This is a genomic window from Georgenia phoenicis (assembly GCF_047302425.1).
GTDB lineage: Bacteria > Actinomycetota > Actinomycetes > Actinomycetales > Actinomycetaceae > Oceanitalea.
This window is the reverse complement of record NZ_CP154855.1, coordinates 110,594-1,004,441: the sequence shown is the minus strand read 5'-3', so window position 1 is coordinate 1,004,441 and position 893,848 is coordinate 110,594. Positions and strand designations below refer to the sequence as shown.

General features: G+C 73.1%; 841 protein-coding genes, 19 tRNA genes, 1 other RNA gene, 3 pseudogenes and 6 riboswitches (1 of these 870 only partly in view). Of the genes and pseudogenes, 328 read left to right on the top strand and 536 right to left on the bottom strand.

The genetic code is table 11. From position 1 onward, the window contains the following. Positions 1–14: 14 nt before the first annotated feature. Both AA0005_RS04920 and AA0005_RS04915 read left to right on the top strand, forming a co-directional pair. On the top strand, positions 15–3,866 hold the full coding sequence (locus AA0005_RS04920; RefSeq protein ID WP_413452293.1) for a multifunctional oxoglutarate decarboxylase/oxoglutarate dehydrogenase thiamine pyrophosphate-binding subunit/dihydrolipoyllysine-residue succinyltransferase subunit: 3,852 nt from the start codon (positions 15–17) through the stop codon (positions 3,864–3,866). Positions 3,867–3,946: 80 nt separating this feature from the next. Next, positions 3,947–4,546, top strand: a complete 600-nt coding sequence (locus AA0005_RS04915; protein ID WP_413452292.1) for a GDSL-type esterase/lipase family protein — start codon at positions 3,947–3,949, stop codon at positions 4,544–4,546. A gap of 93 nt (positions 4,547–4,639) precedes the next feature. Here AA0005_RS04915 and AA0005_RS04910 read toward each other — a convergent pair whose 3' ends face one another. The 9 genes from AA0005_RS04910 to AA0005_RS04870 form a co-directional block, all read right to left on the bottom strand. Next, a complete protein-coding gene (locus AA0005_RS04910) occupies positions 4,640–6,058 on the bottom strand; it encodes a peptidoglycan DD-metalloendopeptidase family protein (RefSeq protein WP_413452291.1) in 1,419 nt (472 codons plus the stop codon). A gap of 1 nt (position 6,059) precedes the next feature. Further along, entirely contained in the window at positions 6,060–6,974 is a 915-nt protein-coding gene (ftsX, locus tag AA0005_RS04905) for a permease-like cell division protein FtsX (protein WP_413452290.1), read from the bottom strand. A 9-nt stretch (positions 6,975–6,983) separates the two neighbouring features. Next, entirely contained in the window at positions 6,984–7,673 is a 690-nt protein-coding gene (gene ftsE, locus AA0005_RS04900; RefSeq protein ID WP_251838562.1) for a cell division ATP-binding protein FtsE, read from the bottom strand. A gap of 126 nt (positions 7,674–7,799) precedes the next feature. Then, on the bottom strand, positions 7,800–8,921 hold the full coding sequence (prfB, locus tag AA0005_RS04895) for a peptide chain release factor 2 (RefSeq protein ID WP_413452289.1): 1,122 nt from the start codon (positions 8,919–8,921) through the stop codon (positions 7,800–7,802). Positions 8,922–8,970: 49 nt separating this feature from the next. After that, positions 8,971–9,105, bottom strand: a complete 135-nt coding sequence (locus tag AA0005_RS04890; protein WP_413452288.1) for a hypothetical protein — start codon at positions 9,103–9,105, stop codon at positions 8,971–8,973. Further along, positions 9,102–10,316, bottom strand: a complete 1,215-nt coding sequence (locus AA0005_RS04885) for a multidrug effflux MFS transporter (protein ID WP_413452287.1) — start codon at positions 10,314–10,316, stop codon at positions 9,102–9,104. The genes AA0005_RS04890 and AA0005_RS04885 overlap by 4 nt, the downstream gene beginning before the upstream one ends. Before the next feature lie 64 nt (positions 10,317–10,380). After that, positions 10,381–10,803 carry an organic hydroperoxide resistance protein gene (locus AA0005_RS04880; RefSeq protein WP_413452286.1) on the bottom strand — a complete coding sequence of 141 codons (423 nt, stop codon included), beginning with the start codon at positions 10,801–10,803 and terminating at the stop codon, positions 10,381–10,383. Between the two features lie 37 nt (positions 10,804–10,840). After that, complete coding sequence (locus AA0005_RS04875; protein ID WP_413452285.1) at positions 10,841–14,071, bottom strand: ATP-dependent helicase; 3,231 nt, start codon at positions 14,069–14,071, stop codon at positions 10,841–10,843. Then, positions 14,068–17,301 (bottom strand): ATP-dependent helicase, encoded by a 3,234-nt coding sequence (locus AA0005_RS04870; RefSeq protein ID WP_413453062.1) that lies wholly within the window; start codon positions 17,299–17,301, stop codon positions 14,068–14,070. The genes AA0005_RS04875 and AA0005_RS04870 overlap by 4 nt, the downstream gene beginning before the upstream one ends. Before the next feature lie 156 nt (positions 17,302–17,457). Here AA0005_RS04870 and AA0005_RS04865 point away from each other — a divergent pair, with 156 nt between their 5' ends. Further along, on the top strand, positions 17,458–17,679 hold the full coding sequence (locus AA0005_RS04865; RefSeq protein WP_413452284.1) for a DUF3107 domain-containing protein: 222 nt from the start codon (positions 17,458–17,460) through the stop codon (positions 17,677–17,679). 1 nt (position 17,680) lies between these two features. Here AA0005_RS04865 and AA0005_RS04860 read toward each other — a convergent pair whose 3' ends face one another. Then, positions 17,681–18,340 carry a ferritin-like fold-containing protein gene (locus AA0005_RS04860; protein WP_413452283.1) on the bottom strand — a complete coding sequence of 220 codons (660 nt, stop codon included), beginning with the start codon at positions 18,338–18,340 and terminating at the stop codon, positions 17,681–17,683. 239 nt (positions 18,341–18,579) lie between these two features. Here AA0005_RS04860 and AA0005_RS04855 point away from each other — a divergent pair, with 239 nt between their 5' ends. Together AA0005_RS04855 and AA0005_RS04850 are read left to right on the top strand one after the other, a co-directional pair. Next, positions 18,580–20,187 (top strand): DEAD/DEAH box helicase, encoded by a 1,608-nt coding sequence (locus tag AA0005_RS04855; protein ID WP_413452282.1) that lies wholly within the window; start codon positions 18,580–18,582, stop codon positions 20,185–20,187. A 75-nt stretch (positions 20,188–20,262) separates the two neighbouring features. Then, positions 20,263–21,210: a copper resistance D family protein gene (locus tag AA0005_RS04850; protein ID WP_413452281.1), complete on the top strand. Its 948-nt coding sequence runs from the start codon at positions 20,263–20,265 to the stop codon at positions 21,208–21,210. Between the two features lie 15 nt (positions 21,211–21,225). Here AA0005_RS04850 and AA0005_RS04845 read toward each other — a convergent pair whose 3' ends face one another. After that, positions 21,226–21,849, bottom strand: a complete 624-nt coding sequence (locus AA0005_RS04845; protein ID WP_413452280.1) for a MarC family protein — start codon at positions 21,847–21,849, stop codon at positions 21,226–21,228. Next, a complete protein-coding gene (locus AA0005_RS04840) occupies positions 21,846–22,700 on the bottom strand; it encodes a PHP domain-containing protein (protein WP_413452279.1) in 855 nt (284 codons plus the stop codon). Before AA0005_RS04840 ends, AA0005_RS04845 begins: the two co-directional genes overlap by 4 nt. 62 nt (positions 22,701–22,762) lie before the next feature. On the opposite strand from AA0005_RS04840, the gene AA0005_RS04835 reads away from it, so the two are divergent. Then, positions 22,763–24,274 carry an aminopeptidase P family protein gene (locus AA0005_RS04835; RefSeq protein WP_413452278.1) on the top strand — a complete coding sequence of 504 codons (1,512 nt, stop codon included), beginning with the start codon at positions 22,763–22,765 and terminating at the stop codon, positions 24,272–24,274. A gap of 87 nt (positions 24,275–24,361) precedes the next feature. Here AA0005_RS04835 and AA0005_RS04830 read toward each other — a convergent pair whose 3' ends face one another. The 3 genes from AA0005_RS04830 to AA0005_RS04820 are packed head-to-tail and all read right to left on the bottom strand — an operon-like array spanning position 24,362 to position 27,363. Continuing rightward, on the bottom strand, positions 24,362–25,990 hold the full coding sequence (locus tag AA0005_RS04830) for an NAD-dependent epimerase/dehydratase family protein (protein ID WP_413452277.1): 1,629 nt from the start codon (positions 25,988–25,990) through the stop codon (positions 24,362–24,364). Continuing rightward, complete coding sequence (locus tag AA0005_RS04825) at positions 25,987–27,204, bottom strand: zinc-dependent alcohol dehydrogenase (protein ID WP_413452276.1); 1,218 nt, start codon at positions 27,202–27,204, stop codon at positions 25,987–25,989. The genes AA0005_RS04830 and AA0005_RS04825 overlap by 4 nt, the downstream gene beginning before the upstream one ends. 12 nt (positions 27,205–27,216) lie before the next feature. Continuing rightward, complete coding sequence (locus tag AA0005_RS04820) at positions 27,217–27,363, bottom strand: hypothetical protein (protein WP_413452275.1); 147 nt, start codon at positions 27,361–27,363, stop codon at positions 27,217–27,219. An 87-nt stretch (positions 27,364–27,450) separates the two neighbouring features. On the opposite strand from AA0005_RS04820, the gene AA0005_RS04815 reads away from it, so the two are divergent. Further along, positions 27,451–28,797 (top strand): APC family permease, encoded by a 1,347-nt coding sequence (locus AA0005_RS04815; protein WP_413452274.1) that lies wholly within the window; start codon positions 27,451–27,453, stop codon positions 28,795–28,797. A 272-nt stretch (positions 28,798–29,069) separates the two neighbouring features. Here the strand turns inward: AA0005_RS04815 and AA0005_RS04810 are convergent, their stop codons facing one another. The 3 genes from AA0005_RS04810 to AA0005_RS04800 form a co-directional block, all read right to left on the bottom strand. Then, positions 29,070–29,408 (bottom strand): DUF3140 domain-containing protein, encoded by a 339-nt coding sequence (locus AA0005_RS04810; RefSeq protein ID WP_413452273.1) that lies wholly within the window; start codon positions 29,406–29,408, stop codon positions 29,070–29,072. A gap of 66 nt (positions 29,409–29,474) precedes the next feature. Next, positions 29,475–30,278, bottom strand: a complete 804-nt coding sequence (locus tag AA0005_RS04805; RefSeq protein WP_413452272.1) for a sugar phosphate isomerase/epimerase family protein — start codon at positions 30,276–30,278, stop codon at positions 29,475–29,477. Next, positions 30,275–30,982 (bottom strand): general stress protein, encoded by a 708-nt coding sequence (locus AA0005_RS04800; protein WP_413452271.1) that lies wholly within the window; start codon positions 30,980–30,982, stop codon positions 30,275–30,277. Before AA0005_RS04800 ends, AA0005_RS04805 begins: the two co-directional genes overlap by 4 nt. Before the next feature lie 80 nt (positions 30,983–31,062). Between AA0005_RS04800 and AA0005_RS04795 the strand changes: the two genes are divergently transcribed. The 3 genes from AA0005_RS04795 to AA0005_RS04785 all read left to right on the top strand — a co-directional run bounded on the left by AA0005_RS04795 (position 31,063) and on the right by AA0005_RS04785 (position 34,053). Continuing rightward, positions 31,063–32,361, top strand: coding sequence for a magnesium transporter MgtE N-terminal domain-containing protein (locus tag AA0005_RS04795; protein WP_413452270.1), 1,299 nt, complete (start codon positions 31,063–31,065; stop codon positions 32,359–32,361). Next, entirely contained in the window at positions 32,354–32,851 is a 498-nt protein-coding gene (locus AA0005_RS04790) for a DUF1003 domain-containing protein (protein WP_413452269.1), read from the top strand. Before AA0005_RS04795 ends, AA0005_RS04790 begins: the two co-directional genes overlap by 8 nt. Positions 32,852–32,931: 80 nt before the next feature. After that, positions 32,932–34,053: an Mrp/NBP35 family ATP-binding protein gene (locus AA0005_RS04785; protein WP_413452268.1), complete on the top strand. Its 1,122-nt coding sequence runs from the start codon at positions 32,932–32,934 to the stop codon at positions 34,051–34,053. A 97-nt stretch (positions 34,054–34,150) separates the two neighbouring features. Here the strand turns inward: AA0005_RS04785 and AA0005_RS04780 are convergent, their stop codons facing one another. From AA0005_RS04780 to sigE, 4 genes are read right to left on the bottom strand one after another with little or no spacing between them, the layout of a single operon-like run. Further along, positions 34,151–34,468 (bottom strand): twin-arginine translocase TatA/TatE family subunit, encoded by a 318-nt coding sequence (locus AA0005_RS04780; protein ID WP_413452267.1) that lies wholly within the window; start codon positions 34,466–34,468, stop codon positions 34,151–34,153. A 21-nt stretch (positions 34,469–34,489) separates the two neighbouring features. Beyond that, entirely contained in the window at positions 34,490–35,950 is a 1,461-nt protein-coding gene (locus tag AA0005_RS04775; RefSeq protein ID WP_413452266.1) for a S1C family serine protease, read from the bottom strand. 37 nt (positions 35,951–35,987) lie between these two features. Next, positions 35,988–36,827: a hypothetical protein gene (locus AA0005_RS04770; RefSeq protein WP_413452265.1), complete on the bottom strand. Its 840-nt coding sequence runs from the start codon at positions 36,825–36,827 to the stop codon at positions 35,988–35,990. Then, positions 36,824–37,384 (bottom strand): RNA polymerase sigma factor SigE, encoded by a 561-nt coding sequence (sigE, locus tag AA0005_RS04765; protein WP_413452264.1) that lies wholly within the window; start codon positions 37,382–37,384, stop codon positions 36,824–36,826. Before sigE ends, AA0005_RS04770 begins: the two co-directional genes overlap by 4 nt. A 130-nt stretch (positions 37,385–37,514) precedes the next feature. On the opposite strand from sigE, the gene AA0005_RS04760 reads away from it, so the two are divergent. Next, positions 37,515–38,150: an O-methyltransferase gene (locus AA0005_RS04760; protein WP_413453061.1), complete on the top strand. Its 636-nt coding sequence runs from the start codon at positions 37,515–37,517 to the stop codon at positions 38,148–38,150. A 99-nt stretch (positions 38,151–38,249) separates the two neighbouring features. On the opposite strand, the gene deoC is transcribed toward AA0005_RS04760, so the two are convergent. The 4 genes from deoC to AA0005_RS04740 form a co-directional block, all read right to left on the bottom strand. After that, positions 38,250–38,906, bottom strand: coding sequence for a deoxyribose-phosphate aldolase (deoC, locus tag AA0005_RS04755; RefSeq protein WP_413452263.1), 657 nt, complete (start codon positions 38,904–38,906; stop codon positions 38,250–38,252). A gap of 37 nt (positions 38,907–38,943) precedes the next feature. After that, positions 38,944–39,153: a hypothetical protein gene (locus AA0005_RS04750; RefSeq protein ID WP_413452262.1), complete on the bottom strand. Its 210-nt coding sequence runs from the start codon at positions 39,151–39,153 to the stop codon at positions 38,944–38,946. 69 nt (positions 39,154–39,222) lie between these two features. Then, a complete protein-coding gene (locus AA0005_RS04745) occupies positions 39,223–40,017 on the bottom strand; it encodes a hypothetical protein (RefSeq protein WP_413452261.1) in 795 nt (264 codons plus the stop codon). A 1-nt stretch (position 40,018) separates the two neighbouring features. Further along, positions 40,019–41,308: a thymidine phosphorylase gene (locus tag AA0005_RS04740; protein WP_413452260.1), complete on the bottom strand. Its 1,290-nt coding sequence runs from the start codon at positions 41,306–41,308 to the stop codon at positions 40,019–40,021. Positions 41,309–41,400: 92 nt separating this feature from the next. Here AA0005_RS04740 and AA0005_RS04735 point away from each other — a divergent pair, with 92 nt between their 5' ends. Then, positions 41,401–41,910: an acyltransferase gene (locus AA0005_RS04735; RefSeq protein ID WP_413452259.1), complete on the top strand. Its 510-nt coding sequence runs from the start codon at positions 41,401–41,403 to the stop codon at positions 41,908–41,910. Here AA0005_RS04735 and AA0005_RS04730 read toward each other — a convergent pair whose 3' ends face one another. The 7 genes from AA0005_RS04730 to AA0005_RS04700 all read right to left on the bottom strand — a co-directional run bounded on the left by AA0005_RS04730 (position 41,911) and on the right by AA0005_RS04700 (position 50,309). Then, the gene (locus AA0005_RS04730) at positions 41,911–42,327 is read right to left on the bottom strand and encodes a cytidine deaminase (RefSeq protein WP_413452258.1); all 417 of its coding nucleotides are present in this window, start codon (positions 42,325–42,327) and stop codon (positions 41,911–41,913) included. Positions 42,328–42,372: 45 nt separating this feature from the next. Then, a complete protein-coding gene (locus AA0005_RS04725; RefSeq protein WP_413452257.1) occupies positions 42,373–43,650 on the bottom strand; it encodes an ABC transporter permease in 1,278 nt (425 codons plus the stop codon). Further along, positions 43,647–44,951: an ABC transporter permease gene (locus tag AA0005_RS04720; RefSeq protein WP_413452256.1), complete on the bottom strand. Its 1,305-nt coding sequence runs from the start codon at positions 44,949–44,951 to the stop codon at positions 43,647–43,649. Before AA0005_RS04720 ends, AA0005_RS04725 begins: the two co-directional genes overlap by 4 nt. Beyond that, a complete protein-coding gene (locus AA0005_RS04715) occupies positions 44,948–46,525 on the bottom strand; it encodes an ABC transporter ATP-binding protein (RefSeq protein WP_413452255.1) in 1,578 nt (525 codons plus the stop codon). Before AA0005_RS04715 ends, AA0005_RS04720 begins: the two co-directional genes overlap by 4 nt. Positions 46,526–46,644: 119 nt before the next feature. Further along, entirely contained in the window at positions 46,645–47,760 is a 1,116-nt protein-coding gene (locus tag AA0005_RS04710) for a BMP family lipoprotein (RefSeq protein ID WP_413452254.1), read from the bottom strand. A gap of 150 nt (positions 47,761–47,910) precedes the next feature. Further along, complete coding sequence (locus AA0005_RS04705) at positions 47,911–49,197, bottom strand: amidohydrolase (protein WP_413452253.1); 1,287 nt, start codon at positions 49,195–49,197, stop codon at positions 47,911–47,913. A gap of 20 nt (positions 49,198–49,217) precedes the next feature. Beyond that, complete coding sequence (locus AA0005_RS04700; RefSeq protein WP_413452252.1) at positions 49,218–50,309, bottom strand: mannose-1-phosphate guanylyltransferase; 1,092 nt, start codon at positions 50,307–50,309, stop codon at positions 49,218–49,220. Positions 50,310–50,407: 98 nt separating this feature from the next. On the opposite strand from AA0005_RS04700, the gene AA0005_RS04695 reads away from it, so the two are divergent. From AA0005_RS04695 to AA0005_RS04685, 3 genes are read left to right on the top strand one after another with little or no spacing between them, the layout of a single operon-like run. After that, positions 50,408–51,103, top strand: coding sequence for a succinate dehydrogenase cytochrome b subunit (locus tag AA0005_RS04695; RefSeq protein WP_413452251.1), 696 nt, complete (start codon positions 50,408–50,410; stop codon positions 51,101–51,103). A gap of 21 nt (positions 51,104–51,124) precedes the next feature. After that, positions 51,125–53,098: a fumarate reductase/succinate dehydrogenase flavoprotein subunit gene (locus tag AA0005_RS04690; RefSeq protein ID WP_413452250.1), complete on the top strand. Its 1,974-nt coding sequence runs from the start codon at positions 51,125–51,127 to the stop codon at positions 53,096–53,098. Beyond that, positions 53,095–53,838, top strand: a complete 744-nt coding sequence (locus AA0005_RS04685) for a succinate dehydrogenase/fumarate reductase iron-sulfur subunit (protein WP_413452249.1) — start codon at positions 53,095–53,097, stop codon at positions 53,836–53,838. Before AA0005_RS04690 ends, AA0005_RS04685 begins: the two co-directional genes overlap by 4 nt. A gap of 99 nt (positions 53,839–53,937) precedes the next feature. On the opposite strand, the gene AA0005_RS04680 is transcribed toward AA0005_RS04685, so the two are convergent. After that, positions 53,938–55,224 (bottom strand): YihY/virulence factor BrkB family protein, encoded by a 1,287-nt coding sequence (locus tag AA0005_RS04680; protein WP_413452248.1) that lies wholly within the window; start codon positions 55,222–55,224, stop codon positions 53,938–53,940. A gap of 149 nt (positions 55,225–55,373) precedes the next feature. On the opposite strand from AA0005_RS04680, the gene AA0005_RS04675 reads away from it, so the two are divergent. Genes AA0005_RS04675 through galK form a run of 3 tightly spaced genes read left to right on the top strand, consistent with a single transcriptional unit; the run spans position 55,374 to position 58,616 of the window. Beyond that, positions 55,374–56,207: a DeoR/GlpR family DNA-binding transcription regulator gene (locus AA0005_RS04675; RefSeq protein WP_413452247.1), complete on the top strand. Its 834-nt coding sequence runs from the start codon at positions 55,374–55,376 to the stop codon at positions 56,205–56,207. After that, positions 56,200–57,396: a galactose-1-phosphate uridylyltransferase gene (galT, locus tag AA0005_RS04670; protein ID WP_413452246.1), complete on the top strand. Its 1,197-nt coding sequence runs from the start codon at positions 56,200–56,202 to the stop codon at positions 57,394–57,396. The genes AA0005_RS04675 and galT overlap by 8 nt, the downstream gene beginning before the upstream one ends. Beyond that, positions 57,393–58,616, top strand: coding sequence for a galactokinase (gene galK, locus AA0005_RS04665; protein ID WP_413452245.1), 1,224 nt, complete (start codon positions 57,393–57,395; stop codon positions 58,614–58,616). Before galT ends, galK begins: the two co-directional genes overlap by 4 nt. Positions 58,617–58,701: 85 nt before the next feature. On the opposite strand, the gene AA0005_RS04660 is transcribed toward galK, so the two are convergent. From AA0005_RS04660 to AA0005_RS04585, 16 genes are all read right to left on the bottom strand, one after another. After that, positions 58,702–59,901 carry an IS110 family transposase gene (locus AA0005_RS04660; RefSeq protein WP_413450582.1) on the bottom strand — a complete coding sequence of 400 codons (1,200 nt, stop codon included), beginning with the start codon at positions 59,899–59,901 and terminating at the stop codon, positions 58,702–58,704. Between the two features lie 268 nt (positions 59,902–60,169). Then, positions 60,170–60,985: an exodeoxyribonuclease III gene (locus tag AA0005_RS04655; protein ID WP_413452244.1), complete on the bottom strand. Its 816-nt coding sequence runs from the start codon at positions 60,983–60,985 to the stop codon at positions 60,170–60,172. An 81-nt stretch (positions 60,986–61,066) separates the two neighbouring features. Then, the gene (gene ggt / locus AA0005_RS04650) at positions 61,067–63,565 is read right to left on the bottom strand and encodes a gamma-glutamyltransferase (protein WP_413452243.1); all 2,499 of its coding nucleotides are present in this window, start codon (positions 63,563–63,565) and stop codon (positions 61,067–61,069) included. Positions 63,566–63,655: 90 nt separating this feature from the next. Further along, positions 63,656–64,852 carry an MFS transporter gene (locus AA0005_RS04645; RefSeq protein WP_413452242.1) on the bottom strand — a complete coding sequence of 399 codons (1,197 nt, stop codon included), beginning with the start codon at positions 64,850–64,852 and terminating at the stop codon, positions 63,656–63,658. Continuing rightward, entirely contained in the window at positions 64,849–65,724 is an 876-nt protein-coding gene (locus AA0005_RS04640) for a bifunctional methylenetetrahydrofolate dehydrogenase/methenyltetrahydrofolate cyclohydrolase (protein WP_413452241.1), read from the bottom strand. Before AA0005_RS04640 ends, AA0005_RS04645 begins: the two co-directional genes overlap by 4 nt. After that, complete coding sequence (gene glyA / locus AA0005_RS04635) at positions 65,721–67,019, bottom strand: serine hydroxymethyltransferase (protein ID WP_413452240.1); 1,299 nt, start codon at positions 67,017–67,019, stop codon at positions 65,721–65,723. Before glyA ends, AA0005_RS04640 begins: the two co-directional genes overlap by 4 nt. A 47-nt stretch (positions 67,020–67,066) precedes the next feature. Next, a riboswitch (ZMP/ZTP riboswitch) is annotated at positions 67,067–67,155 on the bottom strand. A 16-nt stretch (positions 67,156–67,171) separates the two neighbouring features. Then, positions 67,172–67,672, bottom strand: a complete 501-nt coding sequence (locus AA0005_RS04630; RefSeq protein ID WP_413452239.1) for a GNAT family N-acetyltransferase — start codon at positions 67,670–67,672, stop codon at positions 67,172–67,174. 147 nt (positions 67,673–67,819) lie between these two features. Continuing rightward, positions 67,820–68,677: a formyltetrahydrofolate deformylase gene (purU, locus tag AA0005_RS04625; protein ID WP_413452238.1), complete on the bottom strand. Its 858-nt coding sequence runs from the start codon at positions 68,675–68,677 to the stop codon at positions 67,820–67,822. 124 nt (positions 68,678–68,801) lie between these two features. Continuing rightward, the gene (pulA, locus tag AA0005_RS04620; protein WP_413452237.1) at positions 68,802–74,825 is read right to left on the bottom strand and encodes a pullulanase-type alpha-1,6-glucosidase; all 6,024 of its coding nucleotides are present in this window, start codon (positions 74,823–74,825) and stop codon (positions 68,802–68,804) included. Positions 74,826–74,930: 105 nt separating this feature from the next. Continuing rightward, on the bottom strand, positions 74,931–75,599 hold the full coding sequence (locus AA0005_RS04615; protein ID WP_413452236.1) for a hypothetical protein: 669 nt from the start codon (positions 75,597–75,599) through the stop codon (positions 74,931–74,933). Next, positions 75,599–75,799, bottom strand: a complete 201-nt coding sequence (locus AA0005_RS04610; protein ID WP_413452235.1) for a hypothetical protein — start codon at positions 75,797–75,799, stop codon at positions 75,599–75,601. Before AA0005_RS04610 ends, AA0005_RS04615 begins: the two co-directional genes overlap by 1 nt. Position 75,800: 1 nt before the next feature. Next, positions 75,801–76,532, bottom strand: a complete 732-nt coding sequence (locus tag AA0005_RS04605; protein WP_413452234.1) for an AIM24 family protein — start codon at positions 76,530–76,532, stop codon at positions 75,801–75,803. Positions 76,533–76,666: 134 nt separating this feature from the next. Further along, complete coding sequence (locus AA0005_RS04600) at positions 76,667–77,647, bottom strand: malate dehydrogenase (protein WP_413452233.1); 981 nt, start codon at positions 77,645–77,647, stop codon at positions 76,667–76,669. A 21-nt stretch (positions 77,648–77,668) separates the two neighbouring features. Next, positions 77,669–78,886, bottom strand: coding sequence for an NADP-dependent isocitrate dehydrogenase (locus tag AA0005_RS04595; protein WP_413452232.1), 1,218 nt, complete (start codon positions 78,884–78,886; stop codon positions 77,669–77,671). 112 nt (positions 78,887–78,998) lie between these two features. Beyond that, the gene (locus tag AA0005_RS04590; protein ID WP_413452231.1) at positions 78,999–80,327 is read right to left on the bottom strand and encodes a hemolysin family protein; all 1,329 of its coding nucleotides are present in this window, start codon (positions 80,325–80,327) and stop codon (positions 78,999–79,001) included. A 47-nt stretch (positions 80,328–80,374) separates the two neighbouring features. Continuing rightward, a complete protein-coding gene (locus AA0005_RS04585; protein WP_413452230.1) occupies positions 80,375–80,641 on the bottom strand; it encodes a hypothetical protein in 267 nt (88 codons plus the stop codon). A gap of 23 nt (positions 80,642–80,664) precedes the next feature. Here AA0005_RS04585 and AA0005_RS04580 point away from each other — a divergent pair, with 23 nt between their 5' ends. Beyond that, positions 80,665–81,918, top strand: a complete 1,254-nt coding sequence (locus AA0005_RS04580; protein WP_413452229.1) for an NAD(P)/FAD-dependent oxidoreductase — start codon at positions 80,665–80,667, stop codon at positions 81,916–81,918. Between the two features lie 234 nt (positions 81,919–82,152). Here AA0005_RS04580 and purH read toward each other — a convergent pair whose 3' ends face one another. The 3 genes from purH to purN all read right to left on the bottom strand — a co-directional run bounded on the left by purH (position 82,153) and on the right by purN (position 85,002). After that, positions 82,153–83,721, bottom strand: coding sequence for a bifunctional phosphoribosylaminoimidazolecarboxamide formyltransferase/IMP cyclohydrolase (gene purH, locus AA0005_RS04575; RefSeq protein ID WP_413452228.1), 1,569 nt, complete (start codon positions 83,719–83,721; stop codon positions 82,153–82,155). Positions 83,722–83,750: 29 nt separating this feature from the next. Next, positions 83,751–83,840, bottom strand: a riboswitch (ZMP/ZTP riboswitch). 18 nt (positions 83,841–83,858) lie between these two features. Further along, positions 83,859–84,401, bottom strand: coding sequence for a DUF6434 domain-containing protein (locus tag AA0005_RS04570; RefSeq protein ID WP_413452227.1), 543 nt, complete (start codon positions 84,399–84,401; stop codon positions 83,859–83,861). Then, complete coding sequence (gene purN, locus AA0005_RS04565; RefSeq protein ID WP_413452226.1) at positions 84,394–85,002, bottom strand: phosphoribosylglycinamide formyltransferase; 609 nt, start codon at positions 85,000–85,002, stop codon at positions 84,394–84,396. The genes AA0005_RS04570 and purN overlap by 8 nt, the downstream gene beginning before the upstream one ends. Positions 85,003–85,040: 38 nt before the next feature. Here purN and AA0005_RS04560 point away from each other — a divergent pair, with 38 nt between their 5' ends. Further along, a complete protein-coding gene (locus AA0005_RS04560) occupies positions 85,041–85,460 on the top strand; it encodes a hypothetical protein (RefSeq protein WP_413452225.1) in 420 nt (139 codons plus the stop codon). A 73-nt stretch (positions 85,461–85,533) separates the two neighbouring features. Next, positions 85,534–86,082, top strand: a complete 549-nt coding sequence (locus AA0005_RS04555) for a type 1 glutamine amidotransferase domain-containing protein (protein ID WP_413452224.1) — start codon at positions 85,534–85,536, stop codon at positions 86,080–86,082. Position 86,083: 1 nt separating this feature from the next. Here AA0005_RS04555 and AA0005_RS04550 read toward each other — a convergent pair whose 3' ends face one another. Next, the gene (locus AA0005_RS04550) at positions 86,084–87,355 is read right to left on the bottom strand and encodes a DUF6350 family protein (protein WP_413452223.1); all 1,272 of its coding nucleotides are present in this window, start codon (positions 87,353–87,355) and stop codon (positions 86,084–86,086) included. Between the two features lie 195 nt (positions 87,356–87,550). On the opposite strand from AA0005_RS04550, the gene AA0005_RS04545 reads away from it, so the two are divergent. Next, on the top strand, positions 87,551–90,607 hold the full coding sequence (locus AA0005_RS04545) for an InlB B-repeat-containing protein (RefSeq protein WP_413452222.1): 3,057 nt from the start codon (positions 87,551–87,553) through the stop codon (positions 90,605–90,607). Between the two features lie 59 nt (positions 90,608–90,666). On the opposite strand, the gene sucD is transcribed toward AA0005_RS04545, so the two are convergent. The 11 genes from sucD to AA0005_RS04490 all read right to left on the bottom strand — a co-directional run bounded on the left by sucD (position 90,667) and on the right by AA0005_RS04490 (position 101,575). After that, positions 90,667–91,587 (bottom strand): succinate--CoA ligase subunit alpha, encoded by a 921-nt coding sequence (gene sucD, locus AA0005_RS04540; RefSeq protein WP_413452221.1) that lies wholly within the window; start codon positions 91,585–91,587, stop codon positions 90,667–90,669. Positions 91,588–91,602: 15 nt separating this feature from the next. Then, on the bottom strand, positions 91,603–92,763 hold the full coding sequence (sucC, locus tag AA0005_RS04535) for an ADP-forming succinate--CoA ligase subunit beta (RefSeq protein WP_413452220.1): 1,161 nt from the start codon (positions 92,761–92,763) through the stop codon (positions 91,603–91,605). A 124-nt stretch (positions 92,764–92,887) separates the two neighbouring features. Further along, positions 92,888–93,847: an aldo/keto reductase gene (locus AA0005_RS04530; protein ID WP_413452219.1), complete on the bottom strand. Its 960-nt coding sequence runs from the start codon at positions 93,845–93,847 to the stop codon at positions 92,888–92,890. A 29-nt stretch (positions 93,848–93,876) separates the two neighbouring features. Next, complete coding sequence (locus AA0005_RS04525) at positions 93,877–94,482, bottom strand: class I SAM-dependent methyltransferase (RefSeq protein WP_413452218.1); 606 nt, start codon at positions 94,480–94,482, stop codon at positions 93,877–93,879. A gap of 145 nt (positions 94,483–94,627) precedes the next feature. Further along, positions 94,628–94,756, bottom strand: a complete 129-nt coding sequence (locus AA0005_RS04520; protein WP_413452217.1) for a hypothetical protein — start codon at positions 94,754–94,756, stop codon at positions 94,628–94,630. A 75-nt stretch (positions 94,757–94,831) separates the two neighbouring features. Beyond that, a complete protein-coding gene (locus AA0005_RS04515; RefSeq protein WP_413453060.1) occupies positions 94,832–95,431 on the bottom strand; it encodes a DNA-3-methyladenine glycosylase I in 600 nt (199 codons plus the stop codon). Then, positions 95,418–97,289 (bottom strand): acyltransferase family protein, encoded by a 1,872-nt coding sequence (locus AA0005_RS04510; protein WP_413452216.1) that lies wholly within the window; start codon positions 97,287–97,289, stop codon positions 95,418–95,420. The genes AA0005_RS04515 and AA0005_RS04510 overlap by 14 nt, the downstream gene beginning before the upstream one ends. A 152-nt stretch (positions 97,290–97,441) precedes the next feature. Further along, a complete protein-coding gene (gene pcrA, locus AA0005_RS04505) occupies positions 97,442–99,889 on the bottom strand; it encodes a DNA helicase PcrA (RefSeq protein ID WP_413452215.1) in 2,448 nt (815 codons plus the stop codon). Positions 99,890–99,929: 40 nt separating this feature from the next. Beyond that, entirely contained in the window at positions 99,930–100,415 is a 486-nt protein-coding gene (locus tag AA0005_RS04500) for a DUF456 domain-containing protein (RefSeq protein WP_413452214.1), read from the bottom strand. A 7-nt stretch (positions 100,416–100,422) separates the two neighbouring features. Beyond that, the gene (locus tag AA0005_RS04495) at positions 100,423–100,767 is read right to left on the bottom strand and encodes a hypothetical protein (protein ID WP_413452213.1); all 345 of its coding nucleotides are present in this window, start codon (positions 100,765–100,767) and stop codon (positions 100,423–100,425) included. Positions 100,768–100,777: 10 nt separating this feature from the next. Then, positions 100,778–101,575: a class I SAM-dependent methyltransferase gene (locus AA0005_RS04490; protein WP_413452212.1), complete on the bottom strand. Its 798-nt coding sequence runs from the start codon at positions 101,573–101,575 to the stop codon at positions 100,778–100,780. Positions 101,576–101,713: 138 nt separating this feature from the next. On the opposite strand from AA0005_RS04490, the gene AA0005_RS04485 reads away from it, so the two are divergent. Continuing rightward, the gene (locus AA0005_RS04485; RefSeq protein ID WP_413452211.1) at positions 101,714–101,836 is read left to right on the top strand and encodes a hypothetical protein; all 123 of its coding nucleotides are present in this window, start codon (positions 101,714–101,716) and stop codon (positions 101,834–101,836) included. Positions 101,837–101,889: 53 nt separating this feature from the next. On the opposite strand, the gene AA0005_RS04480 is transcribed toward AA0005_RS04485, so the two are convergent. Further along, positions 101,890–102,552 carry a LuxR C-terminal-related transcriptional regulator gene (locus AA0005_RS04480; RefSeq protein WP_413452210.1) on the bottom strand — a complete coding sequence of 221 codons (663 nt, stop codon included), beginning with the start codon at positions 102,550–102,552 and terminating at the stop codon, positions 101,890–101,892. 1 nt (position 102,553) lies between these two features. Beyond that, positions 102,554–103,798 (bottom strand): PspC domain-containing protein, encoded by a 1,245-nt coding sequence (locus AA0005_RS04475; protein ID WP_413452209.1) that lies wholly within the window; start codon positions 103,796–103,798, stop codon positions 102,554–102,556. 147 nt (positions 103,799–103,945) lie between these two features. Between AA0005_RS04475 and AA0005_RS04470 the strand changes: the two genes are divergently transcribed. Together AA0005_RS04470 and AA0005_RS04465 are read left to right on the top strand one after the other, a co-directional pair. Beyond that, positions 103,946–105,481, top strand: coding sequence for a PspC domain-containing protein (locus AA0005_RS04470; RefSeq protein WP_413452208.1), 1,536 nt, complete (start codon positions 103,946–103,948; stop codon positions 105,479–105,481). Next, positions 105,478–105,684, top strand: coding sequence for a hypothetical protein (locus tag AA0005_RS04465; RefSeq protein WP_413452207.1), 207 nt, complete (start codon positions 105,478–105,480; stop codon positions 105,682–105,684). Before AA0005_RS04470 ends, AA0005_RS04465 begins: the two co-directional genes overlap by 4 nt. A 79-nt stretch (positions 105,685–105,763) precedes the next feature. Here the strand turns inward: AA0005_RS04465 and AA0005_RS04460 are convergent, their stop codons facing one another. From AA0005_RS04460 to AA0005_RS04445, 4 genes are all read right to left on the bottom strand, one after another. After that, positions 105,764–106,276, bottom strand: coding sequence for an aromatic ring-opening dioxygenase LigA (locus AA0005_RS04460; RefSeq protein WP_413452206.1), 513 nt, complete (start codon positions 106,274–106,276; stop codon positions 105,764–105,766). A gap of 152 nt (positions 106,277–106,428) precedes the next feature. Continuing rightward, positions 106,429–107,589, bottom strand: coding sequence for a glycosyltransferase family 4 protein (locus AA0005_RS04455; protein WP_413452205.1), 1,161 nt, complete (start codon positions 107,587–107,589; stop codon positions 106,429–106,431). Further along, complete coding sequence (gene guaA / locus AA0005_RS04450) at positions 107,586–109,187, bottom strand: glutamine-hydrolyzing GMP synthase (protein ID WP_413452204.1); 1,602 nt, start codon at positions 109,185–109,187, stop codon at positions 107,586–107,588. The genes AA0005_RS04455 and guaA overlap by 4 nt, the downstream gene beginning before the upstream one ends. A 2-nt stretch (positions 109,188–109,189) precedes the next feature. After that, entirely contained in the window at positions 109,190–109,609 is a 420-nt protein-coding gene (locus AA0005_RS04445; protein ID WP_413452203.1) for a DUF3817 domain-containing protein, read from the bottom strand. 110 nt (positions 109,610–109,719) lie between these two features. Here AA0005_RS04445 and AA0005_RS04440 point away from each other — a divergent pair, with 110 nt between their 5' ends. Then, positions 109,720–111,492: an ABC transporter ATP-binding protein gene (locus AA0005_RS04440; protein WP_413452202.1), complete on the top strand. Its 1,773-nt coding sequence runs from the start codon at positions 109,720–109,722 to the stop codon at positions 111,490–111,492. After that, on the top strand, positions 111,492–113,225 hold the full coding sequence (locus AA0005_RS04435; RefSeq protein ID WP_413452201.1) for an ABC transporter ATP-binding protein: 1,734 nt from the start codon (positions 111,492–111,494) through the stop codon (positions 113,223–113,225). Before AA0005_RS04440 ends, AA0005_RS04435 begins: the two co-directional genes overlap by 1 nt. Positions 113,226–113,321: 96 nt before the next feature. On the opposite strand, the gene AA0005_RS04430 is transcribed toward AA0005_RS04435, so the two are convergent. Continuing rightward, complete coding sequence (locus AA0005_RS04430) at positions 113,322–114,152, bottom strand: SURF1 family protein (protein ID WP_413452200.1); 831 nt, start codon at positions 114,150–114,152, stop codon at positions 113,322–113,324. A 112-nt stretch (positions 114,153–114,264) separates the two neighbouring features. On the opposite strand from AA0005_RS04430, the gene AA0005_RS04425 reads away from it, so the two are divergent. The 4 genes from AA0005_RS04425 to AA0005_RS04410 all read left to right on the top strand — a co-directional run bounded on the left by AA0005_RS04425 (position 114,265) and on the right by AA0005_RS04410 (position 121,272). Next, positions 114,265–116,754 carry a phosphoketolase gene (locus tag AA0005_RS04425; RefSeq protein ID WP_413452199.1) on the top strand — a complete coding sequence of 830 codons (2,490 nt, stop codon included), beginning with the start codon at positions 114,265–114,267 and terminating at the stop codon, positions 116,752–116,754. A gap of 112 nt (positions 116,755–116,866) precedes the next feature. Continuing rightward, entirely contained in the window at positions 116,867–118,939 is a 2,073-nt protein-coding gene (gene pta, locus AA0005_RS04420) for a phosphate acetyltransferase (RefSeq protein WP_413452198.1), read from the top strand. Then, positions 118,936–120,123, top strand: a complete 1,188-nt coding sequence (locus tag AA0005_RS04415) for an acetate/propionate family kinase (RefSeq protein WP_413452197.1) — start codon at positions 118,936–118,938, stop codon at positions 120,121–120,123. The genes pta and AA0005_RS04415 overlap by 4 nt, the downstream gene beginning before the upstream one ends. A 747-nt stretch (positions 120,124–120,870) precedes the next feature. After that, complete coding sequence (locus tag AA0005_RS04410) at positions 120,871–121,272, top strand: hypothetical protein (protein ID WP_413452196.1); 402 nt, start codon at positions 120,871–120,873, stop codon at positions 121,270–121,272. Between the two features lie 46 nt (positions 121,273–121,318). Here AA0005_RS04410 and aspA read toward each other — a convergent pair whose 3' ends face one another. From aspA to AA0005_RS04390, 4 genes are all read right to left on the bottom strand, one after another. Further along, positions 121,319–122,839 carry an aspartate ammonia-lyase gene (gene aspA / locus AA0005_RS04405; RefSeq protein ID WP_413453059.1) on the bottom strand — a complete coding sequence of 507 codons (1,521 nt, stop codon included), beginning with the start codon at positions 122,837–122,839 and terminating at the stop codon, positions 121,319–121,321. Continuing rightward, positions 122,836–124,194 (bottom strand): class II fumarate hydratase, encoded by a 1,359-nt coding sequence (locus tag AA0005_RS04400; protein WP_413453058.1) that lies wholly within the window; start codon positions 124,192–124,194, stop codon positions 122,836–122,838. The genes aspA and AA0005_RS04400 overlap by 4 nt, the downstream gene beginning before the upstream one ends. A gap of 82 nt (positions 124,195–124,276) precedes the next feature. Then, on the bottom strand, positions 124,277–124,546 hold the full coding sequence (locus AA0005_RS04395) for an HPr family phosphocarrier protein (protein ID WP_413452195.1): 270 nt from the start codon (positions 124,544–124,546) through the stop codon (positions 124,277–124,279). Between the two features lie 8 nt (positions 124,547–124,554). Beyond that, entirely contained in the window at positions 124,555–125,685 is a 1,131-nt protein-coding gene (locus tag AA0005_RS04390; RefSeq protein WP_413452194.1) for a GuaB3 family IMP dehydrogenase-related protein, read from the bottom strand. 38 nt (positions 125,686–125,723) lie between these two features. Here AA0005_RS04390 and AA0005_RS04385 point away from each other — a divergent pair, with 38 nt between their 5' ends. Then, positions 125,724–126,143: a ubiquinol-cytochrome c reductase iron-sulfur subunit gene (locus tag AA0005_RS04385; RefSeq protein ID WP_413452193.1), complete on the top strand. Its 420-nt coding sequence runs from the start codon at positions 125,724–125,726 to the stop codon at positions 126,141–126,143. Positions 126,144–126,213: 70 nt separating this feature from the next. Here the strand turns inward: AA0005_RS04385 and AA0005_RS04380 are convergent, their stop codons facing one another. Further along, positions 126,214–127,659: a helix-turn-helix domain-containing protein gene (locus tag AA0005_RS04380; RefSeq protein ID WP_413452192.1), complete on the bottom strand. Its 1,446-nt coding sequence runs from the start codon at positions 127,657–127,659 to the stop codon at positions 126,214–126,216. A gap of 124 nt (positions 127,660–127,783) precedes the next feature. Between AA0005_RS04380 and AA0005_RS04375 the strand changes: the two genes are divergently transcribed. After that, entirely contained in the window at positions 127,784–129,619 is a 1,836-nt protein-coding gene (locus AA0005_RS04375) for a phosphoenolpyruvate carboxykinase (GTP) (protein WP_413452191.1), read from the top strand. Positions 129,620–129,765: 146 nt separating this feature from the next. Here the strand turns inward: AA0005_RS04375 and AA0005_RS04370 are convergent, their stop codons facing one another. Genes AA0005_RS04370 through AA0005_RS04360 form a run of 3 tightly spaced genes read right to left on the bottom strand, consistent with a single transcriptional unit; the run spans position 129,766 to position 132,945 of the window. After that, positions 129,766–130,509 carry an exonuclease domain-containing protein gene (locus tag AA0005_RS04370; protein ID WP_413452190.1) on the bottom strand — a complete coding sequence of 248 codons (744 nt, stop codon included), beginning with the start codon at positions 130,507–130,509 and terminating at the stop codon, positions 129,766–129,768. Positions 130,510–130,546: 37 nt separating this feature from the next. Then, a complete protein-coding gene (gene guaB / locus AA0005_RS04365) occupies positions 130,547–132,055 on the bottom strand; it encodes an IMP dehydrogenase (protein WP_413452189.1) in 1,509 nt (502 codons plus the stop codon). Between the two features lie 44 nt (positions 132,056–132,099). Beyond that, on the bottom strand, positions 132,100–132,945 hold the full coding sequence (locus AA0005_RS04360) for a MerR family transcriptional regulator (protein ID WP_413452188.1): 846 nt from the start codon (positions 132,943–132,945) through the stop codon (positions 132,100–132,102). Between the two features lie 301 nt (positions 132,946–133,246). Here AA0005_RS04360 and AA0005_RS04355 point away from each other — a divergent pair, with 301 nt between their 5' ends. After that, on the top strand, positions 133,247–133,537 hold the full coding sequence (locus AA0005_RS04355) for a WhiB family transcriptional regulator (RefSeq protein WP_413452187.1): 291 nt from the start codon (positions 133,247–133,249) through the stop codon (positions 133,535–133,537). Positions 133,538–133,606: 69 nt separating this feature from the next. On the opposite strand, the gene groES is transcribed toward AA0005_RS04355, so the two are convergent. Further along, positions 133,607–133,903: a co-chaperone GroES gene (gene groES / locus AA0005_RS04350; RefSeq protein WP_152187742.1), complete on the bottom strand. Its 297-nt coding sequence runs from the start codon at positions 133,901–133,903 to the stop codon at positions 133,607–133,609. A gap of 195 nt (positions 133,904–134,098) precedes the next feature. Here groES and AA0005_RS04345 point away from each other — a divergent pair, with 195 nt between their 5' ends. Together AA0005_RS04345 and AA0005_RS04340 are read left to right on the top strand one after the other, a co-directional pair. Continuing rightward, complete coding sequence (locus AA0005_RS04345; RefSeq protein WP_413452186.1) at positions 134,099–135,301, top strand: THUMP-like domain-containing protein; 1,203 nt, start codon at positions 134,099–134,101, stop codon at positions 135,299–135,301. A 44-nt stretch (positions 135,302–135,345) separates the two neighbouring features. Next, positions 135,346–136,482: a glutamate--cysteine ligase gene (locus AA0005_RS04340; RefSeq protein ID WP_413452185.1), complete on the top strand. Its 1,137-nt coding sequence runs from the start codon at positions 135,346–135,348 to the stop codon at positions 136,480–136,482. Between the two features lie 83 nt (positions 136,483–136,565). Here the strand turns inward: AA0005_RS04340 and tsaD are convergent, their stop codons facing one another. Then, positions 136,566–137,609 (bottom strand): tRNA (adenosine(37)-N6)-threonylcarbamoyltransferase complex transferase subunit TsaD, encoded by a 1,044-nt coding sequence (gene tsaD, locus AA0005_RS04335; RefSeq protein WP_413452184.1) that lies wholly within the window; start codon positions 137,607–137,609, stop codon positions 136,566–136,568. Positions 137,610–137,706: 97 nt separating this feature from the next. Between tsaD and AA0005_RS04330 the strand changes: the two genes are divergently transcribed. Beyond that, positions 137,707–138,315 carry a malonic semialdehyde reductase gene (locus tag AA0005_RS04330; RefSeq protein WP_413452183.1) on the top strand — a complete coding sequence of 203 codons (609 nt, stop codon included), beginning with the start codon at positions 137,707–137,709 and terminating at the stop codon, positions 138,313–138,315. A 3-nt stretch (positions 138,316–138,318) separates the two neighbouring features. Here AA0005_RS04330 and rimI read toward each other — a convergent pair whose 3' ends face one another. The 8 genes from rimI to glmS form a co-directional block, all read right to left on the bottom strand. Next, a complete protein-coding gene (gene rimI, locus AA0005_RS04325; RefSeq protein WP_413452182.1) occupies positions 138,319–138,774 on the bottom strand; it encodes a ribosomal protein S18-alanine N-acetyltransferase in 456 nt (151 codons plus the stop codon). Continuing rightward, positions 138,771–139,469, bottom strand: a complete 699-nt coding sequence (tsaB, locus tag AA0005_RS04320; protein ID WP_413452181.1) for a tRNA (adenosine(37)-N6)-threonylcarbamoyltransferase complex dimerization subunit type 1 TsaB — start codon at positions 139,467–139,469, stop codon at positions 138,771–138,773. Before tsaB ends, rimI begins: the two co-directional genes overlap by 4 nt. 30 nt (positions 139,470–139,499) lie before the next feature. Further along, entirely contained in the window at positions 139,500–140,306 is an 807-nt protein-coding gene (locus AA0005_RS04315; protein ID WP_413452180.1) for a hypothetical protein, read from the bottom strand. Continuing rightward, positions 140,303–140,830, bottom strand: coding sequence for a tRNA (adenosine(37)-N6)-threonylcarbamoyltransferase complex ATPase subunit type 1 TsaE (tsaE, locus tag AA0005_RS04310; protein WP_413452179.1), 528 nt, complete (start codon positions 140,828–140,830; stop codon positions 140,303–140,305). Before tsaE ends, AA0005_RS04315 begins: the two co-directional genes overlap by 4 nt. After that, positions 140,827–141,975: an alanine racemase gene (gene alr / locus AA0005_RS04305; RefSeq protein ID WP_413452178.1), complete on the bottom strand. Its 1,149-nt coding sequence runs from the start codon at positions 141,973–141,975 to the stop codon at positions 140,827–140,829. Before alr ends, tsaE begins: the two co-directional genes overlap by 4 nt. 31 nt (positions 141,976–142,006) lie before the next feature. Beyond that, positions 142,007–143,533 carry an NAD(P)H-hydrate epimerase gene (locus AA0005_RS04300; RefSeq protein ID WP_413452177.1) on the bottom strand — a complete coding sequence of 509 codons (1,527 nt, stop codon included), beginning with the start codon at positions 143,531–143,533 and terminating at the stop codon, positions 142,007–142,009. A gap of 87 nt (positions 143,534–143,620) precedes the next feature. Further along, positions 143,621–143,974 carry a holo-ACP synthase gene (locus AA0005_RS04295; protein ID WP_413452176.1) on the bottom strand — a complete coding sequence of 118 codons (354 nt, stop codon included), beginning with the start codon at positions 143,972–143,974 and terminating at the stop codon, positions 143,621–143,623. Continuing rightward, entirely contained in the window at positions 143,971–145,821 is a 1,851-nt protein-coding gene (glmS, locus tag AA0005_RS04290; protein WP_413452175.1) for a glutamine--fructose-6-phosphate transaminase (isomerizing), read from the bottom strand. Before glmS ends, AA0005_RS04295 begins: the two co-directional genes overlap by 4 nt. A 195-nt stretch (positions 145,822–146,016) precedes the next feature. On the opposite strand from glmS, the gene AA0005_RS04285 reads away from it, so the two are divergent. The 3 genes from AA0005_RS04285 (at position 146,017) to coaA (ending at position 148,532) form a co-directional block, all read left to right on the top strand. Then, positions 146,017–146,586, top strand: coding sequence for a DUF6318 family protein (locus tag AA0005_RS04285; RefSeq protein WP_413452174.1), 570 nt, complete (start codon positions 146,017–146,019; stop codon positions 146,584–146,586). Between the two features lie 272 nt (positions 146,587–146,858). After that, a complete protein-coding gene (locus tag AA0005_RS04280) occupies positions 146,859–147,389 on the top strand; it encodes a PKD domain-containing protein (RefSeq protein ID WP_413452173.1) in 531 nt (176 codons plus the stop codon). A 171-nt stretch (positions 147,390–147,560) separates the two neighbouring features. Continuing rightward, positions 147,561–148,532 (top strand): type I pantothenate kinase, encoded by a 972-nt coding sequence (gene coaA, locus AA0005_RS04275; protein ID WP_413452172.1) that lies wholly within the window; start codon positions 147,561–147,563, stop codon positions 148,530–148,532. 15 nt (positions 148,533–148,547) lie between these two features. On the opposite strand, the gene AA0005_RS04270 is transcribed toward coaA, so the two are convergent. The 10 genes from AA0005_RS04270 to AA0005_RS04225 form a co-directional block, all read right to left on the bottom strand. Beyond that, positions 148,548–149,501: a hypothetical protein gene (locus AA0005_RS04270; protein WP_413452171.1), complete on the bottom strand. Its 954-nt coding sequence runs from the start codon at positions 149,499–149,501 to the stop codon at positions 148,548–148,550. Next, positions 149,501–149,956: a lasso peptide biosynthesis B2 protein gene (locus AA0005_RS04265; RefSeq protein WP_413452170.1), complete on the bottom strand. Its 456-nt coding sequence runs from the start codon at positions 149,954–149,956 to the stop codon at positions 149,501–149,503. Before AA0005_RS04265 ends, AA0005_RS04270 begins: the two co-directional genes overlap by 1 nt. Further along, positions 149,953–151,149 (bottom strand): asparagine synthase-related protein, encoded by a 1,197-nt coding sequence (locus AA0005_RS04260; RefSeq protein WP_413452169.1) that lies wholly within the window; start codon positions 151,147–151,149, stop codon positions 149,953–149,955. Before AA0005_RS04260 ends, AA0005_RS04265 begins: the two co-directional genes overlap by 4 nt. A 92-nt stretch (positions 151,150–151,241) precedes the next feature. Continuing rightward, positions 151,242–151,385 carry a hypothetical protein gene (locus AA0005_RS04255; protein WP_413452168.1) on the bottom strand — a complete coding sequence of 48 codons (144 nt, stop codon included), beginning with the start codon at positions 151,383–151,385 and terminating at the stop codon, positions 151,242–151,244. Positions 151,386–151,560: 175 nt separating this feature from the next. Continuing rightward, on the bottom strand, positions 151,561–152,271 hold the full coding sequence (locus AA0005_RS04250; RefSeq protein WP_413452167.1) for a DedA family protein: 711 nt from the start codon (positions 152,269–152,271) through the stop codon (positions 151,561–151,563). Positions 152,272–152,361: 90 nt separating this feature from the next. Next, positions 152,362–153,720, bottom strand: coding sequence for a phosphoglucosamine mutase (glmM, locus tag AA0005_RS04245; RefSeq protein ID WP_413452166.1), 1,359 nt, complete (start codon positions 153,718–153,720; stop codon positions 152,362–152,364). 154 nt (positions 153,721–153,874) lie between these two features. After that, entirely contained in the window at positions 153,875–154,366 is a 492-nt protein-coding gene (gene rpsI, locus AA0005_RS04240) for a 30S ribosomal protein S9 (RefSeq protein ID WP_413452165.1), read from the bottom strand. 44 nt (positions 154,367–154,410) lie between these two features. Next, a complete protein-coding gene (rplM, locus tag AA0005_RS04235) occupies positions 154,411–154,854 on the bottom strand; it encodes a 50S ribosomal protein L13 (RefSeq protein ID WP_251304001.1) in 444 nt (147 codons plus the stop codon). Positions 154,855–155,077: 223 nt separating this feature from the next. Next, positions 155,078–155,545 carry a DUF5709 domain-containing protein gene (locus AA0005_RS04230; protein ID WP_413452164.1) on the bottom strand — a complete coding sequence of 156 codons (468 nt, stop codon included), beginning with the start codon at positions 155,543–155,545 and terminating at the stop codon, positions 155,078–155,080. A gap of 45 nt (positions 155,546–155,590) precedes the next feature. Next, a complete protein-coding gene (locus AA0005_RS04225) occupies positions 155,591–156,472 on the bottom strand; it encodes a tRNA pseudouridine synthase A (protein WP_413452163.1) in 882 nt (293 codons plus the stop codon). A 27-nt stretch (positions 156,473–156,499) separates the two neighbouring features. On the opposite strand from AA0005_RS04225, the gene AA0005_RS04220 reads away from it, so the two are divergent. Next, positions 156,500–157,297 carry an ROK family protein gene (locus AA0005_RS04220; protein WP_413452162.1) on the top strand — a complete coding sequence of 266 codons (798 nt, stop codon included), beginning with the start codon at positions 156,500–156,502 and terminating at the stop codon, positions 157,295–157,297. Here the strand turns inward: AA0005_RS04220 and AA0005_RS04215 are convergent. Then, the gene (locus tag AA0005_RS04215; RefSeq protein ID WP_413452161.1) at positions 157,275–158,006 is read right to left on the bottom strand and encodes an alpha/beta fold hydrolase; all 732 of its coding nucleotides are present in this window, start codon (positions 158,004–158,006) and stop codon (positions 157,275–157,277) included. The genes AA0005_RS04220 and AA0005_RS04215 overlap by 23 nt on opposite strands. Positions 158,007–158,082: 76 nt before the next feature. Continuing rightward, positions 158,083–159,213: a nucleotidyltransferase family protein gene (locus AA0005_RS04210; RefSeq protein WP_413452160.1), complete on the bottom strand. Its 1,131-nt coding sequence runs from the start codon at positions 159,211–159,213 to the stop codon at positions 158,083–158,085. Positions 159,214–159,490: 277 nt separating this feature from the next. Between AA0005_RS04210 and AA0005_RS04205 the strand changes: the two genes are divergently transcribed. The 3 genes from AA0005_RS04205 to AA0005_RS04195 all read left to right on the top strand — a co-directional run bounded on the left by AA0005_RS04205 (position 159,491) and on the right by AA0005_RS04195 (position 161,852). Then, the gene (locus AA0005_RS04205; protein ID WP_413452159.1) at positions 159,491–159,637 is read left to right on the top strand and encodes a lasso RiPP family leader peptide-containing protein; all 147 of its coding nucleotides are present in this window, start codon (positions 159,491–159,493) and stop codon (positions 159,635–159,637) included. Positions 159,638–159,705: 68 nt separating this feature from the next. Next, positions 159,706–160,893 (top strand): asparagine synthase-related protein, encoded by a 1,188-nt coding sequence (locus AA0005_RS04200; protein ID WP_413452158.1) that lies wholly within the window; start codon positions 159,706–159,708, stop codon positions 160,891–160,893. After that, positions 160,890–161,852 (top strand): hypothetical protein, encoded by a 963-nt coding sequence (locus AA0005_RS04195; RefSeq protein ID WP_413452157.1) that lies wholly within the window; start codon positions 160,890–160,892, stop codon positions 161,850–161,852. The genes AA0005_RS04200 and AA0005_RS04195 overlap by 4 nt, the downstream gene beginning before the upstream one ends. A 1-nt stretch (position 161,853) precedes the next feature. On the opposite strand, the gene AA0005_RS04190 is transcribed toward AA0005_RS04195, so the two are convergent. The 9 genes from AA0005_RS04190 to AA0005_RS04150 form a co-directional block, all read right to left on the bottom strand. Beyond that, entirely contained in the window at positions 161,854–163,722 is a 1,869-nt protein-coding gene (locus AA0005_RS04190) for an ABC transporter ATP-binding protein (RefSeq protein ID WP_413452156.1), read from the bottom strand. A 19-nt stretch (positions 163,723–163,741) separates the two neighbouring features. Beyond that, on the bottom strand, positions 163,742–163,993 hold the full coding sequence (locus AA0005_RS04185) for a PqqD family protein (protein ID WP_413452155.1): 252 nt from the start codon (positions 163,991–163,993) through the stop codon (positions 163,742–163,744). A 242-nt stretch (positions 163,994–164,235) separates the two neighbouring features. Further along, positions 164,236–164,853: a 50S ribosomal protein L17 gene (rplQ, locus tag AA0005_RS04180; protein ID WP_413452154.1), complete on the bottom strand. Its 618-nt coding sequence runs from the start codon at positions 164,851–164,853 to the stop codon at positions 164,236–164,238. A 30-nt stretch (positions 164,854–164,883) separates the two neighbouring features. Continuing rightward, the gene (locus AA0005_RS04175) at positions 164,884–165,903 is read right to left on the bottom strand and encodes a DNA-directed RNA polymerase subunit alpha (RefSeq protein ID WP_110851910.1); all 1,020 of its coding nucleotides are present in this window, start codon (positions 165,901–165,903) and stop codon (positions 164,884–164,886) included. A 140-nt stretch (positions 165,904–166,043) separates the two neighbouring features. Further along, complete coding sequence (rpsK, locus tag AA0005_RS04170; protein ID WP_110851911.1) at positions 166,044–166,451, bottom strand: 30S ribosomal protein S11; 408 nt, start codon at positions 166,449–166,451, stop codon at positions 166,044–166,046. A 73-nt stretch (positions 166,452–166,524) separates the two neighbouring features. Continuing rightward, the gene (rpsM, locus tag AA0005_RS04165) at positions 166,525–166,899 is read right to left on the bottom strand and encodes a 30S ribosomal protein S13 (protein WP_413452153.1); all 375 of its coding nucleotides are present in this window, start codon (positions 166,897–166,899) and stop codon (positions 166,525–166,527) included. A gap of 137 nt (positions 166,900–167,036) precedes the next feature. Next, the gene (rpmJ, locus tag AA0005_RS04160) at positions 167,037–167,150 is read right to left on the bottom strand and encodes a 50S ribosomal protein L36 (protein WP_110851912.1); all 114 of its coding nucleotides are present in this window, start codon (positions 167,148–167,150) and stop codon (positions 167,037–167,039) included. Positions 167,151–167,209: 59 nt separating this feature from the next. Beyond that, positions 167,210–167,431 carry a translation initiation factor IF-1 gene (infA, locus tag AA0005_RS04155; RefSeq protein ID WP_110851913.1) on the bottom strand — a complete coding sequence of 74 codons (222 nt, stop codon included), beginning with the start codon at positions 167,429–167,431 and terminating at the stop codon, positions 167,210–167,212. Positions 167,432–168,087: 656 nt separating this feature from the next. Further along, positions 168,088–172,683 carry a hypothetical protein gene (locus tag AA0005_RS04150; RefSeq protein ID WP_413452152.1) on the bottom strand — a complete coding sequence of 1,532 codons (4,596 nt, stop codon included), beginning with the start codon at positions 172,681–172,683 and terminating at the stop codon, positions 168,088–168,090. 238 nt (positions 172,684–172,921) lie between these two features. Here AA0005_RS04150 and AA0005_RS04145 point away from each other — a divergent pair, with 238 nt between their 5' ends. Further along, the gene (locus AA0005_RS04145) at positions 172,922–173,839 is read left to right on the top strand and encodes a glycosyltransferase (RefSeq protein WP_413452151.1); all 918 of its coding nucleotides are present in this window, start codon (positions 172,922–172,924) and stop codon (positions 173,837–173,839) included. On the opposite strand, the gene AA0005_RS04140 is transcribed toward AA0005_RS04145, so the two are convergent. Continuing rightward, on the bottom strand, positions 173,796–175,250 hold the full coding sequence (locus tag AA0005_RS04140) for an O-antigen ligase family protein (RefSeq protein WP_413452150.1): 1,455 nt from the start codon (positions 175,248–175,250) through the stop codon (positions 173,796–173,798). The two genes, AA0005_RS04145 and AA0005_RS04140, sit on opposite strands and share 44 nt — an antisense overlap. Continuing rightward, positions 175,247–175,954, bottom strand: a complete 708-nt coding sequence (locus AA0005_RS04135; protein WP_413452149.1) for a hypothetical protein — start codon at positions 175,952–175,954, stop codon at positions 175,247–175,249. The genes AA0005_RS04140 and AA0005_RS04135 overlap by 4 nt, the downstream gene beginning before the upstream one ends. A gap of 582 nt (positions 175,955–176,536) precedes the next feature. Here AA0005_RS04135 and AA0005_RS04130 point away from each other — a divergent pair. From AA0005_RS04130 to AA0005_RS04100, 7 genes are all read left to right on the top strand, one after another. Further along, complete coding sequence (locus tag AA0005_RS04130; protein WP_413452148.1) at positions 176,537–178,003, top strand: sugar transferase; 1,467 nt, start codon at positions 176,537–176,539, stop codon at positions 178,001–178,003. Continuing rightward, positions 177,990–178,943, top strand: a complete 954-nt coding sequence (locus AA0005_RS04125) for a glycosyltransferase (protein ID WP_413452147.1) — start codon at positions 177,990–177,992, stop codon at positions 178,941–178,943. The genes AA0005_RS04130 and AA0005_RS04125 overlap by 14 nt, the downstream gene beginning before the upstream one ends. Next, on the top strand, positions 178,940–184,027 hold the full coding sequence (locus AA0005_RS04120) for a kelch repeat-containing protein (protein ID WP_413452146.1): 5,088 nt from the start codon (positions 178,940–178,942) through the stop codon (positions 184,025–184,027). Before AA0005_RS04125 ends, AA0005_RS04120 begins: the two co-directional genes overlap by 4 nt. A 176-nt stretch (positions 184,028–184,203) precedes the next feature. Then, on the top strand, positions 184,204–185,391 hold the full coding sequence (locus tag AA0005_RS04115) for a polysaccharide pyruvyl transferase family protein (RefSeq protein WP_413452145.1): 1,188 nt from the start codon (positions 184,204–184,206) through the stop codon (positions 185,389–185,391). Next, positions 185,388–186,626, top strand: a complete 1,239-nt coding sequence (locus AA0005_RS04110; protein WP_413452144.1) for a Coenzyme F420 hydrogenase/dehydrogenase, beta subunit C-terminal domain — start codon at positions 185,388–185,390, stop codon at positions 186,624–186,626. The genes AA0005_RS04115 and AA0005_RS04110 overlap by 4 nt, the downstream gene beginning before the upstream one ends. After that, entirely contained in the window at positions 186,623–187,468 is an 846-nt protein-coding gene (locus tag AA0005_RS04105) for a glycosyltransferase (protein ID WP_413452143.1), read from the top strand. Before AA0005_RS04110 ends, AA0005_RS04105 begins: the two co-directional genes overlap by 4 nt. Beyond that, a complete protein-coding gene (locus tag AA0005_RS04100; protein WP_413452142.1) occupies positions 187,462–188,442 on the top strand; it encodes a glycosyltransferase in 981 nt (326 codons plus the stop codon). The genes AA0005_RS04105 and AA0005_RS04100 overlap by 7 nt, the downstream gene beginning before the upstream one ends. Here AA0005_RS04100 and AA0005_RS04095 read toward each other — a convergent pair. The 44 genes from AA0005_RS04095 to AA0005_RS03880 form a co-directional block, all read right to left on the bottom strand. Further along, positions 188,400–190,145: an asparagine synthase-related protein gene (locus tag AA0005_RS04095; RefSeq protein WP_413452141.1), complete on the bottom strand. Its 1,746-nt coding sequence runs from the start codon at positions 190,143–190,145 to the stop codon at positions 188,400–188,402. The genes AA0005_RS04100 and AA0005_RS04095 overlap by 43 nt on opposite strands. A 103-nt stretch (positions 190,146–190,248) precedes the next feature. Then, positions 190,249–191,004 carry an aspartate/glutamate racemase family protein gene (locus tag AA0005_RS04090; protein ID WP_413452140.1) on the bottom strand — a complete coding sequence of 252 codons (756 nt, stop codon included), beginning with the start codon at positions 191,002–191,004 and terminating at the stop codon, positions 190,249–190,251. Continuing rightward, positions 190,997–192,559: a lipopolysaccharide biosynthesis protein gene (locus AA0005_RS04085; protein WP_413452139.1), complete on the bottom strand. Its 1,563-nt coding sequence runs from the start codon at positions 192,557–192,559 to the stop codon at positions 190,997–190,999. Before AA0005_RS04085 ends, AA0005_RS04090 begins: the two co-directional genes overlap by 8 nt. Positions 192,560–192,752: 193 nt before the next feature. After that, entirely contained in the window at positions 192,753–194,147 is a 1,395-nt protein-coding gene (locus AA0005_RS04080) for a hypothetical protein (protein ID WP_413452138.1), read from the bottom strand. A 195-nt stretch (positions 194,148–194,342) separates the two neighbouring features. Then, positions 194,343–195,344 carry a glycosyltransferase gene (locus AA0005_RS04075; protein ID WP_413452137.1) on the bottom strand — a complete coding sequence of 334 codons (1,002 nt, stop codon included), beginning with the start codon at positions 195,342–195,344 and terminating at the stop codon, positions 194,343–194,345. 127 nt (positions 195,345–195,471) lie between these two features. Further along, on the bottom strand, positions 195,472–197,991 hold the full coding sequence (locus AA0005_RS04070) for a LuxR C-terminal-related transcriptional regulator (protein ID WP_413452136.1): 2,520 nt from the start codon (positions 197,989–197,991) through the stop codon (positions 195,472–195,474). Positions 197,992–197,993: 2 nt separating this feature from the next. Further along, the gene (locus AA0005_RS04065; RefSeq protein ID WP_413452135.1) at positions 197,994–200,306 is read right to left on the bottom strand and encodes a LuxR C-terminal-related transcriptional regulator; all 2,313 of its coding nucleotides are present in this window, start codon (positions 200,304–200,306) and stop codon (positions 197,994–197,996) included. Between the two features lie 157 nt (positions 200,307–200,463). Further along, entirely contained in the window at positions 200,464–201,291 is an 828-nt protein-coding gene (map, locus tag AA0005_RS04060) for a type I methionyl aminopeptidase (protein WP_413452134.1), read from the bottom strand. Beyond that, positions 201,291–201,863 (bottom strand): adenylate kinase, encoded by a 573-nt coding sequence (locus tag AA0005_RS04055; RefSeq protein ID WP_413452133.1) that lies wholly within the window; start codon positions 201,861–201,863, stop codon positions 201,291–201,293. The genes map and AA0005_RS04055 overlap by 1 nt, the downstream gene beginning before the upstream one ends. Further along, positions 201,860–203,164: a preprotein translocase subunit SecY gene (gene secY / locus AA0005_RS04050; RefSeq protein ID WP_413452132.1), complete on the bottom strand. Its 1,305-nt coding sequence runs from the start codon at positions 203,162–203,164 to the stop codon at positions 201,860–201,862. The genes AA0005_RS04055 and secY overlap by 4 nt, the downstream gene beginning before the upstream one ends. A gap of 157 nt (positions 203,165–203,321) precedes the next feature. Continuing rightward, complete coding sequence (gene rplO, locus AA0005_RS04045) at positions 203,322–203,798, bottom strand: 50S ribosomal protein L15 (RefSeq protein WP_413452131.1); 477 nt, start codon at positions 203,796–203,798, stop codon at positions 203,322–203,324. 2 nt (positions 203,799–203,800) lie between these two features. Next, positions 203,801–203,983, bottom strand: a complete 183-nt coding sequence (gene rpmD / locus AA0005_RS04040) for a 50S ribosomal protein L30 (protein WP_110852546.1) — start codon at positions 203,981–203,983, stop codon at positions 203,801–203,803. Continuing rightward, on the bottom strand, positions 203,983–204,657 hold the full coding sequence (gene rpsE, locus AA0005_RS04035) for a 30S ribosomal protein S5 (RefSeq protein ID WP_413452130.1): 675 nt from the start codon (positions 204,655–204,657) through the stop codon (positions 203,983–203,985). The genes rpmD and rpsE overlap by 1 nt, the downstream gene beginning before the upstream one ends. 34 nt (positions 204,658–204,691) lie before the next feature. Continuing rightward, entirely contained in the window at positions 204,692–205,063 is a 372-nt protein-coding gene (rplR, locus tag AA0005_RS04030) for a 50S ribosomal protein L18 (protein ID WP_413452129.1), read from the bottom strand. Continuing rightward, on the bottom strand, positions 205,063–205,602 hold the full coding sequence (gene rplF / locus AA0005_RS04025; protein WP_413452128.1) for a 50S ribosomal protein L6: 540 nt from the start codon (positions 205,600–205,602) through the stop codon (positions 205,063–205,065). The genes rplR and rplF overlap by 1 nt, the downstream gene beginning before the upstream one ends. 18 nt (positions 205,603–205,620) lie before the next feature. Continuing rightward, entirely contained in the window at positions 205,621–206,019 is a 399-nt protein-coding gene (rpsH, locus tag AA0005_RS04020; RefSeq protein WP_413452127.1) for a 30S ribosomal protein S8, read from the bottom strand. A 55-nt stretch (positions 206,020–206,074) separates the two neighbouring features. Further along, the gene (locus tag AA0005_RS04015; protein WP_110852541.1) at positions 206,075–206,260 is read right to left on the bottom strand and encodes a type Z 30S ribosomal protein S14; all 186 of its coding nucleotides are present in this window, start codon (positions 206,258–206,260) and stop codon (positions 206,075–206,077) included. A 1-nt stretch (position 206,261) separates the two neighbouring features. Beyond that, entirely contained in the window at positions 206,262–206,828 is a 567-nt protein-coding gene (gene rplE / locus AA0005_RS04010) for a 50S ribosomal protein L5 (RefSeq protein WP_413452126.1), read from the bottom strand. Between the two features lies 1 nt (position 206,829). Next, positions 206,830–207,171, bottom strand: a complete 342-nt coding sequence (gene rplX / locus AA0005_RS04005; RefSeq protein WP_413452125.1) for a 50S ribosomal protein L24 — start codon at positions 207,169–207,171, stop codon at positions 206,830–206,832. Position 207,172: 1 nt separating this feature from the next. Beyond that, complete coding sequence (rplN, locus tag AA0005_RS04000; RefSeq protein ID WP_110852538.1) at positions 207,173–207,541, bottom strand: 50S ribosomal protein L14; 369 nt, start codon at positions 207,539–207,541, stop codon at positions 207,173–207,175. Positions 207,542–207,614: 73 nt separating this feature from the next. Then, on the bottom strand, positions 207,615–207,899 hold the full coding sequence (gene rpsQ / locus AA0005_RS03995; protein ID WP_152187619.1) for a 30S ribosomal protein S17: 285 nt from the start codon (positions 207,897–207,899) through the stop codon (positions 207,615–207,617). Positions 207,900–207,907: 8 nt separating this feature from the next. Further along, complete coding sequence (gene rpmC, locus AA0005_RS03990; protein ID WP_110852537.1) at positions 207,908–208,147, bottom strand: 50S ribosomal protein L29; 240 nt, start codon at positions 208,145–208,147, stop codon at positions 207,908–207,910. Next, complete coding sequence (gene rplP, locus AA0005_RS03985; protein ID WP_413452124.1) at positions 208,147–208,566, bottom strand: 50S ribosomal protein L16; 420 nt, start codon at positions 208,564–208,566, stop codon at positions 208,147–208,149. Before rplP ends, rpmC begins: the two co-directional genes overlap by 1 nt. 5 nt (positions 208,567–208,571) lie before the next feature. Further along, positions 208,572–209,396: a 30S ribosomal protein S3 gene (gene rpsC, locus AA0005_RS03980; protein ID WP_413452123.1), complete on the bottom strand. Its 825-nt coding sequence runs from the start codon at positions 209,394–209,396 to the stop codon at positions 208,572–208,574. Beyond that, entirely contained in the window at positions 209,396–209,788 is a 393-nt protein-coding gene (gene rplV, locus AA0005_RS03975; RefSeq protein ID WP_413452122.1) for a 50S ribosomal protein L22, read from the bottom strand. The genes rpsC and rplV overlap by 1 nt, the downstream gene beginning before the upstream one ends. A 51-nt stretch (positions 209,789–209,839) precedes the next feature. Then, complete coding sequence (gene rpsS, locus AA0005_RS03970) at positions 209,840–210,121, bottom strand: 30S ribosomal protein S19 (protein ID WP_413452121.1); 282 nt, start codon at positions 210,119–210,121, stop codon at positions 209,840–209,842. Positions 210,122–210,139: 18 nt separating this feature from the next. Next, on the bottom strand, positions 210,140–210,976 hold the full coding sequence (rplB, locus tag AA0005_RS03965; RefSeq protein WP_413452120.1) for a 50S ribosomal protein L2: 837 nt from the start codon (positions 210,974–210,976) through the stop codon (positions 210,140–210,142). Positions 210,977–211,010: 34 nt separating this feature from the next. Then, entirely contained in the window at positions 211,011–211,316 is a 306-nt protein-coding gene (rplW, locus tag AA0005_RS03960) for a 50S ribosomal protein L23 (RefSeq protein ID WP_110852531.1), read from the bottom strand. After that, positions 211,313–211,969, bottom strand: a complete 657-nt coding sequence (rplD, locus tag AA0005_RS03955) for a 50S ribosomal protein L4 (RefSeq protein WP_413452119.1) — start codon at positions 211,967–211,969, stop codon at positions 211,313–211,315. Before rplD ends, rplW begins: the two co-directional genes overlap by 4 nt. Positions 211,970–211,971: 2 nt before the next feature. Beyond that, a complete protein-coding gene (rplC, locus tag AA0005_RS03950) occupies positions 211,972–212,640 on the bottom strand; it encodes a 50S ribosomal protein L3 (protein WP_413452118.1) in 669 nt (222 codons plus the stop codon). 11 nt (positions 212,641–212,651) lie between these two features. Further along, on the bottom strand, positions 212,652–212,960 hold the full coding sequence (gene rpsJ, locus AA0005_RS03945; RefSeq protein WP_110852528.1) for a 30S ribosomal protein S10: 309 nt from the start codon (positions 212,958–212,960) through the stop codon (positions 212,652–212,654). A gap of 667 nt (positions 212,961–213,627) precedes the next feature. Then, a complete protein-coding gene (tuf, locus tag AA0005_RS03940; protein ID WP_413452117.1) occupies positions 213,628–214,821 on the bottom strand; it encodes an elongation factor Tu in 1,194 nt (397 codons plus the stop codon). A 117-nt stretch (positions 214,822–214,938) separates the two neighbouring features. Next, on the bottom strand, positions 214,939–217,041 hold the full coding sequence (gene fusA, locus AA0005_RS03935) for an elongation factor G (RefSeq protein WP_413452116.1): 2,103 nt from the start codon (positions 217,039–217,041) through the stop codon (positions 214,939–214,941). A gap of 44 nt (positions 217,042–217,085) precedes the next feature. Beyond that, positions 217,086–217,556, bottom strand: a complete 471-nt coding sequence (gene rpsG / locus AA0005_RS03930) for a 30S ribosomal protein S7 (RefSeq protein WP_413452115.1) — start codon at positions 217,554–217,556, stop codon at positions 217,086–217,088. Next, complete coding sequence (rpsL, locus tag AA0005_RS03925; RefSeq protein ID WP_110852524.1) at positions 217,556–217,930, bottom strand: 30S ribosomal protein S12; 375 nt, start codon at positions 217,928–217,930, stop codon at positions 217,556–217,558. The genes rpsG and rpsL overlap by 1 nt, the downstream gene beginning before the upstream one ends. A gap of 282 nt (positions 217,931–218,212) precedes the next feature. Continuing rightward, on the bottom strand, positions 218,213–222,103 hold the full coding sequence (locus AA0005_RS03920; protein ID WP_413452114.1) for a DNA-directed RNA polymerase subunit beta': 3,891 nt from the start codon (positions 222,101–222,103) through the stop codon (positions 218,213–218,215). A gap of 90 nt (positions 222,104–222,193) precedes the next feature. Beyond that, positions 222,194–225,709 carry a DNA-directed RNA polymerase subunit beta gene (gene rpoB / locus AA0005_RS03915; protein ID WP_413452113.1) on the bottom strand — a complete coding sequence of 1,172 codons (3,516 nt, stop codon included), beginning with the start codon at positions 225,707–225,709 and terminating at the stop codon, positions 222,194–222,196. Positions 225,710–226,040: 331 nt separating this feature from the next. Further along, positions 226,041–226,430, bottom strand: a complete 390-nt coding sequence (gene rplL, locus AA0005_RS03910; RefSeq protein WP_413452112.1) for a 50S ribosomal protein L7/L12 — start codon at positions 226,428–226,430, stop codon at positions 226,041–226,043. Positions 226,431–226,505: 75 nt separating this feature from the next. Then, positions 226,506–227,030, bottom strand: coding sequence for a 50S ribosomal protein L10 (rplJ, locus tag AA0005_RS03905; RefSeq protein WP_413452111.1), 525 nt, complete (start codon positions 227,028–227,030; stop codon positions 226,506–226,508). A 293-nt stretch (positions 227,031–227,323) separates the two neighbouring features. Further along, positions 227,324–228,043, bottom strand: a complete 720-nt coding sequence (gene rplA, locus AA0005_RS03900; protein WP_413452110.1) for a 50S ribosomal protein L1 — start codon at positions 228,041–228,043, stop codon at positions 227,324–227,326. A gap of 106 nt (positions 228,044–228,149) precedes the next feature. Then, entirely contained in the window at positions 228,150–228,581 is a 432-nt protein-coding gene (gene rplK / locus AA0005_RS03895; RefSeq protein WP_152187590.1) for a 50S ribosomal protein L11, read from the bottom strand. 92 nt (positions 228,582–228,673) lie between these two features. After that, positions 228,674–229,465 (bottom strand): transcription termination/antitermination protein NusG, encoded by a 792-nt coding sequence (gene nusG / locus AA0005_RS03890; protein ID WP_413452109.1) that lies wholly within the window; start codon positions 229,463–229,465, stop codon positions 228,674–228,676. A gap of 48 nt (positions 229,466–229,513) precedes the next feature. Further along, a complete protein-coding gene (gene secE / locus AA0005_RS03885) occupies positions 229,514–229,783 on the bottom strand; it encodes a preprotein translocase subunit SecE (RefSeq protein ID WP_413452108.1) in 270 nt (89 codons plus the stop codon). A 60-nt stretch (positions 229,784–229,843) separates the two neighbouring features. Further along, positions 229,844–229,916 (bottom strand) — tRNA-Trp (locus AA0005_RS03880). Positions 229,917–230,109: 193 nt separating this feature from the next. Between AA0005_RS03880 and AA0005_RS03875 the strand changes: the two genes are divergently transcribed. The 3 genes from AA0005_RS03875 (at position 230,110) to AA0005_RS03865 (ending at position 233,595) form a co-directional block, all read left to right on the top strand. Beyond that, entirely contained in the window at positions 230,110–231,336 is a 1,227-nt protein-coding gene (locus tag AA0005_RS03875) for a pyridoxal phosphate-dependent aminotransferase (protein ID WP_413452107.1), read from the top strand. 81 nt (positions 231,337–231,417) lie between these two features. Then, positions 231,418–232,920: a sensor histidine kinase gene (locus AA0005_RS03870; protein WP_413452106.1), complete on the top strand. Its 1,503-nt coding sequence runs from the start codon at positions 231,418–231,420 to the stop codon at positions 232,918–232,920. Further along, positions 232,921–233,595: a response regulator transcription factor gene (locus AA0005_RS03865; protein WP_413452105.1), complete on the top strand. Its 675-nt coding sequence runs from the start codon at positions 232,921–232,923 to the stop codon at positions 233,593–233,595. Between the two features lie 15 nt (positions 233,596–233,610). On the opposite strand, the gene AA0005_RS03860 is transcribed toward AA0005_RS03865, so the two are convergent. Together AA0005_RS03860 and AA0005_RS03855 are read right to left on the bottom strand one after the other, a co-directional pair. Then, entirely contained in the window at positions 233,611–234,033 is a 423-nt protein-coding gene (locus tag AA0005_RS03860) for a hypothetical protein (protein WP_413452104.1), read from the bottom strand. 102 nt (positions 234,034–234,135) lie between these two features. Continuing rightward, positions 234,136–235,347, bottom strand: coding sequence for an aminoglycoside phosphotransferase family protein (locus AA0005_RS03855; protein WP_413452103.1), 1,212 nt, complete (start codon positions 235,345–235,347; stop codon positions 234,136–234,138). A gap of 73 nt (positions 235,348–235,420) precedes the next feature. Between AA0005_RS03855 and AA0005_RS03850 the strand changes: the two genes are divergently transcribed. Next, complete coding sequence (locus AA0005_RS03850; protein WP_413452102.1) at positions 235,421–236,437, top strand: adenosine deaminase; 1,017 nt, start codon at positions 235,421–235,423, stop codon at positions 236,435–236,437. On the opposite strand, the gene AA0005_RS03845 is transcribed toward AA0005_RS03850, so the two are convergent. The 8 genes from AA0005_RS03845 to AA0005_RS03810 all read right to left on the bottom strand — a co-directional run bounded on the left by AA0005_RS03845 (position 236,434) and on the right by AA0005_RS03810 (position 240,328). Further along, positions 236,434–237,564 (bottom strand): UDP-N-acetylmuramate dehydrogenase, encoded by a 1,131-nt coding sequence (locus AA0005_RS03845; protein WP_413452101.1) that lies wholly within the window; start codon positions 237,562–237,564, stop codon positions 236,434–236,436. The genes AA0005_RS03850 and AA0005_RS03845 overlap by 4 nt on opposite strands. A 9-nt stretch (positions 237,565–237,573) precedes the next feature. Next, entirely contained in the window at positions 237,574–238,791 is a 1,218-nt protein-coding gene (locus tag AA0005_RS03840; protein ID WP_413452100.1) for an MFS transporter, read from the bottom strand. Then, a complete protein-coding gene (locus tag AA0005_RS03835) occupies positions 238,788–239,204 on the bottom strand; it encodes a MaoC/PaaZ C-terminal domain-containing protein (RefSeq protein WP_413452099.1) in 417 nt (138 codons plus the stop codon). Before AA0005_RS03835 ends, AA0005_RS03840 begins: the two co-directional genes overlap by 4 nt. Continuing rightward, positions 239,204–239,677 carry a MaoC family dehydratase N-terminal domain-containing protein gene (locus AA0005_RS03830; protein ID WP_413452098.1) on the bottom strand — a complete coding sequence of 158 codons (474 nt, stop codon included), beginning with the start codon at positions 239,675–239,677 and terminating at the stop codon, positions 239,204–239,206. The genes AA0005_RS03835 and AA0005_RS03830 overlap by 1 nt, the downstream gene beginning before the upstream one ends. A 4-nt stretch (positions 239,678–239,681) precedes the next feature. Then, positions 239,682–239,870 carry a 50S ribosomal protein L33 gene (rpmG, locus tag AA0005_RS03825; RefSeq protein WP_110852505.1) on the bottom strand — a complete coding sequence of 63 codons (189 nt, stop codon included), beginning with the start codon at positions 239,868–239,870 and terminating at the stop codon, positions 239,682–239,684. 34 nt (positions 239,871–239,904) lie between these two features. Continuing rightward, positions 239,905–239,978, bottom strand: a tRNA-Met gene (locus AA0005_RS03820). A gap of 61 nt (positions 239,979–240,039) precedes the next feature. Continuing rightward, positions 240,040–240,112, bottom strand: a tRNA-Thr gene (locus AA0005_RS03815). Positions 240,113–240,246: 134 nt separating this feature from the next. Next, a tRNA-Tyr gene (locus AA0005_RS03810) sits at positions 240,247–240,328 on the bottom strand. 99 nt (positions 240,329–240,427) lie between these two features. Here AA0005_RS03810 and AA0005_RS03805 point away from each other — a divergent pair. Next, complete coding sequence (locus tag AA0005_RS03805) at positions 240,428–240,931, top strand: YajQ family cyclic di-GMP-binding protein (RefSeq protein WP_413452097.1); 504 nt, start codon at positions 240,428–240,430, stop codon at positions 240,929–240,931. A 141-nt stretch (positions 240,932–241,072) separates the two neighbouring features. Here AA0005_RS03805 and htpX read toward each other — a convergent pair whose 3' ends face one another. The 18 genes from htpX to AA0005_RS03715 form a co-directional block, all read right to left on the bottom strand. Then, entirely contained in the window at positions 241,073–241,942 is an 870-nt protein-coding gene (htpX, locus tag AA0005_RS03800; RefSeq protein WP_413452096.1) for a zinc metalloprotease HtpX, read from the bottom strand. Further along, entirely contained in the window at positions 241,943–243,310 is a 1,368-nt protein-coding gene (locus AA0005_RS03795; protein WP_413452095.1) for an FAD-dependent oxidoreductase, read from the bottom strand. A 121-nt stretch (positions 243,311–243,431) separates the two neighbouring features. Beyond that, positions 243,432–244,436 (bottom strand): polyprenyl synthetase family protein, encoded by a 1,005-nt coding sequence (locus AA0005_RS03790; protein WP_413452094.1) that lies wholly within the window; start codon positions 244,434–244,436, stop codon positions 243,432–243,434. Beyond that, on the bottom strand, positions 244,433–245,995 hold the full coding sequence (gene nuoN / locus AA0005_RS03785; protein WP_413452093.1) for an NADH-quinone oxidoreductase subunit NuoN: 1,563 nt from the start codon (positions 245,993–245,995) through the stop codon (positions 244,433–244,435). Before nuoN ends, AA0005_RS03790 begins: the two co-directional genes overlap by 4 nt. After that, complete coding sequence (locus tag AA0005_RS03780) at positions 245,992–247,581, bottom strand: NADH-quinone oxidoreductase subunit M (protein WP_413452092.1); 1,590 nt, start codon at positions 247,579–247,581, stop codon at positions 245,992–245,994. The genes nuoN and AA0005_RS03780 overlap by 4 nt, the downstream gene beginning before the upstream one ends. A gap of 16 nt (positions 247,582–247,597) precedes the next feature. Then, entirely contained in the window at positions 247,598–249,556 is a 1,959-nt protein-coding gene (gene nuoL, locus AA0005_RS03775) for an NADH-quinone oxidoreductase subunit L (protein WP_413453057.1), read from the bottom strand. 17 nt (positions 249,557–249,573) lie between these two features. Further along, positions 249,574–249,873: an NADH-quinone oxidoreductase subunit NuoK gene (gene nuoK, locus AA0005_RS03770; RefSeq protein ID WP_110852499.1), complete on the bottom strand. Its 300-nt coding sequence runs from the start codon at positions 249,871–249,873 to the stop codon at positions 249,574–249,576. After that, entirely contained in the window at positions 249,870–250,835 is a 966-nt protein-coding gene (locus AA0005_RS03765) for an NADH-quinone oxidoreductase subunit J (RefSeq protein ID WP_413452091.1), read from the bottom strand. Before AA0005_RS03765 ends, nuoK begins: the two co-directional genes overlap by 4 nt. Positions 250,836–250,843: 8 nt before the next feature. Then, the gene (nuoI, locus tag AA0005_RS03760) at positions 250,844–251,569 is read right to left on the bottom strand and encodes an NADH-quinone oxidoreductase subunit NuoI (RefSeq protein ID WP_413452090.1); all 726 of its coding nucleotides are present in this window, start codon (positions 251,567–251,569) and stop codon (positions 250,844–250,846) included. Further along, a complete protein-coding gene (gene nuoH / locus AA0005_RS03755) occupies positions 251,562–252,935 on the bottom strand; it encodes an NADH-quinone oxidoreductase subunit NuoH (protein WP_413452089.1) in 1,374 nt (457 codons plus the stop codon). The genes nuoI and nuoH overlap by 8 nt, the downstream gene beginning before the upstream one ends. Further along, a complete protein-coding gene (locus AA0005_RS03750; protein WP_413452088.1) occupies positions 252,932–255,565 on the bottom strand; it encodes an NADH-quinone oxidoreductase subunit G in 2,634 nt (877 codons plus the stop codon). The genes nuoH and AA0005_RS03750 overlap by 4 nt, the downstream gene beginning before the upstream one ends. Beyond that, the gene (gene nuoF / locus AA0005_RS03745; RefSeq protein ID WP_413452087.1) at positions 255,562–256,875 is read right to left on the bottom strand and encodes an NADH-quinone oxidoreductase subunit NuoF; all 1,314 of its coding nucleotides are present in this window, start codon (positions 256,873–256,875) and stop codon (positions 255,562–255,564) included. The genes AA0005_RS03750 and nuoF overlap by 4 nt, the downstream gene beginning before the upstream one ends. Further along, on the bottom strand, positions 256,872–257,684 hold the full coding sequence (gene nuoE, locus AA0005_RS03740) for an NADH-quinone oxidoreductase subunit NuoE (protein ID WP_413452086.1): 813 nt from the start codon (positions 257,682–257,684) through the stop codon (positions 256,872–256,874). The genes nuoF and nuoE overlap by 4 nt, the downstream gene beginning before the upstream one ends. Continuing rightward, a complete protein-coding gene (locus AA0005_RS03735; protein WP_413452085.1) occupies positions 257,684–259,027 on the bottom strand; it encodes an NADH-quinone oxidoreductase subunit D in 1,344 nt (447 codons plus the stop codon). Before AA0005_RS03735 ends, nuoE begins: the two co-directional genes overlap by 1 nt. Further along, on the bottom strand, positions 259,027–259,833 hold the full coding sequence (locus tag AA0005_RS03730) for an NADH-quinone oxidoreductase subunit C (RefSeq protein ID WP_413452084.1): 807 nt from the start codon (positions 259,831–259,833) through the stop codon (positions 259,027–259,029). Before AA0005_RS03730 ends, AA0005_RS03735 begins: the two co-directional genes overlap by 1 nt. Then, positions 259,830–260,384: a NuoB/complex I 20 kDa subunit family protein gene (locus AA0005_RS03725; RefSeq protein WP_110852491.1), complete on the bottom strand. Its 555-nt coding sequence runs from the start codon at positions 260,382–260,384 to the stop codon at positions 259,830–259,832. The genes AA0005_RS03730 and AA0005_RS03725 overlap by 4 nt, the downstream gene beginning before the upstream one ends. Positions 260,385–260,394: 10 nt before the next feature. Further along, positions 260,395–260,754, bottom strand: a complete 360-nt coding sequence (locus AA0005_RS03720) for an NADH-quinone oxidoreductase subunit A (RefSeq protein ID WP_413452083.1) — start codon at positions 260,752–260,754, stop codon at positions 260,395–260,397. Positions 260,755–260,824: 70 nt separating this feature from the next. Beyond that, positions 260,825–262,117 carry a geranylgeranyl reductase family protein gene (locus AA0005_RS03715; RefSeq protein WP_413452082.1) on the bottom strand — a complete coding sequence of 431 codons (1,293 nt, stop codon included), beginning with the start codon at positions 262,115–262,117 and terminating at the stop codon, positions 260,825–260,827. Positions 262,118–262,259: 142 nt separating this feature from the next. On the opposite strand from AA0005_RS03715, the gene AA0005_RS03710 reads away from it, so the two are divergent. Further along, positions 262,260–262,949, top strand: coding sequence for a demethylmenaquinone methyltransferase (locus tag AA0005_RS03710; protein ID WP_413452081.1), 690 nt, complete (start codon positions 262,260–262,262; stop codon positions 262,947–262,949). 17 nt (positions 262,950–262,966) lie between these two features. Continuing rightward, a complete protein-coding gene (locus AA0005_RS03705) occupies positions 262,967–264,259 on the top strand; it encodes an isochorismate synthase (RefSeq protein ID WP_413452080.1) in 1,293 nt (430 codons plus the stop codon). A 28-nt stretch (positions 264,260–264,287) separates the two neighbouring features. On the opposite strand, the gene AA0005_RS03700 is transcribed toward AA0005_RS03705, so the two are convergent. Beyond that, complete coding sequence (locus tag AA0005_RS03700) at positions 264,288–265,571, bottom strand: S1C family serine protease (RefSeq protein WP_413452079.1); 1,284 nt, start codon at positions 265,569–265,571, stop codon at positions 264,288–264,290. 144 nt (positions 265,572–265,715) lie between these two features. Here AA0005_RS03700 and fdhD point away from each other — a divergent pair, with 144 nt between their 5' ends. Beyond that, a complete protein-coding gene (fdhD, locus tag AA0005_RS03695; protein ID WP_413452078.1) occupies positions 265,716–266,549 on the top strand; it encodes a formate dehydrogenase accessory sulfurtransferase FdhD in 834 nt (277 codons plus the stop codon). A gap of 101 nt (positions 266,550–266,650) precedes the next feature. On the opposite strand, the gene AA0005_RS03690 is transcribed toward fdhD, so the two are convergent. The 5 genes from AA0005_RS03690 to selD form a co-directional block, all read right to left on the bottom strand. After that, positions 266,651–267,496, bottom strand: coding sequence for a formate/nitrite transporter family protein (locus AA0005_RS03690; RefSeq protein WP_413452077.1), 846 nt, complete (start codon positions 267,494–267,496; stop codon positions 266,651–266,653). After that, a complete protein-coding gene (gene nrfD / locus AA0005_RS03685; protein ID WP_413452076.1) occupies positions 267,493–268,518 on the bottom strand; it encodes an NrfD/PsrC family molybdoenzyme membrane anchor subunit in 1,026 nt (341 codons plus the stop codon). Before nrfD ends, AA0005_RS03690 begins: the two co-directional genes overlap by 4 nt. After that, positions 268,515–269,495 (bottom strand): 4Fe-4S dicluster domain-containing protein, encoded by a 981-nt coding sequence (locus tag AA0005_RS03680; protein WP_413452075.1) that lies wholly within the window; start codon positions 269,493–269,495, stop codon positions 268,515–268,517. Before AA0005_RS03680 ends, nrfD begins: the two co-directional genes overlap by 4 nt. After that, a complete protein-coding gene (gene fdh, locus AA0005_RS03675) occupies positions 269,495–272,794 on the bottom strand; it encodes a formate dehydrogenase (protein ID WP_413452074.1) in 3,300 nt (1,099 codons plus the stop codon). Before fdh ends, AA0005_RS03680 begins: the two co-directional genes overlap by 1 nt. Positions 272,795–272,864: 70 nt before the next feature. Beyond that, positions 272,865–273,860 (bottom strand): selenide, water dikinase SelD, encoded by a 996-nt coding sequence (selD, locus tag AA0005_RS03670; RefSeq protein ID WP_413452073.1) that lies wholly within the window; start codon positions 273,858–273,860, stop codon positions 272,865–272,867. A gap of 77 nt (positions 273,861–273,937) precedes the next feature. Here selD and AA0005_RS03665 point away from each other — a divergent pair. The 4 genes from AA0005_RS03665 to AA0005_RS03650 all read left to right on the top strand — a co-directional run bounded on the left by AA0005_RS03665 (position 273,938) and on the right by AA0005_RS03650 (position 277,632). After that, positions 273,938–274,032 (top strand) — tRNA-Sec (locus tag AA0005_RS03665). 21 nt (positions 274,033–274,053) lie between these two features. Continuing rightward, entirely contained in the window at positions 274,054–275,346 is a 1,293-nt protein-coding gene (gene selA / locus AA0005_RS03660) for an L-seryl-tRNA(Sec) selenium transferase (RefSeq protein ID WP_413452072.1), read from the top strand. Then, a complete protein-coding gene (locus tag AA0005_RS03655) occupies positions 275,346–277,100 on the top strand; it encodes a SelB C-terminal domain-containing protein (protein WP_413452071.1) in 1,755 nt (584 codons plus the stop codon). The genes selA and AA0005_RS03655 overlap by 1 nt, the downstream gene beginning before the upstream one ends. A gap of 34 nt (positions 277,101–277,134) precedes the next feature. Next, on the top strand, positions 277,135–277,632 hold the full coding sequence (locus AA0005_RS03650) for an ATP-binding protein (RefSeq protein WP_413452070.1): 498 nt from the start codon (positions 277,135–277,137) through the stop codon (positions 277,630–277,632). On the opposite strand, the gene menD is transcribed toward AA0005_RS03650, so the two are convergent. From menD to AA0005_RS03625, 5 genes are read right to left on the bottom strand one after another with little or no spacing between them, the layout of a single operon-like run. Beyond that, entirely contained in the window at positions 277,629–279,284 is a 1,656-nt protein-coding gene (gene menD / locus AA0005_RS03645) for a 2-succinyl-5-enolpyruvyl-6-hydroxy-3-cyclohexene-1-carboxylic-acid synthase (protein WP_413452069.1), read from the bottom strand. The two genes, AA0005_RS03650 and menD, sit on opposite strands and share 4 nt — an antisense overlap. Further along, on the bottom strand, positions 279,281–280,264 hold the full coding sequence (locus AA0005_RS03640) for an o-succinylbenzoate synthase (RefSeq protein ID WP_413452068.1): 984 nt from the start codon (positions 280,262–280,264) through the stop codon (positions 279,281–279,283). Before AA0005_RS03640 ends, menD begins: the two co-directional genes overlap by 4 nt. 25 nt (positions 280,265–280,289) lie before the next feature. After that, positions 280,290–280,442, bottom strand: a complete 153-nt coding sequence (locus tag AA0005_RS03635) for a hypothetical protein (RefSeq protein WP_413452067.1) — start codon at positions 280,440–280,442, stop codon at positions 280,290–280,292. A gap of 59 nt (positions 280,443–280,501) precedes the next feature. Continuing rightward, entirely contained in the window at positions 280,502–281,056 is a 555-nt protein-coding gene (locus AA0005_RS03630; RefSeq protein WP_413452066.1) for a TetR/AcrR family transcriptional regulator, read from the bottom strand. Continuing rightward, on the bottom strand, positions 281,049–281,405 hold the full coding sequence (locus AA0005_RS03625) for a DMT family transporter (RefSeq protein ID WP_413452065.1): 357 nt from the start codon (positions 281,403–281,405) through the stop codon (positions 281,049–281,051). The genes AA0005_RS03630 and AA0005_RS03625 overlap by 8 nt, the downstream gene beginning before the upstream one ends. 74 nt (positions 281,406–281,479) lie before the next feature. Between AA0005_RS03625 and AA0005_RS03620 the strand changes: the two genes are divergently transcribed. Continuing rightward, complete coding sequence (locus AA0005_RS03620; protein WP_413452064.1) at positions 281,480–282,427, top strand: 1,4-dihydroxy-2-naphthoyl-CoA synthase; 948 nt, start codon at positions 281,480–281,482, stop codon at positions 282,425–282,427. 292 nt (positions 282,428–282,719) lie between these two features. Here AA0005_RS03620 and AA0005_RS03615 read toward each other — a convergent pair whose 3' ends face one another. Next, a complete protein-coding gene (locus AA0005_RS03615) occupies positions 282,720–283,760 on the bottom strand; it encodes a DUF3048 domain-containing protein (RefSeq protein WP_413452063.1) in 1,041 nt (346 codons plus the stop codon). Positions 283,761–283,823: 63 nt separating this feature from the next. Between AA0005_RS03615 and menE the strand changes: the two genes are divergently transcribed. Both menE and AA0005_RS03605 read left to right on the top strand, forming a co-directional pair. Continuing rightward, on the top strand, positions 283,824–285,020 hold the full coding sequence (gene menE, locus AA0005_RS03610) for an o-succinylbenzoate--CoA ligase (RefSeq protein ID WP_413452062.1): 1,197 nt from the start codon (positions 283,824–283,826) through the stop codon (positions 285,018–285,020). Between the two features lie 39 nt (positions 285,021–285,059). Then, positions 285,060–285,929, top strand: coding sequence for a 1,4-dihydroxy-2-naphthoate polyprenyltransferase (locus tag AA0005_RS03605; protein WP_413452061.1), 870 nt, complete (start codon positions 285,060–285,062; stop codon positions 285,927–285,929). On the opposite strand, the gene AA0005_RS03600 is transcribed toward AA0005_RS03605, so the two are convergent. After that, entirely contained in the window at positions 285,930–286,205 is a 276-nt protein-coding gene (locus tag AA0005_RS03600) for a DUF4229 domain-containing protein (protein WP_413452060.1), read from the bottom strand. A gap of 67 nt (positions 286,206–286,272) precedes the next feature. Here AA0005_RS03600 and AA0005_RS03595 point away from each other — a divergent pair, with 67 nt between their 5' ends. Beyond that, positions 286,273–286,650: a PLD nuclease N-terminal domain-containing protein gene (locus AA0005_RS03595; RefSeq protein ID WP_413452059.1), complete on the top strand. Its 378-nt coding sequence runs from the start codon at positions 286,273–286,275 to the stop codon at positions 286,648–286,650. Between the two features lie 74 nt (positions 286,651–286,724). Here the strand turns inward: AA0005_RS03595 and ccsB are convergent, their stop codons facing one another. The 5 genes from ccsB to AA0005_RS03570 are packed head-to-tail and all read right to left on the bottom strand — an operon-like array spanning position 286,725 to position 291,337. Continuing rightward, positions 286,725–287,681 (bottom strand): c-type cytochrome biogenesis protein CcsB, encoded by a 957-nt coding sequence (ccsB, locus tag AA0005_RS03590; RefSeq protein ID WP_413452058.1) that lies wholly within the window; start codon positions 287,679–287,681, stop codon positions 286,725–286,727. Then, positions 287,678–289,267, bottom strand: a complete 1,590-nt coding sequence (locus tag AA0005_RS03585) for a cytochrome c biogenesis protein ResB (RefSeq protein WP_413452057.1) — start codon at positions 289,265–289,267, stop codon at positions 287,678–287,680. Before AA0005_RS03585 ends, ccsB begins: the two co-directional genes overlap by 4 nt. Beyond that, a complete protein-coding gene (locus AA0005_RS03580; protein ID WP_413452056.1) occupies positions 289,267–290,064 on the bottom strand; it encodes a cytochrome c biogenesis CcdA family protein in 798 nt (265 codons plus the stop codon). Before AA0005_RS03580 ends, AA0005_RS03585 begins: the two co-directional genes overlap by 1 nt. After that, complete coding sequence (locus AA0005_RS03575; RefSeq protein WP_413452055.1) at positions 290,061–290,642, bottom strand: TlpA family protein disulfide reductase; 582 nt, start codon at positions 290,640–290,642, stop codon at positions 290,061–290,063. Before AA0005_RS03575 ends, AA0005_RS03580 begins: the two co-directional genes overlap by 4 nt. Continuing rightward, positions 290,639–291,337, bottom strand: coding sequence for a histidine phosphatase family protein (locus AA0005_RS03570; RefSeq protein WP_413452054.1), 699 nt, complete (start codon positions 291,335–291,337; stop codon positions 290,639–290,641). The genes AA0005_RS03575 and AA0005_RS03570 overlap by 4 nt, the downstream gene beginning before the upstream one ends. A gap of 144 nt (positions 291,338–291,481) precedes the next feature. On the opposite strand from AA0005_RS03570, the gene AA0005_RS03565 reads away from it, so the two are divergent. Further along, entirely contained in the window at positions 291,482–292,012 is a 531-nt protein-coding gene (locus AA0005_RS03565) for a YceI family protein (RefSeq protein WP_413452053.1), read from the top strand. 119 nt (positions 292,013–292,131) lie between these two features. On the opposite strand, the gene AA0005_RS03560 is transcribed toward AA0005_RS03565, so the two are convergent. Beyond that, a complete protein-coding gene (locus tag AA0005_RS03560) occupies positions 292,132–292,371 on the bottom strand; it encodes a glutaredoxin family protein (RefSeq protein ID WP_413452052.1) in 240 nt (79 codons plus the stop codon). A 34-nt stretch (positions 292,372–292,405) separates the two neighbouring features. Here AA0005_RS03560 and AA0005_RS03555 point away from each other — a divergent pair, with 34 nt between their 5' ends. Continuing rightward, the gene (locus AA0005_RS03555; protein WP_413452051.1) at positions 292,406–293,215 is read left to right on the top strand and encodes an HAD family hydrolase; all 810 of its coding nucleotides are present in this window, start codon (positions 292,406–292,408) and stop codon (positions 293,213–293,215) included. A 48-nt stretch (positions 293,216–293,263) separates the two neighbouring features. Here AA0005_RS03555 and AA0005_RS03550 read toward each other — a convergent pair whose 3' ends face one another. The 4 genes from AA0005_RS03550 to AA0005_RS03535 all read right to left on the bottom strand — a co-directional run bounded on the left by AA0005_RS03550 (position 293,264) and on the right by AA0005_RS03535 (position 296,152). After that, positions 293,264–293,362 carry a 30S ribosomal protein bS22 gene (locus AA0005_RS03550; protein ID WP_005504750.1) on the bottom strand — a complete coding sequence of 33 codons (99 nt, stop codon included), beginning with the start codon at positions 293,360–293,362 and terminating at the stop codon, positions 293,264–293,266. Positions 293,363–293,469: 107 nt separating this feature from the next. Continuing rightward, positions 293,470–294,639, bottom strand: coding sequence for a glucose-1-phosphate adenylyltransferase family protein (locus AA0005_RS03545; RefSeq protein ID WP_413452050.1), 1,170 nt, complete (start codon positions 294,637–294,639; stop codon positions 293,470–293,472). Between the two features lie 43 nt (positions 294,640–294,682). Then, on the bottom strand, positions 294,683–294,892 hold the full coding sequence (locus tag AA0005_RS03540) for a helix-turn-helix domain-containing protein (RefSeq protein ID WP_110852582.1): 210 nt from the start codon (positions 294,890–294,892) through the stop codon (positions 294,683–294,685). A gap of 90 nt (positions 294,893–294,982) precedes the next feature. After that, a complete protein-coding gene (locus AA0005_RS03535; protein ID WP_413452049.1) occupies positions 294,983–296,152 on the bottom strand; it encodes an acetoin utilization protein AcuC in 1,170 nt (389 codons plus the stop codon). Positions 296,153–296,268: 116 nt separating this feature from the next. Between AA0005_RS03535 and AA0005_RS03530 the strand changes: the two genes are divergently transcribed. Genes AA0005_RS03530 through disA form a run of 5 tightly spaced genes read left to right on the top strand, consistent with a single transcriptional unit; the run spans position 296,269 to position 301,855 of the window. Further along, on the top strand, positions 296,269–297,591 hold the full coding sequence (locus AA0005_RS03530) for a TrkH family potassium uptake protein (protein ID WP_413453056.1): 1,323 nt from the start codon (positions 296,269–296,271) through the stop codon (positions 297,589–297,591). 40 nt (positions 297,592–297,631) lie between these two features. After that, positions 297,632–298,300, top strand: a complete 669-nt coding sequence (locus AA0005_RS03525; protein ID WP_413452048.1) for a potassium channel family protein — start codon at positions 297,632–297,634, stop codon at positions 298,298–298,300. A 60-nt stretch (positions 298,301–298,360) separates the two neighbouring features. Then, on the top strand, positions 298,361–299,254 hold the full coding sequence (locus AA0005_RS03520; RefSeq protein WP_413452047.1) for an aldose-1-epimerase: 894 nt from the start codon (positions 298,361–298,363) through the stop codon (positions 299,252–299,254). A gap of 45 nt (positions 299,255–299,299) precedes the next feature. Then, the gene (radA, locus tag AA0005_RS03515) at positions 299,300–300,733 is read left to right on the top strand and encodes a DNA repair protein RadA (protein WP_413452046.1); all 1,434 of its coding nucleotides are present in this window, start codon (positions 299,300–299,302) and stop codon (positions 300,731–300,733) included. Between the two features lie 48 nt (positions 300,734–300,781). After that, on the top strand, positions 300,782–301,855 hold the full coding sequence (gene disA, locus AA0005_RS03510; RefSeq protein ID WP_413452045.1) for a DNA integrity scanning diadenylate cyclase DisA: 1,074 nt from the start codon (positions 300,782–300,784) through the stop codon (positions 301,853–301,855). Positions 301,856–301,862: 7 nt separating this feature from the next. Here disA and AA0005_RS03505 read toward each other — a convergent pair whose 3' ends face one another. After that, positions 301,863–302,450, bottom strand: a complete 588-nt coding sequence (locus AA0005_RS03505) for a hypothetical protein (protein ID WP_413452044.1) — start codon at positions 302,448–302,450, stop codon at positions 301,863–301,865. Positions 302,451–302,520: 70 nt separating this feature from the next. Here AA0005_RS03505 and AA0005_RS03500 point away from each other — a divergent pair, with 70 nt between their 5' ends. Beyond that, positions 302,521–303,411 (top strand): A/G-specific adenine glycosylase, encoded by an 891-nt coding sequence (locus AA0005_RS03500; RefSeq protein WP_413452043.1) that lies wholly within the window; start codon positions 302,521–302,523, stop codon positions 303,409–303,411. Position 303,412: 1 nt separating this feature from the next. On the opposite strand, the gene AA0005_RS03495 is transcribed toward AA0005_RS03500, so the two are convergent. Continuing rightward, a complete protein-coding gene (locus AA0005_RS03495; protein ID WP_413452042.1) occupies positions 303,413–303,901 on the bottom strand; it encodes a hypothetical protein in 489 nt (162 codons plus the stop codon). A gap of 83 nt (positions 303,902–303,984) precedes the next feature. Here AA0005_RS03495 and AA0005_RS03490 point away from each other — a divergent pair, with 83 nt between their 5' ends. Further along, positions 303,985–304,431 (top strand): hypothetical protein, encoded by a 447-nt coding sequence (locus AA0005_RS03490; protein WP_413452041.1) that lies wholly within the window; start codon positions 303,985–303,987, stop codon positions 304,429–304,431. Here AA0005_RS03490 and AA0005_RS03485 read toward each other — a convergent pair. Next, positions 304,428–304,979 carry an amino-acid N-acetyltransferase gene (locus tag AA0005_RS03485; RefSeq protein ID WP_413452040.1) on the bottom strand — a complete coding sequence of 184 codons (552 nt, stop codon included), beginning with the start codon at positions 304,977–304,979 and terminating at the stop codon, positions 304,428–304,430. The two genes, AA0005_RS03490 and AA0005_RS03485, sit on opposite strands and share 4 nt — an antisense overlap. A gap of 113 nt (positions 304,980–305,092) precedes the next feature. Between AA0005_RS03485 and AA0005_RS03480 the strand changes: the two genes are divergently transcribed. Then, positions 305,093–305,512 carry a Fur family transcriptional regulator gene (locus AA0005_RS03480; protein ID WP_413452039.1) on the top strand — a complete coding sequence of 140 codons (420 nt, stop codon included), beginning with the start codon at positions 305,093–305,095 and terminating at the stop codon, positions 305,510–305,512. A gap of 50 nt (positions 305,513–305,562) precedes the next feature. Beyond that, positions 305,563–307,080 carry a catalase gene (locus AA0005_RS03475; RefSeq protein ID WP_413452038.1) on the top strand — a complete coding sequence of 506 codons (1,518 nt, stop codon included), beginning with the start codon at positions 305,563–305,565 and terminating at the stop codon, positions 307,078–307,080. 60 nt (positions 307,081–307,140) lie between these two features. On the opposite strand, the gene AA0005_RS03470 is transcribed toward AA0005_RS03475, so the two are convergent. Next, entirely contained in the window at positions 307,141–307,515 is a 375-nt protein-coding gene (locus AA0005_RS03470) for an ankyrin repeat domain-containing protein (RefSeq protein WP_413452037.1), read from the bottom strand. 78 nt (positions 307,516–307,593) lie between these two features. On the opposite strand from AA0005_RS03470, the gene AA0005_RS03465 reads away from it, so the two are divergent. Then, positions 307,594–307,947, top strand: coding sequence for a DUF4440 domain-containing protein (locus AA0005_RS03465; protein ID WP_413452036.1), 354 nt, complete (start codon positions 307,594–307,596; stop codon positions 307,945–307,947). Here AA0005_RS03465 and AA0005_RS03460 read toward each other — a convergent pair. Continuing rightward, positions 307,944–309,095, bottom strand: a complete 1,152-nt coding sequence (locus AA0005_RS03460; protein ID WP_413452035.1) for an acyl-CoA dehydrogenase family protein — start codon at positions 309,093–309,095, stop codon at positions 307,944–307,946. The two genes, AA0005_RS03465 and AA0005_RS03460, sit on opposite strands and share 4 nt — an antisense overlap. A gap of 56 nt (positions 309,096–309,151) precedes the next feature. On the opposite strand from AA0005_RS03460, the gene AA0005_RS03455 reads away from it, so the two are divergent. The 4 genes from AA0005_RS03455 (at position 309,152) to AA0005_RS03440 (ending at position 313,533) form a co-directional block, all read left to right on the top strand. After that, positions 309,152–310,801: a VWA domain-containing protein gene (locus AA0005_RS03455; protein WP_413452034.1), complete on the top strand. Its 1,650-nt coding sequence runs from the start codon at positions 309,152–309,154 to the stop codon at positions 310,799–310,801. Between the two features lie 22 nt (positions 310,802–310,823). Next, complete coding sequence (locus AA0005_RS03450) at positions 310,824–311,552, top strand: alpha/beta fold hydrolase (RefSeq protein WP_413452033.1); 729 nt, start codon at positions 310,824–310,826, stop codon at positions 311,550–311,552. Positions 311,553–311,609: 57 nt separating this feature from the next. Then, a complete protein-coding gene (locus AA0005_RS03445; protein ID WP_413452032.1) occupies positions 311,610–312,623 on the top strand; it encodes a YihY/virulence factor BrkB family protein in 1,014 nt (337 codons plus the stop codon). Between the two features lie 85 nt (positions 312,624–312,708). Further along, entirely contained in the window at positions 312,709–313,533 is an 825-nt protein-coding gene (locus tag AA0005_RS03440) for a DUF4349 domain-containing protein (protein WP_413452031.1), read from the top strand. A 4-nt stretch (positions 313,534–313,537) separates the two neighbouring features. On the opposite strand, the gene lysS is transcribed toward AA0005_RS03440, so the two are convergent. Beyond that, positions 313,538–315,076 (bottom strand): lysine--tRNA ligase, encoded by a 1,539-nt coding sequence (gene lysS / locus AA0005_RS03435; RefSeq protein WP_413452030.1) that lies wholly within the window; start codon positions 315,074–315,076, stop codon positions 313,538–313,540. Between the two features lie 92 nt (positions 315,077–315,168). Between lysS and AA0005_RS03430 the strand changes: the two genes are divergently transcribed. Beyond that, the gene (locus AA0005_RS03430; RefSeq protein ID WP_413452029.1) at positions 315,169–315,852 is read left to right on the top strand and encodes a uridine kinase; all 684 of its coding nucleotides are present in this window, start codon (positions 315,169–315,171) and stop codon (positions 315,850–315,852) included. Positions 315,853–316,010: 158 nt separating this feature from the next. On the opposite strand, the gene AA0005_RS03425 is transcribed toward AA0005_RS03430, so the two are convergent. The 14 genes from AA0005_RS03425 to dacB all read right to left on the bottom strand — a co-directional run bounded on the left by AA0005_RS03425 (position 316,011) and on the right by dacB (position 330,599). Beyond that, a complete protein-coding gene (locus tag AA0005_RS03425) occupies positions 316,011–316,931 on the bottom strand; it encodes an AEC family transporter (protein WP_413452028.1) in 921 nt (306 codons plus the stop codon). A 1-nt stretch (position 316,932) separates the two neighbouring features. Further along, positions 316,933–317,409 (bottom strand): aspartate 1-decarboxylase, encoded by a 477-nt coding sequence (panD, locus tag AA0005_RS03420; RefSeq protein WP_413452027.1) that lies wholly within the window; start codon positions 317,407–317,409, stop codon positions 316,933–316,935. A 2-nt stretch (positions 317,410–317,411) separates the two neighbouring features. Then, entirely contained in the window at positions 317,412–319,208 is a 1,797-nt protein-coding gene (panC, locus tag AA0005_RS03415) for a pantoate--beta-alanine ligase (protein WP_413452026.1), read from the bottom strand. Between the two features lie 54 nt (positions 319,209–319,262). Beyond that, complete coding sequence (locus AA0005_RS03410) at positions 319,263–320,927, bottom strand: PH domain-containing protein (RefSeq protein ID WP_413452025.1); 1,665 nt, start codon at positions 320,925–320,927, stop codon at positions 319,263–319,265. Next, a complete protein-coding gene (locus tag AA0005_RS03405; RefSeq protein ID WP_413452024.1) occupies positions 320,924–321,439 on the bottom strand; it encodes a PH domain-containing protein in 516 nt (171 codons plus the stop codon). The genes AA0005_RS03410 and AA0005_RS03405 overlap by 4 nt, the downstream gene beginning before the upstream one ends. A 79-nt stretch (positions 321,440–321,518) precedes the next feature. Beyond that, positions 321,519–321,974 carry a DUF3180 domain-containing protein gene (locus AA0005_RS03400; RefSeq protein ID WP_413452023.1) on the bottom strand — a complete coding sequence of 152 codons (456 nt, stop codon included), beginning with the start codon at positions 321,972–321,974 and terminating at the stop codon, positions 321,519–321,521. After that, complete coding sequence (gene folK, locus AA0005_RS03395) at positions 321,974–322,840, bottom strand: 2-amino-4-hydroxy-6-hydroxymethyldihydropteridine diphosphokinase (protein ID WP_413452022.1); 867 nt, start codon at positions 322,838–322,840, stop codon at positions 321,974–321,976. Before folK ends, AA0005_RS03400 begins: the two co-directional genes overlap by 1 nt. Next, positions 322,837–323,700, bottom strand: coding sequence for a dihydropteroate synthase (folP, locus tag AA0005_RS03390; RefSeq protein WP_413452021.1), 864 nt, complete (start codon positions 323,698–323,700; stop codon positions 322,837–322,839). The genes folK and folP overlap by 4 nt, the downstream gene beginning before the upstream one ends. Before the next feature lie 26 nt (positions 323,701–323,726). Continuing rightward, on the bottom strand, positions 323,727–324,335 hold the full coding sequence (folE, locus tag AA0005_RS03385) for a GTP cyclohydrolase I FolE (RefSeq protein ID WP_413452020.1): 609 nt from the start codon (positions 324,333–324,335) through the stop codon (positions 323,727–323,729). Further along, the gene (gene ftsH / locus AA0005_RS03380; protein WP_413452019.1) at positions 324,335–326,356 is read right to left on the bottom strand and encodes an ATP-dependent zinc metalloprotease FtsH; all 2,022 of its coding nucleotides are present in this window, start codon (positions 326,354–326,356) and stop codon (positions 324,335–324,337) included. Before ftsH ends, folE begins: the two co-directional genes overlap by 1 nt. 142 nt (positions 326,357–326,498) lie before the next feature. Beyond that, positions 326,499–327,053, bottom strand: coding sequence for a hypoxanthine phosphoribosyltransferase (gene hpt, locus AA0005_RS03375; RefSeq protein WP_413452018.1), 555 nt, complete (start codon positions 327,051–327,053; stop codon positions 326,499–326,501). Between the two features lie 14 nt (positions 327,054–327,067). Further along, a complete protein-coding gene (gene tilS / locus AA0005_RS03370) occupies positions 327,068–328,114 on the bottom strand; it encodes a tRNA lysidine(34) synthetase TilS (RefSeq protein WP_413452017.1) in 1,047 nt (348 codons plus the stop codon). A 2-nt stretch (positions 328,115–328,116) separates the two neighbouring features. Continuing rightward, a complete protein-coding gene (locus AA0005_RS03365) occupies positions 328,117–329,178 on the bottom strand; it encodes a zinc-dependent metalloprotease (protein ID WP_413452016.1) in 1,062 nt (353 codons plus the stop codon). Positions 329,179–329,222: 44 nt separating this feature from the next. Then, positions 329,223–330,599, bottom strand: a complete 1,377-nt coding sequence (gene dacB, locus AA0005_RS03360) for a D-alanyl-D-alanine carboxypeptidase/D-alanyl-D-alanine-endopeptidase (protein WP_413452015.1) — start codon at positions 330,597–330,599, stop codon at positions 329,223–329,225. Positions 330,600–330,736: 137 nt separating this feature from the next. Here dacB and AA0005_RS03355 point away from each other — a divergent pair, with 137 nt between their 5' ends. After that, complete coding sequence (locus tag AA0005_RS03355; protein ID WP_413452014.1) at positions 330,737–331,264, top strand: inorganic diphosphatase; 528 nt, start codon at positions 330,737–330,739, stop codon at positions 331,262–331,264. Between the two features lies 1 nt (position 331,265). Here the strand turns inward: AA0005_RS03355 and AA0005_RS03350 are convergent, their stop codons facing one another. Then, a complete protein-coding gene (locus AA0005_RS03350; RefSeq protein WP_413452013.1) occupies positions 331,266–332,636 on the bottom strand; it encodes a C40 family peptidase in 1,371 nt (456 codons plus the stop codon). 468 nt (positions 332,637–333,104) lie between these two features. Between AA0005_RS03350 and AA0005_RS03345 the strand changes: the two genes are divergently transcribed. The 3 genes from AA0005_RS03345 (at position 333,105) to AA0005_RS03335 (ending at position 336,848) form a co-directional block, all read left to right on the top strand. Then, a complete protein-coding gene (locus tag AA0005_RS03345) occupies positions 333,105–334,430 on the top strand; it encodes a bifunctional o-acetylhomoserine/o-acetylserine sulfhydrylase (protein WP_413452012.1) in 1,326 nt (441 codons plus the stop codon). A gap of 70 nt (positions 334,431–334,500) precedes the next feature. Continuing rightward, positions 334,501–335,643 (top strand): homoserine O-acetyltransferase MetX, encoded by a 1,143-nt coding sequence (gene metX / locus AA0005_RS03340; protein ID WP_413453055.1) that lies wholly within the window; start codon positions 334,501–334,503, stop codon positions 335,641–335,643. Positions 335,644–335,681: 38 nt separating this feature from the next. Then, positions 335,682–336,848: an alpha/beta hydrolase gene (locus tag AA0005_RS03335; protein ID WP_413452011.1), complete on the top strand. Its 1,167-nt coding sequence runs from the start codon at positions 335,682–335,684 to the stop codon at positions 336,846–336,848. Here AA0005_RS03335 and AA0005_RS03330 read toward each other — a convergent pair. From AA0005_RS03330 to AA0005_RS03310, 5 genes are all read right to left on the bottom strand, one after another. Then, on the bottom strand, positions 336,814–337,869 hold the full coding sequence (locus AA0005_RS03330) for a hypothetical protein (protein ID WP_413452010.1): 1,056 nt from the start codon (positions 337,867–337,869) through the stop codon (positions 336,814–336,816). The genes AA0005_RS03335 and AA0005_RS03330 overlap by 35 nt on opposite strands. Positions 337,870–337,964: 95 nt before the next feature. Continuing rightward, entirely contained in the window at positions 337,965–340,814 is a 2,850-nt protein-coding gene (locus tag AA0005_RS03325; RefSeq protein WP_413452009.1) for an FAD-binding and (Fe-S)-binding domain-containing protein, read from the bottom strand. A 45-nt stretch (positions 340,815–340,859) separates the two neighbouring features. Then, on the bottom strand, positions 340,860–341,972 hold the full coding sequence (locus tag AA0005_RS03320) for a bifunctional 2-methylcitrate synthase/citrate synthase (protein WP_413452008.1): 1,113 nt from the start codon (positions 341,970–341,972) through the stop codon (positions 340,860–340,862). A gap of 21 nt (positions 341,973–341,993) precedes the next feature. After that, on the bottom strand, positions 341,994–342,887 hold the full coding sequence (gene prpB / locus AA0005_RS03315; protein WP_413452007.1) for a methylisocitrate lyase: 894 nt from the start codon (positions 342,885–342,887) through the stop codon (positions 341,994–341,996). After that, positions 342,887–344,416 carry an MmgE/PrpD family protein gene (locus AA0005_RS03310; RefSeq protein WP_413452006.1) on the bottom strand — a complete coding sequence of 510 codons (1,530 nt, stop codon included), beginning with the start codon at positions 344,414–344,416 and terminating at the stop codon, positions 342,887–342,889. Before AA0005_RS03310 ends, prpB begins: the two co-directional genes overlap by 1 nt. A 144-nt stretch (positions 344,417–344,560) precedes the next feature. Between AA0005_RS03310 and AA0005_RS03305 the strand changes: the two genes are divergently transcribed. Beyond that, on the top strand, positions 344,561–345,784 hold the full coding sequence (locus tag AA0005_RS03305) for an NAD(P)/FAD-dependent oxidoreductase (protein ID WP_413452005.1): 1,224 nt from the start codon (positions 344,561–344,563) through the stop codon (positions 345,782–345,784). A 13-nt stretch (positions 345,785–345,797) separates the two neighbouring features. On the opposite strand, the gene ppdK is transcribed toward AA0005_RS03305, so the two are convergent. Further along, the gene (gene ppdK / locus AA0005_RS03300; protein ID WP_413452004.1) at positions 345,798–348,506 is read right to left on the bottom strand and encodes a pyruvate, phosphate dikinase; all 2,709 of its coding nucleotides are present in this window, start codon (positions 348,504–348,506) and stop codon (positions 345,798–345,800) included. A 131-nt stretch (positions 348,507–348,637) separates the two neighbouring features. Between ppdK and AA0005_RS03295 the strand changes: the two genes are divergently transcribed. After that, the gene (locus AA0005_RS03295; RefSeq protein ID WP_413452003.1) at positions 348,638–348,931 is read left to right on the top strand and encodes a GNAT family N-acetyltransferase; all 294 of its coding nucleotides are present in this window, start codon (positions 348,638–348,640) and stop codon (positions 348,929–348,931) included. Between the two features lie 57 nt (positions 348,932–348,988). On the opposite strand, the gene AA0005_RS03290 is transcribed toward AA0005_RS03295, so the two are convergent. Then, positions 348,989–350,275, bottom strand: a complete 1,287-nt coding sequence (locus tag AA0005_RS03290; RefSeq protein ID WP_413452002.1) for a hypothetical protein — start codon at positions 350,273–350,275, stop codon at positions 348,989–348,991. 82 nt (positions 350,276–350,357) lie between these two features. Between AA0005_RS03290 and AA0005_RS03285 the strand changes: the two genes are divergently transcribed. Continuing rightward, the gene (locus tag AA0005_RS03285) at positions 350,358–350,906 is read left to right on the top strand and encodes an NUDIX hydrolase (protein WP_413452001.1); all 549 of its coding nucleotides are present in this window, start codon (positions 350,358–350,360) and stop codon (positions 350,904–350,906) included. A gap of 4 nt (positions 350,907–350,910) precedes the next feature. On the opposite strand, the gene AA0005_RS03280 is transcribed toward AA0005_RS03285, so the two are convergent. Together AA0005_RS03280 and AA0005_RS03275 are read right to left on the bottom strand one after the other, a co-directional pair. After that, positions 350,911–351,384, bottom strand: a complete 474-nt coding sequence (locus AA0005_RS03280; RefSeq protein WP_413452000.1) for an RNA polymerase sigma factor — start codon at positions 351,382–351,384, stop codon at positions 350,911–350,913. A gap of 140 nt (positions 351,385–351,524) precedes the next feature. Further along, entirely contained in the window at positions 351,525–351,695 is a 171-nt protein-coding gene (locus tag AA0005_RS03275; protein WP_413451999.1) for a CsbD family protein, read from the bottom strand. Positions 351,696–351,829: 134 nt separating this feature from the next. Between AA0005_RS03275 and AA0005_RS03270 the strand changes: the two genes are divergently transcribed. Beyond that, a complete protein-coding gene (locus AA0005_RS03270; RefSeq protein ID WP_413451998.1) occupies positions 351,830–352,720 on the top strand; it encodes a phenylalanine 4-monooxygenase in 891 nt (296 codons plus the stop codon). Positions 352,721–352,792: 72 nt separating this feature from the next. On the opposite strand, the gene AA0005_RS03265 is transcribed toward AA0005_RS03270, so the two are convergent. After that, complete coding sequence (locus AA0005_RS03265) at positions 352,793–352,996, bottom strand: cold-shock protein (RefSeq protein ID WP_413451997.1); 204 nt, start codon at positions 352,994–352,996, stop codon at positions 352,793–352,795. A 165-nt stretch (positions 352,997–353,161) separates the two neighbouring features. After that, positions 353,162–355,738 (bottom strand): ATP-dependent Clp protease ATP-binding subunit, encoded by a 2,577-nt coding sequence (locus AA0005_RS03260; RefSeq protein WP_413451996.1) that lies wholly within the window; start codon positions 355,736–355,738, stop codon positions 353,162–353,164. A gap of 168 nt (positions 355,739–355,906) precedes the next feature. Between AA0005_RS03260 and AA0005_RS03255 the strand changes: the two genes are divergently transcribed. Then, on the top strand, positions 355,907–356,419 hold the full coding sequence (locus tag AA0005_RS03255) for an O-acetyl-ADP-ribose deacetylase (RefSeq protein ID WP_413451995.1): 513 nt from the start codon (positions 355,907–355,909) through the stop codon (positions 356,417–356,419). 17 nt (positions 356,420–356,436) lie between these two features. Here the strand turns inward: AA0005_RS03255 and dtd are convergent, their stop codons facing one another. The 6 genes from dtd to AA0005_RS03225 are packed head-to-tail and all read right to left on the bottom strand — an operon-like array spanning position 356,437 to position 360,784. Further along, a complete protein-coding gene (gene dtd, locus AA0005_RS03250; protein ID WP_413451994.1) occupies positions 356,437–356,862 on the bottom strand; it encodes a D-aminoacyl-tRNA deacylase in 426 nt (141 codons plus the stop codon). Then, positions 356,859–357,185: a DUF2516 family protein gene (locus AA0005_RS03245; RefSeq protein ID WP_413451993.1), complete on the bottom strand. Its 327-nt coding sequence runs from the start codon at positions 357,183–357,185 to the stop codon at positions 356,859–356,861. The genes dtd and AA0005_RS03245 overlap by 4 nt, the downstream gene beginning before the upstream one ends. A 22-nt stretch (positions 357,186–357,207) precedes the next feature. After that, entirely contained in the window at positions 357,208–358,323 is a 1,116-nt protein-coding gene (locus tag AA0005_RS03240) for an FUSC family protein (protein ID WP_413451992.1), read from the bottom strand. Between the two features lie 4 nt (positions 358,324–358,327). Beyond that, positions 358,328–359,425, bottom strand: a complete 1,098-nt coding sequence (locus tag AA0005_RS03235; protein ID WP_413451991.1) for a YgfZ/GcvT domain-containing protein — start codon at positions 359,423–359,425, stop codon at positions 358,328–358,330. Next, positions 359,422–360,024 carry an FABP family protein gene (locus AA0005_RS03230; protein ID WP_413451990.1) on the bottom strand — a complete coding sequence of 201 codons (603 nt, stop codon included), beginning with the start codon at positions 360,022–360,024 and terminating at the stop codon, positions 359,422–359,424. Before AA0005_RS03230 ends, AA0005_RS03235 begins: the two co-directional genes overlap by 4 nt. A 37-nt stretch (positions 360,025–360,061) precedes the next feature. Further along, positions 360,062–360,784, bottom strand: a complete 723-nt coding sequence (locus AA0005_RS03225; protein WP_413451989.1) for a hypothetical protein — start codon at positions 360,782–360,784, stop codon at positions 360,062–360,064. 137 nt (positions 360,785–360,921) lie between these two features. On the opposite strand from AA0005_RS03225, the gene AA0005_RS03220 reads away from it, so the two are divergent. Together AA0005_RS03220 and AA0005_RS03215 are read left to right on the top strand one after the other, a co-directional pair. Beyond that, the gene (locus tag AA0005_RS03220; protein ID WP_413451988.1) at positions 360,922–361,599 is read left to right on the top strand and encodes a winged helix-turn-helix transcriptional regulator; all 678 of its coding nucleotides are present in this window, start codon (positions 360,922–360,924) and stop codon (positions 361,597–361,599) included. A 252-nt stretch (positions 361,600–361,851) separates the two neighbouring features. Next, a complete protein-coding gene (locus AA0005_RS03215; protein ID WP_413451987.1) occupies positions 361,852–362,283 on the top strand; it encodes a septum formation family protein in 432 nt (143 codons plus the stop codon). A 65-nt stretch (positions 362,284–362,348) separates the two neighbouring features. On the opposite strand, the gene pstB is transcribed toward AA0005_RS03215, so the two are convergent. The 14 genes from pstB to AA0005_RS03145 all read right to left on the bottom strand — a co-directional run bounded on the left by pstB (position 362,349) and on the right by AA0005_RS03145 (position 376,967). Further along, entirely contained in the window at positions 362,349–363,128 is a 780-nt protein-coding gene (pstB, locus tag AA0005_RS03210) for a phosphate ABC transporter ATP-binding protein PstB (RefSeq protein ID WP_413451986.1), read from the bottom strand. Between the two features lie 54 nt (positions 363,129–363,182). Continuing rightward, on the bottom strand, positions 363,183–364,226 hold the full coding sequence (gene pstA / locus AA0005_RS03205) for a phosphate ABC transporter permease PstA (protein ID WP_413451985.1): 1,044 nt from the start codon (positions 364,224–364,226) through the stop codon (positions 363,183–363,185). Then, complete coding sequence (gene pstC, locus AA0005_RS03200) at positions 364,226–365,209, bottom strand: phosphate ABC transporter permease subunit PstC (RefSeq protein ID WP_413451984.1); 984 nt, start codon at positions 365,207–365,209, stop codon at positions 364,226–364,228. Before pstC ends, pstA begins: the two co-directional genes overlap by 1 nt. A gap of 84 nt (positions 365,210–365,293) precedes the next feature. Continuing rightward, positions 365,294–366,418, bottom strand: a complete 1,125-nt coding sequence (gene pstS / locus AA0005_RS03195; RefSeq protein ID WP_413451983.1) for a phosphate ABC transporter substrate-binding protein PstS — start codon at positions 366,416–366,418, stop codon at positions 365,294–365,296. A 280-nt stretch (positions 366,419–366,698) separates the two neighbouring features. Then, a complete protein-coding gene (locus AA0005_RS03190; protein WP_413451982.1) occupies positions 366,699–367,430 on the bottom strand; it encodes an anti-sigma factor in 732 nt (243 codons plus the stop codon). Next, entirely contained in the window at positions 367,417–367,950 is a 534-nt protein-coding gene (locus tag AA0005_RS03185) for an RNA polymerase sigma factor (protein ID WP_413451981.1), read from the bottom strand. Before AA0005_RS03185 ends, AA0005_RS03190 begins: the two co-directional genes overlap by 14 nt. An 18-nt stretch (positions 367,951–367,968) precedes the next feature. Further along, a complete protein-coding gene (locus AA0005_RS03180) occupies positions 367,969–368,661 on the bottom strand; it encodes a class F sortase (RefSeq protein WP_413451980.1) in 693 nt (230 codons plus the stop codon). Position 368,662: 1 nt separating this feature from the next. Beyond that, a complete protein-coding gene (locus AA0005_RS03175) occupies positions 368,663–369,478 on the bottom strand; it encodes a DUF4397 domain-containing protein (RefSeq protein WP_413451979.1) in 816 nt (271 codons plus the stop codon). Positions 369,479–369,651: 173 nt separating this feature from the next. Beyond that, complete coding sequence (locus tag AA0005_RS03170; protein ID WP_413451978.1) at positions 369,652–370,641, bottom strand: LacI family DNA-binding transcriptional regulator; 990 nt, start codon at positions 370,639–370,641, stop codon at positions 369,652–369,654. A gap of 66 nt (positions 370,642–370,707) precedes the next feature. Then, positions 370,708–372,147, bottom strand: coding sequence for a tagaturonate epimerase family protein (locus AA0005_RS03165; protein WP_413451977.1), 1,440 nt, complete (start codon positions 372,145–372,147; stop codon positions 370,708–370,710). Positions 372,148–372,159: 12 nt separating this feature from the next. Continuing rightward, positions 372,160–373,572: a glucuronate isomerase gene (uxaC, locus tag AA0005_RS03160; RefSeq protein WP_413451976.1), complete on the bottom strand. Its 1,413-nt coding sequence runs from the start codon at positions 373,570–373,572 to the stop codon at positions 372,160–372,162. 81 nt (positions 373,573–373,653) lie between these two features. Then, positions 373,654–374,997 carry an ABC transporter substrate-binding protein gene (locus AA0005_RS03155; protein ID WP_413451975.1) on the bottom strand — a complete coding sequence of 448 codons (1,344 nt, stop codon included), beginning with the start codon at positions 374,995–374,997 and terminating at the stop codon, positions 373,654–373,656. Between the two features lie 94 nt (positions 374,998–375,091). Further along, positions 375,092–376,036: a carbohydrate ABC transporter permease gene (locus AA0005_RS03150; protein ID WP_413451974.1), complete on the bottom strand. Its 945-nt coding sequence runs from the start codon at positions 376,034–376,036 to the stop codon at positions 375,092–375,094. Further along, the gene (locus AA0005_RS03145) at positions 376,029–376,967 is read right to left on the bottom strand and encodes a carbohydrate ABC transporter permease (RefSeq protein WP_413451973.1); all 939 of its coding nucleotides are present in this window, start codon (positions 376,965–376,967) and stop codon (positions 376,029–376,031) included. The genes AA0005_RS03150 and AA0005_RS03145 overlap by 8 nt, the downstream gene beginning before the upstream one ends. A 190-nt stretch (positions 376,968–377,157) precedes the next feature. On the opposite strand from AA0005_RS03145, the gene AA0005_RS03140 reads away from it, so the two are divergent. Continuing rightward, positions 377,158–379,182 carry a DUF6807 family protein gene (locus AA0005_RS03140; RefSeq protein WP_413451972.1) on the top strand — a complete coding sequence of 675 codons (2,025 nt, stop codon included), beginning with the start codon at positions 377,158–377,160 and terminating at the stop codon, positions 379,180–379,182. Here the strand turns inward: AA0005_RS03140 and AA0005_RS03135 are convergent. The 4 genes from AA0005_RS03135 to AA0005_RS03120 all read right to left on the bottom strand — a co-directional run bounded on the left by AA0005_RS03135 (position 379,160) and on the right by AA0005_RS03120 (position 383,999). Continuing rightward, positions 379,160–380,236 carry a dienelactone hydrolase family protein gene (locus AA0005_RS03135; RefSeq protein ID WP_413451971.1) on the bottom strand — a complete coding sequence of 359 codons (1,077 nt, stop codon included), beginning with the start codon at positions 380,234–380,236 and terminating at the stop codon, positions 379,160–379,162. The two genes, AA0005_RS03140 and AA0005_RS03135, sit on opposite strands and share 23 nt — an antisense overlap. Then, positions 380,233–381,579, bottom strand: coding sequence for a Gfo/Idh/MocA family protein (locus AA0005_RS03130; protein WP_413451970.1), 1,347 nt, complete (start codon positions 381,577–381,579; stop codon positions 380,233–380,235). The genes AA0005_RS03135 and AA0005_RS03130 overlap by 4 nt, the downstream gene beginning before the upstream one ends. A gap of 67 nt (positions 381,580–381,646) precedes the next feature. Next, the gene (locus AA0005_RS03125) at positions 381,647–382,948 is read right to left on the bottom strand and encodes an ABC transporter substrate-binding protein (RefSeq protein WP_413451969.1); all 1,302 of its coding nucleotides are present in this window, start codon (positions 382,946–382,948) and stop codon (positions 381,647–381,649) included. A 136-nt stretch (positions 382,949–383,084) separates the two neighbouring features. Then, a complete protein-coding gene (locus AA0005_RS03120; protein WP_413451968.1) occupies positions 383,085–383,999 on the bottom strand; it encodes an AEC family transporter in 915 nt (304 codons plus the stop codon). 84 nt (positions 384,000–384,083) lie between these two features. On the opposite strand from AA0005_RS03120, the gene AA0005_RS03115 reads away from it, so the two are divergent. Then, a complete protein-coding gene (locus tag AA0005_RS03115; RefSeq protein ID WP_413451967.1) occupies positions 384,084–385,250 on the top strand; it encodes a mandelate racemase/muconate lactonizing enzyme family protein in 1,167 nt (388 codons plus the stop codon). On the opposite strand, the gene AA0005_RS03110 is transcribed toward AA0005_RS03115, so the two are convergent. Genes AA0005_RS03110 through AA0005_RS03085 form a run of 6 tightly spaced genes read right to left on the bottom strand, consistent with a single transcriptional unit; the run spans position 385,240 to position 392,120 of the window. Further along, positions 385,240–385,908: a GntR family transcriptional regulator gene (locus AA0005_RS03110; RefSeq protein WP_413451966.1), complete on the bottom strand. Its 669-nt coding sequence runs from the start codon at positions 385,906–385,908 to the stop codon at positions 385,240–385,242. The two genes, AA0005_RS03115 and AA0005_RS03110, sit on opposite strands and share 11 nt — an antisense overlap. A gap of 39 nt (positions 385,909–385,947) precedes the next feature. Next, positions 385,948–387,255 carry a Gfo/Idh/MocA family protein gene (locus AA0005_RS03105; protein WP_413451965.1) on the bottom strand — a complete coding sequence of 436 codons (1,308 nt, stop codon included), beginning with the start codon at positions 387,253–387,255 and terminating at the stop codon, positions 385,948–385,950. Positions 387,256–387,290: 35 nt separating this feature from the next. Further along, the gene (locus AA0005_RS03100) at positions 387,291–388,301 is read right to left on the bottom strand and encodes an NUDIX hydrolase (RefSeq protein ID WP_413451964.1); all 1,011 of its coding nucleotides are present in this window, start codon (positions 388,299–388,301) and stop codon (positions 387,291–387,293) included. Further along, on the bottom strand, positions 388,298–390,610 hold the full coding sequence (locus tag AA0005_RS03095) for an RNA degradosome polyphosphate kinase (RefSeq protein ID WP_413451963.1): 2,313 nt from the start codon (positions 390,608–390,610) through the stop codon (positions 388,298–388,300). Before AA0005_RS03095 ends, AA0005_RS03100 begins: the two co-directional genes overlap by 4 nt. A 17-nt stretch (positions 390,611–390,627) precedes the next feature. Continuing rightward, positions 390,628–391,497 (bottom strand): mycothiol synthase, encoded by an 870-nt coding sequence (mshD, locus tag AA0005_RS03090; RefSeq protein ID WP_413451962.1) that lies wholly within the window; start codon positions 391,495–391,497, stop codon positions 390,628–390,630. After that, positions 391,497–392,120, bottom strand: coding sequence for a hypothetical protein (locus AA0005_RS03085; protein WP_413451961.1), 624 nt, complete (start codon positions 392,118–392,120; stop codon positions 391,497–391,499). Before AA0005_RS03085 ends, mshD begins: the two co-directional genes overlap by 1 nt. Positions 392,121–392,267: 147 nt before the next feature. Here AA0005_RS03085 and AA0005_RS03080 point away from each other — a divergent pair, with 147 nt between their 5' ends. Continuing rightward, positions 392,268–392,624 (top strand): spore germination protein GerW family protein, encoded by a 357-nt coding sequence (locus AA0005_RS03080; protein WP_413451960.1) that lies wholly within the window; start codon positions 392,268–392,270, stop codon positions 392,622–392,624. Here AA0005_RS03080 and AA0005_RS03075 read toward each other — a convergent pair whose 3' ends face one another. Continuing rightward, positions 392,625–393,266, bottom strand: a complete 642-nt coding sequence (locus tag AA0005_RS03075; protein WP_413451959.1) for a hypothetical protein — start codon at positions 393,264–393,266, stop codon at positions 392,625–392,627. It abuts the gene before it with no gap. 9 nt (positions 393,267–393,275) lie between these two features. Continuing rightward, the gene (locus AA0005_RS03070) at positions 393,276–393,554 is read right to left on the bottom strand and encodes a hypothetical protein (protein ID WP_413451958.1); all 279 of its coding nucleotides are present in this window, start codon (positions 393,552–393,554) and stop codon (positions 393,276–393,278) included. Between the two features lie 123 nt (positions 393,555–393,677). Here AA0005_RS03070 and AA0005_RS03065 point away from each other — a divergent pair, with 123 nt between their 5' ends. The 4 genes from AA0005_RS03065 to AA0005_RS03050 all read left to right on the top strand — a co-directional run bounded on the left by AA0005_RS03065 (position 393,678) and on the right by AA0005_RS03050 (position 394,657). After that, positions 393,678–393,860 carry a hypothetical protein gene (locus tag AA0005_RS03065; RefSeq protein WP_413451957.1) on the top strand — a complete coding sequence of 61 codons (183 nt, stop codon included), beginning with the start codon at positions 393,678–393,680 and terminating at the stop codon, positions 393,858–393,860. A gap of 171 nt (positions 393,861–394,031) precedes the next feature. Beyond that, positions 394,032–394,107: transfer RNA gene (locus AA0005_RS03060), tRNA-Lys, on the top strand. A 78-nt stretch (positions 394,108–394,185) separates the two neighbouring features. Further along, positions 394,186–394,449: a hypothetical protein gene (locus AA0005_RS03055; RefSeq protein WP_413451956.1), complete on the top strand. Its 264-nt coding sequence runs from the start codon at positions 394,186–394,188 to the stop codon at positions 394,447–394,449. A 64-nt stretch (positions 394,450–394,513) separates the two neighbouring features. Continuing rightward, a complete protein-coding gene (locus AA0005_RS03050) occupies positions 394,514–394,657 on the top strand; it encodes a hypothetical protein (RefSeq protein WP_413451955.1) in 144 nt (47 codons plus the stop codon). 75 nt (positions 394,658–394,732) lie between these two features. On the opposite strand, the gene AA0005_RS03045 is transcribed toward AA0005_RS03050, so the two are convergent. After that, positions 394,733–396,253, bottom strand: a complete 1,521-nt coding sequence (locus AA0005_RS03045) for a DEAD/DEAH box helicase (protein ID WP_413451954.1) — start codon at positions 396,251–396,253, stop codon at positions 394,733–394,735. Between the two features lie 181 nt (positions 396,254–396,434). Between AA0005_RS03045 and AA0005_RS03040 the strand changes: the two genes are divergently transcribed. Then, positions 396,435–398,345 (top strand): DUF2207 domain-containing protein, encoded by a 1,911-nt coding sequence (locus AA0005_RS03040; RefSeq protein ID WP_413451953.1) that lies wholly within the window; start codon positions 396,435–396,437, stop codon positions 398,343–398,345. A gap of 57 nt (positions 398,346–398,402) precedes the next feature. Here the strand turns inward: AA0005_RS03040 and AA0005_RS03035 are convergent, their stop codons facing one another. The 4 genes from AA0005_RS03035 to AA0005_RS03020 all read right to left on the bottom strand — a co-directional run bounded on the left by AA0005_RS03035 (position 398,403) and on the right by AA0005_RS03020 (position 400,528). Next, the gene (locus AA0005_RS03035; RefSeq protein ID WP_413451952.1) at positions 398,403–398,672 is read right to left on the bottom strand and encodes a GlsB/YeaQ/YmgE family stress response membrane protein; all 270 of its coding nucleotides are present in this window, start codon (positions 398,670–398,672) and stop codon (positions 398,403–398,405) included. Between the two features lie 98 nt (positions 398,673–398,770). Then, a complete protein-coding gene (locus AA0005_RS03030; RefSeq protein ID WP_413451951.1) occupies positions 398,771–399,526 on the bottom strand; it encodes an endonuclease/exonuclease/phosphatase family protein in 756 nt (251 codons plus the stop codon). Positions 399,527–399,545: 19 nt separating this feature from the next. Further along, complete coding sequence (gene msrB / locus AA0005_RS03025) at positions 399,546–399,968, bottom strand: peptide-methionine (R)-S-oxide reductase MsrB (protein WP_413451950.1); 423 nt, start codon at positions 399,966–399,968, stop codon at positions 399,546–399,548. Between the two features lie 32 nt (positions 399,969–400,000). Next, positions 400,001–400,528, bottom strand: a complete 528-nt coding sequence (locus tag AA0005_RS03020; protein WP_413451949.1) for a GNAT family N-acetyltransferase — start codon at positions 400,526–400,528, stop codon at positions 400,001–400,003. 57 nt (positions 400,529–400,585) lie between these two features. Here AA0005_RS03020 and AA0005_RS03015 point away from each other — a divergent pair, with 57 nt between their 5' ends. Next, the gene (locus tag AA0005_RS03015) at positions 400,586–401,554 is read left to right on the top strand and encodes a 1-phosphofructokinase family hexose kinase (RefSeq protein ID WP_413451948.1); all 969 of its coding nucleotides are present in this window, start codon (positions 400,586–400,588) and stop codon (positions 401,552–401,554) included. Positions 401,555–401,557: 3 nt separating this feature from the next. Further along, entirely contained in the window at positions 401,558–402,409 is an 852-nt protein-coding gene (gene surE, locus AA0005_RS03010; RefSeq protein ID WP_413451947.1) for a 5'/3'-nucleotidase SurE, read from the top strand. Positions 402,410–402,439: 30 nt separating this feature from the next. Here surE and AA0005_RS03005 read toward each other — a convergent pair whose 3' ends face one another. The 4 genes from AA0005_RS03005 to AA0005_RS02990 form a co-directional block, all read right to left on the bottom strand. Continuing rightward, on the bottom strand, positions 402,440–403,000 hold the full coding sequence (locus AA0005_RS03005) for a hypothetical protein (protein WP_413451946.1): 561 nt from the start codon (positions 402,998–403,000) through the stop codon (positions 402,440–402,442). After that, the gene (locus AA0005_RS03000; RefSeq protein ID WP_413451945.1) at positions 402,997–403,245 is read right to left on the bottom strand and encodes a helix-turn-helix transcriptional regulator; all 249 of its coding nucleotides are present in this window, start codon (positions 403,243–403,245) and stop codon (positions 402,997–402,999) included. Before AA0005_RS03000 ends, AA0005_RS03005 begins: the two co-directional genes overlap by 4 nt. Positions 403,246–403,329: 84 nt before the next feature. After that, positions 403,330–404,235 (bottom strand): cation diffusion facilitator family transporter, encoded by a 906-nt coding sequence (locus AA0005_RS02995; RefSeq protein ID WP_413451944.1) that lies wholly within the window; start codon positions 404,233–404,235, stop codon positions 403,330–403,332. A gap of 1 nt (position 404,236) precedes the next feature. Then, complete coding sequence (locus AA0005_RS02990; RefSeq protein ID WP_152188512.1) at positions 404,237–404,596, bottom strand: metallopeptidase family protein; 360 nt, start codon at positions 404,594–404,596, stop codon at positions 404,237–404,239. 148 nt (positions 404,597–404,744) lie between these two features. Between AA0005_RS02990 and AA0005_RS02985 the strand changes: the two genes are divergently transcribed. The 3 genes from AA0005_RS02985 to AA0005_RS02975 all read left to right on the top strand — a co-directional run bounded on the left by AA0005_RS02985 (position 404,745) and on the right by AA0005_RS02975 (position 405,043). Then, positions 404,745–404,817, top strand: a tRNA-Glu gene (locus AA0005_RS02985). 34 nt (positions 404,818–404,851) lie between these two features. Continuing rightward, positions 404,852–404,925, top strand: a tRNA-Asp gene (locus AA0005_RS02980). A 45-nt stretch (positions 404,926–404,970) separates the two neighbouring features. Then, positions 404,971–405,043 (top strand) — tRNA-Phe (locus tag AA0005_RS02975). A 51-nt stretch (positions 405,044–405,094) separates the two neighbouring features. On the opposite strand, the gene AA0005_RS02970 is transcribed toward AA0005_RS02975, so the two are convergent. Further along, the gene (locus AA0005_RS02970; protein ID WP_413451943.1) at positions 405,095–410,038 is read right to left on the bottom strand and encodes an ExeM/NucH family extracellular endonuclease; all 4,944 of its coding nucleotides are present in this window, start codon (positions 410,036–410,038) and stop codon (positions 405,095–405,097) included. Between the two features lie 311 nt (positions 410,039–410,349). Between AA0005_RS02970 and AA0005_RS02965 the strand changes: the two genes are divergently transcribed. Both AA0005_RS02965 and AA0005_RS02960 read left to right on the top strand, forming a co-directional pair. Continuing rightward, complete coding sequence (locus tag AA0005_RS02965) at positions 410,350–410,781, top strand: phage holin family protein (RefSeq protein ID WP_413451942.1); 432 nt, start codon at positions 410,350–410,352, stop codon at positions 410,779–410,781. Further along, positions 410,778–411,098 carry a DUF3618 domain-containing protein gene (locus AA0005_RS02960; protein ID WP_413451941.1) on the top strand — a complete coding sequence of 107 codons (321 nt, stop codon included), beginning with the start codon at positions 410,778–410,780 and terminating at the stop codon, positions 411,096–411,098. Before AA0005_RS02965 ends, AA0005_RS02960 begins: the two co-directional genes overlap by 4 nt. Before the next feature lie 4 nt (positions 411,099–411,102). On the opposite strand, the gene AA0005_RS02955 is transcribed toward AA0005_RS02960, so the two are convergent. Further along, the gene (locus AA0005_RS02955; protein WP_413451940.1) at positions 411,103–411,312 is read right to left on the bottom strand and encodes a BldC family transcriptional regulator; all 210 of its coding nucleotides are present in this window, start codon (positions 411,310–411,312) and stop codon (positions 411,103–411,105) included. A 278-nt stretch (positions 411,313–411,590) separates the two neighbouring features. Here AA0005_RS02955 and AA0005_RS02950 point away from each other — a divergent pair, with 278 nt between their 5' ends. Next, positions 411,591–411,776, top strand: a complete 186-nt coding sequence (locus AA0005_RS02950; protein ID WP_110853207.1) for a DUF3073 domain-containing protein — start codon at positions 411,591–411,593, stop codon at positions 411,774–411,776. A 90-nt stretch (positions 411,777–411,866) separates the two neighbouring features. On the opposite strand, the gene purM is transcribed toward AA0005_RS02950, so the two are convergent. From purM to AA0005_RS02920, 6 genes are all read right to left on the bottom strand, one after another. Then, positions 411,867–412,973, bottom strand: coding sequence for a phosphoribosylformylglycinamidine cyclo-ligase (gene purM / locus AA0005_RS02945; protein WP_413451939.1), 1,107 nt, complete (start codon positions 412,971–412,973; stop codon positions 411,867–411,869). Beyond that, on the bottom strand, positions 412,970–414,484 hold the full coding sequence (gene purF / locus AA0005_RS02940; protein ID WP_413451938.1) for an amidophosphoribosyltransferase: 1,515 nt from the start codon (positions 414,482–414,484) through the stop codon (positions 412,970–412,972). Before purF ends, purM begins: the two co-directional genes overlap by 4 nt. 42 nt (positions 414,485–414,526) lie before the next feature. Further along, on the bottom strand, positions 414,527–415,990 hold the full coding sequence (locus tag AA0005_RS02935; protein ID WP_413451937.1) for an RNB domain-containing ribonuclease: 1,464 nt from the start codon (positions 415,988–415,990) through the stop codon (positions 414,527–414,529). Then, positions 415,977–416,303, bottom strand: a complete 327-nt coding sequence (locus AA0005_RS02930; protein ID WP_413451936.1) for a histidine kinase — start codon at positions 416,301–416,303, stop codon at positions 415,977–415,979. The genes AA0005_RS02935 and AA0005_RS02930 overlap by 14 nt, the downstream gene beginning before the upstream one ends. Before the next feature lie 23 nt (positions 416,304–416,326). Next, a complete protein-coding gene (locus tag AA0005_RS02925) occupies positions 416,327–416,668 on the bottom strand; it encodes a sterol carrier family protein (RefSeq protein ID WP_413453054.1) in 342 nt (113 codons plus the stop codon). 76 nt (positions 416,669–416,744) lie between these two features. Continuing rightward, positions 416,745–418,100: an alpha-L-fucosidase gene (locus AA0005_RS02920; protein ID WP_413451935.1), complete on the bottom strand. Its 1,356-nt coding sequence runs from the start codon at positions 418,098–418,100 to the stop codon at positions 416,745–416,747. A 179-nt stretch (positions 418,101–418,279) separates the two neighbouring features. Here AA0005_RS02920 and AA0005_RS02915 point away from each other — a divergent pair, with 179 nt between their 5' ends. Next, positions 418,280–418,984 carry a FadR/GntR family transcriptional regulator gene (locus AA0005_RS02915; RefSeq protein ID WP_413451934.1) on the top strand — a complete coding sequence of 235 codons (705 nt, stop codon included), beginning with the start codon at positions 418,280–418,282 and terminating at the stop codon, positions 418,982–418,984. On the opposite strand, the gene AA0005_RS02910 is transcribed toward AA0005_RS02915, so the two are convergent. The 11 genes from AA0005_RS02910 to AA0005_RS02860 all read right to left on the bottom strand — a co-directional run bounded on the left by AA0005_RS02910 (position 418,972) and on the right by AA0005_RS02860 (position 430,241). Then, positions 418,972–419,817 carry an amidohydrolase family protein gene (locus AA0005_RS02910; protein WP_413451933.1) on the bottom strand — a complete coding sequence of 282 codons (846 nt, stop codon included), beginning with the start codon at positions 419,815–419,817 and terminating at the stop codon, positions 418,972–418,974. The genes AA0005_RS02915 and AA0005_RS02910 overlap by 13 nt on opposite strands. Then, positions 419,814–420,770, bottom strand: coding sequence for an aldo/keto reductase (locus AA0005_RS02905; protein ID WP_413451932.1), 957 nt, complete (start codon positions 420,768–420,770; stop codon positions 419,814–419,816). The genes AA0005_RS02910 and AA0005_RS02905 overlap by 4 nt, the downstream gene beginning before the upstream one ends. Continuing rightward, positions 420,767–421,117, bottom strand: coding sequence for an L-rhamnose mutarotase (locus tag AA0005_RS02900; RefSeq protein WP_413451931.1), 351 nt, complete (start codon positions 421,115–421,117; stop codon positions 420,767–420,769). The genes AA0005_RS02905 and AA0005_RS02900 overlap by 4 nt, the downstream gene beginning before the upstream one ends. Continuing rightward, the gene (locus AA0005_RS02895) at positions 421,117–422,046 is read right to left on the bottom strand and encodes a carbohydrate ABC transporter permease (protein ID WP_413451930.1); all 930 of its coding nucleotides are present in this window, start codon (positions 422,044–422,046) and stop codon (positions 421,117–421,119) included. Before AA0005_RS02895 ends, AA0005_RS02900 begins: the two co-directional genes overlap by 1 nt. Then, the gene (locus AA0005_RS02890) at positions 422,036–422,941 is read right to left on the bottom strand and encodes a carbohydrate ABC transporter permease (RefSeq protein WP_413451929.1); all 906 of its coding nucleotides are present in this window, start codon (positions 422,939–422,941) and stop codon (positions 422,036–422,038) included. The genes AA0005_RS02895 and AA0005_RS02890 overlap by 11 nt, the downstream gene beginning before the upstream one ends. A gap of 22 nt (positions 422,942–422,963) precedes the next feature. Then, positions 422,964–424,226 carry an ABC transporter substrate-binding protein gene (locus AA0005_RS02885; RefSeq protein WP_413451928.1) on the bottom strand — a complete coding sequence of 421 codons (1,263 nt, stop codon included), beginning with the start codon at positions 424,224–424,226 and terminating at the stop codon, positions 422,964–422,966. 47 nt (positions 424,227–424,273) lie between these two features. Beyond that, positions 424,274–425,566, bottom strand: a complete 1,293-nt coding sequence (locus tag AA0005_RS02880) for an alpha-L-fucosidase (RefSeq protein WP_413451927.1) — start codon at positions 425,564–425,566, stop codon at positions 424,274–424,276. Continuing rightward, positions 425,563–426,870 (bottom strand): enolase C-terminal domain-like protein, encoded by a 1,308-nt coding sequence (locus tag AA0005_RS02875; protein ID WP_413451926.1) that lies wholly within the window; start codon positions 426,868–426,870, stop codon positions 425,563–425,565. Before AA0005_RS02875 ends, AA0005_RS02880 begins: the two co-directional genes overlap by 4 nt. A gap of 151 nt (positions 426,871–427,021) precedes the next feature. Then, on the bottom strand, positions 427,022–428,629 hold the full coding sequence (locus AA0005_RS02870; protein ID WP_413451925.1) for a M81 family metallopeptidase: 1,608 nt from the start codon (positions 428,627–428,629) through the stop codon (positions 427,022–427,024). Continuing rightward, the gene (locus tag AA0005_RS02865; protein ID WP_413451924.1) at positions 428,626–429,384 is read right to left on the bottom strand and encodes an SDR family NAD(P)-dependent oxidoreductase; all 759 of its coding nucleotides are present in this window, start codon (positions 429,382–429,384) and stop codon (positions 428,626–428,628) included. The genes AA0005_RS02870 and AA0005_RS02865 overlap by 4 nt, the downstream gene beginning before the upstream one ends. Beyond that, entirely contained in the window at positions 429,381–430,241 is an 861-nt protein-coding gene (locus tag AA0005_RS02860; protein WP_413451923.1) for a fumarylacetoacetate hydrolase family protein, read from the bottom strand. The genes AA0005_RS02865 and AA0005_RS02860 overlap by 4 nt, the downstream gene beginning before the upstream one ends. A gap of 148 nt (positions 430,242–430,389) precedes the next feature. On the opposite strand from AA0005_RS02860, the gene AA0005_RS02855 reads away from it, so the two are divergent. Further along, positions 430,390–431,322 (top strand): ROK family protein, encoded by a 933-nt coding sequence (locus AA0005_RS02855; protein WP_413451922.1) that lies wholly within the window; start codon positions 430,390–430,392, stop codon positions 431,320–431,322. Here the strand turns inward: AA0005_RS02855 and AA0005_RS02850 are convergent, their stop codons facing one another. The 3 genes from AA0005_RS02850 to purL are packed head-to-tail and all read right to left on the bottom strand — an operon-like array spanning position 431,323 to position 435,776. Then, positions 431,323–432,060 (bottom strand): copper homeostasis protein CutC, encoded by a 738-nt coding sequence (locus AA0005_RS02850; protein ID WP_413451921.1) that lies wholly within the window; start codon positions 432,058–432,060, stop codon positions 431,323–431,325. It abuts the gene before it with no gap. 1 nt (position 432,061) lies between these two features. Then, on the bottom strand, positions 432,062–433,399 hold the full coding sequence (gene gdhA, locus AA0005_RS02845) for an NADP-specific glutamate dehydrogenase (protein ID WP_413451920.1): 1,338 nt from the start codon (positions 433,397–433,399) through the stop codon (positions 432,062–432,064). Between the two features lie 55 nt (positions 433,400–433,454). After that, positions 433,455–435,776: a phosphoribosylformylglycinamidine synthase subunit PurL gene (purL, locus tag AA0005_RS02840; protein ID WP_413451919.1), complete on the bottom strand. Its 2,322-nt coding sequence runs from the start codon at positions 435,774–435,776 to the stop codon at positions 433,455–433,457. Between the two features lie 214 nt (positions 435,777–435,990). On the opposite strand from purL, the gene AA0005_RS02835 reads away from it, so the two are divergent. Continuing rightward, positions 435,991–437,316 (top strand): DUF222 domain-containing protein, encoded by a 1,326-nt coding sequence (locus AA0005_RS02835; protein ID WP_413451918.1) that lies wholly within the window; start codon positions 435,991–435,993, stop codon positions 437,314–437,316. A gap of 75 nt (positions 437,317–437,391) precedes the next feature. Here AA0005_RS02835 and AA0005_RS02830 read toward each other — a convergent pair whose 3' ends face one another. Then, on the bottom strand, positions 437,392–439,539 hold the full coding sequence (locus tag AA0005_RS02830; RefSeq protein ID WP_413451917.1) for an acyl-CoA dehydrogenase: 2,148 nt from the start codon (positions 439,537–439,539) through the stop codon (positions 437,392–437,394). Continuing rightward, positions 439,536–440,294: a TetR/AcrR family transcriptional regulator gene (locus tag AA0005_RS02825; RefSeq protein WP_413451916.1), complete on the bottom strand. Its 759-nt coding sequence runs from the start codon at positions 440,292–440,294 to the stop codon at positions 439,536–439,538. Before AA0005_RS02825 ends, AA0005_RS02830 begins: the two co-directional genes overlap by 4 nt. An 82-nt stretch (positions 440,295–440,376) precedes the next feature. On the opposite strand from AA0005_RS02825, the gene AA0005_RS02820 reads away from it, so the two are divergent. From AA0005_RS02820 to AA0005_RS02810, 3 genes are read left to right on the top strand one after another with little or no spacing between them, the layout of a single operon-like run. Next, on the top strand, positions 440,377–441,675 hold the full coding sequence (locus tag AA0005_RS02820; protein WP_413451915.1) for an acetyl-CoA C-acetyltransferase: 1,299 nt from the start codon (positions 440,377–440,379) through the stop codon (positions 441,673–441,675). Beyond that, positions 441,675–443,036: a 3-oxoacyl-ACP reductase gene (locus AA0005_RS02815; RefSeq protein WP_413451914.1), complete on the top strand. Its 1,362-nt coding sequence runs from the start codon at positions 441,675–441,677 to the stop codon at positions 443,034–443,036. Before AA0005_RS02820 ends, AA0005_RS02815 begins: the two co-directional genes overlap by 1 nt. Then, positions 443,036–443,923 carry a MaoC/PaaZ C-terminal domain-containing protein gene (locus AA0005_RS02810; RefSeq protein ID WP_413451913.1) on the top strand — a complete coding sequence of 296 codons (888 nt, stop codon included), beginning with the start codon at positions 443,036–443,038 and terminating at the stop codon, positions 443,921–443,923. Before AA0005_RS02815 ends, AA0005_RS02810 begins: the two co-directional genes overlap by 1 nt. Here the strand turns inward: AA0005_RS02810 and AA0005_RS02805 are convergent. From AA0005_RS02805 to AA0005_RS02795, 3 genes are all read right to left on the bottom strand, one after another. After that, entirely contained in the window at positions 443,920–444,315 is a 396-nt protein-coding gene (locus AA0005_RS02805) for an SRPBCC family protein (RefSeq protein ID WP_413451912.1), read from the bottom strand. The two genes, AA0005_RS02810 and AA0005_RS02805, sit on opposite strands and share 4 nt — an antisense overlap. Then, positions 444,312–445,292, bottom strand: coding sequence for a DMT family transporter (locus tag AA0005_RS02800; RefSeq protein WP_413451911.1), 981 nt, complete (start codon positions 445,290–445,292; stop codon positions 444,312–444,314). The genes AA0005_RS02805 and AA0005_RS02800 overlap by 4 nt, the downstream gene beginning before the upstream one ends. A 141-nt stretch (positions 445,293–445,433) precedes the next feature. Next, a riboswitch (glycine riboswitch) is annotated at positions 445,434–445,521 on the bottom strand. Positions 445,522–445,571: 50 nt separating this feature from the next. Further along, the gene (locus tag AA0005_RS02795) at positions 445,572–446,822 is read right to left on the bottom strand and encodes an amidohydrolase (protein WP_413451910.1); all 1,251 of its coding nucleotides are present in this window, start codon (positions 446,820–446,822) and stop codon (positions 445,572–445,574) included. Between the two features lie 106 nt (positions 446,823–446,928). On the opposite strand from AA0005_RS02795, the gene AA0005_RS02790 reads away from it, so the two are divergent. Both AA0005_RS02790 and ald read left to right on the top strand, forming a co-directional pair. Continuing rightward, positions 446,929–447,609 (top strand): trimeric intracellular cation channel family protein, encoded by a 681-nt coding sequence (locus AA0005_RS02790; RefSeq protein ID WP_413451909.1) that lies wholly within the window; start codon positions 446,929–446,931, stop codon positions 447,607–447,609. Between the two features lie 133 nt (positions 447,610–447,742). Continuing rightward, the gene (gene ald, locus AA0005_RS02785) at positions 447,743–448,858 is read left to right on the top strand and encodes an alanine dehydrogenase (protein ID WP_413451908.1); all 1,116 of its coding nucleotides are present in this window, start codon (positions 447,743–447,745) and stop codon (positions 448,856–448,858) included. 1 nt (position 448,859) lies between these two features. Here ald and purQ read toward each other — a convergent pair whose 3' ends face one another. The 5 genes from purQ to purD all read right to left on the bottom strand — a co-directional run bounded on the left by purQ (position 448,860) and on the right by purD (position 453,242). Then, complete coding sequence (gene purQ / locus AA0005_RS02780; protein WP_413451907.1) at positions 448,860–449,594, bottom strand: phosphoribosylformylglycinamidine synthase subunit PurQ; 735 nt, start codon at positions 449,592–449,594, stop codon at positions 448,860–448,862. After that, positions 449,594–449,857 carry a phosphoribosylformylglycinamidine synthase subunit PurS gene (purS, locus tag AA0005_RS02775; RefSeq protein ID WP_413451906.1) on the bottom strand — a complete coding sequence of 88 codons (264 nt, stop codon included), beginning with the start codon at positions 449,855–449,857 and terminating at the stop codon, positions 449,594–449,596. The genes purQ and purS overlap by 1 nt, the downstream gene beginning before the upstream one ends. Before the next feature lie 54 nt (positions 449,858–449,911). Then, positions 449,912–450,997 (bottom strand): fatty acid desaturase family protein, encoded by a 1,086-nt coding sequence (locus tag AA0005_RS02770; protein ID WP_413451905.1) that lies wholly within the window; start codon positions 450,995–450,997, stop codon positions 449,912–449,914. A gap of 107 nt (positions 450,998–451,104) precedes the next feature. Next, a complete protein-coding gene (locus AA0005_RS02765) occupies positions 451,105–451,971 on the bottom strand; it encodes a phosphoribosylaminoimidazolesuccinocarboxamide synthase (protein ID WP_413451904.1) in 867 nt (288 codons plus the stop codon). Next, positions 451,968–453,242 carry a phosphoribosylamine--glycine ligase gene (gene purD / locus AA0005_RS02760; protein ID WP_413451903.1) on the bottom strand — a complete coding sequence of 425 codons (1,275 nt, stop codon included), beginning with the start codon at positions 453,240–453,242 and terminating at the stop codon, positions 451,968–451,970. Before purD ends, AA0005_RS02765 begins: the two co-directional genes overlap by 4 nt. A gap of 134 nt (positions 453,243–453,376) precedes the next feature. On the opposite strand from purD, the gene AA0005_RS02755 reads away from it, so the two are divergent. Then, entirely contained in the window at positions 453,377–454,381 is a 1,005-nt protein-coding gene (locus AA0005_RS02755; RefSeq protein ID WP_413451902.1) for an LppM family (lipo)protein, read from the top strand. A 49-nt stretch (positions 454,382–454,430) separates the two neighbouring features. On the opposite strand, the gene AA0005_RS02750 is transcribed toward AA0005_RS02755, so the two are convergent. Beyond that, positions 454,431–454,736 (bottom strand): DUF2249 domain-containing protein, encoded by a 306-nt coding sequence (locus AA0005_RS02750; protein WP_413451901.1) that lies wholly within the window; start codon positions 454,734–454,736, stop codon positions 454,431–454,433. Between the two features lie 77 nt (positions 454,737–454,813). Continuing rightward, positions 454,814–456,100, bottom strand: a complete 1,287-nt coding sequence (locus AA0005_RS02745; RefSeq protein ID WP_413451900.1) for an adenylosuccinate synthase — start codon at positions 456,098–456,100, stop codon at positions 454,814–454,816. Between the two features lie 167 nt (positions 456,101–456,267). Here AA0005_RS02745 and AA0005_RS02740 point away from each other — a divergent pair, with 167 nt between their 5' ends. Then, positions 456,268–456,597 (top strand): STAS domain-containing protein, encoded by a 330-nt coding sequence (locus AA0005_RS02740; RefSeq protein ID WP_413451899.1) that lies wholly within the window; start codon positions 456,268–456,270, stop codon positions 456,595–456,597. A 4-nt stretch (positions 456,598–456,601) separates the two neighbouring features. On the opposite strand, the gene AA0005_RS02735 is transcribed toward AA0005_RS02740, so the two are convergent. Next, positions 456,602–458,752 carry a SpoIIE family protein phosphatase gene (locus tag AA0005_RS02735; RefSeq protein WP_413451898.1) on the bottom strand — a complete coding sequence of 717 codons (2,151 nt, stop codon included), beginning with the start codon at positions 458,750–458,752 and terminating at the stop codon, positions 456,602–456,604. An 85-nt stretch (positions 458,753–458,837) separates the two neighbouring features. Between AA0005_RS02735 and AA0005_RS02730 the strand changes: the two genes are divergently transcribed. Further along, positions 458,838–459,221, top strand: a complete 384-nt coding sequence (locus AA0005_RS02730; protein ID WP_413451897.1) for an STAS domain-containing protein — start codon at positions 458,838–458,840, stop codon at positions 459,219–459,221. Between the two features lie 53 nt (positions 459,222–459,274). Here the strand turns inward: AA0005_RS02730 and fbaA are convergent, their stop codons facing one another. From fbaA to pyrE, 4 genes are read right to left on the bottom strand one after another with little or no spacing between them, the layout of a single operon-like run. After that, positions 459,275–460,297, bottom strand: coding sequence for a class II fructose-bisphosphate aldolase (gene fbaA, locus AA0005_RS02725; RefSeq protein ID WP_413451896.1), 1,023 nt, complete (start codon positions 460,295–460,297; stop codon positions 459,275–459,277). 34 nt (positions 460,298–460,331) lie between these two features. Then, positions 460,332–460,988 (bottom strand): TrmH family RNA methyltransferase, encoded by a 657-nt coding sequence (locus tag AA0005_RS02720; RefSeq protein WP_413451895.1) that lies wholly within the window; start codon positions 460,986–460,988, stop codon positions 460,332–460,334. Further along, positions 460,985–461,638, bottom strand: coding sequence for a LemA family protein (locus AA0005_RS02715; protein ID WP_413453053.1), 654 nt, complete (start codon positions 461,636–461,638; stop codon positions 460,985–460,987). Before AA0005_RS02715 ends, AA0005_RS02720 begins: the two co-directional genes overlap by 4 nt. A gap of 48 nt (positions 461,639–461,686) precedes the next feature. Continuing rightward, a complete protein-coding gene (gene pyrE, locus AA0005_RS02710) occupies positions 461,687–462,265 on the bottom strand; it encodes an orotate phosphoribosyltransferase (protein ID WP_413451894.1) in 579 nt (192 codons plus the stop codon). A gap of 32 nt (positions 462,266–462,297) precedes the next feature. Between pyrE and AA0005_RS02705 the strand changes: the two genes are divergently transcribed. After that, the gene (locus AA0005_RS02705) at positions 462,298–463,080 is read left to right on the top strand and encodes an exodeoxyribonuclease III (protein WP_413451893.1); all 783 of its coding nucleotides are present in this window, start codon (positions 462,298–462,300) and stop codon (positions 463,078–463,080) included. A 9-nt stretch (positions 463,081–463,089) separates the two neighbouring features. Here the strand turns inward: AA0005_RS02705 and AA0005_RS02700 are convergent, their stop codons facing one another. The 3 genes from AA0005_RS02700 to clpB all read right to left on the bottom strand — a co-directional run bounded on the left by AA0005_RS02700 (position 463,090) and on the right by clpB (position 468,193). After that, complete coding sequence (locus AA0005_RS02700) at positions 463,090–464,649, bottom strand: patatin-like phospholipase family protein (RefSeq protein ID WP_413451892.1); 1,560 nt, start codon at positions 464,647–464,649, stop codon at positions 463,090–463,092. A 22-nt stretch (positions 464,650–464,671) separates the two neighbouring features. Further along, positions 464,672–465,478 carry a serine hydrolase domain-containing protein gene (locus AA0005_RS02695; RefSeq protein WP_413451891.1) on the bottom strand — a complete coding sequence of 269 codons (807 nt, stop codon included), beginning with the start codon at positions 465,476–465,478 and terminating at the stop codon, positions 464,672–464,674. Between the two features lie 102 nt (positions 465,479–465,580). After that, positions 465,581–468,193 (bottom strand): ATP-dependent chaperone ClpB, encoded by a 2,613-nt coding sequence (gene clpB / locus AA0005_RS02690; RefSeq protein WP_413451890.1) that lies wholly within the window; start codon positions 468,191–468,193, stop codon positions 465,581–465,583. A gap of 157 nt (positions 468,194–468,350) precedes the next feature. Between clpB and AA0005_RS02685 the strand changes: the two genes are divergently transcribed. Continuing rightward, the gene (locus AA0005_RS02685; protein WP_413451889.1) at positions 468,351–468,551 is read left to right on the top strand and encodes a hypothetical protein; all 201 of its coding nucleotides are present in this window, start codon (positions 468,351–468,353) and stop codon (positions 468,549–468,551) included. Positions 468,552–468,680: 129 nt separating this feature from the next. On the opposite strand, the gene AA0005_RS02680 is transcribed toward AA0005_RS02685, so the two are convergent. Then, a complete protein-coding gene (locus tag AA0005_RS02680) occupies positions 468,681–470,108 on the bottom strand; it encodes an amidase (RefSeq protein WP_413451888.1) in 1,428 nt (475 codons plus the stop codon). A gap of 103 nt (positions 470,109–470,211) precedes the next feature. Between AA0005_RS02680 and AA0005_RS02675 the strand changes: the two genes are divergently transcribed. Both AA0005_RS02675 and AA0005_RS02670 read left to right on the top strand, forming a co-directional pair. Next, complete coding sequence (locus AA0005_RS02675) at positions 470,212–470,376, top strand: antitoxin (RefSeq protein WP_413451887.1); 165 nt, start codon at positions 470,212–470,214, stop codon at positions 470,374–470,376. 64 nt (positions 470,377–470,440) lie between these two features. Beyond that, entirely contained in the window at positions 470,441–472,525 is a 2,085-nt protein-coding gene (locus tag AA0005_RS02670) for a prolyl oligopeptidase family serine peptidase (protein WP_413451886.1), read from the top strand. A gap of 42 nt (positions 472,526–472,567) precedes the next feature. Here the strand turns inward: AA0005_RS02670 and AA0005_RS02665 are convergent, their stop codons facing one another. From AA0005_RS02665 to AA0005_RS02610, 12 genes are all read right to left on the bottom strand, one after another. Then, positions 472,568–473,401 carry a hypothetical protein gene (locus AA0005_RS02665; RefSeq protein ID WP_413451885.1) on the bottom strand — a complete coding sequence of 278 codons (834 nt, stop codon included), beginning with the start codon at positions 473,399–473,401 and terminating at the stop codon, positions 472,568–472,570. A gap of 54 nt (positions 473,402–473,455) precedes the next feature. Continuing rightward, entirely contained in the window at positions 473,456–473,902 is a 447-nt protein-coding gene (locus AA0005_RS02660; RefSeq protein ID WP_413451884.1) for a hypothetical protein, read from the bottom strand. Between the two features lie 23 nt (positions 473,903–473,925). Next, positions 473,926–474,330: a heat shock protein transcriptional repressor HspR gene (locus tag AA0005_RS02655; protein ID WP_413451883.1), complete on the bottom strand. Its 405-nt coding sequence runs from the start codon at positions 474,328–474,330 to the stop codon at positions 473,926–473,928. 19 nt (positions 474,331–474,349) lie between these two features. Continuing rightward, positions 474,350–475,330 (bottom strand): DnaJ C-terminal domain-containing protein, encoded by a 981-nt coding sequence (locus tag AA0005_RS02650; RefSeq protein ID WP_413451882.1) that lies wholly within the window; start codon positions 475,328–475,330, stop codon positions 474,350–474,352. A 78-nt stretch (positions 475,331–475,408) separates the two neighbouring features. Further along, a complete protein-coding gene (locus AA0005_RS02645; RefSeq protein ID WP_413451881.1) occupies positions 475,409–476,038 on the bottom strand; it encodes a nucleotide exchange factor GrpE in 630 nt (209 codons plus the stop codon). Beyond that, a complete protein-coding gene (dnaK, locus tag AA0005_RS02640) occupies positions 476,035–477,888 on the bottom strand; it encodes a molecular chaperone DnaK (protein ID WP_413451880.1) in 1,854 nt (617 codons plus the stop codon). The genes AA0005_RS02645 and dnaK overlap by 4 nt, the downstream gene beginning before the upstream one ends. Before the next feature lie 143 nt (positions 477,889–478,031). After that, on the bottom strand, positions 478,032–479,258 hold the full coding sequence (locus AA0005_RS02635; protein ID WP_413451879.1) for an FUSC family protein: 1,227 nt from the start codon (positions 479,256–479,258) through the stop codon (positions 478,032–478,034). Between the two features lie 61 nt (positions 479,259–479,319). Further along, positions 479,320–479,991, bottom strand: a complete 672-nt coding sequence (locus AA0005_RS02630; protein ID WP_413451878.1) for a response regulator — start codon at positions 479,989–479,991, stop codon at positions 479,320–479,322. Beyond that, complete coding sequence (locus AA0005_RS02625) at positions 479,988–481,325, bottom strand: sensor histidine kinase (protein ID WP_413451877.1); 1,338 nt, start codon at positions 481,323–481,325, stop codon at positions 479,988–479,990. The genes AA0005_RS02630 and AA0005_RS02625 overlap by 4 nt, the downstream gene beginning before the upstream one ends. A gap of 40 nt (positions 481,326–481,365) precedes the next feature. Continuing rightward, positions 481,366–482,199 carry a hypothetical protein gene (locus AA0005_RS02620; protein WP_413451876.1) on the bottom strand — a complete coding sequence of 278 codons (834 nt, stop codon included), beginning with the start codon at positions 482,197–482,199 and terminating at the stop codon, positions 481,366–481,368. Further along, positions 482,189–483,010, bottom strand: a complete 822-nt coding sequence (locus AA0005_RS02615) for a hypothetical protein (protein ID WP_413451875.1) — start codon at positions 483,008–483,010, stop codon at positions 482,189–482,191. The genes AA0005_RS02620 and AA0005_RS02615 overlap by 11 nt, the downstream gene beginning before the upstream one ends. Continuing rightward, the gene (locus AA0005_RS02610) at positions 483,007–483,921 is read right to left on the bottom strand and encodes an ABC transporter ATP-binding protein (RefSeq protein ID WP_413451874.1); all 915 of its coding nucleotides are present in this window, start codon (positions 483,919–483,921) and stop codon (positions 483,007–483,009) included. The genes AA0005_RS02615 and AA0005_RS02610 overlap by 4 nt, the downstream gene beginning before the upstream one ends. 278 nt (positions 483,922–484,199) lie before the next feature. Here AA0005_RS02610 and AA0005_RS02605 point away from each other — a divergent pair, with 278 nt between their 5' ends. Beyond that, positions 484,200–485,468, top strand: coding sequence for an alkaline phosphatase (locus AA0005_RS02605; protein WP_413451873.1), 1,269 nt, complete (start codon positions 484,200–484,202; stop codon positions 485,466–485,468). 44 nt (positions 485,469–485,512) lie between these two features. Here the strand turns inward: AA0005_RS02605 and AA0005_RS02600 are convergent, their stop codons facing one another. Next, positions 485,513–486,775 (bottom strand): hypothetical protein, encoded by a 1,263-nt coding sequence (locus AA0005_RS02600; RefSeq protein ID WP_413451872.1) that lies wholly within the window; start codon positions 486,773–486,775, stop codon positions 485,513–485,515. A gap of 181 nt (positions 486,776–486,956) precedes the next feature. On the opposite strand from AA0005_RS02600, the gene AA0005_RS02595 reads away from it, so the two are divergent. After that, a complete protein-coding gene (locus tag AA0005_RS02595; protein ID WP_413451871.1) occupies positions 486,957–488,348 on the top strand; it encodes an APC family permease in 1,392 nt (463 codons plus the stop codon). Here the strand turns inward: AA0005_RS02595 and AA0005_RS02590 are convergent. Further along, complete coding sequence (locus tag AA0005_RS02590; protein ID WP_413451870.1) at positions 488,338–488,787, bottom strand: NUDIX hydrolase; 450 nt, start codon at positions 488,785–488,787, stop codon at positions 488,338–488,340. The two genes, AA0005_RS02595 and AA0005_RS02590, sit on opposite strands and share 11 nt — an antisense overlap. Before the next feature lie 43 nt (positions 488,788–488,830). Here AA0005_RS02590 and AA0005_RS02585 point away from each other — a divergent pair, with 43 nt between their 5' ends. Beyond that, complete coding sequence (locus tag AA0005_RS02585) at positions 488,831–489,583, top strand: DinB family protein (RefSeq protein WP_413451869.1); 753 nt, start codon at positions 488,831–488,833, stop codon at positions 489,581–489,583. Here the strand turns inward: AA0005_RS02585 and AA0005_RS02580 are convergent. Further along, positions 489,570–490,061 carry a GrpB family protein gene (locus AA0005_RS02580; protein ID WP_413451868.1) on the bottom strand — a complete coding sequence of 164 codons (492 nt, stop codon included), beginning with the start codon at positions 490,059–490,061 and terminating at the stop codon, positions 489,570–489,572. The two genes, AA0005_RS02585 and AA0005_RS02580, sit on opposite strands and share 14 nt — an antisense overlap. A 144-nt stretch (positions 490,062–490,205) precedes the next feature. On the opposite strand from AA0005_RS02580, the gene AA0005_RS02575 reads away from it, so the two are divergent. From AA0005_RS02575 to AA0005_RS02565, 3 genes are read left to right on the top strand one after another with little or no spacing between them, the layout of a single operon-like run. Continuing rightward, complete coding sequence (locus tag AA0005_RS02575; protein ID WP_413451867.1) at positions 490,206–491,009, top strand: ABC transporter ATP-binding protein; 804 nt, start codon at positions 490,206–490,208, stop codon at positions 491,007–491,009. Positions 491,010–491,036: 27 nt separating this feature from the next. Next, positions 491,037–492,074, top strand: a complete 1,038-nt coding sequence (locus AA0005_RS02570) for an aliphatic sulfonate ABC transporter substrate-binding protein (protein WP_413451866.1) — start codon at positions 491,037–491,039, stop codon at positions 492,072–492,074. A gap of 1 nt (position 492,075) precedes the next feature. After that, positions 492,076–492,897, top strand: coding sequence for an ABC transporter permease (locus AA0005_RS02565; protein ID WP_413451865.1), 822 nt, complete (start codon positions 492,076–492,078; stop codon positions 492,895–492,897). A 9-nt stretch (positions 492,898–492,906) separates the two neighbouring features. On the opposite strand, the gene AA0005_RS02560 is transcribed toward AA0005_RS02565, so the two are convergent. Both AA0005_RS02560 and AA0005_RS02555 read right to left on the bottom strand, forming a co-directional pair. Beyond that, positions 492,907–493,452 (bottom strand): DUF1697 domain-containing protein, encoded by a 546-nt coding sequence (locus tag AA0005_RS02560; RefSeq protein WP_413451864.1) that lies wholly within the window; start codon positions 493,450–493,452, stop codon positions 492,907–492,909. Continuing rightward, entirely contained in the window at positions 493,449–493,991 is a 543-nt protein-coding gene (locus tag AA0005_RS02555) for a hypothetical protein (protein WP_413451863.1), read from the bottom strand. The genes AA0005_RS02560 and AA0005_RS02555 overlap by 4 nt, the downstream gene beginning before the upstream one ends. Before the next feature lie 81 nt (positions 493,992–494,072). Here AA0005_RS02555 and AA0005_RS02550 point away from each other — a divergent pair, with 81 nt between their 5' ends. Next, positions 494,073–494,426 carry a VOC family protein gene (locus tag AA0005_RS02550; RefSeq protein ID WP_413451862.1) on the top strand — a complete coding sequence of 118 codons (354 nt, stop codon included), beginning with the start codon at positions 494,073–494,075 and terminating at the stop codon, positions 494,424–494,426. 4 nt (positions 494,427–494,430) lie between these two features. Here the strand turns inward: AA0005_RS02550 and AA0005_RS02545 are convergent, their stop codons facing one another. The 4 genes from AA0005_RS02545 to AA0005_RS02530 all read right to left on the bottom strand — a co-directional run bounded on the left by AA0005_RS02545 (position 494,431) and on the right by AA0005_RS02530 (position 497,244). Continuing rightward, positions 494,431–494,922: a pyridoxamine 5'-phosphate oxidase family protein gene (locus AA0005_RS02545; protein WP_413451861.1), complete on the bottom strand. Its 492-nt coding sequence runs from the start codon at positions 494,920–494,922 to the stop codon at positions 494,431–494,433. Between the two features lie 26 nt (positions 494,923–494,948). Then, on the bottom strand, positions 494,949–496,277 hold the full coding sequence (locus tag AA0005_RS02540; RefSeq protein WP_413451860.1) for a DUF2254 domain-containing protein: 1,329 nt from the start codon (positions 496,275–496,277) through the stop codon (positions 494,949–494,951). Between the two features lie 43 nt (positions 496,278–496,320). Continuing rightward, positions 496,321–496,788, bottom strand: a complete 468-nt coding sequence (locus tag AA0005_RS02535) for a hypothetical protein (RefSeq protein ID WP_413451859.1) — start codon at positions 496,786–496,788, stop codon at positions 496,321–496,323. Positions 496,789–496,887: 99 nt separating this feature from the next. Continuing rightward, positions 496,888–497,244, bottom strand: coding sequence for an STAS domain-containing protein (locus AA0005_RS02530; protein ID WP_413451858.1), 357 nt, complete (start codon positions 497,242–497,244; stop codon positions 496,888–496,890). A gap of 277 nt (positions 497,245–497,521) precedes the next feature. On the opposite strand from AA0005_RS02530, the gene AA0005_RS02525 reads away from it, so the two are divergent. After that, positions 497,522–498,250, top strand: coding sequence for a GAF and ANTAR domain-containing protein (locus AA0005_RS02525; RefSeq protein ID WP_413451857.1), 729 nt, complete (start codon positions 497,522–497,524; stop codon positions 498,248–498,250). A 9-nt stretch (positions 498,251–498,259) separates the two neighbouring features. On the opposite strand, the gene AA0005_RS02520 is transcribed toward AA0005_RS02525, so the two are convergent. The 4 genes from AA0005_RS02520 to AA0005_RS02505 form a co-directional block, all read right to left on the bottom strand. Next, complete coding sequence (locus AA0005_RS02520) at positions 498,260–499,462, bottom strand: MFS transporter (protein WP_413451856.1); 1,203 nt, start codon at positions 499,460–499,462, stop codon at positions 498,260–498,262. A gap of 24 nt (positions 499,463–499,486) precedes the next feature. Next, positions 499,487–501,817: a glycoside hydrolase family 65 protein gene (locus tag AA0005_RS02515; RefSeq protein ID WP_413451855.1), complete on the bottom strand. Its 2,331-nt coding sequence runs from the start codon at positions 501,815–501,817 to the stop codon at positions 499,487–499,489. Further along, entirely contained in the window at positions 501,817–502,737 is a 921-nt protein-coding gene (locus tag AA0005_RS02510) for an SDR family oxidoreductase (RefSeq protein WP_413451854.1), read from the bottom strand. Before AA0005_RS02510 ends, AA0005_RS02515 begins: the two co-directional genes overlap by 1 nt. 77 nt (positions 502,738–502,814) lie before the next feature. After that, positions 502,815–503,387, bottom strand: a complete 573-nt coding sequence (locus tag AA0005_RS02505; RefSeq protein ID WP_413451853.1) for a GIY-YIG nuclease family protein — start codon at positions 503,385–503,387, stop codon at positions 502,815–502,817. Between the two features lie 132 nt (positions 503,388–503,519). Here AA0005_RS02505 and AA0005_RS02500 point away from each other — a divergent pair, with 132 nt between their 5' ends. Beyond that, a complete protein-coding gene (locus AA0005_RS02500; RefSeq protein ID WP_413451852.1) occupies positions 503,520–505,631 on the top strand; it encodes a DUF222 domain-containing protein in 2,112 nt (703 codons plus the stop codon). Here the strand turns inward: AA0005_RS02500 and AA0005_RS02495 are convergent. Genes AA0005_RS02495 through AA0005_RS02470 form a run of 6 tightly spaced genes read right to left on the bottom strand, consistent with a single transcriptional unit; the run spans position 505,628 to position 511,951 of the window. Then, a complete protein-coding gene (locus AA0005_RS02495; RefSeq protein WP_413451851.1) occupies positions 505,628–507,502 on the bottom strand; it encodes a glycoside hydrolase family 15 protein in 1,875 nt (624 codons plus the stop codon). The genes AA0005_RS02500 and AA0005_RS02495 overlap by 4 nt on opposite strands. A 57-nt stretch (positions 507,503–507,559) precedes the next feature. Further along, positions 507,560–508,648 carry a pyridoxal-phosphate-dependent aminotransferase family protein gene (locus AA0005_RS02490; protein ID WP_413451850.1) on the bottom strand — a complete coding sequence of 363 codons (1,089 nt, stop codon included), beginning with the start codon at positions 508,646–508,648 and terminating at the stop codon, positions 507,560–507,562. Between the two features lie 43 nt (positions 508,649–508,691). Beyond that, positions 508,692–509,324 (bottom strand): nucleoside/nucleotide kinase family protein, encoded by a 633-nt coding sequence (locus AA0005_RS02485; protein ID WP_413451849.1) that lies wholly within the window; start codon positions 509,322–509,324, stop codon positions 508,692–508,694. Positions 509,325–509,347: 23 nt separating this feature from the next. Continuing rightward, positions 509,348–510,361, bottom strand: coding sequence for an NAD(P)/FAD-dependent oxidoreductase (locus AA0005_RS02480; RefSeq protein WP_413451848.1), 1,014 nt, complete (start codon positions 510,359–510,361; stop codon positions 509,348–509,350). 1 nt (position 510,362) lies between these two features. Next, the gene (locus tag AA0005_RS02475) at positions 510,363–510,899 is read right to left on the bottom strand and encodes an isoprenylcysteine carboxyl methyltransferase family protein (RefSeq protein WP_413451847.1); all 537 of its coding nucleotides are present in this window, start codon (positions 510,897–510,899) and stop codon (positions 510,363–510,365) included. Continuing rightward, positions 510,896–511,951 carry a type III polyketide synthase gene (locus AA0005_RS02470; RefSeq protein ID WP_413451846.1) on the bottom strand — a complete coding sequence of 352 codons (1,056 nt, stop codon included), beginning with the start codon at positions 511,949–511,951 and terminating at the stop codon, positions 510,896–510,898. Before AA0005_RS02470 ends, AA0005_RS02475 begins: the two co-directional genes overlap by 4 nt. A gap of 29 nt (positions 511,952–511,980) precedes the next feature. On the opposite strand from AA0005_RS02470, the gene AA0005_RS02465 reads away from it, so the two are divergent. Next, positions 511,981–512,784 carry a UbiA family prenyltransferase gene (locus tag AA0005_RS02465; RefSeq protein WP_413451845.1) on the top strand — a complete coding sequence of 268 codons (804 nt, stop codon included), beginning with the start codon at positions 511,981–511,983 and terminating at the stop codon, positions 512,782–512,784. 1 nt (position 512,785) lies between these two features. Here the strand turns inward: AA0005_RS02465 and AA0005_RS02460 are convergent, their stop codons facing one another. Beyond that, the gene (locus AA0005_RS02460; protein WP_413451844.1) at positions 512,786–513,304 is read right to left on the bottom strand and encodes a DinB family protein; all 519 of its coding nucleotides are present in this window, start codon (positions 513,302–513,304) and stop codon (positions 512,786–512,788) included. Between the two features lie 75 nt (positions 513,305–513,379). Here AA0005_RS02460 and AA0005_RS02455 point away from each other — a divergent pair, with 75 nt between their 5' ends. Next, positions 513,380–513,880 (top strand): flavodoxin family protein, encoded by a 501-nt coding sequence (locus AA0005_RS02455; protein WP_413451843.1) that lies wholly within the window; start codon positions 513,380–513,382, stop codon positions 513,878–513,880. Positions 513,881–513,885: 5 nt separating this feature from the next. Here AA0005_RS02455 and AA0005_RS02450 read toward each other — a convergent pair whose 3' ends face one another. Continuing rightward, positions 513,886–514,896, bottom strand: coding sequence for an aldo/keto reductase family protein (locus tag AA0005_RS02450; RefSeq protein ID WP_413451842.1), 1,011 nt, complete (start codon positions 514,894–514,896; stop codon positions 513,886–513,888). 121 nt (positions 514,897–515,017) lie between these two features. Between AA0005_RS02450 and AA0005_RS02445 the strand changes: the two genes are divergently transcribed. The 3 genes from AA0005_RS02445 to AA0005_RS02435 are packed head-to-tail and all read left to right on the top strand — an operon-like array spanning position 515,018 to position 517,723. Further along, complete coding sequence (locus AA0005_RS02445; RefSeq protein ID WP_413451841.1) at positions 515,018–516,007, top strand: ABC transporter substrate-binding protein; 990 nt, start codon at positions 515,018–515,020, stop codon at positions 516,005–516,007. A gap of 13 nt (positions 516,008–516,020) precedes the next feature. Beyond that, entirely contained in the window at positions 516,021–516,935 is a 915-nt protein-coding gene (locus AA0005_RS02440) for an ABC transporter permease (protein ID WP_413451840.1), read from the top strand. After that, positions 516,935–517,723: an ABC transporter ATP-binding protein gene (locus AA0005_RS02435; protein ID WP_413451839.1), complete on the top strand. Its 789-nt coding sequence runs from the start codon at positions 516,935–516,937 to the stop codon at positions 517,721–517,723. Before AA0005_RS02440 ends, AA0005_RS02435 begins: the two co-directional genes overlap by 1 nt. Before the next feature lie 7 nt (positions 517,724–517,730). Here AA0005_RS02435 and AA0005_RS02430 read toward each other — a convergent pair whose 3' ends face one another. From AA0005_RS02430 to AA0005_RS02390, 9 genes are all read right to left on the bottom strand, one after another. Continuing rightward, the gene (locus tag AA0005_RS02430; protein ID WP_413451838.1) at positions 517,731–518,114 is read right to left on the bottom strand and encodes a pyridoxamine 5'-phosphate oxidase family protein; all 384 of its coding nucleotides are present in this window, start codon (positions 518,112–518,114) and stop codon (positions 517,731–517,733) included. 72 nt (positions 518,115–518,186) lie between these two features. After that, a complete protein-coding gene (locus AA0005_RS02425) occupies positions 518,187–518,621 on the bottom strand; it encodes an aminoacyl-tRNA deacylase (RefSeq protein ID WP_413453052.1) in 435 nt (144 codons plus the stop codon). 38 nt (positions 518,622–518,659) lie between these two features. Beyond that, positions 518,660–521,044, bottom strand: coding sequence for a glycoside hydrolase family 65 protein (locus AA0005_RS02420; RefSeq protein WP_413451837.1), 2,385 nt, complete (start codon positions 521,042–521,044; stop codon positions 518,660–518,662). Next, positions 521,041–521,775, bottom strand: coding sequence for an HAD family hydrolase (locus AA0005_RS02415; RefSeq protein WP_413451836.1), 735 nt, complete (start codon positions 521,773–521,775; stop codon positions 521,041–521,043). Before AA0005_RS02415 ends, AA0005_RS02420 begins: the two co-directional genes overlap by 4 nt. A 72-nt stretch (positions 521,776–521,847) precedes the next feature. Further along, entirely contained in the window at positions 521,848–523,047 is a 1,200-nt protein-coding gene (locus AA0005_RS02410; protein WP_413451835.1) for a cytochrome P450, read from the bottom strand. A gap of 35 nt (positions 523,048–523,082) precedes the next feature. Beyond that, positions 523,083–523,622, bottom strand: coding sequence for a hypothetical protein (locus AA0005_RS02405; protein WP_413451834.1), 540 nt, complete (start codon positions 523,620–523,622; stop codon positions 523,083–523,085). Continuing rightward, positions 523,619–524,632: an ABC transporter ATP-binding protein gene (locus AA0005_RS02400; RefSeq protein WP_413451833.1), complete on the bottom strand. Its 1,014-nt coding sequence runs from the start codon at positions 524,630–524,632 to the stop codon at positions 523,619–523,621. The genes AA0005_RS02405 and AA0005_RS02400 overlap by 4 nt, the downstream gene beginning before the upstream one ends. Then, a complete protein-coding gene (locus AA0005_RS02395) occupies positions 524,626–526,320 on the bottom strand; it encodes an ABC transporter permease (protein ID WP_413451832.1) in 1,695 nt (564 codons plus the stop codon). The genes AA0005_RS02400 and AA0005_RS02395 overlap by 7 nt, the downstream gene beginning before the upstream one ends. Continuing rightward, positions 526,296–527,327, bottom strand: a complete 1,032-nt coding sequence (locus AA0005_RS02390; RefSeq protein WP_413451831.1) for a thiamine ABC transporter substrate binding subunit — start codon at positions 527,325–527,327, stop codon at positions 526,296–526,298. The genes AA0005_RS02395 and AA0005_RS02390 overlap by 25 nt, the downstream gene beginning before the upstream one ends. A 50-nt stretch (positions 527,328–527,377) precedes the next feature. After that, positions 527,378–527,483: riboswitch (TPP riboswitch) on the bottom strand. Positions 527,484–527,564: 81 nt separating this feature from the next. Between AA0005_RS02390 and AA0005_RS02385 the strand changes: the two genes are divergently transcribed. After that, entirely contained in the window at positions 527,565–527,843 is a 279-nt protein-coding gene (locus AA0005_RS02385) for a DUF4235 domain-containing protein (protein ID WP_413451830.1), read from the top strand. Here the strand turns inward: AA0005_RS02385 and mnhG are convergent, their stop codons facing one another. Genes mnhG through AA0005_RS02355 form a run of 6 tightly spaced genes read right to left on the bottom strand, consistent with a single transcriptional unit; the run spans position 527,844 to position 534,486 of the window. Then, positions 527,844–528,293, bottom strand: coding sequence for a monovalent cation/H(+) antiporter subunit G (gene mnhG / locus AA0005_RS02380; protein WP_413451829.1), 450 nt, complete (start codon positions 528,291–528,293; stop codon positions 527,844–527,846). Then, entirely contained in the window at positions 528,290–528,712 is a 423-nt protein-coding gene (locus AA0005_RS02375) for a monovalent cation/H+ antiporter complex subunit F (protein ID WP_413451828.1), read from the bottom strand. The genes mnhG and AA0005_RS02375 overlap by 4 nt, the downstream gene beginning before the upstream one ends. Next, positions 528,709–529,371 carry a Na+/H+ antiporter subunit E gene (locus AA0005_RS02370; RefSeq protein ID WP_413451827.1) on the bottom strand — a complete coding sequence of 221 codons (663 nt, stop codon included), beginning with the start codon at positions 529,369–529,371 and terminating at the stop codon, positions 528,709–528,711. The genes AA0005_RS02375 and AA0005_RS02370 overlap by 4 nt, the downstream gene beginning before the upstream one ends. Beyond that, positions 529,368–530,960, bottom strand: coding sequence for a Na+/H+ antiporter subunit D (locus tag AA0005_RS02365; protein ID WP_413451826.1), 1,593 nt, complete (start codon positions 530,958–530,960; stop codon positions 529,368–529,370). The genes AA0005_RS02370 and AA0005_RS02365 overlap by 4 nt, the downstream gene beginning before the upstream one ends. Continuing rightward, positions 530,957–531,478, bottom strand: coding sequence for a Na(+)/H(+) antiporter subunit C (locus tag AA0005_RS02360; protein WP_413451825.1), 522 nt, complete (start codon positions 531,476–531,478; stop codon positions 530,957–530,959). Before AA0005_RS02360 ends, AA0005_RS02365 begins: the two co-directional genes overlap by 4 nt. Then, positions 531,475–534,486 carry a Na+/H+ antiporter subunit A gene (locus AA0005_RS02355; RefSeq protein WP_413451824.1) on the bottom strand — a complete coding sequence of 1,004 codons (3,012 nt, stop codon included), beginning with the start codon at positions 534,484–534,486 and terminating at the stop codon, positions 531,475–531,477. Before AA0005_RS02355 ends, AA0005_RS02360 begins: the two co-directional genes overlap by 4 nt. A gap of 441 nt (positions 534,487–534,927) precedes the next feature. On the opposite strand from AA0005_RS02355, the gene AA0005_RS02350 reads away from it, so the two are divergent. Genes AA0005_RS02350 through AA0005_RS02340 form a run of 3 tightly spaced genes read left to right on the top strand, consistent with a single transcriptional unit; the run spans position 534,928 to position 536,794 of the window. After that, a complete protein-coding gene (locus AA0005_RS02350) occupies positions 534,928–535,692 on the top strand; it encodes a hypothetical protein (RefSeq protein WP_413451823.1) in 765 nt (254 codons plus the stop codon). A 53-nt stretch (positions 535,693–535,745) separates the two neighbouring features. Beyond that, positions 535,746–536,174 carry a phage holin family protein gene (locus AA0005_RS02345; RefSeq protein ID WP_413451822.1) on the top strand — a complete coding sequence of 143 codons (429 nt, stop codon included), beginning with the start codon at positions 535,746–535,748 and terminating at the stop codon, positions 536,172–536,174. Then, positions 536,174–536,794: a DUF3618 domain-containing protein gene (locus AA0005_RS02340; RefSeq protein WP_413451821.1), complete on the top strand. Its 621-nt coding sequence runs from the start codon at positions 536,174–536,176 to the stop codon at positions 536,792–536,794. The genes AA0005_RS02345 and AA0005_RS02340 overlap by 1 nt, the downstream gene beginning before the upstream one ends. Before the next feature lie 47 nt (positions 536,795–536,841). Here the strand turns inward: AA0005_RS02340 and AA0005_RS02335 are convergent, their stop codons facing one another. From AA0005_RS02335 to AA0005_RS02325, 3 genes are all read right to left on the bottom strand, one after another. Beyond that, positions 536,842–537,846 carry a hypothetical protein gene (locus AA0005_RS02335; protein WP_413451820.1) on the bottom strand — a complete coding sequence of 335 codons (1,005 nt, stop codon included), beginning with the start codon at positions 537,844–537,846 and terminating at the stop codon, positions 536,842–536,844. Beyond that, positions 537,846–538,424, bottom strand: a complete 579-nt coding sequence (dcd, locus tag AA0005_RS02330) for a dCTP deaminase (protein WP_413451819.1) — start codon at positions 538,422–538,424, stop codon at positions 537,846–537,848. Before dcd ends, AA0005_RS02335 begins: the two co-directional genes overlap by 1 nt. Positions 538,425–538,481: 57 nt before the next feature. Continuing rightward, positions 538,482–538,555: transfer RNA gene (locus AA0005_RS02325), tRNA-Gly, on the bottom strand. Between the two features lie 126 nt (positions 538,556–538,681). On the opposite strand from AA0005_RS02325, the gene AA0005_RS02320 reads away from it, so the two are divergent. Beyond that, entirely contained in the window at positions 538,682–539,260 is a 579-nt protein-coding gene (locus AA0005_RS02320) for a hypothetical protein (protein WP_413451818.1), read from the top strand. A 3-nt stretch (positions 539,261–539,263) separates the two neighbouring features. Here AA0005_RS02320 and AA0005_RS02315 read toward each other — a convergent pair whose 3' ends face one another. Then, on the bottom strand, positions 539,264–539,761 hold the full coding sequence (locus AA0005_RS02315; protein WP_413451817.1) for a MarR family winged helix-turn-helix transcriptional regulator: 498 nt from the start codon (positions 539,759–539,761) through the stop codon (positions 539,264–539,266). A 55-nt stretch (positions 539,762–539,816) separates the two neighbouring features. Then, on the bottom strand, positions 539,817–540,539 hold the full coding sequence (locus AA0005_RS02310) for a M50 family metallopeptidase (protein WP_413451816.1): 723 nt from the start codon (positions 540,537–540,539) through the stop codon (positions 539,817–539,819). Positions 540,540–540,584: 45 nt separating this feature from the next. On the opposite strand from AA0005_RS02310, the gene AA0005_RS02305 reads away from it, so the two are divergent. Beyond that, positions 540,585–541,088, top strand: a complete 504-nt coding sequence (locus AA0005_RS02305) for a (deoxy)nucleoside triphosphate pyrophosphohydrolase (RefSeq protein WP_413451815.1) — start codon at positions 540,585–540,587, stop codon at positions 541,086–541,088. Positions 541,089–541,090: 2 nt separating this feature from the next. Here AA0005_RS02305 and AA0005_RS02300 read toward each other — a convergent pair whose 3' ends face one another. From AA0005_RS02300 to AA0005_RS02260, 9 genes are all read right to left on the bottom strand, one after another. Beyond that, a complete protein-coding gene (locus tag AA0005_RS02300; protein ID WP_413451814.1) occupies positions 541,091–541,609 on the bottom strand; it encodes a hypothetical protein in 519 nt (172 codons plus the stop codon). After that, positions 541,606–542,370 (bottom strand): type I 3-dehydroquinate dehydratase, encoded by a 765-nt coding sequence (gene aroD / locus AA0005_RS02295; RefSeq protein WP_413451813.1) that lies wholly within the window; start codon positions 542,368–542,370, stop codon positions 541,606–541,608. Before aroD ends, AA0005_RS02300 begins: the two co-directional genes overlap by 4 nt. Before the next feature lie 64 nt (positions 542,371–542,434). Continuing rightward, on the bottom strand, positions 542,435–543,919 hold the full coding sequence (locus AA0005_RS02290; protein ID WP_413451812.1) for a phytoene desaturase family protein: 1,485 nt from the start codon (positions 543,917–543,919) through the stop codon (positions 542,435–542,437). Between the two features lie 68 nt (positions 543,920–543,987). After that, a complete protein-coding gene (locus tag AA0005_RS02285) occupies positions 543,988–544,830 on the bottom strand; it encodes a PT domain-containing protein (protein WP_413451811.1) in 843 nt (280 codons plus the stop codon). After that, positions 544,827–545,870: a vWA domain-containing protein gene (locus AA0005_RS02280; protein WP_413451810.1), complete on the bottom strand. Its 1,044-nt coding sequence runs from the start codon at positions 545,868–545,870 to the stop codon at positions 544,827–544,829. Before AA0005_RS02280 ends, AA0005_RS02285 begins: the two co-directional genes overlap by 4 nt. Next, complete coding sequence (locus AA0005_RS02275) at positions 545,867–546,877, bottom strand: hypothetical protein (RefSeq protein ID WP_413451809.1); 1,011 nt, start codon at positions 546,875–546,877, stop codon at positions 545,867–545,869. The genes AA0005_RS02280 and AA0005_RS02275 overlap by 4 nt, the downstream gene beginning before the upstream one ends. Before the next feature lie 5 nt (positions 546,878–546,882). Then, positions 546,883–547,338 carry a hypothetical protein gene (locus AA0005_RS02270; RefSeq protein WP_413451808.1) on the bottom strand — a complete coding sequence of 152 codons (456 nt, stop codon included), beginning with the start codon at positions 547,336–547,338 and terminating at the stop codon, positions 546,883–546,885. Beyond that, positions 547,325–548,212 (bottom strand): DUF58 domain-containing protein, encoded by an 888-nt coding sequence (locus tag AA0005_RS02265; protein ID WP_413451807.1) that lies wholly within the window; start codon positions 548,210–548,212, stop codon positions 547,325–547,327. The genes AA0005_RS02270 and AA0005_RS02265 overlap by 14 nt, the downstream gene beginning before the upstream one ends. 8 nt (positions 548,213–548,220) lie before the next feature. Continuing rightward, positions 548,221–549,243: an AAA family ATPase gene (locus AA0005_RS02260; protein ID WP_413451806.1), complete on the bottom strand. Its 1,023-nt coding sequence runs from the start codon at positions 549,241–549,243 to the stop codon at positions 548,221–548,223. Positions 549,244–549,331: 88 nt separating this feature from the next. On the opposite strand from AA0005_RS02260, the gene AA0005_RS02255 reads away from it, so the two are divergent. Further along, positions 549,332–551,347 (top strand): cytochrome c oxidase assembly protein, encoded by a 2,016-nt coding sequence (locus tag AA0005_RS02255; protein WP_413451805.1) that lies wholly within the window; start codon positions 549,332–549,334, stop codon positions 551,345–551,347. Here AA0005_RS02255 and AA0005_RS02250 read toward each other — a convergent pair. Continuing rightward, entirely contained in the window at positions 551,344–552,033 is a 690-nt protein-coding gene (locus tag AA0005_RS02250; RefSeq protein WP_413451804.1) for a DUF2993 domain-containing protein, read from the bottom strand. The two genes, AA0005_RS02255 and AA0005_RS02250, sit on opposite strands and share 4 nt — an antisense overlap. Before the next feature lie 166 nt (positions 552,034–552,199). Here AA0005_RS02250 and AA0005_RS02245 point away from each other — a divergent pair, with 166 nt between their 5' ends. Then, positions 552,200–552,829, top strand: coding sequence for a UdgX family uracil-DNA binding protein (locus tag AA0005_RS02245; protein ID WP_413451803.1), 630 nt, complete (start codon positions 552,200–552,202; stop codon positions 552,827–552,829). 13 nt (positions 552,830–552,842) lie between these two features. Here the strand turns inward: AA0005_RS02245 and AA0005_RS02240 are convergent, their stop codons facing one another. Next, complete coding sequence (locus AA0005_RS02240) at positions 552,843–553,523, bottom strand: HAD family hydrolase (RefSeq protein WP_413451802.1); 681 nt, start codon at positions 553,521–553,523, stop codon at positions 552,843–552,845. Between the two features lie 42 nt (positions 553,524–553,565). Then, positions 553,566–554,372: a hypothetical protein gene (locus AA0005_RS02235; protein WP_413451801.1), complete on the bottom strand. Its 807-nt coding sequence runs from the start codon at positions 554,370–554,372 to the stop codon at positions 553,566–553,568. 162 nt (positions 554,373–554,534) lie between these two features. Between AA0005_RS02235 and AA0005_RS02230 the strand changes: the two genes are divergently transcribed. From AA0005_RS02230 to AA0005_RS02210, 5 genes are all read left to right on the top strand, one after another. After that, positions 554,535–555,914, top strand: coding sequence for a GntP family permease (locus tag AA0005_RS02230; protein ID WP_413451800.1), 1,380 nt, complete (start codon positions 554,535–554,537; stop codon positions 555,912–555,914). A gap of 9 nt (positions 555,915–555,923) precedes the next feature. Next, the gene (locus tag AA0005_RS02225) at positions 555,924–556,691 is read left to right on the top strand and encodes an SDR family oxidoreductase (RefSeq protein WP_413451799.1); all 768 of its coding nucleotides are present in this window, start codon (positions 555,924–555,926) and stop codon (positions 556,689–556,691) included. 11 nt (positions 556,692–556,702) lie between these two features. Next, on the top strand, positions 556,703–557,716 hold the full coding sequence (locus tag AA0005_RS02220; RefSeq protein ID WP_413451798.1) for a zinc-binding dehydrogenase: 1,014 nt from the start codon (positions 556,703–556,705) through the stop codon (positions 557,714–557,716). Between the two features lie 148 nt (positions 557,717–557,864). Next, the gene (locus tag AA0005_RS02215) at positions 557,865–559,913 is read left to right on the top strand and encodes a S9 family peptidase (RefSeq protein ID WP_413451797.1); all 2,049 of its coding nucleotides are present in this window, start codon (positions 557,865–557,867) and stop codon (positions 559,911–559,913) included. A 23-nt stretch (positions 559,914–559,936) separates the two neighbouring features. Next, positions 559,937–561,118, top strand: a complete 1,182-nt coding sequence (locus AA0005_RS02210; protein ID WP_413451796.1) for a PP2C family protein-serine/threonine phosphatase — start codon at positions 559,937–559,939, stop codon at positions 561,116–561,118. A gap of 13 nt (positions 561,119–561,131) precedes the next feature. Here the strand turns inward: AA0005_RS02210 and AA0005_RS02205 are convergent, their stop codons facing one another. The 4 genes from AA0005_RS02205 to hisC all read right to left on the bottom strand — a co-directional run bounded on the left by AA0005_RS02205 (position 561,132) and on the right by hisC (position 566,086). Continuing rightward, entirely contained in the window at positions 561,132–562,523 is a 1,392-nt protein-coding gene (locus AA0005_RS02205) for a dihydrolipoamide acetyltransferase family protein (protein WP_413451795.1), read from the bottom strand. Between the two features lie 8 nt (positions 562,524–562,531). Next, positions 562,532–563,548 (bottom strand): alpha-ketoacid dehydrogenase subunit beta, encoded by a 1,017-nt coding sequence (locus tag AA0005_RS02200; protein WP_413451794.1) that lies wholly within the window; start codon positions 563,546–563,548, stop codon positions 562,532–562,534. Then, positions 563,548–564,690 carry a pyruvate dehydrogenase (acetyl-transferring) E1 component subunit alpha gene (gene pdhA / locus AA0005_RS02195; protein WP_413451793.1) on the bottom strand — a complete coding sequence of 381 codons (1,143 nt, stop codon included), beginning with the start codon at positions 564,688–564,690 and terminating at the stop codon, positions 563,548–563,550. The genes AA0005_RS02200 and pdhA overlap by 1 nt, the downstream gene beginning before the upstream one ends. Positions 564,691–564,997: 307 nt before the next feature. Further along, positions 564,998–566,086, bottom strand: a complete 1,089-nt coding sequence (gene hisC, locus AA0005_RS02190) for a histidinol-phosphate transaminase (protein ID WP_413451792.1) — start codon at positions 566,084–566,086, stop codon at positions 564,998–565,000. 51 nt (positions 566,087–566,137) lie between these two features. On the opposite strand from hisC, the gene AA0005_RS02185 reads away from it, so the two are divergent. Beyond that, the gene (locus tag AA0005_RS02185) at positions 566,138–566,512 is read left to right on the top strand and encodes a phage holin family protein (protein ID WP_413451791.1); all 375 of its coding nucleotides are present in this window, start codon (positions 566,138–566,140) and stop codon (positions 566,510–566,512) included. Here the strand turns inward: AA0005_RS02185 and AA0005_RS02180 are convergent, their stop codons facing one another. Continuing rightward, positions 566,513–568,030, bottom strand: coding sequence for a hypothetical protein (locus AA0005_RS02180; RefSeq protein WP_413451790.1), 1,518 nt, complete (start codon positions 568,028–568,030; stop codon positions 566,513–566,515). After that, a complete protein-coding gene (locus tag AA0005_RS02175; protein ID WP_413451789.1) occupies positions 568,027–568,308 on the bottom strand; it encodes a hypothetical protein in 282 nt (93 codons plus the stop codon). Before AA0005_RS02175 ends, AA0005_RS02180 begins: the two co-directional genes overlap by 4 nt. Positions 568,309–568,462: 154 nt before the next feature. On the opposite strand from AA0005_RS02175, the gene AA0005_RS02170 reads away from it, so the two are divergent. The 6 genes from AA0005_RS02170 to AA0005_RS02145 all read left to right on the top strand — a co-directional run bounded on the left by AA0005_RS02170 (position 568,463) and on the right by AA0005_RS02145 (position 574,312). Beyond that, a complete protein-coding gene (locus AA0005_RS02170; protein WP_413451788.1) occupies positions 568,463–568,963 on the top strand; it encodes a low molecular weight protein-tyrosine-phosphatase in 501 nt (166 codons plus the stop codon). Positions 568,964–569,006: 43 nt separating this feature from the next. After that, on the top strand, positions 569,007–570,506 hold the full coding sequence (purB, locus tag AA0005_RS02165; RefSeq protein WP_413451787.1) for an adenylosuccinate lyase: 1,500 nt from the start codon (positions 569,007–569,009) through the stop codon (positions 570,504–570,506). A gap of 127 nt (positions 570,507–570,633) precedes the next feature. Continuing rightward, positions 570,634–571,296 carry a vitamin K epoxide reductase family protein gene (locus AA0005_RS02160; RefSeq protein ID WP_413451786.1) on the top strand — a complete coding sequence of 221 codons (663 nt, stop codon included), beginning with the start codon at positions 570,634–570,636 and terminating at the stop codon, positions 571,294–571,296. A gap of 65 nt (positions 571,297–571,361) precedes the next feature. Further along, positions 571,362–571,643: a metal-sensitive transcriptional regulator gene (locus AA0005_RS02155; RefSeq protein WP_152188789.1), complete on the top strand. Its 282-nt coding sequence runs from the start codon at positions 571,362–571,364 to the stop codon at positions 571,641–571,643. 24 nt (positions 571,644–571,667) lie between these two features. Next, entirely contained in the window at positions 571,668–571,922 is a 255-nt protein-coding gene (locus tag AA0005_RS02150; RefSeq protein ID WP_413451785.1) for a heavy-metal-associated domain-containing protein, read from the top strand. A 20-nt stretch (positions 571,923–571,942) separates the two neighbouring features. Next, complete coding sequence (locus tag AA0005_RS02145) at positions 571,943–574,312, top strand: heavy metal translocating P-type ATPase (RefSeq protein ID WP_413451784.1); 2,370 nt, start codon at positions 571,943–571,945, stop codon at positions 574,310–574,312. Between the two features lie 82 nt (positions 574,313–574,394). Here the strand turns inward: AA0005_RS02145 and AA0005_RS02140 are convergent, their stop codons facing one another. The 3 genes from AA0005_RS02140 to AA0005_RS02130 are packed head-to-tail and all read right to left on the bottom strand — an operon-like array spanning position 574,395 to position 576,915. After that, positions 574,395–575,240, bottom strand: a complete 846-nt coding sequence (locus AA0005_RS02140; RefSeq protein WP_413451783.1) for a MetQ/NlpA family ABC transporter substrate-binding protein — start codon at positions 575,238–575,240, stop codon at positions 574,395–574,397. A gap of 23 nt (positions 575,241–575,263) precedes the next feature. Beyond that, positions 575,264–575,941: a methionine ABC transporter permease gene (locus AA0005_RS02135; protein WP_413451782.1), complete on the bottom strand. Its 678-nt coding sequence runs from the start codon at positions 575,939–575,941 to the stop codon at positions 575,264–575,266. Further along, complete coding sequence (locus AA0005_RS02130) at positions 575,938–576,915, bottom strand: methionine ABC transporter ATP-binding protein (RefSeq protein WP_413451781.1); 978 nt, start codon at positions 576,913–576,915, stop codon at positions 575,938–575,940. Before AA0005_RS02130 ends, AA0005_RS02135 begins: the two co-directional genes overlap by 4 nt. Before the next feature lie 6 nt (positions 576,916–576,921). Next, a riboswitch (SAM riboswitch) is annotated at positions 576,922–577,007 on the bottom strand. 98 nt (positions 577,008–577,105) lie between these two features. Between AA0005_RS02130 and AA0005_RS02125 the strand changes: the two genes are divergently transcribed. The 3 genes from AA0005_RS02125 to AA0005_RS02115 all read left to right on the top strand — a co-directional run bounded on the left by AA0005_RS02125 (position 577,106) and on the right by AA0005_RS02115 (position 581,985). Beyond that, the gene (locus AA0005_RS02125) at positions 577,106–577,867 is read left to right on the top strand and encodes a CPBP family intramembrane glutamic endopeptidase (RefSeq protein ID WP_413451780.1); all 762 of its coding nucleotides are present in this window, start codon (positions 577,106–577,108) and stop codon (positions 577,865–577,867) included. 90 nt (positions 577,868–577,957) lie between these two features. After that, positions 577,958–580,594: a lysylphosphatidylglycerol synthase domain-containing protein gene (locus AA0005_RS02120; protein WP_413451779.1), complete on the top strand. Its 2,637-nt coding sequence runs from the start codon at positions 577,958–577,960 to the stop codon at positions 580,592–580,594. Next, the gene (locus tag AA0005_RS02115; RefSeq protein WP_413451778.1) at positions 580,591–581,985 is read left to right on the top strand and encodes a DUF2079 domain-containing protein; all 1,395 of its coding nucleotides are present in this window, start codon (positions 580,591–580,593) and stop codon (positions 581,983–581,985) included. Before AA0005_RS02120 ends, AA0005_RS02115 begins: the two co-directional genes overlap by 4 nt. A gap of 1 nt (position 581,986) precedes the next feature. Here the strand turns inward: AA0005_RS02115 and crcB are convergent, their stop codons facing one another. Next, on the bottom strand, positions 581,987–582,361 hold the full coding sequence (gene crcB, locus AA0005_RS02110; protein WP_413451777.1) for a fluoride efflux transporter CrcB: 375 nt from the start codon (positions 582,359–582,361) through the stop codon (positions 581,987–581,989). Then, a complete protein-coding gene (locus AA0005_RS02105; RefSeq protein ID WP_413451776.1) occupies positions 582,358–582,744 on the bottom strand; it encodes a fluoride efflux transporter FluC in 387 nt (128 codons plus the stop codon). Before AA0005_RS02105 ends, crcB begins: the two co-directional genes overlap by 4 nt. Before the next feature lie 73 nt (positions 582,745–582,817). On the opposite strand from AA0005_RS02105, the gene AA0005_RS02100 reads away from it, so the two are divergent. Both AA0005_RS02100 and AA0005_RS02095 read left to right on the top strand, forming a co-directional pair. After that, a complete protein-coding gene (locus AA0005_RS02100) occupies positions 582,818–583,429 on the top strand; it encodes a copper resistance protein CopC (RefSeq protein WP_413451775.1) in 612 nt (203 codons plus the stop codon). A gap of 141 nt (positions 583,430–583,570) precedes the next feature. After that, positions 583,571–584,050 (top strand): hypothetical protein, encoded by a 480-nt coding sequence (locus AA0005_RS02095; RefSeq protein WP_413451774.1) that lies wholly within the window; start codon positions 583,571–583,573, stop codon positions 584,048–584,050. Here AA0005_RS02095 and AA0005_RS02090 read toward each other — a convergent pair. The 5 genes from AA0005_RS02090 to AA0005_RS02070 all read right to left on the bottom strand — a co-directional run bounded on the left by AA0005_RS02090 (position 584,038) and on the right by AA0005_RS02070 (position 591,678). Next, positions 584,038–584,934 carry a PfkB family carbohydrate kinase gene (locus AA0005_RS02090; RefSeq protein WP_413451773.1) on the bottom strand — a complete coding sequence of 299 codons (897 nt, stop codon included), beginning with the start codon at positions 584,932–584,934 and terminating at the stop codon, positions 584,038–584,040. The two genes, AA0005_RS02095 and AA0005_RS02090, sit on opposite strands and share 13 nt — an antisense overlap. A 150-nt stretch (positions 584,935–585,084) precedes the next feature. Continuing rightward, on the bottom strand, positions 585,085–585,828 hold the full coding sequence (locus tag AA0005_RS02085) for a 2,3-bisphosphoglycerate-dependent phosphoglycerate mutase (RefSeq protein ID WP_413451772.1): 744 nt from the start codon (positions 585,826–585,828) through the stop codon (positions 585,085–585,087). A 34-nt stretch (positions 585,829–585,862) separates the two neighbouring features. Next, positions 585,863–586,492, bottom strand: a complete 630-nt coding sequence (locus AA0005_RS02080) for a hypothetical protein (RefSeq protein WP_413451771.1) — start codon at positions 586,490–586,492, stop codon at positions 585,863–585,865. Positions 586,493–586,555: 63 nt separating this feature from the next. After that, on the bottom strand, positions 586,556–590,677 hold the full coding sequence (locus tag AA0005_RS02075) for a S8 family serine peptidase (protein WP_413451770.1): 4,122 nt from the start codon (positions 590,675–590,677) through the stop codon (positions 586,556–586,558). A 95-nt stretch (positions 590,678–590,772) separates the two neighbouring features. Further along, entirely contained in the window at positions 590,773–591,678 is a 906-nt protein-coding gene (locus AA0005_RS02070; RefSeq protein ID WP_413451769.1) for an EamA family transporter, read from the bottom strand. A gap of 104 nt (positions 591,679–591,782) precedes the next feature. On the opposite strand from AA0005_RS02070, the gene AA0005_RS02065 reads away from it, so the two are divergent. Further along, positions 591,783–593,198, top strand: coding sequence for an Nramp family divalent metal transporter (locus AA0005_RS02065; RefSeq protein ID WP_413451768.1), 1,416 nt, complete (start codon positions 591,783–591,785; stop codon positions 593,196–593,198). Here the strand turns inward: AA0005_RS02065 and AA0005_RS02060 are convergent. After that, positions 593,159–594,136 carry a helix-turn-helix transcriptional regulator gene (locus tag AA0005_RS02060; protein ID WP_413451767.1) on the bottom strand — a complete coding sequence of 326 codons (978 nt, stop codon included), beginning with the start codon at positions 594,134–594,136 and terminating at the stop codon, positions 593,159–593,161. The two genes, AA0005_RS02065 and AA0005_RS02060, sit on opposite strands and share 40 nt — an antisense overlap. Before the next feature lie 89 nt (positions 594,137–594,225). On the opposite strand from AA0005_RS02060, the gene AA0005_RS02055 reads away from it, so the two are divergent. From AA0005_RS02055 to AA0005_RS02035, 5 genes are all read left to right on the top strand, one after another. Next, complete coding sequence (locus tag AA0005_RS02055; protein WP_413451766.1) at positions 594,226–594,423, top strand: hypothetical protein; 198 nt, start codon at positions 594,226–594,228, stop codon at positions 594,421–594,423. 17 nt (positions 594,424–594,440) lie between these two features. Beyond that, complete coding sequence (locus AA0005_RS02050; protein WP_413451765.1) at positions 594,441–595,013, top strand: winged helix-turn-helix domain-containing protein; 573 nt, start codon at positions 594,441–594,443, stop codon at positions 595,011–595,013. A gap of 119 nt (positions 595,014–595,132) precedes the next feature. Continuing rightward, a complete protein-coding gene (locus AA0005_RS02045; RefSeq protein WP_413451764.1) occupies positions 595,133–596,377 on the top strand; it encodes an MFS transporter in 1,245 nt (414 codons plus the stop codon). A gap of 31 nt (positions 596,378–596,408) precedes the next feature. Continuing rightward, on the top strand, positions 596,409–596,552 hold the full coding sequence (locus AA0005_RS02040; RefSeq protein WP_413451763.1) for a hypothetical protein: 144 nt from the start codon (positions 596,409–596,411) through the stop codon (positions 596,550–596,552). A 130-nt stretch (positions 596,553–596,682) separates the two neighbouring features. Next, the gene (locus AA0005_RS02035; RefSeq protein WP_413451762.1) at positions 596,683–597,360 is read left to right on the top strand and encodes a DedA family protein; all 678 of its coding nucleotides are present in this window, start codon (positions 596,683–596,685) and stop codon (positions 597,358–597,360) included. A gap of 5 nt (positions 597,361–597,365) precedes the next feature. Here the strand turns inward: AA0005_RS02035 and AA0005_RS02030 are convergent, their stop codons facing one another. Then, positions 597,366–597,827: a GNAT family N-acetyltransferase gene (locus AA0005_RS02030; RefSeq protein WP_413451761.1), complete on the bottom strand. Its 462-nt coding sequence runs from the start codon at positions 597,825–597,827 to the stop codon at positions 597,366–597,368. Between the two features lie 10 nt (positions 597,828–597,837). Between AA0005_RS02030 and AA0005_RS02025 the strand changes: the two genes are divergently transcribed. Beyond that, a complete protein-coding gene (locus AA0005_RS02025) occupies positions 597,838–598,413 on the top strand; it encodes a helix-turn-helix domain-containing protein (protein ID WP_413451760.1) in 576 nt (191 codons plus the stop codon). Positions 598,414–598,533: 120 nt separating this feature from the next. Here the strand turns inward: AA0005_RS02025 and AA0005_RS02020 are convergent, their stop codons facing one another. The 4 genes from AA0005_RS02020 to AA0005_RS02005 form a co-directional block, all read right to left on the bottom strand. Continuing rightward, positions 598,534–599,427 (bottom strand): D-hexose-6-phosphate mutarotase, encoded by an 894-nt coding sequence (locus AA0005_RS02020; RefSeq protein ID WP_413451759.1) that lies wholly within the window; start codon positions 599,425–599,427, stop codon positions 598,534–598,536. Between the two features lie 9 nt (positions 599,428–599,436). Then, positions 599,437–599,658 (bottom strand): CDGSH iron-sulfur domain-containing protein, encoded by a 222-nt coding sequence (locus AA0005_RS02015; protein ID WP_413451758.1) that lies wholly within the window; start codon positions 599,656–599,658, stop codon positions 599,437–599,439. Positions 599,659–599,669: 11 nt separating this feature from the next. Next, entirely contained in the window at positions 599,670–600,734 is a 1,065-nt protein-coding gene (locus tag AA0005_RS02010) for an iron-containing redox enzyme family protein (RefSeq protein WP_413453051.1), read from the bottom strand. Between the two features lie 102 nt (positions 600,735–600,836). Continuing rightward, the gene (locus AA0005_RS02005) at positions 600,837–601,757 is read right to left on the bottom strand and encodes a PfkB family carbohydrate kinase (RefSeq protein WP_413451757.1); all 921 of its coding nucleotides are present in this window, start codon (positions 601,755–601,757) and stop codon (positions 600,837–600,839) included. Between the two features lie 101 nt (positions 601,758–601,858). Here AA0005_RS02005 and AA0005_RS02000 point away from each other — a divergent pair, with 101 nt between their 5' ends. The 3 genes from AA0005_RS02000 to AA0005_RS01990 all read left to right on the top strand — a co-directional run bounded on the left by AA0005_RS02000 (position 601,859) and on the right by AA0005_RS01990 (position 604,770). Next, positions 601,859–603,010, top strand: a complete 1,152-nt coding sequence (locus AA0005_RS02000; protein WP_413451756.1) for an alanine racemase — start codon at positions 601,859–601,861, stop codon at positions 603,008–603,010. Then, complete coding sequence (locus tag AA0005_RS01995; protein ID WP_413451755.1) at positions 603,007–604,302, top strand: D-arabinono-1,4-lactone oxidase; 1,296 nt, start codon at positions 603,007–603,009, stop codon at positions 604,300–604,302. Before AA0005_RS02000 ends, AA0005_RS01995 begins: the two co-directional genes overlap by 4 nt. Positions 604,303–604,401: 99 nt before the next feature. Next, positions 604,402–604,770, top strand: a complete 369-nt coding sequence (locus AA0005_RS01990) for a DapH/DapD/GlmU-related protein (RefSeq protein WP_413451754.1) — start codon at positions 604,402–604,404, stop codon at positions 604,768–604,770. A gap of 91 nt (positions 604,771–604,861) precedes the next feature. Here AA0005_RS01990 and AA0005_RS01985 read toward each other — a convergent pair whose 3' ends face one another. Further along, complete coding sequence (locus tag AA0005_RS01985; RefSeq protein WP_413451753.1) at positions 604,862–606,973, bottom strand: LLM class flavin-dependent oxidoreductase; 2,112 nt, start codon at positions 606,971–606,973, stop codon at positions 604,862–604,864. 2 nt (positions 606,974–606,975) lie between these two features. After that, positions 606,976–607,869, bottom strand: a pseudogene (locus tag AA0005_RS01980) (LLM class flavin-dependent oxidoreductase); the annotation flags it as partial. 74 nt (positions 607,870–607,943) lie between these two features. On the opposite strand from AA0005_RS01980, the gene AA0005_RS01975 reads away from it, so the two are divergent. Continuing rightward, positions 607,944–608,840: a glycosyltransferase family 2 protein gene (locus AA0005_RS01975; protein WP_413451752.1), complete on the top strand. Its 897-nt coding sequence runs from the start codon at positions 607,944–607,946 to the stop codon at positions 608,838–608,840. 117 nt (positions 608,841–608,957) lie between these two features. On the opposite strand, the gene AA0005_RS01970 is transcribed toward AA0005_RS01975, so the two are convergent. Then, positions 608,958–610,418 carry an aldehyde dehydrogenase family protein gene (locus AA0005_RS01970; protein WP_413451751.1) on the bottom strand — a complete coding sequence of 487 codons (1,461 nt, stop codon included), beginning with the start codon at positions 610,416–610,418 and terminating at the stop codon, positions 608,958–608,960. 97 nt (positions 610,419–610,515) lie between these two features. Between AA0005_RS01970 and AA0005_RS01965 the strand changes: the two genes are divergently transcribed. From AA0005_RS01965 to AA0005_RS01920, 10 genes are read left to right on the top strand one after another with little or no spacing between them, the layout of a single operon-like run. After that, positions 610,516–612,210, top strand: coding sequence for a carbamoyltransferase (locus tag AA0005_RS01965; RefSeq protein ID WP_413451750.1), 1,695 nt, complete (start codon positions 610,516–610,518; stop codon positions 612,208–612,210). After that, positions 612,207–613,721 carry an HAD-IIIA family hydrolase gene (locus AA0005_RS01960; protein ID WP_413451749.1) on the top strand — a complete coding sequence of 505 codons (1,515 nt, stop codon included), beginning with the start codon at positions 612,207–612,209 and terminating at the stop codon, positions 613,719–613,721. Before AA0005_RS01965 ends, AA0005_RS01960 begins: the two co-directional genes overlap by 4 nt. Continuing rightward, positions 613,718–614,785 carry a glycosyltransferase family 9 protein gene (locus tag AA0005_RS01955; RefSeq protein WP_413451748.1) on the top strand — a complete coding sequence of 356 codons (1,068 nt, stop codon included), beginning with the start codon at positions 613,718–613,720 and terminating at the stop codon, positions 614,783–614,785. The genes AA0005_RS01960 and AA0005_RS01955 overlap by 4 nt, the downstream gene beginning before the upstream one ends. Then, positions 614,782–615,741 carry a glycosyltransferase gene (locus tag AA0005_RS01950; protein ID WP_413451747.1) on the top strand — a complete coding sequence of 320 codons (960 nt, stop codon included), beginning with the start codon at positions 614,782–614,784 and terminating at the stop codon, positions 615,739–615,741. Before AA0005_RS01955 ends, AA0005_RS01950 begins: the two co-directional genes overlap by 4 nt. Then, positions 615,738–616,961: a glycosyltransferase gene (locus AA0005_RS01945; RefSeq protein ID WP_413451746.1), complete on the top strand. Its 1,224-nt coding sequence runs from the start codon at positions 615,738–615,740 to the stop codon at positions 616,959–616,961. Before AA0005_RS01950 ends, AA0005_RS01945 begins: the two co-directional genes overlap by 4 nt. Next, on the top strand, positions 616,958–619,081 hold the full coding sequence (locus AA0005_RS01940) for a PfkB family carbohydrate kinase (RefSeq protein ID WP_413451745.1): 2,124 nt from the start codon (positions 616,958–616,960) through the stop codon (positions 619,079–619,081). Before AA0005_RS01945 ends, AA0005_RS01940 begins: the two co-directional genes overlap by 4 nt. Further along, positions 619,078–619,773 carry an SDR family oxidoreductase gene (locus tag AA0005_RS01935; RefSeq protein ID WP_413451744.1) on the top strand — a complete coding sequence of 232 codons (696 nt, stop codon included), beginning with the start codon at positions 619,078–619,080 and terminating at the stop codon, positions 619,771–619,773. Before AA0005_RS01940 ends, AA0005_RS01935 begins: the two co-directional genes overlap by 4 nt. Continuing rightward, positions 619,764–620,729, top strand: a complete 966-nt coding sequence (locus tag AA0005_RS01930; RefSeq protein WP_413451743.1) for a glycosyltransferase family 9 protein — start codon at positions 619,764–619,766, stop codon at positions 620,727–620,729. The genes AA0005_RS01935 and AA0005_RS01930 overlap by 10 nt, the downstream gene beginning before the upstream one ends. 55 nt (positions 620,730–620,784) lie before the next feature. Further along, positions 620,785–622,395, top strand: coding sequence for an AlkA N-terminal domain-containing protein (locus AA0005_RS01925; protein ID WP_413451742.1), 1,611 nt, complete (start codon positions 620,785–620,787; stop codon positions 622,393–622,395). After that, on the top strand, positions 622,392–622,925 hold the full coding sequence (locus tag AA0005_RS01920) for a methylated-DNA--[protein]-cysteine S-methyltransferase (RefSeq protein ID WP_413451741.1): 534 nt from the start codon (positions 622,392–622,394) through the stop codon (positions 622,923–622,925). The genes AA0005_RS01925 and AA0005_RS01920 overlap by 4 nt, the downstream gene beginning before the upstream one ends. A 2-nt stretch (positions 622,926–622,927) precedes the next feature. Here AA0005_RS01920 and AA0005_RS01915 read toward each other — a convergent pair whose 3' ends face one another. The 4 genes from AA0005_RS01915 to AA0005_RS01900 form a co-directional block, all read right to left on the bottom strand. Then, a complete protein-coding gene (locus AA0005_RS01915; protein WP_413451740.1) occupies positions 622,928–623,911 on the bottom strand; it encodes an FUSC family protein in 984 nt (327 codons plus the stop codon). A gap of 147 nt (positions 623,912–624,058) precedes the next feature. After that, on the bottom strand, positions 624,059–625,021 hold the full coding sequence (locus tag AA0005_RS01910) for a UDP-glucuronic acid decarboxylase family protein (RefSeq protein ID WP_413451739.1): 963 nt from the start codon (positions 625,019–625,021) through the stop codon (positions 624,059–624,061). Then, positions 625,018–625,929 carry a glycosyltransferase family 2 protein gene (locus AA0005_RS01905; protein WP_413451738.1) on the bottom strand — a complete coding sequence of 304 codons (912 nt, stop codon included), beginning with the start codon at positions 625,927–625,929 and terminating at the stop codon, positions 625,018–625,020. Before AA0005_RS01905 ends, AA0005_RS01910 begins: the two co-directional genes overlap by 4 nt. A gap of 62 nt (positions 625,930–625,991) precedes the next feature. Continuing rightward, positions 625,992–627,176 (bottom strand): MFS transporter, encoded by a 1,185-nt coding sequence (locus tag AA0005_RS01900; protein ID WP_413451737.1) that lies wholly within the window; start codon positions 627,174–627,176, stop codon positions 625,992–625,994. An 89-nt stretch (positions 627,177–627,265) separates the two neighbouring features. Between AA0005_RS01900 and AA0005_RS01895 the strand changes: the two genes are divergently transcribed. Together AA0005_RS01895 and AA0005_RS01890 are read left to right on the top strand one after the other, a co-directional pair. Next, the gene (locus AA0005_RS01895) at positions 627,266–627,490 is read left to right on the top strand and encodes a LapA family protein (protein WP_413451736.1); all 225 of its coding nucleotides are present in this window, start codon (positions 627,266–627,268) and stop codon (positions 627,488–627,490) included. A gap of 78 nt (positions 627,491–627,568) precedes the next feature. Further along, positions 627,569–628,030, top strand: a complete 462-nt coding sequence (locus AA0005_RS01890) for an SRPBCC family protein (RefSeq protein ID WP_413451735.1) — start codon at positions 627,569–627,571, stop codon at positions 628,028–628,030. A 101-nt stretch (positions 628,031–628,131) separates the two neighbouring features. Here AA0005_RS01890 and AA0005_RS01885 read toward each other — a convergent pair whose 3' ends face one another. Next, positions 628,132–629,109, bottom strand: a complete 978-nt coding sequence (locus AA0005_RS01885; protein WP_413451734.1) for an MsnO8 family LLM class oxidoreductase — start codon at positions 629,107–629,109, stop codon at positions 628,132–628,134. Positions 629,110–629,183: 74 nt separating this feature from the next. On the opposite strand from AA0005_RS01885, the gene AA0005_RS01880 reads away from it, so the two are divergent. Beyond that, positions 629,184–630,167 (top strand): NAD(P)/FAD-dependent oxidoreductase, encoded by a 984-nt coding sequence (locus AA0005_RS01880; RefSeq protein ID WP_413451733.1) that lies wholly within the window; start codon positions 629,184–629,186, stop codon positions 630,165–630,167. Between the two features lie 25 nt (positions 630,168–630,192). After that, positions 630,193–630,594, top strand: coding sequence for a hypothetical protein (locus AA0005_RS01875; RefSeq protein ID WP_413451732.1), 402 nt, complete (start codon positions 630,193–630,195; stop codon positions 630,592–630,594). On the opposite strand, the gene AA0005_RS01870 is transcribed toward AA0005_RS01875, so the two are convergent. From AA0005_RS01870 to AA0005_RS01830, 9 genes are all read right to left on the bottom strand, one after another. Continuing rightward, positions 630,591–630,725, bottom strand: coding sequence for a hypothetical protein (locus AA0005_RS01870; RefSeq protein ID WP_413451731.1), 135 nt, complete (start codon positions 630,723–630,725; stop codon positions 630,591–630,593). The genes AA0005_RS01875 and AA0005_RS01870 overlap by 4 nt on opposite strands. 83 nt (positions 630,726–630,808) lie before the next feature. After that, positions 630,809–631,501, bottom strand: a complete 693-nt coding sequence (locus AA0005_RS01865; protein ID WP_413451730.1) for an NADPH-dependent F420 reductase — start codon at positions 631,499–631,501, stop codon at positions 630,809–630,811. Positions 631,502–631,577: 76 nt separating this feature from the next. Continuing rightward, positions 631,578–632,252: a PH domain-containing protein gene (locus AA0005_RS01860; protein ID WP_413451729.1), complete on the bottom strand. Its 675-nt coding sequence runs from the start codon at positions 632,250–632,252 to the stop codon at positions 631,578–631,580. Positions 632,253–632,311: 59 nt separating this feature from the next. Then, positions 632,312–633,256 (bottom strand): PfkB family carbohydrate kinase, encoded by a 945-nt coding sequence (locus tag AA0005_RS01855; protein WP_413451728.1) that lies wholly within the window; start codon positions 633,254–633,256, stop codon positions 632,312–632,314. Continuing rightward, positions 633,249–634,619, bottom strand: a complete 1,371-nt coding sequence (locus tag AA0005_RS01850; RefSeq protein WP_413451727.1) for a hypothetical protein — start codon at positions 634,617–634,619, stop codon at positions 633,249–633,251. Before AA0005_RS01850 ends, AA0005_RS01855 begins: the two co-directional genes overlap by 8 nt. 60 nt (positions 634,620–634,679) lie before the next feature. Beyond that, a complete protein-coding gene (locus AA0005_RS01845; protein WP_413451726.1) occupies positions 634,680–635,708 on the bottom strand; it encodes an ABC transporter permease subunit in 1,029 nt (342 codons plus the stop codon). Then, the gene (locus AA0005_RS01840; protein ID WP_413451725.1) at positions 635,705–637,228 is read right to left on the bottom strand and encodes a sugar ABC transporter ATP-binding protein; all 1,524 of its coding nucleotides are present in this window, start codon (positions 637,226–637,228) and stop codon (positions 635,705–635,707) included. The genes AA0005_RS01845 and AA0005_RS01840 overlap by 4 nt, the downstream gene beginning before the upstream one ends. Positions 637,229–637,266: 38 nt before the next feature. Continuing rightward, the gene (locus AA0005_RS01835) at positions 637,267–638,223 is read right to left on the bottom strand and encodes an ABC transporter substrate-binding protein (RefSeq protein WP_413451724.1); all 957 of its coding nucleotides are present in this window, start codon (positions 638,221–638,223) and stop codon (positions 637,267–637,269) included. A 55-nt stretch (positions 638,224–638,278) separates the two neighbouring features. Next, the gene (locus AA0005_RS01830) at positions 638,279–639,334 is read right to left on the bottom strand and encodes a LacI family DNA-binding transcriptional regulator (protein ID WP_413451723.1); all 1,056 of its coding nucleotides are present in this window, start codon (positions 639,332–639,334) and stop codon (positions 638,279–638,281) included. Positions 639,335–639,414: 80 nt separating this feature from the next. Between AA0005_RS01830 and AA0005_RS01825 the strand changes: the two are divergent. Together AA0005_RS01825 and AA0005_RS01820 are read left to right on the top strand one after the other, a co-directional pair. Beyond that, positions 639,415–639,705: pseudogene (locus AA0005_RS01825) on the top strand (deoxyribodipyrimidine photo-lyase); the annotation flags it as partial. Continuing rightward, on the top strand, positions 639,605–640,870 hold the full coding sequence (locus AA0005_RS01820; RefSeq protein WP_413451722.1) for a cryptochrome/photolyase family protein: 1,266 nt from the start codon (positions 639,605–639,607) through the stop codon (positions 640,868–640,870). The pseudogene AA0005_RS01825 and the gene AA0005_RS01820, both read left to right, overlap by 101 nt. A 20-nt stretch (positions 640,871–640,890) precedes the next feature. On the opposite strand, the gene AA0005_RS01815 is transcribed toward AA0005_RS01820, so the two are convergent. Both AA0005_RS01815 and dnaB read right to left on the bottom strand, forming a co-directional pair. Beyond that, positions 640,891–641,343: a hypothetical protein gene (locus AA0005_RS01815; protein WP_413451721.1), complete on the bottom strand. Its 453-nt coding sequence runs from the start codon at positions 641,341–641,343 to the stop codon at positions 640,891–640,893. A gap of 9 nt (positions 641,344–641,352) precedes the next feature. Next, positions 641,353–642,720, bottom strand: coding sequence for a replicative DNA helicase (dnaB, locus tag AA0005_RS01810; protein WP_413451720.1), 1,368 nt, complete (start codon positions 642,718–642,720; stop codon positions 641,353–641,355). A gap of 305 nt (positions 642,721–643,025) precedes the next feature. Here dnaB and AA0005_RS01805 point away from each other — a divergent pair, with 305 nt between their 5' ends. Next, entirely contained in the window at positions 643,026–644,369 is a 1,344-nt protein-coding gene (locus AA0005_RS01805) for an MATE family efflux transporter (RefSeq protein ID WP_413451719.1), read from the top strand. Positions 644,370–644,489: 120 nt separating this feature from the next. Here AA0005_RS01805 and rplI read toward each other — a convergent pair whose 3' ends face one another. From rplI to rpsF, 4 genes are read right to left on the bottom strand one after another with little or no spacing between them, the layout of a single operon-like run. Beyond that, on the bottom strand, positions 644,490–644,939 hold the full coding sequence (gene rplI, locus AA0005_RS01800) for a 50S ribosomal protein L9 (RefSeq protein WP_413451718.1): 450 nt from the start codon (positions 644,937–644,939) through the stop codon (positions 644,490–644,492). Positions 644,940–644,956: 17 nt separating this feature from the next. After that, on the bottom strand, positions 644,957–645,196 hold the full coding sequence (rpsR, locus tag AA0005_RS01795) for a 30S ribosomal protein S18 (RefSeq protein WP_110853882.1): 240 nt from the start codon (positions 645,194–645,196) through the stop codon (positions 644,957–644,959). Between the two features lie 52 nt (positions 645,197–645,248). Further along, positions 645,249–645,776 (bottom strand): single-stranded DNA-binding protein, encoded by a 528-nt coding sequence (locus AA0005_RS01790; protein ID WP_413451717.1) that lies wholly within the window; start codon positions 645,774–645,776, stop codon positions 645,249–645,251. 40 nt (positions 645,777–645,816) lie between these two features. Further along, positions 645,817–646,107, bottom strand: coding sequence for a 30S ribosomal protein S6 (rpsF, locus tag AA0005_RS01785; RefSeq protein WP_152188920.1), 291 nt, complete (start codon positions 646,105–646,107; stop codon positions 645,817–645,819). Between the two features lie 184 nt (positions 646,108–646,291). Between rpsF and AA0005_RS01780 the strand changes: the two genes are divergently transcribed. Further along, on the top strand, positions 646,292–647,323 hold the full coding sequence (locus AA0005_RS01780) for a threonine aldolase family protein (RefSeq protein ID WP_413451716.1): 1,032 nt from the start codon (positions 646,292–646,294) through the stop codon (positions 647,321–647,323). Here the strand turns inward: AA0005_RS01780 and AA0005_RS01775 are convergent. The 3 genes from AA0005_RS01775 to AA0005_RS01765 all read right to left on the bottom strand — a co-directional run bounded on the left by AA0005_RS01775 (position 647,320) and on the right by AA0005_RS01765 (position 651,494). Further along, entirely contained in the window at positions 647,320–649,590 is a 2,271-nt protein-coding gene (locus AA0005_RS01775; protein ID WP_413451715.1) for a transglycosylase domain-containing protein, read from the bottom strand. The genes AA0005_RS01780 and AA0005_RS01775 overlap by 4 nt on opposite strands. A gap of 207 nt (positions 649,591–649,797) precedes the next feature. Further along, complete coding sequence (locus AA0005_RS01770; RefSeq protein WP_413451714.1) at positions 649,798–650,877, bottom strand: inositol-3-phosphate synthase; 1,080 nt, start codon at positions 650,875–650,877, stop codon at positions 649,798–649,800. Then, complete coding sequence (locus AA0005_RS01765; protein ID WP_413451713.1) at positions 650,874–651,494, bottom strand: PadR family transcriptional regulator; 621 nt, start codon at positions 651,492–651,494, stop codon at positions 650,874–650,876. Before AA0005_RS01765 ends, AA0005_RS01770 begins: the two co-directional genes overlap by 4 nt. A 225-nt stretch (positions 651,495–651,719) precedes the next feature. Between AA0005_RS01765 and AA0005_RS01760 the strand changes: the two genes are divergently transcribed. Continuing rightward, positions 651,720–653,039 (top strand): MFS transporter, encoded by a 1,320-nt coding sequence (locus tag AA0005_RS01760; RefSeq protein WP_413451712.1) that lies wholly within the window; start codon positions 651,720–651,722, stop codon positions 653,037–653,039. A gap of 44 nt (positions 653,040–653,083) precedes the next feature. Next, the gene (locus tag AA0005_RS01755; protein WP_413451711.1) at positions 653,084–653,581 is read left to right on the top strand and encodes a beta-class carbonic anhydrase; all 498 of its coding nucleotides are present in this window, start codon (positions 653,084–653,086) and stop codon (positions 653,579–653,581) included. A 42-nt stretch (positions 653,582–653,623) separates the two neighbouring features. Here AA0005_RS01755 and AA0005_RS01750 read toward each other — a convergent pair whose 3' ends face one another. After that, positions 653,624–655,075 carry a CCA tRNA nucleotidyltransferase gene (locus AA0005_RS01750; protein WP_413451710.1) on the bottom strand — a complete coding sequence of 484 codons (1,452 nt, stop codon included), beginning with the start codon at positions 655,073–655,075 and terminating at the stop codon, positions 653,624–653,626. A 130-nt stretch (positions 655,076–655,205) separates the two neighbouring features. On the opposite strand from AA0005_RS01750, the gene AA0005_RS01745 reads away from it, so the two are divergent. The 7 genes from AA0005_RS01745 (at position 655,206) to AA0005_RS01715 (ending at position 665,712) form a co-directional block, all read left to right on the top strand. Continuing rightward, positions 655,206–655,727, top strand: a complete 522-nt coding sequence (locus AA0005_RS01745; protein ID WP_110853897.1) for an NUDIX hydrolase — start codon at positions 655,206–655,208, stop codon at positions 655,725–655,727. Beyond that, a complete protein-coding gene (locus AA0005_RS01740) occupies positions 655,724–657,862 on the top strand; it encodes a DUF6049 family protein (protein WP_413451709.1) in 2,139 nt (712 codons plus the stop codon). Before AA0005_RS01745 ends, AA0005_RS01740 begins: the two co-directional genes overlap by 4 nt. After that, positions 657,859–661,899: a murein biosynthesis integral membrane protein MurJ gene (locus tag AA0005_RS01735; RefSeq protein WP_413451708.1), complete on the top strand. Its 4,041-nt coding sequence runs from the start codon at positions 657,859–657,861 to the stop codon at positions 661,897–661,899. The genes AA0005_RS01740 and AA0005_RS01735 overlap by 4 nt, the downstream gene beginning before the upstream one ends. A gap of 66 nt (positions 661,900–661,965) precedes the next feature. Further along, positions 661,966–662,970, top strand: a complete 1,005-nt coding sequence (gene trxB, locus AA0005_RS01730; protein ID WP_413451707.1) for a thioredoxin-disulfide reductase — start codon at positions 661,966–661,968, stop codon at positions 662,968–662,970. Next, entirely contained in the window at positions 662,967–663,305 is a 339-nt protein-coding gene (trxA, locus tag AA0005_RS01725; protein WP_413451706.1) for a thioredoxin, read from the top strand. The genes trxB and trxA (AA0005_RS01725) overlap by 4 nt, the downstream gene beginning before the upstream one ends. 77 nt (positions 663,306–663,382) lie before the next feature. Continuing rightward, positions 663,383–664,717 carry a PLP-dependent aminotransferase family protein gene (locus AA0005_RS01720; RefSeq protein ID WP_413451705.1) on the top strand — a complete coding sequence of 445 codons (1,335 nt, stop codon included), beginning with the start codon at positions 663,383–663,385 and terminating at the stop codon, positions 664,715–664,717. A gap of 17 nt (positions 664,718–664,734) precedes the next feature. Next, complete coding sequence (locus AA0005_RS01715; RefSeq protein WP_413451704.1) at positions 664,735–665,712, top strand: D-alanine--D-alanine ligase; 978 nt, start codon at positions 664,735–664,737, stop codon at positions 665,710–665,712. A 21-nt stretch (positions 665,713–665,733) separates the two neighbouring features. On the opposite strand, the gene AA0005_RS01710 is transcribed toward AA0005_RS01715, so the two are convergent. The 9 genes from AA0005_RS01710 to rpmH form a co-directional block, all read right to left on the bottom strand. Further along, the gene (locus tag AA0005_RS01710) at positions 665,734–666,981 is read right to left on the bottom strand and encodes a ParB/RepB/Spo0J family partition protein (RefSeq protein ID WP_413451703.1); all 1,248 of its coding nucleotides are present in this window, start codon (positions 666,979–666,981) and stop codon (positions 665,734–665,736) included. Further along, positions 666,974–668,011, bottom strand: coding sequence for an AAA family ATPase (locus AA0005_RS01705; RefSeq protein WP_413451702.1), 1,038 nt, complete (start codon positions 668,009–668,011; stop codon positions 666,974–666,976). Before AA0005_RS01705 ends, AA0005_RS01710 begins: the two co-directional genes overlap by 8 nt. Before the next feature lie 1,637 nt (positions 668,012–669,648). Further along, positions 669,649–670,956 (bottom strand): ISL3 family transposase, encoded by a 1,308-nt coding sequence (locus AA0005_RS01700; RefSeq protein ID WP_413451701.1) that lies wholly within the window; start codon positions 670,954–670,956, stop codon positions 669,649–669,651. 499 nt (positions 670,957–671,455) lie between these two features. Next, positions 671,456–672,103 carry a 16S rRNA (guanine(527)-N(7))-methyltransferase RsmG gene (gene rsmG / locus AA0005_RS01695; RefSeq protein ID WP_413451700.1) on the bottom strand — a complete coding sequence of 216 codons (648 nt, stop codon included), beginning with the start codon at positions 672,101–672,103 and terminating at the stop codon, positions 671,456–671,458. A 13-nt stretch (positions 672,104–672,116) separates the two neighbouring features. Further along, positions 672,117–672,599, bottom strand: a complete 483-nt coding sequence (locus tag AA0005_RS01690; RefSeq protein ID WP_413453050.1) for a protein jag — start codon at positions 672,597–672,599, stop codon at positions 672,117–672,119. Positions 672,600–672,736: 137 nt separating this feature from the next. After that, positions 672,737–673,924 (bottom strand): membrane protein insertase YidC, encoded by a 1,188-nt coding sequence (gene yidC, locus AA0005_RS01685; RefSeq protein WP_413451699.1) that lies wholly within the window; start codon positions 673,922–673,924, stop codon positions 672,737–672,739. A gap of 12 nt (positions 673,925–673,936) precedes the next feature. Next, positions 673,937–674,272 carry a membrane protein insertion efficiency factor YidD gene (yidD, locus tag AA0005_RS01680; RefSeq protein WP_413451698.1) on the bottom strand — a complete coding sequence of 112 codons (336 nt, stop codon included), beginning with the start codon at positions 674,270–674,272 and terminating at the stop codon, positions 673,937–673,939. Next, on the bottom strand, positions 674,269–674,598 hold the full coding sequence (rnpA, locus tag AA0005_RS01675; RefSeq protein WP_413451697.1) for a ribonuclease P protein component: 330 nt from the start codon (positions 674,596–674,598) through the stop codon (positions 674,269–674,271). Before rnpA ends, yidD begins: the two co-directional genes overlap by 4 nt. Before the next feature lie 24 nt (positions 674,599–674,622). Further along, entirely contained in the window at positions 674,623–674,760 is a 138-nt protein-coding gene (gene rpmH, locus AA0005_RS01670; RefSeq protein WP_413451696.1) for a 50S ribosomal protein L34, read from the bottom strand. A gap of 281 nt (positions 674,761–675,041) precedes the next feature. Between rpmH and dnaA the strand changes: the two genes are divergently transcribed. The 11 genes from dnaA (at position 675,042) to AA0005_RS01615 (ending at position 686,748) form a co-directional block, all read left to right on the top strand. Further along, positions 675,042–676,466: a chromosomal replication initiator protein DnaA gene (gene dnaA / locus AA0005_RS01665; RefSeq protein ID WP_413451695.1), complete on the top strand. Its 1,425-nt coding sequence runs from the start codon at positions 675,042–675,044 to the stop codon at positions 676,464–676,466. A gap of 497 nt (positions 676,467–676,963) precedes the next feature. Continuing rightward, the gene (gene dnaN / locus AA0005_RS01660) at positions 676,964–678,091 is read left to right on the top strand and encodes a DNA polymerase III subunit beta (RefSeq protein ID WP_413451694.1); all 1,128 of its coding nucleotides are present in this window, start codon (positions 676,964–676,966) and stop codon (positions 678,089–678,091) included. A 47-nt stretch (positions 678,092–678,138) separates the two neighbouring features. Further along, positions 678,139–679,035 carry a phosphogluconate dehydrogenase (NAD(+)-dependent, decarboxylating) gene (gnd, locus tag AA0005_RS01655; RefSeq protein WP_413451693.1) on the top strand — a complete coding sequence of 299 codons (897 nt, stop codon included), beginning with the start codon at positions 678,139–678,141 and terminating at the stop codon, positions 679,033–679,035. Between the two features lie 2 nt (positions 679,036–679,037). Next, positions 679,038–680,198 carry a DNA replication/repair protein RecF gene (recF, locus tag AA0005_RS01650; RefSeq protein ID WP_413451692.1) on the top strand — a complete coding sequence of 387 codons (1,161 nt, stop codon included), beginning with the start codon at positions 679,038–679,040 and terminating at the stop codon, positions 680,196–680,198. After that, the gene (locus AA0005_RS01645; RefSeq protein ID WP_413451691.1) at positions 680,191–680,739 is read left to right on the top strand and encodes a DUF721 domain-containing protein; all 549 of its coding nucleotides are present in this window, start codon (positions 680,191–680,193) and stop codon (positions 680,737–680,739) included. Before recF ends, AA0005_RS01645 begins: the two co-directional genes overlap by 8 nt. Before the next feature lie 232 nt (positions 680,740–680,971). Beyond that, on the top strand, positions 680,972–682,996 hold the full coding sequence (gene gyrB, locus AA0005_RS01640; protein WP_413453049.1) for a DNA topoisomerase (ATP-hydrolyzing) subunit B: 2,025 nt from the start codon (positions 680,972–680,974) through the stop codon (positions 682,994–682,996). Positions 682,997–683,089: 93 nt separating this feature from the next. Further along, on the top strand, positions 683,090–685,579 hold the full coding sequence (gyrA, locus tag AA0005_RS01635) for a DNA gyrase subunit A (protein ID WP_413453048.1): 2,490 nt from the start codon (positions 683,090–683,092) through the stop codon (positions 685,577–685,579). Then, the gene (locus AA0005_RS01630) at positions 685,576–686,262 is read left to right on the top strand and encodes a DUF3566 domain-containing protein (RefSeq protein WP_413451690.1); all 687 of its coding nucleotides are present in this window, start codon (positions 685,576–685,578) and stop codon (positions 686,260–686,262) included. Before gyrA ends, AA0005_RS01630 begins: the two co-directional genes overlap by 4 nt. Positions 686,263–686,366: 104 nt before the next feature. After that, positions 686,367–686,440 (top strand) — tRNA-Ile (locus AA0005_RS01625). 29 nt (positions 686,441–686,469) lie between these two features. Continuing rightward, complete coding sequence (locus tag AA0005_RS01620; protein ID WP_413451689.1) at positions 686,470–686,631, top strand: DLW-39 family protein; 162 nt, start codon at positions 686,470–686,472, stop codon at positions 686,629–686,631. Positions 686,632–686,672: 41 nt separating this feature from the next. Beyond that, positions 686,673–686,748 (top strand) — tRNA-Ala (locus tag AA0005_RS01615). A gap of 55 nt (positions 686,749–686,803) precedes the next feature. Here the strand turns inward: AA0005_RS01615 and AA0005_RS01610 are convergent. Further along, entirely contained in the window at positions 686,804–687,937 is a 1,134-nt protein-coding gene (locus tag AA0005_RS01610; RefSeq protein WP_413451688.1) for a glycosyltransferase family 4 protein, read from the bottom strand. Positions 687,938–688,053: 116 nt separating this feature from the next. On the opposite strand from AA0005_RS01610, the gene AA0005_RS01605 reads away from it, so the two are divergent. Next, the gene (locus AA0005_RS01605; RefSeq protein ID WP_413451687.1) at positions 688,054–690,147 is read left to right on the top strand and encodes a glycogen debranching N-terminal domain-containing protein; all 2,094 of its coding nucleotides are present in this window, start codon (positions 688,054–688,056) and stop codon (positions 690,145–690,147) included. A 4-nt stretch (positions 690,148–690,151) separates the two neighbouring features. Continuing rightward, positions 690,152–690,481 (top strand): MerR family transcriptional regulator, encoded by a 330-nt coding sequence (locus tag AA0005_RS01600; protein WP_413451686.1) that lies wholly within the window; start codon positions 690,152–690,154, stop codon positions 690,479–690,481. Between the two features lie 58 nt (positions 690,482–690,539). On the opposite strand, the gene AA0005_RS01595 is transcribed toward AA0005_RS01600, so the two are convergent. Then, a complete protein-coding gene (locus tag AA0005_RS01595; RefSeq protein WP_413451685.1) occupies positions 690,540–691,274 on the bottom strand; it encodes a hypothetical protein in 735 nt (244 codons plus the stop codon). A 192-nt stretch (positions 691,275–691,466) separates the two neighbouring features. Here AA0005_RS01595 and AA0005_RS01590 point away from each other — a divergent pair, with 192 nt between their 5' ends. After that, positions 691,467–691,988: a peptidylprolyl isomerase gene (locus AA0005_RS01590; protein ID WP_413451684.1), complete on the top strand. Its 522-nt coding sequence runs from the start codon at positions 691,467–691,469 to the stop codon at positions 691,986–691,988. Positions 691,989–691,992: 4 nt separating this feature from the next. Beyond that, complete coding sequence (locus tag AA0005_RS01585; protein ID WP_413451683.1) at positions 691,993–692,841, top strand: rhomboid family intramembrane serine protease; 849 nt, start codon at positions 691,993–691,995, stop codon at positions 692,839–692,841. Positions 692,842–692,997: 156 nt separating this feature from the next. Here AA0005_RS01585 and AA0005_RS01580 read toward each other — a convergent pair whose 3' ends face one another. Next, positions 692,998–693,246: a cell division protein CrgA gene (locus AA0005_RS01580; protein WP_413451682.1), complete on the bottom strand. Its 249-nt coding sequence runs from the start codon at positions 693,244–693,246 to the stop codon at positions 692,998–693,000. 117 nt (positions 693,247–693,363) lie between these two features. On the opposite strand from AA0005_RS01580, the gene AA0005_RS01575 reads away from it, so the two are divergent. From AA0005_RS01575 to AA0005_RS01560, 4 genes are read left to right on the top strand one after another with little or no spacing between them, the layout of a single operon-like run. Continuing rightward, positions 693,364–694,089 (top strand): DUF881 domain-containing protein, encoded by a 726-nt coding sequence (locus AA0005_RS01575; RefSeq protein WP_413451681.1) that lies wholly within the window; start codon positions 693,364–693,366, stop codon positions 694,087–694,089. Between the two features lie 41 nt (positions 694,090–694,130). Next, entirely contained in the window at positions 694,131–694,892 is a 762-nt protein-coding gene (locus AA0005_RS01570; RefSeq protein WP_413451680.1) for a class E sortase, read from the top strand. Next, positions 694,892–695,056, top strand: a complete 165-nt coding sequence (locus AA0005_RS01565) for a hypothetical protein (protein WP_413451679.1) — start codon at positions 694,892–694,894, stop codon at positions 695,054–695,056. Before AA0005_RS01570 ends, AA0005_RS01565 begins: the two co-directional genes overlap by 1 nt. Continuing rightward, entirely contained in the window at positions 695,053–695,673 is a 621-nt protein-coding gene (locus AA0005_RS01560; protein WP_413451678.1) for an aminodeoxychorismate/anthranilate synthase component II, read from the top strand. Before AA0005_RS01565 ends, AA0005_RS01560 begins: the two co-directional genes overlap by 4 nt. A gap of 75 nt (positions 695,674–695,748) precedes the next feature. On the opposite strand, the gene pknB is transcribed toward AA0005_RS01560, so the two are convergent. The 7 genes from pknB to AA0005_RS01525 are packed head-to-tail and all read right to left on the bottom strand — an operon-like array spanning position 695,749 to position 704,067. Continuing rightward, positions 695,749–697,617: a Stk1 family PASTA domain-containing Ser/Thr kinase gene (gene pknB, locus AA0005_RS01555; RefSeq protein ID WP_413451677.1), complete on the bottom strand. Its 1,869-nt coding sequence runs from the start codon at positions 697,615–697,617 to the stop codon at positions 695,749–695,751. After that, on the bottom strand, positions 697,617–698,690 hold the full coding sequence (locus AA0005_RS01550; protein ID WP_413451676.1) for a serine/threonine-protein kinase: 1,074 nt from the start codon (positions 698,688–698,690) through the stop codon (positions 697,617–697,619). The genes pknB and AA0005_RS01550 overlap by 1 nt, the downstream gene beginning before the upstream one ends. Before the next feature lie 2 nt (positions 698,691–698,692). Next, positions 698,693–700,150, bottom strand: coding sequence for a peptidoglycan D,D-transpeptidase FtsI family protein (locus AA0005_RS01545; protein WP_413451675.1), 1,458 nt, complete (start codon positions 700,148–700,150; stop codon positions 698,693–698,695). Beyond that, positions 700,147–701,583, bottom strand: a complete 1,437-nt coding sequence (locus tag AA0005_RS01540) for an FtsW/RodA/SpoVE family cell cycle protein (RefSeq protein WP_413451674.1) — start codon at positions 701,581–701,583, stop codon at positions 700,147–700,149. The genes AA0005_RS01545 and AA0005_RS01540 overlap by 4 nt, the downstream gene beginning before the upstream one ends. Beyond that, the gene (locus AA0005_RS01535; protein WP_413451673.1) at positions 701,583–702,863 is read right to left on the bottom strand and encodes a PP2C family protein-serine/threonine phosphatase; all 1,281 of its coding nucleotides are present in this window, start codon (positions 702,861–702,863) and stop codon (positions 701,583–701,585) included. Before AA0005_RS01535 ends, AA0005_RS01540 begins: the two co-directional genes overlap by 1 nt. 4 nt (positions 702,864–702,867) lie before the next feature. Beyond that, on the bottom strand, positions 702,868–703,356 hold the full coding sequence (locus AA0005_RS01530; RefSeq protein ID WP_413451672.1) for an FHA domain-containing protein: 489 nt from the start codon (positions 703,354–703,356) through the stop codon (positions 702,868–702,870). A 3-nt stretch (positions 703,357–703,359) separates the two neighbouring features. After that, positions 703,360–704,067, bottom strand: a complete 708-nt coding sequence (locus AA0005_RS01525) for an FhaA domain-containing protein (RefSeq protein WP_413451671.1) — start codon at positions 704,065–704,067, stop codon at positions 703,360–703,362. Positions 704,068–704,240: 173 nt separating this feature from the next. Between AA0005_RS01525 and AA0005_RS01520 the strand changes: the two genes are divergently transcribed. The 5 genes from AA0005_RS01520 to AA0005_RS01500 all read left to right on the top strand — a co-directional run bounded on the left by AA0005_RS01520 (position 704,241) and on the right by AA0005_RS01500 (position 708,053). Then, positions 704,241–704,324 (top strand) — tRNA-Leu (locus AA0005_RS01520). 775 nt (positions 704,325–705,099) lie between these two features. Then, a complete protein-coding gene (locus tag AA0005_RS01515; RefSeq protein ID WP_413451670.1) occupies positions 705,100–705,393 on the top strand; it encodes a hypothetical protein in 294 nt (97 codons plus the stop codon). Positions 705,394–705,407: 14 nt separating this feature from the next. Next, a complete protein-coding gene (locus tag AA0005_RS01510; RefSeq protein WP_413451669.1) occupies positions 705,408–706,202 on the top strand; it encodes an ATP-binding cassette domain-containing protein in 795 nt (264 codons plus the stop codon). Further along, positions 706,189–707,451 carry a hypothetical protein gene (locus AA0005_RS01505; protein WP_413451668.1) on the top strand — a complete coding sequence of 421 codons (1,263 nt, stop codon included), beginning with the start codon at positions 706,189–706,191 and terminating at the stop codon, positions 707,449–707,451. Before AA0005_RS01510 ends, AA0005_RS01505 begins: the two co-directional genes overlap by 14 nt. Then, positions 707,448–708,053, top strand: coding sequence for a hypothetical protein (locus AA0005_RS01500; protein WP_413451667.1), 606 nt, complete (start codon positions 707,448–707,450; stop codon positions 708,051–708,053). The genes AA0005_RS01505 and AA0005_RS01500 overlap by 4 nt, the downstream gene beginning before the upstream one ends. A 145-nt stretch (positions 708,054–708,198) precedes the next feature. On the opposite strand, the gene AA0005_RS01495 is transcribed toward AA0005_RS01500, so the two are convergent. The 3 genes from AA0005_RS01495 to AA0005_RS01485 all read right to left on the bottom strand — a co-directional run bounded on the left by AA0005_RS01495 (position 708,199) and on the right by AA0005_RS01485 (position 710,959). Beyond that, positions 708,199–708,516 carry a hypothetical protein gene (locus AA0005_RS01495; protein ID WP_413451666.1) on the bottom strand — a complete coding sequence of 106 codons (318 nt, stop codon included), beginning with the start codon at positions 708,514–708,516 and terminating at the stop codon, positions 708,199–708,201. A gap of 600 nt (positions 708,517–709,116) precedes the next feature. Continuing rightward, positions 709,117–709,542 (bottom strand): hypothetical protein, encoded by a 426-nt coding sequence (locus AA0005_RS01490; protein WP_413451665.1) that lies wholly within the window; start codon positions 709,540–709,542, stop codon positions 709,117–709,119. 115 nt (positions 709,543–709,657) lie between these two features. After that, positions 709,658–710,959, bottom strand: a complete 1,302-nt coding sequence (locus AA0005_RS01485; protein WP_413451664.1) for a hypothetical protein — start codon at positions 710,957–710,959, stop codon at positions 709,658–709,660. Between the two features lie 730 nt (positions 710,960–711,689). Between AA0005_RS01485 and AA0005_RS01480 the strand changes: the two genes are divergently transcribed. From AA0005_RS01480 to AA0005_RS01470, 3 genes are all read left to right on the top strand, one after another. Further along, positions 711,690–712,265 carry a hypothetical protein gene (locus AA0005_RS01480; protein WP_413451663.1) on the top strand — a complete coding sequence of 192 codons (576 nt, stop codon included), beginning with the start codon at positions 711,690–711,692 and terminating at the stop codon, positions 712,263–712,265. 553 nt (positions 712,266–712,818) lie between these two features. Then, positions 712,819–713,928 (top strand): hypothetical protein, encoded by a 1,110-nt coding sequence (locus tag AA0005_RS01475; RefSeq protein WP_413451662.1) that lies wholly within the window; start codon positions 712,819–712,821, stop codon positions 713,926–713,928. A gap of 29 nt (positions 713,929–713,957) precedes the next feature. Continuing rightward, positions 713,958–714,422, top strand: a complete 465-nt coding sequence (locus tag AA0005_RS01470) for a PPOX class F420-dependent oxidoreductase (protein ID WP_413451661.1) — start codon at positions 713,958–713,960, stop codon at positions 714,420–714,422. Positions 714,423–714,457: 35 nt separating this feature from the next. Here the strand turns inward: AA0005_RS01470 and AA0005_RS01465 are convergent, their stop codons facing one another. Continuing rightward, positions 714,458–715,567 (bottom strand): calcium/sodium antiporter, encoded by a 1,110-nt coding sequence (locus AA0005_RS01465; RefSeq protein ID WP_413453047.1) that lies wholly within the window; start codon positions 715,565–715,567, stop codon positions 714,458–714,460. Between the two features lie 403 nt (positions 715,568–715,970). On the opposite strand from AA0005_RS01465, the gene AA0005_RS01460 reads away from it, so the two are divergent. Then, positions 715,971–717,653 (top strand): sodium:solute symporter family protein, encoded by a 1,683-nt coding sequence (locus AA0005_RS01460; RefSeq protein ID WP_413451660.1) that lies wholly within the window; start codon positions 715,971–715,973, stop codon positions 717,651–717,653. A gap of 13 nt (positions 717,654–717,666) precedes the next feature. After that, entirely contained in the window at positions 717,667–717,786 is a 120-nt protein-coding gene (locus AA0005_RS01455; RefSeq protein WP_413451659.1) for a putative transporter small subunit, read from the top strand. Here AA0005_RS01455 and AA0005_RS01450 read toward each other — a convergent pair. Beyond that, positions 717,779–718,657 (bottom strand): LysR family transcriptional regulator, encoded by an 879-nt coding sequence (locus AA0005_RS01450; RefSeq protein WP_413451658.1) that lies wholly within the window; start codon positions 718,655–718,657, stop codon positions 717,779–717,781. The genes AA0005_RS01455 and AA0005_RS01450 overlap by 8 nt on opposite strands. Before the next feature lie 92 nt (positions 718,658–718,749). Here AA0005_RS01450 and AA0005_RS01445 point away from each other — a divergent pair, with 92 nt between their 5' ends. Beyond that, positions 718,750–719,460, top strand: a complete 711-nt coding sequence (locus tag AA0005_RS01445) for an SDR family oxidoreductase (protein ID WP_413451657.1) — start codon at positions 718,750–718,752, stop codon at positions 719,458–719,460. 10 nt (positions 719,461–719,470) lie between these two features. Here AA0005_RS01445 and AA0005_RS01440 read toward each other — a convergent pair whose 3' ends face one another. The 4 genes from AA0005_RS01440 to AA0005_RS01425 all read right to left on the bottom strand — a co-directional run bounded on the left by AA0005_RS01440 (position 719,471) and on the right by AA0005_RS01425 (position 723,461). Further along, on the bottom strand, positions 719,471–720,967 hold the full coding sequence (locus tag AA0005_RS01440) for a peptide MFS transporter (RefSeq protein WP_413451656.1): 1,497 nt from the start codon (positions 720,965–720,967) through the stop codon (positions 719,471–719,473). A 42-nt stretch (positions 720,968–721,009) separates the two neighbouring features. Beyond that, a complete protein-coding gene (locus tag AA0005_RS01435; protein WP_413451655.1) occupies positions 721,010–721,681 on the bottom strand; it encodes a hypothetical protein in 672 nt (223 codons plus the stop codon). 26 nt (positions 721,682–721,707) lie between these two features. Beyond that, positions 721,708–722,307, bottom strand: coding sequence for a TasA family protein (locus AA0005_RS01430; RefSeq protein WP_413451654.1), 600 nt, complete (start codon positions 722,305–722,307; stop codon positions 721,708–721,710). 170 nt (positions 722,308–722,477) lie between these two features. Then, the gene (locus AA0005_RS01425) at positions 722,478–723,461 is read right to left on the bottom strand and encodes a diaminopimelate dehydrogenase (protein ID WP_413451653.1); all 984 of its coding nucleotides are present in this window, start codon (positions 723,459–723,461) and stop codon (positions 722,478–722,480) included. A 167-nt stretch (positions 723,462–723,628) separates the two neighbouring features. Here AA0005_RS01425 and AA0005_RS01420 point away from each other — a divergent pair, with 167 nt between their 5' ends. Both AA0005_RS01420 and AA0005_RS01415 read left to right on the top strand, forming a co-directional pair. Then, positions 723,629–724,615 carry an ABC transporter ATP-binding protein gene (locus AA0005_RS01420; protein WP_413451652.1) on the top strand — a complete coding sequence of 329 codons (987 nt, stop codon included), beginning with the start codon at positions 723,629–723,631 and terminating at the stop codon, positions 724,613–724,615. Next, positions 724,612–725,604, top strand: a complete 993-nt coding sequence (locus AA0005_RS01415; protein WP_413451651.1) for an ABC transporter permease subunit — start codon at positions 724,612–724,614, stop codon at positions 725,602–725,604. The genes AA0005_RS01420 and AA0005_RS01415 overlap by 4 nt, the downstream gene beginning before the upstream one ends. A 3-nt stretch (positions 725,605–725,607) precedes the next feature. Here AA0005_RS01415 and AA0005_RS01410 read toward each other — a convergent pair whose 3' ends face one another. The 7 genes from AA0005_RS01410 to AA0005_RS01380 all read right to left on the bottom strand — a co-directional run bounded on the left by AA0005_RS01410 (position 725,608) and on the right by AA0005_RS01380 (position 732,189). After that, complete coding sequence (locus AA0005_RS01410; protein ID WP_413451650.1) at positions 725,608–726,597, bottom strand: ArsA family ATPase; 990 nt, start codon at positions 726,595–726,597, stop codon at positions 725,608–725,610. After that, positions 726,588–726,863 carry a cory-CC-star protein gene (locus AA0005_RS01405; RefSeq protein WP_413451649.1) on the bottom strand — a complete coding sequence of 92 codons (276 nt, stop codon included), beginning with the start codon at positions 726,861–726,863 and terminating at the stop codon, positions 726,588–726,590. Before AA0005_RS01405 ends, AA0005_RS01410 begins: the two co-directional genes overlap by 10 nt. Continuing rightward, positions 726,860–728,560 carry a carbon starvation protein A gene (locus tag AA0005_RS01400; protein WP_413451648.1) on the bottom strand — a complete coding sequence of 567 codons (1,701 nt, stop codon included), beginning with the start codon at positions 728,558–728,560 and terminating at the stop codon, positions 726,860–726,862. The genes AA0005_RS01405 and AA0005_RS01400 overlap by 4 nt, the downstream gene beginning before the upstream one ends. 115 nt (positions 728,561–728,675) lie before the next feature. Next, positions 728,676–730,391, bottom strand: a complete 1,716-nt coding sequence (locus AA0005_RS01395; RefSeq protein ID WP_413451647.1) for a BCCT family transporter — start codon at positions 730,389–730,391, stop codon at positions 728,676–728,678. Positions 730,392–730,463: 72 nt separating this feature from the next. Continuing rightward, complete coding sequence (locus AA0005_RS01390; RefSeq protein WP_413451646.1) at positions 730,464–730,943, bottom strand: hypothetical protein; 480 nt, start codon at positions 730,941–730,943, stop codon at positions 730,464–730,466. A gap of 35 nt (positions 730,944–730,978) precedes the next feature. Continuing rightward, complete coding sequence (mtnN, locus tag AA0005_RS01385; RefSeq protein WP_413451645.1) at positions 730,979–731,734, bottom strand: 5'-methylthioadenosine/S-adenosylhomocysteine nucleosidase; 756 nt, start codon at positions 731,732–731,734, stop codon at positions 730,979–730,981. Next, positions 731,731–732,189 (bottom strand): S-ribosylhomocysteine lyase, encoded by a 459-nt coding sequence (locus tag AA0005_RS01380; RefSeq protein ID WP_413451644.1) that lies wholly within the window; start codon positions 732,187–732,189, stop codon positions 731,731–731,733. Before AA0005_RS01380 ends, mtnN begins: the two co-directional genes overlap by 4 nt. A 434-nt stretch (positions 732,190–732,623) precedes the next feature. Between AA0005_RS01380 and nrdH the strand changes: the two genes are divergently transcribed. The 10 genes from nrdH to AA0005_RS01330 all read left to right on the top strand — a co-directional run bounded on the left by nrdH (position 732,624) and on the right by AA0005_RS01330 (position 741,433). Next, on the top strand, positions 732,624–732,869 hold the full coding sequence (gene nrdH / locus AA0005_RS01375; RefSeq protein WP_413451643.1) for a glutaredoxin-like protein NrdH: 246 nt from the start codon (positions 732,624–732,626) through the stop codon (positions 732,867–732,869). 92 nt (positions 732,870–732,961) lie between these two features. Further along, complete coding sequence (nrdI, locus tag AA0005_RS01370) at positions 732,962–733,378, top strand: class Ib ribonucleoside-diphosphate reductase assembly flavoprotein NrdI (protein WP_413451642.1); 417 nt, start codon at positions 732,962–732,964, stop codon at positions 733,376–733,378. Continuing rightward, positions 733,348–735,504: a class 1b ribonucleoside-diphosphate reductase subunit alpha gene (gene nrdE, locus AA0005_RS01365; protein WP_413451641.1), complete on the top strand. Its 2,157-nt coding sequence runs from the start codon at positions 733,348–733,350 to the stop codon at positions 735,502–735,504. The genes nrdI and nrdE overlap by 31 nt, the downstream gene beginning before the upstream one ends. Before the next feature lie 44 nt (positions 735,505–735,548). Next, positions 735,549–736,520: a class 1b ribonucleoside-diphosphate reductase subunit beta gene (nrdF, locus tag AA0005_RS01360; RefSeq protein ID WP_413451640.1), complete on the top strand. Its 972-nt coding sequence runs from the start codon at positions 735,549–735,551 to the stop codon at positions 736,518–736,520. Between the two features lie 22 nt (positions 736,521–736,542). Further along, positions 736,543–737,070 carry an N-acetyltransferase family protein gene (locus AA0005_RS01355; protein ID WP_413451639.1) on the top strand — a complete coding sequence of 176 codons (528 nt, stop codon included), beginning with the start codon at positions 736,543–736,545 and terminating at the stop codon, positions 737,068–737,070. Positions 737,071–737,168: 98 nt separating this feature from the next. After that, positions 737,169–738,008: an SDR family oxidoreductase gene (locus AA0005_RS01350; RefSeq protein ID WP_413451638.1), complete on the top strand. Its 840-nt coding sequence runs from the start codon at positions 737,169–737,171 to the stop codon at positions 738,006–738,008. Between the two features lie 36 nt (positions 738,009–738,044). Next, positions 738,045–738,629, top strand: a complete 585-nt coding sequence (locus AA0005_RS01345; protein ID WP_413451637.1) for an AAA family ATPase — start codon at positions 738,045–738,047, stop codon at positions 738,627–738,629. Between the two features lie 120 nt (positions 738,630–738,749). Continuing rightward, positions 738,750–739,670, top strand: coding sequence for an ABC transporter ATP-binding protein (locus tag AA0005_RS01340; protein WP_413451636.1), 921 nt, complete (start codon positions 738,750–738,752; stop codon positions 739,668–739,670). Further along, positions 739,667–740,503, top strand: a complete 837-nt coding sequence (locus AA0005_RS01335; RefSeq protein ID WP_413451635.1) for an ABC transporter permease — start codon at positions 739,667–739,669, stop codon at positions 740,501–740,503. Before AA0005_RS01340 ends, AA0005_RS01335 begins: the two co-directional genes overlap by 4 nt. A gap of 39 nt (positions 740,504–740,542) precedes the next feature. Next, positions 740,543–741,433 carry a macrolide 2'-phosphotransferase gene (locus AA0005_RS01330; RefSeq protein ID WP_413451634.1) on the top strand — a complete coding sequence of 297 codons (891 nt, stop codon included), beginning with the start codon at positions 740,543–740,545 and terminating at the stop codon, positions 741,431–741,433. A gap of 1 nt (position 741,434) precedes the next feature. Here the strand turns inward: AA0005_RS01330 and AA0005_RS01325 are convergent, their stop codons facing one another. From AA0005_RS01325 to AA0005_RS01305, 5 genes are all read right to left on the bottom strand, one after another. Continuing rightward, entirely contained in the window at positions 741,435–742,778 is a 1,344-nt protein-coding gene (locus AA0005_RS01325; RefSeq protein ID WP_413451633.1) for an MFS transporter, read from the bottom strand. Between the two features lie 70 nt (positions 742,779–742,848). Further along, positions 742,849–743,304 (bottom strand): GyrI-like domain-containing protein, encoded by a 456-nt coding sequence (locus tag AA0005_RS01320; protein WP_413451632.1) that lies wholly within the window; start codon positions 743,302–743,304, stop codon positions 742,849–742,851. 35 nt (positions 743,305–743,339) lie between these two features. Further along, positions 743,340–744,377 carry an LLM class F420-dependent oxidoreductase gene (locus AA0005_RS01315; RefSeq protein ID WP_413453046.1) on the bottom strand — a complete coding sequence of 346 codons (1,038 nt, stop codon included), beginning with the start codon at positions 744,375–744,377 and terminating at the stop codon, positions 743,340–743,342. A gap of 26 nt (positions 744,378–744,403) precedes the next feature. Beyond that, positions 744,404–745,336, bottom strand: coding sequence for an LLM class F420-dependent oxidoreductase (locus AA0005_RS01310; protein WP_413451631.1), 933 nt, complete (start codon positions 745,334–745,336; stop codon positions 744,404–744,406). Positions 745,337–745,598: 262 nt separating this feature from the next. Then, on the bottom strand, positions 745,599–746,921 hold the full coding sequence (locus AA0005_RS01305; RefSeq protein WP_413451630.1) for an ABC transporter substrate-binding protein: 1,323 nt from the start codon (positions 746,919–746,921) through the stop codon (positions 745,599–745,601). 278 nt (positions 746,922–747,199) lie between these two features. Here AA0005_RS01305 and AA0005_RS01300 point away from each other — a divergent pair, with 278 nt between their 5' ends. The 5 genes from AA0005_RS01300 to AA0005_RS01280 all read left to right on the top strand — a co-directional run bounded on the left by AA0005_RS01300 (position 747,200) and on the right by AA0005_RS01280 (position 754,428). Next, a complete protein-coding gene (locus AA0005_RS01300; protein WP_413451629.1) occupies positions 747,200–748,807 on the top strand; it encodes an exo-beta-N-acetylmuramidase NamZ domain-containing protein in 1,608 nt (535 codons plus the stop codon). After that, positions 748,794–751,868: an FAD-binding and (Fe-S)-binding domain-containing protein gene (locus tag AA0005_RS01295; protein ID WP_413451628.1), complete on the top strand. Its 3,075-nt coding sequence runs from the start codon at positions 748,794–748,796 to the stop codon at positions 751,866–751,868. The genes AA0005_RS01300 and AA0005_RS01295 overlap by 14 nt, the downstream gene beginning before the upstream one ends. A gap of 77 nt (positions 751,869–751,945) precedes the next feature. Continuing rightward, positions 751,946–752,779, top strand: a complete 834-nt coding sequence (locus AA0005_RS01290; protein ID WP_413451627.1) for a siderophore-interacting protein — start codon at positions 751,946–751,948, stop codon at positions 752,777–752,779. A gap of 72 nt (positions 752,780–752,851) precedes the next feature. Then, positions 752,852–753,643, top strand: coding sequence for a 2-oxo-hept-4-ene-1,7-dioate hydratase (gene hpaH / locus AA0005_RS01285; RefSeq protein ID WP_413451626.1), 792 nt, complete (start codon positions 752,852–752,854; stop codon positions 753,641–753,643). Further along, positions 753,628–754,428: an HpcH/HpaI aldolase family protein gene (locus AA0005_RS01280; protein WP_413451625.1), complete on the top strand. Its 801-nt coding sequence runs from the start codon at positions 753,628–753,630 to the stop codon at positions 754,426–754,428. Before hpaH ends, AA0005_RS01280 begins: the two co-directional genes overlap by 16 nt. A gap of 116 nt (positions 754,429–754,544) precedes the next feature. Here AA0005_RS01280 and AA0005_RS01275 read toward each other — a convergent pair whose 3' ends face one another. The 5 genes from AA0005_RS01275 to AA0005_RS01255 are packed head-to-tail and all read right to left on the bottom strand — an operon-like array spanning position 754,545 to position 759,618. Continuing rightward, a complete protein-coding gene (locus tag AA0005_RS01275; RefSeq protein ID WP_413451624.1) occupies positions 754,545–755,468 on the bottom strand; it encodes an N-acetylglucosamine kinase in 924 nt (307 codons plus the stop codon). Between the two features lie 4 nt (positions 755,469–755,472). Further along, positions 755,473–756,378 carry a carbohydrate ABC transporter permease gene (locus AA0005_RS01270; RefSeq protein ID WP_413451623.1) on the bottom strand — a complete coding sequence of 302 codons (906 nt, stop codon included), beginning with the start codon at positions 756,376–756,378 and terminating at the stop codon, positions 755,473–755,475. Beyond that, positions 756,375–757,346: a carbohydrate ABC transporter permease gene (locus AA0005_RS01265; protein ID WP_413451622.1), complete on the bottom strand. Its 972-nt coding sequence runs from the start codon at positions 757,344–757,346 to the stop codon at positions 756,375–756,377. The genes AA0005_RS01270 and AA0005_RS01265 overlap by 4 nt, the downstream gene beginning before the upstream one ends. Further along, positions 757,343–758,662, bottom strand: a complete 1,320-nt coding sequence (locus tag AA0005_RS01260) for an ABC transporter substrate-binding protein (RefSeq protein ID WP_413451621.1) — start codon at positions 758,660–758,662, stop codon at positions 757,343–757,345. The genes AA0005_RS01265 and AA0005_RS01260 overlap by 4 nt, the downstream gene beginning before the upstream one ends. Next, positions 758,662–759,618 (bottom strand): N-acetylmuramic acid 6-phosphate etherase, encoded by a 957-nt coding sequence (locus AA0005_RS01255; protein WP_413451620.1) that lies wholly within the window; start codon positions 759,616–759,618, stop codon positions 758,662–758,664. Before AA0005_RS01255 ends, AA0005_RS01260 begins: the two co-directional genes overlap by 1 nt. A gap of 147 nt (positions 759,619–759,765) precedes the next feature. On the opposite strand from AA0005_RS01255, the gene AA0005_RS01250 reads away from it, so the two are divergent. The 3 genes from AA0005_RS01250 to AA0005_RS01240 all read left to right on the top strand — a co-directional run bounded on the left by AA0005_RS01250 (position 759,766) and on the right by AA0005_RS01240 (position 762,507). Further along, positions 759,766–760,641, top strand: coding sequence for a MurR/RpiR family transcriptional regulator (locus AA0005_RS01250; RefSeq protein ID WP_413451619.1), 876 nt, complete (start codon positions 759,766–759,768; stop codon positions 760,639–760,641). A 68-nt stretch (positions 760,642–760,709) separates the two neighbouring features. Beyond that, positions 760,710–761,702, top strand: coding sequence for a Gfo/Idh/MocA family protein (locus AA0005_RS01245; RefSeq protein ID WP_413451618.1), 993 nt, complete (start codon positions 760,710–760,712; stop codon positions 761,700–761,702). Between the two features lie 49 nt (positions 761,703–761,751). Further along, positions 761,752–762,507, top strand: a complete 756-nt coding sequence (locus AA0005_RS01240) for a sulfite exporter TauE/SafE family protein (RefSeq protein ID WP_413451617.1) — start codon at positions 761,752–761,754, stop codon at positions 762,505–762,507. Positions 762,508–762,519: 12 nt separating this feature from the next. On the opposite strand, the gene AA0005_RS01235 is transcribed toward AA0005_RS01240, so the two are convergent. Next, positions 762,520–763,128, bottom strand: coding sequence for a GNAT family N-acetyltransferase (locus tag AA0005_RS01235; protein WP_413451616.1), 609 nt, complete (start codon positions 763,126–763,128; stop codon positions 762,520–762,522). A 58-nt stretch (positions 763,129–763,186) separates the two neighbouring features. Here AA0005_RS01235 and AA0005_RS01230 point away from each other — a divergent pair, with 58 nt between their 5' ends. Both AA0005_RS01230 and AA0005_RS01225 read left to right on the top strand, forming a co-directional pair. Then, positions 763,187–763,726 carry an alpha/beta hydrolase gene (locus AA0005_RS01230; protein ID WP_413451615.1) on the top strand — a complete coding sequence of 180 codons (540 nt, stop codon included), beginning with the start codon at positions 763,187–763,189 and terminating at the stop codon, positions 763,724–763,726. A 7-nt stretch (positions 763,727–763,733) separates the two neighbouring features. Further along, entirely contained in the window at positions 763,734–764,888 is a 1,155-nt protein-coding gene (locus AA0005_RS01225) for an NAD(P)-binding domain-containing protein (protein ID WP_413451614.1), read from the top strand. 110 nt (positions 764,889–764,998) lie between these two features. Here AA0005_RS01225 and AA0005_RS01220 read toward each other — a convergent pair whose 3' ends face one another. Next, positions 764,999–766,663, bottom strand: coding sequence for an FAD-dependent oxidoreductase (locus tag AA0005_RS01220; protein WP_413451613.1), 1,665 nt, complete (start codon positions 766,661–766,663; stop codon positions 764,999–765,001). A gap of 58 nt (positions 766,664–766,721) precedes the next feature. Here AA0005_RS01220 and AA0005_RS01215 point away from each other — a divergent pair, with 58 nt between their 5' ends. The 4 genes from AA0005_RS01215 to AA0005_RS01200 all read left to right on the top strand — a co-directional run bounded on the left by AA0005_RS01215 (position 766,722) and on the right by AA0005_RS01200 (position 771,430). After that, entirely contained in the window at positions 766,722–767,282 is a 561-nt protein-coding gene (locus AA0005_RS01215; protein WP_413451612.1) for a TetR family transcriptional regulator, read from the top strand. Positions 767,283–767,352: 70 nt separating this feature from the next. Then, a complete protein-coding gene (locus tag AA0005_RS01210) occupies positions 767,353–767,928 on the top strand; it encodes a PadR family transcriptional regulator (protein ID WP_413451611.1) in 576 nt (191 codons plus the stop codon). Beyond that, the gene (locus AA0005_RS01205; RefSeq protein ID WP_413451610.1) at positions 767,925–768,668 is read left to right on the top strand and encodes an ABC transporter ATP-binding protein; all 744 of its coding nucleotides are present in this window, start codon (positions 767,925–767,927) and stop codon (positions 768,666–768,668) included. The genes AA0005_RS01210 and AA0005_RS01205 overlap by 4 nt, the downstream gene beginning before the upstream one ends. Beyond that, positions 768,668–771,430 carry an FtsX-like permease family protein gene (locus tag AA0005_RS01200; protein ID WP_413451609.1) on the top strand — a complete coding sequence of 921 codons (2,763 nt, stop codon included), beginning with the start codon at positions 768,668–768,670 and terminating at the stop codon, positions 771,428–771,430. The genes AA0005_RS01205 and AA0005_RS01200 overlap by 1 nt, the downstream gene beginning before the upstream one ends. Positions 771,431–771,563: 133 nt before the next feature. Here AA0005_RS01200 and AA0005_RS01195 read toward each other — a convergent pair whose 3' ends face one another. The 6 genes and pseudogenes from AA0005_RS01195 to AA0005_RS01170 form a co-directional block, all read right to left on the bottom strand. Further along, the gene (locus tag AA0005_RS01195) at positions 771,564–771,671 is read right to left on the bottom strand and encodes a DUF3418 domain-containing protein (protein WP_413453045.1); all 108 of its coding nucleotides are present in this window, start codon (positions 771,669–771,671) and stop codon (positions 771,564–771,566) included. A gap of 127 nt (positions 771,672–771,798) precedes the next feature. Next, a pseudogene (locus AA0005_RS01190) lies at positions 771,799–771,867 on the bottom strand (hypothetical protein); the annotation flags it as partial. A gap of 294 nt (positions 771,868–772,161) precedes the next feature. Continuing rightward, a complete protein-coding gene (locus tag AA0005_RS01185) occupies positions 772,162–772,989 on the bottom strand; it encodes an ABC transporter permease (RefSeq protein WP_413451608.1) in 828 nt (275 codons plus the stop codon). Further along, positions 772,986–773,957 carry an ATP-binding cassette domain-containing protein gene (locus AA0005_RS01180; protein WP_413451607.1) on the bottom strand — a complete coding sequence of 324 codons (972 nt, stop codon included), beginning with the start codon at positions 773,955–773,957 and terminating at the stop codon, positions 772,986–772,988. Before AA0005_RS01180 ends, AA0005_RS01185 begins: the two co-directional genes overlap by 4 nt. After that, a complete protein-coding gene (locus tag AA0005_RS01175; RefSeq protein ID WP_413451606.1) occupies positions 773,954–774,796 on the bottom strand; it encodes an alpha/beta hydrolase in 843 nt (280 codons plus the stop codon). Before AA0005_RS01175 ends, AA0005_RS01180 begins: the two co-directional genes overlap by 4 nt. 79 nt (positions 774,797–774,875) lie before the next feature. Continuing rightward, the gene (locus AA0005_RS01170) at positions 774,876–775,568 is read right to left on the bottom strand and encodes a response regulator (protein WP_413451605.1); all 693 of its coding nucleotides are present in this window, start codon (positions 775,566–775,568) and stop codon (positions 774,876–774,878) included. Positions 775,569–775,689: 121 nt separating this feature from the next. On the opposite strand from AA0005_RS01170, the gene AA0005_RS01165 reads away from it, so the two are divergent. After that, positions 775,690–777,594 (top strand): sensor histidine kinase, encoded by a 1,905-nt coding sequence (locus AA0005_RS01165; protein WP_413451604.1) that lies wholly within the window; start codon positions 775,690–775,692, stop codon positions 777,592–777,594. A gap of 29 nt (positions 777,595–777,623) precedes the next feature. Beyond that, entirely contained in the window at positions 777,624–778,730 is a 1,107-nt protein-coding gene (locus AA0005_RS01160) for a fatty acid desaturase family protein (protein WP_413451603.1), read from the top strand. A 27-nt stretch (positions 778,731–778,757) separates the two neighbouring features. Here the strand turns inward: AA0005_RS01160 and hrpA are convergent, their stop codons facing one another. Beyond that, entirely contained in the window at positions 778,758–782,993 is a 4,236-nt protein-coding gene (gene hrpA, locus AA0005_RS01155) for an ATP-dependent RNA helicase HrpA (protein ID WP_413451602.1), read from the bottom strand. Positions 782,994–783,144: 151 nt separating this feature from the next. On the opposite strand from hrpA, the gene AA0005_RS01150 reads away from it, so the two are divergent. After that, positions 783,145–784,140, top strand: coding sequence for an endonuclease/exonuclease/phosphatase family protein (locus AA0005_RS01150; RefSeq protein WP_413451601.1), 996 nt, complete (start codon positions 783,145–783,147; stop codon positions 784,138–784,140). 187 nt (positions 784,141–784,327) lie between these two features. Here AA0005_RS01150 and AA0005_RS01145 read toward each other — a convergent pair whose 3' ends face one another. Further along, positions 784,328–784,789, bottom strand: coding sequence for a hypothetical protein (locus AA0005_RS01145; RefSeq protein WP_413451600.1), 462 nt, complete (start codon positions 784,787–784,789; stop codon positions 784,328–784,330). A 43-nt stretch (positions 784,790–784,832) separates the two neighbouring features. Here AA0005_RS01145 and AA0005_RS01140 point away from each other — a divergent pair, with 43 nt between their 5' ends. Next, positions 784,833–785,291, top strand: coding sequence for a tetratricopeptide repeat protein (locus tag AA0005_RS01140; protein WP_413451599.1), 459 nt, complete (start codon positions 784,833–784,835; stop codon positions 785,289–785,291). Positions 785,292–785,367: 76 nt separating this feature from the next. Here the strand turns inward: AA0005_RS01140 and AA0005_RS01135 are convergent, their stop codons facing one another. Further along, positions 785,368–785,916, bottom strand: a complete 549-nt coding sequence (locus AA0005_RS01135; RefSeq protein WP_413451598.1) for a DUF4287 domain-containing protein — start codon at positions 785,914–785,916, stop codon at positions 785,368–785,370. 102 nt (positions 785,917–786,018) lie between these two features. After that, positions 786,019–786,111, top strand: a riboswitch (SAM riboswitch). A 31-nt stretch (positions 786,112–786,142) separates the two neighbouring features. Between AA0005_RS01135 and AA0005_RS01130 the strand changes: the two genes are divergently transcribed. Both AA0005_RS01130 and metE read left to right on the top strand, forming a co-directional pair. After that, the gene (locus tag AA0005_RS01130) at positions 786,143–787,036 is read left to right on the top strand and encodes a methylenetetrahydrofolate reductase (RefSeq protein WP_413451597.1); all 894 of its coding nucleotides are present in this window, start codon (positions 786,143–786,145) and stop codon (positions 787,034–787,036) included. Beyond that, a complete protein-coding gene (gene metE, locus AA0005_RS01125; RefSeq protein ID WP_413451596.1) occupies positions 787,033–789,426 on the top strand; it encodes a 5-methyltetrahydropteroyltriglutamate--homocysteine S-methyltransferase in 2,394 nt (797 codons plus the stop codon). Before AA0005_RS01130 ends, metE begins: the two co-directional genes overlap by 4 nt. A gap of 20 nt (positions 789,427–789,446) precedes the next feature. On the opposite strand, the gene AA0005_RS01120 is transcribed toward metE, so the two are convergent. Together AA0005_RS01120 and trpS are read right to left on the bottom strand one after the other, a co-directional pair. Beyond that, on the bottom strand, positions 789,447–790,682 hold the full coding sequence (locus AA0005_RS01120; RefSeq protein WP_413451595.1) for a saccharopine dehydrogenase family protein: 1,236 nt from the start codon (positions 790,680–790,682) through the stop codon (positions 789,447–789,449). Positions 790,683–790,726: 44 nt separating this feature from the next. After that, entirely contained in the window at positions 790,727–791,809 is a 1,083-nt protein-coding gene (trpS, locus tag AA0005_RS01115; protein WP_413453044.1) for a tryptophan--tRNA ligase, read from the bottom strand. A 132-nt stretch (positions 791,810–791,941) separates the two neighbouring features. Between trpS and AA0005_RS01110 the strand changes: the two genes are divergently transcribed. Continuing rightward, positions 791,942–792,298 carry a YtxH domain-containing protein gene (locus AA0005_RS01110; protein WP_413451594.1) on the top strand — a complete coding sequence of 119 codons (357 nt, stop codon included), beginning with the start codon at positions 791,942–791,944 and terminating at the stop codon, positions 792,296–792,298. Then, positions 792,295–793,299: a Gfo/Idh/MocA family oxidoreductase gene (locus AA0005_RS01105; RefSeq protein ID WP_413453043.1), complete on the top strand. Its 1,005-nt coding sequence runs from the start codon at positions 792,295–792,297 to the stop codon at positions 793,297–793,299. The genes AA0005_RS01110 and AA0005_RS01105 overlap by 4 nt, the downstream gene beginning before the upstream one ends. Before the next feature lie 9 nt (positions 793,300–793,308). Here AA0005_RS01105 and AA0005_RS01100 read toward each other — a convergent pair whose 3' ends face one another. Beyond that, positions 793,309–795,273, bottom strand: a complete 1,965-nt coding sequence (locus AA0005_RS01100) for a heavy metal translocating P-type ATPase (protein WP_413451593.1) — start codon at positions 795,271–795,273, stop codon at positions 793,309–793,311. Positions 795,274–795,305: 32 nt separating this feature from the next. Next, complete coding sequence (locus tag AA0005_RS01095) at positions 795,306–795,539, bottom strand: heavy-metal-associated domain-containing protein (protein ID WP_413451592.1); 234 nt, start codon at positions 795,537–795,539, stop codon at positions 795,306–795,308. A gap of 175 nt (positions 795,540–795,714) precedes the next feature. On the opposite strand from AA0005_RS01095, the gene AA0005_RS01090 reads away from it, so the two are divergent. From AA0005_RS01090 to AA0005_RS01075, 4 genes are all read left to right on the top strand, one after another. After that, complete coding sequence (locus AA0005_RS01090; RefSeq protein ID WP_413451591.1) at positions 795,715–796,500, top strand: Crp/Fnr family transcriptional regulator; 786 nt, start codon at positions 795,715–795,717, stop codon at positions 796,498–796,500. A gap of 78 nt (positions 796,501–796,578) precedes the next feature. Further along, the gene (locus tag AA0005_RS01085) at positions 796,579–797,655 is read left to right on the top strand and encodes a VIT1/CCC1 transporter family protein (protein ID WP_413451590.1); all 1,077 of its coding nucleotides are present in this window, start codon (positions 796,579–796,581) and stop codon (positions 797,653–797,655) included. Between the two features lie 187 nt (positions 797,656–797,842). Then, positions 797,843–801,982: a PQQ-dependent sugar dehydrogenase gene (locus AA0005_RS01080; RefSeq protein ID WP_413451589.1), complete on the top strand. Its 4,140-nt coding sequence runs from the start codon at positions 797,843–797,845 to the stop codon at positions 801,980–801,982. A gap of 148 nt (positions 801,983–802,130) precedes the next feature. Next, on the top strand, positions 802,131–803,180 hold the full coding sequence (locus AA0005_RS01075) for a LacI family DNA-binding transcriptional regulator (RefSeq protein WP_413451588.1): 1,050 nt from the start codon (positions 802,131–802,133) through the stop codon (positions 803,178–803,180). A 56-nt stretch (positions 803,181–803,236) separates the two neighbouring features. Here the strand turns inward: AA0005_RS01075 and AA0005_RS01070 are convergent, their stop codons facing one another. After that, positions 803,237–803,782 carry an NADPH-dependent FMN reductase gene (locus tag AA0005_RS01070; protein ID WP_413451587.1) on the bottom strand — a complete coding sequence of 182 codons (546 nt, stop codon included), beginning with the start codon at positions 803,780–803,782 and terminating at the stop codon, positions 803,237–803,239. A 153-nt stretch (positions 803,783–803,935) separates the two neighbouring features. Between AA0005_RS01070 and AA0005_RS01065 the strand changes: the two genes are divergently transcribed. Together AA0005_RS01065 and AA0005_RS01060 are read left to right on the top strand one after the other, a co-directional pair. Then, on the top strand, positions 803,936–805,099 hold the full coding sequence (locus AA0005_RS01065; RefSeq protein ID WP_413451586.1) for a Gfo/Idh/MocA family protein: 1,164 nt from the start codon (positions 803,936–803,938) through the stop codon (positions 805,097–805,099). Then, the gene (locus AA0005_RS01060; protein ID WP_413451585.1) at positions 805,096–805,971 is read left to right on the top strand and encodes a sugar phosphate isomerase/epimerase family protein; all 876 of its coding nucleotides are present in this window, start codon (positions 805,096–805,098) and stop codon (positions 805,969–805,971) included. The genes AA0005_RS01065 and AA0005_RS01060 overlap by 4 nt, the downstream gene beginning before the upstream one ends. 87 nt (positions 805,972–806,058) lie before the next feature. Here the strand turns inward: AA0005_RS01060 and AA0005_RS01055 are convergent, their stop codons facing one another. The 3 genes from AA0005_RS01055 to AA0005_RS01045 form a co-directional block, all read right to left on the bottom strand. Beyond that, complete coding sequence (locus AA0005_RS01055) at positions 806,059–807,015, bottom strand: type IV toxin-antitoxin system AbiEi family antitoxin domain-containing protein (protein WP_413451584.1); 957 nt, start codon at positions 807,013–807,015, stop codon at positions 806,059–806,061. Between the two features lie 180 nt (positions 807,016–807,195). Further along, entirely contained in the window at positions 807,196–809,262 is a 2,067-nt protein-coding gene (locus AA0005_RS01050) for an FAD-binding protein (protein WP_413451583.1), read from the bottom strand. A gap of 14 nt (positions 809,263–809,276) precedes the next feature. Beyond that, positions 809,277–810,050 carry a 3-ketoacyl-ACP reductase gene (locus AA0005_RS01045; RefSeq protein ID WP_413451582.1) on the bottom strand — a complete coding sequence of 258 codons (774 nt, stop codon included), beginning with the start codon at positions 810,048–810,050 and terminating at the stop codon, positions 809,277–809,279. Positions 810,051–810,315: 265 nt separating this feature from the next. Here AA0005_RS01045 and AA0005_RS01040 point away from each other — a divergent pair, with 265 nt between their 5' ends. The 5 genes from AA0005_RS01040 to AA0005_RS01020 are packed head-to-tail and all read left to right on the top strand — an operon-like array spanning position 810,316 to position 814,981. Beyond that, on the top strand, positions 810,316–811,536 hold the full coding sequence (locus AA0005_RS01040; RefSeq protein WP_413451581.1) for an amino acid ABC transporter substrate-binding protein: 1,221 nt from the start codon (positions 810,316–810,318) through the stop codon (positions 811,534–811,536). A gap of 7 nt (positions 811,537–811,543) precedes the next feature. Continuing rightward, the gene (locus AA0005_RS01035) at positions 811,544–812,428 is read left to right on the top strand and encodes a branched-chain amino acid ABC transporter permease (protein WP_413451580.1); all 885 of its coding nucleotides are present in this window, start codon (positions 811,544–811,546) and stop codon (positions 812,426–812,428) included. After that, positions 812,412–813,524, top strand: a complete 1,113-nt coding sequence (locus tag AA0005_RS01030; RefSeq protein ID WP_413451579.1) for a branched-chain amino acid ABC transporter permease — start codon at positions 812,412–812,414, stop codon at positions 813,522–813,524. The genes AA0005_RS01035 and AA0005_RS01030 overlap by 17 nt, the downstream gene beginning before the upstream one ends. After that, complete coding sequence (locus tag AA0005_RS01025) at positions 813,511–814,254, top strand: ABC transporter ATP-binding protein (RefSeq protein ID WP_413451578.1); 744 nt, start codon at positions 813,511–813,513, stop codon at positions 814,252–814,254. The genes AA0005_RS01030 and AA0005_RS01025 overlap by 14 nt, the downstream gene beginning before the upstream one ends. Beyond that, positions 814,244–814,981 carry an ABC transporter ATP-binding protein gene (locus AA0005_RS01020; RefSeq protein ID WP_413451577.1) on the top strand — a complete coding sequence of 246 codons (738 nt, stop codon included), beginning with the start codon at positions 814,244–814,246 and terminating at the stop codon, positions 814,979–814,981. Before AA0005_RS01025 ends, AA0005_RS01020 begins: the two co-directional genes overlap by 11 nt. A 69-nt stretch (positions 814,982–815,050) precedes the next feature. Here the strand turns inward: AA0005_RS01020 and AA0005_RS01015 are convergent, their stop codons facing one another. The 3 genes from AA0005_RS01015 to pgm form a co-directional block, all read right to left on the bottom strand. Next, complete coding sequence (locus tag AA0005_RS01015) at positions 815,051–816,115, bottom strand: App1 family protein (RefSeq protein ID WP_413451576.1); 1,065 nt, start codon at positions 816,113–816,115, stop codon at positions 815,051–815,053. A 62-nt stretch (positions 816,116–816,177) separates the two neighbouring features. Further along, the gene (locus AA0005_RS01010; RefSeq protein WP_413451575.1) at positions 816,178–816,405 is read right to left on the bottom strand and encodes a DUF6458 family protein; all 228 of its coding nucleotides are present in this window, start codon (positions 816,403–816,405) and stop codon (positions 816,178–816,180) included. Positions 816,406–816,476: 71 nt separating this feature from the next. Further along, positions 816,477–818,156, bottom strand: coding sequence for a phosphoglucomutase (alpha-D-glucose-1,6-bisphosphate-dependent) (gene pgm, locus AA0005_RS01005; protein ID WP_413451574.1), 1,680 nt, complete (start codon positions 818,154–818,156; stop codon positions 816,477–816,479). 111 nt (positions 818,157–818,267) lie between these two features. Between pgm and AA0005_RS01000 the strand changes: the two genes are divergently transcribed. Genes AA0005_RS01000 through AA0005_RS00990 form a run of 3 tightly spaced genes read left to right on the top strand, consistent with a single transcriptional unit; the run spans position 818,268 to position 820,355 of the window. Next, the gene (locus tag AA0005_RS01000) at positions 818,268–818,618 is read left to right on the top strand and encodes a rhodanese-like domain-containing protein (protein WP_413451573.1); all 351 of its coding nucleotides are present in this window, start codon (positions 818,268–818,270) and stop codon (positions 818,616–818,618) included. Between the two features lie 21 nt (positions 818,619–818,639). Next, positions 818,640–819,506, top strand: coding sequence for a DUF5926 family protein (locus AA0005_RS00995; RefSeq protein ID WP_413451572.1), 867 nt, complete (start codon positions 818,640–818,642; stop codon positions 819,504–819,506). Between the two features lie 54 nt (positions 819,507–819,560). Further along, positions 819,561–820,355: a glycosyltransferase gene (locus tag AA0005_RS00990; protein ID WP_413451571.1), complete on the top strand. Its 795-nt coding sequence runs from the start codon at positions 819,561–819,563 to the stop codon at positions 820,353–820,355. Here AA0005_RS00990 and AA0005_RS00985 read toward each other — a convergent pair. After that, on the bottom strand, positions 820,331–822,700 hold the full coding sequence (locus AA0005_RS00985) for a hypothetical protein (protein WP_413451570.1): 2,370 nt from the start codon (positions 822,698–822,700) through the stop codon (positions 820,331–820,333). The genes AA0005_RS00990 and AA0005_RS00985 overlap by 25 nt on opposite strands. 89 nt (positions 822,701–822,789) lie before the next feature. On the opposite strand from AA0005_RS00985, the gene pheA reads away from it, so the two are divergent. Together pheA and AA0005_RS00975 are read left to right on the top strand one after the other, a co-directional pair. Further along, complete coding sequence (pheA, locus tag AA0005_RS00980) at positions 822,790–823,740, top strand: prephenate dehydratase (protein WP_413451569.1); 951 nt, start codon at positions 822,790–822,792, stop codon at positions 823,738–823,740. Between the two features lie 137 nt (positions 823,741–823,877). Further along, positions 823,878–825,083 (top strand): diacylglycerol/lipid kinase family protein, encoded by a 1,206-nt coding sequence (locus AA0005_RS00975; protein ID WP_413451568.1) that lies wholly within the window; start codon positions 823,878–823,880, stop codon positions 825,081–825,083. A 116-nt stretch (positions 825,084–825,199) separates the two neighbouring features. Here the strand turns inward: AA0005_RS00975 and AA0005_RS00970 are convergent, their stop codons facing one another. Next, positions 825,200–825,772, bottom strand: a complete 573-nt coding sequence (locus tag AA0005_RS00970) for a 1-acyl-sn-glycerol-3-phosphate acyltransferase (protein ID WP_413451567.1) — start codon at positions 825,770–825,772, stop codon at positions 825,200–825,202. A gap of 72 nt (positions 825,773–825,844) precedes the next feature. On the opposite strand from AA0005_RS00970, the gene serS reads away from it, so the two are divergent. The 5 genes from serS (at position 825,845) to AA0005_RS00945 (ending at position 831,452) form a co-directional block, all read left to right on the top strand. Further along, positions 825,845–827,110, top strand: coding sequence for a serine--tRNA ligase (gene serS / locus AA0005_RS00965; protein WP_413451566.1), 1,266 nt, complete (start codon positions 825,845–825,847; stop codon positions 827,108–827,110). Beyond that, positions 827,107–827,961 (top strand): HAD family hydrolase, encoded by an 855-nt coding sequence (locus tag AA0005_RS00960; RefSeq protein WP_413451565.1) that lies wholly within the window; start codon positions 827,107–827,109, stop codon positions 827,959–827,961. The genes serS and AA0005_RS00960 overlap by 4 nt, the downstream gene beginning before the upstream one ends. A gap of 109 nt (positions 827,962–828,070) precedes the next feature. Continuing rightward, a complete protein-coding gene (locus AA0005_RS00955; RefSeq protein ID WP_413451564.1) occupies positions 828,071–829,450 on the top strand; it encodes an ABC transporter substrate-binding protein in 1,380 nt (459 codons plus the stop codon). 62 nt (positions 829,451–829,512) lie between these two features. Then, complete coding sequence (locus tag AA0005_RS00950) at positions 829,513–830,508, top strand: carbohydrate ABC transporter permease (protein ID WP_413453042.1); 996 nt, start codon at positions 829,513–829,515, stop codon at positions 830,506–830,508. Further along, a complete protein-coding gene (locus AA0005_RS00945; protein WP_413451563.1) occupies positions 830,505–831,452 on the top strand; it encodes a carbohydrate ABC transporter permease in 948 nt (315 codons plus the stop codon). Before AA0005_RS00950 ends, AA0005_RS00945 begins: the two co-directional genes overlap by 4 nt. A gap of 67 nt (positions 831,453–831,519) precedes the next feature. Here the strand turns inward: AA0005_RS00945 and AA0005_RS00940 are convergent, their stop codons facing one another. Beyond that, positions 831,520–832,485: an NAD(P)H-quinone oxidoreductase gene (locus AA0005_RS00940; RefSeq protein WP_413451562.1), complete on the bottom strand. Its 966-nt coding sequence runs from the start codon at positions 832,483–832,485 to the stop codon at positions 831,520–831,522. Positions 832,486–832,561: 76 nt separating this feature from the next. Here AA0005_RS00940 and AA0005_RS00935 point away from each other — a divergent pair. Next, positions 832,562–832,646 (top strand) — tRNA-Ser (locus AA0005_RS00935). Positions 832,647–832,952: 306 nt separating this feature from the next. Here AA0005_RS00935 and AA0005_RS00930 read toward each other — a convergent pair. The 3 genes from AA0005_RS00930 to AA0005_RS00920 form a co-directional block, all read right to left on the bottom strand. Beyond that, entirely contained in the window at positions 832,953–834,368 is a 1,416-nt protein-coding gene (locus AA0005_RS00930) for a pentapeptide repeat-containing protein (protein ID WP_413451561.1), read from the bottom strand. Positions 834,369–834,836: 468 nt separating this feature from the next. After that, on the bottom strand, positions 834,837–835,421 hold the full coding sequence (locus tag AA0005_RS00925) for a PepSY domain-containing protein (protein ID WP_413451560.1): 585 nt from the start codon (positions 835,419–835,421) through the stop codon (positions 834,837–834,839). Positions 835,422–835,468: 47 nt separating this feature from the next. Next, positions 835,469–835,648, bottom strand: coding sequence for a hypothetical protein (locus AA0005_RS00920; protein WP_413451559.1), 180 nt, complete (start codon positions 835,646–835,648; stop codon positions 835,469–835,471). An 80-nt stretch (positions 835,649–835,728) separates the two neighbouring features. On the opposite strand from AA0005_RS00920, the gene AA0005_RS00915 reads away from it, so the two are divergent. The 7 genes from AA0005_RS00915 to AA0005_RS00885 all read left to right on the top strand — a co-directional run bounded on the left by AA0005_RS00915 (position 835,729) and on the right by AA0005_RS00885 (position 845,781). Further along, positions 835,729–836,979, top strand: a complete 1,251-nt coding sequence (locus tag AA0005_RS00915; protein ID WP_413451558.1) for a threonine/serine ThrE exporter family protein — start codon at positions 835,729–835,731, stop codon at positions 836,977–836,979. A 60-nt stretch (positions 836,980–837,039) separates the two neighbouring features. Beyond that, positions 837,040–837,128, top strand: a tRNA-Ser gene (locus tag AA0005_RS00910). Between the two features lie 140 nt (positions 837,129–837,268). Then, the gene (locus AA0005_RS00905; RefSeq protein ID WP_413451557.1) at positions 837,269–839,725 is read left to right on the top strand and encodes a molybdopterin oxidoreductase family protein; all 2,457 of its coding nucleotides are present in this window, start codon (positions 837,269–837,271) and stop codon (positions 839,723–839,725) included. Then, the gene (locus AA0005_RS00900) at positions 839,722–840,204 is read left to right on the top strand and encodes a hypothetical protein (RefSeq protein WP_413451556.1); all 483 of its coding nucleotides are present in this window, start codon (positions 839,722–839,724) and stop codon (positions 840,202–840,204) included. Before AA0005_RS00905 ends, AA0005_RS00900 begins: the two co-directional genes overlap by 4 nt. Then, the gene (locus AA0005_RS00895; RefSeq protein WP_413451555.1) at positions 840,201–840,866 is read left to right on the top strand and encodes a hypothetical protein; all 666 of its coding nucleotides are present in this window, start codon (positions 840,201–840,203) and stop codon (positions 840,864–840,866) included. The genes AA0005_RS00900 and AA0005_RS00895 overlap by 4 nt, the downstream gene beginning before the upstream one ends. Before the next feature lie 105 nt (positions 840,867–840,971). Then, positions 840,972–841,943, top strand: a complete 972-nt coding sequence (locus AA0005_RS00890) for an HNH endonuclease (RefSeq protein WP_413451554.1) — start codon at positions 840,972–840,974, stop codon at positions 841,941–841,943. 106 nt (positions 841,944–842,049) lie between these two features. Next, positions 842,050–845,781 (top strand): lamin tail domain-containing protein, encoded by a 3,732-nt coding sequence (locus AA0005_RS00885; protein WP_413451553.1) that lies wholly within the window; start codon positions 842,050–842,052, stop codon positions 845,779–845,781. Between the two features lie 51 nt (positions 845,782–845,832). On the opposite strand, the gene AA0005_RS00880 is transcribed toward AA0005_RS00885, so the two are convergent. After that, positions 845,833–846,624: an SDR family NAD(P)-dependent oxidoreductase gene (locus tag AA0005_RS00880; RefSeq protein WP_413451552.1), complete on the bottom strand. Its 792-nt coding sequence runs from the start codon at positions 846,622–846,624 to the stop codon at positions 845,833–845,835. A gap of 121 nt (positions 846,625–846,745) precedes the next feature. Between AA0005_RS00880 and AA0005_RS00875 the strand changes: the two genes are divergently transcribed. Both AA0005_RS00875 and AA0005_RS00870 read left to right on the top strand, forming a co-directional pair. Then, positions 846,746–847,246, top strand: a complete 501-nt coding sequence (locus tag AA0005_RS00875; RefSeq protein WP_413451551.1) for a MarR family winged helix-turn-helix transcriptional regulator — start codon at positions 846,746–846,748, stop codon at positions 847,244–847,246. 102 nt (positions 847,247–847,348) lie between these two features. Beyond that, positions 847,349–847,421: transfer RNA gene (locus AA0005_RS00870), tRNA-Arg, on the top strand. A 123-nt stretch (positions 847,422–847,544) separates the two neighbouring features. Here AA0005_RS00870 and AA0005_RS00865 read toward each other — a convergent pair. Next, the gene (locus AA0005_RS00865; protein WP_413451550.1) at positions 847,545–849,092 is read right to left on the bottom strand and encodes a hypothetical protein; all 1,548 of its coding nucleotides are present in this window, start codon (positions 849,090–849,092) and stop codon (positions 847,545–847,547) included. 117 nt (positions 849,093–849,209) lie between these two features. Between AA0005_RS00865 and AA0005_RS00860 the strand changes: the two genes are divergently transcribed. Beyond that, complete coding sequence (locus AA0005_RS00860) at positions 849,210–849,764, top strand: pyridoxamine 5'-phosphate oxidase family protein (protein WP_413451549.1); 555 nt, start codon at positions 849,210–849,212, stop codon at positions 849,762–849,764. Between the two features lie 4 nt (positions 849,765–849,768). Here AA0005_RS00860 and AA0005_RS00855 read toward each other — a convergent pair whose 3' ends face one another. The 3 genes from AA0005_RS00855 to AA0005_RS00845 are packed head-to-tail and all read right to left on the bottom strand — an operon-like array spanning position 849,769 to position 852,043. Then, the gene (locus AA0005_RS00855) at positions 849,769–849,948 is read right to left on the bottom strand and encodes a hypothetical protein (protein WP_413451548.1); all 180 of its coding nucleotides are present in this window, start codon (positions 849,946–849,948) and stop codon (positions 849,769–849,771) included. Further along, positions 849,948–851,318, bottom strand: a complete 1,371-nt coding sequence (locus tag AA0005_RS00850; RefSeq protein ID WP_413451547.1) for an FtsX-like permease family protein — start codon at positions 851,316–851,318, stop codon at positions 849,948–849,950. Before AA0005_RS00850 ends, AA0005_RS00855 begins: the two co-directional genes overlap by 1 nt. Continuing rightward, the gene (locus AA0005_RS00845) at positions 851,315–852,043 is read right to left on the bottom strand and encodes an ABC transporter ATP-binding protein (RefSeq protein ID WP_413451546.1); all 729 of its coding nucleotides are present in this window, start codon (positions 852,041–852,043) and stop codon (positions 851,315–851,317) included. The genes AA0005_RS00850 and AA0005_RS00845 overlap by 4 nt, the downstream gene beginning before the upstream one ends. A 173-nt stretch (positions 852,044–852,216) precedes the next feature. Here AA0005_RS00845 and AA0005_RS00840 point away from each other — a divergent pair, with 173 nt between their 5' ends. The 3 genes from AA0005_RS00840 (at position 852,217) to AA0005_RS00830 (ending at position 854,714) form a co-directional block, all read left to right on the top strand. Continuing rightward, positions 852,217–852,489, top strand: coding sequence for a Rho termination factor N-terminal domain-containing protein (locus AA0005_RS00840; RefSeq protein WP_413451545.1), 273 nt, complete (start codon positions 852,217–852,219; stop codon positions 852,487–852,489). Between the two features lie 111 nt (positions 852,490–852,600). Continuing rightward, positions 852,601–853,056, top strand: coding sequence for a MarR family winged helix-turn-helix transcriptional regulator (locus AA0005_RS00835; RefSeq protein WP_413451544.1), 456 nt, complete (start codon positions 852,601–852,603; stop codon positions 853,054–853,056). Then, positions 853,056–854,714: an MDR family MFS transporter gene (locus AA0005_RS00830; RefSeq protein ID WP_413451543.1), complete on the top strand. Its 1,659-nt coding sequence runs from the start codon at positions 853,056–853,058 to the stop codon at positions 854,712–854,714. Before AA0005_RS00835 ends, AA0005_RS00830 begins: the two co-directional genes overlap by 1 nt. On the opposite strand, the gene AA0005_RS00825 is transcribed toward AA0005_RS00830, so the two are convergent. Beyond that, a complete protein-coding gene (locus AA0005_RS00825) occupies positions 854,711–855,670 on the bottom strand; it encodes an alpha/beta hydrolase (RefSeq protein WP_413451542.1) in 960 nt (319 codons plus the stop codon). The genes AA0005_RS00830 and AA0005_RS00825 overlap by 4 nt on opposite strands. A gap of 37 nt (positions 855,671–855,707) precedes the next feature. Here AA0005_RS00825 and AA0005_RS00820 point away from each other — a divergent pair, with 37 nt between their 5' ends. Together AA0005_RS00820 and AA0005_RS00815 are read left to right on the top strand one after the other, a co-directional pair. Further along, positions 855,708–857,075, top strand: a complete 1,368-nt coding sequence (locus tag AA0005_RS00820) for a Cpe/LpqF family protein (RefSeq protein ID WP_413451541.1) — start codon at positions 855,708–855,710, stop codon at positions 857,073–857,075. Between the two features lies 1 nt (position 857,076). Continuing rightward, on the top strand, positions 857,077–857,343 hold the full coding sequence (locus AA0005_RS00815; protein WP_413451540.1) for an acylphosphatase: 267 nt from the start codon (positions 857,077–857,079) through the stop codon (positions 857,341–857,343). Between the two features lie 21 nt (positions 857,344–857,364). On the opposite strand, the gene AA0005_RS00810 is transcribed toward AA0005_RS00815, so the two are convergent. After that, positions 857,365–858,060 (bottom strand): TetR/AcrR family transcriptional regulator, encoded by a 696-nt coding sequence (locus AA0005_RS00810; protein WP_413451539.1) that lies wholly within the window; start codon positions 858,058–858,060, stop codon positions 857,365–857,367. Between the two features lie 97 nt (positions 858,061–858,157). Between AA0005_RS00810 and AA0005_RS00805 the strand changes: the two genes are divergently transcribed. Next, positions 858,158–858,901, top strand: a complete 744-nt coding sequence (locus AA0005_RS00805; RefSeq protein WP_413451538.1) for an SDR family oxidoreductase — start codon at positions 858,158–858,160, stop codon at positions 858,899–858,901. A gap of 92 nt (positions 858,902–858,993) precedes the next feature. After that, positions 858,994–859,200, top strand: a complete 207-nt coding sequence (locus AA0005_RS00800) for a tautomerase family protein (protein WP_413451537.1) — start codon at positions 858,994–858,996, stop codon at positions 859,198–859,200. A 44-nt stretch (positions 859,201–859,244) separates the two neighbouring features. Here AA0005_RS00800 and upp read toward each other — a convergent pair whose 3' ends face one another. Continuing rightward, positions 859,245–859,880, bottom strand: coding sequence for a uracil phosphoribosyltransferase (gene upp / locus AA0005_RS00795; RefSeq protein WP_413451536.1), 636 nt, complete (start codon positions 859,878–859,880; stop codon positions 859,245–859,247). Between the two features lie 48 nt (positions 859,881–859,928). Between upp and AA0005_RS00790 the strand changes: the two genes are divergently transcribed. Beyond that, a complete protein-coding gene (locus AA0005_RS00790; protein WP_413451535.1) occupies positions 859,929–860,381 on the top strand; it encodes a nucleoside deaminase in 453 nt (150 codons plus the stop codon). 183 nt (positions 860,382–860,564) lie between these two features. Here AA0005_RS00790 and AA0005_RS00785 read toward each other — a convergent pair whose 3' ends face one another. Genes AA0005_RS00785 through AA0005_RS00775 form a run of 3 tightly spaced genes read right to left on the bottom strand, consistent with a single transcriptional unit; the run spans position 860,565 to position 862,913 of the window. After that, positions 860,565–861,446 carry a Sir2 family NAD-dependent protein deacetylase gene (locus tag AA0005_RS00785; RefSeq protein ID WP_413451534.1) on the bottom strand — a complete coding sequence of 294 codons (882 nt, stop codon included), beginning with the start codon at positions 861,444–861,446 and terminating at the stop codon, positions 860,565–860,567. 34 nt (positions 861,447–861,480) lie between these two features. Beyond that, complete coding sequence (locus AA0005_RS00780; protein ID WP_413451533.1) at positions 861,481–862,383, bottom strand: methyl-accepting chemotaxis protein; 903 nt, start codon at positions 862,381–862,383, stop codon at positions 861,481–861,483. Beyond that, on the bottom strand, positions 862,380–862,913 hold the full coding sequence (locus tag AA0005_RS00775; protein WP_413451532.1) for a PAS domain-containing protein: 534 nt from the start codon (positions 862,911–862,913) through the stop codon (positions 862,380–862,382). The genes AA0005_RS00780 and AA0005_RS00775 overlap by 4 nt, the downstream gene beginning before the upstream one ends. Before the next feature lie 105 nt (positions 862,914–863,018). Here AA0005_RS00775 and AA0005_RS00770 point away from each other — a divergent pair. Then, positions 863,019–863,106, top strand: a tRNA-Ser gene (locus AA0005_RS00770). Positions 863,107–863,147: 41 nt separating this feature from the next. On the opposite strand, the gene AA0005_RS00765 is transcribed toward AA0005_RS00770, so the two are convergent. Together AA0005_RS00765 and AA0005_RS00760 are read right to left on the bottom strand one after the other, a co-directional pair. Continuing rightward, on the bottom strand, positions 863,148–863,879 hold the full coding sequence (locus AA0005_RS00765; protein ID WP_413451531.1) for a glutamine amidotransferase: 732 nt from the start codon (positions 863,877–863,879) through the stop codon (positions 863,148–863,150). A gap of 31 nt (positions 863,880–863,910) precedes the next feature. Beyond that, positions 863,911–864,399 carry a DUF4190 domain-containing protein gene (locus AA0005_RS00760; RefSeq protein WP_413451530.1) on the bottom strand — a complete coding sequence of 163 codons (489 nt, stop codon included), beginning with the start codon at positions 864,397–864,399 and terminating at the stop codon, positions 863,911–863,913. A 93-nt stretch (positions 864,400–864,492) separates the two neighbouring features. On the opposite strand from AA0005_RS00760, the gene AA0005_RS00755 reads away from it, so the two are divergent. Then, positions 864,493–865,794, top strand: coding sequence for a uracil-xanthine permease family protein (locus AA0005_RS00755; protein WP_413451529.1), 1,302 nt, complete (start codon positions 864,493–864,495; stop codon positions 865,792–865,794). 7 nt (positions 865,795–865,801) lie between these two features. On the opposite strand, the gene AA0005_RS00750 is transcribed toward AA0005_RS00755, so the two are convergent. The 3 genes from AA0005_RS00750 to AA0005_RS00740 all read right to left on the bottom strand — a co-directional run bounded on the left by AA0005_RS00750 (position 865,802) and on the right by AA0005_RS00740 (position 866,993). Further along, entirely contained in the window at positions 865,802–866,434 is a 633-nt protein-coding gene (locus tag AA0005_RS00750) for a LytR C-terminal domain-containing protein (RefSeq protein WP_413451528.1), read from the bottom strand. A 70-nt stretch (positions 866,435–866,504) separates the two neighbouring features. Continuing rightward, on the bottom strand, positions 866,505–866,828 hold the full coding sequence (locus tag AA0005_RS00745) for a type II toxin-antitoxin system VapB family antitoxin (RefSeq protein ID WP_413451527.1): 324 nt from the start codon (positions 866,826–866,828) through the stop codon (positions 866,505–866,507). A gap of 80 nt (positions 866,829–866,908) precedes the next feature. Beyond that, positions 866,909–866,993 (bottom strand) — tRNA-Ser (locus AA0005_RS00740). Positions 866,994–867,123: 130 nt separating this feature from the next. Between AA0005_RS00740 and ffs the strand changes: the two genes are divergently transcribed. From ffs to AA0005_RS00705, 7 genes are all read left to right on the top strand, one after another. Then, positions 867,124–867,220, top strand: an RNA gene (gene ffs / locus AA0005_RS00735) — signal recognition particle sRNA small type. Between the two features lie 49 nt (positions 867,221–867,269). Then, complete coding sequence (locus tag AA0005_RS00730) at positions 867,270–869,708, top strand: DNA polymerase III subunit gamma and tau (RefSeq protein ID WP_413451526.1); 2,439 nt, start codon at positions 867,270–867,272, stop codon at positions 869,706–869,708. Between the two features lie 153 nt (positions 869,709–869,861). After that, on the top strand, positions 869,862–870,461 hold the full coding sequence (recR, locus tag AA0005_RS00725; RefSeq protein ID WP_413451525.1) for a recombination mediator RecR: 600 nt from the start codon (positions 869,862–869,864) through the stop codon (positions 870,459–870,461). Then, a complete protein-coding gene (locus AA0005_RS00720; RefSeq protein WP_413451524.1) occupies positions 870,454–871,044 on the top strand; it encodes a DUF5063 domain-containing protein in 591 nt (196 codons plus the stop codon). The genes recR and AA0005_RS00720 overlap by 8 nt, the downstream gene beginning before the upstream one ends. Before the next feature lie 50 nt (positions 871,045–871,094). Continuing rightward, on the top strand, positions 871,095–871,871 hold the full coding sequence (locus AA0005_RS00715) for a TSUP family transporter (RefSeq protein WP_413451523.1): 777 nt from the start codon (positions 871,095–871,097) through the stop codon (positions 871,869–871,871). A 133-nt stretch (positions 871,872–872,004) separates the two neighbouring features. Next, positions 872,005–873,279, top strand: a complete 1,275-nt coding sequence (locus AA0005_RS00710; protein ID WP_413451522.1) for an aspartate kinase — start codon at positions 872,005–872,007, stop codon at positions 873,277–873,279. Further along, on the top strand, positions 873,276–874,349 hold the full coding sequence (locus tag AA0005_RS00705) for an aspartate-semialdehyde dehydrogenase (protein WP_413451521.1): 1,074 nt from the start codon (positions 873,276–873,278) through the stop codon (positions 874,347–874,349). Before AA0005_RS00710 ends, AA0005_RS00705 begins: the two co-directional genes overlap by 4 nt. Before the next feature lie 99 nt (positions 874,350–874,448). Here the strand turns inward: AA0005_RS00705 and AA0005_RS00700 are convergent, their stop codons facing one another. Then, positions 874,449–876,290: a prolyl oligopeptidase family serine peptidase gene (locus AA0005_RS00700; RefSeq protein ID WP_413451520.1), complete on the bottom strand. Its 1,842-nt coding sequence runs from the start codon at positions 876,288–876,290 to the stop codon at positions 874,449–874,451. Positions 876,291–876,386: 96 nt separating this feature from the next. Between AA0005_RS00700 and trxA (AA0005_RS00695) the strand changes: the two genes are divergently transcribed. Both trxA (AA0005_RS00695) and AA0005_RS00690 read left to right on the top strand, forming a co-directional pair. Further along, positions 876,387–876,761 carry a thioredoxin gene (gene trxA, locus AA0005_RS00695; RefSeq protein ID WP_413451519.1) on the top strand — a complete coding sequence of 125 codons (375 nt, stop codon included), beginning with the start codon at positions 876,387–876,389 and terminating at the stop codon, positions 876,759–876,761. Between the two features lie 81 nt (positions 876,762–876,842). Further along, positions 876,843–877,604: a DUF3152 domain-containing protein gene (locus tag AA0005_RS00690; protein WP_413451518.1), complete on the top strand. Its 762-nt coding sequence runs from the start codon at positions 876,843–876,845 to the stop codon at positions 877,602–877,604. Between the two features lie 56 nt (positions 877,605–877,660). Here the strand turns inward: AA0005_RS00690 and AA0005_RS00685 are convergent. The 3 genes from AA0005_RS00685 to AA0005_RS00675 all read right to left on the bottom strand — a co-directional run bounded on the left by AA0005_RS00685 (position 877,661) and on the right by AA0005_RS00675 (position 881,165). Beyond that, positions 877,661–877,734: transfer RNA gene (locus AA0005_RS00685), tRNA-Pro, on the bottom strand. A 72-nt stretch (positions 877,735–877,806) separates the two neighbouring features. Then, positions 877,807–878,724: a metallophosphoesterase gene (locus AA0005_RS00680; protein ID WP_413453127.1), complete on the bottom strand. Its 918-nt coding sequence runs from the start codon at positions 878,722–878,724 to the stop codon at positions 877,807–877,809. After that, a complete protein-coding gene (locus AA0005_RS00675) occupies positions 878,721–881,165 on the bottom strand; it encodes a transglycosylase domain-containing protein (RefSeq protein ID WP_413451517.1) in 2,445 nt (814 codons plus the stop codon). The genes AA0005_RS00680 and AA0005_RS00675 overlap by 4 nt, the downstream gene beginning before the upstream one ends. A gap of 209 nt (positions 881,166–881,374) precedes the next feature. Here AA0005_RS00675 and AA0005_RS00670 point away from each other — a divergent pair, with 209 nt between their 5' ends. The 3 genes from AA0005_RS00670 to AA0005_RS00660 are packed head-to-tail and all read left to right on the top strand — an operon-like array spanning position 881,375 to position 882,336. Then, complete coding sequence (locus AA0005_RS00670; protein ID WP_413451516.1) at positions 881,375–881,710, top strand: WhiB family transcriptional regulator; 336 nt, start codon at positions 881,375–881,377, stop codon at positions 881,708–881,710. 9 nt (positions 881,711–881,719) lie between these two features. Continuing rightward, a complete protein-coding gene (locus tag AA0005_RS00665; protein ID WP_110851617.1) occupies positions 881,720–881,872 on the top strand; it encodes a DUF4177 domain-containing protein in 153 nt (50 codons plus the stop codon). Beyond that, positions 881,869–882,336, top strand: coding sequence for a RidA family protein (locus AA0005_RS00660; RefSeq protein WP_413451515.1), 468 nt, complete (start codon positions 881,869–881,871; stop codon positions 882,334–882,336). The genes AA0005_RS00665 and AA0005_RS00660 overlap by 4 nt, the downstream gene beginning before the upstream one ends. Positions 882,337–882,420: 84 nt before the next feature. On the opposite strand, the gene AA0005_RS00655 is transcribed toward AA0005_RS00660, so the two are convergent. Next, positions 882,421–883,155 carry a Crp/Fnr family transcriptional regulator gene (locus AA0005_RS00655; protein WP_413451514.1) on the bottom strand — a complete coding sequence of 245 codons (735 nt, stop codon included), beginning with the start codon at positions 883,153–883,155 and terminating at the stop codon, positions 882,421–882,423. Between the two features lie 40 nt (positions 883,156–883,195). On the opposite strand from AA0005_RS00655, the gene nth reads away from it, so the two are divergent. Then, positions 883,196–883,897: an endonuclease III gene (gene nth / locus AA0005_RS00650; RefSeq protein ID WP_413451513.1), complete on the top strand. Its 702-nt coding sequence runs from the start codon at positions 883,196–883,198 to the stop codon at positions 883,895–883,897. Here the strand turns inward: nth and AA0005_RS00645 are convergent, their stop codons facing one another. Beyond that, the gene (locus tag AA0005_RS00645) at positions 883,898–884,806 is read right to left on the bottom strand and encodes an alpha/beta fold hydrolase (protein ID WP_413451512.1); all 909 of its coding nucleotides are present in this window, start codon (positions 884,804–884,806) and stop codon (positions 883,898–883,900) included. Between the two features lie 103 nt (positions 884,807–884,909). Continuing rightward, a complete protein-coding gene (acs, locus tag AA0005_RS00640; RefSeq protein WP_413451511.1) occupies positions 884,910–886,907 on the bottom strand; it encodes an acetate--CoA ligase in 1,998 nt (665 codons plus the stop codon). A gap of 192 nt (positions 886,908–887,099) precedes the next feature. Here acs and AA0005_RS00635 point away from each other — a divergent pair, with 192 nt between their 5' ends. Both AA0005_RS00635 and AA0005_RS00630 read left to right on the top strand, forming a co-directional pair. Continuing rightward, positions 887,100–887,444 carry a DUF485 domain-containing protein gene (locus AA0005_RS00635; RefSeq protein ID WP_413451510.1) on the top strand — a complete coding sequence of 115 codons (345 nt, stop codon included), beginning with the start codon at positions 887,100–887,102 and terminating at the stop codon, positions 887,442–887,444. Continuing rightward, complete coding sequence (locus AA0005_RS00630) at positions 887,444–889,027, top strand: cation acetate symporter (protein ID WP_413451509.1); 1,584 nt, start codon at positions 887,444–887,446, stop codon at positions 889,025–889,027. The genes AA0005_RS00635 and AA0005_RS00630 overlap by 1 nt, the downstream gene beginning before the upstream one ends. Before the next feature lie 71 nt (positions 889,028–889,098). On the opposite strand, the gene AA0005_RS00625 is transcribed toward AA0005_RS00630, so the two are convergent. Together AA0005_RS00625 and AA0005_RS00620 are read right to left on the bottom strand one after the other, a co-directional pair. After that, positions 889,099–890,238 (bottom strand): hypothetical protein, encoded by a 1,140-nt coding sequence (locus AA0005_RS00625; RefSeq protein WP_413451508.1) that lies wholly within the window; start codon positions 890,236–890,238, stop codon positions 889,099–889,101. 69 nt (positions 890,239–890,307) lie between these two features. After that, positions 890,308–891,090, bottom strand: coding sequence for an HAD family hydrolase (locus AA0005_RS00620; protein WP_413451507.1), 783 nt, complete (start codon positions 891,088–891,090; stop codon positions 890,308–890,310). Between the two features lie 155 nt (positions 891,091–891,245). Between AA0005_RS00620 and AA0005_RS00615 the strand changes: the two genes are divergently transcribed. From AA0005_RS00615 to ssd, 3 genes are all read left to right on the top strand, one after another. Beyond that, positions 891,246–892,787 carry a sodium-dependent transporter gene (locus tag AA0005_RS00615; RefSeq protein WP_413451506.1) on the top strand — a complete coding sequence of 514 codons (1,542 nt, stop codon included), beginning with the start codon at positions 891,246–891,248 and terminating at the stop codon, positions 892,785–892,787. Then, positions 892,784–892,933 (top strand): methionine/alanine import family NSS transporter small subunit, encoded by a 150-nt coding sequence (locus AA0005_RS00610; RefSeq protein WP_413451505.1) that lies wholly within the window; start codon positions 892,784–892,786, stop codon positions 892,931–892,933. Before AA0005_RS00615 ends, AA0005_RS00610 begins: the two co-directional genes overlap by 4 nt. Positions 892,934–893,047: 114 nt before the next feature. Then, a protein-coding gene (gene ssd / locus AA0005_RS00605; RefSeq protein WP_413451504.1) for a septum site-determining protein Ssd crosses the window boundary here: on the top strand, positions 893,048–893,848 show its 5' portion. It continues 186 nt past the right edge of the window; 801 of the gene's 987 nt are visible here — the first part of the coding sequence; its start codon is at positions 893,048–893,050; its stop codon lies beyond the right edge, outside the window.

The following is an 893,848-nucleotide window of genomic DNA, read 5'->3' as shown; positions in this document are numbered from 1 at the left end:
GGGCGATCCCCGAAGTGTCCACTCAGGAGCACCCTGACCCCGCTGCCGCCGCGTTCGGCACGAATGAATGGCTCATCGAAGAGCTCTTCGAGCAGTACAAGAAGGACCCCGCGCTGGTCGACCCCGCGTGGTGGGAGTTCTTCAAGGACTACGAGCCCGGCAACGGCGCCACCGACAGCGCACCGCGGACGACGGCGGGTGCGCAGCAGCCCTCCGCGCCGCAGCAGCCGCCCTCCGCCGGGACGAGCGACCGCGCCGACGCGCCCGCTGCCGACCCGAGCCCGGCCCCGACCGCCCGCTCGACGAGCAGTGCCGACGAGGCCCGGCCCACGGCGGTGCCCGGCTCGGACACCACGGCCGACAACCCGGCGCCCGCGCCGCAGGCACGCAAGGTCGCCGAGACCGTGGCGGCGGAGCCCGCCCCGGAGGCGGCCGCGCAGCCCGCCGTCGCCGGCTACACCTCCACGCCCGCCTCCCGCCAGCGCGTCGCTGCGCCCGCGGACGGCACGGTCAAGCTCCGCGGCCCGGCCGCGCGCGTCGTCAAGAACATGGACGCCAGCCTCGAGGTGCCCACCGCGACGAGCGTGCGCGCCGTCCCGGCCAAGCTCCTCGCGGACAACCGCATCGTCATCAACAACCACCTCGCCCGCGGGCGCGGCGGCAAGGTGTCCTTCACCCACCTCATCGGCTACGCCGTCGTCGAGGCGCTGGGCAAGCTGCCGGAGATGAACGCCTCGTACGCGGAGGTCGACGGCAAGCCGGCGATGACCCAGCCGGCGAGCGTCAACTTCGGCCTGGCCATCGACCTGCCCAAGCCCGACGGCACCCGCCAGCTGCTCGTCCCCTCCATCAAGGGGGCCGACGCGATGGACTTCAACCAGTTCCGGGTGGCCTACGAGGAGCTCGTGCGCAAGGCGCGCAACAACAAGCTCACCGTCGACGACTTCGCCGGCACGACGATCACGCTGACCAACCCCGGCACCATCGGCACCGTCCACTCGATGCCGCGGCTCATGGTCGGGCAGGGCACGATCGTGGGCGTCGGCGCGCTGGACTACCCCGCCGAGTACAAGGGGGCCTCGGAGGAGACGCTGGCGCGCGCCGGTGTCTCGAAGGTCCTCACGCTCACCTCGACCTATGACCACCGCATCATCCAGGGCGCGGCATCGGGTGAGTTCCTCCGGGTCCTCGAGGAGAAGCTCCTCGGCCAGGACGGCTTCTACGACCGCGTCTTCGCCTCGCTGCGCGTGCCCTACGAGCCCGTGCGCTGGCAGCGCGACGTCCACGTGGACCCCGAGACCGACATGGGCAAGCCCGCCCGCATCGCCGAGGTCATCCACGCCTACCGCTCCCGCGGCCACCTCATGGCGGACACCGACCCGCTGACCTACCGCCAGCGCCGTCACCCCGACCTCGACATCACCAACCACGGGCTGTCGCTGTGGGACCTGGACCGCACCTTCCCCACCGGCGGCTTCGCCGGCACCTCGCGGCTGCCCTTCCGGGACATCCTCGGCATCCTGCGCGACACGTACTGCCGCACCATCGGCATCGAGTACATGCACCTGCAGGACCCGGTCGAGCGCCGCTGGATGCAGTCCCGGCTCGAGACGCCCTACCAGAAGCCCTCCCCGGAGGAGCAGCTGCAGATCCTGCGCAAGCTCGGCCAGGCGGAGGCCTTCGAGACCTTCCTCCAGACGAAGTACGTCGGGCAGAAGCGCTTCAGCCTCGAGGGTGGTGAGTCGCTCATCCCGATGCTCGACACCATCCTCACCGGCGCGGCGCGCGACGGCCTGGACGAGGTCGCGATCGGCATGGCCCACCGCGGGCGGCTCAACGTGCTGGCGAACATCGCCGGAAAGTCCTACGCCCAGATCTTCTCCGAGTTCGAGGGCAACCAGGACCCGCGGTCCATCCAGGGCTCCGGCGACGTCAAGTACCACCTCGGCACCGTCGGTGAGTTCACCGCGCACACCGGGGAGCAGACCCGGGTCTACCTCGCGGCCAACCCCTCGCACCTCGAGGCCGTCAACGGCGTCCTCGAGGGCGTCACCCGCGCCAAGCAGGACCGCATCGACCTCGGCCAGCAGGGCTTCTCCGTCCTGCCGATCCTCATCCACGGCGACGCCGCCTTCGCCGGTCAGGGCGTGGTGATCGAGACCCTGCAGCTGTCCCAGCTGCGCGGCTACCGCACCGGCGGCACGGTCCACATCATCGTCAACAACCAGATCGGCTTCACCACCGGTCCGACGAGCTCGCGCTCCACGCACTACGCCACCGACGTGGCCAAGGGCCTGCAGCTGCCGATCTTCCACGTCAACGGGGACGACCCCGAGGCCGTGGCGCGGGTCGCCGAGCTGGCCTACGCCTACCGGCAGGAGTTCCACAAGGACGTCATCATCGACCTCGTGTGCTACCGCCGCCGCGGCCACAACGAGGGCGACGACCCGTCGATGACCCAGCCGGTCATGTACTCCCTCATCGAGAACAAGCGCAGCACGCGCAAGCTCTTCACCGAGGCGCTCGTCGGGCGCGGGGACATCACCCCCGAGCAGGCCGAGCAGGCACTGCAGGACTACCAGGCGGAGCTGGAGAAGGCCTTCACCGAGACCCGTGAGGTCGGCTGGCGCCCGCCCGTCCGCGAGGACGAGCAGGTCGCCGGGCTCGAGCTGCCCGAGTCGCAGCAGGTCGACGCCGGCACGATGGTCGGCTGGCAGACCGCCGTCCCCGAGCCGGTACTCGGCCGCATCGGCAAGGCGCACGTGCGCCCGCCGGAGGGCTTCAACGTCCACCCCAAGCTCGCCAAGCTCCTCGAGCGGCGCGAGGTCATGTCCCGCGAGGGCGAGATCGACTGGGGCTTCGGGGAGATCCTCGCCTTCGGCTCCCTCCTCATGGAGGGCACGCCGGTGCGCCTGGCGGGGCAGGACTCCCGCCGCGGCACCTTCGTCCAGCGCCACGCGGTCTTCCACGACGCCGAGACCGGCGCCGAGTGGACCCCGCTCATGTACCTCACCGGGGACCAGGCGAAGTTCTGGGTCTACGACTCCTCGCTGTCCGAGTACGCCGCGATGGCCTTCGAGTACGGCTACTCCGTGGAGCGGCCGGACGCGCTGGTGCTGTGGGAGGCCCAGTTCGGTGACTTCGTCAACGGCGCGCAGATCGTCGTCGACGAGTTCATCTCCTCCTCCGAGCAGAAGTGGGGCCAGCGGTCCTCGCTCGTCCTCCTCCTGCCGCACGGCTACGAGGGTCAGGGCCCGGACCACTCCTCGGCCCGCATCGAGCGCTTCCTCCAGCTGTGCGCGGAGGAGAACATGATCGTGGCCCAGCCGAGCACCCCGGCCAACCACTTCCACATGCTGCGCCGGCAGGCCTACAACCGCCCGCGCGTGCCGCTCGTCGCCTTCACCCCGAAGCAGCTGCTGCGCCTGCGTGCGGCGGCGTCCCCGCTGGAGGACTTCACCAGCGGCACCTTCCGGACCGTCATCGGCGACCAGAACGGCACCGAGGGCGACGTCAGCCGCGTCCTCCTGTGCTCCGGCCGGGTCTACTACGACCTCGCGGCGCACCGGGAGAAGACCGGCGCGACGTCGACGGCGATCGTCCGCCTCGAGCAGCTCTACCCGCTCGACCAGGAGGCGGTGAAGGCCGAGCTCGACCGCTACCCCGGTGCGGAGGTCGTGTGGGTCCAGGACGAGCCCGGCAACCAGGGCGCGTGGACCTTCCTGTCCGACCACCTGTCGAGCGAGGCCCTGGGTGGGCGCGAGATGCGCCTCGTCTCCCGCCCGGCCGCCGCCTCGCCGGCCACCGGCGCGGGCCGCGTCCACAAGGAGCAGCAGGCCACGCTCCTCGAGGCCGCCTTCGGCTGACCGGTACGGCACGACGCGGGCCGGCCCCCTCTCGGGGCCGGCCCGCGGTAGGTTCGGGGCACTGACGAGAAGGAGTGAGGGTGAGCGAGAGGGACGTGCGGATCTGCGTCGTCGGCGACGAGCTGTCCGCGGGGATGGGTGACGCGCGCGGCCTGGGCTGGGTGGGGCGCGTCGTCGCCCGCACGGACAGTGAGGACCCGCTCTTCGTCACCTCCCTCGCCGTGCCCGACGAGACGTCGACGGCGCTCTCGGGACGCTGGGAGAGCGAGTGCCAGCGCCGCTTCGCCCCCGGCAGCGACAACCGCCTCGTCGTCGCCCTCGGCTCGGCCGACCTCACCGCCGGGCTCTCCCTGGCGCGCAGCCGGCTCAACCTCGCCAACATCCTCGACAGCGCCCGCTCGCAGCAGGTCGAGGTCTTCGTCGTCGGCCCGCCGCCGCGTCCGGGCGTGGACGGCGACGCGCTCGCCGCGCTGTCCGACGCCTACGCCGACGTCTCCACCCGCCGGCAGGTGCGCTACGTCGAGACCTTCGCACCGCTGCGCACCCACGACCAGTGGCTGGCCGACGTCGCCGCCGGTGACGGCGTGCACCCGGGCCAGGCGGGCTACGGGCTGCTCGCCTGGCTGGTCCTCCACAACGGCTGGCACGACTGGCTGGGCCTCCCCCAGCCCGGCGCCTAGCCCAGCCCCCTCACCCAGTAACGCCGAGAGCAGAGTTGTTCCGTGGAACAACTCTGCTCTCGGCGTTATTGGGGGGTGCGTTCCGGGCCGGGGTCAGTTGCTGCGGACCCAGCCGGGGAGGTTCATCGGGTTGATCGTCGAGCCGTTCTGCCACACCTCGAAGTGGACGTGGCAGCCGGTGACGTTGCCGGTCATGCCGGTGTAGCCGACGACGTCGCCCTGGTTGACCCACTGGCCGGCGCGTACGTTGAAGCGGCTGAGGTGGTTGGTCACGGTGACGTAGCCGCTGCCGTTGATCGTCCCGTGGTCGATGATGACCTGGTTGCCGTGCGAGGCGTTGCCCGGTGCGGGGATCGTCGCCTTGACCGTGCCGCTCGCCGCGGCGTACTGCGGGTTGCCGCACGCCGAGCGCACGTCGACCCCGGCGTGGAACCACTGGTAGCCGGCCAGCGGGTGCATGCGCATGCCGTAGGGCGAGGTGACGAACATGGGGTTGGGCACCGGCGGCGTGAGCCCTCCGGAGCTGGCGCCGCCGCCGCTCGGGGCGCCACCGCCGCCGCCTCCGCCGCCGCCACCGTTGCTCTGGGCGGCCTCACGGGCGCGGCGCTCCTGCTCGCGGCGCGCGGCCTCACGCTCGGCCACGGTCCCCGACCGGTCCGCCTCGATGCCGGCGATGATGCCGGCGAGGCGGTCGTCGTCGGCCTCCTTCTGGGCGAGGTCCTCGTTGAGGCGGCCGCGCAGCTGCTCGAGCTCGGCGGCGAGGGCTGTCTGCTCCTCCTGGATCTCGATGATCTCGCGGCGGTGCGCGTCGGCGGACTCGCGAGCCTCGTCGGCGGCGGCCACCGCCTCCTCGGCCTGCGCGTGGAGCTGGTCGATCCGGTCGCGCACGGCCTGCTGGCGCAGCTCACGGTTGCGGTTGACGGCGGTGATCGTCTCGAGGTCGGTGATGACCTTGGTCTGGGTGCGCACCGCGGTGTCGACGATCGCCGTCTGGCGGATGAACTCCTCGCTCGAGCTCGCGTTGAGCACGACCGACAGCCCGTTGAGGGAGGCCCCGCCGCGGTAGGTGCTGCGGGCGAGCTCGCCGATCGACGAGCGGGTCGACTCGATCTGCGCGTCCCCCTCGGCGAGCTCGGCCCCGAGGTCACCGAGCTCGGTCTCGGCGAGGGTGAGGCGGTCGGCCACGGCCTGCTCCTCCCGCTCGGCCGCCGCGAGGGCGTCCTCGGCCTGGGCGAGGGCGGCCTCGGCCAGCGGCAGACGGGCGTTGGCGTCCTCGAGGGCGAGGTAGGCGCTGGCGAGGTCCGCGTTGGTGCCCTCGAGCCGGGAGGCGAGCGCCTCGCGCTCACGGGCGAGGGCCTCGCGCTCGTTGCGCTGCTCGCGCAGCTGGCGGTCGTACTCGCGGATCTCGTCGTCGTAGTCGGCGACGGCGGAGGTGCCGCCCGCGAGCAGCACGGCAGCGAGCGCTGCGGACACGAGCGTGCGGACGGTACGGCGGGAGGTGTGGGAACGCATGTCAGACCCTCGTGTAGCGGCTCAGGGACACCAGCGAGCTGATGCCGGCGAGCAGGATGGCGGCGAGGACGAGGAGGGGCGCGATGAGGAGGACGTCGCCGGTGTCGACGAACTGCACCCACTGGAACTCCGCGGCCAGCCACCCCTCGATGAGGTAGCGGGCGGCGAGCCACAGGCCGCCGACGGCGAGCGCCGCGCCGGCGAGCGCGGCGAGCGCGCCCTCGAGCATGAAGGGCAGCTGGATGAAGAGGTTGGAGGCACCCACCAGCCGCATGATCGAGGTCTCGCGCCGTCGGCTCATCGCCGAGAGCCGGATCGTCGTCGTGATGAGGAGGACCGCGGTGACGATCATGACGCCCGCGAGGGCGACGGCGAGGAGCGTCGCGCGGTCGAGGATGAGGAAGAGCGGCTCGAGGAGCGCGCGCTGGTCGACGACGTCCTCGACGCCGGGCCGGCCGGTCAGCTCGTCGGCGACGACCTGGTACTGCTCGGGGTCGACGAGCTTGATCCGGAAGGAGACCTGCATCTGCTCGGGGGTGAGGGACTGGGTCCACACCGTGTCGGGCATCTGCTCCTGGAAGGCCTCGTAGGCCTCCTCCTTGGTCTCGAAGAACACCTCGTCGACGTAGGGGGCGAGGGCCTCGGAGGCGAGGAGCTCCTCGATGTCGGCGAGCTGGTCGTCGGTCACCTCGCCGGTGGCGCAGGTGGGCACCGCGGAGTCCTGCGGGCACATGAAGACGGAGACCTCGACGCGGTCGTACCAGTCGTCCTTCATGTTGCCGATCTGCATCTGCAGCAGCGCGGCGGCACCGACGAAGACGAGGGAGATGAAGGTGACGAGGACGACCGAGATCGTCATCGAGACGTTGCGCCGCAGCCCGGAGGCCAGCTGGGAGAGAACGAACCGTAGTCGCATGAGGGCCCCCTACCGCGCCGCGCCGTAGACGCCGCGGGACTGGTCGCGCACCGTCCGGCCGTCCTCGAGCTCGATGACGCGCTTGCGCATCTGGTCGACGATCTCGTCGTCGTGGGTGGCCATGACCACCGTGGTGCCGATCCGGTTGATCCGGTCGAGCAGCCGCATGATCCCGATCGACGTCGTCGGGTCGAGGTTGCCGGTGGGCTCGTCGGCCAGGAGGATCGCGGGCCGGTTGACGAAGGCGCGGGCGATGGCCACGCGCTGCTGCTCACCGCCGGACAGCTCGTGCGGCATGCGCTTCTCCTTGCCCTCCAGGCCCACGGTCTCGAGGACCTCGGGCACCGTCGTGAGGACGTGGTGGCGCGGCTTGCCGATGACCTGGAGCGCGATCGCGACGTTGTCGAAGACGGTCTTGTTGGGGAGCAGGCGGAAGTCCTGGAAGACCATGCCGATCTGGCGGCGCAGCTGGGGCACCCGCCACTGCGACACCGTGGACAGGTCGCGGCCCAGGGCGAAGACCTGCCCGGACGTGGCGCGCTCCTCGCGCAGGACGAGCCGCAGGAAGGTCGACTTGCCGGAGCCGGACTGGCCGACGAGGAAGACGAACTCGCCGCGCTCGATCTCCAGGGTCACCTGGTCCAGCGCGGGTCGCGCGCCCCTGGCGTACACCTTGGAGACGTTCTCGAATCGAATCATGCTCTGAGGCCAGTCTCGGAAGTGGGGGAAGGCAGAACTCTGACCTCTTCGAGAGTAGGCACGCCTCTTCCCCGCTCCCCGGCCGACACGCCGACGGCGGCGCCGCGAGCCCGCGGCGCGGGTGGGTCAGGCGTCGTCGCCCTCGTGCTGCTTGCGCCAGCGGATCCCGGCCTCGATGAAGTCGTCGATCTCGCCGTCGAAGACGGCCGAGGGGTTGCCCTGCTCGTGCTCGGTGCGCAGGTCCTTGACCATCTGGTAGGGCTGCAGCACGTAGGAGCGCATCTGGTCGCCCCAGCTGGCCTTGACGTCGCCGGCGAGCGCCTTCTTGGCGGCGTTCTCCTCCTGCTGGCGCACGAGGAGCAGGCGGGACTGCAGGACGCGCAGCGCGGCCGCGCGGTTCTGGATCTGGGACTTCTCGTTCTGCATCGACACGACGATGCCCGTGGGGATGTGGGTCATCCGCACCGCGGAGTCGGTCGTGTTGACGGACTGGCCACCCGGCCCGGAGGAGCGGAAGACATCGACCTTGATCTCCGACTCGGGGATCTCCACGTGGTCGGTCTGCTCGATGAGCGGGATGACCTCGACGGCGGCGAAGGAGGTCTGGCGCCGGCCCTGGTTGTCGAAGGGCGAGATGCGCACGAGGCGGTGGGTGCCGGCCTCGACGGACAGGTTCCCGTAGGCGTAGGGCGCCTTGACCTCGAAGGTCACGCTCTTGAGCCCGGCTTCCTCGGCGTAGGAGGTGTCGAGCACCTTGGTCGGGTAGCCGTGGCGCTCGGCCCAGCGCAGGTACATGCGCATGAGCATCTCGGCGAAGTCGGCGGCGTCGACGCCACCGGCGCCGGCGCGGATCGTCACGACGGCCTCGCGCTGGTCGTACTCCCCGGACAGGAGGGTGCGGACCTCGAGGTCGTCGAGGTCCTTGCGGATGGCGGCGAGCTCGGCCTCGGCGTCCTGGAGGAAGGCGTCGGCGTCCGCGCCGTCCTCCTCCTGGCCCAACTCGACGAGCGCCTCGAGGTCCTCGATGCGCTGCCCCATGCGCTCGACGCGGCTGAGCTCGGCCTGCGCGTGGGAGAGCTGGCTCGTCACCGCCTGGGCGGCGTCCTGGTCGTCCCACAGGTCAGGGGCGCCGGCCTTCTCGGAGAGCTCGGCGATCTGCGCACGCAGGGCCTCCGGGTCCGTCACCGCGGTGATGGAGCGGTAGGTGGAGCGCAGGTGCTGGATCTCGGTCGGGAAGTCGGTGGCCACGATCCCCCAGGCTACGCGATCGCGAGCGCCGCCGAGGCCCGGGGGCTGGTCACAGGGTATAGGCCACGACGACCATGGCGATGAGGACGAGGGCGATGACGGCGGAGGCCACCCGCCACCACCGCGGCTGCACCGGCCGGTGCCCGCCGTCGTCGCCCCGCAGCTCGGGGGGAAGCTCGCTCATCGCCGCTCCTTGCGTCGGTAGGCGGGGGTGCCCAGCGCCAGCACGAGGAGAGCCAGCACCATGACCCCGACGATCACCGTACCCATGGCGACGGCGTCCTCGCCCAGGACACCGACGAGCGGGCTGACGACGCCGGCGAGGCCGGCCTGGGCGGCGCCGATGAGCGCGGCGGCGGAGCCCGCCCGCTCGCCGTGGCGGCTGAGCGCCAGCGCGCTCGCGTTCGGCGGGACGAAGGAGTTGACGGCGAGGAGCAGCCACAGCGGGACGACGATCCCCACGAGGCCGCCGATGTCGCGCAGCGCGATGACGTAGAGCGCGACGGCGAGCACGAGGGCCACCGGGACGGCGACCCGCATGATGTGGAGGGGGGCGAAACGCTCGACGATGGCGGCGTTGACCTGCGCGCCGATGACGAGGCCGATGCCGTTGAGGGCGAAGAGGAGCGCGAACTCGGTCTCCCCGAGCCCGTACTGCTCCTGGAAGACGAAGGGCGAGCCGGCGACGTAGCTCATGAGGGCGCCCAGGCCGAGGCCGGGCAGGATCGCGAGCGCGACGAACTGCCGGTCGCGCAGCAGCACCCGGTACCCGCGCAGCGCCCCGCCGACGCCGTCGCTGCGGCGCCGCTCCGGGGGCAGCGACTCCGGCAGGAAGCGCCACATGAAGAGCATGAGCGCCAGGCCCATCGCGGCGAGCACCCCGAAGACCGCGCGCCAGCCGGCGAGGTCGGCGACGAAGCTGCCCGCGGTCGGAGCGAGGAGCGGGGCGACACCGATGACGAGCATGAGCCGGGAGAGGATCGCCGACGCGGTGGCGCCGCTGTAGCGGTCGCGGATGACGGCCATCGCCGTCGTCGTCGCGGCGGCGTTCCCGATCCCCTGGACCACGCGAAGGACGAGCAGCGGCACGATCCCGGCGGCGACGATGCACAGCACCGAGGCGATGACGTGGAGCAGGACCCCGATCATCACGGGGCGGCGGCGGCCGAAGCGGTCCGACAGCGGACCCGCGAGGAGCTGGCCCAGTGCGCCACCGATGAGCACCCCGGTGATCGTGCCCTGGACGAGCGCGGGCGTCGTGTCGAGCTCGGTCGCCACCACCGGCAGCGACGGCAGGTACATGTCGGTGGTAACCGCCGGGAGGGCGGCCATGACGCCGACGAGGAGGATGAACTTCGCACTGGGTCGCGGAGACCGCGGGGCGAGGTTGGTCACGGGCTCATGGTGCACCACCGCCGGACCGGTCGCGGAATCCGGTCCGGCGGCGGGCGCGCGATGGTCAGTCGTCGGAGACCGTCACGGTGACGTCGATGTTGCCGCGGGTGGCGTGGGAGTACGGGCAGACCTGGTGGGCCTTGTCGGCGAGCTCCTGAGCCTGCTCCTGGGGAACCTCGGGCAGCACGACCTCGAGGGTGACGGCGAGGCCGAAGCCGCCGTCCTCACGCTTGCCGATCCCCACCTGCGCGCCGACGCTCGAGCCGGTGACGTCGACGCCGGACTGCCGGGCGACGCCCTGAAGCGCGGAGTGGAAGCAGGCGGCGAAGCCGGCGGCGAAGAGCAGCTCGGGGTTGGCACCCTGCCCGGAGCCGCCCATCTCCTTCGGCGGTGCCATGTCGAGGTCGAGGAGGCCGTCGGGGGTGCTCACGTGGCCGTCACGGCCGGCGCCGGTGGACAGGGCCTCTGCGGTGTAGATCGGTTCCATCGCCCCACCCTCACCCGGGGGGAACGCGCGTGCACGCTCAGTCGGCGGCGAGCTCGGCGAGCGCCGCTCCCAGGCGCCGCTCGATCTCCTCCTCGGTCAGCCGCCCGGCCTCGAGGGTGCGGTCGGCGCCGACGTAGTAGAACGCGGCCCCGATCTCCTCGAGCGGCCGGCCGGTGTGCCGCGACCAGGCGAGGCGGTACACGGCGAGCTGGAGCTCGCGGGCGGCGAGGGTGTGGGCGTCGCGGGGCGGGGCGCCGGTCTTCCAGTCGACGACGTGCAGCCCCTGCTCGTCGTCGAAGACGGCGTCGATCCGGCAGCGGACCACCGTGCCGGCGACCGCGGTCTCGAGGTCGACCTCGACGGCGACGGGCCGGCGGGTGGCCCACGCGGAGGCGGCGAAGGTCGCCTTGAGCTCCTCGAGGTCCGGCGCGGCGCCGGCGGGCCGGGGGTCGGTCGGGTCCTCGAGCAGCCGCTCGGCCCCCTCGACGTCCAGCAGGCTCGGGGCGCCGAAGTACTCCTCGACCCAGGCGTGGAAGAGGTTGCCGACGCTCGCGTGCTCGCTCGGGGCGCTCGGCATGGGCCGGCGCCGCTCGAGGGCGAAGGCGTGGGGGTCGTGGGCCAGCCCGACGACCGCGGAGGCGGACAGGTGCGTGCCGAGGGACACCTCGAGCCCGGCGGCCCGCGACTCGGCCCGTTCCCGCAGGAGGAGCTCGGCGTCGCGCACCCACCGTGCGACGTCGCCGCTCGGCTCGGGGGGCAGGCCGGTGGGCGTGCGGACGGCGACGGCGGCCGCCTCCAGCCGCTCCCGGCGCTCCCCGAGCGGGTCCAGCGGCCAGCTCGCCGCCACGACGCGCTCGAGGCTGGGGTTGACGGCGTCCGGTGCCGGCTGCGCCGCCCAGCCGAGGGGGGCCTCCTCGACGAGCCCGGCGTCGCGCGGCTCGGTGAGGAAGCGGGAGGGCGGCAGGGGGGTCTTGCCGGTGCGGAACCACGAGCCGGTGAGGAGCAGGGTGTGGCGGGCCCGGGTGACGGCGACGTACGCGAGGCGACGCTCCTCCCCCACCGCGTGCCGGCCGCCGTCGCGCTTGAGGGCGGTGAGGGCGTCGCGGACGTCGGCGTGGGTGGGCGCCGGCGGGATGTCGAGGGCGGGCAGGCTCTCGGCGTCGCCGCGCAGCGGGTAGGGCAGGGCGCAGCGGTCGGTGAGCCAGCCGGAGGAGCTGACGGCGCCGTCGGCGGAGGGCCGACCCCGGTAGCTGGGGAACTGGGACTCGACCATGCCGGGGACGGCGACGACGTCCCACTCCAGGCCCTTGGCGGCGTGCACCGTGAGCACCTGGACGGCGCCCGGCTCGGGGTCGGCGTCGACCGGCTCGAGCCCGCGCTCGCGCTCCTCCGCGGCGTCGAGCCAGCCGAGGAAGGCGCCGAGCCCGCCACCGCCGGTGTCCGCCGCGAAGGAGGCGGCGACGTCGACGAAGGCGTCGAGGTTGCCGCGGGCGTGGGCGGCCACCCGTCCGGCGCGCGCGGCGACCTCGATGTCCAGGCCCATGAGCGTGATGGTGTGGGAGACGACCTCGGGCAGGGAGAGGTAGCTGAGCGAGCGCACCTGGCGCAGCAGCTCACCCAGGCGCCGCACCCGCCGCAGCGCGTCAGCGCTGAGCGAGGCGCCCGAGGGGCTGCGCCAGTCCGGTGCGGGCGGGTTGTCCACGGCCTCGATGACGCTCGCCTCGCCGCGGGTCCCGGTGCCGGCGGCGAGCGAGCGCGCCCAGGCGCCCAGGACGTGGAGGTCGGCCGCCCCCAGGCCGGCCGCGGTGAGCAGGCGCATGGCGGAGTCCCCGCGCGAGGCGTCGTGGGCCGCCTCGAGCGCCGCCCGGACGTCGACGATCTCCGGCGCGGCGAGCAGGCCCCCGAGGCCGAGGACCTCGACCGGCACCCCGCGGGCGCGCAGCGCCTCGACGACGGGACCGAACTGCGAGCGGGTGCGGCACAGCACGGCCGCGGTCTGCTCCGGCGCCCAGCGCTCGACGAAGAAGTCGGCGATGCCGGCGACCTCCTCCTCGACCGTCTCGGAGTAGGCGGCGAGCACCTGCCCCTCCCCCGCACCCGGCCGGGAGACGAGCTCGGGGACCTCCACGGGCGCCGGCGCGCCGTCCTCGGGGAGACGCAGCGGCCCGGAGACCCGGTTGGCGACCGCGAGGATGCGGGCGTCGTTGCGCCAGGAGGTGCGCAGGTAGCGGGTGGGGGTGTGCTCCTGCCCGGCACGCCCGAGGCTGGGGAACTGGCTGGGGAAGTCCGCGAGCGCCGCGGCGGCCGCGCCGCGCCAGCCGTAGATCGCCTGGTTGGGGTCGCCGACGGCGGTGACGGCGTGGCCGTCGCCGAAGACGGAGGACAGCAGCCGCAGCTGGGCCACCGAGGTGTCCTGGTACTCGTCGAGCAGGACGAGCGGGTACTGCTCGCGCAGCGCCTGCCCGACGGCGGGCACGGTCTCGGCGATGCGGGCGGCCATGGCGACCTGGTCGGCGAAGTCCATGACGCCGTGCTCGCGCTTGGCCCGGGCGTAGGCGTCGACGAGGTCGAGCAGCGCGAGCCGCTCGCGCAGCGAGGCGACGACCTCCCGGGTGGGTGCGTAGGGCTCCTTGGCGCGCGGGGCGGGGGTGGCGTCGGTGAGGGAGCCGGCGAGCTGCTCGAGCTGCTCGCGGGCGTCGTCGGTGGACAGCAGGTGCTCGGCCAGCGCGCCGGACAGGGAGAGCACCGCCTCGGTGACCGAGCCCGGGGTGGCGTCGACGTCGAGCGTGGCGTGCCAGCCCTGGACGACGGCGTCGGCCAGCTGCCAGGCGCCGGCCTCGGTGACGAGCCGCGCGTCGGGGTCCATGCCGATGCGCAGCGCGTGCTCCTTGGCGATGTCCGCGGCGAAGGAGTTGTAGGTGGCGATGGTGGGGCGGTCGACGTCCATGCGGGCGTCCTCGACGGCGAGCAGGCCGGCGCGCCGCAGCTGGCGCAGGCGCAGGCGCACGCGGTCGGAGAGCTCGGCAGCGGCCTTGCGGGTGAAGGTGAGGCCGAGCACCTCGTCGGCCCGCACCTGCCCGTTGGCGACGAGGTAGACGACGCGGGCGGACATCGTCTCGGTCTTGCCCGACCCGGCGCCGGCGACGACGAGCTGCGGGGCGAGCGGGGCCTCGATGACGGCCTGCTGCTCCTCGGTGGGCACGTGCTGGCCCAGCGCGCGGGCGATGTCCGCGGGGCTGTGCCGGACGGGGCTGAGGGTCTCGGTCACTGGGTCACCTGCCGTCCCTCGCCCTGGAGCGGGCAGCTGCGGCGCACCGGGCAGTGGCTGCAGCCGGGGTTGACGCGTGCCTCGAAGGAGGCACCGGACATCGTGTCGGCGACCCGGGCGACGAGCTCGTGCGCCCAGGCGGGGTCCTCCGCGTCCCGCGGGGGGACCTGCCGCCGCTCGGTGGGCCCGGCCTTCCCGGTGCCGAGGTAGACGAGCCGCGCGCCGGCGGTCTCCGTGGCGCCCGGGAGCCCGCCGGCCTCGACGGCGACCTGGTAGGTGGCGAGCTGGGCGTTCGTGCGGGCCTCCTCGTCGCTCACCGGGTTCTTCGAGGTCTTGAGGTCGACGACGCGCACGGTCTCGCCGCCGCCCTCGGCCGGGCCGAGCCGCTCGACGCGGTCGATGCGGCCGGTGAGCAGGGCGCGTCCGACGGCCGCCTCGAAGGAGGTCTCGACGTCGACCTCGCCGGGGACCCCGGCGAGGTAGTGGGCGAGGCGCTCGACCATCCGCTCGGCCTCGGCCCGCGAGCGCCGCCCGACCCAGCCGTCCCCGAGCCCGAGGGAGGACCAGCGCGCGTCGAGGGCCGCGCGCAGCTCCTCGAGCGTGCCGTGCGGGTGCTCGGCGGCGATGTCGTGGACGAGGTTGCCCAGGGACTGGTCCAGGGAGTCCTCGCGGCGTCCGCCGGCCGTCTGCAGCGCCCAGCGCAGGGGGCAGCGGTCGGCGGTCTCCACCGCGGAGGGCGAGACCCGCACCTGCTGGTCGGCGGCGGCGAGCGGCGCGGAGCTGCTCACCGCGGCGAGCCCGAGCCACTCGGCGGGGTCGGCGCCGGCGACGCCCTCGGCGGCGAGCTGCGCGAGGAGCGCGGCCGCCGCCTCGCGCCGGTCCTGCTGCCCCTCCCCGCGGGAGGCGGCGAGGAGCTCGGCGTCGAGGGCGGCCCGCAGCTCGGCGACCAGCCCGCGCAGGTCGAGCGCGGGCGGGACGTGCCCGACGGCTTCGTCGGCCGCCTCGGCGCCGAGCAGCTCGAGGAAGGAGGAGGGGCGGTCGTCGAGGTCGAGGACCGCGGTGGCGACGAGCCGGCGGGTGGCGCGAGAGACCGCGACGGCGAGCATGCGCAGCTCGTCGTCGAGGACGTCGCGGCGGGCCTGGCTGCGGGCGACGGCGCTGCCGGGCTCGCGGCGGCCGGAGGCGATCTCGGCGAGCTCCCCGGCCCCGAGGAGGGTGTCGCGCAGCCGCAGGTCGGGCCACACGTCCTCCTGGAGGCCGGCGAGCACGACGACCTCCCACTGCCCGCCGCCGGTGCCCGCGGGGGTGAGGATCGCGACCGTCTCCCGGCGCTGTGCCTGCGCGGCGAGGGTGTCGGCGGCGATGTCCTGGGCGAGGACCTCGGCGACGAAGCCGGCCGGCCCGGCCCCGGCCTGCCGCTCGTCGAACTGCTCGGCGGCGCGGAAGAGCGCCATGAGGGCGTCGAGGTCGGCGTCGGCCCGCTCCCCCGCGGCCCCGCCGGAGAGCGCGCGGCGGCGCCACGGCTCGGCGAGCCCGGTGGCCTCCCACAGCGCCCACAGCACCTCGGTGGCCCCGCCGCCGCGCTCGTGGGCAGCGCGGCCGGCCGCCAGCACCCGGCTCACCCGCACCGGGCCGCTGCGGGAGGGGCCGGGCAGGTTCGCGGCCCGGACCGGGTCGGCGAGCACCTCGAGGAGGAGCGCGTCGGTGGCGGCCCGCACGGCGAGCGGCGCGCTGCCCTCGGGCAGCTCACCGGCCACGGCGCCGCGCAGCGCCCGCCGCAGGCCGCGCAGCGAGACGGCGTCCATGCCCCCGAGCGGGGAGCACAGCAACCCGACCGCGGCCTCCGCGTCCAGCTCCCCGGTGACCGCCCGCAGCGCGACGAGCAGCGGACGGACGGCGGGCTCGTCGCGCAGCGCCTGGCGCGCGCCGTCCTGCGCGACCGGGACCCCCGCCTCGCGCAGCTGGCGGCGCAGGCCGGCGACCTGCCCGGTGGAGCGCACGACGACGACCATCTGCGACCACGGGGTGCCGTGGTGCAGGTGCTCCTCGCGCAGCCGCCGCGCGACGTGCGCGGCCTGCTGGCTGGGGCTGCGCAGCACGGCGGTCTCGACCCCGCGGGGCGGGTCGCCGGGCCGCTGGGCCGGCTCCCGCAGCTCCCCGTGCGGGGCGCCGCGGTGCCGCGCGCCGCCGACGACGGAGATCTCGCTCGTCACGCGGCGGGTGACCTCGCGCAGCGCCGGCGTGCCGCGCCACACGGTGCCGAGCACCTCGCGCTCGGCGTCGAAGCCGCCGATCGCCTCGCGGGTGACGGCGCGGCCGACGAGCGCGGGCGTACCGCCGCGGAAGCCCTGCACACCGGCGTCCGGGTCACCGAGCAGGACGAGCTCGGCCCCCTCGTCCGCCAGCGCGTGGAGCAGGCGCGCGGTGGCGAGGGTGGCGTCCTGGTAGTCGTCGACGACGACGGTGCCCCAGCGGGGCGGGGCGAGGTCGGGCAGGTCCTCGCGCCACGTGCGCAGCGCGTGCGTGGCGACGTCGACGATGGCGGCGACGTCGTAGCGGGCGCCGCGGTCGGCGGGTGTCTCCCCGAGCACTGTGACGTCCGTGTACTCCTCGAGCACGACGGCGGCCGACTCCCACTCGGGCCGGCCCGCGCGCCGGCCGAGCTCGGCGAGGTCCGCCGGGCTCAGTCCCAGCTCGACCGCCCGCGTGAGGAGGTCGCGCAGCTGGTTGCGGAAGGCCGGCTGGGCGCGGGTGTCCGGGCCGGTGCTCGCGGGCCAGCGGGGGTCGCGGCCCAGGCCGTCCGCGTGCCCGGCGAGCAGCTCGGCGATGATCGCGTCCTGCTGCGGCCCGGTGACGAGCGTGGGCGGCGGCTGGCGCAGCGCCGTCGCCCGCGCGTGGACGACGGCGTAGGCGAAGGACGCGACCGACCGGACCAGGCCGCGGGTGCTGCCGCCGTCGAGCCGGGTGCCGACGGCGTCGCGGACGCGGTCCGCGGCGCGGCGGGAGGGGGCGAGGAAGAGGGCGGGGCTGCTCAGCGGGTGCGTGCCGAGCGCGGCGGAGGAGGCGGCGCGGGCGAGGAAGGTCTCGACCGCCGTCGTCGTCTTCCCGCTGCCGGGCGCGCCGACGACGAGGAGGTGCCCCAGGCCGGCCGGCCGCGTCACCACGCGCAGCTGGTCGGCGTCGAGGTCCACCGGGGCCTGCGCCGCCGGGACGCTGAGCCGGACCGCCATCTGAGTCACGCGTCGATGGAACCACGCCCCACCGACATCGCCGGGGACCGTCACGCCGTGGGCGAACCCGGTCGGCCGCCCCGTCGCTCCACGCCTACCATGGGTCGACAGCCCGTACCCCGCGGCCCCGGCCGCCCCAGCAAGGAGCGAGACACCTTGGAGATCACCATCGGCGTGCGTGACGTCGCCCGCGAGATCACGATCGAGTCCCCGCTGTCCGCGGAGGAGCTCCGGGAGGTCGTCCGGGCGGCGCTGGACGCGGGCACCACCCTCGAGCTCACCGACGAGCACGGCGCCCAGGTCCTCGTCCCCGGTGGCGCCCTCGGCTACGTGCGCTTCGGCTCGGAGATGCCCCGCCGCGTCGGCTTCGGCGTCTGACCTAGGCCGCCAGGCCCAGCCGCTCCATGCGGCGGGCGTGACCGGCGGAGATCGTCGCCGTCGCGGGGGCGGCCAGGCCGCCGAGGTCCGCCGCTCCCGCCGACGCGACGACGTCGAGCACCGGCTGCACCGCGCCGAGCGCCTCCCCCGCCACCCGGCGGCCCCACAGCGCGAGCCGGGCGGCGAGCGCCTCGTCGCCCGCGGTGGCCTGGGTGACCTCGGCCGCGACGAGCCCGGTGAGCCCCTGCCCCGCGAGGGCGCCGGCGACGACGCCGCGGGCCGGGTCGGGCAGCTGCTCGCCGACCAGGCGGGCCAGGTCCCGCACCATCCCGCCGGCGACGACGGTGCGCACCACCCGCTCCCACCAGTCGTCGGACCGGGTGCGCTGCCCGATCGCGTCGAGCAGCGCGAGGTAGGGCGCGGCGGCGTCGGTGAGTACCCCGCCCTGCTCCTCGGCGGCGCGGGCGAGCGCGTCGTAGGCCCCGAGCTGGCCCGAGGCGAGCCGCGCGACCGCCACCCGCGTCTGGGCGCGGGGCGCGTACAGGGCGTCCGCCGCCAGCCAGTCGAAGGCGGTGACCCGGCTCGCCGCCACGAGCCCGAGCACCGTCACCACCTGCCCCGGACGGTCGAGGGCGGGCACGGAGGACTCGGGGCTCGGCATGGGTCCAGCCTAGTTCCGGCACCGCCCCGGGCCCGCCCGTCCCTGTGCGTCCGCCCACCACCGGGCGCTCTCCCGGGACCTCGCGCTACACTGGCACGGTTCATACGGTTGACCGGTCGTCACGTATCAGATCCCTGCCGCCGCGACGCGCGGCGCGAATGCCCACGATCGGCTGCCACGACCAGGCGGAGTCGCCGGCGAGATCTCGCTGCCCCGCCACAACCGGATAGGTACTACCCGTGACTGACACCTCCTCAGGCGTGATCACGCCCGACGACGGCCGCATCGACGTCTCCACCGCCGCGGACACCGCGGCCCTCGGCAGCGCCGGCATCGACACCATCGACGCCGACATCACCGACACGAGCAACGAGGCCCTGGCCCCCGAGCGCACCTTCGCCGACTTCGGCGTGCACCAGAGCATCGTCGACGCCCTCGCCGACGACGGCATCACCCACCCCTTCCCGATCCAGGCGCTCACCCTGCCGGTGGCGCTGAGCCGCCACGACATCATCGGCCAGGCCAAGACGGGTACCGGCAAGACCCTCGGCTTCGGCATCCCGGCGCTGCAGAACGTCGTGGCCCCCGGCGAGGAGGGCTGGGACACCCTGCCCGACGCCGGCAAGCCGCAGGCCCTCGTCGTCGTGCCGACCCGCGAGCTGGCCGTCCAGGTCGCCGGCGACCTCGTCGTCGCCTCGCGCCGCCGCCCCTCGCTGCGCGTCGCCCAGGTCTACGGCGGGCGCGCCTACGAGCCGCAGATCGAGGCGCTCCAGAAGGGCGTCGAGGTCGTCGTCGGCACCCCGGGCCGGATGATCGACCTGTACAAGCAGCGCATCCTCGACCTGTCCCGGGTGCGCACCGTCGTCCTCGACGAGGCCGACGAGATGCTCGACCTCGGCTTCCTGCCCGACGTCGAGACCCTCCTCGCCGGCACCCCGGCCAGCCGCCACACCATGCTCTTCTCGGCGACGATGCCCGGCGCCGTCGTCGCCCTCGCCCGCCGGTACATGACGCGTCCCACGCACATCCGCGCGCAGGACCCCAACGACGACGGCCACACGGTCAAGTCGACCCGGCAGATCGTCTACCGCGCCCACGCCCTCAACAAGGTCGAGATGCTCGCGCGCATCCTCCAGGCCGAGGGCCGCGGCCTGACGATCGTCTTCACCCGCACCAAGCGCACCGCCGCGAAGGTCGCCGACGAGCTCGCCGAGCGCGGCTTCGCCTCCGCGGCCATCCACGGCGACCTCGGCCAGGGCGCCCGCGAGCAGGCGCTGCGGGCCTTCCGCTCCGGCAAGGTCGATGTCCTCGTCGCCACCGACGTCGCCGCCCGCGGCATCGACGTCGACGACGTCACCCACGTCGTCAACTACCAGTGCCCCGAGGACGAGAAGACCTACCTGCACCGCATCGGCCGCACCGGCCGCGCCGGCCAGTCGGGGACCGCGGTCACCTTCGTCGACTGGGACGACATGCCGCGCTGGGGGCTCATCAACAAGACCCTCGGCCTGGGGCTGGAGGAGCCGCCGGAGACGTACCACACCTCCCCGCACCTCTACACCGACCTCAACATTCCCACCGAGGTCACCGGCCGCCTGCCCCGCAGCGCGCGCACCCGCGCCGGCCTCGGCGCCGAGACCCTCGAGGACCTCGGTGAGACCGGCAAGTCCGCCGGGCGCGGCAACCGCGCCCCCCGCGGCGGCGGCCAGGGCCGCGGCGGCCGCGGCGAGGGCGGACGCAGCGAGGGCGGGCGCGGCGAGAGCCCGCGCAGCAGTGAGGCCCGCCGCGAGGGACAGCCGCGCCGTCGCCGCCGCACCCGCAAGCCCAGCGGCACCAGCGAGGCCTGAGCGCCACGAGGAACCCCCGTCCGGCACGTCCGGGCGGGGGTTTCTCGTCCCCGCCGCCTTCGCTACAGTCGCCGGATGCGGTCGACGCCGGCGGTGCCCGCCCTGCTCCTCGTACCGCTCCTCACCGCCGCGGCCGCGACCGACGGCGCCGCGCTCGTCGAGGTCCTGCGCCGCACCGCGCAGGCCCTCGTCTACTCCGGGGTGCTAGGCGCGAGCGGGCTCGTGCTCTTCCGCGCCGTGCTCCTCGACGCGGCGGCCGCCGCGGCCCGGCCGCCGCTGCGGCTCCTCACCACGCTGCTCGCCGCCGTCGCCGCCGTCGGCCTCGTCCTACTCCTCGCGGCCGACGGCGCCTGGCTCACCGGCACCGGCGCGGCCGGACTCGTCGACCCGGGCGTGCTGTGGCGCGTGCTCGTCTCGACCCCCGCGGGGCTCGCCGCCGCGCTCGCGCTGGCCGGGCTGCTGCTCATGGTCCTGCCGGCACGGGGCCGCTCCGGCCGGATCGTCTGCTGCGCGGGCGCCGCGCTCGCCCTGCTCTCCCTGCCGCTCACCGGGCACAGCCGCTCCTTCGGGCCGGCGTGGCTCGTGATCGGCAGCGACCTGCTCCACGTGCTCGCCGGGGCAGTCTGGGTCGGCGGCGTCCTGGGCCTGGCCGTCACCCTGCGCGGCGGCGCCCCGGCCGACGCCGCGGCCCGCACGGTGACCCGCTTCTCGACGGCGGCCGCCTGGGTGGTCCTCACGCTCGCTGTCTCCGGCACGGTCCTCGCCTGGCACATCCTGCCCGGGCCCGGCGCGCTCGTCACCACCGGCTACGGGCTCACCCTGCTCGCCAAGCTCGCGGTCGTCGCCGTCGTCCTGGCCGTGGCGGCGTGGAACCGCTACCGGCTGGTCCCGGGCGTCGCAGCCGCCCCGGCCCGCGCGCAGCTGCGCAGCACGGTGCTGGCAGAGGCGGCCCTCATCCTCGTGGCCGTCGGCCTCACCGCCCTGCTCGTCGCGCAGAGCCCCTCGGCCGGCCAGCACGCCTGACCCGACCCGGCGAGGTCAGGCGTGGGCGTCGATGAAGGCGAAGACGGCGTCGGCCATGAGCTGGACGGCGATCGCCGCGAGGAGGAGGCCGGCGAGGCGGGTGACGAGGGTCGTGCCGCCGTCGCCCAGCACCCGGTGGATGACGAGCGAGAAGCGCATCGCCAGCCACAGGCAGACGTGGACGGCGAGGACGGCGAGCGCGATGGCCAGCCAGCCGGTGGGCCCGTCGGCATCCTGGACCGCGAGCATGGCGGCGACGATCGCGCCCGGACCCGCGAGCAGCGGCGTGCCGAGCGGGACGAGAGCGACGTTGACCTTCCCGCCGCCGGCCGGCTGCGGCTCCTCCGCCTTGCCGGTGAGCAGCTCCATCGCGACGAGGAGGAGCAGCAGGCCACCGGAGAGCTGGAGGGCGGGCACCGAGATGCCGAGGAAGTCGAGGATGTAGGGGCCGAGCACCGTGAACACGGTGATGACGCCGAGGGCGACGAGCGTCGCCTGCCGGGCGGCGCGCTTGCGCTCCCGCGCGGTGCTCGTCGAGGTGAGCGCGAGGAAGATCGGCACCGTCCCCGGCGGGTCCATGATGACGAAGAGCGTGAAGAACGTCGTCGCCAGCAGCGGGACGTCGAGCACCGCGCTCACGGCCGGACCACCGGCAGGTAGCCCTCGCTCTCGACCTGCTCGAGCACGGCCGGGTCGGTGAGGTGCCCCCCCAGCCGGTTCGGCTTGCCGGTGCCGTGGTAGTCGCTGGAGCCGGTGACGAACAGGCCGAGCGAGGAGGCGAGGTCGCGGAGCTGGGCGCGGGCGCCGTCGTCGTGGTCGCGGTGGTCCACCTCGAGCCCGGCGAGGCCGGCGGCGGCCATCTCCTCGATGACGGCGTCCTCGACCACGCGCCCACGGGCGCCGGCTCGAGGGTGGGCCATGACGGGCACGCCGCCCGCGCGGCGGACGAGCTCGACCGCGGCGACGGCGTCGGGCGCGTCGTAGCGCACGTAGTACGGGCCCTGGGCGTGAAGGATCTCGGTGAAGGCGGCCGAGCGGTCGGTGACGTAGCCGCGGGCGACGAGTGCGTCGGCGATGTGCGGGCGCCCGACCGTGCCCCCCGGCTCGAGCAGCGCCTCGACCTCCTCCCAGGTGAGCTCGAAGTCCATGGCCAGCCGGTCGACCATGCGCCGGGCGCGGCCCAGGCGCGAGTCGCGGGCGCGCGCCACCGCGGTCCCCAGGCCGCGGGCGGCGGGGTCGTGGAGGTAGGACAGGAGGTGGACGCTGATGCCGCCCGCGGAGGTGGAGATCTCCGCGCCGCGCACGAGGGCCACCCCGGTGCGCCCGACGGCGGCGGCGGCCTCCTCCCACCCGTCCCACGTGTCGTGGTCGGTGAGGGCGACGACGTCGAGGCCGGCGGCAGCGGCGGAGGCCATGAGCGCGGCGGGCCGCTCCGTGCCGTCGGAGAGGCTCGAGTGCGTGTGGAGGTCGACGGCGGGACGGGCGAGCACGAGCCCCAGGGTACGGCCTGGGGGCCGGGCGGCAGGCCCCTCGTGCGTGCGACGATGGGCACATGAGTGAGACGGACCGTCCGGAGAACCAGCCGCTGAGCGAGCGCGGGTCGAACCGTTCCCAGCGCCCCTCGTCCCCCGCCTTCCGCGAGTTCATCGCCTCGGGCTGGGCCGAGCGGGGGCAGTCGCTGCCCGAGGAGAGCCCCGCGGCGCCCTTCGCGGCCGCCCGCCGCGAGCGTCTGGGGGCCCTGTTCCCCGGCGAGCGCCTCGTCGTACCGGCCGGCACGCTCGTCACGCGCTCCAACGACACCGACTACCGCTTCCGGCCGCACTCGGCCTTCGCGCACCTCACCGGGCTGGGCACCGACCAGGAGCCCGACGCCGTCCTCGTCCTGCACCCCGTCGACGACGGCGGGGCCACCCACGAGGCCGTCCTCTACTTCCGCCCCCGCGCGGGCAAGGACACCGAGGAGTTCTTCGCCGACTCCCGCTACGGCGAGCTGTGGGTCGGCGAGCGCCCGAGCCTCGAGGAGGTCGCCGCCCTCACCGGGCTGCGCACCGCCCACATCGACTCCCTCGCCGACGAGCTGGCCAAGGACGCCGGGGCGGGCGGCGTGCAGCTGCGCGTCGTGCGCGGCGTCGACGCCGCGGTCCAGGCACAGGTCGAGACCGCCCGCACCGGCCAGCAGGAGACCGAGACCGCCGACGCGCTCCTGGCCGAGGCGCTGTCCGAGCTGCGGCTGCGCAAGGACCGCTTCGAGGTCGAGGAGATGCGCAAGGCCGTCGCGGCCACCGCGGAGGGCTTCGCCGACGTCGTGCGCGCCCTGCCCCGCGTCCTCGCCCACCACCGGGGCGAGCGGGTCATCGAGGGCGTCTTCGGGGCCCGCGCCCGGGAGGACGGCAACGCCGTCGGCTACGACACGATCGCTGCCTCCGGCAACCACGCCAACACCCTCCACTGGATCCGCAACGACGGCGCCGTGCACCCCGGGGACCTCGTCCTCATCGACGCCGGGGTGGAGGTCGAGTCGCTCTACACGGCCGACGTCACCCGCACGATCCCCGTCGACGGCGTCTTCACCGAGCCGCAGCGCAAGGTGTACGAGGCGGTGCTCGACGCCGCCGACGCCGCCTTCGCGCGGGCCGCCGAGCCGGGCGCGCGCTTCCGCGACCTCCACGCCGCCGCGATGGACGTCCTCGCCCACCGCTTGGCCGACTGGGGACTGCTGCCGGGCACCGCCGAGGAGTCCCTCGCCGAGGAGGGCCAGTTCCACCGCCGGTGGATGGTCCACGGCACGAGCCACCACCTCGGCATCGACGTCCACGACTGCGCCCAGGCGCGCCGGGAGATGTACCTCGACGCCGAGCTCGAGCCGGGCATGGTCTTCACGATCGAGCCGGGGCTGTACTTCCGCGCCGACGACCTCACTGTCCCCGAGGAGCTGCGCGGCATCGGCGTGCGCATCGAGGACGACGTCCTCATCCGCGAGGACGGCAGCGTGGAGAACCTCAGCGCGGCCCTCCCCCGCCGGGTCGAGGACGTCGAGGCCTGGATGGCGAGCCTCAAGCAGTAGCCGCACCCATCCTCACCCGCCGACAGCGGAGTTGTTCCTGGCGCTACCAGGAACAGCTCCGCTGTCGGCGTAGGCGGGGCGGGGGCGCTACTCGACCTCGCCCTGGCGGAAGACCGTGCCGATGATGTGCTGGTGGAAGCGCTCGTAGGTCTCGGCCTGGTCGCGGGCCTGCTGGGCCAGCGCCTCGAACATCGGGGCGGGCAGCCCGAGGTCGGGTGAGAGCTCGACGAGCGTCTGCCACAGCCCGAGCTTGCCCATGACGGCGCTGCGCATGAGCTCGGACTCGAGGACCGGCGTCATCGGCGAGCCGGTGAGCCGCTCGTTGACCTTGAGCCGGCCCGCGCGCTCGGCGACCCACGCCGCGGCCTGCCGGTGCGGGCGGCGCTTGAGGGACAGGGAGTCGATGAGGTTGACGAGCAGCTCGCGCTCCTCGCGGATCTCCAGCGCCGCCCGGGCGAGCTCCTCGCCGTAGTCCGTGTCGGCGTAGTCCGCCGCCATCCGCTCGGAGCGCTCGAGGCCCGCGGTCGCCCCGGTGAGGTGGTCGGAGAGGTAGAGCCCGAGGATGTCGCGCTGCAGGTGCGCGGGCACCCGGTGCGCCGCTGACTCCTCCTCGGCCTCCGCGACGACGCCGTCGGCCGGCACCGAGCCGGGCGGGAGCTGGTCCTGGGGCCAGCTCTCCCGGGGCCGCATCTGCGGGCTCGCCGTGCCCTGGCCCTCGGCCATGCCGACGAGGAGCTCGCGCAGCGTGTCCTTCGCCCCCCGGGTCGGCTCCCAGCCGAGCTCGGTGCGGGCGCGGGTGGTGTCCATGAGCGGGACGTTCATCGCCATGTCGAGCCAGCCCGGGTCGGCGGCCAGCGTGCGGGTCTGCCACGCGAGGGAGACGACGGGCCGCAGCGCGGCGGGCGGCACCTCGACGACCTTGCCGTGGTCGAGGACCTCGGCGAGGTCGGCACCGGTGAGCACCGGCTCGGCGGCGATGTTGAAGGCCCCGGTGGCGCCCTGGACGACGATCCGGCGGTAGGCGTCGGCGAGGTCGTCCCCGTGGACCACCTGGAGCCGCAGCCCTGCGGGCAGCGGGAGAAAGGGCAGCGCACCGGGGCGCAGCAGCGCCGGCGGGACGAGCGCCCCGAGGAACAGGCGCATGATCTCCGCACCGGCGTCCGCGTCGAAGACGAGCGCGGGCCGCACCCGCGCGACGGACAGCCCGGCAGCCTCGGCCTCGTCGAGGACACGCTCCTGGGCGGCCTTGTCGACGGCGTAGTGGGAGGTCGACGCGCTGCCGTGGGCGGGCCACGACTCGTCCCGCCGCTCGTCGTCGTCGACCGGTGAGTAGGAGCCCACGGACGAGGCGACGACGAGGTGGCTCACCCCGGCCCGCAGGCACGCCTCGGCGACCCGCCGGGTGCCGTCGACGTTCGCGCGGCGCAGGAGGTCACGCTCGTGGTTCGGCTGGATGAGCCAGGCGAGGTGGACGACGGTGTTGACGCCGTCGAGCGCCCGGGCCAGCTCCTCGACGACGAAGTCCTCGCCGTCGGCGAGCGCCACGGGCGCGGCGATGTCGACCTGCTCCCACCGGGCCAGGTCGTAGGGCTCGGCGGTGGTGTCCGGACGCCGTCGGGCGATGCCGACGACCTCGGTCACCCGCTCCTCCCCGCGCAGGGCGTGGAGGAGCGCGGTGCCGCTGTTGCCGCTCGCGCCGACGACCGCGACCCTCATCGCGCGCCCGTTTGCGTCGGCGGCATCGCGGGGTCGAGGACCACCTTGATCGCGCCGTCGTCCTTGCGCTGGAAGATGTCGTAACCGTGGGCGGCGTCCTCCAGCGAGATCCGGTGGGTGCGCAGGTCGAGCACGCCGAGCGGGTCGGCGGAGTCGCTCACCAGCGGCAGGACGTCGTCGATCCAGCGGTGGACGTTGGCCTGGCCCATCCGCAGGTTCACCTGCTTGTCGAAGAGGTCGAGCATCGGCATCGGGTCCTGGGCTCCGCCGTAGACGCCGGACAGGGAGATCGTGCCGCCGCGGCGGACGATGTCGATCGCCGCGTGCAGCGCCGCCATCCGGTCGACGCCCGCCTTCGTGAACAGCGGCTTGGCCAGGGCGTCGGGCAGCATCCCGGCGCCCGCCTGCATGCCCTTGGCAAGCGGCGAGCCGTGCGCCTCCATCCCGACGGCGTCGACGACGGAGTCCGCGCCCCGCCCGTGGGTGAGCTCGCGCACGGCGGTGGCGACGTCGTCGACCTCCCGCAGGTCGATGGTGGCGACGCCGTGGCGGCGGGCCATCTCGAGCCGCTCGGGCACGAGGTCGACCCCGATGACCTGCTCGGCGCCGCGGTGGCGGGCGATGCGGGCGCTCAGCTGCCCGATCGGCCCGAGCCCGAGGACGACGACGGTCCCGCCGGGCGGCACCTGCGCGTACTCCACGGCCTGCCAGGCGGTGGGGACGACGTCGGAGAGGTAGAGGTAGCGCTCGTCCGGCTCGCCGTCGTCGGGCACGACGACGGGGCCGACGTCGGCGAAGGGGACGCGCAGGTACTCCGCCTGCCCGCCCGGCACCTGGCCGTAGAGCTTGGTGTAGCCGAAGAGGGAGGCTCCCTTGCCGTGCTCGCGCACCTGGGTGGTCTCGCACTGGGAGTACAGGCCCTGGGAGCACATCCAGCACGAGCCGCAGGCGATGACGAAGGGGACGACGACGCGGTCACCCGGCTTGATCCGGGTGACCTGGCTGCCGACCTCCTCAACGACGCCCATGGGCTCGTGCCCGAGGACGTCACCCGCGTCGAGGAACGGACCGAGCACGCTGTACAGGTGCAGGTCGGAGCCGCAGATCGCGGTGGAGGTGATCCTGATGACGGCGTCGGTCGGGTGCTGGAGCCGAGGATCCGGGACGGTCTCGACGCTGACCTTCTCCCGGCCCTGCCAGGTGAGTGCGCGCACGGGTTCCTCCGCTCAGCTCGAGGTGGTCGCGGGGTCGTCGCCCTCCGCCTGCGAGGGCTGGTCGAAGGGCTCCTCGCGCTCCAGCTGCTCCGGGTCGGCGTCGGGGTCCTTGGCGGGGTCGTAGGGCTGCTCGGACGGGGTGGTGGTGTTCTCGCTCATGCGCCTCACCATTCCACCGGCCCCGGGGCCTCGCACGCCGAGGACGCCCCGCTTGCCGAGTGCGCAGACCGGCTCGATCCTGTGGCGATGACCGTCGACTCCCCTCCCGCGGACACCACCCGTCTCGCGCGCCGCATCACGCCCTGGCTCCTGTTCCTCTTCATCCTCGGGGACGTCCTGGGCGCCGGGATCTACGCGCTCGTCGGTGAGCTGGCCGCCGAGTCCGGCGGCATGATGTGGGCCCCGCTCACGGTGGCCCTCCTCATGGCGCTGCTCACCGCCGCCAGCTACGCCGAGCTCGTGACGAAGTACCCGAAGGCGGGGGGCGCGGCGATCTTCGCCCAGCGCGCCTTCAAGCGGCCGATCGTCTCCTTCGTCGTCGGCTTCTCCATGCTGGCCGCGGGCGTGACGAGCGCCGCCGGCCTGTCCATCGCCTTCGCCGGTGACTACCTCGGCACCTTCGTCGACGTCCCCACCCGGCTCGCCGCGCCGGTGTTCCTCGTCCTCCTCGCCCTCCTCAACGCGCGGGGCATCAAGGAGTCGGTGCGCTCGAACGTCGTCATGACGGTCATCGAGGTGTCCGGCCTCGTCCTCGTCATCGTCGCCGTCGCGATCGCGGTGGGCGGCGGCCAGGGCGACCCTGCCCGCCTCGTCGAGCTGCCGCCGGGCACGGGCGCCGGGACAGCGATCCTCGCCGGTGCGCTCCTCGCGTTCTACTCCTTCGTCGGCTTCGAGGTGTCGGCCAACGTCGCCGAGGAGGTCCAGGACGTCAGCCGGGTCTACCCGCGCGCCCTCTTCGGTGCCCTCGGCGTCGCCGGCATCGTCTACGCCCTCATCGGCATGGGCTCGGCGCTCATCATGCCCCCGGAGGACCTGTCCGGGTCCTCCAGCCCGCTGCTCGACGTCGTCGATGCCACGGGCGTCGGCGTGCCGGACTGGCTGTTCTCGGTCATCGCGCTCGTCGCCGTCGCCAACGGCGCCCTCCTCACGATGATCATGTCGAGCCGACTCGTCTACGGCATGGCCGACGAGGGCCTGCTGCCTTCCGTGCTCACCAAGGTGCTGCCCAACCGGCGCACCCCGTGGCTGGCGATCGTCGTCACGACGGCGGTGGCCGCCGGTCTCACGCTCATCGGGGACCTTGCGATGCTCGCCGAGACGGTGGTGCTGCTCCTGCTCGTCGTCTTCGTCAGCACCAACCTCGCGGTGCTCGTGCTGCGCAAGGACAGGGTCGAGCACGACCACTTCCGCACGCCCCGCGCGCTGCCGGTGCTCGCGCTCGTCACCTGCGCGGTGCTGCTGAGCCAGCAGTCCCTCCAGGTGTGGCTGCTGGGCCTGGGGATGGTGGCGATCGGCGTCGTCCTGTACTTCGTCACCCGCGGCGTGCGCGACACCGACCGCGCCGAGACCGGCCCCGGCGGCAAGGGCCGCTGACGCTTCCCGTCCCTGCCCCACCCGCCCCCGCCGACAGCACAGTTACCGCCCACAGCACAGTTACCGCCGACAGCACAGTTACCGTCCGGCCCGGCGCCGTCGCGCCGCTGCGGGGCGGACTCACAGCCCGCCGCACCGCAGCGAAGCGACTCTGGGCGCTAACTGCACTGTCGGCGACAAGTGAGCTGTCGGCGACAAGTGAGCTGTCGGCGACAAGTGAGCTGTCGGCGCCGGGCCGGCCCGCGCGGCGAGGGCCGCACGGGGCCGGGCGGCTACTCGACGGGCTTGAGGGGGTCGTGCCCCAGGGACATGAGCCGGTGACGCCACGCGGTGTCGCCGGCTCGCGTCTCGGCGTCGTCGCCGCGCAGCTCGCGGATCTCCGCGGTCACCTCCTCCATGAGCGCGACGTCGTCCGCGGTGAGGTCGGTCCGGCGCTTGGCGAGTACGGCGAGCACCTGGCGGGAGCGGTCGCTGCCGGCCTGGTCGGGCAGCGCGTCGACGGTGTCGCCGGACTCGGCGGTGGCGAGCCACTCCTGCAGCTCGCGGGAAGTCATGTTGACGACGCTGTGAAAGTCCTCCCACAGCTGGTCGGGGACGAGATCCTCGGCCATGGCACACCTCCGGTCGGGTCGGGCCTCCGACGGTAGGTCGGGCCCCGTCCGGCCGCACCCGGAGGCTCAGGTCCGGGTGGGCAGGTGCTCCCGGGCGAAGGCGAGGGACTCGGCAAGCGCCGCCTCTCGCTCCGCCGGCTTCATCTTGCGCGTCGTCACCTCGACGGCGATCGAGCCGGTGAAGCCCAGCTCCGGGAGGGCGCGCAGCACCTCCTCGCAGGGCTGGCTGCCCCGGCCCGGCGCGAGGTGCTCGTCGCGGTTGGAGCCGGTGGAGTCGGTGAGGTGGAGGTGCGCCAGGCGCCCGCCGAGCCGCCGGGCGACCTCGAGGGAGTCCTGCCCCGCGACGCCCGCGTGGGACAGGTCGAGGGTGACGTGCTCGTAGTCGAGGCCGACGGGGTCCCAGTGCGGCAGGTAGGCGTGGCGCTCCTTGGTGCGCGAGCCGTCCTTGGCGCGCGCCTTCCACGGGAACATGTTCTCCACGGCGAGCTTGACCTCGGTCGCGGCCTGGCGCCGGGCGATGCCCTCGACGAAGCCCGCGCCGTAGTCGCGCTGCCACCGGAAGGGCGGGTGGACGACGACGGCCTCCGCCCCCACGGCCTCGGCCAGCTCGACCGAGCGGTCGATCTTGCCCCACGGGTCGGTGCCCCACACGCGCTGGGTCAGCAGCAGGGTCGGCGAGTGGATCGACAGGACGGGCACGCCGTAGGTCTCGGCGAGCTCGTTCAGCCTCCGGGCGTCACGGGTCTCGGGCCACTTCCAGACCATGACCTCGAGGCCGTCGTAGCCCAGCCGGGCCGCGTCCGCGAAGCACGACTCCGTGCTGCTGGGGTAGCAGGAGGAGGTGGACAGGAGGATCGGGGGGACCCTCACGGAGTGCGCTCCTCGCCGTCCTGCGGCGCGGCGGGCCGCCGCTGCCCGTAACGCGGGTTGCCGTGCTCGTCCTCGAGCGGGGTGAAGGGGCGCGGCTCCGGAGCGGGCGCACCGGCCGGGCCGGGCTGCTGCGGGGCCTGCTGGGCGCCGTAGGGGGCGGACGGCGCCACGGCCGACGGTGCGGGCTGCTGCCACGCAGGGTCGCCGCCCACCCGGGTGCGGATGCCGGCCTCGCCGAGGAGCCGCACCGCCTCGCCCACCCGGCTCTGCTCGCACAGCAGCGCGTAGCGGCTGGCGACGACCTGGCTGGAGGAAGTGAAGTCGCGCTTGCCGCCGGTGAAGGCGTAGGAGACGAGCGCGAAGAGGATCCCGAATGCCGCACCGATGACGAGGGCGGGCAGCAGCATGACCAGGGTGCTGCCCTCGGACAGCAGCCCGAACAGCAGCCCGACGAAGAGGCCGAACCACGCGCCGGACATCGCGCCGGCGAGCGCCACCCGCGGGTAGGACAGGCGGCCGGTGATGCGCTCGACCATCCGCAGGTCGGTGCCGACGATCGTCGTGTGCTGGACCGCGAACTCCTTGTCGGAGAGCAGGTCGACGGCGCGCTGGGCCTCGAGGTAGGTGTCGAAGGAGGCGATCTGGACGCCGGTGGGAAGGGTCGGCGTGGGGGGAACGCCGCCCCGGGTGCTGGAGAAGGCCATGGCCCGATTGTCTCCCCTTCCCCGCGGTGCCGCTACGCGCGCCGGGGCAGGCGCGCGCGGTTGCTCCTAGGCTGACGCCTGTGAGTACACCCGTGAGCAGGAGCGCGCCCACCCGGGTCTTCGTCGGCAAGCTGGCGGGGACGACCGTCTTCGACCCGCTCGGCGACCCGGTCGGCAAGGTGCACGACGTCGTCGTGCTCATCCGCACGAGCTCGCTGCCGCGCGCGGTGGGTCTGGTCGTCGAGGTCCCCGGCAAGCGGCGGGTGTTCCTGCCGCTGAGCCGGGTGGTGAGCATCAGCACCGGGGCCGTCATCACGACCGGCCTGCTCAACATCCGCCGCTTCTCCCAGCGGGCCAGCGAGACGCTCGTCGTCGGCCAGCTCGTCGACCGGCGGGTGACGCTGGCCGACGGCAGCGGCACCGCCGTCATCACCGACGTCGCGATCGAGCAGCAGCGCAACCGCGACTGGCTCGTCACCCAGCTCTTCGTCGAGCGGCGGGCCACCAGCCGGGGCCTGCGCCGCCGCCGCGGGGAGCAGCTCATCGTCGACGTGCCCGACGTCGTCGACCTCTCCGGCGACGCCGGCCCGCAGCCGGCCACGACCCTCCTGTCGACGATGGAGGACCTCAAGCCCGCCGACGTCGCCGACGTCCTCCACGACCTGCCCCCGGACCGGCAGATCGAGGTCGCCGCCGAGCTGCCCGACGACCGCCTCGCCGACGTCCTCGAGGAGCTGAGCGAGGACGACCGCGTCGCCATCGTCTCCGGCCTCGACGCCAACCGCGCCGCCGACGTCCTCGACGTCATGCAGCCCGACGACGCCGCCGACCTCGTCAACGAGCTGCCGCCCGAGGTCGCCACCTCCCTCCTCGAGCTCATGGAGCCGGAGGAGGCCGAGGACGTGCGGCGCCTCATCGCCTACGCCGAGCGGACCGCCGGTGGCCTCATGACGACCGAGCCGATCATCCTGCCGCCGGAGTCGACGGTCGCGGTCGCCCTCGCCAGCGCCCGCCGGCCCGACGTCACCCCGGCGCTGGCGACGATCATCTTCGTCGTCCGCCCGCCGCTGGAGACGCCGTCGGGCAAGCTGCTCGGCGTCGTCCACATCCAGCGGGCGCTGCGCGAGCCGCCCAGCGCACAGCTCGGCACGATGCTGGACGCCGACATCGAGACCGTCGGCCCGCACGCGGACATCGGCAAGGTGACCCGACTGCTGGCGACCTACAACCTCACCGCGCTGCCCGTCGTCGACGAGGAGCACCGGCTCCTCGGCGCGATCAGCGTCGACGACGTCCTCGACCACCTCCTGCCCGAGGACTGGCGCGACACGGACACCGAGGAGACCGACATCGCGATGACGAGGAGCGCCCATGGCTGACCGGCTCGACACCCCGCTCGCGACCCGCCGCCGCTGGCTGCGCCGGCCGCAGGTCGACTCGGAGATGGTCGGCAACGTCGCCGAGGGCATCGCCCGCTTCACCGGCACGCCCCGCTTCCTCGTCTACCTCTCCGCCTTCGTCGCCGTGTGGCTGGCGTGGAACACGTGGGCACCGGAGAACCTGCGCTTCGACTCCGCGGCGCTCGGCTTCACCGCGCTCACCCTCATGCTCTCCCTCCAGGCCTCCTACGCGGCGCCGCTCATCCTGCTGGCCCAGAACCGGCAGGACGACCGCGACCGGGTGACCGCCGAGCAGGACCGGCAGCGCGCCGAGCGCAACCTCGCCGACACCGAGTACCTCGCCCGCGAGCTGGCCGCCCTGCGGCTGGCCCTGGGCGACGTCGCCACCCGTGACTTCGTGCGCTCCGAGCTGCGCGGCCTGCTCGAGGAGCTGCGCGAGAAGGACGAGGAGCGCGACACCGCCCGGTGAGGTGTGGCGTCCTCCGGTGGTAGCCCTCACAGGGACCTGCGGCCGCTGGACCCCGCCCCGCGGCGACCTACCATGGAGGTATGTCTGCCCCCACCGTCGAAGCGATCCGCACCGAGCTGGAGAAGGTCCTCGACCCCGAGATCCGCCGCCCCATCACCGAGCTCGGGATGGTGCGGTCCGTCGAGGTCGACGGCGGTGACGTCGTCGTCGGCATCGACCTCACGACGGCGGGCTGCCCGCTGCGCTCGACGATCACCAAGGACGTGACGGCCGCCGCCCAGCGCGTGGACGGTGTCGCCGACGTCCGCGTCGACATGGGCGTCATGAGCGAGGAGCAGCGCAAGTCGCTGCGCAGCCAGCTGCGCGGCGGCGTCGCCGAGCCGACCATCCCCTTCTCCGAGCCGGGCAACCTCACCCGTGTGTACGCGGTGACCTCCGGTAAGGGCGGGGTCGGCAAGTCCTCCGTGACGGCGAACCTCGCCGCCGCGATGGCCGCCGAGGGGCTCAAGGTCGGGGTCGTCGACGCCGACATCTACGGCTTCTCCATCCCCCGGATGCTCGGCGTCGAGCACGCCCCCACCAAGGTCGACGACATGATCCTCCCGCCGGTCGCCGGCGACGTGAAGGTCATCTCGATCGGCATGTTCGCCCCTCCCGGGCGCCCGATCGTGTGGCGCGGACCGATGCTCCACCGCGCCCTGCAGCAGTTCCTCGCGGACGTCTTCTGGGGCGACCTCGACGTCCTCCTCCTCGACCTGCCGCCCGGGACCGGCGACATCGCCATCTCCGTGGGCCAGCTGCTCCCCAACGCCGAGCTGCTCGTCGTCACGACCCCGCAGTCCGCGGCCGCCGAGGTCGCCGAGCGGGCCGGCTCCCTGGCGGGGCAGACGAACCAGCACGTCGTCGGCGTCATCGAGAACATGTCCTGGCTCGAGCAGCCCGACGGCCAGCGCGTGGAGCTCTTCGGCTCCGGCGGCGGCCAGCAGGTGGCCGACAACCTCTCCGCCGGCCTCGGCTACGACGTCCCGCTCCTCGGCCAGGTGCCGCTGGAGATCAAGCTGCGTGAGGGCGGGGACGCCGGCCGGCCCTTCGTCCAGGACGACGACTCCCCCGCCGCCGAGGTGCTCCGCGGCGTGGCGCGCACGCTGAGCCAGCGCGCCCGCGGGCTCGCCGGCCGGTCGCTCGGCATCAGCCCGCTCTGACCTCGGCGATCGGTCGCCCATTCCGCTCAGCAGGAGGTGCCCACACGGGCGACCGCTGATCGAGAAGGGCGACCGAAGCCGCACGGGACGGGGACGGTCAGGTCGCCTCGTCGTCGAAGGGCGCGGCGCCCCCGGGCGCGCGCGGGGCCCGCGCCGGGCGCTCGACGTCGTCGCGCAGGGCGTCGCGCACGATGCGGCGCGGGTCGTACTGGCGCGGGTCGAGGGAGCGCAGGTCGAGGTCGTCGAGCTCAGGGCCGAGCTCGGCGCGCACGCGCTCGGTCGTGTCCGAGGTGAGGCGCCGGAGGTTGCGCACCAGCCGCCCCAGCTGCTGCGCGTACTGCGGCAGCCGCTCGGGGCCGATGAGGACGACCGCGAGCAGCGCGATGACCGCTAGCTCGGACCCGTTGATCGGCACGGTCCCAGGATAGGCCGCCCGCTACTGGCTGCCGGCCTCGTCCAGGACGACCTCGATCTCACTCTCGGGACCGTCGCCCCGCCGCACGGTGAGGACGACCGTGTCGCCCGGCGCGCGGGAGCGGACGGCGACGATGAGCTCGGAGGGGGTCGTCACGGGCTGGCCGTCGAAGTGCGTGATGACGTCGCCCGGCTCAATGCCGGCCTCGTCGCCCGGACCACCGGGGGTGACGGCCGGCGTGGAGCCACCGGCGCCCTCGTCGAGGACCTTGACGCCCTCGCCCTGGTACCGGGTGTCGAGCGCGACCCCGATGACGGGGTAGGTCGCCCGGCCGGTCTCGATGATCTGCTCGGCGGTGCGGCGCACCTGGTTCGAGGGGATGGAGAAGCCCAGGCCGATGCTGCCGGTCTGCTGGCCCCCGGCCTGCGCGATCGCCGTGTTGATGCCGATGACCTCACCGGCGGTGTTGATGAGCGGCCCGCCGGAGTTGCCGGGGTTGATCGCCGCGTCGGTCTGGATGGCGTTGATGAAGGACGCGTCCTCGCCCCCGCCGCCGGCCTGGACCGGGCGGTTGAGCGCGGAGATGATCCCGCTCGTCACCGTGCCCTCGAGGCCGAGCGGGGCGCCGACGGCGACGACGGGGTCACCGACGACGACGGCGTCGGAGTCGGCGAGCGGCAGCGGCGTGAGCCCGTCCTGGTCGACCTTGAGGACGGCGAGGTCGTAGTCCGCGGTGCGGCCGACGATGTCGGCGGGGAGTTGGGTACCGTCCGCGAGCGTGACGGCGACCTCCCCGTTGCCGTCGGCGGCGGCGTCGATGACGTGGTTGTTCGTCACGACGTAGCCGTCCTCGCGCAGCACCATCCCGCTGCCGCTGGAGGCGACGTCGCGCCCGCGCACCTCGATGAACACCGTGCTCTCCAGCGCGGCGGCAGCGATGCCGGCCACCGACTCCGGTGCCCGGTCGGCCGACGCGGGGCTGCCGGGAACGGGCAGCGCGGCGTCCGTCGCCGGCCACAGCGCCCGCGACCCGAGCGCACCGACGACGACGCCCCCGAGCAGGGCGACGAGGACGAGGAGGACGACGACGCCGGCCCCCACGCCGCGCCGTCCCCGCCCCCGCTCCTGGCGTGCGCCCGGCTGCTCCTGCCAGCCGCCCGGCGCGGGCCACGCGTAGGGCTGGGCCGGCTGCGCCGCCGCGGGCGGGTAGCTCGTCCCCCGGGTCAGCGGCCAGCCGCCCTCCGGCGCGGACCACGGCAGGCGGCGGTCCTCGGCGGGAGACTGCGGTGCCGGGCGCTCCGTGGAGCCCGGCTGCCACCAGGCGCGGTCCTCGGCAGCCGCCTCGGGCTGCGCGGGGGGCCGCTGCGCGCCGTCGTCGTCGGCCCGCTGGCCCGCGCCCACCTCGTCCACGCTGTACGGCTCGGGCCGGGGCGCCGGTGAGGGCGGGTAGCCGCGCTCGTGCTCGTCGGGTCGCTCACTCATGGGCACAGTCTCCTCCCAGGATCGGTGCGCGGGGCACTCAGTCCCGCGCCCACTGCGTCACGGTCTCCCACCCGCGCGTGAAGCGCGCGGCGACGGAGGTGTCGTAGCCGCCCTCGGGCAGGGCGGCGAGGATGGCGTCGCTGACCGGGGCGTCGTCCGCGGCGGCGAGGACGACGACGACACAGCCCTCGCTCTGGAGCGCGTGGTCGTGGACCCCGCTGGGCATGAGGAGGGCGTCGTGGCTGCCCACGAGGTCGGCCTGCAGCTGCTCGGCCGCGTCGCCGGGGAGCACGCCACGCTGCTGGAGCAGCCGCACGTGCGCCATCGCGCCGGCGATCTCGACCTCGAGGACCTCCCCCGCGTCGGTCTCGTGGACCGCGACGTCCACCACCCGCATGCCGCTGGGCAGCGACTCGGGCGCGCTCCAGCCCTGCTCCGCCATCCAGGCGACGACCTCACCGGTGTCGCCGGCGCGGTCGGCGAGCTCCGCGGGCCGCTCCCCCACCGTCCCGCTGACGACGTCGAGGATGGCGTGCGGGTCGGCGAGCGGCTCGGAGACGCTCCCGACGACGACGAGCCCGACGGCGCAGGCCGCGGCCAGGCCGCCGGCCCCGGCGACGCCGAGCAGCACCCGCCTCGTCCGCGTCGCCCCGGGGGCGTCCTCCGGCCCGGGCGAGAGCGCGAGGAGGCGGGCGGTGAGCTCGGGGTCCGGCTCGACGTCCCGCGCCCGGCTGAGGACCTCCCGCGAGGAGCGCTCCTGCCCGAGCTGCCAGTGGCAGCGCGCACACACGGCGGCGTGGGCGAGGAGCTCCTCCGCCTCGCCCGCCGGCAGCTGGCCGTCGACGAGCGGGGCGACCTTCGACCCGAGGTGGCTCACGAGACCACCTCGCTGTCCACGGTGCCCGGGCGCAGGTGCGCGAGGCGCTCGCGCAGCATGGCGCGGCCGCGGTGGATCCGGGAGCGCACGGTGCCCATCTTGATGCCCAGGGTGGCGGCGATCTCCTCGTAGGACAGCCCCTCGATGTCGCACAGGACGACCGCGACACGGTACTTCGGCGGCAGCGCGTCCAGCGCCGCCTGGATGTCCGGGTCGACGTGCCCGTGCTCGTAGCGGCGGTGCAGGTCGTGCTCCTCGTGGGAGGCCGGCACCTCCTCGGCGTGCTCACCGAGGTGGGTGAGGCGCACGCGCGAGCGCTTGCGCACGCCGTCGAGGAAGAGGTTCGTCGTGATGCGGTGCAGCCAGCCCTCGAAGGAGCCCGGCCGGTAGGAGTTCAGGGAGCGGAACACCCGGATGAAGGTCTCCTGGGTGAGGTCCTCGGCGTCGGCCTTGTCGCCGGTGAGCCGGTAGGCCAGGCGGTACACGCGGGCAGAGTGGTCGCGCACGACCTCCTCCCACGACGGCGCGGTCCAGGTCGTCTCGTCCTGAGTGGTCATGCGGCGGCCTCTTCCGTGCGGTCTGGCGTCAAGGATACGGGGCGAACCTGGGGGCCACCTGGGAGTGTGGAGGGTGCCGCGGCGCTACGATCGGGGCGACCGTCGTCCGCGCCCACCAGGAGGCTCCACCATCGCTGCCGAGAAGGCCCTCAGCTGGGCCTACACCGAGGAGTTCGTCCCCGAGGACGACGTCATCGCCGCCGCCCGCCGCCGTGCCGAGGAGCTCGGCACCACGGCCGTGAGCGCGGGGACCGGTGCAGCGCTGCGACTGCTGGCCGCCGCCGTCGGGGCCCGCGCCGTCGCCGAGATCGGGACGGGTACCGGGGTTAGTGGCCTGTGGCTGCTCGGCGGGATGGGCCCCGACGGCGTCCTCACGACGATCGACGTCGACCCCGACCACCAGCGCGCCGCCCGCGAGGCCTTCACCGCGGCGGGCGTGCGCTCGGCGCGCACCCGCCTCATCTCCGGCCGCGCGCTGGACGTGCTGCCGCGCATGGCGGACAGCGCCTACGACCTCGTGCTCGTCGACGGCGACCCCTCCGAGGCGGCCGACTACGTCGAGCAGGCCGTGCGGATGGTCCGGGTCGGCGGCGTCGTCGCGGTGACGAACACGCTGTGGCACGACCGCGTGGCCGACCCTGCCCGCCGGGACGAGGCCACCGTCGCGATGCGCGAGCTCGGCAGGGCGGTGCGCGCCGACGAGCGCCTCACCTCGGCCCTGCTCCCCTCGGGCGCCGGCCTCCTCGCCGCGGTCCGCCGGAGCTAGCCCGCCGAGTACGCACATGCGGTCACCGGCGGGCGCCTGCGCGGCGCTCGGGGTGACCGTATGTGCGTACTCGCGGGGAGGGGCGGTGCCACTCCTCGGTCAGTTCTGGAAGCCGTCGAGGACCGTCGACGAGCCGGACAGGCCCAGGCGGGTGGCGCCGGCCTCGATCATCGCGGCCGCGGCTGCGGCGTCCCGGATGCCGCCGGAGGCCTTGACGCCGAGGCGCCCGCCCACGGTCTGCGCCATGAGCTCGACGGCGTGGACGCTGGCGCCGCCGGTGGGGTGGAAGCCGGTGGACGTCTTGACGAAGTCCGCACCGGCCGCCTCGGAGGCGCGGCAGGCGGCGACGATCTGCTCATCGTCCAGCGCCGCGGACTCGATGATGACCTTGAGCACCGCCGGCGCCGGCACGGCCGCCCGGACGGCCGCGATGTCCGCCTCGACGGCGGCCCAGTTCCCGGCGAGCGCCTCGCCGAGGTTGATGACCATGTCGACCTCGTCGGCGCCGTCGGCAACGGCGCGGGCCGCCTCCGCGGCCTTGACCTCGCTGTGGTGGGCACCGGAGGGGAAGCCGCACACGGTGGCGACGACCAGCCCCTCGGCGCCCTCCAGCGGCAGCTGGGACGGGGAGACGCACACGGCGAGGACGCCGAGCTCGCGGGCCTCGGCGACGAGCGCCGCGACCTGCTCGCGGGTGGCCTCGGGCTTGAGCAGGGTGTGGTCGATCAGCTGGGCGACGGCGTGACGGGTGGTCATGTACTTCCTCCTGGACTCGGTGGACCGAGCCTATCGGCTAGGCCTCCTCGTCCTCGTCGGGGTCGTCGTCGTCCACGGGGACCTCGATGACCTGCTCGAGCTGGTCGGCCTCGTTCGCCTCCCGGTCCGGGTCGACGACCTCCGGCGGGTCGTAGTCCTCGCCGGTCTCGGGCTCGAGGGCGGCGACCGCCTCCTCAGGGTCGGGAAGCTCGTTCTCGGGTGCGCCGGGGATCGGTGGGGTGCTCATCATCGCCCTTCCTGCGTTCGCTGACGGGCCTCCCAGTGTGGCCCGTCCGCCCGCGGCCCGCAGGGCGGGTCAGGCAGGGACCGGCAGGAGCGCCGCGACGACGTGGGTCCAGCCGCCGAGAGCGGGCAGCGGCTCGGTGCGTCCGAGCAGGTCCCCGGACGGCACCGTGAACACCGAGCCGCGGGAGGGCTCGTAGATGCGCAGGGTGCCGGGGACCGCGGCGCCGGGCGGCGGCGGGACGGCGAGGACGACGTGGCGGGGCACAGCCTGCGCCACCCCGCCGCGGACGTCTCCCCCGGTGTACAGCGGCACGGGCTGGCCGCGCCGGTTGGCGGCCTCGACGAGCCCGAGCACGGTGGCGCCGTCGTCGGTCGTGTCGTCGACGGGGCGCACGCGGTAGCGCACGCCGGGGAAGCGGGCCTCGCGCGCCGCCGTCCACGGTGGGGTGCCGAGCCCGGCGGGCCAGGGCAGCGGGCCGAGCGCGCGGCATGCCGTCGCCGCCTTGACCCGCCGCTGGGCCGCGGCGAAGCGCTCGCCCGCTCCCCCGGCGACCTCCTCCTCGGGCACCTCGGGCGGGCGGGGGCCGGCGGGCAGCCGGCCGGTCTCGAGCCACTGCGCGAGCGCGGGGTCACCGGTGGCGGCGAGCATGACGAGGACGGCCGAGCCGCACGTCGTCGGGTCGACCTGCCGGGCCCGGGCACCGTCGAGCAGCACGGGCAGCCCGTCGGCCGGCTCGGTGACGCCGGTCCCGGCGGCCGCGGCCGGCCCGTGACCGAGCGGGACCGCCCGGGCCGTCGTGCGCACCGGGCGGCTCAGGGCGGCCAGCGGCGCCGTCAGCTGCCACCTGTGCCACGACGACGCCATGTCAGCCCGCGATCTTCTCGAGGACGACGGAACCGGGCCCGTCGGCCGCGCCGTCGCCGATGTCGATACCGCCCTCGAGCGCCTGGCGCGCACGGTCGAAGCGCTCGGGGGTGTCGGTGTGCATGGTGAGCAGCGGCTGGCCCGCACGGACGGTGTCGCCGGGCTTGACGTGCAGTTCCACGCCGGCACCGGCCTGGACGGCGTCGCCCTGGCGGGCGCGGCCCGCGCCAAGGCGCCACGCGCACACGCCCACGGCGTAGGCGTCGACGCGGCTGACCACGCCGTCGGACTCGGCGGTGAGCGTCTCGGTCTCGCGGGCGGTGGGCAGCGCGGCGTCCGGGTCCCCGCCCTGCGCGCTGATCATGCGGCGCCACACGTCCATCGCGCGCCCGTCGGCGAGCGCCTCACGGGGGTCTGCGTCGGTGCGGCCCGCGGCGTCGAGCATCTCGCGGGCCAGCGCGACGGTGAGCTCGACGACGTCCTCGGGCCCGCCACCGGCGAGCACCTCGACGGACTCGCGGACCTCGAGCGCGTTGCCGGCGGTGAGGCCGAGCGGGGTCGACATGTCGGTGAGGAGCGCCGTCGTGCGCACGCCGGCGTCGCTGCCGAGGGCCACCATCGTGCGGGCGAGCTCGCGGGCGGCGTCGAGGTCCTTCATGAAGGCGCCCGAGCCGACCTTGACGTCGAGGACGAGGGAGTCGGTGCCCTCGGCGATCTTCTTGCTCATGATCGAGGAGGCGATGAGCGGGATCGCCTCGACGGTGCCGGTGGTGTCGCGCAGCGCGTAGAGCTTCTTGTCCGCCGGGGCCAGGCCGGTGCCGGCGGCGCAGATGACGGCGCCGACGTCCTCGAGCTGGCGCAGGATCGCGTCGTTGTCGAGGTCGGCGCGCCAGCCGGGGATCGCCTCGAGCTTGTCGAGGGTGCCACCGGTGTGGCCCAGCCCGCGGCCCGAGAGCTGGGGGACGGCGACGTCGAAGACCGCGACGAGCGGCGCGAGCGGCAGGGTGATCTTGTCACCGACGCCGCCGGTGGAGTGCTTGTCCGAGGTGGGCCGGGACAGGCCCGAGAAGTCCATCCGGCTGCCGGAGGCGATCATCGCCCCCGTCCAGCGGAAGATCTCGTCGCGGCTCATGCCGCGCAGGAAGATCGCCATCGCGAGCGCCGACATCTGCTCGTCGGCGACGACGCCGCGGGTGTAGGCGTCGACCACCCAGTCGATCTCCTCGGCGGCGAGGGTTCCGCCGTCCCGCTTGGTCCGGATGATGTCGACGACGTCGAAGGCTTCGGTCATGGGCCAACCCTAGGCCGCGGCGTCGGCGTCCGCCGGGAGGAGCGCACGCGGAACGGCGAACAGCACCACGTGGGACGCCCTACGCTGCGACCGTGGGACTGCTCAAGAAGGCGTGGCCGACGCTGCGACGGGACTTGACGTTCAACACGCTGGCGAGCTCCGTCCTCGTCCCGACGCCGGCACGCTGGCTGCTCTACCGGGCACTCGGCGCGAACGTCGCGCCCTCCCGGATCCAGCCCACGGTCTGGGTGGGCAACCGCAACCTCACGATCGGACGTGGGACGTCGGTGAACTACCGGGTCCGGTTCAACACGGCGGGGTCGATCACGATCGGCGCCCGGTGCGACATCGCCATGGACGTCCTCTTCGTCACCCAGTCCCACGAGCTGGGGCCCGCCGGTCGGCGCGCCGGACGGACGACCGCCCGGCCGATCGTCGTCGGTGACGGCGTGTGGATCGGCGCCCGCGCACTCGTTCTCCCAGGGGTGACGATCGGGGACGGCTGCGTCATCGCCGCGGGGGCGGTCGTGTCCGCGGACTGCGCCCCGCACGGTCTGTACGCGGGCGTCCCGGCCCGCCGCGTGCGGGACCTGCCCGCCTGACTACCGGCCGGACCGGCCGGTCCACCCCTCCAGGTGGTCCGGGCCGAAGGCCTCGGGCAGCAGCTCGCTCATCGGGTGGATGCCGCTGGGCGTCTCGACGAGCAGCTCGGGGCCCCCGTGCTCCCACAGCAGCTGGCGGCACCGCCCGCAGGGCACGATGACGGTGCCCTCGCCGTCGACGCAGGTGAAGGCGACGAGGCGGCCCCCGCCCGTGGCGTGCAGGGCGGAGACGAGCCCGCACTCGGCGCACAACCCGATCCCGTAGGACGCGTTCTCCACGTTGCACCCGGTGACGGTGCGGCCGTCGTCAACGAGCGCGGCCGCACCGACCGGGTAGGTGGAGTAGGGGACGTAGGCGCGCGGGACCATCTCGCGGGCGAGCTCACGCAGCCGCTGCCAGGTGGCGTCGTCGATCATGGGCCTCTCCTTGCGGATACATCGGCTGTCGGCGGTGGGGGGCTGCTACTTGACGTAGGGGGTGTTCTCCGCGGCGGGGGCGCGCACCCGCCCGACGAAGCCGGCGACGGCGAAGATGGTGACGACGTAGGGCAGCATGAGGAGGAACTCCCCGGGGATGCCGCTGCCGCCCATGGCGCTGAGCATGTTCGCCAGGTTGCGGGAGAAGCCGAAGAGGAGCGCCGCGGCGAGGGCACCGAGCGGGTTCCACCGGCCGAGGATCATCGCCGCCAGGGCGATGAAGCCGTTGCCGGCGGACATGTCGCGGCCGAAGGCGAGGCCGGAGCCGACGGTGAAGAAGGCCCCGCCGAGCCCGGCGAGCGCGCTGCCGAGGATCGGGGTCACCCAGCGGGTGCGGATGACGTCGATGCCGACGGTGTCCGCCGCCTTGGGGTGCTCGCCGACGGCGCGCACCCGCAGGCCCCACCGGCTGCGGAAGAGGAAGAACTGCAGCGCGATGACCGCCACGTACATGAGGTACACGAGGATGTTCTGGTCGAACAGCACCGGGCCGATGACCGGGATGTCCGACAGCAGCGGCACCGGCAGGGAGGGCAGGCGCTGGCGCTGGTTGAGGTCGGGGTTCTCGCTCAGCACGGTGGAGAAGAAGAAGCTCGTGACGCCGAGGACGAGCACGTTGAGCACGACGCCGACGATGATCTGGTCCACCCAGTACTTCACGCTGAAGAACACGAGCAGGACGCCGACGAGCGCGCCGGCGATCGGCGCGGCGACGACCCCGAGGTAGGGGCTCGTCGTCACGGAGGCGACGACCGCCGCGAGGAAGGCGCCGGCGAGCAGCTGCCCCTCGATCGCGATGTTGATGACACCCGAGCGCTCGCACATGACGCCGGACAGCGAGCCGAAGACGAGCGGCACGGACAGCGCGAGCGCGCCGGTGAGCAGCGAGGTCACCGGGATGGTGGCGCCGCTGCCCTGCCAGGTGAGGAAGGCCAGGACGAAGGCGACGCCGAAGAGCGCCGGCGGCCACCAGCCCAGCGGCTGGCGGCGCGCCGCGCGGTAGGCCGAGTAGCCGGTGACGGCCGCCATGACGAGGGTGAGCACCCACAGTGCAGGGACGGTCGGGACCTCGGTGTTGGGGATCTCGGCGAGCTCCCCGCCCGTGGCGGTGCGGAAGGTCGTCGTGCCCGACTCGGTGAAGAGCGCGAAGCCGAGCACGGAGACGAGGGTGAAGACGGCCATGAAGCCGGGGCCGCGCCACTTGACGGGCGGCAGCACCGCGGAGTCACGGGCGTCGGAGCGGGTGAGCGTGGTCTGGCTCATGCCGAGGCCTCCTTGGCGGCGAGCACGGTGGTCCTCCCGCGCGAACGGTCCGGTGCCGGCAGGCGGAAGATCGCCCGGACGAGGGGCGGGGCCGCGATGAGCAGCACGATGATCGACTGGACGACGAGGATGATGTCGATCGGGGTCTGGGTGGTGGACTGCATGAGGAAGCCACCGGCCTTGAGCGCCCCGAACAGCAGGCCCGCCGCGAAGGTGCCCCACGGGGTCGCGCGTCCGAGGAGGGCCACGGTGATCGCGTCGAAGCCGTAGCTCGCCGCGACACCCGCAGTGAGGATCTGCTCCGTGCCGAGCACCTGTGCCGAGCCGCCGAGGCCGCTGAGGGCACCGGCGACGACGAGGGCGACGATCGTCACCTTGGCGACGGAGACGCCCGCGGTGCGGGCGGCCTCGGCGTTGGCGCCGACGGCGCGCAGCTCGAAGCCGAAGGTCGAGCGCTCCACGAGCCACCACACCGCGGCGGTGACGAGGATGACGAGGACGAAGCCGAGGTGGAGGCGGAAGCCCTCACCGAGGAGCAGCGGGTACAGCGCGGTGTCCTTGACGTTGGGCGACCGCGGCAGCGCGGAGCCGCTCTGCTGGAAGGCCGGCTGGGTGAGGACCCAGCCGATGAGGTAGACCGCGATGTTGTTGAGCATGATCGTGACGATCACCTCGTTGGCCCCGGTCCTCGCCTTGAGCACGCCGGCGATCCCCGCCCAGATCGCGCCACCGAGGACGGCGCCGGCGATGGCGACGACGAGGTGGAGGACGACGGGCAGGTCGAGGGAGAAGCCGATCCAGCCGCCGAGGATGGCGCCGACGATGATCTGGCCCTGCCCACCGATGTTGAACATCCCGGCGCGGAAGGCGATGGCGATGCCCAGGCCGGTGAAGATCAGCGGGACGGAGAAGACGAGCGTCTCCGTCAGCGGCCGGATCGCGCGGGTGAAGGACTCGGCCTGGTAGTCGAAGATCGAGCCGCGGAACAGGGCGGCGTAGGCCTGGGAGACGGCGTCCCACACGGCGCCGAGGAAGTCGGTGGGCCGCGCGAAGAGGTAGCCGGCGGTCTCCTGGACGCGGGCGTCGGCGGCGGCGATGAGGATGCCGCTGAGCAGGAGCGCGATGACGATCGCGAGCACGGTGACGAGCCAGCCGCCCGAGAGGACGTCCCGGACGAACTGTGCGGTGCGGGTGGGCGGCTGCTCCTCCGGGACCTGCTTCGCCGATGCCGGGGACTCCTCCGCCTGGGCGACGACGTCACCGGGGTGCTCGGCCGGGCGCCGGGTCTCCTCCTCGCTCACGGCGCGGTCTCCTCACTCATGTCGTCCGCCGCGGACATCGCGGTGCGGTGCTGGGCGGCCTCGGACAGCGCCTCCTCGTAGGGGACGCCGGCCATCATGAGGCCGAGGACGTCGCGGTCGGTGTCGCCGGGGACGACGCCGACGACGCGCCCGCGGTACATGACGGCGATGCGGTCGGCCAGGGCCATGACCTCGTCGAGCTCGGTCGAGACGATGAGCACCGGGGTGCCCTTGTCCCGCTCGCTGACGATCTCCTTGTGGATGAACTCGATGGACCCGACGTCGACGCCGCGGGTGGGCTGGGAGGCGACGAGCAGGCGCAGCGGGCGGGACATCTCGCGCGCGATGACGACCTTCTGCTGGTTGCCGCCGGACAGCGTGGAGATGGGGTCGTGCACCGAGGTGAGGCGCACGTCGAACTGCTCGGCACGCTTGAGCGCGTTCTCCTCGACGACGCTGGGCCGCAGACTGCCGAGCGCGGCGAAGGGCTCGGTGTCGTACAGGTCGAGGATGAAGTTCTCGGCGACGGTGAAGCCGGCGATGACCCCTCCCGTGGAGCGGTCCTCGGGGACGAAGCCGATGCCGGAGCGCAGCCGCTCCTTGACGCTCGCGCCGGTGAGGTCCTTGCCGTCGAGGAGGACCGAGCCGGACACCGGCTCGACGAGCCCGAGGATCGCCTCGGTGAGCTCGGTCTGCCCGTTGCCCTGGACCCCGGCGACGACGACGATCTCGCCACGGCGGACGGTGAGGTCGAGGCGGTCGACGGCGACCTGGCCCTTGGCGTCGAGCACCGACAGGTCGGTGACGACGAAGGACTCCTCCCCCGGCTCGGCGTGGTCCTTGTCGACCGCCATGCTCACCGAGCGCCCGACCATGAGGGAGGCGAGCTCGGTCTCCGAGCTCTCGGGGCTCGCCTCGCCGACGACCCTGCCGCGGCGGATGACCGTGATGGAGTCGGCGATGGCGCGGACCTCGCGCAGCTTGTGGGTGATGAAGACGATGGAGGTGCCCTCAGCCTTGAGCTGGCGCATGATCGCGATGAGCTCGTCGGTCTCCTGGGGGGTGAGCACCGCCGTCGGCTCGTCGAGGATGAGCACCTTCGCGTCGCGGGAGAGCGCCTTGATGATCTCGACGCGCTGCTGCACACCGACGGGCAGGTCCTCGATGACGGCGTCGGGGTCGACGTCGAAACCGAAGCGGTCGGAGATCGCCTTGACCCGCTTGCGCGCCTCGCGCTGGCTGATGATCCCCAGCGGGCCGGTCGGCTCGTAGCCGAGGGCCACGGACTCGGCGACGGTGAAGACCGGGACGAGCATGAAGTGCTGGTGGACCATGCCGATGCCGGCGGCGACGGCGTCCCCGGGTCCGGAGAAGGTCACCGGCTCGCCGTCGAGGAGGATCTCGCCCTCGTCCGGGTCGTACAGGCCGTAGAGCACGTTCATCAGCGTGCTCTTGCCGGCCCCGTTCTCACCGAGCAGCGCGTGAATCTCCCCGGGCTCGACGACGAGGTCGATGTGGTCGTTGGCGACCAGGGGGCCGAAGCGCTTGGTGATGCCGCGAAGCTCGAGCTTCACATCCGCTCCATCGAGTCGGGGGCCGCGCGGACGCGGCCGGAGGGGGACGCTCAGGGCGTCCGTGGAGGACGAACGTGACGGCCCGGCCCAGGGGCCGGGCCGTCACTGGACGTCGTGGGTCAGGGAGCGTTGACGGTCTCGACGACGATGTCGCCGGAGACGATCTGCTCCTGGAGCTCCTCGACGGCGCCGAGCAGCTCCTCGGGGATGTCGGCGCTGCCGGGGGCGAGGCTGACACCGCCATTGGCGAGGTCGCCGATGTAGGGCTCGCCGGTGAACTCGCCCTCGAGGTCCATCTTGATGGTCTCGAAGACGCCCGCCCCGATCTCCTTGACGACGGAGGCGAGGACGATATCGGCGTAGTCGGTGGAGGCGGTCCAGTCGGAGTCGACACCGACGATCCACGTGTTGCCGGCGCTCTCGGCGGCGGCAGCCGCACCGAGGCCGACGGGGCCGGCGACCGGCATGATGACGTCGGCGCCCTGGGCGATGAACTGCTCGGTCAGCGCCTGGCCCTGGCCCTGGTCCTCGAAGCCGCCGGAGAAGGTGCCGTCCTGCGCCTCCTTGTCCCAGCCGAGCACGTTGACGTCGGTGCCGTTGTCCTCGTTGTACTTCGCGACGCCGTCGACGAAGCCGTCCATGAAGATGTTGACGGAGGGGATCGGCAGACCACCGAAGGTGGCCACGGTGCCGGTCTCGCTCATGCCCGCGGCGACGTAGCCCGCGAGGTAGGCGGCCTCGGCCGTGTTGAAGATGATGGGAGCGGCGTTAGGCAGCTCGACCGGGATCGGCGCGGCGTCCGCGCCCTCGCCCGGGTTGGAGAAGGTCGCGTCGACGAGCCCGAAGGAGACGTCGGTGTTGGCCTCGGCGGCCGCCTGGATCGGGTCCTCGAGGAGGAAGCCGACACCGATGGTCATGTCGCAGCCCTGCTGGACCATGGAGTCGACGTTGGGCCCGAAGTCGGCGTCCGACTGGGACTCGGCGTCGTTGAGCTGGATCCCCAGCTCCTCCTGGGCGCGCACGCCACCTTCCATGGCGGACTGGTTGAAGGACTGGTCCTCCCAGCCGCCCTGGTCGGAGATGAGGCAGGCGAGGTAGTCGACCTCCTCGGCCGAGCCGGTGGTCTCCGTGGCGTCGCCAGCGGGGGTGCTGTCGTCCTCCGGCGCGTCGCCGCACGCCGCGAGTGCCAGCGTGGCTACGGCCGCGAGGGCGGTCGCGTAGATCGTCTTCTTCACGCTTGTCTCCTGGGGGATGGATGAGGCCGGTGCGGCACGACGATGGAGGCGTCAGCCACACGGTCGGCTGTGTACGCCGACCCTAAGCCTCCGACGATGCGACTTTGGTCGCATGGTGAGATTTCTCTATGTTCTGTTACACAACCGTTGCTATCGCGAGCGGACGGAGGCGGGGCCCCGCCCGGACACGACGGGCGTGCCGCCACGCGCACCCGGCCGCGGCTGCGCGGTGACCCGGGGCTCGTAGCCGGCCCGCTGCGCGGTGCGCGCCAGCACCCGCACGCCGATGCCGATCGCGCGCTCGTCGACGACGAGGTCGCCCTGGTGCAGGTCGTGGGCGGGGCCACCGCGCACCCGGGTGCCCAGGCGCACCATGGCGCCCGGCACGCGGGAGAGGTACCAGGCGAAGTCCTCCCCGCCCAGGGACTGCTCGGTGAGGACGACGGCGTCGGGGCCGATGACCTCCCGGGTGGCACCGTCGAGCATGCGCACGCACTGCTCGTCGTTGACGACCGGAGGCATGCCCTTCTGGTGCTTGAGCTCGACCTCGACGCCGAGCGGCGCGAGGAGGTCCGCGGCGACGTCGTCGACGAGCCTGCCGGCCCGCTCCCAGGTCTCCACGTCCAGGGAGCGCAGCGTCCCGGTCACCGTGCCGGAGGCCGGGATCGTGTTGGCTGCCCGGCCGGCGTTCACCGCACCCCACGTGAGGTTGGCGCCGGAGCGGGGGTCCAGGCGGCGGTCCAGCACGGCGGGCAGCTGGGTGATGACGTGCCCGAGCGCGTAGACGACGTCCCCGGTGAGGTGCGGGCGGGAGGTGTGCCCGCCGGTGGAGCGCACGGTGATCGTCACGTTGTCCGAGGCGGCGGTGATCGGTCCGATGCGGGAGCCGATCTTCCCGCAGTCGATCTTTGGGGCGCAGTGGAGCGCGTAGATCTGCTCGACGCCGTCGAGGACGCCCTGGTCGAGGAGCTCCTTGGCGCCGCTGGGCTGGACCTCCTCGGCGGGCTGGAGGATGAGCCTCACGCCGACCGGGAGCTGGCCCTCCTCCTCCAGGCGGGCGAGGACGAGCCCGGCGCCGAGGACGGCGGTCGCGTGGACGTCGTGCCCGCAGGCGTGCGAGACGCCCTGGCGGCGGGAGCGGAAGGGCAGCCCGGTGGACTCGGGGACGGGCAGCGCGTCGATGTCGCCGCGCAGGCCGATGCGCCGTCGCCCACGTTCCCGCGGGTCCGGGCCGATGTCGCAGACGAGCCCGCTGCCCTTGAGACGGCGTGGCGACAGGCCCGCGGCGGTGAGCCGGTCGAACAGGAGGGTCGTCGTCTCCTGCTCCATCCAGCCGAGCTCGGGATTGGCGTGGATCTGGCGACGGATCGCGACCAGCTCCTCGTCCAGCTCTTCCGCGAGCTGGACGATCCGGTCGGCCTGGGGGACGTCGTTCACCCCAGCGACCCTAGCGCGGCTCAGCGCAACGCGTCGGGGAGGCGGTCGACGAGCTCCTTGAGCCGCTGCGCGTGCTCCGTCGTCGTGACGAGCAGTGCGTCGGCGGTGTCGACGACGACGGCGCCGGGCACCCCGAGCAGCGCGACGAGCCGGTCGGCGGCCGGGACGACGACGGCGTCGGCACTGTCGGCGACGAGCGGCTCACCGCCCAGGGCGCGCACGCCGTCGGCCCCGGCGGGGAGCAGCGAGCCGAGGGAGCGCCAGTCGCCGACGTCGTCCCAGCCCAGCTCGGCGGGGACGACCGCGACCCCGCCGTCGGCGGCGACGGGCTCGGCGACGGCGTGGTCGATGGCGATGCGGGTGAGGCGCGGCCACTCGCGGGCGAGCACGGCCTCACGGTCGGGGCCGTCCCACGCGCGGGCGATGGCGATCAGCCCGTCGTGCAGCGGCGGCTGGAGGCGGCGCAGGTGCTCGAGGAGCACCTCCGCCCGGACGACGAACATCCCCGCGTTCCAGCGGTAGCGGCCGGTGGCGAGGTACGCGGCGGCCGTGGCGGCGTCGGGCTTCTCGGCGAAGGAGGCGACGTGGCGGGCGGCGGGGGCGTCGGCCAGCCCGAGCGGCGCGCCGGACTCGACGTAGCCGAAGGCGGTCGAGGGGTGGTCGGCCTCCACGCCGATCGTCACGACGTACCCGGCCCGGGCCGCCGCGACGGCCTCCTCGACGGCGGCGGCGAAGGCCGCGGGGCGGCGCACGACGTGGTCGGCGGCGAAGGACCCGACGACGACGTCGCCGTGGCGCTCGCGCAGCACGGCGGCCGCGAGCCCGATCGCGGCCATCGAGTCCCGGCCCGAGGGCTCGGTGAGGAGCCCGGCGGCGGTGAGCGCGGGCAGCTGCTCGCGCACCGCGGCGGCGTGGGCCTCGCCGGTCACCACCGTGACGCCGTCGGCCAGGGGCGCGAGGCGGTCCCAGGTGCCCTGGAGGAGGGTGCGGCCGCTGCCGGTGAGGTCGAGGAGGAACTTGGGACGGTCCCGCCGGGACAGGGGCCACAGCCGGGTGCCGGCGCCGCCGGCGGGCACGACGGCGTGGAAGCCGGAGATGGGGCGCGCGCTCATGGCGCCAGCGTAGACAGCGCCCGCCCACTACCCGGACGACGGCGCCCGCCCCGGGCCCATGGTCCCGACCACGGCCGCGAAGTAGATACCATGCTGGTGTGTCCACCACTCATACTGCAGCGCGGCAGGTCAAGGGTCGCCGCACATCGGTCGCCCTCAAGCTCGTCATGGCCGTCACCGGGATCATCTTCCTGCTGTTCCTGCTGGCGCACATGTACGGCAACCTCAAGGCGTTCTCCGGCCAGCAGGCCTTCGACGACTACGCGCACCACCTGCGCGTGCTCGGTGAGCCCATGCTCCCGAACTCCGGCTTCCTGTGGGTCATGCGCGTCGGCCTCATCGTCAGCCTCGTGCTGCACGTGTGGTCCTCGGCGCTGCTCGTGCGGCGCAAGCGCGCGGCACGCTCGCAGAAGTACGTCGTCAAGAAGTCGATCGCCTCGAGCCTGTCCTCCCGCACGATGATGTGGGGCGGCCTCGCGCTGCTCCTGTTCATCATCTTCCACATCCTCCAGTTCACGACCCTGACCATCCAGGTCACCGGCTCGCACGACAGCCCCTACGAGCGGCTCGTCGCCGACTTCGGTGTCTGGTGGGTCGTGGCGGTCTACGTCCTGGCGATGATCGCGCTGGGCATGCACCTGCGGCACGGCATCTGGAGCGCCGTGCAGACGCTCGGCTGGTCCAACCGCACCCGCCAGCCGATGATCAAGGCAGCCGCCCTGGTGGTCGCGCTCGTCGTCGTCGTCGGCTTCCTCGCCACGCCGCTCGCCATCGCCTTCGGCATCATCAACTAGGACTGCGGAGCAGTACATCCCATGACTGACCAGCTCATCGACGGCCTCTACCGCGAGGGCGCCCCGATCGCCGACACCAAGGCCCCCACGAACGTCCCGGTGGAGCGCCGCTGGCGCGAGCGCCAGTTCAGCGCGCGTCTCGTCAACCCGGCCAACCGCCGCAAGATCAGCGCGATCATCGTCGGCACCGGCCTGGCCGGCGCCGCCGCCGGCGCCACCCTCGGCGAGGCCGGCTACCAGGTGAAGTCCTTCTGCTACCAGGACTCCCCCCGCCGGGCGCACTCGATCGCCGCGCAGGGCGGGATCAACGCGGCGAAGAACTACCGCAACGACAACGACTCGACCTTCCGGCTCTTCTACGACACCGTCAAGGGCGGCGACTTCCGCGCCCGGGAGTCCAACGTCTACCGCCTGGCCGAGGTCAGCGCGAACATCATCGACCAGTGCGTCGCCCAGGGCGTGCCCTTCGCCCGCGAGTACGGCGGCCTGCTCGACAACCGCTCCTTCGGTGGCGTGCAGGTGTCCCGCACCTTCTACGCCCGCGGCCAGACCGGCCAGCAGCTGCTCATCGGCGCCTACCAGGCCCTCGAGCGGCAGATCGCCGCCGGCACGGTCCAGATGTACGCGCGCCACGAGATGCTCGAGCTCGTCGTCGTGGACGGCCGCGCCCGCGGCGTCATCGTCCGCGACATGGTCACCGGTGAGATCGAGACGCACATGGCCGACGTCGTCGTCCTCGCCACCGGCGGCTACGGCAACGTCTTCTACCTGTCGACGAACGCGATGGGCTCGAACACGACGGCGATCTGGCGCGCGCACCGCAAGGGCGCCCTGTTCGGCAACCCCTGCTACACGCAGATCCACCCGACGTGCATCCCCGTCTCCGGGGACTACCAGTCCAAGCTCACGCTCATGAGCGAGTCGCTGCGCAACGACGGCCGCATCTGGGTGCCCAAGCGCGCCGAGGACTGCGACAAGGACCCCCGGGACATCCCCGAGGAGGACCGCGACTACTACCTCGAGCGCATCTACCCGGCCTTCGGCAACCTCGTCCCCCGCGACATCGCCTCCCGCCAGGCGAAGAACGTGTGCGACGACGGCCGTGGCGTGGGCCCGGAGGTCGACGGCGTGCGCCGCGGCGTGTACCTCGACTTCGCCGAGGCGATCGAGCGCATGGGCCGCAAGGCGGTCGAGGCCAAGTACGGCAACCTCTTCGACATGTACCAGCGCATCACCGGGGAGAACCCCTACGAGGTGCCGATGCGCATCTACCCCGCCGTCCACTACACGATGGGCGGCCTGTGGGTGGACTACGACCTCCAGTCCTCCATCCCCGGGCTCTTCGTCACCGGTGAGGCGAACTTCTCCGACCACGGCGCCAACCGCCTGGGTGCCTCGGCGCTCATGCAGGGCCTGGCGGACGGCTACTTCGTCCTGCCGAACACGATCAACGACTACCTCGCCGACGGTCCCTTCGAGAAGATCGCCGAGGACCACCCGGCGGTGCTCGAGGCCCGCGCGTCGGTCGAGGACCGCATCTCCCGCCTCATGGGCGCCAACGGCACCCGGTCGGTCGACTCCTTCCACAAGGAGCTCGGCCAGATCATGTGGGAGTACTGCGGGATGGAGCGCACGGCCGAGGGCCTGCAGACCGCCATCGAGAAGATCCGGGCGCTGCGCGAGGAGTACTGGCGCGACGTGCGGGTCCTCGGTGCGGCCGACGACTTCAACCAGTCCCTGGAGAAGGCCAGCCGCGTCGCCGACTTCCTCGAGCTCGGTGAGCTCATGTGCATCGACGCGCTGCACCGCCGCGAGTCCTGCGGCGGCCACTTCCGCGCGGAGAGCCAGACGGAGGACGGCGAGGCGCTGCGCCACGACGACGAGTTCGCCTACGTCGCGGCGTGGGAGTGGGCAGGGGCCGGTGAGCCGCCCGTGCTCCACAAGGAGGACCTCGTGTACGAGTACGTCGAGATGAAGCAGCGGAGCTACAAGTGAGAATCACCCTCAAGGTCTGGCGTCAGGCCAACGCCGCCACCCGCGGCCGGATGGTCGACTACAAGCTGGACGACGTCTCCGAGGACATGTCCTTCCTCGAGATGCTCGACGTCCTCAACGAGCAGCTCATCGCCCAGGGCGAGGAGCCGGTCGCCTTCGACCACGACTGCCGCGAGGGCATCTGCGGCATGTGCGGCCTCATGATCGACGGCGTCGCGCACGGGCCGGAGGTCACCACCACCTGCCAGCTGCACATGCGCTCCTTCAAGGACGGCGACACCATCACCGTCGAGCCGTGGCGCGCCGACCCCTTCCCGGTCATCAAGGACCTCGTCGTCGACCGCTCGGCCTTCGACCGCATCATCCAGGCCGGTGGCTTCATCTCCGCCAACACCGGCGCGGCCCCGGACGCCCACGCGACCCCGGTGCCCAAGGTCGACGCGGACGCCGCCTTCGAGGCCGCCGCGTGCATCAGCTGCGGCGCCTGCGTCGCGGCCTGCCCCAACGGCTCCTCGATGCTGTTCACCGCCGCCAAGGTCACCCACCTCGGCAAGCTGCCCCAGGGCCAGCCGGAGCGGCTCGGGCGCGTGGTCTCGATGGTGGCTCAGCAGGACGCCGAGGGCTTCGGTGGCTGCACGAACATCGGTGAGTGCGCGGCCGTGTGCCCCAAGGGCATCCCGCTCGACACGATCAACCAGCTGAACTTCGACCTCCGGACCGCCCTCCGCAACGGCGTCTGAGGTCCTCCCCCTCAAGCTCGAGTACGCACAGACGGTCACCAGCGGCGCCCTTCGACTCCGCCTGAGTGACCGTTTGTGCGTACTCGGCGCGGGTGGCGGTCAGGGCTCGCGGCGGCGGGTCTCGCCGCGCGCCTTGCGACGCCTCGCCGCCCGCTCGGCGTAGGCGTCACTGCTGCCGTAGCGGTGGCGGAGCCGGCCGCGGTTCCACTCACGGACCCGGCCCACGAGGCCGCCCCAGTAGGCGTCCCTGGCGCGGGCCTCCACGGCCTCCCGGTCGTTCCACTCCGCGCGCTCCGCCTCCGCCTCGCGGGCCGCGAGCACCTCCTCACCCTCCTCCCCCAGCTGTTCCAGGTCCGCGACGAGGGTCTCCTCCCGGAGCTTCTCGTCCGCCTGGACGGTGCCGGTGGTGGCCTCGTAGTCCCAGGTGAGGGTGCGCGGCACGGAGAGGGTGACGTAGTTCGGGTGCTCGTCGAAGTTCGTCGCGCCAGGCTCGTCCGGCTTGGGCGGGGCGGGCGGGTTCGCGGTCCACGCGGCGATCATCAGGGTGACGCGGGCGAGGAGGTTGACCCACAGGAGCAGGGTGATGAGCGCGGCGGCGGTCTGCAGCAGCGGGTTGTCGGCGCCGCCGACGAGCGTGGTGCCGAAGATCCGCAGGACGGTGGAGGCGACCGCGCCGAGCAGCGCGCCGATGAGAAGGTCGCGGCGCGGCACGTGCACCCCGGCGAGCACCCGGAAGAGCAGGACGAAGACCGCGCCGTCGACGAGCAGGGCGACGAGATAGCCGAGGACGCGCAGCGCGACGGAGGCGAAGGTGCCCTCGATGCCGACGGTGTCGAGCAGCCACTGCCCGGCCGCGCCGGCGGCGATGCCGAGCGCCGCCGTCGTCACCACCGCGAGGGCGAGGATGAGGAAGCCGCCGAGGTCGCGCACCCGGGTGAGCACGGGGCTCTCCTTGGGGGCGACGATGCCGAACATCATCCGGATCGAGCGCTTGAGGGCGCCCATGACGGAGATCGCCGTCCACAGGAGGACGCCGACGGCGGCGATGCTCGCGGGGTTGAGCGCCGTGTCGAGCATCAGCTGCTCGGGGGTGACGATGCCCCCGTTGCTGCCCGTGTCGATGATGCCGGGCAGGGCGTCGTCGACGCTCTCCAGGACGGTGTCGCGCAGCTCGGCGTTGTTGCCGAGCACGGTCATGAAGATCGTGTAGCCGATGGTCAGCGCGGCGAAGATCGAGAAGAGCGCGGAGTAGGTGATGCCGCCGGCGAGCAGGCCGCCGTTGGTCTTGGCGTACCGGGCCAGCGCCCGGCCGGGCCGGGAGTGCTCCCAGCGCGACATGAGCGCGGTGAGGCGCTCCCCCAGCGTCGGACCGCCCTCGGTGCTCATGGCCGCACAGCCTAGGGACGAACCCCGCAGGCGGCATCACCAACACCGGTCGACTCAGGGGCCACCCAGTGGGTGCGGCAGCCGGGGGAGACCGGAGCTCCATGATCGGTCATGTTCGGTTATGGGGCGTTTTCTGGCATACTGCGGACATGGACACCGAACGTCCCGAGGCGCCACCCCTGCTGGCCCGGCAGCGCCAGCAGCAGATCCTCGCCGCCGTCAGCCAGCACGGGGGCGTGCGGGTCGCCGAGATGGTCGACCAGCTCGGCGTCTCGGAGATGACCATCCGCCGGGACATCACCAGCCTCGTGCGCCGCGGGCTCGTCGCCCGCGTCCACGGCGGCGCAGTGGCGCCCAGCCGCTCGGCGCAGGAGCCGGCCTTCGCACTCAAGGCGGGCCAGCACCAGACCGAGAAGGCGCGCATCGGCACCCTGGCCGCCTCCCGGGTGGAGCCGGGCGACGCCGTCGCCCTCTCGGCCGGGACGACGACCCTCGCCGTCGCCCGCGCCCTCACCGCGCTGCCCCACTTCGCCACCCTCACGGTCATCACCAACTCCCTGCCGGCCGCCGACGTCCTCCACCAGGCCGCGATGCAGGCCCGGGAGGCCGGCCGCCCGGCCCCGACCGTCGTCCTCACCGGCGGTGAGCGCACGCCCTCCGACGCGCTCGTCGGGCCGGCCACCGTCGACTACCTGCGCGACGTTCGCGTGGACTGGGTCTTCCTCGGTGCGCACGGCTTCGACCCCGCGATCGGCCTCATGACCCCCAACCTCCAGGAGGCGTCGACGAACGCCGCGCTGCTCGCCACCGGGCGCAGCGCCGTCGCCGTCCTGGACGCGAGCAAGTGGGGGGTGCGCGGCCTGCGCACCTTCTGCCGGGCGGAGGACCTCGCCGCCCTCGTCACCGACGCCCAGCCCGACGAGGAGACCCTCGCCGCGGCAGCCACCCACGACTTCTCCCTGGAGATCGCCTCCGATGACTGACACCGTCCGCAAGACCCGGGGCCGCCTGGCCGACGGCCGCGACATCATCTACTTCGACGACTCCGAGCCCTACGTCTCGGGCGGCGCCACCCGGCGGCTGGACGACCCCCGCCCGCTGCCGGACCGCTTCGCCCCCGTCGCCGGTCCCGACGGCGTGGAGCGCCCCTTCACCGGCCCGCAGATGCGCTACGACGTCCTCACCGGCGAGTGGGTGCCGATGGCGACCCACCGGATGAACCGCACCCACCTGCCGCCGGCGGACGCCAACCCGCTCGCCCCCGCGAAGCCCGGTGCGGCGTACTCCGACGGTGAGGTGCCCGCCGAGGACTACGACGTCGTCGTCTTCGAGAACCGCTTCCCCTCCCTCGTCCAGGTGCCCGGCGAGGAGGACGTCGTCACCCACCTCGACGGCGAGCCGCTGTGGCAGGTGCGCCCGGCCGCGGGCCGCTGCGAGGTCATCTGCTTCTCCCCCGACGCCGAGGCGTCCCTGTCCACGGTCGACGAGCGCCGCATGCGCACCGTCATCGAGGCGTGGGCCGACCGAACCGCAGAGCTCGGCGCCCTGCCCGGCATCGAGCAGGTCTTCTGCTTCGAGAACCGGGGCAAGGAGATCGGGGTGACCCTCCACCACCCGCACGGGCAGATCTACGCCTACCCCTACCTCACCCCGCGCACCGCGACGATGCTCCGCCAAGCGCGCGAGCACCGCGCGGCCACCGGCCGCAACCTGCTGCGCGACGTGCTGGACGCCGAGCTGCGTTCCGGGCGCCGCATCGTCGCCGAGTCCGAGCACTGGGTCGCCTACGTGCCGGCCGCCGCACGCTGGCCCGTCGAGGTGCACCTCGCCCCCCGCCGCGACGTGCCCGACCTGCCCGCCCTCACCGACGCCGAGCGCGAGGACCTCGCCGGCATCTACCTGCGCCTCCTGCGCGCCGGGGACCAGTTCTTCGTCGAGGAGAGTCCCGACGGCGAGCAGCGCGCGATCCCGCTGCCCTACATCGCCGCGTGGCACCAGGCACCGGTCGGCGAGGGTCGCGAGGACCTGCGCCTGCACCTTCAGCTCTTCTCGATCCTCCGCGCGCCCGGCAAGCTCAAGTACCTGGCCGGCTCCGAGTCGGGCATGGGGGCGTGGATCTCCGACACCACCCCCGAGCGCATCGCCGACCGGCTGCGGGAGGTCCTCGCGTGAGCGCCCTGACCCCTGCCTGGACCACCGACGACGGCGCCCGCCGCGCCCGTGGCCTGCTCGCCGCGGCCCTCGGTCCCGAGCCGGCCGACGGCGTGTGGGCGGCGCCCGGCCGCGTCAACCTCATCGGCGAGCACACCGACTACAACGGCGGCCTGTGCCTGCCGATCGCCCTGCCGCACCGCACCTACGTCGCGGTGCGCCGCCGTCCGGACCGGACCGTGCGCCTCGCCTCCGCGCAGGAGGAGGGCGTGCGCACCATCGACCTCGACGCCGTCGGCCCGGCCGGCACGCCGGGTGCGGTCGAGGGGTGGCCGGCGTACGTCGTCGGCGTCGCGTGGGCCCTGGTGGCCGAGGGACTCGTCGCCGCCGAGGACGCGACCGGCTTCGACGTCGCGGTGGACAGCTGCGTGCCCTACGGGGCCGGGCTGTCCTCCTCCGCCGCCCTCGAGGCGTCCGCGGCGATCGCCCTCGACGAGCTGTGGGGCCTGGGCCTCGCGGCCGACGACGCCGGCCGTGCCCGCCTCGCCGCCGCCTGCGTGCGCGCGGAGAACGAGGTGGCCGGCGCGCCGACCGGCGGGATGGACCAGTCCGCCTCGCTGCGGGCGCAGGAGGGCCGCGCGCTGCTCCTCGACTGCCGCGACGGCTCCACCCGCCAGGTCCCCTTCGACCTCGCGACGGCCGGGCTCGAGCTGCTCGTCATCGACACCCGCGCCCCGCACGCCCTCGTCGACGGCCAGTACGCCGAGCGTCGCGACAGCTGCGAGCGGGCCGCCCGCCGGCTCGGGGTCGCCACACTGCGCGAGGTCGAGGACCTCGACGCCGCCCTCGCCGCGCTGGAGGAGCCCGTGGTCCAGCGCCGGGTGCGCCACGTCGTCACCGAGATCGAGCGGGTCACCCGCTTCGTCGCGGAGCTCGGAGCGGGGCAGCTCGACGCCGCCGCGCTCGGGGAGCTCATGGCCGGCTCGCATGCCTCGCTGCGTGACGACTACGAGGTCACGTGCCCGGAGCTCGACCTCGCCGTCGAGACCGCGACGGCGGCCGGCGCCCACGGGGCCCGGATGACCGGCGGCGGCTTCGGCGGCTCGGCCATCGCGCTGCTGCCGGCGGGCCAGGCCGAGCGCGTGGCCGCGGAGGTCACCGCGGCCTTCGCCGCCGCGGGCTTCGCCGAGCCCGCCTTCCTGCTCTCCCCCGCGAGCGCCCCGGCGGAACGCGTCTCCTGACGATCCCCCCTCTCGCGCCGACAGCGGAGTTGTTCCGGGTGAACAAACTCCGCTGTCGGCCTGGGGGGTGCCCCTATCTCCTTTGTCAAGCGGCTAGGGGTGTCGGGGCGTCGTAGAGGGAGCCGTCTCGGAGCATGGCGTAGAGGACGTCGCAGCGTCTGCGTGCTAGTGCGATGAGTGCCTGGTTGTGCTTCTTGCCCTCGGCGCGTTTGCGGTCGTAGTAGCGGCGGGAGACCGGGTCGCTGAGGGAGGCGAAGGCAGCGAGGAACAGTGCGCGTTTGAGGACCTTGTTGCCAGCCCGGTTGGGATGCTCGCCGCGGATGGAGGTGCCAGAGCGGCGTGTGACGGGGGCCAGGCCGGCGTAGGAGGCCATGTGTGCGGCGGAGGTGAAGTTCTTCCCGGCGAGCTCGGTCAGGAGCCGTGCGGTGGTCCTGATGCCATTGCCCGGCATAGACATCAGGACCGGGTGAAGAGGGTGGTCGCGCACCAGTTCTTCGACCGTTGCCGCGATGTCGTCGCGCTGGGCGCGTAGCTCGGCGAGCTGGGCGGCCAGGCGCGGCAGCACGACCCCGGCGGCGCTGGTGCCGGCGACGACCACGGTCTGCTCGGCCAACGCGGCGGTGATCTCCTCGGCGAGTCGCCTCCCCATGCGCGGGGCTCGCTTGGTCAGCCGGGTGGCGATGCGCTTGGTGCCGGCCGTCTTGAGGTCTGCCGGGGTCGGCCAGGCCTGGATCAGGTCGAGCACGGCCGGGTGGTCCAGATGCTTACCCAGGACCCGCTCGAGTGCGGGATGGATCTGGGTCAGCAGCCCTCGCAGCCGGTTAGACGTGGCGGTGATCTGCCCGCGCAGGTCGTCATCGAAGCCGCAGAGCATCGCCAGCTCGGCGATCTGCTCATCGGCCATCTCTATCGACCGCAGCGTGTGAGGCATGGTCCGTGCGGCCTCGGCGATGATGAGCGCATCGCGGGCGTCAGTCTTGGCGTTGCCCGGGTGTAGGTCGGCGATCCGGCGCATTGACAGCCCCGGCAAGTACCCGACCGTGGCGCCGGCGTCGCGGGCGACAGCCAGCGGCAGCGCGCCGATCGTGGCGGGCTGGTCCACGACCATCAAGACCGGCCCGTGAGTGGCGAGCTTCGCCAGAATCGCGCGCAGTTTCCCCTCGTCGTTGGGCAGCGGCTTATCGAACAGGACCTTCCCGGTCCGGTCCAAGGCAACCGCGTGGTGCTCGCTCTTACCGACGTCGAGACCGACGAAGACCTCGATGTGGTGGTGTTCCTGGATCATGCCTGACCTCCGTAACTCACCGCCCTGGACCAATGACGCTGGACTGTCCGCGGTGGCTGACGTCGGCATCCACGTTACGAAGGCGACTCCGCACCCCCGGGTGAGGGTGTCTGGCCCGGCCCCTATCAGCGATCACCAGCCACCTATCGGCCTCGGCGGCAACACCCCCCGGATCATCAACGACTGGGGGCAAAGAGCCATACCGAGCCCGACAGGCCAGCACCCCCGAAACATCACTCCCCGAGGGATAGCTAGAAGGTAACGGGTGCTAGTCGACCTCGAGGACCAGGGGGGCGTGGTCGGAGAAGCGCTGGTCGTAGGCCGCGGCGCGGTCGACGGTGGCGGTGCGGGCCCGCTCGGCGAAGGCCGGGGAGGACAGCAGGTAGTCGATGCGCCAGCCGGCGTCGTTGTCGAAGGCCTTGCCGCGCATCGACCACCACGTGAACGGGCCGGGGCCATCGCCGCCGAGGCGGCGCCCGAGGTCGACGTAGGCGAGGTCGTCGAACCAGCGGTCGAGGTAGGCGATCTCCTGGTCGAGGACGCCGGAGGTGCGGTTGTGGTTGCTCTTCCAGTTCTTGATGTCGACCGGGCGGTGGACGATGTTGACGTCCCCGCCGACGAGGACGTCGCGCTCCCCCGCCGCGGCCTGCTCCGAGAGGGTGGTGAGCCGTGCGGTCACCTTGTCGAGGTGCGCGTACTTCGCGGCCATCCGCTCGGGGTCGGTGGCCGTGCCGGAGTGGATGTAGATCGACACGAGGGTGAGCGGGCGCTCGCTGCCCGGCAGCTCGACGTCCATCTCCACCCACCGGCCGGTGTCGACCGGCGGCTCGTCGTCGCCCAGGCCCACGCGCACGGCAGTGGCGGGCAGGCGGGAGGCGACGGCCACCCCGGCCCGGCCCTTGATGTCGCAGGCCTGGTGGGCGATGTGCCAGCCTTCGCCGAGGAGCTCGTGGACGACGTCGTCGGGGGCGCGGACCTCCTGCAGGAGAAGCAGGTCGGGTGAGCGGTGGGCGACCCACTCGTCCATCCCCTTGCGGACGGCGGCGCGGATCCCGTTGACGTTGACGGTCGCAATTCTGAGCATCCGGCCATTCTCGCCGCGACCACCGACAGACCCGAAAACGGCCCGGCCCCGCAGCCGGGGTGGCTGCGGGGCCGGCCGCTGCTACGGGGTGCGGCGCAGGCCGAGGGTGTCGGTCCCGTTGCCGTCCCAGTCGCCGACGTAGACCTCGTCGCCCTCGCGGCCGTAGGCCACCACCCGGTCCGCCGGCCCGCTGCGCAGGGAGTTGGCCAGGTGGTAGACCCGCCCGCGCCGGACGGCGAGGGTGTCGGTCCCGTTGCCGTCCCAGTCGCCCGCGAGCGTGACGTCACCGGCCCGGCCGTAGGCGAACACGGTGTCGGCGACGCCACCCCGCAGGTCGTTCTTCACGTGGTAGGTCGCGCCCCTGCGCACGGTGAAGGTGTCGTTTCCGTCGCCGTCCCAGTCGCCGACGAGGACGACGTCGTCCGGGCGCCCGTAGTCGGTGACGACGTCGGCAGGCCCGCCGGTCAGCGAGTTCTTCACGTGGTAGCTCCTGCCGCGGCGCACGGCCAGGGTGTCGGTGCCGTCGCCGTCCCAGTCGCCGACGAGGACGACGTCGTCGGGGCGGCCGTAGACGAACTCGCGCTCGGCGGGGCCGCTGCGCAGGCTGTTGCTCACGTAGTAGCGGGCGCCGCGCCGCACCGTGATGGTGTCGGTGCCGTCGCCGTCCCAGTCGCCGATGAGCACCTCGTCGGTGTGCCGGCCGTAGGCGAAGGCGAGGTCCGCCTTCCCGCCGGCCCAGCCGTTGCTGAGGAAGAAGCCGTACTCCGGCTCCGGCCGCTGCGGCCCCGGCTGCTCGGGCCGCACGACCATCGCGCTGCCGCCGCCCGAGCGCTCCGGCTCGGCCGCGGCCTGCAGGCGGCCGTCGGGCAGGAAGGCGACGCCGGTGACGTTGCCGAGCGTCTCGACCGGGTTGATCGTGTGGCCGCGCGCCCGCAGCGCGTCGCCGAGCGCGGTGCCGGCGATGGGGGCCTCCGCCTCGCTCGCGGCCCCGTTGCGGCTGGACAGGCGCGGTGCGGCGATGGCCTCGGGCAGGGACATCCCGAGGTCGAGGTGGTTGACCGCCACCTGGAGCACCGTCGTGATGATCGTGGCCCCGCCCGGTGAGCCGAAGGCGGCAACGGGCTCGCCGTCGTCGTCGAGGACGATCGTCGGTGCCATGCTGCTGCGCGGCCGCTTGCCGGGTGCCGGCGCGTTGGCCGGGTGGTCCGGGTCGGTCTCGAAGTCGGTGAGCTCGTTGTTGAGGAGGAAGCCGTAGCCGGGCACCGCGATGCCGCTGCCGCCGATCTGCTCGATCGTGAAGGTGAAGCTCACGACATTGCCCCACTTGTCGGCGACCGTGAGGTGGGTCGTCGAGCCGTGGCCCTCCACTGAGCCGGCCTGGGTGGCCTCGGCGTCGCCGTCGTCGTACTCCGTGGGATCACCGGCCGGGACGGGTCGCTCCTGGGCCTCCGGCCCGATGAGCTCGCGCCGCTCGTCGGCGAAGCCCTGGGACAGCAGCCCGGTGAGCGGGACGTCGACGAAGTCCGGGTCCCCGACGTAGGCGTTGCGGTCGGCGAAGGCGAGGGCCGAGGCCTCGGCCATGCGGTGGAGCACCTCCTCCTCGCTCATGTCCCCGAGGTCGAAGCCCTCGAGGATGTTGAGCGCCTCGCCCACGGTGGAGCCACCGCTCGAGGGCGGTGCCATGCCGTAGACCTCCAGGCCGCGGTAGTCGACCATCGTGGGCTCCTGCTCGACGGCCGCGTAGCCGGCGAGGTCGGCCAGGGTCATCCCGCCGGGGCGGACCTCCCGCTCGGCGCCGTCGGCGAGCGGCGGGTTGGTGTTCGTCTCGACGATCGCCTCGGCGATCTCGCCCTCGTAGAACACCGAGGGGCCCTGCTCGCCGAGCAGGCGGTAGGTGCGGGCGAGGTCCTCGTTGGTGATGACGCTGCCGGCCTGCGGCACCTCGCCGTCGTCGAGGAAGGTTGCGCTGCTCGAGGTGAAGTCGCGGAAGATCTCGAGGTTGTCCTCGGTGCGCGACTGGTACTGGTCGTCGGCGACGAAGCCGTCGTCGGCCAGCCGCACGGCAGGGGCGAGCACCTCCTCGAGCGACATCGTGCCGTACTCCTCCAGCGCCAGGTCCCACCCCGCGACGACGCCGGGCACGCCCTGGGACAGGCCCGAGACGCGCCGCTCGAGGAAGGGGATGGGCTCGCCGTCCTCGATGAAGACGTCGGGCTCCATCGCCGCCCACGCCTCCTCGCGCGAGTCGATCGTCGTCACCTCCCCGGTGTCGGCGGAGTAGAGGACGAGGAAGCCGCCGCCGCCGATGCTGCCGTCGTAGGGGCGGGTGACACCGAGCGCAGCGGAGACCGCGACGGCGGCGTCGACGGCGTTGCCACCGGCGCGCAGCACCTCGAGCCCGGCGGCCGAGGCGTAGGGATCGAGGGAGGCGACGGCGCCGTCGTAGCCGGTGGCCGTCGCCTCCCTGTCGAGGGCCTCCGGGGCGCCCTGGGCGGCGGGCACCCCGGCGACGACGAGCGCCGCTGTCAGCGGCAGGATCAGGGTGGCCGGTCGGATCGGCCGTCTCACGAGCTGTGACATCGTTGTCCTCCGTGCTGTAGGGACCGTCCGTGGATGCTACGGGGGTCGCCACGCCGAGGGCATCGTCGAGAAGGATGAGAGGCGCGCGCCTCAGCGGCCGAGGATGAGCCCCGGCCGGGCCGCGCCCAGCGCGACGACTGCCTGGCCCAGGGCGATGAGCGCCGTGAGGACGAGGACGAGCTCCCAGGCCACCGAGCCGCCGAGCCAGCCGGCGACCAGCGGGCCGCAGGCAGCGACGGCGTAGCCCACCGTCTGCGCCATCGAGGAGAGCTGGGCGGTCTGGCCCGCGTGCGCGGTGCGCAGCCCGAAGAGGCTGAGCGCGAGGACGAGGGAGCTGCCGGACCCGACGGCGGCGAGCGCGACCCACGCCACCGCGGCGCCCGGTGCCAGGAGGAGCCCGACCATCGCCACCACCATCGTCAGCCCGACTGCCACCCCCAGGCCGCGCAGGTCGGTGCGCCGCCGCATGAGGATGGTGATCCCGAAGCCGGAGATCATGCCGACGACCTGGTAGATGAACAGGTGCCACCCGGCGGTGCGGGGGTCCAGCCCGAGGGCCGTCTCGATCGTGGGCAACCAGTTGACGATGATGTAGAAGCACGCCGACTGCAGGCCCATGAAGAGGCTGACCACCCAGGCACTGCGGTTGCGCCACATCGTCCCGGCCCGCGGCGCGGCGTCGGCGACCACGGGCAGCTCGGGTGCCTCCGCCGGCCCGCTCCGCACCGCGCGCACGCCCCACACGGCCGCCACGACAGCGACGACGACGGCGAACCCCGCCAGCGGCAGCCGCCACCCCCCGCCCCACGCGTCGGAGACGGGGACGGCGATCCCGGAGGCGACCGCCCCCGTCGTGCTCATGACGGCGGTGAAGCAGGCGGTGACGAGGGCGATGCGGTGCGGCTGGTCCCGCTTGACGACGGCGGGGGCGAGGACGTTGCCCGCCGCGATGGCCAGCCCGATGACGGCGGTGCCGACCCACAGCACGCCAGGGACGTCCAGCGAGCGCAGCACCAGCCCACCGGCGAGCGCGAGGAGCGCGACGGCGATGACCCGCTCGAGCCCGAAGCGCACGGCCGGCCGGTGGGCCAGGGCCGAGCCGACCCCGAAGCCGAGGACGGGCAGCGCGCCGAGGAGGCCGAGCGCCGTCGCGCCCATGCCGGTGTCGGCGCCGATGCGGTCGATGAGCGGGCCGACGGACGTCACCGGCGCACGCAGGCACATGCCGAGGAGGAGGACGGCCACCACGGCCGCGACGGCGCGCCGCGGCCGTGGCAGCGAGGTCACGACTGCTCGGCCGCGTCCACGACGTTGGCCAGCAGCATGGCGCGGGTCATCGGCCCGACGCCGCCCGGGTTGGGCGAGAGCCACCCGGCGACGTCCGCGACGCCGTCGGCGACGTCCCCGCGCAGGCGCGCCTTGCCCGTCTCGGGGTCCGCGACGCGGCTGACGCCGACGTCGAGCACCGCCGCGCCGGGACCGACCATGTCCGCGGTGACGATCCCGGGCACCCCGGCGGCCGCGACGACGACGTCGGCCTGGCGCACGTGCGCGGCGAGGTCGCGGGTGCCGGTGTGGGTGAGGGTGACGGTCGCGTTGACGTCGCGGCGGGTGAGGAGCAGGCCGATGCTGCGGCCCACCGTGGTCCCGCGGCCGACGACGACGACGTGCTTGCCCTCGAGGTCGACGTCGTAGCGGTCGAGCAGCTCGATGACGCCGCGCGGGGTGCACGGCAGCGGGCTGGTCACCGGCTCCTTGACGCGCAGGACGAGGCGCCCGAGGTTCGTCGGGTGCAGGCCGTCGGCGTCCTTGTCCGGGTCGATCCGCTCGAGCACGGCGTTGGTGTCCACGCCCGCGGGCAGCGGGAGCTGGACGATGTAGCCGGTGCAGGCGGGGTCGGCGTTGAGCCGGTCCACCGCCGCGAGGATCTCCTCCTGGGTGGCGGTGGCGGGCAGGTCGACGCGGATCGACTCGATGCCGATCTCCGCGCAGTCGCGGTGCTTGCCGGCGACGTAGCTGCGCGAGCCGGGGTCGTCGCCGACGAGGACGGTGCCCAGGCCGGGCACGATGCCGCGCTCGCGCAGCGCGGCCACGCGGGTGGCGAGCTCGGACTTGATCTGTGCCGCGGTGGCCTTGCCGTCGAGGACGACCGCGCTCACTGCTGCAGGCCCTCGTACAGCGGGAACGCCTCGGTCAGCTTGGCAACCCGGGAGTGCAGGGCCGTGACGTCCGCCGCGGTGCCCTCGGTGAGGGCGGTGGCGATGATGTCGGCGACCTCGGTGAACTCTGTGGCGCCGAAGCCACGGGTGGCCAGGGCCGGGGTGCCGATGCGCAGGCCCGAGGTGACGCGCGGGGGGCGCGGGTCGAAGGGCACGGCGTTGCGGTTGACCGTGATGCCCGCGGCGTGGAGGAGGTCCTCCGCCTGCTGGCCGTCGAGGGTGGAGTTGCGGAGGTCGACGAGGACGAGGTGGACGTCGGTGCCGCCGGTGACGACGGAGACGCCGGCCTCGCGGACGGCGGGCTCCATGAGCCGCTCGGCGATGATCCGGGCGCCCTCCAGGGTGCGGCGCTGCCGGTCGGCGAACTCCTCGCCGGCGGCGACCTTGAGCGCCACGGCCTTGGCGGCGATGACGTGCATGAGCGGGCCGCCCTGCTGGCCCGGGAAGACCGCGGAGTTGAGCTTCTTGCCCAGCTCCTCGGCGTCGCGGGACAGGATCATGCCCGAGCGGGGGCCGCCGAGGGTCTTGTGGATGGTCGTGGAGACGACGTCGGAGTGGGGCACCGGGTTGGGGTGCAGGCCGGCGGCGACGAGGCCCGCAAAGTGCGCCATGTCCGTCCACAGGAAGGCACCGACCTCGTCCGCGATGGCGCGGAAGGCCGCGAAGTCGAGGTGGCGGGGGTAGGCCGACCAGCCGGCGATGATGACCTTGGGCCGCTCGGCGAGCGCCTGCTCGCGCACCTGGTCCATGTCGATGCGGTGGGTCTGCTCGTCGACGCCGTAGGCGGCGATGTCGTAGAGCCGGCCGGAGAAGTTGATCTTCATGCCGTGGGTGAGGTGGCCACCGTGCGGCAGGGACAGACCCAGCACCTTGTCGCCGGGGCGGGCGATGGCGTGGAGCACCGCGGCGTTGGCGGTGGCGCCGGAGTGGGGCTGGACGTTGGCGTACGCGGCGCCGAAGAGCGACTTCGCGCGCTCGATCGCGAGGTTCTCGGCGATGTCGACCTGCTCGCAGCCGCCGTAGTACCGCTTGCCGGGGTAGCCCTCGGCGTACTTGTTCGTCAGCACCGAGCCCTGCGCCTGCAGGACGGCGCGCGGCACGAAGTTCTCGCTGGCGATCATCTCCAGCGTCTCGCGCTGGCGGGTGAGCTCGCCGTCGAGGACGGCGGCGATCTCGGGGTCGAGCTCGGCGAGGGCCTGGTCGGCGACCGGGCGGGTCTCGGTGGGCTGGCTCATGGTTCCTCCGCATTCACTGGGTGCGCGCCGGGCGCGCGTTGCCGGTGACCCTCGGCCCAGGCGGGCGACCTGAGGTCTGCGTGGTTCGTCGCTCCCCGGTGGTGATCCACCTCTGGCGCCAGTCGCGACAGGCCAGACTCTACCCGGTCCGGCTAAGGGGTCTCGTCCTCGTCCGGCTCGTCCTCGCCGAGGATGCGCCGCAGGTAGGCGTAGGTGAGGTCACCGGTGTGCTGGTCGTACTGGTGCTCGTAGCCGTGCTTGGCGTACATGGACAGGTTCTGCTTGGAGTCCTGGCCGGTGAAGACCCAGACCTCCTTGGTCTGCTCGGGCAGGTACTCGAGGACCGCCATGAGGAGCTGGGTGCCCAGGCCCTGGCCCTGGAGGTCGGGGACGACGGCGAGGCGGCCGAGGTTGGCCCGCTCACCCTCGAGCTCCACCCGGATCGAGCCGACGAGGCGGGTGCCGATCCACGCGCCGAGGGTGACGACCTCGGGTCGCTTGAGGTCCTCGCGCAGCTCGGCGAGCGTCTGCGTGAGGGCCGGGATGCTCGGGTCACCGTAGAGCTGGGCCTCGGTGACGAAGGCCGCGCGGCGCACCGTCAGCAGCTCGCCGGCAGCGTCGTCGTCGACCACATCGATACGAACGTCGTCCATGCGGCCATCCTTGCACCGACCCCCGCCGCCGGCGTGCACGTCCACCCCGCGATCCCCCAGCCGGTCGCCCCCTCCCTCGCCGACAGCACAGTTACCGCCGACAGCTCAGTTACCGCGTGGACGGTGAAGGTGGGCGGGTGCGTCGGGTCAGCGGAAGATGACGGTGCGGGCGCCGTCGCGCAGGACGCGGTGCTCGGCGTGCCAGCGCACGGCGCGGGCGAGCACCCGGCGCTCGACGTCCTCACCGAGGGCGACCATCTCGCGCTCGTCGTCGCCGTGGTCCACGCGCTCGACGTCCTGCTCGATGATCGGGCCCTCGTCCAGGTCCGCCGTCACGTAGTGGGCGGTGGCGCCGATGAGCTTGACGCCGCGGGCGTGGGCCTGGGCGTAGGGGCGGGCGCCCTTGAAGCTCGGCAGGAACGAGTGGTGGATGTTGATGACGCGGCCCTCGAGGCGGCGGCACAGGTCGTCGGAGAGCACCTGCATGTAGCGGGCGAGGACGACGAGCTCGACGTCCTGCTCCTCGACGAGCCGGAGCAGCCGCGCCTCAGCCCCCGCCTTGGTGTCGGGGGTGACCGGCACGTGGTGGAAGTCGTAGTCGTAGAAGCGGGCGAGGTCCTCGAGCACCGTGTGGTTCGAGACGACGCCGACGACGTCGATGGGCAGCCGGTCGTTGCGCTGGCGGTAGCCGAGGTCCGCGAGGCAGTGGGCCGCCTTGGACACGAGGATGAGCGTGCGCAGCGGCCGGCCGACGACGTCGAGCTGCCAGGTCATGTCGAACTGCCCGGCGAGCATGTCGAGGGCCTGCTCGAGCTCCTCGCGCGGCGCGGCGGTCTGCACCTGCACGCGCATGAAGAACAGTCCGGTCGAGGGGTCGCCGAACTGCTGGGACTCGGTGATGTTCCCTCCGTGCTCGGCGAGCAGACCGGCGACGGCGCTGACGATGCCGGGCCGGTCGGGGCACGAGAGGGACAGGACGAGATGGAGGTCGCCGTCGGTGTTCACCCGCACGAGGCTAGCCGACCACCTCGCCGCCTCCGGTCACGGTCCGCGGCCCGGGCGGTCGCCCCGTCCACACCGTGTGGGTTCCGAGTTCTCACAGAACTCGGAACCCACACGATGTGCGCGCTCAGCCCTGGCGGCGGCGCGCCACGAGGGTCGCGCCGGCGAGAAGGAGGAGCAGGGCGACGGCGACCGGGACGACGACGCCGGCACCCGTCTGGGGCAGGCGACCGCCGGCGCCGGGCCGGCCGTCACGGTCGTCGACGCCGCCGGGTCGGCCGTCGTCGCCGTCCGGGCCGGCCGACGGGTCGGTCGGGCCGGTCGGCGGGTCGGTCGGATCGGTCGGCAGGTCGGTCGGGTCCACCGGCGGGTCGGTCGGGTCGACCGGCGGGTCGGTCGGCTCCACCACGTCCTGCGCCTCGACGAGCACCGCGACGGTCCGTGCCGGCACCGTCACCGTCCCGGTGGCGGCGTCCCACGCCGTCTGGCGCACGACGTCGTCGGCGCCGTCCACCTGCACCGGTGAGAGCGCGAGCTCGCGCCCGGCGAAGCCGTCCACCTGCTCGGTGACCGGCTCCGGGGAGGCGTTGAAGACGGCGAGCACGCCGTCGAGCGCGGGGTCGGCGTCCGTCTCCCCGGCCGTGTCGTCGACCGCCATAACGAGCAGGCCCGGCGTCGCGTCCGGTCCCGAGCCGGGGAAGGTCACCTTCTCCTCGATGAGCTCGGCGGAGCCGAGCCGGAAGAGCTCGGTGGAGAAGCGCAGCTCGAGGAGGTCCTGCGCCATGGCGGCGGACTGCTCGATGTCGGCCGGCTGCGGGCGCAGGTCCGGGTCTGCCAGCAGGTGCCGCATGATGTCCCAGGCCCCACCGTTGTCGTCCGCCGGTGGCAGGCCCACCCCGAAGTTGTTCGTCTGCATCGACCAGTCGAGCCGGTTGAAGTGGTCACCGGAGTTGTAGCTGTTGCGGTCCAGCGACTTCGAGCGCAGCAGGTCGGTACCCGCGTGCCAGAACGACGGCGTCTGGGACAGCGCCGTCGTCGCCAGCGACAGCGTGTTCATCCGCACCCGGTCGGCCATCGCGGTGTCGACCGGCAGCTTGAACGCGAGGTTGTCGAAGAGCGTCTCGTTGTCGTGCGCGTCGACGTAGGTGACGACCTCGTCCGGCTGAGTGGCGTACCCGGCGGGCTGGCCGTTGTAGTCGAGCTCGGCCCCGGTCTGCTCCTCACCGGCAGAGGTGAGGAAGGAGTAGTCGGCGAGGTTGCCGGCCAGCCCGAGCCGCACGAGGTCGGTCTGGTGGGCCAGGCGCGCGGCCTGCTCCTCCGGCGTGCCCTCGGCGACGGCGTTCGGGTCGGTGAAGGAGCCCGAGCCGAAGCCCTGGATGGTGCGCTGGTCCTCGTCGAAGGGGCCACCGCCGCGGACGGCGTCGCGCAGCCGGTCGGAGAAGGTGCCGATGCCGGTGCCGTCGAGCTGGCCCTGCGTGGCCTGCTCGAAGCGGGCGTTGTCCGCGACCTCCCCGAAGTTCCAGCCCTCGCCGTAGACGTAGACGGACTCGCCGTCCACGCCGTCGTCCTCGAGGGTGAGGGCGTCCAGCGCCTCCCGCACCGCGACCATGTTGTCGCGCGAGTGGTGGCCCATGAGGTCGAAGCGGAAGCCGTCGACCCCGTAGTCGGTGGCCCAGGTGAGGACCGAGTCGACCATGAGCTTCTCGGCCATCTCGTGCTCGGTGGCGATGTTCTGGCAGCAGGTCGAGGTCTCGACGTTCCCCGTCGCGCCGAGGCGGTGGTAGTACCCGGGTACCACCTGGTCGAGGACGGAGCGCTCGTCCTGTCCCGAGGCGCTGGTGTGGTTGTAGACCTTGTCGAGCACGACCTGGAGGCCGGCGTCGTGCAGGCCGCCCACCATGGTGCGGAACTCGGCGGTGCGGCTGCCGCCGTCACGGTCGACGGCGTAGGAGCCCTCGGGGGTGGAGAAGTGCCACGGGTCGTAGCCCCAGTTGAAGCCGTCGAGGTCACGCGTGGCGCTCACCGCGGCCTGCTGCTCCTCGGCGGCCGGGCCGGCGTCGGGCACGGTCGGCTCCGTGCGGGCGGCCGGGTCCTCCTCGATCGTCGCGATGTCGAAGGTCGGCAGCAGGTGCACGGTGTTCATGCCCGCCTCGGCGAGCGCGCGCAGGTGCTGCATGCCGGCGCTGTCCTCCTGCGCGAAGGCGAGGTAGGTGCCGCGCAGCTCCTGCGGCACGGTCTCGTCGCTGATCGAGAAGTCGCGCACGTGCAGCTCGTAGATCGTGCGGTCCACCGGCCGCTCGACGACGGGCCGCGGGGTGTCGGTCCACAGCTCCGGCGCCCAGCGCGGGTCGTCGAGGTCGACGAGCACCGAGTGGGTGGAGTTCTCCGTGAGGCCGACGGCGTAGGGGTCGGTGACGACGTTCGTCACGACCTCGTCGAGCGCCGGGACGTAGACGGTGACCGCGTAGCGGTACGCCGCGTCCTCCCAGCCGGGCTCGCCCACGACGGTCCACGTGCCGTCGTCCTGGCGGGCCATCTCGACGACCTCCGGCTCACCGGTGACGGCGGCCGCGGCGAGACCCTGCGGCTCGTTCCACAGCTGGAGGTCGACGTCGGTCGCGGTCGGGGCCCACAGCGCGAGGGACGGCGCGCCGTCCTCGGCCCAGTCCACCCCGAGCGCGCGGTCGGCCGCGGCGGCCCCGTAGAGGTCGTCAAGGACGCCGGGGACCTGCAGCCCGGTGAAGGCGGAGACGACGTCGCCCTGCCGCTGGAGCACCTGGACCTGCCCGGTGAGGACCTCTTCGACCTCGGCGGTGCTCAGGCCCTCGACCCGGAGGGCGAGGTGGTCGGCGAGGTGGGGGAAGCGCTCGGCGAGCGCCTCGGGGAGCCCCTCTCCCACAAGCGTGAGCGGCGCGGAGCCGTCGGATCCGACGACGGCGCCGTCGACCACCTCCATGCCGCCCGCGGCGGCGTGGTGGAGCGACCAGTCGAGATCACCCGGCTCCGTGCCGGCGGGGACGAGGGAGCGCGGCCAGGCGATCGTCGTCTCGTCGAGCCAGTAGGCGGCGAGCTGGCCGGTGCCGGCCAGCGGTGGGTCGGTGACCTCGATCGACAGGACGTGGGTGGCGATGTCGTAGCTGAAGGAGACGAGCTTGCCCCCCGTCGCCTGGAAGGGGATGTTCGCGCCGTCCGGGACACCGCCGGCGCCGTAGTTCTCGGCCCAGCTGCGGCCGTGTGCCACCTTGGTCTCGTAGGTCCCGGTGGGCAGGGAGGACGTCTCCCAGGTGTAGGTGCCGTCCCCGTCGGGGTCGGTCATCCACGTCGCCATGCAGTCGGGCTGCCAGTCGCCGGGGCAGCCAGCCTCCTCCTGGAAGCTGCCGGGCAGCGTGACGATCGGGCCCTCGGCAGTGCTCGAGAAGTAGTGGGTCACCGGGTCGTAGAAGAAGGTGACCGGCCCGCCGTCGTGGGTGTAGCTGACGTCCGCACCGCCAGGAACGCCGCCGGCGCCGTAGTTCTCGTCCCAGGAGCCGCCGACGGCGACCTTGTACTGGTAGGTCCCGGCCGGGAGGTCGAAGGTTCCGGAGTAGACGCCGTCCGTGCCGAGCTCGAGCGCGGCAGCCTCACACTCGGGCTGCCAGTCGCCGGGGCAGCCCATGGCGGAGTTGTGGCTGCCGGGCACGGTGACGAGGTCTCCGCTCGGCTGCTCCGCGCCGGCGGTCCCGTCGACGGACTGGCCGACCGAGCCGACGGTCGAGGCCGCGACCCGGTGACCGGCCGCGTCGACCGACACCGCCCGGTACTCCACCAGCGTGCCGGTCGGCAGGCCGCTCACGTCGTGGAAGACGCGGGGCGCGTCCCCCTCCGCGGTGCCGAGCGGCGTCCACTCCTCGGCGCCGACCAGCCGGTAGGCGAAGGACGTCTCCGCCCACACGTCGTCGGCGATGTCGGCGACGACGGGGGCGACGCCGTCGAGGCGGCCGCCCTGGGCGGGGCTGAGCGTGATGGTGCCCGACTCGTCCGGTGCGCCGACGCTCCGGTCGGCGACGAGGACGACGGCGTCGAGCCCGGGGACAGTGAGCGTCACCTGCCCGGCCGCGTCCGCCGTCACGGGTCCGTGGTCACCGTGCAGGGGCGTATAGGTGGCCCCGGGGGTGAGGGTGGTGAAGGTCGCGGTCGCGTCTGCGGCCGTGTTGTTGAGGGCGACGACGTGCTCGAGCCGTTCGTCACGGTCGACGCGGGCGAAGGCGTAGACGCCGGCGCCGTCGTCGGCGTGGAGCTCGACCTGCGCGCCGGTCGCGAGCGCCGGGGTGCTCGAGCGCAGCTCGGCGAGCTGGGCGATGTGTGTGTAGAGCGGCGCGTCGGTGTCGTACCGGTCCTGCGCGCCGATCGGGTCGCCGTCGAGCGTCGGCTCGTTCTGGTACTGCTGTACCTGACTGGCGAAGAGGGACTGGCGGGCGTCCTTGTCCCCGCCCTGCCCGGCGAAGCCCTGCTCGTCGCCGTAGTAGACGACCGGCTGGCCGCGGGTGAGGTACATGAGGGAGTGCGCGAGCATCGAGCGCTCGCGCGCGTCGCCGGAGCCCTGGAGGAAGAAGCCGACGCGGCCCATGTCGTGGTTGCCGAGGAAGGTGGGCAGGTCGTGGGCGCTCGTGCGCGGGGTCGTGTAGTAAGCGTCCGCGGCGAAGAGGCCGGACAGGCCGGCAGCGGTGAAGCCGCGGGCGTAGTTGACGGCGGCCGACTGGTAGGCGAAGTCGAGCACGCCGTTCATGTCGGTGTCGCGCACGTACGGGGAGAGCAGGCGGGCGTCGGCGTCGTAGACCTCGCCGAACATGAAGAACTCCTCGTGGCCCCGGGAGCGTGCGTGCTCGAGGACCTCGGTGGTCCACTCCTCCCAGAACTCGCGGTTCACGTGCTTGGCGGTGTCGATGCGGAAGCCGTCGATGCCGAGGTCGATCCAGTCCTCGTACACCTCGACGAAGCCGTCGACGACGGTGGGGTGCTCGGTCATGAGGTCGTCGAGGCCGTCGAAGTCGCCGTAGGTGACCGACTCCCCCTCCCACGTCGAGTTCCCGCGGTTGTGGTAGAGCGTGACGTCGTTGAGCCACGCGGGGGTCTTGGTGACCTCCGGGCCGACGACGGGCGTGTACGGGAAGGAGGTCTCGGCGTCGAGCTCGGGGAAGGTGCCGGTGCCGGCGTAGTCGCCCGGGTCGAAGGCGGTGCCCTCCGCGTCGACGTACGGGGAGGTCGCCATGTCGACGTAGTCGTACGCGTTCTCCGCGTAGTCGATGACGTCGGCGGTGTGGTTGGTGATGATGTCGAAGTAGACCTTGATGCCGCGGGCGTGGGCGTCGTCGATGAGCGCCTCGAGCTCCTCGTTGGTGCCCAGGTGCGGGTCGATCTGCGTGAAGTCGGTGATCCAGTAGCCGTGGTAGCCGGCCGAGGCGTTCGCGCCCTCGCCCTGGACGGGACGGTTCTGGAACGACGGCGTCAGCCAGATCGCCGTCGTGCCCAGCCCCTCGATGTAGTCGAGCCGCTCGTGCAGGCCGGCGATGTCACCGCCGTGGTAGAAGCCCTTGTCGGTGGGGTCGTAGCCGTGGTCGAGACGGTCGCCGTCCAGCCCCCCGGTGTTGTTCGTGGGGTCGCCGTCGGCGAAGCGGTCGGTCATGACGAAGTAGAACTGCTCGTCGGCGCCGGGCTGGCGGACCGGCTCGGTGACGAGCGCGGCGTCCGCGTCGGTGTAGCCCTCCGCGAGGTCGAGGACCTCGAGCGCGAGGAGCCCGTCCGTGTGGTCGAAGGTGAAACGGATGTCGGTGGGCCCCGCGAGGTGGAGCGCGTAGTTGTCTGCCCCTCCCCCGACGCCGTAGCCCTCGTCCCAGGTGCCGCCGACGGCGACCTTGTACTGCCAGCTGCCGGCCGGGACGGTGAGGTCGGCCGCGTAGATGCCCTCGGTGCCGGTGGGTGCGAGTGCGGTGGCGGTGCACTCGGGCACCCAGTCCTCCGCGCAGCCGAGCTCGGACTGCAGGTCGCCGGCGAGGACGACGAGAGCGTCGTCGGCCGCAGCCGGCAGGGTGGTGGCGACCAGCCCCGAGGCCAGCACGCTCAGGGCGGCGAGCCCGGCGACGACGGCGCGCGGACGGGTGGATCGTGCGGACATGGGACTCCCTCGTCTCCAGATGGTGCCCGCAGCGTAGCCCCGCCTGAAACCTCCCTGCAAGGGCCTGCAACTCGTTTCAGGCGGGCGGTGGCTCCATGCCCCCCGTCACGTGAGCCTCCCTGCCGCGTCGAACTGCTCGAGTGTCCCGAAGGTGAGGGTCGCCGTCGGGCGGGCACGGCCGGTGGCGACCCGGGGGACCACCTTCTCGCGGGTCCGGTGGGTGTAGGAGTACACCGCTGCGTCCACCGCGACCGGGGAGCTCGCCAGTCGCTCGGCGAGGTCCGGCTCGGCCATGAGGAGCGTCGTCGTCTGCGGGAGCAGTCCCGCACCCTCGAGCCACACGTGGACCGCGCCGACGGACCCGGTCACCGAGACGGGCACGAGGACGTCGTCAGGCTCGCGCCGTGCCCACAGCAGCGGCGTGGACGGGGCAGGTGGTACCGGGCGTCCCGCTCCCTCGGGGCTCGCCTCGGCCTCGGCGAGGACCACCCGGAAACGCGCGTCGTTGGACGGGTGCTCTCGCGGCGGCGTGTCCGACTCGGCGGCGTGCACCGAGTAGACCATCACGCCGGCCTGCAGGCCGTAGGCGTCCTCGGTGGACCACCGCGACACGAGGTACCCGAAGCGGGTGGCGACCTGGTCCTCGTACCGGATGAACGCACTGATGCCGTCGTGGGCCAGGGGCGCGGTCGCGGTCACCGTGACGTGGCGCCAGTGCCCCGGCTGTCCCGCGACGACGAGCCGGTGGGTGTACGCGAGGTCGGCGACCGTCATCACGGGACCCGGAAGACGACGTTCTCGAAGACGGTGATCCCCGTCGTCTGGTTCCCGGAGGGGATGATGTACTCCGGTCCGCCGCCGGGCATCCCGTCGAGCGGCAGCGCGTGCCGCTGCAGCACCACCTGGCCGGGGTCGTCGAGGCGGGCGACCACCAGCCGCTCGGCGGTGTTGACGTCGGGCAGCCTGCTGCCCATGTCAGCCGCCGAAGAGGCTGCCCAGCCCGCCGCCGCTGCTCTTCGTGCGGTTGTCCTGGTGCCCGCCGCTGACGACCGTCTCGCTCGGCTGGACGACGACGTAGCCCTGCCCGCCGAAGGCCATCTGGAAGGTCTCGCCGGTGCCGCCGCGCACGAGCGAGGACAGCCCGCCGGTGTCGACGCGGATGTCGGCGCTGACCCCGGCGGTCCACAGGACCACGGCCTGGGCGTCGGCGAAGGTCGGCGCGCTCGCGACGTCGAGGGCCACCGGCTCGCCCTGGGTGGTGACGGCGACGTAGCCGGTGCCGCGCAGCGAGACGTTGTACAGGCCACCGGTCATCGCGGCCCCGCGGGCCTGGAGGCGGTGGATGTCCCACTCGATCGAGGAGGAGAAGGCGAGGACGCTGGCGCCGTTGACCGACACCATGTCGTTCTCGAGGTAGAAGACCTGGACGTCGGCGGCGCCGTCGGCGACGAAGAGCTCGCCCTGCCCGGTGCACTCCATCATGCTCACGCCCTCACCGGTCATCGCCGACTTGACGATGCGGCCGAGCCCGCCGGAGCCCTTGTTCTGGAACCGGACGTCGCCCTGGTAGGCGACCATCGAGCCGGACTTCGCCCAGACGGGTCCGTAGCCCATCTGGATCTTGAGCAGCTTCTTGTTCTGCAGGACGAAGGGCTCCCGGGCGGCAGTCTCCTGGAAGTCGCTGAACAGGGTTCCGTGGATGGGCATGGCACTCCTTTGCGCGGTGGCTGGCAGCCGCAGCGTAGTGGCTGACGACGGCGGCACGTGCGCTCTCACCGGTACGTGAGCGCAGACGACGAGGGCCGGGAGGGGTGTCCCCTCCCGGCCCTCGCTCACGCTGCTCAGATGAGGCCGAGCTCCTGGACGGCGTCGCGCTCGCTGACGAGCTCCGCCACGGAGGCGTCGATCCGCTGGCGCGAGAAGTCGTTGACCTCCAGACCTTGGACGATCTCCCAGCTGCCGCCGCTCGAGCGCACCGGGAAGGAGGAGATGATCCCCTCGGGCACGCCGTAGGAGCCGTCGGACGGGATGGCCGCCGAGGTCCAGGACGAGCCGGTGCCGTTGACCCAGTCGTAGACGTGGTCGATGGCGGCGTTGGCGGCGGAGGCCGCCGACGACGCACCGCGGGCCTCGATGATCGCCGCGCCGCGCTTGGCGACGGTCGGGATGAACTCCGCGTCCAGCCAGGCCTCGTCCACGAGCTCGGTGGCCGGGCGGCCGCCGATCGTCGCGTGGAAGACGTCGGGGTACTGGGTGGCGGAGTGGTTGCCCCAGATCGTGAGGTTCTCGATCTCGCTGACCGGGGAGCCGGTCTTCTGGGCCAGCTGGCTCAGCGCCCGGTTGTGGTCCAGGCGCGTCATCGCGGTGAAGCGCTCGGCCGGGACGTCCGGCGCGTGGCGCTGGGCGATGAGCGCGTTGGTGTTGGCCGGGTTGCCGACGACGAGCACGCGGATGTCGGAGGCCGCGTGGTCGTTGATCGCCTTGCCCTGCGGGCCGAAGATCCCGCCGTTGGCCTCGAGGAGGTCACCGCGCTCCATGCCGGCCGAGCGCGGGCGGGCGCCGACGAGCAGCGCGATGTTCGCGCCGTCGAAGGCGGCGTTCGCGTCGTCGAAGATGTCGATCCCCGACAGCAGCGGGAAGGCGCAGTCGTCGAGCTCCATGGCGGTGCCCTCGGCGGCCTTGACGCCCTGGGGAATCTCCAGGAGGCGCAGCCGGACCGGGGTGTCGGCGCCGAGCAGCTGCCCGGAGGCGATCCGGAAGAGCAGGGCGTAGCCGATCTGGCCGGCGGCGCCGGTGACCGTGACGTTGACGGGCTGGTTCATGAGCTTCTCTCCTTCGAGACGTCAGCCGAGGCGGGCGGCGAGGTTCTCGTCGATCGAGGCGAGGAAGCCCTCGGTCGTCTGCCACTCCTGGTCGGTGCCGACGAGCAGGGCGAGGTCCTTGGTCATCTTGCCCGACTCGACCGTCTTGATGATGACGTCCTCGAGGGTCTCGGCGAAGCCGGTGACCTCGGGGGTGTTGTCGAGCTTGCCGCGGTGGGCCAGGCCCCGCGTCCACGCGAAGATCGAGGCGATCGGGTTCGTCGAGGTCGGGTTGCCGGCCTGGTGCTGGCGGTAGTGGCGGGTCACGGTGCCGTGGGCGGCCTCGGCCTCCACGGTGCGGCCATCCGGCGTCATGAGCACGGAGGTCATGAGACCGAGGGAGCCGAAGCCCTGCGCGACGGTGTCGGACTGGACGTCGCCGTCGTAGTTCTTGCAGGCCCAGACGTAGCCGCCCTCCCACTTCATGGCCGCGGCGACCATGTCGTCGATGAGGCGGTGCTCGTAGGTGAGGCCCGCGGCGTCGAACTGCTCCTTGAACTCCGTCTCGAAGATCTCCTGGAAGATGTCCTTGAAGGCGCCGTCGTAGGCCTTGAGGATCGTGTTCTTCGTCGACATGTAGACGGGGTAGCCGCGCTGCAGGCCGTAGGAGAAGGAGGCGCGGGCGAAGTCGGCGATCGACTTGTTGTAGTTGTACATGCCCATCGCCACGCCGCCGTCCTCGCCGAACTTGGCGATCTCCAGCTCCATGGGCTCCGAGCCGTCCTCGGGCGTGTAGGTGATGGTCACGGTGCCGGGGCCGGGGACCTTGAAGTTCTGCGACTTGTACTGGTCGCCGTGGGCGTGGCGGCCGATGATGATCGGCTTGGTCCAGCCCGGCACGAGGCGCGGCACGTTGGAGATGATGATCGGCTCGCGGAAGATGACGCCGCCGAGGATGTTGCGGATCGTCCCGTTGGGCGAGCGCCACATGTTCTTGAGGCCGAACTCGGCCACGCGCGCCTCGTCGGGGGTGATCGTCGCGCACTTGACGCCGACGCCGTACTGCTGGATGGCGTGGGCGGCGTCGATCGTCACCTGGTCGTCGGTGGCGTCGCGGTGCTGGATCCCGAGGTCGTAGTACTTGAGGTCGACGTCGAGGTAGGGGTGGATGAGGCGGTCCTTGATGAACTGCCAGATGATCCGCGTCATCTCGTCGCCGTCGAGCTCGACGACCGGGTTCTCGACCTTGATCTTCGCCATGTTCCTGCGCTCTCCTGACCACCCTGGTGGGGTGTGCTCGGCGTCCTCGGCGCCGGGGCGCCGGCACCGCGACCCAGATTACTCGACATCGAGATAAATAGGCCACACCTCCTCACGGGTGCTGGCCGGCCACCCCCGGGTCCGCTCCCGCGACGGCGGAGGCGCCGTCGTCGTCCGCGGCGGTGCGCACGTGCAGGCGGTCCACGCGCCGCCCGTCCAGGCTGGCGACCGTGAGGACCAGGCCCTCCCACTCGACGGTGTCCCCCACCTCGGGCATGCGGCCCAGGCGGGTGACGACGAAGCCGGCGAGGGTGTCGAAGGGGCCCTCGGGCAGCTCACGGTCGAGGACCTTGGCGACGTCACCGCGGCCGAGCAGCCCGGCGACGTCCCCGACGTCGCCGCGGGCGCGCACGCCGGGCTCGGGGCGGTCGTACTCGTCGTTGATCTCGCCGACGAACTCCTCGACGACGTCCTCGAGGGTGACGATCCCGTCGGTGCCGCCGTACTCGTCGACGACGACGGCGAGGTGCGCGTTCTGGGTGCGCATGTCGGTGAGCGCGGACAGCACCCGCTTGCCGGTCGGGAAGAAGGGCACCTGGCGCACGAGGTCGCCGACGACGCGCACGCCGGGCCGCACGTGGATGAGGTCGCGGACGTGGATGAAGCCGAGGACGTCGTCGTCGTTGCGGCCGCGGACGGGGTAGCGCGAGTGCTCGAGGGTGGACACGCGCGCCTGCGCCTCGGTGACCGGCAGGTCCGCGTCGAGGAACTCGACCTCGGTGCGGGGCGTCATGATCTCCTCCACACCGCGGTCCCCGACGGCGAGGATGTCGACGACCATGTCTCGCTCCACGGCCCCGATGGACTCGTGCTGCGCGACCATCGAGCGCAGCTCCTCCGCGCCGATCTCCTCGCGCTGCTCGTGCGGGTCGCGCCCGAGCAGGCGCATGACGAGGTTGGTGGAGGCGCCGAGCAGCCAGATGACGGGTCGCATGACGGTGGCGATCCAGTCGAGCGGGGTGGCCACGACGACGGAGAAGCGCTCGGCGCTCTGCATCGCCAGCCGCTTGGGTACGAGCTCGCCGAAGACGAGCGAGAGGTAGGAGATGAGGACGGTCGTGCCGACGAAGGCGACCGTGCTCGCCATCCCGCTGCCGAGACCCAGCGACTCGAGCGCCGGGGATACCTGCGGGGCGATCTGCGCGGCACCGAAGGAGGCGGAGAAGAAGCCGGCCAGGGTGACACCGATCTGCACCGAGGACAGGAAGCGGTTGGAGTTCTCGGTCAGCCGGGCCACGCGGGCGCCGGCGCCGCCCTTCTCCGCGAGCGCGCGCACCTGGCTCTCCCGCAGCGAGACGAGGGCGATCTCCGAGGCGGCGAAGACGCCGCCGAGCAGGACGAAGACGAAGACGAGGGTGATGTCGACGACGAGGTCGGTCATCGGGCCATTCTCCCAGGAGCGCCCCGCTCCGCACGGGGCGGGGCCTCTCAGACGAGGTTGCCGGCCGGCGAGAGCACCGCGAGCGCCGCGGCGGCGACGAGGAGGAGGGTGACGTCGAAGGCCGTGGAGCGGGCCCGGAACGCGGGCGGCACGCCGCGGTCGGTGCCGCGGACGACGGCGAGGACCGCGCACAGCGCCGCCAGCACGAGCGCCGCCGCCCGGACGTCGGCGAGCACCGCCGTCGCGCCCGCGCCGAGCGTGCCGAGGACGACGAGCCAGAGCACCGCCGTGCCCGCGCCGCGCGTGGAGTCCATGGCAGCGAGGCTACCGTGGGCCCGTGACGCTTCCCTCCCTCCCCGCCCGGGTGGTCGTCGTCGGGACCGGGCTCGCCGGCCTGCGCACGGCCGCCGAGCTCCGTGGCCAGGGCTTCACCGGCCACCTCACCGTCGTCGGCGCGGAGCGGGTGGCCCCCTACGACCGTCCGCCGCTGAGCAAGGAGCTCCTCTCGCGCACCGAGCCGCTGTGGCTGGCCGGCGAGGGGTACGGGGACCTCTCCTCGCTCGCCGACGAGCTGCTCACCGGGCACCGCGCCGTCGCCCTCGCCGCGGACGACGACGGCGCGCGTCTCACCGTGGCAGGCCCGGACGGCACGCGGGAGGTGACGGCGGACGTCGTCGTCCTCGCGACCGGGGCGAGCCCGGTGGTGGTGCCCGGGTGGCGCGACGTCCTCACGCTGCACGACCTCGACGACGCCGTCGCCCTGCGGGAGCGGCTGACGGCCGGGGCGCGGCTGGCCGTCGTCGGGGCGGGATGGATCGGTGCGGAGCTCGCGTCGGTCGCCGCCGGTGCGGGCGTGGAGGTCACGGTGCTCGAGGGAGGGCCGGTGCCCCTGGGCCACGTGCTCGGCGCGGAGGTCGGGGCGCTGATCGCTTCTTGGTACGCCGAGCGTGGCATCGAGCTGCGCTGCGGCGCGACGGTGACCGGCGCGGAGGGCGGCACGGTGACGCTGGGCGACGGCACGCGGGTGGTGGCCGACGCCGTCGTCGCGGCCGTCGGCGTGCGGCCGAGCACGGGTTGGCTTGCCGGGGCGCTGCCGCTCACGGCCCGCGGTGCGGTGCCGGTCGACCTCGCCGGCCGGGTCCGTGGCGGACCGGCCTCGGTGCGGGCGGTCGGGGACGTGGCGGATCGGCACTCCCCGCGTGACGGCGTCGTGCCGGGCGCGCACTGGGACGGCGCGCTGTCCCACCCGGCGGCGCTCGTCGCCGACCTGCTCGGCGTCGCCGAGGGTCCGGCGCCGGACCCGGCCCCCTACGTCTTCTCCACCCAGCTCGGGCACGAGCTCACCGTCGTCGGGCACGTGCCGCCGGGCGCGGAGGTCGTGCTGCGCGGCGAGCCGGGTGCGGGCCCGTGGACGGCGCTGTACGTCGTCCCCGACGCCGACGGGACCCCGCGCCTGCGCGCCGGCCTCACCGTCGACCGCCCCCGCGACGTCGGCCCGCTCCGCAAGACCCTGTCGGCACCGACATACCCGACCGTCGACGTCATCGCCGCCGCAGACCCGTCCGTCCAGCTCCGCAAGACCCTCGGCTGACGCGAGGCCGCCCCGGTCCCCCGCTCGCCGTCGGGCCTCCCGTTCCCCTCGCGCCGACAGCAGAGTTATTCCAGCCCTCCCTCCAGCCGCCCGCGCCGACAGCAGAGTTGTTCCGGGCTCCTCTCGCGTCGACAACCCCGCGTCGTGACGGACGAGGAGCCCGCCGGAACAAGTCGGCTGTCGGCGACGGAGGTTATGGCGGCGGCGGCCGGGCGGACCGGCCGCCGCCCCACGTCAGTGGGCGAAGTGGCGGGTGCCGGTGAGGTACATCGTCACGCCGGCGGCCTGAGCGGCCGCGACGACCTCCTCGTCGCGGATCGAGCCGCCGGGCTGGACGACGGCGCGCACGCCGGCGTCGAGCAGCACCTGGAGGCCATCGGCGAAGGGGAAGAACGCGTCGGAGGCCGCGACGGCGCCGCGGGCGCGCTCGCGCCCCTCCCCCAGCGGGTTGGCCCGCTCGACCGCGAGGCGGCAGGAGTCCACCCGGTTGACCTGCCCCATGCCCACGCCCACGCTCGCGCCACCGGCGGCGAGGAGGATGGCGTTGGACCGCACGGCGCGCACCGAGCGCCACGCGAAGACGAGGTCGGAGAGCGTCGCGTCGTCGGCGGGCTCGCCGGCGGCGAGGGTCCAGCCGCTCGGGTCGTCGCCGGGCGCGTCCACCCGGTCGGTCGCCTGGAGCAGCAGGCCGCCGCTGATCGGGCGCATCTCGACGCCGCTCGTCCCTGCCTCGGGGACGACGAGGAGACGGATGTTCTTCTTCGCGGTGAGGATCTCCACCGCCTCCGGCTCGAAGGCCGGCGCGACGACGACCTCGGTGAAGACCGGGGCGATCTGCGCGGCGGCCTCGGCCGTGATCGGTCGGTTGGCCGCGATGACGCCACCGAAGGCGGACACCGGGTCGCAGGCGTGCGCCGCGGCGTGCGCGGCGGCGATGGTCGCGCCCACGGCGATGCCGCAGGGGTTGGCGTGCTTGATGATCGCCACGGCCGGGTCGGCGTGGTCGTGGGCGGCGCGCCAGGCGGCGTCGGCGTCGACGTAGTTGTTGTAGCTCATCGCCTTGCCGTGCAGCTGCTCGGCCTGCGCCAGGCCCGGCTGCCCGGAGCGGTAGAGCGCCGCGGCCTGGTGCGGGTTCTCGCCGTAGCGCAGCACCTCGGCACGCTGCCACGTGGCACCGACCCAGGCCGGGAAGCGGCTCTCGTCGTCGGGCGCGACGACGCTGCCCATCCACGACGCGACGGCGACGTCGTAGTCGGCCGTGTGCCGGAACGCGGCGGCCGCGAGCCGGCGCCGCTGCTTGAGGGTGAAGCCACCGGCCGCGACGGCTGCGGCGACGTCGTCGTAGCCCGCCGGGTCGACGACGACGGCGACGCTCGCGTGGTTCTTCGCGGCGGCGCGGACCATCGTCGGCCCGCCGATGTCGATCTGCTCGACGCACTCGTCCGGTGCGGCGCCGGACGCGACGGTGTCGGTGAAGGGGTAGAGGTTGACGACGACGAGCTCGAAGGGCGCGACGCCGAGCTCGGCGAGCTCGCTGACGTGGGCGTCCTTGCGCAGGTCGGCGAGGATCCCGGCGTGGACGCGCGGGTGGAGGGTCTTGACCCGGCCGTCGAGGCACTCGGGGAAGCCGGTCACCTCCTCCACCGGTGTCACGGGGACGCCGGCGGCGGCGATGGTGCGGGCGGTGGAGCCGGTGGAGACGATCTCCACGCCGGCGGCGTGCAGCGCCTGGGCGAGGGGCTCGAGCCCCGTCTTGTCGTAGACGGAGACGAGGGCGCGGCGGACGGGACGCGTATCGGTCACGAGGTCACTCCTGGGTTCGTTGGATCGGACCCGGGCACCCAGGCGGGCGGCACCCTGCAGGGGACTTCCGGCCGCTTCCCGGTGGTGACTCCACCTCTGCGCCAGTCACGGCCGGGGCCGAGTCTACCGGGCGCCGCTCAGGGGCTGCGACGTTCGGCGGGCAGGGAGCGGTGCGCCCACCACGCCTCCTGGCACTGCTCGCGCGTGCCGCCCGGGTGCGCGGCGAACCACGCCCGGGTGAAGCGGTTGTACTCGAACTGCTCCCCGATCTGGTTGGGCGGCAGCCCGCGTGTCCGGTGCCAGTGCTCCACGGCCTCGGCAAGCGTGCGGCCCTCGCCGTTGGCGATGAACTCGCGCATGTGCTCGTCGAAGCGGAAGCCCGCGCCGACCACCTCGGTGAAGAAGTGCCGCAGCACCTGGCTGCACCGCTGACCCGGAGGAATGACGGTCCCAGGCCCGACGGGCGCGGCGAGCTGCCGCGCCGCGGCCCGGCGCGGGGCGGGCGCGGGCACCACCTCACCGTCGAGGGCGGCGGCCAGCCGCTCCACCAGCTCGGCCTTGCCGCCGCCGCGAGACACACCGAGCGCGGCAGCAAGCTCCTGGAGCTCGGCCCGCAGCCAGTACCAGCGGCGCAGCTCGGCCCCACTGCGCACCTCCGTGAGGAGCGGCCGCTCAGTCATCGACGACGACGCGGCGGCCCTCGACCCGCCACGGCCGGCGGGCCAGGCGCCCGACCTGCTCGACGAGCTGGGCGCGCTCGGCGACCTTGATCCGCTCAGTCAGCGTCTCGACCGTGTCGTCGTCGTGGACGGGGACGGCCACCTGGGCGACGATCGCGCCGGTGTCCACGCCCTCGTCGACGACGAAGAGAGTGGCCCCGGCGATCTTCACCCCGTACTCCAGGGCGTCCCGCGGACCGTTGATGCCCGCGAAGGCCGGCAGCAGGGAGTTGTGGGTGTTGACGTAGCGCCCGCCGAAGCGCGCGAGGAAGTGGTGGCCGCACAGCTTGAGGAAGCCGGCGGAGACGACGAGGTCCGGCTCCGCCGCGGTGACGGCCGCGGTCAGCGCCCGGTCCCAGGACTCCCGGTCGGGGTGGTCGCCGAGCCGCTCGACGAAGGTGGGGATCCCCGCCTGCTCGGCCAGGGCCAGCCCACCGGCCGAGGGCCGGTCCGCGCCCACGGCCACGACCTCGACCCCGTAGTCCGGGTCGCGGGACGCGTCGAGGAGGGCGGCGAGGTTCGATCCCCCGCCGGAGATGAGGACGACGACTCGTGTGGGCACGTGCCGAGGGTAGTGGTCCGGGATGGAAGACTGGGCCCATGTCCCGCGACCAGGCCGCCACGCCACCGGACGAGGCGGCGGCGCGTGCCGCGACCCGCCCGGTCCTGTGGTTCTGCGTCGTCCTGCTCGCCGGGCTGTGGCTCTCCCTGACCCGCGCGCCGTGGCCGCTGCCGCTCGTGCCGGGGCTGCTCGCGCTCGTCGCCATCGTGCTCGGGGCCGTCGGTCTCGTGCGGATGCGCCGCGCCCGCATGGGCGGCGCGCTGCTCGTGCTCGTGGTCGTGGGCCTGGGGATCGCAGCCGCGATGGTCGTCCTCACCGGCGTCCAGGCCGCGCTGTGGCCGGTCTACGCCGACTTCCACGCCTGCCTCGACCGGGCCCTGACGCACCGGGCGGAGGCGGCCTGCCTCAGCGGGCTGGAGGAGCGCGCGCAGCGGATGCTCCTCGACCTCTCGCGCTGACGCCTCGGGAAGCGCGATCACGCGAACGCTCCTAGCGTGGACGGCGAACCCCGTACCCCAAGGAGGCACACCCATGGCCCAGCTGACGAACAAGACCGTCGCGTTCCTCTCGACCAACGGCTTCGAGGACTCCGAGCTCACCGTGCCCTGGGAGGCCGTGACGTCCCAGGGCGCCAAGGCCGTGCTCGTCTCCCCCGAGTCGGGCTCGATCACCGGCAAGAACGGTCACGAGCAGCAGGTGGACCTCACCACCGCCGACGCGACGCCCGACCAGTTCCACGCCCTCGTCCTGCCCGGCGGCGTGGTCAACGGCGACAAGCTGCGGATGGACGAGTCCGCCGTCGCGTTCGTGCGGGAGATCTTCAACCAGCACAAGCCCGTGGGCGTCATCTGCCACGGCGGCTGGATCCTCACCGACGCCGACGTGCTCCAGGGCCGCACGCTCACGTCCTACCCGAGCCTGCGCACCGACCTCATCAACGCCGGGGCGACCTGGGTGGACGAGGAGGTCGTCGTCGACGCCGGGCTCGTCTCCAGCCGCACCCCCGACGACCTGCCGGCCTTCTGCGACAAGCTCGTCGAGGAGATCGGCGAGGGCGAGCACGAGGGTCAGACGGCCTGACCTACTCGGGCGACTCGGACGGCGGCGTGGGCGCGGAGCCTGCGCCGCCGTCGTCGTCCGTGCGGCCCCTGTCGCGGACGGCGCGGTAGCCGCGGCGCACGGCGGCGTGCACCTGCGGGTGCAGGAGAAGGAGGACGACGACGGCGCCCACGCCGGTCTGCCAGGCGAGCGCGCCGGCGAGGGCGGGGGCGGAGACGCCGACCGTGGCGAGCCGGCCCGGGCCGATGCTGCCGGAGGCGACGACGGCGAGGAGCGCGCCGAGGAGGGCCACGGCCCCCGCGGCGACGACGCCGCTGAGCGCCGCCTGCCACCACCGCTCCTGGAAGCGGCTGCGGTGCAGCCACGCCCCGACGGCGGCGCCGACGAGGACGGGCACGAGGACGACGAGCCCGAGGCCCGGTGCCCCGGGCTCGGGCAGGATGCCGAGCACGGGGAAGGCGGGCAGCGGGGCCGTGACGACCTCGTGCGGGGAGAAGAGCGTGCCCTGGCCGACGACGAAGCCGGGGCCGGCCAGCCAGGCCAGTGACCACACGACCATCGTCGGCAGGTAGGCGAGCTGGCCGAGGAGCAGGACGACGGTGCCCAGCCGCCCGGGAGCGAGCTCCTCGTGGAGCTCGAGGACCGTGACGATGCCGCTGACCAGCCCGACGGCGAGGACGAGGACGGCGAGGGCGAGCAGCGCGGCGAGGGCGGCCCAGGCGCCACGGACCCCCGCGAGAGCCCAGTCCGGCGTGACCTCGCGCAGCCGCAGCCACCACGCGGGGCGCGGCGTGCGGGCCCGCCACAGCGCCAGCAGCAGTGCGCCCGAGCCGATGACGAGGGCACCGAGCGCGATCGTGGGCCGGCCGGCGGGCCCGGGCACCACCGCGGAGAGGCCGAGGACGGTGAGCACGAAGCCGGTGAGCGAGAAGGCGGCGGTGGCCGGCCGGCGCAGCCGCGCGCGGCGCGCCCCGCCGTAGAGGAGCGCGGCGCTGACGAGGCTCGTGCCGAGGGGGGCCAGCGAGACGACGCCGACGTCGGCGACGTCGATGGCCGCGCCGTGGCCCAGGAGCCACACGCCGGTGCCGATGACGGCTGCGTCGTTCCAGCTCGCCTCGCCCAGGAGCGGTGCGGCGGCGGTCGCGACGTAGGTGGCCACGGTGGGCACGACGACAAGGAGCCAGCTGATGACGGCGGCCTCGATGCCCGCCAGGGTGGCACGCAGCCAGGCCTCGGGGAGCCGGGGTGCGCTGCGGGCCGGGCCGCTCACCCGGGGGTGGACCGTCGTCGTCATCTGCTCCATCGTCGGTGACCGGGCGGCGGCAGCGCGTGAGGACGGCGGCGTGTCGCGGCGGTGTGTCCCGGGCGACCGCTGCGCGTCGCTGCACGAAGACCGCCGTCCGGTATGCCGGTGGCCGATGAACGGACTGTGCTAGTTTCCACTCCGAACGTCCAGGGGAAACGTTTTCACAGCACGAAGGAGTGCACAGTGCGGAACCAGCTAGCTCTCAGCATCACGCTCGCCCTCACCGTCGGGCTGTCCGTCCTGGGCGGTGCGCCGGCGGCCGCGCCCGCCGCCACCGCGGCGCCCCCGCCCGTCGTCGCCGACGCCGCCCCGGACGCCGAGGTGACCGTCACCTTCGACTCCGCCGGCGGCACCCCGGTGCCCACCCAGCAGGTCGAGGCCGGGGACACCGTCGCGGCCCCGGAGCGGCCGACGAGGGACGGGTGGGTGTTCGTGGGCTGGTACACCGACGCGGCCGCCAGCGCCCACATGTGGGACTTCCTCAACGGCACCGTGGACGCCCCCACGACGCTGTACGCGAAGTGGGTCCAGGTCGACGAGACCCACCGCCTGCTCAACGCCTACGCCTCCCCGGAGGAGCTGGAGAACCCCTACGTCGCGGCGTCGCTGCAGACCCTCGGCACGCTCTCCGCGGACGAGCGGGAGCTCACGCTGCCCGAGAGCACGACCGTCTACGTCGCGCCCGGCGTGTACTGGACCGACCAGACCTACCGCGAGGGCGGGGTCATCGAGGGACCGAACATCGGCCTGAGCATCCTGGGCGAGGACGTCACCTTCCTCGGCCTCACGGACGACGCGACGGACACGGTCATCGCCGGCAACCGCGGCGAGGGCGGGGAGAGCGGCCTGGGCGCGGACGGCAGCTGGTACACCCTGGGCATCTCCACCGGCTTCCACGCCGAGAACATCACCATCGGCAACTACGCGCAGGAAGACCTCGTCTACCCGCGCGACCCCTCCCAGAACGTCGACAAGCGCCTGGACTCGAAGAACCACGCGGAGGTGCTCACCCGCGCGCACGGCACCGGGGCACCGGACCGGCTGCACTTCGAGAACATGCGCTTCATCGGCTTCCTCAACCTCATGTACACCCTGGAGCCCGTCCGCGCCTACTTCCTCGACAGCTTCTTCCAGCTGACCGACGACGCGATCTTCTCCGGCGACACGGTCGTCTACGAGAACTGCACCTTCCACCTCTACGGCAACCACCCCTCGTTCAACGGCGCCAACGAGGGCGGCCTCACCGCCGTGCTCGGCAGCACGCTGGTCGGGATGCCGCAGATGACGAGCACGGACCTGTTCCTCGCCAAGCAGTCCAACGCGATCGGACCGGACGCGAACGCCCTCTTCGCCGTCCTCGACACCCGGTTCACCGGCCGGATCGAGTCCGTCGAGTGGGAGAACGTCGTGCGCGAGGACGCGCGGCACTTCGTCGCGAACAACACGATCGGCGACGACGGCGAGCCGCTCGTCATCAGCCCGGCCGAGCCGCAGACCTCGGTGACCCTGCAGGGCGAGGCGCTCAACGCCTTCAAGGTCGGTGACGAGTACAACGTCTACAACCTCCTCAAGGGCGACGACGGGTGGGACCCCAAGGGCCAGCTGGACGCCGAGTGGGCGCCCTACGCGAACCTGCCCTACCGCTTCGTCGTCGGCGCCACGGGCAAGACGATGTACTCCGACGAGGTCGGCGAGAGGAACACCGCCGTCCTCACCCCCGCGCCCGCCCCGGTGGGCTCGGTCGACCTCGCCGACGTCACGTGGGACTACGACACGAGCCTTCTCGACGGCACCGTCGACCCCGCGACCGGCACCCTCACCCTCACCGCCCGGCCCAACGACACCGCAGCGGTCATCGAGACGATCGCGACGGCCACCCTGCCGAGCGGCATCTCGGCCGGCGCGACCCTGCGGATCCGCCCCGTGCCGGTCGACGCGCCCGTCGTGTCGGGCACCGCGATCACCGTCGGTGAGAACGTCGCGTCGCTCGACTACACGCTCGACCAGCCGGGCTACCGGGACACCTCGGTCATCGACTGGTACCGCGAGAGCGGGCCGGACACGACCGACGGCGTGCACATCGGCACCATGCGCAACGACGAGGCGGGTTTCTTCATCGACGACCCGTTCACCGAGTACCCGCTGAGCAGGTACGACGTCGGGTCCTACCTGCGTGCGGTCATCACCCCGACGTACGAGTTCAGCGACGCCGGCGAGCCCGTCACCGTGCGCACGACGCGCCCGATCACCGCCGACGACGTCACCGAGACGTCCCTGTCCACCGACTTCAAGAACGTCCACATCACCCACGAGGACCACACGACCACGACCGGCCGCTGGTTCTTCGACCGGGTCAGCGGGACGGCCGTGCCGTGGGGCTGGGGCATCGGCACCAACGGCGCGGACGGGATCTGGGGCCTGCAGAGCAACTCCGGCAGCGCGGGGACCAGGCTCGTCTTCGGCCAGGACGGCGGGTACGAGGACATGTCCCTCGAGCTCGAGTACTCGACCGGCAAGGTCGAGGGCCAGGGCTTCGGCGGCAACGGCCACTACATGGACATCTACGTCAAGTACGACCCGGCCTCCCGCACCGGGTACGGGCTGCGGGTGGAGCGCACGCCCGTCGGCGGCTCCAACGCGACGATGTGGACGCTCTACGAGTACGACGGCGACGAGCAGACGCCGCTGACCGAGCCGCTGCGGACCGCGGCGTTCATGCCGAGGAGCACGATCACCGTCTCGACCACCGGGGACACCCTGCGCGTGCAGGGGTCGACCGAGTCGGCGCGGACCCCGCTGCAGACCGAGCAGGGCCTGCCCAACGAGGTGGACATCTCGTGGACGGACGACTCCGGCGCCCTGGGCGCGAACACGGCCGGCGGCTTCGGGTTCCGGATCAACAACTCCGGGGACTCCTCGTACGACTACGCCGGCAGCGGCACGACGACGAACAACACCGTCATGCTCCACCACGTGACGGTCGACGCCCAGCCGACGGACCCGCCAGCCGAGGACCCGGAGCCCACCGCCCCGCCGGCCCCGTCCGAGACGCCGTCCCCCGCCCCGGACGCCGACGCCGGTCCGACGGCGCCCGGCGCCGCACCTGACGCCGGGGCCCTCCCGATCACAGGCGTGGAGCCGTGGGCCGTCCTGCTCGCCGCGCTCACCCTCGTCGCCGGTGGGGTCCTCCTCCTCGTGCGCCGGCGCAGGACGTCGCACGCGCCGGCACCGTCACGCTGAGTGCACGAGGGCCCGCCGCGCAAGTGCGCGGCGGGCCCGTCGTGGGTGGTGCGGAGTGCTCAGCCCTGGAGCAGCTCGCGCGCCAGGCGCGCGGTCTCGCTCGGGGTCTTGCCGACCTTGACGCCGGCGGCCTCGAGAGCCTCCTTCTTCGCCTCGGCGGTGCCGGAGGAGCCGGACACGATGGCGCCGGCGTGGCCCATCGTCTTGCCCTCGGGCGCGGTGAACCCGGCGACGTAGCCGACGACCGGCTTGGTGACGTTCTCCTTGATGAACGCCGCGGCCCGCTCCTCGGCGTCGCCACCGATCTCACCGATCATGACGATGAGCTCGGTGTCGGGGTCCGCCTCGAAGGCCGCGAGGGCGTCGATGTGGGTGGTCCCGATGATCGGGTCCCCGCCGATGCCGATGGCGGTGGTGAAGCCGATGTCCCGCAGCTCGTACATCATCTGGTAGGTCAGCGTGCCGGACTTCGACACGAGGCCGATGCGGCCCGGGCCGGTGATGTCCGCGGGCGTGATGCCGACGTTGGACTTGCCGGGGCTGATGATGCCGGGGCAGTTGGGGCCGATGAGCCGCACGCCCTTGCTCTCCGCGTAGGTGAAGAACTCGGCGGTGTCGGCCACCGGGACGCCCTCGGTGATGATGACGACGAGCGGCATGCCGGCGTCGACGGCCTCGATGACCGCACCCTTGGTGTGGGCCGGCGGCACGAAGATGACCGAGACGTTGGCGCCGGTGGCCTCCATCGCCTCGGCCACAGTGCCGTACACGGGCACGGAGACCGTGCCGGCGCTCCGCTCCTCGGCGCCGGGGCCGATGGGGGTGACGTCGAAGTCGACGCTCGTGCCGGCCTTGCGCGGGTTGACGCCGCCGACGACCTGGGTGCCCGAACCGAGCATCCGGCGGGTGTGCTTCTGGCCCTCGGCACCGGTCATGCCCTGGACGATGACGCGCGAGTTCGCGTCGAGGAAGATCGACATGCTGTTGTCCCGTCCTTACTTCGCGAGCTCGGCGGCCTTGGCCGCGGCGTCGTCCATCGTGTCCACCATGGTGACCAGCGGGTGGTTGGCCTCGTCGAGGATGCGACGACCCTCGACCACGTTGTTGCCGTCCAGGCGGACGACGAGCGGCTTGGTGGCGGAGTCACCGAGGATCTCCAGCGCCTTGACGATGCCGCTGGCGACCTGGTCACACGCGGTGATGCCGCCGAAGACGTTGACGAAGACGCTCTTGACCTGCTCGTCACCGAGGATGACGTCCAGCCCGTTCGCCATGACCTCGGCGTTCGCACCGCCGCCGATGTCGAGGAAGTTCGCCGGTCCGACGCCGTACTGCTCGCCCGCGTAGGCGACGACGTCGAGGGTGCTCATGACGAGACCCGCGCCGTTGCCGATGATGCCGACCTCGCCGTCGAGCTTGACGTAGTTGAGGCCCAGCTCCTTGGCCTTGGCCTCGAGCGGGTCGGCGGCGTCCTTGTCCTCGAGCTCGGCGTGCTCGGGGTGACGGAAGTCGGCGTTCGCGTCGATCGTCACCTTGCCGTCGAGGGCGATGATCTTGCCGTCCTCGGTGCGCACGAGGGGGTTGACCTCGACGAGGGTCGCGTCCTCGCTCGCGTAGACGGTCCACAGCTTCTGGATGACGTCGGCGACGGCGTCGGCCACGTCCGCGGAGAAGCCGGCGGCGGAGACGATCTCCTGCGCCTTGGCCTCGTCGATCCCGGTCATCGGGTCGACGGGGACGCGCGCGAGCGCCTCGGGGCGCTCGACGGCCAGCTGCTCGATCTCCATGCCGCCCTCGACGCTGGCCATGGCCAGGTAGCGGCGCTCGGCGCGGTCGAGGAGCACCGAGAAGTAGAACTCCTCGGCGATCTTCGCGCCCTCGGCGATCATCACGCGGTGGACGGTGTGGCCCTTGATGTCCATGCCGAGGATCTCGCTCGCGCGGGCCTCGGCCTCCTCCGGGCTGTGGGCGAGCTTGACGCCGCCCGCCTTGCCGCGGCCGCCGGTCTTGACCTGTGCCTTGACGACGACGGTCCCCCCACCCAGCTGCTCGGCCGCGGCACGTGCCTCTGCCGGCGTGGTCGCCACGATCCCGCCCAGGACGGGTACCCCGTGCTTCTCGAACACGTCCCGTGCCTGGTACTCGAAAAGGTCCACCAGGTCAGTCCTCTCATCGACGTTCTCGGAATGCCTCGACATCGAGACATCTCCGTCCACTGTACCCGCCCGGCCCGACAGGGCCCACCCGGGCCGGTCCGTCGCCGGACCGGCCCGGCCGCTGTCAGACGAAGCTGGCGGAGACCTCGTCGAGGCGCTGCACCTGCTCGGCGGTGAGCTCCAGGGCCACCGCGGCGAAGAGCTGGTCGAGCTGCTCGGGGCTCGTCGCGGCGGCGAGCGGGGCCGTGACCTTGCCGTTCACCGTCGCCCACGCAAGGGCGACGGAGGCCGGGTCGGTGCCGTGCTCCCGGGCGACGGCGTCGAGCACGTCGAGGACCCGCAGCCCCTCGGTGGTGAGGTAGCGCTTGACGGCGGCGCCGCGGGCGCGGCCCTCGGTGTCGGCCTCCGTGCGGTACTTGCCGGTGAGGAAGCCGCCGGCGAGCACCTGGTAGGGGAAGACGGACATGCCCAGGCGCTGGGCGAGGCCGGCCAGGCCGGTCTCGTACTCGCGGGAGACGAGGGAGTAGCGCGGCTGGAGCGCGACGGGCTTGGCCAGGCCGTTCTCCTCGCAGACCCGGAACCACTCCTCGATGGCGGCGACGGAGAAGTTCGACAGCGCGACGGCGCGGACCTTGCCCTCGGTGACGAGCCGGTCGAAGGCGGCGGCGCTCTCGACGATCGGCGTCTCGTCGTCCTGGTAGTGGGCGTAGAAGAGGTCGATGTGGTCGGTGCGCAGGCGGCGCAGGGAGTCCTCGGCGCCGCGGACCACGGTCTCGGGCTTGAGGCCGAGGAGGTCGGGCTTGCCGGAGACCTTGGTGGCGATGACGACGTCGTCGCGGTTGCGGCGCTCGGCCACCCACTGGCCGATGATCGTCTCGGACTCCCCGCCGGAGTTGCCCGGCACCCAGTAGGAGTACATGTCGGCGGTGTCGATGAAGGTGCCGCCGCGCTCGACGAAGCCGTCGAGGACCGCGTGGAACTGCTTCGGGTCACCCGGGTCGTTGAAGGTGTTCGTGCCCAGGCCGAGCGGGGAGACCCGCAGCTCGGAGGTGCCGACGGGCAGGGCGGTGGTGGTCTCGGTCATGGAGTCCTCTCGGGGTCGGTGGTGTCAGGTCAGGCGCGGCGGAGCACGGCGACGAGGAAGTCGGAGTCCTCGGTGGCCGGGCGCAGGTCCCAGGTGGAGAGCAGGTGGTCGGCCACGAGCCCGGCGGCGACGGCGTCGCCGAGGAAGTCGTCGAACTCGTAGCCGCGGTCGGCGCCGAAGCCGATGACGGCGCGGCCGTCGTGGGTGAGGTGGCGGGCCATCCGGCTCAGCACCTCGCGCCGGGTGCTCGTCGCGAGGAAGGTCATGACGTTGCCGGCGCAGAGGATCGCGTCGAAGGGCTCGGCGATGCCCCGGGCGGGCAGGTCGAGCTCGGCGAGGTCCTCGACCACCCACGTCGCGCCGGGGAAGTCCTCCTGCGCGGCGGCGATGAGCACGGGGTCGACGTCGACGCCGACGACGGTGTGCCCCTGCGCGGCGAGGTAGCCGCCGTGGCGGCCCGGACCGCAGCCGGCGTCGAGGATCCGCGCCCCGCGCGGCACCATCGCGTCGACCAGCCGCGCCTCACCGACGAGGTCGGCGCCGGACTCCGCCATCTTCCGGAAGCGCTCGACGTACCAGTGCGAGTGCTGGGGGTTGTCCTGGGTCATCCGGACCCACTTGCTCTGCTCGGTCATGGGTCCATCCTCTCCCCCGAGCTGCTGCGTGCCACAAGCGGGCTCGACCGAGGCGCCATCGGGCCCTGCCACGGCGCGTCGCGCGGCGTGGCGGCGCGTGCCGGGCTCAGTTGTGGCACCTTCCTGGCGGCCCGCCCCCGCGCAGCTAGCCGAGGCGCTCCTCGATGGCCTCCTCGTCCTCGCCGGCCCGTTCGAGGCTCGAGGTCTCCTCCTCCTGCTGCTCGGCGGCCTCCGCCGACGCGTCGTGCGCTGCCTCAGGCGTCTCTCGTCCCACTGCGTGCTCCTGTCGTCCGACTGCTCGGTGCAGACGCTAGGACCCCGGCGGCGGCCCGGCATCCGGAGCACCGGCCTACGCCGGCCAGACCCCCGAGGTCCCGCGGCGGTGGCTGCCGACGAGGTGGGTGTCGACGATCCCGACGGCCTCCATGAGCGCGAACATCGTCGTCGGGCCGACGTGCCGGAAGCCGCGGGCCTTGAGCTCCTTGGCGAGCGCGACGGACTCGGGCGACGTCGTCGGGATCTCCGCGAAGGTGCGCGGGCGGGGCGTCTCGGCCGGCTGGAAGGACCAGATGAGCGCGGGCAGGCCGCCGTCGGCGCGCAGGGCGACGGTCGCGCGGGCGTTGGCGATCGTCGCGTCGACCTTGCGGCGGTTGCGGACGATGCCGGCGTCTGCCATGAGCCGGGCGACGTCGCCGTCGTCGAAGGCGGAGACGGCGTCGGGGTCGAAGTCGGCGAAGGCGGAGCGGAAGGCGGGGCGCTTACGCAGGATCGTGGCCCACGAGAGGCCGGACTGGAAGGCCTCGAGGCTGAGCCGCTCGAACAGGCCGCGCTCGTCGCGCACCGGCATGCCCCACTCGGTGTCGTAGTACTCGCGCAGCAGCGGGTCCGTGGCGGCCCACGCGGGGCGAGCCAGGCCGTCCTCGCCGACGACGACGTCACTCACCGGCAGTCTCCTCCAGCATCCGCTCGGACAGCTCGACGAACGCCTCGGCGACGACGTCGGTGTACAGGTGGCCGCCCTCGATGTCGGGGTGGATGCCGTCGGACTGGAGCATGTCCGGCTCGGCGTCGATGGCGGCGTACCAGTCCGCGATGATCGCGTTGGGGTAGTCGGCGACGACGTCGGCGAGTGCCGCGTTGGCCTCCGGGATCCAGTGGGAGCCGCCGTAGAGATTGACGACGACGACCATGCGGCTGGGGCCGAGCGCGTCGAGCGCGGCACGGACGACGTCCGGGTCCCCGACGCCGGCGTTGGTCCCGAAGTCGAGGACGACGGCGCGGCGCACCGTGCCCTGGGCGACGGCCTGCTCGATCGCGGCCAGGCCGTCGGGCCACTGGCGGTTGGACTTGGCGTCCAGGGCGATCTCGGGCCAGCGGTAGGTGAGGCCGTGGGCGCTCGTCACCATGATGGAGTCGCCGAAGCCGGTGATCTCCTCCCCGCTGGGCACGGTCCAGTCGGCGGGCGGGGGCGGGGCCTGGGTGACCTCCTCCGCCGCGGCGAGGAGCTCCTCGTTGGCCTCGATCTGCTGCTGGGTGAGCGACGTCGTCGGCGCGGTCGCCACCGCCACGGCGGTCGTGACGAGGAGGACGACGGCGGCGCCACCGACCACCTGCGCGGCACGCCGGCCCCCGCGCAGCGCAGTGAGCCAGCGCCGCCACAGCCCGGTGAAGCCCTCGCGACGGACCGGCATCTCCAGCCACCGGTAGGAGGCACCGGCGACGACGAGCGTGAGCAGCAGGGCGAGCGCCCGGGTGGTCCAGCTGAGCGCGGAGTCGTAGGTGGTGGCGGGCAGCAGCTCGGTGAGGATGAGGATGAGCGGCCAGTGCCACAGGTAGATGCCGTAGGACCGCTCCCCCAGCCAGGCGACCGGCGGCATGCGCAGCAGCCGCTGGTAGAGGCCGACCGGCCCGAGCAGGGCCGCGACCAGGACAGCCGTGAGGAGCGAGGCGGCGAGGATGCCGCCCCGGAAGGTGAGGGCCGAGCCCTCGTCGAGGACGACCATGAGGAGGAGCAGGCCGGCCAGCGCGACGAGCGCGGCGGGCTGGCGCCAGCGCTGCCACGCCGGGGAGTGCAGCCAGCTGCGCGGGGAGGCCCACGCGAAGGCGAGCGCCACCCCGATCATGAGGCCGAAGAGGTGGGTGTCGGTGCCGTAGTAGACGCGGGTGGCGTCCTCGCCGGGCGTGTAGAGCACGGCCATGAGCACCGCCGAGACGGTCGCGACGGCGAGCGCGAGGCGCACCCGCTGCCGGGCCGTGCTCGTGAGCGCGAGGAGCAGCCCGAGCAGCAGCGGCCACACGAGGTAGAACTGCTCCTCCACCGCGAGGGACCAGAAGTTGACGAAGAGCAGCGGTGAGGTCTGGGTGAAGTAGCTCGAGCCGGCGCCGATCTCGAGCCAGTTGTTCGAGAATGTCAGCGCGCCGAGCACCTGCCGGCCGATGTTGACGAGGAGGTCGCCGCCGACGGCCGCGGCCAGGCTCACGCTGACGACGACGACACTGACGAGGGCGGGCAGCAGCCGCCGGGCGCGGCGCAGCCAGAAGCGCGGCAGGTCTACCCGGCCCTTGGAGCCGAGCTCGCGCAGCAGCAGGGTGGTGATGAGGAAGCCGGAGATGACGAAGAAGACGTCGACGCCGAGGAAGCCGCCGGGCAGCGAGGTGGGGCGCAGGTGGTAGACGAGGACGGCGCCGACGGCGAGCGCCCGCAGCCCGTCCAGACCGTGGATGTGCCCGGCCTTCGGGGTGGTCCGGGCGGGAGCACGACGGGGGGCCGTGCGCCCGGGGCGAGCCGGCGCGGCGGTCTGAGCCATCCGCCCTCCTCGACAGTCGTGTCGCGCCCAGGCTAGGTGCGCCGCGCCCGGCCGCGTGGGAGCCGCGCCGCACCCCTCCCCCTCTTCACCGACAGCAGAGTTGTTCCGCGGAACAACTCCGCTGTCGGCGCGGATGGGAGTGGGGGTCGCGGCTAGAGCTTGGTGACGGGGGCGTAGCGGAGGAGGAGGCGCTTGACCTGGCCGCCGCCGAAGTCGATCTGCGCCACCGCGCTGGAGCCGGAGCCCTCGAGGCCGACGACGGTGCCCAGGCCGTAGGAGTCGTGGGTGACCTTGTCGCCGATGTCGAAGCCGGGGATGTCGCCCGCCGGGCGCGGGGCCGCCGAGCCGAAGCTCGGGGTCTCCGGCTCGCTGCGGCGGGTGCGCACCGGGCCGCTGCGCGCACCACTGCCACCCGCGGGACGGCCACCGCCGTAGCCGAAGCCGCCCGAGCCCCACCCGCCGCCGCGCAGGGCGTCGGTGGAGGACTCGGCGCGGCGCCAGTCGAGGAGCTCCTCGGGGATGTCGGAGATGAAGCGGCTCGGCGGCAGCTGCTGGGGCATGCCCCAGGCCGTGCGCACCGCGGCGCGGGAGAGGTAGAGGCGCTTGCGGGCGCGGGTGAGCGCGACGTAGGCGAGGCGCCGCTCCTCGGCCAGCTCGTTCTCGTCGGTCAGCGAACGCTGGTGGGGGAAGGTGCCGTCCTCCAGGCCGGTGACGAAGACGACCGGGAACTCCAGGCCCTTGGCGGTGTGGACGGTCATCAGGGTGACCTGGCCCTGGTTCTCGGCGTCGTCGTCGGGGATCTGGTCGGAGTCGGCGACGAGCGCGACCCGCTCGAGGAAGTCGCCGAGGTCCCCGTCGGGGTCGGTCTGGGAGAACTCGGCGGCGACGGCGTGGAGCTCGGCGAGGTTCTCCACCCGGGTGGCGTCCTGCGGGTCCTCGCTCGCGCGCAGCTCGGCGAGGTAGCCGGAGCGGTCGAGGGCGGCGTCGAGGATCTCGGCGGGTCCGGCCCCGGCGGCGAGCATGTCGCGCAGGCCGGTCATGAGCTCGTGGAAGGCGCGCACCTGGGTGCGCCCGCGGGTGGCGAGGCCGAGGACCTCGGGGGCGGCGCCGTCGGGAGCGGCGGCGTGCTCGATCGCACCGCCGAAGGAGATGCGCTCCCGCTCGGCGTGCGCGGCGAGCATCGCCTCGGCCCGCTCCCCCAGCCCGCGCTTGGGCACGTTGAGGATGCGGCGGAGGTTGACGGCGTCGTCGGGGTTGGCGACGGCGCGCAGGTAGGCGAGGGCGTCCTTGATCTCCTTGCGCTCGTAGAAGCGCGTGCCGCCGACCACCTTGTAGGGGATGCCGACGCGGACGAGCACCTCCTCCAGCGCCCGGGACTGGGCGTTGGTGCGGTAGAAGACGGCGACGTCGCCGGGCCGCACGCCGTCGGAGTCGCCGAGGCGGTCGATCTCCTCGGCGATGAAGCGGGCCTCCTGGTGCTCGGAGTCCGCGACGTAGCCGACAACCTGGGGGCCGGCGCCGCTGTCGGTCCACAGGTTCTTCGCGCGGCGGTTCGGGTTGCGCGAGATGACGGCGTTGGCGGCGGTGAGGATGTTCTGCGTGGAGCGGTAGTTCTGCTCGAGCAGGATCGTCGTCGCGTCGGGGTAGTCGGCCTCGAACTCGAGGATGTTGCGGATCGTCGCGCCGCGGAAGGCGTAGATCGACTGGTCCGCGTCACCGACGACGGTGAGCTCGGCCGGCGGCAGGCCGGTGGAGTCGTCGGCGACCCCGGCGAGCTCGCGGATGAGCACGTACTGGGCGTGGTTGGTGTCCTGGTACTCGTCGACGAGGACGTGCCGGAAGCGGCGGCGGTAGTGCTCGGCCACGTGCGGGAAGGCCTGGAGCAGGTTGACCGTCTGCATGATGAGGTCGTCGAAGTCGAGGGCGTGCGCCTGGCGCAGCCGCGCGTCGTACTGGCGGTAGGCCTGGGCGAGCGCGGTGTCGAAGGCGTTGCCCTCACTGACCTCCGCGGCGAAGGAGTCCGGGTCGACGAGCTCGTTCTTGAGGTCCGACACCTTCCGCGAGAAGGTCTTCGGCGGGTACTTCTTGGGGTCGAGGTCGAGCTGGCGCATGACCAGGGCCATGAGGCGCTGGGAGTCCGCGGCGTCGTAGATGGAGAAGCTCGAGCGCAGCCCGAGGGTGGCGTGCTCGCGGCGCAGGATCCGGACGCACGCGGAGTGGAAGGTGGAGACCCACATGTGCCGGGCGACGGGCCCGACGAGCTCGCTGACCCGCTCGCGCATCTCCGCGGCGGCCTTGTTGGTGAAGGTGATCGCCAGCACCTCCCCCGCCCGGGCGCGGCCGGTGGCGAGGAGCCCGGCGATGCGGTGGGTGAGGACGCGGGTCTTGCCGGAGCCGGCGCCCGCGACGATGAGCAGCGGCCCGCCCTGGTGGACGACGGCCGCGCGCTGCTGCGGGTTGAGGCCCTCGAGCAGGTCCGCCTGGCGCGGCGTCACGGGGGCGGCGGAGGGCGCGTCGTCCCCGCGCGGGGGGACGGCGGCGGCGAGGGGCGGCAGGTTCCCGCCCATGAGCCCGGGCAGGTTGTCGAAGAGGGAGGTCATGGCCCTTCCAGGGTAGGTCCTGCCACCGACACCGCCGCCGTCAGGTCTGCCACATGCCGACGAGGAGCGCGCCGGTCGCGATCATCGCGCCGCTCAGCTCGACGAGGATCGCCAGGCCGACGGCCCGCATCGCCCGGCCGGTGGAGCGCCGCGCCTCGCGCTGGTCGCGCAGCCGGGCGCTCTCGGCGGCGTAGACGCCGGCCACGAAGCCGATCGGCAGCCCGATGACGGGGATGACGAAGAAGCCGACGACGCCGAGCGCCGCCCCGATGACGAGGGTGCGGTTCGGGACGCCGCCCTTACCCAGGTAGCGCCCGGCGAGCACGTACTTGCCGATCTCCGCGCCGACGACGGCGACGACCGCGATGGTCCCGACAGTCCAGCCGACCGTGCCGCCGGTGACGACCGCCCACACGAGGGCGGCCGCCCCGACGAGGAACCCGCCGCCCGGGACGACCTGGACGACGGCGCCGACGAGCCCGACGATGACGACGACGAGGACGAGCGCCTCCCCCAGCATCCCCATCAGCGGGTCAGCGCCACAGCGCCGCGATGGCGATGTTGAGCGCGGTGAGCGCGGCGATGGAGCCGATGAGCGCGCGGCTCGGCTCCTTCTTGCGGTTCGCCACGATCACCAGCGCGGTGATGACGGCAGCGATGACGAGCTTGATGCCGATCTTCATGTAGTTGAGGCTCGGCAGGTCGTCGCTCATCTCCGCGACGCCCGTCATGAGGATTCCGGTGAGGAGGGCGGTGAGCGCACCGTGGAGGACGCCGGGCGCGAGACGCGGGGTCCGCAGGTTCGTCACGGTCCCGCCCAGGACGATGGCCCAGCCGACGAAGTGGAGGAAGAGGAGGAGGTAGTACACGACTGTCATGCCAACCAGCCTAGGCGAGCGCCGTCGTCGTCCCGGGCGGGCGGACCAGCCGGGCGCTCGTGTAGCGGTTCTGCCCGGACCGGAAGCGCGCGTGGGTGCTGCTCCCCTCGACCGCGGCGAAGCGCTCGAAGGGGCGGCGGACGAGCCGCGGGACCCACGCCTCCAGGAGGGCCCGGCGCCGGTCGTCGTCCCGCTCGAGCGCCGCGACGACGTTCGCGGTGATGTCGCGGATGTCGACCACCTCGAGCGGGCTCGCCCGGAGCGTGGCCCACAGCTCGGTCATCTCCTCCCGCCCGCGCAGGTCGGCGAGGAGGAGGCTGCCACCCGGGCGCAGCACCCGGTGCACCTCGGTGAGGAAGGTCTCGACCGAGGGGTAGCAGTGGGAGGACTCGACGTTGACGACGACGTCGAAGGCGCCGTCCGGGAAGGGCAGGTCGAGCGCGTCGCCCTGGACGAAGGTGAGCCCGGGAGCGCGGCGGTGGCGCCGGCACAGGGCAACGGCGGCCCGCGAGAGGTCGACACCGGTCACGGTCCGCGGCCCGCGGTAGCGGGCGAGGTAGGCGCACCCGCCGCCGCGTCCGGACCCGACCTCGAGCACGTCCACGCCGCGCAGGTCGACGCCGCGGGTGACGTGCTCGTAGAGCTGGATGCACATGCGGTCCGGCTCGTCGGCGGGCTCGAGGACCAGCGGCTCGGCGTCGTCGTCGAGAGGGGCGTAGCCGTAGTTCATGAAGGCCCACTCCGGCCGGCGCACCCGCGCCGCGAGCACCTCGTACAGGGCCCGCCACGCGAGCTGACGCACGCTCATGCGGGAAGGCTAGACCCGCACCACAGTGCGGACCCGCTTATGGGTGAGGTCACGCCTCCGGTGCGCACCTCAGGGTCCGCCGTCGTCGTAGAGTCGAGACACGGGCAGACCGCCCAGTCGACGTGCTCAAGGACGTGCTTGATCGAGTCCTACGTCACCGAGATTGGAGGCACCATGACCAAGTTCTTCGCGTGGATCCTCAGCACCGCACGCAGCAACGGCCACATCGACACCCTGCCGGACGCCCTCCTCGGACGGTAAGCGTCGGTTCTTGAAGGCCCCGCCCACGGCGGGGCCTTCTCGCGTCTCCGGGCTCAGATGAGCCGGCGGACGGCCGCCCACCTCGTCAGCTCGTGGCGCGAGCTGAGCTGGAGCTTGCGCAGCACCGCGGACACGTGGGTCTCGACGGTCTTCACCGAGATGAACAGCTCGCTCGCCACCTCCTTGTAGGAGTACCCCCGGGCGATGAGGCGCATGACCTCCTGCTCGCGGGCGGAGAGCCGGTCGAGCTCGTCGTCGGTGGTGGCGATGTCCTTGGCGGCCGTGCCGAAGGCGTCGAGGACGAAGCCGGCCAGCCGCGGGGAGAAGACGGCGTCCCCGCCGGCCACCCGCCGTACCGCGTCGGCGAGCTCGGTCGGGCTGATCGCCTTGGTGACGTAGCCGCGAGCGCCGGCGCGGATGACGCCGACGACGTCCTCGCTGGAGTCCGACACCGACAGCGCGAGGAAGCACACGGACAGGTCGCGGCAGCCGGTGATGACGTCGATCCCGCCCCCGCCGCGTCCGCCGGGCAGGTGGACGTCGAGCAGGACGACGTCGGGCCGGGTCTCGTGGACGACGGCGACGGCGGACTCGACATCGGCGGCCTCCCCGACGATGCGCAGGTCCGGGGCGTGCGCCTCGAGTTCGCTGCGCACCCCGCTGCGCACGAGGGCGTGGTCGTCGACGACGACGACCCTCAGCTGTGTCTCGCTCATCTCACTCCCCTGTCCCGGGCTCGGGCATCCGCAGGACGAGCTCGGTGCCCTCGAGGCCGCTGCCCGGCCCTGTACGGATCGTCGCACTGCCGCCGTGCCGTTCCAAGCGCCCGATGATCGAGTCGCGCACGCCGTGCCGGTCGGCGGGCACCGCGGCCGGGTCGAAGCCGGCGCCGCGGTCGCGGACGAAGACGGTGGTCGCCTCGTCGTCGATCTCGACGTAGAGGGACACGGGCGGCGCGCCGTGGACGACGGCGTTGCGCAGCGCCTCCCGGGTGGCGGCCAGCAGCGGCTCGGTCGTCGCGTGCGGCTCCCGGTCACCGGCGGTGACGACGTCGACCGCCACCCCGTGCTGGTCCTCCACCTCGGCGGCGACCTCGCGCAGCGCGGCGGCCACGGACGTGCCGGCGGCGGGCCGGTCGGAGTAGAGCCACTGCCGCAGCTCACGCTCCTGCGCGCGGGCGAGCCGGGAGACCTGGTCGGGGTCGTCGGCGCGGGCGCGGATGAGCGAGAGGGTCTGCAGGACGGAGTCGTGGAGGTGGGCGGCGATGTCGGCGCGCTCGGACTCGCGGGCGCGGGCGGTGCGCTCGGCGCTGAGGTCGCGCACGAGGCGCAGCCACACCGGGGCGAGGACGACGGCGACACCGACGAGGATCGCGGTGCTCGCGAGGATCCCGGAGAGCAGCTCGTCGGCGCCCAGACCACGGCCGAGCAGGAGGACGGCGCCGACGACGGCGAGCAGCAGCCCGCCGGCCACGCGCGCCACCCGGTGCCACCGGGGGGCGGGCGCCGCCTCCTGCCCGGACAGCGACGCGTCGAGCTGCGTCCACACGAGCGCCGCACCACCCACGACGACGAGCACCGGCACCAGCCACTCGTTGGGCAGCGGCACGTCCGCCCGCCACAGGAGCACCGCACCGGCGGCCAGGAGGAGCAGCAGACCGACGACGACGTCGGTCGCCGGGACCACGCGCCCCATCCTCCGCAGCCGCGGAGCCAGCCGGACCGAGGCCGCCGGGCGGGCCGCCTCGGCGGCGTCCTCGGGGTCGCCGCTCGGCACGAGCACCCACAGCCACCCGTAGAGGACGATCCCGGCGCCGAAGGCGAGCACCGCGATGAGCATCGCCAGGCGCACCCGGGCCACGGGCATGCCGAGGTGGGCGGCCAGGCCGGCGCACACACCGCCGATCCGCCGGTCCGTGAGCAGCCGGCGCAGCGGCAGCCGCTCGGGCAGGAGAGTCGTCACCGCCAGATCGTCACACGTCCCGGGGACTCTCCGGGAGCCCTCGGGCTCAGGACCAGGGGCGCCCCGGGGCCTGGCGGCCGTCGACCGGGGTGGGGATCAGGGGCTTCCCCGATACCCGGCGCGAGCGCCGCACGCTTTGCTGGTCCTATGAACGGCCAGAGTGCACCGCACACCCCCTCAGCGCCGCCGCCCGCGCCCCTCGGCGGCTTCTTCGACTCAGTCCGCCGCCTCGGCATCTGGCGCACCACCGACCGCTGGGCCGGTGGCGTGGCCGCGGGTATCGGCCGCCGCTACGGCCTCGACCCGCTGCTCGTCCGCGGCCTCCTCGTCGTCGTCACGCTCTTCGGCGGCCTCGGCCTCGTCCTCTACGGCGTGGCCTGGGCCCTCCTGCCCGAGGAGACCGACGGGCGGATCCACCTGGAGGAGGCGCTGCGCGGGAAGGTCGACATCGCCCTCGCCGGCGCCGCCGCCGTCCTGCTCGTCGGCCTCAGCCGCCCCGTGTTCTGGTGGGGCGCCGCCTGGTGGACGGTCCCGTGGGTGATCCTCGTCGCCGGCGTCGTCGTCCTCGTCGTCATGAGCAAGGACCGCGACACGACGACGGCGCCTCCCGCACCCGGCACCCCGCCCCCGTTCCCGGCTGGGCCGCCCCCCGCCGCCCCGCCCCGTCCCGCCTACGACGTCCCGGAGGACGCCATGCCCCCCACGAGCACCCCGGCCGCCGGGAACGCCTCGCCCACGGCTGCACTCATCGAGCCGCCCACCCTTCCGATGTCCGCGACGACGGACGCACCCGCCGACGCCGGCGAGCCCGCCGGGCAGTCCACCACCGGCGTCACGCCGGGCGACGAGGGCAGCAGCCACTCCAGCGCGTACGGGGGTAGTACCGCCTGGTCCACCGGGCCCACCGGCGGCGGTCCCGGAGACGGCGGCTGGGGCGGCGCCGGCTGGGACGGCAGCCAGACCCAGCCCCCGCCGCCCCCGCGCCCCCCGGTCCCCGGACCGGGGTCGCGGATGACGAGCCTCGTCCTGGCGATCGCGCTCCTCGGTGCCGCTGGCGTAGCTCTCGCCCACCAGCAGGGTGCGCTCGACGCCAACCCGTGGCTCATCGGTGGCGGCGGTGTGCTCGCCGTCCTCGGAGCCGGGGTCCTCGTCAGTGGCCTGCGCGGCCGCAGCCAGGGCGGCATCGGCGCCCTCGCGCTCGTCGTCGCCCTCGTCGCAGTCCCGGCCGCGGCCGCCGCGGCCACCATCCCGGGCTTCGCCCGCTTCGGCACGGACGCGACGACGTGGGCCGGTGACCCGCGGTGGGCACCGCGGACCGCCGAGGAAGCGGCCGGTGGCTACTCGCTCGTCGCCGGTGACCTGCTCGTCGACCTCAGCGAGCTCGACGAGGACGCCGAGGTGGAGGTCGGCGTGACCTTCGGCAACCTCACGGTCGTCGTGCCCGACGACGCGGACGTCACCGTCAACGCCCAGCTCGCCGCCGGCGAGATCGTCGGAGAGCTCGACGACGACTGGACGGGCCCGGGCGCCCCGTGGTGGGGCTCGACCCGCACCGGCGGCTCCATCACCAACGGCGCCGGCATCAGCGCCACCCTCGTCCAGAACGGCGGCGGCTCCGGCCCGGAGATCGTCGTCGACGCGGGGGTCACCTTCGGCCAGATCTACATCGAGGAGGCGTCATGACCGACACCGACCGCACCACCGCCCCGCCCTCCGGGCCCCGCGTCGGCACCGTCGTGTGGGGGATCATCCTGCTCCTCCTCGGCCTCGGGGTCCTCGCCGTGGGAGCCGGCGTCACCGTCGACCTGCAGGCCGCGCTCATCGCGCTGCTCGCCCTCGCCGGTGTGGGCCTGCTCGTCAAGGCCCTCCTCTCCCGCTCCGACTGAGCCCGCCCCGCACACGCCGAGAGCCGGACTCCTCGTGGAGGAACCCGGCTCTCGGCGTTGGTGGAGGTGGTGCTGCCGACTAGGCGATGGGCTCGCGGACCGGCTCACGGGCCGGCTCGACGGCGACGGGGGCCTTGGCCAGCTGGTTCATGCCCAGGCCGATGACGATGAGCAGGGCGCCGAGGCCGATGACCAGGGCGGCGACACCGTAGGAGACGACCGAGGTGAAGAGCGAGGCGCGGAGGAAGGACGCGTTCATCACCGAGTTGCGCTGGGCCTGGAGCTCCTCGTGCTCCGGGGAGCCCGGCTCGACCTCGTGCATCGCGGCGCCGAGCTCGGCGTAGGTGCGGCCCTCGGTGCCGGCGAGCGCGTGGGTGTTGATGATGTCCGCCTGGGCGTAGGCGGAGAAGGGGCCCTGGACCTCAGCACCGGCGAGGAACGCGGCGTCCTCGGGGACGGTGATGTTCTCCGCCTTGAGCTGGCTGGTCACCATGCCCCAGGTGACGCCACCGGCGACGATGAAGACGATCCCAGCAACGAGGGCGAGGATGCCGGCGATACGGGCGATGCCGGTGCCGCGGGTGCTGTTCATGATGTGGTCCTTTCGGGAGGGCTCTTGCCGTGAAGCCCCTGGTGGGCTTCTGAGGACAATCCTGGCATTCCGGAATGTCCGATTCCGGGTCGATGGTCCCGGGTCCAACCCGGGTCGCGAGCGGGACGCTGTGACGTGCGTCACCCGAGTACTCAGTGCGCGACGCGGGCGTAGAGCTGCTCGGAGGCGCCGAGCACGTCGAGCCAGTCGAAGGGCGGCGGCGTCGTGCGCGCGCTCTCGCGCAGCCGCCGGAGGAGCGTGGCGTCCTCTGCGAGCCGGACGACGGCGTCGGTGAGGGCCGCGTCGGCGGCGACGTCGTCGAGCCCGTCGGCACGGTCGGCGGTGAGCAGGCCGTCGACGCCGTCGGTCACGTACTCGCTCGGGCCGGTACCGCGGCCGGCGATGACCGGCAGCCCGGCCGCGCGGGCCTCGAGCCCGGCGATGCCGAAGGCCTCGAGCCGCGCCGGGGCGACGAACACGTCCTCGGCCGCGTAGCGGGCGCGCAGCTCCTCACGGGGCAGGCCGCCGGTGAGGGTGACGGCGCTCTCGAGGCCCAGCCGTGCGACGGCGGCCCGTACCCGGCCCTCCTCCGGGCCGGCGCCGATGAGGGTGAGGTGCACCCGCGGCGCGCCGCCGGGCCTCGGGCCAAGGCGGCGGTTGGCAGCGGCGACGACCTCGACGAGCGGCACCGGCCGCTTGCGCGGGGCCAGCCGCTGGGTGGCGACGAGGCGCAGCGTCCCGTCCTCGGCACGCGGCGGCGCCTGCGGCAGCCAGTCCGCGACGGTGAGCCCGTTGGGCAGCACCGAGACGTCGTCGCGCCCGAGCATGCGCGCCACCCGCTCCCCCGCCGCGGTCGAGACGGCCGAGACCGCGGCCCGTGAGCGCAGCGTCCCGCTGCGCCGGGCGGCGAGCCCGAAGGCGGTGACGGCGCCGTCGAGCATGCAGTGCCAGGTGATCGCCAGCGGTACCCCGGTGGCCCGGGCAGCCGTCACGCCGTCGAGGGCGAAGGGCGAGACGACGCCCGCGTGGACGTGGACGACGTCGGGACGCAGGCGCTCGACCGCCTCCCGCAGCAGCCAGTGGCCGCGCGGGTTGACGGGCACGCCGAAGGTGAGGGCCGAGGCCATCCGGTGCACGCGCACGCCCGAGCCCAGGACCCGGGTGGCGCGCCGGGTCCCGTCGGCGCCCGCCGTCGCCGTGGCGACGTGGACGTCGTGACCGGCGCCGGCCTGCGCGGCGGCGAGGTCGTGCACCTGCGTCTCGATCCCGCCCGTGCGGGGCGGGAAGCAGTCCGAGACGTGGAGGACCCTCACTCCCACTCGATGGTGCCCGGCGGCTTGCTCGTGACGTCGAGGACCACGCGGTTGACCTCGGGGACCTCGTTGGTGATGCGGCTGGAGATGCGGGCGAGGACGTCGTAGGGCAGGCGCGACCAGTCGGCGGTCATCGCGTCCTCCGAGCTCACCGGCCGCAGGACGATCGGGTGGCCGTAGGTGCGGCCGTCGCCCTGGACGCCCACGGAGCGGACGTCGGCGAGGAGGACCACCGGGCACTGCCAGATGTCGCGGTCCAGGCCGGCGGCGGTGAGCTCCTCGCGGGCGATCGCGTCCGCCGCGCGCAGCACGGCGAGGCGCTCGGCGTCCACGGCACCGACGATGCGGATGCCCAGGCCGGGCCCGGGGAAGGGCTGGCGCCACACGATGCCCTCGGGCACCCCGAGCTCGAGGCCGACGGCGCGGACCTCGTCCTTGAACAGGGTGCGCAGCGGCTCGACGAGCTCGAACTGGAGGTCCTCGGGCAGCCCGCCGACGTTGTGGTGGGACTTGATGTTCGCCGCGCCCTCGCCGCCGCCGGACTCGACGACGTCGGGGTAGAGCGTGCCCTGGACGAGGAAGCGGACCTCTGCCTCGTCGGTGGCCCGCCCGGCCTCCGCGACGATCTCGCGGGCGGCGGCCTCGAAGGTGCGGATGAACTCGCGGCCGATGATCTTGCGCTTGGCCTCGGGGTCGGTGACCCCGGCGAGCGCGTCGAGGAACTGCTGGCTCGCGTCGACGACCTTGAGGTTGACGCCGGTGGCGGCGACGAAGTCCTGCTCCACCTGCTCGGCCTCGCCGGCGCGCAGCAGCCCGTGGTCGACGAAGACGCAGGTGAGCTGGTCGCCGACGGCCTTCTGGACGAGCGCGGCCGCGACGGAGGAGTCCACGCCGCCGGACAGGCCGCAGATGACGCGGGCGTCACCGACCTGCTCGCGGATCGCGGCGACCTGCTCGGCGATGACGTTGCCGGCGGTCCACGTCGGCTGCAGGCCCGCGCCGTCGTAGAGGAAGCGCTCGAGCGCGGCCTGGCCGAAGTCGGAGTGCTTGACCTCGGGGTGCCACTGCACCCCGAAGAGGCGGCGGCCGCGGTCCTCGAAGGCGGCGACGGGCGCGCCCGGGGAGGTGGCGAGGACCTCGAAGCCCTCGGGTGCCTCCTGGACGGCGTCCCCGTGGCTCATCCACACCTGCTGGCGCTCGGGGGTGCCCTCAAGGAGGGAGCCGGCCGCGCACAGCTCGACGACGGTGGCGCCGTACTCGCGGTCGCCGGTGCGCGCGACGGTCCCGCCGAGGGCGGAGGCCATCGCCTGGAAGCCGTAGCAGATGCCGAGGACGGGCACGCCGGCGGCGAAGAGCTCGGGGTCCACGCCGGGGGCGTCCTCGGCGTACACCGAGGAGGGCCCGCCGGAGAGGATGATCGCTGCCGGGTCCTTCTCGAGCACCCGGTCGACCGGCATCGTGTGGGGCACGATCTCGGAGTACACCCCGGCCTCGCGCACACGGCGGGCGATGAGCTGGGCGTACTGGGCGCCGAAGTCGACGACGAGGACGGGCTGCGGCGTGGACGCGCGCTCGGCGGTGGTGGGGGCGTCGCTCATGGTCACCTCGCCAGGGTAGCCGCGGGCCGGGCGACCACGCCCGGCAGGTCCGCCTCGAACCAGCCCTTGGCGCGGTGCTCCATGACGAAGGACAGCACCGGGACCACGCCGGCGACGACGAGCGCCGCCATCCGGCCCAGGCCCCAGCGCATCGCCGACCACAGGTTGAGGACGCTGACGAGGTAGACGACGTAGATCCAGCCGTGCGCGAAGGGGATCCACCGGATCCACGCCTCGACGTCCGGTCCCACCCCGACGAGGTAGACCAGGACCATCTCCACGCACAGGAGCAGCAGCATGACACCTGTGACGAACGCCATGGCCCGGTAGAAGGTCCAGGCCCTGCGTGCCTTGTGCTCGCGCTCGGCCTGCAGTGCCGCACCCGGTGCGGTGCCCACTGCGGCCGTGGTCTCCTCGCTCATACGTCCTCCCTGCGCCCGCCCCTGCGAGCTCGGTCCCCAGTGTCTCAGGCGCCGCCGACGGCGGAAAACAGGCTGCCGGGTGTCGTCGGCGACACCTAGGCTCAGGTCTCGTGCTCGACGTCCCGACCGGCCACCCCGGTCACCCGCCCCTCGGCTCGCCCACCCGCTACCTCGCGTGGACGGCCCGCGGCGCCTGGCGCACCCTGCTGGTGGGCTGCCTGCTCGCCGCCGTCGTCTCCGTCGCGGGGGCCGCGGTGCCGCTCGTCCTGGGCGCGGCCCTCGACAGCGGCCTGTCCGACGGCGTCTCCGTCCGGCTCCTGTGGCTCGCCCTGGCCCTCGTCGGCATCGGGCTGCTGAGCGCCGTCGCGACGAGCGTGGGCCACGCCGCCGAGGTCGGCGGCTGGCTGCACGGCGCCTTCAGCACCACCCGCCTCGTGGGGCACCACGTCACCCGCACCGGCCCCGCCATCGGGGAGGAGCTGCCCACCGGTGAGGTCGTCAGCGCCGTCGCCAACGACTCCTTCCAGGTCGGCAACGTCCTCGAGCTGCTGCCCGCCTTCGTCGGTGGGATGGTCGGCTACCTCACCGTCACCGTCTACATGCTCCAGCAGTCGCCCAGCCTCGGGCTCGTCGTCGCGCTCGGGCTGCCGGTCGTCACCGTCGTCGTCTCCTTCCTCATCAAGCCGCTCCAGGCGCGGCAGAAGGAACAGCGCGACGCCGCCGGGCGGCTCGCGACCCTCGCCACCGACACCGTCTCCGGGCTGCGGATCCTGCGCGGCATCGGTGGGGAGGACGTCTTCGCCGAGCGCTACCGCGCCCAGTCCCAGCGCGTGCGCAGCGCGGGCGTGCGGGTTGCCGGGCTCTCCTCGGTGCTCGAGGCGCTGCAGATCCTGCTGCCCGGTCTGTTCGTCGCCTGCGTCGTGTGGCTCGGCGCCCGGCTCGCGGTCAGCGGCGAGATCTCCCCCGGCCAGCTCGTCACCTTCTACGGCTTCACGGCCTACCTGTCCGAGCCGCTGCGCTGGGTCACCCAGTTCATCAACTTCCTCACCCGCGCCCGCGTGGCCGCCCGCAAGATCACCGGCGTGCTGTCGGTGACCCCGGAGGCGGGCACGCTCGCGGAGTCCGAGGCCGCCGACACCCTGCCCCGGCCGGCCGGCCCGCAGACCCCGGGCGTCGTCGTCGACACCCTCAGCGGCCTCGCGCCGCTGCCGGGTGGGCTCACCGCCGTCGTCACGCCGCGTCCGGGCGAGGCGGAGGCCCTGGCGAGCCGGCTCGGGCGCCTCGACGACCGGAGCACCGACGAGGTCCTCCTCGACGGCGTGCCCCTGCGCGAGCTGCCCCTCGCCGAGGTGCGCCACCGGCTCGTCGTCGCCTCCTCCACCCCGCAGCTGTTCACCGGACCGCTGCGCGCGGCGCTCGACGCCCGCGAGGACGGCCACGACGACGCCACGCTGCTGCGCGCGCTCCACACCGCCGACGCCCACGACGTCCTCGAGTCCCTGCCCGAGGGGCTGGACGGGGAGATCACCGAGAAGGGCCGCTCGCTGTCCGGCGGCCAGCGCCAGCGCGTCGCGCTCGCCCGCGCGCTCCTCACCGAGCCGCAGGTGCTCGTCCTCGTCGAGCCCACCAGCGCCGTCGACGCCCACACGGAGGCGCGGATCGCCGCGCGGCTGGCCGAGTACCGCCGCGGGCGCACCACCGTCGTCCTCACCGCCTCCCCGCTCGTCCTCGAGCACGCCGACGACGTCGTCCTCCTCGACGACGGCGTCGTCCGCGCCCGCGGCCGGCACCGCGATCTGCTCGCCCGGGCGGCGGCCGGTGAGCCGGAGGCACAGGCCTACCACGCCGTCGTCGGACGGTCCCTCACCACGGAGGTGGTCTGATGCAGCTGCCCGTCGCCGACCAGCGGCGCGTGCGCGCCTTCGCCGGGCGCCTGCTCCGCTCCCACCGGCGCCCGCTCGGCGTCGTCGTCCTCCTCCAGGCGCTCGCCGCGGTCGCCGCGCTCGCCCTGCCGTGGCTGCTCGGCGGGCTCGTCGACGCCGTCGTCGCCGGTACCACCCGCCGCTACGTCGACACCGTCGCGCTGTGGCTCGTGGGCGTCGTCGTCCTCCAGGCACTCGTCACCCGCTACGCCCAGCGCAGCGCCATGGTGCTGGGCGAGGAGGTCTTCGCCGAGCTGCGCGAGCGCTTCCTCGCCGGCGTCACCCACCTGCCGCTGTCCACGGTCGAGCGCGCCGGCACCGGTGACCTGCTCGGGCGCACGACCAACGACATCGACCGGGTCCAGTGGGCGGTGCGCTTCGGCGTCCCGCGCGTCCTCGTCACGGCGACGACGATCGCGCTCACCTTCGGGGCGGCGCTGCTCGCCTCCCCGCTCGTGGCGCTGGCCATGCTCGTAGGCCTGCCGGTCCTCACGCTCGCCACCCGCCGCTACCTGCGCCGCTCCGCCCCCGCCTACCGGGAGAACGCCGCCGCGTACGCCGACCTCAACGGGGTGCTCACCGAGTCGGTGGAGCACGCCGCGACGGTCGACGCGCTCGCACTCGGCCGCCAGCGGCGGGAGCGGGCCGACGCCGTCGTCGCCGCCGCGTGGGACACCGAGAAGGTGACCCTCAGGCTGCGGATGTCGGTGTTCTTCTGGCTCGTCACGTCCTTCGCACTGCCGGTGGCCGCCGTCGTCGTGTGGGGCGCGCACCTCGTGGGCCAGGGCCTCGTCACCCTCGGCGCCGTCACCACGGTGGCGCTGTACGTCATCCAGATCCGCGGCCCGCTGTTCGAGCTGCTCATGTGGGTGGACGAGATCCAGGTGGCGACGGCGAGCCTCGCGCGGATCGTCGGGATCGAGCTCGTCCCGCCGGACCGGGAGGCCGGCACCGCGCGGCCCGCACGCGAGGACGTGCGCGCCCGCGAGGTTCGCTACGCCTACCGCGAGGGCGAGGACGTCCTCCACGGCATCGACCTCACCCTCGCGCCCGGGGAGCGGCTGGCGATCGTCGGCCCGTCCGGGGCGGGGAAGTCGACCTTCGGGCGCATGCTCGCCGGTATCCACCCGCCCACCGGCGGCCGCGTGACGATCGACGGCGTCCCGCTCGTCGACCTGCCCGAGGAGGAGCTGCGCCGCCACGTCGCCCTCGTCACCCAGGAGCACCACGTCTTCGTCGGCAGCGTCGCGGACAACCTGCGGCTGGCCAAGCACGACGCCGACGACGCCGAGCTCGCCCGCGCCCTCGAGGCCGTCGACGCCGGCGAGTGGGTGGCGGCGCTGCCCGAGGGCATCGAGACGGCCGTCGGCTCCGGTGGCGTGACGCTCACACCCGCGCAGGCCCAGCAGCTCGCGCTCGCGCGGCTCGTGCTGCTCGACCCGCACACCCTCGTGCTCGACGAGGCGACCTCGCTGCTCGACCCGCGCGCGGCCCGGCACCTGGAGCGGTCGCTGTCCGCACTGCTCACCGGCCGCACGGTCGTGGCGATCGCCCACCGCCTGCACACCGCGCACGACGCCGACCGCGTCGCCGTCATGGAGGCCGGCCGGATCGCCGAGATCGGCCCCCACGACGAGCTCGTCGCCGCGGGCGGGGAGTACGCGGCCCTCTGGCAGTCCTGGCAGCAGGACTGAGGAACAACTCTGCTGTCGGCGCAGGAACCCACCCCCTGCGCCGCCGGAACCGAACCCCCCTCCGCCGACAGCAGACTTGTTCCTGGGGGCGCGTAGTCAGGCCGCGGCAGCCAGGCGGGCCTCGCGGACGTCGTCACGCAGCACCTTGAGCCAGAAGACGACGGCGAAGAGCGCGAAGGCCCACCACTCGATGGCGTAGGCCAGGCTCTGCAGGTTGGGCTCGGCGTCGAGCTCCTCGACGGGTGAGGGCGCCGGCGTCAGCCCACCGGACTGCGCGGGCTCCTCGAGGACGAGGTAGGCGCTGTACATCGGCGTGCCCCACTCCTGGGCGAGCTCGCCCGCGCTGATCCCGCCCGCGAAGCCCTCGGGCAGCCCCGCCTCCCCGGCAGCCTCGGAGTCGCTGAGCACCCCGACGACCTGCAGGCGCCCGGCGGGCGGCGGGGGTGCGGTCACCTGGGTCCCGGCGGTGCCGCCCGCCTCGAGCCGGTCCGCGAGCGCCCCGGCCTCGGGGAGCCAGCCCCGGAGGACCGGCATGATCGCGCCGTCGTGCGCACCGCCGTCGACGTGGAAGGCGGTGACGACCATGAGCGCGTCCTGGCCGTCGACGTTGCGGCCCGGGACGAGGACCTGCTGCTCCGGGTCGAAGTGCCCCTCGAGGCTCACCCGCCGCCCGAAGTGCTCGGTGCCGAAGGCGCTCTGCGGGGCGAGCACCTCGGCGATGGGGACGGCCGGCGCGGCCATGAGCTCCTCGCGCTCGATGCGCGCCGCCTCCTGCCCGCGGATGCCGGCCCGGTCGAGCTGCCAGAAGCCCAGGCGCGTGCACACCGAGGCGACGACGACGACGAGCAGCAGGAGGACGAGCATCCGTCTCGTCGTCGCGGCCCGCAGCCAGTCGCGGGCATCGGCCCGCTGGGCGGTGGTGGACACGCCCCCAGGGTAGTTCGCCCCGCGCGAGGTCCCGGCCTGGGACCTTTTCCGGTGGCTACGGCCCGCGGGAGCCGGAAGGCTGGGTGGTGACCACCGACACAGGGAGTACCGCATGAGCACCGCCTCCGTCCCCGTCACGACCAGCGCCTGGCGCCGCCGCACCCGACCCGCCCCGGACGACGCGACCCTCCACCGGATCGACGCGTGGTGGCGCGCGGCCAACTACCTGTCGGTCGGGCAGATCTACCTGCTCGACAACCCGCTCCTGCGCGAGCCGCTGCACGCCGAGCACGTCAAGCCGCGCCTCCTCGGCCACTGGGGCACGACCCCCGGCCTCAACTTCCTCTACGCCCACGCCAACCGCGCGATCCAGGAGCGCGAGCAGCCGATGATGTACGTCACCGGTCCCGGGCACGGCGGGCCCGGCCTCGTCGCCAACACCTACCTCGAGGGCACGTACTCGGAGGTGTACTCCGACATTACCCAGGACACCGAGGGCCTACGGCGGCTCTTCCGGCAGTTCTCCTTCCCCGGCGGCATCCCCTCGCACGTCGCCCCGGAGACGCCCGGGTCCATTCACGAGGGCGGCGAGCTCGGCTACGCGCTCTCGCACGCCTACGGCGCCGCCTTCGACAACCCCGACCTCCTCGTCCTCGCCGTCGTCGGCGACGGCGAGGCGGAGACCGGGCCGCTGGCCACGAGCTGGCACTCGAACAAGTTCGTCAACCCGCGCACCGACGGCGTCGTCCTGCCAGTCCTCCACCTCAACGGCTACAAGATCGCCAACCCGACCGTGCTCGCCCGCATCGAGGAGGAGGAGCTCCTCGAGCTCATGCGCGGCTACGGCCACAATCCCTACGTCTTCACCGCCGGCTTCGACGACGAGGACCCCGCCTCGATCCACGGCCGCTTCGCCGCGCTGCTCGACGAGGTCCTCGACGAGATCGCCGCGATCAAGGAGCGCGCCGCCCAGACCGAGCCCGAGGACGTCGAGCGGCCCCACTGGCCGATGATCGTCATGCGCACCCCCAAGGGCTGGACCTGCCCGGAGGTCATCGACGGCCAGCAGGTCGAGGGCTCGTGGCGCTCCCATCAGGTGCCGCTGTCCAGCGCGCGTGACACCCCCGAGCACATGCGGGTCCTCGAGGACTGGATGCGCAGCTACCGACCCGAGGAGCTCTTCGACGACGGCGGCCGCCTGGTCGACGACGTCGCCGCCCTCGCCCCCGCGGGCCAGCTGCGGATGAGCGACAACCCCAGCACGAACGGCGGCCTGCTCCTGCGCGACCTGCGGCTGCCGGACATCCGGGACTTCGCCGTCGACGTCCCCTCCCCCGGCGGCGCCGTCACCGAGTCGACCAAGGTGCTGGGCCAGTGGCTCACCGAGGTCATCCGCCGCAACCCGGACAACTTCCGGCTCTTCGGCCCCGACGAGGTCGCCTCCAACCGCCTCCAGGCCGTCTACGACGTCACCGCCAAGCAGTGGAACGCCGACATGGTGCCCTCCGACCGCGAGGAGCACCTCGCCCGCGCCGGGCGGGTCATGGAGGTGCTCTCCGAGCACCAGTGCCAGGGCTGGCTCGAGGGCTACCTCCTCACCGGCCGCCACGGCCTGTTCACCTCCTACGAGGCCTTCATCCACATCGTCGACTCGATGGTCAACCAGCACGCGAAGTGGCTCAAGGTCACCGACGAGCTCGAGTGGCGCCGGCCCATCGCCTCCCTCAACTACCTCCTGTCCTCCCACGTGTGGCGCCAGGACCACAACGGCTTCTCCCACCAGGACCCGGGGTTCATCGACCACGTCGTCAACAAGGGCGCCGACATCGTGCGCGTCTACCTGCCGCCGGACACCAACACCCTGCTCGCGACCTACGACCACGTCCTGCGCACCCGCCAGTACGTCAACGTCGTCGTCGCCGGGAAGCAGCCGGGCCCGGACTTCCTCACGATCGAGCAGGCCCAGGACCACTGCAGCCGCGGGGTGGGCATCTGGGAGTGGGCCGGCACGGAGGAGGAGGGACAGGACCCCGACGTCGTGCTCGCCTGCGCCGGTGACATCCCCACCATCGAGGTGCTCGCCGCCGCCGACCTCCTGCGTCAGCACCTGCCCGAGCTCCGGGTGCGGGTGGTCAACGTCGTCGACCTCATGCGGCTGCAGGACGAGAAGGAGCACCCGCACGGGATGAGCGACCGCGACTACGACACGGTCTTCACCACCGACCGGCCGGTGATCTTCGCGTACCACGGCTACCCGTGGCTCATCCACCGCCTCACCTACCGCCGCACCGGCCACGCCAACCTCCACGTGCGCGGCTACAAGGAGGAGGGCACGACGACCACCCCCTTCGACATGGTCATGCTCAACGACCTCGACCGGTACCACCTCGTCATGGACGTCATCGACCGGGTCCCCGGCCTGGGGTCGAAGCACGCCGGCCTGCGCCAGCGGATGGCCGACGCGCGCCTGGCCGCCCGCCGCTACACCCGCGAGCACGGCACCGACATCCCCGAGGTCGCCGAGTGGCAGTGGCCCGACGTCGGGGAGACCGCGACCGCGTCCGGCGGCCCGCAGTACGACACCGGCGGTGACAACGACTGACGGTGTGGTCGGACACACAGGGCCAACCGGGACAAAGTCCCAGGCCCCCCTCCGGCGACCGGGGGAGACTGGCCACGGCCCTCGCGGCCGTCCAGCACAGGAAGGAGACGTCGTGGCCCGCAGCATCTACATCGCCTCACCGGAGGGCCGGACCGGGAAGTCGACGATCGCCCTCGGGCTCGTCGACCTCTTCGTCCGGCGGGTGGAGCGAGTAGGGATCTTCCGTCCCGTGGTGCGCGGGGGTGACGAGCGGGACTCCGTCCTCGAGCTCCTCATCTCCCACGACGGCGTCGACCTGCCTTACGAGGACGCCGTCGGCGTCACCTACGACGAGGTCCACGCGGACGAGGCCGCGGCGCTGAGCCGGATCGTCGAGCGCTTCCACGCCGTCGAGCAGCGCAGCGACATCGTCGTGGTCGTCGGCTCCGACTACACCGACGTCGCGGGGCCGGCGGAGCTCGCCTTCAACGGCCGGGTCGCGGCGAACCTCGGCTCCCCGGTGCTCCTCACCGTGCGGGCCCTGGACCGCTCGGTCGAGGAGGTCCAGCAGGTCGTCGACATCGCCGCGGCGGAGCTCCGCTCGGACCACGCGGTCGTCGCCGCCGTCGCCATCAACCGCTGCGAGCCGGAGCGGGTGGAGGAGGTGCGCGCCGCCGTCGCCGGCCACGGCCTGCCGGTGTGGGTGTTCCCGGAGATCCCGGTGCTCGCCGCCCCCACGATCAGCGACCTCGTCACGGCGCTGGACGGCACCGTCATCGCGGGCGACGACGCGCTCCTCTCCCGCGAGGCGGAGTCGATCCTCGTGTGCGGGATGAACGTCGAGCACATCCTCGAGCGGCTCAAGGAGGGGCAGCTCGCGATCGCCGCCGGTGACCGCTCCGAGGTGCTCATCGCGCTCGCCGCGGCGCACGCCTCGCAGAACTTCCCCTCGCTCGCGGGCATCGTCCTCAACGGCGGCTACCAGCCCAACGCAGCGGTCAGCACCCTCGTCGAGGGCCTGGGCCGCTCCCTGCCGATCGTCACGACCGAGCACAACACCTACGAGTCCGCCCGCATCGCCTCGACCACCCGCGGCCTCATCTCCCAGGGCAGCCAGCGCAAGCGCGACCTGGCGCTGAGCTCCTTCGAGCGCAGCGTCGACGGTGATGCCGTCCTCGCCGCCCTCGACGTGCCGCCCAGCTCGGTCGTCACCCCGCTCATGTTCGAGGCGGAGCTGCTCGAGCGGGCGCGTGCGGACCGCAAGCACATCGTCCTGCCCGAGGGCACCGACGACCGCATCCTGCGGGCCGCGAGCACGCTGCTCTCCCGCGGGGTCGCCGACCTCACGCTCCTCGGCAACGAGAGCGCCGTGCGCGACCGGGCCAGCGACCTGGGCCTGGACATCGACGCCGCGCAGATCATCGAGCCCCGCACGAGCGAGTGGCTCCAGCCCTTCGCCGAGGAGTACACGCGCCTGCGCGCCCACCGCGGCATGACGGTGGAGCGCGCGCTGGAGATCATCCCGAGCGTCTCGTACTTCGGCACGATGATGGTCCACCTCGGCTATGCGGACGGCATGGTCTCCGGGGCGCAGCACACGACGGCGCACACCATCAAGCCCTCCTTCGAGATCATCAAGACCCGGCCGGGCACCTCGATCGTCTCCTCGGTCTTCCTCATGTGCCTGGCCGACCGGGTGCTCGTCTACGGCGACTGCGCCGTCAACCCCGACCCGGACGCCGAGCAGCTCGCCGACATCGCGATCTCCTCCGCGGAGACTTCCGCCCAGTTCGGCATCGACCCGCGCATCGCGATGCTCTCCTACTCGACCGGCACCTCGGGCAGCGGCGCCGACGTCGACAAGGTCCGCACCGCCACCGAGATCGTCCGCGAGAGCCGCCCCGACCTCTTCGTCGAGGGCCCGATCCAGTACGACGCCGCCGTGGACGCCTCCGTCGCGCAGACCAAGCTCCCGGAGTCCGACGTCGCGGGCAAGGCCACCGTCTTCGTCTTCCCCGACCTCAACACGGGCAACAACACCTACAAGGCCGTGCAGCGCTCGGCCGGGGCGGTGGCGATCGGACCGGTCCTCCAGGGCCTGAACAAGCCCGTCAACGACCTCTCCAGGGGCGCCCTGGTCCAGGACATCGTCAACACCGTGGCCATCACCGCCATTCAGGCGCAGGCCAGCGAGGAGCAGCAGTGAGCAGCACCGTCCTTGTCATCAACTCCGGATCGTCCTCGATCAAGTACCAGCTGATCGAGCCGGAGGAGGGCCTCGTCGTCGCCTCCGGGCTCGTCGAGCGCATCGGCGAGGAGTCGGGACGGCTGCGGCACACCTTCGAGGGCGTCGACACGCGGCTCACCGAGCCGGTGGCCGACCACGGGGCGGGCCTGCGCCGGGTCCTCGAGCTCTTCGCCGAGGTGGGGCCGGACCTCGGTGCCGCCGGGATCGTCGCCGTCGGGCACCGGGTCGTCCAGGGCGGGGCCCGCTACTCCGGCCCGGCCCTCGTCGACGACAAGGTCCTCGCCGACATCGAGGAGCTCATCCCGCTCGCCCCCCTCCACAACCCGCCGAACCTCCGCGGGATCCAGGTGGCGCGCGACCTCCTGCCCGACGTCCCCCACGTCGCGGTCTTCGACACCGCCTTCTTCTCCGACCTGCCCGACGCCGCCGCGACCTACGCCTTGGACCGCGAGGTGGCGAAGAAGTACCGGGTGCGCCGCTACGGCGCCCACGGCACCTCCCACCAGTACGTCTCGCGCACGGCCGCGACGATCGTCGGCCGGCCGCTGGAGGAGCTGCGCCAGGTGGTCCTCCACCTCGGTAACGGCGCCTCCGCCTCCGCGGTCTCCGGCGGGCGGGCGATGGACACCTCGATGGGGATGACGCCGCTCGAGGGCCTGGTCATGGGCACCCGCACCGGTGACATCGACCCGGCGGTCATCTTCCACCTCAGCCGCAACGCCGGCTTCACGATCGACGAGATCGACGACCTCTTCAACCGGCGCTCGGGCCTCAAGGGCCTGTCGGGCCAGAACGACATGCGCGAGGTCCACGAGCTCGTCGCGGCGGGCGACGCCGGGGCGCGCCTCGCGCTCGACGTCTACGCCCACCGGCTGCGCAAGTACGTCGGCGGCTACGCCGCGATCATGGGCGGCCTGGACGTCCTGTCGTTCACCGCCGGTATCGGGGAGAACGACGACATCGTGCGCGCCGAGGCGCTGCGAGGGCTGGAGTTCCTCGGAATCGAGCTCGACCCCGAGCGCAACGCCGGCCGGATCGGCGAGCCGAAGGTCATCTCGACCGACGGCTCGCGCGTCACGGTCCTCGTCGTGCCGACGAAGGAGGAGCAGGAGATCGCCCGCCAGGCAGTGGCCCTCATCTAACGCCCCTCTCTCTCGCAGTCAGAACCGCCCACCGGGTGCCCGGCGGCTGGGAGCGAGTCACTGCAGGCGCCCGGGCGTCCGTTCCAGGCTTCGCGTCCGCCGTCTGACAATCGCATCGAAGCCCCCAGCTGAGGCTGGGGCCGGCAACCGACGGGGCCACTTGTTTGGGTGACAGACGTCCCGAGCGGTCGTACGATGACGAACACAGGTTTTCGACGGGGGGTCAGCCATGAAACTCGGATTGAGAAGGTCGTTTGCAGCCGGCGGGCTCGCATTAGCTCTGGCGCTCTCGGCTCAGGCTGCGATCGCTTCACCAGGTGCTAACACAGAGTGGCCAGCTTCGGGAACACACAGCAACGAGTCCACTGCCGAAGCCAGCCCTGCTGGTTACGTGCCGGGCGGCAACAACTACAAGACTAAGGCTTCTTGCCAAGCCCGCGGCCGGTACCTGATGAACAATCCTCCACCGAATATGCACTATCGCGGCTTCATATGCATCAAGAACAGTTACAACGATAGATGGTCATTGCTCATGGACTCGCCTGAGGTGGGCTGCCGGATTGCTCCTTTGCTAGCGACGCGGGCGGTTGGCACTGAACGTGATCCGATACCAGCCGACTGCTGACGATGGCACCACGACTAGCTGATCAGACCTTCGCACCAGGAGATCGCGTCGAGGCCGGAGGCCTCCTCCGCGACGGGGTGCTTCGCCCCATCGGCCCAGCCGTCGCTGGATCCACCGAGCAGATGACTCTCGCTTCGGAGCTCACCATCGACGAACTGCGCAGCACGTCCTTCGATGGCCCAGTGATCATCCGCGGGATCTGGGACGGCATGTCCATCGCGGCGGCAGACGTCACGCCAGCAGCGCCATCGGCACTGTGGTTCGACACCGACAACGGCCCGGCTGAGGTGTCCCTGGACTCCAGGCACTCCTGGGACACCTCCCACGTGCGCGCTGCGGTCGATTCCGCTCCTGCCGAGGAGCTGCTGGCCATCGGCGAGACCCAGGACGCACGCGGCAGACCCGTGGCAGTGGCTGTCTACCGCACGGCCACGGTTGCGGCGAGAGCCTGGCAGGACCGATTCCCGGCGGGATCGGTCGAAGCATCGGCTTGGCTTCACCGCTTCCGCGGCCCGCTCGGCTGACGGCGGACCGCCCCCGCGGTCCGCACGTCAGCACCTGACGACGCCGTCAGGCCTCCGTGGAGGCTTCCTCCTCGAGCTCGCCGCCCTCGGTCGTGTCCTCGTCGCTGCCGGGCTCGTCCGCCGTGGGAGCGATGACGGCGGGGTCCTCGCCGTAGTACGCCCCCCGGTAGCGGGGCCGCATGAGGTTGTCCACCGACAGGACGTCGTCGATCTCGGCCTCGGTGAGCAGCCCCCACTCGAGGACGATCTCGCGCACGCCGCGCCCGCTGCGCGCCGCCTCCCGGCCCACCCGGTCACCGTTGTGGTGCCCGATGATCGGGTTGAGGAAGGTGACCAGCCCGATCGAGTTCATGACGTTGCGCCGGCACACCTCCTCGTTGGCGGTGATCCCGCGGACGCAGCGCCGGTCGAGGGTGTCGCAGGCCCGGGTGAGCAGCGAGACCGACTCGAAGACCGCCGTCGCGATGACCGGCTCCATGACGTTGAGCTGGAGCTGACCCGCGGCCGCGGCCATCGTCACGGTCGTGTCGTTGCCCATGACGCTGAAGCAGACCTGGTTGACGACCTCGGGGATCACCGGGTTGACCTTCGCCGGCATGATCGAGGAGCCGGCCTGCATCTCCGGCAGGTTGATCTCCCCCAGGCCGGCGCGCGGCCCGGAGGACAGCAGCCGCAGGTCGTTGCAGATCTTGTCGAGCTTGACCGCCACCCGCTTGAGCGCGGCGTGCATCGACACGAAGGCCCCGGCGTCGGACGTCGCCTCGATGAGGTTCTCCGAGCGCACGACCGGCAGCCCGGTGACCTCGGCGAGGTGGGCGACGGCGCGCACCGTGTACCCGGGCGGGGTGTTGAGCCCGGTGCCGATCGCCGTCGCCCCGAGGTTGACCTCGAGGAGCAGCGCCTGCTGCCGCGAGAGGTTGAGCAGCTCCTCGGTGAGGAGCGCGGCGAAGGCACTGAACTCCTGCCCCAGGGTCATCGGCACGGCGTCCTGCAGCTGGGTGCGGCCCATCTTGAGGACGCCGGAGAACTCGTGGCCCTTGCGGGTGAAGGTGCCCACGAGCGCCTCGAGGCGCGACTTGAGCCGCTCCACCGCCTGGTGGATCGCGATGCGCAGCCCCGTGGGGTAGGCGTCGTTGGTCGACTGGCTCTTGTTGACGTGGTCGTTGGGGTGGACGACGTCGTAGCGCCCCTTGGGCAGCCCGAGCCGCTCGAGGGCGAGGTTGGCGATGACCTCGTTGACGTTCATGTTGACCGAGGTCCCGGCCCCGCCCTGGTAGACGTCGACCGGGAACTGGTCGAGGCAGCGGCCCGTCTCGAGCATGTCGTCGCAGGCCCCGATGATCGCCTCGGCGACGTCCGCGGGGAGCGTGCGCAGGTCCCGGTTGGTCAGCGCGGACGCCTTCTTGACCTGGACCATGCCGCGCACGAGGTCGGGCAGGTCGCGCACCCGGGTGCCCGACAGGGCGAAGTTCTCCACCGCGCGCAGCGTGTGGACGCCCCAGTAGACGTCGTCGGGGATCTCGCGCTGGCCGAGGAGGTCCTCCTCGGTGCGGGTGCCGGCCATCAGTTCGGGCGGGTCATCGCGACGACGTCGAGGGCCGAGTCGAGCTGCTCGGGGGTGATCTCCCCGCGCTCGACGTAGCCGAGCTCCTCGACGGCCTCACGGATCGTCGTGCCGTTCTTCACCGCGTGCTTGGCGATCGCGGCTGCCGCCTCGTAGCCGATGACCCGGTTGAGCGGGGTGACGATCGACGGCGAGGACTCCGCCAGCGCGCGCGCCCGCTCGACGTTCGCGGTGATGCCGTCCACCGTGCGGGTGGCCAGCGCGACGCTCGAGTTGGCGAGCAGCGTGATCGACTCGAGGAGGTTGCGGGCGATGACCGGCAGCATGACGTTGAGCTCGAAGGAGCCGGAGGCGCCGGCGAAGGCGATCGTCGCGTCGTTGCCGATGACCTGCGCGCACACCATGAGCGTGGCCTCGGGGATCACCGGGTTGACCTTGCCGGGCATGATCGAGGAGCCGGGCTGCAGGTCGGGGATGGCGATCTCGCCGAGCCCGGTGTTGGGGCCCGAGCCCATCCAGCGCAGGTCGTTGCAGATCTTGACGAGCGAGACGGCCACGGTGCGCAGCGCACCGGACATCTCGACGGCGCTGTCCTGCGCGCTCTGCGCCTCGAAGTGGTTGGTCGCCTCGGTGAGCGGCAGGCCGGTGTTCTCGGCGATCTTCGCGATCGCGGCCGGCGCGAAGCCGGCCGGGGTGTTGATCCCGGTGCCGACGGCGGTGCCGCCGAGGGCGAGCTCGGCCAGCCGCGGCAGCGCCGCCTCGACGCGGGCGACGCCGTAGCGCAGCTGGGTGGCGTAGCCGGCGAACTCCTGACCCAGGGTGACCGGGGTGGCGTCCATGAGGTGGGTGCGGCCGGACTTGACGACGTCCGCGAACTCCTCGGCCTTGCGCTCGAGCGAGCTCGCGAGCGTGTCGAGCGCGGGCAGCAGGTCGTGGACGACGGCGGCCGTGGCGGCGATGTGGATCGACGTCGGGAAGACGTCGTTGGAGGACTGCGAGGCGTTGACGTGGTCGTTGGGGTGGACGCTGCGCCCGAGCAGCGTGCTCGCGATGTTCGCGACGACCTCGTTGGTGTTCATGTTCGACGACGTGCCCGAGCCGGTCTGGAAGACGTCGACCGGGAAGTGCTCGTCGTGCTCACCGGCGATGACCTGCTCGGCGGCCTCCGCGATGGCGCGGGCGAGGTCCTCCTCGAGCACCCCGAGCTCGGCGTTGGTCAGCGCGGCGGCGCGCTTGACCTGCGCGAGGGCGGCGATGTGGTGACGCGACAGACGCGTACCGGAGATCGCGAAGTTCTCCACCGCGCGCTGTGTCTGCGCGCTGTAGAGGGCGCCCCGCGGGACCCGCACCTCCCCCATGGTGTCGTGCTCGATCCGGAAGGCTTCGTCCTGCGTCACTGCTGCTCCAAAGCTCGTGGGTGGGGTGGTGCGGGTGGGGGTGCTACTTGGCGTCGAGGTCCTGGCTGAGGAGCTCGGCGAGGGAGTCGAGGACCTCGTCGGCGCGCTCGCCCTCGGCGGTGAGGACGACGTTCTCCTGGTACTTCGCGCCGAGGGTCATGACCCCGAGGATGCTCGCGGCGTCGACGGGCGTGCCGCCCTCCTTGGCGATCTTCACCGGGATACCGGCCTCACCGGCCGCCTTGACGAAGAGGGACGCGGGGCGGGCGTGCAGCCCGACCCTCGAGCCGATGGTGACGGTGCGCTCTGCCATGGGGACTCCTACCGGTTGTTGGGGGTGTAGGGGGACACGACGACCTCCACGCGCTGGAACTCCTTGAGGTCGGAGTAGCCCGTGGTGGCCATCGCCCGACGCAGGGCGCCGATGAGGTTGACGCTCCCGTCGGGGGTGTCGCTGGGGCCGTGGAGGATCTGCTCGAGGGAGCCGACCGTGCCCACGCGCACGCGCTCGCCGCGCGGCAGCTGCGGGTGGTGGGCCTCCGAGCCCCAGTGCCAGCCCCGGCCCGGCGCCTCCTGGGCGCGGGCGAGGGAGGAGCCGAGCATGACGGCGTCGGCACCGCACGCGACCGCCTTGACGAGGTCGCCGGAGCGGCCCACCCCGCCGTCGGCGATGACGTGGACGTACCGGCCGCCCGACTCGTCGAGGTAGTCGCGGCGCGCGGCGGCGACGTCGGCGACGGCGGTGGCCATCGGGGTGTGGATGCCCAGGGAGGTGCGGGTCGTGTGGGCGGCGCCGCCGCCGAAGCCGACGAGGACGCCTGCCGCGCCGGTGCGCATGAGGTGCAGGGCCGCGGTGTAGGTTCCCGCACCGCCGACGACGACGGGCACGTCGAGCTCGTAGATGAAGCGCTTGAGGTTGAGCGGCTCGGCCGTCGAGGAGACGTGCTCGGCGGAGACCGTGGTGCCCCGGATGACGAAGAGGTCGACGCCGGCCTCGACGACGGTGCGCCAGTGCTGCTGGGTGCTCTGCGGGGAGAGCTTGCCCGCGACCGTGACGCCGGCTGCGCGGATCTCGTGGAGCCGCTGCGTGATGAGCTCGGGGACGATCGGCTGGGAGTAGATCTCCTGCATGCGGCGGGTGACGGCCGAGCCCTCGAGGCTCGCGATCTCCTCGAAGAGCGGCTCCGGGTCCTCGTAGCGGGTCCACAGGCCCTCGAGGTCGAGGACCCCGATGCCGCCGAGCTTGCCGAGGAGGATGGCCGTGGCCGGGCTCATCACCGAGTCCATCGGGGCGGCGAGGACGGGGATGTCGACGTAGTAGGCGTCGATCTGCCACCCGACCGAGACGTCCTGGGGGTCACGCGTGCGCCGCGAGGGGACCACGGCCACGTCGTCGAAGGAGTAGGCCCGCCGTCCCCGCTTGCCGCGGCCGATCTCGATCTCGTTGCTCACGCACGCCAGGTTACCCGGCGGTCGGTAGATTGCGGCCCATGGTCTGCGCGCACCCCCACGGTCCCTCCCGCCGGCAGGTCCTCACCTGGGCGGGTGCCGGCGCGGCGGCACTGACGCTGGCCGCCTGCTCCGGCGAAGAGCCGGCGCCCCCGCCGCCGGAGCCCGGCGAGCAGCTCGCCGCCCTCGAGGACATCCCCGTCGGCGAGTCGCTCGCGGTGCGCACGAGTGAGGGCGCCGAGGTGGTCCTCACCCGGGTGAGCGAGGACGAGGTCGTCGCGCTCAGCGCCGTGTGCACCCACCAGGGCTGCACGGTGGTGCGCGAAGACGAGGACCTCAGCTGCCCCTGCCACGGCTCGCGCTTCGCCGTCGCCGACGGCGCGGTCCTCACCGGCCCCGCCGAGGAGCCCCTCCCCCGGCTCGAGGTCCGCATCGAGTCCGGCGTCATCACGACGGCCTGACGAGCCCTCTCCCCCACCCCCCTTTCGCCGACAGCACACTTACCGCCGACAGCTGAGTTACCGCCGGGCGTCAGTCGTGCTCGGCGGCGTGGGACTCGAGGAACTCGAAGACCTCGGTGTCGTCCACGCCCGGGAAGGAGCCCGAGGGCAGGGGGCTGAGGACGTGGGCGTGCATCTTGGCGCTCGGCCAGGAGTGGTCGCGCCAGCGCTCGGCGAGCTCCGGGGCGGGCCGCCGGCAGCAGGCCTCGTCGGGGCACGTCGAGGCGGCCCGCCGGGTGGTCTCGCGCCCGCGGAACCACTTGGCGTGGGCGAAGGGCACCCCGAGGGTGATGGAGAACTCGGTGTCGCGCCCGGTCCCGGTCTGCGTGCTGCACCAGTACGTGCCGGCCGGCGTGTCGGTGTACTGGGCGTACTCGGTGGTGCGGTTGCGCCGCTCGAAGGCCGAGCGGGCCGCCCAGCTGCGGCACAGCGGCTGCCCCTCGATGGCGCCGGTCGCGTCGGTCGGGAGCGGGACGCCGTCGTTCTCGTAGCCCCGGTAGAGGGCGCCGTCGCTGCCCGCCCGGATGAAGTGCACCGGGATGTCGAAGTAGGCCGTGGCGAGGTTGGTGAAGCGCTGCGCGGCGGAGTGGTGGGTGACGCCGAAGGAGTCGCGGAAGTCCTCCATCGCGATGTCGCGGTCCTTCTTCTTCGCCTCCAGGTGCGCGAGCGCGGCGAAGCGGGGCATGAGGCAGCACGCGGTGAAGTAGGCGATCTCCTGGCGCTGGCGCAGGAAGTCGCCGTAGTCGGCGGGGCGCTCGTGGCCGAAGAGCCGGTGCGCCATCGCCTGCAGGGCGAGCGAGCGCAGCCCGTAGCCGCCCGGGATCGACGCCGGGGGCAGGTAGATGCGCCCGTTGCGCAGGTCGGTGACCGTGCGCGTGGAGTGCGGGAGGTCGTCGACGTGGATGATCTGGAAGCCGAGCCGCTCCGCCATCCGCGCCACCTGGTGGTGGGTCAGTGCGCCGCCCGTGTAGCCCGCGGCCCGGACGGACTCCTCGGCGATCTCCTCGATCTGCGGCAGGTGGTTGCCGCGCCGCTGCATCTCCAGGCGCTGCTCGGTGTTGATGCGCCGCGCCTCGAGCGGGGTCGCGATGACCGCCTGCGCCCGCCGCTCCACCTCCCGGTGCAGCGCGACGAGCGACTCCAGCGCGTCCATCGGCAGCCGCCGCCCGGGCCGCACCGGCGGCACGCCGAGCGAGGCGAAGAGCGGTGAGCGCTGCGCCCGCTCGAGGGCGATCTCGAGCTCGGCGCGCCTGTCGGGCGGCGGCTCGGGGGCCAGGAGGTCGGAGACCGTGACGTCCAGGGCTGCCGCCAGGGCGGTGAGGAGCGAGAGGCGTGGCTCCCTGCGCCCGTTCTCCACGAGGGACAGCTGGCTCGTCGTCGAGCCGGTCGTGGCGGCCAGCTCGCGCAGTGTGAGGCCGGCGCGGACCCGGGCGTGGCGGATGCGACGCCCCAGGACGAGCGGGTCGGCGGTCGTCATGGGTTGACCATAGCGAAACTTCTGCCGTTTTTACCTCCCGACCAGGGTGGAACCAGGCGCCGAGGAGTCGGATCGTGGAAGAACGAGGGCACCGCCGGTGCCCCGGACCACACGGAGGAGACCGATGACCACCGCCACCGCCACACCCGTCATGCACGGCCTGACCGTCGAGTCGCCGCGCCTGCTCGAGTGGGTCCAGGAGGTCGCCGAGCTGACCCAGCCGGAGAGCATCTACGTCTGCGACGGCTCGCAGGAGGAGTACGCCCGGCTCACCGCCGAGCTCGTCGCCGCGGGGACCTTCATCGCCCTCAACCCGGAGAAGCGGCCGAACAGCTTCCTCGCCCGCTCCGCACCGTCGGACGTCGCGCGTGTCGAGTCCCGCACCTTCATCTGCTCCGAGCGCGAGGAGGACGCCGGCCCGACGAACAACTGGGCCGAGCCCGGCGCCATGCGCGCGGAGCTCCGCGGCGTCTTCGCCGGCTCGATGCGCGGCCGCACGATGTACGTCGTGCCCTTCTCCATGGGTCCGGTCGGCGGACCGATCTCCCAGCTCGGCGTCGAGGTCACCGACTCGCCCTACGTCGTCGTCTCCATGCGGGTGATGACACGCATGGGCGCGGACGCGCTCGCCCAGATCCAGCAGGGGGCCGAGTGGGTCCCCGCGGTGCACTCCGTCGGCTTCCCGCTCGTCGACGACGACGGCGCCCCCCGCGCGGACGTCGCGTGGCCGTGCAACGACACGAAGTACATCTGCCACTTCCCCGAGACCCGGGAGATCTGGTCCTACGGCTCGGGTTACGGCGGCAACGCCCTGCTCGGCAAGAAGTGCTACGCGCTGCGCATCGCCTCGGTCATGGGCCGCGACGAGGGCTGGCTCGCCGAGCACATGCTCCTGCTCAAGGTGACCAGCCCGCGCGGCGAGGTGCGCCACCTCGCCGCCGCGTTCCCCTCGGCCTGCGGCAAGACGAACCTCGCCATGCTCCAGCCGACGCTTCCCGGGTGGAAGGCCGAGACGATCGGTGACGACATCGCCTGGATGCGCCCGGGCCCCGACGGCCGCCTGCGTGCCATCAACCCGGAGGCCGGCTTCTTCGGCGTCGCCCCCGGGACCGGGGAGTCGACGAACCCGACGGCGGTCGCCGCGCTGGGCCGCGACGTCGTCTTCACCAACGTCGCCCTCACGGACGACGGCGACGTGTGGTGGGAGGGGCTCACCGACGAGCCGCCCGCCCACCTGGTCGACTGGCAGGGCCAGGACTGGACGCCGGACAGCGGCCGTCCCGCCGCCCACCCGAACTCCCGCTTCACCGTCCGGGCCGACCAGGCGCCGTCCATCGCCCCCGAGTGGGAGGACCTCGACGGCGTGCCCGTCGACGCGATCCTCTTCGGCGGGCGCCGGGCGACGAACGTGCCGCTCGTCGCCGAGGCCTACGACTGGGAGCACGGGGTGTTCATGGGCGCCACCGTCTCCTCCGAGCAGACGGCCGCGGCCGAGGGCACGGTCGGGGCGCTGCGCCGCGACCCCTTCGCCATGCTGCCCTTCTGCGGCTACAACATGGCCGACTACTGGACGCACTGGCTGCGGATGGGCGAGCGCCTCGGCGACGGCGCACCGCGGATCTTCCAGGTGAACTGGTTCCGCAAGGGGCAGGACGGCCGCTTCCTGTGGCCCGGCTTCGGGGAGAACTCGAGGGTCGTCGCGTGGATCACCGAGCGGGTCGCGGGCAACGTCGGCGCCGAGGACGGCGTCACCGGTCGCGTCCCGGAGGCCGGCGACCTCCCCCTCGACGGGCTGGAGATTGACGACGCCGACCTCGCCGAGCTCTTCGCCGTCGACCGCGCCGCGTGGGAGGACGAGGCCGCCCAGACAGAGGAGTACTTCGCCCAGTTCGGCGACCGGCTCCCGCCCGAGCTCAGCGAGCAGCTGGCCGCCCTGCGGGAGCGGCTGGCGGCCGGGTAGCGACAAGCGCGCCGCGACACCTGCGGCGTCGGCGGTAAGTGCACTCTCGGCGGTAAGTGCACTCTCGGCGGTAAGTGCGCTCTCGGCGGTAAGTGAGCTGTCGGCGACAAGTGAGCTGTCGGCGGGAGGGGCGGGGCGGAGGGCGCTCAGGCCACGGGGAGGAGGGCGGGGAGCCACTCGAGCTCCGGGCCGGGGCCGGTGCGCCCGTTCTCGGCGCGCCACGCGGTGAGCTCCGCCGCCCACTCCCGGTAGCAGTCGCGCTGCCACTCGTGCAGCTCGGCGAGGCCGCGGGCGGGCAGCTCGGGGAAGGCGCGGACCAGGCAGTCGAGCACCTCGAGGGTGGCGGCGACGTCGACCTCGGCGGTGTGCAGCCGGGCCAGCGCCTCGACCCGGTAGTGCTCGCACAGGTCGACGAGCCTGCGGGCGCCGGGCCGCTCCCGGTCGAGCGCGCGGTCGATGACGAGGGGGTCGAGCACGGGGCCGGGCGCCCGGCCCAGGCGCTCGGCCAGCGTGGGCAGCCCCCACCGGACGAGCTCGTGGTCGAGCAGCGTGAGGTCGTAGCTCGCGTTGTACGCGACGACCGGGACCCCGGAGCGGAAGGCGTCGACGAGCTCCCCGGCGATCTCCGCCAGCGCCACGCGCGGGGCGGCACCCTTGGCGCGCGCGTGCGCGGTGGTGATGCCGTGGATGTCGCTGGCGACGGTGGGGATCTCGACCCCGGGGTCGATGAGCCAGGTCCGCTGCCGGGTGCCGGCGGCATCGCGCCGGACGAGGGCCGCGGTGACGATCCGGTCCTCGCGCACGTCCACGCCGGTGGTCTCGGTGTCGAAGCCGAGCACCGGCCCGCGTGCCCAGTCGCTCACGGCTCCCGGGGCTGCGCCGTCGTCCATGTCCCTCACTGTGCCAGAGGGCACCGACATCCGAGCCTCAGCGGGTGTAGTTCGGCGCCTCGACCGTCAGCTGGACGTCGTGGGGGTGGGACTCCTTGAGCCCGGCGGAGGTGATCCGCACGAACTTGCCCTTCTCCGCGAGCTCGACGAGGTTGTGCGCACCGACGTAGAACATCGACTGGTGCAGCCCGCCGATGAGCTGGTAGGCCACCGCGGACAGCGGGCCGCGGTAGGGCACCTGACCCTCGATGCCCTCGGGCACGATCTTGTCGTCGGTGTCGACGTCGGCCTGGAAGTAGCGGTCCTTGGAGTAGGACACCCGCCCGCGGGAGGCCATCGCCCCGAGGGAGCCCATGCCGCGGTAGTGCTTGTACTGCTTGCCGTTGACGAAGACGAGGTCGCCGGGGCTCTCGTCGCAGCCCGCGAGGAGCGAGCCGAGCATGACGGTGTCCGCGCCGGCGACGAGCGCCTTGGCGATGTCGCCGGAGTACTGCAGGCCGCCGTCGCCGATGACCGGGACACCGGCCGGCTTGCACGCCTGGGCGGCGAGGTGGATCGCGCTGACCTGCGGGACGCCGACACCGGCGACGACGCGGGTGGTGCAGATCGAGCCCGGGCCGACGCCGACCTTGACGGCGTCCGCACCGGCGTCGACGAGCGCCTGCGCGCCCTCGCGGGTGGCGACGTTGCCGCCGATGACCTGGACGTGGCTGGTGGCCGGGTCCTTCTTCAGGCGGGTGACCATCTCGAGCAGCAGCCGGGCGTGGCCGTTGGCGGTGTCCGCGACGAGGACGTCCACACCGGCGTCGACGAGGGCGGTGGCCCGCTCCCAGGCGTCGCCGAAGAAGCCGATCGCCGCGCCCACGCGCAGGCGCCCCTCGGCGTCCTTGGTGGCCAGCGGGTACTGCTCGGACTTGACGAAGTCCTTGACGGTGATGAGACCCTGGAGCACGCCGTCGGCGTCCACGAGGGGCAGCTTCTCGATCTTGTGCTGCGCGAGCAGCCCCGCGGCGTCGTCGCGGCTGATGCCGACGGGGCCGGTGACCAGCGGCATGGGAGTCATGACGTCGCGCACGAGGCGGCCCTCGAACTCGGACCTGTCGATGAAGGCGGTGTCGCGGTTGGTGATGATGCCGAGCAGCACGCCGCGCTCGTCGACGACCGGCAGCCCGGAGACGCGGTAGCGCGCGCACAGCGCGTCGAGCTCGGCCAGGGTGGCCTCCGGCCCGACCGTCACGGGGTCGGTGATCATCCCCGACTCCGAGCGCTTGACGGTCTGCACCTGCTGGGCCTGCGCCTCGATGGACAGGTTGCGGTGGAGGATCCCGATGCCGCCCTGGCGGGCCATGGCGATCGCCATGCGGGACTCGGTCACGGTGTCCATGGCGGCCGAGAGCAGCGGCACGCGCAGGGAGATCTCCTTGGTCAGCCGCGCCGTCGTGTCCACCTCGGAGGGGATGACGTCGGTCGGTCCGGGCAGCAGGAGGACGTCGTCGTAGGTGAGGCCGGTGAAGCCGAACGGATCTGTCGCGTGGGAGTCACTCACGCCCCTGATCCTACGTGGGTGGACCGGCGGAGGTGGAGATGGCCTCAGTCACGGACGACGGCGGCGATCTCCGCCACCGCCGCGGCCGCGGTGCGCACCCGGTGGACGTGCCGCATCCACAGCGAGGGGCTCTCGTCACCGAGGAGGAAGACGTCGACGTCGCCGCGCTGGGAGGCCTGGACGACCGTCTCCTCCGCCCGCGGCGGGTTGCCGACGACGGCGAGCACGGTCGCCTCGCCGTCGGGCAGCCAGGTGAGCTGCCCGTCCGGGGGCAGGTGCTCGGCGGGGACGACGAGCGCCCCGACGCCGGCCTCGGCGAGGCCCCCGGCGATGACGTGCGCACGCACGCGGTCGACCCCGGCGGCGAGGATGCGCACCGGGGCGGGCCCGCTGACGGCGAGTGCGCGGATCGCCTGCATGAGTCCCAGCTGGATGACGCCGTGGGGGTCGCTGCCGGGCCGCTCGGCCAGCCGGTGGCGGCCCTGGTCGATCATCTCGGCCGCGGGACGCACGAGGTCGGTCCACATGGCGACGACACCGGCCTCACGGCTGGCGCGGTGAAGCATCCGGTGGACGCGGCCGAGGTCCGGCTCGACGGCGGCGGCGGCGAGGGTGAGCGGGTCGAGGGACAGCGACTCGTCGTCGTTGTCCTCCTCGGGCCCGGGCTGCTCGTGGCCGCTGGGCTCGCCCGAACCGGACTCGGTGGCGATGCGGGCCGCGTCCACGGGCGCGACGCCCCGCAGGGTCAGGCGCCGCATCGTCTGGAGGCGGGCGACGTCCTCGGGCGTGTAGCGGCGGTGGCTGCCCGCCTGGTGCGCGGACGGCCCCAGGCCGTAGCGCCGGTCCCAGGTGCGCAGGGTCGACGCTGCCACGCCCAGGGTTCGCGCCACGGCGGCCACCGTCAGAGGCGCGGCCTCCATCCGGGAATCCCCGTGGGTTCCTCGAGCCACCAGCCCTCCTTCGTCGGCCTCGATTCTGCACCCCCGAGAGTGCGCCAGCGAGTCCGCCGCGCCCGAGCAGCGCGATCTCGCGCCGTTGCGCCGTTCATGACGCGGTTGGCGCCCGTTCGCGGAGCGTTTCATGAACTACTTCCGGAAGGGGCTTGAACAAGTAGTGCATCGCTTGCTAGGTTCAACGTCATTGGCCCCGCGGCACCGAAGTCGCACACCACGGATGTGAAGGAGTACGACGATGGCAGAGCTCAGCAGGCTTCCCGGCCCCGTGATGGACCTGTGGGAGTGGCAGTACCAGGGCAAGTGCCGCGAGGCCGACCCCAACCTCTTCTTCCACCCCGAGGGCGAGCGGGGTGGCACGCGCCGTCGTCGCGACGAGGCGGCCAAGGCCGTGTGCGCCGAGTGCCCCGTCATCCAGCAGTGCCGCGAGCACGCTCTCAAGGTCCGCGAGCCCTACGGCGTGTGGGGCGGCCTGTCCGAGGACGAGCGCCAGCAGATCCTCACCACCCCCCTGCGTCGCGCGAGCTGACGCCACCGTCGTACGACGAAGGGCCCCGGTCGATCGACCGGGGCCCTTCGCTGTGCGTCTAGGAGGACGTCACTTCTCGACGACGGCGAGGACGTCGCGCGCGGAGAGGATGAGGTACTCCTCTCCGGCGTACTTCACCTCGGTGCCGCCGTACTTGCTGTAGATGACGACGTCACCCACGGCCACGTCCACGGGGACGCGGTTGCCCTTGTCGTCGACGCGGCCGGGGCCGACGGCGACGACGGAGCCCTCCTGGGGCTTCTCCTGGGCGGTGTCCGGGATGACGAGGCCAGACGCGGTGGTCTGCTCGGCCTCGAGGGTCTGCACGACGATGCGGTCCTCGAGGGGCTTGATGGAGACCGACACTGCGGACCTCCCCTTCGCTTAGGTGAGTAACGGAACAAGGTCAGGTCGCACCGTCCCCGGTGGGCCGCCGTCGCGGGGGTCGGCCCTGGTTCTGGTGCAGGCGCGGGGCCCTGGAGCCACCGCACCGCCAAATCTATGCCCGGGTTAGCACTCGGTCAAGGCGAGTGCCAACGCGTCGGCGCCTACGATCGTCGGGTGGACGCCAGTGCGCTGAGCAAGCTGCTCTCCCCCGAGGGCTGGGCCCTGCTCGGCCAGCTCCCGCCCTACGACGAGACCACCGCGCTCACCCTGTCGACCGCACTGCGCGAGCGGGGCCTGGACCCCGAGCTCGTGGCGTCCGCGATGACCCAGTCGCGGCTGCGGGCGAAGGGCCGCGCGAAGTTCGGCGAGTTCGCCGACGGGATGCTCTTCACCCAGGCGGGCCTCGAGCAGTCCACCCGGCTGCCCGTCGCGGCCCACCACGCCGCACGCTTCGCCGCTGCGGGCTCCACCCTCGTGGCGGACCTCGGCTGCGGGATCGGCGGGGACGCGATGGCCATGGGGGCGCTGGGCATCCCCGTGCTCGCCGTCGAGCTCGACGAGCTCACCGCCGCGGTCGCGACCGTCAACCTGCGCCACTTCCCGGAGGTCACCGTCGTCCACGGCGACGCGCTCGCCACCGACCTCGACGGCGTCGACGCCGTCTTCGCCGACCCCGCCCGGCGCACCCGCGGCGGGCGGCGCATCTTCGACCCGAGCGCCTACTCCCCCTCCCTCGACGACGTCCTCGCCCTCCGCGGGCGGGTGCCGGCCCTCGGGCTCAAGGTGGCACCCGGCATCCCCCACACGGGGCTGCCCGCCGACGCGCACGCCCAGTGGGTGAGCGTCGCCGGCGAGGTCGTCGAGGCCGGCCTGTGGTTCGGGCCCCTCGCTCCCGAGGGCCCCGGGCGCAGCGCCCTCGTCCTGGACAGGGAGGGCCAGGCGCACCGCCTCGCGTCGGAGGTCGACGCCGCCGACGCCCCCGTCCGCGCCGGGCAGGTCCAGCCCTTGGACCACTACCTCTACGAGCCCGACGGCGCGGTCATCCGGGCGGGCCTCGTCGCCCTCGCCGGGGAGGAGGTGGGCGCCGGGCTGGTCGCCGACTCGATCGCCTACCTCACCGGCCCGCGGCTGGTCCACACGCCCTTCCTCACCGCCTACCGGGTCCTCGACTCCTTCCCCTTCGCGCTCAAGACGCTGCGCGCCTACCTGCGGGACCGGCAGGTGGGGACCGTGACGATCAAGAAGCGCGGCACCGCCGTCGAGCCGGGACAGCTGCGCCGCCAGCTCTCGCCGAGCGGCCCCAACGCGGCGACGATCGTCCTCACCCGGGTCGCGGGCCGGCAGAGCGTCGTCGTCGTCGAGCCGGTCGGCGCGTAGCGGACGCGGGGCGCGCCGGGCCGCCGGACGGCATCATGTCCACCATGGAGATCGACTTCGCCCCGTCGGCGCGATCGACGGTGGGGATCGAGTGGGAGCTCGCCCTCGTCGACGTCGACTCCGGTGACCTGCGCCAGGTGGCCGAGACCGTGCTCGACGCCGTCACGCCTCCCGGCGCCGACTCGCACCCCCACATCCACCCCGAGCTGCTGCTCAACACCATCGAGGTCGTCTCCGGTGTCGCGACGACGGTACGCGCGGCGGGTGCCGACCTCGAGCGCACCATCGGGGAGCTGCGGCAGGTGCTCGAGCCGCTGCGCGTGGACCTCATGTGCGCGGGCACCCACCCCTTCGCGCGCTACGACATCCAGCGGGTGACGAACAAGGAGCGCTACGCGACGCTCATCGACCGCACCCAGTGGTGGGGCCGGCAGATGGTCATCTACGGCGTCCACGTGCACGTCGGCATCGAGGACCGGCGCAAGGTGCTGCCGATCCTGCGCGCGCTGCTGTGCTACCTGCCCCACCTCCAGTCCCTCGCCTCCTCCTCCCCCTTCTGGGCGGGGCGCGACACCGGCTACGCCTCCAACCGGGCGCTGCTGTTCCAGCAGCTGCCCACCGCGGGGCTGCCGCAGGTCTTCGACGAGTGGCACGAGCTCGAGGCCTACGCCCGGGACATGCTCCACACCGGCGTCATCGACCACCTCAACGAGATCCGGTGGGACATCCGCCCCGCGCCGCACCTGGGCACCCTCGAGCTGCGCGTCTTCGACGGCGCCTCCAACCTCAGCGAGGTCCTCGCGCTGGCCGCGCTCGTCCACTGCCTCGTCGAGCACTTCTCGACGATGCTCGACGACGGCGAGGAGCTGCCGCGGATGCCGCAGTGGTTCCTCCAGGAGAACAAGTGGCGCTCGGCGCGCTACGGCATGGACGCCATCGTCATCCTCGACGCCGCCGGCAACGAGCAGCTCGTCAGCGAGGCGGTGACCGACCTGCTCCCTCGGCTCGAGCCGGTCGCCGAGCGCCTCGACTGCCTGCCCGAGCTCGACGGCATCCGCACGATCCTCACCAAGGGCGCCTCCTACCAGCGCCAGCGCCGGGTCGCGCGCCGCCACGACGGCGACCTCGACGCCGTCGTCGCCTCGCTCGTGGCGGAGATGAAGGCGGGCCGCCCGCTCTAGGGCGTCGGTCCACGGCACCCAACGCTTGCGTCGCCCTTTCCCGCCCCCCGGAAGGGGCGGAAGGTGCGACGCAAGCGCCGCGGTCAGGCGCGGACGGTGGTGAGGGGCATGCCCGAGTCGACGGGGATGTCGACGGCGGAGGGCGCGACGCCGGAGCGGAGCATCGCCGAGCCCAGGGCCGCGATCATCGCGCCGTTGTCGGTGCAGTAGCGGATCGGCGGGATGCGCACCTCGATCCCCTGCTCCGCACCGCGCTCGGCGGCCAGCTCGCGCAGCCGCGAGTTCGCCGAGAAGCCGCCGCCGATGACGACGGTCCGGGTGCCCGTGCGCTCGCAGGCCGCGAGGGTCTTGGTGACGAGGACGTCGGCGACCGCCTCGGAGAAGGAAGCGGCGACGTCGGCGGCGGGCAGCTCCTCACCCGCGTCCTCGACGCCCTCGACGTACCGGGCGACGGCGGTCTTGAGGCCGGAGAAGGAGAAGTCGTAGGGGTGGCGGGCCAGGTCCTTGCCCTTGGACAGGCCGCGCGGGAAGCGGATCGCGGCGCGGTCCCCCTGCTGGGAGAGGCGGTCGACGTGCGGGCCGCCGGGGTAGGGCAGCCCGAGGAGGCGGCCGACCTTGTCGAAGGCCTCACCGGCCGCGTCGTCGAGGGTCTGGCCGAGCTCGACGACGTCGGTCGCGATGTCGCGCACCTCGAGCAGGCTGGTGTGGCCGCCGGAGACGACGAGCCCGACGAAGTGCTCGGGGAAGGCGCCGTGGACGAGCTCGTCGACGGCGATGTGCCCGATGACGTGGTTGACGCCGTACAGCGGCCGCTCCAGCGCCAGCGCCAAGGACTTCGCGGCTGCCAGACCCACCGTGAGGGAGCCGACGAGACCGGGCCCGGCGGTGACGGCGACGGCGTCGACGTCCTCGAGGCGGCAGCCCGCGGCGTCGAGCGCGGCGTCGAGCGTGGGGACGAAGGCCTCGAGGTGGGCGCGGCTGGCAACCTCCGGGACGATGCCGCCGAAGCGGGCGTGCTCGTCCATGGAGGAGGCGGTGACGTCGGCCAGCAGCTCGCGGCCCCGCACGAGGGCGAAGCCGGTCTCGTCGCAGCTCGTCTCGATGCCGAGGACCAGGGGTTCACTCACCCCCACAGGGTAGTGCGCCCGCCGCCCGGCAACACCTGTGGCCGACCTCACAGGGCGCCGCCGGATGGTTCCCCGGCCGCTGGAGGTTGCCGTGGACATGAGCACCGACGTCCTTGCCGCCACCGAGCTCCACCGCGCCCTCTTCCACGACGCGCGCACGACCAACACCTTCACCGCGGAGCCGGTGGACGTCGCGCTCGTGCGTGAGGTGTACGAGGCGGTGCGCTGGGCCCCGACGGCGATGAACTGCCAGCCGCTGCGGCTGGCGGTCGTCGAGTCGGCCGACGCCCGCGAGCGCCTCGTGGCTCACATGAACCAGGGCAACAAGGCCAAGACGCTGGCCGCGCCGCTGAGCATCGTCGCGGCCTACGACCCGGCCTTCCACGAGCACCTCGAGGTCCTCGCCCCCCACCGCGCCGGGGCGCGGGAGAAGATGGCGGGCGACCCGGAGTTCCGCGAGACCTTCGCCCGGACGAACGGTCTCATCCAGCTCGGCTACCTCATCCTCGGCCTGCGCGCGGCCGGCCTCGCGGTGGGTCCGATGACCGGCCTGGACGCCGCCGGCCTCGACGCCGAGCTCTTCGCCGGCTCCGGCTGGCGCACCCTGGCCGTCCTCAACGTCGGGCACGGCGCGAGCGACGAGCCCGACGCCGTGCGTCCGCGTGCGGGCCGGCTCGACTTCGCGACCGCCGCCGTCGTCCTCTGAGGGCTACGGGGCGAGGTCGCCCTGGCCCCTGCGGAGGGTGAGCCGCATGACGACGGCGTCCTCGTCGCCGTAGTAGCGCGGCCGGGTGCCGATCGGCTCGAAGCCGGCGCGCTCGTAGAGGCGCAGCGCCGTCGCGTTGCCCGCGCGCACCTCGAGGAAGACGTGCCGGGAGCGTGCCGCACGCGCCTGCTCGAGCAGGTCGGCGAGCAGCGCGGCGCCGATCCCCTGGCCGCGGTGGCTCCCGGCGACGCCCACCGTCATGACCTCGGCGTCCGCCCCGAGCGCGATCCCCGCGTAGCCGACGACGACGCCGTCCCGCTCGGCCGCGACGTAGTAGCGCCCCGGCTGGCCGAGCTCGGAGAGGTAGGTCGCCCACGACCACGCGCCGCGGCCGAAGAGCTCGTGCTCGAGCTCGACGACGCGCTCGAGGTCGTCCTCCCGCAGCGGCCGCAGGGTCACGACGCGCGCTTGCGCGCCGCCGCCGGGGTGACGTCGGGGCGGCGCAGGTACAGCGGCTCGGTGCCGAGCGCGACCTTCTCGCCGGCCTCCGCCCGTGCCAGGCGGGCGCGCACGATCCGGGCCAGCACGGCGGCGTCGACCTCGTCGGGCGTGCCGGGCGTGGGCGGCAGGACGTCGGCGTAGAGCAGCGCACCGGGGCCGGCGACGACGACGGGGCCCTGGTCGACCGCCGCGTCCAGCGGGTCCTCGGCCAGCTCGGCAGCCGGGCCCACGCGCGGGCCCGAGAGGGTCTCGACGTCGTCGGCGCCGAGCGCGCGGTACCGGGCGGAGTAGACCTCCTTGCGGCGGGCGTCGCCGAGGACGAGGGCGGTGGCGCCGGGGTGCAGGTCGAGCACCTGCCGGGCGAGGACGTCGAGGCTGCTGACGCCGTAAACCGGGATGCCGCGCGCCCGGCCGAAGGTCAGGGCGGTGACGAGACCGACCCTCAGGCCGGTGTACGGCGCCGGGCCGGTGCCCACCGCGACCCTTCCGACGTCGGACGCGCCGGCGGTCGTGAGCACCTCGGTCACGAGGGCGGCCAGCCGCTCGGCGTGGCCGCGGTGGTCGGCGCTGCGGGCGCGGGCCAGCACACCGGCGTCGTCGTCGTGGAGGGCCACGGCGCTGCCGGCGGAGGTGTCGATGCACAGGGTTCGCACGCGACCAGGGTAGTCCGGTCGCGGCGGCCCTCACTCGCCGGGCCGCTCCGGGCCGGGCTCCTCGGTGACCTCGACGTCGTCGGGCGGGGGTGCCATCCCGGCGTGGACGTCGGCAGCGATGCGGGAGTCGGCCTGGCGGTACTGGCGCAGGAGGAGGATCGCCACGCCCACGCCGGCGAGGACGATGACACCGATGGGGATGAGCGGGGACAGCGGGGCGTCCTCGTCCTCGGTACGGCTCGGCTCGGACGTGGGCGGCGCCTCCCCCCGCCACGCGGCGAGGAACTGCTGGAAGACTTCGGCGGGCAGGGCGCCCTGGAGGACCGTCCGGGCTCCCTCGGTGAGCGGCCACACCTCGTTCTCGAGCAGGCCGAACCAGCCCTCGACCGTGTCGTCGCGGATGAGGACGGTCCCGGCGGGCACGGCCTGGAGGGCGCCGGCGAGCTCGGTCTCCTCGACGACGTCGAGGAGACTCAGCGGACCGTCCTCGGCCCCGGCGCGGACCACGCCGAGCGGCTCGGGCGTTTCCCCCGACTGCCGCACGACGGGTGCCACCCACTCCTCGAGCGGCTCGGCAGGCACGTCGGGTGCCTCCCCCGAGACGTAGTCCTCGTTCCACGTGGCCACGCGACGCGGCGGGCCGAGCGTGAGGTCCTCCGGCGCGCCGAGCTCCGCGGCGGCCTCCTCGCCCTGCGCGGCGAACCACGCGGAGACCTCGGCGGGCACACCGGTGGACGGCCCGCTCGGCGTCGGCTCGGGCGTTGCCGCGGCCGCGGCCGCCGGGTGGAGCAGGAGGACGGCCGCCAGGAGCACCCCGGCGAGCCGGCGGCTGCTCACCGACCGGCCCCGGCGGCGTCGGCCGGCTGCCCGAGCGCGGCGGCGAGGTCGACGCCCTCCCACCGCGGCCCGTGGGCCCGGATCGTCACGCTGCGCGCGCCGGCGTCGGCGACCTCGTCGTCCGCGCTGAGCCCGCCGCGGGGGCGGGCGACCATGATCTCGAGGCGGTCCTCGGCGAGGCCCTCGACCAGGCCCTCGCCCCACTCGACGACGGTGACGGAGTCCTCCAGGGAGCTGTCGAGGTCGAGCGCGTCGACCTCCGCGAGGGACTGGAGGCGGTAGGCGTCGACGTGGACGAGGTCCGGCCCCGCCCCCAGGCTCGGGTGGGCGCGGGCGATGATGAAGGTCGGCGAGGCCACCTGGCCGCGCACGCCGAGGCCGGCGCCGATGCCCTGCGTGAGCGTCGTCTTGCCGGCGCCGAGGTCCCCGGTGAGGACGACGAGGTCCCCGGCCCGCAGGACGCCGGCCAGCCGGCGTCCGAGCTCGCGGGTGGCCTCGGGGTCGGCGGGCTGCCAGGTGCTCATGGGGTCTCCTCCTGCGAGACGTGGGTGCGGGGGATGCGGCTGCCGAGCCGGGTGACGATCTCGTAGCTGATGGTGCCGGTCGCGTCGGCCCAGTCCTGCGCCGTCGGGACGCCGTCGCGGGCGTCGCCGAGGAGCACGGCGACGTCCCCGACCGACACGTCCCCGCCGTCAGGCCCGAGGTCGACGACCACCTGGTCCATGCTCACCCGCCCGGCCACCCGGGTGTGGTGGCGGCCGACGCGGACCGGTCCGGCGTTGCCGGCGTGCCGCGGGATCCCGTCACCGTAGCCCAGGGGCAGCAGCGCGAGCCGCCCCGGCGACGGCGTCGTGTAGGTATGTCCGTACCCGACGGGCGTCCCGGCGGGGACGTCCTTGACGTGAATGACCTCCGCCTCCAGGCGCAGCGCGGCGTGCAGCCCGAGGGCGACGGCGTTCGCGACGTCCGGGGCGGGTGAGAGCCCGTAGAGCGCGAGTCCCGGGCGCACGAGGTCGAGGTGGGTGTCGGGGTGGAACAGGGTGCCGGAGGAGGCGGCGAGGTGGCGGACGGCGGGGCGCAGCCCGGCGCGCTCGGCCACGGCGACGGCGTCGCGGAAGGCCGCGAGCTGCGCGGCGGTCGTCGGCTGGTCCGGCTCGTCACCCCGCGCCAGGTGCGACCACACCCCGACGACGTCGACGGTCCCCTCCGCCGCGAGACGGGCCGCGTGGTCGACGAGCTCCTCCCACGCCTCGGGCCGGGCGCCGCCGCGGCCCATGCCGGTGTCGGCCTTGAGGTGCACGCGGGCGGCCCGGCCGGTGCAAAGCGCGGCCGCGGCGAGCTCCTCCAGCGCCCACGGCGCGGACGCCGAGAGGTCGAGGCGGGCGGTGACGGCCTCGGCGAGCGGCGCCCCGGGCCCGTAGAGCCAGGTGAGCAGGGGCGCGTCGACGCCCGCGGCACGCAGCTCGAGGGCCTCGCCGAGCTGGGCGACGCCGAGCCAGGTGGCCCCGGCGGCGAGCGCCGAGCGGGAGACCGGCACGATCCCGTGGCCGTAGGCGTCGGCCTTGACGACGGCCATGACCTCCGCGCGGCCCGCGACGGCGCGCAGCCGTTCGACGTTCGCGCGGATGGCGGCATGGTCGACGACCGCCCGTGCCGGGTAGTAGCTCACAGTGCTCGAGTCTGCCACGGTGCCGCGGGCGTCAGCGGAGCAGGCCCGCGACGACGGCGGTCACCGCGTCGGCCACCTGGAGCGCGGTGAGCGGGCCGCCGGCGGCGGCCCCTGCGCGGCCGTGGACGAGGGCGGCCGCGGCGGCGAGCTCGGCGGTGTGCGTGCCGCCGGGGTCGCGCTCGGCGGTGAGGTCCTCCCCGCGCAGGGCGAGGAGGGCCCCGAGCACGCCGGAAAGGACGTCGCCGGTTCCGGCGGTGGCGAGCCACGGCGTGCCGTCCGCCTGACTGAGGACAGCGCCGCCGGGTGCCGCGACGATCGTCGTCGGCCCCTTGAGGAGGACGACGGCGCCGGTGAGAGTGGCCGCGCGGCGCGCGAGCTCGAGGGGCGCGGCCTCGACCTGCGCCCGGTCCGTCTCCTGCCCGCGCATGGTCAGCAGGCGGGCGAGCTCCCCGGCGTGCGGGGTGAGGACGGTGTTCGCGGGGAGCCGCTCGGGTGCCAGGGCGAGGGCGCCGGCGTCGAGCACGGCGGGGACGCCGTCGGCGAGCGCCCGCTGGAGGGCGTCGCGCACCTCGTCGGCGCGGGCGGCGTCGTCGGGGTCGATGCCGCTGCCCAGGGTCCAGGCCTGGACCCGGCCGCCGCCCACGACCACCTCGGGGAAGCGCTCGTGGACGAGCCGGGCGACGGCATCGGGGCCGAGGTAGCGCACCATGCCGAGCCCGGTGCGCAGCGCCCCGGCGGAGGCGAGGACCGCGGCGCCGGGGTAGCTCGTCGAGCCGGCGACGAGGCCAAGGACGCCGCGGGTGTACTTGTGGTCGGTGGCGACCGGTGCGGGGAGCAGGTCGGCGACGTCGGCGGCCGTGAGGCGCCGCACGGCCGGCTCGCCCAGGTGGGGGCCGAGGCCGATGTCGACGACGGCGACCCGCCCGGCGAGCGCCTCCGCGGGCTGCAGGAGGAGGCCGGGCTTGGGTACCCCCATGGTGACGGTGACATCGGCGCGCAGGACGGGGCCGGCGACGGTGCCGTCGTCGACCCCGATGCCGGAGGGCACGTCGACGGCGACGACGGTCGGCTCGTCGGGCATGAGGGCGCGACGCTCCTCGAGCGCGGTGACGATCCCGGCGAGCGGCTCGCGCAGGCCGCCGCGGGCGCCGATGCCGGTGAGACCGTCGACCCACACGCCGGAGCGGTCCGCGAGCGCCGCGAGCTGCTCCCAGCGCGGGGTCGCGCCGTCGAGGACGGCGTGGACGCGCACGCCGGCGCGGCGGGCGGCGGCCAGGGCACGCTCGTGGGGGCGGTCGGTGCACAGCGCGGCGGCGACCTGCAGCCCGCGCCGGGCGAGGTAGCCGCCGGCGTACAGGGCGTCGCCGCCGTTGTTGCCCCCGCCGACGAGGAGGAGCACCGTGCTCCCGCTGCGGCGCGCCCCCAGCCGGCGCAGCTCACGCAGGACCTCGGTGGCGACGGCGAAGGCGGCCTGCTTCATCAGCTCGTCGGGCGCGGTGGCGGCGAGCAGCGGCGCCTCCGCCGCCCTGACGGCCTCGGCCTCGTACGCACGGATCATGCCCCCATTGTGTCGCCGACAGCCGGATTCTTCCGGCCCTCCCCGCCCCACCACCGCCGACAGCCGGATTCTCCGGGGGCGTTCGGGTCAGCTCTCGGCGACGACCATGGCCGAGGCGATGCCGGCGTCGTGCGAGATCGACAGGTGCCAGGTGCGGATGCCCAGTGCGTCCGCGCGGGCCAGCACGGAGCCGCGCACGTGCACGACGGGCGCCCCGCCGACCACCCGCTCGACCGTGCAGTCCTGCCACGACATCCCGCCCGGCGCGCCGAGCGCCTTGGCGATCGCCTCCTTGGCCGCGAAGCGCGCCGCGAGCGAGGCGGGCGGCAGCTCCCGCTCCTCGGGTGTGAAGAGCTTCTCGCGCAGGCGCGGCGTGCGCTCGAGGGAGAGCATGAAGCGCTCGACGTCGACGACGTCGATCCCCACCCCGACGATGCTCACTCGACGGTGACGGACTTCGCGAGGTTGCGGGGCTGGTCGATGTCGTAGCCCTTGGCCTTGGCGAGCTCGCCGGCGAAGATCTGCAGGGGGACGACCGAGACGAGCGGGGTCATGAGCGTCGGCGTCGGGGGGTAGCGGAAGACGACGTCGGCGAAGGGGGTGACGTCGTCGTCGCCGTCCTCGGCGATGACGAGGGTGCGCGCACCGCGGGCCCGGATCTCCTGGATGTTGGAGATGACCTTGGCGTGCAGGGTGGGCCGGCGCGGGGTGGGCACGACGACGAAGACCGGCTGGCCCTCCTCGATGAGCGCGATCGGCCCGTGCTTGAGCTCGCCCGCGGCGAAGCCCTCGGCGTGGATGTAGGCGAGCTCCTTGAGCTTGAGCGCACCCTCGAGCGCCACCGGGAAGCCGACGTGGCGGCCGAGGAAGAGCACCGAGGTCGTGTCCTTCATCGCCCGGGCGACGTCGCGGACCTCGTCCTGGCGGGCGAGGACCTCCTCGATCTTCCCCGGGATGCGGCCGAGCTCGGTGAGGTAGTCGGCGACCTCGTCGATGTACTTGTTGCCGCGCAGCTGGGCGAGGTAGAGCCCGAGGAGGTAGGTCGCGGTGATCTGGGCGATGAAGGCCTTGGTCGAGGCGACGGCGACCTCGGGGCCGGCGTGCGTGTAGAGCACGGCGTCGGACTCGCGGGCGATCGTCGAGCCGTAGGTGTTGACGACGGCGAGCACCTTCGAGCCCTGCTCGCGGGCGTGGCGCACCGCCATGATCGTGTCCATCGTCTCCCCCGACTGGGAGATGGCGACGACGAGGGTCTTCTCGTTGACGACCGGGTCGCGGTAGCGGAACTCGTGGGCGAGCTCGACCTCGACGGGGATGCGGCACCAGTGCTCGACGGCGTACTTCGCCACGTGCCCGGCGTAGGCGGCCGTGCCGCAGGCGACGACGATGATCTTGTCGATGCTGCGCAGGATCGTCTCGTCGATGCGCAGCTCGTCGAGCTTGAGCCGGCCGAGCTCGTCGGTGCGGCCGAGCAGCGTGTCCGCGACCGCCTGCGGCTGGTCGTGGATCTCCTTGTCCATGAAGGAGTCGTAGCCGCCCTTGACGGCGGCCGCCGCGTCCCACTCGACCGTGAAGGCGCGCGGCTCCACCGGCTGGCCCGCGGCGTCGACGACGCTGACGGAGTCGCCCGTGATGGTGACGACCTGGTCCTGGTCGACCTCGAGTGCGGACTTGGTCTGCGAGACGAAGGCGGCGACATCGGAGCCGAGGTAGTTCGCGCCGTCGCCCAGGCCGATGACGAGCGGGGAGTTGCGGCGGGCGGCGACGATCGTGCCGGGGTGGTCGGCGTGGACGGCGAGAAGGGTGAACGCCCCCTCGAGACGCTTGGTCACCTCGAGCATCGCGGCGGTGAGGTCGCCGGCGTAGGTGCGCCCGAGGAGGTGCGCGACGACCTCGGTGTCGGTCTGCGAGGCGAAGGTGGCGCCGTCGGCGAGGAGCTCGCTGCGCAGCGCGGCGAAGTTCTCGATGATGCCGTTGTGGATGAGCGCCAGGCGCCCGTCCCCCGACAGGTGCGGGTGGGCGTTCTCGTCGGTGGGGGCGCCGTGGGTGGCCCAGCGGGTGTGACCGATCGCCGCGCGGGTGGCGGGCAGCGGCTCGCGCTCGAGCTCGTCGAGAAGCCCCTGGAGCTTGCCGGCCTTCTTCCGCACCGCCAGTCCGCCGTCGGCGACGGCGGCGATCCCGGCGGAGTCGTAGCCGCGGTACTCGAGACGGGCGAGCCCGTCGAGGACGACGTCGGCGGGCGGGGTGCCGGCGGTCGAGACGGACACTGCTCCCACGATTCCGCACATGGGGGCCAGCGTAACGGCCACGGACCGCCTCGCGCGTGCGGGGCTGTCCACAGGAGGGCGCGAGGGGCTGACTTCTACGCCGCTGGCCCCTAGGTTGTGCAGCAGTGATGGGGGTCGACGATGCACCTGCCGGACGAACAGCTCAGGGGTGGTACCCGCACGGGTGCGCTGAGGTTGTCCCGCGTCCGTCGTCTCGTGACCGTGCTCTGCGCGGGGCTGCTCCTGCTCGCCGGCTGCAGCGACGAGGCGGATCCGGGCCCGTCGAGCACCGCACCCACCTCGACCACCTCGGCGAGTACGCCCGCCCCAGCGCTCGAGCCGACGCCGTGGCCCGAGCCCACGCGACCGGCGGCCATGGAGCGCGACGACATCGAGGGCGCCAAGGCCGCCGCCGAGTACTTCCTCGCCCTCTACCCCTACGTGTACGCGACGGGTGACCTGGAGGAGTGGGAGGAGATGTCGCACCCGGAGTGCGAGTTCTGCCGGAGCACTTCCGACGACGTCACCGAGGTCTTCGCCGAGGGCGGCCGCGGGACTGGTGGTGCCTTCACCGTCGACGAGGTCTTCGCAAGTCCACCGGACGACGAGTTCGAGCACTTTCGAGTCGAGCTCGTGGGCGCGGAGGAACCGTCGCGCTTGCTCAGTGACGACGGCACCGTCGCGTCGAGCACAACCGGCGGACCCGGCTCCTACTTCGTGGCCGTCCTACGAGCAGATGACCAGTGGCTCGTCCGGGGCGCCCTGGCCGAGAAGGATGAGCAATGATCACCGGAGCAACGGCCATCCTGGTCCTCCTCACTCTCGCGGTACCCGTGCCCGCACCCTCTCCCTCGCCGCCACCAGTACTCACGTGGCGGGCCGACGTCCAGGTACCCGCCAATGCCGTTGGCCTCTTCGGTCGCCTCGAGGACACGCGACGGCCCGGTCGCGCAGTGTCGACCGGCGGCTCGATGTCGACCCCAGCGGGTGGCGAGGGCGGAGGCTCGACGCTGAAGGACTGCACTCCCCGAACTCGGAACCTGGGCGGCGACGAGCACGTGGGCTGGGTCTGTGTCGATGAGGTGAGCGGCGGGCTCGTGTGGGTGCCCGAGGGTGAGCAGGACACCGCGGCGGAAGCGCCCCCGGCGCCGCCTCTCGTCGTGACCCGCGAGGACGTCGAGTCCCTCCTCGTGGACTCCGGCAGCATCGTGGTGCAGCCGAACCAGTCATGGGTCCTCGTCAACGCCGAGACGGTCGTGTTCACCGACGCCGCGGAGCACGTGCTGACGACGCAGCTGCTCGGCCGCGACGTGGAGCTGCGCGTCGTACCGGTCCGGTACACCTGGGACTTCGGCGAGGGTAGTGACCCGGTGGTCGGCACGGACCCCGGTGCGCCCTGGCCCGACCACACCGTCTCCCACACCTACCGCGCGGCCGGCGAGGCGCGGGTCACCCTGAGCACGGAGTGGGACGCCTCCTTCCGCGTCGAGGGAGCGGGCCCGTGGCTGCCGGTGACCGGCCGGCCCGTCACGGTGGCGACGAGCGACCCCTTCGACGTCGTCACCGCGGTCCCACGGCTGGTGGGCTGACCGGCACGCGTCGCTGCATCGTCGGGAACCACCTGTCGGCGCGAGAGTGGCGGACGGAGGATCCGGCTGTCGGCGCGCGGGAGGGCTTCCGGCGGCTGGGCGGCGGGCGGGGTCGTGCGCGACGGGCGGGGTGGTGCGCGACGGGTGCTGCGGTACGTCAGACTGGTGCCCGTGACGTCACCGCAGGCAGCGACGTCGGCGACGCAGCCGGCCACCACCCCTTTCCTCGAGTTCGACCGCGCGGCCTGGAGCCGCCTGTCGGCCGCCACGCCGCAGCCGCTCACCGCCTCCGACGTCGACCGCCTCCGCGGCCTCGGGGACCCGGTCGACCTCAACGAGGTCGACACGGTCTACCGGCCGCTGTCGCGCCTGCTGTCCCTGTACGTGGCCTCCTCGCGCCGGCTCGGCTCGGTCACCTCGACCTTCCTCGGCGAGCCGATGGGCCGCACCCCCTTCGTCATCGGGGTCGCCGGCTCCGTCGCCGTGGGGAAGTCGACGACGTCGCGGCTGCTGCGCGAGATGCTGCGCCGCTGGTCCGGGATGCCGCGGGTGGAGCTCGTGACGACCGACGGCTTCCTCCACCCCAACGCCGAGCTCGAGCGCCGCGGGCTCATGAGCCGCAAGGGCTTCCCCGAGTCCTACGACCAGCGCGCGCTGCTGCGCTTCCTCAGCGCGGTGAAGTCCGGGGTGCCCGAGGTGAGCGCACCGGTCTACGACCACCTCACCTACGACATCGTCCCGGGCCGCGAGATCACCGTGCGGCGCCCCGACGTCCTCATCGTCGAGGGCCTCAACGTCCTGCAGCCCGCGCGCACGACGGCGGACGGCGCCCCCAGCCTCGCGGTCAGCGACTTCTTCGACTTCTCGATCTACGTCGACGCCCGGACGAGCGACGTGCGCCGCTGGTACGTCAACCGCTTCCTCTCGCTGCGGGAGACGGCCTTCGCCGACCCTCGCTCCTACTTCCACCGCTACGCGGCACTGAGCGACGACGAGGCCGTCGAGACGGCCACCCGCATCTGGGGCTCGATCAACGAGCCGAACCTCGAGGAGAACATCCTGCCCACCCGCGGGCGGGCCTCCCTCGTGCTCACCAAGTCCGGTGACCACCGGATGCACCGGATGCGGCTGCGCAAGATCTGAGGCACACGGCCCTGCCTAGTGCGCCGCCGGGCTGGGCAGGAGCGCCCTGACGCGGTCCTTGAGCTGCTCGACGAGGGTGGCCGCGAACGGCGGGCCCCACGGGATGCTCGCCGCGACGACCGGCACCCGGGCGGCGAGGGCAGCGGTGAGCGCGAGCTGGCGGCTGAGCACCTCGGGGTCGCGCCACCCGATGAGCCGGGGGAAGCCGGAGAGCGCGAGAACGGCGTCCGAGCCGGAGAGTCGCCGCACCTCCACCCGGTCCGTCGTGCGGCTGGGGAAGGGGACGATGAGGACGTCGAGGTCCAGGTGGTCGGCGGCGTCGTCACGGAGCCGGAGCACCTCCCGGTCGTCGGCGCTGCGCCGCACCTGCGGCGCTCCCCCGTCGAAGCGCTGCACGAGGCTGTCCGCCCCCTTGCGCAGCCGCAGCTCCGTCGCGCCGAGCCGGGCGACCGGGCGCGTCGTCACGTCGTCCACGCGGAGCACGTCGTCGGTGATGAGCGCACCCCCCTCGCTGCACAGGAGCGCTGCCATCGTCGACTTCCCCATGCCCGCACGTCCCACGAAACCCCACGCTGCGCCGTCGACCTCGACGGCGCTGGAGTGCAGCACGAGGTGGCCCCGTTGGTAGAGCTGGAAGGCGAGGCTGCCACCGGTGATGAGCACCGAGGCCATGTCCTCGTCGCTCCCGCGGACGCTCCGCACCTCCATGCGGTCGAGCGCGGGCGAGACGACGACGTCGCAGACACCGAAGAAGCGCAGCGTGAACCCGTCGTCCTGCCGTGCGAACGCGTAGACCGTCCGCGTCTCGCCGTCACACCTGAGGATCAGCTCACCGGGCGGGAGCTGCGCGGTCCACTCCATGGCGGGGCCCCTGACGACGGTCACGTCGGGCGCGACACCGGGCGGCGCAGGGCGGTCCTGGTGGAGCTCCGTGTCACTGGCGACGACAAGTCCGTAGAGCTCGAGCATCACACCACTCCTCCGCGTCGGGGCTCGACCAGGCTCAGATAGGTTGCCGGCGCGTCGGGGTCGAGGGACCGTCCGTCGATCTCCAGCCAGGCGTGCGCCTTCACCGCGCCGTCCTGCTTCGTCACACCGACACGCAACGCCGGCGCGCGGTGGCGCAGGACGTGACCGATGCCCAGCGCCCGCCTCAGGCACGTGTTGCCCCACGGCCAGTGCCGGAGCACCCGGCGCACCGCACGCAGCGCCCGCCGCTCCTCACCCGTGAGCCGCTCGGTGAACCGCTCCGTCGCGGCGGCACCAGGCCCGGTGAGGAGCGGTACGCCGACGGCGGCCGCGAGCTCGGGAAGCGGGCGGCGGTGCAGCGCCCACTCGATGCGGGCCTGGGTGAGGACCGCCCTGAGCACCGCGGCGTAGTCCCGTGGCTTCCAGCTCCTGAGGATGCCGCCCACCGAGATCATGGCCGGGGCCCTTCCAGCGGGAGGCCCTGGCTGGCCATCCAGGCGGCCATGAGGGGGATGTCGCTGCGGCCGATGAGCTCGGCGTGCAGCCACGTCTCGCGCAGGGTGTCGGGGTCGATGTGCTCGAGCTCAAGTCCTCGCCCGTCCCAGCGTCGCGCGAAGTCCCGCTCACCCGCACCGAAGCGTGAGGCGTTGAAGAACGCCTTGCTCGACCGCCCGAGGACCGGCTCGGGGAGGACGTCGTCGAACAGCTGCCGCATCGCCGCGGTGCGCCCGGTGACACCCAGGCGGCCGCCGTCGCCGATCCAGGCGCTGACGAAGGCGGGCTCGAGCAGGGGGTGGACGAGCCGGACGTCGTAGTCCCGGGCCACGAGGTCGAGGTTGTGGTAGACCGCACGCGCCAGGGGTCGCGCGGCGGCGACCCGGATCGACCGGTCCCAGCGGACCGGCTCGGACTGGTGGTCACGGACGGTGGCGACGAACTCCTCCCGGGCGTGCCCCCGCAGCCACGGCGCCGTCGTGCCCTGCACCCGCTCGGCCTCGGTGCGCAGGGCAGCGCCCTGGGGCAGGAGCGTGCGCACGGCCGCGCGGACATCGCCCGGACGCGGCCGGTGCCGGCGGCGCACGGTGCGTCGCAGCCGCGCGAGTGGCGCCGAGCGCCGGCCGCTGAAGAGCTCGTCACCGCCCTCCCCGGTGAGGAGCACGCCACCGCGTACCCGGCTGAGCATCTCGTGGTCGATGTTCACCGAGGCGGGCCAGACCAGGCCGCGGGTGGCCATGCTCTCCCGTGCGGAGGGGCCGAGGATCCGCTGCTGGTCGGTGATGTCGATGACCACGTGCTCGGTCACGCCGAGGTGGCGGAGGACCATGTCCTGCCACTCGTTCTCGTCGGCGTCCCCGTCCCCCGGGTAGCGGTACGTCACCGGCACCGGGAGCGCGGTCCCGCGCTCCCGTGCCACGGAGACAGCCACGGCGAGCACCGCGGAGGAGTCCCGTCCCCCGGAGAAGGCGACGAACACCGGCCCCGCCTCGAGGGTCTGCCCGAGCACCTCTCGCAGCACACCCCGCGCGCCGCTCGTCGGCGGCGGGATCTCCGGCTGCGGCAGGGCTTCCGCCGACGCCGTCGTCGGCAGCCCCATGGCGACCTCGAGGGGACTGAGCCTCAGGTACCCGGTGCATCGTGTCGTCAGCACTGCTCTCTCCTGCCCTGCCGCCCGGTGCGCGTCGCGCGTCGACCATGGCTGAGGGAGGGGCCGCAGCCCGGCCCCTCCCTCAACCCTGTACCTCAGGAGCCGACCGGCGGGTTCCCCGGCTTGGGGTCGGTGCCCCAGGTGAAGAAGAGGAACTTGTCGTCGTTCCCGTGGAGGCCCTGGGCGAGCGTGAGCTCGGGCATCGAGCCGACCTCGGTGATGCGCGGTGGTGCGTACATGGGTGTGTCCCTTCGTGATGAGTGGAGGTGCTGCTCCGCCAATGGAAGAAGTGCGGCGCTCGTCAAGTTAGCGCAGCAACGACTGCCCGCCGCGGGTCACGAAGGGGTGAATCACTCGCCTGCAGGGGGTGAGCTCCGGGGTGGACGAGCCACCCGACCGTGAGGCTCCGTACCGTCAGCCCGGGGTGCTGGTCCGCTCGTCACAGCTGCTGCGGTCCTCGGTGGCGTCGCACTCCGTCGGGGCCACGTAGTCCGGGGCGAGGACCTCCAGGCTCTCGGGCAGCTTGCTGCCGAAGCGCCGGTGCACCCACCGGAGGACCGCGTCGACGACGAAGCCGATGAGCACGCCGCCGGTGACCCCGACGGCGATGGCCACGAGCGGGTGGTCGTGGAGGAACACGCCCGCACCGATGCCGAGCACGGTGGAGTACCCGCCCCACACGATCGCCGCGATCGCGGCGATGAGGATGAACCGGGGCCGCGGGAAGCGGACCGCACCGGCCGTCATGTTGACCGCCACGCGGCCGATCGGGACGAAGCGGGCGGAGAGGATGAGCACGGTGCCGCGCTGGGCCAGCGCGCGCCGGGCCCACGCGAGACTCGCCTTGCCCCTCTTGCCCTGGAAGATGCGTAGCCGGTCGATGGGCACCTTGCTGCCGATCGTGTACGCGATGAGGTCCCCGGTGAAGGCACCCACCGCCGCGACGAGGATGAGCAGCCACAGGTTGGGCCCGTCGCCCGTCATCGCGAGCACCGCGACGCCGATGACGATCGACTCGCTCGGCACCGGCGGGAAGAACCCGTCGATGGTGGCCAGGGCGAGGACCGCGACGAGCAGCCACGGGGAGTCGGCCATGCCGAGGACCCACGACTCGATCGCAGCCATGGCCTCCGTCATCGGGCACCGGTTCGTGTCACCGGTCCATTGAACCCTGCCGGGCACCCCGGTGTCATCGGGGATGCCTCTGAACGGGCCTCAGGGTCGGGCGAGCGCGAGACGCGTGCGGACGACGTCGGCGAGCTCCCCGGCGACGTCGTCGGCCTCCTCCTGCGTGGCGGCCTCGACCATGACGCGCACGAGCGCCTCGGTCCCCGAGGGACGCAGGAGGACGCGGCCCGTGTCTCCCAGCCGCTGCTCGGCGGCGACGACGGCGTCGCGCAGGCCCTCGTCGGTGCCGGCGCGGCCCTTGTCAACGTCCGGGACGTTGACGAGGGTCTGCGGCAGGCGCGTGACGACCGAGCCGAGGTCCGCGAGCGAGCGGCCCGTCTCCACCACTCGCGCGGCGAGGAGCAGCGCGGTGAGGAGGCCGTCGCCGGTGGTGGCGTGGTCGGAGGCGATGATGTGGCCGGACTGCTCGCCGCCGAGGCTGAAGCCGCCGGCCCGCATCGCCTCGAGGACGTAGCGGTCCCCGACGGCCGTCTGGACGGTGCGGATCCCGGCCTCGCGCATGGCGAGGATGAGCCCGAGGTTGCTCATCACGGTGACGACGAGGGTGTCCTCGGCGAGGCGGCCCTGCTCCTTGAACGCGGTGGCGAGGACGCCCATGATCTGGTCGCCGTCGACGATGGTGCCGGTGTGGTCGACCGCGATGCAGCGGTCGGCGTCGCCGTCGAAGGCCACGCCCATGGCGGCGCCGGAGGCGACCGTGACGGCCTGGAGCTGCTCGGGGTGGGTGGAGCCGCAGTCGTCGTTGATGTTGCGGCCGTCCGGGGAGGCGTTGATGACGACGACGTCGGCACCCGCCTCCCGCAGCGCGAGCGGGGCGATGTCGCTGGCGGCGCCGTTGGCGCAGTCGATGGCGATGCGCAGGCCCTCGAGCGGCCGGCCCGCCGCGGCGACGAGGTGGTCGATGTATGTCCGGTCCGCGGCGCGCGCGTTCTCCTCGATGCGGCCCACGCCGTCACCGGTCGGGCGGTCCCACGCGGCGCCCAGGCTCTCCTCGATGGCGTCCTCGATGGCGTCCTCGAGCTTGAACCCGCCGTGGGCGAAGAACTTGATGCCGTTGTCGGGCATGGGGTTATGCGAGGCGGAGATGACGACGCCGAGGTCGACGTCCGTCGTCGCCGTCAGGTGGGCCACGCCCGGGGTGGGCAGCACACCGACCTCGACGACGTCGACGCCCGCGCTCGTGAGCCCGGCGGCCAGCGCGGCGGAGAGGAAGTCGCCCGAGATGCGGGTGTCGCGCCCGATGACGGCCCGCGGGCGGCGCCCCTCCGCGCCGGCGGTGGCGGTGAGGACCCGGGCCGCTGCGGCGCCGAGGCCGAGCGCGAGCTCCGCGGAGATGTCCCGGTTGGCGAGTCCGCGCACACCGTCGGTTCCGAACAGTCGGGGCATGGGAAGTCCTTCGTCTCGAGGCCAGGGGGCCACGGGCCCCGCACCATGGTGCCAGAGCCAACCCCGTGCGCCACCCGCTGGGCAGGTGACGTGGGCGACGTCGGAACGACGAACGGCCCCGTCGAGTGACGGGGCCGTTCGGACAAGCGCTGGATCAGCGCTTGGAGTACTGCGGGGCCTTGCGGGCCTTCTTGAGGCCGGCCTTCTTGCGCTCGACGGCGCGAGCGTCGCGGGTGAGGAACCCGGCCTTCTTGAGCGCCGGACGGTTCGACTCGGCGTCGATCTCGTTGAGCGCACGGGCCACGCCCAGGCGCAGCGCACCGGCCTGGCCGGAGATGCCGCCGCCGTGGATGCGGGCGATGACGTCGAAGCGGCCCTCGATGTCGAGCAGCGTGAACGGGGAGCTCACGAGCTGCTGGTGGAGCTTGTTCGGGAAGTAGTCCTCGAGCGAGCGACCGTTGATGGTCCACTGGCCCGTGCCGGGCACGAGGCGGACGCGCGCGACCGCTTCCTTGCGGCGACCCAGCGCCTGGCCCGGTGCGGTGAGGCTCTGACCGGCGCCCGCGGCGGGCGCGTCGGTCTCGGTGGTGTAGCTGCTGGGGACGTTCTCGTCGTCCAGCTCGATCTCGGGAGTGGTCTCAGCCACAGTTCTCCTCGTGTCCTGGTGAGAGGGTGCCGCGTCCTTGCGGACTACTGGGCAACCTGGGTGATCTCGAAGGCCTGCGGCTGCTGCGCGGCGTGGGGGTGCTCGGGGCCGGCGTAGACCTTGAGCTTCTTCAGCTGCTCACGCCCGAGGGTCGTCTTCGGCACCATGCCGCGGACGGCCTTCTCGATCGCGCGCTCGGGGAAGCGCTCGAGGAGCTGGGCGTAGCTCGTGGCCTTGAGGCCGCCCGGGTAACCGGAGTGGCGGTAGGCCATCTTGTCGTCGAGCTTGCTGCCGGTGAGGGCGACCTTCTCCGCGTTGATGACGATGACGAAGTCACCGTTGTCGACGTGCGGTGCGAAGCTCGGCTTGTGCTTCCCACGGAGCAGGGTGGCGACGTGGGTCGCCAGTCGGCCGAGGACGACGTCGGTAGCGTCGATGACGTACCAGTTCTTCTCGACGTCGCCGGGCTTCGGTGTGTACGTGCGCACGGGCGTAGCCTTCGTTTCTCTGTCGTCGGGCGGCGTCGTGCGCGTGGCGCACAGGCCGTCCATGGTCAAGTGGTGCTCGTTGCGCGCATCCGCGCCGCTGCGCCGGCGAGTGGGAAGCACCGGGGAGCGCATAGGGATGCACAACGACATCAAAGAGTACCGCCGCCCTCCGCGCTGGGTCAAAGGCGGTGGGCGGCGGCCTCAGTGAGACGTGACACGCGGGTCAGCCGGGCGTGCCGCCCTCACCGGTCAGTCCGATGGGGTCGTCCTCCTCGCGGATGCGCATCGCGGACTCCTCGGCGGAGGCGGCGCCGCCGGCGACCCCGACGTCCTCGGCCATGACATCCTGCTCCCGCTCCCCCAGCGGGCCCACGGCCTCCTCGGAGACCGCCTCGATGCGTCCGGCGCGGTCCGCCTCGCGGTGCGGGTCGGGCGACTGCGGCTCCTCCCACACCTCCGGCTCCTCCTGGTCGATGCGCTCGGCGATGGTGTCGCCCTCGATCTGCTCGGCCTGGGTGAGGTTCTTCCCGCGCAACGGGTCACGGTCGAGGGGCTGCTGCCACTCGTCGAGGAGGTCGTCGACGCCGCGCGGCTCGAGGGTGTCCTCCTTGTTGAGCTGGTTGCTGTCACCCTCCCCGGGAAGCTCCGGGTCCGGGCTGGTGGCGGGGGTGTCCTCTGCTGGCTCTGTCATGCGTCCAGGCTGCCACCGGCTCCGGGCCCTCGCACGGGGAGGCGGTCAGGGCAGGGTGCGGACGTTGCGCGCCTGCGCGGCCCGGGTGGCGAGCTCCTCGTCGGCGGGGTAGCCGACCTCCTCGAGGGTGAGTCCGTGGGGGGCGACGACGGCGACACCGGGGTCCCGTCGACCGGCGGCGAGGACGGCGGCGGGCCAGTCCACGGGCCGGCGCCCCTCCCCGACGGCGAGGCTCGCGCCGACGAGGGCGCGCACCATGGAGTGGCAGAAGGCGTCCGCGCGGACGGTCGCGACGACGAGCCCGTCGGCCGTCCGCTCCCAGCGCAGCTCCTCGAGGGTGCGGATCGTCGTCGCGCCCTCGCGGGGCTTGCAGTAGGCGGCGAAGTCGTGCTCCCCGCGCAGCCACTGGGCGGCGACGTCCATGGCGGCGACGTCGAGCGGGCGCCCGTGCCACAGCACGTCGCGGCGCCGCAGCGGGTCCCTGGCGGCGGGTGTGTCGGCCACCCGGTAGGCGTAGCGCCGCCAGACGGCGGAGAAGCGCGCGTCGAAGCCGGGCGGGGCCGCGCTCACGCGGTGGACGACGACGTCCCCCACCCCCCGCGGCCGCCCGCCGAGGACGCCCGCGAGCCGCGAGACGAGGGCCTCCTCCGGCTTGCGGTCGCTGCGGCCGGGGACGGCCCGCCACGCGGCGGCGGGCACGTCGACGTGGGCCACCTGCCCGCGCGCGTGGACCCCGGCGTCGGTGCGCCCGGCGACCGTGAGCCGGGCGGGCTGCGGCAGGCGCAGGACGGTGGTGAGGGCGGTCTCGAGGGTGCCCTGGACGGTGCGCAGGCCGGGCTGGGTGGCCCAGCCGGCGAAGTCGGTGCCGTCGTAGCGGAGGTCCAGCCGGAGCCGGACGGTCTCGTCGGCGGGGGTCGCTGCGCTCACGCCTCGCAGGCTAGTACCGTCGCGCGGGTGGACCCACTGAGCACCGCACGTCGCGGCCCCACCACCCTCGCCGTCGACTGCGGCGGGGGCGGGATCAAGGCGTCCGTGCTCGACGCCGCCGGGACCATGCACGCCCAGCCCGTGCGCGCCGCCACCCCCTACCCGCTGCCGCCGCAGCGGCTCGTCGACACGATCCGCTCGCTGGCCGAGCAGCTGCCGCCCGCGGAGCGCGCCACGGTGGGCATGCCGGGGATGATCCGCCACGGCGTCGTCGTCTCGACGCCTCACTACGTCACGCGCGCCGGCCCGCGGACCAAGGTGCTGCCCGAGCTCGTCACGGCGTGGGAGAACCTCGACCTGCAGGACGCGCTGAGCACCGATCTCGGCATGCCGGTGCTCCTCCTCAACGACGCCGAGGTCCACGGGGCGGGTGTCGTCGCCGGGGCGGGCCTCGAGCTCGTCGTCACCCTCGGCACGGGACTGGGCAACGCCCTGTTCGACGGCGGCCGCCTGGCCCCGCACCTCGAGCTCTCCCGCGCGCAGGCCCGGTGGGGGCTGACCTACGACGAGTACATCGGCGAGCACGAGCGGCTGCGGCTGGGTGACGCCATGTGGTCGCGGCGGGTGCGGCAGGTCGTCGACTCCCTGCGTCCCGTCGTCCTGTGGGACCGCCTCTACCTCGGCGGCGGGAACTCCCGCCGGATCACCGGACCGACCCTCGACCGCCTCGGCGACGACGTCGTCATCGTCCCCAACAGCGCCGGGATCGTCGGCGGGGTGCGGGCCTGGGAGCTGGGCGGGATCACCCCGAGCGAGCGCCCCTGACCGAGCCGGGCGAGACCTCCTCGACGAGCTCGAGCACGATCCGGTTGAACTCCGCCGGCCGCACGAGCGAGACGAGGTGGGTGGCCCCGGGGACGATGTCGAGGCGCCCGTCGCGGCAGGCGGCGAGGAAGCGGCGCTCCTGGGTGCGGAAGTGGTCCCAGCGGCCGTTGACGAGGCGGACGGGCGCCGCGATGGCACGCAGGTCGGCGATCGGGTCGAGGCCGGCGACGGCGGCGAGCGCCGCGTCCATCACCCCCATCTCCATGCCGCCCTCGTCGAGGTCCGCGCGCGCCGACGCCGGCAGCGCGAGGCGTGCCATCGTGTCGTTGAGCCGGCGCCCGCGGTCGGGCAGGCGTCCGATGAGCGCGGCGACGCGCCGGTAGCCGGCCAGGCCGGGTCCACGAGGAACGGTGGAGCACGCCGCCGCGACGACGCCGACCACCGGCCGCTCGGTCCGCGCGGCCCAGTGGAGGGCGAGGTAGCCGCCCAGGGAGAGCCCGACGACGACCACCGGCCCGTCCCCGGCGGCCTCCTCGATCGCCGCGTAGGCGCCGTCGAGGGTGAAGGTCTCTCTCACCCGGGCCCCGTGGCCGGGCAGGTCCGGCGCCACCGCGGGCACGCCGGCCTCCTCCAGGGCGAGGAGCTGACGCCGCCACATGGTCCGCGACGCGCGGATGCCGTGGACGAGGACGACCGTCACCGAGCTCACTCGCCTACGATGCCACGCGCCGAATCGTGACGTGACCGACGGGAGACGGCGAGCCGCACCGGCACCGGCAGCGCGCTCAGCGCACGGACGCCACGCGGGTGTCCGCCTCGACGGCCCGGAGGTAGACCTCCAGCGCCTCGGGGCCGGCCGGGACACGCACCCTCGGGTGCGCGGCGGGCGGCCGGACCCGGTCAAGCACCCCCTGCGCCGCGTTCCGGGTCACCTGCACGGCCGTCCGCGCCGTGCCGGGACGCACCGCGCGGGCCACCAGCCGGGAGACGGAGGCGTCGCGCCGCTGGGCGGTCACCGGTGAGAGCCGGTCCACGGAGTCGAGGACGGCTCGCAGCGCCGGCGACGTCCCCAGCCTGCGGTAGAGCCCGGGCGGGACGGGCGTCCCGAGCGTCGCCGTCGCGCGCCGCAGCGCGAGGGCGACCTGCGCCTGCGCCCCCCACTGCCCGGCCTGGCGCGCGACGCGGTCCCAGTCCCCGACCTGCCGGGCGAGCTGGTCGATGTCCAGCATCCAGCCCAGCCGGTTCGCGCCTGCCAGCGCCGCGTGGAGGGCGACGTGGACGAGGGAGTCGGCCTCGTCCATCGTCCACGCCTCGGCCAGGCCGATCCGCACCTGCCGCCGCCGGGCGAGGAGCTCGTCGGTGGGGATGGTGAACCGCCGACGGCGCGTGCGCATGTTGATCATCGCCCAGTGGAGGTCGACGGGGATGCCGGCCGGTGTGAACCAGTGCATCTCCCCCGGGACCTCGGGGTTGCGCAGCATGTCGTCGTAGTCACCCACCTCCCAGCCGGCCGCGAGGAGCACCCGGCTCACCGCGCGGAGGTCGTGCGGGGCGACGAGCACGTCGAGGTCACCGTAGGGCCGAAGACCGGGGACGGGGTGTGCGAGCTCGGAGAGCACGGGGCCCTTGAACGCCACCCACGGCACGTCCTCGAGGAGCCGGCCGAGGTGCGCGAGCAGCATGCCGGCACGGACGTGCAAGGCCTTCGCCGTGTCCCGGTCCGGCCGCAGGAGCTCGGCGGTCGCCGGGGCGTGCTCGCGCAGCCTCACGTGCGCGAGCGGCGACACCCGGTGGTGCCGGGCCGCGCGCGCCACCGCCGCGGGCTCCACGGCTGCTGCGGCGCCGGTCACCTCGTCGCGGCACACGGCGAGCAGCAGCTCGGAGAGGGCTCGTTCGCTGCGTCGTGCCTCGTTCATCGCTGTCCCGTCATCGCCGGCTGCCTGGTGGCGAGCGTAGCGAGGCGAGCGGCGCCGGGCGGCGGATCGCGCGGCCGTTCGCCGGCGGCGGCAGGGTGAGCGGTGCGGGTGACACGCCCGCCTCCCCGGGTCACCCCGGCATCATCCAGGTTCTCGCGCCGGTGGCAGCGTCCTGAGCGGGACACCGACCTAGGCTCGTGGTGTCAGCGGCGACCTGTCCGTTGTCGACGAGATGCGCCGTCCGGGCGCCATGGACCATGACTCAGAGGAGCACACCATGTACGAAGCGCCCCGCGTGACCGAGGTCGGCAACGTCCACAGCCTGACCCTCGGCAAGGCCCTCTACGGGAACAAGGACAACAACGTCTGGGTCGAGGGCTTCCTCCACGACGGCAAGCCGGGCACGCCTGTTGGCTCTCGGTAGCCCTGCGGCTCCACGGGTCGGGCGGCACACCGTGCCGCCCGACCCCGTGAGCACGCCCGGGAGGCGTCGTGGCCCTGCCGACCACTGAGCCGACGTTCCTGCGGCTGTCGGCAGCGGAGACCATGCTGGCGCTTCCCTCCGCAGGCGTCGTCGACATCCCCTGGCCCGACCCGCGCGGTGGTCCCCGCGAGGTCCTCGAGCGGATCCTCAGGGACGCGCTGACCGACACGCCCTGCTACGTCCTCTTCTCCGGGGGCAGGGACTCCTCGGCGCTGCTCGCCCTCGCCACCCACGTCGCGCGCCGCGAGGGCCTGCCCCTGCCCGTCCCGGTGACCGCGCGCTACCCGGAGGCACCGGGGACCGACGAGACGTCCTGGCAGGAGCTCGTCCTGGAGCACCTGCGCCTGCCCGGCCACGTCGTCCTCGAGGTGCGCGGCGAGGAGCGCCTGCTGTCGGACGTCGCCACGGGCGCGCTGCGGCGGCACGGGGTGCTGTGGCCCGAGGCCGTCCAGCTGCACGGAGGCCGGTACCGCCACCTCGGCGCCGGCGCCGTCATCTCGGGCGAGGGCGGGGACATGGTCGTCAACGGGCACCGCATGGCCGCGCTCCGGGCCGCGCTGGCCATGCACCGCCCACGTCGCCGCACGCTGCGCGCCGGCGTCCGTGCCGCCCTCCCCGCCTCGGTGACGCGTGCCCTCGTCGCCCAGCGGGTGGCAGCCGCCGTCCCACCGTGGTTGCGCCCGCCGATGGCGGACCACTACGTCGAGCACGTCACTGTGATGCAGACCGATCCGTTGCGCTGGGACGTCGCCACGCGGCAGTCCATCCGGAAGCGGTACATGGATCTCCTCTTCACGAACTTCGCGGCCTCGATCAGCGAGTACGGCGCGCGCTCCGTCAACCCGTTCGTCTCCCCGGAGTTCGTCGAGTCGCTCGCCCGCGCGGGCGGTGCACGTGGCTGGGGCGACCGGACCGACATCTTCCGTCGGCTCTTCGGGGACGTGCTACCCGACGCGGTTCTGTCCCGGCGCTCCAAGGCGGCGTTCAACGCCACCAGGTGGGGCCCGGACGAGCGCGACTTCGCCCGGTCCTACGACGGTGCGGGGCTCGACGAGGCCGTCATCGACATCGAGCGGCTGCGCGCCGAGTGGCTCTCCGACGACCCCCACCCCGCGGCGGACTTCCTCCTCCACGTGGCCTGGGCCGCCTCCGAGGGCCTGCCCGTGGCGGGCCTGCCGCCAGGGCCGGCCGCATGACGGCCGAGCCGCCCCAGCGACTGTACGGGCTCACGGTCGCGGCGGACTTCGCGCTCCACCAGGACCGTGCTGCACCCCCAGGGGCGTCGCCCGACCTCACGGTCTCGGACGGCGAGCTGCTCGACCACAACCGCGGGACCCCCGGCGGGCAGGTGCTCCTCGACTTCGGTGAGGCGCCGGACCGGTGGTACACCGCGGTGCGCCGCACCGACTCCTCCGTCCTGTTCAGGGTCCACGGCGTGTGCGACTTCGTCATCAGCCCGGACCTCGGTGACGTCCGCCTGCACCTCGTGCGCGGCACCGACCCGGGCATGCGCGCGATCATGACGACGGGTGCGCTCCTCGCCCTGCAGCTCTACCTCCGGGGCAACGCCGTCCTCCACGCGAGCGCCGTCGAGCGTGACGGCACCGCCGTCGCCTTCCTCGGGCACTCCGGGATGGGCAAGAGCACGCTCGCCGCGCTCATGTGCGCCGCGGGTGCCCGCGTCGTGAGCGACGACGTCGTCCCGGTGGGCGCGGGCGGGGAACCACGCGTACCGCTCGGTGCGACCGAGCTGAGGCTGCGGCCGGGCGCCGAGGCCGTCGCCGCAGGGCTGGCGCCCGGGTCCTACCGGCGGCGGACGAGCGCCGACGCGCGCACTGTCGTCCGGCTGCCGTCGCCCGAGACGGACCAGGTGCCTCTCGGCGCCGTCGTCATCCCCCGGCCCAACCGGGAGGACCACCTCGAGATGGAGCTCCTCGACCCGAGGTCCGCGGTCCTCGCGATCATGAGCTTCCCGCGCCTCATGGGGTGGCGGGACCCCGCGGTCCTCGCCCAGGTCCTCACGCACGCGGCCTCGCTCGCCCGTGCCGTCCCTGTCATCGTCGCCCACGTGCCGTGGGGGCCGCCGTTCCGCGGCGACATCGCGGAGGCGGTGTGGACGGCCGCGCGTGGCCGCTCACCCGCCCACCGGGCCTGAGTCACTCCTGGGGCTGTGCGTCGAGGTACGCCGCGGCCTGGAGGCGGAAGAGCTCGGCGTACGTGCCCTCGCGCGCCATGAGCTCCTCGTGCGAGCCGGCCTCCGCCACCCGGCCCTGGTCGAGGACGTAGATGACGTCCGCGGAGCGCACGGAGGAGAAGCGGTGTGAGATGAACACGGCTGTGCGTCCAGCCAGCACGGCCCGTAGCGACTCGTAGAGCTGGCTCTCCGCGCGGGGGTCGAGCGCCGCCGTCGGCTCGTCGAGGATCATGAGCTGGGCGTCGCGGTAGAAGGCCCGGGCGATGGCGACGCGCTGCCACTGGCCGCCGGACAGGTCGCGGCCGCCCTTGAAGATCCGGGAGAGGATCGTGTCGTAGCCGTGGGGCAGCGCCTCGAGGAAGCCGTCGGCGCCGGACCGGGCGGCGGCCTCGGTGATGCGCTGCTCGTCGGCCTCGACGGTGTGCCGGCCGAAGGCGATGTTCTCCCGGGCCGTGAACGCGTAGCGGACGAAGTCCTGGAAGATCACCGCCACCCGGTCGCGGACCGAGGCCCGGGAGTACTCCCGGGTGTCCCGGCCGTCCCAGCGGACGGCACCGGCCGTCGGGTCGTACAGACCGGCGAGGATCTTGGCCAGGGTGGTCTTGCCCGAGCCGTTCTCGCCGACCAGGGCGATGACCTGGCCGCGCCGGATCCGGAGGTCGACCCCGCGCAGCGCCTCGGCGCCGCTGCCCGGGTAGCTGAAGCGCACGTCCTCGACCGCGATCTCGGAGAAGGTCTCGGGGGCGCGCTCGCCGGCCTCCTCGTCCCGTGCCGCCGCACCCAGCTCCATGAACTGCTCGACGTCCTGGAGGAAGAGGCCCGCCTCGAAGATCGACTGCGTGCTCCGCAGCAGCGCCTGGACCTGGCCCTGGAGCATCCGGATCGCCACGATGGCGGCACCGGCCTGCGCCACGGAGACCGCCCCCTCCCCGATGAGCCACACGAGCACGAGCAGCGTGCCGGTGAGCACGACGGCCGAGGCGAGGTTGCCCACGGTGCTGAGCGTGAGCCGGCGTCGCAGGTGCCGGGCGAGGTCGGCGAGGTAGCGGCGGTAGAGGTCGTCGAAGCGACCGCTCAACGGACGCCCGAGGTCGAAGGCGCGGATCTCCTTGGCCTCGTTGCGGGTGGTGAGCAGGTAGCTGAGGTAGAACCGCTGACGCTGGTGCGGGGTCTGGTCGACGGTGAAGCCGAACTCCAGCCGGCTCTCCCTGCGGTTGGTGAGGATCATCGGCAGGCCACCGACGAGGAGCAGGGGCAGGAGGACGGGGTGGATGCCGATGAGCACGGCCCCCACACCGACGGTCGCGGTGAGGCCGCCGACGATCCCGAGCAGCGCCTGGGTGACCTGGAAGGGTCGGCTGGTGGCCGCGGCCTCCACCCGCTGCAGCCGGTCGTAGAAGGTGGCCGACTCGAAGTAGCGCAGCGAGACGCCGGTCGCCGCGTCGAGCACCTCCTGGTAGGTCCGGCGTGCCACGGACTCGCCGAGGTAGCGGCTGAGCTTGCCGCGTACCGCGTCGAGGAGCGAGCCCAGCGCCATCAGGCCCGCGAGTGCGAGCGTGGCCAGCACGAGCGAGGACGGGAGCCCGTCCCCGGGGCCGAGGGTGAGGATCGAGGAGAGGAACGCCTCGACGACCAGGACCTGTCCCGCGAGGACGAGCGCGGCCAGGACCTGCACGACGAGCAGCCCGACGAACAGCAGCCTGCCCGCCGCCCAGACCAGCTGGGTGGAACGCCGGACGAGCTGCCACAGCCGCCCGACGGAGCGCCGCTGGTTGCGGCTCTCGATCTGCAGGTCGAGCGGATCGAGGAAGTCGCCGCCGTCGTCGGTCACCGGGCCGCCCCGACCGAGGTCACCGCAGCAGGCCCTTGTCGCGCAGCTCGGCGACGAAGACCTCAGCGTCCGCCTGAGCGGTCTCCCGCTCGATGCCGTACTCGGACACGAGGGCGTCGGTGAGATCGTCGAGGGACCGCTCCTCGGTGAGCAGCTTCGCCAGCTGGGCGCCGGCCACGTTGGTGGTGAGGTAGACCGACCGAGCGGTGTCGAGGATGACGAGCTCCCCGTCGATCTCCTGCCAGGTGATGTCCTCGGTTCGCAGCTGCACGGGGGCTCCTCTCGAGTCGTCCGCCCGCGGTGCCCGCGGCCGGGACCACGCGGGCACGGCGACGTCGCCCGGCAGTCGCTGCGAGCGTACTGCCGCGGCCGGGCGGCCCACGGGCACCGAGCGGACGATCGTGGGTGCACGCGAGGCCCCACACCCGGGTGAGGGTGAGGGGCCTCGCGATTCGCCGGGGTGACCTCGTGGGTGCCCCGAGCTGGTGGGCCGGCCGGTGGCCGGCCGGGACATCAGCCGCGCGGGTTGGCGTGTCCCGTGGGGGACTCGTCGGCCTGCGCGTCGGTGGCGGCGTCGGTCGCAGCCTGGGCGGAGGACTCCGCGGCGGCCTGCTGGGCCTCCTGGGTCTCCTCGGCCTTGGCCTCCTCGACGGCGTCCGCCGCCTCGTCCGACACGGTCGTCTCCGGGGCCTCGACGGCGGGCGTCGTGGCCTCCTTCGCGGCGCGCTCGACGGCCTTCTCGGCCTCGCGGACGGTGGCCTGCTTGGGGCTCACCGGCTCCATGACGAGCTCGATGACCGCCATGGGGGCGTTGTCGCCCTTGCGGGGAGCCGTCTTGGTGATCCGGGTGTAGCCACCCTGGCGCTCGGCCATGGCCGGCGCGATCTCGGCGAAGAGCTCGTGGACGACGCCCTTGTCCTTGATCGTCGTCATGACCTTGCGGCGGGCGTGCAGGTCGCCGCGCTTGCCGAGGGTGATGAGCTTCTCGACGACGGGACGCAGGCGCTTGGCGCGGTGCTCCGTCGTCGTGATCGCACGGTGCTCGAGCAGCGCGGTGGCGAGGTTCGCGAGCATGTGACGCTCGTGAGCGGGGCTACCACCAAGACGGGGGCCCTTAGCGGGAGTGGGCATGATCTCTCCTGTTGTGAATCGTTGGTGGCGTCAGTCGCGCGCGTCGTCGCTGAACTCGACGTCGCCCTCGTAGTCCGACTCGTCGTCCTCGACCTGCGAGATGTCGAAGTCGACCGGGCTGTCCTTGAGGCCCAGGCCCAGGGCGGCGAGCTTCTCGCGGATCTCGCCGATGGACTTCGACCCGAAGTTGCGGATGTCCAGCAGGTCGGCCTCGCTGCGTGCCACGAGCTCGCCCACGGAGTGGATGCCCTCGCGCTTGAGGCAGTTGTACGAGCGCGACTGCAGCCCGAGCTCCTCGATCGGCAGGGCGAGGTCGGCGGCCAGGGCGGCGTCGGTCGGCGAGGGGCCGATCTCGATGCCCTCGGCCTCGACGTTGAGCTCACGGGCCAGGCCGAAGAGCTCGACGAGCGTCTTGCCCGCGGAGGCGAGCGCGTCGCGCGGCGTGATCGCGTTCTTCGTCTCGACGTCGACGATGAGGCGGTCGAAGTCGGTGCGCTGCTCCACACGGGTGGCCTCGACCTTGTAGGTCACCTTGAGGACCGGGGAGTAGATCGAGTCGACCGGCACGCGCCCGATCTCGGAGTCGAAGCTCTTGTTCTGGCTCGCGGAGACGTAGCCGCGGCCACGCTCGACGGTCAGCTCGACCTCGAGCTTGCCCTTGGCGTTGATCGTCGCCAGGTGCAGGTCGGGGTTGTGGACCTCGACGCCGGCCGGCGGGGTGATGTCACCGGCGGTGACGACGCCCGGGCCCTGCTTGCGCAGGTACATGACGACCGGCTCGTCGTGCTCCGAGGAGACGACGATGCCCTTGATGTTGAGGATGATCTCGGTGACGTCCTCCTTCACGCCCGGGACGGTCGTGAACTCGTGGAGGACACCGTCGATCCGGATGCTCGTGACGGCGGCACCGGGGATCGAGGAGAGCAGGGTGCGACGCAGGGAGTTGCCGAGGGTGTAGCCGAAACCGGGCTCCAGCGGCTCGATGACGAACCGGGAGCGCTGCTCGGTGACGACCTCTTCGGTCAGGGTGGGGCGCTGTGCGATGAGCACGATGTGTTCCTTTCAGCAGGCATCCGCTATATGACGCCGTGCAGGGCACCCGCCGGACATCGGTCCGACCGGCGGGGAGGGTGGGGCCTCACGTGCTGACGCACGCCGCCCCGGGAGGGGGCGGCGTGCGGCAGGGAGAATCAGACGCGGCGGCGCTTGGGGGGACGGCAGCCGTTGTGGGCCTGGGGGGTGACGTCCTGGATCGAACCCACCTCGAGGCCGGCGGCCGTGAGGGAGCGGATCGCGGTCTCACGGCCGGAGCCGGGACCCTTGACGAAGACGTCGACCTTCTTCATGCCGTGCTCCTGGGCGCGGCGAGCCGCGGCCTCGGCAGCCATCTGGGCGGCGAAGGGCGTCGACTTGCGCGAGCCCTTGAAGCCGACCTGGCCCGAGGAGGCCCAGGCGATGACGGCGCCGGTGGGGTCGGTGAGCGTGACGATCGTGTTGTTGAACGTGCTCTTGATGTACGCGTGACCGTGCGTGACGTTCTTGCGCTGGTTCCGGCGCGGCTTGCGGGCCGTGGACGCCGAGCGGGTCTTGGGGGGCATGCGGTGCTTCTCTCCTGGTCGTCGGACCGGTGGCAGTCGGCGCGCGGGGCGCCGGGACGTGCGACCGGACTACTTAGCGGGCCTTCTTCTTGCCGGCCACGGTGCGCTTGGGGCCCTTGCGGGTACGCGCGTTGGTCTTCGTGCGCTGGCCGCGGACGGGCAGCCCACGACGGTGGCGGAGGCCCTGGTAGGAGCCGATCTCGACCTTGCGGCGGATGTCGGCCTGGACCTCACGGCGCAGGTCTCCCTCGACCTTGAAGCTGCCCTCGATGTAGTCACGGAGAGCGACCAGGTCGCTGTCGGTCATGTCCTTGACGCGGAGGTCGGGGCTGACGCCCGTCGCCTCGAGCGCCTGCTTGGCGCGGGTGCGCCCGACGCCGTAGATGTAGGTGAGCGCCACCTCAAGCCGCTTCTCGCGGGGGAGGTCGACGCCGACGAGTCGTGCCAACTTGTGCTCCTTGTGCTGCTCGGAGGTCTCCCGCACCACCCTCCCGTCCGAGCTGGACGGGCCCCGGCCTCCGAGCCGAGGGTTGCCCCCGCAGGGGCTAGCGGTGCGTCTGGCGGCAGGTCGCCGCCGTCGTCAGATCAGCCCTGACGCTGCTTGTGACGAAGGTTGGTGCAGATGACCATCACGCGGCCGTGACGGCGGATGACCTTGCAGTTGTCGCAGATCTTCTTGACGCTGGGCTTGACCTTCATGGCATTCCTCCGCCGCCGCGCCGGTGCTCCTTGGCACCGCGACGGCGATTGTCGAGTGGTTACTTGTAGCGGTAGACGATGCGACCCCGGGTGAGGTCGTACGGGCTGAGCTCGACGACGACCCGGTCCTCCGGCAGGATCCGGATGTAGTTCTGACGCATCTTGCCCGAGATGTGTGCGAGCACCTTGTGGCCGTTGCTCAGCTCCACCCGGAACATCGCGTTGGGCAGCGCTTCGACAACGCTGCCCTCGATCTCGATGACGCCGTCCTTCTTCGCCATGTCCTCCGCTAACTCTTCTCTCCTGCATGGCCGCCGGCGTCTGACGACGACGGCGGGGCGTACCGTGGAACACGCCCGTCCCCCGGTTCCAGGCAGGGAAGTGGCAGGCACGCTCGTCCAGCGCTCCATCATACGACATGCCGCCTGCCCCCGCGTGCATGACCTCACTCACAGCGGAGAGCTCGGACGGGACCGTCCTGGGACGGCCCCGTCCGGCCGGGGAAGCGGCCGGCCTCCACCGGTACCGATCACGAGCACCGGGCGACCCTCACCTCACCCTGCGCCCCGCCGGCCGGGCAAGACCGGGCGGGGTGCATCCACCGGCCGGGGCCGGCCGCGGGCACGGCCACCGCACCGGTGACTGGCAGAAGCACACCAGCGCGACGTGCTGCCGCCGAGGGGCCGGGCGGGTGACCGGGGGACGACCCGTCGCCGCGCCGGGGGTTATCACCCCACGCGAACGGGGCCGTCCACGAGGGACGACCCCGTTCGCCGGCCACCTGGCCGGGCGGGACCCGAGCGCCGTGCCGATCACAAACACGGCGCCGGTCCTGGCGACCGTCGGGCCGACCGCGTCCCCACCCGCCGGGCGGTGCTGGCGGGGACGCGGGGCACGGGCGGCTCCGGCCGGCGGGCGGCCGGAGCCGGGCGGCGAGTCAGTCCTCCTCTCGGCGCCGGGCCGTGGCGAGGGTGATCCCGCCGGCGGACAGGAGCACGGCCAGGAGGGCCGCGCCGCCGACGGCCGCACCGGTGGTCGGCAGCCCCGGCCGGCGCGGCGGGGTGATGTGCGTCGTCGTGCACTCGATGCACACCGGCGGGGGCGGGCCCTCGCCGGTGACGACGTTGCGCAGCCGCACGTTCCAGGCGTCGTCGTCGACGACGACCCGGTAGGTGAGCGTCGCGGTCCCGGTCAGCGTCGGGATGTCCCACACGAGGTTCTCGCCGTCCCAGTCGACGGTGCCCACGCTGGCCTCGACCGCGCCGGTGGGGCGGGCGTGCTCGACGACGTCGGACAGGTCGTCGGTGATCGTGAGGTCGGTCAGGGCGACGTCGCCGGTCGACGTGGCGGTCACGGTGTAGGTGATCGTGTCCCCCGGGTCGACGGTGCTGCCCGAGACGGGGTCCGAGCTCTTCGTCAGCGTCCACGCCGGCTCGCCGATGGGGCCGCAGTCCTCGTCGACGATGGTGTCGTTGCCGGTGGTGAGCACGGCGCGGTTGAAGAACCCGCGGCCGGGGCCCTCGGGACCGCAGACGAGGTTCTCGTCGGGCACGTCGGCGCCGACCCCGACGACGAACGTGACCGCGTACCGCTGGACCTCCCCGGCCTCGATGAAGGCCTGCTCGAGGATCGGCCCCTCACCGTCCCAGCCGAGGTCCTGCGGGTCCTCGGGATCGGTGACGTCCCAGGCCTGCCGGCCCAGGATCGTCACGCCCTCCGCGAAGAGCGGGGCGTCGTCGAGCCGGTAGTACTTGTCCGAGGGGCTGTGGGAGTTGTCCACGACCAGCGTGTAGCTGACCTCCCACGTGCCGTCGTCCAGCTCGACCGCCTCGTCGAAGACCTTCTCGAGACGCTCGTGGGTGGGCGGCAGGCAGTCGCGGTCGGTGGTCTCCTCGCCGTAGGCGGTGAGCGTGGCGGCATTGAGGAACCCGCCGCCGTCCGTGCCCTCGTCACCGGTGCACCGGCCCTCCTCGCTGCCGACGACGCCGGCGGCGACGTCCGCGACGACGGTGACGACGTAGGTGTGGCTCGACTCCCCGGCGAGCTCCCGGTCGTCCGCGAGCACCGCGGTGACCTCGTCGGGCAGGCCGGTCCACTCCCCCACCTCGCCCGTGCCCTCGAGCTCCCACTCCGCCGTCAGCGGTGTGATGCCCTCGCCGAACTCGAGGGTGTCGGTGAGGTCGTAGACCCCCGGGAGGACCGACTCGTTCGTGACGACGACCTCGTAGACGACCTCCCAGTCGCCGTCGGGCCGGCCGTCGGCGCTGACCGCCGTCTTGGCGACGGTCAGCTCCACCTCCGCGCAGACCGTGACGGTCTCCTCCGCGGACTGCTCGGTCTGGACGATCCACGCGGTGTTGGTGAAGTCGACGCAGTCGCCCGGGACGCCCTCGTGCTCGAGGGAGTAGGTGAAGACCGTCGGCGTGCCCTCGGCGTTCCACGTCGCGGTGCCGAGCGGCACCGGGTTGGCCGGGTCGGTCTGGTCGTCGACGACGTCGATCACGTCGTTGATCGGCGTCTGCGCCCAGTCGTCGGCCGCGATGGCGGCGGTGCCGGTCGCCGAGCTGTTCGGGGTGGGCACGGTCTCCGCCCAGGTGGCGGTCGCAGTGTTCGTGCCCGAGTAGGCCGGCTGCGTGATGAAGGTGCAGGTGTAGGTGAGCTCGACCGTCTCGCCGGCCGCGACGAGCACCCCCGTGCCGTCGGCGACGGTGCACACGGCCCCACCCCCGACGTCGACGGTGTCGGTGACGTCGGCGGTGATGTCGAGCCAGTCGTTGGGGTTGGTCACCGTGATGGCGCCCTGCATCGCCCAGCCGGCGTCCGTGCTGCCGGTCGGGGTCGCGGTGACGGTGTAGTCGAAGGTCGCCGTGCCGGTGTCGGGGTCGACCGTCAGGGTCGTCTCGTCCGCCTCCTTGTCGATCTCCCACAGGTAGGTGCGGTCGAAGGACAGGACGACGTTCTTCTCGACGTCGAGGTCGAGGCCGGCGCACAGCGTGACGACCTCCGTGCTCGACTCGTTGACGACGAGCGGCGCGGACAGCGACTCGGGCGAGTTGACGATGGTCGCGGTGTTCTCGAACTCGACGCACTGGCCGGGGGTGCTCGGCCACTCGAGGTCGTAGGTGAGGACGGCGACGCCGTCGGTGGCGTCGAGGGCGTTGCCTCCGGGAAGGTCGGACAGGTCCAGCTCGGAGTCGTTGACGGTGACGTAGCGGTCCGTCTCCGTGACCGCAGCGGCCGCGAAGTCGAAGGGTGCGGACGCCGTCGCGCTGCCGTCGGTCCCGGGGAAGGCCGCGGCGTCCCACGTCGCCGTGGCGGTGTTGATGCCCGTCGTCGTCGGCGTGGCGCCGACCAGGGCACAGGAGTAGCTGAGCGTGAGGGAGTCGCCCGCGGGAACGGTGACGTCCGTGCCGCCGGGCACGGTGCACGTCGAGTCGGGCAGGCTGTCGGTGACGTCGACGCCGGTGAAGGCGACGTCGTTGGGGTTCTCGACCGTGATCGTGCCGCTCACCGTGAACCCGGAGTCGACCGGCCCCACGGGCGTCACGGTGACGTCGTAGGTGAAGGTCCCGTCCTCGCCGGCAGGCACCTCGAGCCGGTCCTCCTCGGCCACCTTGGTGATGTCCCAGTCCCAGTCGCGGGCGAAGCTCGGCACGGTCGACTTCGACACGACGAGGTCCTCGTAGTCCGGCGGGACCAGGGCGTTGCGGACCGTGCAGCTGACGCTGTCCGCGGCGGCGACGTCGACGGTGAAGCCGAGGTCCCCGCTGTCGGTGACCGGCACCACCTCACCGGTCCCCGTCGTGATGCACCGCGCGTTGGCGCCGCCCACCGGGACGAGCTCGTAGCCGGCCTGCTGGGTCTCGGTGACGGTCACGCTGCGGGTCTGCACCGGCGGGGTGTAGTCGACCGCGAAGTTGACCGCGCTGGAGTCGTCGGTCGTCGCCGTCGTGGGCGTGACGCCCTCGGTCGTCGTCCCGAAGGTCCACCCCGCCCCGCCCGGCACGACGTCGCCGTCCGCGTCGACGACCTCCTTGACGACGGTGAGCGTGCCGGCACAGTCGGCGCTCGCGATCTCCTCGAGCGTCGCCGAGAGGTTCTCGAGCTCCGTGCGGTAGAAGTCCTGTCCCTCGTCCGGGCCGGACACGAGCGGGATCCGGATGCTCGCGCCGGGCAGGAAGGCCTCGGGGCCGAAGCCGACGAGGACGACCTGCGCGCCGGTGGCCTTGACCGCGTTGGCGGAGAGGATCGCCTCGTTCACCTCGGCGATCGTCGAGATGTCGCCGGGGCCCTGACGGTCACGGTGGAAGGTGGGCTGGCCGTCGGTGAGGAACAGGACGACGTCGTAGGTCACCCCCGACTCGACGACCTGGTGGAAGGCGCGGTCCCAGTTCGTCCCGCCGCCGCCGGTCGGCGTCGCCTGGTACCCGTTGATCCGGTTCTTGATCTGCTGCGCTCCGTCCGGCGTCGCCACGCTCGTCAGCGGCATGCCGCCGTTGGTCGGGCCCGCCGCGGGTGCCTCGCTGCCGAAGGTGTAGAGCGCTACCTGCGACGGCGTGCCGGTGATGGCGTCGATGAAGTCGTTCGCGGCCGCCTTGTGCTCGTCGAGCAGCTCCTCGGTCTCGGTGACCGAGTTGGACAGGTCGAGGACCATCGCCATGTCGAGGCCGCACTGTGCCGGGGCCACGTTGTTCGGCCGGACGGCGGCGGCGGTCGGCTCGGTGACGGTCTCGTTGAAGGCCAGCGGCAGCTCGATGATGCGGTCGGCGACCGGGTCGTCCGCCGAGACGGCGTCGCTCCAGAACGTGAACTCCTGGCCCGGTGCGGCACCCCACTGGGCCGGGGCCACCCAGCCGGCGGGCGCGCCCGTCATCCGCGCGAAGAACGCGTCGTTGCCGTCGAACTGACCGGGGAGGTCGACGAAGATGCCGCACTCGCCGGTGGCGTCGGTGGTGCAGGTGCCGACGGGCACGCCGGTAGGGGTCTCGTCGGGGTCCGGCTCCACGGTGAACCTGAGGATCTCGAAGGTGACGCCCGCGAGCGGGGTGGCCGAGGAGCTCTCGGGTCCGGTGCCTGTGCGGTCACCACCCGCGCGCACGATGATCTTGGCCTCCCCCGGCGCGGGGTCGCCCGGCGGCACGTCCAGCGGGACCACCTCGCTCGCGCGCGGTGCGGGGCCGGAGAAGAGCCGGGCGATCTCCTCGGTGCTCTCGGCCTCCTCGACGGCCGGCGCCGCGGGCTCCTCGACGACCTCCACGGGCGCCTGGGGCTCAGCCGCCGGCTCCTCCTCGGGCGCGGGGACGTCCGTGGGCTCCGCGGCGGGCTCCTCCGTGGCGTCCTCGGTGGCCTCGCCGGCGTCGTCGGCCGATTCGAGGGTGGGCTCCGTGGCGAGCTCCTCGAGCAGCTCGGTGCCGTCGTCGCCGTCGGTGGCGAGCGACGCTGTGCCGCTGAGGACGAGCGTGAGGCTGGTGAGCCCGACGAGGGCGGCACGCGACCTGCGCCGCCATGTCGAGGGGGTGGTCCGGTTACGCATGGCGACGCTCCTTGTGATCGGTAGGGCGCTGCCAGCCCACCACCGGCGAGGTCGGCGGTGACCGGCGCCGTCGGACGATCGATGGGTGATTACGAACGCGCCGGGGGTGAGTGGCGTCGGTCACATTTCCGCCGAGCCGCGCTACGACGCCGAAGCGGCTCCTCGCGGGTGACCCGGCCCCCGGGACGGGTCGCGTGAAGCCCCACGGAGCACCTCCCCGGTGCCACACAATGTGGGGGTGCACGCACGGCCGCGGGTGTCGGTGGTCGTCCCCGTCCGGGACGACCCCCGGTTGTCGGCCTGCCTGGACGCGCTGGCCCGGCAGAGCTACCCGGGCGAGCTCATCGAGGTGGTCGTGGCCGACAACGGGGACGACCCCGCCGTGCGGGAGGTCGTCGCCGCACGTCCCGGCGTCCGGTACGTCGCGGAGCCCGCGGGCGGCTCGTACACCGCCCGGAACGCGGCGGTGCTCGTGAGCACCGGCGAGGTGCTCGCGTTCACCGACTCCGACTGCCTGCCCGAGGAGGGCTGGCTCGAGCACGCGGTCCGTGCCCTGACCAAGGGGGCCGACATCGTCGCGGGGCGGGTCGCCGTCTACGCGCGCGACGCGTCGCGCCCCCACCCGGTGGAGGCCTACGAGCTCGTCCACGCCTTCCCGCAGGAGACCTACGTGGCCCGCAGCGGCGCCTCGGTCACCGCGAACATGTGCACGACCCGCGCGGCCTTCGACGCCGCCGGCCCGTTCCGCTCCGAGCTGTACTCGGGTGCCGACGTCGAGTGGGCGCAGCGCGCCAACCGGCTGGGTCTGCGCACCGTCTACTGCGCCGACGCCGTCGTGCACCACCCGGCCCGCGACTCCTACTCCGCGCTGCGGACGAAGCTGCGGCGGGTCATCGCCGGCCGACACGAGCGCGACGTGCTCGACGGCCACGACGCCCCCGCCCCCTGGCCGGCGCTGCGCTCACTCGTCCCCCCGCTCGGCGCGGTGCGGCGGGCCCGGGCGGCGCAGCAGCTCGTCGGCCCCCGGGCGCGGGCCGCCTTCCTCGTCGGGGAGGTCTACCACCGCTACGTCGCCGCGTGGGTGACCACCGAGCTCGCGGTACGCGACCGCCTCAGGCGCCGTCGGGGCGCAGGCGCTGGCGCAGGTTCGCGGTGAGCGGTGTCGTCACGACGGTGTCGCCCGGCTCGGCGGCCCGCAGGGGCATCCGGGGGCTGATCCCCTCGAGGCGCCACAGCGCTCCGATGGCGCCGACGACGACGACCGTGACACCGACGAAGGTGGCGAAGCTGAAGGAGTCGAAGGTCGCGCTGGCGAGCAGCCCACCGGGCATGACGACCGCGAGCGCCTGCCCGAGGTGGCGGGTCTCCTCGCTGCTGCCGCGCAGCCGGACGCTGCGGGCCAGCGCGTAGGGGACGACGAAGAGGGCGAGCAGCGCCGCCAGGCCGAGCACCCCGCCGGCGAGCAGGGTCCCGTAGAGCTGGTTGTCCAGGAGGATGTACCGCTCGGGGATGACCGTCCCGGCGCCGCGCCCGAGCCACGGCCGCTCCTCGAAGAGCCGCCGGACGAAGCCCTGGTCGGCGATGCGGTTCTGGACGCTCGGGTCGTTGTCCATGTTGGTGAACAGTGCCCGGATGGTGCCGAGCACGCCCCGGTTGACGACGTGGAAGGCCGCGGTACCGGCCACGGCCACGACGAGGACGTTGTAGCGCCGGCGCCAGGGCCACACCACCGCGAGGAGACCCATCGTCACGGCGACCGTGAGCATGGCCGAACGGGAGATCGACAGCGGGATCGCCGAGGCGATGAGGCCGACGCACACCCAGTGCGCCGCGCGGGCGCGGCCGGGCCGCGCGAAGAAGGCGTAGTGGAGCGCGAGAGGCAGGACGAGACCGAGGACGACGCCGAACTCGATGTAGTGGTTGGCCGTGCCGGCCACCCGGGCGAAGTCGCCGTCGCCACGCGCGCTGACCCCGATGAGGTCGGAGTTGTGCCGAAGTCCCGGCACCCGGATGTACCGGGTGAGGTCGACGATCCGGAAGAACTGGAGGATGCCGACGGTCGCCATGACGGCGGACAGGCCGACGAGGGTGCGCAGCAGCGTGTCCAGCTGCCGGCGGGTGACGAGCCCGTCGGCGACCGCGAGCGCCACACCGACCATCGCGACGTTGAGGATGAGCCAGCGGTCGGCGCTGTTCGCCTCGATCTGCGGCAGGAGGCGGTCGTAGCCGACGGCGTACCCGACGAGCTGGACGGCGAGGTACCCGCCCAGCAGCCAGCGCACCGGCTGCCGGCCCGCCGGCAGCCGGTGCGGCCGACGCATCGAGACGCACCACAGGAAGGCGAGGAGGATGCCGACCGCGACGGAGGGCCGCCCCACCGCCCCCAGTCCCCCGATGACGAGCCGCGCGGGGATGAGGAACTGCAGCGCGAGGAAGGTGATGAGGAGGGCGAGGGCGCTGATCCGGTGCCGGCGCAGCAGCACCGGCTCCCACGGCCTCGTGGGAGCAGCACGGCGCAGGAGGACCGGCTCGAAGTCGAGGTCCCCTCGCGTCCGGCTCGTGCTCACGCGTGCGCGGGGTCGCGGGACCGGCGCTGGTCGGAGCCCGGCTCGACGTCGTCGTCGGGCCAGTCGGGCAGCGCCGCGAGCTCCTCCCGCTCGGCCGCACTGGCCCGCTTCCTGGCCCGGCGGCGACGGAAGAGGCCGACGATGTCGTCGAAGAGCACCGCGACGACGAGAGCCGCACTCGCGCCGAGGAGCCCGGTGACCGCCTGCACCTGGAGCTTGCCGTCGTAGGCGACGGCAAGGAGGGACGGTGCCGCGAGGATGTCGAGCCCGTACTGCGCGGCCGGCGGGATGCCCGCCTGCGACTGGCGGGTCTCGAGCTCCTCGACGGCCAGCTCGAAGACGAAGTGGGCGGTGGCCGCCGCCTGCTCGGCGTCCCCGCCGCGCACCGTCACGTTCATGATCGTGCTGCGCGACTGGCTGGCCACCTCGTAGGCGGGCAGCAGCCCCTCCTCCTGCGCCCGTGCCCGCATCTCCCCGCTGTTGAGGACGATCGCGACGGCGGCGTTGGCCTGCGCCTCGTTGCCGTACGGGTTGGGGACCGGGGCCGGCGCACTGCCCGGCGTGATGAGCGCGGTGCCCGACACCTCGTACTCCGGCTGCACCCCGGCCCCGACGACATAGACCGCTCCCGCCGTGAGGGCGAGGAGCGGGAGAAAGATGTACCACCGGCGCAGCGTCGCCACCGTGATCCGCCAGACATCCACTGTGGCCTCCGTTGAACGTTGTCGAGGTGGGACGGGTGGGGACTGACGTCCCCACCCGTCGACCACCCGGTCGGGCCTGGACGGCCCTGCCGATCACGGGCGTCGGTCCGTCTCGACCCGTGGGCGGCCCCCAGCCCGTCGCTGACCGGGCGGTGCCAGCGACAGGGCCGAGCCATGCGGGCGTCGCCCACTTGCGAGCTGCGCCCGGCACGGGACTAGCACAGCACCCGCTCCCGTCCTCCCGGCGTGGCCCGGCGGGTGACGACGAGCTGATACCTCCCCGACGGGCGGGGTGAGCCTCGGGGTGAGCGCCGGTGCCGGTCAGCCGGGGCCGGCGCGGGCCTCACCCTCCTGGCGCACCTCATCCCCGTGGCGTCATCCGCCGGTCACCCTTAACGGCCCGAGCGCCCCGTGACATGTTGGGACGGCTGCTCGGGCGAGCCAACGGCGTCCCGCCCGACCGGCTCTGACCACGACGAGCGATGGAGGGCGAGAGTCTCACGTGAACACCCCTCCCAGCACCCCCACCTTCTCTCCGGCCCGCCTCCACGCCGGCCTCCCTCACCCTGTGCGGTGGCCACGATGACTCTGCGCACCGACCGCTACCACGACGACGACCAGGTCGTCCCCTCCCCCGGGGCCGCGGGGGAGCCGCTCCGGGCAGCCAGGTCGGGCCTGCCGTGGCGCAGCGCGGTGGCGCGCTACCTCGTCGCCCTCGCCGTGGCCGACCTCGTACTCGCCGCGCTCGTCGTGGCGCTCAGCGTGCGCGAGCAGCACGGCGCGGCCATGGTGGCCGCCCTCTCCGTCGCGGCCGGGGCCGGCTTCGTCCTCACCGTGGCGGCGTGCCGCGGGTACCGCGCGAGCTCGACGACCTCGAGCGCCCAGGACCTCGTCAGCCTCATGCGGGCGGCGGGGGTGCTCGCGGTCGCCTCGCTCGTCGTCCACTACCTCGGCGTCGCCCAGGTGCCGCCCGCCCTGTTCGTCGAGGCGCTGGCCCTGACGCTCGCGCTCGCCGCGCTCGCCCGCCTCCTGGCCCGCCCAGTGCTCCACCGGCTGCGCACGCGTGGCGTCTTCCTGCGGCGCTCGCTCGTCGTCGGCCCGGTGGGCGGGCTGGACCACCTCTTCGACGTGCTCGACGAGGCGCCCTCGCACGGCCTCGTCGTCGTCGGGGTGTGCACGCCGACGACCGACGACGTCGGTGGTCGCAGCCCCGTGCTGGGGCGCTACGCCGACATCCCCGAGCTCGTCCGGACGCTCGACATCGACGCCGTCGTCGTCTCCGGCGGGGCGATGGAAGCCGCGGACCTGCGCCGTCTGGGCTGGCAGCTCGCCCCGCTGGGCGCGGAGCTGCTCGTCCTGCCCTCGATCACCGAGGTGCTCCCCCGGCGGCTGCGCCTCGAGTCGCTCGGCGGCACGCCCCTGCTCGGGGTGGCACTCACGACCCCGCGCCCCTCGCTGTGGTCCAAGGCCGTCTTCGACCGCGTGGTGGGCAGCGCGCTCCTCCTCGGCGCGCTGCTCGTCATCGTCCCCGCGGCCGTCGCGGTGCGCCTGACCTCGCCCGGGCCGGCGTTCTTCGCCCAGACCCGCGTCGGCCTCGACGGCCGTCCCTTCACGATGTACAAGCTCCGCTCGATGTACACCGACGCCGAGGCCCGGCTGGCCGAGCTCGTCGACCGCAACGAGGGCAACGGCATGCTGTTCAAGCTGCGGGAGGACCCGCGGGTGACCCGCGTGGGCAGGGTGCTGCGGCGGCTGTCGATCGACGAGCTGCCCCAGCTGTGGAACGTCGTGCGCGGCGACATGTCGCTGGTCGGCCCCCGTCCTGCGCTGCAGTCCGAGGTCGCCCGGTTCACCGGCGACGTCCTCCACCGCCTCCGGGTCAAGCCGGGCCTCACCGGGCTGTGGCAGGTCAGCGGCCGCTCCAACCTGTCGGTCGAGCAGTCGGTGCGCCTCGACCTGCGCTACGCGGACAACTGGTCGGTCCGCATGGACGTCCTCATCCTGTGGCGCACGGCGCACGCCGTGCTGAGCGGCAATGGCGCGTACTGACCGCCTCGGCTCCCCCGCACCGCGGGCGGGGGACGCCGTCGCGTCCGTCGTCGTCCCGGCGCACGACGAGGAGTCCGTGGTCGGCGCACTGCTCCACGCGCTGGCGGACGGTGAGACCGACGTCGTCGTCGTGGCCAACGGGTGCTCGGACCGGACCGCGGCCGTGGCCCGGGAGGTGCCCGGGGTGCGCGTGGTCGAGACGCCGGTCGCCTCGAAGATGCGCGCCCTGGCGCTCGGGGACCGTCACGCCTCGGGCTTCCCGCGGTTCTACGTCGACGCGGACGTCGTCCTCGGAGCTGCGGACCTGCGCCTGCTGGTCGACGCGCTGCGCGAGCCCGGCGTCCACGCGGTGGGGCCCGAGCGCCGCCTCGACCTCACCGGCGCAGGTTGGCTGGTACGCGCGTACTACTCCGTCTGGGCCCGACTGCCCGGCGTGCGGCGCGAGCTGTACGGGCGCGGGGTGATCGGCGTCGACGAGGCCGGCCACCGCCGCCTGGCGGGCTGGCCCGAGACCATGGCGGACGACCTCGTGGCGGCGATGAGCTTCGCCCCCGAGGAGCTGCGCGTCGTCGCGGGGGCCGGGGTGCTCATCCGTGGCCCGCGCACCTACCGCGACCTCCTGCGCCGGCGGGTACGGGCGATGACCGGCAACCGGCGCCTGGCCCGCGACGCTGCGGCTCCCCCGCTGCGGCCCGCAGGGGGCGGCCTCACCACGCTCGTGTCGCTCACCCGTCACGAGCCGCGACTGCTGCCCGCCGTCGCCGTCTTCCTCGGCACCGCCCTGCTCGCGCGCACCCGCGCCCGCTGGGCCGTGGCCCGGGGCAGCACGGTGTGGCTGCGGGACGAGAGCAGCCGACTCCCGGACCGGCAGCCCGGCCCGCCTCGCACGACGGGCGCGGCCTCCACCGCGTCCGCAGATCAACGGGAGCGTTCGTCATGACCCGCACCAGGGCCCGCAGCTGGGCCGCCGTCGTCGTCCTCAGCCTGCTCGCGAGCCTCCTCGGGGCTCTGCCGGCCGCCTCCGCCGACGACCCGCAGATCTCCTTCAGCCTCGACCGCAAGCGCAAGGCGCCCACGCTGCTCGACGGCGCGACGGTCGACGGCGTCATCCACCCCTTCCTCACCGGGGACGGCGGCGTCAGCGCGGTGAGATGGTGGCTGGACGACCCGGCCGCCGCGGGCGAGCCCGTGCGCACCGACACGACCGCGCCCTTCGACTATGCACCGGGCTCGACCGCCCACGCCTCCGGCCCGCTGGACACCGCCACGCTGCCCGACGGCGAGCACAGGATCACCGCGCACGTCACCACCGCCGGCGGGGTGGTGACACGCGAGGCGACCTTCGTGACGGACAACGACGTCGCCGCCCTGCTGACGACCTCCACCTCCACGGTGGAGCTGGCGGCGACGTCCGGCGGGCCGGCAGCAGGCGCGAGCGTCGACGTCGGCACGTCCGACGGCGCCGCCCGCGCCTTCACCGCGACGAGCTCGGCCGACTGGCTCACCGTCGCACCGGCGAGCGGCACGACACCGGCCACTCTCGCCCTGGGTGCGCCCGCCGACCTGCCGGTCGGCTCCCACACGGCGGAGGTCACCCTCACCAGCCCCGACCTGCCGAGCACCACGGTCGCGGTCACGCTCACCGTCTCCGCCGCCCCGCTCGAGGGCTTCACGGTCGTCCACAGCCTCGACTCGAGACGAGGCAGCCCGACGCCGCTCGACGGTGCCGAGGTCTCGGGGAGCATCTACCCCTTCCTCGCACCGGCGGAGGGCGTGGCCTCGACGTCCTGGTGGCTCGACGACCCGCTCATGGGCGGCGCCCCGCTGCGGACCGACTCGACAGCTCCCTACGACTTCGCCCCCGGCTCCGTCACCCACCGGGCCGCACCGCTCGACACGACGACCCTGGCCGACGGCGAGCACACGATCACCGTGCGCGTGACGACGCCGGGCGGTGCCCAGCACGTATCGACGGCCACCTTCGAGACGAGCAACGGCTCCAACGCCCTCGTCTGGGAGCCGGCCTCGCTCGTCGTGGAGGCGGCAGAGACACCGCAGACCCGCACCGTCGCCCTCTCGGCAGCCGAGCCGGGGACCGCCGCCACGCTCGCGAGCGACGCCCCCTGGCTCACGGTCGCCCCCGGCCCGGTGGCCCTGCCTGCCACCGTCGAGGTGACGGTCGACCCGACCGGGCTCGCGGGCGGCACCCACACCGGGCGCGTCACGGCAACCGCCGACGGCGCCGTCTCGGCGGTCCTCACCGTCTCCTTCCTCGTCGACGCCGCGCCCGGTCTCGTCGTCGACCCCGGTGCCGTCTCGGTCACGGCTCTCGCCGACGGCGGGCCGACGACCGCGCCGCTCGTCGTCTCCTCGAGCGACGGCTCCGCCCTGCCCTTCACCGTGTCGGCCTCGGTCCCCTGGCTGTCGGCCGACCCCACGGCGGCAGCCGCCCCCACACAGCTCACGGTGTCCGCCTCCCCCGCCGGCCTGCCGCCCGGGACGCACGCCGGTGAGCTCGTGCTCTCCTCACCGGGGCTGCCCGACGTCGCCGTCCCCGTCACCCTCACCATCCAGGAGACCTCGCTCTTCCAGGTCGTCACCGGAGCGGACCCGAAGCGGCGTTCGCCCGAGCCGCTCGGCGGGCGGACGGTCAGCGGGGACATCTACGTCTTCCTCGCGCAGACCGACGGCGTCTCCTCGACCTCGTGGTGGTTAGACGATCCGCAGCGCACCGGGGCGCCGCTCCGCACGGACTCCGCCGCCCCCTTCGACATGGCGCCCGGGTCGGTCGCCCACGCGGCCGCCCCCTTCGACACCTCCCTCGTCCCCGACGGCGAGCACACCGTCACCGTCGAGATCCTCACCTCCCACGGCGTCACCCACGTCCTCGACACCTCCTTCACGTCGGTCAACGACACCAACGCGCTCACGTGGACGCCAGCGGCGCTCGAGGTGACCGCCGCCGAGGGCGGGCAGGTGCGCCAGCGCCAGGTCACGCTCGAGGCGACGACGCCCGGCACCGTCGCCCAGCTCGCGAGCACCGCGCCCTGGCTCAGCGTGACGACGAGCCAGGAGACCACCCCGTCGACCGTCGACCTCCTCGTCAACCCCGCCGGCCTGTCGGCCGGGGTGTGGCAGGGGGAGGTCGTCGCCACCGCGCCCGGCGCCTTCACGGCGGTCCTGCCGGTGACACTCGTCGTCGGCGACCCGGGCGGCTGCGCGCCCGTCGCCTGCGAGCTCATCAAGGTCGACACCCCCTACAACCTCGGCTTCCGCTACGAGGCCAAGGGCATCATCGACACCGCCGGGGTCGGCACCGGTTTCACCACGCTGCTGCCCCGGCCCGACGACGCGGAGTACCAGCGTGACCGGCTGCGGGTCGACCTCGGCGAGGGGACCCTCGACATCACCGGCGCCCCTGGCTCGGTCAAGGAGAACACCCTCGACAACGCGCTCGGCGTGGGCTTCGACGGGCCCACCGACACCACCGTCATCACCGCGACGATCACCGGCCCGCCCCCCGCGACGGGGAAGTACGAGCAGGCCGGCATCTGGTTCGGCTACGACCAGGACCACGTCGACCGCGTCGCCCTCGTCCACACGCCCAGCGGCTGGCGGGTGGAGCACGTCCTCGAGGTGGGCGGGGTCGAGGTCGCCCGGCGCAACTCCCCCTACCTCACGATCCCCAGCGACGTGCCCGTCGAGCTGTCGATCCGCGTCGACCCCGCCACCCGTCAGGCGACGGGCTACTACCGGGTCGGGGACGGCGGGCAGTCCGCCCTGCGGAGCTTCGACGTGCCCGGTGAGTTCTTCAGCTTCGACGCCGCCGGCATCGACCCGCTCATCGGCACCCGGAGCTTCGGCGGTGTCTTCGCGAGCAGCCGCAGCGCGCCGGACCCCGTCGACTTCCGCTTCTCGCAGTTCTCCGTCACCGGTGAGCACGACCCGGCGGACGTCGCCGACTACCCCTTCGAGCGGTACTCCGTGCCCGTCCCCTTCCCCACCTCGATGGCCTTCGGCCCGGACGGCAAGCTCTACGTCCAGTCGATGTTCGGCAAGATCTACATCCTGTCCTTCGCGGCCGACGGCACGGTGAGCAGCACGCAGGTCGTCTCGACCCTCGGCACCCGCCTCGCGCTGGGCCTGACGATCGACCCGGCGTCCACCCCGAGCAACGTCATCGTGTGGGCCGGCCACTCCTCGCCCTCCGCCGACGCCGGCGAGGCCGACTCGAGCATCGTCTCGCGCCTGTCGGGCCCCGGCCTCGCCTACCGGAGCGACGTCATCACCGGGCTCCCCCGCTCGATCGCCAACCACGGCACGAACGCGATCCACTTCGGCAGCGACGGCCGCCTCTACATCGCCCAGGGCGGCAACACCGGGGCCGGGGCCCCCAACACCGCGAACACCGAGTTCGGCGACCGCGGCGAGCAGCCGCTGTCCGCCGCGCTCCTGGTCGCCGACGTCAAGGTTCCCGGCTTCGACGGCGACTGCGCCCACCCCACCGACATCTACCGGTCCGGGGACTGCGACGTCGAGGTCTTCGCCTCGGGCCTGCGCAACACCTACGACTTCGTCGAGCACTCCAACGGCCGGCTCTACGGGCCCGACAACGGCCTCGGCGTCGTCGGCAGCTACCCGCCCTCCCCGCAGGCGCCGTGCACCGGGTTCGGCGACACGCGCCCGTGGACCCAGGGTGGGAACAACCCCGGGAACCAGAACGACGTCCTCAACCTCCTCGAGGAGGGCCGCTACTACGGCCACCCCAACCCCACCCGCGGCGAGTGCGTCTTCAAGTCCGGCAGCTACCAGGGCGTCGACCCGCTGCCGACCTGGACCCCGCCGATCGGGGACCTGGGCGCCAACCGCTCGGCCAACGGGATCGTCGAGTTCAGCGGCGACGCCTTCTGCGGGGCCCTCGACCACGACCTCCTCATCACGAACTACTCCGTGGGCGACGACATCACCGCCGTCACCCTGTCCGCCGACGGCCGCTCCGTCGTGGGGACGCGCAGCATCGTCGGCGGCTTCACCGACCCGCTGCCCATCACCCAGGCGCCCGACGGGCGAGTCGTCGTCGGTGAGTTCGCCGGCTCCGGGGGGCAGATCACCTTCCTCACCCCACGGGACATCGGCTGCTGGGAGCAGGAGGCACCGCTGCCCGTCGACCTCCTCGACGCCGGCGGCACCGCGATCGGCGACTCGCTCTACGTCGTCGGCGGCAAGAACGCCGACGGCCACTCCACCCGCGTGTACCGGTACGACGCCCCTGACGACGCCTGGACGCGGGTCGCGGACCTCCCCGGGCCGGGCGTGGAGAACCCCGCGGTGACCACCGCCCAGGGCCGGCTACTCGTGCTCGGCGGCTCCACCGCCCCGTTCTCCGGCGCGGTCGCCACCGCGTGGTCCTACGACCCGGCGACCGACACGTGGTCCGCGCTGCCCTCCATGCCCACCGCCCGCGGCGGCGCGACGGCCCAGGTGGTCGGCGGGCAGGTGTACGTGGCCGGTGGCATGACCGGTGACGGCGCCTCGACGGCCGTCGTCGAGCGGCTCGACCTCGCGAGCCGCACCTGGCACGCGGCACCGTCCCTCAGCACGCCGCGGGACAACCCGGGCTCCGCCGTCGTCGACGGTGTCCTCTACGTCCTCGGTGGCCGCACCCGTCTCGCGAACGGGCAGACCCCGGCAGCGACGCTGGCCTCTGTCGAGGCCCTGACGCCCGGTGGCTGGGTCGCGCGGGCCTCGATGCCGACGGCGCGGCGCACCATGGCCACCGGCGTCCTCGACGGCCTGGTCGTCGCGGTCGGCGGCGAGGCCCGCCCGGACGGGCTGCCCTTCGACGCGGTCGAGGTCTACGACCCGACGACCGACGAGTGGAGCTCGTTGCGCCGGGTGCCGACCGCCCGGCACGGCGCAGCGGCCGGTGTCATCGGCGACCGGCTGCACGTCGTGGGCGGAGGTCAGTTCGCCGGTGCGGCCGCGAGCGCCGTCCACGAGGTCCTCACCCTGCCAACTCCCTGACCACTAACACGGCGGGCCGCCACCAGCGCGGCCCCACACCCGGAAGGCGATGCATGACCACGCACAGTACGGCGCCAGCCAATCCACAGGTCAGGCGGAGAGGATCCCGCCTCGTTGTCGCCGGTGCCCCGCTCGACAACGACAACCGAGGGGTCGAGGCACTGGGCACCTCCGTGGTGACCCACCTCGCGGCCGCCGACTCAGTGGCGGGCCTGAGCGTCCTGGACGACGGCTGGGGTGTCCGAGCCGACCCCTCGTGGGGGAACACGGTGGACCGGGTCGGGGTGCGAAACTCGCGGCGCTGGCACCGCAGGGAGAGCTGGGCACGTATCCGGTTCGACCAGGCACTGGGCGGGCTGGGGAACCCCTTCGTCAGCCGCCTGGCCCGGTCTGATGCCCTGCTCGACCTCAGCGGCGGAGACAGCTTCACCGACCTCTACGGCCCCCGCCGCCTGGCCACCATCTGTGCTCCCAAGGAAGCAGCCGTACGGGCGGGCCGGCCGCTCGTGCTCCTGCCGCAGACCTTTGGCCCTTTCACCACCCCGGAGGGGCGCCGGCGTGCCGAGCGACTCGTGCGTCGCTCGGCACTGGCGATCGCGCGCGACGCGTGGAGCCACGAGCAGCTGCTCGACCTCGCTGGGCCGTCCGCGGACACGACCCGCCTGCGCCTGGGGGTGGACGTCGCCTTCGGTCTGGTGCCACGTGAACCGGATCCCGCCATCGTGGCGCGCTTCGCCGAGCTGGCCGGGGAGCTGGTCGTCGGCGTTAACGTCAGCGGCCTGCTGCGAGATGAGGACACCGGCGGCCGGTTCGGGCTCGCCGGGCCGTACCTTCCGGCAATGATCGACATCGTCCGTGGCCTCGTCCAGCACGGAGCCTTCGTCGTCCTTGTGTCACACGTCGACGGAGGCGACCCGGCGGAGCGTGACGCCACCGCCCACGCACAGGTCGAGGCGGCGCTCAGCCCGTCCGAGCGGCAGCGGGTCTGGCGGCTGACGCCGACGTTGCGCGCTGCGGAGCTCAAGTGGTGCATCTCGCAGCTCGCCTGGTTCGCGGGCTCCCGCATGCACGCCACGATCGCCGCACTCAGCTCCGCCGTGCCCGCCTTCGGCTACGCGTACAGTGACAAGGCGCGCGGAGTCTTCGCGACGTGCGGCGTGGCAGACCACGTCGCCGACGCCCGCGCCGTGGCCGGTGCCAGCGCGGTGGAGCGAGCTCTGGACTCCTTTGCTGCACGCGCGCACGCGCGTGCTGTCCTGCTCGAGCACGTGCCCAGGGTCGTCACTCGAGCCCGCATCCAGCTCGACGAGGTGCTGGAGGCAGTCTCGTCGTGGCGCGGCCAGACGGCCGGTACGGTCGCATGATCGGCCGTCTGCCGCGCTCCATCCCGGAGGTCGTCGCCTCGCACCTGTGCACGGGATGCGGTGCCTGTGCCCACGTCGCCGGGGACGGCGTGACCATGCACGACGTTCCCGACGTCGGGCGTCGGCCGCTGCCCATCGCGTCCGTCAACGGGTCGCTCACCGGTGACGCCCTCGCCGTGTGCCCAGGACGGCAGCTCGAGCACCGTCCTGAGACGCTCGAGGATGCGCCACTGAATGGTGAGTGGGGGCCGGTGCTCGCCCTCTACGAGTGCTGGTCGACAGACCCGGACGTGCGTCACCGCGGCTCGTCGGGCGGGGTCGCTACTGCCCTCGCCGCACACGCCGTCACCAGCGGACGCGCGAGCGGCGCGCTCCAGGTGCAGGCCGACCCTCTCGACCCGCTGCGCAACGTCACGGTCCGCAACACGACCTACGCGTCCATCACCGCCGCCACAGGCTCCCGGTACGCGCCTGCGAGCCCCTGTGAGCGTCTCGACCTCATCGAAGCGGCGGACGGCCGCACGGTCTTCGTCGGCAAGCCCTGCGACGTGGCCGCTGTCCGCAACGTCTCGGCGCTCCGACCCGCCCTCGCCGACCACCTCGACGTCACCGTGGCGATCTTCTGCGCAGGCACACCGTCCACCGCCGCCAGCGAACAGCTCATCCGGACCCTTGGCGTCGACCCGGGCGAGGTCACATCCGTCCACTACCGGGGCGAGGGATGGCCCGGGAACTTCCGGGTGCGCACCGGGACCGGCGATGTTCGAAGCATGACCTACGCCGAGGCGTGGAACGGCACCCTGACCAAGCACCGTCAGTGGCGCTGCCTGATCTGCCCCGACCACACGGGCGAGTTCGCCGACCTGTCGGTCGGCGACCCGTGGTACCGGGAGATCGGCCCTGACGAGCCCGGGCGATCGCTCGTCGTCGTGCGGACCGAGGCGGGGCGCGCGGCACTGCTCGCAGCCCTCGAGGACGGCGCACTCGATGGCGGTCCGATCCCACTCGAACGGCTCGAACAGTCCCAGCCCAGCCTCGCCGCCACCCGGGGGGCGGTGTGGGGGCGCGTGCTCACCATGGCGCTCATGGGCCTACGGGTGCCGCGCTACCGCAACGTCCCCGCCTTCCGGCTGTGGCTGCGCCTCCCCCTGCGCGGGAAGGTGAGCTCGATCGCCGGCACCTACCGCCGCGCCCGCCGGCGCGGCCTGCACCGACCGGAAGTGAGCTCCGAATGACGCACCGCGCCGACATCCTCATGATCACCTACCACAGCGCCGGCTACCTGCACCTGAGCCTTCCCCGTCTCTTCGAGACCCTCGGCGAGCGCGACCGCGTGTGGCTGTGGCACAACGGGGACGACGAGGCGACCCTCGAGGCCCTGCGGCCCTACCGTGAGGACCCCCGGGTGCACCGTTTCCACCACAGCCGTGAGAACGTCAAGCTCCGCGAGCCGACGAACTGGCTCTGGCAGGAGTCATCGGCCACGTACGTCTCCAAGGTCGATGACGACTGCCGGGTCAGCCCCGGCTGGCTCGACACCTTCTCCGCTGCGCACGAGGCGAATCCCCAGCTGGGTGTGGTCGGCAGCTGGCGTCACCCTGATGAGGACGTCGTTCCGGAGCTGGCTGCCCGCAAGATCGTCGATCTGGCCGGCGGTCACCGGCTCATGCGCAACCTGTGGGTCCAAGGCAGCGGCTACCTGCTTCCGCGCGCCCTCACCTCCCGTCATGGCGGCATCCGGGAGGAGGAGTCCTTCACCGGCTACTGCATCCGCCTCTCGCGGGGCGGCGCCCTCAACGGCTTCTACTACCCCTTCGTGCCCGAGGACCACATGGACGATCCCCGTTCGCCCTACACGCTCATCCGAACCGATGCCGATCTCCGCGAGCGGATGCCGCTCTCCGCCCGCGCGAACGGTGTGACCACTGTCGCCGACTGGACTGCGCAGCTCGTGCAGAGCGCCCGGGTGCTGCAGACGGCGTCTCTCGACGTCCGCGCGCACTCCGGCTGGAGACGCAGGGTCACCTCGGTGCGCAAGCGCGCCCAGCGGCTGGCCGGGAAGCCGGCACGGTGGTGAGCCCGGTCGCGGGACCGCCTGCTCCACGCCCGGGGGACGAGCCGGATGTCCTGGTTGCCGTCGTCACCTACAACAGTGCCTCCGTCGTGGACTCCTTCCTGCGCGCCCTCCCGGACGCTCTCGAGGGGGCAGGAACCGCGATGGTCGTCGTGGTGGACAACGCCTCCCAGGACGGCACCGTGGGCCTGGTCAGAGCACTGGCTCCGTGGGCCACGGTGCTGGAACCCGGAAGGAACCTGGGCTACGGCGCAGGGATCAACCTGGCGTTGCGCGCAGCTCGTCCGCGCCGCGGCGCCTACGTCCTCAACCCCGACGCCGTACCGTCTCCCGGTAGCGTCGCACGCCTCATCCACGCGATCGAGAGGGCCGACGACGTGGGCATTGCGGTTCCCCGTATCGTCGACGGCCAGGGACGGCTGAAGTACTCCCTGAGGCGCGAACCGACGATCAGACGAGCGCTCGGCGAGGCTGTGCTCGGGGGACACCGTGCAGCCCGCTACCCCGCCTGGGGAGACATGATCCGGGATCCCGCCCATTACGTCGATGGAGCCACCGCCGACTGGGCGACGGGTGCGGCGATGTTCCTCGCCCCGCGCACGCTCGACGCGGTCGGCAGCTGGACGGAGGACTTCTTCCTGTACTCCGAGGAGACCGACTACGCGCTGCGGGCCCGCGATGAGGGTCTGCACCTCCGGTACGTCGCATCCGCCGACGTCGTCCATCCTGGCGGTGACATGTCGGTGTCCCCCTGGCTGTGGAGTCTTGTGGCGCTCAACCGGACCCGGTTGTACCGCCGGAGGCACGGTGGCATCGCCGGTGCGGTCTTCTGGCTCGTCGTTCTCCTCAACGAGGCCAGCCGCGCCCTTCTCGGGCGTCCGACGCACCGCGAGGCGGCGCGGGCACTGCTACGGGGCCAGGTGCGGCCTGCAGATCAGGCTCCCGCCGGCACGCGCGCGACGGCGCGGCTCTCGTAGTCCGACAGCCAGATCCCCGTAGCCGCCACCCTCCCGAGAAGGAGCGCCGGCGCGGTGGGTCCGCCACTGCGGATGGCATCCACCTGCGCCGCGACCGCGGACTCGTCGATGATCCGGTGTGCGCCGAGCTCGAGCAGCTCGCTCAGACGCTCCCCGTAGCGGGGCTCGGTCCGCAGCCAGACATCGGCGGGAAACACAGAACGGCGCCGCTCGCTACGTTCGGCCAGTCCCTCCAGACCAACGACGTCTCGAAGCTTGGCACCCACCATGTGGGTACCCAGCCGGGCCGCGCGTCGTAGCCCGGACACCGGGTGGCGACGCGTGAGCCCGGCGAGCTGGTTGACGTAGGACGTCTCGCCGGACCAGTACACGTGGTCGAGTGCGGCGGGTGCGTTGCCGTCGTCGCTACGCGGGATACGGGCGGTACGGGGGAAGAGCTCGCGGTGCACCCTGAGGTACAGGTTCCCGTTACGGCGCTGCTGCGGGGACAGACGCGCGGCGAGCTGCAGGAAGCGGGAGTCGAGGAACGGCGCCTCGGCACGCATTCCGGAGCGCCGCAGGGCGTTGGTGAGCATGTTTCCCCACCGGAACTGCCGGTTGGCAATCTTCCAGTACAAGACCATGTCGTCGCGTGCGCCGAGGTCCCAGTCAGCCAGCGACTCAGCGAGGGAGGCGCGGAGCACCTCGGGTGCCCGCTGGGAGAGACCACCGCTGAGGAACTCGGCGGAGATGCGCGCGTCAGCGGCATAGCGCTGCCACTGCCGGTCGAGCACGGCCCGGGGGTCGGTGAGCCCGACGGCCTTGTCGTCTCCCCACAGGGGACCTCCCGCGAGACCGTTCACGACGGTACCGGTCAGCGACCGAAGCGTGTCGACGAACCACAGCTCATACATCTCGCTCGCGCTGTGTGCGCCGTCCATACGGTCCAGCGCCTGGATACCACCGGTGAGGACGGTCCCACTCGTCACCGGGATGGCCACGTGGTCGAGCCCGAGGGCGGCAGCCACGCGGGCTGCGACCACAGGCTCGTGGGTGGGAGGCGTCCCGTAGGTGTAGGTGCTGGGTCGAATCCCGAGCTGAACAGCGGCCTCGGCGATGGCACGACTGTCCAGGCCCCCGCTCAGCCCGAGGGCCGTCGTCCCGGCCCCGTCGAAGGCATCGGCCACAACTCGAGGCCACAGCTCGGCGAAGGCGCCGATGACGGCGTCGTCCGCCAGGACGTCCCGGGTCGGCACGAACAGCGGGGCAGCGCTGACCGACACCTCACGGTCCGGTGCCCAGCGCAGCCGTCCTCCTGCGGGCAGCATGTGCGCGTCCCTCAGCAGGGTGCGCGTCCCCAGCGGGTGGTGCATCGCGAGGTACTCGACGACTCCCCGCTCGTCCGGCTCCGGGCTGACACCGAGGCTCACAAGGGTCGCCAGGTGGGTGGAGACCGCGACGCCGTCGGTGACCGCTCCCCAGTAGCACGGAAGGAAGCCGACCCCGTCGGTCCGGAGGTCGATCTCGCCGCCGACCGCGAGCCCGAGACCGACGTGTCCGGCCTCGGCACCCACCTCTCGGTCGCCCGCGGCCGCCGCGAGCCCACGGGGCGAGGTCGCGACGGTGAGGTGAATCGCCCTGCCGTTGGTGCGGTCCTCCGCGAGGGTGCCCCCGGCGGGGGCCGTTGCGACGAGGGCGGCGCACGCAGTCCGTGTCTCGTGCACCTCCCACTGCACCGCACCGGGTACCGCTGCGGCAGCACGTTCGACCGTGTCCCGACGCTGCGCGCTGAGAACCGGGCTCACGGGCCCCGTGACGGCAAGTAGCTCATACGACATGGGGGACCAGCTCCGGTGGCTCAGGGACCGACGTGGCGAGGCGCAGCGTGGAGGAGACGAGAACGTCGAGCGCGTCGACGACGGGGACGGGCAGCAGCAGCTGGTCGGCCACGAGGGAGATCTCCGTGCAGCCGACGACGACGTGGTCAGCCCCCGCGCTCACGAGGGAGAGTGCGGCGGCGGCGAGCGCACTGACGACCCGGTCACCGACATCGCCCGCCTTGATCGCGCCGATCGCGGCCATCACCCCGCCCTGGACCGAGGCCTCCAGGGGCACGGTCCCGAGGCCCGCCCGCTGCAGCTCCGCCTGGTAGAGGCCGGTCGCCACCGTCCCGGTCGTCGCGAGCAGGCCCACCCGGTGAGCACCGAGGGCCGCGACGCGGTTCGCCGTCTCCCGCAGCATGTGGACGATGGGGACGGGTACCCGCTGCTGCAGCCACGCGTGGTAGGCGTGCGCCGTGTTGCACGGGATGCACAGCATCTCCGCACCGGCGGCGACGAGACGCTGCGCCCCGGCGTACAGCAGGGGGCGCGGGTCCTCCCCACCACTGAGGAGAGCGGCCGTCCGGTCCGGGACGGCGGGGTTGGAGTCGATGACGACATGGAGGTGGTCCTGGTCGCGCCGTGCCGGTGTGGCCGCGACGATCCGGCGGTAGGTCTCGACAGTCGCGAGGGGCCCCATCCCTCCGACGACACCGACCGTCCGGTGACGTGCCGTGTCACGCGCAGGTCCGGTCTCAAGCATGGTCTCCTCCAGCGCTCGTCGCGCCGCGGGAGGAGCGTGTCTTGCGCCGCTTCGCGATCGACACGAGATCCCGGAGCTCTCCACGGGCACGCGGCCACACCGCCAGGCACAGGCCCCACGCCGCGGCCGCCGCACCACACGTCGCGGCGAGACTCCCGAGGGCCGGGAGGTCGACACTCATCCGGACGGTCACGCTCACAAGCAGGACGGCTGCCGAGACGACCACGGGACGCGCCATCGCCCGGAAGGGGTCCGCGGGAGAGAGCGCAGTGTCCCTGCAGGCCACGACGAAGGCGGGAACCAGAAGCAGGAGCTGGGTCGCCGCGTACGAGGCGGCAACCCCGGTGACTCCCCAGCGGACGCCGACGGCAAAACCGCCGACCGTCACGACTCCGTTGATCGCCGCCCAACCGGCGTATGCCGAGCCACGACCGGTACTCGTGAAGATCCACCCGGTTGTCGTCGAGACGAGCTGGACGAAGCCGGCAACCGCAAGAATCTGGAAGAGCGGCGCTGCACCCACCCACTGCTCGCCGAGCACGACCTGGACGAGCTCGTGCGAGGTCACTGCCATGACGACAACGGCCGGCATGCCGGCATGGCTGAGCCCGCTGACGGCACGGCGGTACGCGTCCCGGTAACGCTGGGGTTCTCCCTGGAGCGACGCGAGAGCCGGCACCATGACCGCTTGGACAGGAGTCTTGAGCTGCCGCAGCGGGAGCATGAGGAGGCTGTAGGCACGGCTGTACAGGCCGAGCGCTCCAGCGTCGAGCACCCGGCCGATGATGACGTTGTCGGCCTGGCGCGAGAGCGTGTAGCAGAGGTTGGCCACCGAGACATGGGCTCCGAAGGCGAGGAGTGGCAATGCTTCCCGCAGTGCGGAGGGGCGGCTCGGACGCCAGGGGACGGCCCACCAGTTCAGCGCCGTCACGATGACAAGGACGCTGACGTTCTGGACGACGAGCGACCACACCCCCATGCCGAGGAGGGCCGCCGCGACAGCTGCGACGCTCGAGAGGACACCAGCGGCCATGTTGCGTACGGCGATCCGCCGGAACTGCATCGCCCGGTTGAGGAGCGCACCGTGCTGGACGGCAAGTCCCGAGAACACGAAGCCGGCGCCGAGCGCGGCGCACAGCGGGACGACCGCCGGCTCACCGTAGAAGGCAGCCAGCGGGACACCCGCCGCAGCCACGATGAGCGCGAGCAGCACACCGGCAGCGGCGTTGATCCAGAACAGCGCGTTCACCTGCACCCAGGTGAGCTGCTCGCGCTGGACGACTGCCTGGCTCAGGCCGAGCTGTCGGAACTGCGTGACGACGACGGTGAGTGTCAACGCCATCGCCATCAGGCCGAAGTCCGCGGGCGTGAGGAGCCGGGCCAGCACGACCGTGGTGGCGATCTGCAGCCCTGCGGAGACCCAGTTGCTCAGCAGGGTCCAGCTGATTCCCCGGGTGACGGTGCGCCCCAGGTCGCCGCCACGCACGGACCGCTCCAGCCATCCGTCGAGCGAGGGGGCGCCGTCCGCATGCGTCCGGTGCGCGAGGAGCCGCAACAGGCACCTCCTTACGCGACGACGACGACCTCCAGCGTGGTGTGTCGCTGCTCTCGCCGCCTAGACCGATGAGCGGGTGACAGACCGGTTCCGACGGGGTGAGGAGGGTGGCGGAGAACGGAGATGTGAACGAGCGGGCCGCCTCGAGGTGTCCCGAGGCGGCCCGCTGAGTCATGCGCGAGAAGTGGCTCCGTCAGCCGGCGTGGACGGGCCTACCGGTCTCGTGCCAGACGTTGCCCTCCCACACGTTGCCACGGACGCCCTCGTCGAAGCCGCTGATGGCACCGTAGCGGCCGCACGAGTCGAAGTACTCCGTGGAGAAGTGGTTGTCGACGAAGGAGATGTTCCTGCCGTTCGGGAAGGGCTTCGAGTCGAGGCTCCCGCCGTAGGCGCAGTAGGAGCCGGTCGTGGCCAGGAGGTTCCCCTCGATCCGGTAGCCGTCGATCGTGCGGAAGTCGCCGTACATCGGCAGGGCGGCCGAGCAGCCGGTGCCCTCGCACTTGATGACGTTGTTGAGCAGGGCGTTGTTCGTCCCGCCGTTGTTCCCGACCCCGCCGCGGTGGGCACCGGAGTCACCGGTCCTGTCCGAGAAGATGTAGGAGTTGCTGATCGTCGTGTCGTGGACGACTCGCGAGGCCCTACCCACGTTGTGGATGTGGCCGTGGTCGAAGGTGTAGCCACAGTCCGGCGAGTAGAGCGGGATGTCACTCTCGGTGGCCTTGGCGCCGTCGATCTCGACGTACTCGAAGCGGACGTTCTCCGGGCACTGCCCGTTGTCGCCCTCCTTCACCTGCACCATGTAGGTACCGGTGCCGTTGACCTTGACATCGCGGACGGTGACGTTGTCGTGGGTGATGGTCAGGCGGCCCTCGATCTCGAGGCGCTCGATGACCTCACCGTCGCGCGAGCTCTCGTACCCGTCCTTGACGGTGCGGGTGGGCTCGTGGCGCGGGCCGGTGGTCTCGGGCGTGGGCCACGCCCCGTCCTCACCGGGCTCGGGAGCCGGCTCGGGCTCCGGTGCCGGCTCGGGCTCGGGAGCGGGCTCCGGCTCGGGAGCGGGCTCCGGCTCCGGAGCGGGCTCGGGCTTCGGCTCCGGCTTGGGCTCGGGCTTGGCGTCCGGGAGCTTGTCGGCGTTGAGGCTGAAGGCCTCGCCGTCGACGCTGCTGTCGACGACGACCGCCGGCTTGCCCTTCTGCGACATGAAGTCGTTGCGGCAGTTCTCGAGGGCCACGCCCTCGGCGTAGTAGTTGCCGAAGGTGATGCCGTTGGTCTTGCTCGGGTTCTCGCACTCGACGGTGGTGTCGAGGATGCGGGTGCCCTTGACGTCACCGTCGACCCGGATGCTGTGGTGGCCGCCGTAGCTGACCTTGGTGTTCTTGATCGTCACGTCGTCGGCGCGGACGTAGATGCTGCCCTCGACGTGCAGGCCGTCGACGACGGTGCCCGGTTCGGTGATCGTCAGGCTCCGTGAGGGAGTCAGATCCATGTCGTCGGGGACGCCGGTGCTCGACGCCGCTGACGGTCCCGCCACGAGGCCGACGCCGCCCAGGGCGACGACCAGACTCGTGAGCGCGTGTGAAACTCGCATAGCAAACAGCTCGCTCTTCCTCGGTTGCGGATTGCGGCGCACGATGGCGCCGGCCAGTGGGGAAATCCGCCCGAGCTCCCCCCCCCGTGGACCACACCACCGTAACCGAACCGTTACCGAGAAGCCGGTCGGGCGGCGTCAGACGGCCCCGAGGAGGGGGTGAGAACGCAGGTCAGAGGGCTGTCGTGGACTGCCTCACACCGCGTCCAGTAGGAAGCTGCGCGGGGTCGCCGCGACGTGGACGCGCCGCGCCATCGCGGCCCGCAGGTCCTGTGCCGTCAGCTCGGCGGGGAGCCGACGGACGGCCAGCCCGCGGCGGTCGAGCTCGCCGGCGATGAGCTCCTGGTGGTCGTCCACGTGCTCGCCGTGGGCCTGGTGGCGCGGCAGCACGACCGGGCACCGGCCGGCGTCGAGCGCGGTGAGGCACGACCCGATGCCCGCGTGGGCGATGACGAGGTCCGCCTCCGCGATCGCCGCGTGCAGCCGCGCCGCCGGCACGTCGACCTCCCCGTCGACCGGCAGCCCGGCGCAGTCGGTGACACCGACCTGCCACAGGACCTCGGCGTCCTCGGCGAGGACCTCGGGCAGCACGCGGACGACCGCCTCCAGGGCCCGCCGGAAGCCGTAGGTCTTCATCGTCCCGAGCGTGATGACCACGCGCCGGGCCGCCGGAACGGGCCGCACCGGCAGGACGTCGTAGCCGTCGAACAGGGAGCCGCGGTAGCGCCACCGGGCGTCCGCCCACTGCCGGTACTGGCTGTAGCTCTGCGTCCCGGGAACTCGGGAGACGATCCTGCCGGTGAGGCTGGGTCCGTCGGCACGCGCCGCGCTCTCGATGTAGTGGGCCCGGATCCCCAGGGCGCGGGCCACCGGCAGGAAGGCGAGGGCGATCCCGGAACCGGTGCTCACGACCCGGTCGAAGTGGCCCTCACGCAGGATCCGCCGCGCCTCGGGCATGACCCGCACCACCTCGCCGTACCCGCGGGGCGGGATGTAGGGCACGTGGTGGACCACCTCTCCCGCGAGCAGCGAGCGCGACTGCGCCTCGTCGAAGGTCGCCCACTCGACGTGGCTCAGCTCGGGCCGCATCCGGGCGCGCAGCCGCCACAGCTGCTCGAGGTGGCCACCGGTCGAGGCGACGAGGAGGGTGCGGCCCGTGGCTCGGGCGCGACCGGCTGCGGTGCTGGTAGGACTCACGACGACCTCCCACTCGGTTGCTGCGACAACTTCACCACCGGGTGCGAGGGCGACGGCGTGCGGGGAGGGGTGATCGGCAGCCGAACGGCGGCGCGGCGCGGGATGAGCGCCGGGGTGAGCGCCGTCGTCAGTCGTCGTCGAGGAGGGACAGCTCGCGGGCCCGCTCGAGTGCGCGCGTCCGGTCGGAGACGCCGAGCTTGCGGTAGATGCGCCGCACGTGGGTCTTGACGGTGGACTCCGAGAGGTAGAGGCGCCGGCCGATGTGGGCGAGCGGGACGTCGGCACGCAGCTCACGCAGCACGCGCAGCTCCGCCACGCTCAGCTGTCCGGCCCGCAGCGGCTCGGGGAACACCGTGTCGGTGTCGGCGAGCCGCGGCTCGTCGAGGAACGTGCGTGCCCACGAGCCCGCGGGGGCGATGGCCTCGAGGTCGGCGCGCGGCACGGTGAGGAAGGGCAGGAGGACCTCGGTGTCGGCCGCCAGACCCACCGCAGTGGCGAGGGCGTCCACCGCGGTCTCCCGCTCGCCGGAACGCCACGCTGCGCACGCGTGGAGCAGCAGCAGCTCCAGCCCGACACGGGGCCGGGTACCGGCCAGGGCGGCGGCGTTCTCCGTCAGTCGCAGGGCCTCGGCGTAGGCGCCGACGTAGAAGGCGTGCCGGGCGCGACTCGCGTGCGTCCAGGCACCGCCGTCGGCGGCGCCGGCGAGGAGGGCACCGGCACGGTCGAGGCGTCCCTCGGCGAGCGCGAGGTCGACCCGCAGGGCCGTCACGGAGGCGCGGACGAGCTCGACCTGGCCCTGCCCGTGGTCGGTCGCGTGCCGCTGGAGGACCACTCGGGCCTGCTCCAGCCGGCCGTGCAGGATGTCGGCGAAGGCGGTGGCGACCCGCATGAGCTCGAGGAGCGGCGCCAGTCCGTGCTCCCCGCCCGCGGCCGGCACCGCGGTCGGCGTCGTCCCGGCGAGGCGCAGCCCGGCGAGGACGGCGCGCGCGAGGGGGCGGGCCACCGCCTCCAGGCGGGTGGGCGCCGCGGCGAAGTCGTCGGCGTAGGTGCTCCAGGCGTCCGCCGCCCGGGTGTGGCCGAGCAGCGCCATGGACAGCGCGGTGCCGTGCGCCGCCTCGCGGGCCGCGGCGGAGTTGCCGAGCCGGACGGCCTCCTGACAGGCGAGGACGAACCCGTAGGCGGCCCGCACGCCGTCGTTGGCGTACAGCATCGACAGCGCCCACTGGGTGAGCAGCTCGGGCACGGCCCGCTCCACGTGCGGCGGGTACTGCGGGTGCCCGCCGTCCGCGAGCCGGCTGTCCAGGCCCTGCAGCAGGATCTCCGCCGCGCCGAAGGTCGGGGTGCCGTCGAAGCGCAGCGCCAGGCGCTGGGTCGTCGTGAGCGAGCGGACCGGCAGCGGGCTGCCCGGTGTCAGCAGGCCGCTGCGCAGCGCCTCCTCCGCCTGTCGGCCGGTGTCCCGGTCCAGGACGTAGTCGCGGGCGACGACGAGCCGGGCGCTCGAGGCGACGAGCTCACGGGGCATCGCCCGCACGGCAGCCTGCACCGCGTCGGCGTGCCGGTCGAGGAGCTCGGCCCAGTGCTCCTCGAGGATGCCGAGGACGAGCGGCCAGACCTCCGCGCGCAAGGCGTAGGTCAGCGCCTCACCGGCAAGGTGCTGCTTGCGCCGCCGTTCGGCGAGACGCTTGTTGAGCTCGCGGAACCGAGCCGGACGGTCGCTGCGCAGGTTCTCCAGGAGCGCCTGACGCAGGCCGCGCGGGTACGCGGACGTGCCGTCCGGGCGGGTCTCGGTGTAGGAGCTACGGACGACGACGCCCGCGAGCGACAGCTGCTCGGGCTCGTCGAGGAGGATCTCGAGGTCGCCGGGGAGCAGCGTCTCCGGCACCGCCAGCGCGGTGACGACGTCGCGCCACTCCTCCCGCTCCTGGTCGGCGAGGATGAGCCCCGTGTAGCGGGCGACGGCCGTGCTGTCGGTGACCAGCCGGCCGTTGCCGGCGCGCCGGGTCTCGAGCAGCGCCGCCCGGACGAGCGCGGGCCAGCCGGCGTACTCGCGGCAGATCTCCTCGCTCTCCTCAGGCGTGACGGCCAAGCCGAGCCGCGCGGCCAGCAGCGCCGTCAGCGCCGGCGTGAGCCGCAGCTCGGGGGTGTCGAGGACGAGCGCGTCCACCGTCGCGGGGCCGATGCTGCCGATCGGGCGCGCGACGCGCATCGTGACGACGAGGTGGAGGAGGTCGTGGACCTGGGCGAGCTCGACGAGCCGGGGGTCGACGCCGACGTCGGTCACGTGGTGCAGGCCGTCGACGACGAGGACGAGCCGACGGGTGAGCCCCCGCAGGGCCCGGTCGACCGCGGCGTGGTCCGGCCCCCGTTCGGGCGCGGCGAGCCCCGCGGCGACGAGCGCGTCGTGGACCGCCGCCCACAGCGCGTCCGCGCCGATGCGCTCGGAGACGGTCAGCCACGCGACCGACCTGTCGTCCAGCTCCCCGCTGCGCAGCCAGTAGGCCACCGTGCTCGTCTTCCCGTAGCCGCGCGGTGCGCGCAGCACGACGAGCGCGGGCACGCGCCGCATGACCGTCTCCGCGGCGGGCGTGGGACAGAAGACGCTCGGGACGCGTGGCAGCCGGGTGCGGCGGATGCCGCTCTCGGGCACGGCTACCGACGCTCCTGGCCGAGCCCGCGGCTCAGCACGAGGGCCTCGTCCCTGCTCGAGGCCCCGAGCTTGCGGTAGACGTGCCGCAGGTGGGTCTTGGCGGTGTTGACCGACATGCCCAGCGCCGCGGCCACGCCGGCCGGTCCCGCGCTGTCCTGCAGCGCGGCGAGGACCTGGAGCTCACGGGCACTGAGCTCGCTGGGCACCACCGGCACCGCGGAGACCGACGGGGGCTGCTGCGCCTCCGTCGTCGAGGGCACGGGCCGCAGGGCGAGCAGCTCGGGGTCGTTGCCGGCGAGCGCGGTGAACACCTCGGCCCGCATGAGGGCGAAGGGACGACGCTGGCCGGTCTCGTAGGCGATCCGCACACCCCGCGTGAAGCGGCGCCGGGCAGCCGTGCCCTGACCGAGGCGGTGGAGCGCCGCCGCGATGATGAGCTCGTTCATCAGCCGGCTCCGCGCCGACATCCGCCTGTCCCCGAGCCCGCTCGCAGCGACGTCGATGGCCTCCTGCTCCTTGCCCTGGGCGTGGAGCAGGTAGGCGCGGGTCGCGGTCGAGACGAAGCTGTCGGCGAGCCGGTCGAGGACCTGCTCGGCGACGTCGACCATCCCGCCCGCCACGAGCAGCTCGACGAGCTGGGTGCCGATCGTCGACTCCGCGATCCCCCCGGGCTCGAGGTGGCGCAGCGCCGCACGCAGCTGACCGACGGCGCGGGCCTGGTCCTCCGGGCTGCCGTACACCGAGGCGTACAGGCCACGCGCATGGATGGCCAGGGCCCACAGCTCGTCCCGGCGGCCCGGCTCGAGGATCGCCGCGACGGCCTCGTGGGCCTCGGGGCGCAGCGCGTCGACAGCGGCGATGGCGCGCATGATCCGACCACCCACCCGCACGAGGCGGCTGACCTCGTCGTCGTCCCCGCCGGCGAGGACGTCGGCCAGCTCGGGGTCGTCGAGCAGCCGCAGGGCGAGGTCCGCCTCGCCGTGGAAGGCCTTGGCGGTGAGCATCCCCCCGATGCCGAGCAGGCGCGCGGTGCGGTCGTCCTGCTGCAGCCCGTGGTCCCGCACCCGCTCGAAGGCGTAGGCCGCGGCCTCCTGCTCCCCCGCGAAGATCGCCGCCAGGCCGGACTGGATGAGGACGTGGACCTCGTCGGTGGTCTCCCGCAGCTCCTGCCACCGCTGGTTGACCGCCGCGTCGACGAAGTGCGCGCCGGTCGGTGTCCACGGGCTCGCCTCGGCCGTGGACGCGGGCGCCATCCGGGGCAGGTGCCGGCGCACGACCTGCAGCCGCGGGTCGCTCTCGGCGATCTCCCGCGGGAAGCTCCGGGCCAGGTCGATGAGGTCGTTCGGGTGCTGGGTGAGGAGCGCCGACCACTCCTCCTCGATGATCCGCAGCGCCGTGTCCCACTCCTGCGCCCTGACGGCGTGCCGCAGCACCCCGACCGGCCCCTCCTCCTGGGCGGCCAGCGCCATGAGGGCGACGTGGACCTCGCGCTCGATCTCCGGGTGGTGCTCGAGGGCCACCCGGCGCAGTCCGTCCCGGATCGCGGGCGGGTAGGAGTACCGCAGCCCGTCGACGGTCTCGCGCTCCCGCAGCAGGCCGCTCACCCGGAGGTTGCGCAGCTCGCGGATGGCGGTGCCGTCGGGGACGATCGCGCGCGCTGCCGACGCGGAGAACTCGTCGGGGACGGCGGTGCGGACGAGGAACTCGCGCAGGGCGTGGGAACGCACGTCCCCGAGGAGCGTCTCGATGAAGCCGTCGACGGTGGCGGCGTCGACGGTCGTCTCCCGCCCTCCGACGACGCCCGAGGCGATGCACAGGCGCACGGCGGCGGGCCAGCCGCCCAGCTCCATCGCGAGGTCGGAGGCCTGGTCCTCGGTCAGGGTGACGCCGTGGAGCTCGGCGAGCGCGAGCACGTCCTCGGCACCCATCGCGAGGTCGTCGGGACGGACGACCGTGAGGTCCACCGACAGGGCACCGGTGGTCTCCAGCGTCCGCAGCGAGCGGGTGGCGACGACGAGCTCGAGCGCCGCGCTCGTCCGCACGAGCTCGAGGAGGTCGTCGTCGATCTCGGTGCGCCCGTCGAGGTGCCCGGCCTCGTGGTAGTTGTCCAGCACCAGCCGCAGCGGCTGCTCGTGGTGCGCCAGCGCGTCGAGGACCGCGGGCCGCTGCGCGTCGGCGTCCGCGGCGTCGTCGAGCCTGGCAGCCGTCAGCGCGCCGTGCAGCGCGCCCCAGAAGCCGGGGGCCAGCCGCGCCTCCTCGTCGAGGGGCAGGTAGACGGTGGTGACGCCGTCGTCCTCACCGCTGAGCCACTGCACCAGGGCGGTCGTCTTGCCGAAGCCCCGGGGCCCGCGAATCACCGTCAGGGGCGCGCGCGATCCCAACGCAGCCAGGATGCGTGGTGCCACGTACGCGGCACGGCTGGCTCGTGGGATGGGTCCGTGAACCCGCCGCCCCAGGCGATTCATGCCCGTATCATGGCAGAGGAGCGATAGTCACGTTCCTGCTTTGAAGCTCTTCCGCCCCACCGTCGTGAGCGGTCAGCACCCACACCCCGTGCTCGGTCAGCGCCACCGTGTGCTCCCAGTGGGCCGCCCGCGCACCGTCGGTCGTGACGACCGTCCAGTCGTCGGCCAGCGTGCGGGTCTCGATGCCGCCCCGGGTGAGCATGGGCTCGACCGCCAGGCACATGCCCGGCCGCAGCCGCGGACCGCGCCGCGCGGCGCGGTAGTTGAGCACGTCCGGGGGCTGGTGCATGGCGCTGCCGATGCCGTGGCCCACGTAGTCCTCGATGATGCCGAGCGGCTCGTTGCCGGCGGCGACGTGCACGGCGACGGCGTCCTCCACGGCCTCCCCGACGACGTCGAGGCGGCTCCCGCCGGCGAGGGCCGCGATCGCGTCCCACATGGCGGTGCGGGTCGCCTCGCTCAGCGCGTGGTCGCGCGGGTCGCCCTCGCCGAGGACGAGGGTGAAGGCCGCGTCCCCGTGCCACCCGTCGACGACGGCGCCGCAGTCGAAGGAGACGACGTCACCGTCGGCGAGCACCCGCTCCCCCGGGATGCCGTGGACGACCTCCTCGTTGACGGAGATGCACACGTGCGCCGGGTAGCCGTGGTAGCCGAGGAAGTTCGACCGGGCACCGGCCCGCTCGAGGACGCCGCGGGCGACGTCGTCGAGCTCGGCGGTGCTCATCCCGGGCGCGGCGGACTCCCGCAGCGCGGCGTGGATGTCCGCGACGACGAGCCCGGCCCGCCGCATGACACGGACCTGCTCCGGCGTCTTGTACTCGATGCGCTCGCGCATCAGGTCGCGTCGAGCGCCCCGAGCAGCCGCCCGGTGACCTCCTCGACGGCCCCGATGCCGTCCACCCGCACGAGCAGCCCGCGCTCGGCGTAGTGGTCGGCGAGGGGGGCGGTCTGCTCGTGGTAGACCTCGAGACGGCGGCGGATGACCACGTCGGTGTCGTCCGCGCGGTTCTGCTCGGCCGCCCGGCCCAGCAGGCGCTGCACGACGACCTCGTCGTCGGCGGTGAGCTCGACGACGGCGTCCAGCGCCGTGCCGCTCGCCTCGAGCATGGCGTCGAGCTCGCGCACCTGGTCCAGCGTGCGGGGGTAGCCGTCGAGGAGGAAGCCGGACGCGGCGTCCTCACGGGCGAGGCGGTCGCGCACCATGTCGTTGGTGATCTCGTCGGGCACGTACTCCCCCGCGTCCATGTACCGCTGGGCGCGCCGGCCGAGCTCGGTGCGCTCGGCGACGTTGCTGCGGAAGATGTCGCCGGTGGAGATGGCGGGGATGCCGAGCCTGGCGCTCAGCGCGGTGGCCTGGGTGCCCTTGCCCGCTCCGGGCGGGCCGAGCAGGACGAGACGGCGGCTCATCGGAGGAACCCTTCGTAGTGACGCTGCTGGAGCTGGGAGTCGATCTCCTTGACGGTCTGCAGACCGACGCCCACGACGATGAGGATCGAGGTGCCGCCGAGCGCGAAGCCGACCGTGTCGGGCAGGTTGAGCGCCGCGAACACGATGACCGGGAAGATCGCGATGAGCGCGAGGTACAGCGCGCCGGCGGTGGTGATCCGGGAGATGACGTACTGGAGGTACTCCGCCGTCGGGCGGCCGGCGCGGATGCCGGGGATGAACCCGCCGTAGCGCTTCATGTTGTCCGCGACGTCGTCGGGGTTGAAGGTGATCGACGTGTAGAAGAACGCGAAGAACAGGACGAGGACGAAGTAGATCGCCATGTAGAGCGGGGCGGACGGCGAGAGCAGGTTGAGGGACACCCACTGCACCCAGCCCTCGTTCTGGTCGCCGAACTGCGAGAACAGGCCAGGGAGGGCGAGCAGCGACGAGGCGAAGATGACCGGGATGACACCGGCCATATTGATCTTGATCGGGATGTAGGTGCTCGACCCGCCGTACATCCGCCGGCCCACCATCCGCTTGGCGTACTGGACGGGCACGCGGCGCTGGGACTGCTCGACGAAGACGACGAGCAGGGTGATGACGAGGAGCAGCGCGATCACGATCGTCACGTTGGCGACGCCGTTCGCGGCGCCACCGACCGACCACAGGGCCGAGGGGAAGCCGGCCGCGATCGAGGTGAAGATGAGCAGCGACATGCCGTTGCCGACACCGCGCTCGGTGATGAGCTCGCCCAGCCACATGATGAGGCCGGTGCCGGCCGTCATGACGATGATCATGATGACGATCGTCATCACCGAGTCGTTGGGGATGAGCGGCACGGAGCAGCCGGGGATGAGGTTGCCGCTGCGGGCCATCGTGATCATCGTCGTCGACTGGAGGACGGCGAGGAAGATCGTCAGGTAGCGCGTGTACTGGGTGAGCTTGGCCTGCCCCTGCTGCCCCTCCTTCTGGAGGGCCTCGAAGCGCGGGATGACCACGCGCAGCAGCTGCACGATGATGCTCGCGGTGATGTAGGGCATGATGCCCAGCGCGAAGACCGAGAGCTGGAGCAGCGCTCCGCCGGAGAAGAGGTTGACGAGGCCGAGGAGGTCGTTGGTGCTGCCGACGGCCTCGAGGCACTGCTGCACGTTCGGGTAGGACACCCCCGGGGTGGGGATGACGGACCCGAGGCGGAAGATCGCCATGATCCCCAGCGTGAAGAGCAGCTTGCGCCGCAGGTCCGGCGTGCGGAACGCCTGGGCGAATGCGCTGAGCAATCTTCCTCCTGCATGCTTGGAGCCGACCGCGGCGACGTAGCCGCGCGCCGGGCGTGTGGACCGCCACGTACTGTACCTGCTCCGACCCGCGGAGCTGTACCACGTGCGGGGACGCGAACGGGCGGCCCGGAGTCCGGACCGCCCGTTCGTCGGCAGCTCAGGCCTGGGTCAGGGACCCGCCGGCTGCCTCGATCTTCTCCTGCGCCGACGCCGACCACGCGTTGGCCACGATGTCGAGCTTGACGGTGACCTCACCGCTGCCCAGCACCTTGACCAGCTGGCCGGAGCGCACCGCGCCCTTGGCGACGAGGTCGTCGACCGTCACCGAGCCACCCTCGGGGAAGAGGGTGGACAGCTTGTCGAGGTTGACGACCTGGTACTCGACGCGGAAGGGGTTCTTGAAGCCGCGGAGCTTGGGCAGCCGCATGTGCAGCGGCATCTGCCCGCCCTCGAAGCCGGCGGGCACCTGGTAGCGGGCCTTGGTGCCCTTGGTGCCGCGACCCGCGGTCTTCCCGCGCTTGCCACCCTCACCGCGACCGACGCGGATCTTGGCGCTCTTCGCGCCGGGGGCCGGACGCAGGTGGTGCACCTTGAGGGTGCGCGCCTGCTCGGGAGTCTGCTTGGACTCTGCCATGGTTACTTGACCTCCTCGACGGAGACCAGGTGGGCCACCGTCGTGATCATGCCGCGGACCTCGGGACGGTCCTCACGCACGACGCTCCGGCCGATCCGGCCCAGACCGAGCGTACGCAGGGTCTGGCGCTGGTTCTCCTTGCCGCCGATCGCGGACTTCGTCTGCGTGACCTTGAGCTGTGCCATCACGCACCGACCTTCCCGGCGGCCTCGGCCTGCTTCTCCTCGCGAGCCGCAGCCTCGCCAGCGGCGCGGTTGCGCAGCATGACGGCGGGGGCGACGCGCTCCAGGGGCAGACCACGGCGGGCCGCGACGGCCTCGGGCTGCTCGAGGTTGCGCAGCGCCTGGGCGGTGGCGTGCACGATGTTGATCGCGTTCTCCGAGCCGAGCGACTTGCTCAGCACGTCGTGGATCCCGGCGCAGTCGAGGACGGCGCGGACGGGACCACCGGCGATGACGCCGGTACCCGGGGCGGCGGGGCGCAGGAACACCACGCCCGCCGCGGCCTCGCCGGTGACGGCGTGCGGGATCGTCTTCTGGATCATCGGGACGCGGAAGAAGTTCTTCTTCGCCTCCTCGACACCCTTCGCGATCGCGGCCGGCACCTCCTTGGCCTTGCCGTAGCCGACGCCGACCGTCCCGTTGCCGTCCCCGACGACGACGAGAGCGGTGAAGCTGAAGCGACGACCACCCTTGACGACCTTGGAGACGCGGTTGATCGTGACGACGCGCTCGATGAACTCGTTCCTCGGCTCGGCGGCGCCGCGACGGCCCTCGCCCCGGCGACCGCCGGAGCGCTCGCCGCCGGCGGGGCCGGCGCCGGTACCGGAACCGGTCCTGCTTCGCTGCGGTGCAGCCATCAGATGTTCCTTTGCTCTCGTACGTTCACGCTGGTCACAGGGCGAGCCCGCCCTCACGGGCGCCGTCGGCGACGGCGGCCACGCGGCCGTGGTACCGGTTGCCCGCACGGTCGAAGACCGCGCTCTCGACACCGGCTGCCTTGGCCCGCTCGGCGACGAGCTCGCCGACGCGCCGCGCCTTGGCGACCTTCTCGTCGTCGGACGCCCGCAGGTCGGCCTCGAGGGTCGAGGCGGACGCGATGGTGGTGCCGCTCGTGTCGTCGACCAGCTGCGCGACCATGTGGCGCGAGGAGCGGGTGACGACCAGGCGCGGACGCTCGGCCGTGCCGCTGATCTTCTTGCGGACGCGGAGGTGACGGCGCCCGCGAGCGGCGTTCTTGCCCTTGCCCTTGACGGACAGTGCCATCACTTACCTGCCTTTCCGGCCTTGCGGCGGACCTGCTCGCCGGCGTAGCGCACACCCTTGCCCTTGTAGGGCTCGGGCTTGCGGATCTTGCGGATGTTCGCGGCGAGCTCGCCGACCTGCTGCTTGTCGATCCCGGAGACCGTGAGCTTGGTGGGGCTCTCGACGGTGACCGTCACGCCCTCCGGCGGGTCGACGACGACAGGGTGGGAGAAGCCGAGCGCGAGCTCGACCGAGCTGCCCTTGGCGACGGCGCGGTAACCCGTGCCGACGATCTCGAGCTTGCGCTCGTAGCCCTGCGTCACGCCGGTGACGAGGTTGGCGATGAGCGTGCGGGTGAGGCCGTGCAGCGAGCGCGACTCGCGCTCGTCGTTCGGCCGGGTCACGACGATGGCGCCCTCGTCGTCGCGAGCGACGGCGATGGGAGCGGCCACGGTGTGGGTCAGCGTGCCCTTGGGGCCCTTGACGGTCACGACCGAGCCCTCGATGGTGACGTCGACACCTGCGGGGACCGGGACGGGGACCTTTCCGATGCGGGACATGTCTCTACTCCTTCCCGGCTACCAGACGTAGGCGAGGACTTCCCCGCCAACGCCCTTGGTCTGTGCCTCGCGGTCGGTGAGCAGACCGGAGGAGGTGGACAGGATCGCCACGCCCAGCCCGCCGAGAACGCGGGGCAGGTTGGTCGACTTGGCGTACACGCGCAGTCCGGGCTTGGACACGCGGCGCACACCGGCGAGCGAGCGCTCGCGCTGCGGGCCGAACTTCAGCTGGAGGGTGAGGTTCTTGCCCACGGAGGCGTCCTCGACGTCCCAGCCGGCGATGTAACCCTCGGTCTTGAGGATCTCGGCGATGTTCTGCTTGAGCTTCGAGTACGGCATGGTCACCGACTCGTGGTACGCCGAGTTGGCGTTACGCAGACGCGTGAGCATGTCTGCGATGGGGTCAGTCATTGTCATCGGGCCTCGGCCCTTCCTCGTCGGGGTTTCCTCGCGGGACCTACGACGTAGTCGTTTACCAGCTGCTCTTCGTGATGCCCGGGAGCTGGCCGGCAAGGGCCATCTCGCGCAGGCAGATACGGCACAGGCCGAACTTGCGGTAGACCGAGTGCGGACGGCCGCACCGCTGGCACCGGGTGTAGGCGCGCACCGCGAACTTGGGCTTGCGGTTCGCCTTCTGGATCAGGGCGGTCTTTGCCACGTCAGTTCTCCTTGAACGGGAAGCCGAGGTGCTTGAGCAGCGAGCGACCCTCGTCGTCGGTCTTGGCCGTGGTGACGACCGTGATGTCCATGCCGCGCACGCGGTCGATCTTGTCCTGGTCGATCTCGTGGAACATCGACTGCTCGTTCAGACCGAAGGTGTAGTTCCCGTTGCCGTCGAACTGCTTGGGCGAGAGCCCACGGAAGTCGCGGATACGGGGCAGGGCGATCGACAGCAGGCGGTCGAGGAACTCCCACATGCGGTCGCCGCGCAGCGTGACGTGGGCGCCGATGGGCTGACCCTCACGCAGCTTGAACTGGGCGATCGACTTGCGGGCCTTGGTCACCTGCGGCTTCTGGCCGGTGATGAGGGCCAGGTCGCGGATGGCGCCCTCGATGAGCTTGGAGTCGCGTGCCGCGTCCCCGACACCCATGTTGACGACGATCTTGGTCAGACCGGCAACCTGGTTGATGTTCGGGTGCTGGAACTCATCGCGCAGGGCGGTGATGATCTCGTCGCGGTAGCGCTGCTTGAGGCGCGGGCTCGTTGCGGTGGTGGTCTCGCTCATGTCAGATGTCCTTACCGGAGCGCTTGGCCACGCGGATCCGCTGCGTGCGCTCCACGCCGTCGCGCTCGACCTTCTCGGTGCGGATCCCGACCCGGGTCCCCTTCTTGGTCTCCGGGTCGACGACCATGACGTTGCTCGCGTGGATGGCGGCCTCGATGGTCTCGATGCCACCGGTGCGGGCGCCGCGGCCGGACTGGCCGACCTTGGTGTGGCGCTTCATGCGCTGCACACCCTCGACGACGACGCGGTCACGCTCGACGTCGACCTCGAGGACACGGCCCTGCTTGCCCTTGTCGCGGCCAGCGATGACGACCACGAGGTCGCCCTTCTTGATCCGAGCCATCTCAGATCACCTCCGGAGCCAGGGAGACGATGCGCATGAACTTCTTGTCGCGCAGCTCGCGGCCCACGGGGCCGAAGATGCGGGTTCCGCGCGGCTCGCCGTCAGCCTTGAGGATGACGGCGGCGTTCTCGTCGAAGCGGATGTAGGAACCGTCGGGACGACGACGCTGCTTGGCAGCGCGCACGACGACCGCCTTGACGACGTCGCCCTTCTTGACGTTGCCGCCGGGGATGGCGTCCTTCACGGTGGCGACGATGACGTCACCGATACCGGCGTAGCGCCGGCCGGAGCCTCCGAGCACACGGATGCACAAGATCTCCTTGGCACCGGTGTTGTCGGCGACCTTCAGTCGCGACTCCTGCTGGATCATTCGATGTACTCCTGTCGTCGAGCCGGTTCTCAGCCGGAGCTGAGCCTTGCCGAACGGATGGGGGGCTGGTGGGCTACTTGGCCTTCTCGACGATGTCGAGAAGTCGCCAGCGCTTGGTCGCGCTCAGCGGCCGCGTCTCCATGATGCGGACGAGGTCGCCGACGCCGGCCGAGTTGGCCTCGTCGTGCGCCTTGACCTTGCTCGTGCGGCGGATGACCTTGCCGTACAGCGGGTGCTTGACGCGGTCCTCCACCTCGACGACGACGGTCTTGTCCATCTTGTCGGACACCACGTAGCCACGGCGCACCTTGCGGTCGTTACGCTCCTGCGTGGTGGTCTCTTCGGTGTTCTCGCTCATGGCCTCGATCACTTCTCGCTGCTGGGCGCGGTGCGGATGCCGAGCTCGCGCTCGTGCACGATGGTGTAGATGCGGGCAATGTCGCGACGCACGGCCTTGAGCCGACCGTGGTCCTCGAGCTGCCCGGTCGCCGAGGAGAAGCGCAGCTTGAACAGCTCCTCCTTGGCCTTCGCGAGCTCCTCAGCCAGGGTCTCGTCGGTCATCCCGTCCAGGTCGAACGGAGTCAGGCCCTTGGATCCGATGGCCATCAGCCTTCACCACCCTCACGGCTCACGAAACGAGTCTTCATGGGGAGCTTGTGCTGCGCGCGGGACAGGGCCTCGCGTGCCAGCTCCTCGGGGACACCGGCCAGCTCGAAGAGCACACGGCCGGGCTTGACGTTGGCGACCCACCACTCGGGCGAGCCCTTGCCGGAACCCATGCGGGTCTCAGCCGGCTTCTTGGTCAGCGGGCGGTCGGGGTAGATGTTGATCCACACCTTTCCGCCACGCTTGATGTGCCGCGTCATGGCGATACGGGCGGCCTCGATCTGCCGGTTGGTGACGTACGCGGGCTCGAGAGCCTGGATCGCGAAGTCACCGAAGGCGATCTCGGTGCCACCCTTGGCCACGCCGGAGCGCTTGGGGTGGTGCTGCTTGCGGAACTTGGTCCGCCGGGGGATGAGCATCTCGCTCAGGCCTCCGTTCCTGACTCGGCGGGGGCTGCGGCCTGCTCGGCAGGCGCGCCCTCGGTCTGCTCGGCCTGGCGAGGGCCACGGCCCTCGGGCCGGCGGCCACGGGGACGGTCGGCTCCGCCACGCTCGCCGGCGCGACCGCGGCCACGGGGGGCGGCGTCGGCCTGCTCGCGGGCGAACTCGCGCTCGGTCTGGTCGCCCTTGTAGATCCACACCTTGACGCCGATGCGCCCGAAGGTGGTGCGGGCCTCGAAGAAGCCGTAGTCGATGTTCGCGCGGAGGGTGTGCAGGGGCACGCGGCCCTCGCGGTAGAACTCCGAGCGGGACATCTCGGCGCCACCGAGACGGCCGGAGCACTGCACCCGGATGCCCTTGGCGCCGGCGCGCTGCGCGGACTGCATGCCCTTGCGCATCGCACGGCGGAAGGACACGCGGCTGGCGAGCTGCTCGGCGATGCCCTGGGCCACGAGCTGAGCGTCGATCTCGGGGTTCTTGACCTCGAGGATGTTCAGCTGGACCTGCTTGCCGGTGAGCTTCTCCAGCTCGCCGCGCAGGCGGTCGGCCTCGGCGCCGCGGCGACCGATGACGATGCCCGGACGCGCCGTGTGGAGGTCGACGCGGACCCGGTCGCGGGTGCGCTCGATGTCGACCTTGGAGATGCCGGCGCGCTCGAGCCCGGAGGCCATGAGCTTGCGGATGGCGACGTCCTCGCGGACGTAGTCGCGGTACCGCTGCCCGGCCTTGGTGCTGTCTGCGAACCACCGCGAGCGGTGGTCAGTGGTGATGCCGAGCCGGAACCCGGTCGGGTTGACCTTCTGACCCACTATCGGGTCCTCCCCTTCGTTCCAGCGGCGCTCTCGCCGTCCTTGCTGTCGTCGCCCACGAGAACCGTGATGTGGCTCGTGCGCTTGAGGATCCGGCTCGCACTGCCCTTGGCCCGCGGCCGGAAGCGCTTGAGCGTCGGTCCCTCGTCCACGAATGCCGCGCTGATGACGAGCGCGTTCTCGTCGAACGCCACGCCGGCCTGGTCGGCCTTGACGCGAGCGTTGGCGATCGCGCTCTCCACGACCTTACGCACCGTCTCGGCTGCCGCCTGAGGGGCGAACCGCAGCACGGTCACGGCCTCGGTGGCGCGCTGACCGCGGATGGTGTCCACGACGCGCCGAGCCTTGAGGGGCGTGACGCGCACGTATCGCGCCTGCGCCTTGGCTTCCATCATTCCTGCCTTACTTGTCGGATGTGCGGGTTGCTGGGTTCGCCTGACGCCTTAGCGGCGTCGGGCCTTGCGGTCGTCCTTGTCGTGCCCGCGATAGGTGCGGGTCGGGGCGAACTCCCCCAGCTTGTGGCCGACCATCGACTCGGTGATGAAGACCGGGACGTGCTTGCGGCCGTCGTGCACCGCAAAGGTGTGGCCCAGGAAGTCGGGCGTGATGACCGACCGGCGGGACCAGGTCTTGATGACGTTCTTGGAGCCCGTCTCGTTGGCCGAGTCCACCTTCTTGAGCAGGTGGTCGTCGACGAACGGACCCTTCTTGAGGCTGCGAGGCATCTCGTCGCTCTCCTACTCTCAGCGCTTCTTGCCGGTGCGCCGGCGGCGCACGATGAGCTGGTCGCTCGGCTTGTTCGGACGGCGGGTACGGCCCTCGGGCTTGCCCCACGGGCTGACCGGGTGGCGACCACCGGAGGTCTTGCCCTCACCACCACCGTGCGGGTGGTCGACGGGGTTCATCGCGACACCGCGGACGGTGGGGCGCTTGCCCTTCCACCGCATGCGGCCGGCCTTGCCCCAGTTGATGTTCGACTGCTCGGCGTTGCCGACCTCACCGATGGTGGCGCGGCAGCGGGAGTCGACGTTGCGGATCTCACCGGAGGGCATCCGCAGCTGGGCCATCGTGCCCTCACGGGCGACGAGCTGGACCGAGGCGCCTGCCGAGCGGGCGATCTTCGCGCCGCCACCGGGCTTGAGCTCGATGGCGTGGACGACCGTACCGACGGGGATGTTGCGCAGCGGCAGGTTGTTGCCCGGCTTGATGTCAGCGCCCGGACCGTTCTCGATGACGGTGCCGACCGAGATCTTGTTCGGGGCGATGATGTAGCGCTTCTCGCCGTCGGCGTAGTGCAGCAGCGCGATGCGGGCGGTGCGGTTGGGGTCGTACTCGATGTGAGCGACCTTGGCCGGCACGCCGTCCTTGTCGTGGCGACGGAAGTCGATGACGCGGTAGGCACGCTTGTGGCCACCACCCTTGTGCCGGGTGGTGATCCGACCGGTGCTGTTGCGGCCACCGCTCTTGCTCAGCGGACGGACCAGCGACTTCTCCGGCTGCGACCGGGTGATCTCGACGAAGTCGGCCACGCTCGAGCCGCGGCGGCCCGGCGTCGTCGGCTTGTACTTACGGATTGCCATGGGTGTCGATCCTCAATCTCTCCAGCGCGCGGCGTCAGCCGGCAACTTCACCGAAGATGTCGATGGTGCCCTCGCGCAGCGTGACGATCGCGCGCTTGGTGTCCTTACGCTTGCCGAGGCCGGTGCGGGTCCGACGGGTCTTGCCCTGACGGTTCGCCGTGTTCACCGAGCTGACCTTGACCTGGAAGATCGCCTCGACGGCGTTCTTGATCTCAGTCTTGTTCGAGCGCGGGTCGACGAGGAAGGTGTACTTCCCCTCGTCGATGAGGCTGTAGCTCTTCTCGGAGACCACCGGGGCGATGATGACGTCCCGGGGGTTCTTGTTGTGCTCGATGCTCACTTGCCATCCTCCTCGCGCGGCGCGGCGGTCCCGAGGAACTCCTCGAGCGCGGCGGCCGTGAACACGACGTCGTCGTTGACGAGGACGTCGTAGGTGTTGAGCTGGTCGACCCAGATGAGGTGGGTGCTGGGCACGTTGCGCAGCGACTTGAGCGTGAGCTCGTCGCCGCGGGCCAGCACGACCAGCGCGGAGCGCTCGGCCACGACGTTGCGCAGCGCGGTGAGCGCTGCGGCCGTCGAGGGGACCTCGCTGGAGACGAACTCGCTGACCACGTGGAGACGACCGGCGCGGGCGCGGTCCGAGAGGGCGCCACGGAGGGCGGCAGCCTTCATCTTCTTCGGGGTCCGCTGGGTGTAGTCACGCGGGACGGGCCCGTGGACGACGCCACCGCCGGCGTACTGCGGCGCGCGGATCGAGCCCTGACGGGCGCGGCCGGTGCCCTTCTGGCGGTACGGCTTCTTGCCACCACCGCGGACCTCGCCGCGGGTCTTGGCCTTCGCGGTGCCCTGGCGCGCGGCGGCGAGCTGGGCGACGACGACCTGGTGGATCAGCGGCACGTTCGTGGGGACGTCGAAGATCGCGGCGGGCAGCTCGGCGGAGCCGGACTTCTTGCCCGTGGCGTCCAGGACGTCGACGGTCTGGGTGTCAGCCATGGTCACGCCCCCTTCACAGCGGTACGGACGACGACGACGCCGTGCTTCGGGCCGGGGATCGGGCCGGCCACGAGGAGCAGACCCTTCTCGACGTCGACGGCGTGGATCGTGAGGTTCTGGGTGGTCTGGCGCTTGTGGCCCATGCGACCGGCCATCCGCTGCCCACGGAACACGCGGCCGGGCGTCGAGGCCCCGCCGATCGAGCCGGGCTTGCGGTGGTTGCGGTGCGCACCGTGGGAGGCGCTGACGCCGGCGAAGCCGTGACGCTTCATGACACCGGCCGTGCCCTTGCCCTTCGTCGTGCCGATGACGTCGACGACCGTGCCGGCCTCGAACACGTCAGCGCGCAGCTCCTGGCCGACGGTGAAGCTGTCGGACTCGGAGGTGCGGACCTCGGTGACGAAGCGGCGCGGGGTCGTGCCGGCCTTCTCGAAGTGGCCCTTGAGGGGCTGGGTGACCTTGCGCGGGTCGATCTCGCCGAAGGCGAGCTGCACGGCGCTGTACCCGTCGGTCTCGGGGGTCCGCAGCTGGGTCACCACGTTGGTGCCCACCTGCACGACCGTCACCGGGACGAGACGTCCGTCCTCGTCCCAGACCTGGGTCATGCCGAGCTTGGTGCCGAGCAGGGCCGTGACCGGCCTGCCCGCAGCCTGCTTGGTGAAGGTAGTCATTGTGGCGAACCTCAGAGCTTGATCTCGATGTTGACGTCGGCGGGCAGGTCGAGCCGCATGAGCGAGTCAACGGCCTTCGGCGTCGGGTCGATGATGTCGATGAGGCGCTTGTGGGTGCGCATCTCGAACTGCTCGCGGCTGTCCTTGTACTTGTGCGGTGAACGAATGACGACGAAGACGTTCTTCTCCGTCGGCAGCGGCACCGGACCCACGACCGTCGCACCAGCGCGAGTCACCGTGTCGACGATCTTGCGCGCCGAGCTGTCGATGACTTCGTGGTCGTAGGACTTGAGCCTGATGCGGATCTTCTGTCCCGCCATGGCGTCGTCTAACCTCTCTCGTACCGCTCTGTTACCGTCCCCCGCGCTCGGGCGTGTCGCGCAGTGCGCACACACCTGAGCACGGCGCATCGTCGATGCGGGGCCCTTGTGCTTGCTTGTGGAGCCTGGGCTCGGGGCCCGACTCAGCCTGACACCTGGGGGCACGCCCCCAGGCAACCGGAACAGTCTGCCAGACACGACCGCCGCATGGCGAATCGGATCCGGCTCTCACCGGTGTGTTCTTGGTCATCGGCGGACGCGAGGCCCTCCGACAAGGTTGTCGCCCTGCTCCCGGTGCGGTCACCGCGAGCCAAGCATGCCCGGTTCTCACCCGGCCGATCCACCCTACCAGCCGGCGCGCCTTCTTGACGAGGCCGCTCCCGGTGACTTCGCGCACCGCCAGCTGCAACGCCCGCCCCCTCCCCCCTCGCGCCGACAGCAGACTTCTTCCCGGCCCCCCTCTCGCGCCGACAGCAGACTTGTTTCCGGCCCCACTCGCGGCCGGCGCTGGGAAGTGAGGGGCGGACCGGCTGTCGCCGGCGGCCACGGTAGGAACAAGTCTGCTGTCGGCGATGGGAAGCGGCTGGGGACGGCGAAGGGCCCGGCGAGCGGTGCTCGCCGGGCCCTTCAGGTGGTGCAGGGTGCTGGGCTCAGGCCCAGCTCAAGATCACTTGAGGATCTTGGTGACGCGGCCGGAGCCCACGGTGCGGCCACCCTCACGGATGGCGAAGCCGAGGCCCTCCTCCATCGCGATCGGCTGGATGAGGTCGACCGTCATCTCGGTGTTGTCGCCGGGCATGACCATCTCGGTGCCCTCGGGCAGCTGGATGACGCCGGTGACGTCCGTGGTGCGGAAGTAGAACTGCGGGCGGTAGTTCGAGTAGAAGGGGTTGTGACGCCCACCCTCGTCCTTGCTCAGGATGTAGACCTGGGCCTCGAACTGCGTGTGCGGGGTGATCGAACCCGGCTTCACGACGACCTGGCCGCGCTCGACCTCCTCGCGCTTGGTGCCGCGGAGGAGCAGGCCGACGTTCTCGCCCGCCTCGGCGGTGTCGAGGAGCTTGCGGAACATCTCGACGCCGGTGACGGTCGTCTTGATGGACTTCTCCTTGATACCGACGATCTCGACCTCGTCGTTGACGTTGAGCAGACCGCGCTCGACGCGACCGGTGACGACGGTGCCACGACCGGTGATCGTGAAGACGTCCTCGATCGGCATGAGGAAGGGCTTGTCGACGTCACGCTCGGGGGTCGGGACGTTGTTGTCCACGGCCTCCATGAGCTCCTCGATGGCGGCAACCCACTTGGGGTCGCCCTCGAGGGCCTTGAGGGCGGAGACGCGCACGACCGGCGCGTCGTCGCCCGGGAACTCCTGGCTGGAGAGCAGGTCGCGGACCTCGACCTCGACGAGCTCGAGGATCTCCTCGTCGTCGACCATGTCGGACTTGTTCAGCGCGACGAGGACGTAGGGCACGCCGACCTGACGGGCGAGCAGGACGTGCTCACGGGTCTGGGCCATGGGGCCGTCGGTCGCGGCGACCACGAGGATCGCGCCGTCCATCTGGGCGGCACCGGTGATCATGTTCTTGATGTAGTCCGCGTGACCGGGAGCGTCGACGTGGGCGTAGTGGCGCGCCTCGGTCTGGTACTCGACGTGCGAGACGTTGATCGTGATGCCGCGCTGACGCTCCTCGGGAGCGTTGTCGACCTGGTCATAGGAGCTGAACGTGTTCAGGTCCGGGTACTTGTCCGCCAGCACCTTGGAGATGGCCGCGGTCAGCGTCGTCTTACCGTGGTCGACGTGACCGATGGTGCCGATGTTGACGTGCGGCTTGGTCCGCTCGAACTTGGCCTTCGCCACTTGTGTCCTCCTGGGACTCGGGTAGTTGTCTGCTCATCGTCAGGTGCGGTTGCGCCTGTCGGGGAGCAAGCCCTACGGGTCGGTTTGAAATGGGTACTGCTGGTCGACCAGTGGGACTTACTCGCCCCGGGTCTTCTTGATGATCTCCTCGGCAACGTTCCGAGGAACCTCGGCGTAGCTGTCGAACTGCATCGAGTACACCGCACGACCCTGGGTCTTGGACCGCAGGTCGCCGACGTAGCCGAACATCTCCGACAGCGGCACCAGCGCGCGAACGACCTTGATGCCAGTCGCGTCCGTCATGGACTGGATCATTCCACGACGGGAGTTGAGGTCGCCGATGACGTCACCCATGTACTCCTCGGGCGTACGCACCTCGACGTCCATCACGGGCTCGAGGAGGACGGGGTCCGCCTTACGGACACCCTCCTTGAAGACCATCGAGCCAGCGATCTTGAAGGCCATCTCCGAGGAGTCGACCTCGTGGTAGCCACCGTCGAGCAGGATCGCCTTGACACCCACCATGGGGTAGCCGGCGAGGACACCGTTCTGCATGGCGTCCTGGATGCCCGCGTCCACGCTGGGGATGTACTCGCGGGGGACGCGGCCACCGGTGACCTTGTTCTCGAACTCGTAGAGCTCGCCCTCGGCGGTGTCAAGGGGCTCGAAGGTGACCTGCACCTTGGCGAACTGACCGGAACCACCGGTCTGCTTCTTGTGCGTGTAGTCGACCTTCTCCGCCGCACGGCGGATGGTCTCGCGGTACGCGACCTGCGGCTTGCCGACGTTCGCCTCGACCTTGAACTCGCGACGCATGCGGTCGACGAGGACGTCGAGGTGGAGCTCGCCCATGCCGCCGATGACGGTCTGGCCGGTCTCGTCGTCCAGGCGGACGGTGAAGGTCGGGTCCTCCTCCGCGAGCTTCTGGATCGCGGTGCCGAGCTTCTCCTGGTCGCCCTTGGTCTTGGGCTCGACCGCCACGTGGATGACGGGCTCGGGGAAGGTCATCGACTCGAGGACGATCGGCGCGTCCTGGGCGCACAGGGTGTCACCGGTGGTGGTGTCCTTGAGGCCGATGAACGCGTAGATGTGGCCCGCGTGGGCCTCCTCGACCGGGTTCTCCTTGTTGGAGTGCATCTGGAAGAGCTTGCCGACGCGCTCCTTCTTGCCCTTGGTCGAGTTGAGGACCTGGGCGCCCTGCGTGGCGGTACCGGAGTACACGCGCACGTAGGTGAGCTTGCCGAAGAAGGGGTGCACGGCGACCTTGAAGGCCAGCGCCGAGAAGGGCTCGTCCTCGCTGGGCTTGCGGGTCAGCTCGGTCTCCTCGTCGCCGACGGCGTGGCCCACCATGGCGGGCACGTCGAGCGGCGAGGGGAGGTAGTCGATGACGGCGTCGAGGATGGGCTGGACGCCCTTGTTCTTGAACGCGGTGCCGCAGAAGACGGGGAAGGCCTCGCCGGAGACGGTGAGGGCGCGGACGCCCTTCTTGATCTCCTCGGGGGTCAGCTCCTCGCCGCCGAGGTACTTCTCGAGCAGCTCCTCGTCGGCCTCGGCGACGTCCTCGATGAGGGCGGCGCGGTACTCGGCGACCTTCTCGACGAGGTCCGCGGGGACCTCCTCGATCGTGTAGTCCTCGCCCTTGCTGACCTCGCCGCGCCAGGTGAGCGCGCGGTTGTAGACGACGTCGACGACACCGATGAAGTCGGACTCGGACCCGATCGGCAGCTGCATGACGAGCGGCTTGGCCTTGAGGCGGTCCTTGATGGTCTGCACGGTGAAGTAGAAGTCCGCACCGAGCTTGTCCATCTTGTTGACGAAGCAGATGCGCGGGACGTTGTACTTGTCCGCCTGCCGCCACACGGTCTCCGACTGCGGCTCGACGCCCTCCTTGCCGTCGAAGACGGCGACGGCGCCGTCGAGGACGCGCAGCGAGCGCTCCACCTCGACGGTGAAGTCGACGTGCCCGGGGGTGTCGATGATGTTGATCTGGTTGTCGTGCCAGTAGCAGGTGGTGGCGGCGGAGGTGATGGTGATGCCGCGCTCCTGCTCCTGCTCCATCCAGTCCATCGTGGAGGCGCCGTCGTGCGTCTCCCCGATCTTGTAGTTGATGCCCGTGTAGAACAGGATCCGCTCGGTGGTCGTCGTCTTGCCGGCGTCGATGTGCGCCATGATTCCGATGTTGCGGACCTTGGTCAGATCGGTCAGCACGTCAAGTGCCACAGGAGACTCTCTTCAGTCGATTCGTGCAGGGCGGGCAGCGCCGACTACCAGCGGTAGTGCGCGAAGGCCCGGTTGGACTCGGCCATCTTGTGGGTGTCCTCGCGGCGCTTGACCGCGGCACCGAGGCCGTTGGAGGCGTCGAGGATCTCGTTCATGAGGCGCTCGGTCATCGTCTTCTCGCGACGGGCGCGGGCGTAGTCGACCAGCCAGCGCAGGGCGAGGGTGGTCTGCCGCGACGGGCGGACCTCGACCGGGACCTGGTAGGTCGCGCCACCGACGCGGCGGGAGCGGACCTCGAGGGAGGGACGGACGTTGTCGAGCGCACGCTTGAGGACGGCGGTGGGGTCACCGTCGGTCTTCTCGCGCACACCCTCGAGGGCGTCGTAGACGATCCGCTCGGCGGTCGACTTCTTGCCGTCCTTGAGGATGCGGTTGACGAGCTGGGTGACGGTCGGCGAGCCGTAGACCGGGTCGACGACGAGCGTCCGCTGAGGTGCGGGACCCTTGCGCGGCATTACTTCTTCTCCTTCTTCGCGCCGTAACGGCTGCGAGCCTGCTGGCGACCACGGACACCCTGGGTGTCGAGCGCGCCGCGCACGATCTTGTAGCGGACGCCGGGCAGGTCCTTCACGCGACCGCCGCGGACGAGCACGATGGAGTGCTCCTGGAGGTTGTGACCGACCCCGGGGATGTAGGCCGTGACCTCGATCCCGCTGGACAGGCGCACACGGGCGACCTTGCGGAGCGCCGAGTTCGGCTTCTTCGGGGTCGTCGTGTACACGCGGGTGCACACCCCGCGCCGCTGGGGGCTGCCCTTGAGGGCGGGCGTCTTCGACGTCGAGGTCTTGACGCTGCGGCCCTTGCGGACCAGCTGCTGAATCGTGGGCACTACGTCTCCGTCTCGGATGTGTTTCTCTGCTTGATGTTCGCCCGGCGAACCGGGTGGGGCGCCGGCATGACCGCAAAGTCGGTCTCCTGCTTACCCTGCCCCCCGCGCTCGGGAGTGTCGCCGGGCCTGCAGTTCACAAGCACGCACGAGGGACCCGATGTCGCGGGCACCGCCCAGTAGCGTACTCTGCCGCGGTTTCTTGCGTCAAAGCGTGGCGGCTTGACGTCCGTCACGCCGGGTGTGTGCCGTGGGGCGGCCGCCTGGCGGCCGCCCCACGGGAGGTCACACGCCCCGGAAGTCCACGCCGAAGGAGTCCGGGCCGAAGTCCAGCTCCTCGAGCATGATCGGGTCCGAGCCGCCCTGGACGAAGTCCAGCTCGCTGTAGCCCAGCTGGGAGAAGGCCTTGGCCTTCGCCTCCTCGGTGGGCTCGACGTCCACGTTCCGGTAGCGGGGCAGGCCCGTGCCGGCGGGGATGAGCTTACCGAGGATGACGTTCTCCTTGAGGCCGAGCAGCGGGTCGCGACGCCCGCTCATCGCGGCCTCGGTCAGCACCTTGGTGGTCTCCTGGAAGGAGGCCGCCGACAGCCACGAGTCCGTGGCCAGCGACGCCTTGGTGATGCCCATGAGCTCGGGGCGGCCGGAGGCCGGCGCCCCGCCCTCGGAGACCGTGCGGCGGTTCTCGTCCTCGAAGCGGCCACGCTCGGCCAGCTCACCCGGCAGCAGCCGGGAGTCGCCGGAGTCGAGCACGGTCACGCGACGCAGCATCTGGCGGACGATGACCTCGACGTGCTTGTCGTGGATGTCCACGCCCTGGGAGCGGTAGACCTCCTGGACCTGGTCGACGAGGTGCTTCTGCACCGCACGCGGGCCGAGGATGCGCAGGACCTTCTTCGGGTCCACGGCACCCGCGACGAGCTGGCGGCCGACGGCGATGTGCTCGCCGTCCTCGACCAGCAGGCGCACGCGCTTGGAGACCGGGTAGGCCAGGTCCTCACCGCCGTCGTCGCGGACGACGACGATCTTGCGGGTCCGCTCGGAGTCGTCGATCTTCACGCGGCCGGCGGCCTCGCTGATCGGCGCCTCACCCTTGGGGGTGCGGGCCTCGAAGAGCTCCTGGATTCGGGGCAGACCCTGGGTGATGTCCTCGGCCGACGCCGCACCACCGGTGTGGAAGGTACGCATCGTCAGCTGCGTGCCGGGCTCACCGATGGACTGCGCCGCGATGATGCCGACGGCCTCGCCGATGTCGACGAGCTTGCCGGTGGCCAGCGAGCGGCCGTAGCACTTGGCGCAGGTACCCACGCGGGACTGGCAGGTGAGGACCGAGCGGACCTTGACCTGCGTGACCCCGGCGGCCACGAGCTTGGCGATGAGCACGTCGCCGACGTCCGCACCCGCCTCGGCGACGACGGTGCCGTCCTCCGAGGTGACGTCCTGCGCCAGCGTGCGGGCGTAGACGCTGGTCTCGACGGTGTCGAGCAGCTGGAGCGCCCCGGTGGAGTCCGCCTCCGCGATCGGCATCGTCAGGCCGAGGGAGGTCCCGCAGTCGTCCTCGCGGACGATGACGTCCTGCGAGACGTCGACGAGACGACGGGTGAGGTACCCGGAGTCGGCGGTCCGCAGCGCGGTGTCCGCCAGACCCTTACGGGCGCCGTGCGTCGCGGTGAAGTACTCGAGGACGGACAGGCCCTCGCGGTAGTTCGACTTGATCGGACGCGGGATGATCTGGCCCTTGGGGTCGGCCACCAGACCACGCATACCGGCGATCTGACGCACCTGGTGCCAGTTACCACGGGCACCGGAGGTGACCATCCGGAAGATGTTGTTGTCCGCCGGGAAGTTCGCCCGCATGGCCTGGTCGACCTCGTTGGTCGCCTGGGTCCAGATGTCGATGAGCTCGGAGCGACGCTCCTCCTCGCTGCGGCGACCGAGGTCGTACTCGCGCTGGACCTTCTGCGCCTTCTCCTCGTAGGACTCGAGGATGTTGGCCTTGACCTCCGGCGCGACGACGTCGGAGATCGCGATGGTCACGCCCGAGCGGGTGGCCCAGTGGAAACCGGCCTCCTTGAGCGCGTCCAGGCTCGCGGCGACCTCGACCTTCGGGTAGCGCTCGGCGAGGTCGTTGACGATCCCCGAGAGCTCCTTCTTGCCGACGACGCCGTTGACGAACGGGTAGTCGACCGGCAGCGCCTCGTTGAACAGCGCGCGGCCCAGGGAGGTCTCGAGGGTGATCGGGTCACCCTCCTCCCAGCCCTCCGGCGCCGTCCAGCCCAGCGGCGGGACGAGGTCGGTGAAGCGGATCCGCACGGTGGCGTTGAGGTCGAGCTCGCCGGCGTCGTAGGCCATGCGCGCCTCGGCGGGCGAGCCGAAGACCCGGCCCGCACCCGTCGCGTCGGCCTTCTCACCGGTGAGGTGGAACAGGCCGATGATCATGTCCTGGGTGGGCATGGTCACCGGACGGCCGTCCGAGGGCTTGAGGATGTTGTTGCTCGAGAGCATGAGGATGCGGGCCTCGGCCTGCGCCTCGGTGCTCAGCGGCAGGTGCACGGCCATCTGGTCGCCGTCGAAGTCGGCGTTGAAGGCACCGCACACGAGCGGGTGGAGCTGGATCGCCTTGCCCTCGACGAGCTGCGGCTCGAAGGCCTGGATGCCCAGGCGGTGCAGCGTGGGGGCGCGGTTGAGCAGCACCGGGTGCTCGGTGATGACCTCCTCGAGCACGTCCCACACCTGGGTGCGGGCGCGCTCGACCATCCGCTTGGCGGCCTTGATGTTCTGCGCGTGGTTGAGGTCGACGAGCCGCTTCATGACGAAGGGCTTGAAGAGCTCGAGCGCCATCTGCTTGGGCAGGCCGCACTGGTGCAGCTGCAGCTGCGGGCCGACGACGATGACCGAACGGCCGGAGTAGTCGACGCGCTTGCCGAGCAGGTTCTGGCGGAACCGGCCCTGCTTGCCCTTGAGCATGTCGGAGATCGACTTGAGCGCGCGGTTGCCCGGTCCGGTGACCGGACGGCCACGGCGGCCGTTGTCGAACAGCGAGTCGACGGCCTCCTGGAGCATCCGCTTCTCGTTGTTGACGATGATCTCCGGCGCGCCGAGGTCGAGCAGCCGCTTGAGGCGGTTGTTCCGGTTGATGACGCGGCGGTAGAGGTCGTTGAGGTCGGAGGTCGCGAAGCGGCCACCGTCCAGCTGGACCATCGGTCGCAGGTCCGGCGGGATGACCGGGACGGCGTCGAGAACCATGCCCAGGGGCGAGTTCTCGGTGGTGAGGAAGGCGTTGACGACCTTGAGGCGCTTGAGGGCGCGGGTCTTGCGCTGACCGGTCCCCGTGGAGATGGTCTCGCGCAGCGACTCGGCCTCGGCGGCCAGGTCGAAGGTCTCCAGGCGCTTCTGGATGGCCTCGGCCCCCATGAAGCCCTTGAAGTAGATGCCGTAGCGGGCCTGCAGCTCGCGGTAGAGCAGCTCGTCGCCCTCGAGGTCACCGACCTTGAGGTTCTTGAAGCGGTCCCAGATCGTGTCGAGACGGTCGAGGTCCTGGTCGGCGCGCTTGCGGATCTGCGCCATCTCGCGCTCGGCGGACTTGCGCAGCTTCTCGCGGGCGTCGGCCTTGGCCCCGGCCTGCTCGAGCTCGGCGAGGTCCTCCTCGAGGCGCTTGGCGCGGGACTCGATGTCGGTGTCGCGCTTGCGCTCGACGTCCTGCTTCTCCAGGTCCATCTCGTTCTGGAGGCTGGACAGGTCCTCGTGGCGACCCTCGTCGTCGACCTCGGTGATCATGTACGCCGCGAAGTAGATGACCTTCTCGAGGTCCTTCGGGGCGAGGTTGAGCAGGTAGCCGAGGCGCGAGGGGACGCCCTTGAAGTACCAGATGTGGGTGACGGGGGCGGCGAGCTCGATGTGGCCCATCCGCTCACGGCGCACCTTGGAGCGCGTGACCTCGACACCGCAGCGCTCGCAGATGATGCCCTTGTAGCGCACGCGCTTGTACTTGCCGCAGTTGCACTCCCAGTCCCGGGTGGGACCGAAGATCCGCTCGCAGAACAGGCCGTCCTTCTCGGGCTTGAGCGTGCGGTAGTTGATCGTCTCGGGCTTCTTGACCTCTCCGTGGGACCAGCCACGGATCTCCGATGCCGTGGCCAGGCCGATGTGGAGCTGGTCGAAGACATTGACGTCGAGCAAGGTTTCCTACTTCCTTCGGTATGTCACCGTGTGGAATCCAAACGGGCCGGCGGGCTGCCGTGGCGGTGGTGCCACGGCAGCCGCGGCCTCTTAGATGTCGTCGACGCTGCTGGCGTCGGGACGACGCGACAGGTCGATCCCGAGCTCGTCGGCAGCCCGGTAGACCTCCTCGTCGGCGTCACGCAGCTCGATGGCGTTGCCCTCCGCGTCCAGTGCCTCGACGTTCAGGCACAGGGACTGCATCTCCTTCATGAGCACCTTGAAGGACTCGGGGATGCCGGGCTCGGGGATGTTCTCGCCCTTGACGATGGCCTCGTACACCTTGACGCGTCCGGGGATGTCGTCGGACTTGATCGTCAGGAGCTCCTGCAGCGCGTACGCGGCGCCGTAGGCCTCCAGTGCCCACACCTCCATCTCACCGAAGCGCTGGCCACCGAACTGTGCCTTACCGCCCAGCGGCTGCTGGGTGATCATCGAGTACGGGCCGGTGGAGCGGGCGTGGATCTTGTCGTCCACGAGGTGGTGGAGCTTGAGGATGTACATGTAGCCGACCGAGACGGGCTCGGGGAAGGGCTCCCCGGAGCGGCCGTCGAACAGGCGGGCCTTGCCGTCGGTGCCGACCATGCGCTGGCCGTCCCGGTTCGGGGTGGTGTGGCCGAGCAGACCGGTGAGCTCGTGCTCGTGGATGCCGTCGAAGACCGGCGTGGCGACCGGGGTGCCCGGCTCGCCGCGCAGGGCGCCCTCCGGCAGGTTCTCCGTCCACGTGCCCTCGCCCTGCGGCGCGTCGGTGGCGTCCCAGCCCTGCTTGGCGACCCACCCGAGGTGGGTCTCGAGCACCTGGCCGACGTTCATACGGCCGGGCACACCGAGCGGGTTGAGGATGATGTCGACCGGCGTGCCGTCCTCGAGGAAGGGCATGTCCTCGACCGGGAGGATCTTGGAGATGACACCCTTGTTGCCGTGGCGCCCGGCGAGCTTGTCGCCGTCGGTGATCTTGCGGCGCTGGGCGATGTAGACGCGCACCATCTGGTTGACGCCGGCGGGCAGCTCGTCGTCCTCGTCCGCGTTGAACTCCTGGATACCGATGACGGTCCCGGACTCACCGTGGGGCACCTTGAGTGACGTGTCGCGCACCTCGCGGGCCTTCTCGCCGAAGATCGCGCGCAGCAGGCGCTCCTCGCTCGTCAGCTCGGTCTCACCCTTGGGGGTGACCTTGCCGACGAGGATGTCGCCGGCGCTGACCTCGGCACCGATGCGGATGATGCCGCGCTCGTCGAGGTCGGCGAGCACGTCCTCGGAGACGTTCGGGATGTCCCGGGTGATCTCCTCGGCGCCCAGCTTGGTGTCGCGGGCGTCGACCTCGTGCTCCTCGATGTGGATCGAGGACAGGACGTCCTCGGCCACGAGGCGCTGGGAGAGGATGATCGCGTCCTCGTAGTTGTGGCCCTCCCACGACATGAAGGCGACGAGGAGGTTGCGGCCCAGGGCCAGCTCGCCGTCGTCGGTCGCCGGGCCGTCGGCCAGCGCGGAGCCGACCTCGACGCGGTCGCCCTCGTCGACCAGCACACGCTGGTTGTAGGACGTGCCCTGGTTGGAGCGACGGAACTTCGCGACGCGGTAGACCTGGTTCGTGCCGTCGTCGGCGGCGACGTGGATCGCGTCGGCCGAGACCTCGGTGACGACGCCGGCCTTGCTGGCGACGATGACGTCACCGGCGTCCACGGCGGCGCGGCGCTCGAGCCCGGTGCCCACGAGTGGGGCCTCGCTGCGGACCAGCGGCACCGCCTGACGCTGCATGTTGGCGCCCATGAGCGCACGGTTGGCGTCGTCGTGCTCGAGGAAGGGGATCATCGCGGTCGCGACGGACACCATCTGGCGGGCGGAGACGTCCATGTAGTCGACGTCCTCGGCCGGGACGGCCGCCATCTCGCCGCTGCCGCCGCTCGCGCGGACGAGCACCTGCTCCTCGCGGAACCGGCCCTCGTCGTCGAGCTTGGCGTTGGCCTGCGCGATGACGTAGCGGTCCTCGTCGTCGGCGGTGAGGTAGTCCACCTCGTCGGTGACCCGGCCGTCGACGACGCGACGGTAGGGGGTCTCGACGAAACCGAAGGGGTTGATCCGCGCGAAGGTCGCGAGCGAGCCGATGAGGCCGATGTTCGGGCCCTCAGGGGTCTCGATCGGGCACATGCGGCCGTAGTGCGAGGGGTGGACGTCACGGACCTCCATCGCCGCGCGGTCACGGGACAGACCACCGGGGCCGAGGGCGTTGAGACGACGCTTGTGCGTCAGCCCGGCCAGCGGGTTGTTCTGGTCCATGAACTGCGACAGCTGGGAGGTGCCGAAGAACTCCTTGATGGAGGCGACGACCGGGCGGATGTTGATGAGCGTCTGCGGCGTGATGGCCTCGACGTCCTGCGTGGTCATGCGCTCGCGCACGACACGCTCCATCCGGGACAGGCCCGTGCGGATCTGGTTCTGGATGAGCTCGCCGACCGACCGGATGCGGCGGTTGCCGAAGTGGTCGATGTCGTCGGTCTCGGCGCGGACGGTGACCTGCTCGCCGTCGTACTCGACGGTGTACTCCGTCTCGCCCTTGTGGAGGGCCAGGAGGTAGCGGACCGCTGCCTTGATGTCCTCGACGCGCAGCACGGACTCGCTGAGGTCGGCACTGGTGCCGAGCTTCTTGTTGAGCTTGTACCGGCCGACCTTGGCGAGGTCGTAGCGCTTGGGGTTGAAGTAGTAGTTGTCGAGGAGGTTGCGACCGGCCTCGACCGTCGGCGGCTCGCCGGGGCGGACCTTGCGGTAGATGTCGAGCAGGGCCTCGTCCTGGGTGCTGACGTTGTCCTTCTCGAGGGTCTCGAGCAGGACCGGGTAGTCGGCGAACTCCTCGCGGATCTCGCTCTCGGTCATGCCCAGCGCACGCAGGAAGACGGTGATCGACTGCTTGCGCTTGCGGTCGATGCGGATGCCGACGGCGTCGCGCTTGTCGATCTCGAACTCGAGCCACGCACCACGCGACGGGATGATCTTCGTCGTGAAGACGTCCTTGTCGGACGTCTTGTCGGGGGTGCGCTCGAAGTAGACGCCCGGGGAGCGGACCAGCTGGGAGACGACGACACGCTCGGTGCCGTTGATGATGAAGGTGCCGCGCTCGGTCATGAGCGGGAAGTCGCCCATGAAGACCGTCTGCGACTTGATCTCACCGGTCTCGTAGTTGGTGAACTCGGCCGTGACGAACAGCGGAGCGGCGTAGGTGAAGTCCTTCTCCTTGCACTCCTCCGGCGTGTACTTCGCCGGCTCGAAGCGGTGGTCGTTGAAGGAGAGGGACATCGACTGGCCGAAGTCCTCGATCGGGGAGATCTCCGCGAAGATCTCCTCGAGGCCCGAGGTCCGCGGGACGTTCTTGTCGCCCCGCTCGATGGCGGCGGCGACGCGGTCGCGCCACGCCGGGTTGCCGAGCAGCCAGTCGAAGCTCTCGGTCTGCAGCCCGAGGAGGTCGGGCGCCTGGAGCGGCTCCTGGATCTTGGCGAACGAGACCCGGCGGGAGCGGAGCCGGGTGGCGATGTCTTCAGCGGTGGGAACAGAAGAGGTGCGCGAGGCAGCCAAAGGGGGTCCTTCCCTGCGAATTGTGTGCACACTGCGCTGTCAGGGACTGTCTCCTCGTCGCGTCGACCCAGCACGCGGCGGGGTTCGGGGCGGCAGACAGGCAGGCAGAAGTCAGCGCAAAGCGACAGCATACACAGGTGCGCAGGGCAATGTCCAGCGCACCGTCGCGCTGCAGGTCCTGGACCGACGCCGCCACCATACGCCATCGGGCGCGGGTGGAGAAGCGGAGGCGCGCCGGTGCGTCTCGGAACTTCTTCCGGGGACGCCGACGGCCCGGCACCCCGAGGGGTGCCGGGCCGTGGCAGGCCGTGAGGCCGGTGGAGCTATGAGGTCACTTGACGGAGACGGTGGCCCCGGCGCCCTCGAGGGCCTCCTTGGCCTTGTCCGCGGTGTCCTTGTCGACGCCCTCGAGGACGGCCTTGGGGGCCGAGTCCACGAGGTCCTTGGCCTCCTTGAGGCCGAGGCTCGTGAGCGCGCGGACCTCCTTGATGACCTGGATCTTCTTGTCGCCGATGGCGTCGAGGACGACGTCGAAGTCGGTCTTCTCCTCCTCGGCGGCGCCGGCGTCGCCGCCGCCGGCCGGGGCGGCCGCGGCAACGGCGACCGGAGCAGCGGCGGTGACCTCGAAGGTCTCCTCGAACTGCTTCACGAACTCGGAGAGCTCGATGAGGGTGAGCTCCTTGAAAGCCTCGATGAGCTCGTCGGTGGTGAGCTTCGCCATGGTGGCGTCCTTCCTGGTTGGTCTGCCCTGTGCTGTCTACTGCGTGGAGCAGGGTGGGGTGGTGGTCCCGATGCCTCAGGCGGCGTCGGTGGCCTGCTTCTCGCGCAGAGCCTCGATGGTGCGCGCGGCCTGGGTGGCCGGCGCGGTGAACATGTACGCAGCCTGGTACAGCGCTGCCTTGAACGCGCCAGCGGCCTTGCCCAGCAGCACCTCGCGGCTCTCGAGGCTGGCGAGCGTGTCGACGTCCTGCGCCGACAGCGTCCGGCCCTCGAGCACGCCACCCTTGATGACGAGCTGGGGGTTGGTCTTGGCGAAGTCACGCAGACCCTTGGCAGCCTCGGAGGGCTCCCCGGTCACGAAGGCGATCGCGGTCGGGCCGGTGAGCTGTGCGTCGAGTCCCTCGAGCCCAGCCTCCTTGGCCGCGATGGCGGTCAGCGTGTTCTTCACGACGGCGTAGCTGGCATTGGTGCCGAGCGAACGACGCAGCTCCTTGAGCTGGCCGACGCTGAGCCCGCGGTACTCGGTGAGCACGACGGCGTTTGCCTCACGCAGCTGCTGCGTGAGCTCGGTGACTGCCGCCACCTTGTCAGGCCTCGCCATGGCCCTCCTTTTCGGTCGTGCCGCCGGAGGATGAGGTCGAGCAACAAAAAAGCCCCGCGCAGGGTCTGCACGGGGCGCACGTCGTGGACGGCGTCTCATGATCACCTGCGCTGGCTCCGCTGCTGCGGACTTCGACCCGTCATGGCTGACGGGGGACCGGCGGTCTTGGGCAGAGGCAACAGTACCTCGCCGAGGGCCCGCGGTCCAAGCCCGTAGGGCCCCCTGTGCCGCACCCCACAGACGCAGCAGCGCCCCGGACCTCACGGGCCGGGGCGCTGCTGGTGCGTCTCAGGTCAGGACGGGGTGTCCGTGGTGAGGTTGCGCGTGAGGGTGGCGTCCAGCGGGACGCCGGGGCCCATGGTCGTGGCCATGGTGGCCTTGCTGATGTAGCGGCCCTTCGCGGAGGCCGGCTTGAGCCGCAGCACCTCGTCCAGGGCGGCGGCGTAGTTCTCCACCAGCTGCTCGTCGCTGAAGGACGCCTTGCCGATGATGAAGTGGAGGTTGGAGTTCTTGTCGACGCGGAACTCGATCCGCCCACCCTTGATCTCCGTGACAGCCTTGGCGACGTCCATGGTCACCGTGCCGGTCTTCGGGTTGGGCATGAGGCCACGGGGACCGAGGACGCGGCCGAGGCGGCCGACCTTGCCCATGAGGTCCGGGGTGGCGACGGCGGCGTCGAAGTTCGTGTAGCCGGCCGCGACCTTCTCGATGAGCTCGTCGCCGCCGACCTCGTCGGCGCCGGCGGCCTCGGCCTGCGCCGCGCGCTCGCCGACGGCGAAGACGAGGACGCGGGCCGACTTGCCGGTGCCGTGGGGCAGGCTGACGGTGCCGCGCACCATCTGGTCCGCCTTGCGGGGGTCGACGCCGAGGCGGAAGACGACCTCGACGGTCTGGTCGAACTTCGTGCTGCTCGCACCCTCCTTGGCGAGGCGGACGGCCTCGAGGGGGGTGTAGACCTGCGAGCGGTCGATCTTCTCGGCCGCCTTGCGGTAGTTCTTGCTGCGCGTGGTCATGCTGCTTCTCCTAGTTTCAGCAGTCGTGGTCTGCGGGTCCGCGCCGGACCCTGCCACGGGGCGCCGAGGCGCCTGGAACGACGGACGCGGGGAGCGCCCGGGTGCCTCAGTCCGAGACGGTGATGCCCATGGAACGGGCGGTGCCCGCGATGATCTTCGCGGCGGCGTCGACGTCGTTGGCGTTGAGGTCGACCATCTTGCCCTCGGCGATCTCGCGCACCTGGGCCATCGTCAGGGAGCCGACCTTCGCGGTGTGCGGGGTGCCGGAGCCCTTGGCGACGCCGGCGGCCTTCTTGATGAGCTCGGCGGCCGGAGGGGTCTTGGTGATGAAGGTGAAGGAACGGTCCTCGTAAACCGTGATCTCCACCGGGATGACGTTGCCGCGCTGCGACTCGGTCGCGGCGTTGTACGCCTTGCAGAACTCCATGATGTTCACGCCGTGCTGGCCCAGCGCGGGGCCGATGGGCGGCGCGGGGGTCGCGGCGCCGGCCTGGATCTGGAGCTTGATCAGGCCTGCGACCTTCTTCTTGGGAGGCATGGTGCGTCCTTATGTTCCTGGGCGTCGGTGACCGCCGACGCCGCCTTGCGGGGTCCGGCGCAGCAGGAAGCGTGCGCCGGGGAGCCGTCCGCTCAGATCTTGGCGACCTGCGAGAACGACAGCTCGACCGGGGTCTCCCGGCCGAAGATCGACACGAGCACCTTGAGCTTCTGCTGCTCCGGGCTGATCTCGGAGATCGTGGCCGGGAGGGTCTCGAAGGGCCCGTCGGTGACGGTGACGGACTCGCCCACGGAGAACTCGACCTCGATGGGGGTGCTCGGGGCACTCCCGCCGGTCGCGGCCTTGGCCGTCTCCTTGGGGGCGAGGGTCGGGGCGAGCATCGAGAAGACCTCGTCCTCGGTCAGCGGCACCGGCTGGTGGGTGTGGCCGACGAAGCCGGTGACACCGGGCGTGTGGCGCACCGCGCCCCACGACTCGTCGGTCAGGTCCATGCGCACGAGCACGTAGCCCGGGATGCGCACCCGGGTGACGAGCTTGCGCTGGGAGTTCTTGATCTCGACGACGTCCTCCATCGGGACCTCGACCTGGAAGATGTACTCCTCCATGTTGAGGCTCTGGATGCGGTTCTCGAGGTTCGCCTTGACGCGCTTCTCGTAGCCCGCGTAGGAGTGCACGACGTACCAGTGGCCCGGCTGCAGCCGCAGCTCGCGGCGGAACTCCTCCTCGGGGGACAGCTCCTCGGCGTCCTCCGCGGCCGGGACGTCCTCGACCTCGGCGGACTCCTCGGCGGGAGTCGTGTCCTCACCTGCGGCCGCGCCCTCCTCGACGGCGGCGGGGCTCTCGGCCTCGGCTCCGGGAAGGTCGCTGGGGATGTCGTCAGGAGCCTCGGCCGGGGCCGTGTGCTCCACGGTCTCCTCAGTCACGGGGTCACCAACTTTCTGCGTCGTAGTTCGATGCTGTGGACGGGGGCGTCAGCCGCCGAACACCCACAGCGCCAGCCGCCCGAAGCCCAGGTCGACAAGGCCCACGTAGGCCATGATCGCCAGCACGAAGACGATGACGACGACGAAGAACGTGAACAGCTCGTTGCGGGTGGGTCGGACGACCTTCTTCAGCTCGGCGATCACCTGGCGGACGAACAGTGCGATCCGGGCGAAGAGACCGCGCTTCCTGGTCGCCCCGCCCCCGGCGCGGCCGGCACGCTCGGGCTTGCCCGAGGTCGTGCTCGCGGACTCACTCACAGGCGGTCTTCCTCACTGGTCTGGGTGTCTTGGCCGAGGCGTCGCGCGACGCCGCTGCTGCAGGGCAGGAGGGACTCGAACCCACAACCGCCGGTTTTGGAGACCGGTGCGCTACCAATTGCGCCACTGCCCTTCGACGACCTCTCCCACCGGACGGGCCGCAGGAGAGCACGGTCCAACCAGGCGGTCGAGAGCCACCAGGCATCGAGTGTACGCGCCCGGGGCCGTGAGGTCGAACCCGACTCGCGTGACCCGTGTCGCCCGGGCGCTGTCCGTGGGACGGGCGACCCGCGAGCGCCGCGGGGCTGCCGTGCCACCATAGCCGGGTGAGCGAGCACACGAGCACCCCGAGCACCCCGTCCCCCACGCGCGTCTCCGCCCGGCTGGCGGCGATCGCGGAGTCCGCCACCCTGGCGGTCGACGCGAAGGCCAAGGCGCTCAAGGCCGCCGGACGCCCGGTCATCGGCTTCGGCGCCGGCGAGCCCGACTTCCCCACGCCGCAGTACATCGTCGACGCCGCCGTCGCCGCCGCCCAGGACCCGGTCAACCACCGCTACTCCCCCGCCAAGGGGCTGCCGGTCCTGCGCGAGGCGATCGCCGCCAAGACCCTGCGCGACTCCGGCTACGAGATCTCCCCCGACCACGTCCTCGTGACCAACGGCGGCAAGCAGGCGGTCTACCAGGCCTTCGCCGCGATCATCGACCCGGGCGACGAGGTCCTCCTCCCCGCCCCGTACTGGACCACCTACCCGGAGGCGATCGCGCTGGCCGGGGGGCGGGCCGTCGAGGTCGTCGCCGGCTCCGACCAGGACTACCTCGTCACCGTGGAGCAGCTCGAGGCGGCCCGCACGCCGCGCACCAAGGCCCTGCTCTTCTGCTCCCCGTCCAACCCCACGGGTGCCGTCTACTCCGCCGAGCAGACGGCGGCGATCGGCCGCTGGGCCCACGAGCACGGCGTGTGGGTCATCACCGACGAGATCTACGAGCACCTCGTCTACGACGACGCCGAGTTCACCCCGATCCTGCGGGCGGTCCCCGAGCTCGCCGACACGACGATCGTCCTCAACGGGGTGGCCAAGACCTACGCGATGACCGGCTGGCGCGTGGGCTGGATGGTCGGGCCCGCGGACGTCATCAAGGCGGCGACCAACCTCCAGTCCCACCTCACCTCGAACGTCGCCAACGTCTCCCAGCGGGCCGCGCTCGCCGCGGTGTCCGGGGACCTCAGCGCCGTCGAGACGATGCGGGCCGCCTTCGACGAGCGGCGCCGCACGATGGTGAGCATGCTGCGCGAGATCGACGGCGTGGAGGTCCCCAGCCCGCGCGGCGCGTTCTACGCCTACCCGAACGTCGAGGGCGTCCTCGGCCGCACGATCCGCGGCCGCACGCCGCGGACCTCCGCCGAGCTCGCCACGCTCATCCTCGAGGAGGCCGAGGTCGCGGTCGTCCCGGGTGAGGCCTTCGGGCCCAGCGGCTACCTGCGCCTGAGCTACGCGCTCGGCACCGACGACATGGTCGAGGGCATCCGCCGCATCCAGGAGCTCCTCGGCTGAGTCACGCGGACGAGAGAGGCCCGGGCGGGAGCCCGGGCCTTTTCTCATCCCTGTCTCATGACGGGCCCCGATACTGGGCCGGTGAGCACCCGCCGTCGTCCCCTCACGGTCCGCGCCCGCATTCTCGCGACCGTCCTGGCGCTGTGCGCGCTCGCGCTCGTCGCCGCCGGCGGCACCGCGTGGGCGCTGCAGCGCGTGCGTGTGGACCAGGACATCGACGACGCCCTCGACCGGACGGTGGCCGAGCTGCGGACCCTGGCCGAGACGGGGGTCGACCCCGACACCGGTGAGCCCTTCCGCGACTCCGACCGCCTGCTCTACACGATGATGAGCCGGGAGGTGCCGGCGGCCAACGAGGGCATGATCGCCTTCATCCGCGACAACGTCCGCTACCAGACCCAGGACATCGGCGTGCCCCTCGCGCTGGACCCCGAGCTCGTCCACGCCGTCGCCGACACCTGGCAGGCCGACTCCGTCGTCGTCGACACGCTGCGCACCTCCCTGCGCGAGTACCGCTACGCCGCCGTGCCCGTCCAGGTCGGCGACTCGACCCCGGGCGCGATGGTCCTCGCCTTCGACCGGGACGCGGAGCAGGCGGAGATCGGGTCGATCTTCCGCACCTACGGGATCGTCGCCGTCGGGTCGCTGCTCGTCCTCGCCGTCGTCGCCTGGGTGCTCTCCGGCCGCCTGCTGCGGCCGCTGCGCTCGCTGCGCGAGACGGCCGAGCTCATCAGCGTCACCGACCTGTCCCGCCGCATCCCGGTGGCCGGCCGCGACGACCTCGCCGACCTCGCCCGCACCTTCAACGACATGCTCGGCCGGCTCGAGACGGCCTTCCGCTCCCAGCGGCGGCTCCTCGACGACGCCGGGCACGAGCTGCGCACACCCATCACCATCGTGCGGGGCCACCTCGAGCTCATGGACCCGACCGACGAGCAGGACGCGACCGAGACGCGCGCGCTCGCGCTGCGCGAGCTCGACCGCATGCACCGCCTGGCCGACGACCTCGTCCTCCTCGCCCGGTCCGAGGCGCCGGACTTCGTGCGGACCGAGCCCACGGACGTCGGCACCCTCCTCGACAACGTCCTCGACCAGGCCCGCCAGCTGGGCGACCGGCGCTGGCGGGTGTCGACACGGGTGGAGGCGATCGCCGAGGTCGACCCCGAGCGGGTGACGCAGGCCCTCCTCCAGCTCGCCGCCAACGCCGTGAAGTTCTCCGAGGACGGCAGCACCGTCCGTCTCGGCTCGCGGCTCGAGGACGGCTCCGTCGCCCTGTGGGTGGAGGACGAGGGCGTCGGCATCCCGCCCGATCAGCAGGAGCGGATCTTCGAGCGCTTCGCCCAGGTGAGCGGCACCGGTCGGCGACCGGCCGCCGGCTCGGGGCTCGGGCTGTCGATCGTCGCCGCGATCGCCCACGCCCACGGCGGCCGGGTCACCGTGACCTCCGCCCCGGGCGAGGGCTCCCGCTTCACGCTGCTCCTGCCGGCGCCGGGCGTCGAGCCCGCCCCGGTGCCCGACGACGAGATCGTCGTCGACCCCGACGAGGTCGCCGCCGAGGGTGCCGACCAGGACGGAGCGAGGTAGATGTCCCACATCCTCATCGCCGAGGACGAGCCCGGCATCTCGTCCTTCATCACCAAGGGGCTGCGGGCGGCCGGGTACGCCTCGACGGCGGTGACGACCGGGCAGGAGGCCCTCGCCCACGCGCTCGGCGGAGACGTCCAGCTGCTCGTCCTCGACATCGGCCTGCCCGACATGGACGGCTTCACCGTGCTGCGGCGGCTGCGGGCGGCGGGCTCCACCCTGCCGGTCGTCATCCTCACGGCGCGTACCTCGGTGGACGACACCGTGGCGGGTCTCGAGGGCGGTGCGGACGACTACATGCCCAAGCCCTTCCGCTTCGAGGAGCTCCTCGCCCGGATCCGCCTGCGGCTGCGCGCGCCCGAGCAGGGCGCCCAGGCGACGAGCGTGCTGTCCTTCGGTGACCTGTCGCTGGACCTGCGCACCCGGCACGCCACGGTCGCCGGCCGGGAGGTGGAGCTGTCCGCGCGGGAGTTCTCGCTCGCCGAGACCTTCCTCGCCCACCCGGGCCAGGTGCTCAGCCGGGAGCAGCTCCTCGACCGCGTGTGGGGCTACGACTTCGACCCCGGCTCCAACGTCGTGGACGTCTACGTCCGCTACCTGCGCAAGAAGCTCGGGGCCGAGCGCATCGTCACCGTCCGGGGCATGGGCTACCGGCTGGTCGACACGACGCGCTGAGGGGAACGGCCCTCGTCAGTCGTCGGCGGACGGGGCGCTCTGCGGCGACGGCGCCGTGACCGGGCTGGGCGCGGTGACCGGGGTGGGGGCGCTCACCTGCACGGGGGCCTCCCGGGCGGCCGGCGGGGCCGGGGGCTGCTGCGGCTGGGCGGCGGGCGGCTGGGCGGCCGGCGGCTGCTCCGGCGGGGCGGACGGCGCCTCGCTCGGCGGGGTGGCCGGCGCCGAGGGCGCCGAGACGGCGGTCGTCGCGCTTCCGGCCCCCGGCGAGGCGGGGTCGGCCGCGCGGGTGTCGGCGGGCGCCGGGGTGGCCTCGCCCACGCGGACCGCGGGCAGCGTCCGCGTCTCAGGGGCCTCCGTGACCGCCCCTGCCGCCAGGCCCGCCGCCCCGATGCCGAGGACCCCGAGGACCCCCGTGGTGACCCATCGCCGTGCACTCATCGTCCGTCCCTCCTCCGGTGCGTCCACCGCACCTGGGCCCCAGCCCAGCCTCCGTGGATGAGACGGCGAGGAGCCCCGGATGAGAGGGCTCTCATCTGCGGCTCAGACGCCGGCGAGCCAGCGCTCGGCCTCCGCGAGCCGGCCCTCGGCGTCGGTGCGCCAGTCCTCCGCCCCGCCGCGGCGCGCACCGGCGACGAGCGAGAGCACGACCCCCGCCGCCCGCGCCCGCAGCGCGCCGGGGTCGACGAGCCGCTCGCACCGCTCGGTCCACGTCCGGAGGACGGCGGGCACGCCGGGGTAGGTGCGCGGAGCGAGGTGGGGCAGCACGCTGACGTGGGCGAGGAGGCAGGCGAGGTCGTCCACGCGGTGCCCGGGGCCCAGGGAGTCGACGTCCAGCACCGTGCTCACCCGGCCGTCGGTCATGAGGAGGTTCGCCTCGTAGAGGTCCCCGTGGGTGGGGACGACGGGGCCCGGGTCGGTGCTCGCCAGCGCGCCGGCGACGCCGTCGGCGAGCGCCGCGATCCGGGGGCCGTGCTCGGGCAGGACGACGCTCGCGGCGTGGGCGTAGTGCCGGGCCCGCTCGGACCAGGCGGGCCGGCGCGGCAGCTCGAGGGCTGCGGCGGGCAGGCGGTCGAGGACCGCGACGACGTCGTCGAGCACGGCGCGCGCCCACGCCGGCGCCATCCCCCGGGCGAGCTCGGCCGCCAGGGACGTGCCGCGGCCGGCGCGGAGCACGAGCAGGCCGTCGTCGTCGGCGTGGAGCACCTCGGGGGCCGGCACCCCGGCCGCGGTGAGCATCCGGTGCCGGGTGGCGAGCTGGTGCAGCGCCCGCGGGCGGACGACCTTGCCGTAGACCTCCCCGTCCGTCAGGCCGGCGCCACGGGCCCGCACGACGGCGCGGCGCAGCGGGCGGTACGCGAGCAGCTCGACGTTCGGGGGCTGCGCGGTACCGAGACGCTCGGCGAGCCCGGCCGGGGAGCACGCCGCGGCGAGCGCCGGCAGCTCCGGGTCGGCCGGGTGGCGCCACACGTGGACGACGCTGCCGCCGCTCTCCAGGCGCACGAGGCCGTTCCCGGCGGGAGCGGTGACCCGGCCGGTGGTGGCGCACAGGTAGTCGTCGGGGCTGTCGGCGCCGGTGCGCACGGTGTAGCCGACGGTGACCCCCGCGCCCGGGCGGTGGTGGACGGTGTGCACCCGCCACGGCCCCAGCGTCGCCCCCTCGGCCGCGAGCGCGGCGGCGAGCACCTCCCCCGCCCCCGGCCCGGTGAGCAGGGCGACGTCGTCCCGCTCGGTCTGCGACACCGCCTCGTCCATGGGACCAGTCCACCACGTCCGGCCGTGGTCCACCGGAGGCCGAGGCCGTCGGGTCCGTGCGAGACTCGGCCTCGTGCGGGACCTGACGACGCTGCCCAAGACCCACCTGCATCTGCACTTCACCGGCTCGATGCGCCCCAGCACCCTGGCCGAGCTGGCCACGGAGGCGGGGATCCGGCTGCCGCCCGCCCTGCTCGACGGGCAGGCGCTGCGCGTGCCCGCCGGCGAGCGCGGCTGGTTCCGTTTCCAGCGCCTCTACGACGCCGCGCGCGCCGTCGTGCGCACCGAGGCGGCGATGCGCCGGATCGTGCGCGAGGCCGCCGAGGACGACGCCGCGGAGGGCTCCCGGCGCCTCGAGATCCAGGTCGACCCGACGTCCTACGCCCCCTTCGTCGGCGGGCTCACCCCGGCGCTGGAGATCGTCCTGGACGAGGCGCGCGCGGCGAGCCGGACGACGGGGGTGGAGGTCGGCGTCGTCGTCGCCGCCTCCCGCACCCGCCACCCGCTGGACGCACGCACCCTGGCGCGCCTGGCGGTGCGCCACGCGGGTGACGGGCCCGGTGAGGTCATCGGCTTCGGGCTGAGCAACGACGAGCGGCGCGGGGACACGAGCGAGTTCGCCCCGGCCTTCACGATCGCGCGCCAGGCGGGGCTGGCGAGCCTGCCCCACGGCGGGGAGCTCCTCGGCCCCGACCACGTGCGCGCCGTCCTCACCCACCTCGGGCCCACGCGCCTGGGGCACGGGGTGCGGCTCGCCGACGACCTCGCGCTGCTGGAGAAGGTCACCGAGGCGGGGATCGCGCTGGAGCTCGCACCCGCGAGCAACGTCGCCCTCGGGGTGTACCCGACGGCGGCGGACGTGCCGCTGCGCACGCTCCACGAGGCCGGCGCCCGGCTCGCGCTCAGCGCCGACGACCCGCTCCTGTTCGTCTCCCGGCTCGCTGACCAGTACCGCATCGCCCGCGAGGACCACGGCATGGACGACGCCGCGCTCGCCGAGCTGGCCCGCGGCTCGGTCCGTGCGAGCCTGGCCGCGGAGTCGAGCAAGCGGCGCTGGCTGGCCGAGATCGACGCCTGGCTCGCGTCCTAGAGGCTCAGGCCCAGCAGTACCGGCTCGGGGACGAGCTCGACGCCGAAGCGCTGCCGGACGGCGTCGCGCACGTCCCGGGCGAGGGCGAGCAGGTCCGCCGCGCTCGCCGCACCGCGGTTGGTGAGCGCGAGGACGTGCTTGCCGGAGACGGCGGCCCGCTCCGGGTCGCCGTGGCCCCGCTCGATGCCCGAGCGGGAGATCAGCCACGCGGCGGAGGTCTTGACCAGCCCGGGCACGGAGGGCGGGGTGGAGCCGAAGGCCGGCCGGGAGCGGTCCTCGACCGGGAAGCGCGGGGCGTCGGGCGGGAGCAGGGCGTCGGCCTGCTCGACCGTGAGGACGGGGTTGGTGAAGAAGGAGCCGGCGGACCACGTGTCGGGGTCGGCGTCGTCCACGACCATGCCCTTGCCGCGGCGCAGCTCGAGCACGGCGCGGCGGACGTCCGCGGCCGGTGCGCGGCCGCCGATCTCGACGTCGAGCACGCGGGCCAGCTCGGCGTAGCGCACGGGGGCGGAGGAGGCGCCGAGGGCGAGCTGGAAGCCGACCTCGAGGACGACGTAGCGGCCCGTGGGGCCCCACGTGCGCCCACCACCGGCGCGGGTGTCGGTGAGCGAGCGCTTGAGCACGCTCGTGCGGTAGCCCAGGCCCAGCTCGCTCACGACGAGGCTGCGGGTGCGCTGCTCGAGGCGGTCGTAGACCCGCACGGTCTCGAGCGTCTCGGCGACCTCCTGGCCGTAGGCGCCGACGTTCTGGACGGGGGTGGCCCCCGTGGAGCCGGGGATCCCCGACAGCGCCTCCACGCCGCGCCAGCCCTCGGCGACTGCGGTGGCGACGACGTCGTCCCACGGGTGGCCGGCCGGCACGGTGATGGAGACGCCGGCGCACGCGTACTGCGACTCGGTCCGGATGCCGCGGCGCACGTCGCGCACGACGACGCCGGTGAAGCCGTCGTCGGAGGCGAGGAGGTTGGACCCGCCGCCAAGGACGAGGAGCGGGGTGCCGGAGGCGTCGGCCTCGCGGACGGCGTCGACGAGCTCGGCCTCCGTCGTTGTCTCGACGAAGCGGCCCACGGGCCCGCCGACGCGAAGGGTGGTCAGCTCGCCCAGGGTGGGCGGCGCGGAGGTGGTCACCGGACCAATCTAGACGCGGCCGGGCGCCGGGGCGTCCACCGGCCGCTGCGGCAGCAGCGGCCGCGCGGCGCCGCTGACGACGAAGGCGACGGCGAGCGGCACGGCGATCGCGAGCGTCGCCTGGCGGTAGCCGACGTGCTCGGCGAGCAGCCCGAGCAGCGGCGGGCCGCAGAGGAAGGCGGTGTAGCCGATCGAGGCGACGACCGAGACGCGGGTGGCGGCGTGCAGCGGCTCGTCGCCCGCGGCGCTCATCCCCGCGGGGAAGCCGAGGGCCGCGCCCAGGCCCCACAGCGCCCCACCCACGAGGGAGAGCCACAGCACGGGGGCCAGGGCGAAGAGGAGGAGGCCGGCGAGGGCGAGGAGCGTGGTGCCGCGCAGCACGGCCACCCGGCCGAAGCGGGCGTGCAGCTGCTCCCCCGCCAGGCGCATGAGCGTCATCGCGGTGACGAAGACGCCGAAGCCGAGCGCGCCGACGGCGTCGGAGGTGCCGAAGCCGTCGACGACGCCGAGAGCCAGCCAGTCGTTGGCGGCGCCCTCCGTCAGTGCGAAGGCGAGCACCATGACGCCGACGAGGAGCGTGCGCGGCTCGCGCCAGCCGGCGAGGACGGCCGCGAGGCGGCGGCGTCGTCCGCTCGCCACGGGGGCGGGGGTGAAGGGGAGGAAGCCGCGGGTGGCGAACAGCCCACCGACGGCGACCGCGACGGCGACCGCCGCGAGGTGCGCGACGACCGGCACCCCGAGGAGCGCGGCGCCGGCGCCCAGGGCGGCGCCCGCCACGGTGCCGAGGGAGAAGCCGGCGTGGAAGCGCGGCATGATCTCGCGCTCGACCTCGTGCTCGACGAGCCCGCCCTCGAGGTTCATCGCGACGTCCCAGGCGGCGATCCCGACCTGCGCGACGAGCAGGCCGAGGGCCAGGAGCGGGACGGTGCCGCTGAGGAGCCCGCCGGCGACGACGGCGAAACCGGCCACCGCGACGACCACCCCGCCGCGCACGGTCACGGCCGCACCGGCGCGCTGCGCGACGCCACCGGCCACCGGGAGGGCAAGGATCGAGCCGACGGAGCCGATGAGGAGGAGCACGCCCATCTGGCCGGGGCTCAGCCCCAGCGCGTCACGGACGGCGGGCAGCCGGGAGACCCAGCTGGCGAAGAGGAAGCCGTTGAGGGCGAAGACCCCGAGGACCGCGTGCGTCGCCCGCCGGCCCGCCGGCCGGGCGGTCGCGCTCATCGCGCGCGGACCACGGCCTGGGCCTTGGCCAGCACGGTGACCCCGGCGGCGCGGGCGGTGAGGTCGACGCGGACCGTCCCGGCCTCGGCGTCCAGGGCCCCGACCTTCCCGGTGACCTCGAGCTCGACCTCACCCGGGTCGGGCACGACGATCGGGCGCGTGAAGCGCACCCCGTAGTCGACGACGGCGCCCGGGTCTCCGGCCCAGTCGGCGACGGCGGCCGCGGCCAGCCCCATCGTCGCCATCCCGTGGGCGATGACGCCGTCGAGGCCAACGTCGCGAGCGACGCGCTCGTTGTAGTGGATGGGGTTGAAGTCCCCGGAGGCGCCGGCGTAGCGCACGAGCAGCGCGCGGTCGACGGCGAAGGTACGGGTGAACAGCTCCGCGCCGACGGTGAGCGACGACAGGTCCATCAGCGGCCCTCCCCGCGCACGGCGAGCGTGGAGCGCACGGTGGCGACGGGCGCTCCGGCGTCGTCGGCGATCTCGGCCCGGGTGCTCACCATCGCGATGCCCGCCCGCTCGGTGACGGCGTCGACGTGGACGGTCGTGCGCAGTAGGTCGCCGGCGACGATCGGGCGGTGGTGGGTGAAGCGCTCCTCGGCGTGGACGACGCGGGAGAAGTCGATCCCCGACTCGGGGTCCGCGATGTAGGCCTGCTCGGCGCGCTGCGCGACGACGACGGCGAAGGTCGGCGGGGCGACGACGTCGTCGTAGCCGAGCTCGCGGGCGGCGGCGGGGTCCGTGTGCGCCGGGTGGGTGGCGCCCGTGGCGGCGGCCATCTCGGCGATCTTCACGGCGGACACGCGGTAGGTCTCCGTTGGGGCATACGAACGCCCCACGAGCGTCAGGTTGACGCTGGTGGGGCGGTCGGAACGCTCGTCCACGCGGTCAGCGAGTCTCGCGGTGGATCGTGTGGCGGTTGTCGCGCGGGCAGTACTTCTTCACCTCAAGGCGGTCGGGGTTGTTCCGACGGTTCTTGTTGGTGATGTAGTTCCGCTCCTTGCACTCCTCGCAGGCGAGGGTGATCTTCGGACGGACGTCGCTGGACTTGCTGGCCACGGTATTCCTCGCGTTCATCGGGGCTCCGGGGCCCCGGAGCCGTGTCGTTCAGTAGCGGGGGCGGGACTCGAACCCGCGACACCACGATTATGAGCCGTGTGCTCTAACCACCTGAGCTACCCCGCCATGATCGTCGACCATGGCCGGCACGCCATGTTACGTGACGCACGACGTGGACGTCGATCGGAGCCCCGAAAGGGAATCGAACCCTTGACCTTCTCCTTACCATGGAGACGCTCTGCCGACTGAGCTATCGGGGCGGCGCTGACGAGCGTACATGCTTCGGGCGCCGGGAACGAAATCGGCTGGCAGTGGCCCTCCTCACGTCCCCGCCCACCGGCCGCGGCCGGTGACGAGCGACGGCCCGGATCCGCTGGATCCGGGCCGTCTCACGTGGCGGGTGCAGGATTCGAACCTGCGAAGCATTCCGCGGCTGATTTACAGTCAGCTCCCTTTGGCCGCTCGGGCAACCCGCCTTGGTCCGTGCAGGACCGAGTGGAAGAATACCAAGCCGGAGCGGGTGCTCCTAACCGAGTACCCACGTGATCCACCTCGCACCCAAGGAGACCGAACCGATGGCAGCCGACTCGTCCTTCGACGTCGTGAGCAAGATCGACCGCCAGGAGGTGGACAACGCCGTCAACCAGGCCGCGAAGGAGATCGCCCAGCGCTACGACTTCAAGGGTGTGGGCGCCTCGGTCGAGTGGAGCGGCGAGGACGCCATCCTCATGAAGGCCAACTCCGAGGAGCGGGTGCTCGCGGTGCTCGACGTGCTGCAGAGCAAGCTCATCCGCCGCGGGGTCTCGCTCAAGGCGCTGGACACCGGCGAGAACGAGCCGCAGGCCTCGGGCAAGGAGTACCGGCTCGTGGGCACCCTCAAGGAGGGCCTGAGCTCGGAGAACGCGAAGAAGATCACCAAGCTCATCCGCGACGAGGGCCCCAAGGGCGTCAAGACGCAGATCACCGGCGACGAGGTGCGCGTGACCTCCAAGAGCCGCGACGACCTCCAGGACGTCATCGCGCTGCTCAAGGGCGCCGACGACATCGACGCCGCGCTGCAGTTCGTCAACTACCGCTGAGGGCGGCGCGGGCGGGCCACCCCGCCCCGGGCCACTCCCTTCCGCACTGTGCGCCCGTTGAGGTGACTGTGCGCCCGGTAGACAGGGCGCACAGTGGCTGTGAAGGCGCACAGTGGCGCAGGACGGGCTGCGGGCGGCCGGTCAGTAGCCGGCCATGCGCTCCAGGCGGGCGATGCGCTCAGCCATCGGCGGGTGGGTGGCGAAGAGCTTGGTGACGCCGCCGCCCCGGAAGGGGTTGGCGATCATCATGTGCGAGACGTCCTCGAGCCGGGGCTCGGGCCGCAGCGGCGCGGCCGCCGTCCCGCGCTCGAGCTTGGCAAGGGCCGAGGCCAGGGCCATCGGGTCCCCCGTGAGCCGGGCGCCGTCCTCGTCGGCGTCGAACTCGCGGGTGCGGGAGATCGCCAGCTGGATGAGCGAGGCGGCGATCGGGGCGAGCAGCGCCGTCGCGATCATCGCCAGCGGGTTGCCGCCGCGGTCGCGGCCCCCGCCGAAGAAGAGGAGGAACTGCGCCGCGGAGGTGATGAGACCGGCGATCGCGGCGGCCACCGACGAGGTGAGGATGTCGCGGTTGTACACGTGCATGAGCTCGTGCCCCAGGACCCCGCGCAGCTCTCGCTCGTCGAGGATCTGGAGGATGCCCGCCGTGCAGCACACCGCGGCGTTGCGCGGGTTGCGGCCGGTGGCGAAGGCGTTGGGCTGGGCCGTGGGCGAGACGTACAGGCGCGGCATGGGCTGGCGCGCCGCCGTCGAGAGCTCGCGGACGATCCGGTACATGGCCGGGGCCTCGGCCTCGGAGACGGGCCGGGCGCCCATGGCGCGGATCGCCAGCTTGTCGGAGTTCCAGTAGCTGTAGAACGTCGTGCCGACGCCGATGAGGGCGAAGAGCCAGATGAAGGCACCGGAGCCGGTGCCGCTGGAGATGAGGGCGCCGATCCCGAGGAGGACGGCCCACATGACGCCGAAGAGCGCCGCGGTCTTGACTCCGTTGAGGTGCCGTCGACCGCCGTCCATCTAGCTCTCCTCCCCCCGCGACACGCGGGTCATCTCGTCCCTGGGCACGACCTTGACGCGCTCGCGCCCCTCGGCCTCACCGAGAGAACGCTCGTAGGCGTCGAGGAGTTCCCAGCCGGCCCAGCTCGTCGTCGGCACGCCGCGCTCCTCGAGGGCCGCGATGAGCGCGTCCGGCTCGGCGGGGGCGCTGCCGGGAGCGATGCGCCCGGCCTCGACGTCGGCGACGAGGTGGCCGATCGTCTGCTGGGCGTCGGACTTCGTCGAGCCGATGAGGCCCACCGGCCCGCGCTTGATCCAGCCCGTCGCGTACAGGCCGGTGACGATCTCGCCGTCGGCGTCCAGGACGCGGCCCTCGTCGTTGGGGACGACGCCCGCGACGTCGTCGAAGGCGACACCGTCGATCGGGGAGCTGAAGTAGCCGACGGCCCGGTAGACGGCCTGGACGGGGGTGTCGACGAAGACGCCGGTCCCGCGCACGGTGCCGTCCCCGACGAGCTCGGTGCGCTCGGTGCGGATGCCCTCGACGCGGTCGGTGCCGAGGATCTCCACCGGGCGGTGGAGGAAGTGGAGGTGGATGCGGCGGGAGGCGGTGAGCTCCTCCGGGTCGCGCAGCGTCCAGTCCGTCAGCGTCTTGACGACCTGCTTGGTCTGGTTGGTCGAGCGGATCGCCGCCTCGGAGCCCTCGTCGAACTCGAAGTCCTCCTCGTAGACGATGACGTCGACGTCGGGGACCTTGCCGAGCTCGCGCAGCTCGAGGGGGGTGAACTTCACCTGGGCGGGGCCGCGGCGGCCGAAGACGTGGACGTCGGTCACCGGGCTCTGGCGCAGGCCCTCGACGACGTTCGCGGGCACCTCGGTAGGCATGAGGTCCTCGACGTGCTTGGCGAGGATGCGGGCGACGTCGAGGGCGACGTTGCCGACCCCGAGGACGGCGACGCTCTGCGCCTCCAGCGGCCAGGTGCGCGGCACGTCCGGGTGGCCGTCGTACCAGGAGACGAAGTCGGCGGCGCCGTAGCTGCCGGGCAGGTCGATGCCCGGGATGGGCAGCGGGGCGTCCTTGTCGGCGCCGGTGGAGATGATGACGGCGTCGTAGTGGCGCCGCAGCTCCTCCATCGTCACGTCGGTGCCGACGTCGACGTTCCCGATGAGGCGGATGTCGCCGCGCGCGAGGATCTTCTGCAGCGCGACGATGATCTGCTTGATGCGCGGGTGGTCGGGGGCGACGCCGTAGCGGACCAGGCCGAAGGGGGCGGGGAGGCGCTCGTAGAGGTCGATGGAGACCTCGAGTCCGGCCTTGGACAGGATGTCGGCGGCGTAGATGCCGGCCGGGCCGGCGCCGATGAGGGCAACGCGCAGTGGCTTGGTCACAGAGCCTCGTCTGGTCGGTGGTGCGGGCAGGGAAATCCGCCGTCCAGTCTATGCGGTGCCGCAGGCCCGCCCCTCCGCTGTGCCGGGCGTCACTCCGCCGGCCCACGGAGGGGCGGTTCGATCAGGCGAGGCGGTCGACCATGAGGCCGGCGAAGGCCTCGAGAGCCTCCTTGACCGGGCCCTCCGGGAGCGGGGCGAGCTCGGCGACGGCGTCGCGCGCCCACTGGCGGGCGAGCTCGCGGGCCTCCTCGAGCACGTCGTGGCCGCGCAGCTGCTCGACGGCCTCGCGCAGCGCGGAGTCCGAGCCGAGGTCGCTGGCGAGCCGCTCGAGCACGGCGGCGCCTTCGGCGTCGATCCGGCCCTCGGCGGTGCGGCGCTGCAGCAGCAGCACCGGCATCGTGGCCACGCCCTCGCGCAGGTCGGTGCCGGGCGTCTTGCCGGTGGTCTCGGAGTCCGAGGCGAGGTCGATGACGTCGTCGGCGAGCTGGAAGGCCACGCCCACCTTCTCACCGTACTGCTCGAGCACCGCCGCGAGCTCCTGCCCGGCACCGCTGAAGACGGCGCCGTAGCGGGCGGAGGCGGCGATGAGCGAGCCGGTCTTGTCCGCGAGGACCTGGATGTAGTGGGCGATCGGGTCCTCGCCCTCGCGCGGCCCGAGCGTCTCGTGCAGCTGGCCCAGGCACAGCCGCTCGAAGGTCTCGGCGTGCACCCGCACGGCGTCGGCCCCGAGGGACGCGACGAGCTGCGAGGCCCGGGCGAAGAGGAGGTCGCCGGTGAGGATCGCGACGGAGTTGTCCCACACGGCGTGCGCGCTCGGGGCCCCGCGCCGCAGCGACGCGGAGTCCATGACGTCGTCGTGGTAGAGCGTGGCGAGGTGGGTGAGCTCGACGGCGACGGCCGCGCGGACCACTTCCTCGCGCCCAGCGGTGCCGAGCTCGGCGGTAAGGAGGGTGAGCGCCGGGCGCAGGCGCTTGCCGCCCGCCGCCGCCAGGTGCTGCATGGGGGCGTCGACGAGCTCGTCGGCGCCGGTGACGGCCTGGCGCAGGCGGTCCTCCACCTCCCCCATCCGGGCGAGGAGGCGGTCGCTGAGCTCGTCGTCGCCGAGCTGGAACATGGAGGCACTCACGGCAGGAACGTCGCCGCCTGCTCGGCGAGGTCGAGGACCGGTCCGGGCACGACCCCGAGGAGGACCGTGCCGAGCGCGCAGACCGCGACGGCGACCGAGGTGAGGCCCTCGGAGCGGACGACGGCGGTGCGGTCGCCGTCGGGCTCGGTGAAGAACATGAGCACGACGAGGCGGACGTAGAAGAACGCGGCCGCGGCGCTGGCGAGCACGGCGAGGACGACGAGCACGGTGGCCCCGCCCTCGACGCCGGCGGCGAAGACCGTGAACTTGCCGATGAAACCACCGGTCAGCGGGATGCCGGCGAAGGACAGGAGGAACAGCGTCATCGCCAGGGCCAGACCCGGGCTGCGACGGCCCAGCCCCGCCCACTGGGACAGGTGCAGGGCCTCGCCGGTGACGGTGCCGTCCGCGTCGCGCTCCCGCACGAGCGTGACGACGGCGAAGGCGCCGACCGTCGCCAAGCCGTAGGCGAGGAGGTAGAAGAGCACCGAGCTGATGCCCTCCTGGACGAGGGCGATGACGCCGACGAGCACGAAGCCCGCGTGGGCGATCGAGGAGTAGGCGAGCATCCGCTTGACGTCCGTCTGGACGAGCGCGATGACGGTGCCCACGCCCATCGTGAGGATGGCGATCCCCCACAGGAGCGGCTCGAGGTCCCAGCGCAGGCCGGGGACGACGACGTAGGCGAAGCGCAGGAGCGCGCCGAAGGCCGCGATCTTCGTGGCGGCGGCCATGAAGCCGGTGATCGGCGTCGGGGCGCCCTGGTAGACGTCGGGGGTCCACATGTGGAAGGGCACCGCGCCGACCTTGAACAGCAGGCCGACGATGAGCAGGACGGAGCCGGCGAGGAGCAGGCCGTCCATGCCCGCCATGCTCGGCACGGCGACGGCGAGCTCGGAGAGCCGCAGGCTGCCGGAGAAGCCGTAGAGCAGGGCCGCGCCCATGAGGAAGAAGGCCGAGGAGAAGGCGCCGAGCACGAAGTACTTGAGCGCGGCCTCCTGGGAGAGCAGGCGGCGCCGGCGGGCCATGGCGGTGAGGAGGTAGAGCGGCAGCGAGAGCACCTCGAGCGCGACGAACATCATGAGCAGGTCGCCTGCGGCGGGGAAGAGGAGCATGCCGCCGGTCGCGAAGAGGACGAGCGGGAAGACCTCGGTCTGGCTCAGGCCGGCGCGCTGCGCCTCCGCCTCCTCCGGGCTGCCCGGCCGGGTGCCGACCTGGGCGGCGAAGGCGTCCTCGCCCCACTCGGAGCGGTCGGCGATGACGAGCAGGCCGATGAGCGCGACGAGCGCGATGATGCCCTGGGCGAGGAGCGCGGGGCCGTCCTCGATGAGGCTGCCGCCGGCGACCTCCCGCGGACCGTCGACGCTGACGACGGTCCAGCGCCACACGACGGCGACCAGCGCGCCGGCGAGGGCCAGCGCCGAGAGCGCGACCTGCGTGCCACGGCGCGCGCGGCGGGGCACGAAGGCCGAGGCGAGGATGCCGAGGAGGCCCGCGCCGAGCACGAGGAGGACGGGCGTCAGGGCCGCCCAGTCGATGTGCGGTGGGACGAAGTTCACTGCTCGCTCCCCTCGGCGCCCGCGGCTGCGGCGTCGTTCGATCCGTCAGGTCCTGCCACAGCTGCCGTGTCCAGGGCTGTGGGCTGCTCGATCGCGGCCTCCTCGGCCACCGGTCGCACGACGTCCATGACCGGCCCGGGCAGGATGCCCAGGGCGAGCATGGCGGCGACCAGCGGGGCCACGACCCACTTCTCGCGGGCGCCGAGGTCCGGCAGCGCCGCGAGGGTCTCGTTGCGCGGCCCCGTGAACATCCGCTGGTAGGGCAGCAGGACGTACAGCGCGGCGATGATCACCGCGACCACCGCGAACGCTGCCGCGACGATGTTCACCCGGAAGGTGCCGAGCAGGACGAGGTACTCGGGCACGAAGCCCGACAGTCCGGGCAGCGCGATGGTCGCCAGGCCGGCGACCAGCCAGCTGCCGGCGAGGACCGGCGTCACCCGCTGCATGCCGCCGTAGCCCGCGATCTCCTGCGTGCCACCGCGCTGGGTGAGGAAGCCGGAGACGAGGAACAGCGCGGCGGTCGACACGCCGTGGGCGACCATGTAGAGCATCGCGCCGGTGAGCGCGACCTCCTCGCGGACGAAGATGCCCAGGACGATGAAGCCGAAGTGCGACACCGAGGTGAAGGCGATGAGCCGCATGACGTCACGCTGCCCGAGGGCGACGAGGGCGCCGTAGAGGATCGAGACGACGGCGAGCACGATGATGACCGGCGCCGCCCAGCGGGAGGCCGCCGGGAAGAGCGGCAGGCACAGGGCGAGCATCCCGAAGGTGCCGACCTTGTCGAGCACGCCGACGAGGAGGGCGGAGGTGCCGGGCGAGGCCTGCTGCGCGGCGTCGGGCAGCCAGGTGTGGACCGGCCACATCGGCGCCTTGACCGCGAAGGCGATGAAGAAGGAGATGAAGATCCACCGCTCGGCCCACACGCCCAGCTCACTGCCGGCGAGGGTGTCGACGAGGAAGGCCTCCTCCCCGCCGGGGCCCATGACGCCGAGGGCGATGACGCCGACGAGCATGACGAGCCCGCTCGCCAGGGAGTAGACGAGGAACTTGATCGCGGCGTAGCGGCGCTTGGGGCCGCCGTAGTTCCCCATGAGGAAGTACACCGGGATGAGCATCGCCTCGAAGACGACGTAGAAGAGGAAGACGTCGCGGGCGGAGAAGACCGCCACCATCGTCGCCTCGAGGAGGAGGACGAGGGCGACGAAGCCGGCCTGGCGGCGGGCGACGACCGCGCCCTCGGGCACGATCTCCTGCTCCCGCCAGGCGGCGAGCAGCGCGAGCGGGACGAGGAGCACCGACAGGCCCACCATCGTCAGGCCCAGGCCGTCGACCCCGACGGCGTAGGAGACGCCGAGCTGCGGGATCCAGGACAGCTGCTCGGTGAACTGGTGCTCCGCGGCGGCGCCGAGGTCGAAGCCGGTGGCCATGACGACGAAGCCGGCGAGCACGACGAGCGAGACGATGAGGCCGACGGTCCGCGCCACCCGGTGGAGGGCGGGCACCAGCCAGATCACCGCGGCCGCGACGAGCGGCACGAGGATGAGCAGGCTGAGCCAGGGAAGGTCACTGATGTTCTGCATGGTCGCTTTCTCCAGCTCAGCCGCGTGAGGCCAGGACGACGGCAAGGGCGGCTACGACACCGACGAGCATGATCGCGGCGTAGGAGCGGATGTACCCGGTCTGCAGGCGGCGCAGCCACCCGCCGGTCCCGGCGGTGCCGCGGGCCAGGCCCATGACCGCTCCGTCGACGACGGCGGAGTCGCCGTAGACGAGGGCGCGGGTGAGGTACTGCCCCGGGCGCATGAACACTCCTTCGTTGACGGCGTCCTGGTAGAGGTCGCGGCGGGCGGCGCGGGTGAGCACCGATCCGCGCGGCGCCTCGACGGGGACGGTGGACGCGGCGTACTGGCGCCAGGCGAGGAACACGCCGATCGCCATGAGGACGACGGTCGAGCCCATGATCACGGGGATCGGCAGCACGGGCTCGTGGTGCTCGGCGTGGCCGGTGACCGGCTCGAGCCAGGTGACGAAGCCGTCACCGGCGGCGAGCAGGGCACCGAGGGCGACCGACCCGACCGCGAGGATGACCATCGGTACCGTCATGAGCAGCGGGGACTCGTGCGGGTGCTGCTCCTTGCCCTCCCGGGTGGGCGCCCAGCGCTCCTTGCCATGGAAGGTCATGAAGAACAGGCGCGACATGTAGAAGGCGGTGAGCCCGGCGGCGAGCAGCGTCACCGTGCCGAAGACCCACGGGCGCCAGCCCTCGCCGACGAAGGCGGCCTCGATGATGAGGTCCTTGCTCCAGAAGCCGGACAGGCCCGGGAAGCCGATGATCGCGAGCCACCCGGCGGCGAAGGTGAGCCAGGTGATCCGCATGTGCTTGGACAGGCCACCGAAGCGGCGCATGTCGACCTGGTCGTCCATGCCGTGCATGACCGAGCCGGCCCCGAGGAACATCCCGGCCTTGAAGAAGCCGTGGGTGACGAGGTGGAAGATCGCGAAGGCGTAGCCGACCGGGCCCAGGCCCGCGGCGAGCATCATGTAGCCGATCTGCGACATCGTCGAGGCGGCGAGCACCTTCTTGATGTCGTCCTTGGCCGATCCGACGATCGCCCCGAAGACCAGGGTGATCGCACCGACGATGACGACGACGAGCTGCGCGGTGGGCGCCCCGTCGAAGATCGGCGCCGAGCGGACGATGAGGTAGACGCCGGCGGTGACCATCGTCGCGGCGTGGATGAGGGCGGACACCGGCGTGGGGCCGGCCATCGCGTCACCGAGCCAGGCCTGCAGCGGGAACTGCGCCGACTTGCCGCAGGCCGCGAGGAGGAGGAACAGGCCGGTGATCGTGAGGATCGTCGTGCTCGCGCCCTGCGCACCCGCGAAGACGCCCTCGAAGTCGACGGCGCCGAAGGCGGCGAACATCGTCATCATCGCGAGGAGCAGACCGACGTCACCGACGCGGTTCATGACGAAGGCCTTCTTCGCGGCGACGGCGTACTCCGTGCGGAAGTTCCAGAAGCCGATGAGGAGGTAGGAGGCCAGGCCCACGCCCTCCCAGCCGACGAAGAGCAGCACGTAGGAGTCGGCGAGGACGAGGAGGAGCATCGCCGCGACGAAGAGGTTGAGGTAGGCGAAGAAGCGCCGGCGGTCGACGTCGTGCTCCATGTAGGCCACCGAGTACACGTGGATGAGCGTGCCCACGAAGGTGACGAGCATGACGAAGGACATCGACAGCGGGTCGATGCGCAGCCCGGCGTCGACCGTGAGCTCACCGGCGGGCAGCCAGGTGAACAGGTGCAGGCCCATGACGCGCTGCTCGGGGTCGAGCCCGAGCATCTGGACGACGACGAGGAGCCCGACGACGAAGGAGCCGGCCGAGGCGAGCACCCCCAGCCAGTGGCCCCAGCCGTTGGAGCGGCGGCCGGCGAGCAGCAGCAGGGCGGCGCCGACGAGCGGCAGCGCGACCATGAGCCAGGCGTAGGAGGCCGCCCCGCCTGCCGTGGCGGCGTCCACCACGTCAGTGGGCACGGTCAGTGCCGGAGTTCCCAGCATTAGCACGTTGCTCCCCGTCAGTTCTTGAGCAGGTTGACGTCGTCGATGGACGCCGACCGGCGGGTTCGGAAGATGGAGACGACGATCGCCAGGCCGATGACGACCTCAGCGGCGGCGACGAGCATGACGAAGAAGGCGAGGACCTCGCCGTGCAGGTTGCCGTGCCACCGGGCGAAGGTGATGAGCGTGAGGTTCGCGGCGTTGAGCATGAGCTCGACCCCCATGAGGGCGATGATGCTGTTGCGCCGCAGCAGGACCGCGACCGCCCCGATGGAGAAGAGGATCCCGGACAGGACCAGGTAGTTGACCAGGCTCATCGCTGCTCCTCCTGCTGGTCCGTCACGTGCGCTCGCTTCGTCGGGGTGTCCTCGGTGCTCTGGCTCGTGGGCACCTCACCGTCGACGGTCTCCGTCCCGGGCGCCGGCGTCGTGCCGGGCATCCCGGGCATGCCGGACTGGGTGACGCTGCGCGCCCCCATGTCCCCGGGGTGGGAGCTGGTGGACGTCGCGAGCTGCGCGGCGAGCTCGGGGCTGACCGAGGCGATGCTCCGCTGCTGGCCGCGGATGCGCAGCACCCGGGGCACGGACTCGTCGATCGGCTTGCCGTCCGCGCCGAGCGCGGGGACGTCGGCGGCGTTGTGCCGCGCGTAGACACCGGGCGCGGGCAGGCTGCGGATGCGCCCGCCCTCGGCGGCGAAGGCCGCCATCTTGGCGTCGACGACGTCGCGCTGGGTGGCCTTCTTCCGCAGCCGCTCGGCGCGGGTGAGGACGACGGCGCCGACGGCGGCGGTCACCAGCAGGACGCCGGAGACCTCCATCGCCACGACGTAGTCGGAGAAGAGCAGCCGGGCCACGCCCACCGGGTTGGTGTCGGCGTTGGCCGCCTCGAGGCCGCGGGGAGCGGGCATCGTGGCCCGCAGGCCGACCGCCGCGACGAGCGCGACGAGCCCGGCGCCGGCGAGGACGCCGATCCAGCGCTGGCCCTTGAGGGTCTCGACGACCGAGTCGGAGGCGTCCACGCCGACGAGCATGAGGACGAAGAGGAAGAGCATCATGATCGCGCCGGTGTAGACGACGATCTGCGCGACCCCGAGGAACAGCGCCTCCTGGACGATGTAGAAGCCGGCCAGGGAGATCATGACGAAGACGACACACATGGCGGCGTACATCGCCTTGCGGGCGAAGAGCAGGCCCAGGGCCGCGAGCACCGCGAGCGGCGCGACGATCCAGAAGAAGACCTGCTCCCCCGTGCTCGTGACGCCGGTCTCGGCCAGGGTCATGGGGAGGATCATGCGGAGGCCCCCTCGACCGGGCGGGCGGTCTGCAGGCTCTCGTCCTCGGGGCGGTTCTCCCGCACCCACTCGACCTGGGCCTGGGTCGGTCCGGTGACCTCACCGCGATAGTAGGTGTCGTCGTCGGCGCCCTCGACCATGGGGTGGGGCGGGGCGAGCATGCCCGGCATGAGCGGCGCGAGGAGGTCCTGCTTCTCGTAGATCATGCCCTCACGCGTGGGGCCGGTGAGCTCGTAGTCGTTGCCCATCGTCAGCGCGCGGGTGGGGCAGGCCTCGATGCAGAACCCGCAGAAGATGCAGCGCAGGTAGTTGATCTGGTAGACGCGGCCGTATCGCTCACCCGGGGAGTACTGCGCGTCCGGGGAGTTGTTGGCGCCCTCGACGAGGATGGCGTCCGCCGGGCAGGCCCAGGCGCACAGCTCGCAGCCGATGCACTTCTCCAGGCCGTCCGCGTAGCGGTTGAGCTGGTGGCGGCCGTGGTAGCGCGGCTGCGTCGGCACCTTCTCGAAGGGGTACTGCTCGGTGACCGTGGGACGGAACATCGAGGAGAAGGTGACGCCGAAGCCGGCGACGGGCGCGAGGAGCTCGCCGATGGGGCCCTTCTTGTCGGGCTGGTAGTCCATCGGGAGGCGCTTGCCGACCTCCCCCCGGCGCTTGGAGGGCTTGGCGAGCTGCTTGCGCAGGTTCTCCTTGCCCGGCTCGTGGTCCTGCCGCTTACTCATCGGTGGCCTCCTGTGCGGGTGCCGACTTGGTCTGGGTGGCGGTGCCGGCCTGCTGGAGGCGGCGCCGCGGGGACGGCGGGAGCTGCTGGCCCGGCATCGGCGGCACGGGGAAGCCGCCGGCGAAGGCGTCGAACTCGGAGTCGACGACGACGCCGTCGGCGCCCGCGGGGGCCGCCTGCTCGCCGTCGGGATCCTTCTTCTTCTCCGGCCACACGAGGCTGAGGACGAGGACGACGACGAGGAAGCCGGCGAGGACGAACAGCAGGGTGCGCAGGTCGACGTCACCGAACTGCAGCAGTCCCTGGACGACGGCGACGGCGACGAGCCAGACGAGCGCGGCGGGGATGAGGATCTTCCAGCCGAGGTTCATGAACTGGTCGTAGCGGAAGCGCAGGAGCGTGCCGCGCAGCCAGAACATGAAGAACATGACGAGCCAGATCTTGGCGACCATCCACAGGACGGGCCACCAGCCCTCGTTGAACATGCCGTCGTTGATCGCCGACAGCGGCCACGGCGCCCGCCAGCCACCGAGGAACAGCGTGGCCGCGATGGCCGAGACGTTGAGCATGTTGACGTACTCGGCGAGGAAGAACCAGGCGAACTTCATCGAGGAGTACTCGACCATGTGGCCGGCGACGAGCTCGCCCTCGGCCTCGGGCAGGTCGAAGGGCAAGCGGTTGACCTCGCCGACCATCGACACGAGGTAGATGAGGAACGCGGGCAGCAGGATGATCGCCCACCACACGCGGGTCTGGGAGTCGACGATCTGCGAGGTCGAGGCCGAGCCGGAGATGAGGAAGACCGACACGAGGGCCAGCGCCATCGCGAGCTCGTAGGAGATGACCTGTGCGGAGGAACGCACGGCACCGAGGAGCGGGAAGGTCGAGTTCGAGGACCAGCCGCCGAGGACGATGCCGTACACGCCCAGCGCGGTGATGCCGAGGATGTAGAGCACCGACACCGAGGAGTCGGCGAGCTGCAGCGGGGTCTCGACCCCGAAGATCGACACCTCGGGTCCGAAGGGGATGACCGCGTAGATGAGGAAGGCGCACAGCGCGGCGATGAAGGGCGCCAGCAGGTAGACGAAGCGGTCGGCTCCCTTGAGGTTGATGTCCTCCTTGAGGAGCAGCTTCATCGCGTCGGCGGTGGACTGGAGCAGACCCATGGGGCCGTGCACGTTGGGTCCGGGGCGCGTCTGCATGCGGCCGAGGATCTTGCGCTCGGCCCAGATGGCGATGAGCACGAAGACCAGCAGCATGACGAGGATCGCCACCGCCTTGATCACCCAGATCCACCAGGTGTCGTTGCTGAAGTCGGCGGTGGGGGCGGCCGAGGGGTCGCTGACCACCATGGGCGCGAACATCATCGCGTCACCTCCAGGTCGACGAGGGAGCCGGCGCCCGCGCCGAGCATCTCGTGCACGTGGGAGCCCGGGGAGTTCTCCGGGACCCAGACGACGTCGTCGGACATCGTCGTGACGGCCAGCGGCAGGGTGATGCTACCGGCCGGGCCGCGGACCGTGACCGCGGCGCCGTCGACGGCGCCGAGCCGGGCCGCGCGGGCCGCGGAGAGGCGGACCACCGGGCGGTGGGCCGTCCCCGCGAGGTGCGGCTCGCCGTCCTGGCCACGGCCGGCGTCGAGCTGGAGCTTCCACGTGGCCAGGACCGCCTGCTCCTGCCCGACGGCGGGCGCCGCCGGGGCGCTGACCGCGGTGGCGGCCGGTGCCTGCGCGGGCTGCCAGCCGGAGAGCTCGGTGAGCTGGGCGTGGACCTCGGCGAGGGTGTCGCAGCCCAGGCTCGTGCCCATCTCGGCCGCGAGGGCGTCGAGGACACGCTGGTCGGGCATGTGGTGGGAGACGAGCACCTGGCCGAAGGGCCGGCGCCGGCCCTCCCAGTTGACGAAGGTGCCGCCCTTCTCGACCGGCGGGGCGACCGGCAGCACGACGTCGGCGTGCTCGGTGACCTCGCTGCGGCGCACCTCGAGCTGGACGACGAACCCGGCGGCGGCCAGCGCGCGGCGCGCGAGCTCGGGGTCGGGCAGGTCGCGCACCTCGACGCCACCGACGAGGAGCCCGCCGAGGCTCCCGGCCGCGGCGTCCGCGAGGATCGCGGGCAGGTCGCGTCCCGCGGCGGAGGGCAGGCGGTCCACGCCCCAGGCGGCCGCGGTGTCCACGCGGGCCTCGGCGTCGGACACGTGCCGGCCACCGGGCAGCAGGCCCGGGAGCAGACCGGCCTCGACGGCCCCGCGCTCACCGGCGCGGCGCGGCACCCACGCGAGGCGGGCGCCGGTGCGGTCGGCGAGGCGCTCGACGGCGGTGAGCACGCCGGGCAGCGCGCCGGCCCGCTCGCCGACGAGGATGACGGTGTTCGGCTGCGCCAGCGCCTCGGCGACCGTCGCGAGGGCGACGTCCGCGGAGTCGGGCGTGATGCCGTCCAGGACGGCCGGCTCGGCGCCGGGCACGGTGGGCAGCAGCGAGGCGCGCAGCTTCGTCGTGCCGCGGGTCGCGAAGGGCGCGACGGTGGTCACCGAGACGGTGCCGGCGAGCACGCCCTTGCGCAGCCGCAGGAAGATCGTGCCGCTCTCCTCCTCGGGCTCGAGGCCGACGAGCAGAACGTGCCCGGCGTGCTCGAGGGCGGAGAAGGTGACGTCCATCGGGGCGCCGGCGACTCGGCGCGCGAGGAAGTCGGCCTCCTCGGCGGAGGACGGGCGCGCGCGGTGGTCGACGTCGTTGGTCCCCAGCACGGTGCGCGCGAAGCGCGACCAGGCGTAGGAGTCCTCGAGGGTGAGGCGGCCGCCGGGCAGGACGCCGACGCCGCCGTTCTCGCGGGCGCGCTCGAGGCCGCGGGCGGCCAGGTGCAGCGCCTCGGACCAGCTCGTCTCGACGAGCTCGCCGGTCTCCTCGTCACGCACGAGCGGGTACTCGAGGCGGTCGGCGGCAGACTGCCAGGTGAAGGCGAAGCGGTCCTTGTCGGTGATCCACTCCTCGTTGACGTCGTAGTCCTCACCGGCCAGCCGGCGCACGACGACGCCGCGGCGGTGGTCGACGCGGATGGCCGAGCCACCGGCGTCGTGCTCGGCGACGGACTCCGTGGAGACGAGGTCGAAGGGGCGCGCGCGGAAGCGGTACGTCGCGGACGTCAGCGCACCGACCGGGCAGATCTGGATCGTGTTGCCCGAGAAGTACGAGGAGAAGGGACGGCCGGTCGTGTCGGTCTCCGCGACGCCGATCGGGCCGGCGGAGAGCCCGACGAGGACGCCCGGCTCCCCCTCGACCGGGCCGCTGAGGCCGCGGTCGGAGCTGCGGGGGGCCTCCCCGCCCTCGTAGGCGAAGTCGAGGACGTCGGCGTCGAAGGTGCCGATCTGCGAGCCGTGCGTCGCGTGGACGTCGCGGCCCGGGGTGCCGCCGCCACGGCCCTGGAGCGCGATGAAGGGGTCACCGGCGATCTGGTCGGAGAAGCGGGTGCAGCGCTGGCACAGGATGCAGCGGTCGCGGTCGAGCAGGATCTCGCTGGAGATCTTCAGCGGCTTGGGGAAGGTCCGCTTGATGTCGACGAAGCGGCTGGTCGCCCGGCCGTTGGTCATCGCCTGGTTCTGCAGCGGGCACTCGCCGCCCTTGTCGCAGACGGGGCAGTCGAGCGGGTGGTTGATGAGCAGGAACTCGATCATCCCGTGCTGCGCCTTGTCGGCGACGGCGGAGGTGTGCTGGGTGTTGACGACCATGCCGGGGGTGGCCTCGAGCGTGCACGAGGTCTGCGGCTTGGGCATCGGGCGGAGGTTGCCCTCGCGGTCCGGGGTGGCGACCTCGACGAGGCACTGGCGGCAGGCGCCGGCCGGCTTGAGCAGCGGGTGGTCGCAGAAGCGCGGGATCTGGATCCCGACCTGCTCCGCCGCACGGATGACGAGCGTGCCCTTGGGGACCTCGACCTCGACCCCGTCGATCGTGACGGTGAGGAGGTTCTCGACCGCCTTCGCGGGACTGGGCGTCGTCGTCGTCATCGGGCACCTACTTCGGAGAACACGGCCGAGGCCTCGTACGGGAAGAGCTCCGCGGCGGGGGTGTGGGTGCCCGCCTCGAACTCGGAGCGGAAGTGCTTGATGCCGCTCTGGATCGGGACGGCCGAGGCGTCACCGAGGGCACAGAAGGAGCGCCCGGCGATGTTCGCCGACACGTCGAGCAGCAGGTCGATGTCGGTGGGCAGGCCCTTGCCGGCCTCGAGCCGGTGCATGACCTGCTTCATCCAGTACGTGCCCTCGCGGCAGGGGGTGCACTTGCCACAGGACTCGTGCTGGTAGAAGTCCGTCCAGCGGGACACGACGCGGACCACCGAGACGGTCTCGTCGAAGACCATGAGGGAGCGGGTGCCGAGCATGGAGCCGGCCGCGCCCACGGACTCGTAGTCGAGGGGCACGTCGAGGTGCTCCTCGGTGAGGATGGGGCTCGACGAGCCACCGGGGGTCCAGAACTTCAGCCGGTGGCCGGCGCGGATCCCGCCGGCCATGTCGATGAGCTCGCGCATCGTGATGCCGAGCGGCGCCTCGTACTGCCCGGGCCGGGCGACGTGCCCGGACAGGGAGAACAGGCCATGGCCCGCGGACTTCTCGGTGCCCATCGAGGTGAACCAGTCGGTGCCCTCGCGCAGGATGCCGGGGACCGAGGCGATCGACTCGACGTTGTTGACGACAGTGGGCCGGGCGTAGAGGCCGGCGACCGCCGGGAACGGGGGCTTGAGGCGCGGCTGGCCGCGGCGTCCCTCGAGGGAGTCGAGCAGCGCCGTCTCCTCACCGCAGATGTAGGCGCCGGCGCCGGCGTGGACGGTGATCTCCAGGCTGTAGTCGCCGTTCGGGCCGAGGTTGGTGCCGATGAGGCCGGCCTCGCGGGCCTCACGGACCGCTGCCAGGAGGCGGCGGTACACGTGGACGACCTCGCCGCGCAGGTAGATGAAGGCGTGGTTGCCGCCGATGGCGTAGGACGTGATCGCGACGCCCTCGATGAGGGCGTGCGGGTTGGCCATCATGAGCGGGACGTCCTTGCAGGCGCCCGGCTCGGACTCGTCGGCGTTGACGACGAGGTAGCGGGGGCCGCCGTCGGGAGCCGGGAGGAAGGACCACTTGAGGCCGGTGGGGAAGCCGGCGCCGCCGCGGCCGCGCAGGCCCGAGGCCTTGACGGTCTCGACGACGTCGCCCGGCGCCATGTCCATGGCGGTGGCGAGGGCCTGGTACCCACCGCGGGAGCGGTAGGTCTCCAGGCTCCAGGGGCGCTCGGCGTCCCAGATGTCCGACAGGATCGGAGTCAGCTGCGTGCTCACTGCTTGCCCTCCTCGGCCGTGGCGCCCTCGCCGGCCGGGCCTCGCTTGCCCGCCGGGTCGGTGTCGTCGGGGGTGGTCGGCGGGCGCTCGGCGCTGCCGTAGGGGTTGGGGACCGTGCCGCCCTCGACGGCGGCGCCGTCCTGGTCACCGGAGGGGGCGGCCCAGCCGCGCTCGCGGGCCAGGCCCAGGCCGGCGAGGGTCGCCGGACCGGCGGCGACGCCCTCGTCCGCGCGGCCGTCCTCGAAGCCGGCGAGGACGTGGGAGATCTCCTTGAAGGTGCCGACGGTGGCCGCCCCGCGGGTGGGGGTGACCGGGCGGCCGGCGCGCAGCTCGTCGACGAGCTCGATCGCCGACGTCGGGGTCTGGTTGTCGAAGAACTCCCAGTTGACGACGACGACGGGCGCGTAGTCGCAGGCCGCGTTGCACTCGACCTGCTCGAGGGTGATGACGCCGTCCTCGGTGGTCTCGTCGTGGCCGATGCCGAGGTGCTCGGAGACCTTCTCGTAGATGATGTCGCCGCCCATGACGGCGCACAGCGCGTTGGTGCAGACCCCGACCGTGTACTGGCCGTTGGGGTGGCGCTTGTACTGGGTGTAGAAGGTCGCGACGGCGGAGACCTCGGCGCGGGTGAGGCCGAGGATCTCGGCGCACAGCGCGATGCCGCGGGCGCTGACGTAGCCGTCCTCGGACTGGACGAGGTGGAGCATCGGCAGCAGGGCCGAGCGGGCCTGCGGGTAGCGGGAGATGATCTGCGCCGCTTCGCCGCGCAGCCGCTCCTCGGCCTCCGGTGCGTACGTGGTGACGCTCATCAGCGGTCCACCCCTCCCAGGACAGGGTCGATCGAGGCCAGCGTGACGACGACGTCGGCGAGCTGGCCGCCCTCGCTCATGATCGACGTCGACTGCAGGTTGGAGAAGGACGGGTCACGGAAGTGCGCCCGGTAGGGCCGCGTGCCGCCGTCGGAGACGAGGTGGACGCCCAGGACGCCACGCGGGTGCTCGACGGTCTGGTACACCTGCCCGGCCGGGACCCGGAAGCCCTCGGTGACGAGCTTGAAGTGGTGGATGAGCGACTCCATCGAGGTGCCCATGATCTCGCGGATGTGCTCCAGCGAGTTGCCCTGGCCGTCGCTGCCGATCGACAGCTGCGCGGGCCAGGCGACCTTCTTGTCCGCGACCATGACCGGCCCGGGCGTGGCCTCGAGGCGCTCGAGGACCTGGTCGATGATCTTCATCGACTCGTAGCACTCGGCCCAGCGGACCTTGACGCGCCCGAAGGCGTCGCAGCTGTCGTCGGTGATGACGTCGAAGTCGTAGGTCTCGTAGCCGCAGTAGGGCGCGATGCGGCGCATGTCCAGCGGGTAGCCGGAGGCGCGCAGCGCGGGGCCGGTGAGGCCCAGGGCCAGGCCCGCGGCGAGCGAGATGTACCCGACGTCCTCGTGGCGCAGCTTGTAGATGGGGTTGGCCATCGTGAGGTCCTGCAGCTCACCGATGTCGCGGCGCACCTTGGGGAGCAGCTCGCGGACCATCTCGACGGTGTCGGCGGGGATGTCCTGCGCGACGCCGCCGGGGCGGATGTAGGCGTGGTTCATCCGCAGGCCGGTGATGTGCTCGAGGATCCGTAGGATCTCCTCGCGGGCGCGGAAGCCGATCGTCATCATCGTCGTGGCGCCGAGCTCGTTACCGGCGGTCGCGATCGCGACGATGTGCGAGGCGATGCGGTTGAGCTCCATGACGAGGACGCGGATGAGCGTCGCGCGCGCCGGGATCTCGTCGGTGATGCCGAGGAGCTTCTCCACACCGAGGCAGTAGGCCGCCTCCTGGAACAGCGGGGCGACGTAGTCCATGCGCGTGCAGAACGTCACGCCCTGGGACCAGTTGCGGTACTCCATGTTCTTCTCGATACCGGTGTGGAGGTACCCGGTACCGACGCGCAGCTCGTTGACCGTCTCGCCCTCGATGTCAAGGATGAGCCGGAGCACGCCGTGGGTGGAGGGGTGCACCGGGCCCATGTTGACGACGATGCGCTCCTCGCCCAGGCGCTCGGCCTCGGCGGCGATGGACGCCCAGTCACCGCCGTCGGCGGTGAACTCGGGGCCGGTCTGCGAGTCGAGCGCAGGCCCGGTGGCGTGCAGGTTGGTGTGCTCGGCCATCAGCTGTAAGACCTCCGGGTGTCGGGCGGCGGGATCGTCCCGCCCTTGTACTCGACCGGGATCCCGCCCAGCGGGTAGTCCTTGCGCTGCGGGTGACCGACCCAGTCGTCGGGCAGCGCGGTGCGGGCGAGGGAGGGGTGGCCGTCGAAGACGATCCCCATGAGGTCCCAGGTCTCCCGCTCGTGCCAGTCGTTGCCCGGGTAGATGTCGACGATCGTCGGCACGTGGGGGTCGGCGTCGGCGACGGCGACCTCCAGGCGCAGCTGGCGGCTGTGGGTGAGGGAGATGAGGTGGTAGACGGCGTGGAGCTCGCGGTCGACGTCGGCCGGGAAGTGGACGCCGGAGACGCCCATGCACAGCTCGAAGCGCAGGTCCTGGTCGTCGCGCAGCCACTGGGCGACCTGGCGCAGGTGCTCGCGGGCGAGGAAGAGGGTCAGCTCGCCGCGGTCGACGACGACCTTCTCGATGGCGGTGTCGGGGTCGATGCCCTCGCCCTCGAGGAGCTCGACGAGGATGTCGACGACCTCGTCGAACCAGCTGCCGTAGGGCCGCTCGGCGGCGGGCGGCATCGCGACGGTCGCGACGAGCCCACCGAAGCCGGAGGTGTCACCGCTGCCGTGCACGCCGAACATGCCGCGGCGCACGTCGACGACCTCGAGCTCGCGGCGTCCGCCGACGGGGCCGGCGGGGATGTTCTGGCCGGCGGCCTCGAGGGCCGCCTCGGTGGTCGACTGCGCGCCCGTCGTGCCGTGCCCCGGCTTGACGACGTCGGCGGCGGACTTCTTCTCGTCCTCGCGCTCGCTCACGCCAGCAGCCCCTTCATCTGGTGGGTGGGAGTGGCGGCGAGGGCCGCCTCCTCCGCCGCACGCGCGACGGCCTCACGGTTGGCACCGAGGGGCTCGTGCTTGACCTGGTCGTGCAGCGCCATGATCGCGTTGATGAGCATCTCCGGGCGCGGCGGGCAGCCGGGCAGGTAGATGTCCACGGGCACGAGGTGGTCGACGCCCTGGATGATCGCGTAGTTGTTGAACATGCCGCCGCTGGAGGCGCACACGCCCATCGAGATGACCCACTTGGGGTCCGACATCTGGTCGTAGATCTGCCGGACGACGGGCGCCATCTTCTGGCTGACGCGGCCCGAGACGATCATGAGGTCGGCGTGGCGCGGGGAGGCGCGGAACACCTCCATGCCGAAGCGGGAGATGTCGAAGCGGGGCGTGCCCGCAGCCATCATCTCGATGGCGCAGCACGCCAGGCCCATGGTGACCGGCCACATCGACCCCTTGCGGGCCAGACCGACGGCCTTCTCCACGGTCGTGAGCATGAACCCCGCGGGGAGCTTCTCTTCCAGACCCATGTTGTCCTCCTCAGTCCCACTCAAGGGCGCCGCGCCGCCACTCGTAGGCGAAAGGCACGGTGATGATGGCGATGAACGCGAGCGCGGCGATGAGGCCGAAGGCAGCCAGCTCGCTGAAGGCGATGGCCCACGGCACGAGGAAGATGACCTCGACGTCGAAGACGATGAAGGTCATCGCCACGAGGTAGTACTTGATCGGGAAGCGGCCGGCGCCCGTGGCGCGCGGCGTGGCCTCCACACCGCACTCGTAGTTGGCGACCTTGACCCGGTTGTAGCGCCGGGGCCCGATGACCGCGCTCGCCGCGAGGCCACCGATCGCCAGGGCGGCGGCTGCTGCCGCCATGACGAGGATCGGGACGAAGGGGTTCATCGTGCCTCCGTGGTTGCTCGGTGTGCGGTGGGCGTGGCCCGCCGGCTGCTGGGGTGTCCGTCTCGTTGGCTCACGACGCGGGCACCGCCCTGCTCAGGGCCGCGATGAGCCTATCCATCCAGTCCCCGTCCCGGCGGTCGAAGCCGTCGGACAGGAGCTTCATGACGAAGCGCATGAGGACGGGACGCGGCAGGCCGTACTTCACGCAGGCCCGCATGATCTCGGGCCGCTCGATGAGGCGGGCGAAGACCTGGCCCATCGTGAAGTAGCCGCCGAGCTCGTCGGCGAGGATGGCGGGGTAGGTGCGCAGCGCCTTCTCCATGGCGTAGGGCGTCGTGCGCGCCAGGGCCTGGGAGACGACGTCTGCCGCGATCCGGCCGGACTGCATCGCGTAGGCGATGCCCTCACCGTTGAACGGGGAGACCATGCCGCCGGAGTCACCGACGAGGAGCATCCCCTGGGAGTAGTGCGGCTTGCGGTTGAAGGCCATGGGCAGGGCGGCGCTGCGCAGCTCGCCCACCTGGTTCTCGGGCGTGAACTCCCACTCGGCCGGCGCGTTGCGCATCCACGTGGCGAACAGCGCCTTGTAGTCGAGCTTCGTGGGCTTGGCGGTGGAGCTGAGCGAGCCGAGGCCCACGTTGACCGTGCCGTCGCCCAGGGCGAAGATCCAGCCGTAGCCGGGCATGAGGTTCGACTTGCCGGGCTCGCCGTCCCACAGCTCCAGGTGCGACTCCATCATCGGGTCGTCGTGGCGCGGGCTCTTGAAGTAGGTGCGGATCGCCACGCCCATGGGGCGGTTGTCGTTCTTCTCGATCCCCATCGTCGTGGCGAGGCGGGCCGAGACCCCGCCGGCGTCGACGACGATGCGGGCGCGGTAGGTGCGCTCCTCCCCCGTCCGCCGGCCCGTGGCGTCGACCGAGCGGGTGGTGACGCCGAGGATGCGGCCCGAGCGCTCGTGGCGGACGGGGCCGGTGACGGCCACGCCCTCGAGGAGGCGGGCGCCGCTGGCGACCGCGTGGCGCGCGAGGGTCTCGTCGAGGTTCATCCGCGAGCGCGCGAGGCCGTAGGAGGGCATCTCCGCGAGCTCGGGCCACGGGATCTCGATGCGGTGCCCGGCGCCATAGGTGCGCAGGCCCCAGTTGCGGATCCAGCCGTCGGACTCCTCCGTGGGCACGCCCATCCGGATGAGCTCGGCGACGGCGCGCGGGGTGAGGCCGTCGCCGCAGATCTTGTCGCGCGGGAAGGTGGCCTTCTCCAGGAGGAGGACGTCCAGCCCCGTGAGGGCGAGGTAGTGGGCGGTGGCGGAGCCCGCGGGACCTGCACCGACAACGATGACGTCTGCGTCATCGTGGGCTGCGCGCACGTCACCTCTCCTGGATCCTCGGGTGCTCTCCGGCGTCCAGAGCGGCGCCGTGATGCGTAGACAGTCTACAAAGTTCGCGACGCGCGAACCGCTTAGGTTCACCTAACCAGGCGCGTGCTCGCCGCCCTGGGAGAATGCCGCCATGAGCCGAGCCGACCTGGACAAGCAGCCACGCGAGGTGGCGAGGATGTTCGACGCCGTCGCCAAGCGCTACGACGTGACCAACGACATCCTCTCCCTGTGGCAGGACCGCGCGTGGCGCGTGGCCACCAGGCGTGCGGTCGCCGCCGAGCCGGGGATGCGGGTCCTCGACCTCGCCGCCGGGACCGGCACCTCGAGCGAGGCCTACGCGGACGCCGGCGTCGCCGTCGTGCCCTGCGACTTCTCCACCGGCATGGTCGGGGTGGGCAAGCGCCGCCGCCCGGACCTCAGCTTCGTCGCCGGTGACGCGACCCGCCTGCCCTTCGCCGACGAGTCCTTCGACGTCGTGACGATCTCCTTCGGGCTGCGCAACGTCGTCGACACCGAGCTGGCGCTGCGCGAGATGCGCCGCGTGACCCGCCCCGGCGGGCGCCTGGTGATCTGCGAGTTCTCCCGGCCCACCTTCGCCCCGTTCCGGGTGCTCTACACGTGGTACCTCACCCACGTGCTGCCCCGGGTGGCGCGGCTCGTCTCCTCCAACACCGACGCCTACGGCTACCTCGCCGAGTCCATCACGGCCTGGCCCGACCAGCAGGGGCTGGCCCGCCTCGTGTCGGCCGCCGGGTGGCGCTCGGTCGGCTACCGCAACCTCTCCGGGGGCATCGTCGCGCTGCACCGCGCGACGCGCTGAGCCGTAGGATCGCCACGATGTCATCCGCACCTGCCGGGGAGCCGGCGAGCGTCCCGCTGCTCGCCCGCACCGTCCCGATCGCCGACCCCGGCGACCTCCTCGACCTCCTCCCCCGCCCCGACGTCGCCACGACGGCGAGCTGGGTGCGGCGCGGGGACGGGCTCGTCGGGTGGGGCGTGGCGGCCCGTGTCGACACCTCCGGCGCGACGCGCATGATCGACGCCGACGCGTGGTGGCGGCGGACCGCCGCCGCGATGGTCGTGCGGGACGCCGTCGGGGTCCCCGGGACCGGACCGGTCGCCTTCGGCTCCTTCGCCTTCTCCCGCCGCTCGCAGTCCGGGGGCACGCTCGTCGTGCCGCGCGTCGTCATCGGCCGCCGCGAGGGACGCAGCTGGCTCACCGTCATCGGCCCGGTGGGCCTGGGCGCCGAGCCGTCCCTGGCGCACAGCCGCGGGGAGGTCGTGCCCGTCACCGGCCCGGGCGAGGTGAGCTTCACCGACGGCGCGCTCACGAGCGCGCAGTGGCAGGAGGCCGTCGCCGAGGTCGTCGCGGCGATCCGCGCCGGCACGGTCGAGAAGGTCGTCATGGCGCGGGACGTCGTCGCCCGCACGAGCGCCGACATCGACGTCCGCCACCTGCTCCGCAACCTCGCCGACCAGTACCCCACCTGCTGGACCTTCGCCGTCGACTCGCTCGTCGGGGCGACGCCCGAGCTCCTCGTGCGGCGCGACCAGGGCCTGGTGGCCTGCCGGGTGCTCGCGGGCACGATCCAGCGCACCGGCGACGACGCCGAGGACCTGCGGCACGCCGCCGAGCTGGCCCGCTCCTCCAAGGACCTGGGCGAGCACGAGCTCGCGGTCCAGTCGGTGGCCGAGGCGCTGGGCCCGTACTGCTCGAGCTTCAACGTGCCCGACTCGCCCTTCGTCCTCCACCTGCCCAACGTCATGCACCTGGCCAGCGACGTCACCGGGGTCATCGACCGCTCGACGTCCGAGGGCCCCAGCTCGCTGGCGCTCGCGGCGGCGCTCCACCCCACGGCCGCCGTCGGCGGGACGCCCACACCCCTCGCGGTCGAGGTCCTCGCCGAGGCCGAGCGGATGGACCGCGGCCGGTACGCCGGTCCCGTGGGCTGGATGGGCGCCGACGGCGACGGCGAGTGGGGCATCGCGCTGCGCTCCGGCGAGGTCACCGGCCCACGCACGGTGCGGCTCTTCGCCGGGTGCGGGATCGTCGCCGCCTCCGACCCCGCCGCAGAGGTGCGGGAGTCGGAGGCGAAGCTGCGCCCCATGCGCAGCGCCCTCACCACCTGAGCCCCGCCCTGGGGCGGGGCTCAGCGGCTCAGGCCGTCGGACGGGTGGCCAGCTCGACGTCGACCTCGGTGAGGGTTCCGTCGCGGACGACGTCGAGGGTGGCGGTGTCACCGGAGGAGTACTGGCGGACGTAGCCGGTGAGCGCGGCCGAGCCGTCGACGCTGCGGCCGTCGATCGCGGTGACGACGTCCCCGCGCTCGAGCCCCGCCTCCGCGGCGGGCGAGCCCTGCTCGACCTGCTCGACCCGGGCGCCGGCCCGCGTGACGCCGTCGACCTCCGCCGTCGTGTCGGTGAGGCCGACGCCGAGGAAGGCGTGCTCGACCCGGCCGTCCTCGACCAGCTGCTCGGCGACGTCCGCGGCCTGGTCCACCGGGATCGCGAAGCCGAGGCCGATGCTGCCGGACGGGCCCCCGCCGCCGGAAAGCGTGGCGATCGAGCTGTTGATCCCGATGACCTGGCCCTTGGCGTCGAAGAGCGGGCCGCCGGAGTTGCCGGGGTTGACGGCGGCGTCGATCTGGATCGCGTTCGTCACGACCGACTGGGTGCGGCTCTGCGTGACGACCGGGCGGTCGAGGGCGGAGATGATGCCGGTCGTCGCCGTCGAGTCCAGCCCGAGCGGGTTACCGACGGCGAGGACCGCCTGGCCGACGGCGAGCTCGGCGGAGCTGCCGAGGGTCGCCGGGGAGAGGTCCGCGGGCGGGTCGACGAGACGGACGACGGCGAGGTCCGTCGTCTCGTCCTGGCCGACGAGCTCGGCCTCGAGGAGGCGGCCGTCGGCGAGGGAGACGCGCAGCGAGCGCGCGCCGTCGACGACGTGGCTGTTGGTGAGGACGTGGCCGTCGGCGTCGATGACGACGCCGGAGCCCTGGCCCTGCCCCGAGGCGGTGACGACGTCGATGGCGACGACGGACTCGCGCACGGCGGCCGTCACGGCCTGCCAGTCGGGGGTGGCCGAGGTGGAGCTCGCCGGGACGACCTGGGTGGGGGCGGCCGTCGTCGGGCTGCCGAGGCCGGGCTCGTCGAGGGCGCCGGTGACCGCGGCGGTGCCGAGGCTCGCGAGGAGCGCGGCTGCCGCGGCGGTGCCACCGAGCGCCGCCCAGCCGCGGCGGCGGCCGTGCGGGAGCACCCGCACGTCGCGCCGGTCGGCGAGCTCGTCGACCGAGGGCACCCGGGTGGCCGGGTCGGGCGAGGGAAGGGTGGGGGTGGCGCCCAGGAGCATGGCGTCGACCTCCGCCTGCTCGCGGGCGGCCCGCTCGTCGCGGGCGAGGTGGGCGTCGCGTCGGGCGTCGCCGGTGCTGCCGAAGTGGGTCATCGTGGTCCTCCTGGTCTGGTCCACGTCCTAGGGGACACCACGGACCTGGCGCGCCTCTGGGCGGCGCCTGGGAAGTCCCTGGGAGGCGCGCGGCAGGCGCTGCGCGGATACGATCGGGACCCGGTCGAGCGGCGAGGAGGACGGGTGCGACGGACGAGGCGCCACCGCGTCGAGCGGCTCTCGGCCGACGGCGCCGGCCGGGCACGCAGCGACGTCCTCGCCGGTGAGGAGCCGATGGAGCTGCGGGTGGACGGCAGCGCCTGGACGGTCACCATGCGCACCCCCGGCGACGACTTCGACCTCGCCCTCGGCTTCCTCGTCTCCGAGGGCGTCGTGTGGGACGCGGCCCAGGTGGCCGGCGTGGGCTACGGCCCGGGCGTCAACCCCGACGGGACGAACAGCTACAACGTCGTCGACGTGCGCCTGGCCCCGGGAGTCGCGCCGCCCGAGGAGTCCCACGTGCGGCACGTCTACACCTCCAGCGCCTGCGGCATCTGCGGCACCTCCTCCGTCGACGCGGTCACCCGCGCCTCCCACTTCCCCGTCGTCGACGACGTCCGGGTGCCGCTGGACGAGCTGCTGTCGATGACCGGCCGGCTGCGCTCCGAGCAGCGCCTCTTCGCCGACACCGGCGGTGTCCACGCCGCCGGGCTGTTCGCCGTCGACGACGACGGCCGGTCGCAGCTGCTGTGCCTGCGCGAGGACGTGGGCCGGCACAACGCCGTCGACAAGGTCGTGGGGTGGGCGCTGCGCGAGCGGGGCCTGCCGCTGCACCGCTGCGTGCTGCAGGTGTCGGGACGTGCGTCCTTCGAGCTGGTGCAGAAGGCCCACATGGCGGGGATCGCGGTGCTGACGGCGGTGAGCGCGCCGTCAGCGATGTCGGTGGACCTGGCCGCCGAGGTGGGGATGACGCTCGTCGGCTTCAGCCGCGGCGACTCCGCCAATGTCTACGCGGGCCGCGAGCGCATCGTCACCTGAGCGCTGCCCCCCAGGCTTGGGTCGCCCTTTCCGATCAGGCGTCGTCCTTCCCGGCGCCTCGGGACGAGCGGGAGGTACGACGCATCGAGCGTCGCGGGGAGCTAGGCGGTCTGGGCGTCGCGCTCCTCGGCCTCGACGTCGTCCTCCGGGCGGCGGGGGCGGGTGCGGTGGGAGAAGTAGAGCCCCAGCGCCGCGAGGGAGATGCCGCCGAGGAAGTTGCCGAGGAGCACGGGGACCTGGTTCCACAGCCACCAGTCGCCGACGCTGATGGGAGCACCGAGCATCATCCCGGTGGGGATGACGAAGAAGTTGACGACGGCGTGCTCGTAGCCGAGGGCGAAGAAGGTGAGGATCGGCATCCAGATCGCCAGGATCTTCCCGGCGGTGCTGGTGGAGGAGAAGCCCATGATGACGCCGAGCACGACGAGCCAGTTGCACAGCACGGCGCTGAGCGTGGCCCAGGTGAGCCCGGTGGCGGGGCCGGCCTCCTCGTAGCGCAGGGTCTTGTTCACGGCGAGGTCGACGAGCGCCTGGGCGGTGGGCTCGTCGGTGATCGTGCCCATCCCGGTGAGGACGGCGCTGATCATCCAGCCCGCGGCGAGGCCGCCGAGGACGTGGCCCACGACGAGCCAGAAGAACACGCGCAGGCACTGGACCACTGTGGCGCGGCGCTCCATGACGGCCATCGGCACGACTCCGAAGGCGCCGGTGACGAGCTCGAGCCCGAGGAGGACGACGAGGGTGAGGCCAATGGGGAAGACCACCGAGCCGAGCACCGGGATGTCGGTCTGCACCTGGACCATGACGGCGAGGGTGGTGGCCGCGCCGAGGAGGTAGGTGGCGAGCACGGCGCGCAGCACGAGCTGCCACGCCGGCAGCCCCACCTTCTTCGCGCCGGCCGGCCCGACGGCGTCGACGATCCCGAGCGGGGCGACGGCGTCGCTCACCGCGTCCCCTCCCCGCGCGGGGTGAACCGCACCTCCTCGCCCCGGTCGACGCGCTCGCGCTGGGGCACGACGGTGTACTTCGGGTCGCGGGCGGAGGCCTGCCCGGCCTCGAAGACGCCCATCCGGGTGCAGAAGGAGCCCGCCGCGAGCGCGGCGCCGCTGAGGACGGCGGCCCACCGGCGCCGGCCGGCGAGCAGCGTGCCGACCGCCCCGGCCGCCGTCAGCGCCTTGGCGGCCCGCATGTAGCGTCCGCCCTTGCCGGTGTGGAGCGGTTCGGCGGTCAGCCCCATCGAGCGCTCCATCACCTGCTCGGCGGCGAGCTCGACGACCGCGCCGGCAACCGCGAGGCGCCGGGCCGGGCCGGCCTGCGCCACCGGGGTGGTCACCATGGCGGTGCCGCCCGACGCGGCCGCCGCGGAGGCGCAGAAGACGAAGGGCAGCTCCCGGTAGGCCGAGTGCCACGAGGGGGTGGAGGTGTCGGACAGGAGCACGGCCGTGTAGGCGGCCACCGGTGGGGCGGTGAGGGCGGCGAGCACCCCGGCGGGGCGGCCGACCGTCCGCAGCAGCCGGACGGGCCGGGCCCCGGGGTCGAGCGGCGTGAGCCGGACCATCTCCTCGAGGGCGGCGACGCCGGCCGGGGCGCCGTAGATGCTCAGCAGCCAGGTGCCGACGGACATCGGGGAGGTGAGCTTGACGGTCCGCAGCATGTTGAGGAAGCGCTCGGGGCGCCCGAGGTCGGTGACGAGCGCCCCGAGGCTGACGGCGAGCGCACCGGCGGAGGTCAGCCGTCCGGCCCGCCGCAGCGCGGGGCGCCCGGTGAGCTGCGCGCCGGCGGCGAGCAGCGAGGAACCCGCCGCGAGCCCGCCCGTGAACATGTAGAGCGGGATGCGCACGTCCCACGGCGCCGGCTTGACCACCTGGCGCCCGTAGTAGGACGAGAACTCGGCCTCCGGCACCGGCTGGTCGGTGGCGCGGTCGCGGCGGGTGCGGGGCCGGCGCGGGCCGGCCTGCGTCGTCGTCATCGCTTGCCCAGGAAGACGAGGGCGGCGCCGGCGAGCAGGGCACCCGCGGCGGCGGTGGCCCGGTTGAACATCTGCGGCAGGTCGCGGGTGGGGACGACCGGGTCGGGCGGCAGTCCGTAGACCTCCGGCTCGTCGAGGAGGAGGAAGAAGGCGCCGGTGCCGCCGACGCCGTCGTTCGGGTCGTGGCCGTAGAGGCGCGCCTCGGCCACCCCCTGCTCGTGCAGCTCGGCGCGGCGCCTCTCGGCGCGCTCGTGGAGCTCGTCGAGGTCCCCGTACTGGATGGACTGCGTGGGACAGGCCTGGGCGCAGGCGGGCTGCAGGCCGTCACCGAGGCGGTCGTAGCACAGCGTGCACTTCTGGGCGATGCCGACGTTGAGGGCGCCGGCCGGGCCGCGGCGTCGTTCGATGACCCCGTAGGGGCAGGCCGGCACGCAGTAGCCGCAGCCGTTGCACACGTCGTCCTGGACGACGACGGTGCCGAACTCGGTGCGGAACAGGGCGCCGGTGGGGCACACGTCGAGGCACCCGGCGTGGGTGCAGTGCTTGCACACGTTGGAGGACATGAGCCAGCGGAAGTCGGCCTGGGCGCCCTCCTCGTCGGCCATCTGCGGGCCCTCGCCCGTGTCGGTCATCGGCCCGGTGGCCACGGTTCCCGGCGGCATGCTCGTCTCCTGGCCGCCGGTGGGCGCGGGCGGCCCGCTGCCGGGCATGCCGAGGTTGACCGTGGGCCGCTGCTGCTCGATGAAGGCGACGTGGCGCCACGTGTTGGCGCCCAGGGAGCCGGTGTTGTCGAAGGACTGGCCGAGGAGGTCGAGGTCCTCCCCGCCGGGGACGAGGTTCCACTCCTTGCAGGCGACCTCGCAGGCCTTGCAGCCGATGCACACGCTCGTGTCGGTGAAGAAGCCCTTGCGCGGCGGCGGGTCCTCGTAGCCGGCGTCGAGCGCCGGGTTGACCGGGCCGAAGAGGCTGTTCGCCATCACTGGCTCCCTTCTGCTGGTCCGGCGGGGGTGTCCTCGGAGATGTCGGAGCGGACGACGGCGCGCGGGTCCGCCGTGACGATCGGCCGGTGGGTGTCCGTCCCGGCGCGCGAGCGGTAGCTCTCGACGAGCTCGAGCAGCGCCTGCCCTCGGGGGCGGCGCCCGGGCCGGACGTCGCAGGTGCCCGCCTTGGTCTCCTGGATGAGGACGTTGGGGTCCAGGCTGATGCCGAAGAGGTCGTTGGCGGCGTCACCGGTGACCAGCCCGCGGCTGCCCCAGTGGTAGGGCAGCCACACCTGGTGGACGGTGCGGCCCGCCACCCGCAACGGGCGGAGGCGGTCGGTGACGACGACGCGGCCCTCGACGGCGGCCCGGGCGGTGATGACGTGGCACCAGCCAAGGTGCTCCAGACCCCGTTCCTCCGCGAGCGCCGGGGAGACCTCGACGAACATCTCCGGCTGCAGCTCGGCGAGGTACTCCAGGGTGCGGCTCATGCCGCCCGCGGTGTGGTGCTCGGTGAGCCGGCTCGTGGTGAAGACGATCGGGAACACCTCGCTGCCGCCGCCGGGCGGGCTCGGGTTGATCGGGTTGATCGGCTCGCGGTACTCGATGCGCGTGGGGTTGGCCTGCTGCCCGTAGAGCGCGTTGCGGAAGGGCGACTCGACCGGCTCGTAGTGCGTGGGCAGCGGGCCGTCGACCAGCCCGGAGGGCACGAACAGCGCCCCGCGGCCGTCGCCCTGCATGATGAAGGCGTCGGTCCCGTCGATCGCGTCGACGCCGGTGGCGCCCCGTGCGGCGCGGTAGGTGGGCGGCTTGGTCCGCTCGAAGTCGGGGACGTCGTGGCCGGTCCACTCCCCCTTCTCCTCGTCCCACCACACGTAGGCCTTGCGCTCGCTCCACGGCCTTCCCTCGGGGTCGGCCGAGGCACGGTTGTAGAGGATGTGGCGGTTGGCCGGCCACACCCAGCCCCACTCGGGCGCCACCCACGACTGCTCCGAGCCGGGCTTGCGCCGCGCGGCCTGGTTGACGCCGTCGGCGAAGACGCCGGTGTAGATCCAGCAGCCGCCCACGGTCGTGCCGTCGGCGCGCAGCTCGGTGAAGCTCGACAGCGGGCGCCCGGTGGCGACCTCGTAGCCGTTGATCTCCATGAGGACGGCCTCGGCGCTGGGCTCGTCGTGCTCGCCGTGGACCGGGTAGTCCCAGGCGAGGTCGAGCAGCGGGCGGTCGCGCTCGAGGTTCTCCTCCGCCAGCCGCTCCCGCATGATCCGGCCCAGGTGGTAGAAGAACCACAGCTCCGAGCGGCGGTCCCCGCTGGGCTCGACGGCCTTCTCACGCCACTGGAGCATCCGCTGGGTCTGCGTGAAGGTGCCCTCCTTCTCGACGTGGGAGGCGGCGGGCAGGAGGAAGACCTCGGTGGGGCACTCCTCGGTGACGATCTCCCCGGTCTCGATCTCCGGGGAGTCCTTCCAGAAGCTCGCGCTCTCGATCTCGTACAGGTCGCGCACGACGAGCCAGTCGAGCTTGGCCATACCCAGACGCTGCGCCTTGCCGTGGGCAGAGCCGACGGCGGGGTTCTGCCCGAGGAGGAAGTAGCCCTTGACCTTGCCCTCGATCATGTCGAGGACGGTGCGGTAGGTGCCGTGGTCCCCGCTGATCCGCGGCATGTAGTCGTAGGCCCAGTCGTTCTCGGCCGTGGCGTGCTCGCCCCAGTAGGCCTTGAGCAGGCTGACGGCGTAGGCGGAGGCGTTGCTCCAGAAGCCCTTGGAGCCGGGCATCGACATGCTCTCCACCCAGCTGCCGAAGTCCGGGTGCTGCAGCGAGCTGGGCATCTCGAGGTAGCCGGGCAGGAGGTTGAAGAGCGTGGGGATGTCCGTGGAGCCCTGGATGCTCGCGTGGCCGCGCAGCGCCATGATCCCGCCGCCCGGCCGGCCCATGTTCCCCAGGAGCAGCTGGAGGATCGAGCCGGTGCGGATGTACTGGGCCCCGACACTGTGCTGGGTCCAGCCCACGCTGTAGACCAGCGCGGTGGTCCGCTCCCGGCCCGAGGCCGCCACCCAGGCCTCGGCGACCTCGTGGAACTGCTCCACCGAGATGCCGCAGGTCTCGGCGACGAGCTCGGGGGTGTACCGGGCGAAGTGCCGCTTGAGCACCTGGTAGACGCAGCGCGGGTGCTGGAGGGTCTCGTCGCGCTCGACCTCCTCGGGCACCGGCATGCCGTGCGCCTCGTGCTGGAGGCCCGAGGCCGTGGCGCGGTCCTCGGCGCCCTCGTGCTCGTCCACGCCCGCCCGCTCGGCCCCGGCGTACTGCCAGGTGCTCGTGTCGTAGGTGCGGGTCTCGGGGTCGAAGCCGGAGAACAGGCCGTCGAGGTCCTCGGTGTCGAGGTAGTCCTCGGACACGATCGACGACGCGTTCGTGTACGCGAGGACGTACTCGCGGAAGTCGAGCTCGTTCTGCAGGACGTAGTTGATGATCGCGCCGAGGAACACGATGTCGGTGCCCACGCGGATCGGCACGAAGGTGTGCGCGAGCGCGCTCGTGCGGGTGAAGCGCGGGTCGACGTGGATGATCTTGGCGCCCCGCCGCTTGGCCTCCATCACCCACTGGAAGCCCACGGGGTGGGCCTCGGCCATGTTCGAGCCCTGGATGATGATGCAGTCAGCGTTGGCGAGGTCCTGCTGGAAACCGGTGGCACCGCCCCGGCCGAAGCTGGTCCCCAGACCGGGGACCGTGGCGGAGTGTCAAATACGGGCCTGGTTCTCGATCTGCACCGCGCCCATCGCGGTGAAGAGCTTCTTGATGAGGTAGTTCTCCTCGTTGTCCAGCGTGGCCCCGCCGAGGGCGGCGATCCCCATGGTGCGGCGCACGTGGCGGCCCTCGGCGTCGGTCTGCTGCCAGGTCTCGGCGCGGGTGGCCAGGACGCGGTCGGCGATCATCCCCATCGCCGTGTCGAGGTCGAGGTCCTCCCACTCGGTGCCGTAGGGCCGGCGGTAGCGGACCGTCGTGAGGCGGTCGGGGCTGGTGACCAGGCTCTTGCTCGCCGATCCCTTGGGGCACAGCCGGCCGCGCGAGATCGGGCTGTCGGGGTCGCCCTCGATCTGGACGACCTTCTCGTCCTTGACGAAGACCCGCTGGCCGCAGCCGACGGCGCAGTAGGGGCACACGCTGCGGGCCACGCGGTCCGCGGTGGCGGTGCGGGGGGTGATCTGGTCGGTGCGCCGGGAGCGGGCGGCCTTGCCGCGGCCCAGCACGTCCGTGCCGGTCAGCTGGCGCAGCACCGGCCAGCCGAGGAATGCCGTCATCGTCCGCCCCCCTTCTCCGTGGTCCTCGTCACCGTAACGCGCTCCTGGGACACGCGCACGGGAACCCGGCTCAGCGCACCCGCACCGTCCACTCCTCGGCGGGCACGAGCTCCCCGATCACGGGGTGGCCGGGCAGCTCCCCGACGACGAGCAGCCCCCCGGACGTCTGGGCGTCGGCGAGGAGGACGAGCTCGTCGTCGTCGACCTCGGAGCGCACGTGGGGCCGGACCCACTCGAGGTTCCGGCGGCTGCCGCCGGGCACGTACCCGGCGGCGAAGGACTCGCGCGCGCCACCGACGTAGGGGACGGCGGCGGAGTCGACGACGGCGCTGACCCCGCTGGCCCGCGCGAGCTTGTACAGGTGGCCGAGCAGGCCGAAGCCGGTGACGTCGGTGGCGGCCTCGACGCCGGCAGCGAGCGCCGCGCGGGAGGCGTCCCGGTTGAGGGTCGTCATGACGGCGACCGCCTCCTCGAAGCGCTCACCGGTGGCCTTGTGCCGGTTGTTGAGGACGCCCAGGCCCAGCGGCTTGGTCAGCGTGAGCGGCAGCCCGGCGCGGCCGGCGTCGTTGCGCAGGAGCCGGTCGGCGTCGGCGATGCCGGTGACGGCCTGCCCGTACTTGGGCTCCGGGTCGTCGACGCTGTGCCCGCCGCCGAGGACGGTGCCGGCCGCCGCGCAGACGTCGGCTCCTCCGCGCAGCACCTCGGCGGCGACGTCGAAGGGGATGCGGTCCCGCGGCCACGCGAGGAGGTTGACGGCGACGAGCGGGGTGCCGCCCATCGCGTAGACGTCCGACAGGGCGTTCGTCGCGGCGATGCGGCCGAAGTCGTAGGGGTCGTCGACCACCGGGGTGAAGAAGTCGGCCGTCGCGATGACGGCGCGGGTGCCGTCGATGCGCACGGCCGCGGCGTCGTCGCCGTTCTCGATGCCGACGAGGAGGTCGGGGTGGGCGCTCGTGGGCAGGCCGCCGAGGACCCGCTCGAGCTCCCCCGGCGGGACCTTGCAGGCGCAGCCGCCACCGGAGGCGTGCTGGGTGAGGCGGAGCTCGGGGTACGTGGCAGTGGTCACACCGGTCAGGGTAGGTCGACCCGTGCGCGGCGGCGATCTCGGGTGCGCCGTCGGCATGCCCGGCTAGGCTGCTCCGCGGAGGCGTACCTCGTCTGGTGACGGGCACGGTCTTCAAAGCCGTTGTGGTCGAGGACCTCGGCCAGGCGGGTTCGATTCCCGTCCGCCTCCGCCAACCCGACCCAGGAGCTCCGTGGTGCCCGACCCCCGGCGCGCGACGCCGCGCACCGACGCCGTCCTCGCCGACCCCGCCCTCGCCGCCGCCGCCGAGCGGCTGGGACCAGCGCTCGTCAAGGACGCGGCCCGGCGCGCGATCGAGGACTGCCGGCAGGGGCGGGTCGAGCCGGGCGACGTCGTCGCCCGGGCGCTGGAGCTGCTACCGACGACGGCGACGACGGTGCGGGCCGTCCTCAACGCGACGGGGGTGCTCGTCCACACGAACCTCGGGCGCGCGCCGCTGTCCCCCGCGGCGGTGGACGCGCTGGCGGTGGCCGCGGGCACGACCGACGTCGAGCTCGACCTCACGACCGGCCGGCGCGGCCGGCGGGGGCGCGGGGCCCTGGAGGCCCTGGCCCGCGCGGTGCCCGACGCCGGCGCGGTCCACGTCGTCAACAACGGCGCCGCGGCGCTGGCCCTCGTCACGCTCGCCCTGGCGGCGGGGCGGGAGGTCGTCGTCGCGCGCGGGGAGCTCGTCGAGATCGGCGACGGCTTCCGCATCCCCGAGCTGCTCGAGTCCGTCGGCGCCCGGCTGCGGGAGGTCGGCACGACCAACCGGGTGCGGCTGGAGGACTACGCGGCCGCCGTCGACGACGCCGCCTTCGTCCTCAAGGTCCACCCCTCGAACTTCCAGGTCACCGGCTTCACCTCCGCCGTCCCCGTCGAGGAGCTGGCGACGCTGCCGGTGCCCGTCGTCGTCGACATCGGCTCCGGGCTGCTCGCACCGCACCCGCGGCTGCCGCAGGAGCCCTCCGCAGCGGCAGCGCTGCGGGCCGGGGCGACGCTCGTGACGGCCTCGGGCGACAAGCTGCTCGGCGGCCCGCAGGCCGGCCTGCTGCTCGGGGAGACGGGGCTCGTCGAGCGCCTGCGGCGCCACCCCTTCGCGCGGGCGCTGCGCGTGGACAAGCTGACCCTCGCCGCGCTCGAGGCCACCCTCACCGGGCCGCTGCCGCCCGTGCCGGCGGGCCTCGCGGCCGACCCCGCGGCGCTGCTCGCCCGGGCCGAGCGGATCGTCGCCGCCCTGGCCCCCGACGTCGCCGCCGAGGCGGTGGCGAGCGTGGCCGCCGTCGGCGGGGGCGGCGCGCCCGGTGTCGAGCTGCCCAGTGCCGCCGTCGCCGTGGACGAGCGCTGGGCGCAGGCGCTGCGGACCGGGCCCACCCCGGTGCTGGGCCGCGCCCACCGCGGCCGGCTGCTCCTCGACCTCCTCGCGGTGCCGCCCGAGCGGGACGAGGACGTCGTCGCCGCGGTCCGGGCCGTGGCGGGACGGTCGTGATGCACGTCGTCGCGACGGCCGGGCACGTCGACCACGGCAAGTCCGCGCTCGTCACCGCGCTCACCGGTGCGCAGCCCGACCGGCTGGAGGAGGAGCAGCGGCGCGGGCTGTCCATCGAGCTCGGATACGCGTGGACGACCGTGCCCGGTGCCGGGGAGGTGGCCTTCGTCGACGTCCCGGGCCACGAGCGCTTCATCAGCACGACGCTCGCGGGCCTGGGCCCCGTGCCGGCGGTGCTCTTCGTCGTCGCCGCCGACGACCCGTGGATGCCGCAGGCCGCCGAGCACCTCGCCGCCCTCGACGCGCTCGGCGTGGAGCACGGCGTCCTCGCCGTCACCCGCGCGGACCTCGCCGACCCGGCGCCGGCCCGCGAGCGCGCGCTCGCCGAGCTGGCCGCGACCACGCTGCGGGGCGCGCCCGCCGTCACCGTCTCCGCCCGGACCGGGGAGGGGCTGGACGAGCTGCGGGCGGCGCTCGCGGACATGGTGACCGCCCTGCCGGACCCGACCGTGCGCGAGCCGGTGCGGCTGTGGGTGGACCGCAGCTTCACGATGCCGGGCGCCGGGACGGTCGTCACCGGCACGCTGCCCGCGGGCCGGGTGGGGCCCGGTGACGGGCTCGTGTCCGCGCGCGGTGGGCACCGCGTGCGCGGGGTCCAGTCCCTGGGGCGGGCGGTGGAGGAGGCCGTCGGACCGGCGCGGGTGGCGCTCAACGTCTCCGGGCGGGTGGAGCGCGGCGACGTCCTGCTGACCCCCGACGCGTGGCACCGCACCGAGGTCGTCGACGTGCGGCTGGGTCCAGTGCGGCTGGGGAGCGGGGAGCCGCCCCAGCGGCCGCTGCTCCACCTCGGCTCGACCGTGCTCGGTGTCCACCACCGGCCCCTGGGGCCCGGGCTCTCCCGGCTCACCGTCGAGGGGCCACTCCCGCTCCGGGTCGGGGACCGGGCGCTGCTGCGCGATCCGGGGACGCGGCGGCTGTGGGCCGTCACCGTGCTCGACCCCGCTCCCCCGCCGCTGCGCCGACGCGGCGCGGCCCGCCTCCGCGCCGAGGCGCTGGCCGGGGCGCACGGGCAGCCCGACGCCGCGGCCGAGGTCGCCCGGCGCGGTCTCGTGGAGATCGAGCTCCTCGCCCGGATCGGGGTGCCGGTGGACCCGCTGCCGGAGGGGGTCGTGGCCGCCGACGGCTGGCTCCTCTCGGCGGAGAGCGCGGCCGCCGCGTCCCGGGCGGCGGTCGAGGCGGTCACCGAGCACGCGGCCGCCGCCCCGCTCGAGCCGGCCCTCACCCTCGCTGCCCTGGCCGAGCGGCTGGGCCTGCCGACGGCGGAGCTCGCCGCCGCCGTCGTCCGTGAGCCGCTGCGGGTGGAGGCGGGCCGGGTGCTGCCCGCCGGCGCCGATGGTGTGGCCCCGGACGTGCGGGCCGCGGTGTCCGCGCTGCGCGAGCGGCTCGCGGGCTCCCCCTTCGCGGCCCCCGCCGCCGACGAGCTGCCCGCGCTCGGGCTCAGCCCCAAGGTCCAGGGCGCCGCCGTGCGGGCGGGGCTCCTCCTGTGCCCGGCGCAGGGCGTCGTCCTCCTCCCCGGCGCGGACGACCTCGCTGCCGAGCGGCTCGCAGAGCTGCCCCAGCCCTTCACGGTGAGCGAGGCGCGCGGCCACCTCGGCACGAGTCGCCGCGTGGTCCTCCCGCTGCTGGCCCACCTCGACCGCACCGGCCGCACCCGCCGGCTGCCCGACGACCGGCGCCGGGTCACCGGGCGCTGAGTCCCTGCGGTCGCCGGGGGCGCGGACATGCCGCATGCTCGGTGCTGCCCCCACCGCGACGAAGGACGACATGCCCCAGCACGACGACGCTCACCGGTCCGACGAGGGGTTGGTCTCCTCGGCCCCGCCGGCGCGCTACGAGACGGTGCGCCGCTGGACGCTGTCGTCGGCCGAGGAGATCCGCACGGTCCGTCGGGAGCTGCGGGAGACGCTGGGCCTGGGCGACGCACCGCCCTCCGGCACCCTGGCGGAGGTGCCCGAGCGGATGATCCTCGTCGCCTCCGAGCTCGCCGCGAACGCCCTCGAGCACGGCCGCCCGCCGACCATCGTCACGCTCGGGTCCGACGGCGGCCGCTACCTCCTCGAGGTCGCCGACCACGACCCCGACTCGGTCCCCGTCCTCGCCGGGCACCGAGAACCGGGTGCGGGCGGCTTCGGGCTCCAGATCGCCCGTCGGGTCGGCCAGGAGGTCGGCTGGTACACCACGGGCGCGACCAAGCACATCTGGGTGACGTTCGCGCTGCCGGACTAGCCGGCGACGACGTCCCCCACGCGGGCGGCGAGGCGCTCGCGCCGCTCCCGCAGCCCGGTCCGGTCCAGCGCCACCTCGACGACGGACCGTCCGGTGACCGGCTCGGCCAGGACCTCGGCCAGCTCCGCCAGGCTCCGCACCGACCGGTGGCGGACGCCGTAGCCGGCGCACAGGGCAGCGACGTCGACCTCCTGCGGCGTGCCGAAGACCCGCTCGAAGGTCGCCGCCCGCTCGGGCGCGCCGTGCTCGAGGGTCGCGAAGATCGCCCCGCCGCGGTCGTTGAGGAGCACCACCTGGAGGTCGACCTCCTCCTCGAGCGAGCCGCGCAGCAGCGCGCCGGCGTCGTGGAGGAAGGTGAGGTCCCCGACGACCGCGCGGACCGGCCCGCCCGTGGCAAGCGCGAACCCCGAGGCGGTCGCGAGTGTGCCGTCGATACCCGCGAGCCCGCGGTTGGCCACCAGCCGCAGCCCCTGGGGCAGGGCGGGGACGGCGAGGTCCCAGTCACGCACCGTCATCGACGAGCCGAGCACGATGACCTCCGGACGGCCGGCCGCGTGCGCTGTCACGGCGGCCCGGGCCACCGTGCGTGCGACGCCCAGCCCGTCGAGCTCCTCGTGGGCGGCGAGCACCTCCTCGGCTGCGGCCCCGGCACGCTGCCACCGCGCGAGCCACTCACCGTCGGCCTCCCCGGGGACGACGCGCGCACCACCCGCGACCCGCCCCGCGGTGCCGGCGACGTCCGGCCACACCGCGCCGGTGGGTGCGACGACGACGACGTCGACGTCCGGGCGGGCGAGCAGCGCGCTCACCGGCCGTGACAGGGTCGGGTGGCCGAGGACGAGCACCCGCTCGACCTCCTCGCCGAGCCCGGCGAGGAGCAGCCGGTACGCGGGGACCGCGTTCGGGCCCGTCCGCGCGCCGGAGGTGGGCTCGGCGAGGAGCGGCCAGCCCCCCGTCTCGGCGACGGACGCGGCCACCGGTCCCGCGCCGTCGCCGGCGACGACGACGGTGCGCCCGCCGGCGGGCACGTCGACCGTGCCCCCGGGCTCGCGGTGGGCGACGACCTCGCGCGGGGCGGGCGGTTCCCCGGGCTGCCAGGGGGCGGCCGGCACGAGGGGGTCACGGAAGGCGACGTTGAGGTGGACGGGGCCCGGGTCGCCCGAGCGGGCGCCGGTGGCGGCCGCGAGCGCCCGCACGAGCACCTGGCGGGTGGCGGCGGGGGGCGTGTCGGCTGGCAGGTCCGCCTGCCAGCGCGGGGCGCCGGCGAAGATGCCGACCTGCTCGGTCGTCTGGCTGGCGCCGGTGCGGCGCAGCTCGTGGGGGCGGTCGGCGCTGAGGACGACGAGCGGGACCCCGCTGTGGGCGGCCTCGAGGACCGCGGGGTGGAGGTTGGCGACGGCGGTGCCGGAGGTCGTGACGACCGCGGCGGGCAGGCCGTCGGCGCGGGCGAGGCCGAGCGCGAGGAAGCCGGCCACCCGCTCGTCCACGCGCACGTGCAGCCGCAACCATCCGGCGTCGTGCGCGGCGAGGAGCGCGTAGGCGAGCGGGGCGCTGCGCGAGCCGGGCGAGAGGACGACGTGCCGCACCCCGCCGCGGACGAGCCCGGTGACGAGCTCCCGCGCGAGCAGCGCCGCGGGCGCCTCGGGGCTCACCGGGCCACCTCCGCGGCGACGGTGGCCAGCCGCTCGGTCCAGCGCCGGCGGGTCTCCGGCGGTGCGGCGACGGCGGCCAGGCTGGCCTCGGTGGGCAGGGCCGGGGCGACAGGCAGGTAGCCGCCGTGCGGCACGAGCGGCTCGGGGACGGTGTCGCGCTCGAGGAGGCGCACGGTGCCGAGGCCGCAGGCGTGGTGCAGCTCGGGCAGCGCGGCGGCGAGCGCGACTCCGGCGGCGATGCCGACGGAGGACTCGAGGGCGGAGGAGACGACGACCGGCAGGCCCACCTGCTCGGCCAGGCGCAGGCACGCGCGCACCCCGCCGAGCGGCTGCACCTTGAGGACGACGACGTCGGCCGCCTCGGCCCGGCGCACGGCGAGCGGGTCCTCGGCCCGGCGGATCGACTCGTCGGCGGCGATGGGGACGTCGGTGCGGCGCCGCAGGGCGGCGAGGTCCTCGACGGTGGCGCAGGGCTGCTCGGCGTACTCGAGCCCGCCCGCGGCGCGGTCGAGGAGGGCGAGGCGGTCCAGGGCGGTGTCGAGGTCCCAGGCGGCGTTCGCGTCGATGCGGATCCTCCCGCCCGGGCCGAGGGCGTCGCGCACGGCCTCGAGGCGTGCCTGCTCCTGCCCGGCGTCCTGCCCGGGCTCGGCGACCTTGACCTTGGCGGTGCGGCAGCCGTCGCTCGCGACGACGATGGCGGCGGCCTGCTCGGGCCCGACGGCGGGGACGGTGACGTTGACGGGCACGCGGTCGCGGACCGGCTCGGGCCAGCCAAGCTCGGCGGCCTCGACGGCGGCGGCGAGCCAGGGGCGCGACTCGGCGTCGTCGTAGTCCCAGAAGGGGGAAAACTCCCCCCAGCCGGCGTCGCCGCGCAGCAGCACGCCGTCGCGCGTGGTGATGCCCCGGAAGCGGGTGGTCATGGGGCTGGACCAGACGGCGGCGGGCGGCGGGACGGCGGGGCGCCCGGGCGAGGAGGTCACCTCCCGAGGATATGCCGGGGCGGCACTACCCGAGCAGGGCCAGCGCGGCCCGGAGCGAGCCGAGCACCCACGAGGCGACGTAGAGCGCGACCGCCGCGAGGCACCAGCGGATGACGACGCGCCGGACGGGCCCTTCCACGGGCTCCGGCGCCAGGACGGGCAGCTGCTGGTCCCCCATGGTGGGCACCGTACCGTCCCGGCCGCTGGTGGGTCCGGCGTTCGGCAGTGCCGTCCTCCTCAGAGGACGAGGGCGAGGAGGCGGCGTGCCTCCGCACGCGGGTCGCGGCCCTCGCTGAGCGCGGCGAGCACGGCGCCGTCGAGGGCGGCGAGCGCGAGCTCGGCCGGGCAGCTGCTCCCCGCGGCCGCGAGGAGGCGGGCGACGGCGCCGGTCAGCCGCTCCCGGGCCGCCCGGTACGCGGCGGCGACGGCCTCGCTGCGGCCCGCGCCGGCGAGCTGCTCGTAGTGGCCGCGAACCCCCGCGGGCGGCGGCAGGAGCGCGTCGCAGAGGAGCTCGACCACCTCCTCGCGACCCGGGGCCGCGCGCTCCGCCTGCTCGGCGGCCCACTCGGCCTGCTCCGCCCACAGCTCGGCGATGAGCTCGGCGCCCGCGCCGCGCAGCTCCTCGAGGTCGCGGAAGTAGTAGGTCGTCGCGGACAGCGAGGCGCCGGCCCGCTCAGCCACCCGCCGGTGGGTCACCTGCGCCGGGCCGAGCTCGAGGACGAGGGAGGCCGCCGCCTCGACCAGCGCGGCCCTCCGGCGCGCGCCCCTGCCCTCCTCCGCGGGCTCACTCACCGTGCGTCACCGCCGGGGCGGCGGCGGCCGGCTCGTCGGTGGCCAGCTGCAGGCCGGCGATCCCCGCGATGACGAGGAGGATCGAGACGATCTTGAGCGTGGAGACGCCCTCACCGAGCCACACCATGCCGATGGTGGCCGTGACGGCCGCCCCGATGCCGGTCCACACCGCATAGGCCACGCCGACGGGCAGCGAGCGCAGCGCGTACGCCAGCCCGAGGAAGCTCGCCCCGGCGAGGACGACGAACCACACGCTCGGCCACAGCCGGGTGAAGCCCTCCGAGGCCTTGAGGCACAGCGCCCACCCGGCCTCGAGCAGCCCCGACGCCATCAGCACGACCCACGCCATCACAGCCTCCAGTACACGCGTACCACGAACGGGGACGAGCGTACCGGGACACCGGCGCCGCCTAGGGTGAGCGCATGAGCGAGCAGACCGACCAGCCCTTCGACCCCAGCGCCTGGCGCCCGGTGGAGGGCTTCGACCTCACCGACATCACCTACCACCGGGCGGTCCGCGACGGCCGCGACCTGCCGGCGGTGCGCATCGCCTTCGACCGGCCGGAGGTGCGCAACGCCTTCCGCCCGCAGACCGTCGACGAGCTCTACCGCACCCTCGACCACGCGCGCATGACCTCCGACGTCGCCGCCGTCATCCTCACCGGCAACGGACCCAGCCCCAAGGACGGCGGCTGGGCCTTCTGCTCGGGCGGTGACCAGCGCATCCGCGGCCGCGACGGCTACCGCTACGAGACCGAGGACGCCGACCCGCTCGCCGACCCGGCCCGGCGCCGCGAGCAGATCGACCCGGCCCGCGCGGGCCGGCTCCACATCCTCGAGGTGCAGCGCCTCATCCGGACGATGCCGAAGGTCGTCATCGCCGCGGTGAGCGGCTGGGCGGCCGGCGGCGGGCACTCCCTCAACGTCGTGTGCGACCTGTCGGTGGCCTCCCGCCAGCACGCCCGCTTCAAGCAGACCGACGCCAACGTCGGCTCCTTCGACGCCGGCTACGGCTCCGGGCTGCTGGCTCGGCAGGCCGGCGACAAGCGTGCCCGGGAGATCTTCTTCCTCGCCCGGGAGTACTCGGCCGAGGACGCCGAGCGCTGGGGCGTGGTCAACGAGGTCGTCGACCACGCGGAGCTCGAGTCGACCGCGCTGGAGTGGGCGCTGACCGTCGCGGGCAAGTCACCGCAGGCGATCCGCATGCTCAAGCTCGCCTTCAACATGGTCGACGACGGGCTGGCCGGGCAGCAGGTCTTCGCCGGGGAGGCGACCCGCCTGGCCTACATGACCGACGAGGCCGCCGAGGGGCGCGACGCCTTCCTCGAGCGGCGCGACCCGGACTGGTCGCGCTTCCCCTACTACTACTGAGCACAAAAAGCGGCTGTACCCGCAGCGCCCGGGCCCTCCATCCCTGACAGCCGCTGCGGGTACAGCCTTGTACGTGCCGCGTCGCGCAGGCCTCCACTCCTGCGTGAAGCGGGCACGCCCCCCGTTACCGTGCCTGCCACACCCCCTACGACGTCGGAAGAAGCTCGTGGAGCGCGGTCACGGTTACCAGCATGCCGCCCGGCGGCGGCTCGGGGCATCGGCCACCAGCACCTATTCCGGCGCCTGCTCATCCTGCCCGGGCATGACGCCGGGCTCCCCCTTTCGCACGACCTCAGCGCTCGATGTCGACGGCTCCGCGGTCGGTCGGGACCAGCTCCACCCACGTCGTGCCCGGGGTGAGCGTGACGGTGTTGCCGTCCGCCGTCGTCAGCTCCACCGGGGCGTCGACGGCGGGCTTGGACCACCGGGCCACGAGCGTGCGGCCGCCGGAGGCGACGAGCGCCTCCCCGGTGCCCGTCATCACCGTCTCCGGGACGGCGTCACCGCGCTGGTCGCGGCCCGCGGAGGCGACGACGTCGACGCGCATGACGACGACGTTCTCCGCGCCCAGCACCTCGCCCGTCACCGCGGTGGCCGGGGTGCCCGCCTCGTCGCGCAGCCACCGGCCCGCGGCGGCGTCCCAGGTCCACCCGGGCCACGACTGCGGGAAGGTGAGGCGCAGCGCGCTCGCGGGCTCGCCCTCGACGGCGGCGGTCGCCTCGGCGGCGTCCGCTGCGAAGGCGAACTGCTCCTCCGGCGGCTCGGTCGCCTCGGCCTGCGCCCGGAGCTCGGCGAGGTAGCCGTAGACGTTGTGCGGGGCGCGCCGGTCGGCGCTGCGGTAGAAGCCGTCGTCGCCGTTGTCGAAGGAGATGAGCTGGACGCCGGCCTCGGCGACCTGGTCGAGGAAGAGCCACTGCCCGCCCGAGATGACCTGCGGGCCGCCGAGCGGGGCGACGATGCCGGCGTCCATGGGCCGCACGGACCGGATGGGGCCGACGATCTCCGGCTGCTGGGAGTGGTAGACGGCGTTGAAGCGGGTGATCCCGCCCTCGACCATCTCCTCCCACACGACGTCGGCGTCCTCCAGCCCCGTCTGGGGGCGGGCCATCGCGGTGTTCTCGATCTTGACGGCGACGGCGACGAGCTCGGGTGCGTCGGCGGCCGGCAGACCGGTGAGGGGCCACGTGGGCACGGGCTCCGGGGTGGGCGTGGGCGACGGCGTGGGCGCGGGCGTCGCGGCGGGCGGCGCCTCCGGCGGCGCCGTGGCGCTGCAGGCCGTGAGCGCGAGCGCCGTGATCGCGAGCGCGGCGAAGCGGCGGCTTCGTCCTGCCATGTCGTCCTCCCCGGGTGGTGTCCGGGGCACACGGTACCTGCGCCCAGGTCATAGCCTGACGGCATGAGGTCCCAGTCACGAGGCGGTCACCGCGTGGTCACGCTGCCCGGCGGCACCGGCGCGTCCGCCGTCTCGGGCGTCCTCGCGGCGCTCCCGCGGGCGCTGGAGGGCTCCGCGCCGCTGCGGGTCGCCGACCCGGACGTGCGCGACGTCACGGTCCCCGCGGTCCCCGGGGGCGTCGCCGCCGTCGTCGCCACGTCGGGCTCGACGTCGGGCACCGGCCACCTCGTCGCGCTCGACGGCGCGGGTCTCGTCGCCTCGGCGCGCGCCACCTACGCCCGCCTCGCCGGCCCCGGCCAGTGGGTCGCCTGCCTGCCGGTCCACCACGTCGCCGGGCTGCAGGTGCTCGTCCGCTCCGTCGTCGCCGGCACCGAGCCGGTCGTCCTCGACACCTCCGCCGGCTTCCGCGCCGCCGGGCTCGCCGCCGCGGTGCGCCGGCTGCGGCCCGACGTCCCCGGCTACCTCTCCCTCGTCCCCACCCAGCTGGCCCGCGTCATGGACGACGCCGACGCCGTCGCCGCCCTGCGGGGGCTCGCCGCCGTCCTCGTCGGCGGGGCCCGCACCGCCGCAGCCCTCCTCGACGCCGCCCGGGAGGCCGGGGTGCCCGTCGTCACCACCTACGGGATGACGGAGACCGGCGGGGGCTGCGTCTACGACGGCGTCCCGCTCGACGGCGTCGACGTCGAGGTCGACGCCGAGGAGCGCGTGTGGCTCAGCGGCCCGGTCCTCGCCCGCGGCTACCTCGACGACCCCGCCGCCGACCGCGCGACCTTCCGGGAGCGCGACGGGCGCCGCTGGCTGCGCACCAGCGACCGCGGCGTCCTGGACGGTGGCACCCTCACCGTCCTGGGCCGGCTGGACGACGTCGTCGTCACCGGCGGCCTCAACGTCTCCCCCGCCGCCGTCGAGCAGGCGCTGGGTGAGCTGCCCGGCGCCGGTGAGGTCGTCGTCGTCGGCGTGCCGGACGACCACTGGGGCGCGCTCGTCACGGCGGTGGTCGCCGGGGACGACGTCCCCGACCTGGCGCGGGTGCGCGAGCACGTCGCGGCCCGGCTGGGGCGCCACCACGCCCCGCGCGCGCTCGTGCGGCTGCCCGAGCTGCCGCTGCGCGGGCCGGGCAAGGTCGACCGGCTCACCGCCGCGCGCCTGGCCACCGAGCTCCTCTCCGGCGCCGACCCCCGGGCCGAGCGCCTGCCCTGAGGCCGTTACGCTGGACGCCGTCCCCCAGCAAGGAGCCCCATGGCCACGTTCGCCGACTGGGTCGAGGGTGCGCGGATCCGCACCCTGCCCGCCGCCGCCGCACCCGTCCTCGTCGGCACCGGCGCCGCCTACGACCTCGGCTCGGGCTCGGTCCCGCGCGCGCTGCTCGCCGGGGGCGTGGCCCTCGCGCTGCAGGTGGGCGTCAACTACGCCAACGACTACTCCGACGGCGTGCGCGGCACCGACGACGTCCGCACCGGCCCGCCGCGCCTCACCGGCTCGGGAGCCGCGAGCCCGGGCACGGTCCGCCTCGCGGCCTTCGCCTCCTTCGGCGTCGCGGCCGTCCTCGGCCTGGTGCTGTGCGCGCTGGCGGGCACGTGGTGGCTCGTCGCGGTCGGTGCGCTGTCCGTCGTCGCCGCCTGGTACTACACCGGCGGGCGGCGGCCCTACGGCTACAGCGGGCTCGGCGAGGTGGGCGTCTTCGTCTTCTTCGGGCTCGTCGCGACCCTCGGCACGACGTACACGCAGGCGCTGAGCCTGTCGTGGGCGGCGCTGGCCGGCGCGGTCGGCATCGGCCTCATCGCCTGTGCGCTGCTCATGGTCAACAACGTCCGCGACATCCCCACCGACACCGTGGCGGGCAAGCGCACCCTGGCGGTCCGGCTGGGTGACCGGCGCGCGCGCCTCGGCTACGTCGCGATGGTCACCGTGCCGCTCGTCCTCGCCGTCGCCCTGGCGCCGGCGCACCCCTGGGCGCTGCTCACGCTGCTGCTCGCACCGGTGGTCGTGCGGCTCGCCCGGATCGTCCTGGGCGGGGCGACGGGGCGCGAGCTCATCGTCGTGCTGCGCGACACGGGGCTGCTCGAGCTGGGCTACGGGGTCCTGCTCGGGCTGGGCCTGCTGCTCTGATCAGTCCCGGAGGTCCTCGCCGTCGATGATCGCGTCCTCCTCGGCGGCGTCCTGGGCGATGGCCTCGTCGAGCGACTCCGCCCGGCGCCGGCGGCGCTGGGCGATGACGGCCGCCGCGGCGTCGGCCTGGCGGGGCAGCAGCAGGTAGGACAGCAGCGCCCCGACGACCACCGCGACGACGGCGACGAGCCAGCCGCGCAGGCCGAGCAGCCACAGGAGCGCGAAGGCCCCGGCGATGAGCGCGAGGCGCAGGAGCGTGTAACGCAGGATGGGCACCCACCCAGGGTACGTCGCCGCCCGCGCGCCCCCGGCCCGCTGCCACTCGGCATAGGCTGGAGGGGACATGCTGAGATACCTGCCCTTCATCCTCCTCATCGGCCTGGTCGTCTACGCCCTCGTCGACTGCGTCCGTTCCGAGGACACCGACCTGCCCGTGGGCCTGCCCAAGGCGGTCTGGGTCGTCCTCATCGTCGTCTTCCCGGGCATCGGTGCCCTCGCGTGGCTCGTCGTCAGCCGGGCGAGCCGGCAGGCCGCGGGCCGGGTCGGTGGCGCCCACCCCTCGCGCCCGACGACGCGCCGGCCCGCGCCGCGCCCGCTCGCCCCGGACGACGACCCCGAGTTCCTCGCCGGCCTCAACCGGCCGCGTCCCGCGGAGCCGCCCGCCGACGAGCCCGCCGACGACGAGAGCACCGACGACGGCGAGCCCGGTCCCCGCCGCTGAGCGCCCCTCCCCCTCTTCATACGCCGAGAGCCGGATTCTCCGTGGAGAATCCGGCTCTCGGCGTCGTGGGACCGCTAGAAGGCGTAGCCGTGGACGGTGTCGGCGAAGAGGTTGACGACGTAGTAGTTGACGAGCAGCAGCCCGAAGCCGGACAGGCCCAGGTAGGCGGCCTTGCGCCCGTCCCAGCCGCGCGTTGCGCGGGCGTGGAGGTAGGCGGCGTAGACGACCCACACGACGAAGGTGCCGACCTCCTTGGGGTCCCAGTTCCACGGGCGGCCCCAGGCGTGCTCGGCCCAGATGGCGCCCGCGATGAGCGTGAAGGTCCACAAGAGGAAGCCGACGGCGTTGAGCCGGTAGGCCAGTCGCTCGAGCTCAGCCGCACCGGGCAGCACGTCGGACAGCCGGCCCCAGAAGCCACGGGCGCGCTCCGTGGGCGCCGCGGCGTCGGCGGCCGGGGCGCCCGAGCCACCGGCGAGGGCGACGGCCGGCTCACGCTCGGCGACGGCCCGGGTGCTCTCCCCGCGGGCCTTGACGAGCTGGACCACCGAGATCGCGGCGCCCACGGAGAAGACGCCGATCGCCGCCGTCGCGACGGAGACGTGGATGACGAGCCAGTAGTGGTCGAGCGCCGGGCGGACGCCGTCGGCCTCGATGTAGAGGACGGAGACGGCCAGGCCGAGCGCGAGGAGCACCGGGGTGATGACGAGCGCACCGAGGTAGCGCAGGTCGCGCCAGCGCTGGACGAGGACGAAGGTCGCCACCGCGACGAGCGTGAAGACGATCGAGAACTCGTACATGTTCGCCCACGGCACGCGGCCGGCGGCGATGCCCCGGGTGACGACGCCGACGACGTGCAGGGCCAGGCCGGCGTAGGTCGTCGTCATCGCCACCCGCACCGCCCGGCGGGGGCGGTCGGCGGGGCCGCCGTCGCGCAGGGCGGACAGGTCGATGCCGAAGGCGACCATCGCGACGCCGTAGGCGGCCATCGCACCGTAGATCGCCAGCAGGCTCAGCTGGCCGAGGTCGTTCACGTGTCCTCCTGAGACGTGGGCGCAGCGGCCCGGACTGCGGTCATGACGCGCTCGAGCTCGGGCTCGAGGCCGGGGTCGTCGCCACGGGCCAGCGCGGCCGCCTCGACAACTGTACGTCCGTCGTCGTCCTCCCCGATCTTCACCCACAGACGGCGCCGCGGCGCGAAGAGCGACGCGGACAGCCCCGCCATGGCGAGCAGCGCGGAGACGAGGAGGACGGTGAGCGAGGGGTCGTAGCGCAGGTCGAGGGCGGCGAAGCGCGGCAGGGACTCGAAGGCGATGGTGCCCAGGCCGTCGGGCAGCTCGACCTCCTGGCCGGGCTCGACGAGGACCGTCGCCGGCTCCTCGCCGACCATGACCGGGGTCATGCCCTCGGTGTCGAGCTCGTAGACGTTCTGCGGGACGCCGTCGTCCAGGCCGAGGTCACCGGTGTAGACCTCGAGGACGAGGAGCGGGGCGTGGGGCTGCGGGTGCACCGAGCGGGCACCCTCCTCGTCGACGACGGCGCTGGGCAGCAGGTAGCCGGTGAGGCCGAGCTGCTCCAGGCCCGGGGAGACGTCGGGGACCTTGACGACGCCGCGGGAGGTGTAGAAGTCGTCCTCCGGCAGGAAGGGCACCGGCTGGGAGAAGGCGACCTCCCCCTCGGCGTCGCGCACGGTGAGGTGGGGGGCGAAGCCGTTGCCGGCGAGGTAGACGTTCGCGCCGGCGGCGGTGATCGGGTAGTTGACCCGGATCGTGTCGGTCCGGGTCTCGCCGTCCGGCTGGGTGACGGTGACGTCGGCGGCGAAGTCGCGGGCCTGGGCGTCCACGGTGAACTCCGAGGACATCTCGTCGAGGGTGACGGTGAAGGGCTCGAGGTCGTCGGTGTCGACGAGGGAGCCGGGGGTGAAGGAGTCGTAGTCGACGACGGCGTTGGCGAAGGAGCGCCCCTCGACGACGACGGCCTGCCCGCGGTAGCTGAGCATCTGCCCGGCGCCCAGGGCGACGAGCACCCCGACGAGGGAGAGGTGGAAGACGATGTTCCCGGTCTCCCGGAGGTAGCCGCGCTCGGCGCTGATGCCCTCGGGTGTCTCGGCGACCCGGAAGCGACGGCCGAGGGCGCCGCGCACCGCGCGGGTGACCTCCTGGGCGGAGGCGGTCGTCGTGTGCGTCGCGTGGACCGGGAAGCGGCCCAGGCGCCGCGGCACCCGCGAGGGTGCGGCCCGCAGCGCCCGCAGGTGGGTGCGGGTGCGGGGCAGGATGCAGCCGATGAGGGAGACGAACAGGAGGAGGTAGATCGCGGCGAACCAGGGCGCGCCGTAGACGTCGAAGAGGCCGAGCCGCTCGAGCCACTCCGCGGCCGTCGGGTGGTCGGCGTAGTAGGCGGCGACGGCGGCCGGGTCCTGCGGGCGCTGGGGGAAGAAGCCGCCGGGCAGCGCCGCGATGGCGAGCAGCATGAGGAGGAGCAGCGCCACCCGCATCGAGGTGAGCTGGCGCCAGGCCCAGCGCAGCCAGCCGCGCAGGCCGATGCCGGTGGGCGCCGGGGACGGTGGCGGTGCGTCGTCGGCGTCGTCCATGGTCCGCAGACCCTCGGGGCGGTAGCTCATCACACCACCGTCACGAAGCCGGCGACCAGGCCCTGCACCCAGTTCGCGAAGTGGCCCCACAGCCCGGTGACGAGCGCGAGACCGACGAGGACGAGCAGCGCTCCCCCGGTCCGCATGATCGTCAGGCGGTGGCGCCGCAGGAAGCCCATCGCCCGGGTGGTGCGGGAGTAGAGGAGCGCGATGACGACGAAGGGCACGCCCAGGCCCAGGCAGTAGGCCGCGGCGAGGAGCGCGCCGCGGGCGGGGTCGCCGCCGTCGAGGGACAGGAGGAGGACGGCCGAGAGGGTCGGGCCGATGCACGGCGCCCAGCCCAGGCCGAAGACGACGCCGAGCAGCGGCGCACCCCACAGCCCGGCGCGCGGGCTGAGGTGGAGGCGGCGGTCGCGCTGGAGGAAGGGCACGGCGCCCATGAAGGCCAGGCCCATGAGGATGACGACGACGCCCATGACCCGGGTGATGACGTCGAGCCACGGCGCGAGGGCCACGCCGAGGGCCCCGAAGACGACGCCGAGGAGGACGAAGACGGCGCTGAAGCCGAGGACGAAGAGCAGCACGCCGAGGAGCAGGCGTCCCTGCCCGGTGCGGGTCGCCGTCGTCGTCCGGCCCGTGCCGCCCGGCGTCTGGCCGAGCGTGCCGGCCATCCCGCCGAGGTAGCCGACGTAGCCGGGGATGAGGGGCAGGACGCAGGGGGAGGCGAAGGAGATCGCGCCGGCGAGGAGCGCGACGGGCACGGCGGCGAGGAGGGAGCCGCTGAGGACGGTCGTCTGGAAGGTCTGTGCGATCCCGTCCCAGCTCATCGGGCCGCCTCGGCGAGGACGTCGTCGACCATGCCGCGCACGACGGCGGGGTCGATCTGCCCGAGCACGCGGCCGGCCACCCGCCCCTCGGCGTCGAGGACGACCGTCGTCGGCATGGCCTGGAGCGGCACGACGCCCTGCAGCGCGGCGACGCCCCGGGCGGCCTCGTCGTGGAGGCTCGGGTAGGGCACCTCGAAGCTGCGCTCGAAGGCCTGGGCGGTGGCGGCGTCGTCGCGCGGGTTGACCCCGAGCAGCCGCACGCCGTCGTCGGCGTAGTCGGTGTGGATGGCGGCGAGGTCGGGGGCCTCGGCACGGCAGGGCGGGCATGCGGCGTACCAGAAGTTGAGGACGACGACGTCGCCGCGCCAGTCCGCGAGCGCCACCTCCTCGCCGTCGTAGGTCGTGCCGGTGAGCTCGACGGGCTCGCTGCGCTCGTCGGCCTCCCACGTGGTCCAGGAGCCGTCCCCGGCCTGGTAGCCGGCGCCGGTCGTGTCCTGCGCCGTCTCCTCCGCGGGCGCGCAGCCGGCGAGAGCGAGCGCGGCGAGGACGAGGGCGGCCAGTGCGCGGACCGTCCTCATGCGTTCCCCTCGACGTCCGCACGCGGGATCGCGGCACCGGACGCCCCGGGCAGCAGGTCGAGGGCACCGGCGACGAGGTCGGCGGCCGGCTCCCAGTAGGCCAGGCCGACGAGGCGCGAGCCGTCGAAGGTGAGGGAGGTGAGCGAGGCGAGGGAGCACTGCCGCTTGCGGGGGTCGTGCCACAGCGGGCGGCGCTCGAGGAAGAGGCGGGTGACCCAGATGGGCAGCTGGTGGCTGACGAGGAGCGCCTCCCCGCCGCCCTCGGCCTCCAGCCGGCGGCGCGCGTCCCCGACGGCGGCGGTCATCCGCGCGACCTGGTCGCGGTAGGGCTCGCCCCAGCTCGGGCGCATCGGGTTGACGTAGCGGCGCCAGTAGCGGGGGCTGGCGAGCTTGGCCCGCTGGCTGCCGACGGTCGTGCCCTCGAAGTCGTTGGCGGCCTCGATGAGCCGCTCGTCGGTGCCGAGCTCCAGCCCGAAGGCCCGGGCCGTGGGGAGGGCCGTCTCCTGGGCGCGCTGGAGCGGGGAGGCGACGACGAGCCGGAGGTTGTGGCCGTTGCCGTGGAGGACCTCGCCCACCCGCCGGGCCATCTGCTGCCCGCGGTCGGACAGCCGGAAACCCTCGAGGCGGCCGTAGAGGACGCCGCCGGGGTTGTGGACCTCACCGTGGCGCAGGAGGTGCACCGTCGTTCGGGACATGCCCCTAGTGTCGCAAACTCCCGGGCCGCCGGGCCCGCCCCGGTTATGACCCGCCCCACCCCGTGCACCCCCGTCTTGCACGTCGCCCGCGCCGGAGTTATGGTTGAACAGTCAAGTTCGTTTGCATCGATCGAGGAGACACTCATGACCCTTGCCCCCGGCACCTACACCATCGACCCGTCGCACAGCGAGGTCGGCTTCAGCGTCCGGCACGCCGGCATCGCCAAGGTCCGCGGCCAGTTCAATGACTTCGCCGGTGACATCACCGTCGCCGAGAACTTCGCCGACTCCGCCGTCAACGTGACCATCCAGTCCGGCTCCGTCGACACCCGCGACGAGAACCGCGACAACCACCTGCGCTCCGCCGACTTCTGGGACGCCGAGAACAAGCCGACCTGGACCTTCGCCAGCACCTCCGTCGAGGGCAGCAACGAGGAGTTCACGGTCCACGGCGACCTCACCATCAACGGCGTGACCAAGCCGGCCACCCTTGCCGTCGAGTACAACGGCGCGGCCACCGACCCCTTCGGCAACAAGCGAGTCGGTTTCTCCGCCACGACCGAGGTCTCCCGCAAGGAGTTCGGCCTCACCTGGAACGCGGCCCTCGAGACCGGCGGCGTGCTCGTCGGCGACAAGATCCGCATCGCCCTGGAGATCTCGGCCATCGCGGCCTGACGCTCCCCCTCTTCCTCGCGCCGGCAGCCGGATTCTCCCGAGGAGATCCCGCCCGTCACGCGCCGACAGCCGGATTCCTCCTCGAGGAGTCCGGCTGTCGGCGTTACCGGGGTTGCGGGCTAGGTGAGGGCGGACCTGAGGCGCGTGGGGTCGAGGCGCCAGAAGCCCTGGACCGTGCCGTCGACCTCGACGACGGGCACGTACTCCCCGTAGCGCGCCTGCAGCTGCGGGTCGGCGTCGACGTCGACCTCCCGCCACCCGGCACCGGCACGCTCGCACTCGGCGACGACGACGGCGCGCGCCTCCTCGCACAGGTGACAGCCGGCGCGGGAGTAGAGGACCACTCGGGAGTCGGGCACGCGCCGATCCTACGCGCGGCCCTAGGGTGGGGACGTGCACGCGACGACGGACGACGACGACGCGGTCGTCGCGGCGTTCTTCGACGTCGACAACACGATCATCCGCGGCGCCAGCGCCTACCACCTGGCCCGCGAGCTCTACCGCCGTGACTTCTTCGGCCTGCGCGACATCGCCTTCTTCGCCGGCCACTCGGTGCGCTACCTCCTGCTCGGGGAGGACCTCGACCGCATCGCCGCGGTCCGCGAGCGCGCGCTGGGGATCGTGCGCGGGCGGACGGTCGCGGAGATCGTCGCGATCGGCGAGGAGGTCTACGACCAGGTCCTGGCCAACAAGATCTTCCCCGGCGCCCGGTCGCTCATCGAGCAGCACCTGGCCGCGGGGCACGAGGTGTGGCTCATCACGGCCACCCCCGCGGAGATCGCCGACCTCATCGCCGGGCGCCTGGGTGCCACCGGCGCGCTCGGCACGATCGCCGAGCACGAGGAGGGCATCTACACCGGGGCGCTGCGCGGCAACATGCTCCACGGCGAGGGCAAGAAGGGCAACGTCCTCGCCCTCGCGCGTGAGCGCGGGATCGACCTGTCGCGCAGCTTCGCCTACGGGGATTCCGTCAACGACATCCCGCTGCTCTCGACGGTCGGCTCGCCCTGCGCGATCAACCCCGAGCCGCGGATGCGGCTGCACGCGGTGGACGTGGGCTGGCCGGTGCGCGACTTCCGCCGCCGGCGCCGGGACGTCAAGAAGGACGTGCGCGCTGGCGTGCGGGGCGCCGGCTGGGCCGGCACGGTGTGGGCGGCGACCGCCGTGCTCCGCGCCCTGCGCCGTCGGTTCACCGGCTCCTAGGACGCCGGACATGCGCCAGGCCCGGCAGTCTGCCGGGCCTGGAGGCGGTCACTTCTTGTTGCGACGCTGGTGGCGCGTCTTGCGAAGCAGCTTGCGGTGCTTCTTCTTCGACATACGCTTGCGGCGCTTCTTGATGACAGAGCCCATGGGACCTCGCAGTGCTGTGGTGGTGCCGGATGGTGGCGCGCGGGACTACACGCTGAACTCGGCGAGTCTACCGCCTCCGTGCGCCTCCCGCGGCTCTGGGACCCAGGTCACCCCGGGTAGCGCCCGCCCGCGGGGATGCGCTTGCGCGGGTGGACGACGCTGCCGGCCCTGATGAGCGTGACGCCGTCCTGCCCGTCGTCCTCCCCGCCGACCTCCGCCCGGCCGCGCACGCGCGCTCCCTCGTCGACGACGCTGCGCCGCACGGTCGCGCCGGGCCCGACCCGCACGTCGTCGAGGAGGACGGAGTCGACGACCTCCGCGCCCGGCGCCACCTGGACGCCCGGGGCGAGGACGCTGCGGCGCACCGTGCCCTCGACGACGACCCCGGGCGAGAGCAGGGAGTCCTCGACCTGCCCGCGGGCGTGGACGCGGGCGCCGAGGTGCCGCTGCGCGGGGGTGCGCACCGGCCAGGAGGGGTCGTCGAGGTCGAAGGGCGGCTGCTCGAGGAGCTCCATGTGCGCCGACCAGTACGCGTCGACCGTGCCGACGTCCTGCCAGTAGCCGGTGTGCCGGTAGTCCGCGGCGGCGCCGCGGGCGACCATCGCGGGCAGCACCTGCTCGCCGAGGTCGCCCAGGCCCTCGTCGGCCTCGCCGGCGGCCGCCTCGAGGGTCTCGAGCAGCGCGGCCGGGGTGAAGGCGAAGACCTCGGTCGTGACGATGCGGGTGGGTGGGTCCTCGGGCTTGAGGACGTAGTCGGTCACCCGCCCGTCCTCCACGCGCACGACGCCGTAGCGCGAGCAGTCGCCCTCGTGGCGCGTGGTCACCATGGTGACCTCCGCACCGCTCGCGAGGTGGTGGGCGACGACGTCGGCGTAGTCCATGCGGTAGACGGCGTCGGCGGAGGCGACGAGGACGACGTCGGGGGCGTGCTCGCGGATGGGCTCGGCCTTGCGCCACAGCGCGTCGGCGGTGCCCGCGTGCCAGCCCTCGCGCTCGTCGCCGCGGTGCGGGCCGAGGACCATGAGCCCGCCGCGGGAGCGGTCCAGGTCCCAGGGCCGCCCGCCGGCGAGGTGCGCGGTGATCGACTCGGGCTCGAACTGCTCGAGCACCCACACGTCGCTCACGCCGCTGTTGGCGGCGTTGGACAGGGGGAAGTCGATGAGGCGGTGGCTGCCGCCGAAGCGCAGCGCGGGCTTGGCCCGACGCTCGGTGAGCGTCTCCAGCCGGGATCCCGCACCGCCGGCGAGGACGATGAGCAGGGTTCGCGTGGGCGCCATCGCGTGATCGTCTCGCGACCTCGCGCCGCGCGCGAGGGCAGGCTCAGCGGGCCTGGGACTCCGGGGACCAGTCGCCGATGCCGCTGCTGAGCATCTCCTCGACGGCCAGCTGCGGGACGCGGAAGGAGCGGCCCACGCGGACGGCCGGGATCTCCCCGGCGTGCACCATGCGGTAGACGGTCATCTTCGAGACCCGGAGGAGCTCGGCAACCTCGGCCACGGTGAGGAACCGCGGTGCCTGCTGCTCTGCCATGTCCACCTACCTGTCATTTTCGGCGCGATCGCGCGGAGATACGCGACGACTCTAGAGCCTCCGGCCACTTTTGGGAAACCATCCGTTGACCTAGAGCTGCTGGGGATCGAGGCCGTGGAGCGGGAAGACGGCGCCGCGGGTCGCCATGACGGCGCGGTCGACGGCGTCGTCCGGGTTGTAGCCCGCCGACCAGGGGCGATACCCGGCGTCGACGTCGTCGGTCATCCGCGTCGGCGGCTCGACGTCGGCCAGCCCGGTGACGTCCGCGCGCCACGACTCGGGCACCGGAGTGGCCGGGTCGAGGGGACGGCCGGCGACGACGGCGGCCAGGTGCGCCCACACCCGCGGCACGACGCTGACGACCTCGTAGCCACCACCTCCTGTGGCCACCCAGCGGCCGCCGGCGTGGGCGTCGGCGAGCTCGGCCATGAGGAGCGCCGCGCGCCGCTGGGCGTCGACGGAGACGGTGAGCTCGGCGAGCGGGTCCAGCGTGTGGGAATCGCAGCCGTGCTGGCTGACGAGCAGCTGCGGGCGGAACTCCTCGACGAGCGGCGCGACGACGGCGTCCAGGACCCGCAGCCAGCCGGCGTCGCCGGTGCCCGGAGGGAGCGGCACGTTGACCGCGGTGCCGCGCGCGGCCGGCCCGCCGAGGTCCTGGGCGTAGCCGGTGCCCGGGAAGAGCGTGCCGGGGTGCTGGTGGACCGAGATCGTCAGGACGCGGTCGTCGTCCCAGAAGGCGCGCTCTACGCCGTCGCCGTGGTGGGCGTCGAGGTCGACGTAGGCGACGCGCTCGGCCCCGGCGTCGAGCAGGGCGGCGACGGCGACGGCGACGTCGTTGTAGACGCAGAAGCCGGAGGCGCGGTTCGGCATCGCGTGGTGCATGCCGCCGGCGAGGCTGAGGGCACGCGTCGCCCGCCCCTCCCAGACCGCGAGCGCCGCGGCGAGCGTCGAGCCGGCGACCCGGGCACCGGCCTCGTGGATCTGCCCGAAGATCGGGTTGTCCGTCTCGCCCAGCCCCCGGGCGGGGTCCGCCCGGCCCTCGCCCGCCGCGCGGACGGCGGCGAGGTAGTCGGCCTGGTGGACGCGCAGCAGGGCGGCGTCGTCCGCCGGGCCGACGTCCGTGACGGCAAAGGCCTCGAGCAGCCCGAAGTCGGCGAGCAGCCGGTGCGTGAGCGCGAGGCGGAGGGGGGCCATCGGGTGGCCGGCGCCGAAGTTGTACTCCAGCAGGTCCTCGCTCCACGGGAGCAGCGGCTTGGGCATGCTTCACGGTAGCGCGGGCCGGAGTCTGGCAAGGTGTGCGCGTGACAGCTGTGCGGACGCCTCGCGCCCCCTGGCCGAGCCGCGCGCTCGGTGCGCTGCGGGACGCCGTCGACCACATGGCGCGTCACTCCCCCGCCCGGCTGGCGCTGCTCGTCTTCGCCGCCATCATCGCCGTCGCCACCGCACTGCTCTCGCTGCCCGCGGCGACGCGGGCCGAGGAGCCGGCCGCCTTCGTCGACGCGCTCTTCACCGCCGTCTCCGCCGTGTGCGTCACCGGGCTGACGACGGTCTCCACCGCCACCTACTGGTCCGGTTTCGGTCAGGCCGTCATCATCGTCGCCGTCAAGATCGGTGGCCTCGGCGTCATGACGCTCGCCTCGATCCTCGGACTGGCGGTCTCGCGGCGCATCGGGCTGACCCAACGGCTCCTCGCCGCTTCCGAGACAAAGACGACCCGCCTCGGTGAGGTCGGCACCCTGGTGCGCGCCGTCGTCGTCGCCTCGCTCGCCCTCGAGCTCATGATCGTCCTCGTCCTCGTCCCGCGCTTCCTGTCGCTCGGTGAGTCCCTCGGGGACGCGACCTGGCACGCCGTGTTCATGGCGGTGTCGATCTTCAACAACGCGGGCTTCGTCGTTCTCGAGAGCGGGATGGAGCCCTTCGTCGGTGACTGGTGGATGTGTCTGCCGATCATCATCGGCGGTGCCGTCGGTGCGCTGGGCTTCCCCGTCATCCTCAACGTCGTCGGCCGGCTGCGGGGCCAACGGCGCCTGTCGCTGCACACGAAGCTCACGGTCGTCACCTACGCGCTCCTCGCCCTCGGCGGGTCGCTCGCCTTCGCCCTCTTCGAGTGGCGCAACGCCGCGACGCTCGGGGAGCTACCCGTCGCCGACCGCGTGCTCGCCTCACTCCTGGCAGGCGTCAACTCCCGGTCCTCGGGCCTGAGCACAGTGGACCTCGGCGTCGCGAACGACGCGACGTGGTTCATCACCGACGCCCTCATGTTCGTCGGCGGCGGGTCGGCGTCGACCGCCGGGGGCATCAAGGTGACGACCTTCGCCGTCCTCGTGCTCGCCATCGTCGCCGAGGCGCGCGGCGACCGCGACGCCGAGGCCTTCGGGCGGCGGGTGGGAACGACGACGATCCGGCTGGCCGTCGCCGTCGCCTTCCTCGGTGCCACGCTCGTCGGTGTCGGTACGCTTCTCCTGCTGGCCCTGACGGACTACCACCTCGAGCTCGTCCTCTTCGAGGTGATCTCCGCCTTCGCGACGGTCGGGCTCAGCACCGGCATCACCCCCGACCTCCCCGACGCAGCCAAGTACGTCCTCAGCGCGCTCATGTTCGCCGGCCGCCTCGGCACCGTCACACTGGCCGGCGCGCTGGCCCTCCGCCAGCGCCGCCGGGTCATCCGCATGCCCTCCGAGCCGCCGATCGTCGGCTGAGCCCGGCACACTGAGGACCGAGAAGAAAAGGACGGTGGACATGGCGCAGCGCAACCTGCCCCCCGCGAGCGCGGTGCTCGTCATCGGGCTCGGCCGCTTCGGCGCGGCCCTCGCCGCGACCCTCGAGGACATCGGGCGCGAGGTCCTGGCCGTCGAGAAGGACGAGCACCTCGTCTCCCAGTGGTCCGGCCGGCTGCCGGTGGTCGAGGCCGACGCGACGAACCCCGACGCCCTCGAGCAGCTGGGGGCGCAGGACTTCTCGGTCGTCGTCGTCGGGGTCGGCACCTCGCTGGAGGCGAGCGTCCTCATCACCGCCAACCTCGTCGACATGGAGGTGCCGCAGATCTGGGCCAAGGCGACCTCCGGGGAGCACGGGCGCATCCTGCGGCGCATCGGCGCCCACCACGTCGTCTACCCCGAGCACGACGCCGGGCAGCGGGTGGCGCACATGGTCTCGGGCCGCATGCTCGACTACATCGAGATGGAGGACGGCTTCACGATCGTCAAGATGCGCCCGCCGCGCGAGACGCAGGGCTTCACGATCGGGCAGTCCCAGATCCGCGCCCGCTACGGCGTCACCGTCCTCGGGGTGAAGTCGCCCGGCGAGGCCTTCGAGTACGCGACCGAGGAGACCCGGATCAATCCCGGCGACACGATCATCGTCTCGGGCGACTCGTCCCTCCTCGAGACCTTCGCCGCCCGGCCCTGAGGGCCCGCCTAGGATGCATGTGAGCGCTCACGCCCCGGTGGCGCCAGGAAGGACGACGACGTGACCACCCCCGGAGGAGAAGTCCTCACCCTCGTTGCCGGTGACTACCGTGCGACCGTCGTCAGCGTGGGCGCCGGCCTGGCCGGGCTCACCTGGCGCGGCCGGCACGTCGTCGTCGGGCACGACCCCGCCGAACTGCCCGTGGGGTACCTGGGCAAGACGCTCGTGCCGTGGCCCAACCGGATCACCGGCGGGCGCTACGACTTCGCCGGCGAGACCCACGAGGTGCCGGTCAACGAGCACGAGACCGGCGCCGCCCTCCACGGGCTGCTGTGCTGGGTGGCCTGGGACGTCGCCGCCGCCACCGCGGACGAGGTCACCCTGACCGCCGAGCTCCCGCCCCGCTACGGCTACCCCTTCTGGCTGCGCTCAAGCGTCACCTACCGGCTCGACGCCGCGACCGGCCTCACGGTGAGCATCACGTCGACCAACCTCGGTGACACCCCCGCGCCCTACGGCTCCTCCACCCACCCCTACCTCACCTGCGACCTCGCGCCGGTGGACGAGTGCACGCTCAGCGCGCCCGGCGCGCGGGTCCTCGAGGTCGACGAGCGGCTGGCGCCGGTGGGCCTGCGCGAGGTGTCCGGCGACCTCGACCTGCGCGAGCCGCGCCCGCTGGGCGGGCGCCGCATCGACCACGCCTACACCGGCCTGCCCGAGGGCGGCTGGACCGTGACCCTCGAGCACCCGGGCACGCCGTTCGTCGCCCGCATGCACGCGGACGCGCCGTGGGTGCAGGTGTACTCCGGGGAGAAGGTCGACCGCCGCGGCGTGGCCGTGGAGCCGATGACCTGCCCGCCCGACGCCTTCAACTCCGGCACCGACCTCGTCGTGCTGGAGCCGGGCCAGGAGCACACGCTGACGCTGAGCATCGACGCGCTCCCCACCGCCTGAGCCGGCCCGGGCCGCCGTGTCGGTGGCCCGGGCTACCGTCACCCCATGGCATCGACCAAGACCCAGCGCCCCGCCTACCGGTGCACCGAGTGCGGCTGGAGCACGGCCAAGTGGGTAGGCCGCTGCGGGGAGTGCCAGGCCTGGGGCACCGTGAGCGAGGCGGGCGCGCCCGCCGGCAGCCGCGCTCCCTCCCCCGCCCGGCCGGCCCTCGCCGCCCAGCCCATCGGCGAGGTCGACGTCGACACCGCCCGCGCCCGCCCCACCGGCGTCGGTGAGCTCGACCGCGTCCTCGGCGGCGGGATCGTGCCCGGCGCCGTCGTCCTCCTCGCCGGCGAGCCCGGCGCGGGCAAGTCCACGCTCCTGCTCGACGTCGCGGCCCGGGCGGCCGAGCACGGCACCGGCTCGGTGCTCTACGTGACGGGCGAGGAGTCGGCCAGCCAGGTGCGCCTGCGCGCCGAGCGCATCGGGGCGATGGCCGAGCGCCTCCTCCTCACCGCCGAGAACGACCTCGCCACCGTCCTCGGGCACATCGAGGCCGCCGATCCCTCGCTCGTCGTCGTCGACTCCGTCCAGACCATCTCCTCGGCCGAGGTGGACGGCGCCGCCGGCGGGGTGAGCCAGGTCCGGGAGGTCGCCGCGGCCCTCATCGGCGCGGCCAAGCGGCGCCACGTGCCGGTCATCCTCGTCGGCCACGTGACCAAGGACGGCTCGCTCGCCGGGCCGCGCGTGCTCGAGCACCTCGTCGACGTCGTCTGCCAGTTCGACGGCGACCGCCACTCACGCCTGCGCCTGCTGCGCGCCACGAAGAACCGCTACGGGCCCACCGACGAGGTCGGCTGCTTCGAGCTGACCGACTCCGGCATCAGCGGGCTGCCCGACCCGTCGGGCCTGTTCCTCTCCGAGTCGCGCACCACGGCGGTGCCCGGCACCTGCGCCTCGGTCAGCCTCGAGGGCCGCCGGCCCATGCCCACCGAGATCCAGGCGCTCGTGGCCGCCAGCTCGCTGAGCAACCCGCGCCGCACCACCTCCGGGCTGGACGGCTCCCGCACCTCGATGACCCTCGCCGTCCTCCAGGCGCGCGTCGGTCTGGACCTGTCCGGGCGGGACGTCTACGTCTCCACCGTCGGCGGGGCACGCGCGGTGGAGCCGGCGGTGGACCTCGCCGTCGCCCTCGCCATCACCTCCGCGGCCGCGGACCGGGCCCTCCTCGGCGGAGTCGTCGCGATCGGGGAGGTCGGGCTCACCGGTGACGTCCGCGCCACGGTCGGTGTCCAGCGCCGCCTGAGCGAGGCCGCCCGGCTCGGCTTCACCATCGCGCTCGTCCCCCGCCACGGGGCCGACCAGCTCAAGCCGGTCCCCGGCGTCTCGGTGCTGCCGGTCGCCAACATCCACGAGGCGCTCCTCGCCGCCCTTCCCGAGGCACCGCCACCGATGCGGGCGCCGGAAGGTTCTGGGCCGCACGTGCGCGCCGTAAGATGACCCCCGGGGCGTGCGAGCGGCGCTCCGCACACGACCCGAGGAGAGCCCGTGCCTGAGCAGGCCGACACGCTGCTGCGCGCCACCCTGCAGGCCGTCGCACCGGGCACCGAGCTGCGGGACGGCCTCGAGCGGATCCTGCGCGGCCGCACCGGGGCGCTCATCGTCCTCGGCTACGACGACCTCGTCGAGACGATCTGCTCCGGCGGCTTCGACCTCGACGTCGAGTTCTCCGCCACCCGGCTGCGCGAGCTGGCGAAGATGGACGGCGCCGTCGTCGTCGACTACGCCCGCCAGCGGATCCGCCGGGCCAACGTCCAGCTCATGCCCGACACCAGCGTCGAGACCAGCGAGTCCGGCATGCGCCACCGCACCGCGGAGCGCGTGGCCAAGCAGACCGGCTACCCGGTCATCACCGTGAGCCAGTCGATGCGGATCGTCGCGCTCTACGTCGACGGCGTGCGGCACGTCGTCGAGGACTCCAGCGCAATCCTCTCCCGCGCCCACCAGGCCCTGGCCACCCTCGAGCGCTACAAGATGCGGCTCGACGAGGTGTCCGGCACGCTCGCCGCCCTCGAGATCGAGGACCTCGTCACCGTCCGTGACGTCACGACCGTCGTCCAGCGCCTCGAGATGGTCTCGCGGATCTCCGCCGAGATCGACGGCTACGTCATCGAGCTCGGCGCCGACGGGCGGCTGCTGTCCCTCCAGCTCGACGAGCTCATCGGCGGGCTCGCCCCGGACCGCGAGTTCATCATCCGCGACTACAGCGCCCGGGCCGCCGACAACGTCACCGGTGTGCTCACGCGGCTGGCCGCGCTCTCCTCCGCCGAGCTCATCGAGATGTCGGCGATCGCCCGCGCGCTCGGCATCGGCGGCCCGGACGGCCAGTCCCTCGACGACCCCCTGAGCCCGCGCGGCTACCGGATGCTCTCGCGCATCCCCCGCCTGCCCTCCGCGGTGGTCAGCGCGCTCGTCGAGCACCTGGGGCCGCTGCAGAAGCTGCTCGCCGCGAGCACCGAGGACCTCCAGCAGGTGGACGGCGTCGGTCCGCAGCGTGCCCGCTCGGTGCGGGAGGGCCTGTCCCGCCTGGCGGAGTCCTCGATCCTCGAGCGCTACGTCTGAGCCCTGCTCAGCCCAGGGTGAAGGCCTCCGTGCCCAGCGGGTCGCCCGCCAGCTCGAGGGCCAGGCGGTAGGTGCCAGGCCCGGCCTGCGGCTGACCTCCGGGGCAGCCCTCCGCCGAGCGGTGCCCGTCCCAGGTGACCGTGACGGGGGTCGTGCCGCCGGCGTCGAGGAGCAGCTTGTTCGTCGCGTCGCCTGCGCAGTGCGCCGAGCTCCACACGGCGTCGTTGCCCGAGGTGACCGAGGCGACGAGCGTGCCCGGCCCGGCGTCGAGCAGGCACGGGGCGTCACCGGTGTTGCGCACCGTGACCTCCGCGCCCACCTCGGCGGCGGTGGGCTCGATGGCGAAGTCCGCCTCGACGTCCGCCCCCTCGCACGCCGCCACCTCGCCGGGTGACGGCTCCGGCGCGCCGGTGCTCTCCTCGGTGGGGTCCGCCGTGGCGGCGGGGGTCGCGTCCCGGCTGCCGAGCAGGGCGGTGACGCCCCACACGACACCGGCCACGACGAGGAGCAGGAGCAGCAGCGCGACGAGGCGCCGGCGCCGGTAGACGGCGGCCGAGGGCCGCGCCGGTCGCCGTGCGGGTCCTGAGGTGCTCACGGCTCCGACGGTAGACACCCACGCCGCCACCGTCCCGGAAGGCTCGCCGGGACGGGGCACACTGGTGGCGATGCCCGACCTCCACGCCCCGGTGGCCGCCTGGTTCGCCGCCCACTCCCGCGACCTCCCGTGGCGCCGTCCCGGCACGACGCCGTGGGGCGTCCTCGTCAGCGAGGTCATGTCCCAGCAGACGCCCGTCGCGCGGGTGGCCCCGGCGTGGGAGCAGTGGATGGCACGCTGGCCCACGCCCGCGGACCTGGCCGCGGCCGCCCCGGCGGACGTGCTGCGCGCCTGGCAGCGGCTCGGCTACCCGCGCCGGGCGCTGCGGCTGCGCGAGTGCGCCGCGGAGATCGTCGCGCGCTTCGGCGGCGTGGTGCCCGCGACGGAGGAGGAGCTGCTCGCCCTGCCGGCCGTCGGGGCCTACACGGCCGCCGCCGTCGTCAGCTTCGCCCACCGCGGGCGGGCGCTGGTCCTGGACACGAACGTGCGCCGCGTGCTCGGCCGGGTCGTGGCCGGCCGGGCGCTGCCACCGCCCGGCCTCACCGCCGGCGAGCGGGCCGGTGCCGCGGAGCTGCTGCCGGCGGACCCGGCCGCCTCGGTGCGCTGGAACGAGGGCGTCATGGAGCTCGGCGCCCTGGTCTGCACCGCCCGGTCCCCGCGCTGCGGCGCCTGCCCGCTGGCGGAGCACTGCCGCTGGCGCCGGGCCGGCTGCCCGCCGGACGAGCTCGCCGGCCGGCGCCGCACCCAGGCGTGGCACGGCACGGACCGCCAGGCGCGCGGGCGGCTCATGGCGCGCCTGCGTGAGCTGCCCGACGGCGCCACGCTCGGCACCAAGGAGCTGCTCGCCCCGCTGCGCGAAGGTGCCGCGGACCCCGCCCAGGCGGCGCGGGCCCTGGCCTCCCTGCACACCGACGGCCTCGTCGCCGAGCCCTCCCCGGGCCGGTGGGCGCTGCCCGGCTGAGCTAGCCGGCCTCGTACCCGGCGTCCGCGCACATCTCCTCGAGCAGGCCCTGCGCCTCGGCGGACTCGGTGACGTCGATCGTGCTGAGGTCCGGGAAGGGCGCCTCCTCCCCCTCGGGGACCTCCTGCTCCCCCGCCTCGTTGACCGCGGTGACCGCGGCGGTGAACGGGGCGACGACCTGGGCGATGACCGGCACCATCTCGACGTGCGCGTCCTCCGAGAGCTCCCGCAGCCGCTGCTCGAGGGCGTTGATCTCCGTGTACGTCTCGGTGTCGACGACCTCGCCGGACCCGAGGGCCGAGCGGGCGGCCTCGGCGCGCTCGGCCAGCGGTGTCCCGGTGCCCTCGTAGAAGGCCTCGCACGTGGCGAGCTGCTCGCTGTCACGCTCCTCCGCGTTCGTCGGGCGCTCGAGCGACTCCTCGTCGTTGGTGCTGCAGGCAGCGGCGACGGTGAGGAGCAGGACCGCGGAGAGGGCGGCTCGGCGTCTCATGCTCCCGAGGTTACGAGCGTGACCGACGGCCCGCGCGCGGGAGCGGTGGCGGTGGCGGCGGGACGGCCGCGTAGGGTGCCGGTGTGGAGAGCCTCTCGGTCCCGCCGGACGTCCGGCTGGCACGCACCATCCGCGCGCTGCGCGACGCCGTCGTCGGCTGCGGTGCCGCCTGCCTCGGTCTGGCCGTCGTCGCCGCGGCGATCCTCGCGCTCAGCGGCTCCGAGCCGGCTCTCTCCGGGCCGACCCTCACCATCCTCGGCGGCGGCCAGCTGCTCGCGCTCGTCGGGGCGTCCGTCGCCGCTCTCGGGCTGCGCGGCGCCCTCACCGGCGCGGAGCTCGCGGCCGTCGTCGGAGCGGTGCGGGACCGGCTGCGGTGGGTCGTGCGCGCGGTGCTCGTGTGGAGCGTCGGGGCCGCGCTCGGCTGGTCCCTGGCCGAGCCGGGCCGGACCGTGCTGTTCCTCGCACTGGGGGCGGTGACGGCCCAGCTCGCCGTCGTCGTCCTTGTCCTGCGGCGGCGCCTGCCGCGCTAGAGCTCGAGCAGCATGCGCGAGTTGCCCAGGGTGTTGGGCTTGACCCGCGCGAGGTCGAGGAACTCGGCGATGCCGTCGTCGTGGGAGCGCAGCATCTGGGCGTAGACGTCGGTGCCCACGGGGGTGCCCTCGATGACCTCGAAGCCCATCCGGCGGAAGAACTCGACCTCGAAGGTGAGGCAGAACACCCGCTTGAGGCCGAGCACCCGGGCGCGCTCGATGAGGGCGGTGAGGACGTGCCAGCCGACCCCCCGCCGCTGGTGGTCGAGGTCGACGGCGAGGGTACGGACCTCGGCGATGTCGTCCCACATGACGTGGAGCGCGCCGCAGCCCACGACCTGCCACTGGCCGTCCTCGTCGGGGAGCTCGGCGACGAGGAACTCCTGGATCGCCTCGAAGTAGCTGATGAGCTCCTTGGCGATGAGGATGCGCTTCTCCGCGTAGGGCGCGACGAGCTCGAAGATGCGGCGCGCGTCGGAGGGCAGCGCCGGCCGGACGATGACCGACGGCTTCTCGGTCCCCTCGGGGTAGGCGCCGCTCGTACTCACCGCCCGATGATGGCACGCCGCTGGGCGCCGCTGTGCCGAGCGCCACACCCCGGACGCCGTCCTGACAGGTGCCAATACTTGAGTCATTCCAGTCTCGGGACTAGGGTGGGGCCATGCCCACCGACCACGCCGAGCTGCTGCGCGCAGCCGACCTCCGGGTCACCGCTCCGCGCCTCGCGGTCCTCGCCGAGGTCGAGGCGCACCCCCACGCGACGGCGGAGGAGATCCGGCGCCGCGTCAAGGAGCGTCTCGGGACTGTGTCCACCCAGGCGGTCTACGACGTCCTGCACGCCCTGACGGACGTGCGGCTCCTGCGGAGGATCGAGCCGGACGGGTCCCCCGGCCGCTTCGAGCTCTTCCGCGAGGACAACCACCACCACGTGGTGTGCCGCACGTGCGGCGACATCGGCGACGTGCCCTGCGCCGTCGGGCACGCCCCCTGCCTGACGGCGAGCGACGACCACGGCTTCTCGATCGATGCGGCCGAGGTCATCTACTGGGGCACCTGCCCCGCCTGCCGCGCCCAGTCCTGACGACCCACACCTCGGCACGCCGTGCCGATGCACGCACACAAGGAGAATGAATGTCCGCGGACAACAACCTGCCGCTCACCACCGCCGCCGGCGCTCCCATCTGGGACAACGACAACGCCGTGACCGCCGGCCCGCGTGGTCCGATGCTGCTCCAGGACGTGTGGTTCCTCGAGAAGCTCGCCCACTTCGACCGCGAGGTCATCCCCGAGCGCCGCATGCACGCCAAGGGCTCCGGCGCCTGGGGCACCTTCACCGTCACGCAGGACATCACCAAGTACAGCAAGGCAGCGCTGTTCTCCGAGGTCGGCAAGCAGTCCGAGATGTTCGCCCGCTTCTCCACGGTCGCCGGTGAGCGCGGCGCCGCCGACGCCGAGCGCGACATCCGCGGCTTCTCCCTGCGCTTCTTCACCGAGGAGGGCAACTGGGACATGGTCGGGAACAACACCCCGGTGTTCTTCCTGCGCGACCCGCACCACTTCCCCGACCTCAACCGCGCCGTCAAGCGCAACCCGCGCACCAACATGCGCGACGCCGAGATCAACTGGGACTTCTGGACGAACCTGCCCGAGGCCCTCCACCAGGTCACCATCGTCATGTCCGACCGCGGCATCCCCGACGGCTACCGCCACATGCACGGCTTCGGCTCACACACCTACTCCTTCATCAACGCGCAGAACGAGCGCTTCTGGGTGAAGTTCCACTTCCGCACCCAGCAGGGCATCAAGAACCTCACCGACGCCGAGGCCGCCAAGGTCGTGGCCGAGGACCGCGAGTCCGCCCAGCGCGACCTCTACGAGGCCATCGAGCGCGGCGACTACCCGAAGTGGACCTTCTACATCCAGGTCATGCCGGAGGCGGACGCGGCGAACTACCGCTTCCACCCCTTCGACCTCACCAAGGTCTGGTCGAAGAAGGACTACCCGCTCATCGAGGTCGGCGAGTTCGAGCTCAACCGCAACCCGGAGAACTACTTCCAGGACGTCGAGCAGGCCGCCTTCACGCCGGCGAACATCGTCCCCGGCATCGGCTACTCCCCCGACCGCATGCTCCAGGGCCGCCTGTTCTCCTACGGTGACGCCGCCCGCTACCGCCTGGGCGTCAACCACCACCAGATCCCGGTGAACTCCCCCCGCGCGGCGCGGTTCGTCAACACCTACCACCGCGACGGCCAGGGCCGGGTGGACGGCAACGGCGGCAGCATGCCGAGCTACACGCCGAACAGCTACGGGCGCCTCCAGAACGCCCCGGCCTACCGCGAGCCCAGCCAGGCCGTGGGCGCCGTCGCCGACCGGTTCGACTACCGCGAGGACGACAACAACTACTACGAGCAGCCCGGCGACCTCTTCCGGCTCATGACGCCCGAGGAGCAGCAGCGCCTCTTCGCCAACACGGCGCGGGCGATCAACGGCGCGTCCGACGCGACCGTCGAGCGGCACATCCAGAACTGCACCCTGGCCGACCCGGCCTACGGTGAGGGGGTGCGCCGCGCCATCGAGGCCCTCAAGGCGGGCACGCTCGACTCGCTCGACGCGAACCCGAACAACGAGCCGGCGACCGTCCAGGCCTGACCTAGGCGCCGACACGGCAGGGCCCGGGCGACCACACGGTCGCCCGGGCCCTTCGGCGTCTCAGCCCAGGAGGTGGCCGCGGCCGAACATCTCGGCGGTGACGCGGGCGCTGGGGGTACCGGAGTCGAGGTCCGCCCCCGCCTCGCGGAGCACGGCGACGACGGCGTCCTCGCCCTTGAACAGGGCGCCGGCGATCGGGGACTGGTCGCGGGCGTTGCGCAGGTCGACGTCCGCCCCGCGCCCGACGAGCGCGCGGACGGTGTCCGCCCGGCCGTGGTAGGCGGCCAGCATGAGCATGGTGTTGCCCTCGGCGTCCTGCGTGTCGACCGGCAGGCCGTGGTCGACGAGCTCGAGCACCTCGGCGGTGCTGCCCTCGCGGGCGAGCTCCATGGCCATCGCGACGATCTTCGCGGTCTGCTCGTCGGAGAGTTCCATACCGGCCACTCTAGGCCGGTGCCCTGACGTCGGCCGCCCGGGCGCGGTAGCGTGCTCGCGACGGAAAGGGGGACGACCGTGAGCACTCCCGAGGAGCTCGAGCGCCTGGGCTGGCAGGCGCTGTCCACCGGGCCGGACCAGGCCCTCGACTTCTACGACCAGGTCCTCGACGACGACGTCCGGATGATCTTCCCCGGCGGGCTGCGGCTCGCCGGGCGCCGGCAGGTGCTGGCCTCGATGGCGGGCCCGCCGTGGGACGCGCACGAGCTCGCCGACCTCGACGTCCTCCAGCCGGGCGCGGACGTCGCCGTCGTCAGCTACGGCGTCGAGGCAAGCCGCGCCGGCACGCCGTACTCGGCGCTCGTGGCCAGCGTGTACGTCCGACGGGCGGGCGGGTGGCGGCTGGTCAGCCACCAGCACACCCCGCGCTAGTCCGGGACGGGCCCGAGCAGCACCCCCGCCCACGCCCGGTGGACGGACTCGTCGTCGCTGGGGTGGAAGATGCCGGCGAGGACGTCGCGGTAGAGCCGGGAGAGCTCGCTACGGGTGAAGTAGGAGGAGCCACCGGAGACGCGCACGGCCTTCTCGACGACGTCCTTGGCGGTCTCCGTCGCGCGGGCCTTGACGGCCGACAGCTGCGGCAGCCACAGCCGGCCGCGGTCCACCTGCTCGTCGACGTCGCGCGCGATCTGGGCGATCTGCGGGTAGACGGCGTCGAGCGCGATGGCGGCGTCGGCCAGTCGCCAGCGGATGTCGGGGTCGTGGGCGTACGGGGCGCCGCCGGCGGCCATCGAGCGGCGCTTGTGCACGGTCTCGACCGCGACGTCGAGCGCCCGCTGGGCGATCCCGGTGTAGACGCTCGCGAGGAGGATCTCGAAGGCGGCGAAGATGCCGAAGATGAAGGGGTCCATGGTGGGGCCCGGCTCGATCCGCCGCACGATGCGCTCGGCCGGGGCGTGTGCGCCGGACAGGACGGTGGTGCAGGACTGCGAGGCCCGCATCCCCATCGCGTCCCAGTCGTCGCGGACCTCCACGCCCCCGCCGTCACGGGTGACGAAGCCCCACACGTTGCGGTCCTCGCCACCGGTGCGGTCGGTGCCAAAGGTGCCGAGGCGGGTCCATGCGGGCGAGAGGGAGGTGAAGATCTTCGTGCCGTGGAAGGAGTAGCCGCCCTCGCCGTCGGGCACGGCGTCGCTCGCCGAGCCGAACAGCACGAGGTCGTTGCCGGCCTCGGAGACCCCGAAGGCAAAGATCTCCCCGGCGGCCGCCTCCTCGAGGACGAAGTCGCACGAGTGGTCGCCGCGGGCCCGGACGATCCGGGCCACCGCGACCCACACGTGGTGCATGTTGACCGCGAGCGCCGTCGCCGGGGAGGCGCCGGCCAGCCGCATCTGCTGGCGCGTCATCTCCTCGAGGCTGAGGCCGGCGCCACCCAGGTCGGTGGGGACCATCGCGGTGAGGTAGCCGGCCTCGACGAGCTCGGCGAGGTCCTCGGTGAAGAAGGCGTTCTCCCGGTCGTAGCGGGCGGCCCGCTCGCGGATCCGCTCGAGGAGGGCGTCGGGCAGCAGCTCGGTGGTCATGACCCGAGCCTAGGGGCCTCTTCCGGTGCGGGCGCCGAGGGGCTACGTTCGGCGGCATGGCCGACGACGCGACGGTGCGGGGCAGGTACGCGCCCGTCCTGGGCGTGCTCGTGGTCGTCGTCGTGCTCGCCCTGCTCGGGTGGGCGGCGCTCAGCGACGACGGCGCCGCTCCCGACGACGCGGTCGAGGCGGCCACCGAGGGCTGTGCCCAGGAGGTGACCGTGCCGGTCACGACCACCCCGGAGTTCGCCCCGGTCGTCGTCGCGGCCGCCGACCGGGTCGAGGAGGAGCTGCCCTGCACCCTGTACACGGTGGCGACGAGCTCCTCGGCGCAGACGGCCGCCCAGCTGCGCGGGGGCACGGTGCCGGCCCGGGTGTGGATCCCCGACTCCCCCCTGTGGGTGGACCGGGTCAACGCCGACCCTGCCGCCCCGGCCCTCACCGCCGGACGCACCCTTGCCACGACGCCGGTTGTCATCGGTGTCCCTGCCACCCTGGCGCAGTCGGCCGGCGAGGCACCCCCGTGGCAGGAGATCCTCTCCGGGCCGCTCTCCGTGCGGGTCGGTGACCCGACGGAGTCGACGGCGAGCCTGCTCCTCCTCCACTCGGCCCGGCAGGCGCTGGGCGGTACGCCGGAGGGCGAGCAGCTGCTCGGCGCCGTCATGATCCAGCTGTCCCGGCTGAGTGCGAGCGAGGAGGAGCTCGTCGCCCACGCGGGCCAGGACGTCGAGGGAGCCACCGCCGTCGTCGCCACCGAGCAGCGGGTGGCCAGCCAGCGCGCCACGAACGCGGCGACCCCTCTCGAGGTCGTCGTGCCGGCCGAGGGGACGGGCGCCCTGAGCTGGACCTGGGTGCCGCTGCCCGGACAGGACCGCGGCGTGGGCATGCGCCGCGCCCTGGAGGCGCTCGAGGAGTCGCTCACCGGCGAGGCCGCGGCGGCGGACCTGGAGGCGGCCGGCTTCCGCGACGCGGAGGGGGGCCTGGTGCCCGGCGTCCCCGGCACCGCCCGGGCCGGGACCCTGCCACCGCCGTCGGCCGCCGAGACCGAGGCCGTGCTGACGACGTGGCGCACCGTCGCCGTCGACATGCGCATGCTCGCCGTCATCGACGTCTCCGGCTCGATGCTCGAGCCGGTGGGCCAGCAGACCCGCATCGCTCTCGCCGGCGCCTCCGCGCAGACGGCGATGAACGTCTTCCCGCCGACCTCCCACGTGGGCCTGTGGGTGTTCTCGACCGACCACGCCGGGGGCACGGACTGGACCGAGCTCGCCCCGATCACCCGGCTCGACGCCGAGGTCGGCGCCGGCACCCACCGCGACGTCCTGCTGGCGGCCGCCGCGAGCCTGCCCCAGCACACCCGCCCCGACGCCGACACCGGCCTCTACGACACCGTGCTCGCCGCCTACCAGCAGGTGCAGGAGAGCTACGAGCCCGGGTACGTCAACTCCGTCGTCCTGCTCACCGACGGCGTCAACGAGGACGACGACGGCATCTCGCTCGACGAGCTGCTCGCCCGGCTCCAGGCGAGCATCGACCCGAGCCGGCCCGTCCCGGTCATCACCGTCGGCATGGGGCCGGGCGCCGACGAGGAGGTGCTGCGGCTCATCTCGGCGCAGACGGGCGGGCGCAGCTACCTCGCCCGCGACCCCGCCGACATCGCCACCGTGTTCGTCGACGCCCTCACCCACCGCCCGCGCGTGGGCTGAGCGGTGCCCTACGCTGTGCGCCATGTCGGCGCTGACGGTGTGGGGCGAGGGCGGGCGCGTCGTGCTCGTCCACGGCTCCCTGGCCACCGGGCCGGAGGAGTGGCTGGAGCAGCGGCCGCTCGCCGACGAGGGCTTCGAGCTCGTCGTCCCCACCCGGCGCGCCTACGCCACCCCGGGCGCCGGTGAGGACTTCCTCCGCGACGGTGAGGACGTCGCCGAGCTGCTCGGCGACGGCGCGCACCTCGTGGGCCACTCCTCCGGCGGGCTCGCCGCGCTCGTGGCCAGCCGGCTGCGGCCCGGTGCCGTCCGTTCCCTCGTGCTGGCCGAGCCGCCGCTCTTCGCCGTCGCCGCCGACCACCCCGCCGTGGCTCGCATGGTGGCGGCGCTCAAGGGGCTGCTCGGGAGCGACGTGGACGACCGCACCTTCCTCGAGCGCTTCCTCACGGCCGTCGGCACGCCGGTGACCGACCTGCCGCCCGAGCTGCTCGTCCGGCTCGAGGAGCTGACGCCCGCACTCCGGAACGGACGCCACCCCTGGCAGGGTGAGGTGCCCGTCGCGCACCTCGCGGGGGCCCCGTTCCCCACGGTCGCCGTCTCGGGCCGGCACGACGAGGCCTTCCACGCCGTGTGCCTCGCCCTGGCCCGCGACCACGGCGCGCGGCTGCGCGTGGTCGAGGGCTCCGGGCACGAGGTACAGCTCGCCGGGGAGCCCTTCAACGCCGTCCTGCGCGAGCTGTGGCGGGGGGAGTGAGCGTCCCGGCGCGCAGCGCGACCGCCCGCGTGCTTCGGTAGGCGCAGGGGGAGGCGGATGAGCACTCGGCAGCAGGACCCACCGCGCACGGGGCGGCGCCCCTCGCGGCGCTTCATGATGGGCAAGGCGCTGCGCGACTTCCTCGCCGACGAGTGCCTGGACCGCTCGGCGGCCCTCACCCTCTTCTCCGTGCTCGCCATCCCGCCGCTCGTCATCATGCTCACCTCGGTGCTGGCACTGGTGGGGCAAGGACCGGCGAGCACCGACACGATGCTCGAGATCGTCGGGCAGCTCGCCCCCGACGAGGAGGCCCTCGAGGTCATCAGCCGGCCGGTGCGCAGCGTCCTCGAGCACCCGGCCGCCGGCTGGACCCTCGCCCTCGGTGTCGGGTCCTCGCTGTGGATCGCCGCGGGCTACGTCGGCTCCTTCGGGCGGGCGATGAACCGGATCTACGGGGTGGAGGAGGGCCGCCCGGCACTGCGGCTGCTCGGCTGGCACCTGCTCACGACCCTCGTCCTCGTCGTCTTCGCCACGCTCGTCACGCTCTTCGCCGTCGTCTCCGGGCCCGTCGCCCGCGCCGTCGGCGAGACGCTGGACCTCGAGGCGTCCGTGACGGTGTGGGAGCTGGCGCGCTGGCCGGTCGTCCTGCTCGCCGGGCTCGTCGTCATCTCCCTGCTCTACTACACGACGCCGAACGTCCGGTACCAGCGCTTCCACCTCGTCTCCCCCGGCTCGGTCCTGGCCCTGGGCATCGCGCTCGTCGCCTCCTTCGGCTCCCAGCTCTACCTCCGCCTCGCCGGGTACTTCGAGACGACCTACGGCGCGACCCTCGCGGGCATCGTCGTCCTCGTCCTGTGGCTCTGGCTCATCAACATCTCCCTGCTCCTCGGCGCCGAGCTCGACCGCGAGCTGGCCCGCGCCCGCCAGCTGGTGAGCGGCGTGGAGGCCGACCGCGCGATCCAGGTGGACGTCCGGGACAGGCGCGCCAGCCACCGGGCCGCGGCCCGCCGCAGCGCCGACGAGGCGCGCGCCCGCAGCCTGCGCGAGTCGTGGTCGGACGGGCGGGAGTAGGCCCCACGTCACGCCCCGGTCCCGGTCCGGTCACGGTTCGGCCACACCGCTCCCGCCCGGTGCAGGGAGTGGTTACCGTCCGGGCATGAGACTCCTGCGGACAGCGGTGTTCGGTCTGGTGGTCCTGCTCGCCCTCGTCGCGTGCTCCGGCGGCGGCGCCGACGACGCCGGCGGTGCCGAGAGCCAGGCCGGTGACGCCGGCCCGGCCGTCGCCGAGGACGTCGCCGAGGAGGCGGGCCCGCGGGAGGTCGTGACGAGCGGGTCGCTCACGCTCGTCGCCGCCGACCCGCTGGCCGCGATGGACGAGGTCGTCGCGCTCGTCGAGGGCATGGGCGGGCATGTCGAGGAGCGTGCCGAGCACGCGGCCACCGACGAGGCCGAGGCCTCGGGCTGGCTCACCGTGCGGGTCCCCGCCGCCGAGTTCACCGCCACGCTCGAGGCCCTCGAGGGCGTCGGGGAGACCCGGGACGTGTCGATCAGCTCCCAGGACGTCACCCGTGAGGGCCGTGACCTCGACGCCCGCATCGCCGCCCTGGAGACCTCGACCGAGCGGCTGCTCGGCCTCATGGCCGAGGCCGACTCCAGCTCGTCCCTGCTCGCCGCGGAGGACGCGCTGAGCGAGCGGCAGGCCGAGCTCGAGACGCTGCAGGCGGAGCGGGCCCACCTCTCCGAGCAGGTGGCCATGTCCTCGCTCCACGTCACCGTCGGGGCCGACGCCCCCGTCCAGCTCGCCACCGGGGGCTTCGTCGGCGGGCTGCAGGACGGCTGGGGAGCGCTCGTCGGCTTCGCCGGCGGGCTGCTCGTCGTCCTCGGGGCGGTGCTGCCGTGGGTGCTCGCGCTGGGGCTGCCGCTCACCGTCGTCGTCGTGGCGCTGCGCCGTCGCCGGCGACGGGAGCCGGCGACGGCCTGAGCCGTCAGAGGCGCTTGACCAGCGGGAAGGTGATGGTCTCGCGGATGCCCTGGCCGGTGAGGGCCATGAGGAGGCGGTCGATGCCCATGCCCATGCCGCCGGCCGGGGGCATGCCCTGCTCCATGGCCTGGAGGAAGTCCTCGTCCAGGACCATGGCCTCCGGGTCGCCCGCCGCGGCCACCAGCGCCTGGGCGGCGAAGCGCTCGCGCTGGACGACCGGGTCGACGAGCTCGGAGTAGGCGGTGGCGAGCTCGAAGCCGCGCACGTACAGGTCCCACTTCTCCACGACGCCCGGCACCGAGCGGTGCTCGCGGGTGAGCGGGGAGGTGTCCACCGGGTAGTCGCGCACGAAGGTCGGGGCGTGGAGGTGGTCGCCCACGAGGTGCTCCCACAGCTCCTCGACGACCTTGCCCGGCGTGTAGTGAGGGGCGACAGCGACCTCGAGCCGCTCGGCGTGCCGGGTGAGCTCCTCCAGGGAGGTCTGCGGGGTGACCTCCTCGCCGAGGGCCGCGCTGAGGGAGGGGAACAGCGACAGCTCGTCCCACTCACCGCCCAGCTCGTACTCGCTGCCGTCGGCCAGGCGCACCGTCGTCGTGCCGAAGGCGTCGAGCGCCGCCTGCTGGACCAGGTGGCGGGTGAGCTCGGCCATCGTGTCGTAGGAGCCGTAGGCCTCGTAGGCCTCGAGCATGGCGAACTCCGGGGAGTGGCTCGAGTCGGCGCCCTCGTTGCGGAAGTTGCGGTTGATCTCGAAGACCCGGTCGATGCCGCCGACGACGGCCCGCTTGAGGAAGAGCTCGGGCGCGATGCGCAGGTAGAGGTCCACGTCGTAGGCGTTCATGTGGGTGACGAAGGGCCGGGCGGCCGCACCACCGGGCTGCACCTGGAGCATCGGGGTCTCGATCTCCAGGAAGTCACGCGCGTCGAGGTTGCGGCGCAGCGACTTCACGACGGCGGCGCGGGTGCGGACCATGTCGCGGGCGGCCGGACGCATGATGAGGTCGAGGTGGCGGCGGCGCACCCGCCCCTCCTCGGAGAGCGCGACCTGCTCGCCGTCCTCGGTCTCGTAGGTCTTGGGCAGCGGGCGCAGCGACTTCGCGGCCAGCTGGTAGGAGTCGGCGAAGACGCTCAGCTCCCCGCGCCGCGAGGCGATGACCCGGCCGTGGACGAAGAGGTGGTCACCGAGGTCGACGTCGGCCTTGAAGGAGGCCAGCGCCTCCTCGCCCACCTCGGCGCGCGAGAGCATCGCCTGGAGGCGGTTGCCCGCGCCGTCCTGCAGGGTGACGAAGCACAGCTTGCCGGTGTTGCGCAGATACATGACCCGGCCGGCGACGCCGACGACGTCGTCGGTCTCCTCCCCGGCCTCGAGACCGGCGTGCGTCTCGCGGACGGCCTTGATCGTCGTCGTCACCGGCAGGGTGACGGGGTAGGGGTCGACGCCCGCGGCCAGCATCCGGGCGCGCTTCTCGGCGCGGACCCGGACCTGCTCGGGGACGTCCTGGTCGAGGTCCTCGGGTGCCGGCACGGTGGGGGTCGTCTCACTCACCCGACGATCCTATCCAGGGGCACGTCGGGCCCGGGCGCGGCGGCTATTGTCGTGCGGGACGCGCCGGGCCGAGGCGCACGATGGGACGGGTGATGGGCACGACGACGAACGGGGCCGAGGACGCGGGTCTTGGCGGCGAGGACGTCAGCCAGCCGGGCCTCTTCGACATCCCGCCGGGCGCGCGGCGCACGCCGGTGCGGGTGGTGCTTCTCACCGGCCCCTCCGGCTCCGGGAAGACCTCCTTGACGCGCCGGCTCGGTCTGCCGGTCGTGTCGCTCGACGACTTCTACCGCGACGGCGACCACCCCGACCTGCCGCGCCGGTACGGGATCGTCGACTGGGACGACCCCCGCAGCTGGGACCGCGAGGGGGCGCTCGCCGCGCTCCTCGACATCGCCCGCACCGGGCGAGCGGAGGTCCCGCTCTACGACATCCCCACCAACCGGCGCACGTCGACGACGCAGTTCGACGCCGGGGGCAGCCCGATCGTCCTCGCCGAGGGCATCTTCGCCGCCGAGCTCATCGGCGACTGCCGCGACGAGGACATCCTGGCCGACGCCCTGTGTCTGTGGCGTCCCCGGCTGCAGACCTTCTGGTTCCGGCTGCTGCGCGACCTCGGCGAGGCCCGCAAGCCCCCGCTCACGCTCCTGCGCCGCGGCCTCAACCTCGCGCGGATCGAGCCCGGCATGGTCGCCGAGCTCGAGCGTCGCGGTGCTCGCACGATGCGCGTCGCCGAGGCCGAGCAGTACATCCGCCAGCTCGCCACCCGTCCCTGAACCGGCTCCCGACAGCCCCCCTACCGCCGACAGCACAGTTACCGCCGACAGCCGAGTTGCCGCCGACAGCACAGTTGTCGCCGACAGCCGAGTTGTCGCCGAGGCGCGGCGTCCGGAGAATCCGGCTCCCGGCGCAATGGGGGATCGAGGCCGGTCGATCAGGCGAGGAGGGCGGTGATGGCGACGATGACGGGGACGGACCCGATCGTCGAGAGGAAGATCGCGTCACGGGCCAGGACGACGCCGCGGTCGTAGCGGCTGGCGAGGACGAAGACGTTCTGCGCCGTGGGCAGCGCGGCGAGCACGGCGACGGCGTACAGGGCGCTGTCACCCAGCCCCAGGGCGAGCCCGATCGCGTAGGCGAGGGCCGGCTGCACGAGGAGCTTGAGCCCGACGACGAGCGTGAGCTCGCGTGCCGGCGAACCCGCTCCCGGCCGCGGGCCCAGCCGCAGGGACACGCCGTAGGCGAGGAGCATCGCCGGCACCGCCATCCCGCCGAGGAGGTCGACGGGCGCGCGCACGACGCTCGGCAGCTCGAGCCCGGTGAGGGCGAGGACGAGCCCGAGGACCGCACCGAGCATGAGCGGGTTGCGGACCGTGCGCAGGGCCAGCTGCCCCAGCGTCATCCCACCGGCCGCCGTCGTGCGGTCGAGGACGGCGAGGGCGAGCGGCTGCAGGACGACGAGCTGGAGGAGGATGATCGGCGCGACGAGGGCCGCGTCCTCGAGCACGTACGCGGCCACCGGCAGGCCGAGGTTGCCGGCGTTGACGTACATCGAGCACAGTGCGCCGACGACCGTCTCCGGCGCCGGCCGGCGCGCGACCACGCGGGAGAGCAGCAGGTAGAGCAGCAGCGAGCCGGCCACGGCCCCCGCGGAGGCGACGAGGCCCACGGAGAAGACGGCGTGGACGTCGGCGTCCGCGACGACCGTCAGCAGCAGGGCGGGGCTGGCGACCCAGAAGGCCAGCCGGACGAGCATCGTCTGGCTGGCGTAGCTGAGGAACCCGACGTGGGCGAGGACCGCCCCGAGCGCGATGAGGACACCGAGCGCGGCGAAGCCCTCGAGGACGCCGGTCACCTCAGCCGGTCACTGCCTCGGCACGGTAGTCGGCGAAGGGCACGCCGCTCGGCTCGACGGGGTAGGGGACGTCCTCCGCGGCCTCGGGCAGCTGGGCGGGCTCCTGCCCGACGTCGAGGATCCGGTTGTGCTCGTCGACGAAGACGACGGACGGCTCGTAGGTGCGGGCGTCCGCGTCGCTCAGCATGCCGTAGGCGATGAGGATGACGAGGTCGCCGGGGTGGACGTGGTGCGCGGCCGCCCCGTTGATCTGAATGTCCCCGCGCCCCCGCTCACCAGGGATGACGTAAGTGGTGAGACGGGAGCCGTTGGTGATGTCGACGACGTCGACCTGCTGGCCGGGCAGCAGGTCCGCGGCGTCGAGGAGGTCGGCGTCGACGGTGATGGAGCCGACGTAGTGCAGGTCGGCCGCCGTCACGGTGGCGCGGTGGATCTTGCCGATGAGCATCGGCCGCTGCAGCGAGCTGGGCGCTGGCATCGTCACTCTCCGAGGTCGAGGATCGCGTTGTCGATGAGCCGGGTGGGGCCGACCCAGGCGGCGACGGCGAGCAGCGCGGGGCCGCTCGTGCCCGCGGGCACGGGCTCCATCGTCTCAGGGTCGACGAGCTCGAGGTAGTCGAGGCGGACGCCGGGCTCGGCGGCGAGGCGCTCGCGGGCGGCGCTCAGGGCCCGCTCGGTGCCGCCGGGGGCGGCGTCGCGGGCGGCCTGCAGCGCCGCGGACAGGGCGAGGGCGCTGGCCCGCTCGGTGTCGCTGAGGTAGGCGTTGCGGCTGCTCATCGCCAGGCCGTCCGCCTCGCGGCGGATCGGCACCCCGACGACCTCGACGTCGACGTCGAGGTCCCGCACCATCGCCCGCACGAGCGCGAGCTGCTGGGCGTCCTTCTCCCCGAAGAGGGCGACGTCCGGGCGGGTGAGGTGGAGGAGCTTGAGGACGACGGTGAGGACACCGGCGAAGTGGGTGGGCCGGGTGGCGCCCTCGAGGACGGTGGCGACCGGGCCGGGGTGCACCCGCACGCGCGGGTCACCGCCCGGGTACATCGTCGCCGGGTCCGGGGCGAAGACGAGGTCGGCGCCGACACTCGCGAGCTTGGCGAGGTCCGCCTCGAGGTCGCGCGGGTAGGCCTCGAGGTCCTCCCCCGGCGCGAACTGCAGCGGGTTGACGAAGATCGTCACGACGACGTGGTCCGCGCGGCGCCGCGCCTCGCGGACGAGGTCGAGGTGCCCCTCGTGGAGCGCGCCCATCGTCATGACGACGGCGCGCGTCCCCCGCTGCCCGGCCAGCGCCTCGCGCAGCTCCTCCCGCGTCCGCGCGAGCGCCGGGGCGGCGGCAGGAGCGGCAGGGGCGACGGCGGCGGGCTCGGCGACGGCGTCGAGGAGGAGCTGGGCGGTGGAGTCGGTGAGGCGGCCCGATGACCAGGCCCGCTGGGTCGTCGCCCGCGCGAGCGTGCGGTAGGACGGGGGCAGGTCGCTGAGCGCGGCGTCCTCGGCGGCCAGGGCGACGAGGCCGGCCACGTGGTCGGCGACGGTCCCCGCGTCGCCGCGCAGGACGGGGCCGGTGAGGGCCAGCTCGCCGTCGCGCAGGGTGCCGTCGAGGGCTGCGGTGAGGAGGGGCTCGAGGTAGCGGCCCGGCTCCTCGACGCCGGCGCGGCCGAGGACGCGCATCGCCTGGGTCACGAGGGTGACGAGGTGGTTGGCCCCGTGCGCGAGGGCCGCGTGGTAGAGCGGGCGGGCGGCCTCGGGCAGCACGACGGGCTCGCCGCCGATCTCGACGACGAGCGCCTGGCCGATGGGCAGCACCGGCGCGGGCGCGGTGACCGCGAAGGGGCAGCCGACGAGGCGGGAGAGGTCGATGCTCGTGCCGGTGAAGGTCATCGCCGGGTGGAGGGCGACGGGGATGGCGCCGGCACGCTGCGCGGGCGCGAGGACCTCGGTGCCGTAGCGGCCGGCGGTGTGGACGACGATCTGCCCGGCCTGCCAGCCACCGGTGTCGGCGATGCCCTGGACGAGGCCGGCGAGGGCGTCGTCCGGGACGGTGAGCAGGACGAGCTCGGCGCGCTCGACGACCTGGGGGACCTCGAGCACCGGGACGCCGGGCAGGAGCGCGTCGATGCGGTCCCGGCTGTCCTGCGACACCGCGCTGGCCCCGACGACGCTGTGTCCCGCGGCCCGCAGGGCGCTGCCGAGCACGGCGCCGACCCGGCCGGCGCCGACGACCCCGACGCCGAGCCGCCCCGGGCGGGACGACGGCGGGACGTCTCCTGGCACGCTCGCACTCACCGCGTCATTATCGCCCCGGGCGCCGTCCGGGCCGCGGTGACGTTCCACACGGGCTCACCGGACCGGCGGCGGCCCCTCGACGGGAGGGCCGGCGGGCGGGGGCGCGTCGGGCAGGTGCGGCGCCACGGGCGGACCCGAGGGCGGCGCGGGCGGCGGGACGGGCGCCGTCGTCGGCGGGACCGGGCCGTCCGCGGGCGGCGGGACGGGGCCGGACGGACCGGCCGGCGGCTGCGGCTCGAGCAGCCCCACGCGGCGCATCCACTCCTCGGGGGACTCCCTGCGGCGGGCGCTGCGGGAGCGGTCGGAGGCCTCGCCGAGGAGGGCGAGGGCCGTCATCTGCTCGAGGTGGTGGGCGGTGGTCGCCACCGACCCGCCCACGGTCGCGGCGACGACGTTGGCGATCCGCACCCGCCGCTCCAGCGGCCCCTGGCTGATCGCCAGGGACTGGGTGCGCTCGTGCGGGACGATCGACAGGCTGCGGTTGAGGCGGCCGCTGCGCATGACGATCGCGGTCTCGGTGGGCTGGATTCCGTTGCGCCGCCACGAGATCGGGTCGAGCCAGCGGGCGCTGCGGGGGCTGGTCGTGAAGCCGGCGGCGTCGCCGTCGCCCTCGAGGGCCGCGTCGATGACCGCCTGCGGGTCGGGGACGCCGAGGTCGGGGAGCACGAGCCACAGCGCGGTGAGGGCGTCGCCGCGGGAGCCGACCGGCAGGAGGACGGTGCCTGTCGTCGACTCCATCTGGTTCTCCAGGGCCGCGTAGCCCGCGACGTTGACCTCCACGCGCCACCAGCCGCGGCTGCGCCACAGGAGCGGCTGCTTGAGCCCGACGGCGTGGATGCGGCCCGGCGGGACGGTCTGCGTGCGCTGCTCGAGCAGGCCGTAGCGCAGGCGGATGCCGTCCGGGGAGATCGCGGCGCGGAAGTTGAAGCCGCCGGTGAAGCGGCCCCACAGGTAGGTGCCCCAGCCGACGATGCCGGGGAGCACGCCGACGAGCGGCGCGGCGCTGCCCGCCGCGATCGCCGCGACGAGCAGGCCGACGAGGACGAGGACGAGCGCGAGCATCGAGCCGGACAGCAGGAGCGAGCCCACGAGTCGCGGGGTCGGGACGGTGAGGAGCTCGCGCTCGAGCTCGGGCCGTGCCGGCGCCGGGACGGGCGCCCCCGGAGCAGCCGGCTCGCCGTCGGGCGACGCGGGTGCCGGCGTCGTCACGCGGTCGGCGACACGGTCGAGGACCTCGCGGCGCAGCCGCTGCGCCTCCTCCTCCTTGAGGAAGGCGAGGACGACGGAGGAGCCGCCGCCGCCGGCGGTCTCGATCTTCAGCTGCGCGAGCCCGAAGAGCCGTGCGAGGAGCGGCTGGACGACGTCGACCGCCTGGATGCGGTTGAGGCGGGCGTGGCGCTGCTGGCGGAAGAGGATGCCGCTGTGGAGGAAGACGGCGTCGCGCCCGACGGCGTAGCGCATCATCCGCCACGACAGCACCGAGTAGACGGTGAGGGCGAGGAGGAGCACGACGACGCCCCCTCCCCCGATGAGGAGGACGAGGCTCCAGTCGACCGACTCGCGCTCCTCCCACAGCTCGCCGAGCGCCTGGGTGTTCTGCCAGACGAGCACCGCGAAGACCGCGACGATGACCTTCCACGCGTTGAGGACGGGCGTGACCTTGTGGACACGCTGCCAGTCGACGTGCTCCTCGGGGTGGGGCCGCTGCTCGGTGCTCACAGCCCGGCCAGCCTCGACTCGCCACGCTCGCTGAGGCGGTCACGCAGGCGCGCGGCCTCCTCCGGCGGCAGGCCGGGGATCGACGCGTCGGTCACCGCGGACGCCGTGTGGAGCTGGACCTTGGCGACCTTGGCCCACCGGTCGAGCGGCCCGGCCTGCACGTCGACGTACTGCATCCGGCCGTAGGGCACGACGGTGAGGTGACGGAAGAGGATGCCCTTGCGGATGAGGAGGTCCTCGTCGCGCTCGGCGTAGCCGATCGAGCGGACCTGCCGCGGGACGAGCCAGCCGAGCCAGGCGACGAGGAGGAGGAGCACGCCGATCGGGATGGCCCACCACCAGCCGGGCAGGACGATCGCCAGGACAACAAGCGCGAGGAGCGGCAGGCCGAGCCACACCGCCACCGAGATGAGCCGGACCTTGGTCAGGCCGCGGGAGACGGGCGTGAAGGCGAGGCCCTCGGGCGCGAAGGGGTCGCGTCCGGCGCCCTGCCAGCCAGGCGTGTCACTCATGGGTGGTCCTCCTCGGTCGGTCAGCACCGAGCAGCCTCCCACACCCGGCCCTCGTCCCGGGCGGACCGTCCGCGTCCGTTCAGGCGGGCTCGGCGTCGTCCTCCGGGGGCAGGCGGCACCAGTGCTCGACGAGCAGTGCCACGCCCAGGAGGACGAGGGCCGCCACCGCGGCAGCGCCCGACCACACCGCGTGCTCACGCAGCGCCGGCGCGGAGATGTTCGTCCAGGCGACGGCCACCTGCGCGCCGAACCAGCCGGTGAAGGCCGCCCCGCACAGCGAGCAGGCCTTGGCGAACATCGCGACGCGGGCCGCGCGCAGGTGGTCCATGCGGGTGGTGCGCCCCTCGGTGAGCCGCCGCACCGAGCGGCCGAGGAGCACGAGGACGACGGCGACGACGGCGAGCACCAGCCACGTCTGCTCGGCCACCGGCACGATCGTGCCGCTGCGCGTCTCGAGCACGCTGAGCCCGGCGTAGGCGACCGCCCCGACGATCACGGCGGTGGCGAGCAGCGTCTGCCAGCGCGTGGCCCGCATCAGGCCTCCCACCAGGTCTCGGCCACCCAGTCGACCGGTCCGAGCCCGGCCGCGAGCTCGGCGACGCGCCCGTGGCCCGGCAGCACCGCCTCGGGCTGCACCCGCGCCCAGGGGGCGAGCACGAAGCCGCGCTCGTGGGCGCGCGGGTGCGGGAGGGTGAGCTCGGCGTCCTGCCAGGTCAGCGCCCCGGACGCGACGAGGTCGAGGTCGAGGGTCCGTGCGCCCCACCGCTCGCCACGCACCCGTCCGCTGCCGAGCTCGATGCCCTGGCACAGGGCGAGGAGCTCGCGCGGGGGCAGGCCGGTGCGCAGGACGGCGACGGCGTTGAGGTAGTCCGGCTGCGGCCCGCCACCGGGCAGCGTGAGCGCCGCCGACCGCAGCAGCGGGGAGACGGCGGCGACGGTGACCCGGGGGTGGCGGTCGAGCTGGGTGAGCGCACCGGCGAGCGTGGCGCGCACGTCCCCGAGGTTCCCGCCGAGGGCGAGGACGACCTCGCGCTCGCCGTCGTCGGCGCGGCGGTGGACGTGGACGGTGACGTCGGCGAAGGGGACCGGGACCGGCGCCTGGGGCTTGTGGACGGTGACGTCGACGGCGAGCACCCGCGGGTGGGCCAGCGCGCGCTCGGCGATGGTCGCCGCGAGCGTCTCGACAAGGTCGACGGGCGGCCCGGCGAGGACGTCGACGACCTCGCGGGCGACCTCCGCGTAGTTGACGGTCGCGGAGAGGTCGTCGCCCGCGGCGGCCTCGCGGGTGTCGAGGTGGAGGACGACGTCGGCGCTGAACTCCTGGCCGAGCTCCCGCTCGGCGGCGAGGACGCCGTGGCGGCCGCGGGCGCGCAGCCCGCTCAGGGTGATCCGGTCGGTCACGACGCCCGCCTCGCCGCCGCGAGCGCCTCGCCGACCCGCACCGCGTCGCGGCTGGCGGGCACCTCGTGGACGCGCACGCCCCACGCACCGGCGGCCGCCGCGAGCGCCGACACCGCCGCCGTCGCCGCGTCCCTCTCGAGCGGCGGAGCGGGGGTGCCGTCGTCGGCCGCGAGGAGGGTGCCGAGGAAGCGCTTGCGGGAGGCGCCCACGAGCACCGGGTGGCCCAGCGCCTGGAGCCGGTCGAGGTGGGCGAGGAGCTGCCAGTTGTGGCCGGCGTCCTTCGCGAAGCCCAGGCCGGGGTCGAGGACGAGGAGCTCGGGGTCGAGCCCCGCGGCGAGGGCGGCCTCCACGCGGGTGGCGAGCTCGGCGCACACGTCCGTGACGACGTCGTCGTACACGGCCCGCTCGTTCATCGTGGCCGGGTCCCCGCGCCAGTGGCCCAGGACGTAGACGGCGCCGTGCCGGGCGGCGACGGCGAGGATCTCGGGGTCGGCGAGGCCGCCCGAGACGTCGTTGACGATCGCCGCGCCCGCCCGCAGGCACGCCTCGGCGGTCTCCGCGTGGACGGTGTCGACGCTGACGGTCGCCCCCTCGGCGGCCAGCCCGGTGACGACCGGCAGCACGCGGTCGACCTCGACGGCGGGGGGCACGCGCTCGGAGCCGGGGCGGGTGGACTCCCCGCCGACGTCGAGGACGTCGGCGCCCTGCGCCCGCAGCGCGCGCCCGTGGGCGAGCGCCGCCTCCGGGCGGTCCCAGCGGCCGCCGTCGGAGAAGGAGTCGGGCGTGACGTTGACGACGCCCATGACGAGCGTCCGACCGGCCGGCGCCAGGTCGGCGGCTCGTGCTCGCGGGCTGCCCACCGGCCCAGGATAGGGGGCGGCCACGGTCAGCGGCGGGGCGCGATGAGGCTCATCGCCTCCGCGCGCGTCGCGGGGTCGCGCATCTGCCCGCGGACCGCGGAGGTGATGGTGCGGGCCCCGGGCTTGCGCACCCCGCGCATCGACATGCACAGGTGCTCGCACTCGACGACGACGATGACGCCCTGCGGGTCGAGGTGCGTGACGAGCGCGTCGGCCACCTGAGAGGTGAGCCGCTCCTGCACCTGCGGGCGGCGCGCGTAGGTCTCGACGAGCCGGGCGATCTTGCTCAGGCCCGTCACCCGGCCGTTGTGGCCGGGGATGTAGCCGACGTGCGCGACGCCGTGGAAGGGCACGAGGTGGTGCTCGCAGGTGGAGTACACCTCGATGTCCCGCACGAGGATCATCTCCTCGTGACCGAGGTCGAAGGTCGTCGCGAGGATGTCGGCGGGGTCGGTCCACATCCCCCCGAAGCTCTCCTGGAGGGCGCGCGCCACCCGCGCCGGGGTGTCGCGCAGGCCCTCGCGGTCGGGGTCCTCCCCGACGGCGACGAGCAGGTCGCGCACCGCGGCGCGCACGCCCTCGGCGTCGTAGGGGCGCACGGCCTGGACGTCGCCCGGCTCGGGCTCCTCGGCCATCACAGGCCCTCGGCCGGGCCGCCGACCTGCCCCGACGGCGGGACCTCACCGAGGCCGGGGCCCTCGCCGCCGGCAGCGGCGGCCTCGTCCTGCGGGAGCATGCCGTCGTCGCCGGCGCGCTGCTCCGCGGGGGTGCGGACCGGGGGCCGGTCGGAGACGGTGCGGCTCTCCGAGGACAGCCACACGGGGCGGGGCTCGCGCTTGGTGATGGGCGCGAAGACCGCCGCGAGCTCCTTCTCGTTGAGGGTCTCGTGCTCGAGCAGCTCGAGGACGAGGTGGTCGAGCACGTCGCGGTACTCGTGGAGGATCTCCCAGGCCTCGTCGTGCGCGGCGTCGATAAGGCGGCGGACCTCCTCGTCGACGATACGGGCGATGTCCTCGGAGTAGTCGCGCTGGTGGCCCATGTCGCGGCCGAGGAAGGGCTCGCCGTTGTCCGAGCCGAGCTTGACCGCGCCGACCCGGTCGCTCATGCCGTACTGGGTGACCATCTTGCGGGCCAGGCCGGTGGCCTTCTCGATGTCGTTGGAGGCGCCGGTGGTGGGGTCGTGGAAGACGATCTCCTCCGCGACGCGCCCGCCCATCGCGTAGACGAGCTGGTCGAGCAGCTCGTTGCGGGTGGTGGAGTACTTGTCCTCGCTGGGCATGACCATCGTGTAGCCGAGGGCCCGGCCGCGGGGCAGGATCGTCACCTTGGTCACCGGGTCGGTGTACCGCAGGGCCGCCGCCGTGAGGGCGTGGCCGCCCTCGTGGTAGGCGGTGATCTTCTTCTCCTTCTCGTTCATCACCCGGGTGCGCTTCTGCGGCCCGGCGATGACGCGGTCGATCGCCTCGTCCAGCGCGCGGTCGTCGATGAGGTCGGCGCCGGACCGCGCGGTGAGGAGGGCGGCCTCGTTGAGCACGTTGGCCAGGTCCGCGCCCGTGAAGCCCGGGGTGCGCTTGGCGACCATCGCGAGGTCGATCTCGGGGACCATCGGCTTGCCGCGGGCGTGGACGCGCAGGATCGCGGTGCGGCCCTGGAGGTCGGGGGCCTCGACGGTGATCTGCCGGTCGAAGCGGCCCGGGCGCAGCAGCGCCGGGTCGAGGATGTCGGGGCGGTTGGTGGCGGCGATGAGGATGACGTTGGTGTTGACGTCGAAGCCGTCCATCTCGACGAGCATCTGGTTGAGCGTCTGCTCGCGCTCGTCGTGGCCGCCGCCCATGCCGGCGCCGCGGTGGCGGCCGACGGCGTCGATCTCGTCGACGAAGATGATGGCCGGGGCGTTGTTCTTGGCCTGCTCGAAGAGGTCGCGGACGCGGGAGGCACCGACGCCGACGAACATCTCGACGAAGTCCGAGCCGGAGATGGAGTAGAACGGCACCCCGGCCTCACCGGCGACGGCGCGGGCGAGGAGCGTCTTGCCGGTCCCGGGCGGGCCGTACAGGAGCACGCCCTTGGGGATCTTGGCGCCCACGGCCTGGAACTTCGTCGGGTCGGCGAGGAACTCGCGGATCTCCTGGAGCTCCTCGACGGCCTCCTCCGCGCCGGCGACGTCGGCGAAGGTGACCTGCGGGTTCTCCTTGCTCACCATCTTGGCCTTGGACTTGCCGAACTTCATCATCCCGCCGCCGCCCTGCATGCGGGACAGCAGGAACCAGAAGACGCCGAGGAGGATGAGCATCGGCAGCAGGAGGCTGAGCGCGGAGGACCAGAACGAGGGCCGCGGGACCTCGGAGTTGAAGCCCTCGGCCGGGTCGGCCGCGGCGATCGCCTCCATGACGGTCTCGCCCTGCGGGGTGGCGTAGTAGAAGGCGACGAGGTCGCCCTTGTCCTCGAAGTCCTCGCTGAGGACGAGCTCGACCCGCTGGGTCGTGTCGGTGACCTCCGCCTGCTCGACGGTGTCGCCGGCGAGCAGCTCCAGGCCGTCGGAGGTGTCGATCTCCTCGGCGCTCTCCCCGCCGAGCATCGAGGCGCCGAGGTAGGCGAGGATCAGGACGATGACGACCCACACGACGGGGCCGCGCAGCAGCTTCTTGGCATTCATCGGTGGCGGCGCGACGGCCGGGTCCCTCCTGCTCGATCGATCATCGTCTGACGCTACACGGCCGCTCCGCGCAGTCGGGTGCGTGTTCGCCCAGGGCAGGACGGCCACCCGGCCCGCGCCGGGTGGCCGCTACCGGGGGCGTTCAGCCGTTGTAGACGTGCGGTGCCAGCGTGCCGACGAAGGGCAGGTGGCGGTACTTCTCGGCGAAGTCGAGGCCGTAGCCGATGACGAACTCCGGGGGGATGTCGAAACCGACGTAGCGGACGTCGACCTCGACCTTGGCGGCCTCCGGCTTGCGCAGCAGCGTGGCGATCTCCACCGAGGCCGGACCGCGGCTACGGAGGTTGGAGACCAGCCAGGACAGCGTGAGGCCGGAGTCGATGATGTCCTCGACGATGAGCACGTGCCGGCCGTGCAGGTCGGTGTCGAGGTCCTTGAGGATGCGCACGACGCCCGAGGACTTGGTGCCCGAGCCGTAGGACGACACCGCCATCCAGTCCATCTCGATGTTCGTGTGCAGGCGGCGCGAGAGGTCGGCCATGACCATGACGGCCCCGCGCAGCACCCCGACGAGCAGGAGGTCCTTGCCGGCGTAGTCGGCGTCGATCTCGGCCGCCATCTCGTCGAGCCGGGCCTCGATCTGCTCCTTGGACAGCAGGACCTTCTCGAGGTCGTCTCCCATGTCGCTGGCGTCCACGCGCACTCCCTCACTCATACGCCGCGCGGGCCGCGGCGGCCGAAGGTCAGCCTGCCACACCGACGCCCGGCGGTGACAGCGCCGGGCAGTGACACCGGCCCCTGACCGCGGTAGCCGGTGACCAGCGCCTCGAGCGCCGCGACGTGCGTGGCCGTGAGCGCCCCGGGCGGGCACCCGGCCGCCGTCGCCGCCCGGTGGAGCACCCGCCCCCGCAGGGCGGGGTGCGCCTCGGCGAGGACGACGACGTCGAGGCTCACCTCCCCGCCCTCCCCCGCCGACATCTGACGTGCCGGCAGCCCGGCCCGCTCGGCCAGCTCCGCCGCGGCGGCGGCGAGGTAGTCCTCGTCCTCCCGCAGCCGCCCGGCGGTGCGGACCAGCGCCTCGGGCACGCCCGGGCCGAGCGCCTCCTCGAGGGCCGGCAGCACGTGGTGCCGCACGGCGGAGCGGCGCAGCGGCCCGCCGTCAGCTCGGCGCCACGGGCCGTCCGGCGCGTTCGTCGGGTCCTCGGCCCAGCGCAGCCCGAGCGCGGTGCACACCGCCTCGGTGTCGCGCCGCCGCAGCCCGAGGAGGGGGCGGCGCCACAGCCCGGCGACGGGCGCCATCCCGGCGAGGGAGCGCGCCCCGGAGCCGCGCCCCAGCCCGAGGAGGACGGTCTCGGCCTGGTCGTCGAGGGTGTGCCCGAGGAGGACGGCGGCCGCCCCGGCGGCGGCCGCGACGTCCGCGAGGGCCGCGTACCGGGCGCTGCGGGCGGCGGCCTCGGGGCCACCGGCGGCGACGACGTCGACCGCCCTGATCTCCACCGGGTCCAGCCCCAGCCCCCGGCAGGTCTCGGCGGCCCCCCGGGCCTCGGCGTCGCTGCCTGCACGGAGCCGGTGGTCGACGACGACCGCCCCCGCCCGCAGCCCGGCCCGCGGCGCGACGAAGGCGCTCGCCGCGGCAAGCGCCAGCGAGTCCGCACCCCCGGAGCAGGCGACGAGCACGAGGGAGCCCGCGGGCAGGTCCGCGAGCGCGGTCCGGACGGCCGTGCGGGCGGCGGCCACCGCCGGGGCGGGACCGGCCACGGCTAGCCGTGGACCCGGCGCACCCAGGCGGTCGGGTCGGCGATCTCGGCGGCCGTGGGCAGGTTCTCGGGGCCCGCCCACACGGCGTTGAGCCCGTTGTGGCCCACCCGGTGGACGACGCCGCGGACGAAGTCGGCGCCGTTGCGGTACTGCGCGATCTTCGCGTCCATCCCCATGAGCCGGCGCACGACGACGTCGAGGGTCCCGGTGCCCTCCCGGCGGCGGTCGAACTGCTGGCGGATCCGGGCGACCGAGGGCAGCACCCGCGGCCCGACGGCGTCCATGACGACGTCGGCATGCCCCTCGAGCAGCGACATGACGGCGACGACCTCGGCGAGCCGCTCGCGCTCCTCCTCGGTGAGGACGGCGTCGACGAGCGGTCCGGCGAGGGCCTGCGCCGTCGGCGTCCCGCCGCGGGGGGTGGTGACCGCCTCGACGACGGCGCGCAGGGTCCGGTTGAGCCGCTGGGCACCGCCCTCGGGCGAGGCGATGGAGGTGACGGTGCCGCGCATCCGCTCGGCCAGGTGCCCGGCGAGCCAGGGCGCGGCGGAGAACTGGACGGCGTGGGTCTGCTCGTGGAGGCAGACCCAGCGGCGGAAGTCGAGGGCGTCGAGGTCGAGCTCGCGCTCGACGTGGAGGATGTTGGGCGCGACGAGCAGGAGGTAGCCCGGCTCCCCGCCGCCGTCGGCGCTGGTGAAGGGGTCGAACTGGCCCAGCACCTTGGTCGAGAGGTAGGACAGCATGACGCCGAGCTCCTCGCCGCCCAGCCGCGCGGCACCGGGGAGCGTCGTGGGCGGGAGCAGGTCACCGACGAGGTGGCGGAACATCCCGACGTTCGCCTCGGCCCAGCGGGCGCGGTCGACGACGTAGACCGGGCGCCGGGCCGCCGTCGCGGCGGCCTCCTCCAGGCCGGTGATGTCGGCGACGTGCCCCGGCGCCTCCTTCGCGGAGGTGTGGAGGACGGTGACCAGGCCGCGCGCCTCGGCGCGCCCGGCGCGGGGCCCGGGCCGGGACAGCACGGCGGCACGGTGACGGGCGGCCCGCCAGTCGATGGGAGAGCTCATGGCGCTCACGCTATCCCGCGCGACCCACGCGGGCTCGCCCCTCGCTAGCCGCACTCGCAGGCGGTGACCTGCGCCGCCCACTCGTCGACGGCCGCCCGCGCGGGGCCGACGCCGCCGGTCTCCAGCTCGTCGGCGACGACCGAGAAGACGAGCAGCCGGCCGCGGACGTCCTGGACCAGCCCGGTGAGGCTGACCGCCGTCGTCAGGGTGCCGGTCTTGGCGCGTAGCACCCCGGCCGCGGCGCCCGGCATGCGGGAGCGGAGCGTGCCCTCGAGCCCAGCGACCGGGAGCCCGGTGGCCGCGCCTCGTAGCTCGGGCCGCTCGAGGGCGAGGGTGAGCACGTCGGCGAGCACCCGGGCCGGGACCTGGTTCTCCACGAGCAGGCCGGAGGTGTCGGCGAGGGTGACGGCGCCGGTCTCGACCCCCAGCGCTTCCACCCGCGCGACGACGGCGCGGGCGGCTCCGGCGAAGGTGGGCTCCTCGCCGTCGGCGACGGCCACCAGCCGGGAGAGCACCTCGGCGACGGAGTTCTCCGAGACCTCCAGCATGTAGGCCACGACGTCGCGCAGGGGCGCCGACTCGACGGCACCCAGCTCGGTGGCCCCGGCCGGGGCGGCGGCGCGGGTCACCTCCCCGCCGACCTCCAGCCCCTCGGCCCGCAGCGCGTCCGCGAAGGCGGCGCCGGCCGCGAGGGCCGGGTCCGCCCGGTAGTCGCCGCTCGGGGCCAGCCCGGCCCGCACGGCCAGCGGCTGGATCGGCATGACGAAGTCGAGGTCGATGCCGCCCCACCCCGGGGCGTACAGCGGGCCGCTGAACAGCGAGTCGTCGACCGCCACGCTCACCGGCTGCCCGGCGAGCTCCGCGGCGACCTGCGCGGCGAGGTCGCGCAGCGAGGCGTGGCCCACCACCTCGCCGACCTGGGCCTCGCCGTCGGTGAGGAGGATGTCCCCGCCGCCGACGAGGACGACCTGACCACCCTCCCCGGCCACCGCCGTCGTGCGCAGGACGTGGTCCGGGCCGAGGGCGTCGAGGGCGGCGACGGCGGGGAGCAGCTTGACGGAGGAGGCGGGGGTGCGGGGCTGGGAGCCGCCGATGTCGACGAGCACCTGCCCGGTGAGCGCGTCCTCGACGACGACGCCGACGTCGCCCCCGGTCCGGACGTCGGCGACGAGCTCCTCGCTCAGCGCGGTGAGCGCCGACGCGGACGGCAGCGGCGCCTGCGGGTCGAGGGCCGCGACGAGCGGGGCGGCGGGCTCGGCCGTGGGCTGCGGGAAGGGTGCAGGCTCGGGGACGGGCGCCGCCGTCGTGAGGACGCCGGGGACGAGGTCGGCAGCGTCGGCGGCCGCGTAGCCACCCGCGAGGAGGAGCAGCGACGCGACGGTGACGGAGGCGGTGACCCGCCGCTTCCTGCTCGACGCCACCCCGCCGCCACCCTCCTGGGCCACGCCGTGGCCGCGATCTGTGTCCTCGTGGTCCAGACTAGTGCCCCGTACAGACGTGCAGGACGTCCGGCCCGCACCCCGGTGGGCCCGAGACGGTAATGAGAAGAGGTCAGGCAGTGGAGTTCGACGTCACGATCGAGATCCCCAAGGGGAACCGCAACAAGTACGAGGTGGATCACGAGACGGGACGCATCCGCCTGGACCGGATGCTCTTCACCTCCACCCGCTACCCCGACGACTACGGCTTCATCGAGGACACCCTCGGTGAGGACGGCGACCCGCTCGACGCGCTCGTCCTCCTCGAGGAGCCGACCTTCCCCGGCTGCCTCATCCGCTGCCGCGCCCTGGGGATGTTCCGCATGCGCGACGAGGCGGGCGGTGACGACAAGGTGCTGTGCGTGCCCACCGGTGACCAGCGCGCGTCGTGGCGCACGGACATCGAGGACGTCAGCGAGTTCCACCGCCTCGAGATCCAGCACTTCTTCGAGGTCTACAAGGACCTCGAGCCCGGCAAGTCCGTCGAGGGTGCGCACTGGGTGGGCCGCGAGGAGGCGGAGGAGGAGATCCGCCGCTCCTTCCAGCGCGCCAAGGACGCCGGCTACTACGAGCACGCCGACCCGCACGGGCCGGGTCAGGCCGAGTAGCTCAGACCCGCCCGCCGTAGGGCAGGACGTTGGGCCAGTACATCGGGACGAGCTCGACGGTCTTGCCCGGCGACGGCGCGTGCAGGCGCATGCCGTTCCCGGCGTAGATCGCCACGTGGTAGATGCCCGAGGCGGCGCCGTTGTTCGAGTAGAAGATGAGGTCGCCGGGCTGCAGCTGGTCGACGGGGACCCGGCTGGTGGCCGCGTACTGCGCCTTGGTGGTGCGCGGCAGGGAGATCCCCGCGTTGGCGAAGGCGGTCTGCGTCAGTCCCGAGCAGTCGTAGCCGTTGGGCCCTGCCGCGCCCCACACGTAGGGCTTGCCCAGCTGCGTGCGGGCCCAGTCGAGGGCGGCGCGCGCACCCGACGACGACGGCGGTGCGGGGGCGGGCGCCGGGGCCGGCGCGGGTGCCGGAGCGGGCGCGGGAGCAGGAGCAGGTGCCGGGGCCGGGCGCGAGGGCTCGGGCGCGGGACGCGACGGCTGGGGCGCGGGCGCGGCCGGCTGCGGGGCCGGCGCGGGGCGTGCGGGCTGGGCGGGCGCCGACGGGCGGTCGTTGTCCCGGGAGGCGGCCTCCTCCTCGCGGGCGGCCTCGAGGGCCGCGGCGCGAGCGACCTCCGCCTGGCGGCGACGACGCTCCTCGTCCTGGGCGTCCTGCCGCTCCCGCTCGAGCTCCGCCGTCGTCCCGCGCTGCTCGGCGAGCTGGGCGATGAGGCCCTCGCGGCGGTCGGCGGAGAGCGCGAGCTGGGTCTCGGCGCCGGCGGCCGCGTCACGGGCCTCCTCGGCGGCCGCGGCGAGCGCCGTCGTGGCCTCCTCCTGCGCGGCGGCGGCCTCGTCGGCCCGGCGCTGGAAGGCGGCGGCGACGAGCTCGGTCGCCTGGAAGCGCTGCAGCGCCTCGTCGGAGCGGGTGCCCATGCGCTCGGTGGTCGTCGCGCGCTTCATGGCGTTCTCGAAGCTGTCGGCCGACAGGAGCGGCTCGATGGGGCCGAGCGCACCGGGGCCGGAGCGGTAGGCGGCCATGGCGATGCGGCCGATCTGGGCGCGCTGCTCCTCGACCTCCAGCTGGGCGGTCTCGGCCGCCTCGCGGGCCTCCTCGGCGGCAGCGGTTGCCTCGGCGAGCGCCTCCTGCGCACCGAGGTAGTCCTCGTTGGCCTGCTGGGCGCGGATCGTCGCGTCCTCGAGCTGCGTGGCGAGGCTGGCGAGCTCGACCTCGAGCTCGGCGATGCTCGAGGCGGTCCTGCCCTCGGCCTCGCGGGCGGCGGCGATCTCCTCCTCACTCGGCGGCTCGGCCGTGGCCGAGCTGACGAGCACGCCGCTGGTGAGCACGAGTACGGCGACGGACACCGCTGCCTGACGCCGACGGTCGAACCAGCCCACAGCTCCTCCTTCGCCGCCCCTGAGGCGGCCTTCACACGCAGCACCGGGTACGGCGCCGGGACCACGCTAGCGCGTCAAACCTCAGAAGAAAACACCAGTCACAGCAGTCACATGAGTAACACCGTTGTCATTTCGAGGCACCCGCCCTGTCCGCCGACAGCCGGACCTTCCGGAGGGAGGGAGTCGTCCAGGCGAGGAACCGGACAATCCGGCTGACGTCCAGAGGCGTCCACGTGGTGGACAGCGCACCGGGGGCGGGTCCGTTGCGCGAGACGCGTCTTCTCAGCGCCGGACGGCGTTCCTAGGCTCGCCGTCATGAGCCGACGAATGTGCACGTGACGCTGCGCACCGCTGCCATGCCCGCCGACGTCGGCGCCAGGCCCGCCGTGCGCCCCCGCCCCCTCCGCGGGACGGCGTGACGGCAGGGAGCCGGCTCGCCCCCGCTCCCTCTGACCCTGGAGAAGTGACATGACCGAGTCCACCTGGTCCTTCGAGACCAAGCAGATCCACGCCGGCCAGCAGGCCGACCCCGCCACCGGCGCGCGGGCCCTGCCCATCTACCAGACGACCTCCTTCGTCTTCGACAGCGCCGACCAGGCCGCCAAGCGCTTCGCGCTCGCCGAGCTCGGCCCGATCTACACGCGCATCACCAACCCGACGCAGGAGGCGGTGGAGAACCGCATCGCCGCGCTCGAGGGTGGCGTCGGCGCCCTGCTCGTCGCCTCCGGGCAGGCCGCGGAGACTTTCGCGATCCTCAACATCGCCGAGGCCGGTGACCACGTCGTCGCCAGCCCCAGCCTCTACGGCGGCACCTACAACCTCCTGCGCCACACGCTGCCGAAGCTGGGGATCACGACGACGTTCGTCACCGACCCCGACGACGCCCAGGCCTGGCGCGACGCCGTGCAGCCGAACACCAAGCTCTTCTTCGCCGAGACGATCCCCAACCCCAAGCAGGACGTCCTCGACATCGAGACCGTCGCCACCATCGCGCACGAGAACGGCGTGCCGCTCGTCGTCGACAACACCGTCGCCACGCCCTACCTCATCCGGCCGCTCGAGCACGGCGCGGACGTCGTCGTCCACTCGGCGACGAAGTACCTCGGCGGGCACGGCACCTCGATCGCGGGCGTCATCGTCGACGGCGGCCGCTTCGACTGGTCGGCGGACCCGCAGAAGTTCCCGAACTACAACACCCCGGACCCCAGCTACAACGGGCTCGTCTTCAAGGACCTCGGCGCCCCCGCCTTCATCCTCAAGGCCCGCGTGCAGCTGCTCCGCGACATCGGCGCCTCCGTCTCCCCCTTCAACGCCTTCCTCATCGCCCAGGGCATCGAGACGCTCTCGCTGCGCATGGAGCGGCACGTGGCCAACGCCCAGCGGGTGGCCGAGTTCCTCGAGCAGGAGGACCAGGTGACGCGCGTCGGCTACGCCGGGCTGCCCTCCTCCCCCTGGTACGAGCGCGCCCGCCACTACGCCCCCAAGGGCGCCGGCGCGGTCATCACCTTCGAGCTGGCCGGTGGCTACGAGGCAGGCATCGCCTTCGTCGACGCCCTCGAGCTGCACTCCAACGTCGCCAACATCGGCGACGTCCGCTCCCTCGTCATCCACCCGGCGTCCACGACCCACTCCCAGCTCGACGAGGCGGCCCTCACCGCCGCGGGCGTCGGCCCGGGCCTGGTGCGCCTCGCCGTCGGCCTCGAGCACATCGACGACATCCTCGCCGACCTGCGCACCGGGCTGCGCGCCGCCGCGGCCGTCTCCCAGGCCACCGCGGCGGTGGCGGGCGAGTAGCGCCGTGTCCCCCGAGAGCTGTCAGCGCGCGGTGGGCGGCCAGCACGCCGCCCACCGCGCGCGGGCGCGCCTGGAGGCCGGCGCCCTGCCCGCGACCGGCGCGTGGCGCCCCGAGCACGGCGCCGGGCAGCGCCGCTTCCTCGACATCGGCGCCCTCCACCTCGAGGCCGGCGGGCGCCTGCCCGCGGTGACCCTCGCCTACCAGACCTGGGGCGAGCTCAACGCCGCGCGCGACAACGCCGTGCTCGTCTGCCACGCCCTCACCGGGGACACGCACGTCACCGGCCCGGCGGGCCCCGGGCACCCGAGCCCCGGTTGGTGGTCGGCCGTCGTCGGCCCGGGCCGGGCGATCGACACCGACCGGTGGTTCGTCGTCGCCGTCAACGCCCTCGGCGGCTGCCAGGGCTCCACCGGCCCCGCCTCCCCCGCCCCGGACGGCACCCCGTGGGGCAGCCGCTTCCCCAGCATCACCGTCCGCGACCAGGTCGCGGCGGAGGTCGAGCTGAGCGACCGGCTGGGCATCGGGCAGTGGGCGCACGTCGTCGGCGCCTCCATGGGCGGGCACCGCGTGCTCGAGTGGGCGGTCAGCGTCCCCGACCGCGTCCGCTCGGCCGCCGTCATCGCCTCCGGTGCGCAGACGACGGCGGACCAGATCGCGTGGGCGCACGCGCAGATCGCCGCGATCGAGCTCGACCCGAACTTCCGGGGAGGCGACTACTACGACGCCCCGCCCGGGCAGGGCCCGCACGCCGGCCTCGCCCTCGCCCGGCGCATCGCGCACACGACCTACCGCAGCGCCGAGGAGCTGGAGAGCCGTTTCGGTCGCCTCCACCAGCACGCGGAGGACCCGATGCTCGGCGGCCGCTTCGCCGTCCAGTCCTACCTCGACCACCACGGGACCAAGCTCGCCGCCCGCTTCGACGCCAACAGCTACCTGGCCCTCACCCGCTCGATGCTCACCCACGACGTCGGCCGGGACCGTGGCGGGGTCGAGGCGGCCCTCGCGGAGGTCACGGCGGACACGCTCGTCATCGCCGTCGACTCCGACCGCCTGTTCCTGCCCCACGAGTCCGAGCGGGTCGCGGCCGGCATCCCCGGGTCGGGGCCCGTGCGCTACCTGCGCTCCCCGTACGGCCACGACGGCTTCCTCATCGAGCACGAGCAGGTGACCCGCCACCTCGGCGGCTTCCTCAGGCAGGTCGCCCGGTCCTGACACGTGCACCGGGCGCCCGTCCGGGCGACCATGGGCAGGTGCCCAGCATCCCCTTCCTGCGCGCCCCGCGCGAGGACGCCGACGCCGCCCCCGTTGCCGAGCCCGGCCCGGAGGAGGACGTCTACGACCCCGACGCCGCCCTGGCGGACCTGCCGGTCGCGCCGGTGGACCACTGGGGCCCGGACGTCCTCGGGGACGGCTTCACCGCCCGCACGGTCGAGCTGCTGCCCGACGAGGACGGCCCGGTCGTCGCGACGGTCGTGCGCTACCGGCCGGAGGACGACCCCGAGGGACCGGCGCCCACGCCGCCGCGCTTCGTCATGCTCCACCTGCACGGCTGGAACGACTACTTCCACCAGCGCGAGCTCGCCCGCCGCTGCGCCGAGGTGGGTGCCGCGTTCTACGCCCTCGACCTGCGCCGCTACGGCCGCAGCCTGCGGCCCGGGCAGCTGCGCGGCTACGTCGAGTCGCTGTCGACCTACGACGAGGAGATCCACGCGGCCCGCGATCTCATTCGCGCCGAGCACCCCGACCTCGGCGACGTCGTGCTCATGGGCCACTCGACCGGCGGCCTCACCGCCGCGCTGTGGGCCCACCGGCACCCCGGCGCCCTGCGCGCCCTCGTCCTCAACGCCCCGTGGCTCGAGCTGCAGGGCTCGTGGATCCTGCGCACCCTGGGCCAGCCGGTCATCGAGACCCTCGCCCGCTACCAGCCCACGGCGGCCCTGCCGCTGCGGGACCTCGGCTTCTACAGCCGCATCCTCGCCGGGCGCGCCGGGGACGCGGAGGGCGACGACGCGCTGCCCGAGCTCAGCCCCGAGGAGCTGACGGACCCCGCCCACACCGGCTGGCCCATCGAGCCCGCGTGGCGCACGGACCCCAGCGCCCCGATCCGGCCGGGCTGGCTGGCCGCCGTCCTCGCCGGCCACACCCAGGTGGCCGCCGGCCTCGACATCACCTGTCCGGTGCTCGTGCTCGTGTCGGACAAGTCGCTGTTCGCCACCCGGTGGTCGGAGCAGATGCGCAGCGCCGACACCGTCATCGACGCCGAGCTCACCGCCCGCCGCGCGCTCGGCCTGGGACCGCTCGTCACCGTGGCCCGGGTACGCGACGCCGTCCATGACGTCCTGCTCTCCCCGAAGGCCGTCCGCGACGAGGCCTACCGCGAGCTCACTCGCTGGCTGCGCGCCTACGCCGCCGCCTGAGCCCGGGCCCCTCGGCCCGGCGGCGCGCCCGCTCCCGGTGCGCGTACAGCTCCTCGCGCGCCTCGCGCAGGCTGGGGCCCTCGGCACCGAAGCGCCAGCCGTCCCAGGCCTGCGGGGCGGCGTCCGCCCCGGCGACGGCACCGGTCGCGGCCTCCGGAGCCGCGAAGGGGCGGCCGTCGACGACGATCCACCCGTCGGGCTGCAGGGTCGCCTCCGCGCTGTGCTCGCCGAGCACCCAGACGAGGGGTGCCTGGTCGCCGAGCATCTGGCCGATGCCGACCAGGTCCTCCAGCGGCGCATCCGCCGGCTGCTGCGCCGCCTCCTGCGGCGAGGGCGCGGCGGGCGCCGGCTCCGCCGTGGCGTGGCGGCGGCGGCTGCGCCGCGAGGGCAGCGGCCGCTGGGCCTCCTCGAGGGCCTCGGGCGCGGCCGGCTGCTCCAGGGCGGCGACCGTGCGGCCGGGCAGCAGCCAGGGCAGCGGCGCGACGGGCACGCTCACCTCGTTGACGTCGAGGAAGAGCCGCCCGCTCGACATTGCCCGGACGGCGAGCTCGTGGACGACCACCCCGGCGCCGGCGAGCGCGTCGAGCGCCTGGCGGGCGTCGTCGTCGATCTGCGCGGCGACGACGTGCACCCGCGCGGCGACGACGGTGCCCACCGGCTGCGACTCGCGGAAGGCGTTCCAGTCGCGCCGGAAGGCGCCAACGCCGTTCGGGTAGCTGCGGGCGACGTCGATCCACCCGCGCTCCCCCGAGCGGCCGGCCCGCCCGAGGGCGGCGACGAGGGCGCGGGCGTCGAGGCGCTCGAGGACCTCGACGCTGACGACGTGGCCGGCCGGGTCCATGGCGGTGAGGCGCGGGGCGCCGTCGTCGTCCTGCCAGGTGACGGGGAAGACGGGCAGCCGCAGCATCTCGAGGACCTGGGCGCGCACCGCGTCGAGGACCTCGGGCTCGACAGGCCCGGTGACGGCATGACCGACCTGGGCCGGGATCAGCTGGCCGGCCTCGAACTCGAACAGCGGCATACTCGACCTGAACTCTCGCACCGTGTGGACCGCAGACATCCTCTCATGCCACGCGGTCCCGTCCAGGACCCTGGGGCCCACCTAAAGGACGGTTCTCAGCGCCGCTCCCCGGCGAGGAGCTGGGCGAGGTGGATGCCCTGCCGGCCCGCGAGCTGGCTGGCCTGCGTCCGGCAGGAGTAGCCGTCGGCGAGGTAGACCGCCTCGGGGCCCGCCTCCCGCAGCGCCGGCAGCAGGGCGTTCTCGGCGACCTGGACCGAGACGTCGTAGTGGCCCCTCTCCATGCCGAAGTTCCCCGCCAGCCCGCAGCAGCCGGCGAGCCGGGTGACCTGCGCGCCGGCGCGCGCGAGGATCGCGGCGTCGGCCTCCCAGCCCATGACCGAGTGGTGGTGGCAGTGCGGCTGGGCCACGACCTCGACGCCCTCGAGGGACGGCGGCTGCCAGTCATCACCGGGGCCGAGCGGCGCGGGGGCGGTGAGGAGCTCGGCCAGGGTGTGGGTGCTCTCGGCGATCATCCGGGCGCGGGGGTCCTCGGGGAAGAGGTCGAGGAGGTCGTCGCGCAGCACGCCGGTGCACGAGGGCTCGACGCCGACGATCGGCACGCCGTTGGCGGCGAAGGGCGCGAGGACCGCCATCGTGCGCTCGAGCTGGCGGCGGGCGCCGTCGAGCTGGCCGGTGGAGATCCAGGTGAGGCCACAGCAGGCCTGCTCCTCGGGGACGACGACCTCGTAGCCGGCGTCCCGCAGCACGCGCACCATGGCCCGCGCCCCGGCGCCGTCGAGCGTCTCGGAGAAGGAGTCGGCCCACAGCAGCACGCGGCGCCCGCTGCTGCCGGACCGGTCCTGCCGCCGCACCCAGCGGGAGAAGCGCTCGGTCGCGAAGCTCACCATCTGGCGCCGGGTGTCCATGCCGCCGGCGCGCATGACGGCCTTGGCCACCGGGCGCACCCCGAGGACGGCGTTGACCAGGCGCGCCACGGCGGGCACGCGGGTGACGAGCCCGGCCCAGCGCGGCAGCCAGCCCAGGGCGTAGTGGTTGACCGGGCGCAGCCGGCGCCGGTAGCTGCGGTGGAGCACCTCGGACTTGTAGCGCGCCATGTCGACCCCGGCCGGGCAGTCGCTCGAGCAGGCCTTGCACGAGAGGCACAGGTCGAGGGACTCGTGGACGGCGGGGCTGCGCACGTCGGTGACGAGGGAGCCGTTGGCGAGCTCCTGGAGTATGCGGGCACGCCCGCGCGTGACGTCCTTCTCCTCGCGCGTGGCCCGGTAGGACGGGCACATGAAGCCACCGGCGGCGGAGGTGTCCGCGCGGCACTTGCCCACACCGGTGCAGCGGTGGACGGCGCGGCTCATGTCCCCACCGTCCTCGTGGAAGGTGAAGCCGCCGGCCACGGGCAGCAGCGGCCGGGCGTGCGGGCGGCGCAGGTCCGCGTCGAGCGGGCGCGGGCGCACGAGGACGCCGGGGTTGAGGTGCTCGGCGGGGTCGAAGAGGGTCTTGACCTGCCCGAAGAGGTCGATGACGCCCTCGCTGTACATGAGCGGGAGCAGCTCGCTGCGCGCGCGCCCGTCCCCGTGCTCACCGGACAGCGAGCCGCCGTAGGAGGTGACGAGCTCGGCGGAGGCGACGAGGAAGTCGCGGGACGGCTTGATGCCGGCCGGCGTCTCGAGCGGCAGGTCGATGCGCACGTGCATGCAGCCGTCGCCGAAGTGCCCGTAGAGGAGGCCGTCGACGCCGTGGTCGGCCATGAGCGCCTCGAAGTCGCGCAGGTAGGCGCCGAGCTTCTCCGGCGGGACGGCGGCGTCCTCCCAGCCCGGCCACCCCTGCGCCCCGGACGGGGTGCGCCCGCCCAGGCCCGCGCCGTCGGCACGGATGCGCCACAGCGCGTCGGCCTGCGGGCCGGCCGGGACGACGGCGACGGCGTCGGTCCCGCCGTCCGCGGCGAGGCGGCGAGCCCGCTCGAGGGCGTCGTCGGCGTCCTGCCCACCGACCTCGACGAGGAGCCAGCCGGCACCCCGGGGCAGCTCGGGGACCGCCTGTGGGCCGTGGTGCTGCCGGACGATGTCGACGAGCCGCGCGTCGATGCCCTCGACGGCGAGCGGCCCGTGGGCGAGCAGCGCGGGCACCGCGTCCGCCGCGGAGGCCATGTCGGGGTAGCCGAGGGCCACGAGGACCGGCGCGCTGGGCAGCGGAACGAGGTCGACGGTGGCGCCGAGGACGGTGACGAGGGTGCCCTCGGTGCCGACGAGCATCTTGGCGAGGTCGGCGCCGTTCTCGGGCAGCAGGTGCTCGAGGCTGTAGCCGGAGACCTGCCGCTTGAAGCGGCCGAGCTCGGTGCGGATGCTCGCGAGGTTGGCCCGGACGAGCGCGTCGAGGCCCGGGACGGCGTCGAGGCTGCCGCGCCCGGCGGTGAAGGAGCGGCCGGTGCCGTCGACGACGTCGAGGCTCGAGACGTTGTCCGCAGTGCGGCCGTAGGCCACGGCGTGCGGGCCGCAGGCGTTGTTGCCGATCATGCCGCCGAAGGTGGCGCGGTTCTGGGTCGAGGGGTCCGGGCCGAAGCGCAGGCCGTGCGGCTTGGCGGCGCGCTGGAGGTCGGACATGACGACGCCGGGCTCCAAGCGCGCGGTGCGCGCCTCGGGGTCGAGCTCGAGGATGCGGTTGACGTGGCGGGAGAAGTCGATGACGACGCCCGGGCCGATGGAGTTGCCGGCGATCGAGGTGCCGCCGCCGCGGGTGGTGACCGGGACGCCGAGGCGCCGCGCGGTGTCGAGGGCGGCACGGGCGTCGTCGACGTCGCGCGGCATGACGACGACGTCGGGGACCACCCGGTAGTTCGACGCGTCGGTGGAGTACAGCCCGCGGTGGAGGGAGTCGTCGTGCACCTCGCCGTCGACGGCCCGGCGCAGGGAGTCGACGAGGTCGGTGCGCTGGTCGCTGGCGAGGTCGGTCACCCTCCGATCCTGCCACCTGGGCCGGCGCGGGGGCGGGACCGTCCGTCAGGTGCGGCGTCCCACGTGTCGCTCCTCGGGGCCGCTGTAGGCGGACAGGGGGCGGATGAGGGCGTTGTCGGCGGCCTGCTCGATGATGTGCGCGGCCCAGCCCGTCACCCGCGCGGCGACGAACAGCGGCGTGAAGGTCGCGGTGTCGAAGCCCATGAGGTGGTAGGCGGGCCCGGAGGGGTAGTCGAGGTTGGGCCGGATGCCGGTGCGCTCGACCATCGCGGCCTCGAGGGCGTCGTAGAGCCGCATGAGGTCCTGCCGGCCGGTGTGCTCGACGAGCCGGTCCAGGGCGGCCTTCATCGTCGGCACCCGGGAGTCGCCGCGCTTGTAGACCCGGTGGCCGAAGCCCATGACCTTGCGCCTGGCGGCGAGGGCCTCGTCGAGCCAGGCGTCCACGCGCGAGGCGTCGCCGATCTCCTCGAGGACCGCCATGACGGCCTCGTTGGCCCCGCCGTGCAGCGGCCCCTTGAGCGCCCCGATCGCACCGACGACGGCGGAGTACAGGTCCGCGCCGGTCGAGGTGATGACCCGGGCGGTGAAGGTCGAGGCGTTGAAGGAGTGCTCGGCGTAGAGGATGAGGGAGACCCGGAAGGCGTCGACGACGACGGGGTCGGGCACCTCCCCGAAGGTCATGTGGAGGAAGTTCTCGATGAAGCCGAGGTCGGCGCGCGGCTCGACGAGTTCCTGCCCGCGCCGCCGGCGCTGGTCGTAGGCGACGACGGCGGGGATCTGGCTGAGCAGGCCCACGGCCTTGCCGACGTCGGTGCGCCGGTCCTCGGCGTGCCGGTCGGCGGCGCCGATGACGCTGACGGCGGTGCGCAGGACGTCCATCGGGTGCGCCGTCGTCGGGACGAGGTCGACGGCGGCCCGGACCCGGTCCGCCAGCGCCCGCTGCGCGCGTCCCTCCCCCTCGAAGGCGGCCCGCTCGAGCTCGGTGGGCAGCTCGCCGTGCCACAGGAGGTGGGCCACCTCCTCGAAGGTGCAGTGCTCGGCCAGCTCCTGGACCGGGTAGCCGCGGTAGAGCAGGGAGTTGCTCTCCGGGTTCACCTTGGAGATGGCGGTGGTGTCGGCGACGACGCCCACCAGGCCCTTGCGGATCTCCTCGCTCATGCTCGCTCCTTCGCGGCGGTGTCAGAGGCGGAAGTTGTAGACGTCCTCGTCGAAGTGGGCGTAGGACGGGTAGTCGAGCAGCTCGTAGAGCCGCGCGCGGGTCTGCATGGTGCCGAGCTCCTCGCGCAGCGAGCCGTCGCGGCGCAGGGTGTCGAGGCCCCGCTCGGCGGCGCCCATGGCGAGCCGGAGCAGGGAGACGGGGTAGATGACCATCCGCACGCCCGTCGCGGCGAGCTGGGCGGTGGTGAAGAGCTCGGACTTGCCGAACTCGGTCATGTTCGCGAGCACGGGGACGTCGACGGCGGAGGCGACCGCCTCGAACTCCTCCAGGGTCCGCATGGCCTCGGGGAAGATCGCGTCGGCACCGGCGTCGGCGAGCGCCCGGGCCCGGTCGACGGCCGCGTCCAGGCCCTCGATCGCGCGGATGTCGGTGCGGGCCATGACGAGGAGGCCCGGGTCGCGGCGGGCGTCGACGGCGGCGCGGATGCGGCGCAGCGCCGTCGTCTCCTCGACGACCTGCTTGCCGTCGAGGTGGCCGCAGCGCTTGGGGTTGACCTGGTCCTCGATGTGCAGGCCGGCCACGCCGGCGTCCTCGAGCACCTGGACGGTGCGGGCGACGTTCATCGGCTCCCCGAACCCGGTGTCGGCGTCGACGAGGGCGGGCAGCTCGGTGACCCGCGCGATCTGCCGGCTGCGCTCGGCGACCTCGCTCAGCGTCGTGAGCCCGATGTCGGGCAGCCCGAGGTCGGCGGAGATGACCGCCCCGGAGACGTAGACGCCGTCGAAGCCGCGCTCCTCGATGAGCCGCGCGGAGAGCGGGTTGAAGGCGCCGGGCAGCTGGAGCAGGTCCGGGCCGGCGAGCCGCTCCCGCAGGGCGGCACGCTTCTCGTGGGCCGGGGTGGGGGCGTGGAGCATCAGAAGATCCCCTCCGGGGCGGTGACGGCGGCGGCCGCGGGAGCGGTGACCGTGAGCCCGCCGAGCTCGTCCGCGCCGAGCTCGGGCAGGCGCTGGGCGAGCCCGAGGAAGCGCTCGGTCTCGGCGGGCTCCAGGACGTCCTCGGCGAGCGTGCGGAACTTCGCGAGGTACTGCTCGCGGCGGAAGGGCCGAGCACCGAGGGGGTGGGCGTCGGCGACGGCGATCTCCTCGACCACTCGCGAGCCGTCGCGCAGGGTGATCTCGAGCCGACCGCCGAAGGCCTTCTCGGCGGGGTCGGTGGCGTGGTACCGGCGGGTCCACTCCGGGTCCTCGGCGGTCGTGATGCTGCGCCACAGTGCCACGGTGTCCGGGCGGGAGGCACGCTCGGGCAGGTAGGAGGCGACGTGGTGCCAGCCGCCGTCCTGCAGCGCGACCGCCACGATGTAGGGGATCGAGTGGTCGAGCGTCTCCCGGGAGGCGGCGGGGTCGTACTTCTGCGGGTCGTTCGCGCCGGAGCCGATGACGTGGTGGGTGTGGTGGGAGGTGTGGATGACGATCGACTCGACGACGTCCGGGTCCCCGAGCTCGGGCCGCTCGCGGTGGAGGCGGCGAGCGAGGTCGATGAGCGCCTGCGCCTGGTACTCCGCGGAGTGCTCCTTGGTGTAGGTGTCGAGGATGGCGCGCCGGGGTGCTCCGGGCGCCGGCAGCGGCACCTCGTAGTGCGCGTCGGGCCCGTCGAGGAGCCAGGCGATGACGCCGTCCTCCCCCTCGTAGACCGGCGCGGGCGAGGTCTGGCCGCGCATCGCCCGGTCGACGGCCTCGACCGCGACCTTGCCCGCGAAGGCGGGGGCGTAGGCCTTCCACGTGGAGATCTCGCCCTTGCGGGACTGCCGGGTGGCCGTCGTCGTGTGCAGCGCCTGCCCGACGGCGTGGAAGACGGTCTCGGTGTCGAGGCTCAGCAGCGACCCGAGGCCGGCGGCGACCGCCGGGCCGAGGTGGGCGACGTGGTCGATCTTGTGCGCGTGGAGGCTGATGGCCCGTACGAGGTCGACCTGGACCTCGTAGGCGGTGGCGACGGCGCGCACGAGGTCGGCGCCGGTGAGCCCGCGCCGGCGGGCGAGGTGCTGGGCGACGGCGAGGAGCGGGGCGATCGTGTCGGCGGGGTGGGAGTAGTCGGCGGCGAGGAAGGTGTCGTGGAAGTCCAGCTCACGCACGGCGACGCCGTTGGCCCAGGCAGCCCACTCCGGGCTCACCCGCTCATCGCGGTCCAGGCCCGCGACCGTGGCACCCGGCCGGTAGGGGTGGGCGCGTGCCTGCGCGCGGGCGGCGACGACCGGTGCCCGGGTGAGTGACGCCGTCGCCACGGCCATGTTGTCCACGAGGCGGTTGGCGACCATCTCCGCGACGTCGTCGGGGACGGGCACGCGCTCGGTGGCGACCTCCGCGATGCGCCAGGCGAGCTGCTCCTCGCGCGGGAGCTGCGCCGCGCTGGGGTGGACGCGCACGTCGTGGGTGATCAGGTCGGTCATCGACTCTCCTCGTTGAGCGGTGCCCCCATCCTCTCCCGAGCGCCCGGCCTCGTCTCGACATCGCCGCGGGGATGTCGGTCGTTCAGTACGCTCGACAGCGTTCGCGTGGCCGGGGTGACCGGCCCGGGTCGCACAGGGGGAAGCATGGGCACCGCCATCGTCATCGGGGCTGGCATCGTCGGGCTGTCGACGGCGTGGCACCTGCAGGAGCGCGGGTACGAGGTCACCGTCCTGGACCGCACCGGCGTCGCCGCCGGGTCCTCGTGGGGCAACGCCGGCTGGCTGACCCCGGGCAAGGCGATCCCGCTCGCGCACCCGAGCCTGTGGTCCTACGGCCCCCGGGCGCTGCTGGACCCGGACGCGGCGCTGCACGTCCCCTTCCGCGTCGAGCCAGGGCTGTGGTCCTTCCTCGCCCGCTTCCTCGGGCACGCGACGCCGCGAGCCTGGGACCGGACCATGGCCGCGCTGACACCGGTCGACAAGCTCGCCCTCGAGGCCTTCGACGAGCTCGGCCTCGGGGGCGTCGACTCGTGGACGCGCCCGGGGCCCTTCGTCGTCGGCTTCGAGGACGAGGCGCAGTCGAGGACCTTCCAGGGCGAGGTGGCGGGCGCCGTGCGCCACGGGCAGGACGTCCCCTTCGAGCGGCTGACGGACCCGCGGGAGCTGGCCCCGCAGCTGTCCGACGCCGTCCGGGTGGCGTTCCGGCTCGACGGTCAGCGCTTCCTCGAGCCGGGCCCGTACGTCGAGGCACTCGGCCGCGCCGTCGTCGAGCGCGGCGCCCACGTCCGCTCCGGCGTCGAGGTCACCGGCGTCAGCTCGACCCGCAAGCCCGTGGTCGCGCTGGCGACGGGCGAGCGCACCAGCGCGGACGTCGTCGTCGTCGCCACCGGCGCGTGGCTCCCCCGGCTGGCCCGCCCGCTCGGCGTGCGGGTCGCGGTCCAGGCGGGCCGCGGGTACTCCTTCACCGTCGCGACGGACCAGCCGGCGCGCCACCCGGTGTACCTGCCCCACGCCCGCCTCGCGTGCACGCCCTACCAGGGGCGGTTCCGCATCGCGGGGACGATGGAGTTCCGGGGCCCGGACGAGCCGTTCCAGCCCGGGCGGATCGCGGCGATCGTCCGGCACGCACGTCGGCTCCTCACCGGCGTGGACCTGGAGGACCGCCAGGACGAGTGGGTCGGCTCCCGCCCGGTGACGCCCGACGGCCTGCCGCTCGTCGGGGCGACGCGAGCGCCGGGCGTCTACGTCGCCGGGGGCCACGGCATGTGGGGCATGGTCCTCGGCCCCGTCACCGGGCGGCTGCTCGCCGAGCGCATCGCCACCGGCGAGACGCACCCGGCCATCGCCCCCTTCGACCCGCTGCGCTGAGGGAGCCGGACGCTCACGCGGTCGCGTCGTCCCCCGCCATGACGGCCGCACGCCCCGCCTCGAGCCGCGCCACGGGCACCCGGTAGGGCGAGCACGAGACGTAGTCGAGCCCGGCGTCGTGGAAGAAGTGGATGGACTCGGGGTCGCCGCCGTGCTCGCCGCACACCCCGATGTGCATGCGCGGCTTGGTCGCCCGGCCGCCCGCGACGCCGGCGCGTACGAGCGGTCCCACGCCCTCGCCGTCGATCGTCTCGAAAGGGGAGATGCGCAGCACCCCGTTGGCGAGGTAGCGGGAGAAGAAGGCGGCCTCGACGTCGTCGCGGGAGAAGCCCCACGTCGTCTGGGTGAGGTCGTTGGTGCCGAAGGAGAAGAAGTCGGCCTGCTCGGCGATGCGGTGGGCGGTGAGGGCGGCGCGGGGCAGCTCGATCATGCAGCCGATGGGCAGGTCGAGGAGCATCTCGGCGGCCCGGCCCTCCTCGGCGAGCACCCGCTCGGCCTCCTGGCGCACGAGCTGCAGCTCCCGCACCGAGCCGACGAGCGGGACCATGATCTCCGGCCGCGGGTCCAGCCCCTCACCGCGCAGCTGGGCCGTCGCCTGCGCGATCGCGCGCACCTGGAGCGCGAAGAGACCGGGGACGACGAGGCCGAGGCGCACGCCCCGCAGCCCGAGCATCGGGTTCGACTCGTGCATCCGCCGCACGGCCGCGAGGAGCCGTTCCCGGCGCTCGTCCACCTGGCCCCGCTCGGCCGCGAGCGCCACCTCGACCGACAGCTCGGTGAGGTCGGGGAGGAACTCGTGGAGCGGCGGGTCGATGAGGCGGATCGTCGTCGGCAGGCCGTCCATCGCGCGCAGGATCTCGACGAAGTCCGCCCGCTGCGGCTCGAGCAGGGCCGCGAGCGCCTCCTCGCGCTCGGCGTCGTCGGCGGCGAGGATGAGGCGCTCCACGAGCTCGCGCCGCTCGCCGAGGAACATGTGCTCGGTACGGCACAGGCCGATACCTTCTGCCCCGCGCTCGCGGGCGTTGCGGGCGTCCTCGGCGGTGTCCGCGTTGGCCCGCACGCGCAGGGTGCGGGCGTCGTCGGCGTGGCTGAGGACGCGGTGGACCGCCTCGACGAGCTCGCGGGTCTCCTCGTCCGGGGCGGCGGCCCGTCCGACGTCCAGGCCCTCGGCGATGTAGGTCATGACGGGCGAGTCGACGACGGGCACCTCGCCGAGGAACACCTGCCCCGACGTGCCGTCGATGGCGATGGTGTCCCCCGCGTGCAGGGTCCTGCCGTTGACGCGCAGCTCGCGGCGGGCGGCGTCGACGTCGAGCTCGTCGGCCCCGACGACGGCGCAGGTCCCCATCCCCCGCGCGACGACGGCGGCGTGGGAGGTCTTGCCGCCGCGGGCGGTGAGGATCCCGGCGGCGACCATCATGCCCTGGAGGTCGTCGGGGTTCGTCTCCCGCCGCACGAGGATGACGGGCGCGCCCGCCTCGCTGCGCTCGACGGCCTGGGCGTTGTCGAAGACGATCTCCCCCACCGCGGCGCCCGGCGAGGCGGCCATCCCGGTGGTGAGGAGCTCGGTGTCCGCCTCGGTGTCGAACTGCGGGAAGAGCAGCTTGCCGAGCTGCGCCCCGGTAACGCGGGAGATGGCCTCGTCCATCGTGATGAGGTCCTCGTCGACGAGCTGGGTGGCCACCCGGAAGGCCGCCGCGGCGGTGCGCTTGCCCACCCGGGTCTGGAGCAGCCAGAGCTTGCCGTCCTCGATGGTGAACTCGATGTCGCACAGGTCGCGGTAGTGGGTCTCCAGGCGCCGCATCGCCTGGCGCAGCTCGGCGTAGGAGGTGGGGTCGAGGGTCTCGAGCTCGGCGAGCGGCACGGTGTTGCGGATGCCGGCGACGACGTCCTCGCCCTGCGCGTTGGGCAGGTAGTCCCCGTAGACGCCGGAGTGGCCGGTCGAGGGGTCGCGGGTGAAGCACACGCCGGTGCCGGACGTGGAGCCGAGGTTCCCGAAGACCATCGCCTGGACGTTGACGGCCGTGCCGAGGTCGTTGGGGATGCCCTCCTGGCGGCGGTAGAGGACGGCGCGGTCGGTGTTCCACGAGCGCAGCACCGCCTCGACCGCCATGTCGAGCTGCTGGCGCGGGTGCTGGGGGAAGTCGGCCCCGGACTGCTCGCGGACGATGTCCTTGTACGTGGCCACGAGGCCGCGCAGGTCCTCGGCGGAGAGCTCGGTGTCGTCCTTGACGCCGCGCTCGGTCTTGAGGTCCTCGAGCGCGGCGGAGAAGAGCTCGCCGTCGATGTCGAGGACCGTCTTGCCGAACATCTGCAGGAGGCGGCGGTAGGAGTCCCAGGCGAAACGCTCGTCCCCGGTGACGGCCGTGAGTCCCTGGACGGAGGCGTCGTTGAGGCCGACGTTGAGGACGGTCTCCATCATCCCGGGCATGGAGAACTTCGCGCCGGAGCGGACCGAGACGAGGAGCGGCTCGTGGAAGTCCCCGAGGCTGCGCCCGAGGGTGTCCTCGACCTGCCGCAGTGCGAGCGTCACCTCCACCCGCAGGTCCGGCGGCACGTGGCCGTCGCGCATGTAGGCGCGGCACGCCTCGGTCGTGATGGTGAAGCCCGGCGGTACCGGCAGGCCCAGCCGGCTCATCTCGGCGAGGTTCGCCCCCTTGCCACCGAGCAGGTCCTTCTGGTCCATCCCGCCCTCGCTGAAGCGGTATACGTACTTCGGCATCGTCGCCTCCGGTGGTCCCCGCGGTCCCCGGCACCGCGGACGTGTTCTCACTGTAGCGACGCGCCGCGGGCTCCACCCGGGCCTTGCGGCCCCGGCGTGCGGCCCGCCGCAGGCCCGTGCCACGCTGAGCCATGGCCGAGATCGAGGTGAGGGACGTACCGAGCCGGCACCGGTACGAGGCGACGGCGGACGGCGAGCTGCTCGGTGTCGCCGTCTACGAGCGTGACGGTGACGTCGTCGTCCTCACGCACACGGTGGTCGAGCCCGCCGCGGAGGGGCAGGGCGTGGGATCCGCGCTGGCGCGCGCGGCGCTCGACGCGGCCCGCACGGAGGGCCTGCGCGTGCTCCCGCAGTGCTCGTTCATGGCCGGGTGGGTCGACGCGCACCCGGAGTACGCCGACCTCGTCGACGAGCCGCTCGCCTGACTGGCGCCGTCCCGGCGGGCCCTCCAACCCGCCGGGACGGCGTCCTGCGGTGGCGTCCTAGAACGCCAGCTCGTGGTCGGCCACGGCGACGACGCTCCAGGTCTGCCCCTGGGCGTCGCTCAGCTCGTAGGCCGGGAGCAGGAGGGTGCCGCCGCCTGCGTCGTGCGTGGTGAGGGCGGGCTCGGCGCTGACGATCGTCACCTCGGTCACCGGCCACGGGACCGCCGCCCCGGGTGCGGGCGCCGGGGGCGGCGGGTCGTCCCAGCTGCGTCCGCCGGGCTCGGGCACCGGCAGGGTGACGACGTCGTCGAGCCACACCGGGCTGCCCCCGAAGCGCGGGTCGCCGAGCCGTTCGACGGCCTCGGCCGGGCTGACGACGTCGTACTCACCGAGCTCCACGAGCGGCGCGAGCGGCCCGTGGAAGGACATGACCTCGCCGTCGACGACCTCGGCGCTCCAGCTGTACCCGGTGCGCGTGCCGCCGGCCAGCTGGTGGGCGACGACGCTCGCCACCCGGCCCCCCGCCCAGAGCTCCTGCTCGGTGTACTCGGCCGACTCGGGGTCCACCCCCAGGGCGGCCAGCGTCTCGTAGAGAACTCCGGCCGGGCCCTCCGGGGCCGCACCGCCGGGTGCGACGGCGGTGGGCTCGGTCGCGGGCTGGGGCTCGACGGCCGCCACGCCTCCCCCATCCTCCGCGGCGCCGTCGTCGAGCGGCTCGACGGGGGCGACGTCCTCGAGGAGCTCGTGGAGCGCGGGGTCGGTGAAGAAGACGCTGACGGCAGCGTCCGGCCCGATGCTGAGGGTCGGGCCGCTGCCGTCCGCCGACCCGACGGCCCACCCGGCCTCGAGCCTCGGCTCGCCCTCGACGCCGAGCACCTCGGCCACGCGCAGGGCGGACTCCTCGGTGAAGACGCTCGCGCCGTCGTAGGCCCAGGCGGGGGCGCTGCCACCCGCGTCGCTGAGGCCCTCGGCGGTGAAGGTCGTGCGCTGCCCGCCGTAACCGGGAACCGACGACTCGGCGGCCGACATGCTCTGCGCGGGCTCGTCGGCCGCGCCCCCGGTGGCCACCTCCGGCTCGGTCGCCGGCGCCCAGGAGGCGACGGCGGTCTGGTCACCGGGGGGCGTCTCGGACGTCCTGCCGATCCCGAACCCCGCACCGCCACCGACGAGCAGCGCACCGGCCGCAACGGCGGCCACCGCCGCCCAGCGCGGGCGGGAACGCCGCGCGGCGAGCTCGTCCGCGCGCCGCTCGCCGGTGAGCGCGGCCAGCCGCTCGCCGTCCGGCTCCGCGCCGGCCCCGGGGTCCGCGGCACGCGTGCGCTCGACTGCCTCGTCCTCGTCCATCGCTGACCTCCTCGCTGTCCTACCTCCCCTGTGTGGCGAGCCCTGCGGATCTTGCAGCGCGGGCGGTGGCAGGCTGGCCCCCATGCCCTCCGCCCTGCACGCCTCCGCCCTCGCCCTCCTCGAGCCGTGGCAGGCCCCCACCGCGCGCCAGGAGCAGCTGCGAGAGCGCTACGTCGCCCACCTGCGGGCGCAGCCGCTCGGCGTCCTGCGCGAGTGCTACCCCGACCACCTGACGGCGAGCACGCTCGTCGTCTCGGCGGACCGCAGCAGCGTGCTGCTCACCCTCCACCGCAAGGCGCAGCGGTGGTTCCAGCTCGGCGGCCACGTCGAGCCGGCCGACCCCAGCCTGGCCGCCGCGGCGCTGCGCGAGGCCACCGAGGAGTCGGGCATCGCGGATCTCGTCCTCGACCCCGTCCCGGTGCAGCTCAGCGCGCACCCGGTGCCCTTCTGCGACCCGCGCGGCGGCGCGAGCCACCTCGACGTGCGCTTCGTCGCCACCGCGCCGGCCGGCGCGCTCCACGCGGTCTCGGAGGAGTCCCTCGACGTCGCGTGGTGGCCGGCGGGCGAGCTGCCCGACCCGCAGCCGGACATGGTCGAGCTCGTCGACCTTGCGCTGGCCCGCCTGGGCTGAGCGGTCACTCGGGCCAGGCGGCGGCGAGCCGCGCGCGGGCCCGGGACAGGGCGGCGTCGGCACCGCCCCGGCTGATGCCGAGGACCTGGGCGAGCTCGGCGCCGCCCAGCCCCTCCCACGCGTGGAGCACGAGGATCTGCCGGTCCCGCTCGCTCAGCGCCGCCAGGGCGACCCGCACGTCGTCGTCGGCCACCGCCGCCAGGGCGGGGTCGCCGTCGTCGTCCCGGGTCTCGGGCGGCTCGTCCACGGGCAGGGGCACCCGCTTGCGCCGGTGGTTGGCGAGGACGAAGCCGGCGGTGCGGTAGAGCCACGGCAGCACGGCGTCCTCCGGGACGTCGGCCCGGCGCCGCCAGGCGACGGCGAGCACCTCGGCGGTGAGGTCCTCGGCGTCGTCGGCGGGGGCCCGCCGCACAAAGTAGCGGTAGACGGCGGTGGCGTGGCTCCGGTACAGGTCGTCGAACCACGCGTCCTCGCGCACGGCGCCCCTCTCGTCTCCGGCAGGCGGGCAGGTCCCACCATCCCGCCTGTGTCCCGACTGGAGCCGATCTTGCAGTGGAGCGGCCCGGACACGCGAACGCCCCGCGGGACAGTGTCCCGCGGGGCGTCAGGAGCCCGGGTCTACTTGAAGGCGTCCTTGACGTTCTCGGCGGCCTGCTTGAGGCTGCCCTTGGTCTGGTCCTTGTGACCCTCGGCCTGGAGGTCCTTGTTGTCGGTCGCGTCGCCGACCGCCTCCTTGATCTTCCCCGAGGTCTTCTCAGTCGAGTTCGCGATCTTGTCGTCAGTGCCCATGCAGAGCTCCTTCCGTTCGCGAAAGACCGGGTCCGGCCTTTCCGTCTTCCACACTAGGGGCGCCCCTGGTGGGCCGCACGGCGAGCGGCTCCCCACCCCTTGTCTCACATGGTGGACGGGGGTACAAAGGGGACATGTTCGACGAGGCACAGCTCTACTCCCCCGTCACCGACCGCTCTGACGGCAGCGTCGAGGTGCACCTGGCCCCCGACCACCCCGGCGCGCAGGACCCGGAATACCGGCGCCGCCGCGAGGAGATCGCCGGACCGGCGCACCGCTGGCGCCCGGGCGACCCCGTCCCCACGGTGGAGTACACCGAGGAGGAGAACGCGATCTGGGCCCAGGTCAGCCGCGAGCTCGCCCCCAAGCACGAACGGCTCGCCGTCCGGGCCTACCTCGAGGGCAAGGAGGCCCTGGGGCTGCCCACCGACCGCGTCCCGCAGCTGGAGGAGGTCAGCGCCGGCCTCACCACGCTCAGCGGGTTCCGGCTCCACCCGGCGGCCGGGCTCGTGCCCCTCGACGTGTTCTACGGCTCCCTGGGCGACGGCGTCTTCCACTCCACCCAGTACCTGCGGCACGGGTCCCAGCCGCTCTACACGCCCGAGCCGGACATCATCCACGAGGTCACCGGCCACGGGAACCTGCTCGCACACCCCGGCATCGCCGAGGTCAAGCGCCAGGCCGGGCTGGCCGCACAGCGCTGCCAGACCCCCGAGGGCCTGCAGTACGTCGCGGACGTCTTCTGGTTCACCATCGAGTTCGGCGTCATGTGGGAGGGCGGTGAGCTGCGGGCCTACGGCGCCGGGCTGCTGTCGTCCTACGGGGAGATCGAGGAGTTCCGCGGCGCGGACGTCCGGCCGGTCGACTTCCACGCGATGGCCACCCAGGACTACGACATCACCCACTACCAGCCGGTGCTCTTCGCCTGCGACGGGATGGGAGAGCTCACCGACCGCGTGGGCGGCTTCTTCGCCGACTTCGACGACGAGACGCCGGCCCGGCTCGCCGCAGCGGCAGCCGCGTAGCCCCGGAGACGACTTCGCCGCGGCCACCCAGAGGGTGACCGCGGCGAAGGACGCGTCAGTGAGCGCGACGACTCAGAGCGGGCGGACGTTCTCCGCCTGCGGGCCCTTGGGGCCCTGGGTCGTGTCGAACTCGACCTTCTGGTTCTCGTCGAGCGAGCGGTACCCGCTCGTGGCGATCGCGGAGTAGTGGACGAACACGTCCGCACCCCCGCCGTCGGGGGCGATGAAGCCGAAGCCCTTCTCGCCGTTGAACCACTTCACGGTGCCAGTTGCCATGCCAAAACTCCTCGATAAAAAAGCTCCGGACCGATGCCGGAGCGTTCCCCACCATAGCGGTCGGGGAGCCCTGAGGCGAGACATTCGCCGATCCAGTTCCGACCGGCCCCTCCTCAGGACGTGCGAAGGCCCGGCAACCAGTGGGGTTGCCGGGCCTTCGTGGGGTCAGGCTCCGGGCTGCAGCTGTCCGCCGCCACCCGCGCCGCCGCCCTGCGGGGCGGTCGGCATCTGCCGCTGCTCGACGGTCGTCGCACCGCCGACACCGACCGGCTCGGGCGCGGGGATCTCCCCCTCGTCCAGCCCGCGGAAGAGGAACTCCCCGAGGAGGCCCTCGCCGGCGGCGTCGACCTCGATGGTCTGGCCGGCGTGGATCTCGCCGTAGAGGATCTTCTCCGACAGGACGTCCTCGATCTCGCGCTGGATCGCGCGGCGCAGCGGCCGGGCGCCCAGGACGGGGTCGTAGCCCCGCTCGGCGAGGAGCAGCTTGGCCGCGTCGGTCAGCCGGATCGCCATGCCCTGGTTGCGCATGCGCTCGTCGAGCTGGGCGATCATGAGGTCGACGATCTGGACGATCTGCTCCTGCGTGAGCTGCGGGAAGACGATGGTGTCGTCCACGCGGTTGAGGAACTCGGGCCGGAAGTGCTGCTTGAGCTCCTCGTTGACCTTCGCCTTCATGCGCTCGTAGTCGTTGGACAGCTCGCCGCTCGCCTGGAAGCCGGTCTGCACGCCCTTGGCGATGTCCCGGGTCCCGAGGTTCGTCGTCATGATGATGATGGTGTTCTTGAAGTTCACCATCCGACCCTGGGCGTCGGTGAGGCGGCCGTCCTCGAGGATCTGCAGGAGCGAGTTGAAGATGTCCGCGTGGGCCTTCTCCACCTCGTCGAACAGGACGACGGAGAACGGACGGCGGCGCACCTTCTCGGTGAGCTGGCCACCCTCCTCGTACCCGACGTAGCCGGGGGGCGAGCCGAAGAGCCGCGAGACGGTGTGCTTCTCGGAGAACTCGCTCATGTCGAGCTGGATGAGGGCGTCCTCGTCACCGAAGAGGAACTCGGCGAGGGCCTTGGCCAGCTCGGTCTTCCCGACGCCGGTGGGGCCGGCGAAGATGAAGGAGCCACCGGGGCGCTTGGGGTCCTTGAGCCCGGCGCGGGTGCGGCGGATCGCCTGGGACAGCGCGGTGATCGCGGCCTCCTGGCCGATGATCCGCTTGTGGAGCTCCTCCTCCATGTGGAGCAGCTTGGAGGACTCGGCCTCGGTGAGCTTGAAGACCGGGATGCCGGTCGACATCGCCAGCACCTCGGCGATGAGGTCCTCGTCCACCTCGGCGACCGTGTCGAGGTCGCCGGACTTCCAGGCCTTCTCCCGCTCGACGCGGCGCGCGGAGAGCTGCTTCTCGTCGTCGCGCAGGGAGGCGGCCTTCTCGAAGTCCTGGTCGTCGATGGCCGACTCCTTCTCGCGGCGGACCTCGGAGATCTGCTCGTCGAGCTCGCGGAGCTCCGGCGGGGCCGTCATCCGGCGGATGCGCAGGCGCGCGCCCGCCTCGTCGATGAGGTCGATCGCCTTGTCCGGGAGGAAGCGGTCGGAGACGTAGCGGTCGGCGAGGGTCGCGGCGGCCACGAGCGCCTCGTCGTTGATCGAGACGCGGTGGTGGGCCTCGTAGCGGTCGCGCAGCCCCTTGAGGATCTCGATGGTGTGGGCGACGCTCGGCTCATCGACGAGGATCGGCTGGAAGCGGCGCTCGAGCGCGGCGTCCTTCTCGATGTGCTTGCGGTACTCGTCGAGCGTGGTGGCGCCGATGGTCTGGAGCTCACCACGGGCGAGCATCGGCTTGAGGATGCTCGCGGCGTCGATCGCGCCCTCGGCGGCGCCCGCCCCGACGAGCGTGTGGATCTCGTCGATGAACAGGACGATGTCGCCCCGGGTGCGGATCTCCTTGAGGACCTTCTTCAGGCGCTCCTCGAAGTCACCGCGGTAGCGGGAGCCGGCGACGAGGGAGCCGAGGTCGAGGGTGTAGAGCTGCTTGTCGCGCAGGGTCTCGGGCACGTCGCCGCGCACGATGGCCTGGGCCAGCCCCTCGACGACGGCGGTCTTGCCGACGCCGGGCTCACCGATGAGGACGGGGTTGTTCTTCGTGCGGCGCGAGAGCACCTGCATGACCCGCTCGATCGGCTGCTCGCGCCCGATGACCGGGTCGAGCTTGCCCTCGCGGGCGGCCTGGGTGAGGTTGCGGCCGAACTGGTCGAGCACGGCGGAGCCGGAGGGCTGGCCCTCGGCGGGGCCGCCGGCCGCGACGGCCTCCTTGCCCTGGTAGCCGGACAGCAGCTGGATGACCTGCTGGCGCACGCGGTTGAGGTCGGCGCCCAGCTTGTTGAGGACCTGCGCCGCCACGCCCTCGCCCTCGCGGATGAGGCCGAGGAGGATGTGCTCGGTGCCGATGTAGTTGTGGCCCAGCTGGAGCGCCTCGCGCAGCGAGAGCTCGAGGACCTTCTTGGCACGGGGCGTGAAAGGGATGTGGCCGCCGGGGGCCTGCTGGCCCTCACCGATGATCTCGGTGACCTGCTGACGCACACCCTCGAGGGAGATGTCGAGCGACTCCAGCGCCTTGGCCGCGACACCCTCGCCCTCGTGGATGAGGCCGAGCAGGATGTGCTCGGTCCCGATGTAGTTGTGGTTGAGCATCCGTGCCTCTTCCTGGGCAAGGACGATCACCCGACGGGCTCGGTCGGTAAATCTCTCGAACATCAGGGCTCCTTCGAGGCGGCGTGGCCGGGTGATCCCAGCCGGGCAGCGTTCATCGATGCTAACGGCGGGCCTCGCGCGAACCTGCCCGTGTTCGCCAGGGGCGTGACTCCATGGTCCTCCTCCACAGGCGCCCGCGCCCGCGGGCCTCGCTGCGGCACCATGGCTGCCATGCGAATCGAGGCCGTGCAGGGCGACATCACCACCCAGGACGTCGACGCCGTCGTCAACGCCGCCAACTCCTCGCTGCTGGGCGGCGGCGGGGTGGACGGGGCCATCCACCGGGCCGCCGGGCCGCGGCTGCTCGAGGAGTGCATGGAGCTGCGGCGCACCGAGCTCCCCGACGGCCTCCTGGTCGGGAAGGCGGTGCCGACCGCCGGCTACGACCTGCCGGCGCGGTGGGTGATCCACACGGTGGGGCCCAACCGGAACCGCGGCGAGACCGACCCCGCGCTGCTCGCCGCGTGCTTCACCAGCTCCCTCGACGTCGCCGACGCCGTCGCGGCCCGCACCGTCGCCTTCCCGGCCGTCAGCGCCGGGGCCTACGGCTGGGACGCGGCGGAGGTCGCGCGCGTGGCGGTCGCCGCCGTCCGCGGCTGGTCCGGTGACGTCGAGCTGGTCCGCTTCGTCCTCGCAGGCGACGACGTGCTGGCCGCCTTCACCGCGGCCCTCGAGCAGCCCTGACGGGGGCCCGGCGCCTGTCAGACGTCGAGGACGATGGTCACCGGGCCGTCGTTGACCAGGGACACGCGCATGTCTGCGCCGAAGCGGCCGGTCTCGACGTGGACGCCCCGCTCGCGCAGCGCGGCGACGACGGCGTCGACCACCGGCTCGGCGACGTCGGCCGGGGCGGCGGCGTTCCACGAGGGTCGGCGGCCCTTGCGAACGTCGGCGTGGAGGGTGAACTGGGAGATGACGAGGACGGGAGCGCCGTCGTCGAGGACGGAGCGCTCGTCGCGCAGGATCCGCAGCTCGGCGATCTTGCGCGCGGTGCGCTCGACCTGGTCGGCGCCGTCGTCGTGCGTGACGCCGACGAGCGCGACCAGACCCGGCCCGGTGAAGCCGCCGACCTGCTCGCCGTCGACGTGGACGGCGGCCCCGTCGACGCGCTGGAGGACGGTCCTCACCAACCGCCCCCGCCACGGCGGCCGCGGCCGTAGCCGCTCACCGCGGGCTTGACGTCGGTCAGGTAGATCGCCGCGGGGATGACGAGGATGATCGAGAGGAAGCCGCTGAGCAGCCCGATCCCGATCGGCGGCGGGATGGCGACGAAGCCGAGGGCGACGTTGACGACGAGCAGGATCAGCCAGAAGTTCTTCGTGCGCTTGCCCGCGTAGCTGAAGGCCTGGGCGGGCTGGCGCAGGCAGTGCACCAGCGCCCACACCTCCACGCCGAAGGCCGCCAGGGCGAGCGCGAGGAAGATGTAGATCTGGAGGGCGCCGATGAACACCCGCCGAGTCTAGCCACCCGGCCTACCGGGCGAGCAGGTGGCTTGCCTCGGCGGCGCTGAGCCCGGAGGCCTGGAGCAGGTCGCTGGTCAGCGAGCGCATGAGGATGACGAGGGTCTGCAGGTGCCAGCCGGGGTCCTCGACGTCCTCGGGGTCGAGCTCTCCGGTGACGAGGGTGAGCACCTGCGCGGCGTCCGCGGTGCTCCGGCCGGTGCCGAGCGCCTCGCCCAGCCGGGAGGCGCCGACGGCGAGGCCGTCGAAGGCCTCGCTCACCCGCTCGTCCTGGGCACCCTGCTCGACGGCGGTGAGCCCGCGGCGGGCGATGACGCGGGCGTTGCGCATCGCGCGGTCGGCGAGGGTGCTGGCCCTGCGCAGGCGCGCCAGCTCGGGCAGGTAGCGGCGGGCCGCCGGGGAGATGCGCGCCGACTGCTCGGCGTTGCGGACCACCGACGCCCAGTCGTCCAGGGTCCCCTGCGTGCTGCGCCCCAGGGCCAGGGCGTCGCGCATCCGCTCCGCGTCCCCGTCGCGCAGGCCCTTGCCGAGGGTGCTGAGCATCTGCGAGAGGTCGGCGAGGCTGGCGGCGGCGAGCTGCCGTGCCCGGCGGCGGGCGTCCTGCGGGGTGAGGATCGCGACGAGCAGGGCGAAGGAGCCGCCGACGAGTGCGTCGGTCCACCGGCCCGTCGGGCCGTCGATGGCGGCGACGGGCAGGGCGACGATGACGATGCCCTGCACGCCGGCCTGGATGGTGAGCATCGGGCCGCGGTCGACGAAGCGGGCGAGCAGGGCCCCGACGACGATGACGAGCATGATCTGCAGGACGCCGGTGTTGAAGACGTAGGCGACGAGCTCCCCCAGGGCCACGCCCAGCGCCACGCCGAGCGCCAGCTCGGCGACCTTGCGCACCTCGCGGTCGGCGCTGAAGCCGAGGCACACCCAGGTGGCGACGGGCGCGAAGAAGGGCTGGGCGTGCCCGAGCCCGTAGTAGGCCACCGCCCACGAGAGCCCGGCGGCGACCGCGGCGACGACCACGGGCAGCGCGGCGGCCCGCACCCGCCGCCGTCCGCCGCGCAGCCGCTGCCGCACGAGGACGAGCAGGCGGCGCAGGTCGACGCGGTCCTCCCGCCCCCCGGCCTCGGTCATGGGCTCAGGCGCGGGGGCGCCGGCGCAGCTCCTGGCCCGGCCGCTCGGCCGGGCGCCCGACCGCCTCGCCGGACACGGGCACGACGATCTCCTGCGCCGCGGCGATGCCGTCGACGACGAGCTGCGCGTCGGCAGGCAGGGAGCGCTTGACCAGCGCGAGGGCGACGGGACCGAGCTCGGCGTGCCGCACGACGGTCGTCACGTGGCCCACCTCCTTCTCCCCGTGCAGCACGGTCGCGCCGGGCTCGGGCGTGAGGTGCTCGGAGCCGTCGAGGTGGAGCATGACCAGACGCCGCGGCGGCCGGCCGAGGTTGAAGACGCGCGCCACCGTCTCCTGGCCGCGGTAGCAGCCCTTGTCGAGGTGGACACCCGTGCGAAGCCAGTCGAGCTCGTGCGGGATGGCACGCTCGTCGACCTCCCGGCCCAGGCGCGGGCGCCAGGCCTCCACGCGCAGCGCCTCCCACGCCCACGTGCCGGCCAGCCGCAGCCCCGTCGCGTCGACGACGTCGCCCAGGCGGGCGCGGTCGACGAGACCGAGCGAGCGGTGCAGGTCGCGGCCGGGGTGCTCGTCGTCGGGCGGGCCGTAGCTCGTGCCCCCGGGGGCGGTCCGCGGCCACGGGTCGTGCCAGGTGAGCACGTGGCCAGCAGCCGCCGCGACCGCCTGCCACGCATCCCCGTACGTGCCGACGACGGCGGTGTGCCCGGTGACGTCGGCGACCTCCACCCGCAGCATGAAGCGCATCCGCTCGAGGAACTCGACGAGGCCGGCCACGTGGCCGGCCTCGGTGACGAGCCAGGCGCGCTCGCCGTCGTCGGCCACGGCTGCTGCGTGCTCGATGCGGCCGTTGGGGTCGAGGAGGAGCAGCTCGCCGGACTGGCCGGGGGCGAGGTCGAGCAGCAGCTGGGTGCTCAGGGTGTTGAGCCAGCTCAGGCGGTCCGGGCCGGTGACGGTGACGACGCCGAGCTGGGAGAGGTCGACGACGCCCTGCCCGCGCTCGAGGGCGCGCTGCTCCTGGGCGGGGTGCCCGTAGTGGAGCGCGACGCCGGCGTCCGGGCCGCCGCCCGCGACGGCGCCGGGGCGGGAGAGGAGGGGGCTGGTCATGACGCCACCTGCCGGCTCAGCCGCCCGGAGGCGTAGGACTGCAGCTCGTGGCCGAAGGCGGCGAGCTCCTCGACCCACAGCAGCTCACCCTGGACGAGCCCGTACATGCGGCTGCTGGCGGTGACGTTCGAGGCGCTGGCGGTGCGCACGACGGCGTCGCTCACCATGTCGATGCGTGCGCTGCGCACGGCCCCGACGTAGACGACGACGTGGCCGGTGGGCTGCGCGACGAGGACCTCGAGGTCCGTGCGCCGCTCGGCGGCCTTCTCCCCGTTGCCCGACTGCTCAGCGGCGGCGGGGGCGGCGCGCCAGTAGGCCGTCTCGGTCGCCCAGACCTCGGCCTTGGCGAGCAGGTCCGCGCCGGCGGCGCCGGGCGTCTCCTGCGGGACCGAGGAGGAGTGCTCGAGGTCCACGGCCCACAGGGTGCTCGTGCACCGCAGGTAGGGACCGCCGTCGTGGTCGAAGGTCATCTCGTGGACGAGGGGCTGCTCGGGGATGCCCGGGTAGGCCATGACGCCGTAGCCGCGCCAGGATCCGACGAGCCAGGCGAGCGGGTAGACCTCCGGGGCCAGGCCCTCGGGCAGGGTGAAGGTGGCCATGGACCCGATGCTACGCGGTCGTCGGCAGGGGGCTCGGTCAGGCCAGCAGCACGCTGCCGAGCATGAAGGTGGGCGCGCCGGCGAGCATCGGCGGCAGCGCGGCCGCGGCGAGGGCGGGCAGCGGCCGCTCGGAGGCGGGGAAGCGGCCGAGGACGACGTGGACGGCCGAGGTGAGGATCCCGGCGACGAGGCCGGTCACCCCGCCGACGACGGGCCCCACCGCGGGCAGCAGCGAGCCCGCCAGCAGCCCGGCGCCACCGGCGACGACGGTGGCGAGGCTCGCGCCCAGCTGCGGACGCACCTGGATCGCGGTGCAGGCGGCACCGGCGGCCAGCGCGGCCGCGGCGGTGACGACGACGGCGGCAGCGGCACGGCTGTCGCCCAACGCCGGCCACATCGCGGCGGAGCCGGCGACGACGCAGCCGGTCACCGTGCCGGCGACGGACTCGACGAGCCGGGGACGTCCGTCACGGCGCAGCATCTCCTGGACGAAGCTGCCGGCCACGGCGAGCCCGAGCACGACCGCGACCCCGTTGACGGAGCCGGTGACGGCGACGACCGCGAGCGCCGCCAGCCCGCTCAGCGCGATGACGATCCCCGGCCCGGTGGTCACGGGCAGGGCCACGAGCCGCGGCCAGCCGCCGGCGACGAGCAGGATCGCCAGCGCGGCGACGACGACGAGCGGCCAGTACGTCATGGCGCTCAGCGCGAGCACGGCGGCGAGGACGGCCGTGACCACCCCGCGCGTGGAGCTGCCCATCACGACGCCGCCCCGACGACGGCGAGGCGCAGTGGAGGGAGAGGCAGGGCAGGCACCCCCCGAGTCTGGCAGATCGAACGGTGACCTCGGAGACACCCCGGTTCCCACTAGTGTGTCCCCGACCAGGAAGGGGTGCGATGGCCACTCTTGTCGTCCTCACCCGTGAGCCGACCGGCGCGGCCGCTGTGCTGCCCTCGCTCGCCCTCCTCGACCACCGCGTCGCCACCGCGCCGCTCGCCGCGGACTCGCTGGTCGACACGCCGGACGCCGACGTCCTCGTCGTCGACGGCCGTCAGGAGCTGGCCGCCGCCCGCTCCGTGTGCCAGCTGGCCCGCAGCACCGGGCTGGCGCTGCCGCTGCTGCTCGTCCTCACCGAGGGCGGCCTCACCGCCGTCACTCCGGCGTGGGGCTGCAGCGACATCGTCCTGGCCACGGCCGGCCCGGCCGAGGTCGAGGCGCGCCTGCGCCTCCTCGGCGGAGCGGCCCAGGCGGCGCAGCCGGCCGAGGACGTCCTCGAGGCCGGTGAGCTCGTCATCGATACCGCGGCCTACTCCGCCCGCGTCCGCGGTCAGGCCCTCAACCTCACGTACAAGGAGTTCGAGCTGCTGCGCCACCTCGCCCAGCACCCGGGCCGGGTCTTCACCCGCGCCCAGCTGCTCGACGAGGTGTGGGGCTACGACTACTACGGCGGCACCCGCACCGTGGACGTCCACGTGCGGCGCCTGCGGGCCAAGCTCGGCGCGGAGCACGACCAGCTCATCGGGACCGTCCGCAACGTCGGCTACCGCTTCGTCGTGCGGCCGACCGCCGACTGACAGGACGCGCCCGGGCCCCTGCCCTACGATTGGTGGCAGACGTCGGGTCGTGAATGCCCCGGGCTCCAACACAAGCCGCCACGAGCGGCCTTCGCGCCGACTGGCGCTTCTCGGCCCGGCGTCGCCTACCTCCTGGACGGGTGCGGGCCCCCCTCCGCCGCTTCGCTAGGGTGTCCCCGGACTTCCCGGCCATCCCCCGGCCGCGGGTCCTCCACACCCCTTCCCTCTTCGTCTACCCGGAGGTAGAGAAACATGTCCCTGCGCCGTCCCGTCATCGCCGTCGCGGCTGCTCTCACGCTGCTCGGCACGGCCGGGTGCACGATGAACTCCGTCCTCGACCTCGAGGTCGGCGACTGCGTCAACCTCGACGACCTCCAGGGGGACGAGGTCAGCACGGTGAAGGCGCTCGACTGCTCCGAGGAGCACGACGGCGAGATCTTCGGCGAGCACGTCTTCTCCGGTGACGAGTACCCGGGTGAGGCCACGGTCCAGGAGGAGTCCGACGCGGCCTGCACCGAGCAGTTCGAGGAGTTCATGGGTCTGCCCTACCTCGAGTCCGAGCTGTACTTCGTCTCGCTCTACCCCTCCGAGGAGAGCTGGGACAAGGCCGACGACCGCACCAGCCTGTGCATCGTCCAGGCCCCGGAGACGATGACGGAGTCCCTCGAGGGCGCCAAGATCTGACGTCCCTCCAGGCGCGAGGACGCCCCCGGGAGCCCAGGCTCCCGGGGGCGTCGTCGTCCCGCGGCTCAGCCGAAGCGGCCGGAGATGTAGTCCTCGGTCGCCTTGTTCTTCGGGGCGGCGAACATCTGCTCGGTCGCGTCCATCTCGATGAGACGGCCGGGCTTGCCGGTGCCGGCGATGTTGAAGAAGCCCGTGGTGTCGGAGACACGGGCCGCCTGCTGCATGTTGTGGGTGACGATGACGATCGTGTACTCCGACTTGAGCTCGGAGATGAGGTCCTCGATGGCGAGGGTGGAGATCGGGTCGAGCGCCGAGCAGGGCTCGTCCATGAGGAGCACCTGCGGCTGCACCGCGATGGCGCGGGCGATGCACAGGCGCTGCTGCTGGCCACCGGAGATCGAGGAGCCGGGTCGGTCGAGGCGGTCCTTGACCTCCTCCCACAGGTTCGCGCCGCGCAGTGCCCGCTCGACGAGGTCCGCGGCGTCGGACTTGGCGATCCGGCGGTTGTTGAGCCGCACGCCGGCGAGGACGTTGTCGGCGATCGACATCGTCGGGAAGGGGTTGGGCCGCTGGAAGACCATGCCGACCTGACGGCGGACCTCGACCGGGTCGACGTCGTCGCCGTAGAGGTCCTGGCCGTCCATGAGCGCCTGGCCCTCGACGCGCGCACCGGGGATGACCTCGTGCATGCGGTTGAGGGTGCGCAGGAACGTCGACTTGCCGCAGCCCGAGGGGCCGATGAGCGCGGTCACCGAGCGCGGCTCGATGACCATGTTGACGTCCTGGACGGCGAGGAAGTCCCCGTAGAAGACGTTGAGGCCCTTGACGTCGATGCGCTTAGACATGGGTGGTGGTCCTTGAGGGTCGTGCGGGCAGGAGGGTCTGGCGCGGGTCGCGCATCAGCGCACTCCCTTGGGCGAGAAGTACCTGCTCACCAGGCGCGCGGCGAGGTTGAGCAGCATGACGATGAGGATGAGGGTGAGGGCACCGGCCCAGGCGCGGTACTCGCTCGCCCCGCCCTGCGCGTACTGGCGGAAGACGTAGACCGGCAGCGTGGCGATGCGGCCGTCGAAGGCGTCGTAGTTGACGGCGTTGGTGATGCCGACGGTGATGAGCAGCGGGGCCGTCTCACCGATGACTCGCGCGATGGCGATCATGACGCCGGTCGTGATGCCGGCGATCGCGGTGCGCAGTACGACCTTGACGATCGTCAGCCACTTCGGCACACCGAGCGCGTAGGCGGCCTCGCGCAGCTCGTTCGGCACCAGGCGCAGCATCTCCTCCACCGAGCGCACGACGACGGGCGTCATGAGGACGGCGAGGGCGATGCCACCGATGAGGGCCGACTTGTACGCCGGGCCGAAGAGGACGAGGAAGACGGTGAAGGCGAAGAGGCCCGCGACGATCGAGGGGATACCGGTCATGACGTCGACGAGGATCGTGATGGCCCGCTTGACGCGGCCCCCGCCGTACTCGACGAGGTAGATCGCGGTGAAGATGCCGAGCGGGATCGAGATGAGCGCGGCGATGCCCGTGACGTACAGGGTGCCGATGATCGCGTGGTACGCCCCGCCCTCGGTCATCTGCCCGAAGACCCCGACCATGTCGGTCGTGAGGAACTCCCAGCTGAAGGCCCGCACGCCGCCGCTCACGACCGTCCACACGAGGGAGACGAGCGGCACCATGGCGAGGACGAAGGCGAGGGTGACGAGCGTCGTCGCCAGGCGGTCCTTGGCCCACCGTGCCCCCTCGACCTGCCAGGAGACGGCGACGACGGCGACGACGTGGATGATCGCGCCGAGGAAGGCGACCCCCGCGACGGTCGGGGTACCCCCGATCCCGAGGATCGCGGCGGCGACGGCGAGGGAGACGGCGAGGACGGCCCACGGTGCCCACGCGGGCAGCCGGCGCGTCTGGTGCAGGGCGACGGTCGACGTCGTCATCAGTTGGCTCCAGAGAACTCGGCGCGGCGCGCGATGACCCACCGCGCGAGGAGGTTCACGCCGAAGGTGAGGACGAAGAGGATGAGGCCGGTGGCGATGAGGACGTCCACGCCGGTCCCGGAGGCCTCGGGGAACTGGCTGGCGATGTTCGCGGCGATCGACTGGTGCTGGCCGGGCTGCAGCAGGTTGAAGTTGATGAGGAACCCGGGCGAGAGCACCATGAGCACCGCCATCGTCTCACCGAGCGCGCGGCCCATGCCGAGCATGGCCGCCGAGATGATGCCCGAGCGCCCGAAGGGCAGCACGGCCTGGCGGACCATCTCCCAGCGGGTGGCGCCCAGCGCGAGGGAGGCCTCCTCGTGCAGACGGGGGGTCTGCAGGAAGACCTCGCGGATCGTCGCGGTGATGATCGGCAGGACCATGACGGCGAGGACGAGCCCGGCGGTGAGGATGTTGCGGGCCGGCGCCTGGTAGTCCGCGAAGAGCGGAATCCAGCCGAGGTTCTCCGACAGCCAGGCGAAGAGCGGGTCGATGACCGGCTGCAGCCACTGGATGCCCCACAGGCCGAAGATCACCGAGGGGATCGCGGCGAGGAGGTCGACGAGGTAGCCCAGCCCCTGCGCGAGGCGGCGGGGGGCGTAGTGGGAGATGAACAGGGCGATCCCGATGCTCAGCGGCACCGCGACGGCCAGGGCGATGACCGAGGAGAGGACCGTGCCGAACAGGAGCGGCGCGACGTACTCCCACAGGTTGCGGCCCTGCATGAACCCGACCTCGGCGAGCTCGTCGCGGGAGGCGACGAGGGCCGGCCAGGCACGCACGAAGAGGAAGATCGCGACGGCGGCGAGGATGACGAGAATCACCAGGCCGGCGCCGGTCGAGATGCCGGCGAAGAGCCGGTTGCCCAGCTTGCCGGGGGTGCGCCCGGCGCGGAGTGCGGGGGCGGAGCCAGGCGGTGTCTGGGGCGGTGCGGCGGTTGCCACGTGTCCTCCGAGAATCGGACGGCGTGCGGACGTGCGTCGGGCGGGTCGGTGTCAGGACACCGACCCGCCCGTCAGGTTAGCCGGTCAGCCGGCAACCGTGATCTGCTCGAGGGCGGCGGTGACCCGCTCGCGCAGGTCCTCCGAGATCGGCGCGGAGCCGGCGACGTCGGGCTGGGCGGCCCGGTCCTGTCCCTCGGCGCTGGCGACGTACTCGAGGTAGGCCTTGACGTTTGCCGCGTCGGCCTCGGTCTCGTAGGTCGAGCAGGCGATCGAGTAGGAGACGAGGACGATCGGGTAGGTGCCGGACTCGGTCGTGTCACGGGCCAGGTCGATCGTCAGGCGCAGGTCGGTCGCGTCCTCGGCCGCCGGGGAGGCGTCGATGACGGCGGCGGCGGCCTCCGGGGAGAAGGGCACGTACTCGTCGCCCACCCCGACCGCGACGGTGCCGAGGTCCTCGGCGCGGGAGGCGTCGGCGTAGCCGATGGCGCCCTCGGCGGCCTGGACGGTGTCGATCATGCCGGAGGTCTGGGCGCCGGACTGCGTGCCGGCGATCGGCCAGGTCTCCACCGCGCCGTGCGTCCACACGTCGGGGGCGACGGCGTCGAGGTACTCGGTGAAGTTCTCCGTGGTGCCGGAGTCGTCGGAGCGGTTGACCGGGATGATGTCGAGGTCGGGCAGCTCGACGTCCGGGTTGGCGGCGGCGATCGCGGGGTCGTCCCAGCTCGTGATCTCGCCCATGAAGATGCCGGCGATGGTCTCGGGGTCGAGGTTGAGGTGCTCGGCCTCGACGTCGGGGAGGTTGTAGACGATCGCGATGGGGCTGATGTACAGCGGCATCTCGATGACCTCGCCGCCGTAGCAGCGGTCGACACCCGCGGCGAGCTCCTCCTCGTCCATGGCGGCGTCCGAGCCGGCGAAGAGGACCGTGCCGTTGAGGAACTGCTCGCGGCCGGTGCCGGAGCCGGTGGGGTCGTAGGTGACGTTGACGTCGGGGTGCTGCTCCATGAAACCGGCGATCCAGCCCTGGACGGCGGCCTCCTGGGAGCTCGCGCCGGACCCGGCGATCTCGCCGGAGAGCTCGGCGTCCGTGGAGGAGGAGCCGGTGGAGGCGTCGGAGCTGTCGTTACCGCAGGCCGCGAGGGTGAGCGCCGCGGCACTCAGGGCGGCGATCCCCGCCAGGCGGCGGCTACCTGCAAGCTTCACGTTCATTCCATCCTGTCGGTCGGAGGGCCCGGGAGTCCCGGTGTCCGCCGCTGACGGTAGGAAGTGCAGGTGTCCGCCCGGCAGGCGGTGGGTGAACGCCGGGTGAACAGCCGATGTGGATTTCATCACGCCCGCCCCACCCCCGCGCCGACAGCTGGATTCTCCGCGCCAGGTCGGCCCTCTCGGGGAGGAGAGCCGCGGTTCTCACCGCGGAGAAGTCGACTGTCGGCGGTAAGTGCACTCTCGGCGGTAAGTGTGCTGTCGGCGGTGGGGAGGGAAGCGGGGGTCAGGTGGTGAGGCGGCCGCGGACGATGCTGTCGCCGCTGTGGGCGGGATCGCCGTCGAGCGGCTCGCGGGAGATGTCGACGAGGACGAGCTCCTCGAGGTCGATCGCCTCCGGCAGGTCGAAGGTGCCCTCCGAGCCGGCGAGCAGTCCGACGCTGACGAGCTGCTGCACGTCCTCGTCCAGCAGCCACACCTCGCGCAGGCCCTCGGTGACCTCGCCGGTGACCTCGACGTGGAGCACCAGGCGCCCGTCGGCCTCCTCGACGCGCGCCGAGCCGGTCTCCTCCCACCCGGGCAGCGGGTCGAGCGCGGCCTGCGCGACGACGGGCACGGAGTCGTCCTCGGGCAGGTTCGTGACGACGAGCGTGCCGACGACGCCGGCGGCGACACCCGCCGCCAGCCACGCCCCTCGGGCGAGACGCCCACGGGGCCGCTCGCGCCGGCCGGCGGGACGGGTGGAGCCGGCCCGACGGCGGGAGGCCGAGGCCGACGGCACGGCCGCGGGCGCCGCGTCCGCCGTCGTGCTCCCGATCTCCTGCGCGATGCGGTCCCACACGTGCGCGGGCGGCGCCTCGAGCGGCCCCCCGGCGCGCCCGGCGGCGACGACGGCGGTGAGCGAGGCGAGCTCCTCGCGGCACTGGGCGCACTCGCGCAGGTGCGCGGCGGCACTCGTGTCGGGCTCCTGCTCCCCGAGGGCGACGAGGCTGAGGGTGTCGTCGTCAACGTGACGCATGGCTTCCCTCCATCCTCGTGCGCAGCCGGCGCAGTCCGCGGGTGATGTGCGACTTCACGGTGCCGAGCGGCAGGTCCATTCTCTCCGCGATCTCGCTGTGGGTCAGACGCTCGAAGAAGGCGAGCTCGAGGACGTCCTGCTGCGGCGGTCCCAGCTCGACGAGCGCCTGGGCGACGACGACCTGGTCGACGATCTCCTCGGTGCGGTCGGGCCCCGCGGAGTCCTCCAGCTCCCCGAGGTCGCCGCGGTCCCGGGCCCGGCGGCGCAGCGCGTCGGCGACGGCGTTGCGGGTGATGCCGGCGAGCCAGGCCCCGATGGGGGCGCGGTCCGGGTCGAAGCGGGAGCGCGAGCGCCAGGCGCTGACGAAGACCTGCTGGGTGACGTCCTCGGCGTCCGCGGTGTTCCGCAGCGTCCGCAGGGCGATGCTGTAGACCATCGAGGAGTACTCCTCGTAGACCAGGCGCACGGAGTCGGCGGTGCCGTCGCGGAAGCGCGCGCCGAGCACCTCGGGGTCCGTCATCGTCACCTCTGTCGCGTCCTATGAGGTGATCAATGTAGCGGTGACGACGGTGTTGTCGGTGTAGCTCTGGACGTCCTCCTGCCAGACCCCGTCGCAGGTGATGAGGACGAGGCGGTGCTCGCCCTCGCGGCGGAAGTGCTCGGACAGGTCGATCGTCGACTTGGGGATGAGACGGGCGTCCTCGACGGCGTACTGCAGGACCTGCCCGTCCTCCCGGGTGACCTCGACGAGGTCACCGGGCTCGAGCTCGACGAGGTCGCGCAGCGGGCCGTAGGGGGTGATGAAGGAGCCGGAGTGGGCGGCGAGCACCGTGGTGCCCTCCTCCGCGCCGGCCGAGGGGCCGAAGCGGTACCAGCCCGCGCGGGCGGCGTCCTCGGGGATCTCCATCTGCCCGTCGGGCGCGACGCCGACGGGGTCGACCGGCAGGTCGGCGTCGAGGGCGGGCACGACCACCCGCACCGGCGGGCTGTCCTGCGAGACCTCGGGGAGCCCCGCCGCCGACCGGAGGGGCACGTCCGGGACGGCAGCGGGGCTCGGGGCCGGGGGCGTGGGCGGGTCGCCTGGGGCGGGCGTCGCGGCCGGTGCCCCCGCGCCCGGGCCGGTGGGGGCTCCCACCACCGGCCCGGGCTGCTCGGGCTCCTCGCCGTCCGCACCGCACCCGGTGAGGACGAGCAGCAGGGTCGCCGCCGCGGCTGCGAGGAGGCGCCTCATGTCAGGCTCGCGTCCGGGCGAGGCGACGGGCGCCGACGGCCGCGGCGAGGAGCAGCGCGCCCAGGCCCGCGGCGAGCGCGGCAGTGGGCACGGCGGGCTCGTCGACCGGGACGAGGCCGGTCGGCACGCCGCCGGGCGCGGAGTGGAGGCCGGTGATCGTCTGGGTCGCGACGGCGAGGTTGCCGTCCTCGAGGCTGCCCCAGGCGTAGACGATCGTGCTCGCGCCCTCCTCGACCGGGACGTCGGCCGGGCCGATGACCGGGTCGGTGGTGCCGGTGGCAGCGACGGTCGCCGAGACGGTGCCGGCCGGCAGGTCCAGGCTCTGCTCCGCGCCGTTGGCGAGGTTGGTGATGACGGCCTCGCCGCCGGCGAGGACGTCGACCTCGGGGGCCGCCGCCGTGTGGCGCACGGTGAGGCGCCCCTCGCCGGCCGCCGTCGCGGAGGTGTCGTTGGTGAAGAAGGACGCGGTGGGCGCGCCGGCGGCGTCGAGGTGGGCGACGGCGGTGTAGTTGCCACCGGCCTCGAGGGAGAGGTCGATCGGGCCGAGCACCGGCTCGGTGTCGTCCTCGGCGTCCGCGGCGGTGATCGCGACGGAGTAGCTGCCGGCGGGCAGCTCGAGCGGGCCGGCGAGGGTGGCGGGCTCGAAGTCGTCCAGGGTGCGCTCGCCGTTGACCCAGACGTCCACGGTGAGGTCCGGGACGCCGTGCAGCACGGACAGCTGCGCGGCGTCGCCCGTGGCGGCCGAGGCGGGAGCGGCGAGGGCGAGCAGGGCGAGGCCGGCGGCGGCGCCGATCCCTGCGCGACGGGTGGTGCTCATGGTGTCCTCCAGTGTCGGTGGTGGTTGCTGACACCAGGTATTCGTCGCGACCCGCCACTTTGGATGCACCTGCATGAACTTTTCTTTTTTCGGCCGCGCGAGAGCGCCGCACCCCGCCGAGCTCCTGACCCAGCTCGCGCCGGGAGGGAGGGCGCGGTGGGAGGAGGGGGCGGCTAGCCGCGGCGCCGGGCAGCGGGGCTCGGGGCGCCCGTGGAGCCGCGCACGAGGACCTCGCAGGCGAGCATCTCGACGGTGGGCTCCTCCTCCCCGGCGAGGAGCCGCATGAGCATCTGGGCGGCGACGTAGCCCATGGACGCCCCCTGCGGGGAGACCGTGGTGAGCGCCGGGCGCACCATGCCCTCCTCGATGGCGTCGTCGAAGCCGGCGATCGACAGGTCCTCCGGTACCCGCACCCCGAGCTCCTGGACGCGGGTGAGCAGGCCCCAGGCGATGAGGTCGTCGAAGGCGACGACGGCCCCGGCGTCGACCACCTCCTCGGCCAGTGCACGCCCGGCGGCGTAGCTCGGCGCGTACGGCCCGCGGACCAGCAGCTCGACGCCGTGCCGGGCGGCGGCCTCCTCGAGACCCGCGCGCTTCGTGCGGCCTGACCAGGACCGCGACGGCCCGTCGAGGTAGGTCACGGTCCGGTGGCCGCGCTCGGCGAGCTCGGTGAGCAGGTCGGACATGCCCTGGCGGGCGTCGACGGCGACGGCGGGCAGCCCGGGGACCACCCGGTTGACGAGGACGATAGGCACCCGTTCCGCGAGCGCGACGAGCGTCTCGTCGGGCATGCGGGAGGCGATGAGGATGACGCCGTCGACCTGCTGGCCCAGGCGCCGCACGAGCCCCATCTCCGCGTCGGCGTCCTCGCGGGAGTCCGCGAGGAAGACCCCCATGTCCAGCCCCTGGGCGACCTCCTCGATCCCGGCGACGATCGGCCCGAAGAAGGGGTTGGCGACGTCGGGGACGAGGACACCGATGTTGCCGAGCCGGCCCGTCACCAGGCCGCGGGCGGCCCGGTTCGGGGTGAAGTCGAGCGCCTGGGCCACCTCGAGCACCCGGCGCCGCGTCTCCTCGCTGACCCGTGTCTGCCCGTTGAGCGAGCGGGACACGGTCGCGATCGACACGCCCGCCTCACGTGCGACGTCGTGGATCGTTGCCATGCCTGCCCCCTCCATGTCTGCGGAAGCGATGCCGCGTAAGCGTAGCGGCACGCCGCGCCGCGGGGGTCATGTCCGGGAGGGCACCGTGGCGGCGAAGGGTGCCACGTGCCTCGAGAGGTGCTCGGCGACGACGGCGGCGTACTCCTCCTCGTGGTCGAGGAGCAGCTCGTGCAGGCGGGTGCGCAGCGGGCGGCCGTCGGCGCCGGTCGTGTTGAGCACGTCCCCGTAGCCGACGTGCAGGATCTGGCGCGAGTCGAAGCTCGCGACGAGCTCGACGAGGTCCGTCCCGGCCAGGGTCGTCGGCGTCGCGTCGACGTCCGCGGACACCTGGTAGGACGCCCGGGCGCGGACGAAGGACTCCCGGGAGATCGACCAGATCTCGGCGAGGAAGTCACCGTCCTGCCGGGCCACGACCTCAAGCGCGCACAGGTAGCTCGTGCCGGAGGTCTTGAGGTGGATCCGCCCGCCCGTCGCCTCAACCGCGAGCGGGTAGATGCTGAACTTGTCCGAGCCGGAGTGCAGCGAGATCTTGTACCCGCCCAGCGCCTCCGCCACCGCCGTGTGGCCGAGCAGGTTCTCCCGCAGCGCCTCGGGCTGCCCGAGGTACTCCACGCCCTTCTCGAAGCCGTCGGCGTAGCGGGGGGCGAAGCTCACCCAGTCCACGCCGAGCCGCCGCAGCTCGGCGGCGAGGTAGTAGTGCTCGACGAAGCTCGTGACGAAGTCGGTCTCGTCGACCGCCACCTCGACCTCGACCGGGTAGGTCGCACGGCCCATGAGGTGGTCGTGGAGACGGCGGGTCTCGGCCACGCAGCCGCCGTACTTCACAGCCGCGGTGAGGATCTCCTCCTCACCGATCGTCACCTGGCGGTCCCCGAGGTCGAGGGTCGTGCCGACGTACCGCGAGCGCAGCGCCGCGGCGTCGTCCTCCAGGAGCTCCCACGGCACGGCGTCGACCTGGGCCGCGTCGATGCCCGCGCGGACGTCGACGACGTGGTCACCGGGGTCGAGGGTGAACATGGTGAACCCGGCAGCGAGGCCGCGGTCGATGCCGTCGGTCGTCTTGATGTGGTCGCAGTCCGCGCCCACCTCACCGGTCCAGCCGGCCTGCACGCAGCCGAAGGTCGCGTCGTCCATGACGCTCTGCGCCGCCCGCCCGAGGCGGTCCATCTCCCGGATGGACTGCTGGGCGAAGACGGGGACCACGCCCGCGCCGGACTGCTGGAAGGCGCGCACGTGCCCCGGCGTGGCCAGGCCGAGCCGGTCGCCGGTGCCGACGGAGGTGCGCTCGCGTCCGATGAGCGCGGGACGCAGGTGCGGGAAGGTGGCGCGCAGCGCGGCGGCGTTGGCGGCCGACAGCGGCCCCTCGACGACGTAGCGGCCCTCGCCCTGCCCGGGTGTCCCGGCGAAGGCCTCCAGGGCTGCGGCGTCGGCGGCGCTCACGCGCAGCAGCCGCTGTGCGCCGGCGCGGACGACCCGCGCCTCGTGCGTCTCGTTCCTCAGGGTCACGGTGGTCCTTTCCTAGAGCTTGAACGCCAGCCGCGGCTGGCGGACGACGAGGTCGTGGGCGGTGTCGCGAGCCTCGTCGAGGGTGAGGCGGTGGTCGGCCACCAGCTCGGCGAGGTAGCCGGAGTCGAGCCGGCGGGCCATGTCGTGGCGGGCCGGGATGGACAGGAGGGCGCGGGTGTCGTCGATCATCCCGGAGGTCTTGCCGAAGCCGCAGGACTCGGTGACGGCCTTGCGGTAGCGCCAGATGGCCTCGGGCGAGTCGATGAACCACCACGGGGCGCCGACGAAGACGCTGGGGTAGAAGCTGGCCATGGGGCCCAGCTCGCGGGAGAAGGTCGTCTCGTCGAGGGTGAAGAGCACGAGCTGGAAGTTCGGGTGGGTCCCGAAGCTGTCGAGCAGCGGCTGGAGCGGGCGGACGTACTCGGTGGGGACGGCGAAGTCCGCACCGACGTCGGGCCCGAAGCGCTCGAAGGTCGCGCCGTGGTGGTTGCGCCACGCCCCGGGGTGCAGGGTCATGACGAGGCCGTCCTCGCTCGCCATCCGCGCCTGCTCGTAGAGCATGCCGCGGCGCAGGCGGGCGCCGTCCTCGGCCGAGATGCTGCCGGCCCGGGCCTCGGCGTAGAGGCGCTCGGACTCGGCGGCGCTCAGCGCGAGCGTGCCGGCGTCGAGGTGGGCGTGGTCGCTGGAGACGGCGCCGTGCGCCTTGAAGTGGGCGCGGCGGGCCTCCATGGCGGCGACCCAGCCGGCGTAGGTCCCGGTGTCCTGCCCGGACACCTCCGCGAGCCGGTCGACGTCCGCGTTCCAGGTGGGACGGGCCGGCTCGAGGTAGCGGTCGGGGCGGAAGGTCGGCACGACCGTCGCGGACCACGTCGGGTCCTCGGCCACGCGCCGGTGGGCGGTGAGGTCGTCGCACGGGTCATCGGTCGTGGCGATGAAGTCGATGTTGAAGCGGTCGTGCAGCGCCCGGGTGCGGAACTCGTCCTCCCCCAGCCTGCCGTCGATGTGGTCGTAGATCTCGTCCGCGGTGTCCTCGCCCGGCTCGAGGTCGATTCCGAAGACCTCGACGAGCTGGGCCTCGAACCAGAACTTCATCGGCGTGCCCCGGAACTCCTTCCAGTGGCGGCAGAAGGTCCGGAAGGCCTCGCGTGCCTGGGCCGGGGAGAAGTCCTCCTGGCCCACGCCCATGTGCTCGAGCGGTACGCCGTGGGAGTGCAGCACCCGGTTGAGGTAGTGGTCGGGCGTGAGCAGCAGGGCCGTCGGGTTGTCGAAGCGTGCGTCGTCGGCGAACCACTGGGCGGGGACGTGGCCGTGCGGCGAGATGATCGGCAGGTCGGCGACCTCCGCGTACAGCTCGCGGGCGATGTCCCGCAGCTCGGGGCGTGCGGGGAGGAGACGGTCGGGGTGGACGGAGAGTCTGCGCGGCATGAGTGACCTCGGAGATGGGGAAGGCGGCAACCGGGGCGAGAGGGGGCGCCCGAGAGCCCGCAGGCTCTCGGGCGCCGGGCGTCAGCCGGTCATCGACGCGGCCTCGGCGATGAACTGCTCGGCGGCCTCCTGCGGGTCGAGCTGCCCGAAGAGCACCTGCTCGTTGTACCGGGCGAGGGTCGCGGCGACCTCACCGGCGCCGGCGGGCGGGGCCGGCGGGGCGTCGACGATGTCGGCCGAGACGGCCTCGATGAACTCGGCGGCCTGCTGCTCGGCCTCGCTGAGCGAGGGCAGGACGTGCTCGCGGACGTCGAGGTTCGCGGGCAGCCCGCGGTCGCTGAGGATGATCTCGCCCGCCTCGGGGCTGTTGAGCATCCAGTCGATGAAGGTCGCCGCAGCCTCGGGGTGCTCGGTCTCCGCGGACATCGACAGGGCCATCGCCGGCTTCTGGAACAGGCCGGTGCGCTCGAACTCGCTCTCGCCCGGGTAGCGCAGCAGCTGCAGGTCACGGCCCGCGGCGGAGCTGATCGCCTCGAGCTGGTTGGTCCAGAAGCGGGAGATCGCCGAGCGGTTGGTGGCGACGAGCGACTGCTCGGGGCCGGCGGCGTCGATCTCGAGGCCCTCGCTGGCGCTGGGGGCGCCACCGGCCTCGATGAGGTCGATGCTCTTGCCCCACAGCTCGGCCATGAGCTCGGGCTCGAAGCCGATCTCGCCGTCCTCGTCCCACAGCTCCTGCCCGTGCTGGCGGGCCCAGATGGACAGGTCCGGCTCGATGAAGCCGAAGTCCTGGGCGCCGTAGACGCCGTCGGGGGTGTTCTCGGAGATCTCGACCATGAGGTCGTGGTAGTCCTGCCAGGTCCACGTCGTGTCGTCGGGCATCTCGACGCCCGCCTCCTCGAAGACCTGCGGGTCGGCCATCATGACGCGGACGTTGACGCCGGTCGGGATGCCCCACAGGCCGTCGTTGAACTCACCGCTGCCGAGGATGGACTCGTCGATCGCGGAGGTGTCGATGTCGTACTCGGACAGGTCGGCGAGGACGCCGCGGTCGGCGTACTCCCGCAGGTACCGCTCCTCCTGCATGATGACGTCGGGCGTGTCACCACCGGCGGTCTGGGTGGCGAGCTTGTCCCAGTACCCGCCCCAGTCGGTGTAGTCCGGCGTCACGGTGATGTCCGGGTGCTCCGCCTCGAAGGCGTCGATGAGCTCCTGGTTGAGCTGGTGGCGGGTGTCCGAGCCCCACCAGGAGAAGCGGATGGTGGCCTCGCCGCCGTCGGCGGAGTCCGCGGTGGGGGTGTCGTCGTCGGTGGTGTCCGCCGGGTTCTCTCCCTGACCGCACGCCGCGAGGGTGAGCGAGCCGATGGCGGCGAGTGCTGCCGCCCGCACGAGGAGGGGACGGCGGGAACGGGGTCGTGCATCTCTCATGGTGGTTTCCCTTTCTTGCCGGTCGACGGGCGCGGGGCCAGCCGGCTCGGGCACCACGTCGGGCCCGAGGCTTGGGGAGCCGTGCTGGAGGGTCTTACTTGAGGCCGGTGGTGGCGATCCCCTTGACCAGGTACTTCTGGCCGAAGAGGAAGATGATGAACAGCGGGACGAGCGAGACGATCGACATCGCGAACATCGAGCCCCACGAGCTCTCACCCGTGGAGTCGAGGAACGAGCGCAGCGCGATCGGCACCGTGTACATCTCGGGGTCGATGAGGAAGATCAGCTGCGAGAAGAAGTCGTTCCACGTCCAGATGAAGGTGAAGATCGCCGTCGTGGCCAGGGCCGGCACTGACAGCGGCAGCATGACCTGGAAGAAGATCCTCGGGTGGCCGGCGCCGTCGATCCGGGCCGCCTCGTCCAGCTCCTTGGGCACGCCGCGGAAGAACTGGACCATGAGGAAGACGAAGAACGCGTCGGTGGCCAGCAGCTTCGGCACGATGAGCGGCAGGAACGTGTTGATCCAGCCGAGCTCGGAGAACAGGACGTACTGCGGGACGATGATGACGTGGATCGGCAGCATGATCGACATGAGCATGATCGCGAACCACAGCCCGCGGAAGCGGAAGTTGAGCCGGGCGAAGGCGTAGGCCGCCAGCGAGCACGACACGAGGTTGCCGAGGACCGAGCCCGCGACGACGATCGCCGAGTTCGCCAGGTAGTGGCTGAAGGGGTGCAGCAGCGCGTTCCACCCCGAGGTGTAGTTCTCGAGGGTCACCTCGGAGGGGATGAGCCCCGGCTCGCGGAAGATGAGCGCGTCGGGCTTGAAGGAGCTCGCGACCATCCACAGCAGCGGGTAGAGCATGACGAGCGCCGCCGCGATGAGCAGCACGTGCTTGACGACCGAACGGGTGCGCCGCTTGCGGCGTACCGTCGCGGGCCCGGGGTGAGCCGCCGCGAGCTCGGAGAGGGTGGCGCCCCGCGTGGGGGCGGCGGTGGCCGGCATGACGACATCGGCCTTGGCGGGAGACTCAGTCATTGTAGAAGACCCAGTACTTGGAGGCGAAGAAGTTCACCGCGGTCATCCCGGCGATGATGACGAGGAGCAGCCAGGCCATCGCCGAGGCGTAGCCCATGTTCAGTGCGGTGAAGCCCTGCTGGTAGAGGTAGAGCGTGTAGAAGAGCGTCGAGTCCACCGGGCCGCCCGTGCCGTTCGAGACGATGTAGGACTGCGTGAACGTCTGGAAGGCGTTGATGACCTGCAGCACGAGGTTGAAGAAGATGATCGGCGTGAGCAGCGGCAGCGTGACGCTCCTGAACTGCCGCAGCCGGGAGGCGCCGTCGAGCGACGCCGCCTCGTAGTACATCTCCGGGATCTGCCGCAGGCCGGCGAGGAAGATGATCATCGGCGAGCCGAAGGTCCACACGTTGAGCACGATGAGGGTGCTCAGTGCGTGGTCGGGGTGCGAGATCCACCCCTGCCCCTCGATGCCGAAGAAGCCCAGCACGTGGTTGATGAGGCCGTTGGTGCCGAAGATCTGGCGCCACAGCAGCGCGATGGCCACCGAGGAGCCGAGCAGTGAGGGCAGGTAGAAGGCCGAGCGGTAGATCGCCAGGCCACGCAGGCCGCGGTCGAGCAGCAGCGCGAGGCCGAGCGCGGCGGCCAGCTGCAGCGGCACCGAGACGAAGACGTAGGTGAAGGTCACCGCCAGGGACTTGCGCAGCCGCGGGTCGTCCAGCATCTGGATGTAGTTCTCCAGGCCGGTGAAGACCGGGTCCGACAGCAGGTCGTAGTCGGTGAAGGAGAGGTAGAGCGAGGCCGCCAGGGGCCCGGCGATGATGAGCGCGAGCCCGACGAACCAGGGGCCGAGGAAGAAGATGGCCGCCTTGCCGTCGTTGCGCTCGGCCGGGCTCCTCGTCGCCCTGCCCTTGCGTTTGCGGATGGTCGCGAGCTCACCGAGCGCCGACATGCTCACTCCTCCTCCGGCAGCGCACCGCGCTGCACCGTGTCGGTGTGGTTCTCACTTGTCCTCCTCGGTGGATCTGCGTCGATGACCGAGACGTCTGTGTGGCCCCTGCTCCAGCTCTGGAGGGGGTGTGCCGCCGCTTCCGGGCACCGTGGTGCTTGACATCACACCGTCGTGCGGAAACGCTTACAGCATGGCAGACGCTAGCACCTCGATGCGACCCACGTCACCCCCCCGCCGCTTCCGGATCGCCCTCGTCGGCGCGAACGGCTACGGCGTCATCCACCTGCGTGCCATGCAGGGGCTCATCGCCTCCGGGCGCTGCGAGCTGGTCGGGGTGGCCGACGTCCGTCCTCCCGAGGGCGAGTCGCGTGAGCTCGTGGGCGCCGCCCCCCACTACCCGGGACTGGACGAGCTGCTGGCCGCGACCACACCCGACGTCGTCATCATTGCCACCCCGATCAACACTCACGCCGAGCTCGCCGCCACCGCCATGCGGGCGGGCTGCCACGTCCTGCTCGAGAAGCCGCCCACCGCCTCCCTCGCCGAGTTCACCGCGCTCCTCGCACTCGCCGAGGAGACCGGCCGCGCCTGCCAGGTGGGCTTCCAGTCCTTCGGCTCCCACGCCTTCGCGGAGATCGAGCGCATCGTCGCCGACGGCGAGATCGGCGAGGTGACCGGCGTCGGCGGCGTCGGCACGTGGCTGCGCAGCACCGACTACTACGCCCGCTCGCGGTGGGCCGGCCGCCGGCGACTGGACGGCCGCGACGTCGTCGACGGCGTGCTGACCAACCCGCTCGCCCACGCCGTCGCCACCGCGCTGCGCATCGCCGGTGCGCGGCGGCGGGAGGACGTCGCGGCACTGGAGCTGGACCTGTTCCACGCCCACGACATCGAGGCCGACGACACCTCCTCGGTGCGCGTCGTCATGCCCGACCGGACCCAGGTGGCCCTGGGCCTCACGCTGACGGCGGCGCGGCAGACCCGCCCGCGCGTCATCGTCCACGGCACCGAGGGCAGCGTCACGCTCTTCTACACCGACGACGAGCTCGAGGTCGAGGGCCGCGGCGAGCGCCGCCGCCTCACCGTGGGGCGCACGCCGCTGCTCGACAACCTCCTCGACCACCTCGGGTCCGGGGCCCCGCTCCTCAGCCCGCTCGCCGACAGCGGGGCGTTCATGACCGTCCTCGAGGCCGTCCGCACCGCTCCCGACCCGGCTCCGATCCCCGCGGAGCTCGTCACCTGGACCGACGACGACGAGGGGCGCCACCCGGTGGTCCACGACGTCGAGCACTGGTGCGAGCGGGTCGGCCACGAGCTGCGCACCTTCACCTCGCTCGGCGCCCCGTGGGCGCCGCAGCACCAGGAGCTGGCGAGCCTCGAGGTGGCCGGGACGACGGTCGCCACCTACGTCGACGGCTCGGGCACGAGCCCGCTCGACAGCCCCCGCCCGCACCTGCACCCGGTGCGCACGCGCGGCGGTGTCGTCGTCTCCGACAGCGCTCCCGCGGACCACACGTGGCACGCGGGCGTCGGCGTCGCCGTCCAGGACGTCGCGGGGAACAACCTGTGGGGCGGACGCACCTACCTGCGGGGGCGGGACTACAAGTGGCGGCCCGACCACGGCCGCATCGTCCACCGTGGGTGGCAGGAGCAGGCCCCCGGGAGCCTCACCGAGGAGCTCGAGTGGCTCGGCCACGACGACGAGGTGCTGCTGCGCGAGACGCGTCGCCTCGGCTGGGCCGCGCACGGCGACACCTGGCAGCTCGCGCTCTCCTTCACCCTGCACAACGACTCCGCCGAGCCCGTGTCCCTGGGCAGCCCGGGCAGCAACGGGCGGCCGGCCGGCGGCTACGGCGGCTTCTTCTGGCGCTTCCCGGCCTGCGAGGAGATCGACGTCCGCACCTCGACGCACCGCGGCGAGGACGCAGTGCACGGCACGACCGCGCCCTGGCTCGCGTGGTCGGCCCGGGCCGACGACGGCGACTTCACCGTCGTCCTCGCCCCCGACGACGACGCGACCGCGGGCGACCCGTGGTTCGTGCGTGCGGCGGGCTACCCGGGCGTCGGCTCGGCGATCGCCTGGGACACACCCGTCGTCGTGCCGCCCGGCGGCAGCGTGACGCGCGCAGTGCGCGCCGTCGTCGCCGACGGGCGGCTCACCGACGAGGATGCGGCCGCCGCGGTGGCCGGTCTCAGCGTGCCAGGGAGGCGGTGAGGAAGCCGGTGACCCGGTCCTGCATGTCCGTGTCGAAGCGGTGCGGCCCCGGGTACCACGCCGACTCGTAGCGGCCCGCCGCGAAGCGCTCCCGCAGGAGGCGGTCGGCCGCGGCCATGCCGTCGCGGGGGAAGAGCTCGTCGTCCTCCGCGTAGACGACCAGCTGGTCGTGCGCGCCCCTGCCGAGCGCGACCTCCGGCCAGTCGAGGACGGCGGGCAGCCCGGGCACGGCGAGGTACCACGAGTGGGCGTCGAGGTGCTCGGGGAGCAGGGCCGCGAAGGTCGACATCATGCACACGATCGCCGAGGCCCGGATCGTGGGGTCGAGGGCGGTGAGCACCGCCGACCTCCCCCCGCCGCCGGAGAAGCCAGTGACGGCCACCCGCTCGGCGTCCACCCCCGGCAGGGCCCGCAGGTGGTGCAGGGCCACGAGGTCGTCGTGGGCCGCCATGCCGGCCATGGACGTGCCCAGCACCCCGGCGTACTTGGCCGCCGTCCCCTCGTGGAGGGAGGCGGCGGCGTCGTAACGGCGGTCCGGGTCGGCCAGCTCCCGGTCCTCCTGACGCAACCAGCGGTCGACGCGGCGCGGCAGCGGGTCGAGCGCGAAGCGCCGCGAGCCCCAGCCGAAGGTGTCGTGCGCGAGGACGGCGAAGCCCGCCCGCGCGAGGCCTTCCGCCAGCGGGCGGCCCCCGTAGAGCTCGCGCTGCAGGTCGGCGGCGACCGGGCGCGAGGTGCCGACGAGCCGCTCGGCACCGACCGCCTTGACGTTGGCGTGGCAGTGCAGCGCCAGGACGCCCGGCAGCACCGCGTCCCCGGCGCCCTCCGGACGCAGGTACCAGGCGCGGGTGCGCGGGCCGAAGCCGGTGTCCCAGCTCAGCTCCGTGCGCTCGACGCCGTCCCCGGTGCTCCGCTCACCCACCTCCACCGGGCCGGGCTCGGGACTCGGCACGCCGAGCGCCCGGCCCACCGCCGTCGTCAGGGCGTCACCGGACACGACCGGGCGCGCCCGGACGACGGCCGGCCAGTCGTCGTAGCCCGCGATGTCGCTCGTCACCGGCGCTCCTCAGCCGCCAGCCCGAGGGAGGCGACGTCGACGGGGGAGCCCGTGCGGATGGACTCGTTCGCGGCGATGCCGACGGCCACGGCCCGCACGCCGTCGGGGTAGCCGGCGGGACGGCCCAGCGGGTCCTCCTGCGGCCCGCGGAAGACGTCCGCGAGGAGGATCGCGTCCCCGCCCCCGTGCGAGCCCACGCCCATGGGGATCGGGACCTCGCGCGCCTGCTCCCAGTGCTGCTGGACGAGCAGCCGCTCCCCCTTGGGCCGCAGCTCGTCGGCGTCGGCGGCGTCCTTCGCGGACGGGTCGAGGACGGCGCTGCCCTGGGCGTCGAACTCGACCGAGCCGCGCTCGACGACCTCGAGCTCGGCCCGGCCGCGGGTGCCGTTGACCGTCACCCGGTAGCCCTCCCACGGGGCGTGCGCGTTGAGGGAGTAGGTGAGGTAGGCGCCGCGCTCGTACTCCACGAGCACGGCCATGTTGTCCTCGGCGGTGATGCCGGGCTCGAAGACGTCGCGGTCGCGGATGTAGCCGTCGTGCTGCTCGGAGTCGAGGTAGAGGCGCTTGAGCCGCTCGTCCTTGGTGAGGTCCAGCGCCCACGGGTCACCGGCGGGCGCGTCGGTCCCGCGGGCGGGCCGCGGCTGGCCGGCCGCCGCGGCTCCGGCGCCGTCGTCGCCGTAGAACCGGCGGCTGCCCATGGCGAAGACCCGGCGCGGCGCGTCCGCGAGCCACCAGTTGACGAGGTCGAAGTGGTGGGAGGACTTGTGGACGAGCAGGCCGCCCGACTTGTCCTTCTCCCGGTGCCAGCGGCGGAAGTAGTCCGCGCCGTGCACGGTGTCCAGCGCCCACTCGAAGTGGACCGAGGTGACCTCGCCGATGCGGCCCTCCGCGATGACCTCCCGCAGGGTGCTGTTGCGCGGGGAGTAGCGGTAGTTGAAGGTCATGACGACGTCGCGGCCGGTCTCACGGACGGCCTCGTCGATCGTCCGGCACCCGGCCGCGTCGATCGTCAGCGGCTTCTCGACGACGGCGTCCGCACCGGCCCGCAGCGCCCGGCTCACCAGGTCCGCATGCGTGTGGTCGGGGCCGGTGACGACGACGACGTCGACGCGCTGCTCGGCGATCATCGTCTCGAGGTCCGCGGGCTCGTACCGCGGCAGCGGCTGCCCGCCGGCGGCCGTGACGACCTCGTCGTAGTACGCGGCTCGCCCGGGGTTGGGCTCGCACCACGCCACGAGCTCGGCCACGTCCGCGTGGTCCCCCAGCGCGGCGTCGATGTACATCTGGGCGCGGTGCCCCGTCCCGGCCACCGCGTAACGACGACGGCTCCTGTGCTCAGTCATCTTCTCTCCTTTGCGAAAACGCTTCCGCCCCAGCATGGCACAGCCTGTCCACCACGGGACAGCCCGCTCAGCCGATCGCTGCGGCGACGCGCTCGAGGTACAGGTCGGCGGCCTCCTCGACCGAGACCCGCTCGAAGAGCAGCTCCTCGTACAGGCCCTTGAGGACGGTCTCGACCTCGCCACCGCCGGGCGGGGGCAGGACCGGCGGCGCCTCGAGCTCCGGGCCGATCTCCTCGAGAAACTCGGCCGTGCGCTGGTCGGCGGGCGGCAGGTCGGCGAGCACCTCCGCGCGCCGCTCGAGGTTGGCCGGCAGGCCGCGCTCGCTGAGCATGACCTCGATCGACTCCGGGGAGTTGAGGAGGAAGTCGACGAAGGCGGCCGCCTCCTCCGGGTGCTCGGTGTCGGCGCCGATCGACCAGAACTGGGCCGGCTTGAGGAACATCCCGCTGTGCTCCTCGGACGTCTCCCCGGGGAAGCGGAGCAGGGCGATCTCCCGGCCGGCCGACTCCTCCAGGGCGGGGAGCTGGTTGCTCCAGAAGGGCGCCGTCGCGCCGCTGTTGGTCCCGAGGACCGAGCCCTCGAGCTCGGCCGCGTCGATCTCCAGCGCCACGGTCGGCTCGGCCGCGCCGCCCGTCTCGTGGAAGGCGAGCACGGTGGTCCAGAAGTCGACGAGGGTCTCCCGGGTCAGGCCGATCTCCCCGTCCTCGGTGAACAGCGCCTCGCCGCGCTGCCGGGCGAAGACGTCGAGCATCGCGTCGTGCTCGGGACGGGGCTGCACGCCGAGGAGCTCGCCACCGGAGGCCGAGGTGACCTCCGCGGCGACGTCGACCCAGTCCGCCCAGGTCCAGGCGTCGTCGTCGGGCACCTCCACCCCCGCCTCGGCGAAGGCCTGCGGGTCGATCGCGACGGCGAAGGCGTTGACGCCGATCGGGACCGCGTACATGCTCCCGTCCACGACGCCGGTCTCGGCGACCGCCGGGTCGATCTCGCTGACGTCGAGCCCGTCGAGCTCGCCGAGGTCGGCGAGCAGCCCGCGGTCGACGTACTCGCGGATGTAGCGCGTCTCGTGCTGCATGACGTCGGGCATCTGCCCGCCGGCGATGTTCGTGCTCAGCCGGTCCCAGTAGGAGGAGAAGTCCGTGTACGTCCCCACGACGCGCACGCCGGGGTTCTGCTCCTCGTAGATCTCGATGAGCTCCTGGGTGTAGGTGTGGCGCTTGTCGCCGCCCCACCAGGAGAACTGGAGGACGACCTCCCCGTCGTCCGAGCCGCCGCCGCCGGCGGCGTCCTGCGCGCAGGCGGAGAGCATGAGCGCACCGGCCCCGGCCATCGCGAGGGCGCGGGCGCGGCGGTGGGTTGTCGTGGTCATGGGTCGAGGCTCCTTTGCGTCGTACGGTCGGCGCCGGTGCCGCGGCGGGGCTGGTCTCCCCCGCGCGCGGACCGACGGCCGGGCGACGCCAGGCGTCGCCCGGAGGGGCTGTGGGTACGCCCAGCCCGGGGCGGAGTCACGTCGCCACCAGGGTCGCGACGAGGACGGCGGGGACGGCGAGCACGGTGCTCGCGAGCACGACGGCGCGCGCCTGCGGCACCGCCTGCTGGTAGCGGACGGCGTAGACGAAGACGTTCTGCGCCGCGGGCAGCGCGCCGAGCACGGTGACGGCCAGGAGCAGGGTGCCCTCGAGCCCGAGCACCCACCGGCCGAGCGCGTAGGCGACGAGCGGGTGGGCCACCACCTTGAGGGTGGTGGCGAGCAGGACGTCGCCGGACCCGGCCCGCACGGCCGTCGCCGATCCCCGCAGCGAGAAGCCGAAGACGACGAGCGCCACGGGCACCGCGGCGCCGCCGAGCACCCGCACGGGCTCGAGCGCCGCAGCGGGCAGGCTCACCCCGGCCGCCCCGAGCACGACGCCGAGGAGGGAGGCCCAGATGATGGGGTTGGCCAGTGGCCGCAGCCACGACCGGCCGGGCGCGCGGGTGGGCGAGACGAGGTCGAGGACGAGCAGGGCGACCGGCGCGACGACGATGAGCTGGAAGAGCAGCACGGGCGCGACGTAGGAGACGTCGCCGAGGACGTAGGCGCTGATCGGGATGCCGAGGTTGGCGGCGTTGACGTAGGAGGCGGTGAGCGCGCCGATGACCCGCTCCCCCGGCGCGCGCCGCCACAGCAGTCCGGAGACGACGAGGTAGAGCGCGGCGACGAGGAGGCTGCTCGCGGCCACGCCGACGAGCAGCCGGGAGAAGACGGTCTCGAGCGGCGCCTCGAGCAGGGTCGTGAACAGCAGCGCGGGCGAGGCCAGGTAGAAGACGAAGCGCGCGAGGGTCGACTCCCCCTCGGCGGGGAGGGCGCCGGTGCGCGCGGCGAGGTAGCCCAGCGCGATGAGCACCGCCACGATCGCGAACCCGGTCAGTACGCCGTTCACCCGCCACCCCGTCCCTCAACGACTACGTTGCTTATAGGCTATACGCTACAGGACGACGTCGTCAGTCATTGAGAGGACCAGCCCATGCGCATCGTCGACATCCGCGAGCAGAACTTCCCGATCAGCTCCCCGATCCGGAACGCCTACATCGACTTCCGGGAGATGACGCTGAGCCTGGTCGCGGTGGTGACCGACGTCGTGCGCGACGGCCGCCCCGTGGTCGGCTACGGCTTCAACTCCAACGGCCGCTACGGGCAGGGCTCCCTCCTGCGCGAGCGCTTCGTCCCGCGGCTGCTCGCGGCCGACCCCGCCACGCTCCTCGACGACACCGGCGAGAACCTCGACCCCGCCCGTATCTGGGCCACGCTCATGACCAACGAGAAGCCCGGCGGCCACGGGGAGCGCTCGGTCGCCGTCGGCACCCTCGACATGGCCGTGTGGGACGCCGTCGCGAAGATCGCGGAGAAGCCGCTCTACCAGCTGCTCGCGGAGCGCTACGGCGACGGCGTCGCCGACCGTCGCGTGTTCGTCTACGCGGCGGGCGGCTACTACTACCCCGGCAAGGACGACTCCCAGCTGCAGGACGAGATGCGCGGCTTCCTCGACCGCGGCTTCACCACCGTGAAGATGAAGATCGGCGGCGCCGACCTCGCCACCGACCTGCGGCGCATCGACGCCGTGCTCAAGGCGCTCGGCAGCGGTCAGCAGCTCGCGGTGGACGCGAACGGCCGCTTCGACCTGGCGACGGCGCTCGACTACGCCCGCGCCCTCGCAGGCTACGACCTCTTCTGGTACGAGGAGCCCGGCGACCCCCTGGACTACGCGCTCAACGCGGAGGTGGCGGCGGTGTACGAGGGCCCGCTCGCGACGGGCGAGAACCTCTTCTCGGTGCAGGACGCCCGGAACCTCGTCCGCTACGGCGGGCTGCGCCCCGACCGGGACTGGCTGCAGTTCGACTGCGCGCTCGGCTACGGGCTGGTCGAGTACCTCCGCATCCTCGACATGCTCAAGGAGCACGGGTGGTCACCGGCGCGCTGCATCCCGCACGGCGGGCACCAGCTCTCGCTCAACATCGCCGCCGGGCTCGGCCTCGGCGGCAACGAGGCCTACCCGGACCTGTTCCAGCCCTTCGGCGGCTTCCCCGACTCGGTGGCGGTCGAGGACGGACACATCCTCATGCCCGAGCTCCCGGGCATCGGCTTCGAGGGCAAGGCCGACCTCATCGAGGTGATGCGCCGGCTCAGCGACTGAGCTCCTCGGCCACCCGCGCGGTGACGCTCGCCGAGACGTGGTCTCGCATGACCGACTCGGCGCGCCCGGTGTCGCCGTCGACGACCGCCTGCATGAGCGCGAAGTGGTCGTGGTAGTCGCGCAGGCGCGTCTCGGAGGAGTCGAGCAGGCCCAGGCCGAAGCGCCGGTAGCGGTCCACCTTGTCCCACAGGCTCTCGAGCATGTCGATGAGCATCGCGTTGTGCGAGGCCCGGTAGATCGCCGCGTGGAACTGGCGGTGCGCCTCGAGTACCGAGTCGTCCGCACCGCCGATGAGGGGGCGCAGCCGCTCCGCCGCGGCCGTCATCCTCTCGACGTCCTCGGGGGTGCGGCGCTCGGCGGCCAGGCCGGCCGCGCGCGGGTCGAGGACCGCCCTCACCTCGAAGAGGTCCCGGGCCTCCTCGGCCGTCATCTCGGCGACGCGGGCGTTGCTGTGGGCGTCGAGGCGGACCCAGCCCTCGCTCTTGAGCCGGCGCAGCGCCTCGCGCAGCGGGGTGGTGCTCACCCCGATCTCGGCGGCGAGCGACTCCTGGTTGACCGCCGAGCCCGGCGTCAGCTCACCGGAGAGGATCATCGCCCGGACCTGCGCGTAGGCGTAGTCGCCCTTGGTGACGAACCGCGTCGTCGGTGCCTGGACCACGGCGCCTCCCTCTGTGAGGCCCCCAGGATACGCGGCGTGTCAGCCGAGGGCGGGGGCCACCGCGGCGACGTCCACCGCCCGGCCGGTGCGCAGCGACTCGTTTGCGGCGATGCCGACGGCGACGGCGCGCAGGCCGTCGAGGTAGCCGGCCGCCCGCCCGAGGGGGTCCTCGCCGGGCCCGCGGAAGAGGTCGGCGAGGGCGATCGCGTCCCCGCCGCCGTGCGAGCCGTGCCCGACCGGGACCGGCACCTCGCGGGCGCGTTCCCAGTGGCGCTGCACGACGAGGCGCTGGCCGCGCGGACGCACCGCGTCGGCGGGCTGCTCGGAGCGGGGGCTCGCGGCGGTGGCCACCGAGCCGCGCTCGACGACCTCGAGCTCGGCCCGCCCGCGGGTGCCGTTGACCGTCACCCGGTAGCCCTCCCACGGGGCGTGCGCGTTGAGCGAGTAGCTGAGGAAGGCTCCGCGCCCGTACTCCACGAGCACGGCCATGTTGTCCTCGATCGTGATGCCCGGGGAGAAGACGTCCCGGTCCCGGACGTAGCCGTCCTCGTGCTCGGCGTCGAGGTAGAGCCGCTGCAGCCGCTCCTCCGCGCTCAGGTCGAGGAGCCACGGGTCCTCGCCCGGCGCGCCGGTCCCGCGGGCCGGGCGGGGGCCGGCCTGCGCCGCGCCGGCGCCCTGGTCCCCGTAGAAGCGCAGCCCGCCGCGCGCGTAGACGCGCACCGGGGTGTCGTCCAGCCACCAGTTGACGAGGTCGACGTGGTGGGAGGCCTTGTGGACGAGCAGGCCGCCGGAGCGCTCCTTGAGGCGGTGCCACCGGCGGAAGTAGTCCGCGCCGTGCGCGGTGTCCAGCGCCCACTCGAGGTGCACCGAGGTGACCTCGCCGATCGTCCCGTCGGCGACGAGCCGGCGCAGCGCCGTGTGGCGCGGGGAGTAGCGGTAGTTGAAGGTCATGACGACGTCCCCGCCGCTGCGCCGCACCGCGTCGTCGATGACCCGGCACCCGGCGGCGTCGATGGTCAGCGGCTTCTCGACGACGACGTCGGCACCGGCCAACAGCGCGCGGCTGACGAGGTCGGCGTGGGTGTCGTCGGGTCCGGTGACGATGACCCGGTCCACCCGCTGCTCGGCGACCATGGCCTCGAGCTCGGCCGGGAGGTAGCGCTCCGGGGTGCTCGCCCCGGCCGCCGCGACGAGCTCGTCGTAGTAGTCGAGGCGCGCGGCGTTGGGCTCGCACCAGCCCACGAGCTCGGCGACGTCGGCGTGGTCGCCGAGGATGGCGCTGACGTAGGTCTCGGCGCGGTGCCCCGTCCCCGCCACGGCGTAGCGGCGTCGGCGCTGCTCGGTCATGGGCCCTCCCCGACGGCGCGGAAGCGTTTTCCCCGTCAGTGTGCCAGACCCTCGGCGGCGGCGAGCGCGTCCTGGTTCGTCGGGGCGCGGTGCTTCTCGAGGGCGACGACGACGGCCGCCCGCCCGGGGCGCCGCCCGATGTGGACGACGAGCATCTCCGAGGTCTTGAGCCACGGGTCGGACTCGGGGACCTGCTTCATGATCCGGTTGGGCGTGTTGACCGCGATGTGCTCCATGAGGGTAGGCAGCACCGGCCGGTGGGTGCAGATCGCGACGCCGGGTGCCCGCTGCCGCACCTCCTCGTCGAGCAGCTTGCGGGCCCGCTTGGGCTTCTCGCGGTGGGCGTCCTCGGTGATCTCCGGCCGCGGCTCGAGCTCGACGCCGATCGCGTCGGCGTAGGGGGTGACCGTGTCGACGCAGCGCCGCCACGGGCTCGAGAGGACGCGGTCCACCCCGTAGGCCGCGAGCAGCGGCACGAGCCGCTGGGCCTGCGCCTCCCCGACCGTCGTCAGCGGGCGGGTCGACTCCCCGCCTTTCCACGCGGTGCGCTTCCGGGCGCGGGCGTGCCGCACGACGAGCAGCGCCCAGGTGTTGAGCCGCTCGTCCTTCCACTGGTCGACGAGCATGCCGAGCGGCTCACGGTCGTGGTCGTGGGTGAGGAGCTTGCGCGCCTCCTTGACCTCCACCCAGCGGGTCTCGTCGATCTCGCGCGGGCTCGCCGGGGTGACGAGCGGCCGCGCGCGCAGGGACAGGTCGCCCTCGGGCGCCGGCCGCGCGGCCCAGTAGCGCACCTCCTTGCGGCGTCCGTCGCCGAGCCGGTAGCTCACCTTGGCCAGCGGCTGCCCGAGGACGACGGCGACCCCCGTCTCCTCGGCCGTCTCCCGGACGGCGCACGCGGCGAGGGTCTCCCCGTTCTCCTGCTTGCCCTTGGGCCAGGACCAGTCGTCGTACCGGGGCCGGTGGACGAGGAGCACCTCGAGCTTCTTGCGGTCGTTGACGCGCCACACGAGCGTGCCGGCCGCGTACTGGGTGCGCGGGGCGGTCATCGGCTGGCCGCCACGCGGCGCCGGGCGCGGGCGATGAGCAGCTGCTGCAGGTCCTCCAGGGGGGTGCCGTCGTCGGCGAACTGGTGCCGCTCCCAGGTGCCGTCCGGCAGGAGGTGCCAGGACGACGTCGTCGGGGCGACGCAGCGGTCGAGGAGGTCGGTGAGGAACTCGACCTGGCCGCGGTCGAGGATCCGGACGAGGACCTCGACGCGGCGGTCGAGGTTGCGGTGCATGAGGTCGGCGCTGCCGATCCACACGTCGGGCAGCTCCTCGTCGCCGGCAAAGGCGAAGACGCGGGCGTGCTCGAGGAAGCGGCCGAGGATCGAGCGGACGCGGATGTTCTCGCTCAGGCCGGGGATGCCGGCGCGCAGGGCGCAGATGCCGCGGACGACGACGTCGACCGGCACCCCCGCCTGGCTCGCCCGGTACAGGGCGTCGATGACGGTCTCGTCGACGATCGAGTTGACCTTGATCTTGATCCACGCCGGGCGTCCGGCGCGGTGGCCGGCGATCTCCCGCTCGATGCGCTCGACGAGCCCGAGGCGCACGGAGCGCGGCGCGACGAGCAGGCGGCGGAAGCGGGAGCGCGGCGCGTAGCCGGAGAGCTGGTTGAACAGGCGGGTGAGGTCCTGGCCGACGTCGGGGTCGCAGGTGAGCAGGCCGAGGTCCTCGTAGCCGCGCGCGGTCTTGGGGTTGTAGTTGCCGGTGCCGATGTGGCAGTAGCGGCGCAGCCCGTCCTTCTCGTTGCGCACGACGAGGGAGAGCTTGCAGTGGGTCTTGAGGCCGACGATGCCGTAGACGACGTGGACGCCCGCCTCCTCGAGCTTGCGCGCCCAGGAGATGTTCGCCTGCTCGTCGAAGCGGGCCTTGATCTCGACGATCGCCAGCACCTGCTTGCCGGCCTCGGCGGCGTCGATGAGGGCGTCGACGATCGGGGAGTCGCCGGAGGTGCGGTACAGCGTCTGCTTGATGGCGAGCACCTTGGGGTCCGCCGCCGCCTGCGCGAGGAACTCCTGCACCGACGTCGAGAAGGAGTCGTAGGGGTGGTGGAGCAGGACGTCGCGGCGGCGGATCGCCTCGAAGATGTTCGTCGGCTTCGCACTCTCCACCTCGGCGAGCGCCTGGGCGGTGACGGGGACGAACTTCGGGTACTTCAGCTCGGGGCGGTCGAGCTCGTGGATGACGTCGAGGCCGGTGAGGTCGAGGAGCGAGGGCAGCTCGTAGACCTCGCCCTCGACGACGCCGAGCTCGCGGATGAGCAGGTCGCGCACGTGCGCGCTGATCCCCTGGGCGAGCTCCAGGCGCACCGCGGGCCCGAAGCGCCGGCGCATGAGCTCCTTCTCCAGGGCCTGGAGGAGGTTCTCGGCGTCGTCCTCCTCGACCTCGAGGTCCTCGTTGCGGGTGACGCGGAAGGTGTGGTGCTCGACGATCTCCATCCCGGGGAAGAGGTAGTCGAGGTGCTCCCCGATGATCTCCTCGAGCGGGACGAAGGCGGTGCGCCCGGACTCGCGGGAGGAGGCGGTGTCCTCGGGGCGGCGGGGGCGGCCCGCGGCGTCGACGGCGATGAAGCGCGGCAGCAGCGGCGGCACCTTGACCCGGGCGAAGTGCTCCTTGCCCGAGCTGGGGTTGCGCACGACGACGGCGAGGTTGAGCGAGAGCCCGGAGATGTAGGGGAAGGGGTGGGCGGGGTCGACGGCGAGCGGCGTGAGGACCGGGAAGATCTGCTTGCGGAAGTACTTGCGCAGCCGCAGCTGCTCGCTCTCCTCGAGGTCGGCCCAGTGGAGGATCTCGATGCCCTCGTCGGCGAGCGCCGGCTGGATGTCCTCGGCGAAGGTGCGGGCGTGCTCCTCCATGAGCTCGTGGGCGCGCACGCTGATGGCCTCGAGGACCTGCCGCGGGGACAGCCCGGAGGCCGCGGTGACGGCGAGGCCGGTGGCGATGCGCCGCTTGAGGCCGGCCACCCGCACCATGAAGAACTCGTCGAGGTTGGAGGCGAAGATCGAGAGGAACCACGCGCGCTCGAGGAGCGGCTGGGTGGTGTCCTGGGCCTGTTCGAGGACCCGCTGGTTGAAGGCCAGCCAGCTGAGCTCGCGGTCGGCGAAGCGGCCCTCGGGCAGCTCGGCCTCGAGTGGGTCCGCCGCGGCGCCGTCGTCGCCGGCCTCCTCGACGAGCTCGGCGACCTCCTCGGCCGGTGCCGACGCGCCGGTCAGCGCGACCGCGTCGACGCTCCCGTTGCTCCCCGCACGGGACGCCTCGTCCACGGGCGCGTCCTCGACCGGGCTCGGCGTGGTGACCTCAGACTCTGGCATGGGGCCATGCTGCCACCTCAGCGCGCGTACTGAACGTCGAGCGAGACCCGCTCGTACCCGGCTCGCCGGTAGGTGCGGATCGCGGCCGTGTTGTCACCCTCGACGTAGAGGGTGGTGCGGCGGAACCCGCGCCGGCGCATCTCGTCCAGCGCGAGCGCCGTCAACCACCCGCCGAGCCCGCGGCCCTGCGCCCGCGGCGCGACGCCGAGGGCGTAGATCTCGGCGTCCCCGCCCTCGGGCTTGACCCACATCGACGCGAGCAGCGCCTGCGGGCGCCCGGCCTCGTGGGCCAGCCACAGGAGCGTGGGGTCGAACCACGGCTCGTCCTCGCGCTGGCGCAGGTCGGCGACGGTGAGCCGCCCCTGCTCGGGGTGGTCGGCGAAGGCGGCGGCATTGAGCTCGACCCACGCCGCCTCGTCCTGCCCGACGGCGAAGGTCCGGACCTCCACGCCCTCCGGCGCGGGCCGCACCGCCGCGTCGTCGGCGCCGAGCTCGCGGCCCATCTGCCACAGCTCGCGGGTGACGCGTAGCCCGGCGGCGCGGGCCAGGGCCTGGGCGCCGGGCAGGTCGCCGTGCGCCCACAGGGCGACGGAGGGGACGTCGTCGAGCACGGTGGCGAGCAGTCGCCGTCCCAGGCCCCGACGGCGGTGGTCGGGGTGGACGCACAGCTCGCCGCTGCCCTCGCCGTCGACGACGGCGTAGCCGAGCAGGTCCGCGCCGTCGGCGAGCCAGTGGTGGCGGTAGCCGCCGGAGCCGTGGCGCACGGCGAGGACGCTCTGCTCGTTGAGGGGGGCGACGCCGTCGGCCGCCTCCGCCGCAGAGGCGAGGCCGAGGACGGTGGCGGGGGTCGCGGGGCCGGTGAGGCCCGTGCCGGCCTGCGCGGCCATCAGTCCAGCGTCCCGACGCGCCACATTTCGGCGGCGTGCTCGAGCTCCTCCGCGGTGCGCAGCAGCGCGGAGGCCCTGCGGGTGAGGCCCCCGGCGAGGTCCTCGTCGTCGAGCGAGTCGGCGTCGAGGGCCGCTCCGGTGGCCACGACGCGGACGAAGGCGGCGGCACGGTCGAGGGCGACGTCGAGGTCGCCCTCGTAGACGCCCGCGAGGACGGCGTCGGCGAGGTGCGCGACGTCGGTGGGCCCGGGCGGCTCGACGACGCCCGCGATGACGCCGGCCACCTCGGCGCGGTGGCGGCCGAGGGCGAAGCGGTCGGCGATCCGCGACGGGTCGGCCCGCACCCACTCGCGCATGACGTAGAGGCGCCACAGGGCGCCGGGCAGGGTGGTCGAGGGGCTCTCCGCCCACAGCTCGGCGATGGTGTCCAGGCCCTGGGTGTCGACGAGCGAGACGAGGCGAGAGACGAGCTCGGGGTCCTCCGAGCCGGCGCGCCCGCGTCGGACGAGGACGGCCGCGGTCGTGTGCGCGGCCTGCGAGCGCAGGGCCGGGTCGACGTCCCCGACGATGCGCTCGGCGGTCTGCGCGTCGAGCATCGCCGGGCGGCGGTGCTTGCGCTCCATGGATCCTCCTCACGACGGTCCGGCCCGGACGGACCGACCCGACCGATGCTACGAGACGCTTTCCCCGTGCGGCACGCGGGCGCCCGGCCCTCTTCCGCTCGTTCGCGGTCCGCGATGTACTGGCCCCTCACCGAGGAGAGGCTGGTCATGGACGAGACACCCGCGAACCGCCCCGTCGACACGGCGGGCGACGCCCTGCACGTGCGCCGGGTCTTCGGGGAGGCCTACGAGACGGGCGGCACGCTCGTCATTCCGGTCGCGAAGGTCGTCGGCGGCAGCGGCATGGGGTACGGGACCGGCGCGATGGCGGAGAGCAGGGAGGGCGCGGGCGGCGGCGGGGGCTTCGGGGTCCGTGCCAAGCCCGTCGGTGTGTACACGGTGCGCGACGGCGTCGTGCGGTGGCAGCCGGCGCTCGACCTCAACCGGGTCATCCTCGGTGGGCAGATCGTCGGCGCGATCACCGTGCTCGTGCTCGCCCGGGCGCTGCGCGCCAGGCGCCGGTAGTCAGTCGAGCCGGCCCGCCCGCGCACGGGCGGCGGCAGCGGTGAGCTCGTCCGCGGTGGCCGCGAGCGCGTGCGGACGGCGCGTGACGGGCCCGGCTGCGGCGTCGTCGTGGGTGTGCCAGCGCGGGTCGCTCGCCGCGCCGTCGGAGAGCACCCGCAGGAACGCGGCGCTCTGCTCGAGGAGGTCGGCGAGGTCCGTCTCACCGGTGCCGGCGAAGAGCTGGGCGAGCAGCTCGTCGAGGACGGGCGGCTGCGGGGCGACGTGGGCGTCCCTGGGGCCGCCGTCGGGGTCCGTCGGCCCCGGGCCCGTCTCGGCGCTGCCGGCGCGGAAGCGCATGGTGATCGTCTCGGGGTCGCGCTCGAGCCAGGCCCGCAGGAGGTAGAGGCGCCACAGCGCGCCGGGCAGGGTGGTGGCCGGGCTGCGCGACCACAGGCCGGCAATCTCGTCCAGGCCCTCGGCGTCGATGATCGCGCCCACCCGCTCGGCGAGGTGGTCCTCGTCCGTACCGGGGCCGTGGAGGACGGCGCTCGCCGTCGCGTGGGCGGCCTCGGAGGCGAGCGCGGGGTCCGAGTCGCCCCAGATGAGCTCGGCGTCCTTGCTGTCGAGAATAGCGGGCCGGCGGGGCCGCTCGCGACCGTCCACTGCGCTGGGTCAGCTCGCCTTGCGGAGCGCAAAGCCGACGCCGTCCGGTCCGGTCTCGGCGTCGAGCAGGTGCTCGGCAAGGAGCGGGGAGGCGGCCTCCTCGACGAAGACGCGCGCGCCGTCGATGTCGATGACGTCGTCGCCCCGCTCGGGCTGCGGGGACAGGGCCATCTCCACCTGGTCGGCGTCCGGCGCCAGCGAGATCCGCACGCCCCCGGACTTCGGCAGGCCGGACTGGGAGGTGATCCCCGTGATGGCCGCCTTGGCGTTGTCGGTGAGGCTCAGCATGATTCCTCCTCGGTGGAGCCGGTCACCTCTACGGTGCGCAGGGAAACGGCTTGCCGCAACCTGGGACGCCCGGTCAGTGGAGAAGACGCTCCCTGCCCAGAAGCGACGCGCGCAGCCGCGGTCGTGACTGGTTACGGCAGCGACGCACGCGCGATCGAACGCACGACGAGCAGCCTGCGCCTCCTCAGCGGGGAGGACGTCGTCGACCTGGTGCTCCGCTACTACGCGACACTGGGCGGACGCTGGCGATCACGCATCCCGCTGACCCCAGTTCTCGTGGTCGACGACGCCGCCGACGCCTCATGACTCAGCCATCCGGGACCGCGCTCGGCACCCGTCAGTCTGATCCAGTGGGTGAATCAGACTGACGCCTCGCGCGCCTCACCCCCGTTCGTGGAACTGGCTGGTCTGCTCGTCCGCGTAGTCTGGCCTCTGCCGATGTGCGGTCGGCCGGCACGGTCCTGCACCGCACATCCGGGGCCTCTAGCTCAATGGGCAGAGCAGCGGACTTTTAATCCGTAGGTTGTGGGTTCGAGTCCCACGGGGCCCACCAGAGGCAGGCCCGCCGGTCCTGCTGCATGCTGGAACAACCCAGCCCACAGGATGGCCCACGCGGCCAGCGGACCAGGTGATGACCATCGAGACCTACGAGAGCACGGTGAAGCTCGCCCAGGCCCTCGGCCGGGGCGACGTGCTCGTGGGCGTGGGTCCGCGCGGGGAGCGGCTGTACCGCGTCCGGGAGGTCCGTCGCGACGGCCAGGACGTCGTGGTGGTGACCGACGAGCAGTCCCTGACCTTCCACCCGCGCGACGAGGTCCGCGTCGCGCACCCGGACGTGGTGGAGCTGCACCTGGCCCGCGACGCGACGGACGCCGGGTCGTCGTTGCGGTCCTAGCCCGTTCGGCTGGCAGCCCCGCGCACCGCCTCGTACGTTCGTGCCCCGACACGAGGAGGGCACGATGGGATTCCTGCGCAAGGCCATTCGCGGTGGCATCGCCCTGAAGGCGCTGCAGATCGTCCAGCGGGAGGCCGCAAAGCCCGAGAACCAGCGCAAGGCCAAGGAGCTGCTGGCCAAGGCCCGCAACCGCAAGAACCAGAAGTAGCCGAGTACGCACGAACCGTCACGCCGGAGGCCCGTCGGGCGCTCCAGGGTGACGGTTCGTGCGTACTCGGGGAAGTCAGACGCTGCGGACGCCGGACGTGGCGCGGCGGCCGCCGCGGCTGCGGCCACCACTCTGGCCACCCGTGCCGCGGGAGTCGACCGGGGCCTGCCCGGTCGTGGAGGAGTAGACGGCGCGCGAGCCGGCGCCGCGGCCCGAGCCGGCCTTGGCACCACCCCGGCTGCCGCCGCGCGGTGCACCGGAGCCCGAACCGCCGGAGCCGGCCGACCGCGCCGCGCCGCCCTGGCCGCCGGAGCGCCCGGTGCCGGCACCCGAGCTGCGGCCACGCCCGCCACGACGGCGACCGCTGCCGCCACCCGCGGCGCGCTGCTGCTGCGGCGCACTGGGCACCGTCGCCGCGGCCTCAGCCGCGGACACGAGCGGAGCGACCTCGCCGACGAGCTCGGCGATCACCGGGTCACCGGGACGCACGCGCACCGGCTTGGCCGAGATCTTCGCCTGGCGGGTCAGCGTGCGCATGTCACCGGCCTGCTCGGGGAGCATGATCGTCACGACGTCGCCGCCGGAGCCGGCGCGGGCGGTGCGGCCCGAGCGGTGCAGGTAGGCCTTGTGCTCGGCCGGCGGGTCGACGTGGACGACGAGCTCGACGTCGTCGACGTGGATGCCACGCGCCGCGATGTCCGTGGCGACGAGGACACGGACCGTCCCGGAGGAGAAGGCCGCGAGGTTGCGCTCGCGTGCCGGCTGGGTGAGGTTGCCGTGGAGGTCGACGGCGGGCACGCCGGCCGCCGTCAGCTGCTTGGCCAGGCGCTTGGCCTGGTGCTTGGTACGCGTGAAGAGCACCCGCTTGCCGGTGCCGGAGGCGAGGGCCTGGACGACGTCCTTCTTGTCCTCCGCGCCGGAGACCGCGAGCACGTGGTGGGTCATCGCCGCCACGGGCGACTCGGCGCTGTCGACCGAGTGGTGCAGCGGGTCGCTGAGGTAGCGCTTGACGAGGACGTCGACGCCGTTGTCCAGCGTCGCGGAGAAGAGCATGCGCTGGCCGGTGCGCGGCGTGCGGTCCATGATCCGCTTGACGCCGGGCAGGAAGCCGAGGTCGGCCATGTGGTCGGCCTCGTCGAGGATGGTGATCTGCACGTCGTCGAGGGTGAGGGCGCCCTGGCCGAGGAGGTCCTCGAGGCGGCCCGGGCAGGCGATGACGATGTCGACGCCGGAGCGCAGCGCGTTGACCTGGCGGGTCTGGTTGACGCCGCCGAAGATCGTCGTCGTCACCAGGCCGAGGGAGGTCGCGAGCGGCTCGACGACGGCGTTGACCTGGTTGGCGAGCTCGCGCGTCGGCACGAGGACGAGGCCGGTGGGGCGCTTGGGGGTGCGGCGGCGGCCCGCGAGGCGGGTGACGAGCGGCAGGGAGAAGGCGAGGGTCTTGCCCGAGCCGGTCCGGCCGCGGCCGAGGACGTCACGGCCGCTGAGCGTGTCGGGCAGCGTGGCGGACTGGATGGGGAAGGGGGCGGTGATGCCGCTGTCGCTGAGGTGCTGGACGACGGGCGCGGGCAGGTCAAAGGACGCGAAGGAGGTCAAGGGTGCCTTTCGGGGCGGGAAGATCGGTCGGAGTTCGCCGTAACGGGATCCGCAGCGATGACCGCTGCATCGAACTCGACGACGCCGGGCGCGCGGAGACGCGCTGCCCACCTGACCAGTATGCCCTACCCCGGTGCAGCGTGCCGGGAACGTGACCGGCCCCGCGGTAGCGTGGCCTGCCGTGACTCGTGGCCCGCGCCTCCTCGCCGCTCTCGCGCTCTCCCTGGCACCCCTCCTGCTCCTCCCCTCGGCCGCGACGGCGGCGAGCGGCGACGTCATCCGGGAGCTCGACATCGCCATCGACGTCCGCCCGGACGGGACGCTGGAGGTGACGGAGACCTACGACTGGGACTTCGGCACCCGCGAGGGCCTGGGCCTGACCCGGATGCTCGACTCGCGCTTCGACTACGCGCCGGACCCGGACCTGGTCCGCGTCTACGAGTACGGGGGCTTCACCGCGTCCAGTCCCAGCAACGCCCCCGCCGGGGTGTGGGCCACCGACCAGGGCGCCCGCGTGCGCGTCGACATCGGCGCCCCCGACGGCTCCGACGACCGCCGCAGCGGCCGGCAGACCTACGTGCTGCGCTACACGGTCGACGGCGCGCTCAACGCGATCCGCGACGAGCCCGGCGTCGCCGACCAGGACGAGCTGTACTGGAACGCCACCGGTCACGACTGGGACGTGCCCATCGAGCAGGCAACCGTCACTGTCACCGGCCCCGCCGACGTCGTCGACCACGCCTGCTACGAGGGCAGCCGCGGCTCGACCGCCGAGTGCGCCTCCCTCGAGGCCGATGGCGGCGAGGTGCGCGCCACGAGCGGTCACCTGCCGTCGGGCTCGGGTGTCACCGTCGTGGCCGCCTTCCCGCCCGGCACCTTCGGGCAGATCGAGCCGATCCTCGAGAGCGCGCCCGAGCCGCTGCTGTGGGCAGGCGACGGCGCCGCCCCCACCGCCGCCCGCTTCGTGCGGGACAACGTCGCCTGGCTCGCCCCGCTCGCGCTGGTCGGGCCGATCGCGCTCGCCGTGTACCGCGTGCGGCGCGGCCGCGACCTCCACTTCGCCGATCTGCCGCCCGGTGTCATGCCGGCGCCGGGCACGACGCCGCGGGTCGCGACGCTGACCGACGAGCCGGCCGTCGCCGTGCGCTTCACCCCGCCCGACGACCTGCGCCCGGGCGAGGTCGGCACCCTCGACGAGAAGTCGGCGACGACGACGCACATCTCCGCCACGCTCATCGACCTCGCCGTCCGCGGCTACCTCCAGATCCGCGAGGCGGGCACCGGCTGGCGCGGGAAGCCGAACGACTGGCTGCTCGTCGCGACGCCCGGCGCGCCGCGTGAGGCCCTGCGCGACTACGAGCGCACCCTCCTGGAGAAGATCTTTGCGGGCCGCAGCGAGGTGCGGATGTCGCAGCTGCGCAACACCTTCGCCGGCACGATGCGCACCGCCCGCCGCCAGCTCGCCGATGGCGTGACGCAGCTGTTCACCGGACGCTCCCGGGCCCGGACGGGGTCGACGATCGCCCTCCTCCGGGTGCTCATCCTCGGCCTCGTCGTCGTCAACCTCGGCAGCGCGGTCACCGGCCTCGCCACGACGGGACCCGCGGTGATCATCCTCGTCCTGGCGGGCGCCCTCGTCGTCGCCGCCTTCGTGCTGGCCTGGGGACTGACCCGCCGGGCGCGGCAGCAGCGCAGCCCCGTCGGCCGGGCGCTCCACGAGCAGTCCCGCGGCTTCCGCCTCTACCTGACCACCGCGGAGGCCCACCAGCTCCGCTTCGAGGAGGGCGAGGACATCTTCTCCCGGTACCTGCCGTACGCGATCGTCTACGAGGTGGCCGAGCGCTGGGCCGACATCTTCGCGCGGCTCGAGGCGCAGGGGCAGCAGGTCTCCCGGCCCACCTGGTACGTCGGCGCGCAGGGCTTCCACGCCGGCAGCTTCACCACCCTCGGCAGCTCGCTGTCCTCCTTCTCCTCCAGCGCCAGCCGCACCCTGTCCTCCACCCCCGGCTCCTCCGGGCGCTCCGGCTCGAGCGGCAGCGGCGGCGGCTTCTCCGGTGGCGGTGGTGGTGGCGGGGGCGGCGGCGGTCGCTGACCCAGACACGACGACGCCGGCCGACCCCCGTGGGGACCGGCCGGCGTTGTCATCAGCTCAGCGGCGGCGCGTCGCGCCCTTGTTCGTGATGCCCAGGTAGATGCTGATGAAGAGAATCGCGGCCACGATCGAGATCGCCCAGCGGATCCAGTCGATGCCGCCCGTGTCGTCCACGCCCAGCGCACCGGCCAGCCAGTAGCCGACGAGGGCACCCGCCACACCGAGGATGATGGTCCACAGGATGCCGAGGTTCTGGTCGCCCTTCATGAAGAGCCGGGCGAGCGCGCCGATGACGGCTCCGAAGATGATGAGACCGATGATCTCCATGGCATTCCTTCCTCTCACTGGGCGCCACCATGGTGGTGACGCCGGGTGTTCGTCCGGAATCGTGGCACGCGCCCCGAGGGCCCGCACTCCGAGAGGGCTCAGTCCGGTTCGACGCCGACGGCGAGGGCCAGGTGGTCCGACACCGGCAGCCGGACCGTGCTCGCCTCACCGGCGGCCCGTAACCCCGGGCCGGCGAGCACGTGGTCGAGCTGCCGGCGGGGGCGCCGGGCACTGAAGGTGGCCGCCTGGGCCAGGCCCCGCATGCCAGTGACCCGGGCGGCGTCGTCGGGGCCCATGTTGAGGTCGCCGAGGAGGAGGTGCGGACCGGGCAGGGTGCGCAGCGCCCACGCGGACTCCGCGAGCTGGCGGCGCGCGACGGGCGGGGCGACGGACAGGTGCGTGCAGCCCACCGTCACCGGGCCGAAGGGGGCCTGGACGACGGCGGCGAGCAGCACCCGCGGCTGGTCGAGCCGCACCTGGAAGCCCAGGCGGGTGTCGGCGGGGGCGACGCGGACCGGGCCGGGCCGCAGCGGCCGCACGTGCCAGGAGCTCACCGGCCAGCGGCTGAGGAGGGCGACGCCGTAGCCGGCGTCGTCGGGGACGTCGGAGGGGACGGGACGGCGGCGCAGGCCCCGGGTGGAGCCGGCGAAGGCCGCCGCGAAGCGGTGCCAGCGGAAGCCGAGCGCCTCGGCGACGACCGCCGTCTCGTCGATGCGGCCGCTGCGGGCCTGGCCCTTGTCGACCTCCTGGAGGGCGAGGACGTCGCCGGGCAGGTCACGGAAGGCGGTGGCGAGGCGCTCGGCGGCTCCGCCGTCGCCCACGAGCGGGTGCCCGTGCTGGATGTTCGACGTCACGACCAGCACGGGCAGCGTCTCAGCTCGCGTCGAAGGTCAGCGCCACGGAGTTCATGCAGTAGCGGTCCCCGGTGGGGGTCTGCGGCGCGTCAGGGAAGACGTGGCCGAGGTGGGAGTCGCAGCGGGCGCAGCGCACCTCGGTACGGACCATGCCCAGGCTGCGGTCCTCGAGGAGGGTGACCGCGTCGGAGTCCTGGGGGGAGAAGAAGCTCGGCCAGCCGCAGTGGGCGTCGAACTTCGTCGAGGAGCGGAAGAGCTCGGCGCCGCAGCCGCGGCAGCGGTAGACGCCCTCGCGGTCCTCGTGGAGGAGCTCGCCGGTGCCCGGCCGCTCCGTACCTGCCTCGCGCAGGACGTGGTACTCCTTCGGGGAGAGGCGCTCGCGCCACTCCTCCTCGCTCAGCGCCACCTTGGTGAACGCCACGCGCTGGTTGTCGGTGCTCATGTCTCCATCTTGCGCCTGCTCCGGCCGGGAAGTCACGTCGACGTGCCCGACTGCACGACGAGCTGCTTGCCGAAGACGTGGGTCACATAGGGGTTGTCCTCGTAGGGCTCGACGGGCTCGTAGCCGGCGGCCACGTAGAGCCCGCAGGCCTCGACGAGCGACTCGTTGACGCCGAGCAGCACCCGCCGTCCCCCGAGCGAGCGGGCGCGGTTCTCCAGGGAGGACAGGAGGAACCTGCCCAGGCCGTGGCCGCGGACGTCGGGCTTGAGCCACATGCGGCGGATCTCGACGACGCCCGGCTCGAGCACGTGGACGGCACCGAAGCCGACGACGTCGCCCGTGGCGACCTCGCTGAGCAGCATGAAGTCCCCGCGCGGCGGGGTGACCTCGGCGGGGTCGGCCGCCTGCGCGAAGGACGGGTCGATGTCGATGCGGTCGCTGAGCTCGGCGAGGTAGGCGCGCATCGCCTGCGCGGCGGCGTCACTGCCCGCCTGGCCCTCGAGGACCCGCACCGGTGGGGCCCCCGTGGCGCGGCGCGTCCGGCCTGCCGTTCCCTCCATCGCCACAGTGTGCACCTATCCCCTGCGCCGTGTCCTGCCCGGTCCTAGGCTCTCGCCATGGACCAGCAGGCGGTGCTCAGGCCCCGGCTGTGCGTGCTCGCGCCCACCCCGCTGCTCATGGTCGAGGTGGAGCCGGGCGAGGACGAGGAGTACGAGCACTCCGCCGACCTCCACCTGCACCCGGGCGGCCAGGGCCTGTGGGTGGCGAGGATGGCGATCTCGCTGGGCGCCGAGGTCACCGTGTGCGGCCCCTTCGGCGGGGAGGTGGGGGCCGTGCTGGCCCACATGCTCTCCGAGGAGAAGCTCACCGTGCGGGCCGTCCCGTACAACGCCGGCAACGGTGCCTACGTCCACGACCGCCGCGGCGGCGACCGCGCGACCCTCGCCCACATGGTCCCGCCGCAGCTCACCCGCCACGAGCTCGACGACCTCTACGGCACCGTCCTCGTCGAGGCGCTCGAGTCCGATGTCCTCGTCCTCACCGGCGCCGAGCCGGACCGGGTGCTGCCCGCCCGCTTCTTCTCCCGGCTGGTGCGGGACGTGCGCAGCGTGGACAAGCCGATCGTCGCGGACCTCTCGGGTGACGCCGCGAAGGCAGCCGCCTCCGAAGGGCCGACGGTCCTCAAGATGAGCCACGAGGAGCTCCAGGCCGCCGGCCTCACCACCGGCGACTCCGTCGAGGAGCTCCAGGCGGCGGGGCGGCGGCTGGTGGAGCAGGGGGTGGAGGCGATGCTCATCTCCCGCGCCGGGGAGCCCACGCTCCTCGTCACGGCGGAGTCGACCCGGCTGCTCGTCGGACCGGTCGTCACGCCGCTCGACCACCGCGGCGCGGGCGACTCGATGACCGCGGGGGTCGCCGTCGCGCTCGGCCGGGGCGCCACCGTGGGCGAGGCCGCCCGGCTGGGCGCCGCCGCGGGCGCGCTCAACGTCACCCGCCGCGGGCTGGGGACCGGCCGCCGGGAGCAGATCGAGCGCTTCGCCGGGCGCATCGGCATCGAGACCGTCCCCGAGAGCGGGGAGGGCTGAGCCGTGCGCGTTCTCATCACCAACGACGACGGCATCAAGTCCCCCGGACTCGTCGTCCTCGCCGAGGTCGCGCTCGAGGCGGGCTGCGACGTCGTCGTCGCCGCGCCGCACCGGCAGTACTCGGGGGCTAGCGCCTCGCTCACCTCGCAGGAGGTGGACGGGCGGCTCGCGCTCGTCGACGCCCGCCCACCCGGTCTGCCCGACGGCGTGCCCTCCTTCGGTGTCAAGGCCGCCCCCGCCCTCATCGCCTTCGTCGCCGCCTACGGCGCCTTCGGCGAGCGCCCCGACCTCGTCATGTCGGGGGTCAACCTCGGCGCCAACACCGGCCGGGCAACCCTCCACTCGGGGACGGTGGGCGCCGCCTTCTCGGCGGCCACCCAGGGGATCCCGGCGCTGGCGGTGTCGATCGCCTCCGCCGACCCCCAGCACTGGGCAACCGCCCGCCTGGTGACCACGCACGCCTTCGCCTGGCTGCGCGAGCAGCCCGAGGACGAGGAGCGCGTGCTCAACGTCAACGTCCCCGACATCCCCGTCGAGCAGCTGCGCGGCCTGCGCCCGGCGCGCCTGGCGAGCTTCGGCGCCGTCCAGGCCCGGGTGAGGGAGAAGGGCAAGCACCACGTCATGCTCACGTACTCCGGCGTGGACGCCCGCGACGAGCCGGGCTCCGACCACGATCTCCTCACCCGCGGCTGGGCCACCGCCACCCTGCTCACCGCTCCGTACGACGAGCCGGGCGAGACCGTCCTGCCGAGCTTCGAGGGCCGCGGCTCGGCACCGGTGACGGTGGACGTCGGCGCGGGGACGGTGATGACCGCCAACGACGACCGGCCCAGCGGGGAGATCACCGACGACTGAAGGTCACCGCGCCCCGCTGGGCCGCCGTCGTCAGTCCTCCTCGTCGACCTCGTCCTCGGCCGGTGCGCCGCCGCGCGCCTTGCGGCGGGACTGGACGGCCATGCCGACGGCGGCGATGAGCAGCCCGGCACCTCCGCCGACGACCCCTCCCCTGAGGCCCGAGGCCAGCGCGCCCGAGTCGAGGTCGGGGGTCCCGAGGTCGAGCAGCCCGTGGCCGGTGAAGACCGTGTAGGCGAGGGCGGCGATGACGACGGCCATGCCGCCGAAGACGATGAGGCCGGCGTTCCGCTTGAGGGCGGGCTCGGCGCGGAAGGCGAGGTCACTGATCCTCACCCCGCGGCGTTCCGCGTACCAGGCCGTCGCCCAGCTCTGCAGCCCGATGAGGAGCAGCAGCACCACCGGGAGCAGGAGCTGCCCGAGCACCGCCGTGACGACTGCCACGGCGATGGAGACGTAGATCGTCAGCATGTAGCCGAAGGTCGTCGCCTCCATGAAGACGGCGCGCTCGCGCTCGTCGCCGTAGCTCGCGCTGTCCAGGGCGAGCAGGCGGTCGGCCGCCCGGTCACGTGCGCCGTAGGTGCTCTTCATCATCGTGCCTCTCCTGTGGTGGTGTTCTCGTCCTCGGCGAACAGCTGCTCGACGGTGGAACCGAGCGCGCGGGCGATCCGCAGCGCGAGGTAGACCGACGGCGCGTAGTCGCCCTGCTCCACGGCGATGACCGTCTGCCTGCTCACGCCGACGGCGGTCGCGAGCTCGGCCTGCGTCAGGCGCTGCTCACGGCGCCGGCGGCGGACCGGGTTGTCCGTGCCGCTCGAGGCGACTGCTCGGGGGCTCATGGCTCGATGTTAAGGAACCTTGACACTCAACGTCAAGAGTCATTGACATTTTTCGTGAAGCATCCTTGACATGCCGCGCCGCTGTCAGTCGTGGAGCCGGACCTCGGTCGCCTTGTGGCCGCGCGGCTCGAGCTGGAGCGTGGAGTGCTCGACGTCGAAGTGGCCCTCGAGGCAGTGCTGGAGCGCGTCGAGCACCACGCAGAACCGGTCCGGGTCGAGCACCTCGTCCTCGACGACGACGTGCGCCGAGACCACCGGGACCCCGGAGGTGATGGTCCAGGCGTGGAGGTCGTGGACGGTGACGACCCCCTCGACCTCGCACATGTGCTCGCGCAGCTCGGTGAGGGACACGTCCTCCGGCGCCGCCTCGAGCAGGACGCGCGCGACGTCCCGCAGGAGGAGGAGTGCGCGCGGGACGATGAACGCACCGAGGGCCACGGAGGCGACGGCGTCGGCCTGGGTCCACCCGGTCAGGGCGATGACGGCGGCGGCGACGAGGACGGCGACCGAGCCGAGCAGGTCCCCGAGCACCTCGAGGTAGGCGCCGCGCACGTTGAGGCTCTCCCCGCGCCCACCACTGAGCAGCCGCAGGGAGACGAGGTTGGCGATGAGCCCGACGACGCCGACGACGACCATGAGGCCGGTCCGGATCTCCGGCTCGGTCCCGAACCGCCCGACCCCCTCGACGATGACGACGACGCCGACGACGAGCAGGATGACGCCGTTGACGAGCGCGGCGAGGATCTCGGCCCGCTGCCAGCCAAAGGTCCACCGCCCGCGAGCGGGCCGGGAGGCGATCCACGTGGCGGCGAGCGCCAGGCCGAGCGCGGCGGTGTCCGAGAGCATGTGCCCGGCGTCGGCCAGGAGCGCGAGCGAGCCGGACAGCCACCCACCGACGGCCTCGACGACCATGACGGTGGCGGTGACGAGGAAGGCCCCGAGCAGCCGTGAGCGGTGGCCCGCGCCGGCGGTGTGGTGGTCGTGGCCCACGTCAGCCCCAGCCCAGCTCGTGGAGACGCTCGTCGTCGATGCCGAAGTGGTGGGCGATCTCGTGGACGACCGTCACCGCGACCTCCTCGACGACCTCCTCAACGCTCTCGCACATGCGCAGGGTGGGGCCGCGGAAGATCGTGATGCGGTCCGGGAGGGAGCCGGCCGCCCACCAGGAGTCGCGCTCGGTGAGCGGGGTCCCCTCGTAGAGGCCCAGCAGGTCTGGGTCCCCGGCGTCGGCGGGCGGCTCGTCCTCGACGAGGACGACGACGTTGTCCATCTGCGCCGTGAGCTCGGGCGGCACGAGGTCCAGGCCGTCGCTCACGGCCTCCTCGAACTCGGCGCGGGACATCTCGACCATGAGCCCATCATCGCCCACCGGCCGGCGCCCGAGCAGGCCCCGCGGCAACGTGCTGCAGGACACACGCAGGCGTTTTGCTCCCGGCGCACTTCTCCCCCTATGCTGATGGAGGTCTTGGGGCGCCTCGGCGTCACGGGCGTCCGAACGGGCCCCCATCGTCTAGCGGCCTAGGACCCCGCCCTTTCACGGCGGTAGCACGGGTTCGAATCCCGTTGGGGGTACGAACAGCAGAACAAGCAGGAAGCCTTACCACAAGGCCCCGTAGCGCAGTTGGTTAGCGCGCCGCCCTGTCACGGCGGAGGTCGCGGGTTCAAGTCCCGTCGGGGTCGCGGCGGAAGGCCCGGTCAGAACACTGGCCGGGCCTTCGCTCACCAGGCTCTGTAGCTCAGTTGGTAGAGCGTTCGACTGAAAATCGAAAGGTCACCGGATCGACGCCGGTCGGAGCCACAGCAGAAAGCCCCCTCGGGAAGTTCCGAGGGGGCTTTCTCCGTGCTGGGGCTACGGCACTCGGCGCAGGCCGATCGTGTCCCTGCCGTCCCCGTCCCAGTCACCGGCGAAGGCCTCGTCGGTCTCCCGGCCGTAGGCCATGACCCGCGACGCCTCCCCGCCCCGCAGGGCGTTGTTGACGTAGTAGGTCCGCCCGCGGCGCACGGCGAAGGCGTCCTCGCCGTCGCCGTCCCAGTCGCCGACGAGGACCTCGTCGCCGAGGCGGCCGTAGGCGAAGGAGATGTCGGCGGTACCGCCGGCGATCGTGTTCTTCACGTAGAACGTCGTCCCGCGCCGCACGGCGAAGGTGTCGCGGCCGTTGCCGTCCCAGTCACCGACGAGCACCTCGTCGTCGGGACGCCCGTAGGCGACGACGCGGTCGGCCGGGCCGCCCACCAGGCTGTTCTTTACGTGGAGCTCCCTGCCGCGGCGGACCGCGAGGGTGTCCTCGCCGTCGCCGTCCCAGTCGCCGACGAGGACCGCGTCGCCGGGACGCCCGTAGGTGAAGGTCGTCTCCGCGGCGCCACCCCGCGGGGCATTGCTGACGAAGAACTGGTTGCCCCGGCGCACCGCGATGCTGTCGCGCCCGTCGCCGTCCCAGTCACCGACGAGCACCTCGTCGGTGAAGCGTCCGTAGACGAAGGCGTGGTCGGCCACGCCTCCGCCCCACCCGTTGGTGAGGAAGAAGCCGTAGCGGGGCTCCGGGGCGGGGCCGGGCACCCCCTCGACCGTGACGGGCACCCGGATGGTCGTGCCGGTGGGTGCGGCCTCCATCTCCAGCGTGTACTCCCCGTCCAAGCCGGCCGGCACGGTGAAGGTCACGGTGGCCGCGCCGTCGGTGACGGGCGCGGTGTGCACGGGCGCACCCCGCTCACCGTCCGCGCCGACGAGGTAGACGGCGAGCTCGGTGTTCTCCGGGCTGCCGAGTGAGGTGAGGTCCAGCCGGCTGACCTCGAAGGAGACCCGCTGGCCGGCCGTCAGCTCGGAGGGCAGCGGCGTCACCACCGTGGACCGGCGGGCGAAGTCCGGGGAGAGTGGCGAGTTCGCCTCGATGTACTCGATCCAGGCGTCCCGGTCGACGAGGCCCGTGTCCTGCACGTCGGTGGCCTCACGGAAGACCGTGAAGTTGTCACCGCCCTGCGCGAGGAAGGAGAAGGTGCCGATCCGGTACTCGGCAGCCGGGTCGATCGGGGCGCCGTCGATCGTCACCGAGGTGATCCGTTCCCCGGGCTCGGCATCCGGGTCCAGGGTGTAGGACACGTTGTCCGACAGACCGAGGTGCAGGAAGGGGTTGGACGCCGTCGAGGGCTGCCACTGCTGCTCGAGCATGGTGACGAACTGCTCGCCCGTCAGGGTCACCGTCCAGAGGTTGTTGACGAAGGGCAGCACGGCGTTGGCCTCGGCGAAGGTGATCTCGCCGTTCTCGCCGAGGAGCAGCTCGGCGCGCAGCCCACCGGGGTTCACCACGCCGATCTCCGCGGCACCCAGACGCTCCTCGCTCAGCTTGTCCCGCAGGACGTTGGCGACGAGGTTGCCCAGCGTGGACTCCCTCGTCCGGTCGTCGCGGACGAGCTCGCCCGCGGCGTTCGTCGTGTGCGCCGTCGTGATGTCGTCGCTCACCGCGCCGACGACGACGCTGCCGATCTCCTCGGCCTCGGCGAGCGCGGCGTCGAGGATCGTCTGGACCTCCTCGACCCGCGGGTAGGTCTCGACCAGCTCCTCGTAGTGCACCGTGGTCATGGGCACGTTCCGCTGCTCGTAGTCGACGACCTCGTTGCTCTCGGGGTCGACGGTGAGGACGACCTGGGAGATGTACGTGCCGTAGCTCTCGCCCTGGATGACGGGCCGCAGCGCGGCACCGTCGGTCCCGGGCACCGGGCCGTCCCATGCGTAGACCTCGTGGGTGTGGCCGTTGAAGATGACGTCCACGTCCGCGCTGGTGCCGTTGACGATGCCCGCGAAGACCTCGCTCGTGGCGACCTGCTCCTCCAGCGTCGAGCCGGAGCCGGCCGGTGCACCCTCGTGGAAGGACGCGACGATGACGTCGGCCGCGCCGCTCTCGCTCAGCTCGCCCGCCACGCGGTTGACCGCGTCGACCGGGTTGCCGAACGTGAGCCCCTCGATACCGCCGGGGGTCACGAGGGTCGGTGTCTCCTGGGTGACGACGCCGATGACCGCGACGGTTACGCCGTCGACCTCGAAGGTGTCGTACTCCGGCAGCGCGGGCTCACCGTCCGGGCCGTAGACGTTGGCCCCGAGGTGCTTGAAGTCGGCCCAGTCGGTGACCTGGCCGGTGAGGTTGTCGAAGCCGGCGTCGAACTCGTGGTTGCCGACGTTCGACACCGCGACGTCCAGGGCGTTGAGGACGTCGATGGTCGGCTTGTCCTCCTGCACGGAGGAGGTGAACAGCGAGGCACCGATGTTGTCACCGGACGACAGGAGGAGCGTGCTGCCCTCTCCCGCCTCGGCGCGCAGCTCCTCGATCGTCCCCGCGAAGGAGAGCGTCGCGTTGCTGACGACGCCGGTCTGCCGGTTGGTGACGTAGTCGTTGAGGCGGCCATGGAAGTCGTTGAAGGCGAGCAGGTTGATGTCGACAGTGTCCGGCTCCTGGACCAGGTCGAGCCCCACGATGACGGGGTCGTGGTCGCTGGAGCGGTACGGGCTCTCGTCGTACAGGTCCGTGACGTTGTAGTTGCGCCGGCTGTACTCGAGCGCGATCGCCTCGTAGGCGTTGATGTTCCAGATGTCCGCGCCGGTGACCAGGCCCTCGGCCGCCTCGTTGCCGAGGACGTGGTCGAGAGAGCCGACGAGGCCGTCGAAGAGGTAGGTGCTCTCCTCCGTCCTCTCCTGGGCGATGTTGATGTACCCGGCGTCGTAGAGGACGTGCATCGGGTCCTCCTGGGTGTAGGAGTTGAAGTCACCGAGGAGGAAGACGTTCTCGGTGCCCAGCTCCGTCACGAGCTCGTCGGCGAAGGCCGCCAGGGCCTGGGCCTGCAGGACCCGGGAGTGGTTCGACGCGCCCTGGCCGTCGCCCTGGTCGGCGTCCTCGCCCTCCCCGGAGCCCTTCGACTTGAAGTGGTTGGTGATGGCGACGAAGGTCTCGGCGCCCTCGACGACCTCACCCTCGCCGTCGACCGGTGCGAAGTGCTGGGCGAGCGGCTCACGGGCGTTGTCGAAGGCCGGGACGTCGAGGATCCGTGACTCCCCCACCGGCGTGACGGCGTCACGCTGGTAGATGAAGGCGTTGCGGATGACGTCCTCGTCCTCGGGGACGGTGCTCGGTGAGGGCACGAAGGCCCACACCGGCGCCCCCGCCTCCGCGTTGAGGGCGTCCACGAGGCGGCCGAGCGCGACGTCGCGGTCACCGGCGTCGTTGAACTGGCGGGAGTTCTCGATCTCCTCGAGGGCGACGACGTCGGCGTCCAGCGCCGTGAGCGCGGCGACGATCTTGGCCTGCTGCCGCTCGAAGTTCTCCGCGTCGTAGGCGCCGCGGGGGTCGCAGCGGTTGTTCGTGACCGGGTTGCCCTCGCGGTCGTCGTAGGTGCTGTTGCACGCGACGTCGGTGCCGAGCGTCGTGAAGTAGTTGAGGACGTTGAAGGAGGCGATCGTCGTGTCCCCGCCGACCGCCTCGGGAGCAGCGGTGCGGGTGTTCTCGAAGGTGGCCGGCGACTCGTCGTTCGCGCCGGTCACCTGGGTGGTCGGCTGGAAGTTCCACTGGAAGCGGTAGTCGAGGATCACCGGCTCGCTGAAGGTGACCGCTGCGCCGACCCTCACCGGGCTCTCGGTGCTGAGGTACGGGAGCGGGGTCTCGTGGGCCCCGTTGTCGAAGTCCGTGTAGTCCCAGCTCGAGCCGTCGTCGAGGGTGACGGCGCGGGCGTCGCGGTCCGCGACGGCGGCCTGCGCCTCCGGGGACCCAGGACGCCCGACGTCGGTGGGCTGGCGGAGCAGCTCCTCACCGGAGGCGAGACCGACGCTGCCGTAGCGGTTGGTCGAGTACGTGTCGGTGACGACGTACCCGCCCTGCGGCTCGACGAGCATGCCCTCGTAGCGCTCGCGCTCCTCGTCGGTAGCGGGGAAGGCGATAGCGGCGGGCTTGGGCGCCTCGGCGGGCTCGCCGAGCACGGTCCACGTCACGTCGGTCAACTGCGTGAGGTCGAAGTACTCGCCTGCCGTGCCGGTGACCTCGACAAGGGTGCCGACCTGCGCCTCAACGACCCTTGCGGGGTCGTAGACGAAGATGCCGTGCGAGGCGCTGTGGTTCTCCAGGTCCGCTCCGGTGCCGGCGGTCTGGATGTAGAACCCGTTGAAGCCACCCTCGGGGTAGACCGCCGTGACGACGCCTCGGGTGGTGACCGGCAGCCCGTCGTACGGGGTCGTGTCACCCGAGCCCTGGATCTCGGCGATCGTCACGTCCACGGGCTCAGGCGGCGGCGGTGGAGCGGTGTTCACCGCGCCGAAGCTGCTGGGGTGGGGGCCGATCCACTCGCCGTCGAGCCGCTGGAGCGACTGGCCGGCCGGGTTGCTCCCCTGCGCGACACCGATGTCGGTGCTCGTGACACCTGCCGCCGGACCGGCTGTCGGCGTGAGGACCCCCTCGTAGGAGAGGAACTCGACGAGCGCCCCCTCGGCGTCGACGAGAGCGACGCCGTCGGCCTCGCCGTTCTGGATGCCGTTCTGTGGGTACTCCTGGACGAGGACGCCGGAGTCGTCGATGACGCCGTCGAGCTCCTTTGTGTCGTACACGGCACCGTTGCCGCCGTTGTACAGGACGATCTGCCAGCCGGTGAGGTCGGCCCCGGCCGGCGCCTGGACCTCGATGGCCTCGCCGACGTCGTCGCCGGCGTTGTCGTAGTGGATCTCGCTGATGAACACCGGTCCGTCGCTCATGAGCGCGGCGGCTGGGGTGACGGCGACGAGCGGGGTGAGGACGAGCGAGACCGCCCCGACGGCGGCCACACCCCCTCGACTGCGAGTAGTGGACCTGCGGGGGACTCGACTCACTGGTGCTCCTTCTCCGGCCACGGGCCGGCGGTGAGGGTGCGCACAACGTCGGGCGCACGGAGGGGCAAGCCGTCCCATGATGTGACAGGGCCCACAGCACAGTCAACGTCTCACTCACCGAGACGCCGAGAGTTCACCGGCCTGCCAGAATGCGTTCACCCGCACACCCAGGCCAGGCAACGAGGTGCACCGCACGCCGTTGACGGCAATCATGGGGCGTGCATGAGCAGGACGACGGCGCCACGGCGCGGGAAAGAGGAAGTCGCGTGAGCACTGCGGAACCGCAGCACTTCGGAACCGGTCACGAGCCGCCAGGGCGCCCCACCGTCGGCGAGCTGGTCGCCCGCGTGTCCGACCAGTTCTCGCGCATCCTGCGCGGGGAGCTCGAGCTGATCCAGGTCAAGGCGACCGAGAAGGCCAAGAAGGTGGGCGTCGGCGCGGGCCTGCTCGCCGGTGCCGCGCTGTTCGGCTTCTTCGCCTTCGCCCTCCTCCTCACCACCGCCGTGCTGGGCCTGGCCGAAGCGCTGCCGGCGTGGCTGTCGGCGCTCATCGTCGCGGTGGTGCTTCTCGTCATCGCCGGCGTCCTCGCCCTCCTGGGCAAGAAGCAGATCCAGGCGGGCCCGACGCCGTCGGCCGAGGAGACCAAGGCCAACCTCAAGGCCGACATCGACGCAGTGAAGAAGGGGCTCAGCTCATGAGCGGCCAGGAGAAGCGCACGCCCGAGCAGATCGAGGCGGACCTCGCGCGCACCCGCCAGGAGCTGGCCAGCTCCGTCGACGAGCTGAGCACGATGCTCGACCCGCGCGAGCAGCTCAAGGACGCGAAGTCGAACCTCAAGGCCGCCCTGGCACGCACGCGGGAGTCGGCGCAGCACGCGGCCAAGGGCGCCGGGGCGAAGGCCCAGTCCCTCCTGGACGACGTCAAGGGCGGCGACCCCAAGGCCATCGGGATCGTCGGTGCGGGCGTGGCGGCGCTCGCCGTCGTCGCCAAGCTGGCGACGCGGCGCTCGGACTAGCCGCTCAGCCGGTGGGCTGCTCCGCGCCCAGGCCGTTGGCGAGGAGCAGCTCGTCGACCTCGCTGCGCCGGTAGCGCCGGTGCCCGCCGAGGGTCCGCACCGCCGTCAGCTTGCCGGCGTTCGCCCAGCGGGTGACCGTCTTCGGGTCCACGCGGAAGCGGGCCGCCACCTCACCGGGGGTCAGAAGTGTCTCCTCGCGGTGGTTGTCGTCCATGATGCACCTCAGTTCCGTCACGGCTCGCGGATCGCCTCACGCGCCTGACGATCACGCTAACTCGCCCGAATCGGGCGAAAAGCGGACGATGGTCCCACGTCGGGACGGCCCGGGTGCGCCTCGCCGGCTCCCACGTAGTGAGGGGCCACACCACGGCCGGATGGTCGAACCGGCGCTCGACCATGTACCGTGGGCACCACGAACCATGACCACATAACTGGGGCCGCATCGACACCGTCGGTGCCTGCCCCTCTTCTACGTTGGAGGGGGTCGACGCCATGGGGCGCGGCCGTCAGAAGGCCAAGCAGACGAAGGTCGCTCGCCGGCTGAAGTACTACAGCCCGGAGACCGACTACCAAGCTCTCGAGAGGGAGCTGGCGTCGCAGAGCCATGACCGGGACATGCACGACTTCGAGATCCCCTCCGCAGAGGATGACGACGACTGGCGTCTCCGCTCGGACTAGGTTCACCGTCGCCCACGGCGACGGCGTGACAGCGATCCCCAGGTCGCCGATCCCCGCGAGGGACGCGGCGACCTGGGCTGATCCGTGCGCTCAGCTGCGGTAGCTGCCGTGCATGCGCACGGCGCCGCCCCGCATGCCCTTGGTGCCGGTGACGACGTCGCCGTCCTGGTCGGTGGGGCGCTCGACCGTGCCCAGCTGCCACGCGTCGATGCTGGCCGCCTGCGCGGTCCGCACGGCCTGCTCGGCGGCCGCCGGCGCGAGCACCGCGACCATGCCGACGCCGAGGTTGAGCGTCTGCTCGAGGTCCGCCCACTCGACGGGGCCCAGGCGGCGCACGACGTCGAAGACGGCCGGCACCTGCCACGAGCCGCGCTCGACGTGCCCGACGAGACCGGCGGGCAGCACGCGGGCGAGGTTCGCGGCGAGGCCGCCACCCGTGACGTGCGAGAGGGCGTGCAGGTCGTCGTCCTGCGCGAGCTCCAGGCACAGCCGCGTGTACAGGCGGGTGGGCTCGAGGAGCTCCTCCCCCACGGTGCGGCCGAGCTCGGCGACCTCACGCTCCAGCGACCAGCCGCTGACCTCGAGCACGCGCCGGACCAGGGAGTAGCCGTTGGCGTGCAGGCCGGAGGAGGCGAGGGCGACGAGGACGTCGCCCTCCTCGACCCGCTCCGGGCCCAGCACCCGGTCGGCCTCGACGACGCCCGTCGCGGCACCGGCGACGTCGTACTCGTCCGGGCCGAGGAGGCCGGGGTGCTCGGCCGTCTCCCCGCCGACGAGAGCGGTGCCGGTGAGCGCGCAGGCCTCGGCGATGCCGCGGACGATGTCGGCGATCCGCTCGGGCACGACCCGCCCGCAGGCGATGTAGTCGGTCATGACGAGCGGCTTCGCGCCGACGACGACGATGTCGTCGACGACCATGCCGACGAGGTCGTGGCCGATGGTGTCGTGGACGTCCATCGCCTGGGCGATGGCGACCTTCGTGCCGACGCCGTCGGTGGACGTGGCAAGCAGCGGGCGGCGGTACTCGCGCAACGCGGAGGCGTCGTAGAGGCCGGCGAAGCCGCCGGCGCCGCCGACGACCTCCGGCCCGTGGGTGGCGCGCAGGGCGCCCTTCATCAGCTCGACGGCGCGGTCGCCGGCCTCGGTGTCGACGCCGGCGGCGGCGTAGCTGATCGGGGTACGGCTCTCGGTGCTCACTGCGCTCCAGCAATCGTCAGGGACCCCGGGTGGCGGGGCGGGAGGACCTGGTAGTCACGCCGCTCGGCCGCGGCCTCGGCGTCCTCGACGGGCACGGGGTACTCGCCGGTGAAGCAGGCGGTGCACAGCCGGGCGCGGGGCACCGCGGTGGCCTCGATCATCCCGTCGGTGGAGATGTAGCCGAGGCTGTCGGCGCCGAGGGAGGCACGGATCTCCTCGATGCTCATCCCGTTGGCGATGAGCTCGGCCCGGGTGGCGAAGTCGATGCCGTAGAAGCACGGCCACTTGACGGGCGGGGAGGAGATGCGGACGTGGATCTCGGCGGCCCCGGCCTCGCGCAGCATCCGCACGAGGGCGCGCTGGGTGTTGCCGCGGACGATGGAGTCGTCGACGACGACGAGCCGCTTGCCCTCGATGACCTCGCGCAGCGGGTTGAGCTTGAGCTTGATGCCGAGCTGGCGGATCGTGTCGGTCGGCTGGATGAAGGTGCGCCCGACGTAGGCGTTCTTCACCAGGCCCTGCGCGAAGGGGATGCCCGACTCCTGGGCGTACCCGATCGCGGCCGGGGTGCCGGAGTCCGGGGTAGGGATGACGAGATCGGCGTCGACGGGGTGCTCGCGGGCCAGCGCCCGGCCCATCTCGCTGCGCGCGGCGTTGACCGAGCGGCCGGCGATCTGCGTGTCGGGGCGCGCGAGGTAGACGTACTCGAAGACGCAGCCGCGCGGCTGCGGCTTGGCGAAGTGCTGGGAGCGCAGGCCGTCCTCGTCGATGACGACGAGCTCGCCCGGCTCGATCTCCCGCACGAAGGTCGCCCCGACGATGTCGAGGGCCGCCGTCTCCGAGGCGATCGCCCAGCCGCGCTGGAGGCGGCCCAGGACGAGCGGCCGGAAGCCCTGCGGGTCGCGCGCCGCGTAGAGGGAGTGCTCGTCCATGAAGACGAGCGAGAACGCGCCCTCGAGCAGGGGCAGCACGTTCATCGCCGTCGCCTCGAGGGAGCCGGTGCCGGCGCCCTCCCCGGCGAGGAGGGCGGTGATGACGGCGGTGTCGGTCGAGCTGCCGCGTCCGAGCTCACCCGTGAGGTCGGTGCCGGAGCGCTCCCGGACGAGCTCCATGAGCTGGCGGGTGTTGGTGAGATTGCCGTTGTGGCCCAGGGCGACCGTCCCGGTGCCCGCCGGGCCGAGGGTCGGCTGCGCGTTCTCCCACGCGCTGGCCCCCGTCGTCGCGTAGCGCACGTGCCCGACGGCGATGTGGCCCTGGAGCGCGGAGAGCGTCTGGTCGTCGAAGACCTGGGAGACGAGGCCCATGTCCTTGTAGACGAGGAGCTGCTCACCGTTGCTCGTCGCGATGCCCGCCGACTCCTGGCCGCGGTGCTGGAGGGCGTAGATCCCGAAGTACGTGAGCCGGGAGACCTCCTCCCCCGGTGCCCAGACCCCGAAGACCCCGCACTCGTCCTGGGGAGGGGCCTCCCCCGGGAGCAGGTCGTGACTCAGCCGTCCGTCTCCGCGTCGCACGTGTGCATGGTCCCACACCTGCGGCCCGCGTGACGGGGGCGGTCAGACAGGTGAGAAGCGCACCGTCCGGGTGGGCACGTCGACCTCGTCCAGACGTACGGCCACCTGCTCACCGAGCGGCAGCTCGGGGGCGTGGACGGTCGCCTCGACGGCGGGCTCGGCGATGAGGACGGTGCCGCGCACGCCGTCGTCGTTCTCGTCGACCTCGACGACGACGCCGCGGAACTCCTCCCCGACCCTCGCCTCGAGGACGAGGGCCTCGACGGCGTCGACGGCGCCGCGCTCGTAGCGTCCGGCCCGCTGGGTGCTGCGGGCCATGGCCCGGGGCAGGGTGGGCAGCGCCTCGTGGACCCACTCCGGGACGGGCTCGTCCGCGCAGGCGGCGCGGCAGACCTCGAGGCCGGCGCGGTCGACGAGGCGGCGCAGCGGCGCGGTGACGTGCGCGTAGTGCGCGCCGATGGCGGCGTGCCGGGTGTCACCGTCGTCCTCCTCGCCCAGGACGGCGTAGCCGGCGCCGCGGAAGAGCGTCGTCGCCTCGGTGAGGAAGGCGGCGTGCGCGGGGACGGCGGAGTCGAGGGCGGGGAGCAGGTCGGAGTAGGAGACCTCCGCGGGCCAGTCGATGCCCAGGCCGCGGGCGGTGCGGCGCAGGCGGGCGAGGTCCCGCGGGTCGGCGGGCGGGAGGGTCCGCAGGATGCCGACGCCCGTCGCGCGCATGATCTCGGCGGCGCAGATGCCGGTGAGCAGGGAGAGCTGGGCGTTCCACTCCTCCACGGGCAGCGTGGCGCGGAAGGCGAGGGTGTACCCGCCGTCGCGCGCGACGACCTCCTGCTCGGGGATCTCGAGGGAGACGCCGCCGCGGGCCCGCTCCCGCGCGAGGCGCAGCTCGCCCACGCGGCGCAGCAGCCCGGGCAGGGTGGCCGGGACCGCCGCGTCGCTGCCGCCGTCGACGACCCGCTGGACCTGCTCGTAGGTCAGCTGCGCGCGGCTGCGGACCAGGGCGCGGCGGACGGTGGCCCCGGTGACGGCGCCCTCGGCGTCGAGGGCGATGCGCCACAGGTAGGCGGGGCGGTCCTGGCCGGGCAGGAGGCTCGCGGCGCCGGCGCTGAGCGCCTCGGGGTGCAGCGGTGTGGAGCCGGTGGGGCCGTAGACGGTGACGCCGCGCTCCTGGACGGCGGTGTCGAGGGCGCCGCCGGGCGTGACGAAGGAGGCGAGGTCGGCGATGGCGTAGTGGACGACGACGCCGTCGCCGTCCTCCTCGAGGTGGACGGCCTGGTCGAGGTCGCGGGCGCCGGCCGGGTCGACGGTGACGAGGGGCAGGTCGCGGGCGTCGGGCAGCGCGGGGAGCGGGCGCCGGGCGGCCTCCTCGGCCTCCCGCAGCGCCTCGGCCGGGAAGCCGTCGGGGATCTCGAGCTCGGTCCGCAGCCGGTCGAGGGACTCGGCGACGCGCGCGGGTGGGGCCGGGAGGTGGAGCTGGCGCAGGGGCACGCCGCGGTCAGTCCCGGCCACGGCGGCGCAGCGAGCGGCGGTCGGCGACGAGCGCCCAGGCGAGGCCGGCGAAGACCCCGACGGTGCCGGTCGCGAGCAGGAGCAGGAGGAAGAGCGTGCCCGGTTCGAGGGTGTCCGTCCCGATCGGCAGGAACGTCAGCACGAGGGCGACCAAGGCGCCGGCCAGGAAGCCGACGACGCCGAAGCCTCCGTAGCGGGGAGCGCGGCGCACCCGGCTCGGGTCGGCGACGTCGACGGCGCGCGCGACCGGCGCGTCTGCGTCGGGGACAGCCTCGGGTGACGGGGCGGAGCTGGGCGTGTCGGGACTACTCACCCCGCCAACCTACCCCCGCGCCGCTACCGGGTGATGAGCGGGAGGACGCCGGACAGGTCCGCGCGGATCCCCGAGGCGCTGACCCTGCCGGACCGGCGGGCCTCCTCCCACGACGTCAGGCCGGTGGCGAGGCGCAGCCAGGTCTCCATGTCGGTCTCGACGACGTTGGGCGGCGTGCCGCGCGTGTGGCGGGGCCCGGCGATGGCCTGGACGGCCATGGCGGGCGGTACCCGCACCTCCACCGAGTTGCCCGGCGAGCCCACCGCGAGCTCCTCCAGGGTGAAGCGCACCGCGGTGCGGACGACGGCGGCCGGCACCCGCTCGCCCGCGTCCTGCGCGCTGCGCCACTGGCGCAGCGCAGCCATGCCCTCGCCCGGGTCGATGCGTCGTCGTGCCACGGACTTACCGTATCCGTGGCCCCGACTGCGCCGCAGTGGCGGCTCAGGACCGTCCGGCGGCGCCCGGCAGGTGCAGCACGGCGGCGACGGTGTCCCGTAGCCCCACCGGCACGTCGACGACGGCGCCACCGGTCGCCGGACCGGCGCCGAGCCACCTGGCACCCTCGGGCAGCGAACCACCCGAGGCCACGAGGTCCGCCGCGAGGGTGATCTCGGTGCGCGCGGGGTCGAGCACGTGGACGTAGAGGTCGTCGTCACGACGCGTGTAGGCCGTCTCCGCGCCGTCGCCGTGACGTCGCCACGGTCGCGTGCCGTACACCGCCTCACCGTTGCCGGCCATCCACCGGCCGAGCGCTCGCAGCCGCTCACGCTGCAGCTCCGGGAGCGACCCGTCCGCTCGTGGCCCGACGTTGAGCAGCAGGTTGCCGTTCTTCGACACGACATCGACGAGGAGGTGGATGAGCTCGCGCTCGGAGACCGTCTGCTCCGGACCTTCGTTGCGGTTGTGCCCGAACGACCAGCCCAGACCTCGAGTCGCTTCCCAGGGCACCGCCATCGTCTCGGGCACGTGGGAGTACTCACGGGTGAGGAAGCCGTGCGCCGGCACGCCCCAGCGATCATTGACGACGCCGTCCGGGACTGCTGCCAGGTACTCACGCAGCAGCGCGGCAAGACCGTCGGGGCCGTCCGTCTTGCCTGCATCGGGCCAGTCGATGTCGTTCCACAGCACCGCCGGGCGGAAGCGTTCGACGAGCTCGCGCAGCTGGGCGGCGGCGTACCGGGCGAAGGAGCCGTCGTTGCGGCGGTAGCGGAAGAGATCGGTGTCCGACTCGATCGGAGGGTGATCGGCGACGTGCCAGTCGTGGGCACCGGAGAAGTACAGTCCCAGGCGGGCGCCGGCGGCAGCGGTGGCCTCGGCGATCTCCGCGATGAGGTCCCGCCGCGGGCCTCGGCGCAGCGCGTTGAAGGGCGTCGTCGCCGTCCCCCACAGGCAGAAGCCGTCGTGGTGCTTCGTCGTCGGAACGACGTACCGGCCGCCGGCCGCGACGAGCTCGCCCACGAGGGTGGAGGCGTCGAAGCCGTCGACGGTCCACAGGTCCGCGAGGTCCTCGTAGGAGACGCCGACACCGTACTCCTCCTCATGGAAACGGCGCGTCGGGCTGCCGGGGATACGGACGGTGTTCGCGTACCACTCCGCGTACTGGTGATGGGTATAGGCGTCCTCGATCGGCACAGGGACCGAGCCTGGCGGAGTGCCCCAGGCCGGGACGGAGTACAGGCCCCAGTGGACGAAGAACCCGAGCTTGGCGTCGCGGTACCACGCGGGCACCTCGAGCTCCGGGTAGGTGGGTGCCGCAGCGCCGAGGTCGGGGCCGGTCCTGGTCTCGAAGTTGAGCATCACGCCTCCTGCGGCAGCATCACCGCGTCACACATCCGATGTCTCTATCAGTGTCCCCGACCACCCCGTCGGAGCACAAACCGCCCACCAGCCAGCACGCAGCTCCCCTCATCGGACGTTGGGCGTACTACGACGCAAGAGACCCGATGTCAGGGGTCGTCGTCGACTAGGCTGATCTCATGGCCGTGACCGATGACGCGATCCAGGCGATCCGCGGGATGATCCTCAGCGGTGAGCTGGCACCCGGCGATCGGCTCCCTCCCGAGGCCGCTCTCAGCGAACGCCTGGGACTGTCCCGCAACTCGCTGCGTGAGGCCGTCAAGGCGCTCGCCCTTATCCGTGTGCTCGATGTCCGCCAGGGCGACGGCACCTTCGTCACGAGCCTCGCCCCCAGCACGCTCGTCGAGGCGCTGTCCTTCATCATCGACCTGCACCAGGACTCCTCGATCGTCGACCTGCTCGGCGTCCGTCGGATCCTCGAACCGGCAGCGGCCGAGATGGCGGCGGGTCGTCTGAGCCCCAAGGAGCTCGCGCACCTGGCCGTGCTCGTCGAGTCGACCGGCCCCGAGTCCTCCATCGACGAGCTTGTCGCCGCAGACCTCGAGTTCCACCGGACGATCAACCGGGCCTCGGGCAACGCGTACCTGGCCGCGACGCTCGAGGGCATCTCGAGCGCCACGACTCGGGCACGGACGTGGCGGGGCATCACCGAGGCGGGAGCGGCCGACCGCACGCTCGCCGAGCACCGCGCCATCCTCGACGCCCTCCGGGAGGGCCGTCACGACCTCGCCCGCGCCTGGTCCACCGCCCACGTGGCGGGTGTGGAGATGTGGGTGAGTCGGCAGGTCGACCGTGAGGGCGCGCCGGCGCGTCAGACGCCGTAGACGCGCCGCGCGGTACCGGCGAGCAACGCGTGCCGTTCGCCGGGAGCCAGCTCGGCCGCCAGCTCGAGGAGGGGTCCGACGGACCCTGCGTAGTCGCCCGCCTCCGGTGCGATCGGATAGTCGCTGCCGAGCATGAGCCGGTCGGCCCCGAAGGCGTCGAGCGCGACATCCCACGCCGGCCGCGCGGTCGCGGCGGACCAGGGGACGCCGGGAGCCGTGCTCGTCGCGAGACCCGAGACCTTCGCGACCGTGCCGGGGCGCGCGGCGAGCTCGCGGACGAGGCGCCGCCAGCGGTCCAGGTCCTCCCCCAGGGGCGGCTTTCCCAGGTGGTCGAGGACGACGACGAGGCCCGGCACCGCGTCGACGACGTCGGCGGCTTGTGCCAGGAGGTCGGGGTAGGCGTCGGGGACGTCGAGCGGAAGCCCCGCGTCGCGCACGAGCGCTAGCGACGCCCGCACCGGAAGGCGCGTGAGGAGCTGGGGGTCCGGGTCGTCGTGGAGGAGGTGACGCACCCCGACGTGGCGGGCATCCCGCTCGGCCAGCGCCGTGGCCACCGCCTCCGGGCTGCGCAACGGCAGCCAGCCGACCACGCCCCGCACCCACCCGCCGGCAGCGTCTGCCTGGGCAAGGAGCCACTCGGTCTCCACGGCCGTGTCCGCGGCCTGGACGAGGATCGCGCCCTCGACCGGTACACCGGTCCTCGCGGCGCACCTCTCGGCCGCCCGACGGGCGTCATCGACACCGAACCGGGCGTGCAGCGCCCCGGCGGCCGGGGTGAGCCACCCGTAGTCGAGCACGGCGGGGTCCCACACGTGCAGGTGCGCGTCGATCACCTCGGACCGCCGACCGTGTCGAGGGCGGCCCACAGCTCCTCGGGCACCGGCGTGCTCACCCAGTGGGTGAGCTCGGCAACCTCCCGCGGCGAGCGCAGACCGACAGTGACGTTGGCGACGGCCGGGTGGCGTAGGGGGAAGTGCACCGCCGCGTGCGGGAGGGTGACGCCGTGCTCCTCGCACACGTCGGCCAGCCGGTGGGCGCGTTCCAGCACCTCCCGGCCCGCCGGGCCGTACTCGTACGTCGCCCCCGGCGCGGGCCGCGGCGTCGCGAGCAGGCCGGAGTTGAGCACGCCCACCGCGACGACGGCGACGCCGCGCTCGGCGCACAGGTCGAGCAGCCCACGCGCCGCCTCCTGCTCGAGCAGCGTGTACCTCCCGGCGAGCATGACGACGTCGAGACCGCCCGCGCGCACGAGGGCCTCGAGCGCCGCGGCGGACTTCGAGCCGGCGCCCACGGCGCGCACGGCCCCCTCCTCACGGAGCGCGCGCAGGGTGGACACGGCGGCCCGCGCCTGCTCGGGTGTCCCGATCTCCTCGGGGTCGTGGAGGAGCGCGACGTCGACCCCGTCAAGACCGAGCCGTTCCAGGCTCTGCGCGAGGCTGCGCCGGACGCCGGCTGGGGTGAGGTCGGCACGGCGACGCAGCGTCGCGGGGACAAGGAACCCGTTGGCTGAGTCGTCGCGTCCCGGACGCCACCGCGGGTCCGGCTCGAGGACCCGCCCGACCTTGGTGGAGACGACCGCCTCCTCGCGCGGGCGTGCTCGCAGCGCGTCTCCGAGCCGACGCTCGGACAGGCCCAGCCCGTAGTGCGGGGCCGTGTCGAAGAACCGCAGGCCCGCGTCCCACGCCGCGTCGACGCACTCCCGGGCGGTGACGTCGTCGACCTCGGCGAAGAGGTTCCCGAGCGGCGCCGCACCAAGACCGAACCGCGGGAGGGCGAGGCCGCTCACGGGGTCCCGCCGCCCGCCGCGGGCCGGGCCGGCAGCTCCCACACCGCTCGGATACCGGCGTCGTCACCCGAGTAGTCGTCCTCCACCTCGAGCAGCTCGGCCATCCGCGCCTGCCACGGGACGTTCTCCGGGTGGTCGCGCAGGTAGGCCCGCATCGCGGCGTAGTCGTCACACTCGACGACGTGGAACAGCTCGCGCCCGGAGCGCCAGATGCGCCACGACCGGACGCCTGCCTCCCGGAGCGCGGCGTCGAGCCCGGGCGGCACGACCGCGTGGACCCGGTCGTACTCCTCCTCGCGGCCCGGCTTGAGCCGGGTGTGCAGCGCCACCGTCTGCGTGCCGGCCATCAGCGACCACCCAGCCCGGACATGGCGATGCCCTTGACGAGGTGCTTCTGCAGCGCGATGACGAGGACCGTCGTCGGGATCATCGAGATGATCGCCGCCGCCATCTGGAGGTCCCACCGCGTGCCGTTCTGGCCTGAGAAGGTCGCCAGGCCGATCGGCAGCGTGCCGAGCGTCGAGTAGTCGACGACGGCGATGAGCGGCCACAGGTAGCTGTTCCAGAAGCTCATGAACGTGAACACCGCGAGGACGGCCACGGCCGACTTGCCCAGTGGCAGGACGATCTGGAGGAAGCAGCGCAGGGGGCCGGCACCGTCGATCCGCGCCGCCTCCTCCAGCTCGAAGGGGATGCCCCGGTAGAACTGCCGCATGAGGAAGGTCCCGAACGCCGTGAAGGCGAAGGGGAAGATGAGCGAGGGGTAGCTGTTCACCCAGCCGAGCCACTGCATGACGATGAACATCGGCACGACGAGGACCTCCTGCGGCACCATGAGCGTGCCGAGGAACAGAAGGAAGACCACCTCGCGCGCCCGCCACCGCAGCCGGGCGAAGGCGTAGCCGGCCGTCGTCGAGACGATGAGCACGACGAGCGTCCCGGCAACCGCAACGAACAGCGAGTTGCCGATGTACCGGAGGAACGGCCCGTGCTGGAACACGTCGACGAAGTTGCTCCACCGCACTTCCGACGCGATGAGCGTCGGCGGCATGGAGAAGATCTCCTGGTTCGGCTTGAGCGCCGAGAAGAACGCGTACACCAGCGGCAGCGCGAACAGCAGCGCCGCGAGGACGACCGTGACGTGGGCGACGACGAGGCCGGTGCGCCCCTGCGGGCGCGGCACGTCGCGGCCCCCGCGGCGGCGCATCGGCACCCCGGGCAGGCCCGGTCCTGCCGTCGCGGTCGCCGTCTGCGGGAGCCTGGTTTCAGTGCTCATAGTGAACCCACCGCTTCTGCGCCTGGAACTGGAGCGCGGTCAGACCGATGATGAGGACGAACAGGACCCAGGCACCCGCGGCGGCGAGACCGAGCTGCTGGAACTGGAATCCCTGGTTGTAGATGAACATGACCAGCGGCAGCGTGGCGTTGCCCGGGCCGCCGCCGGTGAGCAGCTGCGGCTGGGCGAAGACCTGGAGCGAGCTGATCATCGTCATCACCGTGGCGAAGAAGATCGCCGGCGAGATCGAGGGGACGAGGATCGAGGCGATCATCCGCAACCCGGCCGCGCCGTCGATCCGGGCCGCCTCCACGACGGCGGGTGACACCTGCTCGAGCGCCGCCGAGAAGATGAGCATGTTGTAGCCCATGCCCTGCCACACCGACATGACGACGACCATGACCATGGCCCACTCGGGGTCGGCCAGGAAGTTGGGCAGCTCGTAGCCGAAGACCGACATCGAGATGCCGTTGAACAAGCCTTGCGGCTGGAGCAGCATCTTCCACACGAGGGCGTTCGCGACGATCGGCGTGACGACCGGGATGAAGAACAGCACCCGGAAGGCGCCACGGCCGCGGATGCGCGGGCCGAGCAGCAGCGCCAGGCCCAGCGCGATGGCGACGTTGGCCGGCACGTAGAGCAGGGTGAAGAGCGCGGAGTTGCGCAGCGCCGGCCAGAAGTCGGGGTTGGTGGTGAAGAGGTCGACGTAGTTGCCGATGCCGATGAAGCTCCGGTCGCCCCACGCCGGCCAGTCGAACAGGCTCATCACCACGGACAGGACGACGGGCACGGCCGTGAACAGGCCGAGGCCCGCCAGCGCGGGGCTGATGAAGCCCAACGCGTGGCGGGACTCGACCTTGCTCAGCGTGCTGCGGCGCCCGCGAGAGGACGTCATCTGCATCGCAGTCGGGTCCCGGTCAGTTCTCGAACTGCGCCTGGGTGGCGGCGAGCATGTCCGCGACCGACGTCGAACCCTGGTAGACGCTCACGAGGTTGTTCGGGAACGTCTCACTGATCTGGGTCCAGTTGTCGGTCGAGCGCTGCCCCTCGACGTCCGCGAAGGCGGCGTCGAACGCGGCCTGAACCTCGTCCCGGATGGACTCGTCGATCGACTCGAAGTACAGCGGCTGCGACGACGTGCGGGCGGGGTAGGACCGGCCGGACGCGGCGATGTCGTCCTGGGCGGCCTCTCCCACGAGGGAGCCGAGCACCTGGAGCGCGGCCTCCTTGTTCTCGCAGTTGGCGGAGATCCCGTAGCCCGAGCCGAGCACGAGGCTCGTCGCGCCGTCATCGCCCGCGGGCAGGTTGACCATGCCGGCGGCGAAGCCAGGGTCGTTGTTGATGTAGGAGACGGCGTTCCACGTGCCGTCGACGGCCATGGCCGCGTTGCCGGCGGCGTACTGACTCTCGCCCCAGCCGGTCTCGGAGGCCGACGGCGCCGGGTCAGCGTAGCCGTTCTCGACGAGGGACGCGTACTGCTCGGCGGCCTCGACGAAGGCCGGGTCGGTGAGGTTGAGCTCACCGTCCTCGGTGACGGGCTGGGTCCCGGAGACGGCGATCGGGATCGCCATCCACTGGAACTCCGCCATGCCCATGGCGAAGCCCTTCATGGAGTCGGTCGTCGCCCCCGCGGCGGCCGCCTCGAACTCCTCCCAGGTCCACCCGTTCTCCGGGTAGGCGGCGCCGGCCGCGTCGAAGGCGTCCTTGTTGTAATACGTGAGCATCGCCGAGACGTCGTACGGGATGCCGAGCAGCTTCCCGTCGTAGGTCATGATGTCGAGCGCGCCGTCGGTGAAGTCGGCGGGGTCGATCCCGGCCGTCTCGAGGTCGGCCTCGGTGAGCTCCATGAACGCGTCGGCGTAGCCGGACAGCCGCTGGCCGTTCATCGAGGTGATGCAGGCGACGTTGCCCGAGGACAGGTTCGTCGTCAGCTTGGTGAAGTAGTCGTTCCACGGCGCCGTCTGCAGGGAGATCTCGACGTCCGGGTTCTCCTCCTGCGCGATCGCGAGGCTGCTCTCGAGCGCGGCGATGTCGGAGTCGCTCCCCGCCCACATGTCCCAGACGATCTCAGCGGATCCGCCCGTGTCGCCGGATGCCGAGCCTGAGTCCCCCGAGCAGGCCGCCAGGGCGAGGACGGCGACGGCCGCGGTGGTGGCGACGAGAGGCTTGCGTGCCTTCATGTGAACCCCAGTTCTGTGTGATGGGTGAAACCGGACCGACGACGACGTCAGGTCCGTGGGACCGGCTCGAGGAAGACCTCGACGACCGGGTGGATGACGTCTGGCCGCACTGCCGGCAGCAACAGCGTCAGCGTCCCCGGGGGCTGGCCCCCGGGAGTCGTGTTCCAGGCCCGCTGGTCCGGGTCGATCTCGACCCGGCGGACCTCGGAGCCGTCGTGCAGCAGCTGGGCGTGCCGCACGCGCCCGGCGAGGCCAGGCAGGTGTACGTGACCGAAGGGCCACGTGAGCAGGTGGACGTACAGCCGGTCCCCGCGCTGGGTGAGCACGGTGCCGGGCGGGGCAGCGATCTCGGCCGGCCCGGCGCCGCGGACCGACCGCTCGTGCAGGCGCATCCACTCCCCGATCGCGGCGAGCGTCTCCGCGTCGCGGCGGGCGAGCGCCCCCCGGCCGTCGGGGCCGACGTTGAGCAGGACGTTGCCGCCCTTGGCGACCGAGTCGACGAGCATCCGGACGAGCAGGTCCGGCGTCTTGAAGTCGAAGTTGTCCCTGTCGTACCCCCAGGACCCGTTGAGGGTCTGGCACGCCTCCCAGAGGACGGGCTCGCCGTCGCGCTCCATGGGCGCGTCCGGCTGGTACTGCTCGGGCGTGACGAGGTCACCGGGGATCCCGAGCCGGTCGTTGACGATGATGCCCGGCTGCAGCTCACGGGTCATCGCCAGCAGCGCCTCGGCGTCCCAGTCCTCCGGGCCCTTGCCCGCCCACCCGTCGACCTCCTCGACGTAGGTGAAGTCGTAGAAGAGGTAGTCGATCCGCCCGTACCCGGTGAGAAGCTCGCGGACCTGGCCGTGCAGGTACTCGCGGTAGCGCGCCATGTCCTTGCCGGCGTTCTGCTCCCGGGCATCGGCGTCGTCGCGTCGCGGGTGGTGGTAGTCGATCGTGAAGTCGGGGTGGTGCCAGTCGATGACCGAGAAGTAGAGGCCGACGCGCAGTCCCTCGGCCCGCGCAGCGTCGACGAACTCCCGGACCAGGTCGCGGCCGCACGCGCGCACGGCGTTGTAGTCGCTGAGCGCGGTACCCCACAGGGCGAAGCCCTCGTGGTGCTTCGCGGTGAGGACGACGTACCGCATCCCTGCGTCCTTGGCGGCACGCGCGAGGGCGCGGGCGTCGAAGAGGTCAGGGTCGAAGAGCTCGGCGTACCGCTCGTACTCGGCGACGGGGGTGCGCTCGCGGGTCATCACCCACTCGTGGCGCGCGAGCATCGAGTAGAGCCCGAAGTGGACGAACATCCCGAAGCGGTCGTGGGTGAACCAGGCCGTGTGGGGCGTCGTGGGTGCACTCATGCGGAGAGCTCCGTCCCGGCCCACACGGAGCCCTCGGGGTAGACGTGGTCGACGAGTGTCGCCTCGTGCATCCGGCCGCCGCCCCCCGGCGTCGTCGGTGCGAGGTACCGCCCACGACGCACGCGCACCGGGTCGGTAAAGTGCTCGTGGAGATGGTCGACGTACTCGATGGCGCGTCCCTCGAGCGAGGCGGAGACGGCGACGTAGTCGAACATCGACAGATGCTGCACGACCTCGCACAGGCCGACCCCGCCGGCGTGCGGGCACACGGGCACGCCGAACTTGGCGGCGAGCAGGAGAATCGCGATGTTCTCGTTGACGCCGGCCACCCGGCACGCGTCGATCTGGACGACCTGGGCCCCGCCCGCCTGGAGGAGCTGCTTGAACACGACCCGGTTCTGGACGTGCTCACCGGTGGCGACCCGGATCGGGGCGATGGCCTGGGCGATCGCCGCGTGGGCGAGGATGTCGTCCGGGCTCGTCGGCTCCTCCACCCACCACGGGTCGAAGGGGCGCAGGGCGTCGATCCACCGCACCGCCTCGTCGACGCCCCACCGCTGGTTGGCGTCGACGGCCACCCGCACCCGCGGCCCGACGGCCTCGCGGGCCAGGGCCAGGCGTCGGACGTCGTCCTCGAGGTTGCCGCCGACCTTGAGCTTGATCTGCTCGAAGCCCTCGGCCACCGCCTCGCGCGAGAGCGCGACGAGCTTCTCGTCGTCGTAGCCCAGCCAGCCGGGTGTCGTCGTGTAGGCCGGGTAACCCTCCGCGAGGAGGTGCGCCGTGCGCTCGGCACGCCCGGGGACGGCAGCCCGGAGGATGTCCAGCGCCTCGTCCCGGTCCAGGGCGTCCTCGAGGTAGCGGAAGTCGACAAGGTCGACGAGCTCCTCGGGGCTCAGGCCGGCGAGGAGCTGCCACAGCGGCAGCCCTGCGCGGCGCGCCCGCAGGTCCCACAGCGCGTTGACGACGGCGCCGATCGCCATGTGCATGACGCCCTTCTCGGGCCCGAGCCACCGCAGCTGGCTGTCGTGGACCAGCTCGCGCCACAGGTCACCGAGGTCGGCGAGCACCTCCTCGGTGGGCCGGCCCACGACGTACCCCTCGAGCGCGCGCACGGCCGCCGCCTGGACGTCGTTGCCGCGGCCGATCGTGAACACGAAGCCGTACCCGCAGTCCCCGTCGGAGGTGCGGACGCGGACGTAGGCGGCCGAGTAGTCGGGGTCGGGGTTCATGGCGTCGGAGCCGTCGAGCTCCCGCGAGGTGGGGAACCGCAGGTCGGTGACCTCGACGGCGGACAGGGTGCTCATGACGACCTCTCGTGACGCCGGGCGACATCGCTCCGGCCAGATGTGGTTAAGACATCGGATGTTAGTGAAGCATATGGGACGGAACCGGCCAACCAACTGCACTGTTCCGCACTCTGGGATGACACACACATAGGACAGATCGGACCTCTGCTTACGCTCGCCGGCGGAGGACGGGCCGCAGCTCCGGGTCCGGGGCGTCCGGGTCGAATGGGTACATGGGTCGCACGATCCGGTGGTGACCAAGCCGCAGGAGGTCCTGGTCGACGCCGCCGGGCGTGAGCGCCATGCGCCAGTCCGCCGCCATGTCGTAGAGCTCCGGCTCGAGGTACCCGATCTTCACGAGGACGACGTCGGCATTGCAGGGGTCGAGCCCGAGGTCGGTGAAGTCGGCGACGTGGTGGTAGGGCTTGCGCCGTTCGGTGACGACGGCGTGGACGGCACCCTGACGCAGCACGACGACGGTGCCCGCGACGGGGTCGCCGGGGGTGATGGAGACGACCTCGGCGCGCATCGGCACCGGGCCGCGGTAGCGCCCGTCGACCCGTCCGCCGACCGCGACGTCGACCGTGGCCCCCACCCCGGCCTCGACGGCTGTCGCGACGGCCGCCGGGTCGAAGGTGCTCGCGTGGATGACGGCCCGGCCGGGCTCCTGGAGCTCCGGGTGCGCCAGCAGCTCACCGAGGGTCCACGACACGTCTCCGGCGCCACCCGCCGTCGGGTTGTCCCCCGAGTCGGAGATGACGTAGGGGCGCGGCGCGTCCGCGGGCCGGTCCAGGGCCAGGCGCAGGCACTCGTCGAGCGTCCCGACGGGTGCGACGAAGGCGAAGTCGCGCCGGGCGTCCCACAGCCCCCGGGCGAGAGCAGCGGCCTCGGCGGTGATGACGTCGGGGTCGTCGCCGGTGACGACGACGGCCATCTGGCAGCGGGGCTCGTCCGCCCAGGCGTAGCCGATCCAGATCGAGGCGTCGAGGACGCCGTCACGCGCCTCGACGTGCGGCAGCCGCTCGTACAGACCCTTGGCCGGCTCGAGGCGGGTGCTCGTCTTCTCCCCGGGCAGCAGGACGGGGACCTGGACCCACGCCTGCCAGGGGCGCCGTGCGAGCGGGTCGCTGCCGCCGGGCCCGCGCAGCCGGGCCAGGAGGTTGTGGACGGCGCGCTCCTTGGTGTTCCACGCGTCCTCGTGCGGGGCCATGCGGTAGCAGGTGAGGAGGTCGACGGCTTCGGACAGCTCGGGCGAGACGTTGCCGTGCAGGTCCATCGACGCCGAGACGAGGGTGTCGGGGCCCAGCGCTTCGCGCACCGCCGTCGCGAGGTCACCCTCGGCGTCGTCCATGCCGACGACGCTCATGGCACCGTGGATGTCGAGGAAGAGGCCGTCGAGGGCACCGTGCTCGGCGACCTCGGCCTCGATCCGGGCGACGATCTCGTCGCGCATCGCGCGGTAGACCTCGGGGTCGACGGCGCCGCCAGGCAGCGAGCGGCCGTGGAGGAACGGGACCCAGGAGGCCGCGGTCCACAGCTCCGCGTCGTCGTCGGCGAGGAACGGGTAGTACGCCCGGAGCTCCGCCCCGCGGCGCACCGTGAAGGCCTCCCACCCGGAGACGTGGGGGGAGAAGGTGCTCGACTCGATCGAGATCCCGGCGATGCCGATGCGCGGGCGGGCGAGCCCGTCGGCCGCCACGGGCGGCAGGGGCGGGCACCAGACCTCGGAGGCGAGGGGGATCTCCGTACCGTCGGCGGACGCGATCGTCGGGCTCATGCGTGGACCTCCGCGGGGATCTGGACGGCGTGCATCCCGCCGTCGACGTGGACGACCGTGCCCGTGACGCCGGCGCTGAGCCCGGACGCGAGGTAGAGGACCGCACCGGCGACCTCCGCAGGCTCGACGAGGCGGCGGGTGGGCTGCCGGTGACGCAGCCGGGCCTCCTCCGCCGCCGGGTCGGCCGCCTGGGCGAGCAGGCGCTGCACCCACGGGGTGTTGACCGTGCCCGGGCTGACGGCGTTGACCCGGATGCCCTCACCGACGTGGTCGGCTGCCATCGCGCGGGTCAGCGCGAGGACGGCGCCCTTGGACGCCGAGTAGGCCGCCCGCTGGACGAGGCCGACGTGGGCGGCGATGGAGCACATCGTCACGACCGCCGGCGCCGGGGAGCGCCGCAGGTGCGGCAGGGCCGCGGCGGTCGTCCGCGCGATCCCGACGACGTTGACGTCGAGCACCCGCAGGAACGTCGCCGCGTCGGTGTCCTCGACCGTGCCCGTGGCGCCGATGCCGGCGTTGCTGACGAGCACGTCGATGCCCCCGAGGGTGGCGGCGACGTCCGCGACGGCGGCACGGACGGCGTCGTCGTCGGTGACGTCGCAGGCGACGGCGTGGCCCGTGACGCCCGTGACGTCGCGGTCGAGGACCGCCACGCGGGCCCCGGCGGCGGCGAGGTGCTGCGCCGTCACGGCGCCGATACCGGACGCCCCGCCGGTGACGACGGCGACGCGGCCGGTGAGGTCGGCGGCGCTCATGCCTGGACCAGCCGCTGGCGCTGGGCGCCCAGGCCCTCGATCTCGAGCTCGACGACGTCACCGGCACGCAGGTAGGGCGTGTCCGGCAGGCCGAGGGCGACGCCCGCGGGCGTCCCGGTGTTCACGACGTCCCCCGGCTCGAGGACCATGAACTGGCTGAGGTACCGGACGCACTCGAGGACGTCGAAGATCATCGTCGCCGTGGTGCCGTTCTGCCGCGTGACGCCGTTGACGCTCAGCGTCATCCGGAGGTCCTGCGGGTCGGCGACCTCCTCGGCCGGCACCAGGTAGGGGCCGAAGGGGTTGAAGGTCTCGCAGCTCTTGCCCTTGTCCCACTGCCCGCCGCGCTCGAGCTGGAACTCGCGCTCGGAGACGTCGTGCGAGGTGGCGTACCCGGCGATGACCCCGGCCGCCTCCTCCCGGGAGCCGAGGTAGCGCGCGCGCCGCCCGATGACGACGCCGAGCTCGACCTCCCAGTCGGTCTTCGTCGAGCCGCGGGGCACGAGCACGTCGTCGTGGGGGCCGACCATGGTGTTCGGCGCCTTCATGAACACGACGGGCTCGGCGGGGATGGCGGCACCGGTCTCGGCCGCGTGGTCGCGGTAGTTGAGGCCGATGCACACGATGGTGCCGGGGCGGGCGATAGGCGCACCGAGACGCTGGCCGGTGATGTCGCGCTCGGGCAGCATCCCGTCGGCGAGGGCCGCGCGTACCCGGTCGACCGGGCCGGACGCGAGGAAGGGGCCGTCGATGTCGGCCGTCACCGGCCGCAGGTCACGCACGACCGTCCGGTCACCCTCGACGACCTCGACGGCGGGCAGCTCCCGGCCGATCTCTCCCACACGCAGGAACCTCATGACCCACCTTTCCGCCGGGCACCGTGCCCGACGCGCGACACGCTAGCCATCCGATGTCCCTTGAGGCAAGTGCCTCGGTTTGGCCTGATTCGCTCACTCCCCCTCGGGGAACGCTCAAAGACATCCGAGGTGTGGCTAGTATGCAGCCGTGCCACTGCCGCTACCCACGTTCCGTGCCCTCGCCCTGCCCGGCCCGCTCCTCGGCGTCGACATCGGAGGGTCGAGCGCAAAGATCGTGCTCGTGCCCCGCGCCGCCGACGGCACGCTCGGCGAACCCGTCGAGCAGCGGCGCTGGCCGCTCGCCCCGGGAGCCGGCGTACCGGAGCTGCTCGACGAGCTCCGCCGGGTGGCCGGCCGGACGCCCGTCGGCGGGGTCGGGCTGTCGGTCCCCGGCGTCGTCGACTCGAGCGGCAGCCACGTCGTCCGCGCGACCAACGTGCCGTGGCTCGAGGGCCCGGGACTGCTCCCACGGGTCTCCGACGCGCTCGACGCCCCGGTGACCTTGGTCAACGACGGTGAGGCCTTCGCCCTCGCCGAGGCCCGGCTCGGGCCAGGGGCGGACCACGACGACGTCCTCGTGCTCGCCCTGGGCACCGGCGTCGCCGGCGCCCACGTCGTCCACGGGCGTGTGCGCCGCGGCGCACACGGCGCTGCCGGCGAGCTCGGCCACCTCGCCCTCGACCCTGGCGGCCCGATGTGCTCGTGCGGTCAGCGCGGGTGCCTCGAGACCTCGATCGGCGCTGCCAACCTCGCGCGACGCTGGCGGGAGGCAGGCGGCCCGGCGAACGGCGACGCCGAGGCGCTGGCGGACGCTACCCGGACTGGCGACGCGACTGCTGTGTCCGTCACGCGGCAGGCCAACCACGCCTTCGCGCGAGCCCTCCTCCACGCGGTCACACTTCTCGACCCGGGTCTTGTCGTCGTCGGGGGTGGACTCGCCCAGGCTCCCGACGTCTACGTCGAGCCCGCCGTCGCGCTGGCCAGAGAGTGGGCGACGTTCCAGACCGTCCCTGCCGTGCTCCCGGCAGCGCTCGGAGCCTGGGCTGGCGCTCGCGGCGCCGCGCTCGCAGCAGCCCGCTGACTACACCCGCCCCGGCGCGGCTCGGTCCGAGCGGAGCCCGGCGACGGCGGCGGCCGCCGCGGCGACGAGAGCCGGGTCGGTGACCTCGTAACCTGCAGGTCCGCCCCCGGGGCCGGCCGGACCGGCGTCCGTCACCAGCCGCCGGGCGGACAGGTGGACGGCCGACACACCGGCGGCCGCGAGCCTCGGGACGTCGGCAACGCTGACGCCACCACCGGCCATCACCTGCACCCGCCCCTCGGCCGCGGTGACCATGCGGGCCAAGGTGTCCACGCCGTCGACGGCCGTGACGCCACCCCCGGAGGTGAGGACGCGGGTGACCCCCAGATCGGCGAGGCGACCCATGACGGCGGCGGGGTCGGGCAGGACGTCGACACAGCGGTGGACAGTCACCTCCAGCCCCTCGGCGGCCTCCTGAAGGGCCCGCACCGCGTGGCGGTCGAGGGCGTCGTCGCGGGTCAGCGCCCCGACCACGACCCCGGACGCACCGACGTCGACCACCGCCTCGATGTCCCGGACCATGAGGGACACCTCGGTGGCGGAGAAGCGGAAGTCGCCGGCGCGCGGCCGGACGAGTACGTGGACGGGCACGCCCGTGGCCACGCAGGCCTCGACCATCCCGATGCTCGGCGTGAGGCCGCCGAGGCCGAGGGCGGTGCAGAGCTCCACGCGGTCCGCGCCGGCCTCGAGCGCGACCTGAGCGCCCGTGGCGTCCTGCACCGCGACCTCGAGCTCCATCTCAGATGACGCCCTGGGCGAGCATGGCGTCGGCGACCTTGATGAAGCCGGCGATGTTCGCGCCGACGACGTAGTCGCCCGGGCGGCCGTACTCGTCGGCCGTGGCGGCGCAGCGCGCGTGGACGTCGCGCATGATGTCCGCGAGCCGCTCCTCGGTGTACTCGAAGGTCCACGCGTCGCGGCTGGCGTTCTGCTGCATCTCGAGCGCGGACGTCGCGACGCCGCCGGCGTTGGCCGCCTTGCCCGGGCCGAAGAGCGTGCCCGCCTCCTGGAAGAGGCGCAGCGCCTCGGGGGTGGTGGGCATGTTGGCGCCCTCGGCGACGGCGACGACGCCGTTGGTCAGGAGCGTGCGGGCGTCCTTCTCGTCGAGCTCGTTCTGGGTGGCGCAGGGCAGCGCGACGTCGGTGGGGACGTCCCAGATCGAGCCGTCGGTCACGAGGCGGGCGCCGGGGCGGCGGGCGACGTAGTCCTTGGCGCGGCCGCGGTCGACGAGCTTGACCTCCTTGAGCAGCTCGAGGTCGATCCCCGCCTCGTCGACGACGTAGCCGGAGGAGTCGGAGAAGGCGATGGCCGTGGCGCCGAGCTGGGTGGCCTTCTCGATGGCGAAGATCGCGACATTGCCGGAGCCGGACACGGTGACCTTGCGGCCGTCGAGGCTCTCGCCCTTGGTCGCGAGCATCTCGTTGGCGAAGAGGACGGTGCCGTAGCCGGTGGCCTCGGTGCGCACGAGCGAGCCGCCCCAGCTGATGCCCTTGCCGGTGAGGACGCCGGACTCGTAGCGGTTGGTGATGCGCTTGTACTGGCCGAAGAGGTAGCCGATCTCGCGCTGGCCCACGCCGATGTCACCGGCGGGGACGTCGGTGTACTCACCGAGGTGGCGGTAGAGCTCGGTCATGAAGGACTGGCAGAAGCGCATGATCTCGTTCGTGCTGCGACCACGGGGGTCGAAGTCCGAGCCGCCCTTGCCGCCACCGATCGGCATGCCGGACAGGGCGTTCTTGAAGATCTGCTCGAAGCCGAGGAACTTGACGATGCCGAGGTAGACCGAGGGGTGGAAGCGCAGCCCGCCCTTGTACGGGCCGAGGGCGGAGTTGTACTCCACGCGGAAGCCGCGGTTGATGCGCACCCGGCCGGCGTCGTCGACCCACGGGACCCGGAAGATGATCTGCCGCTCGGGCTCGCACAGGCGCTCCAGCACGGCGGCGTCCACGTAGCGCGGGTTCTTGCGGAGCACGGGCCCCAGGGAGTCGAAGACCTCGCGGACGGCCTGGTGGAACTCGGCCTCGCCGGGGTTGCGGCGAAGGACCTCCTCGTAGGCGTGCTCGAGCTGCTGTTCCATGGACCACTCCTTCATCTGGACATACAGGTCCCGGCGGGTGCGCCGGGGGTGGGGCTCAGCCGAAGTAGGCGGGGAGGGTCGCCGTGGCGGCCTCCCGCAGCTCGCTGAGCGGCAGCGTGCCGACACCCTCGATGTCGAGCACGGGACGTCCCTCGTGGGACTCGGGGCCGGTGTCGTCGGTCGTGCCGATACGCAGCAGGGGTACGCCGCGGGCGGTGCACAGGTCCTGGAGGTGGACCTCCTGGCTGCGCGGGACGGAGACGACGGCGCGGGCACCGCTCTCCGAGAAGAGCGCGGTGGCGAGGTCGACGCCGTCGCGCTCGCACAGCCCGCCCAGGTCGACGCGCGCGCCGACGTCGAAGCGCAGGCACGAGTCGACGAGCGCCTGGAGCAGGCCACCGGCCGACAGGTCGTGGGCGGACTCGACGATCCGGTCGCGGGAGGCGTTGACGAGCACCTCCGCGAGGCGCCGCTCGGCCGCGAGGTCGACGGCGGGCGGCCGCCCACCGAGGTGGCCGTGGACGACGTCGGCCCACGCGGAGCCGGACAGCTCCTCGGCGGTGGTGCCGAGCAGGTAGACGGTGCGCCCGGGCGCCGTCCAGCCCGAACGGGTGGCGCGGGTGACGTCGTCGATCACGCCGAGCACGCCGACGACGGGGGTCGGGTTGATCGACGAGTCGATCCGGCCGGGCTCGCCCGTGCCGTTGTACAGGGAGACGTTGCCGCCGGTGACGGGCACGCCGAGCTCGGCGCAGGCATCGGCCAGGCCGGTGATGGCCTGGACGAGCTGCCACATCGCGTCCGGGTCCTCGGGGGAGCCGAAGTTGAGGCAGTCGGTGACGGCGGTGGGCTGGGCGCCCACGGTGGCGACGTTCCGGTAGGCCTCGGCGAGCGCCTGCTGGGCCCCGCTGTAGGGGTCGAGCTTGGTGAAGCGGCCGTTGGCGTCGGTACTGATCGCCACGCCCAGGCCGGTGGCCTCGTCGACGCGGACCACGCCGGCGTCGTCGGGCTGGGCGAGGGCGGTGTTGCCCTGGACGTAGCGGTCGTACTGGTCGGTGACCCACGACTTGCTCGCGAGGTTGGGCGAGGCGACCAGGCGCAGCGCCTGCTCGCGCAGCTCCTCGGGCGACGTCGGGCGGGGCAGCCGCTCGGCGTCGTCGGCGTTGAGCGCGTCCTGCCAGGCGGGGCGCGCGTACGGACGGTCGTAGACGGGGCCCTCGTGCGCGACGGTGCGCGGGTCGACGTCGACGATCCGCTCGCCGTGGTGGTCGATGACGAGGCGGCCGGTGTCGGTGACCTCGCCGATGACGGAGGCCTCGACGTTCCAGCGGCCGGTGATCGCGAGGAACTCCTCGAGCCGGTCGGGCCGCACGACGGCCATCATCCGCTCCTGCGACTCCGACATGAGGATCTCGCCGGCCGTCAGCTCCTCACGGAGCAGGACGTTCTCGAGGTGGACGTGCATGCCGCCGTCGCCGTTGGAGGCGAGCTCGGAGGTGGCGCAGGAGATGCCGGCCGCGCCGAGGTCCTGGATGCCCTCGACGACGCCCGCCGCGAAGAGCTCGAGGCAGCACTCGATGAGGACCTTCTCCATGAAGGGGTCCCCGACCTGGACGGCGGGCCGCTTGGTGGGGCCCTCGCCGGTGAAGGTCTCGCTCGCGAGGATCGAGGCGCCGCCGATGCCGTCGCCGCCGGTGCGCGCGCCGAAGAGGACGACCTGGTTGCCGACGCCCGAGGCGTTGGCGAGGTGGATGTCCTCGTGGCGCAGCACGCCCACGCACAGCGCGTTGACGAGCGGGTTGGTCTGGTAGGAGGCGTCGAACTCGGTCTCGCCGCCGATGTTGGGCAGGCCGAGGCAGTTGCCGTAGAACCCGACGCCGGAGACGACGCCGTGGACGACGCGGGCGGTGTCGGGGTGGTCGATGGCCCCGAAGCGCAGCTGGTCCATGACGGCGACGGGGCGGGCGCCCATCGAGATGATGTCGCGGACGATGCCGCCGACGCCGGTCGCGGCGCCCTGGTGGGGCTCGACGAAGCTCGGGTGGTTGTGGGACTCGACCTTGAAGGTCACCGCCCAGCCGTCGCCGATGTCGACGACGCCGGCGTTCTCGCCGATGCCGACGAGCAGGTGCTCGCGCATCGCCTCGGTGGTCTTGTCCCCGAACTGGCGCAGGTGGATCTTGGAGGACTTGTACGAGCAGTGCTCGGACCACATGACCGAGTACATGGCGAGCTCGGCGGCCGTGGGGCGGCGGCCGAGGATCTCGACGATCCGCTGGTACTCGTCGTCCTTGAGTCCGAGGTCCCGGTAGGGGAGGGTGTGGTCCGGCGTGGCCGCGGCGTGCGCGACGGTGTCGGACTGGTGCGCGTCAGACATGAGCTCCCCGTAATGGGACGGCAAAGGAAGGCACGGCGGACAATCTACAGGGCCGTGGGGCGGGTGGTTGAGGCGGCCACCAGGCGGACCTGTGCAGCCGGCAGGGTCGTCGTTGCTCCACAGGTCCGGTCCGGGGTGATGTTACCCACAGGTCGAGGGGCACTTTTCCGCGCCATGCCGCGGGAATGTCGGTGGTCGGTCCTAGCCTGAAGACATGTCCAGCACCGACGCGACCGGCCCCGGCACACCGCCCGCGGTGGAGCTGGGCGCGGCCGAGGTCGCTGCGATGCGGCAGCTGGTCGAGCAGCTCGACCCGGGCCGGCAGGACCTCAGCGAGGCCGAGTGCATCGACCTCCTCCGCGAGCTCGAGGACCTCAAGGCCGCGGCGGCCGGTGCGCAGGCCGCGGTCACGGCCCACCTGTCACAGCTGCGGCTGGATGCCGAGCAGGCCGCCGGGGTCCCGGCCGAGCGTCGCGGTCGGGGCCTGGCGAGCGAGGTGGCCCTGGCCCGCCGGCTCTCCCCGCACCACGGTGGCCGGCACCTGGGCATGGCCCGCGCCCTGCGCGAGGACATGCCGTGCACGCTCGCGGCCCTGCGCCGCGGCGAGCTCAGCGAGTGGCGGGCCACCCTCCTCGTGCGGGAGACCATCTGCCTCGGCGCGGAGGAGCGTCGCGCGCTCGACGCCCGGCTGTGGGAGGACCCGGCGCGGGTGGCCGAGATGGGCGACCGGGCACTCGTGGCGGAGGCCAAGCGCCTCGCCTACCGGCTCGACCCGCACAGCGTCGTCGAGCGTGCCGCCCGCGCCGAGCGGGAGCGCTTCGTCAGCATCCGCCCCGCACCGGACACGATGGCCTACCTCACCGCCCTGCTGCCCGTCGCGCAGGCAGTCGCGGCCCACGCCTCGCTGGGCGCGGCCGCCGACTCCGCGCGGGCCGCCGGGGACGCGCGCGGGCGCGGGCAGGTCATGGCCGACACCCTCGTCGCCCGCCTCACCGGCAGCGATGCCGAGGTCCCCGCCCAGGTGCAGCTCCAGCTCGTCATGACCGACCAGGCCCTGGCGGGCGGGGACGAGCCCGCGTCCGTGCCGGAGCACGGCACGGTCCCCGCCGGCTGGGCCCGCGATCTCCTGCGCCGGGCCCTCGCCGACGAGGGCAGCTGCGGGGTCTGGGTGCGTCGCCTGTTCACCGACCCGGCCGGCCACCTCGTCGCCATGGAGTCCCGCTCCCGCCACGCACCGCCCGGCCTGGCCCACTACATCGCCACCCGGGACGCCGGCCGGTGCCGCAGCCGGTGGTGCGACGCCCCTGTGCGGCACATCGACCACGTCGTCGACCACGCCCGGGGCGGCGCTACCGAGGAGGAGAACCTCGGCGGCCGGTGCGAGCGCTGCAACCAGGACAAGGCCGCGCCCGGCTGGAGCGCGGTCCCGCTCGGCAGGGGCAGCCCGGGCGGCCCCCGGGCCGGACCGGTCATCGAGACCTGCACGCCCACGGGCCACGTCTACACCTCCCGGCCGCCGCGGCTCCCGAACACGGGATGAGCCACGCAACCGGCCAGCACGACGCGTGGGTCCGTCCCGCGCGGGCGCCGGCAGGGGCGCCCGCGCGGGGGTCTGTCAGCCGAGCCGCTCCGGCAGGGCCCGGCGGCGCCGCTGGTGCGTCTCGGCCTCCTCCTGACGAGCGCGCTCCACCCCAGAGGCGATCGGCGCGCGCAGGTGCTCGGGGGTGTAGCCGAAGGCGTCGACGAGATCGACGGCGTGGGGCCGCAGCCGCACCAGCAGCCGGTTGATGTAGCCGGTGATGACGCGGGCGCGCTGCGCGGTGAGGCGCCCGTTGACGAGGTACCAGGCGAGGTTCCGCTCGATGCGCTCGAGGCCGTAGAGGTCGCGCAGCCAGGTGAGGACCTGGCGCGTCGTCCCGGCGGGCACTTGGTCGAGCGTCGCGGTGAAGGCCTCCCACTGGAGGAGCTCCGCGTGCGCGCGGGCGGCGCCGATGAGGGCATCCTGGTGCTCGTTGAAGACGGCGGCGGCCTTCTCCGGCGGCGCGTCCTTGACCTCACGCAGCGCGCCGGCGATCTCGGCGACCATCGTCTCGACGCGGTCCTCGAGCAGCTCGCGCTGTACCTCGGGGTCGCGCAGCTGGCCCGCCGAGCGAGCCTTGGAGCCGGAGTCGAGCACCGACTGCGCCGCGCGGCGCAGCGGGGTGCGGTGCAGCGCCATGTCACCGGCGCGGGCGGCGACGTACCGGGCCGCCCCTGCGATGTCGATCTTCGCCATCGCCCGCCCGTAGTCGGTGAGCAGACGCTTGCCCACGAGCTGGAGGAGGACGTTGTTGTCACCCTCGAAGGTCGCGTAGACGTCGAAGTCCTGCCGCCAGGTCACAAGCCGGTTCTCGGCCATGTACCCGGCACCGCCGCAGGCCTCCCGCGACTCCTGGATCGCCTCGAGCGCCAACCACGTCGCCGTCGGCTTGAAGGCGGCGGCGAGGGTCTCGAGGTCCTGACGGGACTCGTCGTCGTCGTGCTCGCCGTTGAAGACCCCGTGGAAGCGCTCGAGGAGGACACCCTGGGCGAGGGTGGCCGCGTAGGTGCGCGCGACGAGCGGCAGCAGCCGGCGCTGGTGGCGCTGGTAGTCCAGCAGCGTGACCTCACGGTGCTCGTCGGCACCGGTGAACTGGCGCCGCTCGTCGCCGTAGCGGACCGCGATCGCGAGCGCCGCCTTGCTCACCCCGACGGCGGCACCGCCGAGCGAGACCCGACCCTGGACGAGGGTCCCGAGCATGGTGAAGAAGCGCCGCCCCTTGCTCTCGATGGGCGAGGAGTAGGTGCCGTCGGGGGCGACGTCGCCGTAGCGGCGCAGGAGGTTCTCGCGGGGGACGCGGACGTGGTCGAACCACAGCTGGCCGTTGTCCACGCCGTTGAGCCCGCCCTTGGGGCCGTCGTCCTTGCCACCGATGCCCGGCAGGAAGGTGAGCTCACCGTCGTCGCCGCGCTCACGCAGGGGCACGTAGAAGGCGTGGACGCCGTGGTTGCGACCCTGCGTGTAGAGCTGGGCGAAGACGACGGCGGCGATCCCGTGGAGAGCGGCGTTGCCGATGTACTCCTTGCGGGCCGAGGGGAAGGGGGTGTGGAGGACGAACTCCTCGGTCGCGGGGTCGTAGGTGGCGGTCGTGGCGATGGACGCGACGTCCGAGCCGTGCCCCACCTCGGTCATCGCGAAGCAGCCGGGCACCTCGAGCCGCATGATCGGCGGCAGCAGGCGGGCGTGCTGCTCGGGCACGCCGAGGTGCTGGACGGCCGAGCCGAACAGTCCCCACTGGACGCCGCCCTTGATCTGGAGCGAGGGGTCGGACAGGAAGAGCTCCTCGAAGCCGGCGAGGTTGCCGCCCGGGTCTCCCCCGCCACCGACCTCCTTCGGGAAGCCGCGCAGCACCTCGCTGCGGCCGACGAGCTCGCGCAGCTGCCACATGACGCGCTCGCGGTGCTCGGCGACCGTCTGGTCGGGCAGGCGCTGGAAGTCGGGCTCGAGGGCGAGGTCGCGCGAGGCGCGGCGCTGCTCGCGCCAGCGGCCGTCCAGCAGGTCCCCGACGGCGCGCCGGTCGAAGGCCTCCCCGGGGCCGACGGCGGTGTCCGGGCTCGGCGCCGACGTCGCGACCGTCACCGGCCGGGCGGCCTCGGGCAGGTCGGGCAGGTCCGGTGCCGCGGGGCGGGCCGAGCGCTCGCGGTGGACGGCGTCGTCCTCACGGGGGGTGGTCGTCGTGGTCATGTCGGGTCTCCGATCGCGTCGTCGGTCTCGGTACGGGTGCTGGCGTTGCGGGAGCGGCGGGCGACGCCCATCGCCCCCGTCCACAGCCAGTCGGTGATGTGGGCCGCGAGCTCGGCGCGGTCCATGGTGGCGATGTCGCTCTCGACGGCGGGAGCGCCGTCCTCGGCGGGGGGTGGGGTGTCGGCGCCGCGGGCGGCGATCCAGCGCTCGGCGGCGCTGCGGACGTGGCCCACGACCCCGGCACCCCACAGGGCGGCCAGCGCGTGGTCCTCCTCCGCCGCGCCGCCGCCGTGGCGGAGCACGGGCAGCAGCGCCGCGGCGACGATGTCCTCGATCTCCGCGACGAAGCCGCGCAACGCCCCGGCGGTGGCCGTGGCCTCGGGCTGGGTGACGAAGGCGTAGACCGCGGCGGAGGACTCGACGATGCCGAGGTAGACGTCGACCATCGCGGCGATGCGGTCCCGCGGGCGGGTGACCCGCTCGCTCACCTCGCCGAGCGCCCCGCGCAGGTCCTCGATGACCGCGGCGCCCACGGCGCTCTGCAGCCCTGACTTGTCGGTGAAGTAGCGGTAGATGATCGACTTCGAGGTCCCGATCTCCGCGGCGAGGTCGTCCATCGACAGGTCCGGCCCGCGGTGGTGCACCGCCCGGCGGGCGGCGTGCACGAGCTCGGCGCGCCGTGAGCTGCGGTGCTCGGCCCATCGGGCGTCACGACCGTCGACGCGCACGTCGTCCTCGGCAGGTGTGCTCGGCATCACGAAACCGAGAGTATCAGGTACTCTCGGTCTCACGATTGCCAGGGACCTTGGTCCCCACCCGATCCGAAGGAACAACGTCGTGACCTCATCCATCCGCCCGGCGGTCGTCGTCGGAGCGAACCGCATCCCCTTCGCCCGCGCAGGCGGCCGCTACGCCGCGTCGTCCAACAAGGACATGCTCACCGCCGCCCTCGAGGGCCTCGTCGCCCGTTTCGGCCTCGCCGGCGAGCGGCTCGACGAGGTCAGCGCCGGCGCCGTCCTCAAGCACTCCCGCGACTTCAACCTCACCCGCGAGGTCGTCCTCGGCTCCTCCCTCGACCCGCACACCCCGGCCTACGACGTCCAGCGCGCCTGCGCCACGGGCCTGGAGGCGATCATCGGGGTGAGCAACAAGATCGCCCTCGGCCAGGTCGACGTGGGCGTCGGCGGCGGCGTCGACTCCGCGTCCGACGCCCCGATCGTGGTCTCCGACCGCCTGCGCCGCACGATCTTGCGTGCCTCGCGCGCCAAGACCCTGCCCGAGCGGCTCAAGGCCCTCGCCGCGGTCCGCCCCAAGGACCTCGCGCCCGTCGCCCCCGACACCGCCGAGCCGCGCACCGGGCTGAGCATGGGCCAGCACCAGGCCATCACGACCGAGCGCTGGGGCATCACCCGCGAGCAGCAGGACGAGCTCGCGCTGCGCTCCCACCAGAACCTCGCCGCCGCCTACGACCGCGGCTTCTTCGACGACCTCCTCACCCCCTACCGCGGCGTCACCCGCGACGAGTTCCTCCGCGCCGACACCTCGATGGAGAAGCTCGGCAAGCTCCGCACCGCCTTTACCGCCCCGGGCAGCGACAACCCGACGATGACGGCGGGCAACTCCACGCCGCTGTCCGACGGCGCCTCCGCCGTCCTCCTCGCCACCGAGGAGTGGGCCGCCGAGCGCGGTCTGCCCGCCCTCGCCCGCGTCGTCGACGCCCAGACGGCGGCCGTCGACTTCACGAGCGGCGCCGAGGGCCTCCTCATGGGCGGCTGCTACGCCGTGCCGCGGCTGCTCGAGCGCCACGGCCTCACGCTCGAGGACTTCGACTTCGTCGAGATCCACGAGGCCTTCGCCAGCACCGTCCTCACCACGCTCGCCGCCTGGAACGACGCGGAGTTCTGCCGCGAGCGCCTGGGCCGCGAGCCGCTCGGCACCGTCGCCCCGGACCGGCTCAACGTCACCGGCTCCTCCCTCGCCGCCGGGCACCCCTTCGGCGCCACCGGTGGGCGGATCGTCGGCACGCTGGCCAAGCTCCTCGCCGAGAAGAAGGCCGCGACCGGCGCCCCGGTGCGCGGCCTCATCTCCGTGTGCGCCGCCGGCGGCCAGGCCACCGCGATGATCCTGGAGGCGTGATGAGCGACCGCTACCTCGAGCTCGTCTCCGGCGGCACCGGGAAGACCGTGGCCAAGAAGCTCGGCCTGCCCCAGCCCGCCCGCCTGCGCCGCACCGACCCGGCGAGCGTCGACCAGCCGCTCGTCCCCGGCCCCGTCCTCGTGCTCGACGACGGCGCCTCCGTGCGCGCCGCCGACGAGCTCGCCGAGACCCTCCTCGGCTGGGACCTCGACGTCCGCCGCGACCCCCAGGAGCTGGGCAAGGGCCGCCGCTGGGGCGGCGTCGTCCTCGTCCTCACCGAGGCGAGCTCCCCGGCGGACCTCGCCGGCCCGGCCCTCGCGCTCGGCGGCGTCCTGCGCCGTCTGGCCCCCGGGGCGCGCATCGTCACGGTCTCCCGCCGCGCCGACGACGCGACCGATCCCGCCGTCGTCGCGGTCCGCCAGGGCGTGGACGGCTTCCTCCGCTCCCTGGCCAAGGAGCTGCGGGCGGGTGCGACCGCCAACGGCGTCGTCCTCGGCGGTGAGGTGCCCGTGGGCGCACCCTCCGTCGTCGGGGCGCTGCGCTTCTTCCTGTCGGCCCGCTCGGCCTTCGTCGACGGGCAGCCGCTCCACGTCGCCTCCGCCGACGGCGTCGCCCCGGCCGACTGGACCCGTCCCCTCGAGGGGATGGTCGCCGTCGTCACGGGTGCCGCTCGCGGCATCGGCGCGGCGATCGTCAAGGTGCTCGCCCGGGACGGCGCCCGGGTGGTCGGCGTCGACGTGTCGGCCGCCGGGGAGGCGCTGAGCCGGGTGATGAACGAGGTCCGCGGCAGTGCGCTGCAGCTCGACATCACCGCGGAGGACGCCGCCGAGCGGATCCTCTCGCACGTCCGCGAGCGCCACGGGCGCCTCGACGTCGTCGTCCACAACGCCGGCATCCTGCGGGACAAGCTGCTCGCCAACATGACCGACGACCGCTGGAACGACCTCCTCGCCGTCAACGTCCTCGCGCCGCTGCGGATGAACGAGACCTTCGCCGGGGAGCTGGGCGCGGGCGGGCGGATCATCTCCCTGGCCTCGACCTCCGGGATCGCCGGCAACCGCGGGCAGACGAACTACGCGGCGGCCAAGGCCGGGATCATCGGGATGACCCGGGCGCTCGCACCGGTCGTCGCGGCCAACGGGGCGACGGCCAACGCCGTCGCCCCCGGGTTCATCGAGACGGACATGACGGCGAAGATCCCGCCGGTGCCGCGGCAGGTGGCCCGCCGGGCGAACTCGCTGCAGCAGGGTGGGCAGCCGGTGGACGTCGCCGAGGCCATCGCCTTCCTCGCCTCGCCGCAGGCGGGCGGAGTCAACGGGCAGGTGCTGCGGGTGTGCGGCCAGAACCTGGTGGGGCAGTGATGCGCGAGCAGCGCCTCGAGCCCGTCCCCAGCCTCGGCTCGCTCTACTCCCGGGCGCTGGCGGCCACCGCACGCACGACGATGCGCCGCGGCGCGGTGGCCCACAGCCTCCCGGACGTCGCCTACGTGGCGGACGGCCTGCGCGCCGACCCCGCGACCCTGTCGGCCTACCAGGAGCTCCTCGGGGAGCCGGGGACCGATGAGCTGCCCGCCGGCTACGTCCACGTCCTCGCCTTCCCGCTCGCGATGGCGCTCATGGTGCGGCCCGACTTCCCGCTGCCGGTGCTCGGCATGGTCCACACCGCCAACCGGGTCGAGGAGCACCGGCCGGTGCTCCTCGGGGAGGAGCTGAGCGCCCGGGCCGAGGCCCGCTCCCCGCGGGCGCACCGCAAGGGCACGCTCGTCGACCTCGCCGTCACGGTCGAGGCCGGCGGGGAGACGGTGTGGGAGGGCGTGTCGACCTACCTCGCCCGCGGCACCGCGCTGCCGGGCGCCGCGGAGGAGGCGCCGTCGTCGTCCTCCGTGGAGGCGCCGGAGCCGGGCGGCGACGTCGTCTCGGTGTGGTCGCTGGGTGCGGACACCGGCAAGCGCTACGCGGAGGTGTCCGGGGACCGCAACCCCATCCACGTCTCGCGGCTCGGGGCGCGGGCCTTCGGCTTCCCCCGCCCGATCGCGCACGGGATGTACACCGCCTCCCGGGCACTGGCCCAGCTCGCCCGCTTCCGCGGGGACGCCTTCACGTGGGAGGTGGACTTCGCCAAGCCGGTGCTGCTGCCCGGCAGGGTGGCGCTGAGCATCGACGCGGCGGGCGACGGCGTGCGCTACGCCGGCCGCCACCCGCGGTCCGGCAAGGTCCACCTCACCGGCTCGGTGACGCCCCGTCCCTAGGCGTCGCCCTCGACGATGCGCGCGAGCGCCTCGAGGTCACGCTCGACCATCGCGGCGTCCCGCTCGAAGTCGGCGTCGCTCAGCCCGAGCTGACGGAGGGTGAACACGACCTCCGCGCCCTCGGGGTGGGCGAGCACGCGCACCGGGTTCGTGACGACCTCGCCGGACGGCAGGCGGACGTCGTGGTCGAGGACGCCGAAGGGGTTGCGGCGGACGAAGGTGACCTCGACCCGCCCCATCGGCGAGTCGACGACGACGGCGTCCCCCTCCTGGCGCACCTCGCCCTCGGCGAGCCCCGCGGCCCACGCGGGAAGGTTGGCCGGGTCCGCCGCGTACTCGTAGACGACGGCGGGCGAGGCGGCGACGACCCGGCTGATGTGGCGGCTCCTCATGCCCGCAGTGTGGCACCCGCCTCTGACACGAGCCGCGCACGGCGCCGGCGACCGGCACCCACGGCGGTCACCGCCCCGACGACGATGAGCACGGCCCCCACCGCGGCGAGCGGCGAGACGGTCTCGCCGTAGACGGCCGCCCCGAGGAGCATCGCGACGACGACCTCCCAGTAGGACAGCGCCGACAGCTCGACCGAGCGCAGGTGCATGCCGGCGACGACGAGCAGCCCGAGCGCGAGGGAGCCGCACACGACGAAGAACAGGCCCGCCCACAGCCAGTTCTCCGCCGTCATCCCCGACATGTCCGGGCGGGTGACCGCGACCATCCCCGCGGTCCCCAGTGCACCGAAGGTGAAGTTCCAGAAGTTGCGGACGTCGGCGGGCATGTCGGCGCGGTAGCGGTAGCACAGCAGCGCGCCGCCGTAGAGCAGCCCGGAGACGGCGGCGAGGACGTCCCCGAGGAGCTGGTCGTCGGTGGGCACGGCGGCGTCCACGAGCCCGGTGGCCAGCACCATCCCGGCGAAGCTCAGCGCCAGGGTGAGGAGCTCGAGACCGCGCGCCTTCTCCTTGAGGACGACCCGCGCGAGGACGGTCGCGATCACCGGGCCCAGGTAGTGGAGGGCGACGGCGCGGGAGAGCACGGTGAGGACCGTGGCGGACAGGTAGGTGGCCAGGGACAGGCCGAGGAAGACGCCGCCGAGGACGACCGACCACGAGACGCGGGTGCGGCGCAGCACCGACAGCCGGCGGCCCGCGGCGAGCACGACGACCATGCCGAGCGCGCCCACGGCCATCCGCCCGAGGGTGAGCGTCTCGCCGATGACGGCGCCCGGCGGGGAGGCGAGGCGGCCGAAGAGCCCGGCCAGGCCCATCGCCGTGGCCGAGGCGAGGATCGCGGCGATGCCGAGCCGGCGGTGCATCCGCGGGACGCGGCGGGCGGACGTCGTGGGCGCGGGGGCGTCGAGGGTGAGAGCCATGGGGACTCCTCGATGACGGGCGCGCGTGAGCGCGCGGGAGCAGGGACCGTTCCCCGCTCTGTCATCGGACCTGAGAGTTTTCCACGGGCGCCGGCCCGTACTTCCCCGTCGGTGAGCCCTGAGGCTGCTTTCCAGAGGTGCCTCGCCGTGGCGGTATGGGGGCCTGAGAGTTTCCGGGGAGGTTGCTCCTTCGGCGCCCGCACGTGCGGGTCTCTCCCGCCGCGAGTCGAAGGCTGTGATGTTGTCGCGACAAGTGTCTCATACCCGCCGCGCGGGCGGTCAGCGGCCGAGCCAGGCGAGGGCGGCGACGACGACGGCGGCCGTGCCGGTCTCGAGGGTGGGCCGGAGCACGGGGGCGAAGGCCGGGGAGTGGTTCCCGGGCACGTCCTGGGTGAGGGTCCCCCGCTCGGCCGCGGCCCGGTAGCGCTCGGGGTCGACGCCGCCCAGCGCCCAGTAGGTGGAGGGGACGCCGAGGGCGGCGGGCACGTGGGAGAAGTCCTCGCTCGCCGTCTGCCGCCCCGCCGTCGTGGCGGCGTCCCCGAAGTGGGCGGCGAAGGCGGCGGCGACCCGCGCCGTCGCCTCGGGGTCGTTGTCGGTGAGGGGGAAGCGGTCGGTGTGCTCGATCTCCGGCTGCCGCGGGGAGCCCGACGCCGCGCACTCGGCGCGGACGACGCGCTCGACGGCGGCGACGAGCTGGTCCCGGACCTCCTCACTGTAGGCGCGCAGGTTGAGCTCGAGGACGGCGTGGTCGTCGATGATGTTGCCCCGCTCCCCCACGGCCACCTTCCCGACGGTGAGGACGGCGAACTCCCCCGGCTGCACCTCGCGGGCGACCACCGCCTGGAGTCGCACGACGATCATCGCGGCGAGCACCGCCGGGTCGACGGACAGGTGCGGCATCGAGCCGTGGCTGCCGCGCCCGAAGACCGTGACGCGCAGCGTCTCGCCGATCGAGAGGAAAGGGCCCGGGCGGGTCGCGACCGTGCCGGCCGGGTAGGCGAGGACGTGCTGGGCCAGTGCCACGTCCGGGCGCGGGACGAGGTCGGCGAGGCCGTCGTCGACCATGCGCTGCGCGCCCGCGCCCAGCTCCTCCGCCGGCTGGAAGAGCGCGACGACGGTCCCGGCCCACGCGTCGCGGGCACCGGCGAGCAGGCGGGCAGCCCCGAGGAGGCAGGCGACGTGGACGTCGTGCCCGCAGGCGTGCATGAGCGGGACGGTGCGGCCGGCGTCGTCGGTGGTCGTCGCGGTGCTCGCGTAGGGCAACCCGGTGGCCTCGGCGACGGGCAGCGCGTCCATGTCCGCCCGGACGAGGACGACCGGGCCCTCCCCGTTCGCCAGGACGCCCACCACCCCGGTCCCGCCGACGCCCTCGTGGACGGTGAAGCCGTCCTCGCGCAGCGCCGCCGCGACGAGCCCTGCCGTCCGCGTCTCCGCGAAGCCGAGCTCGGGGTGCGCGTGAAGGTCCCGGTACAGGTCCTCCTGCCAGCCGCGGATGCCGGCCTGCCCCTCCAGGACGTCCTCGAGCGCCATGTGCCCTCCCTCTGCTGCCGTCGGGCCAGTCTTGCCCCGCCCTTCGCCGCCCGCACGCCGCCCTGCTTGCCGGCCCACCGGCCCCGGGCCACGATCGGGTGTGGCCGTGGACGTGGCAGACCAGGTGGTCGACGTGCTCCCCGACGTGTTCCGGGGCATCGACCTCCTCGGCGTGCTGCTCAACGGGCTGCTGGGCGGGACCATCGCCCGCCACAAGCGCTTCGACCTCGTCGGCTTCGCCATCCTCGCGATCGTCTCGGCGCTGGGCGGCGGCATCCTCCGCGACACCCTCCTCCAGGCCGGCCCGCCGGTCGCCCTCACCGACCCCTTCTACCTGGGCACGGCACTGGTGGGTGCGGTCGTCGCCTTCCTCCTCCCCCTCCACGGGCGCTGGTGGAGCCGCCTGTTCCTCGTCGCCGACGGTGTCGTCCTCGGCTGCTGGGCGGCGACCGGGGCCACCAAGGCGCTGGCCGCGGGCCTCGGCGTGCTGCCGGCCGTCCTGCTCGGGGTGACGACCGCCGTCGGCGGCGGCATGATCCGCGACGTCGTCGTCGGGGAGGTCCCGGCGGTCTTCGGCGGGAACACCCTGTACGCCACCTCCGCCGTCTTCGCCTCCCTCGCGATGATCGTCCTCGACGACCTCGGGCAGGAGACGGTGGGGATGCTCGTCGCGATCCTCGTCGGGGCGGGGCTGAGCGTCCTCGCCCACTGGCGGCGGTGGGTGCTGCCGGACGCGGACGCCCTCGCCGCCCTGTGGCCGCGACGCCGTCGGCGGGCCGCCGAGTAACTGTCCACAGGCTCGGGGCGCTCCCTGTGCGTATGTGCACAACCCTGTGGAGGAAGACTGTGGACAAGTAGCCGACAGGTGTCCAGCGAGTGAACGGCGCTCCGCCCGGCCAGCCACCTGCGAGGATGCCCGCATGAGGATCGCAGTGCCGCGAGAGGTCATCGACTCCGAGGGCCGGGTGGCCATCACGCCGTCCGGCGTGCACGAGCTGGTGAGGCACGGCCACGAGGTCGCCGTCGAGTCGGGCGCGGGAACCTCCGCCTCCGTCACCGACGCGGACTTCGCGGCGGCCGGCGCCACCGTGCTGCCCGACGCCGCCGCGACCTGGGACTTCGGCGAGCTCGTCCTCAAGGTCAAGGAGCCCGTCCCCGAGGAGTACGACCACCTCCACGCGGGCCAGACCCTCTTCACCTACCTCCACCTCGCCGCCGACCGGCCGCTCACCGAGGAGCTCCTGCGCCGCCGCGTCACCGCCGTCGCCTACGAGACCGTCGAGCTGCCCGACCGCTCCCTGCCGCTCCTCGCCCCGATGAGCGAGATCGCCGGCCGGCTCGCTCCCCAGGTGGGCGCCCACAGCCTGATGAGCGCCCAGGGCGGGCGCGGCGTCCTCCTCGGCGGGGTCCCCGGTGTGTACTCCGCCCGGGTCGTCGTCATCGGCGCCGGCGTCGCCGGGATGAACGCCGCCGCGATGGCCGTGGGGATGCACGCCGACGTCGTCCTCATGGACCGCGACGTCAGCCGCCTGCGGCAGGCCGACGCCCTCTACCGCGGCCGCTGCCAGACGGTGATGTCCAACGCCTACGAGGTCGAGCGCGCGGTCGCGCAGGCCGACCTCGTCATCGGCGCCGTCCTCCTGCCCGGTGCGCGCACGCCCCGGCTCGTCAGCAACGAGCAGGTGGCGGCGATGCGGCCGGGGTCCGTCGTCGTCGACATCTCCGTGGACCAGGGCGGCTGCTTCGCGGACTCACGACCCACGACGCACTCCGACCCGACCTACCTCGTGCACGACACCCTGTTCTACTGCGTGAGCAACATGCCCGGCGCGGTCTCGCACACCTCGACCTACGCGCTGACGAACGTCACGGTTCCCTACGCGCTCGCGCTCGCGAACGGCGGCTGGCGCGAGGCGATGCGCGCCGACCCGACACTGGCGCTGGGCCTGGCGACGCACGACGGCGCACTCGTCTCCGCCCCGGTCGCCGAGGCCCACGGCATGGAGCACACGCCGCTGGAGACGGTCCTCGGCTGACTCAGGCGGTGACGAGGACCCCGAGGACGGAGGCGAAGATCGCCAGGCCGTCGGTGCCCGCCCCGGCGGCGGAGTCGGGGCCGAAGCCCGGCTCGACGGCGTGTTCCGGGTGGGGCATGAGCCCGACGACGTTGCCCGCGGCGTTGCTGATGCCCGCGATGTCGTGGAGCGAGCCGTTGGGGTTGTGGCCCTCGTAGCGGAAGACGACGCGCCCCTCCCCCTCGAGCTCGGCGAGGGTGCGCTCGTCGGCGACGAAGCCGCCCTCCCCGTTCTTCAGCGGGATGGTGATCGTCTGGCCCACGGAGTAGCCGGTGGTCCACGCGGTGTCGTTGTTCTCCACCCGCAGCTGCTGGTCGCGGCACACGAAGCGCTGGGCCTCGTTGCGGATGAGCGCGCCGGGCAGCAGGTGCGCCTCGCACAGGATCTGGAAGCCGTTGCAGATGCCGAGCACCGGCAGGCCGCGCCCGGCGGCCTCGACGACGGCCGTCATGACCGGGGCGAAGCGGGCGATCGCGCCGCAGCGCAGGTAGTCGCCGTAGGAGAAGCCGCCGGGCAGGACGACGGCGTCGACGCCGCGCAGGTCCTCGTCGGCGTGCCACAGCGCCACCGGCTCGGCGCCCGCCAGGCGCACGGCCCGCTGGGCGTCGCGGTCGTCGAGGGAGCCGGGGAAGGTGACGACGCCGATGCGCGCACCCTCGGCCCGCGGCTGGGACTCGGGGACGTCGAGGCGGTGCATCAGGCGCTCCTGGCGTCGTCGACCGCCGCCACGCGCACGACGTCCTCGATCACGGGGTTGGACAGCAGCAGCTCGGCGGCCTCGCGGGCCTGCGCGAGGGCCGCGTCGTCGACGTCGCCGTCGACCTCGAGCTCGAAACGCTTGCCCTGGCGGACCGAGACGAAGCCGCCCAGTCCGAGCCGGGGCAGCGCGCCGGCGACCGCCTTGCCCTGCGGGTCGAGGATCTCGGGCTTGGGCATGACCTCGACGACGATTCGTCCCATGGTGACTCCTGCTCGGGGGGTTCGGGCCGCCGCGAGTCTACCCGGGCGCCACGGTCAGACGCGGTACTGCGCAGCCAGTGGACAGGCCCACACGTCCAGGCCGCCGCGCCCGACCCTGTTGAGGTAGTCGTAGACGGCCCGGTAGGACTGCGCGAGGGTGGTCTCGGTGTACCGCACACCGAGGTCGTGGCAGTACTCGCGGACCATCGGGGCGACCTTGCGGAGGTTGGGCCGGGCCATCGACGGGAAGAGGTGGTGCTCCACCTGGAAGTTCAGCCCACCCATGAAGGTGTCCATGGCCCGCCCGCCGGAGATGTTGCGGCTCATGAGGACCTGGCGGCGCAGGAAGTCGATCTTGACGTCCGGCGGCACGATGGGCATGCCGATGTGGTTGGGGGCGAAGGACAGGCCCATGTAGAGGCCGAAGACCGCGAGCTGGACGCCGATGAAGGCGAAGGCCTTGCCCGGGGAGAGCACGAGGAAGACGAGCGCGAAGAAGGTGACGAGCCGCACGGCGATGAAGCCGAGCTCCACCCAGCGGCGCTTGAGACGCTCGCGGCTCACCGCGCGCCTGATGCCCTGGACGTGGAGGTTGACGCCCTCGAGGAGGAGCAGCGGGTAGAAGAAGAAGCCCTGCTTGGTGGCGAGCCACTTCGTCAGGCGGGTCTTGCGCTGCTCGACCGCGTGCTCGGTGAAGGCGAGGACACCCGGGTCGATGTCCGGGTCCTTGTGGAGGGTGTTCGGGGCAGCGTGGTGCTTGGTGTGCTTGCGCTGCCACCAGCCCTGGCCCATCCCCACGAAGAGGTTGATGACGACGAGGGAGACCCACTCGTTCCACTTGCCCGACACGAAGATCTGGCGGTGGGCGGCGTCGTGGCCGAGGAAGGCGATCTGCGTCATGAGGAGCGCGAGCACGACGGCGGTAACCATCTGCCACCACGTGTCCCCGATGAGGACGAAGGCCGCCGCGAGGCCGAGGCTCAGCACGAGCGAGCCGATGAGCTTGGTCCAGTAGTAGCCGTAGGCGCGGCGCATGAGGCCCGCCTCCTGGACCCGCTTCGTCAGGGCGGTGAAGTCACTGACCTGCCGCTCGCGGGCGGTGCCCCGCGCCGTCGTGGGGACACTGGTGTCTGCTGCCATGCGTTCGCGCCTTCGGTACTAATTCGCGAACTGGTGTCGCGGAGGAGGTGTAACTGCGCTCACAGTCTTGCACGGATCGTCCGCGGCGGCAGGGGAGGAGTCGGACATCACCCGATGAGACGCGCCGCCGCCTCGAGGTAGCGCTCCCGGGTGCGCTCGACGACGTCGCCCGGAAGGGCGGGCGGCGGCGAGACGCGGTCCCAGCCGGAGGCCGGCGAGGTGAGCCAGTCGCGGACGAACTGCTTGTCGAAGCTCGGCTGCACCCGGCCCGGGGTGTACTCGTCGGCCGGCCAGAAGCGGGAGGAGTCCGGGGTGAGGACCTCGTCGCCGAGGACGACGGCGCCCTCGGCGTCGAGGCCGAACTCGAGCTTCGTGTCGGCGACGATGATGCCGCTGCGGGCGGCCACCTCGGCCGCCCGGGCGTAGATCCGCAGCGTGAGGTCGCGCAGCTCCTCCGCGCGCTCGCCGCCCAGCTGGTCGGCGACGGCGGCGAAGGTGATGTTCTCGTCGTGGTCGCCGAGCTCGGCCTTGCGGGCGGGGGTGAAGATCGGCTCGGGCAGGCGCGAGGACTCCCCCAGGCCGGCCGGCAGCGGGACGCCGCACACCGCCTGGCTCTCCCGGTACTCCACGAGCCCGGAGCCGGTGAGGTAGCCGCGCGCCACGCACTCGACGGGGAACATCTCCAGGCGCCGGCACACCATCGCGCGGCCGGCGACGGCCTCGGGCACGTCGAGGGAGACGACGTGGCTGGGCACGAGGTCGGCCAGCTGCTCGAACCACCACAGGGTGAGCCGGGTGAGCACCTCGCCCTTGCCGGGGATCGGCGTGGGCAGGACGTGGTCGTAGGCGCTGATCCGGTCCGAGGCGACGACGAGGACGACGTCGCCGTCCGGGTGCGGCGCCGTCGGCCGGTAGAGGTCGCGGACCTTGCCGGAGTAGACGTGCTCCCAGCCGGGCAGGGCGGGGGCGGTCACGACCGCACCCGCGCGATGTCGGTGCGGTACTGCGAGCCGGCCAGGGAGATCCGCTCGATGCCCGCGTAGGCGCGGGTCCGGGCCTCCTCCTGGTCCGCCCCGACCCCGACGACGGACAGCACCCGGCCGCCGGCGCTCACCAGCGTGCCGTCCTCCGCGGTCGCGCAGCCGGCCTGGAGGACGTGCACCCCGGGCAGCTCCTCGGCGGCCGCAACGCCCTCGACGACGTCACCGTTGCGGCACACCCCGGGGTAGCCGTGGGAGGCGAGGACGACGGTGACGGCGGACTCGTCACGCCACGTCGGTGGCGGCAGCTGGGCGAGGGAGCCGGTCGCCGCGGCGTGGAGCAGCCGGCCGAGGGAGGAGGCGAGCCGCGCGAGGACGACCTGCGTCTCGGGGTCCCCGAAGCGGGCGTTGAACTCGATGACCCGCAGGCCGCGGGAGGTGAGGGCGAGCCCGACGTACAGCACGCCGACGAAGGGCGTGCCCCGGCGGGCCATCTCGCGCACGACGGGCCGGGCGACGCGCTCCATGACCTCGTCGGCGAGGCCCTCCGGCGCCCAGGGCAGCGGGCTGTAGGCGCCCATCCCGCCCGTGTTGGGGCCGGCGTCGCCGTCGGAGAGGCGCTTGAAGTCCTGCGCGGGGGCGAGGGGCACGGCGTCGGTGCCGTCGCACACGCAGAAGAGGGAGACCTCCGGGCCGTCGAGGAACTCCTCGACGACGACGGCGGGCCGCTCGCCCCCGGGGGTGGTGCTGCGGGCCAGGCACGCGCGGGCGTGGGCGAGCGCGGCGTCCCTGTCCTCGGTGACGACGACGCCCTTCCCGGCGGCCAGGCCGTCGTCCTTGACGACGTAGGGGGCGCCGAAGGCGTCGAGCGCCTGCTCGACCTCCTCGGGGGTGGTGCACACGTAGGCCATCGCCGTGGGGACCTCGGCGGCGGCCATGACCTCCTTGGCAAAGGCCTTGGAGCCCTCGAGGCGTGCCGCGGCGGCGCCGGGACCGAAGCACGGGATGCCGGCCGCGCGGACGGCGTCGGCGACCCCCGCGACGAGCGGCGCCTCGGGCCCGACGACGACGAGCTCGACCCCGCGCTCGACGGCGAGCGCCGCGACCGCCTGCGGGTCGAGCGGGTCGACGGCGACGTTGGTCGCGAGCTGCGCCGTGCCCGGGTTCCCCGGGGCGACGAGGACCTCGTGGGGCGTGGAGTCGGTGGCGAGGGCGCGGGTGATGGCGTGCTCGCGCGCACCCGACCCGACGACGAGGATCTTCACGTGCCAGGAGCCTACCCACCCGCAGCCGGCCGGTGGTGCACCGTCCACGGGCCAGACCGGACGGGGAGTTGTCCCCATGGGCGGGGGCGCTCCCGGACGTCCCCGCGTCATGCCTGACCGGTAGGGTGCGCGGCATGACACCACAGCCCAGCACCACCCGCCGCTCCCGCGTCCGCCGCGGGGCGTCGGCGCTCCTCCTCCTGCCCCTCCTCCTCGTCCTGGCCGGCTGCTTCCGGCTGGACATGGGCCTGACGATCAACGAGGACGACACCCTCGACATCTCCATGGAGGTCGCCGACCTCACCGGCATGGCCTCCCGCGAGGACATGGACTGCTCCGACCTGGAGTCCGAGCTGGGCGACGCCCCCGAGGACGCGGAGTTCACCGTCGAGGACATCGAGGACGAGGACGGTGTCGGGTGCCGCATCTCCGCGACCGGCGCGCCCATCGACTCGATGACCGGGGAGGGTCTGACCATCGAGAAGGTCGACGACACCTACGTCTTCTCCTTCGACGGCGACGAGACCGGCCTGGGCGACACCAGCGAGCTCGAGGGCATGCCCGCCGGCATGGAGCCCGAGGTCGCCATCTCCGTCACCTTCCCCGGTGAGGTCATCGAGGCCGACGGCGAGATCGACGGCAGCACGGTGACGTGGAGCGGCATCGAGGCCTTCGCCGCCGGCGGCAGCGCCACCGGCGAGGCCACCGGCAACGGTGGCGCGGGCGGGGTCTCCACCGCGGTGTGGGTGGTCCTCGGCGTCGTCGCGCTCCTCGCGATCGCCGCGCTCATCTTCCTCATCACCCGCAAGAACCGCGGGAAGCCGGGCAACGCCGGCGACCCGGCCTTCGGTGGCCCCGGCGGGCCCTACGGTCAGGGCGGGCAGCCCGGCCAGGTCGCCAACGAGCCCGGCCCCGGCTTCCCCGCGCAGCCCGGCATGGGCCAGCCGGTCGGCGGCTTCGGCCCGAGCGACCAGGTCCCGGCCGACCCGGGCCCGGGCTACCCCGGCCAGCAGCCCCCGGCTGCCCCGGCACCCTTCACCACGGCGGCAGCGGACACCCCGGTCGACCGCCCGGAGGGCTCGCCCTTCGCGCCGTCGCCCGAGCCGCCCAGCCAGTCCGACGAGGACCAGCAGCGCTGAGAACCGACGAGGCCCCGCCGTGCAGTGCACGGCGGGGCCTCTCGCTGTCTCAGGGCTGCTGGCGGGTGAGCCGCACCGTCCAGTCCTCCGGGCCCTCGACGAGGTAGGTGACGGCGAAGGCGCCGGGCTGGCGCTCCTCGAGCTGCGCGAGCAGCGGCACCGGGTTGTGCGGGGCCACGAGGTCGAGCGAGAAGCCCGGCGCGATCGCGGTCAGCGCGCCGAAGACGGTCGCGTGGCGGATGGCGTGCGGGATCTGGCGGACGTCGAGCACCGGGGTGGCGTCGTCGTGCCCGCCGCAGGCGCAGCCCCCACCCGTCCCCGGCTTGCTCGTGATCGTGATGTCGTCGACGGCCATGGCAGTCCTCTCCTCGAAGCGAGACCTCAGGTTATGCACGGGTCTCGCCGGGCATTAGGACCTTGGCCCCGGCCCCCTCAGTCCAGCAGGGAGTGACGCACGATCGTGGCGGCACGGTCCGGACCGACACCGATCGAGGAGATCCGCGCCCCGGACATCTCCTCCAGCGCCAGGACGTAGCGCTGGGCGGCCTCGGGCAGGTCGGAGAACTCCCGGGCGCCGCTGATGTCCTCGCTCCAGCCGTCGAGCTCCTCGTAGACCGGGCGGGCGTGGTGGAAGTCCGTCTGGTTGGGCGGCATCTCGTCCACCCGGCGCCCGTCGACCTCGTAGGCGACGCAGACGGGGATCTTCTCCAGGCCGGTGAGGACGTCGAGCTTGGTGAGCACGAGGTCGGTGAGCCCGTTGACGCGGCTGGCAAAGCGGGCGACGACGGCGTCGTACCACCCGCAGCGGCGGGGGCGGCCCGTCGTCGTGCCGTACTCGCCGCCGACGCTGCGCAGCCGCTCGCCGGCCGCGTCGTGCAGCTCGGTGGGGAAGGGCCCCTCGCCGACGCGCGTGGTGTAGGCCTTGACGACGCCGACGACCCGGTCGATGCGGGTGGGCCCGACACCGCTGCCGGTGCACGCGCCACCGGCCGTGGCCGAGGAGGAGGTGACGAAGGGGTAGGTCCCGTGGTCGACGTCGAGCATGGCGGCCTGGCCGGCCTCGAAGACGACCGTGCGCCCCTCGTCGAGGGCCCTGTTGAGCACGAGGGAGGTGTCGGCGACCATCGGGCGCAGCCGCTCGGCGTAGGTGAGGAGCTCGTCGGTCACCTCGTCGACGTCGACGGCGCGGCGGTTGTAGACCTTGAGGAGCAGCTGGTTCTTCTGCACCAGCGCGCCCTCGACCTTCTGCCGCAGGATCTTCTCGTCGAAGATGTCCTGGACCCGGATGCCGACACGGGACATCTTGTCCGCGTAGGTGGGGCCGATGCCGCGCCCGGTGGTGCCGATCTGCCGCTTGCCGAGGAAGCGCTCGGTCACCTTGTCGAGGGTCCGGTTGTAGGACGGGATGAGGTGGGCACCGGAGGAGACGAGGAGGCGGGAGACGTCCACCCCGCGGGCGCTGAGGCCGTCGAGCTCGGCGAAGAGGACCTCGAGGTCGACGACGACCCCGTTGCCGATGACCGGTGTGCACCCCGGGCTGAGGATCCCGGAGGGCAGCAGGTGGAGGGCGTACTTCTCCTCGCCGACGACGACCGTGTGCCCCGCGTTGTTCCCGCCGTTGAACTTCACGACGTAGTCCACCTGGGAGCTGAGCTGGTCGGTGGCCTTCCCCTTGCCCTCGTCGCCCCACTGGGCTCCGACGACGACGACCGCTGGCATGTTCGATCCCTTTCGCTGGACGCGGGCGCCGTTCGGCTCCCGGCACAGGTTATCGAACCGGCCGGTCCGGCGGTTCGGGGTGCACCGCGCGGCGGGGCCACCTAGGCTCGTCGAGGACATTGGACCGGGCACCGCCGTGCGCACCTGCGGCGGCCAGAGGGAGCAGCATGATCGAGATCGCGGCGTCATCGACCACGACGACGGTGACGATCAGCGGGGATCTCGATCTCGCGGAGCGGGCCCAGTTCCCCGAGGCCACGGCCCGGGTGAGCGGGCTGCGCCGTCAGCTGCTCGTCATCGACATGTGCGACGTCACCTTCATGGACTCCACCGGCGCCGCCTTCCTCATCGCCCTGGCGGACGCGGCCGGCAAGCGCGGCGGCGCGGCGGTGCTGCGCGGCTGTGACGACCGCGAGCTCTTCGTCCTGGAGATCTGCGGCGCGCTCGGCAGCTTCCGCATCGACTCCGAGCACCGCTGCGAGCGCCGGGCCTCCTGAGCCCCTACTGGGACGCGCGGCCGGACCACGGCTCCTTGGCCCGCACCCGCGCCCACACGACCTTGCCCGCGGGGGTGGGGCGCCAGCCCCACTCGGCGAGCCGGGCGATGATGTGCAGCCCGAAGCCGCCCACGCGTCCCACGCGCCCCTCGCGCAGCACCGGCGGGCTCGGGTTGGCGTCCTCGACCTCGATGCGCAGGCCGTCCCCGGTGTCCCGCAGGCGCAGGTCGACCCGCCCCCAGCCGTGCATGACGGCGTTGGCGACGAGCTCGGAGGCGACGAGCTCCGCGGCGGCGGTGTCCTCGATGTCCCAGGCCTCGCACGCGCGCAGCACGGCGTGGCGGGCGCGCGCGATGGTCTGCGGGTCCATCGGCATCTGCCAGCGTCGCTCGCGGGGCCCGGACCACGTGTGGGTCGGGTCGGCGGCGGGGTCGGGCACGCGGACGACGACGACGGCGATGTCGTCCTCCGGCGCGTCGGCGAGCTCCTGGAGGAGCTCCTCCCCGATCCCGGCGGCGTCGGGCGCGTCGATCTGCTCGGCGGCCGTGACGAGCGCGGCGACGCCGTCGCGCATGGAGCGGTCGCGCCGCTCGACGAGACCGTCGGTGTAGAAGATGAGGACGTCGCCGGGCCGGGCGACGGCGTGGCCGGTGTGGCGCGGCCGCCCGCCGAAGCCGACGAGCGGGCCGTTGGCGCCCTCGAGCTGGGTGGCCCGCCCTTCGCTCACGTGGACGACGGGCAGGTGCCCGGCGCGGGAGTAGGCGATGTCCCACGCCTCCCCGCTGGGCCGCGGGTGGAGGGTGGCGTAGACGAAGGAGGCCGGGCGCGCGATCCGCATGCTCGCCACGAGCCGGTCGACGCGGCCCAGGACCTTGCCCGGCTCGACGAACTCGGCGGCGTAGGCGCGCACGACCGAGCGCAGCTGCCCCATCGCCGCGGCGGCCTCGACGTCGTGCCCGACGACGTCGCCGACGACGACGCCGACCCGCCCCTCGCCCATGTCGAGGACGTCGTACCAGTCCCCGCCGACCTGGGCGTGCTCCGAGCTGGGTGAGTAGTAGCTCCACACGTCCACGCCCTCGACGTGGCTCTGCTCGGGGAGCATGGCGCGCTGGAGCGTCTCCGCCAGGCGGTGCTCGCGGTCGTAGAGCTGGAGATTGTCCATGGCCATGCCGACGCGCCGGGCCACGAGCTCGAGGACGGTCGTCAGCTCCCCGGGCGGCAGGGCGCGCTCGTCGGTCTCCGGGTCCGGCGGGCGCACGGCGAGGACGGCGAGCACCGCCTTGCGCCCGAGGACGGGCAGCAGCCACAGGGGACCGTCGTCTGGCGCGGTCTCGTCCTGCGTGACGAGGGCGTTGAGCTCACCGGTGAGGGTGCCCTCCTCCGCCGGCTGGCGCGGGTCCACGACGACGGTCTGCATCCGGGTGTCGAGGAAGAGGCCGACGACGGGGTCGGGGATCCCGCCGCGCAGCCGGGCCTGGCGGCGCAGGTCGCGGCGGTGGTAGGAGATCCCGGCGAGGTCGGTGACCTTCTGCAGCTGGGTGCCGTCCGCGTAGAAGGCCGCCCACGGGACGATGCGTCGCACGAGGAGGGCGGAGATCTCCGTCAGCGCGGTCGCGGGGTCGACGTCGGCGAGGATGTCGGAGACCCGGGCGACGAGGCTGAGGCCGCGCTGGGCGCGCTCCTCGGCCGCGGCCCGCTCCTCGGCGAGGACCGCGGAGGCGAGCTCCTCGCTCGCGTCGCGCACGGTGACCAGCCAGCGGTCCCGGCCCTCGGCGCCCGGGCCCAGCGGGCTGAAGGAGACCGTCGCGCGGTAGGAGCCGCCGTCCCGCCGGGGGACGGAGCGGACGACCGCGAAGGGCAGTCCTGCGGCGAGCGCCTCGCGCAGCGCCGTCGTGTCCTCCCCACCGGCGGCGAGGCTGGGCGCGAGGTCCTGCAGCTCGGTGGCCGAGTACCCGGTCACCTCGGTGAGCGAGGGGCTCACCCACACGACACGGGACTCCTCGCCGACGTCGAGGACAAAGGTCGGGTCGGGCAGCGCCTCGAGGAGGTGGTCCGAGCGGACGCTGAGCGTCTCGGGCAGCTCGCGGACCGCGCTGGGAGGAGGGGTCGGAGACGCCACCGGTGCGGGCACGCCGCGATCCGGTTCGGTCATGTTGTCTCTCCGATCGTCCTGAGTCTCCTAGGATGCCGTGGAGGACGTTCCGGCGCGAGCCGCCGGACAAGCAGAAGGAGAGCCTGTGCGCGACGACACTTCGAGAACCGGCCGTGGTCACGATGCCGGGACGGCCTCGGTCATGGTGGCACAGGGGCGCACCCGTCTTGTGCTCTCGGGCGAGATCGACGTGGCCCTCAGCAGCGAGCTCACCGAGGCGGTCTCCGAGGCGGAGTCCTCGCGCAACCCGGTGGAGATCGACGCCCGGCACGTGACCTTCATGGACTCCTCCGGCGTGGCGCTGCTGGCACGCCTCGCGCACCGCACCCCCGGGCCGCTGACGATGATCAAGCCCCCGGACGTCGTGCGCTTCCTCCTCGACATCACCCGCCTGGGCGACGTCGTGACGATCGTCGAGGAGGACCCCGGCTTCCCCGAGCCCGCAGGCCCGGGCGACGACGCCGCCTGAGGACAGCAGAAAGGCCCGCCGGCAGCTGCCGGCGGGCCTTTCTCGGTGGTGCGTCAGGCCATCTTCGTGCCGGCCGAGCGCAGCTGCTGGCAGGCCTCGACGACGCGGGCGGCCATGCCGGCCTCCGCGGCCTTGCCCCAGGCGCGGGGGTCGTAGGCCTTCTTGTTGCCGACGTCGCCGTCGATCTTGAGCACGCCGTCGTAGTTGCGGAACATGTGCTCGACGACGGGACGCGTGAAGGCGTACTGGGTGTCGGTGTCGACGTTCATCTTGATGACGCCGTTGTCGACGGCGAGGGCGATCTCCTCGGCCGTGGAGCCGGACCCGCCGTGGAAGACGAGGTCGAAGGGCGACTCCTTGCCGATCTCCTGGCCGACGACCCGCTGGATCTCGCCGAGGATCTCCGGGCGGAGCTTGACCGCGCCCGGCTTGTACACGCCGTGGACGTTGCCGAAGGTGAGGGCGGTGAGGTAACGGCCCTTCTCGCCGGCGCCGAGGGCGCGCACGGTGGCGAGGCCGTCCTCGGGGGTGGTGTAGAGCTTCTCGTTGATCTCGGCCTCGTGGCCGTCCTCCTCGCCGCCGACGACGCCGACCTCGATCTCGAGGATCGTGCGCGCCTTCTGGGAGAGCTCGAGGAGCTCCTCGGCGATGACGAGGTTCTCCTCCAGCGGGACGGTCGAGCCGTCGAACATGTGCGACTGGAAGGTCGGGTTCTTGCCGGCGGCGACCTCCTCGGCCTCCATGGCGAGCAGCGGCTTCACCCAGGAGTCGAGGTTCTCCTTGACGCAGTGGTCGGTGTGCAGCGCGATGGTGACGCCGTAGTTCCTGGCGACCTCGTGGGCGTAGGCGGCCAGGGCCCGGGTGCCGGTGACGCGGTCCTTGATCGTCGAGCCGGAGGCGTACTCGCCACCGCCGACGGAGACCTGGATGATGCCGTCGCTCTCGGCCTCGGCGAAACCGCGGATCGCGGCGGTCACCGTCTGGGACGAGGTGATGTTGATGGCCGGGTAGGCGAACTTGCCCGCCTTCGCCCTGTCGAGCATCTCGTTGTAGGACTCGGGGGTTGCGATGGGCACGGAATGCCTCCTGTGGATAGACGCGGCGATACGCCTAGATTGTGTCATGCCCGGACTCGGCCGGACCGGGACGTCCGACCTGCGGCCCGTGCTGCAGGATCCACGAGTACATCGCCACCGCGGCGGCCGCCCCGACGTTGAGGGACCGGGTGGAGCCGTACTGGGTGATGTGGAGGATCTCCGCACACGCGGCCCGCGCCTGCGCCGACAGCCCGCCGGACTCCTGGCCGAAGAGGAGGACGGCGCGCTCGGGCAGCGGCCGGTGCTCGAGGGGCAGGGACCCGGGGACGTTGTCGATGCCGATGACCGGCAGCCCCTCGTCCCGCGCCCACGCGAGGAGCCCGGCGACGTCGTCGTGGTGGTGCAGGTGCTGGTAGCGGTCGGTGACCATCGCCCCGCGGCGGTTCCACCGCCGTCGCCCGACGATGTGGACGGCGGCGACGGCGAAGGCGTTGGCCGTGCGGACGACCGAGCCGATGTTGAAGTCGTGACCGAGGTTCTCGATCGCCACGTGGAGGGGGTGGCGGCGGGAGTCGATGTCCTCGACGATCGCCTCGAGCCGCCAGTAGCGGTACTCGTCGACGACGTTACGCCGGTCCCCCGCGGCGAGGAGCTCGGGGTCGAGGCGCGGGTCCTGCGGCCACGCGTCCGGGCCGCCGGGCCAGGGCCCGACGCCGACCTCCTCGCTCAAGCGTCGCGCTGCGGGTCGTAGCCCCCGCGCTGCCCGCCGAAGGAGGGGCCGCCGTCGGTGGGGACGGCGGGGCCGGGCGCCTCGCCGGCGGTGAAGTGGACCGAGGGGACGGCGCGGACCGCGGGGTCGTTGGCCTCGAAGTACTCCGCGCGCCGGAAGGAGAACATGTTGGCGATGATGTTCGGCGGGAAGGTCTCGATCTTCGTGTTGAGCTCGCGCACGTTGGCGTTGTAGAACCGCCGGCCCGCGGCGATGCGGTCCTCGGTGTTGGTGAGCTCGGCCTGGAGGTCGGCGAAGTTCTCCGAGGAGCGCAGCTGCGGGTAGTTCTCGGCGACGGCGAAGAGGCGGCTGAGCGCGCCGCTCAGGGCGTTCTCGCTCTGGGCCTGCTGCGCGGGCCCGACCCCGCCGCCGGCCGCGGCCGCCCGGGCGCGGGTGACCTCGTCGAAGACCTCCCGCTCCTGGGCGGCGTAGCCCCGGACGGTCTCGACGAGGTTGGGCACGAGGGAGTGGCGGCGGTGGAGCTCGACGTCGATCTGCCGCCAGGCCTCCTGGACGAGGTTGCGCAGCCGGATGAGCCCGTTGTACGTCGCGATCGCCCAGATGGCGACGGCGACGACGATGGCGGCCAGGACGACGAGCACGACGAGCATCTCCACGGGCTCAGCCTGTCACAGGAGGGCCCCTCCGACCCGCCGGTCTCAGCGTTGGTCCAGTCCGAGGTCCGCGAGGCCGAGGGCGGCGAGGTAGCGCACGCCGGCCTCCTCGACGCGCTCGCGCGCACCGGTGTCGCGGTCGACGACGACGGCGGCGCCCACGACCTCGGCGCCCGCCTCGCGCAGCGCCTCGATCGCGGTGAGGAGGCTGCCGCCGGTGGTCGAGGTGTCCTCGACGGCGACGACGCGGCGTCCGGCGACGTCGGGACCCTCGACGCGCCGCTGCAGCCCGTGGGCCTTGGCCTCCTTGCGCACGACGCAGGCGTCGACCGTGAGGCCGCGGGAGGCGGCGGCGTGGAGGATCGCCGTGGCGACGGGGTCGGCGCCCATGGTGAGCCCGCCGACGGCGTCGACCTCCTCAGGGCCGAGCCCGGCCTCCTCGAGGAGGTCGAGCATGACGTGCCCGACGAGCGGCGCGGCGGCGTGGTGGAGGGTGACGCGGCGCATGTCGACGTAGTGGTCGGAGGTCCGGCCGCTGGCGAGGGTCACCTCGCCGCGGATGACCGCGAGCTCACGGACGTGCTGGGCCAGGGCGCTGCGCAGGGAGTCGTTGGGGGAGGTCACGGCTGCAGGGTACCGGCCGATACCCTCGCCCCATGCGCCTGGCCACGTGGAACGTCAACTCCGTCCGCACCCGGGTCGACCGGGTGCTGGCCTTCCTCGAGCGGTCCGGCACCGACGTCCTGGCCCTGCAGGAGACGAAGTGCCGGGACGACCAGTTCCCCCTCCTGCCCTTCGAGGCGGCCGGCTACCACGTCGCGCACCACGGGCTGAGCCAGTGGAACGGGGTCGCCGTCGTCTCCCAGTTGCCGGTGGAGGACGTCGAGGTCGGCTTCCCGGGCATGCCGACGTGGGGCGAGCCCGCCGCCGCCGAGGCCCGCGCCCTGGGCGCGACGGTCGACGGCGTGCGGGTGTGGAGCCTGTACGTGCCCAACGGCCGCACCCTGGACGACCCGCACTACCAGTACAAGCTCGACTGGCTGGCCGCGCTGCGCGACGCCGCCCAGGGCTGGCTCACCGTCGACCCGGCGGCCCAGGCGGCGCTCGTCGGGGACTGGAACGTCGCCCCGCGCGACGAGGACGTGTGGGACCCGGCCGCCTTCGTCGGCGCCACCCACGTCTCCCCGCCCGAGCGTGCGGCGCTCGACGCGCTCGCGGAGGCCGGCTTCGCGGAGGTCACCCGCGAGCACACCCCCGGCGCCTACACCTACTGGGACTACCAGCGCCTGCGCTTCCCCCGCAACGAGGGCATGCGCATCGACCTCGTCCACGCCTCCCCGGCGCTCGCGGCGCGGGTGACCGGCGCCCACGTCGACCGCAACGAGCGGAAGGGCAAGGGGGCCAGCGACCACGTGCCCGTCGTCGTCGACCTCGACTGAGGGGACCGCTCAGCCGCGCGGGGGGACCCAGCTCGGGGCGAGCGGGATCTCGGTGCGGTGGTGCTCCCACGTGCGCCACCACTCCTCGGCACCCTCGGGGAGGCGCTCGGCCGGCACCCGGCGGAGCAGGTCGCGCAGCTCGTACTTGAGGCCCGCGATCTCGGCGACCCGCTCGAGCCGCGCGGCCTCGGCGACGTCCGCCGCGAAGGCCGCCTCCTCGGTGTGCCAGATGCGCCGGCGCAGGAGGACGAGCTCACGGGTGACGGCCTGCTCCTCGGCGCTCGCCCCGAGGACCGCCTCCGCCGCGCGCACGTAGCCGTAGTCCATGGCGAGGGAGACGAGACCGGGCTCGATCGTCAGGGTGTCGTGGACGTCGAACTCCGGCTCGACGACGACGGCGCCCGCGGCCCGGGCCTGGACCACCTCGTCGCGCTGCACCTCGTCGGTCATGATCGCCGTCGTCGTCCGCATGAGGATGGCGAGCATGTCCTTGTCGTCGTAGGAGTCCTCGCGGCGCAGACCCGAGGGCCCGGCGACGACGGCGTAGCACGTGTCGACCCCGAGGTGGGCCATCGCGACGTCCGCGGGCAGGGACTCCCGCACCCCGCCGTCGACGTAGTTCTCCTCCCCCAGCCGCACCGGCGGGAAGACCATGGGGATGGCGCAGGAGGCGCGGACCGCCTCGACGAGGTCGACCGGCTCGCCCTCCAGGGGGCGGTTGTCGCGGTCGACGAGCGTGCCGTCCTCGGTGACGTAGCGCAGCTCGCCGCTCTCGAGGGCGACGACGGCGATGCGCAGGGTGACGCCGGACGCCGCCACGGCGTCGGGGCGGAAGACCTCCGGGTCGACGAGACGGTCGACGATGGGGCCGGGGCGGTACATCGACCGCTCCCGGCGGGCCCCGTCGACGATCGCCTCGAGGTCCGCGCTGGCGCGGCCCATCGTCCGCAGCATGTCGATCGACTCGAGGAAGCGGCCGGCGCCGGACACAGGGGCGTCGGTGGGACGCCCTGCCTGCTCGGTGTCCGCGGCCCGCTCACCGGCGGGCTCGCCCTCCGGGGTGAGACGGCTGGGCGGGGCCGGGACGGGCGGGTGGTCGACGGGCGGGTGGTCCGCCTCGGGCTCCTCCGCCCCGGGCCGGTGAGCGCGGCGGCCGTCGCCGTTCGCGCTGCGGACGACGCGCTCGGCCGCCGTCGAGATCTCGTCGCGCAGCACGGCCACCCGCTTGAAGGAGCGGCCGAGCGCGCCCTGGCGCTGCCGGCGGCGCTCGAGGGCCTCGGCCCACACCGGGCCGCGCTCGCGCAGCCGGCTGAACCAGGGCAGCTCCTCGAACATGTCCGAGGAGTCGCTCATCCCCCGCCACAGCTCCTCGAGGCGGTCGAGGGCCGCGCGCTGCCCGTCCTGCTCGGCGGACTGCGCGAGGACGGCGGCGAGGATCGAGCCCGCCGAGGTGCCGGTGATGACCGTGGGCGTGATGCCCGCGCGGTCGTAGAGGTAGCGCAGCGCACCGAGCTGGAAGCTGGAGCGCGCACCGCCACCGCTGAGGACGAGGCCGACGACGGGAGGCATGGCAGCAGGTTAGTGCGGGCGCTCAGCCCAGGTCGGTGAGGACCGCGTCGGACAGGCCTGGCCACAGCTGCGCCGCCCACTCCCCGAAGGACTGCGCGCCGAGGAAGGCGGTGGCGAGCCCGGCCCGCGGGTCGACCCACAGGAAGCTGCCGGACTGGCCGAAGTGGCCGTAGGTCTCGGGCGAGTTCGCGCTGCCGGTCCAGTGCGGCGACTTCGTCCCGCGGATCTCGAAGCCCAGGCCCCAGTCGTTGGGGTCCTGGCGCCCGAAGCCCGGCAGCACGCCGGGCAGGCCGGGCAGCTGGACGGTGGCGGCCTCGGCGAGGAGCTCGGCGTCGAGCACGGTGGGGGCGAGCAGCTCGCGGCCGAGGGCGGCGAGGTCCTCGGCGCTGCCGCGTGCGCCGTGCGCCGGCGAGCCGGCGAGGACGACGGTGCTCAGCCCGAGCGGCACGAGCACGGTGTCCTCGAGCCAGTCCGCGAAGTCCGTGCCGGTCGCCTCGGCGACGTGGTCGGCGACGATCTCCATGCCGCGGTTGCTGTAGATGCGCCGGCGGCCGGGGGCCGAGAGGACGTCGTCGGAGTCCATCGCCACGCCCGAGGCGTGGGCGAGCAGGTGCCGCACCGTGGCGCCGTCCGGCCCGGCGGGCTCGTCGAGGTCGACGAGGTGGCGCGAGACGGCGACGAGCGTGGCCGTCGCCGTCAGCAGCTTCGTCACCGAGGCCCACGGGAAGGACTCCTGCGCCGCCCCGTGGGTCAGCCGCACGCCGTCGGCGTCGGTGACGACGACGGCGTGTGGGAAGTCCGGCAGCTCCACCTGGTCGAAAGCGCTCATGCCTCCCAGGGTGCCACCTGTGGACGGACCGGGTGTCCCCAGCCCCCGGAAGAACTCCGCTCTCGGCGAGAGGGTTACCCCCTCCCGCCGAGAGCGGAGTTGTTACTGGACGGCGACGGCGGTGCCGGCGTCGACGGTGAGGACGAGGCCGCCGTCGGGGCCGCGGTCCACCGTGACGGTCGCGCCGTCAGCGACCTCGCCGCCGAGCATCAGCTTGGCGAGCTGGTCCCCGATCTCGCGCTGGACGAGGCGTCGCAGCGGCCGGGCACCGTAGGCCGGGTCGTACCCCTCGAAGGCGAGCCACTCGGCAGCCGCCGCGGTGACGTCGAGGGTGATCCGGCGCTCGGCGAGCCGGTCGCGCAGCCGCGCGACCTGCAGCTCGACGATCGAGCTCAGCTCCTCGAGCGTGAGCGCGTCGAAGATGACGATGTCGTCGAGCCGGTTGAGGAACTCCGGCTTGAAGGAGGCCCGCACCGCCGTCATCACCGACTCCCGCTTGGCCTCGTCGGACAGCGTCTGGTCCACGAGGAACTGGGAGCCAAGGTTCGAGGTGAGGACGAGGATGACGTTGCGGAAGTCCACCGTGCGGCCCTGACCGTCGGTGAGGCGGCCGTCGTCGAGCACCTGGAGGAGGATGTCGAAGACCTCGGGGTGGGCCTTCTCCACCTCGTCGAGCAGGACGACGGAGTAGGGCCGGCGGCGGACCGCCTCGGTGAGCTGGCCGCCCTCCTCGTAGCCGACGTAGCCCGGAGGGGCACCGACCAGCCGCGAGACCGAGTGCTTCTCGGAGTACTCGCTCATGTCGATGCGCACGATCGCGCGCTCGTCGTCGAAGAGGAAGTCCGCGAGGGACTTGGCCAGCTCGGTCTTGCCCACGCCGGTGGGGCCGAGGAAGAGGAAGGAGCCGGTGGGCCGGTCGGGGTCGGCCAGGCCGGCCCGCGAGCGCCGCACGGCGTCGGACACGGCCTGCACGGCCCGCTTCTGCCCGATGAGCCGCTGCCCGAGGACGTCCTCCATGCGCAGCAGCTTCTCGGTCTCCCCCTCGAGGAGCCGCCCGACCGGGATGCCGGTCCACGCGGCGACGACCTCGGCGACCTCGTCGGCGGAGACGCGGTCGGCGATCATCGGGGCGTCGGTGGGCTGGGTGGCCTCGGCGGCCTCCGCGTCGCGGATCTCCCGCTCGACGGCGGGGATCTCGCCGTAGCGCAGGCGCCCGGCGTCCTCGTAGCGGCCCTCGCGCTCGGCGCGGTCCGCCTCGGTGCGCAGGGAGTCGAGGCGCTGCTTGAGGTCACCGATGCGGTTGTGGCCGGCCTTCTCCGCCTCCCACCGGGCGGTGAGGGCGGCGAGCTCCTCGGAGCGGTCGGCGAGCTCGGCGCGCAGCCGCTCGAGGCGCTCCTGGGAGGCCGGGTCGTCGGCGTCGGCGGACTCGAGGAGGTAGGCCTCCTCCATCCGCAGCCGCTCGACGGAGCGGCGCAGCGCGTCGACCTCCTCCGGGGAGGAGTCGAGCTCCATGCGCAGGCGGGAGGCGGCCTCGTCGACGAGGTCGATGGCCTTGTCCGGCAGCTGACGCCCGCTGATGTAGCGGTCGGAGAGGGTCGCCGCGGCGACGAGCGCGCCGTCGGAGATCGTCACCTGGTGGTGGGCCTCGTACTTGGGCGCGATGCCACGCAGGATCGTCACGGTGTCCTCGACGGAGGGCTCCCCGACGAAGACCTGCTGGAAGCGGCGCTCCAGGGCCGGGTCCTTCTCGACGTGCTCGCGGAACTCGTCGAGCGTCGTGGCGCCGACCATCCGCAGCTCACCGCGGGCGAGCATGGGCTTGAGCATGTTGCCCGCGTCCATCGAGCCCTCGGCGGCCCCGGCACCGACGACGGTGTGGAGCTCGTCGATGAAGGTGACGACCTCGCCGTCGGAGTCCTTGATCTCCTGGAGGACGGCCTTGAGGCGCTCCTCGAACTCGCCGCGGTACTTCGCGCCGGCGACCATCGAGCCGAGGTCGAGGGCGATGAGGCGCTTGTCGCGCAGCGACTCAGGGACGTCCCCGTTGACGATGCGCTGGGCCAGGCCCTCGACGACGGCGGTCTTGCCGACGCCGGGCTCACCGATGAGGACGGGGTTGTTCTTCGTGCGGCGGGAGAGGACCTGGACGACGCGGCGGATCTCGGCGTCCCGGCCGATGACCGGGTCGAGACGGCCCTCGCGGGCGGCGGCGGTGAGGTCCTGGCCGTACTTCTCCAGGGCGTTGTAGGTGCCCTCGGGGTCGGCGCTCGTCACGCGGCCGGAGCCACGGACGGTGGGCAGGGCGTCGAGGAGTGCCTCGCGGTCGGCGCCGAGGTCGCGCAGCACCTGGCCGGCGGGGCTCTCGCTGCGCGCGAGGGCGAGCAGGAGGTGCTCGGTCGAGACGAACTCGTCGCCGAGCGCGGTGGCCTCCTCCCCCGCGTGGGTGATGACAGCCATCATCGGGCGGGAGGGCGAGGGCTGGGCGACGGAGGAGCCGGAGGCACCGGGGAGTGCGGCGGCGGCCGCCCGGGCACGCTCGACGATCTCCGCGCGGTTCGCGCCCACGGCGTCGACGAGGGCGGGGGCGACCCCGCCGGGCTGCTCGAGCAGGGCGACGAGCACGTGGACCGGCTCGAGCTGGGGGTTGCCGGCCGTCGCGGCCGCGCGCATCGCGGAGGCGATCGCCTCCTGCGACTTGGTCGTCAGCTTGTCCATCAAGACCTCCGGGTGAGTTCAGGTTCTGCTGAGTTCAACACCGCAGGGTTGAGTCTATTCCGCTCAAGTCTCTCCCCGCACCTCTTGCGACCACCGACGAGATGCGGCCGGCGGCCGCGGCGCGCACGATCACCTCCCGACCAGATGAGGAGTCACCATGTCGACACTTCCTCCGCCCGGCCCCGGCCCCGGCGGTCCCGCTGTCCCGCCGGGTGAGCCGGTCCCCTCCCAGGAGCCCGCGGCCCCGCTCGCCGACCCGCCACCCCCGGGCCAGCCGCCCACCGCGCCGCCGAGCGCGCCGGACCCCGAGCCGCCGAGCGAGTCCCCCGGCCCGCCTCCGCTGGAGCCGCCGGACTGAGGCTCGGCTTCCGGATCCCGCCACAACCGGCGCTTATGACAGCGCGGGCTCGGCGAGTCGTCGGCGTGTCGCGTCGGCCCAGCAGCCTTTGTGGCGAGATCCGTGGCTGAGTCTGAGGCTCGGCCCGGCTCAGGCCGGCTCGACCGGGCCCGTGGGCCAGGGGTCGGCCTCCTCGAGCGCGGCAGCCAGACCGAGGAGCAGCTCCTCGTCTCCCAGCCGCGTCGCGCCGAGCTGGACGCCGACCGGCAGCGTGACGCCGTCGACCTCGGCCCGGTGGAGGGGCACCGCGATGGCCGGGGCGCCGAGCATGTTCCACGGGCTCGTCCACGGCGTGAAGGCCTTCTGCGCCTCGAAGTCCGCCCCGGGGTCGGCGTCGTTGCGCATGCCACCGATGAGCGGCGCGGGTGTCGCGAGCGCCGGCGTGAGGACGACGTCGAGGTCCGCCCACACCGCGGCCGCCGAGCGCGCCAGGCGCTGGACCGAGGCGACGGCGGCCGCGTAGTCGACCCCCGAGTACTGCCTCCCCTGCTCACGCATCCACCGGGTGAGGGGCACGAGCAGGTCCTCCGCCTCCGGCGGGACCGGGGCGGACAGTGCCCCGACGGCCCACAGCGGGTTGAACGCGTCCCACTCCTCGGGGCTGAAGGGCACCTGCGTCGTCGTCACCGTGTGCCCCATCCCCTCGAGGAGCCGGACGGCACGGTCGACGGCGGCGAGGGAGCTCTCGTGGACCGGCGCCTCGTGGACGTTGACCGGCTGGGTGAGGACCCCGACGCGCAGCCGCCGCGGCGGACGGTCGCAGGCCTCGAGGAACGAGGACCGGGGACCGGGCAGGAGGTAGTGGTCGCCCGGCCACGGCCGGGACAGGACGTCGAGGAAGGCCGCAGTGTCACGCACCGTGCGGGTGACGACGCCGTCGACGGTGAGCCCGGCGCCGTCGACGCCGAGCGGGCCCTTGGAGACGCGCCCGCGGCTGGCCTTGAGCCCGACGAGACCGCACGCCGCGGCGGGGATGCGGATGGAGCCGCCACCGTCACTGGCGTGCGCCGCGGGGACGATGCCTGCGGCAACCGCCGCGGCCGCCCCGCCCGAGGAGCCGCCGGCGCTGCGGCGCGGGTCCCAGGGGCTGCGGGCCGGGGCCGCGACGTCGGGCTCGGTGTAGGAGGGCAGGCCGAGCTCGGGCGTCGTCGTCTTGCCCACCATGAGGGTGCCGGCCTCGCGCAGGCGGATGGTGACGCCGTCGTCGGCGGGGGCGATGAAGCCACGCAGGGCGGCGCTGCCCGCCTCGAAGGGCTGGCCCGCCACCATCGCGAGGTCCTTGACCGGCACCGGGACGCCGAGGAAGGGCGGCAGCTCCCCGCCCTCGCGCAGCCGGCGGGTGGCTGCGGCTGCCTGCTCGCGGGCGAGCTCGGGGGTGAGGTGGGCGAAGGCGCCGACGGCCGGCCCGAGCCGCTCGGCGCGCTCGAGGGTGTGCTCGACGACGTCGTCGGGGCTGAGCTCGCCGCTGTGGACGGCGGCGGCGAGGTCCAGGGCGCTGAGCTCGTGGATGTCACTCATCGCTCGAGGCTATCGACTCCTCGCGTTGCGGGTCCGGGCGGCGGGGAGCACTGTCTGAGGACGAGCCGCGACCCGGCGGCGCGAACGGAAGGGGAGACCGAGCATGGGTATCGGCGACAAGGCCAAGGACGCCCTCGGCGACGAGCAGAAGACCGACGCCGCCCTCGACAAGGCGGGCGACGCGGCCGACTCCAAGACCGGCGGCAAGCACGGCGACAAGATCGACAAGGCGCAGGACGCGGCCGACAAGAAGATCGGCAGCGAGTGACCCGCGGACGGCCGGGCTCCCCGCACGGGGGCCCGGCCGTCGGCGCGCGTGATGGGATGTCCCCATGACTTCCCACACCGACCCCCACGCCTGGCTCGAGGACGTCGAGGGCGCCGAGGCGCTCGACTGGGTCCGGGCCCACAACGAGCGGGCGGTCACCGCCCTGGAGACCGAGCGCTTCACCCGGCTGCGGGAGGAGATCCTCGAGGTCCTCGACTCGACGGACAAGATCCCCGCCGTCGTCCAGCGCGGCGATCACCTCTACAACTTCTGGACCGACGCGGAGCACGAGCGCGGCGTGTGGCGGCGCACCACGTGGGACTCCTACCGCAGCGCGGACCCGGAGTGGGAGGTGCTCCTCGACGTCGACGCGCTCGCCGCCGAGGAGGGCGTGAACTGGGTCTGGCACGGCGCCCACGTGCTGCGCCCGTCCTACGAGAAGGCCCTCGTCGCCCTGTCCCGCGGCGGCGCCGACGCCGACGTCACCCGCGAGTTCGACCTCGTGACCAAGACCTTCGTCGCGGACGGCTTCGTCCGCGAGGAGTCCAAGGGCGCGTTGCGCTGGGCCGACACCTCCGGCGACGTCGTCTTCGCCTACACCGACTTCGGGGAGGGCTCGATGACCCCCTCCGGCTACCCGCGCACGGTGCGCCGCTGGGAGCGCGGCACCGCCCTGGCGGACGCACCGGAGGTCTTCGCCGGCGAGCACACCGACATGTCCATCGGCGCCGGCCACGACTTCACGCCCGGTTTCGAGCGCGACCTCGTCTTCCGCGCCCGCGCCTTCTACGACTCCGACACCTACCTGCTCGACGGGGGTGAGCTCACCCGCATCGACGTGCCGCGCTCCGCCGAGCCGGACCTCCACCGCGAGTGGCTCACCGTCGAGCTGCGCGAGGACTGGGAGGTGGGGGGCCGGCTGCTGCCCGGCGGCGGGCTCGTCGCCATCCGCCTCGACGAGTTCCTCGCCGGCAGCCGCGACTTCACCGTGCTCTACGAGCCGACGAGGACGACGGCGCTCGTCGGGGCGACCTGGACCCGTCACCACCTCGTCCTCAACGTCCTCGACGACGTCGTCAACCGCCTCGAGGTCCTCACCCCGACCGACGGGACGTGGCAGCGGCGCCCGCTCGACCTCTCCGCCGCGCCCGGCGGCTGGGAGGCACCGGAGCTGGCGACGATCGCCGTCGGCGCCGTCGACCCCGACGAGTCCGACGCCCTGTGGCTCACCGTCACCGGCTTCCTCACCCCGACGACGCTCGCCCGGCTCGACCTCGACGAGAACGCGGGCGTCGTCGCCCTCGAGCCGCTCAAGTCGCTGCCGGCCTTCTTCGACACCGACGGCCTGCACGTCGAGCAGCACTTCGCCGTCTCCGACGACGGCACCCGGGTGCCGTACTTCCAGGTCTCCCCCACGCCCGTGGCGGACAACGAGGTGGTGCGCCCGTTGCCGACCCTCCTGTCCGGCTACGGGGGCTTCGAGATCCCCCGCCTGCCGGCGTACTCGGCCGCCGTCGGGCGCGCGTGGCTCGCCCGGGGTGGCGCCTACGTCGTCGCCAACATCCGTGGCGGCGGGGAGTACGGGCCGCGCTGGCACCAGGCCGCACTCAAGGAGAAGCGCCACCGCGCCTACGAGGACTTCGCCGCCGTCGCCCGCGACCTCGTCGCGCGGGGCGTCACCTCCCCCGCCCACCTGGGCGCCCAGGGCGGCTCGAACGGCGGCCTGCTCATGGGCAACATGATCACCGGCTACCCCGAGCTCTTCGGCGCGATCGTGTGCCAGGTGCCGCTGCTCGACATGAAGCGCTACAGCCACCTCCTGGCCGGCGCCTCGTGGATGGCCGAGTACGGCGACCCGGACGACCCCGAGCAGTGGGAGTTCATCCGCACCTTCTCGGCCTACCACCGCTTCGACGCCGACGACGAGCACCCGCCCGTCCTGTTCACCACCTCGACGCGGGACGACCGCGTCCACCCCGGCCACGCGCGCAAGATGATGGCGCTCATGGCCGAGGCGGGCAAGGACGTGACGTACTACGAGAACATCGAGGGCGGGCACGGCGGGGCCGCGACCAACGCCCAGGCGGCCTTCATGCAGGCCCTCGCCTACGAGTTCCTCTGGCAGCGCCTGGGCGACGACGCACAGTAGGAACGACGAAGCCGGCCCCCGCGGGGGCCGGCTTCGCTGGTCTCAGTACTGGCCGGTGCGGATGCGTTTGTTGACGCGCACGAGCCAGACGATGCCGACGATGAGCAGGATGAAGGCGACGAAGCCGACCGCCAGGCCGACGAGGAGCGCGATCCCGATGCCCGTGAGGTCGGAGATGTCGAGGGGCGGCCCGATGAGGAGCGTCGAGCTGACGCCCTGGGGCAGGTCGCAGTCGACGGTGTGGTCGCCGGCCTGCGCCGTCGTGAAGCCGAGGCCCACGGCCGCGTCCGGAACGTCGAGGCCGAAGGTGTCGGGGGTCGTGGCGATGTCCTGGCCGCCCGGGCCGGTGATCGTGCACTCGATCTGGCTGGCGTCGACCGTCGAGCTGTCGAAGTAGATGACGTAGTCGGTGTCGGCCTGCAGGTCGGTGGACCCGCCGTTGGCGACCTGGGCGCCGTCCGCCATGCCCTCGACCGAGTCGACGATCGAGGCGATGCCGATGAGGAAGCCGATGACCGGCGCCGCGACCATGGCGATCGCGGACACGACGATCATGACGACCGGGCCGGTGCGCCTGGGCGGCGGGCCGCTCGGCCCCGGCCCGTAGCCGTAGCCGCCGGGCTGACCGTAGCCCTGCTGGCCGTACCCGGGCTGCTGGCCGTACCCGGGCTGCTGCCCGTAACCCTGCTGGCCGTACCCACCCTGCTGGTAAGCACCGGGCTGCCCGTAACCGCCCTGCTGCTGGCCGTACCCACCGGGCTGCTGGCCGTAGGGGTCCTGCTGCCCGTAGGTCGGCGGCGTCGACGGCGGCTGCTGGCCCTCGGGCAGGCGTCGCCCGTAGCGGGGCTCGTCCGGTCCGCCGTCGTTCGCAGTCATCTCGGCTCCTTCTCGTCTGGGTGCGGCGCAGCACCTAGCATGCCAGGTCGGCCCTCACGGCCGCCGGGGCAGCCCGGCGAGCCAGCCGTTGAGCGGGCTGGCCGGCGCCCAGGGCACCGCCTGGGCGTAGGTCGCGCCCGGCACGTCGACCACGAGCTCCTCGACCAGCTCGAGCCCGAGCCGGCGCGAGATCGCGCCGACCACGCCGCCCGGCACACGCGTGTAGGCCCCCTCCCCCGAGAGCAGCGCACGGAGGACGGCGACCGTGTGGCGCCGTGGCACGTCGAAGGTGACGTAGGTGTCGAGCTGGACGGCGTCCTCGCCGTCGTCGTGGAGGCGGACGCGGATCCCGGGTGGTCCGGGGAAGACGACGACGACGGCGCTGCGCGGGTCGAGGGGGTCGTCCGGCTCCCACGGGTCGGCCTCCGGCACGGGCTCGGGCGGACGGCCGAGGGCCGCGCCGGTGGCGTGCAGCTGGCGCAGGACGTCGTCGTCGGCCATGTCCCCAGTGTGCCGGGTCACGGTCAGCCGCGGTAGGGCGGGCGCCAGACGACGAGCGCGCCCCCGGAGCGGCGGGGGCGGCGGCCCGGCGCGAGCTCACTGACCTCCCCGGAGGGGTCCGCGGCGAAGACCCGGGCCGTCGTGAAGGCACGCAGCCGCTGAAGCTCGTCACGGGTGCGGCGGAGCTCGCGCTCGAGCTCGATGATCCGGCGGATCCCGGCGAGGTTGATGCCCTCGTCCTGGGACAGGCGCTGGACCTCGCGCAGCGAGTCGACGTCGCGCCGGGAGTAGCGCCGGCCCCGGCCGCGGGCGCGCTGCGGCGTGACGATGCCGAGCCGGTCGTACTGGCGCAGCGTCTGCGGGTGCATCCCCGCGAGCTCGGCGGCCACGGAGATGACGTAGAGGGGTGCGTCGTCGTCGATGTCCATCACGCTCTCCTCTCGTGCGTCAGCGTGCCGCGCGGGCCCTGAGGTCGGCGCGCGGGTCCTCCCCCGCCGTCGCGGCCGCGAAGGCCTCGACGGCCTTGCGGGCGTCCGCGGGCAGGTGGCTGGGGACGGCCACCTGGACGGTGACGAGCAGGTCGCCGGTGCCCTTGGGGGTGTCGACGCCGCGGCCCTTGACCCGCAGGGTCCGGCCGGACGGCGTACCCGCGGGCACCTTGACCCGCACCGTGTCCCCGGAGATCGTCGGCACCTCGATGGTGGCGCCGAGCGCGGCCTCGGCGAAGGTCACCGGCACGGTGACCTTGAGGTTGAGGCCGTCCATCGTGAAGACGGGGTGGGGCTCGACGTGGACGGTGACGACCATGTCGCCGGGCTCCCCGCCCCCGCGGCCGGGCTGGCCCTTGCCGCGCAGGCGGATCTTCTGGCCGTCGTTGACGCCGGCGGGGATGCGCACGTTCATCGAGCGGCCGTTGGTCGTCAGCTGGACCGTCGAGCCCTCGACCGCGTTGCGGAAGGGCAGGGTCGCGCTCGTCGTGATGTCCCCGCCGCGCTGGGGGGTGCGGCGCGAGCCGAAGCCGCCGCCCCCGCCGCCGGAGAACATGTCCTGGAGGATGTCCTCGAAGCCGCCGCCACCGCCGGTGGAGAAGCGGGTGCGGCCACCGCCGCCGCCGAACATGCCGCCGAAGAGGTCCTCGAAGCCGGCACCGCCGGAGGGGCCGCCGCTGCCGGCGGAGAAGCGCGCACCGCCGCCGGCCATCGCGCGGATGGCGTCGTACTGCTTGCGCTGCTCGGGGTCGGAGAGCACCGAGAAGGCCTCGCCGACGTCCTTGAACCGGCTCTCGGCGGAGGCGTCACCGGGGTTCCGGTCGGGGTGGAGGTCCCGGGCGAGCTTGCGGTACGCCTTCTTGATCGCCGCGTCGTCGGCGTCCTTGGAGACGCCGAGCGTCTTGTAGAAGTCCTTCTCGATCCAGTCCTGGCCGGTCACCGGGCCTCACCTCCTTCGTCGTCGGGTCGTGGGGACGGTGCCGGCCGCGCCCCGGGGGACGGGGCCGGCACCTGTTCGCTACTCGGGGCTGGTCACCGCGACGCGGGCGGCGCGCAGCACCTTCTCACCCATCCGGTAGCCGGGCTGCATGACCTGGGCGATCGTCGTCGACGTCGCCTCCGGGTCCGGCGTGCTCATGAGCGCGTCGTGCAGCTCGGGGTCGAACTCCTCGGCGGGGGCACCGAAGCGCTCGACGCCGAAGCGCTGCGCGAGGGTGCCCTCCATCTTCTCGGCGGTCGCACCGAGCGGGCCGGTGAGGTCGCCGTGCTGGCGGGCCAGCTCGATCTCGTCGAGGACGCCGAGGAGCGCCTCGACCACCTCGGCCTGCCCCGCGGCGCGCTGCTCGGAGGCAGCGGCCTTGGAGCGGCGCACGTAGCCGTTGTACTCCTGCTGGAGGTTGTACAGGTCGGCGTTGCGGCGGGCGAGCTGCTCGCTGAGGTCGGCGGCCTCCGCCTTGGCAGCGGCCAGGAGGCCGTCCTGGGGCTGCTCGGTGTCCTCGGGCGGAGCCTCCTCGGCGGGAGCGTCCTCGGCGGGCGACGCCTCGCGCACCTTCCCGGTCTCCGGGTCGATGCGGCGCTTGTCGCGCACGACGGGCTTGACCGGCTCGCCCTCGGGCGGGCCCTGTGCCTGGGGGTTCTCCTCGGTCACTTGGTCTCGTCCTCGTCCACGATCTCGGCGTCGACGACGTCCTCGTCCGCACCGGCCGGCGCCTCACCCGCGGCGGGAGCGTCCTGCGGGGCACTCTGCTGCTGGGCGTAGAGGGCCTCGCCGATCTTCTGCGAGACGGTCGTCAGCGCCTGCTGCTTGGCGGTGATCTCGGCGACGTCGTCGCCCTCGAGCGCCTTCTTGAGGTCGTCGACGGCGGAGCGGACCTCGCTGGAGACGTCCTCGGGGAGCTTGTCCGCGTTGTCCGTCAGGAGCTTCTCGGTCGAGTAGACGAGCTGCTCGGCGGTGTTGCGGGCCTCGGCCTCCTCGCGCCGCTTCTTGTCCTCGGCGGCGTGCGCCTCGGCCTCCTTGACCATGCGGTCGATCTCGTCCTTCGGCAGGGCCGAGCCGCCGGTGATGGTCATCGACTGCTCCTGGCCCGTGCCGCGGTCCTTGGCGGACACGTGGACGATGCCGTTGGCGTCGATGTCGAAGGTGACCTCGATCTGCGGCATACCGCGGGGCGCCGGGGCGATACCGGTGAGCTCGAAGGTGCCCAGCGGCTTGTTGTCCCGGGCGAACTCACGCTCACCCTGGAAGACCTGGATGAGGACGCTGGGCTGGTTGTCCTCGGCGGTGGAGAACACCTCCGAGCGCTTGGTCGGGATCGCGGTGTTGCGCTCGATGAGCTTGGTCATCACGCCGCCCTTGGTCTCGATGCCGAGGGACAGCGGGGTGACGTCGATGAGGAGGATGTCCTTGCGGTCACCCTGGATGACGCCGGCCTGGAGGGCCGCGCCGACGGCGACGACCTCGTCCGGGTTGACGCCCTTGTTGGGCTCCTTGCCGCCGGTCAGCTCCTTGACGAGGTCCGTGACGGCGGGCATGCGGGTGGAGCCACCGACGAGGACGACGTGGTCGATGTCCGAGACCGAGATCCCGGCGTCGCTGATGACCGCCTGGAAGGGGGCCTTGGTGCGGTCGAGGAGGTCCTTGGTCATCTCCTGGAACTGGGCCCGGGTGAGCTTCTCGTCCAGGTGGATGGGGCCGTTCTCGCTCATCGACAGGTACTGCAGCGAGATGTTGGTGCTCGTCGTCGAGGAGAGCTCCTTCTTGGCCTGCTCGGCGGCCTCACGCAGCCGCTGAAGGGCGATCTTGTCCTTGGACAGGTCGATGCCGTCCTTGTTCTTCACCTGGCTGACGAGCCAGTCGACGATCCGCTGGTCCCAGTCGTCACCACCGAGGCGGTTGTCACCGTTGGTGGCGCGCACCTGGATGGTGGAGAAGTCGTCGTCGTCCTTGCCGATCTCCAGGAGGGAGACGTCGAAGGTGCCGCCACCGAGGTCGAAGACGAGGATGAGCTCGTCCTCCTTGCCGCGCTCCAGGCCGTAGGCGAGGGCGGCGGCGGTGGGCTCGTTGACGATGCGGGTGACGTTGAGGCCGGCGATCTGGCCGGCGTCCTTGGTCGCCTGACGCTCGGCGTCGTTGAAGTAGGCGGGGACGGTGATGACCGCGTCGGTCACGGTCTCGCCCAGGTACTGCTCGGCGTCGCGCTTGAGCTTGCCGAGGACGCGCGCGGAGATCTCCTGCGCGGTGTACTTCTTGTCGTCGATCGAGGTGGTCCAGTCGGTTCCCATGTGACGCTTGACCGAGGTGATGGTCCGGTCGACGTTGGTCACCGCCTGGCGCTTGGCGACCTCACCGACGAGCACCTCGCCGGACTTGCTGAAGGCGACCACCGACGGCGTCGTGCGTGCGCCCTCGGCGTTCGCGATGACGGTGGGCTCGCCACCCTCGAGGACGGCGACCACCGAGTTCGTGGTGCCCAGGTCAATTCCGACCGCTCGTGCCATGTGTCGTTCTCCTGTCCTAGTGCGCGGGTCGGGAGGTTCCGGCCCTTGAGTCGTCCACACTCAAGTCTGCGCGTCCCCGCCGACATGTCAACTTGGCGGGGGCGAACTTGAGTCTACTGGGCTCAAGTCCTACGGACGTGGATCTATTCCCGACGACGGCTACGGGCGGCCATCGGACGTGGCTTGCGCGCCTTCTCCAGGATCCGGGCGCGGTCCTCGAGCTGCAGCGGGTCGAGGACGTGGTCGACGGCGGAGAGGATCGAGCCGCGCAGGAGCCACAGGCCGGTCTCCTCCCGCGGGTCGACGAGCAGCAGCTCGGTGAGGATGGCGCGGGCCTCACCGGCGACGTCGAGGCTCTCGGCCAGGTTCCGCTTCACCCCGGCCTCCGAGCTCTCGGCCTCCGCCTCGACGAGCGCACCGAAGGCGTCCAGGGAGTCCGCGAGGTGACCGAGGAGGACGGCGAACGCGGGGCGGACCTGCTCGCCGTAGCCGTCATCGGGCGTCTCGTACTCGGGGGCCTCGGTGAACATCGTGGCGAAGAGGGCGCGGATGGCGAGCAGCGAGCGCTCGAGGGCGTCCAGGCCGGCCCGCAGGACCGGTTCCACCTCGGGGGTGCGGATCGCCCGGGGGTTGAAGCGCCGCAGGTCGGTGACCGTGCTGATCGCCACCTCCGTGCGGGCCATCGCGTGGGCGACGGCGCGTGCCTGGTCCAGCCACAGGCCCACCGCGCCCTTGGTGATCGGCCGCTGCGCCATCGACGCGGCGGCGGCCCGCAGGCACGCCGCCTGGCTGGCCGCGATGTTCCGCACGTCGGTGACCGCGGCGCGGAAGGGCACCGGTGGCGGCAGGAGGAGGTTGAACGCCATCCCCACGCCCGCGCCGATGAGCGTCGTCAGCACTCGGGTCTCCGCCGCGATGTCCCGGCCGTCCGGGCCGGCGGTCCCGAGGATGAGCATGGCGCTGATCGCCGTCTCCAGCCGCTGGTCGCCGAGCCGCAGGATCGCGGCGAGCAGCAGGGCGAGCGCGATCGCCACTCCCAGGCTCCACCAGGTCAGTCCCACCCAGGACGAGAGCGTGACCGCCACCAGCACGCCGGTCAGCACGGCGCCCACCCGCACGACGCCCATCTGCAGGCTCGCCGACGCCGAGGCCTGGACCACGAGGAGCGCGGTGAGGGCGCCGGTAAGGTCGATGGGCCCGTCGAGCAGCCACACCGTCAGGAGGTAGGCCACGACCGAGGCGGCCGTCAGCCGCGCCACCCACGCGAGGAGCGGCCGCAGCGGGAGCGGCAGCAACCACGACGGCAGCACCCGCCCCCGGAACGGACGGAACCGGCGCCGCGTGACGCGCTCGCCGGAAGACTCAGGCATGGCCACCCCCACGACGCAGGTTGGTCCCCGACAGCGTACAAGCGGGCGGTGACCCCGCACCTCAGTCCCCGGCGCGCACCAGCCCGCTCTCGTAGGCGAAGATCACGAGCTGCACCCGGTCCCGCAGGCCGAGCTTGGCGAGCAGGTTGCCGGTGTGGGTCTTGACGGTCGTGGTGGACAGGACGAGGTCCTCGGCGATCTCGAGGTTCGACCTGCCGGCGGCGACGAGCCGCAGCACCTCGAGCTCCCGGGGGGTGAGCGCGTCCAGCCGCGGGTCGTGCCGCCCGTCCGCCTCCTCCGGGCGGGTGTGGAGCTGGTCGGAGAACCGCTCGAGGAGCAGCTGGGTGACCCGCGGCGCGACGACGGCGTCCCCGGCGGCGACCGCCCGGACCGCGCGGACCAGCTCGGCCGGCTCGGCGTTCTTGAGGAGGAAGCCGCTGGCCCCGGCGCGCAGGGCCCCGAAGGCGTACTCGTCGAGGTCGAAGGTCGTGAGGACGAGCACCCGGGTCCCGGGGTGCGCCGCGACGATGCGCCGGGTCGCCTCGATCCCGTCGCCGCCGGGCATCCGCACGTCCATGAGGACGACGTCGGGCGCGAGGGCGGCGACCTGCTGGACGGCGACGACGCCGTCCCCGGCCTCCCCGACCACCTCGAGGTCGGCCTCCGCCTCGAGCACCATGCGGAAGCCCTTGCGGAGCAGGGCGTGGTCGTCGACGAGCAGGATCGTCGTCATCGCTGTCCTCCGTCCACCGGCAGGGTGACGGCGACGCGCCAGCCGCCGCCGGGCCGCGGCCCGGCCGTGGCACTGCCACCGAGGATCGCCGCCCGCTCGCGGATGCCGACCAGGCCGCGGCCGCTCCCGGAGGTCGGCGTCTCCGGTGCGGTGCCGCGGGGGCCGTCGTCGAGCACCTCGATCTCCACGGCGGTGGCCGTGCGGCGGAGCGTGAGGTCGACGCGCGGGGTGCCGGGCGCGTGCCGCAGGGCGTTGGTGAGCGCCTCGCCGACGATCCGCCGGGTCGCGAGCGCGACCGGGCCGGCAAGGTCGGCGTCGAGGTCGGCGGCCACCACGGGCAGGCCGGCCGCGCGGAACCGCTCGACCATGGCGGCGAGGTCCGCCGTCTCATCGGCGGGGTCGGGGGCGGTCTCGTCCAGTGCGGCGAGCACCCGCCTCATGTCCGCGAGCGCGCTGCGGCCGGTCGCGGAGACCTCCCGCATCGCCTCGTGCGCCTGCTCGGGCGACCGGGGCGCGACGGCGGTGGCGCCGTCGGCGAGAGCGACCATGACGGAGATGCTGTGGGCGACGACGTCGTGGACCTCGCGGGCGATGGTCGTGCGCTCGGCGCTGCGGGCCATGAGGAGGTCCTGGCGGTGCTCGCGGACCTGTGCCTCCTCCTGCGCCCGCGCCGCGGCCTCGCGCTGCCGCCTGCTGCGCAGATTGAGCCCGGCGACGACGGCGCTGACGAGGAGGAGGGCGTAGAGCGTGGCCTCGAAGACCCGGTTGTCGTGGCTCGTGAGGAGCGCCCGGCCCGTGCCGCTCCACTCGTGCGGCAGCAGGGGCCCCGGAGGGTAGTCCGGTGCGGTGACGTTCTGCAGGCCGATGACGACGGCCCACAGGTGGAGGCTGAGCCCGAAGAACGTGGCGCCGCTGACGGCGACGACGGCACCGACGACGGCCGGCCACGTCCGCACGGGCGGCCAGGTCGCAGCGAGCGCGTGGACGGCCAGCGCCGTGCCGAGCACGGTGGCGCCCGGGGCGCCGACCCAGGCGAGGTTGAGGACCGCGAGCGCCGCCGTCACCGCCACCGTCCACACCGGGCGCCGGCGCCGCCGCCGCAGCGCGAGGGCCCCGAGCAGGCCGGTGCCCGCGGTGACCGCGGCGACGGTGAGCGCGCCCCGTGACCCCGGGGGGTGGGGGTACCAGATGACGCCCGGGACCAGGTACACCCCGGTCATGAGGAGCGCGGCCACGAGGTAGCCCTGCCAGACGAGCCGGTCGGCGAGGTCCGGGCGCTCGGCGAGCGTCCGCCGCACCCGCTCGACCCGCGCCCGGGCCCCGTCGACTGTCACGCCCCGAGTGTGCCAGGCTGTGTCCCCGCCGGGCGCCGCCTCAGACACCGCTGCGTCGCAGCCGGACCGCGGCGGCGGCGAGGAGCGCGAGCACCCACGCCGCCATGATCCCCAGCCCGCCCCACGGCGTGAGGGTCACCCCTGCCTCGGCGGCCTGCGCGGCGGCACCCGCGTCCGAGGCCGCGACGAGTCGGCCCGCCCAGCCCGGCAGCACCGCCACCAGCCACGGCGGACCGACGAGCTGGGCGAGCTGCTCGAGGAGGAAGACCAGCCCCACCCCGGCGACCAGCCCGGCGGCGGGGGTTCGCGCGAGGGTCCCGAGGGCAAGGCCGAGGAGTGCTACCGCCACGAGGTAGAGGAGGAACCCACCGAGCATGCGCGGTGCCTGCGGGTCGGACAGGTCGAGGGCGAGGTCCGCCCGGAAGGGCAGCACGGCGAGGAGCGTGACCCCCAGCGCCGCGACCGCCGTCAGGGCCCCGAGGAGCACCGTGGCGACCGCCTGGGCGGCGAGCACCGGCAGCCGGCGCGGGACCGCGAGGAAGGTCGTGCGCGCCGCACCGCTCGGGTACTCCGCCGCGGCGACGAGGACCCCGAGGACGAGCACGGCGAGCTGGGTGGCCGCGAGGCCGAGGGTGAGCAGGTCGAGCAGGCTCGGCGGCGCGGCGTCCACCGCGTAGCGCGCGTTGTACGCGACGAAGCCGGCGATCGCGGCGTGGACGCCCACGGCGGCGACGACCCCCCAACGGGTGGACGCCAGGGTCACGGCCTTGCCCAGCTCCGCCCGCAGGACCCGGGGGAAGGTGACCCCCGGTCTGGCGGGCAGCCCCACCGGCCCCGGCAGGATGACGGCCGGCGCCGCCCGCTCAGACATCACGGGCCCGCACCGCGGCCACCGCCGCGACCACCGCGAGGAGCGCCCACACCCCGGTGACCGCGACGCTCGCCCACGGCCCCACCGGAAGCTCGCCGATGTCGCGCAGCAGGTCGACGAAGCCGTCCGTCGAGGTGACGAGCGTGCTGGCGTGGCCGGGCAGGAAGGCGACGACGGACCGCACCGCCTCCGGCAGGGCGACCTGCGCGATCTCGACGGCGAAGACGACGAAGGCGACGACGACGGCGGTGGAGCTGCGTCGCAGGAGCGTGCCCAGGCCGAAGCAGAACACGGTGGCGGCGACGAGGTAGCTGCCCGACCCGAGCCACATCCGCGTCGTCTCCGCGGTGAGCCCGGTCGCCAGCTCCTGGCCGAGCGGGGTCACGAGGACGGCGACGGCCGTGAGGGCGAGGGTCGCGGCCGCGGTGAGGGCGGCGACCGCCGTCGTGACGAGAGCCTTCGCCAGGACCACCGGCGTGCGGGTGGGCAGGGCGACGAAGGTCGGCCCGGCGCTGCGGCTGGACAGCTCGCCGCTGCCGAGGAGGACGCCGAGCAGCAGGAGCGGGTACTGCGTGACCACCAGGGTGCTCGTGACGAAATAGGCGAGGCTGCCGTACCCATCGGCCCCGACGGCGGAGTCCATGCCCCCGAGGAAGGAGATGCCGGCGGTGAGCAGCACCATGACGGCCACCGCCCAGCGGGTGGAGCGCAGCCCCCAGGCCTTGCCCCACTCCGCGGCGAGGACGCGGGCGAAGGTCGGCCCCGGCCGCGCCGGCAGGCCGACAGCGGCGGGCAGGGCGGCGACGGCGCTCATCGGGCCACCTCCCCGCGGTACTGCACCGCACCGGCCGTGAGGCCCAGGTAGGCGTCCTCGAGCGTGCCGGACACGGTGGACAGCTCGAGCAGCGTGATCCCGAGGCCGGCCGCGAGCGCACCGACGGCGCCCGCGTCGCTGCCGGCCACCTCGAGCACCCTGCCCTCCTCGAGGGTCACCGACGCCCCGCGGCGTTCGAGCGCGTGCGCCAGCGCCGACGCGTCGGTCGCGCGCACCCGCACCACCCCGGCCCGTGCCGTGGCGGCGACGAGGGTGTCGATGTCCTCGTCCGCCAGCAGCCGGCCCTGGCCGATGACGACGACGCGGCTGGCGGTCTCCGCCAGCTCGCTCATGAGGTGGGAGGACAGGAGCACGGTGCGCCCCTCGGCCGCGAGAGCGCGCAGGAGGTGGCGGATCCACAGCACACCGTCCGGGTCGAGCCCGTTGACCGGCTCGTCGAGGATGAGGGTGGCGGGGTCGCCGAGCAGGGCGGCGGCGATGCCGAGCCGCTGGCCCATGCCGAGCGAGAAGGTGCCGACCCGGCGCCGGGCGACGGACTCGAGGCCCGCGAGCCCGATGACCTGGTCCACGCGCGCCCGGCCGATCCCGTGGGTACGGGCCAGGCCGGTCAGGTGCCCGAGCGCCGTCCGGCCCGGGTGGGCGTTGCGTCCGTCGAGCATCGTGCCCACCTCCTGCAGCGGCGCGCGCAGCTGCGCGTAGCGCTGCCCGTTCACCGTGGCGGAGCCCGACGTCGGTGCCTCCAGGCCGACGACCATGCGGATCGTCGTGGACTTCCCGGCACCGTTCGGGCCGAGGAAGCCGGTCACCGTGCCCGGCCGCACGGTGAAGCTCAGGTCGTCCACCGCCGTCGTCGCGCCGTAGCGCTTCGTCAGCTGGGTCACCTCGATCATGTCATCTCTCCAGTTCCCACCGGCGGCACCGGCGACACCCTCGACGCTAGGAGCGGCGGAGCCGGAGGGGATCGTCCGCGGCGACGAGATCGGCCGGCCCGTCCCCTCCTCCCCGGGGAGGAGGGACAGGTCGGCGTCTCCTCCCAGCCGTGGCCGGGTGGCCACGCCGGGCGTAGCGTGTGCGCGTCCGGCGCCAGCCCCGTCATGACCACAGGGGGCGTGACCGCGGGGGCGGCGCAGAGTCACGGGGAGTGGTGAGAGTGCGTAGACACGGTGCTGTGCGAGTACTTGGGGCAACACTGGCGCTCGTCCTGGCGGGTGGCGCGGGTGCCGCCGTCCAGGGCGGGGAGGGCGACCGGAGGGGCGGCGGCCACGGCCACGGCCACGGCCGCGACCGCGCCCAGAACGTCATCGTCCTGGTCGGGGACGGCATGGGCATCGCCCACCGCGAGGCCGTGCGCCTCGCGACGGTCGGTCGCGAGGGCGAGCTCACGATGAACGAGCTGCACTACCAGGGCTGGACGCAGACGGACCCCGCGGACCCGGAGGAGGTCGTCACCGACTCCGCCGCCGGCGCCACGGCCTTCGCCACCGGGGTACGGAGCTACAACGGGGCGATCGCCGTCGACCTCGCCGGCAACCCGGTGCCGACGCTCCTCGAGCGGGCCGAGCGGGCCGGGAAGTCGACCGGGCTCGTCACGACCTCCCAGGTCACCGACGCGACGCCGGCGTCCTTCGGCTCGCACGTGACCGACCGCGCGAACCAGAGCGAGATCGCGCGCCAGTACCTCGAGAACAGCAAGCCGGAGGTCATCCTCGGCGGCGGTGAGGACTGGTGGTACCCGGCCGGCACGGAGGGCGCGTGGCCGGACAACCCGGAGACCGACCCGAGCGAGGGAAGCAGGGGGACGGCCGGCAACCTCGTCGCCCGGGCCCAGCGGCTGGGCTACGAGTACGTGACCGACGCCGAGGAGCTCGCGGCGGCGGACGGACGGCGCCTGCTCGGGCTCTTCGCCAACCAGGAGATGTTCGAGCACGTCGGCCCGGCGGCGCCGCTCTACGAGCCCGCCGTCCCGCTCACCGCGATGGCGGACAAGGCCCTCGAGGTGCTCTCCCGCGACCGTGACGGCTTCTTCCTCGTCATCGAGGAGGAGGGCATCGACGAGATGGCCCACCACGGCCACGCCGCGGAGATGATCGCCGCCGGCCGGGAGCTCGACGAGACCGTGGCCCTGGCCCGCGACTTCGCCGCGCGCCACGGGAACACGCTCATCGTCGTCGTCGGGGACCACGAGACCGGTGGGCTGGCGATCGAGCTCGTCGACGACGAGGACGAGTCGGGCGAGGGCGAGCAGGCCGAGGAGGGGCCCTTCACCCTCGCCGGGACGGACCTCACGTTCACGATCGACTGGACGACGGGCGGGCACACCGGTGCGGCCACCCCGGCGAGCGCCGAGGGGCCGGGTGCGGACGCGATGGTCGACGTCCGTGACAACACCGACATCCACGACCTCGTGCTCGAGGCGATGCGGCTGCGGCGCCGCTGACGGACGGCGGGGCGGCGGCCGCACCGGCCGCCGCCCCGCTCGTGTCAGCCGGTGTAGACGTCGACGACCAGCCGCACCGGGTCGCGCAGCCAGGTCACCCGGTAGGGGCGCACCTCGTCGAGCCCGATGCCGATGTCGCTGATGCCCTCGAAGCCACCGAGCACCCGGACGTCCCGCAGTGCGTCGTACCCCTCCCGCAGGACCAGCCGGTCGGGACCCATGAACGGCGGCCTACCCGCCGGCTCACCGGTGAACCAGGCCGCGAACGTCACGTGGAGGAAGGCACCCGCGGCGAAGGGTGGCTGTACCGACTGGCCCGACTCCTCGTTGCGGATGAGGTCGACGTAGGCCGCCTGCCACCCGGGCGGCGCGTCGGAGCCGCGGAACTCGAGCACCACCCGTTCCACGCACGGGAGGGGCGCCACCGAGAGCGCGGACCCGGTGACGGTGCTCATCCGGAGCAGGGGGTCACGGCCCGAGGACTGGTTCTCCGTCGTCCCCGGGTCGGTGCACGCCCCGCGGCGCACGCCGAGGGTGTCGATGGTGTTGCCGTCCCAGTCCCCCGCGAAGGCGGCGTCGGCCTCCCGGCCGAAGGCCAGCTCCCGGTCCGCCGGGCCGCCGGTCAGGGCGTTCTTCACCAGGTAGGTCCTGCCGCGGTGCACCGTGAGGGTGTCGTCGCCGTCGCCGTCCCAGTCGCCCACGAGCACCCGGTCGGAGACCCGGCCGTAGTCGACCACCCGGTCCGCGGGACCCGCGCTCAGGCTGTTCCTCAGGTGGTAGCTCCTCCCACGGCGTACCGCCAGGGAGTCCGTGCCGTCGCCGTCCCAGTCGCCGACGAGGACGACGTCGTGGGCGCTGCCGTAGGCGAAGCTGAGCTCGGCGGCACCACCCGTGAGGCTGTTCCTCACGTGGTACATGTTGCCCCGGCGCACGGCCAGGGTGTCGGTGCCGTCGCCGTCCCAGTCACCGACGTAGACCTCGTCGTCGGCGCGCCCGTAGGCGAAGACGCGGTCCGCCGGGCCGGCGGACACGGAGTTGCGGACGTAGAAGGTGCTGGCGCGCCGGACGGCCAGGGTGTCGACGCCGTCGCCGTCCCAGTCGCCCACGTAGGCGCGGTCACCCGCCAGGCCGTAGCCGACACGGGTGGCCCCGGCCCCGGTCGCCGTGTTGGTGAGGTAGTAGTCGGGGCCCGACCCGCCGACCTCGCCGCCCTTCGCCTGCGCCGCGCCCGCGAGGCCCATGGCGGAGAGAACGACGACGACGGCAGCGGTGCCGAGCCGATGGATGGTGCCAGTCGAGGAGCGCATCGTCGCTTCCCCTCTCGCTCGAGGTGGTCGCGGGCCTCCCGGATGGGCACAGGCCCACGGGGCAAGGGTAGAACCGCCGGGCCTACCGGGGGAAGGTCTCCGGTTGCGCGCCCGTTCCCCTGGGACGACCCTTCCGGCACGAGACGTCCCGCGGGGACGCCGGGTCCAGGAGGGACGTGGGATGAGCACTTCGACGGCGAGCGGCGAGCCGGACCTCAAGCGGGCCATCGGCCCCAAGCTGCTCCTCCTCTTCATCGTCGGGGACATCCTCGGCACCGGCGTCTACGCGCTCACGGGTCAGGTCGCCGCCGAGGTGGGCGGCGCGGGGTGGGCCGCCATCCTCCTCGCCTTCGCCGTCGCCACCGTCACCGCCTTCTCCTACCTCGAGCTCGTGACGAAGTACCCGCAGGCGGCGGGCGCCGCCCTGTACACGCACAAGGCCTTCGGCATCCACGTCCTCACTTTCCTCGTCACCTTCGCCGTCCTCAGCTCGGGCCTCACGTCGGCGTCGACGGCCGCGAAGTTCCTCGCGGAGAACTTCATCGTCGGCTTCGGGCTCGACTGGGGGCAGGGCGGCGTCACCCTGATCGCGCTCGCCTTCATCACCCTGCTCGCCCTCGTCAACCTGCGCGGGGTGACGGAGTCGCTCGTCTTCAACGTCGTCCTCACGCTCGTCGAGCTCACCGGCCTCCTCATCGTCATCGCCATCGGCTTGTGGGCGATGTCCCAGGGCGACGTCGACTTCGGGCGGGCCGCGGTCTTCGAGACGAGCGAGGACAAGACCGTCTTCCTCGCACTGACCTCGGCGACGGCGCTGGCCTTCTTCTCGATGGTCGGCTTCGAGGACTCGGTCAACATGGCCGAGGAGACCAAGGACCCCGTGCGCACCTTCCCGCGGGTCATGCTCACCGGCCTCGGCCTGACAGCGCTCATCTACGTGCTCGTGTCGATCACCGCCGTCGCCATCGTGCCGGTCGGTGAGCTCGCGGACAGCACGACGCCGCTGCTCGAGGTGGTCCGTCGCGGTGCCCCCGACCTGCCCGTCGACACGATCTACCCCTTCCTGTCGATGTTCGCCGTCGCCAACACCGCGCTCATCAACCTCATGATGGCCAGCCGGCTCATCTACGGGATGGCGCAGCACGAGGTGCTCCCTCCCGTGCTCGGGAAGGTGCTGCCCGGCCGGCGCTCGCCGTGGGCGGCCATCGTCTTCACCACGCTCCTGGCCTTCGGGCTCATCTGGGGAGTGACGCAGGTGGCCGGCGACGAGACCGTCACCGCCCTGGGCGGCACGACGGCGCTGCTCCTGCTGGCCGTGTTCACGGTGGTCAACGTCGCGGCGATCGTGCTGCGCCGCCGGCCGGTGGACCGCGAGCACTTCCGCGCGCCGCGGGTGCTGCCCTACGTCGGGGCGCTCACCTGCGCCTTCCTCGTCGGCCCGTGGGCGCAGGACCCCATCGAGTACCAGATCGCCGGTGGCCTCATCGCCATCGGCCTGGTCCTGTGGCTGCTCACCTGGGCCTTCTACCGGCGTGGCCGGCCGCCGCTCGAGCCGGGCGCCGTCAGCGACTGAGCTCGTCCAGGCGCCGCACGGCGAGCTCGACGATGTCGGCAGTGTGCTCGGCGAGCGGGAAGTCGGCCAGCGGCACCCAGCGGGCGAAGTCGGTCGTCCCGCCGACCTCGGTGGTCCCCAGCTGCCCGCCGACGACGCTCGCGCGGAAGAGGAAGCGCTGGGACCGGTAGGGGCGCGGGAAGCGCCCGCTGGCGGGTGCCGTGTGGTGGTCGATGGCCAGGAGCGGCCCGAGCTCGATCTCGTAGCCGCTCTCCTCGTAGACCTCGCGGAGCACCGCGTCCTCGACGGCCTCCGCGTACTCGACGCCGCCGCCGGGCAGCGACCAGCCCGGCCGGCCGCCGTCGGTGCCGCCGTTGAACCAGGTCAGCAGGATCTCGTCGGCCTCGTTGACGAGGACGGCGTAGGCGGCGAGGCGGGTGTCGTACTCGGTGAAGTGCACCCGGAGACTGTACGGCGCCGGCGTGCCGTGCCAAGGTCTTCTCGTGGACGGGAACGAGCCCGAGCCCCTGAGCGGGCGTACGTTTCGCGGCCGCAGCCTGCGCGGCTCGCGGTTCGTCGGCTGCGACCTGAGCGGCGTCGTCGTGCGCGGCAGTGACGTCGCCGGGATGGAGGTCGACTCCCCCTGGCTGCTCGAGGACGGCGGCACCTTCCTCGTCAACAGCGTCGACGTCGTGCCGCTCGTCGACGCCGAGCTCGACCGGCGCTTCCCGGGGCGCGAGCGGCGCCGGGCCGCGGACCCGGAGGGCCTGCGCCGCGCGTGGGCGGCGCTCGAGGAGACGTGGGCGGCCACGGTCGCGCGCGCCGTCGCGATGCCCGCCGGCACGGTGGACCGGTCGGTCGACGGCGAGTGGTCCTTCGCGCAGACCCTTCGCCACCTCGTCATGGCCACCGACACCTGGCTCGGCCGAGCGGTCCTCGAGCGCGAGCACCCCTTCCACTCCGTCGGGCTGCCGAACGACGACGACGGCGGCACCGCCGCCTTCGACGGTTCGGAGTTCTCGTCGGGCACCCCGACGTTCGAGGAGGTCCTGGCTGCACGAGCCGACCGGCAGGCTCTGGTACGTGCGTACCTGAACGACGTGACGGCGGAGGAGCTGGCCGCGCCGCGCCGCAACCCGCACGCGCCCCAGTACGAGGAGACCGTGCTCTCCTGCCTGCGGACGATCCTCGAGGAGGAGTGGGAGCACCACCGCTACGCTGTGCGCGACCTCGATGCCCTGACTACGTCCGCGTGAGCAGCTCGGCGACGACCTCGGACTTGGCCCGGGTGTAGTCGTCCCAGCCGGCAGCCTCCCGCGCGGCGGCCCGCTTCACCCGGAGGTAGCGCTCGCGCGCGTCCGCGTCGCTCCGCAGCAGGTCCCGGAAGGCAATGCGCCGGGCCCACGCCCGTCCGCCGTGCTCGACGACGTGGACGACGAACGTCCGCGAGCGCCGGTCCGGGAGGCTGAGCCAGCAGTGGTGGGCGAGCTCGCCCTCGAGGTCGAGCCCCTCGGCCCGCAGCCGGCGGGCCACCGCCACGACGTCGGCCGTGTCCACGCCGACGAGCACGTCGACGACGTCCTTGGCGGGCAGGTCCGGCACCGCCGTGGAGCCGATGTGCTCGAGGCGGGCGGCGGGGAGCAGCGCGGAGAGCCGGCGGGCGAGCTCGGCGTAGCGCAGGCGCCACTCCTCGTGCCGGCTCGGCACCAGCGTCACCGCCCGTTCCTCGTCCATGCGCTCATCCTGGCAGTACCCCGTGGTGGCCGAGGAGTGAGACGAAGGCGTCCGACATACCGGACTGTGGGACGTCCCGGTCGGACCGTTGTCGGGCCCGACGCCCGCTCCTAGCGTCGAGCCGACCACCCCCGAGGAGCCCCCATGACCATCACCGCCGTCCGCGAGCACCCCGCCCACGCCGTCGAGCTGTCGGGCGTCACCCGGACCTTCGCGCCGCGGCGGCCGGGCCAGGCGCCCCGCACGGTGCTCACCGGGATCGACCTGTCCGTCCGCGCCGGGGAGATCGTCGCGCTGCTCGGCGCCTCCGGCTGCGGGAAGTCCACGCTCCTACGCCAGGTGTGCGGGCTCGACTCCCCCACCGGCGGCCGGATCACCATCGCCGGCACCGCGGTCAGCGGGGCGGACCCGCGCTGCGCCTTCGCCTTCCAGGAGCCGCGCCTGCTGCCGTGGCGGACCCTGCGCCAGAACGTCGCTCTCGGCCTGCCCCGCGGCACCGACCGCGCCGCCGGGGCGGAGCGGGTCGCCGAGCTCCTCGAGCTCGTCGGCCTCGGGGACCGCGCCGAGGACCGCCCCCGCCAGGTGTCGGGCGGGATGGCGCAGCGCGCCTCCCTGGCCCGCGCCCTCGCCCGCCGCCCCGGCGTCCTGCTCCTCGACGAGCCCTTCGGCGCCCTCGACGCCCTCACCCGCCTCAACATGCAGGACCTGCTCCTCGACCTGCACGCCGCCGAGCCCACGACCGTGCTCCTCGTGACGCACGACGTCGAGGAGGCGCTCTACCTCGCCGACCGCGTCGTCCTCCTCGGCCCCGGCCCGGGCGGGGCGAGCACCGTCCAGGCCGTCGTCGACGTCCCCGGCGCCCGCCCCCGTGACCGCGCGAGCGCCGAGCTCGCCCGTCTGCGTGCCGAGCTGCTCGAGGGCCTCGGCGTCGACACCCACCACGCCTGAGCACCACCCACCCGGAAGGCACCGCCCATGACCCGCACCCCCACCTACGCCGCCGCCCTCGCCGTCGGCGCCCTCCTCCTGTCCGGCTGCGTGGCCGGGGAGGGCTCCGCCGTCGCCGACGACGACGGCGGGGAGGGCGCCTGGAGCGCCGACACCCTGACCGTCGACTTCGCCACGTACAACCCGCTCAGCCTGATCATCCGCGAGCAGGGGTGGCTCGAGGCCACCCTCGGCCCGGACGTCACGGTCGAGTGGGTGCAGTCCGCCGGCTCGAACAAGGCCAACGAGCTGCTCCGCTCGGGGGCCGCCGACATCGCCTCGACCGCCGGCTCGGCCGCCCTGCTCGCCCGTGCCAACGGGGCCCCGATCCACACGATCGCCCTGTACGACCAGCCCGAGTGGTCGGCGATCGTCGTGCCCGCGGACTCCGACATCACCTCCGTGGAGGACCTCGCCGGGCGCTCCGTCGCCGCCACCCGCGGCACCGACCCCTACTTCTTCCTCGTCCAGAGCCTCGAGGAGCACGGCGTCGACATCGCCGACGTCGAGGTGCAGAACCTCCAGCACGCCGACGGCCGGGTGGCCCTGGAGAACGGCGCGGTCGACGCGTGGGCGGGCCTGGACCCGATCATGGCCGACACGGAGCTCAACACCGGCTCCCGGCTGCTCTACCGGAACGTCGACTTCAACACCTACGGCTTCCTCAACGCCACCGAGGACTTCCTCGAGACCTCCCCGGATCTCGCGCAGGTCGTCGTCGACGCCTACGAGAAGGCCAGGGAGTGGGCGGCGGAGAACCCCGAGGAGACGGTGGAGATCCTCGCCGACGTCGCCGGCATCGAGCCCGCCGTCGCCGAGAAGGTGGTGCTCGAGCGCACCAACCTCGGCATCGACGCCGTCCCGGGCGACGCGCAGCGCGCGGTCCTCGAGGTCGTCGGCCCGATCTTCGTCGAGACCGGCGACGTCACCTCCCAGGAGCAGATCGACACCGCCCTCGAGGAGCTCATCGACGACACCTGGGCCCGGCAGGCCGACGCCACGACCATCACCGAGCCGGAGGACTGACATGGCCACCCTCACGGTCCCCCGCGCCGCCACGGACGTGCCGACGACGACGGCGGCACCCTCCCCCGTCGGAACCGCACGCTGGCGCACGCTCGCCGTCGTCGCCGTCCCCCTCGCGATCCTCGCCCTGTGGCACCTGCTCACCGCCGTCACCGGCGTCTTCGCGCCGTACCAGCTGCCCTCGCCCGCGGCGGTGTGGACGGCCGGGGCGGAGCTCGCGGCCGACGGCACGCTGTGGACGCACGTGGCGATCTCGACGCAGCGGGTGCTCCTCGGCTTCGCCGGTGGCGCCGTCGTCGGCCTCGTGGCGGGAGCGCTCATCGGCCTGTCCCGCTGGGCAGACACGCTCCTGGCCGGGACCGTGGGGGCGCTGCGCGCCGTCCCCTCCCTCGCCTGGGTGCCGCTGCTCATCCTGTGGATCGGCATCAACGAGGACTCCAAGGTCGTCCTCATCGCCATCGGCGCCTTCTTCCCCGTCTACACGACGGTGGCCTCCGCTCTGCGGCACGTGGACCCGCAGCTCGTCGAGGTCGGGCGCGCCTACGGCTACCGCGGGGTGGGCCTGCTGACGCGGGTGCAGCTGCCCGCGGTGACGCCGGCGGTCGCGGCCGGGATGCGGCTGGCGCTCGCACAGGCGTGGCTGTTCCTCGTCGCCGCCGAGCTCATCGCGTCCTCGATGGGCCTGGGCTTCCTCCTCACCGACTCCCAGAACAACGGCCGGGTCGACCGGATCCTCCTCGCGATCATCTCCCTGGCCGTGCTGGGCAAGCTCACCGACAGCCTGCTGGGCCTCGTCGAGCGGCGCCTCGCCCGCCGCTGGTAGGGACCCGCCTCAGGCCTCGACCTTCCGGGTGACGCGCTGAACCGTGAGCCAGGTGCGCACGGTGACGTCCTTGCCGTAGGTCCGGCCGATCCACGCCATGAAGTCCGGCGTCGTGCCCGGGTCGCTGTTGTCGACGACGGCGAGGAACGCGCGGGTCACCGGGTCGTAGCCCATGACGCACGTGCGGGGGTCGGGGTCCGCCGGCAGCTCCACCGGGGCAGTGGGCCGGTGCTTGAGGAACACGACCGTGAGGTAGCTGCCGCGCCCGTGGGTGAGCCCGGGGAAGGGGTCGGAGTCGAGGAGTGCGCGCAGTTCCTCCCCGGTCCGCACGAGCGTGCCGCCCGGGATGCCGAGCCGCTCGTGGAGGGCGTCCTGGATCCGCTCCTCCAGGGCGGCGGTGTCCTGCGCGGGGGCGTGGAAGACGATGTTCCCGCTCGTGAGGACGGAGGCGACCCGCTCGAGGCCCAGCTCCTCGAAGACGGCGCGCAGGCGCTCATTCCGCATCGCCGGGTTCGAGGGCATGATCCCGCGCAAGAAGGCCGCGTAGCCGGTCACCACACGAAGTCCTCGATGTCGATCCCGAGCCCGAACCCCGCGCCGATGTCGACGTCGAGCACCTCCGTCCCCCGCTGCGCGCCGTCGCGGTAGGTGACCACGACGCCGTCGACGACGACGGTTCCCTCGGAGGTGCCACGGACCTCGACGAGAAGCTGGTCGTCAGGGGTGAAGCGGCCTGCCGGCTCACGCACGGAGCGGCAGCCCTCGGTGACCATCTCGGGCGAACCGACCCCCACCCCGCCCCTGTCCTCCGCGCCCATGCAGACCACAGCGGTCACCGTGGCGTCCGCACCGTCGGAGGCCACCAGCGGCCGCACCTCGAGGATCTCGAGGTCGCGCGGCGCGTTGGCGAGGCCGAAGTACCTGGTCTCACCGATCTCGGCGACGGCGCCGAGGCCCGCGCCGTAGTCCGCGAAGGCCCTCGGGTGGCTCCACCACCACAGCCAGGCTCCGAGGGCGAGCGCGAGCAGCACCGCCGGGGCGAGGACACGCCACCGCACCCGGCCCGTGCGAGCGGGACGCTCCGTCGTCGTCATGGCCGCACAGTAGACCCGTCACCCGGAAGTCATCCGGCGAATGCACCACCGGGCCGGTTCCGCCGCACTACGGTGCTCCCCATGATGACGGTGGGCATGGTGACCTTCGACACGACCGACGCGGACTCCCTCGCCACCTGGTGGGCGGAGCAGACCGGCGGGGAGGTGGTCGAGCGCAACGACGGCTGGTTCGTCATGGTCGCGGGTGGCACCCTGCCCGTGCGGCTGGCGTTCCAGAAGGTCGATGACCCGACGCCCGGGAAGAACCGGATCCACCTCGACCTCGTGGCCGAGGACCTCGACGCCGAGGTCGACCGCCTGCTGGCGGCCGGTGCGACCCTCGTGGCGCGGCGCGGCGACGAGAGCTTCCGGTGGGTGACGCTCGCCGACCCGCAGGGCAACCAGTTCTGCGTGGCCACGGCCGACCACGTGTGAAGTCCTACTCGAGGGTGCCGTAGCCGACGAGCCACGTCGGCTCGATGCGAAACATGCGGATGTCCGCGCCCCACGTCGTCGGGTCCGAGCCGTAGTGCGCGGTCCAGTGCTCGATCGTCTCCTCCCACAGCGGGTCCTGCGGCGTCAGCCGCACGGCCCGCCCGTGGCAGAAGACGCCGAGCCGCTCGCCGTCGACGTGCGCGGCGCTCACCGCGGGACGCGCGGCGAGGTGCCGCGCCTTCGCAGCTCGGCCGTCGGTGCCGAAGGTCCACTGCCCGTGGAGGAGGTGGCCGTCGACGGCGCTGACGCGTGGCTCGCCGGCGGCGGTCACGGTGGCGAGGCTGAGCACCTTCATCCCGGTGAGCTGCGCGAGCACTTGCTCGGCGGTGAGGCGACGATCGCCGCTGACGATCTCGCGCAGGTGGCTCGTGCTGCGGCCGTGGGACGCGTCCATGAGGGCCTGCAGCGCGGCGACCTCCTCGGCGGTCTCCCTCATCGGCGGCCTCCTCGAATCAGTGCGGGTCAGTACCCCTCATCGTGCCACCGGCTGTGGTCCGCCGGGTCCGTCTCGTCCGAGCGCAGGTCCTCGAGGAGCTCGAGGTCCTCGGGGTGCAGGCCGGGCTGCCGTTCGACCGACTCGAGGAGGAGCCGCATCTGCCGCTCGAGCGGCGCCGCCAGCTCGGGGCGCCCCTCCTCCCGCACGTGGGCGACGAGCATGCGCAGCACCCGCAGGATCGTGCCGACGACGTGCGGCTGGTCGACGGCGGTCTGCCGCAGCTGGTCGAAGGCGTGCTCGACGTACTCCTCGTGGTCCAGGCTCCACGGCTGCACGAGCACCCGTCCCTCGCGGTCGCGGACCGCGACGGGCGCCTCACGGGTGGCGAGGACGAAGCGCATGAGACTGCCGAGGCGGAGCACGACCTCGACGGCGGTCGTCGGATCGTTGATGGCCGGACTGAGCGCACGCAGACCGATGTCGACGAGCTGACGGATGGCGAAGTCGACGTCCTGGAGCATCGTCCGCCCGTCGGCGACCTCGATCGCCGCGGCCATCGCCTCCCGCGCACGCTCCGGCGGAGGGGGCCACGCGGTGAGGAGCGGCTCGCCGGTGTGGATGTAGGCGCCCACCCGGGTCTCGAGGCGCACCGTCGTGCCCGGCGGGATCGCGCGGAGGAGGAGCCCCGGCTCGACCTGGCTGACCCACCCGTTCTTCGGGCACAGGACGACGGCGGCATCCTCCGGGGCGGTGAGTCCCTGCGGGTCGATCTCCTCCAGCCCTGACGGCACGTCGCCGAGGGTGGCGACGACGGCCTCGCCCTCGTCACCGATCTTGCGGACGACGTTGCCGACCTGCAGCCCCCGCGCCAGGTGGTCGAGGTGGACGATGATCCCGACGACCGTGACGAGCGTGAGGACGACGGCGATCGTGAGGGAGATGCGCGGCGCGGGGGCGGTCGCCTCGCCGCTGATGTTCGGCAGCACGAGCACGCAGTAGAAGAAGGTGCCGACGAGCAGGCCGATGACGACCTGGCTGAGCCGGTCGCGGATGAAGGACCGCATGACGCGCGGGGAGAACTGGTCGCTGGCCAGCTGGAGGCTGACGACCGTGAGCGAGAAGACGACGCCGACCGTCGTGATCATCGCGCCGGCGACCGTGGCGAGCAGCCACGTGGCCGCGTTGCTGCTCATCGCGAGCGTGAGCGGCACATCGGCGTCGTGGCCGAGCGCGTCGTCGACGTTCGAGGCGACGACGGCGAGGACGATGCCGCCGAGCATGACGAGTGCGGGAAGGAGGAAGAGGCTCTCCTCGAAGCGGTACCGGACGGCCGCCACCCGTAGTCCGCGTGCCATGCCACGAGGTCGCGCCACGTGTCGCCTCCCGTTCGTCCTCAGGTCAGCCCCCAGGCTCGCCCGTCGCCGCCGTTCCCGCACCTGCTGCGGGCACGACCGCCCACACGTGCTTGACGCCGTCGTCGGGGCGCGAGTACCAGCCCCAGGCGGTGGTGACGCTGTCGAGGATGCGCAGGCCGTAGCCGCCAGGGGCCCCGTCGTCGCGGGCACGGTGCCCCGGCGGGGTCCGCCAGTTCGTGTCTCTCGCGTCGAGGAGCCAGCCGTCGTCCGCAGCGTGGATCGACACGGCGACCGGCTGTGACCCGTACTTCAGGGCGTTGGTCGCCAGCTCGGTGAGGACGAGCAGAAGCAGGTGCGCTGCCTCACCGCACGGCTCCGGGTGCAGAATCCCGGTGACGCACCGCCGCAGGGCGCCGAGCTCCTGGGCGTCGGTGAGCGTCCAGGAGCCCAGGGAAGGACCCGCGTCCACTGGCGGGACCGCCGTCGGGCGCGGGCCGTGGGGGTCGGCCATGTGCACCCCTTGTCTGAGGCGGTCAGCGGTGCGGTGTCCACCGCCCGTGCCGTGCCCGCGCCACGCTACGTCACGGAGCAGGTCCTCGCCCGCCGCGGCTCAACGTGTCAGCGGTGGCGCCAGCTCGAGCTCGGGCGCGACGACGTCGAGGAGCAGCTGCAGGGAGGGGCAGGGGCCGTGGAGCACGAGCTCGCTGCCGAACGCGTCCAGCACTCTGCGCGCGGCCAGCAGCCGGTTGAGCCCGGCGGCGTCGCAGAAGGTCACCCCGCTGAGGTCCAGAGCGACCTGCGCGGCACCCTCGGCAAGGAGAGGGTTGAGGGCCGCCTCGAGGACCGGGACCGTCGAGAGGTCGATCTCGCCGACGACGGCGAGTCGCACCGCAGCGTCCGCGGGGCCGCTCATGGGGCGGATGTCGAGACGGGGTCCGTCGCGGCGCGGGAAGGGGTCGGGTGCCATGGTGAGGACCTCCGGGCGTCGTTCGTGAGCCCACGGGAGGTCGGTCGGCCGTACCCATGGCAGCGCTGCGCTGCGGCTATGGTCCTAACCACTGCCCACCTTAGGGCGTGGTTGCGGCCCCGTCCAGCAGAGGGCTCCAGCGACCACCCGGTGCGCGGACCTCGGGTGTGCGACGATGGGGTGGTCGGAGCCTTTCCGAGCGCGCCACACCGCGGCACGCCGCCTTCGCTGTACGTGAGTCCGGGACTCTGTCTCCCGAGATTGCCCAGTGACTGCCATGACCGACAGATCGGTTCGCGAGAGCGACGGCCAGAACCTCGCTGGCGCCCTGCACGACATCCTGCTCGCCACGGAGGACGTGGAGAAGTTCCTCAAGCAGATCGTCGACGTCGCCGTGGCCACCCTGGGCTCCGACGTCCACGCGGGGATCACCTTCGCCAGGGACGGACACCCGATGACGGTCGCCAGCAGCGACGCGGAGGCGTCCCGCTACGACGAGGTCCAGTACGGCCACGGCCAGGGACCGTGCCTCACGTCGATCCGCACCGGTGAGGTCGTCGTCGTCGACGACCTCGCGCAGGAGGAGCGGTTCGGCGACTACCGCCCCCACGCGCTCGCGCTCGGCGTCCGGTCCGCCATGTCACTGCCGTTGAGCGGCGGAGCGGACGCGGTCGGCGCGATCAACCTGTACTCGAGGGAGACACACGCCTTCGGGAGGGCCGAGCGTGAGGACGCCCGCCGCTTCGCCGACGAGGCGTCCCGCGCCCTGACCATGGCCGTTCGCCTCGCCCAGCACGCCGAGCTCAGCGCCCAGCTCCAGGCGGCCCTGACGTCCCGGGCCGTCATCGACCAGGCCATCGGCGTCATCATGGGCCAGAACCGCTGCGGTGCCGACGAGGCCTTCGGGATCCTGCGGACCGCCTCCCAGCACCGCAACGTCAAGCTCCGCACGGTCGCGCAGGAGATCGTCACCGCCGTGAGCGGCGGGGCTCCCTCGACGGACTGAGCCGAGCGGCTACCGCCGCTCGAGCGTCTCGCGGGCACCGAGCCAGGCGAGCCCGGCGAGCAGGGTGATGGCCCCGGACACCGCGAAGGCGACGTCGTAGCCGAAGCGGTCGGCGAGCGCGCCGGCCAGCACCGGGCCGATGATCGCGCCGGCGTCCTGGGCCATCTGGAAGCCCGCGAGCACCTTCCCGCCGCTGCGCTCGTTGCCGACGACGTCGGCCACCGTCGCCTGCTGGGCCGGGTTGAGCAGGCCGGCGCCGACGCCCGCGAGCGCCGAGACGGCCAGCACGACCCCGATGTTCCCGGAGAAGCCGAGGACAGCGGTGAAGACGCCGTTGACGGCCAGACCCGCGATGACGAGCGGGCGCCGTCCCCGGGCGTCGGCCTGCCGGCCGGCCACGTGGAGGGCGAGCGCGTTGCCGACGGCGAAGACGGCGAGCGCGGCACCGGCAGCCCAGGGGCCGGAGTCGAGCGCCGCCGCGGCGAACAGCGGGAGCAGCGCTACGCGCACACCGAAGTTCGACCAGCCGTTGGCGAAGCCGGAGACGAGCGCTGCGCGGAAGGCGCTGTCGCGCAGGGCCTCCCCGACGAGCATCGGCGGCTGTGCGGGTGTGTCCCCGGCCCGCGCGGCGCCCCGCCCGCCGGTCTCCGGCAGCAGCCGCCACACCACCCCGGCGGCGAGGACGAGTGCGACGGCGTAGACGATGAAGGGCACCCGCAGGCCCAGCTCGGCGAGGAGCCCGCCGACCACCGGCCCACCGATGTTGCCGAGGAGGAAGGACGTCGCGTAGAGCGAGGACGCCCGGCCGCGCGCCGTCGGCGGGGCGAGTCGCACGATGAGGCCCATGGCCGAGACGGTGAACATCGTCGAACCGATGCCGCCGAGCCCGCGGAAGACGAGCAGCTGGACGTAGTCCTGGGCCAGGGCGGTGGCGACGCTCGAGAGCGCGACGATGAGCAGCCCCGCCATGTAGATGCGCCGCTCCCCGAGCCGGGCGATGAGCGCCCCGCCCGCCGGCGCGAAGAGCAGCCGGCTCAGCGAGAAGGCGCTGACGACGAACGAGGCGGCCGCGACCGAGACGTCGAAGGACCGGGCGTACTGCGGGAGGACGGGGGCGACGAGGCCGTAGCCCAGGGCGATGAGGAGCGCGGCGCCCGCGAGCACCCAGATCTCCCGGGGCAGGGCGGAGCGAGGTGAGGTCTGTGGGGACATGTCCCCGCCAGTATCTCCCCGCGGTCAGACGCGCGGTTCGCGCCCCTCGGGCTGGGTGGGCTCGGCGCGCAGCGGCGTGGGCCGGCGCAGGGGGACGGTCACCGGCTCGCCCCCCACCTCGTGGCGCACCCCGTCGACGACGACGGCGACCGGCGCCGGTCCGTCCAGGCACGTGAGGGTGGTGCCCGCCGCCGTCGTCTCCACCCGCAGCAGCGACTCGCGCCAGGTGAGGTGGAAGCACGTCCGGGTGAGGGCCTTCGGCAGCATCGGGGACAGCTCGAGCTCCTCGCCGATCTCCCGCACACCGCCGAGCCCCGCGGTGAGCGCGAGCCACGACCCGCCCATCGAGGCCATGTGGAGGCCCTCGGCGGTGTCGTCCTGGATGTCACGGAGGTCGACAAGGGCCGCCTCGCGCAGGTACCGCAGGGCGAGGTCGGGGTGCTGGGCCACCGCGCAGGCGACGGCCTGGGCGGACGCGGACAGCGAGGAGTCACGGACGGTGCGCGCCTCGTAGTACTCGAGGTCCGCGGCGGCCTCCTCGTCGGTGAAGTCCTCGCGGCACCACCACAGGGCCAGCTCGAGGTCGGCCTGCTTGACGACCTGGCGGCGGTAGAACTTCGCGTAGTGGTGGTGCTTCTCCACCGGGTAGGAGTCGCGCTTGTCGGCGAAGCGCCATTCCCGGTAGGTGGTGAAGCCCGCGTTGGCCTCGTGGACGCCACGGTGCTCGTCCCAGGGGACGTGGACGGCGTCGGCGGCGGCCCGCCAGGCCTGCACCTCCTCCTCGGTGACGCCGAGCTCCCGCGCCCGCTCGGGCCGCGACTCGCAGGCCTCGGCGGCCCGGATGAGGTTGCGCCGGGCCATGAGGTTGGTGAAGACGTTGTCGTCGACGACGCCGGTGTACTCGTCCGGTCCGGTCACCCCGAGGAGGTGCCAGCCGCCGTCGGCGTCCTCGTGCCCGATCGACATCCACAGGCGCGCCGTCTCGACGAGCACCTCGCGGCCGCCCAGCTCGTCCAGCGACCCGCCGGTGACGTTGGCGTGGATCCAGAAGGCGCGGGAGACGGCGGCGTTGACGTGGACGGCGGCGGTGCTCGCCGGCCAGTACGCGGAGGTCTCGTGGCCGTCGATGGTGCGCCAGGCGAAGCTCACGCCCTGCCAGTCGAGCACCTCGGCCCGCTCGCGGGCGGCGTCGAGGGTGGAGGCGCGCCAGCGGAGCAGCTCGGCGGCGGCGTCGGGCAGGAGGAAGCTGAGGACGGGGACGACGAAGCCCTCGACGTCCCAGAAGGTGTGGCCGTTGTAGCCGGCGCCGGTGAGGCCCTTCGCGCCGATGGGCGCGCGGGAGATGCGGGCCGCGGCGCAGCACAGCTGGAAGAGGTTGTAGCGCAGCGCCTGCTGCAGCTCGGGGTCGCCGTCGACCTCGACGTCGGCGCGCGCCCAGAACTGGTCGAGGAGGCGGCGCTGCTCGGCGAGCAGGCCGTCCCAGCCGAGCTCCTCACCGGCGTGCACGGCGGCGACCGCCCGCTGGGCGAGGGAGTCGGCGGGCAGGTCGTGGGACCACGTGTACCCGAGCGTCTTGGTGAGCCGCAGGCTCTCACCCGCGGCCAGCTCGGCCGTGACCGTGGTGACCACGCGGTCCTCGCCGCCCTCGGACTCGACGGTGTCCGCGCCGTCGACGGCGTGCTCGACGGCGGCGGCGACCCCGATCCCGGTGCGCCGCGTGCGCAGAGCGAGGTGGCCGCCACTGGTGACCGAGCGGGTCTCGAGCACCTCGAAAGGCTCCTCGAGGGCCGCGGAGACGCGCGGGTCGTCGCTGTGGATCTCGGGCGGGCAGGTCCCGAGGGTGAGCTCGGAGCGCACGACGACGTGGGCCGGCCCGTCGAGCGCCTCCAGCTCGTAGCGGATGGCGACGACGGAGCGCTCGGCGAGGGAGACGAGCCGGCGCGTGCGCAGCTCGAGCAGCGTGCCCGACGGCGAGCGCCACCGCAGCCGCCGGTCCAGGGTGCCGGCGCGCAGGTCGAGACGGCGCTCGTGGACCTCGGGCTCGATCTCCCGGACGTCCAGGGCTGCGCCGTCGACGGTGAGCCGTAGCGGCGTGCCGTCGGGGACGGCGACGATCGCCTGCCCCTCCTCCGGGTGCCCGTACCCGCCCTCCGGGTAGGCGAGCGGGTGGGTCTCGTGGACCCCGGAGAGGAAGGTGGCGCGCTCGACGCAGGGGTCGGCCTCGTCCGGCGTGCCCCGCACCCCGAGGTACCCGTTGGACAGGCTGAACAGCGCCTCGGCGGCGCCGAACCGGTCCGGGTCCACACGGGGCTCACGGACCTCCCACGGATGGACCTCGAGGTGCGGTGCGGCCATCAGGGGGTGGGCATGCCACCGGTGACGGCGAGCGTCTCCCCGATGACGTAGCTCGACTCGGGCGAGGCGAGGAAGACGTACGCGGGCGCGAGCTCGGTCGGCTGGCCGGCGCGGCCGAGCGGGGTGCTCTTGCCGAACTCGGGCAGGTCCTCGATCGGCTGCCCGTAGGAGGGCTGCAGCGGCGTCCAGATCGGCCCGGGCGCGACGGCGTTGACCCGGATCCCCTTGGGGGCGAGCTCCTGGGCCAGGCCCTTGGAGAAGGCGTTGATCGCCGCCTTCGTCGAGGCGTAGTCCAGCAGCGGCGGCGGGGGCTGGTAGGCGACGACCGACGTCGTGTTGATGATCGTCGAGCCGGCCTCCAGGTGGCGCAGCGCCGCCTTCGTCACGCGGAACATCGCGAGGATGTTGGCCTCGAAGGTCTCGACGACCTGCTCGTCCGGAGTGTCCTCGAGGCTCTCGTTGGCGATCTGCTTGGCCGCGTTGTTGACGAGGATGTCGAGGCCGCCGAGCTCGGCGACGGTGCGCTCGACGATGTCGCTGCACACGGTGGGGTCGGTGAGGTCGCCGGGGATGAGGACCGCCTTGCGGCCGCTCTCGGTGATGATCCGACCGACCTTCTGCGCGTCCTCCTCCTCGTCGGGGAGGTAGTTGATCGCGACGTCGGCGCCCTCGCGGGCGAAGGCGACCGCCACGGCCGCGCCGATGCCCGAGTCGCCGCCCGTGATGAGGGCCCGGCGGCCCACGAGGCGGCCGGTGCCGCGGTAGGAGTGCTCGCCGATGTCCGGCTGCGGGGTCATGTCCGCCTGCAGGCCCGGCTCCTCCTGCGCCTGCTCCGGCGGGGTGATCTCCGGGTAGCGGGTGACGGGGTTCTGGAATGTCAGCTGGTCGGTGCGGGTGGTGTCGGCGTCCTCGGAGGCCATGGGTGTCTCCTATCGCTCGTGGTGTCGGGGCCCGTCCCAGTCTGCGGAGGGGGTGGCGAGGGCGCATCCGGTGGGGGTTACGGCGTCGGCCGCCAGTCACGCGCCTGGCGCGCGAGGGCTTGACGGGCCGTCGAGACTTGGCGCCGCCACGGCGTGGACACCTTGCTGAGGTTGAGCGGCGGGACGAGGAGCCGGAGCACGGCCGTCTCGACCGGTGCGAGGACAGTGCTAGCCGGGCACGACCAGGTCGCAAGGCGGAGGTTGGTGAGCATCCAGTCGGTCAACCGCTGGTCGCCGGCTGGCTCGATCGCGAAGCTGGCGTAGTAGGCAGGAGCGTCGAGGTTCCGCGGCACGGCCTGCAGCGCCAGCTCTGTCGCGAGAAGGCCTGCGAGGGAACGGCGGAGCGTCGACTGACCGGTTCGCCCCGTGCCGAAGTGAGTGCCGAGATCTCTGTTGGCTAGTGAACGTTCGGCCTTGCCGACGTAGATCGGCCGGTCGTCGGGAGGTTCCCCGAGTCCGAGCTGCGACCACACGGCTGCGTCGGCGTGGATGGCGTAGAGCCCGGGGCCTGCGGGCACTCGGATGCCCGGGGAGTGCGGGGGGTGCCCTGGCCCGGCGAGGGCAGCTCGGGCGTCGTCGACGATGTCCATGCCGTCACATGGTCCCACCCACCTGGCGGGTGCACGCACCGCTGCCGAGGGCCGAGCTCGAATGTCAGTGGTCGGTTCTAGCCTGGGAGCAGGACGGCAGAGCAGTCGGAACCCGCGAAGGAGGTGGGGTCGGTGAGCGACATCGACGACCACGACCCGCACGCGGCCTGGCTCGAGGACCCGTACACCTACGAACCCATCGGCGACCAGCGTGCGGACCGGCTCGTGGAGCTGTGGGAGGAGCGCGAGGAGGACGCCGCCGACGTCTACCTGTACGGCGGGGACAAGCCGCCGCCGTCGATGATCCCCACCGAGGGGCTGAGCTTCGAGTCGCACGAACCCGTGCCGGCCGATGCCCTCGCGACCATGGCGCCGGACGGCCAGCTCCTGGCCGAGCTCGAGGACATCGACCCCCGCGAGGTGGACGAGTACTACCTCGTGGAGATGGCGGCCGGCTACCAGCGCATCGCCGCGTGGGCCACCGCCAAGCTCACGCGGGTGGCCGGCGAGCTGTCCCGGCGCCCGCTCATGCGCGGCAGCGGCGCCCTGCCCTCGCACGTCAGGTGCGGGAACATGGCCGCCGACGAGCTCGCTCCCCGCCTCGGTCTGACGCGCTACGCCGCCCAGCGCATCGTGAGCAACGCCCGCGCCTTCGAGACCGTCTTCTCGCTCACCGGTCAAGCGCTGGCGATCGGGCACATCGACGCCCGCAAGGCCACGACGATCGTCTCGATGCTCGAGGACTACCCGGTCGAGATCGCCGTCCTCGTTCAGGACGCCGTCATCGACGACGCAGGGGCCCAGACCCACAGCCAGCTCGTTGAGGCCGTCAAGAAGGCGATCATCGCCCTCAGCCACGACGACGCAGACCTCTTCCACGCCCGCGCCCGCGCCCGCCGGCGGGTCGAGCACCCGCGCCAGCTGCCCGACGGCATGGCCTCCATCCGCGCGGTCCTGCCCGCCACCGATGCCGCGGCCATCGACCTGGCGCTCGAGGCGGCAGCCCGTTCCGCGCAGGCCGGCGGGGACGACCGCACGCTCGACCAGCTCCGGGCAGACATCTTCGCCCTCATGGGCCACACCGCTCTCGAGCTCGGGTACGTCGGGCTACCGCCGGGAACCGTCGTGGGGGCCGGCGAGTCACGTCCCGACGATCCAGCAAGCGACGAGCCCGACGACGGAGCGGCGCACGATGGCGACGGCGGAGCGGCGCAGGAGCCGCAAGCGCCCCAGGTGCCCCAGCCTGACGCGGTGCACGTGCCGCCGGCCGACACTGCGGACGACACGACACTCGAGCCGCAGGACGAGGCTGACGAGCGGGGTGGATCTGCCGCCGGAACCTCACCCCCGCCACCCGGGCCGGACTCCAGCCAGGGCGACGGTCATCCCGCACCTGCAGGAGTGGGTCGCCCCGTCCCGGAAGCCGATCCCGACCCACCCACTCAGCGGTCAGAGGGGACAGCTGCGCCCACAGCCGGGTCGGACGCACCCGAGGCGCCGCCAGACCCGCCCCCGCCTCCCGACGGCGATCCGCCTCCCGACGGCGATCCACCTCCCGACGGTCCGGGCACCGTCCCCCGCCGCTGGCACATGCCGGTAGGTCAGATCGGTGGCCAGCGCGCGCAGATCCGGGTCCACGTGCCGCTCTCGGTCCTGCTCCCACCGGACATCGCCCGCCAGCTCGGCCTGCCGGCGTCGAAGCCGGCCGACGGCACCGGCGCCGAGCTCGCCCCGCTGCCGGACGAGGACGCCATGCTCGCCCTCCTCGACAGGGAATCCGCCGAGGTCGCCACCCTCGAGGGTTACGGGCCCATCTCCCCCGCCGTCGCCCGGGCCATGGCGCTCGGCGGCACGTGGCGGCGCATCGTCACCGACCCGCTCAGCGGCACCGTCCTCGACCACGGACGCACCCGCTACCGGCCGCCCGCGGAGCTGGCGGAGCTCATCCGACTGCGGGACGGGACCTGCGTCCGCCCCGGCTGCCCGCATCCGGCGCGCAACTGCCAGCTGGACCACATCGTCCCGTGGAACGCAGGTGGGACCACCTCCATGCTGGACCTCGAGGACCTCTGCACCCACGACCACATCCTCAAGACCAGCGGTGAGTTCCAGCTCCGCCGCCTCGCGAACGGCGTCTACGAGTGGGTGACCCCCAGCGGCCACGTCTACCGCCGCCACCACGGTGGGCGGGTGACCCGCATTCGTCGCGATCGGCAGAACTTCGCGGGCTCCCCGACCTTCTAAGCCTGCCGCTCGGCGTCGCGGGCCGCCTTGATCGCGTCGGCCGCACGGATGAGGCCGAGGTGGCTGAAGGCCTGCGGGAAGTTCCCGGCCAGCCGCCCGCTCTCGGGGTCGTACTCCTCCGACAGCAGACCCAGGTCGCTGGAGTACCCGACGAGCTGCGACATCATCCGCTCGGCGTCCTCCACCCGGCCACTGTGGGCATACTGCTCCACCAGCCAGAACGCGCACAGGAGGAAGGGGTACTCCTCCCCCTCGAGCCCGTCCATGCCGGCCTCGGTGCGGTAGCGGTGGACCAGCCCGTGCTCGGCGTCGAGGAGGTCCTCCTCGATCCGGGCGACCGTCCCCAGCATCCGGGGGTCGTCGTAGGCGAGGTACCCGGTGTGGGGCAGCTGGAGGAGGGAGGCGTCGACCTCCCGGCCGTCGTACGTCTGGGTGTAGGACCCGAGGTCGGCGTCGAAGCCGTCCTCCTCGATCTCCTCGGCCAGCCGGTCCCGCAGCTCTCGCCACCGCTCGACCGGGCCGTCGTACCCGTGCTCCTCGACGGCCCGCACGCCGCGGTCGAAGGCGGCCCACATCATCACGCGGCCGTGGGTGAAGTAGTGCGCGTCCCCGCGCATCTCCCAGATCCCGTGGTCCTTGCGGTCGATGTTGTTCTCGCAGTACCGCAGCAGACTCTTCTGCAACCCCCAGGTGTAGGTGTCCTCGGCAACCCCCGCCTCGCGGAGCTCGTGGAGGGCGATCATCACCTCCCCGACGACGTCGGCCTGGTACTGGTCGGCCGCACCGTTCCCGATCCGCACCGGGCGGGAGTCCTCGTAGCCGGCGAGGTGGTCGAGCTCGAGCTCGGTGAGCTCCCGCTCACCCGCCAGCCCGTACATGATCTTGATGTCGTCGGCGTCGCCGGCGACGGCGCGCAGCAGCCAGTCGCGCCACAGCGAGGCGCCCTTGGTGAGCCCGTGCGCGATCGCCACCTCGATGGTGAAGGCCGCGTCGCGCAGCCAGGTGTACCGGTAGTCCCAGTTCCGCACCCCGCCGAAGTCCTCCGGCAGCGACGCCGTGGGTGCGGCGACGATGCCACCGGTGTCGAGGTGGGTGAGGGCGCGGAGCACGAGGAGGGAGCGGATGACGATCTGCGTATGGTCCGTGTGCACCTCGAGCTGGGAGGCCCAGTCGGTCCAGAACTCCACGGCCTCGGCGAGCGCCTGGTCGGCGTCCGGCGGCTCCGGCGGGTCCTCGTAGGAGGGGAACCAGGTGAGGTCCCAGTCGAGCGACTCCCCCTCGCGCGGCGCGAAGGTGCCCACGAGACGAGGCGCGCGCCTGCCCTCCTGCTCGCCGTCCCCGTGGGCGCCGGGCTGCGCGGAGCCGGCCTCGTCCTGCTCCTCGGCGCCGTCGGGCCAGTGGAGCAGCGGACCGGTGATGAGGATGCCGTCCGGGCCCGCGAGCGAGAGCAGTGCCGCCTCACCGTCCTCCCGCTCGATCCGCCGCGTCCACGGGGTCGAGCGTGCGTAGTCGAAGCGCAGCCGCAGGTCGTGCTCGACCTCCACCTCGCCCTCGAGGCACTCCACCCGCCGCACGAGGTCGCCCTGAACGGTGCTCGGCGGGAGGAAGTCGGTCACGCGGACGCGCCCGGTGGGGGTGCGCCACGTCGTCTCGAGGACGAAGGTCTGCGGGAGGTAGCGCCGCTCGACGACCTCGCCGTCGACGGCGCGCAGCAGCCACCGGCCGTCGTCCTCGTCGCCCAGGAGCGCGCAGAACACGGCCGGGGAGTCGAAACGCGGCAGGCACAGCCAGTCGATGCTCCCGTCGCGCGACACGAGCGGGCCGGTGCGGAGGTCGGAGAGGAGGGCGTACTGCTCAAGTGGGGTGCTCATCCCGTCCCATTCGAACCGAGATCGCCGCCGCTCGCATCCGCTCCGCACGGCGTGCGGTCAGCGGCGCAGCACGTCCCGCAGGGCGGCGAGGACGAGGGCGACGGCGTCGTCGTCGGCGTTGGGGCCCATGAGCCCGATGCGCCACACGGTGTCCGCGTACCTGCCCACACCCGCGCCGATCTCGATCCCGTACCGCTCGAGCAGCTCACCGCGCACCGCGGCGGCGTCCACACCGTCGGGGACGACGACGGAGGTGAGCTCGGGCAACCGGTGCCCTTCGGCGGCGAAGAGCTCCAGGCCCATCTCCTGCAGCCCGTCCTGCAGGCGCCGCCCCGCGCGCTCGTGCCGGGCCCACACCGCCTCGAGCCCCTCGTCGAGGATCCGCCGCAGCCCGCCGTGCAGGCTCGCGACCATCGCCGTCGGCGCGGTGTGGTGGTAGGTGCGCGACCCGCCGGTCGTGCCGCCGACGTACCCGCCGAGCAGGCCGAGGTCGAGGTACCAGGACCGCGGCGTCTCGACCCGCCGCGCGAAGGCCCGGTCGCTGATCGTGAAGGGCGCCAGGCCCGGCGGCACGCCCAGGCACTTCTGCGTACCGGCATAGCCGATGTCGACGCCCCACTCGTCGGCACGCAGCTCGATCCCGCCGATGGAGGTGACGGCGTCGACGAGGAGGAGCGCCTCCCCCTTGAGCCGGCCCAGCGCGGCGACGTCGGAGCGCACGCCCGTGGACGTCTCCGCGTGGACCATCGCGATCACCTTCGGAGACGGGTGCGCGGCGGCGACCCGCTCGGCGTCCACCGGCTGCCCCCACTCGTGCTCCACGCGGACCACCTCGGCGCCGCAGCGCCGCGCCACCTCGCACATCCGCTCACCGAAGAGGCCGTTGACGGCGACGACGACGACGTCGCCCTCGCCCACCGTGTTGACGAAGGCGGCCTCCATCCCGGCCGAGCCGGTGGCCGACAGCGGCAGCGTGCGGGCGTTGCCGGTCTGCCAGACCTCCCGCAGCATCGCGCAGGTCTCGTCCATGAGGCGGATGAACTCGGGGTCGAGGTGTCCGAGCAGCGGGGCCGCGAGCCCCGCCGTCGCCTCGGGGTAGAGGTTGGTGGGGCCGGGACCGAGGAGGCGGCGCGTGACGAGGGTCATGCCTCCTGTCTAGCCCGCGCCCGCAGCGGGCACAAGCAGCCGGTCAGAGCCGGACGACGAGATCGGCGCGGTCCCGCGTCCGCGCCACCAGCCGCGCGTTGGCCTCGTCCGAGCGCAGCACCCACTCCCGGGCCTGCGCCGGCGTCCGCCCGTGCTCGACGTGGCGGCGGACGAGGCGCTCCACGCGCAGCTCGTCGTCGACGTCGACGAACCAGACCTCGTCGAGCAGCTCCCGCACCCGCAGCCACGGCTCCTCGTCGAGCAGGAGGTAGTTGCCCTCCGTGACGACGAGCGGCGTCCGCGGGTGCACGGGCACCGCACCGGCGACGGCCGCCTCGAGGTGGCGGTCGAAGAGCGGGGCGTAGACGGTCTCCTCGGGCACCTCCCGCAGCCGCCGCAGCAGGGCGACGTAGCCGGCGGCGTCGAAGGTGTCTGGGGCGCCCTTGCGGTCACGGCGGCCCAGCCGCTCGAGCTCGGCGTCGGCCAGGTGGAAGCCGTCCATCGGGACGAGCACGGCGTCCGGGGCGAGGGCGGCGACGACGACGCCGGTGAGGGTGGACTTGCCGGCGCCCGGTGGCCCCGCGATGCCGAGGATCCGCCGTGGGCCGCGGGTGAGTGCCCGCGCCCGCTCGACGAGCACGTCGAGCGACGGGAGGGTGCCGTGGTCCTGGCTCATGACGACCTCACCTTAAGCGCGGCTCAGCCGCCGACGGCGTTGACGGCGGCCGAGAAGACCCGCGGCAGGCGCTGGGCCGCGGGGACGAGCAGCGGCCGGGCCGGGGAGGCGCCGACGGTGAGCAGCGTCTGGGTGAGAACGCGGTGGCGGCGCACGATCCGCCGCCACTCCCGCTCGTACGCGGGCAGGTCCCCGGCGACGACGGACCGCACCGCCGCCTGCGCCTGGGCGAGGGCCAGGCTGATGCCCTCACCGGTGAGGGCGTCGACGTAGCCGGAGGCGTCCCCCACGAGCAGGACCCGCCCCTCGACCCGCCGCCGCGACGCCTGCCGCAAGGGCCCGGCGCCACGGACGGTCGAGGCGAGCTCCGCCCCGGCCAGCCGCTCGAGCAGCTCCGGGAAGTCTGCGAGCTGCTCCTCGTACGGTGCCCGCCGGGAGGTGAGGATCGCGACGCCGACCTCGTCCTCGGCCACCGGGGTCACGTAGGCCTCGCTGTGCCCGGCCCAGTGGACCTCGACGTGGTCCGTCCACGGCGCCAGGCGCACGTGGCGGCGCAGCCCGTAGCGGGCCGGCCCGGGCGCGCGGGCCTCCAGGCCGACGGCACGGCGCAGCGGTGAGTGCAGGCCGTCGGCGACGACGACGTACCCGGCCGCCTCGCCGTCGACGACGACGCCGCCCGCCTGGTTCCGGACCTCCCGGACCCGGCCCTGCTCGATCGTCACCCCGGCGTCGCGCACCGCCTCCCGCAGCGCGCGGTGCAGCTCGGTGCGGCGCACCCCGCGCCCCGGCCGCCCCCGGAAGCGCGTGGCGGCGCTGCGGCCGGGCGCGCAGTAGCGGATGCCGACGATGTCCCGGCCGGCGGGCCGCACCCCGAGGGCCGCGAGGTGGGCCACCCCGGCGGGCATGACCCCCTCCCCGCAGGCCTTGTCGACGACGCCGGGACGCGGCTCCCGCACGACGACACTCAGTCCCGCCGCCGCGGCGTGGAGGGCGGTCGCCAGTCCGGCCGGCCCGCCCCCGGCGACGACGAGGTCCATCTCAGCGGCTCGCCGGCACCGCGTCCGCGAGCGCCCGGTTCTCGGTCCGGATGCGCACTGTGAGCAGCGCCGCGTTGGCCACGGTGAAGACGAGCGCGGTGACCCAGGCGTCGTGGACGAGGGGCAGCGCGAAGCCCTCGACGACGACGGCGATGTAGTTGGGGTGCCGCAGCCACCGGTACCGGTAGGGGCCCGTGGCGACGAGCGGGAGGTCCGGCACGACGATGACGCGCGTGTTCCACCGCGGCCCGAGCGTCGTGATGCACCACCAGCGCAGCGCCTGGGAGCCGAGCGCGAGCGCGAGCATGACCCAGCCGACCGCGGGCACGAAGGGCCGGTCCGCCAGCCACACCTCGAGCAGGCAGCCGACGAGCAGCCCGGTGTGGAGGACCACCATGACCGGGTAGTGCCCGGCGCCGCTCTCCCGGCCACCGCGCGTGAAGGACCAGCGCGCGTTGCGCTTGGCGACGACGAGCTCGGCGAGCCGCTCGAGGGCGACCGCGCCGATGAGGACGGTGAACAGGACCTGCGACGTCATCTGGCCTCCAGGAGAACCATCTCGAGACTGAAACCGGGCCCCATCGCCATCATGAGGCCGAAGCTGCCGGGGGCGGGCCCCGCGTCGAGCGCCGCCCGCAGGATGTGGAGCACCGACGCGGAGGAGAGGTTACCGACGGTGCGCAGCGACTCCGTCGTCAGGGCCAGGGCCTCCAGCGGCAGCCCGAGCGTCTCCGCGAGCGCGTCGATGACCTTCGGCCCGCCGGGGTGGCACACCCACCAGCCGATGTCGGCGACGCCGAGACCGTGCTCGGCCAGGAAGGCGGCGACGTCCGCACCGACGTTGTCCCGCACGAGGTCGGGCACCTCGGCGCCGAGGACGATCCGCAGCCCGGTGGCGCGCACGTCCCAGCCCATGACGGCCTCGGTGCCGGGGTACAGGCGGCTCTTGGCGGCGACGACCCGCGGCAGGTCCCCACCTCGGGACGGGCCGGAGGTCGCGAGGACGGCGGCGGCGCCGTCGCCGAACAGGCCGCTGGCGACGAGGTTGGCCCCCGAGGCGTCGTCGCGCTGGACGGTGAGCGAGCACAGCTCGACGCTGACGAGCGCACCCACGGTTCCGGGCCGTCCCGCGAGCAGGTCGTGCAGCCGCGCGGTCCCGGCGGCGCCGGCCATGCAGCCGAGGCCCACGATCGGCAGGCGCACGACGTCGGGCCGCAGGCCCACCCGCTCGGCGATGCGCGCCTCGAGCGAGGGGACGGCGAGCCCGGTGATGGTCGTCGAGACGATGAGGTCGAGCTCCCGGGGCGCGAGCCCGGCGGCGTCCAGCGCCCGGGTCAGCGCCTCGGCGCCGAGGTCGACGGCCGCGGCGATGAAGGCGTCGTTGGTCTGCCCGAAGTCGAGGAAGCGGGCGTACTGCTCGAGCGGGAGCGCGACGTGCCGGCCGTCGACCCCGCACCCGGCGTGGATGCGGCGGATGAGCCGCTCCCCCCGCTCGTCCAGGCCGATGATGTCGACGAGCGCGTCCGTGAGCTCACCCTGCGGGTAGCGGTACTCGGGCAGTACCGGCTCGACGGCGAGCAGCTCAGTCACAGGTGGAGCGTACGGGCTAGCCTCCGAGGGTGCCCCTCGTCACCGCGCTCGCGCGGGCCTCGCACCCCGCGCCGACGGTCGTCGTCACCGCGCTGGCCGTGCTGCTCGCCGTCGGGGCGGGGCACGGACCGGGCGGGACGCTGCTCGTCGGGCTCGCCGTGCTCACCGGCCAGCTGTCGATCGGCTGGTCCAACGACCTCCTCGACGCCGCCCGCGACCGCGCCGTCGGGCGGGCCGACAAGCCGCTCGCAACCGGGGCGCTGAGCACCCGGACGGCGGCGGTCGCGCTCGGCCTCACGCTGGCCGCGACCGTCGCGCTCTCCCTCGCCCTCGGGGTGCAGGCGGCGCTCGCCCACCTCCTCCTCGTCGGCGGGGGCTGGGCCTACAACCTCGGCCTCAAGTCGACCGTCGTCTCCTGGCTGCCCTACGTCGTCGCCTTCGCCGCGCTGCCGGTGGTGCCGTGGCTGGCCCTCGACCCGCCGGTGCTGCCGCCGTGGTGGATGCCCGCCGTCGGCGGCCTGCTCGGCGCGGGCGCGCACGTCGTCAACGTGCTGCCCGACCTCGCCGACGACGCCGCCACCGGGGTGCGCGGCCTGCCCCACCGCCTCGGTGCGCGGGCCTCGGGGGTGCTCGCCGTCGTCGTCCTCCTCGCCGGCACGGCCGTCGCGGTGCTCGGGCCGCAGGGGCCGGTACCGGTGTGGGCGTGGGCGGTGCTCGTCGGCGCCGGGGCGCTCGCCGTCGTCTCCCTCGGGCGGCCGGGACGCGCCCCGTTCCAAGCGGCGATGGTCATCGCGCTGGTGAACGTCGTCGTGCTCCTCGTGCGGGCGGCCTGACTCAGCCGCCGACGTCGTGCAGGTGGTGCAGGACGTCGTGGAGGAAGTACTGGCTCAGCGTGCGCACGGTGAAGGCCGAGCCGTTGCTCCGCAGGCCGCGGCGCTCCCACCGCTCCTCCGGGACGGCGGCGAACTCGGCGCCCGCGGCGCGGGCCTCGGCGGCCAGCTCCTCGGCGACGGCCGCGGGGTCCTGCTCCCCGTACTTGCCGGCGACGGCGGCCGCGTCCTGGTCCCAGTTCGGGAAGGTCGGGTGGTCCTCGGTGAGCATGAGCCGCAGCCGCTCGCGGAAGACGGCGCACACGTCGCGCACGTGGGCGCCGTACTCCAGCGGCGACCACGTGTGGTCGTCGGGGCGCCGCGCGACGTCGGGACGGCGCAGCACCGCCTGCCAGCGCACGACGGCGTCCTCGAGCACCGGCGCCGTCGTCGCCGGGGAGTGGGCGGCGGCCTCGGTGCCGCACTCGGGGCAGGGGCGCTGCAGCACCCAGGTCCAGTCCTTGGTGTCCGGGTCGATCGCCATGCCGGGCATCGTGCCGTGCGCGGCCCGGCACGTCCAGTAGCCTCACGGGACCAGCGAGCGAGGAGGGCGGCTGAGATGAAGGCGCTCGTCGTGTACGAGTCCCACTTCGGCAACACCGGCCGGGTGGCGCGTGCGGTCGCCGAGGGCCTGCGCACCGGTGCGGAGGTCGAGGTGCTCGACGTCGCCGACGCGCCGCCGATCGGTGAGGTCGACGCCGACCTCCTCGTCATCGGCGCCCCCACCCACGTGCTCGGCCTCAGCCGCCCGGACTCGCGCCGCGAGGCGATGGAGCGGGCCGGGCTGGAGGAGGAGTCCCGGCCGGGTATCCGCGAGTGGCTCGAGGAGGCCGGCGAGCTGACCGTCCCGGTCGCCGTCTACGACACCCGCACCCACGAGTCGAAGCTGCCGGGGAGCGCCGCCCGCGCCGTCGTGCGGCGGCTGCGGCAGCGCAAGGTGCCGGTCGTCGCGCCGGCCGAGCACTTCGCCGTCCACGGCAGCGAGGGCCCCCTCGCCCCCGGGGAGGAGGAGCGCGCCACCGAGTGGGGGCGCGGGCTCCTCATCCTCCCCGGCGCCTGAGCGCCTCAGGCCTGGCGGGTCTCCGGCACGTTCGTCAGGGACGGGTCGCGCACGACGGAGTCCCCGAGGATCTCGTCGATCCGGGTGAGGACCTCGGCGGGCAGCTCCACCCCGGAGGCCGCGACGTTCTCCGCGACCTGCTCCGGGCGCGAGGCGCCGATGATGGCCGCGGACACGTTGTCGTTCTGCAGCACCCAGGCGACGGCGAGCTGCGCCATCGTCAGGCCCAGCTCCTCCGCGACGGGCCGCAGCTCCTGGACACGGGTGAGGAGGACGTCGTCGTGCACGTCGCGGTCGATCATCTGGGCCCCGCCCTTGGTGTCCGCGGCGCGCGAGCCCTCCGGGACCGCCTGCCCCGGCAGGTACTTGCCGGTGAGGATGCCCTGCGCGACCGGCGAGAAGACGATCTGCCCGATGCCCAGCTCGCGGGAGGCCGGCACGACCTCGCCCTCGATGACCCGCCACAGCATCGAGTACTTCGGCTGGTTCGAGATGAGCTGGAAGCCGAGCTCGCGGGCCATCGCGTGCCCCTCGCGGAGCTTGTCGGCCGGCCACTCCGAGACGCCGATGTACAGCGCCTTGCCCTGGCGGACGATGTCGGCGAAGGCCTGCATCGTCTCCTCGAGCGGGGTCTCGACGTCGTAGCGGTGGGCCTGGTAGAGGTCGACGTAGTCGGTGCGCAGGCGGCGCAGGGAGCCGTCGATGCCGTCACGGATGTGCTTGCGGGACAGTCCGGTGTCGTTGGGGCCCTTCTTCCCGATCGGGAAGTAGACCTTGGTGAAGATCTCCAGCTCGTGGCGCGGGACGCCGGCAAGCGCGTCGGCCAGCACCTCCTCGGCGCGGGTGTTGGCGTAGACGTCGGCGGTGTCGAAGCTCGAGATGCCGGCGTCGAGCGCCGCGTGCACGCAGCGCGTGGCGACCTCGTTCTCCACCTGGGAGCCGTGGGTGAGCCAGTTGCCGTAGACGATCTCCGAGATCTTGAAACCGCTGTGTCCGAGGTACCTGTGCGCGACCATGGGCAGCAACCTACCCGCCCGTGTGCCCGACCCGCCCGTCAGTCCTGAGACGGCGTTCTCATATAGCGGTCACGTCCAGTACGCTTCGACGACGCGACGTGTGCCCCAGGAAGGACCTCCAATGACGCGCTCATCCCTCCGGCTGGCCGGCGTCCTCGCCGCCTCGGCCCTGCTCCTCACCGCCTGCGGCAACGACGACGGCGGCGGTTCCGGGAGCGGCGGCGACGACGACCGCACCTACTCCATCGGCGTCACCCAGATCGCCGCGCACCCGTCGCTGGACGCCTCCCTCGAGGGCTTCAAGGCCGCGCTCGAGGACGCCGGGCTCGAGGTCGAGTACGAGGAGGAGAACGCCCAGGGCGACCAGTCGACCGCGATCTCCATCGCCAACGGCTTCGCCTCGGCCGGGCACGACCTCATCCTCGCGATCGCCACGCCCACGGCGCAGGCGGCCGCCCAGGCGATCACCGACGTCCCGATCGTCATCACCGCCGTCACCGAGCCGCAGGAGGCGGGCCTGGTGGACAGCTGGGAGGCGCCCGGCGCGAACCTCACCGGCACGAGCGACCTCAACCCCGTGGCCGAGCAGCTCGGGCTGCTCGCCGAGATCGCCCCCGACGCCCAGACCGTCGGCATCGTCTACAGCTCCGGCGAGGTGAACTCCGAGGTGCAGGTCGAGCTCGCCGAGGAGGCCGCCGCGGAGCTGGGCCTGGAGATCGAGACGGCCGCGATCACCAACTCCGGTGAGGTGCAGCAGGCCGCCGAGTCCCTCGACGTCGACGCCTTCTACGTCCCGACCGACAACACGGTCATCCAGTCCTTCGAGGCGCTCCTCCAGGTCGCCGAGTCCAGGTCCGTGCCGCTCGTCGCCGCGGACGGCGACACCGTGGAGCGCGGCGCGATCGCGACCTACGGCATCGACTACGAGCAGCTCGGCTACCAGACGGGTGAGATGGCCGTGCGCATCCTCACCGAGGGTGCCGACCCGGCCGAGATGCCCATCGAGACGCTGGAGGAGTGGCCGCTCATCGTCAACCCCGCCGCCGCCGAGCGGATGGGTGTGGAGCTGCCCGCCGAGCTCGTCGAGCGCGCCGAGACCGTCGTCGAGTGACCCGAGCTTCCTCATGATCGGAGCAGTCGAGCTCGGGCTCATCTACGCCGTGATGGCGCTGGGGGTCTACCTGACCTTCCGGATCCTCAACTTCCCCGACCTCACGGTCGACGGCAGCTTCACCACCGGTGCCGCCACCGCCGCCGTCCTCATCACCGGCGGGACCCACCCGGCCCTGGCGACCCTCGCCGCGGGCGTGGCGGGCCTGCTGGCGGGTGTGGTCACCGGGCTGCTCCACGCCAAGGGCGGGATCAACCCGCTGCTCGCGGGAATCCTCACCCAGATCGGGCTCTACTCGATCAACCTGCGGATCATGGACGGCGCGAACGTGCCGCTCCTGCGCTCGGACACCCTCATCACCCCGCTGCGGGAGGGCGGCCTGCTCGGCGGCGCCGCGTCGATCGCGATCTTCGGGGCGCTGGCGATCCTCGTCAAGCTCGCCCTCGACTGGTTCCTCCACACCGACACCGGTCTGGCGCTCCAGGCCACCGGTGACAACGAGGCGATGATCCGCAGCTTCGGTGTCAACACCGACCGCACGAAGATCCTCGGCCTGGCCCTGTCCAACGGGCTCGTCGGCCTCGCCGGTGCGGGGGTCGCCCAGTACCAGGGCTTCGCCGACATCTCGATGGGTATCGGCCTCATCATCGCCGGGCTCGCCTCCGTCATCCTCGGCCAGGCGGTCTTCGGCTCGCGGCTCATCGTCATCTCGACCCTCGCCGTCGTCCTCGGCTCGATCCTCTACCGGGTGGCGATCCAGCTCGCTCTCCAGGTGCCGTGGCTCGAGGCCAACGACATGAAGCTCGTCTCCGCCGTCCTCGTCGTCACCGCCCTGCTCCTGCCGCGCTGGGGCGTGTTCCGCAAGGTCGGGGCGCTGCGCTCGCTGCGCCGCACGGCGGCCACCACGACGCCGGCGGGAGGCCAGTGATGCTGACGATCGACTCCGTCACCAAGACCTTCTTCCCCGGCACCCCGAACGAGCGCATCGCGCTCGCCGGGATCACCCTGCACCTGGAGCCCGGCGAGTTCACCACCGTCATCGGCTCCAACGGCGCAGGCAAGTCGACCCTCCTCAACACCATCGCCGGGAAGATCAGCCCGGACTCCGGCACCGTGACGGTCGACGGCGAGGACGTCACGCGCCTGCCCGACCACCGCCGCGCCGCCCACCTCGGCCGGGTCTTCCAGGACCCCCTCGCCGGCACGGCCCCGGACATGACGATCGAGGAGAACCTCGCGATCGCCTACGCCCGCGGCAAGTCCCGCGGCCTGCGGCTCGGGGTGACGAAGGCGAAGCGCGAGTTCTTCCGCTCCGAGCTCGAGTCCCTCGAGCTCGGCCTGGAGAACCGGCTGAGGATGAAGGTCGGGCTGCTGTCCGGAGGTCAGCGCCAGGCGCTGTCCCTCCTCATGGCGACCTTCAGCGAGCCGAAGATCCTCCTGCTCGACGAGCACACCGCCGCACTGGACCCGCAGCGGGCCGACCTCATCACCCGGCTCACCGCCGAGGCGGTCGAGCGCCACCACCTCACCACGCTCATGGTCACCCACAACATGGACCAGGCCCTGCGGGTGGGGACGCGGCTCATCATGATGCACGAGGGCCGGGTGGTCGTCGACATCGCCGGGGAGCGCAAGCAGCGCGCCTCCGTCCAGGACCTCCTCCAGGCCTTCGCGCAGGCCGGCGCCGGCCTCGACGACCGCACGCTGCTCCAGTAGCGGCCGCTCAGCGGACCCGTCGCCCGGTGACCGTCGTCATCGCGACGGCGACGGGCACGGTGGCAGGCAGCTCGGCCCACACGTCGGCCGCCGGGGCGCCCGGGTTGACGAGCGGGTCGCCCACGAGGTGCGCCCGGCCGGTCACGGTCACCGACCAGCCGGTCCGGCTCTCCTCGTCGAAGTGGCCGGCGGCGACGGTGATGGGGCGGCCCTCGACGACGGCGGTGAGCGAGCGGCCGTAGCCGCTGCGCACGACGATCTCGTCACCGTGCACGGTGAAGTTCACCGGCACCATGTGGACGGCGCCGTCGGCACAGTGGGCGAGCCAGGCCACGGAGACCTGGTCGAGCAGGCGGCGGCAGGCGCGCGGACCCAGCACCTCGAGCGACATCTCTCGGCTCCCGTCGGCGGGCCTCCAGCATCCCACCCGGCGCAAGACCCCGGGCGGGGTTCGGCCGGACCGTCAGGCGGGGTCGGTGACGTCAGCGACCCGCGCGCCGAGCGCCGTCACCAGGGCGGCGCCGTCGACGGTCGCGGCCACGCCGTGCGCGCCCGCGCCGATCGAGACGGTGCCCCGCACGCGCTCGTCGGCGACCACCGGCCAGGCGTGCAGCGCCCCGAAGGGCGTGATGGTCCCGCGCTCGTAGCCCGTCACCTCGCGGGCGGTGGCGGCGTCGGGCAGGGACAGCCGGCTCACGCCGAGCAGGGCCCGCAGCCGGGGCCAGGAGATCTGCCGGTCGCCCGGGACGAGGACGAAGAGGTAGTCCCCCTCCGCGCGCCGCACGACGATCGTCTTGACGATCGCCCCGGGCTCCACGCCGCGGGCCGCGGCCGCCTCGGCGAGGCTGCCGACCCGCCCGTGCCGGGTCACCGTGTGGGCCAGGCCGGCGGCCTCCATCGCGGCGACGGCCTCGGCCTGCCCCGGGCCGGCGGCGCTCACGAGGCGCTCCGGGCGACCGAGAGCGGCTGCCGTCCGGCGGGCCGGGGCGTGCGCCCCGCCGGCTGCGGCGGGGCGGGCAGCAGCGGCGGGCGCAGCACGACCGGGCGCGTCACCGGCTCCCCCGCCCGCACGCGGACCTCCTCGTCGTAGACGCTCATCGCCAGCTCCTCCCCGTCCTCGCTCAGCAGGGTGCACGTGACCTCGTCGTGGTCCGCCTCCACCTTGACGGCCATGCCGCGCCACAGCACCCGGAAGGCCAGGCGCGTCACCGTCTCGGGCAGCGCGGGCGCCACGTGCAGCCGGTCCCCGCGCTCGCGCATCCCGCCGAAGCCGTCGACGAGAGCCGTCCACGCCCCGGCGGAGGAGGCGATGTGCAGCCCCTGGTCGGTGTTGCCCTGGAGGTCGCGCAGGTCGACGAGCGCCGCCTCGTGGAGGTAGGCGTGCGCGAGGTCCAGGTGCCCCACCTCCGCGCACATGACCGCCTGGGTGCAGGCCGACAGCGAGGAGTCACGCACGGTGCGGCGCTCGTAGTAGTCGAGGTTCCACGCCTTGTCCTTGTCGGTGAAGGCCTCCCCGCACCAGTGCATGGCGAGCACGAGGTCGGCCTGCTTGACGACCTGCTTGCGGTAGAGCTGGAAGTACGGGGCGTGCAGCATGAGCGGGTAGCGGGTCCCGCCGTCGTGGAAGTCCCACTCCCCGTACCGGGTGAAGCCCTCGCACTGCGGGTGCACGCCGAGCTCGGCGTCGTAGGGCACGTGGACCGCCTCCGCGGCGGCCCGCCAGGCCGCCCGCTCGTCGTCGTCCACCCCGAGGGCGACGGCGAGGTCCGGGTTGCGCTCGCACGCGCCGTCGGCGGAGCGCAGGTTCCGCGCGGCCATGAGGTTGGTGAAGACGTTGTCGTCGATGACGGCGGTGTACTCGTCGGGCCCGGTGACGCCCTGGACGTGCCAGGCGCCCGAGCGGTCGTGGTGGCCCAGCGACATCCACAGCCGCGCGGTCTCGACGAGCACCTCGGCCCCGCACTCGCGGTCCAGGCTCTCGTCCCCCGTGGTGAGGCGGTAGTACTCGAAGGCGCGGGCGATGTCGGCGTTGAGGTGGAAGGCGGCGGTGCCGGCGGGCCAGTACGCCGAGGTCTCCTCGCCCTGGATGGTGCGCCACGGGAAGGCGGCGCCCGCGAGGCCGAGCGTCGCCGCCCGGGCCTTGGCCAGCGGCAGGGTCGAGGCCCGCCAGCGCAGCGCGTGCGCCGCGGCGTCGGGTGCGGTCATGACGAGGACGGGCAGCACGAAGCCCTCGATGTCCCAGAAGGTGTGTCCGTTGTAGCCGGTGCCCGTCAGCGCCTTGGCGCCGATCGCCCGGCCCTCGGCCCGCGCGCCGGCCTGCAGCACCTGGAAGAGGCAGAAGCGCACCGCCTGCTGGAGGATCGGGTCGCCGTCGACCTCGACGTCCGCCGAGCGCCAGAAGTCGTCGAGGTAGCGGCGCTGGTCGCGCACGAGGGAGTCCCAGCCGGCGTAGCGGGCGCTGGTGAGCGCGGCGGCCACCTGGTCGCGCAGGGCGTCGGCGCTGCGGGTGCCGGACCAGCCGTAGGCGACGTGCTTGACCACCCGCAGCGTCTCCCCCGCCTCCAGGCGCGTGACGACGGTCGTGCGCGCCCAGTCCTCGCGGGCCTCGTTCTCCACCTCGAACTGGCGGGGGCACTCGATGTCGTGGTCCATGCCGGCCGCGACGAGCAGGTTGCTCGTGCGGGTGCGGTGGAGGAGCACGGCGCCGCGCTGCTCGACGTCCCTGGCGACGGCGACGAGCGGGTCCTGGAGGGCGGCGGCCACCCGCGGGTCGTCGTCGTCGGCCTCCGGCGGGTCCTCGTTGGCGACGAGCTGGGACTGGACGATGAGGCGCGCGGGCCCGTCCACGGGCTCGACCTCGTACTCGACGGCGGCGACGGCGCGGTGGGTGAAGGACACGAGCCGGGTGGAGCGCACGACGACCCGCCGCCCGGCCGGGGAGACCCAGTCGGTCACCCGGCGCAGGGTGCCGGCGCGCAGGTCGAGCACCCGCTCGTGGGAGAGGACCTCGCCGTAGCGCATGTCGAAGGGCTCGTCGTCGACGAGGAGGCGGACGAGCTTGCCGTTGGTGACGTTGACGATCGTCTGCCCGGACTCCGGGTAGCCGTAGCCGCCCTCGGCGTAGGGCAGCTGGTGGTGCTCGAAGAAGCCGGACAGGTAGGTGCCCTGCTGGTCCACCGGCTCACCCTCGTCGAGGTTGCCGCGCAGGCCCAGGTGCCCGTTCGACAGCGCGAAGAGCGACTCCATCCGGCCGAGCGAGTCGAGGTCCAGGCCCCGCTCGCGCAGGCACCAGGGCTCGACGGGCAGGGTCGGCTCGGTCACAGGAGCTCCTCGAGGTCCGTGACGACGACGTCGGCGCCCTCCTCGCGCAGTGCGTCGGCCTGCCCGAGGCGGTCGACGCCGACGACGTAGCCGAAGCCGCCCGTCCGGGCCGCCGCCACACCGGCGCGCGCGTCCTCGAAGACCGCGGCCTCCCGCGGCGTGACGCCCAGGCGGCGCGTCGCCTCGAGGAAGGTGTCGGGGGCGGGCTTGCCGGGCAGGTCGAGCGCGTGGGCGACAGAGCCGTCGACGAGGACGTCGATCCGGTCCTCCAGGCCCGTGACGTCCAGCACGAGGGCGGCGTTCGCGCTGGAGGAGACGACGGCGCAGGGCAGCCCCGCCTCCCGCGCGGCCTCGAGGTAGCGCAGGGAGCCGGGGAAGACCTCGACGCCCTCGGTCGTGATGAGCTGGAGGACGCGCTCGTTCTTCCGGTTGCCGATGCCGTTGATGGTCTCCCGCTCCGGGCTGTCGGTCGGGGTCCCGAAGGGCAGGGTGATGTCGCGGCTGCCGAGGAAGTCGCGCACGCCGTCGACCCGGCGCTTGCCGTCGACGTGCGCGGCGTACTCCGCCACCGGGTCGAAGGGGACGAAGGGCTCCCCCGTCCGCCGGGAGTGCTCCCGGAGCACCTCGTCGAAGGTCTCCGTCCACGCCCGGGCGTGGAGGGCGGCGGTCCGGGTGAGCACGCCGTCGAGGTCGAACAGCAGCACGCGCACGCTGTCTGGTAGTCCGAGCACCACGTCTCCTCTCGCTACAGGTCCGCCCAGCCTCGCAGGCTTCGCGGCAGCGCGCGCCCCTTCCGCCCGGCCTCAGCGCAGGACGAGCGGGACGACGGCGTAGCCGCCGACCGGGGGCAGCTCGCGCTCGCGCGGGCGGTCGGGGTCCGCCTCCACGGCCGTCGTCGCGGCGAGGACCGCGCGGGTGAGGGCCCGCAGCTCGAGGGTGGCGAGCGGGCGGCCGGGGCACACGTGGCGCCCGATGCCCCACACGAGGTTGTAGGGCGCGTTGCGCTCGGGCGCGAACTCGTCGGGGTCGCCGAAGACGCGCGGGTCACGGTTGGCCGCGGTCCAGCTGAGGTGGACGCGCTCCCCGGCGGCGATCTCCCGGCCGCCGAGGGTGACGGCCTCGGTGGTGACGCGGCGGTTGGAGACGAAGGGGTCGTCGATGCGCAGGATCTCGTCGAGGACGGCGTTCAGCTCCCGGTCGGAGACCCCCGAGCGCAGCCGGTCCTGCAGCGCCGGGTGGTCGGCGAGGTAGGCGAGGACGACACCGGCGCACAGCGCCATCGAGCCGAGGTCCCCGCCCGTCCAGTTCCGCAGCACCGAGACGATCTCCTCGTCGGTGAGCGGCCGGCCCTCCACCCGCTCGCGCACGAGCTCGGTCGTCACGTCCGCGGGGGCCGCGTCCCCCGCGGCGCGCCGCGCGTCGGTGAGGGAGCGGATGATCGCGTCGAAGCGGGCGGCGACCTCGGCGGTGCGGGCACGGTCGCCCGAGCGGGTCGCGGCGTGGTTGTCGGCCACCCACCCGAGCAGCTCGTCCTCGAGCTCCGCCGGCCAGCCGAGCCAGGCGCACTGGGCCCGCACCGCGAAGCGCGCGCCGAGCGCGACGGCGTCCACCCGCCCGGGCACGTTCAGCCCGGCGACGACCTGCGCCGCCACGCCGGCGACCACCGGCTCGGCGGCGGTCATCCGCTCCGGGGTGAAGTAGCGCTCGACGACGGCGCGGAAGGCGGTGTGCGTCGGCCCGTCCAGGCCGTTGGGGACCTGGAGGAAGCGGGAGACACCGTTGGAGAAGGTGCGGTCGTCGAGGGCCGCGGCGGTGACGTCGGCGTGGGAGAAGAGTGTCCAGTCCCCGGCGGTGCCCCGCGCGACGGGGCAGCGCTCGCGCATCTCGTCGTAGGCGGCGAGCGGGTCGCTCAGCACCCGGGTGCCCCGCGGGTTCCAGTCGGTGGCCGGCACCTCCTCCCGCTGTCCGGTGCTGATCTCGTCCGTCGGGAGGTGCTCGGTCATCCCCCCATCCTGCACCCGCGCGGCCGCGGGCCCGCTCAGCCGAGCTGCTCGAGGGTGTCCGCGACGTCGACGAGGACGTCGAGGTAGCGGTCGAGCTCGGTGAGGAGCGGCTCGCCGGGCAGCCAGCCGACGACGACGCCCTGCTCGGCCCGCACCGACATCCCGCTCGGCGAGCGGTCCCGCAGCCAGGCCCCACCCTCGGTGCCCAGCTCCTCGGCCGGGACGCCGTCCGTCATCAGCTGGGCCACCGGCACGCTCGCGCGCAGCTCGACGGTGACGACGTGGGTGACCCCGGCAGCCGTCTCCAGGCGGAAGGAGCTCGCCTCCCGGCCGCGGTGGGGCCCGGTGACCGCGTCGTCCACGTCGCGCTCGGGGGCCGTGAAGGGCGGGCACTGCCAGCGGCCGAGCACCTCGGGCGCGGCGCCGAGCACCCGCCAGCCGCGGGGCGCGGCCCATACCTCCAGCCGCTCGGTGCGGCGCACGGCGCTGCCGAGCCGGCGACGGGAGCGCGCGAGGAGCAGCGCGGGCACGGCGACCACCGCGACGAGGAGGAGCAGCGCGAGCGTCTCGTTCACCGTGCCCCCAGCACGGCGACGTGCTCGGGCAGCACCCGCACGCCCACGCTCTCGGGCACCGGGCCGTCGGCCGGCACGCGGAGCACCGCGCCCTGGCCGTCGGGGAGCGTGACGTCCAGCTCCTTCTCGCCGCGGCGCACCCGCCACCCGCGGACGGGCAGGGGTGCGCCGTCGTCGTCGGGGACGAGCGCCCGCGGCCCGAGGGCGAGCCGCACCGGCCCGCTCCCCGCGTTGGGGGTGGCGACCGTCCCGAGCGGTCCGCGCACCCCGCCGTCGACGGCGACGGCGTCGACCACCGGCCCGTAGCCGAGGAAGCGGGCCACCTCCTCGCCCGCCGGTGCCCGCCACAGGCGCTCGGGCGTGTCCGCCTGGAGCACGTGGCCGCGCGCCATGACGGCGATCCGGGTGGCGACGGTGAAGGCCTCGTCCTGGTCGTGGGTGACGTAGACGGCGGTGGTGCCGGCGGCGTGGATGATGTCGCGCAGCTCGCCGGCGAGGTGCTCGCGCAGCGAGCGGTCCAGGGAGGACAGCGGCTCGTCGAGCAGGAGGAGGCGGGGGCGCGGGGCGAGCGAGCGGGCGAGGGCGACGCGCTGCTGCTCGCCGCCCGAGAGCGTCGTGACCGGCCGGGCCCCGTAGCCGGCGAGGCCGACGAGCTCGAGGAGCTCGGCCACCCGGTGCTCGCGGTCGGCGCGGGGCAGCGCGCCCAGCCCGTAGCCGACGTTGCCGGCGACGTCTCGGTGCGGGAAGAGCTGGCCGTCCTGGAACATCAGCCCGAAGCCGCGCCGGTGCACCGGGATGCCCTCGAGGTCCTGCCCGTCCCAGCGCAGCCGGCCGGCGGCCAGCGGCTCGAGCCCGGCGACCGCCCGCAGCAGCGAGGACTTCCCGCAGCCGGAGGGGCCGAGGAGGGCGAGCACCTCACCGGCGGGGACGTCGAGGTCCACCCCGTCCACCGCCGTCGGGCCGCCGGGGTAGGTGACGACGACCCCGCGCGCCTCCAGTCCGCTCACCACGTGCCCATCCTGTCTCCTCGGAGGCGTTCGGCGAGCATCATGACGCTCGCGGTGAGCACGGCGAGGACGACCGAGGCCGCCAGCGCCATGCCGTAGTTCTCGGCGCCCGGGCGCCCGATGAGCCGGAAGACGACGACCGGCAGCGTCGGGGTCTCCGGGCGCGCGAGGAAGGCGGTCGCGCCGAACTCCCCGAGGGAGACGGCGAAGGCGAAGCCGACCGCCAGGCCCAGGCCACGTAGGAGGAAGGGGCCGTCGACGGTCGCCAGCACCCGCCCGGGTGCGGCGCCCAGCACGGCGGCCGCCTCCCGCAGCCGCGGGTCGATCGCCCGCAGCACCGGCAGCACGGTCCGCACGACGATCGGGACAGCGACCACCGCCTGCGCGATCGGCACGATGACGGGTGAGCCGCGCAGGTCCAGCGGCGGGGAGTCGAGCGTGACGAGGAAGCCGAAGCCCACCGTCACGGCCGACACCCCGAGGGGGAGCATGAAGACGGCGTCGAGCACCCCCAGCGCCCGCCGTCCCCGCGGCGAGCGCGGCCGCCGGGAGACGACGAGCGCGACGAGCGTGCCGACGACGACGGCGAGGACCGTCGCGTCGACGGCCGCCCGCAGCGAGTTGAGGGTCGCCTCCCACACGGTGACGGTCAGCGCGTTGGCGCCGCCCGTCGTCGCCAGCCGGCGGAAGTTCTCCAGCCCCCAGCCCTCCGGGGTGCGCAGCGAGCCGGCGAGGAGGTGGGCGAGCGGCAGGACGAGCAGGCCGAGGACGACGACGGCGGTGACGACCACCGCCGGCACGTCCGGTCCCGGCCGCCCGGGGCCGCGCAGCCGGAGGGGGTGGGTGGCCGTGCGGTCCGTGCGCAGGTGCAGGGAGCGGTCGTAGCGCCGCCGGGCGCGCGAGGCGATGAGCAGCGCCGCGCCGACGACGGCGAGCTGGAGCACCGAGAGCACTGCCGCCGCGCGCAGGTCGAGGAACTGCGTCGTCTGGACCCAGACCTCGGTCTCGATCGTGCCGTAGCGCGGCCCGCCCATCGTGAGGACGAGGCCGAAGGAGGTCGCGCAGAAGAGGAAGACGACGGCGCCGGCGGAGAGGACCGCCGGGGCGAGCGCCGGCAGCGTGACCGTGCGGAACGCGCGCCACGGGGAGGCACCGAGGCTGCGGGCGGCCTCCTCGGCGCGCGGGTCCAGCCGCTCCCACAGCGCGCCCACGGTCCGCACGACGAGGGCGTAGTTGAAGAAGACGAGTGCCGCGACCACCGCCGCGAAGGTCCTGTCCAGGCCGAGGAAGCCCAGCGGGCCGGTCTCGACGAGCAGTGAGCGGAACGCGACACCGACGACGACCGTGGGCAGCACGAAGGGCACCGTGATGAAGCCGCGCACCAGCCGCCGTCCGCGGAAGCGGCAGCGGTACAGGACGTAGGCGCCGGGCAGGCCGAGCAGGAGCGCGGCGGCCGTCGCGGTCAGCGACTGCCCGACGGTGATCCCGATGACCCGCCACGTGCGCGGGCGGGAGAGCACCTCACCGATGCCACCGAGGTCGAGCGCGCCGTCGGGCAGGAAGCCGCGGGCCACCATGGTGGCGACCGGCCAGAGGAAGAAGACCGAGAGGAAGGCGAGCGGCACCCCCGCCGCGAGCGCCCAGCCCAGGGCGCCCGCGGGGCTCGTCAGCCGACGACGATCTCGGTCCACGTCTCGATCCAGCGGTCCCGGTTGTCGGTGATGGCCTGCGGGTCCACCTCGTGGGGCGCCGGGCTCACCGGGGCGTGGTCGGCCCACGCCTGCGGCAGCGAGACGCCGGGGAGCACCGGGTACATGTACATGGAGCCGGGGATGTCGGCCTGGACCTCGGGCGAGAGGAGGAAGTCGACGAACTCCTGGGCGCCCTCGACGTTCTCGGCGCCGGCGAGCACGCCCGCGTACTCGGTCTGGCGGAAGCAGGTGTCCAGGAGGGCGCCGGTGCGCGGCGCGGAGCCGTTCTCGGGCACCTCCGCGGCGGGCGAGGAGGAGTAGGACACGACGAGGGGCCGCGGCCCGGCGCCCTCGGAGCCGGAGAAGTCGACGTAGTACGCGTCCGACCAGCCCTCGACGACCCGCACCCCGTTGGCGGCGAGGTCGCGCCAGTACTGCTCCCAGCCGTCCTCCCCGAAGGCGCCGACGGTCGCGAGGAGGAAGGCCAGCCCGGGCGACGACGTCGCCGGGTTGGTGACGACGAGCAGGTCGGCGTAGGCCGGGTCGGTGAGGTCCTCGAGGGTCTGCGGCTCGGCGAGGCCCTGCGCGCTGAACCACTCGTGGTCGACGTTGACGCACACGTCGCCGAAGTCGACGGCGGTGAGCCGGTCGTCCAGCACCGTCCCGGTCGCGTCCGGGGAGCGGTAGGGCTGGAGCACCCCGGCGGCGCGCGCCGCGAAGGAGTTGTCGATGCCGTAGACGACGTCGCCCAGGGGGTTGTCGCGGGTGAGGACGAGCTGGTTGACGAGCGCTCCGCCGTCGCCGGGGGTGATGTGCTCGACGGTGTAGCCGGTGCGCTCCTCGAAGTCGGCGAGCAGGCCGTCGCTCAGGTGGAAGGAGTCGTGGGTGACGACGCGCAGGACGTCCTCGTCCTCCTCCTCCCCGGTGCCCGTCGTGGCGCTGCAGGCGGCGAGGGCGAGGGTGGCGGCCAGCCCGAGGGCGGCGGCGCGGGTGCGGTGGGTGGTCATGGCTCCTCCTCAGGTGCAAGGAGGGGTCCGGGTACGGGTGGTCCCGTCCCGGGGAGAGAATCCCGACTTCCTTCGCCGGTGCTAACCGGAGCAGGTTCGAGGGTCTGCGGCCTCGCCGCACTCTCAGCACCGTCCGGTGCTCCCCTGTCGTTCGCCACCGATGCTACCGCGGGACCAGGTGTGCGTGCCGCCACGCCCCCCGTTAGGTTTGTCCCCAGCCCTCAAGGACGGAGTGACATGGACATCGGGTGGAAGATCGTCAGCACCGGGTCGGCAATCCTCGCCGGCGTTCTCGCCAACAAGATCCTCGACATCGGGTGGAAGGCCGTCACCGGCCACGAGCCCCCCGGTGACGACAACGACGACCCCGCGGTCAGCCTCACCGAGGTCGTCGTCTTCGCCGCCGTCAGCGGCGCCGTCATCGGGCTCAGCCGGCAGCTGGCGCAGGCCGGCGCGGCGAAGTGGTACGGCGGGCCGGTGGAGAAGAAGTCGCCCAACCCGGTCACCGGGCCGTAGTCAGCCCCCCGCGGGCGAGGTGCCGCGCTCGTCGCGGCCCTCGTCCGTGCCGGCGGCGGCCTGCTCGCGCTCCAGCTCGAGGCGGTCGAGCTCGTCGAGCTTCTCCGCACGCTCGAGGTCCTCGGTGAGCTCGTCGACGACGAGCAGCGAGTGCTCGATCTTCCCGGTGCGGTAGCCGGCCCGGCTGAGCATGTGCGCCGAGATCGGGCCCGTGACGAGCTGGAAGGCGACGACGAGCAGCAGGGTGATCCCCGCCGTCACGCTGCGCAGCTCGATGCCCAGCCCGGTCATGAGCAGCATGAGCCCGAGCACCTGCGGCTTGGTCGCCGCGTGCATGCGGGAGAGCAGGTCGGGGAAGCGGAGGATGCCGAGGCCCGCGACGAGCGCGAGCAGCGCCCCGCCGATGAGCAGGGCACCGGCGACGACGTCGAGGACGGTGTCGGGGCTCATCGGTCCCTCCTGCGGTGTTCCTCGTCGTCGTCGGACTCGACGGAGACGATGACCGCCCCGCTGTCCTCGTCCTCGTCGTCGGTCGGGGAGTCCTCCCCCTCCGCCTCGCGCCGCGCCAGGATGTCCTCGAGCTCGTCCTTGGTGAGGATGCGGCCCTCCTCGGCCGACTCCGCCGCGGCGAAGCGGGCGATGGAGACCGAGCCGATGAAGCCGACGAGCGCGAGGACGATGAGGACGGGCACGAGGTCGCCGCGCTTGGTGGCCGCGGCAATGAGGGCGACCGTACCGATGAGCACGGCAGTGGTGACGTCCACCCCGAGGATGCGGTCGAACATGCTCGGCCCGCGCTCCACCCGGGACAGCGCCATGACCGCTGCGGCCAGGAGGATGACGAAGCAGATGATGTAGACGACGGTCACGACTCCTCCTCCCGCCGCGCGTCCATGTCCGCATCGACCCGGTCCCCCGAGCGGCTGCGGAGCTTGCCGGCGCGCGCGGAGCTGCCCGGCGCCAGCCCGGCCTCGATGAGCTCCTCGCGGCTGCCGAAGGCACGCAGGATGCGCTCCTCCTGGTCGAGGACGGCCTGGTGGGCCCGCTCGAGCCCGCCGTGCATCTCGACGTCGAGGATGTGGTGGTAGAGCGTGCCGGTGATGCGGTGCGCCTCGATGACGACGGAGCCCGGGACGAGGGACGTCATCCCGGCGACCATCGTGAGGTAGACGTCGTTGTGGCTGCGCAGCCGCACCCGGATGACCGCTCCCCGCGGCGGCTCGCGGCGCACCGCCAGCGCCGCGACCTCGACCGAGGCCTTGACGACGTCCCAGAGGAAGTAGGCGAGGAGCAGGACGACACCCCAGGGACGGAAGCGGCCGTCGAAGGGCGTCGTCGGCAGGGGCAGCACCGCGGTGACGAGGACGGCCAGGAAGGCGCCGATGACGACGTTCGCGAGGCTGAGGTCGCCCCACAGGGCGACCCACACGACGGTGAGCCACAGGAGCACACCCCAGTTCGCGCGGGGCCGGAAGCGGTGGCGCGGCCGGTGCTCGGTCGGCTGGTGGTCGGCAAGCTGCGGGCTCACGGAACCTCCTCCCGGGTCTCCTGCTCCTCGCTGATCTGACCCGACTCGCCGTTGCGCTCGGCCTCCTCGGTGAGGTCCGAGGACTGGCCGGAGCCGCGCATGCCGTCGGGCAGCACCGTCGTGATGTACGGAGTCTGCGCCCGCAGGTCGCGGGCCGCGCGGTCGGTGTAGTCGAACAGCGGCCCGGCGACGACGGTGAAGGCGAGGGACATCGCGACGAGCGCGGCGGTGGGTCCGACCATCGAGCGCGGGGTCGTGGTGTCGGGCAGCGGCTCGGGCGCCTCCTGCCAGAAGGCCTGGTTCCACGCCTTGCTCACCGCGTAGAGGGTGAGGAGGCTCGTGACGAGTGCGGCGGCGATGAGCGTCCAGTCCAGCGCCCCGCCCCGCTGCGCACCGGCCTCGATGAGCCCGACCTTGCCGAGGAACCCGGACATCGGCGGGATGCCCGCGAGGTTCATCGCCGGGACGAAGTAGAGGATCGCGAGGAGCGGGGCCACGCGCGCGAGAGACCCGAGCTTGGCGAGGGACGTCGTGCCACCCCGGCGCTCGATGAGTCCCGCGACGAGGAAGAGCGCCGTCTGGACGGTGATGTGGTGGACGACGTAGAAGATCGCGGCGGACAGCCCCGCCTCCGTCGACGTCGCCACGCCCCACACCATGTAGCCGATGTGGCTGACGAGGGTGAAGGACAGGAGTCGTTTGATGTCCTGCTGGGCGACGGCGCCGAGGATCCCGATGACCATCGTGAGGAGCGCGAGGACCATGAGGACGTCGTCGGCCCGCCCGTCGGGGAAGAGCAGCGTCTGGGTGCGGATGATCGCGTAGACGCCGACCTTCGTCAGCAGGCCGGCGAACACCGCCGTCACGGGCGCGGGCGCCGTCGGGTAGGAGTCGGGCAGCCACGCGTGCAGCGGGAAGATGGCCGCCTTGATCCCGAAGGCCACCAGCAGCATGAGCTGGAGGACCAGCTGGGTGCCCGGGTCGATCTCCCCGATCCGCTGGGACAGCTGGGCGAGGTTGACCGTGCCCGTCGCGGCGTAGACGAGGGCGATCGCGGCGAGGAAGAGGATCGAGGAGAGGATCGAGACGACGATGTAGACGGTGCCCGCCCGCACCCGCTCGCGGGACCCGCCGAGCGTGATGAGGACGAAGCTCGAGACGAGGAGGATCTCGAAGCCGACGTAGAGGTTGAACAGGTCGCCGGTGAGGAAGGCGTTGGAGACGCCCGCCGAGAGGATGAGGTAGGTCGGGTGGTAGATCGCCACCGGGGCGCCCTCGTCGCCGTCGGCGTTGCCCTGGGCCAGGGAGTACAGGAGCACCCCGAGCGTGACGGCGACCGAGACGACGAGGAGGAGCGCGGAGAGTCGGTCGGCGACGAGCGCGATGCCCACGGGCGCCGCCCACCCACCGATGTCCACGGCCATCGGCCCGTCGTTGACGAGGACGAGCAGCGCGATCGCGACGCCGAGGACGGTGGTGAGCGCGGCGAGCGTGACGATGCGCTGGACGTGCGGGAAGCGGGCGAGCGCGAGCGCCAGCCCCGCTGCGACGAGGGGGATGAGGACGGGCAGCGGCAGGAGGAAGCTCATCGCAGCTCCTCGTCGTCCAGGCCGATGCCCGGACGGCGGCGGTTGCCACCCTCTCGGCGGGGCAGGACGAGCGTCTCGTCCCGGGACAGGGCGGCGTCCTCGGCCAGCGTGGTGCCGGCGTCGTCCGTGCTGCGGGCGGGCACGACGTTGCTCTCCGCGAGGCGGACGATCCGGCGGTCCTCGAGGTCGTCCTGCACCTCGTCGTGGCCGTTGAGCTGCCAGGCGCGGTAGGCGACCGACAGGAGGAAGGCAGTGAGCCCGAGGGTGATGACGATGGCCGTGAGGACCATGGCCTGCGGGAGCGGGTCGCTCATGTTCTCCGGGGCGGTCGTCCCCACGAGCGGGGGCCCGCCGGCGCGGCCGCTGGCCACGAGGAACATGACGTTGACGCCGTTGGAGATCATCGAGATGCCGATGATGATGCGCGTGAGACTGCGCTCGAGGAGGAGGTAGACGCCGGCGCCGACGAGTACCCCGACGAGGAGCACGAGGGCGAGGCTGGGGGACGTGTCGATCATCGGGGGCCTCCGTCCGTGGGGCGAGGGCTCGCCACCCAGCCGGCGGGCGCGGCCTCGGGGGCGGCGTCGTCGGCGGTGACCTCCGGGGAGTCGAAGGGCACGTCGGGCGCGACGTCACCCTCGCGCTCGCCCTGGCGGTCGACCTCCGCCCCGAGGGTGCGGAGGATGTCGAGGACGAGTCCGACGACGACGAGGTAGACGCCGACGTCGAAGAAGATCGTCGTGACGAGCTTGAGCTCGCCCATCGGGCCGAGGTCCGCCTCGACGAGCGCCGACTGCAGCACGTCACCACCGAGGAACAGCGGGATGGCGCCGGCGCCGGCGGAGAGGAACAGTCCGGTGCCGAGGATCCAGCCGGCCTGGACCGGCAGCGCCTCGCCCAGCTCGTAGCGGCCACCCGCGAGGTAGCGCACGGTGAGCGCGATACCGGCGATGAGACCGCCTGCGAAGCCACCACCGGGCTGGTTGTGCCCGGCGAAGAGCAGGTAGAGGGAGAAGATCACCATCGTGTGGAAGACGAGTCGCGTGCCGACCTCGAAGATCACCGAGCGCCGCTGTGGCGCGAGGGTCGGGATCGCGCTGAGCCACTGGCGCCCGCGGCCGGCGGGGCCGCCCGCCTCCTCGCCGCGCGTGGTGAGCCGGCGGTAGAGGCTGACGTTGCGGTCGGGCACCGGCGTCTCCCAGACCCTGGCCTGCTGCGGGTCACTGAGCTTGGTCGCGCGGTCGATCTTGCTCGCCCGCGCCCGGAGGAAGATGAGGGAAGCGACGCCGGTCGCGGCGGCGAGGAGCACGGAGATCTCGCCCATGGTGTCCCACGCGCGGATGTCGACGAGCGTGACGTTGACGACGTTGCGCCCGTACCCGTACTCGTAGGCCTCCTCGGCGAAGTCGACGGAGACGGGGGTGTGGATGCGGGAGCCGGCTGCGACCATCGTGAGCCCCGCGGCGGTGATGCCGACGAGGACGCCGAGCGCGGCCCGCCACCAGCGGGAGGCGGCGAGCGGGCGGTTGGAGAAGTAGGCGGGCAGCCGGCGCAGGACGAGGATGAAGACGACGAGCGTGATCGTCTCGACGAGCACCTGGGTGAGCGCGAGGTCGGGGGCGCCGTGGATCTCGTAGAGCAGCGCGATCCCGTAGCCGGAGACACCGAGGAGGAGCACGGCCTTGAGCCGGCGGCGCGCACGGGCGGCGAGGAAGGCCGCGAGCGCGACGACGGCGACGACGGCGGCCTGCACCCCGCTGTCCCACAGCCGCACGTCCGCCGGGAAGGTGCCGAAGGCGATGGCCGCGCCGCCGGCGAGGGCGATGGTCACGGTGAGGATGATCGACAGGTAGGCGGGCAGCGAGCCGCGCTGGGTGTAGGCGGTGACGTCGGCCGCGAAGCGCTCGGTCCCGCGGATGATGCTGCGGTAGACGCCCGCGGCGCCGTCGAACTCCCACAGCGCACCCTGGAGGCGCTCGACGGGCGCCCGCCACAGGAACAGGACGAGGCCGACGGCGACGACGAGCAGCGTGAGGTACAGGGCCGGGCCGAAGCCGCCCCACAGGACGAGGTGGCCCGGCTCGCCGGGGTAGGTGTCGGCGTACGGGGCGAGCACCCGCTCGACGCTGCCGGGCAGGAAGCCGACGACGACGCCGGCGACGGCGAGCACGGCCGCCGGGGTGACGATGAGGCGCGAGGTCCGCTGCGCCTCGGAGAGCTCGACGCCGGGCTTGCTCGCGAAGGCGCCCCACATGAAGCGCATGCCGTAGGCGAAGGTGAGGATCGAGCCGAGGACGACGAGGACGAGCGCCGCGGTGCCCAGGCCGCCCTCCGTGTGGAGCAGCGACTCGAGCGCCGCCTCCTTCGCGACGTAGCCGAGGGTGACGGGCAGGCCGACCATCGACGCCGTCGCGAGGGCCGCGGACGCCGCCGTCAGCGGCATGCGGCGGGCCAGGCCGGTGAGCTCGCGGAGGTCGCGCGTGCCGACCGACCAGTCGATCGTCCCGACGACGAGGAAGAGGCTCGCCTTGAACAGGGCGTGCGAGGCGAGGAGCGCGAGGCCGGCGAGCGCGACGGCGCGGTTCCCGAAGCCGACGAGCAGGACGATGAAGCCGAGCTGGCTCACCGTGCCGAAGGCGAGGAGCAGCTTGAGGTCGTGCTGGCGGAGGGAGCGGTAGCCGCCGAGCAGCAGCGTGCCGCCGCCGAGCAGGAGCACCGTCCAGCGCCACAGGGGCACGTCGGCGAAGCCCGGGGCGAGGCGGGCGACGAGGTAGACGCCGGCCTTGACCATCGCCGCGGCGTGGAGGTAGGCGCTGACCGGGGTGGGCGCGGCCATCGCGGACGGCAGCCAGAAGTGGAAGGGCAGCAGCGCCGACTTCGTCACCGCACCGAGGAGGACGAGGGCGATCGCGACCTCGACGAGCGTGCCGCTCGGCGGGGCGGCGACGAGCTCGCTCAGCGAGTAGCTGCCGCCGTCGACCTCGCCGAGGGCGATGAAGCCGGCGAGCATCGCCAGGCCGCCGAAGGTCGTGAGGACGAGGGCCTGCACGGCCGCCCGCCGGGAGCTCTGCCGGTCGTGGTAGTGCCCGATCAGCAGGAAGGAGGTGATGGTCGTGAGCTCCCAGAAGACGTACAGGAGCAGGGTGCTGTCCGTCGTCACCAGGCCGAGCATCGAGCCCGCGAAGGCGACGAAGACGCCCGCGAACCGCCCCAGCCCCTGGGCCGTGGCGGAGAAGTAGGCGGCGCAGTAGACGAGGACGAGCGCACCGATCCCGCCGACGAGCAGCACCATGAGCCAGGACAGCGTGTCGAGGCGGAAGCTGAGGTGCAGGTCCAGTGCCGGCACCCACGAGACGTCGACGGCCGGGTGGTCACCGCGCAGGACCGCCGAGCTCTGGGCGACCGCCCAGGCGGCCGCCGAGGCGGGGACGAGGGCGAGGACGAGGAAGAAGCGCCGGCCCCACAGGCGCATGCACGCAGGAGCGACCACAGCCACCACGAGGTGGAGGATCAACAGCTGCAGCACCGGCGGCTCCGTACGTTGTCGTCGTCGGTCAAGGGTCCACGCCGGCCGTACCCACGCAGAACGTCCCGCACGTGAGACACGCGACGGGGACACAGGCACTGTACCAACCGGTCGGGGCGACCACCCGACGCGGGCACTGAGGAACGACTCACAGCGAAGCGGTTGTGACGCGATTGTGCAGAAGCCGGGAGATTCCGCTGCTTCCGCGTCGTTTCGCCGCTGTCATTCGTCGGCCGCCTCGCCCCGGCGTGACGTTTCGGGAGGCGCGCTGACGCGATCGGGACCACCCTGGACAAGTGCCTCGACGACCCCGAGGCCGGATCAGCACCGAAGGGACTGAACCACATGACCGAGGACTTCACCCGCCCCGCGGGAGACCCACAGGCACTTGGCCAGGACACCGGAGCCCCGGGACGGCCGCCCGTCGGACCCCCTCCGCCGGTGGCCCCGCCCGCACCGGTGACCCCGCCGCCGCCCGGCGCACCCGCGCCCGTCGGCACCGGCCCCGCCCACCTCGCGCAGGACGACGACGGTGGCGGCGCCAAGGAGGCCGCCAAGGAGGAGGCCGCCAAGGTGGCCGGCAGCGCCAAGGAGCAGGCGGCGAACGTCGCCGGCACCGCCAAGCAGGAGGCCAAGCAGGCCGTCGGTGAGGCCAAGCGCCAGGCGCAGCAGCTCTACCGGCAGGGCACCTCCGAGCTGTCCTCCCAGGCCGGCACCCAGCAGGAGCGCCTCGCGAGCGGCCTGCGGTCCTTCTCCACCGAGATGAACCAGATGGCCGACAGCACCGAGGAGCCCGGCATCGCCACGAACGTGGCCCGCTGGGCCTCCCAGGTGGCCGACGACGCCGGCCGCTGGCTCGAGGACCGCGACCCCGCCGACGTGCTCGACGAGGTGGGCCGCTACGCCCGCCGCCACCCCGGCACCTTCATGCTCGTCGCCGCCGGTCTCGGCCTCGCGGCCGGCCGCATCGCACGCAGCCTCAAGGACATGGGAGACGACGACGGCCCCTCCGGCTCGTCCACCTCGTACACCGGGGGCACCTCCACCGGCTCGGGCCAGCTGGGGACCACCGGCACGACCACGACCCCCGTGGGCTACTCGACGGGCACGAGCCCGCTGAGCGGCACCGGCACCCCGCCGCCGCCCATGCACACCTACGGGACGGACAGCGGCACGAGCACCGACCAGCCGGGCGGGCTGCGATGACTACACCCCCCGGCCACACTCCCCCCGCGGGGGCTCCGGGCGCGAGCCCGTACGTGCCCCCGGCCGCGGGCACGAGCCCGCCGCCCGAGGACGCGAGCCTCGGTGACCTCATCGGCAACATCACCGAGGACTTCTCCACGCTGGTCCGCCAGGAGATGGAGCTCGCCAAGGCGGAGATCTCCCAGACCGTCAGCAAGGCGGGCAAGGGCGCGGGCATGTTCGGCGGCGCCGGCCTCGCCGGCTACTTCACCCTACTCTTCCTCTCCCTCGCGCTCTGGTGGGCGCTCGGGGCGATGATCGGCGACGGCGACGCCCAGCCGGCCCTCGGCTGGTCCGCGCTCATCGTCGCCGTCATCTGGGCAGTGGTCGCCGCGGTCCTCGCGGTGACCGGACGCAAGGAGATCAAGCAGGCGGAGGGCCTGCCCCGCACCCAAGAGACCGTCAAGAAGATTCCGGACGCAGTGAAAGGACAGGACCACTGATGGCGACCAACGATCCCGATGCGATCCGTCATGACATCGAGCGCACCCGTCACGACCTCAGCCAGAACGTCGACGCCCTCGGCGAGCGCGTGAACCCGAGCAACGTCGCCCACCGCCAGGCCGACAAGGTCCGCGGCGCCGTCACCGACGCCAAGGACAAGGTCTTCGGCTCGGCCAGCGACGCCAAGGACAAGGTCTTCGGGTCCGCGTCCGACGCCGCCGACTCGGTGCGCGAGCGTGCGAGCCGGGCGGGCGGCATGGCGCAGGACGCGCCGCACCGCGTCAAGGACAAGGCCGAGGGCAACCCGATCGCCGCCGGGCTCATCGCCTTCGGCGCCGGTCTCCTCGCGGCGGGGCTCATCCCCTCCAGCCGCAAGGAGCGCGAGCTCGTGGGCGAGGCCCGCGAGAGCGACGCCCTCGCCAGGGCGACCGACGAGGTGAAGTCGGCCGCCCAGGACACCGCCGAGCAGCTCCGCGAGCCCGCTCAGCAGGCCGCCCAGGAGCTCAAGGAGACCGCCACGGAGGGCGTCCAGCACGTCCGCGAGGAGGGCACCGGGGCCGCGCAGGACGTCAAGTCCCAGGCTCAGGACTCCGCCGGGAACGTCCGCGATTCACGCTGACCATCCCGCACGCGCGCGGCGGCCCCCACCCGGGGGCCGCCGCGCCGTCACGTCTGGGGCAGGGCGACGAGGAAGGCGTCGTCGTCCACGACCTCCCCGCCGACGACGCCGTGCAGGGCGGCGGCGACCCGCTCGACGAGCTCGCGCACCTCGTCCCGCTGCCGGCGCAGCGCGAGCGGCGGGCGGGGGCCCAGCGCGAGGGCCGGCTCGTCCGGCCGCCAGCGCACCTCGTAGCTGATGACGCCGCCACGCGCCCACGGCAGTCCGCGCAGGACGACGGGGGTGTGCTCGTCGCCGGCGACGCTGACCTCGAGGAGCCCGCCGGCGACCGGGGCGACGTGCGCGTACCCGTCGACGACCTGCGGCTGGGCGAGGACGGCGGCGTCGAGGGCGTCCGCCTCGGCGTGCAGCCAGGCCCGCTCACCGTCGTCGAGGGCGTCGACGGCACGGGCCCGCTGGGGGCTGACATCGACCGAGAGACGGTCGGCGGCCTCCGTCACCTCGGGGACGTCGAGGGGCGCCACGCCGGGGAGGACGGGCGCGAGGACGCGGGCGCACGCGTCGGGCTGGAGCCACACGGTCGTGTGGACGGTGAGGTCGACGGCGGAGGCGGGGTCGGGGACGAGGACGGTGCCGGTCCCCGCGACGCGCAGCGCACCCGCCAGCCGGCGGGCCTGGGCGAGGAGGTGGTCGAGCACCCGGCGCTCCAGCCCCACGGGCTCACCCTCGGGGAAGGCGTCGAGCAGCCCGCCCAGGCCGCGCAGCTCCGGCGGCACGGGTGCGCCGCGCTCGATGGGGCAGCGCAGCAGCATGGCGGTGGCCGCCCAGGCCGGCAGGTCGAGCGCGGCGCGGACCCGCTCGTCCAGCCGCCACGGCCCGGTCAGCTGGGTGTCCCCCGTGATCCGCAGCGTCGAGGGGCCCAGCCAGCCGGCGTCGTCGAAGTGCGAGAGGGCGAGCGCCTCGACCTCCTCCGGCGCGACCTCCTCGGACAGGACGAGCAGGTGCCGCGGCTCGGCCAGGGCGCGGTCGAGGACCGGCAGCTGCTCGTCCATCAGCCCAGGGGGATGCGGTTGAAGCCGAGGTGGGAGCGGGAGGCGGTGGGACCGCGCTGCCCCTGGTAGCGCGAGCCCTGCGCCCCCGAGCCGTAGGGGTGCTCGGCCGGGCTGGAGAGCTGGAAGAAGCACAGCTGCCCGATCTTCATGCCCGGCCACAGCGTGATCGGCAGGGTGGCCGTGTTCGACAGCTCGAGGGTGACGTGCCCGGTGAAGCCCGGGTCGATGAAGCCGGCGGTCGAGTGGGTGAGCAGGCCGAGGCGACCGAGGGAGGACTTGCCCTCGAGGCGTGCCGCGACGTCGTGGGGCAGCGTGACGAGCTCGTAGGTCGCGCCGAGCGCGAACTCCCCCGGGTGGAGGACGAAGGGCTCGTCCGGGGCGACCTCGACGAGACGGGTGAGCTCGGACTGGTCCTGCGCGGGGTCGATGACCGGGTAGCGGTGGTTGTCGAAGAGCCGGAACCACCGGTCGAGCCGGACGTCGATGCTGGCGGGCTGGATCATCGCGGGGTCGTACGGGTCGAGCTGGACGCGCCCGCCCTCGATCTGGGCCCGGATGTCACGGTCGGAGAGAAGCACGCAGCGATTGTGCCTCACGAACGCACAACGGCCAGCCCGTCGGGGCCGGCCGTGCAGTGGAGCGGGTGACGGGAATCGAACCCGCGCCGTCAGCTTGGGAAGCTGAAGTTCTACCATTGAACTACACCCGCGTGACAGCGTCCGAGCCGCTGCCGGAGTCGAGTATAGCCACCGGCGCGGCGGGTTCGTAAACCGGCTCCTCGGGCACCGCTGCTCGACGGGTGGAACACGGACGGCTCCCGTACCGTTGACCCACTGTGAGCACCCAGCAGGACGACCATCCACTTCCCCCTCTCGTCACCGACGAGCTGGACGTCCTCAGCCGCGCCCGGCAGCTGCTGCGCAGGACCACCCCGGGCGACGGCATGGCGTCCATCCTCGAGCTCGACTCCGACTCCGCCCAGCGTGAGCAGGCGCGCCGCCTCCTCGTCGGCGGGGTCGAGGAGCTCACCGGCCTGCGGCTCGGTGAGCTGCAGGCGCTCACCGCCGTCGCCGAGGGCGCCGACCACTATCGCACCGTCGCGCGCGTCACGGGTCAGGCCGACGCCGCCGCCGAGGCCACCGTCGCCGGCCTCGTGCGCCAGGGCCTGCTCGGCCAGCACCACCACCCCAACGAGCCGAACGCGGACGCCAAGCCCACGCTCGTGCACCTCACCCCCAAGGGCGAGGCCGTCCTCGTGCAGTCCGAGGCCATCCGCATCCGTCTGCTCGACACCGTCGCGCAGACGCTCGGCGACCCGGAGCTCGAGCTCATGCGGGTCGCCGCCGACGCCCTCAACCTCGGCGCCCACCGCGAGCTGCCGCGGCAGATCGGCGGCACGCCGGCCGCCTCCTAGGCCTCAGCGCACGCCCAGCCCGCGGCCGGTGCGCACCCGCCGCCCGGGCGGACGGGCCCGGTCGAGGACCGGGGCGAGGATCCGGGCCAGCTCGGGGACGTCGTCGGGGGCGATGGCGTCGAAGACGAGCTCGCGCACGTCGCGGACGTGGGCGGGGGCCGTCTGCTCGACCTTCGCCAGCCCGGCGTCCGTCAGCGTGGCGATCCGGGCGCGCGGGTTGAGCGGGGAGCGCTCGCGCACCACCCAGCCGTGCCGCTCGAGGCGGGTGAGGACGTGGGAGAGGCGCGACAGGGAGCCCGAGGTGAGCTCGGCCAGCTCGCTGAGCTGGAGGGTCCGATCCTCCTGCTCGGAGAGCATGGCCATGACCATGTACTCGTAAAAGGTGATCCCGGCGTGCTGCTGGAGGCGGGTGTCCAGGGCGCCGGGTAGCGTGGTGACGAGCTCGGAGATGGTCAGCCAGGTCTCCCGCTCCACGGGGGTCAGCCAGCGCGGCTCCGTCATGGGGTCTCACCTCTCATAGTTGATCGTTCAAGTATCGGCCCTGGCCGGGTGCCTGTCAACGCAGCAGCTCCCCCAGCCGGCCCGCCGCCACCCAGCCGGCCGCGGCCAGGACGACGGCGAAGCTCAGCGTCCACAGCGGCGCCGGCAGCCGCGTGAGCCGGGCGAGCACGGCGGGGTCCGAGGCCCGGTCCGGCGTGCGCACCACCGCACCCAGGTGGCGCCAGGACCCGAGGAGGAGGACGACGCCCGCCGTGAGGAGCACCAGCCCCTGCACCCGCTCGGCGGCCGCCCACCACAGCCACCCGGCAGCCGCGGCACCGGCGAGCAGGACCGCGACCGTGTAGACCGAGCGGGAGCGGAGCAGCCCCAGCCCGAGGAGGACGGCCACGGCGAGGGTCACCGGACCCGCCCAGCCGGTGGTGCCGGCGAGGACGAGCCCGAGGCCGACGATCGCCGGGGCCGGGTAGCCGGCCCACGTCGTCGCGACCAGCCCCGGGCCACGTGCGGGGCCGACGGTGACCGCGTGGCCGGACATGTCGGGCCGCAGCACCAGCCCGGTGAAGGAGCGCCCGACGAGCACGCCGACGACGGCGTGACCGAGCTCGTGGACGACCGTGACGACGACGCGCAGCAGCCGCCACAGCGGGCGCACCGCCACGACGAGCACACCGGCCGCGAGCGCCGCCCACACGAGGGGATCCGGCACGCCGAGCGCGGCGAGCGGCGGGCCCGGGCGCAGGCGCTCGAGCACCGCCGTCCACAGCTCGGCGAGGTCCATCCCGCCATCGTGCCGTGCCCGCTGCCCCGGCGGTAGCGTGCGCTCGTGCCCCCCGACAGCCCCCCTCCCGCCGACAGTACAGTTCCCGCCGACAGTCCAGTTGTCGCCGACAGTACAGTTCCCGCCGACAGTACAGTTCCCGCCCCGCGGCTCGTCGTCGCCGCCGCGGTCGTCGACGACGTCGCGCGGCCGGCCCGGCTCCTCGCCGCCCGCAGGTCCGCCCCCGCCGACCTGGCCGGCCGGTGGGAGCTGCCCGGTGGCAAGGTCGAGCCCGGGGAGGACCCGGTGGCGGCGCTGCACCGCGAGCTGCGCGAGGAGCTCGGTGTGCGCGTGGACCTCGATGAGCTCCTCGCGGGACCGCTCGACGGGGACTGGCCGATCACCGCGACGCTGCGCCTGCGCGTGTGGCTCGCGGCGCCCGCGGACGGCACCCCGCGGCCGCTGCTCGACCACGACGAGCTGCGCTGGGTCGGCGCCCGCGACTGGGAGGAGCTGCCCTGGCTACCGGCGGACCTGCCGGTCGTCGCCGCACTGGGGCTGCGCGACTGAGCTCACATCCGCCCGACGCACCACAGCCGCTGGCCGCTCGGGAAGCGATCCCCGCAGGTGTCGCCGAACTCCTCGTACTCCGAGCCCACCGGCGACTCGAGGTAGAGGTCGTCGCAGGCCTGCGCCTCACCCGCGGCGCACGAGTCCCACAGCCGGTCGAGGTGGGGGTCGTCGCCGTAGGCGCGTCCGCCTCCCACGAGGCCGATGAGCGCGAGCACGACGAAGGCGAGAGCGGCCAGCACGACCACCGCTCCGACGACGACCGCCACGACCACCCCGGGCCGGCGGCGCGGGGCGGGCAGCTGGTAGGCGTAGGCGTCGAGGGGTGAGCCCGTGGGGCCGGGGGCCGGCGCGTAGGGGTTGCCGGGCGCGTAGGGCTGCGGGGCCGCATACGGCTGCGGGGCCGCGTACGGCTGTGCGGGCGGGTAGGGCGAGGGCTGGGCGGGCTGCCCCAGCCCCGGGCCGGCGGGCGGCGTCCACGGGCCCTGCGGCGGACCCGTCGGCGGTCCCGGCTGGCTCATCGCCCGGCCTCCTCGTGGACGAGCCCGACCACCCCACGCAGCCGCGCGACGTCGATCTGCCCGGGCGCGGACGCGCGGTCGACCGCCCCGAAGGTGACAGCGGAGCCGAAGACCTCCCCGCACAGCCGGCTCACCAGACCCGGCGCCCCCATCGCCATCGTGACGACCGGGACGTCGAGCTCCCGCTCCGCCGTCCACGTCGCCTCGAGCAGGGCGATGACGTCGAGCGGGCCGCGCGCGGTGACCGCCATCTTGACGATGTCCCCACCGGCCGCGGCCATGGCGGCGAGCCGGTCGGCGATCTCCGCGGCGGGCGGGGTGCCGGTGACGTCATGGCTCGAGACGAGCACGCGCACGCCGGCCTGCCGGGCGCGGTCGACGAGCCCGGGCAGCACGGTCCCGCGCGCGAGCTCGAGGTCGACGGCGTCCCCGGCACCGCCGTGGAGCAGCTGGGACACGGCGGCGGCATAGGCGCCGTCGTCGAGGACCACCGCGCCGCCCTCCTCCGCGCTGCGCACGGTGAGGAGCAGGGGCGTGGCGCCGAGGGGTGCGCGCAGCGCCGTCGCGGGCTGGGCGAGGTCCGCACCGGGGCGGGCGGCGAGGAGGTGGTCGGCGCGCCACTCGGCGATGTCCACCCCGGCGGCGACCACCCGGCCGGCCTCCGCGACGAGCGCCTCGGGATCCGCCGAGCTCAGCGAGGCCGCGATCTTCACGCGCCCCTGCCCGACCGCCACGTCACGCAGCCGCACGACGCCGCTCATCGCCACCTCTTTCGCTCGGTCCGCACGCACCCTACCTCGGCGCGAGCGCGCGGGTCCGCCGTCGTCAGGGGGCCAGGGAGGGGACGGGCAGGCCGAAGCGCTGGCGCAGGGCACGCCGGGCGGCGTGCCAGCCGTTCATGCCGTGGACCCCGGGGGCGGGCGGGGCCGACGAGGAGCAGAGGTACACACCGGGAATGCCGAGGGAGTAGGGGTCCCAGCGGCCGGTGGGGCCCCCGAGGACGCGGCGCATCGTCACGGCGCCACCGGCGATGTCCCCGCCGGCGAGGTTGGCGTTGTGCTCGACCATCTGCGCCGCGGGCACGCTCACGCTGTCGACGACGACGTCACGGAAGCCGGGGGCGAAGCGCTCGATCTGCCGGGTGATGGCCTCGGTCATGTCGACGTCGGAGCCGGCGGGCACGTGCGCGTAGGTCCACAGCGGCCGCAGTCCACCCTGCTCGCGGCCGGGGTCGGCGACGGCGGGGTCGGACAGGAGCACGCTCGGGTTCTCCGGCATGATGCCGCGGGCCACCTGGGTCTCGGCGGCGGTGACCTGCTCGCGGCTGCCGCCGACGTGGACGGTGAAGGCCTGCCCGACCTCGGGCACCGCCCAGGGCACGGGCCCGCTGAGGACGAAGTCGACCTTGGCGGCACCGCCGCCGCGCGGGGCGGTGCGCAGGCGTCGCGCGATGGCGGCGGGCATCCGGTCGCCCCAGATGCCCGCGGCGACGCGGGGCGTCGTGTCGAGTAGGTAGGTGCGGGCCCGGGCCATGTCGCGCCACGAGCGCACGCGCACGCCGGTGCGGATCTCCCCGCCGTGGGCGCGGAGGTCGGCAACGAGCGCGTCGACGAGGGCCTGGGAGCCACCGACCGGGATGCGCCAGCCCACCCCGTGGGCGAGCGTGCCGAGCATGAGCGCGACCCCGGCGGGGGCGAGGTTGGGCAGTGGGGCGATCGCGTGGCCGGCGACCCCGGTGACCATCGCGGGGGCGACGTCGCTGCGGAAGGGCAGGTTCCACAGGTGGGTGCCCTGGGTGAGGACGCGCAGGCCGAAGGCGACGGCGGCGCGCATGCCGCTCACCGAGCGCAGCTCGGGCGGGATGCTGCGCATGTCCCCGAGCGTCGCACCGACGACGGCCTGGGAGTCGCGCATGAGCGGCGCGAAGAGCCGCCGCCAGGCCGGCCCGTCGGGCCCGAGGCCGTCGACGGTGCGCTCGAGGTCGCGCCAGGCGAGGCCGGCGCGGCCGCCGTCGAGCGGGTGGGCGTAGGACAGCTCGGGGGTGACGAGCTCGACCCCGCGGGCCTCGAGGTCGAACTCGGCGAGGAAGGGACTGGCCGTGGCGAGCGGGTGGACGGCGGAGCACACGTCGTAGCGCAGCCCGTCCGCGCCGGGCAGGTCGAGGGTGCGGGCCCCGCCACCGATCGTGGACTCGGCCTCCATGACGACGACGCCGAGCCCGGCCCGCGCCATCGTCACCGCCGCTGCCAGCCCGTTGGGCCCGGATCCCACGACGACGACGTCGGTCGTCTCCCTCGCTGTCGGCACCATCTCAGTCTGCACCCCCGCCGCCCGCGCCGCAGGTCCTTCCCGCGCCGGGCGAAGCGCAGGTGGGACGGCTACCAGTTCTGGCCGCCGCCGAAGCCGCCGCCGCTCCGCTCCTGCTCCTCCTGCCGGTCGCGCTCCGCGTCGCGGTTGCGCTCCTCGAGCTCCTCGCGGCGCGGATCCTCGCTGGGCTCCTGAGTGGGCTCCTCCGTCGGCTCGTCGCTCGGCTCGTCGGTGGGCTCGTCCGTCGGCTCGTCGGTGGGCTCGTCGTCCGGCTCGCCGGGCGGCTGCTCGCTCGGCTCCTCCTGCGGCTGCTGCTGGTCCTCGCGCGCCTGCTCCTCCTTGTCCTTCTGACGCTCGGAGCTCTCTTCGTTCTCCTGGGAACTCGTGCAGGGCGCGATGACCTCCTGCGCCTCGGCGAAGTAGGTCTCGGCCATGCCGGGGTCCGCGTCGTCGGTGGCTGCGACGTCGCCCATCGCCTCGATGGCGAGGGAGAGGTTGGTCCGCACCCGGCACTCGGGCGACTCGGGCGCCTTGCTGCCCTCCGGTCCGCCCGGGAGCGGCCCGGCCTCCGGGACGCGCTCGAGCGCGACGCGCAGGTCCTCGACGGCGAGGAAGTGCTCCTCGGCCCGGTACCGGGCCGTGCCGCTGTTGAACCAGGCTTTCCACTGCTCGGCGACGCCGGTCCAGCGCTGCTGGGCCTCGTACTGCCGCGCCGCCTCGGGGAAGCGCTGGGCGTCGTACTCGCGCGTGCCCAGGACGTTGCCGAGCACGGTCCCGACCAGCAGGGAGCCGGCGACGAGGAAGGCCAGCACCACCGGCGCCGACCCCGCGAGCAGCCGGCGACGACGGCGCAGGTGGCTGGGCAGCGGCGGCCGCGCCTCGCGACCGGGCCGGGCTGCGTCGTCGGCGCTCATGCGGCGCTCCCCTCTCGGCGGCCGGTGAAGGGTCGCGGGAACCGGCGGGCCAGGTACCAGGCCTCCCAGGCGAGGAGGACCGCGAGGACGGCCGCCGCGGGCCAGTACACGTCCTCGTAGACGGACACCTCGCGGCGCCCGTCCTGCGCGGCGATCGTCTCGGCGTCGATGTCGGCCACGAGCCCGCTGACGTCGGTGGGCGCGGTGCGGTGGGTGTAGTCGATCCCGAGCTGCTCGGCGACCCTCCGCAGCTGGGTCTCGTCGATGCGCGAGACGGCGGGCGGGGAGTCGGGCTGGGTCTCGTCGAGGATCCACGGCGCGTCGGTCCCGGGACCGGTCCCCTCGGTGCCGTCGTAGTAGCGCATCCGCCCACCCTCGGGCGTGCCGTAGCCGAGCACCCCACCGCCGTCGACGAGCGGGGCGAGCTCCTCGTAGGACTGCGGCTCGCTGTCCCCCGCGCCGTCGCCGCGGGTGTTCTCGCCGTCGGAGAGGAGGAAGACGATCCGCACGTTCTCCGGGTTGCGCTCCGCCGCGCCCTCGAGGGCGCTGCGCAGCGCGGGCAGCGGGCGGTCGACGGCGGAGCCGGCCGAGTAGTAGGTGATCTCCTGGACGAGGGTCTCCGCCCAGGTCCGCACGGCGCGCGCGTCGGTGGTGAGGGGCAGCTGGCGGGCGGCCTGGGAGTCGAAGGTGATGACGGAGTAGCGGGCGCCGGGCATCGCCTCGACGAGCGCCTCGACGTCATGGCGCACGCCGTCCAGGCGCGGGCGTCCGCCGTCGTAGTCCTCCGCGGCCATGGAGCCGGTGCGGTCGACGACGAAGAACATCTCGACGTTGGTCGCGACCGTCGTCGTCGTGCTCGGGACGGCGGGGCCCAGCGCGACCACGGCGAGCGCGAGGACCATGCCGCCGCGGCGCAGCCAGGCGGCGAAGGTGCCGTCCTCGCTGTGCCGGGCGCGCACGGCGGCGAGGACGCAGACGACGAGGAGCGGCAGGAGGACCAGGGCGGTGACCCACAGCGGCCACGCGAGACGCAGGATCATGAGCGCAGCCTCCACGCGGCCAGGACGAGACCGGCGACCCCGGCGACGGCGAGCCACAGGACGGTCTCGGGGCGGTCGGTGACGACGACCTCCGGGTCGGCGTCGAGCTCGACGGCCTGCTGGGAGGCGATGTCCTCGATGATCGCGTCGACGGCGCCGGGGTCGTCGGCGTTGTAGACCAGCCCGCCGTGCCCGGTGATCGCCTGCCGATAGGCCTCCTCGTTCTCCGCGGAGTAGGACTCGTCAGAGGAGGCGAACAGGCCGTAGAGGCGGATGTCGCGCTCGGCGGCGAGGTCGGCGGCCTCCTGGAGGCTGAAGATCGGGTCGCCGAGCACCTGGTTGTCCGTCGCGATGATGATCGAGCGCGAGCGCTCGGTGTCGGTCTCGTCGAAGGCGTAGGCGCAGGTGGCCAGCCCGTCGCCGACGAGGGAGGAGGAGTTCGGGTCCAGCGACATCGTGCCGGAGACGAAGTCCTCGAGCCGGTCGAGCGCCTCGGGCGCGAGGAGGAAATCGTCGAGGTCGACGTCCAGGGCCCGGCCCGCGGCGTCGAGCTCGTCGGTGACGAGCGCGTAGTCGTCGGTGAGCGGGAAGACGGTGCGGGAGGTGGAGTTCCACACCGACAGGGCGATGCGCTCGCCGTCGAAGCTCTCGACCATCTCGGAGAAGGTCTGGACGATCTCGGTGTCGAACTCGATCATCGAGCCGGACACGTCGAGGCACAGGACGATGTCGCGGGTGGCGAGGACCTCGGCGCGCACGTCGCGGTCCGCCGGGCGCGCGAGCAGGAGCGCGGAGCCGAGCGCGGCGACGAGCGTGAAGACGCCGACGCCGCCCAGGGCCACCTGGTACAGGCGCATGCGCCGGCGGTAGGTGGGCAGGCGCCGCAGGTAGGCGGTGTTGGCCACCCAGCGCACCGAGCGGGTCTCGCGGGCGCGCCGCGGCCGGAACCAGCCGAGGACGGCGGCGACCAGCACGAGCCCGAGGGTGACGGGGATGAGCCACGCCATGAGCATCACCACCGGCGGATCACCTCCCGGGCGCTGCTCGCGGCGGTCTCGGCCTCCGCGTCGCTGCGCCGCGCGAAGGAGGGCTCCTCCCAGCGGTGCAGCAGGTCGCCCAGCTGCGCCGTCGGGTCGTGCTCGGCGACCTCGCGGGCGGTCCACGAGCGCACGTCGCGCCCGAGCCGCTCGGAGGCGAAGGAGCGCATGATGCGCGCGAGCTCGAGGTGCAGGCCGCGCACGTCGCTCTCGCCGGCGCGGTAGGCCGCGAGCGCCGCCTCGACGTCCTCCTCGAAGCGGGCGCGGCCGTCCGGGCTCAGCGGCCCCGGCTCGCGCGGGCGGTCGGGCCGGCGGGTGGAGAGGAGGACGAAGGCGTACCAGCCGGCGACGGCCAGCAGGAGCAGGACGCCGACGACCGGCACCCACGTGGAGTAGGACTCGGGGGGCAGGAGGGACTCAGCTCCGGACACGTCGCTGCCTCCTGAACAGGTCGATGAGGGCGTCGACGACGTCGTCGGAACTGGCGGCGACGACGTGCTCGACGCCGCGGCGCCGCAGCATGTCCCGCACCCGCTTCTTGCGGTTGGCGACGGCGGTGGTCGCCGCCGCGTGCAGGCGGCGGTCGCGCTGGAGGAAGGGGGGCAGGACGAGCCCGCCCTCGACGTCGGCGACCGGCCCCAGCCCCGGGGTGGTGGGCACGGCGTCGGCCACGGAGATGACCATGACGTCGTGGCGGGTGCGCAGCCGGCGCAGGGCGTCCTCGTCGCTCAGGGCCGGGCGGGCCTCGTCGGTGATGAGCACGACGAGCGTGCGGCGGGTGGCCGAGGTGAGGATGCGGTCGAGGACGCGGGAGAGGTCCGAGACGGGTGCGTCGCGGGTGAGCTCGCTCTCGAGGAGGCGCAGGAGCATCTCCATGTGCCCGGTGCCGCCGCGCGCCGGGACCTGGGTGATGCGCCGCGAGTCGCCCGCGACGAGGCCCACGAGGTCCCCGCGCGCCCGCGCGAGATAGGCGACGACGTCGGCCGCGAAGAGCGCGATCTCGGACTTGCGCTCCCCGCTCGGGGCGGTGGCGGCCATCGAGCGGCCGGTGTCCACGGCGAGGACCATCGCGAGGTTCGACTCGTGGACGAAGCGCCGGATCACCGGGTGTCCGGTGCGCGCCGAGGCCTTCCAGTCGATGTCGCCGACGTCGTCGCCCGGGTGGTACTCGACCATGTCGTCGAAGTCCTGCCCGTGGCCGGTGAAGATCGAGCGGTGGTGCCCGTCGAGCAGGCCCGAGGCGCGCCGGACCGTGGGAAGGTCCAGACGCGCACGGACCTTCGCCAGGCGGGAGGCGCTCGACATCCGGCTGCCTACGGGGCGGGGACGGCGGCGAAGACGGCGTCGATGAGCGCCTCGGGGGCGACGTTGTTCGCCAGGGCGTCGTAGGTGCGCACGAGCCGGTGGCGCAGCACGCTGTGGCTCAGCGCCTTGACGTCGTCGGGCACGACGTAGGTGCGGCCCTGCTGGAGGGCGTGCGCCTGGGCCACCCGCATGAGCGCGATCGCGCCACGGGGGCTGGCGCCCACGCGCACGTGCTGGGAGAACTTCGGCAGCGGGCGGGGCCCGCCGCCGCGCGTGGTGTTGACGACGGCGACGATGTACTGCTTGATCGAGGCGTCGACGTAGACCTGCGCGGCGAGGCGCTGGAGGAAGACGACGTCGTCGAGGCTGATCGGCTCGCTGCGCAGCGGCGCGTCGAAGGAGCCGGAGCTGATGCCGTCGAGGACGCTGATCTCCTCGTTCGGCGTGGGGTAGGTGAGGACCTCCTTGACGAGGAAGCGGTCCATCTGGGCCTCGGGGAGCACGTAGGTGCCCTCCTCCTCGATGGGGTTCTGCGTCGCGAGCACCATGAAGGGCTTGGGCAGCGGGAAGACCTCGCCGCCGATAGAGGTCTGCTTCTCCTGCATCGCCTCGAGCATCGCCGACTGCGTCTTGGCGCTCGAGCGGTTGATCTCGTCGAGGAGGACGAGGTTGGCGTGGACGGGGCCGAGCTGGGTGGTGAACTGGCCCGTCGCGTAGTTGAAGATCTGGGTGCCGACGATGTCGTTGGGCATGAGGTCCGGGGTGCACTGGATCCGGTGGAAGGTGCCGGAGACCGCCGAGGCCAGGGTCTGCGCCGCCGTCGTCTTCGCCAGGCCGGGGACGGACTCGAGGAGGATGTGCCCGCCCGCGAGGAGGGTGGAGACGAGCGCGGTGCGCAGCGCCTCCTGGCCGATGACCCGCTGGCCGAAGATGGCGTTGACCCGCCCGAGCAGCTCCGCGGAGCGCTGGAGGTCGCCGTGCTCGATGGTGGCCGTGCTGGGCGCCAGGCCCGCGCCGCTCGGTGTCGTCATCGTTCCCCTGTTCCCGGGTGGCCAGTGCCACCCTCCCGCCGTGTACCCGCGCGAGTATGCCACCCGAGCCTGGATCTACCCTGGAGAGGTGACCACGCCCCTGCCCCGCCAGCGCCCGGCCCTCGCCCTCGTCGGGGCCGCGGTCGCGGCGTTCGCGCTCGTGGTCGCCGGGCTGCTGTTCTCCGGGGCGGCGGACCCCTCCGCGGTGCTCGACCCGGGCGCCGTCGTCCGCTGGGGCGTCCCGCTCGTCACCGTCGTCGCCGACGGCGCCGCGGCCGTGACGATCGGCGCCCTGGCGATGTGCGCGCTCGTCCTGCCGCACGCGGGGCGCGGGGACGGCCGGCGCCGGCCGCGGGTCGCCGTCGACGGCGCCGCGTGGGCGCTCGCCGCCCGGGCCGCCGCCGTCGCCGCCGTCGTGTGGACGCTCGCGAGCCTCGTGCGCATCGTCCTCACCTACGCGCGCACGTCCGGCCGCGGGCTGGACGAGCCGACCTTCGGGGCCGAGCTCGCGCAGTTCGTCACCGACATCCCCATGGGGCAGGCGCACCTCGTCGCCACGCTCATGGCCGCTGTCCTGGCCACCGTCGCCTTCGCGGTCACGACGCCGACGGCGGCGGCCCTCGCGGGGGTGCTCGCGCTCGCCACGGTCGTGCCGATCGCCCTGACCGGCCACGCCGCTGGCGCGGCGAGCCACAACCTCGCGGTCTCGGCGATGTGGCTGCACATCGGCTCGATCAGCGTGTGGGCCGGCGGCCTGGCGGTGCTCTGCGTCGTCGCGCGGCGCCTGGGCACCGACCGCGGGCCGGCGCTGCGCCGCTTCTCCACCCTCGCCGGCTGGAGCTTCGCGCTCGTCGGCGTCTCCGGCGTCGTCAACGGCTGGGTGCGGGTGGGCAGCCTCGACGGCCTGTTCGGCACCGACTACGGGCTGCTGCTCGTGGCCAAGACGGTGATGTTCGTCGTCCTCGGGCTCATGGGCTGGGCGCACCGGCGACGCACCGTGCCGGCGGCCGCCGAGCGGCCGGCCGCGTTCTGGCGCCTGGCGGTGGGCGAGGTCGTCCTCATGGGCGCCGTCATCGGCGTCTCGGTGGCGCTCGGCTCCTCCGCCCCGCCGGTGCCGCAGGAGCCGGCGAGCCAGCCGAGCCCGGTGCGGGAGATCACCGGCTACCCGGCGCCGCCCGAGCCGAGCCTGGCCACGTGGGTCACCGAGTGGCGGCCCGACGTGCTCTTCGGCCTCCTCGCCGTCATCGGCATCGGCGTCTACGTCCGCTGGGTCGTGCGGCTGCGCCGCCGCGGGGACCGGTGGTCCCTGCCGCGGACGGCCTCGTGGGTCGCGGGACTCCTGCTCTTCGCGTGGGTGACGTCCGGTGGGCCCACGGTCTACGGCGTCGTCATGTTCAGCGCCCACATGATCCAGCACATGCTGCTCGCGATGGTCGTGCCGATCTTCCTCGTCGTCGGCGCCCCGATCACCCTCGCGGTGCGCGCGCTGCCCACCCGCGAGGACGGCTCGCGCGGCCCGCGCGAGTGGCTGCTCGCCACCGTCCACTCCCGCTGGGCGCGCTTCTTCGCCCATCCGGGCACGGCGGCGGTCAACTTCGCCGGCTCGATGATCGTCTTCTACTACTCACCGCTCTTCGAGCTGGCGCTGAGCACCCACGTGGGCCACGTCCTCATGGTCGTCCACTTCACCCTCGCCGGGTACATGTTCGCCAACGCGCTCATCGGTGTGGACCCCGGACCCAGCCGCCCGCGCTACCCCATGCGCCTGCTCCTCCTCTTCGCGACGATGGCCTTCCACGCCTTCTTCGGCGTCTCCGTCATGCAGGCCTCCACGCTCTTCGCCGGCGACCACTTCGGACGCCTGGGCCTGCCGTGGGGCGTGGACGCGCTTGCCGACCAGGAGGCGGGCGGCGCGATCGCCTGGGGCATCGGGGAGCTGCCCACCCTCGTGCTCGCCGTCTCGGTCGCGATCGCGTGGGCGCGGGACGAGGAGCGCGTCACCCGCCGCACCGACCGCCAGGCCGACCGCGACGACGACGCCGCCCTGGCCGAGTACAACGCCCGTCTCGCGCAGATGGCCGAGCAGGACGGCGCTCCCCGCTAGCCCACCCAGGCGCCGAGCTCGACGTCGCGGCCCTCGAGTCGCAGCTCGACGGCGTCCTCGCCGACCTCGAGCCGGGTGGGGGCCAGCCCCTCGGGCAGGCCGGGGACTTCGACCCGCACGTCAGCGACGAGCTCCTCGACGGCGGAGACGAGGGGGCGCGGGACGCTGGCGTCGCCGACGGAGATCTCGCCGAGCTCGACGCCGATCGCGCCGTCGACGAGCACCGGCTCGAGGAGCACGGCGAGCTCGAGGCCACCGACCTCGGCACCCAGCTGCAGGAGGCCGTTGGCGACTTCGAGCGTGGCGCCGGGGAGGTCGAGCGAGTTGCCGAGCGCCTGCTGCAGCGCCGCGCCCGGGATCTCGGCGTTGATCTCGACGGCCTCGGCCGGGTAGGGCTCCTCCGGCGCGACGCCGCGCAGCGCCACCCGGACGTCGGTGAGCTCGAAGCCCTCGAGGACGAGCGTCGAGCTGGTGGCCCGCACCTCCGACAGCCGCCCGGACACCACCTGGGTGAGGAAGGGGAAGCCGTCGATCTCGACATCGGCGTCCTGCGCGAGGTCGAGGCGGCCGCGCGCCTCGGCGAGCAGCTGGTCCTCGGTGCGCGCCACGAGGACGCGGTCGACCACCGTCCCGCCGACCGCGAGGACGACGAGGAGCACGAGAAGGACGGTGGCGAGACGGCGCATGGGGACAACGGTACGGGCGCTTCCGGCCGGGGCTCACCCCACGTGACAACGTGCGGACTTTGCGACCTGGGGCGTCACGAAGTCCACACGTTCCGGGGAGAGCGCCTCCCGTGGTCCGGTCCCGGCACGGCGCGCGGGCGGCAGGGCGGGTCCCTACCGTGGGGCCATGACCACCGACCGGCCGGGCGCCCAGGAGTGGGTGCCCGAGGAGGGGGACGTCGCGGCCCTGCGCGCCGCGGCGCCCGGCTGCCGGGGCTGTGAGCTGTGGGCCGGCGCCACCCAGGTGGTGTTCTCGGCCGGGCAGGCGGGAGCCCGGCTCATGCTCGTCGGGGAGCAGCCGGGCGACCGGGAGGACCGGGAGGGCGAGCCCTTCGTCGGGCCGGCCGGGCGGGTGCTCGCCGACGCCCTCGAGGCGGCCGGTATCGCCCGGGAGGACGTCTACCTCACCAACGCCGTCAAGCACTTCCGTTTCGAGGACCGTGGCAAGCGCCGGATCCACAAGAAGCCGGGCGTCGCCCACGTCGAGGCGTGCCACCCGTGGCTGGCGGCCGAGCGGGCCGCGGTGCGCCCCGCCGTCCTCGTCTGCCTGGGTGCCACGGCGGCCCGCGCGGTCCTGGGGCGCGAGGTGCGGGTCGGGGACGTCCGCGGCGAGGTTATCGACGGCGAGGACCGGCCGGTGCTCGTGACGACCCACCCCTCAGCCCTGCTGCGCCTGCGCGGGCGCGGCGGCTGGGACGAGGCCTTCGCCGAGCTCGTCGCGGACCTGCGGGCGGCGAACGAGGCGGCGGGCGGCTGACGTCGGGCCCGGCTCAGCCGTTCCAGGCGTGGCTCAGCGGGCTGGAGTCGAGGTCCTCGACGATCGCGGCGACCGAGCGGTAGACCGCGACGGCGCCGGCGTCGCGCAGCTCGCCCTCGCCGATCCCGCCGGTGAGCACCCCGACGCAGGGGACCCCGGCTCGGGCGGCGGCCTCGACGTCCCACACCGTGTCCCCGACGAAGACGGCACGCTCGGGCGGGACGTCGACGGCGTCGAGCGCCTTCTGCACGAGGTCGGGGTCGGGCTTGGCCTCCTCGACGTCCTGGGCGGAGGTGACGGCGTCGACGTCGTCGAAGACCTCGAGGACGCGCTCGAGGATCTCCAGCTCCGCGGGGGCGGCGGAGGTGGCGAGCACGACCTTGGCCCCGCGCTCCTTGAGCGCGGCGACGAGCTCGACGACGCCCTCGAAGCGGTGCACCTCGGCCGCGGCCTGCGCGTAGTACTCGGTGTGCTTCTCCTTGGCGGCCTCCCCCAGCTCGTCGACGCGGTCACCGAGCAGCTCGGCGAGGAGCAGCTCCCCGCCCATGCCGATGCACCGGTGGATGCGCCACGCGTCCACCGGGTGGCCGACCTCGCGGAAGGCGCGCGCCCAGGTGAAGGTGTGGACGTAGTTGGAGTCGGCCAGGGTCCCGTCGATGTCGAGCAGGACGGCGCCGGGCGTGTCAGTAGGCATGTGCCCGTTGGTACCCCAGGCGGGCACCGGCCGCATCCGCGGCTACTCCTCCGCCTCGTCCGCGGCGTCCAGGCGGGTGCTCATGTCGCTGTACCAGGCGAGCGCGTCCATCCCCTCCAGGCCGAGCTCGGCGGCGACGGCGAGGAGGACCTGCTCGCGCTCCGCCTCGAGCGCGTCACCGAGGGTGACGTCGGCGCCGGCGAGCGCCTGCTGCAGGCGACGGGCGAACCACTCCGCCACCTCGACGGCGACGGGCGAGTGGTGCTGGGCGGCCATGTGCTCGCCCTCGACGAGCACGAGCTCGACCGCCTGCACGGCCCGCCGCACGTGCTCGTAGTCCTCCAGGCGCGAGCGCAGGTCGGCCGCGACCTCCTGCAGCGCCCGCGCGCGGCTCTCCGCGCGGACGTGGTCGAGGAGCCCGGCGAGGTCGCCCTCCGGCGGCAGGCCCAGGCGCAGCTGCGCGCGGCGCACCTCCCCGACGCCCGGGATCGCCGCCACCGCGGCGTCGAAGACCGGGACGACCGCCTCGACGGCGGCCCGCGCCCGGGTGAGGTACACCTCGCGGACCCCCTCGGTCAGGCGGTCCCAGGTGTCGCTGCCGGCGGCCTCGCGCAGCGCCAGGCGCCGCGCGGCCTCGGGGACGGCCTGCTCGACGACGTCCGCGAGCAGGCCCGCCGGCTCGCCCTCGTCGCGGGGCTGGGCACCGAGCTCGGCGCGCAGGCGGTCGCGCTCCTCGCGCAGCCAGTGGATCTGCCGCTGCGCGGCGGACAGGGCGCGGGCCAGCTCGACCTCGACCGAGCCTGTCGGCCCGGCGAGGAGCTCCTCGGGTGCGCCGTCGTCGACCGTCACGTCCCCACGCTAGCGGCACACGCGCGTGTGGGAGCGGCCACGGCCGCGAGTCGCGTGCCGGGCTGGGGGCGGGCGCCCGTCACCGCTAGGGTGCGGAGGCAGCGCCGACGGCGCTGACCCGGCGTGCCCGCCGGCGCCACGAACCACCCGAGGGGGCTCCCTGTGACCGAAGAGTGGACTCAGACGCTGGGGGCGGGACCGCTGCTGCTCATCGCAGCCGGCGCGATCGCCCTCATCCTCGTGCTCGTCATCGTCTTCAAGCTGCACGCGTTCCTCACGCTCATCCTCGTCTCCCTGGTCACGGCCTTCGCCACCGGGATCCCCGCCGGCGAGATCGTGCCCTCGCTGGTGAACAGCTTCGGCGGCACCCTCGGCTCCGTCGCCCTGCTCATCGCACTCGGGGCCATGCTCGGCAAGCTCGTCGAGAGCAGTGGTGGCGCCAAGGTCCTGGCCGAGAAGATGGTCTCGATCTTCGGGGAGAAGCGCGCGCCGCTGGGCCTGGGCCTGGCGTCCCTCGCCTTCGGCTTCCCGATCTTCTTCGACGCCGGCCTCATCGTCATGCTGCCGGTCATCTTCGCCGTCGCCCGCCGCCTCGGGAACAACGTCCTCCTCTACGGCTTCCCGGCCGCGACCGCCTTCTCCGTCATGCACGTCTTCGTGCCGCCGCACCCCGGCCCGGTGGCCGCCTCCGAGCTCTACGGCGCCGACGTCGGCCTCGTCCTGCTCGTCGCCATCATCATCGCCTTCCCCGTCTGGTACCTCGCCGGCTACCTCTGGGGCACCTTCGTGGGCAAACGCTTCATCTTCCCGGTGCCGGCCCTCTTCGGCACCGTCGACGACGACGAGCCGACCAACCCGCCGAGCGTCTCGACCGTCGTCGCGATCCTGCTCCTCCCGCTGCTCCTCATCTTCCTCAACACCGGCCTCGACTTCCTCGGCACCGCGGGGACCGTCGACGAGTCCGAGACCTGGGTCCAGGTTCTCGCCGCCCTCGGCACCGCGCCCGTCGCGCTGCTCATCTCGGTGATCGTCGCGCTCTTCGTCCTGGGCCGCCGCCGCGGGGAGAACGGCACCGCGCTGGAGAAGCTCGTCGACTCCGCGCTCGGCCCGGTCGCCTCCGTCATCCTCATCACCGGCGCCGGTGGCGCCTTCGGTGGCATCCTGCGCCTCTCCGGCATCGGTGACGCCCTCGCCGACACGCTCGGCGACCTCGGCATCCCGGTCATCCTCGCCGCCTGGCTCATCGCCGCGATCCTGCGCGTGGCGCAGGGCTCGGCGACGGTCGCCCTCGTCACGGCCGCCGGCCTCATGGCTCCCGCGGTCCTCGCCGGCGGCTTCAGCGAGCTGCAGATCGTCGCGATCACCCTGGCGACGGCGGCGGGCTCGGTGTTCGCCAGCCACGTCAACGACTCCGGGTTCTGGCTCGTCGGCCGGCTCATGGGGATGGACGTCAAGACGACCCTCAAGACCTGGACCGTCCAGCAGGCGCTCCAGTCGGTGGTCGGCTTCCTCTTCGCGCTCGTCGTCTTCGCGATCTTCTAGGGTCGAGGCATGACGCTCTTCGACCTCACCGGGCGCCTCGCCCTCGTCACCGGCTCCTCCCGCGGGCTGGGCCTGGCCCTCGCCACCGGCCTGGCCCAGCACGGCGCCCGCGTCGTCCTGCACGGGCGCGACCGGGAGGCGTTGGCCCGCGCGCGCGAGCAGGTCGCGGCGGCCGGCGACGGCAGCGAGGTGCCCGCCGTCAGCTTCGACGTCACTGACGCCGCGGCCGTGCGGGAGGGGGTCGGCGCGCTCGTGGCCGAGCACGGCGTGCCGGACATCCTCGTCAACAACGCCGGCATCCAGCGCCGCGCGCCGTTCAACGACTTCGACCCGGGCGACTGGGACGACGTCGTCGCGGCGAACCTCAGCAGCGCCTTCTACGTCTCCCAGCAGATCACCCGGGGGATGGCCGAGCGCGGCTCGGGCAAGGTCGTCAACATCGGCTCGGTCCAGTCCCAGCTCGCCCGCCAGACCATCGCGCCGTACTCGGCGACCAAGGGCGGGCTCGTCATGCTGACCAAGGGCATGGCGGCCGACCTCGCCCGCTTCAACATCCAGGTCAACGCCATCTCGCCGGGCTACTTCGCCACCGAGATGAACCGGGCGCTCGTCGAGGACGAGGACTTCACCCGCTGGGTGGTCGAGCGGACCCCCGCCCGCCGCTGGGGCCGGGTCGAAGAGCTCGTGGGGACGCTCGTCTACCTGTGCTCGGACGCCTCGAGCTTCGTGTCGGGCCAGAACGTGTTCGTCGACGGCGGCATGACCGCCGTCGTCTAGGAGGGAGCCCCGTGCGCGCCATCGTCATCAACGGCAAGGAGGACCTCGAGCTCGTCGAGGTGCCCACCCCCGAGCCGGTGCCCGGGCAGGTGCGGCTGCGGATGGCCTACGCCGGCATCTGCGGCTCGGACCTCCACTACTACTACGACGGCGCGAACGGGGCCTTCGTCGTCCGCGAGCCGCTCGTCCCGGGGCACGAGGTCTCCGGGACGGTCGACCTCGACCCCTCCGGCGAGCTCGCCCCGGGCACGCCGGTGACCGTCCACCCCGCGACCTTCGGGCAGGTGCGGCCCGGGGTGGAGGACCGGCCCCACCTGTGGCCGGGCGGCGCCTACCTCGGCAGCGCCTCGACCTGGCCACACACGCAGGGCGGGATGAGCGAGTACCTCCTCGTCGACCGCGCGATGGTGCGGGTGCTGCCCGCCTCGCTGCCCCTGCGCCGCGCCGCCCTCGCCGAGCCGCTCGCCGTCGGCATGCACGGCCTCGGGCTGGCCGGCGGGGTCGAGGGCCGCCGCGTCCTCGTCACCGGCGCCGGCCCGATCGGGCTGCTCACCGCCGCCGCGGCCCTCGCCGCGGGGGCGGCCGAGGTCACCGCGACGGACGTGCTGCCCGGGCCCCTCGAGCGGGCTCGCGCCCTCGGCGTGCACGCCACCGTCGACGTGAGCCGCGAGGAGCTCCCGGCCGAGGCCTACGACGTCGTCCTCGAGTGCTCCGGCGTGCCCGCCTCGATCAACGCCGCCTTCCGCGCCGTCCGACGGGCCGGGGTGCACGTGCAGCTCGGGATGGTCCCCGACGAGCCGAAGGGCCTCAACCTCGCCCCGGTGATCTCCAAGGAGGTCACCGTCCACGGCTCCTTCCGCTTCAAGGACGAGATCGACGCCGCGGTCGCGCTGCTCGACGCGCAGCCCGGCATCGAGCAGGTCGTCACCCACGAGCTGCCCGCCGACCAGGCGGTCGAGGCCTTCGCCGTCGCCCGCGACTCCGCGGCCTCCGGCAAGGTCCTCGTGACCCTCTGGCAGGACTGACCCTCACCCTCCCCACCCTCCCCGCCCCCACGCCGAGTACGCACATCCGGCCACCGCGGGGCGCGAGGCAAGCGGTTGCCCGTGACCGCATGTGCGTACTCGATGCGGGTTGGGCCGAGTGGTCCGGGTCACGTGATAGGACAGGTCCGTGAGCGACACTCCCTTCCACGACCTCGACGACTACATCGCCCTGCCGCGCCTCGGCGGCCTCGCCCTCTCGCCCGACGGGCAGCGGCTCGTCACCACCGTGAGCACGCTGAACGAGGACCGCACGAAGTACCAGCCGGCCCTGTGGGAGGTGGACCCGAGCGGGCAGCGCCCCGCCCGGCGCCTCACGCACGGCCCGAGCGGTGAGTCCCAGCCGACCTTCACCGCCGACGGTGACCTCCTCTTCGTCGCCAAGCGCGGCACCGACGACGACGCGACGCCCGCCGTCTGGTCCCTGCCGGCCACCGGCGGCGAGGCGAGCCTGCTGGCGGCTCACCCGGGCGGGGTCGGGGGCGTGAGCGCGGCGGCGCGGGCCGCCGTCGTCGTCGTCATGGCCGCTTCCCTGCCCTCGGCCGGGGACGTCGACGAGGACCACCGGCTGCGCAAGGAGCGCAAGGAGCGCAAGGTCAGCGCCATCCTCCACAGCGCTTACCCGGTGCGGTACTGGGACCACGACCTGGGCCCGGACCAGCCGCGTCTCTACGCCGCTGAGCCCACGGACGGGCAGCGCCCGGAGGACGGCGCCGCCCGCGGCAGCCACGCGCTGCGCGAGCTCACCCGCGATGCCGGTGCCGCACTGACCGAGACCGACACGGACCTCGCCGCCGACGGCAGCTTCCTCGTGACGACGTGGAACGTGCCCCAGGAGCGGGGCGCCGTGCGCACCCGGCTGGCCCGGGTGGACCTCGCCGACGGCACCCGTACCGTGCTCGTCGACGACCCCGAGGCGGAGGTCGGCGGACCTCGGGTCAGCCCCGACGGGCGGCTCGTCGCCTACGTGCGCGAGGAGATCAGCACGGCCGAGCGGGCCCCGCGGATGTGGGTCGAGGTCGTCGACGCCACCGGGGGCGAGTCCCGGGCGCTCACCCGCGAGTGGGACCGCTGGCCCGCGCAGCTGTGCTGGCTGCCCGACTCCTCGGGCCTGCTCGTCGTCGCCGACGACGACGGCCGCTCGCGCCTCTTCCACGTCGCCGTCGACACCGGCGCGGTCACCCGGCTCACCGACGAGGGTGCGCTGACCGACGTCGTCGTCGCCCCGGACGGGTCGGCCGCCTACGCGCTGCGCGCGTCCTACGAGTACCCGGCCGAGGTCGTCCGCATCGACCTCGGCGACCTCACCGGCGAGGCGGAGGTGACGGCGCTGCCCGGCCCGGCCGAGCGGCCCGCCCTGCCCGGCACCCTCACCGAGGTGGAGACCACCGCTGCCGACGGCTCCCGGGTGCGGGCGTGGCTCGCGCTGCCCGAGGGCGCGAGCGCCGAGGCGCCCGCACCGCTGCTCCTGTGGATCCACGGCGGGCCGCTGGGCTCGTGGAACTCGTGGTCGTGGCGGTGGAACCCGTGGCTCATGGTCGCCCGCGGCTACGCGGTGCTGCTCCCGGACCCCGCCCTGTCCACCGGCTACGGGCAGGACTTCGTCCAGCGCGGCTGGGGGGCGTGGGGCGGGGCGCCCTTCACCGACCTCATGGAGGTCACCGACGCCGTCGAGCAGCGGCCGGACATCGACGCCTCCCGCACGGCCGCGATGGGCGGCTCCTTCGGCGGGTACATGGCCAACTGGGTGGCCGGGCACACCGACCGCTTCCGCGCGGTCGTCACCCACGCGAGCCTGTGGGCGCTGGACGCCTTCGGTCCGACGACGGACGCGGCCTGGTACTGGGGCCGGGAGATGTCGCCGGAGATGGCACTGGCCAACTCCCCGCACCTGCACGTGGGCAACATCCGCACCCCGGTGCTCGTCATCCACGGCGACAAGGACTACCGGGTGCCGATCGGTGAGGGCCTGCGGCTCTGGTACGAGCTGCTCTCGAGGTCCGGGATTCCGGCGGACGCCGAGGGCAGGAGCCCGCACCGCTTCCTCTACTTCCCCGACGAGAACCACTGGATCCTCACGCCGCAGAACGCCAAGGTCTGGTACGAGGTCAACCTCGCCTTCCTCGCCGAGCACGTCCTCGGCGAGGAGCCGGGCGAGCTCCCGCGCACCCTGGGCTGAGCACTCCGACTAGGGTCGGTGCCGTGAGCACCGACGACGACCTGGGTTCTGCACTGGGCCTCCTGACCGCGCTGCTGGACGGCGCCCACCGGGCGACGCCGGACGAGCTCGTCGACGTCGTCGCCCGGGCCGGGCTCACGATGGGGTGGACGCTCGACGTGCACCTCGTCACCTTCGACCAGCTCCGGCTCGTCCCCCTCGCGTCCGAGGGGGACGAGCTGGACCTCGACACCCCCGCCGGTGAGGCCTTCCGGACCATGCGTCCGGTCCACGACGGCGACACCTCCTGGGTGCCGCTCGTCGACGGCGTGGAGCGGCTCGGCGTGCTGCGTGCCGTCGCGCTGAGGCCTGAGCGGTGGCCCTCGGCCCACCTCCAGTCGCTGCGCTGGGCCTCCTTGCTCATCGGGCACCTCGTGGCCGCCGTCTCGCCCTACGGGGACCTCATCACCAGGGTTCGCGGCGGCGCGCGGCGCACCGTGGAGGCGGAGCTGCTGTGGAACCTGCTGCCGCCGCTCACCTACGCCACCAACGACCTCGTCGTCGCCGGGCTGCTCGAGCCGAGCGAGCAGGTGGCAGGCGACGCCTTCGACTACGCCGTCCAGGGCAGCTGCGCCGACGTCGCGCTCTTCGACGGGACCGGCCACGACCTCAGCTCCGGCCTGCTCACCTCGGTGGCGCTGGCCACCTACCGCAACCAGCGGCGGCGGGGCGCGGACCTCGTCGACTGCGCACGGGAGATCGACCGCGTCCTCCTCGAGCACACGGACGCGGCCGGCTACGCCACCGGGGTGCTCGCCCGGATCGACACCGGCACCGGCGCGCTCGACTACGTCAACGCGGGGCACCCCCATCCCCTGCTCGTGCGGGACGGGAAGGTCCGCGAGGCCCTCGACCACTCGGGGCGGCCGCTCTTCGGGCTCGGGGGGCGCGAGGCCACGGCGGGCCGGCTCCAGCTCGAGCGCGGCGACCGGATCGTCTTCTACACCGACGGCATCACCGAGGCGCGCGACGCGGCGGGGGCGTTCTTCGGGCTCGAGCGTCTCGTGGCGCTCCTCGAGGAGCACGGGGACACGCCCGCGCCCGAGACGCTGCGCCTCGTGGTCCGCGACGTCCTCGCCCACCAGCGCGGGGTCCTCCAGGACGACGCGACACTGCTCCTGCTCGAGTGGGCTCCCGGCGGCGGCCTGGACCTCCTGCCGGTCTAGGGCCGGACCGGGGTCAGCTCCAGACGAGCCCCATGTCCGGGTTCTCCAGGACGCGTGCGACGTCCGCCAGCACCCGGGCACCGAGCTCGCCGTCGACTAGCCGGTGGTCGAAGGACAGGGCGAGCTGGGTGACCCAGCGCGGCTTGACCTTGCCCTTGTGCACCCAGGGCTGCTTGCGGATCGCGCCCATGGCGAGGATCGCCGACTCCCCCGGGTTGAGGATTGGGGTGCCGGTGTCGATGCCGAAGACGCCGACGTTCGTGATCGTCACGGTGCCGTCACTCATGTCGCGGGGCGTGGACCGCCCGGCGCGCGCCGTCGCGGTGAGCTCGGCGATCGCCGTCGCCAGCTCGTGGAGGTCCAGGCGGTGCGCGTCCTTGATGTTGGGCACGACCAGGCCACGCGGCGTCGCGGCCGCGATGCCGAGGTTGATGTAGTGCTTGTAGACGATCTCCTGGGCCTCGTCGTCCCACGACGCGTTGATCTGCGGGTGGCGACGCACCGCGAGGAGGAGCGCCTTGGCGGCGAGGAGCAGCGGGGTGACACGCACGTCGGCGAAGGCGCGGTCCTCCTTGAGGCGCGCGACGAGCTTCATCGAGCGGGTGACGTCGAGGGTGTGGAAGACCGTGACGTGCGGGGCGGTGAAGGCGGAGTTGACCATCGCCTCCGCGGTGCGGCGGCGCACCGAGCGCACCGGCACGCGCGTCTGGCGGCCGTTGGCGGAGACGGTGCCGTCGGCGAGCCACGGCTTGTCGTCGCCCGGGTAGGTGGCCAGCTCCTCGGCCGCCGAGCGCTTGCTGTGGGCGAGGACGTCCTCCCGGGTGACGATCCCGCCGGGACCGGTCGCGGCGACGGCGCCGAGGTCGACGCCGAGGTCCTTGGCGAGCTTGCGCACCGGCGGCTTGGCCAGGACGGACGGCGAGACGTCGGCGCGGGGGGCGGGCGGCGCCGCCGGCTCCGGGCGCGCAGCGGGGACCGGCTCGGGGGTGGGCACACCCGGGGCGGCGGTGGCGTCCTGGGCGGCGGCCGCGCCGGTGGCGGGGGCGGACCGGCGGCGCCGGCGGGTGGTCGCGCCCTCCTTCGTCCCCGAGCCGACGAGCACGTCACCGCTCGTCGACGACGACGCGGCGGGGGCGCCGTCGTCGGCTGCCGTGCCGCCGGGGTCGACGTCGACGACGACGATGGGTGCGCCGACGGCGACCGTCTCGCCCTCACGGGCGAGGAGCTCGGTGACGACGCCCGCCCACGGGACGGGCAGCTCGACGAGGGACTTGGCCGTTTCGATCTCGACGATCACCTGGTTGACCGCGACGGTGTCGCCGACGGCGACGCGCCACTCGGCGACGTCGGCCTCGGTGAGGCCCTCGCCGACGTCGGGGAGCTTGAACTGCTGGTAGCTCGGCACAGGTCCTCCTAGTACGCGAGGGCGCGGTCGACGGCGTCGAGCACCCGGTCGAGCCCGGGGAGGAACTCCTCCTCGTGCGCCGAGGCCGGGTAGGGCGTGTGGAAGCCGCCGACGCGGAGCACAGGGGCCTGGAGGCTGTAGAAGCACTCCTCGGTGACGCGAGCGGCGAGCTCGGCGCCAGGGCCGAGGAAGGTCGTCGCCTCGTGGGCGACGACGAGGCGACCGGTGCGGCGCACGGAGTCGGCGACGGTGGTGACGTCGAGCGGGGACAGCGAGCGCAGGTCGACGACCTCGAGCTCCTGCCCGTCGGTCGCGGCGACCTCGGCGGCGCGCAGCAGGGTCTTGACGGTGGGGCCGTAGCCGACGAGCGTCACGTCGCGGCCCGGGCGCACGACGCGGGCGCCGTGCAGGCCGGCCGTCACGCCGGTCTCGCTGAGGTCGACCGGGGCCTCGACGTCGACGTCCGCCTTGTCCCAGTAGCGGGCCTTCGGCTCGAAGAAGAGGACCGGATCCGGGGAGGCGATGGCCTGCTGGATCATCGTGAAGGCGTCACCGGCGGTGGCCGGCGAGACGACCCGCAGTCCGGGGGTGTGCGCGAAGAGCGCCTCGGGCGACTCGCTGTGGTGCTCGATCGAGCCGATCCCGCCACCGAAGGGCACCCGGATGACGACGGGCACCTCGACCCGGCCGCCGGAGCGGTAGCGCAGCTTGGCCAGCTGGGTGGTGATCTGGTCGAAGCCGGGGAAGATGAAGCCGTCGAACTGGATCTCGCACACGGGCCGGTAGCCGGCCATCGCCAGGCCGATCGCGGTGCCGATGATCCCGGACTCGGCGAGCGGGGTGTCGACGACGCGGTCGCGACCGAACTCCTTCTGCAGCCCGTCGGTCACCCGGAAGACGCCGCCCAGGGCGCCGATGTCCTCGCCCATGAGGAGGACCTTGTCGTCGCGGCGCATCGCGGTGCGCAGCCCGGCGGTGATTGCCTTGGCGAGCGGGAGGGGCGTGGTGGTGGTCGTCGCCGTCATCACTCGGCCTCCGCGAAGGACTGCTGGTACTCGGTGAACCACGCGCGCTCGGCCTCGACCTGCGCGTGGGCGGCACCGTAGACGTGGTCGAACATCGTCTCCGGGCCGGGGGCGGTGAGCGCGCGGCAGTACTCGCGGGTCGACTCCCCGAGCTCGTCCGCCGCTGCCTCGACCTCGGCGAGGAAGGCGTCGTCGGCGTGGCCACCGTCGGTGAGGTGGGTGCGCAGGCGGGCGATCGGGTCGCGCTCGCGCCAGTAGTCCTCCTCCGCGCTCGTGCGGTAGCGCGTGGGGTCGTCGGCGGTGGTGTGGGCGCCCATCCGGTAGGTGTAGGCCTCGATGAAGGTGGGGCCGCCGCCGTTGCGGGCACGGGCGAGGGCCTCGGCGGTGACGGCGTAGCTCGCGAGGACGTCGTTGCCGTCGACGCGGACCGAGGGGATGCCGACGCCGGCGCCGCGGCGGGCGAGCGGGACTGTGGTCTGGCCGCTGGCGGGCACCGAGATCGCCCACTGGTTGTTCTGGCAGACGAAGACGACCGGCGCCTTCGTCACGGCCGCGAAGACCATGGCCTCATGGACGTCGCCCTGGGAGGTCGCGCCGTCGCCGAAGTAGACGACGACGGCGCGGTCGCGCTCGGCGTCCCCGGTGCCGACGTCGCCGTCGCGCTGGGCCCCCATGGCGTAGCCGGTCGCATGGAGCGTGTGGGAGCCGATGACGAAGGTGTAGAGGTGGAAGTTGTGGGCGGCCGGGTCCCAGCCGCCGTGCTCGACCCCGCGGAAGACCCGGAGCAGCTCGCGCATGTCCATGCCCCGGGTGTGGGCGACGGCGTGCTCGCGGTAGGAGGGGAAGACGAAGTCCTGCGGGCGCGTGGCGCGGCCCGAGCCCACCTGCGCGGCCTCCTGGCCGAGGCTCGGGGGCCACAGGCTGAGCTCGCCCTGGCGCTGGAGCGCGGTCGCCTCGGCGTCGAAGCGGCGCGCGAGCACCATGTCGCGGTAGAGCCCGCGCAGCTCGGCAGGGCCGAGGTCGGCGACCCACCGGTCGTAACGGCTGTGGTCGAGGCGACGACCCTCCGGGTCGAGAAGCTGGACGAGCGTGTCGGGATCTGCCGGGCTGCTCGCCTCAGGCCGCGGTGTCAGTGTGTCCATGGTGGTGACCACCTCCATCGGTCCTGCCTCCTCTGTGCCCGGGGGTCGGCCCCGAACCTACGCCAGCGTAGGCTACGGAACCGTAACTTAGGCTTGTAGAGGGTCTACAGAAGGTGACGCCATCGCTTGTGCGGGGCCGGTCACCCGTTGCCGGAAGCCACAACGCCCGCCCCGCCGACAGCGCACTTACCGCCGAGAGCACAGTTACCGCCGACAGCGCACTTACCGCCGAGAGCACAGTTACCGCCGACAGCACACTTGCCGCCCACAGCAGGGTTACCGCCGAGAGCAGAGCTACCCCGGAGTTCTAGAACGTGCCGCCTCGGTAGAGCTCGAGCCACTGGCGGGCGAGGCGCAGGACGACGTCGTTGCCCTCGGGCTCCCCGACGCTCACCCGCACGCCCTCGCCGTCGAAGGCGCGGACCATCGCGCCGGCCCCGGCGGCCTCGCGGGCGAAGGACGCGGCGTGGCGGCCGACCTCGAGCCAGTAGAAGTTGCCGTGGGTCTCAGGCACCGACCAGTCCATCTCCCGCAGCGCGGTGAGGACCCGGGTGCGCTCGACGACGAGGCGCTCGCAGCGCTCGGCCACCGCATCAGCCTCCCGCAGCGCGGCAAGGGCGGCGGCCTGGGCGAGGGCGTTGACCCCGAAGGGGGTGGAGGCGGTACGCAGGCTGCGCGCCAGCCGGGGCCGGGCCACGGCGTAGCCCACCCGCAGGCCCGCCAGGCCGTAGGCCTTGGAGAAGGTGCGCAGCACGAGGACGTTCTTGAACTCGGCGGCGAGCGCGAGGCCGCGGACGGCGTCGTCGTCGCGGACGAACTCGGCGTAGGCCTCGTCGACGACGACGAGCACCTCGCGGGGGACGCGCGCGAGGAAGGCGCGCATCTCGCCCTCGTGCACGACGGTGCCCGTGGGGTTGTTCGGGCTGCACACGAGGATGACGCGCGTGCGGTCGGTGATCGCGTCGGCCATGGCATCGAGGTCGTGGCCGGCGTCCTCCCGCAGCGGGACCGGCACGCTGCGGGCACCGGCGACCTGGACGGCGATGGGGTAGGCCTCGAAGGACCGCCACGCGTGGACGACCTCGTCGCCGGGGCGGCACGCGGCCTGGAGCACCGTCTCGAGGACGGCGACCGAGCCGTTGCCGACGACGACCCGCTCGGCGTCGACGCCCACGTGCTCCGCGATCGCGGCGGTGAGCGCGGTCGCCGCCATGTCCGGGTATCGGTTGAGGTCGGCGGCGGCGTCGATGACGGCGCTGAGCACCGCCGAGGACGGCGGGAAGGGGTTCTCGTTGGAGGAGAGCTTGTACGCGGACCGTCCTGCTGGGGGACGCTGGCCCGGGACGTAAGCCGGCAGGGAGTCGATGTCCGCGCGGAAGCGGAACGCTGGAGCCATGCCGCCATGATCGCACTCCCGGCGGCAGCCCCGGCGTGGCACCATCGCAGCATGCGCTTCCTCGTGCGGCTCGTCGTCAGCTCGGTGGCCATCTGGCTCACCTCCCTCCTCCTCGACGGGGTGACCCTCACCGAGGCGGAGGGCTGGGACCAGGTGCTCGTCGTCGGGGTCGTGGGCCTGGTCTTCACCCTCGTCAACCTCGTCGTCAAGCCGGTGGCCCACGTCCTCGCGCTGCCGCTGACGATCCTCACGCTCGGCCTGTTCGTCCTCGTCGTCAACGCGCTCATGCTGCTGCTCACGAGCTGGCTGACGAGCTTCACCGACTGGGGCCTGTACGTCGACGGCTTCTGGTGGGCGCTGCTGGCCGCCCTCGTCATCTCGATCGTCACCGGGATCCTCAACGCCCTCCTGCCGGGCAAGCGGTGATCACCCCCTCTCCAGCGTGAAGCGGGTGGCCGTCACCGAGTCGCCCGGGCGGCCCGTAACGTCGGCGAGCCGCTCGGCGAGGTGGAGGACCGAGCGCTCCTCGGCCTCCACCGCCAGCCGGGCCGTGCGGGTGTACTCGGCGATCGAGTGGGACTCCGTCGGCGCGATCTCCAGGCGGCTCTCCCCGGTGGTGCCGGTGGCGAGGGAGCGGCTCACGGTGGTGCGAGCCTCCTCAGCGGGGTTGGAGGTGCCGTCAAGCCCGACGAAGGGGTCCTCCATGTGCTCGAGGTGAAGCATCTCGGTCCCCGCCGGGGTGGGCAGGTGCCCCACCGGTGAGCCGGCGGTGACGACCGTCGTGATGTTGTAGCGCCGGCGCACGAGCGGGTCACCGGCCAGCCGCACGGCGGTGAGCCCGCCCTGGCTGAAGCCGACGACGGCGACCTCCTCCCCGGGCTGCACGCCCGCCAGCCGCAGCGCCTCCGCGGCCCCGATCTCGACGTCGCTGACCAGCCCGGCGTAGGTCTCGACGTTCGTGAGGTTGTCCACGGGGTTGCGCCCGCCGGGGACCATCGCCTGGGTGCTCGGCAGGAGCAGGGTCCACGAGCGCGTGCCGTCGGCGTGGTCCACGCGCCGCACCTCGAGCGAGCCAGGGGCGGCGCCGTGGTCCTGGTGGACGGCGCGGAGGCTGTCGACGACGCCGGCCAGGTCGGGGGTGGGGGCCACCTCGCGGGAGCGCGAGACCGTGAGGGTGAGGTCGCCCGGACGCCGGCCGGTGAGCGTGTGGAAGGCGGTGACGATCGGGATGAGGAGCCGCTGGGCGCCGGTGAGCGTGGCAGGGTCGATCTCCCGGCCGTCGTAGGTGAAGGGCCCAGGCCGGAGGAACCACGGCACGACGTTCTGCCCGTGCTCCCCCAGCTCGCGGACCGCGACGTCCAGGGCGATGCCGTCCGGCGGGAGGTCGTCGTCGCCGTGAACGAGGTTGACGATCTCACCGAGCGTGTCGAGGGCCCGGCCGAACCCGGTCGTGGGCTCGAAGCCGGGCAGCCGGCCCACGAGCGTGAGCCGGTTGGCGACCGAGAGGAAGGCCTGCTGCGGCGAGAGGAGCAGGCGCAGGAACCCGTACCACGACGGACCCGGCGCGGCAGCCTGCGCGGCGAGCTCGGCCTCCTCGTACAGGAGCCGTGCGTAGCGCAGGGACAGGAGCAGCTCGAGCACCTCCGCGTCGAGCCGGCGCACGCCCCACCCGCCGTCCAGCGCGTCGTCCACGGCGGACTCGGCGGCGGCCGCGAGCGCCGGGGACCACGACGCGTCGAGCGCGAGGTCGCGGCGCGCGGCGGTGAGGGCGCTCTCGAGGTGGCCGACGTCCCCGCGCAGCCCGTCGAGGAGCGCGTCGATCGCCCGCAGCTCCTCGACGTCCACGCGCGTGGCCCCGACCCCGCCCCGCACGTGCACGGAGGTGCGGTGGCGCGCCTCGGCGACCGGGCCGTCCCCGTCGTGGCTGTGGAGCAGCGCGGTCACCGGTCCTCCCAGGCCTCGGCGACGGCGGCGGAGAGGGCCGCCGCCCGGTCCTGCGCCGTCGCGAGGAGCTCCTCGAGCCGTTGCGTGTGGTGGAGGAGGTCACCGAGGCGGGTGGCGAACTCGTCCGCGGCGGGTGAGTGCCACTGCTCGGGGAAGGCCGCGCGGAGCGTGTCGGCGACGGCGGCGAGGACGCCGACGGCGCTGGCCACGTTCGCGCAGCCGTCCCCCGCCCCGCCCCACCCGTCGACGACGACGGGGGTGCAGCTGCTCGTGCTCATCTCGCCCTCCTGCGGCTCGTCCTGCCCCGAAAACTAGGGGCGCGGACCGACGGTCGGAGCGGCCGTCGTCGTCCGCTGGGGACGCGCCACCCGTGGCGGGTGCCTGTTGCGCACCCGGTGGCTTTCCCCCCTGGGCCCGGGCAACAATGCCGCCATGTCCCCCTTCACCGTGTCCTTCGTGTGCACCGGCAACATCTGCCGCTCCCCCATGGGCGAGGTCATCCTGCGCGACCTGCTCGAGCGGGAGGGCCTCGCGGACCGGGTGCGGGTGGTGTCGGCGGGGACGGGCGACTGGCACGTCGGCGGACCGGCCGACCCGCGCGCCGTCAGCACCCTCGAGAGGTACGGGCTCGACGGCACGAGCCACCGCGCCCAGCAGTTCGTCCGGGAGAGCTTCGCCGACGTCGACCTCGTCCTCGCGCTCGACCGCGGCCACGAGCAGGCCCTGCGCACCCTCGCCCCGACCCCGGAGGACGCGGAGAAGGTCCGCCTCCTGCGCAGCTTCGACGAGCGCGCCGTCGCCGCCGGCGAGCTCGAGGTCGACGACCCGTACTTCGGCGAGGACGCCGACTTCGTCACCACCTACGAGGAGGTGCTGCCGGCCTGCGAGGGCGTCGTGGCCCACCTTCGGGAGCAGCTGGCGCCCGCCCGCTGAGCGGTGGAGCAGGGCGCCCGCCGGCTCTGGGAGACTGAGGGTCATGAGCGAGCAGCCCAGCACCACGTCGTCCGCCAGCCTGTCGGCCGGAGCGGCTCCCGGCCGCCACCGCGTCTCCCTCGCGGACCTCGAGCCGTCGATCGCGCTCGGCCCGCTCGACGGCCGCTACCGCGGCGTCGTCGCCCCGCTCGCCGACCACCTCTCCGAGGCGGCGCTCAACCGCGCCCGGCTCGACGTCGAGGTCTCCTGGCTCATCCACCTCACCACCTCCGGCGCCCTCCCCGGCGCGCCCCAGCTGAGCGACGCGGACGTCGCCTACCTGCGCGGCGTCGTCGACTCCTTCGGCGCCGCGGAGATCGCCGAGCTCGCGGAGATCGAGCGGGAGACCCGGCACGACGTCAAGGCCGTCGAGTACTTCCTCAAGCGGCGCCTCGCCGCGGCCGCCGAGGCGGTGGGCCCCGACAGCCCGCTGCCCGCCGTCGGCGAGATCGTCCACATCTTCTGCACGAGCGAGGACGTCAACAACCTCTCCTACGCCGTCACCATCCGTGACGCCGTCCGCCAGGTCTGGCTGCCCGCGGCACTCGCCCTCGTCGGCGACCTCGCCGACCTGGCCCGCGAGACCGCCGAGCTGCCGATGCTCTCCCGCACCCACGGCCAGACGGCGACGCCGACGACGCTCGGCAAGGAGATGGCGGTCCTCGCTGCCCGCCTGCGCCGCCAGCTGCGCCGTGTCTCGGCCGCCGAGTTCATGGGCAAGATCAACGGCGCGACCGGAACCTACGGGGCGCACGTCGTCTCGGTTCCGGGGACCGACTGGCAGGCCGTCTCCCGCTCCTTCGTCGAGGGCCTGGGGCTGACGTGGAACCCGCTGACCACGCAGATCGAGCCGCACGACTGGCAGGCCGAGCTCTACGCGGACATCGCGCGCTTCAACCGCATCCTGCACAACCTGTGCACCGACGTCTGGACCTACATCTCGCTGGGCTACTTCCGTCAGCGGCTCGCGGCCCAGGGGTCCACCGGCTCCTCGACGATGCCGCACAAGGTCAACCCGATCCGCTTCGAGAACGCCGAGGCGAACCTCGAGATCTCCTCCGCCCTGCTGGACACGCTCGGCGCCACGCTCGTCACCTCGCGCCTGCAGCGCGACCTCACCGACTCGACGACGCAGCGCAACATCGGCGTGGCCCTGGGCCACTCGCTCCTCGCCGTCGACAACGTCCGCCGCGGCCTCGCCGGCCTGGACGTCGACGCCGCCGCCATGGAGCGCGACCTCGACGACTCGTGGGAGGTGCTCGGCGAGGCCGTCCAGTCCGCGATGCGCGCGGCGTCCGTCGCGGGCGCCGAGGGCATGGCCGACCCGTACGAGCGGCTCAAGGAGCTCACCCGCGGGCGCCGGGTCGACGCCGAGGGCATGCGCGGTCTCGTCGCCGGGCTCGGCCTGCCGCGCGACGTCGAGGAGCGCCTCCTCGCGCTGACGCCGGCGACGTACACCGGCCTGGCCGCCTCCCTCGTCGAGCACCTCGACGACCTGGGCTGAGGGACCCGTCCTCACGCGCCGAGAGCCGGATTCCTCCGCCGGAGAATCCGGTTCTCGGCGATAAGTGCACTCTCGGCGATAAGTGAGCTGTCGGTGGGAGAGGCTCGGGCGGCGGGGACCTTGGTCCGTGGGATTCGTCCGAATCGGCCCGGACGATGAGCGGGTGGAGCTCACCGAGACACGGCCCAAGCTGCGGCAGATCCGGCACACCGACGGCTGGATCTTCGGCACCATGCTGCTGTCGGCCTGCCTCAGCCTCACCGCGTCCTTCGTCCTGTCGATCGACGCGGTCGTCCTCGCCGCCGACCCCGCGGCCCAGCTGACCTGCAACATCAGCTCGGTGCTCAGCTGCGGCGCGGTCGGCGTCTCCTCCCAGGCGAGCCTCTTCGGCTTCCCCAACGCCTTCCTGGGACTGGTCGCCGAACCCGTCGTCATCACGATCGCCGTCGCCGGGCTGGGCGGGGTGCGCTTCCCGCGCTGGTTCATGTTCTCGGCGCAGGTCGTCTACACGCTCGGCGTCGTCTTCGCCTACTGGCTCTTCTACCAGTCGATGTTCCACATCGGCGCCCTGTGCCCGTGGTGCCTGCTCGTCACGCTCTCGACGACGCTCGTCTTCGCCACGCTGCTCCACTACAACCTGCGCGAGAACAACCTCTTCCTGCGCCCGCGCGCCCACGAGCGGGCACTGGCCTTCATCCGCGCGGGCTGGGACGGCGTCGTCGTCATGGCGTGGGTGGGCGCCGTCGTCGTCGCCATCGTCCTCAAGTACGGCGCGGACCTGCTCCCGTAACGCCGTCGACGTGGCGGGAATACCCCTAGGGGGTATACCGTTGACGACGACGGAAGGGAGCACACATGGCCGGCTACAGCGGAACGAAAGAGGACTACGCCCGGCGCCTGCGGCGCATCGAGGGCCAGGTCCGCGGCATCGCCCGCATGGTCGACGAGGACACCTACTGCATCGACGTCCTCACCCAGATCTCCGCCGTCACCAAGGCGCTCCAGGCGGTCGGCATCGGCCTGGTCGAGGACCACCTCGGCCACTGCGTCGTCGACGCCGCCCGCTCCTCCCACGAGGAGGGCGCCGAGAAGGTCCGCGAGGCGAGCGAGGCAATCGCCCGGCTCGTCCGGTCGTAGTTCCCTACCCACCAAGGAGTTCCCATGAGCACCGACCCCTCGCCCATCGACCGCACCACCGTCCTGGAGGTCGAGGGCATGACGTGCGGGCACTGCGTGTCCGCCGTGACGCGCGAGCTGGAGGACGTCAAGGACGTCTCCAAGGTCAGCGTCATCCTGCGCAACGGCGGCACCTCCGAGGTCACGGTCGTCTCCGACGCCGTCCTCGACGAGGACGCCCTGCGCGCCGCCGTCGACGAGGCCGGCTACACGGTCACCGCCATCCACGTCGACAACTAACCCGTCCGAAGGAGCCCACCATGTCGTCCCCAGCCCACACCAGCACACCGTTCGGTGAGATCGACCTCGCCGTCGAGGGGATGACCTGCGCCTCGTGCGTCGCCCGCGTGGAGAAGAAGCTCAACGCGGTCCCCGGCGTCAGCGCCACCGTCAACCTCGCCACCGAGTCCGCCCACCTCACCCTCGAGGAGCAGGTGGCGGACGCGGAGGTCGTCGCGGCCGTCGAACGTGCCGGGTACGCCGCCACCGTGACCCGCCGTCGCACCACCGACGCCGCCCACCCGGGCGGGCACGGGCACGACGGGCACGACGACGACGGCGAGCACGGCACCGAGCACGCGCTCGCCGGGCACAGCCACGGCGCGGGCGAGGACACCTCCTCCCCCGCCGAGCGGCGCCAGGCGGACCTGCGCCGCCGGCTGCGCGTGGCGGCCGTGCTCACCGTGCCGGTCGTCGCACTGTCGATGATCCCCGCGATCCAGTTCGCCGGCTGGCAGTGGGTCGTCACGGCCCTGTCGCTGCCGGTGGTCACCTGGGCCGCCTGGCCCTTCCACCGCTCGGCGGTCAAGGCCGCCCGGCACGGCGCCTCGACGATGGACACCCTCGTCTCCCTCGGCGTCGTCGCCGCCACGCTGTGGTCGCTGTGGGCGCTGCTCCTCGGCGGCGCCGGGGAGATCGGGATGCGGATGACCCCGCACCTGTTCCCCCGGCAGGGGGCGCTGGGCGAGGTCGGCATGCCCGAGCTCTACTTCGAGGTCGCGGCGGTCGTCACGACCTTCCTCCTCGCCGGCCGCTACGCCGAGTCGCGCTCGCGCCGTCGGGCCGGGGACGCGCTGCGCGCCCTCCTGTCCCTCGGCGCGAAGGACGTCGCCCGGCTCACCGTGGACGCGGCTGGCCGGCGCACCGAGGAGCGGGTGCCGGTCGAGCGCCTCGCCGTCGGCGACCTGTTCGTCGTCCGGCCGGGTGAGAAGGTCGCCACCGACGGCGTCGTCGTCGAGGGCAGCTCCGCGGTCGACGCCTCGATGCTCACCGGGGAGCCCGTCCCGGTCGACGTCGGCCCCGGGGACACCGTGACCGGCGCGACCGTCAACGCCTCCGGGCGGCTCGTCGTGCGCGCCACCCGTGTGGGTGAGGAGACGACGCTCGCCCGGATCGGGCGCCTGGTCACCCAGGCGCAGACCGGGAAGGCGCCGGTCCAGCGGCTCGCCGACCGCATCTCCGCGGTCTTCGTGCCGGTGGTCATCGTCATCGCGCTCGGCACGCTCGTCGTGTGGCTGGCGGCCGGGGCGAACGCCCAGGCGGCCTTCACCGCCGCCGTCGCCGTCCTCATCATCGCCTGCCCCTGCGCCCTGGGACTGGCCACCCCCACCGCGCTGCTCGTCGGCTCCGGCCGCGCCTCCCAGCTCGGCATCGTCATCAAGGGCCCGGAGATCCTCGAGTCCACCCGGCGGATCGACACCATCGTGCTCGACAAAACCGGCACGGTGACCGAGGGCCGCATGGAGCTCGCCGACGTCACCGGGGACCGCGCCGAGGTGCTGCGCCTGGCCGGCGCGGTCGAGGCCGCCAGCGAGCACCCCATCGCGCAGGCCGTCGCCGCCGGTGCGCGCGCCGAGCTCGGCGACCTCCCCGAGGTCATCGGCTTTGCCAACCACGCCGGCCGCGGGGTCGGCGGGACCGTCGAGGGCCGCACCGTCCTCGTCGGCCGCCCCGCCTGGCTCACCGAGCAGGGCGTCACCGTGCCCGACGGCGTGACCCGGGACCACCGGGACGCCGAGCGGACCGGGGCGACCGCCGTCGTCGTCGCGTGGGACGGGACCGCCCGCGGCGTCCTCGCCGTCCGCGACACCGTCAAGGCGACCTCCGCCGAGGCGGTGGCCCGGCTCCGGGAGCTGGGCGTGCGGCCGATGCTCCTCACCGGGGACAACCGGGCCACCGCCGAGGCCGTGGCCCGCGAGGTCTGGATCCCGGCCGAGGACGTCATCGCCGAGGTGCTGCCCGAGGACAAGCTCGACGTCGTCGCCCGGCTCCAGCGCGAGGGCCGGGTCGTCGCGATGGTGGGCGACGGCGTCAACGACGCCGCGGCCCTCGCGCAGGCCGGGCAGCAGGGCCTGGGCCTGGCGATGGGCACCGGCACGGACGTCGCGATCGAGGCCAGCGACATCACGCTCGTCACGGGCGACCTCCGCGCCGCCCCGACGTCGATCGCCGTCTCCCGCGCGACCCTGCGGGTGATCAAGCAGAACCTGTTCTGGGCCTTCGCCTACAACGTCGCGGCCATCCCGCTGGCGGCGCTGGGGCTGCTCAACCCGATGATCGCCGGTGCCGCGATGGCGGCCAGCTCGGTCATCGTCGTCGGCAACTCCCTCCGCCTCCGCCGCGCGGGCTAGCTAGCCGCGGCACAAAGCGCCGACAGCAGAGTTGTTCCTGGAACAACTCTGCTGTCGGCGTGAGGGGCGAGGGCGCCGCCTGTCAGAAGGCGGCGATGATCTCGCCGGCGGGCCAGCGCTCGGTGATGAAGTCGCGGACCTCGTCGGAGTGCAGCGCCTCGTCCAGGGCGAGGATCGCCTCGCTCTCGGCGTCCTCGGTGCGCACGGCGAGGAGGTTGGCGTAGGGGTTGCCCTCGCCGGACTCGAGGACGATCGCGTCCTCGGCCGGGTTGAGGTCCGCCTCGAGGGCGTAGTTGCCGTTGATGACGGCGGCGTCGAAGTCCTGGAGGCTGCGGACCAGCTGGGCGGCCTCGAGCTCGGCGAGCTCGATGTTCTTCGGGTTGTCCGCGACGTCGAAGATCGTCGGGTCCTCGACGTCCTCGGCCAGGGTGAACAGCCCCTCGGCGGCGAGCAGCTGCAGCGCTCGGGCCTGGTTGGCCGGGTCGTTGGGCACGCCCACCTGGGCGCCGTCGGGCAGCTCGTCGAGCGAGGTGAGGGTGTCGGAGTAGACGCCGTAGGGCTCGATGTGGACGCCCTCGAACGCGGTGAAGTCGTAGCCCTTCTCCTCCACCTCGGCCTCGAAGTAGGGCAGGTGCTGGAAGAAGTTCGCGTCGAGCTCGCCCTCGGCGAGCTGGACGTTGGGCTGGACGTAGTCGGTGTACTCGACGGTCTCGAGGGTGAAGCCGGCGTCCTCGGCGAGGTTGTCCTGGACGAACTCGAGGATCTCGGCGTGCGGCGTCGGGCTGGCGCCGACGACGATCGTCGTCACCTCCCCCTCGGCGGCCGGGGTCTCCTCAGCGCTGTCGTCGGCGGCGTCGCCGCAGGCGGCGAGGGTGAGGGCGGCGACGCCGGCGAGGACGGCGAGCCGCGCGGTGCGGGTGGAGGTCATGGGGGTTCCTTTCGTGGGGACGCTCAGCGGTGGTCGACGAGTCGCGCGACCCGGTCACCGAGCATCTGGACAAGCTGGACGAGGACGATGATCACGACGACGGTCACGACCATGACGTCGGTCTGGAAGCGGTTGTAGCCGTGGTTGATGGCCAGGGCGCCGAGGCCGCCGGCGCCGAGCGCGCCAGCCATCGCGGAGTAGCCGATGAGGGTGATGACCGTGACGGTGATGCCGCCGACGATCGCGGGCAGCGCCTCGCGCACGAGCACCCCGCCGACGATCGCGAGCCGGGAGGCGCCGACCATCTGCGCCGCCTCCACCTTCCCGGCGTTGACGTCCCGCACGGCCGTCTCGACGAGCCGCGCGAAGAAGGGGATCGCGCCGAGGGTCAGCGGGACGACCGCCGACTGCCACCCGAAGGTGGTGCCGGTGAGCAGCCGCGTCAGCGGGAGGATCGCGATCATGAGGATGATGAAGGGGAAGGAGCGCCCGACGTTGACGACGACGGCGAGCGCCGCGTTGACGACGCGGCTGGGACGCAGGCCCCCGGGAGACGTCGCGACGAGCGCGAGCCCGAGCGGCAGGCCGAGGAGCACGGTGAGCAGGGAGGACAGCCCGCTCATGTAGATGGTCTCGAGGGTGGCCTCGGGCAGCTGCTCGGTGATGACCCGGTTGTCGAGCGCGTCCTGGAACCAGCTCATGCCGCCACCTCCTCGACGTGGACGCCGACGGCGCGCAGCCGGGTCACGGCGTCGGCCGCCACCCCCGCGGGGACGACGACGCGCAGCCGGCCGACCCGGCTGCCGGCGAGGGTCTCGATGGTGCCGGAGGAGACGTCGACGTCCTCGAGGGCGGCGACGGCGGCGAGCACCCGCCCGGCGGGCACCTCGCCGGCGAAGGACACCTCGAGGGTGACCCGGCCGGTGGCGGGTGGCTCCGGGGGCAGGGAGACGAGGGCGCGGGCGAGACGGGAGCCGTGCTCCCCCGCGACCTCGGCGATCGCGCCGGTCTGCGCCACACGGCCGCGGTCGAGGAGCGTCACCGAGTCGCAGACCTCGCGCACCACGGACATCTCGTGGGTGATGATGAGGACGGTGATGCCCAGCCGGTCCCGGACGTCGCGGATGAGCCCGAGGATCTGGCGGGTGGTGTCGGAGTCGAGGGCCGAGGTGGGCTCGTCGCACAGCAGGACGGCCGGCTCGGCGGCGAGCGCCCGGGCGATGCCCACGCGCTGCTTCTGCCCGCCGGACAGCTGGGCGGGGTAGGCGTCGCCGCGCCCGGCGAGGCCGACGAGCTCGAGCAGCTCACGCACCCGCTCCTGCCGCTCGGCGCGCGGGACGCCGGCCACCCGCAGCGGGTAGGCGACGTTCTGCGCCGCCGTGCGCGCCTCGAGGAGGTTGACGTGCTGGAAGACCATGCCGATGCGCCGGCGCTGGCGGCGCAGCTCGCGCTCGCCGAGGCCGCTGAGCGCGACCCCGTCGATGGCGACCGTGCCGGATGTGGGCCGCTCGAGGGCGGTGAGGCAGCGGATGAGCGTCGACTTCCCGGCGCCGGACTCGCCGACGATCCCGTGGACGGCGCCGCGCGGCACCTCGAGATCGATCCCGTCGAGCGCGACGACCTCCTGGCCACCCCGGCCGGGGTAGACCTTGCGCAGGCCGGTCAGACTGATCACGGGATTCCTCCATCGGTCCTGGCGGGAGCACCCGTTGGAGCGGGTTGCTGCAGCGTCGACGAGCCAGGTCTCTCGGCTGCTCTGGATGGTGGCGCCACCGTAGGGTCGGCGCCTCCCAGGGACCCACCGATGTCCACCATGCGAGATGCGAGCCCCGCTCGCGCAGGACCACGGCTGCTATAACCGCCCCATGGAGACGACGCCCCGCCGGCTGCGGGCCGAGGTGTGGATCGTCCTGGGCCTGTCGCTGGGCCAGTCCGCCCTCTACGCCGTCGTCAACCTCGCCGCCCGGCTCACCGCGGACACCCCGCTGCGGGACCAGGCCACGGCGCTCAACCCCTCCCGCTCGGCGCGCCCCTACCTCGACCTCACCTACCAGCTGCTCAGCCTCGGCTTCGCGGTCGTGCCCGTGGCGCTCGCGCTGTTCCTCCTCAGCGAGCCGGGCCGCCGCGCCACCGCCCGCATCGGGCTCGACCTGGCCCGCCCCGGCCGGGACCTCGCCGTCGGCACCGGGCTGGCGGCCCTCATCGGCATCCCCGGTCTCGGCCTGTACGCCCTCGGCCGCGCGCTGGGCCTCACGGTCGAGGTCCAGGCCGCGACCCTCGACCAGCACTGGTGGGCGGTGCCCGTCCTCGTCCTCGCGGCGCTGAAGAACGCCCTGGTCGAGGAGGTCGTCGCGGCCGGCTACCTCGTCGAGCGCCTCGAGCAGCTCGGCTGGCGTGCCCCGGCGGTCGTCACCGCGAGCGCCCTGCTGCGCGGGACCTACCACCTCTACCAGGGCATCGGGCCGGGGCTGGCGAACGTCGCCATGGGCGTGGTCTTCGCCGAGTACTACCGCCGCCGACGGCGGACCATGCCGCTCGTCGTCGCCCACACCCTGCTCGACGTCGTCGCCTTCGTCGGCTACGCCCTCCTGCCGGCCGAGCTGCTCGCCGCCCTCGGCGTCAGGTAGGGCTGCTCGCCGCCCTCGGCGTCAGGTAGGGCTGATCGCACACCGGTCGGTTCCGGGGAGCGGCGGGGGTCAGCCCCTAGACTCGGGCGCATGACCGATCGGCCGGGTGACGCCATGCCCGCGCCCACCCGCCTCGCGGCCCAGGGACGGGAGGCACCGCGCCGGAAGGTGCTGCTCGTCGACGCACCGGCCACCCGCGTCCGCCGCCCCCGTGACGTCCTCGAGCTCGTCCTCTCGGCGCTCGGGATCGCCGTCGTCCTCCTCCTCGCGGTCTACGCGCACGCGACCGCGATCGGCGTGACCGAGGACGTCCAGTCCGCGGTCGCCCTCGTGCTGCGCGAGATCCTCCTGCTGCCGGTCACCGTCCTCGAGGGTGTCGCTACCTTCATCCTGCCGCTCTTCGTCATCGCCATGCAGCTCGTCCGCCGCCGGTGGCGAGCCGTCCTCGAGGCGCTCGCGGCCGCCGCCGTCGCCGGGGCAGTCACCCTGGGCGCGGTCCTCCTGCTCGACACCTACGGGCCCACCGCGCTGTCCGTCGGGCTGACGATCACCTCCGAGGGCGACGCCGTCGTCGCGATGAACCCGCTCGTCGCGGCGCTCGCCGCGCTGCTCACCACCGTCGGCACCCGCGCGCACCGGCCCACGGTGCGGTGGTCGTGGAACCTCCTGTGGGTCGTCCTCGCGCTCACCGTCATCCGCGGCGCGCTCACCCTCCCGGGGGCGGTCGTCACCGTCCTCATCGGCCGCGCCGTCGGGCTGGCCGGGCGCTACGCCGTCGGCGTCATCAACGAGCGCGCCGAGGGCATCGCCCTGGTCCAGGGCGTCCGGCGGGCCGGCCTCGACCCGGTGAAGGTCGTGCGCCTGGACCCCGTCGAGGGGGACGTCGGCGCGTGGACCGTCACGACCTCCTCCCCCATCGGCTTCACCGAGCGCCCCGGGGAGGTCGAGAGCCCCGACGGCGTGCCCACCTGGCCCGGCTCCTCCCGCGGGAGCGACTCGATCGTGCCGGACGTGCTCACCGACCCCTTCGCCGTCGTCGCCTCCTCCGCGAGCCCTGACGGCGTCAGCCTCGACCCCGTGAGCGCGCACCGCGTGTACTCGGTGTGGGACACCGAGGGACGGCGCTGGTACGTCACCGTGCTCGACGGCGACCGGCAGGTCGTCGGCTACCTCTCCTCCCTGTGGTCCCGGCTGCGGGTACGCGGCCTGCAGCGGCGCCGCGCGACCTCCCTGCGCGACGCCGCCGACCGCGCCGCCCTCCTCGCATACGCCACCGAGCGCGCCGGGGTCCACACCCCGCCCCTCGTCGGGATGGCAGAGTCGCGCGACTCCGTCCTCATGGTCACCGCGCACATCGCCGGTGCGCGCCGGCTCAACGACATCCCCGCCGAGGAGGTGAGCGACGAGCTGCTCGACGAGCTGTGGGGCCAGCTGTGCACCGCCCACACCGCCGGCATCGCCCACCTCGACCTCAGCGCGGACGCCGTCCTCGTCACCAGCGACGGTGAGGTCCTGATCCTCGACTGGGAGAACGGGGAGATCGCCTCCTCCGAGCTGTCCCGCCGTCTCGACCTCGCCCAGCTGCTCGCGGCGACGGCCGCGAAGGTCGGGGAGGACCGCGCCCTGGCCAGCGCCGCCCGCAGCCTCGACAGCGAGGAGCTCGCCTCGGTCGCCCCGCTCCTCCAGCCGGTCGTCCTCACCGCCCACACCCGGGCCGCCGCTGAGAAGCCGCGCGAGCTGCTCAACTCCCTGCGCGAGCGGCTCGTGGACCAGATCCCGGCGGCGGACGTCGAGCCGATGCGGCTGGCGCGCTTCAGCATGCGCACCGTCGTCATGGTGACCATCGCCGTCGTCGCCGTGTGGCTGCTGCTCGGCACGCTGAACTTCGAGCAGGTCGTCGCCGCCACCCGCAACGCCAACCCGTGGTGGCTGCTCCTGTGCTTCGTCCTGGGTGTCGTCACCTACGTCGGCAGCGCGATGGGCCTGGTCGCCTTCTCCCCCGAGCGGCTCGGCCTGTGGCGCACCACCCTCGTCCAGGTCGCGGCCGGGGTCGTCTCGCTCGTCGCGCCGGCCGGTGTCGGGCCGGCCGCCCTCAACCTGCGCTTCCTCAACCGGCAGCGCATCGCGACCCCGCTGGCGGTCGCGACCGTCGCGCTCGTCCAGGTGTCGCAGTTCGTCACGACCGTCCTGCTGCTCGTGGTGATCGCGCTCGTCACCGGCAGCGCCGGCACGCTGTCGGTGCCCTCCGGGGCGGTCAACGCGGTGGCGATCACCGCCGTCCTGCTCCTGGCGCTCCTCCTCGGCGTACCTCCGGCCCGCAGCTGGCTGTGGGAGAAGCTCGGGCCCACGCTGCGCCAGGTGTGGCCGCGGGTGCTGTGGGTGGTCGGCAGCCCGCGCCGCCTGCTCATCGGCCTGGGCGGCAACGTCATCATGACGCTCGGGTACGTCGCGGCCTTCGGCGCGGCACTGGCCGCCTTCGGCCACACCCTGCCGCCGACGACCCTCGCCATCACCTACCTCACCTCCAACACCGTCGGTGCGGCCGTGCCGTCCCCCGGTGGCATCGGCCCGGTGGAGGCGGCGCTCACCGGTGGTCTCACCGTCGCGGGCATCCCCGCCGGCGTGGCCTTCTCCGCGGCGCTCGTCTTCCGCCTCCTCACGTTCTGGCTCCGCGTCCCCCTCGGCTGGCTGGCCCTGCAGCACCTCCAGCGCCGGGGTGCGGTGTGACGGAGCGTCTCCCGGCGCGGTGGCGCGCGCCGGAGGCCTGGGTCGTGGCGGTGGCCGCGGCCGCGGTCTACGTGCTCGTCGCCGTCCTGCAGTGGCGGCGGCTGGAGGCGCCGTCGTGGGACCTGGCGATCTTCACCCAGCTCGCCAAGGCCTACGCGGGCCTCGAGGCGCCGGTCGTGCCGATAAAGGGGGACGGCTTCAACCTCCTCGGCGACCACTTCCACCCGCTGCTCGTCCTCCTCGCCCCGGTGTACGCCGTCGCGCCGTCCGGCCTCAGCCTCCTCGTCCTCCAGGCGCTGCTCGTCGCGGTATCCGCCTGGCCGCTCACCGCGCTGGCCGTGCGCCGGCTAGGGCGCTGGCCCGGCCTCGCGCTCGGCGCGGCGTACGTGCTCTCCCACGGCATCCAGGGCGCGGTCCGCAGCCAGTTCCACGAGATCGCCTTCGCCCTGCCCCTCCTCGCCTTCGGGCTGTGCGCGCTGCTCGAGCGCCGGTGGCGGACGAGCGTGCTGTGGCTGGCGCCGCTCGTCCTCGTCAAGGAGGACCTCGGGCTGCTCGTCGCCGTCCTCGGCCTCGTCATGTGGTGGCGCGGCGCCCGCCGGGCCGGCCTCGGTCTGGCCGGGTGGGGGGTGGCCTGGTTCGTGCTCGCGACGGCGGTCGTCCTGCCCGCGCTCAACCCGCGCGGCCGCTACGACTACACCGACAACCTCTCGGTCGGCGACGTCCTCGGGGACCCGCTCACCGCGCTGGCCGGGGTCCTCGGCCCCGGCGAGAAGGTCGTCACCGTGCTGCTGCTCGTCCTCGCGGCGGGCGTCGTCGGTGTGCGCTCCCCGATCCTCCTCGCCGCCGTGCCCACCCTGGCCTGGCGCTTCCTCGGCGACGTGCCCTTCTACTGGACCTGGGAGTGGCACTACGACGCCGTCCTCATGCCGCTCGCCGCGGCCGCGCTGCTCGACGCGCTCGGTCCGCGGCCGGAGCCCGGGACGCCCGAGCGCCGCCCTGCGCGCACCGCCGTCGCAGTCGGGGCCGCCTGGCTCGCCGTCGTCCTCGCGGCTCCCGGCCTGCCGGTCGCGGACCTGGCCCGCCCGGACACGTGGCGCGCCTCCCCCCGCACCGCGGCCGCCCAGGAGGTGCTCGACACGGTCCCCGAGGGCGCCGTCGTCGCCAGCGACATCGCCCTCCTTGCCCGCCTCGTGCCGACGACGACGGCACTGTGGTCGGGGACCGCCGACAACCCGGCCCCGGACTACTACGTGATCGACCGCGAGGGTCCGACGTGGGGTGGCGCACCGCCCGAGGACGCCGCCCGCTACGCCGAGGGCAAGCACCCGGGCACCGACTACGAGACCGTCCTCGACCGCGGGGGATACCAGGTCGCCCGCCGCGTGGACTGACTCAGCCGACCACGACGACGGCGGCCCAGGCACCGAGCGCCGCCGCCGCAACCGTGCCGAGCAGGCTGCCGAGCGCGTACCCGGCTGCCCGCCAGTGACGCCCGCGCTGGAGCAGGCGCACCGCCTCGAGGCTCGCCGTCGAGAAGGTCGTGTACCCGCCGCAGAAGCCGGCCAGGACGACGGCGTAGGCCCGCGGGTCGAGCGCCCCGGCGGCGAGGGCCCCCACGAGGACGCCCGCCAGCAGGCTGCCGCTGAGGTTGACGGCGGTCGTGCCACGGGGCACCCGGTCCGCGTCACCGGAGGGCAGCACGGAGTCCACGACGTACCGGCCCGCGGCGCCGAGACCACCGCCGAGCGCGACGAGGAGGAGGGTCACCGTGCCGCCGCCCGCCGCGATCCGACGACCACGCCCAGCCCGCACGCGACCAGGCCGGCCACCACGGTGCCCAGGCCGTAGCCGGCGCCAGCCGCCCAGTGCCCGTCGTCGAGGCGGGTGAGGACCTCGACGGCGATGCCCGAGTAGGTCGTGAAGCCGCCCAGCGCGCCGGTGCCGAGGAGCAAGCGCAGCCGCCGGGTGCTCGCGGGGTCGCGGCGGGCGAGTCGCTCGAGGAGGAGGCCGAGGAGGAAGGCGCCGGCGACGTTGACCGCCAGCGTCACCGCCCACGCGTGAGCGCCGCCGACGAGCAGGTGCCGGGCCAGCGCCCCCACCGCCCCACCGAGGGCCACCACGCCCACCGAGCGCACGTCCAGCTGCTCCATCACCACCTCCGCGCCGATCGTAGGCGCGGTGGGGCCCCGACGGGCGCCGCCGTCCTTTGCCTAGCATGGGGCCATGACCACGTTCGCCGCCGTCCGTCGCCGTTCCCGCTCCGTCCTGCTCGGTCTGCTCGTCCTCGTGGGCGCGCTCGGGCTCGGCACGGCGGCGCAGGCGCACGACATGCTCGTCGCGTCCGACCCCGCCGAGGGCGCGGTGCTCGAGGCGCCGCCGGAGGCGGTCACGCTGAGCTTCAACAACCCCCCGCTCGAGGTCGGCTCGGTCATCACCGTCGTCGACGCCCAGGGCACCACGCTCGCCGAGGGGACGGGGACGCTCGAGGGGACCGACGTGGTCCTCCCGCTCGACACACCGCTGCCCGCCGGTGAGCTCGAGGTGCGCTGGCGAGTCGCCTCCAGCGACGGCCACCCCATCGAGGGCGTCATCCCCTTCACCGTCGCCGAGCAGGCGGCGCCGGCCACGACGGCACCTGCCGAGCCGGCCGCTCCCGTGAGCGAGCCCGCCGCCGAGGAGAGCGAGCCTGCCGCCACGAGCGAGCCGGCCGACGAGGGCTCCGGGCTGGCCGGGCTGCCCACCTGGTCCAAGGTCGCCATCGCGGTGGCGGCGGTCGGCGCGCTCGCCGCCCTCGTCGTCGTCATGCTCCGCAGGCAGCGCGGCGACCGCCTGTGAGCAAGATCTCCGACGGCTGACGACGGCGCGCGGCGACCATGCGTCGTGCCGCGAAACCGCGGAAGTGCGGCCTTCTGAGCCTCTGACGACCATCGGGCCGGGCCGCCGGCAGGGGCCGGAGCCAGGCTTAACGTGTCTGGCATGACACGTCGACTCATCCTCCCCGCCGTCCTCCTCCTCGGCCTCACCGCCTGCGGCTCCAGCACCTCCGACGACGAGTCGAGCCCGGCCGCCACCGAGTCCCTCAGCCCCGAGCAGGTCACCTGCGAGTCCTTCTACGAGGGCACGGGCACGCCGCTGGCCGAGCGTGCCGAGGCCGCCCGCACCGCCCTCACGGGCGGCGAGGTCGTCGACGGCGCCACCTACACCGAGGTCAACGCGCTCGAGCAGCGCATCACCGAGCTCGGCGAGGACGCCCCGACCGAGATCGCCGGCCTTCTCGAGGACGTCAACGCCCCGTTCACCGAGACTGTCGCGGCCTACAACGCGGCCCGCGCTGAGGCGGACCCGGAGACGGGTGACTTCCCCTTCCCCGACCTCGCCCAGATCGACGTCGCCGGCTCGGAGTCCGCGCAGGCCGAGGTCGAGACCGCCTGCGCCGACGCCGGCTACGAGGGCTGAGCACCCGCCGCTGCCGCCTCCAGGTCCTCCTCCCCCAGCCCGTCGGCATCCTCGGGGTGGGCGATCCGCCAGGCGGCAGCGGTCGCCGCGTACTCCATCGCGGTGCGCGCGTCCCAACCGCGCGCGAAGACGTAGTGCGCGAGGGTCGCGGCATAGGTGGCGCCCAGGCCCGCCGGCCGGCTCCCCGCTCCCAGGTCGCGCGCCGGGACGTGCAGGAGCTCCCCGCCGTCCCCCGCGAGCCCGATGGCGCCCCGGGCCCCGAGCGTGAGGACGACGAGCCGCGCCCCTGAGCGACGGCGCCAGGCGTGCAGCAGCTCCACCTCACCGTCGGGCCCGGTGTCCGGGCAGTGCCCCATGACGAGGAGGTCCGCGGCGAGGTAGGGCTGCTGCTCGAGGCGCGGCGGGGCCGCGACCGTGCCGAGCGCGGCCGCCACCGGCACGCCGGTGGCCTGCGCGGAGGAGATGAGCGCCGCCGTCGGGAGCACGCCGTCGACCATGACGAGGTCAGAGGTGGCAAGCGCCCCGAGGTCGAGCTCGACGTGCGCGGTCCGTGCCTCGCCCAGGTCGCGGCTGATCTGCCGCCGTCCTCCGCCCTCGAGCACGACGGCACGCGGGGAGCGGGCTAGGGAGCGCGGGCACATCGCCGAGTTCACCGCGTAGCGGTACGCCGCGGCGTCGACGGCCGCGGCCTCGGCGTCCTCCCCGAGCGGCGCCGCGAGATAGACCTCGTCCCCGAGGGCCGCCAAGGTCCGGGCCGTGGTGAAGCCCGAGCCCCCGACCGACGCGGTGATCGGGACGTCGCGCACCGCCCGGTAGGGCACCGGGAAGTCCTCGACGGGCAGCGTGACGACGGCATAGGCCATGCCGACCACGACCACTCTCATGGTTTCCCCCTATCGGTCGCCGCCACCCTGCGGAACCCGCCCCGTCCGAGCGTAGCCCGCCGCCCGGGCCCTGCACCTCGGACGGAGGGACGATCGTGGGTACCGGAGGGCGGACGCCGGCGTTCCGGGAGTCGGATGCGGCGGTAAGCCTCAGGTACCGCCCTGGGCGGCGATCTCGGCGGCCTCCTCGGCCGCCAGCCGCGGGTCGAGGTAGCGCCCGCCGCGCACGAGCGGACGCACGTCCGGCCCCATCTCGTAGAGGAGGGGGCGGGCGTTGGGCAGGTTGAGCTCGCGCAGCTCCTCCGGCCCGAGGTCGTCGAGGAGTGCGCACAGGGCCCGCAGCGAGTTGCCGTGGGCGACGACGAGCACGCGCCGTCCCTCCCGCAGTGCCTGCGTCAGCCTGCCCTCCCACAGGGGGCGCACCCGCTCGACGACGTCGGCGAGGGACTCGGTGGCGGCCACCGCCTCCGGCGGCAGTCCGGCGAAGGGCGGCAGCGAGCGCCACAGCCGCATGGTGTGCTCGGGCAGCGGGTCGGGCCGGCCGTCGAAGGACCGGCGCCAGTGGAGGTAGAGCTCCTGCCCGTAGCGCTCGGCGACCTCGCTCTTGCCGAAGCCGGTGAGCGCGCCGTAGCTGCGCTCGTTGAGCCGCCAGTCGCGCAGCACCTCGCCGCCGACGACCCCGGAGACGATGTCGGCGGTGTGCCAGGAGCGGTGCAGCTCCGAGGCCAGGACGAGGTCGGGCCGCCAGCCGGTCGCGTGCACCCGGGCGGCGGCCTCGTGACAGCTCCGCTCGCCGCGCGGCGTTAGGCCGACGTCGAGGATCCCGGTGAACAGGCCCAGGGCGTTGGCGGCGCTCTCGCCGTGGCGCAGGAGCATGAGGGATCCGGTGGTCACGGTCCCCACCCTGTCACGCGCCGGCGCGGACCTCTCAGGTCGACAGGCCCAGCTCGTTGTGCCCGAACTCGGTGAGGAAGCGGGGCCCGTTCGCCTGGAGCTCGCGGCCGTAGGCGGCGCTCCAGTGGCTGTAGGGGCTCGTGGCGAGTGCGTCGTTGGCGAAGCGGGGGTCGTCGGTGACCTCGCTGACGCAGAAGTCGGGGATGGTGAGGTCGGTGACCGGGCCACCGCGCTCGCACTCGGCGACGACGAGCGGCTCGTTGCGGCCGAGGAAGGAGTCGATGACCCAGCCGTCGCTGCCGAGCCACAGCGAGTAGCGCAGCTTGGCCACGAGGTCCCCGCCGAGGCGGACCATCGCCAGGCCGGCGGTGACGTCGAGCTCGCGCTCGGCCTCGTAGCGGGTGCCGCCGACGTACGGGCCCTTCGCGGTGAGCGCGCAGAAGGTGAAGGTGTCCGCGGCGGCCTCGAGGAGCTCGCGCTCGTCTCCCCACGTGGGCAGCGAGCCGGCCGGCGCGGGGCCCTGGAGGCGGATGCGCAGGGCGTAGCCGTCGGCCGCGAGGAAGTAGCTCTGCACGATGAGGGCGGGGTGGGGCTCCCGCAGCGCCGCAGCGGGCAGCTCGGGGACGAAGAACTTCCGCTCGAACTCGAAGTCGCCGTCGCTCATGACCCGACGCTAGCGCGCCTCGCCCCCTGAACCCGGCATTTGCCGGGTTCAGGGGGCGCGGCGTCAGCGGGCGGTGATGGTGGCGATGTCGAGACCGGGGAGGTACCCGGCATCACCGCTGTAGGTCGCCGTGACGAGCATGAGGAGGCGGACCGGCGGCAGCTGGACCGTCACCGACCCGTCCTCGTCGAGCGCGACACGGTCGACGACCCGGAAGCCGGAGGTGACGGCCACCGTGCCGGTGGGGGCCGGCGCACCACCGCGGCCGAGGACCGCGACGTCGATCTCCGGGGAGCTGCCGCGCGGGACGCGGGACTCGGCGTCGATGTCGACGCGCGGCAGCGCGGGCAGGACGACGTAGGTGGCGGCGCGGCTCGTCGAGCCGGCCACGTCCGGCCCACCGGCGTAGACGGCGGTGAGCCGGTGCGCACCTGCCGCGAGGTCACGCGGCAGGGTGAGCGTGGCGGTGCCGTCCGCCAGCTCGCCGCTGGCGACGACCTCCCCGTCGCGGTGCAGCTCCACCGCGCCCGACGGCGCCGCCCCCGTGGCCTCGACCGTCACGGTCGCCGTCGTCTCGCTCCCGTAGGTGGTGAGGGTGCGCGACAGGCGCAGCGACGTCGTCGAGGTCGCCTGGCCGACCTCGACCGTGACCGGCTCGGAGACCGAGGCCTCCCACTGGGGTGTGTCCGGCGTGAAGGCGGCGCTGAGGGAGTGGCTGCCGGCACCGAGGGTGACGACGGCACTGGCCGTCCCGCCCTCGACGGCCGCCGTCGCGAGCTCGGTGTCCCCGTCGCGGAAGGTCACGGTGCCGGTGGCCTGCGCCGGCTCGACCGCGGCGGTGAGGGTGAGCTCGGAGCCGACGGCCGGCTCGCCGTCGACGCTGAGGGTGGTCGTCGTCGGGGCGGCCACCACCTCGGGGACGGTGACGTCGACGACCTGCGCCCGGGCGCCGTCGGCGTTGTGGGTGTGCAGGACGAGCAGCGGCCCGACGTCGGTCCCGGCCTCCGGCGAGCGGTGGAGGGTGATGTCGGTGCCCGAGGGCACGACGACGTCGTTGAACGGCCCGCCCGTGGTCCACAGGTCCGGGGCAAAGGGGTCGTAGGTGAAGGGCCCGACACCGTCGACGGCGTTGAGGCCGTTCGGGGCGTACTGCGAGAAGGTCCACACGCTGAAGGTGGGCACGGTGCCGGGCTGGAAGAGGCTGAGCGGGATCGGCGCGACGAGGACGTTGTTGTCGTAGACCGTCGAGTCGACGTCCCCCCACGTGCCGTTGACCGCGCTCTGCGAGTAGGGCTGCCCGGTCCAGTAGTCGTAGGTGTAGGCGATCGTCACGTCGGTCTCCTCGTTGACCTTCTGGACCGCCGTCTGGAGGTCGGGCGTGCCGTCCCCGTCGACGTCCGTGTCGATGACCGGGACCGTGGTGGTGCCCAGCGTCGGCCACTGCCCCTGCACGGCGATGCCGATGCCGAGGTAGCCGTCGGTCGGGTCGTAGCCGGCCTCCGCTAACCGCGGCGCCGTCGACATCGCCCCGACGTACCGGATGTCACCGGCCGCGACCTGGGTCGGGGACGTCGCGCTGGGGTCGCTGTCGGGGAGCTGCGGGCTCGTCGCCATGAGCTCGAGCACCGACACGAGGGAGGTCCAGCCGCCGGAGTCGACGTGCCGGCCGCTGATCTCCAGCGGGGCGGTGAGCTCCTCGGCCGAGGCGAAGTCCACCGGCTCGGCCGTGAGGTCGGAGACGAGCCGCGGCGCCGCGTGGACCGGGACGTGGAGCTCCTCCCCGGAGCCGCGTGGGCTCAGGACGAGCTGCCCGGATAGAGCCGCGACGAACTCGCGTGGGACACCGAGACCGGAGTCGGGGTCGGACGTCGGGTCGATGGTCCGCTCGAGGGTCTCGGGGTCGACGGTCAGGGTGACGGTCACCGTCTCGGTGCGCCCGGGACGGACCTGGATCCGCGAGGGGCTCGTGGTGATCGTGGCGCCGCCCATCGTGCTCGCCGCCTCGAAGCCGGTGGTGAAGTCGCCCGAGGCCCGGCGGCCGAGGCTCTCGACGGTCACCGTCCGGGTGAGCTGGACGGTCTCGTCGGCGACGTCGACGACACCGAAGGCCACCGTGACGTTCTCCGGCGCGTCGGCGTCGTAGGCGATGATCTCGTTGCCCACCGCGTCGAGGGCGTCGACGCGGCCGGCACCCACCCGCTCCGGGCCGTACACCGGCCCCTCCGGGCCCTGCCGGGAGAAGACGGGGTGGGTGGCCGTGTTCATGATGACGGCCTTGACCTGCTGCGGCGTCCACGTGGGGTGCGTCTCCCGGACGAGCGCGGCGATGCCGGCGACGTGCGGGGAGGCCATGGACGTCCCGGTGAGCGTCGTCGGCATCGTGCCGGTGCCGGACGCGGCGGAGGAGATGCGGGTGCCGGGTGCGGCGACGTCGGGCTTGACGACGCCGAGCGAGCCGTGGGCGCCGCGCGACGAGCCGGGGTTGAGCATGTCGGCGACCGTCTCGTCCCGGGTGAGGGCGGCGTCCCGGTAGGACGGGCCGAGGCGCACGGTGAGCGTCCCGGCCGCGATCTCCGGGAGAAGCAGGTCGGTGACCCGCGAGGTGAGCTGCGCTCCCGGGGTGGCCGTGTCGCCCGCGATGCCCGCGGTGAAGATCGGGCTCTCCGTCCCGATGAGCACACCGGCGGCGCCGGCCGCCGTGGCGTTGCTCCACCGCGCGCCGCTGCCGCACGCACGGGTGGCGTCGTTGTCGTCCCAGTCCAGCCACACGATGTTGCCGGCGATCCGGTCGGCGTACTCGGTGAGCGGCGTGCAGCCGTCGACGCCCTCGCCGAGGTAGACGACGGGCGCCTCGACGTCCTCACCGCCCGTGTAGCTCTGGGTGTTCTGGGCCGCGTGCAGCCCGACGAGCGACTCGTCGGCGGCGTCGACGACCTCGACGGCGTCGAAGACCATGACGTCGGCCACGGAGTTGGCCACGGCGAGCGCGGCGCCGGAGTTGCCCGGTGAGCCGCCGACATCGGTGGCGTCACCGGAGTTGCCGGCGGACATGACCGACATGGTGCCGAGGTCGGCGAGGCGGTTGACGAAGAGGTTCTCCGGGTCGTCGACCGGCGCGGTGGAGGCGCCGAGGGAGAGGTTGATGACGTCGAGGCGGTCGGAGAAGTCGAGGTCGCCGTCCGGGTCGGCCGCCCACTCCAGCGCGTTGATGGTCACGCCCGTGGAGCCGCCGATGTCACCGAAGACCTTGAGCGCGTAGATACCGGCCTCGGGGGCCGAGCCGGGCCCGACGCGCCAGTCGCTGATGTCACCGACGTCGCCGTAGTCGCCGCGGAAGGTCTCGCCGTCGGCGGTGACGCCGTAGCCGGCAGCGGTGCCGGCGACGTGCGAGCCGTGGCCGCCCCCGCCGGTGTGGTGGGCGTCGATCGGGTTGGCGTCGGGCTGCGGGACGAGCGTGCCGCCCGGGATGGTGCCGGACGCGTCGTAGGTGGGTCCGGCGAAGTCCCAGCCGCCGAGGAACTTCGCGTCGTCGAACAGGCCCTCGGGGATCGGGCCGGTGCCGTCCTCGCCGTAGGCGGCCGCGTAGGCATCCTCGGTGCCCGGGCCGCCGAAGGCCGCGTGGGTGTAGTCGACACCGGTGTCGATGATGCCCATGCGGATGCCCTCACCGGTGCTGCCGTAGGACTCCCAGACCTCCGCGGCGCGGGTGAGGACGTCGACGTTCTTGTTGTTCGGCTCCTTGAGCGTGACGAGCTTGACGGCGACGACGTCGTCGGACTCGGCCAGCTCACGCACCTGCGCGGCCTCGCCGGTGACGATGGTGCCGGCGACGAGGTTGCTCGTCACCGACAGGCGCTGCGGGCCGGCGCTGCGGGCGCGGGCACCAGCCTGGGCGGGGACGACGTCCGCGGCGAGGTCCTCGACCTCCTCGACGGCCGCGCCGGCCTCGGCGGGCGAGCCGCCGGACTCGACGACGTCGAGCGCGGAGGGCGCGGCGAGCTGGACGAAGGCGGTGACGTCCCCCGCGGCCTGCTGGAGGGTCTGCCCGACCTTCCCGGTGACCTCGAGTCCGGGGAGCGGCTCGGGGGGTGCGGGGGCGGCGGGATCGGCTCCTGCCGGGACGGCCCCGAACACCCCGACCGCTCCGAGGACGAGGGCACTGGTGGCGGCGGTCTTTCGACGCATCGTCAGCTCATTTCGTCGTGTCCACCCGTGACAGCCGTGTCACGGGAGCACCGGGCTGGTGGCGTGGGACACGCTAGCGCCCGGCGCCGACATCGTCACCCAGCGGAGGGAGGATCCGGGGTGCCGTCCTCGCTCGGCCGGGGCGTCGTCGGGCGTGCGCCGCTCGTCGCCCCGGCGGTCGCGACCGCGACGAGGACGATGCCGAGGAGCTCGAGCCGGCCCAGCCGCTGGCCCAGGACGAGCCAGCCGGCGAGCGCCGCGATGACCGGGTAGAGGCTCATCATGACCGCGAAGTTCCCGGCCGTGACCCGCCGCATCGCGGCCATCTCGAGGGAGTAGGGGACGACCGAGGAGAGCAGCGCGACGGCGGCGCCGAGGGCGAGGACGCGCGGCTCGAGGAGGGCGCTGCCCGTGGTGGCCAGCCCGAGCGGGACCGCGACGACGGAGCCCACCGCGAGCGCCAGGGCCAGTCCCTGCGCGCCGGTGAAGGCGCGTGCGACCCGCGCCCCGAGGACGACGTAGGCCGCCCAGGCGGCGGCCGCCCCCAGGGCGAGCGCCACCCCGAGCGGGTCCAGGCCGGCGACGCTCCCACCGCCCAGCGCCGCGACCCCCGCGAGCGCGAGGACCGCCCAGACGAGGTTGCGCAGCCGGCGCCCGAGGACGACGTAGAGCGTGAGCGGGCCGAGGACCTCGAGCGTGACCGCCGGGCCCAGCGGGATCCGGTCGATCGCGTGGTACAGCAGGCTGTTCATCGCGACCATCGCCAGCCCGAAGGCGACGACGAGGCCCCAGTCCGCCCTGCTCCGGCCGCGCAGCGCGGGCCGCAGGACGGTGAGGAGGATGAGGGCCGCGAAGGCGAAGCGCAGGGCGACGACACCGGACGGGCCGGCCGCCGGGAAGACGAGCGCGGCGACGGCCGAGCCGAACTGGACCGAGACGGCGGCACCGAGCACGAGCGGGGCGGCCGGTCCGGGGAGCAGGGGACGGCGCGACTCACTCACCGCTGCACCGTACTCCGCGCACGTGCCGCGGCCGGTCCGTGGGCGCGAGGAGCGGGTGTCGGTGCCCGGTCCTACAGTGGCGGCAGGCAGGACGGGGAGGTGTCATGGCGGACAGGGCAGCGCCGGAGGCGTCGGTGGTCGTGGGCGACCCCTACCGGCTCGACCGGGACGGCGTCCGTGAGCCCCCGACGACCTGGCGCGGGTCGCTGCGCTTCTTCGGTCCCGGGCTCATCGTCTCGGCCTCGATCGTCGGCGCCGGCGAGCTCATCACCGCGACCGCCCTGGGCGCCGAGGCGGGCTTCGTCCTCCTGTGGCTCGTCATCTTCTCCACGCTGGTCAAGGTCGCCGTCCAGGTCGAGATGGCGCGGTACTCGATCGTCACCGGCCTCGGCGGGATGGAGGGCTACACCCGTGTCCCGCCGCGCGTGGGGAACATCGGCTGGGTCTTCGTCATGTGGGCCCTCATGGCCGTCTCCAAGCTCATCCAGACCGGCGGTCTCATCGGCGGCATGGCGGCCGCCCTGAGCATCCTCCTGCCGATCGGCTCCGGCCCGCTCGAGGCGACGTCGCTGACCATCTGGGCCGTCGTCGTGACCGTCCTCGCCGTCGTCACGCTGTACTCCAACAGGTACGGGCTCATCGAGAAGGTCGCGGTCTTCCTCACCATGACCTTCGTCGTCGTCACGCTCGTCATCGCCCTGGGCCTGCCGGCCACCGAGTACGCCTACTCCGGCGGCGACCTCGCCTCGGGGCTCTCGCTCTCCCTGCCCGCCGGGGCGATCGGCGTCGCCGTCGCGATGTTCGGCCTCACCGGGGTGGGCTCGGAGGAGATCACCGCCTACACCTACTGGTGCCTTGAGAAGGGCTACGCCCGCTGGTCGGGCCCCAACGACGGCTCCGCGGAGTACCGCCGGCGGGCCCGCGGGTGGATCGCCGTCATGCAGAAGGACGCCCTGGTCGCGTGGGTGATCTACACGGTGAGCACGATGTCCTTCTACGTCATGGGCGCCGCCGTGCTCCACCCCCAGGGCCTGGTGCCCGAGGGCAACGACATGATCGAGGTGCTCTCGCAGACCTACGCGAGCGTGCTCGGCGAGTGGGGCCGGGTCCTCTACCTGGTCGGCGCCCTCGCCGCGCTCGGCTCGACGATCTGGGCAGCCGTCCCCTCGTGGTCCCGCTCGTGGGCCAACGCGCTGAGCATCGTCGGGGTCTACGACTGGACCGACGCCCGGAAGCGGAACGCCTGGATGCGGGTCTTCATCGTCGCGCTGCCCGTGGTCTGGCTGCTCACCTACCTGTGGATCTCCTCGCCCTTCGTCATGATCCTCATCGGCGGGGTCGCCGGCGGTATCTTCCTCGCGGCGGTCGCCGTCGCCGCGTGGTACCTGCGGTCCAGGTACGTCGAGCCGGAGCTGCGCGGCGGGCGCTTCGCGGCGACGGCGCTCGCCGTCAGCGGCGTGGCGATCCTCCTCCTCGGCGTCTACTCGGCGCTGAGCGCCACCGGGCTCGTGTCCGTCTGAGCGGCGCGGGCCAGCCGGCCCGACACCTCGAGGAGGTAGCGGCGCAGCGCCTCGGGCGACTCGACGACGAACTCGGCCTCGAGCTGGGCGAGGGCGGCGGCGAGCCACTGGACGCTGTCGCCGTCGAGGAGCAAGCGGCAGCTCGTCGCATCGACGGGCCGGACCTCACCCTCGGCCGCCCAGCGCCGCATGACCTCGCTGTCGGCCGGCTCGCGGACGAGGACGACGGCCTTCTCCTGCCACAGGTCGCGCACCCGCCCGAGGAGGTAGGAGCCGGCGTCGTCGCCGGGCAGCTCACGCGGCGTGAAGCGGCGGCCGAGGGGGATGCGCGGGTGGAGGCGGTCGACGCGGAAGGTGCGCCAGTCCTCCCGGTGGAGGTCCCAGGCGACGAGGTACCAGCGGCCGCTCCACGTGACCAGGCCGTAGGGCTCGACCTCGCGCAGCGACTCCGTCCCGTCACCGCTGACGTAGTCGAAGCGCAGGCACACGTGGTCGCGGCACGCGCCGGCGACGGTCATGAGCACCTCGGGCTCGACGACGGCGGGTCCCGGGAGGTGGACGACGCTCGCCCCGAGCCGCTCGACACGGGCCCGCAGCCGCGAGGGCAGCACGTGCTCGAGCTTGCCCAGTGCTCGCTGCGCCGCCTCACCCACCCCGTGGACGTTGCTGCTGGCCGCCGTCGTCAGTGCGATCGCGGCCGCGACGGCCTCGTCGGAGAGGAACTGCAGCGGCGGGAGCCGGCCGCCGTCGCCCAGCCGGTAGCCGCCGCCCTTGCCCTTGACGGCGTGGACCGGGTAGTCGAGCTCGCGCAGCTTGTCGACGTCGCGCCGCAGGGTGCGGTCGCTGACCCCGAGGCGCTCGGCGAGCTCGCTGCCGGACCACTCGCGGCGCAGCTGGAGGAGGCTGAGCAGCTCGAGCATGCGCCGGGAGGAGTCCACGGCCACATCATGGCGGGAGCAGCGGACACTCCGTGTCCGGTACGGCTCCTAGCGTGGGAACTGCCCGAATCGCCCGGAGGGACAGTCCCATGGAACCGCACCTGCTCGACAGCTTCGCCGCCCACAGCGTCGGCAGCACGCTCGACGACTTCACCCGCCGCCAGCGGGTCCCGGCCGACCGCGCGCGCCGCTCCCCCGCCCGCCGGCACCGCGCCACCCTGGCCGTGAGCACGACCCTCGGCCTGGCCGCCCCCACGCTCACCGCCGTCGCCCTCGTCACCCGGTAGCGGCCTAAGGTGAGCACATGGCAGCGCGCGAGCAGCAGCTCATCAACGAGCCCGAGCGCATCCGTGCGTTGTCCCACCCGCTGCGCCTGCGACTGCTCGACCTCCTCGGGGAGCGAGGGGAGCTGACGGCCACCCAGTGCGCCGAGCTCACCGGCGAGTCCGTGGCCAGCTGCTCCTTCCACCTGCGGATGCTCGAGAAGTACGGCTTCATCGAGCGTGCCGAGGCGAGAGGCCGCGAGAAGCCCTGGCGCACGGTGTCCGGCGGGGGGTACGCGACGACGGTCGATCCCGAGGTCCCCGGCTCCGTCCAGGCGACCGTCGAGCTCGCCCGGCTCACCTTCCAGCAGCGCGCCCAGGAGCTGTGGGCCGCCGTCGAGCGGCTCGGTGAGGAGCCGCCCGAGTGGCTCGACGCCACCCGGCTGATGCACGGCAGCTTCTGGGCCACCGCCGAGGAGGCCGCGGAGGTCGCCGACCAGATCCACGCACTGCTGGGTCGCTTCGAGGACCGCGACGACCCCGCCCTGCGCCCGGAGGGTGCCCGCCGGGTGCGCGTGCTCTCCGCGATCCACTCCGAGGCGCCCGACGCCTGACGTCCGGGCGCGCCCTCCCCCGCGGGGGGGAGCGGCTCTGCCATGCCCGTTCGCGCTGCGCAAGATCTCTTCCTAAAGAACCCTTGTGCAAGGTTCCTTTAGCGTCTAGCCTCGTGGCCATGGCCGAGACCGTCACCCCCAACCGCAGCCCCCGGCGCGGCCCCGCGGCGCTCCGCAAGCGCGGCTTCCGCCAGCTGGCCGGCGCCTGGGTCTTCACGAACGTCGCCGACAGCGCGCTCTACCTCATGCTCGCGGTGTGGGTGAAGGAGCTGACCGGCTCGGACGGCGCCGCGGGCTTCGTCTTCGTCGCCCTCGGCCTGCCGACGCTCGTCGCGCCGTTCATCGGCCAGCTCGCCGACCGTGTCTCCCGCAAGGGCCTGCTGGCCGTGGGCAACGCCGTCATGGTGGCGGTCGTCCTCACCCTCGTGCTCGTCCGCGACGCCGACGACGTGTGGCTCGTCTACGCCGTCACCGTCGTCTACGGCGCCATGGGCTTCGTCACCGCCTCCGCCCAGTCGGGCCTCGTGCGTGACCTGCTCGACGACGACGAGCTCGCCGGGGGCAACGGCTTCCTCAGCACCGTGGACCAGGCCTTCCGCCTGCTGTCCCCGCTCGTCGGGACCGCGCTCTACGTCGCGGCCGGCCCGCGCGCCGTCGTCGCCGTGACCGCGGCCTGCTTCGCCGTGACGGCCCTGCTGCTCAGCCGCGTCGAGGTGACGGAGACGCCCGCACCGCCGGCCGAGGGAGCGTTCTGGACCGAGCTCACCGGCGGCCTGCGCCACCTCCTGGGCACCCGACCACTCGGGGCGCTCACGCTCGCGCTCGCCGTCGCCATGGGCGCCTCCGGGCTGACCAACGTCGCCGTCTTCCCCTTCATGGAGCAGGGGCTGGGCGTGGACGCCGCCCTGCTCGGGGTGCTCGTCAGCGTCCAGGGCGTCGGCGCCGTCATCGGCGGGCTCACCGCCGCGCGGCTGCTCGGCCGCCTCGGAGAGCCGCGGGCGGTGGCGCTGGGGCTGAGCGTCCTGGCCGCCGGGATGCTGCCCTTCGTCCTCGTCGGCACGCTCGACCTGCCCGGCACCGTGGGGCTGGGGCTCGCCGTGCTCGGCCTGGCCCTCGTCGGCCTCGGGGTGCCGTGGGCGATCGTCGCCTTCGTCACCGCCCGGCAGCGCCTGACCCCCGCCCGCCTGCAGGGGCGCGTCGCCGCCGCGACCAACGTCGCCCTCACCCTGCCCCAGACCCTCGCGACGACGGTCGGCGCGACCGTCGTCGGCGCCGTCGACTACCGCATCCTCGTCGCCCTCACCGTCGCCGCCACCCTGGCCGGCGGCGCCCTCGCCCTGCGCGCTGCGCGCCGCACCAGCTGACCAGAGCAGCCACCGCCCGAAGGAGATCACCATGGACCCGCACCTGCTGCACGACCTCGCCGCCCGGAACACCGGGCAGACGATGGCCGACTTTGCTCTCCTCCAGCACCTCGCCCCGAGCCGGCCCCGCAAGCCGCGGACGACCCTCGGCTGGCCCGGCCGCCGCCGCCGCTAAATCCGTTGCCCGGACCCCCGCCCCGCCGGAAGGCTGGGCACCCGTCCCCGACCCACCCTGAGACGCCCCCAGGGTCGGACCAGGGTGACACCGGATACCGACCGTCTCCCGTCCACGATTCGCTGGAACCATGCCGGACCTCATCACCGCGCTGCCCGAGGCCTTCAGCCCCGCGCTCCTCGCCCTCGGCGCCCTGCTCGCCCTGGCCGAGTCCGCGCTCGGCCTGGGCGTCCTCGTGCCCGGTGAGCTCGGTGTGCTCGTCCTCGGCGCGGCCGCCCGGACACCGGTGCAGGTCCTGCTCGCGCTCGTCGTCGTCACGGTGGCCGCCTCGCTGGCCGACCACATCGGCTACGTCGTGGGGCGCCGGTACGGCGCTCGGCTGCGCGAGTCCCGCGTCGTGCGCCGGGTCGGCACCACGCACTGGGACGGCGCGGCGCGGCTGGCCAGGCGCCGCGGCGCGAGCGCCCTGGTCGTGAGCCGGCTGCTGCCGCTCGTGCGCACCCTCATGCCCGCCGCGGCGGGAGCCGCCCGGATGCGCTACGGCCGCTTCCTCGCCGGCTCGGTCACCGGCAGCCTCGTGTGGGCCGCCCTGTGGCTGGGCGCGGGCGGCCTCGCCGGGCAGGCGCTGCCGGCGGTCGCCACCTCCCTCGGCCGCCTCGGCTGGGTGGTGCTCGCGGCGATCATCCTCACCGCCGGGCTGCTCGTCCTGCGCCGCCGGGTGCGGCTGCGCGCCGAGCTGCTCGCCGCCGCGGCCGACACCTGCCCGGACGCGGCGGTGCGACACCCGGCTCTCGAGCCGGCCCGCTGAGCCCGTCAGCCCAGCTTTCGCACGAGCAGCAGCCCGGGAGCGCTCCCGGCGACGGCCCGCCGGGTCCCGGTGTCGCGGTAGCCGAGGCGCTCGTACAGCCGCCGCGCCCCGACGTTGTCCTCGGCGACGACGACCGCTGCCGCACTCTCGCCCCGCTCCCGCACCCGCTCCTCCGCCGCGGCGAGGAGCCGGCTGCCGATCCCCTCGCCGCGCCGGTCGGGCACGACCTCGAGCGAGCCGATCTCCGGGACTGGTCCGTGCCCCGCGACGGGCACCCCGGTCCAGCGGACGACGGCGGTGCCCACCGGCTCCCCGCCGCACCACGCGATGAGGAAGCTCCGCCGGCCTGCCTCGGCGTTGGCCAGCTGCTGGGCGTGGTTGCCGGGCAGGGCACGCTCGAGCAAGGGCACCGCGTCCGGCGCCGCCTCCCGCACCTCCACGGGCGGCCGGTCCTCTCGCTTCCTCACAGGAGCCAGTGTGCCCACCCGTGTCCCCAGCACCCGCCCGGCCGGCCGCCGCGCCCGTCGCGGTCGCTGCATCGTGGGCGCCGTGGGAGAGCTCATGCAGCCAGCGGACCCGGTCTCTGTCGAGAAGCAGGTGGGGCTCGCACTGCGCGCCTACCGCCGCGAGCAGCGGCTGAGCCAGCGCGGTCTGGCGGAGCGGACGGGCGTCCCGCAGGCGACGATCGCGCGGATCGAACGCTCCGCGAGCTCCTCCCCGCTCGCTACCGTCCTGAGCCTGCTCAGCGGGACCGGCTACTCACTCGCCGTCGTCGACGCGGACGGGTGGCCGGTCACCGCCTGGGACACCACCGACCTGCTCGCCCGGGACCGCTCGGGCCGCCGCTTCCCGGCGAACCGGCAGGTGAACCGTCTACGGGTGCGAGCGGGCGATGGCCCACGCTGGTGGCTCCTGCACGAGTTCCTCGGGACCGGCGCGTGCGGCCCACAACCCGAGTGGACGGCCGAGGGGTTCACTCCTCCACCTGGCACACGCTTCGGCAAGAAGCCCAGGCCCAGGAAGCCCGGCGATCCCACACCGTGGTGGTGGTGAGAAGGCCCCGACCGGAGCCGACAGGGTGGTCTCGTCGCGAGGGGTCAGATTGATCCACCCGGTGAGTCAGTCTGACGCCTCCGCACAACGTCACCTTCTCCCCCGGCCGCACCGGCCGGGCTACCGGGTGACGGTGTAGCTCGCGCTCATCGTGTGCCGCTCGCCGGGCGCGAGGCTGATGGCGGCGTCCAGGGCGTTGGCGGATTCGACGCACACCATCGTCGGCCACTCGTCGCCGCCGTAGTCGGGCATGGCGGCGGCCTTGTCCACCCACGGGTTCCACACCACGGTGTGGGCCGAGCCCTCCTTCTCGATCCCGATCCGCCTGCCGCCGGGCTCGTCGACGACGACGGCGGTCCCCTCGCTGTCGTAGACCCGGTCGGTCTCGGCGGTGAAGGTGACGTCGCCGCGCTGGGTGACCAGGTCCGGCCCACCGCCGGGCGCCTTGTCGAGGTAGGTCGCGCCGTCCAGGCCCTGGACGGTCGTCGTGCGCGCGTCGGCGACGGCGAGGTAGGTGTGCAGGGCCTCCTCGTAGGAGATCTCGGCGTCGCCGGTGTTCTCCACGGTGAGGGCCAGGGTGAGCTCGCGGCCGAAGGTGACGGCGTAGGTGGCGGTGAAGGCGTGGGGCCAGGCCGCGGCGGCGGGGATGTCGGCGATGTCGGCGTCGGTGAGCTCGAGGGTCAGCCTGACCACGCCGTCGTCGTCCGCGGCGGCGACGGGCCGCCACGGTGCCAGGCGCGCGAAGCCGTGCGGCGGCGGGGCCAGGCCCGGCTCGCGGCCGGCACCGAACCACGGGAAGCAGATCGGCACGCCGCCGCGGATCGCCTCACCCGGGACGAAGCGCGAGGAGCCGCTCACCCACAGGACGGGGTCCGCGCCGGCCGGCGTCCACGCGGTGACGTGGGCGCCGTGGAGGTAGACCTCCCCGGTGGCGACGGCGGTGGCCACCCGCAGCACGGGCAGGCCCCCATCACCCTCGGCGAGCGTGACGGACTCGGGCAGCTGGATGGTCATGGTGCGACGCTACTCGCGCCCCGCCGGTTCCTCGGTGCAGAAGCCGACGAGCTTGTGGCTGCCGTCGCACAGCGGCTTGATGGTCGAGGCCCCGCAGCGGCACAGCGCCACCGTGTTGCGGGTGCGGGGCATGGCCCGGCCCTCGACGTCGAGGATCGTCGCGTTCCCGCGGACGATCAGCGGGCCGTTGGGGTAGGCGGTGATCGTCACCTCGTCCTCGTCGCGGCGCACGTCCGAGCCCCTCACGCGGCCGAGGCGTCGGTCAGCGGCCGGACGAGGGAGGACTCCCCCGCCTTCCAGGCCTGGAGGATGTGGTCGCCCATCGCGCCGTCGACGGCGAGGCAGGCGGCGGCGCCGAACATGATGTCGGCGGTGAGCTCGGGGCGGTCCTCGGCGAGCGCGCCGGCGAGGTCGCGGGCGGCGATCTGCTCGTGGACGGCGTCGGCCTCGACGTGCTCGTCGAAGTAGTGGGTGACCTCCTCGGGGATGCCGTGGCGGCGCATGCCGTCGGCGTAGAGGCGGCACGGGATCGAGGCGGTCATCTCGTAGGCGGCCAGGTGCCCGACGATCGCGCCGAGGAAGCGGCGACTGAGGCCGAACATCGACATGACGTTGAAGGACGCGAGCGTGATCGCCGGGACGTGGTCGACGTAGGTGCCGTACTCGGCGCTCAGCCCCATCCCGCGCAGCGTGCGGGCGTAGATCGCCTGGTGGACGCGCTCGGGGTGCCCGCCGCCGTACTCGTCGGCCTGGATCTCCACGAGCGCGGCCTTGGCGCGACCGGTGAGGCGGGGGATGGCCCAGGTGTGCGGGTCGGCCTCGCGCAGCGTGTAGACGCTGCGCTGGACGAGCATCTCCACGACCTGTTCGTAGGTCGCGCGCTTCGCGACGTACTTGGCCAGCGAGGGGCCGCCCGGCTCGGCGGTGAGGGCGAAGAGGGCCTCGGCGACGGCGGCGACGGTCGGCTCGGGGGTGGGCGGCACGGGGACCTGCTCGCGCAGCGCCGCCTCGAAGGCGGTCTCGAGGTCGGTGCGCAGGCGCACGAGCTCGGGGCTCCACTCGTGCTCGGCGCCGAGCTGCTCGAAGGTGCCGTAGCTGAGGGAGTACAGGAGGAAGAGGGTGAGCTGGATGTCGTCGTCACGCACGGCGTCGGTGGTGCGCGCGGCGGCGGCGCGGCCGAGGTTGTCCAGCGTCTCGGGGTCCGCCCCGCGCAGCAGCACGTCGAGGAGGGTCGCGCTCACCTCGCCGCGTGGCGTGACCGGCAGGACCGGTGCCTCCGTCGCGGGCGTGGTGGGGACGGACGACATGACGGCGCTGTTCACCTGTGGGCTCTCCTTCGCGGGTTCCCGGGATCCGTCCCGGGTTCTCACGAGGTTGCCACCGGTCCCCTGGGCCCGCACTCCGGGCGCTCAGCGCCCGGCGGCGCGCTCGACCTCGCGGACGACGGTCGCGGCATCGAGGTCCGGGCGCCCACCGAGCCGTGCGACGGTCTGCGCGGCGCAGACGGTCGCCCACCAGCCGGCGGTCTCGGGATCGGCGCCGTCGAGGAGCGCGCGCAGCAGCCCGGCGACGAAGGCGTCACCACCGCCGGTCGCGTCCACCGGCGCCCCGCCGAGGAGCGGGAGGACGCGCGCGCCGCCGTCCCAGGCCAGCACGTTGCCCTCCCCGCCCGCCTCGAGCGCGACGAGCCCCGGCCCCTCGCCGACGAGCTCGCGGGCCGCCTCGACGACCTCCTCCACACCGTCCGGGACGCTGCCGAGGTAGGCGCCCAGCTCCTCGGCGTCCGCCCGCAGCACCGAGACGCCGCGCCACACGTCGTCGAGCGCAGCCCGCTCCTCCGGCGCGCCGTCGAGGAGGACGAGCGCTCCGGCGTCGGCGCCGAGACGGACGGTCTCGACCACGGCGTCGTCGGGCTGCTGGAGGTCGGCGACGACCGCGCGGGCGGCCCCGATCGTCGGGGCGGCGCGACGCACGTCCTGCGGGGTGAGGAGCGAGTCGCGGGGCACGTGCTCGAGCAGCCGGTGGGTGCCGTCGGCCTCGACGACGCCGACGACGAGCGGTGTCGTGCCACCCGCGCGACGCACGACGGCGGAGACGTCGATCCCGTCGCGGCGGGCCTGGTCGAGGACGAGGTCCGCGGCGACGTCCTCGCCGACCACCCCGACGACGCCGGCGGACAGGCCGAGCTGACGCAGCCCCACCGCCTGGTTGGCGGCGCCGCCGAGCGTCTCGAGGCGTGTCCCGACCGGGACCGAGCCGCTGCCCGGCAGCGCCTCCACGCTCACGACGAGGTCCCGGCAGACCAGTCCCGCGACGACGACGTCGACCATCGTTCTCCCCTCGTCCCGCCCGGGTGCACCCGGGCTCCACCGGCCAGCGTGCGGCAGCCCGAACGGCTCCGCCAGCGCGCGGGCGCCGGTAGCCTCCGCTCATGCTGCCGCCCCGGCTCGTCGACGCGCTGGCCGGTGTCGACGTGCCCGCGCCGGCCGCCGTCCTCGACCTCACGGCCCTGCGGGAGAACGCGGCCGCGCTCGCGGCGCGGGCCGGCGGCCTGCCCGTGCGGGTGGCGACGAAGTCGGTGCGCTGCCGGTGGGTGCTCACCGAGCTCGGGGCGACGCGGCTGATGACCTACTCCGCGGCGGAGTCGGTGTGGCTGGCGCGCCACGGCTGGGAGGACGTGCTGCTCGCCTACCCGACCGCGGACGGCGCCACGCTCGCCGAGATCGCCGCGGACCCGGTCCTGCGCGAGCGCGTCACGGTCATGGTCGACCACCCCGACCACCTCCGGCTCCTCGCCGCAGCGGGCGCGGGTCCGCGGCGTCCCGTGCGGGTCTGCCTCGACCTGGACGCGTCGCTGCGCCTCGGCCCGGCACACCTCGGGGTGCGCCGCTCGCCGGTGCGGACCCCGGCGCAGGCCGCGGTCGCCGCCCGGCGGATCGCTGCCACCCCCGGCGTCGAGCTCGTTGGGGTGATGTGCTATGACGCGCAGGTCGCCGGGGTCCCCGACGCGTCCCTGCCCGAGCGGGTGGTCAAGGCGGCGTCGACGGCCGAGCTGCGCCGTCGTCGTCCCGCGATGGTGGCGGCGGTGCGGGACGTGGTGGACGTGCCGCTCGTCAACGTCGGCGGCACCGGCAGCCTCCACCTCTACGGCCGCTCGGCGGAGGTCACGGAGGTGACGGCCGGCTCGGGCCTGTTCGGCCCCACGCTCTTCGACGGCTACCGCGCCTTCCGGCCCACCCCGGCGCTCTTCCTCGTCTCGCCGGTGGTGCGGCGCCCCGCGCCGCGGGTGGCGACCGTCTTCTCCACCGGCTTCGTCGCCTCCGGGCCGACGCGCGCGACGCGCCTGCCCCGACCGGTCCACCCGCCCGGGCTGCGGCTCACCGGCACCGAGGGCGCCGGGGAGGTCCAGACCCCGGTGGTCGGCGACACGGCCGGGAGCCTGCGCGTCGGGGACCTCGTGTGGTTCCGGCCGGCGAAGTCCGGGGAGCAGCTCGAGCGGGTGACGACCGTCCACGTCGTCGACGACGGCCGCCTCGTCGCCTCCGTGCCGACCTACCGCGGTGAGGGGATGAGCTTCGGGTGACGTGGCGCAACTGGTCCGGCACGGTGGCGGCGACCCCGGCGGAGGTGGTGCTCCCGCGGGACACCGCGGAGGTGGCGGCGGTCGTGCGGCGGGCCGCGGCGACCGGGCGGCGGGTGACGGCGGTCGGGGCGGGGCACTCCTTCACGCCCGTCGCGGAGGCACGGGACGTCCAGCTGGGGCTGGACCGGCTGACCGGAATCGTCGCCGTCGAGCCGGACGGACGGGTGCGGGTGCGGGCCGGCACCCGGCTGCGTGAACTCGGCAGGCTCCTCGCCGGGCACGGCCTGGCGATGGAGAACCTCGGCGACATCGACGTGCAGACCCTCGCCGGGGCGCTGTCGACCGGGACCCACGGCACCGGCGCCCGCTTCGGTGGCCTGGCCACGCAGGTGGTCGGGCTGGAGCTGGTGCGCGGGGACGGCGAGGTCGTGCGGCTCGGGGAGGGGTCCGGACCGCCGGTGGAGGCCGCCGTCGTCGGCCTGGGGGCGCTCGGCGTCGTCACCGAGGTGACGCTGCGGTGCGTGCCCGCGTTCACGCTCCACGCGGTCGAGGAGACCGCGCCGCTGGACGCGGTGCTCGAGGGGCTGGAGGAGGCCGTCGCCGCCCACGACCACTACGAGCTCTACTGGTTCCCCCACACCGAGCGCTGCCTCACCAAGGCGAACACCCGCCGGGAGGGCGGGCGGCCGGAGCACCCGCTGCCCGGGTGGCGGCGCGTGCTCGAGGACGAGGTGCTGACCAACGCGGCCTACGCCGTCGTCAACGAGGTGGGACGCGCCCGCCCGGCGTGGGTGCCGGGGCTCAACCGGCTGGCGACGCGTGTGCTGTCGCGACGCGAGTACGACGACGTCTCCGCGCGCGTCTTCGCCACGAGCCGGCGGGTGCGCTTCGTCGAGTGCGAGTACGCGGTGCCGCGGGCGGCGCTGCCCGGGGTGCTCGCGGGGCTGCGGGCCTGGGTGGGCAGGCGGCCCGACGCCGCGGTCCAGTTCCCCGTCGAGGTGCGCTTCGCGGCGGCCGACGACGTGTGGCTCTCGACGGCCTACGGACGGGAGACGGCGTACGTGGCCGTCCACCAGTTCCACCGGTCCCCGGCGCGGGAGTACTTCCGCGCCTTCGAGGCGATCGCGCTCGCCCACGAGGGCCGCCCGCACTGGGGCAAGCTCCACGGTCTCGACGCCGCCGCGCTCGCCGCCCGCTACCCGCGGATGGGGCAGGTGCGCGCCCTGCGCGACGAGCTCGACCCCGGCCGGGTCTTCGCCAACCGGTACCGCACGCGGGTCCTTGGCGCGTAGAGACGGATCTCACACTCCGGCGCCACCTGCTCCTGGAATCCGTACCGCCTCCCCGTCGTTCTACCGGGTGACATAAGACGCGATCCGGGAGGAGACGACGTGCGCCGCCGCAAGCAGGTCGAGTTCGAGGACGACGACGGCACGATGCTGCGCTACGCCCAGCACCCCAACGGTGGTGGGCTCGTCGAGCGTGGCGCGCAGGTCCACCCGAGCGCCTGGGTCGCCCCCTCCGCCTACGTCGACCCCGGCGCCCGCGTCGGTGCCGAGGCGTACCTCGACGACGGTGCGTGGGTGGACCGCGGGGCGGTCGTCGCCGCCCGGGCCCGGGTCGGCAAGAACACCCACATCGGTGCCCGCGCCGTCGTCGGCCGCGGCGCCCGTGTGCGTGACGGCGCCAAGGTGGCCGGCGGGGTGCGCGTCCCCGACTTCGCCGAGGTCGGCCCCGACACCATCGTCCGCGCCGCCTGACCCCACCCCCTGACGCCGACAGCACACTTACCGCCGACAGCACAGTTGTCACCGAGAGTGCACTTGTCGCCGACAGTACAGTTGGCGCCCGCTACGGGCCGACGTCGTGGTTGTCGCGGAAGACGTGGTCCGGGTCGTAGCGGCGCTTGAGGGCGCGCAGCCGCTCGAGGTGCGCCGGCGGGTAGGCCTCGGTCAGCCGCTCGGGCCGCGGGTCGGTCTCGAAGCTCGGGTAGAGCCCCACGGAGTGGTGGTGCATCCCGTCCCACACGGCGTCGAGGTTCCGCCGGCTGGAGCCGAAGGCGACGACGGAGAAGTTCGCCGAGCGGTGGGCGAAGGCGGTCGCGTCCGGTGCGACGTCGCCGGTCGCGCCGCCCATGGCGCGGATCTGGAAGAAGAAGCTGTGCCCGGAGCGGACCAGTCGTTCCGCGTCCGCCGCGAACTGGGGCGTCACGTGCTCGAGCAGCGCCGAGCGGGTCACCGGCTCCCCCTGGCTCGTGTGCCGGGCGTCGGGGGTCGCGACGACGGCGGGGTAGGGCACCACCTGGACCGACTGGCCCACGAGCGGCGCGACCTGCGCGAAGGGCTGGAGCATCGCGAGGATCGTCTGCGGGTCGGCGGAGTCGATGACGGTCGTCGTCTGCGCGACGAGTCGCCCGCCCCGCGGCGCGCCCATCATGAGGAAGCTCGTCAGCTCGCGCGGCGCGGCCTCGGCTGCGGCGCCCCAGCGGGTGAGGAGCTCCGCGGTGTCGCTCGCGTCGAAGACGAGCTGGGCGACGGCGACGTCGCCGACCTCCGCGGCCTGCATCTCGAAGGCGGTGACGACGCCGACGGTGAAGCCGGCACCGCGCGCCGCCCAGAACAGCTCGGTGTTCTCCTCGTCGCTGGCCCGCACGACGCTCCCGTCGGCGAGGACCATCTCCACCGCCCGGACGTGGTCGATCGTCAGCCCGTGCTTCCGGCCGAGGAAACCGATCCCGCCCGTGGTCGCCAGGCCGCCGACGCCGACGCCGCCGAAGTCGCCCGAGCTGATCGCCCAGCCGTGGGGCTGGAGAGCGGCGGCGACCTCGCCCCAGCGGGCGCCGGGACCGATCCGCACGAGCCGCTCGGCCTCGTCGAGCACCTCGATGCCGTTGCTCCGGGACAGGTCGAGGACGATCCCGCCGTCGTTCGTGGAGCGGCCGCTGATCCCGTGGCCGGCGCTGCGCAGGGAGAGCGGGACGTCCTGGGCGCGGGCGAAGCCCAGCGCCTGGGAGACCTCCTCCGCGCTGCCCGGGCGCAGCACGAGGCCGGGGGAGCCGCCGCGCAGGTAGGTCGAGCGGACGGCGGCGTACGCGGCGTCGCCCGGCTCGACGGCGTGCTCCGCGAGCGCCGGCGGGACGTCGTCGTAGGCGATGCCGGGGCGGCGGGCGGCCCGGACGGCGGTGCTGCGCGTGGGCGCGGGCGGCGTGCCGCGGCGCTCGCGCTCGGCGGTGACGGCCGCCCTGAGGGCGGGTGCGACCTCGGTGGCGAAGCGCTCGAGAGCGGCTGGGTCGGCGGTGGCGAGGAGGAGGGTCCCGGCGCCGTCGTCGACGACGAGGGCGAGCAGGTCCGCGACCGAGGTGACGGCGTCGAGAGTGAGGACGCGGCGAATCTCACGCGGGTCGCGCCCGGCGGCGGTGGCGGCGGCGTCGACCAGCCCGTTGCCGTCCCTGAGCCCCACGAGGTCGGCGGGGGCGAGCCAGCCGTCGGCGGTGCGACCGACGAGGTCCAGGTGCTCGCGTCCGCTGCCGCCGAGCCACACCGGGACGGTGTGCGCCGGCGCGGGGCCGCGCTGGGCGCCGACGAGACGGTGGTGCTCCCCGCGGTAGCTGAGCGGTGCGGGGGCGCTCGCGTCCCAGGTGCCGCGGACGACGTCGACCGCCTCCTCGAGGGCGTCGGCCGGCTCGGCCGTGAGCGTCAGGGTGAGCCGCCCGCCGCTGAGGAGGTCGAGGCTGGCGGCGCTGCGGGCGGCGATCGCCGGCGGGTGGTGCGCCGTCGCCGTCAGGCCGACCCGCGTGGTCCGGCCGGCCACCCACGAGAGGAGGGTCCAGGGCTCGTGACGGGCGTCGTCGTCCGTCACGGCGACGAGGTCGAGGCCGAGCTCCTCGGCGCGGACGGCGAGCTCGAGCGAGGCGGGGTCCGCGGGGAGGAGGACGCCGAGCTGGAGGGGGTGCCCGTAGTCCATCAGGCACGCTCCGCCGCTACGACCTCGCGCACGGCGGGTGCGATCTCCTGGCCGAGGACGGCGAGGGCGGAGGGGTCGTCACCGCCGAGGATGAAGGCGCTGACGCCGTACTCGAGGGCGAGGACGGCGAGCTGCTCGGCCCACTGGGCGGGCGGGCCGACGAGCAGCCGGGAGCTGCGCTGCGCGGCGAGCTGGCCGCCGATGTTGAGCAGGCGCCGCACGGACCGCGGGTCGCGGCCGGCGGCGGTGGCGGCCTCGTCAATGGTCGCGTTGCCGTCGGCGATGTCGTCCAGGCTCTCGAGGTAGGCGAGGGAGGGCAGCCAGCCGTCGGCCTTGCGGCCGACGAGGCGCAGCATCCGCGGCTTGTACGCGCCGACCCAGATGCCGATGTCGTGGGCCGGTGCGGGACCGCGCTTGGCGCCGTCGAGGCGGTGGTGCTCCCCCTCGACGACGAGACGCTCGCGGGTGCTCGTGTCCCAGACGCCGCGGATGACGTCGATGCCCTCGCTCAGCGCGTCCACGCTCTGGCCCGGGGAGAGACGCGTGCCGCCCATCGCCACGATGGCGTCCCAGAAGCCGCCGGCGCCCAGGCCGAGCTCCACCCGGCCGCCGCTGAGGAGGTCGAGGCTCGCGGCGGCCCGGGCGAGGACGGCCGGCGGGCGCAACGGCAGGTTGGCGACGTTCGGGGAGAGCCGGATCGTCTCGGTGCGGGCGGCGACGTAGGACAGCAGCGTCCACGTGTCGAGGAAGGCCGGCTGGTAGGGGTGGTCCTGGAACGTCGCGAGGTCCAGCCCGGCGGCCTCCGAGGCCTGCGTGAGGGCGACGACCCGCTCCGGCGAGGCGCTGCTCGGGGTGATGAAGGAGCCGAAGAGGAGGTCGTGGCCGTAGTCCGTCATGCCGGGGCAACACGGTTCCACGGCCGGCCATTCCGCGGGTGCGGCGGGTGGCACGCCGGGCTCCAATGGGAGGCATGGCCACACAGGACCCGCGCGTCGGCGTCGTCGTCATCACCCACAACCGGCGCACCGAGCTCGACCGCACCCTGCGGCTGCTGCGCGCGCTGCCGGAGCAGCCGCCCGTCGTCGTCGTCGACAACGGCTCGGGCGACGGGACGGCGGAGGCGGTGCGCCGCGACCACCCGTGGGTGACGCTGCTCGAGAGCCGGCGCAACCTCGGCGCCGTGGGCCGCAACCTCGGGGTGCAGCTCCTCGACACGCCCTACGTCGGCTTCTGCGACGACGACACGTGGTGGGACCCGGGGAGCCTCACGGCCGCGGCGGACGCGCTCGACGCCCACCCGGACGTCGCCGTCGTCACCGCGCGGATCGTCGTCGAGCCGGCGGGGACGGAGGACCCGATCGTCGCCGAGCTGCGCGACTCCCCCGTCGCGGGCCGCCCGGGCCTACCGGGGCCGGCGCTCGGCAGCTTCCTCGCCGGCGCGTCGGTCGTGCGGCGCAGCGCCTTCGTCGCGGCCGGCGGCTTCCACCCGCGGCTGTGGCTGGGCGGGGAGGAGGAGCTCCTCGCGGCGGACCTCGCCGCCGTCGGCTGGGAGCTGTGCTACCTGCCCGCGGCCACCGTCCACCACCAGGCCTCGACGGCGCGGGACACGACGAAGCGGCTGCGCGACGGCGTGCGCAACACCCTGTGGTTCACCTGGCTGCGCCGGCCGCTGCCCGCCGCGCTGCGCCGGACGGCCGTGGTGCTGGGGAAGCTGCGCTCGCGACCCGCCCTCGAGGGGGTGCTGGCCGCACTGCGCGGGGCGCCGTGGGTGCTGCGCGAGCGCCGGGTGCTGCCCGCCCACGCCGAGGCGCGCTTCCGGGCGCTCGAGCGCTCCCAGGCCGAGTCCAAGGCCCGCACCTACGGCTGACCACCCCCCGCTCCCCACCCACCCCTCGCCGAGTACGCACTTACGGTCACCCGGCCGCCCGCGGAGGGCCGCCGCGGTGACCGTTCGTGCGTACTCGCGGGAAAGGGGGGGGTCCCGTCAGGCGCTGGGGGCCTCGAGGTGGACGGTCTTGAGGACGGTCATCTCGCCCAGCAGGTCCGGGCCGTAGCCGGCGCCGGTGCCGCTGTCGCGCCGCGGGTCGGCCGACCCTCCGGGCGCACCGCCGAAGACGCCGTTGACCTTGACCGTGCCGACTTCGAGCTCCTCCGCGGCGCGCAGCGCGTGCCCGAGGTCAGGCGTGAGGACGGTCGCGGCCAGCCCGTAGCGGCTCTCACCGGCCAGCGAGAGCGCCGTGTCGAAGTCCGGCACCCGCACGAGCGCCGCGACCGGCCCGAAGGTCTCCTCGGCGACGGCGGTGACGTCCGGCGCGCAGCCGTCGAGCACCGTGGGCGGGTAGAAGCTGCCGGGCCGGTCGAGCGGCGCCCCGCCGGTGACGCAGCGGGCGCCGGCGTCCACCGCGGCGCGCACGTGCTCGTCGACGACGGCGAGCTGGTCCGCGTCAACGAGCGGCCCGAGCGTCGTCGCCGGGTCGGCCGGGTCCCCGACGACGAGCCCCTCCGCCACCTCCGCGAGCGCCGCGACGACGGCGTCCGCGACGTCGTCGTGCACGTAGACGCGCTCGACGGAGGTGCAGATCTGGCCGGTGTTGGTGAAGGCGCCGGTCGCGATCTGCTCGGCAGCCCAGCGCGGGTCGACGCCGGAGTCGACGACGATCGCGTCGGCGCCGCCGTTCTCGAGCAGCACCTTGGCCCCGCGGGCGCCGGCGACGGCGGCGATGCGCCGGCCGGCCACCGTCGAGCCGACGTGGGCGACGAGCGCCACCCGCTCGTCGGCGACGAGCGCGGCGCCCGTCTCGCCGTCGCCGTTGACGACGTTGAGCACCCCGGCGGGCAGCGCATCGGCGACGAGCCGGGCCATCTCCCACCCCGGCAGCGCCGAGCGCTCCGACGGCTTGTGGACGACGGTGTTGCCGGTGACGAGCGCGGCCGCGAGGAGGCCCGCGGCCGCCGGGAAGGGGTCGTTCCACGGGGTGATGACGGCGACGACGCCGCGCGGCTCACGGCGCACGACGTCCAGCGCCGAGGTGGCGCCGGCGAGCGTGCGGCCGGCGGCGCCGAGCCCGGTCGTCGCGGCCTCCTCGAGGAGGTCGGCGGCCACGGTGGCGGACTCGACCGACTGGCCGAGCAGCCGCCCGGTCGCCGCGGCGAGGAGCGCGCCGAGGCGCTCGGCGTCGGCGCGGACGGCGGCCGCCGCGGCCCGCAGCGCCGCCGCCCGCTCGGCCGGTGCCGTGCGGCGCCACGTGGCACGTGCGGCCCAGGCGGCGTCGACGGCGGCGGTGACCTCCTCCGCCGTCGCCGGCACGATCGTCGTCACCGCGTCGGAGCCGCTCGGGTCCTCCCGCCGCAGCTGCCGTGAACCGGCCGCCTCGGTCACCCGGCCATCCACGAGGTGGACGGCGAGCTCTGCGGTACGGACGTGAGCGGTCTCGGTCGTCGTCACGTGTAGGTCTCCTTGTCGAAGTGCGAGAAGTGCTTCTCTCGGGCAGCGTGAGCAGCGAATCACCTATAGGTGACTCGGACCACCCAGGAGGCCAGGTATGCGAGTTCTCGGCGTCAACGCGCTGTTCCACGACCCTTCCGCCACCCTCGTCATCGACGGGAAGGTGGTCGCAGCGGCGGAGGAGGAGCGCTTCAGCCGGCGCAAGCACGGCAAGCGCCCGGTCCCGTTCTCAGCGTGGGAGCTGCCGGAGCTCTCGATGCGCTGGTGCCTCAAGCAGGCGGGCCTGGAGCCCAAGGACCTCGACGCCGTCGCCTACTCCTTCGACCCCTCCCTCGCCCGCCCGGCGCACGAGATGGGCCTGGACGACCCGTGGGACCACCTGCGCCTCACCTACGCCGAGCGCGCCCCGCAGTTCCTCGCGGCCGCGCTGCCCGGGCTCGACCCCGAGAAGGTCGTCTTCGTCCCCCACCACGTGGCCCACGCGGCCTCCGGCGCCCTCGCGTCCCCGCACGCGAGCTCGAGCGTCCTCGTCCTCGACGGCCGCGGCGAGCACGCCTCCCATCTCGCCGGCCGCTACACGAAGGGGAAGCTCGAGACCCTCGCCGGGCAGCAGCTCCCCCACTCCCTCGGCCTGCTCTACGAGTCCCTCACCGAGCACCTCGGCTTCCTGCGCTCCTCCGACGAGTACAAGGTCATGGCCCTGGCCTCGTACGGCAAGCCCCGCTTCCTCGAGGAGCTGCGCGAGACGATCCGCGCCACCGACGACGGCGGCTTCCTCGCCCCGGTCCCGGACTGGTCGCAGTGGGTGGAGCCACGCATCGACGACGGCACGTGGGGCGGCCCCCACGCCGACCTCGCCTGCTCGGTCCAGGCGCGCCTCGAGGAGGTCCTCGTCGACCTCGCGAACTGGTTGCACGCGCAGACGGGCGCCATCGCGCTGACGATGGCCGGCGGCACCGCGCTCAACTGCGTGGCCAACTCGCGCATCTGGCGCGAGACCCCCTTCGAGGACGTGTGGGTCCAGCCGGCCGCCGGGGACGCCGGCACCTCCCTCGGCGCCGCCCTGCAGGTGGCGGCGGACCGCGGTGCTGAGCCGCGCCCCATCGCCGGCGCGGACCTGGGCCGGGCGTGGACCGACGACGAGCTCGCCCAGTGGCTGACGACGGCGAAGGTCCCCTTCACCACCCCCGACGACCTGCCCGAGCAGGTGGCCGAGGTGCTCGCCGGCAACGGCGTCGTCGCCTGGTTCGACGGCCGCAGCGAGTTCGGCCCGCGCGCCCTGGGCCACCGCTCCCTGCTGGCCCACCCGGGCCTGGAGGAGAACCTCGAGCGCATCAACGACGTCAAGGGCCGCGAGCAGTTCCGCCCGGTCGCGCCGATGGTCCTCGCCGACCGCGCCGAGGAGATCTTCACCGACGGCCCGATCCCCAGCCCGTACATGCTCTTCGTCCACACCGTCCGCCCCGAGTGGCGCGACCGGATCCCGGCCGCCGTCCACGTCGACGGCACCGCGCGCATCCAGACCGTGCACCCCGAGCGCCAGCCGCGCCTCGGTGCGACGATCGCGGCCTTCGCCGAGCGCACCGGCCTGCCCGTCGTCATCAACACGAGCCTCAACACGGCCGGGCGCCCCATGGTCGACGACCCGCGTGACGCCCTCGAGCTCTTCGGCTCCGCGCCCGTGGACCTCCTCGTCCTCGGCCCCCACCTCGTGCGCCGCTCCCAGCTCTTCGCCGCCCACGAGGCGGCCGGGGCAGCGGTCGCCGACGACGCGCCGGTGGCGGTCGCGTGAGCGACTACACCGTCGTCCTGCCGACGGTCGGCCGCCCCTCCCTCCGGGAGGTGCTCACCGACCTGCTCGGGCAGGACGGGCCGGCGCCCGCGCGGGTCCTGCTCGTCGACGACCGTCCCCTCGACCAGGCCGAGCCGCTCGACCTGCCCGCGGGCGACGTCCCCGTCGAGGTGCTGCGCTCCGGGGGACGCGGACCCGCCGCCGCCCGCAACGTCGGCTGGCGGGCCGCCACCACCGAGTGGGTGGCCTTTCTCGACGACGACGTCCGTCTCCCCGCGGACTGGGCCACCCGGCTGGCCGCGGACCTCGCGGCCGTCGGGCCCGAGGTGGGCGCCACCCAGGGCCGCATCACTGTGCCGCTCCCGCAGCACCGGCGCCCCACCGACTGGGAGCGCAACACCGCGGGACTCGAGACGGCGCTGTGGGCGACGGCGGACATGGCCTACCGCCGCACCGCCCTCGCCGCCGTCCACGGCTTCGACGAGCGCTTCCCGCGCGCCTACCGCGAGGACGCCAACCTCGCCCTGCGGGTGACGCAGTCCGGCTGGCAGCTGGTCCGCGGCGAGCGCGAGATCACCCACCCGGTCCGCCCGGCCGACGACGCCGTGAGCCTGCGCATGCAGGCCGGCGCCGCCTCCGACGCGCTCATGCGGGCGCTGCACGGGCCGGGCTGGCGCGAGATCGGCGGGACCGGCCGCGGGCGCTTCCGCTGGCACGTCGCGACCGTGGCCGCCGGGACCGCCGCCGCACTGCTCGCGGCCGCCGGGCGGCGCAAGGCGGGCGGCGCGGCCGCCGCCGCGTGGGCCGGCCTCACCGTCGACTTCGCGGCCCGCCGCCTCGTGCCCGGGCCCCGCCCCGGCGAGGAGGGCTGGGCCGCGGAGTGGAAGCGGATGGCGTGGACGAGCGTCGCGATCCCCTGGGCCGCGGTCTGGCACCGCCTGCGCGGCACGGTGATGTTCCGCGACGTGACCGCGTGGCCCCCGCCGGTGCGCGCCGTCCTCCTCGACCGCGACGGCACGATCGTCGAGGACGTCCCCTACAACGGGGACCCCGAGCAGGTCCGGCCGGTCGCCGACGCCCCGGAGTCGCTGCGGCGTCTGCGTGCCGCCGGCCTGCGCATCGGGATGGTGACCAACCAGTCCGGCGTCGCGCGCGGCCTCATCACCGTCGACGACGTCACCCGGGTCAACGAGCGGGTCCAGGACCTTCTCGGCTCCTTCGACGTCGTCGAGCACTGCCCGCACGGGCCGGAGGACGGCTGCACCTGCCGCAAGCCCGGCCCCGGCATGGTGCTGCGCGCCGCCCGGGCGCTGGACCTCGAGCCGCACGAGTGCGTCGTCGTCGGGGACATCGGCGCCGACGCCGCGGCCGCCCGCGCGGCCGGGGCCCGTGCCGTTCTCGTCCCCACGCCGGTGACGCGCGCGGAGGAGGTCGAGGCGGCCGAGCACGTCGCCGACGACCTGGGCTCCGCCGTCGACCTCGTCCTCGCGATGGCGGGTGAGGAGCGGTGAGCACCCTCGCCGTGCGCCTCGACAACGACGGCGACGTCCTCCTCACCGGGCCCGCCGTCCGGGCCCTCGCGGCCCACGACGACGTCGACCTTCTCGCCTCCCCCACCGGCGCGGCCGCCGCCCGGCTGCTGCCGGGGGTGCGCGACGTCCTCGTCGTCGCGGCGCCGTGGTCCGGGTACCGGCCCCCGGCCGTGGACCCGGAGGCGATCGAGGAGCTCGTCGCGACGCTCGCGGCCCGCCGCTACGACCGCGCCGTCATCTTCACCTCCTTCCACCAGAGCCCGCTGCCGATGGCGCTGCTCGCCAAGATGGCGGGGATCGGGCACGTCGCCGCGACGAGCGTCGACTACCCCGGCTCCCTCCTCGACGTGCGCCACCAGCGCCCCGAGGGGCTGCACGAGGTCGAGGCCGCCCTCGACCTGGCCCGTGCCGCCGGCGCCGAGCTCCCCGCCGGCGACGACGGTCGCCTCGCCGTCCGCCGCCCCCTCCCTGACGTCAGCCCCCTCCTCCCCGGAGAATCCAGCTCTCGGCGACAGGGTCAACACCGCGCCGACAGCAGAGCTGTTCCTGGCGCCGGGCGGGGGTACGTCGTGCTGCACGCGGGGGCGTCGGTGCCGGCGCGGGCGATCGCGCCGGAGCACGCCCGGGACATCGCCGAGGCGCTCGTCGCGGCCGGGTGGGACGTCGTCGTCACCGGCGGGCCGAACGAGCCCGCACCGGCGGTCGGGCCCGGCATCCACGACCTCACCGGCCGCACCGACCTGCCCCAGCTCGCCGCCGTGCTCGACGGCGCCGCGTGCGTCGTCGTCGGCAACACCGGCCCCGCCCACCTGGCCGCCGCCGTCGGCACCCCCGTCGTCTCCCTCTTCTCCCCGGTCGTGCCCGCCGAGCGGTGGGCGCCCTACGGGGTGCCGACCGTCGTGCTCGGCGACCAGCTCGCCCCCTGCGCCGGCACCCGCGCCCGGGAGTGCCCGGTGGCCGGCCACCCGTGCCTCACCGGCATCCGTCCCCAGCAGGTCGTGGACGCCGTCGCGTCCCTCGTCCCCCAGGAGGTCCTGGCGTGAAGGTCGCCATCTGGCACGTCCACGGGTCCTGGCTGACCCCCTTCGTCACCGGCCCGGACGAGTACCTCATCCCCGTGCTGCCCGACCGCGGGCCCGACGGCCTGGGCCGCGCCCGCACGTGGGACTGGCCGCCCAACGCCCGTGAGCTCAGCCCGGCGCAGCTGCGGGAGGAGGGCTGCGACGTCGTCGTCCTCCAGCGGCCCCACGAGATCGAGCTCTTCGAGGAGTGGACCGGCCTGCGCCCGGGACGCGACGTGCCCGCCGTCTACGTCGAGCACAACACCCCCCGCGGCGACGCCGTCGCCACCCGCCACCCGCTCGCTGACCGCGACGACATCCCCGTCGTCCACGTCACCCACTTCAACGCCCTCGTGTGGGACTGCGGACGCGCGCCGACGACGGTCATCGACCACGGTGTCCTCGACCCCGGGTACCTGTACACGGGCGAGGAGGAGCGGGTCGGCGTCGTCGTCAACGAGCCGGTGCGCCGGTGGCGGGTCGCGGGGACCGACGTCGTCCTCGACCTGTCCCACACCGTCCCGCTGTCCGTGTACGGGATGGGGATGGACGCGCTGGAGGAGAAGGCCCCGCACCTGGCCGGCCACCTGCACGAGGACGTGCGGCAGTCGGAGATGCACCCGCTGCTCGCCCGCCAGCGCGCCTACCTGCACCCCTACCGGTGGACCTCGCTCGGGCTCTCGCTCATCGAGGCGATGATGCTCGGCCTGCCCGTCCTCGCGCTGGCCACGACGGCCGCGCCCGAGGCGGTCCCGGCCGACGCCGGCGTCGTGTCCGCCGACCCGCGGGTGCTGGAGCAGGCCGCGCTGCGCTGGCTCGCAGACCCCGCCGAGGCACGCGAGCGCGGGCAGGCCGCCCGTCGCCACGCCACCGAGGCCTTCGCCGTCGACCGCTTCCTGGCCGACTGGCAGTCGCTGTTGAAGGAGGTAGTCCGATGAGGATCGCGATGGTGTCGGAGCACGCCAGTCCGCTGGCGGTGCTCGGCGGAGAGGACGCCGGCGGGCAGAACGTCCACGTGGCCGCGCTCGCGACGGCGCTGGCCCGACGGGGGCACGACGTCGCCGTCTACACCCGCCGCGACGACCCGGACCTGCCCGAGCAGGTCGAGATGCTGCCCGGCGTCCAGGTCGTCCACGTGCCGGCCGGGCCGGCGCGGGTGCTGCCCAAGGACCAGCTGCTGCCCTACATGCCCGAGTTCGGGCAGTGGCTGGCGCGGCGCTGGGCGCAGGGCCCGCGGCCCGACGTCGTCCACTCCCACTTCTGGATGTCCGGGCTCGCCGCCCTCGAGGCGGCCGAGCACGTGCCCGTGCCGGTGGTCCACACCTTCCACGCCCTCGGCACCGTCAAGCGCCGCCACCAGGGCGCCAAGGACACCAGCCCCGCCGGCCGCATCGCGGCGGAGACGCGTGTGGGCACCGAGGCGGACCTCGTGGTGGCGACGTGCAGCGACGAGGTCGCCGAGCTCGAGGCCATGGGCATCGACCGCTCCCGGGTGCGGGTCGTGCCCTGCGGCGTCGACGTCCAGCTCTTCAGCCCCGACGGCGAGGTGCTGCCCCCGCGTGGCGACCAGCCCTTCCGGCTGCTGTCCGTCGGGCGGCTCGTCGAGCGCAAGGGCGTCGAGACGGTCATCGCCGCACTCCCGCTGCTGCCCGACGTCGAGCTGCTCGTCGCCGGAGGCCCGGACCAGTCCCGTATCCACACCGACCGCGAGGCGGTGCGGCTCCACACCCTCGCCGAGGAGCTCGGCGTCGAGGCCCGGGTTCGCTTCATCGGCTCCGTGCCGCGCACGAGCATGCCTGCCCTCATCCGCTCGGCGGACATCGTCGTCGCGACCCCCTGGTACGAGCCCTTCGGCATCGTCCCGCTCGAGGCCGCGGCCTGCGGGCGCCCGCTCGTGGGCAGCGCCGTGGGCGGGCTCCTCGACTCCGTCGACGACGGCGTCACCGGCGCCCTCGTCCCTCCGCGCGACCCCGACGCGCTCGCCGCGGCCATCACCCGGCTGCTCGTCGAGCCGGAGCTGCGCACCCAGTACGGCGAGGCCGCCCGGGTCCGCGCCGAGGAGCGCTTCAGCTGGGAGCGCGTCGCGGCGGCGACCGAGGCCGCCTACGCCGAGGTCCGCGCCGCGCGCCTCCCGACCGCGAAGGTGGCGAGCGCATGAGCACCCAGGACTGGATCGACGAGCACCGCGCCGAGCTCGACTCCGCGATGGGCTTCCTCCAGGACCACGCCGGCACGATCGAGGCGTGGGCGGCGGACCTCGCCGGGCGGCTGTCCGGCGGGGCCCGGCTGCTGGCCGCGGGCAACGGGGGCAGCGCCGCGGAGGCGCAGCACCTCACCTCCGAGCTCGTCGGCCGCTTCCTCCAGGACCGGCGCTCCTTCTCGGCGATCTCGCTGTGTGCGGAGTCCTCGACCGTGAGCGCCATCGTCAACGACTACGGCGCCGAGGAGATGTTCGCCCGCCAGGTCGAGGGCCACGGGCGCCCCGGTGACGTCCTCGTCCTGCTCTCCACCTCCGGCACCAGCCCCAACGTCCTGCGCGCCGCCGAGCGCGGCCGGGCCCTGGGGCTCACCGTCTGGGGGCTCACGGGCCCGGCGCCCAACGCGCTCGCCGAGCTGTGCGACGACGCCCTGTGCGTCGACGCGCCGTCGACGGCGGCCGTCCAGGAGGGCCACCTCGTCGCGATCCACGCCCTGTGCGCCGCCCTCGACCGCCACCTCGGCGTCGGGGAGGAGTCCGGCTCCCGGCGCGAGGAGCGTCCGGAGGAGTCCGGCTCTGGGCGCGAGGAGGGGCCGGCCCCGCGCGAGGACGTACACCTGCGCAGACAGCCGGATTCCTCCGCCCCGCACGTCGTCGTGGTCGGGGACGTCGTCCTCGACGCGGACGTCGACGGCGAGGTCGAGCGCCTCTCCCCCGACGCCCCCGTGCCCGTCCTCGACGTGCGCTCCACCCGGTACAGCCCCGGCGGCGCCGGGCTCGCCGCGCTGCTGTGCACCGGCCGGGTCACCCTCGTCGCGCCGATCGCCGACGACGAGCACGGCGACCGTCTCGTCGCCGACCTCGGCGAGCAGCTCACCGTCCTGCGCCTGCCCCACGAGGGCGGCACCCGCCGCAAGACGCGCGTGCGCAGCGGCGGCCAGTCCCTCGTGCGCGTGGACGACGGCGGCCCCGGCACCCCCGGCGACGACCTCCCGCTCGCGGAGATCGAACGCGCCTTCGCGAGCGCCGACGCCGTCCTCGTCTCCGACTACGGCGCCGGCACCACGCGCCACCCCGAGCTGCGCCGCCTCCTCACCGCGGCCGCGCGCCGCACCCGCGTCGTGTGGGACCCCCACCCGCGCGGCGGCGAGCCGGTCCCGGGCGCGGTGCTCGTCACCCCCAACCTCAGCGAGGCGCGCGGCGCCCTCGAGCGGCCCGACGCGCCGGCCGACGTCGCCGCGGCGGCCCTCCGCACCGCGTGGCAGGCCCGCGGGGTGTGCGTGACCGCCGGTGCGGACGGCGCGTTCCTCGCCGCGCACGACGACGAGACGATCTACGTCCCCGCCGTCGCCTCCCACGGGGGCGACCCGTGCGGAGCGGGTGACCGCTTCGCCGCGAGCGCCGCGAGCGCGCTGGCCGCCGGGGCGCTGCTCTCCGAGGCGGTCGAGGCCGCCGTCGCCGACGCCTCCGCCTGGGTCGCCGCAGGCGGGGCGGAGGGCTTCCGCAGCCGCCGCCGGCCCGCCGACGCGCCCGCCGAGGAGGCCCCCGCCGGGCCCGCCGAGCGAGGCAACGTCCTGCAGGCCGAGCCGCAGGCGCTGCGCGAGCTCGCCACCCGGCTGCGCGGGGACGGCGCGACGGTCGTCGCCACCGGCGGCTGCTTCGACATCGTCCACGCCGGCCACGTCGCGACCCTCCAGGCCGCGCGCCGGCTGGGCGACCGGCTCGTCGTCCTCATGAACTCCGACGCCTCGGTCACCCGCCTCAAGGGCCCCGGCCGGCCGGTCGTGCCCGCGGCCGACCGCGCCAAGGTGCTCGAGGCGCTCGACTGCGTGGACGCCGTCGTCGTCTTCGACGACGACGACCCGCGCGGCACCCTCACCCACCTGCGGCCCGACATCTGGGCCAAGGGCGGGGACTACGGCGGCCGGCCGCTGCCGGAGACGGAGGTCGTGCAGGCGCACGGCGGCCGAGTCGTCCTGCTGCCCTACCTGGGCGGCCGGTCGACGACATCCATCATCCACCGCTCCGAGCAGGCCGCCCAGGCCGCGGAGCACGCACGCTCAACGGGAGGAGCCAGGTGAACGACGCACGCGAGGTAGGGACGGTCTACGTCACCGGAGGGGCAGGCGGCCTGGGGGCCGCCGTCGTCGAGGCGGTGGCGGCGGCGGGCGGACGCCCGGCCGTCATCGACCGGGTCGCACCCGCCGGGGACGTGCCGCACGTCGTCGCGGACCTCAGCGACTGGGACGCCGCGACGGCGGCCGTCGCCTCGCTCGTCGAGCAGGTCGGGCCGCCGACGGCGGTCGTCACGGCGGCCGGGACCGACGCGTGCGGGCCGATCCTCGAGATCGACCCGGCGGACTGGCGGCGGGTCATCGACGTCAACCTGCTCGGGACGGTCGCCGTCGTCCGCGCCGCCCTGCCCTACCTCGAGGAGCGCCGCGGGACGGTCGTCACCGTCTCCTCGACGCTCGGCCTCAAGGGCGCCGACGCCGCGACGGCCTACTCGGCCTCGAAGTTCGCGATCCGCGGCTTCTCCCAGGCGCTGGCGGCCGAGTACGCGGGGCGGGTGGGCGTCACCTGCCTCGTGCCCGGCGGGATGAGCACGAACTTCTTCGACGGCCGCGACGAGCGCTTCAAGCCGGCCCCCGACCAGGACCTCAACGACCCGCGCCACACGGCGGGCACCGTCATCACGGCGCTGCGCCAGCCGGTGGGCTGCGAGATCCGCGAGATGCTCGTCATGGCCTCCGGCGAGCCGTCGTGGCCCTAGCGGGTCTCGGGCCCGGCGACGTCCTCGTCCTGCGGGCGCTCGGCCTCGGTGACGCGCTCACCGGGGTCGCCGCGCTGCGCGGGGTGCGGCGGGCGTGGCCGGGCCGGCGGGTCGTCCTCGCCGGGCCGGAGGGCATCGGCGGGTGGTTCGTGCGGCTCGGGCTCGTCGACGCCGTCGTCCCCACCGCGGGGCTCGACGAGCCGCTCGCCGTGGGCGGGGCCGGCGGGCACGTGGCGGTCAACCTCCACGGCCGGGGGCCGCAGAGCCACCGGCTGCTCGCCGCGACGATGCCCTCCCAGCTCGTCGCCTTCGCCTGCGCGGAGGCCGGGCACCCGGCGTCCGTGGCGGACGTCGCCCCGGAGTTCCGGGACGGCGAGCACGAGGTGGCGCGCTGGTGCCGGCTGCTCGCCGCCGCGGGCGGGGACTGCGGACCGGAGGACCTGCGCCTGCCGGTGGAACCGGCGGAGGGTGTGGCGGACGCGGTCCTCCTCCACCCCGGGGCGGCCTCCGGCTCGCGCCGCTGGCCGGCCGAGCGGTGGCACGAGCTGGCCCGGCGGCTGACCGCCGCCGGGCACCGGGTGCTCGTCACCGGCTCACCCGCGGAGGCGGGGCTGTGCGCGGAGGTGGCCGGCGACGTCGCCACCTCCGTGGCCGGTGAGCACGACGTCCCCGGCCTGGCCTCGCTCGTGGCCGGCGCCCGTCTGCTCGTGTGCGGCGACACGGGGGTCGCACACGTGGCAACGGGCGTCGGCACGCCCTCGGTGCTCCTCTTCGGGCCGACCCCGCCGGCGGCGTGGGGCCCGGCGGTCGACACCGAGCGGCACGTCGTCCTGTGGCACGGCGACGGGACGGGAGACCCGCACGCCGCGGAGCTCGACCCGGCCCTGGCCGCGATCACGGTCGACGAGGTGGAGGCGGCGGTGTCCGGCCTCCTGGCGCTCCAGCCCGCTCGCTGACGGTGCGGTCCGAAAACCGCCAGACGTGGTGAGCGCCAGGCGCTGTACTGGAGCCATGACCGTCACCCGCGACCGCTCGGGCACACAGCCCCGCTCCGTGTGCTCGCCGGGCGACCCGCTCTTCGCGGAGCGCTACCGGGCCATCGCCGCCCGCGACACGAGGTTCGACGGCCAGTTCTTCACGGCCGTGTCCTCCACCGGCATCTACTGCCGGCCCTCGTGCCCCGCGCGCACCCCGCGCCAGGAGAACGTCACCTTCTACCTCACCTCGGCGGCCGCCCACGCGGCGGGCTTCCGGGCGTGCAAGCGCTGCCTGCCGGAGGCGACGCCGGGCACTCCCGAGTGGGACCTGCGCGGTGACCTCGCGGGCCGGGCCATGCGGCTGATCTCGGACGGCGTGGTCGACCGCGAGGGCGTGGACGGGCTCGCTGCGCGGCTCGGGTACACCTCGCGCCACGTCCACCGTCTCCTCGTCGCGGAGCTCGGGGCGCCGCCGCTCGCGCTCGCCCGGGCGCGGCGGGCCCAGACGGCGCGGGCGCTGCTCACCGGCAGCGACCTGCCGATCGCCGACGTCGCCTTCGCCGCCGGCTTCGCGTCCCTGCGCCAGTTCAACGACACCGTCCGCGAGGTGTTCGCGACCACCCCGCGGGAGCTGCGGGCCCGGTCCGGCGGCACCCGTGCGGCACGGGCGGCGGAGCACGACGCGCCGGTCCGCCTCGAGCTCGACCTGCCCGTGCGCCAGCCCTTCGACGCCCACGGGGTGTTCGGCTTCCTCGCGGCCCGCGCCGTCACCGGGGTGGAGGTCGCCGAGGTGCCCGACGCCGGACCCCTGCGCTACGCCCGCACACTCACCCTGCCCCACGGGCCGGGCGCCGTCGAGATCGTGGCCGGCCCGTCCCGCGCGGGATGGACGCTGCGGGCGCGGCTGGAGCTCACCTCCCTCGCGGACATGGCCACCGCCGTCGCGCGGGTGCGGCGGATGCTCGACCTCGACGCCGACCCGGCCGCCGTCGACGCCGCCCTGGCCGCGGACCCCGCGCTCGCACCGCTCGTCGCGCGCACGCCCGGGATCCGGGTCCCCGGGGCGGTCGACCCGCACGAGCTCCTCGTCCGGGCGGTCGTCGGGCAGCAGATCTCCGTCGCCGCCGCCCGCACCCACCTCGGTCGCCTCACCGCCGTGGCGGGCTCGCCGTACGCCTCCGCCGTAGCGGGCCTCGACCGGCTGTTCCCGACCCCGACCCAGGTCGTCGACCGCGTCCCCGCCCCGGTGCCCGGCGAGCCGCCCGACCCCGACCGGCCGCTGCGGCTCCCGGGCCGGTCGGTCACCACCGTCCTCACCGCCGCCCGCGCGCTCACCGACGGGTCGCTCGACGTCCACGTCGGGGCCGACCCCGAGGCGCTGCGGGCCCAGCTGCTCTCCCTGCCCGGGATCGGGCCGTGGACCGCCGCCTACGTCGCCATGCGCGTGCTCGGCGACCCCGACGCCTGGCTCGCCGGCGACGTCGCCCTCGTCGCGGGGGCACGCGCCGCGGGCGTGCTCGAGGAGGGCCTGCCGACCCCGGCCGCCCACCGGGTCCTGGCCGAGCGCGCCGGCAGCTGGGCCCCGTGGCGCTCCTACGCCGCCATGCACCTGTGGCAGGCCACCACCCCCAAGGAGTCACGATGACCACCACTCGCTGGGCGACCGTCGACACCCCCGACGGCGCCTTCACCGTGCTCGCCGCCGCCGACGGCGTCCTCGCCTCCGGGTGGACCGACGACGTCGCCTCCCTCGTCCCGCTCGTCCACCCCTCGCTGCGACCGGGACCCGACGACGGCCCCGCCACGGACGGCGACGCGCTGGAGCGCGCCCTCGACGCCGTCGGCGCCTACTACGACGGCGACCTCGCCGCCCCGAGCCGAGTTGCGGTGCGGCAGCGGTCGGGCCAATTCCAGGGGCACGCCTGGGACGTGCTGCGCACGGTGGCCGCGGGCGAGCGGATCACCTACACCGAGTACGCGGCCCGGGCCGGGCGGCCGGCGGCGGTGCGCGCGGCCGCCGCCGCCTGCGCGGCGAACGCCGCGGCCCTGTTCGTCCCGTGCCACCGGGTGCTGCGCTCGGACGGCAGCCTCGGCGGATTCCGCTACGGGCTGGCCGTCAAGGCGCGCCTGCTCGAGCGCGAGGGCTTCCACCCGGCCGGGCCCACGCTCTTCTGACCTCACGCCCGAGGGGCGACGCGCTGCGCGTGCGACGCCTCCTCGGCCACCTCCCGCGCCTCCGCCGGCAGCAGCCGGCCGAGCACGGTGAGCAGGGCGGCGGCCGCGACGCCGAGCACCCCCGCCGCGACGGCGGCGCCGAGCCGCGTGCCGGCGGCACCGGACTCCGCCGCCGGGTCGAGGAGGAGCAGCACGGCGGTGGTCGACAGCGTCGTCGAGAGCCACATCGGCCGGGTGAGCACGAGGCACAGGTACAGCGCGAGAGCGGCGACGGCGGGTGGGGGCACCGGCGCCCAGGCCCCGAGCGCCACGCCGGCCACCGCCCCCAGCAGGGTGCCGACGACGCGGTGCGCGGCGCGTCGCGGCAGGATCAGCTCTGCGGAGGGCAGCACGAGGAGGAGGAGCGCGGCGGGCACCCACGCCCCGAACGGGCTGTCGGAGGCCTGGGCCAGTCTCGCGGCGACCGAGACGGCGGCCGCGCACACCACCGCCGTCACCACCGCCTGCGGCCAGGTGAGGCGGCGGCCCGGGATCACCGCGGGGACGCCGAGCGCACGGGCCACGACGACGGTGTACAGGCCGACGACGGCGACGACCACCAGCCGGGCCCACGGCACGCCGTCGGGCGCCGGCGGGACGCCGATGGTGATGAAGCCCGCGATGACGGCGGGGGCGGCGAGCCCGGCACGGGTCGAGAGCCCGACCGCCGCGCCGAGCGCGCCGGCTAGCCACGGCCACGCCGGGGTCCCGGCGGTGAGGGAGCCGAGCACGGTGCCGACGACCAGCACGGGCACCAGGGCGAGTGTGCGCCGCCACCCGGCGTTGAGGGCGCAGACGAGGCCGAAGGCGGCGACCAGCACCGCGGGAGTGAGGAGCGTGCCGTCACCCCACGGCACCATGGCGAGGATCGGCAGGCCGATGGCCAGCACGAGGACCACCGCCGCACCGCGGAGGCGGCTGCCGAGGGAGGGCGTCGACTCGCCCATGCCCGCAGCGTAGCCACGCCGCGGTGGTGGGGGAAGGGCCGCGAACTCCTCCGGCGGCCGCTGCCCCGACGTGAGGTCCGAGGGTGCCGGCACGCCGCCACTCCCGGAGAGTCCTGCTGTCGGCGAAAGGGGGGTGGGGGCGGTGGGTCAGGCGGACTTGCTGAGGGCGGCGGCGAACCAGTCGACGGTGCGCTGCAGCCCCTCCTCCCAGGACACCCGCGGCTCCCAGCCGAGCTCGGTGCGCGCGAGCGTCGTGTCCGGGCGGCGCACCTCCGGGTCGTCGACCGGCCGCTCGACGAAGTCGATGCGCGAGCGCCCCCCGGTGGCGGCGACGACCGCCTCGGCGATCTCGAGGACGGTCCGCTCCTGCGGGTTGCCGATGTTGACCGGCCCGGGGTGACCGCTGCGGGCGAGGGCGAGGATCCCGGCGACGAGGTCGTCGACGTAGCAGACCGAGCGGGTCTGGCTGCCGTCGCCGGCGACGGTCAGCGGCTCACCCGCCAGACCCTGGCGGATGAAGGTCGGGATGGCGCGGCCGTCGTAGGGCCGCATCCGCGGGCCGTAGGTGTTGAAGATCCGCACGATCCCGGTGTCCACGCCGTGCGCGCCGCGGTAGGCGGTGACGAGGGCCTCGGCGTAGCGCTTGGCCTCGTCGTAGACCCCGCGCGGGCCGATGGGGTTGACGTGGCCCCAGTAGGTCTCCGGCTGCGGGTGGACCTGCGGGTCGCCGTAGACCTCGGAGGTCGAGGCCTGGACGAAGCGCGCGCCCTTGTCCCGCGCCAGGCGCAGCGCCCGCTCGGTGCCCACCGACCCCACGCGCAGCGTCTCGATCGGCAGCTCGAGGTAGTCCACGGGCGAGGCCGGGGAGGCGAAGTGGAGAACGAGGTCGACGTCGCCGCGCACGTGCATGTTCTCGGTGACGTCGCAGTGGACGAGCTCGAAGCCCGGCCGCTGGGCGAGGTGCGCGACGTTCCCCGGCGCACCGGTGAGGAAGTTGTCCAGCGCCACGACCTGCCAGCCGTCGTCGAGCAGGGCCTCGCACAGGTGGCTGCCGAGGAAGCCCGCCCCTCCGGTGACGACCGCCCGACCGCTCCGCTGCACTGCCCTCATCGCTGTCCTTCCTCTCGGTGTCCTGCGCTGGTGAGTACGGGGGCGCAGCGGAGCAGCTCCGCCTGCGCGACCACCCGGTCGGAGACCGGGCGACGACGGCGCAGCGCCGCCGGCAGGTCCGGCAGCGCGTCCCGGACGCCCGCGCGCTGCACGGGCCCCTCGGCGACCGTCCGCCGCAGCCGGGCAAGGGCGTGCCGCGCGGGCAGCCGCATGGCGCCGGTGAGAACGGCGGAGCGGGCGAGCGCCCGGCGGCGGGTGTCGGCCGAGCCGCGCACCGGCGAGGGGTGGTGGTGGGCGACGACGTCGTCGAGGTAGCTCAGGTGCCAGCCGCGGTCGGCGAGGTCGAGGGCGAGGCGCTCCTCCTCCCCGGGGAAGCGGACGACGTCGTCGAAGCCGCCCGCCTCGAGGAAGGCCTCGCGCCGCACGACGGCGCCGCAGGCGATGAAACCGAGGAGCGGGGCTCCCGGCAGACCGGGGACGCCGGGCAACGGGGAGGCGGCCATCTCGGCGCACGTCGGGTCGAGGCGCTCCTCGGGCCCGACGAGGATGCGCGCGCCGATGAGCCCGAGGCGCGGGTGGGCGGCGAGGTGCTCGGCCGCGGTCGCGAGCGACCCCGGCGCCCACCACGAGTCGTCGTCGGCGAAGGCGACGAACGGGGTGCGGGCGCGCCGCACGCCGAGGGTGCGGGCGTAGGCGCCGGCGTTGCGCGCCAGGCGCACGACGTCGACGTCCGGGAACCGGGCGCTGACGGCGTCGGCGCTGCCGTCGGTGGAGGCGTTGTCCACGTAGACCACATGGGCCCGGTGGCGGCCGAGGGAGCGCAGCAGCTCCTCGCGGCGGTTGTGGCTGACGACGACGACGCTCACGCGCTCGTCCTCGACCTCTCGCCGGCCGGTGGCCTCCGTCACGCCTGCTCCTCTCGACGCCCCTCAGCATGGGGTGGTCGGGTGGGCGGCGCACGCCGAGCGGCTCAGCGCTCGCGGAGCAGGGCCAGCGGCAGGGTGAGAAGCGAGACGGCCGCGGCGACGAGCAGGGCGGTGGGGAAGGAGCTCCCGGCGGCCACCGCCCCGACGACGACGGAGCCCAGCCCGGTCCCGGCGTCGAAGCCGATGTTCCACACCGCGCTGGCCGAGCCGTAGTGCTGGCGGCGCACCGTACGGAAGGAGAGGACGAGCGTGAGGTTCTGCAGTCCGCCGTAGCTCGTGCCGACGAGCACGGCGCCGAGCAGGAGCGGGAGGACGGCGGTGGCCTGCGGGTCGCGCACCGCCCAGGCGACGACGGCCATCCCGGCGACGGTGAGGAGGACGAGCGGCCACAGGTAGGGCCGCGGCCCGCGACGGTCCGCGAGCGCCCCCACCCGCCAGCGCGCGAGGGCGGCCGCCACCGTGAGGAGGAGCAGCGCCACCGTGCTGAGGGCGGCGCTGCTGCTCATCTGGGCCATGAAGGTGAGCAGCGCGCCGCCGGCGAGGGTGACAGCGAGCAGCAGGGCCATGGGCCGCAGCAGCCGCAGGTAGGGGGCGCGCTCGGTCGGTGCGGGGACGTGGTCGAGCCGACGCGCGAGGACGACGGCGGGCACCGCACCGAGGGCGGGCAGCGTCCCGAGGGCGAAGACCAGCCCGTAGCCGAGCTGCTCGACGATCCACGGCCCCGCGGACAGGAGGAGGACCTGCGGCCCGGCGATCGCCAGTCCGTAGGCGCCGATGGCCGCGCCGCGGCGCTCCGGCTCGACGAGCTCGGCGACGAGCGCGCTGCCCGTCACCGTGACGACGCCGAAGCCCAGCCCGCGCACCGCGGAGACGGCGAGCACGGCCGCCAGGCTGTCGCTGAGCCCCAGGGCCGCCGAGGGCAGCCCGAGCAGCAGCGTCCCCGCGGCCAGCACCGGCGCCCAGCCCAGGCGCCGCAGCGCCGTCGGCACGACGAGCTGGGTGAGGACGGTGAACAACATGAGCACGCCGTTGACGAGCCCCGCCCCCACGGACCCGGCGCCGCCGTGCACGGCCCACAGCGGAGCGACGGGCAGCAGGGCGGCGTAGCCGGAGAAGGCGAGGACGGTCATCGCGACGAGCAGCGGCATACCCGGCGCGCGCCACACCGAGCCGCCCGTGCTCCGGGGCGCGGACGGTGACGGGGGCGGCGTGGCAGGCAGGCTGGACATGTCCGCAGGCTAACCGCGGCACTCCCTCCGCTCGCCCGCCGGCGCCGGTGGCGCCACAGTGGGGAGCGTCCCCGAGCGGAAGGACCGACATGAGCACCGAGACCCCGCGGACCGGACGGGTGGAGCCCTCGACCTGGGTGGGACTGGCCCTGGCCGTCGTCGCCATCGCCTTCGTCGTGCAGAACCGGGGCGAGGTGCGCATCGAGCTGTTCTGGGTCAGCGTCGGCGCCCCGATGTGGCTCGTCCTGCTTGTCATCTTCCTCGTCGGCTGGGCGGTGGGGGCGCTCGTGCGCCGTCGTCGTGCGCGTCGCTGAACCGCCCACCGGTGGCAGGGCCCGGAGCCCGCTGGTAGGCAGGGACGTCCACCGTCACCACGTACGAGGAGGCAGCAGATGAGCCAGGTTCAGGAGTCGATCGACGTCGACGTCCCGGTGAGCACCGCCTACAACCAGTGGACCCAGTTCGAGTCCTTCCCCCAGTTCATGGAGGGCGTCGAGTCGATCACCCAGGTGACCGACACGCTCAACCGCTGGGTGACGACCGTCGGCGGGCAGCGCCGGGAGTTCAACACCGAGATCACCGAGCAGCACCCCGACGAGCGCATCGCCTGGCGCAGCGTCGGCGGGGACGTCCACCACGCCGGTGTGGTCACCTTCCACCGGCTGAGCGACACGACGACGCGCGTGATGATCCAGATCGACTGGGAGCCCTCGGACGCCAAGGAGAAGGTCGGCTCCGCGCTCGGCTTCGACACCCGCCAGGTCAAGGCGGACGCGGCCCGCTTCAAGGAGTTCATCGAGAAGCGCGGCGTCGAGAGCGGCGGCTGGCGCGGCGACGTCGACAACCCCAGCTAGAGCCCCCGTCCCAGCCCCACTCACGCCGACAGCCGGATTTCGCCAGGCGGAATCCGGCTGTCGGCGCGTGTGGGGGCAGTGTGCGGGTGAGGGGAGCCTCGTCAGGCGGCCGCGACGGCGGCGATGAGGGCCTCGTCGGCGTGGGCGAGCTCCTCGCGGTCGTAGGTGGAGGTCGAGGCCATGACCTCGGCGGCACCGGTCCGCTCGACGAGGGCCGCGAGCGCCACCCCGACGGCGGTGGGCGTGCCGTACAGCGCCGAGGAGAGGAAGCCGGCGATGGTCTCGCGCTGCTTGCCGGTGGGCTCCCGCCCGCGCACGGCGTCGACCGGCTCGAGCGGCGGGAACGCCCCCGTGGTGCGCGACTCGGCCATCGCCCACGCCTCGGGCAGCAGGAGGTTGCGGGCGTGCGTCGTCGTGCGGGCGACCATGACCTCGAGGCTGATGACGACGTAGGGCTCGGGGCAGGACTCGCTGGGCCGGAACTCGCGGCGGTAGCGGGCGATCGCACCGCCGTCGTCCGACAGCGCCGGGCCGCCGACGACGACGGGCAGTCCCGCCCGCGCCGCCACCTCAAGGCCGCGGCCGGTGGCCAGGACGAGCACCGGCGGCGGCTCGGCGACGACGGGCATCGCCGTCACCGGCCCGCGCCCGGCGAGGAAGTCCCGCAGGGCCGCGAGGTCGGCGACGAAGTCCTCGGTCTCGTAGCGGGTCGTGCCCAGGGCCTCCCGGACGGGGGCGGTGAACCCGAGGGACCGGCCCACGCCGAGGTCGACGCGCCCCGGGTGCAGCGCCTCGAGCACCCCGAACTGCTCGGCGACGACGATCGGGCGGTGGTTGGGCAGCATGACCCCGCCCGAGCCCACCCGGATCCGTTCCGTCCGGGCGGCCACCGCGGCGGCGAGCACCGCCGGCGCGCCGCTCGCGATGCCGGGCACGGCGTGGTGCTCGGCCACCCAGAAGCGGTGGTAGCCCAGCGCCTCCGCCCGCTGCGCCCGCTCGACGGTCGCGTGCAGCGCCGCGGCGTGGTCCTCGCCCACCCGGGTGCGGGAGCGGTCGAGGAGCGAGAGGCGGAAGGTCATTGCACCGAGGTTAGGACGGTCACCCGCTCGCGTCGCGGGATGCCGCACGGGCCCCGGGACCGCACAGTGGGGGGATGACCGACCCAGACCTCCGCGACGTCGTCGTCATCGGCGCCGGCCCCGCCGGCCTGTCCGCCGCCCTCGTCCTGGGACGGGCGCGCCGCTCGGTGACGGTCGTCGACGCCGGCCGGCCGCGCAACGCCCCCTCCCCGTCCCTCCACGGATTCCTCACCCGGGACGGCGACTCGCCGGCCGACTTCCTCGCCGCCGCCCGTGAGGAGGTGCGCGGCTACGGGGTCGAGCTCGTGGAGGACGAGGCGAGCGCCGTCGTCGTCGAGGACGCGCAGGCGCCCACCCTGCGGGTGGAGCTGGCCGGCGGGACCAGCATGCGAACCCGCCGCGTCGTCCTGGCGAGCGGCATCGTCGACGAGCTGCCGGACGTCCCGGGCCTGGCCGAGCGGTGGGGCCGCGAGGTCCTGCACTGCCCGTACTGCCACGGCCACGAGGTGCGCGACCGCCCCCTCGTCGTCTTCGCCGGCAGCACCGAGGGCGCGGTCCACCAGGCGCTGCTGCTGCGGCAGTGGTCGGCCGACGTCACCGTCGTCGTCCACGACGCCGGCCCGGTCGACGACGACGACGCGACCCTCCTCGCGGCCCGCGACGTCCGGGTGGTGCCGGGGAGGGTGCGGGAGGTGGTCGACGGCGCGGACGGGACCACCGCCGTCGTGCTCGACGACGGCACCCAGGTGGCGTGCGGCGCGGTCTTCGTGGCCCCGCGCTTCCGGCTCAACAGCGGCGTGCTCGCCGGGCTGGACGCGCGCACCGTCACGAGCGACATGGGCACGGCCCTGGAGACGGACGCCGAGGGCCGCACCTCGGTGCCGGGGGTGTGGGCGGCGGGGAACGTCGTCGACCTGTCCTGCCAGCTGCTCGGCGCCGCCGAGCTCGGCTCACGGGCGGCGATCGGTATCAACGGCGAGCTCGCGCTCGCTGACGCACGCGCCGCCGTCGCCGCCCGGCGCCCCGGTGGCGGAAAGGCGCAAGGTACGGTGCAATAGCGGGCACTTCCGTGGAGGGAGTGCCATGCCGCGCTACGTCATCGGGGCCGACGTCGCGCTCGAGCTCGGCCTGCGTGCGACCCGCCCGGGCAAGGGGGCGCACCTGCTGGCCCCGACGCTCATCCGCTCGCAGATGCTCTCCTGTCTCTACCGCGGCGTGCGGGCGGGACGGCTCACCACGCAGGACGCCCAGGCCTGCTTCGACCACGTGCGCAGCCTACGGATCCGCGTGCTCGGTGACCGGGTGCTGCTGCGGGCGGCGTGGAACGTGGCCGAGCGCATGTCGTGGGAGGACACGGCGACGGCGGAGTACGTCGCGCTCACCCAGCTGCAGGCCGACGCCTTCGTCACCCTCGACGAGGAGGTGGCGCGCGAGGCCGCGCGGGCGGTGCCCGTGGCGACGCTGGAGCAGCTGCTGTCCTCCTAGAGGTGCTCCTCGGGCTCGCCCTCGAGCTCCAGCCGCAGGCGCGCCTGGTCGATCTCGTACTGGGCGCTGACCTTGTCGCGCCAGGAGCTGGTGCGCTTGGCGGCTGCCTGCTGCTCGAGCTCTGTCGTCATGACGCCTCCCGGGCTCCGCCGGCGCCGTGCCGGCCGATACCAGCAGGTATCGGCCGGACCGGCGGGGATGTGAGGCGTTGGCGCTACATGTCCCGGTAGCGCTTGGCAGAGGCGAGCGCCTCCTCGATGACCGCGACCGGGGCCGGCCGGCCCTTCCAGTCCGGGTACTCGGTGCCGGGGACGACGTAGACCATCCCGTAGGCGGGGGTGTCGCGCTGGAAGCGCCAGCCCTCGGCGAGCGGTCCGGCGTCGACGACGTCGAAGCCGAGGGAGTCGATGAGGGCGGTGGCCTCGGCATTGGCGGCGGTGTCGTCCCCCGCGATCGGCAGGGCCGAGCGGTCCGGGCTGCCGGCGGGGCGGGCCAGCTCCGGGATGTGCATGAAGTTGATGTTGTTGAAGGCCTTGACGACCTGCGACTCCGACAGGTGCTCCTGGAGCATCTCGCTCACCGTCGTCGACTCGTCGTCGAGCTCGGCGATGTGGCCGTCGCGCTCGAAGTAGTAGTTGTTCGTGTCGATGACGACCTTGCCGCGCAGCGGCTCGACGGGCACGTCCCGGTAGGCGGTGAAGGGGACCGTCACGACGACGACCTCGCCTGCCTCGGCCGCCTCCTGCGCCGTGGCCGCCCGGGCGTTCGGGCCGAGCTTCGCGACGAGCTCGGAGAGCGTCTCCGGGCCGCGGCTGTTGCTCAGGACCACCTCGTGCCCCGCGGCGACCGCGAGACGCGCGATGGCGCTGCCGATGTGTCCACTGCCGATGAGTCCGATCGTTGTCATGCGCGCTGCAACCGCGGCGTGTGTAGGGGCATTCCCCGTTCGGCGTGTCGTCGGCGTGATCGCAACTTGCGCACGGTCAGCCGGCTGGCTGCTGCCCGATGCGCTCGGCGATGAGGTCGTGGACATGCGCGAGCGGCTCGCGCGTGCTCGGCACCCCGACGGTGCGCCCGTCGCGCAGCTCCAGCTCGAGGCGGGTGCTCCAGTCGACCCGGCTGGGGATGTCGCCGCGGACGGCGGCGATGTCGGCGTAGGGGATGCGGCGGGTGCGCACCGCGTGGCGCAGGACGAGCTCGGTGTCGCGCAGCTCGACCCGCTTGGGCCGCAGCATGGTGAGGAGGAACGCCAGCGGGACGGCGGCGGGCAGCAGCGACACGATGCTGCCGTGGCCGCGGGTGAGCGTGAGCCACGACGCGGCGGCGAGCCCGGCGAGCGCCAACGTCAGGATCACCCACTCCCAGCGCCGGACCTTCGGGCCCAGGAGCACGCGCGGCTGCTCGTGAGGATCGGTCCCCATGCCGGCAGCCTGCCAGGTGTGCTCGCCCGCCGCTCGGCCGCTCAGTCGTTTAGCGCGTCGGGCCGGGTCCTCCCCGGCCTTCTTGAGCGCGCGGACGCCGGAACGCCCCTGGCCGAGGTGGGACAGCAGTCGCTCGGCGACCTCCGGCGGCAGTGCCGGGTCCTGCCGCCGCCAGCGGCGCCCGTCCACGACGAGCCAGCGCCCGGGTCCACGCCTCGTGTCACCGCCGTCCTCCACCTGGTCATGATGACGTGGGCGGAGACGGCCTGCCGGGTGAAGACGGGCGCTGTCCGGCGTCAGACCGACCTCTCGGCGACGAGGCCGCCCAGCTCGGCGAGGTCCGGCGGGTGGGCGCCAGGACGGGCCACGGTGATGGCAGCGGCACGCGCGGCCCGTTCGAGAACGGCGCGCACGCCCTCGGGCGACCGGTCGCGGAGCCGCGCGCGACCGCCGACACCGAGGAGTCGTGCAGCACTGAGGCCGTCCAGCAGGGCGGACATGAACGAGTCTCCGGCCCCGACCGTGTCGGCGACCGTGGCCGGGACGGCGGCCACCTCGACGGCACCGTGGCCCGTCACCGCGACGACGCCCTCGTGACCTTTGGTCACGACGACGAGCGCAGGTCCGCGTCCGAGCCACCTGCGCGCTACGGCGAGCGCCTCGTCGTCGGGGTACAGCCACCGCAGGTCCTCGTCGCTCGCCTTGACGACGTCGCTTCGCGAAACCAGCCACTCCGCCCTCTCCCGGGCCTCCTCACGAGCGCCCAGGAGGGCGGGCCGGACGTTGGGGTCGAAGCTCACGGTGGAAGAGCCGCGGAAGCGCTCGACGACCTCCCGGACCGCAGCGGCGCCGGGCTCCACGAAGGCTGCGACGGACCCCACGTGGACATGCTGCGGCGCGCCGATGTCGGGGACGCCACGCAGCTCCCACCGGATGTCGAAGGCGTAGGACGCGGACCCCGACGAGTCCACCGTTGCCCACGCTCGTGACGTCCCGTGCTCACAGCTGACGTCCGGCACCATGACGTTCGCGGTGGCGAGGTGGTCGCGCACCACAGCGCCGTGCGCGTCGTCGCCTAGCTCCGTGACGAGGATGACGGTGCGAGCGAGCAGCCCCAGCCCGTACGCGACGTTCATCGGACCACCGCCCGGGTGCGTGTCCGGTTCCTCGGCCGCGTCGTCGACGATGTCGACAAGGGACTCCCCGACGACGAGGAAGTCCACCGGACCGGGCTCAGCCACGAGCGGGCTCCTCCACGACCGCCACCTCGGGGGATGTCTCGAGCTGGTCGGCGAACGCCGTCCAGCCGTCCGGCGCGGGCCGCCACCCGGTCTTGATGTCCGCTCCGACGGGGAGCTCAGGGCACTCGTTCTCGCTGTTGCTGCCCCAGTTGACCCAGCCGGACTGACGTCGCTGGACGATCTGGAAAGCGCCGCTCGGCACCGAGGTCCACCACACCATCGTCCGCCCGGTGCCGGAGTGGTACTCCGCCGTCTTGCTCGCCGCTCCCGGGAAGATCGTCTCGTGGGACGCGCTGGAGACGTCCACCGGGTCGTCCGAGATGATCCACGGGCGGTCCACGTCGTCGGCGAGGACGTGCGAGGCCGACCGGACACGGGCGAGCCGGTCGCGGATCTCGTCGTCGTCGAGCGCCTTTTCCCAGACGCAGAAGAGTCGCCAGTACAGGTCCCAGTGAGCCGACTCGAGGTCCCCGGTGAGTTGCTCACGGAACCGCGCAAAGGTATCGCTGGTGGCTGTCGAGTCGCGCACGGTCTCGGAGACCATGTCGACCAGCTGGTGGGCATAGGGGTCCCCGGCGCGATACCGCGTACCACCGGCGGTGTCGAACCTGTCGAAGACGAGCTCTCCTGCCCCGCCCTCGAACTCGTCCCCCACGGTGATCTTGTTGGTCACCGAGCGCCCGTTGATCACCGTCCGGAAGTCCTCGACGTCGTACTTGCGCTGGAAGAACGGCGTGCCGTAGGTGAACACCCAGTCGATGGCGAACCGCTTGCCACGGAGCTCCGGAAGGAGGCCGTCGGGGACGGTGCCGTGCATCCGGTAGTGGTGGAGGACCGGTCCGCGCTCGACCACCTCGATCTCGACCGTGGTGTGTTCGGGCGGGTTGATGAGCCCGTTTTCCGGGGTGAAGAAGGGCCCGTAGAAGCCACCGATGGCGTTGTTCCCCGAGGGCAGGAGATCCACGCCGTCAGCCGTGGCAGCGAAGTGGCGCAGCCCCCACTTCGAGGACCCCTCGCCCTGGGCGGTTCCGCGGCACAGCTCGAGGTCGAAGCACCCCGTGTCGAGGCGCACGAAGGCGTCCGTCTCGCGGGCGGGCAGCTCGACGATCCCGGGTGCGGAGGCGGGGTCGGCAAGGGGGCCGTCGAGTGTCAGCGTGGTGCTGCCCTCGAAGGTGACCGTCGCCGCGAACGTCGTCCGGGTGGAGTCGCTCCGCGTGGCCAGACGTTGGCAGATCACCTCGTTCCCGTCCGCCGCGGTGGCTTTCCAGACGTCGCCGCTCAGTGCCTCCGGGACGGAGAAGATGATCGGCTCGCAGGTCCGGGCGCCGGGGAGCGGGTCGGTAACGGTGACAGTGATGGGCACGAAATGGTCCTTTTCTTGCTGGTGCGCGCGTCCGCGCGCGGGAAGTTCCGGCGGTCGGCCTCAGGCCGCGGAGGGAGCGCGCCGTAGACGCAGCGGACGGTGCTTCAGGCTGTCGATGACGACGGCCAGGATGATGACGGCACCCTTGATGAGCAGCTGGGTGAAGAAGGGGACATTCATGAGGATCAGTCCCGTGGTGAGGACGCCGAGGATGACCGACCCGATGAGCGTGCCGATGATGCGGCCCCTGCCCCCCATGAGGCTCGTGCCACCCAGCACGACGGCGGCGATCGCGTCGAGCTCGTAGCCGTCGCCGGCCGTGGGCTGGGCAGAGACGACGCGGGCCGCGAAGATGATGCCCGCCAGACCAGCGCACGCCCCGGCGATGACGTACACCGACGTCGTCACGGCCTTGACGTTGACTCCCGCCAGGCGGGCGGCCTCGCTGTTGCCGCCGACGGCGTAGACGTGCCTCCCGTACCGGGTCCGCTCGAGCAGGAACCACGCAGCGAGGTACACCACCGCCATCACGACGACGGGGGCAGGGATCCCGGCGATGTACCCGTTGCCGATGTCGCGGAAACCAATGGTGTTGTCGACGATGGGCTGCCCACCGGTCATCGTGTACGCGAGCCCTCGCCCGAAGGTCATCGTGCCGAGCGTGACAATGAAGGCCGCGAGGGAGAGATAGGCGGTCAGAGCACCGTTGACGAGCCCCATGACAGCTCCGGCGAGGACGCCGAGCACGACCGCCAATGGGGTGGGTGCTCCGGAGATGGCGGTCATGACCGCGACCACCCCGCTCACGGCGACGGTGGAACCGACCGAGAGGTCGATGCCGGCCGTGATGATGACGAAGGTCATCCCGGCAGCCAGGATGGCGTTCACCGAGATCGACCGGGCCACATTCATGAGGTTGTCGACGGAGGCGAAGTTGGGTGCGATGACCGCCATGAGCGCGACGAGCGCGATCAGGACGACCAGGATGCCCACCCGGTCCCACCAGTATGCGAAGTCGAACCCGCGGCGGGACATGGCCTGCTGGCCCGCCTCGGTGGCGGCGTTGTCCGCCACGTCGGTGTGGGTCATCGAGCTACTCCATTCGTTTCTGCCACGGTGCCGGTGGCGTGGAACATGACGTCTTCTTCGGTGGCATGCACGGAGGGCATCTCGTGCACGACGCGCCCGTGGCGCATGACGAGGACCCGATCACTGATGCCAATGGCCTCGGGGAGGTCGGAGGAGATCACGAGCACGGCCTTCCCGCGGTCGCACAGCTCGTTCACGAGGGCGTAGATCTCCGCTTTCGCCCCGATGTCGACCCCGCGTGTGGGCTCGTCGAGGATCACGACGTCGGAGTCACGCATGAGCCACCGGGCCAGGACTGCCTTCTGCTGGTTTCCGCCGGAGAGCGCGGCCACGGGCAGTCGGAGGGCGCTGTCGCGCAACCGCAGCCGCGCCATCTGCCCACGCACAGCACGCCGGATACCGGGCCGGTTCAAGTGGCCCAGGCGGGTGTAGCGGCCCAGGGAGCTGATGGACACGTTCTCCTCGACGGTGTGCGTCAGAAAGAGCCCTTGCTCCTTCCGGCTCTCGGGGACCATGGCAATCCCGCTGTCGATGGCCGCCCGCGGGTTGCGCGGGTTGACGACCCTGCCGCGGACGCGCACGCGCCCACCCCGTCGGGGGTCGGCCCCGAAGATGACTCTCGCGATCTCGGTACGCCCCGATCCGATGAGGCCGGCCAGGCAGACGACCTCACCGGCCTGGACGGTCAGGCTCACCGGCCCGACACCGTCGCCGACGAGGTCCTCGACGGCGAGCAGGACGTCGCCCGGACGCCGTGCCTCGTGCTGGTACAGGTCGTCGAGGGGCCGGCCGACCATCATCCGGACGACGTCGGACGGGCTGATCTCCGCCTTCTCACGAGTCCCGACGTACGTCCCGTCACGGAAGACGGTCACGCGGTCGGCGAGCGCCCACACCTCCTCCATGCGATGGGAGATGTAGATGAGCGCGACACCCTGGGCGCGCATCTCGTGGATGATCCGGTACAGCTGCTCGGACTCCCCTCGGGAGAGGGCGGCGGTGGGCTCGTCGAGGACGACGACCCGAGCGTCCTCACTCACCGCTCGCGCGATCTCGACCATCTGCTGCATACCGACACTGAGCGTGCCAAGCTCACGACGGGGGTCAATGTCCGACCCGATCCGCATGAGCTTGTCCCGAGCTGCTCGGACCATGCCGCGTCGGTCGAGCATCCCGGTCCGCGTGGTGAGCTCCTGACCGAGGGCGAGGTTCTCGGCCACCGTCATCGCGGGAACGGTGTTGAGCTCCTGGTGGATGATCGCGATGCCGTGCCGGCGGGCGTCCGCAGGAGAGCGGATCTCGATCTCCTCCCCGTCCAGGAGGATGCGTCCGGCGTCGCGCTGCACGTTGCCGGCGAGGACCTTCATGAGCGTGGACTTGCCGGCGCCGTTCTCGCCCATGAGGGCGTGGACCTCGCCGGCGCGGAGGTCGAAGTCCACGCCGTCGAGGGCGAGCGTGCCGCCGTATCTCTTGGTGACGCCCTGCAGCTTCAGGAGCGGTGTCGGTGTGCGGTCGTTCATGGTCTCCTCATCCCGGGGCTCGAAGGCTCGGCTCGAGGTCACCAACCGGGGTACTCGGACACGCTGTCCCGCGTGATGAGTTCGCTCGGGATGAGCACCGTGGTCTCCTCCGGCGGGTTGCCGGCCGCGATGTCCTCCGCGATGCGCACCGCCTCACGCACCATCTCGGCGGGGTTCTGGGTGGCCGTTCCGACGAAGGGGGACGCCTCGCGCTCGAGCTCGGCGACACCCTCCGGGCTCCCGTCGATACCGGTCACGACGACCTGGTCGGTCAGTCCCGCCTGCTCGACGGCGAGCACCGCGCCGAGCGCCGACGGGTCGTTCATGCCGAAGATGCCCTGCACGTCCGGGGTCGCGGTGAGCATGTCGGTCGTCACGGACAAGCCGGAGGCACGGTCGTTCTGGGAGGACTGGTGCCCTACGACCTCGATCCCCGGGTAGTCCGCGAGGACGTTCTCGCAACCCTCGATCCGGTCGGTGATCGTCTGGATCGGCGTCCCGTCGACGATGAGGACGTTGCCCTCGCCGCCGAGCTGCTCGAAGAGGTACTCGCACGCCTTCTCGCCGGCCTCGACGGCGTCCGTCATCACTGCGGCATCGGCGCCCACGGCCGGGGTGTCGACGGCGACGACGATGATCCCCGCCTGCTTGGCACGCTGGATGGCGGGCTCGATGCCCTCCTCGTCAACCGCGCTGATGACGATGAGGTCCACACCCTGCTGGATGAAGGCGTCGATCTGCGTGTTCTGAGCGGCGAGGTCGAGCTGGGCGTCCTGGGTGTTGAGCGAGGCGCCGATCTCGTCGGCGGCGTCCTGTGCGCCCCTCTCCATGGCGGAGAAGAACGGGTTGGACATGTCTTGGACCATGAGCCCGATGGACTCGATCTCCTCGGGTCCGGCAGCCTGCTCGGTGTCGCCGCTCGTGCAGGCCGCGAGGCCCAGCGTGGGGACGAGGATTGCGGCCGCAAGGGGCAGGGCGCGAGTGGTGGTACGCATGGAAATCTCCTTCTCGGTTCACCGGGCACGCAGCCGTGCGCGCCGGACGTGGGGGTCAGCAGCCGCAGGACCTGCGGATGACAAGGGAGGCGGTGACCTGCTCGTGGTCTCCGTCGCGGTAGGCCGGGCGCGTTGAGCGTCCCTGCAGCTCCGCGCTCACCTGGTCGTCGATGAGCCGCATGAGCACGCGCGCCGCCCGCTCCCCGATCGTCGCGCTGTCCTCGTTGAGGACCGTCATCGGCGGGTCGATGAGAGGCGCCCACGGGAACTCGTCGTACGCGACCATGGCGACGTCGCTCGGCACGTCGAGGCCGAGCTCCCGCACTGCCGTCAACGCGCCCTGGAGGAGAGGGTTGTTGCCGGCGACGATGACGTCCGGCCGCTGGGGGGCCGTCGTCAGGTGGCGAAGCAGCACCGTCGCCGCCGAGTCCGGGTCGTTGTCGCACTCGACCGTGGTGAGCCGGGCGCCGTGGGTGGTCGCCGCATCGGCGAGTCCGTGCTCGCGAGGGGCCCGGGTCGTCCAGCGGCTCGGGTAGGCCAGGAACAGCCAGTCCCGGTAGCCGTGGGTGGCGAGGTGGTTACCCATTGCATGACTGGCTGCCAGGTTGTCCGTCGTGACACTCGCGGTCGCGTGCAGCGCCTCCGCGGGGGGACTGGAGTCGACGAAGACGATGGGCACGTCCCACTGGTCGAGCAGCCGCAGGTTCGGCGCACTCAGTGGAAGCGTGGAGATGACGCCGGCGGTCCGGGACTCGATGACGCCCTCGACCGCTGCGTCCTCGGTCTCGGGCGAGTACACCCCCTGGGCGGCGATGTCGGCGACCACTGCAGACCGGCCCGCGCCGCGCAGGACCCGCTGCACCCCGGCCATCATCTCGATGTAGTACGCGTTGGACGTGCTGGCGGTGATGACGGCGACGCGTGACCGGGTGTTCTTCCGCAGCTGCTGCGCAGCACTGTTGCGGACGTAGCCGAGGTCGCGAGCGGCGTCGAGGACCCGTTGCCGCGCTTCGTCGGAGACACCGTCGGCACCCGAGAGCGCCCGGGACACCGTGTAGACCGAGAAGCCGGCCACGCGGCTGACGTCGGCAAGTGTGGGCCGCTTGGGCATCGTGCGTCACTGCTCCACTAAACGTTTAGGCGGCGTCCACCGGTGGCCGCCTGGATACCTAAACGATTAGGAGGGAGCGTATGGAAAGGACCCGCCGCCGTCAAGCCGGCGAGCTCCACCGTGGACGGCCCGGCCGACGATGCCCCCGCGCCGCCGAGCGCACTCTTCACTGGCCGCGGATGATGGCGCTCATGACCGCTGTGCTGTGGCTGCGTCGGGACCTGCGGTTGAAGGAGCTGCCGGCGCTGCTGGCGGCCCACGAGTCGGGCGGTGACGTCCTTCCGGTGTTCGTGGCGGACCCGACGCTCCTCGACTCCGCAGGCCCCGTGCGGCGGGCCTACCTCACCGCGGCCCTGGAGGAACTGGAGACTGCCTACGACGGCGCGCTCGTCGTCCGGGCGGGCCGGCCGGAGGTCGAGATCCCCCAGGCTCGTCAGCGAGGTCGGCGCTGGCAGCGTGCACGTCAGCCGGGAGACCACGCCGTACGGTCGTCGGCGCGACCGCCGGGTCGAACGGGCGCTGGGTGGGACCCCGCTCGTGGCGACCGGCACGCCGTACGCCGTCGGCCCCGGGCTGGTGCTCAAGGCCGACAGCGAGCCCTTCCGGGTCTTCAGCCCTTTCTCCCGGCCGTGGCAGGAGCACGGCTGGTCCGCCCCGGCGCCGCTACCAGCCGGCCTCAGGTGGCACCGCGGGGCCGAGTCGGTGCCGCTTCCCGGCAGCCCGACCGCACGCAGCATGAGCAGCGGTGAGGCGTCGGCTCAGGCCCGCTGGGAGGAGTTCCTCGAGGAGGACCTCGAGGGCTACGGCGAAAGACGCGACCGGCCCGACCTCAACGTCACCTCGCAGCTGTCCGTGCACCTCAAGTACGGCACGATCCACCCGCGCACGATGCTCGCGGACCTCGCCGCACACCCCGCCGGCCGCACGGAGGGCGCGCAGCGCTTCGTCACCGAGCTGTGCTGGCGCGAGTTCTACGCGGACCTCCTGTGGCACCACCCGGACCCCGCCTGGGCCGACCTGCGCGACGGCCTGCGCGGTATGGCCTACGACGACCCGAGCTCGGAGCATGTGCGCGCCTGGGAGGAGGGCCGGACAGGGTTCCCCTTCGTCGACGCCGGCATGCGCCAGCTCCTCACCGAGGGATGGATGCACAACCGGGTGCGGATGGTCGTGGCGAGCTTCCTCGTCAAGGACCTCCACGTGTGGTGGCCGCACGGGGCGAGGTACTTCCTGCGGCACCTGCGCGACGGCGACGTCGCCTCGAACAACCACGGCTGGCAGTGGGTGGCCGGCACCGGCACTGACCCCGCCCCGTACTTCCGCGTGTTCAACCCGATGAGCCAGGGCGAGCGCTTCGACCCCGACGGCGACTACGTCCGCCGCTACGTCCCCGAGCTCGCGCACATCCCGGGCGCCGCGGTGCACCAGCCGTGGAGGGTGCCCGACGGCCTGGCCCACGGCTACCCCGAGCGCATCGTCGACCACGCCGCCGAGCGGGCCGAGGCGCTGCGCCGCTACGAGGAGGCCCGCCGGTAGCCCGCTCACAGCGGCGCGCGTCAGTGGAGGGGGCCGGGGAGCCGCTCGTCCCAGCTGGGCGGGGCGAGCGGGATGGTGCCGTCCGCGACGAGTGCGTCGATCTCCCGCGACATGTCCTCGAGCTGGCGGTTGCGGCGCTGCAGCCGCAGCACCTTCCGGTTGGAGCGCAGCTTCCAGGCACCGAGGAGCACGCCGGCGGCCACGGCCGCGAGGCAGGCAAGGACGTCCCCGGCAGTGACCCGCTGCCCCGTGGCGAAGCCGTACCCCAGCCCGCCCAGCCCCGCCAGGAGCGCGATGATCGCCACGGTCCCGCGCAGGCCGACTGCCGGGAGGTAGAAACCGCCCGTAGGCCAGAGGGTGGCGTTGGAGTACAGCCGCCACGCGGCCGCACGGAACTCCGCGGCCGAGGTCCGAGGTAGGTGGTGCAACTCCTCGTCGAAGGGGCCGCTGGTCCGCCAGGGATGGGTCGTCACGTGCCTGTCTCAGTGCGCCATGTCGTGGAAGCGCGAATAATGACCCTGGAATGCCACAGTAATGGTGTCGGTGGGTCCGTTACGGTGCTTTGCAACAATAATGTCAGCCTCGCCAGGACGCGTTTCCTTATCATATGCATCCTCGCGATGAAGAAGCATTACCATGTCCGCATCCTGCTCCAAAGATCCACTTTCGCGAAGGTCACTCATTGCAGGTTTCTTATCAGTTCGCTGCTCAGGACCGCGGTTGAGCTGGGCAACAGCGATAACAGGTACCTCGAGTTCTTTGGCGAGGAGCTTGAGCGCACGGGAGAATTCCGAAACCTCCTGCTGACGCGACTCCACGCGTTTTCCGGAGGACATGAGCTGGAGATAGTCGACGACGATGAGGCGTAGGTCGTGACGCTGCTTGAGGCGCCGCGCCTTGGCGCGGATCTCCATGAGCGACATGTTCGGGCTGTCGTCGATGAACAGCGGGGCCTCGGAGACGCGGCTCATCGCCGCGGCGACCTTCGTCCAGTCCTCGTCCCGCATCGTGCCCTTGCGCATGTTCTGCAGGGGCACGCCCGCCTCTGCGGAGAGCAGACGCATCGTCAGCTCGGTGCGGCCCATCTCGAGGGAGAAGATCACCGAGGTGAGCCCGTGCTTGATCGACGCTGATCTACACATGTCGAGGGAAAGGGTACTTTTGCCGATAGCCGGCCTCGCCGCGACGATGATCATCTGCCCGCCGTGCAGGCCGTTGGTGAGGGCATCGAGGTCGGCGAAGCCGGTGGGGACGCCGACCATCCCCTCGCCGCGGTTCGCGGCGTTCTCGATCTCCTCCATCGTGAGGTTGATCGTGTCCCGCAGCGGGACGTAGTCCTCGCTCGTGCGCTGCTCGGTGACGGCGTAGACCTCCGCCTGGGCGGAGTTGACGAGCTCGTCGACGTCGCCCCCGTCGGTGGCGTAGCCGAGCTGGGCGATACGGGTGCCGGCCTCGACGAGACGGCGCAGCACCGCCTGGTCCCGCACGAGCCGGGCGTAGTAGCCGGCGTTCGCCGCGGTGGGCACCGAGGCGATGAGCGTGTGGAGGTAGGCGGCGCCGCCCACCCGGCCCAGCTCGCCGCGCTTGCCGAGCTCGGCGGCAACGGTGACGGCGTCGGCGGGCTCGCCGCGGCCGTAGAGGTCGATGATGGCGTCGTAGACGAGCTCGTGGGAGGGCCGGTAGAAGTCCGGGCCGCGCAGCTCCTCGACGACGTCGGCGATGGCGTCCTTGGACAGCAGCATGCCGCCGAGGACGCTCTGCTCGGCGGCGAGGTCCTGCGGCGGGGTGCGGTCGTAGAGCTCGCGTCCAGCCGTTCCCGAGTCGAGCACCCTGTCGTCCAGATCAGTCATCGTCACCCCTCCTGCTCACGGTCTATCGCGGACCTCTGACATTCCCGGTCCGCGTCGACCCGGCGACGCACCCGGGGGTACGTCACGCGCGCGATGACCTGCCGGGCAACCGTACGGTGCCCAGGTCGTCCCGATCCATCCACGGGTGTGGACAAACCTGGGGACACTCGGTGGATAGGTGGGGACCCTCCGTGCACAGTCGGTGGACAATCGTGTGGATAACACCGGTGCAACTCTCCGCAGCCCGCGGAATCCCGGGCTTCGGCTCGTGCACACAGTGTGGAAGGAAATTGGTCGGCACATTGGTGGACAACGCACAGCGCCCTGGGGACAGTGGCCGATCCCTCGATCGCCAGATCCTCTCCCTCGCCGTCCCCGCCCTCGGTGCGCTGGTCGCCGAGCCGCTCTTCGTCCTCATCGACTCGGTCATGGTCGGCCGCCTCGGCACCGCCGAGCTCGCCGGCCTGTCGCTGTCCTCGACCCTCCTCGTCTCGACCGTCGGGGTCTTCGTCTTCCTCGCCTACGCGACGACCGCGGCCACCGCCCGCCGCATCGGCGCCGGTGACCGTGCCGGAGCGGTGAGCACCGGTGTCGACGGCATGTGGCTCGCCCTGGGCCTCGGCCTCGCCACCGCCGTGCTCCTCGGAGTGAACGCCCCGTGGATCGTCAGCGCCCTGGGCGCCGGTGACACCGTGACGCCCCACGCCGTCGCCTACCTGCGCTGGTCGGCCGGCGGCCTGCCCGGCATGTTCGTCGTCCTCGCCGCCACCGGGACCCTGCGCGGCCTGCTCGACACCCGCACCCCACTCGTCGTCGCGACCGCGGGCGCCGCCGTCAACGTCGCCCTCAACGCCTTCTTCATCTACGGCCTCGGCATGGGGGTCGCCGGCTCGGGACTTGGCACCGCCGTCGCCCAGACGCTCATGGCCGCGGCCCTCGCCGTCGTCGTGCTGCGCGGCGCCCGCGGCATAGCGGTGTCCCTGCGTCCCCGGCCGGCCGGGATCTGGGCCAACGCCCGCGCCGGCACGCCCCTGCTCGTGCGCACCGTGAGCCTGCGGGTGGCCATCCTCCTCACGGTCGTCACCGCCACCGCGCTCGGTGCGGTCCCGCTCGCCGCCCACCAGGTCGTCAACTCGCTGTGGGGGCTCGCGGCCTTCGCCATGGACGCCCTCGCCATCGCCGCACAGGCGCTCGTCGGCCAGGGGCTCGGCGCCGGCGACACCTCACGGGTGCGCGCCGTGCTGCGCCGCACCCTGCAGTGGGGCGTCGCCGCGGGCGCCGTCATCGGCGTCGTCGTCGCGGGCGGCGGCTGGTGGATCACCACCCTCTTCACCACCGACCCTCAGGTGCGCACGGCCGCCGCCGTCGCCCTCGTCGTCACCGGTCTGCTCATGCCGATGGCCGGGTGGGTGTTCGTGCTCGACGGCGTGCTCATCGGGGCGGGTGACGGCACCTTCCTCGCGTGGGCGGGCGTCGTCACCCTCGCCGTCTACGTCCCCCTGCTGGCGGCCGTGTGGGCCTGGGCGCCGCACGACGGCGTGGGCCTGGCCTGGCTGTGGGCCGCCTTCGCGGGGGGCTTCATGGCCGCCCGCGCCGTCACCACCGGCCTGCGCGCCCGCGGCGGCAGGTGGATGGTGCTCGGCGCCTGAGCCGGCTGGATTACGTGTGGACTTCTCCACCTCCACGGTGGAGAAGTCCGCACACAAGCGAGAGGCGCCGGCCGGTGGTCTCCCACCGGCCGGCGCCTCGAGTGTCTTGCTACGGCCTGGTCAGGCCTCGACGACCTGAACCGTGAGGTTCGCCTGGACGTCGGCGTGCAGGCGGACCTGCACCCGGTGCTCGCCGAGCGACTTGATCGGGGTGGTGACCTCGATCTTGCGCTTGTCGATGGCCGGGCCACCGGCAGCCTTGACCGCGTCGGCGATCTCGCCGGTGGTCACGGAGCCGAAGAGACGGCCGCCGGAGCCGGCGCGCACGGCGACGGTGACCGGCTTGGACTGCAGCGAGTCGCGCGCCGCGCGGGCGTCCTCGACCGTGGCGATCTCGCGGGCCTTGCGGGCCTTGCGGATCTGGTCGATCTGCTTCTGCGCACCCTTGGTCCAGGCGGTCGCCAGGCCACGGGGCACGAGGTAGTTGCGGGCGTAGCCGTCCTTGACCTCGACGACGTCGCCTGCCTCGCCGAGGCCGGAGACCTCGTGGGTGAGAATGAGCTTGGCCATTGTGTGTCTCCCTTGGGTCAGCGAGCGGAGCTCGCGTAGGGCAGCAGGGCCATCTCGCGGGCGTTCTTGACGGCCTTGGCGATGGCGCGCTGCTCCTGGACGGAGACACCGGTCACGCGACGCGCGCGGATCTTCCCGCGGTCGGAGATGAACTTGCGCAGCAGCGCGGTGTCCTTGTAGTCGATGCCCTCGACCTTGGCCGACTTCAGCGGGTTGGCCTTCTTCTTGCCGGGCTTGCGAAGTACGGGCTTCGCCATGATGTGCTCCTTGGGTTCTTCATGCGCGGCTCACGCCACGCTGTACGTCTGATCAGAAGGGGGGCTCGTCACCGAACGAGCTCGACCCACCCGTGGCCCACGGGTCGTCGGCCTGGCCGCCGGCGGGCTGGCCGAAGCCGCCGCCCTGCTGCTGGCCGCCGTACCCGCCGCCACCCTGCTGGCCGCCGCCGCCGAAGCCGCCACCGCCGCCACCGCGCTGCGTGCGGGTGACCTTGGCCGTGGCGTAGCGGAGGGACGGACCGACCTCGTCGACCTGCATCTCGACGACGGTGCGCTTCTCGCCCTCACGGGTCTCGAAGGACCGCTGGACGAGGCGCCCCTGGACGATGACGCGGTTGCCCTTGGCGAGGGACTCGGCGACGTTCTCCGCCGCCTCCCGCCACACCGAGCAGCGCATGAACAGCGTCTCGCCGTCCTTCCACTCGTTGGACTGCCGGTCGAACGTCCGCGGCGTCGAGGCAACGGTGAAGCTCGCGACGGCCGCACCGGAGGGGGTGAAGCGCAGCTCGGGGTCGGCCGTGAGGTTGCCCACCACGGTGATGACGGTCTCGCCTGCCATGTCGGTCTCCTCTAGAGGGTCAGGGTGGGGGCCGGGAGGCTCAGTGAGCGTCCGGGCGGATGAGCTTGGTGCGCAGGACGGACTCGTTGAGCCCGAGCTGGCGGTCGAGCTCCTGGGCGAGCTCCGGCGTCGTCGTCATGTCGACGACGGCGTAGATGCCCTCGGAACGCTTGTTGATGTCGTAGGCAAGACGACGCTTACCCCAGATGTCGACCTTGTCGACCTGCCCGCCACCGGTCGTGATGACCGAGAGCAGCTTGTCGAGCGACGGGGCGACGGTGCGCTCGTCGACCTCCGGGTCGAGGATGATCATCAGCTCGTACTGGCGCATGCTTATACCCACCTCCTCTGGACTTGGCGGTCACGGACGGTCCGTGACAGGAGGGTGATGCGTTGCGTGGCTGCGAACGGGTACGCAGGTACGCACCGGCCGCGGCCAACGCACCACTCTAACGCACGACGCCGTGCGCCAGGTGCGTCATCCACATCACTGTCGCGGCGGCACAATTCTCCCCATGACCACGCGCGGCTTCACCTCCGACAACGCCTCCGGCGCCCACCCCGCCGTCCTCGCCGCCCTCGCCGCGGCCGCCGAAGGCCACGCGCCCTCCTACGGCGCGGACGCCGTCACCGCCGAGCTCGACGCCCGCGCCCGGGAGGTCTTCGGCCCGGACGCGACCATCCTGCCGGTCTTCAACGGGACGGGCGCGAACGTCGTCTCCCTCGGTGCCGTGCTGCAGAAGTGGGACGCCGTCGTCGCCTCCGCGCACGCGCACGTCGCCACCGACGAGTCGACCGCTCCCCAGCTCGTGGCCGGTGCCGCCGTCCGCACGCTGCCCGCGCCGTCGGGCACGGTGTCGGTCGCCGACCTCGCAGAGCTCCTCGCCGCGGACGACGGCAGCGTCCACCACGCCCGGCCGGCCGCGCTCACCCTCACCCAGAGCACCGAGCTCGGTACCGTCTACCGGCCCGAGAAGCTCGCGGCGCTCGTCTCGACCGCGCACGAACACGGCGCGACCGTCCACGTCGACGGCGCCCGGCTGGCCAACGCGGCCACCCGCCTGGGCACCTCGCTCGCCGCCCTGACCACCGACCTGGGCGTCGACATCCTCTCCTTCGGCGCCACGAAGAACGGTGCACTCTTCGGGGACGCGATCGTCGTCCTCGACCCCGCCCTCGTGGAGCCGGTCGCCCGGTTGCGCAAAGCCTCGACCCAGCTCGCCTCGAAGATGCGCTTCGTCTCCGCGCAGCTGCTCGCCCTGCTCACCGACGAGCTGTGGCGCACGACGGCGCAGCAGGCCAACGACGCCGCCGACCACCTCGCGGCGCTGCTGCGCACCGAGCTCGACATCGAGCCGGTGCACCCCGTCGAGGCGAACGCGGTCTTCGTCCCGGTGCCGCCGGCGGCGGTCGGGGCGGTCACCGCCCAGCTGCCCGTCCTGCCGTGGGACCGGCGCACGGGCGTGCTGCGGGCGGTGTGCTCCTTCGACACCACCGAGGAGGACGTCACCGCCCTCGTCGCGGGCCTCGCCCGCGTCCTCGGCTAGCCGCCGGGGCCGCGCGAGCCGCCGCCGGGCGGGCCGCCTGCGCCGGGACCACCACCGCCGCCGGTGCCCGGGCCGCCCCCGCCGCCCGGGCCACCGCCACCGCCCTCCTCGGGCGGGGGCTCGGTGGGCGAGGGCGACGGGGTCGGGCTGGGCGTCGGGCTCGGGGTCGGCGTCGGGCTGGGCTCCGGGTCCGGCTCGGGTGCCGGCGGCTCGGGCGCGGGCTGTGGCGGCGCCTCGGTCGTGGGCTCCGGCGTCGGCTCCGGCTCGGGCGTCGGCTCCGGCTCGGGCGGCGGCACGTAGGTCGGCCGCGGTGGCGCCGGCGGCTCGGGGAAGTCCTCGACCGGCTCGTCGGCCAGGACGACGCCCATGAAGTCGCGCCACATCGTCGTCGGGTAGGTCGAGCCGGTGATGGAGGCGTACTCGCCGAAGGGCGTGAGCGACTCCTCGGTGCCGTCCTCGCCCACCTGGTACATCGCCACGACGGTCGTCAGCTGGGGCGTGAACCCGGCGAACCACGCGGAGCGGCCCTCGTTCGAGGTGCCGGTCTTGCCCGCGGCGGGGCGACCGAGGGAGCTGGCGCGCACGCCGGTGCCCTCCTCGATCACCGTGGTCATCGCGTAGGTCGCCGAGGCCATGACGTCCGCCTCGAAGACCTGCGTCCCGTTGGAGTGCCCGGCGTAGATGACGTTGCCGTCCGCGTCGGTGACCTCGGCGACGATGTAGGGGTTGTGCCGCACGCCCTGCGCGGCGAAGGTCGAGTAGGCGCGCGCCACGTCGATCGGGTGGGGCGAGGCGGGGCCGAGCACGTTGGAGGGCACGGCCGCGAGGCCCGCGGTGTCCTCGGGGAGCCCGGCCTCGATCGCGACCTCCATCGACCGCTCCGGGCCGACCTCCATGTTGAGCAGCGCGTAGCTCGTGTTCACCGACTGCTCGGTCGCCTCGACGAGGTCGATGGGGCCGCGGTTGAACTGGTCGTAGTTGTTGACCGGCCGCTCGAAGCCCTCGATCTCCATGGGCGTGTAGCTCGGGTAGGTCTGGGTCAGCGGGATGCCGTCCTCGAGCGCCGCGACGAGTGTGAAGGGCTTGAACGTCGAGCCGGACTGCGCGACGTCCTGCGTGGCCGCGTTGCGCGGCTGGGCCACGAAGTCCGGCCCGCCGTAGAGCGCGACGATCCCGCCGGAACGCGGGTCGAGCGACACGAGCGCCACCCGGTTGTTCTCCGGGCGGTCCTCCGGCAGCGAGTCGACGACGGCGACCGCCGCCTCCTGCGCCGCGGGGTCGACCGTCGTCGTGATCCGCAGGCCGAGGGTGTCGATCTCCTCGTCGGTCATCCCCGCCTTGTCGACGAGCTCCTTGCGGACCATGTCGAGGAGGTAGCCGTTGGGGCCGGCGTAGGTGTCGGAGCGGACGTGCTCGATCGTCTGCGGGAAGGTCTGCGCGTCGGCCTCGGCCTGGGTGATCCACCCGTCGCGGACCATGAAGTCCAGGGTGCGCGCCCACCGCTCCTCGGCCCGCTCGGGGTCGATGGCCGGGTCCCACGCGCTGGGGGCGGGGATGACGCCGGCCAGCAGCGCGGACTCCGAGAGGGTGAGCTCGGCGGCCGGCTTGCCGAAGTAGGCCTGCGCGGCCGTCTCGATGCCGTAGGCGTTGCGCCCGAAGTAGATGGTGTTGAGGTAGTCGCCGAGGATCTCGTCCTTGGACAGCTCCCGGTCGATCTTCAGCGCGAGGATCGCCTCGCGGAACTTGCCGACGTAGCTCGTCGTCGTGCCGAGGTAGTAGCGCTCGACGTACTGCTGGGTCAGCGTCGACCCGCCCTGCGTGGGGTTGCCGCGCAGGTTGTTGTAGAGGGCGCGGCCGATCGCGATGGGGTCGACGCCGACGTTCTCGTAGAAGCGGCGGTCCTCGGAGGCGACGACGGCGTTGCCCACGTGGGCGGGCAGCGTGCTCGCGTCGATGATCTCGCGGTTGTACTCCGCGAAGCTGCCCATCTCCGTCTGGTCGTCGGCGAAGAAGACGTGCGTGCCCTGCGCCTGGGAGAAGTCACCGGGCTCGGGGACGTCGGTGGTGACGTAGGCGGCGGCGACGACGCCGATGACGACGGCGATCCCGGTGAGCGCGGTGCCCAGCAGCACCCGCCAGCTCGGCAGCCAGCGCCTGATCGGGCCCTTGCCCGAGCGCGGGTAGTCGAAGCGGCGCTTGCGCCCCTTGCTCGCCCCCCGGCTCGTGGTGCCGGTGCCCCGGCGTCCCGGCTCCTTTGTGGCCGCCACGCGTCTCCTCCTCGGCTGCGGTGTGCGGACAGGCCTGCCCGACGACCCCCAAGTATGCGGTACCGAGCCTGCCGCAGCCCGGGACGGGCCGCCCGCCGGCCCCGTCCTTCACACGATCCGCCCAGCGCCTCCCCGGCCCCTTTGCCGCGCGGACGACGAACCCCCGGTCACCGCGGACGAGGCCTGCGGTGACCGGGGGCCGGTGGCTCAGCGCTCGACGTCGCCGCGGATGAAGGCCTCGACGTCGGCGCGCGCCGTCTCGTCGTCGCGCTGCTCCGGCGGGGACTTCATGAAGTAGCTCGACGCGGACAGCAGCGGGCCGCCGATGCCGCGGTCGAGGGCGATCTTCGCGGCGCGGATCGCGTCGATGATGATGCCGGCCGAGTTCGGGGAGTCCCACACCTCGAGCTTGTACTCGAGGTTGAGCGGCACCTCGCCGAAGGCCTTGCCCTCGAGGCGCACGTAGGCCCACTTGCGGTCGTCGAGCCACTGGACGTAGTCGCTCGGGCCGATGTGGACGTTGCGGGGGGCGAGCTCGCCGGCCATGTTCGAGGTGACGGCCTGGGTCTTGGAGATCTTCTTCGACTCGAGGCGGTCCCGCTCGAGCATGTTCTTGAAGTCCATGTTGCCGCCGACGTTGAGCTGGTAGGTCCGCTCCAGCCGCACGCCGCGGTCCTCGAAGAGCTTGGCGAGCACGCGGTGGGTGATGGTGGCGCCCACCTGGGACTTGATGTCGTCCCCGACGATCGGCACGCCGGCCGCGGTGAACTTGTCGGCCCACTCCTTGGTGCCGGCGATGAAGACGGGCAGCGCGTTGACGAAGGCGACGCCGGCGTCGATGGCGCACTGGGCGTAGAAGCGGGCGGCCTCCTCGGAGCCCACCGGCAGGTAGCAGACGAGCACGTCGACCTGGGCGTCCTTGAGGGCGGCGACGACGTCGACCGGCTCCGCGTCGGACTCCTCGACCATCTCCTTGTAGTAGCGGCCGAGGCCGTCGAGGGTGTGGCCGCGCTGGACGGTGACGCCGGTGGCCGGGACGTCGCAGAGCTTGATGGTGTTGTTCTCGCTCGCGTTGATCGCCTCGGCGAGGTCGAGGCCGACCTTCTTGGCGTCGACGTCGAAGGCGGCGACGAACTCGACGTCGCGCACGTGGTAGTCACCGAAGGTCACGTGCATGAGGCCGGGGACGGTCGTCGCGGGGTCGGCGTCGGCGTAGAACTGCACGCCCTGCACGAGGGAGGACGCGCAGTTGCCCACGCCCACGATCGCTACGCGGATTGAACTCATTCTTGCTCCTTGTGGGTGGGAGGTGCGGGCTGGTCGCCCGCGGGTCTGGTTCGCATGTCGAGGGCGCCGGGCGTCCCGCGCTCGGTGTCGATGAGGTTCTCCAGCCACTCGACCTCGCGCTCGACCTGCTCGAGGCCGTGCCGGGCGAGCTCGGCGGTGTAGGCGTCCATCCGCTCGCGGGTGCGCTGGGTGGACTCGCGCAGCAGGGACAGCCGCTCGACCATCCGCGCGTGCCGGCCCTCGAGGATCCGCAGCCGGGTCCGGGCGTCGGTGGTACCGAAGAGGGTGAAGCGGACGTCGAAGGCCTCGTCCTCCCAGGCCGCCGGGTCCGCCGTCGCGAGGGTCGCGGCGAGGCGCTCGCGGCCGGCGTCGGTGAGCTCGTAGACGATGCGCCCGCGCCGTCCGGCGAGGGGGTGGGGCAGGGAGCCGGTGGGCGCCTCGGCGATGAGGCCCGCCTCGGTGAGCCGGCGCAGCGCCGGGTAGAGCGAGCCGTAGGACAGCGTGCGGAAGGCACCGAGCTGGGCGCTGAGCTGGCGGCGCAGCTCGTAGCCGTGCATGGGGGAGGAGCCGAGCTGGCCGAGGATGGCGAGCTCGAGGACCTCGGCGCGAGTGCTCATCCGTCCCCTCCTCGAGTGCCGGCCGGTCGGCGCGATGTATCGGACCGATATATCGAGCGCCGAGCGTAGCGCAGTTCGGCCGCCGCGGTGTCGGATCGCGCCACAAAGGGCTCCTGAGAGCCGCCGAGCACGCGCTGGTCAAGCCTGGAGGCTGGAGGCCAGCCGGCCGAACCGGCCTTTGTGGCACGATCTCGTCGCGAATCCGGCGGGCGATAGCCTGCACCGGTGAGCATCCCCGCCGACCTGCGCACCCTCGCCGTCCACCCCGGCTTCCGGAAGCTCTTCACCGTCCGGCTCGTCTCCCAGTGCGGCGACGGCATGTTCCAGGTCGGCCTCGCCACCCTCTTCTTCTTCAACCCGGCGAACATGGCCACCGCCTCGGGGGTCGCGGCGGCCTTCGCCGTCCTGCTCCTGCCCTTCACGGTCGTCGGCCCCTTCGCCGGGCCCCTGCTCGACCGGTGGAGCCGGCGCCAGGTCCTCCTCGTCGGCAACGCGGTGCGGGTCCTGCTCGCCGTCGTCCTCGCCGTCCTCATCGGGACGGCGGGCGTGTCCGTGCTCGTCTACGTGCTCGCGCTCGTGACGCTCGGCGTCAACCGCTTCCTCCTCGCCGCGCTGTCCGCCGGGCTGCCGCGCGTCGTCCCGCGCGACCAGCTCCTCATGGCCAACACGCTCACCCCGACCCTGGGCGCGGTCTCCGCCGTCGTCGGCGGCGCGATCGGCTTCGTCACCGGTCTCGTCGTGCCCGCGTCGGCGAAGAACTCCGCAGCGCTCGTCGCCGCGGCGGTCCTCTTCGCCGCTGCCTCCGCCCTCGCCCTGCGGCTGGGACGCACGGAGCTGGGCCCCGCCACCCGCCCCCGCACGGGCGTCGCGGCGGCACTGCGCAGCACGGCGGCCGAGCTCGTCGACGGCGCGCGCTACCTCGTCCGCCGCGGCACGCCCGGCCTGGGGCTGGGCGTCATGGCCGTCCACCGCTTCCTCTACGGCGTCAACTTCATGGCGCTCATCCTCATCTCCCGCAACCTGCTCTCCGACCCCGCCGACGCCGGCGAGGGCCTGGCCACCTTCGCGCTCCTCGGCGGTATCTCCTTCGCCGGCAACGGGCTGGCCATCCTCCTCACCCCGATCGCTCACGAGCGGATGACGCCCTCGCGCTGGATCGTCGTCTGCCTCGCCGTCGGGGGCGTGAGCCAGGCGCTGCTCGTCACGACGCCGCAGCTCGCCGTCGTCGGCGTGTCCGCCGTCCTGCTCGGGCTCAGCGTCCAGGGCGCGAAGATCGCCGTCGACACGATCGTCCACCGCGACACCCACGACGACTACCGCGGCCGCGCCTTCTCGCTCTACGACGTCCTCTACAACGCGGCCTTCGTCGCCGCCGCGGCGCTGGGCGCGTGGGCGCTGCCCGACACCGGCTGGTCCCGCCTCGTCTTCGCCGCGCTCGCCGTCGTCTACCTCCTCGTCTCGCTCGGCTACGCGGTCGGCACCCGCCGGCTCGACGACGCGCCCCGCCCCGTCCACGCGAGCGAGCGTGGCAGGTCCGCGACCTGAACCCGACGCGAAGGACGACGGCGCGGCGGAGTACCGTCGCCGCCATGACCGAACCCTTCGCTGACCTGCTCGCCGCGAACGCGCGCTACGCCGAGGACTTCTCCCTCGCGGGCTTCGACGGCGTCGCCCGGGCGGGCGTCGCCGTCGTCACCTGCATGGACTCGCGGATCGACCCGCTCGGGATGATCGGCCTCGAGCCGGGCGACGCGAAGATCCTGCGCAACCCCGGCGGCCGCGTCACCGACCAGGTGCTCGTCGCCCTCGTGCTCGGGACGAACCTGCTCAACGTCGACCGCGTGCTCGTCGTCCACCACACCCGGTGCGCGATGGCCTCCCGCTCGGAGGAGGAGCTGCAGGCGGAGATCGGCCGTCTCCAGGGGCAGGACGCGACGTGGATGTCGCTCGGCGTCATCACCGACCAGGTCCAGTCGATCCGCGCGGAGGTCGCCAAGGTGCGCTCCCACCCGCTCATCCCGGACACCGTGGCCGCCGGGGGCTTCCTCTACGACGTCGACACCGGCCTCCTCCAGCCCGTCGAGTAGCCCCCACGCCTCTCACGCCGACAGTGCCCGGGCGGGACGGGGTCAGTCCTGGTTGGCGGCCCACCAGGCCTCGAGGGCCTCGCGGGCGGCGTCCTCCCCGAGCGGCCCGCGCTCCATGCGCAGGTCGAGGAGGAAGCGGTAGGCGCGGCCCACCACCGGGCCGGGCGGGACGCCGAGGATCGCCATGATCTGCTCGCCGTCGAGGTCCGGCCGGATCCTGGCCAGCTCCTCCTCCTCGGCGAGCGCCGCGATGCGCTCCTCGAGGTCGTCGTAGGCCGCGGCCAGCCGCATGGCCTTGCGGCGGTTGCGGGTCGTGCAGTCTGCGCGGGTGAGGCGGTGGAGCCGCTCGAGGAGCGGGCCGGCGTCGGTGACGTAGCGGCGCACCGCGGAGTCGGTCCACGCGCTCTCCCCGTAGCCGTGGAAGCGCAGGTGCAGCTCGACGAGCCGGGACACGTCCTTGATCGTCTGCTTGTCGAAGCGCAGCGCCTTGAGCCGCTTGGCCGCCATCCGCGCGCCGACGAGCTCGTGGTGGTGGAAGCTGACCCCGCCGCCCGGCTCGAAGCGCCGGGTGGCCGGCTTGCCGATGTCGTGGAGCACCGCGGCCAGGCGCAGGACGAGGTCGGGGGCGGGCACCGGCCCGTCGGGGCCCGTCTCCATCGCGACTGCCTGGTCGAGGACGACGAGAGTGTGCTCGTAGACGTCCTTGTGCCGGCGGTGCTCGTCGACGGTGCGCTGCAGCTCGTCGAGCTCGGGGAGCACGACGGCGGCGACCCCCGTGTAGACCATGAGCTCCAGGCCGCGGCGGGGCCGCTCGGTGAGGAGCATCCGCTCGAGCTCGGCGCGCACCCGCTCGGGGGAGACGATCGCCAGCCGCTCGGCCATCGCCGACATCGCCGCCATCGTCCCGGGCTCGACCTCGAAGCCGAGCTGGGCGGTGAAGCGCACGGCCCGCATGATCCGCAGCGGGTCGTCGTCGAAGGACTGCTCCGGCTCCACCGGCGTGCGCAGCACCCCGGCCCGCAGGTCCTCGAGCCCGCCGTGGGGGTCGACGAAGGTGAGGGCGGGCAGGCGCACCGCCATCGCGTTGACGGTGAAGTCGCGGCGGGTGAGGTCGCCCTCGAGGGTGTCGCCGTACTCGACGACAGGCTTGCGGGAGTCGGCCTCGTAGGCCTCGGTGCGGTACGTCGTCACCTCGACGACGACGTCACCCTTACGTGCCCCGATCGTCCCGAACTCCTTGCCCACGTCCCAGTGGGCGTCGGCCCAGCGGGCGAGCAGCCGCTCGGTGTCGTCGGGCCGGGCGGAGGTCGCGAAGTCGAGGTCGTGGCTCACCGTGCCGAGGAAGGCGTCGCGGACGGGGCCGCCGACGAGCGCGAGCTCGTGGCCGGCGTCGGCGAAGACGGTGCCCAGCTCGAGGACGGCGGGCGGCAGCGAGGTGAACGCGGCGGCGGCCGTGCGAGCGAGCGCGGAGGTCGAGTCGTTGGCGGGCGGCACTTGCCACAGCCTGCCACGTCGACGACGGCGGGGGCCACGTCGCCGGGACGGGCGTCGGTCACGTCCCGGATGTGCCGCCGTCGTGCGCGTGACCGCCGCATCCCCCAGGTCAGTTGATTATGGTGACCTCATGTCCGCCGTCCCCTCGCCGCGTCGGCGCGTCCCTGCGCCGCCGCGTCCGCGCGCCGCGCCGCCTCGCTCGACGCTGCTGCCGGTCGTGGACGAGACCTCGGCCGGGGGCCTGGTCGTGCGGGTGGAGGACCGGCAGGCGTTCACCGCCGTCATCGCCCGGCGCAACAGGGGCGGGCGGCTGGAGTGGTGCCTGCCCAAGGGGCACCTCGAGGGCGAGGAGACCCCCGAGGAGGCCGCCGTCCGCGAGATCGCGGAGGAGACCGGCATCACCGGGCGGGTGCTGCGCCACCTCGCCACCATCGACTACTGGTTCTCCGGTGACGACCGCCGGGTCCACAAGGTCGTCCACCACTACCTCCTCGAGGCCACCGGCGGGGAGCTGACGATCGAGAACGACCCCGACTGCGAGGCCGAGGACGTCGCCTGGGTCAGCCTCACCGAGGTCGCCTCGCGCCTCGCCTACCCGAACGAGCGGCGCGTGGTCGCCACCGCGAGGGACGTGCTGGCCGGACGCGCATGAACACCACCTGGACCTCGTCCGGGGCCGGCCCGCGAGCGCTCGTGCTCCTGCTGCTCGCGGCGATCCTCTGCCTCGTGCCCACCGCCGCCACCGCGACCACGTCGGACCCGACGGCGGACGACGTCGCGGTCTCGCTCACCGACATCGCCCCCGCCGTCCTCACCCCCGGTGAGGAGCTCGTCGTGCGCGGCACGGTGACGAACGGTACCGACAGCGAGATCGTCGTGCCGGAGCTGCGGCTGCGCGCCCAGCAGAGCACCCCCATCAGCCGGTCCCTCCTCGAGCGGTGGCTCGACCCGACGTCCCGCTCGGCCACGACCCTCCTGCACGCCGAGCGGCTGGAGGAGCCGCTCGCGCCGGGCGCGACGGCCGACTTCACCCTCACCGTCCCGCCGGAGGCCGTGCCCTTCTCCACCGGGTACGCCGGCTGGGGGCCGCGCGGCCTGGAGGTGACCGTCCACGAGGCCGACACCTCCCGTGCCCCGGACCTCGCGGCGGCGCGCAGCTTCCTCCTGTGGTGGCCGGACCTCGAGGTGGAGACGATGCCGCTGGCCGTCCTCGCCGCCGCCTCGCCCACGGCACCGGAGCGGGCGACCGCTCAGGAGACCGGCACCCGCCTCGACGTCGTCGCCGCCGACCGCCTCGAGCCGCTCCTCGCCGCCCTCGACCGTCCCGACGTCGACCTCGCCGTCGACCCGTCCCTGCTCGTCGACGTGCCCGCCGTCGTCGACCTCACCGCCGGTGAGCCGGCGGACGCGGAGCCCACCGAGGACCCCACGGACCCGGACACCGCCCCGAAGACCACCCTGCGCAGCACGGTCCGCGACTTCGCCGACGCGCCCGGCCGCGCCGTCCACGCCCTGCTCTGGGCGGACGCCGACGCCTCCGCGCTCACCCACGCCGGGCGCACCGACCTCATCGCGGACGTCGCGTCCGCCCGGGACGCCGCCCTCGAGGGGCTGGGCCTGACCGCCGGCACGGGCCTGGCCTGGCCCGCGGCCGAGGCGCCCGACGCCGCCACCCTCAGTGCTCTCTCCGCCGCCGGTGCCGCCTCCGTCGTGCTGCCGAGCACCGGCCTGGCGGCCACCTCCCAGCTCACCTACACGCCCTCCGCGCGCGCCGACGTCGCCGTCAACGGCACGACGCTGCCGGCGGTCCTCACCGACGAGCGGCTCTCCGCGCTGCTCAGCGGGACGCTGCTGCCGATCAACCCGGACACGGACGGTCCCGTCGCCCTCGACCCCCTCACCGCCCGCCAGTACCTCCTCGCCGAGACGGCCGTCGTCGCCCGCGAGCGCCCCGCGGACCGCCGCGACCTCCTCCTCACCCTGCCCCGCGACTTCGCCGGTGACCCCGCGGTCCTCGGTGAGCAGCTCGACGCGCTTGCCCAGGCTCCCTGGCTCGAGCGGGTGGGGCTCGCCGAGATGCTCGAGCGGGAGGCGCCCGAGCTCGAGCGGGAGAACCTGCCCGAGACGGTCGTCGAGGACGGTGAGGTCGGCGCCGAGGAGCTGGACCGCGTCACCGAGGTCCTCGCCCGGACCACCGCCTTCGCCGGTGTCCTCGAGGAGCCCGAGGTGCTCGTCGAGCCGGTCCGCACCGCCCTGCTCGAGGTGACCTCGGCGGCCTGGCGGGACCGGCCCGGCACCCGCGGCGAGCTCGTCGACGCCGCCGAGGAGGCCTCCGGGGAACGGCGCGGGCTCGTCGCCGCCCGTCCCGGCAGCACGCTCAACCTCATCAACGAGGAGGCGCACATCCCCGTCGCGGTCACCAACGAGATGTCACGGCCCGCGACCGTCGTCGTCCACCTCAACCCCCGCGACGCACGCCTCGTCGCCGACGACGACGTCACCCTCGAGATCCCCGCCCAGCAGTCCGCGACCGCGCAGGTGCCCGTCCACGCCGTCGGCAGCGGGGACGTCGTCGTCGACGTCGTCCTCGCGGCCCCCGACGGCGCGGTCATCAACGAGCCCACCGAGATCCAGGTGCGGGTGCGCGCGGACTGGGAGACGGTGGGCACCGCCGTCGTCGCCGGCCTGCTCGTCGTCATGCTCGTCGCCGGCCTCGTGCGGACGGTGCGCCGCGCGCGCCGCCGCGGACCGCTCGGCACCGCCCAGCCCGAGGAGAGCAGCGCATGAGCGAAGGACGTCGCGGCCTGGCCGGCTCGGCCGCGGTGATGTTCTCCGGAACGCTCGTCTCCCGGCTGCTCGGCCTGCTCCGCAACATCGCGCTCATCGGCGCGATCGGCCTCACCGGCGCCGCGAACTCCTTCTCGGTGGCGAACAAGCTGCCCAACGTCGTCTACATGCTCGTCGCGGGCGGCGTCCTCAACGCGATCCTCGTCCCGCAGATCGTTCGCGCGATGAAGCAGCGCGACGGCGGCGACGAGTACGTCAACCGGCTGCTCACCATGGCCGGCGCCGCGCTCCTCGGGCTCACCGTCCTCCTCACTGCCGGGGCGTCCCTGCTCGTCACCGTCTACGCCTCCGAGCTGGACCCGGCGTGGTTCGACATCGCCGTCGCCTTCGCCTTCTGGTGCGTGCCGCAGCTGTTCTTCTACGGGATGTACACGCTGCTCGGCCAGGTGCTCAATGCGCGCGGCAACTTCGGGCCGTTCATGTGGGCGCCGGCGCTCAACAACGTCGTCGCGCTCGTGGGGCTCCTCGCCTACATCGTCGTCTTCGGCGGGCGGATGACCGGCGCGCACGAGGACCCGGCGGCGTGGGACGGGCTGCGCATCGGGGTCATCGGCGGCACCGCGACCCTCGGCGTCGCCCTCCAGGCGCTCATCCTCATCGTCCCGCTGCACCGCTCCGGCTTCCGCTTCCGGCCGCGCTGGGGCCTGCGCGGCTCCGGGCTGGGCCGGGCGAGCAAGGTCGCGACCTGGGCCTTCGCCAGCCTCCTCGTCGCCCAGCTCGGCTTCATCGCGATCTCCAACCTCGCGGCCGCTGCCGCAGACCGCGGCGAGGGCTTCATCCCCGGCAACGCCGCCTGGGACAACGCGAACTTCCTCTACCTGCTGCCCCAGTCGCTCATCACCGTCTCGCTCGTGACGGCGCTGTTCACGCGCGTCTCCGGCTACGCGGCCTCCGGTGAGACAGCGAAGGTGCGCGACGACCTGTCCCTCGGGCTGCGGACGATCGCCGTGTTCACCATCTTCGCCAGCGGCGCCCTGGCGGTCCTCGCGCTGCCGCTCGTCCAGGTGGCCTCGCTGACGATGACGGTGCCGGAGGCCCAGGGCACCGCCCGGGTGCTCGTCGGCCTGCTCGGCGGCATCGCCGCCCTCGGTGCGTTCACCATGATCCAGCGGGTCTACTACGCCTTCGAGGACACCAAGTCCCTCTTCAAGCTGCAGGTCCCGCTCACCGCGATCGTCATCGTCGGCTGCCTCGTGTCGATGCTCCTGCCCCCGGAGTGGTGGCTCGTCGGCGCGGCCGTCGCCAATGCGGCCTCCAACGTCGTCGGCTCCGTCGTCGCCTACCTCGCGCTGCGCCTCAAGCTGCCGAGCCTCGACGGCGGGCGCGTGCTGCGCAGCCACCTGCGCATCGTCCTCGCCGCCACGCCCCCGCTCCTGCTGGGCTGGCTGCTCCTCCACGTCGTCGGCCCGGTGTCCACGGCCGAGTCCGACGTCGCCCGCGCGGCCCAGTCGCTCGTCAAGGTGGCGCTGGTCGGCGGACTCATGGGCGTCGGCTACCTCCTCATGCTGCGGCTGCTCAAGGTCTCCGAGCTCGACGTCATCCTCACGCCCGCGCTGCGCGTGCTGCGGAAGGTGGCGGCACGGGTGCCGGGCCTGCGCGGGTGGGCGGGGGACGCGGGGACGCCAGTCAGTACGATGGGCCCGGACGACAGGGGCCCGGGACCGGGACCGGACAGAGGGAGCAGGACGCTGGACGACCACGGACCGGGTACCGCACCCACACTCGAGCAGGGCACGCTGCTGTCCGGGCGCTACCTCCTCGACCGCGAGCTCACCCCCGTCCTGCCCGGCACCGCGCTGTGGCAGGGACGCGACGAGATCCTCGAGCGCGAGGTCCGCGCCCTCGTGCTGCCCTCGACGACCGGCGCCTCCGCCGAGACACTCGACGCAGCGCGCCGCGCCGCCCTCGTCGACGACCCCCGCCTCGAGCGGGTGCTCGACGTCGGCGCCCACGAGGACCACGCCTTCGTCGTCACCGACGTCGCCGGCGGCCCCTCCCTCGCCGAGATCGCCACCGCCGGGCCCATGGCGCCCGAGCAGGCCCGCGCCGTCGTCGGCGAGGTGGCCAGCGCCCTCGAGGCGGCCCGCCGCCGCGGCGTCCACCACCTCCTCCTGCTGCCCTCGGCCGTGCACGTGACGGCGGACGGCCAGGTCCGGCTCGGCGGCCTCGGCGTCGCCGCCGCCTACCTCGGCATCGACCAGGACCCGATCTCCGCCGCCCAGGTCGACACCCTCGGCCTCGTCCGCCTTCTCTACCTCGCCCTCACCGGCACCTGGCCCGAGCCCGACGACGGACCCGAGCTCGCCGCCCAGGTCCCCGCCGCGCCCGTCGTGGCCGGCGTCCCCGTCGCGCCGAGCAGCCTGCGCGACGGCGTCCCCGCGGACCTCGGGGCGCTGTGCACCCGCAGCTTCGCCGGGGAGGGCCCGCGCACGCCGAGCGAGCTCATCCGCGAGCTCGCCCCGTGGCGCGACATCAACGTCGAGGCCCTGACGAGCGACCGCCCGGTGTGGCCGCTCACCGCTGGTGGCGTCGCGGCGGCCGGTGCTGCGGCGACGGTCGCCGGTGCCGGTGCGGCCGCTGCGGCCGTTCCGGGTGCCGCCGCGCCGGTCGTCCCGGCCACTGCCGGGGCCCCGGTCGCGCCGGCCGAGGAGCCCGCACCCGAGGAGCCGGCGGAGCTGCCGACGTCCGGGGAGCAGCAGGCCGCCTCCGAGCAGCCCGCGCCCGAGGAGCCGGCCGCAGTCGAGCCCGCTGCCGAGGAGACGCAGACCCCCTCGGGCGAGGTCGAGCCCGCGACGACGGCGGCTGAAGCGGCCGCCCCCACCTGGGACGAGGTCGTCGCCGACACCCCCGACCAGGCCGCCGACCGGACCCCCGCGCTCGACACGAGCGGCTGGCAGCCGCGCCCGGTGCCGAGCGGCGCCGGCGCCCCCGAGGACTTCACCGCCGTCGTCGCCCCCGAGGACGACGCCGCCACGACCTCCGCCGCCCGCCACCCGCGCGGCTCGACCGTCACCGCGACGATCGGTGCCGGTGTGGGCGGGGCGGCCTCCGCCGTCGCCGACACCACCCGCAAGGGGGTCGACGCGCTGCGGCAGCGCCTCTCCGCCGGCGCCGGCAAGGTCTCCGCAGCCGCGGCGGCCCGCGCCGCCGAGCGGGAGGCCAGAGCCGAGCAGGAGCTGGCCGAGACCCGGGAGGCGGACGTGCGCGCCGCCGTCGAGCACGGCCGGGTGCCCGCCGACCCGCCGCGCCCGGAGCCCGCGGCCGCGCCCACCCCGCAGACCCAGGACCGCTCGTGGGAGTCCGTGGTCGCCGAGGAGCCCGAGCGCGAGCCCGGCGCGCCGGTACCCTTCCGGGAGCGGCACCTGGACCCGACGCCGATCGTCCTCGCGGTCGCGCTCGTCGCCCTGCTCATCGGCGCGATCATCGCCTTCCGCACCATCACCGCGGCCCCGGACAACTACGTCGCCCCCGAGCCCACCCGGGCCCCCGCGACCCAGGAGGCCACCGAGCCGGAGCAGCCGGAGCCCGAGGAGACGGCGCCGCCGGCCGCCCCGCCCGTCGTCGCCTCCCTCGCCCCGCTCGACCCCGAGGGCGACGGCGCGGAGAACCCCGAGCTCACCCCGCAGGCCCTGGACGGCGACCCGAACACCTACTGGCGCTCCCGCTCCTACGTCGACCCGCAGTACGGCATGAAGACCGGGATCGGCCTGCACGTGGCGCTCCAGGAGGCCACTCGCGTCTCCGCCGTCACCGTGGACCTCATGGGCCAGGGCGGGAACGTCGAGATCCGGGCCACCGGTCCGGACACCCCCACCGAGGGCGAGGTCCTCGCGTCCGGCCCCATGGGCCCGGCGACGACCTTCACCTTCGCCGAGCCGGTCGAGACCGACAGCATCGTCCTGTGGTTCACCTCGCTGCCCGTGGCCGACTCCGACGGCCGCAACCGCATCGAGCTCGCCGAGCTCACCGTCCAGTGACACCGGAACAAATCCGGGCCTCCGGGCCTTGACCTGAGCAGCACCCCCGAGCGACGAAGGACTTCCATGACGAGCACCACCCCGACCACCCTGCACGAGGTCGTCATCGTCGGTTCCGGCCCCGCCGGCTACACCGCTGCGATCTACGCCGCCCGCGCGAACCTCGCGCCCGTCGTCATCGCCGGCGCCGTCACCGCCGGCGGCGCCCTCATGAACACGACCGAGGTCGAGAACTTCCCCGGCTTCCCCGAGGGCGTCATGGGCCCCGAGCTCATGGACAAGATGCAGACGCAGGCGGAGAAGTTCGGCGCCACCGTCGTCTACGACGACGCCGTGTCGGTCGACCTCGCCGGTGACGTCAAGACCGTGACGACGGCGGAGGGCGACACCTACCGGGCCCGCTCGGTCATCCTCGCCAACGGCTCCGCCTACAAGGAGCTCGGCCTCGAGGGGGAGAAGACCCTCGGCGGGCGCGGCGTCTCCTACTGCGCCACCTGCGACGGCTTCTTCTTCCGCGACCAGCACATCGTCGTCGCCGGCGGCGGGGACAGCGCGATGGAGGAGGCCACCTTCCTCACGAAGTTCGCCTCCAAGGTGACGATCGTGCACCGCCGCGACGAGCTGCGGGCCTCGAAGATCATGGCCGACCGCGCGATGTCGAACCCGAAGATCGAGTTCGCCTGGAACAGCGAGATCACCGCGATCCACGGCACCGAGAAGGTCACCGGCCTCACCCTGCGCGACACCGTCACCGGTGAGGAGCGCGAGATGGACGCGACCGGCCTCTTCGTCGCCATCGGCCACGTGCCGCGCACCGACATGCTCGTCGGTCAGGTCGAGCTGGACGAGAACGGCTACATCGTCGTCACCTCCCCCTCCACCGCCACGAGCGTGCCCGGCGTCTTCGCCTGCGGCGACGCCGTCGACCACACCTACCGCCAGGCCATCACCGCGGCCGGCACCGGCTGCGCCGCCGCCCTGGACGCCGAGCGCTACCTCGCCGCCCTCGGCGAGGCCGCCGAGCCGGCCACCGACGCCTCGCAGACCCCGCAGGGCGCCGTCTCCCTGTGAACGGCTCCTCCCCCTCGGTGGCGCAGGTGACCGACGACACCTTCGCCACCGAGGTGCTCGGCGCGAGCGGCCCGGTCCTCGTCGACTTCTGGGCGCCCTGGTGCCAGCCCTGCCTCAAGCTCGCGCCGGTGCTCTCCGAGCTCGCCGCCGACTACGGGGACCGGCTACGCGTCGTCGCCGTCGAGGTCGACGAGAACCCGGACACGACGCAGGCCTACGGGATCGAGTCGATCCCCACGCTCCTGCTCTTCCGGGACGGCGAGCTTGTCTCCTCGATCGTCGGTGCCCGCCCCAAGCCGACCCTCGCCGCGGAGCTCGCCGCGCTCGTTCCCTGACACGGTGCGCGGGATCGGGGCGCGGGCGGCGTAGCCTGGCAGACGCGTCGACGAGCGCGCAGGAGGAGGCACACCACATGACGAACCCCGAGCCCCGGACCCCCGGCAGCGAGCGTGCTGCCGCCGGAACACGGCTGGACCCGTGGTTCGACTCCTACGCAGAGCGCGCCCACGGGATGCGCTCCTCGGAGATCCGGGCGCTCTTCGCCGTCGCCAGCCGCCCCGAGGTCGTGTCCCTCGCCGGCGGCATGCCGAACATCTCCGGGCTGCCGATCGACTTCCTCGCCGACATGACGGCCAAGCTGCTCCGCGACCGTGGGCCCGAGGCGCTGCAGTACGGCAGCGGCCAGGGCGAGGTCGCGATGCGCGAGCAGATCGTCGAGGTCATGCGCTACGACCACGTCCACGCCCACCCGGACGACGTCGTCGTCACCACCGGGTCGCAGCAGGCGCTGGACCTCGTCACCGAGATCTTCATCGACCCGGGCGACGTCGTCGTCGCGGAGGCCCCGAGCTACGTCGGCGCCCTCGGTGTCTTCCGCGCCTACCAGGCCGACATCGTCCACGTGCCGATGGACGGGGACGGGCTGGTCCCCGAGGAGCTCGAGGCGACCCTGCGGCGCCTCAAGGCCGAGGGCCGGCGGGTGAAGATGCTCTACACCGTGCCGAACTTCCACAACCCCGGCGGCGTCACCCTCACCGAGGAGCGCCGGCCGCAGGTCGTGGAGATCTGCCGCCGCTACGGCGTCCTCATCCTCGAGGACAACCCCTACGGGCTGCTCGGCTTCGACGGCGACCCGATGCCCTCGCTCAAGAGCTACAACCCCGACGGCGTCGTCTACCTCGGGTCCTTCTCCAAGACCTTCGCACCGGGCTACCGGGTCGGCTGGGCGGCGGCACCGCACGCCGTGCGGGAGAAGCTCGTCCTGGCCAGCGAGGCGGCCATCCTGTCGCCCTCGCGCTTCAGCCAGCTGTCGATCACCTCCTACCTCGAGGGCTACGACTGGTACGGCCAGGTCAAGCAGTTCCGCGAGGAGTACCGCACCCGCCGCGACGCGATGATGTCGGCGCTCACCGAGTACCTGCCCGAGGCGAGCTGGACCGTGCCCACGGGCGGCTTCTATACGTGGGTGACCCTCCCGCCGGGCCTCGACGCCAAGGCGATGCTGCCGCGCGCGGTGACGAACCTCGTCGCCTACGTGTCCGGGACCGCCTTCTACGCCGACGGGCAGGGCGCCGACCACATGCGTCTGTCCTTCTGCTACCCCACGCCGGAGCGCATCCGGGAGGGTGTGCGTCGCCTTGCCGGGGTGGTGCGCGCCGAGCTCGAGCTCACCGAGATGTTCGGGACGGCCGGCACGCGCCCTCCGGGCGAGCACCTCGTCGACACCCCGAGCCCGGACCAGGCCTGAGACAGAGCGGAGCCACGATGACCACTGCCGAAACCGTGCCGAACGACCTGCGCGTCCTCGTCCTCGCCGGCGGGCTGTCCCACGAGCGTGACGTGTCGTTGCGCTCGGGCCGCCGCGTGGCCCAGCTGCTGCGCGACGCCGGCCTCACGGTCGAGGTCCGCGACCTCGACGCCGACCTCCTGCCCCACCTGCGTGAGAACCGCCCCGACGTCGTCCTCCCGCTGGTTCACGGCTCCACCGGGGAGGACGGCTCGATCCGCGGGCTCCTCGAGCTCCTCGACATCCCCTACGTGGGCAGCACCTCGGGCCCGTGCCGCCTGGCGTCGCGCAAGCCGGTGGCCAAGGCGATCGTCAGCGCCGCGGGTGTCGCCACGCCGGCGTTCGTCACGCTGCCGCGCGGGCTGTTCCACGAGATCGGCTCCGCCCCGGTGCTGTCGACCGCCGTCGCCGGGCTCGGGCTGCCCCTCGTCGTCAAGCCCGAGGACGGTGGCTCCGCGCTCGGCGTGACCGTCGTCGAGCGCACCGAGGACCTGCCCGACGCGATGGTCGCCTGCTTCTCCTACGGCAACGCCGCCCTGGTCGAGCGAGCTGTCGTGGGCACGGAGGTGGCGGTGTCCGTCGTCGAGACCGCGGACGGCCCCGTCGCGCTCCCACCGGTCGAGATCGTCACCGAGGGGCCCTACGACTACGACGCGCGCTACAACGCGGGCCGGACCGAGTACTTCGTCCCGGCGCGCCTGGACGAGGAGACCGCTCGGGCGGCGTGCGAGGCCGCCGTCGCCGCGCACCGGGCGCTCGGTCTGCGGGACCTGTCCCGCACCGACCTCGTCGTCGACGCCGAGGGTACCCCGTGGTTCCTCGACATGAACGTCGCCCCCGGGATGACCGAGACCTCGCTCTACCCGCAGGCGGCCCAGGCATACGCGGCGCAGGGCGGCCCGTCCTTCACCGAGCTGCTCGTCGACCTCGTGCGGAGGGCCGCGGCCCGCGCCTGAGTGTCAGGCGCGGGCGGCGGCTCAGGACGCTGCGCCGTCGAGCGGGGGACGCTCGACCGAGGGCGCGAGCACGTCGAGGATCCGGTTGAGGTCCTCGATGCTCGCGAACTCGATGTTGATCTTGCCCTTGCGCTGACCCATGCCGATCTTCACGCGGGTGTCGAAGCGGTCGGACAGCCGCGTGGCGATCTCGTTGAGCTCGGCCGTGTAGGCCCCAGCCCGCGGACGACGGCGCATCTCGGGCGCCGTGGGCTCGTCACCGAGCGCGACGATCTCCTCCGTCGTGCGCACACTCAGCCCCTCGGCGACGATGCGCTGGGCGAGACGCTCCATGGCCGCCGGGTCCGAGAGCCCCAGGAGGGCGCGCGCGTGGCCGGCGGAGAGGATGCCGGCGGCGACCCGGCGCTGCACCAGCGGGGGGAGCTTGAGCAGGCGCAGGGTGTTGGAGATCTGCGGGCGCGAGCGTGCGATGCGGGAGGCGAGCTCCTCGTGTGTGCAGGAGAAGTCCTCGAGGAGCTGCTGGTAGGCGGCGGCCTCCTCGAGCGGGTTGAGCTGGGCCCGGTGGAGGTTCTCGAGCAGCGCGTCGCGCAGGAGGTCGTCGTCCTCGACCTCGCGGATGATCGCGGGGACGGTGGTGTTGCCGGCGAGCTGGGACGCGCGCCACCGGCGCTCGCCCATGATGAGCTCGTAGCGGGCCTCCTCGCCCTCGGGCAGGGCGCGCACGACGATCGGCTGCAGGACGCCGACCTCGCGGATGGAGGCGGCAAGCTCCTCGAGCTCGTCCTCGTCGAAGACCTGGCGCGGCTGGCGCCTGTTCGCGACGACCTCGCCGACGGGGATCTCCGCGAAGCTCGCCCCCGGGACGGGCACGAGCGTCTCGTCGGAGGCGGACTCGTCCGCTGCGACCGGTTCGACCGGTGCAGGCGCCTCGACGGCTGCCGGAGGCTCGGTCACGGCCGGCTCGGGCGTCGCCGCGCTGCTTCCTGCGGGCTTCCGGCGCGGGGTGACGGCGTCCTTGGGGATGGAGGCGCGCTTGCGGGACTTCGCCGGGGTGGCCGTGGCGGCCGCGGCACGCGGCTTCTTCGGTGCGGGGGCCTCTGCACCCGTGTCGGCCGCGCGGGTCTCGCGCTCGGCGGGCGCAGCGGCACCGCGGGACGGGGGCTCCGCGCGCTGGTCCGGGAAGAAGACGTCCACCGGACGACCCTCCGTGGGGGCCGTTGGAATCAGCGCACCGAGACCCTTGCCCAGGCCGCGTCGCTTCTCACTCATGGACATCCTCCGTACGCTGCGCCGCTGCGGGCTGTTGCTGTGCTGATGTGGGTGTGGGCTCGGCGCGCGCCGCGAGCTCCTGCGCGGCGGCCCGGTAGGCGAGCGCGCCGGTCGAGGTCGGGTCGTAGGTGAGCACGGTCTGCCCGTACGACGGAGCCTCGGAGATCCTCACCGACCGTGGGATCGAGACCTCGAGGGTCTGCTTCGGGAAGTGGGTGTGGACCTCGTCCGCGACCTGTCGGGACAGGTTGGTGCGCTTGTCGAACATCGTGAGGAGGATCGTCGACACGTGTAGCGTGGGGTTGAGGTGGCCCCTGATGAGCTCGATGTTCCGCAGGAGCTGGCTCAGTCCCTCGAGGGCGTAGTACTCCGACTGGATGGGGATGAGCACCTCGCGCGCGGCCACGAAGGCGTTTACCGTGAGGAGTCCGAGGCTCGGCGGGCAGTCGATGAAGACGTAGTCGTACCTGTCGGCGGCATCCTGGCTCTCGAGGAGGCTGGTGATCGCGTTTCGCAGCCGGTTCTCCCGCGCGACCATCGAGACGAGCTCGATCTCCGCCCCCGAGAGGTCGATCGTTGCTGGCGCGCAGAACAGGCCGTCGAGGTCGGGGCACGGCTGGATCACCTCGGCGAGAGGCACGTCGTCGATGAGCACCTCGTAGGTGGACGGCGTGCCGGCGTGGTGGTCGATCCCGAGCGCGGTCGAGGCGTTACCTTGCGGGTCGTTGTCGATGACCAGGACTTTCAGCCCTCCGGTGGCGAGGGCCGCAGCAAGATTAACCGTGGTCGTCGTCTTGCCGACGCCGCCCTTCTGGTTCGCCACCGTGAGGATCCGCGTCCGGCGCGGCTTCGGGAAGGACTTGCCCTCGAGGGCGATGCGGCGCCTGGCGTCCTCCGCGAGCTGGGCCGCCAGGGGCGTGGAGTCGTCGAAGTCGTCGAGCCCCCCGAGGATACTCTGCGCCCTCCGGTCCTCATGCTCCTCCGCTGCGGCTTGGCCTACCGTAGCGGTCGTGTCGTCCGACTCGGTCACACGTACCCCTTGATCGCTGTTGTCACGCGCCCTGGCCTAGCCTAGTGCTTGCTCGCGGACAGTCCGACCGTCCCGCGCCGCACGTGGACAAGGCGCTGGTGATGGTTTCACGTGGAACATCGCTCGGGCGGTCAAGCGCACACGCACACCGCGCCGTGACATGGCCGACGGCCTGCAGCCGCGCGCAGCCGTCTCCCTCTGGCCTGCTCACTGCACGTCACACTTCCAACCGCAGTACGACACTCTGTCTCGAGAGTCGGGTGTCGTGTGGGCCAGGGCTGAAGCGGACTCTGCGCTGCAGGCCGCACCGGAGAGGCTCGCAATCTCACGCGCGCCACGTCCTGCTTTGCGCAGAGCAGGTCCTCAGCGGCGCTCCATTCCTGTCGCGCTCCTAGCGAAGGACGTCGTCTCAGGGCGACGGTTCTCCCTCCGCGACATCCACGGTCGAGCGCGCCCCGCGGAGGCTGATCCCCCACGTGTTTGCCGATGCGTGACCAGCCCGCACGACCTGCTACGTACCGATGTCCACTCGCGCCGGCGTCCGTGCGGCCCTCGCTGCATGATCGTGCGTGGGGAGCCGACGGTCTCAGCTCTGCAGTGAAACAGGACGGTACCTCCACGTTCGCGCGACCGACGTGAGCTACTGCGTCCGCCACGCACGACGGCCTGCCGTAGTCGGCGACCCGGGCCCGCAGAGATTGCGTTTCACGTGAAACCCCACCGCGTCGTCCGCCAGTGTCTGGTCGGCAGGGAGCACAACGACTCTCCTGGCGCCCCCGGATCGTCCGCTCCGTGCCCTGCACATCCATCGGCGCGCGTCGTTCAGATCCGGTTGTGTAGTGACGGCCTACTTCTGTCGGCCTGCTCCAAGCCACAACGCGACCGACCACCGTTTCACGTGAAACTCCGAGGCCCGACTAGACCCGGTTCGGAGTCCGGACCCAGTAGCCGCGCGGGACGCCGACACCGTCAGCGCACCGACGCTCTGCGCCTCCGCTCGAGGTTGCGTGACGTCCCGCGGCCACGTTGACGCGTCCCCCCACGCAAACGCTAACGGGCCACCTGCTGCAGAGCTCAATCGGCAGCTCTCCGTCACGGCCAATACTCGCGACTAAGTTGGGCGCCATGTTTCACGTGAAACGGCGACGCTGCCGCGCGAGGCGCACTACGCCATACGACGCCCAGTGAAGCCTCGGTCGCTAGAAGAGCGTTAGCGGGAAGAGCTCAAGACGTGCCCACGCCGAAAGCGATCCGCGTTCCACGTGAAACACCCCGTGTGCAGGACTGGCAGGCGGGATGCGCCGCTTGCGCGAGACCGCCGATACGGGCCGCGTTGGTCGCACCGGCTCGCACGCCGATCGGCTCCGGGCGCTCTGAACCAATGCTCAGCCCGTGAACTCTCGTGAGCACGACCGAGGATTGATTAAGGCCCGTGTGCGGACCTCGAACTCGGTCACTCCGGCGACGTTCCATCGCGTCGACAGCCCGGCTAGAACGGGCGCGCCCGGCCTGGGGGACGTCCCATCCATGCATCGCCAACCGTGGAGGTCCACGGGATCCGGGATCATCTGCCTGCTGTCGGGCGCGTACAGTCCGCGAGCGCCAGGCACGAGGAGGTTTCACGTGAAACGGGCTCTTCACAATTGACGGTGTAGTCGGGGTCTGAATCCGCCGGTCTCCAGGAGTGCTCGGGCGATGTAGTTGGTGAGGTTGCGGAAGCCGAGGGCGGAGCCGCGCAGGTGTTCGAGTCGTCCGTTGATCGCCTCGGTGCGGCCGTTGCTCGTGCCGGGCCGGTCGAAGTAGGCCAGGACGTCGGCGGCGCGCTTCTTCAGGGTCCGCCCCAGGGTGCGGACCTCCTCCAGCGCGGCGGGAACACCGGAGCACACCAAGGTGATGAGCGTGGCCAGGAGCGCTCGGCCGGCCTGGCGGTACGGTGCGCGGTAGGCGGTGATCATCTGCTGGTAGACGCCCCAGGTGGCCTCGACCTGAACGTGCTCCTCGGCCGCGAAGAGCGCCTCGATCCTCGACCGCTGCTTTTCGGTGAGCAGGTCGGCACCGGTGTGCAGGGTGCGCCGGGCACGGTAGAGCGGGTCGGCGGCGCGTCCTCGGTGGCCGTGGAGGGCTTGCTGGACGCGGCGCCGGCACCGGTCCATCGCATCACCGGCCAAGCGCACCACGTGGAAGGGATCCATCACCGCGACAGCGTCGGGAAGCTCCTCGGTGGTGGCGGTCTTGAAGCCGGTGAAGCCGTCCATCGCCACCACCTCCACGCCCTTGCGCCAGGACTCGCCCCGGTCGGTGAGCCACTGCTTGAAGGCCTGCTTGGACCGGCCCGGGACCATGTCCAGCAGCCGGGAGGGCCCCGTGCCGTCGCGGATCGGGGTGAGGTCGATGATGACGGTGACGTACTTGTCGCCCAGGCGGGTGTGGCGCCACACGTGCTCGTCCACGCCGACGACTCGCACGTCGTCGAAGCGGCTCGGATTGCTGATGAGCAGGCGTCTGCCCTCGGCCAGGACTGCGGCGTTGGCGGTGTTCCACGACACCGCGAGCCCTTCCGCGACGCGTGCGACGGTCAGGTGCTGGCACACCAGGGCCTCCAGCGCCCAGCGCACCCCGCCGCGAGAGATCGCCGCCCGCGGCTCAGCCGCCGCGGTGGTGTCCTGACGCCACACGTGCCCACACTCGGTGCACCGGTAGCGGCGCACGGTCACCAGCAACGTGGTCGGCCGCCAGCCCAGCGGCTCGTGCGCCAGCCGCCGGGTCACCGTGTCGCGCGGTGCGCCCTCACAGCCGCACCGGCGGCACCACTCATCGGGCTCGGTGACCCGGCAGGCGAGCACCGCCCGATCGGGCTCGACCAGTTGGCCCACGACCTGCAGGCCGAGGTCGTCCAGGCGGGTGAACGTGGTCAGGTCCGGGCACGTGAAGGTAGCGTCGAGCACGTCGAGGTCTTTCGGGTGGCTGGCGTAGGAACCTCCATCATCGGAAGACCTCGACCCCTATCCGACGAGCGACGCGCTGACGCCCTCTACACCCTCATCTGCGAAGAGCCGTGAAACGCAACGCGTCGGGCCTGGCTGGGTGTGCAGCCTTGGATCGATCCGAGGGGCGGCCACGTCAGAGTCGTCAGCACGCGCTCGGGTCGCCCGAACTCGACTCACCCATGACACAGCTAGCCTCAATCCTTGACCCGGCCCAGTCCGCATCCGGTCGGCTGCGGTGGAGTCGGCCCGGCACGGCTCCATTTCGCGCGACCCGGTTCGGTCCGGGCCAGATCGATTCCCGGCTGGTTCAGAGAAGCGTTTCACGTGAAACGACTTCCAATCGAAGGCGCACGTCAGATGCACCGTGCGGCCGCCCGCCGTCAGCACATCAGCCCTGAGCGCGCTTCCCGCACTGTCCACCCGCACCCGGTGATCAGCGCTTCTGAGCAGTAGCCGATCAGCCGGCTCGTCGTGCGGTCACGACTCGTGTCGGCTCGTCCGTTCCAGCAACCAGCACCTCGTGCACCTCCGTGCCCGCGAGCTTGTGCTTGCGGAGCACCTTGGCAGCGTCCTCAACCTCGAACGCTGCACGCTCACCCTTGAGCGCGACCAGGCTGCCACCGCTACCGATCAGCGGTGCAACCCACGGGACCAGCTTCTTGAGCGCCGCCACCGCCCGCGCGCTCACGACATCGAACTCCTGAGCACCGTGCAGCTCCTCTGCACGGGCGCGGACCACACTGACGTTGCCGAGCGAGAGCGACTCCGCGACGTGCTCGAGCCAGTCCGTCCGACGCTCCATCGGCTCAACGAGGGTGACATCGAGGTCGGGCCTCATGATCGCCACGACCACACCAGGGAACCCAGCACCGGAACCGACATCGGCGAAGCTCGCCCCTTCGGGGACGAAGCGAGTCACCGCGCTCGAGTTGAGCAGGTGTCTGCTCCACAGACGCGGCAGCTCCCGCGGGCCGATGAGCCCGCGCAGCTCGCCCTCAGCGACGAGCAGCGACGCGAAGCGCTCCAACCGGGGCCACGCGTTGCCGAACACCTCGGCGGCGGAGGAAGGGGCCTCCTCCACCGCCGCGGCGTCGTCCTTGGTCATCTACAGGTGTCGACTACTTCGCCGTGATGACGACGTAGCGGTTCGGCTCGACGCCCTCGGAGTCGCTGACGAGCCCGGCAGCGGCAACGGCGTCGTGGACCACCTTGCGCTCGAAGGGGTTCATCGGCTCGAGCGAGACCTTCTCGGTCCCCGCCTTCACCTTGGTGATGGCCTCCTCGGCGACGGCGGTGAGCTCGGCCCGACGGCCGCGGCGGTGTCCGGCGATGTCGAGCATGAGCCGGCTGCGGTCACCGGTGCGCGCCTGCACGGCCAGGCGGGTGAGCTCCTGGAGCGCGTCGAGCACCTCGCCGTCCTTGCCCACGAGCCGCCTCAGCTCGCGGTCCGAGCCACCCTCGTTGACGATCTCCACGGACGCACGCCCGTGGTCGATCGACAGGTCGATGTCGCCGTCGAGGTCCGCGATGTCGAGCAGTTCCTCGAGGTAGTCGGCCGCGATCTCACCCTCCTCCTCGAGGCGCTTGACGCTTGCCGACACGGTCGTCCGCTCGGACGTGGTGGCCTCCTGGGAGGTCTCAGCCTGCTCCGACGTCGTGTCGTCGCTCTGCACGTCTTGCTCGCTCACGGGTGGTTCCTTCTCTCTCGGCCCGTCGACCCCGGGCACTGAACAGGTCTCTACTTGCCCGGCTTGCCCGGGCCCTTGGCCCGTCGCTCGAGCTCGGCCCGACGCTGGGCAGCGCGCTTCGCGTGGCGCTCGGCCGCCCGCTGCTGCGGGGTCTTCCCGTCCTTGGCGCCGGACCCGGCGGGCGCCGGCTCCGCCGGCACGTCAGCCGCGTCGTCGGCGGAGGTCGCGCTCGTCGCGGAAGGCGTGGGAGTGGTCGTCCCAGCGGGACGCTTCTGACGGTCCTTGCGCTTGGGCTGGACCCGCTGGCCGCGCTGGACAGGACGCTCGGGCTCCGGGGGGGCCGGCAGCAGCTCCTCCACGGGCACGCCCTTGCGTGCGGCCTTGCGCTCGAGCTTCGCGCGCTCCCGCTCCTTGAAGCGCTTCTCGGCCTCGGAGCCGGGGGCGGGGATCTTGCGGATCGTGTAGAACTGCTGGCCCATCGTCCACAGGTTCGTCGTGAGCCAGTAGACGAGCACACCGATCGGGAAGGCAACGCCGGAGAAGGCGAAGATCAGCGGCATGAGATACATGAGCATGCGCTGCTGCTTGGCCATCGGGTTGTCCAGGGCGCTCTGCGGCATGTTCTTCATCGTCAGCTGCCGCTGCGTGGTGAAGGTGGTGACCGACATGAGGATCACCAGCACGATCGCGAGGACCCGCACGTTCATCGTCGACGCGGTGAGGAAGGTGTCGGACAGCTGCGCGCCGAGGAGCGTGGACTCCTGGAACTGAGCTGCGGCCGCCGCGTCGATCGGGCCCAGCGGCTGCCCGTCGCGGTACTCGCCCGATGCGATCTGCGGCATCGAATACAGCACCCGGAACAGGGCGAAGAAGATCGGCGACTGCGCGAGGATGGGCAGGCAGGAGGCGAAGGGGTTCGTACCGTGCTTCTGGTAGAGCGCCATCATCTCGGACTGCATCTGCTGCCGGGACGCAGGGTCGTTCTTCCCCTTGTACTTCTTCTGGAGCTTCTGCAGCTCCGGCTGCAGGACCTGCATCCCGCGCGATGCCTTGATCTGCTTGAAGAACAGCGGGATGAGCAGGATGCGCATGACCACCGTCAGGCCGACGATCGACAGCGCCCACGTCCAGCCGCTGGCGGGGTCCATCCCCGCGAAGGTCCACAGCTCGTGGAAGAGGTGGAGGATCCATGCGACGACCCACTTGATGGGGTACAGGATCGTGTCAAAGGCACCCATGTGGGTCGTCTCCTAGAAGTCTTCCGGCGCGTCGTTCACACGCGCCCCACCGGCAGCTACACCGAGGGTACGTGCTTGCGCGGCGCGTCTTGACCACGGCATCGGGTCCCCGGCCGGCGGGACGTGGTCGACCCCGCCCCTGCTCCACGGGTTGCAGCGCAGCAGTCGCCACCCTGCGAGAACAAGTCCGCGTACCGCTCCGTGGCGGCGCAGCGCCGTCACCGCGTAGGCGGAGCAGGACGGGTAGTAGCGGCACGACGGGCCGAACCAGGGGGACACGACGAGCTGGTATCCCCGCACGAGCAGGGCCAGACCCCGTCCGACCAACCCACCGACTCTCGTGCTCATCGTCGACCCTGCCGACGGCGTGCCCCGCTCAGCGCGGCGTCGAGGTCGGCACCGAGGGCCTCGCTCGTCGCCCGGCGGGCAGCAGGAAGCGCCCGCACGACGAGCTTCTCGCCGTCGTGCAGGTCGCTGATGCGGCTCGCGAGCAGCCCGCGCAACCGGCGCTTGACCTGGTTGCGCTCGACCGCGTTGCCGACCGCCTTCGACACGACGAGACCGGCGCGGGGCGCGTGTGCCTCCGCCCCGGTCCCGAGGTGGACGACGAGCCGGCGAGTGCCGCTGCGGGCACCACCGCGCACCGCGTCGGTGAAGTCCTCCGACCGACGCATTCGGTGCTGCGGCGGCAGCACGGCTCAGGCCGAGAGCTTCTCGCGGCCCTTGCGACGACGGGCCGCCAGGATGGCGCGCCCGGCGCGCGTGCGCATGCGCAGCCGGAACCCGTGCACCTTGGCACGCTTCCGGTTGTTCGGCTGGTAAGTCCGCTTGCTCACGGCAGTACTCCAAAACGTCGGTTGTCTACGCTGCCGCTGGGCAGCAGATGCGCGGCTGGGCCGCTCCTCCGGACTACGAAACCGGTGCGCAGGCACCACGGAAGAGCCGTCAGGACGGCTTGGTCACGATACGCGAGCGGGAGAAGGCCGGTCAATCCGACCTCCCCGGTGCAGAGTATGCCGTCCCTCACGCCCTTCTACACATCTGTGGATATCTATGTGGATCGAGGGACGAGGTGCGACACTCGTGCCAGCCATCGACCCTGCGTGAGAGGACTGCTGTGCCCGAGAACGACGACATCACCGACGTCTGGGCACGTGCCGTGGACATCCTCACCGAGAGTGGGGACATCGGTGGCGCGCAGCGCGCCTTCATCCGGCTCACGCGGCCGCTCGGAGCGGTCGACGGCACCCTGCTCCTCGCCGTCCCCAGTGACTTCGCCAAGGACTTCCTCGAGACCCGCGCCCGGGTGGCGCTGACCGAGGCGCTCACCGAGGCCTCGGGATCGGCCGTCCGCTTCGCCGTCACCGTCGACCCCACGCTCGAGGAGACGAGCCCTCGGGTGCCCAGCGCCGCGACCCCCGACGACGCTCCCGCGCCCCCGCCCACCCCGCAGGAGACACGGGCCGCCGCGCGCCGCGCCTCCGCCGTCGCCGAGGCCGACGCCGCCCGGCTCAACCCGAAGTACACCTTCGAGACCTTCGTCATCGGCTCGAGCAACAGGTTCGCCCACGCGGCCGCGACCGCCGTCGCCGAGTCGCCGGCCCGCGCGTACAACCCCCTGTTCATCTACGGCGGCTCGGGACTGGGCAAGACCCACCTGCTCCACGCGATCGGCCACTACGCCCGCAGCCTCGACCCGAGCGTCCGGGTGCGCTACGTGAACTCCGAGGAGTTCACCAACGACTTCATCAACTCGATCCGCGACGACAAGGCCGAGGCCTTCCAGCGCCGCTACCGCGAGGTCGACGTCCTCCTCATCGACGACATCCAGTTCCTCCAGGGCAAGGAACAGACGATGGAGGAGTTCTTCCACACCTTCAACACCCTCCACAACGCCAACAAGCAGGTCGTCATCACCTCCGACCTCGCGCCGAAGCAGCTCAACGGCTTCGAGGACCGGATGCGCTCCCGCTTCGAGTGGGGCCTGCTCACCGACGTCCAGCCGCCGGACCTCGAGACGCGGATCGCGATCCTCCGGAAGAAGGCGAACAACGAGAACCTCGAGATCGACGACGCCGTCCTCTCCTACATCGCCTCCCGGATCTCGACGAACATCCGCGAGCTCGAGGGCGCGCTCATCCGCGTCACCGCCTTCGCCAACCTCAACCGGCAGCCGGTCGACGAGTCGCTCGCCGTCATGGTCCTCAAGGACTTCATCACCGACACCGAGGGCGAGGAGATCACGCCGACGCTGATCATGGGGCAGACGGCCGACTACTTCTCGATCTCGATCGACCAGCTGTGCAGCGCCGACCGCTCCCGCGTGCTCGTCAACGCCCGGCAGATCGCCATGTACCTGTGCCGCGAGCTCACCGAGCTGTCCCTGCCGAAGATCGGTCAGCTCTTCGGCGGCCGTGACCACACGACTGTCATGCACGCGAACCGCAAGATCCGAGAGCAGATGGCGGAGAAGCGCTCGACCTTCAACCAGGTGACCGAGCTGACGAACCGGATCAAGCAGAAGGCCCGCACCGGCGGCTGAGCCCTTCGGGCGCCGGGTGCAGGTGGAGGCGGTGTGGCGTGGCCACACCGCCTTCCCGCGTTCACTCGACGCCGACGGCGGCCGCTGGTGACCGCTCCACGAAGGAAATCGCCGCGGCGGGCCAATGCACAGTTGTGGACAAGCCTGTGGATTGACGTGGACAGCAGAAACTTGTCAGTGGACAGACCGTCCCCCGTCGGTGGACGGCGCCGGGAGGGATGACAAGAATCCACTGCCCCGGCCCGTCCTCCCCAGCGCCGTCCGCACCCGTTCCCACATCGTCGAGTGCACGCTGACCTGCACGGACGCCGGATCTCCACAGTGTCCACACCACCGATGACGATGACGAGACCCCCTTCGAGCATTGCTTGTGAACAACAAGATCCGACCGGGCGATGGCACTCCACTCCCGTCCTGAGCGTCGGTGCACTCGCGTAAGGTTTCCCGTGCGCAGCAGCAGGCGCTGCGCCGTCACGCTCCGAGAGAGGTCAACAATCGTGAAGCTCAGGGTCGAACGGGACGTCCTTGCCGAGGCCGTCGCCTGGACAGCTCGCTCCCTCCCCGCGCGCCCGCCGGTCCCGGTGCTCGCCGGGGTACGGCTGGAGGCGAGCAGCGAGGGTTCCCTCACCCTGTCGACCTTCGACTACGACGTGTCGGCCCGGTCGACCGTCCCCGCCGGTGTCGAGGAGGCCGGTGTCGTCCTTGTCTCCGGGCGTCTCCTCGCCGACATCGCCAAGGCGCTGCCCGCCAAGCCCGTCGACCTCACCCTCGACGGCACCAAGGTCGTCCTGCGCTGCGGTGCCAGCCGCTTCACGCTCCTCACCATGCCGGTGGAGGACTACCCGGCGCTGCCGACGATGCCCGAGCTCTCCGGCACCATCGACGCCGACGTCCTCACCGAGGCCGTCGCCCAGGTGAGCATCGCGGCCAGCCGCGACGAGACGCTCCCGCTGCTCACCGGTGTCCGCGTCGAGATCGAGGGCGAGAAGCTCACGCTCATGGCCACCGACCGCTACCGCCTCGCGCTGCGCGAGCTCAGCTGGCACCCGACCAACCCGGGCATCTCCTCGGTGGCGCTCGTCCGTGCCCGCACGCTCTCCGACGTCGCCAAGTCGCTCACCAGCGCCGGCAGCGTCGACGTCGCCCTCGGTGGGGAGTCCGCGTCCCTCGTCGGCTTCGCGGCAGGCGGCCGGCAGACGACGTCGCTGCTCGTCGAGGGCGACTACCCGCCCGTGCGCCGCCTCTTCCCCGACGAGACGACCACCCACGCCGTCGTCGCCACGGCCGCGCTTGTCGAGGCGGCCCGCCGCGTGTCCCTCGTCGCCGAGCGCAACACGCCCATCCGCCTGAGCTTCTCCGAGGGCCAGGTCGTCCTCGAGGCGGGCCAGGGGGAGGACGCCCAGGCCTCCGAGGTCCTCGAGGCGAACCTCGTGGGCGAGGACATCGTCACCGCCTTCAACCCCCACTACCTGCTCGACGGGCTGGGAGCGCTGACCACGGACTTCGTCCGGCTGTCCTTCACCCACCCGAGCAAGCCCGCGGTGCTCACCGGTCAGGGCAGCGCGGAGGGCGAGAGCGAGGACGAGTTCCGCTACCTCCTCATGCCCATCCGATTCGCCGGGTAGCCCCCCGCCGGGTACGTTCGCAGCAGCCGTCCACGAGAGGAGCAGACATGCACATCGGCATGGTTGGTCTGGGTCGGATGGGCGGCAACATGCGCCAGCGCATCGAGGCCGCCGGCCACACAGTGACCGGGTACGACACCAACCCCGAGATCAGCGACGTCGCCTCCGTCGCCGAGCTCGTCGCCGCCCTTCCGGCCGGCGAGCGGGTCGTGTGGATCATGGTCCCGGCCGGTGCGCCCACCCTCACCGTCCTCGAGGAGCTCGCGTCCACGCTGGAGGCGGGCGACCTCGTCATCGAGGGCGGCAACTCCTACTACCGCGACGACCAGACCAACGCCGCGATGCTCGCCGAGCGCGGTGTCGGCTACATCGATGCCGGCATCTCCGGCGGCGTCTGGGGCCGCGAGTACGGCTACGGCACGATGGTCGGCGGCAGCGCCGAGGACGTCGAGCGCGCGATGCCGATCTTCGACGCCCTGCGCCCGGAAGGACCCCGCGAGGAGGGCTTCGTCCACGCCGGCGGTGTGGGAGCCGGTCACTTCTCCAAGATGGTCCACAACGGCATCGAGTACGGCCTCATGCAGGCCTACGCCGAGGGCTACGAGATCATCGCCTCGCGGTCCGACCTCGTCCCCGACGTCGCCGCCGTCCTCCGCGCCTGGCAGCGCGGGACCGTCGTGCGCTCGTGGCTGCTCGAGCTCCTCGTCGACGCCCTCGAGGGCGACCCCGGCCTCGCGAGCGTCGACGACTACGCCAACGACTCCGGCGAGGGTCGCTGGACCCTCGAGGAGGCCATCGACAACGCGGTCCCCGCGCCCACCATCGCGGCCGCACTCTTCGCCCGTTTCGCCTCCCGCCAGGAGCAGTCTCCCGCCATGAAGGCGATCGCCGCCCTCCGCGAGGAGTTCGGGGGACACGCGGTCCGTCGCGCCGACGAGCACTGAGGATGTACGTCTCCAACCTCTCCCTGCACGACTTCCGCTCCTACACCGAGCTGGTCCTCGCGCTCGACCCCGGCGTCACCGCCTTCGTCGGGCACAACGGCCAGGGCAAGACGAACATCGTCGAGGCCGTCGCCTACCTCGGGACCTTCTCCAGCCACCGCGTCGCCTCCGACGCCGCACTCGTGCGCCACGGCACCGGCGGCGCGGTCGTCCGCGCCAAGGCCGTGCGCGGCGGCCGCGAGACGCTCGTCGAGCTCGAGATCGTCGCGGGCAAGGCCAACCGCGCGCGCCTCAACCGGGCCCCGGTGAGCCGGACGCGCGACATCCTGGGCATCGTGCGCAGTGTCGTCTTCGCGCCGGAGGACCTCGAGCTCGTCAAGGGTGACCCGCAGGCCCGGCGTCGCTTCCTCGACGACCTTCTCGTCCTCCTCACCCCGCGCCTGGCCGGGGTGCGCAGCGAGTACGACAAGATCCTGCGCCAGCGCGGGGCACTCCTCAAGAGCGCCGGCGCCGCCCGGCGCCGCGGCGCGAGCCCCGACCTGTCCACCCTCGACGTCTGGGACCGCCACCTCGCCGCCGCGGGCGCCGAGATCGTCGCGGCGCGCGTCGCGCTCCTCCACCAGCTGCGGCCCCGGGTCGCCGCGGCGTACGAGCAGGTCAGCGCCGGGCAGGGCGAGGCCCACCTCGGCTACCGCTCCGCGCTCCTCGGCATCGACGGCGAGGGCGAGGCGACACCCGAGGAGGAGAGTGGTCTCACCGACGTCCCGGCCCTCGAGGAGCGGCTCGTCGCCGCCATGGCCCAGGTGCGCGGCAAGGAGCTCGACCGCGGCGTGAGCCTCGTCGGGCCGCACCGCGACGACCTCGTCCTCACCCTCGGGGGCCTGCCCGCCAAGGGCTACGCCAGCCACGGGGAGTCGTGGTCCTACGCGCTGGCCCTGCGCCTCGCCTCCTTCGACGTGCTCTCGGACGACGACGACGGCGGTCCCGTGCTCATCCTCGACGACGTCTTCGCCGAGCTCGACGTCCGGCGCCGTGAGCGGCTGGCCGCCATGGTGGGTGACGCCGAGCAGGTGCTCATCACCGCGGCCGTCGCCGAGGACGTCCCGGAGTCCCTCCGCGGCGCGCGCTTCCGCGTGACCAAGGGCGAGGTCACCCGTGAGTGACGAGCAGGCCCCCGAGCCGGAGGAGGAGACGACCTCGGCCGCCGCCCGCGAGGCACTGGCTCGCGCCCGGGCCGCCGCCGCGGCCAAGGGGCTGCGCCGCAGCGCACCGGGCCGGCCCACCGGCAAGCGACAGTTCCGCCCCGGGCCCGGCCTCGGGGACGTCGGCAGCGGCTCCGGCCCCTCCCGTCGCGACCCCCAGATGCTCGGCCCCATCGTCGACAAGCTCCTCACCGAGCGCGGCTGGACCGCGCCGGTGAGCATGGGCGGCGTCGTCGGGCGGTGGCGCGAGATCGTCGGTGACCAGCTCGCCGACCACTGCGTCGTCGAGACCTTCGACGAGGCGGTGCTCGTCGTCCGCGCCGACTCCACCGCGTGGGCCACCCAGCTGCGCCTCCTCCAGCCGCAGCTCGAGCGCCGGCTGGCCGAGGAGGTCGGCGAGGAGGTCGTGGAGAAGATCGTCATCCGCGGCCCCGGTGGGCCGAGCTGGACGCGGGGCCCGCGCTCGGTGCGGGGCAGGGGCCCCCGCGACACCTACGGCTGAGCCACGCCACCGCGGGCGCGACGCGACCCCCGTCACACTGTGGATGAACTTGTGGATATGCGGTGATTCCGGCGCCCACGCAGTAGAATCGGGTGACCCGTCCCGCGGGGCGACGGCTCGAGTCGCACCCCGCGGGCAGCTGTGGTGCCAGGTGCACCGTCCCGGACCAGGTGACGGTGTGGTGCTGCGCCGCGACGAATGACGAGGAGAGCCTCAGACAGTGGCTGACGAGATGCCCCCGAGCCCCGGGACGAGCCAGCAGGACGCCGGCTACGACGCAACGAACATCACGGTTCTCGAGGGCCTGGAGGCCGTCCGCAAGCGCCCTGGTATGTACATCGGCTCGACCGGTGAGCGCGGCCTGCACCACCTCGTCTACGAGGTCGTCGACAACTCCGTCGACGAGGCCCTCGCCGGTCACGCGACGACGATCGACGTGACGATCCTGCCCGACGGCGGCGTGCGCGTCGTCGACGACGGTCGCGGCATCCCCGTCGACATCGTCGAGTCCGAGGGCAAGCCCGCCGTCGAGGTCGTCCTCACCGTCCTCCACGCCGGCGGCAAGTTCGGCGGCGGCGGCTACGCCGTCTCCGGCGGCCTGCACGGCGTGGGCGTCTCCGTCGTCAACGCCCTGTCCACGCGCCTGCACGTCGAGGTGCACCGCGGCGGCGACATCTGGCGCCAGAGCTACCAGGACGGCGTCCCCACCGCCCCGCTCGCCCGCGTGGGCAGCACCGAGCGCACCGGCACCACCGTGACGTTCTGGCCCAACGGGGAGATCTTCGAGACCACCGACTTCGACTTCGAGACGCTGCGGGCGCGCTTCCAGCAGATGGCCTTCCTCAACAAGGGCCTGCGGATCACGCTGACCGACGAGCGCGCCGGCGTCACCGACGCCGGCGACGAAGTCACCGGTGACGACGAGGGCACCGCGGACGACCCCCACCCCGGGCGCCGCGAGGTGAGCTACCGCTACGAGAACGGGCTGCGCGACTACGTCGAGCACCTCAACTCGGCGAAGAAGGTCGAGCTCGTCAACCGCGAGATCATCGACATCGAGTCCGAGGACACCGACCGGCAGATCTCCCTCGAGATCGCCATGCAGTGGACCAGCGCCTACTCCGAGTCGGTCCACACCTACGCGAACACGATCAACACCTCCGAGGGCGGCACCCACGAGGAGGGCTTCCGCTCGGCGCTCACCTCGCTCATCAACCGGTACGCCAAGGACAAGGGCATCCTCAAGGACAAGGACGACAACCTCACGGGTGACGACATCCGCGAGGGACTGACCGCCGTCATCTCCATCAAGCTCGGCGAGCCGCAGTTCGAGGGCCAGACGAAGACCAAGCTCGGCAACACCGAGGCCCGCACCTACGTCCAGCAGGTCGTCTACAGCCACCTCGGCGACTGGCTCGACGCCCACCCGAACGAGGCCAAGGACGTCATCCGCAAGGCGCAGCAGGCCGCGGCGGCCCGCGTGGCCGCCCGCAAGGCGCGCGAGGCGACCCGCCGCAAGGGTGCCCTCGAGTCCGCGTCGATGCCGGGCAAGCTCAAGGACTGCTCCACCCGCGACGCCACCCGCTCGGAGATCTTCATCGTCGAGGGCGACTCGGCCGGCGGCTCCGCCGTCCAGGGCCGCGACCCCGAGACCCAGGCGATCCTGCCGCTGCGCGGGAAGATCCTCAACGTCGAGAAGGCCCGCCTGGACAAGGCCCTGGGCAACCTCGAGATCCAGGCGCTCATCACCGCCTTCGGGACCGGCATCGGCGAGGACTTCGACATCTCCAAGCTGCGGTACTACAAGATCGTCCTCATGGCCGACGCCGACGTCGACGGCCAGCACATCACCACGCTGCTGCTCACCATGCTCTTCCGGTACATGCGCCCGCTCATCGAGAACGGGCACGTCTACCTCGCCCAGCCGCCGCTGTACCGGCTCAAGTGGTCCAACGCCCCGCACGAGTACGTGTACACCGACCGTGAGAAGGACGCCCTCCTCGCCGAGGGCGCCGCGGCCGGCAAGCGCCTGCCCAAGGACAGCGGCATCCAGCGCTACAAGGGTCTGGGCGAGATGAACGACCAGGAGCTGTGGGACACGACGATGAACCCGGACACCCGCACCCTGCGGCAGGTCACGGTGGGAGAGGCCGCCGCCGCGGACGAGGTCTTCTCCGTGCTCATGGGCGAGGACGTCGAGTCCCGCCGTGAGTTCATCCAGCGCAACGCGCACGACGTGCGCTTCCTGGACATCTAGACCCGCCCTGCCGCTCTGCCTGCCGAAGGATAGAAGGACCAAGTGACCCAGCCCCCCATCGACCACGTCGAGCAGGTCGACCTCAAGCTCGAGATGCAGCGCTCGTACCTCGACTACGCGATGAGCGTCATCGTCGGGCGTGCCCTGCCGGACGTGCGTGACGGACTCAAGCCGGTCCACCGCCGCGTGCTCTACGCGATGTACGACGGCGGCTACCGCCCCGACGCGGCCTTCAACAAGTGCTCGCGCGTCGTCGGTGAGGTCATGGGGCAGTACCACCCCCACGGTGACACCTCGATCTACGACGCCCTCGTCCGCCTCGTCCAGGCGTGGTCGATGCGCTACCCGCTCGTCGCCGGCCAGGGGAACTTCGGATCAGCGGGCAACCTCGGTGCCGCCGCCCCGCGGTACACCGAGTGCAAGATGGCGCCGCTGGCCATGGAGATGGTCCGCGACATCGACCAGCAGACGGTCGACTTCCAGGACAACTACGACGGCAAGAACCAGGAGCCGCTCGTCCTGCCGGCGCGGTTCCCCAACCTCCTCGTCAACGGCTCCGAGGGCATCGCCGTCGGCATGGCCACCCGCATCCCCCCGCACAACCTGCGGGAGGTCGCCGACGGCGTCCAGTGGTTCCTCGAGAACCCCGAGGCGAGCAAGGAGGAGCTCCTCGAGGCGCTCATGGAGCGCATCAAGGGCCCCGACTTCCCCACCGGCGCCACGATCCTCGGCCGTCGCGGCATCGAGGACGCCTACCGCACCGGCCGCGGCTCGATCACCCAGCGCGCCGTCGTCAACGTCGAGGAGATCCAGGGCCGCCAGTGCCTCGTGGTCACCGAGCTGCCCTACCAGGTCAACCCGGACAACCTCGTCACGAAGATCGCCTCGCTCGTCCACGACGGTCGTCTCCAGGGCATCGCCGACATGCGCGACGAGTCCTCCGGCCGCGCGGGTCAGCGCCTCGTCATCGTCCTCAAGCGCGACGCCGTCGCCAAGGTCGTGCTCAACAACCTGTACAAGCACACCCAGCTGCAGGACAACTTCCCGGCGAACATGCTCGCGCTCGTCGACGGCGTGCCGCGGACCCTCAGCCTCGACGCCTTCGTGCGCCACTGGGTCACCCACCAGATCGACGTCGTCGTCCGCCGCACGCGCTTCCTCCTCAACCGGGCCGAGGAGCGCATCCACATCCTGCGCGGCCAGCTCAAGGCCCTCGACATGCTCGACGAGGTCATCGCGCTCATCCGCGGCTCGGAGAGCGGCGACGCCGCCCGCGTGGGCCTCATGGACCTCCTCGACATCGACGAGGTCCAGGCCGACGCGATCCTCGCCATGCAGCTGCGCCGCCTCGCGGCCCTCGAGCGGCAGAAGATCATCGACGAGCACGACAAGATCGAGGCCGAGATCCAGGACTACAAGGACATCCTGGCCTCCCCGCCCCGCCAGCGGAGGATCGTCTCCGAGGAGCTCGGCTCGATCGTCGCCAAGTACGGCGACGAGCGCCGCACGACGGTCGTGCCCTACGAGGGCGACATGTCGATGGAGGACCTCATCCCCGAGGAGGACGTGGTCGTCACGATCACCCGGGGCGGGTACGCCAAGCGCACGCGGACGGACAACTACCGCTCCCAGCGCCGTGGCGGCAAGGGCGTGCGCGGCGCCCAGCTGCGCGAGGACGACATCGTCGAGCACTTCTTCGTCACCACCACCCACCAGTGGCTGCTCTTCTTCACCAACATGGGCCGCGTCTACCGCGCCAAGGGCTACGAGCTGCCCGAGGGCGGGCGTGACTCCAAGGGCCAGCACGTCGCCAACCTGCTGGCCTTCCAGCCGGACGAGCGCATCGCGCAGGTCGTCGCGCTGCGCAGCTACGAGGACGCCGACTACCTCGTCCTCGCCACCCGGTCGGGCCTGGTGAAGAAGACCCGCCTGCAGGAGTACGACACCAATCGCACCGGCGGGATCATCGCGATCAACCTGCGCGAGGACGCCGACGGCGAGCGGGACCGGCTCGTGTCCGCCCAGCTCGTCAACAGCGAGGACGACCTGCTCCTCGTCTCCCGCAAGGGCCAGTCGATCCGCTTCACCGCGACCGACGAGGCGCTGCGTCCCATGGGCCGCTCGACCTCCGGCGTCACCGGCATGAAGTTCCGCGAGGACGACGAGCTGCTCGCCATGGACGTCGTGCGTCCCTGGTACGAGAACGCCGCGCTGTTCGTCGTCACCGAGGGTGGCTACGCCAAGCGCACCAACGTCGAGGAGTACCGGGTCCAGGGCCGCGGTGGCCTGGGGATCAAGGTCGCCAACCTCGTCGAGGCCCGCGGCGACCTCGTCAGCGCCCTCCTCACCAGCCCCGAGGACGAGGTCCTCGTCATCATGGAGCGCGGCAAGATCGTGCGGTCCGCGGTGGCCGAGGTCAGCCTCACCGGCCGCAACACCCAGGGCGTCATCTTCGCCAAGCCGGACAAGGGCGACCGGATCATCGCCGTCGCTCGCAACGCCGAGCGCGACGCCGATGGCGTAGCGTCGACCCCTGACGAGACCGAGGAGCCCACCGAGGGCGACGATGGAGGAGACGCATGAGCAGCAGCACGCCCGGTCAGGGTGCGGACGTGACGCCGCCGGAGGGTGAGCAGCCCGGCCCGGGGCAGCAGGCGATGCGCACCAGCCTCGCGGAGCGCTTCGCGGCGGCCCGTGGGGTCGAGGAGCACCCCGTCGTCCCCCGGCCCGCCGACACCGCCCCGGTGAACGACGCCGCCGCCACCGCGGTCCGTCCCGGCGTCTCCGGCGGGTCGGCCACGGCCCCCCGCTACGGCGCCACGGCGCCGGGTGAGTCGGCCGCACGGCCCGAGGAGGCGCCGGCCGCGGAGAGCGAGCCTCGCCCGGCCGCTCGTCCCGCCTCGGCCGGTCCGCGCCGCGTGCGCCTGTCGGTGGCACGGGTGGACCCGTGGTCGGTCATGAAGCTGTCCTTCCTCCTGTCGATCGCCGTCGGTATCGGGATCGTCGTCGCGGCCGCGGCCATGTGGTTCGTCCTCGACTCGATGCACGTCTTCGCCGACGTCGAGGAGCTCCTCCTCACGCTCGACTCGGAGAACTTCCTCCGGCTCATGGACTACGTGCAGTTCGACCGCGTCATCTCGATGGCCGCGATCATCGCCGTCGTCGACGTCCTGCTCCTCACGGCGCTGTCGACGCTCGGGGCGTTCCTGTACAACATCGTCGCCGCGCTCGTCGGTGGTGTGCACCTGACGCTGACCGACGACTGAACTGTGGCGAACGCGACGTTCCCGGCCACCCTCACGGGTTTGGGAACGGCCCGCGGGCTGGGGTAGTCTGCTTCGGCACCCCCGGCCACGCGCCGCAGTGCACCGGGCCTATAGCTCAGACGGTTAGAGCGCTTCCCTGATAAGGAAGAGGTCGCTGGTTCGAGTCCAGCTAGGCCCACACGATCACCACCCGAGGAGGGGACCCGCATGAAGAAGTTCCTCGGACTGGCCGCGCTGGCAGGCGCCGGCTACGCCGTCTGGACCAAGGTCAAGGCGGACCGCGAGGAGCGGGAGCTGTGGGCCGAGGTCACCGACAGCTTCGGCGGCAACACCTTCCCCGACGCTCCCGCGGACACGGCCAAGGCCTGACCGCGAGTAGCATTCCCCTGCCGGCCGCACGGTCGGCGCCGGGGGCCATGGCGCAATTGGTAGCGCACCTGCTTTGCAAGCAGGGGGTTGCGGGTTCGAGTCCCGCTGGCTCCACCAGCTCCGCCCGGTGGTGCGCGGGCCGCCCGCGCCGTCGCGGCCGACCCGCGGCCCGTCACCTCAGGACGCCGCTCCGCACCCGGGCCGTCGCCGCCTCCGCGGCGAGGACCTGACGGTAGACGCGCTCGTACCCGGCCGCCATGACCGGGAGGTCGAAGCGTGCCTCGGCGTCCTCCCGTACCGCGGCAGGGTCGAGGCCCTCCGCCACACGCAGCGCGGCGGGAAAGTCGCCGAAGCGGTCGACGACGAGGCCGCTGCGCCCGTGTGCGACGACCTCCGGCACGCTCCCCCGGCGTAGTGCCACCACCGGGGTGCCGCAGGCCATGGCCTCGATCATCACCATGCCGAAGGGCTCCTCCCACTGGATGGGGAAGACCAGGGCCCGGGCACCGGCGAGCAGCTCGCGCTTGAGAGTGGCGTCGGCCTCCCCCACGTACTCGGCGTCGGGTCCCAGGAGGGGCCTGACCACGTCGCGGAAGTAGGCTCGCTCCTCCGCCTCGTTCATCTTGCCGGCGAGGACGATGCGGCGGCCGACGCGCCGGGCTGCCTCGATGGCCAGCTCAGGACCCTTGTCCGGGCTGAACCGGCCGAGCCACAGCAGGTAGTCGTCCTTGTCCGCCTGGAAGGGGAAACTCTGGACGTCGATGGCGTTGTGCACCGTGCCCACCCAGTTGAGGTCTGGGGCCAGCCGGCGCTGCGCCTCGGAGATCGCCACCAGGCCGACGGTCCGCCCCAGGCGCCGGTAGTAGTCACCGTTGTCGCCCGTGACCGGTCCGTGCATCGTCACCACGGTGGGCTGCGGGCGGGAGGCGGCCAGCAGCGGCCCGGCAAGGGTGTGGTCGTGGACGACGTCGAGCTCCGTGCTGCCGAGCACGCGCGCTGTCTCCGCCGCGGTCACGACCTCCGGCAGTGGGCTGCCCAGCAGGCCCGTGGGGGGCGCGTCGTAAATGCGGTGGTGGCGGGACGCGCGGGTCCGGTGCTCGCCCGCCGAGAGCAGCGTGACCTCGTGGCCGCGGTCGGCCAGACCGTCGACGAGGCCGGCGACGACGGCCTCGGTGCCCCCGTACCCGCGCGGGGGGAGCTCGAACCACGGCGGGGCCACCATGGCGACGCGCAGGCGGTCGGGCTGCGGATCATCCCGGTGGCTGGTGTCGGCAGGCGTGCGCCCGGGAAGAGTGCTGAGTGACATGGCTTCTCCTCGGCTGTCGATCGGAAACCGGAACCTGCAACGCTGCAGGCGCCAAACCTTCAAGTCGAGTTGTAATATAGCCCAACCCTGCATAGCAAGGACCGAGCGGAGGTGCTGTGACCACGCAACAGTCAGTCATCGCCGTCGCACCGACGAGCGTCACGCTGGTCGAGGGCTCGTCGTTCTGTGTGAGCGGTGCGAGCGGGGACATCGACCCCGCTCGTGCCGAAGGGCTGTTCGTCCAGGACACGCGACTGCTCTCCCGGTGGCAGCTGCTCGTCGACGACGCTCCGGTGGAGCCGCTGGCCGTGCTGCCGCGGGAGCCCTACGAGGCCCTCTTCGTCGGTAGGGCTCCGGTGCGTCCCGGCCACGTCGAACCGACCCTCGTCGTGGAGCGACGCCGTTACGTCGGGCAGGGCATGCGCGAGGACATCGTGCTCGAGAACTACGGGTCGGAGGCAGCGGGGGTCGAGCTGCGCCTCCTCGTCGGGGCGGACTTCGCGGACCTCTTCGAGGTGAAGGAACGTCGCTTCCCGCACTCGCCGGTCGTCGAGCGCGTGGCGGCGGGCGCCGACCTCACCCTCTGCGTGCAGCGGGCGGGCAGCCGGCGCGGCGTCCGCGTCAGTGCTCCCGGGTCCGTGGCCTCCGAGGGACAGCTCCGCTTCACCGCCACCGTGCCCGCCGGCGGTCGCTGGACCGCCACGGTCGAGGTCGTGGCGAGCGTCGAGGACGAGGAGCTCGCGACCCCCTTCCCCCTCGACGAGCCCGTGGAGCAGGCGGAGCCGGTGCGCCGGATGCGCGGCTGGCACGCGTCGGTCCCGGACATCCGCGTCGAGGACCCGGCGCTCGCCGAGGCGTTGCGGCGGAGTGAGGAGGACCTGGGTGCGTTGCGCATCGTCGACCCCCGACACCCCGAGGACGACGTCGTCGCCGCCGGCGCGCCCTGGTTCATGGCCCTCTTCGGTCGCGACTCCCTGCTGACGAGCTGGATGACACTGCCCTTCTCGCCCGACCTCGCGATGGGGACCCTGCGCACCCTCGCCAGGATGCAGGGCACCACCATCGACCCGATGACCGAGGAGCAGCCCGGTCGGATCCTCCACGAGGTCCGGCGCGGTGCCGACCTGTCCCTCGCCCTGGGAGGCAACAGCGTCTACTACGGCTCGATCGACTCCACACCGCTGTTCGTCATGGTCGTCGGTCGGGCCGCCCGCTGGGGCGTTCCGATGGCCGAGCTGGAGCCGCTGCTGCCGGCCGTCGACGCCGCGGTCGAGTGGATCGTCGAGCTCGGCGACCGCGACGGGGACGGCTTCGTCGAGTACGAGCGGGCGACCGACCGGGGCCTGGCCAACCAGGGCTGGAAGGACAGCACGGACGCGATCGCCTTCCGTGACGGCGCGCCCGCGAGGACGCCGCTCGCGCTCGCCGAGGTCCAGGGCTACTGCTACGCGGCGTTCCTCGCCAAGGCCGACCTCGACGAGCGCCGGGGGAACGTGACCGGTGCACGAGAGTGGCGCGAGCGTGCCGCCGTGCTCAAGCGGCGGTTCCACGAGGCGTTCTGGCTCCCGGAGGAGGGCTTCTACGCCCTCGCCCTCGACAACCGCAAGCGGCCCGTCGACGCGATCGCCTCCAACGCCGGGCAGTGCCTCTGGACCGGGATCGTCGACGAGGCGGTCGCCGGGCAGGTCGTCGAGCGCCTGCTGTCACCGGAGATGTTCACCGGGTTCGGGATCCGCACCCTCGGTACGGGCAACGCTCGCTACAACCCCGTGAGCTACCACAACGGCTCGGTCTGGCCCCACGACACGGCTCTCATCGCGGCCGGGGTGGCCGACTACGGCTTCGCGGCCGAGTCTCGGCGCATCGTCGACGGGCTCATCGACGCGACCCGTGCCTTCGACGGGCGCCTGCCCGAGCTGTTCTGTGGATTCGACCGTGCGGAGAAGCCCGTGCCCGTCCCGTACCCGACGTCGTGCTCGCCCCAGGCGTGGGCGGCCGCGGTGCCCTTCGAGCTGCTCCGGATCGCGTTGGGGCTCTCGGCCACCACCCCTGGCGCGGGGCTCCAGGTGGGACCGGGCGACCACGGCCTCGGGGTCGTCGAGATCGACCGGCTGCCCTTCGAGGACCACCACGTCGACGTGCGCACCGACGACAGCGGCACCGTCACGACCCGGACGAGTAGGGTAGACGCGCAGACCGGGACGAGGTGATCAGGTGGGCGACGACGGCGGCACGAGGCGGGGAGCCGGCGACGCCCCACTCATGGACCCCGATACCCCGTTCTTCACGATCGGGCAGGTGTCCACACTGCTCGGCGTCCCGGCGGCGCAGCTGCGGCGGCTCGACGAGTTCGACTTCGTCAGCCCCGGCCGCACCGGCGGGAACCAGCGGCGGTACACGCTCGCCGAGATCGACCGTCTGCGCGAGGTCATCAGCCTCACCGACGACGGCATCAGTCTGTCGGGCGTGCGCGTCGTCCTGGAACTCCGGCGGCAGGTGGCTGCCCTCGAGGCCGAGATCGCCCGTCTGCGCGGCGAGGACTGAGGCACCCACGGACAACGGCCCGGGTCCATGCGGACCCGGGCCGTCGTGCGAACGCGCGTCAGGCGTTGCGCGTGGTGTCCACGTCGGTCTCGCCGCGGCCGGAGTCGATGGGCGTGGTCTCGGTGTTGACGGCGCCGGCGGCGGTCTCGGTCTCCTCCGCGACGGTCGCGGCGTCGACCGCGGGCTCGCCGTCGTCGGTCGCGTTCGGCACGGCGGTGACCTGGCCGCTGCTCGAGGCGTCGTCGTTCGGGGTCGTCACGGTGGTGTCCTCCCAGTACTCCTCGGCCCACGGGTCGTCCACGGGCTGCGTGCGGCGCCACAGCAGGTAGCCGGTGCCGGCGGCGGCGGTCCCCACGAGGATCCAGCCGACCTTCTTGCCGCCGCGCTTCTTCTTGGGCTTGGTGGTGATGGCCTTCTGGGCGGCCTTGCTCGCCTTCGTCGCCTTCTCGGCGACGGTGCCCTTGCCGGAGGCGGCCTCGGCGGCGTCGTGCATCGCCTTCTGCACGCGCGGGAGGTAGTCCTCGACGATCTTGTCGCGCGTGGAGTCGACGACGGGACGAGCCTTCTCGGCGGCGGCCTCGATCTTGGGGGCGGCGACCTTGACGCCGTCGCGCCACGCCTTGTCGACCTTCGGAGCGGCGACGTCGGTGGCCCAGACCTTGCCGTGCTCGGCCAGGGAGGCGGCGAGCTCACCGGCGCGGCCCGCCTGCTCACCGAGGACGTGCCCGAGCTCGACGGCCTGCTGGCGGACCTTGTCGGTGTCGACCTCGCGGATCTTCTGCTTGCGCGACATGTGCTCTCCCTTGACTGACAGGTTGTGGCGCCCATCGTCCCACCGCGGGGAGACGAGCGCACCATTCCGAGGGCCGATTTCTCACCGTGCAGCACGGCCGCGACCCCGTCCTGGTCCCACCCTGCCACGTCGGGGAGCCGAGGGCACGGGCCGCACCTGCGGACACCGCGGGGAGCGTGAAAGGATCGCCGCATGGAAGCTACTCTGCACACGAACCTCGGCGACATCACCGTCGAGCTGTTTCCCAACCACGCCCCCAAGACCGTCGACAACTTCGTCTCCCTCGCCAAGGGTGAGCGGACCTGGACGCACCCGGGAACGGGTGAGGAGACGAACGAGCCGCTCTACAACGGCGTCATCTTCCACCGTGTCATCCCCAACTTCATGATCCAGGGCGGCGACCCGCTCGGCACCGGTACGGGCGGCCCGGGCTACACCTTCGACGACGAGATCCACCCGGAGCTCGACTTCACCCAGCCCTACGTCCTCGCCATGGCCAACGCCGGCAAGATCGGTGGCCGCGGCACCAACGGCTCCCAGTTCTTCATCACGACGGCGCCCACCACCTGGCTGCAGGGCAAGCACACGATCTTCGGTCGCGTCGTCGACGCCGCCAGCCGCGCCGTCGTCGACCAGATCGGCACCACGGCGACCGGCCGCAACGACCGCCCGGTCGAGGACATCGTCATCTCCTCGATCACCGTCACCGACTGACCGGATGACCGCCAGTCCCTACGGGCAGGCCGGCGCCGCGCAGGCGCCGGTCTGCCCGCGGCACCCCGACCGTCCTTCCTACGTGCGCTGCCAGCGCTGCGACCGCCCGGCGTGTCCGGAGTGCCAGCGTCCGGCGCCGGTGGGCATCCAGTGCGTCGACTGCGTCGCGCAGGCCCGGGCAGCGCTGCCGGCCCGCCGCACCGTCTTCGGCGGGCGCGCCCGCGAGGGCCGCCCGGTCGTCACCATCTCGATCATCGCGCTGTGCCTCGTCGCCTACGTCGCCCTCATGGCGCCCGGCGACGCCCGCACCCAGCTCGTCTTCGTGCCCTTCGCCGGTGAGACGCAGCCCTACCGCTTCCTCACCGCCGCCTTCCTCCACAGCGGGTTCCTCCACCTGGCCGTCAACATGTACGCCCTGTGGATCGTCGGCTCGGTGCTCGAACCGGCCCTGGGCCGCTGGCGCTTCGCGGCGCTCTACCTCATCAGCGCGGTCGGCGGCTCCGTCGGCGTGCTGCTCTTCGCCTCCCCCTACGAGATGCAGTGGATCACCGCGGTGGTCGGCGCCTCCGGTGCCGTGTTCGGGCTCTTCGGGGCCATCGGCATCGCGCTGCGGCGGTTGGGGCGGGACACGACGCAGATCGTCGTGCTGCTCGTCATCAACACCGTCATCGGCTTCACCATCCCCAACATCTCCTGGCAGGCCCACCTCGGGGGGCTGGTCACCGGGGCGCTCCTCGCCGCCGCCTACGTCTACGCACCGCGGAAGCGGCAGAGCGCGACCAGCGTGATAGCCACGGTCCTCGTCGCCGCGCTCGTCGTCGGCCTCGCCGCCGCCAAATACGCCATCACATGAGTTACACGCGTGTAGTTCTGCACAGGCCTGTCCACAGTTGTGGACTTACACCGGTGTAGTTCTCCACAGGTTGGTCCACAGCTGTGGGCACAGCACCGGCCCGGAGACGACGATGCGCCGGCCCCCGTCGGGGACCGGCGCACCGGGCGGCTGGCGTCAGCGCCAGCGCAGCGTCATGAGGAAACCGACGAGCAGGACGACGAAGCCGATCCCCAGGTTGAGGTTCCCGATCCCCGGGATGGGCCCGGCCGCCTGGACGATGTAGGTGACCACCACCCACAGCATCCCCACCACCATGAGCACGACGGCGGTCGGCACCCACCAGCGCGGGCTCTCCTTGGGCTGGGCGGGCGCGGACGGGGGCGTGTACGTCGCCTTCTTCTTGCGGCGCTTGGACTCCGGCACTGTCAGCTCTCCTTCGGGTGTTCCGCCGTCAGCCGCCCTTTCGAGGCGCACGGCACCTCCCCTAGCGTAGTGGGCGGGAAGGTCCGTAGGGTCCAGAGCGTTGACCAGGAGGTGAGGATGTCCGAGCCGGGAACCGGTGACCGCCGGCACGGGTCCGTCGCCGTCGGCGCCGTCGCCGCCCTCGCCGGTCTCCTCTTCGCCACGAGCGCCAACCTCTTCCACGATGACGCCGACCGGTCGCCGAGCAATCTCGTCGAGCTCGCGCGGGTCGAGACCGCGCGCCTGGAGGACAACGAGGCCGAGGTCGCCGAGCTCCGCAAGCAGCGCGACGCCCTCGTGGCCGCCCAGCAGCCCCTCACCGAGCCCGAGGAGGAGGACGGCGACCTCGCCGCCCTCGCGGCCGGCCGCGTCCCGGTGACCGGGCCCGGCCTCGTCGTCGAGCTGTGGGACGCGCCCGTGCCTCCCGACCTCTCCTCCAGCGGCCTGCACCCCGACGACCTCGTCGTCCACCAGCAAGACCTCGAGGCCGTCATCAACGCGATGTGGGCGGGCGGTGCCGAGGCCATGATGATCCAGGACCAGCGCATCACCTCCACGTCCTCGGTCCGCTGCGTCGGCAACGTCCTGCTCCTCCACGGCCGCCACTACTCCCCGCCCTACCGTGTGTCGGCGATCGGGGACCCGGACGAGCTCCGGGAGGCGGTGGAGACCTCACCGGCCGTGGACGTCTACCTCCAGTACGTCGACGCCGTGGGGCTGGGGTGGTCCCTCGAGGAAGCCGAGGAGATCGACATGCCCGCCTACACGGGGTCGCTGCGGCTGGGCCACGCCCAGGCCGGGTGAACTACGCTCGAAGGACACGTCGACCGACAGGGGAACCATCGATGGCCACTCAGCTCGAGGAGCTGCCCGGGCAGCGCAGCGAGCCGCCGCGGCGACGCAGGGGTGCGGTCTCCACGCTCGTGGGCGTGGTCGGCGAGCTGCTCATCACCGCCGGCGTGCTGCTCGGACTCTTCGTCGTGTGGCAGCTGTGGTGGACCGACGTCGAGGCCAACAGCTACCAGGCGGACGTCCTCGAGGACTGGCGCGAGAAGGAGGGGGTCGTACAGGCCCCGCCGCAGGAGGGCGAGCGGCGCACCGACCCACCGCCGATCCCGGCCGCCGTGGGTGAGGGCGAGCTGCTCGGCACGCTCCACATCCCCCGGCTGGGTGACTACGAGCGGACGATCGCCCACGGCGTCGGGATGAGCTCGGTCCTCAACCGGGGCTACATCGGGCACTACCCCGACACCCAGCTGCCCGGCGAGGTCGGCAACTTCGCCACGGCGGCGCACCGGCAGTCCTACGGCGCGCCGTACAAGGAGATCGAGCAGATCGTCGTCGGGGACTCCCTCATCGTCGAGACCGCCGACGCCTACCTCGTCTACCACGTCACCGGCACCGAGGTGGTCCACCCCTCGCAGGTGGAGGTCATCGCGCCCGTGCCCAACGAGCCCGGGGTGGCGCCCACCGCGCGGACGATCACCCTGACCACGTGTCACCCGCTCTTCTCCGCCGCGGAGCGGTGGATCACCTACGGTGAGCTCCAGTACTGGATCGACAAGAACGAGGGCAAGCCGGCCGAGCTGCTCGAGGAGGGACGCTGATGTACGGCGCACTGTGGCGGGCGCTGCCCGGGCCCGTGTGGTTCCGCATCGTCCTCGTCCTCCTCCTGGCGGCCGCGGTCGTCTACGTCTGCTTCACCTGGTTGTTCCCCGAGATCGCCCCCTACATGCCCTTCAACGAGACCACCATCGAGGACGGCTCATGACCCGGCTCCTTGTCGTCGACAACTACGACAGCTTCGTGTGGACGATCGTCGGCTACCTCGAGCAGCTCGGGGCCAGCACGGTGGTCCAGCGCAACGACGACGTGACGGCGGACCCCCGCGACTTCGACGGCGTCCTCGTCTCCCCCGGGCCGGGCACCCCCAAGGAGGCCGGCGCGAGCCTGGAGGTCATCGAGCGCTGCGCCGAGCACCGGGTACCGATGCTCGGGGTGTGCCTCGGCCACCAGGCCCTCGGCGAGCTCTACGGCGGCACCGTCACCCACGCCGCGGAGCTCATGCACGGCAAGACGTCACCGGTGGAGCACGACGGCGCCGGCGTCTTCGCCGGGCTGCCCTCGCCCTTCACGGCCACCCGCTACCACTCGCTGGCCGTCGACCCCGCGACCGTCCCCGACGAGCTCGTCGTCACCGCGCGCACGGCCGGCGGCGTCGTCATGGGCCTGCAGCACCGGGAGCTTCCGCTGCACGGCGTCCAGTTCCACCCCGAGTCGGTGCTCACCGAGCACGGTCACCGGCTGCTGGCGAACTGGCTCGCTGCGACCGGTGACACCGCGGCCCCGGCGAGGAGCGAGGGCCTGGCGCCGCTGGTCCGCGCCTGACGCACACCGGAACGGCAGAACGGCCATGGCGGACCCGGAGGTCCGACATGGCCGTTCTCGCGTCCTGGCGCTGGATTAGGGGCCGTTGCCCCGGCTGCGGCCGAACTCGCTGTTCCCGGGGCCGCTCGCGTCGGTCTCCCCGTCGGTGGGCGGGTCGGTGGTCGGCTCGTCGTCGCTCGGCGGCTCCGTCGTGGGCTCCGGTGGCGGCTCGGGCGCCGGCGGCTCGACGGCGACGACCAGCTCGATCGTGCTCAGCCGGGGCACCGGGCCGACCCGGTCCTGGTCGAGCACCGTCCCGGGGGCGAAGTCCCCGGAGGGCTGGTCGACCCGGGTGACCGAGAGGTTGAGCTGGCGCAGCGTCTCGGTGGCGGCGTCGATCGTCTGGCCGGTGAGGTCGGGGACCTCGACGTTGCCGGTGGCGATGTGGAGGACCACCTCGGCGCCGGGCTCGATCGGCACACCGGCCTCCGGCTCGGTCCGCGCGACGCGGTCGGCCTCGTAGCCCGGGTCGTCGATGGGCCGGTAGGTGATGCGGACGCTGATCCCGAGCTCCTGCTCGGAGAGCTGGTCCTGCGCCTGGCGCTGGCTCAGGCCGGTGACGTCGGGCATGGCGACGGCCTCGGGTCCGGCGGAGAACCGCACGGTGACCGTCTCACCCTCCTCGACCGTCGTCCCGACGGCGGGGTCGGAGCTGACGAAGAGGCCCGGCTCGATCTCGTCGGAGGACTCCGGGTCCCCGATCGCGAAGACGAGGCCCTCCTCCTCGATCGTCTGACGCGCCTCGGTCTGGTCCATGCCCTCGAGCTCGGGCACCGTGACGGTCACCGGCTCGGTCGGCTCCTCCTCCCGGTCGCCGGTCAGGAGCAGCCAGACCACGCCTGCCGCGGCGAGCAGGCCGACGAGCACGAGCAGCCACACCCACCACGGGGAGCGCTTCTTCGGCTCCTCGTCCTCCTCGGCGGCGACGGCGGTGCGCGTGGGCATCGCCTGCGTCGCGCCGGGCGTGGCGCCCATGACGGTCGTCGGCTGGCTGGCGGCCGCGGCGGCCGCCGCCCACGTGCTCGTGGCCGGCGCGCTCACGGCGCCGCCCCGCAGGGCCGCCTCGAGGTCGCTGCGCATGGCGGCGGCGTCGGGGTAGCGGTCCTCGCGGTCCTTGGCCAGCGCCTTGAGGACGATCCGGTCGAGGGCCTCGGGGATGTCGGAGGCCACCTGGCTCGGGGGCTTGGGCACCTCGCGCACGTGCTGGTAGGCCACCGCGACGGCGGAGTCGCCGCTGAAGGGCGGCTGGCCGGTGAGCAGCTCGTACAGGAGGCAGCCGGTGGAGTAGATGTCCGAGCGTGCGTCGACGACCTCGCCGCGCGCCTGCTCCGGGGACAGGTACTGCGCCGTGCCGACGACGGCGTGGGTCTGGGTCATCGTCGCCGCGGAGTCGGCCATCGCGCGCGCGATGCCGAAGTCCATGACCTTGACCTGGCCGGTGGGCGTGAGCATGACGTTCCCGGGCTTGATGTCCCGGTGGACGATGCCCTCGCGGTGGGAGTAGGCCAGGGCCGACAGCACCCCGATGACGATCTCGCTCGCCTCGTCGATGGGCACGGCAGAGCCGTCGGTGAGCAGCGAGCGGACGGTGTGCCCCTCGACGTACTCCATGACGATGTACGGCACGTGCGCGCGGTTGCCCGAGGGGGTGAGGACGTCGTCCTCGCCGGTGTCGTAGACGGAGACGATCGCCGGGTGGTTGAGGGACGCCGCGGACTGGGCCTCGCGGCGGAACCGCGCCTGGAAGGTGGGGTCGCGGGCGAGGTCGGAGCGGAGCACCTTGATGGCGACCGTGCGGGAGAGCCGGTTGTCGTAGCCGATGTAGACCTCGGCCATACCGCCCCGACCGATGAGCTCGCGGACCTCGTAACGTCCGGCGAGCACCTTGGGTACTTCGTCCACCACTAGGGGTTCCTCACTGTCAGTCGATCGGCTCGAGTCTCCGGCATGCTGCCACCTGGCTGGTCCCCGCCCAGGGCAAGGGTACCGAGGGTGAGCGCGAGTACCGCCGCGAGGGCGAGCCCGATCCCCACGGCGGTGAGCCAGCGCCGGTCGGCGGCCAGCTCGGCCCAGGTGGGGCGGCGCCACCGCCCGCGGGGAGCGGGGCGTTCCCGCTGTCGCGCCGGCGGTGCGGGCGTGGCGACGGCGGGGGGTACGCCGTCGTCGGTGGCGAGCTCGCCCATGCGACGGGCGACGACCTGCGCGGACGCCGGGCGCCCGGCGGGATCCTTGGCGAGCATCGCGGCGACGAGCTCGCGGACCGGCGGGGGTACGTGCTCGGGCAGGGGCGGCACGGGGTCGGTCACGTGCGCCATCGCGATGTCGACCTGGTTCGTGCCGGTGAAGGGACGGCGTCCGGCCAGGGCCTCGTAGGCGATGACCCCGAGCGCGTAGACGTCGCCGGCGGGCTGGGCGGGGCGGCCCATGGCGAGCTCGGGTGGCAGGTACTGGGCGGTGCCCATGACCATCCCGGCCGCGGTGAGCGCAGGCTGGCCCGTCCCCAGGGAGATGCCGAAGTCGGTGAGCTTGGCGGTGCCGTCGGCCATGACGAGGATGTTGGAGGGTTTGACGTCCCGGTGCACCACCCCGGCCTCATGGGCGGCGTGGAGGCCGTCGGCGCACTGGGCGAGGATCGGCAGCAGCCGGTGCGGCGGCAGGGTGCGCTCGCGCTCGAGGACCGCGGAGAGCGGCTCGCCGGGCACGTACTCCATGACGAGGAAGCCGCCGCCGTCCTGCTCCCCGTAGTCGAGGAGCACCGCGACGTTCGGGTGGACGACGCCGCTGGCGTTGCGGGCCTCGGCCCGCAGCCGGGCGAGGGAGGCGGCGTCGTCGAGAAGGTCCTCGCGCAGCACCTTGGCGGCGACGGTGCGCCCGAGCAGCAGGTCCCGGGCGCGCCACACCTCGCCCATGCCGCCGACGGCGATGCGCTCGGTGAGCTCGTAGCGCTCACGGAGGAGGTGGCCGGCCCGGATCGCCACGGTCAGTCCTGCAGCAGCGCGGCGAGCACCTCGCGCGCGATCGGGGCGGCGGTGGTGCCGCCGGAGGCGATGTCGCCCTCGATGCCGCCGTTCTCGACGACGACGGCGACGGCCACCTGGGGGTCGTCGGCGGGGGCGAAGGAGGTGAACCAGGCGTGCGGGGGCGCGTCGGAGCCGCTCTGCGCGGTGCCGGTCTTGCCGGCGACGGCGATGCCCGGGAGCTGGGCGGCGCGTCCCGTGCCGTTGGCGACGACGCTCGTCATGAGCTCGGTGAGCACCTCCGCCGTCTCCTCCGAGACGGACCGGCGCAGGACGGTGGGCTCGGTGGTGGAGACGACCTCGAGGTCGGCGTTGCGCTCGGTGGCGACGAGGTAGGGCTGCAGCTGCTCACCGCCGTTGGCGATCGCCTGGGAGACCATCGCCATCTGGAGCGGGGTCACGCGCACGCTCTGCTGCCCGATCGCGGACATGGCGGTCTGCGCCGCGTCCAGGTCCGTGGGGAAGCGGGACTCGGTGACCCGCAGCGGGATCCGCAGCTCCTGGCCGAAGCCGAAGGCCTCCGCCTGCTCGCCGAGCCGCTCCGGGCCCAGGTCCATCCCCAGCTGCGCGAAGGTCGTGTTGCAGGACTGCTCCATCGTGTACCGCAGCGGGGCGGTGTCCTCGGAGGTGCAGGCGATCCCGCCGGGGTTGTTGATGACCCGGGTGGTCTGCGGCAGCTGGAGCTGGGCGAGGGAGGGCACCGGGCTGTCCGCCTCGAGGCCCAGGTCCTCGATCGCGGCGGCCGCGGTGATGACCTTGAAGGAGGAGCCCGGCGCGTAGAGGTCCCCGGAGATGGCGCGGTTGACGAGCGGGTCGGCCGGGTCGGCCAGCAGCGCGTCGTAGGCCTGCTGGGCGGCGGCGCCGTCGTGGACGGCGAGCGTGTTCGGGTCGAAGCTCGGCTTGGACACCGAGGCGAGGATCGCGCCTGTGCGCGTGTCGAGGGCGACGACGGAGCCGCGCTGGTCCCCCAGCGCGTCCCAGGCGGCCTGCTGGGCGGCGGGGTCGATGGTGAGCTCGACCGACCCGCCCTGCGGCTGGCGGCCGGTGACGAGGTCCTGGAGGCGCTGGACGACGAGGGAGTCGGCGGTGCCGCCGAGCACGTCGTTGGCGGCCTGCTCCATCCCGGTCATCGAGCTGAGCCCGGCGGCGAAGTAGCCGGTCGTGTGGGCGTAGAGCAGCGGCTCGGCGTAGCTGCGCTGGTAGCCGTAGGCGGAGTCGACCGGCGTGGAGGAGGCGATCGCCTCACCGGCGACGATGATCGGGCCGCGGTCCTGGCCGAACTCGCGGTAGATGGTGCGGACGTTGCGGCCGTCGGCGTTGAGGGAGGGCGCCTGGACGAACTGGACGGAGGTCGCGGCGACCATGAGGGCGAGGAACATGAGGGCGACGATGGTCGTCAGCCGGCGGACGGGGGTGTTCACGACAGTCTCACCACCTCGGTGGGGTTGGCGTCGTCGCCCGTGGGGCGGAAGCTCACCTCGGCGACGTCCCCGCTCGTGTCGAGGGGCCCGATGGGCAGGTCCCCGGCCATGGCGGCCGGGCGGCGGGCGGCGTCGGAGATGCGCAGGAGCAGCGCGACGATCACCCAGTTGACGACGAGGGAGGAGCCGCCCTGCGCGAGGAAGGGCATGGTGAGCCCGGTGAGCGGGATGAGGCGGGTGACGCCCCCGACGACGACGAAGCACTGGAAGGCGACGACGAAGGACAGGCCCGAGGCGAGCAGCGTCCCGAAGCCGTCCCGCACGCCGATCGCCGCGCGCATGCCGCGCTGGGCGAGGACGAGGTACATGAGGAGGATCGCGAGCAGGCCGGTGAGGCCGAGCTCCTCACCGAGCGAGGCGATGATGAAGTCGGACTGCGCGTAGGGGACGATGTCGGGCCGCCCCTGGCCCCAGCCGGTGCCCATGAGGCCGCCGGAGGCCATCCCGAACAGGCCCTGGACCACCTGGTAGGACCCGCCGAAGTCGCGCGAGTAGATGTCCGGGTCGAGGGCGTTGAGCCACACGTCGAAGCGGTCGCTCACGTGCCCGAGGGTGGTGGCCGCCAGCGCCGCGCCGCCCGCGAAGAGCAGCAGGCCGATGAGGACCCAGCTCACCCGTTCGGTGGCGACGTAGAGCATGGCGACGAAGAGCGCGAAGAACAGCAGTGCCGTGCCGAGGTCGCGCTGGAAGACGAGGACGACCAGGGCCACGCCCCAGGCGAGGAGGATCGGGCCGAGGTCCCGCACGCGCGGCAGCTGCAGGCCCAGGAACCGCGGCCCGGCCAGCGCGAGGGTGTCGCGGTTGGTGACGAGGTAGCCGGCGAAGAAGACGGCGAGGAGCACCTTGGCGAGCTCGGCGGGCTGGAAGGACAGCGGACCGATCGAGATCCAGATCCGGGCGCCGTTGATCGTGCGCCCCAGGCCCGGCAGCAGCGGCAGGAGCAGCATGACGAGGCCGACGATCATCGACAGGTAGGTGTAGCGGCGCAGCAGCCGGTGGTCGCGCAGCGCGATGACGACGGCGACGGCGGCCGCGACGCCGATCATCGTCCACAGCACCTGGCGGGAGGCGAAGGTGCTGTCCTCGGCGATGTCGATGCGGTGGATCATCGCCAGGCCCAGGCCGTTGAGCGCGACGGCGACCGGCAGGATCACCGGGTCGGCGTAGGGGGCGCGCCAGCGCAGGACGACGTGCGTGACGAGCGCGAGGACGACGAGCACCCCGGCCTGGGTGACCATCCCGGCCGGTGGGGAGCCCGCCGTCGCCAGTCCGACCTGGAGGTAGGCGTACAGGCCGATGGCCAGGGCGACGAGGAGCAGGCCGAGCTCGACCCACCGCCCGGGGCGCGCGGCCTGCGGGTTGACGATCGCCATCAGGCGTCCTCCGCCGTGGGCGAGGGACTGGGCGAGGGGCTGGGCGACGGCGTGGGCGTCGGCTCCTCCTCGGCGGCGCGGACCTCGTCGCGCAGCTCGGCCACGCGGTCCTCGGCCTGCGCGAGGGAGGAGACGGTGATCGTCGCCTCGAGGCGGTCGCGCGCGTAGCCGGGCAGCTCCTCCAGGCGCAGGTCGGTGCGCGAGTGCACCTCCGAGAGCGACAGCGGCCCCACCTCCTGCGGGATGCCGCGGTAGATGGCCACGACCTCACCCTCGGGCGCGAGGAAGTACTGGCTCTGCGTCCAGCGGTAGCCCAGCCACCCGCCACCGGCGAGCAGCGCGAGGACGAGCAGGGCCAGGAGGGTGCGCCCCACCCAGCGGCGGCGGCGCGGCGGCGCGGGCTCGTCGTCGTCCGGGGAGGGGGCGGCGGGGGAGAGGGCGGCGGCGCGGCCGGCCGCCCCGGCGCTGCCCCGGGTGCCGCGCAGGCGGTCCGTCGCGGCGGCGCCGACGACCTGCGGCCCGGAGGCGACGACGACGCCGGCGGGCAGGTCGTCGTCGTCGAGGAAGTCGGCGACGACGCAGGTCACGTTGTCCGGTCCGCCGCCGCGCAGGGCGAGGTCGATGAGCTCCTCGGCGCAGCGGCCGGGGTCGGGCACACGCGTGAGGGTGTCGGCGATGGTCTCGGTGCTGACGACGCCCGAGAGGCCGTCGGAGCACAGCAGCCAGCGGTCCCCGACCCGCGCCTCGCGGACCGACTCGTCGAGGACGACGTCGCCGTCGGTGTCGCCGAGCACGCGCAGCAGCACCGAGCGCTGCGGGTGGCGCTCGGCCTGCTCGGGGCTGAGGCGGCCGGTGTCGACGAGGTGCTGGACGAAGGTGTGGTCCTTGGTCACCTGGGAGAGCTCGCCCTCGCGCAGGAGGTAGGCGCGCGAGTCGCCGATGTGGACCATGGCGATCTTGTTGGCCGAGCGGAGCAGGGCGATGCACGTCGTCCCGAGGCCGGCGAGCTCGGGGTCGGCCTCGGCGCGCTCCTCGAGGTCGGCGTGGGCGGCGGCGACGGCGGCGCGCAGGCTGGGGAGGAGCTCGTCTGCGGCGGGGTGCTCGTCGTCGAGGTGGACGAGGTGGGCGAGCGCGACGGAGGAGGCGATGTCCCCGCCGGCTGGTCCGCCCATGCCGTCGGCGAGGACGAGGAGGTGCGGGCCGGCGTACCCGGAGTCCTGGTTGCTCGAGCGGACGAGTCCGACGTCGGAGCGGGCGGCGAAGTTGACGGTCAGGGGCATGGGCTCAGCGCTGCAGCTCGATGACGGTCTGCCCGACGCGCACCGGGGTGCCGGCGGCGAGCTGCACGGGCTGGGTCAGGCGCTGGTCTCCCACGAAGGTGCCGTTGGTGGAGCCGAGGTCCTCCACCCACCAGACGTCGTCCTGGGGGTAGAAGCGGGCGTGCCGGCCCGAGGAGTAGTCGTCGTCGAGGACGAGGGTGGAGCTCGGGGCGCGGCCGACGACGATCGCCGAGGGGCCCAGCGGCATGGTCGTGCCGGTGAGGGGACCCTGGGTGACGACCAGGCGGGTGGGGGTGGAGCGGGCCGGGCGCTTGGGGGCGGCGGGTGCCGGGCGGCGGCCGCGCTGCTGCTTGCCGCGCTGGCCGGCGCGGGCGCGGCGGGTGATCTGGGTGCCGAAGATGTCGCGGCGCAGCACGGCCAGCGCCCCGAGGACGAAGACCCAGAGCAGCACGAGGAAGCTCAGGCGCAGCAGGGTGACAGCCAGCTCGGTCATGGGTCAGCCGCCCGCCTCGTCGTCGGCGCCGTTCCAGAACATGATCCGGGTGCGGCCGATGGTGATCGTGTTGCCGTCGAGCAGGGTGGCCGCCTGGATGCGGTGGCCCTCGACGAAGGTGCCGTTGGTGGAGCCCAGGTCCGTGGCGACGGTCCCGTTCGGGGTGACTCGCAGCTCGAGGTGGCGGCGGGAGACGCCGGTGTCGTCGACGACGACGTCCGCCTCGGTCCCGCGGCCGAGCACCGTGACCGGGCCGGTGAGGAGGTAGCGCTGCCCGTCGATGTCGATGATGGGGTGGCGGGCCGAGGCCGCCGTCGACGTCGCCGGGGCGGTCGAGCCGCGGCGGGTGGCGGAGGTGACGGTCAGGCGCCCGGTGGAGACGGACTCGTCGGTCTCAAAGCGCACCCGCACGGGGCCGACGAAGGCGTACTGCTGGGAGTCGGCGTGGGCGGTCGCGGCCGCGACCATCTCCTCGGCAAGTGCCTCGGCGCCCCAGTCGTCCACGCGCTCGCGGTCGGAGGGGCTGAGGAGGACCGTGAACTCGTTGGGCACGACGGTGCGGTCGCGGGACACGGCGGCAGCACGGTCGTCCATGTCGCGGCGGATCGCGCTGGCGATCTCCACCGGCTTGACCTCGCTGCGGAACGCCTTGGCGAACACGTTGTTCACCGCGTTCTCGACCTTCTTCTCGAAGCGATCGAGCGCTCCCATCGGCACACCTCCTCCCATGATCCCCCTGATCGTAACGATTGTGCATCGCCCCTGACGCATCGGCGGCTCGATCCGGCGGGGCGGAGGGGCCCTCCTGTGAGACCGCTCTCCATGCGGGCGACGGCGTCGTCGGCCAGCGCGGCCGCGTGCTAATCTCGTCCTCGCTGTACGACGCGCGAGTGGCGGAATAGGCAGACGCGCACGGTTCAGGTCCGTGTGCCCGAAAGGGCGTGGGGGTTCAACTCCCCCCTCGCGCACAGCAGAAGACCCGCAGGATGCCAACGAAAAGTTGGGGCCCTGCGGGTCTTTTTTCGTCCCCATGTGACGTCCCATGTGACCAACTGTCTCGGTGGGGACCTCAGAGTGGCTGGCAGCCCTTGGGTGAGTCTTTGTGCCTCTGACCTGCGGGTATATACGCGTCGCTACGGTGACGGATGTACGGGGCGAGGAGATACAAGGAGAAGCACGTTGAACACGGCAGGATCGGCACCGAGCACCCCCACCAGCGGCAGCAAGGTGACAACCATGAACGACGCCATCGCGAGTACGCGCGCGACCCTTAACCTCGGAGAGGTCGCAGACATCCTCCAGGTGCACCGCCGGTCCGTATCGCGGGGGATCGAGGACGGGGATGATCCCCTACATCCGTCTCGGTAGGCGCGTTCTGGTGCCCCGGCTCCCCTTCCTGGCGATGCTCGGAGCCACCGAGGACGGTGTGGGAGCAGTGGCGTGAGTGCACGCCGACAAACGCGGCGAGGGCGCATCAGGGCGGGGCGGTTCAGCGGCGAGGTCGCTGCGGTCGGGCTCCGCTCGACCTTGAAGTCGTACCGATGTCCCTTTTGGGTATTGACACGAAGGTTGCTGACTGCCACGTTGTCCCCGACAACCGAACAGTTGGGGGGCCACGATGAAGTGGCAGCGAATTTTGAGAGTCGCAGTAGCGACTGGGGCGATGGTGGTGGCGGGTGTTGGCGTAGGGATGGAGTTGCGGCTACAGCCAGGGTCTCGGGTAAGAACTTCCACACCTCGATCATGACCGTCCGTGACCGCAGCTCGAGCGACGGGCGGGCCGTGTACGGGAAGGTGACCGGGCAGCGTTACGACCAGCTCGTGCAGCGCAGGCCCGGGGGAAGCTACAAGTACTACGCCTGGGTCGGTGTCGGGCAGCAGCAGACTGACCGCACGACGAGCTCGCTCAGCACGGGGGTGGCGGTGTCATGGACTCCGCGCAAGCACTACGGGCTGAGGACTCACACGAACGTGTGCGTCGACATTCGGCTGCGGCCGGATAACTGCGCCGGCACCTATCGCTCGACGGTGTACTAACCGGTGCCTTCCACGTGAAGATCGCAGCGGAGGGCCTGACGTTTCGATACGGGCGCCATGAAGCGTTACGTGGCGTGTCGGGCGAATGGGGTACCGGGGTTATTGGCGCTCTCGGTGTGAACGGTGCCGGAAAAACGACACTCCTGCGCATTCTTGCGGGCATCGCTCCCCCGTCGGGAGGGCGGTTGACCGTCGATGGTGTCCCCGTCGTTTCCCGTGCGGACAGGTCCCGGCTGCGCGGCCGGGTCGGGTACCTGCCGCAGTCGCCTCGATGGTTGCCGGAGCTCACTGTCACCGAGTTCGTCACGTACTTCGGCAAGCTCCGTATCGGTCGCCACGGGGTGGACGAGGCGGTTTCCCGGGCGGTGACAGCCGTGGGGCTCGAGGACAGTCGTGACGTCCAGCTCGGGCACCTGTCCGGCGGGCAGCGGCAGCGTGCGTTCATCGCGCAGACGATCGTGCACAGCCCGCAGATCCTGATCCTGGATGAACCGAGCGCCGGCCTCGACCCCCGGCAGAGGGTCCGCCTGCGAGAGTTGCTGGCGGGGTTGGCGGCGGAGCGGCTGGTGCTCGTCTCGACACACGTGGTGGAGGACCTGCAGCAGTTGGCCTCCCGGATTCTCATCCTCGATGAGGGTCGAGCCCTGTGGCAGGGGTCGTTCGCGGACCTGCAGGAGTGGGGCAGGAGGGACGGGCAGGGCCACCATGCTCTCGCTTCGGACGCGGAGGCCGGGTTCCTGTCGCTGATCGGTGGCACGGCGCCTGCGCGTGCCGGACTGGACGAGACTGATGGTGTTGTCGGTTTCTGACGAGGCGGACGTGAGCGTGCGCCGTCACGGCTGGATCTGGCGTCCGGCCGCGTGGTACCTCGGTCCCGTGACCGTCATCGTTGCGGCCATCAGCTTGTTCGGGCGTCCGGAGTTCACGCTCTCGGCGGTGTGGGCGGTCGACGCTGCCCTCACGTCGATCTACGTGCTCTGGCCGATCGCGCTCGGGGCGTCCGCGGTTCCGGTCATCCGGTTGCGGCGCACCGCGTCCTTCTCCCTTCTCGAGGCGTTACCGACTGGGGCTCAGTGGCGTGCGTTGGTCATGAGCGCGGCGTGGCCGGGGATCTGGATCTGCGCCGGTCTGCTCGCAGGAACGGTGCTGGCCCTTGGGGTGGCCGCGTGGAACGGTTCACCACCGAACTGGCGGGCGATCGCTCCTGTGGCTCCGGCGTTGACCGGCACCATGGCGATGAGCGCCCTGGGTGGGGCGTGTGCTGCGAGAGTGCCGGGCTGGCTTGTGCCGCCGGTCCTCACCGTCGCGGGGTTCGCGTGCCTGGTGTTCGACGTCGGCGGCGCCCGTGTGCTGACTGACTGGGTGGGCGCTACCGGCTCGGTGATCGTGGCGATGCATCTGCGGCCCGGGGTGCTTCTGGGCCTGTGCGCCGCTTTCGCCGCGCTGGTGGTCGCGGGTCTGGCGATCTCAGGGGCGCTGACCACGGGTCTGCGTCGCTGGTGGGCCGTCGGCGTCACGGCCGGTGTCGCGGCCGTCCTCATCCTCGCTGGGGCCGACCTTCGAGCGCCTCGCATGTGGGCGGACGATTCGACCTGGCCGTGCACGCCTGTCCCTGCAACTGACACCGAGGTGTGCCTGCCGTCGGACCAGCGTGCGATGACCGATGCGGTGAGCCAGGCGCTGTCCCCGACGGCTGCCCGGCTGGCCGAGCTGGACCCGGCGATGTCGACGGCACGGTTCTCTCCCAGCGCCGCGATGGTGGACGCTGGCGGGGCGCGGCGGACTGTGTGGATCACGTTGCCGATCGGCCGCCCTGGGGACGCGACGCGGGAGCTGGTACCGGCGGTAACGGACGGGCTGGCTGTGTGCTGGGGGCCAAATGCCACCGCGGCTGAGGACGCGCAGATGGCTCGTGAGATGGTCGTGCTGCAGTGGTGGCTGGCGCCGGAGCTCGTTCCCGATACGGGGGTGCTCGAGGCGTACGGCATCGCCGAGAGGGCGCCCACCCGTGAGGAAGCTGGGCGGGCGTACTCGGTCCTGACCGAGTGCGATCGATGACGACGACGCTGCGGCTGTTCGCGCGTTCCCGCGGGGGCACGGTCAGGCTGGGGGTCCTCGCCCTGCTGGCGGCTCTCCCTATCCTGTTGGCGCCGGTTTCCTACCTTGGCGTGCCTGTTCGGGACGCGGCCGCGTCGATCTTCCTGAATGCGGCTCTGCTGGGTGGGACGGTCATCGTCTTCCCTCTCGGTGCACCGTGGGTCGAGCTGGACGAGTCGTTGCCGGACCGGCCGCTGCGGGACCTGAGGCTGACGTGGTTCGTGACCGTGACGCTGACGGTGGTCCTTGTCGGTGCGGTGGCCGTGGCTGTCCGGCAGGACGCGGGACTGCTCCTGCCGTTCTATGCCAGGAACGTGCTTCTCGGCGTCGGTATCGGGGCGCTCAGCGTCTGCCTGTTGCCGCGCACGATCGCCTGGTTGCCGGTGACGGCGTACGCGATGGTCTGCTGGGTCTGGGGGACGCAGGATCAGCTCGGGACCGCCCGGGCGTGGGCCTTGCCCAACTACGAGTTGTCGTCCCCGGTGCCCCTTGTGGTGGCGGTGTGCCTGTGGGCTGCGACGGCCGTCATGTACTCCTACAGGGACGGTCGCCAGGTCCCCTGAGCCGCCAGGCACCCGAGGATTCCTCGAGGGGGCGGCGAGCGATGATTAGGCGAGGACGGGCAGCAGGCCGGCCGCGAGGAGGGCTGCGATGAGGACGGTGACGGTGATGCGGGTGGTGCGCTTGGACATGGTGGTGAACCGTTCGCTAGCGGTGGCGGTTGGCGGTGTTGAGTCGTTCGGCGAGGGTGCGGGCTTGGCGGGGGCCGAGCTGGTTGAGGCGCCTGTCGCCGTTGAGGTTGAGGTCGGTGAGGAGCCTGCTGGTGCTGGCCTGACCGAGTCCGGCCAGTGCGTTGAGGACTGTGCGTAGGCGCATGCGTCCGAGGTCGGGGTTGGTTCGCCGGTAGGTGGTGAGGAGGGCGAGGGTGTCGGTGTTGGGGGTGTGCGCGAGCCGTAGTTTGATGTCGCGGCGGCGCGCGTAGGCGGCTCGGGCTGCGGCGGTGAGTTCGGCCTCAGGGAGGGGCACTGGTCCCAGCGTCCTGCGACCTGCGGGTGTGGGCATGGTTCTGTCCTCGTGGTGGGCGCGGCGTTGGGGGTTAGGGCTGGTCCCACCAGTCGACGAGGCGCTTGCGGGTTGTCGTCTTCACGGAGTGTGTGCCTTTCTGGGGTGTGGAGGGGCGGGCTACTCGTCCCGTTCAACTCCCCCCTCGCGCACAGAAGACCCGCAGGATCCTCTACGAGAGGTTGGGACCTGCGGGTCTTCTCTATGTGACGTTCCATGACTAGCTGTCTCGGAGCGGACCCCAGGCGGCTGGCGGCTCAATGGACGAGGCTCTCGGGCCAGAACTCGGCGAGGTGCCACTCGGCGACCTCGAGGACGCTGAGGTCTGGTTGCTGCCACGTCCGCGTGCGCTGACTCGCACGCGGTACCGGCCGGGCGCGGCCGCGACGAGTATCGGGTCGTGGAACCCCCAGGCCGTCGGGGCGGTCGGGACGAGGGACTCGTGCACCGTCATGGTGACCTCTTCGTGTTCCTCCAGGGGTGCCAGGTGCAGCTGGTCACTGTGGTTCATCCGCACCCGGGGTCTTACGCGGAACGGGTCTCTTGAAGGACCGCGTTGGCAGGTCACCAGTCGTCGCCGCACTCCTCTCCGGGAGGCATCAGGGTGATCGACCACGTGAGGTCGACTGATCCCTGATGGCCGTTCCCGTCTCGATACGTGAGGGTCGGTGCGGTGACCGGCGACTGTGTTGCGGCGTCTGTCCGGAGCACCATCACCAGTTGGTCTGTCACGCCGGGCTCGATCTGGCGGGAGCCCTCCCCTTCGGGCAGTTGGTCACCGCTGAGCACCCCGCCCGACCAGTCGAGCGGGAAGATGGCCCACTCGACCACTTCGATCTCTGGCGTCGGGATGTCGACGTCCTGAACGTCGACCGGATCGCCTGATGTGTTGGTGAGCTCTTCCCAGCCGATGGTTGCTAGGCCTTCGGTGTCAGTGACGGCGCACAACTCACCAGACCCGCTGTCGGTCACGGCTAAGGCGTCGGCCACGGATGAGGTGTTGGACCCTGCCGGTTGTGTGCATCCAGCAACTGTGAGGCATAGGCAGGCCGCCAGGAACAGGCCCATCGAGCTGCGGCTTGAGGAAGTCGGGATCACCGGAGCCTCAGGGCTTGACGACGATGCGAGCGGGGAAGTTGCCGGGGTAGGTGTTCGTCCCGCAGAAGTTCCGCTTCGCGGTCGCGGTGATGTTCAGGACTTCGTTGTTGGAGTATCCGGCCCGGCTGGTGACGTTGAACCCCACGATGCTCGAGATCTTCAACCCGGCGTTCCACGTCGTCGCTGCGTTCTTGTTGAGCCGGACGCCGGCGCCCTTCTCGTAGGGCCTGCAGTAGGTGGCGGTGGGTGCCGATGCGGCTCCGCTGGTCGCGCCTCCTTCGTGCATGTAGGCCCTGATGGTGTGGTACGTCGAGCAGGCTCCGTACTCGCACAGGGTGTTCTTGTACTTGGCGGTCGAGTAGTAGGTGCCCAGGACCCAGTTACCCGCGGTGTTGCGAGGACCCCACGATGTCGTGATGCCCATGGAGCGCGAGACCGTCCCTCCTGCGTTCCAGCCTCGGCCCATGTTGATCGCGGTTCCGAAGCTGCCGTTGGCTGAGGTGGTGGTGCTGAACTTGGCGGTGTAGCCGTTGGTGGTGGCGTGGATGCTGCCGACGTAGGTGGGGATGCGCTTGTAGGTGGCGACTCTGGTGCTCGAGAGGCCGTCGACCGTGGCGGACGGGGACGCGTCGGAGAGTGAGCGGGCCCCGGCTGACGTGGCGACCGCCTGGGAGTCGTCGGCGACGCCCACGAGTGACATCTGGATATGTGGGACACCGGCGGCGTCGACGGTGACTTCCTGGGCGGGGAGAGCGGCAGCGGCAGCGGGAGCGGCGGCGGCGTCAGGGACGGTGAGAGGTCCCGCGGGGGGATTGCCCGGCCTCACGAGGACACGTTCGGGAACCATGTCGGTGGTCGCCGTGTTGTCGGAGTCGGTGGCCGGCTGGGTGAGCTCGGGTGCGATCTCGAGGTCACCGGTCACGTCGTTGTAGACCATGGTGGTCTCGAAGACGGAAAGCTCCCCGCCTGGCTCGCCGGCGATGACGGCGACGTCCACCCTGCTGGACTGTGCGGGCAGGGCGGTGGGGTCCACGGCCGACTGAGGCAGTGAGAAGCGACCGGATGCGTCGGTGCGCACGGTCGCGGCCCGGTTCGCTACGACGGCGGGGCCGGTGGTCTGGGCCTGGGTCGCCTCGGTCTCGGGTTGCAGGATGAAGAGCCGCACCGGCACGTTCGACGGGACCTCAGGTCCAGCTACGGAGCCGCTGAGGATCACGTCGGCCGGTGGGGTCGTTGCCGCGGTCGTTGCCGTTGCGGGAAGGATGGAAGCGGACAATACGGTCGCCCCCGCCAGAATCGAAACGAACATGCTTTTTCGCATGGAACCGTCCCCTTTGATTCGCGGCCACATGGTTTGACCGTCGTTCGTGAAACGTAGCGATCAGCAGAGGTGCGCACCATCATTCAAAAGGATGACCGCAACCGCTTTTCACCTGATCACGGGGTCGTTTCGCCCACGCGGATGGTCGGGCCGCTTGGACCGTGACCGACCCTGGAGGGTCAAGCGGGGGCTGGTCGCGGCGGCAGACGGCCTACCACCAGGCGTCGGGGTGCTCCGCCTCGTGGGGATCGGCGTTGGGGTCGGGCAGGTACTGCGAGGAGGTGGCGTGCCTTGTACCGGGGGTGTCGGGGACGGTGTGGGCACCGGTGATGACGTACCCGACGGCCTTGTCGACGAGGGCACGGTCCAGGCGGCGAGCTGGTAGCCGCGCGCGAGCGTGAACCGGACGAGTTCGATGTCGAGAGCGTTGACGGTTCTGGGCTCGAACTTCCGTTGTTTCCTTGGTCCCGACTCGTGATCAGGCACCGAGACGTTTCGTATACCGTCCCCAAGGGCGCTCCACCCGCATCCCCCTGCAAGTCCTGCGGTACAGACGCGTCCCTACGCCTGTTAGTTCCAGTCCGGTACGGTCGGGCACTCAACGACGACGGGCGGGGGCTGGAATCGGATGATGAGACGTCGGGCGCCTGTCCGATCCTGTGCGGATGCCAAAGCGCGGACGACCGAGACCTCGGCGAGGCGAGGTCGAGGCCGCCAGTTGGCCCGGCTGGCCGTTGGTGCCGTCTCGGCCGTCGCGTTGGGGGCGTGCAGCATCGGCGCGGGCGCACGCGCGCGCGACTACGCGATCTCGCACCTCATGTTCCAGCGCGAAGGCACTGTTGAGTGCCTTGAGCGGTTTCTGGCCGCATACCCCGGCGACCCGGGCTTTGTTGATTACCTTGAGACGGTCGAAGGGTCTCGGTGTCCCGATGTGCGGATTCTCAACAAGGACGACGCACAGCTCGAGATGTGGACCGAGCAGCCCGTAGGAGGCTGGCGGGAATTCAAGCCGGGAGAACCACGATCGTGGTTCACGGCAGCCACCCAGGAGGGCGACACGGTTGAGATCGCCGTGACTAGCGTCGGCGGTGGCGATGGCGGCAACGTCGAGAACTTCCCGGTTCGGAGAACCGTCGCAGCTTGCTGGACCTTGGTGGCCGATCTGTCGACACGGACTGCGGAAGCGGTCGATGGTGGAGAGTGCCATGAAGCAGTGATGTGGCCTGACACCGAGATCATGGACTGGGAGGACGTCCGGCGAAAGTACGCAGAGAACGTCGAACAGAGCGACTGACGTGCTGCACCGTCGAGACAGGGATCCACGACCACCTCCGATCGCCCGGCCACTGAGGTCCCGCCGTTCTCGCGTTCCGTGGTTCACACGGTCGCGCCGCTCAACTTCCCGGCATGCCCGTCGATGGGATGGGCAAGGGCGCGGACCCACCGTGCCACCGAGGACGCCGCTGAGGAGCCGGACGATGAGGCGAACGCGTCACTACTTGACCCTGATCGCCCCCGACCCCGACCTCGACGCGTTCCTCGCTCGTCGGGACGCCGCGCCGAACGGCGATGCCCGCGCTGAGCGTGCTGCGACAGTCCCCGACGAGGTCTCCCGGCGCCTGCGTCTTCCCCCAGCGCAGGCCCGGGACGACCGCGGCGGCCTCACGACGGCGCCGATGGCCGTGGGTCGCCCTTCCTGATCATCGGTCGCCCTTTCCTGCGCCTCGCCGGGTTCAGAAGGTGCGACGCATCGCACGCGGGCGGCGCGTACCCCTTGAACACCCGTCCTGCCTTGCCGATAGGGCAGGGTGGGGGCGTACCCCCACCCTGCCTTCCTGGAGCCCGCCGTGATCAGTGTCAGCGCGTGGTCGAGCAGATGGGCCGCCGGCACGGCCGCCCTCCTGCTCGTCGGCGGCAGCGCGCTGCCCGGAGTCAAGCTCCTCGCCGAGGACCCGGATCCTCGGCACACCGCAGAGCAGCCGCCGCCTGGTGAGGACCCCACCGAGCAGCCCACGGATCCCGTGACCGACCCGGCCGAGCCGGTGCTCGTCGTCGTGCCCGAGTACGAGGCCACCGAGGTCGACGGCGTGCCGGGCTTCCTCCTCCCCGCGGGCGCGGGCGGCTTCACCTGGCTCGTCGACGGGGTCGCGGTCGACGAGATGCCCGACGCCGCCCGGCTCGTCGAGTCGCCCGAGGGCGACCGGTACGAGCTGAACCCGGCCGTGCTGGGCACGGACGTCGGCCGGGTCGTCCTCGCCGTCGTCGCCGATCCCGGCCACGCCCTCCTCGACGACGAGGGCTCCACCAGCCAGGTCCGCTACGTCCTCGACCCGCGCGTGCCGGTCGAGCCGGTCCTGCCCACCGCCGTCGACGGCGTGGGACGGGAGGACGCCGTCGTCGTGCCCGACGTCGCCACCCAGCTCGTGCGCGACGACGCGGGCGAGGTCGTGGAGCCCGGGACCCACCCGGTGACGGCCGCGTACGTCGACGGCGTCGCCACCGTCACGCTGACGGTCGCGGCCACCGAGGGGCACCGGCTCGAGGTCGACGGCGCACCGGTCGAGACCGTGCCCGGCGCTGGTGGCAGCTGGCCGGTCACGCTCGAGCTCACCGACGTGCCGGCCGAGGAGGTGCCGGTGGAGGAGGGCCCCGACGTGGAGGATCCGGTGGTCCCGCGGCCCGCCCCGCCTGCCCCCGAGGCCACCGAGCCGGGGCCGGCGCCGGCGGAGGAGGCGGCCCAGCAGCCCGACGAGACGCTCGACATCGCCGCACCGGTCGTGACGCTCCCGCGGCCCACCCGGCCGCCGGAGCCGGCGGCCGTGGACCCGGCGCGCGTCGAGGCCGAGGACGTCGAGCAGCCCGACGAGCGTGGACCGGAGGGCCTGGGGCTCATGGTCATCCTCGGCGGGCTCCTCCTCGGCGGCGGGTGGCTCGTGTTCGGGACGCGCGGGGAGTAGCCCGCCGGCCCGGCGCCTACGATGACCGCATGCCGCGCATCGCCACCGCCGACCGGGTCACCCGCGAGCAGCTCCTCGCCTTCGTCAAGGACCGGCACCACCTCGTCCTGCTCACCACGCGCAGCGACGGCCGCCCGCAGCTCTCCCCCGTGTCCGGTGGCGTCGACACCGAGGGCCGGATCGTCATCTCGACCTACCCGGACCGCGCCAAGGCGCTGAACCTGCGCCGTAACCCCGCCGCGTCGGTACTCGTGCTCTCCGACGACTGGGACGACGCCTGGGTCCAGGTCGACGGCACCGCCGAGGTCCTCGACATGCCCGAGGCCGAGGACGCCCTCGTCGAGTACTACCGCTGCATCGCCGGGGAGCACCCGGACTGGGAGGAGTACCGCGCGGCCATGCGCCGGCAGGGCAAGTCGCTGCTGCGCATCACCGTCACCGGCTGGGGCCCCGTCGCCACGGGCGGCTTCCCGCCCGACCGCGCCCCCGCCTGAGCCCGACAGGGAGCAGGGCGTGCGCCGCCGCCTCGTCACTCCGACGATGCCCCACGCCGCGCCTCGTCACCTCCGGCGGTGCGGCGCCCGCGGTGCAGCCCGACCTCGTAGCTCGTGAGCACCACCAGTGTGAGCACGGTGATAGGGATGACGAAGAGGAGCATGACGCCGCTGAACTGCGGCAGGGCGTCGTGACCCGCGGCGTCGAGCAGGAGGTAGGCGACGTAGGCGGCGTAGTAGGCGACGAACAGCGCTGCCTCCCAGCGCGCCACGCAGAAGCCGGTGAAGGCCACGGGCAGCAGGGCGAGGGCGACGGCGACCATGACCGGGAGGTCGAAGCGCACGGCTCCTGGGTCCACCGGGACGCCGTCGGGGGAGACGACGGCCGCGATGCCCATGACCGCGCCGATGTTGAAGATGTTGCTCCCCACCACGTTGCCCACGGCCATCTCGACGTTCCCGCGGAGCGCGGCGATGACCGACGTCGCCAGCTCGGGCAGGGAGGTGCCCACGGCGACGACCGTCAGGCCGATGACGAGCTCGCTGAGGCCGAGGGCGGTGGCGACGTCCGTGGCGCCGCGCACGAGCCACCGTGCCCCGACGACGAGCAGCGCGACACCGACGGCGACGAGGAGAGCGTTGAGCCAGGGGTTCCCCGGGCGGGCCGGCGCGTCGTCGTCCTCGTGGCGACTGCCGCCACGGGAGGCGACGACGCGCCACGCCACGTAGCCGGCGAGGAGAGCCAGCAGCACGAGGCCGTCGAGCCGGCTCACCACGCCCCCGAGGCTGAGGAGGAGCAGCAGCACCGACATCGCGATCATCACCGGCACGTCCTGGCGGACGACCGGGCGGCGGACGGCGATCGGCAGGATGAGGCCGGCCGTACCCACGACGAGCAGGACGTTGGTGATGTTGCTGCCGACGACGTTCCCGACGGCCAGCCCGGGGCTGCCGGACAGGCTTGCGTCCACCGTGACGGCGAGCTCGGGCGCCGACGTGGCGAAGGACACCACTGTCAGTCCGACGACCAGTGGTGACATCCCGAAGGCGCGTGCCAGCGCCCCCGCGCCGCGTACGAGCAGCTCACCGCCGACGACCAGGACGGCGAATCCCCCGAGCAGAAGCAGGACGGTCACGCAGGCCAGCCTGCCGCAGGCCGGTGGAAAGGACACGCGGGGACGGTGCCACCACGCGTCTGGTCGAGCCCGAGGGTGCTGCGAGCCGGTGGCATGTCACACCGCGCCGGAACCGCATGGCCATGCGGAAAACGGATGCTCCCATGCCCGGGAACACGCCGGTCGTTTAGGGATCTTTGACCGTTCTTGCTAGTGTCCCTCGGGTTGGTCGGCGCCCGCGCCCCCTGCTCACCGCTGGTGGGGGAGCTTGCCTGGGCTCGCTGACCGGGCCCCCTGGCCGGATGTCGGGGAGCCGCACGCGCCGGTGTGCCCGGACGCCCGGACGCCCCACGGGGCCGGTCCGGCAGTCCGTCGCGCCGGTGTGCCCGGAGATCCGCGTGGCCGTCCGGGGCCCGTCGAGGAGAGGAAGTCCATGAGTCCCGAGGGCATCGCAGGCCTGAGCGCGCCCCTCATCATCGCGTTGTTCGTCGTGTTCTACGGCGGCACGCTCCTCATCTCCTTCACCATCAGCAGGAAGAGGGAGAACGCCGACAGCTACATGACGGCCGGCGCGAAGATCGGCTTCGGGATCTCCGCCGCGTCGATGACGGCAACGTGGATCTGGGCGTCCTCGATGTACGCCTCGGCCACCGCGGGCTACACCTACGGCGTCTCCGGGCCCATCCACTACGGGCTGTGGGGTGCGCTGATGATCCTGTTCATCTACCCCTTCGGGCGCCGCATCCGGAAGGTCGCCCCCCGCGCGCACACCCTCGCCGAGGTCATGCACGCCCGCCACGGCCGGTCCAGCCAGCTCATGCTCGCCGGCTCCAACGTCCTGGGCAGCGTCATCAGCCTCACCTCGAACTTCATCGCCGGCGGCGCGCTCGTCGCGATGCTCTCGCCCTTCAGCTTCCAGCAGGGCATCGTCGCCGTCGCGGGCGGGGTGCTGCTCTACACGCTGTGGTCCGGCTTCCGCGCCTCGGTCCTCACCGACTTCACCCAGGTCATGGCGATGCTCGGCGCCGTCGTCGTCATCATCCCGGTCATCTTCTTCGCCGCTGGTGGCCCGGCGATCTTCACCGAGGGTGCGGCGCACGTGACACCGCAGCAGCAGAGCTTCTTCTCCTCCGACGCCTTCCTCAACCAGGGCGCCCCGTACATCGCCGCCGTCCTCGCCTACGCGATCGGCAACCAGACGATCGCCCAGCGGCTCTTCGCCGTCCGCGAGGACCTCATCAAGCCGACCTTCGTGACGGCGACCGTCGGCTACGGCGCGACGATCATCGGGATCGGCATGCTCGGCGTCATGGCGCTGTACCTCGGCATCGAGCCGGCCGGCGGGGACGTCAACAACCTCATCCCGCAGCTGGCCGCGACCTACCTCGGTCCGGCGCTGCTCGCGCTGTTCTTCGTCATGATCATCGGCGCACTGTCCTCCACCGCCGACTCCGACCTGTCCGCGCTCAGCTCGATCATGATGGCCGACGTCTACGGCCAGAACGTCGCCGGCCGGAAGAAGGCCGACCCGCGCACCATGCTGTTCGTCGGGCGCGTGACGATGGTGGTGGCCACGGCGGCCGGCCTGTACTTCGCCAGCGGCCAGCTCAACATCCTCGACCTGCTCGTCTTCGTCGGCGCGCTGTGGGGCGCCCTCGTATTCCCGGTCATCGCCAGCTTCTACTGGGGCCGCGTCACCAACGCCGCCTTCACCGTCGCGACGCTGAGCGCGATCGCCCTCTTCGTCCCGGTGCGCTTCGAGCTCCTCCCGATGAGCGGGCCCGTCGGGCTGCTCGTCGACGTCCTCGCGGTCATCGGTGTCGGCGTCGTGCTCGGGCTCATGTGCTTCGGGTTCTTCGGGCTGCGGGTGGCGCTCGCGGTGGGCACGGTGGCGACCGTCGTAGTCGCGCCCTTCGGGATCGGCTTCCTCCACGACTACACGGTGCTCAGCGCCTCGCTCGTCGCCTACGCCGTGAGCACGATCGTGTGCGTGGCGATGTCGCTGCGCAGCCGCGAGAACTTCGACTTCTCCCTCATCGCGCGTCGCACCGGCGACTTCGACGAGAGCGAGGACGGCGCCCCCGCGACCGCCCCTGCCCAGACCCCGACCCGCTGAGAGAGGTACAACGATGCTGACCGCCTACGTCCTCGTGTGGCCCGCCGTCGTGGCCGCCGTCCTGTTCTTCATCGCCCGCGGCTTCTTCCGTGACTGGCGCGAGGCGAAGGAGGAAGGACGCCCGATCATCTGATCCGGGAGGTCTCCCCGCCCCTCCGGCGGAGCGTCGCGGCGGCCCGCCGGAGGGGAGCGACCTCGTGCGGGCGGTGCCCCGGCCGCCAGGCGAGCACCGTCGTGATCATGGGCGCGTCCACCACCGGCACCGCCGCGTGCTGCGGCCACTGCCACGCCCGGCTCGAGCCGGGGATGACGAGCAGCGCCCGACCCAGTGCGACGAGCTGCGCCAGCTGGGACTGGGTGCGGACCTCCGGGCCCGGCCCCTCGGGGTAGGTGCCGTCCGGCCGCGGCCACCGGGCCATCGGCAGGTCAGGCACGTCCGCCACCTCGGCGAGCGTGAGCGACGGACGGGAGGCCAACGGGTGCTCCGCCGGCACGATCGCCACCTGCTCCTCGGTGAGGAGGTCCACGGTCTCGAGGCCGGCGAGGTCGTCGACAGGGCGGTGCATAAGGGCGACGTCGGCCTCGCCGGTGCGCAGCAGCCGCGCCTGCTCGCCGACCTCGCACAGGAGCACCTCGAGAGGGGCGGCGTCGCGCTGCCCGGCATGGGTGTCGAGCAGCGCCTGGAGGAGCGCGTGCGACGCTCCCGCCTTGGTGGTGAGGACGAGCGGCCGTGCCGGCTCGCCCGCCCGCTGGGCCAGGCGGGCCGCGCGGGCGACCGCGTCGAGTGCCGGCCCGGCCTCCGCGAGCAGGACCTGCCCCGCCGCGGTGAGGGAGACCCCGCGGGGGTCGCGGTCGAAGAGCTTCACCCGAAGACGCCGCTCGAGCTGCTGGATCGCCCGGGACAGCGGTGGCTGAGCGATCCCCAGGCGCTCGGCGGCGCGTCCGAAGTGCAGCTCCTCGGCGACGGCGAGGAAGTAGCGCAGCTCGCGGGTCTCGAGGTCCATGGCCGGCAGCCTAGAACCGATACCCCGCGGGTATCACCCGAGACCGGATCGGTCGTGGACACCGGCCAGCGCACTCGGTGAGCATGGTGAGCATGACGAGAACAGCGTTGGTGACCGGCGCGAACAAGGGGATCGGCTTCGCGATCGCGCAGGGGCTCGGCACGGTCGGCTTCCGGGTCCTCGTGGGAGCGCGGGACGAGGGGCGGCGGGAGGAGGCGGTGCGGCGCCTGACCGCAGCAGGGATCGACGCCCGGGGCGTGGCCCTCGACGTCACCTCCGACGAGAGCGTGGCCGCCGCGGCGCGGACGATCGAGGAGGAGCTCGGCAGCCTCGACGTGCTCGTCAACAACGCTGGGGTCTCGGGCCCCACCGCCGGAGGTGTCCAGGACCCGACCACGCTCGACCTCGACGTCGTCCGCGCGGTGCTCGAGACGAACGTGCTCGGCGTCGTGCGCGTGACCAACGCGCTGCTGCCGCTGCTCGAGCGTGCGCCGTCGCCGCGGGTCGTCAACATGTCCAGCGACATGGGCTCCCTCACGCTGCGGACCGGGCCGGTGATGGCCGCCTACGCCCCGTCGAAGACGATGCTCAACGCGCTCACCGTCCAGTACGCCCGCCGGCTGGAGGGCACGAAGGTCATCGTCAACGCCGCCTGCCCCGGCTACGTCGCCACCGACTTCACCGGGCACGCCGGGACGCGCACGCCCGAGCAGGGCGCCGCCGTCGCTGTGCGGCTCGCCACCCTGCCGGACGACGGGCCGCGCGGCGGCTTCTACAACGACGCGGGGGAGATCCCGTGGTGAGCGCGGACGCTCACCGGATGCCGCGCATCGCCCGCGTGATCCGCGGGGCGAGGGCGAGCAGGACGAGCCCGATACCGATGGTGACCGCGCCGAGGGTGCCGAAGTAGGCGACCTCGTTGTCCTCGCTGTAGAACCCGGCCAGGGAGCCGGACAGCGCGGTGCCCAGCGCCACCGACAGGTAGAACAGCGCCACCATGAGCACCGGGTAGGCCTTGGGCGCCAGCTTGGTGGACAGGGACAGGCCCACGGGCGAGAGCATGAGCTCGCCGCCGGTGGCCACGAGCATGATGAGCGCGATCCACAGCACGGGGACGGCGGAGGTGCCGGCCATGGGCAGGAAGATGAGGAAGGCCGCGCCCATGAGCATGACGCCGAGGCTGAACTTCACCGGCGTCGTCGGCTGCCGGCGCCCCAGCCGCGTCCACAGCGCCGCGAAGACGGGCGCGAGCAGGATGATGAAGAAGGGGTTGAAGGACTGCACCCACGGGATCGGCATCGTCCAGCCGCCGAGGTCGCGGTTGAGCCGGGTCTCGGAGTAGATCGTGATGACTGTGAACTGCTGCTGGAACAGCGCCCAGAACGCGACCGAGCCGATGAACATGGGGATGAAGGACAGCACGCGGGAGTGCTCGTCGCCCTTGACCTTCGAGCTGGTGAGCAGGATGGCGAAGAGGACGACGGCGGCGACGGCGGTCGTGAAGACGACGACATCGGCGAGGTTGCCTGGGGTGAGGAGCCCGGTGAGGGCGGCGACGACGATGACGGCGACGGCGCCGACGGCGATCGCGATGTACCGCCCGTACTGCTCACGCGGCAGCGGGTCGGGCACGCGGCGCGTGGGGTGGGGCATGCTGCGGCGGGCGAGGGCGTACTGGACGAGGCCGATGGCCATGCCGACGGCGGCGAGACCGAAGCCGAGGTGGAAGCCCCACTCCTCCTGGACGAAGCCGGTGAGCAGTGGGCCCAGCAGGCCACCGATGTTGATCCCCATGTAGAAGATCGAGAAGCCGGCGTCGCGGCGCGGGTCGTCCTCGGTGTAGAGCGCACCGACGAGGTTGGTGATCGTCGCCTTGAGCCCACCGGACCCGAGCGCGACGAGGATGAGGCCGATGCCCAGGCCGACGACCCCGGGCACGACCGCCAGCGCCACGTGCCCGGCCATGATGAGGACGGCGCTGACGAACATCGTGCGCTCGGCGCCGAGCACCCGGTCGGCCACCCAGCCGCCGAGGATGGAGAAGAGGTAGACCGAGCCGCCGTAGGCGCCGACGATGCCGGCGGCGACGGTGCGGTCGATGCCCAGGCCGCCCTCGGTGGCCTGGTAGTACATGTAGAGCAGGACGATGCCCTGCATGCCGTAGAAGGAGAAGCGCTCCCACAGCTCGACCGAGAAGAGGTTCGCCAGACCGTGCGGCTGCCCGAGGAAGGAGCGGGCCTCGGTGCCCGGACCGCTGCGGCCGGGTGCGGCGGGTGACGTGCTTGCGGTCGCTGGGTCCTCGGAAGCCATGGGCGCAATGTTCCGCCTGCGCCCCGGCCGAACGCAATCGGCTCAGGGCCCAGCGGCGCCTGTCGTGGTGAAGGTCACCGGGAAGGCCACGGAGGAGGTGAAGCCCGCCCTCGCGTCGGTCGCCGCCGCCCCGGGGACGGCCACCGCGAGGAGGGACGCGGCGGCCACCGGCCGCCAGCCGCGCCAGGCGACGGTGCGGCCAGCTGCGTGGCGGCGGCTCTCCCGCTCCCGGACCCGGGCAAGACGGGCGCAGGCCGCCAGGCCGAGTCCGGTGAGGACGACAGGCAGGTACTGGCCCCCCACCAGCCACGCGTAGGGGAGCCCGACCCACGGCACCCGCAGCACCCCGACGCCGTGCACCGCCTCGGCCGTGACGGGAGCCGAGTCCGGCGCGTCGTTCGCGTCGCCGCGCAGGACGATCGCGCCGTCCTCGGCGCTCTCGTAGCGGTGCAGGAGCAGACCGCCGCTTCCGGAGGGGTCCTCCGCGAGGAGCACGTGCCCCGGGCGCAGCTCGCCCGGGGGCAGCTCGCGCGTGACGACGACGTCGCCCGTGCGGATCGCCGGCTCCATCGACCCGCTGAGGACGACGGTGGGCTGCCAGCCGACGACGGCGGGCAGCGCCGACCACACGAGCAGCCCGGCCAGGGTGGCCAGGACGGTGCGAGCGCACAGCGCGGCGGTGTGCCGCAGCCAGCGGTTCGGGGCGTGGTCCACGTCATCCTCCCTGCCGGCGAGGCCGGTCAGCGGCTCTGCGCCTCGGCGACGAAGTCGATGCCGACCTCCTGGCCCTGGACCGAGTTCGGGGCGTCGTCCGCCACCCGGTAGGTGAAGCGGAAGCTGCCCTGCTCGACGGGCGCGCCACCGGCGGCGTCGTAGTGCAGGCCGCGCTCGAAGCTGTTCATCTCCGCGAAGGCGGCCAGCGTCCCGCGGAAGATGGTCCCGGTCGGGCCGGCACCGAAGGTGGGGCCGGTGTTCCCCTCGACGGTGAGCACGATGTAGTCGGCGAGGGTCGTGCCGTTCGCGTCGGCGGCGGGCTCGGTGAAGTTGCGGCCGTAGAAGCTCACCTGGGCGTCCAGCGAGCCCTCGTACTGGGCCGTGACGGTGCGCGACTCCGTCGCCCCCGGGGCGAGGTTCTCGACGGAGAAGAGCGGCTGGTCGCCGTCGTCGTCGGTGATGGTCACGGTGCCGGCGCTCCACGAGTTGTCCTCGTTGGCGGCGGTGGAGCTGAAGGCGGCGTAGGACGCCTGCCAGATGAGCAGGGCGCTGAGCGCGATGCCGGCCGGGACGGCCAGGCTCTTCGCGTAGCGCGCCGAGCGTGAGGTCGGGGCGGTCGAAGCCATGGGGGTACTCCTCCGTGAGTGCACCGGGCGCGGTGCCCGGCGGGCCGCAGGTCTATGCGGCCGAATGAAGTGTGCCGGGAGGGCGCGGCCAGTTGAGTAGTTTGGGCTGTGACCTGCGCCATACTTTAGGAGGGGGGTGAACCGGTACTTTCGGAGGGTCGCCCGGGGTCTCAGAGGAGCTCTGCGCGCAGCTGCTCCACGGGCTTGGGCGAGAGGAGCGCGGGGGCGACGTCGAGGACCGTGAGGGCACCGACCTGACCCTGCGCGTTGAGCCGCGCGGCCGCCCTGGCGTAGGCGACGAGCACGCTCGCGGTGAACTCGGGGTTGCTGCCCAGCTGGAGGCGGTACTCCACCACCTGCTCGTGCCCGCCGCCGGTGGTGCCGCTGCGGATGACGAAGCCGCCGTGGGGCATGGCGGTGTGGTCGCGGGCGAGTTCCTCGGCGGTGACGAAGTGGACGGTGGTGTCGTAGTCGGCGAAGTAGTGCGGCATCGTGACGATCATCTGCTCCACCTCCGCCGCGTCCGCGCCCTCCTCGAGGACGACGTAGCACTCGCGGGTGTGCTTGTCCCGGGTGCTCAGCTCGGGCCGGGTGCCGCTGCGCACGGCGTCGACCGCCGCCTCGGACGGGACGGTGTACTGCACGGCACCGGCCACCCCGGGGACGCGGCGCAGCGCGTCGGAGTGGCCCTGGCTCAGGCCCTTGCCCCAGAAGGTGTAGGTCTCACCCTCGGGCAGCAGCGCCTCCCCGAGGAGCCGGTTGAGCGAGAACATGCCCGGGTCCCAGCCGACGGAGACGATCGCCGTGTTCCCGCCGGCGCGGGCGGGGGCGTCGACGGCGGCGACGTACTCGGGGATGCGGGCGTGGGTGTCGAAGCTGTCCACCGTGGTGAAGTGGGCGGCCAGCTCGGGGCCCTGCTGCGGCAGGTCGTCCTTGGAGCCGCCGCACAGGACGAGGACGTCGACCTCGTCGCGATGGTCGAGCAGCGCGTCCCACGGCAGGACGGGGGTCTCGGGCGACGGCGGCTCGATCGTCGCGGGGTCGCGCCGGGTGAACACGGCGTGCATCGTCATGTCGGGGTTCTGGCCGACGGCGGCGGCCACCCCCCTGCCGAGGTTCCCGTATCCCGCGATGCCGATCCGTAGGCGTCCCATCACCCTGCTCCTCTCGATCTGCTGGCCCGCACCACCGTACGCACCACCGCCGGCGGGACGCGCGGGCGCCCACGCACGGAAACCCCGGATCCGGGGGCCGGGGAGCCGGTAGCCTCCACCCAGGCTGGCGCCCGCCGGTCCTCTCCACCTTCCCCTGGAGCCCCTGGATGAGCGAGCTCGCCGTCGACACCTCCGCGCTGCGCAAGACCTACCGTCGCCGCGGCGGCGGCAGCGTGGGGGTCGAGAGGCTCGACCTCCACGTGCCCGTCGGTGGCGTGCACGGCTTCCTCGGACCCAACGGCTCGGGGAAGACGACGACGATCCGCATGCTGCTCGGGCTCATCCGCCCCGACTCCGGGACCATGCGGATCTTCGGCCAGGAGGTGCCCGAGCGGCTGCCGGACGTCATCGGCCGGGTCGGCGCGATCGTCGAGTCGCCCAAGTTCTTCCCCACGTTCACCGGACGGCGCAACCTCGAGCTGCTCGCCGGCGCCATCGGGGCGCCGAAGGCCCGGGTCGGTGAGGTGCTCGAGTCGACGGCGCTCGCCGAGCGGGCGGGGGACCGGTACGCGACCTACTCCCTGGGCATGAAGCAGCGCCTGGCCATCGCCGCCACGCTGCTCAAGTCCCCCGACCTCCTCATCTTCGACGAGCCCACCAACGGGCTCGACCCCGGCGGCATCCGGGAGATCCGGGAGACGATGCGCCGCCTCGGCGACGAGGGCCGCACCGTCCTCGTCTCCAGCCACATCCTCGCCGAGGTCGAGCAGGTCGCCGACACCGTCTCCATCATCGGCCGCGGGCGGCTGCTCGCCGAGGGCCGGGTCGCCGACGTCATCGGCGCCCGCTCCGAGGCCGGCGCGGTCAGGGTGGGTGTCGCGGACCTCGCGGCCGCCGAGCAGGTCCTCACTCGCGCCGGGCTGCGGGTCCGGGTCGACGGCGGCTTGCTGCGCGTGCGCGGCGTCCAGGACCCGGCCCGGGTGACCGAGCTGCTCGCCCAGCAGGGCCTGTACGTCAACGAGCTCACCGCCGAGCGCGTCGACCTCGAGCGGGTCTTCCTCGACCTCACCGCCGGCGAGGGCCTGGACGAGCGTCCCGCCGGACGCCACGGCCGACCAGCCGGCCCCGCGACGGACGGCGGTGACCCCGCATGACGCGGCTGCTGCGCGTCGAGCTGCGCCGGCTGTTCTCCCGCCGCCTCGTCGTCGCGACGATGCTCGGGGCGCTCGCGGCGTCCCTGCTCGTCCTGTGGGCGGCGTGGGACTCCTCCCAGCCGATGTCCGACGAGGACCTCGCCCTGGCCGAGGAGATGTACCAGCAGGACCTCGCGTACTGGGAGGAGCACGGCGAGGAGGACCAGGCGCAGTGCTTCGAGGAGGAGGCCGCGGAGGCCGAGCGGCTCGGTGAGGAGGTCGACTGGGGCTGCGAGGAGGGCTTCTCCGCGCCGGAGCGCGAGTGGTACATCTTCACCGCCCCACCGCTGGAGGAGTCGCTGCCCTCCTCCCTCAGCGCCGTGTCCACCTTCGTCCTGTTCGCCGTCGGTCTGGTCGGTGCGACCTTCACGGCGGCGGAGATCAGCACGGGGTCGATGAGCACCTGGCTGAGCTTCGAGCCGCGGCGCCTGCGGGTGTACGTCTCCAAGCTGGCCGCGGCCGCGCTCGGTGTGGTGCCGGCCGCGGTGCTCACCGTCGCCGTCGTCGTCGGCGGGTCGGTGCTCATCGCCCAGCACTTCGACCTCGCCGCGGGAATGGGCAGCGCCGAGTGGGCCGCCACCGGCTGGATGGTGCTGCGGATCCTCGGCCTGGCGGTGCTCGGTGCCCTCGTGGGCGCCGCCCTGGGCTTCCTGCTGCGTCACACCGCCGCCGTCCTCGGCGTCGTGGTCGTCGGGTTCATTGCGAGCCAGCTGGTCCAGGGGCTCGTGCCGCGGACCGCGCCGTGGATGCCGGCCACCAACGTCGACGGCTGGGTCCGCCACGGGACGACGTACTTCATGGAGGAGTGCACCACCGACGCCAGCGGCACCATGTGCGACTACACGGAGCACGCGCTGTCCTTCGGGCACAGCGCCGTCTATCTCCTCGTCCTCACCGCCGTCGTCGTCGTCCTCGCCGCCCTCGTCTTCCGCCGCCGCGACGCCGTCTGAGGCTCAGCGGGCGCGGGCGATCTCCGCGGCGAAGCGCTCGAGCGCCTGCTCCCCGACGACGTCCTCCGCGAGCAGCGGCAGCTGCACGAGCGGGACGTGCGGGAGGGCGGTGCGGACCGTCTCCAGGTGGGCCTCCTCCTGCGCGTGCCGCCGGGCGAGGAACTCCCCACGGTCCGCGGGGGAGCGCTTGTTGACGACGAGTGCCCCCACCTCGACGCCGGAGCGCAGGAGCCGCCCGTAGAGCTCGACCGTCTCGAGCGCCGGGAGCCGCTCGGCGGCCAGCACGATGACGAAGGCGGTGCGCTCGCCGTCGGCCAGCAGGTCGCGCAGGGCGGCGAAGCGGGTGCGGCGGCGCAGGAGGATCCGGCGGATCTCGTCGTCGCGGTCCGCCCGACGGTCACGGCGGCGGCCGATGCCGACGACGGCGGCCGCTGCGCCGTCGTCGTCCATCGCGCGCATCGCCGCCCCGAAGCGGGCGGAGCGGTCCTGCCGCCGGAGCAGCCCCTCGGTCCACGCCGACATCGTCTCGGGCAGCGTCATGAGCCGGGCGGTGTGCCCCGAGGGTGCGGTGTCGAAGACGACGAGGTCGTGCTGCGGGTCCTCGAGGACCTCGGCGATGCGCTCGAGGACGGCGGCCTCGTGGGTGCCCGGGGCGTCGCGGGCGAGGTCGAGGTGCCTGGTCACCTCCCCGGACAGGTGCTCGGGCATGAGCCGGCGCATCGTGTGGCCGACGGCGGCGAGGTGCTCGTCGGTCGTCCTGGCCGGGTCGATCTCCAGGCCGTCGAGGTTCTCGGCGAGGGGGACGACGGCGTCGCCCACCGTGCGTTGCCACAGGTGCCCGAGGTTGTGGGCCGGGTCGGTGGACACGACGAGCACCCGCCGCCCGGCCCGCGCCTGCGCGAGGGCGACGGCGGAGGCGACGGCCGTCTTGCCCACCCCGCCCTTTCCACCGACGAACAGCACCCGCCGCTGGGCGGCCAGCTCTAGCAGCACGAGAGGTGGTCCAGGGGTGAGCGGTCCATGCCCATGCGGCGGTGCCAGTCGTGGAAGCGCTCGTACATGACGGGCAGCAGCTCCACCGTGTAGTAGCTCGCCGGGTTGGGCACGCCGAGCGCCTCGGCGAGGACGATCATCATGAAGAGGTCGTCCTCGTCGCGCTGCGCCCGCGCGAAGGTGCGCCGGTAGGGACCGACGTAGAGCTCGCGCAGGCCCGCCGCGAGGCAGGCCCGCGCGGGCGGGCGGGCCGGGTGCTCGGTCATCTGTCCGCGCTGGTCTCCACCGTGAGGGTCTCGTCCTCGCTCTCCGGCGGTGACCTGCGTGCCTTGGTCATCGCGATGGTGGCCTCGAGGATGACCCACAGGGCGGCGACGATGATGACGAGGTCGAGGACGAGCAGGAGCCAGTTCTCGCTGCTGTAGAAGGTCCCGACCTGGACGATCGCCGCGAAGAGCGACATCGCCATGACGAAGACGAGCGGGACGAGGACGGGCAGGACCGGCCGGCGCTTGCGCAGCAGGATGACGGCGACGATCGACAGGGTGAGCCCGGCGAGCAGCTGGTTGGTCGTGCCGAACAGCGGCCAGATGACCATGCCGCCCGAGCCGTCGGCCCCGGCGCCGAAGGCCAGGCCCATCCCGACGAGGAGGACGACGACCGTCGCGAGCCCCTTGCCGAGCCGCAGGCCGGCGAGCTCGAGGGACTCCTGGACGACGAAGCGCTGGAGGCGGATGCCGGTGTCCATCGTCGTCGCCGCGAAGAGGACGGCCATGGTCGCGAGGATCGTCGCGCTGAGGGACGGCGGGATGCCGAGCCCGGCGTTCATGATGTTCCCGCCGCCCTCGACGAAGGCCGCGACCCCGCCCTGGTTGAAGGCGGAGTAGACCGCCTCCCAGTCCGCCAGCGTCCGGTAGCCGGCGGTCGCGGCGATGATCGAGCCCAGGGCCAGGAGCCCCTCGCCGACGGCGCCGAAGTAGCCGACGAAGCGGGCGTCGGTCTCCTTGTCGAGCTGCTTGGCGCTCGTGCCCGAGGACACGATGCCGTGGAAGCCGGAGATGGCACCGCAGGCGATCGTGACGAAGAGGAGCGGGACGATGCTCGGCGTCCCGTCCGGGATGTTGCTGTTGAACGCGGGGGCGGCGAAGTCCGGCGAGGCGATGAAGACCGACAGGTAGAGGATGCCCAGGCCCACGAAGAGCTGCAGGCCGTTGATGTAGTCGCGCGGCTGGAGCAGCACCCACACGGGCAGGACGGAGGCGACGCCGGCGTACAGGAAGAGGACGACGACCCAGAAGGCCTCGGCCGAGAGGCCGAGCACCGTGTCGGGCAGGGTGACCGGGACGCTGTCACCCAGGACGATGAGCGCGTAGAGCGCGACGACGCCGATGATCGAGACGGCGACGAGGTTGAGCTTCCACCGGTAGATCGCCTGCCCGATGACGAGCGCGACGAGGATGGCGCCCCAGACGGGGATGACGGCGGTGGGGGTGCTGACGAGCAGGCCGGAGATGACGACGGCGAAGGCCGCGTTGACCATGAGCAGCAGGAGGAAGATGACGACGAGGAAGAGGTTGCGGCCCCGCGCGCCGATGTAGCGGCCGGACAGCGTGCCGATCGACTGGCCGCGGTTCCGGACAGAGGCCCACAGCGCGCCGAGGTCGTGCATGCCGGCGAAGAAGACGGTGCCGAGCGTGACCCAGAGGAAGGCGGGCAGCCAGCCCCAGATGACGGCGACCGCCGGGCCGACGATGGGTGCGGCGCCGGCGACCGAGGTGAAGTGGTGGCCCCACAGGACGTACTTGTTCGTCGGTACGAAGTCGACGCCGTCCTCGAGCTCGTGTGCCGGTGTCCGGAACCCGGCGTTGAGGCGGTACACCCGGCTGCCGAGGTACTTGGAGTAGAGGAAGTACCCGGCGAGGACCATGGCGATGCCGATGGCGGCGAGCAGCACTGAGTTCACGTCGCTCCGATCTTCGTCGTTGACGACCGGTGGAGCCTGCGGGTGCCCCGCCGCCGGCCGTGATCCAGGTCACCATAGCGCGTCGGTTGGGGCCCTGCGGACCGCCTGGCCGCCGTCAGGTGCGCCGGCGTCGCGGGCGCCTCTCGGGTGCGCTCGTCTCCCCGTCCACGACCGTGTCCTGCTGCAGGGTCTGGGCCACGTGGGCAGTGAACTGCTCCCGGCGCAGGCGCAGCTCCGCCTGCAGGGTCTTGTGCCGCTCGATCCGGAACTGCCGGACCAGGGCGAAGCACATGACGATCATGACGACGCTGAAGGGCAGGGCGATCGAGATGGCGACCCCGCGTAGCGCCGTGAGGCCGCCGGCCAGGACGAGGGCCACCGCCACCGCGCCCTCGAGCAGCGCCCACAGCACCCGGCTCCACACCGGCGGCTCGACGTCGCCGCCCGAGGCGAGCATGTCGACGACGAGGGAGCCGGAGTCGGAGGACGTGACGAAGAAGAGGACGACGATGAGGATCGCCACCCCGATGACGAGTCCTGCCGCGGGGAGGTCGTCGAGGAGGAAGAACAGCGTGTTCGTCTCGTCGACGACGGCGTTGCCCTCGGTGTCGGTCTGCACCATCCCGCCGCTGCCGAAGAGCTCGCGGTACAGGCCCGCTCCACCGAGCACGGTGAACCAGATGAAGCTGAAGGCCGTCGGCACGAGGAGGACGCCGAGGACGAACTCACGGACGGTGCGGCCCTTGGAGATCCGCGCGATGAACACCCCGACGAAGGGCGCCCAGGAGATCCACCAGCCCCAGTAGAAGGCCGTCCACCAGCTCTGCCACTCGATGCCCTCGTCACCGGCGAGGGCGGAGGTGCGGAAGCTCAGCGCGATGAGGTTCTGGAAGTAGGCCCCCGAGGCCTGGATGAGCTCCCGGAGCAGGAACATCGTCGGCCCGGTGATCGCGACGAAGAGCATGAGCGCGACCGCCATCGACATGTTGATGTTCGACAGCCACTTCATGCCCTTCTTCACGCCGCTGACCACGGAGAAGAGCGCGATGCCCGTGACGATGCCGATGATGAGGACGAGCACCATGTTGCTCGGCGTGGAGATGATGTCGAGGAACTCCAGCCCGCCGGCGATCTGCGTGACGCCCAGGCCCAGTGACGTCGCGATGCCGAAGACGGTGCCGACGACGGCGATGACGTCGATGACGTCGCCGAGCCAGCCCTTGGCCCGCTTCCCGAGGACTGGCTCGACGGTCCACCGGATGGAGATCGGGCGGTTGCGGACGTGGACCGCGTAGGCGATCGCGAGACCGACGACGACGTAGATCGCCCAGGGGTGCAGTCCCCAGTGCAGGAAGGTGATGACGAGGGAGTCCTGGGCCCCCGCGGCGTCGCCCGCGACGATCCGGGAGGCGCGGTTGGGGATCCCGGCGAAGTGGTTGAGCGGCTCGGCCACTCCCCAGAACACGAGGCCGATGCCCATGCCGGCCGCGAAGAGCATGGTCAGCCACGACCCGAGCCGGAACTCCGGCCCCTCGTCGTCCCTGCTCAGCTGGATGTCCCCGAAGTGGCTCAGCCCCATCCACAGCGCGAAGACGACGAAGGCGGAGATGAGGGCGGTGTAGTACCACCCGAAGTAGGTGACGATGCCGTTCTGCACCGTCGAGATCGCGTCGCCGACGGCGTCGCCGCCGATGATGGCGAGGACGACGAAGGCGAGGATGAGGATGAGGGAGGGCCAGAACACCGGCGGGTGGATCGACTGGTACCAGCGGCGGTCGCCGACGGCCTGGTCCTGGCCGGTCGTGGGTGCGGTCTCGGGTGGCGTGGCCACGGGAGCGTCCTTCCGTCGTCGGGGTCCTGCGGCGACAGTACCGAGGGCCCGGGACGGGGGCACGAGGAGGTGTCAGCGCCCGGGAGGCTCCAGCCGGCGGGTCTCGTCCTGGACACGGGCCTCGGCGGTGGCGAGGCGCTCGCGGGCGGCCTCCGCCCGGGTGAGCGCCGCCGTGAGCCGGGTGGCGACCTCGGTGCCCTCCGGGCCCTGCGCGGCGCCGTCGCGGGTGCCGGCGAGTGTGGCGGCGAGGGCGGCCGAGCTGAGTCGTGCCTCCTCGACGGCGGCGGCCAGCTCCGCCGGGGCGTCGGAGGCCAGCTGGAGGCGCGCGAAGTGCAGCGAGGTGCCCGCCCGGGCGACGGCGTCGTCGAGCTCGTGGACGAGGCGGCCGGCGGCGGCGTTGCGCTCGGCCTGGCCCGGCGCGGCGACCGGCTCGCGGTGCCCGGGGTTCTGGCTGCTGCGGCGCACGAGGAGGAGGACGACCACCGTCACGCCCGCCGCGAGCACGACGATGCCGCCGATGACGGGCAGCAGCGCGGACCAGGAGGTGAGCACCCCTCGATCCTAGGCCGGGTGCGGGACCCGGTCGGTCAGGCGTTGAGAGCCGGTGCCGGGACGTCGAGGAGGTCGAGGACGACGTCGGCGGCGAGGGCGGCGACGTCGTCGACGGCGAGACGGAAGTCCTCACCGGCGGTTGGCCCGCACAGGTCCGAGACGCCGCGCACGGCGAGGTAGGGGATGCCGAAGGAGTAGCAGACCTGGGCGATCGCGCAGGTCTCCATGTCGGCGGTGAGCGCGCGGGGGAAGGTGGCGCGGTGGGCGTCGACGGTGCGGCCGTCCACGAAGGAGTCGCCGGAGATCATTGCGCCGACGAGGACGCCGGGACGGTTCTGCGCGCGCTCGACGAGCGCGGTGTTCGCCGGGTAGGTGGCCGGCATGCCCGGCATCTGCCCCAGGGCGTAGCCGAAGGCGCGGGCGTCGGCGCCCGAGTAGGCGTGCTCGTCACCGACGACGACGTCCCCGACCCGCACGCCCTCGGCGAGCCCGCCGGCCGAGCCGGTCGAGATGACGACGGGGGTGCGCACCGCGTGGACGGCGAGCGTCGTGGCGGCCGCGGCGTTGACGCCGCCGATGCCGGAGCGGATGAGGAGGAGCTGCCGGCCGCCGATGGTGGCGATGACGGAGCGGGCCATCCCGACGTGCCGGGGGTGGGCCAGGTGCTCGGCGCGCTGCTCGTAGGGGGCGATCTCCTCGTCCATCGCGGCGACGACGACGGCGTCGACCGTCGTGATCGGCGCGGTGAGCGGGGCGCCGGGGGCGACGGGGACGCCGAAGAGCTCGCTCATGCCTGGACCTGCTCCCACTCGGCGCGGCGGTCGAGGAAGGCGCGGGCCGCGTCCTGCGCGCCGGTGAGGTCGTGGCTCGCTCCCCAGCCGCACTGCACCTCGTTGGCCGCGGGGACCTCGTCCGCGGCGAGGACGTCGCGGAGCGTGGCCTCGAGCAGCGGGAGGAAGGCGTCCAGCTCGGTGTCGAGCAGGAGGGCGTAGAAGCCGGTCTGGCACCCCATGGGAGAGATGTCGACGACGGCGTCGGTGTGGCTGCGCATGTGCTCGGCCATGAGGTGCTCGAGGGAGTGGACCACCGGCATCCCGAGGTGCTCGACGTTCGGCTGGCAGAAGCGGATGTCGAACTTGGTGAGCGTGTCGCCGCCCGGGAGCGTCTTGGCGTCCGCCACCCGGACGTAGGGCGCGCGCACCGCACGGTGGTCGAGGTTGAAGCTCTCGACGTTCATCTTCCTCACGCTTCCATCATGGGCGATGGCCCAGAGCCTGTCTCCGGCAGGTGGGTGTGTACTTCGCCACCACGAGGTGCCGCGGTGGACGACTTTTCGACCGCTCCGCAGCCGTGTCCACGGGCTGTGGACGACACGCCGGCGTGCGCGGTCCACACCCGGCCGCGAGCGTCGATGTCAGTGGTCGGTGGGAGGGTCGGAGCAGGACCGGTGGAGGCGTCGTTGCAGGCTCCACAGGCTGTCCCCAGGGAGAGGAGCGTCGTGCACAGGAACCGCGCCAGGCTGTGGATGACACGCCGAAAACACGACTCGCCGACACAACACCTTGGGGTAGTTCCGAAGGGGGACCACTAGGTGTAGTGTCGTGCCCAGTCGTCCACCGAACTACACGTTTGTCGTTCACCCGCCACGGCGGGGAAGCGCAACCGAGGGGAGATCCTCCGATGAGCATCACCGTCTTCAGCAAGCCGTCCTGTGTCCAGTGCGACGCCACCTACCGCGCGCTGAACAAGCACGGGCTGGAGTACGAGGTCGTCGACATCTCCACCGACGCCGAGGCGCTCGAGACGGTCAAGGCGCTCGGCTACCAGCAGGCTCCCGTGGTCTTCGCCGACGGCGACCACTGGTCGGGCTTCCGCCCCGACAAGATCAAGGCGCTGGCGGCGCAGGCCGCCGCCGTCGCGGTCTGACCCACAGCTTCGGTCGGGTCGCCCTCACCCGGCGACCCGACCGAGACCACCCGGGTCCCACCCGGGGTACGCAATCGACTCGAGGGGTTGGCATGGGAAACCTCGTCTACTTCTCCTCGGCCTCGCAGAACACGCACCGCTTCGTGGAACGGCTGGGCCTCGAGGCGCACCGCATCCCCCTGCGGCCCGCCGAGCCCTTCCTCACCGTGGATGAGGAGTACGTGCTCGTCGTGCCGACCTACGGGGGCGGCAACCAGCGCGGGGCAGTGCCCCGCCAGGTCATCAAGTTCCTCAACGACCCGGGCAACCGCGGGCTGTGCCGTGCGGTCATCGCGGCGGGGAACACCAACTTCGGCACCGCCTACTGCATCGCCGGCGACATCATCGCAGCGAAGCTCCAGGTGCCCTACCTGTACAGGTTCGAACTACTCGGAACAGCAGAGGACGTCTCGCGCGTCCGTGAGGGATTGGGACAGTTTTGGCAGCAACGGTCACTGATATCGGCATGACGCAGGGCGCGGCTCCGGAGCTCGACTACCACGCCCTCAACGCGATGCTCAACCTGTACGACGCCGACGGGAACATCCAGTTCGACGCCGACCGGCAGGCCGTCGACGCGTACTTCCGGCAGCACGTCGTCCCGAGCACCGTCACCTTCCCCAGCGTCGCGGAGCGCCTGCGCTACCTCGTCGACGAGGGCTACTACGAGAAGGAGGTGCTCGAGCAGTACTCGCCGGAGTTCCTCGACCGGATCTGGCAGCTGGCCGACTCCATGGACTTCCGCTTCGAGTCCTTCCTCGGCGCCTTCAAGTACTACACGTCCTACACCCTCAAGACCTTCGACGGCACGAAGTACCTCGAGCGCTTCGAGGACCGCGTCGTCATGGTCGCCCTCGCCCTCGCGGCGGGCGACGAGCAGGTGGCGCTCAGCATCGTCGAGGAGGTCATCTCCGGCCGGTTCCAGCCCGCCACCCCGACCTTCCTCAACGCCGGCAAGGCCTCGCGCGGCGAGCTCGTCTCGTGCTTCCTCCTGCGCACGGAGGACAACATGGAGTCGATCGCCCGCGGCATCAACTCCGCCCTCCAGCTGTCCAAGCGCGGTGGTGGCGTCGCCCTGTCGCTGACCAACCTCCGCGAGGCGGGTGCGCCCATCAAGCGCATCGAGAACCAGTCCTCCGGCGTCATCCCCGTGATGAAGCTGCTCGAGGACTCGTTCTCCTACGCCAACCAGCTCGGCGCGCGCCAGGGTGCCGGTGCGGTGTACCTCAACGCCCACCACCCCGACATCATGAAGTTCCTCGACACCAAGCGGGAGAACGCGGACGAGAAGATCCGCATCAAGACCCTCTCGCTGGGCGTCGTCGTCCCCGACGTCACCTTCGAGCTCGCGAAGAAGAACGCGGACATGCACCTTTTCTCGCCCTACGACGTCGAGCGCGTCTACGGGGTGCCCTTCTCCGAGATCAGCGTGACGGAGAAGTACGACGAGATGGTCGCCGACGACCGCATCAAGAAGACGACGATCAAGGCGCGCGACTTCTTCCAGACGATCGCCGAGATCCAGTTCGAGTCCGGCTACCCGTACGTCATGTTCGAGGACACGGTCAACGCCGCGAACCCGATCGACGGCCGGATCAGCATGTCCAACCTGTGCTCGGAGATCCTCCAGGTCTCCACGCCGTCGTCCTACAACGACGACCTCTCCTACGCGGAGGTCGGCAAGGACATCTCCTGCAACCTCGGCTCGCTCAACATCGCCAAGGCCATGGACTCCCCGGACTTCGGCAAGACGGTCGGCACTGCGGTGCGCGCGCTGACGGCGGTCTCCGACCAGACGCACATCCACTCGGTGCCCTCGATCGAGAAGGGCAACAACGAGTCCCACGCCATCGGCCTGGGCCAGATGAACCTCCACGGCTACCTCGCCCGCGAGCGGATCTTCTACGGCTCCGAGGAGGGCCTGGACTTCACCAACATCTACTTCTACACGGTGGCCTTCCACGCGATCACCGAGTCGAACAAGCTCGCGATCGAGCGGGGCCGCGCCTTCGCCGGCTTCGAGCGCTCCACCTACGCGAGCGGTGAGTTCTTCACGAAGTACATCGAGCAGGAGTGGGTGCCCCAGACGCAGCGGGTGCGCGAGCTCTTCGCCTCCGCGAACGTCCACATCCCCACCCAGGACGACTGGCGCGCGCTGGCCGCCTCGGTCAAGGAGTACGGTCTGTACAACCAGAACCTCCAGGCCGTCCCGCCCACCGGGTCGATCTCCTACATCAACAACTCGACCTCCTCGATCCACCCGATCGTGTCGAAGATCGAGATCCGCAAGGAGGGCAAGATCGGGCGCGTCTACTACCCGGCGCCCTACATGACCAACGACAACCTCGAGTACTACGAGGACGCGTACGAGATCGGCCCCGAGAAGATCATCGACACCTACGCCGCGGCCACGCAGCACGTGGACCAGGGCCTGTCGCTGACCCTCTTCTTCAAGGACACGGTGACCACCCGTGACCTCAACAAGGCCCAGATCTACGCCTGGCGCAAGGGCATCAAGACGCTCTACTACATCCGCCTGCGCCAGATGGCGCTCGAGGGCACCGAGGTGGAGGGCTGCGTCAGCTGCACGCTGTAGCGCCGCGCTGACCGCCCCCCGAGACACAGAGAGAGACGAAGACCGTGGAGAAGCTCAAGCTCGTCGACCGGGTCCAGGCCATCAACTGGAACCGGGTCCAGGACGAGAAGGACGTCGAGGTCTGGGACCGCCTGACCGGTAACTTCTGGCTGCCCGAGAAGGTGCCGCTGTCCAACGACATCCAGTCGTGGAACACCCTCAACGCGGCCGAGCAGACGATGACCACCCGGGTGTTCACCGGGCTCACCCTGCTCGACACCATCCAGGGCACCGTCGGCGCCGTCAGCCTCATCCCCGACGCCGTCACGCCCCACGAGGAGGCGGTGTACACGAACATCGCCTTCATGGAGTCGGTGCACGCGAAGAGCTACTCCTCGATCTTCTCCACGCTCATCTCCACCCGGGAGATCGACGGCGCCTTCGCGTGGTCGGAGGAGAACGAGCACCTCCAGCGCAAGGCCGCGATCATCATGGAGTACTACCGCGGCGACGACCCCGAGAAGCGCAAGGTCGCCTCGGTGATGCTCGAGTCCTTCCTGTTCTACTCGGGCTTCTACGCCCCGATGTACTGGTCCTCGCGGGCCAAGCTCACCAACACAGCCGACCTCATCCGCCTCATCATCCGCGACGAGGCCGTGCACGGGTACTACATCGGCTACAAGTTCCAGAAGGCCATCGAGAACGCCTCCCCGGAGCGCCGCCAGGAGCTCAAGGACTACACCTTCGAGCTGCTCCTGGAGCTGTACGACAACGAGGAGCAGTACACCGAGGACCTCTACGCCCCGCTCGGGCTCACGGAGGACGTCAACGCCTTCCTGCGCTACAACGCGAACAAGGCGCTGATGAACCTCGGCTACGAGGGCCTGTTCCCCAAGGACCAGACCAACGTCAACCCGGCGATCCTCTCCTCGCTGAGCCCCAACGCCGACGAGAACCACGACTTCTTCTCCGGCTCCGGCTCCAGCTACGTCATCGGCAAGGCCGTGGACACCGAGGACGAGGACTGGGACTTCTAGGACTCTCACGGACCGGTGCCCGGTGGCTCCTGAGGACGCGACGCTGACCGTCGTGCCGCTGGAGGCCGGGCACTGGCCCGTTGTGGAGGCGATCTACGCCGCGGGCATCGCGGGCGGTCACGCCACCTTCGAGGCCGCCACCCCGAGCTGGGCTGCGTTCGACCGCGGGCACCTGCCGGCGCACCGGTTCGTGTGCGCCGACGCCGACGGCGCCGTGCTCGGATGGGCGGCGGTGAGCGCGGTCTCGGCCCGGCAGGCCTACGCGGGCGTCGTCGAGCACTCGGTGTACGTGGCGCCTGCCGCCCAGGGCCGCGGGGTCGGGCGGACCCTGCTCGACGCCCTCGTCCGGTCGACGGAGGCGGCCGGGATCTGGACGCTGCAGTGCAGCGTCTTCCCCGAGAACACGGCGAGCCTCGCCCTCCACCGCGCCGCCGGCTTCCGGGAGGTCGGGACCCGGCAGCGGATCGCTCGGATGGCCGCAGGGCCGCTCGCCGGCCGGTGGCGCGACACGGTCCTCCTCGAGCGGCGCAGCACCACCGTCGGCAGCTGACCCGCCCGCGGCCTCGATCGGGGAGGGGGACCTTGGACCGTTCCGCCGGGCAGCGGCGTGCGGAAGAGTGGGAACCACACCGAGCATCGGAGGATCCCATGGCCCGCACCTACGTCATCACCGGCGCCGGCTCCGGCATCGGCGCCGCCGCTGCCCGACTGCTCCGGGAGTCCGGCGCGACCGTCGTCGGCGTCGACCTCAAGGGCGCCGAGGTCACGGCCGACCTGTCCACCCCCGAGGGCCGCCGCTCCGCCGTCGACGCCGTCATCGAGGCCACCGGCGGCAAGGTCGACGCCGTCATCGCCTCGGCCGGTGTCTCGCTGCCCAGCGCGCTGACCGTCTCGGTGAACTACTACGGCGTCACCGAGTTCCTCACCGCGCTGCGCCCCACCCTCGCGCAGTCCGACGCCCCGCGCGCCGTCGTCGTCAGCTCGATGTCCTCGCTCCAGCCGAACTACCCGCCGCTCGTCGAGGCGCTGCTCGGCGCGGATGAGGCCGCCGCCCGGGAGATCGCCGACCAGCTCGCCGCGGACCCGCAGACCGGCAACCTCATCTACGCCTCCTCCAAGCGGGCGATCTCCCGCTGGGTCCGCGCCCAGGCCGTCACCGCGGAGTGGGCGGGCGCCGGGATCCCGCTCAACGCCGTGGGCCCGGGCATCGTCACGACGCCGATGACCAAGGACCTGCTCGCCACCCCGGAGTCGGCCTCCTTCGTCGACGCGGTCGTCCCGATGCCGCTCAACTACCACCAGCCGCCGGAGTCGATCGCCAACCTGTGCATCTGGCTGACCTCCGTGGAGAACAGCCACTGCGCCGGCCAGACGATCTACTGCGACGGCGGCGCCGACGTCGTCCTCCGCGGGGAGGACGCGTGGAGCTGGGCCGACGCCAAGGTCGGGGAGTACTTCGGGCAGCTCATGGCCGGCGCCACGGAGTAGCCTCCCGCGAGCCGCGCGGCGCGTAGCATTCCGCGCGTGCTGCGCCACGACGACCCCCTCCCCAGCCGCCCGTCCCGGGTGCTGGTGGCGGGGGTCTCCGGCGTCGGCAAGACGACGCTCGCACGGCGCATCGCCACCGTCACCGGCGGAGCCCACACGGAGATCGACGCCCTCTTCCACGGCCCCGGCTGGGTCCCGCGGCCCGAGTTCCTCGACGACGTCCGCGCGCTCGTGGCCCGCGACAGCTGGACGACCGAGTGGCAGTACGCCGACGCCCGCCCGCTGCTCGCCGAGCGCGCCGACCTCCTCGTCTGGCTGGACCTGCCCTTCACGACCGTCACGCTGCCCCGCCTGCTGCGCCGCACGCTCCGGCGCCGGCTGCGGCGCGAGGTGCTGTGGAACGGCAACGTCGAGCCGCCGCTGTGGACGGTCCTCACCGACCGGGAGCACGTCCTGCGCTGGGCCGTCACCACCCGCGGCAGGCTCCGCACCCGGGTGCCGCTCCTCGAGGAGCAGCTGCCCGACCTCACGATCGTCCGCCTCCGCTCGGCCCGGCAGGTCGACCGGTGGGTCGAGGGTCCGCTCAGGGCTGCGGTCCGAACCCGTCCGGGTGAACCCTGAGCGACCCGGCGCGATACCCGGGACGGGCGAGGGCCGGCCCCTGATCCCCCGCGGCCACCGCGTCGCTTGACTGGACTCCGACATCCCCGGGCTCACCGGGCGCGACGACGGAGGACCACCATGATCGAGGCACGCGGCCTCACCAAGCGGTACGGCGACAAGGTCGCCGTGGACGACCTCAGCTTCACCATCCCCAGCGGGACGGTCACCGGCTTCCTCGGGCCCAACGGCGCCGGGAAGTCCACGACGATGCGGATGATCGTCGGCCTGGACCGGCCCACGTCCGGATCGGTCACCGTCAACGGCCGGCCCTACCGCCACTACCGCTCACCCTTGCGGGAGGTCGGTGCGCTGCTGGACGCCAAGGCGATGCACCCCGGCCGGACCGCACGCTCCCACCTGCGCGCCCTCGCCGCCAGCCACCGGATCCCGGCCTCGCGGGTCGACCAGGTCGTCGAGATGACCGGCCTGTCCTCGGTGGCGCACAAGCGCGTGGGCGGCTTCTCCCTCGGCATGGGCCAGCGGCTGGGCATCGCTGTCGCCCTGCTCGGCGACCCGCGCGTCCTCATCCTCGACGAGCCGGTCAACGGACTCGACCCCGAGGGCGTCACCTGGGTACGCACCCTCGTCCGCGGGCTCGCGGAGGAGGGGCGCACGGTCCTCATCTCCTCCCACCTCATGAGCGAGATGGCGATGACGGCGGACCACCTCCTCGTCATCGGGCGCGGCCGGATCATCGCCGACGGGCCGGTCCAGGACGTCATCGACGCCGCGACCGGCGCCGTCGTCACCGTCCGCTCGCCCCAGGCCGGCGAGCTGGCAGCGCGGCTGCGCGTCGACGGCCTCGGCGTCGAGAAGGCCGAGGGGGACACCCTCCGGCTGCGGGGCACGACGACGCAGGCCGTGGGCGAGCTCGCGGCGCGGCACGGGGTGGTCCTCCACGAGCTCTCGCTGCACCGTGCCAGCCTCGAGGAGGCCTACCTCAACCTCACCGGATCCGCGGTCGAGTACCGCACGACGACGACGGAGACCTCCCGATGACGACGACGACCCTGCAGGCACGCGTGACGACGACCCCGCCCGTGACGGGAGACCTCAGCGCCCTCGGCGTCCTCCACGGCGAGTGGGTCAAGCTCCTGTCCCTGCGCTCGACCTGGTGGATGGTGGCCGTCACCATCGTGACGATGACGCTCCTCGCCGTCGGTGTCGCCCCCACGGCCGACGAGCTGGTGGTCTTCGCGGCCGAGACGGGAGCGGAGGCGCACGGCGCCGAGCTCGTCGTCGTCGGCTTCCAGATCGGCATGGTGACCCTCGCCGTCCTCGGCGCCCTCCTCATGACGGGGGAGTACGGCACCGGGATGGCACGGTCGACCTTCGCCGCCGTGCCCTCGCGCCTCCCCGTGCTGGCCGCGAAGGCAGCGGCGCTCGTCGTCCTCACGTTGCTCACCACCGTCCTCAGCATCGTCATCGCGACCGTGGCCTCGGCCCCGGCCTTGTCCGCGCACGACCTCGTGCCCCGGCTCGACCAGGCCCACACCTGGCAGGCCTTCGGCGGAGTGGCCTTCTTCTTCCTCGCCGTCGCGCTCATCGCGCTCGGGCTCGGCGCCGTCGTGCGGCACACCGCTGGGACGCTCACGGCGGTCCTCGGGCTTCTGCTGCTCGTGCCCGGGCTCCTCCAGTTCGTCGCCGTCGACTGGGTCCAGGACGTCGTCAGCCTCATGCCCGTGCCCGCCGCGGTTGCCTTCATCGGGACCTCCGGGCTCATGTGGACCAACGAGGTGCTCAGCCCGTGGCAGGGCGTGGCGGTGGTGGCCGGGTACGCCGTCGTGGCGCTCGCCGCCGGCGCGGCGGTGCTGCACCGTCGCGACGTGTGAGCGTGTGCGCGGTCGTGAGGGCGCTGCCACAGTAAAGGGATGGGTGGGGATGAGGACCTCGTTGCGCGAGCGGCCCGTCACGGACTCCGGCTCGACCCGGCGTCACTGAGCTACAACGACGCCGGGCTCGACTTCCGCGTCGCCTACGCGACCGACGTCCACGGCCGCGACTGGGTGCTGCGGATCCCGCGGCGGGCCGGGATGCGCGAGTCGCTGCGGGCGGAGGAGGCGGCGCTCGCGCTCGCCTCGCGCTACCTGCGCGACGTCGCCGTGCCCGAGTGGCACGTCATGTCCGACGACCTCATCGCCTATCCCCTGCTGTCCGGGCGTCCCGGGCTCACCCTCACGGGTGACGAGGTGACGTGGCACGTGGACCCGGCGTCCGAGCGCTACGCCGTCGAGCTGGGCTCGCTGCTCGCCGTCCTCCACTCCGTCCCGCTCGCCGAGGCACGCGAGGTCGGGGTGGAGGTGCGCAGCCCGGAGGCGGTCCGCGAGGCGTGGCGTGGCGACGTCGCGCGGGTGGCGGGCGAGTTCGACGTCCACCCCGAGCTGCTGGACCGGTTGCACGCCTGGCTGGAGGATGACGAGCTGTGGCCGGAGGCCACGGTCTTCACGCACGGGGAGCTCTACCCAGCCCACGTCCTCATCGACGGGGGTGACGCCATCACCGGGGTCCTCGACTGGACCACCGCGCGCGGTGACGACCCCGCCCGGGACTTCATGTACCAGTACGCCTTCGCACCGCCCGAGGCCTTCGCCGCGACGCTGCGTGCGTACACGGCGGCGGGCGGGCGTGACTGGGGGCCGCGGCTGGCCGACCGGTGCGCCGCGCTCATGGCCGCCGGGCCGGTCGGCTACGGCGTCTACGCGCTGACGACCGGCCGGCCCGAGCACCGCGAGGCGGCGCAGGCCCAGCTCGCCACCGTCTGAGCTACTCCTCCTCCAGGGCCGCGCCGCGGAGCTCGGGCAGGAACAGCGCGCCGACCATCGCGACGACGAACGCGACGCCGAAGGTCGCGAAGGCCAGCCCCGAGCCGCCCGCCGCGAGGAGTAGCGGCACGGTCAGCGGCGCGGCGATCGAGGCGAGCCGGCCGAAGGCCGCCGCGCTGCCGGACCCGGTCCCGCGCAGCGCCGTCGGGTAGATCTCCGGGCTCACCGCGTACAGCGCGCCCCAGGCGCCGAGGTTGAAGGCCGACAGCGCCATGCCCGCGGCGATGATCGCCGGGACGGTCGTCGCCTGCCCGAAGAGGACGGCGGCGAGGGCCGAGGCGGCGAGGAAGGAGGCCAGGGTGGAACGGCGGCCCCACCGCTCGATGAGCCAGGCGGCCAGCGCGTACCCGGGCAGCTGCGCGAGGGTGATGATGAGCGTGTACTCGAAGGAGCGCACGAGCGAGAAGCCCTGGTCCACGAGCAGCGACGGCAGCCAGCTGAAGGCCCCGTAGTAGGCGAAGTTGACGCCGAACCACACGATCCACAGCGCCGCGGTACGACGCCGGAAGCGGGCGGTCCACAGGGCGCTCCAGTGCGGCGCGGCCGCCTCCTCGGCGACGGCGGGGGAGGGCACCGGCTCCTGCCCGGCGGCGTCCTCGTAGACCCGCACGGCGGCCTCGGCCTCGGCGACGCGGCCCTTGCGCTCGAGGAAGCGCACCGACTCGGGCAGCCGCATCCGGACGTAGATCGCGTAGACCGCGGGGACCATCCCGATGACGAAGGCCCAGCGCCACCCGTTCTCGCCGGGGACGACGAAGTAGCCGATGAGGGCGGCGGCGATCCAACCGACCGCCCAGAAGGCCTCGAGGATGACGACGACGCGCCCCCGGATCCGCTTGGGCGCGTACTCGCTGACGAGGGTCGAGGCGACGGGCAGCTCGGCGCCCAGGCCCAGGCCCACGAGGAACCGCAGGACGATGAGCGCGCCGACGCCGGTGACGAGCGCGGACGCCCCGGTGGCGAGGCCGTAGACGAGCAGGGTGAGGGCGAAGACCTGCCGACGCCCGATCCGGTCGGCGAGGAGGCCGCCGACGCTCGCGCCGATCGCCATGCCGACGAAGCCGACGGACAGGATCCACGACTTCTGGCCGTCGCTCAGCCCCCACTCCTGGCCGAGCGCGGCGATGACGAAGGAGATGAGCCCGACGTCCATCGCGTCCAGCGCCCAGCCCAGCCCGGAGCCGCCGAGCAACTTGCGGTGGGCGCGGGTGAACGGGAGCCGGTCGAGACGCTCGGCGCGGGTGAGCGACTGCTGGACGGGGGCGTCGGTGGCGGGCCGGACCATGGCATGCCTTCCCTGGAGGAGCGGGTGTCGGCGCGAGCGTAGCACTTCGACTCATGCCGAGCATAACCCGTCAGGCAGGCGGCGCGGCCCGCAGACCGACGGCGAGGACGTGTCGCTCGGCCCCGCCGTCCAGCCGGTAGCCGGTGTCGAGCTTGTGCGGTCCCGCGTGCTCGCCCTGCTCCTCGATCCACGCCAGCAGGCGGCCGAAGGTGTCGGCGATGGTGCGGGTGGGACCGTCGTGCGGCACCTGGGCCCAGCGACCGCCCGGCACGAGCGAGCCGACGGCACCGGGGAACGGGGCGGCTCCTGCGTCGAGCTCGAGGAGCACGCCGACGGTCTCGTGGTAGCGCCCGTCGCCGAGGTCGACGCTGAGCTCGGCGAGAGTGTCGGGGTGCCGGCCGCCGAGGGTGCCGGCCAGGGACCGCCACGCCGCCGGGACGAGCGTGCCGAGGTCCTGGAACCGCGCGAGGACGGGCAGGCCGACGACGAGCGAGGGGGGACGTTCGACGATCTCGATCTCCGTCATGGGCGCACCGTACCGCCGCGCCGCCGTGGGGTGGATCAGACCGCGAGGGCCTCGACGACGGCGGGGACGGCGGCGGGCGGCAGCTGGAGCAGGACGCCCGTGGCGACCGTCCCGTGCCAGGCGGCGAGCTGCGCGCGCAGCTGCTCGGGCCGTCCGGCGATCGCGACGTCGAGCACGAGCTCGGTGGGTACCGCGCGGGCGGCACCTTCCCGGTTCCCGGCCGCCCACAGCCGGGCGACCTCCGCGCACGCGGCCTCGTGTCCGAGGCGCTCCACGGCCTCCCGGTGGAAGTTTGAGCGCTGCGAGCCCATGCCGCCCACGTACAGCGCAAGGTGCGGACGGAGCAGGTCCGCGGCCGCCTCGACGTCGTCGCCGACGGCGGCCGGCAGGCTGACGTTGACCTCGAAGCGCTCCGCCGGTGACAGCTCGTGGGAGCGGCGCGCGAAGCCCTCGGCCAGCTGCTCGCGCGCCCACCCGTCGAGGCGCGGGGAGTGGAAGGCGGGCAGCCAGCCGTCGGCGATCTCCGCGGCGAGGGCGACGTTCCGCGGTCCCTGCGCCGCCAGGTGGATCGGCAGGTCCGCCCGCAGCGGGTGGAGGGTGGGGCGCAGCGCCTTGCCCTCCCCGGTCGTCCCCTCGTCGGTCAGCGGGAGGCGGTAGTGGCGGCCCTCCGCCCGGACCGGTCCCTCGCGTCGCAGCACCTGGCGGACGACGTCGACGTACTCGCGGGTCCGCTCGAGCGGACGCGGGTAGGGCTGCCCGTACCAGCCCTCAACGACCTGCGGCCCCGAGGCGCCCAGGCCGAGGACGAAGCGGCCACCGGACAGGTGGTCGAGGGTGAGCGCGGCCATCGCCATCGCCGTGGGGGTGCGCGCCGAGAGCTGGGCGATCCCGGTGCCCAGCCGCAGGCGGTTCGTGCGCGCGCCCCACCAGGCGAGCGGGGTGAGGGCGTCCGAGCCGTAGGCCTCGGCGGTCCACACGGAGTCGAGGCCGGCGGCCTCGGCGAGCTCGACGGCGCGCTCCGCCCCCGCCGGCGGGCCGGCCGACCAGTAGCCCAGGTGCAGGCCCACCCGCAGTGGGGGGCGGGGCGCGCCGTCGTCGCTCATGCCCCGGTGTCCAGGTGCGCCATGACGTCCGAGGCGATGAGGTCGAGGTGCTCGAGGTCGGTCATGTCCATGCACTGGAGGTAGACGCGGGTGATGCCCTGCTCGGCGAGTGCGCCCAGGCCGTCGAGGACCTCCTGCGGCGAGCCGGCCAGGCCGTTGCGGCGCAGCTCCTCGGGCTCGCGGCCGATGACCGCGGCACGGCGGGCGACCTCCTGCTCGTCGCGGCCGACGTTGGCGATGAGCGCGACGGAGTAGACGAGCTCGTCGGGGTCGCGGTCCACGGCCTCGCAGGCGGCGCGCACGCGGTCGCGCTGGGCGCCGATCGTGGCCTTCTCCGGGAAGGCCTGGTTGTACTCGGTGGCGAAGCGCGCGGCGAGGGCGGGCGTGCGGCGCGGCCCGTTGCCGCCGACGACGACGGGCACCCGGTCCTGCACCGGCTTGGGCAGCGCGGGGGAGTCGACGAGCGTGTAGTGCTCGCCGCTGTGGTTGAAGGTCTCGCCCACCGGGGTGGACCACAGGCCGGTGAGGACCTCGAGCTGCTCGGTCAGCAGGCCGAAGCGCCTGTCCGGGAAGGGGATCCCGTAGGCGCGGTGCTCCTCCTCGAACCAGCCGGTGCCCAGACCGAACTCGACCCGGCCGCCGGACATCTCGTCGACCTGGGCCACCTGGATCGCCAGCACGCCCGGGAGGCGGAAGGTGGCGGAGGTGACGAGCGTGCCCAGACGGATGGTCGAGGTCTCCCGGGCGAGGCCGGCGAGCGTCGTCCACGCGTCGGTCGGGCCGGGCAGCGGGTCGCCGTCGCCCATGCGCAGGTAGTGGTCGGAGCGGAAGAAGGCGGAGAAGCCCAGCTGCTCGGCGCGCTGCGCCATGGCGAGCTGGTCGGCGTAGGAGGCGCCCTGCTGGGGTTCGGTGAAGATGCGAAGGTCCATGGAGGACAGCCTGCCAGGGCAGGGGAGCACCCGCGGGCTCCTGGCCTGGCCAGGGCGCCGTGGTGGACGAGCCACGGCTCCCGCGGGTGCCGGTGACTGCCGGGATCTCGCCGCCGTCGGCGGAGGGACCGGCAGGTCCGTCCGTGGACTGCTAGCGGGCAGCCACCTCACGCGTCCAAGTAGAGATCATGTCTCGGACCACCTCCTTTCCCGTGTGTCTCCAGGGTAGGAAGGGCGCGCGAGGCGTGTCACGGCTTTTTCCTCAGGGGGCGAGCACCTGGTCGGCGGCGGCCAGCGCCTCGGCGACGGGCAGCTCGCCGCGGAACATGCGGTCGAGCACGGGCCGCACCGCCGTGAGCACCTCCCGTGCCCGTGGTCCGCTCGCCGCCGTGACGAGCTCCTGGGGGTCGACGGCGGCCGAGGCGTCGACACCGCGGTCGGCCCACGAGCGCAGGAAGAGCTCCTGCGCGCCGGTGGCGGCGGGGATGCCCACGCCGTGGCTGGCCAGTGCCGACTGGCCGTCCGTGGACGCCAGCCAGCGGAGCACCTCGGCGGTCGCCTCCGGGTCCGCGGAGGCCGCGTTGGCTGCCGCGCCCACGCCGTCGGCGACGGCGACGGTGCCGTCCGGGCCGCTCGGCACGGGTGCCAGGCCCCAGTCGACGTCGGTGCCCGCGGCGACGTGGCGCATGTCGGCGGAGGTCGACCAGAAGAGGGCGAGGCGCCCGGTCGTGAAGAGCTCGCGGGCGGGGGTGGCGACACGGGACGCGGCCGCGGGCAGCCGGGTGAGGTAGTCGAAGGTCGCCCGCGCCTCGGGGGTGGTGAGGGAGAGGTCGTCGCCCGTCGGCGGGAGGCCGCCGAGCTGGGCGAGGAGCGGCAGCCAGACGGCGGGCGCCGTGAGGTCGGGGTTGATCCCGTGCTCGGTGACGTCCTGCGGCGAGAAGCCCCCGTCGGTGGCCGCGTGACCGGCGCCGTCGCGGGTCAGCGCACGGACGGCCTGGCGCAGGGTGTCCGTGGCGGGCGCGGGCGTGGCGCCGCCGGTGGGCGTCTCCTCGCGTCCCGCGTCCGGGTCCCAGACCAGGGCCTCCGGGTCGACGCCCGCCCGCTCGACGAGCGCCGTGTTGTAGAAGAGCACGGTCGAGTCCCACAGCTGCGGGACGGCCCACAGGCCGTCGTCGCGCGTGTAGAGCTCGGTGACGGCCGGCTCCCATTCCTCGAGGTCCTCACCCAGCGCCTCGTCGAGCTCGACGATGTCGCCGGCGTGCGCGTGGGCGGCGACGGCGTCGCTCGTGGTCCAGAAGATGTCGGCCATGGTGCCGTCGGCGAGGTCCGAGGCGGTGCGGTCGGCGTACCCGGGCTCGGGGACAACCTCCACCTCGACGTGGATGTCACGGTGGACGGCGTTGAAGGCGTCGAAGGACTCGCGGTAGGCGTCCGCCGCGGCGTCGTCCCACAGGCGGAAGGTCACCGTCGCCATGCCGGCGGAGGGGTCGACGGCGGCCTCGTCGCTCGCGGGCTCGCCGCAGGCCGCCAGCGCCGCAGCAATGACGAGCGCGGCACCTGCGCGGGCTCGCGCGCGGCGGTCCATGACCCCTCCCTGTGAGTCGACGGTGCCCAGGCTACCCCTCTCGGCCGAGGACGCATGACCCGATCGATACGGACGCCGGGGCATGCCCTCAGGATCCCATGACGATGTCCTGACGATGGAAGTTGATGACGCGTTCCGACAAGGCGCGTCACTTCTTGACGCGGGTGTGGTCCCTGCGTCACAGTGGCCGCAGGCGGGTGGGGGGACCCGCCGTCTACGAGGCGAGGGGGCGTCGTGAGGTAGCGGTCGCCCCGCCACCCACCGTGAAAGGACACGCGATGCTCGTACGACGTCTCAGGCAGTGGGGCCCGGCGCTGGGTGCCCTCGCCGCCGTCGCCCTCGTCAGCGGCTCGATCGGGGCGGAACCGACCGCACCGGTGGGACCAGCTACCGGGGCGGCCGCGCAGCCCGCCGACGGACCGACCGTCGAGCTCGGCATCGAACGGCTGCTGGAGGACCCGGACCAGCTCGCCCTCCTCGACGGCAAGCGGGTCGGTCTCATCACCAACCCCACCGGCGTGGACTCCGAGCTCACGCACTCGATGGACCTCCTCATCGCCGGCGAGGAGGAGGGCAACTACGAGCTGACCGCCCTCTACGCGCCCGAGCACGGCATCCTCGGCGGGGCGCCTGCAGGCGCAGCGGTCGAGAGCTACGAGGACCCGCGCACCGGGCTCACCGTGTGGTCCCTCTACGGCGCCACCCAGCGCCCGACGGCGGAGATGCTCGAGGACGTCGACGTCCTCCTCTTCGACATCCAGGACATCGGCGCCCGCTTCTACACCTACATCTGGACGATGTACTACGCGATCGACGCGGCCGGGGAGTTCGGCAAGGACTTCATCGTGCTCGACCGCCCGAACCCGCTCGGCGACAGGATGGACGGGCCCGTCCTCGATGTCGCCCTCTCCTCCTTCGTCGGGCTGCGGGAGATCCCCATGGAGCATGGGCTCACCGTCGGTGAGCTCGGCTCCCTGTTCAACGGCGAGCTCGTGCCCCACCCGGTCGAGAACTTCCACGTCGTCGAGATGACCGGCTACGACCCGGACGACTTCGTCACCGGCTACGGGCTGGAGTGGGTGCTGCCCTCGCCGAACATCCCGACGATCGAGACAGCGTGGGCCTACGCCGGCACCGGCCTCATCGAGTCGCTCGACGCCTCCGAGGGCCGCGGCACGACGACGCCCTTCCTGTGGATCGGGCACGCCGCGATCGACGAGCTCGGGGCCTACGAGCTGGCCGAGGACCTCAACTCCCGCGGCCTGGAGGGCGTGCACTTCCGCCCGATGTTCGCCAACCCGACGACGAGCAAGCAGGCCGGGAAGCTGTCCGGCGGCGTCCAGCTCCACATCACCGACCCCGCCGCCTACGTGCCGGTCCGCACCGGGCTCCACGTGCTTCAGGCCTTCTACGACACCGAGGGCGTGGACTGGCGCGAGGGGACGATCTACCCGACCCAGCGCTGCGAGACCGAGGCCGACACGTGCTGGATCGACCGCCTCACCGGTGACAAGGACGTGCGCCTCCAGCTCGAGGCCGGGGTCCACCCCGACGAGATCATCGCGGGCTGGGAGGACGAGCTCGCCGCCTTCGACGAGCTCGCCGACGACTACCGCCTCTACGCGGACGGCAGCCTCGGCGGTCTGCGGACCGCCCTCGAGGGCTACGTCGCCGACGGCGCCGTCGCCGGCCCCATCGTCCGCCAGCTCACGGCCGCCCTCGACCAGGCCGAGCGACACCTCGAGGAGGGCCGCAGCGCCCAGGCGGTCCGCGCCCTCGACCGCTTCATCCAGCACCTCGACGCGCCCAAGCGGCCGGACACGCTGAGCGAGGAGGCCGCCACCGAGCTGCGGGAGCGTGCGGTGGCGCTGCGTGACTCGCTCTGACGGGCGGAGGCGGGCCTGGGTCACCGGGCCCGCCCACCCGTCCCCCCACCCCGCCGACAGCTCACTTACCGCCGACAGCTCACTTGTCGCCGACAGCTCACTTGTCGCCGACAGTGCAGTTACCGCCGACAGCTCACTTGTCGCCGACAGTGCAGTTACCGCCGAGAGTGCACTTAGCTCCGACAGGGGCTCGCCCCTTGACCTCACGGCCGTCGCGGCGGCCGCCGGCCCCGGTGGCCTGAGCACCCGGGAGACAGACCGCGCCCGCCTCGCCCACGACGCCTCCCACTACCTGCTGCGTCCGGGCGCGGTCGTCACGGCCACCTCGGTGGAGCAGGTTGCCGCCGTCATGGCCGCCGCCGGACGCTCTCCGGCCCCCGTGCCGCTCACCTTCCGCGCCGGTGGCACCAGCCTGTCCGGGCAGGCGGTGACCGACGGCGTCCTCGTCGACGCCCGCCGCCACCAGCAGGACATCGAGGTGCTCGACGGCGGCGCCCGGGTGCGCTGCCAGCCGGGGGCGGTCCTGCGCCGGGTCAACACCGCCCTGGCCCGGCACGGCCGGCGCCTGGGCCCCGACCCGGCGAGCGAGATCGCCTGCACGATCGGCGGGGTGGTCGCCAACAACTCCTCGGGGATGACGTCCGGGACGACGGCCACCGCCTACCGCACCCTGGACTCGATGGTCCTCGTCCTGCCGAGCGGCACGGTCATCGACACCGCCGCTCCGCACGCCGACGCGCTCCTCGCCGCCCGCGAGCCCGAGCTTCACGCCGGGCTCCTGCGCCTGCGCGACCATGTGCGCTCGCGGCCGGAGCTGCGCCGTGCGATCGAGCACCAGTTCTCGATGAAGAACACGATGGGCTACGGGCTCAACGCCCTCCTCGACCACGACTCCGCCGTCGAGATCCTCGCCCACCTCGTCGTCGGGTCCGAGGGCACGCTCGCCTACCTCGCCGAGGTGACCCTGCGGACCGTGCCGCTGCTCCCGCACGCCGCGACCGCACTGCTCGTGCTCGACTCGATCGGCTCGGCCACCGCCGCGCTGCCCGCCGTCGCGGCGACGGGCGCGGTGGCCGTCGAGCTCATGGACGCCGCGGCCCTGCGGGTGGCCCAGCGCGACCCGCGCGCCGACCCGGTGCTGCGCGAGCTCGCGGTCGACAGGCACACCGCCCTGCTCGTCGAGCTGCAGCACGCCACCCCCGAGGGACTGGCGGCGCTGGTCGCCGGGGCCGAGCCGTTCCTGGCCGGGACCGCACCCGTCGTCGCGACGCCGCTGAGCACCGACCCCCGCTCGCGGGCGGCGATGTGGCAGGTGCGCAAGGGCCTGTACGCCGCCGTCGCCGGAGCCCGACCCACCGGGACGACGGCGATGCTCGAGGACGTCGTCGTCCCCCGCTCGGCGCTCACCGGCACGGTGAGCTCGCTGGAGGGGCTGCTCGCGCGCTACGGCTACGCCGACGCCGTGACCTTCGGGCACGCCAAGGACGCCAACCTCCACTTCATGATCAGTCCCGACCTCGGCGACCCCCGCGCCCGCGACGCGTACGCGGCCTTCAGCGAGGAGCTCACCGGGCTCGTCCTCGACGCCGGGGGCTCGCTCAAGGCCGAGCACGGCACCGGCCGGATGATGGCGCCCTTCGTCCGGCGCCAGTACGGCGACGAGCTGTACGGGGTCATGCGCGAGATCAAGCGGCTGTGCGACCCGCGCGGCATCCTCGCGCCGGGCGTCGTCATCAGCGAGGACCCGACGATCCACCTGCGCGACCTCAAGCGCTACCCGCAGGTCCACCCCGAGCTCGACCGCTGCGTCGAGTGCGGCTTCTGCGAGCCCGCCTGCCCGTCGCGGCACACGACGACGACCCCGCGCCAGCGCATCGCCCTGCTCCGCGAGGCCGCCGACTCCGGGCCGGAGCGGCGCGCCGAGCTCGAGCGGGACTACGACTACGCCGCGGTCCAGACCTGCGCGGCCGACTCCCTGTGCCGGGTGGCCTGCCCCGTCGACATCGACACCGGTGCCGTCATGAAGCAGCGCCGGGCCGCCGCGAACGGGCCGGTCGCCCAGGCCGTCGGCCGCCGTCTCGCCCAGGCGTGGGAGCCGGCGACGGCGGCACTGCGCGGGGCGCTCGCGGCCGCCGACCACGTGCCGGGGCCGGTCCTGTCCGCGACGACGACGGCGGTGCGCGCCGTCGTCGGCCAGCGCGGGCGTGACACGGTCCCGCACGTCGACGGCGGGTTGCCGGGTCCCGGCCGCGCCCGCAGCACCCTCCCGCTCCCCCCACCAACCCCCTCGCCGACAGCAGAGTTGTTCCCGGCCCGGTACGACGCCGTCTTCTTCCCCGCCTGCATCGGCTCGCTCTTCGCGGCCGAGGGGGACGGCCTCGGCGCCGGAGCGGCCTTCGCCGCACTGTGCGAGCGGGCGGGCGTGCGCCTGGTCGTGCCCGACGGCATCGACGGCCTGTGCTGCGGCACGGTGTGGGAGTCCAAGGGCCTGGTCGACGGCGCGGCCGAGATGGCCTCCCGCGTCGCCGAGTCCGTGTGGTCGCTGACCGACGGCGGCCGTCTCCCACTCGTGTGCGACGCGACGAGCTGCACCCACGGCCTGGAGTCGATCGGATCGCGCCTCACCGGGGACGCGGCCGCGCGTTGGGCCCAGGTCCGGGTCGTCGATGCCGTCACCTTCACCCGCACCCACCTGCTCGGGCGCCTCACGGTCCCACAGGACGCGCTGCTCGACCGGCTCGCCGTCCACCCGACCTGCTCGGCCGTCCACCTCGGTGCGGTCGAGGACCTCACCGCCGTCGCGGGCGCCGTGGCGCGGGAGGTCACGGTGCCGGTCGAGTGGGGCTGCTGCGGGACCGCCGGTGACCGCGGCATGCTCCACCCCGAGCTGCCGGCCGGCGCGACCGAGCGGGAGGCCGCCGAGATCTCCGCCGTCGAGTGCGCGGCGGGCCCCTTCGACGGCTACGCCTCGTGCAACCGCACCTGCGAGATGGGCATGACCGCGGCGACGGGGCGGCCCTACCGGCACGTCGTCGAGCTGCTCGAGGAGGCCACCCGCTGAGGCGTGGGCACCCTGGAGACGTCCGAGAAGCGTCGAGTACAGTGGAATTTGCCCGAGATATCGCCAAAAGGAGACCTGTGACCGACCGTCCCGTCCGCCGCCGGAAGCCCCAGACGATCCTCGAGGTCATCCGCCGCGAGCAGCTGACCCCGCACATGGTGCGGCTCTACCTCGGCGGGCCGAACTTCTCCTCCTTCGAGCCCAGCAGCTGCACCGACAGCTACGTGAAGATCTTCTTCGCCAAGCCCGAGCTCGGCCTCGAGCCGCCCTACGACGTCGCCGCCCTGCGTGAGCACCTGGCACCGGAGGACCTGCCGGTCACCCGCACCTACACGGTGCGTGAGGTCAACGAGGCCGAGCAGTGGCTGTCGATCGACTTCGTCGTCCACGGCGCGGAGGGCCTCGCCGGCCCGTGGGCCGAGCGCGCGCAGCCCGGCGAGCGTGTCGTCCTCTCCGGCCCCGGCGGCGCCTTCAACGCCGACCCGACGGCGGACTGGCACCTCTACGCGGGCGACGAGTCCTCCCTCCCGGCCATCGCGGCGTCCCTCGAGGTGCTCCCCGACGACGCCGTGGGCGCCGCGCTCATCGAGGTGGGCGGACCGGAGGACGAGCTGCCGCTGCGCGCTCCCGCCGGCGTGGAGGTCCGGTGGCTGCACCGCGGCGACGCCCCGGCGGGCACGACGACGATCCTCGCCGACGCCGTCGCCGCCCTGCCCTGGCGCGAGGGCCGGGTCTGCGCCTTCGCCCACGGCGAGCGCGAGGCGGTCAAGGCGCTGCGCGACGTGCTCTTCGCCCACCGCGAGCTCGAGCGCTCGCAGGTGTCGATCTCCGGGTATTGGGCCTACGGGCGCACCGAGGACCGTTTCCAGGCCGAGAAGCGCGAGCCGGTGGGCAAGATCTTCACCGACTGACCGGAACAGACCGCTCTTCTTCGTATACGATCCAAGGAGTCCGGGTACGGGATTCGATGAGGAGCACCAGCCATGACGACTCTCGACGACGGCACGATCGTCGCGATCGCCGACGAGCTCGCCGCCGCCGAGCGGGACCGCGCGACCGTCCCGCTGCTCACGGCCCGGTACCCGGGCATGACCGTCGACGACTCCTACGCGGTGCAGAACGAGTGGCGCCGCCGCGGGGTCGCGGCCGGGCGCCGGCTCGTGGGCCGCAAGATCGGGCTGACCTCCCGGGTCATGCAGGAGGCCACCGGCATCACCGAGCCGGACTACGGCGCGATCTTCGCCGACGCCGTCTTCGAGAACGGCTCGGTCATCGACTTCGACCGCTTCTCCAACGTCCGCATCGAGGTCGAGCTCGCCTTTCGGCTGGCCCGCCCGCTCGAGGGACCGCACGTCACCGTCTTCGACGTCCTGCGCGCCACCGAGTACGTCGTCCCGGCGCTGGAGATCCTCTCCTCGCGCATCGAGCTCCAGGGCCGCACGATCGTCGACACGATCAGCGACAACGCGGCCTTCGGCGGGCTCGTCTACGGCGGTAACCCGGTGGAGGTCGGCGCCCTCGACCTGCGCTGGGTCTCGGCGCTGCTCTACCGCAACGAGACGATCGAGGAGTCTGGCGTCGCGGCCGCGGTCCTCAACCACCCGGCCACGGGCGTCGCGTGGCTGGCCAACAAGCTCGCCCAGCACGGGGACCGCCTCGAGGCCGGGGAGATCGTCCTCGCCGGCTCCTTCACCCGCCCCATGTGGGTGGAGCGGGGCGACACCGTGCTCGCCGACTACCGGGAGATGGGGACGATCTCGTGCCGCTTCGTCTGAGCCCCACGCTGCGCGACGCGCTCGCCGCCGCCACCCGCCCGCTCGCCGGGATCTGGGTGTGCTCGGGCAGCACCGTGGCCGCCGAGATCGTCGCCGGCTCCGGCATCGACTGGCTGCTCATCGACCAGGAGCACGGCCCCAACGACCTCGGCACGACGCTCCTGCAGCTCCAGGCCGTGGCCGCCTACCCGGTGACGCCCGTCGTCCGCGTGCCCTCCCACGACCCGGTGACGATCAAGCAGGTCCTCGACCTGGGCGCCCAGACCCTCCTCGTGCCGATGGTCTCCACGGCCGAGCAGGCCCGCGAGCTCGTCCGCGCCGTCCACTACCCGCCGCGCGGCATCCGCGGGGTCGGCTCGGCGCTGGCCCGCTCGGCCCGCTGGAACCGCGTGGACGACTACCTCGCCGACGCCGCCGAGCACGTGTCCCTCCTCGTCCAGGTCGAGACCGCGGAGGGGGTGGATGCGGCCGCGGAGATCGCCGCGGTCGACGGCGTCGACGGCGTCTTCGTCGGTCCCTCCGACCTCGCCGCCTCCATGGGGCTGCTCGGGCAGCAGACCCACCCCGAGGTCGTCGCCGCCGTGCACCGCGCCTTCGCCGGCGTGCGCGCGGCCGGCAAGCCGGTGGGCGTCAACGCCTTCGACCCCGCCGTGGCCCAGTCCTACCTCGACGCCGGCGCGAGCTTCGTCCTCGTCGGCGCCGACGTCGCGCTCCTGGCCCGCAGCACCGAGGCGCTCGCGGCCCGGTTCACCGCCACCGAGCAGGAGGAGCGCGGCTCCTACTGACTCCGCGGCCGGGGCGCCAGGGGGTGACCTGGTGCGGAGACGTTCAACTGATTCACCAGGCGAGTCAGTTGAACGTCTCGCGACACGGTCTCCTCCTCGCGCCCGCCCGGGGCGGCTCAGCGGATGCTGAGGAGCGGCTCGGACGGTTCGAGATCTCCGGCCAGCGCGCGGCGGGCGAGCAGGTCGGCGCCGTCGAGCGCGGTGCCGCGCGGGGGCTCGAGGACGGCGTCGGGGCGCAGCTCCGCCAGGCCGTCCCTCAGCGCCTCCCGCACGACCTCGGAGCGGAGGATCCCGCCGGTCCACGACGCGCGCGGCGGCACCGGCGGGCCCAGCGCCGCCGCGAGGCTGCGGGCGAGCTCCCGGCCGGCGAGCCGCAGGATCTCCCGGGCCACGCCGTCGTCGTCCGCGGCGAGGGCGACGACGTCGGGGACGACGGAGGCAAGCACCCCGGCCCGGTCCTCGCGCGTGTAGATCTGCCGCGGCCACGTCTCGGGCTCCCCGAGCCGCGCGACGGCGACGGCGAGGAGCCGGGCGGCGTCGGAACGGCGCCCGTCGTGCTGCTCGAGTGCCGTCTGCAGCGCGCGCATGCCGATCCACGCACCGGAGCCGGCGTCGCCCAGGACGTGGCCCCAGCCGTCCACCTTGCGCCAGCAGCCGGCAAGGTCGGTGCCCAACGCCGTCGAGCCGGTGCCGGTGAGGACGACGGCGCCCGGGTGGCCGCCGAGCGCACCCACCGCGGAGGTGACGGCGTCGGAGGCGACGACGGCGGGGACGTCACCGAGGGCGGATCGGACGGCGTCGTGCAGCGCCCGCGGCCCGTCGGAGAGGGTGAGGATCCCGCTGGAGCCGACGCACACGGCGTCGACCTCCCCGCTACGCACGCCCAGCCGCTCGACGAGGGCGGTGACGAGCGGCGCCGCGACCAGCCCGGCCGCGCTCACCCGCAGGCGCTCGCCGCTCGCCTCCCGGACGCCGCCCGGGCCGGTGAGGCGTGCCCGGGAGCCGGAGCCGCCGAGGTCGACGGCCAGGACCGTGGTCACGCCGCTACTTTCCCATCCCGGCGGTGAGGCCGGCGATGATCTGCCGGGTGGCGACGAGGAAGAGGACGATGAGCGGCACGGTCGCGATGACGAGGCCGGCGAAGAGCGTGGACCAGTCGGTCTGGTACTCCCCGAAGAAGCTCGTCAGACCCACCGGCAGGGTGTAGTTCTCCTGGTTGCGGATGAGGATGAGCGGGTAGAAGAAGTCGTTCCAGATCGGCACGAAGCGGAAGACGACGACGGTCGCGATCGCCGGCCGCACGAGCGGGGCCATGACGCTCCAGAACATCCGGAACGGCCCGGCGCCGTCGAGCCGCGCCGCCTCCTCCAGCTCCCCGGGCAGCTGCCGGAAGAAGGTCGTGAGGACGAAGACCGAGAACGGCACGCTCACCGCCGCGTAGACCATGACGAGCCCGAAGCGGGTGGAGATGAGCCCGAAGGAGTCGAGCAGGTAGAAGATCGGCACGATCATGAGGAAGACGGGCATCATGAGGCCGGAGACGAAGACCGCCTCGATGACCGACATGAGCCGCCCCTTGGCGCGGGCCAGGGCGTAGGCGGCGAGCAACGACACCGCCGTCGCGATGAGCACCGAGGAGACGGTGACGACGATCGAGTTGAGGAAGTACGTCGAGAAGGACGCCTCGATCCACGCCCGCTGGTAGCTGGTGAAGTCCGGCTGCAGCGGCAGGCCCAGCGGCTGGGTCGCCAGGTCCCGGTTCGTGCGCAGCGAGTTGAGCAGCATGATGAGCAGCGGCACGACGGCGACGGCGGCGTAGAGCCACAGCGCCGTCGTCGTCGCCGCGGCGGCCCAGCCCCGGTCGCGGCGCCCGCGGCGCGGACGCTCGGTCGGGTCGGTGACCACGGGCGGCAGGCCGTCGGGGCGGCGGGTCGTGGGGATGGCGGTCACTGGCCGAGCCTCCTCTCGGTGCGGCGGAACCACCGGGTGAAGGCGGTCGAGAGCACGAAGATGAACAGGAAGAGCAGGATCGCGATCGCCGACGACGTGCCGATGGCGTTGGACGAGCCCGACTCGAAGGCCGTGCGGTAGAAGACGAGCGACAGGACGTCGGTCGCGCCCGCCGGCGCCCCGGTGGACCCGCCCAGCGCGTAGGGGATCGGGAAGGCCTCCATCGAGAAGATGAAGGTGAGGACGCTGACCGTGCCGATGACCGGGGTCATGAGCGGCAGCGTGATCGCGAAGAAGCGCTGCGGGCCGGACGCGCCGTCCAGCTCGGCGGCCTCGTCCAGCTCCGGCGGGAGCCCGCCGAGCGCCGCCCCGTGGAGGAGGAGCGGGAAGCCCACCCACTGCCACGCGGTGACGAGGACGACCACCCACAGCGCCGTGCCCGGCGTCCCGAGCCACGGCAGCGCGAGGGAGTCGAGCCCCACCGCCTTGAGCGCGGCGTTGACCGGCCCGAACAGCGGCGAGAGCAGCAGCGACCACAGGTAGCCGACGACGAGCGGGCTCACGAGGTAGGGCATCGTGAACAGCACCTGGAAGAGGCGCCGGAAGCGGGCGCGGCGGTGCAGGATCACCGCGAAGAGCAGCCCCACCGAGTTCTGCACGACCATCGCGCCGACGAAGAGCAGCAGGTTGTGCCCGAAGGCCCGCGGCAGGGTCGAGCGGTAGGGCTCGGAGGTGAAGAGGTTGACGAAGTTCGCCAGCCCGACGAACTCCTCCTGGCTGGTTCCCCGCCACGAGAACATCGAGTAGCTCACCGCGGTGACCATCGGGTAGAGCACGAAGATCGTGAAGAGGACCGCCGCCGGGGCGATGAACAGGAGCGCGACGCGGGTGGGCAGCGCCGCCGTCGTCAGCCGACGACGGCGCTGCCCCGGCTGCACGGCAGCCGTCTGCGCGGGGGTCGTGGTCACTGGCCCGGGGTGAACCATTCGGACAGACCGGTCTGGACGTCCTGGGCGACCTGTGCCGGGTCCTTGTCGCCGAGGAAGAGCTCCTGGACGCCCGCCCCGAGGAGGTCGGTGCCGCTCGGGTCGCCGTAGCGGAAGTTGACGAGCTGGAGGTAGGGCGCCGGGTTCTCCTGGTACAGGTCCCACATCTCCTGCATGAGCGGGTCCTCGAAGGTGACGCCGGGGACGGGGGAGAACTGCTTGAGGTCGTTGGCGACCATCTGCCCGAACTCCTCGGCGGCCAGCCACTTGATGAGGGTCTCGGCCTCCTCCGGGTGGGTGCTGTTGGCGCTCAGGCCCCAGTTGCCGTCCGCGTAGGCGGGGGTCACGGGGTGGTCGAGGGCCGAGCCGGGCGGCGGCGGCACCTGGAAGACACCGAGCTCCAGCTCGGGGTTCTCCGCCTGGAAGAAGGCCAGCTCGAAGGAGCCGCCGGGGAACATCGCGGCCTGCTCGGTCGTGAAGAGGACCTGGGACTCGGTGTAGCTGACGCCGACGACGTTCTCCGGCATGTACTGCTGCACGTCGACGACCGTCTGGAGGGAGTCGACGTAGGCCTGGTCGGTGAGGTCGGTGTCCCCGGCCAGCACGGCCTCCTCGAACTCCGCGCCGCCGTACTGGGCCGAGCCGAGGATGTCGTGGACGATCGGCATCATCCACGCGTCGAGCCCGCCGACGGACATCGGCGTGACGCCCGCCTCGGCGAGCGTCTCGTTGACCTCGACGAACTCCTCCCAGGTGGTCGGCTCCTCCAGGCCGTGCTCCTCGAAGATCGCGGTGTTGTAGTACATCTGCAGGGTCTGGGAGGCGAATGGCACGCCGTAGGTCTGCCCGTCCTCGCGGCCGATCGCGCCGGCGAGGATCGTCTCGTCGAACTCGGCGACCTCCGGGACGATGTCGTCCAGCGCGACGAGGTTGCCGCCCTCGACGAGCGGCTGGAGCAGCCCGTAGCTGCGCACCTGGGCGACGTCAGGGCCGTCGCTGCCGGTGAGCCCGGTCTGGAGGATCTGGTTGTACTCGGTGTTGACGAAGGCCTGGAAGTCGACCGTGATGCACGGGTTCTCCTCCTCGAAGGCGTCGAAGATCGTCTCGTAGGTGTCGGCGTCCTCGGTGCGCCAGGACCACACGCGCAGGCTGACATCCTCGGCGCACTCCCCGCCGTCGGCGGTCTGCTCGGCGCCGGCGTCGGGGTCGTCGGTGTCCGGGGCGTCGGAGGACGGCGCGCACGCGGCGAGCAGGAGGAGACTGGAGGCCGCTGTCGCGGCGAAAATGCGGCGTTGCATCATGGTTCCCTTCGTGACGGGCTGCTGGGGGTCGGGGCGGACAGGGAGCGCACGGCGGTGCGGACGACGCCGTCGGCGGCGTGGAGCGCCTCGCGTGCGGAGGCGGGGTCGGTACCGGCGAGGGTCGTGACGAGCGCGACCTTGAGGTCGCCGCCCGCCTCCTCGAGCGCCGCCTCGCAGGCCGGGCGCTCGAGGCCGGTGGCCTGGGCGAGGATCGTCACGGTCCGGGCCCGGAGCTTCTCGTTGGTCGCGACCATCGAGACCATGAGGTTGGACCAGGTGCGCCCGAGGCGGACCATGAGGGCGGTCGAGAAGCTGTGCAGGACGAGCTTCTGCGCGGTCGCGGACTTCATCCGGGTCGAGCCCGTCAGCGCCTCCGGCCCGGTGTCGAGGACGACGGCGACGTCGACGTCGTCGAGCAGCCGACCGCGCGGGTTGGAGGTGACGAGGGCGGTGAGGGCGCCGCGCTCGCGGGCGTGGGCGAGCGCGCCGGCCACGTAGGGGGTGCGGCCCGAGGCCGCGAGGCCGACGACGACGTCGCGCTCGCCGACGTCCGCGACGGCGTCCCGGCCGGAGGCGGCGTCGTCCTCGACGTTCTCCGCGGCACGGACGATCGCCGGCGGGCCGCCGGCGAGATGGGCGGTGACGACGCCTTCCTCCAGGCGGAAGGTCGGGAGCAGCTCGGCGGCGTCGACGACCCCGAGGCGTCCGCTCGTGCCGGCGCCGACGTAGTGGACGGTGCCGCCTGCCCGCACCCGCTCGGCCGCGCCGTCGACGAGACGGGCGAGCGCGGGGAGCGCGGCGGCGACGGCGGCCGGGACGAGCTGGTCCTCGGCGTTGATGAGCTCGAGCAGCTCGAGGGTGTCGACGACGTCGAGGTCGACGGTGCGGGGGTTGCGCTCCTCGGTGGGCGAGTCGACGACGACGCCCCAGCGGGTGCCCTCTCGTGGCGACATCGCGACTCCTGTTCGGTGGTACTCCCGGCGCTGGGCCCGTGACAGTCTTGCTGCCGAGGACGATGCCGCCTCGCCGGGGGGAAGTCAAGGAGTTACGCCCTAGTACGATTCATGCAAAGTAAGTTTCATCGACGGAGGATGGACACCATGGCCGAGGCCGCCCCGCCCGACGGCGCCGCACTCGTCAGCCGGATCAGCGCGCTGCTGCCCGAGCTGCGTCCCGCCGAGCGGCGCGTCGGGGAGGCTGTCGTCGCCGACCCGACCTCCGTGGCTCGTGAGTCCATCACCGCGCTCGCCGAGCGCTGCCGCACCTCCGCGCCGACCGTCGTGCGCTTCGCCAAGCGCATGGGCTTCTCCGGCTACCCCCAGCTGCGACTCGCGCTGGCCAAGGCCGCCGGCATCGAGGAGGGCCGCACGGCCCGCGGGCCGATCTCCGGCACCCTCGACGCGGGCGACACCCTCGAGCAGGTGGTGGCGAAGATCGGCTACGCCGACGCCCGGGCCGTCGAGGACACGACGGCGATGCTCGACATCCCGGCGCTCGAGGCCGCGGTCGACGCGCTCGTCGGGGCCCGCCGGATCGACATCGTCGGGGTCGGGGCGAGCGGGGTCACCGCGATGGACCTGTGCCAGAAGCTCTCGCGCCTGGGCCTGAGCGCCGTCTACCACCAGGACCGCCACGCGGCCCTCACCTCCGTGTCCCTGCGCGGGCCGGGCGACGTCGTCATCGCCGTCTCCCACTCCGGCAGCACCCCCGACGCGATCGCCCCGACCCGCCTCGCCGCCCAGCAGGGCGCGACGGCGATCGCCCTCACCAACCACCCCGGCTCCAAGCTCGCGCAGACCGCCGACATCACGCTCGTGACGACCACCCGCGAGACGACCTTCCGCTCCGGGGCGATGGCCAGCCGCATCGCCCAGCTCGTCGTCGTCGACTGCCTGTTCGTGGGGGTGGCCATGCGGGACATGACCGCCACCCGCTCCGCCCTCGACGCCAGCTTCAAGGCCGTCGCCGACCTCTAGCTCCCCACCCTCGCGCCGACAGCACACTTATCGCCGAGAGTGCACTTACCGCCACTACGATCGCGCGGGTGGACACAGTGCGATGGGGCATCATCGGCGTCGGGAACGTCACCGAGGTCAAGAGCGGGCCGGGTTTCCAGCAGGCCGAGCGGTCCTCGCTCGTCGCGGTCATGCGGCGCGACGGCGCGAAGGCCGCCGACTACGCCCGCCGCCACGGTGTCCCGCGCTGGTATGACGACGCCGACGCCCTCATCCACGACGACGAGGTTGACGCCGTCTACGTCGCCACGCCGCCCGACTCGCACCGCGACTACGCCGTCCGCGTGCTCGCGGCCGGCAAGCCGGTCTACGTCGAGAAGCCGATGGCCCGCACCGCCGCCGAGTGCGAGGAGATGATCGCCGCCGCCGAGCGCGCCGGCCTCCCCCTCTTCGTCGCCTACTACCGCCGCGCCATGCCGCGCTTCGTCACCGTGAAGGAGCTCCTTGACGACGGCGCGATCGGCACCGTCCACGCCGTCGCCGTCCACGCGTCCAAGCCGGCCGTCATCGACGACGGCGCGGACGTGCCGTGGCGGGTGCGGCCGGAGGTGAGCGGGGGCGGCCACTTCGTCGACCTCGCCTCGCACACCCTCGACCTCCTCGACCACCTGCTCGGTCCGGTCGCCCGGGTCACCGGCTACGCCACCTGCTTCGGCCGGGCGACGTCGGCCGAGGACGTCGTCAGCGCCTCCTTCGAGCTGAAGTCCGGCGCCCTCGGCACGGGGCTGTGGAGCTACGGCACCCAGGAGGCGCGCGACGAGGTCCGCATCCTCGGCTCGGCCGGGTCCCTGCAGTTCTCGACCTTCGGGCAGGAGCCCGTCCTGCTCACCACCGCCGACGGGGAGCGCCGCATCGAGGCGCCCTACCCCGCCACCGTCCAGCTGCCGCTCATCCAGACGGTCGTCAACGAGCTGACCGGCCATGGCAGCTGCCCGAGCACGGGGCGGTCGGCCGTCCGCACGGCGCGTGTCGTCGACACGCTGCTCGCGGAGTACCGGGCGGCGCACGACCTGCGATTCTGACCGTGGCGGCGGACGACATCCCTGGCGACGGCGACCGGACCGCCCGCTGATGCTCGCGCTCACCGGCGTGGATTGGGCGCTGCTCGCCGTGGCCGCAGGCTTCGTCGGGCTGTCCAAGGCGGCCCTGCCCGGGTCGAACACCGTGTCGATCGCGATCTTCGCCGCCGTGCTGCCCGCAAAGGAGTCGACCGGGGCGCTGCTCGTCCTCCTCATCGTCGGCGACGTGTTCGCCCTGCTCGCCTACCGCCGCCACGCCGACTGGGCGACGCTCCGCCGGCTGGTCCCGACGGTCGTGGCCGGGCTGCTCCTCGGCGTCGTCTTCCTGGCGCTGGCCGACGACGCGGGGGTGCGCCGGGTCATCGGCGTCATCCTCCTCCTCGTCATCGCGGTGACCCTCGTCCGCCGGCGCTCGGGCCGGGCCGCGACGGCCCGCGGCGAGGAGCCCGACGGCACGCACCGCTGGCTCACCCGGGGCTACGGCGCGCTCGGCGGCTTCACGACGATGGTCGCCAACGCGGGCGGTCCGGTGATGTCGATGTACTTCATCGCCTCCCGCTTCCCGGTCAAGCAGTTCCTCGGGACCTCCGCGTGGTTCTTCGCGATCGTCAACCTCACGAAGGTGCCCTTCTCCGTCGGGCTCGGCCTCATCACCGGCCCGTCGCTGCTGCTCGACCTCGTGCTCGTGCCCGTCGTGCTCCTCGGCGCGCTTGGGGGCCGCTGGCTGGCCGGCCGGATCCGGCAGGACGTCTTCGACCGGGTCGTCATCGCGCTCACCGTCGTCGGGGCGCTCAACCTCGTCCGGTAGCGAACCGGCCGCTCAGCGCGCGCCCCGGGCGCGCAGCCGCTCGGTCAGCCCGAGCCGCACCGTCGGCCACTCCCGGTCGATGATCGAGAAGACGACGACGTCGCGCACCGTGCCGTCGCGCCACAGGTCGTGGTTGCGCAGCACCCCGTCCTGCTTCGCGCCGAGCGCGGCGATGGCGCGCCGGGAGCGGTGGTTGTGCCAGTGCGTGCGCAGCTCGACGGCGATGCAGCCGAGCGTCTCGAAGGCGTGGGTCAGCTGGAGCAGCTTGGCCTCGGTGTTGACGCCCGTGCCCTGAGCGCTCGCGGCGATCCACGTGGACCCGATCTCCAGGTGGCGGTTGTCCTCGCGGATGTTGAGGAAGGTCGTGACACCGAGCGCGGCACCGTCGGCGTTGCGTCGCAGCACCCACGGCACCACGCGGCCGGCGGCGTGCTGGGCCAAGCGGGCCGCGACGTCGTCGTGCATCGTCTCGGGGGAGGGGACGCGGGCGTACCAGAGTTCGTGCAGGTCACCGTCCTGGACGGCGACGGCGAGCTCGTCCGCGTGGTCGCGGCGCAGAGGCTCGAGCGTGACGAGACTGCCGGTGAGGGTGGGGACGGCGGTGAGGCTCACGCTGGGCATCCTAGGGATCCGCGGGGTGCCGATATGACCTTGCACCGGAATCACGGACGGGCGCCCGATGGTTGTCATGCTCCACGGGTACTACGGCACCGCTGAGGACTGGGCGCGGTTCTTCCCCCTGGTGCCCGACCACGTGGTGGCCGCGTCCCTCCAGGCGCCCGTCCCGCTGGACGACCGGTGGTCGTGGGTCGACCTCGCGCCGCACGGAGTGGCCGGGGTCACCGCCGTCGGGCGGGGATTCCTCGCCTGGCTCGACACGCTCCCCGCGGCCCCGGTCGCGCTCCTGGGGTGGTCCCAGGGGGCGGCGACCAGCGTGCACCTCCTCCGGAGCGAGCCCGAGCGGATCGTCGCCGTCGCGGCTCTCGGTGGCTTCCTGTGGGAGACGCGGCCGCACCGGGGAGTCGCGCGACGTCGCCCCGTCGTGTTCGCGGGCTGGGGCGAGCGCGAGAACGTCGTCACCCCGAGCCAGCACCGCCGGGCCCGGACCTGGCTGGAGACTCACTGCGACACGACGTTCCGCTCGTACCCCGACGTCGGCCACGAGCTGACGGCGGACGCAGAAGGCCGTCGGAAGAGATCGCACCCGTCCGTGCGTTGAGGGTGACATGCCCACCCTGCTCCGCGATCGCGCGCCCGCCTCTGGCGAGACGTCCCGGCAGCGCCGGGCGGACGTCGTCGTCATCGGCGCCGGCCAGGCGGGTCTGTCCGCGGCCTACCACCTGCAGCGACGCGGCTACGGGTCCGCGCTGGAGGCCGACGCGCGCAGCTTCGTCCTGCTCGACGGCGAGGACGGCCCGGGCGGGGCGTGGCGCCACCGCTGGGACTCGCTGCGGATGGCCACGGTCAACGGCATCCACGACCTGCCCGGCATGGAGCAGGAGCCGCCGGACGACTGCGAGCCGTCGAACGCCGCGCTGCCGCGCTACTTCGCGCAGTACGAGGAGCGCTTCGAGCTGCCGGTCGTGCGGCCGGTGCGCGTGGAGGCCGTCGAGCGGGCCGACGACGACCCGCAGGGCCCGCTCGTGGTGCGCACCGACCGCGGCACCTGGCTCGCCGGCGCCGTCGTCAACGCCACCGGCACGTGGCAGCGCCCCTACTGGCCCTACTACCCGGGCCGCGAGACCTTCCTCGGCCGCCAGCTCCACACCGCGGACTACGTCAGTGCGGAGGAGCTCCGCGGGCAGCACGTGGTCGTCGTCGGTGGCGGCATCTCCGCCGTCCAGCTCCTTGACGAGATCTCGCAGGTGACGTCGACGACGTGGGTGACCCGCCGCGAGCCCGTGTGGCGCGAGGGCCCCTTCGGGCCCGACGAGGGCCGGGAGGCCGTCGCGAAGGTGGAGGAGCGGGTTCGTGCCGGGCTGCCGCCACGGTCGGTCGTCAGCGTAACCGGGCTGCTGTGGACACCGGCGCTGCGGGCGGCCGCGCGGCGCGGTGCCCTCGACCGCCGGCCCATGTTCGAGCGCGTGGAGCCCGACGGCGTGCGCTGGGCGGACGGCACCTTTCAGCGGGCCGACGTCATCCTCTGGGCCACCGGCTTCCGGGCCCAGCTCGACCACCTCGCGCCGCTGCGGCTGCGCGGGCGGGGTGGTGGCATCGTCATGGACGGCACGCGCGTCGCCGCCGAGCCGCGCGTCCACCTCATCGGCTACGGGCCGTCGTCGTCCACGGTCGGGGCGAACCGGGCCGGCCGCGACGCCGTCCGCGAGATCGACGCATTCCTGGCGGCGAGGCGACGGCGCTCGGCGGACGACGGTAAGTGAGCTGTCGGCGCTAACTGTGCTGTCGGCGGTCAGTGTGCTGTCGGGAGGGGGTGGTCCCGGGGCAGGACAGGTGCACCGGGACCACCCGCTTCAGGCGACGCGGCGACGGATCAGCGGGTCGCCGTCGTCGCCGTCTCACGGGTGGCGACCTTCGCCATGTGGCGGGCGGCGCGCATCCCGAACACCGCGGCCGGGCCGATGGTCGAGCCGGGGCCGGGGTAGGTGCGGCCCATGACCGAGGCGGAGTTGTTGCCCGCCGAGTACAGGCCCTCGATCACCGAGCCGTCCTCCCGCAGGGCGCGCCCGTCGGCGTCGGTGACGACACCGCCCTTCGTGCCCAGGTCCCCGACGACGAGCTTGAAGGCGGTGAACGGGCCCTTCTCGATCGGGCCGAGGTTGGGGTTGGGGCGCACGGTCGGGTCGCTGTAGTAGCGGTCGTAGGCGGAGTTGCCGCGGCCGAAGTCGCCGTCGATACCGGAGCGCGCGAAGGCGTTGAAGCGGCGGACCGTCGCGACGAAGCGCTCCTTGTCGACACCGAGCTTGGCCGCGAGCTCCGCGAGCGTGTCCGCCTTGACCATGATCCCGGCGTCCTGCATCTGCTTGTTCGCCCGCGGGTCCATGGCGTAGGTGCGCAGGTAGCGGCGGGCGTGGCGGATGTCGGAGACCATCCAGTACGGGCCGTCCTTGTCGTGCTCGAGCATGTGGTGCCCGAGGTCGACGTACGACTCCGACTCGTTGGCGAAGCGCTCGCCCTGGGCGTCGACGATGATCGAGTAGGGCATCGACCGCTCGCCCACGATGAAGGAGGGCGAGCCGCCCGGCAGCGCCTCGATCGAGGCGCCCCACCACGCGTCGTCCATGAGCTCGAGCGCCGCCCCGGCCTTCGCCGCGATGTCGATCGGCTTGCCGAGGTTGCCCGGTGCGCCGGAGGGGGCGCCGTCGATGCCGTGGTACTTGCGGCGCCACTCGACGTTCTGGTCGAAGCCACCCGCAGCGAGCATGACGCCGTGCGTGGCGCGCACCGTCACCGCCTTGCCCTCGCGCGTGGTCCGCACGCCGACGACGCGGTCGTCCTCGATGACGAGCTCCTCCAGCGGGGAGCTGAGCCACAGGTCCGTGCCGAGCTTCTGGACGACGACGTCGAGGAAGGCGGCGGCCCAGCCCGCCCCGATCCCTGCGAGCTTCTTGCCGCTGACCACGCCGCCGAGGGCGCGGAAGACGAACTGGGCCCCGCGGACGAAACCGGCCGGGGTGGACCACGCGCGGCCGAGCAGCCACACGTCGTCGGTCTTGGCGGGCAGCGGGATGGGCGAGGTGTGGCTCTCCCACCAGGCGCCGATGCGCTTGACGTCGAAGGGCTTGACCTCGAGCGCGCGACCGATCTTCCCGCCGGGCAGCTCGGGGTAGTAGTCGGCGTAGTCGGGGGAGCGGACGAGCTCGATCCCGTACTTCATGGCCGTGTCGACGAAGTCGGCGACCCCGTCGACGAAGGCCTCCTTGCGCTCGCGGCTCGTCGCGCGGCCCTCGTCACCGACGGTGGCCTCGAGGTAGGCCAGCGCCTCCTCGCGGGAGTCGCCGACGCGGTCGCGCTTCATCAGCGGGTTGTTGGGCAGCCACATGCCGCCGCCGGACATCGCGGTGTTGCCGCCCCACTTGTCGGTGCTCTCCAGCATGAGGACGCGCAGCCCCTTGTCGGCCGCGCCCAGCGCCGTCGCCATCCCTGCGGCCCCGCTGCCCACGACGACGACGTCGTAGGTGTGGTCAAAGGTCGTCATCCTTGCTCCCTCTGCTCAGGCAAACCGGACACTCTTGTCCGGTTCCTATGATGCGAGGATGACGCGCACATCACAAGGGGGCAACCGTGGTCCGGCAGCGGCCGCGGACAACCGGCGCGCACTCCTGCGGGCGGCCCGCGAGCTCTTCGCCGACCAGGGGTACAACGTCCCGCTGAGCGCCATCGCCCGCGCGGCCGGCGTGGGGCAGGCGGTCCTCTACCGGCACTTCCCGCGGCGGCTGGACCTGGCCTTCGCCGTCTTCGAGGAGAACTTCGCCGAGCTCGAGCAGCTCAGCGCGGAGCCGGGGCCGGACGCCTTCGAGCGGGTCTTCGAGCGGCTGGTCGGGCTCATGGTCGAGTCGGTGGGATTCGTCGAGCTCGTCGTCGGCGCCCGGGGCGTCGTCGACTACGACGGCGACGAGCGGCTGGCCCAGCTCGTCGCCGGACCGCTGGCGCGCAGTCAGGAGGCGGGGCGGGTGGCAGCGCGGGTGACCGTCGACGACGTCGCCCTCGCGCTGCGGATGATCTACGGGGTCGCGGCCACCGTCCGTGACGAGGCGCGGCGGCGTGCCGACGTCGAGCGGGTCAAGGCCTTGGCGCTCGAGCGGTGGCGCGCCTGACGCGCCGTTGACACGGCATAGTTACTGAGTAATCTCTCCCTTACTTACTCGGTAACCACAAGGGAGTGCCATGTCGGTCAGGCACGGTCTGCTCGCCCTTCTCGCGGAGGGCCCGATGCACACCTACCAGCTCAAGCAGCAGTTCGAGGAGCGGACGGGCGCGACCTGGCCACTGAACATCGGCCAGGTCTACACGACGGTCCAGCGCCTGGTGCGCGACGGACTCGTGGAGGCCCTGACCCCGGAGGGCAACGAGGTCGAGCGCTTCCGGCTGACCGACGCCGGCGCGGAGGAGGCCGCCGCGTGGTGGACCACGCCTGTTCAGCGCGGGACGCCGGCGCGGGACGAGCTCGTCATCAAGCTCGCGCTGGCGGCCACCGCGCCCGACGTCGATGTCGTCGACCTCGTGCAGCGCCAGCGGCGGGAGTCGATGCGCTCCCTGCACGAGTACACGCGCCTGCAGCGCACCACAGGCGATGACCTGGCGTGGGGCCTGGTCCTCGACCACCTGATCTTCGCCCTCGAGGCCGAGATCCGGTGGCTGGACCACATCGAGGCCAAGGTCGCCCGGGCGGCCCGCAAGCCCCCGCAGCGACGTGGGTCCGAGGCCGTCGCGGCCGAGCAGACCGAGGGGGCCAGGTCATGAGCGGGTCCGACCCCAGGCCGGTCCTGCTGAGCCTGCGCGGCGTCAGCCGGGTCCACGGCAGCGGCCCGACCGCTGTGCACGCGCTGCGCCAGGTGGACCTCGACGTCCGCCTTGGGGAGCTGGTCGCGATCATGGGGGCGTCCGGGTCCGGCAAGTCGACCCTGCTCAACATCGCCGGCGGGCTCGACACCCCCACCGACGGGACGGTGAGCCTGGGGCGTCACGAGCTCGGCACCCTCGACCCCAGGGCACGCGCCAGGCTCAGACGTCGCTCCATCGGCTACGTCTTCCAGGACTTCAACCTCATCCCCGCCCTCACCGCGCTGGAGAACGTCGCACTGCCCCGCGAGCTCGACGGCGTTGCCCTTCGAACCGCGCGCCAAGAGGCCCGCGCCGCGCTGGAGGAGGTCGGCATGGCCGAGCTGGCCGACCGCTTCCCCGACGAGCTGTCCGGAGGCCAGCGCCAGCGCGTGGCGATCGCCCGTGCCGTCGTGGGCCCGCGACGCTTCGTGCTCGCCGACGAGCCGACCGGCGCCCTGGACTCGACCACCGGCGAGGACGTCATGCGCCTGCTGCGGGCCCGCGTCGACGCCGGTGCCGGTGGCCTGCTCGTCACCCACGAGGCGCGTCACGCCGCCTGGGCCGATCGCACCGTCTTCCTGCGCGACGGCGTCATCATCGACACCACCGGTGAGCTGGCCGAGCCGGAGTCCCTGCTGAGCGCCGCGGACGGGCACTGATGGCACGCCGGCTGGTCGCGCTGCGCGCTGCCGGGCGTGTCGCCGCCCGCGACGCGAGACGGGCCAAGGGACGCACCGCCCTCGTGGCGACCATGATCGGGCTCCCCCTCCTCGTCGGGACCGCCGGCGGCACGCTCCTCAGCTCCCTCGACCCGAGCCCGGAGCAGATCGTCTCCGGAGAGCTCGGCGACCACGCCCAGGCCGAGGTCCACGGGTGGTTCGGCGAGGACGTCGAGCAGGGTCCGCTCGGCAGCGCCGGCGGCTGGTCGACGTCCGGCGGGGACGCCGAGCCGCCGACCGTCGAGGAGCAGGAGCAGGCGGTCGCCGCCGCGCTGCCCGCTGGCAACGAGCTCGTGCGCGCGAGCATCGCCGAGGTGACGCTCTCGAGCGAGGAGCGTGCCCGCCCCTTCGTCGGCGAGCTCCGCGAGCTGCCCCCGGACCGGCTCGCGCAGCTGGTTGCGACACCGCTCGCGGCCGGCTCCCTGCCCCGCGCGGCGGGTGAGCTCCTCGTCAACCACGGGACCGCCGAGGCGCTCGCCGTCAGCGCCGGGGACACCCTCACCCTGGACGTCGGCGCACCGCGACCAGTGACGGCCACGGTGACCGGTGTCCTCGAACCCGCGGTCATCCCCACCCCAATCCTCGCGCCGTCCGGCACCCTGCCGGCCGACCGCGACGTCACCACCGGCTGGGCTGCGCTGCCGGTGAGCTGGTACGTCTTCGGCGACGAGCCGGTCACCGCGGAGCACGTGCGGGAGGTCAACGCCCTGGGCTCGCTCGTCCTGAGCCGGCACGTCGTCCTCCACGGCGGGCTGGCCGACCCGACCGCGGCGATCGTCAGTCCGGGGGCCGTCGCCGTCGTCGCCGCCGTCGCGGCCGTCGCGCTCATCGAGGCCGTCCTCCTCATCGGGCCGGCCTTCGCCGTCGGCGCGCAGCGCAGCCGACGCCAGCTCGCGACGATCGCGGCAGCCGGGGGCAGCGCCCGGGACCTGCGCCGTGTCATTCTCCTCGGCGGCGTCGCGACGGGCCTGGCCGCGTCCGCGCTCGCCGTCGTCCTCGGCCTCGCGACAGGTGCCCTGGGCGTGTGGCTCGTCAACCTCCTGTGGCCGGCCACGATCGCGGGCCTGCGGGTGCCCTGGCTCGTGCTGCCCGCGCTCGTGCTGCTGGGCACGCTGGTCGCCACCGCGGCCGCGTGGCTGCCGGCCCGGCAGGCGGCCCGTCTCGACGTCGTCGCGGCGCTCGCCGGCCGCCGCGCCGAGGCCCGCCCCCGCCGCCGGGTGGCCGTCGTCGGTGCGGTGCTGGCCGCAGCCGGCGTCGCGGCAGCACTCGCCGGCGCCGGGACCTCCCAGCCCTTCCTCCTCGTCGGTGGTGTCATCGCCCTGGAGGTCGGGATCGTCTCCACCGCCGGCACCATCGTCGCGCTGGTCGCCCGGCTCGCGCCGCGCCTGGGACTCGCCAGCCGTTTCGCTCTGCGCGACAGCGCGCGACAGCGGCCGCGCACCGCCCCAGCGGTCGCCGCCATCATCGCGGCGCTGGCCGGGGCCACCGCCGGGGCGGGGTTCATCGCCTCCTCGGGGGCGCACCGGGAGGCGACCTACCTCCCGACGGGTCCGGAGGGGACGGTGACGGCGGGGATCTTCGCCGACGTCGGATCACCAGCCGTGGCTCCTGAGCAGCTGTCCGCGCTGACCGACGTCCTGCGCTCGACCCTCCCGGTCGACGACGTCCACGTCGCCACCATGGCTGCGCTCGACGATCCCGACAGCCCCGCCGCCGACGAGGCGGCCTACCTCATCACGCGCTGGCCGGACGGCCAGGTCGAGTGCCCGCTGGACGAGCTCAGCGACCCGAGTGACGCCGAGGTCCGGGCGCACGCCGACGACCCGCGCTGCCAGCGCACCGCGTGGGCGGGGACGTCTGCTCTCCTGTCGCGGCTCACGGGCGCGGTCCTCGTCGACGACGGCACCCTGACGAGGGGCCTGGGCTTCCCGGGCGGCGAGGAGGCCGCTGCGGCGCTGGCGGCTGGCCGGGTCGTCGTCGCGAGCGAGCTCATGGTCCACCCCGACGGGACGGTCCGCCTCGACGAGGAGCGCTACGTCGAGGGCGAGCCGGGCGAGGTGGTCGAGACCCACGAGCTCCCGGCTACCGCCGTCGACCTCGGCGGCGGCCCGACACCCGACCTCTTCACGATGGTGTTCCCGCCACAGGTCGTCGAGAGCCTTGACCTGTACAGCGAGGAGGTCGGCCTGCTCGCCGCGACGACGCGGATGCCCACGGAGGCCGAGGAGACCGCCGCGTGGGACGCCCTGTACCGCGTCCACGACGACGCCTACCTCGGCGTCGAACGGGGGACCGGGGGAGAGTCCCTCACCGTGTGGATCGTCGTCGCCGGCGCTCTCGTCGTCGGGCTGGGTGCCACGATGATGAGCATCGCGCTCGCCCAGGCGGAGACGCGGCCGGACCTGGCCACCCTCGCGGCCGTCGGCGCCTCGCCGGGCATCCGGCGCCGCATCGCCGCCGCCCAGGCCGGGGTGCTTACGCTCATCGGCGGTGTCCTCGGCACCGGGACCGGTCTCCTGCTCGCGGCCGTCATTGTCACGGCCATGCGCCACGAGGGTGGGTTCATCGACCCGCACTGGAGCCTCGTCGTGCCGTGGCCGGCCGTTGCCGCCATCGGGCTGGGTGTCCCGCTGCTCGCCATGGGTGCGGCGTGGCTGTTCACCCGGTCGCGGCTGCCCATGGTGCGCCGCATTGCCGCGTAAGCGGCCTTGGACCGGCTGCGTCGCGGGCGTTGGAGGGCGCCCGCGACGCAGCCAAGCGTGCCCTACTTCTTGCGAGTGGACGTTTCGACCTCAGCGGTCGAAAAGTCCACACCCAAGCAAGACGGCCGGCCGGTCAGGCGCTGGCGAGGAGCTTGCGGATGCGCTTCTCGCTCACCTTGACCGGCGTGCCGAGCTGCTGGGCGAAGAGGCTGCACCAGGGATTCCAGCAGCATGAGCGCACTGGGTGGCACGACCTCCCTGCGCGGCCGACGCGTGCGCTGACGGGGTGAGTCGGAGACCAGGCTGAGCAGATGGGCGACGTGGTCGTCGTCGAGGCGCAGCACGCGCGCGATCGCCTCGAGCACCTGCACCGACGGGTTCCGGTCGCGCCCTCGCTCCAGCCTCAGGTAGTAGTCCGCACTGATACCGGCGAGCATGGCGACCTCCTCCCTTCGCAGACCGGGCACCCGCCGGACACCGTGGTCAGGGATTCCCGCCTGCTCGGGGTCACCAGCTCGCGACGAGCGCGCAAGTAGATCCCGAGAGCGTTCCAGGTGTCGCTCATGTTGACGAGCGTAGATCGTCGCGCATGCGGAGGGAGGGTCCCGTCACTACCCCCCATCTGCGACGACGTGGGGAGGGGATCTCCCCCACCCCGGCAGCACCTCTCGATCGAGGGAGGCTGGAGCACACCTCTGGGGGCCAACGTGCCAACCCCGCCCGCCCGCGGCTCACCGTCCCAGCCGACGCAGCAGCGCCAGGGCCAGCGGTACGCACACCGCTGTGACAGCCACCGGCCAGATGACGGCCAGCGTCACGGCGTCTGCGGCGCTCGGGGGACCGGAGAGGCCCTGGACCAGCTCCCTGGTGGCAGCTGTGGTGAGCGAGAGCGGGTTCCACGCAGCCGGACCGGCCAGCCACTCAGGCATGAGCGCTGTCGGCACGATGGTGTCGGCCACCATGGCCAGCGGGAAGACGAGCGCGAAGTACTTCATCGCGGCTTCCGGCCCGCTGACCATGAGGCCGAGCAGAATGCCGACCCAGGAGAAGGCCAGGCGGAGCAGGAGAAGGACACCGAGGGCGGCGAGGACCGCGCCCGGGCTGGATCGCCACTCCCACCCGAGCGCCGCGCCGAGGCTCACGAGTACGGCCAGCTCAGCGACGGCGGTGAGCACGTCGGCGAGTGCGCGCCCCGCGAGCAGCGCCACCGGTGACGCCGGCAGTGTGCGCATCCGGTCGAGTACGCCGTCCTGCGCGTCGGAGGCCACGGCGATCGTCGTGCTGCCGATGCCGAACGCCATGGCGAGAGCGAAGACCCCGGGCATGAGGAACTGGCGATACTCAGCGTCCGGCGTGCCCATCGCTGCTCCCAGAGCATCACCGAAGACGACCCCGAACATCACGACGGCCATGACAGGAATGAGAATGGTGCTCAGCAGCTCGTCCGGACGGCGGGTCAGGCGGGCGAGGTGACGGCGTGCCACCACCCAGGTGTCACTCGCGGCCCAGGCGAGTCGCGCGGCGCCGGTCGCGCGCGTTGGTGCCGCTGCGGTACTCATCCTGCTGCCCCTTCGACGACCGTGGAAGTCAGGTGCAGGAAGACCTCGTCGAGGTCGGGTGGACGCAGTGAGACGTCCTCGGCCCGCACTCCAGCGTGGTCGAGGGCGCGGGCCAGCCGTACGAGGGTCGCGGTCCCACCGCGCATGGGCAGCGCGATCTCGCGGGTAGTGCGGTCGACCGCGGCGACGGCCTCGACTGCTGTGGAGAGCGTCGCGGCCGCATGCTCGACGTCGTGGTGTGCGGGGACCCTCACCTCCACCCGGCTTCCACCGATCCGGGCCTTGAGGTCAGCCGGCGTTCCTTCGGCCACGATCCGGCCCGCACCCACGAGCGAGACCTGGGAGCACAGGCGGTCGGCCTCGTTCAGGTACTGGGTGGTGAGCAGCACGGTGGTGCCGGTTTGGGCGAGCTCGCGGACGGCGTTCCACACTTCGGCCCTGCTACGCGGGTCGAGTCCCGTGGTCGGTTCGTCCAGGAAGAGCACGTGCGGGCGGCGAATCAGGCTGACAGCGAGATCCAGACGACGCCGCATCCCGCCGGAGTAACGGTGTACCGGCCGGTCGGCGGCGGCGACGAGGTCGAAGCGCTCCAGCAGCTCCGCAGTGCGTCGCCGTGCAGCGCCCGGGCGCAGGTGGTCCAGCTGGGCGAACATCTGCAGGTTCTGCCGCCCGCTCAGCACCTCGTCCACGGCCGCGTACTGCCCGGCCATGCTGATGTGCTCGCGTACCCCCCGCGGGTCGGTGGCGACGTCACGTCCGGCGACGCGAGCGCGGCCGGAGTCGAGCCGAACAAGGGTGGTGAGGATGCGTACCGCCGTGGTCTTGCCGGCACCGTTCGCGCCGATCAGTCCGTGGACGCTCCCGGCGGAGACCTCGAGATCGAGCCCGTCGAGCACGGCACCCCGGCCGGGATAGCTTTTGCGCAGGTCCTCGGCGAGGATGGCGGGTTCGCTGCGTGTGGTGCTCATGCCGTCAGCACCTCTGCGTGGCGGGCTCGGGGGCGGGAGGCGGCGGCGGCCCGGATGGGGGTCACCTCGTCGTGGAGGCCCACGGCAATGCGGGCGATGTTGTGCAACGACTCGCTTCCCGGGGTGAAGTACCCGCTGTGCCCCGCGACGTCACCGGTGGCGAAGCGTCTCGCACCCAGCGCGGGGTGTAGGGGAGTGCGACCCAACCCGAGGGTGCCGAGCTTCGTGCGCGGGACGAAGCGGATCCAGTCAGATGGGCCCTGGGCCGCCCAGAGGCGGGTGTCGCACCCGAGCTCCTCGCGGCGCCACACACCCATGCCAGGGCTGCCCAGGGCCACACAGTCCGCCGCGCAGGCCGTGCTGAGCGCCAGGCCGGAGACCGTGGAGCCGTAGCTGTGCCCGATCAGGGTGACGTGGGCCGTCCGTGGCAGGTAGTGGGTGAGACGAGCCAGATCGGGCGCGCCCTCGTGAGCGGGGAGGTTGGACGTGGCGGCAGCCAGGTCGGACGGGGTGTGGTACCCGACCCAGACGACGACGGCGACGGCGACGGCACTTGAGGAAGTCAGGGCCTGCATCGAGCGCAGGACGCGCTCACCGCGTCCGCGCAGACTCTCGGGTCCGTCGTCGCCGAGGTAGCTGCGCTGGTCGTGGCCGGCGCCTGGTACCAGTACCGCGACGTGATCGGCGGTGGCGACCTCTCCGAGGGCCTCGACGATGCGCGCTCCCCCTGGAGGGTCAGCGGCCAGGAGGTGGCGTCCATCGACGTTCCGCAGCTCGTACCGAAGAGCGCTGCGGGCCGGTGGGACGTGGGATGGTGCGACTGTCGGTGTGGTGGACATGCTGGGGACGTTAGGAACCAGGTTCGCCCGGCGGCGTCACCCCGCAGAGCCAATTGCGGCCCCCTACCCGCGTACTGCGTCAGCTCTGCGCCCTCACCAACCCGCTCTCGTAGGCGGCGATGACCATCTGGGTCCGGTCCCGGAGTCCCAGCTTCCCGAGGATGCGGCTGACGTGGGTCTTGACGGTCTGCTCGGCGACGAACAGCTCCTGCGCGATCTCGCCGTTGGAGTACCCGCGGGCCACCAGGCGCATGACGTCGAGCTCGCGTTCGGTGAGCGGCGTCAGGGAGTGGTCACCGCGGGGGGCGTCTGCGGGACGGGCAGCAAAGTCCGCGATGAGGGAGCGGGTGACCTTGGGGGAGAGCAGTGCGTCCCCGGCAGCCACCACGTGGACGGCGTGGACGAGCTCCTCCGGCGGTGAGTCCTTGAGAAGAAAGCCGCTCGCGCCGGCACGCAGCGCAGCGAAGACGTACTCGTCGGCGTCGAACGTCGTGAGCATGATGACCCGCGGAGGTTCCCCGGGCGCCTCGCGTACGGCGCGAGTGGCGTCGAGACCGTTGACCTTCGGCATCCGGATGTCCATGAGGACGATGTCGGGCCGGGTGCGGCGCACGATGTCGGTGATTCCGAGTCCGTCGTCCGCCGTCCCCACGACGGTGAGGCCGGGCTGGGCGTCGAGCAGCGCTGCGAAGCCGGCCCGGATCATGGCCTGGTCGTCGACGATGAGCACGCGCACGGGCCTCTCCCCGTCGGCGGCGGAATGAGAAGGCATGCCCACAACCTAGCGTCGGCCGTCGCGCTGGTCGGGTCCCGAGATCCCTCCCAGGTAGGGGTCGGGCCCTCGCTCTCGGGATGGACGCGGCGGGGCAGGTGATCGCCGTAACGTGCCGGGTATGGAACGTGCGACGGTCACGGCTGCTGCGGACCGGGTCGGCCGGGTGCGTGCTCTGACCCGACGGCTCGGGCACGACCTTGCCTTCGTGCTGCCTGGCCTTCCGCTCGCGGTGCTCAGCTTTTCCGTCCTGGTGACGCTCACAGTCGTGTCCGTCGCGACATTCGTCGTCTGGGTGGGCGCGTTCCTCATGCCCCTGGGCCTGGCGGTGGCGACGCGATTCGCAGCTCTGTCGCGCCGGCGTCTCCGCGCGTGGGGAGTGAGTGTTGCCCCTGTCCGGTACGTGCCGACGGGCAGCGGACCCGCCGGTCCCCTCCGGCTCATGACCGATCCGCGCCGTTGGCTCGACCTCGTCTTCGAGTCGGTCATCGCCCTGGTGCTTCGGCTCCTCACCTTCGTCGTCGCGGTGACGTGGTCCTGTGCCGCTCTGGGGGGCCTCACGTCCTGGATCTGGGGGCTCGCGCTGCGGGAGGAGGACTCTGGCTGGCCCTATCTCCTCGGGTCGGTGCTTCCCGGGGTGCCGCAGAGTGGGTGGTGGGCCTACCTCATCGACTCCGGGATCAACGGGCTCCTCGGCGCCGTTGCGCTCCTCACCCTGCCGGGCGTCGTGCGCGGACTGGCCGTCGTGGACGCGCTGGTGACGACCGCGATGCTGGGCGGCGACGACGAGCTGGAGGGGCGCCAGGGAGCACCGACGAGGGAAGAGGTGCTGCTGCCTGCGGTGCGCGCGACCGTCTGGGCGCGGGTCGTCGCCGCGTGCACCGGCGTCGTGCTGCTCGCCGTCGGAGCCCCCGTCCTCGTGGCCGTCTACGGGCTGCACCCCGTCCTGGCCATGGTGCTGGCCGCCGGGCAGAGTGCCGCCCTGGTCCTAGGTGTGCGATCGGCCTGGCCTGCCATCGGGCTGTCGACTCTCGCGGTCCTCGGCATGATGGTGGCCGCTTCCGGTGCCACCACGGACCTGTCGGCGCCGTGGCCGTGGCCGGTGCCGGCACTGGTGGCGCACTGCCTCCTTGTGGCGCTGGTCGGGCTGCGCCACCGCTGGTTCTGGGCGGCCGTCGCCTGGACGGCAGGTGCTGCGGTGACCGTCGTGGCCGTCCTCGTCCGTGGGGAGCCGGCCGGCGGCGGTCTGGCGAACGGCGTCGTACTCCTCGCGGTGAGTGGCGGCCTCGCGCTCCTCGGGGCGCTAGGTCGCGTCTGGACCAGGAACGCCGGCAGGGCGGAGAAGGCCGAGCGAATGGGCGCCGAGGAGGCACAGCGGCGTCGGGACCTCGAGGAGCGGAACAGGATCGCCCGCGAGCTCCATGACGTCGTCGCGCACAGCATGTCGGTCATCAACGTCCAGGCCTCGACCGCCCGCTACCGCAAGCCCGGCATGACCACCGCTGTCCAGGAGGAGTTCGACGACATCGCCGCCTCGTCCAGGCAGGCGCTGCAGGAGATGCGGGCTCTGCTGTCGATCCTGCGTGACGACCACGACGTGCCCATGGCGCCGGTGCCGCAGCTGGGCGACATCCCTGAGCTCGTCGAGGCCACACGCGCCTCCGGTGCCGCCATCACCTACTCGGGAGCGAACACTGACGTGCCGCCCACGATCGGACTGACCGTGTTCCGGGTGGTCCAGGAGGGGCTGAGCAACGCCCTGCGGCACGCCCCCGGAGCGGCGATCGACGTCACCACCGTCGTCGCGAACGGGGAGGTGGTGGTGAGCGTGGTCAACTCGGCTGCTGAGAGCGGCCATGAGCCGGCGCCGGGATCGGGGCTGGGGCTGGCGGGCATCCGTGAACGGGTGACCGCCCTCGGCGGTGCCGTCTCTGCGGAACCGACACCGCACGGAGGCTTCGCCGTCCGGGCTACGGTGCCGCTCACCGGTGCTGACGGGATGGACGCTGACCCCATACTCCGGTAGGGGGCAGGTGTGCCTCCGCAGTGTGATGCGTGGGCTACGACGTGGTCCGTAGGGTCCCCGCCATGACCACAGAATCGTCGACCGTACGAGCACCGCGCCAACGACCCGCGAACGACTTCCTGGAGCTCTCCAGGCGGGTCAAGGCTGCCGGTCTGATGGCACGCAGGCCCGGTTGGTACGCCGCCCGCGGGATCGTCCTCGCGGCAGGCTTCGCGGGTGCGACCGCGCTCCTGCTCTCGCTGGGGCAGACGCCGTGGCAGCTTGCCGTCGCCGCGTTGTTCGGTGTGCTGTTCACCCAAGCGGCCTTCCTCGGGCACGACGCCGCACACCAGCAGGTGTTCAGCTCCAGCAAGCGAAATGAACAGCTCTCCCGTGTCGTCGCGAACCTCGTCGTCGGCCTGAGTCACGGCTGGTGGGCGCGTAAGCACGGGAAGCACCACGCCGACCCGAACACCATCGGCAAGGACGGGGACATCGCGACGGGCGCGATCGTCTTCGATCCCGCGGACGTTCCCACGCGCACCGGCGTCCTGGGCTGGGTGACCCGACACCAGGGGTGGCTGTTCTTCCCCATGCTCACCCTGGAGGGGCTCAACCTCCACGTGAGCGCCGTGCGGACGGTTGCCAGCCGGCGCGACCTGCCCGACCGTGGTCTCGAGGCGGCGCTGCTCGCCGTGCGGCTGCTCGGTTTTCCCGCGCTCCTCGTTCTTGTGCTCGGCCCCGCGCTGGCGGCCGGCTTTCTCGGGGTCCAGCTCGTCGTCTTCGGCGTCTACATGGGGGCCACTTTCGCGCCAAACCACAAGGGCATGCCGCTCATCGGCGAGCGGGAAACGGTCGACTTCCTTCGCCGTCAGGTCCTCACCTCCCGTAACATCCGCGGCGGTCGGGTAACGGCCTGGGCCATGGGCGGCTTGAACCACCAGATCGAGCATCACCTGTTCCCGCGCATGCCGAGCGTCAACCTGCGCCGCGCCCAGCCGCTGGTGCGCGAGTACTGCAACGAGAAGGGCATTCCCTACACGGAGACAGGGCTCATCGAGGCGTACGGAATCGTCGTCCGGTACCTCAACCGCGTGGGCATGGGGGAGGCTGACCCCTTCGAGTGCCCCATCGTCGCGCAGTACCGGCCACGCTGACGCTGACGCGTCCGACCGCACTGACGGTCAGGCGCAGGCGAGGAGCTTGCGTATGCGCTTCTCGCTCACCTTGACCGGCGTGCCGAGCTGCTGGGCGAAGAGGCTGACGCGCAGCTCCTCGATCAGCCAGCGCACCTCCTCCAGCGTCGCGGCGCGGGCCGGGTCCGCGGTGGCGTGCCGGGCGGCGGAGGCGGCGGCCTCGTACTCCTCCTCGAGCTCGCCCACGCGCCAGGCGAGGTTCGCGTCCTGGTGGACGTTGTCCCTGGCCCGCTCCACCCGCCGGCGCGCGGCCCGCAGGTAGCGCGGGAGGTGGACGAGGCGGTCGGGCGGGGTGCGCGAGACGAAGCCGGGGTAGATGATCCGGGCGGCCTGGTCCCGCACGTCGGTGAGGGTGTTGAGGAGGAACATCGAGGTCGCGTCCTTGACCGCTGCCTCGAGCTCGCGCTGCGCCTCCAGCGCCGCGACCACCTGGCCGACGATCCGGTAGACCCGCACCTCCAGACTCGTCCGGACGGCGTCGCGCAGCTGCCCGTAGCGCTCGGCGTCCATCGGCTCGCGCCCGCCGTTCGCGGCCACCCACTCGTCGGCCAGCGCGGTGACGGCGGCGAGCTGGACGTCCGCGACGAGGGACTCGGTGTCGCGGTAGGGGCTGGCGGCGAGGGTGAGCGCCTCGCGCCCGGTCCAGCGGGAGGTCACCCGCCCGCTGGCCAGCGCCGTCTCCTGGAGCACGAGGCGCCGCACCCCGCGGCGGTGCGCGCGCCCCTGCTCGCGGGAGTCGGCGAGGACGAGGAGGTCCACTCGCGGCGGCGCGCCGCGGTCAGGGGTCACCTCGACGAGCGCCGGGTAGCCGCGCACGAGCAGCCCCTGCGGCCCGGTCGACTCGACCTGCGCCGGGATCGTCCCGGCGGCCGGCCACCCGGTGAGCCCGTGCTCCTCGGCGAGAGCCGGGGCCGACGGACGCGAGCCCGCGGCAGGTGCGGTACCGGGCGACGCGGGCTGCGCCGTCGTCGTCCTCGCGCCGCCCGACTGCTCACGCGCCTCCTCCATCGCCAGCGCGACGGCGCCCTTGACGGCGCTGCGCACGGCGGCCTGGGTCTGGGCGGCGAGGCGCCGCTGGAGCGCGGGCAGGGAGGTGCTCTCCCCGAGGACCTTGCCCTTGTCGTCGAGGACGCGGAAGGTGAGGCGCAGGTGCGAGGGCAGCTTCTCCTCGTCCCACGCGTCGGCGGGGATCTCGACGTCGCGGGCCATGGCGACGGCGGCGGTGAAGGCCTCACGGAAGGACGGGGCACCGAAGGGCGCGGGGGCGACCTCCGCCCACGGCGGGAGCAGCGCGAGGACCTCGCGGGCGACGTCGGGGGCCGGGACGAGCTGGACGCGCACCTTCTTGGGCAGCGAGCGGATCGTCGCGACGGCGAGGTCGGGCAGCAGCCCGGGGACGAGCCAGTCGAAGCCGTCGGGACGCAGCCGCCCGAGCACGCTGATGGGGACGTGGACGGTGACGCCGTCGGCGGCCGTGCCGGGCTCGAACTGGTAGGTGAGGGGCAGGGTGAGGTCGCCCTGCTTCCACGTGTCGGGGAAGTCGGCGGAGGAGATGTCTGGCTCGCCGCCGAAGAGGAGCTCGCGGGTGAAGTCGAGGAGCTCGGCCTCCTCGTGCCGGTGCTTCTTCCACCACGAGTCGAAGTGCCGGGCGCTGACGACGGACTCGGGCAGGCGCTCGTCGTAGAAGTCGAAGATGCCGTTCTCGTCGATGACGAGGTCGCGGCGCCGGGTGCGGTTCTCCAGCTCCTCGGCCTCGGCGAGCAGCTCGCGGTTGTGCTTCCAGAACGCGTGGTGGGTGCGCCACTCGCCCTGGACGAGGGCGTGACGAATGAAGAGCTCGCGCGCCAGCGCCCGGGCGGGGGCGGTGCCCACGCTGGCGAGCGGGACGGTGCGGTCCGCGACCAGCGTCATCCCGTAGAGGAGGACCTTCTCGTGGACCATCGCCGCGCCCTGCCGGGTGGACCAGTACGGCTCGGAGTGGACCTTCTTCGTCAGGTGCGCGGCGGCGGGCTCCACCCACGAGGGCTGGATCCGCGCGACGGTTCGGGCGAAGAGCCGGGAGGTCTCGACGAGCTCGGCCGCCATGACCCAGTCGTAGGTCTTCTTGCTCAGGCCGGAGCCGGGCCACACGACGAAGCGCGTCCCGCGCGCCCCGGCGTACTCGCGGCGCCGCTCGTCGTAGCTGCCGAGGTTGGACAGCAGGCCGACGAGGAGGGACTGGTGGATCGCGTCGGCGCTCGCGGCGTCGGAGGAGCGGCCGACGGCGACGGCGGCGGCCGCCGGGTCGTCGCCGACCTCGTCCGCGTGGGGCAGCGCGAGCGGGCGCATCGTGAGGCCGAGCGGCTTGGCGAGCTGGCGCAGCTGGCTGACGACGTCCTGCCACTCCCGGATCCGCAGGTAGTTGAGGAACTCCGCCCGGCACAGGCGCCGGAACGCCGAGCCGGACAGGTCGCGCTGCTGGGTGCGCAGGTAGCGCCACAGGTTGAGGTAGGCGAGGAAGTCGGAGGTCGGGTCGGTGAAGCGGCGGTGCTTGGCGTCCGCCGCCTGCTGGTGCTCGGCCGGCCGCTCGCGCACGTCCTGGACGGACAGCGCCGCGACGATGACCATGACCTCGGCCGCGCACCCGTTCTTCTGCGCCTCCAGCAGCATGCGGCCCAGCCGCGGGTCGATGGGCAGGCGCGCGAGCTGGCCGCCGACGGCGGTGAGCCGGTGCCGCCCGCTGCGGGAGTCGTCGTCGTCCTCCTCGAGGGCGCCGATCTCGACGAGGAGCTGGACGCCGTCGCGCACGGCGCGGGTGTCGGGTTGGTCGACGAAGGGGAAGCTCTCGACGTCCCCGAGCCCGAGCGCCGCCATCTGGAGGATGACGGAGGCGAGGGAGGTGCGGAGGATCTCCGGCTCGGTGAACTCCGGGCGCGACTCGAAGTCGGCGCGCGAGTAGAGGCGGATGGCGATGCCGTCCGCGACGCGCCCGCAGCGGCCCGAGCGCTGGTTGGCGCTCGCCTGGGAGATCGCCTCGATCGGCAGCCGCTGGACCTTGGTGCGGCTGGAGTAGCGGGAGATGCGGGCGGTGCCGGGGTCGACGACGTAGCGGATCCCCGGCACGGTCAGCGAGGTCTCGGCGACGTTCGTCGCGAGGACGACCCGCCGGTGGCGGTGCGGCTCGAAGACGCGGTGCTGCTCGGCCGCGGACAGCCGCGAGTACAGGGGGACGACCTCGACGACGCCGGGCTGGCCGGGCGTGGCGCGGCCCGCGTAGCGCGGCCCGAGGTGCTCGGCGAGGGCGACGTCGGTGTCCCGGATCTCCCGCTCGCCGGAGAGGAAGACGAGGACGTCGCCGGGGCCCTCGGCCATGAGCTCGTCGACGGCGCGGCAGATGGCCGTCGGCTGGTCGACGTCCTCCTCGCGGGCGGCGGGTGCCTCGTCCCCGCCGTCGTCGTCGGTGTCGGGGACGAGGGGCCGGTAGCGGACCTCGACGGGGTAGGTGCGCCCGGAGACCTCGACGACGGGGGCCGGGACCCGCTCGCCGTCGTCGCCGTCGCGGCCGAAGTGGGCGGCGAACCGGGCCGAGTCGATCGTCGCGGAGGTGATGACGACCTTGAGGTCCGGGCGGCGCGGCAGCAGGCGGGCGAGGTAGCCGAGGATGAAGTCGATGTTGAGGGACCGCTCGTGGGCCTCGTCGACGATGATCGTGTCGTAGCGCCGCAGCATCGGGTCGCGCTGGATCTCCGCGAGGAGGATGCCGTCGGTCATCAGCTTGACGAGCGTCGTGGGGCCGACCTCGTCGGTGAAGCGCACCTGGTAGCCGACGGCGCCGCCGAGCTGGACGTCGAGCTCCTCGGCGATGCGCTCGGCGACGGTGCGGGCGGCGATCCGGCGCGGCTGGGTGTGCCCGATCATCCCGGTGACGCCGCGGCCCAGCTCGAGACAGATCTTCGGCAGCTGGGTGGTCTTCCCCGAGCCGGTCTCGCCGGACACGATGACGACCTGGTGGTCGCGGATCGCCGCGGCGATCTCCTCGCGGCGGGCGGAGACGGGTAGCTCCAGCGGGTAGCGGATCTCCGGGACGGCGGCGCGGCGCGCCTCGAGCTGCTCGGGGGAGTACCCGCGGTGCTCGGGGCGGCGGGTGGAGGGACGACGACGGCGGCCCGTGCGGGTGCCGTCGCCGGCTCGCCCGGGCGGTCGTCCGCCGTCGGCGTGCTGTGCGGCGCCCCGCTCCGTGGTCACGGTCGACCATTCTCGCCGATCGGTGTCCGGTGGGACACCTCGTTTCCTCCCGGTGAACGGCGCGGGGCTCCGCTGCGGAGGGTGTGTGAGCGGCTTGTGAGGGCTGGGGACGCCGCGCGGTGGGCCCACCGGCCCGGGTGACAATGGCTCGGTGTTCAAGCTTCTCGGCTGGGTGCTCACCCTCGCGCTGGCCGCGGCGGCCGTCCTCACCCTCGACCCCGCGAGGCTGGGGATCTCGACCGTCGCCCCGGTGACGCAGGCGATTGCCATGCGCCCCTACCTCGTGGCGGGCTTCGTCGTGCTCGGTGGGGTGCTGCTCCTGGGCGTGCTGCTCGCGGCGCTGCTCGGGCGGCGGTGGCCGCGTCGCGCGGTCCTGGGCGTGGTGCTGCTCGCCGTCGGGGTCGGGCACGCGGGGGTGCTCTGGTCCCGCGGGCTGGGTGACGAGGAGCTGCCGGCCGCGCGCGAGGGCGCGATCACGGTGTTCACGCTCAACACCCTCGGCGGCGGCTCGAGCGCCGAGGAGGTGGCCGCGGCCGCGCACGACGCCGGCGCGGACGTGCTCGTGCTGCCCGAGACCTCCGAGGACAGCGCCCGGAGGATCGCCCAGGGGCTGGTCTCCCGCGACGGTGGTTCCTACCAGCTCTTCGTCGAGCGCACCGGTGAGTGGGACTCCAGCTCGACGGCGCTGCTCGTCAGCGACGAGCTGGGCGAGTACACCGAGGCCCCGGCCCCCGAGACGGCGCACGGCGCGGTCCGCGCGGAGCCGGTCGACGGCTCCGGGCCGGTGCTCGTGGCCGTCCACCCCTTCAGCCCCCACGCGCCCGGACGGGCGATGGAGAAGTGGCGCGCCGACCTCGAGGCCGTGACCGAGCCCTGCCGCAGCGAGCCGGGCGTCATCGTGGCCGGCGACTTCAACGCGACCCTCGATCACGCCCCGATGCGCGACGTCGGCTCCTGCGTCGACGCGTCCGTCGAGGGCGGCGTCGGCGGTGTGGCCACCTGGCCGGCGGATCAGCCACGCCTGGTCGGTGCACCGATCGACCACGTCCTCGTCGACGGCGACGCCTACACCGTGGACGCCGCCGCGGTCCGCGAGGTCGGCGAGAGCGACCACCGCGCCGTCGTCGCCCAGATCTCCCCCCAGTAGCCCGCCGGGCCCCTGTGTGCGCCGACAGCACACTTACCGCCGACAGCACACTTATCGCCGAGAGCGCACTTATCGCCGAGAGCGCACTTACCGCCCCGGCCTGGTGTGACCTCCCCTGTTCACCTCACCCGCACGTGTGGGAGGGAGGTCGGAGGGTAACCGGGGAGGTCGGCGGCGGGTCGCCCGGTCAGCCGGGGGTGATGCTCTCGCCGAGGACCTCGATGTGGACGGCGCCCACGTGGTCGTCGCCCGTGAAGGCCTCGACGCTCACACGTTGCGCTCCCGGTACCGTGAGCTCCTCCTCGTGCGGGTCGTCCGCGCAGGCGAACGTCCGGTCGAGCGTCTCCTCCCCGTCCGCCGTCGTCACTGCGACGGAGACGAGCAGGTTCTCCGCGCCCAGGCCTTCGACCCGCAGGCCGGTGACGTCCGCCGGCTGGCCGAGGTTGAGGGTGGCGGCCGGCTCGCCGGCCGCGGGGCCCGGGTGGATCGCCGAGGACATCGCTCCCACGGCGTCGTCCGCCATGGTCTGGGGCCGGCTCTCGAGCCACTCGTCGATCTCGGCGTCGCTGGGCGCGGCGTCGGCGCAGCCCGCGGCGAGGCCGGCGAGCAGGACGAGGCCGGCGGCGCTGGTGATCGTGCGTCTCCCCATCCCGCCACGCTATCCGGTCACTCCGGCGCGGTACGGTCGCCCGGTGAGTGATCTCCCGGGCGGACGGGGCTGGGTGATCGACGGTGCGACGCAGCTGCCCCGGATCGTCGACCTTCCCGAGTTCCGGCGTGGCTTGGCGGACGACCCCCACCGGGACGCGGTCGAGGCGCTGTGGTGCGGGCGGCCCGCCGACGCCGCGCGGCTGCTCGGGGGCAGGGAGCGGACAGTGCGGGTGCGCGCCCTGCTCGCGGACTGCTCGCGCGACCTCGGGGACCTCGAGACCGCTCGGAAGGACTACGTCGTGCTGGTCGCGGAGTGCGAGGGCACCCCGTGGGAGGCGGTCATGCGCCAGCACCTCGGCAAGGTCCTCTTCACGGCCGGGCGCCCGGAGGAGGCGGCGGAGCAGTTCGCGCGTGCCCTCGAGCTGCGCGAGCTGGCCGGCGCGGATGAGTCCCTGCTGGCCTCCAGCAGGCGCGCCCTGGAGGTCGCACGCGCGGAGTGAGCGCCAGGCGTGACCTCCCCGGTTCACCCCATCCGGAGGTGCGCCATGGCGGGAGGTCGGAGGACAACCGCGTAGGTCAGGCGGGTGCGACGTTCGCGGCGAGGCGGCCGAGCGCCCCTCTCCAGAAGTCCTTCCACTCGGCCACGGCGTCCGGGTCGGGCAGGCCCCCGTGCTGCACCGCCACCCGCACCTTCTCCCCCGCCGCGGCGAGCTCGACGACCACGCGGGCGCCGTCGTCGTTCGTCAGCCTTGCCCGCTTGGACGCGCTGGCGCTCACCACCCGCCACCCCGGCAGCCACTCCTCGCGCCGCGCGTCGTCGACGAGGTGGGCGAAGACCTCCTCGGCGCCGCGCCCCACCGTCTTGGACACGTTCGCGTCGAAGGTGCCGTCCGGGCGCTGGCCGGGTAGGCGCATCCCGCGCGCCTGCTCGTAGCCCACGGTGAGGCTCTGGGCCCACCAGCCGTCGACGTCGTGCTCGGTGACGAGCCACTCCGCGATCTGCTTGTGCTTCCACCCGGTGGCCCCGGCGGTGTCGAGCAGGGCGTACCACTCCTCGCGGGAGCGGCCGGTGGCACGGGCGACCTTCTCCGCGCCGATCGCCTCGTCGTGCCATCGGGTGGCCATGGACCCACGCTACGACGTCTCACCGACGAGCGCGTCCGCGCCCGGAGGTCTCGGATGTCGGATGGTCCTTGCCCACGCAGCAGACGCTCCACGACGATCGCCCCACCATCCAGAGCGGCCGAGAGTCCTGGCTCGTCGACGCCGCAGCAACCCCCCGTCCGCGGGTGCGGGTGCTTCCGCCAGGTCCGATGGGAGAGACCTCTTGAGCACCGCTAGCCTCGTGACTGTGCCGCGTGGACGACCGACCGTGTCCTTCGAGCTCTACCCACCGCGCACGCCCGCCAGTGAGGCGGCCGCGTGGGAGACGGTCGAGCGTCTGGCCGCCGCCGGCCCCGACTTCTTCTCCGTCACCTACGGAGCCTCCGGCTCCGCCCGGAACGCCTCCCGCACGCTCGTGCGCCGCATCCTGGCCGAGACACCGGTGACCCCGATCGCTCACCTCACCTGCGTCGACGCAACCCGCGCCGAGCTCGAGCGCTACGTCACCGAGCTCGTCGACGACGGCGTGCGCGACTTCCTCGCCCTGCGCGGCGACCCGCCGGCCGGCACCGACACCTGGGTCCCGCGCCCCGACGGGCTCAACAGTGCGAGCGAGCTCGTCGCCCTCATCCGCGCGGTCGAGCGCGAGCGCTTCGGAACCACGGGCGTGCTCAGCGTCGCCGTCGCCGCCTACCCGGCCGGCTCGAGCCACACCCGCGGCCAGGACGTCGCCGCCCTGCTGGAGAAGCAGGAGGCCGGCGCGGACTTCGCCATCACCCAGGTGTTCTACGACGCCGCCGCGTACGCCGACCTCGTCAGCGAGGCGCGCGCCGTGGGCGTGTACCTGCCCGTCGTCGCCGGCATCATCCCGACGACGGACCCCCGCCGGCTCGCCCGCCTCGCCCAGCTCACCGGCGTCCCCGCGCCCGCGCCGCTCCTCGAGCGGCTCGCCGCCGCGGCCGACGACGAGGAGCGCCACCGCGTCGGCATCGAGGCGACCGTCGCGCTCGTCGAGGACGTCGTCTCCGCTGGCGCGCCCGGGCTTCACCTGTTCACCTTCAACCAGTACCGGCCGGCCCTCGACGTCGTCGAACGGCTGCGCCGCCCGCTGTCCACCACGAGCCCGAGGACCACCCGATGACCGACCCGACCGCACCCCAGCTGCCCGCCGCCACGATCCTCGGCTACCCGCGGATCGGGCCACGGCGCGAGCTCAAGCGGGCCGTGGAGTCCTTCTGGGCGGGCCGCAGCGAGCTCGACGACCTCCAGATCGCCGCCGCGGAGCTGCGCCGCCGCCAGCGCGCGCGCCTCGTCGACCTCGGCCTCGCCGCCGACGACGCCTCCATCCCCTCCGACTTCAGCTTCTACGACCAGGTGCTCGACACCGCCGTCACCCTCGGGGCCGTCCCGCCCCGCTTCGCCCACCTCCTCGACGACGACGGCGTCCTCGACCTGCCCGGCTACTTCACCCTGGCCCGGGGAGCCGGGGAGCGGCCGCCGCTGGAGATGACGAAGTGGTTCGACACGAACTACCACTACCTCGTCCCGGAGATCAGCCCGCAGACCCGCTTCCGCCTCGCCGACGACCGCGTCCAGCGCTGCTTCCTCGAGGCGGCGGCCGAGGGCGTGACGACCCGGCCCGTCATCCTTGGGCCGGTGACCTTCCTCCTGCTGAGCAAGGCCGTGGCCGAGGCCGACCCCGCCGACGGCGCCGCTCCCGCGGCCGCCCCGCCGGAGGGCTTCACCCCGCTCGACCGCCTCGAGGACGTGCTCCCGGCCTACGTCGAGCTGCTCCACGCGCTGGGCGGCGCGGGCGCCCCGTGGGTGCAGCTCGAGGAGCCGGCGCTCGCCGTCGACTGGGACGTTCCGCGCGAGCGCGTGCTCGCCGCCGTCGAGCGGGCCTACACCGTGCTCGCGGCCGAGACGACCCGCCCCGAACGGCCCGCGCTCTTCGTCCCCGTCGCCTACGGGCCGGCGGAGGACGCGCTGCCGGTCCTGGCCGGGGCCGGGGTCGAGGCCGTCGGCGTCGACCTCGTCCGTGGCGCGGCGCCCTCCGGTGAGGTGCTCTCGCAGCTGGGGGACGCCGTCGTCGTCGCGGGGGTCGTCGACGGACGCAACGTGTGGCGCACCGACCTCGACGGCGCGCTCGAGCGGCTCCAGGAGCTCGAGGCGGGGCTGCGGCCCGGCGCCGCCCGTGACGGTGGCCTGTGCGTCGCCACCTCGACGTCCCTCCAGCACGTCCCCTACGACGTCGGCGCGGAGACGGGGCTCGACCCGCAGCTGAGCAGCTGGCTCGCCTTCGCCGACCAGAAGGTCGAGGAGGTCCTCGCGCTCGCGACGGCCCTCACCCGGGGCCGCGACGCGGCGAAGGAGGCCTTCGTGGCCGCCGCCGACCGCCGTCGCAGCCGCCTCGAGCACCCCGGCGTGCGCCGGGCCGACGTCCGCGACCGCGTCGCCGCCCTCACCGACGCCGACCGGCAGCGCGCGCCCTTCGCCGAGCGGGCCGCTGCGCAGGCCGAGGTCCTCGACCTGCCCCCGCTACCGACGACGACGATCGGCTCCTTCCCGCAGACCGTCGAGATCCGCAAGGCCCGGGCCGCGTACGGCCGCGGCGAGCTGAGCGCGGAGGAGTACACCGCCGCGATGCGCGCGGAGATCGCGCGGGTCGTGCGGCTGCAGGAGGAGCTCGGCCTCGACGTCCTCGTCCACGGCGAGCCCGAGCGCAACGACATGGTCCAGTACTTCGCGGAGAACCTTGAGGGCTTCGCCGTCACCGAGAACGGCTGGGTCCAGTCCTACGGGACGCGCTGCACCCGGCCCTCGATCCTCTGGGGTGACGTCGCCCGGCCCGCGCCCATCACCGTCGAGTGGTCCCGGCACGCGGCCTCGCTCACCGACAAGCCGGTCAAGGGCATGCTCACCGGCCCGGTGACGATCCTCGCGTGGTCCTTCGTGCGCGACGACCAGCCGCTCGCGGACACCGCGGCGCAGGTGGCCCTCGCGCTGCGCGACGAGGTCGCCGACCTCGAGGCGGCCGGCATCGGGATCATCCAGGTGGACGAGCCCGCGCTGCGCGAGCTGCTGCCGCTGCGGAGGGAGGACCAGGCCGCGTACCTCGAGTGGTCGGTCGGCGCCTTCCGGCTGGCGACGGCGGTCGCGGCACCGGCCACCCAGGTGCACACGCACCTGTGCTACTCGGAGTTCGGGCAGGTCATCGGCGCGATCGACGCGCTCGACGCGGACGTCACGAGCATCGAGGCCGCGCGCTCCCGGATGGAGGTGCTGCCCGAGCTGCAGGCCGCCGGCTTCGCCCGGGGTGTGGGGCCGGGGGTCTACGACATCCACTCCCCGCGCGTGCCGAGCGAGGAGGAGCTCGCCGAGCTGGTGGCGCTTGCGGCCGAGTCGGTGCCCTCCCAGCTGCTGTGGGTCAACCCGGACTGTGGCCTCAAGACCCGCGGCTACGACGAGGTCGAGCCCAGCCTGCGCCACCTCGTGGCAGCGGCGCAGCAGGTGCGGGCGAAGCTCGGCTGACCGCTCGCTGCGCCTGAGGGTCAGCCGAGCCGCTCGGTCGTGATCTCGAAGCCGGCCGCGACGAGACGGTCGGCGAGGACCGTGCCGAGCGCCGTCGCCGGGGTGAGGACGCCACCGTCGCCCGGCAGGTGCGCCTCGTCGTGGGCGAGGGCGAGCGCGGACTCCCCGATCATCACCGACGTCGCCGCGTAGCCCGGGTCGCCTTGGGCGGCGACGACGGTGCGGTACCGGGCGCCCGACGTCGTGCGGGCGACCACCTCCATGCGGAAGTGGCCGTTGCGCCGGGTCTCCTCGTCCGGGCCGTCGCCGGGGGAGGGGAGCAGGCGGTCGGCGACCCAGCGGGTGGGCGGGAAGGCCATGACGCCCGCGGCGGCACCGGTGGCCGCGGACAGGGCCTGGGCCCGCCGTCGTCCGCGGGGGCCGGGCCCGAGGTCGACGACCTCCCGGTAGCGGAAGTCGCGGCCGTAGCGCCAACCGAGGAGCGCGTTGCTGCGGTGGACGATGCGGCTGTTGAAGGCGGCCATGGGGAAGGTCGTCACCCAGGTGCCGGTCTGTGCGTCGCGGAAGGGCCGGGAGGGGGTGTGCTGGTCGACGTCGGGCGCGTCGGCGCGGTCGGGGACGAGCGCGTACGGGTCGGCGAGGATGCGGCGGTTGTCCGGGTCGCGGCCCGCGTCCACCTGGATCCGCATCGAGTCGATCGTGCCGCCGCTGACCCCGCCGGAGGCGGAGCGGACGGCGAGCGTCGTGGCGAGCAGCTCTCCTGCGCCGTCGGCCCGGGCCCGCTCGGCGGTGAGGAAGGCGCCGAGGTCGGAGGGGACGGAGTCGAAGCCGCACGAGTGGACGATCCGAGCGCCGGTGCGCTGCGCCGTCTCGTGCAGCCGCTGGGCGGTCTCGCGGATGAAGAGGACCTCCCCGGCGAGGTCGGCGTAGTGGGTGCCGGCCTCCGCGCAGGCGCGGGCCAGCGGCATGCCGTGCCGGCTGTAGGGGCCCACGGTCGTGACGACGACGCGCGTGGAGCGGGCGAGCTCGGCGAGGGCGGCGTCGTCCTCGGCGTCGGCGACCATCACGGGCCACGCGGCCGCGGCCGGTCCCAGACTGCCGCGCACCTCCTCCAGCCGCTCCCGCGAGCGGCCGGCGAGCCCCACGCGCGTGTCGGGCGCGTGCTCGGCGAGGTACTCGGCGACGAGCCGCCCGACGAAGCCGCTGGCCCCGTAGACGGCGACGTCCAGTGCCCGGTCAGAGGTAGGCAGACCCATGGCTCGAGGCTAGGGGCCTGCCACCGCTCCGCAATCGGTGACGGTCAGCCGTAGACCATGCCCATCGCCTGGCGGACCTCGGCGAGCGTGTCCTCGGCGACCGCGTTGGCGCGCGCGTTGCCCTCGGCCAGCACCGTGCGCAGGTAGCCCGGGTCGGCGACGAGCTCGGCGCGGCGGGCGCGGATCGGGGCGAAGTGCTCGTTGACGGCCTCGGTGACGACGCGCTTGAGGGTGCCGCCGCCGCCGTCGCCGATCTCCTCGGCGACCTCGTGGGGGTCGCGGCCGCTGGCCAGCGCGGCGAGGAGGACGAGGTTGGAGACCTCGGGCCGCCCGGCCGGGTCGTAGGTGATGTGGCGGTCGGCGTCGGTGACGGCCTTCTTCAGGCGCTTGGCGGTGGTGTCCGCGTCCATCCCGAGCTCGATGGTGTTGCCCTTGGACTTGCTCATCTTCTGCCCATCGGTGCCGAGCAGGTTCGTCGCGGCGGACAGGAGCGCCTCCGGCTGGGGGAAGACCGGCCGGTCCGCCTGCGCGCGCCCGTAGCGCTCGTCGAAGCGGCGGGCCACGATTCGGGTCTGCTCGAGGTGCGGCAGCTGGTCCTTGCCCACGGGCACGAGGTTGGCCTTGCAGAAGAGGATGTCGGCGGCCTGGTGCACCGGGTAGGTGAGGAGCAGGCCGGACATCGGGCGCCCGCCGGTGGCCTCGTACTCCGCCTTGACCGTGGGGTTGCGGCGCAGCTCGGAGTCGGTGACGAGCGAGAGGAAGGGCAGCATGAGCTGGTTGAGCGCCGGCACCGCGGAGTGCGTGAAGATCGTCGAGCGCGCCGGGTCGATGCCGATGGCGAGGTAGTCCGCGACGAGCGAGAGCACCCGGTCCTGGATCTCCCCGACGGCGTCGCGATCGGTGATGACCTGGTAGTCGGCGACGAGCACCCAGGTCTCCACGCCCCGGTTCTGCAGCGCGACCCGGTTGGCGAGGGTCCCGAAGTAGTGGCCCAGGTGGAGGTTGCCGGTGGGCCGGTCCCCGGTGAGGACACGGAACTTGCCGGGGTCGGCGTCGATCTCCGCCTCGATGGCGCGGGAGCGCGCCCGCGTGCGGTCGAGGGAGGCGTCGGAGGTGGACTCGGCCAGGTCCTCCGCGACGGAGGCGTCGGGGTTCTGCTCGGTGCTCACCCGGCGATCCTAGTCGCCGCCGGAACGCGCGCGGCGGCGGGTCCGCCCCTAGGGTGGTGCCCCACACATCACTCACGGAGGTGGACGTTCATGGGCAAGCTCTCGTTCTTCGTCGGGGCCGGGGTCGGCTACGTGCTCGGTGCCCGCGCAGGCCGCCAGCAGTTCGAGAAGATCAAGTCCGCGAGCCAGCAGGTGTGGGACAACCCCCGCGTGCAGTCCAGCGTGCACAAGGTCGAGGAGAAGGTCAGCGAGGTCGCCAAGGACAAGGCCTCCGCCGTCACCGACAAGGTCACCGACACCGTCAAGAGCCGCATGGGTGGTGGCTCGTCGGGCAGCACGTCCGGCTCCTCGGGCTCCTCGTCCGGCTCCACGGCGACCAGCGGGGACGCCTCGCAGACCGGCGTCGGCGGCTCGATGCGCCCGACGCCTCCGCAGCCCGAGCTCTGAGCCCGCTCTCCACCGCCCTCGTCGGCTTCGGCCACGCGGGGCGCGTCTTCCACGGGCCGCTCCTCGCCGACGACGCACGCTTCAGCCTCGACGTCGTCGTCACCTCGGACCCGGCCCGGGTCGCCGACGCCGCGCGCCTGCACCCGCGGGCGCGCGTCGTCGCCGACCTGCCGGAGGCGCTCGCGGCGCGGCCGGACCTCGTCGTCGTCGCGAGCCCTCCCGCCACCCACGTCCCGGTCGCGCGAGCCGCGCTGGACGCGCGCTGCGCCGTCGTCGTCGACAAGCCGCTGGCACCCGACCCGGGCGAGGCGCGTGGACTCGTCGAGCACGCGGAGCGGCTCGGCCGGCCGCTCACCGTCTTCCACAACCGGCGCTGGGACGGCGAGCTCCTCACCCTCCAGCGCCTGCTGACCGAGGGTGCGCTCGGGCGGGTGCGGCGCCTGGAGTCGCGCCTCGAGCGGTGGAAGACCGCGGAGACCAAGCCGTGGAAGGCCGCGGCGACGTGGCGCGAGGGCGGCGGGGTGCTCTTCGACCTCGGCTCGCACCTCCTCGACCAGGCCCTGCTCCTGCTCGGCCCGGTCACCGACGTCCACGCCGAGCTCGCCAGCGTGCGCGGCGGAGCGGACGACGACGCCTTCGTCTCCCTCGCCCACGCGAGCGGCGCCCGTTCCCACATCTGGGTGAGCACGACGACGGCGGACCCCGGCCCGCGGCTGCGCGTGGTCGGCGCGGAGGCCACCTTCGTCACCGTGGCCGGCGACGTTCAGGAGGCCCAGCTGGCGGGTGGGATGCGCCCGTCGGGGCCCGGCTACGGGCGTGGGGAGGACGGCCGGCTGGTCACCGCGGACGGTGCGCGGGCGGTGGTGAGCGAGCCCGGGCGCTACCAGGACTTCTACGGACTGCTGGCGCAGGCGCTGCTCGACGGCGGCCCGCTGCCCGTGGACCCGCGCGACGCGCTCGCCGTCGTCGAGCTCGTCGAGGGGATCCACCGGCGCGCGTGATCGCCGCCGTCACGCCGGCTGCGGCTCGGTGGCGGTGCTGCGTGGGACAGGCCGCACTGCGCCCGGTCCGTCGTCGCGGCGGCGGAGCAGGCGCATCGCGTTGAGGATGACGACGAGCACCGAGCCCTCGTGGACGAGCATGCCCACCGCCATGGTCACCCCGCCCGCCAGGACGCCGGCGAGGAGCACGGCCACCGTGACCACGGCGAGGGCGATGTTCTGACGCATGACCGAGACGGTGCGCCGGGCCAGTGCGATGGCGTGCGGGACCCGTAGGAGGTCGTCGGTCATGAGCGCGACGTCCGCCGTCTCGATGGCGAGCCCGGTGCCGGCGGCGCCCATGGCGATCCCGACGTGGGCCGTGGCCAGGGCCGGTGCGTCGTTGACGCCGTCACCGACCATCGCCACCGTGCGGCCTTCCGCCTGCAGCTCCCTGATGACGGCGAGCTTGTCCTCGGGCAGCAGGTGGGCGCGGACCTCGTCCACGCCGACCTCGGCCGCCACCGCCTCCGCGACCCGGCGGTTGTCGCCGGTGAGCATGACGACCCGCGTGACGCCGGAGGCGTGGAGACGGGCGACCAGCTCCCTTGCGCCGGAGCGCACCCGGTCGGCGACCGCGACGACGCCGATGACCTGACCGTCGAGCGCGACGACCATGGGCGTGCGGCCCAGCGCCGCGAGCCGGTCCACCTCGGCGGCCGCGCCGCGGTCGTCGGTGATGCCCTGCGCCGCGAGCAGTGGCAGGTTGCCGACCGCGACGTCGTGACCGCCGATCGTGGCGACGACGCCCATGCCCGGGACGGGCTCGGTGCGCTCGGGAAGACCGGCCACGGGCAGGCGCTCGGCATGCGCGGCGGCGAGGACCGGCCGCGCGAGCGGGTGCTCCGACCCGGCCTCGGCGCGCGCCGCCCAGGTGAGCACGTCGTCCCGGCCGAGGCCCGGTGCCAGGACGACGACGTCGGTCAGCTGCGGACGCCCCTCGGTGAGGGTTCCCGTCTTGTCGAGGGCGACGGTGTCGATCCGGGCGCTCGCCTCGAGGTGCTCCCCGCCCTTGACGAGGACGCCGTCCCTCGCCCCGCGCCCGATCCCGGCGACGACCGCCACGGGGATCGAGATGACGAGTGCACCCGGGCACCCGATGACGAGCAGGGTGAGGGCGATGACGACGTCGCCCGTGAGCACGGCCGTGACCACGGCGAGCACGATGATCGCGGGGGTGTACCAGGCGGAGAAGCGCTCGAGGAAGGTCTGCGCCCTCGCCTTGGCGTCCTGTGCCTCCTCGACCCGGTGGACGATGCGGGCCAGCGTCGTGTCGGCGCCCACGCCGGTGGCCCGGACCTGGAGGAAGCCGCTGCCCGCGACCGTGCCGGCGAAGACCTGGTCGCCCTCCGTCTTCTCGACGGGGACCGACTCCCCGGTGATCGACGCCTCGTCGAGTGCCGCAGCGCCGGCGATCACCACGCCGTCGACCGGCACCTTGACGCCGCTCTTGACGAGCACGGTCTCACCCGGGACCACGTCGGCGGAGGGCACCTCGACCTGGTCGCTGTCGCGGAGGACGACGGCGACGTCGGGGGCGGCGGCGACGAGCTCGGCGAGCGCGGACCGGGTCCGGGTCATCGTGCGGGCCTCGAGCGCGTGACCGACGGAGAAGAGGAAGGTCACCGCGGCGGCCTCCCACACCTCACCGATGACCAGCGCGCCGATCGCCGCGACCGAGACGAGGAGGTCGATGGCGACCGTGCGGTGGCGTAGCGCCCGCACCGCCTTGACGGCGATCGGTAGCCCGGCGACGACGGCCGCGGCGGTCATGAGCACGTGGGACAGGGCGAGGGGTGCGTCACCACCACCGCCCGCGTGGCTGCTGGAGAAGGGGTTGACGCCTGCCGAGAAGGAGGCCGCAGCCGCGACGGCGATGAGTGCCCCCGCGGCGGCCGGCACGGCCCAGGGGGAGCGGGAGGACGTGAGGGTCATGGCGGGGCCTTTCGTGAGTCGGGCGTGGGCGGTCAGAACCACGAGAGCGCGGCCTTGTAACCGGCCCTGCCGATCGCCAGGACGATCTCCTCCGTGGTGGTGACCTCCGGCAGGTGGTCGACCTCGACGCGGCCGGAGGCGAACTTCACGGTCACGCCGTGGACGCCGGGCAGGCGGCCGACCTGCTTCTCGATTGCGCTCACGCAGCTGGGGCAGCTGAAGCCCTCGGCGCGAAAGACGGAGCGGGTGGCTGCGGTGGTGGTCATGGGGTGTCCTTTCGTCGCTGTGAGGGCGCTTCCCTCGGCACTCACCAACGTAGGAAGGCTCTGCCGAAGGGAACATGACGGCCGTCAATCAGCTGCGCGCCGGCTTGCAGCGGCCTGCGGACGTGCCCGATAGCCTGCGGGAGCGCTGTGTCCGCCGGCGGAGGGAGGAGTGCCGATGTCGTCCCAGAGTCCGCCGCGGCCGCCGGCCGCCTCCGGGCGGCGCACGATCCCGCTGCGGGAGGTGACGCTGCCCCACCGGTGTCCGTGGCCGGTGCGCAGGCACGTGCTCACCAGGGCGCCCTACTTCCGCGACCTCGGCGAGGAGGCGATCGAACGTGTCGACCGCCGCATGCGGACGACCTCCTGGGCGCCGGGCAGCACCCTGTACCGGGCGGGCGACCCGGCGACGGTCCTCTACGTCGTCGCCGAGGGGCGGGTGAAGCTCTCCCAGGTGACGGTGGGCGGGACCGAGACGGTCGCGGACATTCTTGTGCCCGGCGAGCTCTTCGGGGCGATGGGGACCCTCGGGGAGCCGTACCACTCGCACACGGCGACCGCGCTCGTCGGCTCCTGCACCCTCCGCATCGACCAGGACGACTTCCGCGAGGTGCTGGTCGAGCATCCCCAGGTCGCGCTGCGGGTGCTCGACGACGTCGCGGCGCGGTTGGCCCGCGCCCACGCCGACATCGGCGGACAGACGACGGACACCGTGCCCCAGCGCGTCGCGACTGTGCTGCTGCGGCTGGCGGACAAGCTCGGGGAGGACCGTGGTGGGGGCGCCGTCATGCTCGAGGTGCCGCTGTCGCGTGCCGACCTCGCGGGCCTTGCGCGCTCGACGCCGGAGTCGGTGTCGCGGGTGATGAGCCGGTGGAAGAAGGAGGGCGTCATCGACTCCGGTCGCCGGTGGACGGCGCTGCTGGACAGGCAGCGGCTCGAGGACGAGGCCGCCGGCGACGCCTGAGCCGTGTGAGGGCGCCCGAAAAGCCCGGGTGAGGGAAGGCGGACCTCGTTTCCCCACGGCGGGGAACCCTGTGAGGCTATGGGCGTGAGCCCGACCGACCGTCCCGAGCCGACCCGTGCGCAGGTGCGCCGCTGGCGGCGCTACCTCGCCGACGAGCGCGCGGAGGCCGCCGTCTACCGTGACCTCGCGCGCCGCCGCGAGGGCGAGGAGCGGGAGATCCTCCTCGAGCTCGCCGAGGCCGAGCGCCGTCACGAGGAGCACTGGCGCCAGCTGCTCGGCCACCACGTCGGCCACCCGATGCGCGGTGCCGTGCGCACCCGCATCCTCGGCTGGCTCGCCCGCCGCTTCGGCGGCGTCTTCGTCCTCGCCCTCGCCCAGCGCGCCGAGGCCCGTTCCTCCTACGCCGGCGACGACGACGCGACCTCCGCGATGGTGGCCGACGAGCAGATCCACGGGGAGGTCGTGCGGTCCCTGGCGACCCGCGGCCGCAGCCGGATGTCGGGCATGTTCCGGGCCGGCGTCTTCGGCGCGAACGACGGCCTCGTCTCCAACCTCGCCCTCGTCCTCGGCATCGGGGCGACGGGAGTGGCGCCGCAGACCGTGCTGTTCACCGGGCTCGCCGGCCTGCTCGCCGGTGCGCTGTCGATGGCCGCGGGCGAGTACGTCTCGGTGCGCTCGCAGCGCGAGCTGCTCGAGGCCTCCCGCCCCGACCCGCGGGCCCAGGAGGCGATCCCGCACCTCGACGTCGACGCCAACGAGCTCGCCCTCGTCTACCGGGCCCGCGGCATGGACGCCGAGGCCGCGGAGGAGCGGGCGCAGGAAGTGCTCTCGGCGACCGGCCCGCGGCGCGAGGAGGCCGAGCCGGACTACGAGGAGATCGGCAACGGGGTGAGCGCGGCGCTGTCGAGCTTCGGCTTCTTCGCCTCCGGCGCGCTGCTCCCCGTGCTGCCGTGGATCTTCGGGCTCAGCGGTCTCACCGCTGTGGTCACTGCGGCCGTGGTCGTGGGCCTCGCGCTTCTGCTCACCGGGGCGGTGGTCGGCGTGCTCTCCGGCGCCCCGCCGCTCAGGCGCGCGCTGCGCCAGCTCGCCATCGGCTACGGCGCAGCGGCCGTCACCTACCTCCTCGGGCTCGCCTTCGGCACGACGGTGAGCTGATCGACTCGGTACCCGTTGGCCTACGTGTGGAGTTCGTGACCTCACAGAGTGCGAAACCCGCACGTAAGCCGGAGCGCTCGGCAGCGCCGCCCGGTTCGTCCTGCTTTCGCAGGATGCTCCGCCGTCGCGCACAGGACTAGCGTTGGTGACTGCCAGAGAAAGCGCTTACCAACGGAGGAGCGTGACGATGACGTCAACACGGCAACCCACGAGACGCAGGGTGGTGACGGCGGCGGTGACGGGCATGGCGATGTGCGCGACGCTGCTCGCGGTGCCTGCCGGCGCGCAGACCGAGGAGCCCGGCTTCACCGAGCTCCATACCTTCGAGGGCTACACGACAGGCCCTCTCGACGGCCAGGACGGGTGGACCTCCACCAGTGCCGCGGCCGTCATCCCGGACCCGGTCAACCAGAACAACCGGGCCCTGGAGCTCAGCGGCAACAACCAGCGCGCCCACCGCGCCGTCGCCGCGATCGAGGACGGCGAGACCGGCACGGTCTTCTTCCGCATCCGCCGCGACGGATCGGTCGACACGTCGTTCGGCATCACCGACAACGACAACCCGTCCGACTTCGCCCACAGCCGGGCCTACGTCAACAACCAGAACAGCGCCAACCTCCTCGTGCGCGACGGCGGCTCCTTCGCCACCGCGGGCACCTGGGCCGAGGACGTGTGGCAGTGCGTGTGGCTGGTCGCCGACAACGAGACCGACGAGGTCGCCGTCTACAGCCAGGGCGGCCCGTACGAGGAGCAGACCCGGCTGCCCGAGGGGGCCGAGGAGACCTTCGGCTTCCGGGCCGCCGTCGACGGCCCCCTCGACCGGTTCTTCTGGATCAACGGCTCGCCGAACACCGGCCGGATCATGCTCGACGACGTCGCCGTCGACACCACCGGTGAGAACCTCGCGGTCGCCACGGGCAACGCCGCCGACTGCGAGGTCGCCGACACGGCCCCCGAGCCGCTGCTCAACCCGCTGCCCGACCCCGAGATGTCGACGCTCGGCATCGAGGTCGAGGAGGTCGTCCAGCTGCCCGAGTCGCACACGACCCCGGAGACGCAGGACCAGCGGCTGATCCGGCACAACCGCATCACCCACCTCGACGAGGTGCCCGACGGCTCCGGCCGTCTCGCGGTCCCGGACATGAACGAGATCCTCTACATGGTCGACGAGGAGACGGGCGATTACACCGCCTACCTCAACGTCCGTGACCAGTTCATCGACAACTTCCACAACCACGCGGGCCTCGGCACCGGATTCGGCTTCGTCGAGTTCCACCCGGAGTTCGCCGAGAACGGCATCTTCTACACCGTCCACACCGAGGCGGGCTCCGCCCTCACCGAGGACACCCCGGACTTCCCGGGCTTCGGCACGACCGGCTTCCACAGCGTCATCACCGAGTGGACCGCCACCGACCCGAGCGCCGAGACCTTCGAGGGCACGAGCCGCGAGATGATGCGCGTCCCCTTCGGTGGCCGCGTCCACACGGTCCAGCAGATCGCCTTCAACCCGACGGCGGAGGAGGGCGACGCCGACTACGGCAACCTCTACATCCTCGTCGGTGACGGCGGCAACGGCGTCGGCAACGACAACCCGCAGGACCTGTCCACCCCGCAGGGCACGATCTTCCGCATCGACCCGCTGGGCGACGACAGCGCCAACGGCGAGTACGGCATCCCCGCGGACAACCCCTTCGTCGACGTCGAGGGCGCGCTGCCGGAGATCTACGCCGTCGGCATGCGCGACCCGCACCGCATCAGCTGGGACACCGAGACCGGGAAGATGTACCTCGGCCACATCGGCGAGTGGCAGGTCGAGTCGATCTACGAGGTCCAGGCCGGTGACAACTTCGGCTGGTCCGACCGCGAGGGCCCCTTCCTCGCCGAGAACCGGCAGATCTACCCGCTGCCGGAGAACGACGCCGAGTACGGCTTCACATACCCGGTGGCCGCCTACGACCACAACCGTGACCCCGGCCAGACCGGTGACGCCGGCGTGGCCGTCAACGGCGGCTTCGTCTACCGCGGCGAGATCGAGGAGCTCCAGGGCAAGTACCTGTTCACCGACCTCGTGCGCGGCTGGGTGCTGTCGACCGAGGCGGACGAGATGGTCCGCAACGACGGCGACGTCGAGGACCTCGCGACCATCGAGCAGCTGCGCGTCTTCCACGACGGCGAGGAGACGACCTTCCAGGAGCTCGTCGGCGACCGCCGCGTCGACCTGCGCTTCGGCGCCGACGCCGACGGCGAGCTCTACCTCGTGTCCAAGGCCGACGGGAAGGTCTGGCGGGTCACCGGGGCGCGCGAGGTCGAGGAGGACAACGTCGTCGCGCACTACACCTTCGACAACCCGGTCGAGGGCAACCCCGCGTGGGAGGACGACCAGGGCTTCTCCGGCACCGACATCGAGCTCATCAACGGCGGTGCACTCCAGCGCGTGGCCGACGCCGCCTACCCCGGCGCCGGTCGGGCGCTGCAGACCCAGCAGCTGAGCCCCACGGTCCGCGGCAACAACGACTGGAAGGCCGGCGTCTACGACCCTGACGGCGTCGAGTCGCTCGACGCCTTCGCCGGAGCCGACCAGATCAGCGTCATGGGCTGGTTCAAGCGCACCGGTGACCTGCCCGCGCCCAACAGCGAGTCGGCCAACCCGGACGACCGCTACAACGCCATCGGCCTCGCCGGCGTCCTGTCCGGCAACTCCGACGGCCACGGCGTGCGCGCCCTGCTCGAGATCATCGACGTGGGCGGCGAGCAGCGTCTCGTGGCCCTGGGCCGCCGCCTCGACGACGGCAGCTCGTGGACCTTCGCCGCGGACAAGCCCTGGGACGAGATCCTCGAGCGCAACCAGTGGGTCCACCTCGCCGCGACCTTCGACTACGTCGCCGGCGAGATGAAGCTCTACATGAACGGTGAGGAGCTCGAGGGCGAGTACACCGCGGCCAACACGTGGGGCTCGGGCCCCACGTCCGACACGCTGCCCAACGGCATCAAGATCGGTGGCAGCTTCCCGCAGAATACCGCGGAGCGGAACCCGTTCAACGGCCGGATGGACGATCTCACCTTCCTCGACACGGTGCCCACCGCTGAGGAGATGGCCGAGATCTACGCCGGGTTCGGCGTCGAGCCGGTCGAGCCGCCGCCGTCGCCGTCGTGCGAGTTCGCGGAGTCCGAGACGGACCTCATGGCCGGGGAGAACTGGACCCCGCGGACCCCCTCGAAGTGGGAGTTCCCGGGTGACCAGATCATCCTCGCCGAGGCGGGCGACAACCCGAACGACGGCATTCGCCGCCCCTTCGAGTACGCCATCCTCGACGGCCGCGAGTACGAGTCGGTCCAGATCGACGCCGAGGTCCGCCTCGACGCGCCGTCGTCGGTGAGCAACCGGGACATCATCATCGTCTTCGGCTGGCAGTCCGACACGGAGTACTACTACGCGCACGTCTCGCAGGACAACACGATCTACGCGCACAACGGCATCTTCAAGGTGGACGGCAAGGACCGGGAGCGCATCGACGACCAGTGGGACGGGTCGATCGGCGCACCCCCGGCCATCACCGACGAGGAGTGGCACGACGTGCGCGTCGTCCACTGCGCCGGGACCGGTGAGATCGCCGTGTGGGTCGACGGGGACGACACCCCGCTCATGACCGCGGCCGACTCGACCTTCGACGGCGGCCAGATCGGCTTCGGCTCCTTCGACAACACCGGCCGGATGCGCGATCTCGTCGTCTCCGTCCCTGCCGCGCCGCAGGAGGACGTCGCCACGACGACGTCGCTGAGCCTGTCCCGGCAGCTCACCACCTACGGTGCGGAGACGACGGCGCGGGTGACCGTGGCCGCCGACTCTGGGACGCCGTCGGGAGCCGTGGAGATCCACGCCGACGGCGAGGTCGTCGCCACCGGTGAGCTCGGCCCCGACGGGACGGCGTCCGTGCCGTTCCCGCGGGACCTGCCCGCCGGGGCGCACCGACTCACCGCCGTGTTCCCGGGCAGTGACGGCTTCACCGAGTCGGCCAGCCGTGCCGTCACGTACGTCGTCCTCCCCGCCCTCCCGCGGGTGGACATCGACGTGGACCGGACGGTCCCCCGGGGCAGCACCCCGGACGTCATCGTCGACGTGTCCGGACGGGACGGCGCGCCCACCCCCACGGGCACCGTCACGGTGACCGCCGGCTTCCGCGTGCTCGGCACGGTGCCGGTCGACGAGGACGGCAGCGTCGAGGTCCAGCTGCCGCCGGTGCGGGGGATCACCCTCGTCTCGGCGATCTACAGCGGGGACCACGGGTACCTGCCGGGCCTGGACATCGACACCGTCCGGGGCCGCTGAGCCGGCTGGGGCCCTGCACCGTGAGACGCGGTGCAGGGCCCTGGCCCGCCCGTTCCGACGGGAAGCGCTTCCTGCTACCGTGCCGAGGTTCGCCCGCTGGCTCACCGACCACAGCCCCCGCGCCGTACGCGGGAGCAAGGAGACTTGGATGACACCCACTCGTGCCGCGGCCGGCAACGGGCGGGCGGCAACGCTGAGCGACGTCGCCCGCGAGGCCGGGGTCTCGCTGGCCACCGCCTCCCGTGCCATCAACGGCAGCACCAACCGCTCGGTGCGCGCCGACCTGCGCGAGCGCGTGCTCGGCGCGGCGGAGCGGCTGAACTACTCGCCCAACGCCAACGCGCAGGCGATGGCGCGCGGCCGCACCGCGACCCTGGGACTCATCGTCCACGACATCGCCGACCCCTTCTTCTCCACGATCGCCGCGGGCGTGACCGAGGCGGCCGACGCCGCCGGGCTCGCCGTCACCCTCGCTAACACTCAGCACGACGCCGAGCGCGAAGTCGGCTTCATCCAGACCCTGCAGAACCTGCGTGCGCGCTCGATCATCGTCGTCGGCGGCCGCCAGGACGACGACGCCGCGAACCGGCGCCTGCGCCAGGCGCTGGCCGCGTACCAGGAGCGAGGGGGAGCGGCCGCGATGGTCGGCCAGCCGATCCTCGGGGTCAAGGCCGTCCACGTCGACAACCGCGGCGCGTCCGCGGCGCTCGCGCGCTCGCTGCACGAGCTGGGCTACCGGCGCTTCGCCGTCCTCGGCGGCCCCGAGCGGCACCTCACCGCCGCCGAGCGGCGCGGCGGCTTCCGGGAGGCGCTCGCCGAGCTGGGCTCGCCCGTCCCCGACGAGGCCGTCATCTCCTCACCCTTCGTCCGTGACGGCGGGCACGACGCGATGGTCGAGCTGCTGGGACGTGACCTCGACGTCGAGGTCGTCTTCGCCGTCAACGACGTCATGGCGCTCGGCGCGATGGCGGCGGCCCGCGAGGCGGGGCTCTCACTGCCCGGCGACATGGGCTTCGCCGGCTTCGACGACATCTACGCGCTGCGGGACGTCACCCCGACGCTCACCACCGTGCGCATCGACATGGTCGACATCGGCCGCCGGGTCACCGCCCTCGCCCTCGACGACGGCGAGCAGGCCGAGCTCGTCACGGTGAGTGGTGAGGTCGTGCTACGGGAGTCGACGCCCGGTCCGAGGTAGCACGGAGGCGGTGGCCCGGGGCGGGCCACCGCCTCACGTGACGGATCAGCTGCGGCTCAGACCGTGGCCTTCTCGCGGACCGCGGTGAGGACCTGGCTGTAGAGGCTGCGCACGTCCTCGGCCGGGGCGGCCTCGAGGATCTCGCCCTCGGTGGAGAGGTCCTTGCCGAAGCTCAGGCCCGGGCCGGGCAGGTGGACGGCCTGGACGCGGTCGAGCACCTCGCCGAGCTGGCGGGCGGCGTTCGCGGCGGCGCCCCAGCCGTAGCCGACGACACCGATCGGCAGGTCCTTCCACTCGGCGTGGAGGGAGTCGATGGCGTTCTTCAGGAGCGCCGGGTAGCCCGCGTTGTACTCGGGCACCGTGATGACGAGACCGTCGTAGGAGCGCACGCGCTCGGACCACGCGACGGTGGTGGGCAGGGTGTAGTTGCCGGTGGCGGGCTGCTCGGGCTCGGCGAGGAAGGGCAGCTCGATCTCGGCGAGGTCGACGACGTCGACCTCGGTGCTCTCGGGGGCCTGGGAGGCGACCCACTCGGCGACCTTGTGGCCGATGCGGGTGGGGCGGGAGGAGCTGACGACGATGCCGATCTTGTGTGTGGTCATGTCGGGGGCAATGGATGAACCTTCAAGAATCTTCCCGAAAGCAATCGGGTGTGCGCGACCTCACGCCGTCTTGACAGTGCGACGGGCCGGTCGTTAGGTTGGAAAGCGCATTCCCCATTTCTTCGCCACACGGCCCGTCTCACTGGAGAGCACATGACCACGCGCACGCTGCGGATCGCGATGAACGGCATCACCGGCCGGATGGGGTACCGCCAGCACCTCATCCGATCGATCCTCCCGATCCGTGACGCGGGCGGCTTCCTCCTCGAGGACGGCACCCGGGTGCAGGTCGAGCCGGTGCTCGTTGGCCGCCGCGAGAACGCCGTCCGCGAGATCGCCGAGCGCCACGGCGTCGAGCACTGGACCACCGACGTCGACTCGGTGATGAACGACCCGAGCATCGACATCTACTTCGACGCCCAGCTCACCTCGCTGCGCAAGGCCACGCTCACCGCGGCGATGAAGGCCGGCAAGCACGTCTACACCGAGAAGCCCACGGCCGAGACGCTCGAGGAGGCCGTCGAGCTCGCCCGCCTGGGCCAGGAGACCGGCGTGACCGCCGGCGTCGTCCACGACAAGCTCTACCTGCCGGGCCTGGTCAAGCTCCGCCGTCTCGTCGACCAGGGCTTCTTCGGCCGCATCCTGTCCCTGCGCGGGGAGTTCGGCTACTGGGTCTTCGAGGGCGACATCCAGCCCGCCCAGCGCCCGAGCTGGAACTACCGCAAGGAGGACGGCGGCGGCATGGTCGTCGACATGTTCTGCCACTGGAACTACGTTCTCGAGGGCATCCTCGGCACCGTCGACGCCGTCACTGCCAAGGCCGTCACCCACATCCCCACCCGCTGGGACGAGCAGGGCAAGGAGTACACGGCCACCGCCGACGACGCCGCCTACGGCATCTTCGAGGTCACCACCCCCGGTGGGGACCCCGTCGTCGCCCAGATCAACTCCTCCTGGGCGGTGCGCGTCCACCGCGACGAGCTCGTCGAGTTCCAGGTCGACGGCACGCACGGCTCCGCCGTCGCCGGGCTGCGCAACTGCGTGGCGCAGGAGCGCGCGCACACGCCCAAGCCGGTGTGGAACCCCGACCTGCCCGTCACCGAGCCCTTCCGTGACCAGTGGCTCGAGGTGCCGAACAACGCCGACCTCGACAACGGCTTCAAGCTGCAGTGGGAGGAGTTCCTCCGCGACGTCGTCGCCGAGCGGCCGCACCGCTACGGCCTGCTCTCCGCGGCGCGCGGCGTCCAGCTCGCCGAGCTCGGCCTGCAGTCCTCCGCCGAGGGTCGCCGCGTGGAGATCCCGGAGATCACCCTGTGAGTGCGGACCTCTCGCGACTCTCGCTCAACACCGCGACGACGAAGGCCCTCACCCTCGAGGAGGCCGTGGACGTCGCGGCGCGGGCCGGGCTCGGTGCCGTGGGCCTGTGGCGCGACCGGGTGGCGGAGGCCGGGCTGGAGCGCGCCGCTTCGGTGGTGCGCGAGGCCGGCCTGCGGGTGTCCTCGTTGTGCCGGGGCGGCTTCCTCACGGCGGCCGACGCCGAGGGACAGCGGGCTGCGCTGGAGGACAACCGCGCCGCGATCGTCGAGGCCGCGACCCTGGGGACGCGTGAGCTCGTCATGGTGGTGGGCGGGCTGCCGGCCAACCCGTCGCCGGGGCAGCCGGCGCTGCCTGACGGGGACCGCGACCTCGTGGCGACGCGCCAGCGGATGGCCGACCGGATCGGTGAGCTCGTGCCCTTTGCCGAGGAGCACGACGTGCGCCTCGTCCTCGAGCCGATGAACCCGATCTTCGCCGCCGACCGCGGGGTGCTCTCGACGCTCGAGCAGTCCCTCGACCTCGCCGCGGACTTCGCGCCGGAGTCGGTGGGCGTCGTCGTGGACACCTACCACGTGTGGTGGGACCCGAAGCTGGAGTCGCAGATCGCCCGCGCCGGCGCCGAGGGGCGCCTGGCGGGCTACCAGGTGTGCGACTGGATCCTGCCTCTGGCGGACGACTCCCTCCTCTCCCGCGGCTACATGGGTGACGGCTACGTCGACTTCGCCACTATCAGTCGGTGGGTGGCCGAGGCGGGCTACACGGGCGACGTCGAGGTGGAGATCTTCAACCAGTCGATCTGGGACACCCCCGGCGACGAGGTCGTCGCGACGATGGCCGACCGCTACCAGCGCCTGGTGGCGCCCTACCTCTAGGGCCCTCTGTCAGCCGCCCACCCCTCCTCGTAATCGTGTGGGTTTCGCGTTCCCTGGGAACTCGGAACCCACACGGTCCGGAGGGCATCAGCTCACCCGGCAGCCGGGGCGGCCGCAGCGACGCGGGCGGCCGTCCCAGCCGCCCAGGCGAAGAGCGTCGACGACCTGCTGGGCCGTCCGGCACGGAGTCCCCACGACGTGTGTCCAGCGGTACCGCAACGTGACCTCCCGGGAGGCGAGCAGGACGGCGTTGTCGCGCCAGGTGTCCTTGTCGGTACGGCCGCCGGGGTGGGCCAGCTTGCCGTCGAGCTCGATGCGCACCTGCCACCTGCGGTAGCGGCAGTCGGCGCGGATCCGAGCCCCGGGTAGCTGCTCGCGCACCTGGAGCTCGGCCACCGGCAGCCCGTGGTCACTCTCGACGTCACGGTGGTAGTGGCGCTCGAGGGGAGACTCCATCCCGGCCGTGGCGTCGGCGAGGACGTCGAGGAGCAGTGCACGACGGCGGACCCGTGACCGCCCGGCCACGGCGGCCCGGATGTCGGCCGGCTCGGTGGTGCGGAGTGCGCGCGCGAGCACGCCGACGACGTCGTCCTCCGTCTTCGCGTGACAAGCGAGGTCGACGGCAGTCTCAACCGCGGTCGTGGCAGGGATGCGTCCCTCCACCGCGGGAACCGTGCGTCGGCGATAGATCCGCAGACCGCGTCGGGCGACCACTGTCCTGCGGGCCGGCACGCTGATCTCCACGGTGCTCGACACCCTCTGGGCGCGTGTAGCGGCGTTCTCGAACCACCAGTCCGCGGCCGTGGCGTGAGAGATCGCGGCGTCCGTGCCCGCGTAGGCGAGAGCCGCAACGACTCGGGTCTCCCACGTCTGCCGACCGGCATGGGTGATGTAGACGCCCGGGTACACCCGGCGCCAGATGCCCTCGTCGACCTGGGCGCGGATCCACGTGACGGAGACGCCGATCTTCTCGAGCTCGGGCCGGGTGAGCACGAACCAGTGCTGTCGTGCCATGCGGTTGATCCGCCGACGGTCGGGCGCCATGGCGACAGGGTCCACCAGGGGATGTCTGCTCCCGCGCGCTCGTTGGCGACGGCGTGGACAGGGGTGCCTCAGGCTGACCTGTGGAGCGGCGCCTGCGGTCTCCCGGAAGACCGTGTGACTTTCGCGCTCCCAGCGAACGCGAAAGCCACACGATGTCCGGCCGAGGGCGGGGGGCGCCCGTCAGAGGATGTTCTGGTGCTCGCGGTAGTCGCGCCAGACGTTCTCGAAGAAGTCGTCGGCCTCCGGGATGGGGCGGCGCGGGCGCCAGGTGATCGCGACGTCCCCCGCCTCGCTGGGCGACTCCGGATCGGCGGCGCGGTGCGGGGTCCACGCGACCTCCTGGACCTCGTCGTCGAGCGCGCCGCCGTCGAGGGTGAAGCGGAAGAGCTCCGGCAGGTCGAGCTCCTGCGCGGCATCAGGCCCGTAGCCCACGAGCGGCAGCGACCCTGACGGGTCGGTGTAGAGCACCGAGCCGCGAGAGCGTCCGCCGTGGTCGACGTAGTCGGCCATCGCCGTGAGGTAGACCTGCGCCGTCGTGAGGATGTCGCGCACGAGGAAGGCGCGGTTGACGGCCCGGCGCGACCCGGCGTCGGCGACCACGAGCTCCCGGTAGGAGCCCAGCCACTCCTCGACCTGCTCCAGCGCCTCGGCGATGGACTGGCGCGAGCGCACCGGCCCCGCCTTGGCGCTCATGAGCTCCCCGACCTCGCGGAGGAGGTCGCCGGTGTTGTCCTCCGCGCCCGAGGCGGCCCGCGCCGTCGCCTGCGCGACCAGCTCGGCGGCGTCGCGCAGCGGACCCTCGGCGGCGGCGATGAACTCGGTTTCCCCTAGCGGCGCGTCGGCGCGCCGGGCGGCGATGAACTGCGCAGCCCGGGTGGCCCCGACCTGTCCGCTGTTGAGCGCCGCACCGCCGGGCCGGTAGACGCCGTGCGCGCCGCCGGCCTCGCCCACCGGGAAGAAGCCGGCCAGGTTGGACTGCCACCACGCGTCGACAAGCAGGCCGCCGTTGTTGTGCTGCGCGCACACGTCGACCTCGAGCATCTCCTTCTCGAGGTCCACGTACGGGTTCTTGCCCAGGTAGAACTCGTACGCGGGCAGGTTCATGTGCTTGAGCCGCTCGATGGGCGTCCCGAACAGCACCCCGGCCTTCTCGAGGTACTCGTAGGCCTCCGGGTCCAGGGCGCTGGGGTCGAAGTCCTCCCGCACCGGGTTGCGCCGGAAGTCGAGGAACACCCGCCGCCCGCGCAGCACCGTCTCCCGGTACACGAGCAGGTCGATGAGCGACGAGCCGTCGCGTGCCTTGCGGACGTCGAAGGGCCACTGGTAGCCCTTGAGGAACACGAGCGACATGAGCCGCCCGTAGTCGGGGATCGCCTCGGTGAGGAACTCGCGCTCGTCCCCGCCGTCGGCGTCGGTCGACACGAAGCGCGGGACCACCTGCATGTACGTGCCGGACACGTTCCACCGCGGCTTGGTCGAGGCGAGGCCGAACTGCCACTCGGTGACGTTCTTCCCGCCGATGCCCGCGCGGAAGGCCGCACCGGAGGCGCCCCACTGCCCGTTGGGGAACACGCGTGTCGCGTACAGGCCGGCCGGCCCGCCCGTCGCGTAGACGACGTTCGTGCACCGCACGAGCAGGTAGGGGCTCTGCTCGCCGTCGTGCGGGACGTCGGTGCGCAGGAGGAGGAGCCCGGCGACGGCGCCCTCGTGGGTGAGGACGTCGACGACGCGGCACTCGGGGAAGATCCGCGTGCCGTTGGCGTTGACCCGCTTCTCCAGCTGCTCGACCATCGTCCGCGAGGTGTAGGGCCCCACCGAGGTGGCCCGCTGGCGCGGGTCGTGGTCGGTCTTGTAGCCGATGAACTCCCCGTAACGGTTCTGCGGGAAGGGCACCCCGAGGTCGGCCAGGTGGAGGAAGGCGCGGGCGGAGAGCGCGGCCTCGGCGAGCGCGTTGTCACCGTCCATCGCGCCGCCGGCGAAGAGCGTCTCGGCCATCTCCCGCACGGAGTCGCCGTTGCCGCCGGAGAGCGTGAGCTTGTAGTAGGTCTGCTTGTCCGAGCCGGCGTTGCGGCTGGCACCTGCACCGATCTTGTCGGTGACCATGACGACGTCGTCCTGGCCGAGCTGGACGAGACGCGCGGCGGCGCAGTACCCGGCCGATCCGGTGCCGACGACGACGGTGTTCGCGGTGACGACGGGCGCCTCGCGGCCGGCGATCTGCAGGGTCTGGGGCTCGTGGGTGGTCACGGGGTCGCTCCTCGTCACAGGGTGGGGATGTGCATGCCGCCGTCGACGTTGATGACGTCGCCGGTGGAGTAGGGCATCTGGCCGGCGACGAGCTGGGCGACGGCGCCGCCGACGTCGGAGGGTCGGCCCCAGCGGGGGATCGGTGCCCCGCCGCCCGCGAAGAAGGAGTCGTACTTCTCCTTGACGCCGGCGGTCATGTCGGTGGCGATGATGCCGGGCCGGATCTCGTAGACGACGATCCCCTCCGGGGCGAGGCGCGCGGCCCACAGCTGGGTGGACATCGCCATCCCGGCCTTGGACAGGCAGTACTCGCCGCGGTTGGTCGAGACGGTGACGGCGGAGGTCGAGGAGACGTTGACGATCGTGCCGACCGGCTCGTCGGGCAGCTCGGTCATCTCCCCGCGGCGCTCGACCATCGTGCGGGCGACGAGCTGGGTGAGGAAGTACGGGCCACGCAGGTTGATGTCCATCACGCGGTCGTAGCTCTCCGCGGTGGCGACGAGGATGTCGTCGCGGACCGTCGGGGCCACGCCGGCGTTGTTGACGAGGACGTCGATGCGCCCCCACTGCTCGAGGCTGGCGGCGACGTAACGCTCGTGGTCGGCGAGCTCGGAGACCGAACCGCGCACGTAGATGACCTCGCCGCGCTCGCGGAGCTCGGCCATGAGCTCGGCTGGCTCCTCACGGGTCGCGAGGATGGCGACGGCGTAGCCCTCGTCCAGCAGCCGCGTCGTGATGCCCAGCCCGATCCCGCGGTTCCCCCCGGTCACCATCGCTACCTTCGGCACGCTTCATCCTCTCCGTCGAGTGTGGGGCGGCCCAGTGCCGCCCGGCCATCATGGCCCACCCGCGGCCGATAGGGCAAGCGCTTTCCGCCGGGCGAGGCGCGCGGCTCCGGCTGCGCCGCGGGATGCGGTTTCCGTCAGGCGCTGCTGGGGCGAAGGACTCAGAGTGATCACGATCACGAAAGGCCCTTGCGCCGTGGTCGGGTAAGCCCGTACTGTCCGGAAAGCGCTTTCGAGAAGCGCGTCCGCAACCAATGAAGGAGGACGGATGTCAACGAAGCGGTTGACCCGGGGGATTGCTGCAGGCGCGGTGGCCATGCTCGCGCTGGCGGCTTGCGGGAACGGTGGCGGCGAGGAGGGTGGGGACTCCGAGGACCCCATCGTCATCGGTATCTCGCTGCCGCTCACCGGTGACTTCGCCGAGCCCGGCAAGGGCGTCGAGCGCGGCTACCAGACCTGGGCCGAGGTGACGAACGAGAACGGCGGCCTCCTCGGCCGGCAGGTCGAGCTCAAGATCCTCGACGACGCCTCCGACGCCGCTCGCGTCGTGTCCGACTACGAGTCCCTCATCGCCCAGGACGAGGTCGACCTGCTCTTCGGCCCGTTCTCCACCCGCCTGGTCGTCCCCGCCTCCCGGGTGGCCTCCGAGTACGGGATGCTCTTCGTCGAGCCGGCCGCCGCCGCGGCCGAGGTCTTCGAGAACGGCTTCGAGAACATCTTCTACGCGGCCCCGGCCATCGCGCCGGACCACTACAACAACCTCGTCGAGCACATCCTCGCGATGCCCGAGGGGGAGCGGCCGCAGACGATGGCCGTCGCCGCCATGGACGACCCCTTCGCCCAGGGCACCGCCTACGGCCTGCGGGACAAGCTCGTCGAGGCGGGCGTGGAGCTCGTCGTCGACGAGGTCTACCCGCCCAACCAGACCGACTTCAACGCCATTGCCGCGAAGATCGCCGATGCCGACCCCGACCTCGTCGTCGGCGGCACGCAGTACCAGGACGCGGTCAACATGATCCTCGCGCTGCAGCAGCTGAACTACCAGCCGCGCATGGCCGCCTTCTCCACGGCGCCCACCAACCCCGAGTTCCCCGAGGCCGTCGGCGGCGCCGTCGAGGGCATCCTGTCGCCCACCGGCTACTCCAACCAGGCCGACTGGCCCTCGAACGCCGAGTTCGTCGAGGCGCACACCGAGCTCCACGGTGAGCCGCCGCAGGAGGACGAGGCCAACGCCTACACGACCGGCCAGGTCGTCGCGGCCGCCGTCGAGGAGGTCGGCTGCGCCGAGCAGGGCGAGTGCCAGCAGCAGCTCATCGACTACCTGCGCGGCGCGACCGTCGACACCGTCGTCGGCCCGCTCGCCTGGGACGAGGCCGGCCGCCCCAACGGCGCGCACATGATCCTCCAGTACATCGACGGCGAGATTGCCATCGTGCTGCCCGAGGACACCGCCACGGCCGAGCTCGTCTACCCGAAGCCGGAGTGGTGACCCGGCCGTGTCACTCATCTTCCAGAGCCTGATTCTGGGCGTGCTGCTAGGAGGGCTCTACGCCCTCCTAGCAGCAGGGCTCACCCTCTACTTCGGTGTCATGCGGGTGGTCATGCTCGCCCACGCGGCGTTCATCGTCCTCGCCGCCTACATCGCCTGGCGCTTCTCGACGGCCACCGGGCTGGACCCGATGCTCTCGCTCATCGCCACGGTCCCGCTGTTCTTCGGCATCGGCTACGCGATCCAGCGCTGGCTCATCAGCCGGCTCAAGCCGGCGACGATGACGATGATGTCGGTGCTCATCACCTTCGCCATCGCCCTCATCATCGAGGGCCTGCTCGGCATGGCCTTCACCGGCACCCAGCGCCGCATCAACCTGCCCTACGGCACCGCGAGCGTCGACTTCTTCGGCGCCTCGATCCCCGTCGTGCAGATCATCTCCTTCGCGCTCGCCGGGCTCAGCCTCCTCGCGCTGTTCCTCGTGCTCAAGAAGACCCGCTTCGGGCGGGCGCTGCGCGCGACGATCCAGCACCGCGAGGCAGCCCAGCTCGTCGGCATCGACACCGACAGGACCGCCGGCTTCGGCTTCGGCCTCGGTCTGGCGACGGCGGCCGTGGGCGGCACGGCGCTGTCCCTGCAGGCGACGATCTTCCCCTCGCTGCACTGGCACTGGATCGGCCCGCTCATGGCGATCATCGTCGTCGGCGGCCTCGGGTCCATCCCGGGCGCCGCGATCGCGGCCCTGCTCCTCGGCGTCCTGCGCGTCATGGCCGAGCTGCTCCCGGGCGTGACGCCGACCCTCGCCCAGACCATCTTCTACGTGGCCCTCTTCCTCACGCTCATGGTGCGGCCGCAGGGATTCTTCGGAGGTCGCCTTGCTCAGCGTTTCTGACCGGACCAGGTCCCTGCCGGCGCGCAGCCTCGCGGCCGGCGGCGGCAGCGCGAGCCGGCTACGGCCGGTCATCCTCGTCGCCGTCGTCGTCGCGGTACTCGCGCTGTGGCCCACGATCGCCCCCAACGCCTACATGGTGAGCGCCGGCGTCATCGTCCTCAACTACGCGGTCTTCGCGACCGGGTGGAACATCATGGGCGGCTTCACCGGCTACATCTCCCTGGGCCACGCGGCCTTCTTCGGCCTCGGCTCCTACGGGACGGCGCTGCTCGTCATCCACACCGGGATGAACTGGCTCCTCGCCGCGCTCGTCGCGGCCGTGGCGACGGCGGTGCTCACCATCCCCGTCGGCTTCGCCGCGCTGCGAGTGCGGGGGTCGTCCTTCGTCATCGTGACGATCGCGCTCGTCCTCGTCCTCCAGCTGCTCTTCCAGAGCTGGGAGACCGTGACGGGCGGCTCGGCGGGGCTCGTCGTCCCGCGGCCCTTCCCCGACATGCTGCGCCCCGAGCACCACGAGACCTTCTTCTACATCTTCCTCGCGCTGCTCGCCGTCACCCTCCTCGCGTGGACGCTCATCGACCGCTCGCGCTTCGGCGCCGCCCTCAAGAGCGTGCGCGAGGACGAGGACAAGGCCGAGTCGCTCGGGGCCCCCACGAGCCGGCTCAAGCTCGTCGCCTTCGTCATCTCCGCGTTCTTCGTGGCGGTGGCCGGCGGTCTCTACGCCCTGTGGTTCGGCGACCTCGACCCGATCTTCCAGTTCGACATCGTGCTCGGGTCCACGGTCGTCCTCATGGCGCTGCTCGGCGGGGTGCGCTTCCTCTTCGGGCCGCTGCTCGGCGCGATCGTCGTGGGCTCGGCGCTGGAGTACTTCGTCCTCAACTCCGAGGGCAGCCAGTTCCACCTCGTCGCCACGGGCCTGCTCCTCGGGCTCGTCGTGCTCTTCCTGCCCGACGGCGTGCTCACCGGTGCCGCGCAGCTGCTGCGCCGCCTCGGTCCCCAGAGCTCCTCCATCCGCGAGGTCTCCGCCGAGGAGCTGCGCCAGCAGCAGGAGGCCGCGACCACGACCACGAAGGAGGCCGGCGATGAACGCGGCTGACACCGTCCTGCGCACCGAGGGGCTGACGAAGTCCTTCGGCGGCGTCCACGCCGTCGACGGCGCGACGACGGAGTTCTACACCGGCAAGATCAACGGGCTCATCGGCCCCAACGGCTCGGGCAAGACGACGTTCTTCAACTGCGTCACCGGGATGATCCGCCCCGACTCCGGCACCGTGACCATGCACGGCAAGGACGTCACCCGCTGGGCACCGCACAAGATCGCCCGGGCGGGCCTGGGCCGCAGCTTCCAGCTGTGCCGGGTCTTCCCGCGGATGACGGTGCTGGAGAACATGCTCGTCGCGGTGCAGCCGCGCACGCTGGGGGAGTACCTCGGCAACACGCGCAGCGCCGAGACGGTGGAGAAGGCGCGGGCCATGCTCGCCCGGGTGGGCATCGACCACCTCGAGGCGTCCGAGGCCCGCGATATCTCCTACGGGCAGCAGAAGCTCCTCGAGCTCGGCTCCACCCTCATGACCGACCCGCCCTTCGTCATGCTCGACGAGCCGGCCGGCGGCGTGAACCCCTCCCTCATCGAGCGGATCGCCCTGCTCGTGCGGGAGCTCAACGACGAGGGCACGACCTTCCTCATCGTCGAGCACAACATGGACCTCATCATGAGTCTGTGCGACCACATCGTGGTCTTCGACCGTGGCCGGCCGATCGCGACGGGCACGCCCGACGTCGTGAAGTCCGACCCGAAGGTGCTGGAGGCATACCTTGGCGTCTGACATCGTCCTCGAGCTCGACGACATCCAGGCGGGCTACGGCAAGGCGGCGCTCGTCCTGCGCGGCCTGTCGGTGCAGGTCCGCCGCGGCGAGGTGGTCTGCCTCGTCGGGCCCAACGGCGCGGGCAAGTCCACCGTCCTCAAGGTGGCCAGCGGCATGCTCAAGCCCCGCCAGGGCACCATCACCCTCAACGGCAAGGACGTCACGGGGCAGAGCCCGCAGCAGCTGCTGCGCGGCGGACTGTCCCACGTGCTCCAGGGGCACTCCGTGTTCAAGGAGATGACCGTCGAGGAGAACATCATGCTCGGCGGCTACTCCCTGGCCGACCAGTCGGTCCTGCCGGAGCGCTGCGAGTACGTCAAGGAGGTCTTCCCGCTCGTCGGGGAGCGCTGGAGCGACACCGCCGGGTTGCTCTCCGGAGGCCAGCAGAAGCAGGTCGAGTTCGCCCGCGCGCTCGTCATCCGCCCCGACGTCGTCCTCCTCGACGAGCCGTCGATGGGCCTGGACCCCAAGCGGGTGACGACGATCTTCGAGCAGGTCGACCGCATGCGGCAGGCCGGGGTCGCGGTGCTGCTCGTCGAGCAGAACGCCCGCCGGGCCCTGGAGATGGCCGACATCGGCTGCGTCCTCGACCTCGGCCGCGTCTTCGCCACCGGTCCGGCGCGCGAGCTGCTCGCCGACCCCAAGCTCAGCGACCTCTACCTCGGCGGCCGCCCCGCCACCACCTGACCCCCAGCCCCCACGCCGACAGCCGGATTTCGCCAGGCGAAATCCGGCTGTCGGCGCACGAGGGGGTGGTTACGTGAGGTGGGGGCGGAGCTTGTCCCACAGGGCGGTGCCGTCACCGGCGGCGACGACGGGGGGCCGGGAGTCGCCCGACACCCGTCCGCCCTCGCGGTCGCGACCCAGCGCCTGCGGGGTGCCGTGGGACAGCACGTGCTCCCCGGGCGTGAGCTGGCGGATGGCGACGGCGGTGACCCGGTCGGGGTGCTCGCGCGCGAGCTCGGAGTAGATCTCGGGGTCGTGCTGGCCGTCGTCGCCGACGAGCAGCCAGCGGATCTGCGGGAAGTCGATGAGCAGGCGGCGCAGCGTCGTGCGCTTGTGCTCCTGGCCGCTGCGGAACCACCCGGTGTTGGTCGGCCCCCAGTCCGTCATGAGCATCGGCCCGGCGGGCAGGCCGCTGCGCCGGAAGAGGCGCTCGAGCGCGGGGACGACGTTCCACGCCCCGGTCGACAGGTAGAGCACCGGCGTGCCCGGGCGCGCCTCCTGGACGTTCCGGAACAGCTCGGCCATCCCCGGGACGGCCTGGCGGGTGCTCGTGTGCCGGACGAAGGTGTTCCACGCCGCGATGAGCGGGCGCGGCACGCGGGTGACCATGACGGTGTCGTCGATGTCGCTGACCACCCCGAAGCGGGTCTCGGGCCCGATGACGAGCACCCGCGCCGTCGCCGGCCGGGCGCCGCGGGCGCGCACGGTGATGTCGTGCCAGCCCGGCGGCAGGCCGTGGTCCTCGACGAGGAGGTCGAGGTAGCCGCCGCGGTCGACATGGGCAGCGTGCGTCCGGCCGGCGATGTCGACGGCGACGGGCAGGTGCGCGACCGGGGTGGTGAGGAAGGAGCGCCACCCGCGCTCGGCCTGCTGCGCCTCGGCGAGCTCGGTCTCGGTGGCGCCGACGTCGGCGGCTGGGGGTGCGTCGTCGTCGTTCTCGGTGAGGAGCACGCGGGCGAGGACACGGAGCCGGTCGGGGCTGCCGTAGCCGGTGTAGGTGATGGTCTCGGGACGCCAGCCGCGGCGTCGCAGGTAGGGGACGAGACGGCGGTTGAGTCCGTCCTCGAGGGCGGAACCGAGGGAGGGGCGGGCCATGGGGTCGACCGTAGAGCAGCGCAGTGGCCCGCGCCCGGGAAGGGCGCGGGCCACGTGGAGGGTCAGCGCGGGGGCGGGTTGCCCGTGTCGCGGCGCTCGACGTAGGCCGTGTGGCTCGTGTTGCGGCGCTGACGCTGCATGGCGAAGGCGAGCACGAGGGCGAGCACGCCGACCGCCATGAGGATGTAGCCGATGATCTGGATGTTGAATACCTCCCAGGTGTCGGGGCTCAGCCCGAAGGCGAGGATCGCTCCGACGACGATGAGGAAGATGCCTCCACCGATACCCATGTCACGTCCTTCCGGTTGACGGTGCCCCGAGTCTGGTGGTGACCGGTGCGCCGCGCACCCCGAGGGCGTGCTCAGGCGAGGGCGGCGTCGACGACGGCCTTGGCCTCGGCCTGGACCTGCGCCAGGTGCTCCTCGCCGCGGAAGGACTCGGCGTAGATCTTGTAGACGTCCTCGGTGCCCGAGGGGCGTGCGGCGAACCAGGCGTTCTCCGTCGTCACCTTGAGGCCGCCGATCGGCTCGTCGTTGCCGGGGGCGCGCACGAGCCGGCCGGTGATCTCCTCCCCGGCGAGTGTCGTCGCCGTCACCTGCTCGGGGCTCAGTGCCGCGAGCCGCGCCTTCTGCTCGCGGGTGGCGGGCGCGTCGATGCGGGCGTAGGCGGAGGCGCCGAAGCGCTCGACCTGCTCCTCGTGGAGCTGGCTGGGGCTGCGGCCGGTGACCGCGAGGACCTCCGAGGCGAGCAGGCCGAGGATGATGCCGTCCTTGTCGGTGGTCCACACCGAGCCGTCGCGGCGCAGGAAGGACGCGCCGGCCGACTCCTCGCCGCCGAAGCCGACGGAGGCGTCGAGCAGCCCCGGGACGAAGTACTTGAAGCCGACGGGCACCTCGAGCAGCCGCCGCCCCAGGCCCGCGGCGACGCGGTCGATGAGCGCGGAGGACACGAGCGTCTTGCCCACGGCCGCGGTCTCGGGCCAGCCCGGCCGGTGGGCGAAGAGGTACTCGATCGCGACGGCGAGGAAGTGGTTGGGGTTCATCAGCCCGCCGTCGGGGGTGACGATGCCGTGACGGTCGGAGTCGGCGTCGTTGCCGGTGGCGATGTCGTAGGGCGCCGGGCCGCCGTCCTCGGGGCGCATGACCCGCAGCAGCGAGGCCATCGCCGACGGCGAGGAGCAGTCCATCCGGATCTTGCCGTCCCAGTCGAGCGTCATGAACGACCACCGCGGGTCCACCTGCGGGTTGACGACGGTGAGGTCCAGCCCGTAGCGCTCACCGATCGCGCCCCAGTACTCGACGGCGGCGCCGCCGAGCGGGTCGGCGCCGATGCGCACCCCGGCGCTCGCGATGGCCTCGAGGTCGACGACGCTGGCGAGGTCGTCGACGTAGGCGGCGAGGAAGTCGTGACCGCGCGTCGTCTCCGCGGCGAGCGCGCGCTCCAGCGGCATGCGCGGGACGTTCCCGACGCCGGTACGCAGGATCTCGTTGGCGCGCGCGGCGATCCACGAGGTGGCGTCCGAGCCGGCGGGCCCGCCGTGCGGCGGGTTGTACTTGAAGCCGCCGTCACGGGGCGGGTTGTGCGAGGGCGTGACGACGATGCCGTCCGCGCGGCCCGGGCCCTGGACCCGCACGCCCGCGGCCGTGCCGGCGCCGTTGGCGAGGAGGATCGCGTGGGAGACGGCGGGGGTGGGGGTGAAGGAGTCGCGGGAGTCGACGCGCAGCTCCACCCCGGCGGCCGCGAGGACCTCGACGGCGGTGCGCCAGGCCGGCTCGGACAGTGCGTGGGTGTCCCGGCCGATGAACAGCGGGCCGTCGGTGCCCTGCGCGCGGCGGTACTCGACGATCGCGGCCGTCGTCGCGACGATGTGCGCCTCGTTGAAGGCGGAGTCGAGGCTCGAGCCGCGGTGGCCGGAGGTTCCGAAGACCACCTGCTGGGAGGGGTCGTCGACGTCCGGCGAGCGGTCGTAGTACGCGGAGACGACGGCGTCGACGTCGATGAGGTCCTCGGGCAGGGCGGGGGTTCCGGCGCGCTCGTGCATGCCCCGATCCTGCCACTCCCCTGCCACCTCGTCCCCCGATCTCCCCAGCCCGGGCGCCCCGGTGGGTGCAGGGATGGAGGCCCGTGGCCCGGCGGGGCTACCGTGGACGGCATGGAGGACCTCGACCAGCCCCGCGACCTCACCGTCGCCGACCTCGACCCCGCCAGCCCCGTCCCCGCCGGGCACGCGATCCTCGACGTCCGCGAGCAGGACGAGTGGGACGCCGGCCACGCTCCCGGCGCCGTCCACATCCCGCTCGGCGAGCTGCCCGACCGCCTCGACGAGCTGCCCGAGGAGGACCTGCTCGTCGTGTGCCGCTCGGGCGGCCGATCGATGCGCGCCACCGCGTGGCTCAACCACTCCGGCTTCACCGCCCGCAACCTCGACGGCGGCATGCGCGAGTGGGCGGCGGCGGGCCTGCCGATGACCACCGACGACGGCAGCGACGCCCGCCTCCTCTAGGCACCGATAGGCTTGCCCACCATGGGTAAGAAGAGCCGCAAGCGCCAGTCCGACAGCCCCCGCCCCAAGCGGGTGGAGGTCCCCTTCGTCGAGCGTCCCTTCGAGGGCCTGCCCGGCGAGACCGACTGGGTCGCGATGCGCGAGATCGTCCCCGCCGCGACCGCCACGGTGCGCACCACCGAGGAGTACGGCTCCCGCGAGGTCGTCGTCGCCACCATGCTCCCCGAGCTGTGGCCGGCGCTGCACCGCGAGGACGGCGTCGTGCTCGTCGGGCTGCAGACCGCCGCGAAGTCCGGAGACGCGAGCCGCGACGTCGCCGCCGCCCTGCTCCTCGCCCTCGACGCCGAGCCGGGCACCCCGGTGACGAACCTCGGCATCCTCGAGCCCGGCCCCCGCCTCCAGGACGTCCTCGACCTCACCGTGCCCTTCGAGCCGGTCATCGAGAACGACTTCGGCTTCTGGCTCGCCGCGGACCAGGAGCGCGACGCGGACGTCACCGCCGCCGTCGAGCAGTCCAGCGAGGGCATCGTCCCGACCGTCAAGGTCGAGGGCGTGGAGTCCGCGTACTGGTGCCGCATGGGCCGCGAGTTCCTCCGCTGGTCGCGCCCCGAGCCGCAGGAGGACGTTCTCGACGCGATCGCCCGCCTGCACGCCCGCCGCGAGTCCGAGCTGGAGGAGGGCGCCCGCTTCGTCGGCGCCTTCCGCACCAGCGGCATCCTCGTGCCGGTGTGGGAGCTCGTGCCCGGCACCGAGGCGGACGAGCTGGCCGGCCCCTGCGCCGCCTTCGAGAAGCGCCTCGAGGCCGCGCTGGCCGAGAGCGGCCCGCTCGACGCCGACGCCCGGCGCGCCCGCGCGGGGATCGTGTCCCGCCAGGTCACCCTGCGCTGACGGCCGCGTGCCGTGAACCTGCGCGAAGGCCCTGACCACCACTACGCTCGAAGGGTGAACCGGCGCCCTGGCCCCCAGCGGGTCGCCGTCGTGATCCCGGCGAAGGACGAGAGCACGCGGATCGCGGCGACCGTCAGGGCCGCCCGTGCCATCCCGCACGTCGACCTCGTCGTCGTCGTCGACGACGGCTCCACCGACGACACCCAGCACGTCGCCCGCGCGGCGGGCGCCGTCGTCGTGCGTCACTCGGTCAACCGGGGCAAGGCCTCGGCGATGGAGACCGGCGCGTCCGTCGTTGCCATGCGTGACGCCCCCGAGGGGCCCGCCCGGCTGCTCCTGTTCATCGACGCGGACCTCGGGGAGACCGCCGTCGGGGTCACCCCGCTCGTGGATGCGGTGCTCGCCGGTACCGCGGACTGCGCGATCGCCGTGCTGCCGCCGCAGCCGGGGGCGGGCGGCCGTGGGATCGTCGTCGGCAAGGCACGGCGCAGCATCGCGCGCGCCACCGGCTGGCTGCCCACCCAGCCGCTCTCCGGCCAGCGCTGCCTCACCCGTGAGGCCTTCGAGGCCGCCGTCCCGCTCGCCGCCGGGTGGGGCGTGGAGACCGGGATGACGATCGACCTGCTCGTCAAGGGCTTCACGCTCGTCGAGGTGCCCTGCGACCTGCGGCACCGGGCCAGCAGCAACGACCTCGCCGGCCAGCTGCACCGCGCCGCCCAGTACCGCGACGTCATGCTCGCCGCCGCGGTGCGGCGCGCACGCGGCGTGCGGGTGGGTGCGCGCGCCCTCGGGGACCGGCCGGCCGACCAGGCGCCGGGCCAGCCCTACCGCGCCGTCGTCTCCGGCTGAACCGGTAGCGGCTCGGCGCGCAGCCGCAGCAGCCAGGCCGCGACCACCGCGATGAGCAGTGGCACCGCGACCGAGACCCCGATGGCCGGGATGACGATGCCGGAGTCGTTGACCCCGAAGCCGATGCCGAGCGCGACGGCGACGGCGACCAGGGCCGGGCGCAGCATGCGCGCGTCCGCCTCGAGCCGCCGCAGCGAGGAGCCCTTGGCCAGCCACCCGTAGGCGGCGTGGTCGCCCGAGCGCGCGGCGCGGCGCAGCGGCTGGGTGAGGACGAGGACGACGAGCGCGATCCCGCCCACCGCGAGGAAGGTGAGCGTGGAGCCGAAGAGGTTGGCCAGGTTCTGCCCGAGCTTGCGCAGGACGACGTCGAACAGCCCGCCGTCCAGGACGGTCTCGATGAAGCGGCCGAGGTGGCTGCGCTCGGCGGGCGGCCGCATCCAGTCGATGAGCGAGAAGGAGATCGCCACGGCCGCCGCCGCCCCGAGCACGAGCGCCACCCGCCGCCAGGTGAGCCGCACTCCCAGGGCGAGCAGCGCGAGGATGATGAAGGCGGGCAGCAGCGCCGGCGGCCCGCCGAAGTCCGCGCCGATCCCCGGCGCCCCGTTGAGGACGGTCGCGATGAGGCCGACGACGGCGACGACGGCCGCCGCGGCACGTCGCCTCCCGCGCCGCACGAGCGGCTCGACCAGGCAGCTGGCGGCCAGGAGCGTGCTCGTCGCCCACAGCGCGAAGGAGGAGTTGTTGATCCCGTAGAAGCGGCCTCCGACCTGCGGCTGGACCCCCATGAGGGCGGCGAGCTGCAGGCGCGCCCCGGTGAGGACGTCGACCGCGAGGACCAGTGCGGTGATGCCCGCGACGATCCCCACGGGCGCGAGCAGCTGCCGGCGCCAGGGGCGGGCCAGCGCCAGCCCGGCGATGAGCGCGGCGATCCCGATCGTCGCCGTGTAGACCACGAGGCCGGGTGAGCCGGTGCGCCACCACGGCAGGAGGTTGGCGAGGTAGCTGCCCACCGGCACGGCCGCGACGGTGACCGCCACGGCCCGCAGGGCGTGCAGCGCCCGGTCCGGGTCGAGCGCCCGGGCGGCCCGGCCGATGCCGGCCCAGCCGCTCGAGCGGCGCCGGTCCAGCCAGCGGCCGGCGCGGTCGAGGAAGCCGCGGTTGAGGCCCACGGTGACGAGCGCGTAGAGCGCGAGGTTGACGAGGACGAGCCCGGAGAAGAAGGGCGCGGTGAGCGGGCGGACGGCGATCGCGTGCCGGTTCTCGTCGATGAGCGTGGCGATCCGCGCGGCGCCGCTCCCGTCACCGGGCGTGGCGCGCATGGGCGCGCCCGCGAGGCCGGCGGGCGCCTCGATCCCGAGGCGGTCGAGCAGGGTGGGCAGGACGTCGGTGGACTGCACCATGCCCGGCTGGCGGGTGGAGCGGCTCTCGAGCATCCCGGCCGGCTCGCTGGGCGAGGCGAGCGCCGTCACCTGCATGACGGGCGTGGACCCGGAGTCCGCGAGCGAGGCGAGCAGGACGGTGGCGCCCTCGGGCAGCGCGTCGAGGACCGCGGCGGCGCGCGCCTCGAGCACCGCGACCTGCTCGAGGCGGTCCGGGCCGGTGAGCGGCCAGGCGCGGGTCGCCTTGGCCGGCGCGTCCTCCTCGGGGCCGGAGAAGCGGCGGTCGGTGGCGCTGACGAGCGGGCGGCCCCGGTCGCGGACGGCACCGAGGTCGACGACGAGGAGCTCCACCTCCGTCGCGGCCCGCTCGACGACGGCGCTGAGCAGCGCGGGGTCCTGCGGGCGTGGCTCGTACTCACCGACGACGGCGCCGGCCGGGTCGGCGAGCGCGATGGCGGCTCCCGGCCCCACGGCCGCCGTCGGGGTCCCGGCCTCGGTGACGAGCTCGCCCAGGGTTCCGGGCCGGGCGTCGTAGGAGGCCTCCTCCGCGGCGGTGAGGTAGTCCTCCCAGCCGGGGACCGCGCCGTCGACGGCGTTCTCCAGACGGCGGCACACACCGTGCGTCCCCGCGGGCAGGTCCGCCGCACGCCGGCCGGCGGAGACCGCGAGCCAGCCGTCGGCCGGGCAGGTGCTCGAGCGGACCGAGCGGACCACCGAGTTGGCGACGCCCGCCTCCTCGGCCAGCGTCCACAGCCGGGGAGTGGCGAGCGCGGACAGGTCCTCCCAGCGCAGGCCGCCCGTGCCGAGGAGCACGACGGGTGCGCCGGACGACGCGTCCGGGGCGGCGTCGTCGTCCTCCGTGGCGGCGAAGACGGTGCCGCCGAGGGGAAGGACGAGCGCGGCGATGAGTGCCACCGCGAGCAGGACCAGCCCCACACGGGTGACGGTGTTCCGACGGCGCCTCACCCCGGCAGCCTACGTGGCGCGGCCGATGCCGGGCCCGCTGGCTAGGCTGCGTCGGTGCGCACGGGGCGCACCACGCACGAGGAGATCCGATGCCCGACCACCAGCTGGCCCGCTACACCTACCTCGGCCCCGAGGGGACCTTCACCGAGGCGGCGCTGCGGGCCTTCGTCGGCGCGGACCCGGTGCAGGCCGAGCCCTCGACCGACGTCGTGTCCGCGCTCGACGCGGTGCGCGCCGGGCGGGCCGACTTCGCCGTCGTGCCGATGGAGAACTCCGTCGAGGGTGGGGTCAACGTCACGCTCGACACGCTCGCCTCCTCCCCGGAGCCGCTCGTCATCGTCGGTGAGGTCGTCGTGCCGGTGGCCTTCGTCCTCGCCGTCGTGCCCGGCACGCGGCTGGAGGAGGTGCGCCGCATCTCCACCCACCCGCACGCGTGGGCGCAGTGCCGCGGCTGGGTGGCGCGCGAGCTCGACGGCGCGGTCCACGTCCCCGCGACGTCCACCGCCGCGGCCGCCGCGATCCTCGCCGACCGCGGCCGCGAGGCCGGCTTCGACGCCGCGCTGTGCTCGGCGCTGTCGGCCGAGCGCTACGGGCTCGAGGCGCTGGCCGAGGGGGTGGCGGACAACCCGCACGCGGTGACGCGCTTCGTCGTCGTTTCCCGCCCCGGCACGGTGCCCGAGCCGACCGGTGCGGACAAGACGACGCTCATGGTCCACCTCGCCGACAACGAGGCCGGCGCGCTGCTCGACATGCTCGAGCAGTTCGCCGTGCGCGGGGTCAACCTCTCGCGCATCGAGTCGCGGCCGATCGGCGACTCGCTGGGCCGGTACTCCTTCTCGATGGACCTCGAGGGGCACGTCGCCGAGGAGCGGGTCGGCGCCGCGCTCATCGGCCTGCACCGGGTGTGCCCGCTCGTGCGCTTCATGGGCTCCTACCCGCGCTGGGACCGCCTGGCGCCCACCCTCGCGCCGGGGACGCACGACGCCGACTTCGTCGCCGCCCGCGCCTGGGTCGAGCGCATCCGCACCGGCCAAGCCTGACCCGCCTCACCGCCGACAGCCCACTTACCGCCGACAGCCGGATTCTCCGGAGCTCGCCCCCTGCCGCCGAGAGCCGGATCCTCCGGGCTCGCCGGTGCTGGAGCGCGGAGGGGCGGGCTGCCCACTACGGTCGGCACGTGAGCTGGGAGCAGTGGGTCGCCGTCATCGCCCTTGTCGTCGCCGTTGCCGGCCTCGTCGTCGGGATCGCCGTGTGGCGCGCGCTGCAGCGCCGCACCCCGTCCTTCGCCCACGACGACCCCCCGCCCGTCGAGCCCGAGAGGCCGACCGGGCCGCCCGCCGTCGTCTTCAACCCCTCCAAGGGCACCGACGGCGATCGGTTGCGTGCGCTCGTCAGCGAGGTGGCCGCGGACTCCGGGCTCCCGGAGCCGCTGTGGCTGGAGACGACGGTCGAGGACCCGGGCGGCGGCCAGGTGCGGACGGCACTCGAGCAGGGCGCGTCCGTCGTCATCGCTGCCGGAGGGGACGGCACGGTCCGGGCCGTCGCGGAGGGGTTGGCCGGGACCGACACCCCGATGGGCATCCTGCCGCTCGGCACCGGTAACCTCCTGGCCCGCAACCTCGAACTGCCCCTCACCGGTCACCGCGACATGGCCGTAGCGGCGCTGACAGGCCGCAACCGCAGGATGGACCTCGGCTGGCTGCGCCTGGAGAAGCCGCCGGCGGCCACCCTGCCCGAGGAGGACGTCTACCGCGGCGAGCCGGGGCGTACCGAGGTGGCGCCCACGCCCGCTGACGACAGCCAGGCGCCGGAGGTCAAGGCCGGTGAGGTACCCGGTGCCGAGCTCGAGAAGGAGCACGTCTTCCTCGTCATCGGCGGCATGGGCTTCGACGCCGAGATGGTCAGCGGCGCCGACGACGAGCTCAAGGCCCGCATCGGCTGGATCGCCTACTTCGTCGGCGGCGTCAAGCATCTGCTCGGCCGCAAGATGCGCGCCACCCTCGAGCTCGGCGAGTCCGAGGAGACCTCGACCTTCCAGGCGCGCACCGTCCTCATCGCCAACTGCGGGCGCCTGCCCGGCGGCGTCGTCCTCTTCCCGGACGCGCAGCTCGACGACGGGTGGCTGGACGTCGCGGCGATCGACACCCGCGGCGGGATCATCGGCTGGGCCGACCTGCTGCGCAAGGTCGTGCTCCAGGGGGTCGGGGTGCGGCGCGACCTCATGCCCTACAGCACCGGGAGCATCGACTTCCGCCGGGCGCACTCGCTGACGATCCGCACCGAGGAGCCCGAGCACGTCCAGGTGGACGGTGACCTGCTGGGCGAGGCCGCCGTCGTCCACGCGCGGGTGCAGCACGGGGGGCTGGTCGTCCGCACGCCCTGAGGAGAGTCCGGCTGTCGACGATAACTGTGCTGTCGGCGGTAACTGTGCTGTCGACGATAACTGTGCTGTCGGCGGTAACTGTGCTGTCGGCGGGAGGGGGTCCCGGCGGGCAGGGGTTACTCCTCCTCGGAGCGGAGGCGGGGGATGCGCTCGGGGCCGCCGCGCACGCCCACCTTGCCCCGGTAGAACTCGCGGATCTTGTCCATGTCGGCGCGGACGTCACCGGTCATCGTCAGGGTGGGGCCCAGGCCGGCGGTCATCGAGCGGCGGTCGACGTAGCCGAGCGTCACCGTCATCCCGGTCGCGCGGGCGATCCGGTAGAAGCCCGACTTCCAGTACGGGACGGCCGTACGGGAGCCCTCGGGCGTGATGACGAGGTACGTCGGCCCGGTGCGCACCTGCGCCACGAGCTCGTCGACGAGCCCGCCCGGGTCGTCCCGCTGCACCGGGATGCCGCCCAGAGCCCGCATGAGCGGCCCGAAGGGGCGCTTGAACAGGCTGTTCTTGCCCAGCCAGCGCACGTTGACGCCCCAGTGCCACGCGAGCGCGAGCATGAGGACGAAGTCCCAGTTGGAGGTGTGCGGGACGCCGAGGAGGATCCCGCGCCCCTCGGCGGGCGGCTGGGTCGGGTCCGGGGACCAGCGGCTCAGCCGCCAGTAGGCGCGGGCCAGGGCGCGGCGGAGTCTCACGAGCCAGACCCTAGTGCCACGCGCACCCGCCCGCGTGTGAGGCGGTGAGTCCGCCCGGATAGGCTCGGGGGCGTGATCGATCTCAGAGCCATGCGCGAGGACCCCGACGTCGTCCGTGCCAGCCAGCGCGCCCGGGGCGAGGACCCCGGCCTGGTCGACCGAGCCCTGGAGGCCGACGAGCGCCGCCGTACGGCGCTCAGCACCTTCGAGCAGCTGCGCTCGGAGCAGAAGGACGTCAGCCGCTCCGTCGGCAAGGCCACCCCGGAGGAGCGCCCCACCGTCCTGGCCCGCGCCAAGGAGCTCGCCGAGCGGGTGAAGAGCGCCGAGCGGGACGCCGCCGTCGCCGCGGAGGAGGCCTCGACGGCCGCCTACCAGCTGTCCAACGTCGTCGTCGACGGCGTGCCCGCGGGCGGCGAGGACGACTTCGTCGTGCTCCGCACCGAGGGTGAGCGCCGCGAGCTGGAGCAGGTCCGCGACCACCTCGAGCTGGGCGAGGGCCTGGCCGCGATCGACGTCAAGCGGGGTGCGAAGGTCTCCGGCGCCCGCTTCTACTACCTCACCGGCATCGGCGCCCGCCTCGAGCTCGCGCTCCTCAACGCCGCCATGGACCAGGCGATCGCCGCCGGATTCACCCCGATGATCACGCCCACGCTCGTCTCCCCGCAGGTGATGAGCGGCACCGGCTTCCTCGGCGAGCACGCCGACGAGATCTACCACCTGCCCGCCGACGACCTCTACCTCACCGGCACCTCCGAGGTGGCGCTCGCGGGCTACCACGCCGACGAGATCCTCGACCTGTCCGCCGGCCCGATGCGCTACGCCGGCTGGTCGACCTGCTACCGCCGCGAGGCCGGCTCCTACGGCAAGGACACCCGGGGCATCATCCGCGTCCACCAGTTCAACAAGGTGGAGATGTTCAGCTACACGACCGCGGATGACGCCCAGGACGAGCACGCCCGCCTGCTCGCCTGGGAGGAGGAGATGCTCACCAAGGTCGAGCTGCCCTACCGCGTCATCGACGTCGCCGCCGGTGATCTCGGCTCCTCGGCCGCCCGGAAGTTCGACTGCGAGGCCTGGCTGCCCAGCCAGGAGCGCTACATGGAGGTCACCTCCACCTCGAACTGCACGACCTTCCAGGCCCGCCGCCTGGGCGTGCGCCACCGCGGCCCGAACGGCACCGAGCCGGTCGCCACCCTCAACGGCACCCTCGCCACCACCCGCTGGCTCGTCGCGATCCTCGAGAACCACCAGCTCCCGGACGGTTCGGTCCGCGTCCCCGCGGGCCTGCAGCCCTACCTCGGCGGCCTGGAGGTCCTCGAGCCGGTGACGGCGCGATGACCCTCACCGTCGACGCCGTCCGCGACCACCTGCCCGCCGCCTTCCCGGCGGCCGGGCCGGACCTCCTCGTCGCGCTCGACATCGACGGCACGCTCATCGACCACGAGGAGCGGATGACGACGGCGGTGCGCCAGACCGTCGGCCGGCTGCGGGACGCCGGTGCCCGGGTGGTCCTGTCCACGGGCCGCTCGGTGTCCGCCGTCGTCCCCATCCTCGAGGAGCTCGAGCTGCGCGAGGGCTGGGCGGTGTGCTCGAACGGCGCCGTCTGCCTGCGCCTGGACCCGCAGCTCGAGGGCGGCTACGAGATCAGCGACGTCGTCACCTTCGACCCCGAGCCGGCGCTGCGGCTGCTGCGCGAGGAGCTGCCCGACGGGCTCTTCGCCGTCGAGGACCTAGGCCGCGGCTTCAAGGTGACCGCACCCTTCCCCATGGGGGAGCTGAGCGGGGAGATGACCGTCGTCGACTTCGAGGAGCTGTGCGCCGCGCCCGCCAGCCGCGTGACGCTCCGCGCGCCGCACCTGTCGGCCGCGGACTTCCACGACCTCGTCGAACGCGTGGGCCTGCACGGGGTCTCCTACGCCGTCGGCTGGACGGCGTGGCTCGACCTCGCCCCCGACGGCGTCACCAAGGCGTCCGCGCTCGACACCTTGCGCGAGCGCATGGGCGTGGCGCCGGGCGCGACGGTGGCCGTGGGTGACGGTCGCAACGACGTCGAGATGCTCCGCTGGGCGGGGCTGGGCGTCGCGATGGGCGGGGCGGACGAGGTGGTCCGCGCGGCCGCGGACCTCGTCACCGGGCCCGTGGAGGACGACGGCGTCGTGCCGGTTCTGTCCGCTCTGCTGCCCGCGTGACCAGATCGTTACGCGTTTTCTGGGCTGAAAGCCTTGCAGAAAGACGACATCAGCGATTGATTGGAGACGGCGCAAGCGCGCCCTTTTCCGACGACGGTGGAGGAAATCGATGACGATTCGGACGCAGCGACGTGCCGGGGCGATGGTGGCGGGGGCCGCGACCCTGGGACTGTTCCTGGCCGCGTGTGGCGGCGCGGACGACCTCGGCGGGGGCGGGGGAGGTGGCGGTGACGACACCGCCACGGGGGCCGACTGCTCGGCCTTCGAGGAGTACGGCACCTTCGAGGGGGAGAGCGTCACGCTCTTCACCTCCATCCGTGAGGTCGAGGCCGACCAGATGCAGGACTCCTTCGAGGAGTTCAGCGAGTGCACCGGGATCGAGGTCGTCCACAACGGCTCGGGCGAGTTCGAGCAGCAGCTCGTCGTCCAGGCCGAGGGTGGCAACGCCCCGGACCTCGCGGCCATCCCGCAGCCCGGCCTGCTCCAGCGCATGGTCGCCGACGGGCACGTCCTGCCGGCGCCCGATGCCGTCGAGGCGAACGTCGACGAGGGCTGGACCGAGGACTGGAAGGCCTACGGCACCGTCGACGGCGAGTTCTACGCCTCCCCGATGCTCTCCTCGGTCAAGTCCTTCGTGTGGTACTCGCCGTCCCTCTTCGAGGAGAACGGCTACGAGATCCCCGAGACGTGGGACGACCTCATGACCCTGACCGAGCAGATCGCCACCGATCACGGCTCGGACACCGTCAAGCCCTGGTGCGCGGGCATCGAGTCCGGCGGCGCCACCGGCTGGCCCGCCACCGACTGGATCGAGGACCTCGTCCTGCGGACCGGCGGCGGTGACGTCTACGACCAGTGGGTCTCGCACGAGATCCCCTTCAACGACCCGCAGATCGCCGAGGCCGTCGACATGGCCGGCGCGATTCTCAAGAACGACGACTACGTCAACGGTGGCATCGGCGACGCCCGCTCCATCGCGACGACGTCCTTCAACGACGGCGGCCTGCCGATCCTCGACGGCAACTGCTTCCTCCACCGCCAGGCCTCCTTCTACGAGGCCCAGTGGCCCGAGGGCACCGACGTCAGCCCCGAGGGTGAGGCCTTCGCCTTCCCGCTGCCCGGCGAGACCGCCGGTGAGGTCCCGCTCCTCGTGGGTGGCGAGTTCGTCGCGGCCTTCAACGACCGTGAGGCCACCCAGGCCGTGCAGACGTTCATGTCCTCCGCCGAGTGGGCCAACACCCGCGTCGAGATCGGCGGCGTGACCTCCGCGAACCTCGGGGTGGACCCGGAGCTCGCCACGTCCGACGTGCTGCGTCAGGCCATCGAGCTCTTCCAGCAGGAGGGTGCGGTCGTCCGCTTCGACGGCTCCGACCTCATGCCCTCCGAGGTGGGCGCCGGTGCCTTCTGGACCGGGATGGTCGACTGGATCAACGGCAGCGACACCCAGTCGGTGCTCGACGGCATCGAGGCCGCCTGGCCTGCGAGCTGACGAACGACACGGGGGGCGGGGGCACGGCGCTGCCGGGTCCCCGCCCCGGTCGTTGACGGGAGCTGATCACCGTGGACTTCTTCCTCTACTCCAAGTTCGGCCAGATGATCCTGGCCGTCGTCGCCTTCCTCGCCGTCGTCGCCGTCATCCTGCTCCTTGCCCGCGTGGCCGACCGCTTCGCGGGCCGCTCGCGGACCTGGTGGATGGTGCTGCTCTTCGGCGGCCCCGCCCTGCTGCTGCTCGGCGTCGGCCTCATCTACCCGGCCATCCGCACGACGATCATGTCCTTCATGGACCGGACCAGCGAGAACGCGGTCGGGTTCGCGAACTACGAGTGGGTCTTCACCAACCCCGACTCGCTGCAGGCCTTCATCAACACCTTCTGGTGGGTGGTGCTCGTGCCGACCGTCGCCACCGGCGTCGGTCTGCTCTACGCGATCATCATCGACCAGTCGCGCTTCGAGAAGGTCGCCAAGACCCTGCTCTTCATGCCGATGGCGATCTCCTTCGTGGGGGCGGGCATCATCTGGAAGTTCGTCTACGAGTACCGCGGCGCCGCCCAGGAGCAGATCGGCCTGCTCAACGCGATCATCGTGGGGCTCGGCTTCGAGCCGCTGCGCTTCCTGCAGGACTCGCCGTGGAACACCTTCTTCCTCATCGCGGTGATGATCTGGATCCAGGCCGGTTTCGCGATGGTCCTGCTCTCGGCGGCGATCAAGGCCATCCCCGCCGACATCGTCGAGGCCGCGCGGCTGGACGGCGTGAGCGCCTGGCAGATGTTCCGCAGCATCACGGTGCCGAGCGTGCGGCCCACGCTCGTCGTCGTCGTCACGACGATCACGATCGCGACGCTGAAGATCTTCGACATCCCGCGCACCATGACGGGCGCGCGCTTCGACACCCAGGTGCTGGCGAACATGATGTACGACCAGTCCTTCACCTTCGGCAACGCGGGGACCGGCTCGGCGCTCGCCGTCGTCATCTTCGTCCTCGTCATCCCCATCGTCGTCTTCAACGTCCGACAGATGATCAAGAACCGGGAGGTACGGGGAGCATGAGCGTCACACCTGCCAACCCGGCGATCACCGAGGCGGGGCGTGCTCGCTCGCTGCCGGACCCGATGAAGGCGCAGCCGGCGGCCACCCGCGCCAAGGCGATGCTCACCTCCCGGGTGGGCTCCGTCGTCGCCATTGTCATCGCGCTGCTGTGGACCGTCCCGATCATCGGGATGCTGCTCAGCTCGGTGCGCCCGGAGGCCGACATCCGCACCTCGGGGTGGTGGACCTTCTTCACGAACCCGAGCTTCACGCTGGAGAACTACCAGGAGGTGCTCTTCGGGCGGGCATCGTCCGGCGCGCTGTCGAACTTCTTCGTCAACTCGGTGGTCATCACCGTGCCGTCGACGATCATCCCGCTCGTCGTCGCGACAATGGCGGCCTACGCCTTCTCGGTGCTGCAGTGGAGGGGTCGGGACACCGTCTTCATCGCCGTCTTCGCGCTGCAGATCGTCCCGCTGCAGATGGCGCTCATCCCGCTGCTGCGGATCTTCTCCGGCTCGGCGATCGGCGAGATGTTCCCCTACCTCGCCGTGTGGTTCGCCCACGCGTGCTTCGCGATGCCGTTGGCGACCTTCCTGCTCCACAACTTCATGTCGGAGATCCCGCGCGAGCTCATCGAGGCGGCCCGGGTGGACGGCGCGGGGCACGTCACCGTGTTCCTGCGGGTCATGCTCCCGCTGCTCGTGCCGGCGATCGCGAGTTTCGCGATCTTCCAGTTCCTCTGGGTGTGGAACGACCTCCTCGTCGGCCTCACCTTCACCGGCGGCAACAACGCCGTCCAGCCGCTGACGGCGCGGCTGGCGGAGATGGCCGGCTCGCGCGGCCAGGACTGGCACCTGCTCACCGCGGGCGCCTTCGTCTCGATCATCGTGCCGATCATCGTGTTCCTGGCGCTGCAGAAGTACTTCGTCCGCGGCCTGCTCGCCGGCTCCGTCAAGGGTTAGCGAAACAAGTCGGCTGTCGGCGGGCTCCCCCTCCCGCCGACAGCAGACTTGTTCCCGGCGGCGGTGGTCAGGTGACGAGCAGGAGCTTGCCGAAGACCTTGCCTGAGTCGAAGACCTCGTGGGCCCGCTCGGCCTGCGCGAGCGGCAGGCGGTCGTGGACGACAGCGCGCAGGCGGCCGTCGTCGAGCATCGGCCACACCCGCTCGCGGACCGCCGTCACGATCGCGGCCTTCTCCCCGAGCGGCCGGGCTCGCAGCGTGGTGCCGTGGACGCTGGCGCGCTTGCGCATGAGCGCCATGAGGTCGATCTCCCCGCGCGTGCCACGCTGCGTGCCGATGACGACGAGCCGGCCACCCGTGGCGAGCATGGCGATGTTGTCGGCGAGGCCGCCGGCGCCGAGGACGTCGAGGATGACGTCGGCGCCCGTCCCGCCGGTCGCCTCCTCCACCGCCGCGGGCACGTCCCCGTGGTAGTCGATGGCGACGTCGGCGCCCAGCTCCTCGCAACGGGCGGCCCGCTCCGGGCCGCCCGCCGTCGTGAGGACGCGCGCGCCAAGGGCACGGCTCAGCTGGATGGCCGCCGAGCCCACCCCGCCGGAGCCGCCGTGGATGAGCACGGTCTGCCCGGCCCGCAGCCCGCCGACGTCGACGAGGTTGGACCACGCCGTGCACACAGCCTCGGGCAGGGCAGCGGCGTCGACGAGGTCGAAGCCGGCGGGCGCGGGCAGCAGCTGCCCGGCCGGGACGGCCACCCGCTCGGCGTATCCGCCGCCGGCGAGGAGGGCGCACACGCGGTCGCCGACCTGCCAGCCGGTCACGCCCTCGCCGAGCTCGCTGATGGTCCCGGAGACCTCGAGGCCGATGATGTCGCTGGCCCCGGGCGGCGGCGGGTAGTGGCCCGCGCGCTGCAGGACGTCGGCGCGGTTGATGCCGGCGGCAGCGACGTCGACGAGGACCTCACCGTGGCCCGGTGAGGGGTCGGGTACCTCGGTGAGCTCGAGACGGGAGTCGTTGGAGACGGTGATGGCTCGCATGCCTCATGCCTACCGCAGGACGCCCGCGCGCGCTGCGTAGACTGGGGCCGCCGTGGCGCCGAGAGGCCCGCGGCAGGGAGGGCTGACAGAGCGGCCGAATGTGACGGTCTTGAAAACCGTTGTGGGGCAACCCACCAAGGGTTCGAATCCCTTGCCCTCCGCCTGTAGTGCGCTTCCGCCCCGCGCGCGTTTGCGTCGTACCTTCCGCTCTTGGGGCGCACTTCCCAACGCCTCGCCAGGTGCGGAAAGGGCGACCCAAGCCCGGCGGCGTCGGCGCCGGAGCTACAGCACCTCGCCCGTCGTCGCGTCGACACGGTCGCGATCGCGAACATCCTGTTCGCTCACGGCTCGGTCGCTCGCCGGGCGATGCCATCGGAATGCGACCTACGAGACCCGAGGGCTAGACACATGCCAACGGCAGGAGCCTGCTCACAGGTTGGCCCTGCGATCGATGGAGCACATGCAGGTCAATCACCCTCGATTGGTGCGAACCCCGCAGGGAGCTGGATAACTGTAGACGGTAGTGTAGAAGCGGAAACTGCGAGGGTGCCCTCAGGATAAGTGCCGTCAGTAAAGTCGACTACGCCGCGAGAAAGGGTAGCGCCCGAGAAGGTCGTTAGGCCTCCCGAGGACCGTGAGCCGCGTAGGGAGATCGTTGCGCCGTCAAAGCGAGCCTGATCGAAGATGAGCCTTCCGTCAGAGATCTCTGCATCCTCCAACGATATAGTGCCGTTCGAGAACTCGCATGCGTAAAAGCTAAGCATGCCACGCAATTTTGCGTCGACAAATCTAACTCGCGAGCCGGTGAAGCGTGCCATGAGGAAGTGAAGGCCGGACGAGATGTCGGGCTTCTCGAAGATCAGTTCACCGCCGGAGAACGTCGATTGAGCGAAGCTGACCTCGCCTTTCGAAACGTCAGGGCCTGCAAACTTGACCCTCCCGTTACTGAAGTGGGCGCCAGCGAACAGCAGGTCGGCGCCCAGGAAATCCGCGCCGATGAATACGTCGGTGCCGGAGAAGTGAGCCCCGTTGAAAGAGATTCTCCCGGCCTCTAGGCTGATACCAGCGAACGATAGTTCACCGTTTGAGAGGGTGACACCGTCGAAAGATACTCGAGCGCCCGTAAATTCTGCAAAACCGAACGAGATTCGAGCGCCAGAGAAGTGCGCCTCGTTGAAGCTCACTAAGCCGTCCGAGAAGACGGCGTCGTCAAACGAAGTGCTGCCTGTAGGGAAGGTTGCTCGCTCAAACGAGACTCTCCCGGCGAAGTGTGCGCCTGAGAAGTCGGCAGCGTCGAATGTGGCCTCCGTAAAGTCGAGAGAATATCCTCGCCATGAGATTGGTGCCCCTTCTCGGAGGCGATCGCGAAAAACTCGTACGATAGTCGCGCGCACTTCACGGTCGAAAGGACGTAGGACGTAGCGGCGTTGCTCTGAGCGAGAGCCTGTCGCCCCTGGCCATGTCGCCTCCTGGACGACCTCACTGACCGCCATGTCGCGACTCGCGGGGGCGTAAGGAAGACGCATGTATCCGCACAGGACGTCGATGACCTGTTGTCGATGCTGCGCATACTCGTCCGCAAGGGCCGACATTGCGAACACTCCCGCTATGCGAACTGCGGGTGCTGTGTGGCCTAGTTGATCCGCTGCCGCGCCAAATCGCTCGACGAATGCCGAGTTTTCGGCAAGAGTCTGTTTGCGGTAGTTTACGACCAGGAGTATCACCGCGCTTATAACTGTCGCAACACCAAAAGCGTATGTAAGTCTCTGGGACCATGTAAGCGTTCCTACGCCGAGTTTGGCCCAGCCGTTGCGCCAAGGTTGTCCGAGCAGGTATAGCGTGGCGACGCTCAAAGACAGGACGATTACGAGCGTGTAGAGCACCGCCCAAATCAGTGGGCGGGGTGAATGGTGGTGTTTTGCGTGTGAGTGTTTTAGTGGCTGGCTCCTAGATTGGCGCTGGAGGCCTTCAGATTCGAACGATGGGAACGTGTTGCGATGCATGGCGCGCATTTGCTGCTTGAAAGGCACCGTTCGCTTCACGCGCAACTTCCAGCGAGTCATGAGCACGACCTCTCTATGTAGAGTCGTCATGCTAGCGGCGGTGCTTCAGCGGCCTACGGCACTGATGTGTTCGTATCGCTTCCAGCGGTTCGTGGGTCGAACCGCCCAGGCGCCGCGCGATGCCTACGGTCGCTCGACGCAGACGTGGGTGTACGCGCCGCCGTGACGAACTCTGTACCGGGACGTCGGCCCATGTCGTGGATTGGAGCTGCAGTCCAGTTTGGCTACGAGCTCAGCGGAGGCGAGGACGTCCACACGGGTACTGGCGACGCCATCCGCCCGCCGTCGCTACAGCAGCTCGCCCGTCGTCGCGTCGACGCGCACGTCGGTCGTGGCGCCGTCAGTCGTGCGCATCTCGATGTCCCACACGAGCGTGCCGTCGTCCTCGTCGAGGTCGACCTCCTCGACGGAGCCGCCGGTCTCGGCCACGGCGGTGGTCGCCGCCTCCGGGGCGGAGACGGACACCCGGTCGAGCTCGCTGCGGTCCTCGTCGTCGAGCGACTCGCGGTCGCCCTCGCGGACCACGGCGTTGCCGTCCAGGGACACGAACACCTCGACGTCCTCGTCCCCGACGGCGACCGACACCTCCCACAGCTCCTCACCGTCGTCGTCGCTGCGGTCGACGGCGAAGGCGACCCCGCCGAGCTCGTCGGCCGCGGTGCTCAGGGCGGTCGTGGCGCCGTCCTCACCGGGGACGGGCTCGGGCGAGCCCTCCTCGCCGGGGGTGAACTCGGGGTTGTCGGGCTCGCGGTCGGTGATGATCGCGTCGTCGGTGGTCGCGTCGCCCGCGGGTGGGTCGTCGTCGCTGGTGCAGCCGACGACGAGCCCCGCGGTGAGGGCGAGAACAGCGGTGGTGCGGACTAGACGCCTCATGCGGTCCAGCGTCCCAGCGGGGTGCGTGACCCGCACCCGGGGAGGGGTCAGCGGCGGTCGCTGTTCAGCCAGGAGCGCAGGGCGAGGTAGAGGACCAGCGCGACGCCGGCCACGACGACCAGCCGCACGAGGAACCACACCGCGCTGAAGAGGAAGCCCACGAGCCACCAGGCGATGACGACGGCAGCGACGACGAGGAGGATCGTCAGGAGGTCGTTGCGGCGCATGACGGCAGTCTCGCACGGGCCGGGTGGCCGTGGGGCGGACGGCCCGTGGCGCCGTCGTCGTCGCCCGGCATGATGGGCGGGTGCAGGACGCTCCCGACCACTCCCTCGTGCGCAGATCGGCGGCCGTCCTGCGGCTCGGCTCGCTGCTGCTGGCCGCCGGCGCCGGTTCTTACCGGGTCAAGGACTCGATGCGGCGGGCGGCCGTGGCCCTGGGGCTGCACCAGCACCGCGCACAGGTGACGCTCACCGAGATCACGACCACCGCCCGCGACGGTGACCAGGTGCGCACCGAGGTGACCGAGCAGCGCGAGGTCGGGGTCAACGCGGACCGGATCGACGCGCTCGCCGGGGTGGTCGAAGGGCTGCGCCCGGGCATGCCCGTCGCGGCGCTCGAGGCGGAGCTGGAGCGGGCGGAGCGCACGCCCCCGCGCTACGGGGCGGTGCTCAACGCGCTCGCCGTCGCGCTCGCCTGCGCGGCCTTCGCCTTCCTCAACGACGGCGGGCCGATCGTCTGCGCGGCCGTGCTCGTTGCCGCGGGGCTGGGTCAGACGGTGCGCCGCCGGCTGCAGCACGCCCGGCTCAACAAGTTCGCGATCACCGCGCTCTCGGCGGCACTGTCGAGCAGCGTGTACGTCGGGATCGTCCTCGGCCTCGAGGGGCTCGGGTTCGCCGACGCCTCCCACGAGGCCGGTCTCATCTCCGCCGTCCTCTACCTCGTGCCCGGCTTCCCGCTCGTCACGGGGGTGCTCGACCTCGTCCGCATGGACCTGTCCGCCGGCGTCGCACGGCTCGCGTACGTCACCGTCACCCTCCTGTCGGCCGGGATGAGTGTGTGGGCGGTGTCGTGGGTGGCCGCCCTCGAGCTCGACGGGACGCCGACGACGGCGCTCACCGGGCCGGTCCTCCTCGCCCTGCGGGTGGTGGCCAGCGCCGTCGCGGCGGCGGGGTTCGCGATGCTCTTCAACTCCACGCCGCGCGCGGCCTGCGTCGCGGCGCTCATCGGCGGGGTGGCGAACCCGGCGCGGATCTACCTCGTCGAGGCGGGTGTCGCGCCGCAGGCCGCCTCGCTCGCCGCGGCCTGCGTCATCGGCCTCCTCGCGGCGCTCGCGGCCTCCCGCGGGCGCGCCTCACGGGTGACGCTCTCGGTGCCCGCCGTCGTCATCATGGTGCCCGGGACGATGATCTACCGGTCCCTCGTCCACCTCAACGAGGGCGAGGTCGCGCAGGCGCTGGGCAACGGTGTCGAGGCGACGTTCGTCGTCATGGGGCTGGGCGTGGGGCTCGCAGTGGCCCGCATGCTCACCGACCGGAACTGGGCCTTCGACCGCTGACGACGACGGCGCTTTGGACGCGCGCGCGTCTCCAGGTATCTTGGGGGGCGCATGACCCTTGGAGACGTCGCATAGTCAGGTCTAGTGCGCGGCCCTGCTAAGGCCGTGACGGGGCAACCCGTCCGTGGGTTCAAATCCCACCGTCTCCGCTCATGTCCCGAGGGGCCCGGAACCGCGATGTGATCGCGTCCGGGCCCTTCGTGCTTCGTGCGCCCCGGTCGCCTCACCGGGTTGCGGGGCCCCCGGCGGAGGGCTTGGCTGGCTCGGGACGAGTGCGCGGAGGTGGATGGTGACATCGACGGACCGGATCGCCGAGATCTGGGGGACACGGACGCCGTACGGAGCGGGGGAGACCTGGCCGCAGCGCGTCGACACCCGGCTGGCCGAGGGCCTCGTTCCCGACGACGTGGACCGCTGGGTCCCCAGCGCCTCCCTCCTCCACTCCAACGGCGACGCCATGGACATCGCGGTCAAGGACGGCCGCATCGTCGGCGTCCGGGGCCGCGCTCACGACCGCGTCAACCACGGGCGTCTGGGCCCCAAGGACCTCTTCGGCTGGCAGGCCAACGCCTCCCCCGACCGGCTCACCCGGCCACTGGTGCGCCGCGACGGCGAGCTCGTGGAGTGCAGCTGGGAGGAGGCGATGGAGCAGGTCGTCGGGCGGACCAGGGAGCTGCTGGACGAGCAGGGTTCTAGCGCCGTCGGCTTCTACACCACGGGCCAGCTCTTCCTCGAGGAGTACTACACGCTCGGGCTTATCGCCCACGGGGGCATCGGCACCAACCACGTCGACGGCAACACCCGGTTGTGCACCGCGACGGCCGCGGCCGCGCTCAAGGAGTCCTTCGGCAGCGACGGGCAGCCCGGCTCGTACACGGACGTCGACCACGCCGACGTCATCGCCCTGTACGGGCACAACATGGCCGAGACGCAGACGGTCCTGTGGAGCCGCGTGCTGGACCGGCTCGCCGGGCCGAACCCGCCACAGATCGTCTGCGTCGACCCGCGGCCCACGCCGGTCGCCCGGGCCGCGACCGTCCACCTCGCGCCCCGCCCGGGCACCAACGTGGCGCTGATGAACGGGCTGCTCCACGAGATCGTCGCCAACGGGTGGGTGGACGAGGCGTACGTCGCGGCGCACGCCGTCGGCTACGAGGAGCTCGCCACCCGGGTGCGGGAGTACCCGCCTGAGGAGGTCGCGCGGATCTGCGACGTGCCCGTGGGCGACCTCCGGCGAGCAGCCCGGATCATCGGGACCGCCGAGCGGCTGCTCTCGACGGTCCTCCAGGGCTTCTACCAGTCCCACCAGGCCACCGCGGCCGCCGTCCAGGTCAACAACGTGCACATCCTGCGCGGGATGCTCGGCCGTCCCGGCTGCGGGGTCCTGCAGATGAACGGCCAGCCCAGCGCCGAGAACACCAGGGAGGCCGGTGCCGACGGCGACCTGCCCGGCTTCCGGAACTGGTCGAACGACGAGCACGTCAAGGACCTTGCGCGGGTGTGGAACGTCGACCCGCTGGCCATCCCGCACTACTCCCCGCCCACCCACGCGATGCAGATGATCCGGTACGCCGAGGAGGGCACCATCCGGATGCTGTGGGTGCAGGGCACCAACCCGGCGGTGTCGCTGCCGGAGCTGGGGCGGGTCCGGTCGGTCCTGGCCCAGGAGCGGCTCTTCCTCGTCGTCCAGGACATCTTCCTGTCCGAGACCGCCCAGCTCGCCGACGTCGTCCTCCCTGCCGCGACCTGGGGCGAGAAGACCGGCACCTTCACCAACGCCGACAGGACCGTCCACCTCTCGGAGAAGGCGGTGGACCCACCCGGTGAGGCGCGCCCGGACCTCGACATCTTCATCGACTTCGCCCACCGGCTCGGTCTGCGGGACAAGGACGGCGCCCCCCTTGTGAAGTGGACCGACGCCGAGGGGGCCTTCGAGGGGTGGAAGGAGTGCAGCCGTGGCCGGCCCTGCGACTACACCGGTCTGACCTACGACAAGCTTCGTGCGCGCGGCGGCATCCAGTGGCCCTGCACCGACGATCAGCCTGACGGCACCGAGCGCATCTACACCGATGGACAGTTCTGGTCCGCCCCGGACTACTGCGAGAGCTACGGCCGCGACCTGGTCACCGGTGCACCGCTCGAGCCGACCGAGTACGCGGCGCTCAACCCGGACGGCAGGGCGATCCTCAAGGCGGCGGCCTACTTCCCACCCCACGAGGAACCGAGCGAGGAGTTCCCCCTCTCCCTCATCACGGGCCGCACCGTCTACCACTTCCACACGCGGACGAAGACGGGCCGGGCGCCACAGCTCCAGGCGGCCGCACCCGAGGTGTGGATGGAGCTCTCCGCCGCGGACGCCGCCGCGCTCGACGTGGCTGAGGGCGACCTCGCGGAGGTCACCACTCCCCGCGGCTCGGTCAAGGCCCGCGTGCGCGTCACCGACATCCGGGACGGCGTCGTCTTCCTCCCGTTCCACTACGGCTACTGGGACACCGACGACGGTGACGAGCCCGACGGCGCAGGCCGCGCCGCCAACGAGCTCACCGTCACCGACTGGGACCCGGCGTCGAAGCAGCCGATCTTCAAGACGGCGGCCGCGCGCGTGCGCAAGCTCCGGCACGGTGACGGGGCGCCCGCCCCGGCACCGACGACGGCGGCCTCCGCACCTCTGGCGGTCGGCGTGCGCCCGACTGCCGGAGCGGTGGCCGGGACGGCCGACGAGGACCTGACGGGAGGCTCACGATGAAGATCGGCCTGGCCCTGCGCGAGCTCCACCGCTCGGAGAACGACCTCGCGCACGAGCTCTTCCAGGTCTCCGAGCGGCACAAGGTGGACCACGAGATCTTCTACGTCGCCCGTGACCTTGCTGTGTGGTCGCAGCGTCACGTGCGCGAGATCGCGGCCATCGCCGAGCAGTTCGACGAGCACCTCGACCGCGAGCCCGAGGGCGAGTTCGGGCTCATGGAGCGGATCCGGGACAAGGGCAGCGAGCTCGTCGGCCGCGCCAGGACGCCGGGACTCCTCATGCTGCGCGACCTGCGCGGCATCTACATGAAGGCGGCCGGGGTGTCGGTCGACTGGGAGCTCCTGGCGCAGGCCGCCCAGGGCATCCGCCGCAGGGACCTCATGACGCTCGCCGAGGAGTGCCACCCCGACACGCTGCGCCAGATGCGCTGGGCCAACTCCCAGCTCAAGGTCCAGGCGACCCAGGTGCTCGTCACGTGAGCGCAGACCCGGGCGCCACGCGGGTGGTCCTCCGCCCCATGGGCACCCCGCTGCCCCTGGGCTTCCTCGGGCTGGTCGTGGCGACCGTGGGCTTCAGCGCGCTACAGCTCGGCTGGGTGGCCCCCGAGGAGGGCCGGAACATCGCGGTCGGTGTCCTCGCCCTCACCGTCCCGGTCCAGCTGATCTCCGCGGTGTACGGCTTCCTCGCCCGTGACCCTGTGGCCGGCACCGGGATGGCCACGCTGGCTGGCACCTGGGCGGCCGCCGGCCTGGTGACCGCGCTGTCACCCCCGGGGGCGTCCTCACCGGGCCTCGGCGTCCTCTTCCTCGCCGCGGCAGCGGTGATGCTCGTGCCCGCGGTGGCGGGCCTGTCGAAGCTCGTCGCCGCCGCGGTCATGGGCCTCACCTCGGTGCGGTTCGCACTCACCGGTCTCGCGGAGCTCACCGGCGGCAGCTCCTGGACGACGGCGGCCGGCACCGCGGGTCTGGTCCTCGCGGCTGCAGCGCTCTACGCCGCCCTGGCCTTCGAGCTCGAGGACACCCACCACCGCACGATCCTGCCGACGGGCCGGCGCGGGAGCGGAGCGGACACGATGACCGGGAACGCCCACGACGAGCTCGGAACGGTCATCCACGAGGCGGGCGTCCGCAAACAGCTGTGAAGCGAGCGCCTTTCACTGCGATTCGTGCTCGTGCGCTCCTTGTCGACATGAGCATTCGTGTGGTGAGCTCATCGCATGCAGATGTCGCCACCTCGGCCAGCGGGCGTGGCGACATTCTGGAGCTGCTTCACCCGGCAGTTCAGTGATCCGTTCGCGAACATCTACGGGGATGTCATCGGCGAGCGGTACGATTTCGATTCCCGTGTTCCGAACTCGCGCCAGATCCGCCAGGGCGATGTCCTCGTCATGCGCGACGAGCACCTCGTCTACGGCTGGGGAGTCGTCTCAGCTGTGACGGCACGGGCAGGTGTCAAGGAAGCGCGTGCGTGCGAGCGCTGCGGCTCCACCTCGAAGTGGACCGAACGGAAGACCCTGTCCCCACGGTTCCGTTGCAGCCGGTGCGGTCATGAATCGGACATCCTCATTCCCGTCCAGGTCGACGTGACGGAGTTCTCCGCCTACTACGGAGACAACTGGATCGAGTTCGGTGCGCCGGTACCGGTGCGGGACCTCCGCCCGATCTTCGCGATGAAGGACCAGCAGAACGCGATCCGCCGTCTGGACCCGACGGCGGCGCGAGCGTACATCGATATCCACCAAGGTGTGCCGACCGACCTTGTCGTCGAGTTCGACGACCCGGGTGAGTGGGTGCGTCAGGGCGGGCTGCGCGAGACCCGGGTTCGGGTGCGCCGGTTCCAGGACGAGTTCCGCGGAAAGCTGCTCGACCGCTTCGGCGAGATGTGCGCGGTGACCGGGCGACAGCCGCGTGAGGTCCTCGACGCTGCACACCTGTACTCCTACGCCGCCCGGCCCGTCCACGAGGAGCGGGGCGGTCTGCTGCTCCGCAAGGACGTCCACCGGCTCTTCGACTCGATGCTCCTACTCGTCGATCCCGACAAGGCACGGACGCACGTCGCCCCTGCCCTGCTCGACAGGTACCCCTCCCTCGAGCCGCTGGACGGGCAGCGCCTGCACGTCCCGCGCGAGCGCATGCCGAGGCCGGAACTCCTCGCCTCTCATGCCGAGGCGGCCCGGGAGCGTTGGAGCACGCTCAAGAAGGATCTCGCCGGCCGCTGATCCGTTCATCCAGCGGTCACACACAGTCCACCCCACGGTCGTCCGGCCCCGCGAGCATGCCGCTCGGCAGGTACACACCTGCCCAGCTCACGACCGAAAGGACGTCATGCTCCGTCGACAGGACCGGCTCTCCCGCGCCGGCCGCGCGCTGCTCGCGGCCGGCGCCGCGGGGGCGGTGACGCTGGGGGCCGCGCTCCCGGCAGCCGCGCTGCTCCCCATGCGCTACGACATCGAGCCGGGGTCGCCCGTGCTCATCAGCGAGGTCGCCAACGGTGGCGCGGGCGCCACGACGCAGGCCAACCGCGACTCGTCGAAGAACTTCATCGAGCTCACCAACTACGGCGACACCCCGATGGACATCTCGGGGTGGAAGGTGTTCCGCTGCGGGCAGACCGGCGGGGGGTACGGGCCGCAGGCCGTCGTCGCCGCCGGCACCGTGCTCCAGCCCGGGGACCAGTACACGACGGCGCGGGAGGGCTCCGGCTACGCCGCCGACTCCTACTTCGACACGAGCCTGCACGAGTTCGGTTTCGGCGCGTTCATCGAGGACGCGAGCGGCCAGCGGGTGGACGCCATCGGCTTCTACCACGAGGACATCGCCACTGACTGCGACGTCGAGGGCCAGTGGCTGCAGCGCGGCCTGCAGCACCGCCTGGACGAGTCGCACCAGCGCGTGGGCAACACCGGCGACATCGAGCAGGACTGGGTCGTCGCGCCCCGCACCGTCGACGCCCCGAACGTCACCGCGCACGACGTCGCCACCGTCGACAACGGGCTGCGCTTCTCCGAGCTCAACAGCAGCGGCTCGCAGAGCACCACCGACCAGTACGTCGAGATCACGAACTACGGCGACGCCCCGGTCGACATGAGCGGCTACCAGCTCTTCCGCTGCGGCGAGAACGGCACCCAGTACCTCCAGATCGGCGCGCTGCCGGACGGCTCGGTCCTCGCGCCCGGCGACAGCTACCTCGCCGCGCACGCGGAGGGCGCCTACGCGGCGGAGGCCGACGTCACCTACGGCACCGCGATGCACTGGCGCGACTTCGGCGTCACGCTCCTCACGGCCGCGGACGAGATCGTCGACCGGGTGGGCGTCTACAGCAACCGCAACAGCCCGTGCACCGCCGGCTCCCCGGTGGACGAGAAGCTCAACCACTTCGACGGCACCACCTACCAGCGGGTCTCGGACACCGGGGACAACAGCACCGACTTCGTCGTCACCGCCACCCGGACCCCCGGGACCGAGGACCCCACGACCGACTACGCCCCGGCCCCCGGGTTCACCGGCCTGCAGGACGTGCGCCTCAGTGAGGTCGCCCCCGCCGGCCCCGCGGGCACGGAGGACGAGTTCTTCGAGCTCGGCAACTACGGCAGCCAGCCCGTCGACCTGTCCGGGTGGAGCGCCTACCGCTGCACCGGCACCGGCCAGCCCGGCATCGGCGCCCAGGTCCAGATCGCCGACCTCGGCGTCACCCTGCAGCCCGGCCAGACCTACCTCGGCGTCGCCGACGGTGCCCCGGCCGCGCTCCTCGGTCTCGCCGACGGCGTCTACGCCACCGGCCTGGACGAGACGGCCGGCTACGGCATGTACATCACCGACGCCGAGGGCCGCCTCGTCGACGCCCTCGCCTCCTACGACGTCACGGTCGACCAGTACACCCCGTGCCGCCTCGGCGAGGAGACGCGCCGGTGGACGCGGAACGACCTCGGCGAGAGCTACACCCGCGCCCAGGCACTGGGCGACAACGAGCTCGACTTCGTCGTCACCGCCGAGCGCACCCCCGGCGAGCTGCGCGACGCCGAGTACGTCGACCCGACCGTCCCGCTCGCGGGCGAGCTCGACCCGGTGAGCGTCGACACCGACCGCGTCCCCGCCACCCCCGCCGTCGAGAGCGGCGAGGACGGTGCCGTCGTGACGACGGCGGACGACGGCGGCACGTCCCTCACCGTCACCGCCCGCGTCGCGGACCTGCGCGACCCCGACGTCGTCGTCCGTCAGGGCGTGAGCCCCGACGCCGTCCCCGCCACCCTCGAGGTGCCCGGCGAGGAGGTCGTCCCGGAGGCGGGCGAGGTCACCGGCACCGACGGCTTCCCCTTCCACCGCTTCGAGGTGCCCGCCGACGGTCCCGTCGAGGTCGTGTGGACCGGCACCGCCACCCCGCGCAACGAGCTCCAGCTCCTCCTGTGGGCGGACGGCGCGTGGCAGCAGCTCGAGGGGGCCGTGCCGTCCGCGGACGGTGACGTCACGCTCGTCGGCGAGGTGCCGGCGTCGGCGGTCGTCGACGGCGTTGCGCACGTCATGGTCATTGACGGCCCGCGCACGAGCGGCGGGCTCATCGACGAGGTCGGCGTCCAGGACAACGCCTTCGTCGACCCGGGCCGCTACGACGTCGCCATCAACCACATGACCGACACCCAGTTCCTGTCCGAGGGCTTCCGCGACGTCTTCCGCCAGATGGTCACCTGGGTGGTCGCCAACGCCGACGCCCGCAACATCGGCTACAACACGCTCACCGGCGACATCATCGAGAACTGGATGAACGGCAACCACGCCGAGGAGCGCGCCGACCGCGAGTTCCAGGCAGCGCAGGACATCATGAGCCTGCTCAACGAGGCCGAGATCCCCAACGGCGTCCTGCCCGGCAACCACGACAACATGTGGGGCCACAACAACGACAAGTACAACGAGTTCTTCCCGGTGAGCATGTACGAGGGCCAGCCCTGGTACGGGGAGGCGTGGGCGCCGGGGGACAACTCCGCGCACACCGACTACTTCTCCGCCGGCGGCACCGACTTCCTCGTCGTCAGCCTGCCCTACCGGCCCTCGGACGAGCAGCTCGCCTGGGCGAGCGAGCGGGCGGCGGCACACCCGGACCACAGCGTCGTCCTCGCCGTCCACTCCTACCTGCACACGAGCGGGGAGCGCGACAGCGTCGAGCACCGCTACACCGCCACCGGCACCGCGGTGTGGGAGACCGTCGTCGCGCCCAACGACAACGTCTTCCTCGTCCTCGGCGGCCACTACCACGGTGTCTCCACGATGTACGGGGACCCGGTGACCGGTGAGCAGACCGACGCGACGGAGGTGGCGCGCGACGTCGTCGCCGTCAGCAACGTCGGTGCGTCGGGGCGCACGGTCGTCGAGATGCTCGCCGACTACCAGGGCTACCGCTCCACGCAGGAGGCCGACCCGGCCGTCACCCGCGCGGACCTGCTCGACCGCGACACCGGTTTCCAGCGGCTGCTCCAGCTCGACCTCGACGCCGGGCTCATGGCCGTCAACGCCTACTCCCCGTCGCTCGAGACCTTCGAGGCGTGGCGCTACGACGAGCCGCCCTTCCGCGGGGCGAACGCGCGCTACGACGCGACGGACGAGGAGTTCGTCGTCGAGGTGGACCTCGTGCGCTCGACGACGCTGCGGCCCACGGTCTTCGCGGTCACCGGCCCGGCCACGGAGCTCGCTCCGGTCACCGCTGCCCCGGGCGAAGCCGTCGCGGTTCCGCTTCCAGCGGCCGACGTCGACCAGCTGTGGTTCGCCCGCGTGGCCGACGACGACGGCAACGTCGTCACCTCCGCACCCACCGTCCTCCCCGCCGTCGTCGACGAGCCCAGCACACCCGGGCAGGACCCGACGGACGGCACCGACGACGACGGCGCAGGGCCGGGTGACGTCGCCGGCGGCGGCGCGGGTGACGACGCGGCGGGCGGAGACACCGCGGCCGGTGGTATCCGGCTGCCCACCACCGGCGCCGCCGTGGCGGGACTCGTGCTGCTCGCGGCGCTCGCCGTGGTGACGGGACTCGTCGTGCGCCGTCGGGCAGGAGCCGGCGCGGCCTGAGACGAGTGGTGCCCCGGGCGTCGGCAGTGACGTCCGGGGCACCGCGCCTGCTCAGAGCACGGTCGTGAGGACCCCGCCGTCGGCGCGCACCGCCGCGCCGTTGGTCGCCGAGGCGAGCGGGCTTGCCAGGTAGGTCGCGAGGTGGGCGATCTCCGCGGGCTCGATGAACCGCTGGAGGAGGGAGGTCTGGTTCCCAGCCGCGATGGCCTCCTTCAGGGCGGCCTGCGGCACACGCTGCGCCTCGGACAGCTCGGTGACCGCCTCCGCGACGCCGTCGGAGTAGGTCGGCCCGCCGAGGATCGAGTTCACGGTGACCGCGGTGCCCTTCGTCAGCTTGGCCAGGCCGTTGCCCAGCGCCAGCATGGCCGCCTTCGTCGCGCCGTAGTGGACCATGTCGGCGGGCACGTTGACGCCCGACTCGCTCGCGACGAACAGGATGCGGCCCCAGCCCCTGTCGAGCATCCGCGGCAGGAGGTGTCGCGAGAGGCGGACGCCGCTCATGACGTTGACGTCGAAGTAGCGCTGCCAGTCCTCGTCCGACACCTCCGCGAACGGTGCGACCTCGAAGAGGCCGACGTTGTTGACGAGGATGTCGACCTCACCGAGCTGTGCCACGAGGTCCGCCACCTGCTCCGGGTCGGTGAAGTCCGCGGCGGTGCCCGACACGTCCGCACCCGGGACGGTGGCCTGCAGTGCGGCCACCGAGGCTCGGACCCGGTCGCCGTCACGGCCGTTGATGACGCACGAGGCTCCCTCACGGAGCAGCGCCTCCGCGATCGCGTACCCGATCCCCTGGGTCGACCCGCTGACGAAGGCGGTCTTTCCCGACAGCTGCACATCCATGACTCACACCGTTCTCACGTTTTGATTGACTTGCTCAAGCAAGTGAACGCTACGGACGCGTCGCTTTCCCAGTCAAGTCATCGCGGCGTGTGGGCATGCTCGGGTCACGTACCCTGCTGCCATGTCGGAGCCCAGCGAAACCGCCGCACTCAGCGGTGAGGACCTCGAGACCTGGGCCTCCCTCGCGACCGTCCTGGAGTGGCTGCCGGCTGCGCTCGATGCCCAGCTGCAGCGCGAGGCCGGCCTCACGCACTTCGAGTACGGCGTCATGTACGCGCTCGCCGGCGCCCCGGACCGCACGCTGCGGATGAGCGTCCTGGCGGGCTACGCCAACAGCACGCTGTCCCGACTGTCGCGGGCGGCGGCGCGGCTGGAGTCCAAGGGCTGGCTCCGGCGGACGACCGACCCCACCGACGGGCGCTACACGCTCGCCCACCTCACCGACCTGGGGGTGCAGAAGGTCGACGAGGCGACCCCGGGCCACGTGGCCACGGTCCGGCGCCTCGTGCTCGAGCCGCTGACACAGGCCCAGCGCCGCAGCCTGCGAGAGATCGACAGGCGCATCATGCGCTCGATCCGCGACGACGACGGATGGCACCCGCCGTCGGGAGCGGCCGGTTGAGGCACGTGCTCGCGTGTCGGAACTCACGCCATCGGGAGGGGGTCTGGGATTTCCCCCTGCGGAGCCTGACGGCTATGCTCGTTCTCGGCCCTCCGGGGTCATGCGCCCGTAGCTCAATGGATAGAGCATCTGACTACGGATCAGAAGGTTGGGGGTTCGAGTCCCTCCGGGCGCGCTTCGCTTGAGACAGCGATGAGAAACGGCCCCACTCCGGTGGGGCCGTTTCTCGTTCCGGGCGCAGATGACGCAACGGGCGCGGCCGGCCCGCGCGGCCCGACCGCGCCCGTCTGACGCCAGCTCAGCGGCGGATGCCGATGCCGTCCGTGCCGTCGCCGTCCCAGTCGCCGACCAGCGTCGTGTCACCGACGTGGCCGTAGACGACGACGCGGTCCGCGTTGCCGCCGCGGATCGCGTTGTTCACGTGGTACTCCCGCCCGCGGCGCACCGTGAGGGTGTCGCGGCCGTTGCCGTCCCAGTCGCCGACGTACACGTCGTCGCCCTCCCGGCCGTAGGCGATGACGTGGTCGGCGTTGCCGCCGTTGAGGGAGTTCTTCAGGTGGTAGACCCGGCCGCGGCGCACGGCGAAGGTGTCGCGCCCGTCCCCGTCCCAGTCGCCGACGAGGACGGTGTCGCCCGGGCGTCCGTAGTGGATGACGCGGTCCGCCTGGCCGCCGGCGACGGAGTTCTTCACGTGGTACTCCTTGCCGCGGCGCACCGCGAAGGTGTCGACGCCGTCGCCGTCCCAGTCGCCGACGTGCACGGCGTCCTCCTCGCGGCCGTAGTGGATCACCCGGGTGGGGTTGCCGGCGGTGTTGGTGTCGCGGATGTGGAAGGCCCGGCCCACCCGGTAGGCGAGGGTGTCGCGCCCGTCGCCGTCCCAGTCGCCGACGTAGGTGCGGCTGACGCCCGTCCCGTACGGGAAGATGTGGCTGGCCCGACCCGAGAAGTCGTCGGCCAGGTGGTAGGTGTTGCCCGAGCCGCCGACCCCGCCGTCCACGGCGGAGGTGGCCGCCGGGGCCGCTCCCAGGTGCTGGGTGATCTCGCGGTCCATGATGCGGGGGAAGTGTCCCGGGCGGACGTGGCCCAGGCCGGCGGGCCAGGTCGCGTCGGTCCGGAAGCCGGCCTTGCGGTACCAGTCGTAGCCGCCACGGGCGCCCCACCGCTGGGCGGTGATCGCCTCGTGGTCGGCCGTGCCGGTGTCGAAGGACACGACGGTCGAGCTCTTGTACCCGGCGGAGAACCGGGGGGTGCTGATCGGCGCCCCGCCGTACGAGATCGCGACGGCGAGGTCCACCGAGTGCGCCTCGCCGTGGGCGGGCAGGAAGTACCGGGTGGTCCACTGGGCGCCGGAGGAGTACCCGCCGATGACGATCCGGTCGAGGTCGATGTTGTACTGCGACTTCACGTGGGAGACGAGGTCGGAGGACCAGCGCGCTTTGCCGGGGCCGTGCGCGACGTCGAACCAGCAGTTGTCGGCGCCGTCGCAGTCCGGACCGGGCGCCTCCGGCGTCAGGAGCACCATGTTGTGCTTGCGGGCGACGGCGACGAGCCCGTTGCCGCCGTCGGCGTCGAGGAGGTGGTCGTTGTTCGGGTTGTCGATCCCGTACCCGGCGGAGCCGTCGGTGTAGACGAGCAGGCCCACCGGCCGTGACCAGTCCAGGCCGCGGGCAAAGATGTGGTAGCTCGAGCGGTAGCCGCTGGAGGAGAAGGGGACGTCGAGCCGGTCGCTGAGCGGTCCGCCGGAGCCGCCGGAGGACTGGGCGCTCGCGGGCGCCGCGACGCCGGCGGCGAGGAGGCCCAGCGCCGTGAGGGTGACGAGCAGGGCGCGGGTGAGACGGCGGAACACAGGTACTCCAGGGGGAACGACTCCGGGGACGGGGTGCCCCTGTCGTTACCCATCGGCGGCCGCGGGAGGCCGGTGAGGAGGTGTGGTTCAGGTCATCGCGCCTGTCACACTGGCGGCATGGCGAAGCAGTTCCCGAGCATCTCCGCGGAGCACCGGTCCTTCATCGAGCGTCAGCACATGTACTTCGTCGGCACGGCGGCGCGTGACGGCCGGGTCAACGTGTCCCCCAAGGGCCTGGACTCCCTGCGCGTCCTCGGCCCCAACCGGGTCATGTGGCTCAACGGCACGGGCAGCGGCAACGAGACCGCCGCCCACATCCTCGACTCGCCCCGCATGACCGTCATGTTCTGCGCCTTCGAGGGCAAGCCGCTCATCATGCGGCTCTACGGCACCGCCGTTGCCATCCACGAGGGTGATCCGGGCTGGGAGGAGGCGCTCGCGCACTTCCCGCCGATGGGCGGGGCCCGCAACGTCTTCGACCTCGAGGTGGACCTCGTCATGACCTCCTGCGGCTTCGGGGTGCCGCTCTACGACTACGTCGACCAGCGCACCCTCATGCCCTCGTGGTCGGAGAGGCGCAGCCCGGAGGCCATCCGCGCCTACCAGCAGCAGAAGAACCGGGTGAGCATCGACGGCCTGCCCACCGGCCTGCCGCAGGTCCACCCCGCGTAGCGGCTCAGCCGAGCGCGTCGCCGGTGAGCTGGGCCGACAGCCACTCGTAGACGTCCCGCCAGACGCCGCCGAGACCGGTGGCCACGAGCGCCGCGACCACCGCGCAGCCCAGGATGAAGGCGGCGAGCAGCAGGAGCGCCCGGCGCAGCCGGTGCTCGACCTCCTCGACCGGCATGGGGACCATCACGCCCTCCCCTCGGCCAGCACGCCGCGCAGCACGGTGCGGGACGTCGTCACCCCGAGCCGGACGAGCAGCACCCCGCCGACGATGCTCGCGGCCGTCACGAGGACGGAGACCGGTGCCGTGACGACGGCGATCCCCACGAGCGGCAGGACGAGGGTCGCCGACGCCGCCACCGAGATCACCGTGACGACGACGAGCGGCTTCATGACGGTGCGGCGCTGCGCCGCGACCATCGTGCCCTCCGGCATCCCGAGCCGGTCGAGGCTGCGGTAGAGCTCGGCGCGGTCGAGCACCTCCGCGGCCTGGGTGACCCCGGCGGACACCGCGACCATGAGGAAGGTGGCGACGAGCGTGATGAGGATGCCCGTCTGGACGTCGACGAGGAGCAGCTGGTCGTCGCGGCTGCTCATGTCCGCCGTCATCCCCATGACCGCGATCCCGCTGCCGGCGACGACGGCGATGAAGCAGGCCATGACGACCCCGCTCACCTGCCGCCACACCGCCTTGGGGGACTGCGCCATGCTGCGGGCGGCGAGCAGCTGCTCCGGGGTGTGCGCCCGGCGCAGCTGCCGGCGGGCGAGCCGCGCGACCACCCACGGGCCGAGGACGTTGAGCACCGCGAGCACGCCCCCGAAGCCGCCGAGGAGGACGGCCATCATGACGGCGAGGTCGGCGTAGCTGCCCTGCATCGCCAGGGCGGCACCGCCGATGACGACGACGCTGACGGCGAGCCGCACCCACCCGAGCTTCGGCACGTCCGTCCGGCGCCGGACGCCGAGCGGGGAGATGCTCACCTGCCGCAGGCCGACGACGGCGCTCACCGCGGCGAGGAGGACGACGGCGGCCACCGCGAGCAGGACGACCCACGGCGCCAGCCAGAAGGCGCTGCCGATGGGCTCCCCGCGGAAGTGGATGAGCTGGACGAAGGGGGCGAGGATGACGTACCCGACGACGCTGGCGAGCGCCCCGGTCAGGGCGACCATCGCGGCCTCGAGCACGGTCATCCTCGCGACCGTCGCCGTCGTCGCCCCGAGGAGGCGCAGCGTGGCGAGGCGGTCGTCGCGTCGCCGGGCCGAGAGCCGCGCCGCGGCGCCGCCGAGGGAGGCGAGGGGGACGACGAGCAGGACGACGGCGAGAGCCGCGAAGAGCTGGTAGGAGAGCGCGTAGCTGTCCTCCCACTGGAGGAAGGACAGCGCGCCGGCCAGGACGATGAGGAGCAGCGCCGTCGTCGCGGCGAAGGCGACGACCGGCAGGAGGAGCACCGCGGAGCGGGCGCTGCCGCGGCGGGCGAGCAGCATCCCGACCGGGAGCACCACGCCGTTGTCGCCGCCGGCGGGAGGCGGGGGCGGGGGTGTCGTCGTCGTGCTCATGAGCGCGAGTCCCCGACGACGCGCCCGTCCCGCAGGCGCAGGACGCGCGAGCACTGGGCGGCGACCGTCTCGTCGTGCGTGACGACGACGAGCGTGCGGCCCGCCCCGGTGGTCGCATGGAGCAGGGCCTGCATGACTTCGCGGGAGGTGTCGCTGTCGAGGGCGCCGGTGGGCTCGTCGGCGAAGACGACCTCCGCACCGGTCACCTGCGCGCGGGCGATGGCGACGCGCTGGGCCTGCCCGCCGGAGAGCTGGCCGATGCGGCGGTCCTCCATCCCGGCCAGGCCGAGGTACTGCAGCCAGATGGCCGCGTGGTGCTCGGCGGCCGGCCGCCCGACCCCCTGGAGCATGAGCGCCATCGCGACGTTCTCGACGGCGGTGAGCTCGGGGATGAGCAGGCCCTCCTGGAAGACGAAGCCGAGGCGCTCGCGGCGCAGCCTGGAGCGCTCGGCGTCGGACAGGGAGCTGACGACGACGGGCCCGTGGCTCGTCGCGAGCATCACCTGGCCGCTGCTCGGGCGGACGATCCCGGCGAGGCAGTGGAGCAGCGTCGTCTTGCCGGAGCCGGAGGCTCCCATGACGGCGACCGACTCCCCGGCACGGAGGTCGACGTCGACGCCGGCCAGCGCCGTCGTCATCCCGTAGGTCTTGGTGAGCTGACGGGCGCTGAGGACCGGCACCGCGACGGTGCTGGGTGGCGGCGGGGTGGGGGCGTGGGCTGTCATGGCTCCAGCGTCCGGCCGCGGCCACCCGCGGCGCGTCGGGCGGGGGACTGATCGTGCGCCGTCGCCGTCCGCTCCGGGGTGGAGGCCGTGTCCACCGACGGGTGGACATGCTGCGGGTGCAGGGACGGCGGGACGGGCGGATGCTGGGAGCCCCGACGAGAAGGAGGCGGCACATGCCCGGCAAGCAGGATCCCGGCCCCAGCGTCAAGGACAAGGAGCTCTACGAGTCCCTGCGCGACGAGGGGAACTCCAAGGAGAAGTCCGCGCGCATCGCCAACGCGGCGGCCAACAGCTCGCGCAGCGAGGTGGGGGAGAAGGGCGGCCAGTCCGGGTCCTACGAGGACTGGACGGTCGACGACCTCCAGGACCGCGCCCGCGAGATCGGCGTTGAGGGCCGCTCGAGCATGAACAAGGACGAGCTCATCAAGGCCCTGCGCAACCACTGACACGCTGTTCGCGAGAGCGGGCGCGAGAGGGGACCTTGGTCCCGGGCGTGGGCGACTTCACCGTGCTCAGGGATAGATGCATGCTGCATGTAAGAATTACCGTGGGTCATCGTGACCGCAGCCCAGCACGACGGCCTCGAGGGCCTCATCGACGCCCTGGCCGACCTCACCCGTCGCCACCGCAACCTCACCGTCCGCCTTGCTCGCGAGTCGGGCCGACCCGCCTCCCAGGTGGCCGTCCTCGCCTCTCTCGCCCGGCAGGGGGAGTGCCGCATCGCCGACCTCGCCGAGGACCTGCTCGTCGACCCCTCGGTCGTCAGCCGGCACGTCAGCCCGCTGGAGCAGGACGGCAGCATCGAGCGCCGCCAGGACCCGGCCGACGCGCGCGCCGCGCTCCTGCGCCTCACGCCCACGGGTGAGGAGGCGCTCACCGGGATCCGTGAGCTGCGCCGTCGTCATCTCGAGGCCGCCCTCGCGAACTGGAGCGAGTCCGACGTCGCCCAGCTCAACGACGTGCTCGGCACCGTGTCCCGCCTGCTCGGCGCGGCCCAGGAGGTGACGCGCTGATGGCGCGCCCCGACCGCATGCCCCGCCCCGGCCGCCGCACGCCGGAGGAGGAGGCCAAGCACCGCGAGGTCATGAAGGTCTTCACCGGCCTGCTGCTCGCGCTGTTCGTCGCCATGCTCTCGGGCACGATCGTCGGCAACGCGCTGCCCGTCATCATCGCCGACCTCGGCGGCACCCAGCTGCAGTACACGTGGATCGTCACCGCGGCCCTCCTCGCCTCGACGGCGAGCACCCCGATCTTCGGCAAGCTCGCCGACCTCTTCGACAAGAAGAAGCTCCTCCTCCTGGCGATCGGGCTGTTCAGCCTCGGCTCCCTCCTCGCCGGCTCCGCGCAGGACGCCGGCACGCTCATCGCCTACCGCGCGATCCAGGGCGTGGGTATGGGCGCGCAAATGGCCCTCGTCCAGACGACGATCGCCACGATCATCTCCCCGCGTGAGCGCGGCCGGTACAACGGCTACATGGGCGCCGTCATGGCGGTCGCCACCGTCTCCGGCCCGCTCATCGGTGGCGTCATCGTCGACACCCCGTGGCTGGGCTGGCGCTGGTGCTACTGGAGCGCCATCCCGTTCTCGCTCATCGCGATCTGGGTGCTGCACCGCCGCCTCGAGGTGCCCCCCAGCACCCGCCGCAAGCCGAAGATCGACTACTGGGGCTCGGCGCTCATCATCCTCTCGGTGACCCTGCTGCTCCTGTGGCTGTCCTTCGTCGGGACGAACTTCGCGTGGGTGTCTTGGCAGTCCGCCGCGATGGTCGGCGGGGCGATCCTCGGGACGGTCGCCTTCGTCCTCGTCGAGCTGCGCGCCGCCGAGCCGGTCGTGCCGATGTGGATCATCACCGAGCGCACCACCGCGCTGAGCATCGTCGCGAGCTTCGCCGTCGGCACCGTCATGTTCGCCGCCCCGGTGTTCCTGGGCCAGTACTTCCAGATCGGCCGCGGCTACGGGCCCGCGGAGTCGGGCCTGCTCATGGTCCCGATGATGCTCGGCGTCTTCATCGCCTCGACGATCGCCGGCCGCCTCGTCAGCCAGCGCGGCACGTGGAAGCGCTACGTCGTCGGCGGCATCGCGATCCAGGCCGTGGGTGTCGTCCTCATGGCGACGGTCGGGGTCGACACGCCCCTGTGGCTGGTCGGCATCTACCTCGCGCTCATGGGCGTCGGGCAGGGCGCCTCGATGCAGAACCTCGTCCTCGCCGTCCAGAACACGGTCGCGCTCAAGGACATGGGCGCCGCGAGCTCCGCCGTCGCCTTCTTCCGCTCCCTCGGCGGTGCGATCGGCGTCCAGGTGCTCGGTGCCGTCCTCTCCGCGCACATCACCACGCTGCTCGTCTCGCGGCTCGCCGACGCGGGCCTGCCGACGGACATGGCCGGCGGCGGCGGGAGCCTCGACGTCGCGTCCCTGCCCGACGACGTCGAGGCGATCGTCCGCAGCGCCTACGGCGACGGGATGGACCTCATCTTCCTCATCATGGGTGTCCTCGCCGTCCTCGCCCTCGTCGCCGCGGTCCTCATGAAGAACTCGACCCTGCGCGACACCGTCGACATCGAGGTCAAGCGCGCGGTCGACGACGTGCGGCAGGCGGGCGAGGCGTCCGGCACCACCGTCCGTGGCACGGACGACGACGGCGAGGGCCCGGTTCCCGGCCCGGTCCGCTAGGTCCGGCGCGAGGCCGCGAGCCGCTCCGTCACCCACTCGACGGCGGTGCGCTCGTAGGCCTCGCGGGCCGGCGCGGGGGACAGGGCGAGGTCGTGGACCCCGCCGTGGACCTGGACCACGCTGACGTCGTGGCCCAGGCGCGGCGCCCGGTCGACCATGTGCCGCACGTCGAGGACGCAGTCGGCGCTGCGCAGCTCCTCCGCGGTGGGCGCGGACGGCGAGCCGGAGCGGGTGGAGCAGCACAGCAGGACCGGCGCATCGACGGCCAGCCCGCGGGCCAGGCGGGCGTGCTCGCGGCGGACGCTGGCGAACATGCCCGCCCGCATGGGGAAGCCCTCGACCGGCTTCCACGCGAGGTCGTAGTCCCAGCCCTGCTCGCGCAGCCAGCGGCCGTACTGGTCGCCGAGGTGGCCGACGACGACGCTCGGCAGCCACCGGGCGAGCAGCCGGACCAGCGGGGTGAGGAGCACCCGCTCGGTCCACGGCCCGTTGTGCTCGACCCACGGGCTGTTGAGGACGAGGGCGTCCACCTGCCCGGGGTGCCGGTCGGCCCAGCTCGCGGCGATGAGCCCGCCGGTGGAGTGCCCGAGCAGGACGACCTGCTCGTGGCCGTCGGCCCGGATCGCGTCCAGCGCGAGGCCGATCTCCTCGTCGTGGTGGCGCAGGTCGCGCACGTCCCCAGGGCGGCTGCGCTCGCCGATCGCGCGCCCGCTCGTGCGCAGGTCGAGCGCGTAGAAGTCGATCCCCGCCGCCACCCAGCGCTCGGCGTGCTTCGCCTGGAAGAAGTAGTCGGTGAAGCCGTGGAGGTAGAGGACGGCCTGCCGGCTCGTCGCCTCACGCCGGTGGACGAGCACCGCCTCGGGCCGGGGCTCGTCGGGTGTGGGGCGCAGGGTCATGCGGCGCTGGACCCACGGCTCACCGAGGACGTCCGGCGCGGGCGGGGCGAGGTGGGACATGGCCGCATCCTCGCAGACGTCTGGGAGGATCGTGACCATGACTCGGGGGAGACGACAGGTCATGCCGGCGGCGCTCGCGCTGCTGCTTCTCGTCGGCGCGTGCGGCGGAGGTGAGTCGGGGGAGCCGGAGGAGACGCCGTCGTCGTCCGCGCCCACCGAGGAGGTGAGCCTCGCCGACGGTGTCACGCTGCCCGACACGCGCGTCGGGGAGGCGACGGCCTGGGTGCTCGAGCAGCTCGCTGCCGACGAGGGCCCGAGCGCGGAGGAGGCCCGGGAGCGCTTCGCCGAGGCCTTCCTCGCGGAAGTCCCCGCTGAGCAGGTGGCCGCCGTCTTCGGCCAGCTCCGGGCGGGTGGCCCCTACGTCGTCGAGGGCTACGACGGCAGCGAGGACGCCGCGCAGCTTCCCCTCGCGGCGGCCGACGGACGCCTGCTCCTCCAGGTCGCCACCGACGCCGACGGCCGGATGACCACCCTCTTCTTCCAGGCGACCCGGCCCGTCCCCGACGTCGCCTCCCTCGCGGACCTCGACGCCGCGCTCGCCGGCCTCGACGCCGAGACCTCCGTCCTCGTCGCCGACGGCGCCACGTGCGAGCCGCTGCACGAGCGGGAGTCCGACGTCGCACGCCCCATCGGCTCGATCGTCAAGCTCTACGTGCTCGACGCCGTGCGCCAGGCCGTCGCCGACGGCACCCTCGCGTGGGACGACACCCTCACGCTCACCGACGACCTGCGCTCCCTGCCCTCCGGCACGCTCCAGGAGGAGCCCGCCGGCCACGAGGTGAGCGTCCGTGAGGCGGCCGAGCTGATGATCTCGATCAGCGACAACACCGCCACCGACCTCCTGATCGACGCCGTGGGGCGCGAGGCCGTGCTCACGGCTGTCGAGCGGCTCGGCCACCACGACCCCGCCCTCCTCACACCCGTCGTCACCACGCGCGAGCTCTTCCAGCTGGCCTTCACCGACCGCGGGCTGCGCGAGCGGTGGGCCGCGGCCGACGCCGCAGGGCGCGAGGAGATCCTCGCCGGGCTGCCCGGCGGGGAGGTGGCCCTCGACCCGGCCCTCGCGCGCGACGTCGTGTGGACCGAGGGGCTGGACTGGTTCGCGACGGCCCAGGACCTGTGCCGCGCCCACGCGGCCCTCCAGGAGACCGGGGACGAGACGGTGCTCGACATCCTCGCGCTCAACCCGGGCGTCGAGCTCCCCGAGGAGTGGGAGGACGTCGCCTTCAAGGGCGGCAGCGCGCCGGGGGAGATGGCAGGCTCGTGGTACCTGGGGTCAGGGGACGGCGAGGGGTACGCCGTCGTCGTCCAGATCGCGGCGACGGACGCCGCCGCGGTTCCCGACGCCGGGTGGATGGCCGGCGTCGTCGGCCAGACTGCCGGGGTGCTCGCCGAGGAGGAGTGAGATGCGGCGCTGCTACGTGACCGTCACCGGACGGGTTCAGGGCGTGGGCATGCGGATGGCCTGCGCCGCGCAGGCGGAGCGCGCCGGTGTGGCCGGATGGGTGCGCAACCTGCCCGACGGCCGGGTCGAGGCCGTCCTCGAAGGGGAGGAGGCTGCCGTCGACCAGGTGCTGCGCTGGCTGCACGAGGGCCCGCCCGCCGCCCGGGTCGAGGACGTCTCCGTGCGCGTCGAGGACCCGCAGGGGGAGCAGGGCTTCACCGTCCGGTAGGGCGGTGCGGACGGGGACGGGTCAGGCCGTCAGCCGCTGCAGCCAGAGGCGGAGCAGGGCCTGCTCCTCGGGCGCGAGCCGGCCGGGAGTGTCCAGGTCGAGCTGGGCGCTCAGCTGCCGGGCGGCGACGACGAGGGGGACCTCCTCCGACGGTGTGGGCGCGTCGGTGAGGACGGCAGCGAAGACGGCGTCGCGCAGACCGTCCGACAGCTCCCGTGCCCCGTAGACGTCGGGCTGGGTCAGCCGGTTCATGGCCAGCCCGACGTTCGCGGACAGGATGAGCGCGGCACTCGCGTCGATCTCTGCCCGCAGCGCACCCCCGGCAGCGCACCGTCGTAGCGCCGCCTTGACGAGCTCGAGCACGCCGTCGCGGGCGGCGCTCGGCACTCCCGGCCGGGGGGAGAACATCAGGCGGTAGATCGCCGGGTGCTCCGCCGCGAAGGCCATGTGGTCGTCCCACCCCGCACGCAGGTCCGCGACCGGGTCGGGCGTGGTCTCGAGCTCCCGCTTGCGGGCGGTGTAGCGCTGCAGTCCCACCTCGGCGAGGGCGTCGAGGAGGCCCTGCTTGTCACCGAAGATCCGGTAGAGCACGGGCTGCGTGACGCCGACGGCGTCGCAGACGGCGCGGGTGGAGATCTCACCGTCCGGCGAGCTGACGAGGAGATCCTCCGCGGCCGCCAGCAGGGCGTCGCGGACGTCTCCAGATCGGGGTGCCATAGCGCCCACCATACCGTCTTGACATCGCCGATACGATCGGTGCTATCGTTGCTATCAACGTTACGCAGAGGGCGTAGCGGCGAAATGGAGGATTGCGATGGACGACAACAACAGCACCCGCGTTGCGATCGTCACCGGTGCCTCTCGCGGCATCGGCCGGGTGGTCGCCGAGCGACTGGCGAGGGGCGGCCTGGCCGTCGTCGTCGGCTACGCCGGGAACGCCGCCGCAGCCGAGGACGCGGTGGCCGCGATCGTCGCGGCCGGCGGCCAGGCGATCGCCGTCCAGGCCGACGTGGCCGATGAGCACGCCGTGGCCGCCATGTTCGACCGGGCCGAGGAGACCTTCGGTGGCGTCGACGTCGTCGTGAACTCCGCGGGGCGGATGGCGCTCTCGACGATCGCCGAGCAGGACCTCGAGGTGCTCGACGCACTGCACCGCACGAACATCCGGGGCGCGTTCGTCGTCGCGCAGCAGGCGGCCAGGCGCGTGCGGGACGGCGGCTCCGTCGTGGCCCTCTCCACCTCCGTCGTCGGCACGCAGTTCCCGACGTACGGGGCCTACGTGGCCAGCAAGAGCGCCGTGGAGGGGATGACGATGATCCTCGCCAGGGAGCTGCGCGGGCGGAACATCACGGTCAACGCTGTCGCCCCCGGCCCGACTGCGACCGAGCTCTTCCTCGACGGCAAGACCGAGGAGCAGGTCGAGGCCCTGGCGAAGGTGCCGCCGCTCGAGCGGCTGGGCACCCCCGAGGACATCGCGCGCGTCGTCGCGTTCCTCGTCAGCGAGGACGGCCAGTGGGTCAACGGGCAGGTCCTGCGTGCGAACGGCGGGATGGTCTGACGGCGGGCGGTCACGTCGTCGTCCCCGGTCCCGCGCTCCGACCACCCGGCCGTCCGGCCGCTCGGTGGTTCCCACCCCGAAGGAGAAGAGTCATGCCCTTTGCCAACCTCAAGGTCCCGGCCGACACCCTCACCCCGGAGTCGAGGAAGAAGCTGCAGGACGCCGTCACCGACGCCTTCGCCGACGTGTACGGCGAGCGGGCCCGCCCGACGACCCTCGTCGTCCTCGAGGAGGTCGCCGCCGGCGGCTGGAGCCTGGGCGGGACGATCCTCGACGCGGAGGTCCTCGGTCGCAGCTGAACACCTGCGAGACGCACAGTCGCAGGCGCGTGGGGTGGGGCGGCTCAGACGACGCCGTAGAGGCGGTCGCCGGCGTCCCCGAGGCCCGGGACGATGTAGGCGTGCTCGTCGAGACGCTCGTCGACCGCGGCGGTGACGATCTTGACCTCACCGCGCGAGCCGACGGCCTCCTCGACGGTCCGCAGACCCTCGGGGGCGACGAGCAGGCAGATCGCGGTGACGTCGCGGGCGCCGCGCGCGAGGAGGTACTCGATCGCCGCGATGAGGGTGTTGCCGGTGGCGAGCATCGGGTCGAGGACGAAGACCTGCCGGCCGCTGAGGTCCTCGGGCAGCCGGTTGGCGTAGGTGATGGCCTCGAGGGTCGTCTCGTCGCGCTGCATGCCGAGGAAGCCGACCTCGGCGGTGGGGAGCAGGCGGGTCATCCCGTCGAGCATGCCGAGGCCCGCGCGCAGGATCGGCACGACGAGCGGCCGGGGCGCGGCCAGGTGCGTGCCGGTGGTGCGGGCGACCGGTGTGGTGATCTCCACCTGCTCGGTCGCCACCTCGCGGGTCGCCTCGTAGGCGAGGAGGGTGACGAGCTCGTCGACGAGCAGCCGGAAGGTGGGGGACTCGGTGCGCTCGTCCCGCAGGACGGTGAGCTTGTGGGCGATGAGCGGGTGGTCCGCGACGTGCAGGCGCATGAGTAGAACGTACCCGTGCCGGAGGGGACGACGTGCAGGATGGGTCCCATGACACCGTGGACCGTGGCGATGAGCACCGCCCTGGAGCTCGCCGAGCGGGCGCTCGCGGGCGGGGACGTGCCGGTCGGCGCCGTCGTCCTCGACGGCGAGGGGCGCGTGGTCGCGACGGCGCACAACCGCTGCGAGGTCGACCGCGACCCTACCGCCCACGCCGAGGTCCTCGCCCTGCGCGCCGCGGCCTCCGCCACCGGCGACGTCCGCCTCGAAGGCTGCACGCTCGTCGTCACCCTCGAGCCGTGCACCATGTGCGCCGGGGCGGTGGTGCTCTCCCGGGTGGCGCGCGTCGTCTTCGGCGCCTGGGACCCCAAGGCCGGGGCCTGCGGCTCGGTGCGCGACGTCGTGCGTGACTCGCGTCTCAACCACCGTGCCGAGGTGGTCGGTGGGGTCGAGGAGGAGCGCTCCGCCCGCCTGCTGCGCGACTTCTTCGCCGCCCGCCGCTGAGCGCCCGCCTCCGGACCCTCCCCTCTCCCCTCCCCGCCTCCCCTCGCCGACAGCCGGATTTTCCGGGCCCGTCCGGCTGCGCGTGTTCTGCGCACAAGGCCGCTGGCGACAAGTGCACTCTCGGCGATAAGTGTGCTGTCGGCGATAAGTGTGCTGTCGGCGGGGGAGTGAGGCAGGCGTGGGTCAGAGGGCCTGGGCGAGGTACGGGAGGGCGAGGGTGGTGCTGACCTCGACCTTGACGGTCGCGAGGTCGTCCCCGCGGGTGTCACCGCGGGTGAGGATGACCACCGGCTTGCCGCCCTTGGCGGCCTGCCGCACGAAGCGCAGCCCGCTCATCACCGCCAGCGAGGAGCCGGCGACGAGCAGCGCGTCGGCCTCGTCGACGATCGCTCGCGCGTGCTCCACCCGGTCGCGCGGCGTCGTGCCGCCGAAGAAGACGACGTCGGGCATGAGCGTGCCGCCGCAGCGCGGGCAGGGCGCCACCCGGAAGTCGGCGGTGCTCTCGAGGGCGGCGTCGGCGTCCGGGGCCACCTCGACGTCGTCGACGTGCTTCTCCCGCCAGCCCGGGTTGAGCGCCGTCAGCGCGGCGTCGTGCGCCTCCCGCGAGAAGGTGCGCCCGCAGTCGCGGCAGACCACCTGGTCGTAGCGCCCGTGGAGGTGGACGACGTTGCGCGAGCCGGCCTTGAGGTGGAGCAGGTCGATGTTCTGGGTGACGACGCCGTTGACGGTGCCCTCGTACTCCATGAGCGCCAGCGCCCGGTGGCCGTCGTTGGGGGCGACGTCGCGCAGGAAGCGCCAGCCGAGGTGGTTGCGCGCCCAGTAGTGGCGGCGGTGGGTCTCGGCCGCGAGGAACTCCTGCAGCGTGATGGGCCGCCGCGGCGGGGAGCCGGGGCTGCGGTAGTCCGGCACGCCGGAGTCGGTCGACAGGCCGGCGCCGGTCAGCGCCGCGACCGTCGCGCCGGAGAGGATCTCGACGACGGGAGCGAGCGCGGCCGGGACGTCCTCCGGCTCGGGCCTGGCGGCGTCGGCCGGGGGTGCGACGATGAGCGGGCGTTGCGGGTCCACCAGGCCGAGGCTAACCCGCGCCCGGCGCACCCGCTCAGCCGGCGAAGCTGCCGATCTGCTCACGCAGCGACTGGGCCATCCACGCGAGGCTCGACTCCTCGCCCGTCGTCCTCGCGATCGCCCCGACCTGCCCGTCCATCTCCTCGACCAGGGTCGCGATCCGGCCGATGGCCGCGGCGGCGTCGGCGGCCGCGTCGATCGCCGCGGCCATCTGCTCCCCGATACCCGTCGCGGACCGGGCCGTCTCGTCCGCGAGCGTGCGCACCTCGTGGGCGACGACGGCGAAGCCCTGGCCGGCGTCGCCGGCGCGGGCGGCCTCGATGGTCGCGTTGAGGGCGAGCATCCTCGTCTGGGCGGCGACCTTGGCGATGATCGTCACGGCCTCGGCGGTGCTCGCGGAGGACTCCTCCAGCTGCCGCATGGTCGTGAGGGCGGAGCGGGCCTCGCTCACCGCGGCCCCGGTGGACGCCGCCAGGGTGGACGTCGCCGCGGCGACCTCCCCGAGGTCCACCGTCACCCGCTCCGAGGACGCGATGGCGGACTCGGCGAACTCCGCGCGGGCGGAGACCTGCTGGGCAAGGTGGCCGGCCGCGTCCGCCATCGAGGCGCGCCCGGCGTCGATGCGGCGCGCCCCCTCACGGAAGGCCCCGGGCACACCCTGCTCGAGGAAGCGGCGGTGGTAGCGGCCGTCGGCCGCCGCCGCGAGGGCGGCCTGCGACTCCCGGACGAAGGCGTCGACGACGTCGAGCAGCCGGTTGACGCCGTCGCGCAGCGCCGCGTGCTGCGGGTCAGTGCCGAGCGGGGGGACGCGCGCCTCGAGGTCCCCGCCCGCCGCGCGCTCGACGACCCCGGTGAGCGCCGCCGTCGCCGCGCGGTGCGCCGCGAGCTGGGCCTCGAGCTCGGCGATCCGGGCCGCGTCACGTGCCGCGCGCCTCATGCCGCCGCCCCCGTGATGAGCTCCCAGACGAGCTCGTCGTAGCTCTGCCCCTCGAGCGCGTCCTCCAGGACGGCGCGCGAGGCGGCCGCGGCGTCGACGGCCCGCCGGTGCCCGGCCTCCGCGGCCCGCATGCGCGCGTAGAGCGGCTCCACCCGGGCGACGGCCGCCGGTGCGGGGGAGCGCCGGTTGGAGTGGTAGCCGACGACGGCGCCGCTCGCGTCCCGAGTCGGCGTCACGTGGGCGAGCACCCAGTAGTACGCGCCGTCGGCGGCGAGGTTGTTGATGTAGGCGAAGATCTCATCGCCCCTCTCGAGGGTCTCCCACAGCAGGTGGAAGACGCCGCGCGGCATGTCGGGGTGGCGGATGATGCTGTGCGGCTGGCCGAGGAGCTCCTCCTCGCGGTAGGCCGACACCCTGAGGAAGACGTCGTTGGCGTAGGTGATGCGGCCCTTGAGGTCGGTCTTGGAGACGATGAGCTCGTCCCGGCCGAACCGACGCTCTTCCTGCCGTGTCCTCGCGATGTCACTCACCCCTGCTCGTAGCTGCTCACCGACCTATCGGCAGGGGCGCCGCGTCCATGAGGAGCTCGGGTGGATTGGGAGCACGGGGAGCGGGCCGGTACACTCGGTCGCCGAGGTAGCGTGTCCGAGCGGCCGAAGGTGCAGCACTCGAAATGCTGTGTGGTGCAAGCCACCGTGGGTTCAAATCCCACCGCTACCGCCAGCGCGGCCCGGGTCCCCACGCGGGGGCCCGGGCCGTTGCCGTCAGTCCGCGTAGCGCGCCACGAAGTTCGTCAGCACCCGACCGGCCGCGGTGACGTCCGCGGCCGCGACCTCCCGGTAGACCGCGTCGAACTCCTCGGGGTCGAAGTAGCCGGCGTGCCGGTAGACGGTCATCCGCTCGACGAGGGCCTCGAGGGTGAGCTCGGGGTGGAACTGGGTGCCGTAGAGGTTGCTCCGCACCCGGAACATCTGGACCGGGCAGTGCTCGGAGGTCGCGAGGATGACGGCGGTCTCCGGCAGGTGCGTGCACGCCTCCTTGTGGCCGACGTAGCCCTGGAAGGACTCCGGCAGGCCGGCGAGCACGGGGTCGGCCCGGCCCTCGTCGGTCAGCGTGATGACCGGGGCGCTGATGGGCTCGGCGTAGGTGCCGTCGAGGACCCCGCCGATGTGCCGGGCGAGGGTGCCGATGCCGTAGCAGGCACCGAAGAAGGGGTAGTCCCGCTCGACGAGCACGTCGAGGAACCCGCTCAGCTCGGCCTCCACCCGGCGCTGAGTGTCGCTCTTGTGCTCGTCGGGGACCGAGCTGGTGAAGGGGCTGCCGCCGAGGATGATGCCCGAGTAGTCCGCGAGCTCGATCTCCGGGAGCGGCTCCGCCTCGAGACGCAGCCAGTGCAGCTCGTGCTCCTCGAGCCCGCCGAGGTCGAGCATCGACGCGTACTCGGAGGCGGCGGCGTCGTCCTCGGAGCGGGTGGAGATGAGCAGGAAGGGCTTCACATCCGCAGGCTACCCGCGGCCCACGGCTCCTTCAGAGGAGCGACCGCGTGGAGAGGAAGAGGAGGAACAGCCCGAGCCAGACGGCCGTCATCGCGTACCCGAGCGCGAGCCCGGCGATCGCCAGGCCGCGTCCGCCGTCGTAGGAGGTGCGCAGCCGGCGCAGGCCGAGGTGGCCGAGGGCGACGGCGAACAGGCAGATCCCGGGGACGATCACCCCGACGACGCCGAGCACCATCGCGGCCGCCGCCACCCGGTCGTTGCGGTAGGCGGGACTGTCGTAGCCGGGCCCGCCGAGCACCCTGTCGCGGTGCCGCGCGTCCGCTGCGAAGGGATCGTGCGGCGGGTAGCCCGGCGCCGCGGACGGGGTCCCTGGCGACTGCGCCGCGTACGGATTGCCCGCGGACGGCGACGGCGCCGCGTACGGGTCGTACCCGGGCGAGGGCGGGCGGGCCGGCGCGGGAGGCTCGGCGTCCGGCGTCCCGCCGTCGCGTCCCGGTGCTCGCCACAGGCCCTCATCCACCCGCCAAGGATTGCACGCTGGGACGTGGCCCGGGCGGCCCCACGGGTGGCGCTAGTCTGCGCGGCGGGGATCCACTCGGCGAAGGGCAGCAGCATGGCGATCTGGACGGTTCACGGGGACGGGGTCAGGGTCGGCCCGGGCGAGGTCGTCGGCCCGCGCGAGCGGCTGAGCTGGCCGCGCACGATCGGCATCGGCGCCCAGCACGTCGTGGCGATGTTCGGGGCCACCTTCCTCGTCCCGCTCATCACCGGCTTCCCGCCCTCGACCACCCTCTTCTTCTCCGCCGTCGGCACGCTGCTCTTCCTCGCGATCACCCGCAACCGGGTGCCCAGCTACCTCGGCTCGAGCTTCGCGTTCATCGCCCCGATCGGTGCGGCGACCGAGGTGGGCGGCATGCCCGCGGCGCTCGGCGGCATCCTTGTCGTCGGTGTCCTGCTCGCCCTCGTCGGGCTGCTCGTCCACTTCGCGGGGGCGCGGTGGATCGACGTCGTCATGCCGCCGATCGTCACCGGCACCGTCGTCGCCCTCATCGGCTTCAACCTCGCCCCGAGCGCGTGGAACAACGTGTCCACGGCGCCGGTGACGGCGCTGGTGACCATCGCCGTCGTCGTCCTCGTCACGGTGCTCTTCCGCGGGATCATCGGCCGCCTCGCGATCCTCGTCGGGGTCCTGGGCGGCTACGTCGTCGCTGTCCTGCGCGACGAGGTCGACTTCACCCGCGTGGGCGAGGCGGCGTGGTTCGGGCTGCCGACTTTCACCGCCCCCAGCTTCGACCTGTCGGTCATGGGGCTGTTCGTGCCCGTCGTCATCGTCCTCATCGCAGAGAACATCGGCCACGTGAAGTCGGTGGCGGCGATGACGGGGGAGAACCTCGACGGCGTCACCGGCCGCGCGCTCCTCGCCGACGGCCTGGCCACCACCCTCGCCGGCGCGGGCGGCGGCTCCGGCACGACGACCTACGCCGAGAACATCGGCGTCATGGCCGCGACCCGCGTCTACTCCACCGCCGCCTACGGCGTCGCCGGCGTCGTCGCGCTGCTGCTCAGCATGTCCCCGAAGTTCGGCGAGCTCATCAACACGGTGCCCGCCGGGGTGCTCGGCGGCGCCGCCACGGTCCTCTACGGGATGATCGGCGTGCTCGGCGCGCGGATCTGGGTGCAGGCCAAGGTCGACTTCTCCGACCCGGTCAACCTCACGACGGCGGCCATCGCGCTCATCGTCGGCATCGCGAACTACACGTGGGTGGCCGGGGACCTGCGCTTCGAGGGCATCGCGCTCGGGACCGCGGCCGCGCTCGGCGTCTACCACGTCATGCGGGCGCTGGCCCGGTGGCGCGGGACGAGCGCCGAACCGGCGAGCCCGGCCTCGGTGCCGGACGCCGCCCGCGAGGGCTGAGCGGGGCTCAGCCGGCCGCGGGCACCTCGTCCTCGGCCGGCTCGCTCGGGACGGGCACGGGCGTGCAGCCCGGCGGCGGGGTGAGCGGCTGCTCGGGGTCGATGGCCGCGGCCTCCGGCGGCGGGACCTCGGTGAAGGAGCCGCCGAGGACGACGTCGATCGTGCCGTCGTCGCGGCCGTCGAGCGTGACGGTGGCGCCGGGGACGAGCTGGGCGACGGTGTAGGCGGCCTGCAGCCCGCGCGGGCCGCTGACGATGTTGGCGACGGCGTCGAGGTTGCCGGTGTAGTTGCCCTCCTGGGAGATGACGACCCCGTACTGCGCCAGCCCGCTGGCGGTGCGTGCCGCCAGGCCCGTCTGGTCCGTCGCGTTGAAGACGTTGGCGGTGATCTCGCCGTACGGCGCGGGCAGCGCGTCGGCGGGCGGGCACGGCACGTTCGAGCTCGCGGCCTCGGTGGGCTCGGGGGAGCTGAAGGGACGCGCGAAGGGCGAGGGGATCACGTTGCCCCACATCGCCGCGGCCACCAGCGCCACCGCGAGCATCGCGGTGATGAGGATCCCGAAGATCAGGGTCTGGCGCTGCTGGAGGTGGCGGCGTCGGGCGGCTCGGCGTCGGGCGGCCTCGGCAGGGTCAGTCGTCACAGGCCAAAGGTAGTGCGTCGCCCGCCCTCGGCGTGAAACCGCCGGGCCACCGAGACGCGGCCGGCGTTGCTCAGCCGGTGGTGAGGACGGTGCCGTCGACGTCCAGCTCGAGGACGCGGGCGTGGACGTGGAGCCGTGCCTGGAGGGCCGCGCGCAGCGCCCGGTGCAGGCCGTCCTCGAGGTAGAGGGTGCCGCGCCAGGAGACGACGTGGGCGAAGAGGTCGCCGTAGAAGGTCGAGTCCTCGGCCAGGAGGTGGCGCAGGTCGAGCTCGCTCTTGGTGGTGACGAGCTCGTCCAGCCGGACCTGCCGCGGTGCCACCGCGGCCCAGTCCCGGGTGGTCTCCACGCCGTGGTCCGGGTAGGGACGGCCATCGCCGACTGCCTTGAAGATCACCCGTCGATAGTAGGTGGCGGGACGCCGCGAGGGGAGATGCGAACGGGCCCGCCGGTCAGCCGGCGGGCCCGTTCGTGCTGCGGAGGATGGGGGATTCGAACCCCCGAGGGCGTTAACCCAACACGCTTTCCAAGCGTGCGCCATAGGCCACTAGGCGAATCCTCCTGGCGGGTCGAGGGTACCCGAGGTCGGGCCCCGGATCGAACCGCCGGCGACCAGGTGTGCGCCATCCCTCACCCGGCCGGGTGTTCGCGGGGGGCGGGTGGACCCGCCGTCGTCGTCCGTTAGACTTGATCGCGACCCCTCGTGCGGCGTCACCTCACTGAACTCCCCCAGGGCCGGAAGGCAGCAAGGGCAGGTGAGCTCTGGCGGGTGCGCGAGGGGTCCTTGCATTCCCACAAGGGCGTACACGGTGTCAGCGAAGACGCCTAGAGTTCTGGGGTGAGCACCGCCCTGTACCGCCGCTACCGGCCCGAGACCTTTGCGGACGTCATCGGCCAGGAGCACGTGACCGACCCGCTCCGGGCCGCGCTGCGCGCGGACCGCATCACCCACGCGTACCTCTTCTCCGGCCCGCGCGGCTGCGGGAAGACGACGTCGGCACGCATCTTCGCGCGCTGCCTCAACTGCGCCGAGGGCCCCACCGACACCCCCTGCGGGACCTGCCCGAGCTGTGTCGAGCTCGCGCGCGGGGGCGCCGGCTCCCTCGACGTCGTCGAGATGGACGCCGCCTCGCACGGTGGCGTCGACGACGCCCGCGAGCTGCGGGAGCGGGCCGCCTTCGCCCCGGCCCGCGACCGCTACAAGATCTTCATCATCGACGAGGCCCACATGGTGACGAGCCAGGGCTTCAACGCGCTGCTCAAGCTCGTCGAGGAGCCGCCGGCGCACGTGAAGTTCGTCTTCGCGACGACGGAGCCGGAGAAGGTCATCGGGACGATCCGCTCCCGCACCCACCACTACCCCTTCCGGCTCGTGCCGCCGGAGCGGCTGCAGGCCTACCTCGAGGAGCTGTGCACCGCCGAGGGCGTGCAGGTGGAGACCGGGGTGCTGCCGCTCGTCGTCCGCGCGGGCGGCGGGTCGGTGCGTGACTCGCTGTCGGTGCTCGACCAGCTCATCGCCGGCGCGCAGGACGGCGAGGTCAGCTACGAGCGCGCCGTCGCCCTCCTCGGCTACACCCACGCGACCCTGCTCGACGACGTCGTCGACGCCCTCGCCGCGCGCGACGGCGCCAGCCTCTTCCGGGTGGTCGACCGCGTCATCGACTCCGGGCACGACCCCCGGCGCTTCGCCGAGGACCTGCTCGAGCGCATCCGCGACCTCGTCGTCATCGCCGTGTCGGGGGAGCACGCCGTGTCGGTGCTGCGCACCCTGCCCAGCGACCAGTTCGAGCGGATGCGCGTGCAGTCCCAGCAGCTCGGCCCCGCCGAGCTCACCCGCGCCGGTGACCTCCTCAACGAGGCGCTCACCGAGATGAGCGGCGCCACCTCCCCGCGCCTCCAGCTCGAGCTCCTGTGCGCGCGACTGCTGCTCCCCGGTGCGGACGACGCCGCCCGCGGCCACGCCGCCCGGCTCGACCGCATCGAGCGGCACCTGTCCGCCGGTGGTGGCGTGCCCGTTCAGGCCGCGCCGGGCGCCGTGCCCGCTCCGGCTCCCGTGCCCGCGCCCGCTCAGTCGGCGCCGGCCGCCGCGCCTGCGGCCCAGGTGTCCCAGCCCGCTCCCGAGCGGCCGGCGTCGCCCGAGCCTGCGCCCGCACCGCACGCGGACTCGCGCGCAGTGGAGGAGCCGGCGCCGCAGCGCGGTGTCGCTGAGAGCACCTCGGAGCCGGCTGGCGCCGTGGCCCCGGAGCCTGCCGACGCCCCGGCCGTCGAGGACGCTCCCGAGCCGGCCGACGCCCCGGCCGCCGCGGACCCACCCCGCCCGGCCCCGGACGCGACCACCGAGGAGCCGGCCGAGCAGGCTCCTGCCGAGGAGGCTCCCGCGACCAGGGAGCCGGCCGGCCACGCCCCGGCTCCAGCCACCGCGCCGGAGCAGGACCGTGCCCCCGCGCGTCCCGCCTCGCCGGAGGCCGAGCGTCCGGCCCCGCAGGGCCGGCCGGGCACCCCGGAGCCCGGCCCCCGGAGCGAGAATGCCTGGGCGAACGCGGCCCAGCGGACCCCCGCCGCAACGTCGGGCGGCCCGGCAGCCCCGGCGGCTGCCTCGCCCAGCGCGGACGCCGACCTCATCCGCCGCCGTTGGCCCGAGGTGCTCTCCACCCTCGCGCGCTTCAAGCGCACCACCTGGGCACTGGTCTCCCAGAACGCCCAGGTGGGCGAGGTCTCCGGCGGCGTGCTCCACCTCGCCTTCGCCACCTCCGGCCTCGCGCACACCTTCGGCAGCGGCGCGCACAGCGAGCACCTCCAGCGCGCGCTCAGCGAGACGCTCGGCGTCCAGCTGCGCATCGAGCCGGTCCTCAGCCAGGCCGCGGAGGGCGGCAGGCAGGGCGAGGCGCCCTACGCCGCCCCCGCCCCCGTCGCCTCCACCGGCTGGGGGGCGCCCGAGCCGGAGCCGGCCCGGGACGCCTGGACGGAGCCCGCTCCCGAGCCCCCCGCCGACTGGGGCGAGCCCACCGCGGCTCCCCGCGCACCGGCCGCCCCGCCCGAGGCCCACCGGGCGTCCTCGCCCTCGGCCGGGTCGCCGTCCTCGGCCCCGCGCCGCGACTGGTCCGCGGACTCCTCCCGGGGTGCGCCGCCCAGCGCCCCCGAGCCCGCCCCCGCCACCCGGATCGCGCCGGCCGACGACGTCGCGAGCATGGACGACCCCGACGCCGAGAACTCCGGCCTCGTGGGTGCGCCGCTCATCGAGCGCATGCTCGGCGGCACGATCATCCACGAGGAGTAGCCCACGCCGGCGAGGCCGCCTGCCAGCGAGCGCACGTAAAAGTACCGAGCGCGGGTGGCATATCCCTAGCGGTCGTCGGTGTCGCGTGCGGTCGGCGCGCGGGGCTGGTCGCTCCGGCGCCCCGGTGTCACCGGGGCGACGTAGGCTGTCGGGGTGTACGAAGGCGCGGTGCAGGACCTCATCGACGAGCTCGGTCGACTCCCCGGGATCGGGCCCAAGAGTGCCCAGCGGATCGCCTTCCACGTCCTGGCGGCCGAGGCCGCGGACGTCGAGCGGCTCGCGCACGTCCTCACCGAGGTCAAGAGCAAGGTCCGCTTCTGCGAGGTGTGCGGCAACGTGTCCGAGGGGGAGCGCTGCCGGATCTGCAGCGACCCCCGCCGCAGCGACGAGGTCCTGTGCGTCGTCGAGGAGGCCAAGGACGTCGTCGCCATCGAGCGCACCCGCGAGTTCCGCGGGAAGTACCACGTGCTCGGCGGCGCCATCAACCCGATCAACGGCATCGGCCCGGACAACCTCCGCATCCGCGAGCTCATGACCCGCCTGGCGGACGGCACCGTCACCGAGGTCATCCTCGCCACCGACCCGAACATCGAGGGCGAGGCCACCGCCACGTACCTCGCGCGCATGCTGCGCGGCATGGGTGTCCCGGTCTCCCGCCTCGCGTCCGGCCTGCCCGTTGGCGGTGACCTCGAGTACGCGGACGAGATCACCCTGGGTCGGGCCTTCGAGGGGCGCAGGAGGATCGATGCCTGAGAACGCCGACCAGACGGCGGAGGTCGCCGACCTCCACGCGCTCGCCGGGGCGATGGCCGCCGAGTCCGAGCGCTTCCTCGAGACCGTCACGCAGGTCGCCGCCGGCGCGCACCCGGACCTCGCGATCTCCCTGCTCCTCCTCGCCCTCGCGGACCTCAGCGCCGCCGGGGCACGCCTGGGGGCCGTCACCGACGTCGTCCCGCCCCAGCGCTTCGAGCCCGACGACGGCGCGGAGCCGGACGCCGACCCGCTGCGGCTCGGTCTGGCGAACGTCTTCGACGGGCTCGACGAGTACCGCGAGGTGCCCGACCCGCTCGTCGACAACGCCTCGGTCACCGGCATGCTCTCCGCCGACATTGCCGAGGTGGCGCTCGCGTTGCGTCGGGGGCTCATCCACCACCGCGCCGGCAACGTCATCGAGGCCCTGTGGTGGTGGCAGTTCTCCTACCTGTCCAACTGGGGCGACCGGGCCGCCGCTGCGCTGCGGGCGCTGCTCTCGGTGCTCTCCCACGTCCGCCTCGACGTCCCCGCGGACGTCGCCGCCGACGCCGAGTTCGACGCCCTCCACGGCGACGGCAGCTAGCCGCACCCCCTGCTTACCGCCGAGAGTGCACTTGGCGGCAGGATGGGCGGGTGCCTCTCGAGCTGGACGTCCTCGGACTCGTCCTCCTGCTGCTGGCCGGCTTCACGGCCGGCTGGGTCGACGCCGTCGTCGGCGGTGGCGGGCTGATCCAGCTGCCGGCGCTGCTCCTCGTACCGGGCATCACCCCGGTGCAGGCGCTGGCGACCAACAAGGTCGGTTCGATCATGGGCACCTCGGTCAGCGCCCTCACCTACTACCGGCGGGTGGGCCCGGACCTGCGCACGGCGGCGCCGATGGCGCTCGCCGCGCTCGCCGGGGCCTTCGGTGGCGCGGTGCTGGCCGCGCAGATCCCCGCCGAGCTCTTCACCCCGATCATCCTCGTCGTCCTCCTCGGGGTGGCCGCCTGGACCATCGCCCGGCCCAAGATCGGCGCACAGACCGACCTGCGGTGGAGCGGGCGGGGCCACCACCTGGCCGCGGCCGGCGTCGGCCTGGTCATCGGCGCCTACGACGGGCTGCTCGGCCCCGGCACCGGCACGTTCCTCGTCATCAGCCTCGTCTCCGTCCTCGGCTACGCCTTCCTCCCCGCCTCGGCGCTGGCGAAGATCGTCAACTTCGCGACCAACGCCGGCGCACTCATGTTCTTCGTCCCCCACGGCGCCGTCCTGTGGGGGCTGGGCCTCGCGCTCGGCGCGGCCAACCTCACCGGCGGCTACCTCGGGGCCCGGATGGCCGTGGCCAAGGGCAGCGGCTTCGTGCGCGTCGTCTTCCTCGTCGTCGTCCTCGCGCTCATCGCCCGCCTGGGCTGGGACGTGCTCAGCGGGTGAGGCTTGGCACAGCCTTTCCAGTCGGCGGACACTTAGGTGACCGAGATCTGAGATCGACCTAGACTGTGCTGCGTTCTCGGGGCCGCGCCCCTCCCGGCCGGCTCCACCTGTACCCAACCAGCGGAGCCCTCCCGTGCCCCTTGTCGTGCAGAAGTTCGGCGGTTCGTCCGTCGCCGACGCCACCAGCATCAAGCGCGTCGCGAAACGGATCGTCGAGACCAAGGAGGCCGGCAGCGACGTCGTCGTGGTCGTGTCGGCCATGGGGGACACCACCGACGAGCTGCTCGACCTGGCCGCCTCCGTCACCGGCAAGCCGTCCGAGCGCGAGCTCGACATCCTTCTCACCGCCGGTGAGCGGATCTCGATGTCGCTGCTCGCCATGGCGATCAGCGAGCTCGGTGTGCCCGCCCGCTCCTACACCGGCCAGCAGGCCGGCGTCCTCACCGACGCCGCCCACGGCAAGGCCTCGATCGTCGGGGTCGTGCCCGAGCGCATCGCGCGCACCCTCAAGGAGGGAGGCGTCGCGATCGTCGCCGGCTTCCAGGGCGTCTCGGAGAACCAGGACGTCACGACCCTCGGCCGCGGCGGCTCCGACACGACCGCCGTCGCCCTCGCGGCCGCGCTCGACGCGGACGTCTGCGAGATCTACACCGACGTCGACGGCCTGTTCACCGCCGACCCCCGCATCGTGCCCACCGCCCGCCAGATCACCTCGATCACCACCGAGGAGACCCTGGAGATGGCGGCGCACGGCGCCAAGATCCTGCACCTGCGAGCGGTCGAGTACGCCCGCCGCTACGGGGTGCCCATCCACGTGCGGTCCTCGTTCTCCTCCAAGGTGGGGACCTGGATCAGCAGCGACGACTCCCAGACCGAGGAGAGCAGCATGGAAGACCCGATCATCGCCGGGGTCGCCCACGACCGCAGCCAGGGCAAGATCACCGTCAAGGGCGTCCCCGACGTCCCCGGCGCCGCAGCGCGCCTCTTCGCGGTGGTCGCCGGCGCCGGCGCCAACGTCGACATGATCGTCCAGAACGTGTCCTCCGCGTCGACCGGGCTGACCGACATCTCCTTCACCCTGCCCGAGGCCGACGGCCCGGCGACCCTCGCCGCGCTGCGCGCCGCCGCGAGCGACCTGGGCTACGCGGACCTGCGCTACGACGACCAGATCGGCAAGCTCTCCCTCGTCGGAGCCGGCATGCGCTCCCACCCGGGTGTCTCCGCCAAGCTCTTCGGAGCGCTCAGCGACGCCGGCATCAACATCGAGATGATCTCGACCTCCGAGATCCGCATCTCGGTCGTCACCCGCGCCGAGGTGCTCGACGACGCCGTCCGCGCCGTCCACACCGCCTTCGAGCTCGACTCCAGCGAGTCCGAGGCCGTGGTCTACGGAGGGACGGGACGATGAGCACCCACGCAGCAGACCGTGCCGGCGTCACGCTGGCGGTCGTTGGGGCCACCGGGCAGGTGGGGGCCGTCATGCGCGCCATCCTCGAGGAGCGAAACTTCCCGGTCGCCACGATCCGCTACTTCGCCTCGGCCCGCTCGGCGGGCAGGACGCTGCCCTGGAAGGGGCAGGACGTCGTCGTCGAGGACGTCGCGACGGCGGACCTCAGCGGCATCGACATCGCCGTGTTCTCCGCCGGCGGGGCCACGTCCAAGGAGCACGCGCCGCGCTTCGTCGAGGCGGGCGCGCTCGTCGTCGACAACTCCTCGGCGTACCGCAAGGACCCGAACGTGCCGCTCGTCGTCTCCGAGGTCAACCCCCACGCCCTGGAGAGCATCCCCACCGGGATCGTCGCCAACCCCAACTGCACGACGATGGCCGCGATGCCCACGCTCAAGGTGCTCCACGAGGAGGCCGGCCTCAAGCGGCTCGTCGTGTCCACCTACCAGGCCGTCTCCGGCTCCGGCGTCGCCGGGGTGCGTGAGCTCGACACGCAGGTGCGGGCCGCCGTCGAGCAGGACACGACGGCGCTCGCCCAGGACGGCTCGGCCCTCACCCTGCCCGAGCCGCAGACCTACGTCGCCCCGATCGCCTTCGACGTCGTCGCCCTCGCCGGCAGCATCGTCGACGACGGCAGCGAGGAGACCGACGAGGAGCAGAAGCTCCGCAACGAGTCGCGCAAGATCCTCGACCTGCCCGAGCTCGCCGTCTCCGGCACCTGCGTGCGCGTGCCGGTCTTCTCCGGCCACTCGCTGTCGATCAACGCCGAGTTCGAGCGCCCGATCTCCGCGGAGCGGGCCCGCGAGCTGCTCGCGGACGCCCCGGGCGTCGAGCTCGCCGACGTCCCCACGCCCCTGGAGGCGACCGGCAAGGACGCGACCTTCGTCGGCCGCATCCGGCAGGACCAGAGCGTCGACGGCGGTCGCGGGCTGGCCCTGTTCGTCGTCGGGGACAACCTGCGCAAGGGGGCGGCGCTCAACACCATCCAGATCGCCGAGCTCCTGGCGGAGAAGATCCTCGCAAAGGCCTGAGCCCCGGCTCGCCCCACCCCCTCCGCCGAGTACGCACAGACGGTCACCGCGCGGCGCCGGCAGGCGCCCGCTGGTGACCGTTCGTGCGTACTCGGCGGTTCAGGGGGAGAGGTGGCGGCTGACGAAGTCGAGCTGCAGGCGCATCTGGGTCAGCCGCTCGTCCACGACGAGCGAGCCGTGCCCGCCGCCGTACTGGTAGAGCTCGACGACCCCGCCCCGCTCCCGCAGCGCGTCCGCGTAGCGCTGCACCTGGCGCAGCGGGCAGCGAGGATCATTGAGCCCGGCCAGCAGCAGCACCGGCGCCCGGACGTGGTCGACGTAGGTGATCGGACTGGCGGCGGCCCAGGCCTCGGGCGCCTCCTGCGGTGAGCCGCCGAGGAGGGCACGGTCGAGGGCCTGGAGGGTGGACAGCTCGTCCTCGTAGGCGGCGACGTAGTCCGCCACGGGGACGTCCGCCAGCCCCAGCGCCCACCGCTCCGGCTGGGTGCCGAGCCCGAGGAGGGTGAGGTAGCCGCCCCAGGACGCACCGGCGAGCACCGAGCGCCGCGGGTCGAGCGTCCCCTCGGCCACGAGGTGGTCGTGGACGGCGGCGATGTCCGCCAGCTCGGCCCGGCCCACGTCGCCCTCGATCGCGTCGCGCCACCGGGTGCCGTAGCCGGTGGAGCCGCGGAAGTTCACGCTGAGGACGGCGAAACCCTGGTCCACCCAGGCGGCGAGGGTGGGGGAGAAGGAGTCGGTGCGGTGGTCGGCCGGCCCGCCGTGGACGTCGACGACGACCGGGTGCGGTGCCGTCCCCGTCGCCGGCACCCGCAGCAGCGCGTGCACGCTCCCGCCGGGGCCGGGCACGTCGACGTCGCGCACTCCGACGGAGGCACGCGGACGCGGCCCCACCGGGGCGAGGAGCACCCGGCCGGTCGCCGTCGTGCGCACGCTAGGCGGCTCGGCGGCCGAGGACCACGAGTACCAGACCTCGCCGTCAGGGCGGGCCGTCGCGCCGTCGACCGTCCCGTCTGCGGGACCGACGAGGGTGCTGCGGCCGGTGCGCAGGTCGTGGCGGTGCAGGCGGGTGCGGGCACGGTGGTCGACGGCGAGCAGCACGGCGTCCCCGGAGGGGTACCACGTGGCGTCGGCGACCTCGCCGTCGACGTCGAGGGCGAGCTCGCGCCACGCACCGCTGAGGACGTCCCACACCGCCGCCCGCGGCGTGCCCGTGCGCTCGTGGAGGACGAGGAGGCGGGAGTCACCGGGGAGCGGCGGGAAGTCCAGCGCCCACAGGCCGCGCCCGGGTCCGTCGTCGAGCGCGGCCACCGTGGCGCCCGTGTCCGCCGACAGCACGCGCAGGCCCGGGTGGCGCGGGTCGCCGCCCTCCGCGTGCCCGACGGCGAGGAGGTTGCCGTCGTCGCTCAGCGCCGCCGCCTCGGCGTCGTGCTCCCCCGCGTAGAGGAGGACGGGCGCCGCGGTGGGCGAGTCGAGGAAGACCTGGTGGATGGTCGTCCCGGCGTCGGGGTCGGTGCGGCCGACGACGCCGGTCCCGTCCCGCGCGAGGTGCAGGCCGGCCTGGTACCCCGGCCGCAGGGGCAGCGGGGTCTCCGCCCGGCCGGGTGGGGAGCCGAAGGGCTGGCGCCGCCAGGTGCCCCACTCGTCGCCGTCGGTGTCGTCGAACCACCACAGCCACCGGCCGGCGGGGTCGATCGTCGCGTCCGTCGTCCCGGCTGGTCGGTCGGTCGCGGCCACGAGGCGGCCGGTGCGCGCCTCCCACGAGTGCACCTGCGGGCGCCCGTCGACGGTCGCGACGACGCAGGCACGGTCGGGCGCGTCGCGCGCCCACTCGGGGACCTCGACCTCCGGTGCCCGGAAGCGCTGCTCCCACACGGGAGGCGGCCAGCCGGTGCTGCGCGCGCCGCGCGTGCGCGGGCCGCGGGAGCGTGACAACCTCGACATACGCCCAGCGTAGGCACGCGCGCGGGCGGCGGGACGGAATAGTTCTCGGCGCCACGTGTTGACCCGCAGACAGCCCCCGATTCCACAGGAGTGAGCATGGCAACCACCGACGTGACCGCGAGCACGCTCGAGCAGACGATCACCGACAACGACATCGTCCTCGTCGACTTCTGGGCCGACTGGTGCGGTCCGTGCAAGCAGTTCGCACCGGTCTACGAGAAGGCCTCCGAGAAGCACGAGGACATCGTCTTCGCCAAGGTCGACACCGAGGCGGAGCAGCAGCTCGCCGCCGAGGCCGGCATCACCGCCATCCCCACGCTCATGGCCTTCCGTGAGGGCGTGCTCGTCTTCTCCCAGGCCGGCGCCCTGCCCGGCCCGCAGCTCGAGCAGCTCATCGACCAGGTCAAGGGCCTGGACATGGAGGACGTCCGCGCGAAGGTGGCCGAGGCCCAGGCGGCCGAGCAGGCCTGAGACACCCCGGCGACGTCCGCCGCGTCGCAGCGGCCCACGGGGCCGCGCGAGGCGGGGACGCCGCCGCCCGAGTGAGGTGAGATGAGACGCGCGTCCGGGGTCGCGACCGCGCTCGTGGCGCTCGCGACCGTGCTGAGCCCCGCCGCCTCACCTGAGCCGGAGCCCGTGCCCACCGGCGAGGTGGGCGACCCGTGGGTGGCTCCCGAGGTCCTCGGCGGCAGTGCTGCGCCGGACGTCGACTGGGAGCCGCCCGCCAAGGCGCCCACGCTCACCTTCCTCACCGAGCAGGGCGGGCTGTGGCGCACAGACGTGCCCCCCGACGCCGGCGGGCGCCTGCGCACCGTCACCGGCACCGACCCCGCTCCCCACGAGGCGGAGCGGGTCGTCACGGTGCGGGTGGAGGTCGAGACCGGCCTGGGCGTCGACGGGCGCGAGTTCGCCCGCCAGGTGATGGACACGCTCAACGACCCCCGCGGCTGGGGGCACGACGGCTCGGTCGTCTTCGCGCGCACCGACGGCGAGGCGGACGTCGACGTCACGCTCGCGTCCCCCGCCACCACCGACCGGCTGTGCGCCCCGGTGCCCACCCGTGGCGCCGTCTCCTGCGGACGGGAGGGCTTCGCCGTCCTCAACGCGCTGCGCTGGGCGCAGGGCGCCGAGCCCTTCCTCGCGGCGGGCGGCACGGTGGCGGAGTACCGCCACTACCTCGTCAACCACGAGGTCGGCCACGTGCTCGGCCACGGCCACGCCACCTGCCCCGCCCCCGGGCAGCCGGCGCCGGTCATGCTGCAGCAGACCCTGCATCTGGACGGGTGCCGCCCCAACGGCTGGATCGCCGGCTGAGCCTGGCCGCAGGACGACGAAGGCCCGGAACCTTGCGGTTCCGGGCCCTCTACCGGTCGGGGTGGCGGGATTTGAACCCACGACCTCCTCGTCCCGAACGAGGCGCGCTACCAAGCTGCGCCACACCCCGGTAAAGCCAGTTCAGGATAGCGGAGCACCTGCCCGGGAGTGAAACTGGCACCCCCGCGTGTGAGCGAAGTCGCTACTCGGCGGCCACGAGCTGGAGCAGGCTGACCTCCGGCCGGCAGGCGAAGCGCACCGGCGTGTAGGGGGAGGTGCCCATCCCGGCGGAGACGTTGAGCCACGCGGACGCCTGCCCGCCGGGCCGGTCGGGCCGCGGACCGGGCCACCCGTGCAGGCCACTGGCCCGCTCCCGGTCGAGGTCGCAGTTCGTCACGAGCGCGCCGTAACCGGGTACCCGGAGCTGGCCCCCATGGGTGTGGCCGGCGAGGATCACGTCGGCGCCGTCGTCGACCATCTGGTCCAGCACGCGCGTGTACGGGGCGTGGGAGACACCCACGTGCAGGCTGCCGCGCTCCCCGCCCGGGGCGGGGAAGCGGTCCCGCTCGAGGTGCGGGTCGTCGACGCCGACGAAGGACAGCCGCTGCCCGGCCACCTCGAGGGCGCCGCGGGTGTTGGTGAGGTCGAGCCAGCCGCCGGAGGACAGGACGTCGACGAGCTCGTCCGTGGGCAGCGTCTGCGGCTTCTCACTGGCCTCGCTCCGCCGGGAGGACGGCAGGAGGTAGCGCGCCGGGTTCTTCGGCTGCGGGGCGTAGAAGTCGTTGGAGCCCAGGACGAACACGCCAGGCACCTGGAGCAGCTCGCCCAGCGCCTGCTCCACGGCCGGGACCGCCTCGAGGTGGGCGAGGTTGTCACCGGTGGAGACGACGAGGTCCGGCTCCAGCTCGGCCAGCCGGCGCACCCACTCGCGCTTGAGCCGCTGCGCGGGGGTGAGGTGGAGGTCAGAGACGTGCAGCACCCGCAGCGGCCGGCTGCCCGGCGCGAGCACCGGCACCACGTGGGTGCGCACCGTGAACAGGCGCGTCTCCGTCACGGCCCAGGCGAGGCCGCCGACGGCGGACAGCGCGGCAGCCCCCGCCAGTCGCCCGAGCACGGTCAGTCGTCGTCCCCGCCGTCGGCGCCGCCGTTGTCGTTGCCGCCGTCAGCGTCGCCGGCGTCGGCGCTCTCCTCGCCCTGCTCGCCGTCGGACCGCGAGGCGACGTCACGTCCGCCGCTCGTGTAGATGGTCACCGTCTCCCCACGCCGGGCGCTGCTGCCCGCCTCGGGGACGGTCGCCACGGCCAGGCCCTGCGGCCAGCCGGAGTCCACCGGGTAGCCCATGGCCACGTTGAAGCCGGCGGCCTCGAGGGTGGCGGTGGCCTGCTCGACGGTCTGCCCGCCGATGCTCGGCACCTGCAGGAACTCGCCGCGGACCACGGTGCTGTTCGCGGAGGCGAACTCCTCGATCGGCATGCCCTCGGTGGCCGGCAGCATGTAGGCCTTCCACGTCGGTGCGGCGATGAGGCCGCCGTAGACGCGGTTGCGCCACACGCCGTTGATGACCTCGTCACCCATCGTCTCGTCGGCGTTGGCGTGCCCCATCCACACGGCCGTGGACATCTGCGGGACGAAGCCGATGAACCAGGCGTGCATGTCGTCGTTCGCCGTCCCCGTCTTGCCCGCGCTGGGGCGCGGGGGGATGCGCGCGGGAGAGCCGGTGGAGTCCCACTCGGGGCCCATGACCGCCTGGAGAGCGTGGTTGACGCCGTTGACGACGTCCTCCTCGAGCACCCGCTGGCAGTCCGAGGGCGGGACGGCGATCTCCTCGCCGTTGCGGTCGACCATCCGCGTGATGGCGACCGGCTCGCAGTAGACGCCGCCGGCCGCGAGGGTCGCGTAGGAGTTGGCCATCGACAGGGGGGTCACGGTGTTGGAGCCGAGCACCATCGCCGGGTTGCTCTGCAGGGGCGCCCCGGACCCGGTGCGCACGCCCATGTCCGCGGCGGTGTCGGTGATGTCGCACAGGTCCATCTGCTGGGCCATGACGACGAACGAGGTGTTGATCGACGTTCGGGTCGCCTCGAGGACCGTCTCGACGCCGCCGCCGAAGCCCTCGAGGTTCTTGGGCTCGTAGTTGCCCGGCGGACGGAACGCGGGGTTCTCCGGGTCGTCGCAGGAGATCGTCCACGTGTCGCGCGGGAAGACGCGGTTGGCCGAGTTCACCCGGTCCATGAGGGAGTGGCCGTCCTTGAGCCACTGGACGAGGGTGAAGACCTTGAAGGTCGAGCCGGACTGGAAGCCTGTGCCGCCGCCGTGCGACTGGCCGACGTTGTAGTTGACCTGGGTGGCTCGCGGGTCCGCCTCGTTGGCGACGCCGTAGCGGGTGTTCTGCGCCATCGCGTAGATCCGGCCGGTGCCCGGCTCGATCGAGGACAGCGCCATGGAAATACCGGACGGGTCGTCCACCGGGACCGAGCCGGTGACGGCCGCGAAGGCCGCCTCCTGCTTGGCGGGGTCGAGCGTCGTGTGGATCTCCAGGCCGCCGCGGTTGAGCAGCTGACGGCGGTCCTCGACGGTCTCGCCGTAGGCCTCGTTGTTGAGGATCTCGTTGACGACGTACTGGCAGAAGTACGCGGCGTTGCCGGCGACGGCGCAGCCGCGGGGGGTGTCCTGGACGTTGAGCATGTCCGGCACGGGGACCGCCACGGCCTCGTCGTACTCGGCCTGGGAGATGAACCCCTCGGCGAGCATGCGGCCGAGCACGGTGTTGCGGCGTCGCTCGGCGTTCTCGGGGTTGCCCACCGGGTCCCACTTCGCGGGGTTCTGCGTGATGCCGGCGAGCATGGCCGACTCACCGATGTTGAGCTCGGCCGCCGTCTTGTTGAAGTAGTGGTGCGCCGCGGCCTCGATCCCGTACTGGGAGGGGCCGAACTGGGCGATGTTGAGGTAGCCGGTGAGGATCTCGTCCTTGGACCGCACCTGCTCCAGGGCGATGGCGAGGCGTGCCTCGCGGAGCTTGCGGGCGATGCCCGCGGCGCCCTCGGTCTCCGTCGCGGCCCGGTACAGCTCGGGGTCGTTGTTGACCCGGCTCTCCTCGACCTGGATGTTCTTCACGTACTGCTGCGTCAGCGTCGAGGCACCCTCGAGCTCGCCGCCGCCGAGGTTGCGGGCGACGGCACGCATGATGCCCTCGGGGTCCACGCCGCCGTGGTCGTAGAAGCGGTGGTCCTCGATCGCGACGACCGCGTCCTTGACGTGCTGGGAGATGTCCTCGAAGCCGACGACCACACGGTTCTCCGCGAAGAAGACCGCCATCTCGTTGCCGTTGGCGTCGAACATGACGCTCTGCTCCGAGGGCTCGTCGATCTCCAGCTCGGTGGGGATGTCGTCGAAGAGGTCGGTGGTCGCGTTGCCGACCGCGCCGACGGAGCCGACGGCGGGCAGCAGCAGCCCGGCCGTGAGCACTCCACCGGCCACGGCGATGAGCAGGAACGCGACCATCATGGCGACGAGCTGGACGGGGCGGACGGCGCGCCCGCGCGGCATAGGACGTGAGGCCATTGCTCCAGGGTACGGCGCGTGCCTCCGAGAGTGGACCACGGTGGGGGACATCACCGGATTTCCCTCAGGTTATGGACATCCGAGGCGTGACATGTGACGATTTCGGAAAGGTCACGGTTTCGCCATCGACCTTCCACGGCCGGGCTAAGACGTCTACGGTCGGGGCACACACGAGCGGCAACGATGCCGTGGGACGCAGGAGGTGGGGCATGAGCACTCACGATGACCAGACGTGGGCCGCGCGGGCCGCGTGCCGGGGGATCGAGCCGGACGAGCTCTTCGTCCGCGGGGCGGCGCAGCGGGCCGCCCGCGAGCTGTGCTTCCGCTGTCCGGTCCGGATGGAGTGCCTGGCCGACGCGCTCGACGCGCACGTGACCTTCGGCGTCTGGGGCGGGCTCACCGAGCGGGAGCGCCGGGCGCTGCTGCGCCGCTACCCCGAGGTGCGCTCCTGGGCCGACCGGCTCCAGGACGAGGAGGACGAGATCATCGCCGAGCTGCGTGCCGACCGGGCTCCGCGCATCCTCGCGAAGATCCGGCAGGCCTAGGATGGCGCCATGACGACCTGGGAGTACGCGACCATTCCTCTGCTCATCCACAACACCAAGGCGATCCTCGACCAGTGGGGCGCCGACGGCTGGGAGCTCGTGCAGGTGGTACCGGGGCCGACGCAGAACCCCGTCGCCTACCTCAAGCGGCCCAAGGCATGAGCATCGCGCGGCGTCTGCAGGAGCTGGGTCTGACCCTGCCTCCGGTCGTGCCGCCCGTCGCGAGCTACGTGCCCGCCGTCCGCCACGGCGACCTCGTGTGGACCTCGGGCCAGCTGCCCATGGTCGACGGCGCCCTGCCGCTCACCGGCAAGGTGGGCGACGGCGAGGGGCTGGTGCCGCCGGAGCGGGCCACCGAGCTCGCGCGCGTGGCGGCGCTCAACGGGCTCGCCGCCGTCGCGGCGAAGGTCGGCAACCTCGACGCCGTCGTCCAGGTGGTCAAGGTCGTCGGCTACGTGGCCAGCGACCCTGGCTTCACCGGGCAGCCGGGCGTCGTCAACGGCGCCTCGGACCTGCTCGGGGAGATCTTCGGTGAGGCCGGGCGCCACGCCCGCAGCGCCGTCGGGGTCAGTGCGCTTCCGCTGGACGCGCCCGTCGAGATCGAGCTCGTCCTCGCCGTCGGCTGACAACCACACGCGCACACAAACGCCGAGAGCGGAGTTGTTCCGAGGAACAACTCCGCTCTCGGCGTATGGGGGTAGGGCGCCGGGTCAGCGGGCGCGGCGCTTGAGGCGCTCGAGGTCGAGGATCTGCACCGCGCGGCCCTCGAGGCGGATCCAGCCGCGGGAGATGAAGTCCGCCAGCGACTTGTTCACGGTCTCGCGGGAGGCGCCGACGAGCTGGGCCAGCTCCTCCTGGGTGAGGTCGTGGGCGACCCGCAGGCCGTCGGGGGTCTGCTCGCCGAAGCGGACCGACAGGTCGAGCAGCGCCTTGGCCACGCGGCCGGGCACGTCGGAGAAGACGAGGTCCGCCAGCGCCTCGTTGGTCCGCCGCAGCCGGTGGGCCAGGGCGCGGAGCATGTGCTTGGCCAGCTCGGGGCGCGTGTCGAGCAGGTGCATGAAGGGGTCGTGCTGCAGCTCGAGCAGGCGGCTGGTGGCGACGGCGGTGGCCGTCGCGGTGCGCTCGCCGGGCTCGAAGAGGGTGAGCTCGCCGAGGAGCTCGCCCGGGCCGAGGATGGCGAGGAGGTTCTCCCGGCCGTCCGTGGAACGGTGTCCGAGCTTGATCTTGCCCTCGATGACGAGGAAGAGGCGGTCGCCGGGGTCGCCCTCGTGGAAGAGCGTCTCCCCGCGCCGCAGGCTCACCTCGTGCATGGCCTCGCGCAGGGCCGCTCGAGCGTCGTCGTCGAGGGAGGCAAAGAGGGGCACGGAGCTGATCGCGGAGTCGTCCACGTTTTGCGTCCTTTTCACGTCGGTGTCGGCGGCCGGGCCGAAGCCCTTGGCGACCATCCTGCCACTGAGGGCGGCCTGCCGCCCGTAACCTGGGCCGGTGAGCACCGACCTGCCGCTCGCCGAGCGTGGCCCGGCCCCCGCCGTCGAGGTCGACGACGTCCTCACCGAGGAGTGGCCCGACGCCCGCTGCGAGCTCGACTTCACCTCCCCCTTCGAGCTGCTCGTCGCCACCGTCCTGTCCGCCCAGACCACCGACGTCCGGGTGAACTCGGTGACCCCGACGCTGTTCCGCCGTTGGCCCGGACCGGCCGAGCTGGCCGCCGCCGGGCAGGGCGAGCTCGAGGAGGTGCTGCGGCCGCTCGGCTTCTTCCGCGCCAAGGCGACCTCCCTGCGCGGGCTGGCGGCCGCACTGCTCGCCGAGCACGGCGGGGAGGTGCCGGCGGACCTCGACGCGCTCGTCACGCTGCCCGGAGTGGGCCGCAAGACGGCGAACGTCGTCCTCGGCAACGCCTTCGGCGTCCCAGGCATCACGGTGGACACCCACGTGGGGCGCCTGGCGCGTCGGCTGGGGTGGACCACGAACAAGGACGCGGTCAAGGTCGAGCGCGACATCGCCGCGCTCGTCCCCGAGGAGCGGTGGACGATGCTGTGCCACCGGCTGATCTTCCACGGCCGCCGGGTGTGCCACTCCCGCCGGCCCGCGTGCGGTGCCTGCGTCCTCGGCGGCATGTGTCCGAGCTACGGCGTCGGCGAGACCGACCCCGAGGCGGCCGAGGCGCTCGTGCGGCGTCCGGACTGATCAGTCCGGGAGGCTGCCCAGGAAGTCGAGGAGGTGGCCGGTGACGGCCTCCGGGGCCTCCTCGGGCAGCAGGTGGCCCGCGGCCGGGAGGACGACGGTGCGCATCGGCCCCCGTACGTGGGCCGGGTCGGCCGCGAAGGCGGCGGCGGGGGCGAACCGGTCCGCACCGCCGCGCACGCTGAGCACCGGCACCGTGACGGGCTGGGCCATGGCCGCGAGGTAACGGCGACCGTCCGGCCGGGGGGTGGAGCGCACGAGCCAGCGCAGGTGCTCGAGGCTCGTGTGGGCCACCGACGGCAGTCGGACGGCGGCCTGGTAGGCAGCCAGCTCCTCGGGCGGCAGCACCCGCCCGGGCGCGGAGTAGTCGGTGAGCAGCCGGGTGACGAGGTCACCGCGGCGCAGCGCCTGCTCGGGGAACCAGGGCACCTGGGCGCGGGCGAGGAAGACGCGGGCGCGCGCGCCGAGGTGGTTGCGCGGCCGCAGCAGCGGCACCGGGTGGGGGGAGGCGAGGACGGCGACGGCGCGGGTGACGCGCGGCTGGAGCACCGGCATCGACCAGGCGAGCAGCCCACCGAAGTCGTGCCCGACGACGACCGCCCGCTCCCGGCCGAGCGAGCGCACCACACCGCCGACGTCGGCGGTGAGCACCGGTGTCGCGTGCCCGCCCGGCGGCTTGTCCGAGCCGCCGAAGCCGCGCAGGTCCATCGCCGCGACCCGGTAGCCGGCCTCGGCCAGGGCCGTCAGCTGGTGGCGCCAGGCCCACCAGAACTGGGGGAAGCCGTGGAGCAGGACGACCAGCTCACCGGCCTCCGGCCCCGCGAGCACGACGTGAAAGCGGGCACCGTTGGCCGGGACGAACCGGTGCTCCCACGGTCCGTCCTGCCACACCACGCTCTGTCCACTCGCCACGGGGGAAGCGTAGACGACCCCCGATCCGGCCCCCAGAACGCGCCGAGAGCGGGGCTGTTCCAGGAACAACCCCGCTCTCGACGCCGAGAAGACGCTCGACGGGCTACTTCTGCATGCCGGCGGTGATCTGGTCCATGACCGTCGAGTCGGCCAGGGTCGTCACGTCGCCGACCTGGCGGTTCTCCGCGACGTCGCGCAGGAGACGGCGCATGATCTTGCCGGACCGGGTCTTGGGCAGCTCGGAGACGACGAGGATCGAGCGCGGCTTGGCGATCGGACCGATCTCCTTGGCCACGTGCGCCCGCAGCTCGGCGATGTGCTGCTCGGCGCTCGCCTCGCTGGCGGCGGCGGCCGCCTCGCCACGCAGGATGACGAAGGCGACGACGGCCTGTCCGGTCGTGTCGTCGGTGGCCCCGACGACGGCGGCCTCGGCCACGGTGGGGTGGGAGACGAGCGCGGACTCGATCTCCGTCGTCGACAGGCGGTGGCCCGACACGTTCATGACGTCGTCGACGCGCCCGAGGACCCACAGGTCGCCGTCGTCGTCCTTCTTGGCGCCGTCACCGGCGAAGTAGATGCCGGGGAAGCGTGACCAGTAGGTGTCGTGGAAGCGCTGCTCGTCCCCCCAGATGCCGCGCAGCATCGCCGGCCACGGCTCGGTGAGGACGAGGTAGCCGCCGCTCCCCGCGGGGACCGGCTCGCCCGTCTCGTCGTAGACCTCGGCGCTGATGCCCGGCAGCGGGGTCTGGGCCGAGCCGGGCTTGGCCTCGGTGACGCCGGGCAGCGGGGAGATCATGATCGCGCCCGTCTCCGTCTGCCACCAGGTGTCCACGACCGGGGTGCGGTCCCCGCCGATGACGCGGCGGTACCAGACCCACGCCTCGGGGTTGATCGGCTCGCCGACGGAGCCGAGCACCCGCAGCGAGGACAGGTCGAAGCGGCCGGGCTCCTCCTCGCCCCACTTCATGCACGTGCGGATCGCGGTGGGTGCGGTGTAGAGGATCGTCACCTTGTACTTCTCGACGATCTCCCACCAGCGGCCCTTGTGCGGGGTGTCCGGCGTGCCCTCGTACATCACCTGGGTGGCGCCGTTGATGAGCGGCCCGTAGGTGACGTAGGTGTGGCCGGTGACCCAGCCGATGTCGGCGGTGCACCAGTAGACGTCGGTCTCCGGCTTGAGGTCGAAGACGTTGCGGTGCGTGTAGGCGGACTGGGTGAGGTAGCCGCCGGTCGTGTGGAAGATGCCCTTGGGCTTCCCGGTGGTGCCGGAGGTGTAGAGGATGAACAGCGGGTGCTCGGCCTCCACCTCGACCGGCGCGAAGTCGGTGCCCTGGCGGGTGACGATATCGTCCCACCACACGTCGCGGCCCTCGGTCCAGGCGACGTCCTGGCCGGTGCGGCGCACGACGAGGACCTTCTCCACCGGCGTGTCACCGGAGGCGAGGGCGTCGTCGACGGCGGGCTTGAGGGCGCTGGGCTTGCCGCGCCGGTAGCCGCCGTCGGCGGTGATGACGACCTTCGCGGCGGCGTCGTTGATGCGCGTGTGCAGCGCCTCGGCGGAGAAGCCGCCGAAGACGACCGAGTGCGGTGCGCCGATGCGGGCACAGGCGAGCATCGCGACGACCGCCTCGGGGATCATCGGCAGGTAGATCGCCACCCGGTCACCGGTCTGCACGCCGAGCTCGGCGAGGGCCGCGGCGGCGCGGGCCACCTCGTCGCGCAGCTCGGCGTAGGTGATCGTGCGGGTGTCGCCCTGCTCGCCCTCCCAGTGGATGGCCACCCGGTCCCCGTTGCCGGCCTCGACGTGCCGGTCGACGGCGTTGTAGGCGGCATTGAGCCGGCCGTCGCCGAACCAGCGGGCGCGCGGCGCCTCGGACCAGTCGAGGACCTCGGTGAAGTCCGTGGACCAGGTGAGGAGCTCGCGGGCCTGCTCGGCCCAGAAGCCGAGGCGGTCCTCCGCGGTGCGGTCGTAGAGCTCCGCGGTGGCGTTCGCCTGGGCGGCGAACTCGGGGCTCGGCGGGAAGCGGCGCTCCTCGACGAGCAGGTTCTCCAGGCCGCCTGCCTCGGCGGAGCCGGGCGCAGCGCTGGTGTGGTCAACCATGTTTCCTCCGGACGACGTTGTTCGTTGCCATCGCCGTGCCCCCGTATGGCCGGGATCACATCGGCACGCCTCGAATGTACCGTTCGTCCGCTGGTGGTGGGGACGTGGCCCGTCGTGCGGCGTCGAAAACGATCTCTGATACGTTGCCCGCGGTCACGCCGTCGTGACCTGCGTCACCGAGAAGGGGGAACAATGACACACGATCGACCAGGAGCCCTGCGGCAGCCCACTGCCGCGGAGTTCCGCACCGTGCAGGAGTCGGCGGACTTCCGCCGCCTGCGCAGCAGCTTCCGGGCGTTCGCCTTCCCGATGACGGCGGCGTTCCTCGTCTGGTACCTGTCCTACGTGCTGCTGTCCACCTACGCCGAGGAGCTCATGTCCCGGGAGGTGCTGGGCAACCTCAACATCGGCCTGCTCTTCGGCCTCGGCCAGTTCGTCAGCACCTTCCTCATCACCTGGCTCTACATCCGCCACGCGAACAAGTCGCTCGACCCCGTGGCCACGAAGCTGCGCACCGAGCTGGAAGGGGGCCTGTGATGGACGTCGGCAACCCGTGGCTCAACATCGGCATCTTCCTCGTCTTCGTCGCCGTCACCCTCGTCATCGTCGTGCGGGTGTCGCGGACGACGACGTCGGTCGGGGACTTCTACCACGGCGGTCGGAGCTTCTCCGGGCGCCAGAACGGCGTCGCGATCGCCGGCGACTACCTCTCCGCGGCGTCCTTCCTCGGCATCGTCGGCGCCGTGGCCCTCTACGGCTACGACGGTCTGCTCTACTCCGTCGGCTTCCTCGTCGCGTGGCTCGTGGCGCTGTTGCTCGTCGCCGAGCCGCTGCGCAACACCGGCAAGTACACGATGGCCGACGTCCTCAGCTTCCGGATGAAGCAGCGGCCGGTCCGCACGGCCGCGGCGACCTCCACCCTGGCGATCACCTTCTTCTATCTGCTCGCGCAGATGGCCGGCGCGGGTGCGCTGGTCTCGCTGTTGCTCGGCGTCGACAGCAGGGCGGGGCAGTCGGCCGTCATCGCGATCGTCGGCGCGCTCATGATCGTCTACGTGATGATCGGCGGGATGAAGGGCACCACGTGGGTGCAGATCATCAAGGCGGTGCTCCTCATCGCCGCCGTCGGCATCATGACCGTGTGGATCATGGCCTCCAACGGCTTCAACCTCAGCGCGCTGCTCGGCCGCGCGGTCGACGCCCACCCCGAGGGCGGGGCCATCCTTGAGCCGATGCTCCAGTACGGGACCTCGGACACGAGCAAGATCGGCTTCGTCTCCCTGGCCATCGCGCTCGTCTTCGGCGCGGCGGGCCTGCCGCACGTGCTCATGCGCTTCTACACGGTGCCCAGCGCCAAGGAGGCGCGCAGCTCGGTCGTGTGGGCGATCGCGCTCATCGGCTTCTTCTACCTGTGCACGCTCGTGCTCGGCTACGCGGCGGTCTACCTCGTGGGTGCGGACACCATCCGCAACGCCCCGGGCGGCTCCAACGCCGCCGCGCCCGCGCTCGCCTACGAGCTCGGCGGCACGCTGCTCCTCGGCATCGTCGCGGCCGTCGCCTTCGCGACGATCCTCGCCGTGGTCGCCGGCCTGACGATCACCGCCTCGGCCTCCTTCGCGCACGACGTCTACAACGGCGTGCTCAAGGACGGCAAGGCCTCCCCCGAGAAGGAGGTCAAGGTGGCGCGGCGCACCGCCGTCGTCATCGGGGCGATCTCGATCGTCGGCGGGATCCTGGCGGCCGAGCAGAACGTCGCCTTCCTCGTCTCGCTCGCCTTCGCGATCGCGGCGAGCGCGAACCTGCCCTCGATCCTCTTCTCGCTGTACTGGAAGCGGTTCAACACGCGCGGGTCGACGTGGAGCATCTACGGCGGGCTCATCAGCGCCCTCGTCCTCATCGCCTTCTCGCCAGTCGTGTCCGGCAGTGAGACGGCGATGATCGCGGGCGCCGACTTCGACTGGTTCCCGCTGTCCAACCCGGCGATCGTGTCGGTCCCGCTCGGCTTCTTCCTCGGCTGGCTCGGCTCGGTCACCTCGCGCGACCACGACGACGCCAAGCAGGCGGAGATGGAGGTCCGCTCGATGACGGGTGCCGGCGCGGAGCGCGCCGTCAGCCACTGACGACGGCGAACGGGCCGGTCGCGGGGAGTCCCGCGGCCGGCCCGTTCTCGTACCGCTCGCTCGAGCGGCGCTCAGGCGGCGACGGCGGGGCGCACCTCGCGGCGGCCCTGGCGGCGGGCGCCGTGGGAGACGACGCCGACGAGCACGAGGGCGACGCCGAGCGCGACGAGCCGGCCGGTGCTGCCCGAGGCCACGAGGTGGTGGGCGACGTTGTCCCCGAGGTCGCCGAGCTGCGCGAGCCACGACTCGACCGGCTCGAGGAGCTCCTGGGTCCAGGCCGGGACGGCGATGAAGGGCACGCCGACGACAGTGACGAGCACGCCGGTGACGATCGCCCCGACCGAGCTCCAGCGGGCCGCGAGCAGGATGACGGCGAGGACGAGCAGGCCGCCGGCGAGCTCGAGGATCGCCGCGACATTGAGGTTCGTCGTGTCCCACGGGTTGCCCGCCGGGAGCGTGAGCCGTGCCCCGGCGTCGGCGACGAGGTACCAGGCCACGGGCGTGAGGATCACGGTGACCAGGATGGTGAGGACGTGCGCCTTGCCCCGCGACGGCGGGCGGGTGTGGGCGGTGGTGCCCTCGAGGACGACGTCCCGCTCGCGGCGAGCGGAAGCCGGCTCCGCGGTCTCCGGCTCGCGCTCCGGTGCGCCGTCGTGCGACGACGCCGTGGCCGCGGCACCGGCCGTGGCGCCGGCGGCGGGCCACGCGGTGGTCGCCGGCTCGGGCTGCGGCTCAGGATCGGGCTGCGGCTCGGGCTCGCCCGGGTGGCGCTCGCCGGTGAGGTAGGCGGCGCTGCGGTGCTCGGCCAGGCCGGAGCGCGGAACCGGCCGCTCGGCCTGGTGGGAGCGCAGGACCTGGGTGGTCTCGCTGGTGTCGCCGGACGCGTCGGCGTCGTGCTCGGCGGTCAGCGGCCGGGTGGACGCGTCGCCGTCGTCGTACGGCCCGGCGGCGGGGTCGTCGGCGGGGAGCGGGCGGGTGGCGGCGTCGTCGGCTGCGGGCCGGCCCGGGTCCTCCGTCACGGAGCTGTCGGCCGGGTACGCCTCGGGGTCGGCGGGGCCGGGCGAGGCTTCCTCGTTCCGGTGCTCGCCGTCGGCCGGCGCGGTCGCGGCGGGCTCGCCGACGGTGGGGACCGGGCCCGTCGCGTCGTCGTCGCGGGTCACGTCGCCGTTCTGCTCGTCGGGCCGGTCACGCTCATAGGGGTTGTCTGACACGTCGCCTCCTCGGGTGTGCGGTCCTCAACGTAGCGAGGCGGCGGCGAGGCGCAGGGGGCGGCGCGCCGGTCAGCGGCGGCTCCGGCGCCCGGCCAGCCAGCCGAGCGCGACGACGGCGACGACCGCGGCAACCAGGACCGCGCGGCGGCGGTGCGGCGGGCGCACGGGCACCGGGCGGGAGAAGTCCCGCACCTGCCAGCCCCGGGCGAGGGCGTGCCGGCGCAGCGCGCGGTCGGGGTTGACCGCGACCGGGTGGCCGACGGCCTCGAGCATGGGCAGGTCGGTGACGGAGTCGCTGTAGGCGTGGCTGGCGGCGAGGTCGTAGCCGCGCTCGCGGGCGAGCTCGCGGATCGCCGTCGCCTTCGTCGGCCCGTACGCGTAGAACTCCAGCTGGTCGGTGAAGCGGCCGTCGGCGACGACGGGACGGGTGGCGATGACGTGGTCCGCGCCGAGCAGCTCCCCGATCGGCCGCACGACGGCCTCGCTCGAGGCGGACACGACGACGACGTCCTCACCCGCCGCGTGGTGCTCGGCGATGAGCTCCAGCGCCTCCTGGTAGACGACCGGGCGCACGTGCTCCTCGAGGGCCGCCGCGGCGACGGCCTCGGTGCGGGCGGCGTCCCAACCGAGGGAGATCTGCGCCAGACGGTCCTTCATCCGCTCGGTCTGGTCGTGGTTCGCGCCGAAGGAGAGGTAGCCGAGCTGGGCGTAAAGGCCGCGCAGCGCGCCGGCGCGGGTGAGCAGCCCGTCGGCGTAGAAGGCCTTGGACAGGGCGAGCGACGAGGACCCGGCGATGACGGTCTTGTCGAGGTCGAAGAACGCCGCGGGGCGTCCGGCTGAAGCGTGTGGCACGGGCGGAACCTCCTGCCCCGACCCTAACCGCCGGCGCCGACAGCTCCGGCCCACACGCGGTGTCCACCACCTGAGACGCGCGCTCGTCCTGGCTGAGCAGGAGGGCTAGATTTCCCGGCACCACCGACGCGGGTGGGCGACGACGAGGGGACAGGATGGCACAGCGGACAGCGCCCGAACGGGAGCAGTGGACCGGCCAGTACGGCTTCATCCTCGCCGCGATCGGGTCGGCGGTGGGCCTGGGGAACATCTGGCGCTTCCCCGGCGTGGCCTACGAGAACGGCGGCGGCGCCTTCCTCATCCCCTACCTCGTCGCTCTCCTCACCGCGGGCGTGCCGATCCTCCTGCTCGACTACTCCCTCGGGCACCGCTTCCGCGGCTCCGCGCCGACCGTCTTCCGGCGGCTGGGCAAGAAGTTCGAGCCGCTGGGCTGGTTCCAGGTGGCCATCTCCTTCATCATCGCGACCTACTACACGGTGATCATCGTGTGGGCGATCCGCTACATCGGCTTCTCCGTCGACATGGCGTGGGGTGATGACCCCGCGGGCTTCTTCTTCGGCAGCTTCCTCCAGGACAGCGGCGCGGAGCTGAGCACCGACTACGTCGGCGGGATCTTCTGGCCGATGCTCGTGCTGTGGGTGGTCGTCCTCGTCGTGCTCGCGCTCGGCGTGCAGCGGGGCCTGGAGCGGGCGAACAAGATCTTCATGCCGCTGCTCGTCGTGCTCTTCGCGATCATGGTCGTCCGCGCCCTGTTCCTCGAAGGGGCCGCCGACGGTCTCACCGCCTTCTTCACCCCGAACTGGGAGGCGCTGCTCGACGCGAACGTGTGGATCGCCGCCTACAGCCAGATCTTCTTCTCGCTGTCGATCGCCTTCGGCATCATGATCACGTACTCCAGCTACCTCAAGCGGCGGTCGAACGTCGCGCCCACGGGGTACGTCGTCGCCTTCGCCAACTCCTCCTTCGAGCTGCTCGCCGGGATCGGCGTCTTCGCCACGCTCGGCTTCATGGCCGCGCAGCAGGGGGTGGCCGTCGGGGAGCTGGAGAACCTCAGCGGCGTCATGCTCAGCTTCGCGACCTTCCCCCAGATCGTCTCGATGATGCCCGGCGGGCCGATCTTCGGGATCCTCTTCTTCACCTCCCTGGCGCTCGCGGGCTTCACCTCCCTCATCTCGATCCTCCAGGTGGTCTCGGCCGCCTTCCAGGAGAAGTTCGGGCTCAACCGCGTCCAGGTGTCCCTCCTCATCGGCGGCGTCGCGGCGGTCATCTCCCTGGCGCTGTACTCCTCGACCTCCGGCCTGGCGATCCTCGACACGGTGGACAAGTACACGAACGAGGTCGGGGTCGTCCTCTCCGCGATCCTCACCTGCGTCGTCGTCACCGTCGGGGCACGCAAGCTCCCCGAGCTGCGCGCCCACCTCAACGCTGTGTCCACCGGGCACGTGGGTCGCTGGTGGAGCGTGCTCGTCGGGGCGGTCGTGCCGGTCGCCCTCCTCGTCATGCTCGTCTCGAGCCTCCTGTCGCTGCTCGAGGAGCCCTACAGCGGCTACCCGTGGACGTTCGTCAACGTCGCCGGGTGGGGCACGATCGGCCTCATGGCCGTCGCGGCCCTCGTCTACACCCTCGTCCCGTGGCGCCGGCCCGTGGACGACTTCACCCCGGACCAGCTGTCCACTCCTGAGGAGGCCCGGCGATGACCCCGCTCGCGATCGCCTTCATGCTGCTCGCCATGCTCATCATCTGGGGCGGGCTCGCCGCTGCTATCACCTTCCTCGTCAAGAACCCGCTCGAGGACGACGACGCCACCTCCTCCCGCCCCACCGGCAGGCGCCCCCGCACCTGAGCGGCGGGCGGTCCCCAGGACTCGCTCGCGCCGGCCTCCTCCCCAGACGGGAGGCCATCCTCGATGCCCTCTGGTCCTCCTTCGTCATCCTCGGGGTGACGAAGGAGGACGGGCATGGAGGCAGCGGTGAGGGCGGCGCTCCGCTCGGGTGACCGGCACCTGGTCGAGCGGGTCCGGCGCCTGTGCACCCTCGCGGGCGTGACGCTGGAGGTCCTACCACCGGGCAGTGACCCGCCCGAGGCGGCCGTGCTCCTCGACGACCGTGCCGAGTGCGCTCCCCCGCCCTGGCGCGAGACCGCGGCCGCGGTGGAGGTGGTCGAGCTCGGTGCCGGCGGCCTGCACCTCCCGGCCGACGCTGAGGTCGTGCTCGGGGTGCTCAGCCGCGCGGCGGCACCGCGGCGCGCGCGGGTCGTCGGTGTCGTGGGTGCGGTGGGCGGGGTGGGCACCTCGGCGCTCGCGGCCGTCGTCGCGCGGCTGGCCGTCGCCGCAGGGCGCACGACGGCGCTCGTCGACCTCGACCCCGCGGGCGGCGGCCTCGAGGTGCTCCTCGGGACCGAGCACGACCCCGGCCCCCGCTGGTGCGACGTGCTCCCCGAGCGTGGCGGCTTCCCGCCCGACCGCCTCATGGCCGTGCTGCCGCAGTGGCACGGGCTGCGCGTGCTGTCCTCCGACGTGCGCGGCGGGGTGCCGCCCGGCCACCCGGTGGCCCTCGACGCCGTGAGCGCCCTGACGAGGGCCGCGGACGCCGTCGTCCTCGACCTGCCCCGCTCGGTGCTGGCGCCCGGCGGGGAGCCGGAGTGGCTGGCACTGTGTGACGAGACGGTCCTCGTGACCACCTGCGACACCCGCGCTGCCGCGGCCGCCGCGGCGGCGGTCGGCGTGCTCGGCCAGGTGCGGCTCGTCGTGCGCGGCCCG

What these genes read in the sequence shown, in the direction of transcription:
- AA0005_RS02055 (WP_413451766.1), top strand. Translation starts at nt 594,226, where the DNA reads ATGGAACCGCACCTGCTCGACAGCTTCGCCGCCCACAGCGTCGGCAGC.
- AA0005_RS00900 (WP_413451556.1), top strand. Translation starts at nt 839,722, where the DNA reads ATGAAGATCGGCCTGGCCCTGCGCGAGCTCCACCGCTCGGAGAACGAC.
- AA0005_RS03320 (WP_413452008.1), bottom strand. Translation starts at nt 341,972, where the DNA reads ATGAGCGAGGAGATCCGCAAGGGCCTGGTGGGCGTCGTCGCCGACACC.
- AA0005_RS00655 (WP_413451514.1), bottom strand. Translation starts at nt 883,155, where the DNA reads ATGGTCGCCAAGGGCTTCGGCCCGGCCGCCGACACCGACGTGAAAAGG.
- AA0005_RS02075 (WP_413451770.1), bottom strand. Translation starts at nt 590,677, where the DNA reads ATGCGTCGAAAGACCGCCGCCACCAGTGCCCTCGTCCTCGGAGCGGTC.
- AA0005_RS02610 (WP_413451874.1), bottom strand. Translation starts at nt 483,921, where the DNA reads ATGATCGAGGTGACCCAGCTGACGAAGCGCTACGGCGCGACGACGGCG.
- AA0005_RS02510 (WP_413451854.1), bottom strand. Translation starts at nt 502,737, where the DNA reads ATGGCCTCCGAGGACGCCGACACCACCCGCACCGACCAGCTGACATTC.
- AA0005_RS01945 (WP_413451746.1), top strand. Translation starts at nt 615,738, where the DNA reads ATGAGGATCGCGATGGTGTCGGAGCACGCCAGTCCGCTGGCGGTGCTC.
- rplO (WP_413452131.1), bottom strand. Translation starts at nt 203,798, where the DNA reads ATGGCAGAGTCCAAGCAGACTCCCGAGCAGGCGCGCACCCTCAAGGTG.
- ftsX (WP_413452290.1), bottom strand. Translation starts at nt 6,974, where the DNA reads ATGCGACTACGGTTCGTTCTCTCCCAGCTGGCCTCCGGGCTGCGGCGC.
- AA0005_RS04740 (WP_413452260.1), bottom strand. Translation starts at nt 41,308, where the DNA reads ATGACCGAAGCCTTCGACGTCGTCGACATCATCCGGACCAAGCGGGAC.
- AA0005_RS00635 (WP_413451510.1), top strand. Translation starts at nt 887,100, where the DNA reads ATGACACACGATCGACCAGGAGCCCTGCGGCAGCCCACTGCCGCGGAG.
- AA0005_RS02635 (WP_413451879.1), bottom strand. Translation starts at nt 479,258, where the DNA reads ATGCCTGAGTCTTCCGGCGAGCGCGTCACGCGGCGCCGGTTCCGTCCG.
- AA0005_RS01890 (WP_413451735.1), top strand. Translation starts at nt 627,569, where the DNA reads ATGAGCCAGGTTCAGGAGTCGATCGACGTCGACGTCCCGGTGAGCACC.
- AA0005_RS04495 (WP_413452213.1), bottom strand. Translation starts at nt 100,767, where the DNA reads ATGACAGTCGTGTACTACCTCCTCCTCTTCCTCCACTTCGTCGGCTGG.
- AA0005_RS03185 (WP_413451981.1), bottom strand. Translation starts at nt 367,950, where the DNA reads ATGACGGACCCCGAGGTGCTCGGCGCGCGCTTCCGCGACGGCACCGCC.
- AA0005_RS03330 (WP_413452010.1), bottom strand. Translation starts at nt 337,869, where the DNA reads ATGCCGCTGTTCGAGTTCGAGGCCGGCCAGCTGATCCCGGCCCAGGTC.
- hisC (WP_413451792.1), bottom strand. Translation starts at nt 566,086, where the DNA reads ATGGCTCCAGCGTTCCGCTTCCGCGCGGACATCGACTCCCTGCCGGCT.
- AA0005_RS02050 (WP_413451765.1), top strand. Translation starts at nt 594,441, where the DNA reads ATGGCAGCGCGCGAGCAGCAGCTCATCAACGAGCCCGAGCGCATCCGT.
- AA0005_RS03855 (WP_413452103.1), bottom strand. Translation starts at nt 235,347, where the DNA reads ATGGACGAGGCGGTGTCGCAGACCGAGCGGGACGACGTCGCCCTGCTC.
- AA0005_RS02095 (WP_413451774.1), top strand. Translation starts at nt 583,571, where the DNA reads ATGACACGTCGACTCATCCTCCCCGCCGTCCTCCTCCTCGGCCTCACC.
- AA0005_RS01350 (WP_413451638.1), top strand. Translation starts at nt 737,169, where the DNA reads ATGGCCCGCACCTACGTCATCACCGGCGCCGGCTCCGGCATCGGCGCC.
- AA0005_RS03305 (WP_413452005.1), top strand. Translation starts at nt 344,561, where the DNA reads ATGGGCACCGCCATCGTCATCGGGGCTGGCATCGTCGGGCTGTCGACG.
- AA0005_RS01305 (WP_413451630.1), bottom strand. Translation starts at nt 746,921, where the DNA reads ATGGACCGCCGCGCGCGAGCCCGCGCAGGTGCCGCGCTCGTCATTGCT.
- AA0005_RS03840 (WP_413452100.1), bottom strand. Translation starts at nt 238,791, where the DNA reads ATGAGCGCGACCGCCCGGCCGGCGGGCCGGCGGGCGACGCACGCGGTC.
- AA0005_RS03310 (WP_413452006.1), bottom strand. Translation starts at nt 344,416, where the DNA reads ATGACCGACCTGATCACCCACGACGTGCGCGTCCACCCCAGCGCGGCG.
- AA0005_RS02830 (WP_413451917.1), bottom strand. Translation starts at nt 439,539, where the DNA reads ATGACCACGACGACCACCCCCCGTGAGGACGACGCCGTCCACCGCGAG.
- htpX (WP_413452096.1), bottom strand. Translation starts at nt 241,942, where the DNA reads ATGGACGGCGGTCGACGGCACCTCAACGGAGTCAAGACCGCGGCGCTC.
- AA0005_RS02950 (WP_110853207.1), top strand. Translation starts at nt 411,591, where the DNA reads ATGGGGCGCGGCCGTCAGAAGGCCAAGCAGACGAAGGTCGCTCGCCGG.
- AA0005_RS03155 (WP_413451975.1), bottom strand. Translation starts at nt 374,997, where the DNA reads ATGAGAGATGCACGACCCCGTTCCCGCCGTCCCCTCCTCGTGCGGGCG.
- AA0005_RS02505 (WP_413451853.1), bottom strand. Translation starts at nt 503,387, where the DNA reads ATGGACATCGTCGACGACGCCCGAGCTGCCCTCGCCGGGCCAGGGCAC.
- AA0005_RS04400 (WP_413453058.1), bottom strand. Translation starts at nt 124,194, where the DNA reads ATGGGGGAGGTGCGGGTCCCGCGGGGCGCCCTCTACAGCGCGCAGACA.
- nuoL (WP_413453057.1), bottom strand. Translation starts at nt 249,556, where the DNA reads ATGCTGGGAACTCCGGCACTGACCGTGCCCACTGACGTGGTGGACGCC.
- AA0005_RS00920 (WP_413451559.1), bottom strand. Translation starts at nt 835,648, where the DNA reads ATGCGCCGCAACGACCTCCTGACGATCCTCCTCGTCGTCGCTGCCGTC.
- rpsK (WP_110851911.1), bottom strand. Translation starts at nt 166,451, where the DNA reads ATGCCCCCCAAGACCCGCTCGGCGTCCACGGCCCGCAAGCCGCGCCGG.
- glmM (WP_413452166.1), bottom strand. Translation starts at nt 153,720, where the DNA reads ATGCCCCGACTGTTCGGAACCGACGGTGTGCGCGGACTCGCCAACCGG.
- ftsE (WP_251838562.1), bottom strand. Translation starts at nt 7,673, where the DNA reads ATGATTCGATTCGAGAACGTCTCCAAGGTGTACGCCAGGGGCGCGCGA.
- AA0005_RS01895 (WP_413451736.1), top strand. Translation starts at nt 627,266, where the DNA reads ATGAGCACCGAGACCCCGCGGACCGGACGGGTGGAGCCCTCGACCTGG.
- AA0005_RS03235 (WP_413451991.1), bottom strand. Translation starts at nt 359,425, where the DNA reads ATGACCAGCCCCCTCCTCTCCCGCCCCGGCGCCGTCGCGGGCGGCGGC.
- AA0005_RS04700 (WP_413452252.1), bottom strand. Translation starts at nt 50,309, where the DNA reads ATGAGCGCGCGCCCCATCTCCGGCTTCCACGCCGTCGTGCCCGCCGGC.
- AA0005_RS02810 (WP_413451913.1), top strand. Translation starts at nt 443,036, where the DNA reads ATGCGCGAGCAGCGCCTCGAGCCCGTCCCCAGCCTCGGCTCGCTCTAC.
- AA0005_RS04725 (WP_413452257.1), bottom strand. Translation starts at nt 43,650, where the DNA reads ATGAGCCAGACCACGCTCACCCGCTCCGACGCCCGTGACTCCGCGGTG.
- AA0005_RS02435 (WP_413451839.1), top strand. Translation starts at nt 516,935, where the DNA reads ATGCTGACGATCGACTCCGTCACCAAGACCTTCTTCCCCGGCACCCCG.
- AA0005_RS04595 (WP_413452232.1), bottom strand. Translation starts at nt 78,886, where the DNA reads ATGGCGAAGATCAAGGTCGAGAACCCGGTCGTCGAGCTCGACGGCGAC.
- AA0005_RS01570 (WP_413451680.1), top strand. Translation starts at nt 694,131, where the DNA reads ATGGCCACTCAGCTCGAGGAGCTGCCCGGGCAGCGCAGCGAGCCGCCG.
- AA0005_RS04375 (WP_413452191.1), top strand. Translation starts at nt 127,784, where the DNA reads ATGACCACCGCCACCGCCACACCCGTCATGCACGGCCTGACCGTCGAG.
- AA0005_RS04265 (WP_413452170.1), bottom strand. Translation starts at nt 149,956, where the DNA reads ATGATCTCGGTGGGCGGCATCCTCAGGAGCTGGAAGCCACGGGACTAC.
- AA0005_RS03650 (WP_413452070.1), top strand. Translation starts at nt 277,135, where the DNA reads ATGCTCGGTGCTGCCCCCACCGCGACGAAGGACGACATGCCCCAGCAC.
- pstA (WP_413451985.1), bottom strand. Translation starts at nt 364,226, where the DNA reads ATGACGACGTCGACCGTCGCCCTGCACCAGACGCGCCGGCTGCCCGCG.
- AA0005_RS02485 (WP_413451849.1), bottom strand. Translation starts at nt 509,324, where the DNA reads ATGAGCCAGGACCACGGCACCCTCCCGTCGCTCGACGTGCTCGTCGAG.
- AA0005_RS02145 (WP_413451784.1), top strand. Translation starts at nt 571,943, where the DNA reads ATGTCGTCCCCAGCCCACACCAGCACACCGTTCGGTGAGATCGACCTC.
- AA0005_RS00615 (WP_413451506.1), top strand. Translation starts at nt 891,246, where the DNA reads ATGGCACAGCGGACAGCGCCCGAACGGGAGCAGTGGACCGGCCAGTAC.
- pheA (WP_413451569.1), top strand. Translation starts at nt 822,790, where the DNA reads ATGCCCGACCACCAGCTGGCCCGCTACACCTACCTCGGCCCCGAGGGG.
- AA0005_RS01595 (WP_413451685.1), bottom strand. Translation starts at nt 691,274, where the DNA reads ATGTCGCGCAAGCAGAAGATCCGCGAGGTCGACACCGACAAGGTCCGC.
- AA0005_RS04055 (WP_413452133.1), bottom strand. Translation starts at nt 201,863, where the DNA reads ATGAGCCGCCGTCTCGTCCTGCTCGGCCCGCCCGGAGCGGGCAAGGGC.
- AA0005_RS01120 (WP_413451595.1), bottom strand. Translation starts at nt 790,682, where the DNA reads ATGGGTCTGCCTACCTCTGACCGGGCACTGGACGTCGCCGTCTACGGG.
- AA0005_RS01610 (WP_413451688.1), bottom strand. Translation starts at nt 687,937, where the DNA reads ATGTCACTCAGCACTCTTCCCGGGCGCACGCCTGCCGACACCAGCCAC.
- rplR (WP_413452129.1), bottom strand. Translation starts at nt 205,063, where the DNA reads ATGGCACTGTCCGTCAAGGGCAAGGGCAAGAACGCCGCTCGCGGGCGC.
- AA0005_RS02495 (WP_413451851.1), bottom strand. Translation starts at nt 507,502, where the DNA reads ATGAGCACCCCACTTGAGCAGTACGCCCTCCTCTCCGACCTCCGCACC.
- AA0005_RS04510 (WP_413452216.1), bottom strand. Translation starts at nt 97,289, where the DNA reads ATGGCTCAGACCGCCGCGCCGGCTCGCCCCGGGCGCACGGCCCCCCGT.
- AA0005_RS02475 (WP_413451847.1), bottom strand. Translation starts at nt 510,899, where the DNA reads ATGACGTCGCAGGTCCTGTTCACCGTCCTCATCGGCGCGGTCGCCCTC.
- trxA (WP_413451519.1), top strand. Translation starts at nt 876,387, where the DNA reads ATGGCAACCACCGACGTGACCGCGAGCACGCTCGAGCAGACGATCACC.
- AA0005_RS04680 (WP_413452248.1), bottom strand. Translation starts at nt 55,224, where the DNA reads ATGAGCACCGAGGGCGGTCCGACGCTGGGGGAGCGCCTCACCGCGCTC.
- AA0005_RS01430 (WP_413451654.1), bottom strand. Translation starts at nt 722,307, where the DNA reads ATGGCTTCGACCGCCCCGACCTCACGCTCGGCGCGCTACGCGAAGAGC.
- AA0005_RS01200 (WP_413451609.1), top strand. Translation starts at nt 768,668, where the DNA reads ATGGCACGCCGGCTGGTCGCGCTGCGCGCTGCCGGGCGTGTCGCCGCC.
- AA0005_RS03265 (WP_413451997.1), bottom strand. Translation starts at nt 352,996, where the DNA reads ATGGCAACTGGCACCGTGAAGTGGTTCAACGGCGAGAAGGGCTTCGGC.
- galT (WP_413452246.1), top strand. Translation starts at nt 56,200, where the DNA reads ATGACTGACACCGTCCGCAAGACCCGGGGCCGCCTGGCCGACGGCCGC.
- AA0005_RS04750 (WP_413452262.1), bottom strand. Translation starts at nt 39,153, where the DNA reads ATGAGCACCCCACCGATCCCCGGCGCACCCGAGAACGAGCTTCCCGAC.
- AA0005_RS04300 (WP_413452177.1), bottom strand. Translation starts at nt 143,533, where the DNA reads ATGATCCGTGCGTACGAGGCCGAGGCCGTCAGGGCGGCGGAGGCGCCG.
- AA0005_RS03475 (WP_413452038.1), top strand. Translation starts at nt 305,563, where the DNA reads ATGTCCGCGGACAACAACCTGCCGCTCACCACCGCCGCCGGCGCTCCC.
- AA0005_RS02865 (WP_413451924.1), bottom strand. Translation starts at nt 429,384, where the DNA reads ATGAGCGCCGCCGACCTCACCGGCCGCGTCGCCGTCGTCACCGGCGGG.
- AA0005_RS01100 (WP_413451593.1), bottom strand. Translation starts at nt 795,273, where the DNA reads ATGACCCTCACGTCCTCCCGCTCCCCCTGGGCCGTGCCGGCCGCCGCG.
- rpmG (WP_110852505.1), bottom strand. Translation starts at nt 239,870, where the DNA reads ATGAACGCGAGGAATACCGTGGCCAGCAAGTCCAGCGACGTCCGTCCG.
- AA0005_RS04555 (WP_413452224.1), top strand. Translation starts at nt 85,534, where the DNA reads ATGGCCCAGCTGACGAACAAGACCGTCGCGTTCCTCTCGACCAACGGC.
- rplB (WP_413452120.1), bottom strand. Translation starts at nt 210,976, where the DNA reads ATGGCAATCCGTAAGTACAAGCCGACGACGCCGGGCCGCCGCGGCTCG.
- AA0005_RS00800 (WP_413451537.1), top strand. Translation starts at nt 858,994, where the DNA reads ATGCCCTTTGCCAACCTCAAGGTCCCGGCCGACACCCTCACCCCGGAG.
- AA0005_RS03345 (WP_413452012.1), top strand. Translation starts at nt 333,105, where the DNA reads ATGACCGAGTCCACCTGGTCCTTCGAGACCAAGCAGATCCACGCCGGC.
- AA0005_RS01235 (WP_413451616.1), bottom strand. Translation starts at nt 763,128, where the DNA reads ATGCCCAGCGTGAGCCTCACCGCCGTCCCCACCCTCACCGGCAGTCTC.
- AA0005_RS04340 (WP_413452185.1), top strand. Translation starts at nt 135,346, where the DNA reads ATGGAGATCGACTTCGCCCCGTCGGCGCGATCGACGGTGGGGATCGAG.
- AA0005_RS01415 (WP_413451651.1), top strand. Translation starts at nt 724,612, where the DNA reads ATGACGCGGCTGCTGCGCGTCGAGCTGCGCCGGCTGTTCTCCCGCCGC.
- AA0005_RS01165 (WP_413451604.1), top strand. Translation starts at nt 775,690, where the DNA reads ATGGAACGTGCGACGGTCACGGCTGCTGCGGACCGGGTCGGCCGGGTG.
- AA0005_RS01745 (WP_110853897.1), top strand. Translation starts at nt 655,206, where the DNA reads ATGTCCGCCGTCCCCTCGCCGCGTCGGCGCGTCCCTGCGCCGCCGCGT.
- msrB (WP_413451950.1), bottom strand. Translation starts at nt 399,968, where the DNA reads ATGAGCACCGACAACCAGCGCGTGGCGTTCACCAAGGTGGCGCTGAGC.
- AA0005_RS01445 (WP_413451657.1), top strand. Translation starts at nt 718,750, where the DNA reads ATGACGAGAACAGCGTTGGTGACCGGCGCGAACAAGGGGATCGGCTTC.
- AA0005_RS02580 (WP_413451868.1), bottom strand. Translation starts at nt 490,061, where the DNA reads ATGGACGAGGAACGGGCGGTGACGCTGGTGCCGAGCCGGCACGAGGAG.
- AA0005_RS02455 (WP_413451843.1), top strand. Translation starts at nt 513,380, where the DNA reads ATGAAGGCGCTCGTCGTGTACGAGTCCCACTTCGGCAACACCGGCCGG.
- rplE (WP_413452126.1), bottom strand. Translation starts at nt 206,828, where the DNA reads ATGAGCGAGACCACCACCGCAACGAGCCCGCGCCTCAAGCAGCGCTAC.
- AA0005_RS04585 (WP_413452230.1), bottom strand. Translation starts at nt 80,641, where the DNA reads ATGGACTCCACGCGCGGCGCGGGCACGGCGGTGCTCTGGCTCGTCGTC.
- AA0005_RS02630 (WP_413451878.1), bottom strand. Translation starts at nt 479,991, where the DNA reads ATGACGACGATCCTGCTCGTCGACGACCACGCCCTGCTCCGCAAGGGC.
- AA0005_RS02795 (WP_413451910.1), bottom strand. Translation starts at nt 446,822, where the DNA reads ATGGCGCTCGAGGACGTCCTGGAGGGGCAGGCCGGCATCCGCGGCTGG.
- AA0005_RS02430 (WP_413451838.1), bottom strand. Translation starts at nt 518,114, where the DNA reads ATGTCGCTCGAGGTGCTGGGTCCGCGCGCCTGCCGCCGCCTGCTCGAC.
- AA0005_RS02335 (WP_413451820.1), bottom strand. Translation starts at nt 537,846, where the DNA reads ATGGACGAGCAGCTGCCGGTCCTCGACCGCGCCCTGGCCGAGCCGCGG.
- AA0005_RS01485 (WP_413451664.1), bottom strand. Translation starts at nt 710,959, where the DNA reads ATGTTCGTTTCGATTCTGGCGGGGGCGACCGTATTGTCCGCTTCCATC.
- AA0005_RS01770 (WP_413451714.1), bottom strand. Translation starts at nt 650,877, where the DNA reads ATGAGTTCAATCCGCGTAGCGATCGTGGGCGTGGGCAACTGCGCGTCC.
- AA0005_RS03115 (WP_413451967.1), top strand. Translation starts at nt 384,084, where the DNA reads ATGCGCATCGTCGACATCCGCGAGCAGAACTTCCCGATCAGCTCCCCG.
- AA0005_RS02065 (WP_413451768.1), top strand. Translation starts at nt 591,783, where the DNA reads ATGGCGGACAGGGCAGCGCCGGAGGCGTCGGTGGTCGTGGGCGACCCC.
- AA0005_RS03565 (WP_413452053.1), top strand. Translation starts at nt 291,482, where the DNA reads ATGACCCTTGCCCCCGGCACCTACACCATCGACCCGTCGCACAGCGAG.
- AA0005_RS03575 (WP_413452055.1), bottom strand. Translation starts at nt 290,642, where the DNA reads ATGAGGACGGTCCGCGCACTGGCCGCCCTCGTCCTCGCCGCGCTCGCT.
- AA0005_RS02365 (WP_413451826.1), bottom strand. Translation starts at nt 530,960, where the DNA reads ATGAGCTTCCTCCTGCCGCTGCCCGTCCTCATCCCCCTCGTCGCAGCG.
- AA0005_RS04910 (WP_413452291.1), bottom strand. Translation starts at nt 6,058, where the DNA reads ATGCGTTCCCACACCTCCCGCCGTACCGTCCGCACGCTCGTGTCCGCA.
- AA0005_RS00670 (WP_413451516.1), top strand. Translation starts at nt 881,375, where the DNA reads ATGAGCACTCACGATGACCAGACGTGGGCCGCGCGGGCCGCGTGCCGG.
- AA0005_RS01450 (WP_413451658.1), bottom strand. Translation starts at nt 718,657, where the DNA reads ATGGACCTCGAGACCCGCGAGCTGCGCTACTTCCTCGCCGTCGCCGAG.
- AA0005_RS00880 (WP_413451552.1), bottom strand. Translation starts at nt 846,624, where the DNA reads ATGGATGTGCAGCTGTCGGGAAAGACCGCCTTCGTCAGCGGGTCGACC.
- AA0005_RS02600 (WP_413451872.1), bottom strand. Translation starts at nt 486,775, where the DNA reads ATGCGCTCCTCGACTGGCACCATCCATCGGCTCGGCACCGCTGCCGTC.
- AA0005_RS01230 (WP_413451615.1), top strand. Translation starts at nt 763,187, where the DNA reads ATGGTTGTCATGCTCCACGGGTACTACGGCACCGCTGAGGACTGGGCG.
- AA0005_RS03480 (WP_413452039.1), top strand. Translation starts at nt 305,093, where the DNA reads ATGCCCACCGACCACGCCGAGCTGCTGCGCGCAGCCGACCTCCGGGTC.
- AA0005_RS02735 (WP_413451898.1), bottom strand. Translation starts at nt 458,752, where the DNA reads ATGACCGAACCGGATCGCGGCGTGCCCGCACCGGTGGCGTCTCCGACC.
- AA0005_RS03750 (WP_413452088.1), bottom strand. Translation starts at nt 255,565, where the DNA reads ATGACGACGACGACGCCCAGTCCCGCGAAGGCGGTCGAGAACCTCCTC.
- AA0005_RS01710 (WP_413451703.1), bottom strand. Translation starts at nt 666,981, where the DNA reads ATGAGTGAGAAGCGACGCGGCCTGGGCAAGGGTCTCGGTGCGCTGATT.
- rplP (WP_413452124.1), bottom strand. Translation starts at nt 208,566, where the DNA reads ATGCTCATCCCCCGGCGGACCAAGTTCCGCAAGCAGCACCACCCCAAG.
- AA0005_RS02005 (WP_413451757.1), bottom strand. Translation starts at nt 601,757, where the DNA reads ATGGTCGACGTCGTCGTCGCGGGACTGGTCTGCCGGGACCTCGTCGTG.
- AA0005_RS03000 (WP_413451945.1), bottom strand. Translation starts at nt 403,245, where the DNA reads ATGAGCCCCCGAGCAGTCGCCTCGAGCGGCACGGACAACCCGGTCCGC.
- AA0005_RS03290 (WP_413452002.1), bottom strand. Translation starts at nt 350,275, where the DNA reads ATGGACGAGGACGAGGCAGTCGAGCGCACGCGTGCCGCGGACCCCGGG.
- AA0005_RS02925 (WP_413453054.1), bottom strand. Translation starts at nt 416,668, where the DNA reads ATGGCTGCGCTGCGCCAGTGGCGCAGCGCGCAGGACGCGGGCGAGCGG.
- AA0005_RS02155 (WP_152188789.1), top strand. Translation starts at nt 571,362, where the DNA reads ATGGCCGGCTACAGCGGAACGAAAGAGGACTACGCCCGGCGCCTGCGG.
- rpsH (WP_413452127.1), bottom strand. Translation starts at nt 206,019, where the DNA reads ATGACAATGACTGACCCCATCGCAGACATGCTCACGCGTCTGCGTAAC.
- AA0005_RS01780 (WP_413451716.1), top strand. Translation starts at nt 646,292, where the DNA reads ATGACCACGCGCGGCTTCACCTCCGACAACGCCTCCGGCGCCCACCCC.
- AA0005_RS00720 (WP_413451524.1), top strand. Translation starts at nt 870,454, where the DNA reads ATGCCTGAGAACGCCGACCAGACGGCGGAGGTCGCCGACCTCCACGCG.
- rpmJ (WP_110851912.1), bottom strand. Translation starts at nt 167,150, where the DNA reads ATGAAGGTCAAGCCCAGCGTCAAGAAGATCTGCGACAACTGCAAGGTC.
- AA0005_RS01250 (WP_413451619.1), top strand. Translation starts at nt 759,766, where the DNA reads ATGGCCGAGGCCGCCCCGCCCGACGGCGCCGCACTCGTCAGCCGGATC.
- AA0005_RS02440 (WP_413451840.1), top strand. Translation starts at nt 516,021, where the DNA reads ATGATCGGAGCAGTCGAGCTCGGGCTCATCTACGCCGTGATGGCGCTG.
- ggt (WP_413452243.1), bottom strand. Translation starts at nt 63,565, where the DNA reads ATGTCACAGCTCGTGAGACGGCCGATCCGACCGGCCACCCTGATCCTG.
- AA0005_RS02890 (WP_413451929.1), bottom strand. Translation starts at nt 422,941, where the DNA reads ATGACGTCCTCTCGCGGGCGCCGCAGCACGCTGAGCAAGGTCGAGTCC.
- AA0005_RS01090 (WP_413451591.1), top strand. Translation starts at nt 795,715, where the DNA reads ATGTCGTCCCAGAGTCCGCCGCGGCCGCCGGCCGCCTCCGGGCGGCGC.
- AA0005_RS03170 (WP_413451978.1), bottom strand. Translation starts at nt 370,641, where the DNA reads ATGGCAACGATCCACGACGTCGCACGTGAGGCGGGCGTGTCGATCGCG.
- AA0005_RS04890 (WP_413452288.1), bottom strand. Translation starts at nt 9,105, where the DNA reads ATGAGCGAGCTTCCCCCCGAGCTGCGGGGCGACGACGGCGGGCACCGG.
- AA0005_RS01225 (WP_413451614.1), top strand. Translation starts at nt 763,734, where the DNA reads ATGCCCACCCTGCTCCGCGATCGCGCGCCCGCCTCTGGCGAGACGTCC.
- gyrA (WP_413453048.1), top strand. Translation starts at nt 683,090, where the DNA reads ATGCAGCGCTCGTACCTCGACTACGCGATGAGCGTCATCGTCGGGCGT.
- rplK (WP_152187590.1), bottom strand. Translation starts at nt 228,581, where the DNA reads ATGCCTCCCAAGAAGAAGGTCGCAGGCCTGATCAAGCTCCAGATCCAG.
- AA0005_RS03055 (WP_413451956.1), top strand. Translation starts at nt 394,186, where the DNA reads ATGACCATCGAGACCTACGAGAGCACGGTGAAGCTCGCCCAGGCCCTC.
- clpB (WP_413451890.1), bottom strand. Translation starts at nt 468,193, where the DNA reads ATGGACAAGCTGACGACCAAGTCGCAGGAGGCGATCGCCTCCGCGATG.
- AA0005_RS01515 (WP_413451670.1), top strand. Translation starts at nt 705,100, where the DNA reads ATGACCGTCCGTGACCGCAGCTCGAGCGACGGGCGGGCCGTGTACGGG.
- AA0005_RS04860 (WP_413452283.1), bottom strand. Translation starts at nt 18,340, where the DNA reads ATGCCGAGCCCCGAGTCCTCCGTGCCCGCCCTCGACCGTCCGGGGCAG.
- AA0005_RS02530 (WP_413451858.1), bottom strand. Translation starts at nt 497,244, where the DNA reads ATGGCACCCGACCCCTTCCCGCGCCGCGACGGACCCCGTCTCGACATC.
- AA0005_RS02185 (WP_413451791.1), top strand. Translation starts at nt 566,138, where the DNA reads ATGCGCTTCCTCGTGCGGCTCGTCGTCAGCTCGGTGGCCATCTGGCTC.
- AA0005_RS02675 (WP_413451887.1), top strand. Translation starts at nt 470,212, where the DNA reads ATGGGTATCGGCGACAAGGCCAAGGACGCCCTCGGCGACGAGCAGAAG.
- AA0005_RS01215 (WP_413451612.1), top strand. Translation starts at nt 766,722, where the DNA reads ATGACGCGCACATCACAAGGGGGCAACCGTGGTCCGGCAGCGGCCGCG.
- AA0005_RS04830 (WP_413452277.1), bottom strand. Translation starts at nt 25,990, where the DNA reads ATGAGGGTCGCGGTCGTCGGCGCGAGCGGCAACAGCGGCACCGCGCTC.
- AA0005_RS03440 (WP_413452031.1), top strand. Translation starts at nt 312,709, where the DNA reads ATGAGACTCCTGCGGACAGCGGTGTTCGGTCTGGTGGTCCTGCTCGCC.
- AA0005_RS02750 (WP_413451901.1), bottom strand. Translation starts at nt 454,736, where the DNA reads ATGGCCGTCGACGACATCACGATCACGAGCAAGCCGGGGACGGGTGGG.
- AA0005_RS01965 (WP_413451750.1), top strand. Translation starts at nt 610,516, where the DNA reads ATGCGAGTTCTCGGCGTCAACGCGCTGTTCCACGACCCTTCCGCCACC.
- panD (WP_413452027.1), bottom strand. Translation starts at nt 317,409, where the DNA reads ATGCCAGCGCCCAGCTCGCTGCAGCGGCCGATGCTCATCGGCAAGATC.
- AA0005_RS03525 (WP_413452048.1), top strand. Translation starts at nt 297,632, where the DNA reads ATGGCGCAGCGCAACCTGCCCCCCGCGAGCGCGGTGCTCGTCATCGGG.
- AA0005_RS03450 (WP_413452033.1), top strand. Translation starts at nt 310,824, where the DNA reads ATGTCGGCGCTGACGGTGTGGGGCGAGGGCGGGCGCGTCGTGCTCGTC.
- AA0005_RS04615 (WP_413452236.1), bottom strand. Translation starts at nt 75,599, where the DNA reads ATGACGGTCGCCGACCTCGCGTACACCCACCGGCTCGTCGTCGCGGGA.
- AA0005_RS01525 (WP_413451671.1), bottom strand. Translation starts at nt 704,067, where the DNA reads ATGGGAGCGCTCGATCGCTTCGAGAAGAAGGTCGAGAACGCGGTGAAC.
- rpsJ (WP_110852528.1), bottom strand. Translation starts at nt 212,960, where the DNA reads ATGGCGGGACAGAAGATCCGCATCAGGCTCAAGTCCTACGACCACGAA.
- AA0005_RS02315 (WP_413451817.1), bottom strand. Translation starts at nt 539,761, where the DNA reads ATGACGGAGCCGCGCTGGCTGACCCCCGTGGAGCGGGAGACCTGGCTG.
- AA0005_RS02920 (WP_413451935.1), bottom strand. Translation starts at nt 418,100, where the DNA reads ATGCTCAACTTCGAGACCAGGACCGGCCCCGACCTCGGCGCTGCGGCA.
- AA0005_RS02385 (WP_413451830.1), top strand. Translation starts at nt 527,565, where the DNA reads ATGGACATCGGGTGGAAGATCGTCAGCACCGGGTCGGCAATCCTCGCC.
- AA0005_RS01405 (WP_413451649.1), bottom strand. Translation starts at nt 726,863, where the DNA reads ATGACCGAGCACCCGGCCCGCCCGCCCGCGCGGGCCTGCCTCGCGGCG.
- AA0005_RS02525 (WP_413451857.1), top strand. Translation starts at nt 497,522, where the DNA reads ATGACCGACAGATCGGTTCGCGAGAGCGACGGCCAGAACCTCGCTGGC.
- AA0005_RS04745 (WP_413452261.1), bottom strand. Translation starts at nt 40,017, where the DNA reads ATGGCGTCGTCGTGGCACAGGTGGCAGCTGACGGCGCCGCTGGCCGCC.
- AA0005_RS04425 (WP_413452199.1), top strand. Translation starts at nt 114,265, where the DNA reads ATGAGCACCGCCTCCGTCCCCGTCACGACCAGCGCCTGGCGCCGCCGC.
- AA0005_RS02745 (WP_413451900.1), bottom strand. Translation starts at nt 456,100, where the DNA reads ATGCCAGCGGTCGTCGTCGTCGGAGCCCAGTGGGGCGACGAGGGCAAG.
- AA0005_RS03015 (WP_413451948.1), top strand. Translation starts at nt 400,586, where the DNA reads ATGGACCAGCAGGCGGTGCTCAGGCCCCGGCTGTGCGTGCTCGCGCCC.
- AA0005_RS04790 (WP_413452269.1), top strand. Translation starts at nt 32,354, where the DNA reads ATGGCTGACCGGCTCGACACCCCGCTCGCGACCCGCCGCCGCTGGCTG.
- AA0005_RS01145 (WP_413451600.1), bottom strand. Translation starts at nt 784,789, where the DNA reads ATGGGGAGACGCACGATCACCAGCGCCGCCGGCCTCGTCCTGCTCGCC.
- AA0005_RS01040 (WP_413451581.1), top strand. Translation starts at nt 810,316, where the DNA reads ATGTCAACGAAGCGGTTGACCCGGGGGATTGCTGCAGGCGCGGTGGCC.
- acs (WP_413451511.1), bottom strand. Translation starts at nt 886,907, where the DNA reads ATGGTTGACCACACCAGCGCTGCGCCCGGCTCCGCCGAGGCAGGCGGC.
- AA0005_RS02040 (WP_413451763.1), top strand. Translation starts at nt 596,409, where the DNA reads ATGGACCCGCACCTGCTGCACGACCTCGCCGCCCGGAACACCGGGCAG.
- guaA (WP_413452204.1), bottom strand. Translation starts at nt 109,187, where the DNA reads ATGAGCGACGCCCCCACCACCGCCGAGCGCGCGTCCACGCCGCAGCCC.
- AA0005_RS02150 (WP_413451785.1), top strand. Translation starts at nt 571,668, where the DNA reads ATGAGCACCGACCCCTCGCCCATCGACCGCACCACCGTCCTGGAGGTC.
- AA0005_RS01185 (WP_413451608.1), bottom strand. Translation starts at nt 772,989, where the DNA reads ATGAGTACCGCAGCGGCACCAACGCGCGCGACCGGCGCCGCGCGACTC.
- AA0005_RS04270 (WP_413452171.1), bottom strand. Translation starts at nt 149,501, where the DNA reads ATGCTCGAGCTCTACGGACTTGTCGTCGCCAGTGACACGGAGCTCCAC.
- AA0005_RS00845 (WP_413451546.1), bottom strand. Translation starts at nt 852,043, where the DNA reads ATGACAGCCCACGCCCCCACCCCGCCGCCACCCAGCACCGTCGCGGTG.
- AA0005_RS02290 (WP_413451812.1), bottom strand. Translation starts at nt 543,919, where the DNA reads ATGGTGCCGACAGCGAGGGAGACGACCGACGTCGTCGTCGTGGGATCC.
- AA0005_RS04370 (WP_413452190.1), bottom strand. Translation starts at nt 130,509, where the DNA reads ATGGACGACGGCGCAGCCCCGGGAGCCGTGAGCGACTGGGCACGCGGG.
- AA0005_RS04600 (WP_413452233.1), bottom strand. Translation starts at nt 77,647, where the DNA reads ATGAACCAGCCCGTCAACGTCACGGTCACCGGCGCCGCCGGCCAGATC.
- nuoI (WP_413452090.1), bottom strand. Translation starts at nt 251,569, where the DNA reads ATGAGTAAGCGGCAGGACCACGAGCCGGGCAAGGAGAACCTGCGCAAG.
- AA0005_RS01740 (WP_413451709.1), top strand. Translation starts at nt 655,724, where the DNA reads ATGAACACCACCTGGACCTCGTCCGGGGCCGGCCCGCGAGCGCTCGTG.
- uxaC (WP_413451976.1), bottom strand. Translation starts at nt 373,572, where the DNA reads ATGCCGCGCAGACTCTCCGTCCACCCCGACCGTCTCCTCCCCGCACGC.
- AA0005_RS03530 (WP_413453056.1), top strand. Translation starts at nt 296,269, where the DNA reads ATGGCGCGTCACTCCCCCGCCCGGCTGGCGCTGCTCGTCTTCGCCGCC.
- AA0005_RS00925 (WP_413451560.1), bottom strand. Translation starts at nt 835,421, where the DNA reads ATGAGGCGTCTAGTCCGCACCACCGCTGTTCTCGCCCTCACCGCGGGG.
- AA0005_RS02740 (WP_413451899.1), top strand. Translation starts at nt 456,268, where the DNA reads ATGATCGAGATCGCGGCGTCATCGACCACGACGACGGTGACGATCAGC.
- AA0005_RS01095 (WP_413451592.1), bottom strand. Translation starts at nt 795,539, where the DNA reads ATGACCACCACCGCAGCCACCCGCTCCGTCTTTCGCGCCGAGGGCTTC.
- AA0005_RS03180 (WP_413451980.1), bottom strand. Translation starts at nt 368,661, where the DNA reads ATGAGGCGCCTCCTCGCAGCCGCGGCGGCGACCCTGCTGCTCGTCCTC.
- AA0005_RS02660 (WP_413451884.1), bottom strand. Translation starts at nt 473,902, where the DNA reads ATGGCCGACGACGACGTCCTGCGCCAGCTGCACGCCACCGGCGCGGCC.
- nrdH (WP_413451643.1), top strand. Translation starts at nt 732,624, where the DNA reads ATGAGCATCACCGTCTTCAGCAAGCCGTCCTGTGTCCAGTGCGACGCC.
- sigE (WP_413452264.1), bottom strand. Translation starts at nt 37,384, where the DNA reads ATGACCACTCAGGACGAGACGACCTGGACCGCGCCGTCGTGGGAGGAG.
- AA0005_RS03495 (WP_413452042.1), bottom strand. Translation starts at nt 303,901, where the DNA reads ATGAGACGCCGAGCCGCCCTCTCCGCGGTCCTGCTCCTCACCGTCGCC.
- AA0005_RS02550 (WP_413451862.1), top strand. Translation starts at nt 494,073, where the DNA reads ATGATGACGGTGGGCATGGTGACCTTCGACACGACCGACGCGGACTCC.
- AA0005_RS01310 (WP_413451631.1), bottom strand. Translation starts at nt 745,336, where the DNA reads ATGGACCTTCGCATCTTCACCGAACCCCAGCAGGGCGCCTCCTACGCC.
- infA (WP_110851913.1), bottom strand. Translation starts at nt 167,431, where the DNA reads ATGGCGAAGAAGGACGGCGTCATCGAGATCGAGGGCAGCGTTGTCGAA.
- AA0005_RS01025 (WP_413451578.1), top strand. Translation starts at nt 813,511, where the DNA reads ATGAACGCGGCTGACACCGTCCTGCGCACCGAGGGGCTGACGAAGTCC.
- AA0005_RS03005 (WP_413451946.1), bottom strand. Translation starts at nt 403,000, where the DNA reads ATGATGAAGAGCACCTACGGCGCACGTGACCGGGCGGCCGACCGCCTG.
- metE (WP_413451596.1), top strand. Translation starts at nt 787,033, where the DNA reads ATGACCGACCCGACCGCACCCCAGCTGCCCGCCGCCACGATCCTCGGC.
- AA0005_RS02535 (WP_413451859.1), bottom strand. Translation starts at nt 496,788, where the DNA reads ATGGCCGACCCCCACGGCCCGCGCCCGACGGCGGTCCCGCCAGTGGAC.
- AA0005_RS01420 (WP_413451652.1), top strand. Translation starts at nt 723,629, where the DNA reads ATGAGCGAGCTCGCCGTCGACACCTCCGCGCTGCGCAAGACCTACCGT.
- AA0005_RS01425 (WP_413451653.1), bottom strand. Translation starts at nt 723,461, where the DNA reads ATGGGACGCCTACGGATCGGCATCGCGGGATACGGGAACCTCGGCAGG.
- nuoK (WP_110852499.1), bottom strand. Translation starts at nt 249,873, where the DNA reads ATGAGCCTGGTCAACTACCTGGTCCTGTCCGGGATCCTCTTCTCCATC.
- AA0005_RS02280 (WP_413451810.1), bottom strand. Translation starts at nt 545,870, where the DNA reads ATGATCCTGCGTCTCGCGTGGCCGCTGTGGGTCACCGCCCTGGTCCTC.
- AA0005_RS02540 (WP_413451860.1), bottom strand. Translation starts at nt 496,277, where the DNA reads ATGGCACGCGGACTACGGGTGGCGGCCGTCCGGTACCGCTTCGAGGAG.
- AA0005_RS04395 (WP_413452195.1), bottom strand. Translation starts at nt 124,546, where the DNA reads ATGGCAGAGCGCACCGTCACCATCGGCTCGAGGGTCGGGCTGCACGCC.
- AA0005_RS01925 (WP_413451742.1), top strand. Translation starts at nt 620,785, where the DNA reads ATGACCGTCACCCGCGACCGCTCGGGCACACAGCCCCGCTCCGTGTGC.
- AA0005_RS01460 (WP_413451660.1), top strand. Translation starts at nt 715,971, where the DNA reads ATGAGTCCCGAGGGCATCGCAGGCCTGAGCGCGCCCCTCATCATCGCG.
- rnpA (WP_413451697.1), bottom strand. Translation starts at nt 674,598, where the DNA reads ATGCGTCGGTCGGAGGACTTCACCGACGCGGTGCGCGGTGGTGCCCGC.
- AA0005_RS02615 (WP_413451875.1), bottom strand. Translation starts at nt 483,010, where the DNA reads ATGAGCGCCGTCGCCGCCCTGCCCGCCGCTGTCGGCCTGCCGGCGCGG.
- AA0005_RS02955 (WP_413451940.1), bottom strand. Translation starts at nt 411,312, where the DNA reads ATGGACGACAACCACCGCGAGGAGACACTTCTGACCCCCGGTGAGGTG.
- rplF (WP_413452128.1), bottom strand. Translation starts at nt 205,602, where the DNA reads ATGTCCCGCATCGGAAAGGTCCCCGTCCCGGTCCCCGCAGGTGTCGAC.
- AA0005_RS03615 (WP_413452063.1), bottom strand. Translation starts at nt 283,760, where the DNA reads ATGGCAGGACGAAGCCGCCGCTTCGCCGCGCTCGCGATCACGGCGCTC.
- menE (WP_413452062.1), top strand. Translation starts at nt 283,824, where the DNA reads ATGAGGTCCCAGTCACGAGGCGGTCACCGCGTGGTCACGCTGCCCGGC.
- yidC (WP_413451699.1), bottom strand. Translation starts at nt 673,924, where the DNA reads ATGGGTGCCTTTGACACGATCCTGTACCCCATCAAGTGGGTCGTCGCA.
- rplC (WP_413452118.1), bottom strand. Translation starts at nt 212,640, where the DNA reads ATGACTACCTTCACCAAGCAGGCTGCGGGCAGGCCGGTCACGGCCCTG.
- mnhG (WP_413451829.1), bottom strand. Translation starts at nt 528,293, where the DNA reads ATGAGCCCCGACACCGTCCTCGACGTCGTCGCCGGTGCCCTGCTCATC.
- AA0005_RS03260 (WP_413451996.1), bottom strand. Translation starts at nt 355,738, where the DNA reads ATGTTCGAGAGATTTACCGACCGAGCCCGTCGGGTGATCGTCCTTGCC.
- AA0005_RS03130 (WP_413451970.1), bottom strand. Translation starts at nt 381,579, where the DNA reads ATGACTGAGCACAGGAGCCGTCGTCGTTACGCGGTGGCCGGGACGGGG.
- nuoE (WP_413452086.1), bottom strand. Translation starts at nt 257,684, where the DNA reads ATGAGCGTCACCACGTACGCACCGGAGGCCGAGGAGCGGCTGCGCGGC.
- AA0005_RS01830 (WP_413451723.1), bottom strand. Translation starts at nt 639,334, where the DNA reads ATGCCCAAGCGGCCCACACTTGCCGACGTCAGCCGCGTGGCCGGCTTC.
- gyrB (WP_413453049.1), top strand. Translation starts at nt 680,972, where the DNA reads ATGCCCCCGAGCCCCGGGACGAGCCAGCAGGACGCCGGCTACGACGCA.
- AA0005_RS03585 (WP_413452057.1), bottom strand. Translation starts at nt 289,267, where the DNA reads ATGAGCTACCGCCCCGAGGGTCTGCGGACCATGGACGACGCCGACGAC.
- AA0005_RS02575 (WP_413451867.1), top strand. Translation starts at nt 490,206, where the DNA reads ATGACCATCACCGCCGTCCGCGAGCACCCCGCCCACGCCGTCGAGCTG.
- AA0005_RS00855 (WP_413451548.1), bottom strand. Translation starts at nt 849,948, where the DNA reads ATGGTCCCCATGCCGGTCGAGGAGGTCGAGCACCGGCTGCGCCGGGCG.
- AA0005_RS04480 (WP_413452210.1), bottom strand. Translation starts at nt 102,552, where the DNA reads ATGAGCGAGACACAGCTGAGGGTCGTCGTCGTCGACGACCACGCCCTC.
- AA0005_RS01985 (WP_413451753.1), bottom strand. Translation starts at nt 606,973, where the DNA reads ATGGACTACGGGCACCCCCTCCAGCTCGGCGTCCTCCTCCCCGCGGAC.
- pgm (WP_413451574.1), bottom strand. Translation starts at nt 818,156, where the DNA reads ATGCACGAGCGCGCCGGAACCCCCGCCCTGCCCGAGGACCTCATCGAC.
- nrdI (WP_413451642.1), top strand. Translation starts at nt 732,962, where the DNA reads ATGGGAAACCTCGTCTACTTCTCCTCGGCCTCGCAGAACACGCACCGC.
- AA0005_RS02545 (WP_413451861.1), bottom strand. Translation starts at nt 494,922, where the DNA reads ATGAGGGAGACCGCCGAGGAGGTCGCCGCGCTGCAGGCCCTCATGGAC.
- AA0005_RS01255 (WP_413451620.1), bottom strand. Translation starts at nt 759,618, where the DNA reads ATGTCGCCACGAGAGGGCACCCGCTGGGGCGTCGTCGTCGACTCGCCC.
- AA0005_RS00955 (WP_413451564.1), top strand. Translation starts at nt 828,071, where the DNA reads ATGACGATTCGGACGCAGCGACGTGCCGGGGCGATGGTGGCGGGGGCC.
- AA0005_RS02390 (WP_413451831.1), bottom strand. Translation starts at nt 527,327, where the DNA reads ATGACCACCCACCGCACCCGCGCCGCCGCCCTCGGGCTGGCCGCCACC.
- AA0005_RS03405 (WP_413452024.1), bottom strand. Translation starts at nt 321,439, where the DNA reads ATGAGTGACACGCCTGGCTGGCAGGGCGCCGGACGCGACCCCTTCGCG.
- rpsE (WP_413452130.1), bottom strand. Translation starts at nt 204,657, where the DNA reads ATGGCTGCACCGCAGCGAAGCAGGACCGGTTCCGGTACCGGCGCCGGC.
- rpsQ (WP_152187619.1), bottom strand. Translation starts at nt 207,899, where the DNA reads ATGAGCGAGAACACCGAAGAGACCACCACGCAGGAGCGTAACGACCGC.
- AA0005_RS02990 (WP_152188512.1), bottom strand. Translation starts at nt 404,596, where the DNA reads ATGGTCGAGATGTCCCGCGCCGAGTTCGAGGAGGCCGTGAGCGACGGC.
- AA0005_RS02595 (WP_413451871.1), top strand. Translation starts at nt 486,957, where the DNA reads ATGAGCACTTCGACGGCGAGCGGCGAGCCGGACCTCAAGCGGGCCATC.
- purL (WP_413451919.1), bottom strand. Translation starts at nt 435,776, where the DNA reads ATGTCTGACGCGCACCAGTCCGACACCGTCGCGCACGCCGCGGCCACG.
- purQ (WP_413451907.1), bottom strand. Translation starts at nt 449,594, where the DNA reads ATGCACCGCCTCGACGTCCCCGAGTCCCAGCCGCGGGCCGAGGGTGCG.
- AA0005_RS00860 (WP_413451549.1), top strand. Translation starts at nt 849,210, where the DNA reads ATGGCGAAGCAGTTCCCGAGCATCTCCGCGGAGCACCGGTCCTTCATC.
- AA0005_RS03220 (WP_413451988.1), top strand. Translation starts at nt 360,922, where the DNA reads ATGGCCACTCTTGTCGTCCTCACCCGTGAGCCGACCGGCGCGGCCGCT.
- mshD (WP_413451962.1), bottom strand. Translation starts at nt 391,497, where the DNA reads ATGGCCGCGCAGGCCGGCACGGGCCTCACCGGCCCCGCGACCCCCGCC.
- AA0005_RS01900 (WP_413451737.1), bottom strand. Translation starts at nt 627,176, where the DNA reads ATGTCCAGCCTGCCTGCCACGCCGCCCCCGTCACCGTCCGCGCCCCGG.
- AA0005_RS00660 (WP_413451515.1), top strand. Translation starts at nt 881,869, where the DNA reads ATGAGCATCGCGCGGCGTCTGCAGGAGCTGGGTCTGACCCTGCCTCCG.
- AA0005_RS01135 (WP_413451598.1), bottom strand. Translation starts at nt 785,916, where the DNA reads ATGGCCACCCGATGGCACGACGAGGCGATCGGCGCGGAGAAGGTCGCC.
- AA0005_RS01335 (WP_413451635.1), top strand. Translation starts at nt 739,667, where the DNA reads ATGACGACGACGACCCTGCAGGCACGCGTGACGACGACCCCGCCCGTG.
- AA0005_RS04125 (WP_413452147.1), top strand. Translation starts at nt 177,990, where the DNA reads ATGGCGCGTACTGACCGCCTCGGCTCCCCCGCACCGCGGGCGGGGGAC.
- gdhA (WP_413451920.1), bottom strand. Translation starts at nt 433,399, where the DNA reads ATGGAACAGCAGCTCGAGCACGCCTACGAGGAGGTCCTTCGCCGCAAC.
- AA0005_RS03535 (WP_413452049.1), bottom strand. Translation starts at nt 296,152, where the DNA reads ATGCCCAAGCCGCTGCTCCCGTGGAGCGAGGACCTGCTGGAGTACAAC.
- AA0005_RS02670 (WP_413451886.1), top strand. Translation starts at nt 470,441, where the DNA reads ATGACTTCCCACACCGACCCCCACGCCTGGCTCGAGGACGTCGAGGGC.
- AA0005_RS03270 (WP_413451998.1), top strand. Translation starts at nt 351,830, where the DNA reads ATGTTCGACGAGGCACAGCTCTACTCCCCCGTCACCGACCGCTCTGAC.
- AA0005_RS00960 (WP_413451565.1), top strand. Translation starts at nt 827,107, where the DNA reads ATGACCCTCACCGTCGACGCCGTCCGCGACCACCTGCCCGCCGCCTTC.
- AA0005_RS04090 (WP_413452140.1), bottom strand. Translation starts at nt 191,004, where the DNA reads ATGCTTGAGACCGGACCTGCGCGTGACACGGCACGTCACCGGACGGTC.
- AA0005_RS04870 (WP_413453062.1), bottom strand. Translation starts at nt 17,301, where the DNA reads ATGGCGGTCCGGCTCAGCGTCCCGGCGGCGCAGGCCCCGGTGGACCTC.
- AA0005_RS00810 (WP_413451539.1), bottom strand. Translation starts at nt 858,060, where the DNA reads ATGGCACCCCGATCTGGAGACGTCCGCGACGCCCTGCTGGCGGCCGCG.
- AA0005_RS02300 (WP_413451814.1), bottom strand. Translation starts at nt 541,609, where the DNA reads ATGAGCCAGCCGGGACCGCCGACGGGTCCGCCGCAGGGCCCGTGGACG.
- AA0005_RS03070 (WP_413451958.1), bottom strand. Translation starts at nt 393,554, where the DNA reads ATGCTGAGCCTCACCGACAACGCCAAGGCGGCCATCACGGGGATCACC.
- AA0005_RS01180 (WP_413451607.1), bottom strand. Translation starts at nt 773,957, where the DNA reads ATGAGCACCACACGCAGCGAACCCGCCATCCTCGCCGAGGACCTGCGC.
- AA0005_RS01790 (WP_413451717.1), bottom strand. Translation starts at nt 645,776, where the DNA reads ATGGCAGGCGAGACCGTCATCACCGTGGTGGGCAACCTCACGGCCGAC.
- AA0005_RS03735 (WP_413452085.1), bottom strand. Translation starts at nt 259,027, where the DNA reads ATGGCCGAGCACACCAACCTGCACGCCACCGGGCCTGCGCTCGACTCG.
- AA0005_RS03595 (WP_413452059.1), top strand. Translation starts at nt 286,273, where the DNA reads ATGCTGAGATACCTGCCCTTCATCCTCCTCATCGGCCTGGTCGTCTAC.
- AA0005_RS03765 (WP_413452091.1), bottom strand. Translation starts at nt 250,835, where the DNA reads ATGACCCTGGCCGAGACCGGCGTCACGAGCACGGGGGAGCAGGTCTTC.
- AA0005_RS04195 (WP_413452157.1), top strand. Translation starts at nt 160,890, where the DNA reads ATGACGGCCGAGCCGCCCCAGCGACTGTACGGGCTCACGGTCGCGGCG.
- AA0005_RS01975 (WP_413451752.1), top strand. Translation starts at nt 607,944, where the DNA reads ATGGCCACACAGGACCCGCGCGTCGGCGTCGTCGTCATCACCCACAAC.
- AA0005_RS02835 (WP_413451918.1), top strand. Translation starts at nt 435,991, where the DNA reads ATGTCCAGCACCGACGCGACCGGCCCCGGCACACCGCCCGCGGTGGAG.
- purB (WP_413451787.1), top strand. Translation starts at nt 569,007, where the DNA reads ATGAGCGAGCAGCCCAGCACCACGTCGTCCGCCAGCCTGTCGGCCGGA.
- AA0005_RS03570 (WP_413452054.1), bottom strand. Translation starts at nt 291,337, where the DNA reads ATGTCCCGAACGACGGTGCACCTCCTGCGCCACGGTGAGGTCCACAAC.
- AA0005_RS04465 (WP_413452207.1), top strand. Translation starts at nt 105,478, where the DNA reads ATGACCGACACCGACCGCACCACCGCCCCGCCCTCCGGGCCCCGCGTC.
- AA0005_RS01720 (WP_413451705.1), top strand. Translation starts at nt 663,383, where the DNA reads ATGACGAACCCCGAGCCCCGGACCCCCGGCAGCGAGCGTGCTGCCGCC.
- rplX (WP_413452125.1), bottom strand. Translation starts at nt 207,171, where the DNA reads ATGGCTCGGATCAAGAAGGGCGACCTCGTGGTCGTCATCGCTGGCCGC.
- AA0005_RS01010 (WP_413451575.1), bottom strand. Translation starts at nt 816,405, where the DNA reads ATGGGTATCGGTGGAGGCATCTTCCTCATCGTCGTCGGAGCGATCCTC.
- AA0005_RS03500 (WP_413452043.1), top strand. Translation starts at nt 302,521, where the DNA reads ATGCCCGACCTCCACGCCCCGGTGGCCGCCTGGTTCGCCGCCCACTCC.
- AA0005_RS04800 (WP_413452271.1), bottom strand. Translation starts at nt 30,982, where the DNA reads ATGGCCTTCTCCAGCACCCGGGGCGGCGTTCCCCCCACGCCGACCCTT.
- AA0005_RS00815 (WP_413451540.1), top strand. Translation starts at nt 857,077, where the DNA reads ATGCGGCGCTGCTACGTGACCGTCACCGGACGGGTTCAGGGCGTGGGC.
- pstS (WP_413451983.1), bottom strand. Translation starts at nt 366,418, where the DNA reads ATGAACGTGAAGCTTGCAGGTAGCCGCCGCCTGGCGGGGATCGCCGCC.
- AA0005_RS02480 (WP_413451848.1), bottom strand. Translation starts at nt 510,361, where the DNA reads ATGGACCTCGTCGTCGCCGGGGGCGGGCCGGCCGGACTGGCGACCGCC.
- AA0005_RS03365 (WP_413452016.1), bottom strand. Translation starts at nt 329,178, where the DNA reads ATGAGCTCTCCCATCGACTGGCGGGCCGCCCGTCACCGTGCCGCCGTG.
- AA0005_RS01330 (WP_413451634.1), top strand. Translation starts at nt 740,543, where the DNA reads ATGGGTGGGGATGAGGACCTCGTTGCGCGAGCGGCCCGTCACGGACTC.
- AA0005_RS03150 (WP_413451974.1), bottom strand. Translation starts at nt 376,036, where the DNA reads ATGACTGAGTCTCCCGCCAAGGCCGATGTCGTCATGCCGGCCACCGCC.
- AA0005_RS01620 (WP_413451689.1), top strand. Translation starts at nt 686,470, where the DNA reads ATGAAGAAGTTCCTCGGACTGGCCGCGCTGGCAGGCGCCGGCTACGCC.
- sucD (WP_413452221.1), bottom strand. Translation starts at nt 91,587, where the DNA reads ATGTCGATCTTCCTCGACGCGAACTCGCGCGTCATCGTCCAGGGCATG.
- AA0005_RS00885 (WP_413451553.1), top strand. Translation starts at nt 842,050, where the DNA reads ATGCTCCGTCGACAGGACCGGCTCTCCCGCGCCGGCCGCGCGCTGCTC.
- AA0005_RS04355 (WP_413452187.1), top strand. Translation starts at nt 133,247, where the DNA reads ATGGCAGAGCTCAGCAGGCTTCCCGGCCCCGTGATGGACCTGTGGGAG.
- AA0005_RS03580 (WP_413452056.1), bottom strand. Translation starts at nt 290,064, where the DNA reads ATGAGCTGGGACGGGATCGCACAGACCTTCCAGACGACCGTCCTCAGC.
- AA0005_RS04210 (WP_413452160.1), bottom strand. Translation starts at nt 159,213, where the DNA reads ATGAACGAGGCACGACGCAGCGAACGAGCCCTCTCCGAGCTGCTGCTC.
- AA0005_RS03215 (WP_413451987.1), top strand. Translation starts at nt 361,852, where the DNA reads ATGTCCCTGCGCCGTCCCGTCATCGCCGTCGCGGCTGCTCTCACGCTG.
- AA0005_RS04820 (WP_413452275.1), bottom strand. Translation starts at nt 27,363, where the DNA reads ATGAGCGAGAACACCACCACCCCGTCCGAGCAGCCCTACGACCCCGCC.
- AA0005_RS03125 (WP_413451969.1), bottom strand. Translation starts at nt 382,948, where the DNA reads ATGACCACGACAACCCACCGCCGCGCCCGCGCCCTCGCGATGGCCGGG.
- AA0005_RS01540 (WP_413451674.1), bottom strand. Translation starts at nt 701,583, where the DNA reads ATGGCGATCGTCAACCCGCAGGCCGCGCGCCCCGGGCGGTGGGTCGAG.
- AA0005_RS02870 (WP_413451925.1), bottom strand. Translation starts at nt 428,629, where the DNA reads ATGAGCCCGACGATCGCGTCCGCCGACGGTACGGAGATCCCCCTCGCC.
- AA0005_RS01865 (WP_413451730.1), bottom strand. Translation starts at nt 631,501, where the DNA reads ATGACAACGATCGGACTCATCGGCAGTGGACACATCGGCAGCGCCATC.
- AA0005_RS01340 (WP_413451636.1), top strand. Translation starts at nt 738,750, where the DNA reads ATGATCGAGGCACGCGGCCTCACCAAGCGGTACGGCGACAAGGTCGCC.
- AA0005_RS02045 (WP_413451764.1), top strand. Translation starts at nt 595,133, where the DNA reads ATGGCCGAGACCGTCACCCCCAACCGCAGCCCCCGGCGCGGCCCCGCG.
- AA0005_RS01530 (WP_413451672.1), bottom strand. Translation starts at nt 703,356, where the DNA reads ATGACCGAGCTGGCTGTCACCCTGCTGCGCCTGAGCTTCCTCGTGCTG.
- AA0005_RS04655 (WP_413452244.1), bottom strand. Translation starts at nt 60,985, where the DNA reads ATGCTCAGAATTGCGACCGTCAACGTCAACGGGATCCGCGCCGCCGTC.
- rpsG (WP_413452115.1), bottom strand. Translation starts at nt 217,556, where the DNA reads ATGCCGCGCAAGGGTCCCGCACCTCAGCGGACGCTCGTCGTCGACCCG.
- AA0005_RS01440 (WP_413451656.1), bottom strand. Translation starts at nt 720,967, where the DNA reads ATGGCTTCCGAGGACCCAGCGACCGCAAGCACGTCACCCGCCGCACCC.
- AA0005_RS00940 (WP_413451562.1), bottom strand. Translation starts at nt 832,485, where the DNA reads ATGCGAGCCATCACCGTCTCCAACGACTCCCGTCTCGAGCTCACCGAG.
- AA0005_RS02875 (WP_413451926.1), bottom strand. Translation starts at nt 426,870, where the DNA reads ATGAGCACCCTGTCCGCCGTCGAGGTCACCGACCTGCGGTTCCCCACC.
- nrfD (WP_413452076.1), bottom strand. Translation starts at nt 268,518, where the DNA reads ATGACGACGACGCAGGCCGGCCCGCGCCGGCCCCGCACCCGCCGCGAC.
- hpaH (WP_413451626.1), top strand. Translation starts at nt 752,852, where the DNA reads ATGACGACTCTCGACGACGGCACGATCGTCGCGATCGCCGACGAGCTC.
- AA0005_RS01170 (WP_413451605.1), bottom strand. Translation starts at nt 775,568, where the DNA reads ATGCCTTCTCATTCCGCCGCCGACGGGGAGAGGCCCGTGCGCGTGCTC.
- AA0005_RS03275 (WP_413451999.1), bottom strand. Translation starts at nt 351,695, where the DNA reads ATGGGCACTGACGACAAGATCGCGAACTCGACTGAGAAGACCTCGGGG.
- AA0005_RS01585 (WP_413451683.1), top strand. Translation starts at nt 691,993, where the DNA reads ATGACCGCCAGTCCCTACGGGCAGGCCGGCGCCGCGCAGGCGCCGGTC.
- AA0005_RS02020 (WP_413451759.1), bottom strand. Translation starts at nt 599,427, where the DNA reads ATGACCATCCAGCTGCCCGAGTCCGTCACGCTCGCCGAGGGTGATGGG.
- glmS (WP_413452175.1), bottom strand. Translation starts at nt 145,821, where the DNA reads ATGTGCGGAATCGTGGGAGCAGTGTCCGTCTCGACCGCCGGCACCCCG.
- AA0005_RS02695 (WP_413451891.1), bottom strand. Translation starts at nt 465,478, where the DNA reads ATGAGCGCTTTCGACCAGGTGGAGCTGCCGGACTTCCCACACGCCGTC.
- AA0005_RS04880 (WP_413452286.1), bottom strand. Translation starts at nt 10,803, where the DNA reads ATGGAACCGATCTACACCGCAGAGGCCCTGTCCACCGGCGCCGGCCGT.
- AA0005_RS02825 (WP_413451916.1), bottom strand. Translation starts at nt 440,294, where the DNA reads ATGCCGAGCACACCTGCCGAGGACGACGTGCGCGTCGACGGTCGTGAC.
- AA0005_RS03020 (WP_413451949.1), bottom strand. Translation starts at nt 400,528, where the DNA reads ATGGAGGGAACGGCAGGCCGGACGCGCCGCGCCACGGGGGCCCCACCG.
- AA0005_RS04470 (WP_413452208.1), top strand. Translation starts at nt 103,946, where the DNA reads ATGAACGGCCAGAGTGCACCGCACACCCCCTCAGCGCCGCCGCCCGCG.
- gnd (WP_413451693.1), top strand. Translation starts at nt 678,139, where the DNA reads ATGCACATCGGCATGGTTGGTCTGGGTCGGATGGGCGGCAACATGCGC.
- AA0005_RS00825 (WP_413451542.1), bottom strand. Translation starts at nt 855,670, where the DNA reads ATGTCCCACCTCGCCCCGCCCGCGCCGGACGTCCTCGGTGAGCCGTGG.
- AA0005_RS03140 (WP_413451972.1), top strand. Translation starts at nt 377,158, where the DNA reads ATGGCAGACGCTAGCACCTCGATGCGACCCACGTCACCCCCCCGCCGC.
- AA0005_RS02755 (WP_413451902.1), top strand. Translation starts at nt 453,377, where the DNA reads ATGACACCACAGCCCAGCACCACCCGCCGCTCCCGCGTCCGCCGCGGG.
- AA0005_RS01885 (WP_413451734.1), bottom strand. Translation starts at nt 629,109, where the DNA reads ATGACCTTCCGCCTCTCGCTCCTCGACCGCTCCCGCACCCGGGTGGGC.
- rpsS (WP_413452121.1), bottom strand. Translation starts at nt 210,121, where the DNA reads ATGCCTCGCAGCCTCAAGAAGGGTCCGTTCGTCGACGACCACCTGCTC.
- AA0005_RS02360 (WP_413451825.1), bottom strand. Translation starts at nt 531,478, where the DNA reads ATGATCGACACGTCCCCCAGCCTCGCCCTCGTGCTCCTCGTCGGGGTA.
- deoC (WP_413452263.1), bottom strand. Translation starts at nt 38,906, where the DNA reads ATGACCACCCGTCACGCCGTCGCCCAGCTGATCGACCACACCCTGCTC.
- AA0005_RS02680 (WP_413451888.1), bottom strand. Translation starts at nt 470,108, where the DNA reads ATGAGTGACATCCACGAGCTCAGCGCCCTGGACCTCGCCGCCGCCGTC.
- AA0005_RS02770 (WP_413451905.1), bottom strand. Translation starts at nt 450,997, where the DNA reads ATGGCAGCAGACACCAGTGTCCCCACGACGGCGCGGGGCACCGCCCGC.
- AA0005_RS01470 (WP_413451661.1), top strand. Translation starts at nt 713,958, where the DNA reads ATGCCGCGCATCGCCACCGCCGACCGGGTCACCCGCGAGCAGCTCCTC.
- AA0005_RS02880 (WP_413451927.1), bottom strand. Translation starts at nt 425,566, where the DNA reads ATGAGTGCACCCACGACGCCCCACACGGCCTGGTTCACCCACGACCGC.
- rplQ (WP_413452154.1), bottom strand. Translation starts at nt 164,853, where the DNA reads ATGCCCACTCCCGCTAAGGGCCCCCGTCTTGGTGGTAGCCCCGCTCAC.
- AA0005_RS04810 (WP_413452273.1), bottom strand. Translation starts at nt 29,408, where the DNA reads ATGGCCGAGGATCTCGTCCCCGACCAGCTGTGGGAGGACTTTCACAGC.
- AA0005_RS01630 (WP_413451690.1), top strand. Translation starts at nt 685,576, where the DNA reads ATGAGCAGCAGCACGCCCGGTCAGGGTGCGGACGTGACGCCGCCGGAG.
- AA0005_RS02520 (WP_413451856.1), bottom strand. Translation starts at nt 499,462, where the DNA reads ATGTCCCCACAGACCTCACCTCGCTCCGCCCTGCCCCGGGAGATCTGG.
- AA0005_RS00705 (WP_413451521.1), top strand. Translation starts at nt 873,276, where the DNA reads ATGAGCACCCACGCAGCAGACCGTGCCGGCGTCACGCTGGCGGTCGTT.
- AA0005_RS03100 (WP_413451964.1), bottom strand. Translation starts at nt 388,301, where the DNA reads ATGACCGCCCCGCGCACCCAGTACGCGGCCGGCACGCTCGTGTGGCGC.
- AA0005_RS01560 (WP_413451678.1), top strand. Translation starts at nt 695,053, where the DNA reads ATGACCCGGCTCCTTGTCGTCGACAACTACGACAGCTTCGTGTGGACG.
- AA0005_RS03175 (WP_413451979.1), bottom strand. Translation starts at nt 369,478, where the DNA reads ATGAGCACCACCCGTCGCGCAGGGATCGGCGCCGCCGCCGGCCTCGCC.
- AA0005_RS03400 (WP_413452023.1), bottom strand. Translation starts at nt 321,974, where the DNA reads ATGCGGGCCACGCGCTGGCAGACGCTGCTCGCCACCGCCGTGATCGTC.
- AA0005_RS01840 (WP_413451725.1), bottom strand. Translation starts at nt 637,228, where the DNA reads ATGAACGACCGCACACCGACACCGCTCCTGAAGCTGCAGGGCGTCACC.
- AA0005_RS03550 (WP_005504750.1), bottom strand. Translation starts at nt 293,362, where the DNA reads ATGGGCTCTGTCATCAAGAAGCGCCGCAAGCGTATGTCGAAGAAGAAG.
- AA0005_RS03445 (WP_413452032.1), top strand. Translation starts at nt 311,610, where the DNA reads ATGAGCACTCGGCAGCAGGACCCACCGCGCACGGGGCGGCGCCCCTCG.
- tsaE (WP_413452179.1), bottom strand. Translation starts at nt 140,830, where the DNA reads ATGAGCACCTGGCAGCCCGCCGACCCCGAGGCCACCCGCGAGCTCGGA.
- AA0005_RS04590 (WP_413452231.1), bottom strand. Translation starts at nt 80,327, where the DNA reads ATGACCGACCTCGTCGTCGACATCACCCTCGTCTTCGTCTTCGTCCTG.
- AA0005_RS02655 (WP_413451883.1), bottom strand. Translation starts at nt 474,330, where the DNA reads ATGGACATCGACGACGACGCACCCCTCTACGTCATCTCCGTGGCCGCC.
- AA0005_RS02125 (WP_413451780.1), top strand. Translation starts at nt 577,106, where the DNA reads ATGGAGACGACGCCCCGCCGGCTGCGGGCCGAGGTGTGGATCGTCCTG.
- AA0005_RS04660 (WP_413450582.1), bottom strand. Translation starts at nt 59,901, where the DNA reads ATGATCCAGGAACACCACCACATCGAGGTCTTCGTCGGTCTCGACGTC.
- AA0005_RS00830 (WP_413451543.1), top strand. Translation starts at nt 853,056, where the DNA reads ATGGCGCGCCCCGACCGCATGCCCCGCCCCGGCCGCCGCACGCCGGAG.
- AA0005_RS03095 (WP_413451963.1), bottom strand. Translation starts at nt 390,610, where the DNA reads ATGCCAGAGTCTGAGGTCACCACGCCGAGCCCGGTCGAGGACGCGCCC.
- AA0005_RS04690 (WP_413452250.1), top strand. Translation starts at nt 51,125, where the DNA reads ATGACTGACCAGCTCATCGACGGCCTCTACCGCGAGGGCGCCCCGATC.
- AA0005_RS01590 (WP_413451684.1), top strand. Translation starts at nt 691,467, where the DNA reads ATGGAAGCTACTCTGCACACGAACCTCGGCGACATCACCGTCGAGCTG.
- rplL (WP_413452112.1), bottom strand. Translation starts at nt 226,430, where the DNA reads ATGGCGAAGCTCACCACCGACGAGCTCATCGAGGCTTTCAAGGAGCTC.
- AA0005_RS03145 (WP_413451973.1), bottom strand. Translation starts at nt 376,967, where the DNA reads ATGTCGGCGCTCGGTGAGCTCGCGACCATCCGCAAACGCAAGGGCAGG.
- AA0005_RS02800 (WP_413451911.1), bottom strand. Translation starts at nt 445,292, where the DNA reads ATGGCTCTCACCCTCGACGCCCCCGCGCCCACGACGTCCGCCCGCCGC.
- AA0005_RS01575 (WP_413451681.1), top strand. Translation starts at nt 693,364, where the DNA reads ATGTCCGAGCCGGGAACCGGTGACCGCCGGCACGGGTCCGTCGCCGTC.
- AA0005_RS03240 (WP_413451992.1), bottom strand. Translation starts at nt 358,323, where the DNA reads ATGACCGAGGCCGGGGGGCGGGAGGACCGCGTCGACCTGCGCCGCCTG.
- rpsR (WP_110853882.1), bottom strand. Translation starts at nt 645,196, where the DNA reads ATGGCGAAGCCCGTACTTCGCAAGCCCGGCAAGAAGAAGGCCAACCCG.
- AA0005_RS02705 (WP_413451893.1), top strand. Translation starts at nt 462,298, where the DNA reads ATGCGCCTGGCCACGTGGAACGTCAACTCCGTCCGCACCCGGGTCGAC.
- AA0005_RS01110 (WP_413451594.1), top strand. Translation starts at nt 791,942, where the DNA reads ATGGGCAAGCTCTCGTTCTTCGTCGGGGCCGGGGTCGGCTACGTGCTC.
- AA0005_RS02900 (WP_413451931.1), bottom strand. Translation starts at nt 421,117, where the DNA reads ATGGCCGGCACGCAGACGGTGGCGCTGCACACCCGGCTCAAGCCGGGC.
- radA (WP_413452046.1), top strand. Translation starts at nt 299,300, where the DNA reads ATGGCATCGACCAAGACCCAGCGCCCCGCCTACCGGTGCACCGAGTGC.
- AA0005_RS01870 (WP_413451731.1), bottom strand. Translation starts at nt 630,725, where the DNA reads ATGACGACAGAGCTCGAGCAGCAGGCAGCCGCCAAGCGCACCAGCTCC.
- AA0005_RS00790 (WP_413451535.1), top strand. Translation starts at nt 859,929, where the DNA reads ATGACACCGTGGACCGTGGCGATGAGCACCGCCCTGGAGCTCGCCGAG.
- AA0005_RS02120 (WP_413451779.1), top strand. Translation starts at nt 577,958, where the DNA reads ATGACCGATCGGCCGGGTGACGCCATGCCCGCGCCCACCCGCCTCGCG.
- AA0005_RS02460 (WP_413451844.1), bottom strand. Translation starts at nt 513,304, where the DNA reads ATGGCGATCGACCCGGACACCAAGGACTGGACCTGGGTGCTGCAGCGC.
- AA0005_RS03605 (WP_413452061.1), top strand. Translation starts at nt 285,060, where the DNA reads ATGGCCACGTTCGCCGACTGGGTCGAGGGTGCGCGGATCCGCACCCTG.
- AA0005_RS03700 (WP_413452079.1), bottom strand. Translation starts at nt 265,571, where the DNA reads ATGACCCACTTCGGCAGCACCGGCGACGCCCGACGCGACGCCCACCTC.
- AA0005_RS02010 (WP_413453051.1), bottom strand. Translation starts at nt 600,734, where the DNA reads ATGTCGTCCGTCCCCACCACGCCCGCGACGGAGGCACCGGTCCTGCCG.
- AA0005_RS00675 (WP_413451517.1), bottom strand. Translation starts at nt 881,165, where the DNA reads ATGGCCTCACGTCCTATGCCGCGCGGGCGCGCCGTCCGCCCCGTCCAG.
- AA0005_RS04330 (WP_413452183.1), top strand. Translation starts at nt 137,707, where the DNA reads ATGAGCACCGACGTCCTTGCCGCCACCGAGCTCCACCGCGCCCTCTTC.
- AA0005_RS01055 (WP_413451584.1), bottom strand. Translation starts at nt 807,015, where the DNA reads ATGGCGCCCGACCGTCGGCGGATCAACCGCATGGCACGACAGCACTGG.
- AA0005_RS02445 (WP_413451841.1), top strand. Translation starts at nt 515,018, where the DNA reads ATGACGCGCTCATCCCTCCGGCTGGCCGGCGTCCTCGCCGCCTCGGCC.
- AA0005_RS00610 (WP_413451505.1), top strand. Translation starts at nt 892,784, where the DNA reads ATGACCCCGCTCGCGATCGCCTTCATGCTGCTCGCCATGCTCATCATC.
- AA0005_RS03620 (WP_413452064.1), top strand. Translation starts at nt 281,480, where the DNA reads ATGAGCGAGCAGACCGACCAGCCCTTCGACCCCAGCGCCTGGCGCCCG.
- AA0005_RS04500 (WP_413452214.1), bottom strand. Translation starts at nt 100,415, where the DNA reads ATGGGGATGCTGGGGGAGGCGCTCGTCCTCGTCGTCGTCATCGTCGGG.
- AA0005_RS02245 (WP_413451803.1), top strand. Translation starts at nt 552,200, where the DNA reads ATGACCACCGACCGGCCGGGCGCCCAGGAGTGGGTGCCCGAGGAGGGG.
- AA0005_RS00690 (WP_413451518.1), top strand. Translation starts at nt 876,843, where the DNA reads ATGAGACGCGCGTCCGGGGTCGCGACCGCGCTCGTGGCGCTCGCGACC.
- map (WP_413452134.1), bottom strand. Translation starts at nt 201,291, where the DNA reads ATGCGCGAGCGCATCGAGTACAAGACGCCGGAGCAGGTCCGTGTCATG.
- AA0005_RS01260 (WP_413451621.1), bottom strand. Translation starts at nt 758,662, where the DNA reads ATGCAACGCCGCATTTTCGCCGCGACAGCGGCCTCCAGTCTCCTCCTG.
- AA0005_RS00820 (WP_413451541.1), top strand. Translation starts at nt 855,708, where the DNA reads ATGACTCGGGGGAGACGACAGGTCATGCCGGCGGCGCTCGCGCTGCTG.
- rplV (WP_413452122.1), bottom strand. Translation starts at nt 209,788, where the DNA reads ATGGAAGCCAAGGCGCAGGCGCGATACGTGCGCGTCACGCCCCTCAAG.
- AA0005_RS02515 (WP_413451855.1), bottom strand. Translation starts at nt 501,817, where the DNA reads ATGGCCGCACCGCACCTCGAGGTCCATCCGTGGGAGGTCCGTGAGCCC.
- AA0005_RS00850 (WP_413451547.1), bottom strand. Translation starts at nt 851,318, where the DNA reads ATGAGCACGACGACGACACCCCCGCCCCCGCCTCCCGCCGGCGGCGAC.
- AA0005_RS02895 (WP_413451930.1), bottom strand. Translation starts at nt 422,046, where the DNA reads ATGAGCACTGAAACCAGGCTCCCGCAGACGGCGACCGCGACGGCAGGA.
- AA0005_RS02100 (WP_413451775.1), top strand. Translation starts at nt 582,818, where the DNA reads ATGACCACGTTCGCCGCCGTCCGTCGCCGTTCCCGCTCCGTCCTGCTC.
- AA0005_RS00665 (WP_110851617.1), top strand. Translation starts at nt 881,720, where the DNA reads ATGACGACCTGGGAGTACGCGACCATTCCTCTGCTCATCCACAACACC.
- AA0005_RS04380 (WP_413452192.1), bottom strand. Translation starts at nt 127,659, where the DNA reads ATGACGACCGCCGACCCGCTCGTCCTGGGGCGTCGCATCCGCCACGCC.
- trxB (WP_413451707.1), top strand. Translation starts at nt 661,966, where the DNA reads ATGACGAGCACCACCCCGACCACCCTGCACGAGGTCGTCATCGTCGGT.
- AA0005_RS03835 (WP_413452099.1), bottom strand. Translation starts at nt 239,204, where the DNA reads ATGGACCTGTCGTCGCTCACCGTCGGCGCGGAGCTGTTCACCCGTACC.
- AA0005_RS03705 (WP_413452080.1), top strand. Translation starts at nt 262,967, where the DNA reads ATGTCATCCGCACCTGCCGGGGAGCCGGCGAGCGTCCCGCTGCTCGCC.
- AA0005_RS02490 (WP_413451850.1), bottom strand. Translation starts at nt 508,648, where the DNA reads ATGACCCTCGTCACGCGCCGCCTCCTCGGTCCCGGCCCCACCAACCTC.
- AA0005_RS00805 (WP_413451538.1), top strand. Translation starts at nt 858,158, where the DNA reads ATGGACGACAACAACAGCACCCGCGTTGCGATCGTCACCGGTGCCTCT.
- AA0005_RS03540 (WP_110852582.1), bottom strand. Translation starts at nt 294,892, where the DNA reads ATGGCAGAGCAGCAGGCACCGCGGTTCCTCACCGTGGCCGAGGTTGCC.
- AA0005_RS01210 (WP_413451611.1), top strand. Translation starts at nt 767,353, where the DNA reads ATGTCGGTCAGGCACGGTCTGCTCGCCCTTCTCGCGGAGGGCCCGATG.
- AA0005_RS04250 (WP_413452167.1), bottom strand. Translation starts at nt 152,271, where the DNA reads ATGGCTGCGATCGAGTCGTGGGTCCTCGGCATGGCCGACTCCCCGTGG.
- AA0005_RS02250 (WP_413451804.1), bottom strand. Translation starts at nt 552,033, where the DNA reads ATGCGCCGTCTCGCCACCGTCCTTCTCGTGCTCCTCGTCGTCCTCGCG.
- AA0005_RS01080 (WP_413451589.1), top strand. Translation starts at nt 797,843, where the DNA reads ATGACGTCAACACGGCAACCCACGAGACGCAGGGTGGTGACGGCGGCG.
- AA0005_RS04130 (WP_413452148.1), top strand. Translation starts at nt 176,537, where the DNA reads ATGACTCTGCGCACCGACCGCTACCACGACGACGACCAGGTCGTCCCC.
- AA0005_RS02425 (WP_413453052.1), bottom strand. Translation starts at nt 518,621, where the DNA reads ATGGAGGCCGCCGGCCTGGCCCACACGGTGACCCGGCACGGGCGGGTC.
- AA0005_RS04775 (WP_413452266.1), bottom strand. Translation starts at nt 35,950, where the DNA reads ATGAGTGAGCGACCCGACGAGCACGAGCGCGGCTACCCGCCCTCACCG.
- recF (WP_413451692.1), top strand. Translation starts at nt 679,038, where the DNA reads ATGTACGTCTCCAACCTCTCCCTGCACGACTTCCGCTCCTACACCGAG.
- AA0005_RS04150 (WP_413452152.1), bottom strand. Translation starts at nt 172,683, where the DNA reads ATGCGTAACCGGACCACCCCCTCGACATGGCGGCGCAGGTCGCGTGCC.
- AA0005_RS04445 (WP_413452203.1), bottom strand. Translation starts at nt 109,609, where the DNA reads ATGAGCGAGGAGACCACGGCCGCAGTGGGCACCGCACCGGGTGCGGCA.
- AA0005_RS03430 (WP_413452029.1), top strand. Translation starts at nt 315,169, where the DNA reads ATGGGCACGACGACGAACGGGGCCGAGGACGCGGGTCTTGGCGGCGAG.
- AA0005_RS01565 (WP_413451679.1), top strand. Translation starts at nt 694,892, where the DNA reads ATGTACGGCGCACTGTGGCGGGCGCTGCCCGGGCCCGTGTGGTTCCGC.
- rplA (WP_413452110.1), bottom strand. Translation starts at nt 228,043, where the DNA reads ATGACCACGCGCAGCAAGAACTACCGCAAGGCGGCCGAGAAGATCGAC.
- AA0005_RS03105 (WP_413451965.1), bottom strand. Translation starts at nt 387,255, where the DNA reads ATGACCGAGCAGCGCCGACGCCGCTACGCCGTGGCGGGGACGGGGCAC.
- pulA (WP_413452237.1), bottom strand. Translation starts at nt 74,825, where the DNA reads ATGTCCGCACGATCCACCCGTCCGCGCGCCGTCGTCGCCGGGCTCGCC.
- rpmD (WP_110852546.1), bottom strand. Translation starts at nt 203,983, where the DNA reads ATGGCACAGCTCAAGGTCACGCAGACGAAGTCCGCGATCGGCGGCAAG.
- AA0005_RS03230 (WP_413451990.1), bottom strand. Translation starts at nt 360,024, where the DNA reads ATGGCCACCTTCACCCTGCCCGAGGGCCTGGCCCCGGAGGTCTACCCG.
- AA0005_RS04435 (WP_413452201.1), top strand. Translation starts at nt 111,492, where the DNA reads ATGCAGCTGCCCGTCGCCGACCAGCGGCGCGTGCGCGCCTTCGCCGGG.
- AA0005_RS03635 (WP_413452067.1), bottom strand. Translation starts at nt 280,442, where the DNA reads ATGGGGGACCAGCAGCTGCCCGTCCTGGCGCCGGAGCCCGTGGAAGGG.
- AA0005_RS02105 (WP_413451776.1), bottom strand. Translation starts at nt 582,744, where the DNA reads ATGGAGCAGCTGGACGTGCGCTCGGTGGGCGTGGTGGCCCTCGGTGGG.
- AA0005_RS02715 (WP_413453053.1), bottom strand. Translation starts at nt 461,638, where the DNA reads ATGCTCGTCGTGCTCGTCGTCCTGGCCGCCATCGTCGTCGCCGTCGCC.
- AA0005_RS04675 (WP_413452247.1), top strand. Translation starts at nt 55,374, where the DNA reads ATGGACACCGAACGTCCCGAGGCGCCACCCCTGCTGGCCCGGCAGCGC.
- rplN (WP_110852538.1), bottom strand. Translation starts at nt 207,541, where the DNA reads ATGATCCAGCAGGAGTCGCGACTGAAGGTCGCCGACAACACCGGTGCC.
- AA0005_RS02310 (WP_413451816.1), bottom strand. Translation starts at nt 540,539, where the DNA reads ATGGACCTCGCCGAGCTGTGGACGGCGGTGCTCGAGCGCCTGCGCCCG.
- AA0005_RS00780 (WP_413451533.1), bottom strand. Translation starts at nt 862,383, where the DNA reads ATGAGGCGCGCGGCACGTGACGCGGCCCGGATCGCCGAGCTCGAGGCC.
- AA0005_RS01880 (WP_413451733.1), top strand. Translation starts at nt 629,184, where the DNA reads ATGACCGACCCAGACCTCCGCGACGTCGTCGTCATCGGCGCCGGCCCC.
- dnaB (WP_413451720.1), bottom strand. Translation starts at nt 642,720, where the DNA reads ATGACTGATCTGGACGACAGGGTGCTCGACTCGGGAACGGCTGGACGC.
- AA0005_RS04110 (WP_413452144.1), top strand. Translation starts at nt 185,388, where the DNA reads ATGATCGGCCGTCTGCCGCGCTCCATCCCGGAGGTCGTCGCCTCGCAC.
- AA0005_RS02240 (WP_413451802.1), bottom strand. Translation starts at nt 553,523, where the DNA reads ATGCCTACTGACACGCCCGGCGCCGTCCTGCTCGACATCGACGGGACC.
- yidD (WP_413451698.1), bottom strand. Translation starts at nt 674,272, where the DNA reads ATGAGCACGAGAGTCGGTGGGTTGGTCGGACGGGGTCTGGCCCTGCTC.
- AA0005_RS00995 (WP_413451572.1), top strand. Translation starts at nt 818,640, where the DNA reads ATGGGTAAGAAGAGCCGCAAGCGCCAGTCCGACAGCCCCCGCCCCAAG.
- AA0005_RS04815 (WP_413452274.1), top strand. Translation starts at nt 27,451, where the DNA reads ATGACCGTCGACTCCCCTCCCGCGGACACCACCCGTCTCGCGCGCCGC.
- AA0005_RS03455 (WP_413452034.1), top strand. Translation starts at nt 309,152, where the DNA reads ATGGCCGACGACGCGACGGTGCGGGGCAGGTACGCGCCCGTCCTGGGC.
- AA0005_RS02090 (WP_413451773.1), bottom strand. Translation starts at nt 584,934, where the DNA reads ATGAGAGTGGTCGTGGTCGGCATGGCCTATGCCGTCGTCACGCTGCCC.
- AA0005_RS01735 (WP_413451708.1), top strand. Translation starts at nt 657,859, where the DNA reads ATGAGCGAAGGACGTCGCGGCCTGGCCGGCTCGGCCGCGGTGATGTTC.
- AA0005_RS04530 (WP_413452219.1), bottom strand. Translation starts at nt 93,847, where the DNA reads ATGACCGAGACCACCACCGCCCTGCCCGTCGGCACCTCCGAGCTGCGG.
- mtnN (WP_413451645.1), bottom strand. Translation starts at nt 731,734, where the DNA reads ATGAGCGAGCTCTTCGGCGTCCCCGTCGCCCCCGGCGCCCCGCTCACC.
- ppdK (WP_413452004.1), bottom strand. Translation starts at nt 348,506, where the DNA reads ATGCCGAAGTACGTATACCGCTTCAGCGAGGGCGGGATGGACCAGAAG.
- AA0005_RS01000 (WP_413451573.1), top strand. Translation starts at nt 818,268, where the DNA reads ATGGAGGACCTCGACCAGCCCCGCGACCTCACCGTCGCCGACCTCGAC.
- rpsF (WP_152188920.1), bottom strand. Translation starts at nt 646,107, where the DNA reads ATGCGCCAGTACGAGCTGATGATCATCCTCGACCCGGAGGTCGACGAG.
- AA0005_RS02170 (WP_413451788.1), top strand. Translation starts at nt 568,463, where the DNA reads ATGTCCCCCTTCACCGTGTCCTTCGTGTGCACCGGCAACATCTGCCGC.
- AA0005_RS04255 (WP_413452168.1), bottom strand. Translation starts at nt 151,385, where the DNA reads ATGTACGCACCACCGCGCATCACCGAGGTCGGCTCGATGCCCGAGCTC.
- AA0005_RS02960 (WP_413451941.1), top strand. Translation starts at nt 410,778, where the DNA reads ATGAGCGGCCAGGAGAAGCGCACGCCCGAGCAGATCGAGGCGGACCTC.
- rsmG (WP_413451700.1), bottom strand. Translation starts at nt 672,103, where the DNA reads ATGACCAAGGACGACGCCGCGGCGGTGGAGGAGGCCCCTTCCTCCGCC.
- AA0005_RS00755 (WP_413451529.1), top strand. Translation starts at nt 864,493, where the DNA reads ATGGCGATCTGGACGGTTCACGGGGACGGGGTCAGGGTCGGCCCGGGC.
- AA0005_RS02175 (WP_413451789.1), bottom strand. Translation starts at nt 568,308, where the DNA reads ATGAGCACGAGCAGCTGCACCCCCGTCGTCGTCGACGGGTGGGGCGGG.
- AA0005_RS01765 (WP_413451713.1), bottom strand. Translation starts at nt 651,494, where the DNA reads ATGAGCACTCGCGCCGAGGTCCTCGAGCTCGCCATCCTCGGCCAGCTC.
- AA0005_RS00875 (WP_413451551.1), top strand. Translation starts at nt 846,746, where the DNA reads ATGTCGGAGCCCAGCGAAACCGCCGCACTCAGCGGTGAGGACCTCGAG.
- AA0005_RS04105 (WP_413452143.1), top strand. Translation starts at nt 186,623, where the DNA reads ATGACGCACCGCGCCGACATCCTCATGATCACCTACCACAGCGCCGGC.
- AA0005_RS01835 (WP_413451724.1), bottom strand. Translation starts at nt 638,223, where the DNA reads ATGCGTACCACCACTCGCGCCCTGCCCCTTGCGGCCGCAATCCTCGTC.
- AA0005_RS04525 (WP_413452218.1), bottom strand. Translation starts at nt 94,482, where the DNA reads ATGACCGAGCAGAGCAAGTGGGTCCGGATGACCCAGGACAACCCCCAG.
- AA0005_RS02555 (WP_413451863.1), bottom strand. Translation starts at nt 493,991, where the DNA reads ATGACGACGACGGAGCGTCCCGCTCGCACGGGCCGGGTGCGGTGGCGT.
- AA0005_RS02700 (WP_413451892.1), bottom strand. Translation starts at nt 464,649, where the DNA reads ATGCCTCCCGTCGTCGGCCTCGTCCTCAGCGGTGGCGGTGCGCGCTCC.
- AA0005_RS02140 (WP_413451783.1), bottom strand. Translation starts at nt 575,240, where the DNA reads ATGACCTCCACCCGCACCGCGCGGCTCGCCGTCCTCGCCGGCGTCGCC.
- AA0005_RS01085 (WP_413451590.1), top strand. Translation starts at nt 796,579, where the DNA reads ATGGGCGTGAGCCCGACCGACCGTCCCGAGCCGACCCGTGCGCAGGTG.
- glyA (WP_413452240.1), bottom strand. Translation starts at nt 67,019, where the DNA reads ATGAGCCAGCCCACCGAGACCCGCCCGGTCGCCGACCAGGCCCTCGCC.
- AA0005_RS00840 (WP_413451545.1), top strand. Translation starts at nt 852,217, where the DNA reads ATGCCCGGCAAGCAGGATCCCGGCCCCAGCGTCAAGGACAAGGAGCTC.
- AA0005_RS02915 (WP_413451934.1), top strand. Translation starts at nt 418,280, where the DNA reads ATGGCCGTGACCGATGACGCGATCCAGGCGATCCGCGGGATGATCCTC.
- AA0005_RS04205 (WP_413452159.1), top strand. Translation starts at nt 159,491, where the DNA reads ATGTACGAAGCGCCCCGCGTGACCGAGGTCGGCAACGTCCACAGCCTG.
- AA0005_RS01910 (WP_413451739.1), bottom strand. Translation starts at nt 625,021, where the DNA reads ATGAGGGCAGTGCAGCGGAGCGGTCGGGCGGTCGTCACCGGAGGGGCG.
- AA0005_RS01845 (WP_413451726.1), bottom strand. Translation starts at nt 635,708, where the DNA reads ATGACCCACACCGACGTGGCGGACAACGCCGCCACCGAGGCGGGCCAG.
- AA0005_RS03080 (WP_413451960.1), top strand. Translation starts at nt 392,268, where the DNA reads ATGGACGAGACACCCGCGAACCGCCCCGTCGACACGGCGGGCGACGCC.
- AA0005_RS01065 (WP_413451586.1), top strand. Translation starts at nt 803,936, where the DNA reads ATGACCACGCGCACGCTGCGGATCGCGATGAACGGCATCACCGGCCGG.
- AA0005_RS01205 (WP_413451610.1), top strand. Translation starts at nt 767,925, where the DNA reads ATGAGCGGGTCCGACCCCAGGCCGGTCCTGCTGAGCCTGCGCGGCGTC.
- AA0005_RS01070 (WP_413451587.1), bottom strand. Translation starts at nt 803,782, where the DNA reads ATGACCACACACAAGATCGGCATCGTCGTCAGCTCCTCCCGCCCCACC.
- ftsH (WP_413452019.1), bottom strand. Translation starts at nt 326,356, where the DNA reads ATGAATGCCAAGAAGCTGCTGCGCGGCCCCGTCGTGTGGGTCGTCATC.
- AA0005_RS03255 (WP_413451995.1), top strand. Translation starts at nt 355,907, where the DNA reads ATGCGAATCGAGGCCGTGCAGGGCGACATCACCACCCAGGACGTCGAC.
- AA0005_RS03225 (WP_413451989.1), bottom strand. Translation starts at nt 360,784, where the DNA reads ATGGGCAGCTCCACGCGCGGGGTGGTCACGGCCGTCCTCGCCGCCGTG.
- AA0005_RS03460 (WP_413452035.1), bottom strand. Translation starts at nt 309,095, where the DNA reads ATGACCACCGAGCTGCTGCCCGACGCCCTCCTCGAGCGGATCCGCGAG.
- AA0005_RS01915 (WP_413451740.1), bottom strand. Translation starts at nt 623,911, where the DNA reads ATGGGCGAGTCGACGCCCTCCCTCGGCAGCCGCCTCCGCGGTGCGGCG.
- AA0005_RS04850 (WP_413452281.1), top strand. Translation starts at nt 20,263, where the DNA reads ATGCGGTCGACGCCGGCGGTGCCCGCCCTGCTCCTCGTACCGCTCCTC.
- AA0005_RS02410 (WP_413451835.1), bottom strand. Translation starts at nt 523,047, where the DNA reads ATGACCGAGCACCTCCCGACGGACGAGATCAGCACCGGACAGCGGGAG.
- AA0005_RS02885 (WP_413451928.1), bottom strand. Translation starts at nt 424,226, where the DNA reads ATGAAGGCACGCAAGCCTCTCGTCGCCACCACCGCGGCCGTCGCCGTC.
- AA0005_RS03720 (WP_413452083.1), bottom strand. Translation starts at nt 260,754, where the DNA reads ATGAACCCCTTCGTCCCGATCCTCGTCATGGCGGCAGCAGCCGCCGCC.
- rplI (WP_413451718.1), bottom strand. Translation starts at nt 644,939, where the DNA reads ATGGCCAAGCTCATTCTCACCCACGAGGTCTCCGGCCTCGGCGAGGCA.
- AA0005_RS02340 (WP_413451821.1), top strand. Translation starts at nt 536,174, where the DNA reads ATGGCGACCAACGATCCCGATGCGATCCGTCATGACATCGAGCGCACC.
- pdhA (WP_413451793.1), bottom strand. Translation starts at nt 564,690, where the DNA reads ATGGACACACTGACACCGCGGCCTGAGGCGAGCAGCCCGGCAGATCCC.
- AA0005_RS04835 (WP_413452278.1), top strand. Translation starts at nt 22,763, where the DNA reads ATGAGTGAGACGGACCGTCCGGAGAACCAGCCGCTGAGCGAGCGCGGG.
- AA0005_RS00700 (WP_413451520.1), bottom strand. Translation starts at nt 876,290, where the DNA reads ATGTCGAGGTTGTCACGCTCCCGCGGCCCGCGCACGCGCGGCGCGCGC.
- AA0005_RS00945 (WP_413451563.1), top strand. Translation starts at nt 830,505, where the DNA reads ATGAGCGTCACACCTGCCAACCCGGCGATCACCGAGGCGGGGCGTGCT.
- AA0005_RS02450 (WP_413451842.1), bottom strand. Translation starts at nt 514,896, where the DNA reads ATGGTCGCGCACAGGTACCTCGGACACAGCGGTTTCAAGATCTCGGAG.
- AA0005_RS03470 (WP_413452037.1), bottom strand. Translation starts at nt 307,515, where the DNA reads ATGGAACTCTCCGACGAGCAGACCGCGAAGATCGTCGCGATGGCCATG.
- AA0005_RS04120 (WP_413452146.1), top strand. Translation starts at nt 178,940, where the DNA reads ATGACCCGCACCAGGGCCCGCAGCTGGGCCGCCGTCGTCGTCCTCAGC.
- AA0005_RS00630 (WP_413451509.1), top strand. Translation starts at nt 887,444, where the DNA reads ATGGACGTCGGCAACCCGTGGCTCAACATCGGCATCTTCCTCGTCTTC.
- AA0005_RS04610 (WP_413452235.1), bottom strand. Translation starts at nt 75,799, where the DNA reads ATGGGCAGCAGGCTGCCCGACGTCAACACCGCCGAGCGGCTGGTGGTC.
- AA0005_RS03680 (WP_413452075.1), bottom strand. Translation starts at nt 269,495, where the DNA reads ATGGCGAACAGCCTCTTCGGCCCGGTCAACCCGGCGCTCGACGCCGGC.
- AA0005_RS03190 (WP_413451982.1), bottom strand. Translation starts at nt 367,430, where the DNA reads ATGCGTCACGTTGACGACGACACCCTCAGCCTCGTCGCCCTCGGGGAG.
- AA0005_RS01220 (WP_413451613.1), bottom strand. Translation starts at nt 766,663, where the DNA reads ATGACGACCTTTGACCACACCTACGACGTCGTCGTCGTGGGCAGCGGG.
- AA0005_RS02080 (WP_413451771.1), bottom strand. Translation starts at nt 586,492, where the DNA reads ATGAGCGACGGCGACTTCGAGTTCGAGCGGAAGTTCTTCGTCCCCGAG.
- AA0005_RS04080 (WP_413452138.1), bottom strand. Translation starts at nt 194,147, where the DNA reads ATGCGAGTTTCACACGCGCTCACGAGTCTGGTCGTCGCCCTGGGCGGC.
- AA0005_RS04410 (WP_413452196.1), top strand. Translation starts at nt 120,871, where the DNA reads ATGACTCTCGCTTCGGAGCTCACCATCGACGAACTGCGCAGCACGTCC.
- AA0005_RS02275 (WP_413451809.1), bottom strand. Translation starts at nt 546,877, where the DNA reads ATGGCGTGGCTCATCCCCGTCACCCTCGGGCTCGTGCTGGTCGCCGCC.
- AA0005_RS01240 (WP_413451617.1), top strand. Translation starts at nt 761,752, where the DNA reads ATGCTCGCGCTCACCGGCGTGGATTGGGCGCTGCTCGCCGTGGCCGCA.
- AA0005_RS01320 (WP_413451632.1), bottom strand. Translation starts at nt 743,304, where the DNA reads ATGACGGAGATCGAGATCGTCGAACGTCCCCCCTCGCTCGTCGTCGGC.
- AA0005_RS01325 (WP_413451633.1), bottom strand. Translation starts at nt 742,778, where the DNA reads ATGGTCCGGCCCGCCACCGACGCCCCCGTCCAGCAGTCGCTCACCCGC.
- AA0005_RS02805 (WP_413451912.1), bottom strand. Translation starts at nt 444,315, where the DNA reads ATGAGGAGCCGCCACATCAGCCGGGTCGTCGCCGCCTCGCCCGCCGTC.
- ald (WP_413451908.1), top strand. Translation starts at nt 447,743, where the DNA reads ATGAGGATCGCAGTGCCGCGAGAGGTCATCGACTCCGAGGGCCGGGTG.
- AA0005_RS02850 (WP_413451921.1), bottom strand. Translation starts at nt 432,060, where the DNA reads ATGGAGCTCGAGGTCGCGGTGCAGGACGCCACGGGCGCTCAGGTCGCG.
- AA0005_RS02565 (WP_413451865.1), top strand. Translation starts at nt 492,076, where the DNA reads ATGGCCACCCTCACGGTCCCCCGCGCCGCCACGGACGTGCCGACGACG.
- AA0005_RS03780 (WP_413452092.1), bottom strand. Translation starts at nt 247,581, where the DNA reads ATGCAGAACATCAGTGACCTTCCCTGGCTCAGCCTGCTCATCCTCGTG.
- AA0005_RS02225 (WP_413451799.1), top strand. Translation starts at nt 555,924, where the DNA reads ATGACGCTCTTCGACCTCACCGGGCGCCTCGCCCTCGTCACCGGCTCC.
- AA0005_RS04560 (WP_413452225.1), top strand. Translation starts at nt 85,041, where the DNA reads ATGTCCCGCGACCAGGCCGCCACGCCACCGGACGAGGCGGCGGCGCGT.
- AA0005_RS02200 (WP_413451794.1), bottom strand. Translation starts at nt 563,548, where the DNA reads ATGACGGCGACGACCACCACCACGCCCCTCCCGCTCGCCAAGGCAATC.
- AA0005_RS02035 (WP_413451762.1), top strand. Translation starts at nt 596,683, where the DNA reads ATGCCGGACCTCATCACCGCGCTGCCCGAGGCCTTCAGCCCCGCGCTC.
- AA0005_RS01940 (WP_413451745.1), top strand. Translation starts at nt 616,958, where the DNA reads ATGAGCACCCAGGACTGGATCGACGAGCACCGCGCCGAGCTCGACTCC.
- AA0005_RS01755 (WP_413451711.1), top strand. Translation starts at nt 653,084, where the DNA reads ATGACCGAACCCTTCGCTGACCTGCTCGCCGCGAACGCGCGCTACGCC.
- aroD (WP_413451813.1), bottom strand. Translation starts at nt 542,370, where the DNA reads ATGAGCGGCGTCGTGCGGCTGCGTGACGTGGCGGTCGGGCAGGGGCGC.
- AA0005_RS01175 (WP_413451606.1), bottom strand. Translation starts at nt 774,796, where the DNA reads ATGTCCACCACACCGACAGTCGCACCATCCCACGTCCCACCGGCCCGC.
- rplJ (WP_413452111.1), bottom strand. Translation starts at nt 227,030, where the DNA reads ATGGCGAGGCCTGACAAGGTGGCGGCAGTCACCGAGCTCACGCAGCAG.
- AA0005_RS02570 (WP_413451866.1), top strand. Translation starts at nt 491,037, where the DNA reads ATGACCCGCACCCCCACCTACGCCGCCGCCCTCGCCGTCGGCGCCCTC.
- AA0005_RS03625 (WP_413452065.1), bottom strand. Translation starts at nt 281,405, where the DNA reads ATGGCGTGGGTCGTGCTGATGGCGTCGGGGCTGCTCGAGGCCGGGTGG.
- AA0005_RS04460 (WP_413452206.1), bottom strand. Translation starts at nt 106,276, where the DNA reads ATGAACAGCACCCGCGGCACCGGCATCGCCCGTATCGCCGGCATCCTC.
- AA0005_RS04570 (WP_413452227.1), bottom strand. Translation starts at nt 84,401, where the DNA reads ATGACTGAGCGGCCGCTCCTCACGGAGGTGCGCAGTGGGGCCGAGCTG.
- purS (WP_413451906.1), bottom strand. Translation starts at nt 449,857, where the DNA reads ATGGGACGAATCGTCGTCGAGGTCATGCCCAAGCCCGAGATCCTCGAC.
- AA0005_RS02260 (WP_413451806.1), bottom strand. Translation starts at nt 549,243, where the DNA reads ATGACGACACCGAGCGGCGCGGGCCTGGCGCCCAGCACGGCCACCATC.
- AA0005_RS01300 (WP_413451629.1), top strand. Translation starts at nt 747,200, where the DNA reads ATGCTCGTACGACGTCTCAGGCAGTGGGGCCCGGCGCTGGGTGCCCTC.
- AA0005_RS02135 (WP_413451782.1), bottom strand. Translation starts at nt 575,941, where the DNA reads ATGAGCTGGTTCCAGGACGCGCTCGACAACCGGGTCATCACCGAGCAG.
- rplD (WP_413452119.1), bottom strand. Translation starts at nt 211,969, where the DNA reads ATGGCTGACACCCAGACCGTCGACGTCCTGGACGCCACGGGCAAGAAG.
- AA0005_RS04785 (WP_413452268.1), top strand. Translation starts at nt 32,932, where the DNA reads ATGTCTGCCCCCACCGTCGAAGCGATCCGCACCGAGCTGGAGAAGGTC.
- AA0005_RS04605 (WP_413452234.1), bottom strand. Translation starts at nt 76,532, where the DNA reads ATGCCCATCCACGGAACCCTGTTCAGCGACTTCCAGGAGACTGCCGCC.
- dnaK (WP_413451880.1), bottom strand. Translation starts at nt 477,888, where the DNA reads ATGGCACGAGCGGTCGGAATTGACCTGGGCACCACGAACTCGGTGGTC.
- AA0005_RS03655 (WP_413452071.1), top strand. Translation starts at nt 275,346, where the DNA reads ATGCACGTCGTCGCGACGGCCGGGCACGTCGACCACGGCAAGTCCGCG.
- AA0005_RS02860 (WP_413451923.1), bottom strand. Translation starts at nt 430,241, where the DNA reads ATGAGGTTCCTGCGTGTGGGAGAGATCGGCCGGGAGCTGCCCGCCGTC.
- AA0005_RS01535 (WP_413451673.1), bottom strand. Translation starts at nt 702,863, where the DNA reads ATGCCCCTGACCGTCAACTTCGCCGCCCGCTCCGACGTCGGACTCGTC.
- AA0005_RS03285 (WP_413452001.1), top strand. Translation starts at nt 350,358, where the DNA reads ATGCCCTCCGCCCTGCACGCCTCCGCCCTCGCCCTCCTCGAGCCGTGG.
- AA0005_RS04230 (WP_413452164.1), bottom strand. Translation starts at nt 155,545, where the DNA reads ATGACAGAGCCAGCAGAGGACACCCCCGCCACCAGCCCGGACCCGGAG.
- AA0005_RS03865 (WP_413452105.1), top strand. Translation starts at nt 232,921, where the DNA reads ATGTCCCACATCCTCATCGCCGAGGACGAGCCCGGCATCTCGTCCTTC.
- AA0005_RS01455 (WP_413451659.1), top strand. Translation starts at nt 717,667, where the DNA reads ATGCTGACCGCCTACGTCCTCGTGTGGCCCGCCGTCGTGGCCGCCGTC.
- AA0005_RS03725 (WP_110852491.1), bottom strand. Translation starts at nt 260,384, where the DNA reads ATGGGTCTGGAAGAGAAGCTCCCCGCGGGGTTCATGCTCACGACCGTG.
- AA0005_RS01500 (WP_413451667.1), top strand. Translation starts at nt 707,448, where the DNA reads ATGACGACGACGCTGCGGCTGTTCGCGCGTTCCCGCGGGGGCACGGTC.
- AA0005_RS02265 (WP_413451807.1), bottom strand. Translation starts at nt 548,212, where the DNA reads ATGTCGAGCGCCTCCCGCCTGGCGAAGGTCCGTGCGCGTCTGGACCTT.
- AA0005_RS01075 (WP_413451588.1), top strand. Translation starts at nt 802,131, where the DNA reads ATGACACCCACTCGTGCCGCGGCCGGCAACGGGCGGGCGGCAACGCTG.
- AA0005_RS01715 (WP_413451704.1), top strand. Translation starts at nt 664,735, where the DNA reads ATGACCACTGCCGAAACCGTGCCGAACGACCTGCGCGTCCTCGTCCTC.
- AA0005_RS04550 (WP_413452223.1), bottom strand. Translation starts at nt 87,355, where the DNA reads ATGACGACGACGGTCCACCCCCGGGTGAGCGGCCCGGCCCGCAGCGCA.
- AA0005_RS03805 (WP_413452097.1), top strand. Translation starts at nt 240,428, where the DNA reads ATGGCAGCCGACTCGTCCTTCGACGTCGTGAGCAAGATCGACCGCCAG.
- AA0005_RS03710 (WP_413452081.1), top strand. Translation starts at nt 262,260, where the DNA reads ATGAGCCGAGCCGACCTGGACAAGCAGCCACGCGAGGTGGCGAGGATG.
- AA0005_RS04730 (WP_413452258.1), bottom strand. Translation starts at nt 42,327, where the DNA reads ATGATCGACGACGCCACCTGGCAGCGGCTGCGTGAGCTCGCCCGCGAG.
- pstB (WP_413451986.1), bottom strand. Translation starts at nt 363,128, where the DNA reads ATGTCTAAGCGCATCGACGTCAAGGGCCTCAACGTCTTCTACGGGGAC.
- AA0005_RS03295 (WP_413452003.1), top strand. Translation starts at nt 348,638, where the DNA reads ATGGCCGAGATCGAGGTGAGGGACGTACCGAGCCGGCACCGGTACGAG.
- folE (WP_413452020.1), bottom strand. Translation starts at nt 324,335, where the DNA reads ATGGCCGAGGAGCCCGAGCCGGGCGACGTCCAGGCCGTGCGCCCCTAC.
- AA0005_RS04385 (WP_413452193.1), top strand. Translation starts at nt 125,724, where the DNA reads ATGGTCTGCGCGCACCCCCACGGTCCCTCCCGCCGGCAGGTCCTCACC.
- AA0005_RS03050 (WP_413451955.1), top strand. Translation starts at nt 394,514, where the DNA reads ATGGGATTCCTGCGCAAGGCCATTCGCGGTGGCATCGCCCTGAAGGCG.
- AA0005_RS02815 (WP_413451914.1), top strand. Translation starts at nt 441,675, where the DNA reads ATGAGCGACCGCTACCTCGAGCTCGTCTCCGGCGGCACCGGGAAGACC.
- upp (WP_413451536.1), bottom strand. Translation starts at nt 859,880, where the DNA reads ATGCGCCTGCACGTCGCGGACCACCCGCTCATCGCCCACAAGCTCACC.
- AA0005_RS03860 (WP_413452104.1), bottom strand. Translation starts at nt 234,033, where the DNA reads ATGAGTGCACGGCGATGGGTCACCACGGGGGTCCTCGGGGTCCTCGGC.
- AA0005_RS03545 (WP_413452050.1), bottom strand. Translation starts at nt 294,639, where the DNA reads ATGGCGCCCACGCGAACCCTGCTCATCGTCCTCGCCGGCGGTGCGGGA.
- AA0005_RS01920 (WP_413451741.1), top strand. Translation starts at nt 622,392, where the DNA reads ATGACCACCACTCGCTGGGCGACCGTCGACACCCCCGACGGCGCCTTC.
- pcrA (WP_413452215.1), bottom strand. Translation starts at nt 99,889, where the DNA reads ATGACCTCCCTCTTCGACAACCTGCCCGGGCTCATGGGCGGGAACCTG.
- prpB (WP_413452007.1), bottom strand. Translation starts at nt 342,887, where the DNA reads ATGCTCCACGCCCCCACCCCGGCCCACGAGAAGCGTGCCGCCCTGCGG.
- AA0005_RS03035 (WP_413451952.1), bottom strand. Translation starts at nt 398,672, where the DNA reads ATGGAGATCATCGGTCTCATCATCTTCGGAGCCGTCATCGGCGCGCTC.
- nuoH (WP_413452089.1), bottom strand. Translation starts at nt 252,935, where the DNA reads ATGATGTTCGCGCCCATGGTGGTCAGCGACCCCTCGGCCGCCCCCACC.
- AA0005_RS01875 (WP_413451732.1), top strand. Translation starts at nt 630,193, where the DNA reads ATGCCGCGCTACGTCATCGGGGCCGACGTCGCGCTCGAGCTCGGCCTG.
- AA0005_RS02685 (WP_413451889.1), top strand. Translation starts at nt 468,351, where the DNA reads ATGTCGACACTTCCTCCGCCCGGCCCCGGCCCCGGCGGTCCCGCTGTC.
- AA0005_RS02000 (WP_413451756.1), top strand. Translation starts at nt 601,859, where the DNA reads ATGCTGCCGCCCCGGCTCGTCGACGCGCTGGCCGGTGTCGACGTGCCC.
- AA0005_RS01015 (WP_413451576.1), bottom strand. Translation starts at nt 816,115, where the DNA reads ATGGCCCGCCCCTCCCTCGGTTCCGCCCTCGAGGACGGACTCAACCGC.
- AA0005_RS02665 (WP_413451885.1), bottom strand. Translation starts at nt 473,401, where the DNA reads ATGACTGCGAACGACGGCGGACCGGACGAGCCCCGCTACGGGCGACGC.
- AA0005_RS03085 (WP_413451961.1), bottom strand. Translation starts at nt 392,120, where the DNA reads ATGGAGCGCAAGCACCGCCGCCCGGCGATGCTCGACGCGCAGACCGCC.
- AA0005_RS04630 (WP_413452239.1), bottom strand. Translation starts at nt 67,672, where the DNA reads ATGGACGACGTTCGTATCGATGTGGTCGACGACGACGCTGCCGGCGAG.
- AA0005_RS02285 (WP_413451811.1), bottom strand. Translation starts at nt 544,830, where the DNA reads ATGAGCGCCGACGACGCAGCCCGGCCCGGTCGCGAGGCGCGGCCGCCG.
- rpmC (WP_110852537.1), bottom strand. Translation starts at nt 208,147, where the DNA reads ATGGCCATCGGATCCAAGGGCCTGACTCCGTTCGACCTGGACGGGATG.
- AA0005_RS04490 (WP_413452212.1), bottom strand. Translation starts at nt 101,575, where the DNA reads ATGAGCGTGCGTCAGCTCGCGTGGCGGGCCCTGTACGAGGTGCTCGCG.